The sequence below is a fragment of the Sphingopyxis sp. Root154 genome, from assembly GCF_001427105.1.
GTDB lineage: Bacteria > Pseudomonadota > Alphaproteobacteria > Sphingomonadales > Sphingomonadaceae > Sphingopyxis.
This window is the reverse complement of the sequence record NZ_LMGI01000002.1, coordinates 1436389-2087747: the sequence shown is the minus strand read 5'-3', so window position 1 is coordinate 2087747 and position 651359 is coordinate 1436389. Positions and strand designations below refer to the sequence as shown.

At 64.6% G+C, this 651359-nt stretch carries 586 protein-coding genes, 4 tRNA genes, 6 pseudogenes and 1 riboswitch (1 of these 597 running past the window's edge); of the genes and pseudogenes, 298 read left to right on the top strand and 298 right to left on the bottom strand.

All coding sequences use genetic code 11. The annotated features are described in order from the left end of the window. From ASD73_RS15550 to ASD73_RS15530, 5 genes and pseudogenes are all read right to left on the bottom strand, one after another. Nucleotides 1-761 (bottom strand): annotated as a pseudogene (locus tag ASD73_RS15550) (mannitol dehydrogenase family protein); the annotation flags it as partial. Next, a pseudogene (gene uxaC / locus ASD73_RS15545) lies at nt 758-1741 on the bottom strand (glucuronate isomerase); the annotation flags it as partial. The pseudogenes ASD73_RS15550 and uxaC, both read right to left, overlap by 4 nt. Before the next feature lie 50 nt (nt 1742-1791). Next, nucleotides 1792-2340, bottom strand: a pseudogene (locus ASD73_RS15540) (glucuronate isomerase); the annotation flags it as partial. 4 nt (nt 2341-2344) lie between these two features. Further along, on the bottom strand, nt 2345-3652 hold the full coding sequence (locus tag ASD73_RS15535) for an MFS transporter (protein WP_056373250.1): 1308 nt from the start codon (nt 3650-3652) through the stop codon (nt 2345-2347). 22 nt (nt 3653-3674) lie between these two features. Next, nucleotides 3675-4403, bottom strand: coding sequence for a 2-keto-4-pentenoate hydratase (locus ASD73_RS15530; protein ID WP_235534458.1), 729 nt, complete (start codon nt 4401-4403; stop codon nt 3675-3677). Between the two features lie 157 nt (nt 4404-4560). Between ASD73_RS15530 and ASD73_RS15525 the strand changes: the two genes are divergently transcribed. After that, nucleotides 4561-6063, top strand: a complete 1503-nt coding sequence (locus ASD73_RS15525; RefSeq protein WP_056373248.1) for a UxaA family hydrolase — start codon at nt 4561-4563, stop codon at nt 6061-6063. Here the strand turns inward: ASD73_RS15525 and ASD73_RS15520 are convergent. Then, entirely contained in the window at nt 6060-7655 is a 1596-nt protein-coding gene (locus tag ASD73_RS15520) for a family 43 glycosylhydrolase (RefSeq protein WP_056373744.1), read from the bottom strand. The genes ASD73_RS15525 and ASD73_RS15520 overlap by 4 nt on opposite strands. A gap of 95 nt (nt 7656-7750) precedes the next feature. Next, on the bottom strand, nt 7751-10579 hold the full coding sequence (locus ASD73_RS15515) for a TonB-dependent receptor (RefSeq protein WP_443027972.1): 2829 nt from the start codon (nt 10577-10579) through the stop codon (nt 7751-7753). 322 nt (nt 10580-10901) lie between these two features. Here ASD73_RS15515 and ASD73_RS15510 point away from each other — a divergent pair, with 322 nt between their 5' ends. Genes ASD73_RS15510 through ASD73_RS15500 form a run of 3 tightly spaced genes read left to right on the top strand, consistent with a single transcriptional unit; the run spans nt 10902 to nt 13593 of the window. Beyond that, nucleotides 10902-12212, top strand: a complete 1311-nt coding sequence (locus tag ASD73_RS15510) for a pectate lyase family protein (RefSeq protein WP_443027971.1) — start codon at nt 10902-10904, stop codon at nt 12210-12212. Between the two features lie 2 nt (nt 12213-12214). Further along, a complete protein-coding gene (locus ASD73_RS15505; protein WP_056373245.1) occupies nt 12215-12616 on the top strand; it encodes a cupin domain-containing protein in 402 nt (133 codons plus the stop codon). Then, nucleotides 12613-13593, top strand: coding sequence for an alpha/beta hydrolase (locus ASD73_RS15500; protein ID WP_056373244.1), 981 nt, complete (start codon nt 12613-12615; stop codon nt 13591-13593). The genes ASD73_RS15505 and ASD73_RS15500 overlap by 4 nt, the downstream gene beginning before the upstream one ends. Here ASD73_RS15500 and ASD73_RS15495 read toward each other — a convergent pair. From ASD73_RS15495 to kduI, 4 genes are all read right to left on the bottom strand, one after another. Further along, nucleotides 13590-15116 (bottom strand): carboxylesterase/lipase family protein, encoded by a 1527-nt coding sequence (locus tag ASD73_RS15495; RefSeq protein ID WP_056373243.1) that lies wholly within the window; start codon nt 15114-15116, stop codon nt 13590-13592. The two genes, ASD73_RS15500 and ASD73_RS15495, sit on opposite strands and share 4 nt — an antisense overlap. Further along, nucleotides 15103-16116, bottom strand: coding sequence for a sugar kinase (locus ASD73_RS15490; protein WP_056373242.1), 1014 nt, complete (start codon nt 16114-16116; stop codon nt 15103-15105). The genes ASD73_RS15495 and ASD73_RS15490 overlap by 14 nt, the downstream gene beginning before the upstream one ends. A 9-nt stretch (nt 16117-16125) precedes the next feature. Then, nucleotides 16126-16878 carry a 2-dehydro-3-deoxy-D-gluconate 5-dehydrogenase KduD gene (gene kduD / locus ASD73_RS15485; protein WP_056373742.1) on the bottom strand — a complete coding sequence of 251 codons (753 nt, stop codon included), beginning with the start codon at nt 16876-16878 and terminating at the stop codon, nt 16126-16128. Nucleotides 16879-16971: 93 nt separating this feature from the next. Then, nucleotides 16972-17814, bottom strand: coding sequence for a 5-dehydro-4-deoxy-D-glucuronate isomerase (gene kduI, locus ASD73_RS15480; RefSeq protein ID WP_056373241.1), 843 nt, complete (start codon nt 17812-17814; stop codon nt 16972-16974). A gap of 170 nt (nt 17815-17984) precedes the next feature. Here kduI and ASD73_RS15475 point away from each other — a divergent pair, with 170 nt between their 5' ends. After that, nucleotides 17985-19034: a LacI family DNA-binding transcriptional regulator gene (locus ASD73_RS15475; protein ID WP_056373240.1), complete on the top strand. Its 1050-nt coding sequence runs from the start codon at nt 17985-17987 to the stop codon at nt 19032-19034. Nucleotides 19035-19038: 4 nt separating this feature from the next. Here ASD73_RS15475 and ASD73_RS15470 read toward each other — a convergent pair whose 3' ends face one another. Continuing rightward, a complete protein-coding gene (locus ASD73_RS15470) occupies nt 19039-20718 on the bottom strand; it encodes a hypothetical protein (protein ID WP_056373239.1) in 1680 nt (559 codons plus the stop codon). 86 nt (nt 20719-20804) lie between these two features. Then, nucleotides 20805-23387, bottom strand: coding sequence for a TonB-dependent receptor (locus tag ASD73_RS15465; RefSeq protein WP_056373238.1), 2583 nt, complete (start codon nt 23385-23387; stop codon nt 20805-20807). 388 nt (nt 23388-23775) lie between these two features. Between ASD73_RS15465 and ASD73_RS15460 the strand changes: the two genes are divergently transcribed. From ASD73_RS15460 to ASD73_RS15435, 6 genes are all read left to right on the top strand, one after another. After that, entirely contained in the window at nt 23776-24957 is a 1182-nt protein-coding gene (locus ASD73_RS15460) for an efflux RND transporter periplasmic adaptor subunit (RefSeq protein WP_056373237.1), read from the top strand. Nucleotides 24958-24963: 6 nt separating this feature from the next. Further along, on the top strand, nt 24964-28164 hold the full coding sequence (locus tag ASD73_RS15455) for an efflux RND transporter permease subunit (RefSeq protein ID WP_056373236.1): 3201 nt from the start codon (nt 24964-24966) through the stop codon (nt 28162-28164). Beyond that, on the top strand, nt 28161-29573 hold the full coding sequence (locus tag ASD73_RS15450; RefSeq protein ID WP_056373235.1) for an efflux transporter outer membrane subunit: 1413 nt from the start codon (nt 28161-28163) through the stop codon (nt 29571-29573). The genes ASD73_RS15455 and ASD73_RS15450 overlap by 4 nt, the downstream gene beginning before the upstream one ends. A gap of 154 nt (nt 29574-29727) precedes the next feature. Beyond that, nucleotides 29728-30528 carry an ImuA family protein gene (locus ASD73_RS15445; protein ID WP_056373234.1) on the top strand — a complete coding sequence of 267 codons (801 nt, stop codon included), beginning with the start codon at nt 29728-29730 and terminating at the stop codon, nt 30526-30528. Further along, entirely contained in the window at nt 30443-31981 is a 1539-nt protein-coding gene (locus ASD73_RS15440) for a Y-family DNA polymerase (RefSeq protein ID WP_156377394.1), read from the top strand. The genes ASD73_RS15445 and ASD73_RS15440 overlap by 86 nt, the downstream gene beginning before the upstream one ends. Continuing rightward, on the top strand, nt 31978-35259 hold the full coding sequence (locus tag ASD73_RS15435) for an error-prone DNA polymerase (protein ID WP_056373232.1): 3282 nt from the start codon (nt 31978-31980) through the stop codon (nt 35257-35259). The genes ASD73_RS15440 and ASD73_RS15435 overlap by 4 nt, the downstream gene beginning before the upstream one ends. Nucleotides 35260-35382: 123 nt before the next feature. Here the strand turns inward: ASD73_RS15435 and ASD73_RS15430 are convergent, their stop codons facing one another. Then, nucleotides 35383-36201 (bottom strand): flagellin N-terminal helical domain-containing protein, encoded by an 819-nt coding sequence (locus tag ASD73_RS15430; RefSeq protein WP_056373231.1) that lies wholly within the window; start codon nt 36199-36201, stop codon nt 35383-35385. A gap of 247 nt (nt 36202-36448) precedes the next feature. Between ASD73_RS15430 and fliE the strand changes: the two genes are divergently transcribed. Genes fliE through ASD73_RS15345 form a run of 17 tightly spaced genes read left to right on the top strand, consistent with a single transcriptional unit; the run spans nt 36449 to nt 49980 of the window. After that, nucleotides 36449-36802 carry a flagellar hook-basal body complex protein FliE gene (gene fliE, locus ASD73_RS15425; RefSeq protein WP_056373230.1) on the top strand — a complete coding sequence of 118 codons (354 nt, stop codon included), beginning with the start codon at nt 36449-36451 and terminating at the stop codon, nt 36800-36802. Between the two features lie 3 nt (nt 36803-36805). Continuing rightward, nucleotides 36806-38461, top strand: a complete 1656-nt coding sequence (gene fliF, locus ASD73_RS15420) for a flagellar basal-body MS-ring/collar protein FliF (RefSeq protein WP_056373229.1) — start codon at nt 36806-36808, stop codon at nt 38459-38461. After that, nucleotides 38454-39485 carry a flagellar motor switch protein FliG gene (fliG, locus tag ASD73_RS15415; protein ID WP_056373228.1) on the top strand — a complete coding sequence of 344 codons (1032 nt, stop codon included), beginning with the start codon at nt 38454-38456 and terminating at the stop codon, nt 39483-39485. Before fliF ends, fliG begins: the two co-directional genes overlap by 8 nt. Beyond that, nucleotides 39478-40080 (top strand): FliH/SctL family protein, encoded by a 603-nt coding sequence (locus tag ASD73_RS15410; protein ID WP_056373227.1) that lies wholly within the window; start codon nt 39478-39480, stop codon nt 40078-40080. Before fliG ends, ASD73_RS15410 begins: the two co-directional genes overlap by 8 nt. Beyond that, nucleotides 40077-41408: a FliI/YscN family ATPase gene (locus ASD73_RS15405; RefSeq protein ID WP_056373226.1), complete on the top strand. Its 1332-nt coding sequence runs from the start codon at nt 40077-40079 to the stop codon at nt 41406-41408. The genes ASD73_RS15410 and ASD73_RS15405 overlap by 4 nt, the downstream gene beginning before the upstream one ends. Further along, nucleotides 41405-41851 carry a hypothetical protein gene (locus ASD73_RS15400; protein ID WP_056373225.1) on the top strand — a complete coding sequence of 149 codons (447 nt, stop codon included), beginning with the start codon at nt 41405-41407 and terminating at the stop codon, nt 41849-41851. Before ASD73_RS15405 ends, ASD73_RS15400 begins: the two co-directional genes overlap by 4 nt. Continuing rightward, the gene (locus ASD73_RS15395) at nt 41851-43014 is read left to right on the top strand and encodes a flagellar hook-length control protein FliK (RefSeq protein ID WP_056373224.1); all 1164 of its coding nucleotides are present in this window, start codon (nt 41851-41853) and stop codon (nt 43012-43014) included. Before ASD73_RS15400 ends, ASD73_RS15395 begins: the two co-directional genes overlap by 1 nt. Before the next feature lie 17 nt (nt 43015-43031). Next, nucleotides 43032-43637 carry a flagellar basal body-associated FliL family protein gene (locus ASD73_RS15390; protein WP_056373223.1) on the top strand — a complete coding sequence of 202 codons (606 nt, stop codon included), beginning with the start codon at nt 43032-43034 and terminating at the stop codon, nt 43635-43637. After that, the gene (locus tag ASD73_RS15385; protein ID WP_056373222.1) at nt 43634-44584 is read left to right on the top strand and encodes a flagellar motor switch protein FliM; all 951 of its coding nucleotides are present in this window, start codon (nt 43634-43636) and stop codon (nt 44582-44584) included. Before ASD73_RS15390 ends, ASD73_RS15385 begins: the two co-directional genes overlap by 4 nt. Then, nucleotides 44577-44909 carry a flagellar motor switch protein FliN gene (gene fliN / locus ASD73_RS15380; protein WP_056373221.1) on the top strand — a complete coding sequence of 111 codons (333 nt, stop codon included), beginning with the start codon at nt 44577-44579 and terminating at the stop codon, nt 44907-44909. Before ASD73_RS15385 ends, fliN begins: the two co-directional genes overlap by 8 nt. Next, complete coding sequence (locus ASD73_RS15375; protein WP_056373220.1) at nt 44909-45187, top strand: flagellar biosynthetic protein FliO; 279 nt, start codon at nt 44909-44911, stop codon at nt 45185-45187. The genes fliN and ASD73_RS15375 overlap by 1 nt, the downstream gene beginning before the upstream one ends. Further along, entirely contained in the window at nt 45177-45947 is a 771-nt protein-coding gene (gene fliP, locus ASD73_RS15370; protein ID WP_056373219.1) for a flagellar type III secretion system pore protein FliP, read from the top strand. The genes ASD73_RS15375 and fliP overlap by 11 nt, the downstream gene beginning before the upstream one ends. Before the next feature lie 4 nt (nt 45948-45951). Next, nucleotides 45952-46221 (top strand): flagellar biosynthetic protein FliQ, encoded by a 270-nt coding sequence (locus ASD73_RS15365; protein ID WP_039577709.1) that lies wholly within the window; start codon nt 45952-45954, stop codon nt 46219-46221. A gap of 7 nt (nt 46222-46228) precedes the next feature. After that, entirely contained in the window at nt 46229-47008 is a 780-nt protein-coding gene (gene fliR, locus ASD73_RS15360) for a flagellar biosynthetic protein FliR (RefSeq protein WP_056373218.1), read from the top strand. A 3-nt stretch (nt 47009-47011) separates the two neighbouring features. Then, nucleotides 47012-48151, top strand: coding sequence for a flagellar type III secretion system protein FlhB (gene flhB / locus ASD73_RS15355; RefSeq protein ID WP_056373217.1), 1140 nt, complete (start codon nt 47012-47014; stop codon nt 48149-48151). Between the two features lie 45 nt (nt 48152-48196). After that, entirely contained in the window at nt 48197-49564 is a 1368-nt protein-coding gene (gene fliD, locus ASD73_RS15350; protein ID WP_056373216.1) for a flagellar filament capping protein FliD, read from the top strand. 26 nt (nt 49565-49590) lie between these two features. Next, nucleotides 49591-49980 carry a flagellar export chaperone FliS gene (locus ASD73_RS15345; protein WP_056373215.1) on the top strand — a complete coding sequence of 130 codons (390 nt, stop codon included), beginning with the start codon at nt 49591-49593 and terminating at the stop codon, nt 49978-49980. A 180-nt stretch (nt 49981-50160) separates the two neighbouring features. Here ASD73_RS15345 and ASD73_RS15340 read toward each other — a convergent pair whose 3' ends face one another. The 14 genes from ASD73_RS15340 to ASD73_RS15275 all read right to left on the bottom strand — a co-directional run bounded on the left by ASD73_RS15340 (nt 50161) and on the right by ASD73_RS15275 (nt 60950). After that, nucleotides 50161-51222, bottom strand: a complete 1062-nt coding sequence (locus ASD73_RS15340; RefSeq protein WP_056373740.1) for a sigma-54 interaction domain-containing protein — start codon at nt 51220-51222, stop codon at nt 50161-50163. Nucleotides 51223-51418: 196 nt separating this feature from the next. Next, nucleotides 51419-52267 (bottom strand): flagellar motor protein MotB, encoded by an 849-nt coding sequence (locus tag ASD73_RS15335; protein WP_056373214.1) that lies wholly within the window; start codon nt 52265-52267, stop codon nt 51419-51421. Further along, complete coding sequence (gene motA / locus ASD73_RS15330) at nt 52267-53130, bottom strand: flagellar motor stator protein MotA (protein ID WP_056373213.1); 864 nt, start codon at nt 53128-53130, stop codon at nt 52267-52269. Before motA ends, ASD73_RS15335 begins: the two co-directional genes overlap by 1 nt. Nucleotides 53131-53232: 102 nt before the next feature. Then, a complete protein-coding gene (locus ASD73_RS15325) occupies nt 53233-54063 on the bottom strand; it encodes a flagellin (RefSeq protein WP_056373212.1) in 831 nt (276 codons plus the stop codon). 15 nt (nt 54064-54078) lie between these two features. Next, complete coding sequence (gene flgK, locus ASD73_RS15320; RefSeq protein WP_056373211.1) at nt 54079-55404, bottom strand: flagellar hook-associated protein FlgK; 1326 nt, start codon at nt 55402-55404, stop codon at nt 54079-54081. Continuing rightward, the gene (locus ASD73_RS15315; protein ID WP_200934949.1) at nt 55401-55706 is read right to left on the bottom strand and encodes a rod-binding protein; all 306 of its coding nucleotides are present in this window, start codon (nt 55704-55706) and stop codon (nt 55401-55403) included. Before ASD73_RS15315 ends, flgK begins: the two co-directional genes overlap by 4 nt. Then, complete coding sequence (locus ASD73_RS15310) at nt 55703-56812, bottom strand: flagellar basal body P-ring protein FlgI (protein WP_082521567.1); 1110 nt, start codon at nt 56810-56812, stop codon at nt 55703-55705. The genes ASD73_RS15315 and ASD73_RS15310 overlap by 4 nt, the downstream gene beginning before the upstream one ends. A 14-nt stretch (nt 56813-56826) precedes the next feature. Then, nucleotides 56827-57486: a flagellar basal body L-ring protein FlgH gene (locus ASD73_RS15305; RefSeq protein ID WP_056373210.1), complete on the bottom strand. Its 660-nt coding sequence runs from the start codon at nt 57484-57486 to the stop codon at nt 56827-56829. Beyond that, complete coding sequence (gene flgG / locus ASD73_RS15300) at nt 57467-58252, bottom strand: flagellar basal-body rod protein FlgG (protein WP_056373209.1); 786 nt, start codon at nt 58250-58252, stop codon at nt 57467-57469. The genes ASD73_RS15305 and flgG overlap by 20 nt, the downstream gene beginning before the upstream one ends. A gap of 12 nt (nt 58253-58264) precedes the next feature. Continuing rightward, nucleotides 58265-59008, bottom strand: coding sequence for a flagellar basal-body rod protein FlgF (gene flgF / locus ASD73_RS15295; RefSeq protein WP_056373208.1), 744 nt, complete (start codon nt 59006-59008; stop codon nt 58265-58267). A 35-nt stretch (nt 59009-59043) separates the two neighbouring features. Further along, nucleotides 59044-59871 (bottom strand): flagellar hook-basal body complex protein, encoded by an 828-nt coding sequence (locus tag ASD73_RS15290; RefSeq protein WP_056373207.1) that lies wholly within the window; start codon nt 59869-59871, stop codon nt 59044-59046. Between the two features lie 29 nt (nt 59872-59900). After that, entirely contained in the window at nt 59901-60203 is a 303-nt protein-coding gene (locus tag ASD73_RS15285) for a flagellar hook assembly protein FlgD (protein ID WP_056373206.1), read from the bottom strand. Nucleotide 60204: 1 nt separating this feature from the next. Further along, nucleotides 60205-60615 carry a flagellar basal body rod protein FlgC gene (gene flgC / locus ASD73_RS15280; protein ID WP_037512556.1) on the bottom strand — a complete coding sequence of 137 codons (411 nt, stop codon included), beginning with the start codon at nt 60613-60615 and terminating at the stop codon, nt 60205-60207. Beyond that, complete coding sequence (locus ASD73_RS15275) at nt 60612-60950, bottom strand: flagellar basal body rod protein FlgB (RefSeq protein ID WP_056373734.1); 339 nt, start codon at nt 60948-60950, stop codon at nt 60612-60614. Before ASD73_RS15275 ends, flgC begins: the two co-directional genes overlap by 4 nt. Before the next feature lie 261 nt (nt 60951-61211). On the opposite strand from ASD73_RS15275, the gene ASD73_RS15270 reads away from it, so the two are divergent. The 6 genes from ASD73_RS15270 (at nt 61212) to ASD73_RS15245 (ending at nt 66269) form a co-directional block, all read left to right on the top strand. Then, complete coding sequence (locus ASD73_RS15270; protein WP_056373205.1) at nt 61212-61733, top strand: flagella basal body P-ring formation protein FlgA; 522 nt, start codon at nt 61212-61214, stop codon at nt 61731-61733. Nucleotides 61734-61903: 170 nt separating this feature from the next. Continuing rightward, on the top strand, nt 61904-62200 hold the full coding sequence (gene flgM, locus ASD73_RS15265) for a flagellar biosynthesis anti-sigma factor FlgM (protein WP_056376093.1): 297 nt from the start codon (nt 61904-61906) through the stop codon (nt 62198-62200). Beyond that, complete coding sequence (locus ASD73_RS15260; RefSeq protein ID WP_235534454.1) at nt 62197-62505, top strand: hypothetical protein; 309 nt, start codon at nt 62197-62199, stop codon at nt 62503-62505. The genes flgM and ASD73_RS15260 overlap by 4 nt, the downstream gene beginning before the upstream one ends. An 80-nt stretch (nt 62506-62585) precedes the next feature. Next, a complete protein-coding gene (locus ASD73_RS15255) occupies nt 62586-63413 on the top strand; it encodes a transglycosylase SLT domain-containing protein (protein WP_056373203.1) in 828 nt (275 codons plus the stop codon). 62 nt (nt 63414-63475) lie between these two features. Continuing rightward, nucleotides 63476-65533 (top strand): flagellar biosynthesis protein FlhA, encoded by a 2058-nt coding sequence (gene flhA / locus ASD73_RS15250; RefSeq protein ID WP_235534500.1) that lies wholly within the window; start codon nt 63476-63478, stop codon nt 65531-65533. After that, nucleotides 65523-66269 carry a sigma-70 family RNA polymerase sigma factor gene (locus ASD73_RS15245; protein ID WP_056373201.1) on the top strand — a complete coding sequence of 249 codons (747 nt, stop codon included), beginning with the start codon at nt 65523-65525 and terminating at the stop codon, nt 66267-66269. Before flhA ends, ASD73_RS15245 begins: the two co-directional genes overlap by 11 nt. 51 nt (nt 66270-66320) lie before the next feature. Here ASD73_RS15245 and ASD73_RS15240 read toward each other — a convergent pair whose 3' ends face one another. The 7 genes from ASD73_RS15240 to manD form a co-directional block, all read right to left on the bottom strand. Further along, on the bottom strand, nt 66321-66824 hold the full coding sequence (locus ASD73_RS15240; RefSeq protein WP_056373200.1) for a MarR family winged helix-turn-helix transcriptional regulator: 504 nt from the start codon (nt 66822-66824) through the stop codon (nt 66321-66323). Nucleotides 66825-66851: 27 nt separating this feature from the next. After that, the gene (locus tag ASD73_RS15235) at nt 66852-67265 is read right to left on the bottom strand and encodes a hypothetical protein (RefSeq protein WP_056373199.1); all 414 of its coding nucleotides are present in this window, start codon (nt 67263-67265) and stop codon (nt 66852-66854) included. Between the two features lie 25 nt (nt 67266-67290). Beyond that, nucleotides 67291-67665, bottom strand: coding sequence for a hypothetical protein (locus ASD73_RS15230; RefSeq protein ID WP_056373730.1), 375 nt, complete (start codon nt 67663-67665; stop codon nt 67291-67293). Between the two features lie 58 nt (nt 67666-67723). Further along, nucleotides 67724-68221: a response regulator transcription factor gene (locus tag ASD73_RS15225; RefSeq protein WP_235534498.1), complete on the bottom strand. Its 498-nt coding sequence runs from the start codon at nt 68219-68221 to the stop codon at nt 67724-67726. A 108-nt stretch (nt 68222-68329) separates the two neighbouring features. Beyond that, nucleotides 68330-69037, bottom strand: a complete 708-nt coding sequence (locus tag ASD73_RS15220) for a FadR/GntR family transcriptional regulator (protein WP_056373197.1) — start codon at nt 69035-69037, stop codon at nt 68330-68332. A 33-nt stretch (nt 69038-69070) separates the two neighbouring features. Further along, nucleotides 69071-69964, bottom strand: a complete 894-nt coding sequence (locus ASD73_RS15215; RefSeq protein ID WP_056373196.1) for a DUF4861 family protein — start codon at nt 69962-69964, stop codon at nt 69071-69073. Then, the gene (gene manD, locus ASD73_RS15210; RefSeq protein WP_056373195.1) at nt 69964-71175 is read right to left on the bottom strand and encodes a D-mannonate dehydratase ManD; all 1212 of its coding nucleotides are present in this window, start codon (nt 71173-71175) and stop codon (nt 69964-69966) included. Before manD ends, ASD73_RS15215 begins: the two co-directional genes overlap by 1 nt. A 107-nt stretch (nt 71176-71282) precedes the next feature. Here manD and ASD73_RS15205 point away from each other — a divergent pair, with 107 nt between their 5' ends. The 4 genes from ASD73_RS15205 to ASD73_RS15190 all read left to right on the top strand — a co-directional run bounded on the left by ASD73_RS15205 (nt 71283) and on the right by ASD73_RS15190 (nt 78148). Beyond that, nucleotides 71283-72629 (top strand): glycoside hydrolase family 88/105 protein, encoded by a 1347-nt coding sequence (locus tag ASD73_RS15205; RefSeq protein WP_235534450.1) that lies wholly within the window; start codon nt 71283-71285, stop codon nt 72627-72629. Nucleotides 72630-72800: 171 nt separating this feature from the next. Further along, nucleotides 72801-75743, top strand: coding sequence for a TonB-dependent receptor (locus ASD73_RS15200; RefSeq protein WP_082521566.1), 2943 nt, complete (start codon nt 72801-72803; stop codon nt 75741-75743). Further along, a complete protein-coding gene (locus ASD73_RS15195) occupies nt 75740-76975 on the top strand; it encodes an alginate lyase family protein (RefSeq protein ID WP_056373193.1) in 1236 nt (411 codons plus the stop codon). Before ASD73_RS15200 ends, ASD73_RS15195 begins: the two co-directional genes overlap by 4 nt. 9 nt (nt 76976-76984) lie before the next feature. Continuing rightward, nucleotides 76985-78148, top strand: a complete 1164-nt coding sequence (locus ASD73_RS15190) for an alginate lyase family protein (RefSeq protein WP_056373192.1) — start codon at nt 76985-76987, stop codon at nt 78146-78148. Here ASD73_RS15190 and ASD73_RS15185 read toward each other — a convergent pair. The 4 genes from ASD73_RS15185 to ASD73_RS15170 form a co-directional block, all read right to left on the bottom strand. Next, complete coding sequence (locus ASD73_RS15185) at nt 78145-79737, bottom strand: acyl-CoA dehydrogenase family protein (RefSeq protein ID WP_056373191.1); 1593 nt, start codon at nt 79735-79737, stop codon at nt 78145-78147. The genes ASD73_RS15190 and ASD73_RS15185 overlap by 4 nt on opposite strands. Nucleotides 79738-79739: 2 nt before the next feature. Continuing rightward, a complete protein-coding gene (locus ASD73_RS15180; RefSeq protein WP_056373190.1) occupies nt 79740-80954 on the bottom strand; it encodes an acetyl-CoA C-acetyltransferase in 1215 nt (404 codons plus the stop codon). A gap of 18 nt (nt 80955-80972) precedes the next feature. Continuing rightward, on the bottom strand, nt 80973-82169 hold the full coding sequence (locus ASD73_RS15175; protein WP_056373189.1) for a CoA transferase: 1197 nt from the start codon (nt 82167-82169) through the stop codon (nt 80973-80975). A gap of 54 nt (nt 82170-82223) precedes the next feature. Next, nucleotides 82224-82300: transfer RNA gene (locus ASD73_RS15170), tRNA-Arg, on the bottom strand. A gap of 130 nt (nt 82301-82430) precedes the next feature. On the opposite strand from ASD73_RS15170, the gene ASD73_RS15165 reads away from it, so the two are divergent. Then, nucleotides 82431-83465, top strand: coding sequence for a YeiH family protein (locus ASD73_RS15165; RefSeq protein WP_056373188.1), 1035 nt, complete (start codon nt 82431-82433; stop codon nt 83463-83465). A gap of 29 nt (nt 83466-83494) precedes the next feature. Here ASD73_RS15165 and ASD73_RS15160 read toward each other — a convergent pair whose 3' ends face one another. After that, nucleotides 83495-84262, bottom strand: coding sequence for a zinc-ribbon domain-containing protein (locus tag ASD73_RS15160; RefSeq protein WP_056373187.1), 768 nt, complete (start codon nt 84260-84262; stop codon nt 83495-83497). Between the two features lie 159 nt (nt 84263-84421). On the opposite strand from ASD73_RS15160, the gene ftsE reads away from it, so the two are divergent. Genes ftsE through ASD73_RS15140 form a run of 4 tightly spaced genes read left to right on the top strand, consistent with a single transcriptional unit; the run spans nt 84422 to nt 87327 of the window. Next, nucleotides 84422-85153 carry a cell division ATP-binding protein FtsE gene (ftsE, locus tag ASD73_RS15155; RefSeq protein WP_056373186.1) on the top strand — a complete coding sequence of 244 codons (732 nt, stop codon included), beginning with the start codon at nt 84422-84424 and terminating at the stop codon, nt 85151-85153. Nucleotides 85154-85166: 13 nt separating this feature from the next. Further along, a complete protein-coding gene (locus ASD73_RS15150; protein ID WP_056373185.1) occupies nt 85167-86072 on the top strand; it encodes a cell division protein FtsX in 906 nt (301 codons plus the stop codon). After that, the gene (locus ASD73_RS15145) at nt 86069-86599 is read left to right on the top strand and encodes a YdcF family protein (RefSeq protein ID WP_056373184.1); all 531 of its coding nucleotides are present in this window, start codon (nt 86069-86071) and stop codon (nt 86597-86599) included. The genes ASD73_RS15150 and ASD73_RS15145 overlap by 4 nt, the downstream gene beginning before the upstream one ends. After that, nucleotides 86596-87327, top strand: a complete 732-nt coding sequence (locus ASD73_RS15140; protein ID WP_056373183.1) for a lysophospholipid acyltransferase family protein — start codon at nt 86596-86598, stop codon at nt 87325-87327. The genes ASD73_RS15145 and ASD73_RS15140 overlap by 4 nt, the downstream gene beginning before the upstream one ends. A 3-nt stretch (nt 87328-87330) precedes the next feature. Here the strand turns inward: ASD73_RS15140 and ASD73_RS15135 are convergent, their stop codons facing one another. Together ASD73_RS15135 and hisC are read right to left on the bottom strand one after the other, a co-directional pair. Beyond that, nucleotides 87331-88236: a prephenate/arogenate dehydrogenase family protein gene (locus ASD73_RS15135; RefSeq protein ID WP_056373182.1), complete on the bottom strand. Its 906-nt coding sequence runs from the start codon at nt 88234-88236 to the stop codon at nt 87331-87333. Beyond that, nucleotides 88233-89348 (bottom strand): histidinol-phosphate transaminase, encoded by a 1116-nt coding sequence (gene hisC, locus ASD73_RS15130; protein WP_056373725.1) that lies wholly within the window; start codon nt 89346-89348, stop codon nt 88233-88235. Before hisC ends, ASD73_RS15135 begins: the two co-directional genes overlap by 4 nt. Before the next feature lie 79 nt (nt 89349-89427). Here hisC and metX point away from each other — a divergent pair, with 79 nt between their 5' ends. From metX to metW, 3 genes are read left to right on the top strand one after another with little or no spacing between them, the layout of a single operon-like run. Next, nucleotides 89428-90552, top strand: a complete 1125-nt coding sequence (metX, locus tag ASD73_RS15125) for a homoserine O-acetyltransferase MetX (RefSeq protein WP_056373181.1) — start codon at nt 89428-89430, stop codon at nt 90550-90552. Beyond that, entirely contained in the window at nt 90549-90980 is a 432-nt protein-coding gene (locus ASD73_RS15120; protein WP_056373180.1) for a GNAT family N-acetyltransferase, read from the top strand. The genes metX and ASD73_RS15120 overlap by 4 nt, the downstream gene beginning before the upstream one ends. Before the next feature lie 2 nt (nt 90981-90982). After that, nucleotides 90983-91567 (top strand): methionine biosynthesis protein MetW, encoded by a 585-nt coding sequence (metW, locus tag ASD73_RS15115; RefSeq protein ID WP_056373179.1) that lies wholly within the window; start codon nt 90983-90985, stop codon nt 91565-91567. Between the two features lies 1 nt (nt 91568). Here the strand turns inward: metW and ASD73_RS15110 are convergent, their stop codons facing one another. Continuing rightward, nucleotides 91569-92249 carry a TetR/AcrR family transcriptional regulator gene (locus tag ASD73_RS15110; RefSeq protein WP_235534447.1) on the bottom strand — a complete coding sequence of 227 codons (681 nt, stop codon included), beginning with the start codon at nt 92247-92249 and terminating at the stop codon, nt 91569-91571. A 263-nt stretch (nt 92250-92512) separates the two neighbouring features. On the opposite strand from ASD73_RS15110, the gene ASD73_RS15105 reads away from it, so the two are divergent. Next, the gene (locus ASD73_RS15105) at nt 92513-94810 is read left to right on the top strand and encodes a TonB-dependent receptor (protein ID WP_443027980.1); all 2298 of its coding nucleotides are present in this window, start codon (nt 92513-92515) and stop codon (nt 94808-94810) included. A 49-nt stretch (nt 94811-94859) separates the two neighbouring features. Here ASD73_RS15105 and ASD73_RS15100 read toward each other — a convergent pair whose 3' ends face one another. From ASD73_RS15100 to hemC, 5 genes are read right to left on the bottom strand one after another with little or no spacing between them, the layout of a single operon-like run. Next, on the bottom strand, nt 94860-95981 hold the full coding sequence (locus ASD73_RS15100; protein WP_056373177.1) for a CaiB/BaiF CoA transferase family protein: 1122 nt from the start codon (nt 95979-95981) through the stop codon (nt 94860-94862). Beyond that, entirely contained in the window at nt 95974-97176 is a 1203-nt protein-coding gene (locus ASD73_RS15095; protein WP_056373176.1) for an acyl-CoA dehydrogenase, read from the bottom strand. The genes ASD73_RS15100 and ASD73_RS15095 overlap by 8 nt, the downstream gene beginning before the upstream one ends. Before the next feature lie 49 nt (nt 97177-97225). Further along, nucleotides 97226-98122, bottom strand: a complete 897-nt coding sequence (locus ASD73_RS15090; RefSeq protein ID WP_056373175.1) for a mitofilin family membrane protein — start codon at nt 98120-98122, stop codon at nt 97226-97228. 19 nt (nt 98123-98141) lie between these two features. Next, nucleotides 98142-98831, bottom strand: coding sequence for a uroporphyrinogen-III synthase (locus tag ASD73_RS15085; RefSeq protein WP_056373174.1), 690 nt, complete (start codon nt 98829-98831; stop codon nt 98142-98144). Next, nucleotides 98828-99775 (bottom strand): hydroxymethylbilane synthase, encoded by a 948-nt coding sequence (gene hemC, locus ASD73_RS15080; RefSeq protein ID WP_056373173.1) that lies wholly within the window; start codon nt 99773-99775, stop codon nt 98828-98830. Before hemC ends, ASD73_RS15085 begins: the two co-directional genes overlap by 4 nt. A 64-nt stretch (nt 99776-99839) precedes the next feature. Between hemC and tsaD the strand changes: the two genes are divergently transcribed. The 3 genes from tsaD (at nt 99840) to ASD73_RS15065 (ending at nt 103469) form a co-directional block, all read left to right on the top strand. Further along, on the top strand, nt 99840-100874 hold the full coding sequence (gene tsaD / locus ASD73_RS15075) for a tRNA (adenosine(37)-N6)-threonylcarbamoyltransferase complex transferase subunit TsaD (protein WP_056373172.1): 1035 nt from the start codon (nt 99840-99842) through the stop codon (nt 100872-100874). Further along, nucleotides 100871-101860, top strand: coding sequence for an NAD(P)H-dependent glycerol-3-phosphate dehydrogenase (locus ASD73_RS15070; RefSeq protein ID WP_056373171.1), 990 nt, complete (start codon nt 100871-100873; stop codon nt 101858-101860). The genes tsaD and ASD73_RS15070 overlap by 4 nt, the downstream gene beginning before the upstream one ends. A 79-nt stretch (nt 101861-101939) precedes the next feature. Beyond that, on the top strand, nt 101940-103469 hold the full coding sequence (locus ASD73_RS15065) for a lipopolysaccharide biosynthesis protein (protein WP_056373170.1): 1530 nt from the start codon (nt 101940-101942) through the stop codon (nt 103467-103469). Nucleotides 103470-103472: 3 nt separating this feature from the next. On the opposite strand, the gene ASD73_RS15060 is transcribed toward ASD73_RS15065, so the two are convergent. Together ASD73_RS15060 and ASD73_RS15055 are read right to left on the bottom strand one after the other, a co-directional pair. Beyond that, nucleotides 103473-103730, bottom strand: coding sequence for a hypothetical protein (locus tag ASD73_RS15060; protein WP_056373169.1), 258 nt, complete (start codon nt 103728-103730; stop codon nt 103473-103475). A 56-nt stretch (nt 103731-103786) separates the two neighbouring features. Next, nucleotides 103787-104785 carry an adenosine kinase gene (locus ASD73_RS15055; protein WP_056373168.1) on the bottom strand — a complete coding sequence of 333 codons (999 nt, stop codon included), beginning with the start codon at nt 104783-104785 and terminating at the stop codon, nt 103787-103789. A 109-nt stretch (nt 104786-104894) separates the two neighbouring features. On the opposite strand from ASD73_RS15055, the gene ASD73_RS15050 reads away from it, so the two are divergent. Beyond that, entirely contained in the window at nt 104895-105578 is a 684-nt protein-coding gene (locus ASD73_RS15050) for an EI24 domain-containing protein (RefSeq protein WP_056373167.1), read from the top strand. After that, nucleotides 105575-105949, top strand: a complete 375-nt coding sequence (locus ASD73_RS15045; RefSeq protein ID WP_056373166.1) for a hypothetical protein — start codon at nt 105575-105577, stop codon at nt 105947-105949. The genes ASD73_RS15050 and ASD73_RS15045 overlap by 4 nt, the downstream gene beginning before the upstream one ends. Before the next feature lie 7 nt (nt 105950-105956). Here the strand turns inward: ASD73_RS15045 and queG are convergent, their stop codons facing one another. Then, complete coding sequence (gene queG, locus ASD73_RS15040; RefSeq protein ID WP_056373165.1) at nt 105957-107021, bottom strand: tRNA epoxyqueuosine(34) reductase QueG; 1065 nt, start codon at nt 107019-107021, stop codon at nt 105957-105959. Nucleotides 107022-107087: 66 nt separating this feature from the next. On the opposite strand from queG, the gene ASD73_RS15035 reads away from it, so the two are divergent. The 4 genes from ASD73_RS15035 (at nt 107088) to msrB (ASD73_RS15020) (ending at nt 111203) form a co-directional block, all read left to right on the top strand. Then, on the top strand, nt 107088-108044 hold the full coding sequence (locus ASD73_RS15035; protein ID WP_082521565.1) for an ABC transporter ATP-binding protein: 957 nt from the start codon (nt 107088-107090) through the stop codon (nt 108042-108044). Continuing rightward, entirely contained in the window at nt 108041-109333 is a 1293-nt protein-coding gene (locus ASD73_RS15030; protein WP_056373163.1) for an ABC transporter permease, read from the top strand. The genes ASD73_RS15035 and ASD73_RS15030 overlap by 4 nt, the downstream gene beginning before the upstream one ends. A 90-nt stretch (nt 109334-109423) precedes the next feature. Continuing rightward, nucleotides 109424-110674: a cytochrome P450 gene (locus ASD73_RS15025; RefSeq protein ID WP_056373162.1), complete on the top strand. Its 1251-nt coding sequence runs from the start codon at nt 109424-109426 to the stop codon at nt 110672-110674. 43 nt (nt 110675-110717) lie between these two features. Next, on the top strand, nt 110718-111203 hold the full coding sequence (msrB, locus tag ASD73_RS15020) for a peptide-methionine (R)-S-oxide reductase MsrB (RefSeq protein WP_082521564.1): 486 nt from the start codon (nt 110718-110720) through the stop codon (nt 111201-111203). 6 nt (nt 111204-111209) lie between these two features. Here msrB (ASD73_RS15020) and ASD73_RS15015 read toward each other — a convergent pair whose 3' ends face one another. The 4 genes from ASD73_RS15015 to ASD73_RS15000 form a co-directional block, all read right to left on the bottom strand. Next, nucleotides 111210-113081 carry a hypothetical protein gene (locus ASD73_RS15015; protein ID WP_056373161.1) on the bottom strand — a complete coding sequence of 624 codons (1872 nt, stop codon included), beginning with the start codon at nt 113079-113081 and terminating at the stop codon, nt 111210-111212. Further along, nucleotides 113078-113509 (bottom strand): GtrA family protein, encoded by a 432-nt coding sequence (locus tag ASD73_RS15010; protein ID WP_056373160.1) that lies wholly within the window; start codon nt 113507-113509, stop codon nt 113078-113080. The genes ASD73_RS15015 and ASD73_RS15010 overlap by 4 nt, the downstream gene beginning before the upstream one ends. 24 nt (nt 113510-113533) lie before the next feature. Next, complete coding sequence (locus ASD73_RS15005) at nt 113534-115069, bottom strand: NAD(P)/FAD-dependent oxidoreductase (protein WP_200934948.1); 1536 nt, start codon at nt 115067-115069, stop codon at nt 113534-113536. Nucleotides 115070-115135: 66 nt separating this feature from the next. Then, on the bottom strand, nt 115136-116980 hold the full coding sequence (locus ASD73_RS15000; RefSeq protein WP_056373159.1) for a hypothetical protein: 1845 nt from the start codon (nt 116978-116980) through the stop codon (nt 115136-115138). A 226-nt stretch (nt 116981-117206) separates the two neighbouring features. Here ASD73_RS15000 and ASD73_RS14995 point away from each other — a divergent pair, with 226 nt between their 5' ends. After that, on the top strand, nt 117207-118169 hold the full coding sequence (locus ASD73_RS14995) for a patatin-like phospholipase family protein (protein WP_082521563.1): 963 nt from the start codon (nt 117207-117209) through the stop codon (nt 118167-118169). A gap of 160 nt (nt 118170-118329) precedes the next feature. Here the strand turns inward: ASD73_RS14995 and ASD73_RS14990 are convergent, their stop codons facing one another. From ASD73_RS14990 to ASD73_RS14950, 9 genes are all read right to left on the bottom strand, one after another. Beyond that, nucleotides 118330-121101, bottom strand: a complete 2772-nt coding sequence (locus ASD73_RS14990) for a hypothetical protein (protein ID WP_056373157.1) — start codon at nt 121099-121101, stop codon at nt 118330-118332. 33 nt (nt 121102-121134) lie between these two features. Then, complete coding sequence (locus tag ASD73_RS14985; RefSeq protein ID WP_056373156.1) at nt 121135-121959, bottom strand: hypothetical protein; 825 nt, start codon at nt 121957-121959, stop codon at nt 121135-121137. Between the two features lie 191 nt (nt 121960-122150). Next, nucleotides 122151-122633: a DUF4402 domain-containing protein gene (locus ASD73_RS14980; RefSeq protein ID WP_231733422.1), complete on the bottom strand. Its 483-nt coding sequence runs from the start codon at nt 122631-122633 to the stop codon at nt 122151-122153. Nucleotides 122634-122932: 299 nt separating this feature from the next. After that, the gene (locus ASD73_RS14975) at nt 122933-123898 is read right to left on the bottom strand and encodes a ParB/RepB/Spo0J family partition protein (protein ID WP_056373154.1); all 966 of its coding nucleotides are present in this window, start codon (nt 123896-123898) and stop codon (nt 122933-122935) included. Beyond that, nucleotides 123899-124681 (bottom strand): ParA family protein, encoded by a 783-nt coding sequence (locus tag ASD73_RS14970; RefSeq protein WP_056373153.1) that lies wholly within the window; start codon nt 124679-124681, stop codon nt 123899-123901. Beyond that, complete coding sequence (rsmG, locus tag ASD73_RS14965) at nt 124678-125337, bottom strand: 16S rRNA (guanine(527)-N(7))-methyltransferase RsmG (protein ID WP_056373152.1); 660 nt, start codon at nt 125335-125337, stop codon at nt 124678-124680. Before rsmG ends, ASD73_RS14970 begins: the two co-directional genes overlap by 4 nt. A 33-nt stretch (nt 125338-125370) precedes the next feature. Further along, a complete protein-coding gene (gene mnmG, locus ASD73_RS14960) occupies nt 125371-127242 on the bottom strand; it encodes a tRNA uridine-5-carboxymethylaminomethyl(34) synthesis enzyme MnmG (RefSeq protein ID WP_056373151.1) in 1872 nt (623 codons plus the stop codon). A gap of 76 nt (nt 127243-127318) precedes the next feature. Continuing rightward, complete coding sequence (gene mnmE / locus ASD73_RS14955) at nt 127319-128623, bottom strand: tRNA uridine-5-carboxymethylaminomethyl(34) synthesis GTPase MnmE (protein ID WP_268800904.1); 1305 nt, start codon at nt 128621-128623, stop codon at nt 127319-127321. A 23-nt stretch (nt 128624-128646) separates the two neighbouring features. Further along, on the bottom strand, nt 128647-128943 hold the full coding sequence (locus ASD73_RS14950; protein WP_056373149.1) for a DUF6489 family protein: 297 nt from the start codon (nt 128941-128943) through the stop codon (nt 128647-128649). Between the two features lie 106 nt (nt 128944-129049). On the opposite strand from ASD73_RS14950, the gene ASD73_RS14945 reads away from it, so the two are divergent. Then, complete coding sequence (locus ASD73_RS14945; RefSeq protein ID WP_056373148.1) at nt 129050-129748, top strand: dienelactone hydrolase family protein; 699 nt, start codon at nt 129050-129052, stop codon at nt 129746-129748. After that, entirely contained in the window at nt 129745-130146 is a 402-nt protein-coding gene (locus tag ASD73_RS14940) for a nuclear transport factor 2 family protein (protein WP_056373147.1), read from the top strand. Before ASD73_RS14945 ends, ASD73_RS14940 begins: the two co-directional genes overlap by 4 nt. On the opposite strand, the gene ASD73_RS14935 is transcribed toward ASD73_RS14940, so the two are convergent. From ASD73_RS14935 to hemE, 6 genes are all read right to left on the bottom strand, one after another. Beyond that, on the bottom strand, nt 130143-130544 hold the full coding sequence (locus ASD73_RS14935) for a DUF1489 family protein (protein WP_056373146.1): 402 nt from the start codon (nt 130542-130544) through the stop codon (nt 130143-130145). The genes ASD73_RS14940 and ASD73_RS14935 overlap by 4 nt on opposite strands. Before the next feature lie 63 nt (nt 130545-130607). Continuing rightward, on the bottom strand, nt 130608-131270 hold the full coding sequence (locus ASD73_RS14930) for a TerC family protein (protein ID WP_443027979.1): 663 nt from the start codon (nt 131268-131270) through the stop codon (nt 130608-130610). A gap of 59 nt (nt 131271-131329) precedes the next feature. After that, entirely contained in the window at nt 131330-131623 is a 294-nt protein-coding gene (locus ASD73_RS14925; RefSeq protein ID WP_056373145.1) for an antibiotic biosynthesis monooxygenase family protein, read from the bottom strand. A 9-nt stretch (nt 131624-131632) separates the two neighbouring features. Further along, a complete protein-coding gene (gene rho, locus ASD73_RS14920) occupies nt 131633-132889 on the bottom strand; it encodes a transcription termination factor Rho (protein WP_056373144.1) in 1257 nt (418 codons plus the stop codon). A 262-nt stretch (nt 132890-133151) separates the two neighbouring features. Continuing rightward, nucleotides 133152-133598, bottom strand: coding sequence for a CopD family protein (locus ASD73_RS14915; protein ID WP_056373143.1), 447 nt, complete (start codon nt 133596-133598; stop codon nt 133152-133154). A 3-nt stretch (nt 133599-133601) separates the two neighbouring features. Further along, nucleotides 133602-134630, bottom strand: a complete 1029-nt coding sequence (gene hemE, locus ASD73_RS14910) for a uroporphyrinogen decarboxylase (RefSeq protein WP_082521562.1) — start codon at nt 134628-134630, stop codon at nt 133602-133604. A 339-nt stretch (nt 134631-134969) separates the two neighbouring features. Between hemE and ASD73_RS14905 the strand changes: the two genes are divergently transcribed. From ASD73_RS14905 to ASD73_RS14850, 12 genes are all read left to right on the top strand, one after another. Next, on the top strand, nt 134970-135779 hold the full coding sequence (locus tag ASD73_RS14905; RefSeq protein WP_056373141.1) for a pyruvate, water dikinase regulatory protein: 810 nt from the start codon (nt 134970-134972) through the stop codon (nt 135777-135779). Beyond that, entirely contained in the window at nt 135776-136372 is a 597-nt protein-coding gene (locus ASD73_RS14900) for a Maf family protein (RefSeq protein WP_056373140.1), read from the top strand. The genes ASD73_RS14905 and ASD73_RS14900 overlap by 4 nt, the downstream gene beginning before the upstream one ends. Then, complete coding sequence (aroE, locus tag ASD73_RS14895; protein WP_056373139.1) at nt 136369-137181, top strand: shikimate dehydrogenase; 813 nt, start codon at nt 136369-136371, stop codon at nt 137179-137181. The genes ASD73_RS14900 and aroE overlap by 4 nt, the downstream gene beginning before the upstream one ends. Further along, on the top strand, nt 137178-137801 hold the full coding sequence (gene coaE, locus ASD73_RS14890) for a dephospho-CoA kinase (RefSeq protein ID WP_056373138.1): 624 nt from the start codon (nt 137178-137180) through the stop codon (nt 137799-137801). The genes aroE and coaE overlap by 4 nt, the downstream gene beginning before the upstream one ends. 19 nt (nt 137802-137820) lie before the next feature. Beyond that, on the top strand, nt 137821-138522 hold the full coding sequence (gene dnaQ, locus ASD73_RS14885) for a DNA polymerase III subunit epsilon (RefSeq protein ID WP_056373137.1): 702 nt from the start codon (nt 137821-137823) through the stop codon (nt 138520-138522). 45 nt (nt 138523-138567) lie between these two features. After that, nucleotides 138568-139140, top strand: coding sequence for a ribosome hibernation-promoting factor, HPF/YfiA family (hpf, locus tag ASD73_RS14880; protein ID WP_056373136.1), 573 nt, complete (start codon nt 138568-138570; stop codon nt 139138-139140). Between the two features lie 151 nt (nt 139141-139291). Further along, nucleotides 139292-139756: a PTS sugar transporter subunit IIA gene (locus tag ASD73_RS14875; RefSeq protein WP_056373135.1), complete on the top strand. Its 465-nt coding sequence runs from the start codon at nt 139292-139294 to the stop codon at nt 139754-139756. A gap of 21 nt (nt 139757-139777) precedes the next feature. Beyond that, the gene (locus tag ASD73_RS14870; RefSeq protein ID WP_056373134.1) at nt 139778-140116 is read left to right on the top strand and encodes a DUF1491 family protein; all 339 of its coding nucleotides are present in this window, start codon (nt 139778-139780) and stop codon (nt 140114-140116) included. 197 nt (nt 140117-140313) lie between these two features. Further along, on the top strand, nt 140314-140979 hold the full coding sequence (locus tag ASD73_RS14865; protein ID WP_056373133.1) for a cell wall hydrolase: 666 nt from the start codon (nt 140314-140316) through the stop codon (nt 140977-140979). Between the two features lie 161 nt (nt 140980-141140). Then, nucleotides 141141-141761 carry a DUF4136 domain-containing protein gene (locus ASD73_RS14860; RefSeq protein WP_056373132.1) on the top strand — a complete coding sequence of 207 codons (621 nt, stop codon included), beginning with the start codon at nt 141141-141143 and terminating at the stop codon, nt 141759-141761. Further along, nucleotides 141758-142867, top strand: a complete 1110-nt coding sequence (locus ASD73_RS14855; protein ID WP_056373131.1) for a M14 family metallopeptidase — start codon at nt 141758-141760, stop codon at nt 142865-142867. Before ASD73_RS14860 ends, ASD73_RS14855 begins: the two co-directional genes overlap by 4 nt. Then, nucleotides 142867-143340: a GNAT family N-acetyltransferase gene (locus tag ASD73_RS14850; RefSeq protein WP_056373130.1), complete on the top strand. Its 474-nt coding sequence runs from the start codon at nt 142867-142869 to the stop codon at nt 143338-143340. Before ASD73_RS14855 ends, ASD73_RS14850 begins: the two co-directional genes overlap by 1 nt. 66 nt (nt 143341-143406) lie before the next feature. On the opposite strand, the gene ASD73_RS14845 is transcribed toward ASD73_RS14850, so the two are convergent. Beyond that, the gene (locus ASD73_RS14845; protein WP_056373129.1) at nt 143407-143868 is read right to left on the bottom strand and encodes an Hsp20 family protein; all 462 of its coding nucleotides are present in this window, start codon (nt 143866-143868) and stop codon (nt 143407-143409) included. A 187-nt stretch (nt 143869-144055) separates the two neighbouring features. On the opposite strand from ASD73_RS14845, the gene gpmA reads away from it, so the two are divergent. Then, entirely contained in the window at nt 144056-144742 is a 687-nt protein-coding gene (gene gpmA, locus ASD73_RS14840) for a 2,3-diphosphoglycerate-dependent phosphoglycerate mutase (RefSeq protein WP_056373128.1), read from the top strand. 87 nt (nt 144743-144829) lie between these two features. Here gpmA and ASD73_RS14835 read toward each other — a convergent pair whose 3' ends face one another. From ASD73_RS14835 to ASD73_RS14825, 3 genes are all read right to left on the bottom strand, one after another. Then, nucleotides 144830-146920 carry a hypothetical protein gene (locus ASD73_RS14835; protein ID WP_056376090.1) on the bottom strand — a complete coding sequence of 697 codons (2091 nt, stop codon included), beginning with the start codon at nt 146918-146920 and terminating at the stop codon, nt 144830-144832. A gap of 152 nt (nt 146921-147072) precedes the next feature. Continuing rightward, nucleotides 147073-147915, bottom strand: a complete 843-nt coding sequence (gene dapD, locus ASD73_RS14830; RefSeq protein WP_056373126.1) for a 2,3,4,5-tetrahydropyridine-2,6-dicarboxylate N-succinyltransferase — start codon at nt 147913-147915, stop codon at nt 147073-147075. Next, the gene (locus ASD73_RS14825; RefSeq protein WP_056373715.1) at nt 147912-148589 is read right to left on the bottom strand and encodes a pyrimidine 5'-nucleotidase; all 678 of its coding nucleotides are present in this window, start codon (nt 148587-148589) and stop codon (nt 147912-147914) included. The genes dapD and ASD73_RS14825 overlap by 4 nt, the downstream gene beginning before the upstream one ends. Before the next feature lie 385 nt (nt 148590-148974). On the opposite strand from ASD73_RS14825, the gene ASD73_RS14820 reads away from it, so the two are divergent. Both ASD73_RS14820 and ASD73_RS14815 read left to right on the top strand, forming a co-directional pair. Further along, nucleotides 148975-151128, top strand: a complete 2154-nt coding sequence (locus tag ASD73_RS14820) for a S8 family peptidase (RefSeq protein ID WP_056373125.1) — start codon at nt 148975-148977, stop codon at nt 151126-151128. Between the two features lie 43 nt (nt 151129-151171). Further along, nucleotides 151172-152473 (top strand): metal-dependent hydrolase family protein, encoded by a 1302-nt coding sequence (locus tag ASD73_RS14815; protein WP_056373124.1) that lies wholly within the window; start codon nt 151172-151174, stop codon nt 152471-152473. Here ASD73_RS14815 and ASD73_RS14810 read toward each other — a convergent pair whose 3' ends face one another. Next, a complete protein-coding gene (locus ASD73_RS14810) occupies nt 152474-152968 on the bottom strand; it encodes a DNA-deoxyinosine glycosylase (protein ID WP_056373123.1) in 495 nt (164 codons plus the stop codon). 305 nt (nt 152969-153273) lie between these two features. On the opposite strand from ASD73_RS14810, the gene rpsL reads away from it, so the two are divergent. The 28 genes from rpsL to ASD73_RS14670 all read left to right on the top strand — a co-directional run bounded on the left by rpsL (nt 153274) and on the right by ASD73_RS14670 (nt 170756). After that, complete coding sequence (gene rpsL, locus ASD73_RS14805; protein ID WP_037515637.1) at nt 153274-153645, top strand: 30S ribosomal protein S12; 372 nt, start codon at nt 153274-153276, stop codon at nt 153643-153645. Nucleotides 153646-153718: 73 nt separating this feature from the next. Then, nucleotides 153719-154189, top strand: coding sequence for a 30S ribosomal protein S7 (gene rpsG, locus ASD73_RS14800; RefSeq protein ID WP_039578261.1), 471 nt, complete (start codon nt 153719-153721; stop codon nt 154187-154189). 110 nt (nt 154190-154299) lie between these two features. Beyond that, complete coding sequence (gene fusA / locus ASD73_RS14795) at nt 154300-156393, top strand: elongation factor G (protein WP_056373122.1); 2094 nt, start codon at nt 154300-154302, stop codon at nt 156391-156393. Between the two features lie 118 nt (nt 156394-156511). After that, nucleotides 156512-157702: an elongation factor Tu gene (gene tuf / locus ASD73_RS14790; RefSeq protein WP_056373121.1), complete on the top strand. Its 1191-nt coding sequence runs from the start codon at nt 156512-156514 to the stop codon at nt 157700-157702. 148 nt (nt 157703-157850) lie between these two features. Continuing rightward, the gene (gene rpsJ / locus ASD73_RS14785) at nt 157851-158162 is read left to right on the top strand and encodes a 30S ribosomal protein S10 (RefSeq protein ID WP_003042199.1); all 312 of its coding nucleotides are present in this window, start codon (nt 157851-157853) and stop codon (nt 158160-158162) included. Nucleotides 158163-158462: 300 nt separating this feature from the next. Continuing rightward, complete coding sequence (rplC, locus tag ASD73_RS14780; RefSeq protein WP_056373713.1) at nt 158463-159239, top strand: 50S ribosomal protein L3; 777 nt, start codon at nt 158463-158465, stop codon at nt 159237-159239. 2 nt (nt 159240-159241) lie between these two features. Then, nucleotides 159242-159868, top strand: coding sequence for a 50S ribosomal protein L4 (rplD, locus tag ASD73_RS14775; RefSeq protein ID WP_056373120.1), 627 nt, complete (start codon nt 159242-159244; stop codon nt 159866-159868). Then, nucleotides 159861-160169 (top strand): 50S ribosomal protein L23, encoded by a 309-nt coding sequence (locus tag ASD73_RS14770; RefSeq protein WP_037515644.1) that lies wholly within the window; start codon nt 159861-159863, stop codon nt 160167-160169. Before rplD ends, ASD73_RS14770 begins: the two co-directional genes overlap by 8 nt. A gap of 21 nt (nt 160170-160190) precedes the next feature. Continuing rightward, nucleotides 160191-161027, top strand: a complete 837-nt coding sequence (gene rplB, locus ASD73_RS14765) for a 50S ribosomal protein L2 (protein WP_039578277.1) — start codon at nt 160191-160193, stop codon at nt 161025-161027. Between the two features lie 3 nt (nt 161028-161030). Continuing rightward, nucleotides 161031-161306 carry a 30S ribosomal protein S19 gene (gene rpsS, locus ASD73_RS14760; RefSeq protein ID WP_037515648.1) on the top strand — a complete coding sequence of 92 codons (276 nt, stop codon included), beginning with the start codon at nt 161031-161033 and terminating at the stop codon, nt 161304-161306. Further along, complete coding sequence (gene rplV / locus ASD73_RS14755; RefSeq protein WP_037515650.1) at nt 161306-161686, top strand: 50S ribosomal protein L22; 381 nt, start codon at nt 161306-161308, stop codon at nt 161684-161686. Before rpsS ends, rplV begins: the two co-directional genes overlap by 1 nt. Nucleotide 161687: 1 nt before the next feature. Then, nucleotides 161688-162395, top strand: a complete 708-nt coding sequence (rpsC, locus tag ASD73_RS14750; RefSeq protein ID WP_037515652.1) for a 30S ribosomal protein S3 — start codon at nt 161688-161690, stop codon at nt 162393-162395. A gap of 11 nt (nt 162396-162406) precedes the next feature. After that, on the top strand, nt 162407-162838 hold the full coding sequence (rplP, locus tag ASD73_RS14745; protein WP_037515653.1) for a 50S ribosomal protein L16: 432 nt from the start codon (nt 162407-162409) through the stop codon (nt 162836-162838). 5 nt (nt 162839-162843) lie between these two features. Next, complete coding sequence (rpmC, locus tag ASD73_RS14740) at nt 162844-163047, top strand: 50S ribosomal protein L29 (RefSeq protein ID WP_039578281.1); 204 nt, start codon at nt 162844-162846, stop codon at nt 163045-163047. An 11-nt stretch (nt 163048-163058) separates the two neighbouring features. Further along, nucleotides 163059-163328 (top strand): 30S ribosomal protein S17, encoded by a 270-nt coding sequence (gene rpsQ, locus ASD73_RS14735; protein WP_039578283.1) that lies wholly within the window; start codon nt 163059-163061, stop codon nt 163326-163328. Between the two features lie 61 nt (nt 163329-163389). Beyond that, nucleotides 163390-163758, top strand: coding sequence for a 50S ribosomal protein L14 (gene rplN / locus ASD73_RS14730; protein WP_011543078.1), 369 nt, complete (start codon nt 163390-163392; stop codon nt 163756-163758). Between the two features lie 2 nt (nt 163759-163760). Next, nucleotides 163761-164081 carry a 50S ribosomal protein L24 gene (rplX, locus tag ASD73_RS14725; protein WP_056373119.1) on the top strand — a complete coding sequence of 107 codons (321 nt, stop codon included), beginning with the start codon at nt 163761-163763 and terminating at the stop codon, nt 164079-164081. Continuing rightward, on the top strand, nt 164074-164652 hold the full coding sequence (rplE, locus tag ASD73_RS14720) for a 50S ribosomal protein L5 (protein WP_056373118.1): 579 nt from the start codon (nt 164074-164076) through the stop codon (nt 164650-164652). The genes rplX and rplE overlap by 8 nt, the downstream gene beginning before the upstream one ends. 50 nt (nt 164653-164702) lie before the next feature. Then, the gene (rpsN, locus tag ASD73_RS14715; protein ID WP_056373117.1) at nt 164703-165008 is read left to right on the top strand and encodes a 30S ribosomal protein S14; all 306 of its coding nucleotides are present in this window, start codon (nt 164703-164705) and stop codon (nt 165006-165008) included. Between the two features lie 12 nt (nt 165009-165020). After that, nucleotides 165021-165425 (top strand): 30S ribosomal protein S8, encoded by a 405-nt coding sequence (gene rpsH, locus ASD73_RS14710; RefSeq protein WP_037515661.1) that lies wholly within the window; start codon nt 165021-165023, stop codon nt 165423-165425. Continuing rightward, nucleotides 165425-165958, top strand: a complete 534-nt coding sequence (gene rplF, locus ASD73_RS14705; protein ID WP_056373116.1) for a 50S ribosomal protein L6 — start codon at nt 165425-165427, stop codon at nt 165956-165958. Before rpsH ends, rplF begins: the two co-directional genes overlap by 1 nt. A gap of 3 nt (nt 165959-165961) precedes the next feature. After that, nucleotides 165962-166315, top strand: a complete 354-nt coding sequence (rplR, locus tag ASD73_RS14700) for a 50S ribosomal protein L18 (RefSeq protein ID WP_037515664.1) — start codon at nt 165962-165964, stop codon at nt 166313-166315. Nucleotides 166316-166317: 2 nt separating this feature from the next. Next, nucleotides 166318-167016, top strand: coding sequence for a 30S ribosomal protein S5 (rpsE, locus tag ASD73_RS14695; RefSeq protein WP_082521561.1), 699 nt, complete (start codon nt 166318-166320; stop codon nt 167014-167016). Nucleotides 167017-167020: 4 nt separating this feature from the next. Continuing rightward, nucleotides 167021-167206 carry a 50S ribosomal protein L30 gene (gene rpmD, locus ASD73_RS14690; protein WP_054589700.1) on the top strand — a complete coding sequence of 62 codons (186 nt, stop codon included), beginning with the start codon at nt 167021-167023 and terminating at the stop codon, nt 167204-167206. 56 nt (nt 167207-167262) lie between these two features. Further along, a complete protein-coding gene (rplO, locus tag ASD73_RS14685; RefSeq protein WP_082521560.1) occupies nt 167263-167787 on the top strand; it encodes a 50S ribosomal protein L15 in 525 nt (174 codons plus the stop codon). A gap of 144 nt (nt 167788-167931) precedes the next feature. After that, nucleotides 167932-169305, top strand: coding sequence for a preprotein translocase subunit SecY (gene secY, locus ASD73_RS14680; protein WP_056373115.1), 1374 nt, complete (start codon nt 167932-167934; stop codon nt 169303-169305). Between the two features lie 48 nt (nt 169306-169353). Beyond that, nucleotides 169354-170061 (top strand): adenylate kinase, encoded by a 708-nt coding sequence (locus tag ASD73_RS14675; protein WP_200934947.1) that lies wholly within the window; start codon nt 169354-169356, stop codon nt 170059-170061. Beyond that, nucleotides 170061-170756, top strand: a complete 696-nt coding sequence (locus tag ASD73_RS14670; protein ID WP_056373114.1) for a hypothetical protein — start codon at nt 170061-170063, stop codon at nt 170754-170756. The genes ASD73_RS14675 and ASD73_RS14670 overlap by 1 nt, the downstream gene beginning before the upstream one ends. Here the strand turns inward: ASD73_RS14670 and ASD73_RS14665 are convergent. Together ASD73_RS14665 and ASD73_RS14660 are read right to left on the bottom strand one after the other, a co-directional pair. Further along, the gene (locus tag ASD73_RS14665; RefSeq protein ID WP_056373113.1) at nt 170753-171283 is read right to left on the bottom strand and encodes a YceD family protein; all 531 of its coding nucleotides are present in this window, start codon (nt 171281-171283) and stop codon (nt 170753-170755) included. The two genes, ASD73_RS14670 and ASD73_RS14665, sit on opposite strands and share 4 nt — an antisense overlap. Beyond that, nucleotides 171280-171810, bottom strand: a complete 531-nt coding sequence (locus tag ASD73_RS14660) for a ubiquinol-cytochrome C chaperone family protein (protein ID WP_056373112.1) — start codon at nt 171808-171810, stop codon at nt 171280-171282. The genes ASD73_RS14665 and ASD73_RS14660 overlap by 4 nt, the downstream gene beginning before the upstream one ends. Nucleotides 171811-171981: 171 nt before the next feature. On the opposite strand from ASD73_RS14660, the gene ASD73_RS14655 reads away from it, so the two are divergent. Beyond that, nucleotides 171982-172464 (top strand): outer membrane protein assembly factor BamE, encoded by a 483-nt coding sequence (locus tag ASD73_RS14655; RefSeq protein ID WP_056373111.1) that lies wholly within the window; start codon nt 171982-171984, stop codon nt 172462-172464. 62 nt (nt 172465-172526) lie between these two features. Here the strand turns inward: ASD73_RS14655 and ASD73_RS14650 are convergent, their stop codons facing one another. Next, nucleotides 172527-174791, bottom strand: a complete 2265-nt coding sequence (locus ASD73_RS14650; protein WP_056373110.1) for an NADP-dependent malic enzyme — start codon at nt 174789-174791, stop codon at nt 172527-172529. 131 nt (nt 174792-174922) lie between these two features. Between ASD73_RS14650 and mutS the strand changes: the two genes are divergently transcribed. Together mutS and ASD73_RS14640 are read left to right on the top strand one after the other, a co-directional pair. Further along, nucleotides 174923-177586, top strand: coding sequence for a DNA mismatch repair protein MutS (gene mutS, locus ASD73_RS14645; RefSeq protein WP_056373109.1), 2664 nt, complete (start codon nt 174923-174925; stop codon nt 177584-177586). Continuing rightward, nucleotides 177583-180342, top strand: a complete 2760-nt coding sequence (locus tag ASD73_RS14640; protein WP_056373108.1) for a [protein-PII] uridylyltransferase — start codon at nt 177583-177585, stop codon at nt 180340-180342. Before mutS ends, ASD73_RS14640 begins: the two co-directional genes overlap by 4 nt. Here ASD73_RS14640 and ASD73_RS14635 read toward each other — a convergent pair. The 9 genes from ASD73_RS14635 to hisN form a co-directional block, all read right to left on the bottom strand. Further along, the gene (locus tag ASD73_RS14635) at nt 180339-180896 is read right to left on the bottom strand and encodes a methylated-DNA--[protein]-cysteine S-methyltransferase (protein ID WP_056373107.1); all 558 of its coding nucleotides are present in this window, start codon (nt 180894-180896) and stop codon (nt 180339-180341) included. The genes ASD73_RS14640 and ASD73_RS14635 overlap by 4 nt on opposite strands. A gap of 69 nt (nt 180897-180965) precedes the next feature. Further along, nucleotides 180966-181925 carry an alpha/beta hydrolase gene (locus ASD73_RS14630; RefSeq protein WP_056373106.1) on the bottom strand — a complete coding sequence of 320 codons (960 nt, stop codon included), beginning with the start codon at nt 181923-181925 and terminating at the stop codon, nt 180966-180968. 37 nt (nt 181926-181962) lie between these two features. Next, nucleotides 181963-184353, bottom strand: a complete 2391-nt coding sequence (gene pheT / locus ASD73_RS14625) for a phenylalanine--tRNA ligase subunit beta (RefSeq protein WP_056373105.1) — start codon at nt 184351-184353, stop codon at nt 181963-181965. Continuing rightward, nucleotides 184350-185468 carry a phenylalanine--tRNA ligase subunit alpha gene (pheS, locus tag ASD73_RS14620; RefSeq protein ID WP_056373705.1) on the bottom strand — a complete coding sequence of 373 codons (1119 nt, stop codon included), beginning with the start codon at nt 185466-185468 and terminating at the stop codon, nt 184350-184352. Before pheS ends, pheT begins: the two co-directional genes overlap by 4 nt. A 144-nt stretch (nt 185469-185612) precedes the next feature. Next, complete coding sequence (locus tag ASD73_RS14615) at nt 185613-186515, bottom strand: helix-turn-helix domain-containing protein (RefSeq protein WP_082521559.1); 903 nt, start codon at nt 186513-186515, stop codon at nt 185613-185615. A 395-nt stretch (nt 186516-186910) separates the two neighbouring features. Then, on the bottom strand, nt 186911-187276 hold the full coding sequence (gene rplT / locus ASD73_RS14610) for a 50S ribosomal protein L20 (RefSeq protein ID WP_037515683.1): 366 nt from the start codon (nt 187274-187276) through the stop codon (nt 186911-186913). A gap of 13 nt (nt 187277-187289) precedes the next feature. Then, the gene (gene rpmI, locus ASD73_RS14605) at nt 187290-187493 is read right to left on the bottom strand and encodes a 50S ribosomal protein L35 (protein WP_037515684.1); all 204 of its coding nucleotides are present in this window, start codon (nt 187491-187493) and stop codon (nt 187290-187292) included. 117 nt (nt 187494-187610) lie between these two features. Further along, a complete protein-coding gene (locus ASD73_RS14600; RefSeq protein ID WP_056373104.1) occupies nt 187611-187961 on the bottom strand; it encodes a GFA family protein in 351 nt (116 codons plus the stop codon). Between the two features lie 17 nt (nt 187962-187978). Next, nucleotides 187979-188761, bottom strand: coding sequence for a histidinol-phosphatase (gene hisN, locus ASD73_RS14595; protein WP_056373103.1), 783 nt, complete (start codon nt 188759-188761; stop codon nt 187979-187981). A gap of 115 nt (nt 188762-188876) precedes the next feature. Between hisN and ASD73_RS14590 the strand changes: the two genes are divergently transcribed. Further along, nucleotides 188877-189419, top strand: a complete 543-nt coding sequence (locus tag ASD73_RS14590; protein WP_056373102.1) for a TetR/AcrR family transcriptional regulator — start codon at nt 188877-188879, stop codon at nt 189417-189419. A 5-nt stretch (nt 189420-189424) separates the two neighbouring features. Here the strand turns inward: ASD73_RS14590 and ASD73_RS14585 are convergent, their stop codons facing one another. Further along, entirely contained in the window at nt 189425-190360 is a 936-nt protein-coding gene (locus ASD73_RS14585; protein ID WP_037515690.1) for a ribose-phosphate pyrophosphokinase, read from the bottom strand. A 137-nt stretch (nt 190361-190497) separates the two neighbouring features. Here ASD73_RS14585 and ASD73_RS14580 point away from each other — a divergent pair, with 137 nt between their 5' ends. The 5 genes from ASD73_RS14580 (at nt 190498) to rpmG (ending at nt 194976) form a co-directional block, all read left to right on the top strand. Next, nucleotides 190498-192156 carry an NAD+ synthase gene (locus ASD73_RS14580; RefSeq protein ID WP_056373101.1) on the top strand — a complete coding sequence of 553 codons (1659 nt, stop codon included), beginning with the start codon at nt 190498-190500 and terminating at the stop codon, nt 192154-192156. Nucleotides 192157-192233: 77 nt separating this feature from the next. Next, on the top strand, nt 192234-192365 hold the full coding sequence (locus ASD73_RS23430; RefSeq protein WP_268800805.1) for a hypothetical protein: 132 nt from the start codon (nt 192234-192236) through the stop codon (nt 192363-192365). Nucleotides 192366-192398: 33 nt separating this feature from the next. After that, nucleotides 192399-193709 carry a glutamate--tRNA ligase gene (locus ASD73_RS14575; protein ID WP_056373100.1) on the top strand — a complete coding sequence of 437 codons (1311 nt, stop codon included), beginning with the start codon at nt 192399-192401 and terminating at the stop codon, nt 193707-193709. Between the two features lie 143 nt (nt 193710-193852). After that, a complete protein-coding gene (locus tag ASD73_RS14570) occupies nt 193853-194590 on the top strand; it encodes an energy transducer TonB (protein WP_056373099.1) in 738 nt (245 codons plus the stop codon). A 218-nt stretch (nt 194591-194808) separates the two neighbouring features. After that, the gene (gene rpmG, locus ASD73_RS14565) at nt 194809-194976 is read left to right on the top strand and encodes a 50S ribosomal protein L33 (RefSeq protein WP_037515700.1); all 168 of its coding nucleotides are present in this window, start codon (nt 194809-194811) and stop codon (nt 194974-194976) included. 102 nt (nt 194977-195078) lie between these two features. Here rpmG and ASD73_RS14560 read toward each other — a convergent pair whose 3' ends face one another. Further along, nucleotides 195079-195564 (bottom strand): Lrp/AsnC family transcriptional regulator, encoded by a 486-nt coding sequence (locus tag ASD73_RS14560; RefSeq protein WP_056373701.1) that lies wholly within the window; start codon nt 195562-195564, stop codon nt 195079-195081. A 136-nt stretch (nt 195565-195700) separates the two neighbouring features. Here ASD73_RS14560 and ASD73_RS22830 point away from each other — a divergent pair, with 136 nt between their 5' ends. Next, on the top strand, nt 195701-195862 hold the full coding sequence (locus ASD73_RS22830; protein ID WP_156377393.1) for a hypothetical protein: 162 nt from the start codon (nt 195701-195703) through the stop codon (nt 195860-195862). A 25-nt stretch (nt 195863-195887) separates the two neighbouring features. Here ASD73_RS22830 and ASD73_RS14555 read toward each other — a convergent pair whose 3' ends face one another. Then, on the bottom strand, nt 195888-196226 hold the full coding sequence (locus ASD73_RS14555) for a glycine zipper 2TM domain-containing protein (RefSeq protein ID WP_443027978.1): 339 nt from the start codon (nt 196224-196226) through the stop codon (nt 195888-195890). Nucleotides 196227-196389: 163 nt separating this feature from the next. After that, nucleotides 196390-196752 (bottom strand): response regulator, encoded by a 363-nt coding sequence (locus tag ASD73_RS14550; RefSeq protein WP_037515703.1) that lies wholly within the window; start codon nt 196750-196752, stop codon nt 196390-196392. A gap of 77 nt (nt 196753-196829) precedes the next feature. Here ASD73_RS14550 and ASD73_RS14545 point away from each other — a divergent pair, with 77 nt between their 5' ends. From ASD73_RS14545 to ASD73_RS14530, 4 genes are read left to right on the top strand one after another with little or no spacing between them, the layout of a single operon-like run. Further along, nucleotides 196830-197093, top strand: coding sequence for a DUF3572 family protein (locus tag ASD73_RS14545; RefSeq protein ID WP_235534439.1), 264 nt, complete (start codon nt 196830-196832; stop codon nt 197091-197093). Further along, nucleotides 197090-197731, top strand: coding sequence for an HAD family hydrolase (locus ASD73_RS14540; protein ID WP_056373097.1), 642 nt, complete (start codon nt 197090-197092; stop codon nt 197729-197731). Before ASD73_RS14545 ends, ASD73_RS14540 begins: the two co-directional genes overlap by 4 nt. Before the next feature lie 15 nt (nt 197732-197746). Next, the gene (locus ASD73_RS14535; RefSeq protein ID WP_056373096.1) at nt 197747-198211 is read left to right on the top strand and encodes a RidA family protein; all 465 of its coding nucleotides are present in this window, start codon (nt 197747-197749) and stop codon (nt 198209-198211) included. Between the two features lie 8 nt (nt 198212-198219). Continuing rightward, a complete protein-coding gene (locus ASD73_RS14530) occupies nt 198220-199371 on the top strand; it encodes a GNAT family N-acetyltransferase (RefSeq protein ID WP_082521558.1) in 1152 nt (383 codons plus the stop codon). Here ASD73_RS14530 and ASD73_RS14525 read toward each other — a convergent pair. Both ASD73_RS14525 and panC read right to left on the bottom strand, forming a co-directional pair. Continuing rightward, a complete protein-coding gene (locus ASD73_RS14525; protein WP_056373095.1) occupies nt 199368-199682 on the bottom strand; it encodes a sel1 repeat family protein in 315 nt (104 codons plus the stop codon). The two genes, ASD73_RS14530 and ASD73_RS14525, sit on opposite strands and share 4 nt — an antisense overlap. 137 nt (nt 199683-199819) lie before the next feature. Then, nucleotides 199820-200662 carry a pantoate--beta-alanine ligase gene (panC, locus tag ASD73_RS14520; RefSeq protein WP_056373094.1) on the bottom strand — a complete coding sequence of 281 codons (843 nt, stop codon included), beginning with the start codon at nt 200660-200662 and terminating at the stop codon, nt 199820-199822. Between the two features lie 87 nt (nt 200663-200749). On the opposite strand from panC, the gene ASD73_RS14515 reads away from it, so the two are divergent. From ASD73_RS14515 to ASD73_RS14485, 7 genes are all read left to right on the top strand, one after another. Beyond that, a complete protein-coding gene (locus ASD73_RS14515; protein WP_056373093.1) occupies nt 200750-201571 on the top strand; it encodes a division plane positioning ATPase MipZ in 822 nt (273 codons plus the stop codon). Between the two features lie 27 nt (nt 201572-201598). Beyond that, nucleotides 201599-202981, top strand: a complete 1383-nt coding sequence (pgmG, locus tag ASD73_RS14510) for a phosphoglucomutase/phosphomannomutase PgmG (protein WP_056373092.1) — start codon at nt 201599-201601, stop codon at nt 202979-202981. Between the two features lie 117 nt (nt 202982-203098). Then, nucleotides 203099-203914, top strand: a complete 816-nt coding sequence (gene lptB / locus ASD73_RS14505; RefSeq protein ID WP_056373091.1) for an LPS export ABC transporter ATP-binding protein — start codon at nt 203099-203101, stop codon at nt 203912-203914. Nucleotides 203915-203929: 15 nt separating this feature from the next. After that, nucleotides 203930-205396 carry an RNA polymerase factor sigma-54 gene (gene rpoN, locus ASD73_RS14500; protein ID WP_056373090.1) on the top strand — a complete coding sequence of 489 codons (1467 nt, stop codon included), beginning with the start codon at nt 203930-203932 and terminating at the stop codon, nt 205394-205396. Nucleotides 205397-205567: 171 nt separating this feature from the next. Further along, on the top strand, nt 205568-205693 hold the full coding sequence (gene ykgO, locus ASD73_RS14495) for a type B 50S ribosomal protein L36 (RefSeq protein ID WP_003046794.1): 126 nt from the start codon (nt 205568-205570) through the stop codon (nt 205691-205693). A gap of 96 nt (nt 205694-205789) precedes the next feature. Then, the gene (locus ASD73_RS14490; protein WP_056373089.1) at nt 205790-206401 is read left to right on the top strand and encodes an HAD family hydrolase; all 612 of its coding nucleotides are present in this window, start codon (nt 205790-205792) and stop codon (nt 206399-206401) included. Beyond that, nucleotides 206401-206742, top strand: a complete 342-nt coding sequence (locus ASD73_RS14485; protein WP_056373088.1) for a hypothetical protein — start codon at nt 206401-206403, stop codon at nt 206740-206742. The genes ASD73_RS14490 and ASD73_RS14485 overlap by 1 nt, the downstream gene beginning before the upstream one ends. A gap of 108 nt (nt 206743-206850) precedes the next feature. Here ASD73_RS14485 and ASD73_RS14480 read toward each other — a convergent pair whose 3' ends face one another. Continuing rightward, on the bottom strand, nt 206851-209013 hold the full coding sequence (locus tag ASD73_RS14480; RefSeq protein ID WP_235534436.1) for a S9 family peptidase: 2163 nt from the start codon (nt 209011-209013) through the stop codon (nt 206851-206853). 67 nt (nt 209014-209080) lie between these two features. Here ASD73_RS14480 and ASD73_RS14475 point away from each other — a divergent pair, with 67 nt between their 5' ends. From ASD73_RS14475 to ASD73_RS14450, 6 genes are all read left to right on the top strand, one after another. Then, the gene (locus tag ASD73_RS14475) at nt 209081-210919 is read left to right on the top strand and encodes an aminopeptidase P family protein (protein ID WP_056373087.1); all 1839 of its coding nucleotides are present in this window, start codon (nt 209081-209083) and stop codon (nt 210917-210919) included. Nucleotides 210920-210926: 7 nt separating this feature from the next. Further along, complete coding sequence (locus tag ASD73_RS14470) at nt 210927-211388, top strand: acyl-CoA thioesterase (RefSeq protein ID WP_056373086.1); 462 nt, start codon at nt 210927-210929, stop codon at nt 211386-211388. 292 nt (nt 211389-211680) lie between these two features. Next, nucleotides 211681-212148 (top strand): hypothetical protein, encoded by a 468-nt coding sequence (locus ASD73_RS14465; protein ID WP_056373085.1) that lies wholly within the window; start codon nt 211681-211683, stop codon nt 212146-212148. A 34-nt stretch (nt 212149-212182) separates the two neighbouring features. Next, the gene (gene ribD, locus ASD73_RS14460; protein WP_056373694.1) at nt 212183-213127 is read left to right on the top strand and encodes a bifunctional diaminohydroxyphosphoribosylaminopyrimidine deaminase/5-amino-6-(5-phosphoribosylamino)uracil reductase RibD; all 945 of its coding nucleotides are present in this window, start codon (nt 212183-212185) and stop codon (nt 213125-213127) included. Between the two features lie 9 nt (nt 213128-213136). Further along, the gene (locus tag ASD73_RS14455; RefSeq protein WP_056373084.1) at nt 213137-213763 is read left to right on the top strand and encodes a riboflavin synthase; all 627 of its coding nucleotides are present in this window, start codon (nt 213137-213139) and stop codon (nt 213761-213763) included. Nucleotides 213764-213796: 33 nt separating this feature from the next. Continuing rightward, nucleotides 213797-214231 carry a GFA family protein gene (locus ASD73_RS14450; protein ID WP_082521556.1) on the top strand — a complete coding sequence of 145 codons (435 nt, stop codon included), beginning with the start codon at nt 213797-213799 and terminating at the stop codon, nt 214229-214231. On the opposite strand, the gene ASD73_RS14445 is transcribed toward ASD73_RS14450, so the two are convergent. From ASD73_RS14445 to ASD73_RS14420, 6 genes are read right to left on the bottom strand one after another with little or no spacing between them, the layout of a single operon-like run. Next, complete coding sequence (locus ASD73_RS14445) at nt 214228-214695, bottom strand: MmcB family DNA repair protein (protein ID WP_056373082.1); 468 nt, start codon at nt 214693-214695, stop codon at nt 214228-214230. The two genes, ASD73_RS14450 and ASD73_RS14445, sit on opposite strands and share 4 nt — an antisense overlap. 16 nt (nt 214696-214711) lie before the next feature. Beyond that, nucleotides 214712-215266, bottom strand: a complete 555-nt coding sequence (gene ssb, locus ASD73_RS14440; protein WP_056373081.1) for a single-stranded DNA-binding protein — start codon at nt 215264-215266, stop codon at nt 214712-214714. A gap of 32 nt (nt 215267-215298) precedes the next feature. Then, nucleotides 215299-217161 carry a ferrous iron transporter B gene (gene feoB, locus ASD73_RS14435; RefSeq protein WP_056373080.1) on the bottom strand — a complete coding sequence of 621 codons (1863 nt, stop codon included), beginning with the start codon at nt 217159-217161 and terminating at the stop codon, nt 215299-215301. After that, nucleotides 217158-217418 carry a FeoA family protein gene (locus tag ASD73_RS14430; RefSeq protein WP_056373079.1) on the bottom strand — a complete coding sequence of 87 codons (261 nt, stop codon included), beginning with the start codon at nt 217416-217418 and terminating at the stop codon, nt 217158-217160. Before ASD73_RS14430 ends, feoB begins: the two co-directional genes overlap by 4 nt. Before the next feature lie 54 nt (nt 217419-217472). Next, nucleotides 217473-218138, bottom strand: coding sequence for a COQ9 family protein (locus tag ASD73_RS14425; RefSeq protein WP_056373078.1), 666 nt, complete (start codon nt 218136-218138; stop codon nt 217473-217475). A 4-nt stretch (nt 218139-218142) separates the two neighbouring features. Beyond that, nucleotides 218143-219057, bottom strand: coding sequence for a DMT family transporter (locus tag ASD73_RS14420; protein ID WP_235534435.1), 915 nt, complete (start codon nt 219055-219057; stop codon nt 218143-218145). A gap of 113 nt (nt 219058-219170) precedes the next feature. On the opposite strand from ASD73_RS14420, the gene ASD73_RS14415 reads away from it, so the two are divergent. After that, complete coding sequence (locus tag ASD73_RS14415) at nt 219171-220256, top strand: alkene reductase (protein WP_056373076.1); 1086 nt, start codon at nt 219171-219173, stop codon at nt 220254-220256. A gap of 35 nt (nt 220257-220291) precedes the next feature. Here the strand turns inward: ASD73_RS14415 and ASD73_RS14410 are convergent, their stop codons facing one another. Genes ASD73_RS14410 through ASD73_RS14395 form a run of 4 tightly spaced genes read right to left on the bottom strand, consistent with a single transcriptional unit; the run spans nt 220292 to nt 223342 of the window. After that, nucleotides 220292-220972, bottom strand: a complete 681-nt coding sequence (locus ASD73_RS14410) for a hypothetical protein (RefSeq protein WP_056373075.1) — start codon at nt 220970-220972, stop codon at nt 220292-220294. Beyond that, nucleotides 220965-221390: a 6,7-dimethyl-8-ribityllumazine synthase gene (gene ribH / locus ASD73_RS14405; RefSeq protein WP_056373074.1), complete on the bottom strand. Its 426-nt coding sequence runs from the start codon at nt 221388-221390 to the stop codon at nt 220965-220967. Before ribH ends, ASD73_RS14410 begins: the two co-directional genes overlap by 8 nt. Then, nucleotides 221390-222664 (bottom strand): 3,4-dihydroxy-2-butanone-4-phosphate synthase, encoded by a 1275-nt coding sequence (gene ribB / locus ASD73_RS14400; RefSeq protein ID WP_056373692.1) that lies wholly within the window; start codon nt 222662-222664, stop codon nt 221390-221392. Before ribB (ASD73_RS14400) ends, ribH begins: the two co-directional genes overlap by 1 nt. Before the next feature lie 57 nt (nt 222665-222721). Continuing rightward, on the bottom strand, nt 222722-223342 hold the full coding sequence (locus tag ASD73_RS14395) for an ankyrin repeat domain-containing protein (RefSeq protein WP_056373073.1): 621 nt from the start codon (nt 223340-223342) through the stop codon (nt 222722-222724). An 87-nt stretch (nt 223343-223429) separates the two neighbouring features. On the opposite strand from ASD73_RS14395, the gene ASD73_RS14390 reads away from it, so the two are divergent. Genes ASD73_RS14390 through ASD73_RS14380 form a run of 3 tightly spaced genes read left to right on the top strand, consistent with a single transcriptional unit; the run spans nt 223430 to nt 225223 of the window. Further along, nucleotides 223430-224074: an SCO family protein gene (locus ASD73_RS14390; protein ID WP_082521555.1), complete on the top strand. Its 645-nt coding sequence runs from the start codon at nt 223430-223432 to the stop codon at nt 224072-224074. Beyond that, entirely contained in the window at nt 224071-224511 is a 441-nt protein-coding gene (locus ASD73_RS14385; protein ID WP_056373072.1) for a YcgN family cysteine cluster protein, read from the top strand. The genes ASD73_RS14390 and ASD73_RS14385 overlap by 4 nt, the downstream gene beginning before the upstream one ends. After that, nucleotides 224492-225223 (top strand): M48 family metallopeptidase, encoded by a 732-nt coding sequence (locus ASD73_RS14380; protein WP_235534432.1) that lies wholly within the window; start codon nt 224492-224494, stop codon nt 225221-225223. Before ASD73_RS14385 ends, ASD73_RS14380 begins: the two co-directional genes overlap by 20 nt. A 3-nt stretch (nt 225224-225226) precedes the next feature. On the opposite strand, the gene ASD73_RS14375 is transcribed toward ASD73_RS14380, so the two are convergent. From ASD73_RS14375 to ASD73_RS14355, 5 genes are all read right to left on the bottom strand, one after another. After that, nucleotides 225227-227425, bottom strand: a complete 2199-nt coding sequence (locus ASD73_RS14375; RefSeq protein ID WP_082521553.1) for a PBP1A family penicillin-binding protein — start codon at nt 227423-227425, stop codon at nt 225227-225229. 55 nt (nt 227426-227480) lie between these two features. Then, nucleotides 227481-227888 (bottom strand): peptide-methionine (R)-S-oxide reductase MsrB, encoded by a 408-nt coding sequence (gene msrB, locus ASD73_RS14370; RefSeq protein WP_056373070.1) that lies wholly within the window; start codon nt 227886-227888, stop codon nt 227481-227483. Nucleotides 227889-227974: 86 nt separating this feature from the next. Beyond that, nucleotides 227975-229072 (bottom strand): NAD(P)/FAD-dependent oxidoreductase, encoded by a 1098-nt coding sequence (locus ASD73_RS14365; protein ID WP_156377392.1) that lies wholly within the window; start codon nt 229070-229072, stop codon nt 227975-227977. Beyond that, nucleotides 229069-229782, bottom strand: a complete 714-nt coding sequence (locus ASD73_RS14360) for a methyltransferase domain-containing protein (protein ID WP_056373068.1) — start codon at nt 229780-229782, stop codon at nt 229069-229071. Before ASD73_RS14360 ends, ASD73_RS14365 begins: the two co-directional genes overlap by 4 nt. Next, nucleotides 229779-230849, bottom strand: a complete 1071-nt coding sequence (locus ASD73_RS14355; RefSeq protein WP_056373067.1) for a type III polyketide synthase — start codon at nt 230847-230849, stop codon at nt 229779-229781. Before ASD73_RS14355 ends, ASD73_RS14360 begins: the two co-directional genes overlap by 4 nt. Nucleotides 230850-230943: 94 nt before the next feature. On the opposite strand from ASD73_RS14355, the gene ASD73_RS14350 reads away from it, so the two are divergent. Then, complete coding sequence (locus ASD73_RS14350; protein WP_056373685.1) at nt 230944-231456, top strand: DUF4402 domain-containing protein; 513 nt, start codon at nt 230944-230946, stop codon at nt 231454-231456. Between the two features lie 6 nt (nt 231457-231462). On the opposite strand, the gene ASD73_RS14345 is transcribed toward ASD73_RS14350, so the two are convergent. Together ASD73_RS14345 and ASD73_RS14340 are read right to left on the bottom strand one after the other, a co-directional pair. After that, nucleotides 231463-232083 (bottom strand): GyrI-like domain-containing protein, encoded by a 621-nt coding sequence (locus ASD73_RS14345; RefSeq protein ID WP_056373682.1) that lies wholly within the window; start codon nt 232081-232083, stop codon nt 231463-231465. A gap of 20 nt (nt 232084-232103) precedes the next feature. After that, nucleotides 232104-232766, bottom strand: a complete 663-nt coding sequence (locus tag ASD73_RS14340) for a YggS family pyridoxal phosphate-dependent enzyme (protein WP_056373066.1) — start codon at nt 232764-232766, stop codon at nt 232104-232106. 57 nt (nt 232767-232823) lie between these two features. Between ASD73_RS14340 and ASD73_RS14335 the strand changes: the two genes are divergently transcribed. Beyond that, on the top strand, nt 232824-233441 hold the full coding sequence (locus ASD73_RS14335; RefSeq protein WP_056373065.1) for a thiamine phosphate synthase: 618 nt from the start codon (nt 232824-232826) through the stop codon (nt 233439-233441). Here ASD73_RS14335 and ASD73_RS14330 read toward each other — a convergent pair. Next, a complete protein-coding gene (locus ASD73_RS14330; RefSeq protein ID WP_056373064.1) occupies nt 233414-234127 on the bottom strand; it encodes a hypothetical protein in 714 nt (237 codons plus the stop codon). The two genes, ASD73_RS14335 and ASD73_RS14330, sit on opposite strands and share 28 nt — an antisense overlap. Before the next feature lie 278 nt (nt 234128-234405). Here ASD73_RS14330 and ASD73_RS14325 point away from each other — a divergent pair, with 278 nt between their 5' ends. The 4 genes from ASD73_RS14325 to holA are packed head-to-tail and all read left to right on the top strand — an operon-like array spanning nt 234406 to nt 239060. After that, a complete protein-coding gene (locus tag ASD73_RS14325) occupies nt 234406-234867 on the top strand; it encodes a DUF3576 domain-containing protein (RefSeq protein ID WP_056373063.1) in 462 nt (153 codons plus the stop codon). 55 nt (nt 234868-234922) lie between these two features. Further along, entirely contained in the window at nt 234923-237484 is a 2562-nt protein-coding gene (gene leuS / locus ASD73_RS14320) for a leucine--tRNA ligase (protein ID WP_056373062.1), read from the top strand. Then, nucleotides 237484-238032 (top strand): LPS assembly lipoprotein LptE, encoded by a 549-nt coding sequence (gene lptE / locus ASD73_RS14315; protein WP_056373061.1) that lies wholly within the window; start codon nt 237484-237486, stop codon nt 238030-238032. The genes leuS and lptE overlap by 1 nt, the downstream gene beginning before the upstream one ends. Continuing rightward, complete coding sequence (gene holA / locus ASD73_RS14310; RefSeq protein WP_056373060.1) at nt 238029-239060, top strand: DNA polymerase III subunit delta; 1032 nt, start codon at nt 238029-238031, stop codon at nt 239058-239060. The genes lptE and holA overlap by 4 nt, the downstream gene beginning before the upstream one ends. Before the next feature lie 264 nt (nt 239061-239324). On the opposite strand, the gene ASD73_RS14305 is transcribed toward holA, so the two are convergent. The 8 genes from ASD73_RS14305 to ASD73_RS14270 form a co-directional block, all read right to left on the bottom strand. Then, nucleotides 239325-242108: a TonB-dependent receptor gene (locus ASD73_RS14305; protein WP_056373059.1), complete on the bottom strand. Its 2784-nt coding sequence runs from the start codon at nt 242106-242108 to the stop codon at nt 239325-239327. 258 nt (nt 242109-242366) lie between these two features. Next, a complete protein-coding gene (locus tag ASD73_RS14300; protein WP_156377429.1) occupies nt 242367-245153 on the bottom strand; it encodes a TonB-dependent receptor in 2787 nt (928 codons plus the stop codon). A 192-nt stretch (nt 245154-245345) separates the two neighbouring features. Next, nucleotides 245346-246062 (bottom strand): ligase-associated DNA damage response endonuclease PdeM, encoded by a 717-nt coding sequence (gene pdeM, locus ASD73_RS14295; RefSeq protein WP_056373057.1) that lies wholly within the window; start codon nt 246060-246062, stop codon nt 245346-245348. Between the two features lie 40 nt (nt 246063-246102). After that, complete coding sequence (locus tag ASD73_RS14290; protein WP_056373056.1) at nt 246103-247128, bottom strand: retroviral-like aspartic protease family protein; 1026 nt, start codon at nt 247126-247128, stop codon at nt 246103-246105. Nucleotides 247129-247212: 84 nt separating this feature from the next. Next, a complete protein-coding gene (locus tag ASD73_RS14285) occupies nt 247213-249621 on the bottom strand; it encodes a ligase-associated DNA damage response DEXH box helicase (protein WP_056373055.1) in 2409 nt (802 codons plus the stop codon). A 67-nt stretch (nt 249622-249688) separates the two neighbouring features. Beyond that, nucleotides 249689-250156 (bottom strand): SRPBCC domain-containing protein, encoded by a 468-nt coding sequence (locus ASD73_RS14280; RefSeq protein WP_056373054.1) that lies wholly within the window; start codon nt 250154-250156, stop codon nt 249689-249691. After that, nucleotides 250153-250479, bottom strand: a complete 327-nt coding sequence (locus ASD73_RS14275) for an ArsR/SmtB family transcription factor (protein WP_056373053.1) — start codon at nt 250477-250479, stop codon at nt 250153-250155. The genes ASD73_RS14280 and ASD73_RS14275 overlap by 4 nt, the downstream gene beginning before the upstream one ends. Next, the gene (locus ASD73_RS14270; RefSeq protein ID WP_056373052.1) at nt 250476-250949 is read right to left on the bottom strand and encodes a VOC family protein; all 474 of its coding nucleotides are present in this window, start codon (nt 250947-250949) and stop codon (nt 250476-250478) included. Before ASD73_RS14270 ends, ASD73_RS14275 begins: the two co-directional genes overlap by 4 nt. A 101-nt stretch (nt 250950-251050) precedes the next feature. On the opposite strand from ASD73_RS14270, the gene ASD73_RS14265 reads away from it, so the two are divergent. Further along, a complete protein-coding gene (locus ASD73_RS14265) occupies nt 251051-251980 on the top strand; it encodes a glutaminase (protein ID WP_056373051.1) in 930 nt (309 codons plus the stop codon). A gap of 1 nt (nt 251981) precedes the next feature. Here the strand turns inward: ASD73_RS14265 and ASD73_RS14260 are convergent, their stop codons facing one another. Beyond that, the gene (locus ASD73_RS14260) at nt 251982-252392 is read right to left on the bottom strand and encodes a septal ring lytic transglycosylase RlpA family protein (RefSeq protein ID WP_056373050.1); all 411 of its coding nucleotides are present in this window, start codon (nt 252390-252392) and stop codon (nt 251982-251984) included. 133 nt (nt 252393-252525) lie between these two features. Beyond that, nucleotides 252526-255102, bottom strand: coding sequence for a DNA topoisomerase (ATP-hydrolyzing) subunit B (gene gyrB, locus ASD73_RS14255; RefSeq protein ID WP_056373049.1), 2577 nt, complete (start codon nt 255100-255102; stop codon nt 252526-252528). Nucleotides 255103-255209: 107 nt separating this feature from the next. On the opposite strand from gyrB, the gene ASD73_RS14250 reads away from it, so the two are divergent. Then, nucleotides 255210-255644, top strand: coding sequence for a hypothetical protein (locus ASD73_RS14250; protein WP_056373048.1), 435 nt, complete (start codon nt 255210-255212; stop codon nt 255642-255644). 10 nt (nt 255645-255654) lie between these two features. Here the strand turns inward: ASD73_RS14250 and ASD73_RS14245 are convergent, their stop codons facing one another. Genes ASD73_RS14245 through ASD73_RS14210 form a run of 8 tightly spaced genes read right to left on the bottom strand, consistent with a single transcriptional unit; the run spans nt 255655 to nt 262941 of the window. Then, complete coding sequence (locus tag ASD73_RS14245; RefSeq protein ID WP_056373047.1) at nt 255655-256161, bottom strand: hypothetical protein; 507 nt, start codon at nt 256159-256161, stop codon at nt 255655-255657. 2 nt (nt 256162-256163) lie between these two features. Next, nucleotides 256164-256865 (bottom strand): nitroreductase, encoded by a 702-nt coding sequence (locus ASD73_RS14240; RefSeq protein ID WP_056373046.1) that lies wholly within the window; start codon nt 256863-256865, stop codon nt 256164-256166. Further along, nucleotides 256852-257718, bottom strand: coding sequence for an RDD family protein (locus ASD73_RS14235; protein WP_056373045.1), 867 nt, complete (start codon nt 257716-257718; stop codon nt 256852-256854). The genes ASD73_RS14240 and ASD73_RS14235 overlap by 14 nt, the downstream gene beginning before the upstream one ends. Beyond that, entirely contained in the window at nt 257715-258758 is a 1044-nt protein-coding gene (locus ASD73_RS14230; RefSeq protein ID WP_056373044.1) for a stage II sporulation protein M, read from the bottom strand. The genes ASD73_RS14235 and ASD73_RS14230 overlap by 4 nt, the downstream gene beginning before the upstream one ends. Beyond that, nucleotides 258755-260071 (bottom strand): DUF58 domain-containing protein, encoded by a 1317-nt coding sequence (locus tag ASD73_RS14225; RefSeq protein ID WP_056373043.1) that lies wholly within the window; start codon nt 260069-260071, stop codon nt 258755-258757. Before ASD73_RS14225 ends, ASD73_RS14230 begins: the two co-directional genes overlap by 4 nt. Then, nucleotides 260068-261030 carry an AAA family ATPase gene (locus ASD73_RS14220; RefSeq protein WP_082521552.1) on the bottom strand — a complete coding sequence of 321 codons (963 nt, stop codon included), beginning with the start codon at nt 261028-261030 and terminating at the stop codon, nt 260068-260070. The genes ASD73_RS14225 and ASD73_RS14220 overlap by 4 nt, the downstream gene beginning before the upstream one ends. Next, the gene (locus tag ASD73_RS14215; protein WP_056373680.1) at nt 261020-262255 is read right to left on the bottom strand and encodes a DUF4350 domain-containing protein; all 1236 of its coding nucleotides are present in this window, start codon (nt 262253-262255) and stop codon (nt 261020-261022) included. Before ASD73_RS14215 ends, ASD73_RS14220 begins: the two co-directional genes overlap by 11 nt. After that, nucleotides 262252-262941: a DUF4129 domain-containing protein gene (locus ASD73_RS14210; RefSeq protein ID WP_235534430.1), complete on the bottom strand. Its 690-nt coding sequence runs from the start codon at nt 262939-262941 to the stop codon at nt 262252-262254. The genes ASD73_RS14215 and ASD73_RS14210 overlap by 4 nt, the downstream gene beginning before the upstream one ends. 141 nt (nt 262942-263082) lie before the next feature. On the opposite strand from ASD73_RS14210, the gene ASD73_RS14205 reads away from it, so the two are divergent. Then, nucleotides 263083-265284: a thiamine pyrophosphate-dependent enzyme gene (locus tag ASD73_RS14205; protein ID WP_056373040.1), complete on the top strand. Its 2202-nt coding sequence runs from the start codon at nt 263083-263085 to the stop codon at nt 265282-265284. Further along, nucleotides 265281-266327 carry a hypothetical protein gene (locus ASD73_RS14200; protein WP_056373039.1) on the top strand — a complete coding sequence of 349 codons (1047 nt, stop codon included), beginning with the start codon at nt 265281-265283 and terminating at the stop codon, nt 266325-266327. Before ASD73_RS14205 ends, ASD73_RS14200 begins: the two co-directional genes overlap by 4 nt. A gap of 172 nt (nt 266328-266499) precedes the next feature. Here ASD73_RS14200 and ASD73_RS14195 read toward each other — a convergent pair whose 3' ends face one another. Continuing rightward, nucleotides 266500-267153, bottom strand: coding sequence for a response regulator transcription factor (locus ASD73_RS14195; RefSeq protein ID WP_235534428.1), 654 nt, complete (start codon nt 267151-267153; stop codon nt 266500-266502). 116 nt (nt 267154-267269) lie between these two features. Further along, nucleotides 267270-269237 (bottom strand): alpha/beta hydrolase family protein, encoded by a 1968-nt coding sequence (locus ASD73_RS14190; RefSeq protein ID WP_056373038.1) that lies wholly within the window; start codon nt 269235-269237, stop codon nt 267270-267272. A 265-nt stretch (nt 269238-269502) separates the two neighbouring features. Between ASD73_RS14190 and ASD73_RS14185 the strand changes: the two genes are divergently transcribed. The 5 genes from ASD73_RS14185 to ASD73_RS14165 all read left to right on the top strand — a co-directional run bounded on the left by ASD73_RS14185 (nt 269503) and on the right by ASD73_RS14165 (nt 277791). Next, on the top strand, nt 269503-270012 hold the full coding sequence (locus ASD73_RS14185; protein ID WP_056373037.1) for a sigma-70 family RNA polymerase sigma factor: 510 nt from the start codon (nt 269503-269505) through the stop codon (nt 270010-270012). Continuing rightward, nucleotides 270009-271070, top strand: a complete 1062-nt coding sequence (locus ASD73_RS14180) for a FecR family protein (protein WP_082521550.1) — start codon at nt 270009-270011, stop codon at nt 271068-271070. The genes ASD73_RS14185 and ASD73_RS14180 overlap by 4 nt, the downstream gene beginning before the upstream one ends. A gap of 83 nt (nt 271071-271153) precedes the next feature. Further along, nucleotides 271154-274372, top strand: coding sequence for a TonB-dependent receptor domain-containing protein (locus tag ASD73_RS14175; RefSeq protein WP_200934945.1), 3219 nt, complete (start codon nt 271154-271156; stop codon nt 274370-274372). A gap of 209 nt (nt 274373-274581) precedes the next feature. Then, a complete protein-coding gene (locus ASD73_RS14170; RefSeq protein ID WP_235534427.1) occupies nt 274582-275055 on the top strand; it encodes a hypothetical protein in 474 nt (157 codons plus the stop codon). A 234-nt stretch (nt 275056-275289) separates the two neighbouring features. Then, nucleotides 275290-277791 (top strand): hypothetical protein, encoded by a 2502-nt coding sequence (locus ASD73_RS14165; RefSeq protein ID WP_235534426.1) that lies wholly within the window; start codon nt 275290-275292, stop codon nt 277789-277791. Between the two features lie 525 nt (nt 277792-278316). On the opposite strand, the gene ASD73_RS22955 is transcribed toward ASD73_RS14165, so the two are convergent. Then, nucleotides 278317-278610 carry a hypothetical protein gene (locus ASD73_RS22955; RefSeq protein ID WP_156407326.1) on the bottom strand — a complete coding sequence of 98 codons (294 nt, stop codon included), beginning with the start codon at nt 278608-278610 and terminating at the stop codon, nt 278317-278319. A gap of 529 nt (nt 278611-279139) precedes the next feature. On the opposite strand from ASD73_RS22955, the gene ASD73_RS14160 reads away from it, so the two are divergent. The 3 genes from ASD73_RS14160 (at nt 279140) to ASD73_RS14150 (ending at nt 285822) form a co-directional block, all read left to right on the top strand. Continuing rightward, nucleotides 279140-280804 (top strand): DNA cytosine methyltransferase, encoded by a 1665-nt coding sequence (locus ASD73_RS14160; RefSeq protein WP_056373033.1) that lies wholly within the window; start codon nt 279140-279142, stop codon nt 280802-280804. Between the two features lie 207 nt (nt 280805-281011). Further along, nucleotides 281012-284107 (top strand): helicase C-terminal domain-containing protein, encoded by a 3096-nt coding sequence (locus ASD73_RS14155; RefSeq protein WP_056373032.1) that lies wholly within the window; start codon nt 281012-281014, stop codon nt 284105-284107. Beyond that, nucleotides 284104-285822 carry a hypothetical protein gene (locus ASD73_RS14150; RefSeq protein WP_200934944.1) on the top strand — a complete coding sequence of 573 codons (1719 nt, stop codon included), beginning with the start codon at nt 284104-284106 and terminating at the stop codon, nt 285820-285822. Before ASD73_RS14155 ends, ASD73_RS14150 begins: the two co-directional genes overlap by 4 nt. On the opposite strand, the gene ASD73_RS14145 is transcribed toward ASD73_RS14150, so the two are convergent. Together ASD73_RS14145 and ASD73_RS14140 are read right to left on the bottom strand one after the other, a co-directional pair. Continuing rightward, a complete protein-coding gene (locus ASD73_RS14145) occupies nt 285803-287410 on the bottom strand; it encodes an NERD domain-containing protein (RefSeq protein ID WP_056373031.1) in 1608 nt (535 codons plus the stop codon). The two genes, ASD73_RS14150 and ASD73_RS14145, sit on opposite strands and share 20 nt — an antisense overlap. Continuing rightward, nucleotides 287411-288622 carry a sigma-70 family RNA polymerase sigma factor gene (locus ASD73_RS14140; RefSeq protein ID WP_162248163.1) on the bottom strand — a complete coding sequence of 404 codons (1212 nt, stop codon included), beginning with the start codon at nt 288620-288622 and terminating at the stop codon, nt 287411-287413. It abuts the gene before it with no gap. A gap of 392 nt (nt 288623-289014) precedes the next feature. On the opposite strand from ASD73_RS14140, the gene ASD73_RS14135 reads away from it, so the two are divergent. From ASD73_RS14135 to ASD73_RS14125, 3 genes are all read left to right on the top strand, one after another. Beyond that, nucleotides 289015-292440 (top strand): P-loop NTPase fold protein, encoded by a 3426-nt coding sequence (locus ASD73_RS14135; protein WP_056373029.1) that lies wholly within the window; start codon nt 289015-289017, stop codon nt 292438-292440. A 218-nt stretch (nt 292441-292658) separates the two neighbouring features. Then, complete coding sequence (locus ASD73_RS14130) at nt 292659-293690, top strand: DUF4238 domain-containing protein (protein WP_056373028.1); 1032 nt, start codon at nt 292659-292661, stop codon at nt 293688-293690. After that, nucleotides 293687-294577 (top strand): hypothetical protein, encoded by an 891-nt coding sequence (locus tag ASD73_RS14125; RefSeq protein WP_056373027.1) that lies wholly within the window; start codon nt 293687-293689, stop codon nt 294575-294577. The genes ASD73_RS14130 and ASD73_RS14125 overlap by 4 nt, the downstream gene beginning before the upstream one ends. Before the next feature lie 75 nt (nt 294578-294652). Here the strand turns inward: ASD73_RS14125 and ASD73_RS14120 are convergent, their stop codons facing one another. The 4 genes from ASD73_RS14120 to ASD73_RS14105 form a co-directional block, all read right to left on the bottom strand. Next, on the bottom strand, nt 294653-295258 hold the full coding sequence (locus ASD73_RS14120) for a TetR/AcrR family transcriptional regulator (RefSeq protein ID WP_162256174.1): 606 nt from the start codon (nt 295256-295258) through the stop codon (nt 294653-294655). A gap of 37 nt (nt 295259-295295) precedes the next feature. Next, nucleotides 295296-296450 carry a serine hydrolase domain-containing protein gene (locus ASD73_RS14115; protein ID WP_268800901.1) on the bottom strand — a complete coding sequence of 385 codons (1155 nt, stop codon included), beginning with the start codon at nt 296448-296450 and terminating at the stop codon, nt 295296-295298. Nucleotides 296451-296491: 41 nt separating this feature from the next. Continuing rightward, nucleotides 296492-298897: a TonB-dependent receptor gene (locus tag ASD73_RS14110; protein WP_056376088.1), complete on the bottom strand. Its 2406-nt coding sequence runs from the start codon at nt 298895-298897 to the stop codon at nt 296492-296494. 139 nt (nt 298898-299036) lie between these two features. After that, complete coding sequence (locus tag ASD73_RS14105; protein WP_056373023.1) at nt 299037-299465, bottom strand: lipocalin-like domain-containing protein; 429 nt, start codon at nt 299463-299465, stop codon at nt 299037-299039. A 45-nt stretch (nt 299466-299510) separates the two neighbouring features. On the opposite strand from ASD73_RS14105, the gene ASD73_RS23285 reads away from it, so the two are divergent. The 18 genes from ASD73_RS23285 to ASD73_RS14005 all read left to right on the top strand — a co-directional run bounded on the left by ASD73_RS23285 (nt 299511) and on the right by ASD73_RS14005 (nt 341457). Further along, nucleotides 299511-300284, top strand: a complete 774-nt coding sequence (locus ASD73_RS23285) for an SDR family NAD(P)-dependent oxidoreductase (protein WP_056373022.1) — start codon at nt 299511-299513, stop codon at nt 300282-300284. Beyond that, on the top strand, nt 300278-301285 hold the full coding sequence (locus ASD73_RS14095; protein WP_056373021.1) for an MDR family NADP-dependent oxidoreductase: 1008 nt from the start codon (nt 300278-300280) through the stop codon (nt 301283-301285). The genes ASD73_RS23285 and ASD73_RS14095 overlap by 7 nt, the downstream gene beginning before the upstream one ends. Nucleotides 301286-301320: 35 nt before the next feature. Continuing rightward, nucleotides 301321-302043: an SDR family NAD(P)-dependent oxidoreductase gene (locus ASD73_RS14090; RefSeq protein WP_200961044.1), complete on the top strand. Its 723-nt coding sequence runs from the start codon at nt 301321-301323 to the stop codon at nt 302041-302043. A gap of 55 nt (nt 302044-302098) precedes the next feature. Next, entirely contained in the window at nt 302099-302950 is an 852-nt protein-coding gene (locus tag ASD73_RS14085; protein WP_056373019.1) for a fumarylacetoacetate hydrolase family protein, read from the top strand. Beyond that, on the top strand, nt 302947-303981 hold the full coding sequence (locus tag ASD73_RS14080) for a zinc-dependent alcohol dehydrogenase (protein ID WP_056373018.1): 1035 nt from the start codon (nt 302947-302949) through the stop codon (nt 303979-303981). The genes ASD73_RS14085 and ASD73_RS14080 overlap by 4 nt, the downstream gene beginning before the upstream one ends. Before the next feature lie 11 nt (nt 303982-303992). Next, a complete protein-coding gene (locus tag ASD73_RS14075) occupies nt 303993-304475 on the top strand; it encodes a VOC family protein (protein ID WP_056373017.1) in 483 nt (160 codons plus the stop codon). Nucleotides 304476-304484: 9 nt separating this feature from the next. Continuing rightward, the gene (locus tag ASD73_RS14070) at nt 304485-305867 is read left to right on the top strand and encodes an MFS transporter (protein ID WP_056373016.1); all 1383 of its coding nucleotides are present in this window, start codon (nt 304485-304487) and stop codon (nt 305865-305867) included. A 181-nt stretch (nt 305868-306048) separates the two neighbouring features. Then, the gene (locus tag ASD73_RS14065) at nt 306049-307044 is read left to right on the top strand and encodes a helix-turn-helix domain-containing protein (protein ID WP_082521546.1); all 996 of its coding nucleotides are present in this window, start codon (nt 306049-306051) and stop codon (nt 307042-307044) included. A gap of 202 nt (nt 307045-307246) precedes the next feature. Next, nucleotides 307247-312985 carry an autotransporter outer membrane beta-barrel domain-containing protein gene (locus tag ASD73_RS14060; RefSeq protein ID WP_056373014.1) on the top strand — a complete coding sequence of 1913 codons (5739 nt, stop codon included), beginning with the start codon at nt 307247-307249 and terminating at the stop codon, nt 312983-312985. A gap of 280 nt (nt 312986-313265) precedes the next feature. Beyond that, nucleotides 313266-313796, top strand: coding sequence for a hypothetical protein (locus tag ASD73_RS14055; protein ID WP_056373013.1), 531 nt, complete (start codon nt 313266-313268; stop codon nt 313794-313796). Between the two features lie 48 nt (nt 313797-313844). Beyond that, nucleotides 313845-314282, top strand: coding sequence for a VOC family protein (locus ASD73_RS14050; protein WP_056373012.1), 438 nt, complete (start codon nt 313845-313847; stop codon nt 314280-314282). A 79-nt stretch (nt 314283-314361) separates the two neighbouring features. After that, the gene (locus ASD73_RS23560; RefSeq protein ID WP_443027969.1) at nt 314362-314631 is read left to right on the top strand and encodes a DUF6961 family protein; all 270 of its coding nucleotides are present in this window, start codon (nt 314362-314364) and stop codon (nt 314629-314631) included. 467 nt (nt 314632-315098) lie between these two features. Beyond that, nucleotides 315099-329168, top strand: coding sequence for an autotransporter-associated beta strand repeat-containing protein (locus ASD73_RS22820; RefSeq protein WP_056373011.1), 14070 nt, complete (start codon nt 315099-315101; stop codon nt 329166-329168). Nucleotides 329169-329325: 157 nt separating this feature from the next. Then, nucleotides 329326-329955: a tyrosine-type recombinase/integrase gene (locus ASD73_RS14035; RefSeq protein WP_056373010.1), complete on the top strand. Its 630-nt coding sequence runs from the start codon at nt 329326-329328 to the stop codon at nt 329953-329955. A 1614-nt stretch (nt 329956-331569) separates the two neighbouring features. Then, a complete protein-coding gene (locus tag ASD73_RS14025) occupies nt 331570-336510 on the top strand; it encodes a putative Ig domain-containing protein (RefSeq protein WP_162248160.1) in 4941 nt (1646 codons plus the stop codon). 175 nt (nt 336511-336685) lie between these two features. Further along, a complete protein-coding gene (locus tag ASD73_RS22815; RefSeq protein ID WP_156377388.1) occupies nt 336686-337804 on the top strand; it encodes a glycosyltransferase in 1119 nt (372 codons plus the stop codon). 81 nt (nt 337805-337885) lie between these two features. After that, on the top strand, nt 337886-340069 hold the full coding sequence (locus ASD73_RS14010; RefSeq protein WP_156377387.1) for a type I secretion system permease/ATPase: 2184 nt from the start codon (nt 337886-337888) through the stop codon (nt 340067-340069). Further along, the gene (locus tag ASD73_RS14005) at nt 340066-341457 is read left to right on the top strand and encodes an HlyD family type I secretion periplasmic adaptor subunit (protein ID WP_056373004.1); all 1392 of its coding nucleotides are present in this window, start codon (nt 340066-340068) and stop codon (nt 341455-341457) included. The genes ASD73_RS14010 and ASD73_RS14005 overlap by 4 nt, the downstream gene beginning before the upstream one ends. An 83-nt stretch (nt 341458-341540) precedes the next feature. Here ASD73_RS14005 and ASD73_RS14000 read toward each other — a convergent pair whose 3' ends face one another. Continuing rightward, a complete protein-coding gene (locus tag ASD73_RS14000; protein ID WP_235534425.1) occupies nt 341541-342257 on the bottom strand; it encodes a DUF6118 family protein in 717 nt (238 codons plus the stop codon). A 10-nt stretch (nt 342258-342267) separates the two neighbouring features. Beyond that, nucleotides 342268-345183, bottom strand: a complete 2916-nt coding sequence (traA, locus tag ASD73_RS13995) for a Ti-type conjugative transfer relaxase TraA (RefSeq protein WP_056373002.1) — start codon at nt 345181-345183, stop codon at nt 342268-342270. A gap of 172 nt (nt 345184-345355) precedes the next feature. On the opposite strand from traA, the gene ASD73_RS13990 reads away from it, so the two are divergent. From ASD73_RS13990 to ASD73_RS23060, 3 genes are read left to right on the top strand one after another with little or no spacing between them, the layout of a single operon-like run. Then, complete coding sequence (locus ASD73_RS13990) at nt 345356-345661, top strand: conjugal transfer protein TraD (RefSeq protein WP_056373001.1); 306 nt, start codon at nt 345356-345358, stop codon at nt 345659-345661. A 22-nt stretch (nt 345662-345683) separates the two neighbouring features. Further along, the gene (locus tag ASD73_RS13985) at nt 345684-345941 is read left to right on the top strand and encodes a conjugal transfer protein TraD (RefSeq protein ID WP_056373000.1); all 258 of its coding nucleotides are present in this window, start codon (nt 345684-345686) and stop codon (nt 345939-345941) included. Then, nucleotides 345938-346105, top strand: coding sequence for a DUF6771 family protein (locus ASD73_RS23060; protein ID WP_200934943.1), 168 nt, complete (start codon nt 345938-345940; stop codon nt 346103-346105). The genes ASD73_RS13985 and ASD73_RS23060 overlap by 4 nt, the downstream gene beginning before the upstream one ends. Before the next feature lie 3 nt (nt 346106-346108). Here the strand turns inward: ASD73_RS23060 and ASD73_RS13980 are convergent, their stop codons facing one another. The 4 genes from ASD73_RS13980 to ASD73_RS13970 form a co-directional block, all read right to left on the bottom strand. Continuing rightward, nucleotides 346109-346546 (bottom strand): MucR family transcriptional regulator, encoded by a 438-nt coding sequence (locus ASD73_RS13980; RefSeq protein ID WP_443027968.1) that lies wholly within the window; start codon nt 346544-346546, stop codon nt 346109-346111. A 99-nt stretch (nt 346547-346645) separates the two neighbouring features. Beyond that, complete coding sequence (locus ASD73_RS22950; protein WP_235534424.1) at nt 346646-346774, bottom strand: sigma factor-like helix-turn-helix DNA-binding protein; 129 nt, start codon at nt 346772-346774, stop codon at nt 346646-346648. Beyond that, nucleotides 346746-347411: an RNA polymerase sigma factor gene (locus tag ASD73_RS22325; protein ID WP_235534423.1), complete on the bottom strand. Its 666-nt coding sequence runs from the start codon at nt 347409-347411 to the stop codon at nt 346746-346748. The genes ASD73_RS22950 and ASD73_RS22325 overlap by 29 nt, the downstream gene beginning before the upstream one ends. Continuing rightward, nucleotides 347408-347899 carry a hypothetical protein gene (locus ASD73_RS13970; protein WP_235534421.1) on the bottom strand — a complete coding sequence of 164 codons (492 nt, stop codon included), beginning with the start codon at nt 347897-347899 and terminating at the stop codon, nt 347408-347410. Before ASD73_RS13970 ends, ASD73_RS22325 begins: the two co-directional genes overlap by 4 nt. A gap of 600 nt (nt 347900-348499) precedes the next feature. Between ASD73_RS13970 and ASD73_RS22810 the strand changes: the two genes are divergently transcribed. Next, on the top strand, nt 348500-348847 hold the full coding sequence (locus tag ASD73_RS22810) for a hypothetical protein (RefSeq protein ID WP_156377386.1): 348 nt from the start codon (nt 348500-348502) through the stop codon (nt 348845-348847). An 87-nt stretch (nt 348848-348934) separates the two neighbouring features. On the opposite strand, the gene ASD73_RS13965 is transcribed toward ASD73_RS22810, so the two are convergent. Then, nucleotides 348935-350200: a HEPN domain-containing protein gene (locus ASD73_RS13965; RefSeq protein WP_327196925.1), complete on the bottom strand. Its 1266-nt coding sequence runs from the start codon at nt 350198-350200 to the stop codon at nt 348935-348937. Nucleotides 350201-350246: 46 nt separating this feature from the next. On the opposite strand from ASD73_RS13965, the gene ASD73_RS13960 reads away from it, so the two are divergent. Beyond that, on the top strand, nt 350247-350450 hold the full coding sequence (locus ASD73_RS13960) for a helix-turn-helix transcriptional regulator (RefSeq protein WP_056372996.1): 204 nt from the start codon (nt 350247-350249) through the stop codon (nt 350448-350450). Nucleotides 350451-350463: 13 nt separating this feature from the next. On the opposite strand, the gene ASD73_RS13955 is transcribed toward ASD73_RS13960, so the two are convergent. The 7 genes from ASD73_RS13955 to ASD73_RS13930 all read right to left on the bottom strand — a co-directional run bounded on the left by ASD73_RS13955 (nt 350464) and on the right by ASD73_RS13930 (nt 358221). Continuing rightward, nucleotides 350464-351696, bottom strand: a complete 1233-nt coding sequence (locus tag ASD73_RS13955) for a tyrosine-type recombinase/integrase (protein ID WP_056376083.1) — start codon at nt 351694-351696, stop codon at nt 350464-350466. A 163-nt stretch (nt 351697-351859) separates the two neighbouring features. After that, nucleotides 351860-351935: transfer RNA gene (locus tag ASD73_RS13950), tRNA-Glu, on the bottom strand. Nucleotides 351936-352002: 67 nt separating this feature from the next. Further along, a complete protein-coding gene (locus ASD73_RS13945; protein WP_056372994.1) occupies nt 352003-352386 on the bottom strand; it encodes a VOC family protein in 384 nt (127 codons plus the stop codon). A 22-nt stretch (nt 352387-352408) separates the two neighbouring features. Beyond that, on the bottom strand, nt 352409-354178 hold the full coding sequence (gene recJ / locus ASD73_RS13940) for a single-stranded-DNA-specific exonuclease RecJ (RefSeq protein WP_056372993.1): 1770 nt from the start codon (nt 354176-354178) through the stop codon (nt 352409-352411). Beyond that, entirely contained in the window at nt 354175-355710 is a 1536-nt protein-coding gene (locus ASD73_RS13935; RefSeq protein ID WP_235534418.1) for a PH domain-containing protein, read from the bottom strand. Before ASD73_RS13935 ends, recJ begins: the two co-directional genes overlap by 4 nt. Further along, nucleotides 355707-356234, bottom strand: a complete 528-nt coding sequence (locus tag ASD73_RS23280; RefSeq protein WP_235534416.1) for a PH domain-containing protein — start codon at nt 356232-356234, stop codon at nt 355707-355709. The genes ASD73_RS13935 and ASD73_RS23280 overlap by 4 nt, the downstream gene beginning before the upstream one ends. 25 nt (nt 356235-356259) lie before the next feature. Continuing rightward, a complete protein-coding gene (locus ASD73_RS13930) occupies nt 356260-358221 on the bottom strand; it encodes an alkyl/aryl-sulfatase (RefSeq protein WP_056372992.1) in 1962 nt (653 codons plus the stop codon). A gap of 65 nt (nt 358222-358286) precedes the next feature. On the opposite strand from ASD73_RS13930, the gene ASD73_RS13925 reads away from it, so the two are divergent. Continuing rightward, complete coding sequence (locus tag ASD73_RS13925; protein ID WP_056376081.1) at nt 358287-358775, top strand: NAD(P)H-dependent oxidoreductase; 489 nt, start codon at nt 358287-358289, stop codon at nt 358773-358775. 250 nt (nt 358776-359025) lie between these two features. Here the strand turns inward: ASD73_RS13925 and ASD73_RS13920 are convergent, their stop codons facing one another. Continuing rightward, nucleotides 359026-359967: a hypothetical protein gene (locus tag ASD73_RS13920; RefSeq protein WP_056376079.1), complete on the bottom strand. Its 942-nt coding sequence runs from the start codon at nt 359965-359967 to the stop codon at nt 359026-359028. Nucleotides 359968-360071: 104 nt separating this feature from the next. Beyond that, nucleotides 360072-361040: a class II fructose-bisphosphatase gene (gene glpX, locus ASD73_RS13915; protein ID WP_056373670.1), complete on the bottom strand. Its 969-nt coding sequence runs from the start codon at nt 361038-361040 to the stop codon at nt 360072-360074. A 111-nt stretch (nt 361041-361151) separates the two neighbouring features. On the opposite strand from glpX, the gene ASD73_RS13910 reads away from it, so the two are divergent. Then, on the top strand, nt 361152-361571 hold the full coding sequence (locus ASD73_RS13910) for a hypothetical protein (protein WP_235534412.1): 420 nt from the start codon (nt 361152-361154) through the stop codon (nt 361569-361571). Here ASD73_RS13910 and ASD73_RS13905 read toward each other — a convergent pair. From ASD73_RS13905 to ASD73_RS13895, 3 genes are all read right to left on the bottom strand, one after another. After that, complete coding sequence (locus ASD73_RS13905; RefSeq protein WP_056372989.1) at nt 361568-362404, bottom strand: hypothetical protein; 837 nt, start codon at nt 362402-362404, stop codon at nt 361568-361570. The two genes, ASD73_RS13910 and ASD73_RS13905, sit on opposite strands and share 4 nt — an antisense overlap. Nucleotides 362405-362464: 60 nt before the next feature. After that, nucleotides 362465-363784, bottom strand: coding sequence for a homoserine dehydrogenase (locus tag ASD73_RS13900; RefSeq protein WP_056372988.1), 1320 nt, complete (start codon nt 363782-363784; stop codon nt 362465-362467). A 232-nt stretch (nt 363785-364016) separates the two neighbouring features. After that, nucleotides 364017-364826: a hypothetical protein gene (locus tag ASD73_RS13895; protein WP_235534410.1), complete on the bottom strand. Its 810-nt coding sequence runs from the start codon at nt 364824-364826 to the stop codon at nt 364017-364019. 342 nt (nt 364827-365168) lie between these two features. Here ASD73_RS13895 and ASD73_RS13890 point away from each other — a divergent pair, with 342 nt between their 5' ends. The 4 genes from ASD73_RS13890 (at nt 365169) to ASD73_RS13875 (ending at nt 367806) form a co-directional block, all read left to right on the top strand. Then, nucleotides 365169-365825, top strand: a complete 657-nt coding sequence (locus ASD73_RS13890) for an energy transducer TonB (protein ID WP_056372986.1) — start codon at nt 365169-365171, stop codon at nt 365823-365825. A 58-nt stretch (nt 365826-365883) separates the two neighbouring features. Further along, complete coding sequence (locus tag ASD73_RS13885) at nt 365884-366696, top strand: MotA/TolQ/ExbB proton channel family protein (RefSeq protein ID WP_235534408.1); 813 nt, start codon at nt 365884-365886, stop codon at nt 366694-366696. Between the two features lie 127 nt (nt 366697-366823). Then, entirely contained in the window at nt 366824-367345 is a 522-nt protein-coding gene (locus tag ASD73_RS13880; protein WP_037517271.1) for an ExbD/TolR family protein, read from the top strand. A 35-nt stretch (nt 367346-367380) separates the two neighbouring features. Then, nucleotides 367381-367806, top strand: a complete 426-nt coding sequence (locus ASD73_RS13875; RefSeq protein ID WP_037517269.1) for an ExbD/TolR family protein — start codon at nt 367381-367383, stop codon at nt 367804-367806. Between the two features lie 194 nt (nt 367807-368000). Here ASD73_RS13875 and ASD73_RS13870 read toward each other — a convergent pair whose 3' ends face one another. Further along, a complete protein-coding gene (locus ASD73_RS13870; RefSeq protein WP_200934942.1) occupies nt 368001-368474 on the bottom strand; it encodes a DUF2269 family protein in 474 nt (157 codons plus the stop codon). Beyond that, nucleotides 368474-369754, bottom strand: a complete 1281-nt coding sequence (locus ASD73_RS22315) for an SDR family oxidoreductase (protein WP_082521539.1) — start codon at nt 369752-369754, stop codon at nt 368474-368476. The genes ASD73_RS13870 and ASD73_RS22315 overlap by 1 nt, the downstream gene beginning before the upstream one ends. A gap of 225 nt (nt 369755-369979) precedes the next feature. On the opposite strand from ASD73_RS22315, the gene ASD73_RS13860 reads away from it, so the two are divergent. Then, a complete protein-coding gene (locus ASD73_RS13860) occupies nt 369980-370552 on the top strand; it encodes a superoxide dismutase family protein (protein WP_235534406.1) in 573 nt (190 codons plus the stop codon). A gap of 94 nt (nt 370553-370646) precedes the next feature. Here the strand turns inward: ASD73_RS13860 and ASD73_RS13855 are convergent, their stop codons facing one another. Further along, entirely contained in the window at nt 370647-372245 is a 1599-nt protein-coding gene (locus ASD73_RS13855) for a spinster family MFS transporter (RefSeq protein ID WP_156377385.1), read from the bottom strand. A 107-nt stretch (nt 372246-372352) separates the two neighbouring features. Between ASD73_RS13855 and ASD73_RS13850 the strand changes: the two genes are divergently transcribed. Beyond that, complete coding sequence (locus ASD73_RS13850) at nt 372353-372844, top strand: arsenate reductase/protein-tyrosine-phosphatase family protein (RefSeq protein WP_056373661.1); 492 nt, start codon at nt 372353-372355, stop codon at nt 372842-372844. Here ASD73_RS13850 and thpR read toward each other — a convergent pair. Beyond that, nucleotides 372751-373368 (bottom strand): RNA 2',3'-cyclic phosphodiesterase, encoded by a 618-nt coding sequence (thpR, locus tag ASD73_RS13845; RefSeq protein ID WP_056373659.1) that lies wholly within the window; start codon nt 373366-373368, stop codon nt 372751-372753. The two genes, ASD73_RS13850 and thpR, sit on opposite strands and share 94 nt — an antisense overlap. 157 nt (nt 373369-373525) lie before the next feature. Between thpR and ASD73_RS13840 the strand changes: the two genes are divergently transcribed. Beyond that, the gene (locus ASD73_RS13840; RefSeq protein ID WP_056372984.1) at nt 373526-374254 is read left to right on the top strand and encodes a Bax inhibitor-1/YccA family protein; all 729 of its coding nucleotides are present in this window, start codon (nt 373526-373528) and stop codon (nt 374252-374254) included. Nucleotides 374255-374310: 56 nt separating this feature from the next. On the opposite strand, the gene ASD73_RS13835 is transcribed toward ASD73_RS13840, so the two are convergent. Beyond that, nucleotides 374311-374877 carry a GNAT family N-acetyltransferase gene (locus ASD73_RS13835; RefSeq protein WP_056372983.1) on the bottom strand — a complete coding sequence of 189 codons (567 nt, stop codon included), beginning with the start codon at nt 374875-374877 and terminating at the stop codon, nt 374311-374313. Continuing rightward, nucleotides 374874-375503: a glutathione S-transferase family protein gene (locus tag ASD73_RS13830; RefSeq protein ID WP_056372982.1), complete on the bottom strand. Its 630-nt coding sequence runs from the start codon at nt 375501-375503 to the stop codon at nt 374874-374876. Before ASD73_RS13830 ends, ASD73_RS13835 begins: the two co-directional genes overlap by 4 nt. A gap of 102 nt (nt 375504-375605) precedes the next feature. Here ASD73_RS13830 and ASD73_RS13825 point away from each other — a divergent pair, with 102 nt between their 5' ends. Beyond that, nucleotides 375606-376367, top strand: coding sequence for a competence/damage-inducible protein A (locus ASD73_RS13825; RefSeq protein ID WP_056372981.1), 762 nt, complete (start codon nt 375606-375608; stop codon nt 376365-376367). Here the strand turns inward: ASD73_RS13825 and ASD73_RS13820 are convergent. Continuing rightward, nucleotides 376340-377593: an MFS transporter gene (locus ASD73_RS13820; protein WP_156377384.1), complete on the bottom strand. Its 1254-nt coding sequence runs from the start codon at nt 377591-377593 to the stop codon at nt 376340-376342. The two genes, ASD73_RS13825 and ASD73_RS13820, sit on opposite strands and share 28 nt — an antisense overlap. A 60-nt stretch (nt 377594-377653) precedes the next feature. Here ASD73_RS13820 and ASD73_RS13815 point away from each other — a divergent pair, with 60 nt between their 5' ends. Beyond that, complete coding sequence (locus tag ASD73_RS13815; RefSeq protein ID WP_056372980.1) at nt 377654-378436, top strand: transglutaminase-like domain-containing protein; 783 nt, start codon at nt 377654-377656, stop codon at nt 378434-378436. A 103-nt stretch (nt 378437-378539) separates the two neighbouring features. On the opposite strand, the gene ASD73_RS13810 is transcribed toward ASD73_RS13815, so the two are convergent. Further along, nucleotides 378540-378613 (bottom strand) — tRNA-Gly (locus ASD73_RS13810). Nucleotides 378614-378840: 227 nt separating this feature from the next. On the opposite strand from ASD73_RS13810, the gene ASD73_RS13805 reads away from it, so the two are divergent. After that, nucleotides 378841-380439, top strand: coding sequence for an EAL domain-containing protein (locus ASD73_RS13805; protein ID WP_327196924.1), 1599 nt, complete (start codon nt 378841-378843; stop codon nt 380437-380439). A gap of 13 nt (nt 380440-380452) precedes the next feature. Here the strand turns inward: ASD73_RS13805 and ASD73_RS13800 are convergent, their stop codons facing one another. Next, the gene (locus ASD73_RS13800; RefSeq protein WP_056372979.1) at nt 380453-380923 is read right to left on the bottom strand and encodes an Lrp/AsnC family transcriptional regulator; all 471 of its coding nucleotides are present in this window, start codon (nt 380921-380923) and stop codon (nt 380453-380455) included. Between the two features lie 97 nt (nt 380924-381020). On the opposite strand from ASD73_RS13800, the gene putA reads away from it, so the two are divergent. Continuing rightward, nucleotides 381021-384116, top strand: a complete 3096-nt coding sequence (gene putA / locus ASD73_RS13795) for a bifunctional proline dehydrogenase/L-glutamate gamma-semialdehyde dehydrogenase PutA (RefSeq protein ID WP_056372978.1) — start codon at nt 381021-381023, stop codon at nt 384114-384116. A gap of 207 nt (nt 384117-384323) precedes the next feature. Here putA and ASD73_RS13790 read toward each other — a convergent pair whose 3' ends face one another. After that, complete coding sequence (locus ASD73_RS13790; protein WP_235534404.1) at nt 384324-385274, bottom strand: tetratricopeptide repeat protein; 951 nt, start codon at nt 385272-385274, stop codon at nt 384324-384326. Between the two features lie 158 nt (nt 385275-385432). Here ASD73_RS13790 and gdhA point away from each other — a divergent pair, with 158 nt between their 5' ends. The 5 genes from gdhA to ASD73_RS13765 are packed head-to-tail and all read left to right on the top strand — an operon-like array spanning nt 385433 to nt 396507. Continuing rightward, nucleotides 385433-386788 (top strand): NADP-specific glutamate dehydrogenase, encoded by a 1356-nt coding sequence (gdhA, locus tag ASD73_RS13785; RefSeq protein ID WP_056372977.1) that lies wholly within the window; start codon nt 385433-385435, stop codon nt 386786-386788. A 50-nt stretch (nt 386789-386838) separates the two neighbouring features. Further along, complete coding sequence (locus ASD73_RS13780) at nt 386839-388302, top strand: multiheme c-type cytochrome (RefSeq protein WP_056372976.1); 1464 nt, start codon at nt 386839-386841, stop codon at nt 388300-388302. Between the two features lie 4 nt (nt 388303-388306). Beyond that, on the top strand, nt 388307-390280 hold the full coding sequence (locus ASD73_RS13775; protein WP_056372975.1) for a heme-binding protein: 1974 nt from the start codon (nt 388307-388309) through the stop codon (nt 390278-390280). A gap of 3 nt (nt 390281-390283) precedes the next feature. Further along, nucleotides 390284-392215, top strand: coding sequence for a hypothetical protein (locus ASD73_RS13770; RefSeq protein ID WP_235534403.1), 1932 nt, complete (start codon nt 390284-390286; stop codon nt 392213-392215). A 41-nt stretch (nt 392216-392256) separates the two neighbouring features. Further along, nucleotides 392257-396507 (top strand): hypothetical protein, encoded by a 4251-nt coding sequence (locus ASD73_RS13765; protein WP_056373648.1) that lies wholly within the window; start codon nt 392257-392259, stop codon nt 396505-396507. Between the two features lie 374 nt (nt 396508-396881). Here the strand turns inward: ASD73_RS13765 and ASD73_RS13760 are convergent, their stop codons facing one another. Continuing rightward, nucleotides 396882-398975 (bottom strand): RelA/SpoT family protein, encoded by a 2094-nt coding sequence (locus ASD73_RS13760; RefSeq protein ID WP_056373646.1) that lies wholly within the window; start codon nt 398973-398975, stop codon nt 396882-396884. A gap of 191 nt (nt 398976-399166) precedes the next feature. After that, nucleotides 399167-399502, bottom strand: a complete 336-nt coding sequence (locus tag ASD73_RS13755) for a CC_3452 family protein (protein WP_056372974.1) — start codon at nt 399500-399502, stop codon at nt 399167-399169. Between the two features lie 125 nt (nt 399503-399627). Between ASD73_RS13755 and ASD73_RS13750 the strand changes: the two genes are divergently transcribed. The 3 genes from ASD73_RS13750 (at nt 399628) to ASD73_RS13740 (ending at nt 402141) form a co-directional block, all read left to right on the top strand. Further along, a complete protein-coding gene (locus tag ASD73_RS13750) occupies nt 399628-400149 on the top strand; it encodes a winged helix-turn-helix transcriptional regulator (protein ID WP_056372973.1) in 522 nt (173 codons plus the stop codon). Between the two features lie 64 nt (nt 400150-400213). Continuing rightward, the gene (locus ASD73_RS13745) at nt 400214-401338 is read left to right on the top strand and encodes a sensor histidine kinase (protein WP_056372972.1); all 1125 of its coding nucleotides are present in this window, start codon (nt 400214-400216) and stop codon (nt 401336-401338) included. Next, nucleotides 401335-402141: a LytR/AlgR family response regulator transcription factor gene (locus ASD73_RS13740; protein ID WP_056372971.1), complete on the top strand. Its 807-nt coding sequence runs from the start codon at nt 401335-401337 to the stop codon at nt 402139-402141. Before ASD73_RS13745 ends, ASD73_RS13740 begins: the two co-directional genes overlap by 4 nt. Nucleotides 402142-402180: 39 nt before the next feature. On the opposite strand, the gene ribA is transcribed toward ASD73_RS13740, so the two are convergent. The 4 genes from ribA to ASD73_RS13720 all read right to left on the bottom strand — a co-directional run bounded on the left by ribA (nt 402181) and on the right by ASD73_RS13720 (nt 407470). Next, a complete protein-coding gene (gene ribA, locus ASD73_RS13735) occupies nt 402181-403248 on the bottom strand; it encodes a GTP cyclohydrolase II (protein WP_056372970.1) in 1068 nt (355 codons plus the stop codon). After that, nucleotides 403245-404039, bottom strand: coding sequence for an exodeoxyribonuclease III (locus ASD73_RS13730; protein ID WP_056372969.1), 795 nt, complete (start codon nt 404037-404039; stop codon nt 403245-403247). The genes ribA and ASD73_RS13730 overlap by 4 nt, the downstream gene beginning before the upstream one ends. 356 nt (nt 404040-404395) lie before the next feature. Beyond that, nucleotides 404396-405046, bottom strand: a complete 651-nt coding sequence (locus ASD73_RS13725) for a LolA family protein (RefSeq protein WP_443027966.1) — start codon at nt 405044-405046, stop codon at nt 404396-404398. A 108-nt stretch (nt 405047-405154) separates the two neighbouring features. Then, nucleotides 405155-407470, bottom strand: coding sequence for an FtsK/SpoIIIE family DNA translocase (locus ASD73_RS13720; protein WP_056372968.1), 2316 nt, complete (start codon nt 407468-407470; stop codon nt 405155-405157). 124 nt (nt 407471-407594) lie between these two features. On the opposite strand from ASD73_RS13720, the gene ASD73_RS13715 reads away from it, so the two are divergent. Further along, the gene (locus ASD73_RS13715) at nt 407595-408836 is read left to right on the top strand and encodes an FAD-dependent monooxygenase (protein ID WP_056372967.1); all 1242 of its coding nucleotides are present in this window, start codon (nt 407595-407597) and stop codon (nt 408834-408836) included. Between the two features lie 96 nt (nt 408837-408932). Next, entirely contained in the window at nt 408933-409631 is a 699-nt protein-coding gene (locus tag ASD73_RS13710; protein WP_056372966.1) for a sigma factor, read from the top strand. Between the two features lie 4 nt (nt 409632-409635). Here ASD73_RS13710 and ASD73_RS13705 read toward each other — a convergent pair whose 3' ends face one another. Next, a complete protein-coding gene (locus tag ASD73_RS13705; protein WP_056372965.1) occupies nt 409636-410286 on the bottom strand; it encodes an LON peptidase substrate-binding domain-containing protein in 651 nt (216 codons plus the stop codon). Continuing rightward, nucleotides 410286-411197 (bottom strand): tetratricopeptide repeat protein, encoded by a 912-nt coding sequence (locus ASD73_RS13700; protein ID WP_056372964.1) that lies wholly within the window; start codon nt 411195-411197, stop codon nt 410286-410288. Before ASD73_RS13700 ends, ASD73_RS13705 begins: the two co-directional genes overlap by 1 nt. Nucleotides 411198-411388: 191 nt before the next feature. Here ASD73_RS13700 and ASD73_RS13695 point away from each other — a divergent pair. The 3 genes and pseudogenes from ASD73_RS13695 to ASD73_RS13685 all read left to right on the top strand — a co-directional run. Then, a tRNA-Gly gene (locus ASD73_RS13695) sits at nt 411389-411463 on the top strand. Nucleotides 411464-411753: 290 nt separating this feature from the next. Further along, the gene (locus tag ASD73_RS13690; RefSeq protein WP_056372963.1) at nt 411754-412947 is read left to right on the top strand and encodes a hypothetical protein; all 1194 of its coding nucleotides are present in this window, start codon (nt 411754-411756) and stop codon (nt 412945-412947) included. A gap of 120 nt (nt 412948-413067) precedes the next feature. Then, nucleotides 413068-413625, top strand: a pseudogene (locus tag ASD73_RS13685) (ParB/RepB/Spo0J family partition protein); the annotation flags it as partial. On the opposite strand, the gene ASD73_RS22310 reads toward ASD73_RS13685, so the two are convergent. Both ASD73_RS22310 and ASD73_RS13680 read right to left on the bottom strand, forming a co-directional pair. Further along, a complete protein-coding gene (locus ASD73_RS22310; RefSeq protein ID WP_235534482.1) occupies nt 413604-413978 on the bottom strand; it encodes an RNA polymerase sigma factor in 375 nt (124 codons plus the stop codon). The pseudogene ASD73_RS13685 and the gene ASD73_RS22310 overlap by 22 nt on opposite strands. Before the next feature lie 565 nt (nt 413979-414543). After that, a complete protein-coding gene (locus ASD73_RS13680) occupies nt 414544-415212 on the bottom strand; it encodes a thermonuclease family protein (protein ID WP_056372961.1) in 669 nt (222 codons plus the stop codon). Between the two features lie 299 nt (nt 415213-415511). On the opposite strand from ASD73_RS13680, the gene ASD73_RS13675 reads away from it, so the two are divergent. From ASD73_RS13675 to ASD73_RS13660, 4 genes are all read left to right on the top strand, one after another. Continuing rightward, entirely contained in the window at nt 415512-415835 is a 324-nt protein-coding gene (locus ASD73_RS13675; RefSeq protein WP_056372960.1) for a DUF736 domain-containing protein, read from the top strand. A gap of 76 nt (nt 415836-415911) precedes the next feature. Continuing rightward, nucleotides 415912-416841, top strand: a complete 930-nt coding sequence (locus tag ASD73_RS13670; RefSeq protein WP_056372959.1) for a HEPN domain-containing protein — start codon at nt 415912-415914, stop codon at nt 416839-416841. Nucleotides 416842-417125: 284 nt separating this feature from the next. Further along, nucleotides 417126-417515: a hypothetical protein gene (locus ASD73_RS13665; RefSeq protein WP_056376077.1), complete on the top strand. Its 390-nt coding sequence runs from the start codon at nt 417126-417128 to the stop codon at nt 417513-417515. Further along, on the top strand, nt 417512-418168 hold the full coding sequence (locus ASD73_RS13660) for a hypothetical protein (RefSeq protein ID WP_056372957.1): 657 nt from the start codon (nt 417512-417514) through the stop codon (nt 418166-418168). The genes ASD73_RS13665 and ASD73_RS13660 overlap by 4 nt, the downstream gene beginning before the upstream one ends. Nucleotides 418169-418315: 147 nt before the next feature. Here the strand turns inward: ASD73_RS13660 and ASD73_RS13655 are convergent, their stop codons facing one another. Next, entirely contained in the window at nt 418316-418696 is a 381-nt protein-coding gene (locus ASD73_RS13655; RefSeq protein ID WP_156377383.1) for a hypothetical protein, read from the bottom strand. A gap of 108 nt (nt 418697-418804) precedes the next feature. Here ASD73_RS13655 and ASD73_RS13650 point away from each other — a divergent pair, with 108 nt between their 5' ends. Genes ASD73_RS13650 through ASD73_RS13635 form a run of 4 tightly spaced genes read left to right on the top strand, consistent with a single transcriptional unit; the run spans nt 418805 to nt 423807 of the window. Continuing rightward, nucleotides 418805-420145, top strand: a complete 1341-nt coding sequence (locus ASD73_RS13650) for a hypothetical protein (protein ID WP_056372955.1) — start codon at nt 418805-418807, stop codon at nt 420143-420145. 1 nt (nt 420146) lies between these two features. Continuing rightward, complete coding sequence (locus tag ASD73_RS13645; RefSeq protein WP_056372954.1) at nt 420147-422108, top strand: hypothetical protein; 1962 nt, start codon at nt 420147-420149, stop codon at nt 422106-422108. After that, entirely contained in the window at nt 422108-422719 is a 612-nt protein-coding gene (locus tag ASD73_RS13640; protein WP_056372953.1) for a hypothetical protein, read from the top strand. Before ASD73_RS13645 ends, ASD73_RS13640 begins: the two co-directional genes overlap by 1 nt. Beyond that, nucleotides 422716-423807 carry a hypothetical protein gene (locus ASD73_RS13635; protein WP_056372952.1) on the top strand — a complete coding sequence of 364 codons (1092 nt, stop codon included), beginning with the start codon at nt 422716-422718 and terminating at the stop codon, nt 423805-423807. The genes ASD73_RS13640 and ASD73_RS13635 overlap by 4 nt, the downstream gene beginning before the upstream one ends. Nucleotides 423808-424372: 565 nt before the next feature. Here ASD73_RS13635 and ASD73_RS13630 read toward each other — a convergent pair. Both ASD73_RS13630 and ASD73_RS13625 read right to left on the bottom strand, forming a co-directional pair. Beyond that, nucleotides 424373-424900: an alpha-ketoglutarate-dependent dioxygenase AlkB gene (locus tag ASD73_RS13630; RefSeq protein ID WP_235534400.1), complete on the bottom strand. Its 528-nt coding sequence runs from the start codon at nt 424898-424900 to the stop codon at nt 424373-424375. Nucleotides 424901-424962: 62 nt separating this feature from the next. After that, on the bottom strand, nt 424963-425475 hold the full coding sequence (locus ASD73_RS13625) for an SOS response-associated peptidase family protein (protein ID WP_235534399.1): 513 nt from the start codon (nt 425473-425475) through the stop codon (nt 424963-424965). Nucleotides 425476-425530: 55 nt separating this feature from the next. Here ASD73_RS13625 and ASD73_RS13620 point away from each other — a divergent pair, with 55 nt between their 5' ends. Both ASD73_RS13620 and ASD73_RS13615 read left to right on the top strand, forming a co-directional pair. Then, nucleotides 425531-426148 (top strand): SOS response-associated peptidase, encoded by a 618-nt coding sequence (locus tag ASD73_RS13620; protein WP_056372950.1) that lies wholly within the window; start codon nt 425531-425533, stop codon nt 426146-426148. After that, nucleotides 426145-426624 carry a DUF1810 domain-containing protein gene (locus ASD73_RS13615; protein WP_056372949.1) on the top strand — a complete coding sequence of 160 codons (480 nt, stop codon included), beginning with the start codon at nt 426145-426147 and terminating at the stop codon, nt 426622-426624. Before ASD73_RS13620 ends, ASD73_RS13615 begins: the two co-directional genes overlap by 4 nt. A gap of 31 nt (nt 426625-426655) precedes the next feature. Here ASD73_RS13615 and ASD73_RS13610 read toward each other — a convergent pair whose 3' ends face one another. Beyond that, complete coding sequence (locus tag ASD73_RS13610; RefSeq protein ID WP_056372948.1) at nt 426656-427276, bottom strand: retropepsin-like aspartic protease family protein; 621 nt, start codon at nt 427274-427276, stop codon at nt 426656-426658. A 130-nt stretch (nt 427277-427406) separates the two neighbouring features. Between ASD73_RS13610 and ASD73_RS13605 the strand changes: the two genes are divergently transcribed. The 6 genes and pseudogenes from ASD73_RS13605 (at nt 427407) to ASD73_RS13580 (ending at nt 435344) form a co-directional block, all read left to right on the top strand. Beyond that, the gene (locus ASD73_RS13605; RefSeq protein WP_200934964.1) at nt 427407-428189 is read left to right on the top strand and encodes an ImuA family protein; all 783 of its coding nucleotides are present in this window, start codon (nt 427407-427409) and stop codon (nt 428187-428189) included. Continuing rightward, a complete protein-coding gene (locus ASD73_RS13600) occupies nt 428098-429918 on the top strand; it encodes a DUF6504 family protein (RefSeq protein ID WP_082521537.1) in 1821 nt (606 codons plus the stop codon). The genes ASD73_RS13605 and ASD73_RS13600 overlap by 92 nt, the downstream gene beginning before the upstream one ends. Further along, on the top strand, nt 429915-433124 hold the full coding sequence (locus ASD73_RS13595; RefSeq protein WP_056372947.1) for an error-prone DNA polymerase: 3210 nt from the start codon (nt 429915-429917) through the stop codon (nt 433122-433124). The genes ASD73_RS13600 and ASD73_RS13595 overlap by 4 nt, the downstream gene beginning before the upstream one ends. A 311-nt stretch (nt 433125-433435) precedes the next feature. After that, nucleotides 433436-433903 (top strand): annotated as a pseudogene (locus ASD73_RS13590) (TrbG/VirB9 family P-type conjugative transfer protein); the annotation flags it as partial. Then, nucleotides 433900-435126 carry a TrbI/VirB10 family protein gene (locus ASD73_RS13585; protein WP_082521536.1) on the top strand — a complete coding sequence of 409 codons (1227 nt, stop codon included), beginning with the start codon at nt 433900-433902 and terminating at the stop codon, nt 435124-435126. The pseudogene ASD73_RS13590 and the gene ASD73_RS13585, both read left to right, overlap by 4 nt. Continuing rightward, a complete protein-coding gene (locus ASD73_RS13580) occupies nt 435123-435344 on the top strand; it encodes a DUF2274 domain-containing protein (protein ID WP_056372945.1) in 222 nt (73 codons plus the stop codon). Before ASD73_RS13585 ends, ASD73_RS13580 begins: the two co-directional genes overlap by 4 nt. A gap of 134 nt (nt 435345-435478) precedes the next feature. On the opposite strand, the gene ASD73_RS13575 is transcribed toward ASD73_RS13580, so the two are convergent. From ASD73_RS13575 to ASD73_RS13550, 6 genes are all read right to left on the bottom strand, one after another. After that, nucleotides 435479-436588 (bottom strand): acyl-CoA dehydrogenase family protein, encoded by a 1110-nt coding sequence (locus tag ASD73_RS13575; RefSeq protein WP_056372944.1) that lies wholly within the window; start codon nt 436586-436588, stop codon nt 435479-435481. 2 nt (nt 436589-436590) lie between these two features. Further along, nucleotides 436591-437787 carry an acyl-CoA dehydrogenase family protein gene (locus ASD73_RS13570; protein ID WP_056372943.1) on the bottom strand — a complete coding sequence of 399 codons (1197 nt, stop codon included), beginning with the start codon at nt 437785-437787 and terminating at the stop codon, nt 436591-436593. A gap of 87 nt (nt 437788-437874) precedes the next feature. Beyond that, nucleotides 437875-439098, bottom strand: a complete 1224-nt coding sequence (locus tag ASD73_RS13565; protein ID WP_056372942.1) for an acyl-CoA dehydrogenase — start codon at nt 439096-439098, stop codon at nt 437875-437877. Beyond that, complete coding sequence (gene ribB / locus ASD73_RS13560) at nt 439037-440293, bottom strand: 3,4-dihydroxy-2-butanone-4-phosphate synthase (RefSeq protein ID WP_082521613.1); 1257 nt, start codon at nt 440291-440293, stop codon at nt 439037-439039. Before ribB (ASD73_RS13560) ends, ASD73_RS13565 begins: the two co-directional genes overlap by 62 nt. Continuing rightward, nucleotides 440290-440892 carry an NADPH-dependent FMN reductase gene (locus ASD73_RS22805; protein ID WP_156377382.1) on the bottom strand — a complete coding sequence of 201 codons (603 nt, stop codon included), beginning with the start codon at nt 440890-440892 and terminating at the stop codon, nt 440290-440292. The genes ribB (ASD73_RS13560) and ASD73_RS22805 overlap by 4 nt, the downstream gene beginning before the upstream one ends. A gap of 334 nt (nt 440893-441226) precedes the next feature. Further along, nucleotides 441227-442168 carry a LysR family transcriptional regulator gene (locus ASD73_RS13550; RefSeq protein WP_056372941.1) on the bottom strand — a complete coding sequence of 314 codons (942 nt, stop codon included), beginning with the start codon at nt 442166-442168 and terminating at the stop codon, nt 441227-441229. 152 nt (nt 442169-442320) lie between these two features. Here ASD73_RS13550 and ASD73_RS13545 point away from each other — a divergent pair, with 152 nt between their 5' ends. Together ASD73_RS13545 and ASD73_RS13540 are read left to right on the top strand one after the other, a co-directional pair. Beyond that, the gene (locus ASD73_RS13545) at nt 442321-443106 is read left to right on the top strand and encodes an MBL fold metallo-hydrolase (protein ID WP_056372940.1); all 786 of its coding nucleotides are present in this window, start codon (nt 442321-442323) and stop codon (nt 443104-443106) included. A gap of 117 nt (nt 443107-443223) precedes the next feature. After that, nucleotides 443224-443631: an ester cyclase gene (locus ASD73_RS13540; RefSeq protein WP_056373634.1), complete on the top strand. Its 408-nt coding sequence runs from the start codon at nt 443224-443226 to the stop codon at nt 443629-443631. Nucleotides 443632-443740: 109 nt separating this feature from the next. Here the strand turns inward: ASD73_RS13540 and ASD73_RS13535 are convergent, their stop codons facing one another. Together ASD73_RS13535 and ASD73_RS23555 are read right to left on the bottom strand one after the other, a co-directional pair. Then, nucleotides 443741-445906 carry a LuxR C-terminal-related transcriptional regulator gene (locus ASD73_RS13535; RefSeq protein WP_235534389.1) on the bottom strand — a complete coding sequence of 722 codons (2166 nt, stop codon included), beginning with the start codon at nt 445904-445906 and terminating at the stop codon, nt 443741-443743. A gap of 99 nt (nt 445907-446005) precedes the next feature. Then, a pseudogene (locus tag ASD73_RS23555) lies at nt 446006-446470 on the bottom strand (P-loop NTPase); the annotation flags it as partial. 422 nt (nt 446471-446892) lie between these two features. On the opposite strand from ASD73_RS23555, the gene ASD73_RS13530 reads away from it, so the two are divergent. Further along, nucleotides 446893-447885, top strand: a complete 993-nt coding sequence (locus tag ASD73_RS13530) for an AraC family transcriptional regulator (RefSeq protein WP_082521534.1) — start codon at nt 446893-446895, stop codon at nt 447883-447885. Between the two features lie 85 nt (nt 447886-447970). On the opposite strand, the gene ASD73_RS13525 is transcribed toward ASD73_RS13530, so the two are convergent. After that, on the bottom strand, nt 447971-448819 hold the full coding sequence (locus ASD73_RS13525; protein WP_056372937.1) for a TetR/AcrR family transcriptional regulator: 849 nt from the start codon (nt 448817-448819) through the stop codon (nt 447971-447973). 194 nt (nt 448820-449013) lie between these two features. On the opposite strand from ASD73_RS13525, the gene ASD73_RS13520 reads away from it, so the two are divergent. The 3 genes from ASD73_RS13520 (at nt 449014) to ASD73_RS13510 (ending at nt 453319) form a co-directional block, all read left to right on the top strand. After that, entirely contained in the window at nt 449014-450372 is a 1359-nt protein-coding gene (locus tag ASD73_RS13520) for an LLM class flavin-dependent oxidoreductase (RefSeq protein ID WP_056372936.1), read from the top strand. 100 nt (nt 450373-450472) lie between these two features. Beyond that, nucleotides 450473-451723, top strand: coding sequence for an MFS transporter (locus ASD73_RS13515; protein WP_056372935.1), 1251 nt, complete (start codon nt 450473-450475; stop codon nt 451721-451723). A gap of 66 nt (nt 451724-451789) precedes the next feature. Continuing rightward, nucleotides 451790-453319: a flavin-containing monooxygenase gene (locus ASD73_RS13510; protein WP_056372934.1), complete on the top strand. Its 1530-nt coding sequence runs from the start codon at nt 451790-451792 to the stop codon at nt 453317-453319. 168 nt (nt 453320-453487) lie between these two features. Here the strand turns inward: ASD73_RS13510 and ASD73_RS13505 are convergent, their stop codons facing one another. The 4 genes from ASD73_RS13505 to nthA form a co-directional block, all read right to left on the bottom strand. Then, complete coding sequence (locus tag ASD73_RS13505; protein ID WP_056372933.1) at nt 453488-454924, bottom strand: aldehyde dehydrogenase family protein; 1437 nt, start codon at nt 454922-454924, stop codon at nt 453488-453490. A 227-nt stretch (nt 454925-455151) separates the two neighbouring features. Further along, on the bottom strand, nt 455152-456369 hold the full coding sequence (locus ASD73_RS13500) for a GTP-binding protein (RefSeq protein ID WP_056372932.1): 1218 nt from the start codon (nt 456367-456369) through the stop codon (nt 455152-455154). A gap of 10 nt (nt 456370-456379) precedes the next feature. Continuing rightward, a complete protein-coding gene (nthB, locus tag ASD73_RS13495) occupies nt 456380-457066 on the bottom strand; it encodes a nitrile hydratase subunit beta (protein ID WP_056372931.1) in 687 nt (228 codons plus the stop codon). A gap of 2 nt (nt 457067-457068) precedes the next feature. Continuing rightward, complete coding sequence (gene nthA / locus ASD73_RS13490; protein WP_056372930.1) at nt 457069-457695, bottom strand: nitrile hydratase subunit alpha; 627 nt, start codon at nt 457693-457695, stop codon at nt 457069-457071. A gap of 279 nt (nt 457696-457974) precedes the next feature. On the opposite strand from nthA, the gene ASD73_RS13485 reads away from it, so the two are divergent. The 5 genes from ASD73_RS13485 to ASD73_RS13465 all read left to right on the top strand — a co-directional run bounded on the left by ASD73_RS13485 (nt 457975) and on the right by ASD73_RS13465 (nt 463682). After that, a complete protein-coding gene (locus ASD73_RS13485; RefSeq protein WP_056372929.1) occupies nt 457975-458460 on the top strand; it encodes a cupin domain-containing protein in 486 nt (161 codons plus the stop codon). Continuing rightward, complete coding sequence (locus ASD73_RS13480) at nt 458457-459944, top strand: amidase (RefSeq protein WP_200961043.1); 1488 nt, start codon at nt 458457-458459, stop codon at nt 459942-459944. Before ASD73_RS13485 ends, ASD73_RS13480 begins: the two co-directional genes overlap by 4 nt. A gap of 334 nt (nt 459945-460278) precedes the next feature. Beyond that, a complete protein-coding gene (locus ASD73_RS13475; protein ID WP_056372928.1) occupies nt 460279-462690 on the top strand; it encodes a TonB-dependent receptor in 2412 nt (803 codons plus the stop codon). Nucleotides 462691-462761: 71 nt separating this feature from the next. Beyond that, nucleotides 462762-463268, top strand: a complete 507-nt coding sequence (locus tag ASD73_RS13470) for a PaaI family thioesterase (protein ID WP_082521533.1) — start codon at nt 462762-462764, stop codon at nt 463266-463268. A gap of 12 nt (nt 463269-463280) precedes the next feature. Next, entirely contained in the window at nt 463281-463682 is a 402-nt protein-coding gene (locus ASD73_RS13465) for a hypothetical protein (RefSeq protein WP_156377381.1), read from the top strand. A gap of 176 nt (nt 463683-463858) precedes the next feature. Here the strand turns inward: ASD73_RS13465 and ASD73_RS13460 are convergent, their stop codons facing one another. After that, complete coding sequence (locus ASD73_RS13460; protein ID WP_156377380.1) at nt 463859-464392, bottom strand: hypothetical protein; 534 nt, start codon at nt 464390-464392, stop codon at nt 463859-463861. Here ASD73_RS13460 and ASD73_RS13455 point away from each other — a divergent pair. Beyond that, complete coding sequence (locus tag ASD73_RS13455; protein ID WP_056372925.1) at nt 464391-465062, top strand: AraC family transcriptional regulator; 672 nt, start codon at nt 464391-464393, stop codon at nt 465060-465062. The two genes, ASD73_RS13460 and ASD73_RS13455, sit on opposite strands and share 2 nt — an antisense overlap. Nucleotides 465063-465135: 73 nt before the next feature. Here ASD73_RS13455 and ASD73_RS13450 read toward each other — a convergent pair whose 3' ends face one another. Then, entirely contained in the window at nt 465136-466524 is a 1389-nt protein-coding gene (locus tag ASD73_RS13450; RefSeq protein WP_162248156.1) for a flavin monoamine oxidase family protein, read from the bottom strand. 179 nt (nt 466525-466703) lie between these two features. On the opposite strand from ASD73_RS13450, the gene ASD73_RS13445 reads away from it, so the two are divergent. Beyond that, nucleotides 466704-467357: a TetR/AcrR family transcriptional regulator gene (locus tag ASD73_RS13445; RefSeq protein ID WP_056372923.1), complete on the top strand. Its 654-nt coding sequence runs from the start codon at nt 466704-466706 to the stop codon at nt 467355-467357. Between the two features lie 105 nt (nt 467358-467462). Here ASD73_RS13445 and ASD73_RS13440 read toward each other — a convergent pair whose 3' ends face one another. Then, a complete protein-coding gene (locus tag ASD73_RS13440) occupies nt 467463-468458 on the bottom strand; it encodes an NAD(P)H-dependent flavin oxidoreductase (RefSeq protein WP_235534386.1) in 996 nt (331 codons plus the stop codon). Between the two features lie 339 nt (nt 468459-468797). Here ASD73_RS13440 and ASD73_RS13435 point away from each other — a divergent pair, with 339 nt between their 5' ends. Beyond that, nucleotides 468798-470096: an O-acetylhomoserine aminocarboxypropyltransferase/cysteine synthase family protein gene (locus tag ASD73_RS13435; RefSeq protein WP_056372921.1), complete on the top strand. Its 1299-nt coding sequence runs from the start codon at nt 468798-468800 to the stop codon at nt 470094-470096. Nucleotides 470097-470205: 109 nt separating this feature from the next. On the opposite strand, the gene ASD73_RS13430 is transcribed toward ASD73_RS13435, so the two are convergent. After that, nucleotides 470206-470754 (bottom strand): cysteine hydrolase family protein, encoded by a 549-nt coding sequence (locus ASD73_RS13430; RefSeq protein ID WP_056372920.1) that lies wholly within the window; start codon nt 470752-470754, stop codon nt 470206-470208. Nucleotides 470755-470853: 99 nt separating this feature from the next. Between ASD73_RS13430 and ASD73_RS13425 the strand changes: the two genes are divergently transcribed. Continuing rightward, the gene (locus tag ASD73_RS13425) at nt 470854-471825 is read left to right on the top strand and encodes a GlxA family transcriptional regulator (protein WP_056372919.1); all 972 of its coding nucleotides are present in this window, start codon (nt 470854-470856) and stop codon (nt 471823-471825) included. A gap of 43 nt (nt 471826-471868) precedes the next feature. Here ASD73_RS13425 and ASD73_RS13420 read toward each other — a convergent pair whose 3' ends face one another. The 4 genes from ASD73_RS13420 to ASD73_RS13405 form a co-directional block, all read right to left on the bottom strand. Beyond that, complete coding sequence (locus ASD73_RS13420) at nt 471869-472687, bottom strand: enoyl-CoA hydratase (protein ID WP_056372918.1); 819 nt, start codon at nt 472685-472687, stop codon at nt 471869-471871. Beyond that, nucleotides 472684-473142, bottom strand: coding sequence for an OsmC family protein (locus ASD73_RS13415; protein WP_056372917.1), 459 nt, complete (start codon nt 473140-473142; stop codon nt 472684-472686). Before ASD73_RS13415 ends, ASD73_RS13420 begins: the two co-directional genes overlap by 4 nt. 93 nt (nt 473143-473235) lie before the next feature. Next, the gene (locus ASD73_RS13410) at nt 473236-474063 is read right to left on the bottom strand and encodes a crotonase/enoyl-CoA hydratase family protein (protein ID WP_082521530.1); all 828 of its coding nucleotides are present in this window, start codon (nt 474061-474063) and stop codon (nt 473236-473238) included. A gap of 195 nt (nt 474064-474258) precedes the next feature. Next, nucleotides 474259-476130, bottom strand: coding sequence for an amidohydrolase (locus ASD73_RS13405; protein ID WP_056372915.1), 1872 nt, complete (start codon nt 476128-476130; stop codon nt 474259-474261). A gap of 252 nt (nt 476131-476382) precedes the next feature. Between ASD73_RS13405 and ASD73_RS13400 the strand changes: the two genes are divergently transcribed. Continuing rightward, entirely contained in the window at nt 476383-477501 is a 1119-nt protein-coding gene (locus tag ASD73_RS13400; RefSeq protein ID WP_082521529.1) for a class II histone deacetylase, read from the top strand. A gap of 579 nt (nt 477502-478080) precedes the next feature. On the opposite strand, the gene ASD73_RS23260 is transcribed toward ASD73_RS13400, so the two are convergent. The 8 genes from ASD73_RS23260 to ASD73_RS13360 are packed head-to-tail and all read right to left on the bottom strand — an operon-like array spanning nt 478081 to nt 484240. Further along, the gene (locus ASD73_RS23260; protein ID WP_056376075.1) at nt 478081-478260 is read right to left on the bottom strand and encodes a hypothetical protein; all 180 of its coding nucleotides are present in this window, start codon (nt 478258-478260) and stop codon (nt 478081-478083) included. 22 nt (nt 478261-478282) lie between these two features. Then, nucleotides 478283-480514, bottom strand: a complete 2232-nt coding sequence (locus ASD73_RS13390; protein ID WP_056372913.1) for a TonB-dependent receptor — start codon at nt 480512-480514, stop codon at nt 478283-478285. Between the two features lie 19 nt (nt 480515-480533). Then, the gene (locus ASD73_RS13385; protein WP_156377378.1) at nt 480534-480944 is read right to left on the bottom strand and encodes a cytochrome C; all 411 of its coding nucleotides are present in this window, start codon (nt 480942-480944) and stop codon (nt 480534-480536) included. A gap of 47 nt (nt 480945-480991) precedes the next feature. Beyond that, complete coding sequence (locus ASD73_RS13380; protein WP_235534384.1) at nt 480992-481381, bottom strand: c-type cytochrome; 390 nt, start codon at nt 481379-481381, stop codon at nt 480992-480994. Between the two features lie 53 nt (nt 481382-481434). Then, nucleotides 481435-481995: a methylamine dehydrogenase light chain gene (locus ASD73_RS13375; RefSeq protein ID WP_056372910.1), complete on the bottom strand. Its 561-nt coding sequence runs from the start codon at nt 481993-481995 to the stop codon at nt 481435-481437. 30 nt (nt 481996-482025) lie between these two features. After that, the gene (locus ASD73_RS13370; RefSeq protein ID WP_056372909.1) at nt 482026-482616 is read right to left on the bottom strand and encodes a redoxin family protein; all 591 of its coding nucleotides are present in this window, start codon (nt 482614-482616) and stop codon (nt 482026-482028) included. Then, nucleotides 482613-483128: a MauE/DoxX family redox-associated membrane protein gene (locus ASD73_RS13365; RefSeq protein ID WP_056372908.1), complete on the bottom strand. Its 516-nt coding sequence runs from the start codon at nt 483126-483128 to the stop codon at nt 482613-482615. The genes ASD73_RS13370 and ASD73_RS13365 overlap by 4 nt, the downstream gene beginning before the upstream one ends. Further along, a complete protein-coding gene (locus ASD73_RS13360) occupies nt 483125-484240 on the bottom strand; it encodes an amine dehydrogenase large subunit (RefSeq protein WP_235534381.1) in 1116 nt (371 codons plus the stop codon). The genes ASD73_RS13365 and ASD73_RS13360 overlap by 4 nt, the downstream gene beginning before the upstream one ends. Before the next feature lie 802 nt (nt 484241-485042). Between ASD73_RS13360 and ASD73_RS22800 the strand changes: the two genes are divergently transcribed. Next, nucleotides 485043-485228: a hypothetical protein gene (locus tag ASD73_RS22800; protein ID WP_156377377.1), complete on the top strand. Its 186-nt coding sequence runs from the start codon at nt 485043-485045 to the stop codon at nt 485226-485228. A 71-nt stretch (nt 485229-485299) separates the two neighbouring features. On the opposite strand, the gene ASD73_RS13355 is transcribed toward ASD73_RS22800, so the two are convergent. Further along, nucleotides 485300-485965, bottom strand: coding sequence for a TetR/AcrR family transcriptional regulator (locus ASD73_RS13355; RefSeq protein ID WP_056372906.1), 666 nt, complete (start codon nt 485963-485965; stop codon nt 485300-485302). Between the two features lie 145 nt (nt 485966-486110). On the opposite strand from ASD73_RS13355, the gene ASD73_RS13350 reads away from it, so the two are divergent. Both ASD73_RS13350 and ASD73_RS13345 read left to right on the top strand, forming a co-directional pair. Then, nucleotides 486111-487409, top strand: coding sequence for an oxygenase MpaB family protein (locus tag ASD73_RS13350; protein WP_200934941.1), 1299 nt, complete (start codon nt 486111-486113; stop codon nt 487407-487409). Nucleotides 487410-487959: 550 nt separating this feature from the next. Beyond that, a complete protein-coding gene (locus ASD73_RS13345) occupies nt 487960-489357 on the top strand; it encodes an aromatic ring-hydroxylating oxygenase subunit alpha (protein ID WP_056372904.1) in 1398 nt (465 codons plus the stop codon). Between the two features lie 230 nt (nt 489358-489587). Here ASD73_RS13345 and ASD73_RS13340 read toward each other — a convergent pair whose 3' ends face one another. Continuing rightward, nucleotides 489588-490370 (bottom strand): SDR family NAD(P)-dependent oxidoreductase, encoded by a 783-nt coding sequence (locus ASD73_RS13340; protein WP_056372903.1) that lies wholly within the window; start codon nt 490368-490370, stop codon nt 489588-489590. Between the two features lie 371 nt (nt 490371-490741). Here ASD73_RS13340 and ASD73_RS13335 point away from each other — a divergent pair, with 371 nt between their 5' ends. From ASD73_RS13335 to ASD73_RS13325, 3 genes are all read left to right on the top strand, one after another. After that, a complete protein-coding gene (locus ASD73_RS13335; RefSeq protein ID WP_056372902.1) occupies nt 490742-491476 on the top strand; it encodes an SDR family NAD(P)-dependent oxidoreductase in 735 nt (244 codons plus the stop codon). Between the two features lie 98 nt (nt 491477-491574). Further along, the gene (locus tag ASD73_RS13330; RefSeq protein ID WP_056372901.1) at nt 491575-491895 is read left to right on the top strand and encodes a 2Fe-2S iron-sulfur cluster-binding protein; all 321 of its coding nucleotides are present in this window, start codon (nt 491575-491577) and stop codon (nt 491893-491895) included. Nucleotides 491896-492169: 274 nt separating this feature from the next. Beyond that, the gene (locus ASD73_RS13325) at nt 492170-494689 is read left to right on the top strand and encodes a TonB-dependent receptor (protein WP_235534378.1); all 2520 of its coding nucleotides are present in this window, start codon (nt 492170-492172) and stop codon (nt 494687-494689) included. A 170-nt stretch (nt 494690-494859) separates the two neighbouring features. Here the strand turns inward: ASD73_RS13325 and ASD73_RS13320 are convergent, their stop codons facing one another. Beyond that, nucleotides 494860-495603: an SDR family NAD(P)-dependent oxidoreductase gene (locus ASD73_RS13320; RefSeq protein WP_056376074.1), complete on the bottom strand. Its 744-nt coding sequence runs from the start codon at nt 495601-495603 to the stop codon at nt 494860-494862. A 132-nt stretch (nt 495604-495735) separates the two neighbouring features. Continuing rightward, nucleotides 495736-495954 carry a hypothetical protein gene (locus ASD73_RS13315; protein ID WP_056372898.1) on the bottom strand — a complete coding sequence of 73 codons (219 nt, stop codon included), beginning with the start codon at nt 495952-495954 and terminating at the stop codon, nt 495736-495738. A gap of 310 nt (nt 495955-496264) precedes the next feature. Between ASD73_RS13315 and ASD73_RS13310 the strand changes: the two genes are divergently transcribed. After that, a complete protein-coding gene (locus ASD73_RS13310; protein ID WP_235534372.1) occupies nt 496265-496666 on the top strand; it encodes a Zn-ribbon domain-containing OB-fold protein in 402 nt (133 codons plus the stop codon). Further along, complete coding sequence (locus tag ASD73_RS13305; protein ID WP_056372897.1) at nt 496663-497811, top strand: thiolase family protein; 1149 nt, start codon at nt 496663-496665, stop codon at nt 497809-497811. The genes ASD73_RS13310 and ASD73_RS13305 overlap by 4 nt, the downstream gene beginning before the upstream one ends. A 124-nt stretch (nt 497812-497935) precedes the next feature. Here ASD73_RS13305 and ASD73_RS13300 read toward each other — a convergent pair whose 3' ends face one another. From ASD73_RS13300 to ASD73_RS13275, 6 genes are all read right to left on the bottom strand, one after another. Next, nucleotides 497936-498784, bottom strand: coding sequence for an FAS1-like dehydratase domain-containing protein (locus ASD73_RS13300; RefSeq protein ID WP_056372896.1), 849 nt, complete (start codon nt 498782-498784; stop codon nt 497936-497938). Then, nucleotides 498784-500379: an acyl-CoA dehydrogenase family protein gene (locus ASD73_RS13295; RefSeq protein WP_056372895.1), complete on the bottom strand. Its 1596-nt coding sequence runs from the start codon at nt 500377-500379 to the stop codon at nt 498784-498786. The genes ASD73_RS13300 and ASD73_RS13295 overlap by 1 nt, the downstream gene beginning before the upstream one ends. 2 nt (nt 500380-500381) lie before the next feature. Beyond that, complete coding sequence (locus tag ASD73_RS13290) at nt 500382-501596, bottom strand: acetyl-CoA C-acetyltransferase (protein ID WP_056372894.1); 1215 nt, start codon at nt 501594-501596, stop codon at nt 500382-500384. A gap of 4 nt (nt 501597-501600) precedes the next feature. After that, a complete protein-coding gene (locus tag ASD73_RS13285) occupies nt 501601-502809 on the bottom strand; it encodes a CoA transferase (protein ID WP_056372893.1) in 1209 nt (402 codons plus the stop codon). A gap of 65 nt (nt 502810-502874) precedes the next feature. After that, nucleotides 502875-504044: an acyl-CoA dehydrogenase family protein gene (locus ASD73_RS13280; RefSeq protein ID WP_056372892.1), complete on the bottom strand. Its 1170-nt coding sequence runs from the start codon at nt 504042-504044 to the stop codon at nt 502875-502877. Between the two features lie 110 nt (nt 504045-504154). Beyond that, entirely contained in the window at nt 504155-505330 is a 1176-nt protein-coding gene (locus ASD73_RS13275; RefSeq protein ID WP_056372891.1) for an acyl-CoA dehydrogenase family protein, read from the bottom strand. 266 nt (nt 505331-505596) lie between these two features. Between ASD73_RS13275 and ASD73_RS13270 the strand changes: the two genes are divergently transcribed. Beyond that, a complete protein-coding gene (locus ASD73_RS13270) occupies nt 505597-508254 on the top strand; it encodes a TonB-dependent receptor (protein ID WP_162256173.1) in 2658 nt (885 codons plus the stop codon). Nucleotides 508255-508670: 416 nt separating this feature from the next. Here ASD73_RS13270 and ASD73_RS13265 read toward each other — a convergent pair whose 3' ends face one another. The 7 genes from ASD73_RS13265 to ASD73_RS13235 all read right to left on the bottom strand — a co-directional run bounded on the left by ASD73_RS13265 (nt 508671) and on the right by ASD73_RS13235 (nt 515831). Beyond that, the gene (locus tag ASD73_RS13265) at nt 508671-510044 is read right to left on the bottom strand and encodes a hypothetical protein (RefSeq protein WP_156377376.1); all 1374 of its coding nucleotides are present in this window, start codon (nt 510042-510044) and stop codon (nt 508671-508673) included. Further along, nucleotides 510007-510240, bottom strand: a complete 234-nt coding sequence (locus ASD73_RS13260; protein ID WP_056372888.1) for a biotin/lipoyl-containing protein — start codon at nt 510238-510240, stop codon at nt 510007-510009. Before ASD73_RS13260 ends, ASD73_RS13265 begins: the two co-directional genes overlap by 38 nt. 21 nt (nt 510241-510261) lie before the next feature. Next, nucleotides 510262-511146 (bottom strand): MaoC family dehydratase, encoded by an 885-nt coding sequence (locus ASD73_RS13255; protein ID WP_056372887.1) that lies wholly within the window; start codon nt 511144-511146, stop codon nt 510262-510264. Between the two features lie 78 nt (nt 511147-511224). Further along, a complete protein-coding gene (locus ASD73_RS13250; protein WP_056372886.1) occupies nt 511225-512214 on the bottom strand; it encodes an alpha-ketoacid dehydrogenase subunit beta in 990 nt (329 codons plus the stop codon). Beyond that, a complete protein-coding gene (locus tag ASD73_RS13245) occupies nt 512211-513194 on the bottom strand; it encodes a thiamine pyrophosphate-dependent dehydrogenase E1 component subunit alpha (RefSeq protein WP_056372885.1) in 984 nt (327 codons plus the stop codon). Before ASD73_RS13245 ends, ASD73_RS13250 begins: the two co-directional genes overlap by 4 nt. A 113-nt stretch (nt 513195-513307) precedes the next feature. Then, the gene (locus tag ASD73_RS13240) at nt 513308-514852 is read right to left on the bottom strand and encodes an AMP-binding protein (protein ID WP_056372884.1); all 1545 of its coding nucleotides are present in this window, start codon (nt 514850-514852) and stop codon (nt 513308-513310) included. Nucleotides 514853-515033: 181 nt separating this feature from the next. Continuing rightward, on the bottom strand, nt 515034-515831 hold the full coding sequence (locus tag ASD73_RS13235) for a TetR/AcrR family transcriptional regulator (RefSeq protein ID WP_162248154.1): 798 nt from the start codon (nt 515829-515831) through the stop codon (nt 515034-515036). A gap of 190 nt (nt 515832-516021) precedes the next feature. Here ASD73_RS13235 and ASD73_RS13230 point away from each other — a divergent pair, with 190 nt between their 5' ends. Then, nucleotides 516022-516792 carry a dihydrolipoamide acetyltransferase family protein gene (locus ASD73_RS13230; RefSeq protein ID WP_056372882.1) on the top strand — a complete coding sequence of 257 codons (771 nt, stop codon included), beginning with the start codon at nt 516022-516024 and terminating at the stop codon, nt 516790-516792. 21 nt (nt 516793-516813) lie between these two features. Here the strand turns inward: ASD73_RS13230 and ASD73_RS13225 are convergent, their stop codons facing one another. The 3 genes from ASD73_RS13225 to ASD73_RS13215 are packed head-to-tail and all read right to left on the bottom strand — an operon-like array spanning nt 516814 to nt 519118. Beyond that, complete coding sequence (locus ASD73_RS13225; RefSeq protein ID WP_056372881.1) at nt 516814-517584, bottom strand: SDR family NAD(P)-dependent oxidoreductase; 771 nt, start codon at nt 517582-517584, stop codon at nt 516814-516816. Nucleotides 517585-517599: 15 nt separating this feature from the next. After that, on the bottom strand, nt 517600-518223 hold the full coding sequence (locus ASD73_RS13220) for a hypothetical protein (protein ID WP_156377375.1): 624 nt from the start codon (nt 518221-518223) through the stop codon (nt 517600-517602). Continuing rightward, nucleotides 518213-519118 (bottom strand): aromatic ring-hydroxylating oxygenase subunit alpha, encoded by a 906-nt coding sequence (locus ASD73_RS13215; protein ID WP_235534479.1) that lies wholly within the window; start codon nt 519116-519118, stop codon nt 518213-518215. Before ASD73_RS13215 ends, ASD73_RS13220 begins: the two co-directional genes overlap by 11 nt. A 107-nt stretch (nt 519119-519225) precedes the next feature. Here ASD73_RS13215 and ASD73_RS13210 point away from each other — a divergent pair, with 107 nt between their 5' ends. Further along, entirely contained in the window at nt 519226-520644 is a 1419-nt protein-coding gene (locus ASD73_RS13210; RefSeq protein ID WP_082521525.1) for an aromatic ring-hydroxylating oxygenase subunit alpha, read from the top strand. After that, nucleotides 520644-521591: an alcohol dehydrogenase catalytic domain-containing protein gene (locus tag ASD73_RS13205; protein ID WP_056372877.1), complete on the top strand. Its 948-nt coding sequence runs from the start codon at nt 520644-520646 to the stop codon at nt 521589-521591. Before ASD73_RS13210 ends, ASD73_RS13205 begins: the two co-directional genes overlap by 1 nt. A 154-nt stretch (nt 521592-521745) precedes the next feature. Here ASD73_RS13205 and ASD73_RS23255 read toward each other — a convergent pair whose 3' ends face one another. Next, nucleotides 521746-522024, bottom strand: a complete 279-nt coding sequence (locus tag ASD73_RS23255; protein WP_162256171.1) for a hypothetical protein — start codon at nt 522022-522024, stop codon at nt 521746-521748. Between the two features lie 64 nt (nt 522025-522088). On the opposite strand from ASD73_RS23255, the gene ASD73_RS13200 reads away from it, so the two are divergent. The 7 genes from ASD73_RS13200 (at nt 522089) to ASD73_RS13170 (ending at nt 531157) form a co-directional block, all read left to right on the top strand. Next, a complete protein-coding gene (locus ASD73_RS13200) occupies nt 522089-524461 on the top strand; it encodes a TonB-dependent receptor (protein ID WP_056372876.1) in 2373 nt (790 codons plus the stop codon). 61 nt (nt 524462-524522) lie between these two features. Further along, a complete protein-coding gene (locus tag ASD73_RS13195; RefSeq protein ID WP_056372875.1) occupies nt 524523-525281 on the top strand; it encodes an SDR family NAD(P)-dependent oxidoreductase in 759 nt (252 codons plus the stop codon). A gap of 55 nt (nt 525282-525336) precedes the next feature. Beyond that, a complete protein-coding gene (locus ASD73_RS13190) occupies nt 525337-526743 on the top strand; it encodes an MFS transporter (protein WP_056372874.1) in 1407 nt (468 codons plus the stop codon). Then, a complete protein-coding gene (locus ASD73_RS13185; protein ID WP_056372873.1) occupies nt 526740-527657 on the top strand; it encodes an SDR family NAD(P)-dependent oxidoreductase in 918 nt (305 codons plus the stop codon). The genes ASD73_RS13190 and ASD73_RS13185 overlap by 4 nt, the downstream gene beginning before the upstream one ends. Before the next feature lie 8 nt (nt 527658-527665). Next, nucleotides 527666-528502, top strand: a complete 837-nt coding sequence (locus ASD73_RS13180) for a MaoC family dehydratase (RefSeq protein WP_056372872.1) — start codon at nt 527666-527668, stop codon at nt 528500-528502. Continuing rightward, a complete protein-coding gene (locus ASD73_RS13175) occupies nt 528499-529938 on the top strand; it encodes a 3-oxoacyl-[acyl-carrier-protein] synthase III C-terminal domain-containing protein (RefSeq protein ID WP_056372871.1) in 1440 nt (479 codons plus the stop codon). The genes ASD73_RS13180 and ASD73_RS13175 overlap by 4 nt, the downstream gene beginning before the upstream one ends. A 13-nt stretch (nt 529939-529951) precedes the next feature. Then, nucleotides 529952-531157 (top strand): acetyl-CoA acetyltransferase, encoded by a 1206-nt coding sequence (locus ASD73_RS13170; RefSeq protein WP_056372870.1) that lies wholly within the window; start codon nt 529952-529954, stop codon nt 531155-531157. 253 nt (nt 531158-531410) lie between these two features. Here the strand turns inward: ASD73_RS13170 and ASD73_RS13165 are convergent, their stop codons facing one another. From ASD73_RS13165 to copC, 8 genes are all read right to left on the bottom strand, one after another. Beyond that, nucleotides 531411-532673 carry a tyrosine-type recombinase/integrase gene (locus ASD73_RS13165; RefSeq protein WP_056373626.1) on the bottom strand — a complete coding sequence of 421 codons (1263 nt, stop codon included), beginning with the start codon at nt 532671-532673 and terminating at the stop codon, nt 531411-531413. Between the two features lie 718 nt (nt 532674-533391). Then, nucleotides 533392-536601: an efflux RND transporter permease subunit gene (locus ASD73_RS13155; RefSeq protein WP_056372868.1), complete on the bottom strand. Its 3210-nt coding sequence runs from the start codon at nt 536599-536601 to the stop codon at nt 533392-533394. 3 nt (nt 536602-536604) lie between these two features. Further along, nucleotides 536605-537753: an efflux RND transporter periplasmic adaptor subunit gene (locus ASD73_RS13150; RefSeq protein ID WP_056372867.1), complete on the bottom strand. Its 1149-nt coding sequence runs from the start codon at nt 537751-537753 to the stop codon at nt 536605-536607. A gap of 4 nt (nt 537754-537757) precedes the next feature. Next, nucleotides 537758-539029 (bottom strand): TolC family protein, encoded by a 1272-nt coding sequence (locus ASD73_RS13145; RefSeq protein ID WP_056372866.1) that lies wholly within the window; start codon nt 539027-539029, stop codon nt 537758-537760. Between the two features lie 56 nt (nt 539030-539085). Continuing rightward, a complete protein-coding gene (locus ASD73_RS13140; RefSeq protein ID WP_056372865.1) occupies nt 539086-539412 on the bottom strand; it encodes a hypothetical protein in 327 nt (108 codons plus the stop codon). Nucleotides 539413-539425: 13 nt separating this feature from the next. Continuing rightward, entirely contained in the window at nt 539426-539800 is a 375-nt protein-coding gene (locus ASD73_RS13135; RefSeq protein ID WP_235534364.1) for a DUF3703 domain-containing protein, read from the bottom strand. Nucleotides 539801-539957: 157 nt separating this feature from the next. Beyond that, nucleotides 539958-540896: a copper homeostasis membrane protein CopD gene (gene copD / locus ASD73_RS13130; RefSeq protein WP_056372864.1), complete on the bottom strand. Its 939-nt coding sequence runs from the start codon at nt 540894-540896 to the stop codon at nt 539958-539960. A 4-nt stretch (nt 540897-540900) separates the two neighbouring features. Next, nucleotides 540901-541284, bottom strand: a complete 384-nt coding sequence (copC, locus tag ASD73_RS13125) for a copper homeostasis periplasmic binding protein CopC (protein WP_056372863.1) — start codon at nt 541282-541284, stop codon at nt 540901-540903. Between the two features lie 143 nt (nt 541285-541427). Between copC and ASD73_RS13120 the strand changes: the two genes are divergently transcribed. From ASD73_RS13120 to ASD73_RS13085, 8 genes are all read left to right on the top strand, one after another. Beyond that, on the top strand, nt 541428-541691 hold the full coding sequence (locus ASD73_RS13120; protein WP_056372862.1) for a hypothetical protein: 264 nt from the start codon (nt 541428-541430) through the stop codon (nt 541689-541691). Beyond that, entirely contained in the window at nt 541691-542131 is a 441-nt protein-coding gene (locus tag ASD73_RS13115) for a periplasmic heavy metal sensor (RefSeq protein WP_056372861.1), read from the top strand. The genes ASD73_RS13120 and ASD73_RS13115 overlap by 1 nt, the downstream gene beginning before the upstream one ends. Then, a complete protein-coding gene (locus ASD73_RS13110; RefSeq protein WP_056372860.1) occupies nt 542128-542712 on the top strand; it encodes an RNA polymerase sigma factor in 585 nt (194 codons plus the stop codon). The genes ASD73_RS13115 and ASD73_RS13110 overlap by 4 nt, the downstream gene beginning before the upstream one ends. Nucleotides 542713-542813: 101 nt before the next feature. Continuing rightward, nucleotides 542814-544601: a copper resistance system multicopper oxidase gene (locus ASD73_RS13105; RefSeq protein ID WP_056372859.1), complete on the top strand. Its 1788-nt coding sequence runs from the start codon at nt 542814-542816 to the stop codon at nt 544599-544601. Next, entirely contained in the window at nt 544598-545752 is a 1155-nt protein-coding gene (locus ASD73_RS13100) for a copper resistance protein B (protein ID WP_056372858.1), read from the top strand. Before ASD73_RS13105 ends, ASD73_RS13100 begins: the two co-directional genes overlap by 4 nt. 328 nt (nt 545753-546080) lie before the next feature. Continuing rightward, nucleotides 546081-548783, top strand: coding sequence for a TonB-dependent receptor domain-containing protein (locus ASD73_RS13095; protein ID WP_056372857.1), 2703 nt, complete (start codon nt 546081-546083; stop codon nt 548781-548783). 11 nt (nt 548784-548794) lie between these two features. Then, complete coding sequence (locus ASD73_RS13090; protein ID WP_056372856.1) at nt 548795-549499, top strand: PepSY domain-containing protein; 705 nt, start codon at nt 548795-548797, stop codon at nt 549497-549499. Next, the gene (locus tag ASD73_RS13085) at nt 549496-550230 is read left to right on the top strand and encodes a PepSY domain-containing protein (protein ID WP_056372855.1); all 735 of its coding nucleotides are present in this window, start codon (nt 549496-549498) and stop codon (nt 550228-550230) included. Before ASD73_RS13090 ends, ASD73_RS13085 begins: the two co-directional genes overlap by 4 nt. Nucleotides 550231-550241: 11 nt before the next feature. On the opposite strand, the gene hutC is transcribed toward ASD73_RS13085, so the two are convergent. The 5 genes from hutC to ASD73_RS13060 are packed head-to-tail and all read right to left on the bottom strand — an operon-like array spanning nt 550242 to nt 553711. Next, complete coding sequence (gene hutC / locus ASD73_RS13080; protein WP_235534362.1) at nt 550242-551042, bottom strand: histidine utilization repressor; 801 nt, start codon at nt 551040-551042, stop codon at nt 550242-550244. Nucleotides 551043-551098: 56 nt separating this feature from the next. Beyond that, nucleotides 551099-551854, bottom strand: a complete 756-nt coding sequence (gene arsH, locus ASD73_RS13075) for an arsenical resistance protein ArsH (protein WP_056372854.1) — start codon at nt 551852-551854, stop codon at nt 551099-551101. Nucleotides 551855-551859: 5 nt separating this feature from the next. After that, nucleotides 551860-552927, bottom strand: a complete 1068-nt coding sequence (gene arsB, locus ASD73_RS13070) for an ACR3 family arsenite efflux transporter (RefSeq protein WP_056372853.1) — start codon at nt 552925-552927, stop codon at nt 551860-551862. Nucleotides 552928-552939: 12 nt separating this feature from the next. After that, nucleotides 552940-553368: an arsenate reductase (glutaredoxin) gene (gene arsC, locus ASD73_RS13065; RefSeq protein WP_056372852.1), complete on the bottom strand. Its 429-nt coding sequence runs from the start codon at nt 553366-553368 to the stop codon at nt 552940-552942. Between the two features lie 13 nt (nt 553369-553381). After that, nucleotides 553382-553711, bottom strand: coding sequence for an ArsR/SmtB family transcription factor (locus ASD73_RS13060; RefSeq protein ID WP_056372851.1), 330 nt, complete (start codon nt 553709-553711; stop codon nt 553382-553384). Nucleotides 553712-554027: 316 nt separating this feature from the next. On the opposite strand from ASD73_RS13060, the gene ASD73_RS13055 reads away from it, so the two are divergent. The 8 genes from ASD73_RS13055 to ASD73_RS13020 are packed head-to-tail and all read left to right on the top strand — an operon-like array spanning nt 554028 to nt 560610. Then, nucleotides 554028-554792, top strand: a complete 765-nt coding sequence (locus tag ASD73_RS13055) for an SDR family NAD(P)-dependent oxidoreductase (RefSeq protein ID WP_056372850.1) — start codon at nt 554028-554030, stop codon at nt 554790-554792. A 10-nt stretch (nt 554793-554802) separates the two neighbouring features. Next, nucleotides 554803-555450, top strand: a complete 648-nt coding sequence (locus ASD73_RS13050; protein ID WP_056372849.1) for a glutathione S-transferase family protein — start codon at nt 554803-554805, stop codon at nt 555448-555450. Continuing rightward, nucleotides 555447-556427 (top strand): thiamine pyrophosphate-dependent dehydrogenase E1 component subunit alpha, encoded by a 981-nt coding sequence (locus tag ASD73_RS13045; RefSeq protein WP_056372848.1) that lies wholly within the window; start codon nt 555447-555449, stop codon nt 556425-556427. Before ASD73_RS13050 ends, ASD73_RS13045 begins: the two co-directional genes overlap by 4 nt. Beyond that, nucleotides 556424-557416: an alpha-ketoacid dehydrogenase subunit beta gene (locus ASD73_RS13040; protein ID WP_056372847.1), complete on the top strand. Its 993-nt coding sequence runs from the start codon at nt 556424-556426 to the stop codon at nt 557414-557416. The genes ASD73_RS13045 and ASD73_RS13040 overlap by 4 nt, the downstream gene beginning before the upstream one ends. Before the next feature lie 4 nt (nt 557417-557420). After that, nucleotides 557421-557651: a biotin/lipoyl-containing protein gene (locus tag ASD73_RS13035; protein WP_056372846.1), complete on the top strand. Its 231-nt coding sequence runs from the start codon at nt 557421-557423 to the stop codon at nt 557649-557651. Then, a complete protein-coding gene (locus tag ASD73_RS13030) occupies nt 557648-558040 on the top strand; it encodes a nuclear transport factor 2 family protein (protein WP_056372845.1) in 393 nt (130 codons plus the stop codon). The genes ASD73_RS13035 and ASD73_RS13030 overlap by 4 nt, the downstream gene beginning before the upstream one ends. 3 nt (nt 558041-558043) lie before the next feature. Continuing rightward, nucleotides 558044-559693 (top strand): FAD-dependent oxidoreductase, encoded by a 1650-nt coding sequence (locus tag ASD73_RS13025; protein ID WP_056372844.1) that lies wholly within the window; start codon nt 558044-558046, stop codon nt 559691-559693. After that, a complete protein-coding gene (locus ASD73_RS13020) occupies nt 559690-560610 on the top strand; it encodes an SDR family oxidoreductase (RefSeq protein WP_056372843.1) in 921 nt (306 codons plus the stop codon). The genes ASD73_RS13025 and ASD73_RS13020 overlap by 4 nt, the downstream gene beginning before the upstream one ends. Before the next feature lie 154 nt (nt 560611-560764). Here ASD73_RS13020 and ASD73_RS13015 read toward each other — a convergent pair whose 3' ends face one another. Both ASD73_RS13015 and ASD73_RS13010 read right to left on the bottom strand, forming a co-directional pair. Then, nucleotides 560765-562189 (bottom strand): aromatic ring-hydroxylating oxygenase subunit alpha, encoded by a 1425-nt coding sequence (locus ASD73_RS13015; RefSeq protein ID WP_056372842.1) that lies wholly within the window; start codon nt 562187-562189, stop codon nt 560765-560767. Between the two features lie 2 nt (nt 562190-562191). Then, nucleotides 562192-563436 carry an aromatic ring-hydroxylating oxygenase subunit alpha gene (locus ASD73_RS13010; protein ID WP_056372841.1) on the bottom strand — a complete coding sequence of 415 codons (1245 nt, stop codon included), beginning with the start codon at nt 563434-563436 and terminating at the stop codon, nt 562192-562194. A 99-nt stretch (nt 563437-563535) separates the two neighbouring features. Here ASD73_RS13010 and ASD73_RS13005 point away from each other — a divergent pair, with 99 nt between their 5' ends. Continuing rightward, entirely contained in the window at nt 563536-564072 is a 537-nt protein-coding gene (locus ASD73_RS13005; protein ID WP_056372840.1) for a VOC family protein, read from the top strand. Here ASD73_RS13005 and ASD73_RS13000 read toward each other — a convergent pair. The 9 genes from ASD73_RS13000 to ASD73_RS12960 all read right to left on the bottom strand — a co-directional run bounded on the left by ASD73_RS13000 (nt 564069) and on the right by ASD73_RS12960 (nt 573991). Beyond that, nucleotides 564069-564887: a helix-turn-helix transcriptional regulator gene (locus ASD73_RS13000; protein WP_235534360.1), complete on the bottom strand. Its 819-nt coding sequence runs from the start codon at nt 564885-564887 to the stop codon at nt 564069-564071. The two genes, ASD73_RS13005 and ASD73_RS13000, sit on opposite strands and share 4 nt — an antisense overlap. A gap of 44 nt (nt 564888-564931) precedes the next feature. Further along, entirely contained in the window at nt 564932-566140 is a 1209-nt protein-coding gene (locus tag ASD73_RS12995) for an acyl-CoA dehydrogenase family protein (protein ID WP_056372839.1), read from the bottom strand. A 7-nt stretch (nt 566141-566147) separates the two neighbouring features. After that, nucleotides 566148-567296 (bottom strand): thiolase family protein, encoded by a 1149-nt coding sequence (locus ASD73_RS12990; protein WP_056372838.1) that lies wholly within the window; start codon nt 567294-567296, stop codon nt 566148-566150. Next, complete coding sequence (locus ASD73_RS12985; protein ID WP_056372837.1) at nt 567293-567685, bottom strand: Zn-ribbon domain-containing OB-fold protein; 393 nt, start codon at nt 567683-567685, stop codon at nt 567293-567295. The genes ASD73_RS12990 and ASD73_RS12985 overlap by 4 nt, the downstream gene beginning before the upstream one ends. Then, complete coding sequence (locus ASD73_RS12980; protein ID WP_056372836.1) at nt 567682-568743, bottom strand: acyl-CoA dehydrogenase family protein; 1062 nt, start codon at nt 568741-568743, stop codon at nt 567682-567684. Before ASD73_RS12980 ends, ASD73_RS12985 begins: the two co-directional genes overlap by 4 nt. Next, on the bottom strand, nt 568740-569984 hold the full coding sequence (locus ASD73_RS12975) for a cytochrome P450 (protein ID WP_235534358.1): 1245 nt from the start codon (nt 569982-569984) through the stop codon (nt 568740-568742). Before ASD73_RS12975 ends, ASD73_RS12980 begins: the two co-directional genes overlap by 4 nt. Before the next feature lie 75 nt (nt 569985-570059). Continuing rightward, nucleotides 570060-570845, bottom strand: a complete 786-nt coding sequence (locus ASD73_RS12970; RefSeq protein WP_056372835.1) for a ThuA domain-containing protein — start codon at nt 570843-570845, stop codon at nt 570060-570062. Further along, nucleotides 570842-571858 carry an NADP-dependent oxidoreductase gene (locus ASD73_RS12965; RefSeq protein WP_056372834.1) on the bottom strand — a complete coding sequence of 339 codons (1017 nt, stop codon included), beginning with the start codon at nt 571856-571858 and terminating at the stop codon, nt 570842-570844. Before ASD73_RS12965 ends, ASD73_RS12970 begins: the two co-directional genes overlap by 4 nt. A 9-nt stretch (nt 571859-571867) precedes the next feature. Next, a complete protein-coding gene (locus ASD73_RS12960) occupies nt 571868-573991 on the bottom strand; it encodes a molybdopterin-containing oxidoreductase family protein (protein ID WP_056372833.1) in 2124 nt (707 codons plus the stop codon). Nucleotides 573992-574108: 117 nt separating this feature from the next. Here ASD73_RS12960 and ASD73_RS12955 point away from each other — a divergent pair, with 117 nt between their 5' ends. Further along, nucleotides 574109-575107, top strand: a complete 999-nt coding sequence (locus ASD73_RS12955; protein ID WP_056372832.1) for an NADP-dependent oxidoreductase — start codon at nt 574109-574111, stop codon at nt 575105-575107. Nucleotides 575108-575117: 10 nt separating this feature from the next. Beyond that, a complete protein-coding gene (locus tag ASD73_RS12950; protein ID WP_056372831.1) occupies nt 575118-575927 on the top strand; it encodes an SDR family NAD(P)-dependent oxidoreductase in 810 nt (269 codons plus the stop codon). Between the two features lie 131 nt (nt 575928-576058). On the opposite strand, the gene ASD73_RS12945 is transcribed toward ASD73_RS12950, so the two are convergent. The 5 genes from ASD73_RS12945 to ASD73_RS12925 all read right to left on the bottom strand — a co-directional run bounded on the left by ASD73_RS12945 (nt 576059) and on the right by ASD73_RS12925 (nt 583209). Continuing rightward, nucleotides 576059-577639, bottom strand: a complete 1581-nt coding sequence (locus tag ASD73_RS12945; protein WP_056372830.1) for a fatty acid--CoA ligase — start codon at nt 577637-577639, stop codon at nt 576059-576061. Between the two features lie 13 nt (nt 577640-577652). Beyond that, the gene (locus ASD73_RS12940; RefSeq protein ID WP_056372829.1) at nt 577653-579116 is read right to left on the bottom strand and encodes a carotenoid oxygenase family protein; all 1464 of its coding nucleotides are present in this window, start codon (nt 579114-579116) and stop codon (nt 577653-577655) included. A gap of 109 nt (nt 579117-579225) precedes the next feature. Then, nucleotides 579226-581616, bottom strand: coding sequence for a TonB-dependent receptor (locus tag ASD73_RS12935; protein ID WP_162248152.1), 2391 nt, complete (start codon nt 581614-581616; stop codon nt 579226-579228). A gap of 130 nt (nt 581617-581746) precedes the next feature. Then, entirely contained in the window at nt 581747-582463 is a 717-nt protein-coding gene (locus ASD73_RS12930) for an SDR family NAD(P)-dependent oxidoreductase (protein WP_056372827.1), read from the bottom strand. Then, nucleotides 582460-583209 (bottom strand): glucose 1-dehydrogenase, encoded by a 750-nt coding sequence (locus ASD73_RS12925; RefSeq protein WP_056372826.1) that lies wholly within the window; start codon nt 583207-583209, stop codon nt 582460-582462. Before ASD73_RS12925 ends, ASD73_RS12930 begins: the two co-directional genes overlap by 4 nt. A 128-nt stretch (nt 583210-583337) precedes the next feature. Here ASD73_RS12925 and ASD73_RS12920 point away from each other — a divergent pair, with 128 nt between their 5' ends. Continuing rightward, nucleotides 583338-584975, top strand: a complete 1638-nt coding sequence (locus ASD73_RS12920) for a GMC family oxidoreductase (protein ID WP_056372825.1) — start codon at nt 583338-583340, stop codon at nt 584973-584975. Here ASD73_RS12920 and ASD73_RS12915 read toward each other — a convergent pair. Continuing rightward, a complete protein-coding gene (locus ASD73_RS12915; protein ID WP_056372824.1) occupies nt 584972-585733 on the bottom strand; it encodes a ThuA domain-containing protein in 762 nt (253 codons plus the stop codon). The two genes, ASD73_RS12920 and ASD73_RS12915, sit on opposite strands and share 4 nt — an antisense overlap. 125 nt (nt 585734-585858) lie before the next feature. On the opposite strand from ASD73_RS12915, the gene ASD73_RS12910 reads away from it, so the two are divergent. After that, nucleotides 585859-586641, top strand: coding sequence for an SDR family NAD(P)-dependent oxidoreductase (locus tag ASD73_RS12910; protein ID WP_056372823.1), 783 nt, complete (start codon nt 585859-585861; stop codon nt 586639-586641). 6 nt (nt 586642-586647) lie between these two features. Here the strand turns inward: ASD73_RS12910 and ASD73_RS12905 are convergent, their stop codons facing one another. Beyond that, a complete protein-coding gene (locus ASD73_RS12905) occupies nt 586648-587754 on the bottom strand; it encodes an NADH:flavin oxidoreductase/NADH oxidase (RefSeq protein ID WP_056373615.1) in 1107 nt (368 codons plus the stop codon). Between the two features lie 168 nt (nt 587755-587922). Next, a complete protein-coding gene (locus ASD73_RS12900) occupies nt 587923-588819 on the bottom strand; it encodes a LysR family transcriptional regulator (protein WP_056373612.1) in 897 nt (298 codons plus the stop codon). A gap of 110 nt (nt 588820-588929) precedes the next feature. Here ASD73_RS12900 and ASD73_RS12895 point away from each other — a divergent pair, with 110 nt between their 5' ends. The 3 genes from ASD73_RS12895 (at nt 588930) to ASD73_RS23465 (ending at nt 592032) form a co-directional block, all read left to right on the top strand. Continuing rightward, nucleotides 588930-590009: an alpha/beta hydrolase gene (locus ASD73_RS12895; protein ID WP_082521520.1), complete on the top strand. Its 1080-nt coding sequence runs from the start codon at nt 588930-588932 to the stop codon at nt 590007-590009. A gap of 112 nt (nt 590010-590121) precedes the next feature. Then, a complete protein-coding gene (locus ASD73_RS12890) occupies nt 590122-591129 on the top strand; it encodes an alpha/beta hydrolase (protein WP_056372822.1) in 1008 nt (335 codons plus the stop codon). A gap of 48 nt (nt 591130-591177) precedes the next feature. After that, nucleotides 591178-592032 carry a (R)-mandelonitrile lyase gene (locus ASD73_RS23465; RefSeq protein WP_056372821.1) on the top strand — a complete coding sequence of 285 codons (855 nt, stop codon included), beginning with the start codon at nt 591178-591180 and terminating at the stop codon, nt 592030-592032. Nucleotides 592033-592078: 46 nt separating this feature from the next. Here the strand turns inward: ASD73_RS23465 and ASD73_RS12880 are convergent, their stop codons facing one another. Beyond that, nucleotides 592079-592516: a PilZ domain-containing protein gene (locus ASD73_RS12880; protein ID WP_156407324.1), complete on the bottom strand. Its 438-nt coding sequence runs from the start codon at nt 592514-592516 to the stop codon at nt 592079-592081. Between the two features lie 547 nt (nt 592517-593063). Between ASD73_RS12880 and ASD73_RS23245 the strand changes: the two genes are divergently transcribed. Further along, entirely contained in the window at nt 593064-594347 is a 1284-nt protein-coding gene (locus ASD73_RS23245) for an HlyD family efflux transporter periplasmic adaptor subunit (RefSeq protein ID WP_056372819.1), read from the top strand. On the opposite strand, the gene ASD73_RS12870 is transcribed toward ASD73_RS23245, so the two are convergent. From ASD73_RS12870 to ASD73_RS12800, 15 genes are all read right to left on the bottom strand, one after another. Next, entirely contained in the window at nt 594293-595366 is a 1074-nt protein-coding gene (locus ASD73_RS12870) for a transglutaminase-like cysteine peptidase (protein WP_056372818.1), read from the bottom strand. The genes ASD73_RS23245 and ASD73_RS12870 overlap by 55 nt on opposite strands. A gap of 84 nt (nt 595367-595450) precedes the next feature. Continuing rightward, complete coding sequence (gene cobU, locus ASD73_RS12865; RefSeq protein WP_056372817.1) at nt 595451-595975, bottom strand: bifunctional adenosylcobinamide kinase/adenosylcobinamide-phosphate guanylyltransferase; 525 nt, start codon at nt 595973-595975, stop codon at nt 595451-595453. Beyond that, entirely contained in the window at nt 595972-597429 is a 1458-nt protein-coding gene (locus tag ASD73_RS12860; protein WP_056372816.1) for a cobyric acid synthase, read from the bottom strand. Before ASD73_RS12860 ends, cobU begins: the two co-directional genes overlap by 4 nt. Continuing rightward, nucleotides 597417-598352, bottom strand: coding sequence for an adenosylcobinamide-phosphate synthase CbiB (gene cbiB / locus ASD73_RS12855; protein ID WP_056373608.1), 936 nt, complete (start codon nt 598350-598352; stop codon nt 597417-597419). The genes ASD73_RS12860 and cbiB overlap by 13 nt, the downstream gene beginning before the upstream one ends. Beyond that, nucleotides 598345-599319, bottom strand: coding sequence for an aminotransferase class I/II-fold pyridoxal phosphate-dependent enzyme (locus ASD73_RS12850; RefSeq protein WP_056372815.1), 975 nt, complete (start codon nt 599317-599319; stop codon nt 598345-598347). The genes cbiB and ASD73_RS12850 overlap by 8 nt, the downstream gene beginning before the upstream one ends. Next, a complete protein-coding gene (locus ASD73_RS12845; RefSeq protein WP_056372814.1) occupies nt 599316-600035 on the bottom strand; it encodes an adenosylcobinamide-GDP ribazoletransferase in 720 nt (239 codons plus the stop codon). Before ASD73_RS12845 ends, ASD73_RS12850 begins: the two co-directional genes overlap by 4 nt. Then, complete coding sequence (locus ASD73_RS12840) at nt 600032-600601, bottom strand: histidine phosphatase family protein (RefSeq protein WP_056372813.1); 570 nt, start codon at nt 600599-600601, stop codon at nt 600032-600034. Before ASD73_RS12840 ends, ASD73_RS12845 begins: the two co-directional genes overlap by 4 nt. Continuing rightward, nucleotides 600598-601614, bottom strand: coding sequence for a nicotinate-nucleotide--dimethylbenzimidazole phosphoribosyltransferase (gene cobT / locus ASD73_RS12835; RefSeq protein ID WP_200934940.1), 1017 nt, complete (start codon nt 601612-601614; stop codon nt 600598-600600). The genes ASD73_RS12840 and cobT overlap by 4 nt, the downstream gene beginning before the upstream one ends. Further along, the gene (locus ASD73_RS12830) at nt 601611-602018 is read right to left on the bottom strand and encodes a DUF1636 domain-containing protein (RefSeq protein ID WP_056372812.1); all 408 of its coding nucleotides are present in this window, start codon (nt 602016-602018) and stop codon (nt 601611-601613) included. The genes cobT and ASD73_RS12830 overlap by 4 nt, the downstream gene beginning before the upstream one ends. Beyond that, nucleotides 602018-602563 carry a hypothetical protein gene (locus tag ASD73_RS12825; protein WP_056372811.1) on the bottom strand — a complete coding sequence of 182 codons (546 nt, stop codon included), beginning with the start codon at nt 602561-602563 and terminating at the stop codon, nt 602018-602020. The genes ASD73_RS12830 and ASD73_RS12825 overlap by 1 nt, the downstream gene beginning before the upstream one ends. After that, on the bottom strand, nt 602563-604524 hold the full coding sequence (locus tag ASD73_RS12820) for a TonB-dependent receptor plug domain-containing protein (RefSeq protein WP_082521518.1): 1962 nt from the start codon (nt 604522-604524) through the stop codon (nt 602563-602565). The genes ASD73_RS12825 and ASD73_RS12820 overlap by 1 nt, the downstream gene beginning before the upstream one ends. 142 nt (nt 604525-604666) lie before the next feature. Then, a riboswitch (cobalamin riboswitch) is annotated at nt 604667-604850 on the bottom strand. 51 nt (nt 604851-604901) lie between these two features. After that, entirely contained in the window at nt 604902-606368 is a 1467-nt protein-coding gene (locus ASD73_RS12815) for a S41 family peptidase (RefSeq protein WP_056372810.1), read from the bottom strand. 34 nt (nt 606369-606402) lie between these two features. Then, nucleotides 606403-607101: an RlmE family RNA methyltransferase gene (locus tag ASD73_RS12810; protein ID WP_056372809.1), complete on the bottom strand. Its 699-nt coding sequence runs from the start codon at nt 607099-607101 to the stop codon at nt 606403-606405. Further along, complete coding sequence (locus ASD73_RS12805; protein ID WP_056372808.1) at nt 607098-608189, bottom strand: Ppx/GppA phosphatase family protein; 1092 nt, start codon at nt 608187-608189, stop codon at nt 607098-607100. The genes ASD73_RS12810 and ASD73_RS12805 overlap by 4 nt, the downstream gene beginning before the upstream one ends. A 191-nt stretch (nt 608190-608380) precedes the next feature. After that, nucleotides 608381-608782, bottom strand: coding sequence for a glycine zipper 2TM domain-containing protein (locus tag ASD73_RS12800; protein ID WP_056372807.1), 402 nt, complete (start codon nt 608780-608782; stop codon nt 608381-608383). Nucleotides 608783-608944: 162 nt separating this feature from the next. Between ASD73_RS12800 and ASD73_RS12795 the strand changes: the two genes are divergently transcribed. Continuing rightward, nucleotides 608945-609946: an esterase-like activity of phytase family protein gene (locus ASD73_RS12795; RefSeq protein WP_056372806.1), complete on the top strand. Its 1002-nt coding sequence runs from the start codon at nt 608945-608947 to the stop codon at nt 609944-609946. A gap of 36 nt (nt 609947-609982) precedes the next feature. Here ASD73_RS12795 and rpmB read toward each other — a convergent pair whose 3' ends face one another. After that, on the bottom strand, nt 609983-610276 hold the full coding sequence (rpmB, locus tag ASD73_RS12790; RefSeq protein ID WP_039579060.1) for a 50S ribosomal protein L28: 294 nt from the start codon (nt 610274-610276) through the stop codon (nt 609983-609985). A gap of 140 nt (nt 610277-610416) precedes the next feature. On the opposite strand from rpmB, the gene tadA reads away from it, so the two are divergent. Further along, the gene (gene tadA, locus ASD73_RS12785; protein ID WP_056372805.1) at nt 610417-610872 is read left to right on the top strand and encodes a tRNA adenosine(34) deaminase TadA; all 456 of its coding nucleotides are present in this window, start codon (nt 610417-610419) and stop codon (nt 610870-610872) included. On the opposite strand, the gene ASD73_RS12780 is transcribed toward tadA, so the two are convergent. After that, entirely contained in the window at nt 610873-611574 is a 702-nt protein-coding gene (locus ASD73_RS12780; RefSeq protein WP_056372804.1) for an NAD-dependent deacylase, read from the bottom strand. It abuts the gene before it with no gap. Between the two features lie 126 nt (nt 611575-611700). On the opposite strand from ASD73_RS12780, the gene dapB reads away from it, so the two are divergent. Then, nucleotides 611701-612429: a 4-hydroxy-tetrahydrodipicolinate reductase gene (dapB, locus tag ASD73_RS12775; protein ID WP_056372803.1), complete on the top strand. Its 729-nt coding sequence runs from the start codon at nt 611701-611703 to the stop codon at nt 612427-612429. 4 nt (nt 612430-612433) lie between these two features. Beyond that, a complete protein-coding gene (gene nth / locus ASD73_RS12770) occupies nt 612434-613090 on the top strand; it encodes an endonuclease III (protein WP_056372802.1) in 657 nt (218 codons plus the stop codon). A 22-nt stretch (nt 613091-613112) separates the two neighbouring features. On the opposite strand, the gene bdcA is transcribed toward nth, so the two are convergent. Next, the gene (bdcA, locus tag ASD73_RS12765; protein WP_056372801.1) at nt 613113-613826 is read right to left on the bottom strand and encodes an SDR family oxidoreductase; all 714 of its coding nucleotides are present in this window, start codon (nt 613824-613826) and stop codon (nt 613113-613115) included. 75 nt (nt 613827-613901) lie between these two features. On the opposite strand from bdcA, the gene ASD73_RS12760 reads away from it, so the two are divergent. Both ASD73_RS12760 and ASD73_RS12755 read left to right on the top strand, forming a co-directional pair. Next, nucleotides 613902-614492, top strand: coding sequence for a TetR/AcrR family transcriptional regulator (locus ASD73_RS12760; protein WP_056372800.1), 591 nt, complete (start codon nt 613902-613904; stop codon nt 614490-614492). A gap of 58 nt (nt 614493-614550) precedes the next feature. Continuing rightward, entirely contained in the window at nt 614551-615924 is a 1374-nt protein-coding gene (locus ASD73_RS12755; protein ID WP_056372799.1) for a M20/M25/M40 family metallo-hydrolase, read from the top strand. A 3-nt stretch (nt 615925-615927) separates the two neighbouring features. Here ASD73_RS12755 and ASD73_RS12750 read toward each other — a convergent pair whose 3' ends face one another. Beyond that, nucleotides 615928-616518 (bottom strand): TetR/AcrR family transcriptional regulator, encoded by a 591-nt coding sequence (locus tag ASD73_RS12750; protein ID WP_056372798.1) that lies wholly within the window; start codon nt 616516-616518, stop codon nt 615928-615930. A 33-nt stretch (nt 616519-616551) separates the two neighbouring features. Here ASD73_RS12750 and ASD73_RS12745 point away from each other — a divergent pair, with 33 nt between their 5' ends. From ASD73_RS12745 to ASD73_RS12735, 3 genes are read left to right on the top strand one after another with little or no spacing between them, the layout of a single operon-like run. Next, nucleotides 616552-617715: an aromatic ring-hydroxylating oxygenase subunit alpha gene (locus ASD73_RS12745; RefSeq protein WP_056372797.1), complete on the top strand. Its 1164-nt coding sequence runs from the start codon at nt 616552-616554 to the stop codon at nt 617713-617715. A 24-nt stretch (nt 617716-617739) separates the two neighbouring features. Then, complete coding sequence (locus tag ASD73_RS12740) at nt 617740-618954, top strand: FAD-dependent oxidoreductase (RefSeq protein ID WP_056372796.1); 1215 nt, start codon at nt 617740-617742, stop codon at nt 618952-618954. After that, a complete protein-coding gene (locus ASD73_RS12735; protein ID WP_056372795.1) occupies nt 618951-620555 on the top strand; it encodes a phytoene desaturase family protein in 1605 nt (534 codons plus the stop codon). Before ASD73_RS12740 ends, ASD73_RS12735 begins: the two co-directional genes overlap by 4 nt. Here the strand turns inward: ASD73_RS12735 and ASD73_RS12730 are convergent. From ASD73_RS12730 to ASD73_RS12705, 6 genes are all read right to left on the bottom strand, one after another. Then, nucleotides 620517-621863 (bottom strand): APC family permease, encoded by a 1347-nt coding sequence (locus ASD73_RS12730; RefSeq protein WP_056372794.1) that lies wholly within the window; start codon nt 621861-621863, stop codon nt 620517-620519. The two genes, ASD73_RS12735 and ASD73_RS12730, sit on opposite strands and share 39 nt — an antisense overlap. 4 nt (nt 621864-621867) lie before the next feature. Next, on the bottom strand, nt 621868-624300 hold the full coding sequence (locus ASD73_RS12725) for a TonB-dependent receptor (protein WP_056372793.1): 2433 nt from the start codon (nt 624298-624300) through the stop codon (nt 621868-621870). Nucleotides 624301-624441: 141 nt separating this feature from the next. Further along, complete coding sequence (locus tag ASD73_RS12720) at nt 624442-626256, bottom strand: tetratricopeptide repeat-containing sulfotransferase family protein (protein WP_056372792.1); 1815 nt, start codon at nt 626254-626256, stop codon at nt 624442-624444. 11 nt (nt 626257-626267) lie between these two features. Then, the gene (locus tag ASD73_RS12715; RefSeq protein ID WP_056372791.1) at nt 626268-627875 is read right to left on the bottom strand and encodes a DsbA family protein; all 1608 of its coding nucleotides are present in this window, start codon (nt 627873-627875) and stop codon (nt 626268-626270) included. Between the two features lie 56 nt (nt 627876-627931). Then, nucleotides 627932-629335, bottom strand: coding sequence for a M48 family metalloprotease (locus tag ASD73_RS12710; RefSeq protein WP_056372790.1), 1404 nt, complete (start codon nt 629333-629335; stop codon nt 627932-627934). 144 nt (nt 629336-629479) lie between these two features. Further along, entirely contained in the window at nt 629480-632179 is a 2700-nt protein-coding gene (locus tag ASD73_RS12705) for an Rne/Rng family ribonuclease (RefSeq protein ID WP_200934939.1), read from the bottom strand. A 646-nt stretch (nt 632180-632825) separates the two neighbouring features. Here ASD73_RS12705 and ASD73_RS12700 point away from each other — a divergent pair. The 7 genes from ASD73_RS12700 to ASD73_RS12670 all read left to right on the top strand — a co-directional run bounded on the left by ASD73_RS12700 (nt 632826) and on the right by ASD73_RS12670 (nt 641534). After that, entirely contained in the window at nt 632826-633770 is a 945-nt protein-coding gene (locus ASD73_RS12700; protein ID WP_082521517.1) for an N-acetylmuramoyl-L-alanine amidase family protein, read from the top strand. A gap of 161 nt (nt 633771-633931) precedes the next feature. Beyond that, on the top strand, nt 633932-635185 hold the full coding sequence (locus tag ASD73_RS12695) for a D-arabinono-1,4-lactone oxidase (RefSeq protein WP_056372789.1): 1254 nt from the start codon (nt 633932-633934) through the stop codon (nt 635183-635185). After that, complete coding sequence (locus ASD73_RS12690; RefSeq protein ID WP_056372788.1) at nt 635182-636327, top strand: DSD1 family PLP-dependent enzyme; 1146 nt, start codon at nt 635182-635184, stop codon at nt 636325-636327. Before ASD73_RS12695 ends, ASD73_RS12690 begins: the two co-directional genes overlap by 4 nt. Further along, nucleotides 636324-636953, top strand: coding sequence for a TetR/AcrR family transcriptional regulator (locus ASD73_RS12685; protein ID WP_056372787.1), 630 nt, complete (start codon nt 636324-636326; stop codon nt 636951-636953). The genes ASD73_RS12690 and ASD73_RS12685 overlap by 4 nt, the downstream gene beginning before the upstream one ends. Before the next feature lie 136 nt (nt 636954-637089). Further along, complete coding sequence (locus ASD73_RS12680) at nt 637090-639609, top strand: penicillin-binding protein 1A (protein ID WP_056372786.1); 2520 nt, start codon at nt 637090-637092, stop codon at nt 639607-639609. Nucleotides 639610-639681: 72 nt separating this feature from the next. Then, nucleotides 639682-640809, top strand: coding sequence for a peptide chain release factor 2 (prfB, locus tag ASD73_RS12675; protein WP_056372785.1), 1128 nt, complete (start codon nt 639682-639684; stop codon nt 640807-640809). Continuing rightward, complete coding sequence (locus ASD73_RS12670; RefSeq protein ID WP_056372784.1) at nt 640809-641534, top strand: class I SAM-dependent methyltransferase; 726 nt, start codon at nt 640809-640811, stop codon at nt 641532-641534. The genes prfB and ASD73_RS12670 overlap by 1 nt, the downstream gene beginning before the upstream one ends. A gap of 146 nt (nt 641535-641680) precedes the next feature. Here the strand turns inward: ASD73_RS12670 and ASD73_RS12665 are convergent, their stop codons facing one another. The 8 genes from ASD73_RS12665 to ASD73_RS12630 all read right to left on the bottom strand — a co-directional run bounded on the left by ASD73_RS12665 (nt 641681) and on the right by ASD73_RS12630 (nt 649410). Then, nucleotides 641681-642055, bottom strand: a complete 375-nt coding sequence (locus ASD73_RS12665) for a DsrE family protein (protein ID WP_056372783.1) — start codon at nt 642053-642055, stop codon at nt 641681-641683. After that, the gene (locus ASD73_RS12660) at nt 642034-642783 is read right to left on the bottom strand and encodes a HesA/MoeB/ThiF family protein (RefSeq protein ID WP_056372782.1); all 750 of its coding nucleotides are present in this window, start codon (nt 642781-642783) and stop codon (nt 642034-642036) included. The genes ASD73_RS12665 and ASD73_RS12660 overlap by 22 nt, the downstream gene beginning before the upstream one ends. A gap of 1 nt (nt 642784) precedes the next feature. Beyond that, nucleotides 642785-643333: a dUTP diphosphatase gene (gene dut, locus ASD73_RS12655; RefSeq protein WP_056372781.1), complete on the bottom strand. Its 549-nt coding sequence runs from the start codon at nt 643331-643333 to the stop codon at nt 642785-642787. Beyond that, nucleotides 643296-644687 (bottom strand): bifunctional phosphopantothenoylcysteine decarboxylase/phosphopantothenate synthase, encoded by a 1392-nt coding sequence (locus ASD73_RS12650; RefSeq protein ID WP_056372780.1) that lies wholly within the window; start codon nt 644685-644687, stop codon nt 643296-643298. Before ASD73_RS12650 ends, dut begins: the two co-directional genes overlap by 38 nt. Before the next feature lie 110 nt (nt 644688-644797). After that, nucleotides 644798-645901: a hypothetical protein gene (locus tag ASD73_RS12645; RefSeq protein ID WP_156377372.1), complete on the bottom strand. Its 1104-nt coding sequence runs from the start codon at nt 645899-645901 to the stop codon at nt 644798-644800. After that, on the bottom strand, nt 645898-647022 hold the full coding sequence (locus ASD73_RS12640) for a glycosyltransferase (RefSeq protein ID WP_056372778.1): 1125 nt from the start codon (nt 647020-647022) through the stop codon (nt 645898-645900). Before ASD73_RS12640 ends, ASD73_RS12645 begins: the two co-directional genes overlap by 4 nt. A gap of 109 nt (nt 647023-647131) precedes the next feature. Next, nucleotides 647132-648676, bottom strand: a complete 1545-nt coding sequence (ubiB, locus tag ASD73_RS12635; protein ID WP_056373599.1) for a 2-polyprenylphenol 6-hydroxylase — start codon at nt 648674-648676, stop codon at nt 647132-647134. Then, a complete protein-coding gene (locus ASD73_RS12630) occupies nt 648673-649410 on the bottom strand; it encodes a class I SAM-dependent methyltransferase (protein WP_056372777.1) in 738 nt (245 codons plus the stop codon). Before ASD73_RS12630 ends, ubiB begins: the two co-directional genes overlap by 4 nt. A 92-nt stretch (nt 649411-649502) precedes the next feature. On the opposite strand from ASD73_RS12630, the gene mutM reads away from it, so the two are divergent. The 3 genes from mutM to dnaA all read left to right on the top strand — a co-directional run. Further along, on the top strand, nt 649503-650312 hold the full coding sequence (gene mutM / locus ASD73_RS12625) for a bifunctional DNA-formamidopyrimidine glycosylase/DNA-(apurinic or apyrimidinic site) lyase (RefSeq protein WP_056373597.1): 810 nt from the start codon (nt 649503-649505) through the stop codon (nt 650310-650312). Nucleotides 650313-650501: 189 nt separating this feature from the next. Next, nucleotides 650502-650765 carry a 30S ribosomal protein S20 gene (rpsT, locus tag ASD73_RS12620; protein ID WP_037514171.1) on the top strand — a complete coding sequence of 88 codons (264 nt, stop codon included), beginning with the start codon at nt 650502-650504 and terminating at the stop codon, nt 650763-650765. A gap of 502 nt (nt 650766-651267) precedes the next feature. Continuing rightward, nucleotides 651268-651359, top strand: partial view of a chromosomal replication initiator protein DnaA gene (gene dnaA / locus ASD73_RS12615; protein WP_056372776.1) — the 5' end (the start) only. The gene runs 1273 nt beyond the window's last position; the window shows 92 of its 1365 coding nt (coding positions 1-92); the start codon lies at nt 651268-651270; the stop codon falls past the right edge of the window.

Sequence of the window (651359 nt, the reverse complement as noted above, 5' to 3'; positions counted from 1 at the left end):
AAATCATCCTCGATAACCCATTGGCTGAACGCCTCGGTGACCACAGCGCCCTCGTCGCGGACGCCGAGCACGGCTTCGACGTCGGCACGATCGGCCTCGGTGGTCGCGGGGACGATCCGGTCAATCATCGTCGCCGGGCAGCGGCATTCGCCGTCGAACCACGCCGACAGGTCGGGATGATATGCCGCGAGATACGCGCGCATCAAGCCGCGCAGCACCGCGCCATTGCCCGCCAGATTGTCGCAGCTGAGCAATGTCAGCCCCGGCAAGCCCGCCGCCTTGCGCGCCGCGAGCCCCGCCGCGACAAAGCGATAGAGGCTGCGACTGCCGGCCGCTTCAGCAAGGTCCAGCGATCCGTCGGGACGCCGCAGATAGCCCTTTTCGGTGACGGTGAAGCTGACGATGTGTGTCGTCGGGGCCGCAATCGCATCGACCACGGCGTGCGGATTGTCGGAGGCGACGAACACCTGCCGGACCGCGCCGATCAGCCGCAACCCGGTTCCTGCCGCGCTACGCGTGCTGACGGTGTACAGGCCGTCCTGCGGGTTGAGCTGCGCCGCGACGTCGCTTGAACGAAGCGACACGCCGATAATGGCCCAGTCGCGGTCGCCCGAACGCATCGCATCGTCGGTATAGACCGCCTGATGCGCGCGGTGGAACGCGCCGATGCCGATATGGACGATTCCCGCGGCTTGAGCGGCGCGTTCGTAGTCCGGCGTCTGCACCGACGCCGGGATCGGCGTTTGGGCCGAAAGCCTCACAGCTTGTACGCCGCCTTGGCGAGATTATAGCTGAGGTCGACCGCGAGTTCGGCGGCTTCCCATTCCTCCAGCCGGTGTTCGGCGACGAGCTGCGCGAGGAAGCCGCAGTCGATACGCCGCGCGACGTCGTGGCGCGCGGGGATCGACAGGAAGGCGCGCGTGTCGTCGTTGAAACCGACGCTATTGTAGAAGCCCGCGGTCTCGGTCGTGTGGCTGCGAAAGCGCCGCATCCCTTCGGGACTGTCGTGAAACCACCAGGCGGGGCCGAGCTTCAGCGCCGGATAATGGCCTGCGAGCGGTGCCAATTCTCTCGCGTAGCTCGTCTCGTCGAGCGTGAAGAGGATGATCGTCAGTGCGGCTTCGTTGCCATAACGCCCCAGTAGCGGGCGCAGCGCATGGACATAGTCGGTCGCCATCGGAATATCGGCGCCCTTGTCGCGGCCATAATGGGTGAACAGCCACGGGTTGTGGTTGCGGAAACTGCCCGGGTGAATCTGCATGACGAGACCGTCGTCGAGGCTCATCCCCGCCATCACSGTCAGCATATGCCCGCGGAACAGTTCGGCATCGGCGGCAGTCACGCTGTCCCCGGTAACGCGCGCGAACAAGGCTTCAGCCTCGGCGTCAGACAGGTCGGCGGTCGCCGCCGTCGGATGGCCATGATCGGTCGAGGTTGCGCCCATCTCCGCGAAGAAGGCACGGCGATTGCGGTGCGCGGCGAGATAGCCCGCATAGCTGAAGGCATCCTCGCCCGAGAGGTCGGAGAAGCGTTTGAGGTTATCGCGAAAGCCCTCATACTCGGGATCGATCACGGGATCAGGGCGATAGGCGGTGACCACCCGTCCCGCCCACTCGCCGCTCGCATTAGCGTCGCGGATCACGGCATGATGCTCGAGCGTATCGAGCGGGCTTTCGGTCGTTGCGATCACCTCGATCCCGTACCGATCATACAGCGCGCGCGGGCGGAAGGCATCGGTCGCCGGGTTAGACGAAACCCATCTCGCGCGGCGCGCCGACAGCCTGTCGGGCGGCCATTAGCGTCGCGGATCACGGCATGATGCTCGAGCGTATCGAGCGGGCTTTCGGTCGTTGCGATCACCTCGATCCCGTACCGATCATACAGCGCGCGCGGGCGGAAGGCATCGGTCGCGAGCTTCTCGGTTATCAGATCGTAATAGAGGTCGGACGTCTCGCCCGAAAATTGCACCTCGAAGCCGAATGCCTCGGCGAACACCCAGTCCATCCACATCCGTGTCGGCGTGCCGCGAAACAGATGATAGTTTTGCGCGAAGAGCCGCCAGCTCTCGCGCGGGTTGGCGTCGCGGTTGCGGATCCCCAGCGCATCGAGCGAAATGCCCTGCGAATAGAGCATCCGGAACGCATAATGGTCGGGATGCAACAGGAATTCGGCAGCATTGCCGAACGATGCGTTGCCCGCGAACCACGCCGGATCGGTGTGCCCGTGCGGGCTGACGATCGGCAGGCCCGCCACCTCTTTATAGAGCCGGCGCGCGATCTCGCGCTGCGCCGGATCGGACGGAAAGAGGCGGTCGGGGGAGAGGGCCAGCGGGCGCGGCATCGGATCAGGTTTTGCTTTCTACGCTAACCGGCGCGAGACGCGGGCTCAAAAGGTGGATCGCCAGCACGGCAAGGAAATAGACCGTCGTGCAGGCGGCAAAGATGAGGGTGTAATTGCCCCCCGTCGCGTCGAGCACGAGCCCGGTCGACTTGGCCATGATCATCCCGCCGACGCCGCCCATAAAGCCGCCGAGCCCGATCACCGACCCGACCGCGCGTTTGGGGAACATGTCGGGCGGGATCGACAGGAGCGTCGACGAAAAGGCCTGGTGCCCCGCGAGCGCCAGACCGATCAACACGACCGCGAGCCACATATTGTCGAGCCCGGTGACGAACAGCAACGGCAGGACGAAACAACCGGCGATCGCCATCGTCACCTTGCGTGCGAAATTGACGCTGTGACCCTGCTGGATCAGTTTCGACGAGGTCCAGCCGCCAAAGATGCTGCCGACGTCGGAGAGCAGATACATGATGATCATCGGCAGCAGCACGACCTTGAGATCGACGTCATAGGTCGAGCTGAAATATTTGGGCAGCCAGAAGAGCATCAGGAACCAGACGGGATCGATGAGGAATTTGGCGACCGCGAACGCCCAGGCCTCGCGCTTGGTGACGATCCGGCCCCAGCCGATGCGTTCGACCTGTTCGGGCGGGTCATGTTCGATCCACGCGAGTTCGGCCTCGCTGACCTTCCCGCTTTCGCGCGGATTGCTGTAGAGCCAGAGCCAGAGGATCAGGAGAAGGACGCCGAAAGCGCCGGTGTAGATGAAGGTTTCGCGCCAGTCGAAACCGAGCACGCGCATGAACAGCGCAACCGTCGGCGCGGTCAGGATCACGCCGATCGTCGTCGCGCTGTTGACCCAGCCGATCGCGTAGGAGCGCTCCTTTTGCGGAAACCATTCGCTCGACGCGCGAACGACCGCAGGGAAATGCCCCGCCTCGCCGACGCCGAGGATGACGCGCGCCGCCATGAAGGAGGCGATCGACCCTGCGAAACCATGGGCGATATGGCCGATCGTCCAGATCGAAATGGCGATGCTGTATCCGATCTTGGGACCGAAGCGGTCGATCAGCCAGCCCATGAGCAGGAAGCCGAGCGCGTAGGCGGCCTGGAAGGCTGTGACGATGTTACCATAGTCATTCTCGCTCCACCCGAGCTCGGTGCCGAGCGTCGGCGCGAGCAGGCCGAGCATCGTGCGATCGATATAATTGACCGTGGTCGCGGCGAACAGCACCGCGACAATCAGCCAGCGGTAGCGGCCGGACCTTGGCACCGGCGCCGCCGTACCTCCGTCCGCGAATGCCTGTGCCATAAACCTCTCCCGTTATGTTGCTTTAATAGCTTTTGATCGAGCAGCCGACGCGGATTTTTCCGTCGAACAGTGCTTCGGCGCGCTGGCCGGGCCTGATTTCATGAATACCGGTGATCGCGCCCGCGGACACCCAGGTCCCGGGTGGAATAGCTATGCCGCGCGCGCGCAGGATCTCGATGAGGAACAGCGCCGAGCCGAAGGGGCCGTCGAGCATGGCCTCCATCGTCGCAGTGCCGACCGTTTCGCCGTCGATCGCCATTTCGACCGGCATTCGGATCAGGTCGGCGCCCTGCCAGTCCGCGATCGACGGGCCGAGGATCAGCCCCTTGTTATTGCCATAGTCCGACGCGGTGACCGCCGGGCCGTGACGATTGATCTCGGGAAAAGGCGAGCTCGCGATCTCGATGCCCGTGCGGACGTCGGCAATGCACTCGCGCACGCTGTCGATGTCATAGGCGCGACCGCCGACCTCGCCAAAGCAGAGCAGCACTTCAGCTTCGGCGGCGGCGAAGCCGTCGGCATAGACGGGCATCACCGGCTGAGCGGCACCATCGAAGATTTCGTCGGCGAAGATCGGACCGGTCAGACGGTTGACGCCGTAGCGGGCGACGAGCTCAGCGGCGATTCGCCCGACTTTCCATCCGCCGATGCGGCGGCCGTCGAGCGCGATCGCGCTGTCCTGGATCGCATAGGCCTCAGCCATCGTCTGCGGCATCGCGCCGGGATAAACGGTAAGCGGTGTCTTTCCCACGCGGGCGTCGATTAGGGCACGCGCCAAATTCTGTTGATCGCTTGTCGCCAGCATCTTTCTCATTTCCCTCTTCCGCGAAGCGGTGTAAGAGACACCGGTGTCAAAGGCAAGCGAATATCAGATGTATGACAAATTGCTCCGCCGTGCCGGGTACTGAATGGTGATGACCGGCGACAGCATAATCCGTGCGATCCGCGTCCATGACGCGGACAATGTCGCGACCGCGATCGCCGACATCGCGGCTGGCGACCCCATGTTCGCCGACGGCGATCTTCGGGCGGCCGTCGCCGTGGGGCGCGGGCACAAGATTGCGCTCGCGCCGATCGCGCGCGGCGAAGCGGCGATCAAATATGGCTTCCCGATCGGAATCGCGACCGCCGACATCGCGCCGGGCGACCATGTCCACAGCCATAATCTGGCGACCGCGCTGAGCAGTGATGGCGACTATCATTATGTGTCGGGCGCGAGCGACGCGACAACAGACGCCAACCCGGCGCCGACTTTTCGCGGCTATGTCCGCCCCGACGGGCGCGTCGGCACGCGCAACGAGATCTGGATCCTTCCGACCGTCGGCTGCGTCGGCAATCTCGCCGCGCGCGTCGCGAGGATCGCGGGCGCGCGCCATGCGGGGTCCGTCGACGGGGTTCACGCGTTCAAGCATCCGTTTGGTTGTTCGCAGCTTGGCGACGATCTTGGCCATACGCGGGCCTTGCTCGCGGCGCTTGCGCAGCATCCCAATGCCGGCGGGGTGCTGATCGTCGGGCTGGGGTGCGAGAGCAATCAGCTCGGCGCGCTGCTCGACCGGATCCCGGCCGACCGCTGCGCGCACATTCGCACGCTGTCGGCGCAGGCGGTCGAGGATGACGAGGCGGCGTGCCTTGCGCTGGTCGACGAATTGGTCGCGGGCTGTGCCGACACCCTGCGCAGCGACGTGCCGCTGTCGCAGCTGGTGCTTGGGGTAAAGTGCGGCGGCTCCGACGGGCTGTCGGGGCTGACCGCCAACCCGCTCGTCGGGCGCATGGCGGATACCGTCGCGGCGGCGGGCGGGAAGGTGGTGCTGACCGAGATCCCCGAAATTTTCGGCGCCGAACAGGTGCTGATGGACCGCGCGGTATCGCGCACAGTTTTCGACGAGACGGTCGCGCTCGTGCGGGATTTCAAGGACTATTTCATCCGTAACGGCGAACCGATGAGCGAGAACCCATCGCCCGGCAATATTGCGGGCGGGATCACCACGCTCGAGGAAAAATCGCTCGGCGCGGTGCAGAAGGGCGGCAAGGTGCCCGTCGTCGATGTCCGGCGTTACGGCGGCGAAGCAACGCTGCCTGGGCTGACCCTGCTCGAGGCGCCGGGCAATGACGCGGTGTCGTCGACCGCGCTGACTGCGGCCGGGGCGACGATCATCCTGTTCACCACCGGCCGCGGTACCCCGCTCGGCTTTCCGGCGCCGACGCTGAAGATCGCATCGAACAGCGCGCTGGCCGAACGCAAGGCGGGCTGGATCGACTTCGACGCAGGGACGGTGCTCGATGCCGGATTCGACAGCGCAGCGGACGCCCTGCTCGACCTGATCGCCGCCACCGCATCGGGCGCCGTGACGCGAGCCGAGGCCAATGAAGAGCGCGATATTGCGATCTGGAAATCGGGCGTTACGCTTTAATCGAGCGCGCGGAAGGTGAAGTTGCGGAAGCGCGCTTCGCCCTCGCCCGCCGAATAGAGGCCGGGGCGCAGCATCAGGAAGCCGCCGCGCACATTATGGTGATAGCCCGACACCTCCATGCCGCGATCGAATCGGACCCACGTCTTCCCGCCGTCGCCGCTGGTGTCATAGGTGACGATATGGCGATCGTTGGTGACGCGCATCCGCATGCGTGCCCCGTGCGGGTTGGCGGGGCGGGCGCGCTCGATGCCATATTGGTGTGTGACGAAGCGCTCGCCGTCGAAGCCGAGCCCGCAATAGAGCTTCTCGTCGTAGAAGAGGATCAGGCCAGCGGTGCCGCCGGGCGCGATCTCGATATCGCATTCGAAGCGGTACGCCTGATCGCCCGCGATCAGCAGCAAGGGCGAGGAATCGACCGGCGCCTTGCCGCGTGCCGTGAGGATAAGCGCACCATCCTCGACGCGCGCGCGGCTGCGCTCGTCGGCGGCGGGCTTGAAGAAATTCCATTTCGCGCCGAGCGCGAGCGCGGTAAAATCGTCCGACAGCGCCATGCCGTGCGGTCCCGCCACCGCGCCGCCCTTGGGCTTGGCGATCGGCTGCGACAGGTCGCCACCCTTCATGCGGAACCAGCCGTCGTGGGTCCATTCGATCGGGTCGAGCAGCGCCTGGCGGCCGAGCGTCCAATAGCCGTTTTCGAAGCCGTGATAAACGCTCCACCAGTCGCCCGCGGGTCCCTCGACCAGCGTAGCATGGCCGCGCGACCACCATTTTTCGGCCGCCGATGTGGTGCGGACGAGCGGGTTCGCGGGGCAGTTCTCCCACGGCCCGTGGATCGATTTCGAGCGCGCCGCGATGACCATATGGCCGGTCGGTGGACCCGCGGTGCCGCCGACCGCGGTGATCATGTAATAATAGTCGCCGCGGCGCGTGATCTTCGGCCCCTCGGGCGCGAAGCCCTCGACGACCCAGTCGGCGGGATAGCGCCACGGATCATAGACATGCTCGGGTTCGCCGACGCGCGACAGGCCGTCGTCGGACAGGCGCACGCGGTCGCCGCCCGACAGGAACAGCCAGCGCGACCCGTCTTCACCGACCGCGTGGCCGGGGTCGATATGGTTGGGCAGGTTCAGGTCGACCGGATCGCTCCACGGCCCTCCGATCTTGTCCGCCCAGATCACCCAGCTGGTGTTCGGACCTTTCGTGGGGATGTAGAGATAATAGCGGCCCTTGTGCTTGCACAACTCGGGCGCCCAGACCGCGCCGATATTCTTGTGAAGTGCGGGGCCAATCGGGCGCCAGTTCACCAGGTCGCGCGAGTGCCAGATGACCAGTCCCGGATAGCTATCGAAGGTCGAGAAGGTCATATAATAATCGCCGCCGTCCTTCAGGATCGACGGATCGGGATGGTCGCCGGCCATGACCGGATTGAGGAAGCGCCCGTCGCCGAGATCGGCCTTGCGCTGGCCGTCGAAGCCCTTGGCCCACGCCGGAACGGAACCCGAAGACGCGGGCGCCGCCGTCGCCCATGCGGCGGGCGCGGCGAAGCCCGACAGCCCGGTCGCGATCAGACCGCTCCCGGCGAGCTTGAGCATGTCGCGGCGATCGGTCACGCGTATCTCCTCAAAAAAAGAAAGGCCCGGCCCCCTGAAATCGGAAACCGGGCCTCACCGGGACGAATCCGTCGGCGTCAGATCTTGACGCGCGCGCCGAACAGGAAGGTGCGGCCGAAATGGTTATTCTCGTAATTGCGATCGGCGTCGATATCGGTGAAGCGATAGCGATATTCGTCGGTCAGGTTGATGCCCTCGACCGAGATTTCGATATTGTCGGTGATCGCATAGCGGACCGACGCATCGACGTTGATCGTCGAGCCATAGCCTTCGAACACGTTGCCGGTGCCGCTGTTCGCGTCGGCATAGCGGCTGCGATAGCTGACCGAGGCGCGGGCGCTGAACTTGCCGTCGTCATAATAGAGCGTGCCGTTATAGGCGCGCTTCGACAGGTTGAAGAGCGTGCCGTTGCGGATCGCGCCAACGTTGGCGCCGCCCGGGACGATCGACGGACCGGCGACCGAATAATCGGCGTCCGAGTCGACATAGGTGGCGTTCACAATGCCGCCGAAGTTCGACAGGAAGCCCGGCAGGAATTTGAACGGGGCCTGCAGCGAAACTTCGATGCCTTTCAGCTTTGCGCCTTCGCCGTTGCCGATCGAGTTGATCGTCCAGATCTGGCCCTCGGGATTGATCGACGCCGGGCTGCTCGGCGGAATGATCGACGTCGGCAGGCCGGTCGAGGCAAAGGTGCCGCTGGTGGTCGTCGCGACCGGGAAGCTGGCGATGTCCTTCTTGAACAGCGCGACCGAGAAGATCGACTGCGGTGCGAAATACCATTCGAACGCAATGTCATAGGCGGTCGCGCGGAACGGATCGAGGAACGGGTTGCCGTAGTTGATGCGATAGTTGAACCCGTCGACGGTTCCGCCGGGGGTCAGATTGCCGAGCGTCGGGCGCGTCATCACATCGGCAACCGCGGCGCGAATGATGATGTCGTCGTGCGGGAACAGCGCGAGGTTCATCGACGGCAGCCAGTCTTCATAGCTGCGCTCGACAGTCACCGCCGCCCCGCTGCTCAGCCCGCTCGACCTCTGGTCGGTGTGGACATAGCGCACCCCGGCGTTCAGCGCATAGCGAAGGCCGCCAAGCTCGCCCTTGGCATCGAACTGCAGATAGCCGCCGGTGACCTCTTCGCGCACGGCGCGGTTGTTACCGGCGTCGACCGCGGCGACGCGGTCGTAAAGCTTGGTGAAAGCCGTCGTCGCGTCGAGATTGGCAACCAGCCACTCGGTCGTCGTGCCCGACGGCTGGCCCGCCTTGCCGAGCGTGAACAGCTCGGCGAGCCCCGAGTTGACCGGGAAACCGTACACCGCGGCCGGCCCGAAGGCCGACGACGGCGAGCAGGCGAGCGTGCCGAGCACGCGGTCGACGCCGCCGTTGCCGCACACAACGGTGTCGCGCGTGAACGCGATGCTGGAGAAGTCGAAGCGGCGATAGACGCCGCCTGCCTTGACCGTGAAATCGTCGCTGATGTCCCATTCGGTACGCAGCTGCGCGGTGCGGAACTTGTTCGCGACTTCCGACGGACGGTCGCGGATTTCGGCGAGCTGGAAATTCGCCGGATTGGTGACGCTGGTGCCAAAGGTCAGCAGCGGATTTTTCATGTCGCTATAATCGTAGCGATAATCCTGCGCATCGCGGTCGTCGAAGACGATCGTCGTTTCGAGCGGGATCGACGCGGTCGATTTCGACATGCCGCCTAGCAGGGTGAAGCGGAACGTATCGCTGACATCCTGGTCCCACGTCGCGCCGACCTGCCAAAATTCGGTCTTCGCCTTGCGCAGATAATGTTCGGTGCGCACCCACGCGTCGTCGAGCGTCGCCGAGATCATGTTATTATCGCCGTCGATTTCATAGTCGCTGACGTTGATCGAGCGTTCGTTGCTGCGCAGCAGCACCTCGGCCCAACGCTCGCGGCGCTGGTGCTTGAAGCTCGAATAAAGTCCGTCGAGCGAGATTTTGGTCGCATCGCTCGGCGCGAACTGGATCGACCCGGTGATGCCGAGGCGCTTCTTGTCGTGCGCGATTTCGCCGTAGCGCGGGATGCGCGGATGGAAGGCGAGCGAGACCTCGTTGCATGCAGCGCTCGGGATATAGGTGCCGCCCGAATTGGCGGCGGTCCAGCACGGCGTGCCATCGACCGAGTCGAAACGCGCCTGCGCCCAGCGAACCGAATTGTTGCCGAGTTCGAGCGTCTTCTGGTCGGAATAGGCGGCCGACACCGCAAAGCCGAGCGTACCAGCGTCATTCACCCAGCTGAGCAGTCCGGCAGCGCGCGGACCGACCTTTTCGGAGAGGTCGTTGTAGCTGCCCTGCGCCGACAGCGCCGCGGTGAAGCCACCCTTGCCCGCGAGCGGATTGCCCGTGTTGAGGTCGACCACCGCGCCGAGCGAGCCTTCGTCGAGTTCGGCCGACGCGGTCTTGTGGACGACGATCGAGCTGAACAGCTCGGAGGCGAAGACGTTGAAGTCGAACGCGCGGTCGCGGTTCGCCGAGGCGCCGTCAGTCGAGGTCGCGACTGTTTCGAGCCCGTTGACGCGGACGCGGGTGAATTGCGAGCCGAGCCCGCGCACGGTGATGCCGCGGCCTTCGCCGCCATCGCGCTGGATCGTGATGCCGGGAATGCGCTGCAGCGATTCGGCAAGATTCTGGTCGGGGAATTTGGCGATGTCTTCGGCGACGATCGCGTCGACCGCGGCGACCGACTCGCGTTTTACGTTGAGCGCGGCACCCAGCGATGCGCGGAAGCCGGTGACGACGATCTCGTCCTCGCTCGCGACGGTTTCGTCGGCCGCCGCAGCGGCGTCCTGCGCCCACGCCGGCGAGGCCGCCAGCACGGCAAGCGATGCACCGCACGCCAGCCGGGTCAGAGTGCGAATGCTCCGCATTGCATGAATTGCCATTATCATCCTCCCTTATCGCCCCGTTGCCTCCGCTTGCGCAAGGAATGACACCGGTTACTTTGCTGGACAAAACGATTTGGCAAACCGCTTCATCCGTCGATTATTCAGAGGTTGATGGCGGCCGCCGTCACATGCGGCGAACCGGATCAGACCCTCTCCCTTGGAAATATTTTCTCGTTGACCGATTGGGGTAACCGGTGTCAGAAAGATTGCGGATTGCGACGAACATGTCAATACCCCAATGAAGAGGAGAGACAGGATGCCCAAAAAGCCATGGATAACTGCGCTTTTTCTGGCCCTTAGCCTGTCATCGGGTTCAGCAATGGCAGCCGAGACGACGCCGCTCGCCTTCCCCGGCGCGGTCGGCCCGGCGGCGCAGACCCCGGGCGGACGCGGCGGGCAGATATTGCGCGTGACCACGCTCGCGCCCGACGGTCCCGGGTCGCTGAAGGCGGCGATCGAGACGCCGGGGCCGCGCATCATCGTATTCGAGGTCGGCGGCGTGATCGACATGGCGCGCACGCCGATCGAGATCAAATATCCGTTCCTGACGATCGCCGGTCAAACCGCGCCCGGACCCGGCATCACCCTCATCCGCACCGGGATCGATGTGAAGACGCACGACGTCGTGATGCGCCACTTGCGTGTCTACACGGGCGTCGACGGCCAGCCGAAGCGCAGCGGGTGGGAAGCCGACACCTTCTCGACCGTCGCGGCGCATAATGTCATCGTCGACCACTGTACTTTGATGTGGGGGATCGACGAAAATATGTCGGCGTCGGGGCCGCGCTTCACCGGCAAGAGCGTCGATGAGTGGCGGCGGGGCACGAGCCACAACATCACCTTCTCGAACAACCTTGCCGCCGAGGGACTCGCCGATGCGAGCCATCCGAAAGGCGAGCACAGCAAGGGATCGCTGATCCACGACAATGCGACGGGCATCGTCTTTTACCGCAATGTCTGGGCGCATAATGTCGAGCGCAACCCGCTGATCAAGGGCGGCGGACAGGCGCTGATGATCAACAATCTGATCTATAACCCGCAGCACCGCGCGGTGCATTACAACCTGATGAACCTTGAATGGGTCGGGCACGACTATGTAACGGGTCAGATAACCGCGGTCGGCAATGTGATGCGCGGCGGCAACGACACCGACGAACGCCTGCCCTTTCTGATGCTCGGTGGCGACGGCGACCTCGAATATTATGGCAAGGACAATCTGGCAGTCGATCGCCACGGCCAGCCGCTTCCCGAATTCGGGCGCTATGGCGAGACGCAGGCCAAGCTGATCCGGGCGAAAGCACCGCTCGCGCCGGTCGGCGGTTACACCATCCTGCCGGTGCGCGACGTCGAAACCTCGGTGTTGTCCACCGCCGGCGCGCGGCCCTGGGCGCGCGATGCCGAAGAGATCCGCGTGCTCTTTTTCGTCGCCGAGGGGCGCGGTGAAGTGATCGACGATGAGAAGGAAGTGAGCGGCTACCCCAAGGTCAAGGAAGTACGCGCGCCTTTTGTCGCGTCCGAGTGGGACCTTGCGACAATGGCGCCGAAGTCGGGCCGCTATCCGGGCCAGACCGCCCCGCTGCCGCAGGAAAATCTGTCGGCGCGCGACCGTGCGTCGCGGACGGCGAATTGACGATGAGCGCGCTTCTTGCCCTGTTGCTTGCCGGCGCCGCCGCCCCCGCGATGGTCTTGATCGACGAAGCGGCGACGGTGCGCGAGGAAGCGCCGCCGCACGGCTCGATCGGCATGTCGACCGCATACCGGATCAGCGATGCGGTTCCCGCCCCGCGCAGCTTCGAATTCCGCAAGCGCGCGCTGCATGTCGGCGCGGAGATCGGCGTGCATCCGATCGACCATGACGAAATCTATTATGTCCTCTCGGGCACCGGCGTGGTCCATTCGGACGGCGAGGAGAAGGAGCTGAAAACGGGTACCGCCGCGTGGCTCTACAAGGGCGCGAAGGTCGGTATCCGCCAGACAGGGCGCGAGCCGCTGGTGCTAATTATCGCCTATCCGAACAAGGCGGGGAGCGAATGACGTTCGACCGCCGCGCGCTGCTCACCTCCGGGATCTCGCTGCCGCTCGCCGCGAGAGTGTCCGCGATCCCTCCGCCCGACGTCAGCCGCCCCGTCGGCGTCCGGCCGGACGCGAGTTTCGCGCTCTGGCCCGCGGGCCATGTGCGACCGCCCGCGGGGCTCGTCGAAGCGATCGTCCAGCGCAGCGAAGATCCGAATGCGAGTGACCGGATGCTGCAAGGCATCACGCGCCCGCGGCTCGACATCTTCCGTCCCGCAAAGCCCAACGGCGCGGCGGTGATCCTCGCGCCTGGCGGCGGTTATCGCTATGTCGTGGTCGACAAGGAGGGGTATGAGCTCGCGCGCTGGCTGCGCGAGCGCGGCGTTACCGCCTATGTCCTCTTCTATCGCCTGCCCGGTGACGGCTGGACGAACGGCGCCGATGTGCCGCTCGCCGATGCGCAGCGCGCGGTGCGGCTGGTTCGCAGCCGTGCGGGTGCTGACGGAATCGATCCGGCGCGTGTCGTCTTCGGCGGCTTCTCGGCGGGCGGTCAGGTCGCGACGAGCCTGCTCACGCGCTTCGACGCCAGGGTTTATGATCCGGTCGACGCGGCCGACGCCCAGCCGGCGCGGCCTGATGCGCTCGCGGCCATCTATCCCGTCGTGTCGATGGACCCGGCGATCGCGCATGCGGTGAGCCGCGAGAAGCTGATCGGCGCCAACCCCGACGCGGCGCGCGAGAAACTCTACTCGCCCGAGCGCAATGTCCGCTCCGACCAGCCCCCGCTGTGGTTGCTCCACGCCGAGGACGACAGCGTGGTGAAGGTCGCGAACAGCGTGCGGCTGCGCGAAGCGACGCGCGGCATCGGCGCGCCGTGCGAGGCGCATTTCTTCGAGCGCGGCGAACACGGCTTCGGGCTGATGAAGGCGGCGGGGCTGCCTGTTGCGATCTGGCCCGAGCTGCTGTGGAACTGGCTCGGATCGCACAAGATCGTCTAGCTGCCCGGCTGGATATAAGGCACCCGCGCGAACAGCTCGCGTTCCCACTTGCGCGGATCCTTTTCGACGCGGCTCTCCGTATCGAAGACCATCGTCTGACGCTTCGCCCGATCATAGGCCGGCCAGCCCGGATTCCCCGTGCGGGCAAAACGGACGAAGGCATCCATCACGCGGTCGCTCATCGCCTGCTGCGCAGGGGCGGGATCGGGGGTCGTGCCGAAGCTGAGCGCGATATCGTCGGCATGTTTCGCGCTTTCGAAATCGAGCTGATAGACGAAGCCCGGATGGCCGGCGCGCGCGCGCGCCTCGGCCTCCTCGACCTGCCCGCGCCAGCTGCGCGCCGCGGTGACGATGCGGTGGAAGAGGTCGAGCGGCACGGCCGTCGGATAGCGCGCGCGGAACTGGCCAACGACCCATGAGGGTTCGATGTCGATGCGCATCTCGGGCGCGATGCGCGCGGCAAGATTGCCGAAATCGAGCCCCGCGAGTTGCTTGCTATCGGGCGCATAGAAGGCGCGCGTTTCCATCACCGTATTGCCGAGCATCATCGGGATGCCAAGCGACTGCGGCGCGGCGTCGGGCCAGAAGGGGTGGCGCGTCAGATGCGTCATGTCGAGCACCGGGCCCATATAGACGCCGCCGCCGAGCACCGGGTCGGTCGCCGATAGCGCTGCGACGAGCTGCTCGACCGGCGCGGTCGCGGGGTCGACGCCCTCCCCCAGCTTGCCCAGAAACGCCTGCGCACGTTTGGTCGCGTTGAGCGGCCCCGAGGCGGTGACCTGTTGCCCGCTCATCGTGATCGCCTTGTGGAACAGGCCCTTGGCTTCGGGCATCGCCATCAGTGTCGCGATCTTCGCACCGCCGCCCGACTGGCCGAAGACGGTGACGTTCGCGGGGTCGCCGCCGAACGCCGCAATATTGCGCTGGACCCATTGCAGCGCCACGATCAGGTCGAGCTGTCCCGCATTGCCGCTGTCGGGAAAGCGCGGGTCGAGCCCGGCGAGGTAGAGATAGCCCAGCGCGTTGAGGCGGTGGTTGACGGTCACAACGACGACATCGCCACGCGCCGCCAGGTTCGCGCCGTCGTTGACCGGGTCGGTGACGCTGCCGGTCGAATAGGCACCGCCGTGGAAATAGACCATCACGGGGCGCTTTGCGGGCTTTTCAATATCGGGCGTCCAGACATTGAGGAACAGGCAGTCCTCGCCCTGCGGCTGATAGCGGCCACCCGTTTGGGGACAGGCGGGACCAAAAATGTCGCCCCGCAATTGCTCGGCCTTCGTCATGGCGACCGGAGCCCGAAAACGCTCGGCGCGGCCATAGCGGATGCCCGTGAAAGCCCAGGACTGGCTGTCGCCAAAGCTGCGGAATGCGCCCGAACGATAGTCGCCGTCGGACGCGCTCACCGCTCCGATATGATGAACCGGCGTGAAGACCTCGGCCCGCCCAACGGCTGAAAGGAGGAGCGAGCTGCCGGCCGTTGCCAGAAGCGCACGGCGGCCGATCGGCTCAGCGCCGGACATCGAGCCCGCCGCCGTGGAAGGCGTCGATATCGGCCTGCCCGAAACGGCTCGCGTCGCCCGGCAGCGAATGTTTGAGGCAGGTGAGCGCAAGGCCCGATTCCGCCATCGCACGCGCATCGCCGCCCGACAGATGCGCATGGAGTACGCCCGCGGCAAAGGCATCGCCCGCGCCGATGCGGTCGACGATGCCGGTGACGTCGATCTCGGGGGTCTGATAGCCGCCGCCGCGCAGGTCGACGCGCGCCGCGATGCGGTGATGATCTGCGGTGGCCGTATGGCGCGCGGTCGATGCAATCAGCTGGAGGCCGGGGAACGCCGCGAAACCCGCTTCGGCAGCTTCGCGCCGCCGGTCCTCGCCCTCGCCGCTGAATTCCTTGCCGAGCACGAGCGAGAGATCGCGGTGGTTGCCGAAGAGGATGTCTGTGGTGCCGATCAGTTCGGAGAGGATCGTGCGCGGATCGCTGTCCCACGCCTCCCACAACATCGCGCGGTAATTGCCGTCAAAGCTGACGGGGACGCCAAGCCGTTTTGCCGCACGCGCCGCCGCGAGCGTTGCTTCGGCCGAGCGCGGCCCGAGCGCGGGGGTGATGCCCGAGAGGTGGAGCAGGCCCGCGCCCGCCAGCAAGCGGTCGAAATCATAATCGTCGGGCCCCGTTGCGGCAAAGCTCGACCCCGCACGATCGTAGACGATCTCCGACGCGCGCAGCCCTGCGCCGACGCTGAGGAAATAGAGCCCCATGCGCCCCGTCCCGCTGGTGACGGCGGCACAATCGACGCCCGCGCCGCGTACCGTAGCCACGGCTCCGCGACCCAGTGCATTCGAAGGAACGCGGCTGACCATCGCGCAATCGTGGCCAAGGTGCGCGAGGCCGATCGCGACATTCGCCTCCGCCCCGCCGACATGGAGCGCGAGCGACGGCGACTGCATCAGAAGCTCGTTGCCCGGCGCGGTGAGGCGGATCAGCAGTTCGCCGAAAAAGACAAGGCGGCCGGAGGACATGGCCCGATGCTAGCGCGCGAGCCAGCCGCCGTCGACGGCGAGGATATGGCCCTGCACATAGTCCGACGCCGATGACGCGAGGAAGATCGCGGCGCCGCCGATGTCGGCGGGGTCGCCCCAGCGCCCCGCGGGGATACGCTCGATGATCTGGCGGTTGCGCGTCTCGTCGCCCTGCAGCGCGGCGGTGTTGTTCGTCGCAATATAGCCGGGTGCGATCGCGTTGACCTGCACGCCCTTTGCCGCCCATTCGTTCGCGAGCAGCTTGGTGAGCCCGCCGACCCCCGATTTGGAGGCAGTATAGCTCGGCACGCGGATGCCGCCCTGAAAGGTCAGCATCGAGGCGATGTTGATGATCTTGCCCGACCCGCGCGCGATCATGTGGCGCCCCACGCTCTGGCACAGGAAGAAGAGCGTCTTGAGATTGGTGTCCATCACCGCGTCCCAGTCGGCCTCGGTGAAGTCGACCGCGTCGGCGCGGCGGATGATGCCGGCATTGTTGACGAGGATGTCGATCCGTCCGAACTCGGCGAGCACCGCATCGACGAGCGGCTGCACCGCACCGACGCTCGACAGGTCGGCGGCGAAATTCTCGCCGCGGCGGCCCAGCCCGCGCACCTTGCCGACGGTCTCATCGGCGGGCGAGCGGCCCGCGGCGGCGACGTCGGCGCCCGCTTCGGCGAGCGCAAGCGCGATCCCCTGCCCGATGCCCGTGTTGGCGCCGGTGACGAGCGCGACTTTTCCTGTGAGGTCGAACATTTGCATCTTCCTACCCTTCGTCATGCCGGACTTGATCCGGCATCCATTTCAGCGGCGTTGTCTGGACCCCGGATCAAGTTCGGGGTGACGATGAATGGATTACGACAACTGACAGATGTCGAGGACGTTCATGTCGGTATAGTCCTGATTCTCGCCCGCCATCGCCCAGATGAAGGCATAGGCTTTGGTGCCCGCACCCATGTGGATCGACCAGGGCGGCGAGATCACCGCTTCCTCATTCTGCATGACGATGTGGCGCGTCGCCTCGCCCTCGCCCATGAAATGCATGACGCGGTCGGTATCGACATTGTCGAGTTCGAAATAGAAATAAATCTCGCTGCGGCGTTCGTGGATGTGCGGCGGCATCGTGTTCCAGACGCTGCCTTCCTTGAGCACGGTCAGCCCCATGACGAGCTGCGCGCTGTCGCACACGCCGGGGATGACGAGCTGGAAGATCGTGCGTTCGTTCGATTCGGCGAGGCTCCCGCGATCGAGCGCATTGGCGTCGGCGATCCCGAGCTTGCGCGTCGTGAACGCCTTGTGCGCCGGGCACGACGCAAGATAATAGCGCGCGCCTTCGCCCGCGAATTCGACGTCCTTCGCGCCCATCGTCACATAGAGGCAATCCTTGTTGCCGAGCGTGAAGCTCTCGCCGTCGACAGTGACGGTGCCTTCCACCGAAGAGACGTTGACGATCGCGAGCTCGCGGCGTTCGAGGAACGGGTGGCCCGCGGCCGACGGCGGCTCACTCTGCGCGGGCAGCTTCACCGGCGCCGAACCAACGGCAACCCCGCCGATCACGAAGCGGTCGGCATGGGTGTAGTTGAGGACGCACTCGCCTTCACTGAACAGGTTCTGGATCAGATAGCGATCGCGAAGCTCCGCGTTCGACACTTCCTCCATCATCACGGGATGGGTGGCGTAATAGGTCTTGGAAAACATGGGATCGCATCCTCGCTCGAGATTTCTGGCTTGCCGCCTTGCTAGTTTTGATGGTAACCGGTGTCAAGAGGTGTTGGCACCCCCGCCGGGCGGTTGATTTTACGCTTTCGAGCGCCCATCAGCATTGCAAAGCGCGAGCCGGGCCAGAGCTTGCAGGGGAAAGACAGAATATGGCGGCACAGAATAAGGGGCCGGGGGGCAAGCAGCCGACGATCAACGACGTCGCGGCGCTTGCGGGGGTTTCGAAAAAGACCGTGAGCCGGGTGATCAACCGCTCCGAATTCCTGACCGACAAGACGCGCGCGGCTGTCGAAAGGGCGATCGAACAATTGGGTTTCGTGCCCAATCCGCAGGCGCGCGCACTCGCCTTTCGGCGCAACTTCCTGATCGCGCTGCTTCACGACAATCCGAACGCGCAGACGGTGCTCAATTTCCAGCGCGGCGTGCTCGACGCGATCAAGGACAGCGACCTTGCGCTGCTCGTCCGCCCCGTCGATCGCGGGTCGGACAAGATGCTCGACGACGTGCGCACCTTCCTCGAGAAACAGCGGCCGATCGGCGCGCTGCTGCTGCCGCCGATCTCCGAGAATGACGACCTTGCCGCGCTCTGCGAGAATCTGGGCGTGCGCTATGTCCGCATCGGGTCGGCGCCGCTCGACGATGCGAAACATTGTATTTCGTCGAACGATCGCGAGGTTGTGGCCGAAGCGGTGCGCCGATTGATCGCGCTCGGCCACCGCCGCATCGGTTTCGTGCGCGGTCCCGTCGGCTTCCGTTCGGCCGCCGAGCGCGAAACGGGCTTTCTCGAAGCGCTGGCGGAGGCGGGACTCGACCTTCCTCCCGCATTCAACGCGCCCGGCAATTACCGCTATACCGCTGGCATCGAGGCCGGCGAAGCCCTGCTGTCGCTCGCTACCCCGCCGACAGCGATCTTCTGCTCGAACGACGAGATGGCGGCCGGCGTGATGAGCGTCGCGCACAGCAAGGGCGTGAAGGTGCCGGAGCAGCTTTCGATCATCGGCTTCGACGACAGCCCGACCGCGACGCATATCTGGCCCGCGCTCAGCACGGTGCGCTGGCCGATCCACGAGATGGGTGTCCGCGCCGCGCAAACGCTCGTGCCCGATTTTCTCGCCCCGGGCGCCAAGGTCGCCGAGGGGGCGGTTCTTGCGTCGACCTTTGTCGAACGCCAGTCGGTCGCCCCGCCTTCGGCGAATTAGAGGGTCAGCGGCGCCGACGGGCGAGCTGATATTCGTAGAGCGACGGCGCCGCGTCCACGGCATGCCCCGTGCCCTCGATGTAGGGGACGGGGTTGTAGCTGACGCTGATCCGGCGGTTCGCATGCAACCCGACGATCCGCTCGCCGGGGCCTTCGAGCCCGCTGGTAATCGCGACCGTCACATCGGCGGGAACGCTTTCGGGCATCACCAGCTTCGCGTTCCACAGCGTGTTGTAAAGGCCGTGCCCCGGCTTCCAATATGGCGCGCCGCCGCCGACCCACAGCTGATATTGCCACGCGCCCTTCACCAGCTTCGGATCGATATCCATCTCGATCGCATCGAACAGATTCTGGTGGTTCGACCCGCTGTGCTGGTCGATGATCGCCTCTGTGCCCACGATCGAGCGCAGGAACACCGACCGCGTCGAGCGCGTGTTGATGCTCACCGGATGGACGACGGGGTTCTCGACCTTCAGATCCTTGACGAGCACATTGTGCACCGCGCCGACGTGCACCGAATAATGCGCGCGGCGGTCGCCCGTCGTGGTGATGTCGGCGATCGTCAGGCTCGCGGCATTGTCGGTGAGGATGCCGCTGTCCGAACGATCGATCGTGAGCTTTTTGACCCAGCCATCGAACACGCCGGTCATATAGATACCGTTGTAACCCTGTTCGAGATGATGGCCGAACGCCGGCGCTTCGGGAAATTGCAGCCGCAGATTCTGGATGCCGACGTTCGTCAGATGCTTCCAGTCGGCGAGCACAGCAGGCTGGTCGGCACGCACTTCGTGGAGCAAAGGATCGCCGAGCGTCACCGTCTTGCCGCGAACCGCCGTTACACGCGTGGCCTGCACCACCACCGGCCGGTTCGGCGAGGTCCAGTGGTGCGACCCGATCGAGAGGTCGGTGTCGCCGTAAAGCGATTTCAGGATCTGGCTCTTCGGCCCGTCGACCGAAAACCATTGCAGTTGCACGACGTCGCCAACCTTGAGCTTTGCGGCATCGTCGACGCTCAGCGTGCGGCCGAACTGCTTGCCCGTAACGCCGTTCGCGAGCACCGGGTCACGAACATCTTTGCTAGCGTCATAGGAAACCGGGCGGCTGCCCTCGGGCGCGACATAGATCATCCCGCCGGACCAGGTATATTCGGTGAAGAGATAGTCGATATTATGCTCGGGCTCGACCTGCTGCTTCTTCTCGCGCACCATATATTCGCGCAGCTCGTCAAAATCGTGGCTTTTGTCGATGAGCTTCAGCGGGCGCGGGAACCACAGCTCGCTGCCGCCCGGCCCGTTGCCCGCACCGTCGAGCGTGATGTCGCTGCGCGTGATCCGCAGCACCTCGGTGATCTGCGTGCGCCCCCTGGGGAAGCGCAGCGTGACCTTGCCCTTGACCGCATTCGCCGCGGCGAGCGCGCGCAGCACCGCTTTTGTATCGTCGAGCCCGTCGTCGGGGATCGCGCCATGCGTGGTCACGTCAACGATCGTTCCGGCGTCGGCTGGGATCGGCGCGAGGCCGAAGCCATAGCCCGCATAGCTGAAATCGGGCAGCGGGTTCGCCGCCGCGGTCGCGGGATCGGAGAGGATTTTGGGCAGTTGCGCCGGTTGCGCCTGCAAGGGAAAAGTCAGCGCCGCGCCGAGCGTCAAAACCGAAACGAGGCGCGCACGCCGATCACCCGAAATCATAACCCGATACACTCCCTGCGGCCCCGTTTGGCATTACCCCTTTGGCATGGCGGCGAGCGACCCACACCGCCATGCCGGGGACCTCTTTAAAACTTCGCGCGCACGCCGACCGAGAAACGCCGCTCGGACAGGGCATAGCTGTTGAGCGCGGTCGTGTTGAAATTGCTATACTCGGTCGTCGCCGATTTCTTCGGCATCAGATTCTGCGCCTGGAGCGACAGCGCGATATTCTTCGTGATGTCGAGCCCGACCTGCGCGTCGAGCTGCGAGCGCGAGCCGACAAAGCTCGGCCGCCCCTCGGAGAATTCGAACACCGCCTCGTCGCGGTAATTATACGCGATACGCGCCGAGAAGGGCCCCTTCTCGTAAAGGCCGACGAGATTATAGCTGTTCTTCGACACCGCCACGAGCGGGAAGCCCGCGCTGTCTTCCGAATCCGAGTAAGTGTAGTTCGCGATCACCCCGAAACCGTCGAGCGGTGACGGCAGGAAATCCATGAACTGCTGGATGCCGATTTCGAAACCCTTGATCTTCGCGCTCGAGAGGTTCTCGGGACGCGAGAAAGTCAGCTCGCGGCCCTGCGGGTCGAGGGTTGTATCGACGCCGGTAGTGACAAAGCTCGCGATGAAATTCTTGACGTCCTTGTAGAAGACGGCGCCCGAGATCAGCGAGCTCTTGCCGGTATAATATTCGAAGCTGACATCGGCCTGCGTCGAGACCGGCGGTTCGAGATTCACATTGCCGCCGGTGACCGACAGGTTCGTCGCGTTGAAGAAAGTCGACGGCGAAAGATCCGCGATCGATGCGCGCTGCATCGTCTGCGACCCCGACACGCGGATCAGGAAGTCGTCGGTGATATTGAACGCGACGTTCGCGCTGGGCAGTATATTCGTATAGCGGTTCCTGTCCGTGCGCAGCGTGCTGACCGTGCCGACGTTGACATAGGAGTCGACCGACAGCCGTGTCGACGCGATGCGCACGCCGGCATTGGCCTTGTACGGGATGCCGGCAATCTCGCCCTCGCCAGACACCATCAGATAACCCGCGAGCGTCTTTTCGCTGAAGTCATAGTCGCGCTGCAAATTGGGCAGCAAAGTCGAGCGCCCGTTCGCATTCGGGTTCGGCTCTGCCGCCTGCGCGCGGGTAAAGACATAGTCGAAGGTCGGCGCGGTGCTCAAAAAGCCGCGCGGAAATGTCCCCGGAATGTCCGACAGGAAATCGCCCGCATCGATGAGCTTGAGGTAAGGCTCGATCTCGGCGCGCGTCGGGGTGACCTGGCTGCGGAACGCGTTCGAGCGCGCATGCAGGTCGGTGTAACGAACCCCCGCCGCGATCGTGACGCCGCCGGTTTCATAGCTGACGTCGAGCTTGCCCGTATATTCGTCGAGCAGGCCGATCAGGCGGTTGCTGCGCACGCCGTTGGTCGCGGGATTATAGGATGCGTAATTGGTGGGGTTGAACGGACCGGTCAGCGTCAGCGACGGGATCGTCGTGTCGCGGAAATCGAACGCGCCGGGGACGAGCGCGGTGCCCTGCAAGGTGATGATCTGGATCGTCTGGTCGATCGTGCCCTTGCTGTAATAGCCGTCGGCTTCGATCGTCAGCCCGTTGTCGCCTTCATATTTGCCGTTGAGGCCATAGAGGAAGCTTTCGGTCGGCTCGTTTCGGATCTGCCCCGCGGTGGTGACGGTGCCGTTGGCATTGCCCGCAACGGCCATGCCCTCCTCGACGACGCGGTTGGTGACGGGATTGTTCCCGGTCGGCAGGCGGAAGGCGAAAAAGTCCTGCCGCCGCCCGGTCTTGAGCTTCGAATAGAGCGCGTCGGCGGTGACGGTGAATTCGGGCGTCACTTCGAACTGGATCGCCCCGTTGAGACCGAGCCGCGAACGGTCGACGGTGAACTGCTCATATTGCAGCAGCACCGGGGTCGGGACCACGCCGCCGCCCGTGCCGGTATAGGTCCGGTTGAGGAAGTTGTTGCGCTCGAACGTCTGCGTCATCGACGTGCGTTTCTGATATTCGCCCGCGATCATGACGCCGATGCGGTCATCGGCGAATTTGGTCGTCGCGAAGCCAGTGATCGCGGGTTCGAACTTTTTCGAATTTTCCGAATAGACGCCCTGCGCGCGGACCGAGATCGTCGGTTCCTTGAATGACAGCGGCTTCGGCGTGACAAGATTGACCGTGCCGCCAAGTCCGCCCTCGGCATTGCTCGCGAGCGGCGACTTGCGCACCTCGAGACGGCCGAACAGGCTCGAGGGCACCGAATCGAGCCCCGACGAGCGGCCGAGCTGGTCATTCTCGGGCGGCGAAAGGCGCGCCGACCAGCCGAGCAGCGTGCGGCCGTCGACCTCGACGCGAACCTGTTGCAGCCCGCGCACCGACACCGACTGGCCTTCGCCGAAGACCCGGGTGATCTGGACGCCGGTGACGCGCTGAAGCGCCTCGGCGACGTTGGCGTCGGGCAGCTTTCCGACATCTTCGGCGGTGATGACGTCCATGACCTGGTCGGCTTCACGCTTGATGTCGGCCGCGCGTTCGAGCGACGCCCGGATACCGGTCACTACGATCGCGTCATCGGCGGCCGGAGCCGCCGCATCCTGCGCATAGGCCGGCGACAGCGCCAGCGCCAGCGCCGCGAGCGATGCCCCGCCTGCCAGTTTCGTCAATGTCCGGACGCCCCGCCTTGCCTGAATAGCCATCTTCATCCTCCCACGTCAGCGGCGGCCTGTCGCCCGCTCGCCAATGATTTCCCATGGAGATTGCGCCTGATGGCCAGCCCTCGTGGCCGCGTCAGCCGCCTTCCCGTTTCTATTTCGTTGGCCGGCTCTGGTAACCGGTGTCACGAATGATGCGGGAACGACCGGGCGTCTGTCAAGCAATAATTGTATGACAACTACCTTCCTTGTATGACAACTCGATGGAGAATGGGCCGCGGCATAAAAATTGTCGTAATTTGTCGCATCGCCCGCATTGCGCTTGCATGGGGCAATCCAATGGGTTGAAAGGGCGCAACCTCCCCCGCCTCCCGGCGAACCGATACGAGAATAACCAACTATGCTGGACAAAAGGTCGCTGTCGCTGACCGGAGTGCTGTGTGCCGCGGCTCTGTCGCTCGGCGCCTGCTCGGGTCAGGATGAAAGCAAAAACGGCCGCGGCGCGCCCGAGGTCGGCTATGTCGCCGTCAAGGTCGAGCCGGTGCCGGTGACCTCGTCGCTCGGCGGACGCACCGTCGCGTTCGAGACGAGCGAAGTGCGCCCGCAGGTAAACGGCCTGATCCGCCGCCGCCTGTTCACCGAAGGCGGCTTTGTGCGTGCCGGCCAGCCGCTCTACCAGATCGACGCGAGCCTTTATCAGGCGGGTGTCGACCAGGCCGCCGCGAACCTGGCGAGCGCCCGCGCGAGCGCGCAGGCCGCCGAGGAGCGCGCGCGGCGGCTCGAACCGCTCGCCAAGATGCAGGCGGTCGCCGAGCAGGATTACACCGACGCGCTGGCGCAGGCGCGGATGGCGCGCGCCGCGATCGCGCAGAATAACGCCGCGCTCGAAACCGCGCGCATCAACCTGCGCTATGCGACGATCACCGCGCCGATCAGCGGCCGTATCGGGCGCAGCCTCGCGACCCCCGGCGCGCTCGTCAGCGCGAGCCAGGCGAGCCCGCTCGCGGTGATTCAGCAGACCGACCCGATGTATGTCGACATGCAGCAATCGAGCGCCGAGCTGACCACGCTGCGTCAGGCGATCGAAAGCGGCGGCGTCACCGCGGGCAGCACCTCGGTGCGCCTGCGCTTGGAAGACGGCAGCGCCTATGCTTTCGCCGGCATCGTCCAGTTTTCCGACATCACGGTCAACGAGGCGACGGGCACCATCACGCTGCGCGCGCGCTTCCCCAATCCCAAGGGTATCCTGCTGCCCGGCATGTTCGTGACCGCGCTGTTCGACCAGGCGGTGAACCCGACCGCGATCCTGCTGCCACAGGCCGCGGTGCAGCGCGATTTCGACGGGTCGGCCTTCGTCTACCTCGTCGGCAAGGATAACAAGGCGGCGCGGCGCAAGATCGTCGCCGACCGCACCTCGGGCGCCAACTGGGTCGTCACCGACGGGCTGAAACCCGGTGACCGCGTGATCACTCAGGGCATCGGCAATCTGCGGCAAGGGGCGCCGATCCGCCCCGTGCCTGCGAGCAGCGCGCAGCGCATTGGCGCGCCCAAGGGCAACGACGCCCAAGCGAAGAGCAAGTAGCGCCTTATGTCGCGCCTTTTTATCGACCGGCCGATCTTTGCTTGGGTGCTGGCGATCATCGTCATGCTCGGCGGCGCGGGCGCGCTTTTTTCGCTGCCGATCGAGCAATATCCCGACATCGCCCCGGCGCAGGTGAATATCCGCGCCTCCTACCCGGGTGCGTCGGCCGAAACGATCGAGAACAGCGTCACGCAGGTGCTCGAACAGCAGCTGACCGGCATCGACGGCCTGCTCTATTTCAGCTCGCAATCGAGCTCGCGCGGGCAGGCGAATATCACAGCGATCTTCGAAAAGGGCACCGACCCCGACATCGCGCAGGTGCAGGTCCAGAACAAGATCGCATCGGCCGTCTCGCGCCTGCCGCAACAGGTCCAGCAACAGGGCGTGCGCGTCACCAAGTCGAACTCGGATACGCTGCTGCTCGTCGGCGTTTATGATTCGACGAACACGCGCGTGAACCAGGACGTGTCCGACTATATGGCGTCGAACATCCAGGATCCGCTGTCGCGCGTCGAGGGGGTCGGCGAGGTCAATATCTTCGGCGCGCCGCACGCGATGCGCATCTGGCTCAATCCGCAGCGGCTCGCGGCGGTATCGCTGATGCCGAGCGACGTGATTTCGGCGATCACCGCGCAAAACAGCGAGGTTGCGGCGGGCGACGTCGGCGGCCTCCCCGCGCCGCAGGGACAGATGCTCAACGCGACCGTCACCGCACAGTCGCGGATGCAAACGGTCCCCGAGTTCGAGAATATCGTATTGAAGACGCTGCCCGACGGATCGACGGTGCGCATCAAGGATGTCGCGCGCGTCGAGATCGGCGCCGAAAGCTATGCCGTCGTCAGCCGGATCAACGGTCATCCGGGTGCGGGCATGTCGATCTCGCTGTCGCCGGGGTCCGACGCGCTTGAAACCGCCGACCGGGTCAAGGCGCGAATGGAGGAACTCGCCGCGGACTTCCCCGACGGCCTCACCTACAGCTACGCCAACGACGCGACCGCCTTTATCAAGCTGTCGGTCAGCGAAGTGCAGAAATCGCTGTTCGAAGCAATTTTGCTCGTCATCCTCGTGATGTTCGTCTTCCTGCAGAGCTGGCGCGCGGTGCTGATCCCCGCGATCGCGGTTCCCGTCGTGCTGCTCGGCACCTTCGCGATCTTCTATATGCTGGGGTTCAGCATCAATACGCTGACGCTGTTCGGGCTGACGCTCGCGATCGGGCTGCTCGTCGACGACGCGATCGTCGTGGTCGAGAATGTCGAGCGATTGATGGAAGAAAATCCCGGCATGTCGGCGCGCGACGCGACGATCCAGTCGATGAAGGAGCTGCAGGTCGCGCTGATCGCGATCGCGCTCGTGCTGTCGGCGGTGTTCCTGCCGATGGCTTTCTTCGGCGGATCGACGGGCGTCATCTATCGCCAGTTCTCGGTCACCATCGTGTCGGCGATGGCGCTGTCGGTGCTCGTCGCGCTGATCCTGAGCCCCGCGCTGACGTCGACGCTGCTCAAGCCGAAGAACCACGATGGCGCCCCCGCCGAGGGCGGGCACTTCCCGCGCGTCCACGCCTTCCTCGAACGCGCCAAGACCGGCTTCAACACGCGGTTCGACCGCACGGTCGACCGTTATGTCGGCAGTGTTACCAAGGTCGTCGACCGCAAATGGCTCTTCCTCGGCATCTACGCCGTCCTGCTCGTCCTGCTCGTCCTCCTGTTCCTGCGCCTGCCCAGTGGCTTCCTGCCCAATGAGGACCAGGGACGCGTTTCGGTCCAGTTCCGCCTGCCCGCGGGCGCGACGCAGGCGCGCACGCTCGAAGTGCGCGATGAAATCGAAAAATATATGCTGACCGCGGAAAAGGCGAACACGCAGGCGCTGTTTCTGATCGCGGGCGGCGGCGGCGGTGCGGCGGCGGGCCAGAACACCGGGCAGGGCTTCGTCAACCTCACCCATTGGGACGACCGGCCGGGCCAGGAAAATACCGCCGATGCGATCGCCGAACGCGCGCGCAAGGCGCTGAGCGGCCTCCGCGATGCCCAGATTTTTGCGCTCGTGCCCGGCGCGGTGCGCGGCCTCGGCGATTCGTCGGGCTTCACGATGCAGTTTCAGAATCGCAGCGGGATGAGCCGCGCCGAATTCGCCGAAGCGCGCGAAAAATTGCTCGCGGCGGCGAATGCGAATCCCAAGCTGACCTCGGTGCGCCTGTCCGACTTGCCCGATGTCGCGACGCTGAAGATCGACGTCGATACGCAGCGGCTGACGGCATATGGCATCGACAATGCCGATGTGAATTCGACCCTCGCGACCGCGTGGGGCGGGCGCTATGTCAACGACTTCATCGACAAGGGCCGGGTCAAGCGCGTCTATGTCCAGGGCGACGCCCCCTATCGCGCGCGCCCCGAAGATCTGGGCCAATGGTATGTGCGTTCGGCCGACGGCGAGATGTCGCCCTTCTCCGCCTTCGCCAAGACCGGCTGGTCGACGACGCCGAGCAGCAGCTCGCGCTTCCAGGGCGTGCCCGCGTTCGAAATCTCGGGCCAGCCTTCGCCCGGCACCAGTTCGGGCGAGGCGATGGACGAAATGGAGCGGATGGCGAACGAGATTCCCGGCACCAGCGTCGCCTGGTCTGGCTCCTCCTATCAGGAGCGCCTCTCGTCGGGGCAGGCGCCTTTGCTCTATGGCCTGTCCTTGCTCGTCGTCTTCCTCTGCCTCGCGGCGCTTTACGAAAGCTGGTCGATCCCGCTCGCGGTGCTGCTCGTCATTCCGCTCGGGCTGATCGGCGCGATCTTTGCCGTCAATCTGCGCGGGCTCGAAAACGACGTCTATCTCCAGATCGGGCTGCTCACGACGATGGGATTAGCTGCGAAGAACGCGATCCTGATGATCGAGTTCGCCGAGCAGGAGGAACGCAAGGGCAAACGCGTGATCGAGGCCGCGATTGCCGCGGCGCGCATCCGTCTGCGCCCGATCCTGATGACCAGCTTCGCCTTCATCTTCGGCGTTCTGCCGCTCGCGATCGCGACCGGCGCCGGCGCGAACAGCCGCGTCGCGATCGGCACCTCGGTGATCGGCGGCATGCTCACCGCCGCCTTCCTCGCAATCTTCTTCATCCCGCTCTTCTTCGTCCTCGTCCGCCGCGGCGTGCGCGATGGCCTTGCGGCAGCGCGCGCGCGGTTCGGCAAGAACAAGGGTGAAGGCGCGGCGGAGGTGCCGGCATGATCGGCGCTCGTTCCCTCCTGATGGCGAGCACGCTCGCGCTCGCCGGCTGCTCGCTCGCGCCAAAGACGGTGCTGCCCGCGCCGCCCGTGCCGCAAAGCTGGCCCGCCGGCGACGCCTATCTGCTCCAGAGCGAGGCGGCGCTGCCGATCCTCTCGTACAAAAGCGTCTTCACCGATTCGCGGCTGCAATCGCTGACTGATCGAGCGCTCGCGAACAATCGCGATCTGCGCGTCGCCTACGCCAATGTCGCCGCGGCGCGCGCGCAGGTGCGCGTCACGCGGTCGGGGCAATTCCCCGAGCTCGGGATCAGCGCCGGGGCGGGTTATTCGGACAACGGCAGCGGCGGCACTGGCAGTGGGGGAGGCAGTGGCGATTTCTCGCTGCGCGGCGGGATCACCGCCTTCGAACTCGACCTGTTCGGCAAGCTCGCCAACGCGACCGAGGCCGACCGCAACCGCGCCCTCGGCACCGAGGCGGCGTCGCGCACCGTGCGCCTCGCGCTGATCGCCAGTCTCGCCGACGCGTGGGCGACCTATGGCGCCGACCGCGACCTGCTCAAAATCGCCGAGGACACCGCTGCCAATGCGCGCGAAAGCGTGCGGCTGACCAAGGCACGGCTCGACGGCGGCGTCGCGCCGCGCACCGATCTGCGCCAGGCCGAACAGATCCTCGCGACCGCCGAGGATTCGATCGCGCAGCAACGGACCGCGCTCGCGCAGGACGAGAATCTGATCCGCCTGCTCGTCGGCGGCGATGTCGACCGGACGCTGCTCCCCGCCAGCCTGACCGAAGTGACGCCCGCGATCGTGTCGCTGCCCGCCGGGGTCAGTTCCGAAATATTGCTCCGCCGCCCCGACGTGATCGAGGCCGAATATGGCCTGCGCGCCGCCAATGCCGATATCGGGGTCGCGCGCGCGCAGCTCTTCCCGTCGATTTCGCTGACCGGGCTGCTCGGTTTTGCGAGCAATGCGCTGGGTAGCCTGTTCGATAGCGGGTCTTTCAACTGGTCGGCGGGCGGCGATGCCACCGCGACGATCTTCGACGCCGGCGGCCGCCGCGCGGGGGTCGCGGTCAGCGAGGCGCAGCGTGACGCGGCGCTCGCGGGCTATGAGGGCGCGATCCAGACCGCGTTCCGCGAGGTCGCCGACGCGCTCGCGGTGCAGGGCACGATTTCCGAGCGGGTGCGCGCCGCGACGGCGAATACCGAAGCCGCCGCCGACACCGCGACGCTTGCCGACGCGCGCTACAAGGGCGGCGTCGACAGCTTCCTGTCCAGCCTCGATGCCCAGCGCAGCCTCTATTCGGCGCGGCGGAGCGAGGTCGGGACGCAATTGTTGCTCGCCCAGACGCGAATCGCGCTGTTCCGAACGCTCGGCGGTGACAGCAGCGCGGGTTCGACGACGCCTTAACCCCCCACATTGTCATTCCCGCGAAAGCGGGAGAGCGTGAGCGTGCCACTGGGTCCCTCAGAGATGACGAACTGGCGGTAAATACCGCCTCTCCCGACTCATCTTGACAATCGCCCCCGCTCGCGCGCTAATAGAACATAACAGGAACAAAATGATGTGCGAGTCGTCTCCCATACTCGCCGGGCTGCGGAAACGCATCGCCCGGCTGACCGTCAATGGCGGTTTCGAAAGCCGCCGGGCCGACGGCTGGCTGGCAAGCGGACACGCGCGCTTCGACGCAGCGATCGGCGGTGGGCTGATGATCGGGCGCACCCATGAATTTTTCGCTGCCGACGCGCTCGACGCGACCAGCGCCGCCGCCTTTGCCGCGCTGATCGCACTGCGCACTCCGGGCAAGGCACCGCTGATCTGGCTGCGCACGAGCGACGCCGGCAAGCGCACCGGCCATATCTATGCGCCCGGAATCGCCGAACTCGGCGGCGATCCCGACCGGCTTCTGCTCGTCGAGACCGCCGATCCCAAAATGCTGCTCGCCTGCGCCAATGATGCGATCCGCTGTGCAGGCTCGGCCGCGGTGATCGTCGAAAGCTGGGGCAAATTCCCTTTGCTCGATCTGACCGCCGGCCGTCGCCTCACGCTCGGCGCGCGCAATGCAGGCACCACGCTGCTGATGCTCCGGCTCAATGCCGTGCCGGCGCCGAGCGTCGCCGAAACGCGCTGGAGTGTCGCCGCCGCCGCCTCGCACGCCCTCGAAGCCAACGCCCCCGGCGCGCCTGCCTTCGACCTCGAATTGCTGCGCTGGCGCGGCGGCGCGGCGCCCGCGCGCTGGCGACTGGACTGGAACCATGACGAAAAAGCTTTCGGGCCAAATGCCGACGAAGCGGCGCTATCTGGCCCTCTTCTTCCCCTTCCTGCCCACCGAGCGATGGCTTCGCACGGCGCCGCAGCCGCCTGACGCCCCGCTCGTCTTCGCCGAGAAGCAGCGCGGCGCGATGCGCATCGCAAGCGTCGATGCAGAGGCGGAGGCCGTCGGGCTGCGCGTCGGCATGCCGCTCGCCGATGCGCGCGCGCAGATCGGCGCGCTCGCCGTCGTTCCGCACGACCCCGTGCTCGACCAGGACTGGCTCGACCGGCTCGCGCAGGGCTGCGCGCGCTATTCCCCGCTTGTCGCGCTCGACGCGCCCGACGGGCTGATCCTCGACATCGCGGGCGCCGAACATCTGTACGGCGGCGAGGCGGACCTCGTGCGCGATGTCGAAATGCGCCTTGCCCGGCTCGGCATGACCTTGCGCCACGCGCTCGGCCCCACCGCCGACGCCGCGCGCGCGCTTGCACGCTACCAGACGCGCCCCGCCCCCGACGAGGCGCAGGCGATCCGCCGCCTGCCCGTCGCCGCGCTCGAACTCGAAAGCGAGGCGACCACCGCGCTCGTCCGCGCGGGATTGAAGACGATCGGCGACCTCGCGAGCCGCCCGATGGCGAATATCGCCGCGCGCTTCGGCGCCGACGCCGCGATGGCGCTGCGCCGCCTGCTCGGCGATGCGCCCAGCCCGCTCGACCCGCGCATCGCCCTGCCGCCCGTGGTTGCCGAGCGCCGCTTTGCCGAGCCGCTCGGCAGCACGGCACATGCAACCAAAGTGCTGGCTGAACTCGTCGGCGAAGCGATGGAGGAGCTTGGCGAACGCGGCAAGGGCGGGCGCCATTTCCGCGCGACCTTCTTTCGCAGCGACGGCCTTGCGCGCAGCATCGCGATCGAAACCGGCCACCCGAGCCGCGACACCGGCCTCGCCATGCGCCTGTTCGCCGAGCGCATGGACAGCCTCGCCGACCCGCTCGACCCCGGTTTCGGCTTCGACATGATCCGCCTCGCCGTGCCGCGGCTCGAAGCGCTCGGCGCGACGCAATTGAAGCTCGAGGGCGGCGCGGTCCGCGCGGCGAACGAAGGCGCAGCAATGGACGAGCTCGCCGACCGGCTGACGACGCGGCTCGGCCGCGGGCGGGTGCGGCGGCTCCGCCCCGCCGACACGCATATCCCCGAACAGGCGCAGCTCGAACTGCCCGCGATCGATGCGCCGGTGCCTTTGCCCTGGCAGGCGCCCGAACCGGGCGAGCCGCCGACGCGTCCTTTCCACCTGTTCGACCCGCCGCAGCCGATCGAGGTGATCGCCGAGGTGCCCGACGGCCCTCCACATCATTTCCGCTGGCGCCGCGCGACGCACGCGATCCGTCGCTACGAAGGCCCCGAACGCATCGCCGCCGAATGGTGGCGCCGCCGCGACAATGGCGGCCTGACGCGCGACTATTACCGCGTCGAGGACGCGCAAGGCCGCCGCTTCTGGCTCTTCCGCCACGGGCTCTACGACGAAAAGCCCGACCCGCGCTGGTATATCCACGGGGTTTTCGCATGAGCGAAGCGCCCGAAACCGGCTTCGCCGAACTGGTCGCTGCGACCAACTACAGCTTCCTCCGCGGCGCCTCGCATCCGCATGAGATGGTAGCGCAAGCCATCCAACTCGGCATGTCGGGAATCGGCATCGCCGACCGTAACAGCGTCGCGGGGGTAGTGCGGGCGCTCACCGGGCTGCGCAAACTGCGCGAAGATGCCGCAGAAGACGGGATAGAGCTCCCCGACATAAAGCTCGTCGTTGGTTCCCGACTGGTCTTCGACGACGGAACGCCGGACATCGTCGTCTATCCGACCACGCGCCATGGCTGGGGGCGGCTGACGCGGATGCTCACCATCGGCAATCGCCGCACCACAAAGGGCAATTGCGTGATGAAGCTCAAGAATCTTCTGATCCACTGCGAGGATATGATCCTGATCGCGATGGCGTCCGAGAAGGATGAACCTGTCCTGCGCCGCTTGGCCGAGGTCGCACCGGGCTCGCTATGGCTGGGTGCGACGATGCCAAGAGGAGGCAGCGATCGCCGCCGTCTCTCGCGGCTAGGCGCCTTGGCCGACCGCGTCGGCATCCCGATGCTCGCGACCAACGACGCACTTTACGCCACACGCGAGCAGCGACCGCTCCACGATGTCATCACCTGCATTCGCGAAGGCACCAACCTCAACGAGGTCGGCCGCCTGCTGCGCGCCAATGGCGAGCGCCATCTGAAGTCACCGCAGGAAATACGGCGCTTGTTCCGTACCTGCCCCGAAGCGGTCGACGAAAGCGCAAACATCCTCGATCGCATCGGTTTTTCGCTGCGAGATCTGGAGTATGAATATCCGCACGAGCCAGTTCCCGAAGGCTGGGAGCCCCAAAGCTGGCTCGAACATATGGTGATGGAAGCTGCGAATAAGCTTCATCCCGACGGATTGCCGAAACGCTGGCAGGAAGTTCTCGACGAGGAACTATCCCTCATCCGCAAATGCAATTTCGCCTGCTACTTCCTGACCGTCCACGACATCGTGAATCATGCCCGCACGCGCGACCCGCCAATTCTCTGCCAGGGACGCGGGTCGGCGGCGAATTCGCTCGTCTGCTATCTGCTCGAAATCACCTCGATCGATCCGATCTATAACAACCTGCTCTTCACGCGCTTCCTGTCCGAGGAACGGCGTGAGCCACCCGACATCGACGTCGATTTCGAGCACGAACGGCGCGAGGAGGTGATGCAATATGTCTATCGCCGTTACACGCGGCGGCGTGCGGGCATTGCCGCGACGGTGATCCATTACCGGCCGCGCAGCGCGGTACGCGAGGTCGGGAAGGCGCTGGGGCTCAGCGAGGATGTCACGCAGCGGCTCGCCGACACGACCTGGGGCAGCTGGGGCAGCGAGATGCCCATCGAGCGCTTCGTCGAAGCGGGCCTGGACCCCGAGCTCGATGATATTGCACGGCTGCAATGGGTGGTCGCGCAGTTGCTCACCTTCCCGCGCCACCTGTCGCAGCATGTCGGCGGCTATGTGCTGACCGAGGACCGGCTCGACGAGACGGTGCCCATTCACAATGCCGCGATGGAGGATCGCACCTTCATCGAATGGGATAAGGACGACATCGATGAACTGCGACTGATGAAGGTCGATGTGCTCGCACTAGGGATGCTGACCTGCATCCGCAAATGTTTCGACCTGATGCGGCTGCACGATCTGGGCGATCATGACCTCCGGAAGGTTCCGGAGGAAGATTCGGACGTTTACGACATGCTGTGCAAGGGAGACAGTGTCGGCGTCTTTCAGGTCGAAAGCCGTGCCCAAATCAACATGCTACCACGCCTGCGTCCAAGGGAACTCTACGATTTGGTCATCCAGGTGGCGATCGTTCGCCCCGGTCCGATTGAGGGGGATATGGTCCATCCCTATCTGAAGCGGCGCAGCGGGGAAGAAGCGGTCGACTATCCTTCGCCGGCGGCGCCACACGATCCCGAGGAACTATTCAATCTGCTTCGCAGGACATGCGGCGTTCCGCTGTTTCAGGAACAGGCGATGAAGCTCGCCATTGTTGCCGCTGAATTTACCCCCGATGAAGCCAATGGTCTGCGCCGTGCGATGGCGACCTTCAGAAATGCCGGAACGATTCATCAATATAAGGAGAAGATGATCGGCGGCATGATCCGTCGCGGCTACGAAGCCGATTTCGCGGCCCGATGCTTCAAACAGATCGAGGGTTTCGGCAGCTATGGCTTTCCCGAAAGTCACGCCCAGTCATTCGCCAAGCTCGTCTATGTGTCGTCGTGGCTGAAATGCCATCACCCCGCGGTCTTCGCGTGCGGCATCCTCAACTCGCAACCCATGGGTTTCTACGCACCCGCGCAGCTTGTCCGCGATGCGCAGGAGCATGGTGTCGAAGTGCGCGGGGTCGATGTGAATAAGAGCTGTTGGGACAATAGTCTTGAGCGGTGCGGAGATGGCAGCCTCGCGCTTCGGCTCGGCTTTCGTCAAGTTGACGGATTTCGCGAAGAGTGGGCGAATGAGATCGTTAAAGCCCGCAGCACCACGCCCTTCGCTTCGGTCGAGGAGCTCGCGCGCCGCGCGGGCCTGCCGTCGCGCGCGCTTCGCCTGCTCGCCGAGGCCGATGCGTGCCGGTCGATGGGGCTCAAACGGCGGCCCGCGCTGTGGGACGCGCGGCGCGTTCGCCAGGGCGTGCTGCCGCTGTTCGGTGCGGCCGAAACCGACGAGCTCGGCGCCGAGGAGGATGCCGGGCTGCCGCCGACGCCGATGGTCGAGCATGTGCTTACCGATTACCAGACGACGCGGCTGTCGCTGAAAGGCCATCCGATGGCGTTCCTGCGCCGCGATTTCGCGCGCGAAGGGGTGTTGAGCGCGGCCGAGGTCGCGGCGTCGAAGAACGGCTCGATCATCCGCACCGCGGGCGTCGTGCTGATCCGCCAGCGCCCCGGCAAGGGCAATGCGATCTTTATCACGCTCGAGGATGAGGGCGGGATCGTCAATATCCTGCTCTGGGCGCGCCATTTCGAACGCTATCGCCGCGCCGTCATGGCGTCGCGGCTGATGCTCGCCGAGGGCGAGGTGCAGCGGAGCAAGGAAGGGGTGGTCCACCTGATGGCGACGCGCATCGTCGATCGGACCGCGATGCTCGACACGCTGGGCAGCGACCGCCGCTTCGACCCCGACGTCTGCTGGGCCGACGAGGTCAGGCATCCGCAGCACCCGCGCGGCTATGCGGCGAAGCATGGCCACCCACGCGACGTCCGCATCCTGCCGAAGTCGCGGGATTTTCATTGATGGATCGTTTTCCGGCTGACGCCGGAAGCGAGAAAAGATGATGCCCCGGCTGTGGGGGCCGGGGCATCGGATCAGGCTATCTAAGGGACCAACCTAATATAGCCTGAAATTTGTTCGCGAAGTTTAGCCACGGAGCAGGTTCATCACGCCCTGCGAGCTCTGGTTCGCCTGGGCGAGCATCGCGGTCGATGCCTGTGCCAAGATGCCGGCGGCGGCGAGGTTCGTCGATTCCACCGAGAAATCGGCGTCTTCGATGCGCGACTTCGATTCATCCAAATTAGTGACACGCGACGTCAAATTATCGACAGCCGAGGTCAGGCGGTTCTGCTGCGCACCGAGATTGGCGCGTTCCGACGCGACAGCATCGATCGCCGTGTCAAGCACTGCCAGCGCAGCCGTGGCCCCGCCCTGCGTAGCGACGGTGATGCCAGCCACGCCGGGAAGAGCGCCGAGGTTCGCGATCTGGATGTTCACGACTTCGGTCGCATTGATGCCGGTCTGGATATCGAAACCGGCAGCGACGCTGCCGTCGAGCAGCTTGTTGCCGTTAAACGTGGTCTGACCGACAACATCGCCGATCTGCGAGATCAGCGCGGCAACTTCCTTCTGCACCAGCACGCGGTCGGGATCGCTGAGCGTGCCGGTCGATGCCTGCATCGACAGGTCGCGCATACGGACGAGGATGTCCGAGATGCTGCCGGCCGCGCTGTCGGCGGTCTGGGCGAGCGAAATGCCGTCGTTGGCGTTGCGGATCGCCTGGGTGAAACCGCGCGAAGCGGCCTCCATGCGGGTTGCGATGGCGAGGCCGGCGGCGTCGTCCTTGGCGCTGTTGATGCGCTTGCCGCTCGACAGGCGTTCCATCGCCTGCGACTGCATTTGGTTGGCAACGCGCGAGCTATTCTGGGCGCGAAGCGCGCTCACATTGGTGTTGATGACAGTCATCTTTGTTCCTTTCCGGCCTCGATGGCCATTCCCGTGATGTGAGGGCTCGAGGAGCGGTCACGGAAAGCAGTAACGGCGGACCGCAGGGGCGATTAAGCGTACCCCGTCAAAAAAACGCCGAAACCGCGAAATAGGCCACGGCACTACCACTCAATATATTGAGAATAAGCCATTAATTTTTTTGGCACGCGCTTTGCATTGTTCTTTGCGTGCGGCACATCGCCGCCGTCAGGACGGATGGAAAGCAATGAGCACGATTGACCCGAGCCGGCTGCTGCAGATGCGCAGTTCGATCCTCAATCAGAACCAGGCGTTGCAGCGCGCCGCGGGCCGCGGTGGCATCGGCGGGGCCGAAGGCGGCGTCGGCGGTGCGGGGGGAACTCCCGATTTCGGCGCCGCGATTAACAATGCGCTGCAACAGGTCAACGCGCAGCAGTCGAAGGCGAGCCAGATCAGCGAAGCCTATGAACGCGGCGACACGCACGACATCGTCAGCGTGATGATCGAGCGTCAGAAAGCCTCGCTCGGCTTCGAAACCACCCTGCAAGTCCGCAACAAGCTGCTGTCCGCGTATCGCGACATCATGAACATGCCGGTGTAATCCATGGCCGAGACCCAGATCCTTACCCCCGTCGACAACGGCGTCACGAACCGCCTCCCCGCCCCCGTCCTGGGCGGCCGGCTCGCCCCGCTCACCGGTTTCCTCCGTCAGCCGGCGGTGCAGCGCGCACTGCCCGCGATCGCGATGACGTCGGCGATCGGCATCGCCGCGCTCGCCTATTTCACGATGCAGGCGGCACCGCAGGCACAGCTGTTCGCCGGGCTCGACGATACCGACAAGGCTGCCGTCGCCGACGCGCTGCAGACGCAGGGCATCGGCCACAGCATCGACCCGACCACGGGCGCGCTGACCGTCGACGCCGACAAACTCCATCAGGCGCGCATCGCGCTCGCCGGACAGGGCCTGCCCAAGGCGGCGCCGAGCGGCGACAGCCTGATCGCCGCGCTCCCGATGGGGTCGAGCCGCGCGATCGAAGGCGAAGCGCTGCGTTCGGCACGCGAGGCTGACCTGTCGCGCACGATCGAGACGATCGACGCGGTCAAGAGCGCGCGCGTCCATGTCGCCGCCGCCGAACCCAGCCTGTTCGTCCGCGAAGACAAGCCCGCCACCGCATCGGTGATGCTGACCTTGCAGAACGGCCGCTCGCTGTCGGACGGTCAGGTGCAGGCGATCCGTTTCCTCGTCGCTTCGTCGATACCCGGAATGAACGCCGATCAGGTGTCGGTGATCGACCAGCGCGGCGCTTTGCTGTCGGACACTGCATCGGGCAGCGACATGAAGGCGTTCCAGCTCCAGCTGCAGGTCGAAGACCGTTTCCGCCGCGCGCTCGACACGTTGCTCGGCCCGATGCTCGGCGCCGGCAATTACACCGTCGAAGTCCATGCCGATGTCGACATGTCCGAAAGCCAGGCAACGCGCGAAAGCTTCCCCGAGAACGACCGTGCGCTCACCAGCGAGCAGATCACGCGCTCGACCAGCGGCACGAGCGCCCCCGCGGTCGGCATCCCCGGCGCGCTGTCGAACCAGCCGCCGCAGGCGACGACAATCACCGCGACCGGTCCGCAGCCGGTCCCGCCCGGCGCGGCCCCCGCGCCCGGAACCGAGAGCAATGAAAATGCCGCGCGCGCCTATGAAGTCGGCCGCGAGATTTCGGTGACGCACTCGCCGCAGGGCAAGCTGCGCCGCGTCTCGGTCGCCGTCGCACTCAATCAGGGCAAGAAGGCACTGACGCAGGCCGACCTGACCAAGATCGACAATCTGGTGAAGGGCGCGATCGGTTATGACGCCACGCGCGGCGATCTGGTCGCGATCAACCAGCGCCCGTTTGTGCAGGTCGAAGACACTGCGCCCGCCTTTTACGACCAGGGGTGGTTCCTGCCGCTGGTTCAGCAGGTCGGCGCGATCCTTGCCGCGCTGCTCGCTTTCCTGTTCATCGGCCGCCCGATGATCCGCGCCGCCAAGGAGCGCGCCGCGAAGCGCATTGCACAGAATCAGGAGCTCGAAGCGTCGCTGCTCGCCGCCACCGACCGTCCGGCGCTTGCCAATGGTCAGGGCGGCCGCGAAATCACGCTCGAGATGATCGAACAGGCGCCAAGCTATGAAGCGCGCGCCAACCTCGTCCGCGCCTTCGTCCGCCAGGATTCGGCGCGCGCGGCACTCGTCGTCCGCCACCTGATGCAGGAGGGCGCCCGTGCCTGAAGTCGCCGAACTCGATAACGCCCCCGCCATGCCCGCGATCGAAGGATCGGCGGCTGCCGCAATCCTGCTGATGCTGCTCGACGAAAGCGAAGCCGCAACGATCCTGAAACAGCTCGGTCCCGAAGAAGTCCGCCAGCTGGCGAAGGCGATGTTCGACACCGCCAACGCCAGCGAGCAGCAGATCGGGCAGGCACTCGACCGCTTCGTGACGCGCAGCCGCGACGTCAGCGCGCTCGCGATCGGCGCCGACACGCGCATCCGCACCGTGATCAACGAAGCCGTCGGTAACGTCCGCGCCGACAATATCCTCGCCGCCGTCGCACCGCAGCGGAGCGCCGCTTCGCTCGAAATGCTACGCTGGATGGACGTCGATGCGATCAGCGGACTGCTCGCCAGCGAGCATCCGCAGGTCGGCGCGCTGATCCTCTCGGTGCTCGTCCCCGATGTCGCCGCGCGTGCGATCGAGACGCTCGACGAAGTGCTGCAGGCCGATCTCGTGCTGCGCGCCGCGATGCTGACCTCGGTTCCCGCCGCGGCGATCGAAGATCTCGAAGCGGTGCTCGCGAGCGCCAATGTCGATGGCCAGCGCGTGGCCAAGCAGGCGATCGGCGGCCCGAGCGACGTCGCAAAGATCATGAAGAAAATGCCGAAGCAGCTGAGCGAGCGCACGCTCCGCTCGCTGAAGAAGCACGACCGCGTGCTCGCCCAGACGATCGAGGAAGAGATGTTCATCTTCGAAAACCTGCGCGATCTCGACAAGAAGAGCCTCAGCGCCGTGCTGCGCTCGGTCGACGCCGCCCAGCTCGCGATCGCGCTCAAGGGCGCCGACGAAGAGATGGTCGACATGTGCCTCGCCACCATGTCGCAGCGTGCCGCCGAAACGATCCGCGACGAGATGGCCGAAATGACGATGGTCAAGCGCGCCGACGTCGACGACGCGCAAAAGAGCGTGATGCAGATCGTGCGCCAGATGGCGGCAGCCGGCGAAATCATGATCGCGGGCGGAGGCGACGACTATGTCTGATCGCGCCGCCGAAACGGGCTTCGCTCCCGTCTCGCTCACCGAGGCGATGGCACGCGGCAGCGGTTTTCGTCCGATGTCCTTCGCGCCCGCGGCCTACACGGCCCAAGCGACCGAACAGGAAAGCATCGACGAGCTCGACCTCGAAGACCCCTTCGCGCTCGGCCTTGCCGAAGGCCAGCGCCTTGCCGAAGCGGCGTTTGTTGCCGAGCGCCACCAGCTGCTCGCATTGCTCGCCGGCGCCGAAGCGCTGCAGGACGAGCCGAGCGAAGAACTCGCGCAGCTGATCGCCGAAACCGTCGAACGGCTGGTCCGCCAGATCGTCGCCGCCGCGCCGATCGACGCCGAATGGCTGCAGGCGCAGGCCGAGACCGCCGCGTCTCTGGTTGCCGACGCCGACAAGGCGCGCACCCTGTGGGTTCATCCCGAGGATGCCGCACTGCTCGCCGACTGCCCGCTGACGCTGGCGATCGAGAGCGATCCCGCGATGGTGCGCGGCACCGTCCGCCTCGAAACCTCGACCGGCTGGATCGAACATGGCCGCGCGGTCTATCTCGACGAACTGCGCACTGCGCTGGGCACCGGAGACGCCGCATGACGCGCCGCCTCGCCATGAGCGCGCAGCAGCTGCTCGACCCCGTCGACCTGACGAACGCCAGCCCGCGCCGTATCGGCACCTTGGTGTCGCACGAGGGCATCATGCTCGAAGTGTCGGGTTTCCCCCAGCCGCTCGGCAGCAATGTCCGCATCCGCTCGGCGAACAATGATTATGTCTATGGCGAGGTCGTCGGCTTTCGCGGCCACCGCAGCCTCGTGCTGCCCTTCGACACCAATATGCCGCTCGTTACCGGCGCGCCGGTCGAACCGCATGGTGCCAGCTCGATGGTTGCCGTCGGCAAGACGTTACTCGGCCGCATCATGGATGCACAGGGCAACCCGCTCGACGGACGTCCCGCGATCCAGTCGCAGTTCCAGTGGCCGCTCGCCGGCCGCAAGGTCAACCCGCTACGCCGCGGACGCGTCACCCGCCCGCTCAACATGGGCGTGCGCGCGATCAACGGTCTGCTCACCGTCGGCGAAGGCCAGCGCGTCGCGATCATCGCGGGCTCGGGCGTCGGCAAGTCGGTGCTGATGGGCCAGATGATCGCAGGCACCGAATGCGACGTCATCGTCGTCGGGCTGATCGGCGAGCGCAGCCGCGAGGTCAGCGACTTCGTCGAAACCAAGCTGCCCCCCGAGGTGCGCAAGAAATCGGTCGTCGTCGCGGTTCCCGCCGACCATCCGCCGCTGCTCCGCCTGCGCGCCGCGATGCGCGCGACCGCGATCGCCGAAGCGTTCCGCGCCGAGGGCAAGAAGGTGCTGCTCTTGATCGACAGCCTGACCCGCGTCGCGCATGCGCAGCGCGAGATCGGGCTGACGCTGGGCGAACCCCCGACGATGAAGGGGTATCCGCCGTCGGTCTTCGCACTCATTCCTTCGCTGTGCGAACGCGCCGGCATCGACCGCGAAACCGGCGGCTCGGTCACCGCGCTCTATACCGTGCTCGCCGATGGCGGCGACATCGACGACCCCGTCGTCGACAGCGCGCGCGCGATCGTCGACGGCCATATCATCCTGTCGCGCCAGCTCGCCGAACAAGGCGTCTACCCGGCGATCGACGTCGCGCGTTCGCTGTCGCGCACGATGGTCGATTCGGTCGATCCCGAGCATGCCTCGGCAGCCGCGCGCTTCCGCCAGCTCTGGTCGCTCTATGAAGAGAATCGCGATCTGATGCTGATGGGCGCTTACGTCGCCGGCGCCGATCCCGTGCTCGACATCGCCATCGCGCGCCACGCCGATCAGCTCGCCTATGTCTCGCAGCCTGCCAAGGCGCAGGTCGATTTCGATATTTCCCGCCAAGCCCTGATTGAAGGATATTCCGCATGAACGCCCGTACCGCACGCCGCAAACGTATCATCCGCGTGCGCTCCGTCGAACATCAGCTGGCGGAGGCCAATCTGGCGCGCGCCAATGGCGAACTGGCGAACCTCGTCGAACTCGCGAAGCGGCTCGAAACGCTGCGTGTCGACCTCGCGATGGCGAAGGGCGCGGTCGCCGGCCGCGCGCTCAACACGATCGGCGAACTCGCGATGCGGCTCGACATCGCGCAGGAAAGCCTGACCGCGCCGCTGAGCAATGCCAGCGAGCGCCGTGATCAGGCCGGAGCGCTGGCGCAGAGCGCGATGGTCAAGGAAGAATCGGCGGTCCGCCTGTACGAACGCAGCCGCAAGGCGGCGCAGGTCGAACAGGAACGCCGCGACGACGCCAATCGCCCGCACCGCCCGCGCACGGGCATGCGCCTGCGCCTGATCGAAGGCGGCGCGTCATGATGAGCGCGCCCTCTCTCCCCACCATCCAGGGCACGATGCCCGCGGGCTTCGCGACATTCCTCGCCAATATCGGGCAGCTTCCCGAGGGTGGCGGCGAAGGCGGTTTTGACCAGCTGCTCGCCGCCGCACCGGTCACCGTCGCTCCGATCGCGAATGCCGCCGCGGCGACGATCAAGATCGATCCGGCGCTGGTTGGCACCGCCGCCGCCCCGCAGATCGAGGCCACGGTCGAAACGGACGTCACCGCCGAAACCCCCGTGGTGAAGGCCGAGCCGGCCAAAGCCGATCCCGCCGCGCTCGCCGCGAACCTGCTGATCGCGCTGAACGGCGGCATCCCCGGCGCCGCGCCCGCCTCGGGCAAGCCGGTTGCGACCACGCCCGAAGCGGATGTCGCATCGTCGGACGCGGCGGAGACCGGTGAGACCATGGCGGCTGCGCCGGCCACGAATTGGGCCGCGATCGTGGCGGCCGCAATACCTGCAGCCGCAAGCCCCGCCGCAAAGCCCGCGAAGCCGGCAGAAGCCGCGGCGGCTCCGGCCGACACCAGCGCCCCCACCCTTCCCGTTACCGCGCGCACACGCGACGCCGCGATGCCGATCCTCGCCGGCGCCGAGGCCTCCGTCGCCAAGCCCGTCGAGGTGGCGCCATCGATGACGATCCTCTTCGCGCAGCCCGCGACGCAGGGTGCCGCGACGCTCATCGAAGCGGCCGCGCCCGCGGTAATCGCCGAACGCGTGCTCGACACCGACAGCGACGGCGCGTGGATCGACCAGCTCGCGCGCGACATCGCCGCGACCAAATCCGAAAGCGGCGACATCAGCTTTCGCCTGATGCCCAAGCATCTCGGCCGCCTCGATGTCGCGATGCAGATGGGCGACGAAGGCGTGTCGCTGAAGATGGACACGCGTCACGAAGCGACCGCGACGATCGTCACCGCCGCGCAGGGCCGCCTTGTCGAAGAATTGCGCCAGCAAGGCGTGCGCGTCGCCGGCGCCGAAGTGACCTGCACGCCGGGCGAGACCGGACGCCAGCCGCAAAGCCAGGGCCAGGGTCACGGCCGCGCCGCCGCGACCGACCCCGCGCATCTTATCGAAACCGCCACCGAACGCGCCGAGCCGCGTGACGAAGACCGCGCCGCCGATCGCCGCGGCCGCTTCGCCTGATCAGAAAGGGTCCCATCATGGCCAAGGATAATATCGAAGGCGTCCCCAAGAAGAAGGGCTCGTTCAAGAAGCTGCTGTTTATCGGCGTCGCCGCGATCGCACTGATCGGCGCGGGCGCGGGTGCGGGCATCTATTTCGGCGCGCTGCAGGCGCACGAGGCGAAGCCCGAGGATCATTTCCCCAAGCTGGTCGAACGCAGCGAAGGCGAGCCCGAACCCGCCGCCGAAGGCGAAGACAAGGAAGCTCCGCCAAAGGTCGGCACGGTGTCGGTCCCGAACGACAAGTTCAAGGTCGATCCCAAGAAATATGAGATCACCTATTATCCGATCGCCGACAGCTTCACGACGAACCTCGCCGACGGATCGGGGTTCCTGCAAGTCGGTATCAGCCTTTCGACCTTCTACGACGGCAAGGTTATCAATAATATCAAACGGCAGGCTGTTCCGATCCGTTCGGTCGTGCTTATGGTGCTCGCCGAACAGGATCCGGCATTGCTCTCCACATCGCAGGGGAAACAGCGGCTGCAACGTCAGTTGACGGCCGCGATCAATGATGTGCTGCGCGACAAGGAAGGTTTCGGGGGCATCGACAATGTTTATTTCACGAGCCTGGTGATTCAGTGACCACCAGCACGAAAACCGTCAAAGCCGTGAAGGCACCGGCCGCACCTGCACCCGCAGCTGCGGCCGCGCCCGCGGAGACGAAGGAGTCCCTGCTGCTGCGCAGGGCAGCGGACGGCTATGCCTTTCCCGCGCTCGAGGGCGTGGCGAACCAGTTTGCGCGCAGCCTGCGCGACCTCGTCCGCGCGCTCGGCGCGCCGGCGATCCAGATCGAACGGTCGGGCGCCGAGCAGATCAGTTTTGCCGAGTGGAGCGCATCGGCCGCCCCGGCGATCTTCTGGCGTTACCATGCGCCGCCGCTCAAGGGTCCGGTGCTGCTCGCGGGTTCGCGCTCGCTGCTGCTCCAGCTCGTCGACATCTTCTATGGCGGCCGCGGCCAGCTCGCCGCCGAGCGCGAGGAATTGACCGACGCCGAGGATCGTTTCGCCGCGCGCCTCGGCCGCGACATCGGCATGCAGCTTGCCGCCGCCTGGCGCGGCAAGCTTGCGATCGAACCCGAACTCGATTGCGTCACCGCCGACCCCGCCAAGCTCGCCGCGGTGCGCGCCGACGATGAATTGTTCGTCCAGCGCTTCACGCTGCGCGGCGCTCCGTTCGAGGGGCGGACGATCATGTGCGCCTATCCGGTCGCCGCGCTGCGCGGGATCGCGGGCGACGAGCTGCTCCCCGACATGCCGGGCAATGGCGGCGCCGACCCGGCCTGGTCGGGCGCGCTCGACAAGGCGCTGCGCGACGTGCGCATGCCCGTTCGCTCGGTGCTCGCGCGCCCCGAGATCAGCCTCGTCAAGTTGCTCGCGCTCGAAGTCGGCGACATCATCCCGCTCACCATGCCGCGCCATGTGCCGGTGACCGTCGCCGGACGCAGCTTCGCGCTCGGCAGCATCGGCGAAGCCAATGGCAACGCCGCGATCATGATCGAACATATCGAAAAAGGACCGGACAATGACTGATATCAGCGACGCCCCGAAGGCGCGCGCCGACCGGCGCGACAAGAGCATCGCCACCGCACCCAATTTCGACCTGCTCGCGGGCGTCTCGCTGCGCGTGTCGGTCGAGGTCGGGTCGACCTCGATGACGCTCTCCGAACTGCTCGCGATCGACGAGGGCAGCGTGATCGAACTCGACCGCGCCGCGACCGACCTGCTCGACATCTATGCAAACGGCACCCTCATCGCGAAGGGCGAGATCGTCAGCATCGACGGCCGCTATGGCATTCAGGTCGCCGAAGTCGTCGCCCCGGCGCGCGGGCTCGAAGGTTTCGAACGGAGAGCCTGATGTTCGAATATATCCTTCGCCTGCTCATCCTGCTGCCGCTCGTCGGCGGCATGGCGTGGGGCAGCCTGTGGCTGTGGAAACGCGTCCAGATGGGCGTGCCGCTCGTTGGCGGCGGCACCAAGACGCGCGCCGTCGAGATGATCGATGTGCTGCCGCTCGGTCCCGGATCGAAACTCGCAGTCGTCGAATTTGCCGGGCAGCGCGTGCTGATCGCGGTGTCGCGCAACGGCATCACGCGGATCGCCGACGACAGCCAGGGCGATTTCCATGCGGACTGATCGCCGCTTCTGGCTGCGCGCCGCGGCGCTTGCCGGCGGCGCCGCGCTGCTCTGCGCCGCGCCTGCCGCCTATGCGCAGGCCGCCGACGGACTGAGCCGCGCGGTCGGCGAAATCGGCGGCGATGGCCGCCCTTTGAGCCTGTCGCTCCAGATCCTCGTCCTGATGAGCCTGCTGACGGTGCTGCCGTCGCTGCTCCTGATGATGACCAGCTTCACGCGCATCATCATCGTGCTGTCGATCCTGCGCCATGCGCTGGGATTGCAACAGACGCCGCCGAACCAGGTGCTGGTCGGCCTGAGCCTGTTCCTCTCGCTGTTCGTGATGGCGCCGGTGATCAGCGAAGTGAACCGCGTTGCGATCGAACCTTATGGCCAGGAACAGATCGAAATCGGCGAAGCGGTATCGCGCTCGGGCACCGCGCTCCACGGCTTCATGATGAAGCAGACGCGCAAGACCGACCTGATGATGTTCGCGAAGATCGCCAAGGCGCCGACCTATGCGAGCCCGAAGGACGTGCCTTTCTCGATCCTGCTGCCGGCGTTCGTCACCAGCGAGCTGAAGACGGCGTTCCAGATCGGCTTCCTGATCTTCCTGCCCTTCCTCGTCATCGACCTGATCGTCGCCTCGGCGCTGATGTCCTTGGGTATGATGATGTTGTCGCCGACGATCATATCGATGCCCTTCAAGCTTTTGCTGTTCGTCCTCGTCGATGGCTGGGCATTGACGATGGGCTCGCTCGCCTCCTCCTTTGTGAGTTAGCGACGTGGAAGCGGACTATTTCATCGGGGTGGCGCAGCAATCGCTGTGGATCCTCGCGCTCGCGTCGGCGCCGCTGCTTTTGCCGGTGCTCGTCATCGGCGTGCTGCTCGGCATGGTCCAGGCGGCGACGTCGATCAACGAACAGACGCTGACCTTTGTGCCCAAGCTGATCGTCGCGGCGATCTGTCTCGCGATTTTCGGCGGCAGCATCCTTGTGCTGCTCACCGATTTCACCCGCGAAATCTTCGCCCAAATCCCCAGCCTGGTGAAATAATCCGGGGATGAATCCCACCGACATCCCGAATATCGAGGCGATGCTCCAGCTGTGGATGCTGGGTATGATCCGTCCCGGCGCCGCGTTCATCGCCGCGCCGGTGTTCGGCTCGTCGAGCGTTCCGGTGCAGTTGCGGCTGGTGATCGCACTCGCGGTCGGGGTGCCCGCGGTCGCGGCATCGGGCATGGCGCTGCCGCCCGAAGGGATCGTGTCAGTCCCGGGCTTTTTTCTCATCATCGGCGAGGTCGTAATCGGCCTCGCGATGGGCTTCGTGCTCCAGATGGGCCTCGCCGCAGCGCTGATCGCGGGCGAGGCGATCAGTAACGCGATGGGCCTCGGCTTCGCATCGATGGTCGATCCGCTCAGCGGCGCATCGAGTTCGGCGATCGGCCAGTTCCTGTCGATGATGGCGACCGCGCTGTTCCTTGCCGCCGACGGCCATCTCGTGCTGATCGACATCATCGTCGACAGCTACACCGCACTGCCTCCCGGCAACGCGTTTCCGTCGTGGGATGCGATCGGCGGGCTGATCCGTTTCGGCAGCCTGATGTTCGCGGCAGGACTCACCATCGCGATGCCGGTCGGCTTCGTGCTGATCCTCGTCCAGATCATCATGGGTGTGATCGGCCGTTCGGCGCCGGCGCTCAACCTGTTCGCGGTCGGTATCCCCGCAACCTTGCTCGCCGGAATCGTCCTGCTCGGCGTCGCGACGCCCGCGATGGCCGAGGCGATCGCGCGCATCCTGTCCGACGCGCTCGACACCGCGCGTATGGTCGCGGGCATCTGAGCGATGGCGGGCACGACCGAGAAGGACCAGAAAACCGAACAGCCGACCGCGAAGAAGCTGTCGGACTCGGCGCGCGAGGGTGACGTGCTGATGTCGCGCGAACTCGCGACGGCGCTGATGATGCTCGCCGCCGCGGGGTGGATGGTCGCCGCGGGCGGCTGGTTCGTCCAGTCGGCGGGCGACCTCCTCCGCCGCGGCCTGACATTGACCGCCGCCGACGTCGCCGATTTTGCGCCCGCCGAGGCGCTGATGCGCAACGGCGCCGAAATCCTGCTGCCGCTCGCAAGCCTGTTTGCGCTCGCGCTGGGCGCCGCGGTCGCGGGTCCGGCGATGCTCGGTTCGATGGGCTGGCGCGGCAAGGCGCTGCACTTCAAGGGCAATCGCATGAGCCCGATGGCCGGGCTCAAACGCATGTTCGGGATGCAGGGTGTCACCGAGCTCGGCAAGGCGCTCGCCAAGGTTCTGCTGCTCGGCAGCATCGGTTACTGGCTCGTCCTGAAGAGCCTGCCCGCGATCATGACGATGGCATCGACCGATCTGATGGCCGCGATCGGATTGGCCGGAAAGGAAATCGGCCATGCGATGCTGACGCTCGCCGGCGGGCTTGTCGTCATCGCGCTGATCGACGTGCCGGTGCAATGGTTCCAGCGCAACCAACGGCTGATGATGAGCAAGCAGGAAGTGAAAGAGGAAATGCGCCAGTCCGACGGCGCCCCCGAACTCAAGCAGGCGCAGCGCCAGCGTGCGCACGACATATTGAGCGGGTCGGCGCGCAAGGCGGTGTCCGACGCGACCGTCGTCCTGACCAACCCGACCCATTTCTCGGTTGCGCTGCGTTATCGTCCGGGGGTCGATGCGGCGCCGGTCGTCGTCGCGCGCGGGCGCGGCGATGTCGCGCTGTCGATCCGCGAGCTTGCGCGCGGCGCGGGCGTTCCCCTGCTCGAATATCCGGCGCTCACGCGCGCGATCTACTTCACCGCGCGCGCAGGGCGCGTGATCCCCGAGGAATTGTTCGTCGCGGTCGCGACGGTGCTCGCGTTCGTGTTCCAGCTCGAACGCGCGGCCGCTGAGGGCACGGCGCCTCCCGCGGTCGACGTGCCGCCAACGCATCGTTTCGATCCCGAAGGCCGCCGTCAGGCTTAAACTTGTCCGCGCGCCGCCGTTAAGGGGTTCGAAGGATATTTTGCCATGGTCAGTTCAATCGCCAACAGCCTCGGCTTCGGATCGGGCCTCGACGTCAAACAGCTCGTCACCGACCTGTCGAATGCATCGCGCGACCCGAAAATTGCGCGCATGAACTCGCTCACCCAGGCGAACCAGACGCGGATCAGCGCGCTGGCGCAGGCGCGATCGAATCTCGACGGCTTCGCCGATTCGCTGGGCCAGATGGTCAGCGATGGCACCTTGCGCAGCACGCCGACTGTTTCCGACGAAAGCGTGCTCGGCGCCACGAGCCGTGCCGGCCTGTCGGCCGACAGCTTCGCCGCGACCGTCGTCGTGAACCAGCTCGCGCGCGCGCAGACCAATTATTCGGGCCTCGTCGCCGACCGCACCGCCGCGATCGGCGCGGGTACGATGACGCTGACCGTCGGCGGCGTCGCCAAGACGATCACCATCGGTGCCACCAATAACAGCCTCGACGGGCTGGCCAACGCGATCAACGCGAGCGGCGCCGGCGTGACCGCGTCGATCATCGCCGATGAAGGCGGCCACCGGCTGATCCTGAAAGGCCCGACGGGCGAAACGGGCGCCTTCACGCTGGCCGCCAACGCCGGTGCGGATCCGGGCCTCTCCGCCTTTTCCACCAGCGGCATGACTGTGGGCCAGACCGCAGCCAACGCCGAATTCACGATCGATGGCGTGGCATTCAGCCGCGCGAACAACATCATCGACGATGTGATCCCGGGTATGTCGCTCACGCTAAAAAAGGCGGCGCCCGGACAAGGCGTCGACATCGGCGCGAGCCGCCCGCTCGACATGATCAAGCAGACCGTCGGCGATTTTGTCTCGGTCTATAACCAGCTCAAGAAAAGCCTTGTCGCGGCCTCCAGCTTGTCGGGCCCAACAACCTCGCTCCGCGAGATCGAGCGCGAACTTTCCAACCTGGTCAACAAGGTGCTTTCGAGCCACGGCAGCATCAACAAGCTGTCCGACATCGGCGTTTCGTCGACGAAGGACGGCTTGCTTTCGGTCGACAATGCCAAGCTCGACAAGGTGCTCGCCAGCGATGCGGGCGCGGTCGAGGCACTGTTCAATCCGCGGCGCGATGCGACGCACACCGAGACGAGCGATCCCGGAATCGCCTTTGCGCTCGACGCGATCCGCGACAAGGCGATCGGCGTCAACGGCGCGATCGATCGCGTCTCGAAAACGCTCGACGCCAAAAAGGAAAATCTCACCGACCAGCTCGAGAAGATCGAGGAGCGCGAGAGTGCTTATAAGGCGCGGCTCGAGAAGCAATATGGCACGCTCGAAGCCAAGCTGGCGGCGTTTAAGGCGACGCAGACCTATCTCGAACAGCAAATCAAACTCTGGACGAACCAGGGCAACGACTAAATAGCTAGGACTTGGGGACCACCGCCGTGAACGCTACCGCCTCGACCGTCCGGGCGACCGGGCTTTATCGCCGATTGCAACATGAAAGCCGCGCTGCGGCAGCCGACCCGGTCGAGCTGGTGACCATGCTCTATGACGAGCTGGAGACTGCGGTGGGCGTGCTGGGTGCGATGATCCGGCAGGGGCAGCGCGTGTCGGCGACCGAACCCGCGCACCGCGCGCGCGCGATCCTGATCGGGCTCGACGCGGGACTCGACCGCGACAAGGGCGGCGATGTCGCTACGGCGCTGTCGCGCGTCTATCGCAGCATGCGCCGCAAGCTCGACGATGCGGTGTCGGCGAACAGCGCCGAAGGACTCGCCGAATTGCTCGAAGGTATTTTGACGATCAGCGCCGCCTGGCGCCAGCTTCGCTGACCATCCTCCAACCTGAGAAACTGCGACGGCCCGCCCCTCGAAATGGGGAGCGGGCCGTTGCCGTTTGAAATGAGCCCGCTGGTTACCCGGCCGCCCATGGTGGGGACGGGCGGCCGGGTGGTGCGGGAGCGGACCAGAGCTCCCTTTTTCAGCGGGTGCTGAAACTTGTGTCGCGGCCGGTCAGGCGGCCTGCTGGTGAACCCCATATTTGCGCATCTTTTCGATCAGCGTCGTGCGCTTGAGTGTCAGCAGGCGCGCCGCTTCGGAGATGATGCCGTCGGCGAGGTCGAGCGCGACGTAAATCTGTTCGAGTTCGATCGTTTCGATCTCACGCTTGAGGTCGATCGGGCGGCCCGGCGCCGGCGTCTTGGCGGACGCCGCGGCCGGGGCCGCGAGCTCTTCCCCGCTGGCTGGTACCGCGACGGGGCTGCTGGGGACAGCCCGTCGCGGTGCCAGCGCTGCGGTGGGGTTCAAAAGCATGGCGACCTCGTCGAGGCCGAGCGTCTCGCCGCCATGGAGAACGCTGGCGCGCTCCACGAAATTGCGCAGCTCGCGAACATTGCCCGGCCATGCATGCTGCATCAGCAGTGTCATCGCCGCATCGTCGAAACGGCATTTGGCGTCGGCGGGCATCTGGCGCTGGAAATGGCGGATGAGTGCCGGAATATCCTCGACGCGGTTGGCAAGGCTGGGGACCTGGAGCACAACCACGCCGAGCCGGAAGAACAGGTCTTCGCGGAATTTGCCATCGGCGATCGCGGCGCCGAGATCCTGATGGGTGGCCGAAATGACGCGGACATCGACGGCCTTCACGTCGCTGCTACCGACGCGGACGATCGTCCGGTCTTCGAGCACGCGGAGCAGTTTCACCTGCATGTCGAAACGCATGTCGCCGATTTCGTCGAGGAAGAGCGTGCCGCCCTCGGTCGCTTCGAAATGGCCGATGCGGCGGGCATGGGCGCCGGTGAAGCTGCCCTTTTCATGCCCGAAAAGTTCGGATTCGATGAGTTCGCCGGGGATCGCACCGCAGTTGATCGCAGAGAAAGCCTTGCCGGCACGGGCGCCTTCGTCGTGGATCGCACGGGCAACGAGTTCCTTGCCCGAGCCCGACGGGCCGCAGAGCATGACCGAAGCGTTCGAGCGCGCCACGCGGCGGATCATCTCGCGCAGCCGGCAGGTTGCCGGGCTCGTGCCGATGATCAGCGCTTCAAGCGCCGTATTGTTATTCTGCCCCACAGTCATTTCAGTCTCCACCGCACCGCCCGCTCGGTGCCCCCTTCGATGGATTCAGACATTGATGAAATTGGTAAACGAAAGCTTATCGGGCGTTAGCTAACTCATTCAAAACAAAGAGATATTGCCATATTGGAAGTAATTCACGCGCAATTGCGTTAACTATCTCCGATATGCTGCCAAACTGGCACTAATTGTCTTGCGTCTAGCGCCAGCCGAGCGTGATCGAGATGCGGCGGTTGCGCGGATCGAATCGGTCGGAGGGGACATAGGGCTCGCGATCGGCGACCCCTTCGATTCGCGAAAAGCGCTCGGAAGCGATGCCACGAAACTCCAGATAGTGGCGCGTGACCTCGGCCCGGTCGACCGACAGGCGCCAGTTGTTCGTACCCGCCTTTGCCGACCACGGCGCGGAATCGGTGTGGCCGCGGACCATCACCTGGTTCGATACCGCCGCTACGGGTTTCGCGATCTCGCGAAACAGCCGCGCGCCATCGGGGGTCAGCTGGCTGGTGCCGATCACGAACATCGACAGATTCGCATCGTCGATAACGTCGATGCGCAGCCCCTCCAGCGTTTCGGTAAAGCGCAGGTTTGGCGCAAGACGCTTGAGGTCGCCCTTGCTCCGCAATTGATCCATCAGCGTCTGGGCGAGCTTCCTGAACTCCTGCTTGTCGCTCGCGCGCTCGCGCCCCGAGGCTTCGCGCGGACCGCCCGCGGCATCGCGCGGAATCGTCATTGCGCGCGTGCCCGTCTGCGCCGCGCCGTGCGGGTATTTGTCCGCCGCGACCAGCGAGTCGCCGCCGAACAGGCCCGTCGACCCGGCGGTCTCGGTCTTTGTCTGGACGATCGTGGGCGCGAAATAGTCGGCGAGCGCCTTGCGCTGTGCCTCGTTCGTCGCACCGAGAAGCCACATCAAAAGGAAGAAGGCCATCATCGCGGTGACGAAGTCGGCATAGGCGACCTTCCACGCGCCGCCGTGATGGCCGCCGTGCGCCTGCTGGATCACCTTCTTGACGATGATCGGCCGCGGCATGTTGGGACGCGCGGCCATCAGCGGCCCCGCATCCCGTCGAACACTTCGGCAAAGCTCGGCTGGTTGATGTGGTCGACGCCCGAGCGCGCCGCCTCGATCACCAGCGGCTGCGGGTGGCCGTGGAGCGACGCGATGATCAGCTGCTTGACCGTGTGATAGATGGCGGCGTCGCTTTCGATCACCGCTTTGGCGCGCGTCGCGAACGGGCCGACGAGGCCGTAGGCGAGGAGCACGCCGAGGAAGGTGCCGACGAGCGCCGAACCGATCATCGCGCCGAGGATCGCCGGCGGCTTGTCGATCGAGCCCATCGTCTTCACGACGCCGAGAACCGCGGCGACGATGCCGAGCGCCGGCAGCGCGTCGGCGAGGCTCTGCAGACCTTCAGCGGGCTTCATCGAATGATGATGGTGGCTCTTCAGCGCATTATCCATCACCTCTTCGACCGCGTGCGGATCGAGCGTGCCCGACGATACGACGACAAGGCGCAGCGTGTCGCAGATCAGGTGAACGAGCGTGTCGTCCTTCAGAAGCTTGGGATATTGCTGGAAGATCGTCGAATTTTTCGGATCCTCGATATGCGGCTCGACGGCGACCGGTCCTTCGGTGCGCATCATCTTCATCAGCGTCGAGACGAGCAGGATGCAGTCGAGATAATCCTGCTTCTTGTACTTCGGGCCCTTGAACACCTTGGCGAGCCCGCCGCCGAGCGCCTTCAGGTCGGCGCCCGAATTGCCGATGATCAGCGAGCCGATCGCGGCGCCGCCGATGATCAGCATCTCGTGTGGCAGCGCGTGCATGACGGGACCCAGATTGCCCCCGGTCAGCGCAAAGCCCCCGAAAACCAGCAGGATCAGTACGACAATGCCGACAACGGGAAACATGTGCGAGCAACTCCATTCGGGACCCGGCTGTCAAAGCCGGCCCCCGGAAATTCAGGGACGTCTTGATGAGTAACGGCAGCGGCGCCGAAAAATTGAGGGGCGTCAGTTCAAAATATCGAACAAGCTCTGCCGGTTGATCTTCGCAAAGGCCGCCTGCGCGGCCTGCAGCGTCAGATCCTGGGCATTCAGTTCAGCGATCGCGATGTCGAGGTCGGTATCCTCGACCGACGACCGCTCGTCCTTGAGCGTGATCCCGCGCAATGCGAGCCCGTCGCCAATGCGTTCCAGTCGTCCGCCCGACAAGCCGATCTCGGCATGTTTGTCGGCGACATGGCTGATCGCGGCGGCAAGCGTCGTGATCGATGCGCCCATCGCCGTCTTGTCGCCCGCCGCAACCGCGGCGGCCGCGTCGCGAATGCCCGTCGACAGGCTATTGCCGCCGATGACAAAAACATCGGCCGCCGACGGAACGGGCGCGAAGCTGAGATCCGAATCGAAACGCATCACGCGCGCGGTGCCGGTCGCGAACACGGGCTCACCGTTCGAATCGCGCGTTGCAACCAGCGCATCGAGTTCGTCGGCGATCGTGCCGAGCTCGGCGGCGATCGTGGCCCGATCAGCCGGGTTCGTCGTGTCGCTCGACGCCGCGAGCGTCAGCTCGCGCGCGCGCGTCATCAGGCTGCTCACCGACTTCATGACGCCATCGGCCTGCGACACCAGCGCCTCGGCCGAATTCACGTTGGCCGACCAGGCGGTCATGCTCGCCTGCGTCGTGCCGATCGTCGCGATCCGTCTTGCCGCGACGGGATCGTCGGACATCCGGAGCAATTTCTTGCCGCCCGAAATCTGGATCTGCGTGCGCTCGAGCGCGTCGGCGAGTTTCTGTTGGCGCGCGATTTCACGCGTCATGCGGTTGCCCACGGCGTTGATCATGATCCTGACCCTTCCTTAGAGCGAGCTGAGCAATGTTTGCATGGTTTCGCGCGCGACCTGGATCGTGCGCGCGGCGGCCGAATAGGCCTGCTGGAAGCGCAGCAATTCGGCGGCTTCGGTGTCGAGATCGACTTGGCTGACGCCATCGCGCGCCGCAGCCGAGGCATCGGCGCGCGTCGCCGCGGCGGCGTCCTGCGCCCGCGCCGAGGACACGGCCTGTGCCTGCGTCGCGAGATGGCCCGACCAGCGCGCTTCGGGATCGTTCGCCCCGCGCATCGCACCGAGCGCCAGCATATTGCCGTTGCTCCCCGAAGCATTCGCCGCCGCCACCTGATCGGGGGTCAGGGGCGCGGCGGTCAGCGTTGCCGCGCTGGTGCCGGTGAACAAAGGCTGCCCCGGATTGCCATTGGCGTCGGTGCCCGCCTGGTGCGCGGCATTGAGCTGGCTCGCGAACTGCGTCGCCATTGTGTCGAGCGACGCGCGCTGGTCGGCGACATGGTTCGCGCCTTCTGCAAGACCTGCGAGCGAGCCGGTCGAGATCGCGAGCGGCGAACCGCCGACGCTGTACGACAGGCGCCCGTCGGGGGCCGCGGTGACCGAAATCGGGTTCACCACACCGCCACCGACGAGCAGGTCGCCCGATCCGGCCGCACGCAGCGTCACCGCGCCATTATTGTCGAAGGTCGGGCTGACGCCGGCCTGCGACGACAATTTGTCGAGCAGCCGGTCACGCTCGTCGAGCAGGCTCGCCTCGTTGGTCGATCCCGGCCGCGCCTTGCGAAGGCCGATGTTGATCTGTTCGAGCGCATTCAGATTGCTGTTGAACTGGTCGACCGTGCTCGCCGCAGCGCCCTCGATCCCTTCGCCCATCTTGTCGAGCTGGCCCGCGGCGGTACGGAAGCCCGACGCGATATCGTCGACCGACTGCAGGAACTGCGCGCGCAACGTCCGGTTCGACGGATCGGCGGTCAGCTGGTCGGCGGTCGTGTAAAGCTTGGTAAGCCCGGTCTTGATGCCGTTGGTCTCGTCGCTCAGCGCATCCTCGGTCTTGCCGAGCCAGCCGAGCTTCGTCGCCGATCGTTCGGCGTCGCCCGAAGTGATGCGCGAATCCTCGATCAGCCACCCATCGACCGAACGGTCGATGCCGCGAATATCGACGCCGCCGGGGTTGGTATTGCCGCGGTAGAAGATCGAATTGCCGCCGCCGACGGCCTCCATCATTTCGAGCCGGCGCCGCGCATATCCGGGGGTCTGGGCGTTGGCGATATTGTCGCCGATCGTCGAGAGCGCCCGCGAATAGGCTTTGAGTCCGCTATAGCCGATGCCGAGCAGGTCGCTCATTGCACGCCTCCTTTAGCGCCCGCGAGCTGACCGCGGAACTGCCGCTCGACCATGTCGGCGATGCCGAACTGGCGCATCGCGGCGAGGCTGTCGGCGGTGCGCGCGTCGGCCATTTCGCGGAAATTGTCGGTCGCGCTCGACCCCAATATATCGTCGCCGAGCTTGGCCTGCCGCATCGACGCCATCAGCTGGCGCAGGATCACGGCTTCGAATGCCTCGGCCGCCTTGCGCAGGCCGCCATCGCCGCCGCCAGCCGCAGCGGGCGTCGGAGTGGCGCGGACAGAAGAAATAGGGCTCGTCATATGATCACCAGTTCCGCAGTGAGCGCGCCGGCCTGGCTCAGCGCCTCGAGGATGGCGACGAGGTCGCCCGGGGGGACGCCCATGCGATTGATCGCATCGACGAGTTCGGAAAGCGACGCCGTCGGCTTGACCAGCATCACCGGACGATAGTCCTGCTCGACGCTGATCTCGCTCGACTCCTCGACCGCGGTCTGGCCGCGGCTGAACGGCGCGGGCTGCACGACCATCGGCGATTCCTTGATCGAGACGGTGAGCTTGCCCTGCGTCACCGCGGCGGTGCCGACGCGGACCGCGCCGTTGATGACGACGGTGCCGGTACGGGCGTTGACGATGACCCTGGCGGGCGGCTCGGCGCGCTGGACGCCCAGATTTTCGATCTGCGAGATCAGCCGCATGCGCTCGTCGCCGTTGCCGCCGGTGCGGATCGCGATGCTGGCGCCGTCGATCATCGACGCCGAGCCGGGAAGCGCGGCGTTGATCGCATCGGTCACCCGCTTGGCATTGGTCGCATCGAACTGGTGGAGGTTGAAGGTCAGGTAGCTTGACGTCGTAAAGCCGGTGTCGACCGCGCGCTCGACCGTCGCACCACTCGCGATCCGTCCGCTTGACGGCACATTGACCGTCAGCTTCGATCCATCGGCGGCGTCGACGCCGAGCCCGCCGATGACGAGATTGCCCTGCACCATCGCATAAATTTGTCCGTCGGCGCCATAAAGCGGCGCGAGCACGAGCGTGCCGCCGCGCAGGCTTTTCGACTTGCCGATCGCCGACACGGTGACATCAAGACGCTGACCGGGCTTGGCGAAGGGCGGCAGTTCGGCGGTGATCATCACCGCCGCGGCATTCTTCAGCGCCGGATTGACCCCGGGCGGCAGCGTCAGGCCGAAGCGCGACACCGCACCCTTCATGCCCAGCGTCGAATAGTCGAGGCTGTCGTCGCCCGTCCCCGCAAGGCCGACGACGATGCCGTAGCCGGTGAGCTGGTTGGCGCGCAGGCCCTGGAACTGGCCCATGTCCTTGATGCGCTCGGCGTACGCCGGCGCCGCAAAGGCGAAGCTGGCGAGCAGGAGCGCAAAAAGGGTGAACAGGGTCGGACGCTGGGTCACTTCGAATTCCTCTGTTAGAACGGGCTGATGATCGAGAAGAAGCGCTGCAGCCAGCCTTGCTGGCTGGCGCGGGCGATCTCGCCCTTGCCGACGTAACGGATTTTGGCATCGGCGACGCGCGTCGACAGGATGCGGTTATCGGGGCTGATATCGATCGCGCGGATGATTCCGGAGATCTGGACACGTTCGTCGCCGCGATTGAGCGTAAGCAGCTTTTCGCCGCGCACGAACATCGTCCCGTTCGGATAGACGGCGGCGATCGTCACGCTGACTTCGCCCGACAGCGCGTTCGACTGCGACGCGTCGCCCTTGCCCTTGAACGCCTGGCTACCCCCCATCGCGATGTCGCTGGGATTGAACAGCGACAGCGGGCCGGTGGTCGGCGGTGTCAGGCCGATATCGCCGTCGCGCTGCGTGCCCGCGGCATTGCTTTTCGTCGCTGCGGTGCGCTCGACGAGCTGGATCGTGACGATGTCACCGACGGCGCCTGCGCGGCCGCCCGAAGTGAGCGCGACATAGCTGCCCTGAAAGATCGAACCGTTCGCCGGCGGCGGTGCCGGCGGCGGCGGAATCGAAACCGAAAAGGCGTCGGGCGGCAGCTTGTCCTTCGCCTGCGCCGTGACGGGCGCCAGCGCAAGGGTCAGCATCGCCAGCTTAGAGAGTCTGCGAGGCATTTTTCATCATCTCGTCGGTGGCCGAGATCATCTTCGAATTGACCTCATAGGCGCGCTGCGTCTCGATCATGTCGACGAGTTCCTCGACGACATTGACGTTGGACCCTTCGAGCATCCCGCCGCGCAGCGTACCGCGGCCTTCCTCGCCCGCTCCGCCGACCAGCGGCGCGCCCGACGCCTGCGTTTCGACGAGCATATTGCCGCCGATTGCCTGCAGCCCCGCCGGATTGGCAAAGCGCGCAATCTCGATGCGCCCGAGTTCGAGCGCGGTGCCGTCGGCGCCGGTCGCCGAAACGGTGCCGTCCTGCCCGATCGTCACATTGCTGGCGTCTTCGGGAATCTGGATCGCGGGGGTCATCGGCTTGCCGTCCGAGGTCACGATCGTCCCGTCGGGCGAGCGACCGAAATTGCCCGCGCGAGTATAGCCGGTGCGCCCGTCGGGCATTTCGATCTGGAAATAGCCGGCGCCGTCGATCGCGACGTCGAGGCCGTTGCCCGTCGTCTGGAACGTACCCTGCGTGTCCATGCGGGCGGTGCCGTTGAGCGCGACGCCGGTGCCCAGGTTGAGGCCCGTCGCATAGCGGTTTTCCGCTGTCGACGGCGCGCCGGGCGCGGTCATCAACTGATAGCTCAGCGTCTCGAAGCTCGCGCGGTCGCGCTTGAAGCCCGTGGTGTTCACGTTGGCGAGGTTGTTGGCGATCACCTGCATCCGGAAGCCCTGGGCATCCAGACCGGTCCGCGCGACGTGCAAGGCACCGATACTCATTTCATAATCTCCTTAACGGGGAAGCTGCATCAGATTGGCGGTCGCGCTGTCCATGTCGCGCACGTCGCCGATCATCTTCAATTGGGTGTCCCAGCTGCGGCTCGCCTCGATCATCTCGACGAGCGCAGCGGTTGCGGTGACGTTCGATCCTTCGATCGAGCGGGTCAGAAGCCGCGCTTCGGGATCGTCGGGCAGGATGCCCCCGCCCTTCACGCGGAACAGGCCGTCGAGCCCCTTGGCGATGTCCGATCCCGTCGGGGTCGCAAGCCGAAGCCGGTCGACCTCCTGCGGATTTTCGGGATCGCCGCCCTGCGGCACGATCCACACACGGCCTTCCTGGTCGATCGTGATCGCGTCGGCGGGCGGAATCGTCACCGGACCCTGGCCGCCCTGTACGGGATTGCCGTCACCGGTGGTGAGCAGCCCGCTTGGCGAAATCTGAAGATCGCCGCGGCGCGTATAGGCTTCTTCGCCATTCTTCGCCTGCACCACGAGCAGCGCATCGCCCTGCATCGCGATGTCAAGGTCGCGCCCCGTCTGGGTGACGGTGCCCGCCTTCATGTCGGCGCCGAGCACTTCCTCGGACGACATGGCGCGCGCATCGAGCCCGTCGCCGTCGAGCCACAGCGACTGCGCGCTCGCCATGTCGGCGCGGAAGCCCGGCGTCTGGGCGTTCGCCAGATTGTTGGCGATCGCCGTCTGCCGGGACATGCTGCCCCGCATCGCGGCAAGGCTGGTGTAGATAAGGCGGTCCATCGATAGTCTCCCGGCAGGCGGCGGTCAGCGGCGCGTCAGCGCATGCCGATGATCGTCTGGGTCAGCTGCGACGCGCCCTCGATCGCCTTGGCATTCGCCTGGAAGTTGCGCTGCGCCGACATCAACATCACCAGTTCCTCGGTGATATCGACGTTCGAGCGCTCGAGCGCGCCCGAGCGGACCGCTCCCATCGCCCCGTTGGTCGGGCCGTCGATCGTCGGCGGACCGCTTTCGCCCGTCGACTGCCAGTGTGCGTCGCCCGTCGGGCGCAGGCCCGACATCGTCGGGAAGGTCGCCATCGCGACCTTGCCGAGCTTCTGGTCTTCGCCGTTCGCGAAGGTCGCGGTGACGAGGCCGTCGAGCCCGATCGTGACGTTGACCAGCTTCGACGTCGGGTCGGTCGGCGCCCCTGCGGGCAACTGGAGATCGAAGGCGCCGGCGAGCGTGTTGTTGGTGACATTGCCGTTGGCGTCGACGGGCAGGAGTTGGAGTTTCGCACCCGTCGTGTCGATGACATAGCCGTCGGGCGTGGGTTCGAACGAGCCATTGCGCGTATAGGTGATCGCTTCAGTCGGCGGATTGCCCTTCACGATGAACATGCCCTCGCCCACGATCGCCATGTCAAGCGTCTTCTCGCTCGCTTCGTACGAGCCCTGCGTGAACTGCTGGGTGATGCCGTTGAGGCGCGTGCCCTGACCCGCGATCGTTTTCGTCGACTGCGTCGGCGACGAGGCGAAGATATCGCCGAATTGCGCCTTGCTGCGCTTGAAGCCGACCGAGCCAGCGTTGGCGATATTGTTCGAGATGACCGACATATCGGTCTGCGAAGCCTTGAGGCCCGAAAGCGACGTAAAGAATGACATGGACTTATCCTTCCTGAAAGGTGGGGAGCTTAAGTGGTGGGCGGCGTCGGCGTGGGCGCCGGCGTGGCCGCCTTGATGTCCTTGAGCAGCTGGGTCTGCGCCGTGAGCTGCTCCGAAATCTTCGAGAGCACCGTGTTCGTCTCGCTGATCCCGGCGAGGCTTGAGAATTGCGCCATCTGCGCGACCATCTGCTGGTTATCGACCGGGTTGAACGGATCCTGCTGCGACAGCTGCGCGGTCATCAGGCGAAGGAAATCGCTCTGATCCATCTGCTGGCTGGTGCCTTTGGGGTGGATCACGGGGTTGTTGTTGGTGATGCTGTTGACGCTCATCTTACTGTCCCATCCTGAGGGTTTCGTTGATCAGGCCTTTCGCGGTTTCGAGGACCTGGACATTGTTCTGATACTGGCGTGCGGTCTCGACCATCTCGACCAGCTCGGCGGCGCTATCGACCGCGGCTTCCCAGACGTTGCCGTCGGCATCGGCGAGCGGGTTCGACGGATCGTGGCGTTTCGACGGCGCCATTTTCGAGGTCGTGACCTGGTCGATCTGGACCGTCGCGCGGCCATGATCGTCCATCACCGTGCGAAATACGGGCTTCAGCGAGCGAAACGCACCCGCTTCGCTGCCCGCGACCGTTCCCGCATTGGCGAGGTTCGACGCGGTGGTGTTCAATCGGACGAGCTGCGCCGACATCGCGCGGCCGCTGATGTCGAAGACGGAGAAATTACCGTTCATCGTCATTCGCCCTTCAGCGCGCGCGACAGCGTGTTGATGCGCCCGCTGAGGAACGAGAGGCTCGAGCGATAGGCGAGCGCGTTTTCGGCGTACGCCGTCTGCTCGGTTGCCATCTCCACGGTGTTGCCGTCGAGCGATGCCTGAACCGGGACGCGATAGCTGATCGCCCCCTCGGTCGAGCCGCCCTGCTGCGCAAGGTCGAGCGCCTTGGCGAAATCGAGATCGCGCGCCTTGTAACCCGGCGTCGCGGAGTTCGCGATGTTCGAAGCGAGCATCATCATGCGCTGGCTGCGCAGCTGCAACGCGGTGGCGTGCAGGCCAAAGAGTTTCTCGGATGCCATCATCAACTTCCTTTCGCCGGGGTCCGGACCGGATTGGGCACGGATGCGCGGAAAATCATCAAGGCAGGTTGCAATGGTCGTGCCAAATCATAATTATTTATATTTTTCAGTAGTTTAACATGCCTGTATGAAAGCGTTGCGCACCGCTCGTCAAAAAACTGACGACGCCGCGTGCACCCCCGCGAAATCGCGCATCAAACCGCGACTGGCACGCTTCCTGCAATTTATCCGGCGACCATTTTGGACCAAAGGAGATGGACCTTGTCCCGTAACATTCTCGCGCGCCTTGCCGCGTGCGCCGCCGCCATTTCGCTCGCCCCCCCGATCACGGCGCAGGCGCAGCAGGGCAATGAGGATTGGCAGACGATCGACGTGCTGACCGACATGGTCGCCAATGCCATGGGCCGGAATGCGGCCCCGGTCGACCGCCGCATCAAACTCGCGCGCTGCCCCGAACAGGCATCGGTCACCGCACTCGACGCCCAGACGCTCGCGGTCCGCTGCGCCTCGCTCGGCTGGCGCCTGCGCGTACCGATGACCGCCCCTGCCGGTGCATCGCCGGTCGCGGCGAGCTTCGCGCGCCCCGCGGCAAGCGCGCCCGTCATCCGCCGCGGCGACAATGTCCGCGTGACGATCGAGACCGAAACCTATTCGATCAGCTATGCCGCCGTCGCGACGCAGGACGGCCGCGTCGGCGAGACGATTGCCCTGCGTGGCGCCGACGCCAAATCGACGCTCAGCGCCACCGTCACCGGAGCCGGCCGGGCGACCCTGCACGACTGAAAATGGCTTCACTACCCACCCGCTGGGCCTGGCCTGTCGGCTTTCCGACGGCGCCGGGCCTTTCTTTTGTCTTTTTTGCGGCGAGCGGCCTTAATCGACCGGAACCGCGTCCGTTAAAGCCTTCGTGAACCGCGTCGTCACTTTTCTGACGGCACCGGATGGAGGCTTTTATGTCAGGTGACAGCAAGATCGGACCAGTCGGCGGCATCGGCCGTGCCGGCCCGCTGCGCAGGGTCGCCAGCGAAGCGGCGACCGCGATGCGCGCGCCGGCGCAGCTCCAGCCGGCGCAGGACAATCTGCCGACCGCTCGCCTGACCCGCCTCGCGGGCAGCCTCGCCGACCAGGCGCCGCCGGTCGATATCGCGCGCGTCGCGTCGCTGCGTACGGCGATCGCCAACGGCAGCTATGGCGTGCATCCCGCGATCATCGCGAGCGCGATGCTCGATTTCCACGGCGGGGCCGAATGATGCTGGCGCAGATGGAAGAAATTGAATCGCGGCTTGAAACACTGGTCGGCGCGCTCGACGGGCATGACGCCGGCGCGATAATCGCGGCGACCGAGGATCTCGCGACCGCGGTCATCCTGTTTCGTGGCGCGAATATCCCCGCGGGCAGCGAACATCGCGCCCGCGCGCTAATCGGAAAGACGCTCGGCCAGCTCGAAGCCGCCGCGATGCGCGTCAATATCTTGAAGAACTGGACGCGTCAGAGGATTGACAAGAACCACGAGATCCGTGGCACCCGTCCGCGCGGAGCGGCTTTAAGCTACTGATAACCACATAATTTCCAGCCGTTTCTGCAAAATGGCACGATGATTGCTTTTGGTCTGCTGAACAAGCGGAACCAACAGCCATGAACGCAATCAACAATCCCCAGGGTTCGACCCGCATCGCCGCCCCCGTGATGGATGCGGTGCAGAATGCGTCGGCGCGCTCGGGGATCGATTTCGATTATCTGTTCGACGTCGCGCGCGTCGAAAGCGGCTATAATCCGACCGCGAAGGCGCCGACCTCATCGGCGCGCGGGCTGTATCAGTTCACCAAGCAGACCTGGCTCGCGACGCTCGACCGCCATGGCGCAAACCATGGCCTCGCCTGGGCCGCCGATGCGATCGGCCGCGACGCGTCGGGCCGGTTGACGGTGGCCGATCCCGCGCTCCGCCAGCAGATCCTCGACCTGCGCGACGACCCGACGGCGTCGTCGAACATGGCCGCCGCGCTGACCGGCGACAATCGCGACTATATCGAAAGCCGGATCGGCCGCAGCGCCGAGCCCGTCGACCTTTATCTCGCGCATTTCCTCGGGAGCGGCGGCGCCGCCAAATTCCTGACGGCACTCGAAACCAATCCCGACCAGCCCGGCGCATCGATGATGCCCGAGGCCGCGGCCGCGAACCGGTCGGTCTTTTACGCCCCCGACGGCAGCATGCGCAGCCTCGCCGAGATCCGCGAACGCTTTCGCGTGAAGCTCGAGGACGGCGGCAAGATCGAAAATATGAAGCCCTTCGCCCCCGCCGGCTGGCACGCTGAGGCGAGCAGTTCGAGCGGCCTCGCGGGCACCGGTGGCGGACGCCCACCCCTCCAGATGATGGATATTCAACCTATGCCCAAAAAGCTCTCGATGGGCTTTGCCGCCGATGCCTATCGGCGGCTCGCTTCGCTTTCGGGAGGCGCGGCGTGACCGGCGGTTTCAACCTCGCCAACATCGGCCGCATCGCCGGCATATCGGCGCTGCCCGCGGGGATGCTGATCGTCGTCGGGCTGATGGTGATCCCGGTCTCGCCGCTGATCCTCGACATCAGTTTCGTCGCGAACATCATGATCAGCCTGTTGATTCTGATGGTCGCGCTGCAGGCGTCGAAACCGCTCGATTTCTCGGCCTTCCCGACCGTACTGCTGCTCGCGACGCTGTTCCGGCTCGCGCTCAACGTCGCCTCGACGCGCGTCGTGCTCGTCCACGGCCACGAAGGCACGGCGTCGGCGGGCCATGTGATCGAGGCGTTCGGCCAGGTGTTGATCGGCGGCGACTATGTCGTCGGGCTTTTCGTCTTTTTCGTCCTGATGATCATCAACCTGATCGTGATCACCAAGGGCGCGGGCCGCGTCTCCGAAGTGTCGGCGCGCTTCACGCTCGACGCCTTGCCGGGCAAGCAGATGGCGATCGACGCCGATCTTAACGCCGGACTGCTCAGCCCCGAGGAAGCAAAGGCCCGCCGCGTCGAAGTCGCGACCGAGGCCGATTTCTACGGCTCGATGGACGGTGCCTCGAAATTCGTGAAGGGCGACGCGGTCGCCGGCCTCTTGATCCTGTTCGTCAATATCGTCGGCGGGTTGATCCTCGGCATCTTCAGCCACGGGCTTTCCTTCTCCGAAGCCGGAAGCACCTATGTCACGCTCGCGATCGGCGACGCACTCGTTGCCCAGATCCCGGCGCTGCTGCTGTCGATCGCCGCCGCGGCGATCGTCACCCGCGTCGCCTCGCCCTTCGACCTCAGCGGCCAGATCGGCAGCCAGTTCGCCTCGCCGAATATCTGGATGGCGGTCGGCGGCATCCTCTTCATCCTCGGTATCGTTCCGGCGATGCCGCAGATGCTGATCCTGCCCGCCGCGGCTCTGTCCTTCGGTATCGGCTGGCAGCTGCGCCGCAACGCCGCCGCGGTCGCCGACCTCCCCGAACCCGCCGCCCCCGCACCCGACCCGTCGCTTATCGAATGGGCCGACGTCAGCGACGCGAGCGCGTGCCAGCTCGAGATCGGCTATGCGCTCGTCACCCTCGTCGACGAACGCAAGGGCTCGCCGCTGATGACCCGCATCACGGGCATCCGCCGCCAATTGTCGAAGGAACTCGGCTTCGTCGTGCCGCCGGTGAAGGTCACCGACGACCTGTCGCTGCCCGGCAACGTCTATCGCATCTCGGTCGCCGGGGTGATCGTCGGCGAGGACGAGGTCTTCCCCAACGAAATGCTCGCGCTCGATTCGGGCGACCTCGTGACCAAGGTCATCGGCCGCCCGTGCAAGGACCCGACCTTCGGCCTCGACGCATTGTGGATCCCGAAGGCGATGCAAAATGACGCGATCGCCGCGGGCTATACCGTCGTCGATCCGGCGACGGTCGTCGCGACGCACCTCAACAACAGCATCGTCGGCGCCGCCGCCGAGCTGTTCGGTATCGACGATGCGCAGGCGCTGATCGACAATCTCAAGACCCATTATCCGCAGCTCGCGCAGAATCTGAGCCCGCAGGGTTACTCGCTGCCGCGCGTCGCCAGCCTGTGCAAATCCCTGCTCATCGAGCGCGTGCCGCTGCGCGATTTCCGCAAGATTGCCGAGGCGATGGTGGCGCTGTCGCCGCAGCAGCTCGGCGAAATCGACCTGATCGAAGCGGTGCGCCAGCGCATCGGCGCGCTGATCGTCCAGACGATCGTGCCGAGCCGGATGCCGCTGCCCGTCGTCACCTTCAGCCCCGAGGTCGAGGTCCTGCTCAACCAGGCGGTGCGCGCCAACCCCGCCGCCGAATGGCCGTTCGAACATGGCATGGCGATGACGATCATCGAACAGGTCGGCCAAGCGGTTGAACCGTTGCTGCTCCAGACGCGCAGCTTTGCGCTCGTCGCCTCACCGATTTGCCGCTCCGCCCTCTCGCGCCTCGTGCGCGCCACTTTCCCCGACGTCGCCGTCATCTCCTACCTCGAGATTCCGGCGACCAAACAGACCGAAATCGTCGCGACGATCGGCGCCGAAGTGCCCCGCCTCGCGTCCGGGCCCGAGGCCCACATGGAGGACCAATCGCATGAGAATTGAGGCCGCCGAGCAATTTGCCGGGACCGCCGGTCGCGCGCCGCGCGCGCGCGGCTACGGCGAAAGCGTCGAGGCGCTGGTCGAGGAATATTCGCCGCTGGTCCGCAAGATCGCGTGGCAGGTGTTTTCACGCGTATCGCGGACGAGCGAGCTCGACGACCTGATCCAGACCGGGCTGATCGCGCTGATCGAGGCGAGCCGCAATTATGAAGAGCGCGGTTTTGCCTTTGCCACCTATGCGACAACGCGCATCCGCGGCGCGATGATCGACCAGCTGCGCCGCGAGGCCGACGTCGGCCGCTCGGCGATGGTCGCAGCAAAGCGGATCCACGCGATGCGCGCTGCGCTCGAACAGCAGCTGATGCGCGCGCCGACCACGGCCGAAATGGCGGTCGCGTTCGACATGTCGGCCGAAGATTATTTCGCGCTCGAACGCAATGCGACGCACGGCCGGTCGACCTCGCTCGACGAGCTTACCGACATCGGCGCCTTCCTCGCGACCGACGAGGATGCGGGCGCCGACGAACGGTGCGAACAAGAGGATCTGATGGGCGCCCTGCGCCAATGCGTCGGTCGCCTGTCGCACCGTGAACAGATGGTGCTCCAGCTCTATTTCTTCGAAGAGCTCAACCTGCACGAAATCGGCCTGACCCTCGACGTCAGCGCCGCGCGCATCTGCCAGATCAAGCGCGAGGCGATGATCAAGGTCGATCGCATGATGAAGGAAATGACCGAATAGGAGTACCGGGTGCGGTGCGCGCGACCAGTCGGCCCGCACCCGGTCCGGGGGCTAGGCTGCCAGCGTCTGCCCGTTCTGCCAGGCGGCGCCGATTTTCTCGAAATAGGTGGCCATGCGTTCGGTCCCGACGTCGGTGAGCCGGACGATCGTCCGGCGCCGGTCGCGCTCGTCGATCGAGCGGTGCAACAGCCCGCGTCGTTCGAGCGCGGCGATCATGCGAAGCCCCGACGACAGCGGAACGCCCGCGCCGGTCGCAAGATCGCTGGCACTGAGCACGCGGCCGTGCGCGCCCGCGAGCATCAGGTCGAGCATCATGTCCCACGTCGGACCCGACATTTCGGCGGTGCCGAAATGGCTGCGGCGGATACGCCGGATCTGAATGCTGAACGACAGCTGATCGAGCAGCGCCGCGTTCGACGACGTGTCGACGCGCGCGCTGTCGATGGCGCGTACGGACGCGCCCGGCGATTCCTCGCCGCGGCTCGCCAGCAGTTCATGGATCTGGTCGACCCGCGATTTCAGCTCGGCAATTTCTTGGTTCGAAAATTGCTGCATGTGACGATGCCCCTGGGGAGCCACATATCAGGCCGAGACGTTTTCCCGCCGGCTGGACGAACCCGATGCATAGATGATCAGCAACAGGATCGGGTACGATATATAGACTGAGAGGAGCGAATAGGGTCGCGCCAATATCTCCGAAAACATATATTTCTGGATATGGCCGAAAATGGCGATCAGCTGCCATCCGGTAATCCAGTAGGGCCAGAAACTCTGCGTGCGCATGGCAATGAACCAGAAGCTCAGCAGAACCAGCATGTCTATGATGAAGATATTCAGTTCGATATCGGTCCAGGTCGGAAAAGGCGTCAGGGCACTGGTGAGGACCGAGGCGATCAATGCTGTATAGGCCGCCCAACGTTCCAGTGGCCCGCCGCGTCGGATCGCGACGGCCACCGTGATGAGCAAGACAACATAATAAATCGCCACGGACCACATTGTGGCTGTCAACCTTTCTTGCGGATCAACCGGCCTTCGCGAACGTAGCAGCACCATCGCCCGAGCGATCGTTGCTGCCTTCGTCGACCAGCTTTGCGGCCGCCGGCTTGACGCCCGCGCCGAACATCCGCGTGCCGAGGCCGACTTCCTTCTGCGTCACGGTCAGCGCCAGATGCGCGTCGGTCAGAAGCTGGCGGACTTCGCCCGCGGCGGCGAGCGCATGCGCGACCTTTGCCATCGCTTCCTGGCCGACGATCGCCGACATATTGGTTTCGCGGCGTGCGGTGGGCAGCGTCGCGGCGAGCTGGGCGATACGGATCATCGCTTCGTCGATGGCGTCTTCGGCCAGATGCAGGTCGGAAGCGATCTTCTTCGCCGCAGAAACTCGTTGATTCAGCATCATCTTTTTCCTTGAAAAAGAATGCTACCGGTTCCCCCCCGCAGCATTCGTTCGAACATCAGGTCAGAACACGACCGAGTCCGACAAGGATCGAATAGAGGGCGGAGAAAGCCAATATTGTCGCAAATGCGATCAAAATCGGCCAGATTATCCTTTCCATCAACCCATGCCGGTTGGCCGGCTGGGACGCGGTAGGAAATGGCGAACCAATGTCGAATAATCGCCGAAACGAACTGCGCCCCACATCCGCATCGGGGGGCGGAGATACGTCGCCAAGGTCGATCAATTGATATGTCAAAGGCTGATAGGGGGTAACATGATCGAAGACACCGTTAACAGCAAGGATACGCGCAGCCTCTATCCTGTTAGAAACATTAAGTTTCTTTAACACGCGGCGCACACGTTCGTCGACGGTGTGCGGCGAGACGTTCATCAGCCGTGCGATCTGCTTGGAATTTTTGTGCTCATAAACGTGCCGCAGCGTTTCAATCTGCGCGGCAGACAGCAGGCTTATGTAATTGTCGGGGTCGCCTTGCACGGGGTTGGAATAGAGCATCACGAGTCGAAATCAAGGTCAGTAGATAGCTAATTTCCTGCGCGGCCCGTTCTGGGGCACGAGCTCGGCGCCCAAATCGCTCATTAGCGCGCAATATCGGACAGGCGGCTATCGGCTCTCCTTGAGCGTGCGATAGCGCAGAATCGATTTTTCGATATGCCGGCGCGCGGCGCGGCGCGCGGCGACCGGATCGCCCGCCTCGATCGCGACGACGATCGCCTCATGGTCGCGGTTGATCGTATGCGCATAGCGTTGGTGCAGGACCGGATCGTCGCCTTGCAGGTACAGCCGCCGCGACGGGACGAGCCGCACGCCAAGAAACTGGGTGAAGCGCAGGAAATAGGGGTTGCCCGTCGCGCTGGCGATCGCAGCGTGAAAGGCGGCGTCGGCGGCGACCGATGCGTCGACGTCGCTGCCTTCCTCCATCGCGTCGAGCGCGCTGTGCAGCGCCGCCAGATCGGCGTCGGTGCGCCGCCGCGCGGCGAGATCGGCCATTTCGGCCTCGAACCCCATGCGCATTTCGAGCAGCTTGAGCACATCGTCGATCTCGCCGATTTCCTCGGCAGTGACCTGGAAAGCGCGATATTGCGCGCCATCGGGGACATAGGCGCCCGACCCGCGCCGCGAGACGAGCAGGCCACGCGCGGCGAGGCGCGAATAGGCTTCGCGCACGACGGTGCGGCTGACGCCGAACGTCTCTGTGATCTCTTTTTCGGTCGGGAAACGCGATCCAACGGGCATTTCGCCCGTTTCGATCTGTTCCTCGAAGCGCTGGACCAGATCATCCGCCAGCGACGCCGCCTTGGTTACCGCCATGGATGCTGCGTTATCATCGCGCCGCGAAGCTGGCTAGGGCCGGAAATCGGGTCGCTGCGCGTCGACATAGCTATTCCAGTCACCCTGCCCCGCAAAATCGCTCCCGCGATCCCACGCCGCGCCGCTGTAATAGACAAAGGGCTGCCCCGGCCGGACGCGAAGCAGAATCAGATAATTGTCGGTGTCCTCAGCAAAGCCCGCGAAGGCGGCCGGATCGACGATCACCGCCGCCGCCATCCGCCCCTTTTCGCCGTCGACGGGTCCCCACCAGCTCAGCCGCGCGGCGGCGGCGTCCTTGCGGACCTCGCCCAGCTTGTTCCCGTTGATCGGCCGTTTCGAAATGCCGATCCCGACGATCATTTCGGCATCGCTGCTCGACGCGATGGTCGAGGTCATCCGCGTGAAATTCGTGCCCGCAGGCAGCGTGAAGCGCCGCGTCTCGCGCACCGTGCGCAGCGTATCGACCGGCCAAGGCTCGTAATCGACGATGAAGTCGGCGACGTCGGGGCCCGATTGCAGGATGCGCGGCCGCACATAGTTGCGCGAGGTCCACAGCTTGTTGTCGTACCAGATGCCAAGCCCGCCGGTGCCGCGCCCCGTCCCGACATTATAAAAGTCGATCCCCTCGCCATGGTCGGCATGCTGGTCGCCGGTGCGCAGCTGGCGGTCCATGAAGGGCCAGCGCACGCGTTTCCCCCACGCGTCGATTCCCGACGACGAGGGCGGCTCGGCCTTCTCGAGCGCGCGGCCATAGATGCGATGCGCGATCCGGTCGTTTTCCCAGAGCAGGTCGTCGAAGCGATAATCGGCGATCACGATCGCCGCGCGCGCTTTTTTCTCGTCCGCCTTGGCGGGCTGGAACGGTTTGTGCTCCTGCGCGCCCACCGGCGCGGCGAGCAAAGCAAGTGCGAGGAAGGTCAAACGCATCACCAACTCCAAATCGTCCCGTCTTCGAGCCGGTTCACCGGCAGATAGGCGCGGGCATAGGGGAATGTTTCGGCGAGCGCCTCGTCGATATCGACGCCGAGCCCCGGCGCGTCGCCCGGATGCAGCATGCCGTCCGCGAAACGATAGGCGTGCGGGAAGACCGCATCGGTCTCGACGGTGTGGCGCATATATTCCTGGATTCCGAAATTGGGGATCGAAAGCCCAAGGTGCAGCGCCGCCGCCATCGTCACCGGCGACAGGTCGGTCGCACCGTGGCAGCCGGTGCGGATCTGGTGGAGATCGGCGAGCGACGCGATTTGCCGCATATGGGTGATGCCGCCCGCGTGGAGCACGGTCGCGCGAATATAGTCGATCAGCCGGTTTTCGATCAGCGCCTTGCAGTCCCAGATCGAGCTGAAGATCTCGCCGACCGCGAGCGGCGTCGTCGTATGCTGGCGGATCAGGCGGAACGCCTCCTGATCCTCGGCCGGGGTCGCATCTTCGATCCAGAAAGGACGATAGGGCTCGAGATCCTTGCCGAGCCGCGCCGCCTCGATCGGGGTTAGCCGGTGATGCACGTCGTGGAGCAGGTGGACATCCCAGCCGAGCGCCTCGCGCGCCGCCGCGAACAATTCGGGGACGACTCGCATATATTTCGCCGTCGACCAGACATTCTCGGTCGGCAGGTCATTGTCGGCGGGCTCGTAGAAATAGCGGTCCTTGCTGACGCCATAGGTCGACGCCATCCCGGGAACGCCGCATTGCAGGCGGATCGCCTTATATCCCTGCCGCTGATAATCGAGCGCCGCTTCGATCGTGTCGTCGATCGTCTTGCCGTTGGCGTGGCCATAGACCATGCAGCCCTCGCGCGCGGCGCCGCCGAGCAACTGATAGACCGGCAGTCCCGCGACCTTGCCCTTGATATCCCACAGCGCCATGTCGACCGCGGCGATCGCCGCCATCGTCACCGGGCCGCGCCGCCAATAGGCGCCCTTGTAGAGATATTGCCAGATATCCTCGATGCGGTGCGCATCGCGCCCGATCAGGCAGGGGACGACATGCTCCGACAGATAGGCCGCGACCGCGAGTTCGCGGCCGTTGAGCGTCGCATCGCCGACGCCGGTCGTCCCGTCGTCGCACTCGATCTTCAACGTCGTGAAATTGCGGCCCGGCGAAGTCAAAATCACCCGGGCTGACACGATCTTCGGCATTCCATCCCCTCGTCGCCACATGGCTAGTTGTGTGACAACCTTATTGACACTCGGCCCAAAAGGAAAGACATATGTCACCGGTGTCAAGGTAAAAGGCCGGCACCTCCATGGAGAGGAAACGCGATGCGCAGCGCCAGATGCACCCCGCCTGCCGCAGGCGCGCGCCGTTCGGTCATCACATGCCTGCCGCAGCGGACGCCGTCGCCCAGCACCATGCGGGCGGTGCACGCGACCTCTGGCAAGATCAGGCCGGAACGTGCCTCCTTTCGCTGGTCACCCGCTTTTGCCGCAAAGGATATGACATGCCGCTGAGCTTTTTTGCCCTGATGATGACCGCCCCGGTCGCCGCGGTGGCGTCGGCCGAACCCGCGATGCCCCAGCCCGCTGCGATCCTCGCGCAGACCCGGCGCGTCGCCGACTGGCAGCTCGCGAACCGCACCAACTGGGCGACGATGCCTGCCGCGCGCAAGAGCGTGCAGGAAGTGCGCGACTGGCAACAGGCGACCTTCTGGGTCGCGCTGACCGAGTTGGCGAGCCGCGACAAAAGATATGCCCAACCGTTGCTCGACCTCGGCCGCGCCGAGAAATGGCAGCTTGGCGACCTCGCCTATCACGCCGACGACCAGCTGATCGGGCAGGCGTGGTTGTGGGCGGCGCGCAATGGTGCGGGCAAGGGCGTGATCGCGCCAACGAAAGCTTATTTCGACAATGTCCTCGCCAATCGCCCGACGATCGGCCTCGAATTCATTCCCGTCGCACCGGGCAAGGGCACGTCGACATGCACCGACCGCTGGTGCTGGTGCGACGCGCTGTTCATGGCGCCGCCGACCTTGCTACGGCTGTCGAAAGCGACCGGTGACAAACGCTACGCCGATTTCGCGCACGAGGAGTTCAAGGCGACGACCGACTATCTCTTCGATCCGTCGGAGCAGCTCTATTTCCGCGACAGCCGCTTTTTCGACATGCGCGACGCCAAAGGACGCAAACTGTTCTGGAGCCGCGGCAACGGCTGGGTCATGGGCGGCATCGTGCGGATGCTGCAGGTGATGGACAAGACAGATCCGAAGCGGCCGATTTACGAGAAATTGTTCAAGGACATGTCGGCGAAACTCGTGACGCTGCAAAAGGCCGACGGCTATTGGCCCGCCTCGCTGCTCGACCAGGATCCGGGCACCCTGCCCGAATCGAGCGGCACCGCCTTTTTCACCTATGCCTTTGCGTGGGGCGTCGACAACGGCCTGCTCGACCGCGCGACATACGAGCCCGCCGCGGTGCGCGGATGGGATGCGCTGCAGCGCGCGGTGCAGCCCGACGGGATGCTCGGCTGGGTCCAGCAGGTCGGCGACCGGCCCGACAGCGTGTCGGCGAAAGAGACGCAATTTTACGGAAGCGGCGCCTATCTGCTCGCCGGCACCGCGATCTACGACCTGTCGAAAAAACGCGTAAAGCGTTGATAAAACGGGCCGGTCCGCCGTGACCGGCCCGTGGCCGCCCTATAACGCGGGCGATTGACTTACTCTTTCAAAGTTGTCATACATCTTAGAAGTTGTATTACATCTAAAATTGACACCGGTATCAACCGGGTCGGTGCCGCCGCCAGAGGCGGCGTCAAAAAGGAGAGGGAAATGAAGTCACTATCGGCCTTGCCGACCCGCGCCGCCCTGCTGGCGTCCGCTGCGCTATTTACTGCGATGCCGGCCCAGGCACAGGAAGCCCCCGCCGAAATCGAGGGCGAACAGGCGGCGGCGGTCGATGGCGGCGACGAAATCCTCGTCACCGGCACCCGCGCGACACAGCGCAGCTCGATCGAATTCAAGCGCGCCGCCGACGTCGTCGTCGACGGCCTCGTCAGCGACGAGATCGGCGCGACCCCTGATAATTCGGTCGGCGACACACTCGAACGCATCGTCGGCGTCTCGGCCGACCGCTTCAAGGGCAACGCCAACGAGCTGTCGGTGCGCGGCCTTGGCCCAACCTTGAGCTTCTCGACCTTCAACGGGCGCGAGGTGTCGACCGCCGGCCCCGACCGTTCGGTTGCCTTCCAGCAATTCCCGTCCGAACTCGTCAACGGCGTGCTCGTCTATAAAACCCAGCGCGCCGACTTCCTCGAGGGCGGCGTCGGCGGGATCATCGAACTCAAGTCGATGAAGCCGCTCGACTATGGCAAGCGCCGCATCCAGTTCGAGGTGCGCGGCGATTTCCAGCCGCAGGACAATGACGTCTATCAGCACGACGGCCTCGGCTATCGCGCGAACTTCTCCTACACCGACCAGTTCGAAACCGGGCTCGGCGATATCGGCGTGTCGATCGGTTACCAGCGGCAGGACACGACCGCGCCCGAGGATTATTACAACGCCAATTCGACCTTCCAGCTCTGCAACACCTCGGCGAACAATCCCTTCCAGCTGACCGGCAGCGCCGCCGCGCAGATCGCGGCGGGCGCCAGCCAGAATTGTACGTTCGCGACCGGTCCACGCTCGGTTGCGTCGAGCGCCGGCGCGCCGCCCGTGGTCGTCGGCGAAACGCGAGGCCCCGCCTATTTCGCCAATACGTCGCGCAGCTTCCGCACCCAGCAGACCTCCGAGGTTCGCGACGGGCTGATCGGTGCGATCCAGTGGCGCCCGTCGCCCGATTTCGAAATCGCGATCGACGGCCAATATTCAAAGCGCAACAGCCTCGAGGACCGCAACGTCCTCGGCATCACCGAGGGGCTGCGCGGGGTCCAGCCGCTGGTCATCGGCAACGGCGACAACGGCTATTCGCGCGGCGCGCTGATGAGCTATCGCGGCAATTCGAACCTCGAAAACCAGCTCGAAACGCGCCGCCGCGTCGAGGAATATCTGGGCGGCGGTTTAAGCCTGATCTGGTCGCCCGACCGCTGGAACGTCGCCTTCGACGCCTCCTATTCGAACAGCCACCGCACCGAGACGCAGAAGCAGACGCGCATGCGCTCGACGCGCCGTGTCGGCTATACGCTGACCTATGAGGGCGACGATGTCGTGCCGGTCGTCGCATTCGACAATTTCGACATCACCGACCCCAATCTGTTCCTCGCGAACGCTGCCAACGCGGTCTATGCCCGGCGCCGCTTCGTCACCGACCGCACCGACCGGATCTGGGCCGCGCGGCTCGACCTCGACCGCGAGCTCGACGGCTTCGTCACCAGCGTGAAATTCGGTGGCCGGGTCTCCGACCACAATCGCACCAACGACAATGCGCGCAACAACGACCTCAACACGCTGGCCGCCATCAACGGCCAGACGCCGGCGCAGCTGATCACGCAGGCGAACCAGCAGTGCCGCGTCCCCTTCACCACCTCCTCCTATATGAAGGGCATGGGGACAAACGTCACACGCTGGGCGACCTTCGACAACGACTGCCTGTTCCGCACCTTTGCCGGCAGCGACGATGCGCTGCCCTACCCCGCCGACGGCCGCGACCCCAGCGACATCGACGTCACCGAACGCATCTACGCCGCCTATGCGATGGCGAATTTCGAATCCGATGCGGGCAACGTGCCGTTCAGCGGCAATATCGGCCTGCGCTGGGTCAAGACCGACATCACCTCGATCGGGTTCCGCCAGCCCTATCGTATCGTCATCGACAGCGTCGGCGATACCTATTCGATCGGCGTCGACCCGACCCGCCCACTCGAAACGAACCGCGTGAAAGGCAGCTACAATTATTTCCTGCCGTCGGCGAACATCGCCTTCGACCTGTCGCAGGAGGTCAAATTGCGCCTCGCCGCCTATCGCGCCATCGCGCGCTCGGGGATCGAAAGCTTCGGCGCAGGCGTCAATCTCAACCCGACGACGTCGGCGACGGGGGTCAACAATATCATCTTCAACGCGACGACGGGCAACCCGAACCTCAAGCCGCTGCGCGCGTGGAACCTCGACGCCAGCCTCGAGCTTTACGCCTCACAGGACACGCTGATCTCGGTCGCGGGCTATTATAAATGGGCGAAAGGCACGGTGATCAGCGCCGAGGAGCCGATCCCCACCGATGTCACGATCACGACGATCCGCGACGGCGGCGCACCGGTGACCGAAACCGTCACCATCGCCCCGGTGGCCCCGACGAACGACGCCGAGACGCGGCATCTCTATGGGGTCGAGGCGACCGCGAGCCATGCCTTCACCTGGCTTCCCGACCCGCTCGACGGGTTCGGCATCCAGGGATCGGTCAACCGCGCGTTCGCCAATTTCGAATATCCCGACACCTCGCCGATCGCCGATTATGTCGACCCCGCAAATTTGATCGGGCTGTCGAAATGGACCGCAAGCGGATCGGTGTGGTTCGAAAAATGGGGCCTCTCGCTCCGCGCCAACCTTCGTTACCGCTCGGGCTATTACAAGCCCAACGGCGGCACCAACCGCGAGATCCGCGGCGGCACCTATCTCAACCTGTCGGCGCAATATGATCTCACCAAGAATGTGCAGATCAAGCTGCAGGCGCTCAACGTCACGAACACGCAGGATATCATGTACAAGGGCGGGTACGACAGCATCGCCGAGGTGTCGCGCAGCGGCCCGCAATATTTCTTCGGCTTCCGGGTCCGCCTGTGAAGCCAGCGACTTTAGCCCGACTCCCTTGGGCTATCCTGGCCGCCGCCGCGTATTTTCCGTCCGCGGCGGCGGCTTTTTCCCCGGATTCCACCTGCAACGCGAGCGAGGGCTATTCGGCATCGTTCGACGGGCGCCGTACCTTCACGCTGCGCCCCGCCGATCTCGAAGCGATCAAGGCGGCGCTGCCTAATGATGCGGCGATCGGTGCCGCCTACCGCGAGTTGATCGCGCGCGCCGACAAGGCGCTCGCGGCAAAGCCCGCGTCGGTGATGGACAAGCGCAGCATCCCCGTATCGGGCGACCGCCACGATTATGTCAGCCTCGCGCGCTATTGGTGGCCGAACCCCGCCGATTCGAAGGGCGCTTATGTGCGCCGCGACGGCGACACCAATCCCGATATCGAAAGCAATCGCTTCGACCGCCTGGCACTCAGCCGCATGGCGCGCGAGGCCGACACGCTCGCGCTCGCCTATTATTACAGCGGCGACCGCAAATATGCCGAAGGCGCGGCGCGGGTCATCCGCACATGGTTCCTCGACCCCGCGACCGCCATGAACCCGAACATGAACTTTGCGCAGGCGGTTCCCGGCGTCTCGAACGGCCGGCCCGAAGGCGTGCTCGATGGCGGGAGCTTTATCGGCGCGATCGACGCCGCGGGGCTGATCGCGCCGTCGGGGGGGCTGACGGCGGCCGAGACGACCGCGCTCGAAAGCTGGTTTTCGCGCTATCTCGACTGGATGCTGAGCAGTCCGAACGGCAAGGCCGAGGGCAAGGCGTCGAACAACCACGGCCTGTGGTACGATGCGCAGGTCGCGCGTTTTGCGCTGTTCGCGCGGAGGCCCGACATCGCGCAAAAGATCGTCTCAACCTTTCCCAAGGCCCGACTCGCGCGGCAGGTCGACGCATCGGGTGCGCTGCCCGAGGAATTGACCCGCACGCGCAGCTTCCATTATTCGCTCTACGCGCTGGGTGCCGCCTATACGGTCGCCGATAGCGCGGCGTGCCTCGGCATCGACCTCTACCGCACCGAGGAGGAGGGCCGCTCGCTGCGCAAGGCGACCGACTATGTCGCCGCCTATCGCGGCCACGGCGCCGATTGGCCGTACAAGGAGCAAGGCTGGCCCGCCGACACGCTCGACGCGCTGCTCGTGCGCGCCGACGATGCATGGGGCCCCGGCGCCTATCCGCGCATCGTCGGCAGCGACCTGTTGCTGCGCTATCGCACCCGGTAAGGACGGAGGATGATCGCGCGCCGTTCCCTGCTCCTTACCGCGCTGCTGATGGCGCCGGCAGCATGGGCGCGGCCGCGGCCCGGCGCACTCGATATCCGCGCGATCGAGCGCCGCCGCCTGCTGCCGCAAGCCGCAGCCCTGCTCGGCGCCAAACCGCGCACCATCGCCGCGATCCCCGCGCCGCGCAGCCCCGCGGGTCCGCAGGATTATTATTCCGAGGGCGATTATTGGTGGCCCGACCCGGCGAACCCCGGCGGCCCCTATGTGCGCCGCGACGGCCGCTCGAACCCCGACAAGTTCGACGGCCACCGCGACGCATTGATCGCCTTCGGTCGCACCGTGCCGGCGCTAGCAGCCTTGTGGAATCTCACGCGCGAGCCCCACTTTGCGCGCGCCGCGGTGCGCCACCTTCACGCGTGGTTCGTCGATCCGAAAACGCGGATGAACCCGAACCTCAACCACGCGCAGGCAATCATCGGCGTGAACAGCGGCCGCGCGATCGGGGTGATCGACACGCTGCAGATCGTCGAAGTCGCGCGCGCCGCCGCGCTGTTCGCGCGCAAAGACGCACCAGGCTATGCGGCGATCCGCGCGGGCGTCGAGCGCTGGTTTGCCGCCTATCTGAACTGGCTCACCACCTCGCGCTTCGGCACCACCGAACGCGACGAAAAGAACAACCACGGCACCTGCTGGCTGCTGCAGGCGGTGTCCTTCGCTGCGCTGCTCGACCGGGAGGACATCCTAGCCGATGCCCGCAACCGGCTTCAAACCGTAATCATCCCGACGCAGATCGAGCCCGATGGCCGCCAGCCGCTCGAACTCGCGCGCACCAAACCTTATGCCTATTCGCTCTTCAACCTCGACGTCCTAGCCGCTTCGGCGTGGCTGCTTGGCGGCAGCGAACTGATCGGCTGGAAGACGCACGACGGCCGCTCGATCGGCAGCGCGATCGCGTGGATGGCACCCTTCATCGCCAACAAGGCGAAATGGCCGCTGCCGCCCGATATCGAATATTGGGACGGCTTCCCGGTGCGCCAGCCGAGCCTGTTCTTCGGCGGCCTCGCGCGGAAACGCCGCGACTGGCTGGACCTCTGGCAGCGCCTCAACCCCGACCCGACTATCGGCGAGGTCGTACGCAACTTCCCTGTCCGCCAGCCCCTGCTCTGGCTCTAGTTGCGCCCGCCGACCAGCCCGCGCGCGATCACCTGCGCCTGAATTTCGGCGGCACCCTCGAAAATGTTGAGGATGCGCGCGTCGCAGAGCACGCGGCTGATCTCATATTCGAGCGCATAGCCATTGCCGCCGTGGATTTGCAGGCTCGCGTCGGCGTTCGACCAGGCGGCGCGCGCCGCGAGCAGCTTCGCCATGCCCGCCTCGATATCGCAGCGCTTGCCGCTGTCCTTCGCACGCGCCGCGGCATAGCTGAGCTCGCGCGCGGTAACGAAATCGACGAGGCTCATCGCGAGCTTGTCGGCGACGCGCGGGAAGTGGACGATCGCCTTGCCGAACTGCTTGCGGTTCAGCGCATAGCCCAGCCCGAGTTCGAGCGCGCGCCGCGCGATCCCGACCGCGCGCGCGGCGGTCTGGATACGCGCGCCTTCGAAGGTGCGCATGAGCTGCTTGAACCCCTGCCCCTCGACGCCGCCGAGCAGCGCGTCGGCGGGCGCCGGCATCGCATCGAATTGCAGCGCATATTCGCGCATCCCGCGATAGCCGAGCACCTCGATCTCGCTGCCGCTCATGCCGGCGGCGGGAAAGGCCTCCGCGTCGGTCCCGCGCGGCTTGGGGACGAGCAGCATCGACAGGCCGGCATAGCCCTTGGCGTCGGGCACGGTGCGCGCGAGCAGGGTCATCAGGTCCGAGCGCGCGGCATGGGTGATCCAGGTCTTCGCACCGTCGATCACCCAAGTCGCGCCTTCGCGGCGCGCGCGCGTCTGGAGCGAGCCGAGGTCCGATCCGACATCGGGTTCGGTGAACACCGCAGTGGGCAGCACTTCGCCGCTCGCGATCCGCGGCAGCCATTCGGCCTTTTGCGCCTCGGTGCCGCCCGTCGCGATCAGCTCGCCGGCGATCTCGGACCGCGTGCCGAGCGAGCCCGCGCCGATCCAGCCGCGCGACAATTCCTCGGTGACGATGCACATTACCAGCTTCGACAGGCCCAGCCCGCCAAACTCCTCCGGAATGCAGACGCCGAAGGTGCCAAGGTCGGCCATCGCCTGCACCGTCGCATCGGGGATCAGTGCGTTCGCGAGGTGCCAGCGATGCGCGTGCGGGACGATCTCGGCATCGGTGAAGCGACGAAACTGGTCGCGGATCGAATCGAGATCGGCGTCGTGCAGCGTCTCGCTCGGCCAATGTCCGCCAACGAGCGCGGCGGCGACCTCGGCGCGCGTCGCCGCATGATCGGCGTCAAGCAGGTCGGCGCAGGCATCGGCGAGCGTTCGCGCGGCGCCGCTCAATCCGAGATCAGCCGGGCGGAACATTTCATTCTGCCCCATCGGCAACCCGCCGACGAGCTGCCCGATCCCCTCGGCAAAGGCGAGCATCGCGATCTTCGCATCGAGCGGGTTCGTCTCCCGGCCGGACTCGTACCAGTTCAGCACAGCCTCCAGCGCTGCCACCGTGGTCGCGACCCACGCAAAGCCGTGCGCCGCACGCTGTTCGCGGTCGATCGGCGCCTGCGCCAGCCGTTCGGCAAGCGCCGTCTCAGCGGCGGCGCGATAGGCCTGCGCCGCCGTCAGCGCCTCGCGCAGATCGGCCATGTTCAGGCGGCGCGCTCGAAGATCGCGGCGATGCCCTGCCCGCCGCCGATGCACATCGTCTCCAGCCCGTAGCGGCCGTCGCGCCGCACCAGCTCGCGCGTCAAATTGGCGAGGATGCGCCCGCCGGTGGCGCCGATCGGATGGCCGAGCGAGATGCCCGAGCCGTTGACGTTGAGGATTTCGTTGCGGCTGTCATCATCGGACCAGCCCCAGCCCTTGAGCACCGCGAGCACTTGCGGCGCGAAAGCTTCGTTGAGTTCGACGAGGTCGATGTCGTCCCAGCCAAGGCCATTGCGCGCGAACAGCCGCTCGACCGCGGGCACCGGGCCGATCCCCATCCGGCTCGGGTCGCAGCCCGCCGCGGCCGAGCTGTGATACCAGGCGATCGGTTCAAGCCCGAGTTCGTCGAGCTTGTCCTCGGCGACGACAAGGCATGCCGCCGCGGCGTCATTCTGCTGGCTCGCATTGCCCGCGGTGACGACGCCGCCCTCGAGCGGCCGCAGCTTGCCGAGCGTTTCCAATGTCGCGTCGGCGCGATAGCCCTCGTCGTGCGCGAAGATCACCGGATCGCCCTTTTTCTGCGGCACCGACACCGGCACCAGCTCGTCGTCGAACAGGCCGTTCGCCCAGGCCGCCGCCGCCCGCTGGTGGCTGCGAACCGCATAGGCGTCGCACGCCTCGCGGCTGATATCATAATCCTTCGCCAGGTTTTCCGCGGTCTCGATCATGCCGGTGATGACGCCGAAGCGCTCGACCGGCTGCGACATCACGCGCCCGCGCGTCAGCCGATCGTGGAGCGTCAGATTGCCAGCGCGCACGCCCTTGCGAATGTCGGTGCTGTAATGCTCGACGTTCGACATCGATTCGACGCCGCCCGCGACGACGACGTCGGACATGCCCGTCTGGACCATCATCGCGGCGTTGACGACCGCCTGCAGCCCCGACCCGCAGCGGCGATCGAGCTGGTACCCCGGCACTTCGAGCGGCAGTCCGGCGGCGAGCCACGACCAGTGGCCGATGCTCGGCGCCTCGCCATTGCCATAGCCTTGGCTGAAAACGACATCGTCGACATGCGCCGGGTCGATCTTCGTCCGTTCAACCAGCGCCTTCAGGATCACCGCGCCGAGTTCGCCCGCGGTCATCGAGGACAAGCTGCCGCCGAACTTGCCGACGGCGGTGCGGATCGGGGCGACGATGGCGGCGCGGCGCAGGGTCATGTCTTCATTTCTCCATGGTCAGGCGATACCGACGATACCGGCATCGATCAGCCGGGCAAGCTCACCCGATGAAAGCGACAGGCGCTCGCTCAGGATTTCCTCGCTGTGCTGCCCGTTGCGCGGCGCGGCACGCGGCGGCTGGCGTTCCTGCTGCGGCAATGTCGCAAAGGCGCCCGCCGCGGGATAGGCGAAACCGCTAGGATTGTCGGCGTGCCCGAAGATCGGATTGTCGCCGACCAGCGCCGGATCCTGCACCGCGTCGTGCATCGTGCGATAGGGCGAATGAACGATGCCGCCCGCGTCGAAGGCGGATGCCAGGTCGGCATGATCGCGGCTTGCTATGGCCGCCTCGAACAGCGGATAGAGCGCATCGCGATGCGTGAAACGCAGCCCGTCGTCGGTCGCGAAGGACACGCCGCGCGCCGCCTCGATCGCCGCGATCGCTTCGGCGAGACCCAGCGCGGCGATCAGATTGGCCCATTGGCGCGGGGTGACGACGACGATCATCGTTCGCTGGCCGTCCGCCGTGACAAAATCGCGCCCGAACAGGCCGTAAACGGCGTTGCCGAGGCGCGGGCGGTTCGCACCCGAATAGAGCATTTCGGCGACCCCGCCGAGATTGGCGACGGTGCCGATCGCGACATCGGACAGCGGCAGGCGCACCTCGCCGCCCTCGCCCGTTGCGGTGCGGCGCTGCATTGCCGCGAGCAGCGCAAAGGCGGCATAGGCGCCCGTCAGCAAATCCCACGCCGGCAGCACATGGTTGACCGGCTCGGGGCCCGCGCCGGTCAACATCGGATAACCGACGCTGTTGTTCACCGTATAATCGAGCGCGGGCGATCCGTCGGCCCAGCCCATCACGCGGATGGTGATCAGGTCGGACCGACCCTCGGCCAGCTTTTCATGCGACAGGAAGCCGCCCACCGGAAAGTTGGTGACGAACTGCCCCGTCGCGCGCACCAGCGCCTGGAGCAACTCGCGCCCCTCGGGCCGGCCGAGATCGAGCGCGACCGACTTTTTGGCGCGGTTCAGATTTTCCCAATAGAGCGAATCATTGGCGTCGGTCACCGGCCAGCGACGAAAGTCGGGACCACCGCCGATCTGGTCGACGCGGATCACCTCGGCGCCCATTTGTGCGCAGTAAAGCCCGGCGGTCGGAGAAGCGACAAAGGACGAAGCTTCGATCACCGACAGGCCGGCCAGCAGGTCGTACATCCGGCGCCTGTCTCCCTCGAAGTCCCCCGGCTGAATCCGCCGGTTGAAGCTATCTGGCGCACCCGAAGGGATTCGAACCCCTGGCCTCTGCCTTCGGAGGGCAGCGCTCTATCCAGCTGAGCTACGGGTGCTGATAGAGCGCGGCCTCTAGCAAGCCCGTGCCTTGCCAGCAATGGCCTATCGACCGCGGCGCAGCGATGTGCAAAGCGGCGCCATGGACATCGGGGAGATAGCGTGACGCCATCCGAACAAAGCTGGCCGATGGCCGCCGACCTTTATGGCGAGATGCAGCTCGAGGCGCATCCGCCCGCGCGGCGCCGCTGGCGCGACTATCTGCCCGGCATCCTCGTCACCGCCATCGCCGCGCTCGCCGCGGCGTGGCTCGCCGACCATTATGCCGCGCCGCTGGTGCTGATGGGGCTGCTGATCGGGCTCGCGATGAGCTTTCTGTCGCAGGACAAGCGCACTCACGCCGGGCTCGATCTGATGTCGCAGACCGCGCTGCGCGTCGGGATCGTGCTCGTCGGCGCGCGGATCACCGCCGAACAGCTCGTCGAACTCGGACCGTTGCCTTTCGCCTTGCTTGTGTTGATCATGCTGGCGGTCATCGTCATCACCGTAGCGAGCGCGCGGCTGTTCGCGCAGGATCGCCACGCCGCGTTGCTCGCGGGCGGCGCGACCGCGATCTGCGGCGCATCGGCGGCGCTCGCGCTTTATTCGCTGATCGGCGACCGGCGCGTCGACCAGGCACGCTTCACGCTGACGCTTGTCGGGATCACCGTCGCGAGCGCACTCGCGATGACACTCTACCCGGTGCTTGCCGCCGAGCTGGGCCTGATCGATGCGCAGGCGGGCTTCCTGATCGGCGCGTCGATCCATGACGTCGCGCAGGCGATCGGCGGCGGCTTTTCCTTCTCGCAGCCGGCGGGCGAGGTCGCGACGATCGTCAAGCTGACGCGCGTCGCGCTGCTCGCGCCGATGCTGATGCTCGTCGCGCTCTGGCTCGGCCGCAGCGGCGAAGGCGACGGCAAGAAGCGCATTCCGCTGCGTCTGCCTTGGTTCATCCTCGGTTTCCTTGGCGTCGCGGCGCTCAATTCACTGATCGCGATCCCCAAGATCGCGCAAGACGCAGCTGCTACGGGCGCACAGGCGCTGCTGCTGCTCGCGATCGTCGCCACGGCGATGAAAGCGCGGCTCCACCTGTTGCTCGATCAGGGGTGGCGCAGTTTCGCGCCGATCATCGTCGCGACGGTGACGAGTTTCCTGCTCTCGCTCGCCGCCGCGCTCAGCCTGTGACGCCGCGACGTCACGAGAACCGTTGGGATTCAGTTCTTTGGTAGCGCCCAGCTGACGGTCAGCTGCGTCGCACGCCGCGGGATGTCGAGCTTCGCCTCGCTGAAATTGACCTTTTCATTGGGCGGCAGCATCCGCACCGGCGGCTTGATCGTCCAGCTGTAGACGATCGTCCCCTGCGCATCGCGCAATTCGGCAAGGATCGGTGGCACACGCTGTTCGCGGTCGGTCGGATTGATGATCACGCCCGACGCGGCGAAATAGATCGTGCCGTCGGCGAGTTCGCGGTGATCCTGGTTCGGCGGCAGTTCGATCACCAGGTCGGGCTCGTCGACCCCGCCCGGCAGGCCCAGACCCTGCGCCCAGCCCGGCAGGCCGAAATACATGAGTCCCGCCGTCGCCGTGAGCATCAGCGCAGCCGCGCTTACAGCGATGATCGTCCAGCGCTTCGCGGGATTGCGCCGCGGACGGCGGAACGGCAACGGCGCATCGTCGATCACGGGTGCGGGACGCGGAGCCGATTCTGTCGCAAAGCTCGGCGGAGCCCGTGCGGTTGAGGGATCGGGTTCGGGAAAATCGGAATAGGTCGCGGCCGGCTTTGGCGCCGCTTCGGGAGCCGCAGCCGGTGCGGGTTCGGGCGCGTTCGGAACGGGCGCCGCTACAGCCTCGACCGGTGTCGCGGCGGGTTCCTGAAACCAGCTATGGCGGCAATTGGCGCAGCGCACGGTGCGGCCCGTTGGTCCGATCGCGGTATCGGGAACGACATAGCGCGTGTGACAGGACGGGCAGGCAAGGATCATAGGCTCCCTCTAAACACGCCGATTCGCGCGTTGCAAGCGCCGCGTGCCCACTCCCGTCTTGTCCTCTGTGGATAGCCGTGCGAGATGCTGGCAGATGAGCGGACCAGCGCCCCTGTTCTTTGATCCGACGCTGGCGCGCCATCGCGCGCGGGCGACGTCATGACGGACGTCTCTCCGGCGCGGCCCGGCGGCGCGATGGTCGAATTCGACGGCGTCGGCCTCCGCTATGGCCCCGATGCCGAGGTTTTGAGCGACATCAGCTTCAACCTTCAGCCCGGCAGCTTCTATTTCCTCACCGGCGCATCGGGCGCGGGCAAAACGTCGCTGCTTAAGATGCTCTATCTCGCGCAGCGGCCGAGCCGCGGGATCGTCCGCCTGTTCGGCGAGGATCTGGTCGCGATGCCGCGCCACCGCCTTCCGGGCTTTCGCCGCCGCATCGGCGTCGTGTTCCAGGATTTCCGGCTGATCCCGCATCTTTCGGCGCGCGACAATATCGCGCTGCCGCTGCGTATCGCAGGGGTCAGCGAAGAGGATCTGTCAGGTCCGGTCGGCGAAATGCTGAGCTGGATCGGGCTCGGCGATCGCGCCGAGGCGCGCCCCGCGACGCTGTCGGGCGGCGAGCAACAGCGCGTCGCGATCGCGCGCGCCGTCATCGCACGCCCCCAGCTGCTCGTTGCCGACGAACCGACGGGTAACGTCGACCCCGAAATGGCGATGCGCTTGCTGGGATTGTTCGAGGCGCTCAACCGCCTCGGCACCACCGTCGTCGTCGCGACCCACGATATCCACCTGATCAGCCGCATCGAAAATGCGCAGATGATGCGGCTCGAAAGAGGCCGGCTTTCCGATCCCACCGGCGCGCTGCGCTACCCGCCGGCGAACAGGGCGTGATGGTGGGCCGCCCATGATCATCCCGCGCGTTCCCGTCCAGCATCGCCGCCTGCTTCCCGACCGCCGCCTGTCGGGTCCGACGCCGTGGGTCATCGCGATCCTGATGATGCTCACCTTGCTCGCCGCCGCCGCCGGGGTCGGGCTCGCCCGCTCGGCGAATGCGATCGGCGCCGCGATCGCCGGACGCGTGACCGTCCAGATCGTCACCGCAAACCCGGTGACGCGCGCCGAGCAGGCCGCGGCGCTCCGCCGCGCCGCCGCCGCGCAGCCCTTCGTCCTCTCGGCGCGCGCGGTCGAGCCGGAAGAGCTGCAGGCGACGCTCGGCCAATGGTTCGGCGCCGCTGAGGGCGACGACCCGGTACTGAAATCGCTCCCCCTTCCGGCATTGGTCGACATCGACTTTGTCGGCGAGGACCGCACCAGTCCTATGCGCCAGTTACAGGCGCTGGTCGCGCGCGAGGCGCCCGGCGCGCGGATCATTCCCCACGCCGAATGGCTGGGGCCGGTCGCACGGCTGATCCGCTCGCTCGCGTGGATCGCCGGCGGCATGGTGCTGCTGATGACGCTCGCCAGTGCCGCGGTGGTGATCATGACCGCGCGTGCCGCGCTCGCGACGCATTTCCCGACGATCGAGATGCTCCACATGATCGGCGCGACCGATCGCCAGATCACCCGGCTGTTCCAGCGCCGCATCGCGATCGACACCGCTTACGGCATCGCGCTCGGCACCGTCGTCGCCGCCGCGATCCTGCTCTTGATCGGCTGGCAATGGTCGGGCGTCACATCGGGACTCGCGGCGACCGCCTCGTTCGGTCCCGCGGGCTGGGCGCTCTTGCTGGCGCTGCCGCTATTGGCTATCGCGCTCGCAGCCCTCACCGCGCGCCAGACCTTGCTCGCGGCGCTCAAGAAGATTCTATGATCAAGCGCCTGATTTCCCTGTTGTTTCTGGCTTGGGTGCTCGGCTTTGCATGGTTCGCGCTGCTGCTGCCGCTACCCGCCGATGCGCAAAAGACCGACGCGATCGTCGTGCTCACCGGCGGCCCGGGACGTATCGACCGCGCGCTCGAACGGCTCGAGGCGGGCGATGCCAAGCGCCTCCTCATCAGCGGCGTCGCGCGCGAGGTGAAGCCGCGCGAACTCGCCGCCGAGTATAAACGCCCGGTTTCGCTGTTTGACTGCTGTATCGCGCTGGGGTTCGAGGCCGAGGATACGCGCTCGAATGCGACCGAGGTCGCGACCTGGGCGCAGCGCCGCAAATATAAGAGCATCCGGCTGATCACCACCGACTGGCATATGCGCCGCGCGGAATATGAAATCGGCCGCGCGGTCGGCGACAAGGTGACGATCCTGCCCGACGCGGTGCGCAGCCAGCCCAATTTCGCGACGCTGTTTCGCGAATATCACAAATATCTGGCCGGACTGGCGGGCGGGCTGCTCGGCCTGTGAGATACGCCATCGCCCTGTTCCGTTCCATCCTGTTCTGGATCGCCTTTTTCGTGATGAGCGCCATCTCGTCGATCGGCGGGGTGGTCGCGCTGCCGATCTCACACCGCGGCACGATTTTCTTCGTCCGCATCTGGGCGCAGGCGCACCGGATCTTCTGCCGTTTCCTGCTCGGCCAGACGATCGTCGTCGAGGGCGAGATGCCCGACATCCCGGTACTCTATGTCTTCAAGCATGAATCGGCGTTCGAAACGGTCGAGCAGCCGATGCTGTTCAGGCATCCGGCGGTGTTCGCGAAGGAAGAACTGTTCTCGATCCCCGTGTGGGGCCAGGCGGCACGCTTTTACGGCCTGATACCGGTCGACCGCGACGGCGGAGGCAAGGCGATGCGCGCGATGCTCGGTGCCGCGAAGGCCGCACTCGCGGCGGGCCGTCCGCTGGTGCTGTTCGCCGAGGGCACGCGCGTCCCGCACGGCGAAGCGCCGCCCCTACGCCCCGGTTTTGCAGGCATGTACCGTCTGCTCAATATTCCGGTGATCCCGGTCGCGGTGAACAGCGGCCTCGCCTTTCCGCCGCGCCGCTGGGTCAAATGGCCGGGGACGATCACCTACAAGATTGGCGAGACGATCCCCGCCGGGCTGCCGCGCGAAGAGGCCGAAGCACGCGTGCGCGTCGCGATCAATGCGCTGAACCCGCCCCAAGCCTTGCTGGCGGGCGAAACCGTCGCCTAGATCCTAGTGTTTGCGTCCGAAATCGGGCGCTGCATCATCCTGCCCCTGTTCGATGATCGAGCGCCGGATCGCGCGCGTGCGCGTGAACCAGTCCTCGAGCTTGTCGGCATCGCCGCGGCGGATCGCCTGCTGGAGCACGGTCAGATCCTCGTTGAACCGCTGCAAGGTCGCGAGCACGGCATCCTTGTTCGCGAGAAAGACGTCGCGCCACATCACCGGGTCGCTCGCCGCGATACGCGTGAAATCGCGGAAACCGCCCGCCGAATATTTGATCACTTCGCTCTCGGTGACCTCTTCGAGCTCGCTCGCGGTGCCGACGATCGTGTAAGCTATGAGGTGCGGCAAATGGCTCGTCACCGCGAGCACCATGTCGTGGTGCGCGGCATCCATGATATCGACCTTCGCGCCCAATGCCTGCCAAAAGGACGTCACCGCTGTCACGGCGTCTTCGGACGCATCCGCGCCCGGCGTTACGATGCACCAGCGGCCTTCGAACAAGGACGAAAAACCCGCCGCCGGGCCGCTATTCTCGGTCCCCGCGACCGGATGCGCCGGGATGACGGCATGATCGGGCAGCGCCTTCGCCAGCGCTTCGGCAACGCCCGCCTTCGACGAGCCGACGTCCGAAACAATCGCATTGGGCTTGAGGCCCGGCGCGATTGCCACCGCCGCGTCGGCCATCCGGCCGACGGGCACCGCCAGTATCACGAGGTCGGCGTCGGCCACCGCAGCGACCGCGTCGTCGCTGATCGTATCGCAAAGGTCGAGTTCACTCGCAATCTTGCGCACTTCGGCGCTCGCGTCATGGCCAACGACCGCCACCTGCGGCAGCCGCTCCCTGATCGCACGCGCGATAGAGGAACCGATCAGCCCCAGCCCGACAATTGCGACGCGTGCGATGGGCATCAGCCGTTCAGCGCGGCGCGGATCGCCGCCGCCAATCCGCGCGTCTCGTCTTCGGTGCCGATCGTCATGCGCAGCGCGTTGGGCAGTCCCTGCCCCGGCAGCCAGCGGACGATATAGCCCGCCTCCATCAGCCGGTTATAAACAGTCTCGGCGCTCACATCGCCCTCGAAGAGCACGAGCAGGAAGTTGCACGCCGACGGCACAACGCGAATGCCATGATTGCCGAGGCTTTCGAGTTCGCCAGCCAGCCAGGCGCGCCATTCGGCGTTATGCTCGCGGCTATGCGCCAAGAATTCCTCGTCGCCGAGCGCCGCGACCGCCGCCGCCTGTCCGGCGCGCGTGACGTTGAACGGCAGGCGAATGCGGTGCAGCGCCGAAATCACCTCGGCGGCGGCATAGCCCCAACCGATGCGTTCGGCGGCGAGTCCGTGGATCTTCGAGAAGGTGCGCGTTACAAAGACATTTGGCTGCGTCTTCGCCAGTTCGAGCCCGCCATCATCCTCGGCCTCGGAGAGATATTCCGAATAGGCCTGGTCGATCACGAACAACACATTCTTGGGCAGCCCGGCATAGAGGCGCGCGACTTCCTCACGCGTTGCAAGCGTCCCGGTCGGATTGTTTGGATTGGCGAGATAGACGACGCGCGTCTTGTCGGTCACCGCCGCGAGCAGCGCGTCGACATCGGTCGCATAATCCTTGTCGTCGGCCTCGACCGGCACCGCGCCAACGCGGCGCGCCGCGATTTCATAGACCGCGAAGCCGTAGCGCACGTATAGAATCTCGTCGCCCACGCCGGCATAGGTGCCCGCCGCGAGGTGGAGCAATTCGTCGGACCCGTTCCCGCAGATAATCCGCGCCGGATCGAGCCCGAACTTCGCCGCGATCGTTTCACGCAGCTCCACTGAACCTGGATCGGGATAGCGCGACAGCGCATCGGGTGCGCCCTGCGCCGCAGCGAATGCTGCGCGCGCCTTTTCGCCCGTTCCGAGCGGATTTTCGTTTGCGCTGAGCTTGATCAGCGGACGGCCGTCGGCACCCGCCGACTTGCCGGGAATATAGGGAGCGATGCCGCTGATCCACGGCTTCGGAGTAAGTGCGGCGCTATGATCGGTCATGCCGCGCCGTTTAACGGCTATGCTGCGCGAGTCCAGTGCGTTGACAGGGTGCGTCCGCCCGCTTAGCCCCGCGCGAACCATGGCGAGCCTGCTCCACGATATCCGGCATCACAGCGTGACGATCGCCGCGCCGCTGCCGCTCGACAGCGGGCAGGTGTTGCCGTCGGTGACGATCGCCTATCAAAGCTATGGCGCCTTGAATGCCGACAAATCGAACGCGGTGCTGATCTGCCACGCGCTGACCGGCGACCAATATGTCGCGAGCGACCATCCGGCGACGGGCAAGCCCGGCTGGTGGGCGCGCATGGTCGGGCCCGGCAAGCCGATCGACACCGACCGTTTCCACGTCATCTGCGCCAATGTCCTCGGCAGCTGCATGGGGACGAGCGGGCCGGCCTCACCCGACGCCGCGACCGGCGCGCCGCTCGGCATGGCCTTTCCCGTCATCACCATTACCGACATGGTGCGCGCGCAGGCTATGCTGCTCGATCATCTCGGCATTTCGCGACTTCATGCCATCGTCGGCGGGTCGATGGGCGGGATGCAGACGCTCGCCTGGGCCGCGGCCTATCCCGACCGCCTCGCCTCGGCGCTCGTCATCGCGAGCGCGGCGCGGCATTCGGCGCAGAATATCGCGTTTCATGAGGTTGGCCGGCAAGCGATCATGGCCGATCCCGACTGGCAGGACGGCCAATATTACGGCAGCGCGCGCGCGCCCACCAAGGGGCTCGCGGTCGCGCGCATGGCCGCGCACATCACCTATCTCTCCGAGGAAGGGCTGACCGAGAAGTTCGGCCGCCGCCTGCAGGCGCGCGACATCAAGAGCTTCGGCTTCGACGCCGATTTCCAGGTCGAATCATACCTCAGGCATCAGGGGCTCGCCTTCACCGATCGTTTCGACGCCAACGCCTATCTCTATATCACGCGCGCGATGGACTATTTCGACCTCGCCGACCCGCACGACGGCCGCCTCGCGGGCGCGTTCGCGAACGCGAAGGATGTGCGCTTCACGCTCGTCAGCTTCGACACCGACTGGCTCTATCCGACCTCCGAATCGCGCCGCGTCGTGCAGGCGCTGCAAAGCGTCGGCGCCGCGGCGAGCTTCGTCGAACTGTCGGCACCCTTCGGCCACGACAGCTTCCTCCTCGACGTCCCGGCGCTCGATCGCCTCGTCGCCGGATCCCTGAGATCGGGTCTGGCATGACCGGCGCCTACCGCCTGTCCTTCGATGCGTCCGACATGCAGGTCGATGCGATCCACGCCTTTCTGACGCAGAGCTATTGGGCCGAAAATATCGCGCGCGCCGTTGTCGAGCGCGCGATTGCCGGCTCACTGTGCGTCGGAACCTTCGCGCCAGACGGCGAGCAGATCGGGTTTGCCCGCGTCGTCACCGATCGCGCGACCTTTGCCTATCTCGCCGACGTCTATGTTCTCGAGGCGCATCGCGGGCACGGCCTCGCCGCGCGCATGGTGAAGGCACTTCACGATCATCCCGACCTGCAGGGACTGCGGCGGTGGATGCTCGCGACCAGCGACGCGCACGGGCTTTATGCCGCGCTCGGCTGGACCCCTGTCGAGGACGGAACGCCGTTCATGCAGCGGCATTTCCCCGACGTCTACAGGCAGGTCTGACGATGAAGCTGCGCCCCGATCTGGCCATCATCGCCGATGCCGTTCCCCGGGCGGCGCGCGTGCTCGACGTCGGCTGCGGCGACGGCGAATTGATGGCGGCGCTCCAGGGCAAGGGCGTCGACGCGCGCGGGCTGGAGATCGACGCCGACAATGTCACCGCGGCGATCGCGCGCGGCCAGTCGGTCGTGCAGGGCGACGCGAACCGCGACCTTGCCGATTATCCCGACGACGCGTTCGATTATGCGATCCTGTCGCAGACATTGCAGACGACCGAGCGCCCCGACCGCGTCGTCGACGAACTGCTGCGTATCGCGCCGCGCGCGTTCGTCAGCTTTCCCAATTTCGCGCATTGGCGCATCCGGCTCGCGCTGCTGTGGGGCGGGCGGATGCCGGTGACGCGGCTGCTGCCCGTCGCGTGGTACGAAACGCCGAACATCCACCATGTCACGGTCAGCGATTTTCGCGACCTCGTCCGCGCAAAGGGCATCAACGTAGAGCGTGTCTGGCACCTGTCGGGTGACAAGCCGGCAAGCGACGCCGCCGCCAGCTGGCGCGCCGAACATGCGATCTTCCTGATTTCGCGTTAAATCAATCCCGCTTCTTCAGCCCGTTCGCGAGCAGGTCGTTGGCGATCCGCGCGATCTCCGAAATGTCGCTCTCGGTGTCCCACAATCCATAGCGCATCCCCAGAAACACGTTCATCCCGCCGATCGCCCACGCGTGGATCTCGCTGACGTCGTCGCGGATTTCGCCCCGCGCCGCGCCATTTTCCAGCCGCTGACGCACGCGCGCGACGGTCGTTTCATAATGGCGGCGATAACTCGCATAATCGACGAACTCGGCCTCATCGATGATGCGGTAAATCTCCTTATGCTCGCGTACGAAGCCGAGATAGGATTCGAGCCCGATGCGTTCGGCGCTGATCTCGTCGGGCGCCGCCTGCACCAGCGGCGTCACATGATCGCGTAGCTGCTCGCTCATATAGCGGACAAGCGCCTGGAAGATTTCCTCTTTCGAATCGAAATAGGTGTAGAAACTGCCGAGCGCGGTTCCGGCGCGGCGCGTGATCGCGCTGATCGACGCCTCGTGAAAGCCGCGCTCGCCGAATTCGACCGCCGCCGCGTCGAGCAACTTGCGCAGCGTCCGCCGCCCGCGCTCGGTGCGCGGCGTCTTGTCGCGCACATCGCCCGCGCCCTGCCCGTTTTCGGCCTGCTCCGTTTCGGCCCGTCCCGTTTCGGCCCGTCCCGTTTCGCTCTGCGGCTGATCCATGACTGCCTTTCCGTCTCCCCCTCCGTCCGGCCTCCCCTGCATCGTGGCATTTCCGCACCACTGGCAAGCAAAAAGCGACAGAGCCATATTCCAAGTTGAAACTTGGTTCATGTTTCATTATTGGATGCGGCGCGGCTTGGCAAGCACCGGCCCAGGAAAACCAAAAAAGGGTGGCGAGGGGTCACCCGCCACATGGGAGAGTCTTCATGCGTCCTTTCGCCCGCCCGCTGCGCCGTGCCATTCTTGCCACCAGCGCGCTTTCCATGATCGCCTTCGTCCCCGCCACTTTCGCGCAGGAAGCGGGCGCGACCGATGCCGGCGATAACGAGATCATCGTGACGGCACGCCGCCGCGACGAGCGGCTGGTCGACGTGCCGATCGCGATCACCGCCTATTCGGGCGAAGCGCTCGAAAAGGCCGGCGCGATCGATATCACCGATATCGGCCAGACGACGCCTAACACCACGCTCGAAGTCTCGCGCGGCTCGAACTCGACGCTCAGCGCCTTCATTCGCGGCGTCGGCCAGCAGGATCCGGTCTCGGGCTTCGAACAGGGCGTCGGGATCTATCTCGACGACGTCTATCTTAACCGGCCGCAGGCCGCGGTGCTCGATATCTACGACGTCGAGCGCATCGAAATCCTGCGCGGGCCGCAGGGCACGCTCTATGGCCGCAACACGATCGGCGGCGCGGTCAAATATGTGACCAAGCAGCTGCCGGAGGAATTCTCGCTCAAGATCAAGGGCACGCTCGGCACCTATGACCAGGCCGACCTCGTCGTGACCGCGAGCGCGCCGATCGGCGACCTGCTGCGTGTCGGCGGATCGGTCGCGCGCCTGTCGCGCGGCGGTTTCGGCGACAATCTCACCACCGGGCGCGAGAATTACAACAAGGATGTCTGGGCGGGCCGCGGGACCGTCGAACTCGGCGGCTATGGTGCGCCGGTGCTGATCCGCATCTCGGGCGATTATTCGAAGGACAAGAGCGATCCGCGCGGCGGCCACCGCCTGATTCCGTCGCTGTTGACCAACGCCCCCGTGCTCGACGACGTGTTCGACAGCCGCGGCGGCCTCAACGATCCGAAGCAGGAAATCGAAGCCTACGGCCTTGCAATGAACGTCACCGCCGAACTCAGTGACACAGTCACGCTGCGCTCGATCAGCGCGTGGCGCAAGGACACGTCGGCAACTCCGATCGACTTCGACGCGTTGCCCGGCGTCGACATCGATGTCCCCGGCTTCTACTTCAACGAGCAGATCAGCCAGGAATTCCAGCTGCTGTACGAAGGCGACAAGCTGAAGGGCCTGCTCGGCTTCTATTACCTCGACGCGAGCGGCGACACGTTGTTCGACGTCCGCATCTTCAACAATCTCGCGGGGCTGACCGCCTTCACCGAGGCCGATGTCGATACCCAGACCTTCGCGGTGTTCGGCGATTTCACTTATGACTTCAGCGACCAGCTCAGCCTGTCGGTCGGCGGTCGCTACACGTGGGACGAGCGCGAAGCGTCGATCCTGCGGCAGAGCTATCTCGGCGGCGGTTCGCCGGTGTTCGGCGGCGCGGGCGTTGCCTTTGGCGCACCGGGGACGAATTTCGACGGCAAGCGCAGCTTCAACAAATTCACCCCGCGGGCGTCGCTGTCGTTCAAGCCGACGCCCGACCATAATTTCTACGCCAGCTATTCGCAGGGCTTCAAGGGCGGCGGCTTCGACCCGCGCGGTGTCGGCGTCAATGCGCCGGCCGCGATTCCGGGCGCACCGACCGACGCCGAAGTCGCCTCCTTCCTGAGCTTCCGCCCCGAAAAGGTCGAAAGCTACGAAGTCGGCTACAAGGGCAGCCTGATGGACGGCGCGGTCAATGTCGCGCTCGCCGCCTTCTATGCCGATTACACCGACGTCCAGATCCCGGGCTCGGTCGCCTGCACCGTCAGCGGCCTGCCGAGCTTCTGCGGCGTCGTGTCGAACGCGGGCAAGGCGACCTTCAAAGGCGTCGAATTCGAAGGCCGCGCACGGCTCGGCGAGGATCTGGCGAGTGCCGGCGACCGGCTGACGCTATCGACCGCGCTCGGCTTTATCCAGGCCGACTATAAGGAATATATCTCGAACATCCTCGTCGGCGGGGTCAACACGCCGACCGACGTTTCGGATTTCCGCGAGGTGCAGAATACGCCGAAATGGACTGCCAGCGGCACGCTTGCTTACTCGACCCCGATCGGCAACGGCGATCTCAGCTTCGGCACGACGCTGTCGTATCGCAGCAAGACCTATCAGTTCGAAATCCCGAACCCCTATATCGACCAGAAGGGTTTCGCGCTTTGGGATGCCAGCCTCGTCTACACCGCGCCCGACGATCGCTGGAGCCTCGGCGTGTTCGGCAAGAATCTGACGAACAAGGAATATAAGACCTCGGGCTATACGTTCGTGAACGTCAATCCGGTCTCCGGCGCGATCATCCCGGGTCCGGGCGGGCTGCCGACGTCAGCGCTCGGCCGCGAAGGCACTCTGACGGCATTCTACGGCAATCCGCGCCAAGTGTTTGTGACCGGCACCGTAAAATTCTGATCTGACGAAAAAAGGGGGAGAAGGGGCGCCCGCTGCGGCGCCCCTTTTTCTATGCGCCGAGCGGCGGCGCCCCGGTACGCGCGACCATCCGCTCGCCATCGATCACGATCGGGCTCGCGAGCCCGTCGACGCTGGCGCCGTCGGGGCGGAAACGCATCCCGCGCGCCTGAATCTGCGGATCGGCAAAAACACCCGCGATATCGTTGATCGGCCCCGCAGGAACGCCTTCGGCCTCGAGCGCCAGCGACAGGCGCTGCGCCTCCCACGTCGCGATCTTCGACGCGAGCAGCGGGATCAGTTCGCCGCGATTCGCAAGCCGCGCCGCGTTGCTTGCAAAGCGCATATCGTCGGCCCAACCCAGTTCGCCCAGGATCATACATAATTTACGAAACTGGCCGTCGTTGCCGACCGCGATCACCAGCTGCCCATCGGCGGTCGCGAACGCCTGATAGGGCACGACATTGGCGTGGCCATTTCCCATCCGCCGCGGCGACACGCCGCTCGCGAGATAATTCGCCGCCTGATTGGCGAGCACCCCGACCTGACAATCGAGCAAAGCCATGTCGATATGCGCGCCGCGCTCTGTGGCGTCACGCCGCCGCAGCGCCGCGAGAATCGCGACCGTCGAATACATTCCGGTGAAAATGTCCGCATAGGCGATTCCAGCCTTTTGCGGCGCGCCATCGGGCTCGCCGGTCAGCGACATCGCGCCGCCCATCGCCTGGATGATGAAATCATAGCCGGCGCGATGCGCATAAGGTCCGGTCTGCCCGAAGCCGGTGATCGAACAGACGATCAGCCGCGGAAAATCGGCGCAGAGCGTCGCAGGATCGAGGCCATATTTGGTAAGCCCGCCGACCTTGTAATTCTCGATCACGACATCAGCGTCGGCGATCAGCGCGCGCGCCTCCGCTTGTCCGTCAGCAGTCGCGATATCGATCGCCACGCCCGTCTTGCCGCGGTTGGTGCTGTGATAATAAGCGGCGCCGAGATTTGCGCCGCTCTCATCCATGATGAAGGGCGGCCCCCATTCGCGCGTGTCGTCGCCGGCGCCCGGCCGTTCGACCTTCACCACCTCGGCGCCGAGGTCGGCGAGCAATTGCCCGCACCACGGCCCCGCGAGCACCCGCGCCAGTTCGACGACGCGGATGCCCTCCAGCGGTTTACGCAAACGCCGAAATTCCGGTGATCGCGCGGCCGAGGATCAGCGCATGGACATCGTGCGTACCCTCATAGGTGTTCACCGTCTCGAGGTTCACCGCGTGGCGGATCACATGATAGTCGGCCGAAATACCGTTGCCGCCGTGCATATCGCGCGCGACGCGGGCGATATCGAGCGCTTTGCCGCAATTGTTGCGCTTGAGCAGGCTGATCGCATCGGGAATCAGGCGCCCTTCGTCGATCAGCCGGCCGACGCGCAATGCGGTCTGGAGCCCCAGCGCGATCTCGGTGAGCATGTTCGCCAGTTTCAATTGCACGATCTGGTTCGCCGCGAGCGGCCGCCCGAACTGCTTGCGCTCGCCGGTGTAATTGCGCGCCGCTTCGTAGCAGAATTCAGCCGCGCCCATCGCACCCCAACCGATGCCGTAACGCGCGCGGTTGAGGCAGCCGAAGGGCCCCTTGAGCCCCGACACATGCGGCAACAGCGCATCCTCGCCGACCTCGACCGAATCCATGACGATTTCGCCCGTAACCGAGGCGCGAAGGCTCACCTTGCCCTCGATCTTCGGCGCCGACAGGCCCTTCATCCCCTTTTCGAGCACGAAGCCGCGAATCGCGCCGTCGTGCGCCTCCGACTTCGCCCACACGACGAAGACGTCGGCGATCGGCGAATTGGTGATCCACATCTTCGCGCCCTTGAGGCGATAGCCGCCCTCGATCTTTTCGGCGCGGGTGCGCATTCCGCCGGGGTCGCTGCCGGCATCGGGTTCGGTGAGGCCAAAGCAGCCGACGAGTTCGCCCGAGGTCAGCCCGGGAAGAAACTTCCGCTTCTGTTCCTCGCTGCCATAGGCGTTAATCGGGTGAATCACGAGCGAGCTCTGCACCGAACAGGCCGAACGATAGCCCGAATCGATCCGCTCGACTTCGCGTGCGATCAGCCCGTAGCTGACGTAATTCAGGCCCGCGCCGCCATATTCGGGGTCGATCGTCGCGCCGAGCAGCCCGAGCGCGCCCATTTCGGACATGATCTCGCGGTCGAACCGTTCATCGAGAAATGCCGAGGTCACACGCGGCAACAGCGCATCGGTCGCGTAAGACCGCGCCGTATCGCGTACCATCCGCTCCTCTTCGCTAAGCTCGGCGTCGAGCTGAAGGGGATCGAGCGGGTCGAGCGCTTCGATGCGCTGCGGATCGGCGAGGGCCATGGAACGGGCTTTCTCTCAAAAGGGCGGGCAGCCCTTATCGGATTGCGCGCTACGGGGTCGGTTCGGCCGTTTTGCGGGCCATCACGGCAGCGGGGCTGTCGCGCGGCTCCAATATCGCGGCCGTCTCGATCAGGTCAAGCGCGCGCCGTGCCTCATGATACCGCCGCGCGTCGATCAGCCACTCGCTCGCGACCTCCGACCCGGGCATCGCCTCGACCTCCGCGATCGCAAGGTCGGCTTGCCCGGCTGCGAGATAGCGCCGGGCGCGATCGAGCCGTTCGGACGCGCGCGGCGACTGGGTTCCCGCAGCGCGCACCACGAACAATTCGCCGAGCTCGCGGCGAAGCCCGGTCCACAAGCTGCCGCCTCCGTCGCCGCCGCGCCCGACAAGCTGCGGCGCCATCGCATCGAGTTCGGCGCGCAGTTGTTCGAGCGTCACCGGTTCGCGCGACGTATCGATGATCGTCTTGACGGCATTCGGCTGGTCGTCGCCGAAGCGCAGCCGCAGCTGCGCGTCGAGATAGCCAAGCGACAGCCCGCGATCGAGCGCGCGGCGAACCGCAAAGGCGACGAGCAGCCCTTCGGCGCGCGATGCGTTGCCCGACGCCGATTCGGCCTCAAGCGTGATCCGCGACAGGCGCTGTTCGAGTTCGGCGACGCGCGCCGCGAGCGCGTTGGCGCCGTCGATCGGCGCGATCATCAGCGGCGGCGCATTGGCCCCGCTTTTTGCGGCGAGCGGATTGGCGGCCCCGGCGGGCGCCGCGATCATTTTCGCCGTGGGTGGTAAATTACTGCCCGTCAGCCACCGATTCACTGCCCATCCGCCGCCGGCGATACCGATCAGGAGCAGCAGGAAGGCACCGATGGCGAGAGCGCGAAACGATGGTCCCCTTTCGGATACCACCTCGTCCGCCGACGAGGACGTGTCGATGCTGTCGATTGCCATGTTTCTCTTTCGAACGACCCTATTTTGCACCCTTGTGCCACAAAGCACGCGCTTGTGCCAATATTGCGACATCGTCGGGATGTCCCGCAACGGCCAGATCACGCCACCCGCCGCCCGCCGCCGCCGCCGCCGCCGGGCTGATCGCGACGAGCGACAGGTGCGCGCGTGCATCGCCGGCCAGCTCCGAAATGCGCTCGGCGGCGCGCGCCGAATGCGCGAGCAGCGTCGCGGGGGCGGCGATCAGCGCGTCCCATCCCGCCGGCACCGGAGCGGGATCGACGGCGTAACAGGGGAGCGCCATGATCGGCGCCCCGCGTGCGTCGAATTCCGACCGGTCGCGGCCGCAAAGCCAAAGAATGGTCCGGATATTTTCTGACGTCATATCGTCAAGAAGCCGCTGCGCGCCCGACGATCCGGTCATCGCCACCGCAAGGCCTGCGGCCTCCGCCGCCCGCGCGGTCGCTCCGCCAACGGCATAGACGGGCAGCGCCGCCAGGTCGGCCAGCCCCCGCCCCGCCAGTCTGGCGGCAAAGGCGCTGGTCAGCAGCAGCGCGTCGAAATCGCCGGGAGCCGGGGGTCGCCAATCGACCGCGCGCGCGGCGAAAAGCGGCATCGCACGAGCGTCGAACCCCATCGCCCTCGCCCGCTCCACCGTCGCTGCGTTGCCCGGCTCTGGCCGCGTAACGATCAGCGGCGGGCCATCGGTCATGCCGCGAACAGCCGCCGGACGCTGTCGGGCGCTTCGTCGAGCAATCGGCGTGCCAACGCCGCCGCGGCCGCATCATCGGTAACGATGGCATGCCCTGCCGCATGGTCGGCGCCATCGTCGGAGAAAATCTCGGCATCGAGGCGCAGCGCGCCGTCCTCCTGCCAGTGCGCATGCGCCGCGACGGGCGAGCGGCAGTCGCCGCCGAGCGCCGCCAGAAACGCGCGCTCGGCGGCGACGGCAAGATGCGTCGGAGCATGATCGATCGCCGACAGCAGCGCACGCGTCGCCGCATCGTCGGCGCGGCATTCGATCCCGATCGCGCCCTGCGACGCCGCTGGAAGCAGCAGCCTCGCTTCCTGTACCAACCCGACGTCGTGCATCCCCAGCCGCTCGAGTCCCGCCGCCGCGAGCAAGGTCGCATCGGCATCGCCCGCCGCAATCTTCGCGAGCCGCGTCGCGACGTTGCCGCGCAGCAGCACCGTTTCGAGGTCGGGGCGGATTCGCTTCACCTGCGCCGCCCGGCGCGGGCTGCTCGTCCCGAGACGCGCCGCCCGCGGCAGGTCGGCGATCGTCGCTGCCGCGATTCCTTCGCGCACGACCAGCCGGTCGCGCGGGTCGGCGCGTTCGAGCATCGCGCCGAGGAAAAAGCGCGCGTCGCGGATCGTTTCGACATCCTTCAACGAATGGACCGCTATATCGATCGCCCCGGTATCGAGCGCGGCATCCAGCTCGCGCGTCCACAGCGCCTTGCCGCCGACCTCGGCGAGCGCGCGGTCCTGGATCTTGTCGCCGGTCGCGGTCATCGGCACGATTTCGAGCGCCGCCATATCGATGCCATGGCTGGCAATCAGCGCCGCAGCCGCCATATGGGCCTGAGCCATCGCGAGCGGCGAGGCCCGGGTGCCGATACGCAGCGGGTTTTCGGGGGTCGGAAGTACATTCATCGTCCCCGCTGCTAGCGCGGCTTGCCCTGCCGATAAAGGGGCGGGTAAAGGAACGCGCAACAATATGCCTCTCATCCTCGGCCTTGAATCGAGCTGCGACGAAACCGCGGCAGCGCTCGTCGACAGCGAACGGCGCATTTTGGCGCACCGCGTCGCGGGACAAGAGGCCGAACACAGCCCCTATGGCGGCGTCGTTCCCGAGATCGCGGCGCGCGCGCACGTCGACCGGCTGGCTCCGATTGTCGAGGGCGTGCTTGCCGACGCGGGCGTGTCGCTTGGCCAAGTCGATGCAATCGCCGCGACCGCCGGACCGGGGCTGATCGGCGGCGTGATGGTCGGGCTCGTCACCGGCAAGGCGCTCGCGCACGCGGCGAACAAGCCGCTGATCGCGGTCAACCATCTCGAAGGCCATGCGCTCAGCCCGCGCCTCGTCGAACCCGGCCTCGCCTTTCCCTATCTGCTGCTGCTCGTCTCGGGCGGTCATTGCCAGTTGCTGCTCGTCAAGGGCGTCGGCGATTACCGCCGCCTCGCGACGACGATCGACGATGCCGCGGGCGAAGCCTTCGACAAGACCGCGAAGCTGCTCGGTCTCGGCTATCCCGGCGGCCCCGCGGTCGAGCGCATCGCGAAAGACGGCAACCGCCAAGCCGTGCCGCTGCCGCGCCCGCTCGTCGGCAGCGCCGAGCCGCATTTCTCCTTCGCCGGCCTTAAGAGCGCGGTCGCACGCGCCGCCGCGTCGGGCGCCCACAGCGTCCCCGACCTCGCTGCCTCGTTCCAGCAGGCGGTCGTCGACTGCCTCGTCGACCGCAGCCGCATCGCGCTCGCCGCCTGCCCCGATGCGACCGCTTTCGTCGTCGCGGGCGGGGTTGCCGCCAATGGCGCGATTCGCGATGCGCTGACCGATCTCGCGGCGCGCTTCAACAAGCCTTTCGTTGCGCCGCCGCTCTGGCTCTGCACCGACAATGGCGCGATGATCGCCTGGGCGGGCGCCGAGCGTTTCGCGGTCGGCCTCACCGACCCGCTCGATACCGCCGCACGCCCGCGCTGGCCGCTCGATCCCGAAGCCGAAGCCGTGCGCGGCGCAGGAGTGAAAGCATGACGTCATATGCCAGGTTCGGCGTGATCGGCGGCGGCGCGTGGGGCACCGCGCTCGCGCAGCTTCTCGCCGCCGATGGCGCGTCCGTTCGTCTGTGGGCGCGCGAGGACGACGTCGTTACGGCGATCAACGCCGAGCACCGCAATCCGGTTTTCCTGCCCGGCGCCGCGCTCTCAACCTCGCTGACCGCGACCCGCAACCTTGCCGACATGGCCGATCTCGACGCGCTGCTCGTCGTCGTCCCCGTGCCTTTCCTGCGCACGGTGCTCGCCGAGCTTCCGCCGGGCGGCGCACCGCTGATCTTTTGTAGCAAGGGCATGGAAGCGGGCAGCTTCGCCTTTCCGATCGACATGGCGCGCGACCTGGCGCCGTCGCGGCCGCATGCCGTGCTCTCCGGGCCAACGTTTGCGCACGAAGTCGCTGCGGGCCTCCCTACCGCGATCACCCTCGCCGCGGCCGACGCCGATCTCGCGGCCGAGATCGCGCAGACACTCGCGCGCCCGCATTTCCGGCCCTATGTGTCGACCGACGTCATCGGCGCCGAGATCGGCGGCGCGGTGAAGAATATCCTCGCGATCGCCTGCGGCATCGTCGACGGCGCCGGGCTCGGGCTCAACGCGCGCGCGGCACTGATCAGTCGTGGCTTTGCCGAAATGACGCGTTTCGGCCTGGCGCGCGGCGCGCAGGCCGAAACGCTCGCGGGGCTTGCGGGGCTCGGCGACCTCGTCCTCACCTGCACCTCGTCGAACTCGCGCAATTTCGCGCTTGGCCAGGGGCTCGGACGCGGCGAGCCGGCCGAAGTGCTGATGGCCGATCGCCGCACCGTAGCCGAGGGTGCGTTCAGCGCGCCGGTGGTCGCCGCCGCGGCGCGCGCCGACGGTATCGATATGCCGATCACCGAAACCGTCGCGCGTCTGGTTGCCGGCGAAACGCGCGTCGGTGACGCCATTCAGGCGTTGCTCAGCCGCCCGCTGCGACCCGAAGGGTGATGAATTGCTTCTCACAATTGCCTGCCTCCCTTCGTCGCGCTAAACTGCACGTCAGGGCAAAGCAGAAGGGGCGCCAGGCTTGAGCCACACGGACAGCGCAGCTGCGCCCCGATCGCCGGACGTTCCTTCGGGGGACGCGGACACGGCCGCGCTCGCCAAGGGCGGACGCACAAATTTCTTCGGCTTCATCCTGCGCCTCGTCGCGCGCCTGCCCTTCCTCTATGTCGCGGGCCGCTGGTACGGGCCCGAGGCGGTCGGGCGTTTCGCCTTTGCAGTGCTCGTCATCGAGCTGGTCGCACAGCTCGCGACGCTCGGCCTCAAGCGCGGCCTCGCCGAACAGCTCAGCGCCCCCGGGGCCGATCAGCGCACCGTCGTATGGGACGGCATGTTCGTCGCCTTTGTCGCGTCGGCGGCCGGGTCGGTGCTGCTGGTGCTGCTGCCGCAACTGATGTTCCCGTCGGGCAGTATCGACAGCACCGATCGCTGGATGGCGCTGCTCGTTTTCGCGATCGCGGGCACCGATATCGCGCTCGCCGCCTGCGCGTATAAATTCGACGTCGGCGCCACCGTTCGCGCCCGCGCGGTGGTCGAGCCGTGGGTGATCAGCATCGCCGCCGCCGGATTCTTCTTCGTATCGAAGCGCGACGGGCTGATGCTCTCCTACGCCGCCGCGATGCTCGGCGCCTTTCTCACCGCACTGATCCCGATGCTGCGTCATTATGGCGGGCCGCGCGGGTGGCAACCGCATCCCGCGCACCTGATCGCAGTTGCGCGGCGCAACGCGCCGCTCGCCGCCGCCGACGCGATCGAATGGGGCACGCGCCGCCTCGACCTCTTTATTCTCGGCCAGTTCACTTCGCCGACGATCTACGGCATCTATTATATGGCGCAGCAGGTCGCCTCGCTGCCGCAAAAGCTCAAGACCAGCTTCGAGCCGATCCTTGGCCCCGTCATCACGCGAAATCTCGCCGAAAAGCGGCTTGCCGCCGTGGCGGCACAGGTCAGCCAAGTCGGTTTCTGGATCATCGCCGCGCAGGCCGGCGTCGCGCTCGCGCTCGGCATTCCGGGCGAAGCGGTGATGGGGCTCGTCGGCCCCGAATTCGTCAGCGGCACCGCCGCGCTCGCCTTCCTGCTGGCCGCCGAGGTGGTCGCCGCAACCGCGGTCGTCAGCGAGGCGGCGCTCGTCTACGTCGCGCGCCACCGCAATTTGCTCATCAGCATCGCGACGCTCGCGCTGCAGGCGGGGCTCAGCGTCGCGCTGATCCTGATCGCGAAATCGATGGGCTTGCCGCCGATCTATTACGCCGGCGCCGTGGCGCTCGCGCTGATGCTCGCACTCGGATTCGCGTCGCTGGTGAAGGCCCGGCTGCTCGCGCGCATCCTCGGCGCGCCGGTGAACAGCCTGCGCTGGGCGCTCGTCTGGGCGACCGCGGGCGCGACCATCCTCGGCTATGGCGCGACGCAGCTTCCCGAATGGGCTGAGCTCTTGATCGGCGTGCCCTTCATCCTCGGCGTCTATGGCTGGCTGATCTGGACGCGCGGCTTCGGCCCGGCGGACCGCGAACTGTTCAGGAAACACCCCGAACCCGCCGCGGTATCCGCCGGCTGATCCTTACTCGACCGCTTTCTGCGCCGCGTCGCCGACATTCTCGGCGGCATCGCCGACCTTTTGCGCCGCTTCAGTGACCGCGCCGCTCTGCGCCTTGTCGTTGGCAAGGAACTGGAAGGCGAAAAAGGCCGCAACCAGAATCGCGACGAGCAAAATCAGCCCCATCCCGAACCCGCCGCCGCGGCGCGGTTCGCGGTCGATGACCGTGGTCGTGTGGGTTGTCCCGTCGGGATCGCGCGTCTCGTGAATTTCGTCGGCCATAAGAATCTCTCCCATGCTGTCTGGCGCATAGGACGCTTCACGGCCGACGAAGGTTCCTAGCCCAGCCGTTCGGCGATCCTGGCCTTGAGGTCGGTCTGCGCGCGCGGGCCGACCTGCGCGATGATCTCGCGTGCGCACACGGCGCCCATCGTCAGGCAATCGGCGATCGGACGGCCCTGCGCCTGCCCCGACAGGAAACCCGCGGCGAACAGGTCGCCCGCCCCGGTGGTGTCGACGACCGTTTCGATCGGCTCGGCGCCGACCTCGGTGCGCTCGCCGCCGGTGATCGCGAGCGCGCCATGCGAGCCACGCGTGACGACGAGCAGCGGCACCTGCGCCGCGACGCTCGCGACGGCGGCTTCGAAATCATCGGTTTCGGCGAGCGCGCAAATCTCGACCTCGTTCGCGAAGAGGATGTCGAACAGCCCCTCGGCGATCAGCTTGCGGAAATCGGCGCCGTGACGGTCGATGATGAACGCGTCGGACAGCGTGAACGCGACCTTGCGTCCCGCCGCGCGCGACACGTCGATCGCGCGCCGCATCGCCGCGCGCGACAGCTCCGGATCCCACAGATAGCCTTCGAGATAGAGGATTTCCGAATCGGCGATCCACGCTTCGTCGATCATCGACTGCTCGAGCAGGTGGCTCGCGCCGAGGAAGGTGTTCATCGTGCGCTGGCCGTCGGGGGTGACGAGGATCAGGCAGCGCGCGGTCGGCGCGCCTTCGCTGAGCGGCGGGGTTTCATAAGCGACGCCGAGCGCGCGCAGGTCGTGCGTGAAAACATGGCCGAGCTGGTCGTCGGCGACCTGGCCGATAAAGCTGCAACGCTGGCCGAGCGCGGCCATTCCCGCCAATGTATTGGCCGCCGAACCGCCCGACATTTCGATTGCGGGTCCCATCGCCGCGTAAAGGCGTTCGGCCTCTTCGGCGTCGATCAGCCGCATCGACCCCTTGGTCAGACCTTCGGCAGTGATCAGCGCATCGTCGGCGCGGGCGATGACGTCGACAATGGCGTTGCCGATGGCGACAACGTCGAAACGGGCGGTGGAGGCCATGAAAAATCCTGTGATGCGTGGAAAAAGCTGCCGCGCGCCTTAGGCGGCGAGGCCGGCCAAGGCAAGCATAACGCTTGACCCGCGCGCGCGCGCCCACCATCCCCGGACCATGGCCCGCGCCGTTCACGCCTTCCTGCTCGCGTTAAGGGACTTGCCGCAGCCCCGCGTGATGCGCGTGCTGGCGCAAAGCCTCGCGCTCACGCTCATGCTCCTCGCCGTCGCGGGCGCAGCGATCTTTTTCGCGACGCGCTGGGCGCTCGCGCACTGGAAATGGCTCGACGAAGCGCAGCTCGACATGGCCGGTATCCTGGTCATCCTTGCCATCATCGCCGGAAGCTGGCTGCTCTTCCGCGCCGTTGCGATCGTCGTCGTCGGCCTTTTCGCCGACGGCATCGTCGCCGATGTCGAGGGGCGCCACTATCCTGCCGCCGCAAGCCAGGCCGTCGATGTCGGCTGGCGTCAGAATATCGGCCTCGCGCTCGCTTCGCTGGTGCGGCTCATCGGCGGCAACCTGCTCGCGCTACCGATCTACATCCTGCTACTCGTCACCGGCATTGGCACGCCGATCTTCGCCCTGCTAGTCAACGCATTGCTGCTAGGCCGCGATCTCGAGGCAATGGTACTCGCGCGCCACTCGGACCAGCCACGGCTCGACCGGCCCGCACGCTGGTCGCTCGGGCTGCTGTCTGCCGCAAGCTTCGTGGTGCCTGTCGCCAATCTGTTGGCGCCGATTCTGAGCGCGGCTATGGCCGTGCACATGCTGCATCTGCGCAATGGGGACCAGAAAAAATGATCGAAAACCGCCGCCTGGCCGCCATTTCTGGCCTAGCCCTGACGCTCGGCGCGTGCGCCGGCCCCGCGATCCCTCGCCCATCGACACCGCTTCCGGCCGCGCCGCCGACTACGGTCGTTAAGCCGGTGCAAAACAACGCCCTGATCGGCAACAGCGCCGATGCGATCGGCCGGATGTTCGGCAAGCCCCACCTCGACGTCACCGAGGGTGCCGGCCGCAAGCTGCAGTTTGCCGGGTCGAACTGCATCCTCGATGTCTATTTCTACGCCCCGCGCGCGGGCGCAAATCCGGTCGCGACGCATGTCGACGCCCGCACGCCCGATGGCCGCAATGCCGAAGTGAACAGCTGCGCGCAGTCGTTTCAGCGCTGACCGGGCGTCATGACGCCAGCTCGGCCAGCGCCCATAGGGCGGCGTCGGCGACCATCGGCGATTCATCCTTCGCCAGTCGTTCGAGCACCGGCACAAAACGGACATCGCCGCTGTTCCCCGCCGCGATCGCCGCATTGCGAACCATGCGCCCGCGCCCGATCCGCTTGATCGGCGACCCCGCGAAGACCTGCCGGAAATCGGCATCGTCGAGCGCAAGCAGGTCGGAAAGCGACGGCGCGGCCAGTTCGGCGCGCGGCAGGAAGGCGCGATGCGCGTGTGCGGTTTCGGCAAATTTGTTCCACGGGCACGCCGCCAGGCAATCGTCGCAGCCATAGATGCGGTTGCCGATCCCGCGCCGCAGCGCGACCGGAATCGGCCCATTATGCTCGATCGTCAGATACGAGATGCAACGCCGCGCATCGAGCCGGTACGGCGCCGGAAATGCCTGTGTCGGGCACGCATCCTGACACGCCGAGCAGCTGCCGCACGTATCGCGGCCGGGCTTCGACGGGTCCAACTCTAGTGTCGTGTAAATCGCGCCAAGGAACAGCCAGCTGCCATGATCGCGGCTGACGAGATTGGTGTGCTTGCCCTGCCAGCCAAGCCCCGCTGCCGCCGAAAGCGGCTTTTCCATCACCGGCGCGGTGTCGACGAACACCTTGACCTCGGCGTCCTTCACCTCCGCCACCAGCCAGCGCGCGACCGCCTTGAGCGCCTTTTTGACGACGTCATGATAGTCGCCGCCCTGCGCATAGACCGAGATGCGCCCGCGATCCGGCTGATCGGCGAGCGCGAGCGGATCGAGCGCCGGGGCATAGCTCATACCAAGCGCAATCACCGATTTGACCTCGGGCCACAGCCCCTTGGGCGATCCGCGTTGCGCGGCGCGGCTTTCCATCCAGATCATATCGCCGTGGCGCCCCTCGGCGAGCCATTGGTCGAGCCGCGCCGCGGTCTGCGGTGCCGCCTCGGCATGCGCGATCCCGAACGCCGCGAAACCATGCGCGCGCGCGACGGCTTCGAGCCGGTCTTCGAGGGGAGGCGTTCCAAGAGGCAAGGCTTCGGCAACCATTGCCGCTCTATACGCGAGCGGCCTCGCCGTGCCATAGCTTGGTGAGCCAAGATTGGGGACCCGGGTTTGAGCGATTTCAGCGTCGAGGCGAATGGCCTCACCAAATATTTCGGCAATTACAAAGCGGTCGATCATGTGTCCCTCGCCGTGCCGACGGGCAGCATCTATGGCGTGCTTGGTCCCAATGGCGCGGGCAAGACGACGAGCCTGCGCATGACGCTCGGCATCATCGACCCCGATGAGGGGTCGAGCCGCCTCTTTGGCGGGCAGCGGCCGCAGTCGGTGCGCCACCGAATCGGCTATCTTCCCGAGGAACGCGGGCTGTACCCGGGGATGAAAGCGCGCGAGGCGATCGCCTTCATGGGCGCGCTGCGCGGGCTCGACTGGTCCGAGGGGCGTCGCCGCGCCGCGGGCTTCATGACCGAACTCGGGCTCGAACGCGTGATCGACGAAAAGATCCGCAAAATGTCGAAAGGCATGGCGCAGATGATCCAGCTGATCGGCTCGATCGTCCACGCCCCCGACCTCATCGTGCTCGACGAACCTTTCTCGGGGCTCGATCCGGTCAACCAGGAACGGCTCGAAATGCTCGTGCGCCGCGAGCGCGACCGTGGCGCGACGATTCTTTTTTCGACGCATGTCATGGCGCATGCCGAACGTCTCTGCGACCGCATCGCCATCATCGCGCGCTCGGCGCGCCGGTTCGAGGGCACCGTCGACGAAGCGCGCGCACTTCTCCCGATGCAGGTTCGCTACACGCCGCGAACCGCAGGCGATTCCGCCGCGGTTGCCGCAAATCTCCCGGCGGGCGCTGAACTCCGCGGCGACGCGTGGCATTTCGCGATTCAGGACGCCGATGTCGAACCGTTGCTCGCGCGCATTACCGCGAGCGGTCATGGCGTCACCGGCCTGTCGATCAGCCGACCTGCGCTCCACGACGCCTTTGTCCATATCGTCCGCCAGGTCGACGCGGGGTTCGACGCCGACGCGACCGAGGATGCCGTAGAGGAGGCCAGCGCATGACTCCCTTCATTCGCAGCATGTTCGTCGTTGCGCGGCGCGACTTTCTCGCGATCGTCGCGACCCCGACCTTTCTTCTCTTCCTGCTCGCGCCTTTATTCATGGTCGCGATGGGGCTCGCCGGCGGCGTCGGGGCGTCGCAGCTTGCCGACAGCGCGCGCGGCGCCGGCCGCATCGTCGTCGTCGCCGATCCGGCAGATATCGAGGCGCTTCGGGCCTCCGATCAGCGACTCCGGGCTGGAATGATCCGCGAACCCGCACCGCTCGATATCCGGATCGCCGGCCCTGCCAACGGCGATCCCGTTGCGATCGCACGCGAAAAGGGCAGCGACACCTATGCCGTCATGAGCGGTCCCCTGGCCGCCCCCCGCATCGTCGAGCGCGAAAAGGAGAGCAGCGCGGGCCGCTATCTTGCGCTGCTTGCGGGCGATGTGCTGCGCGCGCGCGCCGCCGGGCCGATGTCATCCATCACACCCGAATTCGAAGCGCTATCGAGCGGCGGCACCAGCATCGCGGTGCAACAGTCGCTCGGATTCGGCGCGGTCTTCATCATCTTCCTCCTGACCTTGCTGCTGGCGGGCCAGACGGTAAGCTCGCTCGCCGAGGAAAAGGGCAACAAGGTCATCGAGATCCTCGCCGCCGCGGTGCCGCTCGAAAGCGTCTTTCTCGGCAAGCTGCTCGGCATGCTCGGCGTTGCCGTGCTCTTTATCGCCTTCTGGATGATCGTCGCGATGGGGGGCGGGCTGATCGCCGCGACGCAGGTCGACCCCGCCGCGATCGCGGCCGCAGGCAAGGCCGGCAAGGCGACCGCCGCGCTCGCCTCGATGCCCGCGACGGGCTGGGCCTTCTTTCTCGGTATCGGCTTTGCCTATTTCATCCTGTCCTTCCTCCTGCTCGGCGCGGTCTTCCTCGGCGTCGGCGCGCAGGCGGGATCGGTCCGCGAAATCCAGATGCTCAGCCTGCCGATCACCATCTTCCAGGTCGGCATGTTCAGCCTGTCGGCCGGCGCAGCGAGCGCACCCGGCAGCGGCCTCGCGCATTTCGCCCAGATCTTCCCCTTCTCCTCGCCACTCGCGATGGCGGCGCGCGCGGCGACCGACGATGCGAAAGCGATCCATTTGCTCGCGCTCGGCTGGCAGGCGATCTGGGTCGCACTCGTCATCTTCCTGTCGGTGCGCTTGTTCCGGTCGGGCGTGCTCAGCGGCGGCAGCGGCTGGAAATTCTGGCAACGGACAAGGGGTGCGGGCGCCGCCGCGACGCTGACGGAGAGCGGTTCGCCCCTGTCTCATTGACAAAGCTGTTAGCAGTGGCATTCTGCAACTGATTTTGCTGACGGCGGCAAGCGTCGCGGCGAGTCCCTTGCAAAGAGAGGATGCCCCCCGATGGCGACTGCAGCGAAGCCCCAGCCTGTCACCCCCCAGCCTGTCACCCACGCCTATGACATGAGCCCAGCCGTGATCTATTCGGAAGATCGCTGGCAAGAGCCCTTCGCCGAACTGCGCAAATTGGGCGGCATCGTGAAGTGCGAGGACAGCGTCCACGGGCCCTACTGGAACATCGCGAGTCATCAGGCGATCCAGCATGTCGAGGCGCTGCCCGACATCTATTCCTCGTCATGGGAATATGGGGGGATCACGATCCTCGAACGCGACGAGGACGAGGATTTTAAGCTGCCGATGTTCATTGCGATGGACCGGCCGCAGCACACCGACCAGCGCCGCACCGTCGCCCCCGCCTTCACCCCCGCCGAAATGACGCGCCTGTCGGAAGACATCCGGAACCGCACCGGCGAAGTGCTCGACGGCCTGCCGTGGGGCGAGACGTTCGACTGGGTCGACCGCGTCTCGATGGAACTGACGACGCAGATGCTCGCGATCCTGTTCGATTTCCCGTGGGAAGACCGGCGCAAATTGAGCGAATGGTCTGACTGGATGGGCGACGTCGAACTCGCGCAGAAACCTGAGCTCAAGGAACAGCGCCGCGCGGTGCTCGAGGAGGCCTTCGTCTATTTCCAGCGGCTGTGGATGGAAAAGCTCGACCAGCCACCCACCCCCGACCTGCTCTCGATGATGCTGCGCAGCGAAGCGATGAGCCACATGGACAAATATGAGTTCATCGGGAACCTCGTGCTGCTGATCGTCGGCGGCAACGACACGACGCGCAACACGATGTCGGGGCTCGCCTACGGCCTCGACCAGTTTCCCGAGCAGCGCGCGAAGCTCGAGGCCGATCCGGCGCTCATTCCCAATGCGGTGAGCGAGATCATCCGCTGGCAGACACCGCTCGCGCATATGCGCCGCACCGCGCTCGCCGATGCCGAGCTGTTTGGGCACAAGATCGCCAAGGGCGACAAGCTGATCCTCTGGTATCTGTCGGCGAACCGCGACGAAAGCGTGTTCAGCGACGCCGACGATATCGACCTGACGCGCGAAAATGCGCGGCGTCACCTGTCCTTCGGTTACGGTGTCCACCGCTGCGTCGGCGCACGCCTCGCCGAACTGCAATTGCGCATCCTGCTCGAGGAAATGGCGGCGCGGCGCATGCGCGTCACCGTGACGGGCACCCCCGAGCGCGTCCACGCCTGCTTCGTCCACGGTTTCCGGTCGATCCCGGCCCAGATCGAAAAATATTGACGTAGGCGTGTAACCCTTTGTTCAAAGCGTACGTATCGAAGACATGATCGAACGTCGTTTCATTCTCGGCGGACTCGCGCTCGGCGGCGCCATCATCGGCGCGCCGATGCTCTTCGCCAAATCGGCACGCCCCAAAGCGCTGCCCGGCTGGCAGCTGTCCGACACAGAATGGAAAAAGCGCCTGTCACCGCTGCAATATCGCGTGCTGCGCGAAGCGGCGACCGAACGCCCCTTCACCAGCCCGCTCGACAAGGAAAAGCGCTTCGGCACCTTCGCCTGCGCCGGCTGCGCCTTGCCGCTTTATTCGAGCAGGACCAAGTTCGACAGCGGCACCGGCTGGCCCAGCTTCTGGGCCCCGCTGAAGGGCGGCATCGCCACCGCGACCGACCATGAGCTCGGCTATGCGCGCACCGAAGTACATTGCAAACGCTGCGGCGGGCATCTCGGCCATGTCTTCAACGACGGGCCGCGGCCGACGGGCAAACGCTATTGCATGAATGGCGCGGCGCTGACCTTCCGCCCCGCCTGACGCCTTTTATTCGGGCTTCACCCGCCACACCGACAGCCCGGCGCGAGACCCGATCGGCACTGCTTCGAGCCACGCCGGCGGCGTTCCGGCGTAAAGCTGCGCCGCGAGCGCATCTTTACGCGCGCGGCGATATTGGGAGAAATCATTGGCGGTGCGGCAAAACATGATCAGGGTGGTCGCCTGCTTGCGGACCAGCGCCTCAGCATGTCCGGGGTCGCCGGAAAAGACGCGAATCGAGTCCGCCATCGCCTCCTTGTTGCGATGATGGGGCGTCGCGACCAGGCTGTGGCGCGTCCAGAAAATCACCGGCGCGCCCAGATCGATCGGGGTCAGGATCGTCATCGTCGGCAGACGGTTCAGGTCGGCGATCGCCGCAGGATCGAGGCAGTCCTCCTGATAGGGATTTGCCGCGGCGACCTCTTCGATGGCCTTGTCCTCTTCGGCGTTCAGCGACGGGACCACCAGGCCGAGCACGGCCGCCGCCGCCATGCTGCCGAACAGCGGCAGCGTCAGCGCGGCGGCAGCCGACGCGAGGATACGCAGCAAGGTCGAAGGAATCGTCCGCGCCCACGCCCAGGCGCGCAGGCCGAGCCACGCACAGCCGGGCAAGGCGAAGACGTGCGCGGTCGAAACGCTGCGCAGGACGAGCAGCGACAGCGCCGCCGCCCCGATCAGCGCCACGATGATCGTCGCCCAATTCCGGCGATCGGTGGCCGCCGAGCAACCCCGCCACGCGAGCAATGACCCGGCGAGACCGATCAGCGATGGCACGAGCACATGGATCGCACTGGACGGCGGCGACATCCACAGGGGCTGGCCCTCGAGCACATTAAGATACCAATATTGCACGACGATCGGATCGAGCGCGGCAAAGGGGCCGTTCGCGCATTGCGGTTCGGTCCACACCAGCGCCCCCGCCGCCGACAGACCAGCCAGCCCCAGCAGCAGGAGGCGAGCCCACGGCTGGTCCGGGTTGGCCCGCGCGGCCGCGAAAGTCACCGCAGCAGCGGCGATGAACGCCGCCATATAGGGCGCCGAAAGCGAATCGCACCAGTTGCCGAGCAGCCCCTCGGGGCCGCGCGTCGCAAACTGGAGCAGCAGCGCGCCGCCCGCGAGCGCGCCCATATAACCGCACAGCCGGGCGCGATCCTCGGCGCGTCCGTGCAGCGCCCAGCGCAGCGCGGCAAGGCCGGCGAACAGCGCGACGATCGGCAGCCCTTCGATCGATATTGCGAGCAGCGCCGCGGCGAACAATCCGCCGAGCAGGCCCGCCTGCCAGCTCGCGGGCCGAAGCGCCTGCGCCATGATCAGCATTGCGAGGAAAATCTGCCAGCCGTGATGATCGACCCGAAGCGGGCGGAACTGCACCAATATATAGCCCGACATGATCAGGAAGAGCGGCACGGCATAGGCGATCCGCCGGTCGGACAAACCCCGATAGCCGAGCACGCAGGCGACACTGAGCGCCGCGCCGAGCATCGGCGGCCACAAGGTCATCACGATCCGTTCGGCCATCGTCTGCCCGAACAGCGGTTTCAGCAACAAGATACCCGCGGCGAGTGGCGCATCGACGATGCGTGACCAGTGCATCAGCACCCCGCCACCCGCCGGATTGACGCGATATTGCGAAAGGTCCCACCAGCCTTGCCCGGCGAGGAGGTCGCGGACCTGCGCCATGCGCATCGCATCGTCGGTATCCGATAGATCGAGCGCACCGATCGCCTGCCATTTCGCGACGATAGCGACCAGGCTCATCAGCCCCCAGATGATCAGCGAGATCCGCACCGGCGTGAACCATGGGCCCAGCACGATGCCGCCGGATTCCGGCGCGCGAACCGACGGCTCTGCGCCCGCGGGAAGCGCGGACGCGTCGTTCATGCCGCCGCAGTCCGGAACACGATATGGCGGCGCAGCAAATAGGTCGTCTGGAAGCTGACGACGATCGCCGCGAGCTTTGCGAGGCGCGGATCGAGGCCGAGCGCGCTGCCGCCGCCGACGATCGCCGTCGTGACAGCAAGACCGACGAGCGCCGACCCGACAAAGAGCAGTTTCTGACGATGGCGTTCACCGGTGCCGCGTGCGGCGGCGCCGTCGGCAAAGACGAGCCGGCTCGACACGATCCAGTGCACGAGAATCCCGGCGCAATAGCCCGTCGCCGACGCCGTCACCGGCGATAGCCCGGCGTCGAGCAGCAGCAGGAAAAGCCCCGCATCGCTGCCAAGCGCGAGCACGCTCGCGAGCAGATAGTTCAGCCAGCGAATCTCGCCGCGCCGCACCACCGCGATCAATTTGGTCACGGGCAACATGATGCCGATCCCCCGGCCAAGCGCTTACGCGGCCTTCGCCACGCGCGCCGGCACCTCGCGGACCGAAGCAAGCGCCGCTTGTTCGCCCTCCGTGCCGCTTTCATGATATTCGGCATCTTCGTTGACACCCCAGATATCATAGAGTTTTTCGCCCGCGACGATGTTGCGCACCGTCAGCATCGCGGTCATCATCGCATGATCCTGGTTGTTATAGCGATGCATGCCGTTGCGCCCGACCATGTGCAGCGTCGGATAACGCGCCTCAAGCTCGCTGCGCATCGCCTCGACATGCTTGGCATAATCATCGTCATAGACAGGATAGGCTTTTTCCTGCCGCACCACCGCGCCGCCGACGACATCTTCCGGATCGCAAAGGCCCAGGATTTCCATTTCCTTCGTCGCCAGCGCGATCAGTTTTTCGTCGCTCGACGCCCAGAGCCCGTCGCCCTCGAAACAGAAATATTCGAGACCGACGCACGCGAGTTCGGGGTCGGGCACCATTTCAGGCGACCAGCTACGGAAATTCTGCACCCGGCCGACCTGCACCTTGCTGTCGTGGATATAAATCCAGTTGTCGGGAAACAGATCCTCGGAGCGAATCTTGAGCGCGACCGTCAGAAAGTCGCGATATTTTAGGTTCGGCGCGGCGCTGAGCGCGCACGCCGGCAGCGGATGGATACGCGCCGCGAGTTCGCGCATCGGCGCCGAGCTGATGACATGCGCGGCATCGATCACGACATCGCCGTCGGGACCGGTCGCGGTCATCCGCCAGCGGCCCGTCTTCTGATCCTGCGTCAGCTGCTTGAAGCTGTGGCCCATCAGCACATGGTTGCCGCCCGCGACAACCTTGTCGCGCGCCGCATCCCACATCATGCCGGGGCCGAGCCGCGGATAGCGGAAGGTTTCGAGCAGGGTCTTGGTCGCCATGCCATCGTTGGGCCGCTTGTTGAGCCCGAGGCTGCGCTTCAGCCCGTCGAGCACCGCGGCGCCGAGCGAAAGCCCCTTGATGCGCTGCGCCGCCCAGTCCGCCGACATTTCGTCGCACGGCATGCCCCACACCTTCTCGGTATAGGTCTTGAAAAAGATCGAATAGAGCTTCCGCCCGAACTGGTTGATCGTCCAGTCCTCGAAACTGCGGACATTCTTGTTCGGCAGCAGCTTCGCCTGCGCATAGCTCACCATGCAGAGCGTCGAACGCACGACGCCGAGGTTCCACAGCGCCTCGAACGCACGCAAAGGATAGGAATAGAATTTGCCCTCGTAATAGATGCGGCTCATCCGCGGGCGCTCGATGAAATCGTCGGGCAAGATCTCGTTCCACAGGTCGACGACTTCGCGGCTCTTCGAAAAGAAGCGGTGGCCGCCGATGTCGAAGCGAAAACCCTCATGTTCGACCGTGCGGCTGATCCCGCCGACATAGGTCGGATCCTTTTCGATCACCGTCACGCTATATCCCTGCTGGGTCAGCTGATAGGCGGCGGTCAGCCCAGCGGGACCGGCACCAATAATGGCGACGTCGGCGCTCGTCGGACGGCTTTTCGACACTTGGGCGTTGGTCACTTCGATATTCCCCCACACAGGCAAATTGCTGTCCGTCGCAATGGAGGGAACATGGATAAAAAGTGGTTAACGGAAGGAAGGATTTCGCTCTAACCGCGGGCTTTCCTTGGCGGACGCGACGATGCGATACACATGGAACGTGCCCGAGGAGAGCCTGGGTTGCGGTTCCAGCCAATCGACCGGCTGACTCCGCAGCAAATGCGCAGCCAATCCATGAGGGCGGGCCGCGGCCAGCGGCGCGATGTCATTCTCGCAGAACACCAGATATTGCGCGCCTCCGACACTCACCAGGGGCCGCGCCGCGGCGGGCGGGGCGAGAAAGGCCGACAGGACGCGGTTGATCGCCGCATGGTTGCGGTGATGACCCGTCGTCACCACGCTGTGCGGCGTGCTGACCAGGAGAGTCGGCGCGATATTGATCGACGCGAAGAGTAGCGCCGGGCGCTCGTCCGCGAGCGCCGGATAGCCTTCAGACAGGCAGACCGGGTCGCTACCGCTCGCCCTCCCCGCCGCCGACTTCGCCGTCAGCAGCGAAAGGTTGAAACCCAAAGCCATGGCAATCGTCGGAATTGACAGCAAAAGAAGCAGCGTTCCGGTCAGGCGGCGCCAAATGCTCGTTCCCGCGTCGCCCCAGCGCCAAAAGGCCAGCGCGAGGGCGGCAAACGCCGGGACCATATAGGCATGGGCCACGGCGAGCGAGCGGATCACCAGAATTGCCATGATCGCGGCGAACAGGATCATCAAGCCGAGGCGCCTCCAATTTTCGGCCTCGGGACGACCCCGCGCCCGGCACCAAGCCCACAAGACCGCTCCCAATCCGACGATGGTGGGAAGGATATACGCCGCTCTCCGCGCGGGCACCTGCTCCCACAAAGGCCGTCCTTCGAGAATCGGTTCATACCAATAGGTGCGGACGAGCGGTTCGAGTTCGCCAAACGGCCCCGCCAGGCAAGCGGTCCCCGTCAGGATAAAGCCCGCCGCAAAAAAGACCCCCGCCGCCCCGACGATCGACACACGCTGCCCAAGCGAGGCGGTCCGGCGGGGCGGCGCGGTCAAAGCCATCAGGAAGACCGCCCCGGCCGAGGCGGTGGCAAGGAGATAGGGCAAGGAGAAGCTGTCGCAAAAAACGGTCGAGAGATAGGTCGTCCCCCGGAACGGCAGCGACCAGAGCGCGGGGAACAGGATCATCCCGGCCGAAAAACCGCGGAGTCGGCTCGACTTGGCCGGATCGCGCAGCCAGTCGAAGACAAAGAGCGCCCAGAAAAGGCCCAGGAAGGGAAACCCTTCCAGCGAAATCTCGACATAGATGCTCGCGGCGAGCGCCGACAATAATCCGTTCGCGAAGCTCGCCGGCCGCAGCGCGAGCCACAGAAGAATGACCGAGAGCAACACCTGCCAATTGTGATGATCGATATTGAGAGGGGCGAAATGATGGAGATAGCTGATCGTCGTCGCCGCGATCGCGAGGCCGATGAAGACGAACGGCCGGTCGCCCAAAATCTGCAGTATCCGGGAAAACACGAGCAGCAACGGCAGCGCCAGAAGCGGGGGATAGATCGCCAGCACCCAGCGCTCGGCCGTTTGCGGATCGACGAACAGGCTGAACAACTCGATCAGTCCAAAGATCGGCGCATCGATGAAACGCGACCAATGCGTCGGCCCGCCCCCACCGCCCGGATTTGTGCGATATTGCGCCGTGTCGAACCAATTTTGTCCGCCAATCAGGTCGCGAACCTGCGCCAGCCGCATCGCATTATCGGGATCGGAAAAGGCCAGGTTCGCGATCGCGTCGCGATGCAGAAACAGGCTGGCCACGGCGAAGCCCAGCCACAGGATCAGCGCCAGCCGATCGGGCGAAAGCGCGGCGGCCGAACCCGCATCATTGCGCGTTTTTGCCACCGTCGCGGCCATCCGTCTCTCCTATGGCCACATCCAGCCCCGCTGATTTCCATAGCTATTGCGCGCTAAAGACTGGTTAATATCGTGGTAGCGATGGACGTGCGCGGTGGCTCCTCCCCTGCCGATCATGGCTAAGAATCGGTTATCGGCACCCCTGATTTCTGCGCAAAGCGCCGCTTCGCCACTTGGGGCGCGGCCCGGCTTGCGGTAAACTGGCGCCGATCAAGGAGACGCAGGCATGGCAGGCGGTCTGGCAATCGTATTGAGCGGCGGCGGCGCGAAAGGCGCCTTTCAGGTCGGCGTCGTCCACGAACTCGTCGTCAATCGGGGCGTTCGCCTCGACATCGTCGCGGGCGTATCGACCGGCGCGATCCAGGCGCTCGGCGTCGCGCAGGACGATGTGCCGGGCCTGCTCGATGCCTGGCTTGGAATCCGCGGCAACAGCTCGATCTATAAGTCACGCCCGCTCGGCGTCGTCGGCGGGCTGCTCGGCGAAGATGCGCTCTACGACACCGCACCGCTCAAACGCCTGCTCAAGGGTTTCGCGAACGACGCGAAGCTGCGCGCAAGCGGACGCAAGCTGCTTCTCGGTGTCGTCAATCTCGGTACCGGCACCTATCGCGCGATCGACGAAAGCGTGCCCGGCATCCACAATTGGGTCTATGCCAGCTGCGCGATGCCGCTCTTCTTCGATCCGCTGAAGACGCGCGCGAGCGACGGGACCGAGGAACAATGGGTCGACGGCGGTGTGCGCGACGTGACCCCCCTGAGTTCGGCGCTCGAAATGAACCCGCGCGGGGTGATCGCGGTGCGCGCCTCGCCCGCGCCGCGTCCCGGCCCCGTGCGCACCTTCCCCAATCTGATCAAGATCGGACTGCGCGCGGTCGATATATTGCAATCCGAAGTGTCGGCGAACGACCTTGCCGGCGCCGCGCTGATCAACGACCTGATCGCGGCGCGCGAGGGCCAGCTTCGCGCGCTCCAGAACGAAGGCATCGGCGGCGCGCAGGCGGCGCGCATCCTCCGCCCGCTCGACGTCCAGATTGCGCGCTACCGCTTCGCGCCGATCCGCATTATCGAGCCCGAGGAAGAAGTCGCCGAAACGCTCGAATTCAACCCGGCGAAAATCCGCGCCGCGATCGACGCCGGCCGCCGCGCGGTCGATCGCGAATGGGACGCGCTGGAGCCGTTGCTGAGTTGAGAGCGGTCGAACGTCCGCGTTCGACCGAAAACCGTCCTATCTCTCCTCGTCACCCCGGGCTTGATTGGGTTCCATGACTTCGGCGCTGCGGTGGATTCCGGATCAGGTCCGGGATGGCGATGGGTGCATAACGCCCGCTCACCCCAAAGTCGCCTGGCGATTACAATTCACTATCCCCCTCGCCCGGCGGCCCGCGAGCGTTGTTGCCGCCGGTCAGTGCTTCGCCCCGTATCGCAACGTCGCGCATCGGCGGCTTCAACGCTAGCGTGCCCAACCGCACGCGCGGCGTCGCCTTCCCCGGCGCCGCGCCGATCGCAAACGCTCCATCGAGCCGCAATATGGCTGCCGACGCCTTGCCCAGCCGGACCGTATAGCGCCCATAAGCCACACTCTCGAACAGGAAATAACCGTCGAATTCGGTGATCGTCGTCGCGCGCACGTGCCCTTCGGCGTCGACGAGTTCGACCCCCAACCCCTCGATCGGGTTGCCGCCGTCGCGCCGAAAGCTGCCCTCGATCTCGCCCGCCGCCGCCATCGGCAGCAGCACGCGCGTCGCGACGCCGGGCCGCGGCGTCGCCACGACCCCCGGCAGCGCGGGCTGGACATAGGGATCGGGCAGACTGCCCGCATCGATGCCGATCATCACCGGGCGGAAGGGTTCGAGCCCGTCGATCGCACCGCGCCCCGTCTCGTCGGTCGCGACATCGACAAAGGCGTTGCCCGCGGTCAGCGGCACATCGGGCAGCGCGGCTTCGCCCGGCTGGCGGATGCCGTCGCCATTCTCGTCCATCCACACTTCGGCGACCACCTGGCCGCGGCTTGCGAGCTTCTCGCTCGACACGCGCCAGCCGCCCGCCGACCTGGGCCCAAAGCTGAAAGCAAGCGCCAGCGACGCCGCGACCGAGCCGTCGCTCGCGATCTCGCCGAATCCCGTCAGCTGCAGCTTATTGAAACGGCGCGTATATCCTATTCCCGCCCGCACGCGATTGAGCCCGCGGTCATATCCGAGCTCAGTGCGCCATTCGGCGGCGCCCTTCCCGGCCCATTCGCCGATCAGGGTCAGGCGCGAATCGGCATTGGTGCCCGAGAGCGCAAAACGCGCCTCACCGCGGACGCGAACCCGGCCGATCCGGGCGTTGGCGAGCAGGCTGGCGGTGAGATTATCCGGCGGATCGGGGCCGACCGGCACCTTCGTCCGGCTCCAGTCGAGCTGGCCAGTGAAGGTCAGCGCGCGAAAGCTCGCCGACGCGCGCGCGCTTGCTTCCAGACTGTCGACCCCCGACCATCGTTCGACCTGCCGAACGTCGAAATGCAGCGGTAGCACCGTGCGCCCCAGCTGGACCGACTGGTCGACCGATACCGAGGTGATACCATTGATATTATTGATCAAACGGTCCGAGACGAATCCGCCCCACCCGCGCATCGCATCGGCGCGCACATAGGTTTCGCCGAACGCCGCCAGCCAGCTCGCACGCGCCGCGACACCGCCATTATCAGCATATGATCCGCCAACCTCGAGCAAGGTCGGCCCGATCGAGCGACGCAACGCGACCTCGCCATAATTGTAACGGGCATTTTCGATCAGCAGGCTGTGGACATAGGCCGCGGCCGACGTCCGCGTGTCGAGTCCGCGCTCGATCCCCATCGTCCCGCGCCAGCCGCGCCGGAACGCCCCGCGCCGCCGGCCGCCGAACTCGATCAGGTCGGCATTTTCCTGCGCGAAGCCCGCCCAATACCAGGTCTGCTGCGGCGGGATCGAATCCATCCCCACCTGAACCTGCCGGATTTCGCGCCGGACCTGTCCCTGCGGTCCATAGAGCACGATCTCGAAGCGGTTCGCGCCATATTGCAGCGGCACGTCGATAAACTCGTATCGCCCGTCACCGTTCGGGCTCGTGAAGGCGAGCAATTGCCCGTTGCGATACAGCTCGGCATCCCAGCCCGCGGGCAGATCGCCGCGAAAGGTCGTCTTGTCGAAGGCGTCGGGCCGCTCGATCGGCCGATTGGTGAGCACCGCGCCGCGTCCCGGGGCCGACGCCGCGACGATCCCCGTCGACAGCAGGCTCACATCGCCCAGCCCATAATGTGTCGCCTTCAGCGGCCCCAGCAGCTGCCCCTGCGGATCGGTGCGATAGAGCCGCATCCGCAGGCTGTCTGGCACCCCCTCATTATCCGACGACAGTCGCGCGTCGAAACTTTGGCCGACCACCTCGCCCGCCGCGAATATCTCATAACGGCCCTGCACATAGGAACCGCCGCGCTTGTCCGATACGACGCCCGCCGAGGCGACGACATCGACCGAGGGCGTCGCCCACGCCTGATACGGCCGCGCCGCCAGCGGCAGGGTCGCGAGATCGAATTGCGCCTGCGGGCGGATCGAAGCCGCGCGCGCGCGGCGTTCGGCGGCAAGCTGGAATGGCAGTTTGTCCTTCGAATCGATCCGCAGCACCGCGTTCGACAGATCGGCGGCAAGCGGCACGCCGAGCCAGTTGTTCAGGCTATCGAGGTCGACGCACCAGCCCGCGGGCGTGTCGCGAATCGTCGTCGCGGTCAGGCGAAAGCTCTGGCTCCCCGCGCGCGCTTCGCCCGCGTCGCGGTCGATCGTCAGGCCCCGCCGCTCGTCGAACACCCAGCCGGTTGCGCGGCGCAACTTCTTGTCGACGCGCACCGCGAGGTCGAGCGCGAGCACAACATCGCCCAGGTCGACGCAAATTCCCTGCGGCGTCTGATAACCGCGCACCCCGTTGCCAAGCCGGTATTGCCCCGAGCGCACATCGAACAGCCAGCTGTCGTCCTCGTTCGGCGCCCAGCTATCGCTCGCCACGGAAACAGGCTTTTTCTCAGCGGCATCGGCGCCGGCGGGAGCAAGCACCACCAGCGCCAGCCCGGCCAGTATCGCCGGCTTCCATCGCGAGAGCGCCGCGCGGATCATCGTCCCGCCCGCTTCGCCGGCGCGCCTACGTCGTCATTTCACCACCCGCTCGGCCTCGTCGATCGTACCGCCGCCGATTTCACGGTCTTCGCTATAGCGAATGCGCACCGGGCCCTTCAGCTTCGCCGCCAGCTCGCCCGGAACGCGCAGCGACACCCTGCGCGCGCCGACCTCGGGATAGACCGCGATGCCGCGCGCGACGAGCAGAGGCTCGGCGACGCCGGGCCGCGAGACCTCGATATCGCCATAGACCGAGCGGTTTCCTATGCGCGCGAGGTCGAAATTGAATGCGGGGCCATCGCGCGTCTCGCTCACCCACGCGTCGCCGATTGACGCTTCGGCGCCGAGCTCGCCGACGCGCACAATCACCGGGATCGTGATCCCGTAAATCGGCGTGAGCGCAATCGACACGCCCTCGCTCGCGGGCTTGAGCTCAGCGGTCGCCGGCGCCGCGTCGGGAACCGCGCGAAACAGCATGTGCGCGCGATATTCGCCCGGCGGCGTGCCTTCGGGCAAACGCACCCCGACGCGCACAACCTGCGGCTGGTTCGGCGGCAAGGTGACGCGGCGCGGGCTGAAAGCGATCATGTCGAGCGCGGCGCGCTCGGCGGCCGTCACATCCTCTTCGGCGATCTCGTCGAGCCCGCCCTCGGCGGTCATCCGTTTGATCTCGAGGCTGATGCGATAGGTCGCGGGTTCGCTGCCGATGTTGTTTAGTACCACTTCGGTCCCGCGCGATCCGTCGAGGATCACGCGCGTCGGCGCGACGAGCAGGTCGCCCGCCGCCAGCGCGGGCAATGCCGCGGTGCCAAGCGCAGCCGCGGTGAACAGGCCAAAGGCCTTCAAAAAGCGAAGCATTGGATACGATCCCCACAATCGTCCGGGAGTCGGCCCCACACCGTCCCGATGGTCGCGTCCTGCCTGCGCCTACATGGTTGATATTTTGCTAACCACCGTAGCGCCCTGCACAAAAAAGGGGTCGCCAGATCCATGCCCGGCGACCCCATTTTAACCGCTGGCGGATCTCGGCCCGCCAGGCCCCCCAAACCTTATTGGTAGTTTGCGGTCACATTGAACGTACCCGAATAGTCGCCCGAAGCCTGATTAGCCCCGACACTCAGCGTGCCGCCAACTTGGAAGCTGCCGCCGGTGGTGCCCAGCGTGATGTTCGGCGACGAATAGGTCAGCGTCGACGACATCGTGCCGCCAAGCGAACCGTTGAGAGTGACGCTCGAATCGCCGCCGACCAGCACCACGGCGCCGTTGGTGCCCTGGACGTTATAGCTGCCAGCGGTTGTCGTTCCCGTGCAGGTCAGACCCGCGCCGCAGGTCGCAGCACCAGCGGTCGACACCGCGACGGTCGAGGCGGTCGCGCCGCTGATGATCGTCGCATATTGCAGGTCGCTGGTCTTGGTGAGCGTGATCTGGCGCAAGATCTTGGCCGTCGCCGTACCCGTGGCCGACGCTGCATGCGCCGCCGAGGCGTTCATGGCGAGGGCAGCAATCGCGGCGCCCGCGAGGGCGCGCTTCATTCCAAAGTAGCGCATATGATTTGGTCCCTTGATTCTCGAAATTGGAAGTCGAAATTCGAATGGATATCCCACCCCATTCGCCGACCTCTTTACGAGGCGACCTGTTCAGGCTTTCCCAGCAAGCTTGGTTAACAGCGCAACAAGGATTGACCCGCGTTACGCAACATAACCGAGCTAAATCAGGGCTTTAGCGCCTTAAAAATCGGGTCGCGGGGACCGCGCTTCCTTCGTAACGGCCCGGACTGGCACAAATCAGGCGGCACCGGGCAGGAATCGCGCGCGCCCCGAAACGGCGCAAATCAGATCGATTCGCCCGACAACCGTTGGCAGATCATATCGAGCTGGTCGAGCGATGCGAATTTCAGCGTCAACGCGCCCTTGCCCTCGCCGGCATATTGTATCGCGACACCGATTCCGAGCAGTTCGGACAGGTGCCGCTCAACCGCAACGATATCGGGATCGCGCCCGCCGTCGGCGCTCTTATATTCGAGCGTCGCCTTGCGCGGCGCATCGCCGCCCTTGCCCGCGCGCACCAGCGCCTCCACGGTGCGGACCGACAGCCCTTCCTTTGCGACGCGGCGCGCGATCGCCTCGGCGTCGGCGGCGCCGATCAGCGCGCGCGCATGGCCCATCGCGAGCGACCCGTCGCCGACCAGCGTTTGCACGCTCGCGGGCAGGTCGAGCAGGCGCATCAGATTCGCGACGTGGCTGCGCGACTTGCCGACCAGCTTCGCCAGCGCTTCCTGATTATGCCCGAAATCCTCGATCAGGCGGCGATAGGCGCTCGCCTCTTCGATCGCATTGAGGTCCTGGCGTTGGATATTCTCGACCAGCGCAATCTCATAGGTCGCGGCATCGTCGAGCTCGCGCACGAGTGCGGGAATCTGGTGCAGCCCCGCACGCTGCGCCGCGCGCCATCGCCGTTCGCCCGCAACGAGCTGAAACCCCTCGCCATCGGGCGCGCGGCGGACGATGATCGGCTGCAGCAATCCGCGCAGCCCGATCGAATCGGCAAGCTCGGCAATCGCATTTTCGTCGAAATGGCGACGCGGCTGCCCCGGCAGCGGGCGAATCGCCCCGACGGGGACATGCTGCACCGCATCGCCCGTTACCGGCGTGGTCTTCGCGGCGCTGCCCGGGGTCGCGAGTACCGGTGCCTCGACCGCGACATCGCCGAACAGGGCATTGAGCCCGCGGCCCAAGCCCGATGGGCGCTTGCGCGCTGGCGTTGATTCCGATCCAGTTTCGTCTTTGTTATCAGACATTTATGCAGCCTTGCGGACGTTGGGAAGCCGGTCGATCAATTCGCGCGCGAGCGCGATATAGGCCGCCGATCCGGCGCAGCGATGATCGTAGATCAGCGCGGGCAGCCCATGGCTCGGCGCTTCGGACAAGCGAACGTTGCGCGGAATCACCGTTTCGAACACGACCGGGCCGAGCACCTCGCGCACATCGTCTGACACCTGATCGGTCAGCCGGTTGCGGCGGTCGAACATCGTCAGCGCGACCCCCAGGATCGACAATTTCTGGTTGAAGCGCTCGCGCACGCGCTCGACCGTAGTGAGCAGCTGGCTCAGCCCCTCGAGCGCAAAAAATTCGCATTGCAGCGGCACGATCAGCGATTCAGCCGCGATCAGCGCGTTGAGCGTCAGCATGCCGAGCGACGGCGGACAGTCGATCAGGCAGATATCCCATTGCCCTGCCTCGGCTCCCGACAGTGCCTGTTGCAGGCGATGCAGGCGGTCCTGAAATTCGATCAGCTCGATCTCGGCCCCCGACAGGTCGACCGTCGCGGTGACGATGTCGAGCCGTGGCACTGCAGTCGGAATCGCGCACTCCGCGAGCGTCGCGTCGCCGCGCAGCAGCTCATAGCTCGAAAATTCGCGTTGCGACTGCTTGATTCCGAGGCCCGTTGACGCATTGCCCTGCGGATCAAGGTCGATGATCAGCGTGCGCCAGCCCGTTGCCGCGAGCGCGGTGGCCAGATTGATCGCCGTCGTCGTCTTGCCGACCCCGCCTTTCTGGTTCGCCACGGCAATGCGGATCATCGCTTTCCTCGCTGTTTTGCCGCGATTTTTCCGGAGCCAACCAAAATCTGGCTCTCGACGTCCGTACGGCTCTGTTCCACGTGGAACATTCTCTGCCATGGCTGGGGCAGCAAAGCCAGTTCCTTAACCGCGTTTCGGCCCTTTGGCAGCAGCCAGCGCGTCGATTCGGTGGAAAAACGCGCGGATAAGTCGAGCAGCTTGTCGAGCGGCGCAAACGCACGCGCGCTGATCGTTGATGTAGGCCGCGTTTCGATCCGCTCCAAAGGCGCTTCGACAACCTCGACATTTGCTAGCCCCAGCTCCGCAGCGGCGTTCCGCAAGAAGTCGCAGCGACGCTTCCGCGATTCGATGAGTAAGATGGGGCGCGCGCTCAATATGGCGATAATGAGCCCCGGCAACCCCGCGCCGCTTCCAAGATCGATCCAGAGACCGTCACCGCCGCGCGTGTCGAATGACAACAGTTGCGCACTGTCTGCGATATGCCGGACCCATATCGTTGGGATCGTCGATGACGCGATCAGATTCTGCTGCGTGCTTTCGGCGATCAATAGATCTGCGAAGCGCTCGAGCTGTTTCCATTGCACGGCGGTCGGCGCAAAGGACTCGCCGATCCAGGCCCGTGCGGCGTCTTCGCTATCAAGCAGTTCAACCGACATGTGTGCGCCCTCTGTTTTCAAACACCGATCGGCTCATGCCGCGCGCCGCCGGCGGCTATGCACCATGATCGCGGTCAGCGCCGCGGGTGTCACCCCCACGATCCGCGCCGCCTGCCCCAGCGTCTCGGGATGCGCCTTCGTCAGCCGCTCGACCATCTCGCGCGACAGCCCGCCGATCGCGCCATAATCGAGCGCGGGGTCGAGCATGATCGCCTCATTCGCTGCCAACGAACGCAGCTCGGCATCCTGCCGCGCGATATAGGGCGCATAATGCGCGTCCTCGGCGATCTCCGACAGGATTGTCGGATCGATCGCATCGAGTTCGGGCGCGAGTATGACAAGCCGGGCCATCCTCATATCGGGATAGCGCAGGAGGTCGATCCGCTTGCGCCCGATACCGTCGCCCGGAAGCGCCAGCCCGACCGCGGCATAATCGGCGGTCGCGACCGGCGCATCGAGCAAGGCGTCGGCGCGCGCGCGTTCGGCCTGCCGCGCGGCGAACAGAGCGGCGGTCGCGGGCCGCACCAACCCCAGCGCGATTCCCTTCGGCGTCAGCCGCGTCGCGGCATTATCGGCGCGCAGCCGCAACCGATATTCGGCGCGCGCGGTGAGCATGCGATAGGGCTCGGTCACCCCCTGCAGCACGAGGTCGTCGACCATGACGCCGATATAGGATTCGGACCGATCGAGGATCAGCGGATCGCGACCCTGCACGGCCAGCGCGGCATTCGCGCCGGCGACGAGCCCCTGCGCCGCTGCCTCTTCGTAGCCGGTCGTGCCGTTGATCTGCCCCGCACAGTAGAGCCCCGGCATCACGCGCACTTGCAATTTCCGGTCGAGCGCGCGCGGATCGATATGATCATATTCGACCGCATAGCCCGGCACGACCATCTCGACGGCCTCAAGTCCCTCCATCGTGCGCAGCATCGCGAGCTGTACGTCGGCGGGCAGCGAGGTCGAAATCCCGTTCGGATAAACAAGAAACGAATCGAGCCCCTCGGGTTCGAGAAACACCTGATGCCCGTCGCGGTCGGCGAAGCGGTGAATCTTGTCCTCGATCGACGGGCAATAGCGCGGTCCCGCCGCGCCGATCGCGCCGGTGAACAGCGGCGAGCGATCGAGATTCGCCGCAATGATCGCGTGGCTTTCGGCGTTGGTGCGCGTGATCGCGCAAAAAATCTGCGGCACCGTCCGTTCGCTGTTCCACGTGGAACAGGTCCAGCGCGCGCCTTCCGCGCTGTCCGAGGGCTGCTCCTCAAGCCGCGCCCAGTCGATCGTCCGCCCGTCGAGCCGCGGCGGCGTGCCTGTCTTGAGCCGCGCCATCGGCAGGTCGGCCGCGCGTAACTGTTCGGCGAGCCGGTGTGCGCCAGCCTCGCCGATGCGCCCACCCTCCATCCGCTCTTCACCGCGGAAGAGCCGGCCGCCGAGGAATGTCCCCGTTGCAAGCACGATCGCACGCGCACTCAGAACCAAACCGTCGGCCAGATCGAGCCCTTCGACGCATCCATCCTCCGACAGCCGCAGCGCGGCCGCCTCGCCCGCCACGACGGTGATGCCGTCCTCTGCCGCGAGCAAGTGCTGGATCGCCGCGCGATAGAGTTTGCGATCGGCCTGGATGCGTGGCCCCTGCACCGCCGCACCCTTCGACGCGTTGAGCATGCGATAATGGATCGCCGCGCTGTCGGCGGCGCGCGCCATCCAGCCGTCGAGCGCATCGACCTCGCGCATCAAATGGCCCTTGCCGAGTCCGCCGATCGCCGGATTGCACGACATCGTCCCGATCAGCGCGGGGTCGAAACTGACGAGCGCGACGCGCGCGCCGAGCCGCGACGAGGCGGCCGCGGCTTCGGTTCCGGCGTGGCCACCGCCGACGACGATGACATCGAAAATTTCTCTATTCTGCATGATTGGTGCGGCCTTTACCGCAAAGCGCGCGTCGAATCCACCGCGCTGCTTGCCTTTCGATGTTTCACGTGGAACATCATTTCCCGATGCAGAAACGCCCGAACAGTGTGTCGAGCATCTCCTCGACACCTGCGCGCCCGGTGATCCGGTCGAGCGCCGTCGCGGCGAGCCTGAGTCGCTCGGCGAGCAAGATTAAATCACTCGCCTCGCGCGATCCTGCCTCGATCGTCAGCCAGTCGCGCGCTTCGGCGAGCGCTGCGCGCTGGCGCTGGCGCAGCGCGGCTTCGCCTTCGCGCGGTAATAAGGTGTGCGCCATGTCGACGATATAGCGGTGAAGCTTGTCCATCCCCTCGCCCGTCGCCGCCGACAAGATCAGATCGCAATGCGCCGCCGCGGCCTCCGCCGCCGCATCGCCCGACCAGCGATCGGCCTGCGCGGCGATTGTGATGCAGCGAGGATGCGCTGGCGCCTCCTTCGGCGGGCCGAGCCACAACAGGATGTCCGCGCCCTCGACCGCCGTCCGCGCGCGATCGATCCCGATCGCCTCGATTTCGTCGGCACCCTCGCCGCGAATCCCCGCGGTATCCGAAAAGCGCATCGCGATCCCGTCGAGCGCGAGTGACGTCTCGATAACATCGCGCGTCGTCCCCGCCACCGGCGACACGATCGCCAGCTCGCGCCGCGCCAAGGCATTGATCAAGGTAGATTTTCCGGCGTTCGGCGGCCCCGCGATCACCACCGAAAGCCCCTCGGCGATCACCTCCGCCGCCGGCCGCGCCAGCCATTCGTCCAGCTCGCCCGAAAGTGCGCCCATCCCAGAAATCAGACGCCGCGCGACGGCGTCGCCAACTTCGACATCATCTTCATCGGCAAAATTCAGCTCGGCCTCGGCCCCCGCCATCAGCGTAAGCAACCGATCCTGCCAAGCCGCCACGGCACGCGACACATGCCCGCTCGCCATGCCGAGCGCTTGCACCCGCTGGCTCTCGGTTTCCGCCGCAAGCAGGTCGGCGAGCCCTTCGGCCTCCGCGAGGTCGATCCGTCCATTGTCGAACGCGCGCCGTGTAAACTCCCCGGCGACCGCGGGCCGCAGACCCGGCATCGCACCCAGCGCCGCGGCGACCGCCGCGACCACCGCGCGCCCGCCGTGCAGGTGCAGTTCGGCGAGATCTTCGCCGGTCGCCGTCGCAGGACCCGGAAACCATAGGATCAACGCGCGGTCGAGCGGTGCTCCATCAGCGCTCTTCAACTCCGCCAGCGAGGCTTGCCGCGGCGCCGGCAACCGCCCCGCGAGCGCTTTCAGCGCCGCCCCAGCCGCCGGCCCGCTGATGCGCACGACGCCGATCGCCGCCGGCGGCATCCCGCTCGACAACGCAAAAATCGTATCGCTTACAAGGGCTTGGATCAGCTCTTGCGCCCCTTGGCGGACTTGTCGTCATCGTCCTTGTCGGTCGATTTCGGTGCCCCGCCCATCAATCCGCCGCCGAACTGGCCCAGCAGCGACTGGACGAGCTCAAGCCCGCTGCCGCCCATCGGCACCCATGTTTTCACCATCGACTGGACCATATCGGGGGTGATGCCCTTCGCCATCAGCTCCTTGACGCGGTCGAGGTAGATGTCGTGCAACGGCTCGAGGTCGGGAAGGCCGAACAGGCGCCGCGCCTCTTCGGGGGTGCAATCGATCTCGATATTGAACTTCATTGCCTGTCTCCGCCCCGAAATACCGGTAAGCCGCTTGAGCCACGCCCGCAGCACCGCTAGCTTCGCGCTTTCACCGCAAAGAAGCAAGAGTCAGGAGAGCTCCCCAATGTCCGCGACGAACACCACCATCCCCGCGCTCGACAGCGAGGGCGAGATCCCCGCCTATGTCGCGCGCCCCGACGCCGACAGTTCGCGCGCGATCATCGTCATCCCCGAAATTTTCGGCGTCAACGAAGGCATCCGGCAGAAGTGCGACGACTGGGCGGCCGAAGGCTATCTCGCGATCGCTCCCGACATCTTCTGGCGTTTCGCGCCGGGCGTCGAACTCAACCCCGATGTCGAGGCCGAACTGCAGGAAGCCTTCGGCTATTTCGGCCAATATGATGCTGACGACGGGGTGAAGGATATCGAGGCGGCGATCCGCTGGCTCCACGCCCAGGGCGCGAGCAAGGTCGGCGCGGTCGGATTCTGCCTCGGCGGCCGCCTCGCCTATATGACCGCGGCGCGCACCGATATCGACGCGTCGGTCGGCTATTATGGCGTCATGATCGACCAGATGCTGAACGAAAGCCATGCGATCGCCCATCCGCTGATGCTCCACATCCCGACCGAGGATCATCTCGTCGACCATGACGCGCAAAAGAAGATCCACGAAGGGCTGGGGTCCCATCCCAAGGTCACGCTCCACGATTATCCGGGGCTCGACCACGGCTTTGCCGCGGCGATGGGCAACCGCCGTAACGAAGACGGTGCGCAGCTCGCCGACGGCCGCACGCGCGCCTTCTTCGCCGAGCATCTCGCATGACCGCGCATCCCGGTCTCGCCGCATGGCATGCCTATATGGCGGGCGGCGGCGACCCGCAGGCGCTTCGTGACCTGCTCGCCGAGGATGCGGTGTTCCATTCGCCCGTCGTCCACACACCACAGGCCGGCCGCGACAAGGTCTTCGCCTATCTCCACGCCGCGAGCCACGTCCTCGGCGGCGACGATTTCCGCTATCTGCGCGAGATCGTCGACGGCGATCAGGCGGTGCTCGAATTCCAGAGCAGTCTCGACGGCATCCAGATCAACGGCGTCGACATCATCTGCTGGAATGATGACGGAAAGATAAGCGATTTCAAAGTGATGGTTCGCCCGCTCAAAGCGATTAACAAGGTCTGGGAGAAAATGGGCGAGATGCTCGCGGCGCAGGCCCCAAGCTAGATCAGCATCAGTTCGGCGAGCTCGCGATAGAGTTCGGGCGGTAGCGCGCCGACCCCGCTTTGATCGTCGACGCCCTTTGGCGCATCGTCGTCGGCCAGGTAACGCCAGCCCTGATGCGCACGCTTTGGCTGCGGATGCACGCGCTCGAGATCGGCGACGCACACGATGTCGACGCGCCCGTCGCTGCGATCGTCGAAGCGCAGGATTTCAACGCGCGCAACGAGCGTATGTTTCACGATGAAATGGAGCTTGCCGCCGACCAGCTCGTCGGCGCGCTTGGGCCGGAACCGCGTCGCGAAACGGATCTCACCGCCTGCGGCATAGTTTGCGATCCGCGCCTCCAGCGCCGGATAGTCGGCGCAGCCGACGGCAACGCGGGTCATGTGAAGCGGGGACATGACCTAGAGATGGGAACGAACAAGAAAAAAAGCCAGCCCGCGAAGGGCTGGCTTTTCCTTTTTTTAGCCGAACAAGGTCCCGATCCCGACGCTGGGGTCGACCCAGCCTTCGTAGATCATCTTGACCGCGACATAGACGATCACCGCGAGGCCGAAATAGGCGATCCAGCGGTAGCGCTCGATATATTTGGCGATGATGTTCGCCGCGAGGCCCATCAGGGCGACGGCAAAAATCAAACCGACGATCATGATACCCGGATGTTCGCGCGCCGCACCGGCGACCGCGAGCACATTGTCGAGGCTCATCGACACGTCGGCAACAGCGACCGCCCAGGCGGCGCCGGCAAAGCTCTTTGCTGGCTTCAGCCCCGAATGTTCGTCGCCCTCAATTTCGGGCGAACCATGCGACTGGCCGGTGTGACGCAGCTCGCGCCACATTTTCCATGCCACCCACGCGAGCAGCAGACCGCCGATGAAGATCAGCCCGACGATCCCCATCAATTGCTGAACGACGAGCGCGAAAGCGATCCGCAGCACCAGCGCGGCGAGCACGCCGATCAGGATGACCTTCTTGCGCTGATCGGCGGGAAGCCCGGCTGCCAGCGCGCCAACGACGATCGCATTGTCGCCCGCGAGGACGAGGTCGATCATCAGCACCTGCAGGAACGCGGCCAAAGCTGCCGGCTCGGTGATGTTGGAGAAATCCTTGACGATCGCTTCCCACATACCCGCGGGTCCACCAAATCCGGCGGCATGCGCGCCGGCCTGGGTCAAAATTTCCAAAATCACAGCGGCTCTCCGAAATAGCTGACCTCTGGCATAGGGTCATAAAAGTGATGCAGCAACGCCCGCCATTGCTGGTAGCGGTCCGATTGCCGGAAGCCGTCACGATGATCCTCGACCGACCTCCACTTCACTAAAAGCAGATAAGCCTGTCCGGTTGCTGTCGGGCGACGAATTTCGAGCGAAAGGAAACCCGGAGACGCGGTGATCAGCGGTCGCGCTTCGACGACGGCCGCCTCGAAATCGGCTTCGCTGCCCGCACGGACGTGCAGCAACGCATGTTCGATCACGGCCATCGCGGCGGCTTACTGGTTCATGCTGTCGAAGAAATCTTCGTTGGTCTTCGAATCCTTGATCTTGTCGAGCAGGAATTCCATCGCGTCGATCGTGCCCATCTGCATGAGGATACGGCGCAGTACCCACATTTTCGACAGCTTGTCCTTTTCGACGAGCAATTCTTCCTTGCGGGTGCCCGACTTGCCGACGTCGAGCGACGGGAAGATACGCTTGTCGGCGACCTTGCGGTCGAGCACGATTTCCGAGTTACCCGTGCCCTTGAATTCTTCGAAGATGACTTCGTCCATGCGGCTGCCGGTATCGATCAGCGCGGTCGCGATGATCGACAGCGAACCGCCTTCCTCGATGTTGCGCGCGGCGCCGAAGAAGCGCTTGGGGCGCTGCAGCGCGTTGGCGTCGACACCGCCGGTCAGCACCTTGCCCGAGCTCGGGACGACGGTGTTGTAGGCGCGGCCGAGGCGCGTGATCGAGTCGAGCAGGATGACGACATCCTTCTTGTGCTCGACGAGGCGCTTCGCCTTTTCGATCACCATTTCGGCGACCTGGACGTGGCGCGTCGCGGGTTCGTCGAAGGTCGAGGAGACGACCTCGCCGTTCACGCTGCGCTGCATGTCGGTGACTTCCTCGGGACGTTCGTCGACGAGGAGGACGATGAGATAGACCTCGGGGTGATTGTCGGTGATCGCCTTGGCGATATTCTGCAGCAGCACCGTCTTACCCGTGCGCGGCGGCGCGACGATCAGCGCGCGCTGGCCCTTGCCCTGCGGGCTGACGAGGTCGATCACACGTGCCGACTTGTCCTTGACCGTCGGGTCGATCGTGTCGAGCGACAGCTTCTGGTTCGGATAGAGCGGCGTGAGATTGTCGAAATTAACGCGGTGGCGCACGACATCGGGATCGTCGAAATTGACGCTGATCAGCTTGGTCAGCGCGAAATAGCGCTCGCCGTCGCGCGGAGCGCGAATCTCGCCCTCGACGGTGTCGCCGGTGCGCAGGCCATATTTGCGGACCTGGTTCGGCGAGACATAGATGTCGTCGGGACCGGCGAGATAATTGGCTTCGGACGAGCGCAGGAAACCGAACGAGTCCGGGAGGACCTCGATCGTGCCCGATCCGATGATTTCCTCGCCCTCTTCGGCGAGTTCTTTCAGGATCGAGAACATCAGGTCCTGCTTGCGCAGTGTCGAGGCACCCTCGACCCCCAGTTCCTCAGCCATTTCGACAAGCTGGGCGGGGGCTTTGGTTTTAAGTTCTTTAAGATGCATGGATGGATTCCAGGATAGGTTTTGGGAGAAAAATACAGTCGATTTCGATGCACCGCTGGGGTGCCTATCCGGCCGTGGGACGACCGTTAAAGATAGCTTCGGCGCGAGGAAGCGCCGCCCGCACGGAGCGGGGTTGACCGGCCCCTATAACCGGGCCGGGTTCAAGTCAATCGGGCAGCGGTGATCGGGCCTTGCTTTCGGCCGATCCCGATCAAATTTCCATCGTCATTGCGGACTTGATCCGGGGTCCGGAGAGGGGCGTTCAAGGGCGAACGACGACGAGGATGACGATGATCGCCGCGGCAACGCCAGGAACTTCGTTGATCATCCGCAGCCGCTTTTCGGAGAGCGGACGCTCGCCGCGCGCGAGTTTCTTCGCATAGCCGATCATCCAGCCATGATAGCCCGACAGCGCCAGCACGAGCAGGAATTTGGCGATGAACCAGCCCTCGTGCCAATAATCGCCGTTGAACGCGAGCATCAGCCCGAAGATCCAGACGATGATCAACGCGGGGTTCAAGATGATCCGCCGCAGCCGGTCTTCGCGCTCGATCCACTTTCTGTCCTCGTCGGACCCGACCGGACATTGATGGTGATACACGAAAAAGCGCGGCATCATGAACAGGCCGGCCATCAGGAAAATCACGAAAATGATATGCGCCGCTTTGACCCAAAGCATCGTCGCCCCCAGAAAACCTGTCAGTTCCATATTTTATCCGCCGCGAACGCGTCTGATCAGATGTTCGACATGGGTGATCGGCGTGTCGGGCACAATCCCATGACCGAGATTGAAGATATGGGGACGCGACGGGAAGGCCGCAAGGATGCGGTCGATTGCGGTATCGAGCGCCTCGCCGCCCGCAACGAGCGCGAGCGGATCGAGATTGCCCTGCACCGGCAGATGCGCCGGCAAGATGGCGTCGGCCCAAAGCGGATCGACCGTCTCGTCGAGCCCGATCGCATCGACCCCCGTCTCGTCGGCATAGGCGCGAAGCTTGCCGCCCGCTCCCTTTGGAAAGCCGATGACCGGTGTATCGGGATGCAGCGCTTTCAGCCGGCGCACGATTTCGGCGTTGGGCGCGACCACCCAGCGTTCGAACTGCGCCGGCGACAGGCTTCCTGCCCAGCTGTCGAACAATTGCACCGCGTCGACGCCATTTTCGATCTGGCCCGAAAGATAGGTGACGGTCAGATCGACGATCGCATCGATGATTGTCTGGAATATCTCTGGATCGCCGAACGCGAGGCGCCGGGCAGCCGACTGATCCTTCGACCCCTGCCCCGCCACCATATAGGTGGCGACCGTCCACGGGCTTCCTGCAAAGCCAAGGAAGGTCGTTTCGGGCGGGAGCGAGGCCGCGACGCGCGCGACGGTAGCGTAAACGGGATCGAGGCGCTGGTGGGCGGTCTCGAGCGACGCCAGCGCGCTATCGACGAGCGGCGGGGCAAGCCGCGGTCCCTCGCCCGCCTCGAACCACAGATGCTGGCCGAGCGCATGCGGAATGACGAGGATGTCGGAGAAGAGGATCGAGCCGTCGAAACCGAAGCGGCGGATCGGCTGCAACGTCACTTCGGCCGCGGCCTCGGGATCATAGCAAAGCTCGAGGAACCCCCCCTTGGTTTCCCTGAGGGCGCGATATTCGGGCAAATAGCGTCCGGCCTGGCGCATCAGCCAGAGCGACGGGCGCTCTTGCCGCACCCCGCGCAGCGTTGCGAGCAGCTTCTTCGGTGACGCCTTCACGCGGGCCCTCTTTCTCTTCTCAATATAATCTTAAATGAAATTGTGGTGGTTTGTTGGTCGGCGGACAAGCGCGGCTTTAGGCCGGGGCGTCCTTTTTGCCAACAACTTGACTCCACCACCACCACCGCCTGCCGCAGAGTCGCCTCTCGCTTCTCCCGCTATTCACAGCCTGTGGATAAGATTCATCCATTGTGGATAAGCGGTGGAGCGGAATCGACACGGCCGGGGATGAATCGCGCGTCCCGAATTCATCCCTGCGCTTATGCCAAAACTTATCCACAGGGCACCAGATTGCTTCGCGGCTTGCCTTTTTCGGCAGTTTCCCGCCATGGTGCCGCGATGGGCCGGCTCCACTTACATCTCATATCCGACTCCACGGGCGAGACACTCGAAAATATCGCCAAGGCGGCGATCGCGCAGTTCGATGATGTCGAGGTCGTGCGCCATTTCTGGCCGATGGTGCGGTCGGAATCGCATCTCGACCGGATCATGGCCGAGGTGCAGGCAAGCCCGGGGATGATCCTCTTCACGCTGGTCAATGGCGAGCTGCGCGTCAGTCTCGAACGCCGCGCGGGCGCGCTTAACCTGCCGACCGTCGCGGCGCTCGATGCGGTGACCGACGCGCTGTCGCGGATGCTGGGACAGGAAGCGAAAGCGCGACCCGGCCGCCAGCATGTCCTCGACGCCGCCTATTTTGCGCGCGTCGAAGCCATTCAATTTACCGTCGCGCACGACGACGGCATCGGCTGGGAAAATTGGGAACAGGCCGACATCGTGCTTGCGGGCGTGTCGCGCACGTCGAAAACCCCGACGAGCATCTATCTCGCGAACCGCGGTTTCAAGACCGCGAACATCCCGATCGTCCCCGAATCGCCGCCGCCGAACGCGCTGTTCACCTTGAAGCGCCCGATGATCGTCGGGCTCACCACGGGGCTCGACCGACTCGTGCAGGTCCGCCGCAACCGCCTCCTTTCGTTGAACCAGCCGCCCGAGACGAGTTATGTCGATGACGAGCGCGTCAAGGCCGAACTCGCCTACGCGCGGCGCATGTTCGCCGACAATGGCTGGCCGGTGATCGACGTCACGCGCCGCTCGATCGAGGAAACCGCCGCCGCGGTGATCAAGCTCGTCGAAGACCGCAGCGCATGACCCTCCTCCTCGCCTCGCAAAGCAGCGGCCGCGCCGCGATGCTTCGCGCCGCCGGGCTCACCTTCGAAACGAGCGCGGCGCATATCGACGAGGAAGCGCTCACTGCCTCGCTGCTCGACGCTGGCCAGACCCCGCGCAACATCGCCGATGCGCTCGCCGAGGCAAAGGCGGTCAAAATCTCGTCGCGGCTTCCGGGAGTGACGGTGCTCGGCGCTGACTCGACGCTGGCACTCGACGACGGATCGATGCTCGCGAAACCCGAAAGCCCCGAGGATGCCGCCGATCATCTCCGCCGCATGGCGGGTACGCGTCACCGCCTGTTCAGCGCCGCGGTCGCCGCGCGCGACGGCGTGCCCATATGGCGCGCGATCGGCGAGGCGAAACTGTGGATGCGCCCCTTGTCCGAAGCCTTCATCGCCGACTATGTCGCGCGCGAATGGGACAGCATTCGCTGGACCGTCGGCTGTTACGAAATCGAAGGAGCAGGCGTGCAATTGTTCGAAAAGGTCGAGGGCGATCCCTGGACGATCATCGGCATGCCGATGCTCCCCCTGATGGCGTGGCTGCGCACCACCGGATTGGCCGCATCATGAGCAAACCCTATGCCGAAGTGATCGGCGATCCGATCGCCCAGTCGAAATCGCCGCTGATTCATAATTTCTGGCTCAAGGCGCTTGGCATTCCCGGCGATTACCGGCGGTTCCATGTACCGGCTGATGAGCTTCCGGACTATATCGCCGGTGCTTGCGCCGACGCCGATTGGCGCGGTTGCAACGTGACTATGCCACACAAGCAAGCGATCATGGATCTCGTCGATGACCCCGGCGATATCCGTGGCACCATCGGCGCGATGAACACGATCGTCCGCCAGCCCGACGGATCTGTTATCGGCACCAACACCGATGCCGCAGGCTTCTATTCGCCGCTAGCCGAACTCGATCTCGAAGGCGCACCGGTCGCCGTTGTCGGCGCCGGCGGCGCGGCGCGCGCGGTGCTGTTCGCGCTCGCCCGCGCCCATGTCGGCCCCGTGACGATCCTCAACCGCAGCCCGCTGAAAGCGATGGGCCTGCTCGCGACCTTCGGCCTTAAGGGCGATGTCGTCGCGCTCGACGCCCAGCTGCCGCCGGTCTCGCTGCTCGTCAATTCGAGCAGCCTCGGCATGAAGGGCCAGCCGCCGCTCGATCTCGACCTGTCGCCGCTCGCCGACGACGCGATCGTCTATGACCTCGTCTATTCGCCGCTTCAGACCGGGCTGCTCAAGGCCGCCGAGGCGCGCGGGCTCGATACCGTCGACGGGCTCGACATGCTGATCGGCCAGGCCGCGCTCGCCTTCGAGCTGTTCTTCGGCGCGACCCCGCCCGAAGGCCGCGATGAGGAGCTGCGCGCGCTGCTCACGGCATGACGCATCACAAGCGCCTCGGCTCGCGGCTCCGCCGTCCCTTCATCCTCGGCCTCACCGGATCGATCGGGATGGGCAAGTCGACCGCGGCGATGATGTTCGAACGCGAAGGCGTGCCCGTGTTCGACGCCGACGCCGAGGTCCACCGGCTGCAAGGCCCCGGCGGCGCGCTCGTCGCCGCGATCGAGGCGCGCTTTCCCGGCACCACCGGCCCGAACGGGGTCGACCGGCAGAAACTCGGCGCGCTTGTGCTCGGCGACACCCACGAACTTGCCGCGCTCGAGGCGATCGTTCACCCCGCGGTCGGCAGGGCGCAGAAACGCTTTCTCGCCAGAAACCGCGCGCGCGACGTTGTCGTTCTCGACATTCCCTTGCTCTTCGAAAAGGGCGGCTGGCGAAAGGTCGGGGCGATCGCCGTCGTCTCGGCGCCGGCATGGATGCAGCGCAAGCGCGTAATGCGCCGCCCGGGCATGACCGCGGCGAAGCTCAAGGCGATCCGCCGGCTGCAGGTCCCCGACCGCGTCAAGCGGGCGCGCGCCGATTTCATCATCGAAACGGGCCGCCCGAAAAGCGAGACGCACCGCCAGATAAGATTCATCGCCTCTTGTTTCCACGCCCGATAGGGTCCAGATTAAAACCTCGATGCGCGAGATTATTTTCGATACCGAAACCACGGGTTTCGATCCCAGGAGCGGGGACAGGCTGGTCGAAATCGGGTGCGTCGAGCTGGTCGACCGCCGCGAAACCGGCGTTACCTTTCACGCCTATTTCAATCCCGAACGCGACATGCCCGCCGCTGCGGAAGCGGTCCACGGCCTGTCGATCCAGTTCCTGTCGGACAAGCCCTTGTTCGCGACTCGTGTCGACGAGCTGATCGAGTTTCTGGGCGACGCGCCGCTCGTCGCGCATAACGCCGCCTTCGACTTCGGTTTCGTCAACGCCGAGCTCGCGCGGGCCGGCCGCCCCGCCCTCGACATGGCGCGGATGTGCTGCACCGTGCAGATGGCGCGCAAGCTCCACCCGGGCGCGAAGCACAGCCTCGACGCGCTCTGCACGCGCTACGGCATCGACCGCAGCCACCGCGTCAAGCATGGCGCGCTGCTCGACGCCGAACTGCTCGCGCATCTCTATATCGAAATGACCGGTGGTCGGCAGATCGGCCTTGGCCTCGCGGCTTCGGCCGGCTCGTCGGCCAGGATCGAGATTTCGACCCCCGCCGCATCGCGCGGCCCCGACCGCCCCTTTCGCGAACCCCGTCCCCATATGGCATCGGCCGCCGAACTCGCGCGCCATGCCGAATTTGTCGCAGGGCTGAACCAGCCGCTGTGGCTCGATACGGTGTGATGACCTTTCCCTAAATCATCGCGCCGGCCAAGAAGGAGAAGAAAAATGGAAATCCGCGTCTCTGGCCACCAGATCGAAACCGGCGAAGCGCTTCAGGCGCATGTGTCGGACCGGATGAACGCGATTGCCGACAAATATTTCTCGCGCGCAATCGGGGCGCACGCGACCTTCGGGAAGGGGCCGCACGATAGTTTCCAGTGCGACATCGTCGCGCATGTGATGCAGGGGCTGGTGCTGAAAGGGCACGGCCAGGCGCAGGATGCGCATGTCGCATTCGAGGGCGCCGCCGAGCGTATCGAAAAACAGCTCAGGCGCTATATGCGGCGATTGAAGGACCACAACAACGGCGTGGCCGCGCCGTCGCCGACGGTCGACGAGATCGAGGACAACGCGGGCTACACCGTGTTCGACGCCGGCAATGACGAAGATGCGGGCGATGCGCCCGCGATCATCGCCGAAACGCGCGTCGATATTCCGAGCAGCAGCGTGTCCGACGCGGTGATGATGCTCGACCTTCGCAACACCAACGCGCTGCTCTTCGTCAATAGCAAGACCGGCTCGCATAATATGGTCTATCGTCGTGATGACGGGACGATCGGCTGGGTCGAGCCACGATAGGGCTGGATTTTCTCCGCCATCCGGCTTAAGGGCCGCGCCCAACGATGCCCGAAGCCGGGATGGCGGGGGGCCTGCCACGACAGATCCGCGATCGCTTGCCAGCTTCAAGTTTCTGGCGGCGGCCGGCGTTTTACAAGATTTGACCAGAGCAATGAATCTTTCTTCCCTTCTCTATCCGGCGACCGTGCGCGCGCATGTGCAGCTCGATTCGAAAAAGGCGCTCTTCCCCTTCGTGGGCGATCTCGCGAGCCGTTCGCTCGGCCTCGATGCCGGCGAAGTCAGCGAAGCTTTGCTCGAACGCGAGCGCCTCGGCTCGACCGGTTTCGGGCGCGGGATCGCGCTTCCGCATGCGAAGATGGCCGACCTTGGCGGTGTGCGCGGCCTGTTCCTGCAGCTGGCGCGTCCGATCGACTTTACCGCGGTCGACGGCCTGCCCGTCGACCTGCTGTTCATCCTGCTCTCGCCGCTCGATGCCGGCGCCGATCATCTGAAGGCGCTCGCGGGCGTGTCGCGTATGCTGCGCAACGAGGCGATCGCCGAACGGCTGCGCGGTGCGAAAAATGACGAAGCGCTCTATGCGATGCTCGCCGACACCGAAACGCGTGACGCGGCGTAACGCCGCGCCGCGAGTCATCCTGTGACGCGGCTGAAAAGCCGCTTTCTCGTCGATCTGCTGCTGCGCCGGACCGAAGCGGCGGGCGGCTTTGCGACCGTACTTGCCAAAGGCGACGACACATCGGGAATCATTCTCGTTCAATGTACCGAACGGGGGCGACCAGGACCGCTGCTCGAGCGGCGTTTTTCGGCGCAAGGCCACTATATCTGGGAGGCGGTCGGTTCAAACGACCCAAAAGATAGTGAATCGCGCGCAAATTATCAGGAGCGGCGGCGAAAGGCCGATCCCGACTTGTGGTTAATTGAACTGGATATCGCAGATGCGCCACAACTCGTCGCGGAGTGGGCTGCGTTAACTTGACTCTGTTGCGGTGCACAATAAGTGCCGCCCATTCGATAACGCGTAGGTCGTTCCGTGGGATACGTCGCCTTGGTGATGCCCCGATAAAACGGTTTGGACACGCAGTCGGACGATGACCGCAGGCGGCGATATTGGACCTATAGTCCCCCGCCTGTTTTGAGAGGTTCGGTTCATCGGCCGCACTTTTGACGGACAATATGAGTCGCATTCTGAACGTAGCCGGCATGGCTGCCGTCGGCATGACTGCCGCCTCCATGCTGCTTTTGGCGGAACCGGGCTTTGCAAGCGATCTTGCGGCCGACGCCAATATCCCCACGATCATCCTGCCGGGCGCCGACGCGCCGGTCGTGGCTGAGAAGGCGGATCTGTCGACCGCGGCCGAAGCGCCGGTCGAAGACAACACCAAGACCGATGAAGAACCCGCCACCGAGCCGAAGCCGGCCCAGGTGACCGCCGATTCGCTCGCCGAACTCGTCGCCGCGACGCCCAAACCTGCCAACATCGATCCCGAACTGCGCTGCCTCGCCGGTGCGGTCTATTTCGAATCGCGCGGCGAATCGCTTCCGGGCCAGCTCGCGGTCGCGCACGTCGTGATCAACCGCGCCCAATCGGGCCGCTTCCCCAAGAGCCTCTGCGGCGTCGTCCACCAGAAGAGCCAGTTCAGCTTCGTGCGCGGCGGCCGGATGCCCGCGGTGCGCAATGCGGCGCAGTGGAGCAACGCCGTGGCGATCGCGCAGATCGCCCGCGACGGCAGCTGGAAGAACCACGCCCCGGGCGCGCTCTTCTTTCACGCGCGCTATGTCTCGCCGGGCTGGCGCAAGACGCGCATCGCGCAGATCGACAACCACATCTTCTATCGTTGATCGGATGGGCGCGGTGTAGATCGCGCCCTCCCTTTTATCGTCACCCCGGACTTGATCCGGGGTCCAGCTGCGCCACTTCGATGGATGCGGGGTCAAGCCCGGCATGACGAAGCGATAGACCGTTCATTGCCAAGCCATATTTGCTGGCGCATGGTGCAGCGATGACGCGTCAAATTTCCGTAGCCCTGCTCGCTGCAGCGGCGCTCGCTCTCGGTGGCTGCGCCACCGCGGTTCCCCCGGTCGAAGTCACGCGCTTCCACGCCAGCGCGCCTGGGAACTGGGTACCAGGTACGCGCTATACCGTCGACACCGCGCCGCTTGGCAACGCCGGGGCGATGATCGACGCGCCCTCGCTCGAATGGAACAGCTACCGCACCGCGGTCGAACAGCAATTGCAGCGGCAGGGACTCGTCGCGGCGCCGGACGGCGCCCGCGCCCCCTTGAAGGTGCGGATCGGTTTCGAACGCATGAACCGCGAAGGCGTCGGCAGGCGTTCACCGGTCTCGGTCGGTGTCGGCGGTTCGACGGGCAGCTACGGGTCGGGCGTCGGACTCGGTATCGGTCTCAACCTCGGCGGCGGTCCGAAACGGATGGCCGATCTCCAGCTCGCGGTGCGCGTTGACGATGCCGCGAGCGGTCAGGCCGTGTGGGAAGGCCGCGCAGTGACCGCAGTCCCTTTAAAGGCGCCCGCCAGCCAGCCCAGCCTCGCCGCGGCGAAATTGGCCGAAGCCCTATTCAAGGACTTCCCCGGGGAATCGGGACGCACTATCAGCGTCAAATGACAATCAGCATCAACGCCGCTTTCGACAGCGGCAATATCGTCGTGGAAAATGTCGACGGCACGTCGGCGCGCCTTTCGATTCGCAAGGATCGCGAATCGGACTTTTTCCAGTGGTTCCATTTCCGCGTGGCATGCGCGGTCGGCGACGCGCTCGACCTCGCGATCACGGGGCTCGGCGAATCGGCCTACCCCGACGGCTGGCCGGGCTATGCGGCGTGCGCGAGCACCGATCGCGAAACCTGGTTCCGCCTCGATACAAATTATGATGCCGGCACGCTGACGATCCAGCACACCGCCGAAAGCCCGATCCTCTATATCGCCTATTTCGCGCCCTATTCGATGGAACGGCACCACGACCTCGTCGCCCAGATCGCCGAATGTGAAGGCGTCACCTACCGCTGTCTCGGCACCAGCCTCGAAGGCCAGCCGATCGACTGCCTCGAAATGGGCACCGGCGACACGCAGGTCTGGCTCTATGCCCGCCAGCATCCGGGGGAGAGCATGGCCGAATGGTGGATGGAAGGCGCGCTCGAAAAGCTCATCGATCCTGCCGATCCGCACGCGCGCTCGCTGCGGAACAAATGCCGCTTCCACATCGTCCCGAACATGAATCCCGACGGCTCGTGCCGCGGCCACCTGCGCACCAATTTCGCGGGCGTGAACCTCAACCGCGAATGGGACAATCCGACCGCCGAACGCAGCCCCGAAGTGCTCGCCGTCCGCAATGCGATGGACGCGACGGGTGTCGACTGGGCGATGGACGTCCATGGCGACGAAGCGATCCCCGCGGTCTTCCTCGCGGGCTTCGAGGGCATCCCGTCGCTCAAGCCCGAACAGACCGAAAAATATAAGGCGTTCGAAACCGCCCTCGCCGCGAACACGCCCGATTTCCAGGTCGACCTCGGTTATGCCGAAACCGCGCCGGGGCAGGCAAATCTGTCGATGTCGACGACGCAGCTCGCCGAACGTTTCGGCGCGGTGTCGATGACGCTCGAAATGCCGTTCAAGGACAATCGCGACCTCCCCGACCCCGTCGCCGGCTGGTCGCCCGAACGCTCGAAGCTGCTCGCGCGCGCGTGCCTCGCGACGCTGGACCAGCTTCTCTGATGTCCAGGGCGGGCGCCTGGCGGATCGTCGAGGACGATTTGTCGGGCGCCGCCATCCGCGCGCTGCTCGAGCAACATTTCGCGGGCATGCTCGCGAATTCGCCGGCCGGAAGCTGTCACTTCCTCGATTTCGACGGGCTGCGCGCCGACGGCGTGACCTTCTGGTCGATCCACCGAGACGACGAACTCGCGGGCTGCGGCGCATTGAAGATGCTCGATGCCAAGCATGGCGAGATCAAGTCGATGCGCACCGCCGAATCCTTTCTGCGGCAGGGCGTCGCCGCGCACATGCTCGATCATATCATCGACGCGGCGCGGGCCCGCGGCCTCAAGCGCCTCAGCCTCGAAACCGGATCGAGCGGCGCCTTCGAACCCGCGATCGCGCTGTATCAGCGCTATGGTTTTACCGAGTGCGCGCCCTTCGCCGATTACCAGCCCGACCCGTTCAGCCGTTTCATGACGCGCGTGCTCTAGACACGAAAACGGGGCCCGGAAGGGACTCCGGACCCCGCAAAATTCGATCAAGCCAGTCGGCGCGCCTTACGCGGCCTTCTTGTCCGCATCGAACAGCGTCGGCTGCGTGCCGCCGATCGCGATCTTGTGCGGCTTCATCGCCTCGGGCACTTCGCGGACCAGGTCGATCGCGAGCAGGCCGTCCGACAGGTCGGCGCGTTCGACCCGCACGAAGTCAGCGAGCTGGAAGCGGCGCTCGAACGCGCGCGTCGCGATGCCGCTATAGAGCAATTGCCGCGCCTCGCCGTCGGCCACCGGCGCCTTGCGGCCGCTGACGGTCAGCATATTCTGCTGCGCGGTGATGTCGATCTCGTCGGACTTGAAACCGGCGACCGCGACGGTGATGCGGAAATGGTCGTCGGCGACCTTTTCGATGTCGAAGGGCGGATAATTTTCGGCGCCCGAACCGCCCGTTTCGAGGAAATCGAACAGGCGGTCGAAACCGACGGTCGAACGGCGATAGGGGGTCCAGTCGAAGCTGTTACGCATGGATCTTTCTTCCTTTTACAAAGCGAAGTCAGGGACCGCGGCGGCCGCCGCGATCGCCACCCGGCCCCGTGTCGGCGGCCGGATGACGCCAATCTGGTAGCCAGCGAAACCATTTCAAGAGGGCGGTTGGCGTTCCTTGAAAACCCGCGCTAAAGGGCGGCGTCTCTCTCCATCCGAAGGATCCGAAATGCCCCAGCTCATCCTCATCCGTCACGGCCAGTCGCAGTGGAATCTCGAAAACCGCTTCACCGGCTGGTGGGATGTCGATGTCACCGAAAAGGGCGTCGCCGAAGCGGTCGCCGCGGGCGAATTGATGAAGGCGAAGGGCATCGCGCCCGATACCTGCTTTACCTCGGTCCAGTCGCGCGCGATCAAGACGCTGAACCTCGCGCTCGAGGCGATGGGCCGGCTCTGGCTTCCCGTCACCAAGGACTGGCGCCTCAACGAACGCCATTATGGCGGCCTCACCGGGCTCGACAAGGCCGAGACCGCGGCGAAGCATGGCGACGACCAGGTCAAGATCTGGCGCCGCAGCTTCGACATTCCGCCGCCGCCGCTCGAAGCCGGCTCGCCGTGGGACCTGTCGACCGACCCGCGCTACGCCGGCATCGCCATCCCGTCGGCCGAAAGCCTCAAGGACACGATCGAGCGCGTGCTGCCCTATTATGAAGCGGCGATCGTCCCCCAACTCGCCGCGGGCAAGACGGTGCTGATCTCGGCGCACGGCAACAGCCTGCGGGCACTCGTCAAGCATCTCTCGGGCATTTCGGACGCCGACATCACCGGCCTCGAAATCCCGACCGGCCAGCCGATTGTCTATGAACTCAATGATGATCTGAGCGCAAGCGAGCGCTATTACCTCAGCGAGCGGTAAGACCGTGTACCCCGGCGAAAGCCGGGGCCCATACGGTGGCTACGGACCCCGACTTTCGTCGGGGCACACGGTGCTGCGATCGGATGCCTACAGCGTCCCCGTCACCGTCAGCTGGAAAAACCGCCCGAACTTGCGCAGCCTTTGCTCGCTGAACGCCACCGGTCCATCGCGCCGGTCGGCGAACACCGTCCGGTTGAAGCCGTCCTTCATCCCCGCGAGGTTGCGGTACGACAGCTTCACCGTGAAGCCCGCGACATCCTTATGCTCGATGAAGGCGGTGACGAACGGCCCGTCGGTCGATTCATGCTCGATCGCCCCGAGCCGCAAATTCGGACTGTAGCGCTCGTCGAAATAGCCTGCGCCCCACGCGAGGTTCGTCCCCGGCACGTCATGGCGCAGGCTCAGATCGACGACATATTCCTGCCCCTCGCTCTGGTCGCGCCACAGCCCCGTGAGCGGATCGCGCACGCGGTTGCGGCGCCAGGTGACGTCGCTGTTGATCCGCGCGCCCTTCCACCCCAGCCGGTCGAGCAGCAAGGTCGCCTTCGAACTGATGCGATAGAGATGCGCGGGCGGCAAATTGCCGCGTCCTTCGGTGGTCGGCGACAGCGGCACCTGGTCGACCAGATCCTCGGCATAGGCATAGGCAAAGGCGACCGACGCATTGCCCCACGCCCCCATATCCTGCACGAATTCCAGCTCGCTGCGATTGACGATCGGCGGCACGAGCAGCCCGTTGCCACCATTGCCCTGCCCGTTCGCCACATCGACCGAGCTCGCGAAATCGAAAAAGTCGAGCTGGTCGACGCGCCGCTGGAGGAACCAGTTGATCGTCGTCTTGCCGCCAACCTTCCACGCCAGCGCGACCTTGCCCTTGGGCCGGACGAAGCGGCGCGTCAGCCCGCCCGGACCCGACGAGGTCAGCTCGCTATATTCGGCGCCCAGGTTGACCTGTGCGGTCAGGTTCGATGCGAGCGAGCGCCCCCAGGTCAGCGACGCCTCGCCGCGCTTTTCCTCGACCTTCGTCCGTTCGCCGCCAAAGACGACGGGCCGGAAGCTGCCGTCGGCCTGCAGCACCGCAAATTCGGAATCGACGTCGAGCGTGTTGTACGCGCCCTCGAGCGCGACCTGCCAGTCGGTGCCGCCGCCGGTGCGCCAGCTATATTCGCCGCGCAGGATCGACTCGCCCTCGTCGGCGGTCTGCTTGAACCGCTCGCCCGTCCGCCCGCCGATTTCGCGATCGACGATGAAACTGTCGACGAACGGGCTGTGCTCGAAGCGGTAGAGGGTGATCAGCTTCAGCCGCCCCTTGCCCAGCCCCAGCTCATAATCGCCGCCGATGTCGAAATTATGCTCGTCTTCGGTGAAGCGGAACGCCTCGCGCACCGTGCCGGCGCCGGGCTGAACCGACGTCCCGTCCACCCGCTCGTCGAGGTTGACCAGCTGACCGCCCAGATTGAAATTCCATTTGTTTCCGTTCGCAGTGGTCCGCGCGAGCGCCACCGACAGGCGCGGCTGGTCGGCATTATAGCGGCCGAACTCGTCGCGCACGAACAACAGCTCGCCATTGCCGTCGAACCGCTGTTCGGGGCCCCAATGCCCCTGACGCCGCGCCTCGTTCTTCAGGCTCAGCGTCACATTTGTGCCGCCGAGCTTGCCCGTCGTCGAAATTTCGCCGTTCAGCCAGTTCTTGTCGAGCCGCGGGCGCCATTCGGGTTGCCAGCGGATCGTCGTCTTATACCCGTCGCTCCCCGCGCCCGCGACGAGCACGACATTGGCGACCTGCCCGGTCAGCCCCGGGACGTTCAGTCCGGCGCCGTCGACGATGTCGATATAGGCGACCTCGGCGGCGGTGATGCGCGCGAGCGCGGTGCGCGCATCGGTCGATTTGTTCGCGATGCGCTCGCCATTGATCAGCACATTCTCGGTCGCCGCGCCCAGCCCGCGTTCGCCGCCGTTGGTGCCGGTGACGATCAGGAAGCCCGGCACCTTCTCGACCATATCGAGCGCGGTGCGCGGCGCAAAGCGCGTGAAGTCTGCGGGCGTATAGCGTTCGGCGCCATTCACCGGAACGGGGATTGCGGGCGGTGCGTCGCCGGTGGGTTCCTGCGCCGCGGCGGGCGCGCCCGACAGCAAAGCCAATAGGACCAGCGATGACCCGTGAAAAACGGCCGACATAATTCCCCCTCGCGGCCGCTATCGAAACAGAAGGCCTCCCCAATCGCGAATAATTCGCAATAATTATCTTGTTATATGATGTCTACCAACGGGCAGCAGCGCTCGACGAGCGTCGGTTACGGCGCCCGATTCTGTGCCTTCGGCCTTACGATTCAATCGCGCAGCAGCTCGTTGATTCCGGTCTTCGCACGCGTTTTCGCGTCGACGCGCTTGACGATCACCGCGCAATAGAGCGACGGCCCCGGCGACCCGTCGGGCAGCGGCTTGCCCGGCATCGCGCCTGGCACGACGACCGAATAGGCGGGGACTTCGCCGATGAAGACTTCGCCCGTCGCGCGGTCGACGATCTTGGTCGATGCGCCCAGATAGACGCCCATCGACAGCACCGCGCCCTCGCGCACGATCACACCCTCGGCGACCTCGGCGCGCGCGCCGATGAAGGCACCGTCCTCGATCACCACCGGTCCCGCCTGCAACGGCTCGAGCACGCCGCCGATCCCCGCGCCGCCCGACAGATGGACGTTCGCGCCGATCTGTGCGCAGCTGCCGACGGTGGCCCAGGCGTCGACCATCGATCCCTCGCCGACATAGGCGCCGATGTTGACGAAGCTCGGCATCAGCACCGCGCCCTTGCTGATATAGGCGCCGCGGCGGACGATCGAACCGGGGACGGCGCGGAAACCCGCGTCGCGAAAGCGATTCTCGCCCCAGCCGGCGAATTTCGACGGCACCTTGTCCCACCAGCGCGCGCCGCCGGGGCCGCCTTCGATCAGCTCCATATCGTTGAGGCGGAATGACAGCAGCACCGCCTTCTTCAGCCACTGGTTGACCTGCCAGGCCCCGCCGGCATCCCGCTCGGCGACGCGATAGCTGCCGTCGTCGAGCCCGGCGAGCGCGGTCTCGACCGCCTCGCGCACCGCGCCCGTCGTCGTCAGCCCCAGCGTGTCACGGTCATCCCATGCGGCTTCGATCGTCGATTGCAGGTCGGTGGTCATGAAATTCCCCATGGTAAAGGCAGATTGTCGAGCCAGTCGGCGATGTCGTTGACGTGGAAATCGACCTGATCCGGCAGGTGGCCCCGATGACCGCTTTCGCTGCCATTGTCCAGCCAGACGGTCGTCATGCCGAGCGCTTTGGCGGGCGTCAGATTGCGCGCCATATCTTCGACGAAGACGCTCTTCGCCGGGTCGACTTTCAGATGCGAAATCATCATCGCATAGGCCGCTGCGTCGGGCTTCGGCGTATAGCGCGTGACGCGGATATCGCAGATGCCGTCGAACAGGTCGGCGATCCCGCGCGCGTGCAGCACGCGCGCCGCATAATCGGCATCGGCGTTGGTGAAGATCAGCTTGCGCCCCGGCAGACGCTCCAGCCCGGCGCGCAGCCGCGCATCGACCGTCAGCCGGTCGAGCGCGATGTCGTGGACGTCGACCAGAAAATCCTCAGGATCGACGCCGTGGTGGCGCATCAGCCCGGCCATCGTCGTGCCATGGTCGTGGAAATATTGCTTTTGCACCCGCCGCGCCTCGGCTGCATCGACGTCCAGCAGCCGCATGATGAAGGCGCCCATGCGTTCGTCGATCAGGTCGAACAGCTTCGCCGACGGCGCATAGAGCGTGTTGTCGAGATCGAAGATCCAGCTGTCGATATGGTCGAGCGGGGCGGGCATGATGCCCGGCCGCATAATGGCTGGGGTGCGCGGGGGCAAGGCCGGCAAAAGTTCCTTCTCATCGCTTCGCGACAGGGAGGACCGGAACCCTCAATTAACCGCATGATGCTACCCCCACCCCCTCCGCTGCGCTAAAAGGCGGATATCAGGGCAAAGGGGAACGGCGATGGCCGATGCGGACCGACGCAACAGCATCCGACGGGTGGCTGGGCGGCCTTTGCCTCTTGTGCTCGGTATCGTGGCGCTCTCGCTTGCGGCATGTGGTGGTGGTGGCGCACGCCCCTCGCCGACTCCTGCGCCGCCACCTGCCCCCGCACCGACGCCAACCCCGACTCCCACGCCCACACCGCCGCCGACAGGCAATTTCAACACCGCCGAGACGCGCATGTCCGACGGGGTCAATTTCCACGGCGCGATCACCGCCTATCAGGCGGGCGCGACGGGGCAGAATATCCTCGCGGGCGTCATCGACGACGGGATCGATCAGGACAGCCCCGAATTCGCCGGGCGCATTTCGTCGCAATCGATCGACCTCGCCGGATCGCGCGGCATCAATGGCGAGGGGACGCACGGCACGAACGTCGCGCAGCTGTTGCTCGGCGGCAAGAATGACGCCGGCACCTTCGGCATCGCCTTCAATGCCAACCTGCTCGTGCTGCGCGCCGACCGGCCGGGTAGTTGCGCGACCGAGGATCCCGCCAACGACGAAAGCGGCTGCCGCTTCCCCGAAACTGCGATCGCGGCGGGGCTCGACCGTGCGGTCGGCGCGGGCGCGCGCGTCGTCAACATCTCGCTCGGCGGCGAAGACCCGCCCGGTGCGACCTTGCGCGCCGCGGTCTCGCGCGCGACCGCGGCGGGAATCATCGTCATCGTCTCGGCGGGGAATGAAGGCGATACGACCGCGAACGGCAACGATCCGAACAACCCCGAACGCTTCGCGCAGGGGCTTCGCGATGCCGGCGGGGGGCTCGTCATCATCGCCGGATCGGTCAATGAAAATGGCGCTATCTCGGGTTTCAGCAACCGCGCCGGCGGCTATGCCGGCTCCTACCTGAGCGCGCTCGGCGAGGGTGTGTGCTGCGCCTATGAAAATGGCGCGCTCAAGACCGAGGGCAATTTCGTTTTCGTTTTGAACGGCACCAGCTTCGCGGCGCCGCAGGTTGCGGGCGCGGTTGCGCTGATCGCGCAAGCCTTTCCGAACCTGTCGAGCCAGCAGATCGTGCAATTGCTCTATCAATCGGCGCGCGACGCGGGTGCGACGGGCGACGATGCTGTGTACGGACAGGGCGTCCTCGACATTGCGCGCGCCTTCCAGCCGATGGGCGCCACATCGCTCGCGGGCACCTCGACCGCCGTCGCGCTCGGCGCGCCGCTCGGCGTGCTCGGAGGCCCGATGGGCGATGCGGGTGGCGCTGGCACGACAGGTCTCGTCACCGACGGCTTCGGCCGCGCCTTCAACGTCGACTTCGGCGGCTCGCTCGGCCAGCGGCGTCCCGATTTCAAGCTGTCGGGCGCGATCGGCGGGCTCGTCCGCCAGCAAAGCGCCGCAAGCCAGTCGCTCGCGCTTTCGCTCGTCACCGCCCCGGGCACGGGCGGTACCGACGCGCTTGCGGGCCTCTCCTTCCACGACGCCCAGCGCGCGCGCACCCTCGCCGCTTCGGTGATGACGCGCCTCGACGCGCGCACACGCATCGGCTTTGCCGCCGGGCGCGGCACCGGCGGCCTGCTCGCCGGCGAGCGCGGCGAGAGCAGCCATGCGATGCTGATCGGCGACGCCGCGCACGAGGGCCTTGGTTTCGCCGCAAGCTCTGGTATTGGCACGATAATCCGTCATAATATCATGAGTAATCAATATGTTAGTATCATATTGGAGAATGGCCGGGTTTCGGGCTCGCGCTGGCAGGACGACCCCCTGCTCCGCTACCGCTCGGGCCATGACGGCCGCTACCAGCGCATCGGCGCCGCATGGGACTCGCGATTCGGTTCTGTCCGCACCGCGCTCGGCGCAAGCTGGCTCCGCGAATCGGACAGTCTGCTCGGCGCCCGCCTCGGCCCGATGTTCGGTGCCGGCGGCGCCACCAGCCTCGTCGGCGACGCCAGCTTTATCCTCGATATGCGCGATGATTGGAAAGTTGCGGCCGCCTGGCGCCAGATGTGGACGCGCCCCGACCAGCATGGCCTGATCGCGGGCGGCGCGCTCTGGTCGACGGCCTTTTCGTTCGACGTCGCCAAGGTGAATCTGGTGCAGCCCGGGGACCGCGCGGCGCTCCGTTTCGCCCAGCCTTTGCGCGTCGCGCGCGGCGGCATCGACCTGATGCTCCCTGTTGCGCACGACTATACGACTGGCCGCACCGACTTCGGCCGCCGCACCTATAACCTCGCGCCCACCGGCCGCGAGCTGGTGGTCGAGGCAAGCTATGCGCTGTCGCTCTTCGGCGGCGAACTGATCGCGAACAGCTGGTGGCGGCAGGACCCCGGCCATATCGCCGCGATGCGCAACGACCAGGGCGCGGCGCTTCGCTTTACGATGGGCTTCTGATCGGCTTTAATGTTCCCCAAAGATCAAAACAGGGGATGCTAAAATGAAGCCGATTCAAATTCTTCCGCTCGCGCTCATCGGCGCGGCGCTCGCCACGCCGCTCGCCGCGCAGACGCCCGCGCGCACCGTCATCCACGCGGGGCAACTGCTCGCCGAACCCGGCAAGCCCGCGCGCGGCGCATCGACGATCATCGTCGAGGGTGGCAAGATACTGAGCATCACGGACGGTTATCAGCCCGCCGACCCCGGCGCGATGCTGATCGACCTCAAGGACAAATATGTCCTCCCCGGCCTGATCGACAGTCATGTCCATCTGACGAGCGACGCGGGCGGTATCGCGGGGCAGCTCGAAGAGGTGACGCTGAGCCCCGCCGCGCAGGCGTTCAATGCCGAGGCGAACGGAATGAAGACGCTGCGCGCGGGTTTCACCACCGTCCGCAACCTCGGCGACGGCGACGGCGCGACATTGGCCCTCCGCGACGCGATTGCGGCGGGCAAGGTGCAGGGACCGCGCATCGTCGATGCGGGCAACAGCATTTCGGGCAGCGCGGGGCATATGGACGGATCGCTCGGCTATCGCGACGAGCTCCGCCCCTTCTTTGCCGGCGCGGGTAACACGTGCAACGGCGCCGACGACTGCCGCCGCGCGGTGCGGCTGCAGATCGGGCGCGGCGCCGATGTGATCAAATTCGCTTCGACCGGCGGAGTGAACAGCCGCATCGGCGCGGGGCTCGGCAAACAGATGTTCGATGACGAGGCGAAGGCGATCGTCGACACCGCGCATCTGTTCGGCAAGAAGGTCGCGGTCCACGCGCATGGCGCCGACGGCATTCGCCTCGCCCTCGATGCCGGCGCCGATTCGATCGAGCATGGCACGATCCTCGACGAGGCGACAATCGCGACATGGGCGAAGTCGAAGGCCTATTATGTCCCGACGCTGTCGACCGTGAACGGATACAAGGAACGCATCGCCGCGAACGCCAACGCCTATGAACCCGACGTGCTGGCCAAGATCCAGTGGCGCATTTCGATCACCGGCAAGAGCCTCGAGCAGCTTGTCCCGCGTGGCGTACGCATCGCGTTCGGCACCGACGCCGGCGTGTCGAAGCACGGCCGTAACGGCGACGAGTTCGAACTGATGGTCCAGCATGGCATGAAGCCGGTCGAAGCGCTGAAGGCCGCGACGGTCAACGCCGCCGACCTGCTCGGCCTGTCCGATCAGATTGGCACGATCGCTCCGGGCAAGAGCGCCGACATCATCGCGGTGGCCAGCGATCCGCTCGCCGACGTGCGCGTGCTCAAGAAGGTCGATTTCGTGATGGCGCGCGGAACGGTCGTCGACTGATCAGAGCGCGCCGCGCAGCGCCAGCCAGCGATCGAGCTTCGCTGCGAAGCCGATCGTGTTGGCGGCGCTGCTCGACGGCAAATCGACGACGGTGATTCGATCGAGCGACGGAAGCTGCTTCCGCCCGATCGCCGCGGCCTTGCCGCCGTTGAACGCGATCATGCGTAGGTCGGGCACACCGGCGATCAGCGCCGCGAGATCGTGTGCCTCGGCTTCGCGGATTTGGCTGTCGCTGCTCATGTGCCGTTCGGCGCTGCGGATCACGTCCCACAGCCCGACCTTTGCCTCGCGGAGCGCGGCCAGCCTGTCGTTGTAGGGCATGTTCGCGAGCGGCCGGTCGACCACGTCGGCAAGCAGGCGCCAGAACTGGTTCGTCGGATGCGCATAATATTGCTGTTCGGCAAGCGAACGGACGCCCGGCAGACTCCCGAGAATTAGCAAGCGCGTGTCGGGCGCGACGTGAGGCGCGAAGCTGGCGTGGCGAATGGCGGGCATGGGCAACCCTAGCCGCCTCCGACCGGCGCAACAATATTGCCCGCCCCTTGACCAACGAGGGAATCTGGTCTAGGGGCCCGCTCGACCGAAAAGGGCAGTTTGCTGCCTCTTTCAGTTACAACAGCGCTTGAACATTGCTGGCGCGGATGGAGCCTCCGGAAGATCGTCGTGATCCGCCGGGGTCTTTTGCTGTTAACAGGTCGGCCGTTTTTCGCCATTTTTGGCGGGTTAGCGGCCGGAGCTTCGTCCACCGCAGTACAGTAACCGTTCGCTTTGATGGGCGGACATTTAAAGGTGAAGCATTCATGCCCACGATCAACCAGCTGGTCCGCAAGGGCCGGACTCCCCAGAAGGTGAAGTCCAAGGTCCCGGCGATGGACGCAAACCCGCAAAAGCGCGGCGTTTGCACCCGTGTCTACACGACGACCCCGAAAAAGCCGAACTCGGCGCTCCGTAAGGTTGCGAAGGTCCGCCTGACCAACCAGCGCGAAGTCATCACCTACATCCCCGGCGAAGGCCACAACCTCCAGGAACACAGCGTTGTGCTGATCCGCGGCGGTCGTGTCCGCGATCTTCCCGGTGTGCGTTACCACGTCCTGCGCGGCGTGCTCGATACGCAGGGCGTGAAGGACCGCAAGCAGAGCCGTTCGAAGTACGGCGCGAAGCGTCCGAAGTAAGGACCGCTTTTTCGGCTATTTGATCATCCCAGGCTGCCCTGGCGCCGGGATGCTGTTGTAAAAGGAATTACCTATGGCTCGTCGTCGTCGTCCTGAACGCCGCGAAATCCTGCCCGATCCCCGTTTCGGTGATACGGTGCTGTCGAAATTCATGAACAGCGTCATGCTGGACGGGAAAAAGTCCGTCGCCGAAAGCATCGTTTACGGTGCGCTCGAGTCGGTCGAAGCCCGTGCCAAGAAGGAACCCATTGGCGTGTTCCACGAAGCGCTGGCGAACATCCGCCCGAACATCGAAGTCCGCAGCCGCCGCGTCGGTGGTGCGACCTATCAGGTTCCGGTCGAAGTCCGTCCCGAACGCGCGCAGGCGCTCGCGATCCGCTGGCTGATCACCGCTGCGCGCAACCGCAGCGAAACCACGATGGCCGCACGCCTGTCGGGCGAACTGCTCGACGCGTCGAACAACCGTGGCAACGCCGTGAAGAAGCGTGAAGACACGCATCGCATGGCCGAAGCCAACCGCGCCTTCAGCCACTACCGCTGGTAAGCGCGCGCGGGATGCCCCGGGTCTCGCGATCCGGCGTCTCGCAATCGTAACAATCATTCCTATATCGGGGGCGGCCCCAAAGGCCGTCCCCCACATCCAAGGAAAAGACCATGGCACGCAGCCATCCGCTCGAAAATTATCGCAACTTTGGGATCATGGCGCACATCGACGCCGGCAAGACCACGACGACCGAGCGTATCCTTTACTACACCGGCAAGTCCTACAAGATCGGCGAAGTCCATGACGGCGCCGCCACGATGGACTGGATGGAGCAGGAGCAGGAACGCGGCATCACGATCACGTCCGCGGCGACCACTTGCTTGTGGAAGGCCGACGAAGGTCAGGGCCCCGAGCATCGCCTGAATATCATCGACACCCCCGGACACGTCGACTTCACGATCGAAGTCGAACGTTCGCTGCGCGTGCTCGACGGCGCGATCACCGCGTTTGACGGCGTTGCCGGCGTTGAGCCGCAGTCGGAAACCGTGTGGCGCCAGGCTGACAAGTATAAAGTCCCGCGCATGTGCTTCGTCAACAAGCTCGACCGCACCGGCGCCGACTTCTATTATTGCGTCCAGACGATCATCGATCGCCTCGGTGCGACCCCGGCCGTCCTCTATCTGCCCATCGGCGCCGAAGGCGACTTCAAGGGTCTCGTCGACCTCGTCAACGAGCGTGCGATCATCTGGAAGGACGAAAGCCTCGGCGCCGAATTCTTCTATGAGGAAATTCCCGCCGACCTCGCCGACAAGGCTGCCGAATATCGCGAAAAGCTCGTCGAGCTCGCCGTAGAACAGGACGACGACGCGATGGAAGCCTATCTCGAAGGCACCGTCCCCGACGTCGCCACGCTCAAGAAGCTGATCCGCAAGGGCACGCTGGCACAGGCGTTCGTTCCGGTCCTCTGCGGCTCGGCGTTCAAGAACAAGGGCGTCCAGACGCTGCTCGACGCGGTCGTCGACTATCTGCCTTCGCCGCTCGACATTCCCGACGTTCAGGGCCTGAAGCTCGACGGCGTGACCCCCGATTCGCGTCCGCCGGCCGACGAAGCGCCGCTGTCGCTGCTGGCGTTCAAGATCATGAACGACCCGTTCGTCGGCTCGCTCACCTTCGCCCGCATCTATTCGGGTACGCTCAACAAGGGCACGTACCTGAACTCGGTGAAGGACAAGAAGGAAAAGGTTGGCCGCATGTTGTTGATGCATGCGAACAGCCGCGAAGACATCGAAGAAGCCTATGCAGGCGACATCGTTGCACTCGCCGGCCTCAAGGAAACCACCACCGGGGACACGCTCTGCGCCACCAGCGCGCCGATCATCCTCGAGCGGATGGAATTCCCCGAGCCGGTCATCGAGCTGTCGGTGGAACCGAAGACCAAGGCCGACCAGGAACGTATGGGCATCGCGCTCAACCGCCTGGCTGCCGAGGATCCCTCGTTCCGCGTGTCGACCGACCATGAATCGGGCCAGACGATCATCAAGGGTATGGGCGAGCTTCACCTCGACATCCTCGTCGATCGCATGAAGCGCGAGTTCAAGGTCGAAGCGAACGTCGGCGCGCCGCAGGTGGCGTACCGCGAATCGCTCGCGAAGGCCGTCGACGTCGACTATACCCACAAGAAGCAGTCGGGCGGCTCGGGCCAGTTCGGCCGCGTCAAGGTTACCGTCGCTCCCGGCGAACGCGGCGCGGGCATCACCTTCCTCGACGAGATCAAGGGCGGTAACATTCCGCGCGAATATATCCCGTCGGTCGAAAAGGGCATGCGCGAGTCGGCCGAGAATGGTCACATGATCGGCTTCCCGATCATCGACTTCGAAATCAAGCTCACCGACGGCGCGTACCACGACGTCGACTCGTCGGCGCTGGCGTTCGAAATCGCAGGCCGTGCGGCCATGCGCGAAGTGGCGGCGAAGGCCGGCATCAAGCTGCTTGAGCCGGTGATGAAGGTCGAAGTCGTTACCCCTGAGGAATTCATGGGCGACGTGATCGGCGATCTCAACAGCCGCCGCGGGCAGATCCAGGGCACCGACAGCCGGGGCATCGCCCAGGTTGTCGAGGCGATCGTTCCGCTGGCGAACATGTTCGGCTACGTCAATCAGCTGCGCAGCTTCAGCCAGGGTCGCGCCAGCTATTCGATGCAATTCTCGCATTACGAAGAAGTGCCGACCAACGTCGCAGAAGAAGTGAAGGCCAAGATGGCCTGATGGGTCAAAGCCGCGCGGGCTTGCACCGCGCGGCAAGACCCTCTAAGGGCGGCGCCTGATTCAGCAGGCTCGTCCAGGACTGATCAACGCAAACATTGAACAAGAAGGTTATACCATCATGGCCAAGGCTAAATTTGAGCGGACGAAGCCGCACTGCAACATCGGCACCATCGGTCACGTCGACCATGGCAAGACCTCGCTGACCGCAGCGATCACCAAGGTGCTCGCCGAAACGACCGGCGGCACCGCCGTTGACTTCGCGAACATCGACAAGGCGCCCGAAGAGCGCGAGCGCGGCATCACCATTTCGACCGCACACGTCGAATATGAAACCGCCGACCGCCACTATGCCCACGTCGATTGCCCGGGCCACGCCGACTATGTGAAGAACATGATCACCGGTGCCGCCCAGATGGACGGCGCGATCCTCGTTGTGTCGGCCGCTGACGGCCCGATGCCGCAGACGAAGGAGCACATCCTGCTCGCGAAGCAGGTTGGCGTTCCGACCATGGTCGTCTTCCTCAACAAGGTCGACCAGCTGGACGATCCCGAGCTGCTCGAACTCGTCGAGCTCGAAATCCGCGAAGAACTTTCGAAGCGCGACTTCGACGGCGACAATATCCCGATCATCCCGGGTTCGGCTCTCGCCGCCCTCGAAGGTCGCGACGACGCCATCGGCAAGGAAGCTATCCTGAAGCTGATGGCTGCCGTCGACGCGTGGATCCCGCAGCCGGAACGTCCGCTCGACAAGCCCTTCCTGATGCCGATCGAAGACGTGTTCTCGATCTCGGGTCGCGGTACCGTCGTTACCGGCCGTATCGAAACCGGCATCGTCAAGGTTGGTGAAGAAGTCGAAATCGTCGGCATCAAGGACACCAAGAAGACCGTCGTCACCGGCGTCGAAATGTTCCGCAAGCTGCTCGACCAGGGCCAGGCTGGCGATAACGTCGGTGCGCTGATCCGCGGCGTCGGCCGTGAAGAAGTCGAGCGTGGCCAGGTTCTGGCGAAGCCCGGCTCGATCACGCCGCACACCGAGTTCACCTCGGAAGTGTACGTCCTGTCGAAGGACGAAGGCGGCCGTCACACGCCGTTCTTTGCGAACTATCGTCCGCAGTTCTACTTCCGCACCACCGACGTCACCGGCGAAGTCATTCTGCCCGCCGGCACCGAAATGGTCATGCCGGGCGACAACGTCCAGCTGTCGGTCAAGCTGATCGCTCCGATCGCCATGGACCCGGGTCTGCGCTTCGCAATTCGCGAAGGTGGCCGCACGGTCGGCGCAGGGGTTGTGGCCACGGTCACAAAGTAATATAGGGCCGCGAGCCGCGCGATTCGGAAGTGATTCGCGCGGCTCGTAGCTTAAAGAATTTTGATGGCCGATCCGGTTTCCCTGCGGAAATCGGAGCAGGCCATTTCGGCTCTTTCGCATCGTTAGACGGGATTCGACTGGAACAGTCATGGAAACGCAGAATATTCGCATTCGCCTGAAGGCCTTTGATCACCGCGTGCTCGATCAGGCCACCACCGACATTGCCGATACGGCACGTCGTACCGGAGCGCTTATTCGCGGCCCGATCCCGCTTCCGACGCGTATTGAAAAATTCACCGTGAACCGCGGCCCGCATGTCGACAAAAAGTCGCGCGAGCAGTTCGAGGTGCGTACCCACAAGCGGCTGCTCGACATCGTGCAGCCCACCCCGCAGACGGTCGACGCGCTGATGAAGCTCGACCTCGCCGCGGGCGTGAACGTAGAAATCAAGCTGGCTTAAGGTCAGCGAAGCCCCGGTGAAAACCGGGGTCTCTATCGGCAGGACACTTCGGTGACTGCATTGTCCGGCGCGATCCGGACCGACGATAGGGTGGATACCGCCGGATCTCTTCCTCGGAAGAAATATGGTCCGGGCTGCGTCCCCCGTCTCGCCGCTCTCCAGAGGGAGGGCGGCACCTCAGCCCGGACGGGGCGATGCATCGAAATTTTGGGCTGGGAGGGTTCTCGTCGGGGTTCGCCTTGATGGGGTCCCACACGCCGTGCGGAATGGTCCGCCCGGCCTCTGTTGAGGAGTATGATCATGCGGACTGGCGTGATCGCGAAGAAAATGGGGATGACCCGCCTGTTTCAGGACGACGGCCGCCACGTGCCCGTCACCGTCCTGAGCCTCGAAGGCTGTCAGGTCATTTCTGTGCGCGAACAAGAACGTGACGGCTATGTGGCCGTTCAACTCGGCGCCGGCTCGGCGAAGGCGAAGAATGTTGCGAAGCCGCAGCGTGGCGCTTTCGGCAAGGCCGAAGTCGAGCCCAAGGCGAAGATCGTCGAATTCCGCGTCGCCGACGACGCGACGCTCGACGTCGGCGCCGAACTGTCGGCCGACCATTTCGTCGCCGGCCAGATCGTCGACATCCAGGGCGTGACCCAGGGCAAGGGCTTTGCCGGTGCGATGAAGCGCTGGGGTTTCGGCGGTATGCGCGCTACCCACGGTGTTTCGATCAGCCACCGTGCGCATGGTTCGACCGGTAACCGCCAGGATCCAGGCCGCGTCTTCAAGAACAAGAAGATGGCCGGCCACATGGGCGCCCGCAACCGCACCCAGCAGAATCTCGAAATCGTCCGCACCGACGTCGAGCGCGGCCTTCTCTTCGTCAAGGGCTCGGTCCCTGGCTCGAAGGGCGGCTGGCTGATGGTCCGCGATGCGGTCAAGCTGCCGCGCCACCCTGAAGCTCCCTATCCGGCGGGCATCAAGAGCGCAGCTAACGCCAATCAAGAAGCCCCGGCTGATGCGCCTGTGGAAACCCCGGTTGAAGAAACCGTGGTCGACACTGCCACCACCGACGGCGCACAGGAGTCCTGATCATGAAGGTCAAGGTTCACACCATCGACGGCAAGGCCGGCGCGGACATCGATCTTAACGACGATGTGTTCGGCGTCGACCCGCGTGCCGACATCCTTCACCGTGTCGTCAGCTGGCAGCTCGAAAAGCGCCGTGGTCCGGCTCGCGCCGCCCGCGAACGCAGCGATGTGTCGCGCACCGGCAAGAAGTTCGGTCGCCAGAAGGGCGGCGGTACGGCTCGTCACGGCGATCGCGCAGCTCCGATCTTCATCGGCGGCGGCAAGGCGCATGGCCCGCGTGCCCGCACCTTCGGCCACTCGCTGAACAAGAAGATCCGCACGCTCGGCCTGAAAATGGCGCTGAGCGACAAGGCGAAGGGCGGCAAGATCCTCGTTCTCGACACGCTCGAGCTCAAGGACGCCAAGACCAAAGCGCTCGCCGGCCAGCTCGGCAAGCTCGAACTCGGCAATCGCGCACTCTTCATCGATGGTGATGCAGTGCACGAAAGCTTCGCCATGGCGTCGGCCAACCTCATCGGCATCAACGCGATGCCGGCCGCGGGTGCCAACGTCTATGACATTTTGCGCGCCGATACGCTGGTCCTGACCCGCGCCGGCCTCGAAAAGCTGGAGGCACGCTTCAATGGCTAAGGCAAAAACAGTCGACGCGCGTCACTATGACGTGATCCTCGCTCCGGTGATCACCGAAAAGTCGACGCTGCTCAGCGAAAATGACGCCGTGGTGTTCAAGGTTGCGAACGACGCAACCAAGCCCGCGATCAAGGCCGCCGTCGAGGCGCTGTTCGATGTCAAGGTTCTCAGCGTCAACACGCTGATCACCAAGGGCAAGACCAAGCGCTGGAAGGGCAAGCCCTACACCCGCAGCGACGTGAAGAAGGCGATCGTTCGCCTGGCCGAAGGCCAGACGATCGACGTCACGACCGGCGTCTGATTGTAGGAAAAGGCAGAGAAAATGGCACTTAAATCCTATAATCCGACCAGCCCCGCGCAGCGCGGCCTGATCCTCGTCGACAAGTCGTCGCTGTGGAAGGGCAAGCCCGTCAAGGCGCTGACCGAAGGCAAGAACAAGACCGGTGGCCGCAACAACAAGGGTCATGTGACCTCGCGCGGTATCGCCGGTGGCCACAAGCAGAAGTACCGCTTCATCGACTTCAAGCGTCGCAAGTGGGACATGCCGGCTACTGTCGAGCGTCTGGAATATGACCCCAACCGCACGGCGTTCATCGCACTCGTCAAGTATGAAGACGGTGAGCAGACCTATATCCTCGCGCCGCAGCGTCTGGCCGTTGGCGACACCGTCGTCGCCGGCAAGAAGACCGACGTGAAGCCGGGCAATGCGATGGAATTGTCGCAGATGCCGGTCGGCACGATCGTCCATAATATCGAGATGAAGCCGGGCAAGGGTGGCCAGATCGCCCGTTCGGCGGGCACCTATGCACAGGTCGTCGGTCGTGACCGCGGTCTCGTCATCGTGCGTCTCGGTTCGGGCGAGCAGCGTTACATTCGCGGCGAGTGCATGGGCACGGTCGGTGCGGTGTCGAACCCCGACAACCAGAACACCAACCTGGGCAAGGCCGGCCGCAATCGCTGGCTCGGCAAGCGCCCGCTGACGCGCGGTGTTGCAAAGAACCCGGTCGATCACCCGCATGGCGGCGGCGAAGGCCGTACCTCGGGCGGCCGTCACCCGGTTACCCCGTGGGGCAAGCCGACGAAGGGTGCGCGTACGCGCCACAACAAGTCGACCGACAAGATGATCATCCGGTCGCGTCACGCGAAGAAGAAGAGGTAAGCCATGGCTCGCTCGGTCTGGAAGGGTCCTTTCGTGGACCTCCATCTGCTCAAGAAAGCCGAAACGGCCCAGGACGGCGGCAGCAATGCCCCGATCAAGACCTGGTCGCGTCGGTCCACCATCCTGCCGCAGTTCGTGGGGCTGACCTTCAACGTCTACAACGGCCGCAAGTTCGTGCCGGTGTCGGTCAACGAAGATATGGTCGGCATGAAGCTGGGTGAATTTGCGCCGACGCGCTTCTTCCCCGGTCACGCTGCCGACAAGAAGGGCAAACGCTAATGGGCAAGGAAAAGTCCCCCCGCCGCGTTGCGGATAACGAGGCACTCTCGGTCGGCACGCAGATTCGCGGTTCGGCTCAGAAGCTGAACCTCGTTGCCGCGCTGATCCGCGGCCGCAAGGTCGAAGACGCGATGAACATCCTCACCTTCTCGAAGAAGGCGATGGCTGTCGACGTGCGCAAGGTTCTCGCCAGCGCCGTCGCCAACGCGGAAAACAACCACAACCTCGACGTTGATGCGCTCGTCATCAAGGAAGCGAGCGTGGGCAAGTCGATCTCGATGAAGCGCTGGCACGCACGTGGCCGCGGCAAGTCGACCCGGATCGTCAAGCCGTTCAGCCGCATCCGCATTGTCGTGCGCGAACAGGAAGAAGAGGCGTAAGATGGGCCAGAAGAGCAATCCGATCGGCCTGCGCCTGCAGGTCAACCGCACCTGGGACAGCCGCTGGTTCGCCGAAGGCCAGGACTATGGCCGCATGCTGGTCGAGGATCTGAAGATCCGCCAGTATGTGTTCAAGAACCTGCCGCAGGCCGCGATCTCGAAGGTCGTGATCGAACGTCCGGCCAAGCTGTGCCGCGTTTCGATCTATGCCGCCCGTCCGGGCGTCATCATCGGCAAGAAGGGCGCGGACATCGAAAAGCTGCGCAAGAAGCTCGGTGAACTGACGGGCAGCGACGTGTCGCTGAACATCGTCGAAATCCGCAAGCCCGAAGTCGACGCCAAGCTCGTCGGCCAGGGCATTGCCGACCAGCTCGAACGCCGCGTCGCGTTCCGTCGCGCGATGAAGCGCGCGGTTCAGTCGGCGATGCGTCTGGGCGCCGAAGGCATCCGCATCAACTGCGCCGGCCGTCTCGGCGGCGCGGAAATCGCACGTACCGAATGGTATCGCGAGGGCCGGGTGCCGCTTCACACGCTGCGCGCCAACGTCGACTACGCCGAATCGACCGCTCACACCGCCTATGGCGTGTGCGGGATCAAGGTGTGGATCTTCAAGGGCGAGATTCTCGGCCACGACCCGATGGCGACCGACCGTCTGATGCTCGATGCACAGACGACCGGCGTCCGTCCGGCTCGTGAAGATCGCCGCTAAGGACTGCTGACATGCTGCAACCGAAAAAAACCAAGTTCCGCAAGGCTTTCAAGGGCCGCATCCATGGCAATGCCAAGGGCGGAACCAGCCTGAACTTCGGCTCCTACGGGCTGAAGGCGATGGAACCCGAGCGCATCACCGCACGCCAGATCGAAGCGGCTCGCCGTGCGATCAGCCGCGCGATCAAGCGTCAGGGCCGTTTGTGGATCCGTATCTTCCCCGACGTCCCCGTGTCGTCGAAGCCTGCCGAAGTCCGTATGGGTAAGGGCAAGGGTTCGCCGGAATTCTGGGCCGCTCGCGTGAAGCCGGGTCGCATCCTGTTCGAACTCGACGGCGTCCCCGGCCCCGTGGCCGCGCTAGCGTTCGAACGCGCTGCGATGAAGCTGCCGATCAAGACGAAGGTGATTGCCCGTCTCGGCGACACCTCGCATCTGGAGGGTTAAGGGCCATGTCCAAGACCGAAGATTTCAAGGCCAAGACCGACGACCAGCTCGCCGAACAGCTTGGCGAACTGAAGCGCGAGGCCTTTAACCTCCGCTTCCAGGCGGCCACCGGCCAGCTTGAAAAAGCATCGCGCGTCAAGGAAGTGCGGCGCTCGATCGCCCGCATCAAGACGCAGCAGACCGAGCGCACGCGCTCGGCCGCGAAGTAAGGAGACTATCGATGCCGAAGCGCATTCTGACCGGTACGGTGGTGTCCGACAAGGGCGACAAGACCGTCGTGGTGAAGGTCGAACGGAAGGTGAAGCACCCTCTGTACGGCAAGATCATCCGCCGCTCGAAAAAATATCACGCCCACGATGAGGACAACGCCATCAAGGCCGGCGAAACCGTCCGCATCGAGGAAACGAAGCCGATTTCGAAGCTGAAGACGTGGAAGGTGCTCGACAAGGTCGACACCCACAGCAAGCCCAAAACGGCTGCTGACGCCTGAAGCTGAGTTTCACGGAACCGCCGGGGCATCCCGGTAGGCCAAAAAAGAAGGAAATGCATCGATGATCCAGATGCAGTCACAATTGGAAGTCGCTGACAACAGCGGTGCCAAGCGCGTCCAGTGCATCAAGGTGCTGGGTGGCTCGAAGCGTCGCACCGCCGGCGTGGGCGACGTGATCGTCGTGTCGATCAAGGAAGCTCAGCCCCGCGGCAAGGTGAAGAAGGGTGACGTGCATCGCGCCGTTATCGTTCGCACCGCCAAGGACGTGCGCCGCGCCGATGGCTCGGTCATCCGTTTCGACAGCAACGCCGCCGTGCTCGTCAACAAGAACGAGGAGCCGATCGGCACCCGTATCTTCGGCCCCGTCGTCCGCGAACTGCGCGGCCGCGGCTATATGAAGATCATCAGCCTGGCACCGGAGGTTCTCTGACCATGAGCATGGCAAAGATCAAGAAGGGCGACACGGTTGTCATCCTGTCTGGCAAGGACAAGGGCAAGACCGGTGAAGTGACGCAGAGCCTGCCGAAAGACGGCAAGGTCGTCGTCGCTGGCGTCAATGTCATCACGCGCCACCGCAAGCCGAGCCAGACCAACCCGCAGGGTGGCCTGGAACGCAAGGAAGCGCCGCTGTACGCGAGCAAGGTCGCGATTGCCGATCCCAAGACCGGCAAGCCGACCCGCGTTCGTTTTGAAACCAAGGACGGCAAGAAGGTCCGCGTGGCCGTGAAGTCCGGGGAGACGCTCAATGGCTGACAATTACACCCCGCGCATGCGCAAGCGCTACGACGATGTGATCGTCAAGGCGATGACCGAAAAGTTCGGTTACAAGAATGCGATGGAAGTGCCGAAGATCGAAAAGATCGTGCTCAATATGGGCGTCGGCGAAGCCACGCAGGACAAGAAGAAGGTCGAATCGGCGGCTGCCGAGATGGAACTCATCGCCGGCCAGAAGCCTGTCGTGACCAAGGCGAAGAAGTCGATCGCACAGTTCAAGCTGCGCGAAGGCATGCCGATCGGCTGCAAGGTGACCCTGCGCCGCGAACGCATGTACGAATTCCTCGATCGCCTGATCACGATCGCAATGCCGCGCATCCGCGATTTTCGCGGCGTGTCGGCGACGAGCTTCGACGGCCGTGGCAACTATGCCATGGGCCTGAAAGAGCAGATCATCTTCCCCGAGATCAACTATGACCGCATCGACCAGGTGCGCGGCATGGACGTGATCGTCACCACCACCGCCCGTACGGACGATGAAGCCCGCGAACTGCTCAAGCTGTTCGGCTTCCCCTTCCCGATCGAAGCGCAGGAAAAGGAAGCCGCCTGATCCCCTTGGGACCAGGCAGGCTCTTTCAAGAAGGAAAGAGAACTTAAGTCATGGCGAAACTGAGTTCGGTAAACAAGAACGAGCGTCGCAAGCAGCTGGTGAAGAAGTATGCCGGCCGTTATGCGAAGCTGAAGGCGGTTGCAGCGGACACGTCGCTCGATGATGGCGAGCGTCTGATCGCACGCCTCAAGATGGCGGAAATCCCGCGCAATGGTAACCCGACCCGCATCCGTAACCGGTGCGAGCTGACGGGGCGCCCGCGCGCTTATTATCGCAAATTCCGGCTGTGCCGTATCCAGCTCCGCGATCTGGCCAACAAGGGCCTGATCCCCGGTGTTGTGAAGTCGAGCTGGTAAGGGACTGACAAGATGGCAATGACCGATCCCCTGGGTGATATGCTCACCCGCATCCGCAACGGCCAGACGGCGAAGAAGGACAGCGTCCTGACGCCGGCTTCGACCCTGCGTGTCCGCGTTCTCGATGTTCTCCAGCGCGAAGGCTATATCCGCGGCTACAGCGAAGAAGCGCTGGGTGCCAAGGGTCAGCACAAGGGCATCCGCATCGAACTGAAATATTTCGAAGGGCAGCCGGCGATCCGCCATGTGGCGCGCGTTTCGAAGCCGGGCCGTCGCGTCTATTCGGGTTCGAAAGAACTTCCGATCATTCGCAACGGCCTTGGTATCACCATCGTGTCGACCCCGCGCGGCGTTCTCTCGGACGCCGAAGCACGCGAACATAATGTCGGCGGCGAAGTGCTGGCGGAGGTGTTCTGATGTCGCGCATTGGTAAAAAGGCAGTGGCAATCCCCGGCGGCGTCACCGCTGCGATCGATGGCGGTCAGCTGTCGGTCAAGGGTCCCAAGGGCACGCTCGCGATGCCGCTTTCCGACCTCATCAACTATGAAGTCGCCGAAGGCAGCATCTCGGTCCAGCCCGCGAACGGCACCCGCGAAGCTCGCGCTTTCTGGGGCATGCAGCGTACACTGGTGCAAAACCTGATCACGGGTGTGACCGAAGGCTTCACCAAGGTCCTCGAAATCACCGGTGTCGGCTATCGCGCCAACTCGCAGGGCAAGAATCTGAAGCTGCAGCTCGGCTACAGCCACGATGTCGATTTCGCGGTGCCCGAAGGCATCGAGATCAAGACGCCGGACAACACGACGATCGAGATCAGCGGCATCGACAAGCAGCAGGTCGGCCAGGTCGCGGCGGAAATCCGCCGTTGGCGTAAGCCCGAACCCTATAAGGGCAAGGGCATCAAATATCGCGGCGAGTACATCTTCCGCAAAGAAGGCAAGAAGAAGTAAGCCATGGCACATCTTACCCCTTTCCAAAAACGCCGTCAGCGCGTCCGTACCGCTCTCCGTCAGCGCGCGGGTGGCCGCGCTCGCCTGTCGGTGCACCGTTCGGGCCGCCACATCTATGCACAGCTCATCGATGACGCTGCCGGGCAGACGCTCGCTTCGGCCTCGACGCTGGACAAGGATGTCCGCGGCAAGACCGGCGCGACCACTGCGGCGGCTGCCGACGTTGGCAAGCGCCTCGCCGCTGCCGCGAAAAAGGCGGGCGTGACGCAGGTAGTGTTCGACCGCGGCGGTTTCCTGTTCCACGGGCGCATCAAGGCGCTGGCCGACGCGGCTCGCGAAGGCGGATTGGAGTTCTAATCATGGCAGACGAAGTACAGAACGTCGAAGGCGCTCCCGAAGCAGCCCCCACCGATGGCCAGGCTCCGCGCCGCGGCCGTGGCGGTGGCCGCGACGGTGGTCGTGGCGGTCGTGACGGTGGCCGTGGCCGCCGCGACGATCGTCGCCCGCGCGACGAAGACGGTGGCGAAGAGCTCATTGAAAAGCTTGTTCACATCAACCGCGTTTCGAAGACCGTGAAGGGCGGCAAGCGCTTCGGTTTCGCCGCGCTCGTCGTCGTCGGCGATGGCAAGGGCCGCGCCGGTTTCGGTCATGGCAAGGCGCGCGAAGTGCCCGAAGCCATTTCGAAGGCAACCGCTGCCGCGAAGAAGGCGATGATTCGCGTTCCGCTGCGCGATGGCCGCACGCTGCACCATGATGGCCGCGGCCACTTCGGTGCCGGCAACGTCACGCTGCGCTCGGCGCCCGCGGGTACCGGCATCATCGCCGGTGGTCCGATGCGCGCCGTGTTCGAATCGCTGGGCGTGGCCGATGTGGTGACCAAGTCGGTCGGCACCTCGAACCCCTACAACATGATCCGTGCGACCTTCGAAGCGCTCGGCGAGCAGACCAGCCCGAAGTCGGTCGCGCAGCGCCGCGGCAAGAAGGTTTCGGATCTGATCAAGCGTGGCGGTGCATCCGACCGCGCAGCCGAGGCGGAAGCCGCGGCGGTGACGGAGTAAGACGATGGCTGACAAGAAGATCAAGATCCGCCAGATCGGTTCGCCGATCCGTCGTCCCAAGAGCCAGCGTGCGATCCTGACCGGCCTCGGCCTGGGCAAGATGCGTCGCGAGGTCGAACTGGTCGACACCCCCGAAGTGCGCGGCATGATCCGCAAACTTCCGCACATGGTCGAAGTCGTCGAGGGCTGAGCCCCTCGCGACCCGGACCCCTACCTATCAGCGCGATAAAAGCGAAAGCGAGTGCAATGACGATCAAGCTTAATGAACTTCGTGACAATGATGGCGCCCGCAAGGGCCGTATGCGCGTCGGACGCGGCATCGGTTCGGGCAAGGGCAAGACCGCCGGCCGCGGCCAGAAGGGCCAGAAGGCCCGCAGCGGCGTCGCGATCAACGGCTTCGAAGGCGGCCAGATGCCGCTCCACATGCGTATTCCGAAGCGCGGCTTCAACAACATCTTCGGCAAGGATTTCGCGATCGTGAATCTGGGCATGATCCAGAAGCTGGTCGACGAGAAGAAGCTCGACGCCAAGGCTGTCATCGATCACGCCGCGCTCAAGGCTGCCGGCGTTGCCCGCGGCGGCAAGGACGGCGTCCGCCTCCTCGCCAAGGGTGAAATCACCGCGAAGCTGAACTTCGCCGTTGCCGGCGCGTCGAAGGGCGCGATCGAAGCGGTCGAAAAGGCTGGCGGCAAGGTCGAACTGCCCGAGCCCAAGGCCGAAGGCGAAGGCAAGAAGGCCAAGCGCAAGGCCGAAGCGGCCGCAAAGAACTAAATGCATACGGGGGCGGGGCGGCGATAGGTCGATCCGCCCCCGACGCATCTGAATTCGGGCCTTTGCCCTTGCGCTTCGTGACTGGCGAACGCACATAGGCGCCGGGTCGCGGGGGCGCGGTCCGCCACTCGAGGAAAGATCACCATGGCCTCTCGCGCCGACCAGCTTGCATCCAACCTGAACTTTTCGAAGTTTGGTCAGGCGACCGAACTCAAGAACCGTATCTGGTTCACGATCGGCGCGCTGATCGTTTTCCGTTTCCTGTCGTTCGTGCCGCTGCCGGGGGTCGACCCCGTTGCGCTGGCGTCGCTCTACAGCCAGGCCGCTTCGGGCGGCGTCCTCGACATCTTCAACACCTTCTCGGGCGGCAGCCTGGAGCGCATGAGCATCATCGCGCTCGGCGTCATGCCTTATATCACGGCGTCGATCGTCGTGCAGCTGGCGTCCGCGCTGTCGCCTAGCCTCGCCGCGCTCAAGAAAGAGGGCGAAAGCGGGCGCAAGAAGCTCAACCAATATACCCGCTACGGCACCGTCGGGCTGACCGCGATCCAGGGCTATTTCATCGCCGTCGGGCTTGAATCGCTCGGCGCGAGCCAAGGAATCGCCGCGGTCGTCGACCCCGGCATGATGTTCCGCATCGGCGCGGTCATCAGCATCGTCGGCGGTACGCTCTTCCTGATGTGGCTCGGCGAACAGATCACCAGCCGTGGTATCGGCAACGGCGTCTCGCTGATCATCATGGCGGGCATCCTTGCTCAGCTGCCGCGCAGCTTTGCGCAGATGTTCACGCAGGTGCGCGAAGGCTCGATGGGCGGCGGCACGATCCTCGCGGTCGTCGGCGGCGCGATCGTCATCATTGCCTTCATCAGCTTCATGGAGCGCGCGCAGCGCCGCGTCCTCGTTCAGTACCCGAAGCGCGCCACGCAGCGCGGCGGGATGCAGGCCGACCGCAGCCACCTGCCGCTCAAGGTCAACACCGCGGGCGTGATCCCGCCCATCTTCGCCTCGTCGCTGCTGCTGATGCCGCTGACGGTCACCCAGATGATGGGCCAGAACGTTCAGGGCGACACCGCGACCGGCGATTTCCTGATCACGCTCAACCAGTATCTCGCGCATGGCCAGCCGCTCTACATGGCGCTCTATGCCGCGGGCATCATCTTCTTCTGCTTCTTCTACGTCGCGGTCGTCTTCAATCCCGAAGAAACCGCCGACAATCTGAAGCGCCAGAACGGCTTCATCCCCGGCATCCGCCCAGGCAAGAACACCGCCGCCTATCTCGACCATGTGCTGACGCGCATCACCGTGCTCGGTGCGGCCTATCTGGCGGCGATCTGTCTGATCCCCGAATATTTCATCGCCGGGTCGGGTCTGCCGTTCCAGCTCGGCGGCACCAGCCTGCTGATCATCGTGAACGTGACGATCGACACGATCAGCCAGATCCAGAGCCACATGCTCGCGCATCAATATGGCGACCTCATCAAGAAGGCCAAATTGAAGGGGGGCGTTGCGCGGCGCTAAAGCGCCCGCTACGCCAACTGCGACACGGTAGGGCAAACAGGGGTCCCCATGACGCTGAATATCATTTTGCTGGGTCCGCCGGGGGCGGGCAAGGGAACGCAGGCGGTGCGCCTGGAAGACGAGCATGGCATGGTCCAGCTCTCGACCGGCGACATGCTCCGTGCCGCGGTCAAGGCGGGAACGCCGATCGGCGTGCAGGCGAAAGCCGTGATGGATGCGGGCGAACTCGTCTCGGACGAAATCGTCTCGGGCCTGATCGGCGAACGGCTCGACCAGCTCGGCAGCGACGTCTCGGTAATCTTCGACGGCTATCCGCGCACTGCGGCGCAGGCCCAGGCGCTCGACGGCATCCTGTCGGCGCGCGGCCGCAAGCTCGACCATGTGATCGAGCTGCAGGTCGAGGAAGACGCGCTCGTCGACCGCATCACCGGCCGCTTCAGCTGCGCCAAGTGCGGTGCGGGCTACCACGATCGCTACAAGCTGCCGAAGGTCGAAGACACCTGCGACGTTTGCGGCAGCCATGAGTTCAAGCGCCGTCCCGACGATAATGAGGAAACGGTGCGCACGCGCATGGCCGAATATCGCGCCAAGACCGCGCCGATCCTGCCGATCTACGAAGCGCGCGGCATCGTCACCCACGTCGATGGCATGGCGCCGATCGACGAGGTCAACGACGCGATCGAAACGATCCTCGCGACTGCCGGCCAGTCAGTCCACCCGGCGCCGGTTATTGAGGCGCCAAGGGGGACAGGCTGATGGCAATTTCCAGATATTTCGTAGGTGCGGCGATGATGGCGGCGCTCGTTTTTGTGCCGTCTGCAAATGCCAAGGTCGTTGACCAGAGCGAGGCCGGCTTTACCATCGCGCATACGGCGCAGGTCGCCGCGACCCCCGCCGATGTGTGGAAAATGCTCCGTATGCCGCAAAGCTGGTGGTCGAAGGATCATAGCTGGTCCGGCGACGCCGCGAACTTCTGGCTCGATCAGCAGGCGGGCGGCTGTTTCTGCGAAAAATTGCCCGACACCGGGGCGGGCGTCGGCAGCGTCCAGCACGCGCGCATCCTTTTTTCGAAACCGAACCAGATGCTGCGCCTCTCGGGCGCGTTCGGGCCGCTGCAGGGCGAGGCGCTGACCGGCACGCTGACGATCCAGATCAAGCAAACCCCGACGGGCAGCGCGCTGCGTTTCGACTATGTCGTCGGCGGCTATATGCGCTTCAAGATCGCCGATATCGCGCCTGCGGTCGACAAGGTGATCGGCGAGCAACTGCTCGGCCTCGCCAATGCGCTGGGCGGCGCGCTCCCCCCAACGCGTGATGAAAAGGCCGCGAGCCAAGAGGCGGAGAAGCCGAAGGCCGAAACACTGCCTGCGAAGGAAGAGCCGGGACTCGACGCCGCGGTCGCCGATCTGGTCGAGGTGGAACCGAAGCCCGCCCCCGACGAAAGCCGCTAGGCGTCGGGCTTTCCGCGCAGCTTCGCGAGCGCTGCAAAAGGTCCGGCCGCCTCCTCGCTGAGCACACCTTTTTCGGCGAGGATGCGGTCGGCGTCGGGGTGGCGCGGGAAAGGATCGAGCGCGAGCGAGAGCGTCTGCACCGCGGCTTCGCCGAGGTCTGCCCGGTCGCCTTCGAGCGGCAACAGGTCCAGATCCTCGCTGCCGATCTCGATCTCTTCATCCTCGCCAACGGGCGCGTCGACATCGCGCAGGAATCGGAGGTCGAACGGTTCGACGATCGTCGCGGGAACGGCGAGGTCGGTCGCGGCGCAAGCCTGCACCACCTTGGCTTGCACCTCGCCCTTTGCGCCAATGCCGCCGGCGATCGCGCGGACTTCGCCGGTGACGGCGAAGCGGTCGAGCGTAACTAACGCCAGCCGCTTGGCGATCCGCGCGCGCGTCTCGGCATCGGCCTCGACAGAAAGCGTGCGGCCATGCGCGGCGTCGGCCAGCGTCACGACGAGCGAGAATTCGGGCGGCGTGCTCAACGCGCCGCTCCGCCGAGATGGTCCGCGACAATAAGGTCGGCGACCGGGGTGGCCGCAAGCGCGGCCCGTAGAACAGCGACCTCGGTCATCACGTGTGCGAGCCCCGCTTCGCCGGGTTCGTTGCCGCGCCACAGGTTGCGGACGAGCGCGCCGCGCAATTCGTCGGATCCATCGGCGGCACGATAGGCGCCGAGCCGTCCGCCGAGCGCGCTCATCATCCGCCCGACCTGCTTACCGACGACCATGTCGCCAAAGCCGATCTGGCGCATCTGCCCGTCCATGTCGTTCACGAACAATTCGGTGAGCTGGACGCCCGCGAGCCCGTGTGCCGGTTCGTCGTCGATCCGGTGCAGCACGAGCGCCATCACCAGGCTGATCATGTCGAAGCGGCCGTCGAGCGTGTCGGGAACGCTGCCTTCGGCGTACCAGTGCGGCGCGCGAGCGGCGGCGACGACGGCGTTCCATAGCGGGCGGCGGGCCTCGCGCGGGTCGGGATCGGATTTGAAGAGTTTGCGAAGTGAGAACATGGCAGCTGCTTAGGCGCATTCGGGCCGCCCGAAAAGAGCCGCCGGTCAGCTTGTGGCAAGCTTTGCCGCGGCACAAGCGGCTTGTGTGCGCTGTCCGCTTGCGGTTAAGAGGCGCGAGAGCCAGCGCCGACCGCCCGGACAAGCGGCGGACAGGCGCAACGGAGATATTTGATGCCGAATTCGATCCTTTCGTTTCCAGCCCCGCGCGCGCGCCTCGTCGTGCTCGGCCTCACCGTCGCACTCGCCACCAGCGGCTGCGCGCAGCTGAAGGGCCGGCAGGGTTATGTCGTCGACCCGCTGCTGACCGAGGCGATCACGCCGGGCGTGGACAACCGCGAATCGGTCGAAAAGACGCTCGGCCGCCCGACCTTCGTCGGCCAGTTTAGCGACAATGAATATTATTATGTCTCGCGCGAAACGCGTCAGCTCGCCTTCGCCAAGCCGCGCCCGGTCGACCAGCAGGTGCTTCGCGTCCGCTTCGACCCCGCCGGCAACGTCGCCGCGGTCGATCGTACCGGCCTCGAACTGGTGAGCAAGATCAGCCCCGAAGGCGACAAGACGCCGACCCTCGGCCGTCATCGCAGCTTCTTCGAAGATATCTTTGGCAATATCGGCGCCGTCGGCGCGCCGGGCGCGGGTGCTCCGGGGCAATAAACCCACAGACACCGGCAACGGACAGGAACGCGGCGGCGCCCCAGGGCACCGCCGCTTTTTCCTTATTGCGCGATCCCGCCTGCCGCGAGCACCGCGAGGGTGACGAGGTCCGACGCGGTCGACGCCATCGTTGCGACCTGCACCGGTTTCTCCATGCCGACGAGCATCGGACCGATCACCGCCCCGCCGCCGAGTTCGCGTAGCAGCTTTGCCGACAGGTTCGCCGATTGCAGCCCGGGCATGATCAGCACATTCGCGGGACCCGACAGGCGGCAGAAGGGATAATTCTTCATCACCTTCTCGTTCAGCGCGACGTCGGGCGCCATTTCGCCTTCATATTCAAAGCCGGGCTTCCGCTGGTCGAGGATCGACACCGCCTCGCGGATGCTTTCGAGCCAGCTTCCCTCGGGATTGCCGAAGGTCGAGTAGGACAGGAAAGCGACGCGCGGTTCGTGACCCATACGCCGCGCGACCTGCGCCGTGCGTTCGGCGATATCGGCGAGCATCTCGGCGGTCGGCCGCTCGTTCACCGTCGTATCGGACATGAAGATGGTATGATGCTGGTCGACCAGGATGTGGATGCCGAACGGCGTCTTTCCCTCGGCATGATCGATCACGCGCCGGATTTCGCGCATCGACTGCGAGTAGGTGCGCGTCGTTCCCGTGATCATCGCATCGCCGAGACCCATCTTGAGCAGCAGCGATCCGAAGATGTTGCGATCGCGATTGACCATGCGCTCGACATCGCGGCGGAGATATCCGCGGCGCTGCAGCCGTTCGTAGAGCATGTCGACCATCTGCGGGACGTGCGGTGAATTGACGCTGTTGTGGACCTCGAAGCTTTCGGCGTCGGCGACACCCATCGCGCGCAGCTTGTCGTGCAGCCCCTCGCGTCCGACGAGCACCGGGATCCCGTAGCCGCCATCGCGGAACTGGATGGCGGCGCGCAGCACGACTTCCTCTTCGCCTTCGGCAAAGACGACGCGCTTCGGATTGTTGCGCGCGGCTTCATAGGCGAGCGTCAGCACCGAGGTGGTCGGATTGAGCCGGGCGCGCAGCTGGGTGCGATATTCGTCGAGATTAGCGATCGGCCGCTGCGCGACGCCGCTCTTCATCGCCGCTTCGGCGACCGCCGCCGGCACGATTTCCATCAGCCGCGGATCGAAGGGCGAGGGGATGATATATTCGGGGCCGAAGCTCGATGCGCGCCCGCCATAGGCCGCGGCGACCTCCTCGGGCACCTGCTGGCGCGCAAGGTCGGCAATCGCGTACGCAGCCGCGATCTTCATCTCCTCGTTTATCGCGGTCGCATGGACGTCGAGCGCGCCGCGGAAGATGAAGGGGAAGCAGAGCACATTGTTGACCTGGTTCGGATAGTCCGACCGTCCCGTCGCGATGATCGCGTCAGGTCTTGCTGCACGGGCGTCCGGCGGCGAGATTTCGGGATCGGGGTTCGCCATCGCAAAGATGATCGGCGCGGGCGCCATGTCCTTCACCATCTCGGGCTTCAGCGCCCCCGCGGCCGACAGGCCGAGGAACACGTCGGCGCCGACGAGCGCTTCGGTCAGGTTCCGCGCTTCGGTCGGCACCGCATGCGCCGACTTCCACTGGTCCATGCTTTCGGTGCGGCCCTGATAGATCGTGCCCTTGCGGTCGCACATGATCACATTTTCGTGCCGCACGCCCATCGCCTTGATCAGCGCGGTGCACGCGATTGCCGCGGCGCCGGCGCCGTTGACGACCACCTTCACCGTCGCAAGGTCGCGTCCCGTGAGATAACAGGCGTTGATCAGGCCCGCGGCGGTGATGATCGCGGTGCCGTGCTGGTCGTCATGGAACACCGGAATGTTCATGCGTTCTTTGAGCGCCGCTTCGATGATGAAACAGTTGGGCGCGGCAATGTCTTCGAGATTGATGCCGCCGAAGCTCGGCGCTAGCAGCTCGACCGCCTCGATGAAGCGCTGGGGGTCTTCGGTATCGACTTCGAGGTCGATCGAATCGACGTCGGCGAAGCGCTTGAACAGCACCGCCTTGCCTTCCATCACGGGCTTCGATGCGAGCGCGCCCAAATTGCCGAGCCCGAGGATCGCGGTGCCGTTCGAAATCACCGCAACCAGATTGCCCTTGATCGTATAATCATAGGCTTTCGCCGGATCCTCGGCGATCGCGAGCACCGGAACCGCAACGCCGGGCGAATAGGCAAGGCTGAGGTCGCGCTGCGTCGCCATTGGTTTCGACGCGACGATCTCGATTTTCCCGGGCCGGCCATAGGCGTGATACAGCAGCGCCTCGCGGTCCGAAAATTGCACCTTGCTGCCACTATCCATCGTTTATCCTCTCAAATGAATTCACAAGATGCGCGCCCGAGCCCATTCCCTAGCGTCGCCAAGCGGAAATGGAACCCGCGAATCGCGCGCGCGTCTTGCCACTGCCCCATATCCGTCCCTAAGCATGTCGCATGCCTGTCACCGCCCGCTCCGCTGCTAATATGAACAACCCCGCGCCCGCCGCGACGCCGATGATGGCACAATATTGGTCGCTGAAGGACAAGGCGGGCGACTGCCTGCTCTTCTATCGCATGGGCGATTTTTTCGAGCTGTTCTTCGACGATGCGAAGGCAGCGGCATCGACGCTCGACATCGCGCTGACCTCGCGCGGCGAACATGACGGGCAGCCGGTGGCGATGTGCGGCGTTCCCGTGCACGCCGCCGAATCCTATCTCGCGCGGCTGATTCGCGCCGGCCACCGCGTCGCGATCGCCGAACAGATCGAAACGCCCGCCGAGGCGAAGGCGCGCGGCGGGTCGAAGGCGCTCGTCGCGCGCGACATCGTGCGTTTCGTCACCGCGGGTACGCTGACCGAGGAAAGCCTGCTCGAAGGGCGTAGCGCGAACCGCCTTGCCGCGCTCGCGCAGATCGGCAGCGACGGCGAGATGGCGATCGCCGCCGCCGATATTTCGACGGGGCGCTTCGAGGTCGTCGCAGTCCCCGCGCAAGCGGTCGACGCCGAACTCGCGCGGCTCGCGCCGTCGGAATTGTTGCTCAGCGAGAGCGCCGGGGAACTGCCGATCTCGTCGGCGCGGCAGATCGTTCGGCGCCCGTCCGCGGACTTTTCGAGCGCGAGCGCACAGAAGCGCCTCGAAACCTTCTTCGGTGTCCAGACGCTCGACGGCTTCGGCCAGTTCGGGCGCGGCGAAATCGCCGCTATGGGCGCGCTCGTCGCCTATCTCGACCATGTCGGCACCGGCGGACCGACCTTCCTCCAGCCGCCGGTACGGCACCTCGCGTCGGGACGGATGGCGATCGACGCCGCGACGCGCGAGAGCCTCGAACTCGTTCGCACGATGGCGGGCGCACGCGAGGGCAGCCTGCTCGGCACCATCGACCGCACCGTTACCGCGGCGGGCGCGCGCCTGCTCGCCGACGATCTCGCGAGTCCGCTGACCGACAAGGATGCGATCCTCGACCGGCTCGATCTCGTCGATGGCTTGGCGCGCGATTCACTATGGCGCGGCGAGCTTCGTGCGGCGCTGCGCGCGCTCCCCGACGCCGGGCGCGCGCTCGGTCGCCTCGTCGCGGGGCGCGGCGGGCCGCGCGATCTGGCGCAGCTGCGCGATGCGCTCGGCGGCGCGCGGCTCTTGCGCGAACGGCTCGCGCGCCGGCCCGACCTGCCGCCTTTGCTCGCGCGGCTGCTTCCAGGGCTCGACGGCCACGGCACGCTCGTCGACGAACTCAGCCGCGCGCTGATCGAAACCCCGCCGGTCGACGCCGCGCAGGGCGGTTATGTCGCCGAAGGCTATGACCATGCGCTCGACGCGCTGCGCGAAACCGCGCGCGACGGGCGCAAGGCGATCGCGCTGCTCGAGGCGGGCTATCGCGACCGCACCGGCATCGCCTCGCTCAAGATCCGCCACAATGGCGTGCTTGGCTATCATGTCGAGGTGCCGGCGAAGCATGCCGATGCGCTGATGGCCCCCGAGTCGGGCTTCACGCATCGCCAGACACTCGCAGGCGTGGTGCGCTTCAACTCGTCCGATCTCCATGAAGCCGCGAGCCGCGTGACGCAGGCGGGCGTCCACGCGATCGCCGCCGAGGCCGCGCATCTCGAATCGCTGACCGACGCCGCGATCGCGCGGCGCGAGGCGATCGCCGCGAGCTGCGATGTGCTCGCGCGCATCGACGTCGCCGCGGCGCTCGCCGACCATGCGATGAGCCACAATTGGTGCCGCCCCGACCTCGCCGACACCCCGTGCCTCGACGTCGCCGGCGGCCGCCATCCGGTAGTCGAAGCGGCGCTCGCGAAGTCGGGCGAACGCTTCGTCCCCAACGATGTCTCGCTCTCGACAAGCGACCGCCTCTGGCTCGTCACCGGCCCGAACATGGGCGGTAAATCGACCTTCCTGCGCCAGAATGCGCTGATCGTCGTGCTCGCGCAGGCGGGCGGCTTCGTCCCCGCGGCATCGGCAAAGCTCGGGCTCGTCGACCGGCTGTTCAGCCGCGTCGGCGCGAGCGACAATCTCGCGCGCGGGCGCTCGACCTTCATGGTCGAGATGGTCGAGACCGCCGCGATTCTCGCGCAGGCGACCCCGCAAAGCTTCGTCATCCTCGACGAGGTCGGGCGCGGCACCTCGACTTACGACGGGCTCGCGCTCGCCTGGTCGGTGGTCGAGGCCGTGCACGAGGTGAACAAGTGCCGCTGCCTCTTCGCGACGCATTATCACGAACTGACCCGGCTCGCCGAAACGCTGAACGCGCTGTCGCTCCACCACGTCCGCGCGCGCGAGTGGCAGGGCGATCTGGTGCTGCTCCACGAACTCGCCGAGGGGCCCGCCGACCGCAGCTACGGCCTTGCGGTCGCGCGCCTCGCGGGCGTGCCCGCGGGAGTGGTGAAGCGTGCCGAGGCGGTGCTCGCCAAGCTTGAGGCGGGGCGCGAGAAGACCGGCGGGCTTGCCGCGGGGCTCGACGATCTGCCGCTGTTCGCCGCGACGCTTGCCGAGGCGCCGGCGGCGGTGAAGGACGCGCTGCGCGAGGCGCTGGCAGGTATCGACCCCGATGCGCTCGCCCCGCGCGAGGCGCTAGACGCGCTCTACACGCTCAAGCGGCTGATGGCGGAGGAGCGATGAGCGACCTGTTCGACAATCTCGACCAGCGCCGCGCGATCATCGATCGCCGGGCGCTGTCGGGGCGGCTCGACGAGATCGCCGGTGAAACGAGCGACACCGGCAAACGCCGCCGCGTGATGGTCGACCTGCTCAAGGGCGCGCTCGAGGATGGCCGCGCCGAGATCGAGCGCCGGCTGCTCGAACGGCCGTCGTCGGGGCGCGTCGCCGCCAATGCAACGGCATTCCTGATCGACCAGATCATCCGCCTCAGCCATGATTTCACCACCGGCTATCTGTATCCGTCGGCGAATCGCTCGGCGGGCGAGCGGATCACGCTGATCGCGGTTGGCGGCTATGGCCGCGGCGAAATGGCGCCGCACAGCGACATCGACATCGGCTTTTTGACCCCGTTCAAGCAGACGAGCTGGACCGAACAGGTGATCGAGGCGCAGCTCTATACTTTGTGGGATCTCGGGCTGAAGGTCGGCCATTCGAGCCGCTCGCTCGATGAGATGGTGCGCGCCGCGAAGGAGGATCTCACGATCCGCACCGCGCTGCTCGAAGGGCGCTTCATCTGGGGCGATCGCACCCTTTACGACCAGGCGTCGGCGCGCTTCGATGCCGAGGTCGTCGCGGGCAATGCGCGGGCATTTGTCGCCGAAAAACTTGCCGAGCGCGACGAACGCCACAAGCGTATGGGCGATTCGCGCTATGTCGTCGAACCCAATGTGAAGGAAGGGAAGGGCGGGCTGCGCGACCTCCACACGCTCTTCTGGATCGGCAAGTTCATCCATCGCGTCCGCACCGTACCCGAGCTGGTCGATGCGGGGCTGATGTCGGGGCGTGAGCTTCGCCAGTTCGAACGCGCCGAAAATTTCCTCCTCGCGGTGCGCTGTCACCTCCATATCCTCGCGGGGCGCGCCGAGGACCGGCTGACCTTCGATTTCCAGCGCGAGATCGCGGCGCGGATGAAATTCGCGGACCGCCCGGGGAAGAGCGCGGTCGAGCGTTTCATGCAGCTCTATTTCCTCCACGCCAAAAGCGTCGGCGACGTCACCGGCACCTTCCTCGCGCATCTCGACGATCAGATGGCGGCGCGCGGGCGGCGCTTCCTGCCTACGATCCGGCGGCGCCCGGGCAAGCTCCACGGTTTCGTGCTCGACCGCGGCCGGCTCGCATTGCCCGGTGATGACTTCTTCCAGCAGGACCCGGTGCGGCTGGTCGAAATTTTCGCGCTCGCCGACAAGCATGGCCTCGAAATCCATCCGCAGGCGATGCGCCAGGCGCGCCACGATGCGAAGCTGATCGATGCGCGCGGCGTCCGCCGCATCGCGCGCGCGAACGAACTGTTCCTCGACGTGCTGACCAGCCCACGCGATCCCGAGACAGTGCTGCGCTGGATGAACGAGGCGGGGGTGTTCGGCCGATTTGTGCCGGATTTCGGCCGCGTCGTCGCGCAGATGCAGTTCGACATGTATCATCATTATACCGTCGATGAGCATACCATCCGCGCGATCGGCCTGCTCGCTGACATCGAGCAGAATCGGCTCAAGGATGATCATCCGCTGTCGACCGCGATCATGGACCAGATCCATTCGCGGCGCGTCGTCTATGTCGCGGTGTTGCTGCACGACATCGCCAAGGGGCGCGGCGGCGATCATAGCGTGCTCGGCGCCGAACTCGCACTGCGCGTCTGCCCGCGGCTCGGGCTGAACGAGGCCGAGACCGAAACCGTCTCGTGGCTCGTGCGCTATCATCTGCTGATGTCGGCGACCGCGTTCAAGCGCGACCTCGCCGATTTCAAGACGATCCTCGACTTCGCGCAGATCGTGCAATCGCCCGAGCGCCTGCGCCTGCTGTTAGTGCTTACCGTCGTCGACATCCGCGCCGTCGGTCCGGGGGTGTGGAACGGCTGGAAACGCCAGTTGCTCACCGAGCTTTACGATGCCGCCGAAGAAGTGCTGCGCCTCGGCCACAAGCAGCGCGGCCGCGAAGCGCGGATCGAAAGCAAGAAGGAAGCGGTTGCAGCGCAGTTCGGCTTCGACCGCAGAACCTTCGACAAGGTCGCAAAGCGCCTTCCCGAAAGCTATTGGATCGCCGAACCGGTCGAGGTCATCGCCGCCAATCTGGTCCATATCCGGCAGGCGGGCGACGCACCGCTGCATATCGCCGCGGTTCCCGACGACGATCGCGGCGCGACGCTGGTGATGGTGCTCGCGGCGGACCATCCGGGGCTTTTCTATCGCATCGCGGGCGGCATCCACCTCGCCGGTGGGAACATCATCGATGCGCGCATCCACACGACGCGCGACGGGCTCGCGCTCGACAATTTCCTTGTTCAGGACCCGCTCGGCCGGCCGTTTGCCGAGGCGGGACAAATCGACCGGTTGACGCGCGCGATCGAGGATGCGCTCGCCAACCGCCACAAATTGCTGCCCAAACTCGAAGCGCGAGCGCTGCCGCGCACGCGCGCGGAAGCCTTCCGCGTCGCGCCGAACGTTTTTGTCGACAATAAGGCTTCAAATCGGTTTACCGTGATCGAGGTCAATGCGCAGGACCGTCCCGCGCTGCTCAACCAGCTCGCCTATGCGCTGTTCCAGTCGAAGGTGACGGTGCACAGCGCGCATGTCGCGACCTATGGCGAGCGCGCGGTCGATACCTTCTATGTCACCGACCTGATCGGCGACAAGATCGACAGCGCGGCGCGGGTGAAGAGCCTCGAGAAACGCCTGCTCGAAGCGGCGACGAGCCACAGCGAGGACGCCGTCGCGGCCTAGAAGTCGAACCCTTGCTGCGCGGGGGCGACGGCGACGGGCACACCTTCGAGCTCGAGCATCCGGGCCTTGGACGTGGAACCGCCTGGCGCAGAGAAACCTCCGATCTTACCGCCCGCCGCCAAGACGCGATGGCAGGGGACGATCAGCGGGACGGGATTCGTCGCCATCGCCTGCCCGACCGCGCGGGCATGTTCGGGACCCGCGTCCAGCGCGCGCGCAACGGCGCCATAGGTGGTCGTTTCGCCCCAGCCGAGCTTGCGTACCAAGCCATAGACTTGTGCGAAGAAGGGCGGCTGCGGTCCCAGATCGATCGGTACGTCGAAAAACTCGATCCGTTCCCCTTCGAAATAACGGATCGCCGCGCCGATCACCGTCGCTATTCCTGCCGGGGGCTCGGTACGCACCGCGTCGGGCAGACGGCGCAAAATGGCGCGCTCGGCTTCGCCCGCGCTCGGCGCAGGCAGGCGAAAGCTCATAATGCCGGTGCTCGTCCAGCCGATGGCCGCGACCCCGGCCCCGGTTTCGAAAAGCTGATAATGGCTATGGCCGGGCATGTCTGTCGCTCATCTGCGGTCCGATATAGGGCAATATTTCGCCAAAACCATATCGCAAGATACTTGCCTTCAGCCGCCCGAGGGCCCCGCCATGATCGCCGCCGCCGCGAGCAGTCCGCTGTTGAAACGCTGCGACAGCGCGGCGTCGGGGATCGCATTAAAGGCATGGATCGCGCCGGCATAGCTGTGCAGGTCGACGGGCACCCCCGCCGCGACGAGCCGGCGCGCATAGTCGAGATTTTCGTCGAAGAAGAGGTCGAGACTTCCGGTGGCGATATAGACCGGGGGCAGGCCGGACAAATCCTCGGCGAGGCTCGGCGAAAACCAGCCGCGCCGGGCGTCGTCGGCCGTGTAATCGCCCTGCAGCGCCGCCCAGCCGAAGCGGTTGCTCGCGCGCGTCCAGATGAATTCGCCGGTCGTCGGATTCTTGTACGGACAGGCGTCGCTGCCGGTGCGGTGATCGAGCATCGGATAGGTCAGGAGCTGGCCCGCGATCGCCGGGCCGCCAAGATCGCGCGCCATGATCGCGAGCGCCGCGGCAAGCCCGCCGCCCGCGCTTTCGCCCGCGACGATAATCCGGCTCGCGTCGAATCCGAACGCATCGGCTTGCCCTGCGAGCCACGCCAGCGCCGAATGGCAATCTTCCTGCGGCGCCGGGAAAGGATGTTCGGGGGCGAGGCGATATTCGACCGACGCGACGGGAACGCCCGCTGCGGCCGCCAGCGCGGCGGGCCCGGCCTGCATCTGTTCGACCGATCCCATCACCATGCCGCCGCCATGGATGTGCAGGATGGCGCCGTAACCCGGACGGGTTGCGGCAGGACGGTAGAGAAAAACCGTTATGTCGGACCCGCCATGGATCGAGGGCACGAGCAGCTTCTCGGGCGCGATGACCGGTGGCGGCAGGATTGAATAGGTCTCCGCCGCCTTGGCACGAATCTGGGCGATCGGTGCCGAGTCGAGATCAACCCGGGGAAACAGGTCGATGATCGGCGCGATCTCGCGGTCGACGAGGTGGCGGGTGTCCATATCAAACTCTCCCTTTCATCCCTCGCCGACGCGAAGCTCAGCCGCGCAGCACCGCCCCCACCTTCGCCGCCGCGGCGACCACCTTGTCGGCGATCGCCTTCAGTTCGGCGTCGTTGAAGCTCTTCTCCAGCGGCTGCAGCTCGACCTCGACCGCGAGGCTCACCTGACCCTCGGGTACGCCCTGGCCGGCGAAACGGTCGAAGAGGCGCGCATCGACGATCGCCGTCTTGTCGGCGCCGCGGACCGCGCGCACCAGGTCGGCGGCGGTCAGGCTGGTCGGCGCAAGGAAGGCGAAGTCGCGGCGCACCGATTGCAGCGCGGGCGGGGTGAACGCCGCGCGCGCCGGACCGCTCGCGCGCTTCGCGGGGATCGCGTCAAGGAAGATCTGCACCGCCATCACCGGCCCGTCGACGTCGAAATGCCGCGTCAGCAGCGGATGGAGCGCGCCGAATTCGGCGAGCACCGCCTTGGGGCCGAGCCGCAGCGTCGCCGACTGGCCGGGGTGCCAGATGCTGCCGGCCGTGACCGCCTCCATCACCTGCAGCCGGTCGGCGGGCGCGCCCGCGGCTTCAAGCAATGCCAGCGCAGCCGCCTTGGCGTCGAACGCGTCGAATGGCACGGCCTTGCCCGCCTTCCAGCCGCGCGCGTTTTTGTCGCCCGCCATCAGCACGGCGAGTGTCGGATGTTCGGCGTCGGACAGATAGCGCCGGCCGATCTCGAACAGGCGGATGCTGTTCGCGCCGCGCTTCTGGTTGCGCTGCGCCGCGGCGAGCAGGCCGGGGAGCAGCGACGGGCGCATCACTTTCAGGTCTTCGCTGATCGGATTGGCGAGGTTCCACGCGCCGCCGCTGCCGAACGGTGCGGCGTCGCTTTCGCTGATGAACGACCAGGTCACCGCCTCGTCGAACCCGGCGGCCGCCGCGGCGCGGCGGACGCGACGTTCGGTGAGCTGTTCGGCGGTCGCGGTCGGCTTCGCGACCCCGTCGATGCGTGGCAGCGGCACCGATGCCACGGCGTCGAAGCCGGTGATGCGCGTGACTTCCTCGACGATGTCGGGGGCGCCGTCGACGTCGCGGCGCCAGCTCGGCACCGCGACCTGCCAGCGGCCGCCCTGTTCGATCACCGAAAAACCGAGCGCGGCAAGAATTTCCTTCTGCCGCTCGGGAGCGATCGCGATGCCGCCGAGCGTCGCCGACAGCGCCGGGTCGTAATCGACCGTCTTCACCTCGGCGGGCGGGGCGCCCGCGCGCGTGACAGTCGACGGCGTGCCGCCGCAGATCGCGAGCACATGCGCGGTGACGATCGCGGTTGCGTCGTCGAGGAACGCCGGATCGACCCCGCGCTCGAAGCGGCTGCGCGCATCGCTGGTCAGCGCGAGCGCCTGGCCGGTCAGCGCGATGCGTTCGGGGGTGAAATAAGCGACCTCGATCAGCACGTCGGTCGTCGTCTCGCTGCACCCGCTATGCTCGCCGCCCATGATGCCGGCGATATCGTGGACGCCTCTGTCGTCGGCGATCACCGTCATCGTGCCGGTGAGGATATAGTCCTTGCCGTTCAATGCGGTGACCGTCTCGCCGTCTTTCGCGCGGCGCGCGGCGAGTGCGCCGGTCAGCTGGGCGCGGTCATAAATGTGGCTCGGGCGGCCGAGGTCGAACATCACATAATTGCTGATGTCGACGAGCGCCGAGATCGAGCGCTGGCCGACGGCTTCCAGCCGGCGGCGCATCCATTCGGGGGCGGTGCCGTTGGTGACGCCGCTGATCGTGCGGCCGTAGAAGGCGGGGCAACCCTCGGGATCGTTGGTCCGAATTTCGGTCGCGGGCGCACCCTCCCCGACGATCGTCGGGATATCGAGCGGCTTCAGCGTGCCGAGCCCCGCGGCGGCGAGGTCGCGCGCGATGCCGCGCACGCCCATGCAGTCCTGCCGGTTCGGGGTGATCGAAATGTCGATCACCGGATCGCCCGCGCCGCTGTAGTCGGCGAAGGGCATACCGATCGGGGCGTCCTCGGGCAGTTCTATGATCCCGTCATGGTCGTCGCCAAGCTCAAGCTCGCGCGTCGAGCACATCATGCCGTTCGATTCGACGCCGCGCACCGCAGCGACCTTCAGCTCCATGCCGTTCGCGGGCACGACCGCGCCGGGCAGGCCGAGCACGCCAATCAGGCCCGCGCGCGCATTGGGCGCGCCGCACACGACGGTGAGCGGAGCCCCGCCGTCGCCGGTGTCGACGGACAGCACCTGCAGCTTGTCCGCCTGCGGATGGCGTTCGGCGGTGAGCACCTTGGCGACGCGAAAGCCCGCGAGCTTCTCGGCGGGGTTTTCGACGCCTTCGACCTCATGGCCGATGCGGTTGAGCGTGGCGACGACGTCATCAACGTTCGCGCTCGTGTCGAGATGCTCTTTCAGCCAGTCGAGGGTGATCTTCATGCCGAAATCCCCCCGCTCAGCGTCGGGACCGACAGCGCGCCGAACCCGTAATGCGACAGCCAGCGAAGGTCGCCGTCGAAGAAGGCGCGGAGGTCATCCATGCCGTACTTCAGCATAGCGAGCCGGTCGACGCCGACCCCGAAGGCGAAGCCCTGCCACTCATCGGGGTCGAGCCCGCAGTTCGCGATGACGCGGCGGTTGACCATGCCGCTGCCGAGCAGCTCCATCCACGCATGGCCATCGTCGTCGCCATTGCCGCCGACGATACGGCGGCCCTTTTCCTGTCTATAGCCGACATCGACCTCGGCCGAGGGTTCGGTGAAGGGGAAATAGGAGGGGCGCAGGCGCAGCACGATGTCGTCGCGTTCGAAATAGGCCTTGAGGAAGGTTTCGAGCGTCCATTTCAGATGCCCCATATGGATGCCGCGGTCGATGACGAGGCCCTCGACCTGATGGAACATCGGGGTGTGCGTCGCGTCGCTGTCGCTGCGATAGACGCGGCCAGGCGCGATGATCCGGATCGGCGGTTCCTGCGACATCATCGTGCGGATCTGCACCGGCGAGGTGTGCGTGCGCAGCAGCATGCGGCCGCCTTCACCCGGACCGGCATCGGCGCTCCCGCGCATCTGGTCGGGGAAATAGAAGGTGTCGTGCATCGCGCGCGCGGGGTGCGTCTCCGGAATGTTGAGCGCGGTGAAATTGCGCCAGTCGTCCTCGATCTCGGGACCCGTCGCGACGGCGAAACCCATGTCGGCGAAGATTTCGGCGAGTTCGTCCATCACCTGGCTGACCGGATGGACGCTGCCGCGCGGGGCCGCGTCGGCGGGCAGCGACATGTCGATCGCCTCGGCGGCGAGCTTGATATCGAGCGCCGCGGCATCGAGCGCCGCCTTGCGTGCGCTGAGCGCGGCGGTGACCGTTTCGCGCAGTGCGTGGATTTCGGGGCCTTTCGCCTGCCGCTCGTCGGGGGTCATGCCGCCCAGCGTCTTAAGCAGCGCGGTGATCGTCCCCGCCTTGCCGAGCGCCGACACGCGCAGCGCCTCGACTGCGTCGAGGTCGGTCGCTGCTGCTATTTCGTCCACCAGCCGGGTCTGAATGGCCTGAATGTCGCTCATTGTCGTTCGTCCTGTTCCGGCGGCGCTGGCGCTGCCGGCCTGCATTTCTCTGGTTCTTAGGATAGGGCGGCTAGCCGCGCGTCCGTCGCCTGCCGCTTGCACCGAACGCGCGGCGCGGGTCAAGTCACTTGGCGGAAAACGGGGCTATCCGGCGGGCTTATGCAGACCCTGCACCGCAGCGCCGGCAGCAGCAGCCCGGGCAAACGCCGCGGCGCCCAATATCGGCTTGGGCCGCGCGGCATAGTCGCGCGGGCTCATCCCCATGAAGCGCTGAAAGTCGCGCGTGAATTGCGCCTGGTCGTAATAATGATGATCCATCGTATCGATCCACGCCATCGACGGGTCGAGCATGAAGCGCGCGAGGCTGCGCAGGAAGCGCTGGCGCAGCAACAGCAATTTAGGCGAAAAACCGAAGGCGCGGTGGCTCAGGCGCTCGATCGAGCGTTCGGAGAGCGACAGTTTCGCCGACAGATCGGCGACGCTTGTCACCTCGTCGTCGACCAGCGCCCGATGCGCGGCGAGGATCGCCGGATCGTCGGGGGGCGCATCGGCGAGGAGGGCGCAGACATGCGCGTCGATCAGCGCCGCCGCGGCGTCGACGTCATTCACTTGCCGCACGGCGTCGAGCAGAGGTGCAAAGCGGGCAAAGGCCGGGTGCGCGCCGCCGTCGGTCATCCGGTCGGCGAGATCTTCGGCGGACAAGGGAATGAATTTGGCCCAGCCCATCGGCAGGATACCGATGCCCCAGGCGCGCATATTGCCCGCCGCGAAATAGGTCGCCGTACTCGTCGGACCGGTGGCGATAAAGCGTGGCGTCTCGACCACCGGACTGTCACCGATCGCCGCGAGCGGCCGGTCGCCTTCGATGAAGCGCAGGTTCGCCCATTCGGGGTGCAGATAATCCTCGACCCGGCAGCCGTCGGCTACGCCGACCTCGCTCAGATAGATGGTGCTGACATAGGGGCGCAGAGCGGGCGACAGGGGAAAGAAGCGCGTGGTAACCCGCGCGCCGGCCGGGGGTTGAGGAGATGCGTCGCGTTGCGGCATGCTGTCCCGTTTTGAGCGCAAAACGCATGAATAACAATGTCCCGTTGCCGGTTCGTGTCGGGTTCTTACAATTTTCTGCTCGCGGGCTGCGTCATAGTTGCATTGTCCGCTTCGAAACGGGGCGTGCGAGGAGAATCGTAGCGTGGCGCCAAGGGATGGGGTTTGGCGGGGACCTGAAACAGACGACTGATTTTCCGAGCTTCGTCCCGGCCGGCAGCTTTCTGCGACCCACGGCTTTTCGGAACGGGCGGGGGGGCGATGGTTTCCACTGGAACCATTGTCGAGGCGGTGCGGAGCGCGAGCTCCGCGCCGCCTCTTCATTTGGTCTTCGAACCCAAAGAAAAAGGGCGGCCCCAGCGGGACCGCCCTTGTTTCGTTTCACCTGGCTGAAAGCGTCAGGCTGCCTTGGGCAGCGCCGCCTTGGCCTGGGCGATGATCGCCCCGAAGACATTGCCTTCGTTCATCGCGAGGTCGGCCATGACCTTGCGGTCGAGTTCGATCCCGGCCAGCTTCACGCCGTGCATGAACTGCGAATAGGTGAGGCCCTCGGCGCGGACCGCGGCGTTGATACGCTGAATCCACAGACCGCGGAAATTCCGCTTCTTAACCTTGCGGTCGCGATAAGCGTACTGGCCGGCCTTTTCGACCGCCTGCTTGGCGACGCGGATGGTGTTCTTGCGACGGCCGTAATAGCCCTTCGCCTGTTCCAATACGCGTTTATGCTTGGCGCGCGTGGTGACGCCGCGTTTGATGCGTGACATGCCTTAGCGCTCCTTACTTCAGGCCGTAGGGCGCCCAGAGGCGCACATGGGCCACATCCGAATCGCTCAGCACGCTGGTGCCGCGGTTGGTGCGGATATATTTTGCATTGTGGCTGCTCAGGCGGTGACGCTTGCCGACAACGCCGTGCTTCACCTTGCCCGAGGCGGTGAATTTGAAGCGTTTCTTCACACCGCTCTTGGTCTTCATTTTGGGCATTTTGGTCTCCTTTGGAAGTCCGTTTGCGTATCGGCCTGGCAGCCCTTTCAGCCAGCCGACACAATCGGAAGCGGGGCGCTTAGGGGGATTCGCCCGGAAATGCAAGCGATTCGGGGATCAAAAACTGGCGCCGTCGACCTTCTGGATCGTGAGGGTATCGAGGTCGGCGTCGGGAACACAGCGCAGGTTCACCGCCGCCATCTTGGATCCATCAGGACCGGTGCCGACCGAGAAGCCCTGGCAACCGCAATCGGTGCAGAATTGATGGTCGATATTATGCTTGTTAAACTTGTAGCTCCCGAGCTTGTCGGCGCCGCTCTCCAGCCTGAACTGGTCGATGGGCACGAAAGCGAGCAAGAAGCCCTTGCGCCGGCAGTGCGAGCAGTTGCAGCTCATCGCCGTACCCGGAATATCCCCCTCGACCGTAAAACTTACCGTGCCGCAGTGGCAGCTTCCTTGAAAAGCCATGTCCGTTCCTCTCCTTGTCAGTGGTGGCAGGCGAGTCCTTCGATCACATCCTCGAGACGCGCGGGGTCGCCGAGCGCGATGACGTGCCCCGAACTGTCGGCGCTCAGCGGATCGCCGTTCCAGTCGCACATCGTGCCGCCTGCGCCTTCGACGATCGGCGCGAGGGCAGCGAAGTCGTGGAGCTTCAATCCCGCCTCGACGACGAGGTCGATATGCCCGCTCGCGAGCAAGCCATAATTATAGCAGTCGCCGCCGAAGACCATGCGCTTGTGCGACGTCTTTGCTGCGAGCGCCATGAAATGCTCGCCGTCATGGTCGGCGAAATATTGCGGGCCGGTCGTCGCGAGTACCGTATCGGCAAGGGTGCGGCAGGGACGCGTGCGCGCGGGCGTGCCGTTGAACAGGGTCGGCTGACCGAGCGCGCCGACCCAGCGTTCGCCCGCGATCGGCTGGTCGATGATCCCGAGGATCGGCCATCCGTCCTGGAGCAGCGCGATCAGGGTACCGAAAATCGGGCGCCCTGCCATGAAGCTGACGGTGCCGTCGATCGGGTCGAGCACCCATTGGCGCGACGCGTCGGGGCGCTCGGCGCCATATTCCTCGCCGATGATCCCGTCGCGCGGCGCCTCGGCATCGAGCAGGCGGCGCATCGCGGCTTCGGCGGCGCGGTCGGCCTCTGTCACGGGCGAGGCGTCGGCCTTGGCCTCATGCGCAAAGGCGGCGCGGAAGAGCGGACGGATCGCTTCGCCGGCGGCGTCGGCGAGGCGATTGGCGAGGTTGAGATCGGAGGTGAGCGACATGGCTATCCGCTAGCCTAGCCGGCCCCCCACCGCCAGCCCAAGCGCATCCGTCCGGCATCATTGGCTCACGTTTTATCAATTTTACAATTTCAGTATAAACTGTAAAATCACGTCCATGCCGGGCGATTTTCCTCTCGATCCGATTGTCGCGACCTTCGCGCGTTATGGTCTGCGCAAGACGTCGATGGAGGATGTGGCGCGCGTGCTCTGTGTGTCGCGGCAAGCGCTCTATAACCGGCACGGATCGAAGGGAGCGTTGATCGGCTGGGCGACCAAATGCCTGATCGACACTTCGCTGGCTGCCGCGCTTGCCAGCATCGACCAGCCCGCAAAGACGCTCGTCGAACGTTTGACCGATGCGCTCGACGCATGGGTGGGCCGGCATATGGAGGCGCTGCATGCGTCGCCGCACGGCGCCGAGATCGTGGCGACGCTCCGGCGCGATCCGCCCGAGGCGGTCCGCGTGGCCGAGCGCAGGCTGGTCGCCGCGATGGCCGAAGCGATCCGGTTCAGCGGGCCGGGCTCGGCGGTGTCGCGCGCGGGCAGTATGGCGCAGGCTCTATGCTGGACCGCGCGCGGGCTGGTGCATGCCGTGCCCGATCATACGACCTTCCGGCGGCAGCTCGATCACATCGTCGGCGCGCTCGTGGCGCGCTGACGCGATCAGTCGAAAAGCGAGGAGACGCTCGATTCGTCGGCGATGCGCTTGATCGCTTCGCCGAGCAAAGGTGCGACGGTGAGCGCGCGGACCTTGCTGCTGTCGTTGACGGCATCGGTCGGCTGGATCGAATCGGTGATGACGAGTTCGGTGAGCTCGCTCGCATCGACGCGCGCGACCGCGCCGCCCGACAATACGCCGTGCGTACAATAAGCGACGACGCCCTCGGCGCCTGCGGCCTTCAGCGCCGCGGCGGCGTTGCACAGCGTGCCCGCCGAATCGACGATATCGTCGATCAGGATGCAGAAGCGGCCCTTCACGTCGCCGATGATGTTCATCACTTCCGATTCGCCGGCGCGTTCGCGGCGCTTGTCGACGATCGCGAGCGGGGCGTTGTCGAGCCGCTTGGCGAGCGCCCGGGCGCGGACCACGCCGCCGACGTCGGGCGACACGACCATCAGATTCTTGCCCGCGAAGCGCGCCTGGATGTCGGCGCTCATCACTGGCGCGGCGTAGAGATTGTCGGTCGGGATATCGAAGAAGCCCTGGATCTGCCCGGCGTGCAGGTCGATCGCGAGCACGCGGTCGGCGCCCGAAGTGGTGATGAGGTTCGCGACGAGCTTTGCCGAGATCGGGGTGCGCGGGCCGGGTTTGCGGTCCTGGCGGGCATAGCCGAAATAGGGGACGACCGCGGTGATGCGTTTCGCCGAAGCGCGGCGCAGCGCGTCGTTGATGATCAGCAGCTCCATCAGATTGTCGTTCGCGGGGAAGTTCGTCGGCTGGACGACGAAGACATCCTGGCCGCGGACATTCTCATGAATTTCGACGAAGACCTCTTCGTCGGCGAAGCGGCGTACGCTGGTGTCGGTCAGCGGCAGTTCCAGATAGTCCGCGATCGCGCGGGCGAGGGGGAGGTTGCTGTTGCCGGAGATGAGTTTCATGCGCTGCGAAGCCCTTTCGCGCGGAGTGGGATTGCGCGCCCCCTTAGCCAGCGCGGGCCGATAGGGGAAGGGGTTAAAGCCCGATCGGCAGCGCGCGCCGCAGTTGAAATCGGCGCGCGTCGGCCTAAACCACCGACATGACACAAAAGCTCACCATCGTTCTTTCACAAATGACGCAGGTCGTGGGCGACCTCGCCGCCAACGCCGCCGCGATGCGCGAGGTCCGCGCGCGGCACAGCGGGGCCGACCTGATCCTCTACCCCGAACTGCAGCTGATCGGTTATCCGCCCGAGGATCTGGTGCTGAAGCCTGCGCTGGCCGAACGCGCCGCGACGCTGCTCGCCGAACTCGCCGCCGATACCGCCGACGGCGGCCCGGCGATGCTTGTCGGTTCGGTCGAGCGGGAAGGCGATGCGCTCTATAATATCGTCGCGCTGCTCGACGGCGGCCGGATCGTCGCGACGCGAAGGAAGCATGAACTCCCCAATTACGGGACCTTCGACGAAAAGCGCGTGTTCGTTCCGGGGCCGCTCCCCGACGTTGTCGAATGGCGCGGCGTGAAGCTGGGCCTGCCGATCTGCGAGGATGGCTGGTTGCCCAAAGTTTGCCAGCATCTGGTGGGGCAGGGGGCCGAACTGCTGATCTCGGTCAACGGCAGCCCCTATGAGATCGACAAGGACGAGCGGCGTTTGACGCAGGTGTTCGCCAGCCGCGTCGCCGAAACCAGGCTGCCGGTCATTTTCCTTAACCGCATCGGCGGGCAGGACGAGATCGTGTTCGACGGCTGCTCGTTCGTGCTGAACAGCGACGGGACGACGGCGCACCGACTGACCGACTGGGAGCCCGAGGAGCGGGTAACACAATGGACGAAGGGCGCGAACGGCTGGCGCTGCGAAGCCGGCGCGATCGCCGAATGGGAGGCGCATCCGGCCGACATCTACAGCGCGATGATCTTATCCTTGCGCGACTATGTCGAGCGCAACCGCTTCCCCGGCGTAGTGCTTGGCCTGTCGGGCGGGATCGATTCGGCAATCTGCGCCGCGATCGCCGCCGACGCGCTGGGCCCCGACAAGGTGTGGTGCGTGATGATGCCGAGCCGCTTCACGAGCGAGGCGAGCCTCGATGATGCCGCAGGCTGCGCGGCGATGATCGGGTGCAGGCTCGATACGATTTCGATCGTTCCGGCGGTCGAGGCGTTCGATGCGATGCTCAGCGGAACCTTCGCCGACAAGGACGTCGATATCACCGAGGAAAATGTCCAGTCGCGCATCCGCGGTGTCACCCTGATGGCACTCAGCAACAAATTCGGCCCGATGCTGCTCACGACGGGCAACAAGAGCGAGATGAGCGTCGGCTATGCGACGATCTATGGCGACATGGCGGGCGGCTATAATCCGTTGAAGGACGCGTATAAGATGACGGTGTTCGCCGTGGCGAAATGGCGCAACGAACATGTCCCGCGGCTCTCGCGCAACCCGGTGACCCCGGTGATGCCCGACACCATCATCACCAAGCCGCCAAGCGCCGAACTGCGCCCCGACCAGAAGGACGAGGACAGCCTGCCGCCCTATGCCGATCTCGACCGCATGTTGCATATGCTCGTCGAAGAGGAGGCGAGCGTCGACGATGTCGTGGCGAAATATGGCTTCGATCGTGATGCGGTGGTGCGGATCGAAAGGCTGCTGATGCTTGCCGAATATAAGCGCCGGCAGGCGCCGCCGGGGGTGAAGCTGTCGACGCGCAATTTCGGGCGCGACCGGCGCTATCCGATCACCCACGGCTTCCGGACCGCGTAGCCCGCCGTGGCGAACTGGCTGACCGGGATCGGTTACGCGCTGTCGATCGTCAGCGTCATCTTGCTCGCGCGGGTTGCGTGGCCGCGCCCGGCGAAGATCGCGGCCTGATCGGGGCGATCATCATGGGGTCGGTGCTTTCGGTGGTCGGCATGGCTCTGCGCTGGGCCGCGCACATCGTCCAGAACCGCAAGATCGAGGAAGACGACTGACGGCGGCCGAATATGCGGTTATAGGCGCGCGCTATGACTGTCGTGACCCGTTTCGCCCCTTCGCCGACCGGCACCCTGCATGTCGGCAATGTCCGCACCGCGCTCCACAATTGGCTGTGGGCGCGCAAGCATGGCGGTCGCTTCCTGCTGCGCATCGACGACACCGACCTCGAACGGTCGAAAGAGGAGTATGTCGATGCGATTCGCGCCGACCTCGCGTGGCTTGGCTTCGATATCGACGGCGAGGAACGGCAGTCGGCGCGCTTTGCGCTCTATGAAGCCGAGTTCGAAAAGCTGAAGGCGGCGGGGCGTGTCTATGCCTGTTATGAGACGCCCGAAGAGCTCGATATCCGCCGCAAGATATTGCTCTCGCGGGGGTTGCCGCCGGTTTACGAGCGCAAGCCCGCCGATGCGCCGATCCCCGAGGGCATCGCACCGCACTGGCGCTTCCGGCTCGACCATGGCCAGGCGATCGAGTGGACAGACATGGTCCGCGGATCGCAGCATTTCGAACCCAAGACGATGTCCGACCCGGTGGTGCGTCGCGCCGACGGCAGCTGGCTCTACCTGTTGCCCAGCGTGATCGACGATATCGCGATGGGGATCACGCATGTCGTGCGCGGCGAGGATCATGTGTCGAACACCGCGTCGCAGGTCCAGATGTTCGCGGCGCTAGGCGCGACGCCCCCCGCCTTTGCGCATGAGGCGCTGCTCGTCGGGACCGAGGGCAAATTGTCGAAGCGGCTCGGCTCGCTCGGTATGGCGAGCGTGCGCGAGGCGGGGATCGAACCGATCGCGCTCGTCGCGTTGCTCGCGCGGTTGGGAACGAGCGATCCGGTCGAACCGGTGACGGACGGTGCGCCGCTGATCGAAAGCATCGATTTCGCGCGCTTCGGCCGCGCGCCTGCGCGCTTCGACGAGGCCGAACTGGCGCTGCTCAATCAGAAGATATTGCATCACACCGACCATGCGGCGATCGCGGACCGCCTGCCCGCTGCCATCACCGAAGCGCGCTGGAATGCGATTCGGCCCAATGTGATGACGGTGGCCGAGGCGGCCGAGTGGGTGCGCGTGTTCGATGGCCCCTTCGCCCCGCCGCCCGCCGAAGCCGCCGACCGGCCGGTGCTCGACGCGGCGGCGCAAGCGGCACCCGCGATCGATTGGGGCGCCGATCCCTGGCATGCGCTCACCGGCGCGGTGAAGGAGGCGACGGGTGCAAAGGGCCGCGCACTCTTCCTGCCGCTGCGCCGCGCGCTCACTGCCCGCGACCATGGCCCCGACATGGCCGAACTGTTGCCGCTGATCGACAAGGATCAGGCGGTGGCGCGGCTTTCCGCCATCTGACAAGCCGTTCGATCGCTCCGCGGGCTTGCTTACCGATCCACTTGACATGCGACGTTATGTTATAATATCACGTCAATCTGACCTGGCCGATAACAGCGGTCGGAACGCGGCGGGGCCGGGTCATATAGGCAAGGAGAGATGCCATGACCCTGATACCCTTGATTTCAGCTATTGTGGCCGCGCCCAAAGCGACCACCGCGCCCGCCGGAGCGGCGGCGCCGCTGACGCGCAACAGCTATGGAAGCGATGCCCGCCACCACCCGGTTGCTGCACTGTTCGCCGTCGGGCTGCCCGCCGCGCTGGTCGTCGCGGTGGCGCTGTCGCCGATGATCGTCCAGACGCCGCCTGAATCCGAACGACAGATCTGGGACCCGATCACGCTCGAGAAACCGAAGCCCCCCGAACCGCAACCCGATGCCAAGCCGCAGGACCAGCCGACCAAAACCGTTATCGCTGCGACCGATTCGCCGCTGCCGCCGCTGAGTCAGGATCCGCCCGTCGGTCGGACCGACGAACCCTATGTTCCGCCGGCTGGCTCCGGCACGGGAACGGTGATGCCCCAAATTATCGATCCGCCCGTGCAGCCTCCCAAGCTGGTGCTCGCGCAGCTCGACCAGCGCTATGCGGGTCTTTTTCAGCCCGACTATCCGGCACGCGCGCAGCGTGAGGGGATCGAGGGCGTCGCGGTCGTCCGCGTGCTGATCGGCATCGACGGACGGGTGAAGGCGGTCGAGCTGGTCAGCACCGACGATCCGGCGTTTTTCGAAGCGACGAAGCGGCGTGCGCTCACCAAATGGCGCTTCAAGGCTGCGACGCGCGGCGGAGTGCCTGAGGAAAGCTGGAAGGAAATGCGCGTCCGTTTCGAGATCAAGAACGCCTAGGGTCGCAATCCTACCCCTCCCGGACGGGCGGTCGATGTGCCGCCCGACCTTCCTTTCGCTTGACAGAAAGGCCGAATCCCGCCAAAGGCGCCCGGATATTGAGGGGCGGCGCGGCGTCGCGCGGCCCTTTCATGTTTTTCACACCAACGTCGGGGCCCTAGTCCCGCCGCATCCCTCGGACCTCCGGTGGATGTGCAGTCATTTCGAGGAACAGGGCCATGGCCAAGCCGACGACCGTCAAGATCAAGCTGGTGAGCACCGCCGACACGGGCTTTTTCTATGTGACCAAAAAGAACCCGCGCACGATGACCGAAAAAATGTCGGTGCGTAAGTATGACCCGCGTGTCCGCAAGCACGTCGAGTTCAAGGAAGCCAAGATCAAGTGATGCATTTCCCCATGCGCTGAAAGCGCGTGGGGCGGAAATGCGTTATTCCGGATAAGATCCGGGATCAGAAGGGCGGCCGCGCGCCGCCCTTTTTCGTGCGCGTCAGAAATCGCGCAGGGGCCGGCGCGCGACATCATTTTCGATGATGTGCCGGATCGTGATCATCGTCTTGAACGAATGCACGCCCTTGTCCTCACCCAGCGCGCGGCGGGTGAAGGCGTCATATTCCTCCATCGAGCCGATCTGCACTTTCAGCAGGAAATCATCGTCGCCGGTCACGTCCCACGCCCCCGTGATTTCGGAGTGGCGGGCGATCTCGCGTGCGAACGCGTCCATAGTCTGCGGCCCCGCCTGTTGCATCCGGACGAGGATGTGCATGGTGAGCGCCGATCCGGTCAGCGCCGGATTGACCACCGCGATATCGGCGACGATCACCTTTTCTTCGCGCATCCGGCGCAGGCGGCGGAGCACCGCCGACAGCGACAGGCCGACCTTGTCGGCGAGGATTCGCGCGGGCTGGAGATTGTCGTGCCGTACCAGCGCGAGCAGCCGGCGGTCGAAATCGTCGAGGTCGATCATTTTTCGCATAAATTTTTCAATAGCGCGAAAATTGGTCGCAAGCACGATCAATTTCGGCGCCGATCGCCGCACTTGCCGGGGTAAATGGGATTCGTCCGGGCCGCCCCTCCCCATCTTTCGCGGTTTCGGATGAAGGAGACATGAGATGACCCGTAACACCCCCGAAACGCGTTGGATCAGCCGCATCTGGACCGCCACCGTCACGGCCTCGGAGGCCGCCGTCGCCATCCATTATTCGGCGCCGTGGCAGCGCATCGCCGCGCCGCGGCTTTCGGAACGGACCGCCCGCGACGCTTGCGCCGCCTGACGGTCCCTTCCTTCCCCCGCAGCGGTCAGCAGCGACGCTTGCGGTCGATCTCGCGGCCGAGCAGCGCGCCGCCGGCCGCACCGAGGATCGTGCCCGTGGCGCGGTCGCCCCGGCGATCGACTTCGCGGCCCAGCAACGCGCCAGCAGCGCCGCCGACGATCAGTCCGGTGGTGCCGCTGGTGCGGCAGTTCCGATAATATCGTTTGTCGCGGTGGTGCCGATAGTCGCGGCGATCGTTCCAGCGATCATGGCCGCGGTCGCTATAATGTCCGTGCCGATGGTGGCGGCTGCGCGCATCGGCTTCGGTCGGCATTGCGGCCAGCGTCGTCGCGCCGATCAAGGCGGTCAGCGCCAGCCTCTTCATCAAAAACATCTTATGTCCTTCCATCCTGAACCCCCGCGATCAGAATTAGGAAAGGAAAGCTGGCCAATGGCTGAACCCGGCGGTGCTGTCGCCGCGCGGGCCAGCGACTCGCCGATGATTTTGGGCGGCCCGTCGCAATCGACCCCGCGCGATCGCAAAAAAATTATGCGAAGGCCCCGACGCTTTCGATGAACTTGATCACCGAAATCGGTTTGGACACATAGGCTTCGGCGCCCGCCGCCTTAATCTGCTCCTCATCGCCTTTTCCGGCATAAGCGGTCACCGCCATGATCGGAACCGCGCGCAAGGTCAGATCGGCCTTCATCTGACCGATCAGGTCGAGCCCGCTGACATGCGGCAACTGGATGTCCATGATGATCAGGTCGGGCGACACTTCGCGCGCTTTCGCCAGCGCGTCGCGTCCGTCGCGCACCGGGTGCGCGCTATAGCCATGGGCGTTGAGAAGGTCGCAGAAGAGGCGAAGGTTGAGCTCATTATCTTCGACGACCAGGATGGTCTTGCCCATGTTACTTATGTTCCCCACCTTGCGTACGCGGCCCGTTTAGGCGAATCGGCGGCATGACACAATTAGGGACACACGACTTGCACGATGGCGATGCCGCGCTGGCGCTTCAGGCGCTCGGCTGGATCTTGAGCGACGAACCGCGCGCCGAGCGGCTGCTCGGCCTGACCGGGCTTGCGCCCGACGAACTGCGCACCTCGCTGGGCGAGCAGGCGACGCTCGCGGCGATCCTGTCTTTTCTCACCGCTCACGAAAACGACCTTGTCGCCTGCGCCGATGCGCTGCAGGTGCCGCCTGCCAGCATCGCCGCCGCGGCACAGAGACTCGAAGGAACCACCGCATGAACCGCCCGCTCGTCATCACCGATTGCGACGAGGTGCTGATGCACATGGTCGTCCCCTTCGCCGAATGGGTCGATGCCGAACATGGCGTGATCTTCCGCATCGAGGACGCGAGCTTCGCGAACGCCTTGAAGCGCAAGGAATGCGGCACGCCCTTGGAAGCGGCCGAAGTGTGGCCCTTGCTCGACGGCTTTTTCCGTAAGGAAATGACGCGGCAATATCCGATAGCCGGCGCGCTCGCGGCGATGGCGGCGATCGGCGCCGAGGCCGATATCGTCGTCCTCACCAACGTCGGCCCCGAACATCAGCAGGCGCGTATCGAACAGCTCGCGCTGCACGATTTCCACGCACCCGTGATCGGCAGCCGCGGCGGCAAGGGCGAACCGGTGCGCCGCCTGATCGAAGAATATCAGCCCTCGGTCGCGGTCTTCATCGACGACCTCGCGGGCCACCATCAATCGGTCGCGCACGAGGCACCCGACGTGTGGCGGCTCCACCTCGTCGGCGAGCCCGCGATCGCCGGCAAGATCGCGCCAGCGAAGCACGCGCATGCGCGAATCGACGACTGGACGACGGCGCGCGACTGGATCCTGGCGCGCCTCGCCGAAAACATCCCCGCCCCGGCCCCCGAACCGGTTTAAGAACAAGGACAGATCATGGATATCGCCGCCAAAATCGCCGAACTTGGCCTCGAACTCCCCAGGCCCGCCGCGCCGGTCGCCGCTTATGTGCCCGTCGTCGAGCATGGCGGCCTGCTCTACGTCAGCGGCCAGCTGCCGTTTCGCGACGGGCAGGTCGTCACCGGCCGCCTTGGCGAGAACGTCGACGTTGCGGGCGGGCAGGATGCGGCACAGCGCGTCGCGCTGATGCTCGTCGCCCAGATCGGGCAGGCGCTCGGCGGCGACTGGTCGCGCGTCGAGCGCGTCGTCAAGCTCGGCGTGTTCGTCAACAGCACCCCCGGTTTCACCGATCAGGCGAAGGTCGCCAATGGCGCGTCGGAATTGTTCGAAACCCTGTTCGGCGAAGCGGGCCGCCATGCGCGCGCCGCGGTCGGCGTCGCGGTGCTGCCGCTCGGCGCCGCGGTCGAGGCGGACGCGATCGTCGCGGTGAAGCCCGCCTAAGCATTCCGGTGGCAGAGGCCGACCCGCCCGTACGCACGATATCGCTCGGAACCGGCGTCGCCGCCATCGCCGTCGCGGCATGGGACGCCCTGCACGATGGCGGCAATCCGTTCGTCGGCCACGCCTTCCTGTCGTTGCTCGAACAATCGGGCAGTGTCGGGCCGGGTACGGGCTGGCAGGCGGCGCCCTTGCTGGTCGAGGATGCCGGCGGGGCGCTCGTCGCCGCCGCGCCCGCGTACCTCAAATCGCACAGCCAGGGCGAATATGTGTTCGACCATGCCTGGGCCGATGCCTGGGCGCGCGCAGGTGGCGACTATTATCCGAAGCTCCAGATCGCGGCGCCCTTCACCCCCGTGTCGGGGCCGCGCCTGCTGGCCAAGGATCGGGGGGACGCGCTGCTGCTGCTCCGTGCCGCCGAGACAGTGGTGCGGCAGAACCAGCTCTCGTCGGCGCACGCGACCTTTGTCGCGCCCGACCAGATGCCGCTGTTCGAGGAAGCGGGCTGGCTCGTCCGCCGCGATATCCAGTTCCATTTCGCGAACGCCGGTTATGCGGGCTTCGACGATTTCCTCGCGACGCTGAATTCAGCGAAGCGCAAGCAACTCCGCAAGGAGCGGCAACGTGCGGTCGACGGCCTGCGGATCGAGGAACTGACGGGCGATGCGATCCGTCCCGAGCATTGGGACGCGATGTGGCTTTTCTATCAGGACACCGGCGCGCGCAAATGGGGGCATCCGTACCTCACGCGCGAAGCGTTCGACCTGATGGGCGCGACAATGGCGGAGCAGATCATCCTGCTGATCGCTTATGACGGCGAGGAAAGGCCGGTCGCGGGCGCGCTGCACTTCGTCGGCGCCGACACGCTCTACGGCCGCTACTGGGGCTGTCTCGTCGAGATCCCCTATCTGCATTTCGAGTTATGCTATTATCGCGCGATCGACATCGCGATCGAACGCGGCCTTGCCCGCGTCGAGGCGGGCGCGCAGGGCGGGCACAAGCTCGCGCGCGGCTATGGCCCCGTCGCGACATGGTCGGCGCATTTCATCGCTGATCCGGGCTTTCGCCGCGCGGTTGCCGATTACCTCGAACAGGAACGGCAGGCGGAAGAAGTCGAAATGAAGTGGCTGGAAGGGCAGACGCCCTTCAAGCGAAAGGATTAGGCTGCAAAGCGCCGCGCGGCGGGACGGCGCGCCGTCTCGTCGAGCCAGGCGCGTGCCTGGCGCTGAGCCTCGGCAATTTCGCCCGGGGACATTTCGTCGGACAGGTCGGCGCGGCACTGCTGGCCTTCGATATTGCCGCCAAGCGCGGCGAGATTGAACCATTTATGCGCCTGGATCAGGTCGACATCGACCCCGCCGGTGCCGGTAGAAAAGGCAATGCCCAGATCGAAATAGGCATTGGCGTCGCCGCGGGCGGCGTCGAGCAAACGGCTCTCGATCAGATATTGGGCAGACTTCAGACTGTTCGCCATGATAACCCCCTTTGGCTCCACCCCACATGGAGACCTCGGGGCCCAAAGTTGCGGCTTATGGTCAACAAAGCGTTAACGACGATCCGACTTTTTTGTGGATATCGTTCGAAAGCCGCGGAAATCGGAAGATTTTGGCGTTAATCGCCAACCGGAAGATTGTCGATCAACCGCGTTTTTCCGATCCGTGCAGCCGCCAGGATCCGCGCGGGCTTCCGAAAAGCGTTCAAGCGCTTGAGACTGTCGGCATCGGCGAGCGCGACATAGTCGACGCTGTCGAAGCCCCCCCCAACGATCACCGTCTCGGCCCTGGCGAGCGCTTCGCCGACATCGGCGCCGCCCGCGATCGCTTTCGCAGCGGTGTTCAGCGCACGCGGAAAGATGGTTGCCGCCGTGCGCTGTTCGGATGACAGATAGGCATTGCGCGACGACAGCGCGAGGCCGTCGTCATCGCGCGCGATCGGCGCCCCCAAAATGTCGATCCCGAAGTCGAGGTCGCGCGCCATGCGGCGGATGATCGCGAGCTGCTGCCAGTCCTTTTCGCCGAAGATCGCCACATCGGGCCGCACCTGGTTGAACAATTTGGCGACGACGGTCGCGACGCCGTCGAAATGGCCGGGGCGCGCCGCGCCGCAATAATCGGCGCCGAGCTCGGCGACCTCGATATGCGTGCTGTGCCCGCCGGGGTACATGACGCTGACATCGGGCGCCCAGAGCAGCCCCGTGCCTTCCTCGACCAGCATCGCGGCATCGCGCGCCTCGTCGCGCGGATAGGCGGCGAAATCCTCGTTCGGGCCGAACTGCGTCGGATTGACGAAAATCGACACGACGGCGTGGTCGGCGACGCGTTTCGCCATGCGGACGAGCGACAGGTGGCCGTCGTGCAGCGACCCCATCGTCGGAACCAGCGCGACGCTCTTCCCACCCTGCTTCAGTGCCGTAACGGCACGGTGCAGCATCGCGATGTCACGGATGATTTGCACGCCCGGTCGCCCTCCGATATTGGCGCGACTATATCACTTCGCGCGCCGGCCGCCCATGCCGCGCAAACAGGAAAATCGCAACGCCCCATGACGACCTCAGCGACGAAGCCCGCACCGCATCGCATCATCTTTGCCAATGAAAAGGGCGGGACCGGCAAATCGACCTGTGCCGTGCATTTCGCCGTCGCGCTGGCGAGCCAGGGCTGGCGCGTCGCGGGGATCGATCTAGACCCGCGCCAGCGCACCTTCCACCGCTATCTCGAAAATCGCCAGAATACCGCGAAGCGCCGCGAGATCGCGCTGCCGACCCCGCGCTTCGAGGTGTTCACCGGTTCGACGATCGAGGAACTCGACGAGCAGGTCGCAGCGCTGAGCGAAGACGTCGATTATCTGATTGCCGACACGCCGGGCCGCGACGACGTCTTTGCGCGTCACCTTGCGACGAGCGCCGATACGCTCGTCACGCCGATCAACGACAGCTTTATCGACTTCGACCTGATCGGACAGGTCGATCCCGAAACCTTTCAGGTCACCCGGCCGAGCTTCTATTCCGAACTGATCTGGGACGCGCGGAAGACGCGCGCGAAGACCGACGGGCGGACGATGGACTGGATCATCCTGCGCAACCGCCTCCAGCACGTCGATGCGCACAATATGCGCCGCGTCGGCGAGGCATTGACGCAGTTGTCGCGGCGCGTCGGGTTCCGCGTCATCCCGGGGCTCGGCGAGCGCGTCATCTATCGCGAGCTTTTCCCGGCTGGCCTCACCCTGCTCGACAAGGCGCACCTTGGCGGCATGGGGATTGGCCACGTCGTCGCGCGGCAGGAACTCCGCGAGGCGATGGGCGGACTGAACCTGCCGGTGCGCGAACGACTGCATCCGGACGGGGATTTGTTCGCCGCCGCCTGACCCTTCTCTCCCCCAAGAGGATCAAAGATGACGCATAATTTCCATCCGACGATGCTCCGCGAATATGACATCCGCGGGGTCGTCGGCGACACGCTGTCCGACAAGGACGCCTATGCCATCGGCCGCAGCTTCGCGACGCTCGTTCGTCGCGCCGGCGGCAAGCGCGTTGCCGTCGGCTATGACGGTCGCCTGTCGTCGCCGATGCTTGCCGACGCGCTGATCGCCGGGATCAACGATGCGGGCGTTGACGCGCTCAACGTCGGGCTCGGTCCGACACCAATGCTCTATTATGCGGCGTCAACCGAGGATGTGGAGGGCGGCATACAGATAACCGGCAGCCACAACCCCCCCGACTATAATGGCTTCAAATTTGTGATGCAGGGGCGTCCCTTCTATGGCGCCGATATCCTGGGCATCGGCGAAATGGCCGCCGCGGGCGACTGGGAGGCGGGCGAAGGCACGTCGCAGAGCATCGATATCATCGACGCCTATGTCGACCGGCTGGTCGAGGGTTTCGCGGGCGGCGCCTTCCGCATCGGCTGGGACGCCGGAAACGGTGCCGCGGGCACCGTCATCGAGAAACTCACCGCGCGCCTTCCGGGTGAGCATCACTTGCTGTTTACCGACATCGACGGCCATTTTCCGAACCACCATCCCGATCCGACCGAAGAGAAGAATCTCGCCGATCTGCGCAAACTCGTCGCGGAGAAGAGCCTCGATTTCGGCGTCGCTTTCGATGGAGACGGCGACCGCATCGGCGCGATCGACGGCGAAGGCCGCGTGATCTGGGGCGACCAGCTGCTGCAAATCTATGCCGCGGCGCTGCTTGAAGACCTGCCGGGCGCGACGATCATCGCCGATGTGAAGGCGAGCCAGGCCTTGTTCGACCGCGTCGCCGAACTCGGCGGCAAGCCGCTGATGTGGAAGACAGGACACAGTCTGATCAAGGCGAAGATGAAGGAAACCGGCAGTCCGCTGGCGGGCGAGATGAGCGGGCATATCTTCTTCGCCGATCGCTATTATGGCTATGACGACGCGCCCTACGCCGCGATCCGGCTGATCGAGGCGGCGACGAAGCTTGGGCGGAGCGTCACGCAGCTGCGCGGTGACATGGCGCCGATGGTCAACACCCCCGAAATGCGCTTCCAGGTCGACGAGAGCCGCAAATTCGCCATTGTGGATGAAGTCCTCGATCGGCTCGGCGCGTCGGGCGCGCAGGTCGACCGCACCGACGGCGCGCGTGTCCTCACCGACGACGGCTGGTGGCTGCTCCGCGCCTCGAACACGCAGGATGTGCTCGTCGCCCGCGCTGAGGCGAAGGACGAGGCGGCGCTGACGCGCCTGCTCGCCGCGATCGACGAACAGCTCGCTTTGTCGGGGATCGTGCGCGGGCCGCAGGCCGCACACTAGTCTTTAGCCCCCCTTCCTTCCGGGGAGGGGCAGCCCTGCAAAAATCTTGCCAGATTGACGTTCGCCGCGTCGCTGGGGTAACGCGCTCATGGGGCTAGAACTGGAACCGACCGACCTATGACCGACGACGAATCCAATGCGGGCACGCTGACCGAAAGCGATCATGGCGTCACCGAGCATAAGGCGCATGTCCGCGAGGAAGCAGCGGCCGGCAATGGCCTGGCGGTCATTTCGATCGCCAAAAGCTATGACAAGCGCACCGTCCTCTCCGACGTGTCGCTGTCGGTCGGCAAGGGCGAAGTCGTCGGCCTGCTCGGTCCCAATGGCGCGGGCAAGACGACCTGCTTCTATTCGATCATGGGGCTGGTGAAACCCGACGCCGGGCGCATCATGCTCGACGGCGCCGACATCACCGCGCTGCCGATGTATCGCCGCGCGATCCTCGGGCTCGGCTATCTCCCCCAGGAAACCTCGATCTTTCGCGGCATGACGGTCGAACAGAATATCGGCGCGGTGCTCGAACTCAGCGAGCCCGACAAGATCGCCCGCGAGCGGCGCATGGAAGAATTACTCGACGAATTCGGCCTCACGCGCCTTCGCGATTCGGCGGCGATGGCGCTGTCGGGTGGCGAACGGCGCCGCGCCGAAATCGCGCGCGCGCTCGCGGCGAACCCGTCGATCATGCTGCTCGACGAGCCTTTTGCGGGCATCGATCCCTTGTCGATAAGCGACATTCGCGATCTGGTCGTGGACCTCAAGACGCGTGGCATCGGCGTGCTGATCACCGACCATAATGTGCGCGAGACGCTCGACCTCGTCGACCGCGCCTGCATCATCTACGACGGCAAGGTACTGCTTGCCGGCTCCCCGGAAGAGCTCGTCGCCGACCCCGAGGTGCGTCGCCTCTATCTCGGCGAGGGCTTCTCTTTGTAATGTGATGATACGCTGATGGCGTTGGGTCCGCGCCTCGATCTCCGCCAGTCACAATCGCTGGTGATGACGCCGCAGCTGCAGCAAGCGATCAAGCTGCTGGCACTGTCGAATCTCGAACTCGAAGCCTATCTGGCCGAGGCGCTCGAAGGCAATCCGCTGCTCGATACGGCGTCGGCCGATAATGACGGCAGCGCGGGCGATCCGGATGGCGTGCCCGGCGGCGACGCATCGGCGGCCGAGGCCGCGTCGCTCGACGCCGATCAGGCGCTGGCGGCGGACGGCGGCACCGCGAACGACCTCGACGTCGATCTCGCCGCCGAAAGCTTCCACCACGACAGCGCGAGCGACAATGTCGGGCTGTCGGGGAGCGGCGAGGATATCGATTTCGACAGCTTTGCCGAGCATGAGGGTACGCTCCACGACTATCTGCTCGCGCAGGTCGGCGAACATTTCAGCGGGATCGAGGCGATCGTCGCGGGCCAGCTCGTCGCGCTGATCGACGAGGCGGGCTATCTGCGCGCCGATCTTGCCGAACTCGCCGCACAGCTCGGTGTCCCGCTCGCTCTGCTCGAGGAGGTGCTTGCGGGCATCCAATGCTTCGACCCCTCGGGCGTCGGCGGGCGCGACCTCGCCGAATGCATCGCGATCCAGGCGCGCGAGGCAGACCGCTACGATCCCGCGATGGCGACGATGATCGCGCACCTTGATCTCGTCGCCAAGGGCGCCTTTCCGCAACTGAAGCGCATCTGCGGCGTCGACGATGAGGATCTCGCCGACATGATTCGCGAGCTGCGCGGTTACGACCCCAAACCCGGCCTCAAATTCGGCGGTGACGGCGCGCCGGCGGTCGTCCCCGACCTCTATATTCGCCAGACCGCCCAAGGCTGGGCGGTCGAGATCAACAGCGGCACCCTGCCGCGCCTGCTCGTCAACCGCCGCTATTATACCGAGCTCGCACAGGGCGCCGCGGCGAAAAGCAAGGCATGGCTATCCGAACAGCTCGCGGGCGCGAACTGGCTCGTGCGCGCGCTCGACCAGCGCCAGCGCACGATCGTCAAGGTCGCGAGCGCGATCGTGAAGCAGCAGGAGGGCTTTTTCCTCCACGGCGTCGCGCATATGCGCCCGCTGACCTTGCGTCAGGTCGCCGAGGAAATCGGCATGCACGAATCGACCGTCAGCCGCGTCACCAGCAACAAATATCTGAGCTGCGCGCGCGGGCTGTTCGAACTCAAATATTTCTTCTCGAGCGGCATTTCCGATACGCAAGGCGACGGCGCGGTGTCGGCCGAGGCGGTCAAGAGCCGCATCAAGGCGATGATCGAGGCCGAGGATGGCAAGGCGATTCTCTCCGACGAGACGATCGCGCAGAGACTGTCGGGAGAGGGCCACGACATCGCGCGGCGCACCGTCGTCAAATATCGCGAGGCGATGGGCTATGGCTCGTCGGTGCAGCGGCGGCGGCAGAAAGCTTTGGCGGGGTAATCTTACATCGTCACCCCGGACTCGATCCGGGGTCCATGACGTCGAGGTTGCCGTGGATACCGGATCGAGTCCTGGATGACGAAATATGGACGGCAGCCGGTTGACTTTTTGCCCGCTTCCCCATAGTTGCGCCGCTTCGCGTCACCACGCCAAGATTTACGGACAGAGATCATGAAGATTCGCAACAGCCTGAAGTCGCTGAAGGACCGCCACCGGGATAACCGCGTTATTCGCCGCCGTGGCCGCACCTATGTGATCAACAAGACCAACCGCCGCTTCAAGGCGCGCCAGGGCTGATGCCCCTGCGCGGGGTGTTTCGCCCCGTTTGTTTTTGATGAACAGCGTTACGCCGTCGGATGCTTCCGGCGGCGCTTTCGCGTGTCTGGAGAGCGTATGATTCGCCAGAGTGTGATCTTCGACGTCGGCCGCGTCCTCTTCGATTGGGACCTGCGCTATCTTTTCGCCAGGCTGATCGCCGACAAGGACGAGCTCGAATGGTTTGTGACGAATATCGTCACGCCGCAGTGGCATTTCCAGCACGACGCGGGCCGCCCGCTCGCCGAGATGGTGCCCGAGCGGAAAGCCGAGTTTCCGGGTCATGCGCCACTGATCGACGCCTATGCGACGCGTTTCAACGAGACGATTCCCGGCCCGATGCCGGGCAGTCTCGAACTCGTCGAGCGGCTCGACGTCGCGGGCGTGCCGCTGTTCGCGATTACCAATTTCGGCCATGAATTCTGGGAAGGCTTCCGCCCGACGCAGCCGGTGTTCGACCGCTTCCGCGATATCGTCGTTTCGGGCACCGAGAAGCTGATGAAGCCAGACCCCGCGATCTACCGCCTCGCGATCGATCGATTCGGTATCGAACCCGCGGGGGCGCTGTTCATCGACGACAATGCGGCGAATGTCGCAGGCGCCGAATCGGTTGGTATCGCGGCCCATCGGTTCGAGGATGCGGCGACGCTGGAGGCCGAACTGATCGCGCGCGGATATTTGCCCGCTTGATGAGCAGGGCGGATCGCCTTGAACGCCTCGACGCCCGTCGGGTCGAGCTGGAAGCCGAATATGAGGCCGTGCTGCTAGACGCATTGCGCAGGGCTGCTGCCGGGTCATGGGGTTTGTTCGGTCATACTAAGGATCGCGCGGCCGGCGCCAAATGGGAACCGGTCGTCACCGACCTCTGCGACAGGGGCGAAGAAATAGACCAGTTGCGCACGTCGCTCGGATTGGAGCCTTTCGCCCTGCACGAAGAATTCGAAGCGTCTCGTGGACCGGTCGCGCCGACCGCTCCGGGAGAACCCAAGCAGGCCAAGGCATGGCTGGAGCGATTGGGCAAGGACGCCTAGGCGTTTACGCCATCCAAAATATCGTCATTCCCCGCGAAAACGGGAACCCAGCGAGCAACCGTTGCCGCTTGGTTCCCGTTTTCGCGGGAATGACGAAGTTTGTGCGGATTACTTCTCCACCCCCAGCTGCGTCAGCACGAACGCGAACTCCTCGGCATCCTCGCGCAGCGCGCCCCAGCGTCCCGACTTGCCGGCATGACCCGCGCCCATGTTAGTGCGCAGGAGCAAGGTCGCGTCGTTGGTCCGCGTTGCACGGAGCTTCGCCACCCATTTGGCGGGTTCCCAATAGGTCACGCGCGGGTCGTTGAGCCCCGCCGACACCAGCATCGGCGGATAGGCTTTCGGGGTCACATTGTCGTACGGGCTGTACGACAGCATATAGTCGAACGCCGCCTTGTCGGTGATCGGATTGCCCCATTCGGGCCATTCGCCCGGCGTCAGTGGCAGCGTTTCGTCGACCATCGTGTTGATCACGTCGACAAAGGGCACGCCCGCGAGCACCGCGCCCCACAGCTCGGGCGCCTGATTATAGACCGCGCCCATCACCTGTCCGCCCGCCGAGCGGCCCTCGATCGAAATCTTGCCCGCGCTCGTATATTTGGCGGCGATCAGGCCCTTTGCGACGTCGATAAAGTCATTGAACGTATTCTTGCGCTCGGTCGTCTTGCCCGCGAGATACCATGCGCGGCCAAGGTCGTCGCCGCCGCGCACATGCGCGATCGCATAGATCATCCCGCGATCGACGAGGCTCAAACGCGTCGTCGAGAAACCCGGCGGGACGCGGTAGCCGTAAGAGCCATAGACATAAAGGTGCATCGGTGCGCTGCCGTCGCGCGGCGTGCCCTTCTTATAGACGAGCGACACCGGAACCGGGGTGCCGTCGCGCGAGGGCATATTTACCAATTCGGTTACATAGTCATCATGTTTATAACCGGACGGGATTTCCTGCACCTTCAGCGTCTCGAGCTTGCCGTTCGTCAGATCATAATCGAACACCGTGTCGGGGGTGACCATCGACTCATAATCGAGGCGCAGCTTGTCCTGATGATATTCGGGATTGTCGCCGAGCCCCGCGACATAAGTGGCCTCGGGAAACTGGATCCGGCCGGGGGTCAGCGGGGCGTCATATTGGCGGACATCGACCTGATCGACGCCCTTCTCGCGCGTTTCGAGCACGAAATAGTCGCGGAAGACGGAGAGGCCGGTGATGTAGCTCGCATCCGATCCGGGGATCAGCGTTTTCCACGCATCGGGCTTTTTGACGCTCGCTGTCGCGACGCGGAAATTCGGATGCTCATCGTTGGTGTAGACGTAGAGCGTCCCGTTGCGCTCATCGACGCTATACTCGCGGCCCTTCTTGCGCGCCGACACGAGCTGCATCTTCGCTTCGGGATTGTCGGCGGGGAGCAGGTAAACCTCGCTCGTTTCGTTGTCGCCCGTCGCGATCACGATATAATTGTCGGCGGCGGTCTTGCCGATGCCGACGCCGAAACCGATGTCGGCCTCCTTATAGAGCAATTTATCCGCGCTCACCGGCGTGCCTAGCTTGTGCAGCCGGACATTGTCGGTGCGCCAATTCTCGTTCGCGAGGCCATAGAGCAGCGCGTCATTCTTCGCGGTCCACACCAGCGACGACAGCGTGCCGGGGATGACGTCGGGCAGCGCCTCGCCCGTCATCAGATTCTTGAAGCGCACCTCGAAGCGTTCGGAGCCATTGTCGTCGACGGCATAGGCCATCAGCTTGCCGTCGGGCGACACCGACACGTCCGACAGGCGGAAATATTCCTTGCCCGCGGCCATCGCGACCTCGTCGAGGATCAGGATCGCGTCGCCGCCTGTGACGGGTTTACGATACCATTTCTTATATTCGGCGCCCTCTTCATATTCGACCCAATAGACCCAGTCGCCGTCCTTCTGCGGCACGCTCGAATCGGCTTCCTTGATCCGGCCCTTCATTTCCTGGAACAGCGTTTCGACGAGCGCGGCGTGCGGTTTCATCGCGGCGTCGAAATAGGCATTCTCGGCCTTCACATAGTCGAGCACATCCTTGTCATCGATCGTCGGATAGCTCTCGTCCTTCAGCCAGTGATACGGGTCGGAGAGTTCTTTGCCGTGCAGCGTCACTTCGTGCGGGCGCTTTTCCGCGACCGGGGCGGCGGGCAGGGCAGGGGTCGGGCTGGTCAATGCGGCATCTTTCTCTTTGGCGAACAGGGCAGGCGATGCGACAAGCGGGGTGGCAATTGCTGCCAGAAACATCCAAATAGCGCGCATCGAAAAATCCCCCGCGGTGTCGCCCGATTGGGCGGGATCGCTGCGATGTAGGAATAAGGAACGTCTGATGTCCAGCCCCGTCCCCCAATCGGTATATGCCGAGCGCCTCGCCCGCGTCCGCGCCCAACTTTCCGCGCGCGGCCTCGACGGCTTCGTCGTGCCGATCAGCGACGAGCATATGAGCGAATATGTCGGCGACTATGCGCAGCGCATGGCGTGGCTGACGGGCTTCGGCGGTTCGGCCGGCACCGCGGCGGTGCTGCCCGCAAAGGCGGCGGTGTTCGTCGACGGGCGCTATACGGTGCAGGTCCGCGATCAGGTCGATGGATCGCTGTTCGACTATGTCGGCGTGCCGCAGTCGAGTGTCGCCGAATGGCTGGGCGCGAACGTCAGCGCGGGGCAGAAAATCGGCTTCGACCCCTGGCTCCACGGCATCGACTGGGCGCGTGGTCTGGGCAAGGCGCTCGCCGACAAGGGCGCGCAGCTCGTCGCGGTCGACGTCAACCCGCTCGACGCCGCGTGGGACGATCAGCCGGCGCCGAGCGCCGCTGCGGTCTCGGTCTATGACACCAAACTCGCCGGGCAGGCGGCGACCGACAAGCGCGCCGTGATCGCCGACTGGCTGAAGGCCAAGGACCTCGACACGACGGTGATGACCGCGCTCGATTCAGTCGCGTGGACTTTCAACATCCGCGGATCGGACGTCAGCCACACGCCGGTCGGGCTCGCCTTCGCGTTGCTCCATGCCGACGCGACCGCCGACCTGTTCATCGCGCCGGAGAAGGTCACCGACGCGGTGCGCGCGCATCTCGGCAACAGCGTGCGGATCCATGATCGCGATGCGTTCGAGACTGCACTCGCCGATCTCAAGGACAAGAAGGTCGCGGTTGACCCCGACCGCGCAGTCGCGGCGATCTTCACCGCGCTCGAAGCCGCGGGCGCGAAGATCGAACGCCACCGCGACCCCGCGGTGCTGCCCAAGGCGATCAAGAACGACACCGAACTGGGTGGCACGCGCGCCGCGCACGTCCGCGACGGCGTTGCGGTGTCGCGCTTCCTGCAGTGGATGGAGGATGTCGCGCCGCAGGGCGGGCTCGACGAACTCGGCGCCGCGGCGAAGCTGCGCGAATTTCGCGATGCAAATGGCGCGCTGGTCGATCTGAGTTTCGACACCATCTCGGCCGCTGGCCCGAACGGCGCGCTGCCGCATTACAAGGTCGATGAGACGACGAACCGCGCGATCGAGACCGGCACGCTCTATCTCGTCGATTCGGGCGGGCAGTACGCCGACGGCACGACCGACATCACGCGCACGATCGCGATCGGCGCGCCCACCGCCGAAATGCGCCGTCGTTTCACGCAGGTGCTCAAGGGGCATATCGCGCTCGCGACCGCGCGCTTCCCCAAGGGCACGCGCGGCAGCCAGCTCGACATCCTCGCGCGTCAATATCTGTGGGCCGACGGGGTCGACTATGCGCATGGCACCGGCCACGGCGTCGGCGCTTATCTGGCGGTCCACGAAGGGCCGCAGCGCATCGCCAAGCCGTCGGGCGGGCAAGCGGGGACCGAGGAGGCGCTCCACGCGGGTATGATCCTCTCGAACGAGCCTGGCTATTACAAGGCGGGCGCCTTCGGCATCCGCATCGAGAATCTGGTGATCGTGGTGCCGCAAAGCATCGACGGCGCCGAGGAGGATATGCTGGGGTTCGAAACGATCACCTTCGCCCCGATCGCGCAGAACCTCGTCGATGCCGCGCTGCTGTCGGGTGCCGAAGCCGACTGGCTCGACGCCTATCATGCCGAAGTATTCGAAAAGCTCGCGCATGGAATGACCGGCGACGATCTGGCCTGGCTCGAAGCGGCGTGCGCGCCGCTCGACCGCGCCCCCGCCGCGCTCGCGGCTTGAGGTCGGCATGACCGAGCTTCGCAGCGACGTCCCGCTCGCCGATTTCCGTGTGCAGGAGCGCGTCCGCGTCCGTTTCAACGAGATCGACGGCCAGAATATCGTCTTCAACGCCAATTATCTCGTCTACGCCGATATCGGCGTGACCGAATATTTCCGGGCGCTCGGCGAGGGGCAGCCCGGACCCTATTTTCACCAATATGGTACAGATATTCACGAGACGCATTGCGAGATCGACTATCACGCCGCTGCGCGACTCGACGAGCTGATCACGATCGCGGCGCGAATCAGCCGCTTCGAGCGGACAAGCTTTACGGTCCATTGCGGGATTTTCCGCGCAAATGAACGGCTCACCGATATCGAGATCAGCTACGCCCATCTCGACACCGACAGCGGGACGCCGACGCCGCTGCCGGGCAGCTTTATTGCAGAAGTCAGGCGATTCGAAGCGCGGACACCCACACAGGACTGATTCGCTACCGCCTGATTCGAACCGGATCGCATTTCTCGACTAAAAAAGTCAGGTTTTGAGCCCAAAAATGCGCAAAAAAAAGGGCCACCCGAGGGTGGCCCGTGAAAGTTTTGGGAGAGGATGCCTAAAAGGCATGCTCATATTGCACTGCACCAAAAATGTTGCAACTGCGAAATAGACATCTGCTATTGCATTTTTTGCAATCAAGAACGATCACATCCTTCATCTGGCGCAATCCTCGTGCGCGTCGCTTCCCCTCGCAAATTGCCGCGACATCGCCTAAATTGGGCCGATGGGAATGTTCAACAAAGTGGATGTCGGCGGCGGCCTGTCCGATTTCTGGGCTTATGTCCGCGAACCCCGCCCGCATCGCTGGGCGATCTGGGGCGTCGCGCTGGCGCTGACCTGGCTTATTTTCACCGGGGTCGAAAAATATCTGATCCCTTATGAAAAGCCGAAAGAGCAGATCATCTATTTCGAGAATTGGACCGCGAACCGCAGCGCCGCCGAGATCCGCGCCGACTGGGTTGCGCGCGCCAAGGAAACGACGCTGCACAACGCCCAGAAGCGCGCCGAGTATCAGCGCTTCGCCGACAGCCTCGGCATCGAATATGATTCGGCCGAGGCGGACAAGGTGACGCGCGAGACGCTGGGCGCAGAGGCAGCCGCCGCGGCGAAGAAAAAGCCCGCGCCCGTGACGACGCGCTCGACGCTCGCCGAGCGCGCGGCGCGCGGCGCGCAGCCCAAAACCGCCGACTGACCGGATGCAGCGCGGCCCCGCCGATGCCGACTGGATGGCGGTCGCCATCGCGCTCTCGCGGCGCGGCCGGCCGGCGTCGGCGCCCAATCCCAACGTTGGCTGCATCCTCGTCAAGGACGGTCGCGTCGTTGCGCGCGGCTGGACGCAGGCGGGCGGGCGACCGCATGCGGAGGCGATGGCGCTGGCCGCGGCGGGCGACACGGCGCGCGGCGCAACCGCTTACGTCACGCTCGAACCCTGCGCTCATGCGAGCCCGCGCGGGCCGGCGTGCAGCGATTTGCTGGTCGCCGCAGGCATCGCGCGCATCGTGATCGCCGCGCAGGACCCGGATCCGCGCACCGACGGCAAGGGCATCGCGCGGTTGCAGGCGGCGGGGATCGAAGTCGTCTTCAATGTCCTGCCCGCCGCAGCGCGCACCGCGATGGCGCCCTGGTGGACGCGGCACAGCGAGGGGCGTCCGTTCGTCACGCTCAAGCTCGCGACGTCGCTCGACGGCTGCATCGCCCGCGCCGACGGATCGAGCCGCTGGATCACCGGGACACGCGCCCGCACGCACGGGCATCTGGAACGCGCAAGCCATCAGGCGATCCTCGTCGGGCGCGGGACGCTCGAAACCGACGTTCCGAAGCTTGACGTGCGCCTGCTGGGGCTCGAAGGCCGCAGCCCCCGTAAATTCCTGCTCACCCGCGGCGAAGCGCCCGCAGGCTGGACCGCTGTCGCCTCGCCCGAAGCGATCGACGATGTCGATTCGATCCTGGTCGAGGGCGGCGCGGGCGCGGCATCGGCCTTCCTCGCCGCTGACCGCGTCGACCGGCTTCTGCTCTATCGCGCGCCGATCCTGATCGGCGGCGGCAAGCCCGCGCTCGGCGACATCGGGCTGACCGATCTCGCCGACGCGCACGGCCGCTGGCGCCTTACCGACAGCCGCCTGCTTGGCAGCGACCGGCTCGACGTCTACGAGCGCGTCAGCACTATTTGAGGAACCTGCATGTTCACCGGCATCATCACCGACATCGGCACCATCCGCAGCCGCGAGGATCGCGGCGACACGCGGCTCGTCATCGACACCGCCTATGATGTGGGCGGCATCGACATCGGCGCCTCGATTGCCTGCTCGGGCGCGTGCCTCACGGTCGTCGAGAAGGGCGTCGACGAGGGCAGCAACGGACCCGGCGGCTGGTTCGCGATCGACGCGAGCGGCGAAACGCTCGCGCGCACCGCGCCCGGCATGTGGGACCAGGGGCGCCGCCTCAACCTCGAACGCGCGCTCAAGATCGGCGACGAGCTTGGCGGGCATATCGTCACCGGCCATGTCGACGACATCGGCCGCATCGTGTCGGTCGAACCCGTCGGCGACAGCGTCACCGTCACCGTCGCCGCGCCCGCATCGCTCGCGCCGCATATCGCGCCCAAGGGCTCAATCACCGTCGACGGCGTGTCGCTCACGGTGAACGAGGTAACCGACCAGCCGAACGGTGAGGCGCATTTCAGCCTCAACATCATCCCGCACACGCAGGAGATGACGACGCTGAACGAGGCTGTGGCGGGCCGCCCGGTCAATCTCGAGATTGATATTCTCGCGCGTTATCTCGCGCGGATGCAGGCGCGGGGATAAGGGGCGCCGCAAAACGGGGAAGGAAGGTCCGCGATGGTAACGGCGATACGGGGGTCCTGCTTGTGCGGCGAAATCCGTTTTGAAATCAGCGGGAACATCGGACCCGTCGGCCAGTGTCATTGCTCCAAGTGCCGCAAGGTGTCGGGCACGGACGGCAACGCCGTCTTCTATGCGTCGGCCGCCGGTTTCCGCTGGCTGGCGGGTGAGGATTTGATCGAGCGCTTCGCCCTCCCCGATGGCGAGGGCTGGGCGTCGCATTTTTGCCGGCAATGCGGCAGTCCGGCACCATTGAGCGGAAAGGATGGGAAGTTTTTCTTCGTCCCGGCGGGTTTGCTCGACGACGATCCGGGATTCCGCGGCTATGCGGCCCATATCTTCGTTGGATCCAAAGCGCCTTGGGTCTGCATCAGCGATTCCGCGCCGCAATATGAAGCGGGCTTTGATTCGGCACGAGTCGACCGCAGCTAACCCTCGACCCAGCCCGCCGCCAGCTCGGGGTCGGCCGCCACCATCGACCGCCGCATCGCGAGCCGCCCGATGCGCAGCAGTTCGGCCTTACGCCGCGCGGGCGCGAGATTGCAGCTCGCGGCTTCGCGCACCACCGCCGCGCCATAACGGTCGGCAACGATCAGCCCCGATGTTTCGCGGCGATAGCCCTCGGTCTCGAGGATCGCGGGGTCGAGCCCCGACGCGAGCGCCCAGTAGAAGCGGTCGCACCAGTCACAATAGTCGGGCCATTTGCCGTCGCCGTGCAGGTCGGCGCGGCTGACCTTGATCTCGACGATGGTGATCTGGCCCTTGGCGTCGATCGCCGTCAGGTCGGTGCGCCGCCCGTTGGGCAGCGGTACCTCGGGGATCGCGACCAGCCCCGCCTGCGCGAACAGCCGGCATACGCCGCGCGCGACATCCGCGGCGGTGATCATATCCGTCATCGCTTAAAGTCCGTCCTCAGAACGGAACGTCGTCGTCCAGATCGTCGTCGAACGGTGGACGTCCGCCGCCGCCGCTCGAACCGCCGCCAAAGCCGCCGCCGGACGATCCACCCGACGAACCGCCGCCGCCCTGGTTCCAGCCGCCGCCCGAGCCACCGCCCGACGAGCCGCCGCTCCATTCGTCACCGCCGCCGCTGCCGCGCGAGCCACCACCGCCCGACGCGCCGTCGAGCATGGTCAGCGTGCCGCCCATGCCCGCGATCACGATCTCGGTCGTATATTTGTCGTTGCCGTCGCGGTCCTGCCATTTGCGGGTGCGCAGCGAGCCCTCGATGTAAACCTTCGAGCCCTTTTTCAGGAAGCGTTCGACGACGCCGATCAGCCCTTCGCCGTTGATCACGACCTGGTGCCACTCGGTGCGCTCCTTGCGCTCGCCGGTCATCCGGTCCTTCCACTGCTCGGACGTGGCGATGCGGAGATTCGCGACCTTGCCGCCGTTCTGGAACGACTTGATTTCCGGGTCGGCACCGAGGTTGCCGATCAAAATTACCTTGTTGACGCTGCCAGCCATTGCCGCTCCGCTCCGCTAGAAAATGTGGAGGATCAGCCTAGTCCAAAGGCGACGGCTGTCCAGTAAGTGATTCCGGCAGCGGCATAGGCGAGCAGGAACAAATAGCCAACCATGAACATCGGCCATTTCCATCCATTGGTCTCGCGCCGGGTGATCGCGATCGTAGAAATACACTGCGGCGCAAAGACGAACCAGGCGAGGAAAGCGAGCGCGGTGGCAAGGCTCCACTTGCCCTGCAATCGTTCGCCCAGCGACTGCGCCATCGCCTCTTCGTCGTCGCCCGCGTCGATCGCGTTGGCGGTCGCCATCGCCGACACCGCGACCTCGCGCGCCGCCATCGCGGGGATCAGCGCGAGTGCGATGTCATGGTTGAAACCGATCGGTTTGACGACCACCTCCAGCCCGCTCGCGATGCGCCCGGCGACGCTATATTCGACCTGGCTTTCGCCCTCGGGTGCCTGCGGGAAGGTGAGCAACAGCCAGAGGATGACGGTGGTCATCGCAATGATCGTGCCCGCGCGGCGGAGGAAGATCCACGCGCGCTGCCACAGGCCGATCGCGATGTCGCGCAGCCGCGGCATCTGGTAGCGCGGCATTTCCATCATGAAGCCGGCGCCGGCACCCTTTGCCACCGTGCGGCGCAGGATATAGGCGACGACGAGCGCGCCGACGATCCCCGACAGATAGAGACCGAAGAGCACCAGCCCCTGCAGTCCCACCGGCGATCCGCCGATCGTGGTGTTGGGGATGAAGGCGGCGATGATCAGCGCATAGACGGGAAGCCGCGCCGAACAGGTCATCAGCGGCGCGATCAGGATCGTCGTCAGCCGGTCCTTTTCGTCGGGAATCGCGCGCGTCGCCATGATACCGGGGACCGCGCAGGCGAAGCTCGACAGCAGCGGGATGAAACCGCGCCCCGACAATCCGACCTTGCCCATCAGCCCGTCCATCAGGAAGGCGGCGCGCGTCATATAGCCCGATGCTTCGAGGAGCAGGATGAAGAGGAAGAGGATCAGGATCTGCGGCAGGAAGACGACGACCGCGCCGACGCCGGCGAGCAGGCCTTCGACGACCAGCCCGCGCAGGAAATTGTCAGGGAAGGTCGCGACCACCCATTGCTGGACCACGCCGATCCCGCCTTCGAGGAAGTCCGCAGGTGCCTCGGCGGCGGCATAGACCGCCTGGAACATTACGAACATCAGCGCGAGCAGGATGATCATCCCGGCGATCGGATGCAGCACGATATTGTCGACGCGCTGCGTCCAGCGGCGCACCGGCGTTTCGCTGAGAATCGCGGTGCGCGCGATCGTCCGCGCGCGCTGGTGCAGCGATGCGTCGTTGGCCTTGGCGGGCACGGCGACCTCGCCCGCGGCGTGCGACCGGATCGCGCCGTCGACGGCGGCGAGCAGCTCGGCCATCCCGCGTTTGCGCACCGCGACGGTGGGGACGACCGGGACGCCAAGTTCCTTCGACAGGCGTTCGGCGTCGAGCGTCAGCCCGTCGCGTGTCGCGAGATCGACCATGTTGAGCGCGACGACGGTGGGCAGGTTCAGCGCGAGCAATTCGAGCGCGAAGCTGAGATGATTGTCGAGGTTCGCGGCGTCGAGCACGACGATCAGCGCATCGGGGCGCTTTTCGCCGTCCTGCCGGCCGAGCACGACGTCGCGCGTCACCGCTTCGTCGAGGCTCGCGGGGGTCAGGCTGTACGTGCCGGGCAGGTCGATCAGCGAGATCGGGCGGCCGTCGGCAAAGCTCGCATGCCCCGCCTTCCGCTCGACGGTGACGCCGGGGTAGTTGGCGATCTTTTGCCGCGCGCCGGTCAGCGCGTTGAACAGGCTCGATTTGCCGGCGTTGGGATTGCCGACGAGCGCGATCGAGGGAATCGCGCCGGTCATGCGAGGGGCTCGATTTCGATTGCCGCGGCCTGCCGCGCGCGGATGATCACCTTCATGCGTCCGACGGTGAGCGCGAGCGGATCGCGCGAGAAGATGCTGCCGCGGTGGAGCGGGGTGACTTCGCATCCTTCCATCAGGCCGAATTCGCGCAGGCGGCGCCCCTCGTCCTCGGACATCGCGGTCCAGTCGATGCGGGCAATCCGCACCATCACGCCCAGTGGCGCCCGATCCAGCACATTTTCGAGCAAAGCAGTCATTTGCGAGCGATTATCAATAACAATCGCTTCGCGCCAGCCCTTTATCGAAACGCGTCACCGCCCCGGGTAACGCAGCCGCCCGACGAAGCGCGCGAGGCTCGGCCGTTCGATGCTGCGCGCGGCGCGACGGTGCTTCCAGCTTTCGAAACGCATCACCTGATCGATCCGGCGCGCGAGGAAGGCGCGCGTATCGGCCAGATTCTCGCTTTCGTCGTTCAGGAACACCGCCATCGTCGAACCATAGACCGCGCCGAGGATCGCGCGCTTGCTATAGTGATTATAGTCGGTCGCGGTGTCGCCCGCGAGCCGCCACATATGGTCGGCGGCGCGCCAGCCGAGCCTCGCCGCGTGCGGCGCATTGGTCGGCAGCGCGAGCAACGCCAATGCCCGGCGCAGCGATTCGCGGGTTCCGGCCAGCAACTCGATGCGCGTTTCGACCAGCGTCGTGATGCGCTCGCGAATCTTCAGCGTCGCGAGTTTTTCAGCGGGCCAGCGCGCTTCCATCGCCGCGTCGATATCGGCGAACCAGGCGTCGACCATATCGCGCCCGCCGCCGGGAAAGGCGAGGCGCGCGACATCGGGGTCGACCCCGACCCGCGCCGCCGCATCGGCGAGCGCGGCGTCGCCAAAGCCGTCGAACGCCGCCGATGCCGCAATCAGCGGCGCCAGCGCGGCGCGAATCTCGTCGAGGGTCGGGTCGGCGGGAAGGATCGAAGCCATAGCTTCAGATAGGCCGCGCCGCGCGGTTCGGCAACCGGATCAGCACCAGCGCCGCGCCGACCATCATCCCGCCGAAAATGTCGATCGCCGACAGCGTCTCGCCAAACCCGACCCAGCCGGTGAGCGCGGCGAAGGCGGGCTGGATCAGCAGGGTCAGCCCGATCACCAGCGGCGAGAAACGCGGCAGCGACCAGATCATCAGCCCCTGCCCGATAACCTGGCTGACCAATGCGAGCAGGATAAGCGGCGTCCAGTTTTGCGGCATCACCGTTTCGCCGAGCGCGAGCGCGGTGCCGAGCAGGATCGGGACGCATACCGCCGACGCGATGGCGAGCGCGGTCCAAGGCGCGAGCGTATCGCGCACGCGCTGCATCAGGATGACATAGACGGTGTAGAGCACCCCCGCGAGCAGGCTGAGCAGGTCGCCGGCGAGATAGTCGGGTGACAGCTCGTAGCTCTGCCCCATCAACAGCGCCGATCCGGCAAAGGCGAGCAGGATCGCCGCCGCCTGCCAGCCGCGCGGCATTTCGCGGGTCAGGAAGATCGTCCAGAGGACGAGCAGCAGGCTCGCGCAATTGCCGAACAGGGTCGCGTTAGCGACCTTCGTCTGCAGGATGCCGAGGTGCCAGGCGGCGAGGTCGAGCGCGAAGAAGATGCCCGCCGCCGCGGCGATCAGCAGCGCGCGGCGCGGCGGCATCCGCCCGCCGGTCTCGCGCCACGCGAAGATCAGCAGCAACGGCAGCGCGAGCGTTATCCGCCAGAAGGCCGAGGCGGTAGGCCCCACGCCGTCCGCTTCGGCCATCCGCACGAGCATCGCGCCGAGCGAAAGCGCGATATTGCCGCAGAGCAGCGCCGCGAACGCCCAGCGTCCGGCGCCCGCGACCGATTCGCTGTCGATGCTGTCCATCTTCGCTGTCATTTAGATTTTCTTTTGATACTTACCATTGTGCCGGCGCCGCGGCGTCCATAGCTTCGCGGGCCATAGCGGCGACCGGTGGGGTCGTCGCGAAGAAAGTGCGACGTGGAGGAAAGATGACTTTATCCCTGTTCGATCCTATCAAATTGGGTGCCATCGAAGCGCCGAACCGCATCGTCATGGCGCCGCTGACGCGCGGCCGCGCCGGGCCGGGTTTCGTGCCGAACGAACTTGCGCGCGACTATTATCGTCAGCGCGCGTCGGCGGGGCTGATCATTTCCGAAGCCACCGGCATTTCGCAGGAAGGCCTCGGCTGGCCGAGCGCGCCGGGCCTGTGGACCGACGCGCAGATCGAAGGCTGGAAACCGGTGACCGACGCGGTACATGCGGCGGGCGGGCGCATCGTCGCGCAGCTCTGGCATATGGGCCGCGTCGTCCATTCGGTGTTCAACGACGGCAAGCCGCCCGTTTCGGCTTCGGCGACGCAAGCGCCGGGCAAGGCGCACACACCGGCCGGCCGCTTCGAATATGAGGTCGCGCGCCCGCTCGAACTCGCTGAAATCCCGCGCGTGATCGCCGATTATGTCAAGGCGGCCGAAAATGCGAAAAAAGCGGGCTTCGACGGCATACAGCTCCACGGGGCGAATGGCTATCTGATCGACCAGTTTCTGCGCGACGGCAGCAACCTGCGCGACGATGATTATGGCGGTCCGATCGAGAATCGCATCCGTTTGCTCCGCGAAGTCACCGAAGCGCTGATCTCGGTCTGGGGTGCCGACCGCGTGGGCGTGCGCCTGTCGCCCAATGGCGACACGCAGGGCGTCGACGACAGCGCCCCCGAACGGCTGTTCCCGATCGCAGCGGCGGCGCTCGACGCGCTCGGTATTGCCTTCCTCGAACTGCGCGAACCCGGTCCCGACGGCACCTTCGGGCGCACTGACGTTCCGAAGCAGTCGCCGTCGATCCGCGCCGCGTTCAAGGGACCGCTGATCCTCAACAGCGACTATGACGTCGCGCTGGCCGAGGGCGCGCTGGCGAGCGGAATCGCCGACGCGGTCGCGTTCGGCCGCCCCTTCATCGGCAACCCCGATCTGGTCGAGCGCATCCGGAACGGCGCTGAATGGGCGGCCGACAATCCGCAGACCTGGTATTCGCCGGGGCCGGTGGGCTACACCGACTATCCTGCGCTGCAAACGGCGTAAGACGTCCAAGGTCCGGGCGGCTCGTGCCGTCCGGATCATCCCTTTTCGGCGAGCGCCTTGTCGATGATCCCGGCGCCGATCGGCCCGAGAAAATTGCCGCCGAAGCGGAACAGCACGAACGCGCCGACAAAGAGTAGCAATGGCTCGATGAAGCCCACGACGATTGCCGCGATAACGAGCGCGACGAACAGCGTGACGAAGCCGTTACTCAATGCCTGCTGACCCTTGGGCCCCAGCTCGATCGTGCGCGGTCCTTTGGCGTCCCACCATTTGCCCGTAACAATCGTCTTGCTGGTGCTTCCGGCTTGCGGCGCCGGACGGCTCGCGATCTGCGCGGGCTCGGGGTTGGATTTCAGCGCGGGCCGGTCATTCGGCTGCTGATTCTTCCATGGCCGTTTGTTACGCTCGGCAATAGCCGCCGCCACGCGATCTTTGCCGCTATTCGCCGCAGTGCTGGGCGTGGCAAGCTGTTGTGTGGGCGCGGGCCGCGCGCTCAGCCCCGATTCGGTGCGCGCCGCGGCAGACATATCGGGGGCGGCGCCTGTCTTCGCCGCTGTCTTCGCGGGCCGGATCGGTTCGATCCCCATCTTGCGGTCGTGAAGATCCATGCGCTCGGCCGCGCTCAGCGGCGTCTGTCCGGTTTCCTTGTCAATCACCACCAGCCGTCCGCCGCGTTCGACGACGGAAAAACGGCTGGGAGGCGGGCGATCAACCAATGCCGAATTGTTCCTTCAGGGCCAGCATGGCGAGCGCGGCCTTTGCCGCTTCGCCGCCCTTATCCTTGCGCGTCTTGTCGGCGCGCGCAAGCGCCTGTTCTTCATTCTCGACGGTGAGGATGCCGTTGCCGATCGCGAGCCCGTCGAGCGTCAACGCCATGATGCCGCGCGCGCTTTCGTTCGACACGACTTCGAAATGATAGGTCTCGCCGCGGATCACGACGCCGAGCGCGACATAGGCGTCGTAGCGGCCGCTGTCGGCGGCGAGCGAAATCGCCGCGGGCACTTCGAGTGCGCCCGGCACGGTCACCGTGTCATGGCTATGGCCCGCGGTGTCGAGCGCGCTGCGTACGCCGTCGAGCAGCATGTCGTTGAGGTGCGAATAAAAGCGGGCTTCGACGATCAGGACGTGCGCCATCAGGCTTCTCCGGGGATGGGGCGTTCGCCGACGACCGACAGGCCATAGCCTTCGAGCCCGACGATATTGCTGTGGGTGGGGGTGAGCAGTTCCATCGCATGGACGCCGAGGTCGGCGAGAATCTGCGCGCCGATTCCGTAAGTGCGCAGGTCCATGCCGCCGGTCGGGGCCGGGAGAGCATCGGCCTCGGCCGACCCGGGCAGCGGCCGCATCAGCATCACGATGACGCCTGCGCCGGCTTCGCCGATCGCATCCATCGAACGTTGCAGGCGGCGCTTCTTCGGTCCGGGGCGGCCCATGATATCGTCGAAGATCGACACCGGATGCATACGCACCAACGTCACGCCCTCGGGATCGATCGCGCCCTTCTGGAGCACGAGATTGACCGTACCGTCGATCTTGTTGCGATAGGATTTGAGGCGCCATTCGCCGCCATAATCCGATTCGAACGGATCGTCGGACACGCATTCGACCAGCCGGTCGTTGCGGTGGCGATAGGCGATCAGGTCGGCGATCGTGCCGATCTTCAGCCCATGGCGGCGCGCAAAGGGGATGAGGTCGTCCAGCCGCGCCATCGTCCCGTCGTCGTTCATGATTTCGCAGATCACGCCCGAGGGGTTAAGCCCCGCCAGCCGGCTGATGTCGACCGCCGCCTCGGTGTGGCCGGCGCGCACGAGCACGCCGCCGTCGCGCGCGATCAGCGGAAAGATATGACCCGGCGTGACGATGTCGTCGCGCGTCTTGCCGGCGTCGATCGCGACCGAAACGGTGCGCGCGCGGTCGCCCGCCGAAATGCCGGTGGTCACGCCTTCGCGCGCCTCGATTGAGGTGGTGAAGGCGGTTTCGTGCCGCGTGCCGTTGTTGCGGCTCATCAGTTCGAGCCCGAGCTGGTCGACACGCTCGCGGGTCAGCGTCAGGCAGACGAGGCCGCGGCCATGGGTGACCATGAAATTGATCGCATCGGGGGTCGCCATCTGCGCGGGGATGACAAGGTCGCCCTCATTTTCGCGGTCCTCGTCGTCGACGAGGATGAACATGCGGCCGTTGCGCGCCTCGGCGATGATGTCCTCGGGGGTGGCCATCGGCGACAGGTCGCTGCCGTTCGCGAGCCAGTTTTCGAGCTTGCGCAGCGTTTCGGCAGTGGGGTTCCAGCCGGGCGAATCGAGGTCGCGCAGGCTGTTGGCGTGGAGACCCGCGGCACGGGCGAGACCCGAACGGGACATGGTCCCGTCGTCGACGATGGCGCGGATGCGGTCGATGAGCTGTGTAGACATGATCGCCATGTCTCACATCATAATGTGATTGTCAATCCAGATATCACATTACACTGATCAATTAGGCCCGATCTTCGGGCCGAGGTCGCGGATCGGGCCGTCGGGCTTGGCGTCGAGCAGCGCGACAATCTGTCCGGTGCGGTCGTCGCGCTTGGCATAGGCGCGCGCCGACATGCCAGCGACATGGTCAGCCTTGTCGGGGTTGGCACCGTGCTTGACGAGCAGGCGGACCATGGCGACATTCTTCGACTGCACCGCCAGGATCAGTGCGGTTTCGCCGCGCCGGTTGGCCTGGTCGACGGGCGCCTTTTCCTTGAGCAATTCTTCGGCGCCGTCGGTGAAATTGATCAGCGCGGCGTGCATCAGCGGGGTTACGCCCTGGCGATCGCCGATCGAGGGATCGGCGTCCTTGGCGAGCAGGAAGCGCAGCCAGCTGCTGTCGCGGCGTTTGGTGACGATGATCAGCGCCGTTTGGCCCGTGTCGGGATTGCGCGTGTTGATGAAAGACGGATCGTCCTTCAGCGCCTCGGTCGCCTTCGTCCCGTCGCGGCTTTCGACCGCCTGCAAAAAGGCATAGCCGCCGCGGAACTGCGCCTGCGCCGGGCTGAACAAAAGGCCCGTCGCCGCAATCAGTGCAACGAGGAAAGAGGCGAGGCGGAATTCCGCGCGTCGGAACATGTCTGGGCGACCCCTGGGGCAATTTGTCCGCCGCTTACGCGACGACAATGGTTGATTTTCGGCAGCTAGCCGATCAAGGCTGGCCAGATGATGAATATCGCAAATATGGGACAAAGGTTCGTCCGCGCAAGCCTGATGATCGCTTTTGGCGCCTCGCTCGCGGGTTGCAGCGGCGGCGGCGATGCACCACCGGCGAAACCGCCGCTCGAAGGCGCGCGCATCGGCGGCACCTTCACCCTCACCGACCAGAATGGCAAGACCGTCCGCGACAGCGATTTTGCGGGCAAGTATCGCCTGATCTATTTCGGCTACAGCTTCTGCCCCGACATCTGCCCGGTCGACCTGCAAAAGCTGATGCGCGGCCTGTCGCAGTTCGAAAAGGCCGACGCGGCGCGTGGGGCGAGGGTCGCCCCGCTCTTCATCACCGTCGATCCGGCGCGCGACACGCCCGCAGCGCTGAAGCCCTTCGTCGCGCGCTATCATCCGCGCCTGCTTGGTCTCACCGGCACCCCTGAACAGATTGCGGCAGTCGCGAAAGCCTATGTCGTGACGTACAACAAGGTCGAAGGTTCGGCGCCCGACCGCTATCTGATGGCGCACAGCCAGCTTGCTTTCCTGATGGATCCCGCGGGCAAGCCGGTCGCGCTGCTGCCGCTCGACGATCCATCGTCCGACGTCGACGAAGGGGCACCCGATGCGGTCGCCGCCGAGCTGGCGAAGTGGGTCAAGTGACGGCCGGCGGGCGCCCCTTCTGGGAAGCGCCGCTTGCCACTCTCGACGCGGGGCAATGGGAAGCGCTGTGCGACGGGTGCGGCAAATGCTGCCTCCACAAGCTGGAGGATGAGGACACGGGCCGCATCTATCCGACCAATGTCGCGTGCCGCCTGCTCGATCTCAAAACCGCGCGTTGCACCGATTACAAGCATCGCCGCCGCCACGTTCCCGATTGCCTGACGCTGACCAAGGCCAAGGTCGCCGACATCGAATGGTTGCCTCAAACCTGCGCCTATCGCCTGCGCGCCGAAGGCGAGCCGCTGCCCGACTGGCACTATCTCGTCTGCGGGGACCGCGATGCGGTGCACCGCGCACGCGAGTCGATCGTCGGCTGGACGGTCGGCGAGGACATGGCCGGGCCGCTCGAGAATCATCTTGTCGAACGCGTCGTCTGACTTCGCGCCCGACGGGCCCCATATCTGGGTCGGCGACGAAGCCTGGCCCGTGCGCGTCGTGCGGCACGCCCAGTCGCGCCGCTACCGGCTCGTCTTCGACGGCGCGCGCGGCGAGTTGCGGTTGACCGTTCCGCGCCGCACCAACGAACGCGCGGCATTGAAATGGGCCGGCGAACAGCAGGCGTGGCTCGTCGAACAGGCGGGCAAGGCCGCGCTGCCGGTCATCGTCGGTCCCGGCGCCTCGGTGCCCGTTTTTGGTGTCGAGCGCCATATCGACTGGACCGCGACCGCGCCGCGCGCGATCCGTCTCGGCGGCGATAGCCTGCACGTCGGTGGCCCGCTCGAAACCGTCGGTCGACGCATCGAGCGCTGGCTGAAGGGACAGGCGCTGGGCCTGATGGAGCGCGAAAGCCGCGAAATCGCGGCCATCGCGGGCCTGTCGGTCGGCCGCGTGGGCGTCGGCGATCCGCGTAGCCGCTGGGGCAGCTGCACGCACGACGGCGACCTTCGCTATAGCTGGCGGCTCGTCATGGCGCCCGATCATGTCCGGCGTGCGACGGTCGCGCACGAGGTCGCGCACCTTCGGCATATGGACCATGGTCCGGCCTTCCACGCGCTCGTCGACGCGCTGCACGATGGCGATGTCGCCGCGGCGCGCGGTTGGCTGCGCCGCGAAGGGCGCGCGCTCCACCGCTACCGCTTCACGGCCTGAGCGCTAGTCGAAATCGTCCGTCTGCGGCTGTGATCGCGGCACGGGCGCCTTCGCCGGCGGCGGTGCAGTCTTCGGCACCGTCACGATCTTGGGCTGGCCGCTATTCTTGGGCGCCGCGCCATTGTCGGCTGGCGGCCGCCGCCCTGTCTGCTCCTCGATCCATTGCTGGTCGAGCACCGGGCCGTCGTCGGTCGGCGGCGGTGCCGGGTCCACGGCCTCGGGCGGGCGGCTGTCATAGGGCAGCTCGATCGGCATGCCATTCTCGTCGACGAAGCCCTCCTGGCCCGGCTCGCCCATATAGGCCTCGCCTTCGTCCTCGAGCTGCCATTCGGGCAGCACGACTTCGGTGTCGAACTGCTCGACCGGCCGCCGCGCGACCGCGACGCGCATATAATCGGCAAAGGCTTTCGCGGGTGCGCGGCCACCCTGCAGTCCGCCGACGGCCTTCGCATCGTCGCGGCCCATCCACACGCCGGTCGTGATCCCGCTCGAGAAGCCGAGGAACCAGCCGTCCTTGTTGCTCGACGTCGTCCCGGTCTTGCCCGCGACGGGGCGGCCGATCTGCGCCGCCTTGCCCGTCCCGGTGTTAACCGCGGTTTGCAGCAGGTCGGTGATGCCCGCCGCAACCCAATGGTCGACCAGCGTCGTCCCGCGCTCGGCGGGGCGCTGATAGAGCAGCTCGCCGCTCGCGGTCGTCACCTTGGTGATGCCATAGGGCTGCACCGACACGCCGCCGCGCGACACCGCGGCAAAGGCGGCGGTCATGTCGATCACGCGCACCTCGGCGCTGCCGAGCACCATCGAGGGATGCGTATTGACCGGCGTCGTGATGCCGAAACGGCGCGCCATGTTGGCGACCGCCGAAAAACCGACCTCGTCGCCCAGCTTCGCCGCGACGGTGTTGACCGAATAGGCGAAGGCCGAGCGCAGGTCCATCGTGCCCGAAAAACGTCCCGACGAGTTGCGCGGCGACCAGCCGTTGATCGTCACGGGCTCGTCGACGACCGGATCGCTGACCTTATAGCCCGCCTCGAGCGCCGCCATATAGACGAATAGCTTCCACGCCGACCCGGGCTGGCGCAGCGCCTGCGTCGCGCGGTTGTAGTTCGACGACACATAATCCTTGCCGCCGACCATCGCGCGCACCGCGCCGTCGCGGTCGAGAGACACCAGCGCGCCCTGCACATTCTTCGGCGTGTTCGCCTGGATCGACGCGGTCGCCGCGCGCTGCATGCCCAGATCGATGGTCGTATAAACGTCGAGCGCCTCGCTGCCCTCGTCGATCAGCATGTCGAGCTGCGGCAAGGCCCAGTCGCTGAAATAGCGCGCGCTATTCTGTCCGGTTTCCTTGGCGAGCTGGACATTGGCGGGCTCGGCGCTGTCGGCTTGCGCGCGCGTGATGACGCCCGCATCGACCATGACGTCGAGCACGACCCCGGCACGGCCCAGCGCCGCTTGCGCATCGGCGGTCGGCGAATAGCGCGACGGCGCCTTGACCAGGCCCGCGACGACGGCGGCCTCGGACAGGGACATTTCGGTCGCGCTATGGCCGAAGAAACTGTTCGATGCGGCATCGATGCCATAGCTGCCGCCGCCGAAATAGACCTTGTTCAGGTAAAGCTCGAGGATCTGGTCCTTCGAGAATTTCCATTCGAGCGCCATCGCGAGGATCATTTCGCGCGCCTTGCGCTTGAAATCATAGCTGTTCGACAGGAAGATATTGCGCGCGAGCTGCTGCGTGATCGTCGATGCGCCCTGCAGGCGCCGGCCGCTGCCGCGATTTTGCAGCGCGACCGCCGCCGCGCGCGCCATCCCAACGGGGTCGAGCCCCGGATGATAGCGAAAGCGCCGGTCCTCGACCGCGACCATCGCGTCCTGCATCACCTGCGGCGTTTCGCGCAGCGTCAGCCAGCGACCATAATTGGGGCCGAGCGACAGGAAGACGGTGCCGTCGGCGGCGCGGACGCGGATCGTCTGCCCCGCGGGCGATTTCTTGAGCTCCTCGAAGCTCGGCATGCGCTGCACCGCAATCCCGACCGCAACCGCCAGCGCGACGAGGCCGACAACCGCGAGGCCGAGGCCCCAACGAAAGGCGCGGCGCAGCCACACGCGCCAGCGCGGCGGCTCGCCGCCGGGCGTGCCGCTGCGCTTGCTGGACGATGACGATTTATTCGACGAAGCCTGCTGTCTTTCACGGCGCAAAGCCGGTGTTCCTTCCCTCACTGCGCCCCTGATGCGTCAGTCCGGGAAGGAGGTTTCAGCCTTCGCCGGTCTGCGCCTCATCCGGCGAGCGGTCCGCGAAGTCAAGCGCCGCGCTGTTGATGCAATAGCGCAGCCCGGTCGGCCCGGGGCCGTCGGGGAAGACATGGCCGAGATGGCCTTCGCATTTGGCGCAGCGCACTTCGGTGCGGACCATGCCGTGGCTGGTATCGGTCAGTTCGGTCACCGCGCCACCTTCGGCGGGCGCGGTATAGCTTGGCCAGCCCGACCCGCTGTCGAACTTGGTACGGCTGTCGAACAGGGGTTCGCCGCAGCCGGCGCAGCGGTACATGCCGTCGCCCTTGTGATCGGTATATTTGCCGGTGAACGCCCGCTCGGTGCCGCCTTCGCGCAGCACATGATGCGCCATCGGGTCGAGCGTCTTTTCGGTTTTCGGATCGGTCATGGAGGATCTCCTTCGGATGAGCCGTTTGGGGCACCATCGCTGTTGGCTTCAATATCGGCGCGGCGCCTCGCTATCGCAAGGGGGTGTCAGCGTGGCTCGATTCGCGTCGCCTGCGACATCATTCGCACCAACGCCGGAAAAAGTGACGCCATGCCCGTCATGGTTCCTGCCGTGTGCCGATTTTCGCCCATCCGCCAGACGAGATTGGCAAGCGCGAAGGGCCGCGTCATCTTCGCCGCGAGGCGTTTCTGAAATCCGGGCGCCGCGCCGCTGCCTGCGTAATGCCACGCTGCCACCGCCGCCTCGGCGCTCGCGAGCGCGAGTCCCATGCCTTCGCCCGCCAGGCTCGGGATCACCCCCGCCTGGTCGCCGAGCCGGAACAGGCCCGGCGCCGTCTCCGCCGCGCGCCAGCCATAAGGGACGTGCCCGATCGCATCGACGGCGCGCGACCAGTCGGCATGCGCCAGCCGTTCGCCGAGGTGCGGAAGCCGGTCCGCCAGCGCGCGCAGCAGCGCCACCGGATCGCCCCCCGCTTCATCGAGCCGCGACTTGTGGACCGCAAGGCACAGGTTGCCGCTGCCATCCTCCTGCCGCACCAGCCCGGCATAGCCGCGATCGAACAGGTGCAGCTCGACCGCATCGCCGACCAGCCGGTCGAGCGAAGGATGTGCCGGAAGCCGCAAGCGCAACCCCATCGCGGGGTCGGCGCGTTGCCATGCGGCGGGCTCGCGTGGAAAGCCGCGAAAGCCGTGCTTGCCCGCGGCGAGGAAGATGGCTTGCGCCGTCAGGACACGGCCATCGCGCGTCTGCACCGCGCCGCCTTCGAGCGCCGTTGCGTGCACACCACGTTCGAGCCCGGCGCCCGCCGCCACGGCTGCGGCTTGCAGCGCGCTATCGAACCGGCGGCGCGATACCCCCATCGCTTCGCCGGGCAGCGCCGTTTCGCTCTGCCGTTGGCCCGCGAACAGCCGCACGCAGCGGACCGCCTGCCCGTCGAGCGCCGCGCGCTCGATCCCGAGCGTGTCGAGCCGCTGCAATGTCTGCCAACTCAGGAAGCCGCCGCACAGCGCATCGCCCGTCTCTCTCGCGCGTTCGATCAGCAGCGTCTTTGCGCCCGTGCGAGCCAGCCCGATCGCCGCCGCGGACCCGGCAGGTCCGGCCCCGACGACGATAGCATCGGTCACCGGATATGCTCGACGCAGAGGCGATAGGGAAAGCTACGGAAGATGCGGCATTTGTTCGCCGTATCGGGCAGCGCCTCGGCCAGCATCGCCCGCCATTCGGCGCGGCGAAACGCGCGCCCGACCGACAGCTGCCCGTCGCGGCGCACGATCGGGTCGACCCGCGCCAGCGTGGCCAGCAAAGGGAAGCCCGCGAACGGCAGGCGCTGGCGATGCAGGTCGTTGACCAGCCAGCCGCGCGCCGCCTCGCCTTCCATAAAGCGCAGAAATTCGGTGCGCTGCGCGGGCGTCATATGATGCGTGACGAGGCTGGAGAGGATGATGTCCCACCCCTGCCCCGCGAGCGCGCGGTAATCGCCGGTGATCAGCCGCGCCCGCGCACCGAGTCGCATCGCCGCCACCGCCTCGCTCTTGCGATTGAGGTCGACGCCGGCCAGGTCGAGCGCGACCCCGCGCTTCTCGCCCCAGCGCGCGATCCGCGTCAGCATGTCGCCCGCGCCGAACCCGACGTCGAGGATCCGCCAAGGCCGGTCGCCAACGCCGCGCGCGCGAACCCGTTCCAGAAAGCCTAGCGTCGGACGCGGCGCCATCGTTAGGCCGTTGATCCGCGACAGGTCGGCAAGCACGCGGGCATAGCGTTCGGGCGGCAGCTCGGCGGCGTCCATCTCCTCCTCGCGGACGATCGGGACACGGAGGCTGGCGAAGGGGTTCATGACGCGGTGAAGCGGATCGCTTCGGCGGCGAGCCCGGGGCCGAAGGCGATGGCGACGCCCTCCCCCGTCGCGCCGCGCGCCATCATGTCGGCGAGCACGAACAAGATCGTCGCCGACGACATATTGCCAAACCGCGCGAGCACTCCGCGGCTGTCGGCGAGGGTGTCCGGATCGACGCCGAGCGCATGCTCGACCGCGTCGAGTACCGAGCGCCCTCCGGCGTGGACCGCGAGGAGGGGCGGCGGGCCGGCGTCGCCGAACAGTGCGCATTGCACATCGGGCTTGGCTAATGTTTCGCGCAGCCGCCCGGGCACTTCGCCCGACAGCTGCATTTCGAACCCCTTGTCGCCGATGTCCCAGCGGATCAGGTCCGCGCTGTCCTCGAGCGCAAAGCTGCGACCTTCGCCCAGTTCGAGCCCGCCCGGCGCCGCCGACACGATGCCCGCCGCCGCGCCGTCGCTGAATTGCAGCATCATCAGCAGGGGTTCGGCTTCGACGGCGGGCGAGAGGTGCAGGCTCGACAGTTCGACGCTGACCACCAGCACGACGGCGCCGGGCTCTGACCGCACGATATGCCGCGCGGTGCGCAGCGCGGTGACCCCGGCATAACAGCCCATGAAGCCGATCAGCACGCGCTCGACCGTCGCGGGCAGCCCCAGCCGCTGCGCGATGATCTGATCGATCCCGGGCGCGACGAAGCCGGTGCAGCTTGCGACGACGATATGGGTGATGCGCGCCGGCTCGAGCGCGTCGCCGAGCGCCGCGATCGCCTCCATCGCAAGATCGGGCGCATATTCTGCATAGGCCGCCATCCGCGCCGAGGTCGGCGGCAGGCCGGGGACGTCGTAAAATCCGCCCGCGCCGACGGGCGATCCACCGCCGGCGGTCGGTGGCAGCACAGACCAGCGGTGGTCGATCCCTGATCGTGCCGCCATCCGCGCAAAGAGCGCCCGCATGCGCGGGTCGGCGAGGCGCGGCGTCGCCCAGTCGATGAAAGCGGCATGGATATCGTGCCCCGGTACCGCGGTGGCGAGGGCGTTGAGCCGGACGGGCGGAGGGCTGCTCATGGCGCGGGTTTGACCCAAAAGCGCGGCGCTGGCCAGTGGATAAGGTGCTGCGCCATTTTACCTCGGATTAACCATGCTGTGCCAAGGGGAAGATGTGAAACTGCGTCTTTTTCTTGGCTTTGCGCTGGCTTTCGGCCCTACGCCCTTTGCGGCCGCGCAATGCATGCTCTGCGCGCAGGACAAGGCGGCGGGCATCGCGGCGCGCAAGGCCGAGGTGCCGCTGCGCGTCGATGTCGAAACCCGGCTCGACATGGGCCGCGTCGCGGTCGGCGCGATGGGCGGCGAGGTCGAACTCGACCCCGCGTCGGGCGTCCGCCGCGTGCGCGGCGATGTCGTCGACCTCGGCGGTTTCGCGCTGACCGGCACCGTCACCGTGCGCGGCGAGCCCGGAGCCGAGGTGCGTGTCATCCTTCCCGCAAGCATCGATCTCGAAAGCGGCCACGGCCGCACCGCGCGCGTCACCGGCCTCGTCACCGACCTGTCGGCCGCGCCGCGTCTCGGCGCGGACGGCCGGCTTCAGTTCCGCTTCGGTGGCCGGTTGCAGATCGCCGGACTCGACGACGGCGACTATCGCGGGCGGGTCTCGGTGACGGTCGAGTATCAATAGCGCGCTCTATGCGGAACCGATCGGCCGCACCGGCTGGCGAAGAAGCGTCTTGAGTTTTTCGGGTGCGGTCTTGCGCGGATCGCTCAGATAGACCTCGTGATGCCGGCCGGCGAAATCATATCCGCCCGCAGGCATGACGTCGTGGTGCAGCGACGCGAGCAGCGGGCCTTCGTCGTCATAGCTGCCGATGTGCAGCGCCTGCAGACAGAGACCTTCGTCAAGCGTCCCGAGCCGCAGGCTTTCGGGCAGCGCGCCGAGTTTTTCCCGCACTTTGGCCTGGGCCGCGCGCACCATCTCTTCGTCCACCTCGTCGGGTAGCATGATCATCATGGTCCAGTCCCACTCGTCCTTGCGGCGCGCGGTGAAGCTTTCCGGGTCGGGGGCCGACCAAAGCCCCTCCAGCGGCGCCACGACGAAATCGGCGCCCTTGGCCTTGCACGCGAACTTCGCGGCATAGGCGGTCGAATAGAGGCTTTCGACGGCGCGCCCATATTCGGGATTCCTGTTCGGGTCGCCATGCCCGTCGACCATCAGGTAGGAAACGCGCGGCACCGTAACCGGAACGAAGCGCCCGGGGGGAGCGGTGAAGAGTGCCTTGCGGGCCTTTTTCAGGTCCAGCTTTTCCATCGCCATCCGCTATCCTCCCGCTACGCGCGCGACCCGAACAGCGCCGTCCCGACGCGCACATGCGTCGCGCCCAGCATGACCGCAGTCTCATAATCGGCGCTCATCCCCATCGAACGCAAGGGCAGGCAGTGGCGTTCGGCGAGTTCGTCGAGCAGCGCGAAAAAGGGCGCCGGCTCGATCTCGGCCGGAGGGATCGCCATCAGTCCGTCGATCGTCAGCCCGGCGTCCTTCGCTTCGGCCAGCAGCGCGGGCAGGTCGGCGACCGCGCAGCCGCCCTTTTGCTCCTCATCGCCGATATTGACCTGGACGAACAGCTGCGGCTGCTTGCCCGCCTTTTTACAAGCTTTCGCGATCGCCTGCACCAGCGAGCTGCGGTCGAGCGAATGGATCGCGTCGAACAATGCCACAGCTTCCTCGGCCTTGTTCGATTGCAGCTGGCCAATCAGGTGGAGCATGATGTCGGGGGTTTCGGCACGCAGTTCGGGCCATTTCGCCGCGGCTTCCTGCACGCGGTTCTCGCCGAAGTGGCGCTGGCCCGCGGCGATCAGCGGGCGGATTGCCTGCGTGTGGTGCGTCTTCGACACCGCGATCAGGCAGACCTCGTCGGCCCGCCGCTGCGCGCGCTTTGCCGCTCCCGCGATATTCGCATTTATCTCGGCCAGCCGGTCTGCTGCTTCGCTCATCGTCTCGTTTCCATCCCGCGCGTTGCGCGCGCTCGCGACGCGCCTATAGAAAGGGCGATGACCGGGCGCCACCCCCTCCTGCCGAACGCATGGCTGTTCAGCGACGAGCGGACCCTGGTTGGTATCGCCGAACTCGCGGCGCTGCTTCCCCCCGGCAGCGGTATCGTCCTCCGCCACGACAGCCTGGCACCGGCTGCGCGCTGGCGCCTGCTGCGGCGGCTGATGCGCATCGCGCGCACTCGTGCGCTGACCGTGCTGCTCGCGGGACCGCCTGCCACGGCGCGGCGCTGGGGCGCCGACGGCGTCCACCTTCGACAGCGCGACGCAACGCAGGCGGGGCAGGCGCATCGGCTCGGCCTGCTGCTGACGATGCCCGTCCATGATGTGCAGGAAGCGCACCGCGCGTGCAGGGCCGGAGCCGGCGGCGTCTTCATCTCGCCGCTCCATCCGACGCGGTCGCACCCCGGCGCCCCGGTGCTCGGGCGCGCGGCGTGGCTGCGGCTCGCGCGGCTATCGGGCGCACAGCCGATCGCGCTCGGCGGGATGACGGCGGCGCGCGCGCGCGCGCTAAGTCGCGCAAGCGGACTTAGGTCCGGTTGGGCGGCGATCGATGCGTGGGAAAAAATGGAGACGAAGCGCCGGAAGCGTCAGAAGCGGAACGCGGTTCCGACATAGACCGCCTGGCTGTCGCGGCGCGTATCGGTCAGCGGCTCGATGCGGTCGTCGCTCTTGTACCGAACGCCCGCGGTGACGTCGATGTTCTTGGTCAGGCGATAGCTGCTGACGACATCGACGGCCGACGCTTCGCCAGGAGCGGTGACGCGATCGGTTGCCCCGCTTGGGTCGCTTGGGCGGTTGACCATACGCGTGGCGAAGCGCGACTTCTTCTCGTCCTGTTCCGGAGCCTTCGCGACCGGCAGGTTGCGAAGGTCGGTGCCGCGCGGCAGCGTCGGCGTGACGAATTTCTCGAATCCGACCGAGGCGCCCAGATTATAGGCGACCGGGGTGATCGCGATCGGCGCGGTCCGGCCCGCAGCCAGCGCAGAGGTGCGCGTGGCGCTCGACGCGTCGTCGCGGGCACGAATCACGACGGTGATCGCGCGGTTCTTGCGGCCGTCGTCGGGGAGCGCGGGGGTGAAGCTGAAGCTGCCCCGCTGTTCGGCCGACATCTTGTTATAGCGTGCGATCAGCCGCTCATCGCCCGATGCCGGGGTGAACTGGCCAAGCAAGGTTTCCGAAAGCGTGGTATCGCGGATTCGGTCGCTGCTGGACATCGCGGCGAGCGCTGGCGGAAGCGCAAGCGAAACCACCGCCAAAGCGGTGAGGCTTCCCTTCCAAAAATGTCGCGACGTCCGCGCCATTGCTCTGCGACTCCAACCCCAATCGGATTCTTCAAATAGGACTCCCGGCACAACATTGCCAGTGAATCCCGCCAAATTGTTGCAACGATTCCGATTTTTGCCAAAATTGTTGCGCGATCGTCACAGTGCGTTTCGAATCTGACCAGAATCTGAACCGCGGCAAAGCTGAAATTGCCGCGCTTGCCCGATGGCGGCAAGGGCGATAGAGACGCTGGCAATATCGTTCCGCGCGGCCGATTTTCCACGTCGGACGGGCTCAAGAGATAAGGTGTACCCGCATGTCCCAGCTTTCCGTCCTTGCCACGCTCGGTCGCCGTCCGGCCGCGCTCGCGCTGCTCGGGCTCGCGGCGCTCGGTCTTTCGGCCTGCGCGAACAAGGAACGGCCGCGCGCCGATCTCGCCGCCAGCCAGGTGACGACGATCGGGGTGAACAGCTATTTGTGGCGCGCCTCGCTCGATGCGCTGTCGTTCATGCCGCTGCTCCAGGCCGATTCGGCCGGCGGCGTCGTGATCACCGACTGGTATGCGAACCCGGCGAACCCTGGCGAGCGGATGAAGGTGACCGTCTCGATCCTCGACCAGGATCTGCGCGCCGACGCGCTTCGCATCGCCGCATCGCGGCAGGTGGCGCAGGGCGGCTCCTGGGTCGACGCGCCGGTGCAGGCAGCGACGGTACAGAAGCTCGAGGAAATCATCCTCACCCGCGCCCGCGACCTGCGTCGCTCGGCCATCAGGGACTAATCCGGCGGCGCGCCTCGCGCGCCTGCCCACACAGAACTAACGGGGTAACCGACGAATGACCCGCGAACCGCGCTTTGGCGCCCTCGCCGCCGACGCCCGCTGGCAAAAGGCGTGGGAGGCGGCGAACAGCTTTGCCACGACCGATACGGCCGCCAACGGAGTCGAGCGGCCGAAGGCCTATATCCTTGAGATGTTCCCCTATCCCTCCGGGCGCATTCATATGGGCCACGTCCGCAACTATGCGATGGGCGACGTCCTCGCGCGCTTCAAGCGGATGACGGGGCACGACGTGCTCCATCCGATGGGCTGGGACGCGTTCGGCATGCCGGCGGAAAATGCCGCGATGGAAAAGGGCGTCCACCCCGGCGGCTGGACGCGCGACAATATCGCGTCGATGCGCGCGCAGCTGAAACGCCTCGGCCTCGCGATCGACTGGAGCCGCGAGCTCGCGACGTGCGAACCCGATTATTATGGCCAGGAACAGGCCTTGTTTCTCGACCTGTTCGCCGCGGGGCTCGTCACGCGCAAGCACAGTTATGTGAACTGGGACCCCGTCGACATGACGGTGCTCGCGAACGAGCAGGTGATCGACGGCCGCGGCTGGCGCTCGGGCGCGCTCGTCGAGAAGAAAAAGCTGTCGCAGTGGTTTTTGAAGATCACCGACTTCGCCGACGAACTGCTCGAAGGGCTCGGCAGCCTCGACAGCTGGCCCGACAAGGTGCGGCTGATGCAGGAAAACTGGATCGGCAAGTCGCAGGGGCTGGAATTCAGCTTCAAGCTCGCCGGCGGCGCGGCCGGTTTCGACGTCTTCACCACCCGCCCCGACACGCTCTATGGTGCGAGTTTCGCGGCGATCTCACCCGACCATCCGCTCGCCGAGCGGCTGGCGAAGGATTCGCCCGAGCTCGCGGCGTTCATCGAGGACTGTCGCCGTCAGGGCACCGCCGCCGAACAGATCGACACCGCCGAGAAGATGGGCTTCGACACCGGCATCGCGGTCGAGCACCCGCTCGACCCGAACTGGCATCTGCCCGTCTGGGTCGTGAACTATGTGCTGATGGACTATGGCACCGGCGCGATCTTCGGCTGCCCCGCGCACGACCAGCGCGACCTCGACTTCGCGCATAAATACGGGTTGCAGGTCCACCGCGTCATCGCCGACGGTGAGGATACGGCGCAGCATTTTACCGGCACCGAGGCTTACACCGGCCCCGGCAAGCTGGTGAACAGCCACTTCCTCGACGGGATGACGATCGATGAGGCCAAAGCGGCCGTCATAACGCGCGCCGAGCATGAGGGCTGGGGCAAGGGCACCACCGTGTGGCGCCTCCGCGACTGGGGCGTCTCGCGCCAGCGCTACTGGGGCACGCCGATCCCCTTCATCCACTGCCATGCGTGCGGCACCGTGCCGGTGCCCAAGGACCAGCTTCCCGTCATCCTGCCCGAGGATGTCGATTTCTCGGTCCCGGGCAATCCATTGGATCGCCATCCGACATGGAAGCATGTCCATTGCCCCGGCTGCGACGGCGACGCGGTGCGCGAAACCGACACGCTCGACACCTTTGTCGATTCGTCCTGGTATTTCCTGCGCTTCGCCAGCTCGCCGGCGGACAAACCCTTCGATCCCGAAGTCATCCGCCGCTGGCTGCCCGTCGACCAGTATATCGGCGGCATCGAGCATGCGATCCTCCACCTGCTCTACGCGCGCTTCTGGACGCGTGCGCTCAAGCATATGGGCATGATCGACATCGCCGAGCCCTTCGCGAGCCTGTTCACGCAGGGCATGGTAACGCACGAGACCTACAGCCGCGAACAGGGCGAGGGGCAGGCCCCGCTCTACTTCACCCCCGAGGAGATCGAGCGTCGCCCCGACGGCGCGACGCTCACCGCCGACGGCTATTCGGTCGACGTCGGCCGCGTGATCAAGATGTCGAAGTCGAAGAAGAATGTCGTCGATCCCGATGCCATCCTCGACCAGTATGGCGCCGACGCCGCGCGCTGGTTCATGCTCTCCGACAGCCCGCCCGAGCGCGACCTGCCGTGGAGCGAGGCCGGCATCGAGGGCGCCTGGCGCTTCGTCCAGCGCCTGTGGCGGATCTTCGGCGACACCGAAAATGTCGGTGACGGCGCCGAAGACCTCGGCCTTGCGCGCAAGCTGCATCAGGCGATCGCCGGCGTCGCCGCCGACATCGAGGCGCTCGGCTTCAACAAGGCGGTGGCGAAAATCCACGCGCTTGCGAACGAGATCGAGAAGGCGAAACCCTCGGCGACGCGCGCCGAGGCGTGCCGCACTCTCATTCTGCTCGTCGCGCCGATGCTGCCGCATCTCGCCGAAGAGGCATGGGCCGCGCTTCCCGCCGGCCAGCGCACGACCGCGATGATCGCCGACGCTGCCTGGCCCGCCGCCGATCCGGCACTGCTCGTCGATGACGAGGTGACAATCGCGATCCAGATGGGGGGCAAGCTGCGCGATACGATGACGCTCGCCAAAGGTCTCGACAAGGATGCCGTGGAAGCCGCGGCGCTCGCGCGCCCGCGCATCGTCGAGCTGCTCGCCGGCGCCGCGCCGAAGAAGGTCATTGTGGTCCCCGACCGTTTGGTGAATATCGTTCCCTGATGCGTTTGCTTCTCATCTCCTGCCTCGCGGCCGTCTCGCTGACCATCGGCGGCTGCGGCCTGCGTCCCTTGTACGCAAATGGCAGCAAGGGGGCGGTGGCGCAGGTGCTCGCCGACGTCGACGTCGCGGCGATCGAGGGGCATAGCGGCTGGCTCGTCCGCAACGCGCTCCGCGACCGGCTGCAGGCGACGCAGGGCGGCGAGGGCGCGGGCAAGCGCCTCCGCCTCGACGTGCGGCTCGAAGATTCGATCACCGGCTTCGGCGTCCGCGCCGACGATGCGGTGACGCGCGAGCGGCGGACGCTGCGCGCACGCTACCAGCTCGTGAATGCCGCGACCGGCGAAGTGCTGCTCGACGCGACGGCGTTCTCCGACGCGGGGATCGACGTCGTCGGCAGCGAATATGCGACGATCGCCGCCGAATCCTCGGCGCTCGAACGCCTCGCGTCGGCGGTCGCCGACCAGATCGTCGCGCGCCTCGCCGTCTTTGCGAACCGCGGCGGCGGACAACCGGCCGCTGCGCCCGCCCCGACGCCCGCAGGGCAATGAAGACGGTCAAGCCGAACGAACTCGAACGCCTCTCGCGCCTCGACCCCGCGGTTCGTTTCACCCTCCTCACCGGCCCCGACGAAGCGACGATGGAAGCCGTCGCGAGCCATTTGATCGGGCTTGCGGGCAAGGATGCCGAGCGGCTCGACCTTTCGGGATCGCAGCTCTCGCAGGACCCGTCGCTGCTTGCCGCCGAAGCGGCATCGATGTCGCTCTTCTCGTCCGCGCGCGTGATCAGGGTCGAACTGTCGGGCAGCGGCGACGATGGCCTCGCCGCGGTCGAGGCACTGCTCGCCGCTGAAACCGCGATCAACCCGGTGATCGCGACCGGCGCATCGGTTACCGCCAAGTCGAAACTCGTCAAGCTGGTCGAAAGCTCCGATCATGCCGTTGCCGCGATCTGCTACCAGCCCGATCGCCGCGCGCTCGTCGGGATCGCGATGGGCGCGGGGCAGGAACAGGGCCTGCGCCTCGCCAATGCCGAGGCGCAATTGCTCGTCGACCTCGTCTCGGGCGACCAGGCGCTGATGCGGCGCGAGATCGAGAAAATCGCGCTCTACCTCGACGCGGGCCCGGACCGCCAGCGGCAGGTGACCGCGGCCGACATCGCCGCGCTCGGCGCCGCGACGCACGAGGAGGATGTCAGCGAGTGCATCAACGTCGCGCTCGGCGGCAAGGTACGCGAAATGCCCGAGATGCTGGCCAAGGCGACCGCGGTCGGCGTCGCCGAAATCCGCATCATCCGCGCGCTCGCGATCCGCGCGATGGCGCTCGCGCGCCTCCGCGCCGAGGTTGACGGCGGCGCGCACCCGGCTACCGTGGTCTCGGCGCGCACCAGCGGGATCTTCTGGAAAGAGCGCGACGCGGTGACCGCGCAGCTCCACATCTGGGATTCGGTGCGCATCGCGCGGCTGATGAGCCGGTTGCTCGACTGCGAACGCGCGCTCAAGGCGTCGGGCACCGCGGGCGCCGTGCTGTTCCGCAAGCTGATGACCGACATCGCGCACCAGGCCGCGCGGGCGCGCTAGGGTCAGGCAGCTAACGACCGGTTGCGCACATACTTCTCCCCTCCCCTTTAGGGAGGGGCCGGGGGTGGATAGCCGCCGAAGGCGGTGTTCTACTGCTGCTCGCTTCGCTCGTACCCACCCATAACCCCTCCCTAAAAGGGAGGGGTTATGGGTGGAATCCACCCCAAAGCGGACATCGCCAAAGGAAAGGGCCTGACGCGACAGTGCCCGGCCGCGGCAGGCCCTCCCTACGCCCTCCCCAAAGCGGGGAGGGGGAGAGACCGGTCAGAACTGGCCGCGCAATGTCACCCCGTAAGTGCGCGGTTCTCCGGGGAAGCCGACGAATAGCTGGTTCGCGGTGCCGGCCAGCCCCGACGACGCGGGCGCCGCGACGGCGCGGAAGGTGCCGCCGCCCTGCAGCGGCATGTCGGCGCCGATCTGATAATATGTCTTGTTGAGCAGATTCTGGCCCCAGATTTCGACACCCCAACGCCGCTCGGGCCCATAGAGGCCGATGCGGCCGTTGAAGATCGCGAAACCATCCTGAACCTTTTCGACGTCGAGGTCGGACCCGGTGTTGGTGTCGCTTTGCAGGCGCGTGTCGAGATAGACGAGCGCGCTCATTCCCGAACTGCCGATCGGCGGCGTCCAGCTGATCCCCGCCGTCGCGACATATCGCGGCGCGTTCGACACACCGCGGCCCGGAAGCTGGAACAGCACCGGCGACAGCGGCCGCCCGCCCGTGCCCACCAGATTGCGGCGATAGAGGGTGTCGACCCAGGTCAGCCCCATATTGACCGACACGTAACGCGCGGGGCGCAGGAAGGCTTCGATCTCGACCCCCTTCGATCGCACGCCGGGTTTCAGACGATCGGATGGGCAGGCGCCGGTCGCCGCGAACCCGTCGGCGTCGGCGCCGTTCAGATCGTCCTTGCACGCCTGAATGTTGGTGACCTCGAAATTGACGCCGTTGAAGGTGTTGAGCTGATAATTGCTATATTCCTGATAGAAAGCTGCGACATTGACGTCGATCCCGGGGCCGTCCCATTTGACGCCGAGTTCATAGGCATCGACCTTTTCGCTCGCGAATTGCAGGTCGCTCGCCTCGGGACGGCCGTTGCCGCTCGTGTTCGCGGGCAGCGCCAGCCGCGCCGCGCAGGCCGGGTCGAAGGTCGTGTTGCACGTCCGGTCGAGCGCCGAGAAATCGAGGTTGAAGCCGCCCGCTTTATATCCCTTCGACGCCGAACCATAGACCAGCCATTCGGGGGCGGGTTTCCAGCTCAGCACCGCGGTTCCGGTCCATTCATTATCCTTGAACTTCGTCCCTGCGCTGCCGCGCGGCAGGTCGGGCGCGGTGCTGTTGATGACGCAGGGCAAGGTCGCGAGCGACTGGAAGGGCGAATTGACGATCAGCGGGCAGATCGCATTGTTGAAATTCGCGTCGGCATCGAGGGTCTTGCGCTCGCTCGTATAGCGCGCCCCGATCGTGAAGGTCAGCACGTCGGGGACGATGTCGAAGCTGTTGTGCGTAAAGACCGCGAAGTTGCGGCTGCGCTGCGCAAAGGTCGATCCCTGATTGCCGGTGCCGTTGATCGCGAGCGCCGGCTGGCCGAGCGCTGCGGCGAGCGAGCCGAAGCCCGGACGCGCCGGATTGGCGATCAGCGCCTGCAGCAGTGATCGCGTCGCACCCGGGGGCAGGACCGCGATCGTCCCCTGTACCACCGGCACGTTCACGCACGCGGGGTTGGAGGGCAGCACCGCCGAGGGCAGCGCGCTCGCGAAGAGCAGGCAGTTGGCGAACTGTTCGTAATTGTTGCCGTAAACAATGTCGTCGTCGACATCGAGTTTCTCGTTCGCATAATAGCCGCCGACGAGCCAGTCGAGCCGCCCGTCGAACGCCTCGCCCTGCAACCGGACTTCCTGTGTGAACAGGCGGAACCGGCGATCGAGGTCGGTGCGGCGCAGGATGTCGAGCGCGCTGAAGTCGGCGTCCTGGCCCTGCCCATTCTTGTAGTCGCGATAGGCGGTGATAGAGGTCAATGTCGCCGCGCCAAGCTCCCAATTGAGCTCGCCCGAAACACCCCAATCCTTGGTGTCCGATCGATAGGTGACCCCGGGCGTCGTCGCCTGCCGCCGGACGAAGGGCGTACCCGTCGGCGGGACCTGATGGTTCGTGCCCAATGCCTGCAGGATCGGCAGCAATGTGTTCGCCGATGCGACGGGAAAGCCGTCGGGTCCGCGCGCCAGGTTGCGCACGGGGTTCAGCAGGACGCCGCCGCAACAATTTTCGTTTCGCTTGCTGTAATCGGCGATCAGGCGGAATTTCAGCGTCTCGCTCGGTTCGAACAGCAGTTGCCCGCGCGCCAGCCAGCGGTCGCGGTCGTTTATGTCGGGCTCGCCCGCCGTCGCATTGTGGATGAAACCGTCGCGCTTTTGCCAGACGCCGTCGAGCCGCGCCGCCACCTTGTCGCCCAGCGGCGCATTGATCATCCCGTCGACGCGCCAATAGTCGTAATTGCCATAGGATATCGAACCTTTGGCGCCGAAACGGCCGAGCTCGGGGCCTTTGGTGACAATGTTGATCAGGCCCGCGGTCGAGTTGCGCCCGAACAAGGTACCCTGCGGTCCGCGCAGCACTTCGACGCGTTCGATGTCGCCGAGTTCGGACAGGCCCACGCCCGTCCGGCTGCGATAAACGCCGTCGATGAACAGGCCGACCGACGATTCAAGGCCGGGATTTTCGCCGACCGTGCCGATGCCGCGGATGCGCGCCGAAAAATTGACCTCGCTCGTCGCGCCCGACACGAGCAGCGACGGCGCGACCTGTCCCAGCGCGCGCACGTCGGTCGCGCCGGTCTTTTCCAGCGTCTCGCCGGTGACCGCCGAAACCGCGATCGGTACATCGGACAGCGCCTCGCTGCGCCGCGTCGCGGTGACGATGATCGTTTCGTCATTGGTTTCAGCGCCGGCATCCTGCGCCGTGGCAGGCGCGGCCCACAGGGCGAACGAAAGCGGCAGGCCCGCGACGCAGCTACGCAGCAGGCGGATACGGCGGGAACGGTCTGTCATGGTCATGGGCCCTCCTCCACAGGTGTTTTTATGCGGGAGAGCGTCACGATATTCTATTTGTGCAGCAGCCTATCATGACCGGGCCGCGCCAAGCCAGTGCCAGCCCGTTCGGTAACCTCATTGTCCGTTGTGCCGCGTCATTTATGTCACAGCTGTCAGATCTGACGGGTTGACGGGGTCCGGCATTCCGGGCGGCCAATAGAAAAGGGGGCGGAACAGCATGTGTCCCGCCCCCGATAGTCCGTAATTCGCTACTGCTTAGAATTTGCCGCGCAGCGTCACGCCATAGGTCCTGGGTTCGGCGAGGAACTGCGAGAAGATCTGGCGGCCGCCCGGATATTGCGGGTCGGCAAAGGCGGCGGTCGCCGAGGTCGCACCTTCCTGGAAGGGCGAGTTGAACGCGACCTGGGCATATTGCTTGTTGAAGATATTTTGGCCCCAGAATTCGATCCCCCATTTCTCGTCGGGGCCGCGAATGCCGATGCGCGCGTTGAACAGCGCATAGCCATTCTGCTCCTTCTGCGGGAACAGGTCGGAACCGGTGTTGTAATCGCCGGTCATGCGGCCATCGACATAGACGAGGCCGGTCAGCCCGCTGCTGCCGATATCCGGCGTCCAGGCGACGCTGCCGGTCGCGACCAGTTCGGGCGCGTTCGACAGATTGTTGCCCGGCAGCAGGCGCAGCGCCTGGTCGAGCGGGGCGCCCGAATTATTGCCCACCAGCTGATTGCGATATTTGGTCTTCGCATAGGTCAGGCCGGCGGTCATGCGGAAGCTGCGCGCCGGAACGAGCGAGGCTTCGAGTTCGAAGCCTTCCGACCGGACACCATGGCTGACGTCGTCGCTGGGGCAGGCGCCCGTCGTTGCCGCCGCGGCATTGAAGTTCGGCGCGCCGGTGAACTTGCTCTGGTCGCGGTCGCCGCCGTTCAGGTCGCTGTCGCAGCCATTGACGTTCTGGACGAGGAAAACGGTGCCGTTGAACGTGTTGAGCTGGAAGCTCGAGAAGTCCGACCGGAAGAAGGTCAGGCCGAGGCCGAACGGACCGGTCGCATATTTGGCGCCCAGTTCATAGCTGTCGACCTTTTCGGGGTCGAACTGCAACGCGCCAACCAGCCCCTGCGCGCCGCCGGGGGTCGCCGCGAACGGCAGGATCGGCGATTTCAGCGCCGAGCGGTCGAGGTTGAAGCCGCCCGCCTTGTAGCCGCGCGAATAGCTCGCATACACCATCAGGTCGTCGACCGGCTTGTACGACAGGATCGCGGTGCCGGTCCATTCGTCCTCGCTCCGTTTGTCGTTGATCGACACGCCGTTGAGTTCGGCGGTCGAATTGCCCTGGCAGCCGAGGCCGATCAGGCCGCCCGCGACGGCGCGGATGGTGGCGTTCGGGCTCGACAGATCGTCGAGCAACCGGCCCTGGATCACCTGACAGGCCGTGTTGTCGTTGGTGAAGGTCGCCGAGAACTTCTTCTTGTCGTTGGTGTAACGGACGCCGAAGGTGAAATCGAGCTTGTCGGTGATGTGGAAGATATTGTGCGTGAACAACGCCCAGTTCTTGCCGTTCTGGCGATAGACGTCGTTGATGCTGCCCTTGTCGCTGATTCCGTCGAGCGCTGCGAGGCTTGCGACGATATCGGGGCCGGCAGCGGGACCGAAGGCGCCCAGCAGCGTTGCTTGCCCGACGCCCGGGATGATGCACGACGGGCTGGCCGGCGAATAGAGGCCCGAAAGCGCCGTGCCCGTGATCAGGCGGCACGCCGCGAACCGGCCATAGTCTTCGCCGAAGCGCAGATTGTCGCGCACGCGCAGCTTTTCATCGGCATAGAAGCCGCCGACGAGCCAGTCGAGCTTGCCGTCGAACGCTTCGCCCTGCAGGCGCAGTTCCTGGGTGAAGGTGTGGAACTGGCGGTACGCGTCGGCATCGGGCGCGCGATAGAGGATATCGACCGTGCCATAGTCGACGTCGCCGGCCTGGCTCGACCGGTACTCGCGATACGCGGTGATCGAGGTCAGCGTCGCGCCGCCGAAATCATAGTCGATCTGGCCCGAGAAGCCGTAATCCTTCGTCTTGCCGGCAAAGCTGCGGCCCGGGGTGACCGAAATGTCGCGGCTGTAACCCTGGTTGAACGCGCCGACCGACTGGCCGAGGTCGCGCAGCACGTTGATGATATTGTTCGACGTCGGGGTCGCGCCCGCGCCGACTGCGCTGGGGGTGTTGAGATTGCCGATATATTGGTTGACGCTCGGGCCGACATAGGTCGCCGCACAGCATTCCTCGTCGCGCGAGGTATAATCGGCGATGAGGCGGACCGACAGCGCATCCGTCGGTTCGAACAGCAACTGGCCGCGCAGGAAATAGCGGTCGCGGTTGTTGACGTCGCGATTGTTTGCGGTGTCGTTATAGAAACCGTCGCGCTTGACCCACACGCCGTCGAGGCGCGCCGCGAGCGTTTCGCCGAGCGGGCCGGTGACGCTGCCGCCAAGACGCCAATAATCATAATTGCCATAGGTGACCTCACCCGTGGCGCCGAAGTTGAAATCGGGCTTTTTCGAATAGATGCTGATCAGGCCCGCCGACGAGTTGCGTCCGCCAAGCGTGCCCTGCGGGCCGCGCTGCACCTCGATTCGGTCGAGTTCGCCGAGCTCGTTGAGCCCGATGCCCGAACGCGAGCGATAGACGCCATCGATGAACACCGGGACCGAGCTTTCGAGGCCGGGGTTGTCGCCGACGGTGCCGATGCCGCGGATACGCGCCGAGCCGTTGGCTTCCGAGCCGGTCGACGACACGAGCAGCGACGGGGCGAGCTGGTTCAGCTGGCGAATGTCGTTCGCGCCGCTGTTCTGCAGCGTTTCGGCGTTGACCGCCGAGATTGCGACCGGCACGTCGGAGAGCAGCTGCGAGCGGCCCTGCGCGGTGACGATGATCGGGGTGTTGTCGCTGTCGTCGGTCGCGGTGTCGGCCGGCGCATCGGCCGCGGTATTCTGGGCGAAGGCCGGTGCGGATACGGCAGCGATAGCAAGCGATACGCCGAGCGCGCTGGTGCGCATAAATCGGGCAGCACGAAGGGAAGATGATTTCATATCGGGCACTCCTCTCAACATTTATTTATTTTTGTTGCGGACGGAGCATAACTCAATTGCGCGGCCGATCCAGCGGGGGGCACGTATTTGCGTCGTTTTTGGTGGGGTGATGCTTTTTGGTCACAGGCGGAAAAGCGCCTGTTCGGCGGGGCTTAGGCGCTAGCGCGCGGCAAGCGCGCGGCTTGCCGTAGCGTCATCGGCGGCCCGGCCGGGGCAAGGAAAGCAGAGCCAGCGACCGCGCGCGACCAGCATCGCTTCATACGCACCGGCAAAATTCGCCGCGATGACCGCGTCGTCGACCGCGAGCCCGCCCGTCAGGGCACCGAAGGCGGGAAGAATCAGCCGCTGCGCATCGCCCGCGAAACAGGGGCGCGATACCGCATGGCCGCGGATGTTGAGCCGCAATTTGGGATGGAAATGCCCCGAAATTTCCGGCCGCGTCTCGCGGGCAAGGCTTTGGTGGCGAAAAACGATGCCGTCGATGACCAGCTCGTCGGCGACCTCGCCGCCCCACGCGCCGCCGGTCAGCCCGTCGTGATTGCCCGCGATCCACAGCAGCTTCGCCGACGCCGCTTGCCCGAACAGGCGTTCGGCGACCGCGGGGACGATGCGTTCCGCTGCGCCCCGATCATGAAAACTGTCGCCGAGGCACCAGATCGCGCGCGCATCGGTTTCGGCCGCGAGCGCGGCGAGCCGGTCGAGCGTGTCGTGGCTGTCATAGGGCGGCAGCGGCTGGCCGAGCGCGGCGTACCAGCTCGCTTTTTCCAGATGCAGGTCGGCGACGATCAGCGCGCCGTGGCGCGGCCAGAACAGCGCCCGGTCGGCCAGCATCTGAAACTGCTGGCCTGCAAAATCGAAGGTCGCGGCGGTGGACATATGCCCGCTATGGCTGCGACGGGGCCCCGCCGCAAGCGGACTAGCCGCCAGCGGCGATCCCATTTGCGGCGAAGCGTTGACCCGACTCGCGATGCGCTCCGTCGGGCAGGTCGAATACGACGCGCTTGTTCGGGAAATCGATCTCGACGCGGTCGAACATCGACAGGCTGTCCATCCCCAGCAGCAGGGCGGGCCGTTCGTGCAGGCCCAGCGCGCGGAACGCCTGGCCGTCGGCGAAACTCACCGGCAGGTCGTTGACGTCCATGCCGTTGATCACGATGCGCTTGATCGCGGTGCGCGTTGCGGTCACTTCCTCGCCCGTGACCGCGTCAAGGATCGTAGCGACAAAGGGAAAACGGTTGGCGCGCTTGCTTGCTACCAGCCTTTGCAACGCCATATTGCCGACGCTCGTCTGCGCCCCGGTGTCGACGATCACGTCGATGCGTTTGCCGTTCAGCCGCGCATCGGACAGGATCAGGCGTCCCGCCGAATTGCGCGCGGTGACGACGATCGCGTCATTGTCCTTGATGAGCGACGGCGCGCGGCGCCGCGTTTCTAATATCTGCATGCTTTCCTTGCGGAAATCGATCAGCACGCGCCGCTCTTCGAGCATGTCGACCCCGATCAGCCCCGCGGCGCCGATATGCCGCCCGAAAAAGGCGGGCGCGTCGACCGCGGCAAGGTGCAGGTTGGACATCTGCAGCGCGGCCACGCGGTAGCTTGGCACCGTCGCCGCGCCGCCGATCGTGGCGAGCCGCAACTTCGCGCCCTCGGCCAGTCCCAGCCTTTGGGCCAATTCGCGGGCGATCACCGTCCGCTCGGCGCCGGTGTCGACGAGGAAGGAGAAAGGGCCCTTGCCGCCGACCATGACCTTCACCGACATGCGCCGGCTCGCGTCGAGGTCGAACGGCTGGATAAAGGGCACGACCGTCACCGGCGGTGCGACGACGTCGCCGGCCGGGGCCGGAACAGGCGCAGGATCGGTGGAAGCCGGGGTCGCGCCAATCAGCGCGGGGGCGGCGATCAGCAGCGCGAACAGGACGGACCGCTGGATAGCTTGGGTCATCGCTGGCATCCTCATTATGTTTGGGCGTAATCTACGCCTCATCGGGCGTCGCAGCAAGCGAAACGCCGGATGCGCCGCGCCGCCTTATCCGGGGCGCATGGCTTCTTCCGCCAGGCGGTCCGCCAGCTCACCCAGCAGCGCGTCGTCGATGTCCGCCGCCGCGACATTCTCACGCCCGATCAGCACGAGCACCGGGATCGCGAGCGGGCTGATCCGGTCGAGTTTCTGGTGCAGCATCGTCCCTGCCGCGCGGTCGAGCAGGTCGCCGAGCCGCGCCACGTCGGTGAGACGTTCGCGCGCATCGGCCCACGCGGCTTCGAGCAGCAGATGGTCCGGCTCATATTTGCGCAGCACGTCGAAGATCAGGTCGGTCGAAAAGGTCACCTGCTTGCCCGTCTTGCGTTTGCCCGGATGCTGGCGCTCGATCAGCCCGCCGATCACCGCGACCTCGCGAAACGCGCGTTTGAGCAAATGCGACCGTTCGACCCATTCGACGAACTCCTCGGACAGGATCTCCGAATCGAACAGATTTTGCGGATGCGCGACCGGCCGCAGCGACCAGATCGCGATCGCATAGTCCGACGCGACGAAGCCCAGCGGCTGCAACCCCGCGCGCTCCATCCGCTTGGTGATCAGCATGCCCAGCGACTGGTGCGCGTTCCACCCCTCGAACGGGTAGCAAACGAGATAATGATTGCCCTCGTGCGGGAAGGTCTCGACGAGCAGCTCGCCGGGGCGCGGCAGCGCCGATCGCAGCGCCTGCATCTCCAGCCAGAAACGCACATCCTCGGGAAAACGCTGCCAGCTCGCGGGATCGGCAAGGAAACCGCGCACCCGGTCGGCGAGCCGCGTCGTCAGCGCCATACGCGCGCCCATATAGCTCGGGATACGCGCGGGCCGCGTCGTCGCGCGCACGATCAGGTCGGTGTCACGGATCGACTCGACCTCGAGGCTGAGGCCGGCGAAGGCGAAGGTGTCGCCGGGCGACAGCGTGCTCGCGAAATATTCCTCGACCTTGCCGAGCCGCCGGCCGTTTTTGAACCGCACATCGGCCATCGGCGCCTCGACGATGATTCCCGCGTTGAGCCGGTGCTGCGCCGCCAGCCGCGGATGCGCGATCCGCCAGCCGCCCTGCCCGTCGGGGGCGAGGCGGCGGAAGCGGTCATAGCTTTTGAGCGCATAGCCCCCGTCGCGCACGAAGCCGAGCAGCCGCGCGAAGATCGGCGCATCGATCCATTGGTACGGCGCCGCCGAGCGGATTTCGGCGAGCAGCGCCTCCTCCCGGAACGGCGCCGCGCACGCGAGCGCCATCACATGTTGCGCGAGCACGTCGAGCGCGCCGGGGCGAAAGCGATCGGCGTCGCGTTCGCCTGCTTCGACCGCATCCAATGCCGCGCGCGCCTCGAGATATTCGAAGCGGTTGCCCGGCACGATCAGCGCCTTGCTCGGTTCATCGAGCCGGTGGTTCGCGCGCCCGATGCGCTGGAGCAGGCGCGACGAGCCCTTCGGGGCGCCCATCTGGATCACGCAATCGACGTCGCCCCAGTCGAGCCCGAGATCGAGGCTCGACGTCGCGACGAGCGCGCGCAGCCGCCCTTCGGCCATCGCCGCCTCGGCGCGCAGCCGCGCCTCGCGGTCGAGGCTGCCGTGATGGATCGCGATCGGCAGGCTGAGGTCGTTGACCTTCCACAGCTCCTGAAAGGTCAGCTCGGCAAGCCCGCGCGTGTTGCAGAAGATGATCGTCGTGCGGTTCTTCGCGATCTCGTCCATCACCTGATGCACCGCCCAGCGGCCCGAATGGCCTGCCCACGGCACCGCGCCCTCGGGCAGCAAGATGCCGATCTCGGGATCGGCGCCGGCTTCGCCCTCGACCAAAGTCACCACATCGGGATCGCCATCGGGTGCGAGCCAGCCGCGATAGGCGGTCGTATCGGCGATCGTCGCCGACAGGCCGACGCGGCGCAGCCCCGGCGCGATCCTCTGCAGCCGCGACAGCGCAAGGCTCAGCAGATCGCCGCGCTTGCCGGGGGCAAAGGCGTGGATCTCGTCGATCACCACGGTCTTCAAATCGGCGAACATCGTGAAGCTGTCGGGCCAGGACAGCAGCAGCGACAGCGATTCGGGGGTCGTCAGCAAGATGTTCGGCGGGCGGCTGCGCTGGCGCGCCTTCTTGTCGGACGATGTGTCGCCGCTGCGGCTCTCGACGCTGATGTCGAGTTCCATCTCGGCGATCGGGCCAAGGAGGTTGCGCTCGACGTCGGCGGCGAGGGCTTTCAACGGCGAAACATACAGCGTGTGCAACCGGTCGGTCGGGTGCTGCGCCAGATCGACGAGCGTGGGCAGGAACCCCGACAAGGTTTTGCCCGCGCCGGTCGCGGCGACGAGCAATGCGCTCTCGCCCCGGTCACCCGCGGCGAGCATATCGGCCTGATGCCGCCTGAGCCGCCACCCGCGCGCGGCGAACCAGTCGGTGAAAGGGGCGGGGAGGTCCATATGCGGAACGTGGGGCGGCGAACCGTACGGGGCAAGCTTTTCTCCCCTCTCGCTTGCGGGAGGGGGACTAGAGACCCTCGCTCATCCCCTTCAGCAGCCCCCGCCAATGCTCGCCCAGCCGCCGCTGGAACAGCATCAGCTCGAACCCGTGCCGCGCGACATGCTTCTGCGGGATGCCGTCCCACCCGCGATGCTCGACCGTCACGCGCGTCTCGTTCCCAACAGCTTCGAACCGCACGTCGACTTCGGTCGCCTGATCGGCCTCGAAACTCGGCAGCCGCCAGCCGAACGCCAGCCGCTCGCCGGGCAGCCAGTGATGCACTGGGCCGATCTCCCACTCCTTGCCGTCGTCGAAGCGCGTGACCAGCCTGCCGTCTGGCCCCGCAGGGTCGAAGCGCAATGCGCCGTCGCCGCGTCGCGAGAGCTGGAACAGTGGATGGCTCTTCCACCAGGTGCCGATATCGCGTGTGAAAGCGGTAAAGGCGACGTCGGGCGGCACGCCGATGCGCAGGGCGACGATCACCGCAGCGGTCATGCGCCGCCCTCGACATGGCGTTTGAATGCCGCGAGCTGGTGCGACCACAGCGCTTCGGTCTCGGCCAGCCACTGCTTGAGTTCGGCGGTCGCGCCGTCCCTGAGCGAATAGATGCGCACGCGCGCGTCGAAGGTCGGATGGCCGTCCTCGACGAGCCCGCCTTCCTTCAGCGTGCGCAAATGGCGGCTCATCGCCGGCGGCGCGAGGCCGAGTTCGCTCGCGAGTTCGCCCGCGCTGCGCGGGCGCTCGCCCAGCAGTTCGATCGCGCGCCGCCGTTTCGGATCGGCGAGCGCGCCCAGCATCCGGTCGAGCGCGGCGCTCAATCGTCGAGCCGCGTCTTCGTGGTGAAGCCGCCCTCGGCATCCCATTGTTCGGCGGTCTTCGCCTCGACCGTCACGCCAAAGGTCCAGATATGCCCCTCGGGGTCCTTGGCGCGGTAGCTGCGGTCGCCGTAGAATTGCGTTTCGGGTTCGGCGATGATGTCGGCCCCCGCGGCGCGCGCGCGGTCACAATGCGCGTCGATATTGTCGCCAGCGTTCAGCTGGACATGCACCGATTGCGTGTTCTTGCCGCCGATCGATTTCGGGCTCTTGTGATCGTCCGACCATTCATTGCCGACCATCACCACCGAATTGCCATACCCCATTTCCGAATGCGCGAGATTGCCCGCTTCGTCGAGCAGCACGAACAAGGGTTCGAACCCGAACGCCTCCTCCAGCCAGCGGAACGCCGCCTTGCTGTCCTGATAACTGACGGCGCTCGAAAGCCCCTTGCCGCGCGGATGATCGACCATGTTGCTTCTCCCGAGTCGCCTGATTGATTTCCACTTCATAGAATATTTTCATAAAAATGAAAATACATGCTTTGCGCGGCGATTATGCTAGGCGAAGCGCCATGACCGACGACCTGCGCAATCATATCGAAGAGGCGATGAAGCTCGCTGCGGCACATCTCGGGCAAGGGCGCGTCGCCGACTATATTCCGGCGCTCGCCAAGGTCGATCCGAACAAGCTCGGCTTCGCGCTCGCGCTTCCCGACGGCACCGTCCACACCTCGGGCGACGCCGACGAGCCTTTTTCGATCCAGTCGGTGTCAAAGGTGTTCACGCTGGCGCTCGCGCTGCGCCGCGTCGGCAGTTCGCTGTGGGACAGCGTCGGGCGCGAACCGTCGGGGTCGGCGTTCAACTCGATCGTTCAGCTCGAAAGCGAGCATGGCATTCCGCGCAATCCGCTGATCAACGCCGGCGCGCTGGCAACCACCGACCGGCTGATCGACGGGCGCAGCGGCGACGCGGTCGCCGACGAGATCGTCGATTTCATGCGCGCGCGGGCGGGCGACGACCATGTCGGAATCGATTTCGACGTCGCCTTTTCCGAATCCGAAACCGGCGCGCGCAACCGCAGCCTGTCGCATTTCATGGACGCGTTCGGAAACCTGAAGCATCCGGTCGAAACGGTGGTCGGCGTCTATTTCCGACAGTGCGCGATCGCCATGTCGTGCCGCCAGCTTGCACGCGCCGGGCTGTTTCTCGCAATGGAAGGCTGCGATCCGCTGACCGGCGAGCAGCTGATCGAGCCGCACCGCGCGCGGCGCATCAACGCGATCATGATGCTGTGCGGTCACTATGACAATTCGGGCGAGTTCGCCTTTCGCGTCGGCCTGCCGGGGAAGAGCGGCGTCGGCGGCGGCATCCTGTGCATCGCGCCGGGGCAGGGATCGATCGCGGTCTGGTCGCCCGCGCTCAATGAGGCGGGAACGTCACTCGCCGGCGCGGTCGCGCTCGAACATTTTGCTTATGCGGCGGGTTGGTCGGTGTTCGACTGACTTAATCGTCGCTCAGCAAAGCCAGCTTCACGCGCGCGGTGCCGCTGCGGTGCATGCCGATTTCGCGTGCCGCGGCGGTGCTGACGTCGATCACGCGGCCATGCGCAAAGGGGCCGCGGTCGTTGATGCGTACCACGACGCTGTCGCCGTTCGACGTGTTGGTGACGCGCACGAGGCTGCCGAAGGGAAGCGAGCGATGCGCTGCGGTGAGCTGGCCGGGGTCGAAGCGTTCGCCGCTCGCGGTGCGGTTGCCGGCAAGCTCGTTGCCGTAATAGCTCGCCACGCCGCCACCGATTTCGGTTTCTGTCTCGTCGACAATGTCGGCGATCGGATTGTCGGTAACTTCGACTTCTTGCGCCGCGGCCGAGACCGTGAGCAGAAGCGGCATCATCATGGCAGAAAAGACCCGCATGACATCATCCCCTTGTCAGAGGAGGCGCCAAAAGCAGTGGCGGCCTGCCAAGGCAAGCCGCCGCGCGTTAAACGGAACATTATTTGCGTCCGGATGTGCGATTTGTTCCGTTTTAACGGAACAATAACTGTAATTATACGTCCAGATTCGCCACCGACAGCGCATTGGTCTGAATGAAATCGCGCCGCGGTTCGACCTCGTCGCCCATCAACCGTTCGAAGATTTCGTGCGCGACATCGGCCTGATCGGCTTCGACGCGCAGCAGCGAGCGGTTTGAGGGGTCGAGCGTCGTTTCCCAAAGCTGTTCGGCATTCATCTCGCCCAGCCCCTTGTAGCGGCTGATCGCCAGACCCTTGCGGCTGTGTGCGAAGATCGCCTCGAGCAGTTCGGACGGACGCGTGATCGGCGTGACCTTGCCGGCGGTGGCGGCGGGCAGGTCGCTGTCGCTCGCGTCGGCATCGTCTTCGGCCGCGTCGGCGGCCGCCAGCGCGGCGGCGTCGGCGGCCATTGCCGCGGCGCTGCTGCCCTTCACCAAACGGCCCGGATGGGCGTAGGTGTCGGCCTGTTCGCTCGCGAGCTTGTGCAGACGGCGTGCCTCCTGGCTCGCGAGGAAAGCGGCGTCGATCGCGTGATGGTCGCTGACCCCGCGCCACCTTTTTTCGAGCGTATAGCCGCCGTCAACCGCGACGATCGTCCATTTCGCTTCGGCGCCCCCGGTGAGCGCGCGTTCGGCAGCGTTGAGCCATTCGGCGGCGCGAACGCCCGCCGCGGTGCGTCCGCCGCTGTCGAGCTCCGGATCGAGCGCGCCGTTCAGCGCCAAGGCTTCGACGAGCTCATAATTATGGCCGCGCGGGACATAGCGCATCAGCGCGCGCAGACGGCGGCCATGCTCGATCAGGTCGCGGAGGTCGGCGCCCGACCGCGCGCCGCCCGTGGTCTCGAGCATCAGCGCGTCGATGCCGCCGTCGACAAGGTAATTTTCGAGCGCGGTATCGTCCTTGAGATAGACCTCGCTGCGCCCCTTCGCGACTTTGTAGAGCGGCGGCTGGGCGATGTAGAGATGGCCGCCCTCGATGATCTCGGGCATCTGGCGATAGAAGAAGGTGAGCAGCAAGGTGCGGATATGCGCGCCGTCGACGTCGGCGTCGGTCATGATCACGATCTTGTGATAGCGCAGCTTTTCGAGGGTGAACTCGTCGCGGATGCCCGTCCCGAGCGCCTGGATCAACGTGCCGACTTCCTTCGACGAGATGATGCGGTCGAAGCGCGCGCGCTCGACGTTCAGGATCTTGCCCTTGAGCGGCAGGATCGCCTGAACCTTGCGGTCACGACCCTGTTTCGCCGATCCGCCTGCCGAATCGCCCTCGACAAGGAAGAGTTCGCATTTGGTGGGGTCGCGTTCCTGGCAGTCGGCGAGCTTGCCGGGGAGCGAGGCGATGTCCATCGCACCCTTGCGCCGGGTCAGTTCGCGTGCCTTTTTCGCGGCCTCGCGCGCCGCGGCGGCGTCGATGACCTTCTGGATCACCGCTTTGGCGTAGGCGGGATTTTCCTCGAGCCATTCGGTCATCCGGTCGGCCATCAGGCTTTCGAGCGGCTGGCGCACTTCGGACGAGACGAGCTTGTCCTTGGTCTGCGAGCTGAACTTGGGATCGGGCAGCTTGACCGAGACGATCGCGGTCAGTCCTTCGCGCATATCCTCGCCGGTCAGCGAGACCTTCTCTTTCTTGAGGATGCCCGACTTGTCGCCATAGCCGTTCAGCGTGCGCGTCAGCGCGGCGCGGAACGCCGCGAGGTGCGTGCCGCCGTCGCGCTGCGGGATGTTGTTCGTGAAGCAGAGGACATTTTCATAATAGCTGTCGTTCCATTCGAGCGCGACATCGATGCCGATGCCGTCGCGCTCGCTGCTGATCGCGATCGGATCGGGAAGCAGCGCGGTCTTGTTGCGGTCGAGATAGCGGACGAATGCGCCGATGCCGCCTTCGTAGAACAGGTCGTGGCTCACATGCTCGGCATGGCGCGCGTCGACGAGCTTGATGCGGACGCCCGAATTGAGGAAGGCGAGTTCGCGGTAACGATGCTCGAGCTTCTCGAAATCGAATTCGAGAACATTCTTGAACGTCTCGGTCGACGCCTGGAAGGTCACGCGCGTGCCCTTCTTGCCTGCGGGGGCAGGGCCGTTGACCTTGAGCGGGCCGACCGAATCGCCATGTTCGAAGCGCATCCAATGCTCTTCGCCGTCGCGCCAGATCGTGAGTTCGAGCCATTCGCTGAGTGCGTTGACCACCGAGACGCCGACGCCGTGCAGGCCGCCCGACACCTTGTACGCATTGTCGTCGCTGGTGTTCTCGAACTTCCCGCCGGCGTGGAGCTGGGTCATGATGACCTCGGCTGCCGAAATGCCTTCCTCGGCATGGATACCGGTCGGGATGCCGCGGCCATTATCCTCGACGCTGACCGATCCGTCGCTGTTGAGCGTGATCAGGACAAGGTCGCAATGCCCCGCGAGCGCCTCGTCGATCGCATTGTCCGAAACCTCGAACACCATGTGATGCAGACCCGACCCGTCGTCGGTGTCGCCGATATACATGCCCGGGCGTTTGCGCACCGCGTCGAGGCCTTTGAGAACCTTGATCGAATCGGCGCCGTAGGCGTTGGTGTTGGGCTGGTTGGCGGGCGCGACCGGCGCCGTATTTTCTGGGGTGTCCGTCATATCGATTATATAGGGTCGAAGGCGGCAAAACCCAAGCGAAAATGCGGCTCTTGGTCGTGTCGCGACGAGCGTTGCGCGGGGGGCTCGCGGCGGCTAGTTTCAGAGGCATGAAACATCGTCTCGTCTTCCCCGCCGCCGCCCTTCTGATTGCCTCGCTCGCCGCATGCAGCCAGCCCGCGCCGCCCGCCGAAAATGCGCCCGCGGTGGCCGGCGAACCGCTCGCCACGCGCGCGGTGATGATCGGCACCGAAGGGCCGAGCCTGCCCGCCTGTTCGAGCATCAGCCGCGTCAAGGCGGGCGGAACCGACGTCTATTGGGCGCCGGACGAGACGCGCGCGGTCAAGGCGAAGCTTGCGGGCGGCGCGAATGTGTCGCTGTGCGAGGCGGCCGAGAATGACGCCTGGTTCGGCGTTGTCTTCGCCGCGCCCGGCACCGATCCCGACATGTGCGGTGTCGGCAAGTCGGTGCCGAATGCGCGCGAATATCAGGGTCCGTGCCGCTGGGGCTGGATCAAGGGCGGAACGGTCCAGCTGGGCGGCTAAGCCTCGCCGGCTACCGGCAATCCTCGATCACACGCCCGATTTCGGACTGCACGGGCAGCGTCATCGCCCCGCCACCGGGCGTTTCGAGCGCGAAACGGCCGCGGCTGAACGCGATGCGGTCGAGCCGCGGGTCGCGGTTCGCGAGGTTCGCGCTGCCGTTATCGAAGCGGATCTGATCGGCCCCCGCGCTCGTCCGCAGGCTGACATTGCCCGCGAGCGCCGAACTCATCCGGATACCGCCGCCGCTGCACGTCAGGCTGAGCAGCGGGTTCGCGCTGCCCGTCGGAACGAACGCCGCGGTGCGGCTGCCCGCATCATAGCGCCACGCGCCGGCGTCGACCGTGCGATCTTCCCATCCTGCCGTCGGCGTCGGCAGCGGCGCGGGTGTCGGCGTCGGCGCGACCGGGCGCGGCGAGGGCGGCGGCGCTTCGGGCTGCGGGATCGCGGTGCAGCCCGCGACGACGAGCATCAGCGCGCCCGCGACGCCAAAGCGAAAATTCGGGTGCTTGCTGATCATCTTTAAAATCCCTGCCAATCAATCACGTCTTCGAGCGGCGCGCGCGGCACCGGCCACTGGTTCACCGCCGCTTCGGTATCGGCATAGCCGATCGCCAGCCCGGTGAACAAAATCTGCCCGTCATCCAGCGCCAGCGTGCGGCGGATCGTCGCGCCGTACATCGCCCAGCATTCCTGCGGGCAACTGGCGAGGCCGTGTTCGACGAGCAGCAGCATCACCGATTGCAGCCACATGCCCATGTCCGACCATTGCGGCGGCCCCATGATGCGCGAACAATGGAGGAAAAGCATCACCGGTGCGCCGAAACCCCGGTAATTGTCCATGAACTGAGCGATCCGGCCGCGCTTGTCGTCGCGCGGGATGCCGAGTGAAGCGTAAAGCGCCTCGCCGACGCCGAAACGGCGCGCTTCCCACGGTTCGGTCAGCCCCTTGGGGTAGATGTCATATTCGGGCTCATAGCCCTCGCGCCCCATCGCGGTCCGCGCGGCGACAGCATCCTTCACCGCCTGCCATCGCTCGCCCGTGACCAGCGTTGCCTGCCACGGCTGGAGGTTGCCGCCCGAAGGCGCACGCTGCGCGGCAGCGAAAATCTCTCTCAGCAGCGCCGGATCGACGGGCTTGTCGGTGAAGGCGCGCACCGAACGGCGCGCGTGCAGGGCCCGGGTTACGCCATTCTCGGTTGCGGGGGTGTCAGTCGCTGGCATATTTATCCTCCCGCCGCTTGCCGAACAGCAATTTGCGTTCGAGCCGGGCCTTGAGCTGGCGGTAGTAGGAAAGCAGGAAGACGTCATCCTCTTCGGCGATCGCCCGCCCGATCTTGGCGCGGATCGCATCGGCGACCTCGCGCATCGCGCGCGGATCGCGGCCGCGCAGAACGCGTTCGAGCTCCTGCAGCTCGAAAATGCCATAGACGGCGAGCTCGGTCTCGGTGAACGCGATCGCCTCGCCCGCGGCATCGGTCGCAATATCGGCGTCGAGCTTCACGCGCTGCGCCATCACGACCCAGGTTCCCGCGATCAGGTCGCCCATCCGCATCCGGTCGCGATTGAACAGCAGGAACAGGCTGAGGGTCAGCGACCAGAGCACACCCGCAAGCATGAGCCAGCCCGACACCGCATCCTCGGCCACGCCCACCCCCAGCATCATCAGCGGCAGAAAGATTTCGAGCTCGCGGATCAGGTTCCGTGCGACGACCGCATCGGCGGTGAGGCGACCGCCGTCGCGCGCGACAACGCGGATCCCCATCAGCCTTTTGCCCGGCGTCGCCGCGCGCGAACCCAGCTCGAACCCGATGAACCAGAAGGTGCGCAGCAGGAAGGCGCCGAGCATCCAGATGGCCTCGGTGACGTCGGACCGCGAGGCGACGCCGATCCACAGCACGGCCAGCCAGAAGAGCAAGAGCGCGAGCTGGATCAGGATCAGGTCGACCAGCAGCGCCCCGAACCGCAGCCCCGAGCCGGCGATCTTCAATTCGAGGTCGACGCCTTCGGGCGTGATGAACTGGCGGATCTTTTTGGCGCTCGCGGCGCGCATCTTCGCATTGGCGGCGGCGGTCATGTCACATCCTCGCGCCGCGGGATGTAATAATAAGCGAGCCAGAACAGCAGCATCAGCGAACCGATCGCATAGCGCAGCGTCGTGTCGGTGATCAGCTGGCGGCCAAAGCCTTCGAGGAGGCCCGCGGTGAACAGCATCAATATGACCCCGACCATCACCTTGCCCGCGGTGCGTCCGGCGTCGGCTGCGGCCTGCAACCGTCCGCGCGCGCCGGGAAAGACGACCGCGGTGCCGATCCTGAGGCCCGCGGCGCCCGACAGTGCGGCGGCGAACAGTTCGGTGGTGCCGTGGATGAACAGCCAGCCGCCGAAATCATAGCCCAGCCCCTTGGCCGAAAAGACCGCCATCATCGCGCCGAGCCCGATGCCCTGATAATATTCGAGCATCATCGTCGGCACGCCAAAGGCGAAACCCAGCGCAAAGGACAGGATCGACACCTGGCTGTTGTGCGTGAACAAATAGGTCGCAAAGACGTGCAGCCCGCTCTCGCCCTTGCTCGCCGCCGCTGCCTTGCCGTGGCCCAGCGTCGACTGGAGGAATTCGGCCGTCGCGCGCGGGTCGCGGCCGCCCGCCATCTCTTCGTCGACGAAGTTGAAATACCATTCGGGGTTGCTCGAGACGAGCGAATAGCTGGTCAGCGCGCCGAGCAGGATGATCAGCGAAATGATCAATGTCTCCTTCCACACCGAGCGCACCGCGGCGGGCCAGTCGTAGAGGAAGAAGCGGCGGACGCGGTTCCAGCGGCTTTCGCGCACGCCGTAAACGAGGAAATAGCCTCGGATCGACAAGGCCTCGAGATGGTCGAGCAGCGCCTTGTCGAGGCTGGTCGCGCGCGCGATCGACAGCGACGACAGCGTTGCGCGATAGAGCAGGGGCAATTGCAACAGCTCGTCGCTGGTCAGCGCGGCGGCGCCTTTCTTTTCGAGCCTGGTGAGCAGCAGGTCGAACGCGACCCAGTCGGCCTCGCGCTCGGCGCGAAAACGGCCCGTCGAAAAGCTCGGGGCGTCGAGCGCGCGGGCAGGCGCCGCAGGGGGAATCACAGGCTGCCCTTCTGTTTGATGCCGAGATAGGCTTCGACCGCGCTCGCCCCCATCGCGTCGGCGGGCACTTCGATGACGTCGGCGCCGAGCCGCTGGAGCCGCGCGATCACCAGCTGGCGGTCGCGCAGCATCGCCGCGGCGACGTTCGCGCGCGTGACGTCGGCGCCGCTTTCGGGGCGGCGGCGTTCCTCGGCCTCGACCTCTTCGTCCTTGATCACGACGAACAGCAGGCGGTGCTTCTTCACCAGCCGGCCCGCGGCGCGGATCATCAGGTCGGCGCTCGTCGCGTCGGTGAATTCGGTGAACAGGATGATCAGCGAGCGGCGGTTGAGCTGTGTCGCCAGCGTCGCCAGCGCGAGGGTGAAATTGCTTTCGACATGCGCATAGTCGATCAGGCTCGCGGCGCGCTGCAACGCCGGGAAATCCTGCGTGTGCATATAGGCGGGGGTCAGCGTCTGCGGCTTGGCGGCAAAGGAGAAAAAGCTGATCCGGTCGTTCAGTTTCAGCCCGACATAGGCGAGCAGCAGCGCCGCCGACACCGCGCGGTCGACGCGCGGCATGCCGCCGACGGGCTCGGCCATCGTCCGTCCGCTGTCGATCGCGAGCACGACGCGGTTGTCGCGCTCGACGCGATATTCCTTGGCGAGCAATTTGACGTGGCGCGCCGAGGCGTTCCAGTCGATCGCGCGCCGGTCCATTCCCGGCTGATATTCGGCGAGCGCCTCAAACTCGGTGCCTTCGCCGCGAAAGCGTTGCTGGCGGAGGCCGAACCAGCTGTTGCGCTGGAACAGTCGGCTGCCCTCGTCGGTCACCGCGCGCAGGCTGGGGACGACGTGGATCGCGCCGTCGATGGCAAATTTGCGCTGTTTCCAGACGAGCCCGAGCGGCCCCGCCCAGCGGATCCACAGCGCCTCGATCAACGCCTGCCCGCGCCGCGATGCGGTGAGCGTCAATGTGCGGACGAGCGCTTCGCCCGTGGCCGTCCGGCGCATATCGTCCGCGAGCCGCCCGCCTTCGGCAAGCCGTTCGTCGAGCGCGAGCGCGAGTTCGGCGCGGGGCGGCACTAGTCTCCCGGTTGCGGCAAGCGACAATTCGAACGGATCGCCGACCCCGACCTGATGCGGAAAACGCGGATCGAGGGCGAGGTGGCGGGGGTTTGCTCCGGCGATGGTGTCGAGGATCAGGCAGGCAAGGATGACGCCGATCCAGCCGGGCGCGACCAGCCACAGTTCGGGCCGGATCAGCCCGAGCGCGAGCGCCATCGGGGCGCCCAGCAGCAGCAAGTAGATCGCGCGCCGGGTCGGATAGATCACCGCGGGACGTCCTCGCGTTCGAGCAAGGCCGCGACGACCTGCTCGACATTGCGGCCCTCGATCTCGGACGCCGCCGACAGGATGACGCGGTGGCGCAGCACACCGGCGGCGAGGCGCTGGACGTCGTCGGGGATCACATAATCGCGCCCGTCGAGCGCCGCTGCGGCGCAGGCGGCGCGCGCGAGCAAGGTCGCGGCGCGCGGGCTGGCGCCGCATTCAAGGTCGGCGCTCTCGCGCGTCGCGCGGACGATGCGGACGATATAGTCGACGATCTCGTCGGCCAGCCGCACCGTCGCGATCGTGTCGATCGCGGCTTCGATGGTCTTGGCGTTCGCAACCTCGGCGACGCCGAAATCGGCGACCGCGGGGCTTTTGAAACGCCCGCCATGGTCGGCGACGATCCGCCGTTCCTCGTCGGCGGCGGGATAGTCGACGACGAGCTTGAACAGGAAGCGGTCGAGCTGCGCCTCGGGCAGCGGATAGACGCCCTGCTGCTCGATCGGGTTCTGCGTCGCGAGCACGGTGAAGCGGGGGCTCATCACATGCGCCTCGCCGTTGATCGTCACGCGCCGTTCCTGCATCGCTTCGAGCAGCGCGGCCTGCGTCTTCGGCGGGGTGCGGTTGATTTCGTCGGCGAGCAGCAGCTCGGTGAAGATCGGCCCTTTGGTGAGGGTGAAGCTCGACGTCTGGAAGTTGAACAGGTTCGACCCCAAAATATCGCCGGGCATCAGGTCGGGGGTGAACTGGATGCGCCCGAAAGCGAGCCCCGTCGCGCGGGCAAAAGCCTGCGCGAGCAGGGTCTTCGCGGTTCCCGGCGGGCCTTCGAGCAGCACATGGCCGCCCGCGAGCAGCGCGATCGTCACCATGCGGGTGAGCGGCCCCTGCCCGAACACGACCTTGGCGACCTCCCCCTCGATCGCGGCGCCGAGGGCCTGAACGCTCTCGATATTAGCTGTCACGGAGTAGATCCTTCCTGATGTCGTGCAGCGCTTGCGCGCCCTCTAGAAACTCGTGGGTATTGCGCGCGAGCGGCAGGCGCCGCGCGAGGCTGGAGAAAGATTCGCTTCCCGCACCCAGATGCTTGTCGATCCAGCGGTCGGTTGCTTCGTCGTCGAGCCCGCCCGGGGCATGCAGCCGCCGCGCGATCGCGATGCGCTGGCTCTTCACAAAGGCGTCGGCGCCGTCGAGTTCGCGCCGCGCCTGCCGGATCAGGTCGGCGCTGTTCGCGATCAGCGCGGCCTTCGACACCGGGATCGCGCGACGGGGATTGAGCGCCGGGCCGAACCGCGTCCACGCCTGCCACAGCGCGAGCAGCCCCGCCGCGATCAGGCAGAGCGTGATACCGATGAAAGGCGGGACGAAGGCGAAGCGCAGCAGCGAGCGCTGGCCGCCAAAGCCGTTCAGCGTCAGATCGAAGGCGAGGCCGTCGGCGTCGGCGTAATCGGCGATTGCGTCGACCAGCATAGCGCTGCCGACCGCCTTTTCGCGCGAGGCGAAGGCGAGATTGTTGATGAGGTCGGGGTCGGCGAGGATATACAGGTCGCGATCGCGGACTTGCGCCAGCACCGCCCCGCCGCTCGGCCCCGCGATCAGCGTCTCCAGATTGTCGCCTTCGATCGTCTGGACATTGCCCGGCAACCAGGTGGTGAAGCGATGCCCTGCGATATCGGCCGGCAGCGGCTGCGCCTTGCTCGGCGCCGCCTTGATCTCGACCTTTCCGAAATGGGCAGGCGGCAGTATCTTGACGGGCGGCCTGACGGGCAGGCCAGCACTGACCCAGCCGGGCTTCGGCGTCTGTCCCGGAATCGCGATCGTCTGCCATTTGGGCAGGACGATCACGACCGGCGTGCTGCCTTCGGCATCGATCAGTTCGGCGATCTCGGGCGCGCGCGTGCGGTGCGTCGGGGTCAGCACCAGCAAGGGTTGATGGTCTTCATAGCGCGCCGTCTCGACGCGGCGCCGCAGGTCGACGTCGGCACCGGCGCGCTCGACGAGGTCGACGATGCCGGCATAGCCCGGCGCGGCCTTCGACAGCGCATGACCACCGCCGTCGTTGCCGCTGCTGACCTGTGGGCCGAGCGCGATCAGCGCCCACAGCGCGACAAAAGCGACGATGCCGATCGCGACCACCGCGGCGATCAGGCGCGGGTTGAAGCCGTCGCTGGTCGCGGCCGTATCGCTCATGCGCGCGCCCAATTCTTCGGCACCGTCAGTTCGGCATAGGCGCTGCGGCACTGCTCCCACGCGCCGGCATCGATCGACCGTCCGCCGAACAGGCTGATCTCGACCGCGCGCGCGATGCGGCTGAACGCGCCCTGCGCGGCCGCGGGCAGGTCGCGCGCTTCGGCGAGGTCGCGTGAGGTCATCGCGGGTTTGACGAGGCCGGGGCGGCGGCCCTCGATATCCTCGACGCTGCGATAGAGCAGAAGATGCACCGCTTCGGCAAAGCGCCCCTCAGCGGCGAGCGCGTCGGCTTCGGCGAGCAGCGCGCGCGCTGCGCCGGCCTCGGCCTGACCGGCGGCGTCCTCCGCATCTGCATCGCCTGCCTTGCGGCGAAAGGGCAGATTGTCGACCCAGCGCGCGAAGGCGGGAACGAAATGATAGAGGAGGAAGAGCAGCACCAGCGCGACCGCGATCCACATCAGCGGCTTGGCGGCGGGGGCGCTCCACTCGAAAAAATTGCCGATCGCATCGAACAGCGACTTCAGCCACTCGGGTGTCGGCGGCGGAGGCGGCGGGGGTGGCGGAAAGGCGGTCTGGATCTCGCCGCCTGCGACCGTCTGGCTATAGCCCGGATCGACGAGTTCGGGATCGAGCAGCCAGCCCTGGCTGGGCGTGTCGGGCGCAGCCGACGCCTGGGCGATCCACATCGATATCATGTTGAAATTGTGGTTCCGCCCCGGTCGATCATCGCGGTAAGTGGTAGCGCGAGCCTGATCGGGAAGGCAAGACATGCTTGCGCGCGAAACTGCCCCGTTCTAGCGCGCGAAGAGTTTAAACGGAGGACCAAGGTGGACGCAGCGCAGGCGGTGCATGAAAAATTCCTGGCGGCGCTGGCCGAAGGAAGGCTGCCCGATCGCGCCGACGCGCCCGACCCTGCGGTGGTTGGCCTGTCGCGCGCTGACGCGACCGATGTCTTCCTGTCGCAGCTGACCAGCCGCCAGATGGACCGGCTATCGCGCCATCTGCAGGCGCGGGGCGAGGGTTTCTACACGATCGGATCGTCGGGGCACGAGGGCAATGCCGCGGTCGCCGCGGCGCTGCGCGTCACCGACATGGCGTTTCTCCATTATCGTTCGAACGCCTTTCAGCTCCACCGCTCGCGCCAGCTTCCCGGCGGCACGCCGACGTGGGACATGCTGCTGAGCTTCGCCGCGTCGTCCGAAGACCCGATCTCGGGCGGACGCCACAAGGTCATCGGCTCAAAACCGCTCAATATCCCGCCGCAAACCTCGACGATCGCCTCGCACTTGCCGAAGGCGGTCGGCGCCGCTTTCTCGATCGGCATCGCGCGCCGCCTCGGCATGACCGGGCTGCCGCTTCCCGATGATGCCGTCGTGCTGACGAGCTTCGGCGATGCGTCGGCGAACCATTCGACCGCGCAGGGCGCGTTCAACACCGCGGGCTGGGCGGCGTTCCAGGGTTCGCCGATGCCGCTGATCTTCCTCTGCGAAGATAATGGCATCGGGATTTCGACGCGCACCCCGACGGGCTGGATCGAGGCGCAGTTCCGCCACCGCGCGGGGCTGCACTATATCAAATGCGACGGCACCGACCTCGTCTCGGCCTATGCCGGCGCCGCCGAAGCCGCCGATTATGCGCGCCGCACCCGCAAGCCCGTTTTCCTCCACATGGCGACGGTGCGCCTCTATGGCCACGCCGGCTCCGACGTGCAGGGCGCCTATCTTCCCAAGGCGCTGATCGAGGCCGACGAAGCGCGCGACCCGCTGCTCACCGGTGCGGCGCTGATGGCCGAACATGGCTGGATGTCGCCCGCCGAAATCGCAGAGGCCTATGAGGATATCGGCGCGACGCTCGCGCGGCAGGCCGAAGCGGCAATCCTTCGCCCCAAGATCACCACCCCGAAGCATGTGATGGAAAGCCTGATTCCGCCGAAGCGCGAGGTGGCGCGCGCCAACACGCCGTCGGACGAGGATCGCAAGGCGATGTTCGGCAGCGATGCCGGCGCGATGGACAAGCCGCAGCATATGGCGCGGCTTTTGAGCTGGGCGCTCGCCGACCTGATGCTCGCGCACAAGGAGATCGTCGTCGCGGGCGAGGATGTCGGGCCGAAGGGCGGTGTCTATAACGTCACCGCGAAGCTCCACCAGCGCTTTGGATCGGCGCGCGTCGTCAATACCTTGCTCGACGAACAGGCGATTCTCGGACTCGCGATCGGCATGGCGCACAATGATTTCCTGCCGATGCCCGAAATCCAGTTCCTCGCCTATGTCCATAATGCCGAGGACCAGATCCGCGGCGAGGCTGCGACGCTCAGTTTCTTCTCCGACGGTCAATATACCAACCCGATGGTGCTGCGCATCGCGGGACTCGGTTACCAGAAGGGTTTCGGCGGCCATTTCCACAACGACAACAGCCTCGCGGTCTTCCGCGACATTCCGGGGGTGATCCTCGCGGTGCCGTCGAACGGCCGCGATGCCGTCGCCATGCTTCGTGAATGCGTGCGGCTCGCGCGCGAGGAACAGCGCGTCGTCGTCTTCGTCGAACCGATCGCGCTCTATATGACGCGCGACCTGCACGAAGAGGGCGATGGCCTGTGGACCAGCGCCTATGAGGCGCCGGGCGCGGAGACGCCGATCCGCTTCGGCGATGTCGGGGTGCATGGGCAGGGCACCGACCTCGCGATCGTGACCTATGGCAACGGCACTTATTATTCGCGGCAGGCCGAAAAGCTACTCGCTGCCGACGGCGTCAACGCCCGCGTAATCGATCTGCGCTGGCTCGGCCCGGTCGACGAGGAGAAGCTCGTCGCCGCGGTCGGCGATGCCAGCCGCATCCTGATCGTCGACGAATGCCGCATCACCGGATCGCAGAGCGAGGCGCTGATGGCGACCTTCGTTGAGCGCACGCCGGGCAAGAAGCTCGCACGCATTGCCGCCGACGACAGCTTCATCCCGCTCGGCCGCGCGGCGACACTCACGCTACCGAGCCGCGATTCAATCTATGCCGCCGCGAAGGAGCTTCTCGCATGAGCGCGCGCCAGACCGCGCTCGTCGTCGCCCCCGGCCGCGGCACCTATGGCAAGGGCGAGCTAGGCAGCATCTCGCGGCTGCACGGCGCACGTTTCGGCGAGCTGATCGCGAATTTCGACGCGCAGCGCCGGACACGCGGCCAGCCAACCGTAACCGAACTCGACGGCGTCGACCGTTTCAGCGTCGCGACGCACATGCGCGGCGATGTCGCGGCGCCGCTGATCTACACCGCGACCGCGCTCGACTATCTCAGCATCGACCGCGACGCATATGACGTCGTTGCCGTCGCCGGCAATTCGATGGGCTGGTACAGCGCGCTCGCCTTGGGCGGCGCGGTGTCGGTCGAGGACGGTTTCCGTATCAGCAACGCGATGGGGCTCAACAGCCAGGCGCACGGGCCGGGCGGGCAAATCCTGTTGCAGGTCGTCGACGAAGATTGGCGGCCGGTCTCGGGGCTGCGCGAGACGCTGCTCGGTCTTGTCGCCGATATCGGTGCGCGTCCCGGCCACGCAATCGCGCTCTCGATCGACCTTGCCGGGATGCTCGTGCTCGCGGGCAATGAGGAAGGGCTCGCCGCCCTCCTCGCCGAAGCGCCGCCGACGCCGGGGCGCGATCCGCTGCGTCTCGCGGGCCACGGTCCGTTCCACACCCCGCTGATGTTCGGCAGCTCGGACAAGGCGATGGCCGAACTGCCGCATGCACTCTTCCACCGCCCCGCGCTGCCGCTGGTCGACGGGCGCGGACATATCTGGCGCCGCCACGCGAGCGACCCGGCCGCGATCTGGGACTACACTTTCGGGCACCAGATCCTCGCGCCTTATGATTTCGCGCTCTCGGTGCAGGTCGCGGTCAGGGAATATGCCCCCGACGTCATAATCCTGCCGGGCCCGGGCGACACGCTGGGCGGTGCGATCGCGCAATCGCTGATCGGCATCGGCTGGCAGGGAATCCGGAGCAAAGCCGATTTCGCGGCGCGGCAGGCGGCCGACCCGATCCTGCTCTCGATGGGCCGTGCCGAACAGCGCGCGCTCGTCACGGGATAAGATAGGGCCGGCAGGGGAGGAACATCCCCTGCCGGCCCGTTCGCATGGAATCAGGTGGGGTTGACCCCATGCGGATGAACGGCAGCGCCAATGGGGACCAACTCAAGGGCGGTACGCCGTTCATGTCCCTTATAGGCGCATTGCGCCGCATCCGGCCGGGGTTCCCGCACAATCAAGCGCCAAAACGGAGCGGATTGCGCGGCGCGGCGCACGCGAACTCGGCGATGAACTGCAGCCGCAGCAGTTCGGCGACATTGCCCGCTCCGGCGCGGCGCATGATGTTCGCGCGGTGCACCTCGACGGTGCGGGGGCTCAATTCCAGCTGACGCGCGATCGCCTTATTGCCGAGCCCCGCCGCGATCGCATCCAATATATCGCGCTCGCGCGGGGTCAGCGCCGCCAGCCGCGCCTCGGCCTCGCGGTGCCGGTCGAGCGCGCCCTGCCGTGCGCGCCAGTCGGCGAGCGCCGCGTCAACCGTGCGGCGGACGAGGCGCGGGTCGAGCGGCGCGGGCAGCAGATCCTGTGCCCCGCCGCGCAGGATCGCACGCGATTCGGCGATACTCAGTTGCTCGGCGGCGACAAAGGCGACGATTGCGGCGCGCGCCGCAACGCGGTCGAGCAGCGCCGCGCCGCCGGTCCGGCCGGGCTGGCACCAATGAAAGAGCAGGATCCCGCACGAATCCGGCCCCTCGGCTTCGATCCATGCATCGGCGCTCGCAAAGCTGCGCACGATCCGTTCGGACCCCGCCGCGAGCACACGGAAACAGGCCGCCCGCTCGGTGGCGTCGGGCAGGATCAGATGGATATGGCCCCCGCTTTCGATCACGAAAATTGCGATGCCTGCAAGCGCACCGCGCGAACAGCGGCGAAGGGTCGGCGATGGCGCCATTCTGGAGCATGCCGGCGGACCGCGGGCCGGCGGGCGGCGATTGGCCCCGCGGGTCAGTCGGCCGGATTATGCTTGGCGAGAAAGGTTTCGATCGACGTCAGCAAGGTCATGCGATCGGCCTGACGCGTGAAATAATGGTCGGCGAGCGGAACCGACACGAACTCGACCGTCTTGCCGGCTTTCGTCATCGCCGAATACATGCGCGCCGACTGGCCGTGATCGACCGTGACGTCTTTCTTGCCGTGGACGAGCAGCAGCGGCGCCTTGATCCGGGCGATAGCGTTGATCGGGGAGACGGCGGCGAAATCGGGGGTCATCTTCTGCCATTGGCCGCGATAAAGGCGTTCGCGCATCATCCCCCCGAAATCATTGACCTCGCGGCGCAGGTTGGCGACGCCGTTGATCGAGATCGCGCAGCGATACAGGTCGGGATCCTTGACGGTCCCCCACATCGCGGCATAGCCGCCATAGGAGCCGCCGACGATGCAGACCCGCTTCGGGTCGGCGATGCCTTCCTTCACGGCCCAGTGGACGCCGTCGGTGACATCGTCCTGCATCGCGAAGCCCAGCTGACCCTGACCGGCCTTTTCGAATGCGGCGCCATAGCCCGTCGATCCGCGAAAATTGGGCTGGAGCACGGCGTAGCCGCGTTCGGCGAGGAATTGCGCCCAATAGTCATAGCTCAGTTCGTCATGTCCCCACGGTCCCCCGTGCGGCATGACGATGAAGGGCAAATTCTTGTCGCGCCGGCCGCGCGGCATTGTCAGCACGCCCTCGATCTCGAGCCCGTCGCGCGCCTTGTACTGGACCATCCGGCCGCGCGAGAGGCGCTTGCCGCCGATCGTGTCGTTCATCGCCGCCAGCTTGAGCAGGTCGCCCGTCGCCGCGTCGAAATAGAAAAGCAGGCCGGGATTGTCGGGCGTGCTGAAGCGCACCAGCATCTTGCTCTGATCGGCGCTCAGGCTCTCGATCCGGACCTTCGATTGCGGTGACGCCGCTTCAAGAGTCTTTTGATGCGCCGCCATCGCCGGATCGATCCAGCGCAAGGGCGTGCTGCGGTCGCTGGTCCGGACGCCGAGTATTTTCGAGCCGTTCGATGGCAGCAACACGCTTTCGACATCGGCATCGTCGGCGGCGTAGACCGTCCGCACCGCCTTGCCGGTCGGAACGTCGACTTCGACGACCGCCGACCGGCCGCCCTCGACTTCCTTGATGACGAACCCGTTGTTGCTCCCGGGCACGAAGTGGAAAGGAACAGTCAATTCTTCTTCGGCGCCGAGCTTTGCGCTGTCGATCACGCGCAACGACCCTTCGCCATGCGATCGAAACAGCAGCGTCGATTGGGTGCTCGCGTCGCGATAGCCGATGCCGAAACGGACCTGGCCCAGATGGTCGGCCCCCCAGTCGACGATATTGGTGCGCGGTCTTTCGACGATCCGCTTGCGCGCCGTCGTCACGTCGACGCGATAGACCGCCGGCCAGAAGTCGGGGTTGCTGCCGTAAATCGAGTTTTGCGCCGCGACGAGGATTTCGGTGCTGCCGTCGGACGGAATCCACAGGACATCGGATGCATTCTGCCCGCCGCTGTCCCAGAGCAGCTTTGTAATCTTTCCCGTCCCGCGATTGATGCCGATCACCCGCGAAATATACCAGCGGTCGGCCTCGACCGGCATCAATGCATAGAGGCCCACGATGATATTGTCGTTTCCGACCCAGCGGATCCACGCGACCTGGGTCTGGTCTGGAACGGTGATGCGCACCCCTTTCGACCGGTCGCCCAGCAGGGACATCATCATGATGCGCTGTTCGCCCGCGATCCCGAACAGCCCCGCGATATGCGTGCCGTCGGGCGACAGGGCGACATCTTCGACGAACGGAAGCTCGGCGAAGGCGCTGGTCGGTAGCGGGGTAAAGCCCGGCGTTACAGGCGGCGTTTTGGAATCGGCCGCGGCGAACGTGCCGGGAGAGAAAAGAAGCGCCGTCGCGGCGAGGAGATACGCGCCGAATGACACCCATGCCATGTCCCGCTTATGCTTGCGCTCAAGCCCCAACACATCCTCCCCCCGAAAGACAGACAGCTATATCGTCGGCGGGTATTTTCCCGAACTAGTTGAGAAAATCAAATGATACTCGCCACCTACATTTGGGCGTGCGAAGACTTGCTGGAGAATAGTGTGTGGGGCACTCTGAAGCTCGCATCTCTATGGATCTTTCGGGTGCTTGAAAAAACAGGGCGCATTTCGCTCCGATAACCGTCTTGTCTAGGAGAAGGAAAAAGGGAGAGACGTGACGGCGGAACCTGCCTCCGAACTCGAGCGGTTGACCCGGAAGTTCCGGCCGCCGCTGATCGCCTTTTTTTCCCGGCGCGTTGCCAGCCTCGCGGAAGCCGAAGACATGACTCAGGAGGTTTTTTTGCGGTTATCGAACGCGCAAAGAGGCGACGAAGAGACGAGTGCCGCCTATATCTTCCGGATCGCCGCCAACCTGGTGACGGATCGGGCGCGCCACGACCGTGTACGCCGGAACTTCGCGGACGCGGTGCGAAGCGATGCCAGCGCCGGCGTCGATGGCTTCGATCCGTTCCGGATTGTTTCCGCGCGCGAATCCATTTCGATCCTGTGGGCGGCGATCCAGGCGCTTCCCGAGCCGACGCAGCAGATTTTCATATTATACCGCGTGGAGAATATTCCGAAGCAGACGATCGCCGACAATTTCGGATTTCACCTCCGCACCGTCGACAAGCATATTTCGCGCGCGCTGGTCTTCCTCGCGCGCCGCATGGAGCGGCGGACATGATGGTCCCGCAGAATGACAATGATCGCGTCGCCGAGCGGGAGGAGCAGGCGGCCGCCTGGTGCCTGCTCATCGCCGACCGGGCGCTGACCGTCAGCGAACAAACTGATTTCGATGCATGGCTGGCGGCGGACGAGCGCCACGCTTACCATTTCGAACAGATGGTGACGGTGTGGCAGGGAACCGACGCGATCGCCGAAATGCCCGGCTTCCTGTCGCTCCGGGCCGAGGCCTTGACCGCGATGGAAAAGGCGCGCCGCGCGGCAGAGCCCGCTCCGACGCGCCGCCGTGCCGTCGCGACGATGGCCGCGCTCGTGATGGTCGCGGGCATGGGCGCCTGGTATTGGAGCGAGGCGCCCGACGTCTATTCCACTGATGTTGGTGAGCGGCGGATCGTCCGGCTCGACGACGGGTCGAGCGTTTCGCTCGATGCTGCCAGCCAGATGTCGGTATCCTTCACCGACCATCGCCGCGCGATCATACTCGATCGTGGCCGGGCCAAGTTCGACGTCGCAAAGGATCCGCTCCGGCCGTTTACCGTGACCGCGGGTTCGCAGGCGGTGGTGGCGATCGGCACGAGTTTCAGCGTCGAGCTGCTGCGCGACCAGCTCCGTGTCCAGCTGTTCGAAGGACAGGTGGCCGTCGTTCCGCGCGCCGCGGCAGCGGGCCATCTCAAGAAACAACGACCGGTAACCCGGGCGACGACTCAGCTTTTGCCAGGGCAGGAACTGGTCGCCAGCCTTTCGTCGGGCGCGACAGAAATCCTTCCCGTCGACGCGGGGCGCTCGCTGGGATGGGAAGGCGGGCAGGTCGATTTCGTCGATATGCCGCTGACCGACGCGGTCGAGCGGATCAATCGCTACGCGGCATCGCCGATCGTCCTCCGCGATGCGGCGGCCGGCCGTCATCTCGTCAATGGGGTATTCGATGCGGGCGATGCCGACAGTTTCGTCAAGGGCGTGACCTCGCTCTATCCGCTGGCCGCCCACGAAGAGGGCGGCAAAATCATTATCGAAACTGTAAATCCGAGTAACGACAAAGAAAAAATGGACCAAAGATAAAAATCTGGGGCGCAACCGGGTGGGTGGTTCGTCTTTATGACAGAGGGGCAGCAATATCGATCCCTCGCATAGAGGGAGAGGGTATGTCCAAACGTCGTTATTTGTTGTCGAGTCTTGCGCTCGGCGCGCTGGTTGCCATGTCGGCACCTGCCTATGCCGAAGCGCGCCAGGTTCAGCAGTTTGATATTCCGGCCCAGGATCTGGGCGGCGCATTGCGCGCGTTCGCGCGCGCATCGGGCGCGCAGGTGATTTTCGACGGCAAGGCGGTGCGCGGCAAGCGTAGCGAAACCTTGCGGCACCGGTCGGACGCCGAGGAGGCGCTCCGCGAACTGCTTCGCGGGACGGGGCTGACCTATCGCCGCAACGGCAAGATTTTCATCGTCAGCCCGGCACGAAAGATCGCGCAGGCGGATCCGGCCTTGATGGCGAGCGCGGTCCCGGCCGCCGCGACGGCGGAGGCACCGGCGCAAGCGATCAGCGATCCGGCCGAAATCATCGTGACGGCGCAGAAGAAGGCGGAATCGATCCAGGATGTGCCGCTGTCGGTGTCGGCCTTTTCGGCGGCGGCACTGGACGAGTATAAGATCGAAAGCGGCTCGGAACTGCTGCGCGCGGTGCCGAACGTGACCTTTTCGAAGACGAATTTCGCCAGTTATAATTTCTCGATCCGCGGGATCGGGACGAAGGCTATTTCCGTCGCGTCCGATCCCGCGGTGGCGATCAGTTTCAACAACACGCCGCTCATCAGGAATCGCTTGTTCGAGCAGGAATATTTCGACGTCGAACGCGTCGAGGTGCTGCGCGGACCGCAAGGCACACTCTACGGCCGCAACGCGACGGGCGGCGTGGTCAACATGATCACCAACAAGCCGAAGCTCGGCGAATTCGAGGCGTGGGCCAAGGGCGAGGTCGGCAATTACGAAAGCAAGCGCCTCAGCGGCATGATCAACGTGCCGCTGGGTGACTTTCTTTCGCTGCGCGCCGCCGGCGCCATGACGAAGCGCACCGGATATGATTTCAATACCGTCACCAGCAGGAGGGTGAACGGCCGCGATCTCTGGTCCACGCGCGTCAGTGCCGCATGGGAGCCGAGCGACCGGTTCCGGGCGAATGCCATCTGGGAACATTTCGAGGAAGACGACAATCGGTCACGCACCGGCAAGCAGCTTTGCACCAAGGATCCGGGGCCGACGTCGTTCGGCGGGAGGGACATCAGTGCGGACCTGCGGTTTCGCGGGATCCTGAGCCAGGGCTGCCTGCCCGGCTCCATCTACGACGATGCAGCTTATAGCGTTCCGAACGCCTTCGCGCTGCCGCATGTCGCCGCCGCTGCAATCATCTCCTCCTTGGGGAATGCCGGTGCCCGGGGACCGGTGATGCGGCTGATCGATGGCAGCCGTGATCCCTATGCGGGTGTCGTCCAGTCGCGCGATTTGAGGGAGATCTCCACGGCGATCGACCCGGTATTCCGCGCCAAAAACGACGTGCTTCAATTAAATGTCGAATTCGACATGACCAACAGTCTGCGATTCTATTCGAATACAAGCTATTCCGAAGACAATTATTACTCGTTCCAGGATTATAACCGGGTCAACAGCGGCGACGCCTTCAATGATTCCAGCAAGGCAACCGATTTCAGAGGCAGACCCCTCCCCACGACCGGCATATCGCCGGGCGGGATTCTCGATGACCCGCAGCTTGGCAAGTCGTCCAAGATTCTCGCGGCCGACCAGGTGAAGTCGAAAAGCGATCAATGGTATCAGGAATTCCGGCTTCAGTCCGATTTCAGCGGAAAGCTCAATTTCAGTTTCGGCGTCAATTATCTGAAATTCAAGATCCATGAAGATTATTATGTCTTCAGCAACCTGTTCACAGCCCTTGCAAAAACGCCGCTGGGAACCGGGGGCAATGGCAATCCGGTCCGCGACTGTACCGGATGGACGGGCGGTTCGGACTGCACCTACATCGACCCCAATCCCATCTCGTCGCTGAACGGAAACGGGCATAATTATTTCCGAAGCCAGAATATCGGATCGACACGATCCTATGCGGCGTTCGGGGAATTATACTGGAAGCCTGCGGACGATCTGAAGATCACGCTGGGCCTGCGCTACACCGACGACAAGAAGGTGGCGACGCCCATCGACTCGCAATTGCTCCTGGGGACGGGCCTGTTCGGTTTCGGCCTGATCAACGAAGGCTATATTGTGTCGCCGGACATCGTCCAGCAATGGAAGCGGGTGACCGGCCGCGCCGTGGTCGACTGGAAACCCGATCTGGGTTTTACCGACGATACGTTGCTCTACGCATCCTTTTCGCGCGGCTATAAGGGCGGCGGAACCAATCCCCCCGGAATCGGCGCGAACCCGGTGCAGTTGAAGTTCTTTCCGCTGCCCAAGGTCTTCAAGCCCGAATCGGTGAATGCCGTTGAAATCGGCACGAAGAATGATTTCGCGAGCGGGCGCCTGTCGCTCAACGCCAACGCCTTCTTCTATGACTATAAGGACTATCAGGTATCGCAGATCGTCGATCGCATCGCGCTCAACGAAACCTATGATGCGCAGATATGGGGTGCGGAACTCGAAGCTGTTTGGCGCCCGACGCCGAGATGGCAGATCAATACCAATCTGGGCTATCTCGATACGCGCATTGCCGATGGCATGAAGTCCATCGACGTGATGAACCGCACGCAGGGCAATTCTGACTGGATTGTCATGAAGCCGTGGATCCAGCTGGCATCCAATTGCATCGCGCCGCGCGCCCTCGTCGAAAAATATTTCAATCATCCGAGTTCGGGCGGTGTCGCAGGGGATTTCGCCGCCTTCTGCGGCGGGCAGGGCAACAAGAATTTCGCGCCCGGCAGCTTCTATTCGAACATGTTCGGGATCGCTTATGATCCGCAAACGGATGCGCCCAACCAGGGGCGCGGGTTCGACGCCGATCTTGGCGGAAACGAGCTTCCCAACTCCCCGCATTGGACCTTCAATCTGGGTGCTCAATACACGGTGCCGATGGACGATTGGGAATTGACGCTGCGCGGCGATTATTATCGTCAGGGCGAGAGCTGGGCGCGTGTTTATAACACGGCGATAGATCGATTAAAGGCGTGGGACAATACAAATATATCCATCACGCTAGAAAGGCCAGAAAGCGGGTTTTCTTTGCATGCTTATGTAAAGAACATATTTAATAATACTCCAATAACTGACATATTTCTTAATAGTGATGACAGCGGCCTGACGGCAAACGTATTTACTCTTGATCCAAGAATTTTTGGATTTGCAGTAACGAAGAAGTTTTGATATTGGTTTCAAGCATTTTATTCATCGATTTGAAAATTACAATTGGGACCAAGTAGCGATTTACATAGAAGGGGGTTGTATAAACATATCTCCTTTTATGTTTCGTGATCGCCTTTAATCAAGGTGATAAGGTCGTGCGGATTATCTACACGATCGTCTGAAAATCTATCATTATTGATAGATAATTTGGGAGAGTAAAAATGAAAAAAATGTCAATTGCACTTTTGGCAACTTTTGTAGCCTCCGCATCGGTTGCGCCTGCACATGCGAGCGCAGGGCCTCATTTCTCGCCGGCCGGTGGTACGGCTACCGCGGCTGGCTATGGCAACATCAACGGAAATATCTGTGACGCCACGGCTGTGATCACGATCGGACCCGACAACCACCCCACCGCCGGTCTCGCCGAATATGCGGATGTGGTGTTCAGCAATACCGGCGCGCCGTGTAACGATTACAAGGTGCAGGCGCGGGTTTATCCGAACGGCGATGTAAGCAACGTAACCGTTACATATCTGCCCTTGGCTACGGTTGTCTGTGCCAGCACCGGAACTTATACGGGTGCTGTGGTCTACACCGGCACCACCCCTGTGACGAACGCCGCGCTGGCCGCACCCATTTCGGTGGGTGCCTGTACCCTCGATACTGACATCGCGATCTCGGGGTCGATCAATATCGTGCCGTAATCGTGTCGGCGAAACCTGCTGCGCCTTTTTCGTAGCAGAAGGATGTTCCGATCAGCGATGACCGGAACATCCACTCCTCTACCGGACATGACTGGCCGCACCGGTGCAACGGTGCGGCCCTTTCCGGGCCAGCGGCGGTAATCCGCTTCTGGCGTGGTTTTGATAAGATGGTCAGGCGGCCCCCGCAATGTGTTTGCGCTGAAAAGAGTCTCCACCCTGCTCTTGCTGGGCATGATGGCCCACACGGCATTCGCCCGTGCCGAAGGGGATAAGGGGGACGTCGCGGCAGGGGGGTCTCCGCAGGGGGCCGTCCTGCCGGGCGTTATCGCTTCGCGCGACGATCCCGACGAGATCGTCGTCACCGCCAACCGCCGCGGCGAGGCGAAGGTCGCGGCCGAAACCGAGTTCGGCGAGGAAGAGATCGCCAGCCGCGGTGCCGACAGCATCCAGGACCTGCTAACGCGCCTTGCGCCCTTTATCGACGGCGGAGGCGAAGAACCGGTCATCCTGATCAACGGCAAGCCCGCGGGCTTCGATCGCTCGATCCTCTCCTATCCCGCCGAAGCGCTCGACCGGCTCGCGGTGCTGAAACCGGACGCGGGGACGCTTTATGGCGAAACGGCGGGCCGGCGCGTCGTCAATCTGGTGCTCAAGAAGAATTTCGCGATGCTCAATGCCGATGCGGCCGCCGATTACGCGACCGCCGGCGGCCAATATGGCGGGACGCTGTCGGTCAGGCGAACGGCGATCAGCGGCGACACGCGCTGGAACGCCCAGGCGCGGGTCGGTGCGGACAGCGCGTTTCGCAAGACCGCGCGCGATCTCCCGCGGCAGGGCGGGGTGTTCGACAGCGTCGGCTTCGTTTCCGCGCCCGGCGGCGGAGAAATCGATCCCGCGCTCAGCCTTGCCGCGGGACGGCGGGTGACGGCGGCCGCCATCCCGCCGGGGGCGCTGACGGGGACCCCCGGCCTCGACGATTTTGCCGCGACCGCCGGCGACCTCCATCCGGTCGATCCGAACCGCTTCGAAACGCTGCAATCGTCGCGGCGCAACGCCACGTTCGGCCTCGGCGTCGTGCGCCCGCTCGGCGATTTTTCCGTCGCGCTGAACCTCGATGCGAGCCGGAGCAGCAGCGACGGGTTGCGCGGCCTGCCGATGGCGTCGGTCGTCCTCCCCGCGGGCCATCCCTGGTCGCCCTTTGCGGACGATGTCGCGCTGACGCGGCCCTTTGCGGGCGCGCGCGCGCTTCGCGCCGACAATGAGGCCACCTCGCTCGGCGCCTCGCTGACGCTGACCGGCAATATTCGCGGCTGGCAGACGAGTCTGGCGGCGCGCTATGCGCACAGCCAGACGGACAATTTCCTTGAAAGCGGCATCGACGTCGCGCGCGTCCAGCAATTGATCGATAGCCGCGATCCCGCCTTCAATCCCTACGGTCTGTGGGACGAAGGCTTGATGATCGCGACGCGCAGCCGGACGAAAGGCGAAAATCTCAGCGCCAGGTTCAACGCACGAAAGACGGTCATCGATCTACCGGCGGGGCCGCTCACCTGGAACCTCACCGCCAACACCGGCCGCAATCGCACGCAAAGGCGGGAAAGCGATGCCGCGGGGAATTTGATCGCGTCGAACAGCGTGACGCGCAGCCAGTCGAGCGGACTGATGTCGCTCAGCGTCCCGATCTCGCGCGATGACGCGACGGAACCGGGCTGGCTGGGCGACCTGACCGTTGACCTGTCCGCCAGCGCGCAGGCGATGACCAACAGCCGGGTGCAAAAGGGGTTCGGCGGCAATGTCAGCTGGTCGCCATGGCCCGCCCTCCAGCTTCAGGGAGGAATCGAATATGCCGATGCCGCACCCTCGTTCGACCAGCTCGATGCGCCGATCGTCACCACCATCAATCGCATCTTCGACTATGCGCGTCAGGAGATCGCCGAACCCGCCTGGATCACGGGCGGAAATCCCGATCTGAAGCGCGGCCGCCGGCAAAGCCTGACATTGACGGCGACGGTGCGGCCGCTGGGTAACCAGATACTGACCGTCAACCTCGGTTATCGCCAGTCGGTCGCCAAAGGCGGCCTGGCGGTCTTCCCCGAACTGACCCCCGCAATCGAGGCTGCGTTTCCCGAGCGGGTCACGCGCGATGCGGCAGGGCGGCTGGTCGCGGTCGATGCGCGTGCGATCAATCTGGCGCGCGACACCAATGCCGATCTGTCCACCAGCGTCGCGCTCCGGATGGCGCTTGGGGCGGGGGAAAGGCGAGGCGAAACGGCCGGTGACCCGCTGCAGCTCAACCTGTCGCTCAATCACGGCATGCGGCTGAAAAGTGAGCTGCTGACCCGCCCCGGCGTCCCGGTGATCGACCAGCTTCGCGCCGGCGGGCAATCGCGCCACAGCCTGTCGTTTCAGGTGTCGATCGGCAGGCGCGGGATCGGCGGCAATCTGAGCGGCAGCTGGAGCAGCCCGGGACGATTGCGGGGAGGCGATGGAGTCTTTGTCTTCAAGCCGCCGCTGAAGCTCAATCTTTCGGCCTTCATCGAACCCGACCGCACATTCGCGATCACGGGCAAGAAGGGTTTGATGAGCGGCCTCAAACTGTCCGTCGATATCAACGACCTCCTCAACGGGTATCGCCGGGTGACGCGCGAAGACGGCACCGTGCCCGCGGGATATAGCCGCAACGAAATCGAGCCCCTCGGCCGGGTGGTGCGATTGACGGTGCGAAAGAAGTTTTGATGGCGCGCAGGGGCACGCGCCTGACCGACAGTGCCCCCTACGGGAGGGGAGCGGATTTGATGTGCTCACCATGGTCCGCGATAATCGATCTCTGATGATCGACGGCACTATCGTTCGCGCCCGCGATCGACGCCGACAGCGTCGAGCTTGCGTTCGAGCGGCTCGCTCTTCTGTTCTCGAAGGCGGCTCCACGCCGCAGCGAGAGGATATTCTCGCTTACGTGCGGATGGCAGTTGACCTCATTCCCCAGTTCACGCGCAATGGGAGCGGACGAACAGTGTCCGGGATCGCGATGCAGGAAATTTAATTGTGATCTGGTCGGTTCACGCCAATTTATCCATGCTGCCTAGCAGTTGCCTTTAACTCCGTCAGCACAGTCTGAAGCGGATTCAACGTCTTTTCCAGCACCTTCAACTGTGTTGCAAGCAGACAAAATCAATATCGATCCGCTAATTGCGAAAATTTTCAGAAGCTTTTTCATTTTCTCTCTCCGGCGGTGAGGGCGGGCCACCCTCCATTTGAGTTTCAATATTTTGACAACGGCTGTTCGCAACGATCGTTCCGTTGCATCAGCGTCACGCTAGCCGAAGCGTTCAAAATGATCGCTCGGCTGGGGAGAATGGAAAGGTGCATCGCTTCTGATCTGGCAGCGAGTGGATCAGTTCGATCGATATCGAAAATGTCGCCGTTGCTTGCCCGGGCGTCGAAATCGCGGCTCCCCGACCAGATCATTTTCGCCGACCTCCCGCTCACGGCGGCAGGAGAACCGACAAGAAGGCACTCCGTGCTTCCTGCAAAGGCCAGCTGATGGCGTAACATCGATGGATTTGAGAAAATCATAGCTGGCTTGATTTTATTGGTGACCCCTACGGGCACCCGGCTCCTGTAGCAAGGTATTGATTATAGCTTGGTATTTCTACCGAGCTGGAATGATGTACCATCAGAAATGCCATTCGTCCACCGGGATGGTTCGGGCTTAAATGACATAGGGCGTGAGTTAGAAAGGCGTCAGCTTTGCGCCTGAGGTCGGCCGTTCAGCACGGCGATCGCTGTTATTGAAAGCCGACGTTCGATTACGTCGGGTCTCGGGTTACACTGGCGGAACTGGGAATGAAGTTTCAGGGCGGTAGATCGGCGGAAAAGGCACTTCTTGCCGACAAATAGTAAGCGGTGCCTGAGCCACTTGAGACGGCGGGCCGAAACGAGCAGATGCTGCCGGTTATGCCGATCGTAGCGAAGCGAGTAATCTTGGCCGCGATCCCGAAATTGACCGACAGTCGCTAAAGGATCTTGCCAAATGCGTTGAGGATCTATTCAAGGGTCGCCGGGCATCGGACCGGGAGACGGTATGGCGAAAAAAGCAAAGGCTGTAAGAGCAATCGACCTCTACTCGGGCGTCGGCGGCTGGTCCCTCGGTCTACGACTGGCCGGCGTCGAAGTCGTCGCTTCCTATGAGCTGTGGGGGCCCGCGAACGAGACCAATTTCAAGAACAATTCCCATCAAGCCCAGACCGTTGATATCCGCCGATTGGCGGTCGAAGACCTTCCGAGCGACATCGACATCGTCGTCGGCAGCCCTCCCTGTACGCAATTCTCTTACAGCAATCGGGGCGGTGGCGGCGATCTCGCGGATGGGTTAAAGGACATCATCCGCTTCCTGACGATCGTCGATCATCTGAAGCCGCGGATGTGGGCGATGGAGAACGTCCCTCGGGTCGCTAAGATTATCCAGAAGGAACTTGAGCCAGGCGGCGTCTTGGCCGATTTCGCACATCTCGGTTGCGCCACGCACGTCGTGGACATGGCCGAATATGGTATTCCGCAGCGCCGGCACCGGTGTATCGCGGGAAACTTCGACGTCGAATTGCTGAAATCGTTCAAGCCCACAGCGCATGCTCCGACACTTGGCGCGGTGGTCACCGCGCTAGCCGAAAGTCCTGTCGTCGATCCGCTCTACGGCCTATCGATTCCGCGGTCGGACTTGATCGATCACGTCGAAGAGGATTTGCTGAGCGCGGAAGAGGTCCGGATCAACCGGGCGAACAAAATGACGCATACTGTCTACAATTCAATGCCGTTCCCTGATCCTATGGATCGCACCGTTCGGACGATCACTGCCACATGCACGCGGGTATCACGCGAGAGTATCGTCATCGCCGTCCCAGGGCGAAGCGAAGCCTACAGGCGGCTCACGCTGCGCGAGCGAGCGTGCTTGCAGGGATTCCCGGTCACCTTCCAATTCTATGGCGCCAACTATGGCCAAAAGTTGCGGATGATCGGCAATGCGGTCCCTCCTGCCTTCTCATATCTGATGGGCTATGTGCTCCAAGGGCGACAAGTCAAAGATGCACCTTCGCTTTGTCGTGCGGCCAGAAATCTCAAGCGCCCGAAGCCGATCCCGCGTGAGACGCCGCCGGATCGAGCTGGCGCACGCTATCCCGCGAACAGGACATTCAAATTCGCCGTGCCCAGTCTGCAGCTGAAGAGCGGTGTCCGGTTCGAACTCGCCAATGACTGCACCAGCGACATCGTCACATGGAAGATGGCTTTCTATTTCGGAACCTCCAAGGCGATTCATTCCATCCCGTTGAGCGAGGAGACAGCGGGCTATCTCGACCTAGCTGCCTCGCCGGCGATGAAATCGGCCGTCGCCCCCTGTCTCGAGCGGATCAGGCGGTTCGTCGAGAATGCCGACATCGCTAACATGCAGGCCGTCTGGACGCACCGGAGACCGGGAGGGACGCGCGCGTTCATGCTGCTAGATAAGCTGGACGAGATCGGTTCCGCGACGGCGCATGCGATCGCGCCCCATTCCGGGGAGGCATGGCGGTTGATCGAGGCAATCATCCAACATCATCATGGCGCATCGGCGGCGGCGTTGCCGGGCCTAGCCAAGCTCGCCAGGAATTCAGCGAGGATATTGGCGGGCCTACTTATCGGCTCGACGGTCAATCCGTTGCTTTTCGCCCGCACGCATAGCGGGCACGCCCGGAAACGCCGGACCTCGCTATGAACGAGCTTTCTACACTCTCCATCCCCATATCGAGTAGACGGTTGATCGTCTTACGCCTCGACAGCGCAGCGCGGTTACCCTTTGGGAATGCGGGCTGAATGACAAAGCTGATCTGATCGACGAGTTGGTCGATTTCCTTGGTCCAATGAGAGAAAACGTCTGATAGGTATCCATTGCTCCCGCACACGTCGTCGGGAGGGGGTGCGGATGATGATTTGGCTTGAAGACCCGAACGACGAGACAGCTCGCTACCTTGCGGCCGAGCGCTTCGTGGCGTGGCTCGAACGGCGCGTGAAGATCGAAGCGCGTGGCGACGAAGAGGAAGTATCGCAAGTCGATCCTTCCGGCCGGTTCTGGCTCGGTCGCCTGGGGCCAAAGGATTTCGTCACTCGGCCGGACGAACGTCAGGACCGATTGGAGCCCTGTGCCATCGGTCTCCGGATCAGGCCCGCGACAGCGTTCCCACTCTCCTTCCAGGTGCGGATCCGCTGTCGTCTGTGGAAGCGGCGGCGGTCAGACGATGGGGCAGGCCTTCGCTGGGCTTGGGACAAGGTGGAGGCCGTGGGCGTCAGCCTGCCTATCGTAGTCGAGGACCGGCAAGGCGATCAGATTTTCGGTGCTGACGTGATCACCGACGCGCTTTCCACGATCGGGACATCGGGCCTCAGCGGGGATGTGCGCGTCCGCATAACCGGGCGCACACCTTCATCCCGGGCACTCGAGGTCACGTTCGTGAACACGAGCCAGGAGGTCGCCGATTACGCGGAGGGCCGCTTCTTCGAGGCCAAGCTCGAGGTGGTGGGACTTCAACGCCTGCCCTTCGAACTGGAGAGCCTGCCGGACTCATTCCGCTACGATCGGATGGTCCAGGCGTATGGGATCAATTGCGGCTTCACGATCGAGAACGACGGCACGATCCGGACCAGCGACGGCCCTGCGCACACCCGGGAGCGTCCGACGTTCTGGCCGTCACCCGAGCAGAAGCCTGATCTGACCTTCGCTGGTTTGGCGGAAGACCCGGTCAAGAGCTCCCGGGCCCTGCTTCGATCCTTCGAGACCTGGTCCTCTGAAGTCTGGTCTGACGAGGCGCTCGCCCAACGTGCGCGCTCCGAAAGCTGGTCCGAGGGCATGCGTCAGGAGGCCAGCGAGGCCCAAGAGGATTTCCAGTCGGAACTGGATCGTATCAGATCAGGAGTCCATTCGCTGGAGACCGACGAGATTCTGCGGTCGTCATTCCAGCTCATGAATCGGGCGATGCGCATATCGGCTGCGGGAAAATATGATGAGTGGCGGCCCTTCCAGATCGCGTTCCTGCTCGCGAACCTTCAATGCCTGGTCAATCCGCGCCCAGAGGCCGAGATCGTGGACATCGTCTGGTTCGCGACAGGTGGCGGGAAGACCGAGACCTATCTCGGACTCCTTCTGACCGCCGCGTTCTTGGACAGGAAACGTGGCAAAATCTCTGGCATCACCGCTTGGTCGCGGTTTCCGTTGCGGTTGTTGTCCCTTCAGCAGACCCAACGTTTCGCCAACGCGCTCGCAGCCGCCGAGATTGTTCGCCGCGATATCGGTCTCAAGGGCGATCCCTTCTCGCTCGGATTTCTCGTCGGTGGGGCCGCGACGCCCAACCGGATTCTGAAGGAAGCTTCGCCTCGCGGTATCGACGCTGATACGGTCGAGGAGAAACAGGACCCATACCTGCTGCTCGATCGCTGTCCGTTCTGCCGCCAGCGGACGGTGGGCACTGAGTTTGACCGCCTGTTGTGGCGCCTCGATCACATCTGCTCGAACGCTTCGTGTCCGACGGCGGGACAGCCGTTGCCGATCCATGTGATCGATGACGAGATTTGGCGTTTCCTTCCGACGATCGTCATCGGGACCTTGGACAAGGCTGCCAACATCTCCCGCCAGACCGGGATGCGAGGATTGGTCGCCAGCCCTCACGGGCGGTGCAGGATCGAGGGCCACGGTTATACCTACGCGACACGGAGCACCTTCCCGAACGGCTGCTTCGTCCCTGATTGTCCGGGCGGAGCGCCTGGTCCGCTCCCAATGGCGGCCACCCTCTATCCGGTGAGTTTCCGCCTCCAGGACGAATTGCATTTGTTGCGTGACAGCCTCGGGGCGGTCGACGCGCATTACGAATGCGCGCTCGACGGCATCCAGGAGCAGCTCACCGGGCACAAACCGAAGATACTCGCTTCGTCTGCCACGCTCTCCGGTTACACCAAACAGGTGGACGTGCTCTATCGACGCAAGGCGAGGGTGTTCCCGCAGCCGCCGCCGATTGACGGGCAAGGATTTTGGGCCGCAGACTCCGGCCAGGTAATGCGGCGCTACGTCGCCTTCGCGCCCCGTCGCTTGACGGTGGAATTCGTGGTGGATCGTCTGATCGTCACGCTCCAGCGCTCCATCCGTCGGCTTTTCACTGATCCTGAGCAGCTGTGCGAAGAGCTTTCGATCAATGTCGGCTTTGCGCCATTCCTCGTCGATCTCTACGGCACCAACGTCATCTACGGGAATACACTGCAAGATATCGATGCCGTTCTCCGGTCATCCGAGACACAATACGCCGAACTCGAGCCGCCGCCGAACGTAGCGACGTTGACCGGAAGGGTCGGTTTCGACGAGGTCAAACGGACACTTGATCGCCTGGAGACCGCCGAACCGCGCTACGAAGATCGGCTGCATCTGATCGCAGCGTCATCGATGATGTCGCATGGCGTCGATATCGATCGCCTCAATGTGATGATCATGCTGGCCTTCCCGCTCGGCGTAGCGGAATTCATCCAAGCTACTGCCCGTGTGGGTCGTAAATGGCCGGCGCTCGTTGTGGTCGTTCCGAAGATGACGCGGGAGCGCGATGCGAGCGTCTATCGGGCTTTTCCAGAATTCGTGTCGCATGGTGATCGTTTCGTCGAGCCGATCCCGATCACTCGTAAGAGCCGGAGGGTGCTGGAAAGGACAGTCTCCGGTCTCGAGATGGCGCGGATCAATCTTATCCACGAACCCGCCTCCAAGGCCCGCATCACTATGATCAGGGATCTGAACCGGTATTCCCAGGCCAACCCCGACATGCTCGCCGACGACGAGCGGTCGATCGCCGAGGACATCGGGATCGATGAACATGACGAGTTCATGCGCGCGCAATTACATGACTGGTTTGATGGCTTCGCGCGCAATCTGCGCGAACCCCCAGCTGATGCCCGGTTTCCTTCGGACGCGTCACCGACCGGTTCACCGATGACCTCGCTGCGCGACGTGGAGGAACAGGCACCCTTGAAAGGGAACAGCACCCTATGAAGGAGTATAGGAGCGGATCGCAGATACTGTTCGGTCACCTTCCCGAGCAGACGGTCGACGCCGGCGGCGGCGTATGGAAAGTCAAGCGATGGAACGATCCGAAGACGGTGAATGCAATCGACACGGGCGCGCTTCGCGAGGAGCTGATCCGCGCAGCCTATCCATGGAAGGAAGCGAGCCCAAGTCAGGATGGTGGCTTCGTCGATGATCTGTTGGCTCATCGGCCCGTCCGCGTACACGCGCTGAACCGCGAAGAAGGCGTTTACTGCGAACCTTTTCCCCGGCTCTTCATGTGCCAGCGCTGTAAACGCCTGCACGATGACGCGATGGGCAGATGCAAGTGCGGCGCGACCGCGCGCCGTGGTCAGTTGCCTTTTGTGGGTTACCACGAGGCCTGCGGAGCGATCAAAACGCCGTACGTCGCCAAGTGTCCGCAGCACAAGCAACGGGCGGTCCGTTTCCCTGGCACAGCATCAGCCGCCGAACTTGTGTTCTATTGTCCGGAATGCCCGCCAGGGACATTCATCAACCGAGGGTTTGGAGCATCTTGCGACTGTGCGCTCGGCGGGGCTCTATCGTTCACGGTCCATCGTTCCGGCAACGTGTTCAAGCCGCGCGGGATCAGCATGATCAATCCTCCTCGCCGGGAAATCCTCATCCGCATCGAGCAAGCAGGCGGGGGAGAGCGCGCGCTTGAATGGATGCTTGAAGGCATGGTTGGAAGGAGGCTGACGGAGTCGGCTGCCGCACAGAACCCTGCTTCGATCCGAAAGCTGCTTGAGGATCGCGGGTTCGACGACGCGACGATATCCGCGATGATATCCGCGATGCCCGACACATCCGAGTCCGGGAAGAGCACGCTGGCACTCGACCCCGAGTTGCGCGCAGATGCAGAACGCCAAGCTAAACAGGTAGCGCTGGCTACGTTCGAGAGTCGGATCACGATCGCAGACCTTCTCGCACGGTCGACCTCCGAGATGCTCCGCGACCAATACCGGGCTGAATATCCACGCGCCTTACGACGCGCTGGGATCGAGCGGATCGAACTGATCGACAAGTTTCCGGTACTCACCGCTCAGTTCGGTTACACCCGTGGCAAACCGAACCCTGGCGACAGCAGGCTGCGCACCTATAGGGAGAAGACAGGTGAGTACATCGTCTATGGGGATTTAGCGCAGACGGAAGCGCTGTTGGTAAAACTAGACCCGGTCATGGTCCTGAGTTGGTTGCTCCGAAAGGGTTTCGCGCTACCAAACGCCTCCGGAAACCGGGAAGCGGCGGAGACGATCCTGGCGGCCATGGGCCCTGCAGACAGGCCTAACGACCTAACGGAAGCTGTGATCGAACTCGTGCATTCAATCTCGCATGCGTTCATCAAGAGAGCGGCGGTCTACGCCGGGATCGAGCGGAGCGCCCTCTCAGAAGTCGTATTACCGACGGCGTTTTCGTTCTTCGTCTATGCCGCCGCACGTGGCGACTTCGTGCTCGGGGGACTCCAAGCGCTTTTCGAGTCCGATCTTCATCTCCTGCTGGACGGGATGGTCGATGATGAACATCGATGCGCCCTCGACCCAGGTTGTGAGGACACCGGCGGGGCCTGTGCTGTCTGCCTGCATCTCGGCGAACCGTCCTGCCGCATGTTCAATACCCGGCTCTCCCGCAAGGCTCTAGCCGGCGGCCTCGGTTATTTCGACGTCACGACGTCTGCCAGCTGAGCTCGGACATGTCCGCTGTGTCGCCGACGACGACAAGTACACTACGGGCGCGGCTTATCCCGACATATGCGGAGACGTGTCCGTCCGCCGCGAACGGGCCATCCAGCGCGAGGATGATCGCCTGGGACTCAAGGCCTTTGAACCGGGCAATGGTCTCCACCGGTAGTCCGCGGCTCCCCCAGAGTCCGAAAGAGAATGGCCCAATCGAGCGCTCCCGTAGCCTCTCAGCCATCCGGGAAGAGCCGCATAGGACGACCAAATTAGTCGGGCCGAACCCTTCGTCCAGAAGGTCTTCGACCGCGCTGACGATATCCCGCTCCTTGGCCGGGCCTTCGGATGTCCGCCAGATTGGATCGGGGCCCGGGATACCACGCCCCTGTGCGTCACCACCTACGATCGCGGCGACACGCTTCGCGATCGGCAGGGTGTTACGCATGTTCCGTGTGAGTTCCCAGACAAACGGATATGCCGCGTCAAGATCCCAACCGCGCCTCCACAGGTCCTGGCGAGGGTCTGCGAACACGAAGAACGGCGCTGCCTCAACGCCCCGGGTCACGCAACGGAGCGCGTCGAGCCAAATCGGAGAGAAGTCCTGACCCTCATCGACCACGATCGCATCGTAGATCGTCTCATTGCTAGAGCACGCGTCGATCAGGACTGACGGTGCCTCATCTTCCCACCACGCCTGATCGCGCTTGTTTGAGACAGGGATGCCGGCCCGATGAGCTTCCCGGAGGCATATCGAATGGAACGTGCCAGCGGTGAGATCCGGTCCATTTCCGACGCGTTCGGCTAGCTCGGCCCCGAGCAACTCGTTGAAGCAGACGAGCAGCGTCCTGAACCCGTCTTTAGCCAGCTGTTGCGCGCGCGCTATTGCGAGAACGGTCTTTCCTGTCCCGGCTCCTCCGAGGATTAATCCACCGCGATGGGCCCGCAACCGGGAAAACGCTTCGATCTGCTCCGCTGTGAAAACGATCAGGTTAGCCTCAGCGTCACCACTTGCGCTGGCCAAAGTAGGTGACGCGGACACGGTTGGCGCAAGCAAGGAAATCACCTTCTCTACGTCTTTCGGAGGAAGGTTCGCTTCGAGCGACCAGTGAGCCAAGCAGCGCGCTATGGCGCCGCCGATGTCCAAAAGGTCCGTCTTGGAGATGGTGATCTGTGAGGGTGCAACCGGGCCGACCGATGGAACAGCGTCCATGTGTGGGAAGACCACCGCATGGCCGACGCGCACGCGTGCACCCAGACCATGGTCGCGGAGCCATCCGACCAGCGCATGCTTCGAAGCTGTCGCCTGTTCATAAGGATTCTTGATGTCATGGCGTTTCCCGAAGCGATCTGTGGTGATCCAACGGCCGCGATCGACGTCGATGCCACCTCCCTTCACTTCAAGAACGATCACGCCTTTGCGGGGGTGGAGGACGATGAAATCCGCCTCGCCGTCGCCTTGGCGGCCGCCGCGCTTCGATTGCCAGCTGACGTGATGCAATACGACCCACCCGTCGGGGAGCCGGCGCAAAGCCTCCGCGACCCTGCGTTCGGAATCCTCGATGGGTTGGTCAGAGCCGAGGCCGATATACCGCGCCATTCAGCTGTCCAAGAACCCGCGGAGGCGCGTGCTCCGAACGAAATGGCGTAGTTTGCCAAGCGCTTTCGCTTCGATCTGACGAATCCGTTCCCGTGTGACGCTATACTCTTGTCCGACGCTCTCAAGGGTATGGTCTCGGTCCAAGCCTATGCCGAAGCGCATCCGCAACACCCGCTCCTCGCGGGGGGTCAGCGTCGTCAGGATGTCACTGAAGCGTTCTTGCAGTTCCCGATAGGAGACAATGTCGAAAGCCGATTCTGCGGGGTCGGCCGCGAGAGCGAGCAGGGTTGTGTCTTCGCCGATCGGTGCGTCCCCTTCGATGCAGTCCGTCGCCTGCACTCGCCAAAGCAGCTTCATCAAGCGTTCGGAGTCTATCCCTAGCGCTGTCGCAAGCTCATCTGATGTCGGAGATTTTCCGTTGGCCAGAGTCAATCTGGCCTCGGCGCGCCTGATCCAGGTCATCTTCTCCTGAAGATGAACGGGAAGCCGCACCAATCGGTCACCATCCGCTATCGCCCGGCGGATTCGCTGCTCGATCCACCACGTCGCATAAGTCTTGAAACGGAACCCGCGTTCTGGATCATACAAGTCTGTTGCTCGCATCAGACCGATGACGCCCTCTTGGACGAGATCCTCGAGCGAAAGGTGCTTCTTGCGGCCCCGACGGCGCGCGAGCATTTCGACATACCGAAGGTTCCCAGCGACGAACGTTGCTCTCGCCTTATCAGCATCCGCGCGCACGCGCGTAACATAGGCCGCGTCAAGGCCGGCCGTATCTTCTGGCAGTTGAAGCGACAGTTGTATCCGACGACCGAGCTCCCGCTCTTCGACCTCATTCAGATAGCGATACTTTCGCCGGCCTTTTTCGGGACCTTCGCTTCCCTGATCTAATGCTTCCTCTTCCTCTTCGACGATGGGATGGCCAGCCGAGGCCAAAAGGGTCTCGATCTCGACACACTCGGCGATCGACAGCTTCCGGCGTAGGTAGGTGCGGTTCACATCGCTACGCGCAAGCGATCCTCCCCCTCTCTGCGCGTCGGCAGAAAGGGCCTTGAACGCCTTCGCGACGAAATCCGGTCGAACGATCTTCGCGAAGTCGTCCGAATCTACCTCATCTCCTTCGGAGAGAAGCTCGATCAGGTCGTCGTCGTCTTCTTCCGCGACGCGGTCGACGTCTAAGCCGTCTCCTGCGCCCAATTCCGCATTTTCCACGTGCCCCCCTTTGGCCCGGCGAGCAGGCCGCGCGACACAATCGCCTACCGCGTAGGCGGCGACAGCATCACAGAGGGGAGACGGTATCACAACAAAAGATAAAGGTCCGGTCGGATTAACGCCCCAAAGGAATCTGAACAAAGGTCGGATTTCACTGGTACTACCCAAAAGCTGCCAGTCCGACATCGGCCAAGGCTGGGGTGCACTAGGACTGCAAAAACCCACTGGCTGGCATCCGAAATTCTGTACCAGTTCCTGATTGCTCCGTTTCGGAAGCGTTTTTTTGAGGGCTGAAAGGCGCTGCGCGCGACATCGCCTTTATCAATCGCCAGTCTGACCCTATATGTCGATCGCCGCGCAGCGAAGATTGTGGGCACATAAGGGGGAGGGGCATGACCGACAACAGTGAGGGCGCGCGGCCCAGGATTTCATTTCTTGCCGATCAACCGGCCGAGGCGGACGCCTTCGGATCGCATTCGCGTGTCGCTGGCGCTGTTTCGCGCGTGATCCGCGAGGCCGACAACATCAATGTGGTTGGCCTGCTTGGAGGATGGGGTACGGGGAAGAGTACCGTCGTCCACGCCATTCGGGAAGAGCTCGAGCCGTCGGCCGGCGAAGGCCCCATCCATGTCTTTACCTATGATGCCTGGCTTCACCAGAACGATCCGCCGCGCCGTGCCTTCCTCGAAGAGCTGATTGCCGATCTCGAGACAATCCCCGGAGTGATCGATCGCGACCATTGGAATGTCCGGTTGGCGGAGCTCGCCGGGCGTTCGGAGGAGACGGTGACCGACACGACGCGGCACCTCTCTCCGACCGGGAAATGGCTGTTTTCGTCGCTCGCCTTGGTGCCCGTCGGCCTTGCGCTGCTCGATTTCGACCTCGTGGACAAGGTCTTTGGCACAAAACCCGAAGCCATGGCTTGGAAGGTGCTGCTGCTCGCAATATTGTGCGTCGCGGCTCCCATGTTCGTGGCGATTGCCTTCTATATCTGCTGGCGCCCCTGGCGCTATAGCTTGAAGGTCCGCGACGGGCGCCGGTTCCTCCGGCACAAGCTTTTCTGGACCCGCCATCGAAGCCCGCATCGGAAAGAATCGATACTATCGCTCTTTACCAATCATTCGGTGGAAAATGCCGTTAATGTGACCAAGATCAGCCCGGACCCGACCGCGATCGAGTTCCGCGAGGCATTCAACGAATTGCTGGCAGCCTGCAAGTCGGCGGAACGTCGCCTCGTCGTCGTGGTCGACAATCTCGATCGTCTCGGCGAGGATGATGCGATTTTGCTCTGGGGGACCATCCGAAGCCTCTTCCTCGGCAACAATGCGGCATTCAAGGCCGACGGGCTGCGCGCGCCGACGGTCGTCGTTCCGATCGACAGTGCTGCGATCGAGCGCATGATCGCCAAGTCGCACGAGAAAGAGGCCGGCGAGCTTGCGGATGCGTTTATCGACAAGACGTTCGATATCACCTTCCAGGTGAGCGAGCCGGTTCGGTCGGACTGGCGCGAGTTTCTGGCCGCAAGGATGCGCGAGGCGCTCGATACGCTCGCCAGCGATCCGAATATCTACTGGACCACCAAGATCCTCGAGCGGGCGAATGCAGCTAAGCCAGACGGAGATGACGTCGCCGCGCGTGGATGGGCATGGCGCCGTATGACGCCGCGCAAGCTCGTGAAATATGTGAATATGGTCGCCGCGATCGCGGTACAGTGGCCGGGCGGCGAAATTCATCTTCTGTCGATGAGCCTGTTCGCGGCGCATCGCGACGACATTGCGCACGATCCAGTCGCCTTCATCAAGCTGGAGTTTCCCGATCTTGATGCGCACGGTGTCGACTGGCAACGCCAATTGCTCGCGATCCACTATGGCGTCGAGCCAGGCAAGGCGTTTCAGGCGGCGCTCGGCGAACCGCTGGTGGCCGCAATCCATGCGCTCGACCAGGAAGAATTCGACAGGCTCGTGACGAGCCCCGGCGCCCCCGCTGTCGCCGAGGAACTCATGCTCGCTCCGCCGCGCGATGTCGGCGGCGAGGCGCTCGACGGTGCCTATATTGCCAATGCGGCGCTGCTTTTGTCGCGCAGCCCGGTCGCTGACCAATATTGGGCGGCGGATACGCTCGGGCAGTTGCAAATGATGTGGCCGGAGGCGCGGCCTGTTGCACAGTGGCGCTCGGATTTTCCGGATGTCTTTGCGGCTCTCACACCGCAGGCGGCAAGCGGCAACGCTTTTCTGGCCAGCGCTGCGGCGCAGCTCTACGATGCGATAGGCGCGAGCCCGGTCCATTCCGAACGCGCGCGCGAATTCTCGGAAGCCATGCAGGCGCTGGCCAGGGCGGCGGAGGCACAAGGCCGCCCGATGCCCGAGGTGGCACTGCCCACCGAGGGCAATGAGTTCTTCCAGTTGATCATGGCCCTCCCGGCCGCGCTACGGCCGCATATCCGAAGCGATTTCGGTGCGGCGTCCATCGCGGAATGGATCACCAAAGCGCTGCAATCCGAACATCTGGCCGACGATGTCCCTCTTGTCGTAAAGGCGCTCTCTGCGCCCGAGACGATCCGGATGAACGCCAATGGCAAGATCGACTGGGACGGCGTCGCGGACTTCGCCTGCGGGATCGTCGAGCAAAACTCGCTCGAGCATTTTTCCTCTATGGCGGCCATTGAAATCCTAGGCTCGCTCTTTGCCGTGGCGCCGGGAGGGGCCGGCTTCATCCAGCGCGCTTTCGATGGCGGAAACCTAGCGCGCCTGCTGGCCGAAGCGAAGGCGCAAGCGGCTGTCCCGGCTATGGGCCAGCTCCTAGCGCTCATGTTGCTGCGCGAGCAGGACTTCGGTGCCCCCGACGGCGAAGCCTGGGACGATATTATCGCGCGTCATCCGGGCCTTCCCCAAGAACTCGGCGAGCCGCTTGCACGCTATCTTCCCGCGTCACCGCTCGGATGGCTGCTCGATGCTCGCGAAAGCTTTCCCTCGCTCGAGAGACTGGTCGATGCCGCCGTGCGCTTCGATATCGAACAGAGAGCTAGCCAGGGTTTCGATACCGACTGGCTTCTGCTCCGCGCCGACGCGCTGGAGGCGCTGGTCGGTACGGAGATGCTCGCCCGCAGCATTGGCGATGCCGCAGGACGACCGGGATTCTGGCAGGAATTTGGCAAGCTCGATCTCGGCTCCACCTATCTGCTTGTGGTGTCGATCCTGGCGCGCTCCGATGCGGTCGACCGTGTCCGGCTGAAGGCGGCGTTGGAAGCGCAGCTGATGGCTGTCGATGCGCATGGTTGGACAGCCGCAGTGCGCGATCGGGGGCCCGCCGCTCGCCTCGCCGTCCTCTTCCGATCGAGCTTCGGCGAAGCGATCGAGATCGGCGAGCCGCTGCACGAAGCTCTGGCCGAGCCGGTCGTCGCGCTCGCAGGGATCGACGCCGAATGGTTTGCGCTCGGTGAATTCCTGACCCCGGCGCAGCGCAGCATGTTGCTCCGCCGCCTTCGCGATCGGTTGCTTTCGGTCGATGAAGCCGATGGGTTGCTCGGCATTCTCAGTGCGGGTGGTCAGGCCATGCTCGACCTTGGAGCATTTGGCGAGGAAGCGGACCGGCTTGTGCGATATGTCGTCATGCGCCTTCTTCCATCAGCCGAGGGTCGGGCTTGGCTTGTCACACGTTCGGCCTTCCTCGCCCCGGTCATCGCGAAGGCGCCGGCGCCGACACGCGCGGCTCTGGCTGAGCAGCTCGACGCCGACGCAAAGGTCGACGGCATGTCGAAGGAGATCGATGCACTGCGAACGCAGCTCGGCGTTGCCAAAACGCCGCGGCCGCGCGGTTGATTGGAACATACACCTCGAAATGCACGAAATCATATGGTTCGATTTGGGGTGATGCCGCGAACCTGCCCGCGTCTCCAAGGAGCAAAAGGCCGATCTTGCTGTTCGACGTCGTGAAGCCGTCAGTCCACAACCGGCCAATCGAGGCGCATTGGCGGATCGACCCTTGAGGAGCGGCGGCGTGTCTGGATTTTTGGACTCTACTTTCATATTCTTCACGCATGGCAGCGCAGCACCAACATTACGTGCCGAAGTTAATACTCAGAGGCTTCCTGAGCCGCGATCCGAAAGAGGCGGCAAATGAGCGCGTCCGCGTCCTCGATCTCATAGAGAACAAAGACTTTGCCACTTCCGTTGACAACATCATGGGCGAACGTCGCTTCAACGACTTTTGGCTCGACGAAGAATATCTAGGCACGGTTGAACCGGCTGCCTGCCGAATCGAAAGTCATGTCGCACCACTGGTGGAGCGTATTAGAAAAGAAAAACGTCTACTGCGAACGCCCGAAGAGCTATCCGATCTTTGCCTGCTGATGGCGTTTCAATTCATTCGAACTAAGAAAATGCGGCAATTGCCGGAACGGCTAAATCAGCAGATTATCGGCCATGTCGCGCGGATGGGTCTAGATCCCCGAAAGGTTCAGGGAATCGAAGAGTGGGACGAAGAAAAGCTGAAGCTGGCACACGTGCGGCATCAGGTGCGCAATCTCGACGAGTATGCAAAGCACTTCGCCGACAAGGAGTTCTTCCTGATGGTCGCGCCCGAAGGATCAACCTTCTATCTCGGCGATCACCCCGTTGTTCTCCATAGCGATGAAGAGCGGCACTTCATGCGGGGCCTGGGCATCGGCGTGCCCTACATTCAGATTTACCTACCGCTTTCCTCCGAGGTGATGCTTTGCGCTTACTGCCCGGCGGTCCTCGGGCAGCTCATGAAATGCCGCGACGAAGAAATCGCCAAGGGCCAGGGCATGGCGCTCGATGCACTGATGAAGGGAAAGATCACACCTGCGCAGATGAAGGAGTTTGTCGAAGGGGCCAAAGCACACGACGTGGTGAGTCCTCTGATCGACGCAATCCGTGCTGGAGAGCCCGTAAATATTGGGCCCGAACAGGTGCGATGCTACAATTCCCTCCAAGCATTCCAGGCGCATCGCTTTGTTGTCGATCCGGACGGAGCTTTCCTAGTGGCTCGGGAGATGATCGCAGATCGCGAGGCTGCGGACGCGAAGGACGATGATCGCGCAGCATGATCACACTGCTCGCTGACTCGAACGCGCTGCGTCACCCCGGCCTCGAACAGTTCCTCCGGGCATCTCGTAGCCACAGTATTTGCTTGTCGGATTGGACACTGACTGAGATGCGAAAGAAAGACGCCCTCGGCACGTCACGGGACTCGCTCCGACTGGTTTTTCTGTATCCCGAGCAGTGCTTCATGCTGAAACGGACCGATCTGCTGCTAGATTATCAGGTCCATGGCGCCGATGATACGGGCGCCCTGATCGACTACGAAGAGACCATTGTGCTTCGTCGTCTCGCTCAATCGCTTCGGCAAGTGCCTCAACCGGTCGGTCTGGCGGCCATCATGCAACGGTTAGAGAATGATGCTGTTCAGGTGGTTGCGAGGCTTCATGCCGAGGTGGAAGATTGGGAAGAGCAGATGCTAGAGGCGGTGTCGGTCTTTGATCGCGCTGAGGTTTCACTACTGCGAGGGCGGAAGAACGCGACAATTCCGGGCTCTACTATGGAAAAGGTATTCGGCCTTTTGCTGCACACCACCCGCGACTTCATGATCCGTAATCAGCAAAAAGGTGGCTCGGAGCCGATGAGGGTCATCCATGCGATGGGCATGTTCAGCTTCCGCTACTCACTCTGCGTGCTGCTTTACACGTTGGGATGGGTGCGCACTGGTAGCCAGCGAGACCGGCCGGTGAAAAAACGGGTCAATGACGTGATCGACTTGCAGGTGGCGACCGTTGGGACCTTTTTCAACGGAGTACTTAGCAGCGACAAGAATTTGCAGGAAGTTTCTCGCGCCGCGAGGCATCTGCTCCGACTTTGGGGCGCCTACGTCGGTGAGGATTGGATCCCCACAGGGCGACCAGACGAGCAAGGCTCCACCCGCGTAATGCATCAGTGAGGCGCGCGGGTGCCAACGGCCGCTTTACTGAACAGGATGTCCAATAACGGTCAGTCTGCAAACGGCCACTTGCGACTAGCTTATGAGCCGCGCGATCACCGTTCGCAGGACGGCTGGTTCCAGCCTTCGTTTCGTGACGGCGGCGTTCCAGGCCAGCGAGGAGAGAATCACAAGGACCTCGTCAACATCGAGCGGGAGATTATTCTGTTTCGGCAGCGTGCCGACGGCCTCCAGCGCGCCACGGACATAGGCGCGGCGCTCGCGCAGCCCCTGCTGCAACCGCTCGTAGACGTCTGGCTTGGCGTTATATTCTCCGATCAGGAAGCCGATCGCCGGCGCAATGCGCGGATCCGAGTATGAGCGTTCGAGCGCGCGTGCGAACTCCAGCAGATATTCGACCGGATCGTCCGAGTGCGGCGGCGTGTGGAACTCAAAGGCCGAATTGATCGCTGCGGCCAGCGCTTCTGCCGGACTGGGATAACGCCGGTAGAAGGTCGCGCGGCTGATGCCCGCGCGTTCGCAGATCTCGTTGACGGTGACCCCCGAAAAGCCCTTCTCGGAAACGACGTCGAGCGTTTCCTTCTCGATGCGCCGGTCGACGTCGGCCGATCGCGGACGACCCATCTGGGGTTTCTCGAGATTTTCGGTGGGCTGGCTTTTGGCGGCTGCGGAACGTGGCATGGGGCCTTGTGGCGCAAGCCGGCGCGCAAGGGAAGGGTCAGTCGAGCGCGGCATAAACCTGCCGCTTGAGCCATTCCTGGAAACCATAGGCCGTCGCCGGCAAAAGCTGGGTCATGAAGAGAATAGTAAGGTCCCGGGTCCGGTCGACCCACCAGATCGTCGTCGCGGCGCCGCTCCAATAGAAATCCCCCGTCGCCGGGACGCTGGCACGCTCCGCATCGAGCGTCGTCGCAAAACCCAGGCCGAAGCCGGTTGCTTCGGGAAGAAGCCTCGGATCGCTGACAAGCGCGATGGTCTTGAGTTCGCAGTCGCCGGGAAGCTGGTTGGCGGTCATCGCTGCCAGCGTAGCGGCCTCGAGAAGGGGGGCTCCGCCTTTGCGCAGCAACTCCGCAAAACGGCAATAGTCATCCATGGTCGAAACGAGGCCGCCGCCGCCGGACTCGAACATTGGCGGCATGAGCAAGCTGCTGCTCGCCGGATCGTCTGCAAGCCGCATCGATTCGTCGGGCGCCGCAATATAGCAAGCGGCGAGGCGGTGCGCCTTGTCCTGCGGGACATGGAAACCCGTATCTTTCATCCCGACCGGTGAGAATATCGCCTCGGCCAGATGCTCGCCCAGAGGCTTTCCAGCTAGCGTCTCCACAATAGCGCCAACGATATCGGTGGCGACCGAGTACATCCAGCGCGTTCCCGGTTGGTAGCGAAGAGGGAGCGGCCCGATCGCCTGCGCATAGGCCTGAAGGCCGCGCGCCATCGCAGCATCTCCCACCGGGTACAGTAGGGCTACGGGATCTTCGACCTTTGCACCGCCGACGGCGGCGAGTCTCGTGCCATAGGTTAGGCCGGCGGTGTGCGTGAGCAGATGATGGAGCGTGACCGGCCGCGCTGCGGGTTCCGTCGCCAGTTCCGCGCCTTTGCCGCCGGTCCAGACGCGCTGATCGAGCCAGCCCGGCAGAAAATCGGAAACCGGCTGGTCGAAACGCGCGAGGCCACGTTCGATCTGCATCATGAGCGCCGTCGAGACGATCGGCTTGGTCATCGAATAAATACGCATGATCGCGTCCGGCTGCCACCGCCGGCCGCGCTCGATATCCATGCAGCCAACGCAGCTATCGTGAAGGACGTCTCCACTCTTCAGGATGCGGAGGTGACCGCCGGGAAAGCGGCCGGTCTCTACAAAATCGGCCTCGATCGCTTGTGCGACCGAGGCCAGTTTCAGAGAGGAGGTGCAGGTCAGAACCCGGCCCTCACAGTGACGCCATACGTGCGCGGAGATCCCAGGAAAGCGTTGATGCTGCCCGACTGGAACGGTGCGTCAAAGCTGTTTTGCATATAGAGCTTGTTGGTGAGATTGTTTGCCCAGAGCTCGACGCCCCAGCTCTTGTCCTCGTCGCCGATCCCGATACGGGCATTGATGACCGCATAGCTTTTCTGGACTTTCAGCGGGTTGAGATCGGTGCCTGCATTATAGGACGAGCTGTAACGGACATTGGCGTTGGATCTCAGCAACAGGCCGCCGCCAAGCGGCAGCTCGTATGTTGCCGACAAGGAACCCGACCATAGCGGTGCGAGGTTGAGGCGCTCGCCAGGCAGGCGCGCCGTCGACGGCGTGAGCGACAGTAGCGCGCGGTTCTTTTCCGAATAGCGCGTGTCGGCATAAGTGATGCCGCCCTGCAGCGTGAAGGCGCTGCTCGGTCGCCAGAGAATATCGGCGTCGACACCCTTGGAGGTGACTTCGGGAACCGGAAAGACCGAGAAGAAGAAACCGTTGAAGGCGTTGAGCTGATAGTCGGTATAATCCTGGTAGAAGGCAGCGGCGTTCAGATAGAGGCGGCGGTCGGCGAGCGTCGATTTGAAGCCGAGCTCGAAGCTGTCGACGAACTCGCCCGGGAAGCTCGTGTCGAGCACAGGCTGCAGCGAGGTCGGATTGCCGGCGGCATAAGGGAAGGCGACGCGGTCGAGGTTGAACCCGCCCGCCTTGTAGCCGCGCGAATAGCTCGCATAGGTCATGAGCTCGGGCGAGAAGCGATAGGCGAGCTTCGCGGTGCCGCTGAGCGCCTTTTCTGTGCGCTTCTGCGCGTTGGTCAGCCCGATAAAGTTGGAGTTGAAGAAGGGGTTGCAGAGCGCCCCGATAATCGCCGCCGAGCCCGTCGCTTGTCCGGCATTGCAGAGCGCGCCGCCGTCGGTCGAATCGAAGTCCGCGACGGCTTTCTTGCGGTCGATCGTGTAGCGGAGGCCGACTGTCAGTTCGAGCGCGTCGGTCAATTTGAGGCTGTTGTTCGTGAAGAGAGCGAAGGTGTCGCCCCTCTGCTTGTAGGCGTCGCGCGAGCCGGTGCCCGGTACCGCGAGATCGAGGATGGGCTTCAGAAAGGCCGGGTTGGCGCCGCCCGAAAAGAGCAGGCTGAGGAAGGGCTGGAAGTCGCTGCCGTAAAGCTGGGCGACGCGGCTATCGAGGATTTCGTGGGCATAGAAGGCGCCAACGGTATAATCGAGCATGCCGGACGACCCGCTCGCACGCAGTTCCTGGCTGAACTGGCGGAAGCGGTTCATCGTGCCGCCGTCGGCTTCGCGGTAGAGGATATCGGCGCCGCTATAGTCCGAATCCGATCCCGTCACCCAGCGCCAGTCGCGCCAGGCGGTGATCGAGGTCAGCTTCGTATCGCCGATGTCATAGTTCATCTCGAGGCTGAGGCCGCCGTCGCGGATCTTCTGCGTCGTGTCGCGGTTCGAGAAGGCGAGGCGCTGCTCCGGATCGGCCGGCGAAAGCACGCCGTTTCCGGCACCGGCGAGAGCGTCAACGATCGCCGTTGTCGGACCGTTGGCGAGCTGCACGGCGACGCAGCAATTTTCGTTCCGTCGTGTGATGTCGCCGATGAGGCGCGCGTCGAAGCCGGCGTCGTTGGTAAAGTAAAGCTGGCCGCGCAGCGACCAGAAATGGCGGTCCGAGTCGTTGTCGAGCGTGCGCGGCCCCTTGCCGGCGACTACGTCATAATAACCGTCGCGCTTGCGGTGGACACCGAACAGGCTGAAGGCGAGCCGGTCGGCGACGATCGGGCCGCCGACCGAGACCGAGCCGCCGAACTCGTCATAATTGCCGATGGTGAATTCGCCGCGGGCGAAGGGTTCGAAGCTCGGCTTCTTGGTGACGATGTTGATCACGCCCGCCGAGGTGTTCTTGCCGAACAGCGTTCCTTGCGGACCTTTCAAAACCTCGACCCGTTCGGCTTCGCCGAGATCGCCGAGCGCGACGCCGGTGCGCGGGCGGTAGACCCCGTCGATCACCACGCCCACCGAACTTTCGAGCCCGACGTTGCCGCCCGCGGTGCCCACGCCGCGGATGAGCGCCGTCGACTGGGTCTCGTTTGCCGTTGAGACCACCATGAGGCCAGGAGTGAGGACGGTGAGATCCTTGATGTCCTTGACCCCGGCATCCTGGAGGAGCTGTGCGCCGGCGACGGTCACGACGATCGGCACGTCCTGCAGCGATTGCTCGCGTTTCTGTGCGGTGACGATGATCTCGCTGGCGAAGCCGTCGGCCGCTGCGTCGTTGGCGCCCGCGTCCTGCGCCATGGCGATGCCGGGCAGCATCGAGCTCCCGAGCAACAAACCGAATATCCGAATCCTGCGATGCGCCGTCATGGTCCACTCCCTCTAGCTTGCCGGCGATTTGCGCGCTGGGGAAACTCTCCCCTTGACCGCTTCCGCCGATCCATGCCTATATACGATACAAGACGTATCGTAATGTCAAGATGGTTTCGACGGGAGAGGGTTCATGGGATCAGGACGCGCGGCGCCAGCGCAAAACCGAAGATGCGCCGCCAGCGGCAGGCGGACGGAGCGCCAATATGCCGCCAGCGAATTGATATTCGCGAATCATGTCGGTGCCGACCCAGTCGGGAATGAAGGCGGCCTCGACATGATGGATGACGCGGCGCGATTCACTGTCGACAGTGAATTTCCCTGCATAGCCTATATACCCTGCTGCGGTTTCGGCGAGCAGATCCGATGGAAGTCTGTCGAGCGCCGGTCGCGGACTGCCGAGGGGGCGGCGGTCATGGCGCATCAGATGCGCCGACATCCATCCCGCATCGGTGTAGGTGCCGATGCCGTAGGGCGAAGCGCCGAGTGGCTCGATGCGCGTCCCGTCTTCCAGCAGCGTCACATAATCGATCAGCTGCCAGCTTCCGATAAAATCATCTCTCAACATACGATACTCCGTGTTTCGTATTGCAATATAGCGGGAGCCTGCTGAATGACGAGGCCTTTTGATGTCTGGCGGCTCGACGGCCGCACAGCCTTTGTGACCGGCGCGGGCGGAGCGATCGGCGAGGCGGTGGCCGGGGCACTCGCGGATGCCGGTGCCTATGTCCATTGCGCGGATATCCGCGAAGAGGCCGCGCGCGCCGTGGCGGAGCGCGTCGGGGGCACGGCGGTCGCGCTCGACGTATCGGATGCCCGGGCGGTGCGGGCGGCGATCGATGCCGCGGCGGCGCCCGGCAACCTCCGGATTGTTTGTAATCTCGCCGGCATCGCCGGTCGTTCGCAGCGTGTTATCGATCTCGACGAAGAGGCGTTCGACGCGATGTTCGCGGCGCACTTCGGCGGTGTCCTGAGCGGATGTCAGGCCGCGGTGCCGCATCTCCGCGCCGCAGGCGGCGGCGCGATCATCAATATGAGCTCCGAGGCAATCGATATCGCGCCGGCGACGATCGCGAGCTACGCAGTCGCCAAGGCATCGATTTCGGCGCTCACCAAGATATTGGCGGCCGAGGTGGCGGGTGACGGCATCCGGGTGAACGCCGTCGCGCCAAGCTTCATTCCGAGCGAACTCAGCCTTGTCCGCTATGCGAACGATCCCGAAGGACGCGAGCGCTATCTCGACTGGTGGCGCGCGAAGTCGCCGCTCGGCGCGCTCTGCTCGGTCAACGATGTCGCGGCGCAGATTCTCTATCTCGCCAGCGATGCGGCCTCATATGTTACCGGCCAGACACTGCGTACCAACGGCGGAATTTCGATGCCATGGTGAGCGCGCATGTCCTTACGCTGGCTCGCCGCCCGGAAGGGATGCCGACGGCAGCGGATTTTTCGATCGAAGGCCGGATTCTCGATTGTCCGCCCCATGGGTTCATCGCAGAAATTCTCTACGCGTCGGTCGATCCGGCGATGCGAACCTGGATCAGTGGCGAGGATACGTACCGCGCGCCGGTCGCGATCGGCGAGCCAATGCCGGCCATTGCAATCGGCAGGATCGTGGCGAGCCGCGCCGATCGCTTTCCGTTGGGTGCTTTTGTTCGGGGCCCCTTCGGCATCGCCAGCCATGCTGCGAGCGGCGGCGAGCAGGTCGCGGTGCTGCCCGCCGGATCGCCGGAAGCTTTGCCGCACCATCTGGGCGTCCTCGGCATCAGCGGGCTCAGCGCCTGGTTCGGGTTGACCGCCCAGGGCGGCATCAAGGCAGGAGACCGGGTTCTTGTCAGCGGTGCAGCGGGGGCCGTCGGATCGGCCGCGGTGCAACTCGCCCGCATTGCCGGAGCGGAAGCGGTCGGCGTTGCGGGCGGAACCGACAAATGTGCGTGGGCAGCGGAATGCTTCGGCGCGCCGGTCCTCGACTACCGCTCCGGCGATCTTGCCGCGTCGATCAAGCAGATGATGCCCGAAGGCGCCGACCTCATATTCGACAATGTCGGAGGCGCTTTTCTCCAGGCGGCACTCGAAAATCTTGCCAAAGGTGCGCGGATCGCCGTGTGCGGCGGGATTTCACAATATAACAACGACACGCGCCATGGGCCGTCCAACTATCTGAACCTCGTCGTCCGCCGGGCGTCGATGCACGGCTTTCTCGTGCACGATTACGCCGCCGAATTTACCGAGGCAGTCCGGCGCCTTGCGCGCTGGCATCATGAGGGTCGTCTCGTCGGCGTTGTGGATGTGGAGCCCGGTCTCGAAAATTTTGCCGGCGCGCTCGCCGGTCTCTTCAGCGGCACTAATCGCGGCAAGCGGTTGCTCGCCCCCAATCCGGAGCTTCTATGATCGACCGTTTATCCCTCTCCGGCCGACGTGCCATCGTGACCGGCGCTGGCGCCGGTCTCGGCCGCGCGACGGCGACGCTTTTCGCCGAAGCTGGGGCCCATGTACTCTGCGTCGACCGGGACGCCGGGGCCGCAGGCGAAACCGCTTCGGCCATCGGGGGCTGCTTCGCTGCGGTCGATGTCGCCGATCGCATGTCCGTGCAGAAGGCGCTGGCATCCTTTGCCACCGGCGGTGTCGATATCCTTGCGAATATTGCGGGCGTGGCGAGCTCGGGCGAACGCGTCGAAGACATGGACCCCGCGCGCTTCGAGGCGATCTTTGCGATCAATTTCAAAGGCACGCTCAATTGCATTCAGGCGGTGCTGCCGTCCATGACCGCGGCGCGGCGCGGCGCCATCATCAACATGGTGTCGTCCGCAATCGATCTCGCGATCCCGACCAACGCGAGCTATTCGATTTCGAAAGCCGCAGTCGCCATGCTCACCAAGGTTCTGGCCAACGAGGTGGGCGCCGACGGCATTCGTGTGAATGCCGTCGCGCCCGGTTTCGTGCCGACTGGACTCTCGATGGAAGCCGCGGGACCAGCTGTGGCAGATCGCGCGGCCTATCTCGAACGTTGGAGCAAGAGCGCGCCTCTCGGGAGGGTGGGAACCCCCGAAGACATCGCGCACCAGTGCCTCTACCTCGCGTCCGACGCGAGCGCCTTTGTAACCGGGCAGATTCTACGCGCCAACGGTGGGATGACAATGCCCTGGTGAGTTGACGCCCAAAAATAGATACGATACAAAGTGTATCATAAATAGGAGAGGTGAAATGCGGATCGGTTCAATCGGCGGCCGCGCCTGGCTTGTGACGGCCGACGGGCAGGGTGTCGACATTGCAGAAGCATCCGATGGGCGGTTCGCGCCGGACCCGCAGGCGGTCTATGACATATGGGACGAATTGCGCATCTGGTCCGCCGAATTTCCGGTGGATCGCCTGGTCCATGTGGACCCAGCGCGTTTCGACCTTCCAGTTCCGCGGCCACGCCAGGTTTTCGCGATCGGCGCGAACTACCGGGCGCACGCCGCCGAAGCGGGGGTCGCGCCGCCCGAGCAGCCCGTCATCTTCACCAAATTCCCGAGCTGTCTGACTGGTCCGAACGATGCGGTCTCGATCCGTCACGAACGCGTCGATTGGGAAGTGGAGCTTGTCGTGGTTATGGGCCGGAAGGCGCAGAATGTGCCGTCCACGGCGGCTTGGGATCATGTCGCCGGGCTCGCGGTGGGACAGGACATTTCCGAACGGAGCATCCAGCGTCTCGGTCCCATGCCGCAATTTTCTATGGCGAAGTCTCTGCCCGGATTCGGGCCCATCGGCCCGCTGATCGTGACACCCGACGAATTTGCAGACCCTGACGATCTCGAACTCGGCTGCGCTGTCAATGGCGTCACGATGCAGAGTTCGCGAACCAGCGACTTCATCTTTTCAATCAGCGAACTGGTCGAATATATCTCGCATCTCGTACCGATTTACCCCGGCGATCTGATCTTCACCGGGACGCCAGAAGGCGTCGGCGCAACGCGAAAACCCCCAATCTTTCTGAAGCCTGGCGATATCCTGACCACTTGGGTCGAGGGCATCGGCACGCTCGTCAACCCCATCACCGAGGAGCAAGCCGCATGAAGGTCGCCCGCATTTCCCGCGAACGTACGATTGAGGTTGCCGAGATCGACGAACCCGAACTCACTCGCGACACGGTCAAGGTGCGTGTCGAACGCTGCGGAATCTGCGGAACCGACCTCGTTGCCAGGACCAGTTCCAATCCCCGCTGGGCCGTGGGCAGCGTGCTCGGGCATGAAATTGTCGGCACCGTCGCCGAAGTGGGTGCGGCGGTTTCCGGCTGGACGGCGGGTGACCGGGTCGCGCTATATCATGGAAGCCCGTGCGGACAGTGCGAGATGTGTTCCACCGGGCGCGACTATCTTTGCCTCGACCACCTCGATGCCGCGCTCGGCCATGGCGTTGCGCAGGGCGGTTACGCCGAGCATATCGTTGTCGGACCGAACCTGCTCCATCGCATCCCTGACAGCCTGAGCTTCGATCAGGCCGGAATTGCCGAGCCGCTCGCGATAGCCTTTCACGGCGTGAACAAGTCGGTCGCGAAGGCTGGCGATGCCATCTGCATATTGGGTGCCGGGCCGATCGGCGCGATGACGGCTGCGGCCTTGAAGGCCCGCGGCATCCTCGACATCGTTTTCGTCGATCCCAACCCGGCGCGCCGCGCGCTCGTCGAAAAGTCCGGCCACCGCGCCGTCGACCTCGCCGTCGTGAAAGAGGAGGGCGCGGCTGCGCTTGGCGAGCGCCGGCCGACGGCGATTTTCGAATGCACGGGCCACGTAGAGGCTGCGGGGCTGGCGGTCGAACTTGTCGCTTACAATGGACGGCTCGTGCTGCAGGGGGTGCCCAAGGCGCCGGTGCTGATCTCGCAATATTCGGTCGTGCAAAAGGAAGTCGAGATCGTCGGCTCGGCGAGCTGCACGCAGGAGGAGATGGAGGAGGCGATCGGCCATCTCGCCGCCGGACGCGTGCGCGCCGAGGATATCGTGACCGCGGTCGTTCCGCTCGAGGAAGCAGACGCCATGTTCGACGCGCTGCTTGATCCAGTGGGCGAACAGCTGAAGGTGCTGATCGCGCCGAACATGACGCGGGCCTGAGGAGAAAGCAGATGGGTATTGCGGAACTGGGCCATGCCGGCCTTCATGTCGAGGATATCGACACCATGCGCGATTTCTACGCGCGCGTCCTCGGCCTGACCGTGACCGACGAGGCGCCCGAACTGGGAGCGACCTTTCTGTCGTCCCGGCCCGAGGTCGAGCATCATGAGATCGTCCTCGCGAAGGGACGGACAGCGCCGCGCGACGTCAAGCTGATCAACCAGATCAGCTGGCGCGTTGCCGACCTGCCTTCGTTGCAATCGCTCTACCGCGCCATTCTCGACTATGGCTCGCCGATCCGGATGGTGATTACCCATGGTAACGCCATCGGCGTCTATTTCTCGGACCCCGAAGGCAATCCGAACGAAATCTACTGGCAGACCGGCATCGACGTGCCGCAGCCTTTCGGTAAGCCGATCGATCTCATGATGAGCGCTGAGGAAATCATCGCCGAGAATGCGCGATTGATTGCCGAAGACGCTCCGACACATTGAGCGCAGGCGATGGCAGGATATGCGCCGACAATTGACGATCAGGCCGCCGGGCGGCTGCCTGACGGTGCGCGCGCATGGGCGCTCTATGAGGGCGTGCGGACGCCCTATGTCATCCTGATCAAGGTTTATATCTTTATCCCATATCTCGCGACCGTGCTCGTCGGAGACCCGGTCAGCGGGCAGGCGCTCGTGGCGAAGCTTGCCATGGCTTACGGGCTTTTCGCCGCGCTGACCGCGCCGCTGCTAGGCGCCGCGATGGACAGGGCGGGGCGGCGCATGCCCGTGCTGGCGGCAATCACGATTGCGATCATTCTTTGCTGCGCCAGCCTCTGGTGGGCGACGCCCAGCGGTCTCGGGCTGGGTGTGACCTGCGCGATCATTTTTATGGCAGGTATCTTGTTTGCCTACAGCGAAGTGTTGCATAATTCGCTGTTGCCCTTCGCCGCGCCGCAGGATCAGACGTCGGCGACGTCGGGGCTGGGCCTTGCTCTCGGGAGCGCGATTTCGGTGGCGCTCCTGGCTTTCGTTCTCTGGGCTTTTGCGCTTCCGGCCAAGATGTCGGCCCCTTGGCTTCCCGCTGCGCCGCTCTTCGGCCTGTCGGCTACGGCGCACGAAACCGATCGGATCGTGGGGCCGTTGGTCGCGGTCGTGTTCGCATTGGGCTCGCTTCCCCTGTTTCTTCGTGGTCGCGATGCGCCGCGCGGCGCGGGCGGTGGGATCAGTGACAGTCTTGCACAGCTGAAACTCACATTGAAGAGCCTGTCGTCGAACCGGCCGATGGCGACTTTTCTTGTCTCGCGTATGATCTACACCGACGGGCTAACCGCTATCCTGCTCTTCACCGGCATATATGCTGCCGGCGTGATGCGCTGGAGCGCGATCGAGCTGACTGCGCTCGCAATCATCGTCAGTTGCTTTCTCGCAATCGGGGGGCTCGTTGGTGCGCGGCTTGATCGGCGTTTCGGACCGCGCCGCGCGATCCAAATCGAACTCGCCGTCGTCATTATCGGCCAGATGGCGCTGATCGGGATCTCGCCAGATCGGCTTTTCTATTCCCATTATTCCGGGTCTCCGGTCTGGGACGGCCCGATGTTCACGCAGTTGCCCGAGCTCGCATTTATTTTTTTCGCCTGCATCAACGCGGTCGGTATCTGCGGCTGTTACGCTTCGAGCCGTTCAATGCTGACGTCTTTGGCTACGCCGGGCACCATAGGCAGCTGGTTTGGTCTTTATGCACTTTCTGGCACCGTTACGATCTGGCTGGGATCGGCCTTCATCGGGATTGCCACAAGCCTGTTGGGAAGCCAGCAGGCGGGGTTTGCAGCCCTCGTCGCTCTATTGGTGGCCGGCTGGGCAGGAATGTTTGCGGTTCGGGAACCGCAAACGATCTGATCATCTGCTTTTCCCGCTTAGTACCGCAAAGCTGCCAGTCCGCTGTTATGGGCCAGCGGCTGACATCAGCCATTAGATCACTCTTCTGGTAAGATCGGCAAATTCGCACGGAAAGACGACTACCCACATTCAGGCTTCATGATATCAGGCGAGGTTTATAAGCGACTGGAATTTCTTTCTGATGTCCCTGCACCCGCAGCCAGATCATCGTTTACGACGATCCTCTTTCGGCGTTTTCTCCGATCCCGACGCCATGGCCAGCGCTCTGGGCGGGCTGGATCGAGGTGCTTCGGGCCCTCGCCCTGTAAAGGGGGCGGCCAATGATTTTCGTGCCATGTTCGCACGCGCGATGCTCGGGGAAGTGGACGTTGGGGTCGGGAAATTCGCGCAAGGCCAGCCGCAGCGCGCCGAACTGAGCAACGCCCACACCTTCATGTTCCCTACCGAACCCGGGCTTGTCCGGCGAGTGTCGGGCCGAATGCTCAGCGGAAACCACCTCATCCATTTTCGGCCACAGGCCGAGACCGTCACGACGTCTCCGCGGGGAATGGCGTGGGCATTCGGAATTCTCGTCATACCGGCAGACGTGCTCGCCACCCACGCTCCGGCGCTCGCGGGCTTCGATCTGGTGCGGCCGCTACAGAATGACCGGATGTTTCAAGTTCCGGAGGACGCGATGGCGCGACTGGTGGCGTTAATGAATGATGCCGCGCGGATCGCGCGCGACAAGCCGTGGATCATCGAGGCGACCGAGCCGGCGCGGGCGTTGGCGGGAACCGTCATCGACGCGTTGCTGCTGGGTCTTTCGCGCGGCGAGCTTCGCCCCGACCGCGGTGCGCCCGAACGGCATCGCCGCATCGTTGCACGTTTCGAGCAATTATTGCATGAGCAGCCGGAGGACATGTTGTCGCTGACCGCGATCTGCACCGCAATGGGGGTCGCCGAGCGGACGCTGAACCTCGCCTGTCAGGAATTTCTGGGGCAGAGCGCTGTCAGCTACGCGCGCGGGCGCCGGCTCGATCTCGTGCGGCTGACGCTGCTGAGCTCCGATCCTTCGACAACGCAAGTGACCTCGGTCGCGATGCAATATGGTTTCTGGGAACTTGGCCGCTTTGCCGGCGCTTATCGTCTGCGCTTCGGCGAGCGTCCGTCGGAGACGTTGCGACGCAGCAGCTGACACGGCTTGGCCCGATCGCAGTTGTTCCATGCCGGAATCGCATAGCCGCATAATATGCTCTCGCCTTATCGGACCGCCGAAGGTGAAACACCCTGAGGTCGAACGATCTGGATGATCGAGACGGCGGTCTCCGGGCATCGCGGCGGCGCTTGCCATGAACCGCGCACCTTGACGCAGCAAAATGCCGGCAAGGGGAATCCATATGCGCGATCAACATCAACGCCTTGAGCGGAATTATGCGCGGGCAGTGCGCGCTTCGACGTCGATCGCCGCCTTGGCGATCGCGCTAGGAATGATCGCCGGCCCCCTCGCGCAGGCGCAGCAGCTCATGCAGGGAGGCGGCGGCCCCACCGGCGGCATTGCGGGCGGCGGCGGCGGCCGCGGAGGCAGCGGCGGTGACGGGACGGGCAGCGGCGGCGTCGGCGGCTCTGGCGCAAGCACACCGGACGGGTCGGCACAAAACGGCGGCAGGGGGACCCATCCCGCGAACGGCGCAGCTGGCGGTCAGGCTGGAGTCCCGAACGACATCGCCGCGGGCGGCGGCGGTGGCGGTGGTGGCGGCGAGCGCACCAGCGGTCCTTTCACCAGGGCGGGTGCCGGCGGCACGGGCGGCGGCGGGGGCAATGTCGATGCTACGACCGGCTCCTTTTTGCTGGGTAACGATTATCTGGGATCGACCGGCGGCAACGGTGTGGGCGGTGGAGGCGGCAGCGGCGGCGGCGGCGGTGGCAGCGGCGGCCTCGTCCTGACCGGATCAGCGGTCAATCTGACGACGGGCGGCTATGCGGTGACCGGCGGAACCGGCGGCATCAGCAACACTGGCGGCGGCATTCTCGGCGCCGGCGGCGGCGGCGGTGCGGGACTGGTGTTGCTCGATGGCGGCGCGGTGACGATTTCCGGTGGCTCCGCGATCGCCGGCGGAGCCGGCGGCAACCAAGGGTCCGACGGCGGCGGCGGCGGGGCCGGACTGTTCCTTTACGCAGGCGGGGCGCTGGCCAATCAGGCCGGCACCATTCGGGGCGGCGACGGCGGCGGCGGTCTCCTCACGGCGAGCGTTGGCGGCGATGCCGGGGCCGGTGTCCTCAGCAATCTCGGCACGATCGGCAATCAGTCCCTGATTGCCGGCGGCGCCGGAGGCAATGGAACCTCGCTGGGCGGCCGGGGGGGCATCGGAATCGCCGCGTGGGGCGGCAGCGTCGACAACAGCGCGGCGGGCACCATCCTCGGCGGTGCGGGCGGGACATTGCGGAATGCGGGCGCCTTCATGCGGGCCGGCGACGGCGGCGCGGCTGTGCTGTTTCTGGACGGGCAGGCGGCGACCCTGACCAATGAAGGCACGATCGAAGGCGGCGCTGCCGGCGCGACGCCCTTCGGGGACAACGTGGTTGGCGCTGGCGGCGTCGGCATTCGCGGCGCGGCGACGGGCAATATCTCCATCGTCAATTCAGGGACGGTCACCGGCGGCTTGAATAGCCGAAACGCCGTGCGCTCAGCGGCGATTGCACTGTTCGGAAACGACAATCGCCTCGAATTGCGCAGCGGCTCGACGATCAACGGCGACGCCCTGGTCTCGGGAGGTTCCAACAACGCGCTCGTACTCGGCGGGTCGATTGATGCCGTTTTCGACGTGTCGTCGATCGGCGGGACGCAGCAGTATCGCGGGTTCGATGTTTTCGAGAAGACCGGTTCAGGCACATGGACGCTGACGGGGGCCGGCAATCAGAATTGGTCGATCACCGGCGGATCGCTGAAGGGCGACACCAACAGTATTGCAGGGAGTCTGATATTCTCCGGCGGGGCCGGTGCGCGCGGTGTCGTCTTCGATCAAGCCTTCGACGGCTCATATGGCGGCATAATCGTAGGCAACGGCTTGGTGACGAAGCTTGGCTCGGGCGCGATGACGCTCACTGGCGTCAGCGACGTCGGTCAGAATTTCACCGGCGATGTCGAGGTCCGGGGCGGGGCGCTGGTGCTGAACGGTGTATTCGGCGACGCCGCGAACAACGCCGCGAACCTTCATGTCGGCAATGGCGCGGAGCTGGGCGGCAACGGCACCTTCTTGGGCAATGTCAGCGTGGCCGATGGCGGCATCGTGCGACCCGGCGCCAGCGCGGGTACGCTGACCCTTGCCGGCAATTTCGCGCTCAGCGGCGGGTCGATCCTGAATTACGAACTTGCCCAGAGCGGCGTCGTCGGCGGCGGGATCAACGATCTGGTCGTCGTTGGCGGCGACCTCACGCTCGACGGCACGCTGAATGTGACCGCGTTAGCCGGCTTCGGAGCCGGCTATTATCGGCTGATCGACTATGCTGGCACCCTCACGGACAACGGCGTGGAGCTCGGCACGACGCCGACAGACTTCACCGGCTCGCTGCAGACCGGCATCGCCGGGCAGGTCAATATCCTGTTCAATGACGGTGCGCAGCGGGTGCAATATTGGGACGGCAGCGATGCGACCGGCGGGTCGGACGCCGCGACCGGCGACGGCGGTGCGGGTGTGTGGGGCACGGGCAGCACCAACTGGACCGCGGCCAGCGGTTTCGGCGTCAACGATGGCTGGGCCGGGCAGGTCGGCGTGTTCGCGGGCAGTGCCGGCGGCGCAGTGGCGGTCGACGGTATGCAGAGTTTCCAGCATTTGCGCTTCGATACTGCCGGATACGCGTTGCAGGGGGGCTCGCTGGCCACCACCGGCGGCTTCTCGATCGTCGAGGTGAATGCGGCGACGGCGAGAATCGACTCTTTGATCACCGGCAGCGCCGGGCTCACCAAGACCGGCACGGGCACGCTGACGTTGGGCGGCGTCAACGGCTATGCTGGCCTCACCACCGTCAGCGCGGGCAATCTGTCGCTGGCAACCGGCGGCTCGATTGCGGGTGCGGTGCGGAACGATGCCGGCTTCGTCAATGCGGGGATAGTGAGCGGACTGGTGACGAACGCCGGCACATTGGCCTCGACCGGCACGCTGAATGGCGGGCTCGTCAACCGCGGCACCGCCAGCCTGTCCGGCGCTCTCAACGGCGCGTTGGCAAATAACAGCGGCACGGTCGCGCTCACGGGTGCACTATCCGGGGTTACGCGCTTGACACAGACAGCTGAGGCCAGCCTCGATCTCGCCGGCTTCAATCTGGCAATTGGCACGCTCGAAGGCGCGGGCAGCATTGCGCTCGGCGGCGGCACGCTGTCGGTCGGCAGCTCGGGGGGCAGCTCGACCTTCGACGGTACAATCGGCGGTGGCGGTGCCGTGACGATTGCGGCCGGCAGTTTCCAGGGCAGAGGCACGATCGATGCCGCTATGACCGTCGCGGACGGTGCGCGGCTGATTGGCGTGCAGGGCAGCACCCTTTCGCTAGGCTCGCTGGTGCTGGGTTCGGGATCGCAGGTCGACGTGACGCTGGGCGCATCGTCGAGCGTCGCGCTGTTCGATGTTGCCGGGGACCTCACGCTCGACGGCACACTCAACGTCAACGCGACCCCGGCGTTCGGTGCGGGCGTCTATCGCCTGTTCGATTACGGCGGCACGCTTACCGACAAGGGTCTCGACCTCGGAACGGTCACCGGCGCCTCACGAGACAGCCTGTCGATCCAGACCGGTGGGGGCCTGGTCAATCTGGTCGATACCAGCGGCGCCGAGCTGGTCTTCTGGGACGGCGGTGATGCCGGGCTTCACAACAATGGCGCAGTCGACGGCGGCAGCGGAAGCTGGACCGCCGGCGGCACGGCGTGGACCACGGCGAACGGCGGCGTGAACAGCGCCATGACGCCGCAGCCAGGCTTTGCCGTGTTCCAGGGCTTTGGCGGCACGGTCGCGATCGACAATCGAGCGGGACAGGTCTCGGCGACCGGCATGCAGTTCGCGGTTGACGGCTATACCGTCGGTGGTGGCGCCCTCGCGCTCGCGGGTGACCGCGCAGTGGTGCGCGTGGGCGACGGTACCGCAGCGGGCGCGGCGTTCACCGCCAACATCGGCGCGTCGCTGACCGGATCGGCGACCTTGGTCAAATCCGACCTCGGCACGCTCGTCCTTAGTGGAGCCAACGACTACACAGGCGGTACCGTCGTCGAGGCTGGCACGCTGGTCGGTGACACCGACGCGTTGCGCGGCAACATCGCCAACAGCGGCACACTCGTCTTCGATCTGGCGAGCAGCGGCACCTACGCGGGAATCGTCACCGGCACGGGGACCACGATCAAGGCGGGAATTGGTGGTCTGACGCTTACCGGTGCCAACGCGACCGATTGGCAAGTCAGGGCTGGCAGCCTGATATCGACCTCCACGCTGTTCACCGGCAATGTTGATCTGGCGCTGGGCGCGAACTTCGTCTTCGACCAGGCGGGCGAGGGGGATTATTCCGGTTCGATCACCGGCAGCGGCACCATGATCGTGCAGGGTGGCGGCGCAATTCGCTTCGACGGAGATGGGTCGGCTTTTCAGGGCACCACCAACGTGGGTCAGGGTCAGATGCTGGCCGTGAACGGCACGCTGGGTGGCACGTTAAACGTCGCAGCGGGCGGCCGCGTTCAAGGCACGGGCACCGCCGGGTCGGCCAACATTGCCGGGACGATCGCACCGGGTAACTCGATCGGTCGGCTCAACCTTGCCGGCAACCTCGCCTTCGCCTCGGGAAGCATCTACGAGGTCGAGGCAGACGCGGCAGGCACGAGCGACAGGATCGTCGTCGTCGGCACCGTCACGATCGACACCAATGTCGGCGTCGCCGTGCTGGCGGCGGACGGCAACTATGCCGCCAACACCAGCTACACGATCCTGACCGCGGCGGGCGGCGTCACCGGCACTTTCGGCGCCGTGACCTCGAACCTTTCATTTCTGACTCCGACGCTCAGCTATGCAGCCAACGCCGTAACGCTGAACCTTCGCCGCAACACGGTGGATTTCGGCTCGGTGGCCCAAACGGTCAATCAACATGCGGTCGCCCCGGCGGTCCAGGCGCTGGATATGGGCAATGACATCTATGACGCCGTGGTTGCGCTCACTGCGCCGGAGGCGCGCAGCGCTTTCGACCAGCTCGCGGGTTCGGATTTTGCCAGCGTGCGCGGACAATTGATCGAGGACAGTCGCTTCGTGCGCGACGCGATACTGGCGCGCGGCGAGACAGCCGGCAGCACGGGGATGGCGCTCTGGGGCCGCGCGCTCGGAAGCTGGGGCAACAGAGACGGTGACGCAAATGCCGTTGGTTATGATCGTGATCTGAAAGGCCTGCTCACTGGGTTCGACGGGTCGCTGGGGCCGAATATCCGGGTCGGCGCGGCGTTTGGCTATGATTCCACCACCCTCAGGACCGCGCGCGCCGAGCATGACATCGACACCTTCCATACCGGCGGCTATATTCTCGGCAGCTACGGCATGGCCTCATTCCAGGTCGGCGGTGCCTATGCCTGGAACGATGTCCACGCGTCGCGGCGGGTGACCTTCGGCACCCTCGATCAGGCGCTCTCCAGCGACTATGCCGCGCGAACCCTTCAGGCGTTTGGCGAAGTCGCACTCAAGGGCGAGGTTGGCGGCATGATGCTTCAACCCTTCGCGGGGTTGGCACATGTCACGTTGTTCGATGCCGAGGTCGATGAGCAGGGCGGCAGCGCCGCGCTCCAGGGGGGCAATGGCAAGGAGCGGATGACCTACGGCTCGCTGGGAATACGCACGCGGGCAAATCTCGCGGCGGGTGATTTTGCCCTTCGCTTTGCCGGATCGGCCGCGTTGCGCCACGCCTTCGGAAATCGCGTGCCGACTGTTGATCTGGGTTTCTCCACCGGGCAGGCGTTCAGGATCGTCGGCACTGGGATCGACCGAAACAGCATCTTTGTTGATGTCGGGCTCGAAACCGATCTTGGACGCAATATTGGCCTGAGTATTGGCTACATTGGCAACTATGGCGATCGCACTACCGATCACGGAGGGCGTGCATCGTTTAGTTGGCGCTTCTGAGGTCAGCCAGGGAGGCGTGGTGGATCGGAAGTCTGCTTTCCTCGATTTTTGTCGGAAGGCCGACGGTCAGCTAGCGGCCATTTGCGACCGAAGGCACCCTTCTTGTAGCAACTGGCGCAACCCGCCTCTCGTCCCGGCAGTCGACGTTTTCGACTGATGGATATCACCTCGCCGCGTCCGTTGCACGGCCGGTCAACATCGCATTTGGCGTGCTGCCGTGCAGCGCGGCACGGGCAAGCATTCTGGTTCGCTAGGAGTTTTCATGCCCAGACCATTCGCCTTGATCGCCGCGCTGTGCCTTGCTGGCGCAATACCGCTCACTGGCCCCGCCGCGCAGGCGCAAGAGGCAGCGCCTGCCACTTCGCTTGTTGTTGGAGCCAAGGTCTATGATCAGAACGGCGAAGAAGTCGGCCAGATTGCCAAGATATCCGGAGACAGGGTTGCGGTGTCGATCGACGGCAATGGGCTGGTGGTCCCGAAGAATGCTTTTGTGAAGAGCGGGAAGGGCCCGGCGCTGAAAGCCCCGAAGGCGAAGATTGTCGCCGTCCTGAGGCAGGCCGAGGCCGATGCGGCGGCGATCGACGGTGCATTGAAGCCGGGTGCCGAGGTGCGCAGCGCCGACGGTGCCACGGTTCTCGGAAAGGTCACGGCAATGGCACCTCAGGGCGCGGTGCTGACGACCAGCGAGGGGAATATTACCATGCCGCGCGCCGCATTTTTCCTCTCGTCGAAAGGGCTTGCGATGAAGGTCGAAGAAAAACAGTTCCTCGCGGGTGTCAGGGCGGCGCGGGCGCAGAAGAAGGGCGGTTAGGGATAGGGGCTCGCTGAAATAGCGTGGGACGCCGAGGAGACCGAAATCATGGCGATCAAGCGGATGGATAATATGGGAATCGTCGTCGAGGATCTCGACGCTACGGTCGATTTCTTTCTCGAACTGGGCCTCGAGCTCGAAGGGCGGGCGACTATCGAAGGTGAATGGGCGGGCCGTGTCACGGGTCTCGGCGACCAGCATGTCGAAGTTGCGATGATGCGCACCCCCGACGGCCATAGCAGGCTCGAGCTCTCCCGCTTCCTGAGGCCGTCCGTCGTCGCGGACCACCGAGGCGCCCCGGTCAACGCCCTCGGCTATCTCCGCACCATGTTCGCCGTAGACGACCTCGATGACACCCTGGAACGGGTCCGCGCGCGGGGTGCCGAGCTCGTCGGCGAGGTGGTCGATTATCAGGACGTATACCGGCTCTGCTACATTCGTGGACCCGGAGGGCTTCTCATCGGGCTTGCCCAGGAACTTGGCTGAGAGTTGCCGGGCCCCATCTGCTATTTTATGCGCAAACGCGCATGTGCTAGGATCGGGCAAACACATCGGAGTCGCAGCGATGGGAAGCAATGCCGACCATGACCTTTGGGGTCAGGTGCTCGCCCTCGAAACACGATATCGCGATCGCGGGCCTGCAGTCATTACGGATAGGATTCAGGCACTTCGCGCGTCCGGAGAGCATCGGGAAGCCGAATTCTGGTCGCAAGTTGCCGAATGCTTGAACGATCTCCATGCAATCCGTTATTTTGGCGGAGGTACGTCGGCCGCCCCGCCGGCAGTCCCACCTTCGGGTCCGGCCGCGATAAGGAACGCGCAGACGCAATTCTGACCGCAGCGCCGGGACATATTCGCCACTTGCGGCGTGTGGAAGAGCGATGTCCGCTTTCCGTATTTCGATCTCTAGGGAGGAGTGGCTGTAATCGGCCAGTTCGGGCTGTCGTTGCCGCCTCCGTGGTACTGGCGCCGCGAGTTCGATACTGCCGCCCATTCCGGCTGACACCAATGTAAGTTATTGAAATTTTGTGGCTAGTTCACCGCAACGATGAGCTGCAATTTACCTTATGTTACCTTTTACTGTCATTTAGCTTCACTAGCGTGCGGGCGTCGCCGGACCAAAAAATGATCACCGAGCGGGCGGGTTGTCCCGATCCTGCTAAAAAAGGGTTGCACATGACGAAGACGATGGCTCGACCGCATTCGGCCGGTCACGTTCGGCCAACCCGCATTCGTTCGTCTGACCCAGGCCCGTTGAGTGGTGCGCGCTTGCTCGGTAGCGCTTCCCTTGCCGCCCTCGCATTGTTCAGCCTGCCTTCGCCAGCCAACGCGCAGCAGGACAGATATTGGGACCCGAACGGTACCGCAGCCAACCGCGGTGGAACAGGCACCTGGGATACGGCCTCCTCGACCTGGAGCCCCAATGGCGACGGCGTCAGCGGTCCCTATACCCCATGGAACAATGGCGGCGTCGACAACGCCATCTTCGGCGGTCCCAACGGAACGAACGCGACAGTAACGCTGATCACGCCGATCAGGGTGGGCAACCTCACCTTCGACGCCAACACTACCTATAGTCTCACGAGTAGCACGCTGACGCTCGCCGGCACCGCGCCTACCATTACCACCAATGGCACCGCCACCATTAACTCGATCCTTGCCGGGAACGCAGGGCTGACCAAGGCGGGCTCCGGCGCGCTGACGCTCACTGGCGCCAATGTCTTCAGCGGCGGGGTCAATGTCACGCAGGGCATTCTGACAGTCAACGGCGATGCGGCGCTTGGTGTCGACAACAACATCACTCTGTCCGCCGGTGCGAGCCTCCGGAGCACGGGCGCGTTGGCCAGCACCCGCGTCGTCACGCTCGCCGGAGCGGCGAGCATCGGCGGAGGAGTGGGCTCGGCGCGCATCACCGGCGCCGGCAGTCTTCAACTGGTCCAGTCGACTACGCTGAACAACGACGCCAACGATTTCACCGGCGACATCAATGCCAATGGCGTCAACCTCTCTTTCACCTCGGTCGGCAATATCGGCCAGGCAAGCTCGCTCGGTGCCGGCAACACGATCTTCATCGGCTCGGAGATCGGTGCCGGCAGCACCAGCGCGGTCTATACCGGCGACGGAGACGTTTCCAACCGCGGCTGGTCGATGCGAAACGGCGGCGGCGGCATCAGCCTGATCAATCAGGGGACCGGGACGCTGTCGCTGACCGGCAACTTCTCTCAGAGCGGCTTGACCACGGTCTTCGTGGCCTTCAGCGCCCAAACGGCCGACATGGAATTGCTGGGCGACATTTCGGGGTTCCGGCCGATCTTCTTCCAGGGCAGTGGCACCGCCCGCACGATTACGCTGGGCGGTACCAACAGTTTTACCGCTCCCACGGCGATCCAGGGAGTGACCGTCAAGGCCAGCTCATTGGCGAACCGGGGCACCGTCAGTTCGCTAGGCACGGGCATGACCGGTGACGGGACGATCGCCTTCACCAGCGGCGCGTTGTCCTATACCGGTACCGGTGGCGGTACCAATCGCGCGCTGCTCCTCAACGGCGTCAACAGCGTGCTCAACGACGGCACCGGCGCGCTCGCCCTCAGCGGCGCGGTCGCGTTCAATGCCGCCGCTCCGGCCGATGCCCTGATCCTCGGCGGCGGCTTCGCGGGCACCAACACCCTGTCGGGCGTGATTTCGGGCACCGGCAACCTCGTTATGAGCGGCGGCGCAGGCAATGTCTGGCTGCTCAGCGGCGCCAACATCTTCGTCGGGTCGACCACCGTCAACAGCGGAACCCTGCAGCTCGGCAGCGACCAAGCTCTTGGCGCGCCGAATGCGTTGGTCGTCAATGGGGGTACGCTGGACCTCAATACCCATGATCTTCAAGCCACTTCGCTCGCGGGAACGGGCGGCAGCGTGGCGCTCAACGGCGCCGATCTGACTGTCAACGGCGCTGCCAGCACCAGCTATTCTGGCGGCATCACCGGCAACGGAAGCCTCGTGAAGCACGGCACTGGCACGCTCGCGCTCTCCGGGCAAAGCACCTACACCGGCGATACCACGATCAATGGCGGCACGCTGGCGCTGAATTTCACGGCGGCGGGAGCACCTGCCAGCGACATCATTTCCGCCCAATCGGCGCTGAACATGGCTGGCGGCACGCTTGCCCTCACCGGCGCGGCGGGGGGTGTGAACAGCCAGACCTTCGACGGGCTGAACGTGACCGCGGGCAACAACCGGATCGTCGCGACGTCCGGTGCGGGCGGCAGCATGGTGCTGAACCTCGGCACGCTCACGCGCACGGGCGGCCTCCTGGATTTCACCTTGCCTGTCAGCGGCGCGATCACCACCAGCAATGGGGATGGCGCTCTTGGCTGGGCGACGGTCAACGGCACCGACTATGCGCAGGTGCTGGGCGGCACCATCGCAGCCTTCACCGCCTATGCGAACAAGGACGATGCCGGCACCTGGCTGACCGGCGATGTGGTCAGTGACGCGGGCGGCGCGGCCAACACAGCCTTTTTCAACACCCTCACCAGCGATGTGCAGCTCGCCGGCCTTAAATATACTGCGGCGACCAACTCCACGGTGACCGTCGGCGGCGCCAACACGCTCGGCGTGGATGGAACCATCATCGTCGCTTCCAGTGTCGGCAATACCAGCCAGACAATCACGGGCGGTTCGCTCACGGGCAGCGCGGGCGGCGGGACAGTCGGCGTTCTCCACAACGGCACCGGTACCGGTGCCTTCACCATCGCTGCGACGATCGTCGACAATGGCGGAGCCACTGGCTTCATCAAGGGCGGCAGCGGTAAGGTCTCGCTGACTGGCACCAACAGCTACACCGGCGGGACCACGCTCAGCGGCGGCACGCTCGCCATCTCGAGCGTCGCCAACGCCGGCGCCGCGAGCAGCATCGGTGCCTCGACCGCGGATTCCGCCAATCTGGTAATCGAAAGCGGGACGCTGGAATATGCGGGCGCCGGCGCGGGGACGACCGATCGCGGCTTCACGCTCGTGAACGGCGGTCCGTCGCGGACAATCCAGGTCACCAACGGCGGCGCTAACCTGACCTTCGGCGGCGTCGTCGTCGGCCCGGACGATGCCGGACTGACCAAGACCGGCGCGGGCACGTTGACGCTGGCGAACGCCGCCAACAGCTATGGCGGCGCCACGACGGTGTCCGCCGGTACGCTGTCGGTGAACACGCTCGCGAACGGCGGCGCAGCGAGCGGCATCGGTGCTTCGACGGCGGATTCGGCGAACCTCGTGCTGCAGAATGCCGGCGGGCTGCAATTTACCGGGGCGACCACCAGTACCAACCGGGGCTTCACCCTGGGAACGGGCAATGGCCGGATCGATGTCAGCGATCCTGCCGCCGTGCTGACAGTGAGCGGCGTGGCGACGGGCGTTGGTGGGCTGGTCAAGGAAGGCACCGGCACGCTGGAGCTGACCGGAACCAATCTTTACCAAGGCGGAACGGCCATCAACGCGGGCACGGTGCGCGCCGGCTCCGTCCAGGCCTTTGGCAACCAGAACGCACTGATGGGCGTCGCCACAGGCGCGACGCTGGATCTAGCGGGTTTCGCGAACAAGGTCGGCGCGCTCGCCGGCGGCGGCAATGTCGTCCTGGGTTCTGCGACGCTCACCACCGGCGGTGCCAACGGCACCTTCACCGGCACGATCAGCGGCAGCGGCGGCTTCACCCGTGCGGCGGGTGGCACCCAGACGATGCTCGGCTGCAGCAACAGCTACACCGGAGTCACTTCGGTCGTCGGCGGCGCCCTGTCCGTGGATTGCCTAGCCAATGGCGGGCTTGCGAGCGGTATCGGTGCATCGAGCAATGCGTCCGGCAACCTTGTCTTGAACAATAGCTCCCTCATTTACACCGGCGGCAGCACGAGCATCGATCGCGGCCTCACGGCAATCGTTACCGGTGCCATCAACGTCGCCAATGCCGCCACCGTGCTCGGGATCGGCGGCGTGGTCACGGGAAGCGGAGCATTCCGCAAGGATGGCGCAGGCACGCTGATCCTGTCGGGCAACAACAACTACACCGGCGTCACGACGGTCACCGGGGGCATCCTGCGTGCCGGTTCGAACACAGCCATCGGGCGAGGCGGATTTGGCCTGAACAACACCGCCGGTGTCGTACTTGATCTCGATAATTTCAACACCTCCATCGCTTTTTTGAACGGCGGTGGTGCCGCCGGTGGCCACATCACGCTCGGCACGGCGACGCTGACGATCGCGGGGAATGCCGGAGCGGGCAACTATGCCGGCGCGATCAGCGGCAGTGGCGGGCTCGTCAAGGGCGGAACTTTTACCCAGACGCTCAGCGGCTGCGCTAGCAGCTTTACCGGCAGTACCGTGATCAATGGCGGCCTACTCCAGGTCGGGTGCCTGGCTGATGGCGGCACCAACAGCGCGATCGGTGCGGCGAGCAACGCCGCGGGCAACCTCGTCCTCAATGGCGGCACGCTCAGCTACGTCGGCGCGGCCGGCAGCACCGATCGCCTGTTCACGCTCGGCGGCTCGGCCGGAAGCCGGCTCGAAGCGTCGGGCAGCGGCGCGATCGCTTTCACCAACACCGGCGCGATCGCTTTCTCGGCTCCCGGTACCAACCAGACGATTGCGCTCGGCGGCACCAATAGCGGCAACAACAGCCTCGCCGCGCAGATCACCGACAATGGCGCGGGCGTGACGTCGCTGACCAAGGACGGTCTTGGCACCTGGATCCTCAACAACCCGAACAGCAACTACACTGGCATCACCACGATCAACGGCGGTGTGCTCGGCGTCGACAAGCTGAGCAACGGCGGGCTCGCCAGCAGCATCGGCGCGTCATCGGCCGCCGCGGCAAACCTCGTGATCGGTAACGGATCGACGCTGCGCTACACCGGCACCGGCGACACGACAAACCGGCTGTTCACGCTCTCGGCGGGCACCACCTTCCTCGAATCCTCGGGCACCGGGGCGATCGTCTTCACCGACACGGGCCTCGTGACGCTGGCGGGCGCCGACCAGGCGCGCACCATCGCGCTCGGTGGTACCAACACTGGCAACAACACGCTCGCCGGATCGATCGGCAATGCCGGCACCGGCGTCACCGTGCTGGCGAAGAACGATGCTGGCACCTGGGTTCTGACCGGCACCAATACTTATACCGGTCTTACCAATATCAATGCAGGTACGCTGATCCTCGGTAATGGCGGCACAGCGGGATCAATTGCGAGCGCGACGGTCAACAATCTCGGCGTCCTCGGTTTCAATCGGGCCGACACGCTGACCTATGGCGGCGTGATCGCGCAGAGTGGTTCGGTCCGGCAGCTCGGCGCGGGCATCACGATCCTGACCGGCGCGAACACCTACACGGGCGGTACCACGATCAGCGCTGGCACGCTTCAACTCGGCAATGGCGGCACGACGGGTAGCATCACCGGCAACGTCACCAATGACGGTGTCCTGGACTTCAACCGGTCGAATATTGCCACCTTTGATGGCGTAATTTCCGGCAGCGGTTCGGTGAAACAGAGCGGTGCAGGCACGACGATCCTGACCGGTAGCAACAGCTACACCGGCGGGACAGCGATCAATGCCGGGACGCTGCAGATCTCCAGCGACGCCAATCTCGGCGCCGCCGCAGGTCCGCTCAGCTTCAACAACGGCATTTTGCGGACGACCGCGAACATCACCAGCGCGCGCGCCGCGACCTTGGCCGGTGCGGGCACGATGCTGACCGATGCCGGAACCAGCTTCACCCTTGGCGGCGTGGTTTCCGGCGCGGGCGGTCTCACCAAATCGGGTACGGGCACGCTGATCCTGACCGGGACCAATGGTTATGCCGGCGGCACGACAATCTCGGGCGGAACGCTATCCCTAGGCAATGGCGGCACCACTGGTTCGATCCTGGGCAATGTGACGAACAACGGCTCTCTGGTCTTCGATCGCTCGGATAACAATGGTTTTGGTGGCTTCGTTTCAGGCACCGGATCGCTCACGCAACGGGGCAGCGGCATCGTCACGCTGACGGCGAACAACAGCTATACCGGCGCGACTAACGTCACGGCCGGCACCCTACTGATCAACGGCAACCAATCGGGCGCGACCGGCCTCACAAGTGTCGCGGCAGGTGCCGCGCTCGGCGGCAGCGGGATCATTGGCGGCAATGTCAACGTGGCCAATGGCGGCATTCTGGCACCGGGCAACAGTCCGGGCACATTGACGATCAACGGCGATTTGTCGCTGGCGAGCGGTTCGATTCTTAATTTCGAGTTCGGCCAAGCAGACGTCGCGGGTGGCCCGCTCAACGATCTCGTCAATGTCGGCGGCAATCTCGTGCTCGACGGCACAATCAACGTCAGTGAATCGGCGGGCGGGACCTTCGGCGGCGGCATCTACCGTATGTTCAACTACGGCGGCGCGCTGACCGATAATGGGCTCACGCTCGGCGTGCTGCCGGTCGGGAGCAGCGTCACCGTCCAGACATCGGTCGCCGGCCAGGTTAATCTGATCAATTCGCTCGGCCTTTCGCTTAGCTTCTGGGACGGCACTGCCGGGCCGAAGTTCAACAATGTGATCAACGGCGGCAATGGCACCTGGTACCTTGGCGGCGTCGACAACAATTGGACGAATGCCGACGGCAGCGTGAATGCCGCCTATGCCGACAATACGCTCGCGATCTTCGCCGGCACGGCCGGCACGGTGACCTTGGACAATACGGGCGGCGCAGTAACGGCGTCCGGACTGCAGTTCGCGAGCAACGGCTATCTGATCAACGGTGCCCCGCTGACGCTGAGCGGGCCGGAATCGATGATCCGCGTGGGCGACGGAACGGCCGCCGGTGCGGGCTTCACCGCGACGATCGCCACGGCTCTCACCGGCGCGACCAAGCTCGTCAAGACCGACCTCGGCACGCTGGTTCTGACCGGCGCGAACAGCTATTCGGGCGGTACTGCCATCAACGGCGGTACGCTGCGTATCGCGAGCGATGCCAATCTCGGCGCGGGCGCGGGTGGCCTCGATTTCAACGGCGGCACGCTCAACACGACAGCGAATATCACGACGAGCAGGGCGGTAACGCTGACCGGCGCGGGCTCCGTGCTCACCAATGCCGGCACGGTCCTGACGCTGGCCGGCTCCGTGGCAGGCGGCGGCAGGCTTACCAAGAGCGGAGCCGGAACGCTGCTGCTCACCGGCGACGCTATGCACAGCGGCGGGACGACCATCGCAGCGGGCGCGCTCCAGATCGGCGATGGCGGAACCACCGGTTCGATCGCGGGGGATATTGTCGTCAATGCCGGAACCGGCGTCTCCTTCAATCGCTCGGACAGTTCCAGCTATGGCGGATCGATCACCGGGGCCGGCGTGATTTTTGTCGATGAAGGGCAATTGACGCTCACCGGAAACAGCAGCGTCGGCGGCACTATCAACGTTCAACAGAATGCCACGCTCATCATCAACGCGGGGAATACGGTTTCGACGGGTGCGGTCGCAACTGTCGGTGGCGGTACGATCAGCGTTTCGGGGTCTGGATCGGCCTTCGCGGCGCAACGCCTCAACGCTCTCACTTCTACAGGGGCGACGACGGTCAACGTGACGAATGGCGGCACGATCCGGACGACGGCTGGACCGGTGTCACTTGCGCCTACCGGAGCTGCCGGACCAGCGACGCTCAATGTGTCGGGCACCGGTTCGCTCGTCGACATCGCCGGAGCGCTGACGGCGGCGAATGGCGCGCTCGCGGGCACGACCGCGACTGTTACGATCAGCGGCGGCGGGACGGTGCGATCGAGTGGTTTGAACGTGATCGGCAGCCTTAACGGTAACACGACTCCGTCCACCGTCACGATCACCGGCGCCGGATCCAACTGGACGAGCACCGGGGTGCTGCTCCAGCGCAACGGCCAGTTCTCGGTGCTCGCTGGCGGCGCCGCGCGTTTCGATTCGGCGCAGATCGGGACGATTGCCGCGCAGGGTGCGAGCGCGCTGGTTTCGGGCGCCGGATCGACCTTCACGACGACGGGCGAACTGGTGGTGGGGTCGACTGCCGGCAGCGGCGTCCTGACGATCGCCGATGGCGCGCGGGTGACCGCCGGCAGCCTCACGATTGCCGATGATGCCGTCGGGGTAACCGGCGTCGTCAATATCGGCGGTGTCGAGGGCGGCCCGGCCGCCGCCGCGGGCTTCCTCGATGGCGCGATTACTTTCGGTCCCGGCACCGGGCGGCTTAACTTCAACCATATCGAGACCGATTATCTCTTCGCCAACGCCATGTCGGGCGCGGGCGTGGTCAACCATGCCGCGGGCACGACACGCCTAACCGGCGACAGCTCGGGCTTTACCGGCACCACCTCGGTTGCGGGCGGCACGCTACTCGTCGACGGCATCCTTGGCGGTGCGGCGAGCCTCGTCAGCGTGGCGACAGGCGGTACGCTGGGCGGCACCGGCACCATCGGCGGCAATGTCGAGATCTTTGATGGCAATCTCAATCCGGGCGATGTCGGCGGGATTCCGGGCCGGCTGACCATCGCCGGCAATCTCAGCCTCGCACCCGCCGCAACGCTGAACGTCGATTTCGGCGAGGCAAATGTTGTGGGCGGCGCGCTCAACGATTTGATCGATGTGGGCGGTGATCTGACGCTCGACGGCACGCTCAATGTCGCGGTCCCTCCCGGCGGCAGCTTCGATCCGGGCGTCTATCGCATCATCAACTATGGCGGGACGCTGAGCGATAACGGGCTCACGGTCAATTCGGGCTACTTCGTGCAGACCTCGGTCGCGAACCAGGTCAATCTGGTGAACACCACCGGCCTCACCATGCGCTTCTGGGACGGCGTCAACGGGGCGAAGAATGACGGCGCGATCACCGGCGGCGACGGCCTGTGGCAGGCCAGCGGCGGCAACGACAATTGGACCGAGTTCGACGGATCGGCCAACGCGCCCTTCACCGACGATGCCTTTGCGGTCTTCTCGGGCGTTGGTGGTACGGTAACCGTCGATGGCTCGCTCGGCGCCGTCACGGCTTCGGGGATGCAGTTTGCGAGCGACGGCTATATTGTCGCGGGCGACGATATAACGCTCGTTGGCCCGGAGGCGATCATTCGCGTCGGCGATGGCACGGTCGGGGGTGCGGGCTATACTGCGACGATTGCGTCGAACCTGACCGGTGTCGGCGACGTCATCAAATCCGACCTCGGCACGCTGGTGCTGACCGGAACAAACAGCTTTGCCGGCGAAACCTATGTGAAGGCAGGCGAACTGCGGCTCGCGGACGGTGGTGCCCTCAGCAATACGGAGGGCAGGATCGGCCGTGAAAGCGGCGAGCAGGCCGTCGTCACGGTCATCGGCACCGACGGCAGCGGTAACGCCTCGACCTGGACCAACACGGCGGGGCTGCGGATCGGCGACAAGGGCGCCGGCACGCTGAACATCCTCGATGGCGGGGCGGTGAGCGTCGCGGATATCGCCTATATCGGTTACGACTTCGGCAGCCGGGGGACGGTCACCGTCTCGGGCGCCGACGGCAGCGGCAATGCCTCGACCTGGACCGGCGCCAATGACATCGTGATCGGCGAGTTCGGCACCGGCACGCTGAACATTACCGCCGGCGGTCAGGTCAGCAATCAGTCGGGCTGGATCGGATCCAACGCCGGCAGTCAGGGCATCGTGAACGTCTCGGGCATCGGCGCCAACGGCGTCGCCTCGGCCTGGACGAACAATGCCGATGTGCTCGTCGGTTATAACGGCAACGGGACGTTGAACATTGCGGACGGCGGCAAGGTCGTCAGCGTGGGCGGACAGATCGGTGTCGACAGCGACGGCATCGGTCGGGTTCTCGTCACTGGCGCGGGCTCGTCGTGGGAAAACAGCGGACGGATCAACGTCGGCCTTTTCGGCGCCGGAACGCTGCGTATCGAAAATGGCGCGACGGTCACCAGCAACGACGGGGTCGTCGGCGCGTCGGCGCGTGGCGACGCCGTCATATCGGGTGCGGGCACGTCATGGGTCAACACCGAGCAATTGAATATCGGCAGCTTTGGCACCGGCACCTTGCGCATCGAAAATGGCGCGAGCGTCATCAGCAATCAGGGCTATATCGGCGCGAATGATGCCGGCAGCGTCGTCGTGACCGGCGCGGGTTCGAACTGGCTGGTAACCGACTTCGGCATGACCGTCGGCAATGACGGCGACGGCTCTCTGACGATCGAAGATGGCGGCCGTGTCCGGGCTGAGGGCGGCGTCTCGCTCGGCGTCGCGGACGGCGTCACATCGACGGTGACCTTGCTCGGCACGCCCGGCAATCGTGGCGCTCTTGAAACCGGCGAGATCGGCGCTGGTCTCGGGACCGTCAATTTCTCGCTCGACGGCGGCGTGCTGCGCGCGACTGCCGGCAACGACAGCTTCTTTGCCGACTTCGATACGCACGACATCACACTTGGCGTGAACGGCGGCGTGATCGACACCGACGTCCATGATATCGGCATCTCGCCGCGCTTCGTCGGGGCGGGCGGACTGACCAAGGACGGCGCGGGTACGCTGACGCTGAGCGGTGCGAGCAGCTATGCCGGTGCGACGCTGGTGAACGCGGGGACCTTGCTGGTCAACGGCGACCAGTCGGCGGCGACAGGTCTGATGACGGTCTTCTCCGGCGCGGCGCTCGGCGGTAACGGGACCATCGGCGGCAATGTCGACCTGCTCGACGGCGGCATTCTGGCGCCGGGCACCAGCGCCGGCACGCTGACGATTAACGGCAATCTGTCGCTCGCCGGCGGTTCAATCCTGAATTACGAGTTCGGGCAGGCCGATGTCGCCGGCGGCGCGCTCAACGACCTCGTCAATGTCGGCGGCGACCTCACGCTCGACGGAACGATCAATGTGACGGTTCCGACGGGCGGCAGCTTCGGTCCCGGTATCTACCGCGTGCTCAACTATGGCGGGGCGCTGGTCGACAACGGGTTGACGCTGGGCGCGATACCCGGCGGCACTGCCGGCGTTTCGGTCCAGACGGCGATCGCGGGACAGGTGAACCTCGTGAATGCGCAGGGCCTTGCGCTCAGCTTCTGGGACGGCGCGGTCGGCCCCAAAAACAACAGCGCAGTCAACGGCGGCGACGGCGTGTGGCAGGTCGCCGGCGGGTCGAACAACTGGACCGACGCGAACGGCACCGTCAACGCCGATTATGTGCAGGACAGCTTCGCGATCTTCTCGGCGGCGCCGGGGACGGTGACGGTCGACAACAGCGGTGGCAACGTCCTGGCATCGGGCATGCAATTCGCCAGCAACGGCTATGTTATCGCTGGTGACAGGCTGACGCTGACTGGCGCCAGCGCGATCGTCCAGGTCGGCGACAGCAGCGCCGCGGGCGCGGGCTATATCGCTACGATCGGGGCCGAGCTCGCCGGTTCGGCGCGCCTCGTCAAGACCGATCTCGGCACGCTCGTGTTGACAAATACCAACAGCTATACCGGCGGCACAGCCATCAACGGCGGCACGCTTCGCATCTCCGGCGACGCCAATCTCGGCGCGGTTACGAGCGGACTCGGCTTGAACGGCGGCACGCTCCACACGACGGCGAGCTTCGCCTCGGCACGTCAGTTCGATCTGACCGGCGCTGGCAGCTTCCTCACCGACGCGGGCACGACGCTGACCCTGACTGGATCGCTCGGCGGCGTCGGCGGCTTGACCAAGACCGGAGCAGGGACGCTTGTCCTCGGCGGCACAGGAAGCCATCGCGGCGGCACGACGGTCGGGGCGGGGACGCTCTTCGTCAACGGCGACTATGCGGGCGTGACGGGGAGGACGAGTGTCGCATCTGGCGCGACGCTGGGCGGCACCGGTACGATCGGCGGCGACATGACCCTTGCCGATGGTGCGACGCTCGCGCCGGGCGCGGGCGGCGTGGGGACGCTGACGATCGGCGGCAATCTCTCACTCGCCTCCGGCACCCGGCTCGCGTTCGAGCTGGGTGAAGCCGGGGTCGCGGGCGGCGCGCTCAATGATCTGGTCAACGTCGGCGGCAATTTGACCCTCGACGGCACCATCGACGTTGCCGCTCCCGCGGGTGGGGCCTTCGACGTCGGCGTATACCGATTGTTCAATTATGGCGGCGCGCTGACCGACAACGGTCTTTCGCTTGGCACGCTCCCGGCGGGCGCCAATGTCGGTATCCAGACCTCGATCGCGGGTCAGGTCAACCTCGTCAATTCAGCGGGCCTGACGCTCAATTTCTGGGACGGCGCGGCTGGACCTAAGAACAACAGCATAATCAACGGCGGTAACGGCATCTGGCAGGCGAGCAGAGGCAACGACCATTGGACAAACGCCTCAGGTGCGGTGAACGCCGCCTATTCGGACGGCGCCTTTGCGGTGTTCGGCGGCACGGCGGGGACTGTGACGGTCGATAATGCGTTGGGCGCGGTGTTGGTCGCGGGGATGCAGTTCGCGGCGGATGGCTATGTCATCGCGGGCGGCGGCATCACGCTCGACGCGCCGCAAACGGTGATCCGGGTCGGCGATGGCAGCTCCGGCGCCGCCGGTTTCAAGGCGACGATCAATTCGGTGCTGGCCGGGGCGGCCGAGCTGGTGAAGACCGATGCGGGAACGCTCGTGCTGGGCGGGGCCAACAGCTATACCGGCGGCACGCGGATCAGCGGCGGCACGGTCCAGATCGCCAGCGATGCCAATCTTGGCGCCGCGGCGGGCAAGGTGACACTCGACGGCGGTACGCTGGCGACCAGCGCCGATTTGGTGAGCAACCGCGAGATTGCGGTCGCCGGCCCCGGAACGATCGCGACCGCGGCCAACACGACCTTCACCTATGGCGGTCTGTTCACGGGACCGGGGACGCTCACCAAGGCCGGATCGGGCACGCTGCGCGTTACCGGCAACAGTGACGGCTTTGGCGGTTCGACGACGGTGGCCGCGGGAACGCTGGCGGTGCAAGGCCGTCTCGGCGGCGCTGTGACGGTGGCTTCGGGCGCACGGCTCGAGGGCGGCGGCCAGATCGGCAGCCTCGTCAACGCGGGCGTCGTCGCGCCGGGCAACAGCATCGGGACGCTGACCATCGCGGGCGACTATGAAGGCCGCGGCGGGGTGCTCGAGATCGAAGCCGAGCTTGGCGGCGATACGTCGGTATCCGACCGGCTCGTTGTCGGTGGCGCGACCGCGGGCAGCACGACGGTCCGCGTGACCAACCGCGGCGGGCTGGGCGCGCCGACGGTGGAAGGCATCAAGATCGTCGATGTCGCGGGTGCGTCAAACGGCAGCTTCGCGCTCGACGGCGATTATCTGTTCGAGGGCCAGCAGGCTGTGGTGGTCGGTGCCTATGGCTATCGCCTGTACAAGAATGGCGTCGCCACGCCGCAGGACGGCGACTGGTATCTGCGTTCGGCATTGCTCAGCCCGATCGATCCCGAGGTGCCGCTCTATCAGCCGGGGGTTCCGGTCTATGAAGCCTATGTCGGCGCCTTGCAGGCGCTGAACGGCCTGCCGACGCTGCAGCAACGCGTCGGCAACCGCTCATGGGCAGGAACGTCGGGTGCCGACGGCACGGGCATCTGGGGCCGCTTCGAATCGCAGCGGCTGCGCCCTGAAGCCGCCTTCTCGACCAGCGGCGCCGATCGCAAGGCCGATGGCTGGCAGGCGCAGATGGGCGCCGACGCGATGCTCGCCCAGCGCAGCGATGGCGCGACGCTCGTTGGCGGGATCAATGCCCATTATGGCACCGCCGATACTGCGGTCGCCTCGATCTTCGGCAACGGGTCGATCGATACCAAAGGCTATGGCGTTGGGGCATCGCTGACCTGGTACGGGCCGCAGGGCTTTTACGTCGACGGTCAGGCGAAGCTCAGCTGGTTCGACAGCGACCTGGAATCGAATATTCTCGGCGCGCTGGTCGAGGGCAATAAGGGCAAGGGCCGCGCCTTCAGTGTCGAACTCGGCAAGCGCTCGTCCATCGGTAGCAATCTGACCGTCACGCCGCAGATTCAGATGACCTACGCCCATGTCGGGTTCGACCGTTTCATCGATCCGGTCGAAGCCGTCGTGTCGCCGGACCGGGGCGACAGCCTGAAGACGCGCTGGGGCTTGTCACTCGACCACCAGCAGAGCTGGGGCGCAACGGGAGAGGGAAGGCGGACGCATGTCTATGCCACGATCAACCTCGCCTATGAATGGCTGGACGGCGCCCGCGTCGATGTGTCGGATACCCCGATCGAGAACCGCGGCCAGCGTCTGACGGGCGAGCTGGGCTTCGGTGGCAGCTATAGCTGGGGCGGCGGCCGGTTCACCCTCTACACCGAGGTTACGGGCGACACTGGGCTTGCCGACTTTGGCGCGGGCTACAGCCTCAAGGGGACCGCAGGGCTCCGCATGCGGTTCTAGGATGCGGTAGTGGGGTTAATGAGAGAGCGGAGCTCCAGATCTTTCGGAGCGTCCGCTCTTCACCTTTTAAGGGCCAGAAGCGGACCGTCTCCAAACGGCCAATCGGCCTGATCCATGCGTTTCCTTTTTTGGCCATTTTGGCTGCAGGAGAACGATCATGGGTAGGTCAGAATTCGACTATTTACCTCCGCGACCGGCGTGGAATGCCGGTCGAAAGGTTGGTGCAAAGCGGCCGTTAAAGCCGCGGCAGATATGGGCGATTCGTTTTCATCTGGATCGCGAGCATCGGCTTCGAGACAGGGCGCTTTTCGATCTTGCGATCGACAGCAAACTGAGAGGCTGCGATCTAGTGAAGATAAAGATCGGCGACCTTGTCGCAGGTGGTGAGTTGAGAACGCGGGCGATGGTGATCCAGCAGAAGACCGGTCGACCAGTTCAATTCGAAATCATGTCGGATGCTCGCGGGAGCCTCTTGGCATGGCTTGAGCGACGCGGTGGATCGATCGAGGATTTTGCGTTCCCCAGCCGGGTCGACCACTCCGCTCATATGAGCACGCGCCAATATGCACGTCTCGTCGACGAATGGGTCACCGCGGTTGGCCTCCGAAGTGAAGATTACGGGACGCATTCGTTGCGGAGGACAAAGGCGTCGATCATTTACAAGGCAACCGGCAACCTACGCGCTGTCCAAATTCTGCTCGGTCACACCAAGATTGAAAATACCGTGCGATACCTCGGCGTCGACGTTGAAGACGCGTTGACACTGGCGGAAGGCGTCGAAGTCTAACGATCAAATCTCGATATCCTAGAGAGCGAGCGCTCTGGCGCGTCTTAGAACGTCCGCTCTCTCTATTTGATCTCCAAAAGCTGACAGTCTCCAACCGGCCAGTTCTGCCATGCCTCGTAGACATGACACCCGCAATCGGATGGGTCGGAATTGGAAGCGCTCGGTTTCCGATATACGTCATTCCCGCGAACCCGAGACTGCCGGTTGTACAATGACAACCAACGCTGCCCCGGGGTTCACGGGAACACCGATGTTATAATTCGCTGGAAATAGCTATTTGAGCCTTCTTGCAACCGGCGAGTTAGCTGCTTCGCGTCTCAACTCCCCCGTTCGAGAGCCCGCCGATCAGCCCTCAAAGGCGGACGTTCTATTAATTAAAGAGGACCGAAATGGCCGGTTAAATTCGCATGAAAGCTATCGTTTGTACATCCGTTTATCGTCAGTCGTCGATGCCTGAGCTCCGCGGCGATATTAGTCGATTGCGTCCTGATAGCCGCCTTTCATTTGCTACATCAGTTTTTGTGCTTCCGTCGGGAATGCCGCGCTTTCATTGTTTGTAGCCGCCTTCACCAACGAAGTACACATGCCTCCCAGCCATTGCGATCATAGAAATTGGCGCCATTTTGAATGTATTATCGTCAATTTCTTTGCGATTTTTGCAGGCAGCAAGTGAAAATGGTATAAAATGCGTCAAAAGAGAGGTTAATTTTTAAATTACTTTTGCTCCTCAGAAAGCTCAATGCGCTTTTTTGTCAAAATGTCAGTTGCATGATCGCGGAACTATGTCATTCTAAGATGTCCGAGGGTAGGGAATCTTGGCTGATTCCACTGGCTTACTGCCGAGTTATCCTTGGCAGGATTGTCACTGTGCGTATGTGATTGAGAGCGCGCTATGCTTCCAATGTTGTCGTGGTGTTTCTTTGTTATCATGATTTCGTGGATCGGGGGATCGGATGAGGATCAAGTCGGCTGCCATATTGTCTGGTGTTATTCTCTGCTTCTTGCCGGGAGCTGCAGAAAATCCCCAGATCTATTATCGCTCCGGTGTCGCTGCGAACGCAGCCTTGGCGAGTTTTGACAGCAAAAATCCAGACTGTCAGCTCTGGACCAATTGGCAAAAGATGTGCTCGCGGACAGGCCCCAATGGCGAGACTCACTGCGTTTCTTCATCAGCGCCTGTCCGCCCTTCGGCTCCATTCTGCGTTGCCAGAACGGATCAGCCGTACGACGACAGTGATACAAGCGCCTCACAAGCTGAACGATTGTCGCATAGTCGCTACTGCAAGCGCACGACAACGGGACACAGCTCCAACGGTGAAAACTGCAGCCGAGACCTTTCAAGGCCATTCAGTGGACTAGTGCTCAAAGAGCGAAGCCACCCGTGGTGTGCAAAATGGACGCCAGTATTATCAAGACAAAAATTTGGCGCTAAGTCATCTCGATATGGCTTCTACTGCGCCGACCGAAGGGTGCCCGATTGGTGCGCTTGGCCGGAGGGATTAGGCTATGGTCGTCAGGTAGGCCAATCGTCCGCCGGCGAGGAAATAATCCCGGTTCTCTTCAATCCGGAATCCCGGGCCATCAATGGAATTTACTGCCGCAGGAGAGCCCCCAATGCCCGATAACAAGAGCCTCGCACCCCCTGATGGAAGTTCAGGCACGGGAGGCGGCTCGGGTGTCATGATTGGCGACGGCATTATGCTGACGGCAGGTCACGTGATGTACGAATTCAACGAGAATAATACAAATCGTCAAATTCGTCATTTGAGCGGGGCTTCATCTTTTTACGATCCTCGTAACTATTATAGTCAGTATGCATCTCGAGTGGCTGCCTTAAGTAACCCTCTTCCAACTCCAAATCCATCTATACCTTCTAGCTTTAGTGGGCAATTCATTGAAATTCATCTTAGAACTAGTGATATGGTATTTGTAGATTATGGCGGAAATGTAGGAAAAAATGACGCAGGCATGGCAGTATACCTCGATTCATCTGACATTGCCTCGGCCGATTTTGGATTAACTTCTGGCACCAAATTTAAACGTTGGGGCATGACTACTGGAACTAAAGAAGTTAGTTCCGGGTACCTTGCGGTAGATAGCGTGGGATTGTTGATTACTGATACCGGTGCAATCACTCTGCCAGGGGACAGTGGAGGAGGCAACTGGATCGATTTCGAAGGAAAAGAATTTATAGTTGGAAATAACGTTAGCTCAAATCAGACAACTGAGAGCCATTCTAGTTATATATCTTCTGCCGAATTTTATACTTTGAATGACATGCTTGCGTATAGGCAGGCGACTGGTGATGTCAGCGGATCGGAGCCAACCAACCTCATTGTTGGTCGAGCAACTGCGGATACTGGATCAGGCGCGGCAAAAGGAACATATCGTCCAGATATTGTGCTCGGGCGCGGAGGCAATGACGAACTTTCTGATGGGGACATGTCATTTTGGTGGGCATCCGATCGGCTTTTTGGCGGCGACGGCGACGACGGTTTGACCGCAGGAAACGGCGATGACCTTCTACACGGCGGCGATTTTCGTGACTACACCGGAAGTGGACGGACTAGTCTAGAGAATGATGGGGACGATACCGTCCAATATGAGACGGCTGGGTCTCGAAATCTTCACGGAGTCGGCTTAACCGTTCTTATCGGCCCGGCTAGCTCTGTGGGCGCACCGGCGTGGACGTTTGGAACGATTGATGCCGGCGACAAAAGCGCTGCTATCTTTGTCCTCGATCAGATTAGCCCAAGCGCAGAGATATCATTCGGGAACGATACGTTGATCTCGATCGAGCATATCAAACTGACTGACGTGGATGACGTAGTCCGCCTTGATGTAATCGAGGGTGCTCAGTTCGCTGGCTCAGATGGAAAAGGCGGCGTCGCCGAGATTAAAATGGAAGGCAACGCGACAGGGTTCGGGAAAGGCGATCTCATAGATGCCTCTCTCAACTCTACGAACCTTTCGATCGACCTTGCTGCGACGTCGAGCAATGTTAAGGCTCGAGATGATAGCTCTGGAGATAAGTCACTCACTATTCTTGGCGCAGAACGAGTTTGGGGCGGATCTGGCGACGACATCATAAAAGGAAATGAAAAGGATAACGAGATCAAGGGCGGCGGCGGGACAGACACGGTAAATTATGGCGACGGAACTGTACCCATAACTATTTCTTACTCGAGCTTCGGTGATGATGCCTTGATCTCTGTTGCAGATGGTCTTGGAGGAACTGACCAACTGTCAGAAATCGAAAAGATCATCGGCAGTAGCGGAAACGATATCTTTTCCTTCGAGGGCTTGATTCCGACAAACTCCAATTTGACAATCGATGGCGGTGGTGGATTGCATGACAAAATTTCCTTAGAGGAGGCAGTTAATGCTGGCGGAATGAAGCTCGTCATTACAGATAAGGGATCTGGAGACGGGTATATTATGAATAGAAATGGCGCGGACGGCGTCATATATGTGAAGAATTTCCATACCGATATTGTGGGGTCAGATTATTCCGACATCATAAGCGACGAAAGTTCGGGCGATCATACCATCGATGCTGGCGACGGCGACGATAATATTACGGTAGGTGGCTCAGGGGCGACGGTCGACGGCGGCGCGGGCAACGATGTGATCCTTCTGAAATCCGCCTCCGCAACGATCAAGTTCGGTGGTGGAGGTGGACATGATGTCGTCAATTTTGATGACGTCGACGGGGCATATGATCTCGCACTCCAAGGGCTTAACCCTGACGATGTTGAGCTTATCGCTGGCGGGCGGAATGTGTATGCCAATTTCTCTGGAGGAGAGGACGGTAACGGGTTCCACGTCCAATTTATCGCGGTTCGGATCATATCGACTGGCGACACGATTACCTTCCTGGAAAACGGGAAAAATATCGGACCGAATGGAAACGGTTCTTCAATATCGTACGGCGTTGATTCACGAAAGCTCGATTCCATATCGTTCGCCGACGGCACCGTTTGGACGCGGGAAGGCGACGATGTGTATTTCTCACTTGGATCTTGGGTCACGCAAGATTTCTGGGGTTATAAGCACGAATATCCTGGCGTTGATAGGCCGCTCTACCACACGCCCGATAGCTACGTAGACTATGTCAATACTACCTATCTGCAAGCAGATCCGATCGGCGCCCCACCGCCGCCGCCGGATCAAAACCATCCCGGCACATCAGGTGACGACGACCTCAAGCCGGGGCGTGGAAATGATACGGTCGAAGGGAGTGCCGGTAACGACCGCGTTCGTGAAAGCCGGGGGGATGATACATACAAGTGGAATGTCGGCGACGGCGACGACATCATTTGGGGGGCGGGTGCGCTCGACGGTTTCAACACCCTGGAACTGGGCGCCGGGATTCTGCCGACCGATCTGCAGTTCGCAGTCAGTGATTACGGAGCAGGTTTGACCATCACATTTGCTGGCAAAACCGGTTCGGTAACGCTCAGCGGCGCATTGGTCGGAGATGGCTTCGGCGTGGACCAAATCCGCTTTGCCGATAACACCATCTTGTCTCGTGCAGATCTTATCGCCGCGGCCAGTTCGGAGATTGCCGCGGCCCAGACATTTGAGAATGGAACGTCGTCGTCGGATTTCATTTATGCGCCCGCCGGCAATTTTGTCATCGATGCCGGTGAAGGTGATGACTTTATCAGCGTTGAGGGTGCTGGAGCAGGCACGTTCCTTTTTTCCTCTGCTGATGGCCACGATCAGATCAGTGACTACGGTTTCGGCTACAGTCGAAACGACACTCTTGTGCTTACTGATGCGAACGCCGCCGATATCACGCTCAGCCGGTCCGGCGATTCGCTGTTGCTGACCATCAACTCGACCGGTGCGACGGTGGATATCACATCGCAGTTCACGGACGATGACGGCGATATCCACGGCATCAACACGCTGAAATTTGCCGACAACACCACTTGGACGCGGCTTCAAATCCGTGATGCTGCCCTTGGCACGGAAAGCGGAACGTCGCCGATAGCCGAGGCAGCGACTGCCGCGGTCGTGGAAGACGGTGCGATCATTCGCGGAACTCTTGTGGCGAGCGATGCAGATGACGGCGATGTCCTGACTTTCTCGCTCGATAACCAGATCGCCGGCTTGGCCCTCGCGGCAAACGGGAACTGGAGCTTCGACGCGACCAATGCCGCCTATCAGCATCTTTCTCAGGGTGAGGAATTAATCCTCACGGTCAATTACCATGTGACAGATGCAGCCGGCTTGACATCCGCGTCCACCTTGACGCTGACGTTGACCGGCACGAGCACCATGCCGCTAGTCGAGCAGGAATTGATCAACCAGAGATTGGCGGACAATGCCGCGTTTGCCTACGATGTGACCGGCAGCTTTTCCGATCCCGAGGGCGATCCACTCGTTTTTACCGCGCAGCTCGCTAACGGTTCTGAGCTGCCTACTTGGCTGACCTTCGAAGACGGACAGTTCGAGGGCACGGCGCCGATCGGCACCTCGGGCGTCTTGAACGTGGTGGTTACTGCGGCGAACGGCGTATTGGAAACCTCTTCCGCGTTTCGCCTGCACTTCGGACCAGACAACGAGGCTCCTGCCGTCTCAGCGCCGCTTCCTGACATTATGGGTGGGGTCGATGATTCTCTCGATATTTCCGTTAGTTCCTTCATTGATCCGGACGGCGATCTCGTCGCGGTTTCCGCAGCGCTTGCCGACGATTCCCCGCTTCCGACTTGGCTTTCGCTCGAGAACGGACGGCTGATAGGAACGCCGCCTGTCACCGCATTTGGCAACACGTACGCTATAAAAATCACCGCGACGGACGGAGAAGATGAGGGTGGTGCTCAATTTTCCATAACGATCGGGCGTCGGATAGTTACTGGAACGTCCGGAGATGATGAATTCGAGTTGAGCACCTTGTTTGATGTGACCGGTGGGCAAGGGCGGGATCGGTATGGCGTCGTCGGTAATGGGGAGGGTGTCTTCTACTATTCGAGAGGAGATGGGTGGGACGGACTGTATTCATTGGATGAGGGCGTTCGCGCGGATAAGCTTATTTTCACGGACATCAGTTCCGATGAATTGTCTCTTTACCGCTATGAGGACAGCGCCATATTCTTCGTCGACGATAGCAATGATTTTTGGGGTGGGAACCAATTCTCCGGTGACAATCCTGGTGGAGTTAATCAAGGATTTGAGCATGTCCAATTTTCCGATTCGGTTACATGGGATCGGGACGAAATCAGGAACCGGGCGAACGCGCCTGAAATCATCCTCGATATTTCCGATCCAAGCGAGACGGGGTCGTCCGTATCCGAAGCGTTTGTGATGGAAAGCGGTCTCGGCGCAGGGACGATTGATGATTTCGAGGTGGCCGGAGCCAACCACGATTATCTCCAGTTCGATCGTTCTCAGTTCGACTCTTGGGCGCATCTCCTTGGTGCCACGACCCAGCAAGGTAGCGACCTCCTGATCGATCTTGGCGGAGGCGACAGCGTCACTTTGACCGACGTTTCGATCTCTGCGTTCACGAGCTTGAATGTCCGATTTTTCGGCTCGGCTTCGGTGTGACGGTCTGATCCGCAACCTTCACTAGGGCATCGGGCTCTGCGACGGGCTGATTCCGTCCAGAGCCCGCCTTCCTCCGCCACAAGCCGGCGCTACCGAGGGCATCATCGTTCGACATCTACTCATCGGATGGGAATTAGGCGCCGGAATCGGCCATCTGCATCGGATGGTTCCCATTGTGAGCGCCTATTTGGACCGCGGTTGGAAAGTGACCGTAGCTGCGCGCCACTTGCCCCGGGCGAAGGAGGTTCTTGCTGCTCTCCAGAAGATTGGGAAGAAACGGCTTGCTGTCGTTCAGGCCCCCATATTCCTCCACCGAGCCAAGGTCTTTGAAAAACAGCCCGTTTCCCTTGCGGATGTCTTTGCGCAGATTGGCTTTGCGGACGGACAAATATGGCGACCTGTGATCCGCGCCTGGCGTAGACTTCTGGATGAGGCCGTCCCTGACGTCGTCCTTTCTGATTTTGCGCCGAGTTTGAATGTCGTGGCCACCGGTCATTGCCGATTGTTCGTGATTGGAAACGGCTGGACCGTTCCTCCTGAGGGTGTCCTGCCCACTTTTGAGAACATCCTGAATGATGCCTCTACGTCGGAGGTCAGTGATCATATCGTCGAAGCACTGGAAATCGCCTCCGACGGGCGCTCGAGGCTGTCGACATTTTCCGATCTGTTGCGCGGTGACGCAAACTTCGTTTGCACGCTTCCGCAACTCGATCCTTATCGTCTCCAAAGGGCAGGCGAACATTACTGGCCCGTAGAAATTTCGAAGCCGGGTCCTGTTCCTGTGGGTACGAGAGACTTGATCGCGGTATATTTGCCCGAAGAACATCCAGCACTGTCGCTCGTCCAAACAGTCGCCGAACAGCTACCTTGGAAATTTCGTGCCTACGTGGGAGACACAAACCGGGTGTCCACGGAGCGCCTGTTGTTTGCATCCGAACCGCTAAACCTTTCCGAGCTTCTACCTTCGGCGCGCCTTGCCGTTCATCATGGCGGGCTCGGCATGGCGAACTGGTGCCTCATCAATCGCGTGCCGCAGCTAATATTCCCCACCGACATGGAGAAGCTGTTGGTTGGACGCGGGATCGAGAACGCGAACGCTGGGCTGATCACCGACAGGCGGATCGCTGCGGATGATCTCTTCGCGATGATCAAGTCGCTCTCCGGCGCCCCAATTCCTCAACCGGACATATCGGCGATGCAGACGGTGACGGATACAGAAACATTGACCCATCTGCTCCAAAAAAGCTGTGATCCCCGTTCTATGAAGCCGCCGGAACGCAAGCCTAGCGGCTGAAAATGAGACTCGCAAAATGGAACTTAAACCCTGTCTGGTCGGCGTAAACGCCGACCGGCTGGCGAACCGCAAGGCCCCAGAATGACCGATTCCGATATTCCTCGTCACAATACTGAGCCAATGGCGAATATCGGTCACGAGGTCGATGACAGCGGCTTGGTGGCCTTTGCGGCCTTGCTCGCCATGCAACGGATTGCGGTCGAGCCGGCCCAGCTCCGGCATAGTCTGGGCCACCATGAGGCGATCACGGCAGGCGATCTCCTTCGTCTGGCAAAAAGACAGGAGGACGTTCGCGCTAAAGCGATCCATTCGACTTTCGACAAGCTGGCACGGCAACCGTTGCCCGCCCTCGCAAATGGCCCAGCCGGCTGGTTCATCATTGGCCGAGTGCTTGGTGACGAAGCCTTGGTGCAGTTGGCCAGCGCCCCGCCGGGCCAGATCAGCAAACTCAAGAGGTCCCAGCTTGATGAAATCTGGTCAGGCGAGGTTGTGCTGATCACCACTCGCGAGAGCGTTTCTACTGCCACCAGCCGGTTCGACGTTAGCTGGTTTATCCCCCAATTAGTCAAATACCGCCGCTTGATTGGCGAGGTCCTCCTCATCACGCTCGCGATTAACCTCCTCGGGCTTGCTGCGCCCCTATTCTTCCAAAATGTCGTTGACAAGGTGCTGGTTCACAACACTCTGGATACCTTGCGGATCCTCGTGATCGGTTTCCTCGCCGTCTCGATTTGGGAGACGATGTTCGGCTGGCTGCGCACGAGGCTATACTCTGAAACGAGTCAGAAGATCGATGTCGAGCTAGGCGCCAAGCTGTTTCGCCACCTGCTCGGGCTCCCGATGGGCTATTTTGAGGCGCGGCGCGTCGGCGACATCGCTATGCGAGTCCGCCAGCTAGAGACAATCCGCGAATTTTTGACGAATGCCTCCCTGACTATATTGGTCGATCCGCTCTTCACCGTGATCTTCCTCGCTGTGATGTGGATGTATTCAGTAAAGCTTTTCCTGATCTCGATCCTAATGATCCCGGCGTATTTGGCCGTTGCGATTTTCATCACCCGCCCGTTGCGAGCGCGGATCGAGGAGAAGTTCGAGCGCAGCGCCGCCAACAACGCGATGCTCGTCGAGGGCATCGGCGGAATGCAGACGATCAAGGCCGCAGCGGTCGAGCCGCAGTGGCAGCAGCGATGGGAGCGCCAACTTGCCGGTTATTCGATGGCCAGTCAGAAGGTCATTAATCTCGGCAACACTGGATCGCAGCTTATCCAGCTGATTTCGAAACTGAACATGGGGGCGATACTCTACTTCGGTGCTGAAGCCGTGATTGAAGGATCGCTCACCGTTGGAGGCCTCGTTGCCTTTAATATGTTCGCGCAGCGTGTGTCGGGCCCGGTCATTCGCATGGCCAAGCTCTGGCAAGACTTCCAGCAGGTCCGCATCGCCATCGAGCGCTTGGGTGACGTACTCAACCAGCCGATCGAACCTGGCTCTGGCAGTCGCACTGCTTTGCCCGCTATCAAGGGACACATAACCTTCTCAGGTGTTAAATTCCGCTATGGTCTGGAGGGCACCTGGACCGTTGAAGATATCGATCTCGATATTCCGCCGGGTAGAACGCTCGGTATTGTCGGATCGTCGGGTTCGGGGAAATCGACCCTCACTAAGCTGTTGCAGCGCCTTTATGTGCCGGCAACGGGGCGCATCCTGATCGACGGGGTGGATATAGCTCAAATCGATCCAGCTTGGCTGCGCCGGCAGATCGGGGTGGTCTTGCAGGAAAACCTTCTGTTCAACCGTTCGATCCGTGAGAACATTGCTCTGGCAAATCCTGCCATGCCGCTCGATACCGTGATTGCCGCCGCCCGCTTGGCCGGCGCACATGACTTTGTGGTGGGCCTGCCGCAAGGTTACGACACATTGATCGAGGAACGTGGCACCAATCTCTCGGGGGGCCAACGCCAACGGCTGGCAATCGCGCGTGCGCTAATCACCAACCCACGGATATTGATACTGGACGAGGCAACGTCCGCGCTCGATGCCGAAAGCGAGGAGATCATCCAGAAGAACCTGAAAGCTATGGCCGCAGGGCGCACGGTCCTTATCATCGCCCACCGTCTCTCGGCCATTCGCCAATGCGATACGATCATCGCGTTGGAGGCAGGTCACATCGTTGAGCGTGGCAGCCACGCGGAACTTCTACGTGCAAACGGGCGCTATGCCGACCTTCATCGTCGCCAAAGCGGGACTGCGGGAGCGACGGCATGAGCTTGGCCCATCATTGGGGTGTCATTCGTAAGGCCTTGCGAGACGACCGGGAGCGCCAGCGCACTGTGCTGCGCACGACTGAGCACGACTTTCTTCCCGCTGCGCTCGAAGTGATCGAACGCCCGGTGTCGCCGACCGCACGGGTTACCGCCTGGACAATGCTCGGCCTGCTCACGGTCGCACTGCTCTGGCTGTTCCTAGGACGCGTCGACGTTGTAGTATCGGCGACGGGCAAGCTGGTCCCTGCCGATGATGTCCAACTGATCCAGCCCGGCTCCGGTGGGATTGTCCACACGATTTTGGTCCGCAACGGTCAGCGGGTCCGCGCAGGTCAGCCGCTGGTCGAACTCGATCCCACCGTCTCCGACGCCGACACGGCGCAAGCGAGCAAGGCGCTTGAGACTGCGATGCTCGACGCCGCGCGGCTGCGCGCCATACTTTCCGCGCTCGACGGCCATGGTCTGGGCTTCACTCCGCCTGCCGGAACCACGGCCGACGTCGCCGCCACCCAGATCGCGCTTGCCCGCGCCCAGCTAGCCGAGATCCGGGCGGGTAGCCAGACGCGAGCCGCAGACACCGAATCCGCCCGCGCTGCCCGGGCCGAGGCAGAAATTCAGGCGGCCAAGCTCAACGAGACCCTGCCCCTGCTCGATGAGCAGATTGCCGCCAACGAAACGCTGCTCGAAAAGGGCTATGTCTCGAAGCTCCGCGTCATCGAGATGCGCCGCCAGCGCCTCGTCGCCGGGCGGGATCGCGACGCAGCGCTCGCCACTGCGCGCAAGGCCGAGGCACAAATAGCGGTGGCCGGCGGTAATTCCAGCCGGTCCACCGCCGAAGCTCGCGCACGCGTGCTCGCCGATCTCGCTAAAGCCGAGAGCGACGCGAGGCTGCGCGCGGAAGAGCTGACCAAGGCGACCAAGCGCGGCAGCCTCCAGCGCCTCGTCAGCCCCGTCGACGGCACGGTCACGCAACTTGCCGTCCATACCGTCGGCGGCGTGGTTGAGGCGGCCAAGCCGATCATGGTTATCGTGCCAGCGCGTGGGAAGCTGGTCGCGGAAGTGGCGATCGCAAATAAGGATGTCGGCTTCGTCGGCGCCGGCCAGCCAGTCGCGCTCAAGATCGAGGCCTTTCCATTTACGCGTTACGGCACTGTACCGAGCAGGCTTGAGCATATCAGCTCGGATGCGGTGCAGGACGAGAAGCGCGGCCTCATCTACACCGCGCGGGTGACGCTTGACCGGGCGACGATCCGGCGGGATGGTACAACGATCCCGCTTACGCCCGGCATGGCGGTCACCGCCGACGTCCGCACCGGCCGCCGGTCGCTAGCCTCCTATTTGCTGAGCCCGATCGACAAGATGCGCACGACGGCGGCGCGGGAGCGCTAACGCCTTCTTTCTCTCGGGAGCGGGACGCCGCGTATATGCCGCGTATGGGCGCACCCACCATGGTCGGGCAGCGCGAGGATAAGTCACTTCTCGCTCTGCTGAGGCGCCGCAACCTTCACCAGGCATCTTACGGTTCGTTTCGTCTTGTTCGCCGCCTTCTCGCAATTGGCAATCGTCTCGCGGTTCTGATGTCGCATCTCGGCGGCATCGGAAATCGCCCGCCACGCCTCGGGGCTCCCAACGCGTAGCAGGCGTACCCCAGCTTCCCATATTGACGGTTCACCGAGCACGCGCGCCGCGACCTTCTCCGGCATATGCCAGCTCTCCGGAAGGGCACGGGTGATCGGACCGGGTACGATCGCCCACAGCAGGCAACCCGCCAGAACGCCTCCGCCGCCGGCCAACTTTAGCCACTCCCGCTGCTCATGCGCGGACTTCGCCGATGCCACTATTCGCCCAAGTTCTCGCACCGCATGATCATACCGATTCTCCGCCGCGCCGATCTGCTCCCGGTCGGACTGGCGCGCCTTCCGTGCGGCCTGGTCCATCCGTTGCGCCATGGTTTCGGGGGTCATTTCCATGGCAGGTTTTGCGGCGATGTCGGCCAGCGTCTTCGTCGCCGTGTTGAGGTGCTGCGCCATCTCGCCGAGCGTTGAATTATAATCCGGGATGTCGATGTTAGCCTTTTCTGTCGCGAGGTTCTCGACCGCGCGGCGCATGAGCGCAATCTCACCTTCGAGCCGCGAGAACGCCGCTGCGGCGGGGTCAATTGTGTCGATTAGCTGAACGTCATTCGTCATCATCCTTCTCCTACATGCCTATTCCGATGCCGAGGGAGCGGCTGCGGCCGATCCCTGCGATCTCGGCAAGCTCCCGTCCGATCGGGCGCACCGAGCGCACATCGATGCCGAGCGCGGCCTTGCGGGAGCCAAGGATCGATTCCACTTGCGCATCGCGTTCGAGGCTTTTCACCATCGTGCCCATCTGGCCGCCGACTTTGCGCGCGGCGTCATGCTCGCCGTTCCGAGAAAGCGATGCGCGTTGCTGATGCAGTCGCTGCCAGTTCTCGGTGAACCGATCGGCGCGTTTGGCGGGATCGATGCGGATTTCGGCTTCAAGTTGCATCGCGCGAACCGCGGCCTGCGTGTTTCCTTGTGCCGCTGGACGAACCAACTCGGGCTGACGCTCGAACGCCGCCGCCAGATCAGCCCGCGCATGCGGCCGACACGCATCGAGGGCGGTCCCCGCCTTGTCGAGTGCCTCGCGTTGATGCCGGAGCACTGGCAACTGTTTGGCCCGCATGCGATCGATGTCGGCGTGGGCGCGAGCATAACGCTCGACCGCGCGCTGGGTGTCGTTCGTTCTGGACGTGCCCGGTGGTTCGATGCTGGCCCGCTTCACGGTCGGCTGGAAACCAGCGAAGATGCTGCGCGCCTTTTCCGGAGCTTTGCGCACGATCTCGGCGGCACGCTCGCGCAACGTAAGTCCGCGCCGCTCGGCGAACGCGCGCGCCGGATCGTTGCGGGCATAATCGCCGGCCATATCCTTGGTGCGCTCGCGCGACAGCGTGCGTACCAGCTTGCCCTGATCGGCAAAGTCATCACGGCCATAATGCAGAGCCAGGCCGTCGCGGTGACGCGACATCGCGACATAGGCGCCGTGGCTGTCCATGCCGGGCGTCGCGAGCACATGGGTGCGATCGACGGTCATGCCCTGCGCCTTGTGGATCGTCGCCGCATAGCCATGATCAAGGTCGCGATAATCCTTGGTGTCGAACGCGACACGGCGCCCATCGTCGGTGCTAACGGCCATATGCTGTTCGCTGACGCGCTCGACCGTACCGAGCGTGCCGTTCTTCACGCCAAGGCTGCGTTCATTGCGCAGGAACATGATACGATCGCCCGATGCGAACACCCGGTCGCCGCGCTCGACCTTGAGGATGACCTCGTCGCCCAGATCGCCGCTTGCACGCATGCGGTCACGCGCGGCTTCGTTGAGCGCGCGCACCTCGTCGTTAGTGTGAGTCAGGATGATCCGGCTGCCATTCGGATCGCGCTTCCGGTCGCGATCCCAACTCTCTACAAGTTCCGTGCGCGCCACCTCCCGCGTCTCGGCGGCGCGCACCATGCCCGCCTCGTCATAGGCGCGGATCGCATAGCCGGTACGGCCCGTGGCAAGCTCGCGCGTCGCCTCGCGCTGCCAGCCTTCATGCTGACGCCGAACCTCGCCGATCTCGACGCCGCCGTGCCGCTCGTGGAGCGATCGGAACGCCGCGCCCGCCTCGATCGATTGCAGCTGTTGCGGGTCACCGACCAGCACGACCTTGGCGCCGGCATCGGCGGCGTGCGACAGCACGCGCTCCATCTGGCGCGTGCCGACCATCCCGGCCTCGTCGATGACAAGCACATCGCGCGGGCCGAGCAGATCGCGGCCCTGCGACCAGCCGTGCTCGAGACTGGCAATTGTCCGCGAGGCAATGCCCGAACCATTCTCAAGGGCCTCCGCAGCGATGCCCGACAATGCGGCGCCGCGCACTTCCAACCCAGCGTGCTCCCATGCCCCGCGTGCCTGTCCCAGCATGGCACTCTTGCCCGTTCCGGCATAGCCGATGACGATTGCGAGATCGTGCCCGCTTGTTATATGTTTGAGTGCGGCCTGCTGCTCACGACCGAGCACCAGGCCAACACTCCCGGCTGCGTCAGTGGTTCGCTGCAAAGACGCGGCCGGGAGACCATGACGCAACTGCCCGGCGAGCCGATCGGCCGCGAGTTGGAGGCGCTCTTCGGTCTCGATCATGTCGCGCGATGTGAACCGATCCTCGCCGCGTCCGTCCGTGCCGAGCACGATCAGGTCGGGCGATGACCGCACCGCGCTTGTCACAGCATCATACTGCTCGCGCCCGTCGCTGTGCCGATGCGCAAACATGGCAAGATCGCGGTCGGTAAAAGTCGCTTGGACGTGGGTGATTGCGTCCAATGCCAGGCGCGGGTTGGCGATGATCCGCTCGCCGTTACGCTGCGCGATCTCGCGGTGCTGCTCGATACGCTCGGCCTCTAACCCGCGCCCCTCCATGCGCGATGCCGCTGGACCGATCTTATCCTGCGGCTCAAGGTCGATGCCCTGTGCTTCAAGGCTGCGATGATCGACGCGCGCGTCGATATCGAGTTCCGCCAGCCGTTCATTGACATGATCGGCCCAGCGCTCGCGCCATTGCTCGACAAGCTCGGTGCGGTTCCAGTCGCGGACTTTCGCACCGAAGCCTGCTTCGCCATCCTCGCCGACGACGATCTGGCGCATCGTCAGCATGACATGGGCGTGGGGCTTGGCCTGTCCGTCCGCGCCGATATCCCAATGGACATTGAGGTCGGCGACCATGCCGTGGTCAACAAACTCGCGCTGCACAAAATCTCGCGCGAGCTCGATACCCTGCGCCTGGTTCATCTCGCGCGGGATCGCGAACTCGACCTCGCGCGATAGCTGAGCGTCTTTGCGTTTCTCGAACGCCTCGACGTCATTCCACAGCCGTTCCCGGTCGCGCCATTCGTCGGGGGCACTCTCGGGGAGCAGGACTTCGCTGTGCACGACGCCTGATTTGTTGGTGAAGTCATGCGCGCGGTCGAGCCGCTCATCGTGCAGCCGGTCGGCCGTCCGATAGGCGGCCGCCGCGACAGCGCTGCGGCCGGCGGCGCGGCTGATGACTTTAACCGAGAGATGGAAGATTGCCATGTCGGCGATCCATCTACACTTCAAAAGCCACGTCGGCACGACGTATAAGCGCGCCCTCACACGGAAAAATCCGCGGAGGGACTAGGCTGTGCCAAGCTGTCCCGACGACCTTGCTGCGCATCGACAGGCGCATCCCTATGATGGGCGCATCACCCCATCATGGAGATGCGACATGCGCAAACCCCGCGATATCGATTCGGAACTGAAGGTGCTCGAAGCCAAGGCGAAAACCCTCAAGGACCGCCGTGTTCGCCAACTCGGCGAACTCGTCATTGCCACCGGCGCCGATGCACTCGACACAGACTTGCTGACCGGAGCATTGCTGGGTGTAGTCGCGACGAAGGACACAATCGCGAAGGAGGGCTGGCGCAAGGCGGGCGCGGCCTTCTTTCAACGCGGCGCACGCAAAGCTGCGACGGGAACTGATCGCGGCGCAGCGAATGAAACGTCGCCTGACAGCCATGCGGCATCGGCTTGAGCTGGCAGAGGCGCGAACTGGCATGCGCGAGTGGCAGATCAAACGCCGCGAACGCACGCGCCAACTGATCGAACTCGGCGGGCTCGTCGTGAAGGCGGGGCTTGTCGATCTGGCCGACGATGACCGCGCGATGCTCTACGGCGCGTTCCTATGGATGGCCGAAAAATTGCGAAGCGAGGATGGCGCGCATGCATCGACTATCTGGAAGCGCAAAGGTCGACGAGCGTTCGCCGCAGACGCGTTGCCCGACGAAGACCGTCCTGCCATACGCGCGCGATGACACAAGAACTGACCGACGCCATTCTTCGCGTGGTGGAGCGCGCGCCGCAATGGATACGGCGCGACCTTGATGCAAAAGATCCGGTCGCGCGCGTCCGCGCCGAGGAAACGCTTGCGGCGATGATCGCCGATGCGCTCGACCAGCAGGGCGACGGCGAGACCTGAGAGCTACTTCGCGTTCGGGCGGCGTGTAGCGGCCTTCTTGCGCCCGCCGCCGCGCCCCTTGGTGCCAAGGCCGATTTCTAATGCAAGCGCGCGGCGCTTCTCGGCGTAGTTCGGCGACACCATCGGATAATCCTTCGGCAGGTTCCACTTGGCTCGATAATCGTCAGGCGTCATGCCGTAATGCGTCATCAAGTGACGGCGCAGCATCTTGAGCTTCTTCCCGTCTTCGAGGCAGACGATGTAATCGGGCTTCACCGACGCGCGGATCGATACCGCGGGCTCCTGTTTGACCTCAGGCTCTTCCGTCGTGCCCAGTCCCGCAAGCGCGTCATGCACCGAGCGGATGATGAGCGAAATATCCGATATGGCGACGCTGTTGTTGCTCACATGCGCCGCGACAATATCAGCCGTCAGCGTGACAAGCGTTTCCTGGTCTTCCATTTTCATCTCCATCGAAGTGGCATCGTTCGCTAACTAAGTTGTTGGCGTGTGCCATGCACGCATGTTGCGAGCGCTTCAAGGACATCGAACGCGGCGCCGCTAGTCGAACTCTTTCAGCGCGCGGCGCAGCGCGATCAGCGTCGCTGCGATATGCCGCTCGACCTCCTTGACGTCGATATCGAGCCGCCGCGCAATGCGCTCATAACTCAAATCCTCGAAGCGGTGCATGTAGAACACTTCGCGCGTCAGTTTCGGCAGCTCGGCGATAGCTTCTTCTGCGCGCGCCAAGCGCGGGTCTTCCGGCGCAGCCGAACATCGAAGCGGCGACGCCCGCCACCGCCAGATACGCCCGAGCATCACGAGTGTCCCGCGAGGCAGCGCGGCACGACGCCAGCGCACGCATCATGTGATATTCGACCGTTGCGATGCTGATCCCCACGTGCTCGGCGATCTGCTTGTAAGTCATGCGGCGCAACCGGTGCAGCAGGAACACGCGCCGGGTTTTGGGCGGCATGGCGCGGACCGCCTGCCGGTAGACGAACAGCAGGTCAGCGGCTTCGATCCGCCATGTCTGCTCGGCGCGCGACGCCGCGTCGCGATTTTCGTCCAGTGGGAAGACGATGGAACAATCCCGCTTCTTCTGGCGTGCGCGGTCGATCAGCAGATTGCGCGCTATACGACTGAGATAGGCGGGCGGATTGTCGATCCGTTTCAACGCCCCGCTGCCGAACAAGCGCGCGAACGCCTCCTGCACCAACTCGGGCGCTGCATCGCGGCCGACTCGCCGACGAAAATAGCGAAGCAGCCGTGCATGTTCGGCGGGGAGCGCGGCTTGGAACGCCGCCATAGGAGTATGGAGCGTCATGGCCGCGCCCTCCCGCGTTCTTGCTCGCCAAGCGGAGCATCGCGCGAGGCGCGATAGAGGGTGATGCCCGCTTCGATCCGGTCGAGAATGAAGGTGTCGCGCTCGGCCTTCGCGATGCGGATGTCGGACTTGGCATAGATTTCGAGATCGACCGCGCAGCGGTCCCCAAGCTCGCTGCGGATGACGTCGCGGGCGCGCTGCCAGCAGCGTTCGTCGGTGAACAGCGGATGGTTGACGACGATCCAGAACTCGTAATCGGAAAAGTCGATCGTCCGTGTGTCTTCGTACCAGGATCGCCGGGCGTAGGGACCGATCAGGATGATGCGTTTGATCTGTCCCGGCTCGGGCGCCTGAGCGTGCGAAGTATCGAAGAAGCATCGCAAGACGCGCGTGATCCGTTCGATTTCACGCTGCTTGCGCCGGATGAGATGGCCGACGCGCGCCATTACGACTTCGCGCGCGTAAACGTCGTTTGTTGGGGTGGTCATGGTAAGCTCGCACAGCGGCGGTCCGCGCGTTGGTGCGCGGATGTGCAAGCGGTGTCCGCTGGGCCGCTGGTGCGGCGTTCAGCAACTGCCCGACCGAAATGGCCGAACCTACATGATGCCTGGCAGGGTTATCCTCAGGATGACCGCCAGTCACTTCATCCCGCGGGCAGGATTATGCCAGAATCCGCGAGTCCGGACAAGTCGCGTAGCGGAAGGGGTTGGGGCAATAGTTGCCGTTCCGGAATCGACCATTTGCGGACGTTTAGCATTCACGGGATACTAACCCCGAAAGAGCATCAGTTATGAATGCACTTTCGATACGATGACATAATCGCACAGATTTCGGGCCGCCCCACTTGGTGGTTTAACGGTGTGCCTCGCTATAGCGCGTTCGATCCAGCTATGATCGGATCGTTCGAAATTGCGTTGGTTCATACTGAATGCCGGGAATGTCGAACTCGCTATGACGTTGCGATTGGCCCGCAACCTCCATCCTTCGCTTCGCTTCGGGATGTAATCTCTTTCGAAAACCGCCTTAATGTGGGTGACCCGCCATTTGCGTGCGCCGAAATGGGCGCACGCTGCAGCGGGGGTTATTGCATGACATCTCTCGAAATTCGCGTGCTTGAGTTTTGGACGAAAGATGGGCGAATCTCAAACACGTGGCGCCGCGATGCTGATTGGGAGCGTCCCCTCATCCACGCGAACTGGGATTCCGACGCTCAAGATGACGAAGGTGTTTGGGGCCGTATTCTGGATTCAGATCGGATTGACGAATGGTCGCAAGCGCGTCGCGACGGAGACTTTGCTACTATGGTTGCGATCCTCAAAGAGTTCGATTGCGAGCGCCCCTTGGAAGTGGCGCACATGATTGACGTCGAACGCCGTTATCAACGTTTGAACGACAAAACATCGGCGATAAGGAATGATCGCTTCGGCGAAAATTGAGCGTCCGCTTCCCACCCCACTTTTGCCGTTCCGACTTCAACTAGCGCCCTGAACCGGGCGCTGGAATGATACGCGTGGCCTGAACGCTTATCCGCGCGCGGCATCTTCAAGCTTGGCGATCTTGTCGGTGCAGACCTGATGGACGATGCGGCCAAGTTCTTCGACGCGCGCGCTCAGCCAGTCCAGTTCATCTTCGCTGATCTTGTAATGCTTCGAATAACGCGCCTTGGTGTAGGCCTCTTTCAATTTCTGAAACATTGCGCGGTCGCGGCGATTGTCGTCAGGCCAGACGCCGTAGAGGCGCCGGTCCAGCCCCTCGGCGAGCGAGCGCAGGAATGCGATGTTATGATTGTAGGGCGAGTAATAGGTCAGCGTGAGGAGAAGACAGGCATACAGACGCTCGGTCGCCTGATGTAGATTGAACGCCGCGTCACGATATTCGCCCTGCGATCTGCAGAACAAAAAAATCTTCTGAGAACTTGTGGCGAGGGGCATCCACTCGTCGAAATATTCCCTCGCCACACCCAGCGCTTGCTGCGGTGTCTTGGGCTTGGGGCTGTGAAGCTCTCGGTCGTCGGCTTCGTACAGCGCGACACCATCCTTCGCGACTTCCATGAAGAAAACACGGCCATGCGCCAGTCCGTCATTCACTTCGTGCAGCGAATGGACGATGAAATTGACCGGGGTCCGCAGCGTCTTCGCGATCGTGTAGGAGCGGATCAGCCGTTCCTCGGCCTTCGCCCAATAGGCGGCGCGGTCAGTCAGCTCCTTCTGGCTGACGATAACGAGGATATCGTAGTCGGATTTATACTGGTTCGCCGACAGCGGCGCATCGACCCAATCGCCGCGGGCATGACTGCCGAACAGGATGATCTTGAGGATGCGGGCGCCCTTGCGGCGCCCGGTCGCATTTTCGGTAGCCTGACCGAACTCGTCGAACAATATCTCGACGATGCGTTCGAGCTCGCGCTGCTTAGCGGCAGGAAGATGATCGATGTCGGTGCGCATGTGCCCAAGAATCTTCGGGAAGTTCCTGCGCTTTGGCAAGGACAGAATGCCCTGGGCTTTCGCGCCGGCGTCAGCCGACGAGACGGCGCGGAGCAGCGGAATAGAGCGCGGCCGGCTTAGGCGGGACGCTCCCCGAATCACTTCAGGCATCGGATCCGAGGGTTTCGAACGATCATGAACCTCTTCGTTGGAGGTCGTTCGCCTCCAATGGGACGGCATGGGAAAAAAGATTAGCGACGCTGCGGGACGCCAGCAAACGACAGGGGACGACAGGACCCGACAGAGCCCGCCGTGGTTGCGAAGCCGCAGTGAAGAGACAGTTGTACGGCGCAAAAAGATCGCCAATTCTGCACGTGGGGCATCGTCAAACGCTAGATATGAAAGGATCCCGATGTCCAATTCCGAACGGATAATTCGTCTAAAAACCGTCCTTGACCGTACCGGGCTTTCGCGTTCGACCATGTATCGAAAGATCGCAGAAGGCACCTTTCCAGGTCAGGTGCCGATCAGCCTCCATGGCGCCGGCTGGTATGAGTCCGCCATCAACCGATGGATCGCCGATCCAAGGCACTACCGCGAAGATCGCGCCGAATGACGCGAAGGCCGGGTTACTCCCCGGCCTTCGCCTTGCGGAACTCGCCCTTGAGCACCTTGGCGCCACCACGGAGAAAATCAAGATGATCGGACCAGTGCTGCATCATGCGGACGCGCTCATCCCAATATTCACCGCGCGTATATGCGCGCCGCACGGCGTTGTTGTCCTGGTGGGCAAGCTGCCGCTCGATCGCGTCGGGATGCCATAAGCCCATTTCATTGAGCAGCGTGGCCGCCATCGCCCGAAAGCCGTGGCCGGTCATTTCATCTTGGGCGAAGCCCATGCGCCGCAGCGCCGCGTTGATGGTGTTCTCCGACATGGGACGATCGATCGAACGGAGCGATGGGAACAGGTAGCTGCTGTAGTCAGCGTCGTGCTCGATCGTTTCGAGGATGGCGAGCGCTTGCCGGGACAGAGGGATGCTGTGGATGSGGCGCATCTTGGTCTTGTGCTTCGGGATGACCCAGAGCGCCTTGTCGAAATCGAAGTCGGCCCATTCGGCATAGCGCAGCTCGCCCGGGCGCACGAACACATGAGGCAGGAGCCGCAGCGCTGCCTTTGTGTTGGGATGGCCCTCAAACGCATCGATGGCACGCAGCAGGCCGCCCGCTTCATTGGCGCCGGTGATCGCCGCGCGGTGGACTGGCTGGGGGGCGATGAGCGCGCCACGCAAATCGGTGGCCACATCGCGCTCTGCGCGGGCCGTGGCGATGGCATAGCGGAATATCTGGCTGCAAGTGCTGCGAAGCCGCTTCGCGGTCTCGTAGCGGCCTCTGCTCTCCATCTTGCGGAGCATGACTAAAAGCTCCTGCGCCGAGATGGAGGCGATGGGGCGCTTGCCGATTGACTCGTTGATGAAGTCCAGCAGCCAGCGCGATTTCTTCATGGTGACGGCGGAGCGGCCTTCGCGCTCGACCTTCCCAAGCCATTCGTCGGCAACCGCCTTGAAGCTGTTGGATGCCGCGACGGTGGCCGCGACCTTATCGAGCTTGATCTGCTCTGCGGGATCATCGCCATGTGCGAGGACCTTCCGCGCTGCGTCGCGCCGCTGGCGGGCTTCGGCAAGGCCTGTGTCTGGATAGACGCCGAACGCCAGCGTCTTCTGCTTGCCCAAGTGGCGGTAGTTCATGCGCCAATAGCGTCCGCCGTTGGGGGTCACATACAGAAACAGCCCGTCAGAATCGGCGAGTTTGTAGGGTTTTTCGCGGCCTTTGGCGTTTTTGATAGCAACAGCAGTAAGTGCCATGATGGTATCTCCGACAAGGGGAGAACCGCGCTACCATCGAATATACCATCGAGATGGTGGTATCCGGTGGTGCGAAGTCGCTCCATATGGGATACCTATACCACAAAAAACCGCAGAAATCAGCCGCTCTTGGCACATACTGGAACTCTCTGGGAAAGAGAGTTGGTGACCCCTACGGGACTCGAACCCGTGTTTTCGCCGTGAAAGGGCGACGTCCTAGACCGCTAGACGAAGGGGCCGTCTGATCGGTGAAGCGGCGCATTAGCCGTGCGTGTTCCCCCGGTCAAGGACTCAATCGGCGCTAATTTAACCGTGCCGCGAATGGCATACCGCCTGCAGCTTGTTGCCTTCCGGATCGCGGACATAGGCGCCGTAATAGTTGGCGTGATAATGCGGGCGGAGCCCCGGCGCGCCCTCGTCGCTGCCGCCGTTGGCAAGCGCCGCGGCATGAAAGGCATCGACCGTTGCCCGGTCGGGCGCGATGAAGGCGATGTGGGTGCCATTGCCGACCGACATCGGCTCGCCATTAAAGGCCGGGCCGACGAAGACCTTGGGGCCGGTCGGCGTGCCATAGCCCTTCCCTTCGCTCTGCCGCACGAATCCGGGATGCCCGAGCACCGCCATGATCGCGTCGTAAAAGGCTTCGGCGCGGGCGAAATCGTCGATGCCGATTGTGGTGTGGCTGTACATCGTCGCTCTTCCCTTCGTCCCTTCAGTCGGCCCAGGCTGCATCCTCGAGATGGAGTTCGGCCGCCGGCCGGCTGCCCCAATCGTCGCGTTTCGCGCGCCCCGCGAGCCATAGTTTGCGGTTGCCGCGTGCGTGGAGCAACGCCTGACCCAATTCGGTTTCGGCGCTGCGGAACGCGACCGCCTTGAAGCGTGCGCCGTCGTCGCCCGACACGATCAGGCGGACATGGTCGGTGCCGACGATTCCTGCTTCGACGATCCGCACCGGCCCGGTCGCGACGCGCGGCGCGGGCCAGCCGGCGCCATACGGCCCCGCGCTCTCGATCGCGTCGCACCACAAAGGATTGATCCCGCGCGGCGCAAGCACCGCGTCGATCAATAGCGACTTGTCGCCGCTCGCGCGCTCGACATCGGCGGCGAGCCGGTCGTTCAGATAAGCGCCGAGTGCGTCGACCTTGTCCGCCGCCACGGTCAGCCCCGCCGCCATCGCATGGCCGCCGCCGGCGACGAGCAGCCCCGTCTCTTTCGCGGCGAGGATCGCGGCGCCGAGGTCGACGCCGCTGATCGAGCGCCCCGACCCCTTGCCGACGCCATCCTCGTCGAGAGCGATGACGATCGCGGGGCGGTGCAGTCTTTCTTTCAGGCGCCCGGCGACGATACCGATCACCCCGGGGTGCCAGCCCTGTCCGGCGACGATCGCGACCGGGGCGTTGCCGCACGCCGCGCTCGCCTCGATGGCCTGGTCGAGCACCGCGGCCTCGATCGCGCGCCGCTCCTCGTTCAGCCGGTTGAGTTCGACGGCGATGTCGGCGGCTTCCTGTGGGTCCGATGTCGTGAGCAAACGTACGCCAAGGTCCGACTTGCCGACGCGCCCGCCGGCGTTGATCCGGGGACCGAGCGCAAAGCCCATATCGCTCGCGCTCGGCGGCTTAATGAGGCGCGCGGCATCCATCAGGGCGGCGAGGCCGGTGTTGCCGCGCCGCGCCATCACCTTCAGCCCCTGCGTCACCAGCGCGCGGTTGAAGCCGGTGAGCCGCGCGACGTCGGCGACGGTGCCCAAGGCCACAAGATCGAGCAGGTCGATCAGCGCCGGCTCGTCGCGCGTGGCGAAGAAGCTGCGCGCGCGCAGCGTACGGAGCAACGCGGCGCCGAGCAGGAAGGCGACCCCGACCGCGGCGAGATTGCCGTGGATCGCGGCGTCGGGCTCTTCGTCGAGCCGGTTCGGATTCACCAGCGCAAAGGCTGCGGGTAAAGTCGTCGCGCACTGGTGATGGTCGACGACGATCACCTCGACCCCCGCCGCATTGGCCTCGTTGATGGCGTCAAACGCCTGCGCACCGCAATCGACCGTGACGACGAGCTTCGACCCGGCTTCGCCGATCTTGACCAGCGCGGCGCCCGACGGGCCATAACCTTCCATCAGACGGTCGGGGATATAGGCGCCTGCGGGTAGCCCGAGCCCGCGCAACAGCCGCACGAGCAACGCGGCCGAGGTCGCGCCGTCGACGTCATAATCGCCGAAGATCGTCACCGCCTCCTTGCGCTCGACCGCATCGGCGAGCCGTGCGGCGGCGGCGTCCATGTCGCGGAACAGCGACGGATCGGGCATGAAACCGCGCAAGGTCGGCGTGCGCTGACGATCGAGGTCGTCGCGCGTCACCCCGCGCGCGAGGAGCAGCTGCGTCACGAGATCGTCGGGGGCGAGATTTTCGGACGCCATGTCGGCGCTCGCGCGCCGCCAGTGCCACGGCTGGCCCTTGATCGAGCGCGTGATGCCCAGCGCGGCTTCGCTCATGACCGTGCCCTCGCGGCGAGGATGCGGGTGCGCAGGTCCTGCGCGGCGGCGAGCGGGATCGCCGGAATCTCGTGCGTCGCGAGCGAACTGCCGCCGGGGACGCCGAACACCAAAGTCGCGAGGCCGAGCGGGCGGAGGATGAAATCGCTCTTCAGGTCGACGCTCTGCACCGAAGCGTGCGGGAGCAATGTCATCTTGGGTTTCCACCATCCGCGCCGGATCGCGACCTGCTCGCCAAGGTCGGTCCAGCGGTGATAGCGCGCGGCCCAGAAGGCGATCAGCGCGATCAGCGGCGCTGCGACGAGCGCCAGCCAGCCGACCGCATTGCCGAGCAGCAGGGCAATGCCGCCGCCGATCGTCGCGCACACCGCGCCGATCACCGGCCCGAGCGCGACGACGCGGTGACTGCGCTGCCACGACTGGCCGGCATCGGGGCGCTTTATGGCAACCTCGGCGAGCACCGGGTCGATATCTCCCAGCTTGGCAAAGGGGACGACCTGATGGTCGCGCTCCTTTCCGCCGTCGCTGGCGAGACTCTGCAGGCGGAGTTCGTGCCAGCCGAAGCGCCGGCGGAACCAGCCAGTGACAAGGATCGCCGCCTGCACGCGGCGCACCGGCACCGCGACGTCGGTGCGCGTCGTCAGGCCGCGGGTGCGGCGCAGCGCGCGCGGCTCACGCGTCAGGCGGAAATCCCAGTTGGCGAACAGCATGGTGGCGATCCCGCTCGCGAAACCGATCAGCAGCAGCGACAGGACCGCGCCGACGCCGGCGATCCAGCGATGCGCGAGCAGCCACTGGTCGAGGCCGTAATCCTCGGCAATATCAATCCAGTCCCTGGGGTTGAAGACGTTGAAATCGAACGGCAGCAGCCCGTCGAAAAACTGCATGCCCGCGCCGACCACCGCGAGCGCGGCGAGCGAGAAGTTGAATAGCCCCGCGACGAGCAACTGGCGCGGTGTCATCGCAAAGAGCAGCCGGTCCTCTTGGGCCGGCGCGGCCTCGGGCGCATCGGCTGCAACAGGCGCCACCGCCGCTTCGCCGCTCCTGTGCGCGCGGATCGTCGTGCGCAGCGCCTGCGCCGAATCGAGCGCGATGGCGTCGAGGCTCGCGTCATTCTCCTTGCCGCCCGCCCCCGTCTCGAACCCGACCTTGGCGATGCCGAGCGCGCGCGACACCAGCCCCTGCTCGATGCTGACGTCCTGGATGCGGTCGAGCGGGATGGTGCGATGCTGGCGCGAAAAGACGCCGCTTTCGATCACCACCTCGTCGTCGCCGACAAGAAAGCGGAAGCGCAGCCACTGGAACCAGGCGGCGAGCAGCGAGAAGAGCAGAAAGGCACCGACGGCGGGCACGATCCAGATCCAGTTGCCGGTGAACCCCAGCGCGGCGACCGCGGGCAGGAAATTGAGCGAGCGCGGCCCGAGCTTGACGACCGCGAGCGCCAGCGTCGCGGGATGCAGCCGCTGCCAGTTCGGTTCGTCCCCAAAATCGGTCGAGGGGATGGCGGGGATCACTGCGGCGTCGTCGCTCATGCGAAATCGGTCTGGATATGCCGGCGGATCGTCTCGCGCATCGCGGCGGCGAGGTCGGCGTGCAGCCCCGGCAGCGTCACCGTGCTGTTGTGCGTGCCCGACGTGTGGACGATCAGGTGCGACAGCCCGAACCAGCGCTCGATCGGCCCCTGCCCGACGTCGATATGCTGGACGCGCACAAAGGGCACGATCGTGTCGGTGCGGAACAGCCAGCCGCGCGCGACGCGCAGCTGTCCTTCGCCGATCTTGTACCCCCAGCGCGACACGCGCCGCGACGGGAAGCTGACGATCACGATCGCCGCGATCACCCACGCGGCCGCGGTGATCAGCCCGTAAGGCCCTTCGAGATGCCGGATGAGCAGCGCGTCGAACACACTCGCGCCAATCGCGAGCGGGATCAGGTTGAGCGCGGTCGCGATGCGCAGCACCTGCGTATAGGCGGGGTCGACCGGATCGAGCCCCTCGGTGGCGTTGAGCGCTTCTGCGTCGAAAGGATCGGTCGGGTGCGCGGGGGTGTCGGTCATATTCCTCCGATAGTCGGTGGCGGCCCTATGGCACAACCACATTGAAGCGCGGATCGGCGGGCGGGTGGAGCGCGAACCACGAGAGGAACGCCGCGCGGTCGCCATCGATCTTGATCGTGCCCGACTGGAGCAGCGCCGGGAACTGCGCCTGCCCCAGCATCACATCGTCGAGCGTCGCCCGGTTTATCGTGATCGTCGCGGTCGGCGCGGGGTCGGTCATGCCGTAACGCGGCACCTCGACCCCGCCGCCGACGACGATCGCGACCGTCTCCTTGCTGTCGGGCAGCATGAACTGGAATGTCCCTTTGGCCGCGCGGCCTTTCGCGGCGTCGAAACGCGTCGCGAGCGCGTCGAAAAATACCGCTGTCGGGATCGCGCTGACGAAGCTGCGGCTCTGCCCGTTGCCCGACAGGCTTTCGACCGCATTGCCGCGCAGACTTGCGGCGGCGGCGAGATAATAGTTCCGCCAGGCGCCGGACTCGGCCTGATAGCCCATCTGGTCATAGGCCGAGGCGAGCGCCGCGCGCGCGTCCTTGTTGTCCGGCTGCGCAAAGACCAGCTTGTTCAAAAGCTCGGCCGCCCAGCGATAGTCGCCCGCCGCGATCGCCGCCTTGCCTGCGGCGAGCAGCTTGTCGGCGCCGCCCGCAAGCGCGACATATTTGGGCGCGCTGGCTTCGGGCGGCAGCGGGTTGAAGTTGGCGGGATTGCCATCCCACCATCCGAAATAGCGCTGATAGGTCGCCTTCATGTCGTGGTTGACCGTCCCATAATAGCCGCGCGCGCCGAAGTCCGCCGCCTGCCCCGGCGCCTCGGGGGTGACATCGGCGAGCTCGTGGAGCGTCGCGCCGCGGTTGGCGAGGAACAAAGTCCGGTCGTGGACATAACGATAGATGTCGCGCTGGTTGGCGAGCAGGCTGCTCACCTCGCCCGCGCCCCATGTCGGCCAGTGATGCGACGCCAGCGCGACCTCGGCCTTGCCGCCCCAGCGGACGAGCGCGGCGTCGATCACCTTCGACCAGTGCAGCGCATCGCGCACCTGCGCCCCGCGAAGGGTGAGCACATTGTGCAGCGTGTGCGTGACCACCTCGGTCGTGTGCAAAGCCTTGTACGCGGGAATATAGAAGACGAACTCCGACGGCGCCTCGGTCCCGCCCGCATCGAGGAATTCGAACGCCAGCCCGTCGATCGTCAGCGTGCCGCCCGTCGCCGCCACACTCTCGGTCGGCTCCATATAACCGATCGTCCCCGACGACAGCTTCGGCCCCAGCCCGGTGTCGACCTGTCCCGCAGGCCCGGGCGCGAGGATCGACCCGAACATATAGAGCGCGCGGCGTCCCATCGCGGTGCCGGCAAGGACATTCTCCGACGTCGCTTCCTCCGAAAAGCCGTGTGGCGCGATGATGCGGATCTTTTCCTTCTTCACCTGTTCGGGGGTGACGATGCCGCCCACCCCGCCGAAATGGTCGCTGTGGCTGTGGCTGAAAATCACCGCCTTGACCGGCAACTTGCCCGATTTCGCCTCGACGGTATCGGCGAACAATTTCCAGCTCGCTGCGGCCGCCTCTTCGGACAGCAGGGGATCGACGACGATCCAGCCCGACTTGCCGCGAATGATCGTCATCACCGAAATATCGTAACCGCGCAGCTGCCAGATCTTGCCCGGCACCACCTCGAACAATCCGTGCACCGCGTTCAGCCGCGCCTGCCGCCACAGCGACGGATTGACCGTATCGGGCGCCGCCTTGGCGTCGAGGAAGGCGTAAGGGCGCCGGTCCCACACCGTCTTGCCGTCCTTGCCCAAAATCACCCCGCCCGGAATTTCGGCAAGCTTGCCGCGCAGCACATTGGTCTCGTCGCGCGGGTCATCGAGCGGCAGGCGTTTCGCGATTTCGGCCTGCGCGGTGCGCGTCGCCTCGCTCGCGGCGTCCTGCGCGGCGGCGGCGAAGGGCAGGGTGCCGGCAAGCAGCAGGGCGGTCAGTCGGCGCATCTTGTGTCTCCCCCATATTTCGGGGCAGCTTGCGCTGCGGTCCGGCGCTTGGCAAGCATCGGCCCATGACCGACGCTCCGCACCTCCTCATCGCCTGGCACAGCCGCACCGGCGGCAGCCAGGCGCTCGCCGAGGCTGCGGCGGAAGGCGCCGGTACGGCGGCGCGGCTCGTCGCCGCCGACGATGTGACGCCCGAAGCGTTGATCGCAGCGGGCGGCTATCTCTTCGTCGGCCCCGAAAATCTCGCCGCGCTCTCGGGCGCGATGAAGGAGATGTTCGACCGCTGCTATTACCCGTGCCTCGGGAATCTCGAGGGCCGCCCCTATGCGACGATCGTCTGCGCGGGGTCCGACGGCGAAAACGCCCAGCGCCAGCTGGACCGCATCGCGAAAGGCTGGCGACTGAAACGCGTCGCCGATCATGTGATCGTGAACACCTCGGCGCAGACACCCGAAGCGATATTGGCGGCCAAGAGCATCGCACCCGACCGGCTCGCCGAAGCCGGCGACCTCGGCGCCGCGTTGGCGGAGGGGCTCGCGGCGGGGATTTTCTGAGGAAAATGCCATTCACCATCCAAGCTGTACTGCATGAATAATACAGCATGGCCTGGATGGGTCAACCGCCGGATGCCTTTGCGTTCACCGTATCGCCCCCGGCTTGACCCGGGGGCCGCTGCGAATGGCCGGAACGCGATGGGAAGCGGACGTTGCCAAATTTTCTTTTGGATGGGACAGCAATCGGCCGCCAGCGGCCCGAACCACTGGAACGGAAAAGCGCGCGCAAGCTCCACCAGGAAGGGGGCGATCAGGTCTCCTGCGCACCCAGCACATACGGCCGACCGTCGATCAGCAGACGCCCGGTGGCACGGTCGATCGACCAGTTCACCGCGCTCGGGGTCAGCGCCTCGACCGCGATCAGATTTTCGGGAGTGCGCGAAACGCGGAAGCTGCCGTCGCCGAGCGCCACCGTCTGCGATCCCGCCGAAAGATCGACGGTCGCCTCGGCCTGCTTGTTTCCCGAATCCTTTCGCGCGGAAAGGGCGACGGTATAGTCGCTGAGGTCGAAAACACGATGTTCCAGCGTCACCAGATTGCCTTTGACTGCGCCCAGCACGACGCGCGTCCCCAGCGAGAGCTGCCCGACGGCCATGATCGCGCCGCGATTGGTCGGCTGGCGCAGTATCCCCAATCTCTCGCCCGCCTGCTCATAGCTGAAGAACAGCGAGGGGCCGGGCCAGGGGCTCGTGCGAATATTGTCGGCTTCGGCAAAGCCCGGCGTCAGCGCCGGCTTGTCTGCCAGGGTGCCCGGCGTCGCCTCGGCATAGCGCTTGCCGTTCTTGCGCACCGTTACGCGTCGGTCTGGCGATATGCACGCCGCGAACGCCGCCTTGCCGGGCGCCCCGCTTGCCTCGGCGGCTTGGGTGCAGAGGACCTGCGATCCGTCCGCAAGGCGCCATACGGTGAACAGCGTTCCCGCCGGCACATGCGCGGGCAGGGCACCTCCGATGTCGAACGCGGACGCCGCCTTTTGGGCTTGCTGCGTCACCGTGACCGAGGATTGCCACAAAATGGCCTTGGGCGTCGCGGAGGGCGCCTGGGCGGTGCCCTTGTCGACGACCGGTTCGCCCCACGCCGCTTCGGCGACCATTTCGGGCACCTCGCGGCTGACTTTGATGTCCACGATAATACCTGCCGATGCGGCGCTCGACATCAACACGCACCCCAGAAAAATGGCTGTCTTCTTCATGTTGTTTCCCCCTGTCAGTCTCACGACACTGGCGGGAAATAGTTGAAAAAAAGCCAATAACGCGGCGGCTGGATCGCCACCGGGGGCGTGAGGAAGCAAAGCGCTCAGTGCGACCGATGCTCGCCCTTCACCCAGCGCACCGTGCCCGACGAGGCGCGCATCACCACCGTCTCGGTGGTCATCACGCCATCGCGGCGGCGCTTGACGCCGCGCAGCAGCGATCCGTCGGTGACCCCGGTCGCGGCGAAGATCACGTCGCCCTTGGCGAGGTCTTCGAGGTCGTAAACGCGGTCGAGATCCTCGATCCCCCATTTCTTCGCGCGCAGCCGCTCGTCGTCATTGCGGAACAGCAGGCGGCCCTTGAACTGGCCGCCGACGCAGCGCAGCGCCGCCGCGGCGAGCACGCCTTCGGGGGCGCCGCCCGATCCCATATAGATGTCGACATTGGTGTCGGGATTGGTGGTCGCGATCACCCCGGCGACGTCGCCGTCGGGGATCAGCGCAACGCCGCAGCCGATCGCGCGCAGCTCGGCGATGATCGCTTCGTGACGCGGGCGGTCGAGCACGCAGACGATGATCTGTTCGGGCGGGCAGCCCTTTTCGCGCGCGACCGCCTCGACATTCTCGCGCACGCTATTGTCGAAATTGACCACGCCCGGCGAATAGCCGGGGCCGACCGCGAGCTTGTCCATATAGACGTCGGGGGCGTTGAGAAGGTGGCCTTCCTCGGCGATCGCCAGCACCGCGAGCGCGTTGGGACCGGCCTTGGCGGTGATCGTCGTGCCTTCCAGCGGATCGACCGCGATGTCGATCTTCGGGCCCTTGCCCGGCGCGCTGCCGACCTTCTCGCCGATATAGAGCATCGGCGCCTCGTCGCGCTCGCCTTCGCCGATGACGATGGTGCCGTCCATATAGAGGGTGTTGAATGCGGTGCGCATCGCCTCGACCGCGGCGGCATCGGCGGCTTTCTCGTCGCCGCGGCCGATCAGCTTCGCGGCGGCGATCGCCGCCGCTTCGGTGACGCGCACCATTTCGAGCACGAGCACCCGGTCGAGGTTGCTGCTATTCGTCATGTTCGCCACTCTCCGTCTTTACTTGTTCCGCCCCGTGGGCATGGTGGGCGCCATATGGTCGCCCGCGCCACTTGTCGAGAACGCTTCGCCCGATTCGGTGCCGCTTTCGCCATGAGCTGTGTCATCGCGATGACGGCGGCAGGGACCGCCGCCGCGCAGACGCAGGGGCCGCCCGCGCCGCCGCCGCCGCGCGATGCCGAAAGCGCCGCCGCGAAGGCAAAGGAAATGGTCGACCCGATCAAGCGCTGCAAACCCGCCGACGACGGTTCGATCAATGTGTGCGGCTCCGACACCGATCTGCACCGCCTGTCGCCCGAACTGCGCGCGATCGCGAATGAGGGCCGCGAGGCGCCGCCGAAGCTGCCGCGCGCCGAGGCGCAGGCGATGACGCTCGACAAGCTGCCGTACAATTGGATGTCGCTCGGCGGCCGGATGAAGCGCGGCCCCGAATATAATCCGCTCTATGAAGCGGTGAAACGCGCGACCGATCCCGAAACGGGTACGCCGCCGACGCCCGAAGAAGAGCCCTAGGCGAAGACTTCCGCCGCTGCGCGGCGCGGGCCGGCGGCGCGGAGGAACCCCGCCGCAACAAGGATCTTCCCCAGAAAATAGGCAGCGAGAAGCAGGATCCACGCGAAGCTCATGGCGATTTCGAGCGCGCTTCCGGGCGCTTGCGCGTTCTTCCAGATGACCGCGCTGTGGACGAGGATGAGTCCTCCGAGCATGAGGCCGAAGACTGTACCGAAAGCCAGATAAAAGCCGAAGAGACGCCATTGCGCCTGCCCGGTCGCCCGCCACGATTCGGCGATAGCCGAAAAGGGATTGAGCCGCCCGCCCGCGCCCATGATCGCACCGGTCAGGCAGAGCCGGGCCTCGATCCATGTGCCAAGGACGACGAGCGCCAGCCGGTAGGCCCCGTCGACGAAACTCCCGGCCAGTGCGTTCCACTCGGCGATACCGATCGTGAGCAGGATCGGCAGCGTCGCGATTACGCCGATGCTGAAATAGAGCAGGATAATGACGATCAGATACGCCGCGCCTGCGACCATTCCGTACATGATCTCCGAAATATAGCCTTCGCGAAACTCGGCGAGGATCGCGTTCCACGCCGCGAACATCGCGCCCGCGACGATCGCCGACACGATGCCGAGCAAATAAAGCGGTCCGGTGATCGAGCCGCTGATATAGGTGCCATAGGTGTTGACCATCAGCGCGATGATGGTGCGAAGATTGAAGATCGGCTCGCTCGATAGCAGGAGGAACGGCACCAGCACGCCCAGCCCGATATAGGCGATCAGCGCCCGCCAATGTTCGGCCGCCAGCGCGCGCGCCTCGGCCAGCCCCTGCCTGATTTCGATATCCATGTCCGCCCCCTTGGTTTCCCTGGATCAGGGGTAACCGGCGGGGCAGCGATTTCAAGCGGGCTAAAGCGCCAAAATGGGCATATGCATCGGCGCCCCGACGACATGGTCCGATGCGCCGAGGATATTGAGCGCCGCATGGATCGTGCTGGCCGGACCTTCGTGGGTGACGAGCACGATCACGACGCCGCCTTCGTCTTCGCTGCCGCGCTGGATCAGGCTTTCGATCGACACTCCGGCGTCGCGCATCGCCGTTGCGATCTCGGCGAGCACGCCGATCCGGTCCTCGACGATCAGGCGGACATAATGCTTGCCGACCCGCGCGCCGGCGTCGGCGACGGGTGCCTGATCGAGCGAGTCGACCGGCATCGCGAAGGCGGGGCCATATTCGTCGCGCGCGATGTCGATGATGTCGGCGACGATCGCCGACGCGGTCGGGCCCGCGCCCGCGCCTGCGCCCTCGAAGAAGAGGCGGCCGACGAAATTGCCCTCGGCGACGACGGCGTTCAATGCGCCCGGAACATAAGCGAGCGGATGGTCGGCGGGGACGAGGCACGGCTGGACATGCTGGTACAAACCATTCGCGTCGCGCTCGGCCATTCCGATCAGGCGGACGCGGTGGCCCAATGCCTCGGCCTCGCGGATGTCGGCGGCGATCAGCCCGCGGATCCCGTCGGCGGTCACTGCGCCGATGTCGAGCTTCGTCCCGAAACACAGCGCGGCGAGGATCGACAATTTATGCGCGGCGTCGATCCCGTCGACGTCGAAGGTCGGATCGGCTTCGGCATAGCCCTCGGCCTGCGCCGCGGCGAGCGCGTCGGCGAAGCTGGCACCGTTCCGCTCCATTTGCGTCAGGATATAATTGCAGGTGCCGTTGAGGATGCCATAGACGCGCGCGATCTCGTTCGCCGACGCGCCCTCGCGGATCGCCTTGATGACCGGGATCCCGCCCGCGACCGCCGCCTCATATTTCAGCGGCGTGTCCTTTTCCTCGGCCAGCCGCGCAAGGTCGAGCCCGTGATGCGCGATCATCGCCTTGTTCGCGGTGACCAGCGCCTTGCCCGCACCGAGCGCATGGCGCGCCAGCGTCAGCGCCGGGCCGTCGGCGCCGCCGATCATCTCGACGATCACATCGACATCTGCGGCCGCGACGAGCGCATCCATATCGTCTTCCCAGCGATAGGGCGACAGGTCGACCCCGCGGTCCTTGTGCCGGTCGCGCGCCGACAGCGCGACGATCTCGATCGCACGCCCGGCGCGGCGCGCGATCAGGTCGCGGTTCGCCTCGAGCAGCCGGACGACCCCGCCGCCGACGACGCCGATCCCCGCGAGCGCGACACGCAGCGGCGGACGAGGGGCGGTCGGGGCGGAATAGGGCGACATGCGAGGAGCTCCGTATAGACGCGGAGCCGCGCCCCGCCGTTGGGAGCGCCCTATCGGCTTTTGCAATGGAAACAAGCCCGGCGCGCCTAGGGCGCATCGAAGCTGAGCTTTAGCCCGTTATGGAATGCTGCACCGGCCCGCTCCCCCCTCCCGGCGTCCCTGACGATCGTAGCCTATGGGAGGCCGGGAGGGGGAGCGGGCCGGTGCAGCCCTCGCCGTCAGGCAAGGAAAATCACCCAATCGGCGCCTTGCGCGTGCGCGTGCATTCGCCGAGCGCGCCGAGGACGACACTATAGTCCGACGCCGCCTTGCGTCGATCCTCGGGAGCGGTTCCCGCCAGCTTGCTCAGCGGCAGCTGGCGTGGCAATCCGCAGGCGAGCCGATACCAGGCGAGCGTACCCCGCGCCGGCACCGCCGCCGACGCGTCGACGATCTCACCGAACGCCGCCGCCCAGCGCCGCGACCCGTCGGCGGCGGTCATGATGGTCAGCGACACGGGTTCGCCCGTGCTGGTGTTGAGGAACAGCTGCGTCTCGCCCTCGCCGGGCAGGGTGCCCGGAACGTGGAAACCGTTCGCGACGCCGGTGATCGCCGGCGGCGCGCCGGGCTTGACCAGTTCGGTCAGCACGGCGCGCAATCGCGCCTCGGTCGCCGGATCCCACGGCAGCTGCGCATCGGGCGCGATCAGCTGGACGCTGCCGGTGTTGCTGCTTCCCGCCGTCGTTCCGGCGACGGGCCGGGCAAAGAGCAGGACGGGCTGTTTCTTCTTCAGCTTCGCCGGCTTTCCCTTCGCGTCGAGCGGCAGGTCGACGAGGTAGGAGATTCGCGCGGCGAGCGGTCCCGCGCCGCGAATCAGGCTGACAACGTCGGACTCGACATAGAATCGCGCGTAGCCCGCCGCGACTCCGGGTGCCTGAGCCGGTTTGAGCGCCGTGGCCTTATATATACGCGCGTGCAGCGCGATCGGCGCGGCGCTCGCCAGATCGGCGATGTCGGCATAGCTGTACGGACTGGCCGCGGCCGCCGCCGGGGGCGCCTGCATCGCGGAAACGCCGGGGATTCCAAGAGTTAAGGCGAGTATGCCGGCGATAGCGGCCGGGTGGGGGAGGCGCATGATCGTTCCACTTTCCGTCGTTTATGACACCGGTATCGGCGTTGAAATCCCCATCATGGGACAAGGCACATTAACCGCTGATAAAGGGTTTGCGAATGTGCCGCCACCGCGATAGGACGGGCCGCGAAGCGTCCGGCAAAAACATAATAAGCCGAACGTAGCGCCGCCGGGTCTCGCACAACGCATCGGAAATCATCCGGGCATTTGGCAACCGAACCCGTCGGCAGGGAATTGGTGTCAGGATGATCTAGCAAGGAGCGTCGTCCCTGAATGGCTTATGGTGATAATGTCGACCCTAAAAACAGGGTAGTGGCGATTGTCTTGGTTGGTCTGCTTACAGCGGTTCTGGGCTACGGCCTGGTCAACGGCTTGAATATCAGTATCGTCAAGAAACTCGCCGAAAAATTGGATGTGGTGGACGTAGAAGAGCCGCCGCCGCCGGAGGAACCCCCGCCGCCGCCGCCGCCGGACAATAAATTGCCGCCGCCGCCGCCGGTTGTGACGCCGCCGTCGCCCATTCCGCCGCCGGTGACGACCAACACGGTCCAGTCGGTGCCGAAGGCGCCGCCGACGCCGCCCCCGCCCGTCTATACGCCGCCGGCCCCGCCGGCGCCGCCGCCGACGCCTGATCTCAGCGCCGCCGGTACGCCAAAGGGCAACCCGGGTCGCTGGGCGACGAACGACGATTATCCGGCCCGTGCAATGCGCGAAGAGCGCGAAGGTACGACCGGGTTCCGCGTCACCTATGGCGCCGATGGCCGTATCACGTCCTGTGATGTGACCGCGTCGAGCGGCCATGCCGATCTCGATGCCGAAACCTGCAAACTTATCCAGCGCCGCGGCCGGTTCAATCCGGGCAAGGATCGCGCGGGTAACCCCGTGGGCGGCAGCTACAGCAATCGTATCCGTTGGCAGATTCCGCGCTGATCGCGCGACCGGATCTGTGTTTCGAACTTATCGAATATTTTGAGAGGGATTTTCCAGTATGTTTAATCTGATCGCAAATGCCGCCGCTGCGGCAGCACCGGCCCACGAAGCGGGGCTCAGCCTGATGCCCGCCGCGATGTGCGTGAAGGAAGAAGGCGCGAGCCCCTATGGTCTCGTCCCCGCACTGTGCGAAGGCGGCATCGTCTCGCAGGTCACCTTCCTCGTCCTGCTGATCATGTTCGTCGGCACGCTCTACATCCTGTTCACCAAGCTGTTCGAACAGAATAAGGTGATGAACCAGGGCAAGGCCGTCGACGCCAACTTCTGGCGCGCCCCGACGCTCGCCGACGGCGCCTCGAAGCTCGAAAAAAACAGCGCCTATCGCCAGGTCGTCGAAGACGGTCTGCGCGCCAACGAAGAGCATAACAAGCTCGCCAACCCCGTCGAAGCCCACGACTGGATGCACGGCACGCTCGAGCGTTCGCAGAACCACATCAACTCGAAGCTGAACTCGGGCCTCGCCTTCCTCGCGACCGTGGGTTCGACCGCTCCGTTCGTCGGTCTGTTCGGTACGGTTATCGGTATTCTTCGCGCCCTCGTGAAGATCGGTGCGTCGGGCCAGGCTTCGATCGATACCGTCGCCGGTCCGGTCGGTGAAGCTCTGATCATGACCGCCATCGGTCTGATCGTGGCGGTTCCCGCGGTGCTCGCGTTCAACTGGCTGCAGAGCCGCAACAAGGCGATTGCCCGCCGTCTGTCGACCTTCTCGAACGACGTGCTCGGCTCGATCATGTCGAATGGCCAGGTGAAGCCGGCGTCGCTGACCCCGGCGAAGGTCGCTGCTCCGGCCGCGGCACCGAAGAAGGCCTGATTGGTCTCCTGGACCCCCGCCGTTCGCCGCGTGGCGAAAGGCGGGGTCCGTTGGACAGGGTTGCCACACCGAGTGGCGTGTCGACCCGATGTCCGTGACAGAAATTTTGTGACAGGATGCTAATCCTATGGCGATGAGTGTAGGCGACAAGGGTGGCGAAGACGCCCCGATGTCCGAAATCAACACGACTCCGCTCGTGGACATCATGCTTGTGTTGCTCATCATCTTCCTCATCACGGTTCCCGTGGTGTTGGAGACGGTGAACCTGAAACTGCCCGACGTGGCGTTTGAGGTGACGACGACGAAGCCTGAGAATGTGCTGCTTTCGATCCGTTCGGCTGATACCGACGGCGATGGCGAGCCCAACCCCGAGAGCACGGCGTGTGAAGTATATTGGGGTCAGACCCCGGTGGATTCCAAGCAGCTGCTGGAACGCGGACAAAAGAAGCTCGAGCAGCTGCTCGAGGATATCGGCGGTCCGCAGAATATCACCGAGGAAAATTTCCCCGAAGTGCATATCCGCGGCGACGTCAACACCCCGTACCAGTGCATCGGTGGCGTGATCTACACGATGCAATATGCCGGCTTCCAGAAGATCGGGTTCATTTCGGAACCGGCTCCTGGCTCGGGCACCGTGGGCCGCCTGTAAGGGCGCGCTCCGTTTAGGAACGAAGGAATAATCGCATGTCCATGGCAGTTGGAGATCGGGACGAAAACGAACCGATGATGGACATGAACACGACGCCGTTGATCGACGTCATGCTCGTGCTCCTCATCATGTTCATCATCACCATCCCGGTCCAGACCCACGCGGTGAAGATCGACCTGCCGGTCCCGACCGACAGCCAGAGCAATGTCGACCCCGAAAAGAACAAGGTGATGATCGATCCCGCGGGAACGATCACCTGGAACGGTTCGCCGGTCGATCTCGCTCAGCTGGCGAATTATCTGGAACAGACCAAGGCGTTGCCGGTCGAACCCGAACTGCAGGTCCAGCCCGACCCCTATGCGCGCTATATCGTCGTCGACAATGTCATGGCGGTGATCAAGCGCAGCGGCGTCGGCAAGCTGGGCTTCGTCGGCAACGAGCAATACGCCCGCGTCTTCTGATCTTCGATCAGGGCCGTCAGGCAAAATATGGGGCCGCGAAGCAATTCGCGGCCCTTTTTTTGGTCCTTTCCGATGGGGAGCCGGATGACCGCAACCGACCGGTCGCGGGCGTTTGCGCTCCTGCCATTTGCCCCAATGCTGCCATTGAGCGAGACTCGCGGCTTCGACCTGACCGGAAGAGTCGCGCAAGCGCTTCACCACAATGAGGGCTTGGCGACCATCAGCCAGAACACACCCGTCAGCCCGAGAAAGGCCGGCCAGCCGAGTGCGAACCAAAGGCGCATTGTTCGCTCGTAGTCAGGCCCCAGCCTTTCGTTTCTCTCCAGCGCTGTCCTGGCAAGGCGTTGCGCCTTGATTTGTAACCAGACCACCGGCACCCAACAGGCGAAGGCCAGCACATAGAGGCAATATGTAGCGATGAGCCAAGGGGCCGTAGGCGAATAGCCCGCCAGATGAACGAGCCACAGGCCGCTTGCCGGCTGTACGAGACCGCTCGTGCCCGTAAATATCCAGTCTGCACGGACGACCATCTGGCCCACGCTGGCAATCGTCGCTGGATCGCGTGTGAGATGGGCATTCCAGAAATACCAGGCGGTGCCCGCCCCAAAGCCGAACAACACCGTGCTACTGATAATGTGCAGGGTCTTGGCGATCAAATAGCTGTCCATCAGCGCTTGTCTCCGATCACGCCATGAACGGCGACCAACAGCAAGATCGGAAAATTCTTCAGCAACGGACCGAGAGGATCGAGCCAGACACTCGGCAAGGCGGTGCCGATCACGACCGTGTATCCGATCACCACAAAAAATTGCGCCAGGCTGCTCCAGCGCGCATTCTTGTCGAACAGGACGAGCAGTGCGACAGCCAGATCCAGAAGACTGCCGCTTATGCGCAATGGGTCTGCCCACATCTGTGGCAAGCCGAGGCCCGCCACCACCGATCGCGTTGCCTCGCTTCCATGAAAAAGGCCCAGCCATGCCGAGGCCAGCCAAAGGAAGACCAGCATCGCCTTGACCGCCGGGGCGATAAAAAACAGTTTTGCCTGCCAACGATCCTGCACCTGTGCGGGACGGGCCAGCAATGCGTCATTCAAGCTGCGAGGTGCAAAGCCGATCGACCTAGCATAGGCGATGCTGTTTCCCGCATTGCCGGCCACCATCTGCATCAGGCTGTTGGTGGAAACCGGGCCGTCGCTAGCGATGTCACCCACTCGTCCAAGCAAACGCATAAACGGCATCGGGACGGACAAGAATCGCGCACGACCAAAGCCCAGCCACGCTCGGTATCGCGCTAACAGGTCCTTGAGACCGAGAGTTTCGGGACCGATGGGCTCTAGCGTCTGACCGTGAAATTCATTGTTTCCGCAGATCAATCCCACGCTTCGCGCCAAATCCTGCGCATGGATGGGGGTGAAGGCAAACTCACCTTTCCCGGGAAGCGGAATGAAAAAAGGCAACCCGGCCATGCCCCGCAGCAACGAGGTGCCCCCGTAACTGCCATCGCCATAAACCAGCGAGGGGCGCAGAATTGTCCAGCCAAGCCCGGAAGAGCGCAAGATCTCCTCTCCCGCCAGTTTGGTGACCGAATAGTCCGTGGCGACATCCTTGCGAGCACTCACAGCAGAGATCAGCACGGCGTGCGTTACGCCCGCTTGCAATGCCGCACGATATAAGGCCTCGGGCATGCGCGCATGAACTGCTTCCATCCCCGCGCCCTTCAAGATGCCCGCGGCGTTGATGATACAATCGATCCCGGCAACATATGGTCGCCAGGCTTCCTGATCCGTGGCCCTGACCAGATCGAGCGGCAAAAAGTGAACCTGAGGAAAAGCCGCCGGCAGATTGCCCGGCGAACGAACGACACCAACGACTTCATGTTTTGCCGCCAACAATTCCGAAAGGACATAGCGGCCGATAAATCCACCCGCACCTAGCAACATGATCCGCATTTGCTGCTCCCTCGCCGCGAGAGCTAGCTTTGGTTCGGCGGCAAGTCAGCACAAAAGTCCCATTTTCCGCAGCTTGGTTCGAAACCTGCCTATTCGCGCCCCACCCCAGAGCGGACTTATCCCCTTGGAACTCGCGGCAATTGCGGGCATCGTCGGCGAACCGGGATCGAAATGCGCCACCGCGACGTTCCGATTCACAGTTTTGCGATAGGGAGCAGCAGCAAGATGACGATAGGTTCGCACCAGAAATATATCATGGCGCAAGGGGCCGTCGTGATCGGGGCGCTCGCGCTCGCCGGCTGCGCCGGGATGGGCAAGAAGTCGACCACGACGCTGCCCGCCGCCGACGCCTATGCGCAGCTCTATGACAATAAGGGCGCTGACCGCGGGCGGGCCGATATCTACCGCGATACCACCGGCCTGCGCATCGAGCTCGTCGCGCGCGGCTTCGCGCCTGGGACTTATGGCATGCATGTCCACGCCGTTGGCCAGTGCAATGCGCCCGATTTCGCCAGCGCGGGTCCGCACTGGAACCCGACCGGCGTCCAGCACGGCCGCGACAATCCGATGGGCGCGCATCATGGCGACCTGCCCAACCTCGTCATCGAGCCCGATCAGATCGGCCGCGCGACGCTGCGCCTCGTCGGCTCGCGTTTCGAGGGCGATGGCGGGCTGCTCGACGCCGACGGCGCCGCTTTCGTGATCCATGCCGGACCCGACGATTACAAGACCGATCCCAGCGGCAACAGCGGCGGCCGCGTCGCATGCGGCGTTATCGTCAAAGACGGCACGAAGTAAAACGGTCTTCGCTCCGTACCTCCCGGCACAGCGGGGTGACGGCGCGGTCCCAAGTCTCGACTGAAAGACTTAGGCGGGCGTCTCGACCGAAGGGTCAGGCGCCCGCCGCGCGTTCGGCGATCGTCGCTTCGGCCTCGGGCACCGCGCGATAGGCGTAGAGCAGCAGGCCGAGCGCGATCGGCGCGACGCCGATCAGCGACAGGATGCCGGTGCGCAAATCGCCGACCGGCTTGCCGTCGACGATCGTGCCCGCGAGGTCCGAAATCTGCCCGACCATATAGGGGCCGAACGACAGCCCCACCAACGTCGTGCCGAGGAAGAAGGCCGCCGTCGCGGTCCCGCGCATCCGCGGCAGCACCAGATCCTGCGTCGTCGCCGCGGCGGCGCCGAGAGCGGCGGCGCCAAGCATGCCGGCGAGGAAGTTCATGACATAGAAGAGCGTCGAATTCTCGGTCGTATAGCCGATCCAGATCGGGATGATCGGCGCGACGACGCCGAAGATGATCATCAGGACGCGGCCCGCCGGATTTTTCGACCGCAGATGGTCGGCGAGGCGGCCGCCGAGGATCACGCCGACGAAACCGGCGAGGGCACCGTTCGCGCCGAGGATGAAGGCGAGTTCCTGCTTGGGCAGGCCCAGCACGATTTCGGCATAGGGCGCCGACCAGAAAGCGAGCGCATAGGCGGCGAGGCTGACGAGACCGTAACCGAGCGTCGTGCAGATGAACGCCGGAGTGCCCCAGATCAGCCGGAAGGTCGCGGGGTCGTGCGCGCGCAGCGCGCTCGCCCACGAAAAGACCGCATAATAGCCGAGTGCGACCGCCGACCATTGCGGGAAATTGCCCGTCAGGCGGATCATCCACCAGGCGAAGGCGGCAATCGCGGCGGCAAAGCCGATGTTGATCGCCAGCGCGGCGGGGCCGCGCTTCGCGGCGCCCCAAAGCGTGAGCGGCGGCACGATCATCGACAGGTCTTTGCCGAACTCGCGAAAGGGGCTCGGCGAACTCGGGCTCGCGACGCCGTCCATCGCGCCGCGCACCGGCTCGCGCAGGCTGGCGACCCAGAGCGCGAGGAGCAGACCGGGGACGCCGACCGCGAGGAAGGCCGCCTGCCAGCCGACCAGCCCCATCGGCCCGCCGGCGGGGAAATTCCTGTTCCATGCCTCGACGATCAGTGCGCCGATGAACAGCGACACGCCGCCGCCGAGGTAGAGCCCCGACGAATAGATGGCGAGCGCGGTCGCTTTTTGCCGCTTCGGGAAATAGTCGGAGATCAGCGAATAGGCGGTCGGGCTCGCGGTCGCCTCGCCGACGCCGACGCCCATGCGCGCGAAGGTCAGCGTCAGCTGGTTATAGGCGAAGCCCGATGCGGCCGTCATCGCCGACCACAGGGTCAGGCCGATCGACAGCAACTTCACGCGGCTCCAGTTGTCAGCGAGGCGGCCGAGCGGGATGCCGAACAGCGCATAGAAAACGGCGAAGGCCGCGCCGCCGAGGAACCCCATGTCGCCGTCGGTCAGGCCGAGGTCGGCCTTGATATCGACCGCGAGGATGCTGATGATCTGCCGGTCGATGAAATTGAGGATATAGACGACGACGAGCACCGACAGGACGTACCAGCTATATCCGGTGGCCTTCGGTTCGGCCGAAACCGGCGCACCCGACATGACATTCTCGCTGGTGGTCTCGGCCATCTGGCAACCCTCTCCCTGACCCGTTATCTGTTGTGGCTCATGGCTAGCAGAGCCGGACGACGGCGCAAGTTGAAAGTCGGTTCAACTTTATGGAGAACATGGTCGATATGCGCGATGATAGAGCAGTTGCCGGGCCCGCGATCCTTTTCCTCTGCCTCGGCAACATCTGCCGCTCCCCACTCGCCGAGGGCGCCGCCCGCGCCGCTTTCGCCCGTGCCGGCATCGACGCCACGCTCGATTCGGCGGGAACCGGCGACTGGCATATCGGCCATGCCTCTGATGCCCGCGCGCAGGCCGAAGCGCGGCGCCGCGGTATCGACATTTCGGCGCTGCGCGGCCGCCAGCTCCGCCGCGCCGACTTCTACGATTTCAACCTGATCCTCGCCGCCGACGCGAGCAATTTGCGCGACGCCCGCGCGATTCGGCCGCCCGACGCGACCGCTGAGCTCCGGCTGATGCTCGATCTGCTCCCCGGCCGCGGCGGGGAGGGTGTCACCGACCCCTATTATGGCGAAGACGACGGCTTTGCCGCGACATGGGACGATGTCGATGCGGTCGCCGCCGCGCTCGTTGCCGAATTTTCGCCGTCCAGCGGATAACGCGCCACCGGATGATAGCGTGAACCGCCATGCCCCAGTTCGCTTTCATACAGCGTGACATGGCCAAATTCGAAAGCCGGGCTGGCCAGGTCGCTGTTCAGCGCGAGGAAGGATGCGACCGGACCTGATCCACGGTTCAGTCGCGCGAGCGTCACATGCGGGGTAAAGGCGCGCGTCTCGGGCGCGACGCCGACGCGCGCGAGGAGCTGGTCGACCTTGCGGTGCAGCGCCGCGAGCGGTTCGTGTGGCTCGACCCCCGCCCAGATCATGTGCGGTCGGCCCTGCCGTTCGAACAGGCCGATGCCTGCGATCCGCGCGGTCACCGCCGGGGCATAAAGCGCGCCGAGCGCCGCGGCGATATCCTCGGCCATATGGTGATCGACCTCGCCGATGAAGCGCAGGGTCAGGTGGAGCTGCTCGTCATTCTGCCAGCGCGCGCCCGCGATGCCGTGCATCGCTGCGAGCAATATGTCGCGGACCGGGCGCGGCGGGCGCAGCGCGACGAACAGGCGGTGCGTGGACATGGCGGCGAGCATAGAGGGCGGGATTCCGGATCGCGACCCCTAACCGCCGGGAAGGCAATAATATTGCTCTTGTCCGGTTTCGCTTGAAACAAGAAGGGAAAGTCCCGATATTGCTGCCTACGGCCGGTATGGGCTGGCCGGTGATGGAGTAAAGACAATGGCGAAGTGGAACGACCCCAATATGGCGGCTTCCGGTTTTGGTGCCGGCGCGAACGCAATGGACCAGGCCGTCGATGCCGGCCTGCGGTCGTACATGCTGTCGGTTTACAATTATATGGGCTCGGGCGTGCTGCTGACCGGCATCGTCGCGTTGCTGGCGTTTCAGTCGGGCTTTACCGCCTCGCTGATCGGCAGCCCGCTGATGTGGGTCGTCGCTCTCGCGCCGCTGGCTTTCGTGCTGGTGCTGAGCTTCGGGATCAACAAGCTGTCGACGCCGGCGGCGCAGGCATTGTTCTGGGTCTATGCCGCGGTGATGGGGCTGTCGATGTCGACGATCTTCATCGCCTTCACGGGCACGTCGATCGCAACCACCTTCTTCGCGACCGCCGCGGCGTTCATTGGTCTTAGCCTCTACGGCTATACGACCAAAAAGGATCTGTCGGGTTTCGGCACCTTCCTGATCATGGGCGTGGTCGGCATCCTCGTTGCGATGCTGATCAACCTGTTCCTGCAGTCGAGCGCGCTCAGCCTAGCGATCAGCGTGATCGGCGTGCTGCTGTTCGCGGGCCTCACCGCCTATGACACACAGAAGATCAAGAGCATGTATTTCTATGTCCGCGGGACCGACTTTGTCGGCAAGTCGGTGGTAATGGGCGCGCTGACGCTCTACCTCGACTTCGTCAACATGTTCACCTTCCTGCTCAACCTGATGGGCAGCCGCGACTAAGCGGGACGGACAGAACGAAACAAGGGAGCCCGGCGGAGCGATTCGCCGGGCTCTTTTTATTGGTCAGGGCGGAGGATGCGCCTCGCCCGCCATTCATCGGCGGTGATTTCCCATAATTCCGAGGGTAAGGGGCCTTCGACATAGCGCTTTTCGCCGCACCAAACGGCACGCATGCCGCTGCCGGTCGAGATGGCGCGCGATGCGCGATTGTCGATCGCCTTGGGCACGCGCAGGACCGGCTGATCAAGCACGTCGAACCAATAATCGGTCACGGCATCGCTCGCTTCGCGCATCAAGCCTTTGCCCCAATGGACCGGATCGAGCCAGAAACCGCGGTTGTCGTCGGGATCGAGCATCAGGCTGATGACCCCGATCAGGGTGCCGGGCTCCTGCCGCGGTCGGATCGACCAGTGCCACGCCTTGCCCTCCCGCATCGCCGGAAGCGCGACGTCGCGGACAAAGGTCAGTGCGCCGTCGTCGGGATAGGGCCATGGAACGAATGGATTCAAATGGCGCACGATCTGCCATTGCGGGAAAATGGCCTGAATGGCGGAATGATCTTCCAGCACCAGCGGTCGCAGCAGGAGTGTTTCGGTCGCGAGGTCCGGAAGTGGTAACGTCATTGCGCAGCCTGCATCTCGGCGATCAGCGCATTGTCGATCTCCTTCGCGCGCTTGTACGCGGCGCGCTCGCGAAGCGGTGCGACATAGGCCTCGAACGCCGGGCGCGAGGGGATGGTGCCGAACTGCAGCCCCCAGTCGATCTGGCTGCCGACATAGACGTCGGCGGCGCTGAAGCGGTCGCCCGCGACATAGGTTTTACCCGCGACCGCACTTTCGAGGGCGTCAAGCGCGGCGGGCAGCGAGCCGAAGCCCGCCATGCGCTGTTGGTCGGCATCGGGTTCGACGCCGAAATGCTTGGCGGTGATCGCTTGCTCGACGGGGCCCGAAGTGAAGAACAGCCAGCGATAATAATCGGCCCGGTCGGCCACATCGGGCGCGAGGCCGGCTTCGGGGAAGGCGTCGGCGAGATACGCGCAGATCGCGGCGCATTCGGTGACGACCTTGCCATTGTGGACCACCGCCGGAACCTTGCCCATCGGGTTGATCGCGAGATAGTCGGCGCTCTTCATCGTCGTGCCATAATCCAGGATGCGCGGTTCATAGGGCGCGCCGACCTCTTCGAGCATCCAGCGGGCGATCTGCCCGCGCGACATCGGATTGGTATAGAAAATAAGGTCTTCGGCCATCGCGCTTCTCCCATGCGGTTCGATTCGAATACGAACATATCAAGAACATTATCCGACTGCCAGCGGGCTTGTTTTGTCACCATTCGCAGCTAAGGCAAGGGCATGAGCGACGAACGCATCTGGACCGCCGCCGTGCTGGTGATCGGCGACGAGATTCTCTCGGGCCGCACGCAGGACAAGAATGTCGCGCAGATTGCGACCTGGCTCGAGGTGCAGGGCATCCGCCTGCGCGAAGTGCGGATCGTTCCCGATGTCGAGCAGGAGATTGTCGATGCGCTGAACGCGATCCGCGCGCGCTACGACTATGTCTTCACCACCGGCGGTATCGGCCCGACGCACGACGACATCACTGTCGATGCGGTGGCGAAGGCGCTCGGCGTCGGCGTCGTCATCCATCCGACTGCGCGCGCGATCCTTGAAAATTATTACACCGCGCGCGGCAGCGAGCTGACCGAGGCACGGCTGCGTATGGCGCGCGTACCCGACGGTGCCGACCTGATCCCAAACCGCATGTCGGGCGCGCCGGGGATCCGCATCGGCAATCTGTTCGTGATGGCGGGGGTGCCGCACATCACCGCGGGGATGCTCGACGCGCTGACCGGCGAGCTTGAGGGCGGCGCGCCGCTCGTCGCGCGCACGATCGGCGCGTGGGCGCCTGAAAGCGAGATCGCCGACCTGCTGCGTCAGGGCGAGAAGGATTATCCCGGCGTTGCGATCGGCAGCTATCCCTTCTTTCGCGAGGGCAAGATCGGCGCCAATTTCGTTATCCGTTCGACCGACGGCGAACAGGTCGCGGCGTGCGTCGGTGCGTTGACCGCCGGCTTCGAAGCCCTTGGCTATGCGGTGACCGACGGCGGCATCTGATCGGCCGCATCATCGTCGCTTGTTCGTGTCGCGCGTGGCAGGCGGCGGAGCATCAGGATCGCGAGCAGGCCAAAGATCGCCGCGACGACAAAGGCCGCGCCGGGGAAATGCACCGGCGCGCCGTCTGCGGTGAAATAGGCCATCGTTCCGGTGAGCAGCAGCGGCGCAAAAAGCTGCCCAAGACCCATCGCCATCGCCGAAATTCCCTGCACCTCGCCTTGCGTTTCGGCGGTCGCGCGGCGCGACATCATCGCCATCAGCGAGGGCTGCACGGGCGCCTGCAACGCAACGGGGATCAACAGCAGGAAGGCGCCGGCCGTCGAGGTGGTTAAGGCGTAGCCGACATAGACCAGGGTCGCGACGAGGATGCCGAGCGTCGCCGCGTCACGCTCGCCGAAGCGCGCCACTGCGGGGCCGACGACAAAGACCTGCCCGAGCGCGATCATCACCCCGACCGCGGCAAGGCTCGCGCCGATCATGCCCGGCGTCCAGCCGAGCTGCGCGATGCAATAGAAACTCCACGTCATCGGATAGACGAGACTAGCGATCTGCCACAGCACGAGCACCCCAGCGACGCCGTCCATGCCGGGCAGCGCGCGCATTGTCTTCCACGCACCAAGCGGATTGGCGCGGCGCCAGTCGAAGGTGCGGCGGCGTTCGGGCGGCAATGTTTCGGGGAAGATGAAATAGCCATAGAACATGTTGGCGGCGGCAAGGATCGCGGCCGCCACGAACGGTGCGCGCGGGCTGATCTCGCCGAGGAAGCCGCCGATGGCGGGACCCGCGACGAAGCCGACGCCGAACGCCGCGCCGACGAAGCCGAAATTACGCGCGCGTTCCTCGGGCTTGGTGATGTCGGCGATCGCCGCCTGCGCCGCGGCATAGCTGCCGCCGAAAATGCCCGACAGCGCGCGCGCGATGAACAGCCATGGCAAGGTCTCGACGATCGTCAGCAGCGCATAGTCGATGGCAAGCCCGCCAAGCGCGAGCAGCAGCACGCGCCGACGCCCGAAATGATCGGACAGATTGCCGAGCACCGGTGAGGCGAGGAAGGTCGCGATCGCCATGACGAGGCCGATCCACGCGCCGACCTCGATCGCGTGAGGCAGATCGACCTCGCCGACCTCCATCACGAGCTGCGGCAGCACCGGCATGATGATGCCGAAACCGACCGCGTCCATGAAGATCGTCGCGACGATGAACGGGATGGTCCGCGCCGGCGTCACTTGCTCTTTCTTTCTGCTGTCCCTAGCGCCACCGAACCCTCCCTCATGCGTTGCCGATAGATGAAACTCGAAATTTCCGCCTCCCTAAATTATCGGCTGTCCGAGCCCGTCGACCTGATGCTGCAGATCGAGGCCGCGAACGGGCACGGCCAGCGCGTCCTCGGCGCGTCGCTCGACGTCGGCACCCCCGAATTTGTCGCGCGCGTTCCGGCCGCCGACGGCATTTGCGAGCCGATCTGGCTGCGTGCCGAAGGGAGCCTCCGCGCCGAATATCGCGCGCGGGTCGAGATCGACCGCCCCGACACCGACTTCCGCTCGCTCGCCGCGGTGCCGCTCCACCGATTGCCGGCCGGGGCGATCCCCTATCTCAACGAATCGCGCTATTGCCCGTCGAACAAGTTTCACGCCTTCGTCGAGCGCCGCTTCGGCGACCATGAGGGCGGAGCGAAGATCGGCCGGATGCGCGACTGGATCGAAAGCCGTTTCACCTATGTTTCGGGTTCGAGCGATGCCGAGACGGGCGCGCTCGACAGCTTCGTCGAACGTCGCGGTGTGTGCCGCGACTATGCGCATGTGATGATCGCGCTCGCGCGCGCCGCGCATATCCCGGCGCGGATGGCGAGCGCATATGCGCTCCGCGTCGCACCGCAGGATTTCCACGCCGTCGCCGAAGTCTTCCTCGATGGCGACTGGCACCTCGTTGACGCGACGGGCATGGCGCGCGCCTCAGAAATGGCGCGCATCTGCGTCGGGCGCGACGCCGCCGATATTTCCTTCCTGACGGCGTATCGCGATATTGCGTTCGTCAGCCAGTCGGTGAAGGTGGAGCGGCTCGAGGGTTAGCGTTTCGTCGTGGCAAAGCCACGCCGTCGATCCTCGCTGCTGCGCGAGATCGGCCGGGCTTTCGCAGATCGCGATTTAGCTCCGCCCAATCGCTGCGAAAGCCTGGAGCGGGTGAAGGGAATCGAACCCTCGTCACTTGCTTGGGAAGCAAAAGCTCTACCATTGAGCTACACCCGCATTCCAACCGATCATGCTGTCGGCAACCATTTTTACAAACGGTTTTCGCGGCATTGGCTGACAGCGCCGCCTTTGCCGCGTTTGAAGTCATGGGTCAAGCTTACGGAAGAACGGTGGTGGCGCGACTTGCGATGCTGCACCTGACGGCCGGAACTTGCTGTGCTTGAGATTTATTCTTTTTCCATGCATTTTCGTTCGATTGGTTACGCGGGAAGCGTCATCGGCGGATGATGTTCGATGGGGCGAGTATGCGGCGCAGGACGATCATCATCATTGCATCCTGCCTGGCGATTCTCGCCGCGATCCTGCCCCTGATCGCGATCGCCGTCTATGCGCGGCACAAAGCCGTCGAGGATGAAAACCGGCACCTTATCGAATATGCGGATTGGACGCTCGAACGCGCAACCGGCAATATCCGAATGGTCGAGGGCGTTTTTGGGCGACTGGAGCGCGAAAACCGACATGGTTGCGATGCTGCGCACATAGCGCGAATGCGGCAACTCACGATCGATGCGCAGCCAGTCGACGAAGTCGGCTATTTTATGGACGGAAAGCTGGCCTGCACAAGCTGGGGCAAGGTCGGTCGCCCCGTTGCGATCGAATCGCCCGACACGCAGCTGCCGGGCGGGATCGGCATCCACCTGAACGTCAGGCCGATTGTCACCAGCGGCGGCACGGTTCACGCGCTCAGCCGCGGCGACCACAATATCCTCATAAAGCCCGAGCGGCTGGTCGACGTCTTGACCGATACCAAGATGACGCTCGGCGTCGCGACCTTGGACGGCAAGATCCTGTCGACCTCGGGACCGGCGCACGCGGACCTCGTCGCGCGCATCGCGCGCCATGGGGGCTCGGGGCGCTGGAGGAACCAAATGTTCGCGTCGGCCGAGCGCAAGGGGCTCCGGGCGTTTGCGATAACCGACCGTGCGTTGGTGGAGGCGCGGATCGACCGCGATCTATGGTATCTCGTGCCGATCGGCGTCGCGATCTCCGCCGCGCTCGTCGGCCTCGTGCTGTGGCTGTCGCGGCAACGGCTGTCGCCGCGCAAGGAACTCGAAATCGCCATCAGGCGCCGCGAATTCGTCGCCTTCTATCAACCCATCATCGAGCTTTCGACAGGACTGTGCATCGGCGCCGAAGCGCTGGCGCGGTGGCACCGCCCCGATGGCGAATGGGTCGCGCCCGACCTGTTTTTTCCGCTCGCCGAGCAGACCGGGCTGGTCGAGCCGCTGACCGATCTCGTCATCGAAACCGTCGTCGTCGACCTTGCCGAAATGCTGCGCAAGGAACGGTCCATCCACGTCGCGATCAACATTTCGGCCGCCGATATGCAGAGCGGCCGTTTCCTTGCCGTGCTGGCGGCCGCGCTTTCCGGGGCGGGCATCGAGCCTTCGCAAATATGGCTCGAGGCGACCGAGCGTGGTTTCATGAACGCCGCAGCCGCGCGCGCGACGATCGAACAGGCGCGCGCTGCGGGCCACCTGGTGGCGATCGACGATTTCGGCACCGGCTATTCCAGCCTCTCGCTTCTCGAGACCTTGCCTCTCGATGCGCTCAAGATCGACAAATCCTTCGTCGATGCTATCGGCAAGGATGCGGCGACCAGCGTCATCGTCCCGCACATCATCGAAATGGCGCACGGCCTGAACTTCCACATCGTCGCGGAGGGCGTCGAAACGGAGGCGCAGGAAATGTATCTGCGCGACGCGGGCGTGGAATTTGCCCAGGGCTGGCGATATTCGGAAGCGCTGCCAGCGGACCGATTCGCCGCTTTTTATGAAGAAACGAACGCGGGCCGTACGCCGGCCTTTTTCGAGGCTCGTTAGGCGGCCGCCGAAGTCAGCGCGCCGATTCGCAGATGGTCTCCATCGCGACGAAGGTCGAGGTGCTCGCGACGTGCGGCAGGCTCGAGATCTTTTCGCCGAGCACGATGCGATAGCGACGGATGTCGGGCGTGCGGACCTTCAGGAGATAATCGAAATTGCTCGCGATCATGTGGCATTCCTCGACTTCGGGAATCTGCCGCACGGCGGCATTGAATTGTTTGAGCGCCTCCTCGCGCGTGTCCGACAGCTTGACCTCGGCAAAGGCGACATGGTCCAGCCCGACCTTGGCGGGATCGACGATCGCGCGAAAGCCGGTGATCAGCCCGCTGTCGACAAGACGTTTGACGCGCTGCTGGCACGGCGTCTTCGACAGGCCGACCTGCAATGCCAGTTCGGTAAAAGTGATCCTTCCGTCGCGGCCCAGAATCGCAAGGATCTTGCGATCGAACTCGTCCAATTCGACTGTGGATTGGCCATTCTTCATAGATATTGGCTAATGATTCAGGGAAACTTGGTCAATTCATATATGAAAATGGCCCAAACAAGTCGGATCGACTTCTGCCGATGTGATATCGGGCGCCATGACCCAAAGCCCCGACCGCACGCCTATCCGCGCCCTCGCCCGCCGCAGCGAATCCGACATCGTCGCCGAGCTGCGCAACGATCTTGCAACCTCGTCGGCGAGTGTCGAGGCGGTCACCCGCCGCGGGCTCGAACTGATCCGCAAAGCGAAGGCCGAGGGCGAACGCGAGACGCTCGTCGCGCAACTCATGAACCGCTATCGCCTGTCGACCGAGGAAGGCGTCGTGCTGATGTGCCTCGCCGAGGCGCTGCTCCGCGTCCCCGACAATGCGACCGCCAATGCGCTGATCCGCGACAAGATCGCGGGGCGCCACTGGAAGGACGGCGAGGATGAGGACAGCCCGCTGATCGTTGCGCTGTCGTCGCGCGGCCTCTCGCTCGGCTCGGCGACGCTGATGCTCGACGCGATGGGCAGCAAGGCGAACCCGCTGACCCTGATCAAATCGATGGTGCGCCGCTCGGGCGAGCCGGTGATTCGCCAGGCGGCGCTCGCGGCGATGAAGATGCTCGGCCAGCAGTTCGTGATGGGCGAGACGATCGACGCCGCGGTCAAACGCGCCGACAAGGAAAAGTCCGAGCTGGCGAGCTTCGACATGCTCGGCGAAGCCGCACGCACCGCCGAGGATGCGCAGCGCTATTATGAGAGCTACGCCAATGCCATCGCGCGCATCGGCAAGGCGGCGAAGCCGGGCGACCCGCACGCCAATCATGGCATTTCGATCAAGCTGTCGGCGCTCCATCCGCGCTACGAATATCTGCAGCACGCGCGTGTGATCGGCGAACTGGTGCCGAAGGTGGTCGAACTCGCGAAGGCAGCGCGCGCGGTGAACATCCCGCTGATGATCGACGCCGAGGAAAGCGACCGGCTGGAACCGCATATGGACGTGTTCGCCGCGCTGATCGACGCCGGGATCGCGGATAACTGGACCGGGCTCGGCATCGTGATTCAGGCCTATCAGAAGCGCGCGCCGGCGGTGATCGACTGGCTCGCGAACCGCGCGCGGACCCGCGGGGTCAAGCTGTCGATGCGCCTCGTCAAGGGCGCCTATTGGGACACCGAGATCAAGCGCGCGCAGACGCTGGGGCTCGGCGACTTCCCCGTCTTCACCGCGAAACTCCATACCGACCTCAATTATATGCGCTGCACGCAGTTGCTGCGCGACTGTCAGGATTGCATCTATCCGGCGTTCGCAAGCCACAATGCGATGACGCTCGCTTTTGTCTCGGAACTGTTCGCGGGCGCCGACTACGAGTTGCAACGGCTCCACGGCATGGGCGAGGGCGCGCATGACGCGCTCGTCGCGCTGTTCCCGCCGCCGCGACCGGTGCGCGTCTATGCGCCGGTCGGCACGCATCGCGACCTGCTCGCCTATCTTGTCCGCCGCCTGCTCGAAAATGGCGCGAACTCCAGCTTCGTGCATCAGTTTTCGGACCCCGGTGTCACCGCCGAGCAGCTTGCGGTCGATCCGCGCAGCGTCGCGAGCGAGGCGTCGCCCGCCATCGCGACCGGCCTTGGTCTCTTCGATCCCGTGCGCCGCAATTCGCGCGGCTATGATCTCGGCGATCCCGGCGTGCCCGAGGCGCTGGTTTCGGCGATCGGCGCGGCGCGGCGGAGCGACCTTGTTGCGGCGCCGATCGTCGGCGGCGTTGCGCGTAAGGGCAAGACGGATCCGGTGCGCAATCCCGCGACGGGCGTGGTCGTCGGGCAGGTGATCGAGGCCGACGCGGCGATGGTCGCCGATGCCGTCGCCGCGGGGCAGAAGGCGCACGGCGACTGGAGTCTCGCGGGCGGGGCCTTCCGCGCCGAGCGGCTCGAACGCGCCGCCGACCTGCTCGAAGAGCATGATGCGCTTTTCCTCGGCCTCGCGATCGACGAGGCGGGCAAGACGCTCGTCGATGCGATCGCCGAGGTGCGCGAAGCGGTCGATTTCCTGCGATATTATGCGGCACAGGCGCGTTCCGACTTCACCTACCCGGTGGCGTTGCCCGGTCCGACGGGCGAGCGCAACGAGCTGATGCTCGAAGGCAAGGGCGTGTTCGTGTGCATCAGCCCGTGGAACTTCCCGCTCGCGATTTTCCTCGGCCAGGTGTCGGCGGCGCTCGCCGCGGGCAACGCCGTGCTCGCAAAGCCCGCTGAGCAGACCCCGCTGATCGCGCACGCCGCGGTCGAAATGCTGCTCGAAGCTGGCATCCCGGGCGATGTGCTTGCGTTTCTCCCGGGCCGCGGCGAGACCGTTGGCGCGGCGCTCACCAGCAACGACGACATCATCGGCGTCGCCTTCACCGGCTCGACCGAGGTCGCGCGTATGATCAACCGCAGCCTCGCCGGACGCGACGGCCCGATCGCGACGCTGATTGCCGAAACCGGCGGCGCCAATGCGATGATCGTCGATTCGACCGCACTCCCCGAACAGGTCGCACGCGACGCCGTCGCGTCGGCCTTCCAGTCGGCGGGGCAGCGCTGTTCGGCGCTCCGCCTGCTCTGCGTGCAGGAAGATGTCGCCGACACGATGATTGAAATGGTCGCGGGCGCGATGGCCGAACTCAATGTCGGCGATCCGTCGATCCTTTCCACTGATGTGGGCCCGATCATCGATGATGAAGCGCAGGCGAATATTGTCGCCTATGTCGCCGAAGCGCGCGCCGCGGGGCGTGTGATCGCCGAAGCGGGGCGCACGAACCTGCCCGCCGACGGCCATTTCGTGCCGCCGGTGGCGATCCGGCTCGACCATGTCACCGACCTGAAGCGTGAGATTTTCGGCCCCGTGCTCCATGTCGCGACGTGGAAGGGCGGCGAGCTCGACGCGCTCATCGATGCGATCAACGCCTCAGGTTACGGCCTGACGCTCGGCGTCCACACGCGCATCGACGGGGTCGCTGCGCATATCGCGGCGCGCGCGCAGGTCGGCAACGTCTATGTGAACCGCAACCAGATCGGCGCGATCGTCGGTTCGCAGCCGTTCGGTGGGCGCGGTCTGTCGGGCACCGGCCCCAAGGCCGGCGGCCCGCATTATCTGCACCGCTTCGCCGAAGAGAAGTCGATCTCGACCGACATCACCGCGGCGGGCGGGAATGCGGCGTTGATGGCGGGTTAAATTCTGCGCTGGCTGATGCGCGGTGGCTTCGGCAGCCAGCGCATCGGCTGGCTGGAACCACGAGGCCCGATACAGAGTGGACAACTGTCCCGGGCAAATACGTCCGAAAGCGTCTCGCGGCATAGTGCCGCGGCGACCCTATGTTATGGTTGCCCCCCGCAGCGATGACGGCGTACCGCGTTCCGGGCCGCGCGCCAACGGGGATTTTTACGCACCCGGCACCCCCAGCAGCTGCGCCTGCGCCTTCAATCGTCCCGCCGCAGCCGGGTTCGCCGCAATCCCGTCTTTCAGCGCCTGTGCGGCCTTTGCCGTTTCGCCCAGCGTCATCCGGCTGCGCATCAACATGATCCAGCGGTCGACGTCGGCGGGATCGGCTTTGAGCTTCGCTTCGAGCCCGCTCACCATGCCCTCGATCATCTGGTCCTGCTGGCCCTTAGGGAGCTGCGATGCCGCTTCCATGTCGGCGCGGCTCGGCCCCGGAATCGCGCGCGCCGCAACCGGCATTTCGTTGGCGGTCAGCGGCCGCGGCTGCGTGCTTGCGAGCCGCGCGGCAACGTCGATCTTGTGGATCTGCCCAACCTGTTCGATCGTGCGGCGGAGGTCCGCCTCCCATGGCGCGCCCTGCGGTGTGTCGGCGAGCAGCGCGAACCAGTCCTCGATCGCGCCCTTGTGATCGCCGCCAATATCCTTTTTCACCGCGAGGAAATAACGCGCACGCGGATCCTTGGCGTCGAGCGCGATCGCCCGGTTGAACGCGTCGAGTCCGGCGGCGGGCATCGGATCGCTGTCGCTTCCCATCACCCGCGCCTCGCCGAGCGCAGACCAAAGGCCCGCCGAATCGGGCGAAAGCGCGACCGCCTTTTCATAAGCGGTGGCGGCACCGGCAAAATCGCTGAGGTCGAATTTCGCGGCGCCGAGCGCGGTCCAGGCGTCCGCGCTGCTCGGTTCGCGCTTTGTGCGCGCCTCCAGCTCGGCGAGCTGATTGGACTGCGCGCCCATGGTTTGCGTTGCGGGATCGGGCGCCGGGGGACCGGAATCGCGCCAGATCGCATAACCGATCGCGGCTGCCAGCAACAGGAAGGCGGCGATCAATATCGCCCGGTTGGTGCCCGTCATGCCCCCCGTAGTGCCCGTCGCCATCTTGTTGCTCTCGCTCATTTTTGCCCCTCTTGGACGCGCCGCGAAAAAATGCCGCCTGTGCGCGCAGTCATATTGCCTTTGCTTGGCGATGGTGTAGCCTTTGGCATACAAGGTCGGTCAACGATAAAATCGTCAGGGGTCGCACCGGCTTTCCCAGTCATACAGGGGAGGGGTGCATGGCAATTTCGGATCACGTCGACTTTTCGACGTTCATGGAAGGCGTAAAAAAGCGCAACCCGGGTCAGCCCGAGTTCGTCCAGGCGGTGCAGGAAGTGTCCGAGGACATCTTCGATTTCATCGCCGACAAGGAAGAATATCACGCGCAGCAAATTTTGCGGCGCATCGCCGAACCCGACCGGGTCGTGTCCTTTCGCGTCTGCTGGGAAGACGACAACGGCAATATCCGCGTTCAGCGCGGCTGGCGCGTCCAGAACAACAATGCCATCGGGCCGTATAAGGGCGGCATCCGCTTTCACCCGAGCGTCACCGAAAGCGTGCTCAAATTCCTCGCCTTCGAACAGACGTTCAAGAATGCGCTGACCGGGCTGCCGATGGGCGGCGGCAAGGGCGGGTCGAACTTCAATCCCAAGGGCAAGAGCGTGCGTGAGATCATGCGCTTTTGCCAAAGCTTCATGACCGAGCTCTATCGTCACATCGGCGCCGACATCGACGTGCCCGCGGGCGACATCGGGGTGGGTGGCCGCGAAATCGGCTTCATGTTCGGCCAGTACAAGCGGATCACCAACGAGTTTACCGGCGTGCTCACCGGCAAGGGTCTCGAATGGGGCGGCTCGCTGATTCGCACCGAGGCGACGGGTTATGGCGCGGTTTATTTCCTCGCCAATATGCTCGCCGCGAAGGGGCAGGATCTGGTCGGCAAGAGTGCGGTCATTTCGGGCTCGGGCAATGTCGCGACGCACGCGGCCGAAAAGATCGTCCAGCTCGGCGGCAAGGTGCTGACGCTCTCCGATTCGGGCGGCTTCATCCATGATCCCGATGGCATCACGCAGGAAAAGATTGATTGGGTGAAGGCGCACAAGACGCATCGCCGCGGCCGGATCGAGGAATATTGCGACGAGTTCAAAAGCGCGAGCTTCACGGCGGGCAAGACGCCGTGGGGCGTGAAGTGCGACGTTGCTTTGCCGTGCGCGACGCAGAACGAGCTGCTCGGCGACGATGCGAAGGCGCTCGTCGCCAACGGCTGTATCGCGGTCAGCGAGGGCGCCAACATGCCGACCAACCTCGAAGGTGTGCATATCTTCAAGGATGCGAAGATCATGTTCGCGCCGGGCAAGGCGGCGAATGCCGGCGGCGTCGCAGTGTCGGGCCTCGAAATGAGCCAGAACAGCGGGCGCCGCAGCTGGAGCGAAGCCGAGCTGCAGCAGATGCTCAAGGACATCATGGACGGCATCCACAAGAGCTGCCTGACCTATGGTGACCGCGGCGGCGGCTATATCGACTATGTGAAGGGCGCGAACATCGCCGGCTTCAAGAAAGTGGCCGACGCGATGCTGGCATTCGGGGTGGTATAAATCGGCCCAAGGCGTAAAGGCGCCGGGTTGGGGAAAAAGGGGTTCTGCGGATGACGACGCACGCTGGAAAGGAGCGCGCCGACCGGCCTTGGGCGGCGTTAGCCGCCCTTGCTCCCACGCGCGCGGCATTTGCCACTCTGGTGCTGATGCTGCTCGCGTTCGCCATTGCGGCGTTCGTCTTTGCACCCCCCGCCCGCTCGCAGGGCGAAAGCGGCGCGCGTTACACCGGCGTCGCTTCGTGCGCGGGTTCGACCTGCCACGGCCGGATGGAGGGTGACGGCACCGTCGTCCGCCAGGACGAGCTGATGAAATGGCAGGAACCCTCGACCCCCGGCGGTGCGCACAGCCGCGCGTGGGCAGTGCTCAGCAACAACCGCAGCCAATTCATCGCGCGCAACCTCGGCATTGGTGATCCCGCCAAGGCGCAGATGTGCCTCGGCTGCCACAGCACTGCGGGCACCGCGCGCGCCGCCCCGGCCGAGGACGGCGTCGGCTGCGAATCGTGCCACGGCCCCGCGGGCGGCTGGCTTGCGAGCCATTATGCCGGCGTCGGCACGAACGCCGACCCCGACCGCGAAATGCGCGACAAGCATCTCGCGAACTTGTCGGCGGGGCTGAAGAAGCTCGAGGACCCCGTCGTCCGCGCGGGCGTATGCGTCGACTGCCATTTCGGCTCGGCGGCCGACGGCCAGTTCGTCACCCACCGCATCATGGCGGCAGGGCATCCCCGCATTTCGTTCGAACTCGATCTCTTCTCGTCGCTGCAAGCGCATCATCAGGAAGACGCCGACTATGGCTGGCGCAAGTTCGGCGCCGCGAACCGGCGCACCGATCATGTCCAGATGTGGGCGGTCGGGCAGGCGACCGCGATCGAGCGCAGCCTCGCTCTGTTCCAGACGCGGCGCGGGACCGAGGGCCTGTTCCCCGAATTCTATTTCCTCGACTGCCACAGCTGTCACCGCCGTATCTTCGATCAGGCGAAGCCCGTGCGCACCGGGCTCGACAATCCCGGCCGGTCGATCCCCGAAGGCATGCCGCCCTATAATGACGAGAATCTGATCATGCTCGCCGCCGCGGCGCGCTTGGCCGCGCCCGCGCTTGCCGACCAGCTCGCTCTCCGCACCGCGGCGTTCCACAAGGCGATGGCGACCGACCGGCCGAGCGCGGTCGCCGCTGCAGTGCAGCTGTCGCAGACCGTCGCGGCGCTCAAGAGTGCGTTCGCGTCGCGCAATTTCTCGGGCACCGACGCCTTTGCGATGGTCGACGCGATTTCGGCGAAGGCGATCAGCGATCGCTACACCGACTATTCGGGGTCGCAGCAGGCGGTGATGGGGGTCGACACCTTGCTCAACGCGATGGTGTCGTCGGGCCGCGTGACCATCGGTGCGGCGGCGGGCATTCGCGGCGACATCGACCGCGCCTATGCTGCGGTGAAAGACCCCAACGCCTACAAGCCCTCCGAATTTCAGGCGTCGTTCGGCAGCGCAGTGCGCGCGATCGGGGCGCTGCGGTAAGATCATGCAGAGCAAGACCCATCTTTTTCGTTCGGCCGCCTTTGCCGCGATGGGCGCGCTGCTGCTTACCTCGTGCGGCGGCGGTGGCGGGGGTGGCGGCGGTACGCCGACCCCGACTCCTACCCCGACCCCCACTCCAACGCCGACTACGGTATATACGCCGCCCGCCGCCGAAGCGCTGAGCACGGCGGACGTCGAGCGCGTGCTCGCACAGGCCATATCGGAAGCGCAGGCACGCGGCCTGCCATCGGTGATCGCGGTGACCGACCGCGTCGGCAATGTGCTCGGCGTGTTCCGTATGTCCGGCGCGCGCGCGACCGCGACGACCGCGCCTGCCCCTAATGGCGCGAACATCGACGCACAGAATGTCACCTTTCCCGCTGAGGGCGGCGCGATCGCCAAGGCGGTTACCGGCGCGTATCTCTCGAGCGGCGGCAACGCCTTCTCGACCCGCACCGCGAGCCAGATCGTCCAGGAACATTTCCCGCCGGCGCCGACCACCGTCGGGCTCGAAAGCGGGCCGCTTTTCGGCGTGCAGTTCAGCCAGCTTCCCTGCAGCGACCTGTCGGCGCGCTTCGGTACCGCCGGGGCGGCGGCGCTGATCGGCCCCAAACGTTCGCCGCTCGGCCTCGCCGCTGACCCCGGCGGGCTGCCGCTCTACAAGAATGGCGTGCTCGTCGGCGGCATTGGGGTGATGGGCGACGGCATCTACGGCAGCGACTCCAACATCCTCGACGTCGACAACGACCCCGAGGAGTTCATCGCGCTCGCGGGCACGCGCGGATTCGAAGCACCAATCAGCATTACCGCCGACAAGATTACCGTCGATGGCACAAGCTTGCGCTTTTCCGACGCTAAATATGAGGACTTGAGCCCCCCAACCGGGGCGAGTTTCGCCAGCCTCAATGGCGCCGCGGGCAACCTCGTCGCGGTGGTCGGTTATGCCAATGCCGGGGTCATTGCGGGCACCGCTTATGGCAGCGAGGCGTCGGGCATCCGCGCGTCGACTGCGGCCGAATTTTCGAACCGCGACGCCTTCGTGCTCACCGACGGCAGCGGTGCGAACCGCTATCCGCTGCGTGCCGGCACCGACGGCGCAACGAACAGCGCGCCGCTGACGCAGGCCGAAGTGCGCGCGGTCCTAGAGGAAGCCTTCACGGTAATGAGCCGCGCGCGCGCGCAGATTCGCCGCCCGCTCGACAGCCGCGCGCAGGTGTCGATCAGCATCGTCGATACGCATGGCTCGGTGCTTGGTCTCGTCCGCTCGCCCGATGCACCGATCTTCGGAACCGACGTCAGCTTGCAGAAGGCGCGCACCGCAGCCTTTTTCTCGGGCGCGCAGGCCGGAACCGAACTCAGCGCGAACGCCAGCGCCGATGTACGCCAATTCGTCACCGCGACGCGGAATTTCCTGAACAATCCTGCCGCGCTCACCGGCACGATCGCCTTCTCCGACCGCGCCAACGGCAATCTGTCGCGGCCCTATTTCCCCGATGGCGAGGTCGGCCGGCCGAACGGGCCGCTTTCGCGCCCGATCGCGCAGTTCAATCCCTTCTCGACCGGGCTGCAATCGGCGCTGATCATCGGCAATCTCGGGGCGCACCTCGGCTTCGTCTCGGGCGCCAGCCCGACCGACACCCCGGCGCGCTGCACGACCTTGCCCGACGTCGCGGCGGGGCAGAACCGGCTGCAGAACGGTATTCAGATCTTCCCCGGATCGGTCCCCATATATCGCGGCAATCAGCTGGTCGGCGCAATCGGCGTGTCGGGCGACGGTATCGATCAGGATGATATGATCAGCTTTTTGGGCGCGCATAATGGCGGCGCGCGCGTCGGCGGCATTGGCAATGCGCCCGCCGCAATCCGCTCGGATACGGTTGTCGTGAATGTCGGCGCCGGAGTGCGCCTCCGCTATATCAGCTGCCCGTTCGCCCCGTTCCTCGACACGGCGAACCAGAATGTCTGCAACGGGCTATAGGTGATGATGACGGGGGGCAGCCTTTGGCCGATCATCGCGACACTCGCGGCGCAGGGCGCGCCGGGGGCCGATGTCACGCCGCCGTCGCCCGCGCCCGAGGGGCCGCCTGTTGCCGGCGATGCCGCGCCCGCCGAACAGCCTGCCGACGAACTGATCCCGCCGCCGCCGCCGGTCGACTGGCAGCAGATGGTGAAGGACGACCTCATCACCGACATCATCGAGGGGCGCCGTCGTCCCGGCTATCGTCCCGACCTTCCCGATGCGCTGACGCAGGACAATGTCGGTGCGTTGCGGCCGCCGCCGCCGCAGGCGTTCCCGGGGATGGAGGACCAGCTGCCCGTTCCGGACCGCTGGCGCCTCATCGAAACGCTTGGCGTGGTCAAGGAACGCTGGTTCGATCCCTACAACCAGAACACGTACAAGGGTGACCGCGCGATCGACCGCAGCAAGGTCAAATGGCTGCCGATCAAGGGCGACGACTGGTTCTTCGTCGCCAATGCGGTGTCCGACACGGTGTTCGAACCGCGCACCTTTCCGATCCCCGTCGGCGTCCAGACGACCGAACGGCCGGGCAGCCTTGACGTGTTCGGCAAGGATCGCAGCTTCGTTTTCGCGCAGACCTTCATCGCCGGCGCGGCGCTGATCAAGGGGTCGACCGCGTTCAAACCCCCCGACATCGAATATCGCGTCACGCTCGCCTATCAGGCCAATTATGTCGACGTGCCCGAACGGCGCGTGCTCGACGTGCGTCCGTCGAAGGCGAGCCATCGCTACGACTCGTTCCTCGGCGTGCAGGAATTGTTCGTCGACAAGCATCTCGGCAACACGTCCGACCGCTATGATTTCTATTCGATCCGTCTTGGCATCCAGCCGTTCCAGAGCGATTTCCGCGGCTTCCTGTTCAACGACAGCCAGCTCGGCATCCGGCTGTTCGGCAACCGCGACAACAACCGCTTCCAATATAATCTCGCGGCCTTCTGGCGGCTCGAAAAGGACACCAACAGCGGCCTCAACGACATCACCCAGACCCCGCGCAGCGATTTCATCTTCACCGGCAATCTCTATCGGCAGGATTTCCCCGTCGTCGGACTGACCAGCCAGGTCAGCGTCACCTACAATATGAATCGCGAAAAGAATGACGTGCAGATCGACCACAACGGCTTTCCGGTGCGACCGGCGCTGCTCGGCGATTTGCGCGGGCGCGAATATGACGTCGTCTATCTGGGCTACAGCGCCGATGGGCGGATCGGGCGGATCAACGTCACCGCGAGCTTTTATGCGGCGCTCGGCGAAGACCGGAACAGTTTCTTCACGAGCAAGCCTGCCGAGATCCGCGCGGGCTTCGGCGCGGTCGAACTCAGCTACGATCACGACTGGATGCGTTTCCGCCTGTCGGGGCTTTATGCGACCGGCGACGGCGACCCGTACAACAACACCGAGGGCGGCTATGACGCGATCTTCGAAAATCCGATCTTCGGCGGCGCCGATACGAGTTACTGGATCCGCCAGACGATCCCCTTTGCGGGCGGCGGGCGCGTCATCGCGATCAGCGGGCGCAACGGCATCCTGAATTCGCTCCGCTCGTCGAAAGAAGAGGGGCAGTCGAACTACAACAACCCGGGCACCGTCTTCGTCGGCGCGGGCGCCGATTTCGACCTGACCCCCGAATTTCGCGTCAGCACCAATTTCAACCATCTGTGGTTCGAAAATACGTCGACGCTTCAGGCACTGCGCACCGAAGGGTCTATCCCCAAGGATATCGGTTTCGACCTGTCGGTCGCGACGATCTGGCGGCCGAAGGCGACGCAGAACATCGTCGGGCGCCTCAGCGGCGCGGTGCTGCTGCCCGGCAAGGGGTTCAAGGACCTGTTCGACAACAAGCAAAAGAACGACGCCTATGTGTCGATCCTCGCTAATGTGATCGTGAGTTTCTGATCGTGACGCGCAAACTCTTCGCCCTCTTCGCCTTCCTGCTGATGAGCGTCAGCCTGGGCGTGAGCGTCACGCGCGCGGCCGAAGAGGAAAAGCCGCTCAAGATCGAATATCGCTTCACCCCGCCCGCGCCGCGCGAGCAGAGCGAGGCCGAGGTCGTCCAGAAATCCGAAGGTTGCTACAGCTGCCACACCCGCACCGACCAGCCGTCGATGCACGCGACCCCTGCGGTGCGGCTCGGCTGCACCGACTGCCATGGCGGCGACGCGAGCCAGCGCGGCACGCCCGGCCTCGGCTACCAGCATCCGACGAACAAGGCGGTGATGAAGCTGGCGCATCCGCAGCCGACCTTGCCCGGCGCCTGGCACGACAGCTCGGCGAACCCGCAGCGCAGCTATACGCTGCTCAACAAGGAATCGCCCGAATTCATCCGCTTCGTGAACCCCAGCGACTATCGCGTCGCGCGCGAAGCCTGTGGTGCGTGCCATCTCGAGGTGATCGAGGCGACCGAGCGGTCGATGATGTCGACCGGCGCGATGCTGTGGGGCGGCGCGGCGTATAACAACGGGATCGTCCCCTATAAAAACTACATCTTCGGCGAGGCCTATACGCGCAAAGGCGAACCCGCCTGCATCCTGTCGCCCTCGTCGCGGCTCACTGCCGAGGAATATAAGGAAGCGTGCAAGCCAAGCTTCGGCTTCGACAAGATCCTGACCGACGAAGAGAAAAAGCGCGGCGCGCTCGCGAAAATGTATCCGCTGCCGCGCTGGAGCGTGCTGCCGCCGGGCGACGTGTTCCGCGTATTCGAGCGCGGCGGGCGCAACATCAACACGCAGTTCCCCGAAATCGGCCTGCCCAATCCGACGGGCAGCATCCAGCGCCTCGAGGAACCGGGGCGCCCCGACCTCAAGCAGTCGAACCGCGGCCCCGGCACCGGGCTGCGTGTGTCGATCCCTGTGCTCAACATCCACAAGACGCGCCTCAACGACCCGCTGTCGTGGTTCATGGGGACGAACGACCAGCCCGGCGACTATCGCCATTCGGGCTGTTCGGGCTGTCACGTCGTCTACGCCAACGACCGTGAGCCGCGGCACAGCCTGACCTACGCCAAATTCGGCCGCGACGGCGAGACGGCGACGGTCGATCCGACAATCGCAGAGAAGAAATGGAAGCCCGAAGGCGGGCACGGCGGCGATTCCCATGGCGCCGACGACGGCCATCAAGCCGGCGGCGGTCACGGCGCGCTGATCGACCCCGCCGATCCCGACGTCCCGGCACGCCCCGGATCACCGGCGCGCGGTGAATCGGGCCACCCGATCAGCCACGCCTTCACGCGCGCGATCCCGACCTCGCAGTGCATGTCGTGCCACATGCACCAGCCGAACATCTTCCTGAACTCCTATCTCGGTTACACGATGTGGGATTATGAATCGGATGCGCCGCAGATGTGGCCGGGCCCCGACAACACAGCTCCGCGCCCGCCGGGGATGACCGACGAGGAGTATCAGAAGAAATACAAGCAACAGCGCTATCCGACCGCCGCCGAGGTGCATGCGGTGCTCGAACGCAATCCCGAGGCGGCGGCGGCGCGCGGGCTGTGGGCCGACGTCGAATTCCTGCGCGACGTCTATGACGTCAACGACAGCAACAAGGATACGCAGTTCGCCGACTATCATGGCCATGGCTGGAACTTCCGCGGCATCTTCAAGCGCGACCGTAACGGCAATCTGCTGACCGCCGACGGCAATATGTCGACCTATGGCACCGACACCGCGAACATCATCGACCCGAAGGACCCGGAAAAATGGCGCAAGAGCTGCAGCCATTACACCGATCCGAAAGAGCGCGACCTTTGCCTGTCGAGCGCCGATCCGGGCCGGCCGGGCATCGAGGGCAAGTTCGTGCCGCCCGGGATCAATCCCGGCAAGGCGGTCCATATGATGGACATCCATGCCGAAAAGGGCATGCAGTGCGCCGATTGCCACTTCGCGCAGGACAGCCATGGCAATGGCTATATCCAGGGCGAGGTCGCGAATGCGGTCGAGATCAGCTGCAAGGATTGCCACGGCACCGCCGACGCCTTCCCGAACCTGCTGACCTCGAACGTCGCGGCGCGGCCGCAGGGCAATAATCTGGCGCTGCTCCGCAACCCCGACGGCCGCCGCCGTTTCGAATTTCAGTATAATGACGACGCCGAGGTGATCGGCCTGATCCAGCGTTCGATCGTCGATCCGAAGCTCGAATGGCAGGTCAGCCTCGTCAAGCAGGCGGTGACTCCGGGGCCGCACTTCAACGCCAAGGCGGCGCGCGCGAAGCTGATGGCGCGGGCAGGCTCGGAGGATGGCAAGTTCGAATGGGGGCCGGGGGTCGCCAAGGAAGACCGCGCGCACGGCGACGACAAGATGACCTGCTTCACCTGTCACCTGTCGTGGACGACGAGTTGCGGCGGTTGCCATTTGCCGATCGAGGCGAACTGGAAGACCAAGATGCACCATTTCGAGGGTGAGGAGACGCGCAACTTCGCGACCTACAACCCGCAGGTGGCGCGCGACGAGATGTTCCAGCTCGGCCGGCACCAGCTCACCAAGCCCGGCGAGCCCGGCCCGAACGGCGAGGCGCGCGGCATCATCACCCCGGTGCGCTCGACCTCGGCGCTCGTGCTGTCGTCGACGAACATCAACCGCGAACGCATCTATGTGCAGCAACCGCCGATCTCGTCGGCGGGCTATTCGAGCCAGGCGTTCGCCCCGCATTTCCCGCACACGGTGCGGCGTTCCGAAACCAAGCAGTGCAGCGACTGCCACCTGTCGGTGGCCGACGATAACAACGCGATCATGGCGCAGCTCAATCTGCTCGGCACCAACTTCGTCAATTTCGTCGGTTTGAACGTCTGGTCGGGTCAGGAAAACAGCTTCCAGGCGACGCGCGTCACCGAATGGGACGAGCCGCAGGCGGTGATCGGCAGCTACCTCCAGAAATACGCCTATCCCGACTATTGGAAACTGCATGTCGACCAGAATGGCCGCGAGCTCAAAAATTGGGTGCGCGGCAAGACCTTCGACAAGAATGGCTCGGGCGAAACGCACGCGCTCGAGGAGTTCGCCAATATCGTCCAGGGGACGAGCGGGCGCGTGAATTGCCTGCAACAACGCGGCGAATATATGTTCGTGGCAGAGGGCAAGGGCGGTTTCCGCGTCTATGACATCGCGTCGATCGGCAACAAGGGCTTCTCCGAACGCATCATCCGCGCGCCTTTCTCGGCGCTCGGGCAGGATACGCATGTGAAGACGAAGAACGCGACCTGCATGGCGATCGCGACGACGCAGCCGATCAGCGTGTCGCGCAACGAGAATATCGTGAAGAATTTCCCCGAGAACCACGAACAGGTAATGCACGATATCTACCGTTATGCGGTGATCACCGACAGCGTCGAAGGGCTGATCCTCGTCGACATCGACACGCTCGCCGACGCCGAATTCCGCAACAACAAGTTCAAGCGCGAGCTGACGTGGAACGAGGGCAATGTGCTGGCGGGCGCGCGGCATGTGACGCTCGCGGGCAGCATTGCCTATATCACCACCGACGCCGGGCTGGTCGTGCTCGACCTCTCGACCCCGCTCCAGCCCAAGGTCACGGCGCAGCTGCCGCTGACCGACGCGCGCGCCAGCGCGGTGCAGTTCCGTTACCTCTGGGTCACTGATGCCGAGGGGGTGAAGCTGTTCGACGTCACCAATCTCGCGCAGCCGGTTGCGGTGCCGTCGGGCACGGTGCGGCTCGCCAACGCGCGCAAAATCTATCTGGCGCGGACCTATATGTATGTCGCGGCGAAGGCCGACGGGCTTGTCATCGTCGATGTGACGCGTCCCGCGGCGCCGATCGTCTGGCCGGGGCTGACCTTTGGCGGAATGCTCAACGATGCCGAGGATGTGATCGTCGCGTCGACCAATGCGTCGCTGTTCGGTTATGTCGCCGACGGGCGGAACGGCATCAAGGTCCTCCAGCTGACCAGCCCCGACAATCCCGGCCTCTACGGCTTCTCGCCGAAACCGACCCCCGAACTGATCGCCTGGGCGAAGACGCCGTCACCCGCGCTCGCGCTGTCGAAGGGGCTCGACCGCGACCGTGCCGTCGACGAAACGGGCGGCCAGATGGCGGTGTTCGGACGCGTCGGCTCGCGCCCGTTTACCCGGCCAGAAATGGAGAAGCTGTTCCTGAACAGCAAGGGCATAGTCTATAAGGTCAGCGACGCGGTCGACCAGAATGCCTGGCGGCCGCCGTTGCTTTACGCGAATTGAGCGCGCTGGTCTGCTTAGGACTGGCTCTGGCCATGGATGCTGAAACAAGTTCAGCATGACGAGGTTTGGAACGTTCGCTTTCCACCCCAAGGCCGACGTTCAAATATGCCTTTCCTACATTATCCGGCTGTGCCAGCCTTCGTCCGGCTCTTTCATCTGGTGGATTAAGCGGTCGTTGCCCGGCTTGCCGGTGCGACTACGGCAGGGCGCGCAGGGCACGCGCAGCACGCCGCAACGTCCAAATCGGGCGCCGCATAGGGCTGAACTTTCCTGAACTTTGGAATGTCACGCGGCCCTTGCGTCGACCGGATTCAATCCGGGATGACGAGCTAAGGCGATGGCAGCTCACCACCCTAAAGCCGGCCAGCAGGTTGCTACTGCCGCTCGGCCTGAACCACCGTGTCGGACGCGCGCAGTGCCGACAGGATGCGCATCACATGCTGGACGTCGCGGACTTCGACGACGACGTCATAGGTGTGGAAACCGCCCTCGCGGTTCGACAGACGCAAATTGGTGATGTTCGCCATATTGGCGGCGAGGATGCCCGACATTTCGGCGAGCGTGCCGGGTTCGTTGAGGATGACGATGCACAGCCGCGCATTGCCACCCTCGCTGTCTTCCTGCCACCGAAGGTCGATCCAGTCGGCGTCGATGCCGTCGGCGAGCTTCGGACAGTCGATGACATGCACCTCGATTCCTTCGCCGGGGCGCGAAAGACCAACTATGCGGTCGCCGGGGACGGGGTGGCAGCAATCGGCAAGCTGATAGGCGACGCCCGGGGTCAGCCCCGCGATCGACACCGCCGCGCCCTGCACGAGCTTGCCGGGCTTGGTTTTCATCTCGGCGGTGATGCCAGGGACGAGCGCCTCGAGCAGCGCATTGTCGGTGATCCGCTGCTTGGCGATCGCGACATAGAGCGCGGTGTCGTCGTCGAGTTTCAGCCGTTCGCGCGCCGCGATCCGCGCCTTGTCGCCGACCTTGTTCGGCAGGCGGAGCGCGATCTCGTCGTACATCTTGCGGCCGAGCGCCGCGAGTTCGACCTTTTCCTTCGACCGCACATGGCGGCGGATCGCGGCGCGCGCCTTGCCGGTGACGGCAAAGCCGAGCCATGCGGGCTGCGGCGTCTGCTTGTCGGAGGACAGGATCTCGACCGTATCGCCATTGTTGAGCTGGGTACGCAGCGGCACGAGCCGGCCGTTGACCTTGGCGCCGACGGTGCGGTCGCCGAGCCCGGTGTGGACGGCATAGGCGAAGTCGACGGGGGTCGCGCCCTTGGGTAGCTGGTGCAGACTGCCCTTCGGCGTGAAAGCGAAGATGCGGTCCTGATACATCGCGATGCGCGTGTTTTCGAGGAACTCTTCGGGATCGTGCGTCTGCTCGAGGATTTCGATCAGGTCGCGGATCCACCCCGCCTGCCCGTCGGGAGCTGTGCCGCCCTGTTTATATGCCCAATGCGCCGCGAAGCCGAATTCGGACTGCTGGTGCATGCCAAGGCTGCGGATTTGGATTTCGATCCGCATATTCTGCTGATGCATGATCGTCGTGTGCAGCGACTTGTAGCCGTTGCGTTTCGGGGTCGAGATATAATCCTTGAAGCGGCCGGGGACCATTTTCCACTTGCGGTGAAGAATGCCTAGCGCCGCATAACAATCGGCATCGGTCGGCGTGATGATGCGAAAGGCGATGATGTCGGTCACCTGCTCGAAGCTGACATGGCGTTCCTGCATCTTGCGCCAGATCGAATAGGGGTGCTTCTCGCGCCCCGACACATCTGCCTCGATCCCGTTCCTGGCGAGCAATTCCTTGAACTCGCGGCTGATCCCCGCGACCTTGTCCTTGCCGCCCGCGGTCAGCTTGGCGAGGCGGCCGGTGATCGTCGCATAGGCTTCGGGTTCGAGCTCGCTGAACGCGAGTAGCTGCATCTCGCGCATATATTCATACATGCCGATCCGCTCGGCGAGCGGCGCATAGATATCCATCGTCTCCTTGGCGATGCGGCGGCGTTTCTCGGGATTCTTGATGAAATGCAGCGTCCGCATATTGTGCAGCCGGTCGGCAAGCTTGACCAGCAGCACGCGGATATCGTCCGACATCGCGAGCAGGAATTTGCGCAGATTCTCTGCGGCGCGTTCATTCTCCGTCTGCGCCTCGATCTTCGAAAGCTTGGTCACGCCGTCGACCAGCCGGCCGACATCGGCACCGAACAGGCGTTCGATTTCCTCGGGTGTCGTCAGTGTATCCTCGAGCGTGTCGTGGAGCAGCGCGGTGACGATCGTCTCGGCGTCGAGGTGGAGGTCGGTCAAAATGCCGGCGACCTCGACCGGATGGCTGAAATAGGGGTCGCCCGACGCGCGTTTCTGGCTGCCGTGCTTCTGGACGGTAAACACATAGGCGCGGTTGAGCAGTGCCTCATCGACGTCGGGATCATAAGCGCGTACGCGCTCGACAAGTTCATATTGCCTCAGCATCGCGTCCAATGTCGTTCATGCAGGCAATATTGCAATGCGAAATTTGCTTGCGCGGAACCGCCCGAGATCAGCAACTTTGATAAAGCCGGTTGGAAGCATCGTTCGCCATGCGGAAAAGGGCGTAGAAAAGCCGCCTTGTCCCGCCCGCGAGGCGGGCGAAGCGCGGCGGCTTTCCAAGGCTTATGGCCAAATTATTTCGCGGCGTTGCAGCGCGTGAGCTCTTCGGCCTCGAGCGCCTTGCCGCCTGCGGTGAAGCTCGTCACGGGGCCGACGACCTTCGCGAGCGCCGAGCATATGATCAGTGGGCGGCTCGTTCCCTGACCGGCGACACAGCTGACGTCGTTGCATGCCCAGACCACATCGCGCGCGACGAAGCGTGCCTGGGTGGCCGGGCTGGCGAGTTCGGCGCGATAATAAGTGCCGCCTGCGGCGGTTGCGGCCGTCGATGCGAATGCGAGGCCGCCGATCAGCGAGGCGCCTGCGATCGCGAAGGAATGGGTGCGGGGAGAAAGCTTGAATATGGGCATTTGGACCTCCTGTTTTTGCGCAACCGAAAGGTTGCGAGGTGCTACCTAGACTTTGAGTTGCGAAATGCAACGGAGGCCCTATATTTTTTTGGCGCATATGCCGATTTTACGTTAGGGCTTGGGTTATGGGAAAATTACGCGAACTGCTGAACGACATGGACGGGGGCAATTGCGCCCTGCCGCTGGCGCTGGAAGCGATGGGCGAGCGATGGTCGTTCATGATCCTTCGCGCAGCCTTCAACGGCGTCCATCATTTCGAAGAATTTCAGCAGGAACTGAACATCGCGCGCAACATATTGTCGAACCGGCTGTCGCGGTTGGTCGACCATGGCATCATGGCGCGCGAAGTCATGGCTGAAGACCGGCGCAAGGTCCGCTATCAGCTGACAGAAAAAGGCATTGAATTGCTCCCGGCGATGATTGCGCTCCGCCAATGGGGCGAGAAATGGGGCGCGGGCGTGCCCTCGACCCCTGTCCTCGTCGATGCACGCGACGAACAGCCGATCGGGCCGGTAACATTGACGGCGCATGATGGCCGGGTGATCGGTTACAAGGAATTGCTTTGGAAGCATCGTGTGGAGTTGCAGCCACTTGGTCAGGCGCGCATCCGCAGCGACGGCGGACTGGCGCCGGTAGCCGCCGGATGATCGGCCGCGCCGGTTTCCGATATCGCCCGCGCGGCGACTGATCATCGCTATCGTACAGACTCCCATGCCGCTTTTCCGACTGTCTTCGCCGGGCCCGTTTTTCGACAACAAGGTCCGGGCCTTCTGGAACCTGCAGATATTGGGCTGGGCCGCATGGCTCGGCCTGCGCGGGGTGTCGGGGCTTGCCAATGGCCAGGCCTTCACCTTCCTGATCCCCCAGACGATTTCGGCGATCACCGGTTTTTCGCTGACGCTCATCCTGTCGGCCTGTTACCGCGCGCTGATCAGCCGCCGCCCGCTGCTGATGTGGGGCGTCAGTTTCGGGCTTGCGGGGATAGCGACGGCGCTGTGGGCCTTCATCGACGCGTGGGTTGCGCAGATCCAGAATCCCGCGAGCGAGGCGGGCTTCACCAGCCTGCTGCTCGGCGCGATGTATATCGACGCGACGTCGCTCGCGGCCTGGTCGGCGCTCTATTTCGCGATCAATTATTTCCTCCAGCTCGAGGAACAGAATGACCGCGTCATCCGGCTCGAGGCGCAGGCAGCGTCGGCGCAGCTGGCGATGCTGCGCTACCAGCTCAACCCGCATTTTCTGTTCAACACGCTGAACAGCATTTCGACCCTCGTACTCCTGAAACAGGCCGAGCCTGCCAATGCGATGCTGTCGCGCCTGTCGGCGTTCCTCCGCTACACGCTCGCGAACGAGCCGACCGCGCAGGTGACGCTGGCGCAGGAAATCGAGACGCTGAAGCTTTACCTCGAAATCGAGAAGATGCGGTTCGAGGAGCGGCTGCGCCCGCATTTTGCAATCGACCCGGCGGTTGCGCGGGCGCGATTGCCGTCGCTCTTGCTCCAGCCGCTCATCGAAAATGCGATAAAATATGCGGTGACGCCGCAGGAGGACGGTGCCGATATCACGCTGTCCGCACAGTTGGCCGGTCAAAATGTTCGGATTACCGTGTCCGACACCGGCGCGGGATTGTCAGCCGACCGTACGGACCCCACCACTGGGGTTGCAACGGAATCGACTGGCGTGGGTTTAGCCAATATCAGGGACCGGCTGGCGCAGGCTTTTGGCGACCAGCACCGGTTCGACGTCCATGTGGGCGCTGAGGGCGGCTTCACGGTGGTTATCGAGTTTCCGTTCCAGCCCGATGGGCAAATGACGATTGGAACCGAGAGAACATGACGATCAGAACCATCCTGGTGGATGATGAAAAATTGGCCACCCAAGGCCTGCAACTGCGGCTCGAACCGCATGCGGACGTCGAAATCGTCGACACCGCGCAAAATGGCCGCGAAGCCATCAGAAAGATAAAAACTCACAAACCTGATCTGGTGTTCCTCGACATCCAGATGCCGGGTTTCGATGGCTTTTCGGTGATCCAGGGATTGATGGAGGTCGAACCGCCACTCGTGGTGTTCGTCACCGCCTATTCGGATCACGCCATCCGGGCGTTCGAGGCGCAGGCGGTCGACTATCTGGTCAAGCCGGTTGAGCCCGAACGGCTCGCCGATGCGCTCGACCGCGTCCGCCAGCGGCTCGCCGAAAAACGCGGCGTCGCCGAGGTCGAGCGCCTCAAGACCGTGCTCGCCGAAGTCGCGCCCGAAGCGGTCGAGGATTATGACGCCGAGGTCGCCCCCGATACGCACGCCGCCGATCGCTATGAAAAGATGATCAACATCAAGGATCGCGGCCAGATCTTCCGCGTCGACGTCGACAGCATCGAGCGCATCGACGCCGCGGGTGACTATATGTGCATCTACACCGCCGACAACAGCCTGATCCTGCGCGAAACGATGAAGGATCTGGAAAAGCGGCTCGACCCGCGCAATTTCCAGCGCGTGCATCGCTCGACGATCGTGAATTTGTCGCAGGTGAAGCAGGTCAAGCCGCACACCAATGGCGAATGCTTCCTCGTGCTCGGTTCGGGCGCGCAGGTGAAGGTCAGTCGAAGTTATCGCGACGTGGTCGCGCGCTTCGTGCATTGATTTGATGAAGGCGTCGGCATTGTCCGACGCCTTTTTCGTTTAGAGTTGATGCCCCGTCCGATCGCGCTTGGTCGCGAGATATTGTTCGTTATATTTGTTCGTCGGCAGCGCGAGCGGGATGCGTTCGATAACCTCGACGCCCTCTTTTTCGAGCCGCGCGACCTTATCCGGATTGTTCGTCATCAGCCGGATGCGCGGGATGTTCAGCAGTTCGAGCATCCGTCCGGCGATCGCGAAGTCGCGCGCCTCGACCGGAAAGCCAAGCCGCAGATTGGCATCGACGGTGTCATAACCCTGATCCTGCAGCGCATAGGCGCGCAGCTTGTTGACGAGACCGATCCCGCGCCCTTCCTGCCGCAGATATAGCAGCACGCCCCACGGCGCGTCCGCCATCGCATGGAGCGCGGCATGGAGCTGCGGCCCGCAATCGCATTTGAGGCTGCCGAGCACATCTCCGGTCAGGCATTCGCTGTGGAGACGGACGACGGGCGGATTGCCGTCGCGCTTGCCAATGACGAGCGCGACATGATCCGAAGCTTCTTCAGGGCTACGGAAGGCGACGATTTCGGCGCTTTCGCTGGCTTCGACGGGAAGGCGCGCGCGCGCGGCGATCTGGAGGCGCGCCGGGTCGAGCAGCGTGGCGACATCGTCGACGCTGCATTCGGTTTCGGCCGTACCCGCCGCCTCGCGCACGAAGAAAGCGGGGAGCAGTCCGGCGTGCCGCGCCATCGTCATCGCGGCGGTCGCTGCCGCTTCGCCGTCCGTCGCGACGGTACGGAATGGGCCCTTGAGTGGGTTCGCAAGATCGAGCGCCGGATCGGCGAGCGCGAGCGCCGCGGTGACGCTATCGCCGGCACCCGCCAGCCGGACCGGACCCGGGGTTGCGGCGATGCGCTGGTTGGTGAGCTTGAGCGTAACCGCGCGCTCGCCCGAGAGCAGCACATCATGGCTTCCAAATTCGCCAAGCGCCTCATCGCGCGCGCTTTCGACCGCGAGCAGGTCGAGCGACCCGTCCGCGCCGACCACACGGAGCGGCCAGCCGCGGCGCAGCGCGTCGATGGCGCGTGCCGCGCGCCGGGCGCCCTCATGGTCGGCGACGTCGCTCAAAAATCGAACTCGGTGATCAGCGGGATATGGTCCGACGGCCGTTCCCAACTGCGCGCCGGCTGGACGATGCGGTGCGACACTGCCTTGGACATCAGGTCGGGGGTGACCCACATATGATCAAGCCGGCGGCCGCGGTTCGACGCTTCCCAATCCTTCGCGCGGTAGCTCCACCATGTATAGAGCCGCTCCGGCGCCGGGATGAAGTGGCGCCCGAGATCGACCCAGTTCGACGCCGCCTGCAGCCGTGCGAGCGTTTCGACCTCGATCGGCGTGTGGCTGACGACGTCGAGCAGCGCCTTGTGGTTCCAGACGTCGCTTTCGAGCGGCGCGACGTTGAAATCGCCGGTGAGAACCGTCGGCGTACCCGCGAGCGTCGTCGCCCATTCGGTCATGCGGCCGAAGAAATCGAGTTTCTGCCCGAATTTGGGGTTTAGTTCGCGGTCGGGAATGTCGCCGCCCGCGGGAATATAGACATTGTCGAGCCGGACGCCCGACGGCAGCGTGACGCCGACATGGCGCGCCTCGCCATTCGCCTGCCAGTCATATTTGCGCACGTCGGCCAGCGGCAGCTTGCTGACGATCGCGACGCCGTGGTGCATGCGCTGGCCGTGGGTGACAATATGCTCATAGCCCAGCCGCTTGAACATGTCGGGCGGGAACAGGGTGCATTCGACCTTCGTCTCCTGCAGGCAGAGGACGTCAGGCGCTTCTTCGCGAAGGAATTTTTCGACGATGCCGATGCGGGCGCGGACGCTGTTGATATTCCACGAAGCGATGCTGGTGCGAGTCATGCGGTGGCTCTATCGGCGCGCGGGGAGGCGCGCAACGTCCCAAACACCGGATAAATTAAACCCCCGTCCCAGGGGCGGTGGAACGGGGGTTCAAGGTCAGCGTTCGTCACGCTCTTGAATGAAGGCACCTGGCAGTCCGGGTGGGGCAACAGGGGGAAACCCAAATCCGGGGGCCGTGTTGGCGCCTTCGAGAGATGAAATAGACGGTCTTCCCTGTCGCCAAGCTGAACAAAATGCACGCTCCGGCGCCATTCTTGCAGTTCGTCGATGCGTGACGTCCGTTGGTCCGGAAAAATGGCGCCGAATCCGTTTCGCGGATTCGGCGCCTTGATTTTGAACGCTGCGGGCGGGTTGGGTTAGCCCGCGCGGCCGCGCTGCTTCGGCCGCGGGTCGGTCCATTTGAAGGCCGAGTCGGCGACCGCGACGTTGAATTTCTGGTTGGTTAGGTCGATCCGCGTCCGGTTGTTCTGCGAATCGAGTGCGACCCAGCCGCGCAGGCGGAGTCCCGCGGGCGCCGAGCCGTCGCGCACGAATACCATGGTGATCGTACCATATTCGGGGCGCTTGGGATCCTTGACCTCGACGCTCAGCACGTCGCCGCTGCCGGTCGGCAGAACCCTGGCATATTTCGTCAGATCGCGGTCGGGATCGAGCAGCGCGCCGAGTGGCGAATTCTTCACCGGCCAGCGCTGCACCTGCCGCACTTCATAGTCGATCATCGTTAACGAGCTGCCGTCGCCGACGATCAGCAGCGGGACGTCCTTCTGATACTGGAACCGGATTTTGCCCGGCCGCTTCAGCGTCAGCTTACCGGTTAGCCGTTGGCCATTGCGGTCGGTCTGCACGAAGTCGGCGGTCATCGAGCTCGTCGACTTCAGGTGCGACTGCACCGACGCCAGCGTGCTCGACGACTGGGCGATCGCCGGCGCGCCGATCGCCAAGCCGGTAGCGGCCATCGGCGCGAGCGTCCAGACGGCGAGGCGGGTCATGTTCGTCTTGAAGATCATCGGACTCTCATCTCTGAAATAGGTGACTGGTCCATCGCAGCCGGGCATTGAACGCGCGCTGAACCCGTCGTTAGACGCTGTTCAAGTCGCGAGACGGGGAAAGGTTGCTCACCGTTGCTGGCCATATTGGTCGGTGAGCACGTCGCGGCGGCCGACATGGTTCGGCGGGCTGACCAGTCCTTCCTCCTCCATCCGCTCGATCAGGCGCGCCGCGCTGTTGTACCCGATGCGCAATTGGCGCTGCAGCCAGCTGGTCGAGGCTTTCTGGCTTTCGACGACGATCTGGCATGCCTTGGCGTACATGCGGTCTTCGGCGCTGTCGCCGCCCGCGGGAGCGCCCTCCATCGCGAACCCGCCGTCCTCGGGGTCCTCGGTGACGCTTTCGATATAATCGGGGCGGCCCTGACCTTTCCAGTGATCGGCGACTGCGCGGACTTCGTCGTCGGACACGAACGGACCGTGGATGCGCGTGATTTGCTTGCCGCCGGGCACATAGAGCATGTCGCCCTTGCCGAGGAGTTGTTCGGCGCCCGCTTCGCCAAGGATGGTGCGGCTGTCGATTTTCGAGGTGACGTTGAAGCTGATGCGCGTCGGCAAATTTGCCTTGATGACGCCGGTGATGACGTCGACCGACGGACGCTGCGTCGCGAGGATCAGGTGGATGCCCGCCGCGCGCGCCTTTTGCGCGAGGCGCTGGATCAGGAATTCGACCTCCTTGCCCGCGGTCATCATCAAATCGGCGAGTTCGTCGACGACGACGACGATCTGCGGCAGCGGCGCATAATCGAGCGCCTCTTCTTCATATATCGGCTGGCCGGTGTCGGGATCGTAGCCCGTCTGGACGCGGCGGCCGAGCGACTTGCCCTTGGCGAGCGCGCCGCGGACCTTGTCGTTGTAGGAGGCGAGGTTGCGCACCGACAGCGAGGACATCATCCGGTAGCGGTCCTCCATCTGCTCGACCGCCCATTTGAGGGCGCGGATCGCTTTCTTGGGTTCGGTGACCACGGGGGCGAGCAAATGCGGGATGTCGTCATAGACGCTGAGTTCCAGCATCTTGGGATCGATCATGATCATCTTCACCTGGTCAGGGCCCAGGCGATAGAGAAGCGAGAGGATCATCGCGTTGAGGCCCACCGATTTACCCGAGCCCGTCGTACCCGCGATCAGCAGGTGCGGCATCGGGGCGAGGTCGGCGATCATCGCGTCGCCGCTAATATTCTTTCCCAGGATGATCGGCAGCGCGCCGGTCTGGTCCTGGAACAGCGCGCTGCCGATGATCTCGTGCAGCACCACCGATTCGCGGTGCGCATTGGGCAGTTCGATGCCGATCACGGTGCGCCCGGGGATCGGTGCGATGCGCGCCGACAGCGCCGACATGTTGCGCGCAATATCGTCGGCGAGGTTCGATACGCGGCTGGCCTTCGTGCCCGGCGCGGGCTCCAGCTCGTACATCGTGACGACGGGGCCGGGGCGCACCGCGGTGACGACGCCCTTAACCTGGAAATCGTCGAGCACCGATTCGAGCAGACGCGCGTTGCGCTCAAGCCCTGCCTTGTCGATCTGCCCGGTCGGCCCCGGCGGGGGCGGCGCGAGCAGGTCGATCGACGGCAGCTGGTAATTGGTAAACAGCTCGGTCTGCGGCTTCGGCTTGGGTTTCGAGGGCGCGGTGCGCTGCGCCGGGTCGGCGATTTCGGGCGGGGCGCGGTCGCTCGGCTCGGCAACTGCACGCGGCCGGACGACCCGGTCCATAAGATCCGGCGCCTTCACGTCGTCGCTTGGCACGCGTGCGGGTTCGATGACGCGGCTGCTGCCCTCGGCGGCGGGCAGTTTGAAGCGCGACGCCCAGCCCTTTTCGAGCCGAAGTGCGCGCCACGCAAGCCACAAGCCGAGCCCGACGAGCAGAAGGATCGTCGCAAAGCGGATCAGCGCCGCGGCGGGCTCGCCTGCCTGCGCGAACAATGGTGCGACCGCGCCGCCGATCAGCAGCGCGATGATCCCGCCCCAGCCTGCAGGCATGGGCGCATTCGTCGCGGGCGACCAGAGTTCGGCGCCCAGCCCGACGAGCAGGATGCCGATGAAACTGTAGGCAAGCTGGCGCGGCCAATAGGGCTGCGCCTCGCCCGTCCACAGCCGCCACGCGATGATGCCAAGCAGCGGCAGCAGCAGGATAATCGGCGCGCCCCCGATCGACAGGCCAAGGTCGGCGAACCAGGCCCCCGGGCTGCCCATCCAGTTGGCGGCGGTGCCGTGGGCGGCGGTGTTGAGCGCCGCATCGGTGCTGTCATAGGTGACGAGCGCGAGGGTCAGGAACAGGGTGAAAAGCCCCAGCGCCACCGCCGCGGCGATCACGAGCGATCGTGCGATGCTTTGGCGGAAAACGGTGCGCCAATCCGCCTTTGCGGGTGCGGCCTTGCGGCTAGCCATGCTCTTGTCCGGTCCCTGTCAGTTAACCACGGCGATATGCGCATGGGGCGGACTCGTCGTCAAGCACGGCCCCGCGCTCGCCCACAGCCTTTCCAACCGCCCTGCCGCACGCTAGGGCGAAGCGATGAACGAAACGCTGCGCAGCGATGTCCTGATTTCGGGTGGCGGCCTTGTCGGCCAGGCGCTCGCCCTTGCCCTTTCCCATCACGGCCTGTCGGTTCAGGTCGTCGATCCCGCCGACCCGGTCACGACGATCGCGCCGGGTTTCGACGGCCGCGCCTCGGCGATTGCCAGCGCGACATGGCAGATGTTCGAGGTACTGGGGATTGCAGAGCGCCTTGCCGGTCACGGCTGCCCGATCCGCTCCATTAAAGTGGGCGACGGTGCCCCCGACAGCGGCCGTGGCGGCGAACTCGACTTCGTCACCGTCGACGGCGATCCGCCGCTCGGCACGATGGTCGAGAATCGGCAGCTCCGCCTCGCGCTTGCCTCGGCGCTTGCCGAGGCACCGCTCGTGCGGCTGCTGATGCCTGCCGCAGTCGTGTCGCGCGATATCGACCCTCATGGCGTCACGCTGACGCTGGCCGATGGCACTAAGCTCGCGGCGCCTCTGCTGATTGTTGCCGAAGGTCGCCGTTCGCCCACCCGCGATGCCGCGGGGTTCAGCATCGCGAACTGGTCGTACCATCATCATGCGATGATCGGCGCGGTCGCGCACGAAAAGCCGCACGGCCATGTCGCGCACGAAATCTTCTACCCTTCGGGGCCTTTCGCGCTGCTGCCGCTCGTCGATGACGAACGGGGACGCCACCGTTCGGCCTTCGTCTGGACAGTCGCCGAAAAGGATGGTCCCGGTTTCGCCAAGCTGGGTGAGCGCGGCTTCATCGTCGAGCTGCAGAAGCGCGCCGGCGGCGTGCTCGGCGCTATGGAGCTCGTCGCGCCGCGGATGACCTATCCGCTCGGCTTTCACCACAGCGCCTCGATCGTTGCCGACCGCATCGCACTCGTCGGCGACGCCGCGCACGGCATCCATCCGATCGCGGGGCAGGGGCTCAATCTTGGCCTCCGCGACGTCGCGGCGTTGACCGAAGTGCTTGTCGAAGGCGCGAGGCTCGGACTCGACCTCGGCGATGCGGCGCTGCTCGCGCGCTATCAGCGCTGGCGCGGGCTCGACAATATGATGGTCAGCCTCGCGACCGACGGGCTGACGCGGCTGTTCGGCATTCCGGGCCGCACCGCCGCCGCGGTGCGCCGCACCGGGCTCGGTGCGGTGCAACGGATGCCAATGCTCAAGCGTTTTTTCATGGACGAGGCGCGCGGCGAGGCGGGCGACCTGCCGCGCCTGCTCGCGGGCGCCGAAGTCTAGGTATTACTACTTGGGGTGCCGGCAGCGCGGCGCTAAGTATGACATCCTATCCCTGAGGGGGCGGTAACCACGCCGCGGCAGGATGGGGACGGGGCCATGTCGGCAAAAAGCGACGCGCTCGAAGCAGCGGTGACGGACTATATTCAGGCGCGAGCCGCGCTCGACGCGGTGCCGGGCTCGCGGATGCGGGCTCTGGCCGACCGGAGCTTCGCCCGGCTGGCGGCGCTCGCCGCGCCGCGTATCCGCTATTTCACGCGCAGTTATGGGTTGGCCGATGTCGCCGAGGATGCGGCGCAGGTATGCGCGATCGCGCTGCATCGCGCCGCCGAACATTATGATCCGGCGCGCGCGCGCTTCACCACCTATGTGAACTGGCAATTCCGTGCCGAACTGCAGGCGCTGCGGCACCGGCTTAATGGCGACCAGCGTTGCGCCGGGCGGCGGCATGTCACCGCGACGCTATCGCTCGACGCGTTGCAGGAGGAGGGCGCCGACGCGTGGCTGACCGATCCGGCGGCCGAAAATGCGACCGAAAAGGGCGCGGCGGACAATCTTGCCGCGCTTTTGGCTCACCGGCTGGTCGAGGAGTGGGCGAGCCGCCGCCGCACCAGACTGGGTGTATCGCACGGCGATGAAAGCCGGCTGGAAACCCGACTCGCCGCCGAAAAGAAGCTCGTTCGGCGCCATCTTCTGGTGAGCGACGCGGCGGAGCGGCTGCGCGAAAGCGACCGGCATGTCGTACGCCGGGCGCTCGCCGACATCGTTCATCACGCGCCGGTCCGCCAGCCGCACTGATCGCCTATTGCAGCGTGGCGCGGCCGTCGTCGCCGTCGAAACGGCCGAAAAATTGCATTAGCTGGACGACCAGTTCGGCGCGCGCGTCGATCGGCGTCGCCTCGAGCAGCGCCTGCTTCGCGGCGGCATCGAATGGTGCGACCTGTGCGATGCCGTTCACGAGCGTCGCATCGTCGAGCTGGCCGACCGAATCCCAGTCGACAACATAACCCTGCCGCGCCGCGAAGCGCTTGGCTTCGCGTTCGAGGCTCGCGCGCTCGATGCTCGCGAGCACCGCCTCGTCCTCGGCTTCGAGTTCGATCTCGGCTTCGACCTGCCGGAAAGGCGTCGTGACGTCGAGCTCGCGGCGGACGCGAAAGCGCGCGACGCCTTCGAGGACGAGGTTGAAACGGCCCTCGTCGAGCGCTTCGACGTCGATGATGCGCCCGACGCAGCCGACGTCATAGAGCGCGGGCGGTTCGCGGTCCTCTTCGCCGGGAAGCTGGCGCGGCTGGATCATCCCGATCTGCCGGTCGCGCGCCAGTACTTCCTGCACCATCGCCGAATAGCGCGGCTCGAAGATATGCAGCGGCAGGTGCAGCCCGGGAAACAGCACCGCGCCGGTGAGCGGAAAGATCGCGATCCGCTGGATAGTCAGGGGCGCGGTTTCGCCCATCAGCCGAACAGGATCAGCGACAAGCGGCGGCGCTGCGCAGCGACCCATGCATCCTCGAGACCGACGGCTTCGAACAGCGACAACAGCTTGGCGCGCGCGGCGTCCTCGCTCCATTCGCGGTCGGCGGCGACGATGTGGAGCAGGTTGTCGGCGGCGGCGTCGCGCTGGCCCGCACCGATCTGTGCGCTCGCAAGGTCGTAACGTGCCTGATGATCGCCCGGATTCGCGGCAACTGCCGCCTCGAAGGCGGCGAGCTCGCCCGCATCGGGGGCATCGGCGGCGAGCGCGAGCGCGCTTTTGGCCTGCGCGATTGCGGGATCTTCGCCGATGTCGGCCGGCACCGCGGTGAGCGCGGCCTGCGCGCCTTCGATATCGCCCGCGAGCACAAGCGCGCGAATCAACCCGCCATGCGCAGGAGCGTTGTCAGGTGCCATGTCGAGAATCTGCGCAAAGATGCTGGCGGCGCGGGGACCGTCGCCTTCGGCCAGAACGCTTTCGCCCATTTCGATCAGCGGCGCGATCTCGACCGCTCGCGCGGTCGCTTCGCTCTCGATCGGGAGCTGCGCGAGCAACTGGTCGAGAATCGCCTTCAGCTGGCTTTCGGTGCGCGCGTTGGTCAGGTTCGCGACCGGCTGGCCCTGGAAGATCGCATAGACGGTCGGGATCGACTGGACCTGGAACTGGCCGGCGATGAAGCGATTCGCATCGACATCGACCTTGACCAGCACGACGCCCTTGTCGGCATAATCCTCGGCGACCTTTTCCAGCACCGGGCCGAGCTGTTTGCACGGTCCGCACCATTCCGCCCAGAAATCGAGGATGACGAGGCTGGTCATCGATGGTTCGACGACGTCGCGGCGGAAGGCTTCGACGGCTTCCTTTTCGGTGGGATTCAGACCGAGCGTGGCCACGCAAACATGCTCCTGTTTTGATTCGCCGTCGCTTCTGCCCCGGCGGAAAGACTCTTTCTCCGCTTATGTGGGATTTGCGGGCGATATGCCAACCCTTCGGAGAAAATGCACAATCAGGGGTTGCCGAGTCAAAAAGCCGGTGCTAATCGCCCGCCTCACCCGCTGGAGCCGACCGGTTTCCAGCCGCCAGAGCGGGCGTAGCTCAGGGGTAGAGCACAACCTTGCCAAGGTTGGGGTCGAGGGTTCGAATCCCTTCGCCCGCTCCAGTTTTTCTAAAAAAATCAGTCACTTAGTGTCGCGCGGTCAGCGCATTTTGTGGTGACACGGGCCGTGATCCACCGCCTTGTCTCCACAATGTCTCCAAAAAATATCGCAGATACGGATAGGCGCGGCAGCTTTCGCGTGGCTACCTCGTCTCGCGCGCGGCATGCGCCGCGCCAGTCCGCGGGCCCGGCGCGCTACATCCGCTGACCCATAGAGTGAGAGGGGAACGGGGAAACCCGTGACGGGCAAGGGCTTGGAGAGAGGCTCCGGGCGCTCGTCGCGGAGAATTGCCATGACCCACCCTATCCAAGCGGCGCCCGCCGATCACGCGCCGGGCTACAAGGTCGATATCTCGCGCGGTCAGCGCATTGGCCGCGTTTCATCCGAATGGTTCTCGCGCCCCGAGGACGAGCGCTACCTTTCCTTGAATGAGCTTTTTGACGTCGTCCGCGCGCGTGCCGAGGCCGCAACTGCGCGGACAGTCGAGACGCGCGCGATCCGCGTAGAGGCTGCCGGCGACAATCCGGAGCGGCTCACTCTCCTGCTTCCTGACCACGACGCGCCTGTGGCGCCGACCCATTGGTCCTTCGGCCAGCTCTGCAGCCTTGTGGGCGCACCTTCGGGTTATTTGCGCCAGCTGCCTGCGGCCCTGGCGGGGATCAACATGCAGCACGGGTTGCTCGCGCATCGCGGCGAGTTGGTGAAAACCCTCGAGACGGGCGACGGCCGCACCGAACTCCGTGCCGTCACCGGCCCGGATTATGGGCGCATCTGGGACCATGAGCTGGTGTCGGCGGTTATGAAGATCGCGGGCAATGGAACGGGCGACGCGCGCTGGAAAGTGCCGGGCATGCTCGACTGGTCGACGATGCGGCACAATCCATTGGTCGAGGTCACAAAGGACACGACGACGCTCTATGCGAGCGACCGCGACGTGTTTCTCTTTCTCGTCGACGATATGAACCCGATCGAGGCGGGGCGACTGCCCAACGGGGATCCCGATCTCTTCTTTCGCGGCTTCTACTGCTGGAACAGCGAAGTTGGGTCGAAAACGCTCGGCATGGCGACCTTCTACCTTCGGGCTGTTTGCATGAACCGGAATATCTGGGGCGCGGAAGGCTTTGAGGAAATCAGCATCCGCCACAGCAAGTTCGCCGCGGGACGATTCGCGCAGGAGGCTGCGCCAGCTCTTGAGCGCTTCGCGTCGTCATCGCCAGGTTCATTCCTGGATGGAATCAAGGCGTCTCGGGCTGCCATCGTCGCGCGCGATGACGACGAACGGCAGGGCTTCTTGCGCAAGCGTGGATTCTCGAAAGGCGAGACCGACAAGATCATCGCCACCGTCCTTCAAGAAGAAGGACATCCGCCATCGTCGATCTTCGATTTCGTGCAGGGCATCAATGCCGTAGCGCGCGATCGGCCGCATCAGGACGCGCGGCTGGAGCTGGAAGGAAAGGGTGCCAAACTGCTCGCGTCGGTGCGCTGATCCGGCGTCGCGTCTTCGTCCGGCGTGGCCCGCTTCCCCAGAGGAAGAGGGCTGCGCCGGAGCCATGGCGGTTTGAAAGCCGGGAGAGAGTCTCGCGGCGGCCCGTCATGGAGACGAGTCATGACGAAACATGCGAAAATCACGCTCAGCGGCGCGCGGGGCATCCCGTTCAGCGCCCTCATGCTGAGCCAGGCCAATGTGCGGCGCGTCAAGGCAGGTGTGTCGATCGACAGCCTCGCGACCGATATCGAACGACGCGGTCTGCTGCAGAGCCTGACGGTTCGGGCGCAGCGCGACGAAGAGGGCAACGAGACGGGGCGTTTCGAAGTTCCCGCTGGCGGGCGCCGCTTCCGGGCGTTGCAGCAACTCGTGAAGCAGCGCCGCATGGCGAAGACCGAACCCGTGCCCTGCATCGTGCGCGACGATGACGCCGTGTCGGCCGAGGAAGATTCGCTGGCCGAAAATGTCCATCGCGAGCCTTTGCACCCGCTCGACCAGTTCCGTGCGATGCAGAAGCTCGTCGAGCAGGGCAGCGACATCGAAACCATGGCGGCGACCTTCATGGTCACCCCGGCGGTCGTGAAGCAGCGGCTCAAGCTCGCCGCCGTGTCGCCGAAGCTGCACGACATCTATGCCGAAGACGGCATGACCCTCGATCAGTTGATGGCCTTCTCGGTCGATATAGAACCAGTTTGGGGCTTTAATTTCTCAATCGCCTCGCCGACGCGCCGCATCGTGTCGCGCGCTTCGAGCGCTGCATGGGGGTCAGGGCCGGCGATATCCTCATCCTCGAAACTATGGTGCTGCGACGTCAGGCGCGCAGTGTCTGCGCGCGCCCGATCGGTGAGCAGGTTGCGGGCGGTGCTGACGAGATAGGCTCCGGGCTTTTCGATCAGTGCCAGCTTCCCGCCCTTCGCCATGGCAAGCCTGCGAAAGCACTCCTGGACGAGATCGCCGAGATCCTGTTTCGGCGCGCGGCGGCGCAGATAGCGTGCGAGCGCCGGCTGATGCGCAGTGTAGATCGCTTCCATGCTCGCCGATGGACCAAAGCCCGTCCAGTCGGACGGCGGCACCGGGTCGCCGCTGCTCAAGGCGTGCGCGCGCTTCTGTTCGTCGTCGAAATCCATGTCCATCGCCTCCGGTCGGACCGGAAGGACGGTGTGCCGGGCGGTAAGAACATACTCGGAAAAATATGCGCCGCCGCCTTTAGCCCGAAAGCCTGGACATACGCGTCGGCCACCCGGCAACGGATGGGAATATCATAAAGGCCCGAGCAGAATTCTTACGTTCCGGCACCGCGCGCCTTCTGGCCCGGTGCCTGGTAAGCATAGCCGGACGTAACGTCAGGGCAAGACCGCGCCACGCAATTGGGTCCAGATTGAGTCTTTTTGGCTGGAGACCTCGATTTGTCGCATGAGGCTATAATTCGTCTTTGCCCGACGGATCTTATTCCGTGTTGCGCTGCAGCGGGGTCATGGATTTGATCGTATCATTACCCTATGCGGGCATCATCGCACCCGCCCGGCCTCTGTTCGTAAGGACATGCACACTGGGCGGGTCTTTTTTTGGGCATAGCGGACGCATGAGGATGACGCGCTAGCGTCCGCGATAGGGCTCGCAAGCGATGCCGTCGCCGTCGCCGTCCATTTCCGGCCGGTAACCGGGATGACCTCGGCGAAGCGGGGCCGCACCCGCCGCCCAGGCTTCCTTGCAATTGCGGAAATAGGCTCCGGTCGGCCTCGGCGCTGGGACACGGACTGGCGCCGCGTCTCGCGAAAGGCCCGGCGTTCGGCGCCCCGGCCTCGGATGCGCTGCGCGATAGTCCGCCGGTTTCTGGAATGTGCCGGCCCACACACCGAGACCGGCGGCGCGGGCGCGGGCCTCGGACGCGACATAGCGGTCGCTGAAATGCGGCAGGGCGACCGCAAGGCCCGCGTCTACCATCGCGCCGCCGAGATCGACCGAACCCGCGCGGCAAGTGGCGACGATCCGGCCATAATCGTCGATATCCTTCTGCTCGCACACGACCGATGTTCCAGCGACGAGGCCCGCGAGCTTCGACGCCGCCTGTTTCCCGCAAGCCCAGGATGCGCCGCCGCGTTCGCAGCTCTGCGCCAGCTCGGGCGCATCGACGCCGAAGAGCCGCACCGATATTCCGCTGAGATCGAGCGAATCCCCGTCGGCCGCGCGGGCCGGGCCGCTGATATCCTGCGCCAAGGCAGGGACGGCGAAAAGAAGGAAGGCGGCGGTGATCGTCAGTCTCATGCGCTGCCCATAGCGTCATCCGGTGAGCAAATCCTTGCCGTCCATCTCCATTCCGGCACGCACGGAGCCAGCCGGTGCAAATCCGGCGAGATGAATGGCGCGGCCGCGCGCGCAACGGCGCCGCATCGCCTTTTTCCCCGGCCGCTTACGGCCTCCTCGCGAGCGCTTCGCGCGCAAAAAGCCGGTGCGGCACCGTCCTTCGCTGCCGCTTCGGCCCTTCGGGTGCGCGAGCGGGCCTGACGCCATTCCCTGGCCGCCGGTGCCCCGGGGATGGCCCCGGGCTTCGCAGGAGCAATATCATGGCCGCAATCGGTCTTGTCAGCGGAACGAACGAGAAGGGCTTTGTGGGCCAGCTCGCGACGATCTCGATCCGCGTCCCCATCGAAATCCGCCCCAATCCGAGCAAGAGCGGCGAAGTCCAGCCGGACTATCGCGTTTGGTCGAACGGCGTCGAATGCGGCGCCGGCTGGCTGCGTCGCAGCGAGGCGTCGGGCAAACTCTATGTTTCGCTGACCCTCGAAGCGCCTGAGTTCGGGCCAAGGCGCATATACGCCAACCTCGGACGCGCTGCAGGTCAGGATAATCCCGATGTCTATGCGCTGCTGTGGAATCCCGCAGATTGATCGCCGTCGGCGGCATCCTCGCGCCTGGTTCAATCTTGGCGTGCAAGGGTGTCGCCACCTTGTTAGGGTGACCGCAATGCGCAGCAATCTCGATCATCTCCCCCCGCACAAACAGCGCGAACTCGAACGCATCGTCCAGATCGTCTTCGAAGAATTCGAGGATGTCTTGGCGCTCGCGACGCAGGACTGGAAGCGCAAGGGGCGGATTTCGAAAATCATCCTCTACGGCAGCTATGCGCGGGGCGGATGGGTCGATGAACCGCATACCGCCAAGGGCTATCAGTCGGACTATGACCTGTTGATTATCGTCAACGACGACCGCCTGACCGATCGCGTCGAATATTGGTCGAAGCTCGACGACCGGCTGATCCGCGAGCTGTCGGTCACGAAGACGCTGCGCACGCCGGTAAACTTCATCGTGCATAGCACCGGCGAGGTGAATTCCGGGCTGTCGCAGGGGCGCTATTTCTTCATGGACGTCGCGTGCGACGGGATCGCCATTTATCAGGCGGTCGACGATGAATTGCCCGAGCCGCAGCCGAAAATGCCGCATGCGGCGCTGGAAATGGCGCGGGAATATTTCGACGGGTGGTATCCCAGCGGCGGGGAGTTTTTCGAAACAGCATCATTCGCAAGGCAGCGCGGATGGACCAAAAAGGCCGCGTTTCTTCTGCATCAGTCGGTTGAAAGCTATTACCACTGCGCTTTGCTAGTCTGTTCATTTTACACGCCGCACGTCCATAATCTGGCGTTCTTGAGGACGCAGGCAGAGCGGCTCGATACGCGGCTGATCGTCGCTTGGCCGCGCGAGACGAAGGCTGACCGGTCGCGCTTCGAGAAGCTGAAAGAAGCCTACATCAAGGCCCGATATTCGAAACATTATCGGATTTCTGAAGACGAACTGACTTGGTTGGGCGCCCGCGTCGAGGCTCTCGCCGCGATTGTGGAGAGCATCTGCAGCGAGCGCATTACGCAGCTCGAGGAGACGGCACGCGCCGCTGGGTAGTTGGAGCATGCGACTGCTTCGCGCCTGGTATCGGCGGTTAGCCTGCTGACCCGCCGATCCCGAAAGCTGTCGTCCGTCCATCTCGCCCTCACGATCGCGTGTTTGATCTCGAAACAGAGGCCGCACACTTCTCTCTCGACAAGTGATGCCTGACGCGACACGCGCATTCTATGACTAAGCAAACGTCAGTAGCAGCGCAGCGCCCGCGGGCCACGGTAGCCTTTGTCGCATCTGGGCGTCCGCCCACGTCCAACAAATCAGTGGGCAAGAAAGGCGGGCAGGCGATGGCGCAGTATAGTCGGCTGTACAAAGCGGCCGGAGGCGCACTCTCGAACGAACTCTCCTATGCGACCGTATATTACTTTGTTCCCGGATATAGGCCCAGCAACGACGCAGACGCGGGCAATGTGAACAAGCGTGTTTTGGATGGGCTGCAAGGTGTGGCCTATGATGACGATCATGTTGTGCGATTGGTGACCTCGGGAGTCATCGACTACGGTGTAAGCGCGAGCGGCCCGCTACGCGTCGAGCAACTGGACCTAACGCACGTCCCGGCTCACGCCCTGCCCCATCTCGCGACAGCGATTGCGCAGGGCACCGACCATTTTCTCTATGTCGAGGTCGGCCCACTACGTCCGGCCATGATGGTTTTCGGCATTGGAGAACAGAAATGAATGTCGAAGACCGCGGAATAAGCAGTGTCTTTCTTGAGCTTGCCGCAGCTGAAGAGCTTGCCGTAAATCTCACCAACGGCGGCTGGGCCGTCGAGCGCGAAGCCCAAATCGACGACAATCGCGTGGACTTAGTAGCTCGCCGCGGTGACGAAGCAATATTCTACGAGTTTAAAGTAGCCGGTGCGGCACCACCCGCCGGCTGGGCTGACCACCTCATTGCACAACAGCAATTGGCTCGTCGACACAATGCGGCATTTCGACTGGTGATGGTTCGACCGCCGCGTCAAATGGAGCTTGAAATCGAGGGCGTGGAGCGGATGCTCTTCGAGTGGCTTGTTCAACATCCGCCGATGGAAGTTGAGGACATCGCCGGTCACACCCTAATCGATGACGTAGATTCCGTTGACTTAACCTCTGTCCGGATCAGCGGCACGATTGCTGAGGTATCCGGCGAGGCAATTATTGGAGTCACGCTGCAGACTGGAGGCGGCGAGGAGATTGGCTCCGAGAGTTTTCCGTTCACTTTCTCCGCAACGCTCGATCTCGCGACAAGAAGCGCTGAAGACGTCGATGTGCACGAGGTCGATACGACGAGTTGGTACGGGACCGACGACCAGGATTTTGACTTGGACGGACCCCCCGATCCCAAGTGAGACGACAAAAATGAGTTCTAGGGCGTTCAGACGCTCGACTTACAGGTGCGAACGATCATCGATGTAGCCGCACCGGCTAGTTGGGCCTGAACCGAGGCGGCTTGTTCCGCGTGAGCGCGCCGAAAGGGAAGGCGCGCGACTCGAGGATTAAGGTAGGGGCGGCCGGCCGGCCCGGGAACGCTGGGCGCGCCGTAGCACCGCGAGTTGCTGGACCAGCAGGGATCCGTCGAGACCATCGGCGAGGTAGCTGCTGACCTGCTCGAGCACCTCGGCATGCCCCGGGGGCTTGATGCATCCCTTGCCTTCTTCACTGGCAAGTCGCTCAGCGAGCGCGAGTTGCTCGAACCGCGACCGCACGACGCGCTCGAGGCGGGCAACCCGCTGCGTGGCGCGCTTGAGTTTCCCGCCACGAGCGCGTGACACCAGACTCTGGTCTACACGCGCTTCTGCGGCGAGCACCACTTGGGGCGGCAGCCCGGGCGCCCGGAGCATCGCCGCCAATTGAGCCAGATCGGTTGCTTTCTCCATGGGGCGCTGCTCTACGCGCATTGTCGCATAAAATAAATGTGATATGTGATTGCTGGGGAGGGGTGGCCTGTTAACGATGGCGACGCTACGCTTCCTGATAGAGGGGTGATGATGAACTTCTGGGATGCGTCGTTAGAGGATACAGTGCGGCGGGCCGGAACACTCGCGCGCCGTCGACCGGCGTCCCGTGACGTCGTCGACTGGCTTTCCCTCTACGATGAGGACAGGCCGACCTCGTCGAACCAGGGTACCGGCCAGCTGCCGTTTCAGCGCTGGTTCCGTTTTAAGGAGGCTTATTCGCCGAAGTTCGTGGCTGACACGATCGCGTCGCTGCCTCACCCAGTCGATCGAGTGCTGGACCCGTTCGGCGGCAGCGGGACGACCGCGCTGACCTGCGGCTTCCTCGGTATCGACTCCGTCAGCCTCGAGGTGAATCCTTTCCTCGCCGACCTTATTGCCTCGAAAGTTGCGGCAGTCCGCCCATCTGACCTGTTGCGCCAGTATGAGCGTGTCCGCGCGTCGCTTGAGATCCTGCCAGAGGACCGCGTGCCGCCCAAGGGCATGCCCGCGACGATGCGTGAGCCGGGGCGTGACGGTCGGTGGTTGTTCGCCGCTGACGTGTTCGATACGGTCAGGGCGCTGGTGCGCGGGCTCGCCAAGGTGCCGTCGGCCGAGCGCAGGCTCCTCCGCGTCCTCTTGGGCAGCACGCTGGTGAACAACAGCAACGTTGTTATAAACGGAAAAGGGCGTCGATATCGCGGTGGCTGGCAGGGGCGGGAGCGCACCCCGCGCGATCTCCTCGACGACCTAGATGTCGCGGTTGACAGCGCGGTCTCCGACCTCACGCGATTCTCGGTCCCAGCCGGCTCGCGGCATTATGTCCGTCGCGGCGACGCCCGGGTTCTGCTACCAAAGGTCGATACGGTGGACCTGGCGATCTTCTCTCCGCCGTATCCGAATTCATTCGACTACACGGACGTATACAACATCGAGCTGTGGATGCTCGGCTACTTGCGGAACGCTGACGACAACCGCCGCCTGCGCCTCAGCACGCTGCGTTCGCATGTCCAGATCGCTTGGCGCTCGACCCCTGCGCCAGGCGGGTCGGCGACGCTGCGCGAGGCGTTAGAGGCTCTCGATGCCAGTCGTGCTGAACTTTGGAATCGGCGCATTCCCGAGATGGTGGCGTCCTACTTCGATGACATGTGCCGCATCCTGTCGCAGCTCGCGCGCATCCTGCCGGCCGGACGGCACGCGGTGTGCGCTATCGGCGATAGCCAGTATGCCGGAACGCACGTCGACGTCGCGCGGATCATAGAGGAGATGCTGCCCGGCCTGGGGTTCAGGCTGGTCAAAAGCGAAGCGATACGCTCGATGCGTACGAGTTCGCAGCACGGCGGGTCGTTCGACCTGCGCGAACACTGCCTTGTGATGGAGAGGAGCTCGTAGGTTGACCCACACGCCGTCCTACAGGTTGCCGCGCATCGCTTCGGTCCGCCTGAACTCGTTCGACCTTTATCGCGTCGACCCAGACCCCTCGGTCGTGATTGACCGTCCGGTCCTGTGCCTCGTGGGCGCGAACGGCCTTGGCAAGTCCACCTTTCTCAATACGCTCAACTATGGGATTACCGGTGCGATCCCGGACCCGCTGCGAGACTACAAGTCACCCGAGGAATATTTAGAAGATTCGTCGCGAGGCGACCGCATCGACCAATATTTCACGGGTAGGATCAGCGAGTTGAGGCGTCCGCTCGCGAACGTCGTCGTTGAGCTGGCTTGGGACGACGTGTCGATCACCGTCACTCGCGACATCTTCGAGCGCCGCGGCGTGTCACGTCTGGAGATTCGCCGGGGTGCTGACGTGGAGGTGCTCGACAGGGAACAGTCGGAGGATCTCAAGGAGCGATACGAGAGCGAGGTGCTCGCGGCCTCCCAGGTTCCCAGCTTCGACCGCTTTGTATTTCTCTATCACTTCGTCTTCACCTTCGACGAGGGACGTCACCTAATCAGCTGGGACGATCGTGCCATCACCGACGCGTTGTATCTGGCGTTCGGCGGCAAGGGTGACGCGACGAAGTCGGCGAAGCTGACCCGGGACATGGAGCGCGCGTCGTCGCGGGCGCGTAACACGAGGTTCATGGCAAAAGCGGTCACTGACCGTATCAAGAGCCTTCAGGGCCTGCTCGATGACGACCAGACGGCGGCAGAGGGCGACGAGCGCGAATTAATGGCGGAGCGCGACGCGCTGGAAAAGGACCAAGCGACGTCCGAAGCGCGGCTCGACGCGATCGACCGTGATCGCCAGTCGGCCGACCTGCGATGGGCGGAAATAAGCTCACGGATATCGGACCGGCAGGCGCGCTACCGTCAGGTCTTCGCCAGCCGCGCCTCGCGCGCCGGCGGGGTGGCGTTCCATCCGGCGGTGCGCGCCACGATCGACGAGGACGAGTGCGCCATATGTCACACGACGTCCGTGGGCCATGTCGTCTCCGCTCACCTTGCGGCGGGGGAGTGTCCGCTCTGCGGCTCTGTGGTCGGCGAGGCCGATGCCGCCGACGAGGTGCTAGCGACGCTGAAGGAGCTCGACGCCGAGCTGATAGATCTGCGAGGCCAGTTGGAGCAAGTGTTGGCCGAGAGGACGCGGCTGGAGACTTCGCGGTCGGCCGTGGCGGACGCCGTGTCTGCCGCCAATCAGGCGTTAGAGGCCTTCTTCGAGAAAACTGGGGATGGACTGGAAATGGAGCGTCTGAAGGGGCGCGACTGGGCGACGGGCGAGATTAAGAAGCAGATCGAGGAGCGCGGCCGGCTTCTGCGTCAGGCCCAGGCGCACCGGGAGAACCGGGACGCGATCCGCCAGGAGCTGCGCACACTCGAGCGAGGCTTGCAGGCTGGCTTCGACGAGGCAGCGCGCATTTTTGTGCCACGTTTCCGCGAGCTCGCGCAGCAATTCATCGGTCTTCCGATCGACGTTGAGCTCGAGCAGCGAACCGGTGTTGAGGTCGCTGGATTCCGACTCAAGCTGACGATGGACGACCAGCTGCGGTCGTCCGCGCAGCGTCTTTCCGAGAGCCAGCGCTTCTTTATCGACATCGCCTTGAGGATGGCGATCGCCGAGATCATGACGATAGGGTCGTCAACCCTGCTCATCGATACGCCGGAGGGCTCGCTCGATATCGCTTACGAGGCGAAGGCCGGCCAAATGTTCGATGCGTTCGTGGCGAGCGGAAACTACATCATCATGACAGCGAACCTGCGCAGTTCGGCGCTATTGGTGAACTTGGCGGAGTTGCGGACCAGCGCTGGGATGCAGCTAGTCCGCATGACCGACTGGACCAGCCTGACTCAGGTTCAGGAGGAGGAGGAGGAGCGGCTCGACGAGGCTTATGACGACATCGAGAAGGCGTTGGGCTGATGGCCATTCCCATCCTCAGCATAGAGGCTTATTTCGACTGCCTTTCGATCGCGGCTGGCGTGCCGAGTTCGGTAGCTCCGGCGTCGACCCGCGAGCTCCACCTCTTGGGCTACCTGGCGCGCCTGCTAGCCCTGTTCGAGGGTGAGCCGTTGGCCGATTGGGGATACGCGTTCGCCCTCACCTCGCGCGGCTTCCCGCATAGCGCGGCCTTCGAGATCGCGCGCATCGAGCTGGCGGGCGAAGGGCACATCGAGCAATGCGAGCCGGAGACATTCGTCGCCACGGCGCGCGGCCGCGACGAGCTGATGGAGTTGATGGGGCTTAGCTTTCTCGCAAGCCGTTCGCGCTGGTTGAACGCGGCGGCCGACTGCTCGCTCGCGCTACCGATGGGCTCGATCCGATACGCACTGACGTCGCGCAACGATCTCCTTGGGTCCGGTGGATCCGGTCAACCGCGTGAGCTAGTAACTCCAGCTTATCTGGACCGGGTCCACAGCGAGCGCACTTTGATCGAGGACGCGCTGGGTGGCGAGAGCGCGGACCTGCTCGCCCCCGCTGTTGCGTGGTTGTCGATCTACGTCCTCGAGGCGCGGGAGCAGCTTGCCGCATGAGCGTCAATCTCGACCACGCCACGATCCTAATGACCGCGGCTTACATTAAGAACGTGAACGACGCCTTCGGCGCAGAGGGCGGCAGCGCGCTTCGCTTGTTGCTCGACAGCGTGCGGCTCGTGCTGGCCGAACGACCACCGGATCTCATTCAGCGCGATCTTACGTTATTAGTGCCAGTCCGCGGCAAGGATGCGACGCTCGAGGCTGCGGGCTATGGTGAAGTGATCTCGCTAGCCGATGCCGAAGCGGTCGCCGACCAACTTTCGCAATGCCTGGATAGCGACTGCCTCATTGCCGTCGCCCCGGACCGGAGCTTCCGTTTCGTGCGGCTCACAGTCGCCGTGGACCACTTGTCGATCGCAGGTGATGCTGTCGTCTACCACCGCAGCGCCGGCATCGAGCGGATCGCGGCCGGCCAGAACGACGTCACGGTGCTCCGGCTGTCGCAATTCTCCGCTAGCGCCTTCGCCGACCCGACGTTCTCGGATCTGGACGATGCACTGGACAGGTATGGCCGACGCGCCCGGGAGAGCGCGTGCGAAATACTGGCGCCGGTATGGGAGGGTGGGGCAGATGGACCCCGGCTGGTTCTGGTCAACAAGCCCGAGCACGTCATGCGGGAATCGCTCTTCCAGGCGCTGAGCATGATGCTCCGGAGGGCGGACGTCACGCGTGAGCATACCGTGGATGCCGAGAAGCCCGTCGACATACGCGTCGCTTGGACCGGAACGCCTGCAGAGGCGCTGATCGAGATCAAGTGGCTCGGCCGCGCTTCAACCGCGCCGGGGTCAACGACGCCTTACACGAATTATTTCGCCGGGCGGGCGAGGGAAGGCGCCGACCAGCTGGCGAACTACCTCGATCTCAAGAAGTCCAGCTCGGCGAAGCAGACAGTGCTTGGCTATCTGGTCATCTTCGATGCTCGACGTGGCGCCGTGAAGGGGCCGGCCGACTCGTTGCCGAAGACCGACGCGCTGAGGTTTGAGAACGACAACCCACAATACAATCCCGACCACGCCGCAATCCGCACCGACTTCAAGCCGCCGAGGCGATGGTTCCTCCAGCCGAGACAGACATACTTCGTCTGAACCGCGCGGGGCAAGCAACGACAGCTTTGCATAGTGGGATCTCTAAAAGCGGTCTGTCCGGATCCGGCCAATTGCAGTAGAGCTAATAGTGCGAGCCGGTATCGAGCGGATCGCAAAAAAAGACGCCCGCTCGATCGAAACCGTGCGGGCGTCAGATGAAGATCTCTGATTTCCTGAAAGGAAGAGCTCTCCTGGGTCGCACGGCGCGGATAGCGCCGCGGCCCGACTGAAAATTGTACGGCAGCGCCAAAAGATGTGTCGGAGCGCGATCAGCCGTCACGGTTCCCTTTTTTCGGCCAGAAACCGGACGGTCACCAAGCGGCTAGGTTTCCAAGTGAGCGCGGTATCTGATGGGCGCACTCTGGCCTCGGCAGGCTCGGCCAGGGGTCGCGCTGATTTTGGGCCGCGCGGCGCACTCGGCTCGCTTTCCTTGCGAGGCGGCGGCTAGGCACTGGAGCGCATCGCACGCCGCCTCGCTGCGGGCTCGCCAAGAGCGCGTCTTTTCTGGAGAGCATCGAGCGACTTTGGCGAGATCAGTTCAATTTTGGTCAGCCGCGCATTGTGGCTAGCGCAGGCTGCGAAAGGTCACCGAACAGCGTGGGGCGTCCATCGCCGTAATGCTGTGTTCCCAGTCGTTCCGCGCCTCGCCGTGCATGTGATAAATCGACCGCGGTGCCAGGTCGGCGGTTGCGCGCTCGAATTTCTCCCCTGCGCGACGGCGGAACCGCATCACTGCCGGCGAACCGAGCGATATGCCAATCACATGTTCGAAGACGGGGCGATCCTTGTGCCAACCGATGCCCGCGCCGATGCCATATTCGATGATCAAGGCCTGCTCGAGCGCGCTGGCATCGAGGCCGGCGAAGGCGGCGGCGCGAGCGCGTAGCGGTTCGAGCCAGCGCGGCAACGTGTCGCCGGGGGCAAATCGACCGGTCTGGAAATCATAGGTCCAGCCGAATGAGCGCGTTAGCCTCTTTCCTTCCCATTGCTGGAACTGGAACGGCGTCAGGTTGGAGGCTGCAATGTTGGTAATCAGCTCAGCCTCTTCGGCGGGCGTGACGACATCGTTGTCGTAGGCGAGGCCGGGAAGCAAGGGTATGCCAAAAAGGTCGGCTTGGGGCGCGGGCCGCGGTGCCCGCGCGGCTGCGCCGCGCGTCATAGCGGGAGCGCAGTTTGCGCCCGCAGCGGTTCGACGAAAAGCGTGTGGCGCGGCGGCTCCTCGAATAGCACCTCGTTCGGCAGTGTCCCGTCGAGCCAGTGCATGACATTGCGCCGTTCGATGATCACGCCATGGCGTGACTGGTAGGGAATGACGTCGGCGCCGGCGGGGATGGTGAGGATGCGGTACGACAGCGGCCAGTCGGCGAGCGGCGGGTCCCAGACCGCGGCGAGATAGAAGAAATTGCCGCTGTCCAGCGTGACACGGTAGCGATGGTCGCCGGTGCCCATGCGGAACTCGGACGCCGGGATCAGGCAGCGGCGTTTGGGGAACGCGCGGCCTTCCGAGCGGACGAAACGATAATTGATGCCGTCAGAGAACCGCGGATCGGAACCCCATACCGCTTTGACCATTTCGACTTCGCCCATATTGTCGGGGTCGCGGCGCACGAGCGCCGTCACGCCGCCGCCCGGGGCATCGGGATCAAAAGGGGTTGGCGCGATGGTCACATGTGGAACATAATAGGAACGAAGATGAGTCGCAAGAGCCAGGGGGCAGATGCGAATGTGCAATGACTACAGGCTGGAAGTCGACATCGCCTCGATTGCCGAGGATTTCGACGACCTCAAGATCAAGATCGAGATGCCCGAGGGCGCGCCGAACGTGCCAGCGCGCGAGGATGTTCGCATCACCGACATGGGGCCGATCGTGAAGGCGAGCGACGGCTCGGCAATGGGCGAGCTCGTCAACCGGCGATGGAGCTGGCCTGGGCAGGGCGGGAAGCCGGTCTATAATGTCCGCTCGGAGGGCCGCGACCTTGGCACCCATCGCTGCCTTGTCCTGTGCGACGGATTTTACGAATTCACCGATCCGACCGACAGGGCGCAAAAGCGGCTCGATAAATGGCTGTTTACGATGAAGGATCATCGCTGGTTCTGCATGGCGGGCATTTGGCGCGATGCCCATGTCGGCGAGGCCTTCAGCCTGCTCACCATGGACGCAGGGCCCGATATTGCACCTTATCATCATCGCCAGATCATTCCGCTGCCGCGCGATCAATGGGCCGCTTGGCTCGACCCGCGCGTGCCCGCCGCCGATGTCCTCAAATGGCTGCCCGCGGGCAGCCTCGAGGTCACTCAGGTCTACGGCAAACCGCCGGCGCAGGGCGCGCTGGCGCTATGAGCGACACACAGGGACTGGAGCGGTTCGTCGTGGCACAGGAGCAGATTTACGCCCGCGCGCTCGATGAAATTCGCCGCGGCAAGAAGCGCTCGCATTGGATGTGGTTTATCTTCCCACAGCTCGCGGGGCTCGGGCGCAGTGCGATGGCGCAGCGTTATGCGATTGCCGATGAAGTCGAGGCAGGCGCCTATCTGGCGCATCCGCTTCTTGGCACGCGCTACGTCGAATGCGTGTCGGCACTCCAGGATTTGATCGGCAGTGACGCGGTGGCGGTGTTCGGCGATGTCGATGCCGTAAAGCTCAGATCGTCGTTGACGCTGTTCGAAACGGTTGGCGCGGGCGCGCTCGTCGGGGCGGCGCTCGACCGCTGGTTCGGCGGACAGCGCGACGAGCGGACGGCTGAACTTCTGGGTCTTACCATCGCTGATCCCGCCAAACCGCGCGGTGACTCTGACAATGAGGCTGAGCAAGATTAGCGATCGATGTTGGCGCGATTGTCGGCCGGCATCAGGCGCCGGATTTGGCGATTTTCGGCGTCAGGATCAAAGTGCGGTCCTCGACGCGCCACGACTGAAGTTCCGAGAGGAAATTCATGCCCAGGACGTCGGTGTCTCCCAGCCCGGGCGAGATCACGACTTTGAGCATTCGCGCCTCAATGCCGCCAATTTCTAACCGGTCGAGCGTGCCTGCGTCGGCGCGAACCGTGCCGTTCGCGGTCTTCATGAGCAAGGGGACGAGCGTCGCGTCAGCCTCGACGCCTGCGGCCCGTGCCGTCGCGACCGAAAGGGCGGTGACCGTCGCACCGCTGTCGACGAGCATGCGCCGCTCGGTGCCATTGAGGCGGACGGTCGCCCAGAAATGTCCGTCGCGGGCCATCGGAATGCGGACCTCCTCGCCCACCACCTCTTGCCGGTCGAGACCGAGGCTTGCGGTGATTCGCGAAAGATTGGGATCGAACGGCGCCTGCTGGAGGATGAGGAAGATGCCGAAGGCGAGCAGCGCGAAGGAGAAAAGCGCGCGAAAGACCCGCCCGACGTAGGGAATCTTGAACAGCAACATCAGGATCAGCGCCGCGCCGACGGCGTAGATCGCAAGCTGGGTCCAGGGCAGGTCGGTGGTGAGCGGCATATTATTAGCGCGCTTTTACAGGCGCGAAGGTGACGCGCCAGTGAATGATCCACAGCAAGGGAACGCGGACGGCTTGACGCACGTTCGTTCCGGGTGGAACATATAGGGAACATCTGAGTCGATGACCATCATGACCGCACCGCCTTTTTCACCGCCCCGGCCGAGCGCCGAGGAGCTTCAAGCGCTTCGCGAAACCGTGGCGCGCGTCGCTGTGGCGCGCGGACCGGTGCTGCCGTTCGGCGTCGGACCGGTCGATCATCTGCTGAGCACCGGCGGGCTCGACGGTGGGGGCCTGCACGAGGTCGCCGCTGCCTCGGCAAGCTGGAGCGACGATGCAGCGGCAACGCTTTTCGCGGCGGGGATCGCCGCGCGCTTCGCGGCACCGGGCTTGTCTGCCTTATGGGCGCTGACACGGTTCGACCTTTACGCCCCGGGACTCGAGCAGGCCGGGCTCGGGCCTGAACGCGTCCTCTATGCGCAAGGCAAGACCGACCGCGAGCTGCTGGCCCTTTGCGAGGACGCGCTGCGCGACGGGTCGCTTGCCTGCGTTGTCGCCGAGGTAAAAGCGGCCGACCAGACCGCAACACGCCGGCTCCAGCTTGCCGCCTCCGAAGGCGGGACGCCGATGCTGCTCTACCGCCGCTATCGCCGTTACGGCCAATGTCCGCTCACCGACTTGTCGCTGGCGTGCACGCGCTGGCGGATCGGCAGCCTTGCTTCTACCCCGCTATCGACGCCCGGGGTAGGGCGCGGGCGATGGTCGGTCGAACTCGTGCGCCAGCGCGGCGGGCCGCCTTTCTCCCTCGAACTGGAGGCGTGCGATGACCAGGGTCGCCTCGCTCTTCCTGCCGCAACTCGCGATCGAGCGGTTGCGACAGGCGGCGCCGATCTCGCGCTCGGGCACGCCGCCTGAACCCGCGCGGCTCGGCCCGCGCCTTCCCGAACCCGTCGACGAGAATCCGGGCACCTGCTCGGTGCCGCGCGGCGGCGGCTGGCGTCCGGGTGCTCGTTGGGCGCGGGACACGGCGTCGGCCGCGCCGAGCCATGACGCGGTCGATGCGCGTCCGGCGCACCAGCAACCGACCATGCGCGAGCTCGGGCGGCGCAGCGAGGCGGCCGCGCCTGTCTTTCGGTTATCGCGGGCGGATGATGGATGCCCGGCGCCCGGCACGTCCATCGCGCCGCCACGGCTGCCGCTATGGGGCGCTCGCCCGACCATCCTTATGGCTCGCACGGGCCAGCGCGATGTCGTGACCGCGGCCTGTCCACTCGCACTCGATCTCGGGCTCGCGCCCGGCATGGCCGCGGCCCATGCGCGCGCGCTGGTCACCGATCTCGACGTGCATGACGCTGCGCCCGAGGCCGATCGGGCGTGGCTGGATCGGCTCGCCTTGCATGCGGTGCGCCACTGGACGCCGACCGCCGCCGTGTCGGGCAGCGACGGGTTGTGGCTCGACTTGACCGGCACGACGCACCTCTTCGGCGGCGAGGTGCGCTTCGCCGCGCGGCTTATATCCTTCGTCCGGCGTCTCGGTTTCACCGCGCGCGTCGCGATCGCCGGCACGCCTGGCGCCGCGCACGCGCTCGCGCGCTATGGCGGTCCGGCGACTATGGTCCTGCCGGAAGGAAGGGAGGGGGAGGCGCTGGGCGAGCTGCCGCTTCGCGCACTCCGGCTTTCGCCCGAGGCGCTTACTGCGGCGGCGCGCTTCGGGCTCGAGCGGGTCGCCGACCTCTACCCGATGCCGCGCGGGCCGCTGGCGCGGCGCCTGGGGCGCCACGCGGTCGAGCGGCTCGACCAGGCGCGCGGCTTTCTGCCCGAGCCGATCGTGCCCGTCGTCCCTTTCGAAATGCCGTGCGCCGAGCGCCGGCTGCTCGAACCGATCGTCACCGCCGAGGCGATCGAACAGGTCATTTCGGATCTCGTCGCCGATCTCGTTGCCGACCTCCGGGAGCGCGGGCTCGGCCTTCGCGCGGCGGTGCTCCGCTGCGAGCGTGTCGATGCGCGCGAGCAGCTCGTCACGGTCGGCACCGCGCGCGCGACGCGCGACGCGAAGCATCTCGTGCGCCTCTTCAGGCTGCGCATCGACCGGATCGAGCCTGGGCTCGGGATCGAGGCGATGGCGCTTGCCGCGCCGCAGGTCGAACCCCTCGGCGCCGAGGTGATCGGCACGGGGTTCGATAGCGGACCGCGTTCGCCCGATCTTGCGCCGCTCGTCGATCAGCTCGCGGGGCGCGCTGGAGAGGGCGCGCTGTTCCGCCTCGAGGGCCGCGAAAGCGATGTGCCCGAACGCGCGATCGGCCGTACCGGCCCGCTCGCCCAGCCTTCCGGCTGGCCAGCATGGGCGCGGCCGATCCGCATGCTCGCGCGGCCCGAAGCCCTGTCGGGCGTCGTCGCGCTGCTTCCCGACCATCCGCCGCGCCGCTTCGCGTGGCGCGGACGGTCCTACCGCGTCGTCGCGGGCGACGGACCCGAGCGCATCCATGGCGAATGGTGGCGAACGACCCGCGAAATGTGGGCGGTGCGCGATTATTTTCGGGTGGAAGCCGAGACCGGCGAGCGTTTCTGGTTGTTCCGCCGCGGCGATGCAATCGAAGACCGCACCGGCGATTTGAGCTGGTATATGCACGGCGTCTTTGGATGACGGCCCCCGTCACGACCTATGTCGAACTCCAGGTGACGAGCCATTTCTCCTTCCTGCGGGGAGCGTCGGCGCCTGAGGAATTATTCGCATCCGCCGCGCTGATGGGCCACTCGGCCCTCGGCCTCTGCGATCGGGGCAGCGTCGCGGGAATGGTGCGGGGGCTGTCGGGGCAGGAGGCGACCGGCGTCCGGCTGATCCCCGGCTCGCGCGTCGATCTTCGCGATGGCCGATCGCTGCTGCTGTATCCCAAGGACCGCGCGGCCTGGTCGCGGCTGACCCGGCTCTTGTCGCTCGGCAAGGCGCGCGGCGGGAAGGGCAATTGTTGGCTCGACTGGCCCGATGTCGTGTCATGGTCGGAGGGGCTGGTCGCCGTCCTCCTGCCCGACGGCGCCGACGACCGCACCCGTATCGACCTTGGCGAACTGCGGGAGACGTTCGGCCGCGACGCCTATCTTGCACTGTCGCTCCGCCGCCGGCCCGGTGATTTCGCGCGGCTGCGCGCGCTCGACGCGCTGGGCCGCAGCGTGGGCGTGCGCTGCGTGGCGATGGGCGACATCCTCTATCACGCCCCCGAGCGCCGCCCGCTGCAGGATGTGCTGACCGCGATCCGTGAGAAAACGACGGTCGATGCGCTCGGCTTCAAACGCGAGCGTTTCATGGACCGGGCTCTGAAGTCCCCCGCCGAAATGGAACGCCGCTTCGCGCTGTTTCCCGACGCGATTCAGGCCACGGCAGATATCGCGGCGCTTTGCCGCTTCGACCTGGGCGAGATCCGTTACCAATATCCCTATGAGGAAGTGATGGCCGGCCGCACAGCGCAGGAGGCGCTCTCCGCGCTGACCGAGGAAGGCGCCGCCCGCATGTTTCCGGGCGGCGTGCCGCCCGCCTATCGCAAACAGATCGACCATGAGCTGCGATTGATCGGAGAATTGAATTACGCACCCTATTTTCTGACGGTAAATTCGATTGTCGCCGAGAGCCGGCGGCGCGGCATATTGTGCCAAGGGCGCGGGAGCGCCGCGAACAGCTGCGTCTGCTTCCTGCTCGGCGTGACGTCGATCGACCCGATCAAGCACGAGCTGCTCTTCGAGCGCTTCGTGTCGGGCGAGCGCAAAGAGCCGCCCGATATTGACGTCGACTTCGAGCATGAGCGGCGCGAGGAAATCATCCAGTGGATCTACGAGACCTATGGGCGGCATCGGTCGGCACTCACCGCGGTGGTGACGCGTTATCGCACCCGCGGGGCGGTCGCCGAGGTGGGGAAGGCGCTCGGCCTGCCGCGCGACCTCACCAAGATGCTGACCGGCCTCGTCTGGGGCTGGTCGGTCGACGGCATCCCCGACGAGCAGATCGCGAGCCTCAACCTCAACGCCGACGATCATCGGCTGCGGCTGACGCTCGATCTCGCGCAGCAGCTCATCGGGACGCCGCGGCATCTGTCGCAGCATCCCGGCGGTTTCGTGCTGACGCAGGAGCGGCTCGACGATCTTGTGCCGATCGAGCCCGCCCGGATGGAAGACCGACAGATCATCGAGTGGGACAAGGACGATATCGACGTCCTCAAGTTCATGAAGGTCGATGTGCTCGGCCTCGGCATGCTCGGCTGCATGAACCGCGCCTTCAATCTGCTTGCCGAGCATAAGGGGATTTCGGTCGGCATGGCCGACCTGCAGGACGATGATCCGGCGGTCTATGGCATGATCCAGAAGGCCGACACCTTGGGCGTCTTCCAGATCGAAAGCCGCGCCCAGATGTCGATGCTGCCGCGGATCAAGCCGAAGTGCTTCTACGATCTCGTGATCGAGGTCGCGATCGTGCGCCCCGGCCCGATCCAGGGCGACATGGTCCATCCCTATCTTCGCCGCCGCGAGGGCAAGGAGCAGCCCGAATATCCCAAGCCCGAGCTTCGCGCCGTGCTCGAGAAGACGCTCGGCGTGCCGCTCTTCCAGGAGCAGGCGATGAAGGTCGCGATTGTCGGCGCGGGTTTCACCCCCGCCGAAGCCGACCAGCTTCGCCGCGCGATGGCGACCTTCAAGCTCACCGGCGGTGTCAGCCATTTCTACGACAAGCTCGTCGGCGGAATGATCGAGCGCGGCTATCCGAAGGATTTTGCCGAGCGGACCTTCAAGCAGATCGAGGGCTTCGGGAGCTACGGCTTTCCTGAAAGCCATGCCGCGAGCTTTGCGAAGATCGCTTACGCTTCATGCTGGATGAAGCATCATCATCCCGACGTCTTCTGCGCTGCGTTGCTGAACGCGCAGCCAATGGGCTTTTATGCGCCCGCGCAGATCGTCAGCGATGCACGCAAGCATGGCGTCGAAGTGCGCCCTGTCTCGATCAACGACAGCCATTGGGATTGCACGCTCGAAGAGACCGGAGGGCCCTATCTCGCGGTTCGTCTCGGCTTCCGGCAGGTGCGCGGCCTCGCCAACGTCCATGGCGCCGCAATCGTCGGCGCGCGCGGCGATATGCCTTTCGATTGCGTCGAAGATGTGTGGCGGCGCGCCGGGGTCCCGCGTGCCGCAATCGAACGGATCGCCGAAGCCGACGGCTTCGCCTGCCTCGCTGAAGACCGGCGACAGGGCCTCTGGAAGGTGCGGGGTCTCGGCGAGCATCCGCTGCCGCTGTTCGCGGCGGCGGATGCTCGCGAGGCCAGTTTCTCGCCCGAGGGGCTCGAACCCGCGACCTCGCTTCGGCCAATGACCGAGGGGCGCGAGGTGGTGGAGGATTATCGCACGCTGCAGCTATCGCTGCGCGCGCATCCGCTGAGTTTCTTGCGGGATGAGCTTGATACGATGGGGATGGTGCGCTGCGCCGATCTCGGACAGATTCGCGACGGGCGCAACATCGAGGTCGCCGGCGTCATCCTCGTGCGGCAGCGGCCCGGCTCGGCGAAAGGCGTCCTGTTCGTGACGATCGAGGACGAGACGGGGATCGCCAATGGTATCCTCTGGCCCGACCGGTTCGATATCTACAGGCGCCAAGTCATGTCGGCCTCGATGATTGCGATGCGCGGCCGGCTTCAGAAGGAAGGCGAGGTCATTCACATCATCTGCGACCGGATTACCGATCATGACCCAATGTTGCGGTCGATCGCGCAGGGCGACGTCTCCATTGCGCCTGGACGCGGGGATGGGGCGCGGAACGGAGGCGGACCGGACTCCCGCGACGCGCTGCTACGCATCCGGAGCCATGATTTCCACTGATAGCCATGGGTCTCCTGGCTCGTTGAACCTTTCCCTCATTGGCTGCCTGATTGCGGGCCTCAGCTCGCCTCGTGCCGTCAACCCCCTGCGGGGGTTCGCCCTCGCATGCGCTCGGTGACGGCGGCTCGCGGGCCCTTCTTCTGGCGCCATCGGGGACGGTCCCCGAGCAATTAAGGAGACTTCAAATGGCAAGCATCGCAAATCTCACCGTCAAGGATGACGGCAGCTTCGAAGGTACGCTCGCGACCCTCATGGTCACCGCGCCGATCGCGATCGTCCCGAACGGTCGCAAGGTGAAGGACAGCGAACCCGTCATCAACACCGACCGGCGTACCTATCATGTCGAACTGCGCGCGACCGCTGCATCCTATATGGCGTCGGTCTCCTGGACCTATCCCGCCGACGAGCTCATCGCCATGCAAGTCGCCGAAGCCGAAGCGGCGCGCGCCGCGCCCGTTGCCGGGGCGATCGATCTGGCGGCGCTGAACTTCCGCTACCGGATTGCGGGCGACAAGGTCGCTTGGCGTCCGGTGCGCGCATTCGACGACACGCGCCAGCTCTTCATCGAGTTTGGCGCGGATATCGCATCGGTCGACCTGCCGCCGCTATTCGTCATCGGCAGCAGCGGCGAAGCCGAACTCGTCAACTACCGGGTGCAGGGGCGCTACATGATCGTCGATCGCCTGTTCGAGCGCGGCGAGCTTCGCTTGGGCGCCGGGAAACAGGCGCGCACCGTCCGGGTCGAGCGCGAGACGCCGCGCCGCCGGAGCCGGCCATGACCGAGCGGCAGGATCAGGCCGTCCTGTCCGCCGAGGTGCCGGGCGGAGACGATCGGGCCGCGGCACCGCATGAACCCGACGCCTTCCGTTTGCGCGGTGAAGCGCCGCAGGTGATGCGCCTGTCGCGCAAGACGCTGGCGACCATCGGCGCAGCCGGGGGGATTGCGATCGGCGGTGCCTTGCTCTGGGCCCTGCAACCCTCGCCGTCCAAGACGGCCGAGAATCTCTATTCGGCCGACACCGCGAACCGCGCCGAGGTCGTGACAGGCGGGCCCGCCGATTATGGTAAGGTGCCGAAGCTGGGACCGCCGCTTCCCGGCGATCTCGGCAGGCCGATCGTCGCAGCGCAGCGCGATGGCGAAAGCGTCCCTGTGCCCGCAATGGGCAGTCCGTCGCCTGGCACACGCTCACCCGCCGACGAGGCGCGCGACCGGGCGCGACAGGAGCGCGAAGCCGCCACGGCCAGTCGTCTCTTTCTTGGCGGAGGGTCCGCGGGTGCAGGCATGGCCGAGGCGCTGCGCGGATCAACAGAGACTGCCGTGGCCGCGCCGGCGCCGGTCGCCGGTAAGCGGAGTCCCGACGCGGCGCGCCGAGCCTTTCTCGAAGGCGGCGCCGGCAAACCGAACGAAAGTCCCGAACGCATTGTCGGACCCAGCTCTCCCTATATCCTCCAGAGCGGGAGCGTCATCCCCGCCGCGCTGATCACCGGCATCCGCTCCGACCTTCCCGGGCAGGTCACCGCGCAGGTGACGCAGAATGTCTATGACAGTCCGACCGGCCGCATCCTGCTGATCCCGCAGGGTGCGCGCCTCGTCGGCGACTATGACAGCGAGATCGCCGCGGGGCAGGAGCGGCTTCTGCTGGCTTGGGACCGACTGATCTTGCCTGGCGGTCGCTCGATACGGCTTGAGCGTCAGCCTGGCGCCGACGCGCGCGGCATGGCGGGCCTCGCCGACCGCACCGATCATCATTGGGGATCCATGCTACGCGCGGCGCTGATCTCCACCTTGCTCGGGGTTGGCGCTGAACTTGGCTCGGATGGCGATGACGCGATCGTGCGCGCGCTTCGCGACGGGTCGCAAGATACGGTCAACCAGTCGGGGCGGCGGCTCGTTGAGCGCCAGATGAACATCCCGCCGACCCTCACGATCCGCCCTGGTTTCGCGTTCCGGGTGCTGGTGACCCGCGACCTAATTCTCGAGCCCCAAGGAGGAGCGACATGACCAAACTCAGGCTCGGCCCGGTCGCCGACGACAAGCCCGTGAAGCTCGCCATCGAACTGCCCGGCGCGCTTCATCGCGAACTGATCGCCTATGCCGAGGTGCATGCGAAGGCCAACGGCCTCCCCGAACCCTTGCCGCCCGAGAAGATTGCCGTTCCAATGATTGAACGGTTCATGGCGACCGATCGGGGCTTTGCGACCGAGCGGCGCAGGCGTTGAGGCTCAGCGGTCATGCGGGAGCATTGACGGGCGAGGGCGACCTCGACCGGCGGATGAACTGACGACCAGCGTTTCGCCGCGATCATGTCTTTGCCTGACGCCCGGCGCCGAGCGACCAGATGATATGATAATCGCTACGCCGCGCGACCGAGCGTAATGAAGCGCTCGAGATGATGATCCTCGTCGCCGAGTTGGTGACCGATCAAGGTGAGCCGCTTCGCATAGTGCGAGACCGGCAGTTCCCAAGTCATGCCAATCCCGCCGTGCATCTGGATCGCCTCCTCGGCAACGAGCGTGCCGACTCGGCCAATCGTGTATTTCGCGGCCGAGGCGCTGCGTTCGCGCGCGTCTCGTGGACCGTCGAGCGCGGCGGCGGCGTTGATCGCGGCGGAGCGGGCTTGCTCGATCTCGAGCGCCACCGTGGCCATCCGGTGCTGGAGTGCCTGGAACTTGCCGATCGGTGCGCCGAACTGCTGGCGTGTCCGCAGATAATCGAGCGTCGCGTCGCGAAGGACCGACATGACACCAACTGCCTCCCAGCAAAGCGCCACGAGACCCGTCGCGACGGCGTCCTCCACGAGGGGAAGAGCATCGCGCGCGAGAAGCCTCGCAGCGGCTGCGTGCAATCCCAGTTCGCCGGCGCGGCCGCCGTCGATCAGCGGATAGTCCCGGATGTCGACGCCCGGGGTGCCGGGTTCGACGAGGAAGAGGCCGATTGCCTGGGTCTCCGAGGCGCCTTCGATGCGCGCTGTTACGAGAATGGCATCCGCGGATCCGAGCTGGGGGACGACCGCCTTGTCGCCCGTCAGCTCCCAGATGTCGCCTTGCGCGCGCGCGACCGTGCCGACGTCCTTGAGATCGTAACGCCCCAACGGCTCCTGATGCGCGAAGGCGATCGTCATGTCGCCCCCGATCAGTCGTTCGACCAGATCGACCGAGGCCCCGGCGCGCGACAGAAGCCGGCCGCCCATCAGCGCGCCAAGAAAAGGCTCGACGACGAGCCCGCGTCCGATCTGCTCGAAGACCACGGCAATATCGAAACCGCCCCCGCCGAAGCCGCCCTCGGCCTCGCCGAACAAGGCCCCGACGACCCCGAGTTCGGCCAGGGCTTCCCAATGCTCTTTCGACCAGCCGCGGTCGGACGCGCTGATATGGTGCCGATCTTCGATTCCATAACGCTGCATCAGATATCGGGCGAGCGTGTCGGCAAGCATCTGCCGCTCTTCGCTGTGATTAAAGTCCATCGTCAGAGCTCCAGGATTGCTTTGGTAATGATTTCGCGCTGCACCTCGTTCGAGCCGCCGAAGATCGAGAGCTTGCGATCATTGAGGTAACGGGGGGTCACCGAGGCTGCATATCCGGGACCGACGGGTTCGCCGTTGAACCCCTCTTCGAGCGCCTCCGCAACGAAGGGCTGGGCATAGGGTCCCAGCGCGCGCCGCGCGAGGGCATCGATCTCCTGTCGGATTTCGGTGCCGCGGATCTTCAGCATCGAGCTTTCGGCGACCGGGGCGGCGCCGTGGCCGGCCGCCGCGACGACGCGCAGGTTGGTGGTCTTCATATTCTCCAGTTCGATCTCGAGCCGCGCGAGGCGTGCTGCGAACAACGGGTCTTCGGCAAGCGGCAGGCCGCCCTTGCGCTGCGTTTCCGCGATCTGGCGAAGCTGCTCGAAGGCCGCCATCGACCCGCCGACGCCTGCGATATTCGTACGCTCGTAGGTCAGCAGGAATTTGGCGTAGGTCCAGCCCTTATTCTCCTCGCCGACGAGGTTCGCGACCGGGACGCGGACATCGGTGAAGAAGACCTCATTCACCTCCTGCTCGCCATCGAGAAGGGTGATCGGACGGATTTCGATTCCCGGCGTCGCCATGTCGACAAGAAGAAAGGAGATGCCTTCCTGCCGTTTGCCACTGCTGCTGGTGCGGACAAGGCAGAAGATCATGTTCGCGTACTGGCCGAGCGTCGTCCAGGTCTTCTGGCCATTGACGATATAATGGTCGCCATCGCGCACGGCCGTGGTCTTGACACTGGCCAGATCCGAGCCCGCTCCCGGCTCGGAATAGCCCTGGCACCACCAGTCGCTGCCGTCGAGGATGCGCGGGAGCCAGTAGCGCTTCTGCTCCTCGCTGCCATATTTGATGAGGACCGGCCCAAGCATCGACACGCCGAACGGCACGATGCGCGGCGCGTTGGCGAGCGCGACTTCGACCTCGAAGATATATTTCTGGGTGACGCTCCAGCCGGTGCCGCCATATTCCGCCGGCCAATGGTTGGCGAGCCAGCCCCGGCCGTTCAGGATGGCATGCCACTCCTCCATGTCCTGCTTCGTCAGGCGCTTGCCCGTCCGCACCTTCTCCGAGAGGCGGGGCGGAAGATTGTCCTGAAGGAAGGCGCGAACTTCCTCGCGGAAGGTCTCGTCCTCGCGGCTGAACTGCAAATCCATTGGTCACTCCTCGAACAGTCTCGCGCGGTGCCGGCGCTCTGCCCGCAGCCGCGAATGGGCGTGGCGCGGCTGCGCCGCGGCGAAAATTCAGAAAGCGGCGATTCCGGTCATCGCTCGGCCGATGATCAGCGCATGCACATCGTGAGCGCCCTCATAGGTATTGACCGTTTCGAGGTTCATCAGGTGACGCATCACATGATATTCGCCCGAGATGCCGTTGCCGCCATGCATGTCGCGGGCGGCGCGCGCGATATCGAGCGCCTTGCCGACATTGTTGCGCTTGATGATCGAGATCATTTCGGGTGCGAAGCGATCCTCGTCCATCAGGCGACCGACACGGAGCGATGCCTGCAGACCAAGTGCAATCTCGGTCTCCATGTCGGCGAGCTTCTTCTGGAACAGCTGGTTGGCGGCCAGCGGCTTGTCGAACTGCACTCTGTCGAGGCCATATTGCCGCGCTGCGTGCATGCAGAACTCGGCGGCTCCGAGGCTGCCCCAGCTGATGCCGTAGCGCGCCCGGTTCAAGCATCCGAACGGCCCTTTCAAGCCCTGAACATTGGGCAGCAGCGCGTCCTCGCCCACTTCGACGTCGTCAAGAACGATCATGCCCGTGACCGAGGCGCGGAGCGACAGCTTGCCCTCGATCTTGGGAGCCGACAGACCTTTCGCCCCCTTTTCGATGACGAAGCCCCGGATCGCGCCGTCATGCTCCTGCGATTTCGCCCAGACGACGAAGACGTCGGCGATCGGTGAATTGCTGATCCAGGTCTTCGAGCCCGACAACAGATAGCCCGAGCCGGTTCGGACCGCCTTCGTCTTCATCCCGCCCGGGTCCGAGCCGGCATCGGGTTCGGTCAGGCCGAAGCAGCCGATCCATTCGCCACTCGCAAGCTTGGGAAGATATTTTTGACGCTGCTCGTCCGAGCCATAGGCATATATGGGGTACATGACGAGGCTCGACTGGACGCTCATCATCGAGCGATAGCCGGAATCGACCCGCTCAACCTCGCGGGCGACCAGCCCATAGGCGACATAGCTTGCCCCCACGCCGCCATAGGCCTGCGGAATTGTTGGGCCGAGCAGACCCAGCTCGCCCATCTCGCGGAAGATCGCCGGATCGGTGTGCTCGTTCTGGAACGCGTCCACGATACGCGGCGCGAGGCAATCCTGTGCATAGGCCCGCGCCGTGTCGCGGACCATGCGCTCCTCTTCGGTCAACAGCTCGTCGATCAGCAGCGGGTCTGTCCAGTCAAAGGCTTGCACTTGCTTGTTTCCTTTCCATGACGGTGTCGGATTGCCCGGCGGGGGCATGGTCGTTCGGCCCGGATGGTCGCTCCGCGATCTCGACGGCCCGCTCCTCGATCACCCGCAGGCCATGTCCTTCCAGACCGACCAGCGAATGATGCGTGTTGGTGAGGAGCACCATGTCCTGCACGCCCAGATCGGCGAGGATCATCGCGCCCACGCCATAGTCGCGCAGTTCTTCCATATCGAATTCGATAGGCTCGCCGGCCTTCATCTTCACCGCGGTCGTGAACGGGCCGGCGCGATCGCGGTTGATGACAACCACGGCACCGCTGCCATGTTCAGCGATCATCTCCATCGAGCGCGACAACATGTGTCCGCGGCTTGTGTCCTCGCCGAACATGTCGGTGAAGGGGCTGAGCGCGTGCATTCGGACAAGCGTCGGGGCAGACGGATCAATCCGGCCCTTGACCAGTGCGATCTGCTCGGTGCCGGTTGCCTTGTTACGGTAAGCGCGCACCTTCCAGTCGCCGCCCCAGCGGCTCGCGAACGACGCTTCGCTGGCGACCTCGATCAGATGATCGTGCCGGCAGCGATAGGCGATCAGGTCGCGTATCGTTCCGATCTTGAGCGAATGGCGCGCGGCAAAAGCGACGAGTTCGTCGAGACGCGCCATGGTGCCGTCGTCATTCATGATCTCGCAGATCACCCCGGAAGGGTTAAGGCCGGCAAGGCGCGCGACGTCGACGGCCGCTTCCGTATGTCCGGCGCGAACCAGGACGCCGCCATCGCGCGCCACGAGCGGGAAGACGTGACCGGGCGTCACTAGGTCATCCTGCGTCTTCGTGGCGTCGATCGCGACGGCCACGGTGCGCGCACGATCGGCAACGGATATGCCGGTTGTTACGCCTTCGCGTGCCTCGATCGAGACGGTGAACGCCGTTTCGTGCCGCGTGCCGTTGTTGCGGCTCATCAGGCCCAATCCGAGGTCGTCGACGCGCGCCTTGGTCAAAGCCAGGCAAATCAGGCCGCGGCCGTATTTTGCCATGAAGTTGAGCTTCTCGGGGGTCGCCATCTGGGCCGGAATGACGAGATCGCCCTCATTCTCGCGGTTCTCGTCATCGACGAGGATGAACATCCGTCCATTCTTCGCCTCTTCGATGATGTCCTCCGGCGAGGCGAGATAGCTCGAGCGCAGCGGCGTCACTTTGGCGGATTCCCGGGCCGGGGATGCGGCGCTGTTCCGTGCCGCGGCGGTCATGCTGCGACTGCCTGCTTCATGCGGGCGAAGCCCAGCACCTGGTCCGCGACGGTGGCCAATTGCGCGCCGTCCTTCTCGGATCGGCAACGGCCGTCTTCGGCAAAAAGCCCCTCGCTGGTGTTGAGCGCGGCGCCGAACGGCGTCGGCCAGCCGCGCAAGGCATGGACGATCGTCCGCATCGTTACCAGGGCCGTGCCGGCGGCCTGCCAGCCACCGGCGGTGATGATGATGCCCACCGGCAGATCGGCGAGGTAGGGCCGCTCGCCCGAGCGGGCAAGTTCGAGCGTGTCGAGCGCGTTCTTCATCACCCCCGAAATCGCGCCGTGATAACCTGGACTGGCGACGATGACGCCGTCGGCGTCAGCCAGCGCGGCCACCAGTTCGAGCTGTCCGGGAGTCGGACCCGCGGGGCCGGGATCGAACACCGGAAGCGTCGCCAGAAAGGCGCCCCCGAGGAGCCTCGTGTCCGCGCCGCCCTCTGCAGCGACCCGCAGCGCCTCGACCAATGCGAGCTCGGTGCTCGATCCCGCCCGGACCGTACCGCCGATGCCCACGATGACCGGACGACGTCGCATATCTCTCGAATCGACAGCCCTCATCTCACCTCTCCTGACCTTGTACTTTCGCTAGAATATGATCATCTGACCAAAGTTAGTCAACATGAATAAACTTGGCGGCGCGCACCGGGCCGTCTTCGGCGCCTGGCACCGCGGCCCAGGCTCGGAGAGATACCGGCTTCCAACGGCCGCAGTATGGCTCGTCGGATGCGCGATTTTCGGGTTGGGATGCTTCGGCAGGCGGATGATTTTCAGGGTGCGCCGACCCGCAGTGCCCGCGGCGCCGACTGCGTCCAGGGGCGGCGACCCGTCCATCGCCGGGAGCCTCGGTTGTATCGCCAGCTGATCGTCACGCGGCGTCGGCCCGCGTCGCGGCCTAGCTGCCGGCTGTTCCCGCGAGCAGGGCCTGGTCGGCCATGAGCTGCGCAGCCAGCCATTCGGCCACCACGCGGAAGCGCTTGATGGCTGCGGTTTCGCGGTGCGATAGCAACCAGATATCCAGCCCGGGCAAATCCTCGGCGCTTAGTCGCGCCAGGCCAGCATTCGCCACGGAAATGCAGGGGAGCAGGGCAAGGCCGAGCCCCGCCTTGCACGCCTCGACGAGGATCGGAATCGCGCTGGAGCGCAGCTGGACCCGGGCATTGGGGGCCGCCTTTGCAATCCAGCGCATGGGCGAGGCGTCCGCGAGGTCGTCATTATAGAGAAGCCAGGGCTGCTGCCCCCAGGCTTCGCGGCCGATGTGGGCAAATTTTTGATGCCCATAGATCGCGGCGCCCAGGCTGCCGACGCGACGCATCCGGATCGCAGCATCTTCGTCGGGGCGTGAGAGCCGGAGCGCCAGATCAGCTTCGCCCCGCGAGAAGGATAGCCTGCGATTTTCCGGGATCAGCTTGATCTCAAGCTGCGGATATAGGTCCAGCAAGCCCGGCAGCCGCGGCACGAGCCAGTCGGAGAGCAGCGCATCAACCGAGGTGATGCGCACCGGGCCGCTCACATCGCCCGCGGTTTGGCGGGCCTCCTGGAACAGCGCATGGACCTTGCGCTCGATCTCCTCCGCCGCCTCGACGACTGCCAGACCCGCGTCGGTCGGCTGATATCCGTCGAGATCGCGCGTGAACAATTGGGCTTCGAGGCGCTCTTCGGCTGCCGCGAGGCGCCGACTGACGGTCGAACTGTCGACGCCAAGCGCCTTGCTGGCGGCACGGAGCCGCCCCTCGCGGGCGATGGCGAGCAGGAGCGGGAGATCATTCCAATCTACGCGGGTTCGATGCTTCACCATGCCGCTGCGTTTATGCAACGCGGGGATGCGAATTACCATAGCGCCAAGCGGGGAGCCGCCATGGCATATCGTCGCCAGACGTCAGGGCGTTGCAGGCCGCAATGCCGCTGTTCCGGGTGGAGCCGAAGGCTCTCGCCCAGCGGCGCGACAAGGGCCTGCGAACGCTAACCCTGTGCCTCAGGAGAAGAACTATGAAATTTACCCAGATTCGCAGCGCGACCGTTATCGTGGAATTCGGCGGCAAGCGTTTCCTCATCGATCCCATGCTCGCCGCCAAGGACAGCTACCCGGGCTTTCCCTTTTCGGTGAACAGTCACTTGTTCTGGCCACGCGTCGACCTGCCGGTGCCCGCGACCGATCTGCTCGACGTCGATGCCATCATTCTCACCCATTTTCATCCCGATCACTGGGACGATGCGGCGACCGAGATTGTCCCGAAAGACAAGCTGATCTTCACCCAGGGCGAGCGGGACTCGGCGATCCTCGCAAGCTTCGGATTCACAAATCTGCGGATACTCACCAACGCTACCGAGTTCGACGGTGTGACGCTGAAGAAGACCCAGGGCCGCCATGGCGACGAGAAATTGTTCGACGGGCCGTTCGCGGAAGCGATCGGCGATGTGTGCGGGGTCGTCTTCTCCCACCCGGATGAGAAGACGCTCTACCTCGCTGGCGACACCATCTGGTATGAAGGCGTCCAGGAAAATCTCGACACGCACCGGCCGGACGTGATCATCCTGAACAGCTGCGATGCGCGCATGATCGAGCCCACGCTGGGCGAAACCTCGATCATCATGGGCAAGGACGATGTTTACAAGGTCTGCAAGGCAGCCCCGTCGGCGACGATCGTCGCAAGTCATATGGACGTTGTGAACCATGCGTGCCTCGGTCGCGCGGAGCTCAAGGCCTTCCTCGACGAGACCGGGCTTGCGGGACAGGTCCGCATCCCGGCGGACGGCGAGACCTTGCGGTTCTGAGGCCGGCGCGGCGCGACGACCCTTGCGCGTTCGCCGGGTTCTGCACGCCGCGTGCGGTCGCTCTGCCGGTTGTTTCGCGGGTGCCCGCGAAATCCGCCTTTTCTGATGGAGAATAGCATGTCGATTGAAGAGAATAAGAAGCTGGTAAAGCGCTTTTACGAAGCCATCGAGCGCATGGATTTCGACGCTTTGCAAGACATGGTGCACGAGGATTTCGTCTTCTACGCCCAGATCGACAATCCGCGCCCGGGCGTCCAGGGTCTGATCGATTCCGAAAAGCCCGCCTTCGAGGCGTTCGACAGCTTCGAGTTTCCGGTCGTCTCGATGGTTGCCGAAGGCGACCAGGTCGCCGCCTATATGTACTTCATCGGCAAGGGCTATAATGGCAGCAATCCCGCCATTCCGGCGAACGGCCGTGACTGCAGGATCTCGCTGATGCATCTCCTGACGTTCAAGGACGGCAAGATTGTCGAGAAGCGGGCGCATTTCGACAATGCAGACGTGGTGCGGCAAATTACCGAATAGCTCCGGGTCGCGTGAGCTGGTCAGAGGGCGGGGCTTGGTCCCGCTCTCTGGCTACAGGAGAGAGCCGCCGTTCGAATTCCCGCTGCGCATTCTTCGGCCAATCGAGAGCTTATTCGCGGGTGATAAATATCGCCTCGGTCCGGTTGCCGACGCCGAGTTTGCGAAACGCCTTCTGCATATGCCATTTTACCGTCGGCTCTGACAGCGCCAGACACTCCCCGATCTCCCCGTTGGTGAGGCCGCGCGCCGCGATGTCGATGATCTCGACTTCCCTTGCGGTCAATAGTTTGCGCATCGACCCCTGCGACGCGAGTGGCTGGGCGCTCGAACCCTCCGGCCGATTGTCTATCGCCGCCTGCAGCCGTTCCATCTGTGACGAAAAACTGCGCATGCTGATATCGGGCCGATTGCCCGCCTGCCGGACGAGGCCGATGGCGACCTCGCCCTCGTCCAGGAAGGACCGGATGAAGCCAGCCGGCAGCCCCGCGCGCAATGCCGAGATCATCTCGTTGAGCGCCGCTTCGGGCCGTCCGAGGTTGGCGAGGCACACCGCGTGCAGGATGCAAAGCTTCAGCCAGCGGCGGCGGAAACCCATATTCTTGGCTTGCGCCATCAGCCGGACAAGGCGCGGCGAGAGACCGTCGCATTCGCCGCGGGCGAGCGCGAGCCTGATCGGCAGGATATCGCGGGTCACGGCCTCGACATAAGTCATGAAATCGGTGGGAGGCGCCGGAGCGATCTGCGAAATAATATGGTTCGAGAGTTGCTCATCGCCAACGCTGAGCGCCAGATGGGCTTGTTCCCACTGGAAGGTTGCAATCATCCTGGGCAAATCGCGCTGTGCCGACATCGCTTGCGCCTCGGCAAGAATCTTGTTTGCCAGCGCATGGTCCTGACGCAGTGCCGCGATCCGGGCAGCTGTAAGGTTGATGTTCAGCGCGCATTCGGACCAGCCGACTTTGGTTACCGTCTGAATGCGCCCTTCGATCGCCTGCTCGGCGTCGGCAATGCGGTTCGCCTCGTACAGCGCCTCGCAAAGGCCGCTGGCGCACAGCCCCGCTGCGTGAGAATAGGGGCCGCGTTCGGCGATGGCGTTTCCCAACGCCAGTTGATGGCCCGCGATCGCATCGTTCAGGCGAAGCTCGGTCATCGCGATGATGCCATCGACGACCTGGAGATAGGCGTGATTGACCGACCTGTCGGAGAGCTGCAGCGATCGCCTCGATATATCCAGCGTTCGGCGCGCCTCCTGCAGACTGCCATAGGATATCTGTGCAGAGGCGACGACAAGCGCCATTGCGGTGGTCTCGAAGCTGTTGAGCCGACGCATCGCGGGCAGGGCTTTTTCGCCCTTGGCGAGCACGTCATCGAACCGATCCGCCGCGCCATCGTTGAGAATTTCGATGCTGGCGAAATTGTCCTGAAGCAATGGTGTCAGACCTTGACCCTCGGCGAGACGGGTGTTGAACTGGACAAGCGTCTCGGTCACGAGCCGGTGATGGCCAGCAAACACCTTCGCCCATAGCCAGGATGCAAGGGCATGGGGGTAGCGGACGGCTTCCTCGATCGTCATCCGGTTGCTCCAGACGAGCAGCGTTTCAAGGTCGCCCCAACCGACATAGTCCATCGCCACCGATTCCAGCAGGCGCAGCGCATTGTCACGGTCGCCGCCCCGCATCGCGAACTCGATCGCGTCGAGCCAGCGGCCCTGCCCCGCGTACCAGGCGCTCGCCGCGCGATGCACCGTGGCGACATGACCTGCCCCCAGCAAGGCGAGCTGGCCGCGCAGAAACTCGCCGAAAACATCGTGGAAGCGATAGCCCGCCACATCGCGGTCCAGTTCCACCCGGCTGAGGAACAAGCCAGCGTCCTCAAGGCGGGCGAGCACGGCGGCACTGTCCTGCCTGTTGGTGATCGCGTCGCACAGATCGGCGGTCAGCACGGGAAAAATCGAGATATGGCGGAGGAAGTCGCGCAAATCTTCCGGAAGCCGGTTGAACACGTCGTCGCGAAGATAATCGGCCATAGCCCCTTGCGCGGCGGCGTGATTGGCAAATCCAGCGATGTCGGCCTTGTTCTGAAGCGCAAGGCAAGCAAACTGCAGGCCGGCCGCCCAGCCGTCGAGACGCTCGCCCAGCCGAATCGCCTCATCGGTGGAAATTCGGGCACCGAGGCGCGACCCCAGCATCGCGCAGACCTCGGTGTCGTCGAACTTCAAATTCGTGCCGGTCACCTCTCTCACGCCGCCTTCGAGGAGCAGCCGTGCCTGCCCCATGGCCGGGATGGCCCGGCCCGCTGCGATGATAGAAAAGGAAGGCCCGGTTTGCCGAACGAGGCCTTGCAGCAGACCGACCGCCTCGTCGGAGACGACGCATTCGAGCTCGTCCAGAATCAGGACCAGCGGCCGGCGCTGATCGTGTCGCCGCGCGAGGTCCTCGAAGATTCTTTCGCCGGACGACGTTGTGGCCGCAGTTGCCCCAGCCGCGCGGCGCAGCGCTGCGGCGAGATAGGCGCTGAGCCGGTCAGCGGCATTGTCCGTGCCGTCGAGCGTGAGCCACGCAACATCAACCCCGGTCTTGTGCAGCGCCCGATGCCACTGCGCCAGAAGAATGGTCTTTCCGGACCCGGCTGGGCCTTTGACAAGCGTCAGCTTGGGGAGTTCATCGGCGCCGCCGAGGCTTAAGCGAGCGCGCGGAATCGTCTGAACCGGCGAGCGAGGAGGTGCGAGCTTGCTGCCGACAATCGGGACCTGGCTCTTCGTGATTTTCGCTCGCGCCACAGGTTGTCCCGCTCTCCCATCCTCTTCGAATATTGCGTGTGCGAATAGTCCGCAAAACATCATCTACCATACTTTCGTATGGTGCGCTCTCCTTCTTGTTGCGTAGCTTCATGCGGTTCGCTGCGTCCTAGCGGAAGGCAGCTCAGCAGGAAAACAGGAGGAACAGGAACGCGCCAGCCTATCCCGGTGGCCTAGCCGAGTCCCGGCACTTTCAGACCACCGACCATGGGAGGTACATCGCGCCGGGCATTTCCCGGCTCCCGCTGCCGCCCTCGGGTCTTCGCTTCCAGAACAGCCGAGCCCAGCGCGTTCGCTCATCTGGATAAATGCAGAGGCATCGGTCGATACCGCCCAAAAACAGAGACGGATCGACTTTGGATAGCGCGGCGCGAACGAGCGCCTGCCGGCTTCGAACCCGGGAGGTGTGGTCGGGGACTGCCTAAAGATCGTGCGGGCCGTCCCCTCTTCGGGAGGAGCAGGATATGCACATCGAGTCGATCGCGGACCGGTCCGTTCAAGCTGTCGGAAGCCGGCGGCAGCCGCATCTGAGCCGCCCGCCCGCGGGGCAATTTGCAGCCACGCGTTGGCTGACCCCGTTGCCGACGGCGTTTACGACTTCATCAGCCGTTCGAACCTGTACCCAAGTGGGTGAGTTGACGCTCTGCCAGTTCGATGTCGCGCGGCCCTTTCTCGTTACAGAGCGGAAGCTCAACCATGGCGTAGGCCGCGATATCATCGGCGTTTGTGCCCTCGTCACCGGTTCCGCGATCCTCAAATCGAACGGCGATATGGCGCCCGCCCATGTCGGCGACCTGATCCTCTTCGAGGCGGGCAAGAGTTTCGAACTCCTGCTGCAGGCCGACAGCAGCTGTCTCATCGTCACACTTCCGACAGGCGTAATCCGCCCGGCTGCGTCCTCGCCGTCGCCGCCTTTGCCGGCCTATATGAACGGCGCGGAGGGCCCGGGACTTTTGCTCTCCGGCATGCTGCGAACCTTGCCAGAGGCGGTCCGGCATCTCGATATCGCTTCGCCAAGCGCTACGGCGATCGTCTCGGGGATCGAGAGTCTCCTTCTGTCGACGGCGATGCAGATTAGCGCCAGCCGCGAACCGGCGCTCGCCAGCTATGGTCGCGTCGAGCAGGTCAAGGCCTATATCCTGGCCCACCTGAGAGACCCCGATCTTTGCGTCGAGCGCATAGCCCGAGGCCTCCATATCTCCGTCAGCACGATACACCGCGCCTTTTCCAAGGAGCCCTATTCGGTCATGTCCTGGATCTGGGCGATGCGCCTCGACGGCGCGCGGCGCGATCTGTCTGACGCCATGAAATCACACCGCAATATCACGGAGGTGGCGTTCAGCTGGGGGTTCAATGACACCGCACACTTCAGTCGGTCTTTTCGGTCGCGCTTCGGCCATACGCCGCGGCAGCAAAGGAACCGGCCCGCACCATCCCTCGTGGCGGTAGAGGCCTGACGCGCGAAGGCCGTGGAAGCGCGGGCCCTCGACCGGGAGGGGCACACGGGTGCCATCGATCCCGGGCCGATGGTTCAGAAACGCATCAAGCCTGCCGTTTGAGCGGGGGCGCGCGGCGGTTCTTGCGGGGCGGAGTGGCGGCTTCGGCCTGGCCGCTGCCATCCGCCTGCTGCGGGTCGGCTTCGGCCCTTTCGGCGTCGCGCTCGAAGAGCAGGCGATATTCCTCGTCGGTCAGCAGCGTCGGCGTCTTCCACGGCTGCTTCATATCCTCTCGCTGCCATCCGAACGCGGCCAGCTGCTCAGGCGTCACCGTCTTGGCCAGTGTGACGAGCGCATGGCAGGTTATGGCGCTGTAGAGCGGCAACTCCGAGGCCCAAGGCTTCTCGCAACCGATGAACATCGTCGAGCCTGCGACACTCGCCGAGATATAAACCGCCAATGCGTCGCGCTCCTGGTCTGCAAGACCGGGGTTCATTTCCGCGATCAGCTTCTTCAGCGACTGACGCTCCAGCAGATAGATGCTGTCCACCGCCTTGGCGACGAACGGGTCGTGATTGGACAGCGCCCACAGATGGGGAAAAAGGCGCGTCGTCCGCCGTGTCTGGATGTCGTCGAGCAGGAACCGGATGAGGCGCTCCAGCTTCTGTTCCGCAGAAAGACCCTGTTCGCGCAGGATCGCAACGATCTTGTCCGCATAGGGGACAAGTACCATGTTGATCACGTCCTGCAGCAGGTCGGTCCGGCTCTTGTAATAATAGCTTACGGCGCCAATCTGGATTTCGCACCGGCGTGCGACCTCGCGAAGCGTCAAGGCCTGATACCCACTCTCGACAATGATATCGAGCGCCGTCTCGAGGATCTGGACAACGCGTTCGCGGCCTGTCTGGTAAATCCCCGAACCCGTCCGCGTGCGAAGGCGATTAGCGCCGAACATTCCATTTCCTCATATTGCGAGACGGCCTCTCGATTGTGCCGTCCCATTCGACCTACCGGCCAGACTGGCTCGCAAGGTGACACGGCGACGGGTCGCCGCACAAGCCCTTGTATTATCGACCGGCCACATTTTGATCAATTGACAAATATTGAACAGGATGCATAAAGTTCAAAAAACGACTCAGGGAGGATTCAATGGCACGCGAACTTCTGCTCAATGCTTTTGCAATGAATTGCGCGGGGCATCAGTCCCAGGGGATGTGGCGCCATCCGCGCGACAAATCCGAAAACTACAAGCACACCGACCATTGGGTCAAACTCGCGCGCACGCTTGAGCGCGGCAAATTCGATGGCCTGTTTCTTGCCGATGTCGTGGGCGTCTATGACGTTTATGGCGGGAGCCCGGACACGGCGCTGCGCGAGGCCGTGCAGGTGCCGACCAACGATCCGCTCCTCATCATCCCGCCGATGGCCGATGCGACCGAGCATCTCGCCTTCGCCGTCACGGTCAATCTTTCGCATGAGGCGCCGCTGCCGTTCGCGCGCCGTATGTCGACGCTCGACCATATGACCGATGGGCGCATTGGCTGGAATATCGTCACCGGCTACCTCGACAGCGGCGCCAAGGGGGCCGGCAAAAGCGAGCAGGTCACGCACGACACCCGTTACGACATCGCTGAGGAATTCGTGACGATCCAGTATGATTTCTGGGAAGGCAGCTGGGAAGATGATGCGGTCCGAAAGAATCGCGAGGAAGGCGTCTTCACCGATCCGGCGAAGGTCCACCGGGTTGTTCACGAAGGAGAATATTTCCATGTGAATGCGGTTCATCTTTGCGAGCCTTCGCCCCAGCGCACCCCCGTCCTTTACCAGGCCGGGGCGTCCTCCAAAGGAACCGCATTCGCGGCGCGGCACGCCGAATGCGTGTTCGTCGTCGGGCATTCGAGGCCGCGGCTGGCGGAGAGCGTTGCCAATCTGCGCAAACTCGCGGTGGAAGCCGGCCGGGCGCCGAACGACATCAAGATTTTCGCGCTGACGACCGTGATCACGGGCGCGACCGATGAGGATGCGCAGGCGAAGGCGGAAGAGTATAAGGAATATCTGAGCTCGTCCGGGGCGCTGGCGCTGATGGCCGGCTGGACTGGAATCGATTTCTCCAAGCCCGACCGGGTCGGCGCGGCCGCTGCGGGCAGCAACAGCATCCAGAGTGCTGCCGCCATGTTCACCCAAGGCGGCCCGTCGGCGCACCGGGATGTCGACAGCATCGCTCGAAGCGTCGCCTTGGGCGGCGGCGGTCCCGTTCTGATCGGCAGCGCGAAGCATATTGCCGACGAACTCGTGTCCTGGGCCGAGGAATGCGATCTCGACGGGTTCAATCTCGCCTATGCGGTGATGCCCGAAACTTTCGAAGACGTCGTCGACCTGGTTGTTCCCGAGCTCCAGAGCCGCGGTTCCTTCAAGACGGAATATGCCCCGGGAACATATCGCGAGAAGCTGTTCAAGCGCGGGCCGCGTCTTGAAAGCAATCATCCTGCAGCACGCCTGCGGCATTGAGCGAAGCGATAGGTCGGGGCGGCGACGGCTGCCCCGACGCCCTGTCTGCACGCGATAACGGGAGGCTCGATTGACTCACCGACCTGCCGAGGGTTCTGTCATGGCGCCCGCTGGTCCCGCCGCCCTGCCGCCGGCATGGGTCGGCGGACTTGCGGGAAAATGGCCTTCTATCGGCGTCATCCTCGTGGCGCAGTTTGCGGCCATGGCCGTCTGGTTCGCATCGGCCGCCGCGGCGTCGGCGCTGGCCAGAAGTGCGCCGCTGTCGGGTTTCGAGGCAGCGCTGCTGACAAGTGCCGTACAGGGAGGCTTTGTCGTCGGCACGCTGGCAAGCGCGCTTCTCGGACTTCCCGACCGCTTCGACCCGCGGCGGCTCTTCATGATCTCTGCGATAACCGCCGGTATCGCCTCGGGGGCGCTGGCTGCGTTGCCGCCCACCGGCGCGACGATCCTTGGATTGCGGTTCCTGACCGGGGTCGCGCTCGCAGGCGTCTATCCGATCGGCATGCGGCTCGCTGCAACCTGGGCATCGGGCGACCTCGGCCTGCTCGTCGGTCTGCTGGTCGGCGCGCTGACCCTGGGGTCTGCAAGCCCTCATCTCCTTGCCGCCTTCACGCAGTTCGATTGGCGCCTGATCTATATCGCGGCGTCGGGGTTCGCGATCTTCGGGGGTGTCGCAATCCTTCTCGCTGGCGTTGGCCCCAACGCCCCGAGAGCGGCGCGCATCCGGCCGGGGAGCGTGGCGCAGGCGTGGCGGAACCGTCCGCTCCGTCTCACCAACCTCGGTTACCTCGGACATATGTGGGAACTTTACGCGATGTGGACGTGGCTCGCGATCTTCCTCGCCGAGAGCTTTCGGATATCGGGCGTGGCAGACGGTCACAGCCTCGCCGAACTCGTCACCTTTGCAGCGATCGCGGCCGGGGCGCTCGGCGCCTGGATCGGCGGCGTCTTCGCCGACCGTTGGGGCAGGACGACGGTCGCCATCGCTTCGATGGCGGCAAGCGGCGCGTGCGCGCTCGCAATCGGCTGGTTGCTCGGCGCAGAGCCATGGATGGTCAGTGTCATCGCCGTCATCTGGGGCATTACGATTATCGCGGACTCGGCGCAATTTTCAGCGAGCATCGCGGAGCTCAGCGAACCGGATTCGGTCGGCACGATGTTGACGCTGCAAACCTGCGCCGGATTTCTACTCACCTTGGTCAGCATTCAGTTGGTGGCGCCAATAGCCCATGCGCTTGGCTGGCCCGCCGCCTTCTCCATGCTGGCCATCGGGCCGGCGCTGGGATGCGTGGCCATGGCTCGGCTGCGCGCCAGCCCGGACGCGATCCGGCTCGCGGGAGGACGCCGGTGAGCCTCACACGAATTGATCTAAGTCAGGGCGCGGCTGCCCGGCCCCAATGGAGCGAGATGCGGTAATATGTCGTCCGAAAAAACCAAGCTGCCCGCGCACGTCGATGTTCTCGTCTTGGGGGCAGGCATTTCCGGTATCGGCGCTGCTTATGAATTGCGCCGTCAATGCCCGGACCTCTCCTTCGCGGTTCTCGAAGCGTTCGAGAGCTTTGGCGGCACCTGGCTCGCGCACCGCTATCCCGGCGTGCGCTCCGACAGCGACCTTTTCACCTATGGGTTCAGCTTCAAGCCGTGGACCGGCCGTCCCATCGCTTCGCGAGACGAGATCCTCCAGTATCTGGGCGAGGCGATCGAGGAAAATGGGCTGGGGCCGCATTTTCACTATGGTCACCACATCCTGTCGGCGGACTGGCGGAGCGATGAAGGCAACTGGCGCGTTGAAGGCGTGTCTGGCCCCGAACAAACGCCGTTCGAGATCCGTTGCGGTTTCCTCTGGACGTGCCAGGGCTATTATCGTCACGGGCAGGGCTACACGCCCGACTGGCCGGGGATGGACCAGTTCGAAGGGCGCCTCGTCCACCCACAGACCTGGCCCGAGGACATCGATCTGACCGGCAAAAAAGTCGTCGTGATCGGGTCGGGCGCCACCGCGGCCACGCTTATCCCCTCGCTCGCGCCGGTCTGCGAACATGTTACGATGCTGCAGCGCTCGCCTACCTATTTCTCGCCGGCACCCAATCGCGATCCCCTCGCTGATACGCTCCGCGACTTGGGAGTCGAGCCCGCGATCGTGCATGACATCATACGCCGGAAGGTCGTTCGCGACCAGCAGATCATGCTGACGCGCGCCTTGGAGGATCCCGAGGCCGTCAAGGCGGCCATGCTCGAGATGGTCGAGGCCTATCTCCCGCCCGAGCAGGTGAAGGCGCACTTCACCCCCACGTACCGGCCATGGCAGCAGCGGGTCGCCCTTGTGCCGAATGGCGACCTGTTCAAGGCCGTGCGCTCGGGCAAGGCAAGCATGGTAACCGATCGCATCGAGACATTTACGCCGACGGGACTGCGCCTCGTCTCGGGGAGCGAACTTGCGGCCGATGTGATCGTAACGGCGACGGGGTTCGAAATGGCGGCGCTCGGCGGCATGCTCCTCAAGATCGACGGCGAACCTCGAAACTTCGCCGACAGCGTGAGCTACCGGGGAATCTTGCATACCGGGATCCCGAACATGGCGCGGACGCTGGGCTATTTCCGGGTGTCGAGCTGGACCCTCCGGGTCCATCTGGTCAGTGACTTCGTCTGCCGCCTCCTCAACCACATGCGGGAGATCGGCGCTTCGAGCGTCGAGGTGGAGGTTGCGCCGGAGGATGTCGGCAGGGAGTTCAAGCCGGGCATGGACAGCGAGGTGTTCAATGCGGGATACATCCTGCGCGGGCTCCATCTCATGCCGAAGCGCGGGCCTCGGTCCGAATGGCAAGGCAGGGACTATTGGGCGGAGCAGACCGATCTCCCCGCAGTATCGCTCGAAGGCGATGTCTTTGGTTATCGTGACGCCGCAGGCCGACCGATCGGCAATGGTTGCCGAACCGATGCGCACTGAATCCCCGGGCCGGGAAGGCAGGCCAGCGCCCGTCTCGGGACGGGCGAGATGTCCTGAACCTTCGCGGCCGGACGCGTGCGACCGACACTTCTGCCGCCTTCAGCCCGACCGCGAGAGAATTCAGGGGAGCGGGATGGCAGCGCGATCGCCGTCACCCCGCCCGCCTGTTCAGCCGGCCGGCTTGGGCTCGTACCCAAGGATTGCCTTGGTCTCGAGAAATTCGTGGAAGCCATATTCGCCCCACTCGCGCCCATTGCCGCTCATCTTATAGCCGCCGAACGGTGCGTTCATATCGCCGCCGCCGCCATTGATCGACACCTGCCCGGCGCGCAGCTTCGAGGCAACTTGGCGCGCCTTCTCAAGGTCGGCGCCCTGCACGAACGCGGCAAGGCCATATTCGCTGTCGTTCCCGATCTCGATCGCTTGCTCGACGCTGTCATAGGCGAGGATCGCGAGCACCGGGCCAAAGATTTCCTCTCTGGCGATGGTCATGTCGTTGGTGACATCGGCAAAGACGGTCGGCTGTACATAATAGCCCTTGTCGAGCCCCTCGGGTCTTCCGAGCCCGCCGCTGACCAGCGTTGCGCCTTCATCGATTCCGGCCTGGATCAGCCCCTGGATCTTGTCGAACTGGGTCTTGTTCACGACGGGGCCAAGCTTCGCCTTGCCCTGCGGATCGCCGACGGTGATCTCGGCCACCGCATTGCGAGCGGCAGCAACGGCCTCATCCATTCGGGCGCGCGGGACGAGCATGCGCGTCGGCGCATTACACGACTGGCCCGAATTGGTCATGATCGTCGCAACTCCGCGAGCCACGCCCTCGGCGAGCGCTTCGTCGTCGAGGACGATGTTGGGACTCTTGCCGCCGAGTTCCTGGGCGACGCGCTTGACCGTCGGGGCCGCCGCTCTGGCGACCTCAATGCCCGCGCGGGTCGAACCGGTGAAGGAGACCAGATCGATATCCGGATGGGCGGCGATCGCTGCGCCGACTTCAGGGCCGTCGCCATACACCATGTTGAAGACCCCGGCCGGCACGCCGGCGGCGTGCATGATTTCGGCAAATATCTGGGCGCTGAACGGGGCCACTTCCGACGGTTTCAGCACCATCGTGCAGCCGGTCGCGATCGCCGGAGCCACCTTGCAGACGATCTGGTTCATCGGCCAGTTCCAGGGGGTAATGAACCCGCACACACCGATCGCTTCCTTGACAATACGCGTCGGACCACGGTCGTCCTCGAACCGGAACGTCTTGAGAGCTTCGATAGCTGCGCCGAGATGGCCCAGACCGATCGGCGCCTGCGCCCGCTGCGCGAGGAAGGTCGGTGCCCCCATTTCCTCGGTGATGACGGCTGCGAGGTCGTCAAAGCGCGCCTTATACTCTTCGACAATGCGACCGAGTACAGCCAGCCGGTCTTCGCGACTCGTCTGACTCCAGGAGGCAAAGGCATTGCGCGCGGCCTTGACCGCCCGGTCCACGTCGGTGGCCGAGCCAAGAGCGATGCGGCCGACGGTTTCTTCGGTTGCCGGATTTTCGACGTTGAGCGTCCATTGCTCGGCGGGATCGACCCACTGCCCATCGATATAGAATTTGAGGTGCTCGCGCATCTTGGTCCTCTCACTTTCCTGTTGATTGCACCGGAAAGCTGATCGCGATCGGATCCGCCCCAGTGCGCTTTTTTCCATCGGCACGCCTTGGATTAAGGGCGTCCAGACTCGCTGAAAAAGCTACACCAGACCCAAAAATTCGTCAACTGACTAAAGTCATTCAGATGTTCAAATTTGTGCTTCCGGCGCCCGATGCGGACATCGGCAGCTGCGGCGCATCGCGCGACCTATACCCCGGCTCTCCGTTCGAAGGACTGCCCCGAATCGAGCGTGCGCCACAGGTCGGGACCGCCCAGAATTTCGCTGGGCGTGAGCAGGCAATTGTCGAGGTCGCGTTCGAGCCGATCAAAATCGATATGTTTGCCGATGAAGACAATTTCCTGCCGGCTGTCCCCTGCCGGCTCGATCCAGGTCTCCATGATCGCGTTGCGCCGATATGCGTCCCCCGGCCATTCCCCTTGGGGCACGAACCGCCACCATCGCCCGGCGAAATCCCACCGAAAAGATCCTCCGGTCTGGCTGATCCGGCCGACTTCGCGGAACTGACTGGCAAGCCAGAAGCTGCCCTTGCAGCGAAGCAGCTCGCCATTGTCCCAGGTGGCGTTGAGGAAGGCGGCGAGGCGGTCGGGGTGAAAGGGAATCCGCTCCCTATACACCCAACTACCGATGCCATATTCCTCCGCTTCCGACCGGTCGTCCGCAGCGCCGTTCAATGGCTTCATCCAGTCGGCGGACTGGGCGAGTTTCGCAAGGTCGAAGCGACCCGTGTTGAGAATCGTTGCCGGCTCGATATCGCCGTTGGCCATTGGCAGGATGTCGGCGGCAGGATTGAGCGCTTGCAATATCGTCCTGACGCGCTCGAACCCCGCCCTGCCAATCACATCCAGGCGGCTGACGAGGATGACGTTGGCGAATTCAATCTGGTCGACAAGCAGTTCGGCGATCGGCCGCGGCCCGTCGATCGTCGGCGCCGGCGACCCCGCTGCCGGGCCCGAACGCAGCATCGTCTCCAGGTTGCTGCCGTCGACAACCGTGACCATCGTGTCGAGCTTCGCCAACTCGCTGAGGCAGAAGCCATTGCTGTCGAGAAAGGCAAAGGTCTCCGCGACGGGTAGCGGTTCCGAAATGCCGGTGGATTCAATCAGCAGATAATCGAAGCGCCCCTGCCGCGCGAGATCGCTGACCCGCTCGAGCAGGTCGGCGCGCAACGTGCAACAGATGCAGCCGTTGCTCATCTCCACCAGTTCGTCGCGGCCCCGCTCGAGGGCGGCCTCGCGTTCGACATCGTCATGGTCGATATTGATCTCGCTCATGTCGTTGACGATGACCGCTACGCGCATGCCGGCGCGGTTTTGCAGCACATGGTTGAGCAAAGTGGTTTTTCCGGCCCCCAGAAAGCCGGACAATATGGTGACGGGAAGGCGCACCGCGCTCTGCGCCTCCATCGAATCAGGCCTATGTGCCATCCGTTTGCGCGGCGAGGGAATCCTGAGCCGCCTCGACCCGCGTGAGATAGCCTTCGAAGAGGTCGACGACCACCGATCCTTCGCGCGCGCCTTCCCCCCACAGCGCCTTGGCGCTGAATTCGACATGATAGGTCGGCTGGTGGGCGGCGTCCTGTTGGCCATGCCCGATTGCATCGGGAAAGGGCCATGACACGGTTGTGCGATGAAGGACCGTACCACGCTTGCCGCGGCAATAGCCGGGAACGCGGATATGACCTTCGATGTGCTCGTCGCGCACCTGCACCTCGTCGCCGATCTCGAACGGAGCGGTGTTCGCCCGGGCAGGCGCGGGCCTTCCCGGGTTGTTCGAGCGCGCAGCAAGCTCGAAGTGCGACCCAAGCGCTTCGTCCAGCTCTTCTTGCGTAATCAGACCCTTTTCGACGAGGAGCGTGGCGGTACCGACGATGATCCGGTCGAAATAGGGGGCGGAGAAATACTGCCGCGCGCTCATGCGCTCGATCGCATGGCGCAATTCGTCGGTCGCATAGGCGGCGAGAAGTCCGCCCCCGACGACGGTCAGACTGTAGCCAAGATGTTCCCAGTCTTCATGAAACACCGGCTTGTAGCTCTTGCTGTTGATCCGGTGCGGCACCTTGCCAAACCCCTGAACCCCGCCGAGGTCGTGGATCCCGTCCATCGTCAAACTCCCTCTGTACCGCGCGGCAGATCGACGGCGCGCGGCCGCGCGACACCGATCAGCACATCCTTGGTGATGAGCGCGGCGAGTTCTTCCTCCGACCAATCATCGGTGCCCGCAGGCCGCACGGGAAGAACCATGTAGCGACTTTCTGCCGTCGTATCCCAGACCTTGACGACGACATCGTCGGGCAGGTCTTCCCCCAGTTCGCGCAGGACATCGGCGCCTTCGCGAACGAGACGAGCCCGAAATTCGAAACTCTTGTACCATTCGGGTGGCAGGCCAAGGACCGGCCACGCGGTGCACGAGCACAGGCTGCAGACGATCACATTCTGCAGCGTTGGCGTGTTCTCGAGGGCTACGATATATTCGCCCTGCATCCCGGTGTATCCGAATTGCTGGCAGGCGGCGGTCCCGTCGCGCAACAGGAGTTCGCGAAACTCGGGATCGGTCCAGGCGCGCGCCACGACCCTGGCGCCGTTCGCTGGATCCCATTCCACCTCCATCGTGTGCGTGAAGGTATCGATGAACCCTTCGGGCACATATCCTCGCTCGGTCATGACCTTGAGCAGCGCATTGGCTCGACCACTGGGCGTATTGGCCAGCAGGTCGTGTGAAGTCTCTTTCATCGTTCGGCCTCGCTATGTTGATCGGCGATCCTGCGCCAAGATTATGCGTCGCTGACTTGGCCAAGCTTGAACAGGTTTCATACTCCAGGCGATACGCGTCTTCTGCAAGAGCGTCTTGCCTGGAAATGGCGTTTACTTGCTTCAGAATGTCACGCGCGCGCGGACGGCGCAGCGCCCGCAGACATCGGGTCTGCGACACTCAGGCAAGCGGCCCGCCATTTGCAGACAAGCCGGCAAGTCTTCCGGTCGCTACAGTCGAGACAAATTGGGAGATCCGCCATGACGCATGAAAATGTTGACGTTCCGACCGCTGCGGCGACTGTGCCAGAGGCGCTGTTGATGAAGGCGATGGGCGGCCTCATAAAGTTCCGGCAGATGCGCCCGAATTTCTTTATCGGAAGTGACAATCCGGAGTTTCATGGGCCAACCTACAAATATTGTGATGGCGGCGACCCGAGTATCGCCGTCTCGCGGCATCCTGCGGTCCAGAGCGAGGAAGTCCGGATGATTACCGGCGTTTGCCAGCCTGGGCAGGGCGCGCCGCTTCACAACCATACAGGCGAAGAGCTGATGTTCGCAGCGAGTGGCTCCTGGGTTGTCTATTTTGATGCCGAGGAGAAGAACAAGGTCTTTCTGGAGCCGTGGGATGCCCTGGTGCTGCCGGGCGGCGTCCCGAGGGGTTGGCGAAATGTCGGCGACACATTGGGCTGCTTCCTCAACATCAGCGCCGTTACCGACAAGATGTCGCTCGTTCGCGCCGGTTGACCGGCGCAACCTTCGAGGCGCCGCTCCTCGCGGGAGGGGGCTTCAATCGAAACGCAAAGGTCAAGGTGCCGAACATGAACGCAGCGAATGACGAAATAGTCTTTCTCGATCTTCTCGAAGTCGGGAGGCGGATCCAGTCCGGCCTGATCCGCTCGGCCGAGGTAACCGAGCTGATGCTCGCGCGGATCGAAAGCCTCGACCCCAAGCTGAAGAGCTATGTGACGGTGACGGGAGACGCTGCGCGCGAACAAGCCCGCAACGCGGATGCCGAGATTGCGGCCGGGCATATTCGCGGCGCCCTCCACGGCGTTCCGGTCGCAGTCAAGGATCTGCTGTGGACTGTCGGCGCGCCGACGAGCCACGGAATGCCGATCCACCGCGACTTCCGCTCGGCGGAAAACGCAACGGTCGTGGACCGTTTGCTCGACAGCGGCGCCGTCCTGCTCGGCAAGCTGCAGCAAACCGAAGGCGCCTATGGCGCGCATCACCCCTCGATCGCGGCCCCGGTAAACCCTTGGGGCGAAAGCCTCTGGTCCGGGGTTTCGTCCAGCGGTTCGGGCGTGGCTCCCGCGGCGGGTCTCTGCTTCGCCTCGATCGGGACAGATACGGGCGGGTCCATCCGGTACCCGGCAGCCGCGAACGGCATCACCGGGATCAAGCCGAGCTGGGGCCGGGTCAGCCGTTATGGTGCCTTCGAGCTCGCCGGTTCGATGGACCACATCGGGCCCCTCGCGCGCAGCACCGCGGATGCGGCCGTGGTCCTGCAGGCCATGGCCGGAGCCGATTCCAGGGATCCGACGGCCAGTCTCGCACCGGTGCCCGATTATCTTGCCATGATGACGCGCGGCGTGCGCGGCCTTCGTGTCGGTATCGACAGGCGTTGGACCATCGACGCTGCAGATGAGGCAACTGGCGAATGCCTGATTGGCGCGCTCGATAGCCTCCAGCGGCTGGGTGCCCAAATCGAGACGGTTTCATTCCCCGCACCCGAGCAGGGCGTCGAAGATTGGGTGCCTCTGTGCGCTGTCGAAACCGCTTTGGCGCATGCGGATACCTTTCCGTCCCGTCGCGAGGAATATGGCCCGAGCCTCGCGGCGCTCATCGAACTTGGTTCAGGCATGCGCGCGACCGATTATCAACGGCTCCTTGCCCGCAGGAGCGAACTTCGCGGCCGGGTCGATGCGTTGTTTGGGGACGTCGACCTCCTGCTTGTCCCGGTCGCCGCGCGTGCAGGCGTCACCGTTGATCAGATGAGCAAGTTAGGCGACGATCTCCAGCTCTTTTCCGACATGATGCGATACACGACCCCCTTCGACCTGACGGGCCATCCGACCATCACCCTGCCGGGCGGCAGGACGCCAAACGGGGCGCCCGTCGGGTTCCAACTCGTCGCAGGGCAGTTTCGCGAAGATCTCCTCGTGCGGGCCGGCTGGGCCTACCAACAGGTCACCCGCTGGCACCTTCAGCACCCTGACATCTCATAAGGAGCGGGATCTCGGAGGCGGATGACCCGGCCTCCGACCCGCAGGGCCACAAGCGGCTTGCTCCGCGGCGGCCGTGCGCATCCCGCGTGCGGATTTGCCACCGGCCACTGCGGCCGTTCCGTCCTTCCCGGACATATGTGTCCGGCGATCTTCTCCATGGGCGTCGCGCAAGCACTTTTGAGACTCTCGGCCAAAAAATTGGCGCCTGCAGACAGGAACCGGGCCGCGATGCCGTGCAGAGATGGCGCGGTACGGCGTACGGCATCCCTTTCGACTCCCCCCGCCCGGAAGCAAGCGTTCGCCTTTCCGCTGATGTTCTCGGGAGTATGAAATAATGCCAAGAAAGAATCTGCTTTTAACGACCGCGCTTTTCCTGGCGCTTGCGCCCCAGGTTGTCCACGCCGCGACCAATGAAAAGCAGGACGCGGGTACTGCCCAAGGCGAGGCCCAGACTTCCGAGAGCGGCGGACTAGGCGATATCGTCGTGACCGCGCAAAGGCGCTCCGAGAATCTGCAGAATGTACCGGTTTCCATTACCGCGCTCGGACGCGACACGATCGAGAATGTCGGCCTCGATTCCGCCGCCGATCTGGCCGCACTTGTGCCGAGCCTGCAGGTCCAGGGCGTGCTGGGCAAGTTCCAGCCCATCTTCGCCATCCGTGGCATCAGCCAGGCCAGCTATACGGCCAATCAGGTGGGCCCAATCGGCGTCTATGCGGACGAAGCTTACATCGGTGAGGCATTCCTGCACGGGGCAAACCTGTTCGATCTCGAACGCGTTGAAGTTCTCAAGGGCCCGCAAGGCACGATCTACGGCAAGAACACCACCGGTGGTGCCATCAATCTCGTTTCGCGAACGCCGCGGATCGACGACAATATTTCCGGAAATCTCACGGCCGGATATGGCAATTACAAGGCGGTGCGGCTCGATGGCGGAATTGAGGGCACCCTTGTGCCCGGCAAGCTCGCCGTGCGCGTTGCTGCATATTTCGAAGATGACGAGGGTTATCAGCGCATCGTCAATTTGGGGCAACGCGCGGCCGAAACGCATAGTTGGGGCATTCGCGGCACGCTGGTGTTCGAACCGTCGGACAATTTCCAGTCGATCCTGCGCTATACGCATTCCGAAACGGATCAGACGCCTGCGATGAATCGACCGATCGGCGCGATACCTGTCGGGCCTGGCGGGGTCGGGGTGGATCTCAGCGGCTATTCCCGGCCGGCCACACTCGGCAGGCGCGATTTCGAATCGGACAACGACGGGCAATATCTGCGCGTCAGTTTCGACAAGCTCACGCTGACGAACACCCTCGGCCTGGACAGCTTCGACATCGTCTCGGTGTCGTCCTACCACCGCTCGAAGAAGCGCTTGTTCGTCGATATCGATGGCGGAGCTGGCGCTCTCGCCGACCATGATTTCGACAATGACACAAAGGCTTTCTCGCAGGATCTGCGTCTTGTCACCACGGGCAGCGGCGACGTGAAGTTCATTGGCGGCCTCTACTACGGCTATGAGAAAAACGCCCAGCGAAACACCGCCTGGCTTTACCGTTCACGGCTTCTGGGTCTCGAAGGCCTGCTGCCCTTGCTCGGGACGACGGATCCGGCGACGATCGCCTATATCTCCAATTTCTACAGTCAGTACGGCATGATTGAGGCCCGTCAGACGCTCAACCATAAGAGCTATGCGGCCTATACCGAGACTCGCTGGCAGGCGACCCCGCGCTTTGCGGTCATTGCCGGCCTGCGGTACACGCGTGATCGCGACGGTCAGATCTTCTATAATATCTCGCGCTATGCCAGCCGCGGGGGAGCGCCGATCGGCTCCTATATTCCCGGCAATATTACCGCCGGGACGGCGAACCCCATCGACGCCGCGTTCGACGCCGGTCTGACCACCTATCTCGACGGACCCTATACCACGGCCTCGGCGCCGCAACTTTTCGTCACCAACAAGCGCGTTACCGGGAAGCTCACGCTCGAATATGAGGCGTCCGACGATGTCATGCTCTATGGGACCTACAGCCGCGGCTACCGAAGCGGCAACTTCAACGCGGGGATTCACTATCTCTTCCGCCAGCCGAACGACACGGCCTATGCCCGCCCCGAGACGATCGACGCCTATGAAATCGGGATGAAGAGCGACTTGCTCGATCGGCGACTGCGCTTGAACCTCGCGGCGTTCCAATATGATTACAAGAACCAGCAGTTCGAGGATGTCCAGGGCATCGCGACGGTGTTGCTGAATGCCGGCGCGTCGCGGCTGCGCGGGATCGAGATGGAGGCTACCGTCGCACCCGTCGACAGGCTGACGATCGCCCTCAACGCCACCTATCTCGACGCCAAGTACAAGAAGATTGTCCTCAGCGGCAACGACCTGTCGGGGAACCGGTTGATCTCGGCGCCCAAATATTCGGGTAGCGTCGCCGTCGATTATGCCGTGCCGGTGGGCGGAGCAATGGAATTGCGCTTTCATGCCGACAGCTCGTTCCGCAGTCGCCAATGGTTCTCGGCGTACAACGACAAGGCGGGCTACGACCGGATCGGTCAGAAGGCCTATGCCCTGGTGAACGGGCGTCTTGCCCTGTCGAGCGATGCGGGATGGGAGGTCGCCCTCTGGGGCAAGAATCTGTTCGACAAGAATTTCGTGACCTACGGGATCAACATCCAGTCGGCTTATGGAATGGACTATCTCATCGACGGCGCGCCGCGGACCTATGGTGTCGAACTGTCCTATAAATTCTGACCCGGTTTCGGGCCGGTGGGCTTATCCCCGCCGGCCCATCCGCAACAAATCGGGAGCGATGCTGCCAAGCCATGAATGACGGCGCCGAACAGATGGGCCACCGCGAGCATTTTACCGCCGAGGAACTCGGCGGCGGCTGGCGGAGCTGGGACCTCCACGAGTCGACGCGTTTCAACAGCGCCATCGAGCCGCTGATGGTGCGCGTAGATCGTCCGACCGAAGACGGTCGCCCGCGTGCACGGGTGCGGATGGTTCCCGAACGCAAACACAGCAATCTCGGCGACAATGTGCATGGCGCAGCTATCGTGAGCCTCGTCGATATCGCCCTCTTCACCGCATGCCACCAGTTCGGATCGCTCAGCGCGGCGCGTTCGGTTACGCTTGATCTCTCGCTGCAATTCGTCGGTGCCGGCCGCCTTGGCGAACCACTCGATGCCGTTGTTGAAATGATACGCCAGACCAAGCGCCTGATTTTTCTCCGTGGGCTCGTCGTCCAGGGCGAAGACGACAGACATATTGTCGCCAGCTTCGCCGGCACCATCCGCAAGGGAACGGAAGCGCCCCCACTTCGATCTTGAAGGAGATGTGCAATGCCACATATTCGGCCAGTCTTGCGGGCATTCGCCCTGCCCGCAGCGATCTTCGGGGCGGGCCTCGCAGCCCAGGCCCAAATCGCCCTGCCATTGTCGGCGAACAGCCATGCTTATGAAGCCTCGCCGGATGTTTACCAGCTGATCGGCGAGGACGATCATTTTCGGGTCATCCTGGGACGATGGAAACCGGGGCAGAGCGACGCGTGGCACACGCACCATGGCGACCTGGTCAACTACGCACTCACGGACTGCAAGCTCGAAGGGCAGATTCCAAGCGGACAAAGCGGTGCGTTCGAGCGCAAGCAGGGCGAGGCTGGATTCAATCCGAAAGGCAGTATTCACAAGGTCAGAAATGCTGGAGACGGCGATTGCGTGCTGCTCATTGTCGAGCGCAAATAGCTATGGGGCGGGAAGCGACCATTGGTTCGCGAACCGATCATTGGCAGTCGCGCCCTACGCCCGCCTTCGCACGATGGGCACGAAATCGGCCGGGCTCGATGCTGTTGCTTCCCGGCATACGCCGACCCGTTTCGGCAGGCGGGCGCTTTGCCGAATATCTTCAAAAACCCCTGTCGTTAACGCGACGCAATCGACAAGAAAATCAGCGACCAACTCACCAAGATGGCCGTGCTCGAAAGGCCGCCCAGCGTGGCGGCGCTGCGCTGAACCGGACCGCCGGCAAACACGAAGGCGTTTATGCCAAATGCCCGAAAGACATAGGGCAGAGGGTTGAGCCAGGCACCGAATGCCATCAGCCACAAGACATAGGGCGCTGGCGTGATGGCGAACAACAGGATCAGCAGCCCCGCCAGTCCCTGCATCAGACCGAGCATGATCCAGTCGATGTGCGCCGCGCCGATCTGCTTGAAATTGACGCCGCCCGCCTCGCCTGCATCGCGGTTCGGACGGCGGGGGAACAACATGATCACGCCAATCCAGGCGGAGAAAAAGATCGAAATGGACCCGCTCAGGGCGAGAAATTTTGCGCTTTCAAGACTTGTCATTTTTGGTCCTCCTGTTGATCGGGACCTAGGGCCTTTGGTGTCGGTATCCTTGAATAAACGTGCATTTCGTGACGGTGCGTTTGCGATGTTGCGGTAGAAGAACATGCTTGAAGAGGTTGGCGCGACGGCCCGGGTGCGCGTGCGGGCAACACGAACGCAGGTGCATTCCAATCTCGCGGCCTGCATTCTCTTTGGCCGCGAGCGCTCGCTGTCGATCGAAACGTCGAACGGCGCAGTTTGGGGCGATGCCATCCTTGTCGATCCCAACTGGGCGCATGTTGTCGATTTCCATGGCGGCATTGCCGAGGTCATTTATCTCCCGCCTCATCAGGGTCGCGGACACGGCGCCCGCGCCCTTCCCAAGCCGGCCCTGCGGATATTGGAAGATCAGATCGATCGCTGGTCCGTGAATAGTGCGGCCGATCTTGTCGACTGTCTTGGATTTGCCGAGCCCCTAAGCGATCCTGCCATTTCGGCGATCCGGCACCGGATCGACTTCGATCCCATGATGCGCCTGGGCGAGATCGAGGCAAGCAGGATTGCGCGACTGGAGCGGACGACCATGTTGCGGCGGTTTAAGCACAAAACCGGAATGACGTTTCGCGCGTACAAAAACTGGGCAGCGCTGAAGCATGCCGCGCGTTTGATCGGCGAAGGGGAGGCCCTGGGCGTCGCAGGTCTTGACGCAGGTTTCGCTGACGCGGCCCATTTCTCGCGCCAGTATCGCGCCACATTCGGCTTGTCGCCCACCGAAGGGCGGAACTGCGTGGTGTAAATATCGCGTGTGGCCGCGGCGCAACGATGACCCCTTTGGGCGTCTCCGGCAGCTCATATGATCGGGGTTAGCGCTACACCAAGGCCGATACGTCCGCGGCCACGCGCTCGCCCGACCGGATGGCGCCGTCGATGTAGCCGACCCAGGCGTCGGCGGTCTCGGTCCCGGCCCAATGGATGCGCCCCACCGGCTCGATCAGCGCGGACCCGAAGCCCGTCAGCACTCCAGGTCCGGGCACGGCCACATAACCGCCGCGATGATGCTCGGAGAGAGTCCAGACCTCTTCGACATAATCGACAGGCGAGCGGGCAGCATCCCCAAAGTAGAGCGCGATATCGTCAAGCACGCGCGCGCGGCGCTCCTCGGCCGACCTGTCGGCCCAGCGCTGCGCCGGCCCGCCGTCGAAGAATCCCACAAGGGCGCCGCCCTTTGTGAGCGTGGTGCCGCGATCGAACCACGGACCGAACTCCGTCCGGTCGGAGACGACAAGCCCGGAATATCCCTGTTCGCGCCAGAAGGCAGTCTTGTACGCGACGGCGACCTTGATCACACAGCCCATGGGCATCCGCTGCGAGAGGCCGTCGCGGCGCGCCGAAAGGGGCGGCGAATAGTCGATGCGCGCCGCCATCGCGGGCGGCGCAGTAACGATGATGCGCTTCGCTCGCCATGTCCCGTTCGGCGCCGTGACGGTGACGCCGTCCTTGTCCTGCTCGATGCGGGACACCGGGGAACCGAGGACGACGGCGTCGCCCAGCTCGTCAGCCATCTTCGCCGCGATCTGCCAGACGCTTCCAGTGAAAAGCTTGTCCTGTGCGCCGCCCCGTGTCCCGATGAGCGCCTCAAGACTGCCCGCGGATGCAATATAGGCGAGGTAGAAGAGGAAGGAAATTTCGTTCGCTTCGCACGAAAAGACGGCGCGCGTGACCCCGCGCAACATTTCACGAGTGGGTTCGCCAGTCGTGTTCGCTCGGATCCAGCTTTCCACCGTCTGGGCATCCCATTCGGCTGCCGAAGGCGCCAGCCAGGGCCGCGGCATCTCGATTTCCCCGGCGAGGCTATCAAGTTTCGCGACAATACCGCCGAATTCTTCAAGATCGGCCGGGGCGAGGCCCGGAGTTTCCCCCTTGTATCGCGCCTTGCGACCGCAGATATCGATCACATTGTCGCCGAAATCATATTGCTGCTCGGTCGTGACCCCATAATGCGCCGCCAGCGCGAGGAGATGCGTTTGGGTGGGGCCCACCCATTGGCCACCGATGTCGATCCTTTCGCCGGCCAGCGTCGCTGGTTTCGTGCGGCCCCCGACGCGGTTGTCCGCTTCGAGCACAACGACCGAGCGTCCGGCTTTGCGCAGCGCCCGCGCGGCGGTGAGGCCTGCGAACCCAGCGCCCACCACGACCACATCGACCATGGTCTGTTTTGTAGCAGATGCCGACGCCGCGGTCGGCCCGAGACCAGCCACGGTTGCGGCTCCGGCGGTGACTGCGATGGCTTGACGACGTGAGATCTTCTTTTTCTCCCGGTCCATTGTCACTCTCATGCATTGGCGCCAAAGCCTGTAGACTCCGGTGCGCCGAGGTTTATGTCCGTACGCGTACCGATGCATACGCCTAGGAATGACAGAGCGTCAAGGAAACGGTTTTGGCAGAGTCGAAAAATGCAGAAGCGCGCGTCGATGTACGCGACCTCACCCGGCAGCGGATCGTCGCGGTCGCGCGCGAGCTGTACGAGGAAAAAGGCGTGCAAGGACTGAGCATGCGCCTCATCGCGAAGCGTGTCGGCTTGCCCACCATGACGCTATATGGCTATTTTCCCAACAAGATCGCCATCGTTCGTGCCCTCTGGTCGATGGCCTTCGACCCTTTGTTCGCGGCTATGCGGAAGGCGGAGCGCGCCCCGGCGGAACCGGTCCAGCGCTTGAGCCTCGTGGCCAACAGCATCGTCGACTATTGGCTGGAGCATCCGGATCTCTATCGCCTCGTGTTTCTCGTCGAAGATCGCCGCGAGCGCGGGGATCCCAATTGGTACATCTCCGAGACCGATGTCGTGGCATCCTACATGCGCCTGGCGCCCTTGATTGCCGCGGCGCGCGGAACGCCGGATATCGACTGCACCGCCGCGGCCGAGGCGTTGAACTGCGCTCTCACCGGCATCGCGCACATGAGGATTACCGTCAGCGAATATCCTTGGGCACCGTCCGCCAGCTATGTCGACCTGATCTTGGCAGGTGTCATCCATGGCCCACTTCCTGCGCGGGACTTAGCGTCACCTGGCCAACGCTCCACGTCGCGTTGAAGGGGGAGGCGTCGCCGACAGATCGGGCGGCGCCAAGGGTGATATGCCGTCAGCGGCAATGCGCAATAATCCGGCTTTGTCGAAGCCTTGCCCGCCGGAACTCCGTCAGGCTGCGGCCGACCGCGCAAGATCCCGCAATATCCTGTCGCAATCTTCGGTCAATTCTCTGACGATAGCGGCCGCAGGGAGGATCGTCTCAACGCGTCCGACGCCTTGACCCGACCAGAGCGACAGCCCTTCGATGTCGCCTTCGGCATCGGGTCCAGGGGTGGTGGAGCTATATCTAAGCATCCGACCGAAGGATCCTGTCGCCAGCGTTTCATTTTCGCCCGGCCGCGCCCCCGTTACCGGATGTCCCGCTGCCTCCCACATTTCATAGGTCGAGTTGCGCAATATGCGGTGCGGGGCGTCAGGCCACCCGATGTCGAACAGGCTCGTGTGCACGGTCGCCGTTTCATCCGCCGCCAGCAACAGTTCCTGGTAGCGCGGATGCACTGACGCTTCCTCGCTAGCGAGAAAGCGCGTCCCGACCCAGGCGCCCGAGGCCCCCATTGCCAATATTGCCGCAACGCCAGCGCCGTCGACGATGCCGCCTGCTGCCAGCACAGGGCGTGAACCCACGGCTTCGACCACCGATCGCACCAGGGGAAGCGTTGCGATCTCGCCGCGCACATGCCCGCCGGCCTCCCAACCTTGCGCCACCAGAATATCGACCCCGGCGCGAGCTGCCAGACGCGCTTCGGCGGCAGAGCTGACCGTTGAAGCAACGAGCGCTCCCGCCTCATGCACGCGCTCGACGAACGGCGCCGGATCGCCCCAGAAGAAGGAAATCAGCGGCACCCCCTCTTCAAGACACACGGCTAGTCGCTCATCCTGGGGGAATGCGAGAATGAGATTCACGCCAAAGGGGCGCGATGTAAGCATCTTTGTGCGACGGATTTCCTCGCGTACGCCGTCGGGAGAGTGCCATGACAGGGCGAGCATCCCCAATCCTCCCGCGTTGCTGACCGCGGCTGCCAGCGCCGGGCAACTCGCACCGCCCATCGGCGCTTGAATGATCGGCACCTCAATACCGAGCTGATCGCAGATCGTGGTACGCATCATGTCCCCCTGATTGACGGTTCATGCCGTATGTGCCCCCAGATTCTTCGCGTAAAGTCGGCTTCGACGATTTTTGGTCAGCCCACACGGTTTTTATGTTATCGGGCCTCACCCAAGCGCTGCTCGGCACGGCGTCCCCACGTTCGAACCCGACCTTGCTTGGCTACGCATCGGCATATCGTCTGGGATTTTTCCAGGGGTGGTGGCCCGCGTTATTGCGCGGTGATGCCGGTTTCATTTCTCAGTCGCCGCGGGGGCTCCAGCGTCCGAGCGGTCACTGCACGGCAAAGCAAACCGGCAGCGACTCGCTCGCTCCGCCGTCATGAAGAGGGACCGAATTTGACTGATCGAACACTTCACCCCGAAACGCTCGCGCTGCATGCTGGCTGGCGCGCCGACCCGGCTACCGGCGTCGTCGCACCGCCGATCTACCAGAGCACCTCCTACCAGTTTCAGGACGCGGACCATGCCGCGCGGCTGTTCGCGCTGGAAGAGCTCGGAAATATCTACACCCGGATCGGCAACCCCACGACCGACATTCTTGAGAAGCGCATCGCCGCGCTCGAGGGCGGGGCGGCGGCCGTCGCGGTGGCATCGGGCCAGGCGGCTTCCGCTTATGCGGTCCAGAATCTCGCGTGCGCCGGCGATAATATCGTCAGCGGCACCGACCTTTACGGCGGTACCTATAATCTCTTCGCGAACACCTTGAAGAACCAGGGCCTTGAGGTCCGGTTCGTCGACCCCGCCGACCCGGAGGCCTTTGCCAGAGCCAGCGACGATCGAACCCGCGCCTGGTATGCCGAGACTTTGCCGAACCCGAAACTGGTCGTCTGCCCGATCGCCGAAATCGCGGCGCTCGGTCGGCCGCTCGGCATCCCGCTCATTGTCGACAATACGGCCGCACCTTTGCTGGCGCGCCCGTTCGACCATGGCGCCGCGATCATCGTCTATTCGACGACCAAATATATCGGGGGTCACGGCACATCGATCGGCGGCATGATCGTCGACGGCGGGAATTTCGACTGGAGCGCGTTGCCGGAACGGCAACCGATGCTCAATACGCCGGATCCCAGCTATCATGGCGTCGTCTGGACTGAGGCGGCAAGACCGTTGGGTCCGATTGCCTACGCGCTTCGCGCGCGAACCGTGCTTCTGCGCGACCTCGGTGCGGCCCTGTCGCCCTTCAACGCCTTTCAACTGCTTCAGGGGCTCGAGACACTGCCGCTGCGCATGCCGCGTCACTGCGAGAATGCCGTCAAGGTGGCGGCTTATCTCCAGACGCGGTCCGATGTCGTCCGCATCATCCACCCCTCGGTCCAGACGGGCGTCGAGGCCGAGCGCGCCCGCTTCTATCTGACTGGCGGTCTGGGCGGTCTGCTAGGGTTCGAGCTGGCCGGCGGACGCGAGGCCGGGCGACGCTTCATCGATGCGCTCGCGCTCTTTTATCATGTCGCCAATATCGGCGACGCCCGGAGCCTCGCGATTCATCCGGCATCGACCACCCATTCGCAACTGTCCGAAAGCGAGCAGGCTGCCACCGGCGTATCGCCGGGCTATGTCCGCTTGTCGATTGGCCTCGAACATATCGACGATATTCTCGCCGATCTCGCCCAGGCGCTTGACAAGGCGTCTGGCTGAACCGCCGCCGGTATTGCACGGCATACGCCCGGCGGCCGCCGTATCAGCTATGCGCTGAGGTCAATGACCGGCGAGGGACAGTGCGTCCGCTCGCCGGTCATCGGTTCTGCTATCGAGCGAGATAGTCGTTCGTGGGAATGACCGCGCCATAAGCATAAGCGAGCGCCGACATATTGGCGGCATGGACATGCGCTGCCGGCACCGTAACGCCATCGAAATCGACCTCGCGGGTCGCGCAGGCATCGTGCAGAACCGTCACGCCATAGCCGAAATCGGCGGCGGCGCGTGCGGTTGCGGCGACGCACATGTGGCTCATCGCGCCGACGATCACGACATCCTTGACGCCCTTCTCGTCGAGGATCTGCTTCAGTCCGGTGTCCCGGAATGCGTTTGGATAATATTTCTGCACAAGCGGCTCGCCCTCGGCCGGGCGCACAGCGGCGTTGATTTCGGCGCCTTCGCTGCCCGGCTGGAAGATGGGCATGCTTGGATCGCCGGACAGATGCTGGACGTGCACGATGAAGCCGCCATCGGCGCGCGTCTTGTCGAGCACGCGCGCAGCGTTGGCCGCAGCCGCTTCGACGCCCTCGAGCGGCACATTGCCCGTAGGCCAATATTCATTCTGCATGTCGATGACGATAATTGCGGGATCGCTCATGGGTTTTACCTTGGTTCGAGTTTCGAGACCCTTCCAAACTGGCGGTCGCGCGCGCATATTTGAACGGCCACAAGCGACAAAATCGGGGCCGGTAACGACATGCACGCGAATGAAGTGATTGAAATTGGCATCGTCGATTATGCGGGCGCCCAGATGGCGGCGATACTCGGACTGAGCGACCTCTTCATGGTTGCGGACGGTCTGGCGCGAACCAGGGGTGCCGACGGACCACGGCTTCGAATCAGCCACTGGAAGCTCGACGAGCGGGCCCTTGTCCCATCCCGGGTGTATGACAGTCTCGAGCGGGGGGATGGCATGCCGCGCGTTCTGATTTTGCCGCCGGCATTGGGCGCGCCGATCGAGCCCGCCGCGGCCGTGCGCTACGCGAGCTGGCTCAAGGAACGGCACGCGGCCGGTGTGATCCTCGCGTCGATATGCGCGGGCGCGCTCGTTCTTGGAGAGGCGGGCGCATTTGCGGGGCGGACCGTCACCACCCACTGGGGCTATGGCGCCCTCTTGCATTCGCGCTTTCCCGAGATCGCGCGCGTGGAAACCGACCGCCTGATCATCGATGATGGTGACATCATCACGGTGGGCGGGGTGATGGCCTGGACGGACCTGGGACTGACTCTTGTCAGTCGCTTCCTTGGTCCTACGATCATGATCGATACCGCGCGCCAACTTCTCGTTGACTCGCCGGGGCGCGAGCAGCGCTACTACAGCCCCTTTGCGCCGCGCATGGACCATGGCGACGAGGCCGTTCTCCGGGTTCAGCATTGGCTTCAGAAAACCGGAGCCAGCGACATGAGCCTGCCCGCGCTGGCAAGCCAGGCGGGTCTGGAGGTGCGGACATTCCTGCGCCGCTTCCAGAAAGCCACCGGCTTGACGTCGACCGATTATTGCCAACGGATAAGGATCGGGAAAGCGCAGGAGATGCTCCAGTTCAGCACCCGGCCGCTGGAACGTATCGCATGGGATGTGGGATATGCCGACGCCAGTGCTCTGCGACGGGCCTTCGTGCGGATTGTTGGCTTGACGCCGAACGAGTATCGGCAACGCTTTCGGGCCTAACCGCCCTCGAAGAAGACCGTCGTTTCGCATCAACCCCTTCGGGTCAGGGGCGGTCGCCTCGCTTGTCCCGTCGGGCGCCATATCGGGGCTGGCGTTTTTCGAGGAAGGCCGCGATGCCCTCTGCCGCGTCATCTTCCATCATATTTTGGGCCATGACCTCGGCGGCGAGACGATAGGCATCGCCGCGCGCGATCTCCTGCTGCGCATAGAAGAGGGCTTTTCCGTGCCGGAGCGCCGCGGCGCTTTTCGCCTCGATCTCGCGGACCAGCGCGGCGATTCGGTCGTCGAGTTGCTGCTCGGGAACGGCATCGTTGACAAGCCCCCAGTCGGCGGCGGTTTCTGCGTCGATGAAGCGCCCTGTCGCGAGCATTTCGAACGCGCGCTTCGGCGCGATGGTTCGCGACAAGGCGACGGCGGGGGTCGAGCAGAACAATCCGACGTTGATTCCCGAGACAGCGAACCGGGCCGCGCATGACGCGACCGCGAGGTCGCAGCTTGCAACGAGCTGGCAACCCGCAGCCGTCGCGATCCCGTGGACGCGGGCGATCACCGGAACGGGGAGCGCGGTTATCGCTTCCATCACGACCGTGCACTGCGCGAAGAGCCGCCGATAATAGTCGAGCGATGGAGAAGCCTGCATCTGCCGCAGGTCATGTCCCGCGCAAAAGGCCTTTCCAGCGCCGGAGATAACTACGCAGCGAGCCGTGTCGTCGTGCCGGATAGCCATCAGTTCCTGTTCAAGCGCGCTCAGCATGTCCTCGCTGAGCGCGTTGAACTGCAGCGGCCGATTGAGGCAAAGGTCGATCCTGCCGCCGGTACGCGTGACGATAACCAGGGGCTCGCAGGGGGTCGGAGCGGTCACCGGCCGGGCCTCGCGCGCACGACGACGTCGGCGGTGACCGAGTTACCGATGAAACAATTCGTGTGGGCCGCGGCATGCATCCGGTCGATCGCGGCGGCGCTTGGACGTTCGTCGCCGCCGAAGCGGATGGCTGGATGCAACTCGATGCGGCTTACCACCAATTTCCCGGCCGAGTTTTTCTCAAGATGGCCAATGGCGCAATCTTCATAGGCCTCGATCGTAAACCCTTCCTGCTCGGCAACCGCGAGAAAGACCAGCATGTGGCAGCTGGATACGGCGCCCACCAGCAGTTGCTCGGGATCGGCGCACACCGGGTCGCCCCCGAACGCGGCCGGCGCTGAAACGGCGAGCGCCTGACCGCCATTGAGCGTGACGATGTGGTTGCGGCTGTAGGTGGACGTATCGATCGGATGCGCCGCGCGGCGCCAGTCGAGCAATGCCACATGTGTCGACATATCTTCATCCTTAACGTGAGCGGCGGGCCGCCGGCTGGAACCAGGTGGCTGCGAGGCGCATGTTTGGCGCTAGCCCTAAAGGCATATCTTCGCTTACCCGGGCAGCGTTTGCGGCGCGAGGCCGGCGCCCGAATCTGGCTTCACGTTCGCGGCCTTTTTTGCGACGAATTCGCCGACGCGCTGCTGGACTTCGTCGCCGCTCTGGACGACGGCAATCATCAAGCCCTCGGCGAACAAGCCATCGGTCGTGGACATGTCGGCAATCCGGCTGATCGAGGTGACCATCGCATAGTTGGAGAGCGGCGCATTGCCCGCGATCTTCTGCGCCAACTCGAGGGCAAATTCAGCCGCTGGCATGTCGCCCCGGGCAGGATCGCAGACATGGTGGGCGAGCCCCAGCCGATGCCCCTCATGGACGTCGACGATCCGGCCTGTCAGCATCATTTCGACCATGCGCGGGGCCGTAACAATGCGGGCTGTGCGGACCGTCGCGCCGCCGCCGGTGAAAATTCCGCGCGTGCCCTCTGGCAGGGCGAAATAGGTGCTGACATCGGCGACGCGCACATGCGCCGCGCTCGCGAGCTCCAGGCCTCCGCCGACGACCGCGCCCTGCAGGCAAGCAATGACCGGGATCCCGCCGAACTGGATCTTGTCGAAGGCGCGGTGCCAGCCTTGGCAAACGCGCATGAACTCGACCGGTGTCCTTTTCTTGTCAAAATGCTCCTTGAGATCGAGACCGGCGCAGAAATGTTCGCCTTCCGCCTTCAGCAGGATGGCCTTGATATGATCGGGAACCGACGAAAAATATTCCTCGATCTCGGCCAGCGTCGCTTCGTCGATCGCATTACGCTTGCTGGCTCGGTCCAGCGTAACGACACCGACGGCGTCAATCTCTTCGGTCTTGAGATATTGGAAAGACATTTTGTTCCTTTCAGGTCGCCGGGTATGTCGTTGAGGCTTCGGCGCGCCCGGCGTTCGGATAGGCGGAGCGGCGCTTGGCGCCCGCTGTCCGGCGTCGCGCGGGTCTGGCGCGGCGGCGGCGGGTCGCGGCGGCGCGGTCCGCCGAAGCGCCGGAGCGGAGGGCTCCGCGTCCCGCTTCGGGCGAGCCCGGCGAGTTCATCGTCTGACGAAAACCGATTTGCCGCGGAGGATCGTGTGCAAGACCTTGGTGTGGCGGATGCGATCGGGCGGCACCGTGAAGAGATTCTGGTCGAGGACGATCAGGTCCGCGTCCTTCCCGACTTCGATCGAGCCGGTCCGCTTTTCGAGGCCAAGTCCGAAGGCTCCGTTGATCGTTAGAATTTCCAGGCCGGTAATCAGGTCAACCGCCTCGCCACGGCCGATATATCCGCGGTCCGGTGCGGCCGGGTTCTGGCGGGTCACGAGCGCCTGCAGCGCGAGCCAGGGGTCAGGCTCGGGAATATTGTCCCAGTCGCTGCCATAGGCCACGACGTCTCCGGCATCGAGCAGCGAACGGATCGGGGACGTTTCGCGAAGACGCTTTCGGCCGAGGACTCCTTCGGTGCTGGCCATGAGATCGTTCGGAAACAGCACCACGGGCGGCGAATTTTCGAAAACGACGTCGAGAGCGCGTGCCCGTCCCCGGTCCGCGCGGTCGACGCTGAACGTGTGCGCAATGACATGTCGTCGTCCGCGGGTGCCGTTCGCACGCCGCGCCGCCTCGATCGCGTCGAGCGACGTGCGCACTGCCGCATCGCCCATGGCATGGATCATGATCGCCAGGCCGAGCCGGTCCATCTGAAGGACGGCATCGAACAGGGCCATCCGGTCGATTGCGGCGTGTCCATAAGTCGGCGCCATCGCATAAGGTTCGAGATAGGGGGACCCTGCGCCCAGCGCGATGCCGTCGGCGTAGATTTTGGCGCCGTCCGGATCGATCAATTCGGTTTGTGGCCCGCGCTCCTCGCGGCTGTCGAACCGCCCGAGCATTGCAGCGGGAGGGGCGGGGGCTAGGTTCGGGTTGAAATCCCACTGGGTCCGAACCCGGACCGTGAGCTTGCCTTCCGTCTCGAGATTGCGAAAGGCCGCGACTTCCTCTGCGCTCGCCTGCGCCGACTGGATGCTTGTTACGCCGAACGCGTTCAGCTTGCCGAACACCGATTGCGCCGCCGCCTCGATCGTTGCTTTGTCGGGCTTGGGTTTCGCGCTGAAGATCAGCCCCATCGCAGACTCGCGGAAAATGCCGGTCGGCTCGCCTGTTTGGGGATCGCGCACGATCGTCCCGCCCGGCGGCGGAACCGTGCTGCGATCGACGCGCGCGGCTGTCAGCGCCGCCGAATTGACCCAGACCACATGATTCGTGTTGTCATGGAGATAGACCGGGTTGTCGGGCGCCACACGATCGAGCATCGCCTTGTCGAGCGTGGGGGCGAGGACAGAGTTCCATTCCGCGCCTTCGATCCACTCGCCGGGTTTCTTGGCCGCCGCGCATTTTCCAACCATTGCGAGCAGTTCCCCGATCGGGGCGCTTTCGGAGAATTTGCAATAGGTACGCTCGGCGAGCCCGCCGCGGACAGGATGGATGTGCATGTCGGTGATCCCCGGCATCGCCATCCGGCCCTTGAGATCGATCACTTTGGTGCCGGGCCCTGCGGTCGCACGGACCGCGTCGTTGCTGCCGACGACGAGGAACTTGCCGTCGGCGATCGCGACAGCTTCCGCCGTGCTCGAGAAGGCATCGGCGGTAAAAATCCGGCCGTTAATCAAAATCGTGTCGGCGAGCGGTGTAGGCTGGACGGCAGCGTTGTCGGCTTCCTGGCCCATGGCCGGAAGCGCCGCCGCTACGCCGAGGGCAAAGAGGGCAAGCCCGCACTTTGCCGACAGGCGGAGGTGGTCGAAGCCTGACCTTGAGGCGTGGCAGAGCCGATGTTCGATGCGTCGCATGACATTCTCCCGTCGCTTGCCGATCTTCGCACCCGCATCCTGCTCGGTCTCCGATCCGCGCCATCCCTTGATCAGGTCCGCCAAGGCGAAGGCGGAAAGGGCGACACGACCGGCGGTCCTGTCTCAGACCTTGCGAACATAATGCGCTCGTCGGCGTTGCAGCGTGCCGTACGCGTACGCCGGGGTCAAGTCAGATATTATTCACTCGACTAATTTTGTTCACTAGATATGATATTGGTTGAGACAGACGGCCGGGCGAGCCCGCCTGGTACGTCGATTCAACAGCCGCCCTTAGCGTCTAGCGGGGCGGCGCCTCGATCTGGAAGGGGAATGCCCGTGCGCAAGACCGGTTTTATCTGGAATGAAAAATTTGCCTGGTTCGAACTCCGCAATTATGGCGGAATTATCCCCGCGCAGGCATATCACATGCAACCAGACCAGCATGTTTACGATCCCCAGGTCGTGCGTCGGTTCCGCAATCTCGTCGACGTCAGCGGGCTGCTCGACAAGCTTGTCGATCTACCCTTCGCTGCCGCAACCACGGAAGATATCGGCCGCGTCCATACGGCGGCCCACATCGACTCGGTCGTCGCGCTGTCCGCCCATCCGACCGGTGGCGATTCCGAGGACAATGCGCCGATCCCGTTCGGGGCATTTGAGATCGCATCGCTTGCCGCAGGAGGCGCGATTGCCGCGGTCGACGCGGTGATGGCACGCGAGGTCGACAATGTGTACGCGTTGCTGCGGCCCGCAGGACATCATGCCCGGCCCGACCGCTCGATGGGCTTTTGCATATTCTCCAATGCGGCGATCGCGGGGCGGCATCTGCTCGACGTGCGAGGCGCCGGGCGAATCGCTTTCGTCGATTGGGACGTTCATCACGGAAACGGCACCCAGGCCGCGCTTTATGACGAACCGCGCGCGCTCACTATATCGCTTCATCAGGAGCGGCTTTATCCGGTCGACGATGGCTTTATCGAACAGATCGGTGACGGCGCTGCTGCCGGAACCAATCTCAACATCCCGCTGCCAGCCGGCTCGGGATCCGAGGCCTATTGCGAAGCTTATGATCGCATCGTGATCCCGGCGCTCAGGGCTTTTCGCCCGGACATCATCATCGTACCGAGCGGCTTCGACGCGGGCGCCATGGATCCGATGGGCCGCATGATGGTCCATTCGGACGGCTATCGCCAGCTCACCCAGAAGCTCATGGCCATTGCCGACGAGATTTGCGGCGGGCGCCTGGCCTTTCTGCATGAGGGCGGATATTCTCGCTGGACGGTGCCTTATTTCGGTCTGGCGGTCATCGAGGAACTGTCGGGAATCTCGACCGAAGTCGTCGACCCTCATCTCGATTATCACAAGCTCGTCGCCGGCCAGGACGTGCTGCCGCATCAACGCGCCGCGATCGAGGCGGCTGCAGTGAACCTCGACCGCGTGCCCGTCCACAGTTGAGGTCTCGGCGTGTCGCACTGGGTGCGACACGCCAACCGATTAGCGGCCTCGAAATGACGAACATCGACATTGCCAGGGCCTATATTCTGGCGGGCTAGCAACGCGACCATGATGCGTTGGATCGCTGTTGGCGCCGACAATCGTCTGGCCCCCGCCGGGCGACAATCGTTTTCCGGCACCCCTGTCGCCTGGCCGCCGTCAGCGGTCGGCTCGGTCAGATCATGGGTTGTCCGAGGAAACTTTCCGATAACCGAAGCCAGGCGCTTCTTCGCGAGCCGAGATTTGATCTCGGTGGTAATCGAATTTTCCGGGGGAGCGCGCCGGCGCAAAACTGCCGCAGCCCGGCGTCGATCTGCTTCGCATCACGGAGGGCCGGCTCGCCGAGGTTTCGCGCTTCTCGTCCGATCCCGCCGAGGAATATGCCTTCTGGGGCAGATAAGCGGCGCCATGACCAGAGCGAGCAAGGCCGTGCCGGCGTCTCGCCCCTGTTGGCAGGCTGGTGCGGCGCTGACATCGTCAGCTCTCTGTGCACGGCCGCTTTGCGTCGATTGCGCGGTCGCTACAGAGGATGGCCGCGCTCTACCGTGCTTGTGAGCCGAATATTTTGTTATCTCGTGAGGCGCCTTGCGCGGCCGCGAAGGGCGAGCTTCCGCCCACTGGTTGCGCCTCTGAAACGGCCTGCCTCCGGTGCTCGTTCTTGCCGGTCCTGGCGACGGTCAACGCATGACCGCCGACGACCCCAATGTCGTCGGCGGTCATGCGCAATTCAATTTCCGATCGGTCAGAATTTGGCACCCACGGTCACGCCGTAAGTCCGCGGCGCACCGACATGATTATAGTCATAACCGAAGCCGGCCTGCAGATCGATGCGCGAGGTGAAGTAGAATTTGTTGGTAAGATTCTTGCCCCAAATCGATGCGTTCCAGCGGCCGTCGGCCGATTCCCAGTCGATGTGGCCCGACAGGATCACATAGCTTTTCTGGCGGAGCCGGGGAATGTTCATCACTTCGAAATATTGGCTCGACGAATAGTTCATGTCGCCATGGAGGCTGAGCTTGCCGCTCGCGCTGTCCATCACCGTTGCATCGACACCACCGGTGAAGGTGACCGCGGGCGCGGTTGAAAGCTCATTGCCGCTGACGTCGACGCCGCTGACCACCCCGCGCTTGATCTTGGAATCGAGCAGCCCGAGTCCGGCGCGCAGCGTCAGCATGTCGGTCGCGCGGACGGTCAATTCGGCCTCGCCGCCCAGAATGCGCGATCGCGGAATGTTCACAAGCGTCTGGGTGCCGGTTACCGAATTCACGTTGATGAATTGCTGGTTTGTATAGGTGTAGTTGAAGGCCGCCATGTTGAGCGTCACGCGCCGGTCGGCGAACTGGCTCTTCAGGCCCAGTTCGAAAGCCTCGATCTTCTCCGCCTTGGCAACGGTCAATTCCGACACATCGTAAAAGGCCTGCGCATTGAAGCTCGGCGCGCGGAACCCGCGGCTGTAGTTGCCATAGACCATCACGTCGGGATTGATCTTATAATCGGCTCCGATCTTGCCCGACAGATTCTCGGTGCTGTAGCTGAGCCGCGACGAGGGGATCAGGTTCGTGACGAGCACGCCATTGGGACCAAAGAGGTTCGACACGAAATTGCTTTGCGTGCCCTTGTCGTGCGTGAAGCGAAGGCCGCCGCGCAGCGTCAACTGGTCGGTGAGTTCGAAGCTCAGGTCCGAATAGAGCGCATAGCTCTTTTTGAGCTGGTCGAAGCTGTTGCTGGAAAGGCAGGCGGCGGGGAAACCGATCGCGCAATCGCCCTCGGTGACGCCCGGCGACCCGTCGAGTTCGAGGTCGGTGGCGACGCCGAGGGTTGTCGCGTTATAGACTTTCTCGCGATTGAAATAGGCGCCCAGGATGAAGTCGAACGGGCCGTCGAAATCGCTGGTCAGGCGCAAATCCTGCGCGAACTGCGTCGCGCGGGCCGTGTAGGGGATTTCGAGCAGTTCGGTCCCGATGCCGTCGGTATCCTCGAAAAAGCTGAGCCGGCCCTTGTCCCACGAAGTAACGCTGGTGATGGCAAGCGTGTCGCTCAGATCGATCGTGCTGTTCAGCGACACGGCCCACGTCCGTGCATGGCGGCGGTCGGTCCTGTTCGCTTCGATCTCGCGGCGGCCGAGCCCGGGCCGATTTATCGCCGCAGGTTCGGAGTAAATGCCATAGTTGCGAGGGTTCTGGAAGCTCGTCGCGGCGCGCAGGATGAAGCGCGCGCTGTCGCTCGGTTCGAACAACAGGCTCCCGCGCACCGCATATTCGCGTACGCTCGCAAGGTCGGGCTTGCCGGGCAGCTGGTTCTTGAACCAGCCGTCGGCACGTGCGGCGGTGAACGCGACGCGCGCCGCGAGAGTTTCTCCGAGCGGCAGATTGATCGCGCCGCTCGCTTCATGACGCTGATAATTGCCATAGCCGAGATTGAGATAACCCTCGGTCTCGCCGAGCTCCGGTGCCCGGCTGATCAGATTGACCGCGCCGCCTGTGGTATTCTTCCCGTAGAGCGTACCCTGCGGCCCACGCAGCACCTCGACGCGCTCCAAGTCGTACATCGCGACGCCGAGGAAGGCGAAGTTGCCCTTGTAAACCTCGTCATAATAGGTCGCGACCGGGCTCGCCTGGTTGAGGCTGAAGTCCGACATCGAGACACCGCGCAGCGCGAAGATCGGCGCATTATCCCCGACGGTCGAGGTGAGCTGGAGGTTGACGATCTTGCCCGCAAGCTCGTCGGCGTTCGTAACCCGCTGCTTCGCCAGCGCATCGCCGCCGATCGCGCTGACCGCGATCGGGACATCCTGCAGGCGCTCGGAGCGCTTCTGGGCCGTTACGACGATGTCGGTGCCATCGGTCGTCTCCGCCGCGGCTTCTTCCGGGGCAGCCTGCGCGGTCGCTTCCTGCGCCAGCGCTGGCGCCGACACCCCCGCAAGAAGGAGCGCGAGTGCCGAACAAGCGGTACTCCTGGTGGTGACCTTGATCATTGGAATTCTCCCTGTTTTACTATTTGTGTTGATCCGCGTTGAACCGGGCGACCAGGCTGGCGCGCAGGACGGCCGCTTCGGTCCGCAATGGCGTTTGTCGCAGCCGTCCGACCTCCGCCGCTGTGTAAGGCTGAAAGCCGGCCGGTATGTTCGCGGGGTCGAACCGCACGAGCGACCAGTTCAGAACCTCGGCAAGCTCGGCGTCGGGCAGCGCCGCAGTCGCGACGCCCGGGACCCGTGCGAGATACTCTCTGCCGCCGGGCACCTGGAGAAATTTTGCCACGAACCCGGCCATCGTCGGCGTCGTCTGCGGCGTTCCCGTCGCGTCGGCGCGGTGACATCCTTGGCACGTCAGGATCCAGTTTTGGCGTGCCCGCGCCGCGCTCTGAAGAGCGGGATTGGTGTCCGGGTCGCCCAGCGCCGGAGTCATGGCAGCCGCGCCAGTCGCCAGAATCAGCGCGGGAGCGGCCAGCCATCTCATTTCCCGGCGGCGCTCGTCCGCAAACGGGCGACCGCTGCGCTGTTGAGCGATGCGCTCCCGGCGCGGAACCCTGCGACCTCCTTGGCCGAGAAGGGCTTGGCGGCCGAACCCCGCAGCACATGGTTGAGAACGGCAGCGACCTGCTCGTCGTTGAGCCCGCTCTGGGCCGGCATCGTACCGCGGAAGGGCTTGCCGCCGACCGTGATCGGGCCCGACACACCGCGGATCACCACCAAAGCGAGATAACGGCGTCCCGTTGGCGAACCTGCCAGCGCTGCGACATCGGCTTTCAGCGGCGGGAAGGCCCCCGGTACGCCCGCTCCAGTGGGAAGATGGCACGCGGCGCAGCGCTTGAAAATCGTCGCGCCGTCCTGGGCATGAGACACAGAACCGGCGGCAATGGCACCGGCCACGGCCAGTAGAATTGCAGCGCGGCGCATCATTTCTGCTCCAGCGCGACGCCAAGGATCACCGCGGTCGAGCAATTATAGATCGCGCTCGCGGTGCCGAGGCACCAGTTGATGTCGTTGTTCGCCTGCGGACGGACCATCGGCCGGTCGCCTTCGTTCCGATTGCACGAGCAGCGGCCGCACGCAGAGCGGCCGCAGCAGTCGTTGTAGCTGATGATATAGGCGCGATTGTCGGCAGGGTTCATGCAGGTGCCGATCCAGGTGATCGGAGACATCTCGGTTCCCGGCGGACAGGTGCTCGCCGAGCCGCCGCAGCAGCTGCACAGAAAGCCGTCGATCGCGCAGTAACGCCAATAATCGCATTTGGTCTGGTCGCCGGGATCCTGCGGGTTCCCGGTCGTTTGGGGCGCGATCGGATCGGCACCGCCCCCGCCGCCATGCCCCTGCGCCTGCGCCCGCGATACGGGGAGGACAGGGATCACCGCCGCTCCCGTAAGCGCGCCGCCGATCAGCGTCAGCAGGCTGCGCCGCGACGTCGCGCGTGCGACGCGGCGCGTCATCTTTTCCGAGAATTTGTCGAGACCCGACATGATAATCCCTTTCTGTCTTGCCGTGCGGGATCAGCCGCGCGCGAGATATTCCTGGATCGAAGCGACGCGGCGCTCCTTGGCCTCGAAAAGGCTCTCAAGATGCTCGCGATTGTTGACGAGACCGAGCGAGGCGATGTTGCCTTCCTCATCGATCAGCACCGCATAAGGGAGCTTGGAGACGCCAAAGGAACGACCGAGGTCTTCCGAGAGGACATAATCGAAGCCGCTCAGTCCTTCGGCCATCACCAGACGGCGATGCGCTGCCGCGTCGCCGTCGCTTGCCAGAACCACATCGAGCCAACCCCGCTCGGCACTGCTCGCCGAACGGACGACGGGCAGCAGCGTCTTGCAGACCGGGCAGTCGGGCGACAGGAAGAAGATGAGCTGGCCGCGACGCTCGCGCTTGCCGCCGATCGCGACCTTTTTGCCCTCCAGCGTGTCGAGCGTCATGGCGGGCGCCTTGTCGCCGACATTGACCTTCTGGTGGAGCGTCAGCGCGCCGGCGGGCGCGATGCGTTCGTGAAGGACGCCGACCTGCCGCGCGAGGGCGGCGACAAGCACACCCAGGACCAGGATGGCGATCCACAGCAGGATTTGCGACGTGAGGAAGAATCCGGTCATCGGGCGACACTCCTGGTGGGGGCGGGAAGTTGTGCGATCTCACCCGCCGCAAAGAGCAAGGCGAGGAACGCGAGGGCGGCGAAGGCCGAGTGAATGTCGACGCCGCCGCCAATGGGAGAGACAAAGAGCGCTAGCGCCGCAGCGCCGAGCATGAAGGCGCGGGCAATGGCAAAGCGGCCAATCCCACCGCGTCGCTTGCCGAAATCGCAGCCGCAGTCGATTCCGCCGTCGCCGCGACGGCGCGCTGCAAACAGCGCGGCGCCATAGGCTGACCAAAGGAGGGCCGCGAGCAACGCGCCGACGGGCCGCGACGCAGGAAGGACAAGCGCGAGCGCGGCCGCCGCTTCGAGAGCTGCGGCGGCCATCGTGACCGGCATGGCGACGGCCGGGTGCAGGCGCAGAAGCCCAGCGGTCGCCGCGGCGAGGCGCGCGCGCTCGACAAGCTTATGCGCCGCCGAGACGCCAAGCACGGCAGCGAGGAACAAAGCCGCGACCTGGATGACCGTCGTCACCGCCGCACCGCCGTCATCGTTATTGGCGTATGCGCCACGCTCGCGACCGTGCGCACAAACGCGCCCGTTACAGCGTCATAAACGTCAAGCGATCCGTCGGGGCGCGACGCGACGAGAAGCGGTTTCGCCTGCTGCGTCGCTTCGACCGAGATGCTGTGGTTCTTGAGGGTGATGCGGCGGACAAGCGTCTTGGCCACCGGGTCGATTACCCACGCCTCGGTGCCGCCATCCTTGTGCGAGCCTTCGCCGCCCTTGGGGTTCATCAGGACATAGAGAAGGCCGGCGCGGTCGGCCGAAATGACCTGCCAGCCGCCGGGACGCCATTCGGGCGTTCCGCCGGACTGGGCTGGAATGGGGAAGCTTCCAAGGACCTTTGCCGCTTCGCCGCTAAAATCGATGGCCCGCAAATTGCCTTTGAAGCTCACGAACCAGCCCGTTCGGCCGACCATTGCCGGCGTCATGAACAGCGGATCGCTGTCGATGTCATTGAAGGCTTCGCTGGTGACGGTTGCGCCCGGCTTGCCTTGGGCATCGAGCGCGATGCTCGTCATCGTGCCGTCGGCGCATAGCGAGGCGAACCCGCGCGCACCCGTCGGATAGATCAACGAACAGCCGGGCAAATCGACTTCGGAGACGACCGCGCGGCTGTCGAGGTCGACGACAGTCACCGAAGAGCCCGGCGTGAAGTTGAAGATCATTGCCCATTTGTCGTTGTTCGTGAGCTGCAGGCTGTTGACCAAAGTCACGAACTGACCGCGCTTGCCGCCGGGAAGCACGATCTCTCCCTTCGGCGTCAAAGTCTTGGTATCCCAGACAGTGATCACGTCGGTGCGCTCGCCACGCGTCTGCCGCGAATAGAAGGTCTCCCCGACATAGATTTCGCTGCGCGTCGGTGACGGCGTGATGCTTCCGAAATGCGAGATCGGGATCTGCCCACGCACATTATTGTTGTCGGCCGCGACGTCGACGATCACGCCGCGCGCGTCGATCAGGCTGTTGCCGTGAAAGTCGTGAACGAAAATCCAGCTGTCGGGGTAGGACGCCGGAAGTTCTGCGACCGAGGGCACCGGCTCTTCGGCAAGCGGCTGCGGAAAATCTGCCGCAACCGTCATGCTGGCGGACATCGTCAATGCAGCGAAGGCTGCTGCTCTCGCAACGCGCTTCATCCGGGCACTCCCCTATATTGATCGCAATGGGCTCTGATGGCCAATTGGTATATATTGATCGTAGGTGCAAAGTTAGTCAAGTGACTAATATAGACATGCTGTCCAAAGTTCGGGCGGCGTGGCGGGGCGCCGGATTTTGCAAGGATTCCATGTTATCGCGGCGTTCAGAGCCCGTGCGGGGCGATCTCATCAACGCTGGAAATGCCGCGATCGGGTGACTTGGTCGTCTCGATCTGCAAGCGTCGATGGCGCCCGAATCGGCGCGCCCAAAAGGGGTGGGCAGTTCTTCCGACCGCTACCCGAGCAATGGACTGCAGCTGCGTGTCATCGCCTCACGTGGAGGCCCCTTCGAGCGCCAAGGCGCGTGAGGTAACGTAGAATCTAGGTCTACCATTTTGGCCTTTTGGTGCGGCATTGGGGTCGCAAACTGTTTCAGCCGTTTCCGCTGAGTGCAGCGCTACTCCTCGGTCTGCGCTGCACACCGTGGTGGTGGGTGCGACCCACTGCTCAAAGTACCTCTGCACCCTAAATCATGCACTCTCGGAAACCTCTGATTCCGCTCAACCGTCCGACACAAATTCTCTCATTGACTAAAATTGGTCATAAAGCATAATGTTCAGTCCTGTGTCGGATTGCTTTTCCGCCTTCGCTTCAGTCACGCACGCTCGCCATTTTCGGAGAAGACCTGTGAAGCCTTTTGAACCGATCATCCCGGCGGCTTTGCCCCTTTGCCTATGTGCTTTGCTCCGTGGCCGAACAGGTTTCACAGACGGCGATTGAACAGATTTTGGGCCGGGTGCTGCGGATGCCAAAGGCCAAGCGCAAACAGCGGGACGCGCTCACACCTCCAATGGGTCTGGCCAGTGTCGCGATCAAGGAGCCGCCGAATTCTGATGCCGCAATCGGCGATGTCCGTCATCTCGACTACCGATAGGATCGGGGCCGCGGCAGGCGGAGAGATCTGACAACGCGCACCCTCGCTGCCTGCAAAACGCCATTCGGCGCTCAAAGCGAATCGATTTGTGCGTCCAGCGCGGCAATGACGAGCGTGGGATAATCGACATTTCCCGCGGTGCGCGCAACCACGGGGAGTCCGGAGAGGAAACCCGTCAAACTCGATATCAAGAGGATCGCCCGCACCTGCGCCTCGCTCTCCGTCAGCCGTCCGTTCGTCGACCGAAGGATCAGGTCGGCGGCGACTTCAATCCCTGGGCGCCACAGTTCAGCGTAGAGGATTTCGAAAGCGGGGCCGCGCGTCGCGATCTCGCGCTGTACGAACAGCGGCTGATTTTGTGCGCTCTGGCCAAGGAGGAAACGCGCCAAAGCCGCGAACAGCCGCTTGAGCAGCGCGCGGGCGTCGTCGGCAGTCAGCGGTGCGCGTAACGCGGCGTAGGATATTTCGGCCACTGCGCCGATGCCTTGGCGATAGCGCGACACAATCTCGTGCGCGCAGGCGAGATAGAGGCCGCGCTTGTTCCCGAAATAATAGGTCAGCGACGGAAGGGTGACCCCTGCCTCCTTAGCGATCTGCCGCGTCGTGACTGCGGGAAAGCCGCTATTGCCGAACGCGGTAAGCGCTACGTCGAGGATGCGCGTGCGCGTTTCCTCGCCCTTGCGATATCCATCGGCTGCCGAGCGGAGCGGCCGGGCGGTGGGCAGGACCTCAGCCATGATGATAGCCTCTTTTCCGTCGAATTATTATCAAACGATAGGAATCTGTTGAATTGTTATCGGGTGATATATATGTTGAGCCTCCGAAGGTCGAGAGGAAGGGAAAATTATGGCACGTGTCGCGCTTGACGGCCTTTGGAATAGGGTGGAGTCGCAACGTGAACGCGTACCCGCGATGTTTGGGGAGGTCGACTTCCGTGCCGTCCCCGAGCGCTTCGCCGCGGCCCCGGGCGATGCGACCGCTTTGGCGGAACAAGACCGCGCCGCGCTGCTTGCGAACCCCGAACGCGTCGAGTTCATCCGCGCCTATACAATGATGGGGGATGTCCCTGCCGACGCCTATGCCGCTCTGATGCGCGAACATGGTTTTCGTAAACTCGTCGACATGTTGACGCTCGCGTGCGACCGTGGCGTGGAGAATGTGCCAGGCGCGCCGCCCGAACTCGTCGCCTTCATCCGGGATATGGAACGCGTTCCCGATTGGCTCGATATGATGTTGGTCGAGGAGGGCGCTCGTATTGATCGCAATGCTGCCGCAAACCTTGGTCCGTTCATCATCCGCGGCGGGTTCATCGCGACTTTCATGAACAAATATGCCGCGCTGCCGATGGCGATAACCGGCACATTGTCGAGCCAGACCGCGGGCCGGAGGGTCAAGGATACTGCGACCTTCTTCACCACTTCGGTGCTGCCGGGCGCGCTGGAGCGTTTTGGCCCAGGCTTTAGATCGGCGGCAATGGTTCGGCTGATGCATTCGATGGTTCGCGCGAATGTACTACGGCGTTCGAAGGATTGGGATATGGCGGTCTATGGCATTCCCATCCCGCAGGTGGATCAGATGCCCGCCGGCCTGATTTCGATCTTCCTTCTGTCCTACAAGATGATCAAGGCGGGGCGTCAACAGTTCACGCGCCGCGAACGCGCAATGGTCGAACTCGCGCGCTATCGCTGCTTCCTTCTTGGCCTACCCGAAGATTTGCTCGCCGATACACCGCAGGGCATTGTCGACTTGATGAATGCGCGCAGCGGCACATTGCGAAGCGGATATGACGATAGCACCTGCGGCGAATTGCTGCGCGCGACGATGGCGGCCGATCTGCGGGCGGACAATTCGCGCAGCGCGCGGATCCACGAAACCTTCGAGCTGGCGTTTGCAAAGCTGTTCTTCGTCAAAAGCTTCATGGGTGGCGACAAGACGAAAGCGGCATCGATCGGCGTGATACTGACCACCCGCGATGTTGCGCTGGCGGCGATCGCGGGCCTGTTCATCTATACGCGAATGCGTCTCTATTCGTTTGCTGCCCACATCCCGGGTTTACGGGACATTGCCGACCGCCGACTGGTTGCAAAGCTCGAGGCTCAGCTCGCCAGCTATGGGCATGCCAAGTTCACATCCGATGCCGCCCAATATCGCCCGTCCGCTGCTCCTGTGGCCGCCGAATAATCCGCTGCAGACGGGCCAGGCGGAGCTCTCGGTTTCGCGGCGGCCGCAGGTATCGAAGCCGCCTCCATCCGGTGCGCTGTTCGAGTAAAGTGTCATTTGATTGATCGTCAATCGGCCATTAAAATCCCAGTGGTGGACGAGATCGGGCGATCGCAGCGCCGCTACACGTGCGTCTACGCGTGTCGCGGCGTGCCCTGCCGCGGTATTCGGCACCGCTGCGGGCTTATGATCGGAAACTGATACCGCTCGCGGCAAGCTCGGGCGCGATGCCCCGCGGCCCACTCGCATCCGGTCAGGGCAAATGCTGCCACCAAAGTATGAGCGCCGAAGCTGCGCCTCCGGAGACATTCGAGTGCCAAAAACTGGCCCGCGCCTGCGACTGGATTTGCCGCGCGAGCCGACGGCCGCTGGGTTGACGCCTTCCCCAACCGGAGGATCATTTTGACAGCGCGTTATACAAATGGATTGACTCCGCTCCCTCCGGGGACTTAGCCTTAGCGCATAGGAATAGCCGGCGAGCGGAATCGCACCGGCAAACCGGGAGCCCAATATGACCGATCAGGCGATGAATTTCCGCGAAGACAGGCACCCCGCCGACTCATACGAAGATGTCCTTGCGCGCGACACGCGGCCGGTGCCGGACTATATGCGCGAAGGCCGCCAGCTAGGCGATGGTGCGATGACCATCGAGGCCGAGCGCTACACGAGCAGGGCCTTTTTCGAGAAGGAAGTCCGACACGTATGGTTGAAGACGTGGCAATTTGCCTGTCGCGAGGAAGATATTCCGAAGCCTGGTGACTTTCACGTTTACGAAGTCGCCGGAAAATCGCTGATTATCGTCCGACAGGAGGATGGGTCGATCAAGGCATTGCACAATGTCTGTCTCCATCGCGGCCGCAAGCTGGTGACGGGCAAGGGCTGTCGGAGCGAGTTCAAATGCCCTTATCATGCCTTCACTTGGGCCATAGACGGTGCATATAAGAGCAATCCGGTTCCGTGGGATTTTCCGCACATCGAGGCCGAACAATTTGGCCTGCCAGAAGCGCTCGTCGACACATGGGGCGGCTTCGTGTTCGTCAATTTCGATCGCAACGCGAAACCGCTGTTGGACGTGATCGCTCCTCTCGCCGAAGACTTCGCCCGGTTCGATTTTGCCTCCCGCTACCGCGCCGTTTGGGTCCAGAAAAAGTGCCGATGCAATTGGAAGGCGTTGTCGGAGGCCTTTGCCGAATCCTTTCACAGCATCACGACCCATCCGCAAATTCTGCCCGGGATCGGCGACGCAAACAGCCAGTTTGATTGTCCCAACGACTATGTGTCTCGCCAGTTTTCGGCCACCGGAATTGCCAGCCCGTTTATCGCGCCGCTGAGCGAGCAGGAGATATTCGATCATCTCACGGGGGCGCGGACGCGCATCGATGTCGACGGAGGCGTGAAACTTGCCGCAGGCGCTACCGCGCGCGCGACCTTGGCTGAACTTGCGCGGCAAACTCTTGCCTCCGATACCGGCAGAAAATTCGACGATGCCGCGGACGGAGAAATGATCGACTCGATCCTTTATGACGTGTTCCCGAACATGTCATTCTGGGCGGGCTATGTCTCAAACATCGTATATCGGTGGCGGCCCAGTGGACTCGCGACCGACGAAGCGATCATGGACATCATGATCCTGAAACCGGTGCCGGCGAGCGGCGAGCGTCCGCGGCCGGCCGCCGCCTTCGAAATCGGCCTTGACGAGTCGATGTCCCTTGCCAACGATATTCTGGGGCCCGCACTCGCGGCGGTTTTCGAGCAGGACATGCTGAACCTGCCGCAAGTGCAGGCGGGCCTCGAGGCTTCGGAAAATGGGCTGGTCCATCTCGGCCGCTATTCGGAGCAGAAGATTCGTTCGCTACATCTGATGCTCGATCGCTACATCGCCACGGGCGAGGCCGCAGTTCTGGATTAGTCGGCGGTCACAGCGCGACGTCCGGAACTTTTCGGCGTCAAGTTTGCCGTCCCGAGACTAAGTGACAATACATCATCAGCGGCGCGAGCGCCTCGAATTTCGTCGCCCCGCTGCCGCCTTCATCGAAGCAAATAGCGTGGTCCATGCCTTGGTCGGTTCGTCGTCGATTCGATCCATGGCAACGGAATGTCGCGACTTACGGCGCGAAGCCTCAGCGACACGAAGGGAATTCAAGGCAGCGCATAGCCTCCGTCGACAATCAGCTCGGCGCCGGTCGCGAAGCTTGCCTCGTCGCTCGCGAAAAACAGAACCGCGTTGGCGATCTCGTGCGGAAGCCCGAGCCGGCCCAGCGGATGGCGCGCGATTGCCGCGGCGTGCATCGCCTCGCTGTCGGGAGCCTGACGCATCAGTTCCGCAACCAGCGGTGTCTCCACATAACCCGGGTGAACCGAATTGACCCGCACGCCGAGCGGTGCCCATTCGAGCGCGGCCACCTTCGTGAGCTGCGCGACGCCCGCTTTCGACGCGCAATAGGCGGCGCCCCGCACCACGGCCGCCCTGCTCGCGACCGAGCTGATATTGATTATCGATCCGCCGCCTTTTGCGACAATAGCCGCGCCGCCATGGCGCAGGCCAAGAAAGACGCCATCGAGGTTGATCGCCAGCGTCCGCCGCCATGTTGCGAAATCATGCTGAAGCAGTTCCTGCCCGCCCGCCGCGACGCCGGCGCAATTGACGAGAATGTCGAGGCCGCCGAATGTTGCGACCACCGAAGCTATCGCACGCTGCCACTCGTCCTCGCGGGTCACGTCGAGCCGCTCGAACATCGCGGTCCGGCTTTCACCGCGCAGCTTCGCCGCGAGCGCTTCTCCCGCCTCGACACTGACATCCGCCAGCACCACCCGCGCTCCCTCGTCGGCTAATCGTTCGGCGATCGCGCGGCCGATGCCCGACGCAGCGCCGGTTACGAACGCCGTCTGGCCCGCGACCCGGCCCGCCTTGTCTGTCGTCATATACTCTCCCGTTCCCGATCCTGTGAGCGCTTGCGCATGACTGGCCCCCACCGCGTGGCGGCATCGTGGACCGGGCGCGATATGCCCGGCGCAAGAATAATAATGCACCAAGATGTAGATTCTGGAAACCCCGACGATGCACGAGGTAAATCCTCCATGGCCAATCCCGCCTTGGGGGCAGGCTGAAGAGGTCGCGGCCCCGCCCTGAAACTGGGTATCTTCCTTCTTGCCAAGACGGTGCTAATGATATTAGCACAAGAGGTATAAATTGCCTCACTGGACAGGTTCGCCGAAACAGACCCGAAGGCGGATCTGGGCGCGGATGCGGCGACCCGTGGCGCGCCCAAAGAGTCGAAGGTCGGGAGAGACAGATGGAAATCAAAGGAAAGCGCGCCCTGGTGACCGGCGCCAGCGCCGGAATCGGCCGAGCGTGCGCACTCATGCTGGCCCGGCAAGGGGCCGCGACTGTCGTTGTCGCGGATATTGATGAGCCAGGGCTCGAGGAGCTCGCCAGCGAGATCCGGAGCTTCGGGACCGAAGCTCTGATCGAAACCGTGGACCTCTCTGACACGGCTGCGGCGATGGCCATGTATGGCCGGGCCGAGCGCCGGAGCGGAGGACTCGACATCATTCATAACAATGCCGGCATCATGGGCGGTCCGCCCGATTTCCCCGACGACGATATCGCACGCATGATCAAGGCCGTTCAGATCAATCTGCTAGCCATGATGATCGGTACGAAGATGGGTGTAGGCTTCCTGCGCGCGCGCGCGGCCCCTGGCGTCATCATTAACACCTCGTCGACTGCCGCCTTCGGTCCTCTGCCGAAGGATCCCGCTTATGCGGCCTCGAAGCGCGGCATTCTGGCTTACTCCGAGTCGTGCCAACCGCTTCACGAAGAGTTCGGCATTCGCGTTATACCGTTATGTCCGGCAGTGACCGACACGGCCATCGTCGCGAAGGATGCGCCGTGGCTGAAACCGATCTTGCAGTCCATACGCATGTTGGAACCGGACGAGATCGCCGCGCACGTCCAGCGCATCATCGAGAACGACAGTCTTTCCGGGGATGCGGTGACCGTGAACAACGAGCAATTTGCAAGCTGAAGCAAACTTGCTCGGAGCCCCGCTTCGCGCGGCGCGACCGCAGGGTGGTGACGGGACGGGTCTCTCTGAGATGGCGCCGGACAAGGACGACACGGTACATGGCGAAGATCATCTTTATCGAACCCGACGGCACAGAGCGGGCTGTCGACGCGCAGGCGGGTACATCCTTGATGGAAGCCGCAGTGAACAACGGCGTCGACGGCATTGAAGCCGATTGCGGCGGCGTATGCGCCTGCGCCACCTGTCATGTGTATGTAGCGGCGGAGTGGCTGCAGGCGGCAGGGCCGCGCACCGACATCGAGGAAGCCATGCTTGATCTGGCCCATGAACCTCGGGACAGCAGCAGGCTCTCCTGCCAAGTCCGGGTTACCGATGCCCTCGACGGTCTCATCGTATCCATTCCCGAAAGCCAGCGATAGGTCGGCCTTTTCATGGCGTGCGCGCGTGGGTGCCATTTCGTCTGCGGCAGGTGATCTCACCGTGACCCTGTGCATTGGCGCGGGAACGCAAATACGAATCCCTGAATATAGCTTGTGATAATATTCTCTTTATTCACAATTTCCTAGGCTTGATAGCAGAGAATACTCTCCAATCCGTACTTGACTCTGAGTGTGTCGAGAGCATTGTATAACACGTCCTCCATTTTAAGGAGGCGCTGCACGCAAGATGCACTAGGGAGAGGGAGATCGAATGATGACGATTCGAGCGGATTCGGCCGCAATCACGATCAGGGGCGCCACAGCAACGCGCCGCACCGGCAGGTTCGGAATTTATCTGTGGGGCGCCTCGCTAAGTGCTCTTGCGTTCCTCAGCCCGGATATCGCGCAGGCGCAGGCCGCGCCTGACCAACCCGCAGGCGCCCCGGCACGCGCTGAGCGCGCCGCACCAGGCGACGACGAAATCATTGTCACGGCCCGCCGTACGCAGGAGCGGCTGATCGACGTCCCCGTCGCCGCCGCAACGCTGTCGAGCGAGGCGCTGGAGCGCTACGCGACCAGCGATCTGTCGACGATCGCGAGCCAGGTGGTCGGCGTCCAGCTGACCCGCACGCCCTCGTCATCGAGCGGTGGAAGCTTTTCGATCCGCGGCGTCGGCAATCTTGCGAACGACCTCGGCAACGAGCAGCCGGTCGCAATGAACTTTGACGGCGTGCAATTGACGCGCGGACGCGTCGTTACGATGGCGCAGTTCGATCTCCAGCGCATCGAGGTGCTCAAGGGGCCGCAGGCGCTGTTCTTTGGTCGGAACAGTCCGGCAGGCGTCGTGTCGATCCTCAGCCAGACGCCCAAGCTTGGGAGCGCAGTCGAGGGCTATGTTACCGCGCAATATCAATTCAAGACAAATACCCCCGCGATCGAAGGTGCCGTGACCCTGCCGATGGGAGACAATTTCGCGGTCCGCCTTGCAGGCCGCGTCAGTCGGATGGAGGATGGCTATTTGCGCTACGTCGCAGAGCCTCGCGCAAATCCGTTCCCCGCTGAGGCCGGGCAGTTGCTGCCCGGCTCCGGGCATGAATGGGGCCCGGGTACGAAATCGACCGCGGTCCGCGCGACCGCCCTGTGGAAGCCGTCCGAGAATTTCACCGCCACACTTCGATCGCTCTACTCGACCGAGCGAAACAATGGCGGTTCGGGAACGCGCGAGGTGATTAACTGCGCGGGCTCGCGACCTACCACCTACGGCATTTCCGATCCCTTCGGCGATTGCGCGGCCGACAACGTGTCGTCCAACGGCATGCCGCCGCTGGAAATCACGCGCAATCTCTACAATGCGCCGCAGGACGGCCTGCCGTTCAGCCGCACGCGCGTGTCGCTCTCGTCGCTGACGCTCGACCTCGCCGTGGGCGCGATCGATCTGACCTCGGTGACGGGCTATTATGATTATCGCAACAGCGCGTTCGACAATTTCGACTATACGAGCTTCGGTCAGGCGACGAACACGCAGCGCGACAAGGGTTGGCAATTCTCGCAGGAATTCCGCGCCGTCTCCAACTATGACGGACCGCTGAACTTTTCCGCAGGCCTCTTCTATCAGACCGAGCGCCGCGAATATGTCGCCGGCACCAAGATCGCACCGCTCGGTCCGTTCACCGGACCCGGGCCGTTCAACGGTTTCTACGATACGCTCATCTCGACCGGCACGAGCCGAGGCAAGACCTACTCGGCCTTTGCTCAACTGCGCTGGTCGATCCTCGGCAACCTTGAGCTGGCGGGTGGCGCGCGCTGGACGCGCGAAGAAAAGTCGACCGACATTGGCAACATCTTCAATCGCCTGCCGTCCTTCTCGCCCGCCGGCTTTCGCTACCGACCCGAACTGGACGGCGAAAATGTGTCGCCGGAGGCGACTCTGACTTGGAAGGTCACGCCGGATGTCACTCTTTATGGCGCTTACAAGACCGGATATCTCTCGGGGGGGGCATCGAACCCGTCGACCGTAGCCAATTATTCGATGCTGCCCGACCCCAATCGTCCGTTCCTGTTCGACGAAGAGACGGTCGAAGGGGGCGAGCTCGGTATCAAGGCCTCGCTGCTTGGCGGGCGGCTGACCGGCGACCTCACGGCCTATCACTATCAATATGACGGCCTTCAGGTGCAGACGTTCGACGCGACGACCACTTCCTTCTTCACGCAAAACGCAGGGGGAGCCCGCAACCGGGGGATCGAGGGCCAGCTCCGCTATCGTGCGACCCCGGAACTCACATTGCGCGTGGCGGCGTCCTATGCCGACCTCAAGTTTACCGATTTCGACGGAGCACAATGCTACGCCGGTCAGACTGTGCTCCCTGCGCCCGTGCCGGGAACGCCGAAGGCCTCGGGCTCATGCTATGCGACGGGGACCGGAAGGGCACGATATATGACGGGCCTGCGTTATGGTCCCGCTCCCTTCCAGGCGATCGCTGGCGTCAGCTATGAAACGCCGATCAGTGCCGATTGGGGCATTGGCGTCACGGTGGACGGCTATTTTTACAACCGGACCCCAGCGTGGCTGATTCCTTATTCGCCCGGTGGCGAACCTCACGAAGTTGTCAACGCATCGCTGCGCCTGAGCCGTCTCGACGAGAGCTGGCAGATCGCGCTCATCGCGACCAACCTCTTCGACGATCGCTGGTATGCGCCGGCCAACACCGACAAGCCGCTGGGAACCCCCGGCGACATCACGTCCGATTCCCCGGTCCCGCGGCTGGTGACGCTGCAAGCCACGTTCCGCTTCTGACATGTGCAGCGAAGAGGGGCGCCGCCGAAGCGGCCCTCTCCGCTGTACCGTTTGCCGCTCCAACTTTTACACGCCCTAGTCGCGACGCGAATCCGGTGCGCCGCAGCGCAAACCGAAGGCATTGCGACGTGAAAATCGAGCGCGCGCCGCGTCAAGCGCCGCGCCGGATACTATCCTGCGAGAGCTGGCGGGGCCACCGTCACCGCAGGCTGGCCCTTCGTCAGAATCAGCCGGATCTCGCCGGTCGCCCCGCGCAACAGAAGATCAATCGTCTCGAGCGCCACGTCATGCGGCGTCAGACTGTCGATCGCGTGAAGCGCGGGCGGGAAAAGGTCGCTCGTGAATCCACCGGGACAGATGGCATTGATGCGAACGGGAGCGGATGCATAGGCCGCGCCCATGCTGCGAACGAGACCGACCAGCGCATGCTTGGTCAGCGAATAGACGGGGTCGAAAGGGATCGGCGCCAGTCCGCCCATCGAACTGGTCAGGGTGATCGCGCCTCCGGAGCCACGCATCATGCGCGGCAGCAGCGCCTGAAGTCCAAGCACCACGCCATCGATATTGACACGCACGAGATCATGATAGCGGCCCTGGGCAAAATCCTCGATCGGCGGAATGCTGAGCGCGACATCGAGCGGGCGGGTCATGATCCCGGCATTGAGATGAGCGAAACGAATCGGGCCGAGCTCGGCTTCGACTTCCGCCACGGCCGGTGCCCACTCTTCAGCCGCGCCAACATCGACGCGCCAGAAGCGACCGCCGGTCCGCCGTGCGATCGCGGAGCCGTCCGCCTCGTTGACATCGAATATCGCGATGCGCGCGCCCGCGCGCGCCGCCTCGATCGCGGTTGCCGCCCCCAAACCTGTGGCGCCGCCGGTGACGAGCAGAACCTGATCGCGCAATTCTTCCATCATCATTCTCCTTCATGGCGGCGCGCGTCCGCGGTCCCGGCCGGTTCCACGCCGGACGGCGCTTTCCAATCAGCGCTGGATATTGAGGCCGAGGCGTTCGCCAAGCGTGCCGCAGGATCGGTGCAGATGTCGTCACTTTCCCATGTGAAGTGCTTCGAGCACCGCGCCGGTCAACATGCTGGGCGGATTCAGCAGCGCCTTATCAGTCGTCTCGAGATGCATCCCGGTTTCGTATCCGCCCGCGTAGACCGCCAAGACGCGGACGCCCGGCCTCGAGAAAGCATCCACGAAGGCGCGTCCGATCCTGCGCGACGCGCCCGTGACGGAAGGACGGTATTCGCTATGGATCATGGGCCTTCACTCTCCGTCCGCGCGACGTCCGAAGAAGCGGCGTATGTCGCCACTCCCTTTTCATCCCGCCAAGAAATTAGTGTATGAGATATAATTGTCGACCAAGCAAGAGGGCGGCGGTCCTTTCGGAGCGACATGCTGGAAGCGTGAGACCGTAATACAAAGGACTTTGCCGCCTCGTGGGCCGATTATCTGAGGTGCGTTGACATTCATCTCGACCAACCACAGAGCGCTTGTAAATATACTGCATGTTATATAAATGAATCGCAGACAAGTATCGGGTATGCGGTTCAGGCAGCGGGGTATTGAGATGAGGAACAAAGCGCAGGCGATGGCGCCCATAGCGAAAGGATTGTGGAGCGACGGCCCCCCAGCGTCCCTGATCGGCGGCCGGAAAGAGAACGGTGAGATCGTCTTCCCTTTTCCCGAAGAATTTTCGGAAAATGTCGACGCCATCGTCCTCTCACCTTCGGGGACGCTCTGGTCTTGGACGAGCCAGGAGTTCGAGCCCAAGGCTCCTTTTGCCGGACTGAAGCCTTTTGTCCCATTTTTACTTGGCTATATAGAATTGGCCGGTGAAGTGATCGTCGAAAGCCGCATCGTCGACACCACGATCGATAAGCTCCGGCTCGGCATGCCGATGGAACTGGTCATCGTCCCATTCGACGATCACCGGTGCACCTATGCCTTCCGCCCGGAGCAACGAGCATGAACGCGAATGTCCACATTATCGGCGCGGGAATTCACCGCTTCGGCAGGACTGAGGGCCGGTCAGGTCGAGCACAGGGCGTCCATGCAGTACGCGAAGCGCTCTCAGACGCGGGACTGGAATGGGCGGACGTCGGTTTCGCGAGCGGCGGTTCGGTCGCGTCCGGCGCGGCCGACATCATGATCAATGATCTCGGCTTCACCAGTGTGCCATTCATCAATGTGCACAACGGCTGCGCGACTGGCGGGAGCGCGCTGACCTCGGCCTACAACGCCATTGCATCGGGAATGTGCGATGTCGCCGTGGCGGTGGGTTTCGACAAGCATGAGCGCGGGGCGTTCAACGCCAGCCCGAAGGCTTATGGGCTGCCCGCCTGGTACGGCGAAACCGGAATGATGCTGACCACGCAGTTCTTCGCGCTCAAAATCCAGCGCTATATGCAGTTGTATGGCATCAGCCGCGAGGCCTTGGGCAAGGTGGCCGAAAAGGCATTCCGCAACGGGGCGCTGTGCGACCACGCATGGCGTCGCTCGCCCGTCGATCTCGACACCATCATGAACGCGCCGATGGTCAACGACCCGCTTACAAAATATATGTTCTGCTCCCCCGCCGAAGGCGGTGTAGCGCTCGTGCTCGCGAACGAAAAGAAGATGCGTGAGTTGGGCAGCGATGGCGTGAAGATTGCCAGCATCGCCTTCCGGACTCGACCCGAAGGCTCGTTCGAGGTCTTCGCGCCCTCGATCAGGACGCCGCCGGGTGGGAAGCCTACCGAGATCGCAAGCCGCGCCGCGTTCGAATTGGCAGCGATCGCACCCGGCGACGTGGACGTCGCGCAGTTGCAGGACACCGAGAGCGGCGCGGAAATCATGCATATGGCCGAAAACGGCTTTTGCGCCGACGGCGATCAGGAAGAATGGCTGGCCAATGGCTGGTCTGAAATTGGCGGGCGGCTGCCCATCAACACCGATGGCGGATGCCTGGCGTGCGGTGAGCCCGTTGGCGCATCCGGACTCCGGCAGGTTTATGAAAATGTCCAGCAGTTGCGGGGCAGGGCGGGGGACCGACAGGTTCCCGGCGATCCCAAGGTCGGATATAGCCATGTTTATGGCGCCCCGGGCCTGTCCGCCGTAGCGATCGTTACCCGATAGGCTACTCTGCTTGGCGATATGGTTGGGCCAGAGCACACGAGAATCGGCGTTTCTCGCCGTGCCTCGTGCAAGCCGGTTCCCAGCTTAAAGCTTCGCTAGTCCACCTTGGTTCGGTATAGGGCTCTCAAGCCGTTGCGGTCGCCGACATGATCGACCGGCCATCGGCTGAGTAGGCGCGCAACTCGACCGAATCGCAGTCACCGCGCAGGGCCAGATGAAGCGCTTCGCCACAGATTGCGGGGGAGAGGCCGCGAAACGCGAAGGAGGTCAGCGCATTGTCACCGAACTGCCGCTGCGCCAAATCGAGCAGAAGCGTCGCGGTGAGTGGGCCGTGGACGACGAGACCGCGATAGCCTTCTTCCTGCATTGCATAGGGCAGGTCATAATGGATGCGGTGGCTGTTGAAGGTCAGTGCTGAATAGCGGAACAGCAGCGCCTCATCCGGGATTAGCAGACGGTGAGCGTCCCACGCGCTGGGATCGAAATGGCCCTCGTCGGGCGGCGGCGACGGCGGTGCGCCCGCCGGTGCGGCGTCGCGGAAGACGATCGATTGCGTCTCACGCGCGGTGAGGGTGCCCTCGGCGCGGGTCTCATGGTCGATCTCAACGAAAACCAGCGGTCCCGACGCACCCTGCTTGGCGGTGATTGAACGGATCGCCGAGCGGCGCTCGATATCCGCGCCAAGTGCGAGGGGAGCGAGAAACTCGACCTTGCTGGCGGCCCACATGCGGCGAGGTAGCGGGATCGGCGGCATCCAACTTTCCGGGCTGTCCGCGCGCCGCGGATGCCCATCGCTGCCCAGCGTCGCGGTTGGCGCGTCGGGCGTGCAGAGGCACCAATGGAGACCCTGCGGAACGGTGCTGTCCGCCGCTGCTTCGCGATCGAGCGTGGCGAGCCATCGGGTTGCCAGTTCGTTGCTCACCCGGTCGCGGCGGATGTCCTCGCGGCCGATCCACGCATCCCATTCACTCATCAGTTGCGTCCTCCGACCAGCCCGCGCGCGATCACTTGCGCCTGAATTTCGGCCGCGCCCTCAAAGATGTTGAGAATGCGCGCGTCGCACAGGATGCGGCTGATTTCGTATTCGAGCGCATAGCCGTTGCCGCCGTGGATCTGCAGGCTGGCGTCGGCATTCGACCAGGCGGCGCGCGCGCCGAGCAGCTTCGCCATGCCCGCCTCGATATCGCAGCGCTTGCCGCTGTCCTTCGCTCGCGCGGCGGCATAGCTCAGCTCGCGTGCAGTGATGAAATCGACGAGGCTCATGGCGAGTTTGTCGGCAACGCGCGGGAAATGAATGATCGCTCTGCCGAACTGTTTGCGGTTCAGCGCGTAGTCGAGCCCGAGTTCGAGCGCGCGGCGCGCGACGCCGACCGCGCGCGCGGCGGTCTGAATCCGCGCGCCCTCGAACGTCCGCATCAGCTGTTTGAAGCCTTGGCCCTCTTCGCCGCCGAGCAGCGCGTCGGCGGGCGCGCGCACCGCGTCGAATTGCAGTGCATATTCGCGCATCCCGCGATAGCCGAGCACCTCGATCTCGCTGCCGGTCATGCCCTCGGCGGGGAATGGATTGTCCTCGGTCCCGCGCGGTTTGGGGACGAGCAGCATCGAGAGGCCGGCATAGCCCTTGGCATCGGGCAGCGTGCGAGTGAGCAGGGTCATCAGGTCGGACCGCGCGGCGTGGGTGATCCAGTTCTTCGCGCCGTCGATCACCCAGTCTCCGTTTGGATCTTGTCGCGCGCGCGTTTGCAGCGATCCGAGGTCCGATCCGACATCGGGTTCGGTGAACACCGCGGTTGGCAGCACCTCGCCGCTGGCAATCCGGGGCAGCCATTGCGCTTTCTGCTCGTCGGTGCCGCCAAGAACGATCAACTCGCCGGCGATTTCGGAGCGGGTGCCGAGCGAGCTGGTGCCGATCCATCCGCGCGACAATTCCTCGGTGACGATGCACATCACCAGCTTGCCGAGGCCGAGGCCGCCATATTCATCGGGAATGCACACGCCGAATGTGCCGAGGTCGGCCATTGCGGCGACCGTCGTGTCGGGGATCAGGTCGTTGGCGAGGTGCCAGCGGTGCGCGTTCGGAATGATCTCGGCATCGGTGAAGCGGCGATATTGGTCGCGGATCGTGTCGAGTTCGGCGTCGTGGAGCGTTTCGCTGGGCCAGTGACCCGCCGCGAGCGCGGCGGCGAGTTCGGCGCGGGTGGTTGCATGGTCGGTATCGAGCAGGCCGGTGCAGGCTTCGGCGAGCGTGCGCGCCTCTCGGCCGATGCTGAGATCGGCCGGGCGGAAGATTTCATTCTGCCCCATCGGCAGGCCGCCGACGAGCTGGCCGATGCCCTCGGCGAAAGCGAGCGTGGCGACTTGGGCGTCCACCGGATTGACGCCGCCGCCCGCTTCCAGCCAATCGAGCGTAGCTTCCAGTGCCGCGACCGTCGTCGCGACCCATGCAAAACCATGGGCCGCGCGCTGCTCGTTGTCGATCGGTCGCGACGCCAGCCGCTCGGCGAGCGCGCTTTGCGCGGCGGCGCGATAGGCCTGTGTGGCAGCAAGGGCGGGGCGCAGATCGGCCATGCTCAGGCCGCGCGCTCGAAGATCGCCGCGATGCCCTGGCCGCCGCCGATGCACATCGTCTCGAGGCCGTAACGGCCGTCGCGGCGGACAAGTTCGCGGGTGAGGTTGGCGAGGATGCGCCCGCCGGTCGCGCCGATCGGGTGGCCGAGCGAAATGCCCGATCCGTTGACGTTGAGGATTTCGTTGCGGCTGTCGTCGTCGGACCAGCCCCAGCCCTTGAGCACCGCGAGCACCTGTGGCGCAAAGGCCTCGTTCAGCTCCACGAGGTCGATGTCGTTCCAGCCGAGGCCATTGCGTGCGAACAGCCGTTCGACCGCGGGTACGGGGCCGATACCCATGCGGCTGGGGTCGCAGCCCGCCGCGGCCCAGCTGTGGAACCAGGCGATGGGTTCGAGGCCGAGTTCGTCGAGCTTGTCCTCGGCGACGACGAGGCATGCGGCCGCGGCGTCATTCTGCTGGCTCGCATTGCCCGCGGTGACGACGCCGCATTCGAGCGGGCGGAGCTTGCCGAGCGATTCCATGGTCGCGTCGGCGCGATAGCCTTCGTCCTGCGCGAAGATGATCGGGTCGCCTTTGCGCTGCGGCACCGATACCGGGACCAGCTCATCGGCGAACAGCCCCTTGTCCCACGCCGCGGCGGCGCGCTGGTGGCTGCGCACGGCATAGGCGTCGGCGGCCTCGCGGCTGATGCCATAATCCTTTGCGAGATTTTCAGCGGTTTCGATCATGCCGGTGATGACGCCGAAGCGCTCGACCGGCTGCGACATCACGCGGCCGCGCGTCAGCCGGTCGTGGAGGGTCAGGTTTCCGGCGCGGACGCCCTTGCGGATATCGGTGCTGTAATGTTCGACGTTCGACATCGATTCGACCCCGCCCGCGACGACGACGTCGGACATGCCGGTCTGGACCATCATCGCGGCATTGGCGATCGCCTGCAGCCCCGAGCCGCAGCGGCGGTCGAGCTGATAGCCCGGCACCTCGAGCGGCAGGCCCGCGGCGAGCCACGACCAGTGACCGATGCACGGCGCCTCGCCATTGCCATAGCCTTGCGAAAAGACGACATCGTCGACGCGGCCGGGATCGACCTTGGTGCGCTCGATCAGCGCCTTCAGGATCACGGCGCCGAGGTCGCCGGCGGTCAGCGATGCGAGGCTGCCGCCGAATTTGCCGACGGCGGTGCGGATGGGGGCGACGATCGCGGCGCGGCGCAGGGTCATTATTCTATTCTCCGGTTTGGGTGGTGCCGACGATGCCGGCATCGATCAGGCGGGCGATCTCGCCCGAGGAAAGCGAAAGACGGGTGGCGAGGATTTCCTCGCTATGCTGGCCGTTGCGCGGGGCGGGGCGGGGCGCCTGCCGCTCCATCTGCGGCACGGTCGCGAAAGACCCTGCGGCGGGATAAGCGAAACCGCTGGGGTTTTCGGCGGCGCCGAAGACCGGATTGTCTGCCACCAGCGCAGGGTCGTGCACCGCGTCGAGCATCGTGCGATACGCCGAATGGACGATCCCGCCCGCATCGAAGGCGGCGGCAAGATCGGCATGGGTGCGCGATGCGATGGCTTGCTCGAACAGTGGATAGAGCGCGTCGCGATGGGTGAAGCGCAGGCCATCGTCCTTCGCAAAAGACACGCCGCGTGCCGCCTCGACCGCGGCGATGGCATCGCCAAGGTTGAGTGCGGCGATCAGGTTCGCCCATTGGCGCGGGGTGACGACGACGATCATCGTGCGCTGTCCGTCGCCGGTCACGAAATCGCGCCCGAACAGGCCATAGACCGCATTGCCGAGCCGAAGGCGGTTTGCGCCCGAATAGAGGGTTTCGGCGATCCCGCCCAAATTGGCGACGGTGCCGATCGCGACATCGGACAGCGGAATCCGCACCTCGCCGCCTTCGCCGGTCGTGCTGCGCCGCTGGATCGCCGCGAGCAGCGCAAAGGCGGCATAGGCGCCCGAAAGCAAATCCCATGCGGGCAGGACATGATTGACCGGCTCGGGCCCCGCGCCGGTGAGCATTGGATATCCGACCATATTGTTGACGGTGTAATCGAGCGCGGGTGAGCCGTCGGCCCAGCCCATCACGCGGACGGTGATCAGGTCGCCGCGACCCTCGGCGAGCGTCTCGTGCGACAGAAATCCGCCGACCGGGAAATTGGTGATGAACTGTCCGGTTGCGCGCACCAACTCCTGCAATAACTCGCGCCCCTCGGGGTGGCCAAGGTCGAGCGCGACCGACTTTTTCGCGCGGTTGAGATTTTCCCAATAGAGCGAGTCGTTGTTCGCGGTCACCGGCCAGCGATGGAAATCGGGGCCGCCGCCGATCTGGTCGACGCGGACCACCTCCGCCCCCATTTGCGCGCAATAAAGTCCGGCGGTGGGCGAGGCGACGAACGACGACGCCTCGATCACCGACAGGCCAGAGAGGAGGTCGTACATCAGCCGATGGTCATGAAATCGTGCAACACGGGGTTCGCGAAGCAAGGCAGGATTGCAGAACCCATCTAGTAGCTCCTCGGCATGCCGAGGACATGCTCTGATAGAAAGGAGAGGATGAGGTTGGTCGAGATGGGCGCCACCTGATATAGCCGCGTTTCGCGAAACTTACGCTCGACGTCATATTCCTCGGCAAAGCCGAAGCCGCCGTGCGTCTGGATGCAGACATTTCCTGCTTCGACCGACGCATCCGCCGCGAGCATCTTCGCCATGTTCGCTTCCGCGCCGTTCGGCATGCCGGCTTCGTAGAGCCGCGCCGCCTCGTGGACCATCAACTCCGCTGCGCGCATATTGGCGTAGGCTTTTGCGATCGGGAAAGAAATTCCCTGATTTTCGCCAATCTTGCGTCCGAACACTTGCCTCTCATTGGCGTAATCGACCGACTTGCGGGTAAACCATTTCGCATCGCCCACGCATTCTGCGGCGATCAAGACTCGCTCGGCATTCATCCCGGATAGAATGTAACGGAAGCCCTTGCCTTCCTCTCCGAGCAGATTTGCAGCGGGGATCCGCATGTTGTCGAAAAAGATCTCGGTTGTCGCATGGTTCATCATCGTCCGGATCGGACGGATCGTCAGCGATTTTCCTACGACCTCGCGCATGTCGACGATGAAGGTCGACAGGCCGTCGGTCTTTTTGATCCCCTGATCGCGCGGGGAGGTGCGCGCGAGCAAGAGCATCAGGTCGCTGTGCTCGGCGCGGCTGGTCCAGATTTTCTGGCCGTTGATGATATATTCGTCGCCATCCCGAACGGCGGTGGTGCGCAGCGCCGTCGTGTCTGTGCCGCTGCTCGGCTCCGTGACCCCGAACGCTTGAAGGCGAAGTTCCCCGGCGGCGATCTGGGGCAGATAGGTGCGCTTCTGAAGGTCCGAGCCGTGACGCAATATCGTGCCCATGACGTACATTTGGGCGTGACATGCGCCTCCATTGCAGCCTTCTGCCTGAATCGTCTCAAGGATGGCAGCGGCGGCCGACAATCCCAAGCCGGATCCACCATATTCCTCGGGGATCAGGACCGAGAGATAGCCGGCATCGGTCAAGGCTCTTACAAACGCCGTGGGATATTCGCGTGCCGCGTCGAGGGCGCGCCAATATTCGCCCGGGAACTCCGCGCACAGGCGGCGCACCCCTTCCCGAATCTCGGGTAGATTGTCGCTATCAAAGGGACTGAGGTTCACGAAAAGCTCCTTGGGATATGCAGCGCGAGCGAGGTGGCCCGCGCTCAGCGGCAGAGGCGGTCAGGGGCGCGCGACCAGGCTGGCCGAAAGTCCGTCTGACCCGCGGAGCGTCATCCAGTCACACGAAATTCGCGCAGCAGGTGTTTGGCGATCTGGAGCTGCAGGATCTGCGTCGTACCCTCGTAGATGCGATAGATGCGCGCATCGCGGAAGAAGCGCTCGGCGTCATATTCGGCGAGATAACCCGCGCCGCCATAGACCTGGACGCAGGCATCGACGACGCGGCCGCACGCTTCGGATGCGAACACCTTGAACGCCGCCGCCTTGCGCAGGACATTCTCGCCCGCATCGGCGCGGCGTGTCACATCCGCCATCATGCATTCGGCCGCGTAGATGTCGATCTCGCTCTGCGCGAGCATCTGCTGGATCAGCTGGAAATTGGCGATCGGTTCGCCGAACGCCTTGCGCTCGGTCGCATAGCGCAGCGCGCTGTCGAGCGCGCGGCGGGCGTAGGCAGTGGCGGCGGCGCCGACCGACATGCGGCCATTGTCGAGGCTCATCATCGCAAAGGCGAAGCCCTTGCCGATCTCGCCGCCGAGCAAGGCTTCGCCGCCGACGCGAACATCCTCAAGGACGATATCGGAGATGTGGCTGCCCGACTGCCCCATCTTCTTGTCCGACTTGCCCGTCGAGACGCCGGGGGCATCCATCGGCACGATGAAGGCCGAGACATGGGCGTTCTTCGGCAGATTCTCCTTGCTCGTCCGCGCCATGATCAGCGCGACCTTCGCGAAGGGAGCGTTGGTGATGTAGCGCTTGGTGCCATTGAGCACCCAGCCATTGTCGGTCTGGACCGCGCTGGTCTGGAGCCCCGCCGAGTCCGACCCGGACCCCGGTTCGGTGAGGCCAAAGGCCGCGATCTCGCCCGCCGCGACGCGCGGCAGCCATTCGGCCCTCTGCGCGTCGGTCCCTCCATTTTTGAGCGCCGAGGCGAACATGCCGATGTTGATCGAGATGATCGAACGGAAGGCCGGCATCGCATAGGACAGCGTGTGGATGGTGCGGACATATTGGCTGACGTTCATCCCCGCGCCGCCAAATTCCTCGGGCATCGTCAGGCCGAACAGGCCCATGTCGCGCATCTCGGCGAGGATATCGGCGGGAATCTCATCGTTTTCGATGATGTCCTTTTCGGCCGGGATCAGCCGATCGCGGACATAGCGTTCGAGCTGTTCGATGAATTGTTCGAAAACATCGGCGTCCATGCCGGGGTTTACATTGCTCATGGTCGGGTCCTCAACGGGGGCTGCAGAGATTTTAACGGCTTGTCTCGGGCACCTGCCGCTTTGTCCAGGTTCAACCACGGTGGAGGCGCAGACATCATCAACCTGACGCGGAGACAAGACGTGCGTTTTTTCGAGGCGAATGGGATGCGGCGGCGCAAGGGCCATCGTGAAGCTCCGTTAAATATGCAGTACGTGCTACAAAGTTCATAGTTATGGTACGCCGGTCTCGGTTGCAGCAGGAAATTTTTTACCTAAGCTCTTGGATTTTGCCGAATATCGCCTTGCGTCTTCGAACCCGATCTCCGCCAATTATTCATGGTCCCTCGTTTCGATTCCGATGTGGATTGCGAGCCTTGACATTCATGGGACACAGTTTTTATAACGCGCACGCCTTTTGGCAAGACAAAACTCGCATCGGCGGGACAATGGGAGGTTTCAGGATGAAAAAGGTTGGTCTGTCGGCCGGTCGCTTCGGGCGGCCGATGGCACGCGCGCTCATGTGTGGCGGCACCTGTTTGGGATTTATTGCGGCTCCAGCGGCTGCTCAGACGTCGGGGACCGATGCGTCCACCACGAGCGAGACACGCGCGGCTGGAAATGACGATGAGATCATCGTGACCGCACGCAAGACTCAAGAACGTTTGCTTGACGTCCCCGTCGCGGCGAGCACCCTTTCGGCTGAGGCTCTCACCAGATATGCTACGAGCGATCTGTCGAATATCGCCGAACAGGTGGTCGGCGTTCAGCTCGCCAAGGGCATTTCTTCGACGAGCGGCGGCAGTTTCTCGATCCGTGGCGTGGGCAATCTGGCCAATGACCTCGGAAACGAACAGCCTGTCGCGATCAATATCGACGGCGTTCAGTTGACTCGTGGCCGCGTGGTGTCGGTGTCCCAGTTCGACGTCGAACGCATCGAAGTCCTCAAGGGACCACAATCGCTGTTCTTCGGGAAAAACAGTCCCGCCGGCGTGGTGTCTATCCTCAGCACGAATCCGAAAATTGGTGGACCGGTTGAAGGCTATGCAAAGGTCCAGTATCAGTTCACGACCAACACGCCTTCGTTCGAAGGTGCGGTGTCGCTGCCGATTAGCGATACATTTGCCATTCGTGTCGCCGGGCGCGCGAGCAAAATGCACGATGGCTATGTCCGGAATGTCGCGCAACCCCTGGCCGATCCCTTTCCGGCGGAGGCCGGCCTGATTCTGCCCGGCGCGACATATGAAGACTTGCCGGGAACGCAGGTGTCGGCGGCGCGTGTGACCGCGGTCTGGGAGCCTAGCGACGACTTCCAGGCGGTCCTCAAGAGCCTCTACTCGGTCGAACGGACGCGCGGCGGCTCGGGTGTTCGTGAAATACTTCAGTGCGGCGGGACGCGCCCTACAACGTACGGCATCCCCGATCCGACTGGCGACTGCGCCGGAAACAATGTCATTTCAAATGGTCTCCCACCAGCACTGGTCGTTGCCAACCTCTACAATGCCCCCGAGGACGGGAAGCCCTTCAGCCGGACGCGCGTATGGCTTTCGTCGCTCAACATGGACGTGACGCTGGGCCCCGTGACCGTGACGTCAGTCACTGGCCTGTTCGATTTCGCGAACGGCGCATTCGATAATTTCGATTACACAAGCTATGGCCAGGCAACAAACACGCAGCGCGAAACCGGATGGCAGTTCACGCAGGAACTGCGCGCAGTTTCCGATTTCGATGGTCCGATCAACTTCTCGGCGGGAATATTCTATCAGAAGGATCGTCGCGACTATGTGTCGGGCACGAAGATTGCCGCGCTCGGGCCGTTTGCCGGACCGGGCGAGTTCAACGGAATTTATGATTCTCTTATCACGACCGCTTCTAACCGTGGTTCGGCCTATTCGGCCTTCGGACAACTGCGGTGGAAGATATTGGACACCCTCGAGCTCGCCGGCGGGGTTCGCTGGACCCATGAGAAAAAATCGACCGATATCGGCAATATCTTCAATCGGCTCGCTCCCTTTTCGCCGGCTGGCATCCGCTACAAGCCGAAATTCTCGGGAGACAATGTCTCGCCGGAAGCCACCCTCACTTGGAAACCGGCACCCAACCTGACCATATATGGCGCCTACAAGACCGGCTATCTTTCCGGCGGATCGTCAAACCCCGCCACGGTCGTGAACTATTCGGTGCTTGCCGATCCGCTCCGCCCGTTCCGCTATGACGAGGAAACCGTCGAGGGTGGAGAGATCGGGATCAAGGCATCGCTGTTCGGCGGACAACTGACCGGCGATCTGACGGTGTATCGATACGATTACAAGGGTCTCCAGGTCCAGACCTTCGACGCGACGACGACCTCCTATTTTACGCAAAACGCCGGCGGCGCACGAAACCAGGGGATCGAGGGCCAGCTACGCTATCGCGTCGCACCTGAACTGACGCTGCGGGTCGCCGCTTCCTATGCCGATACGAAATTTACCGACTATGACGGCGGCCAATGCTACGCCGGTCAGCCGCTGTCGCCGGCGCCCGCTCCAGGCCAGTCCAAGGTGCCCGGAAATTGCTATCCGATCGGAGCGGGCAAGGGCCGCTACCTCACAGGCCTACGATATGGCCCCGCGCCTTTCCAGGCGATCGCGGGGATGACCTACGACACGCCGATCGGGGATGGCAGCTGGAACTTCGGCCTCACCTTCGACGGTTATTTCTACAACCGCACCCCGGCATGGAACATTCCGACCTCGCCGGGCGGCGCACCGCATTCGAATTTCAACGCCTCGGTTCGCTTCTATCAGCCGGACAATGGCTGGGAGGTCGCGGCGATCTTCACCAATCTCACTAACTCCGACTGGTTTCCGCCGGCGACCATCGACAAGCCGCTCGGCACTCCCGGGGACATCGTTGGCGACGCGCAACCGCCGCGGCTCGTGACGCTCCAGGCGGTCTATCGTTTCTGATCTCTCCCCTCTGGGAGGTCCGCGCCTCTTGCGGACCTCCCGCCTTTTTTATGCATGACAGGCGAGCATCGATGCCAGAATCCTGCGCGCCCGCCGCAGCCCAGTGAAGGCCTGTCCTCTGTTCTGAACCGCGGCCGACCTTTAAGTATTAGCCGCACAGCTCTTCGGTAGAATCTACGAATCCGCACATCCTCGCGCGGCGGCGTGCGCGATGTCCGCGGCGACGCACGAGAAGAAGCTATCCCTTCGCCCCTAAAAAAATGGGCCGCCGGGAGATGCACCCGGCAGCCCAGTAGCGGCCGCTGAACCGAGCCCCTCGTCAGCCGGCCGCAATCCTTGTCCTTGAGCCCTTCCACCATTGCGCCAGGGGCGCGAGCCTCTGGCGCTGCGCGGTCATCTGTTGTGTCAGTCGCAGGCTATCGGTGCGACCGCTTCTTCAGTTCGGCGATCGCGTCGGTCGCGCGAGCATAGGAAAACTCGTTGAGCATCACGGTGAGGATATGCTGTTGCGCGCGGGCGAGGAAGACCTCCTGAAGGCGTGGATCTTTACGGTCGTCGACTTCGGCAAATGTCGGTAGATGCGTCTCGACGATGGTCGGCGCGTCGATCATCCAGTGGAAGGCGTCGACGCATGCGGTGAGGCGGTACATGAAGTCGAACTCTTCGACGCTCACGTCGGGACCGCCGGCCGCGCGATATTGTGCGACGAATATGCGCATGAGGTCGGTCCGGTGCCGGTCGAGCAAGTCGAGCTCGGCCGCGCAGACCATGCCCCAGAAAGCGCGCGCGATGTTCATTTGCGCGACGCTACCCCAGTCCAGGAAACCAACGTGGAGTGCGCCCGCGTCGCGCCAGAACCAGGCGTTATCGATATTGATGTTCCAGTGGGCGAGCGCGATGAAGTCGTGCGCCGAATTCAGAAAATCATAAATGAGTGCCTGGTTCTCGATGACCAGCCGGGTCTCGCGCTCGAAACGGTCGAGAAATGCCGGCGTCGAGAAATCTTTCGGCAGCAGATGCGGCGCGCGAGCGGCATAGCTTCGCAGCTTGTCGACGCGCGCGTTGACTTCGTCCTGGCTGTAGGGAAAGCGTTCGCCGCCCGCCTGGCGGGGGCCCGGGAAGGGGAATTTCGCATTGACTGTCGGGCCGAGGCCTCCGGCCTTGTGAGTGCCAGCCAGTGCGGCATTGGCTTCGGTCACGATCCGGTAGCGCTCGAACTGATCGCCAAGTTTGAAATCCTGGCACTTCTCCAGTGGATCCTCCACCGTTCCGCTGCCATAGGCAATCCGCTCGGTGATGAGGATTCCGCTGGGCGCATCGCTGTTGAAATCCGCGAAGTAAGCGCGCGGAATGGCGACCGGCAGTTCGGTTTCCATCGACATTAGGTAAAAGCGCACTTCCGCCCGCATCGGCCAAGTGAACAGCTCGCGCTGTGGGTGGCCCTCGTCGAGCGGGAATTTGACGAACAGCTGCTCGCCCAGTCCCTCTCCCCGCGCATATTCGACATCGAGGAGAAGCTTTCGTCCCATCCCGCCGCCAACGAACTCGTCGGCGCGGGTGATCGCCACGATTTCGTCGTCAGCCGGGATCGCTCCGACCGCGCGGAAGGCCTGCGTCAGAAAGGCCGTGCCCGTCTTGCGAAAAGCCTCGATCGTGGTCGGGAACTCTGTCCCCGTCTCTTCTCCGCGGACAAATTCGGCTAACACTGCGTCCTGCTCCTGCTTGGCTATGATTTCGCTACGTCGCCCGGCTTCAGCTCTCGACGAAGGCCACGACTGCTCCGACTTCATAGACCTCGCCGGCCTTGCCAACCTGACGCAGGACGCCGGCAACGGGAGCTTCGACGTCGAGCGCGGTCTTTTCGCTTTCGAGTGTATAAAGGATGTCGCCCTCCTTCACCTCGCCGCCGTCGGCGATATGCCATTCGGTGATGGTTCCCTCGGCCATGCCGGCGCCAAGGCCGGGAATGCAGATTTCAGTTTTCATGAGTGTCTCCGGCGGTTTGATTCAATTGAATTTCGGGATGGAAGCCGTGCGAAAAGTCGTGCGGCCCTTGCTGATGACTTCGATATCGCGGTCCGCGGCGCGCGCGGTGAAACGCAGCTCTTTCGTCTCGTGCCAGAGACTCACCACGAGCGTCTCTCCCGGATAGACCGGCGCAGAGAAGCGCGCGCCATGCGAGCGGATTGCGTCGGGATCGGCATCGGGCACCGCAGCCAGCACGGCTCGGCACGTGATTCCAAAGGTGCAGAGGCCGTGCAGAATCGGTGCGTCAAAACCGACCTTGCGCGCTGCCGCCGGATCGGCATGCAGCGGGTTCATGTCGCCGTTAAGGCGATAGAGCAGCGCCTGATCGGGGCGTGTGGGAATCACGATTTCTAGATCGGCGCGGCGCGAAGGGAAATTATCTTCCTCGCGCGGCGCGCTTGCCGCCCCCCCGAATCCGCCATCGCCGCGGGCGAAGAAGCTGTTGGTGAGCGTGGCGACAGGCGCGCCCTTATCATCCTGCCAATCGGTTTCAGTGATCAGGAGGGCTCCGCGGCCGGCGCCCTTGTCATAGGCGCCGATGGTCCGCGTCCGCGTCCGCAACGCTTCGCTGGCACGCAGCGGACGATGGAGCGTGACGCATTGCTCGCCGTGGACAACGCGCGACATGTCGAGCCGGCTTGGGCGAAGACCTGTGGGCGCGTTCATCCGCGGCATGATTACGCCACCCAGCACGGTTGCCGCCGTCGGCAGCACCTTGAGGTCGCGCTCATACACATAGTTCAGCCCGTCGGCCTCGTCGGCCATGCCGATCGCGAGCGCATAGAGGATCGCGTCGCGAGGCTCATAGCCGAAGGGCCGCCACTCGGTCGCTTCTTCGAGAATGTCAGGATAATAGATCGTCACCAGCCACCTGTGTGTGATCGGAAAGGTCGAACCTAGCGCGCGTCGGCGCGCCGCGCGGGCGCGACAACGTGCAGCTGTTCAGCCCATCATGCGGCGGATGGAGGCGTAGACCTCGTCCTGGCTGTAGAGGAAGGCCTGCTCGAGCGGCGGGCTGAACGGGACGGGGCAATATTTCGAGCCCACACGTTTCACCGGCGCCTTGAGGTCGGCGAACAATTCTTCATGAATGCGCGACGAGATCTCGGCGCCGACGCCGAACGACTTGATCGCCTCATGAACAATGACGGCCCGTCCGGTCTTGGCGACCGAATTGAGAACCGTATCTTCGTCGAACGGCGCGATCGTCCGTAGGTCGATCACCTCGGCGCTGATCCCCTCACCAGCGAGCTCTTCGGCCAACTTGTCCATCTGCGCCACTGGCCGGCCGTAGGTGATGACCGTGACGTCGCTCCCCTCGCGGCGCACGCGTGCCTTGCCTAGCGGAATCTTCTCGCCGGCCGCGAGGGGCTCGCCCTTCTGCGCATACATCATGATATCTTCGATAAAGAGTGTCGGGTCATCGTCCTCGATCGCAGACAAAAGAAGGCCCTTGGCCTCGGCGGGGTTCGACGCCGTCACGACTTTCATGCCGGGTACATGGGCGAACCAGGCCTCCAGCATGTCCGAATGTTGACCGCCGAAGCCGACGCCCGCACCGGTCGTGCAGCGCACCGTGATCGGCACGAAAGTCTTTCCGCCAGACATGAAACGCAGCTTCGCGGCGTGATTGACCAGCTGATCCATGCACACGGTGAGGAAGTTCATGAACATGATTTCGGCGACCGGGCGGTAGCCCGCAATCGCCGCGCCGATCGCGGCACCCATGATCGCCTGCTCGGCGATGGGTGTCGTGCGCACCCGCCCTGTCCCATATTTTGTCGACAGGCCCGACGTCGCCTTGAACACGCCGCCGCCCTGGGCGTCCGCGATATCCTCGCCGAAAATCATGACCTTGTCGCTCGCTGCCATGGCCTCGTCGAGCGCCTGGTTGATCGACTGTGCGAAACTGATCGCGCCATCCTTGCTCATGCTGCAATTTCCTCTTTCAGAACATCGATGCGCAATTCGTCGACGTCGGGATAGGGACTTGAAAGTGCGTGCTCGACGGCCTCGTCGAGTTCGGCCCCGATCGCGTTCTCGATCGCCTCGAGCGTCGCGGCGTCGATTCCGCGTTCCGCGAGAAGCGCGCGGAATAGCGGAATGGGGTCAGCCTGTTTGGCCTCCTCCTGCATTTCCGCAGGGACGTACGAGAAATCGGCGCCAAACGTGTGGCCAAGCATGCGATAGGTCATCGCCTCGATCAGCGTTGGTCCCTCGCCGGCGCGGGCACGCGCTACCGCCTCGCAGGCGACCAGGTGCATTGCGATCGGATCATTGCCATCAACGCGAACGGCTTCCATCGCATAGCCGGGCGCGCGATCGATGATCTGCTTCGCGGCGGTTCCCGCGCTATAGGCAGTATGTTCGGCGTAACGGTTGTTCTGGCAGAGGAAGATGACGGGCAGCTTCCAGAGAGATGCGAGATTGAGCGCCTCGTGAAAGGCTCCAATATTGCTCGCGCCGTCGCCGAAACAGACGACCGTGACCCGCCCATCGCCGGACTGCTGCGAGGCCAGCGCCAGGCCGTTGGCGATCGGCAGGCCTGCGCCGACGATGCCGGTCGTTACCATGACGCCCGTCGCAGGATCGGTGATGTGCATCGGCCCGCCCTTGCCCTTGCAGGTCCCGGTCACCTTGCCCGTGAACTCGGCCCAGAGATCCCTGAGCGGGATTCCCTTGGCGACCTGGTCGTGCACGCCGCGATAGGTTGTAACAAGATAATCGTCGAGATTGAGCGCCGCCATCATCGCTGCCGACAACACTTCCTGCCCGCGCACCGGATAATAGACGAGCCGCAATTTTCCGCTCGTGAGCATCTGCCGGAAGCGCTCGTCGGTCTTGTAGACACGCATCGAGCGCCGATAGATTTCGAGCAGTGTCTCGATATCGAGATCTTCTTTGGTCGCCATCAGCCTTCTCCTAATCCCGTCGTGGCGCACCGTACGGCGCGCGCTCATAAATTACTATGCGTTGTAAAAAGTGGCCGGCGAATTGCAAGCGCTCATCCTTCTCGCGCCTCCGATCAACCGATTGTCCGATCCGAGGGCCAGTAGGGGGCCCGCAAGGCGCGCTTGTTGATCTTGCCCGCTGCATTGCGCCCGATGTCGTCGACGATCTCCACCGAGCGCGGAATCTTGTACGTCGAGATCCGTGCCCGCAGATGGTCGAGAAGCGCGCTCTCGAGCGGCGGATTCGACGGATCCGCGGGAATGACGAGCGCTTTCGCCTCCTCACCAAGATCGGGATTGGGCACGCCGATCACCGCTGCGTCGAGGATGTCGGGGTGGGCGACGAGCAGGTGCTCGATCTCGGCGGGATAGATGTTAACGCCGCCGCTGACGATCATATCGGTCACCCGATCGGTGATATAGAGATAGCCGTCGCCGTCCCGATACCCCACGTCCCCGAGCGTGAAGACGCCGGGTTCGCGGTGGGCGGCTTTCGTCTTCTCGGGATCGTTGCGGTACACGATACCGCGCCCCCTCTTGTCACGGAAGAATATCTGCCCCGCCTCGTTGGGGCCGACCAACGCGCCATCGTCGGCGTAAATCAGCAATTCGAAGGGATCGATCGTCTTGCCGACCGATCCGGGGCGTTCGAGCCATTCGGCCGAGGTGATGACATTGGTGGTGCCGCTCTCTGTCCCGCCATAAGCCTCGGTGAGGATCGGGCCGAACCAGTCGATCATCGCGCGTTTCACATCGGGCGGGCAGGCGGCGCCGGTGTGAATCAGGCTCTGCATCGAACTCACATCATATTTTGCGCGCACCTCGGCCGGTAGAGCGAGAAGGCGCTTGAAATGCGTGGGGACCATGACTGACCCCACCACGCGATATGTTTCAATCAGCGCCAGCGCCGCTTCCGGGTCGAACCGCTCGGCGACGACGAGGGGAAATCCGGCTGCCAGCGCGCGCACCGACGACAGGGATGCATTGAAATAGAGCGGTCCCAGCACGAGATGCGCGCCGGTCGGCCGATCGGCTGACCATTGGCAAAGCAGTTCGAAGAATTCGGCCGTGTCGCTGGCGCGGGGCAAGGTGGTGTCGACGGCGTCGATCGCCTTCGGAAACCCCGTCGTGCCCGAAGTGAACTGGAGATAGGGGCGCGGTGCAAGCCGTTCGTCGGGGGCTTCGGATGATTGGCCGTCGAGCCAGGCGTCCCAGTCGGTAACGCCCTCTTGCCGGGCGCAGCGCCACGCGATCACCTCGACCGTCCCGAGCTCGGCGGCCACCGCCTGACCGAGGGCGAGAGTCTCAGGGCCGACGAACAGGATTTCGGCTTCGGACTCGCGGAGGACATAGGCGAGTTCCTCTGCCTTGAGATTCGAGTTGACCGGAACCGCCGAGACGCCGGCGTGCAGGCTCCCCAGATAAGCCAGCACCGGCTCGGCCGCATTGGGTGCAAAGACCGCAACGCGGCGTTCCGCGCCGAATCCGAAGGCGATCAACGCGTTGGCGAGTCGGTTGAGCCGCGCGTCAAGAGCGCTCCAGCTGATTGCTCCGCGCGCGTCCGCAAGGCCCATTTCATTTGGAAAGAGCCGCGCCTTATCCCGGGTCGCTAATGCCATAAATCCTCGCCGTCTTTTATCGCGCGCTCGCCGCTTCGGACTCGCGCGCCTCGCAAAATTCCATAAGGAACAGCGACGGCGACTTCAATACTATAGTTCGTGATAGAATTCGAGCAGGTCTGAATGATTGCGCAGGTAGAGCGTCATGTTCCGGATGCGTGTGTCCCGCCGGCCTTGCCCATCATTCGACGGTGCTCGCCAGAGAGTCCGTAGCAGGTGCGGCAGCCCCGTCTGAGGAATGAGATTCACGAAGTGCGGCCTGCAACTCGCCAGGTTCGACTTCCGCCATGCGCCTGAACATCCGCCAGCTCGGTTCGGCCTCGCGCAGGTCCGAGAGCCAGCGAACCGCCATTTTCTGGGGGTCGCCGTCGGTCGATGACGAGATGATCATAAGAAATCCTTCGCAGACTCGCTCCACGAGCTTGTCGTCCGCGATATCTCCGATGCACCAGTCTGTGAGGTTTGAATAGGTCGACGTGGTCAGGCTGGCCAGAATGTGATCGACCTCGACGCCAGGGCGCAGCGCTTTCTCGGCAGCCAGAAATTCAATAAAGGGGCCGTAGGAACGGATCGACATTTCGCGCACGGTGTTGCGCAATTCCCGATCGGAATGCGGCGAATTATACACCGACATGATTGCCGTTGTGTAGGCGCGCAATTGCGTATTGCGCGAATGAATCTTGATGAGGCGCTCGATTTGCCCATCGAGCGTGTCCTGAGGGAATTTATAGACGACCGACGAGGTAAATTTTGAGGTATATTGCTGGACGGCGAGCGTGATCACATGATCCTTGCTGCCAAAAGCATTGTAAAGGGTCTTTTGCGCAATCCCCGCTCGTTTGCAAAGCTCGCGGACACTCAGTTCCTCCGCGCCCGATTCGGCCAGCATCTTGCGCGCGACCCGCAGGATGCGATCGCGGCGCTCCAATATGCGATTGCTTTTATATTTTGTCGGCTTGCTCGAAACCATGTCTGTCATCGTCTGCCATCCTCCCGACAAACCCGTCGCCCGCGCACGCGGGACGGGGTTGCCGTGCAATATTACATCATCCGCTACCATTCGCGTCTAATGTTCGATCCGCAACCGAAAATTGAGCTTGTGCGCCACCTCGATTGAAAATAGTGCGTGCTATACTATTTGATAGACCCGATCCGAAGTGGAGTGCCACATGATTCAGCATCCCGAACCGACCGCCGAACTCCAACCAAGCGAGGAACTTCGGCGCGAGCTCGAGGAACAGGGAATTGCCGAGGGAAGCTATCGCGTTCAGCGACTCGATGCTGTGCGAAAGACCGTCGCCCGCCGCCTCATGGCCGCCTATTCCGAGATCCCCCATTTTCCGCTCCGGATGCGGATCGCGGCCGACGCGCTACTTGATGCACGCGAGCGCCGCAATGCAGGCGAAGGCGAACGTGTCTCGCTCAACGATCTCTTCATCAAGGCGGCAGCTCTCGCGATCGCGCGCTTCCCCGGCGTGAATGTGACCTACACCAGCCACGGAATCATCCTTCACCGCCAGGCCGATATTTCGGTCGCCGTGGCGATCGAGGGAGGGCTTATCACACCGATCGTGCGGGCTGCCGAGAGCCGGAGCATCGCCGAGATTTCGGCCGACATGAAGCGACTTGCCGACGCGGCGCGGCGCAAGCGTCTCCAGCCGGCCGAATATTTCGGCGGAACCTTTTCGATCTCCAATCTCGGAATGTTCGGTATTTCCGAATTCTCCTCGATCCTCAATCCGCCGCAATCCTGCATTCTTTCGCTCGGTGCGCCGCAGCGCGAATATTGCCCTGATGAATACGGCAACCCGAGGCTCGGGCAGATAATGACGGCGACGCTGACCTGCGACCATCGCGCGGTTGACGGCGCGACCGGCGCCCAGTGGCTGCAGGCGTTTAAGGACATCGTTGAAAATCCTTCGCAGTGGATCGACGTCTGACAGGTCCGGCAGATTATTCGGTTAGGCTTCTGCTGCGGCTAGGAATTTCATGAGCGCCCCGGTCATGATCGAATAGGGCTGATCGAGTATCGCGGTCGGGCGCGCGACATATTCCTCGCGAAGCAAGCGCGCATGGCCATCGGGGAAAATAGCGATTTCCCCTGCCACCCAGCCGGATAATATGTTCCGCGCGATCTCCTGCGGCGAGGTTTTGGGAAGCTCGGAACTTTGCATCATCTCGGTGTCCATGAGGCCGGGATAGCAAAGCGAGACCGCGACGCTCGGGAAGGCCAGCGATGCCGCGTGGCCGAGCATCACGCCGGCCGCCTTGCTGGCGCTGTACAGTTCGGCCCCTTGGGCCGGTACGAGCGCGGCGAGCGACAATATGGAGATCAAAGCGCCTTGCCGCGCCTCCAGCCCCGGACCGAAGGCCTTGATCAGCCGGAGCGGCCCGAAATAGTTCGTCTCCATTGTCTGGCGCGCGCCTTCGATCGTGGCCTCGAGGAGCGGGACCATATAGGTCACTCCGGCATTGGACAGGAGAATGTCGACGTCGGTCAGCGTTTCCGCCGCCCGGGCCACCTGTTCGTCGTTCGTGACGTCGAGCGTAACCGGCACCACGCGGTCGCCATGCGCGGCATATCGGTCGGCAAGGCTCGAGACATCGCGCACGCCAGCATAGACCTTCCCGGCCCCCAGTTCGAGCGCATGCTCCACAAGCGCGGCGCCAAGGCCGCGGTTCGCTCCGGTGACGAGAAGCGTCCGTCCTGCAATTTCGCGCACTTGCGTCATTTGATTTCTCCTGTTTCAATCCATCTGGCGCCGGGAAACGATGGCGGCCCATGCGAGTTTTTCTGCGAGATTTCCGGCCGGATACTCCACTTCGGCATCGAGCCATCCTGTGACTGCGGTCGCCGGTATCTGGTACGTCAGACAGGTGCCGACGGCATCTTCGACCCTGTGCGTGTCGAGGACGGTCGTTGCGAGGCTATTCACCGAAGCTGTTCGCCATGCTGTCTCCCAGCCTGTTTCGCGATAGGCCGTGATGTTGAGAAAAGTCGCGCAGAAGTCGCGCCAGCTCGTTCGCCCCGTCGCGGGCAACGCCAGCCAGCCGTCGTGGCAACGCCAGAGCGAGACCGCGCATCCATCCGGCAAAAGGTCGAGGGAGGGTGGCTCATCCCGATCGGTATCCTCCGGTCGCAATTCGATGCCGCGGCCGATCCAGGACGTATCCGTCATCCGCGCCGCGATGCACAGCACGGCGGCGGCGGCATCATATCCGTGGCATTCGGAAAGATCGACGGCAGTATCAAAGGCAGCGCGCAGATCACGCGGCACGGGAATGCCTGCCGCCCCTGCGGAGGCGCCGTCCCAGAATTTCAGAAGCCCGAGACAGGAGGCCGTTTGCCGGCCGGTTTTCTCAGATGGCATCCGCAGCCTGCGCAACCGGCCCCATGTGATGTGACCATAGCGCTGCCAATTGTTCCGCTTGTTGGTTGTCTCCGCTGATTTCCGTTCCGCTTCCGGCAATATTGTCAAGGAGCGGAAGAAGGTCACTGTGAAGGCTGTCCAGCGAGATGCCTGCATCCTCCGGCGCTGCCGCGAGCACGAGCTCAATCTCGGTCTCGCGTTCGTTGAGCGGCCATGCGGCGAGCAGGACCGAGCGCGTGGAGGCGACCGCAAAAAGACTATTAGGCAGGCACCAATGTATGCCGCCGACGGCTTCCATCGCGCTGTCGCCGGCTCCAAGCCGTTCGATCACAGCCTTCCAGTTCGATCGAACTTTGAATGTTTTTCGGGCGGAGAAGCCATGCTGCTCCATCGCGGCCATTGACGCGTCGCCCCGATCGAGAACCGTGGCAAGGGGAGAGGCGGCGCCGCTCTGGTCGATCCAGACCCACCCCCCAAATTCGGCAATCTGAAGCGGAACGAGTGAGTAGGCGCAGCGGCTGAAATTCCCGAAGTCACGTTCGTCGGGAAGTCCCACCAGCTTGCCGAACGTGTCATAAGTCCAGCTGTGATACTGGCACCGAAAGGCACGGCCACGGCCCGTCGGGGTTCGCACGACCGGCGCGCCGCGATGACGGCAGCTGTTATAGAATCCGCGAATCTGCCGATCGACCGAGCGGACGATCACTGTCGGGATACGGGTCCGCTCCCATGTGAAATAGCTTCCTAGGTCCGGCAATTCCTCTACGCGGCCGACTGGAAGCCATGTCTTGGAGAAAATCCCTTTTAGTTCCGCTATATAGATCGATGATTCGAAGTAAGACGACGGATCGATCCGGGCTGGCGCGTCCGATGCGCCGCCTTCTGACATGGCCATGGCCGACAAGCTGTTCCACTCCCGCACAAGGGGGCGCTCGACTGCACGAGTCACGCCCCCGACTGAATAATTCTTCAAAACTCTAGCACGCATTCCCCTTTTTGGCTATGGGCTTTCCAGCCGAGGCGAGCGATGCTCGCCATCTAAGCGAAAAAATGGCTGGAGTGGATCGGATGCAAGCGGCACTGATGGATCGAATAAAGCAGGAAATACTTTGGGAAATCGAACGCGAGGGCTTGCCGGACGGGTTTCCACAACTGCCAGACATTCCCGCTGGCCGGTACACCAGCCAGATTTTTTATGATCTCGAACAGCAGCATATGTGGCCGAAGGTCTGGCTTTACGCCGGCCGTGCCGAACAGCTGCCCCGACCAGGCGACTTTCAGCTATGGGATTATAGCGGTCCGCCGATCCTGCTCGTTCGCGATACGGCGGGTGCTTTGCGCGCGTTTCTCAATCAAAGCCCCAACGACGCGCCGCTCGTCCCTTATGCCGACGATAGCGGACTGCTGAATGAAATGCCGTTCGATGCGCCCGGTCGCATGTTCATGCAGGTCGATTTTCCGGCTCGCCAGCTTCCCGGCGGCAGGTTGCAGTGCCAGCGAAAGGGGTGGACCTACGATCTCGACGGGCGACTCGTCGCTGTTCCCGATGGCCAGATAGTCGATAGCATTCCACACCGCGACCGCCAACTGATCGAATATCGATGCGAGGTCTGGGGCGGATTCATCTTCGTGAACCGCGACAAGGCCGCGACACCGCTGATCGAATGGCTAGGCCCGGTGGCGGAACAGATGGAGCAATATCGCTGCGAGAATCTTCGCATGTTCTCGCGCGCGACCGTTCTGCTGCGGACCAATTGGAAAGTCGCGGTCGAGGCGTTCCAGGAGGTCTACCACTTCAAGCACATCCATCATCACGAGGGAGTCGTCTCGCTCGACCAGCGCGGCGTGACGCATACGCTCTTTCCCCATGGTCATTCGCGCATGGTCACGCCCTTTGCCAAGCGGCAGCAGACGGTCATGGGAATGAGCGGACCGACCGATTGGGAATCGGCTGCAGACGCAGCACGCGACTCGCTGATCGGTACGGGCACGCCCATTATCGAAACAGTCGCGCCAATCGTGAATGGTGCGGTGCTGACCTACAGTCTTTTCCCCAATGCCACGACACCGACGTCGGCGCGCGGCCTCCCGATGCTGGCCGCCTGGCCGGTCGATCCATCCCACACATTCTTCGAATGGACGTCGTTCGTGCCCGACTGGGGGGAGGATACGCCGGCGATCGAGGCCATGCGCAAGGCTGTGCTGACGACGCCGATGCAGATCATGGAAGAGGATGTGCGCAACATGGAGCCGATGTTCATGTCGCTGTCCTCGCCCGGTCTTCCCGGGTTACATCTCGGTTACAACGAGCGCCGCCTCTACAATTCGGCGGAGGTTCTCGACCAGTTGATCGGGATCGACAATATTCCCGGAACCCTTCGCGTCGAGCAGTTGCTCGAGCGCTATGTCGTGGACCAGTGATGGCCCGGGGGCTTGTCGTAGCACTACAGCGATATGGCTATCTCGCGGTTCGCGAGCTTTCGCTTCCGGCGCCCGAGCAGGGCGAGGTCGCGGTCCAGCTCTATGCTGCGGTCATTTCACCACGCGAAGTCGGCCTCGTCCAACAGGCCGACGATCCTGCTTGGAATCCCTTGGTCCCAGGCGTCGAGGCTTCGGGTATCGTGACCGCCATTGGCAGCAAGGTGTCGCGTGTTCGGGTGGGAGACGTTGTTGTCATCGGGCGACGATTGGTCGCGGCGGAACCGTTTGCAGATCGCCGTCTCGACGGCGACGCGTTGGGTCTCGATGCTGGGATCGGAAGCTGGGCAACTGATGTCGTCGTCGACGAGCGCTTGGCGACTCCAGTGGTGGCCGACCTCGTCGCGGATCGCAACGAATTGGCGATCATGGGCGAGACGTGCGCGCGCGCTGCGGCGGCTGTTGTGGCTGCGCAGGTCTCGGCCGAAACGCGGATTGGCATTTTGGGGGGCGGTCCGCAGGCCACGGCGATGGCGCTTGCATGCCGGGCTGCGGGAAGCGAGGATATCATTCGTTTCGTCGCCCGTGGAAGTTCCGCCTCGGCGAAAGAGATCAACGTCGGCAAGATCGTGACGATCGAAGAGCTGGACGCCGAGCAGACCGTCGATCTCCTGTTCGACTGCCGGACGCGCGTCGAGGATCTCGGCGACCTTTCGATCGCTTTCGGGGGAACCCGGATCGTCAGCCTGTCGGATCGGGAACTCATCTCCGTGGCGGCCACAGATAAGGCGATTGCTACACTCGGGGCGTGGATCGCCGGGGGTCGGTTCAACCTGCCTGACTTGATCGGCAAGCGTTATACTGTCGAGCAGACAAACGAAGCGGTGCTCGAAGTCGAAAGTACGCCCGGCACACGGTGCGCGCTTCTCATTGTGGAGCCCCTGCGGTAAGCGTTGCGTAGCGGCTTTGCCGCGAGCACCAGCCGAACGTACTCGAATTTGCGCATGACATTCTAGTCGTCTCACCGGGCTGCGACGTCACGAGAACATGGCCTTCCCGAGCCGATCATTCCGTCGCTCGCCACAATTCACCCGCCGCCCGCTGTCATTCCGGGCGCGGTGCGGCCATGTATCGAATACAAACATGTCCGCGGAGGGAGCGCGCCAGCGGCACCGTGCTGCATGGCCCCCTTGCACGCGCGAATTGCCACCAGTTCATTTCTGCAATTTGCCAAATCTCATCGCCCACCACCATGAAAATAGCATCCGTGCTATAAATGGCTTGCGCCCCTAATTCTGCGCCACTACAAAAATAGTGCACAAGATAATATTCTGGGGAGGATATGATGCGATTCGGTACGCCGCCGGTCACACCTAAATTCATTCATGCGTGGCTCGGGGCAGCCAGCGTCATTGCTTTTATGAGCCATTCGCATTCAGCATTTGCAATGCAGGCGGACGGCAAAGCGGCCGCGCCGCAGTCGGCCGAGATTGAGCCGGCCACCTCCACGGCAGCGGAGGCAGAAATCGTCGTCACCGCGCGCCTCCGTTCGGACCGACAACTGGATGTGCCGGTAGCAATTACCGCTATCGGCGGCGAGGAGCTTCTGCGTTCGGGCGCCAATGATTTGACCCGTATCGGCAATCTGGTCCCGAGCGTTGTTATCGCAAAAAACTCGTCCGGCAGCGGCGGTTTGATTTCGCTGCGCGGCGTTGCGTCGTCGCCCTCAAATTCGGCCTTCGAGTCCTCGGTAGGCATCAACCTCGACGGCATTACGATCACGCGCGGCTACATCACGCGGGCAGAGTTTTTCGATCTCGAGCAGGTCGAAGTCCTCAAGGGACCGCAAGCCTTGTTCTTCGGAAAGAACAGCCCTGCCGGCGTCATCTCGATGCGCAGCGTCGGCCCCGGCGCGCAGTGGGAAGGCTATGCGCGCGGGGGGTATGAGCTCATTGCTCGCGAACGCATCCTAGAAGGTGCGTTCGGCGGACCAATCGGAGGAGGATTCGGGGCGCGACTCGCGGTGCGCTACTCGCAGATGGACGGCTATTTCGTCAATCGTGCGAGGGCCTTGGCGAACCCGTTCGACCCGTCCATGCCGCTTCCGGGAGCGGTGGGCAACACACGTACCCCAGAGGCGTCGAATCTTACTGGAAGGCTTACTCTCGCATATGAAACGGCTGCAGGCGACTTCGACGCGACCATCAAGCTTCTATATGTGAAATTCCACGACAACGAGTTGACGGCGCAGCAGCAAGTTATCGGCTGCGCGCCCGGTAGGACCAGCGGCACGACGCTCGGGTTCCAGGATCCATATGGTGACTGCAAGGCGGACCGCTATCGCTCCTCTGGCTTCTACAGCGCCCTCGCGACGGACAAATATCCTTATCTCACTGAGCGCGCCGGCCCGTTCACTGAGAACAGGATTTGGCTTCCGTCACTGCAGCTCAACTATGATGCTGATTGGATCAAGCTGACCTCACTTACCGGCTATTTCGATCTAAGCGCGGTCGGATTTTCCAACGTATCGTTCGATAGCTTCGCTCGTTTTGGGGGAATTAACGGAGAGAAGAACCGAATTTTCTCGCAGGAACTTCGGTTCCTGACAAATTTGGATGGCATCGTCAATTTTGCTGGCGGTGCCTTCTATGAACATAGTTGGCGGAATCCCTTTGCGCTTTCACGTAGCGTGAGTGTCTTCGGCCCTGATCCGCGCAACGATTGGGATCCCCAGGTTTGGGCTTCGCCAACGGCCAAGACCGACACCAAGTCAGGCTTCCTACAAGCCATACTGAAGCCAATTCCAGAAATCGAACTGACCGCGGGAGCACGCTACACGCAGATCGATCAGCACGTCGAACTGGTGAATCTCTTCGTCAATCAATATCGGTTGCCCGGAGCTCAGAACATCGTATCTGCTCAGTTTCGCCCGGAGAGCGATGCTTTGTCGGGGGAGTATAGCGACAACAACCTTTCTCCTGAATTCACGATCAGCTACAAACCGAGCAGGAACCAGACCTTATATGCCGCCTATAAGACGGGATACAAGACAGGGGGTATCTCAACGACAATCGTAATTCTTCGCAGCGATACGATTCCAAATCTGACCTTTCAGTCGGAAAAGGCGCGCGGGGGTGAGATCGGTTACAAGACCGAAATGGTCGGAGGCAACTTCAAGTTCGATATCAATGCCTATTACTATAAATATTCGGAGCTCCAGCGCACCACTCTTGATCTTGCGACGACGTCTTTTCTCGTTCGCAATGCTGCCTCGGCCACCGTCAAAGGAGTTGAAGTCGATACCAGCTATCGCTTCACTGATGCTTTCCGACTGCGCCTAGCTGCAAACTTCAATGATGCACGCTACGATAATTTTCCAGGTGGGGCATGCTACAACGGGCAAGCGGTCAGCGAGGGTTGTGTTGCCCCGCCGGGTAGCTCCGTTCGCGCGCAGGACCTGAGTGGACAGCGTCTATCGCGCGCTCCACGCGTGACGTTCAATGCCGGTGTTCTTCACACCAGCCCCATCTCCTCCGCTCTGAACTTGGAGCTTGGGGCAGATGTTAGATATTCGTCGAGATATTTTCTTTCCGACGACAATGACCCGAACGCCGTCCAACCAAAGTTCGCGAAGGTCGATCTGACCGCTCGCGTGTTTGGCGATATGAATCGTTGGGAAATCACCCTCGCCGCAAGAAATATCACGAACAAGTATATTTCCTTTTTCGGCGGGGCAAAGCCTGGCGGCGCCGTGGGCGACATATTTGCAACGGTGGACCGCGGCCGCGAATTCGCCGTCGGGGGTACTTACCGTTTCTAGACAGGGCGGGCGTCGGACTGCCGAAAACTGCCCGGTGTCGCAATTGCAAGGGATCGAACGAATGAGCGAATTTGCAGGCAAGATCATTCTTGTGACGGGCGCGACATCAGGCATTGGCCGTGCAACGTCGGTCGCTCTCGCCGAATCTGGTGCCATAGTTATTGCAGCAGGACGCCGTCGCGATCTCGGCGTCCAGTTGGAAGCCGAGGCTACCGGTTGTCGGGGCAGCATCTCATTTTCCACCCTCGACGTCTCCGATGAAACGAGCATCGACTCGCTTTTCGCCCATATCGAAACGCAGTTCGGCCGGCTTGACGGCGCTCTGAACAACGCGGGAACGGAGTCGGAATCCTTACCGGTTCCCGATATGCCGGTAGCGGACTTCGATCGGCTGTTTTCTGTCAACGTTCGCGGAACGTGGCTCTGCATGCGACACGAGATGCGCTTCATGCGGGCACAGGGTTCGGGCGCGATCGTCAACACCTCCTCGGTGGCCGGGGTGAAAGGATATCCCGGCGCTTCCGCCTACTCCGCAAGCAAGCATGCGATCGTCGGCATGACGCGAGCGGCCGGACTCGAATTTCCTGATCGGGGCGTGCGCGTAAATTGTTTCTGTCCCGGTGCGACCCGAAGTGAAATGTCGGCTCGCTGGTCCGAGCGTCTACCGAATGGCTACGACGATCTCGCGCAACTCATTCCGATCAAGCGGGTGTCGGAGCCACGCGAGCAGGCCGAAGTGGCTATGTTTCTCCTGTCCGACCGTTCGAGTTATGTCACGGGAGCGGTTTACACCTGCGACGGTGGCTCCAGCGCAGGCTGAAACATCGAACCGGCCGATGGCAGAATTGCCCCTTGAGTTGCGCAAAGGACATCCGATGAGTTTCACGACGGAACCCAATCGACCGCAATTGTCGTCGATCGGGGAATGGCGAAGCCATGGTTCCGTCGCGCTAGTGGCGGCCCTCGGTCTCGCCTTCGGTACTATTCACATCTATTCGCAAGGTGTTTTCTTAACGCCGATCGCCGAAGATCTTGGGTGGTCAAGAAGTCGCGTTTCGAGTGGCTTTCTCATCGGTAGCGTGCTCGCTGTCATCGCCGGCCCGCTCGTCGGGACGATGATTGATCGCTGGGGGTGTCGGCCCATCGCCCTTACGGGATTCCTAATTTACGCGATGGGTCTAGGATCACTCTCATGGACCGAGACGTCCTTTGCCGCCTGGATAGGGGCGTGGCTCCTGATCGCCCTCGGAGCAGTGTTGCTAAAGCCAACGGTATGGACGGCCGCAGTCGTTTCGCGCTTCGAGCGAAGCCGGGGGCTCGCACTGGCCGCGACGCTGTCGGGCTTGAGCATCTCGACGGCCTTGACGCCGCTCATCGCTAATGAATTGCTGGAAGCACATGGATGGCGGGCCGCTTTTCAGGGACTCGCTGCAATCATAGTCTGCTTGGCGCTGCCAATGGTACTGATCTTTTTCAAGGATCCGCCGAGAGCGACGCCGCCGGCTGCTTCCGTCCACGACCTGCGACTTAGCAGGCTTGGCGGCCTGCAATATATGAAGAGCCGGAGCTATTTCCAGCTATTGCTGTCATCCGTCCTCATCGGCATTCCCATTGCCGCGCTGCTGATGCACCACGTGCCGATCCTGGTGTCGCTTCATATTCCGAAGCTACAAGCGGTTCAAATTGCCTCGCTCATTGGCGTCGGATCACTCGTCGGACGCCTCATGATGGGACAAATGCTCGATCGCTTCAAGTCAACTCTCGTAGCCGCGAGCGCATTTTCCTTACCGGCGTTTCCCATTCTCGGCCTGATTTGGTTCGGAGACTCCGCTGTGATGGCGTCACTTTGCGCGCTGTTGATCGGTTTTTCGGTGGGAGCGGAAATCGACATTTTGGCATTTCTGGTATCGCGGCGTTTTCCCGCCCAATTCTATGGGCTTCTATTTGGAACGATCAGCGGCACGATTACCTTCGCAGTCGCGAGCGGAAATTTTCTCGGCAGCGCGGTCTTTGACCTGACTGGTTCCTATTCCCTCCTACTTATTCTTGCAATTCCGTCGTTTCTCGCAAGCGCGTTGTGCATTTTACTGCTTCCTGTCGCTACGAATTCCGCCTGCAATACAAAGGCAGCCGACATGGCCCTACCCGATGCCGAGAGAGATATTATTCGGGAAGCGACTGCCAAGTTCGTGTCCAATTCGGGACACTCGTCAGGGCAGCGCCAGCCACGAGCGCGAGGCCGCTCGGTAGGTGCTTTTCGATCAAAGGAGACAGAAGAATGAGCGGGATGTTGGACGACAAAGTGGTCGCGGTAACCGGAGCAGGTCGAGGCGTCGGGCGCGAGATTGCACTCTTGTGCGCCAAGGAAGGTGCGGCGGTTGTCGTGAACGATCTCGGCGGCAACGCCGAAGGCGAAGGCGCTGATCTGTCGCCGGCGCGGGAAACGGTGAACGACATTATTGCGGCCGGCGGCAGGGCGATCGTCAATGGCGCAAGCGTTGCAGATCCCATGGGCGCGGCGAGCATCGTCGACGATGCCGTGCAGGCATTCGGCCGCATCGACGCCGTTGTAAACAACGCTGGTATCCTGCGCGATCGCATCTGGCACAAGATGAGCCACGAGGATTGGAACGCAGTAATCGATGTCCATCTCAATGGTTGCTTCAACGTCTCGAAGGCCGCGACGCCCTATTTCCGCGAGCAGCAGTCGGGCAGCTTCATCCACTTCACCTCGACCAGCGGGCTCATCGGCAATTTCGGCCAGGCCAATTATTCGGCGGCGAAGCTCGGCATCGTCGGGCTGTCGCAGTCGATCGCGCTCGACATGGCGCGCGCGGGGGTGCGGTCGAACTGCATCGCGCCCTTCGCGTGGAGCCGCCTGATCGCGACGATTCCCGCGACCAATGACACCGAGGCGCAGCGTATCGAACGGATGAAGACGATGACCGCCGACAAGATCGCGCCACTGGTGGCATTTTTGGCGAGCGATGCGTCGCGCGAGGTCTCGAACCAGATTTTCGGCGTGCGCAAGAACGAGATATTTCTTTTCTCGAAGCCGCGCCCGATCCGCTCGATGCAGAAAAGCGAAGGCTGGACCACGCGAGCGATCGCCGACGAAATGCTGCCAGCATTCCGCGGCAGCTTCGCCGATCCCGCCGAGCGGTCGGGTGACGTGTTCGGCTATGATCCGATCTGAGGCATATCATGGCGATTGATCCTGACCGGCTGCTCGCAATGCCGCCGATTGTCGCGCGGCAGACCCTCGCGCGGCGAGACACGATTCTCTACGCGCTGGGCGTCGGCGCCACCGAGCTCGACTTTCTGTTCGAGGAAAGTTTGACGGCGCTGCCGACCATGGCGGCCATATTAGGCTATCCCGGTTTCTTCTGGCGCGACCCGCCCCTCGGCGCGAACTGGCAGAAAATCCTGCACGGCGAGCAGTCGACGATCCTCCACGCGCCGCTGCCGGTCGAGGGGGAGATCATCGGCTCGACGCGGATCGAAGCGCTCTTCGACAAGGGCGCCGCCAAGGGCGCGCTCGCGATGGTGACGCGCGAGATCCACGATGGAGAAGGGACGCATCTCGCGACCGCGCGTGCGACGACCTTCCTGCGCGGCGACGGGGGGTTCGGCGGGACGGGCGAAGGCGCCCCCGTGCCGCATCCGCTGCCCGAGCGTGCGCCCGATGCGGTCATGACGCTGACGACCGCAGCCAACCAGGCGCAGATCTACCGCCTGTCAGGCGACCTCAACCCGCTGCATATCGCTCCCGATGTCGCGGCCGGTGCGGGGTTCGATCGACCGATCCTGCACGGGCTCGCGACCTATGGCGTGATCGGCAGGGCACTGCTCGCCGCGCGCTGCGACAATGAACCGGCCAGGCTTCGCCGTATCGACGGGCGTTTTTCCTCGCCGGTCTATCCCGGCGAGACGATCGAAACATCGATCTGGGACGAAGGCGAGGGCAAACTCGCCTTTCGCGCCCGGGTCGTCGAGCGCGACAAGATTGTCTTTACCAACGGATATGCGGAGACGGCATGAGCGATTTCGGAATCCTTGCCTTTGGCGCTTATGTGCCGGTCACGCGGCTGCAGCGCAGCGCGATCCATGCGACCAACAAATGGTTCGCCAAAGGCCTGGGCGGGCTCGCCAAGGGTGAGAAGGCTATCGCGAACTGGGACGAGGATAGCGTGACGATGGCTCTCGAAGCCGCGCGGGATGCGCTCGATAATATCGATCGGGCAAGAGTCGAGCGCGTCGTGATGGCGTCGACAACCCTCCCGTTTGCCGACCGGCAGAATGCAGGGATCGTCAAGGAAGCGCTGAATTTGCCCGATGGGGTCGGAGCGATGGACGTAACGGGGTCGCAGCGCGCGGCGACGTCGGCACTGCTCGGCGCGCTCGAGGGCCGCGCGACGACCCTCGTTTGCGCCGCCGAGGTGACGACGCCGAAACCCGCGTCCGAGCGCGAGATGGCCGCCGGCGATGCGGCGGCGGCGCTGCTGGTCGGCGCTGGGGCGCCGATCGCCACGCTGATCGCGAGCCACAGCGTGACCGTCGATTTCGTCGACCATTTCCGCGAAGCGGGCGCGGCGCATGATTATGACTGGGAGGCGCGCTGGGTGCGCGACGAGGGGTTTGCACGGATCATGACCCCGGCGATCGCGGCGCTCCTGGACAAGGGAGGCGTGAATGGCGATGCGGTCGATCAGTTCATCGTCCCCGTCGCCGTCAAGGGCGTGCCCGAGATGCTGGCGAAGAAGGCGGGCATCTCGGACGCGGCGGTCGCCGACCCGCTGACCGCGGCGCTTGGCCATGCCGGCGCTGCGCATGCGCTGGTGATGCTGAGCGCGGCGCTGGAGGTCGCGAAGCCCGGCGCCCGCATTCTGCTGGCGAGCTTCGGTCAAGGCTGCGACCTCATGTTGTTCGAGGTCACCGATGCGATCGGTTCGGTCAAGCCGCGGCTCGGCCTCTCGGGCTGGCTGGCGCGGCGGAGCGAGTCGGCGAACTACGCCAAATATCTGTCCCACCGCGGGCTGCTCCAACTCGACCGTGGCATGCGCGCCGAGCATGACAGCAAAACCGCCCTCACCGCTTTATGGCGGAACCGCAGGGCGGTGCTCGGGCTCGTCGGCGGACGCTGCATCAAGACGGGGACGGTGCAGTTCCCAAAGAGCGAGGTGAGCGTCCATGCGAACGATCATGCGATCGGCACGCAGGAGGATTATCCGCTCGCCGAGATGCCCGCGAAGGTGATGACCTGGACGGCCGACGCGCTGACCTACTCACCCGACCCACCCAGCTATTATGGCAACATCGACTTCGTCGGCGGCGGGCGCATGATGGCCGAGTTCACCGATTTTCCGGATTCTGCGCTCCAGGTCGGCGCCGACTTGCGCATGATGTTCCGCATCAAGGCGTTCGACGAGAACCGCGGTTTCCGCCGCTATTTCTGGAAAGCCGCGCCGGCGTTCTGAGAGGAGACAGACAATGGCCAAGGGTATCCGCGACAAGGTCGCCATTTTGGGCATGGGCTGCGCCAGATTCGGCGAGCGCTGGGACAAGGATGAGGACCAGCTGATGCTCGAGGCTTATGCCGAGGCGGTGGCCGATGCCGGCATCGAGGCGAGCCAGATCGACGCCGCATGGCTCGGCGCCGCATTCGACGCGCAGAATATCGGGCCGAGCGGAATCCCGCTTGCGGTGGCACTGCGTCTTCCCGACATTGGCGTCACCAAGGTTGAGAATTATTGCGCGAGCGGGACCGAGAGCTTTCGCGGCGCGGTCTATGCCGTCGCATCGGGCGCGTGCGACATCGCCCTTGCGATGGGCGCCGAAAAATTGAAGGACACGGGCTATGGCGGCCTGCCTGTCCGCACCCGCGGCACGACGTTCGACATGATCGGCATCACCGGGTCGGCGCCGGGCAATTTCGCGCAGCTTGCGAGCGCCTATCGCGGCGTACATGGTGTCGGAGCCGACGATCTCAAGCGCGCGATGGCGCATGTGTCGGTGAAGAGCCACGCCAATGGCGCAAAGAATCCCAACGCGCATCTGCAGAAAGCGGTGACGATGGAACAGGTGCTGAACGCACCGATGATCGCCGAGCCGCTGGGGCTGTTCGATTGCTGCGGTGTCAGCGATGGCGCCGCCTGCGCGATCGTGACCACGCCAGAGATTGCGCGTGCGATGGGTAAGACCGATATAGTGACCGTCAAGGCTTTGCAGCTCGCGACGTCGAACGGATGGGAGATGCAGGCGTCGGGCTGGAACGGTAGCTATTTTCATACGACGCGCGTCGCTGCGACCAAAGCCTATGAAGAGGCCGGGATCACCGACCCGCGCGCGCAACTCAGCCTGATCGAAGTGCATGACTGTTTCTCGATCACCGAACTGGTGACAATGGAGGATCTGCACATCTCGAAGGAAGGCCAAGGTTGGCGTGATGTGCTCGATGGCTTCTTCGACGCCGATGGTAGGCTCCCATGCCAGATCGATGGTGGGCTGAAATGCTTCGGCCATCCTATCGGGGCGTCGGGGCTTCGGATGATCTATGAGAATTACCTCCAGATCCTCGGCCGCGCCGGCGAACGCCAGCGGCAGGACAGCCCAGTCTTCGCGCTTTCGCACAATCTTGGCGGCATGCCGAACCAGAATGTTTCGTCGATCGCGATAATCGGACGCGCGGACGCATGATCGACTGCGCGCGGCACAGCGTTGCCGGCAGCAGCGAAACAGCTGTTCGGCCGTTCGAGGTAAGATGAGTGTAGCGTTGCGTCCTCGAGAATAATCTCGGCGGCGCCGACCCGACCGGCGGTCAGGTTATCCGCGAGGGACATGGACCAGGCGATCCTCTCGATCTCCTTCCAATTGCTCGACGCCACAACGGGCACGCCTTCGCCGTCGAGCTTTTGCGAACGAAGGTGAAATTTCCCTCCGAAGGCAGAGGTCAGGCCGCCATTTGGTGGACCATCGCCGCACCCCGCTTGAGCAACTCCTCGATACGATTTGAAGTCCGTTCCACGGCGAGCTTTAGTGCCTCATCAATGTGAACATAATCCTGCGTCACATTCTGTGAGGCGTGTCCCAGCATGGCCCGGATGGTAAGCTCGGAAAAGCCAAGGTCACCAGCGACGCTTCCGAAGGTGTGACGAAGCGTATGCGGCGTCACCCCTTTGACGCCGGCCAAGGCGCAAGCGCGCTTGAGACAGTCGCTCACTGCAGTGTACGGGCCGTTGCCAACCGCTGATGGAAACAGGTGCAGGTTATCTGCAATCTCCGTGTGCCCTTCAAGCACGCGTATCGCAGCGGGTCCGATCGCGCGGATTTGCGCGCCGCCCTTTGTATCGGGAAAGGCCACATAGCCGCGATCTGCGTGTAGCCAGCTACGGTGCATTGCTTGTGCTTCCTGACGGCGATAGCCGGTGAGGAGCAACGTTCGCAGCACGCCAAGGGCGACTGGGTTCTCTCCACTGGCCTCGGCGTAGGCCATCGCTTTTCCAAGCATTTCTATTTCTGCGCTGCTTAGTCGCCGGGTCCGTTTCTTTCCGGCAAGTTTCTTGGCGCCGAGCGTCGGATGCGTTTCGAGCAGGCCCTTATGCTTCGCATGACCGAGGATGGCCTGGAGCGTGCCGACACAGCGGCCCGCGACGCCGGGGCCGCCGGTTGCCTTCCCGCCACGACCTCCAGTTCGCGGTTTCGCAGTCCTGCCGTTCTTTACGTCAGTTTGCATCTGTTCGACGATCGCAATTGTCAGATGCTTGGCGATCCGATTGCCGAGTAGCGGAATGATATGAGTACGGATTCGGCTCTCATCCATGTCGAGCGAGGACGATTTGATTGGGACGTTCTTTCGGCCAAGAATATTCCCGGCCCGCGCCTCACCAAGATACCAATCGCACATCTCGGACACGGTCATGCCCTTGCGAACTTGACGCACTTTGTCCGCAGGATCTTCGCCCACGATGACTTCGGCAAGTTTCAGCTTCGCAAGATCGCGGGCGTTTTCGACCGTCAGCACGCCGAAGCGCCCGAGGTTCATGCGGCGCTTCACACCTTCGGCAGTACGATATTGGACGACAAAAGTTTTGATCCCGGATGCCATGATCCGAAGACCGAAGCGCTTCACCTCCGTATCCCAATGAATGACATGCTTAGTTTTTGGCGGAGGGAGGGCGTCTACCGCCCGCTTTGTCAATTTTGCCGTTGGCATAAACCTCTCCTCGTGGAGACACAGCGCCGAAACGCCGCCGTGTCTCCAAAATGTCTCCAACTTTCCGGAAACTGCAGACAAATAGAGGGTATCGTAGGTCGACCGTAAAATCAAGAAATCAAGCAAATATAGTGCTATAGCATAGTTTAGGAAGTGATTGAAAAGGTGCAATCTCAAGTTGCCAAGGTTGGGGTCGAGGGTTCGAATCCCTTCGCCCGCTCCAGTTTTCTTCATGAAATCAGTGATTTAGTGAGCCGCTGATTGCGCCGTCACTGGTGGCAAGCGGGTGAGAACGGGGCTTTGTCTCCATATTGTCACCAGCTCCAAGCGAGGATCCGGATAGGTGGGCGGTATCTCGCATAGGTGCCGACACGGGGCTGCGCCCAGCGGCGGTGTGTCACGGAGATCAGCCATGATCCTTTTCGAATTATCCCGTCCGCCGAGAAAATTAATGAACGATGGCGCCGGATCGCCGCGTTAGCCTGCCGTCGATGGCGAAGAATTTCTGGCAGGGCGCCTTGCGCATCGAGGGCGAGACGGCCTGTGATCGGGCACGATCGGCGATGCGATTCCCCATCGTCATTTTGCGGCCCAGGCGGCCTTCGCGGATTCGCCCGTGCGAGCCATCGTTAGCGACGGCCGCGAATTTTCGGGCACCTGCCTGTTGATCGAACCCAACGCCCGGCACCAACTGCTCGAATGGCCGCCCTCTTCTTGACTATGCGAATGCGCCATCGTCGATCCTTTCGTCCTTCAGAGCGCGTCCGCCTCCATAACGCGCGTAGAGGGTCGGAAGTACGAAGAGAGTGAGCAAGGTGGCCGAGATCAGCCCACCGATCACCACCGTTGCGAGCGGCTTCTGGACCTCGGCGCCGGCGCCGGTCGCTAGCGCCATCGGCACGAATCCGAGACTTGCGACAAGCGCGGTCATCACCACGGGGCGAAGGCGCATGAGAGCGCCTTGCCGCGCGGCTTCCGCCCGCGCCATGCCCGAGCGCATCAGCTCCTGGATCGACGACACCATCACGAGCCCGTTGAGCACCGCGATACCCGACAGCGCGATGAACCCGACTGCTGTCGATATGGAGAAGTCCATGCCGCGAAGGAACAGGGCAAGCACGCCGCCGATCAACGCCAGCGGCACCCCGGTGAACACGATCGCCGCGTCGCGCGGCGAACGAAGCGCGCCGTAGAGCAGCAGCAGGATCAGGATGAAACACGCCGGGATGACGAGCAGGAGCCGATCGCGAGCGGAGGCCAGATTCTCGAACTGGCCGCCCCATTCGAGGTAGCTGCCCGCGGGTAAGCGGACATCCTTCGCGATACCTGCCTTGGCATCGGCGACGACGTCGGAAATCGCGCGGCCGCGAACATTGGCCTGAACGACGACGCGCCGCTTGCCATTTTCGCGACTGATCTGGTTGGGTCCATCGACGACGCGGATGTCGGCGACGCTGGCGAGCGGCACGAAGGAGCCGCCGGGAACGCGGACCTGCACCTGTTCGAGCACCGAGAGGTCCGAGCGCTGCGCGTCCGACAGCCGGACGACCACGGGGAAGCGGCGGTCGCCCTCGAAGATCGTGCCGGCCTGGCGGCCGCCGATCGTCGCGGTTACGACGTCCTGCACATCCTGTGCGGTGACGCCGAGCCGCGCCATCGCCTCGCGGTTCGCCCGAATATCGAGCATCGAGAGACCTTCGGTTTCTTCGACACGCACATCGGTCGCGCCATCGGTCTTCCGCAAGATCGCGGCGATTTCCTGCGCGGTCCGGTTCATGGCGTCGAAATCGTCGCCATAGACCTTGATCGCGACATCGCCGCGCACGCCTGCGATCAGCTCGTTGAAGCGCATCTGGATCGGCTGGGTGATCTCATAGGCATTGCCGGGAATCTTGTTCAGTTCCTTCTCGAGCCGTTCGATCAGTTCCGCTTTGCTGAGGCTGGGGTCGGGCCACTCCTTTCGGGGTTTCAGGATCACGAAATTGTCGGTCGCATTGGGCGGCATCGGATCGGATGCGAGGTCTGCGGTGCCTGTCTTCGAGAAGACGATGTCGATCTCAGGCTGCTTCGAGAGCATCCGCTCGATCGGCACCTGCATCGCCTGGCTCTGCTGGACCGATGTCGAGGGAACGCGGAACGCCTGGATAAGCAGGTCGCCCTCGTCCAGCTGAGGCAGGAACACCTGGCCGAGCGAGAAGAAGGCAAGGATCGCGACAACGAACCCGCCGATCCCGGCGCCGAGCGTGACCTTGGGTTTGCTCATCGCCCGGTCGAGACCGGGTTCGTATCGCTGCTTCAGCCACACCATGATGCGGCCCTCCTTCTCCTCGACGCGCTTGGAGAGCCAGATGGCTATCGCGGCCGGCACGAAGGTGAGCGAGAGGATGAAAGCGAAGGCGAGCGCAATGATCACGGTCAGCGCCATCGGAATGAAGGTCTTGCCTTCGACACCGCTCAAGGTGAGCAAAGGCACGTAGACGAGGATGATGATCGCCTGGCCGTAGACCGAGGGGCGCACCATCTCGCGCGCCGCGGCTGCGACCGAAGCAAGTCTCTCCTGAAGCGTAAGGATCCGCCCCTCGCGGTGCTGGAACTCGGCCATGCGGCGCAGCGCATTTTCGACGATGATGACGGCGCCATCCACGATGAGGCCGAAGTCGAGCGCGCCGAGGCTCATCAGGTTCGCCGACACGCCCGCGCGCAGCATACCGAAGCTGGTGAGGAGCATGGTGATCGGAATGACCAGCGCCGCGATCAGCGCCGCGCGGAAATTGCCGAGCAGCAGGAAGAGCACGACGATAACAAGCAGCGCGCCCTCGGTCAGGTTCTTGCCGACCGTCCAGATCGTCGAATTGACGAGCTTGGTGCGATCGAGAACCGGTTCGATGACGACGTCGGGCGGGAGCGATGCGTTGATCGCATCGAGCCGGTCGGCAACAGCGGTCGCGACGGCTCGGCTGTTCTCGCCGATGCGCATGATCGCGGTACCGACGACGACCTCGGTGCCATTCTCCGATGCCGAGCCCATGCGCACGGCTTGGCCGGTGCGGACGCTGGCTACTTGGTCGAGCGTGATCGGCACGCCCGACCGTGTCGCGATCACGACCCGCGACAGCTCGGCGGTATCGCGAATCAGCGCATCGGAGCGGACGGCAAGCCCTTCGCCGTTGCGTTCGACGACCCCGCCGCCGACGCTCGTGTTGTTGCGTTCGAGTGCTTCGGCAAGATCGGTGAGGCTGAGGTCGAGCGCCGCCAGCCTCTGCACATCGGGCACGACCATATATTGCTTCGAATAACCGCCGATCGCATCGATCCCGGCGACGCCCGGGACGGTGCGGAGCAGCGGCGTGACGATCCAGTCCTGCGCGGTGCGAAGATAGGTGGCCTTGTCCGCCTCGGTGACGAGGCGTTCGCCCTCGGGCGTTACGTAGCTGCCGTCGGGTTGGAGGCCGGGTTCGCCGGGCTTGTGCACATCGTCCTTGCGGTGCGCGAGACGCACCGTCCACATATAGACTTCGCCGAGACCCGTCGCGATCGGCCCCATCTCGGGCCGGACGCCGTCGGGCATGGTCTCGGTCGCTTCATTGAGGCGCTCGGCGACCTGCTGGCGCGCAAAATAGATATCGGCCCCATCGGTGAAAACGGCCGTGACCTGTGCGAAACCGTTGCGGCTCAGCGAGCGTGTATATTCAAGCCCTGGAATCCCCGCGAGCGCGGTCTCGATCGGGAAGGCGACCTGCTTCTCGACAAGTTCGGGTGAGAGCGCCGGCGCGCGGACGTTGATCTGGATCTGGTTGTTGGTGATGTCGGGAACCGCGTCGATCGGCAGGCGCGACAGCGCGAAGGCTCCGATGACGGCGGCAATGGTGGTGAGCAGGACGACAAGCCAGCGCTTCTCGACCGCCCAGGTGACGGTGCGGGCGATCATGGCTTAATCCTCATGAGCTGCTTCGCCCTTGCCGATCTCGGCCTTGAGCGCAAAACTGTTGGTGATGGCGATCTGCTCGGTGCCCTTGAGTCCCGAGCCTATGATCACATTGGCGCCGGCGCGGTCGCCCAGCACGACCGGAACGACCTCGAAACCCTCGTTGGTGCGAACGAACACGACGCTCTTGCCTTCGACGGTCTGGATCGCGGTCGAGGGAACGCTGATCGATGCATCGCCGTGGGCGCCAGCGAGCGCGACCGAGGCGGTCACCGCTTCGCCGACGCGCCATTGTCCGGCGCGATTATCGAGGATCGCGATCGCAGGCACGAGCTTCGTGGCGGGATCGAGCGCGGGCGAGACGAAGCTGATCTTGCCGGCCGCCTGGCGTCCGGGCGCGCTGACCGAAACGATGGCGCCCGGGCGGATGCGCCCTGCGTCCGCGGGCTGAAGGTTCAGCGACAGCGAAACGCTCGACAGGTTTGCGATGCGGTAAAGCTCAGCGTCGGCGGCGACGGTCTGTCCGAGAACGACGCTGCGCGCGATCACCTGCCCTGAGATCGGTGCGGCAATCGCGATCCGGTTGAGCCGGCCGCCATCGCCGCCCGCTGCCGATACCTGTTGCTGGGCGAGCTGATAAGCGATTCGCGCCTCGGTCGCGGAGGTGCGCGCCGCAATTACATCCTGCTCGGGCGACACGCGCTGCGCGAACAGCCGTTCCTCGCGGGCGAGATTGGAGTTGGCGAGCGCGAGGCGCGCGCGCGTGGCCTGCACCTCGCCCTGAAGCTGCGTTGCCTCGCGGCTTTCGATGATCGCGAGCGTCTGTCCCCGGCCGATGGTCTGCCCGAGATTGCGATTGAGGGCGACGACGCGCCCGCCGATCGCGGCCGACACGGCCTGGGTCGCTTGCGGATCGCCTTCGATCGTCGCCGGCAATTGCAGGGCGCCGTCGCTGCCAACAGTCGGGCGACCGAGGGCGATCCCGGCGATCTTGACCTGTTCGTTCGTGAGCGCGATTTTTCCTTCGTCGGCATGGCCGGCCTCTTCCTCGCCGTCCTCGCCGGCAGGGTTGGCGCTCTCGCCGCCGCCGCACGCCGCGAGGAGGAATGGCAGTGTCGCGGCGAGCAGCAGCTTTCGGCTGATGTTGATGGTCATGGCGTCAATTTCCTTTGATGGGCGCGGGAGCCGTGAGGCGTTCCAACCGGGCCTTGGCAAGTCGATAGGAGGCGAGCGCTTCGATCGACGCTGAGCGCATCTCGGTCAGCGTCCGTTCGGCATCGAGAAGTTCGAGCTGCCCGAACTTGCCCTCGCTGTAGCCGATACGCGCGATCCGGGCCGCTTCCATCGCCGCCGAGAGGGCGGGGCCGCTCGCGACCCGCGCCGCCGCTGCCGCATTGGTGGCCTCTACCTCGGCATCGCTGATCGCCTGCTCGACGTCGAGCGCCGTGATGCGGCGCTGCGCGTCGGCGCGCCGCCGCTCGGCATTCGCCTGGTCGACCGCCGCGCGTCCGTTGTTGAACAGCGGCAGCGGCACCGAGACGCTGAGCACCGCCGCCACATCGTTGGTGGCCTCGAGCCGGCGAACCCCGGGCCCAACCGTGACGTCGGGAACGCGCTGCGAGCGTGCCAGTTGAACCCCGGCATCGGCCGCCCGGAGATCGGCGTCGGCGGCCGCCAACGCGAGCGTGCCCGCCGCCGAAATAGGGCGGGGTGGGCCCGTCGTTCCGTTTCCGGGTCCGCCGAGCACCGCGATGTCGAGCGGGCCGACTACCAGACGTCCTACGCGCCGCGCGAGGTTGGCCCGGGCGGTATCGGCGAGGCGCCGCGCTTTGTAGGCCCCGGCTTCCGCGGTCAGGCGCGCGACTTCGGCGCGCTCCTGTTCGAGCGGCGATGCGCGCCCCGCCTGCACCCGGATTGTCGCGGCACGCGCCGTGTCGCCCGCGATACGATACTGGTCCTCGGCAATCGCGACCCGCACTTCGGCCGCGGAGGCCTGGATATAGAGTTCGGTCACTTGCAGTCTGATGTCCGCCTCGGAGACCGCTCGAGCGATTTGCGCGCGGTGCGTCGCTGCATCGGCAACCGCGACGCGCGCTTGCCGCTTGCCGCCGAGTTCGAGCGGGATCGCAACGCTTGCCGTCACATCGGCACCATTGATGCCATTATAGGGTCCGGTGCCGGCGAAATTCTCGACTTCGACCGAAAGCGCGGGATTGGGCCGGAGCCCCGCCACGCGGCGCGCGGCGTGCGCGGCATCGACGTCCGCCGCCGCGGCTTCGGCTGCGGGCGCGCTGCCGCCCGCGAGCGCGACGGCCTCGTCGAGCGTCAGAAGCGGGCCCGACATCTGGCGGCTTTCCGTGCCGGCCTCCCGTGCGTGCGCGATTGCGGCGCACGATGCGGCTGCCACCAGGGCAGCAACGTACCTGAACATAAAGATCCATCCTCGGTTGATCGGAGAGATCGCCGCGCAAAAAGCGGCGAGCGTGCTCAGATCGCGAGGAGCGGCGGATCGAGTAGCGGGGGCAGGACGCGCGAAGCGAGCTGGGTCACGGGCGAGGCAAAAAGCGGCACGCGGGCTGGTTGCGCTGGGGTGTCGGTCGACGTGGCCTTGAGGTCCGGCGCGACCGGACAATGATGCTGCCCGCCATGCACGAGCTTCGATGCGGGATTCTGCCTGTCCTGTTCGTCGTCGCCGGCCGACAGGTGAAAGGCGGTTTTGCTTGCCGTGGAATGCGCCGACGCCGGTTCGGCGACGTGCATGCTGCAAAGCAGCACCCCGATGATCATCAGCAGTCGCATGAACGCATTCGGCATGGCCGTTCCCCTATCAGCGCGAAACCGATTTGTCGTGTGGCGAAATCATCTTGGCGAGATCGGGCAGCACCGGCATTGGACGGAAGGCGCTGATCCGTGCGCGGCCCGTATTGCCGACGGGCAGCCGCCCGGTTAGCGATCCCAGCGGGACGAGGGCGAGCCGCAGCAGCTGGCCGGCCGTCTCGCGCCAGTCGCGAAGGGCAATCGCAAAACCCAGCATGTGCCAGCGCGCAGACAGGTGAAGCGCGAAGAAGGGCTGCGCGAAGATGTGCGTGCGTCCGATGGCATTCCAGGCGGCGGGATGGTCACTGTCGCGGCGAGCGGCACTATATTGCGTCATCTCGACCGCGATCAGGGCGGTCGCGGCCCGACGGTCCAACATGCTCATGCGACTCTCCCTTCGCTCGATTCGCTGCCCTTATGCACCCTGTAGCTACTACAGGGTCAAGCCTGCCGATCGATCCAAACCGCCGGACGCATTTTCGGATCGGCGACATGCTACCGACTTGTCGCGACCGCGATGCGGAAGCGCCGGCGGGTGCCGGTCACACGGGGTGGAAGGGCTCCAGCATGCCGAACCATGCGACGAGCGCGAGGATCGCGAGACCTGCCAACGCTTCGAGGACCAGGCTGCGGCGCATCGCGCGCGCGGCGCGCGCAGGATCGGTATCGGGCTCATCGAATGCGCGCCTGAGCGCCGGGGTGAGACGCCAGCGGTTGGCGGCGGCGAGCGCCAGCATCGCGGCGAACAGGACGAGCTTTATCGCGAGAAGCTGACCATAGGGCGACGCGATCGACCGCCCGATATTTGCGGCCCCGACGATCATCTGGCCGTTCACCAGTCCGGTCGCCGCGATCACGAGCACGCACAATGTCCCCACCGGCGCGAACCGGTCGAGGCTTCGGGCCGTCATCGCGAGACGGGCTTTTGCGACCGGTTCGCCCGGAAGGAGCATCAGGAGGAAGCCGGCAATCGCGCCCAGCCAGATCGCGGCGGCAATCATATGGAGCGCGTCGCTTGCCCGGTGAATCCGTCCGGCGGTGCCTTCGCTCGCTCCGGCATGGCCCCACCAGACGAGCGTCGCCAGCGCGACGGCCCCGGCGGCGGCGACGATCATTGTCGGCGCGACCGGGTTGCGGGCGATACGGAAAGCGACGACCGCAGCGACAAGCAGGGCTGCCATGCGCACGAGCCAGGCGACACCGACATCGGTCTCGCTCACGAGCGTGATGACCATTGCCGGGTCGATGGCGAAGATTCCGACCCCCTGCATGCTGGCGGTCAGGACCGCCATGCCCATGAGCGAAAGGAACAGGGCCGCGGCGCAGAGCCACGGCAGCGGCCGGGAGATGATCGATCCCAGTTCGGGATCCTGCCGCTCGCCAGGCTCCAGCGCATGGAGCGGGAAAGCGGCCAGTCCCGCGATGAGCATCAGGACCGCGAACAGCGCGAACCGGATACTCATCAGCAGAAGATCGGCCACGGCCTTATTTCACCGTGAAGCTGAATTCGCTTCCCATGCGGTGCGTATCGGCGCCCGCTGCCGACCATTTGACCTTGTAGGTGCCGGGGACGAGCGCGCGCTTGGCGGTAAGCGTCAGCGACTTGCCGTCCTTGCCCATCGCCGAGGCCGCAGGAATCTTCATCGGCGCATGATTGGCCATGCCGGGCATGCCGGTCATCACCAGTTCGGCCTTCACCGTCGAGGCGACGAGCTTCTCGTTGAAGCGAAGGGTGACCGAGGTCACCTTTGAGACGGTGGCATTCGCGGCCGGCGTCGAACCGACGAGCTTGGCATGCGCACTGGCCGCGGCCGGCATCAGAAGGAGGGCGACGGCGGCCGCCGCGGCGGGGAGAAATGACTTCATCATAAAAACCTCCAAATTCGGGTCTGTCCTGCTAATACGCAAAGCGGCGGCACGGCCCTTGGAAAATCGGCAACCTCTTGTTGGATTACTTCTGAGGGATGATGCGATCGTGCGCGTATTATCTGTTGTGGACTGCGGGAAGACCGATGGACGAACTCCGGATTTTGAATGAAGCGCGGGTGCCGATCGAGCTCGATACGCTTGACGACCGCATCCTTACTGCGCTCGCCGGACGGCAGCGCGAGGCGTCGGCGGTGCGGCGCATGATGGCGGTTGCGGCTTTTGTGTCGCTTGGCGGCGGTTTCGTCGCCGGTAGCGCGATCGTTCCGCCAGCCATCGCGGCGAGCCCGCTGACGCCGCTCATTCCGGCCACCCCGCTTGCCCCCTCGACCTTGCTGGATTCGCGCTGATGACCTCGTCGCGCCGGATGCTGTTCTTCGGTCTGATCGCCTTTGTCGCCGCGCTCGCGGGCGTATTGGCCGGACGCCTCGTCGTCGAGACGCCGCGTGCCAGCGAAACCGAACTTCACGCGCTTCTTCATCGCGAGTTGAAGCTTTCACCCGCGCAGCAGGTAAAGCTCGACAAGATCGAGGCGAAATTCGCGACCCGGCGCGATGCGCTCGAACTCGACATGCGCGCCGCCAATATTCGGCTCGCGCAGGCGATCGAAGCCGAGCATGGCTATGGACCGCGCGTTACCGAGGCGATCGACGAGACCCACCGGGTGATGGGCGAGCTGCAGAAGGAAACGCTCCAGCACCTGTTTGCGATGCGCGTCGTTCTCGATCGCGAGCAGGCCGCGATGTTCGACAAGAGCGTGGTCCAGGCGCTGACCGCCGATGCGCGGTGAGTCTCGACCTTGCGCAATGTAGCGACCGCGAGCTCGCCGCGCTTGCAAGTGCAGGTCAACAACAGGTCTATCGGGAATTGTTGCGACGGTACAAGGCACCGGTGTTTCGCCTGATCCGTGCCAATATCGGCGATCCGGACGAGGCAATGGATTTGACGCAGGAAACCTTTGTCGCCGGCTTTGGGGCGCTTGGCCGCTATGATGCGGACCGGCCTTTCCGGATATGGATTGCCCGGATCGCGCTCAACAAGTGCCGCGACTGGGCGCGGCGCCGCTCGGTCAGGTCCTTCTTCGCGCGGGCCTTGCCGCTCGAAAGCGCGCATGATGTCGCGAGCGACGGTCCGGCGCCCGATGCCGAAGCGGCCGATCGGGCCGAACTCGCCCGTGTCCGCGCCGCTATGTCCCGCCTCGCACCCAATTTGCGCGAGGTTCTGGTCCTTCGCGGCGTCGAGGAGCTGAGCCAGGCGGAAACCGCCGAACTGCTCCAGACAAGCGAGAAGACGGTCGAAACGCGGCTCTACCGTGCCCGTGCAAAATTGAAGGCACTGCTCGGCGAGACGGCCGCGCGCGGGACAGGCTGAAGGCGGAAACATGGCTCACCCCGCAATTTCATTTGAAAGGGTGAGGGACGGGTGCGTGTGCCGCGTATGACTATTGAACCAAGGCAATATCCGGGAATTTTATGCAGATAGGCAGGCGTCGTTTCGTGACGGGAGCATTGGGCGGCGGGACCGTGGCCGCGCTTGCACCCTGGTTTCCGGCTTGGGCGCAGTCGGTGTCGCCCGGCATCGTCGCGCCGCTGCCGACGGTATCGGGCAATGACATCACCCTGCGCATCGCGCGCCAGACGATGCGGATCGACGGCAAGCTCAGCCGCGCGATCGGGATCAACGGCACCGTGCCCGCGCCGCTCGTCCGCCTGAAGGAAGGCCAGACCGCCCGGCTCACCGTCGTCAACGACCTCGACGAGGACAGCTCGATCCATTGGCACGGGCTGATCCTGCCCTTCCATATGGACGGCGTGCCCGGCGTCAGCTTCCCCGGCATCAAGCCCCGGTCGCGCTTCGTCTATGAATTTCCGGTCGTCCAGTCGGGGACCTACTGGTATCACAGCCATTCGGGATTGCAGGAGCAGCTCGGTCATTACGGCCCGATCGTCATCGATCCCACAGGTCCCGATCCGGTCGGCTATGACCGCGAGCATGTCGTCGTCCTCTCCGACCATAGCCAGCTGTCGCCCGAGGCGATCTTCCGCAAGCTGAAGGTCAATCCAGGCCATTTCAACATGCAGCGCCAGACCCTGTCGGGGCTGCTCGCGGGCAAGGACCAGTCGCTGAAGGAGCGCGTCGAATGGGGCGCGATGCGGATGGACCCGACCGATATCGCCGACGTCAACGGGTCGACCTATAGCTTCCTCGTCAACGGCCACGGTCCGCGCGATAATTGGACCGCGCTCTTCAATCCCGGCGAGCGCGTGCGGCTGCGGATCATCAACGCATCGGCGATGACGATCTTCAATGTGCGCATCCCCGGTCTCAGGATGACCGTCGTGCAGGCCGACGGCCTCAACGTCGTTCCGACCGATATCGACGAGTTCCAGATCGCCGTCGCCGAGACCTATGATGTGATCGTGACCCCGGCCGAGGACCGCGCCTATACCTTTGTCGCCGAGGCCAACGACCGCTCGGGCATGGGCCGCGCGACGCTCGCGCCGCGCGCCGGCATGGCCGCCGAGGTGCCGCCGCTTCGCGAACGGCCGCTCGCGACCATGAAGGACATGGGCATGGGCGCGATGGCGAGCGGCGATGCGTCGTGCACGCCCGAACATGCGGCGATGGGCCATTGCACGCCGCCGCCCGCCGAGGGCGGGGCCGTCGATCACGCGGCGATGGGGCATGGTGCCGGGGGCATGAACCATAGCATGCGCGACTTCAGTGTCGCGCCGCAGGTCAAGCGCGATCCAAGCGTCCAGTCGATCTCGCCGATGCCGGTCGACCGCATGGGCGAACCGGGGCAGGGGCTCGAGGACGTCGGGCACAAAGTGCTCACTTACCACGACCTTGTCGCGCTCGAACGCAATCCCGATGTGCGCGCCGCCTCGCGCTCGCTCGACATCCACCTCACCGGCAACATGGAACGCTTCATGTGGTCGTTCGACGGGGTGAAGATGTCGGACCATCACGAACCGATCCCCTTCATCGAGGGCGAGCGGGTCCGGATCAACCTCATCAACGATTCGATGATGAGTCACCCGATCCATCTTCACGGCCATTTCTTCGAACTGGTCACGGGGAAGGGCGACCGCTCGCCGCGCAAGCATACGGTGCTGGTCCAACCGGGCGGCACCGCGAGCTTCGATTTCACCGCCGACGCGCTCGGCGACTGGGCGTTCCACTGCCATATGCTCTACCACATGCATGCCGGGATGATGCGGGTGGTGAGCGTTCGCCCGAAAGGAGACGCGGCATGACCCGGATCGCGCTCCTGCTCGCGGGCATCGCGCCGCTCGCCTTCGCCGTCCCCGCTGCGGCCCAGTCGATGGATCATTCAATGCACGGAGCGGCGCCCGCGCTGACGCCGGCGCCCAAGCCTGCGCCCGCCCCCGCGCCTTCGCCAGCACCTGTCGTCCGGCCCGCGCCCACCGGCGACGCGCCGGCCGAATCCCCGGGCTGCGCGCCCGAACATGCGGCGATGGGCCATTGCACGCCCAAGCCCGAGACCATGGACAAGAGCGGACCCGCAATGGACGCGATGGACCATGGCGCGATGTCGCCGTCCGATCCCGACTGCCCGCCCGAGCATGCGAGCATGGGCCATTGCACCCCGAAGGCCGCGGGCACGATGGAAGCGAAGAGCGGCGCCAGCGGCACCGACTCGCCCCCGGGCGACGCCACCGCGCCCGCGCCCCCCTCCGACTGGTATGCCGACCGCATCTATTCCAGGGCCGAAATGGAACATTCGCGCCACGAGATGATGAAGGAGAATGGCGGACAGACCATCGCCTTCATCAGCTTCAATCTCGCCGAATATCAGGCGCGCAAGGGCCGCGACGGCTTCCGGTGGGATGGCGAGGCCTGGTACGGCGGCGACATCAACCGGCTGACGATCAAGAGCGAAGGCGAGGGCGTCTTCGGCGAGGGCGTAGAGGGTGCCGAAATGCAGGCGCTCTACAGCCGCGCGATCGGACCCTATTTTAATGCGCAGGCTGGCATCCGGCAGGATCTGGGGCCGGGCCCTGACCGTACCTATGCGACGATCGGTTTCGAGGGGCTCGCGCCATACTGGTTTGAAGTCGAGGGCGCGCTTTTCCTCTCGAACAAGGGCGACCTGCTCGGCCGCCTCGAGGGTTATTACGACCAGCGCATCACGCAGAAGCTCGTCCTCCAGCCGATGGCCGAACTCAATTTCTCGGCTCAGGATGTGCCCGAAACCGGAACGGGCTCCGGCCTGTCCGACGTCGAACTGGGGCTTCGCCTGCGATACGAAATCGTCAGGGAGTTCGCGCCCTATGTTGGCGTCGAATGGGCGCGCAAGGTCGGCGACACCGCGCGCTTTGCCCGCGCGGCAGGCGAGGATGCGAGCGGGGTCAGCTTCGTAATGGGGATACGCGCCTGGTTTTGAGCTGCGGCGGGCGGCGGCATTCCGCGCGGTTCGCCGGGAATAGAAATGCCCGATGGGAGCAAGAACGTCTTCGACGTGACGGCCTTCGGCGGCGAGGGTCAGTCCCGGGTTTTTGCGGCCTAGCAGGCGCCCGGCACGCATCTCCGCCTGAATTCAAAAAAATGTCATGGGGCGTGAGGGGTAGATGCTTCGGATGCGTATTATATGGACCGACTGCGCACTGCTGATACGCAACTAAGATATTGATCTTCAACGCAATTTTATGTTGACCTGTATATACATTTGATGCTCTCTGAGGTGGGTAACGCAACCAGAAGGGGGTTTCGCGATGAAGATCAGGACAGTTTTGCTCGCAGGCGCAGCGGTTTGTGCGGGCATTTCCGCCCCAGCATTCGCGCAAGCCGAGTCGGCACCCGAGACGGGCGCTGAAGGCGCGACCAGCGGCAGCGACATCGTCGTGACCGGGTCGCGCATCCGCCGCCAGGATCTCGCCGGTGTCGGTCCGGCGACCGTGGTATCCGCCGAGCAGATCGAAAATACCGGTGTCGTCAATATCGAGACGGTGCTGCAGCGCTTGCCCGCCAACGCTGGCTTCGCGGGCAACCAGACCTCGGCTTATTGGGCGAACAACGGCTATGGCACGGCGCAGGTGAACCTCCGCGGCCTCGGCATCAAGCGCACGCTCGTGCTGCTCAACGGTCGCCGTCTCGTCGCGGGCGGCACCGGGGCGAACTCGTCGCCCGACCTCAACATGATTCCCGTCGCGGCACTCGCACGCACTGATGTGCTCAAGGACGGCGCATCGGCGATCTATGGCGCCGACGCAATGGCGGGCGTCGTCAACCTTGTGACCCGCACCGATTATGAAGGTCTTGGCCTCAGCGTGCGTCAGGGGCTTACCGAAAAGGGCGACGGTTCGGACTTCACCGCCGACCTCCTCTGGGGCGTCCGCAATGATCGCGGCGGCTTCATGGCGGCCGTCACCTATCAGAAGACGAGTGCGGTCAACATGGCGTCGCGCGCGCCTTGCTCGCTGGCCGAAACCACGCCGGGAACGCTCGGATGCGTCAACAGCGCCTCGACGATCGGCGGGCGGGCGGTGCTGCCGAACGGGCAGCAGATCAACTTCAATCAGGTGCTGGGCGGTAACGGCAATTTCTTCGAGCCGTACAGTGCGGCCAAGCATAATTTCAACTCGAACCCGTTCCTGAACGCGGTGAGCCCGGTCGAGCGCGTCAGCACGGCGTTTTTCGCCGACTATGATCTGACCGACAATATCGAGGCGTTCGGCGAATTCCTTTATACCTTCCGCAAATCGAACCAGATCGCGACGCCCGGTACGCTGCGAAATCTTTCGATCGCGGCGAGCAATCCAACCAACCCGACGGGGCAGAATATCGTCCTCATTCAACGCCGCCTCGCCGAGCCCGGCCCGCGCGAATTCTTCCAGGAAACCGACACCTGGCAGGGCACCTTCGGCCTTCGCGGCAAGCTCTCGAACAATTGGGGATGGGAAATCGCGGGCGCGTTCGGCCGCAACACCGCAGTCGATGGTTCGACCAACATCGCCAACCTCGAGCGAGTGGCCAATACGCTCGACACGACCAAGTGCAGCCTTGCCGCCGGTGCGACGATCCCGTGCGCCGACTATCTCGGCTTTGGCGACCTGACGCCGGAGGTCCTCGATTATATTCTCTTCACGTCGCGCGATCGCGGCGGCAATGAGCTCGCGACGGTCACCGCCGATATCAACGGCGACCTGTTCAAGCTCCCCGCGGGGCCCGTCTCCTTTGCGGCAGGCGTCGTCTATCGCAAGGAAAAGGGCTGGCGCGATCCTGATCCGCTGACGGTGTTGGGTATCGCCAACACCAACCAGCAAAGCCCGATTTCGGGGACGAGCGTCGCCAAGGAAGCTTATCTCGAACTCTCGGTGCCGATCCTTGCCGATAAGCCCTTCTTCGAAGCGCTGACGCTCGATGGCGCGGTGCGCTACTCCGACTATGACCTGTTCGGCAGCGACTGGAACTATAAGGCGAGCCTCGACTGGATGATCAGCGACAGCTTCCGGCTGCGCGGCACCTACGGCACCGGCTTTCGCATCCCGAACGTTCCCGAGCTGTTCGGCGGCGTGTCCGAAGGCAATCTGACGACCACCGACCCCTGCTCGCGCTATTCGACGAGCGGCAATGCCGGGCTGATCGCCAATTGTCAGGCGTCGGGCGTGCCGGCAAATTATGTCCAGCTCGGTACGACGATCCTGACCACGGTCGGCGGCAACGAGGATCTGAAACCCGAGAGTTCGACGACCTGGACGGTCGGCACGGTCATCACGCCCAAGGGGTTGATTGCCGGCCTGTCGCTCACCGCCGACTGGTTCGACATCAAGATCAAGGACGCGATCCGCGCGATTCCGGGCTCGACCAAGCTCGCAATCTGCTATGCGAGCACGAACCTGTCGCATCCCTTCTGCGACGATTTCACGCGAAGCCCGCTCACCGGCGAGGTCACCTTCCTCTCCGCCCAGCCGATCAATACCGGCCGCGAGGAGATGAACGGGCTCGACCTCGGTCTCGTCTACGCGGGCGGCATCGGCAGCGTGAATGTCTCGCTGGACGTCAACCTGACCTACCTCAACAAATATGTCGTCCTGCCCTTCCCGGGCGGCGCCCCGATCGATTTCGACGGCTTCATTGGTGGCGGCAACGGCGGTTATCCGAAGTGGCGCGGCTATGGCGTGCTGACCGCTGAAAAGGACGGTGTCAGCGCGACCTGGTCGACCCAGTGGGTCGGCAAGGCGACCGACTTCAATGCGGCCCCCGGCGAGATCGGCTACAGCACGCCCAATGTCTTCTACCACAATCTCCAGGTCGCGTTCGAAATCGACGAGAAGACCCGCTTCCAGCTCGGCGTCGACAATCTGTTCGATCGCAAGGCGCCCTATATCCAGAGCTTCACCGATGCGAACACCGACACGATGACCTATGACCTGCTCGGACGGCGTTTCTACGTCGGCTTCCGGACGGCTTTCTGAGGGTAATCGATATGGCGATCCGTTGGCCGCTGCTCGTCCGGCGAACGCATAAATGGCTGGCCCTGGTGGTCGGCATCCAGGCTCTGCTCTGGACGCTGACCGGCTTCTACATGGTGGTTGTGCACATCGACACCATTCATGGCGACCATCTCGTGCGCGCGCCGGCGATTCGATCATACGACCTGGCGGATATGGCGCCGCCGTCGCGGATCGTTGCGGCCGCGCCCGGTGCATCCGAGCTTCGCTTGCAGCGGTTCTTCGATCGCCCCGTCTGGCGAGCAGAAACGCCCGAGGGGGCGCGGCTGTTCGATGCCCGCTCGGGTGCGCCGCTGCCTGCGTTGACCGAGTCCCAGGTTCGCGAACAGGCGCGGCGCATCTACACCAGTGACGGCAAGATCGTGTCGGTACGCCTGCTGACCAAGGCGCCGCAAGAAATGCAGTCACGGGCGCCGCCCTATTGGCAGGTCGAGTTCGAGGGCTGGAACCGCCCGACGCTCTATCTCTCGCCGCAGACGGGCGAGCTGATTTCGCGGCGCCACGCACTCTGGCGCGTCTTCGACTTCGCCTGGATGCTTCACATCATGGATTATGACGAGCGGACCGACGTCAACAATCCGCTGCTTCGCGTCGCAACCTGGAGTGCCTTCGCGATGGCGCTTTCCGGGGCCTGGCTGCTGATCTGGTCTTTCAAGCGCCGCAAAGGGAAGAAGGCATGAGGAAGATTCGCCTGACGCCGCTATTTTTCCGGCGCATCCACAAATGGGTCGGCCTGATCCTCGGGCTGCAATTCCTGCTCTGGGCCCTGAGCGGCTCGGTGATGGCGCTGCTCGACACGGACAAGGTCGGCGGGCACGGCGGCGGCATGTCGCACGCTCACCCGCTGCCGGCCGGCGATTATTTCGACGTTGCGGCGCTGCCGCGCCACGAACCCGTCACCGGCATCGTCCTGCGCGACCTTGGTGCGCGCCCGATCTATGAACTTCGCACGACCAAGGGCACGCGCCTCGTCGATGCGACGAGCGGCGAGACGGTCCATGTCGACGAGCAGATGGCGCGCGACATCGCATCGATGATGAACGAGGCGCCGATCCGCAAGGTGAGCGTGCTCGCGAAGCCCAATCTGGAATCGCGCGATCATGAAGGCGCGATGTGGCGGGTCGACTTTGCCGATGCCGAGAATAGCAGCGCTTATGTCTCGCTCGACACCGCGCGCTTTCTTGTCATGCGCGGCGATAGCTGGCGGACGTGGGACTTCTTCTGGATGCTCCACAATATGGACTATGTGAACCGGAAGAGCTTCAACCACCCGCTCATTATCTTCGTCGCCTTCGGCGCGTTATGGCTCTCGGGCACCGGCTTCTACCTGCTGTTCAAGAGTTTCAGCCGCGCCGACTTCCGCTGGCTGCGCCGACGCCGCAAACCCGTCGTCACCCGCAGCGCGGCCTGACCTGCCGGCGGTCAGTCGTCGATCGAGAAGGCGGCCGACAGCTCGAAGCGCGATCCGGGATGCGTCAGCCAGGCGTGGCTGACGAGGCGCGAATGACTCCATGTCCGGCGCGTCATCCGCAGCACGGGTTCGCCATCCGACAGCCCCAGCATGCTGTGGGTGTGCGCGTCGGGCATCTCGGCGCGAACCCGATGTTCGACCCGTTCGAGCGGCGCCGTCCTTGTCAGATACTCGTTGGGCGTCATCTGCGTGAAGTCGATCTTGCCATAGTCGGGGGCGGCTGACGCGAGCACGAAACGCTCTTCGAGCTGGATCGGGAATTCGGCTTCATGGTGCACGATGATCGAGTGGAACAGCCTGGTCCCGATCGGAACCTCGAGCAGCGCCGCCATGTCGGCATTGGCGCGTATCTCATCATTCTGCACGACGCGCGCCCGGTAGACATGCCCGCGCTCCCGGATTTCTTCGGCGATATTGCGGATTTCGATCATCTGGCCGATCGGCTTGGGCTCGGCGATGAACGATCCGCTGCCCGCGCGGCGTACGAGAACGCCCGCGGCTTGTAGCTCGCGTAGTGCCCGATTGGCGGTCATGCGCGACACGTCGAACTGTTGGACCAGCTCGGCTTCCGACGGCACCCGGTCGCCCGGCTTCAGATGCCCGTCGCGAACGGCATCGCAAATGCTCTGCTTGATGGCGGCGTAACGAGGCGGAGACCGGTCATTTTCGTTGTCAGGGCCGCTGGGCCGGGCGGCCGCGGATCCATTCGAAAGCTTTGATCCGCGTCCGGGCGTGCGAGTGATAAAATCCATAACCCGTCTATACAGGTTGCGGTCGACAGAAGCCAAGCACGCTGTTTGCAGGGCGCTCAGACGCCCGGCAGGCCGGCTAACCGGGCCGGCGTAACGACGGGTTCGTTCCGATCCTTGCGTTCCGAATAGCGGTCGACGAGCTGGGCGGCGTGGCCGCGCGTCAGCACGGTGAAGCGCACCAGTTCTTCGGCGACATCGACAATCCGGTCATAATAGCTCGAGGGCAGCATACGACCCGCCTCGTCGAACTCCTGATAGGCCTTGGCGACGCTCGACTGGTTGGGGATGGTGATCATCCGCATCCAGCGGCCGAGAATGCGGAGCGTGTTCACACTGTTGAACGATTGTGATCCCGCCGAGACCTGCATGACCGCGAGGGCACGGCCCTGCGTCGGGCGGAGGCCCTTAAAGGCGAGCGGGAGATGATCGACCTGCGCCTTCATGATCCCGGTGATCTGGCCGTGACGTTCGGGGCTGCACCAGACCTGGCCTTCGGACCAGAGCGAATGCTGCCGGAGGTCCTCGACCGCCGGATGATCGTCGTCGGCGATCAGGTCGGGAAGCGGCAGGTCCGTGGGATCGAAGATGCGCGTTTCGCAGCCGAAAAGCTGGAGAAGGCGCGCAGTCTCTTCGATGACGAGCCGCGAATAGGAGCGTTCGCGCAAGCTCCCGTAGAGCAGCAGGATGCGCGGCGCGGGATCGAGCGGGCCGAGGCCCAGCGCCGGTTGCGACCGTATATATTCTGCGCTCAGCGCCGGAAGATGGGTGGGGTGGGTGAGTGTGCGCAGGCGCGAGAAGGTCGGGGCAGTCATGGAGTTCAGTCTTTCGCGGGGGTGGACGCCGGAAACCAGCGGCGTCCGAACCAGAAGGCGACGCTCACCAGCAGGATGAGCACGGGAACCTCGACGAGCGGGCCGATGACGGCGGCGAAGGCGACCGGCGACGCAAGGCCGAAGGCGGCGATGGCGACCGCGATCGCGAGCTCGAAATTATTACCCGCCGCTGTGAAGGCGACCGCGGTCGTGCGCGGATAATCGGCCTCGATAAGATTGCCCATCCAGAAGCTGATGACGAACTGGACGACGAAATAGATGGCGAGCGGAATGGCGATGCGCACAACGTCGCCGGGAATGGCGACGATCTCGCCGCCCTTGAGGCTGAACATCGCGACGATCGTGAAGAGCAGCGCGACAAGCGTGATCGGCGCGATGCGGGGCAGGAAGCGCGTCTCGTACCAGTCATTGCCTTTGGCGCCGGCCAGCCATTTGCGGGTGAGATATCCCGCCGCAAATGGAATGCCGAGGTAGATGAGGACCGCTTCGGCGACGGTCCGGAAGCTGACGTCGATCACGCTCCCTTCGAGCCCGAAAAGCGGCGGCAAGATGGTCAGGAAGAACCAGGCATAGACGCTGAAAAACAGAATCTGGAAGATCGAGTTGAAGGCGACGAGCGCGGCGACATATTGATTGTCGCCTTTCGCGAGCTGGTTCCAGACGATGACCATCGCGATGCAGCGCGCGAGGCCGATCAGGATCAGTCCGGTCATATATTCGGGCTTGTCCGACAGGAAGATCACCGCGAGCGCGAACATCAGGACGGGACCGATGATCCAGTTCTGGATGAGCGAGATGGCGAGAACCCTCTTGTCCTCGAAAACGCGCGGAAGCTCTTCATAGCGGACGCGCGCCAGCGGCGGATACATCATCAGGATGAGGCCGATTGCAATCGGGATATTGGTCGACCCGACCGACAGCGCGTCGATCGCTGCAGGCAGGCCGTCGAAGGTCGACCCGAGCCAGACGCCGAGCGCCATCGCAAGGCAGATCCAGAGCGTCAGGTAGCGATCGAGGAACGACAGCCGTTCCCGCTTGATAGCGTTGGACATGGATGTTCTTCCTCAGGGCTGGATGCGATTTCCGTCTGCGTCGACGACGCGCTCGCCATCCTCCTTTGCAAAGGCGCCGACCTGACGGGCCGGAAGGATATCGAGCACCGCTTCGGATGGCCGACAGAGCCTTACCCCGAGCGACGACACGACAAGCGGCCGGTTAATCAGGATCGGGTGCGCCATCATCGCCTCGACCAGCGCCGCATCGTCGAGGGACGGATCGGCAAGACCCAGCTCGGCATAAGGCGTTCCCTTTTCGCGGAGGAGCTCGCGCGGCGCGATACCCGCCCGCTCGATCAGTTGTTCCAGCAGAGCGCGCGATGGGGGCGTTTTCAGATATTCCACGACATGCGGCTCGATCCCGGCGTTGCGGATCAGCGCGAGCGTGTTGCGCGACGTCCCGCATTTCGGGTTATGGTAGATGATGATATCGGTCATGACGCCGGTTCCTTCAGCAGCACGCCAGTTCGGCAAGCAGAGGCTCGCAAAGCTCGGCGCGTCCCTGGCAGCAATCCTTGGCGAGGAAGAGCATCAGGCCGCGAAGGGCGTCGATATCCGCGCGCTGGATAATCTGGCGCCCGCGCTTCTCGGATGTCACGAGGCCGGCCCTGGCGAGTACCGCGAGATGAGTCGAGAAGGTGCTTTGGGTGAGTTCCGATGCCTCGACGAGCTGACCCGTCGACAGGCCTTCCGGTTCATGTTTGACGAGCAGGCGGAACGCATCGAGGCGGGTTGGATGCGCCAGCGCGGCGAGAATGGCCAAAGCGGAATCAGTTTGCATGCATCGGGATTATCCGATGGAAGCGCGTCGGTCAATTCTTATCGGGAATATCCGATAAGTTGGCACGGTTGCAACGCCCTTCTCAGCGGACGAGGCATCGCTTAGCGCACGTTGGCATGACCGCTTCGAGCTCGGGGTTGGACATTTGGCCTAAATCGCTGACGATCCAACCCGTGCCGTTCAAATAGCGGACGGCCATGGAACGACATTCAATTCGAGTCTTGGCGGCGGGATGCGGGCGGCTCCCATTTTTGCTGATGTCCCCATACGGACTAGCCCGATACTCTCCTCACCAAAATGACATGAGGAGGATGCGATGGATCTGGGTCTCAAGGGCAAGAAAGTCATCATGAACGGCGGTGCGCACGGGCTGGGGCTCGCGTCGCTCAAGATTTTCGCTGCCGAAGGAGCCGATGTCGCCTTCCTTTCGCGCGACGCCGACAAGGTGAAGGCAGCAGTCGCGGCGATCGACGCCGAGGGGCCGGGCAAGGTGTTTGGCGAGCAGTTCGACATGACCGGCAATCCCGACGGTTATCGTGAGTGGCTGGCGAAGGCGCGCGATGCGCTCGGCGGCTGCGACATCTTCATACACACCGCGAGTTCTTCGGGGCAGGGCGCGACCGGCGACTGGCAGCGCGGGCTCGACATGGATGTCATGGGTGCGGTGCACGGGGTTGAGGTGCTGACCGAGGCGCTCGCCGCGTCGGGGTCGGGATCGATCATCTTCATGTCATCGACCGCCGCGGTCGAGACCTTCATCGTGCCGCAAGCGTTCAATGCGCTGAAGGCGGCGCTTATCACCTATGGCTCGCAATTGAGCCAGGCGCTCGCGGCGCAGAATATCCGCGTCAACATCGTGTCGCCCGGCGCAATCTATTATCCAGGCGGCAATTGGGAGGTGATCAAGTCGGCGGTGCCGGCGCTTTACGAAGGCACGCTCGCTCAGATGCCGATGGGGCGTTTCGGCGAGCCCGAGGAGGTTGCGAAGGGCATCGTCTTCATGGCGTCGCCCGCCTGTCCCTATATGACCGGCGCGCATCTCGTCATCGACGGCGGTTTCACCAAGCGCGTCCAGTTCTAGGCGCCGCGCGATGAAGCTTTATCAATCGCTTGGCCCCAATCCGCGCGTGGTGTTGATGTACCTCGCCGAAACGGGGCTGACGCTCGACCGGCAGTTCGTCGACATCATGGCGGCCGAGAACCGCCGACCCGATTTCTACGCGAAAAGCCCGCTCGGCCATACGCCTTTGCTCGAATTCGACGATGGCAGCCATATCGTCGAAAGCATCGCGATCTGCGAATATCTGGCCGAAACGCATGCCGCGAACGAGCTTCTCGGCGCGACGCCGGAACAGCGGGCGCGGACCCGGATGTTCGTGCGCATCGTCGACCAGCTTGTCGTCGTGCCGATGACCGCGGGCTTTCGCGGCGCCGAAGGCTTGCCGATGTTCAGGGACCGGGTGCTGTGCCTGCCTGATGCCGCCGCCGACCTGAAGCGGCTTGCGGCGAGCGGGCTCGAAGCGGTGAACGACATCGTCGGCGCCGGACCATGGATCGCGGGCGAGCGCTTCAGCCTCGCCGACATCCTGCTCTATAGCTTCGTCGAGTTCGGCGCGATGGTCGGCCAGGCGCCCGATCCCGCGCTGACCCATCTCGCCGCCTGGCGCGACCGCGTTGCCGCCCGTCCCAGCGCCGTCGCCAGCGCCAACCCCCAATACGGCATCGGAGAGCCTGCATGACCGACATGACGATCGATCGCGACAAGTTGCGCGACATCTACACCCGCACGATGCGCGTCGCGCGTGCCGACGAAAAATTCCGCTCGCTGCTGATGACCGGCAAGCTCGCGGTGATTTATTACACGGTGCGCGGACAGGAGTTGGTGTCCGCGGCGGCGATGGCGGCGCTCAATCAGGACGATTATCTCGTCACCACCTATCGCGGCCAGCACGATCAGATCGCCAAGGGTGTGCCGCTGAACCCGCTGTTCGCCGAAATTGCGGGCAAGGTCGGCGGCACCTGCCGCGGCAAGGGCGGGTCGATGCATATCACCCATCCCGAAACCGGCGTGATGGTGACGACGGGCGTCGTCGGGTCGGGGCTGCCCATCGCCAACGGCCTCGCGCTGGCGTCGCAGAACCGCGGCGACGGCAAGGTAACGATGGTTTGCTTTGGTGATGGCGCGACCAATATCGGCGCGTTTCACGAGGCGATGAACATGGCGCAGTTGTGGAAGCTGCCCGTGATCTTCCTCTGCCAGAACAACCGCTACGGCGAACACACCGCCTTTGCCGACCATACTAAGGTCGATTCGATCGTCACCCGCGCCCGGGCTTACGGAATGGACGGCGTAAAGGTCGACGGCAACGACGCGATCGCGATGTACAATACGACGAGGGCCGCGGTCGACCGCGCCCGCGCAGGCGAGGGGCCGACGCTGATCGAGGCGATGTGCTACCGGATGATGGGCCATTTCTTCGGCGCCGACTTCTCTTACATGCCGCCCGAGCATCTTGCCGAGATGGCGGCGGAGGATCCCCTGCCCCGGCTGCGCCAGCTGATGCTCGATCATCAGTTCACCGAGGCCGACCTCGACGCGATCGTTGCCGACCTCGACGCCCAGATGGACGCGGCGGCTGAGTTCGCGGCGAACAGCCCGCTGCCGGGACCCGAGGAAATCCGCAAGGATGTCTTCGAAGAGGAGATTGCGGCATGAGCATGCAGATCACGATGACGCAGGCGATCAACCGCGCGATCGACGAAGCGATGGCCGAGGATGAAGGCGTGATCCTGCTCGGCGAGGATGTCGCCGCGAAGCAGGGCGGCGGAGTGTTCAAAATCTCGTCGGGTCTGACCGAAAAATATGGCGAGAACCGCATCCGCGCCACGCCGATTTCGGAGCAGGCGATCGTCGGCGCGTGCGTAGGCGCCGCGCTCGCGGGCTTCCGCCCGATCGCCGAGATCATGCTGATGAACTTCGTGACGGTCGCGATGGACCAGATCGTCAATCATGCCGCGAAGCTGCGCTTCATGTCGGGGGGACAGACCAATGTCCCGCTGGTGATCCGCACCACGACCGGCGTCGGGGTCGGCTTTGGCGGGCAGCATTCGGACATGCTCGAAGCCTGGTTCGCGCATGTCGCGGGGCTTAAGGTCGTCACGCCGTCGAATGCCGCCGATGCGCAGGGGCTGATGCGCGCGGCGATCGCGTGCAACGACCCGGTGATCTTCATCGAGAATATCCTCTGCTACGGCCTGAAATCCGACGATCCGGGTCCGGGGCATATCGTCCCGCTCGGAAAGGCGGCGATTGCGCGCGAGGGCAGCGACTGTACGATCGTCACCTATGGCCGCACTGTGCTCGACGCGCTCGAAATTGCGGGCAAGCTCGCCGAGGAGGGCATTTCGGTCGAGGTCATCGATCTCAGGACCATCGCCCCTTATGACGAGGCAACGGTCACGGCGTCGGTCGAAAAAACCGGCCGCGCGATCGTGCTGCACGAGGCGGTGAAGCAATATGGCACAGGCGCGGAGATCGCGTCGCGGCTTAATGAAATGCTGTTTGGCAAACTGAAGGCGCCGGTGACGCGCATCGGCGGTGCCTTCTCTGCGGTCCCGATGGCGAACGCGCTCGAACAGGCGTGGATACCGAACAAGGATGCGATCGCCGATGCGGTGCGGACCGCCGTAAACTGGAAGGGCTGAGGCGATGGCTGAGGAACTGCGCATCCCGAAAATCGGCATGTCGGCGACCGAAATGACGCTCAACGAATGGATGTTCGGCGACGGCGAGCGCGTCGAGGTCGGCGACATCATCTACACGGTCGAGACCGACAAGACGACGGTCGAGATCGAGGCGCAGGTCGCGGGTACGATCCGCCCGACGGGCGTCGAGGGCGAGGTCTATCCGGTCGGCGCGCTCGTCGGCACGATCGAATGACGCCGCTCGAAGCCAGCAAGGCGATGTATGCCGCGGTCGCGCGCGGGGAGTGGGATGCGGTCGCCGACTTCATGGCCGACGATCTCGTTATCCATGAGCCGACTTCGCTTCCTTACGGGGGCGAGTGGCGCGGGCGCGATGCGCTGCAGAAACTCTACGCGCACGTCATGGGCTATTGGGAAGAGCCGGTGGTCCGATGGATGGAGCTGGTCGGCGGCGAGACATATGCCGTCGCTTTGCTCCACTTCACCGTCACCGCGAAGTCGAGCGGCAAAAGGTTCGAGACCCACATCGCCGAGGTCACCGAGTTCGACGACGCCGGAAAAATGGCGTCAATGCGCATCCATTATTTCGACACCGCGCACATGGTCGAGCAATTGAAGGCATAAGAGATGAACGAAGCGCCGCACGTCATCGTCCTCGGCACCGGCGGCGCGGGGCTGACCGCCGCGATTTCGGCGCATGAAGCCGGCGCGTGCGTCTCGCTGTTCGAAAAGGGCAATCAGGTCGGCGGCACCACGGCCTGGTCGGGCGGGATGATCTGGATCCCGAACAATCATCATGAGGCCGGGCTCGGCGTCGAGGACAGCCGCGACAAGGCGCTGACTTACCTTATGTCGATGTCGCATGGGCTGATGCAGAGGCATATGGTCGAGGCGTTCCTCGATCATGGGCCCGAGATGGTCGCGTTCCTTGAGGCGAACACGCCGGTGCAGTTCCGGCCGATCCCCGAATTTCCCGATTATCACGCCGAATTTCCGGGCGGGATGCCGAACGGCGGGCGCTCGCTCGACTGCCCGCTGTATTCCTTCCACGAGCTCGGCGACTGGGCCGGCAAGGTGATCAGATCGCCCTACTATCCCTCGCCGCATTTCTCGATCTACGACACGCCGCTCGGACAGGCGAAGCCGCGGCCACTCGCGCCAGAGGAATTGCAGCGGCGGATCGACTGCGATTTGCGAGGCAGCGGACAGGCGCTGGTCGGGCGCTTGCTGCGCGCATGCCTCGATCGCGGGATCGAACCGCAGACGGGGCATCGTGCGGTGCGGTTGATGATGGAGAACGACCGCGTGGCAGGCGTGGTGTTCGAGACCGCCGGAGGCGAAGTCGGGGTCGCCGCCGATGCGGTGGTCCTCGCGACGGGCGGTTTCGAATGGGATGCCGACCTGCTCCGCGCCTTCATTCGCGGGCCGCTAACGCATCCACTGAGTCCTAAGACCAATACTGGCGACGGGCTCAAGATGGCGATGCGCGTCGGCGCGATGCTCGGCAATATGCGCGAGGCGTGGTGGATGCCGGTCGCCGAAGTGCCGGAGAGCGACTGCTCGACCGGCAAGACGCTCGTTGCGGGACAGCGCAGCCTGCCGCATTCAATCATGGTCAACCGCGCGGGTCAGCGCTTCACCAACGAGGCGGCCAACTACAATGCGATCGGCGCGGCGTTTCACGATCAGGATGTCAGCGCGTTCGACTATAAGAACCTGCCGTGCTGGCTGATCTTCGACCAGCAATATATCGACCGCTTCGGTTTCGGGATGATCAGCGGCGAGCGCGGCGTCGCGCCGCCGCAATGGGCGATGCGCGCCGAAAGCCTGCCCGAACTGGCCGCGCGACTCGGGATTGATGCCGAGGCATTGGAGGCGACGGTGGAGCGCTTCAACGCGCATTGTGCCACCGGCCGCGATCCAGATTTCGGTCGCGGCGATGCGGCGCACGACCAATGGTGGGGCGATCCCGACGGGCGCGGCTCGACCGCCGCGACACTGGGGCCGATCGGCAAGGCGCCCTTCTTCGCGATCGAGCTCAAAAGCGGTGCGCTCGGCACCAAGGGCGGGCCGCAGACCGACGTCCGCGCGCAGGTGCTGAGCGTTGATGGCGGACCGATCGCGGGGCTGTATGCCGCAGGCAATGTCATGGCCTCGGCGATGGGCATGACCTACGGCGGCCCGGGCGGGACAATTGCGCCCGGCATGGTGTTCGGTTTTCTTGCGGGGCGCCACGCGGCGACGATGTCCAACAAGCAGCTGGAGGGTGCGGCATGAAAAAGGTCATCGTCCTCGGCGCGCCCGCCGATCAGGGGATTCCGCTGCTCACCGCGCTGAAGGCACGAGGCATCGAACCGACCGCCGGCGTGCGGCGGCCGGGCGCGATGGCGGAGACTGTGCATCCCGACGTGCCCGAGGTGGCAGCAGATCTCTACGACGTTGCGAGCCTGACCGCCGCCTTTCGCGGGCAGGACGCACTGGCGATGCATCTGCCGTTTGAGTTCGACCGTGAGCGCGCCGCAACGATGGGCCGCAATATCGCTGCGGCGGCGAGCGCGGCGGACCTCCAGAAGATCGTCTTTAACACCAGCTGCTTCGTCGCCGACCACGACCTTGGCCTGTCGGCGCACGACGGGCGGCGCGATATCGAACGCGCGGTTCATGAAAGTGGTGTGCCCTATGCCATCATCGAACCGATGGTGTTCATGGACAATATCACCCGCATCTGGTCGCGCCCGGCGATCGTGAACAGCGGGGTGTTCGCCTATCCAGCGGCCGATACGCTGAAGATCAGCTGGGTCTGCCTCGATGATGTAGCGGCCTATATGGTCTCGGCCTTGCTGCACGAGGATCTGATTGCCGACCGGATCGCGGTGGGCGGGCCGGAGGCCCTGGTCGGCGCCGAAATCGCCGAGCGACTGAGTGTCGCGGCGGAACGTCCGGTGCGCTTCCAAAGCCTGTCGCCCGACGAATTCGCGGCGCGGATGAGCGAACTCGTCACCGGCTCGCGCGATGTCCAGCCGTTCAGCATCTATGACGGAATGGCGAAATTCTATCGCTGGTATAACGATCAGCCGGTCTCGCCCGTCGCGCTTGACACGATCCCTGCGGCGCGGCTCCTCGGCGTGACGCCGACGCCGTTCGCCGACTGGGCGGCGCGACAGGACTGGTCACCAGTGACGGTGCCCGCTTAGAGCGCGATCAACTTGTAAATTCTTTCCTGTGCCCCCGCGAGGAGGGGGCCTATCTCCTGCCGGTTTCATCCGGCGCGGACCGGAGATAGGCTTCCGCCTTTGCGGGAGCACATGGCTATTTTTCGGCGATGATCTGCCCCTCAATATCGGATAATCAGGGCAACTGCTCGTCGATATATTTGCCAAGCGTGCGGTGGAAATGCCGGATGCGGCTCTCCTGATAATGGCCGAGCTCGATCACGCCATTCGGCGAGGATTTCATTCCCTCCTGCACATAGGGGAGATTCTCCATATCTTGGTCGAACACCCCGGCAAGCGCGGCGCCGATCAAATGGCTCGCGCTGGCGAAGGGCTGGTCGTCGGGGATCAGGTGCATCGGCGCCGACTTGGGCGCCTTTTCGCCCTTCGGCGTGCGCGTCAGGATGCGGACCTCCATCAGGCTGTGCCCGGCGTCGCCCCACGGCCGCCAGCGATAGACGATGTTCGGCACCAGCCCGCCCCATGGCGCCCAGTTGGGAAAGACATTATAAGTGAAATTGTCGAGCATCTCGCTGTCGGTCGCGTTCGAATAATCATACCCGTTCATCGCCGAAAAGGCATCGCGATTCGCCTGCGCCAGCACCTTCCGCGCGAGCATCGGATCGTCGGCGTCGAAACCTTTCAGGTCGGCTGGATCGCCGGTCGCGCGCCGCGCGCGGCTGTCGCCGCCGCCGATGAATTCTTCGAGCGATTTCAGGACATAGAATTGATCCTTGCCCTTGATGTGCGGCGACATCGCGCCTGCGGGCGTGATCGCGCGGTTGAGGAAGTCGCCATAGAGGTCGTAGCGTGTGTTCGCGTCGGCGGTGAAGCCGAGGATTTGCGGGTGGGTGACGATGCTGTGCCACGCCTCCATGAAGGCTTCGGCGACCGCCTTCCAGTTCGCGGGGATGACGCGGCCGACCCATGCGGCGGTATGGCATTCATCGAGCCGCCAATTGTCATAATGCTCGACACCGGGGCCGACCCAGCCGCGAAATGGCGGCAGGTCGGGGTTCTCGGTGACGAGGATGAATCCCTGCCAGCGGTCGACCTTCAGCTCGGGCAGGCTCATGTCCTTGTCGTCGAGATGTTTGAAGTCCCACGCGCACGGCGCTTCCTTGAAGCGGCCGTCGTGATGCCAGGAAAAGCCGTGGAAAGGGCAGCGCAAGTTCACCGCGGGTCCGCTCTCGGTGCGCAGCTTGCGCCCGCGGTGGAGGCAGACGTTGTAGAAGGCTTTGACCGAGCTGTCCTTCTGGCGGACGAGGAGGATGCTCTTTTCGTTGATGTCGTAGACGACGGTATCGCCCGGGTTTGGCATATCCTCTTCGCGCGCGGCGAACTGCCAGATGTTCGGCCACATCTTCTCGCGTTCGAGCTTCGCCCAATCCTCGCTGACATAGCGCTCGATCGCGATCGGCTCGTCGCCGAGCTCCTGATTCGATTCGGCGAAAAGATAGTCGGGAACGCGCCGCGTATCGGCCTTCAGCATGTCGGTGTAGCTGGTCCCGGGGCAACGATCGTCGCGATTGTCGGCCTGGGGAGGACTGAGGTCGTTCATCACTAGCTCCGGAAAGGTCGGGCGATCTGGTCGAGCGGCATCTTGCACGCCGCGGCGATCGAGCGGTGGACGCCGTGCAGCGCGGGTTCATTCGCGCCGAGCACGACGCGGAAGTCGTCGGGAGCGGTCAGCAGGTTGGAATAACCGCTGCTCGCGACACGATAATCTTCGGTCTGCACGACGGTGGCGGTCGCGTCATAGGCGATCTCGCACATCGCGCGATGCTCTTCGCTCTCGACGCCGAAGGGGGCGTAGACCGCGAACTGGCAGAACATCTTGCCCGCGCCGTCGGGGAAGAGTCGGAAAACCTGCGTGAAATAGACGCCGGGGGTCACCGCGCCGAAGAAGATCACGGTGTTCGGGAAGAGGAAATGCACCCCGCCATAATCGGTTTCGGGCCATTCGCGTTCGTCCTTGCCGACGAGATTGCCGATCGACAGGTCGGGGAAGCTGACGCGGTGGTGGCGGCCGATCGGCTCGTAGACATTGCGGTCGCTATAGTGCGTCCCGCCGATCGTCGAGGCGTGGAGCATCTTGAAATGATAGCCCTCGCCATAGGTGTCGAGCGCGAATTTCCAGTTCGAATCCGCCGTCAGGATGCCCTTCTTCACCGGCTCGGCGCGGTGGAGCTCGAGTTGCGCGAGCACCGGCCCGAAATCGCCGAGATGCGCCGCGGCATCGATCGGTTCACCGTCGGGATTGGCGCGCACGAAGATCAGACCGAGATGTTCTGCGCACGGAAGCTCGATCAGGTTGCGTGCTCCGATCTCGCAGTTGGCGAAGCCTTCCTTGCCGGGCTGGCCGATAAGGGTGCCCGCCGGGTCGAAGGTCCAGGCGTGAAACGGGCAGACGAGCCGCGGTCGCGGGCCCTGCCAGGGCTCCTTTTCCTCGACCAGCCTGGCGCCGCGATGCGTGCACATGTTGAGGAACGCGCGCGCGGTGCCGTCCTTGCCGCGCATGACGAGGATCGACGGACCGACCGAGTCGAAGACCAGTGTATCGCCCGTCTCGGGAATATCGCCCGACAGGCCGACGACAATCGGCTCGTTCCGGAAGATATGCTCCATCTCGGCGGCATGGCGCGCCTCGCCGGTGTATATGGACTTGTGCAGCGGCAGCGGTGCTTCTGCGCGGTCGGTGCGGTTCTCGGCGACGATTGCAACCAGCTTGCGCAGGCCCGCGCGCGCATTGCGCTTGCGGACGGCAAACCAGTCCTGCGGTGCGATCTTCGGATCGGACTCGGCCATGGCACTCCCTCACATTTTGCCCAGTATGACTCCGGGTCTCGAAAAGCTTATCGCACAAAGCCCGGCGCTTGTGCGCTATCGCTTTTGAGGGGGAGACAGATGCCCGGACCCAAATCGTTCGCGTCGCTTGGCGACATCATGCAGCTCGCTTTTGTGCCGTCGGATTTCGACGCAGCGATCCGGCACTGGACCGAGGTGATGGGCGCCGGGCCGTTCTTCCTGTTGCCGAACGTGTCGCTTCCCGGCGGGCGCTATCGCGGCGAGCCTAGCAATCCGGTCTTTACGATGGCGCTCGGCTATTGGGGCGATATGCAGATCGAGCTGATCCGGCCTGAGAATGATGCGAAGTCGCTCTATCGCGGCGAATATGGCGTCGCGGATGTACTGCACCATGTGTGCGTAATGGTGGACTCGATCGCCGAGGTGCGGACGCGATGCGGTGAGGTCGGAGCGGAGATTATTTTCGAGGCACCGGTCGGCGACACCGGCGGGGTGATTTATGCCGATCCGGGCACCGGCCCCGGCACGCTCGTCGAGTTGCTCGAGCCGCAGGCGGGCACGCGCGAACTGTTCGCGATGATGCGCGATGCGGCGAAGGGCTGGGACGGCAGCGAGCCGCTCCGTCGTCTGGGTTAGCTATTCGCGCCCAAATAACCCAGCTGTCCGGCCTTGAAGATCGTCTGCGCGCGGTTGACCGAGTTCAGTTTCTCGCCCGCGCGGTGGACGTGATAGCGCACGGTCGCGTGGCTCAACGAGATGATCATGCCGATCTCGCGGTCGGTCTTGCCGATTGCCGCCCAGCGCAGGCATTCGACCTCGCGCTTCGACAGCTCGCAGTCCGACGGGATGCGCCGCTTCGTCCGCATCGCCGAGGCATATCCGGCGATGAAACGCCGCGTCGCGAGCGCCAGCGTGTCGCCGATCGCGGCGAACATGTCCGACAGATCGGTGATGTCGGGGTCCGACGGTTGAAAGCTGTTCGCCGAAATCTGCCCGAACGGCAGATGGACGGGAACGACGATCGCTGCCTTGTACCGATCGTGCGCGGAAAAATAGCGCGAGAGGTCGATGTCGTCGAGATAGGGGTTGGGGTTCGCGGTGCGGAAGCCGTCGGCGTTGCACCAGAAAGGCTCGCTTTCGTAGCGGCACGAGCGCGGCAGCGGCGAGTGAAGCGCGAGCCTGTGATCCTCCCACCAGCGCTCGCCATCGCCGAGCCAGCCGAACAGGTCGGCCGCGAGGACCGTGCCATCGGCGTCGACCATCGTTTCCTTGGACGCAATATCGTCACAGAGCGCCGCGCGCAGGCCATAAGCGGCGGCATAATCGCGCAGCACCACCGCGGCGTCGTGGATATCCTCCGCGCTGCGAACCGTGACCGCATCGACGAGCGTCCTGGCATCCATTGGGCGCGCAAACCCGTCGATCGGCAGTTTTTCTGCCTGTTCTCCCATAAGCGGGACTATTTCACACTGGCCGGCAAGTCGCAATGCATGTGTCATAAGCGGAGCACCGTCTTTGCTATGATGTTTTTCTGAACTTCGCTCGAACCGCCGAATACGGTCCAGGCACGGCTGTTGAGATAGCGCGCGGCGGCGACCTGCGCGTCCTCGTCGCCGATCGCGGGCGGCGCTTCGTTGCCGTAAAGCGGGCGCACGGTCGGCAGTTGCAGGCCGTCATAGCCGTGCAGGTCCATCGCGAGCGCGTCGATCCGCTGATGCAGTTCCGACGAGATCAGTTTGACAAGCGAGGTTTGCGGACCGGCAGGGCGGCCCTTCGCGATATCTGCAAGGATGCGCAGTTCGGTCGTTTCGAGCGCCTCGGCCTCGAGCCGCAGCCGCGCGATCCGGATTGTGATCTGAATATCGCCGCCCAGCGATCCGTTATGCCCGCTCGGCGCGACGCCCGCGAGTTGCTCAAGGTGGTCGATCGCGCGGATCAGGCGCGGCGCGTGGAACGATCCGCCGCGCTCGTTCTCGAGCAGGAATTTGGCGATCGTCCAGCCCTGACCCTCTTCGCCGATCCGGTTGTCGACCGACGTGCGCGCGCCGTCGAGGAAGACCTGATTGACCTCATGGTCGCCCGCCATGGTGATGATCGGGGTCACGGTGACACCGGGCTGGTCCATGGGCACGAGCAGGAAGCTGATCCCCGCCTGCTTCTTCACCTCGCCGTCGGTGCGGACGAGGCAGAAGATCCAGTTCGCGTGATGCGCGTGGGTGGTCCAGATCTTCGACCCGTCGACGACATATTCGTCGCCGTTGCGCCGTGCGCGGGTACGGAGCGAGGCGAGGTCGGAGCCGCTTTGCGGCTCGGAATAGCCCTGGCACCAATAATCGGTGCCGGCGCGTATCGCGGGCAGGAAGCGGTCCTTTTGTTCCTGTGTCCCGAAGGCGCAGATCACCGGGCCGACGAGGCGGAGACCGAGCACCGACAGCGCCGGGGCGCCCGCGATCGCACATTCCTTTTCGAAGATATAGCGCTGCATCGGCGTCCAGCCGGTCCCGCCGCAATCCTCGGGCCAGTGATAGGCGACCCAGCCCTTGTCGTTGAGGATACGGTGCCAGACGAGGCCGATGTCGGGTTCGACGAAAACCCCGGGGGTGCGTTTCGCGCCATCGCGGACATAATCGGGAAGCGAGGTGCGGAGGAAATCGCGCACCTCCTCGCGAAATTCTAGTTCGTCTTGGGTGAGATCGAGATCCATAATCTGACTAACGTTCGAGGATCGCCACCGCCGACAGGCCGGGCGCTCCATAGACATGAGAATAGCCCACCTTGGGGCCGTTCGGGACTTGCCGCGCGCCGCCGCGGCCGCGCAGTTGCACTGTGTTCTCGTAAACCTGCCGCAGGCCCGAAGCGCCGATCGGCTCGCCGCAGGCGAGGCAGCCGCCGTCGGTGTTCACCGGCATCCTGCCGCCGAGCTCGCTCCATCCTTCGGCAAGCCATTGTTCCTGCTCGCCGTCGTCGCAGAAGCCATTTTCGGCCATATGCATGATCTCGGCGCCGCTCTCGGTGTCCTGCAATTGGGCGACCGAAATATCTTCGGGGCCGATGCCCGCCATTTCGAACGCTGCGCGGCTCGCGACTTCGGTCGGCTTGCCGCCGCCTGTGATGCTGATCGATGGCGCGAAGACCTCGAACGATCCTTCGGGTCGGGTGCGGAAGGCGACACTCGCGATGCGGATGGCATCAGAGCCCAGTTCGCGGACCTTCTTGCCGCTCGCGAGCACCAGCGCGACCGCGCCCTCGGCGGGCGAGCAGAACATATATTTGGTCAGCGGATCGTTGACGATCGGCGCGCTCAGGATCGTGTCGAGATCGACCGGCGAACGCCGCCAGGCATGCTCGCAGAGCGTGCCGTTGCGGAACGCCTTTTCGGCGACGAGGCCGAGGGTGCGGCGGCTAATGCCGTGGAGCGCCATATAGCGCTGAATCTTGAGCGCGAAGAATTGCGTCGTCAGCATCATGCCGGTTTCGCCATACCATTCAGGCAGGCCGTAATCGGACGGCTTGGCGTTGAAGGCGCCGCGCGGATGCTTGTCGAAGCCGACCGCGAGCGCGATGTCGCACGCGCCCGCCGCGATCGCATTACGCGCCGCAGTCAGCGCGCTGCCCCCGGTCGCGCAGCCGTTGGCCACGTTGATGAACGGGACGCTGGTCAGCCCGAGCTCGTTGACCATGATGTCGGCCGACCCCGCCGCCGCCGAGCCGCCGTAGGCGAATTCGACGTCGCCCCATTCGATCCCGGCATCGGTCAGCGCCTCGCGCACCGCATAGACGCCCTGATCGCGCCCCGAGCGGCCATCGGTGCGGCCGAAGGGGTGGATGCCCGCGCCGATGATATGGACGTCGTCGTTCATGGCTGGCGCTCCGGACGGAAGGCATAGGTTGACCGCGCATCGTCGAAGGGCACGACGGCGAACTCCATCGGCATACCGATTGCGAGGTCGGCGGGGGAGGCGTCGACGATCCGCGTTTCGACAATCACTTCGCCGGGCAGTTCGACATAGCCGATGAGGAAAGGCTGAAAGAGCTGCGGACCGTTGTAAGGTTCCTTCGGCTCGAAGCCCTGCGTCGTCCACGACCAGAGCGTGCCCTTGCGCGACAGCGCGACGGGTTCGACCAGCGCGGCGGCGTCGCCCGACGGCACGGGGAAGACGATCTCGCCGTCGGCGCGGCGTGCGCCGATCAGCCGCGGTTCGGCTTCGTCGGTCCACAGGCCGGGGGCAATCGGGGTCAGCGCGCTCATGCTGCCCTCGCAAAGCTGCGCAGGCAATGATCCTGATCGCCGAACAATTTGTCGAGCAGCATCACGCGTTTCAGCGCATGACCGATCGCGAGCTCGTCAGTCTGCCCCATCCCGCCGTGCATCTGCACCGCTTCGAGCCCGATCCGCGTCGCCGCTTCGCCGACAAAGGCTTTCGCGCCTGCGGTGATGCGCGGCCAGTTCGCGTCGTCGGTCGTCGGATCGAGCATCGCGGAGCGCAGCACCATCGAACGTGCCTGTTCGAGCGCGGCATAGCATTCGACGAGCCGGTGCTGCAGCGCCTGAAAGCTGCCGATCGCGGCGCCAAACTGCTGGCGCTCGCCGACATAAGCGAGCGTGTCGTCGAACATCCTCTGCGCGAGCCCGAGCATCTCGGCGGCGGCGAGCATACGCACATCGCCGATCACGCGCTGAAATTTTGCCTCGGGCAGATCGAAGATTTCGGCAGACGTGCGGTGCAGGTCGACCGTCGCGGCATAGGATCCGTCGATGACCGGATAATCCTGCCGGACGACGCCGGCGGCGTCGCCCGCAACCTTTGCGAGTTTATGCCCCGCGATCGTGATCAAAAGCGTATCGGCAAGCGGGGCGCCGAGCACGAAGGTCTTCGCGCCGGCAATATGGCCGGCATCGAGCCTGGTGCCAACGGCGTCGGTTTCATAGCGGCGGCCGGGCTCGGCGAACGCAACCGCTGCGAAATGCGTGCCCGCGACGAGATCACGCACCAGTCGGCCATCGCCCGCCGCGGCAGCAAGTCGAACCGGCAGCACACCATTTTCGAGCCAGGGGTCAATCGCGACCCCCTTGCCGAGCGCTTCGGCGACGAGCGCGAGGTCGACCATCGTTCCGCCGATGCCGCCCATCGCCTCGGGCGCGGCGAGCGCGAGCAGGCCGAGGTCGGCGACCTCCTGCCAGCGTGCGCGCGAATAGCCGCCCTCGACTTTGCGCATCGCATGCCGCGCCGCGATGTCGACCGGGCCGAGAAAGCGGCCGATCATGTCGAGCGTCAGCTGCTGGTGGTCGTCGAGGTCGAAATTCATGCGCGCCGCCGGAAGCTGATCGGCAAAGTGGTGAGCCCGCGCAACAGCATGTTCGGCGGCCAGCTCGGCGTGTGACCCTCGGCGACGCGGAAGTCGGTGAGCCGGGTCAGCAGTTCGGAATAGGCGACCGCCATTTCCTTGCGACTGAGCATATTGCCGACGCACATATGGATGCCCTTGCCGAAGGCGAGGTGACTGCGCGCATTGGCGCGTTCGATGTCGAAACGGTCGGGGTCGGGATATTTGGCGGGATCGCGGTTCGCGGCAGCATAGCGAAGCTGGACCATCGCGCCCTTCGGGATTTGGACTCCGCCGAGTTCGGCGTCTTTCAACACCATGCGCCACATGCCGGCGGTGGGGCTTTCGGTTCGCAGCACCTCCTCGACGAGGTTGATGATCGCGCGCTCATTGCCCTCGTCGGCGGCGGCGACGGCTTTCGCCATCTGGTCGGGGCTTTTGATCAATTGAAGCAAGCCGCCGGCGAGCGCCGAGGTCGTCGTCTCGTTCCCCGCGACCATCAGCTGCTGCATGATCGACAGGATCTCCGCATCCTCCAGCGGACGCTCGCCATCGACCTCGGCATAAACGAGGTCGGAGAGCAGGTCGTCGGTGCGATTGGCGCGGCGCTCGTCGATCTTCGCTTTCACATAATGCTGGAACTCGACCACCTCGCGCGCGCATTCGAGCTCGCGCTCCTTGGGGATCATCCGCCCGAGCCGGTCGACGAAGGCGTCGGACCAGTGCTTCACGCGGTCGAGATCGCCCTCCATGCCGATCTGGCTCGCGATCATCGCCACGGGCAGCGGAATGCCGAAATCGCGGACGAAATCGGCGTCGCCTTTCGCCGCCATCTTTTCGATCAGGTCGACGACCACCCCGCGCATATCCTCCTCGATCGCCGCGACGCGCTTCATCGAGAAGGCGAGGTTGACGAGCTTGCGGAAGCGCGTGTGCGTCGGCGGGTCGGCGGTCAGCAGCGTGTCGACCTGCGGCCAGCCTTCCGCGAGGATCGCCGCGACATCGCTATCCTCGGCCATCGCGCCCGACAATGTGCCCTGGAAATTGTTCGAGAAAGTCTCGACGTCGCCGGTTGCTTGCGAGCAAAGATCGTAGGAGAGGACGAGGAACATGCCCTCGGAAAGCTGCACGACGGGGCTCTTGGGCATCCAGGCGCGATAATAGTCGAACGGGTCCGCGATGACCTGCGGGTCGAAAAAACTGCTTGCGGCGATATCGTTCACGCGCCTCTTTCCTCAATCTTCTTGTTATACGCGCAACTATATGCAGCCGCTCCCGGCGCGCGATGCACATTTTCGTTAGGAGCGCGCGGGGTTCGGGGCGACATGCGCGAGGGCGTTGACGAGCAGGCGGCGAAGGTTCGGATCGGCGTAGGCGGCGGGGCCGTCGCCGGGCTGGAGATAGACGAGGCGCCCCGCGCCGACGGGCTTTTCCCACGCGATGAAATCGCTTTCGGGCCGATGGTCCCATCCGGCGTTGCTGAACATGCGTCCGGCGACCGCCTGCGCCGCCGAATAGAAATTGTCGCGGATGAAGGCGTGGTCGGCGCGGAGCAGCGGCTTGGCCGCGCCCCATATCGGCGCCAGATACAGCTCGTCGCAGAGCGGGAAGCGCGGCGGCAGACCCGCGGTCACCGGATGATCGGGGTCGAGGATGACCGCATCGTAGCGGACCTCGTGGCGATAGCCCGAGTCGAGATGCGCTTCGCCATTCGCTTCGCCGGGTTCGTAGAGGAAGCGCCCGCCGAGCATGTCGGCCCATTCGGGCCACTCGGCCCAGCCCGCGATCGCATGATGCATCGCGACCGCGCCGCCGCCGCGCGCGAAATAGTCGGTGATCGCGCGGCGGTACGTGAAGGAAGGCGGCCGCGTCGCCGCTTTGCCGTCTTCGAAGCGATATCCGGGCATATCGTAGAAGAGGATCGCGTCGGCATCATTCGCCGCGCCGGCGGCGACAGCAGTCTCGGCCTCGGGATGGATCAGGTGCGTGACCGCCCAGCCCTCGAAGCTCGCGAGCAGACCGGCGAAGGGCTCGGCGTCATAAGGATGACCGCCCGACAGGACGAGAAGACGGCGGGCATTCATGCGATCTTGAGGATCATCTTGCCTTGGTTGCTCCCCGCAAAGAGCCGCATGAAGGCGCCGAAGCTGTTTTCGATCCCTTCGTCGACATGCTCGTCGGCGATGAGCTTGCCCTGTTGCAGCCAGCTCGCCATCGCGGCGCCGCCCTCGGCGAAGCGGGGGATATAGTCGGCGACGAGCAGCCCGCGGATCGAGGCGCGGTGGACGATGAGCTGCCAGATGTTGCGCGCGCCGACCTTGTCGACGCTGTTATATTCGCTGATCAGGCCGCAGAGGCCGATGCGCGCGCCGTGGCGGAGGTTCATCAGCCCCGCGTCGAGGATGTCGCCGCCGACATTTTCAAAGATGATATCGACGCCATCGGGCGCCTCGGCGCGGATCGCGTCGGTGAGCGCCTGCACATCCTTGCCGTGATAATCGATCGCCGCGTCGAAACCGTAGCGATCGACGAGCTTTGCACATTTCTCTGCGCCGCCCGCGATGCCGATCACCTTGCTCGCGCCCTTGATCTTCGCGATCTGCCCGACGAGCGAGCCGACCGCACCCGCGGCGCCGGTGACGAGCACGACGTCGCCGGACTGGGGCTCGCAGACGTCGATATAGCCGAAATAAGCGGTCATCCCGACCGCGCCGAGCACCGACAGATAATTGGTGACCGACGGCACGAGGCTCGCATCGATCGGCTGGGTGAAACCGCCGACGGTGCCAACCGAATATTCCTCGATGCCGTTCAGGCCCATCACCCACTGGCCGGGCGCGAAGCCTTCGGCCTTGCTCGCCTCGACAATGCCGATGGTCGAGGCGCGCACCGGATCGCCGAGCGGGATCGGCGGCATATAGCTTGGCGCATCGTCCATCCAGCCGCGGATCGCGGGGTCGAGCGAGGCATAATGATTGCGGATCAGGAATTGCCCGTCAGCCAGCTCGGGCGTGGATTCGGTGATGAGCGAGAAATCTTCCGGCACCGGTTCGCCATCGGGCCGGCGGACAAGGAGAAAGCGGCGGTTGTCAGGCATAGGGGCTCCTCAAGCCGGGACGATGGAGACCGGGATCGCGCTCTGCAGCGACTGGCCGGTAATGGGGTCATAGGACACGCTCTCGCTGACGAGGCGGTTGGTCGAGGCGCCATGTTCGTGAACGCCGTCTGCGCCGATGTCAGGGCCGCCAAAGGCGTGCGCCATCGACACGACGCCGGGGCGCATATTCTCCGCCGAGCGCGCGACCGCGACGACCTCGCCCACCGCCGAGCGAATGCGCACCGTATCGCCGTCGGCGCAGGGGATCAGCGCAAGATCGTCGGGATGCAGGAAGGCGGGGTTCGTCGTGCGCTTGGCGCGCAGCGCGGGCAGATTCTGTCCGGTCGAGTTGAAGCGATGCCGGCTGCGGCGCGACACCATGCGCCAGGGAAAATCGGGCGTGGGCTGATCGGCGCTGCCATAGGCGATAAGCTGGTCGGGCATCGCGCCCGCGGTGAGGTCGAAGCGTCCGGGCGCATCGGGGTCGCCTGCTTCGACTATGGGATGGAGGTCGGCGTAGATCACTGCCTTGCCGTCGACGGTATCAGCTCGCACGATGCTGGGTGCGACCGCGCAGCCTGCTACCATCAGGTCGAGAAAAGCCTCTTTCGTCGGCCGTTCGGCCATCGGGCAAGCACCGCCCGCGAGCGGCATGCCGGTGCCGAGACGGTGCGCGAGCTCCCAGAGCATCTCCCATTCCTCGAGCAGCCCTTCGGGCGCTTCGATCATCGCCTCGGTATAGCGGGCGTAGGGGATTTCGTACCACCATTCGCTGAGGTTGCTGATGTCCTCGCGCTCGAGGCACATTTTGGGGGCGAGGATATAGTCGGCGCGCTTCGCGGTCGCGGACCCGGCGTTGACATCGATGCACACGAGCAACTCGAGCCCGTCGATCGCGCGGGTCATCTTGTCCTGATCGGGGAAAGCGACCACGGGGTTGCCCCCGATAACGATCAGCGCGCGCACCTGGCCTTCACCCGGCGTCAGCATCTCGTCGGCAAGGACGTTGCACGGCATCTCCATACCGAGGTGCGTGAGGCCGCGGATGCGCGAGGCGGGGAAACCCTCGCCATAGAGCGCCATCGGCGGCGCGACCTGCGCGCAGCGCTGGGTGACGGGGGTGAAGACGCGCGGGATCGAGCTCTTCTCGCCCTCGCGGCAGAAGCGCCCGCAGATGATGTTGAGCGACGAGACGAGATATTGCGTGAGCGTGCCGTTGCCCGCCATTTCGGGGCCGGTGCCGGTTGAGACGACGCCCTTGGTGCCTCCCGCGAACATCCGCGCCGCGGCGACGAGCTGGCTTTCCTCGACCCCCGCGCGCGCCGCGGCGACGGCGGGGGTGAAGCCCGCGACCGCGCGCAGCAATTCGTCGAGGCCGTCGACGTAATGCTGGACGAACGCCTTGTCGTACAGGCCCTCGGAGAGGATGACGTTGATCATCCCCGCGAGCAGCGCGGGGTCCTCGCCGGGCCGCACGGGCAAATGGATATGCGCGAGCGCGGCGACGTCGCTCTCGCGCGGGTCGGCGACGATCAGCTTCAGACCGCCTTCGAGCGCATCGCGCAGGCGGCGCGAGGGCGAGAAGGGCGGCAGCCCGCCCGGGGGGCCGTAGTGCGAGACGATCGGATTGTTGCCGATGAAGAAGGCGACGTCGGCTTCGGCGAACGTATGCATCCCGCCCATCCAGCTGCCGTAGCGCATCGTCGTATAGACTTTCGCGGGCTGGTCGAGCGTCACCGAGGTATAGATGTTGCGCGTGCCGAGCCCCTGCGCGAACGACATCGCGCTGCCGACCCCCGCGCTGTTCTGGAAAGCATAAGTGCCGCCATAGACGGCGACGGCATGCGGGCCGTGCTCGGCGACGATCGCCGCCAGTTTCGCGCCGATCTCGTCGAGCGCGTCGTCCATGGCGATATCCTGGAACGCCCCGTCGACGCGCTTCTGCGAGACCGTCAGCCGCTGTGGGCCGTGGTGCGCTTCGGCAAGCTGGCGGCCCTTGATGCACGTATAGCCGCCGAATACCGGATCGTCGGCGTCGCCATGCACTTTGGTCACGCGTCCGTGCTCGATGGTGACGAGCATCGCGCAATTGGCGTGGCAGAAGCGGCAGAAACTGCGGCGGACCTCGGGCATCGTCTCTCTCCCTGATCACATCCTACGCCAGCGCGTGGACCAATCGACTGGCACTTTTGGCGGTGGCTGGCTGCCGAACTCAGGCGCAATTTTAGTACTGGAACAGGGAGAGTATCGATGCCGACATCGCGCCAATGGCTGCTGAACGGACACCCGCGCGGGCGCGGGATCGAGGATGGCGATTTCAAGCTGGTCGAGACGGGGATCGGCGCGCCGGGCGCGGGCGAATTGTTGCTGAGGACGCTCTATCTCGGCTTCGATCCGGCGCAGAAAGGGTGGATGGAGAATATCGCCGACTATGTCGCGCCGATGGCGATCGGCGACGTGATGCGCGGCAGCGGGATCAGCGAAGTCGTCGAAAGCAACAACCCGGGTTTCGCAGCGGGCGATCTTGTCATGGGATCGACCGGCTGGACCGAATGGCATGTCTCAAGCGGCGAGGGGCTGGTCAAGATCGAGACCAAGCTGCCGCCGACCGCGATGCTGTCGGTGCTCGGGACGACCGGCGTCACCGCCTATTGCGGGCTGTTCAAGATCGGGCGGCCGGTCGCGGGTGATACGGTGCTGGTGTCGGGCGCGGCGGGGGCAACGGGATCGGTCGTCGGCCAGCTCGCGAAGATCGCCGGATGCCGTGCGGTCGGGATCGCGGGGGGCGAGGACAAGTGCCGCTGGCTCGTCGAGGAAGCCGGCTATGACGCCGCGATCGATTACAAGGCGGGCAATGTACGGGCGCAGATCAAGGAACACTGCCCGGGCGGCGTGAACGTCATCTTCGACAATGTCGGCGGCGCGATCCTTAACGACATGCTCGGCGAGATCGCAACCGGCGCACGTGTCGCGGTGTGCGGGGGGATCAGTCGCTACGAGATGGGAACGCTGCCCGCGGGGCCGCAAAATTATTTCAACCTGATCTTCCGTCGCGGTTCGATGGCGGGCTTCATCGTGCTCGACTGGGCGGCGGAGTTTCCCGAGATCCGCAGGCGGCTCGAAGGCTTCGTGCTCGAGGGGCGGCTCAACTACCGCGAGGATGTGCAGGACGGGTTCGAGAATGCGCCCGACACGCTGAAACGGCTTTTCGTCGGGCAGAATCGCGGCAAACAGCTCTTGAAACTCTGAGGAGAGGCATATGGGCAGGCTGGCCGGAAAGCGCGCCGTCATCATCGGTGCGGCATCGACGGGAAATATGGCGCAGGTGACCGCGCGGCGCTTCGCGCGCGAAGGCGCGACGGTGATGGTCGCGGGGCGCAAGCAGGAGCCGCTTGATGCGCTCGCGGCCGAGATTGGTGGTCATGCCGCGCTCTGCGACATCACCGACAAGGCGTCGGTCTTCGCGCTCGCCGATGCGGCGAAGGCGAAGATGGGCGGGGTCGACATCGCGATGAACGCTAGCGGGTGGGGACTGCTGAAGCCCTTGCTCGAGGTGACCGAAGAAGAGCTCGACGCGATCGTCGCGCTGCAGTTCACCGGGGTGCATCATTTCCTCCAGGCGTTCGTCGGCGCGATGCTGACGAACGACCCAGCCGGCGGATCGATCATCCAGATCTCGTCGGCGACGACGCACTCGCCGATCGGCAATCACGCCGCCTATATCGGCACCAAGACGGGGTCGGAGGCGCTGATCCGCTGCGTCGCCAATGATTTCGGCGCGGCGGGGATTCGCGCGAATATCGTGTCGCCGGCGTTTACCGAGTCGCCGATGACGCAGGGCGCGTTCGCAACGCCGGGGCTCGTCGATGCCTTCCTGCCGCGCTACCCGCTGGGGCGCCTGAATACGTCGGAGGATGTGGCGAATGCGTGCCTGTGGCTCGCGAGCGACGAGGCGTTCGTGACGGGCGAAAATTTGCAGCCGAACGGCGGGCTCGCGCTGCGCGGCAATCCGCAGGAGGCGGATATTGCCGCGGCGGTGGGCGCGGCGATGGCGAAACTGCAGAACTGAAGATCCTTCCTGTCGCGAAACGATGGGAATCGGACCGCTCGCGAAGCGAGTGGTGGAGGGGCGGCGTTATAGCCCCTCCGTCAGCGCTTCGCGCTGCCACCTCCCCATGCCTGCGGCACAGGGGGGATCGATTAGCCGATCTGCCGCTCGCGGCCTTCCCAATAGGGAGCGCGGAGTTCGCGGCGTAAGATCTTGCCCGACGGGTTACGCGGCAACGCGGGGATGAAATCGACCGACTTCGGGCATTTGTAGCCGGCGATCCGCTCACGCGCCCAGCCGATGATCTCGTTCGCGTCGACGCTCGCGCCTTCGCGCAGAACGACGCACGCCTTCACCGCCTCGCCCCATTTTTCGTCGGGCACGCCGACCACCGCGACGTCGGCGACCGCGGGGTGGCCATAGATCGCATTCTCGACCTCGGCCGGATAGATATTCTCGCCGCCCGAGATGATCATGTCCTTCACCCGGTCGTGGAGGTAGAAATAGCCGTCCTCGTCGGTGTAGCCGGCGTCGCCGGTACGCAGCCAGCCATCGCCGTCGATCGTCTCGGCCGTCGCTTCGGGCCGCTGCCAATATTCGCGCATGTTCGCCTGCGTCCGGATCGCGATCTCGCCGATGGCGCGCGGGGGCAGGACATTGCCGTCGCCGTCGATCACGCGCATCTCGACCCCGCGCAGCGGCTTGCCGACCGAGCGCATGCGCTCGTTGCCCGCCGGATCGTGATCTTCGGGCGGCAGCGCGGCGATCGTGCCCGATGTTTCGGTCATTCCGTACATCTGGACAAACCCGCACTGGAAGACGTCGATGCACCGGCGCAGCAGATCGAGCGGGATCGGCGAGGCGCCGTAGGCGATATGGCGGAGGCGCGAGAAATCGACCTCGCGCGCGCGCGGCTGATTGACGATGATTTGCATCGCCGCGGGGACCATGAAGATTTTCGAGATGCCATGCGCCTCGATCAGGTCGAGCACCCCGCCGGGATCGAACTCGCGCGTGATCACACCCGTCGCGCCGTTGGTCATCACGGTGATGCCGTAACCGGTGCCGCCGATGTGAAAACAAGGCATGGCGACGAGGCCCACATCGTCTGCGTCCCAACGCTCCCAGTCGGCTTGCAGCGCGGGATCGCGGTCGAGCTTCGAGCGCAATACGGATCCGTTGGTCAGCACCGCGCCCTTGGGCTTGCCGGTCGTGCCCGAGGTGTACATCTGGATCACCGCGTCGCCTTCGCCGCGCGACACTTGAGCGGCGCTGTCGGGGAAGGTGTCGCGCCAGGGCCGGTAGTCGGCAAAGCCGCTCGCGGCTCCTTCGGTGGCGATCACATGTTCGACGCCCGGAAAGGTCTCGCGGTGCGCGGCGACGAGTTCGGTGAATTCGGGCCCGACGAACAATATGCGCGCGCCGCAATTGTCAATGATCCACGCGATCTCGGGCACCGCGAGCCGCCAGTTGACCGGCGTCATCACGCCCCCCGCCTTGGCGACCGCCATTACCAGTTCGAAATAGATGTCGCTGTTCTTGCCGAGATAGGCGACGCGATCGTCGGGCTTCAACCCGAGCGACATCAGCGCATTCGCGCCGCGGCTGCTGTTCGCGTCATATTCTTCGTAGCGCGTCGCACGGCCTTCGAAATGAAAGACGATCTTGTCGGGCCGCTCGCGCGCATTTCGCCGCGCAACGTCGGCGACCCGTTCGAATGGCGGCACTTTCACGCTGTGTCTCTCCCTACGCCCGGCCGGTGCCGAGTGCCTGCCGATAGAGATTGGAGTCGGCGGCGTAGAAATTGCAATGGAAACCCGACGGAACGCGGAACGGCACATGCGCCGTCGCGACCGGTCCCGCGGCAATGTCGAGCGCATCGAAGATTGCCAGCTCGCTCGTCGCGGCACCGGCGCGGTGGACCAGCGTCATCGCATAGCCGTCGCCTTCGCCCTGCGCGCCTGTCTTTGGTGCAAAAATCAGCTCGCCGCATGAGGCGCCGTTGCCGAAGTGGTAAACATCTTCCGTGCCGCTGACCGTGTCGAAGCGCAGCACGCCGTCCATCCCCTCGGCGCGCCCGTCGCGACTATTGAGGTTGATGTTGGCGAAGCTGTGCCGCGACGCGCGCGTAATAAAACGGTCGTCGGGACGCGGAAACTGGATGTCGCGGTCGTTGAGCGTCTCTTCCCTGATCCAGGTTCCGTTGCCGTTGGTCCGGGGGTCGATCGTCCAGCGGCGCAGGCTCTGCTGCGTGTCGGCATGCGTCCGCTTTACCCCGGCCTCGTCGGGGAAAAGCGCGGTGCCGTTCGCTGCGGCGACATCGGCGATGATCTTGCCGTCCGCTTCCCACACATTGAGTTCGTGGAACATATGGCGCGGCTCGTACTCGAACCAGCGGACGTCGCTCGCCGACCCTTCGCGCGGCATCACCGCGAATTTGGTCGGGCGATCATTGACCCAGGCGGTCATCGGGCCGCCCTTCATGAAGCGGGCCAGGTCGACATCGATCGGGATCACCGGAAAGACGACCCAATTCTCGGTCAGGAAGAAGGTGTGCATCAGCGCATTGTGCGGCATGTCGATCAGCTCGGCCTTGCGCACGCTGCCGTCGGCGGCGATTACGTCGTAGCGGATCTGCGCCGCGCCCATCGGGCCGTTGATCATCGCGCCGATGTTGACGAGTTCGCCCGTATAATGGTCGATCTTGGGGTGCGCGGAAAAGGTCGTGGTGATCGTCCCGCCATAATGTTCCTCGCCCAGCGTTTCGAGCGTGCGCGGGTCAAGCTCGACCGCGGGGGCGCCCTCCATCAGCGCGAGCAGCTTGCCACCATGGACGATGATATTGGTGTTTGCGGTGTTATAGCGTTTTCCCTGCACCGACGGGTCGGCGGTCATCGGATTGCCGAACAGACCGAACAGCCGCCTTCCGGCCGCCTTCTCCAGCTCGAACTTCTCGGTCCGCACCCAGCGGTTGAGCATCGACGCCCGGCCGCCCTCGATGTGAAAGGCATAGACCATGCCGTCGCCGTCGAACCAGTGATACTCGCCCTCGCGCGTCGGATAGAGCGGCTCGGGCCCGTTGCGATAAAAGACCCCGACCAGATCGGCGGGAATTTCACCGTCGACGATCAGGTCGGGCGCGGCCGCCTCGAACCGCACGGGTTGATGATGTCCCGACAGGAAAGGATGGTCGAAAAAGGCCTGCGTCATCTCGGTTCCTCTTTGTCGTCCGGGTCATCAAGCAAGGGGCGGTGCATCGCGCCGCCCCTTGCTTTCCCCCTTTCGATCCCGCCGCGCCCGTGGCGGGGCCGCATCGTCGTCAGAAACGGAAGCCGAGTTCGACCCCGTAGGTGCGGGGCGCCTGCGCGGCGCCAAAGGTGAAGAGACCCGCGACCGGCAAAGTCGACGACAGGCCCTTGTGGTTGGTGAGGTTGCGGCCGAACAGCGCGAGGCTGACTTCGCGGTCGTCGCCGAGCAGGAAGGTGTAGCCGATCTGTGCCGACAGGTTTTCACGGTCCTCGGTGAAGCAGCGGTTGTCGTTGGTCACCGCGCCCGGGATGACCGGACGGTTCGGCGCGATGCAGGTCACATATTTGCTCTGGTAACGCAGCAGCGTCGAGGCATCGAAGCGGCCTGAGCCGATCTCCTTCGAATAATTCAGCCCAGCCGACCACTGGAATTTGGGCGCGCGGCGCAGCGTCAGCGTCGACACATCGTCCGCAATGCCGTCGGCCGGGCTGCCCGGCGTCAGGCCGACGATGTCGTTGAAGAAATTCTTGTACTTCGCGTCGGTGTAGCTGAACGACGCATTGAAGCTGAACGCATCGGTCATCTGCGCGATGATTTCGGCCTCGAATCCCTTGATGTCCGCCGACGAGGCGTTGCGCACCACCGTTTCCTGCGGGTTCGACGAACCCGGAGGTGCCGGCTGCACGACCTCTTCCTGCTTGTTGTCATATTTGGTGTAATAGAAGGCGAAGTTGGTGCGCAGCGTGCGGTCGAGCCAGTCGGCCTTCAGCCCGACCTCATAGGCATCGACCGTTTCGGGCTGATACGGCCCGAGCGAGGTCGGCGACGCCGCGCGGCCGTTGAACCCGCCCGAGCGGAACCCGCGCGAGAAGGACGCATAGACGAGCTTGCCCGGTTCGATCGTATATTCGGCGTTGGCGCGCCATGTGAACTTGTTGAAGCTGTCGCTGCCCGAGCAATTGTTCGCGGGGCTGTAGACCGGGATCACGACGCCCGGTGCGGCGCTGGTGGTTCCCGTCACCGCGACGCACGACATGCCGTCGAAATTAGGCTGCGTAATGCGAACGAGCGCACCGATGCGACCGTAATTGTTGAAGATTTCCTTCTTGTCCTTCGTGTAGCGCGCACCCAACGAGATTTTGAATGCGTCGGTCAGGTTGATCTGCGCATCGGCAAAACCAGCGTAGGATGTGGCGCTATGGTCGACAAATTGACGCAGCACCGCAGTCGATCCCCCGCCGAGCACGACCCCGAAATTGGTCGATTGGTCGAGCGTGTAGCTGCTATCGAAATAATAGCCGCCGAGGAGTATATTGACCGTGTCGAAATCGGCGAGCAGGCGGAGTTCCTGGCTGAACTGCTTGTATTTCTGCTGGCGCCGCGTGTCGAAGAAATTGGCCGAGCTGCCGTCGAAATCCTGCGTCACCGATTCCTTGTTCTTGATGTATCCGGTGACCGACGACAGCGTCAGATTGTCGCTGAGATCGATGTCGATATTACCCGTGACGCTGTCGACATCGTTGCGGACCGGCGTCTCGATATTCTGGAACGTCGTGTACAGCCCGTGTGCCGGAAGCGACCAGCGGTTGCATTCGCCCGCAGGTGAGAAGCCCGGGGCGCCCGGGGCGGCGCAGATCACGTCGCGGCCGCGTTCCGATAGCGCGGAAGCGACGGTCTCGCCGCGTTCGCGCGTGTGCTGGTACGTGACCTGCGCGGTGATCGCGTCGCTCGGCGTGATCAGCGCCGTGACGCCGCCGGTCAGCGTTTCATATTTGCCTTCGCGGCGGTCCTTGGTGACGTTGTAATAGAAACCGTCGGTCTTGTCGTAATATCCAAAGGCTTTGAGCGCGATGAAGTCGCCGAGCTTACCGGTGTTGACGACGAGGCGCGCGCGTTTCGTGTCGAAATTGCTGTAGGCGAACTGGCCGCGTACGCCGAAATCCTCGGTGGGTTTGGTGCGGATGACGTTGATGACACCGCCGATCGTGTTGCGGCCGAACAAGGTGCCCTGCGGCCCGCGCAGCACTTCGAGGCGTTCGAGGTCGAAGCTGTCGAGCAGCTGGCCGGTGTTGGTGCCGATGAAGACGCCGTCGACGACGACGCCGACCGCGGGGTCAAAGCTCTTTTCGATATCCTCGAAGCTGATACCGCGGATGGCGATGGCGGCGGCGCTCGGGCCCGCGCCGACCGAGTCGACGACAAGGCTGGGGACGCGGCCCGCGATATCGCGGATGTCGTCGATCGTCGCCGATTCCAGCGCCTTTTGGTCGAGCGCGGTTACCGCGATCGGGATCGACTGGATGTTTTCCTCGCGCTTCTGCGCGGTGACGACGATCTCGCGGATGGCCCCGCTGTTTTCCTCGACGGGCAGCTCCTGCGCCGCGGCCGGGGTAGCGATCGCCAGTGCGGCGAGCGATATGGTGGCGTAAACGGCAGGCAGCATTCGAGCATGCGTGGTCATCGCGTTCCTCCCTCCTCGCGCCGGCGCATAGGCTCGCCAGTCACGTTGGAAGCGAAGGTCCGCTTTATGCCCCGATTCAACAATCATCAAAAATATCAGGCGTGCCGTAATGATGCCTAATGTCTTGATTTTACTGGCGTTGTGTCGCGCCGCCGTCGGCGAAAAGGCCGTGCCCGGACATGAATCGCGCATCGTCGGACGCCAGAAAGGCGGCGACATCGGCGATGTCTTTGGGGTGTCCGAGGCGGCCGAGCGCCGCCTTGTCGATCCAGCGCTGTTTGAACTCGGGCATCGCGGTAAAGGCGGGTGCGGTCATCGGCGTGTCGATCGCGCCGGGCTGGATGCAGTTGACGGTGATGCCGAACGTCCCAACCTCCGCCGCGACCGATTTCGTCATGCCGAGCACGGCATGTTTCGACGCGCTGTAGGCGGTCATCCCGGCCTCGCCAAAGCTCGACATCACCGATCCGATCAGGATGATACGGCCATGTGGCGAGCGCTTGAGCAAGGGCAGGGCGTCGCGCATCAGGCGGAACACTGCGGTGACGTTGACCGCCATCATCGTTTCAAAAAATTCGTCCCCGTGGCCATCCAGCATCTGCACGCCCGTGATCCCCGCGCACGCGACGACGATGTCGAGCCCGCCGAAGCGCATTTCGGCCTCGGCGACCAGCCGCGTATTGATGCCGGGTTCGGTGACGTCGGCGGTGATGTCGACGTTGCCCGCGCGGTCGGTGGTCAGAACGCGCGCGCCGTCGGCAGACAGTCGCTCCGCGGTGGCAAGCCCGATCCCCGATCCGGCGCCGGTAACGAGCGCCGCGCGACCGGCGAGACGGCCGGTCGTCACAACGAACTGCCGCCGTCGACGCGAAACTCGGCGCCGGTCGCGAAGGCGGACTCATCCGATGCGAGATAGAGGACGATCGCGGAAATCTCTTCGGGTTTGCCAAGGCGGCCGACCGGATGCGTCGCGACCCAGCTGTCGTAGAGCGCCTGTCCGTCCTCGACCTGCGCCATCACCTTGTCGAGGATGGGCGTGTGGATCGCGCCCGGATGCACCGAATTGCATCGGATGCCATAGCCTTTGCGCGCATAGTGCAGCGCAACCGACTTGGTGAGGTGCGTTACCGCGGCCTTCGCGGCGTTGTAGGCGGCAAGGTCACCCTGCGCGCGCACGCCGCACATCGACGACATGTTGATCACCGACCCGCCATGATCCTGCATCTTGGGAATGATGTGCTTGCAGCCAAGGAACACGCCGTCGACGTCGACCGAAAATTCGTGGCGAAAGGCTTCGAGCGTCAGATCCTCGATCGACCCGTGGGTGGTGATCCCGGCATTGTTGACGAGGATATCGATGCGTTCGGCCGTGCCAAGCGCGGCGATCCATTCATCTTCCTTCGATACGTCGAGCCTGACGAAGCGCTGACCGAGTTCGGCGGCGAGTGCCCCGCCCGCCACTTCGTCGATATCGGCGATGACGACAGCGGCGCCCTCGGCGACGAAGCGGCGAACGATGTCGAGGCCGAGCCCCGACGCGCCGCCCGTGACAAAGGCCGTCTTGCCCGCGATCCGCCCGCTTGCTCCTGCCATTTGATCCTCCCTCTTTTTCCCGTGGCACTATCATCCTGCGCGAAGGGCGAGGGGACTATTTATTGCGCTAGGTGCGGGGAGCGGGCTGACGGTTCCAAGGTCGAGGGGCCCGTTGCAGGAGAGGCGGCATGTCGGCAGGCTGGGACTATATCATCGTCGGTGCGGGATCGGCGGGGTGCGTGCTCGCCGAGCGGTTGAGCACCGACCCGCAAGTCCGCGTGTTGCTGCTCGAAGCGGGCGGCAGCAACGACAGCCGCTGGGTTGCGATCCCGAAGGGCGTCGCGAAGCTCGTCACCAACCCCGACCATATCTGGGCCTATGGCGTGTCGCAGCCGCGCGGCGACGGCGCGGCGCCGAGCGAGGTGTGGATCCGCGGCAAGGGGCTCGGCGGATCGTCGTCGGTCAACGGCATGATCTGGAGCCGCGGCGAGCCAGCCGACTATGACGAATGGGAAAAGCTCGGTTGCACCGGTTGGAACGGCGAGGCGATGACTCATGCCTTCCGCAAACTGGAGGATCATGGCCTCGGCGCGAGCGCGATGCGCGGCGCCGGCGGACCGGTCGGCGTCGCGCCCAAGATCCACAGCTATCCGCTTGCCGAGACGATGGTCCAGGCGGGGGTCGAGATGGGACTGCGCCCCGTCGACGACCTCAACGCCGCGATATCGGACCGCGTCGGCTTTTATTCGCACAACGTCCGCCGCGGGCGGCGCGAAAGTGCGGCGACCACCTTCCTTGCGCGGGCAAAGAAACGGCCGAACCTGTTTGTCGTCACGCATGCGATGGCCGAACGGCTGATGGTCGATGGCGGACGCGTGACGGGCGTCGAGGCAAAGGTTGCGGGGCAGTCGCGGCGCTTCGATTGCGAGGGCGAGGTGATCGTGTCGGGCGGCACATTGGAAAGTCCGTTGCTGCTTCAGCGGTCGGGCATCGGCCCCGCCGATGTGCTCCGCGCCGCCGGGGTGGAGCCGATCGTCGACGCGCCCGACGTCGGCGGGCGGATGCGCGAGCATCTGGGTTTTTCGATGCCGCACCGCCTGTCGCGCGATATCGGCAGCAACCGCAGTTTCTACGGCATCGGCCTGGCGCGCGCGATGGCGCAATATATGCTGACGCGCGGCGGCATCATGGCAACGGGACCGTTCGAAGTCGGCGCTTTCCTGAACCTGACAAGCCGCGACATGCGGCCCGATCTCCAGCTCTATCTCGGCGGTTACACCTTTGCCCTGGGAGACGAGAAGCATCCGGTGCCGCTGAACCGCATCGACCGCAAGCCGGGGATGACCATCTATGGCCAGCTCCTGCGCCTGACGAGCGAAGGGAGCATCCTGATCGCTGGGCCGGGCAGCGACGTGGCGCCCGACATCAAGCCCAACTGGCTGTCGACGCGCGACGATGAGCGCACGGCGATCGCGGCGGTGCATGCGATGCGGCGCTATATGGCGCAGCCGGCGCTCGTCGGGCTGGTCGAACGCGAACTGCTTCCCGGCGCGGCGGTACAGAGCGACGCCGAAATCCTTGCGGCTTTCCGTCGTCTCGCGACCTGCGGGCTGCACGGGGTCGGGACGTGCCGGATGGGCAGCGACAATCGCGCGGTCACCGATGCGCGGCTCCGCGTCAACGGCGTCGACGGCCTGCGCGTCGTCGACTGTTCGGTAATGCCGTCGCCCGTAACGGGCAACACCAACGCCCCGGCGATGGCGCTGGCGCTCCGCGCTGCCGATTTGATCCGCGAGGACCGGCGGAAATTGCGCGCAGTGGCCTAGGCGGTCTCGTGATCCTTGAGCCAGCCGATCCCGCGGCGCAGCAGGTCGTAAAAGACCGGCAGATCCCACGCGCAGCGGTCGACCGTGGGCCACCAATCCATCATCGGCTGCAGATCATAATGGCCGCGGCAATGGCCGAGCGTGAGGTAGAGCACTGCGCCCGCGCCATGCTGCTTGATGTAGAAGACCGGATAGGTGCCGGGCGCATCGTCGGCCTCGACGAAGCCGGTGCCCGGCCCGGTGCACTCAGTGTCGAGAAGGACGTGCAGGTGCCCGTGCGTTTCGAGGTGATAAAGCTCGTCGGTCGTCTCGAACGGCTCGATGCCCTTGGTGAGGGCATGGTCGGGATCGGCGACGCGGACGGTATAGGGCTCGATCGCGGGATGGCTGATGAATTGCGACCCCAGCAGGTCCATCATCAGCGGCGCCCAGCGCGGCGCGTCCCAGACACCCGTATCGAGCAGGCGGAGGATCGAGTTGGTGCCGTGGAGCGCATACCAGCGCCCGCCCTTTGTCAGCCAGCGCTTCAGCGCTTCCTGCGCAGGCAGCGACGGCGTGACGTCGCAGGTATAGGTGATCAGGATGTCTGCCGCCTCGATCGCCTCGATATTCTCGTAATTCTCGAACACGCGGGTTCGCACGCGCTGATCCTCGGCGAGCAGCTTCAAAAGCTCGAGGCGCGCAAAATCCATGTCGTGCCAGACGCCGCCGCAGATCAGCACGCAATCGATGCGGGGTGGATGCTCGCTCTCGCTCATCGCCGGTCCTCTCCTCCCGTTGTCGACGTAACATGCGTGCGCGGCGCGCCCGCGTCACCTTGCTGTATTGATAGGTTCCTGACAGCCGCGAAACTGGCAAGAGAAACAGCGAGAGGAGAGGCGCGATGCGGCAGAAGCTCGGCGGCAAGGTCGCTTTGGTCACCGGTGGAACGAGCGGCATCGGCGCCGCGACCGTTGCAAGGCTGGTTCGCGACGGTGCGAAAGTTGTCTTCACGGGCTCGAATGCCGAGGCCGCGGCGGCGGTCGAGAGCGAAACCGGGGCGATCTTTCGTGCTCACCGCGTCGAGGATGCGTCGGCGTGGGATGCGCTGATGGCCGAGATCGAGGCCGAATATGGCCGGCTCGACATCGCCTTTGCCAACGCCGGGACCGAGGCGGGCGACGCGAGTGTCGAGGATATCGGGATCGACGCGTGGAACCATATCGTCGGCGTCAACCAGACCGGAGTGATGCTGACCGTCCAGCACGCAATCCGCGCGATGGCGAAGAACCCGCAAGGGCCCAGGGGATCGATCATCGTCAACTCGTCGATGAATGCGCACCGCGCGATGGGCAATTATGCCGCTTATTCGGTGACCAAGGCCGCCGTGGTCGCGCTCGTCAAATCGGCCGCGATCCATTGCGCCGGGAAAGGTTATGCGATCCGCGTCAACGCGGTCCTGCCCGGCGTCGTCGAAACCGACATGATCCGCGGCGTGATCGACCGTGCGCCCGACCCCGCTGCCGCGCGTGCGGCGTTCGAGGGGATGGCGCCGATGAAACGCATGGCGCAGCTCGACGAGGTGAGCGCGCTGGTCGCCTTCCTCGCGTCGGACGAGGCGGGCTTCATCTCGGGCGCCGACTATGTGATCGACGGTGCGACGACCGCCGGGATGATGGGGGTCTGATCCGATTCAAGGCCGCCGCGGCGCATAGAGACCGCGATGCTCGCGCGGCTCGCTGCGCTCATATTGCGGCGGGACGGCGATGGTGGCGCCCAGCGTAGCGGCGGCGTGCCATGGCCATCGCGGATCATAGAGCGCGGCGCGCGCGATCGCGATCGCATCGGCGTCGCCATTGGCGATGATCGCTTCGGCATCGATCGGGTCGGTGATCAGGCCGACCGCGATCACCGGCATGGTGACCGCATCCTTGACCTTGCGCGCCAGCGGCACCTGATACCCCGGTTCCAGCTTGATCTGCTGCGCCGGGTGCAGTCCGCCGCTCGACACATTGATCGCGGCGCACCCGCGCGCTTCGAGCGCCTGCGCAAAAATGACTGTCTCTTCGATCGACCAGCCGCCCTCGACCCAGTCGGTGCCCGACACGCGCACCGTCACGGGGCCGTGCGCGGCGAACGCATCGTGGACGATATCGAAAATCTCGAGCGGAAAACGCATCCGGTTTTCAAGGCTGCCGCCATAGTCATCGCCGCGCCGATTCGACAGGGGCGACAGAAACTGGTGAAGGAGATAGCCATGCGCGGCGTGCAGCTGGATCGCATCTATCCCCAGCCGGACCGTGCGCACCGCGGCATCGGCGAAGGCGGCGCGGACTCGCTCAAGCCCGCCGCGGTCGAGCGCGACGGGCGCATTGTCGGTATCGAGGAACGGAACCGTGGACGGTGCGACGGTCTGCCACCCGTTCGCCGCGTTAGGAGCGATCTGGCCGCCGCCATCCCACGACCGCGCCGTGCTCGCCTTGCGCCCGGCGTGTGCGAGTTGGATCGCGACGGGAATATCCGACCACTGCCGCACCGCCGAAAGGACGCGCGCCATCGCGGCTTCGCTCGAATCGTCGTAGAGGCCGACGTCGGCGTAGGTGATACGTCCCTCGGGCAAGACCGCCGACGCTTCGATCGTCAGCGCCCCCGCCCCCGAAATCGCGAGCTGTCCGAGGTGCATCAGATGCCAGTCGGTCATGCATCCGTCTTCGGCCGAATATTGGCACATGGGCGCAATGATAATGCGGTTGGCGAGCGGCAAGTCGGCTATCGCGACGGGTTCGAACAGCTTGGCCATCATATTCTCCAGCAATATGGCGTGTTCCCGAAATCCCGGTCACGAGCGAAAACCGGTGTGGATCGATAGTCGGGTATCGCAGCGAAGCGCACCCGCAAAATTGTGAAGCGGGAGGAGCTCCGGCTCCGAAGCGCACGTTGGAGCCACGCCGTGGACAAAGAGCAACGCTCACGCCGGCCGATAACGTAGCGCTTCTACGAGCAGACTGAACGCCGGCGTCGGTTGCCGGCGGCTCGGATAATAGAGATGGTAGCCGTCGAATGGAGGGCACCAGTCTTCAAGGATGTACAGCAGCTGGCCCTTCTCGACGCCTTGGACGACATAATCGTCCATAAGGAAGGCGATGCCATGCCCCGCTAGTGCAGCCTCGAGGATCAAATGGCCTCTATTCAATATGACCTGTCCCTCGACGCGAACATTGACGGCTTGCCCATCCTTCTCGAACTCCCAGGCATAGAGTCCCCCTGAGCTCGACATGCGCATGTTGATGCATCTGTGGTGCGTCAAGTCATGCGGCGTCTGCGGGGTTCCGCTGGCCTCGATATAAGCGGGCGCTGCGACCGCCACCATGCGCAGCGGCGGCCCGATCCGCACCGCGATCATGTCCTTGGCGAGCTGTTCGCCAAGCCGGACGCCCGCGTCATAGCGCTCGGCGACAATGTCGGTGAGCCCGGACTCGGCGTTGATCTCGATCTTGATGTCCGGATAACGCTTGAGAAAGTCGTCGATCGCCGGCCAGAGCAAGGTCCGTGTCGCATGGTCCGAGGCGGTGATGCGAATGTTTCCCGAGGGACGCTCACGCAGCTCGCTGAGCTCGGCAAGCTGCCGGTCGATCGTTTCGATGGCCGGGCGCAGCGCATCGAGCAGCCGTTCCCCGGCCTCGGTCGTCGCGACGCGGCGCGTGGTCCGGGCGAGAAGCCGGAGACCGAGCCGCGCCTCCAGCTTGCGCATCCGGTGGCTCAACGCCGAGGGCGAGACGCCAAGGCGGGCCGCCGCGCGCGTGAAGCTCCCTTCCTGTGCGACCACGGCAAAGGCTTCGAGATCTGCCAGATTCTGCCGTGGCACGCGCCCCTCCATTACTGAACATTATTCACAAGTTCATCTCATATTGCGCGACTAATTGCACGAGGAGCTTTGCGGTAAAAGGTGGCTCCCCCTTCGCCAAGGAGCGTCTGATGAGCCGCCGGAAGAGATATGTCATGCCGCTTTGGGTCTGTTGCAGCATCGCCGCGGCCCCCGTCGCGATGAGCCACGCGGCGCAGGCCGATCCGTTGATCATAGCGGACCAGGGCAGTTTCGCGGTCGGCGGCACGGTGACGGCCACCCCCGGCGCATACGACAACAACAAACCCACCGCCGCGGGACAGACGCTTCACGCCGATCATCTCTATGCCTTCTACCAGGCGCCGCAGAACTCCAGGGGGCTACCGATCGTCATGCTGCACGGTGCCTTCCAGTCGGCGCGCAGCTGGGAAACGACGCCCGACGGCCGCGAAGGCTTTCAGACACTGTTCCTTCGCCGCCGTTTCCCGGTCTATCTGGTCGATCAGCCGCGCCGTGGCCGCGCCGGTAACAGCAGCGTCGCGGCGACGATCGAGCCGACGCCCAACGATCAGCTTTTCTTCGATCAGTTCCGGATCGGCAAATGGCCAAACTATTTCGAAGGCGTGCAGTTCGATCGCAAACCCGAGACGCTCGACCAGTTCTTCCGCTCGGTGACGCCGAACACCGGTCCTTATGATGCCGGGGTCATTGCGGATGCGATGTCGGCGCTGTTCGACCGGAGCGGGCCGGGCATCCTTTTCACCCACTCGCAAGGCGGCGGACCAGGATGGCTGGCCGCGATCCGAAACCCGAACGTCAAGGCGATCGTCGCCTTCGAGCCGGGCAGCGGGTTCATCTTTCCGGAAGGCGAACTGCCCCCGGCAATGCCGAGCGCCGCCGGCACCCTGTCGCCCGAGGCGGTGCCGCTGACGGATTTTGAGAAGCTCACGCGCATTCCGATCATCATCTATTATGGCGACAATTTCCCGGTCGAGCCGACCGCCGAACGCGGACAGGACAATTGGCGCGTGCGTCTTGCGATGGCCCGGCTCTGGGTTGACGCCATCAACAAGCGCGGCGGCGACGCGCGGCTGGTGCATCTCCCGGAGATAGGCATTCGCGGCAACACGCATTTCCTGATGTCAGACCTCAACAATGTCGAGATCGCGGACCAGGTCTCGCAGTTCCTTGCCGAGAAGAAGCTGGATTGAGCGCATCAGGATTGGATTTCGAATGACCGACCGACCCATCGACGCCCAGAGGCGCGCGTTCCTCGGCGCATCCGCGCTCATATTCTCGGGCGCAATGTCAGGAGTAACCGCAATGGCCAGTGCCACCCCTTCGATCGCCAACACCAACCGGAACCCGCTGGGACTCGTCTATCGCGGCGCGATCACGCAGAACGTGGCGGGTAAGGTCAATATCCACCCGGTCCAATACAGGCTGAACGGTCTCGACATCGTCGCGAACGTCTACACGCCGGCAAACTATGATCCGGCAAAGGCCTATCCTGCCGTCATTCTCGCGCATCCGAACGGCGGGGTGAAGGAACAGGTCGCGGGTCTCTATGCGCAGCGTCTCGCCGAACGGGGCTATGTCGCGATCACGGCGGATGCCGCTTATCAGGGCGGAAGTGGTGGCCAGCCGCGGAGCGTCGACAAGCCCCAATGCCGCATCGAGGACATCCACGGCATGGCGGATTTCATCACGCATTACCCGGGCGTGGATGCCGCGCGGCTGGGTCTGTTCGGCATTTGCGGCGGCGGCGGATACTCGCTGTCCGCGGCAAAAACCGACAAGCGCTTCAAATCGGTCGCGACGCTGAGCATGTTCAACTCTGGCCGAGTGCGCCGCAACGGCTTCGCGGACTCGCAGCTCGATACGACCCAGGAGCGGTTGCGGCGGGCTTCCGCCGCGCATGCCCAGGAGATGGCGGGGGGAGAAATCCTTTATGCCGGCGATGCCGACATGACCGACGCGCAGATCGCGGCGCTGCCGTTCGAGATGTACCGGCAGCGTTACGAATATTACTGGCGTACCCACGCGCACCCGAATTCGACCTTCAAATATACGATGAGCAGCCTGATCGACCTGATGCGCTGGGATGCCACCGATCAGATCGACCTGCTCGACCAGCCGTTGCTGATGATTGCGGGCAGCAAGGCCGACAGCCTTTACATGACCGAGGAGGCCTTCTCGAAGGCCAGAGGGACGAGCGACAAGACGTTATTCAAGATCGAGGGCGCCACGCACATCGAGACCTATTGGGTTCCCGAATATGTCGACGCGGCGATGGGCAAGCTGTCGCCATTCTTCGCGCGGACGCTGTAGGTCGGCAGTCCGCCGGTCTGCCTCTCGCGCCACTCCAAGGAATTGATCATGAACATCGTTAAAATCGCATCGGTGGCGGGGCTGCTGACCGGCATGGCTATCATTCCCGCTCAGGCGCAATCACAGGAGGCTTCTTCGATGGAAACCAGGCAATCGCGCGCCCGGCAGCTCATGGGCGACGTCGCGCCGAAGCTCGCCGAACTCACCGACGATGTCCTCTTTGGCGATGTGTGGGAGCGGCCCGGCCTGGCGAAGCGCGACCGCAGCCTGATCACCGTCGCGGCGCTGATCGCACTCAACCGCCCCGAACAGCTTCGTTCGCATATGCAGCTCGCGCGCAAGAACGGGGTTGCCGAGGCGGAACTGGTTGAGACGATCACGCAGCTTGCCTTCTATTCGGGCTGGCCCAACGCAATCGCCGCGGTTGGCGTCGCGCGCGAGGTCTTCGCCGAGAATGACGTGCAGAAAGGAAAGCTCCCGCCATCCACGAATGACGCCGTCGTCGTGACCAAGGCTGGCTCGCAGCCGGCCGTAGCCGGCGCCGCCGCCAATTTTACCGGCGCCGTCCGGGTCGACATGCGCTTCCAGCGCCCGCATCCCGCGCGCATCGGCGGCGGCATCGTGACCTTCGAGCCGGGAGCCCGGACCGCCTGGCACAGTCACCCGCTCGGTCAAACGCTGATTGTGACCGAGGGCCGCGGGCTGGTCCGGCATTGGGGCGGCCCCGTGCAGCCGATCGGCATTGGCGACCTCGTCTGGATCCCGCCGGGCGTCAAGCATTGGCATGGTGCAAGCGCAACTGACGGCATGGCTCATGTGGCGATCGCCGAGGCACAGGACGGGCAATCGGTGACGTGGATGGAACAGGTGGACAACGCGCAATATCGAGGGTCGGATCGCTGATCCGTCCGCCAAATTGACTTGCGCGCGTCGAGCAGCTGCCCGGGGCTCAGCCCGCCGAGAAGTTCAGCGACACGAGGGCAAAGACGAAGAGAAGGGCCACGGCCGTGAACAAAGCGGTCAGCGCCGTGAACAGGATCGCGCTCGACGGTCGCCTCGCATAAAGTTCGTTGGCATCGCTCGCGATCGCCGCATCTGCCAGATCGTCCGCTTCCTCGTCGGGGGCTGCTTTGAGCAGCGCCGCGCTGATCGCGCTCGCGGGGACGGGCGTCAGAAACTCGCAGCCGAAGAGCCTGCCGTCGTGGCGAACGACGCGCGCGGGGGCGGCGCCGAGTTCCGGCAAGACCAGAAGGAATGTCTCGCCGATGGAAAAGCCCGCACCGGTCTCGATCAGCAGGCCGGTCCGAGACAGGTTGCGGATGATCACGGCGGATTCGGCCGTGGCGGTGCGCGCCGCGACATCGAGCCGGAGGGTGCGGCGACTCATTCGCCTGCGATCGGTCGTTTCGACGGGGGCCGCGATATGCGCCAGCAAGGATCTCACCAACGTCTCCTTTGGTGAACCATTATCGCCTGGCAACCCTTAATATTGCATTTTCGCCGCGGTTTTTTGGTGCGCCGGTCAAGCGTATTGGCCTCGCTAAGATCGCGTCGGATTCATTTAACGTCGCATGGAGAGTTGGGCCGATTCGCCGCTCGGACGGGGCGTTGAATGCGACGAGCCGTGTTAATTTGTGGTTCTAATTGGGACGAGGGCATCACTTTTTTGGCGGGCGATCTTGATAGGGCTCCGCCTTATATCATTGAATATAAGTCATATTTGATCCTCCTGATCATGCGGAGACGGTCCCTCGTTTAGCTAAAATTAGCGATTGATAAAAATGTGTTAACAAGCTTGCGGAGTCCTCGGAATCCATGTTTCCTGATGGGTGGGGAAGGTCCGAGTCGCTCGGACAGTGGGTCGCACTGACATTGGTAGAAATTTTGCTGTGCCGTTTTTGCGGCAGGGCGAGGTGCGTTCGAGGGAAATTGACATGGATGCTTTCGACAATCCGGCGCGTAATGGCATGACGGGTCCTGAGCGCGACGGCGCATCGAACGAGCAGTCGAGCCGGGCCGCACCGGGCGGCGAGTTTCTTGCCGCCGCGGCGAACGTGACCGCCGCCGCGTCGATCATACCGCTGGCGATCCAGGCCATCCTCGTTCCCGACGCAAGCGGCCGCATCGTCTTGCCCGCGGGCGCGTCGATCGACGATATCACGATTTCGGGCACCGACCTTGTCATCACCCTGCCGAACGGTCAGGTGTTCATCATTCCCGGCGGTGCGGTCGATGTTCCGTCGATCGTCGTCGATGGAGATACGGTGCCGGCGAGCACGGTGGCGCAGCTGCTGGAGAATCTCGGCGAGTTGAACCCCGAAGCCGGCGTTCGCAGCTCGGGTGGCAATTTCGCCGATCCCGAAGGCCCGATACAGGACGCCTATGCGCTCGGCGACCTGCTGCCCTATACGCAGCTGGCATTTCCGCCGTCCGAAGACCGCGAACTGCTGCCGGCCGTTTCCGACGAAGAACCGACGATCGTCATCGTCACGCCCGACCAGCCCGCCGGGATCGTCGCCGCGACGGCGAGCGTCAACGAAGCCGGTCTTCCCGTGCGCGGCAACGAGCCTGCGGGCAGCAACAGCGCCGCGAACAGCGAAACGACGGCGGGTTCGATCGTCTATGATGCGGGCGACGGTCTCGATTCGATCACGATCAACGGCACCGCCATCACCACCGTCGGCCAGGTCGTCACGACGCCGCTCGGCCAGTTGACCATCACCAGCCTGACGCCGGGCAACGTCGGATACAGCTACACGCTAACCGACAACACCAACGCGAACAACAACTTGACCGACCCGTTCACCGTTGTCGTCACCGACAATGTGAACGCCGGCGAAAAGATCATGCAGATTGTGCCGCTCGGCGACAAATTGCTGATCGAAACGCGCGTGACCCCGCGCGACATCGCCTTCATCAAGGTCGGCGACCCCGCGAACGTCAAGGTCACCGCGTATGACTTTTCAATCTATGGCGGGCTCAACGGCAAGGTCGTCCGCGTCTCCGCCGACAGCATCTATCACGAGGTCGAGCGGCAGGCTTATTTCACCGTCGTCGTCGAAACGACGAACAGCTATCTGACCTCGAACGGCCGACGGCTGCCGATCACCCCCGGCATGCTGTGCGATGTCGAAATCGTGACCGGCAAGAAATCGGTGCTGAGCTACTTGCTCAAGCCGGTCTTGAAGGTCAGCGGGTCGGCGCTCACCGAACGCTGATTGTTCAGCGCCAGCGTATAGGATTTTTGCGACGCAGGGATCGCGGCGAAGTTTGGCGATGGCTGTGTGCCGCGATAGGCATGCACCCAGCGCCGGTTCTCGCTGAACGACAACACCGGTCGCACCGCATTGGACTGGCTGCCGTCGTAGAGGCGGTCGGTCACGTTATCGAGTACGACCTTCCCGGCATCGGTCTGGACGAGCAGGAAGGCGTGGTCGGCGTTCGCCGCGAGATCGCGGAGGAGCACGAGCTTCATACGGTCGGCATCGACTCCCGCGGCGCGCAGCATCTGCATCTTCAGGATCGCGAAATCCTCGCAATCGCCTTTTCCGCGCCCGAGCGTCTGCTCGGCGGTCGCCCAGAAATCGCGCTGCCGGTAATTGCGGTCGTCGTTCACATAGGCGATCTCGCGATTGACCCATTGATTGACGCGCGCGAGCAGATCCTGCTCGGCGAGCCCCGGCGAAGCGTTTGCGCTGCGTAGCTTGCTTTGCATCAGCCCGGCGGGCGCGGTGCGGCGGACATGGTCCCAGCGGTCGTCGAAGCGCGTGCGCTTGACCGGGATAGGGCGGGTGCCGAGTTCGGCGGCCGGATCATATTCGGCGGTTTCAACGAGCGGTGCGAAAATCGACGGCGCACCGCAGCCCTCGGACGAGGTGAAAGCGATTGGGGTGCGGCTGGCGGGCTCGAGCGTCTGCCGAACCGGGAAAGCCGCGAGGTTGGCGGCGATCGGTACAGCGGCGGCGGCTTCGGCGGCCGCGCCGGCCTGCTGGTCGACCCGGATGCGGTCGAGCGCGCTCGGCGCTCCGCCCAATATGGCGCGTGAGATGTCGGCCCTGGCCGGTGGCGCATGGCTCGCCGCGACGGGGCACGCGGCCTTGCTGTCCGCCAACGCCTTGGCGTTGAGCAGCTTGGACGAGGCATGGGCGACCGACGGCGTCAGCGCCGCTGCGGCAAAGGCGATGGAGACAGGAAGCCATCGCGAATCGCCAGCGACAAGATGGGCATGCTTTCTCATGCGGCCCGATTTGCCGGGGCGACGTGAGGATAAGCTTCATGACGATAGTAAACGCGGCATTCAGCACGTTTTGGAAAATGGGTGCTATGCCTCGCGCGGCTTGAGCGTAAGCGGCAGTCCGGCGGTGAGCAGCACGACTTCCTCCGCCGTCGCGGCGACCGACTGGTTGAGCTGCCCCGCCGCGTCGCGGAACGCTCGTGCGAGCGCATTGTCGGGTACGATGCCGAGGCCGACTTCGTTGGATACGAGGATCAACTTCCCCTCGAAACTGCTGATCACGCGGCATAATTCGCGGCTCGCGAGCGGGATGTCGGCGTCTGCGAGCAGCAGGTTCGAGACCCAGAGCGTCAGGCAGTCGACGAGTACGACGGCTTTGCTGCGGTTCAGTGCGTCGATGGCGGCGGGCAGGTCGCGCGGCGCCTCGATGGTGGTCCAGCGCGCGCCGCGGTCGGCGCGGTGGCGTGCGATCCGGTCGCGCATTTCGTCGTCGAAGGCTTCGGCGGTCGCGACGAAGACGGGATTTCCGCCCGCGGCTTCGGCGCGCGCCTGCGCATAGCGGCTTTTACCCGATCGCGCGCCGCCGAGCACGAACAGCGACGATCCACTCATGCGGCGATCCCCGCGATCCGAAGCATCGCATCGATATCGGCGTGCGCCGCAAACTCGCAGGCAATGTCGTCGAGCGCGGTATCGACCTCAGCCGTATAATCGCGTCCGCTGCCCGTTACGTCGATCCGTGTCAGCAACGCGCGGCGCAGGTCGGGCGAAGCGAACACGCCGTGGAGATAGGATCCGATCACATTGCCTTCGCGATTGGTCGCGCCGTCGCGCGCACCGTCCGCCAGCATCGCGAAGGGCTCCGCTGTGGTGGGGCCGCTGGTTTCGCCCATATGCATTTCATATCCCTCCACCGCCGCACCCAGTGCGGTTCCCTGCACGTGGCGCAACGTCTTCGCGGGTGAGAGTGTCGTCTCGACATCGAGCAAGCCCAGCCCCTCGACCTCGGCCGGCGCGCCCTCGATCCCCAGCGGATCGGCGATCCGGCACCCGAGCATCTGGTATCCGCCGCACAGCCCGACGATCAGCCCGCCGCGTCGGTGATGCGCCTTGATGTCGATGTCCCAGCCCTCGGCGCGCAGTGCCGCAAGGTCGGCAATCGTCGCCTTCGATCCGGGCAGGACGATGATCGCCGCCTCGGTGGGGATCGGCCGGCCCGGCGGCACCATCACGATCTCGACCCCGGGCTCGAGCTTGAGTGGGTCGAGATCGTCGAAATTCGAAATGCGCGGCAGGATCGGGCAGGCGATCAGCTTGCGGCCCTCGTGCGGGTCGGCGGGGCGTTCGAGGATCACCGCATCTTCGCTCGGCAGGCGCGATGCCGCCGTCAGCCAGGGGATAACGCCGAAACCGGGCCACCCGCTGCGCTTCTCGATCTCGCGATAGCCGTCTTCGAACAGCGCGGGGTCGCCGCGGAACTTGTTGATCAGGAAGCCGCGGATCATCGCGGCGTCCTCGGCGTCGATCACGGCGCGTGTGCCGACGAGCGAGGCGATGACGCCGCCGCGGTCGATGTCGCCGATCAGCACGACGGGCACGTTTGCGGCGCGCGCGAAACCCATGTTCGCGATGTCGCCCGCGCGCAGGTTGATCTCGGCGGGCGACCCCGCGCCCTCGACGACGACTATGTCGCTCTGCGCGCGGAGGCGTTCATAACTTTCGAGCACTTCGGCCATCAGCGCGCCGCGCGCCTCGCGGAAGTTCCCGCTGCCGAGTGTGCCGCGAACGCGGCCGTGGACGATGAGCTGCGAGGTGCGGTCGGCCTGCGGTTTCAGAAGCACCGGGTTCATGTCGCTGTGCGGTTCGACGCGGCACGCGATGGCTTGCAGCGCCTGCGCCCGCCCGATCTCGCCACCGTCGGTCGTCACCGCGGCATTGTTCGACATATTCTGCGGTTTGAAGGGGAGGACGCGGAGGCCGCGATTGGTCAGCGCGCGGCACAGCGCCGCGACGAGCACGGACTTGCCCACGTCCGATCCGGTGCCTTGCAGCATCAGCGCAGCCATAGGGCGCCCCCCGCGATCAGCCAAAGCAGCAGGCAGGCGCGCAGATAGATGGCAAGCGCGCGGTCGATTTCATCGCCGCCCGCTTCGCTGTCGCCATCTCCGATCCACGCCTTGTCGTGCATGACCCCCTCATAGGCGACCGGGCCCGCGAGCCGAAGCCCCAGCGCGCCCGCCATCGCGGCTTCGGGCCAGCCGGCATTGGGTGAGGCGTGTTTACGAGCATCGCGCCGCAGGATGCGCCAGCCGCCGCCTGCGAGGCAGAGCAGCAGGCCCGACAGCCGCGCCGGAATCCAGTTGGCGAGATCGTCGAAACGCGCCGCCGCCCAGCCGAAGGCGCGCCAGCGCTCCTCGCGGTGGCCGATCAGGCTGTCGGCGGTGTTCACCGCCTTATACGCCCACACGCCCGGAAGGCCGAGGAGGAGCAGCCAGAAAAGCGGCGCAGCGACGCCGTCGCAAAAGCTTTCGGCAAGGCTTTCGATCGCTGCGCGGGCGACGCCAGCCTCGTCGAGCACGGCGGTATCGCGGCCGACGATCATGCCGACCGCCGTGCGCGCGCCGGCGAGGTCGCCCGCATCGATCCGCTCGCCAACCGCGCGGACATGATCGAACAGGCTGCGCTGCGCGAGCGCGGGCCAGGCGAGGATCGCGACGCCGATCCAGCCCCAGCCGCCGAACGACGCGAGCAGCAAGCGCTGGAGCGCCCAGCCGGAGCCGGCAACGAGGACAAGCAGGACGAGCAGGGTCAGGACGCCGAGCCCGCGCCGCATGGCGAAGCTATGTCCGGGCCGGTTCCACCGCGCCTCGCAACCGCCGATGATATGCGCAAACAGCCCGACGGGGTGACCGAGGCGGCGATAGAGCGCGCGCGGCCAGCCGAACGCGGCATCGAGCGCGAGCGCGGTGAGCGCGATCGGCTCAGCCATCGACGAGCGCCGCTTCGAGCCGCGCACGCGCGGCGGCGTCGGCGGGCAAGCCGATCCGCAGCCAGCGCGGTTGATCCATGAAGGGGCGCGTCAGGATCGCGCGCCGCGCGAGCCGCTCGAACAGCGCATGCGCATCGTCGACATCGATCAGGCGAAAGAGCGGGCAGTCACCGATCGGCCGATGGCCCAGGCGCGTCAGCAGCGCGTCGAGCGTGACGGCTTCATCGGCGAGGCGGCGGCGCGCGGCGGCGATCCAGTCGCGGTCGGCATAGGCGGCGGTTCCAATCGCAATCGCCGCCGCTGACAGCGGCCACGCGCCGAGCTGTTTGCGCAGCGCGACGATGATCACCTCCGGCGCGACGACGAAGCCGAGCCGGACGCCCGCGAGCCCGAAGAATTTGCCGAAGGAGCGGAAGACGACCAGCCTCTGGCCGTCATCGACCAGCGCCGCGATACTCGTGGCCGAATCGGTGTCGGCAAAGGCTTCGTCGACCAACAGCCAGCCGCCGGGTCCGCGCCGGTCCAGCAGCGCCTGCATCGCCGCGGCACCGGTCACGCGGCCGTCGGGGTTGTTGGGGTTGGCGAGGATCAATGTGCCGCCGTAGCCCGACGCCGCTTCGGGGGCGATGGGCGCGCTTCCCGCGACCATTTCGCCATGAGTGCGATAGCTCGGCGCGATATGCCGTGCGGGGCCGCCCACCAGCGTCCCGGTCAGGCGCAGGCCGATCTCGCTTCCGGGCACGGCGCAAACATGGCGAGCGTCGACGCCAAAACAGGTGGCGGCAACGGCTTCGAGCTGGGCGAGTGCGTCCGGATCGGGCAGGCGCTGCCAGTCGAACACCATCGCGGCGGCGCCGGGCCAGGGGTGTGGATTGATCCCGGTCGACAGGTCGATCCAGTCGCCATTTCCGAACCGGCGCTTCGCGGCTTCGATCCCGCCGCCGTGCCAGGCCCATGGGGTGATCATGCAAGGTGCGCCAGCAACAGCGCCGCCGCGAGCAGCAGGTTTTCGGCGATCTCGATCCCCGCGCCGTGCCCGTCGCCCGAAATCCCGCCGATCTTGCGCAGCAGCCACCAACCCCACAGAAGGAAGATCGCTGGCGCGACCAGCAACGAGGGCGACCACCACGCCGCGGCGACGAGTGCCAAGCTCCAGATGACGAAGTCCACCGGCCGTACGGCATTCCGAAAACGCGAGCCGAGCCCCGCGTGGAGGTCGGGCAGCGCGCGCGACCAGATGAGCGGGCCAATCCGCGCGGCAAAGGGTATGAGCGCGATCGCGGCGAACATCTGGCGGTCGAGCAGCGCGTGTAGCAGCACCAGCTTGGCGATCAGTTGCAGCGCGATGGTCACCACCGCGAAGCTGCCGACATGCGGATCGGAGAGGACGGCGAGCAGCCGTTCGCGGTCCTTGTGCGCCGCCCCGCTCGCGTCGGCGATATCGCCGAGGCCATCGAGGTGCAGCGCGCCGGTCACCGCGACCCAGAGGATGAGCGCGCACAAGGCGCCGGTCCACGGATCGATCCGCGCGCCGGCCCAGCCCGCGCCAGCCACGAGGGCGCCGACGATCAGCCCGACCGCGGGAAACCAGCGCATCGATGCCGCGAATTCGTCGCTCGACACCGCGATGCGCGGCGTCGGCAGGCGCGTCAGGAACTGGATCGCGACGATCAGCCCCTTCAAGGATAAAGCCCTGTGATCTGTGCGCTGGCTGGCTCACCGGGCCAGGCGCGGAGCGAGAGCCGCGCGGCGTAAGGCAGGTCGAACGCCCAGAGCTGACGCTGGTCGAAACCGCACAGCGCATGGAGCGCGGCGCGCATCGCGCCGCCGTGGGTGACGATCAATGTCGGAACCGGCGCAAGGTCGGCGATGGCGGCGGACACGCGCGCTACCAGCGCCGACCAGTGTTCGCCGCCGGGCGGAGGATTGGCGTCGGGATCGCTCCAGAAGCGGCCGAGCGCGTCGAGGTTGATGGTGCTCGCCGCCTTGCCGTCCCAGTCGCCGAAATCGAGTTCGCGCCAGCGCGGATCGATGATGAGCGGCACGCCCAGCGCCGCGCCGATCGCTTCGCCGGCCGCGCAGCTGCGATGAAGGTCGGATGCGATCAGCAGCTCGATGCCGAGGTCTTCGGCGTGCGCCACGCAAGCGGCGATGCCTTCGGGGGTCGGCACGCCATCGGTGCGTCCCATCAGCAAACCGGGCGTTTCGGGGGCGCCGTGGCGCAGCAGATGGAGCGCGAAGCCGGTCACAGCGACGCCGAAACCTGTGCTTCCGCAAAGGTCGCCATCTGGTCGTGCGCTGCGATCGCGCTGCGGACGATATTCGCCGCGACCGCCGCGCCGCTGCCTTCGCCGAGCCGCATATCGAGCGACAGCAGGGGGGCGAGGCCGAGCAGGTCGAGCAGGCGCTTGTGTCCCGGCTCGGCCGAGCAATGGCCCGCGATGCAATGATCCGCGATCGCGGGATTCTCGGCCGCAAGCGGTGCGATGGCCGAGGTGCAGATGAAGCCGTCGAGTAGCACAGGGACGCCAAGCTGGCGCGCGCGCAGGACCGCGCCCGCGATCGCGGCGATCTCGCGCCCGCCGACGCGGCGCAGCGTCTCGAACGCCGAGCGCGGCGCATCGTTGTGAAAGGAGAGCGCGCGTTCGATCACCTCGACCTTGCGCGCGACGCCGTGGCCATCGACCCCGGTCCCGGGGCCGACCCATCCCGCCACACCGCCGGCGAGGCTGCGCGCACACAGCGCGGCGGCGGCGGTCGAATTGCCGATCCCCATTTCGCCGAGGGCGAGGAGGTCGAGGTCGGCGTCGACCACCGCCGCGCCGCGGTTCAGCGCGTCGAGGCAATCGGCCTCGCTCATCGCGGCATCGACGGTGAAATCGGCGGTCGGCCGGTCGAGGTCAAGCGCGACGACCGTCAGTTCCAGCCCGGCAGCGCCCGCCAGCGCGTTGATCGCGGCGCCGCCGCCTGCGAAGTTGGCGACCATCTGTGCGGTCACGCTCGGCGGAAAGGCGCTGACGCCATGGACGGTGACGCCATGATTGCCAGCGAAGATGGCGGCGCGGGCGCGGGCGATCTGCGGCCGCGCCGTGCCCTGCCAGCCGGCGAAGAAGATCGCCAGATGCTCGAGCCGCCCCAGCGATCCGGCGGGTTTGGTCAGTTCGCCTTGCCGTACCCGCGCATCGGCTGCCGCTTCGACATTTGGCTCGCGCAGATCGGCAAGCGCGGCTTCGAAGGCGTGGACGGAAGCAAAACTGATCATTCGGCGACAAATCCTGGCGGAGGGGTGCGGGTGATGAAATGCCCTTTGACGCCTTCGGGCCAAAGAGAAAAGGGGACGCGGCCATGCTCGCTTGTCGCGTAATGGACCGCATAGTCGAGGATGGCACGCGCGGAATTTTCATCGCCCTGAAAGCGGCCGAGGACATAGCCGACCTTGTCGGGCGCGCGCAGATGGACGGTGCAATGATCCTGGCACGCGAAAAAACAGGCCATTTCCTGCACCGCGACGCCGTCGTAACGCGAATCCTGTTCCTTGAGACGCTTCAGCGCCTCAAGGAGCCGCGCACCGCCGCGCACGCCTTCGGCGTCGTCCCGGGACTCGCGGCTGTGGCGGCAGCTGTTGCACACCACCACCGCGGGCCCGGGGGCGACGCGCGTGAGCATCAGGCGGCCGTTGCCGCCTGCTGCGGCGCCGGAACGCCGACCGCGACGAGCGCGCGATACAGGGCGTAAAGCCCGATCAGGATCGCGCCGTTGCGCACGAACTGTTCGGCGAGCAGGTCGGGCGCCATCGCGGTGTGCAGCCCGCCGAGCACGAGCGCCCAGGCGAGGATGATACCCTTGAACGCCGTGAAGCCCGCGGCGTAGGCGAGGCTCAACCGCGCCGCGACCGGTCGGTATGCGAGCGCCCGCAGCGCCGCATAGCTTGCGAGCGCCGACCCCACCGCTGCGGCACCGAGCCCGGCGCCCCAGCCGAGCGTGCTTCCATCGCGCGGATAGCCGAGCAGGAAGAAGCCGATGAACTGGCTCGCGGCCCATGCGAGCAGCATGAGCGCGATGCCATCGCGGCGGCGCATATGCACCGCCGCGAGCGCCGCAAGCGCCGGAAAGGGGGTCGCGCAGGCGAGCGCGAGCGTCGTCGCGGTGCTCGCCGCCGTCAGCAGCGAGACCCAGAGCGCCGACGCACCGCGGTCCGACATCGCCGCCATCAGAAGCGCCCCCGGATACCGGCATAGATGCTGCGGCCGAGCGACCCATAGCGGAACGCCGTCATATATTGCTCGTCGAAGATATTCTCGGCGCGTGCAAACAGCTTCACGGCGTCGGACAGCGCATATTCGGCGCGCAGGTCGACGAGCGTATAATCGTCGAGTCGCGTCGCATTGCTCGCATTGTCATAGCTCTTGCCCGACCAGCGCACCGCCGCGCCGAGCTCGAGCCCGAAGCCGAAGGCATAGCTCGCCGACGCATTGGCGGTATTGCGCGGACGCCGCGGCAGCCATTTGCCGAAATTGGCGGTGCCTTCCGAGCGGTCTTCGGCGACGATCCAGCTGTAGTTGCCGTCGAGCGTCAGCCCACCGAGCGTCAGCGCCGCGGACGCCTCGACGCCATGCGCTTCGCTGCGTGCGACGTTGAGATAATAGCCGAAGCGCGGGGTCGCCGGGCTGCTGCCGGGCACCGTGCAGAGCGGGTTGGTCGAGGGCGAGGAGCAGCTGTTGAAGATAATCTGGTTCGTCGTGGTGCGGTCGAACCAGCTCGCGCCGACGACGAGCTTGCGGTCGAACAGATGCTGCTCGATGCCGGCTTCCCAGCCATGCGCTTCTTCGGGGTCGAGCCCGACATTCCCATATTCGCTGAACAGCTGGTAAAGCGACGGCGCCTTGAAGCCTTCGCCATAACTGGCGCGCAGCACGGTGCCGGTGGTGAGCCGCCAGACACCGCCCGCCGCGAACAAAGTCTGCCCGCCGTAGCGGTCGTGATCGTCATAGCGGACGCCGCCATTGAGGGTCAGACCGTCAATTGGCTCTATGCTCAATTGACCATAGGCGCTCGTCAGTTCGGCCTTGCCGCGCACGAACGCGGGAAGCGGGGTCGACAGCGATGCCGACGGCGAACGGCTGCGGAAGTCCGAGCGTTCATTCTCGACCCCGAAGATCGCGGTGACACGATCGGTAAAATCGAAGCTGCCCTGATATTCCCAGCGCTTGTTCTGGCCATCGGCCTCGAAGCTCTGCGGACGCGCGCGGTCGGGATTGAAATTATCGCGGTTGGTGTCGGTATAGGCAAACGCGACGCGGTTGCGGAAGCGTCCGCCGGCGAGGTCGAAATTGAGCCCCGCATAGCCGACGAACTCCTTGTTGAGCCCATAATCGTTGCTGTCGGTGTTGAAGCCGTCGAATTCGACGCGGCCGCTCGAATAAGTGCCGCGCACCTCGGCGCTGACATTGTCCGCGAGCGCCAGCTCGGCGCGGCCCGAAAGATTGTTGTTACGATAGCCGTCGCGCTCGACCGCGCCGAACGCCTTGGCGTGCGACGAAATGCCGTCGGTGGTGAAGCGCTGGCCGCCGAGGCGCCAGCTCAAGGGACCCGTGCGGCCGCCGATCGCGGCGCGCGCGCTGACCGTCTCGCGCGATCCGGCTTCGAGGTCGAAGCTGCCTTCAAGTTCCTTCTCGGGCGCGGCGGTGACGATGTTAACCACGCCGCCGATCGCCTGGCTTCCCCACAGGATCGATTGCGGGCCGCGCAGCACCTCGATCCGGTCGATATCGCCGACGAGCAGATTGGCGAAGTTGAAGCCGCCGCCGGTCGACGACGGATCGTTGAGCTTCACCCCGTCGATCACGACGACGGTGTGCTCCGATTCGGCGCCGCGAATGCGGAGCGAGGTCGAGGTGCCATAGCCGCCGTTCCGCGCAATGCTGATGCCGGGTGTGCGGAGCAGGAGTTCGGTGACGCCGATATCCTGCGCGCGGTCGATCGCTTCCTTGTCGAGCACGGCGATCGACGAGGGCACTTCGTCGAGCGTCAGCGGCGTGCGCGTCGCGGTGACGATGATGCTGTCGCCGTCGGCGGCGACAGCATGCGCGGTCGACGCTTCGTCGGCGAACGCAGCGGAGGATGCCGCAACGGCGGCGAGGCAGATCGAACTTCGGAAAAACACTTTAAACACAGGATAATCCCTCGACAATGCCGCTCACGAACACGGTCGATGCGGTTGTCCCGGGGACACACGACATCGCCCGCGCCCATGCGCAGCCAAGCTTGTCGTCATGCGGGTTCACCCCCGTCCGCCCGGCACACCCTGTCCGCACGAAAGACGACGGCGACGGGCAGGTCTCCTGGCTTGCGGGTCAGCGCCGGTCGGCCGCCTTCTCGGGACCGGAATCCCAATGGCAAGTGGCCGATGGCTCGCCGCGTACAGTTGCAGGGGCAGCCGGGGTTTTCCCGTTCCCTCTTAGTCCCCGTCGCCGGGGAACCTGTCGCTTGCCGCGGCCGATAGCCCTATTTTCGGGCCGCGGTCAATTGCTGCGATGTCGCGGGGGGTGATCAGAACAGCCCGGGCAGTTCGCGCTGCGCCGCGCTCGGCCGCTCGGGGGTGAGCATTTCGGGCTCGGCGAGCATGCGGGCGCTGCGGCTCCGCGCCGCCGGGCCCGCGCTGGCGTCGGCGATCCGCGTGGCACAGGCGTTGCCCGACAGAAAGCCGATCGCGGCGCGGATCGACGCCTCGCGCGGGTCGCCGAGCGGGACGGTCAGATCGTCGCTCGCGGCGCAGCTGTTCGTGATTTTCGGTGCGAGCCCGTCATAATAGTCACCCGCGCCGGCCGAATTGGCCGTCGCAAAGGCGACGACGCGCATGCGGTCGTCGCATTCGGCCTTGTCGAGCGCGATCTGGCCGACCGGTTTGCCATAAGTGTTGCCGCCGACGAGCGTCATATTGGTGCCGAGATAGGGCAGCATCGAATTGATCACGAGTTCGCTTGCCGATGCGGTCGACCCGGTGCCGATAAAGGCGATGCGCGTCGGTGCGATCGACTGGCCCGCCGGCGTGAAACGATGCTCATCATTCTCGGCCGACTTGTTGGCGCGAAAGCGCGTCTGCGAAAAAAGCTGCCCCGCGCGGCCCGCGCCCATCAGGTCGCCCATCAGATTGGCCGTCGAGACAAGGCCGCCGCCATTGTAGCGGAAATCGATGATGATGTCGGTCACGCCGCGCGCGCCGAAATCGGCGAAGGCCGCCTTTAACTGGTCGTCCGCCGACGAGATGAAGGTGCGCAGGTTAAGATAGCCGTAGCTGCGGCCGCCCTCGGTGATGACCTTTGCGCCATAGCGGTCCGAAACCGGGTCGAGCGAATAATCGGCCTTGGCGACGGTGACGTCGCGCGTGCCGGCCGCGTCGGTGATACGCAGCACGCGACTGACCCCGGGGTCGTTCGGGCCGAGTGCACTGGTAAGGCCCGCGGTCCCTTCGGCGGCGACGATGCTCGCCACGGTACGCAAATTGCCGCTGTTGGTGCCGATCGCAACGATTGCCGTGCCGCGGTCGATCCCCGCGGCAAACGCCGGTGCGCTCTCATAGGCTTCGGCGATGAGGATGCGCTGACCCGCCGCGTCATAGGTCATGCGGACACCGAAACCCGCGCTCGACCCACGGGCGTAGAAGGCGTTCTCCTCGGCGATCGAGGTGATGTAGGTAAAGAAGCGGTCCTTGTTCAGGTTGAAGGCAGGCCTGACCAGCGCGTCGATGTAGGATTGGACCGTTGTATGGTCGGTCGGCCGGACGCCGTTGTCTACGTCGGTCGGAAACAGATACCATTCGTCGATCACCGCCTTGGCAAAGGCCTGACGCGAGGCGAGCGTGCAATTGGCGGTCGGGGCAGGTGTGGGGCTTGGCGTCGGGGTGACCGTGACAGGGCCGCCGCTTCCGGCGCTGCTTGAACCGCCCCCGCCGCCGCACGACGCCAGCATCAGCGCGGCGAGCGTAACAGCCGCGACCGACTGCCCCGACTTGGCCATCAAAATTCTCCCCCGGATCGACCCATTACACTGTTTATTCTGCGTCCTTGCTACGGCCCTTGAAGCCTTGGGCGATGACATAGAGCTCGGGCGACCCCTTGCGGCTCGCCGGCGGTTTGGCGTGCTTTACCGTTGAAAAGTAGCGCTTTAGCAAAGTCAGCAGGGTGTGATCAGCCCCGCCCGCGAACACCTTTGCCACAAACGCGCCGCCGGGCAGCAGATTCTGCACCGCGAAATCTGCGGCGGTTTCGGCAAGGCCGATCGTGCGCAGATGGTCGGTCTGTTGATGGCCGACGGTGTTCGCCGCCATGTCCGAAATGACGAGGTCGGGGGCGCTGCCGAGCGCCTCGATCAGCGCGTCGGGTGCGGCATCGTCCATGAAATCCATTTCGAGGATTTCGACCCCCTCGATCGGTTCACAGTGGAGCAGGTCGATCCCGGCGACACGCGCGCGGGGGTTCGCCTTGCGCACGACCTGCGACCAGCCGCCGGGCGTGATGCCAAGGTCGACGACCGCGCGCGCTTTCTTGATGAAGCCGAATTTCTCGTCGAGTTCGATCAGCTTGTATGCGGCGCGCGAGCGATAGCCTTCGGCCTGCGCGCGGCGGACATAGGGATCGTTCAATTGCCGCTGCAGCCAGCGCGTCGATGAGACGCTGCGCTTGCGCGCGGTTTTGACGCGGACGTGCAGACCGCCGCGACCGCTACCGCCCTTTCCGCCGGCGCCGCTCATTTGCGATGCTCGCGGCGGGTGACGGGGATGTCGCGGCCCTGCATCGCCAGCGTGCGCAAGATGCCCTCGCGGATGCCGCGGTCGGCGACACCGACGCGCACCGCGGGCCACAGGTCGATGATGCTCTCGAGGATCGCGCAGCCCGCGACGACCAGATCGGCGCGCTCGCGGCCGATACATGCGATTTCGGCGCGATCGGCGATGCTCGCGTCGGCAAGGCGGCGGCTGATGTCGCGCATCGCATCGGACGGGACGACGAGCCCGTCGACCGCGCGCCGGTCGTATCGCGGCAGGTCGAGGAAGACGCTGGCGAGCGTCGTTACGGTGCCGCTGGTGCCGAGCAGGCGCAGCTTCTGACCGGCAAAGCGTTCGGCGCGCCCGGCAAAGGCGGCAAAAGCTTCGCGCGTTACTTCGCGCATATGCGCATAGGCGGCCTGGCGGCCGGCGAGGCTGTCGTCGGGAAGCGGCGCATGTTCGGTCAGCGAGACGACGCCCCACGGCACGCTGATCCAGTCATGGATCTTCACGTCATGGTCCGACACATCGACGTGCATCAGCTCGGTCGAGCCGCCGCCGATGTCGAAGATCAGCGCCGGACCTTCGCCGGGCTCCATCAGATTGTGGCAGCCGAGGACGGCGAGCCGCGCCTCTTCGGCGGCCGAGATGATGTCGAGGACGATACCCGTTTCGCGGCGGACCCGCTCGGCCAGTTCCTCGCCGTTGCTCGCACGGCGGCACGCTTCGGTAGCAACCGCGCGCGACAGCGAGACGTGACGGCGGCGCAGCTTGTCGGCACAGATCGACAGCGCGGCAACGGTGCGGTCCATGGCCGCCTCGCTGATTTTCCCGCTGCCGTGCAAGCCCTCGCCCAGACGGACGATACGCGAAAAAGCGTCGATGACGACGAGCTCGCCATTTTGCGGGCGAGCAATCAAAAGCCGGCAATTGTTGGTGCCAAGGTCGATCGCGGCATAGCTGCGCGGCCGCGTGATCGGCATCGGACGCGATTCGCCCCCCGCCTTGTTTCGTCCTTTTACCGCCGGGCCTGGCCGCGGCGGTCGCCCTGATGGCGCTGCCATTTGCCGCATGGCTATCGTAACCTGTTCTGCTCACGCGCCCGCAAAACCGCAGGCGTGCACTTGGCAGCAAACCTAGGCTTTCCCGGCCATTATGGCAAGCGCCTCCTCCCTGACCCGCGTGACGCAAAGAAAACCCCGCCCGGCACAGGGCCGGGCGGGGGCAAGGAGGGAAGGAAATTATTGGGGGTCGGGACTGCCCCTTAACGGCAGCCGTCATTCCCCTTGTCGATCGCGCGGCCGGCGAGGGCGCCGACAGCGCCGCCGAGGATCGTACCGACCGTGCGGTCGCCGCGGCCGGCGATTTCATGACCGGCGAGGCCGCCTGCAATCGCACCGATCACGGTGCCGCCGGTGCCATTGTCGCACTGGCGATAGTTGCGGCGATCATTCCGGTAGTTGCGGCGATCGTTGCGGTAATCGCGGCGGTTGTCCCGGCGATAATCGCGGCGGTCATAACGGCGATCGTCGCGGTCATAGCGAACATCATAGCTCGAATAGCCATCGCGGTCGTAATAGCCGTTCTGCGCCGCGGCGGGAGCCGCCACGCCCAGTGTCGCGGTGGACATCAGGGCGGCGATCGAGAGGGTCATCATCTTTTTCATTTTCGTTCTCCTTCGTCGTCGTTTGGCCCGTCTGGGCTTTGTCGATGATCATGTTTTGCCCGATTCGCTTTGAGCGAAGCCTGAACATCATTGTTGGCCAATGTTCAGCTTTCTGCGGTGAACCGCTTTCCTTTCGCATGCCGCCGCCCTAACCCCGCGGCGATGCGCCGTTTGCTCTTCGCTGCCCTGATATTTGTCGCCGTCGGCCCGGTGCCCGGCACCGTGATGCGCTTTCCGAAGGGAGACATGACCGAACGCGCCGCCGCGCGTCCGCTGGTCTTCGCGCCGGAGACTTCGGGTGCAATGCGGTTCGTCCGCGGCTGGCATCTCGTCAGCCCGCACAGCCGGTTCGGTGGCTTTTCGGCGCTCGCGCGGATGGGGCCGGACCGGTTTCAGCTGATCGGCGACAATGGTTATGGAGCACGCCTGACGCTCGACGCGCGCGGTTCGGTTTCGGATGTCCGGATTCGCGCGCTACCGACGCCCGACGGCCGGCCGCAGCGCAAATCCATGGTCGATGCCGAGGCGATGTTTGTCGCCCCCGAAAGCGGCAAGAGCTGGATCGCGCTCGAAGGGATCAACGAAATCTGGCGACTCGATGCCGGTCTTTCGGCAATCGAGTCGCGACGCAAGCTGCCCGAACCGGTGCGCTGGCCCAGGAATCGCGGGCCTGAGGCGATGACGCGGCTGCCGGATGGCCGAACGGTGGTCTTTCTGGAAGACGCCGACGACGATCCGCGCGGGCGCGAGGCGTTGATCTACACCGGCGATCCGGCCGCGCCCGGCCCCGCGCCGATTCGCTTCTTTTATGATTCGGCGGGCCGTGGACTGGTTAGCGATGCCGCGGCGCTGCCCGACGGGCGCATCCTGATCGTGCACCGGCGGCTCGGTTTCGACCCCGTATTCACGACGATCGTCGCAATCGTCGACCCGGCCGATATACAAAAGGACGCCGTCGTGCGGTCACGGACGATTGGCCGTGTTACCCGGCCACTCGCCGAAAATTACGAAGGCGCCGCGATTTCGGTCGAGCAGGGCCGCACCTGGCTCTGGCTCGTCGCCGACAATAATTTCAACGTCTGGCAGCGCAGCCTGCTGCTGCAATTCGAGCTGGTGGGCCTGCCGCCGGGCAGGGCACCGGACAGCAAAAAGGCCGCGCGGTAAGCCGGCGGCCTGATTGCTTTAGCGATTCGAAAGCGCTTAAGCGGCCTTTTCGGCCAGCTTCTTCGCGACTTCCTTCTTCACCTTGCGGGCCGAAGCCGACAGCTGGTCGTCGCCGGCCTTCAGCAGCCAGTTGTCGAGACCGCCATTATGCTCGACCGTACGCAGGCCGTGGGTCGACACGCGCATCTTGACGCCCTTGCCGAGCGCGTCCGACAGCAACGTCACATTCTGCAGGTTCGGCAGGAAGGTGCGCTTGGTCTTGTTGTTGGCGTGGCTGACATTGTGGCCAACCTGGCGGCCCTTGCCGGTCAGTTCGCAGATGCGCGACATGGTCTTCGTCCTCGTCAAAAAAATTTCGGATCGGCGTCCGGGCACTTCCCGCAAAACGGGGAGTACAGGACCGGAGTGAGCCGGGAAAGGCGCGCGCTTATCGGCTTGCCGGAGATTCGTCAAGCGAATAGGGCGCTTTCATGGCTCAGTTTCCGCTTCCCGAACCGATGCGCCGCGCGCTCGATCTGGCCCGCATCGCCGCGGAATGGGGCGAAGTGCCCGTCGGCGCGGTGATCGTCAAGGACGGCGCGATCATCGCCGAGGGCCATAACCGCCCGCGCGAATCGCACGACCCGACCGCGCATGCCGAAATCGTCGCGATTCGCGCCGCGGCGGCCAAGCTCGGCAACGAGCGGCTCGACGGCTGCGACCTTTATGTGACGCTCGAACCCTGCGCGATGTGCGCCGGCGCGATTGCCCACGCGCGAATCGCGCGCCTCTATTATGGCGCCGACGATCCGAAGGGGGGCGCCGTCGTCCACGGTCCGCGCACCTTCGCGCAGCCGACGATCCACCACCGCCCGGAGATTTACGACGGCATCGGTGACGCGGAGGCGTCCGCGCTCCTTCGCGATTTCTTCGCGTCGCGCCGCTAACTAGCCCAGCATCTCCTCGACCCACTCGGGCACCAGTATCGTCGCCGGGCCCTGCCGCGCCTCGTCGAACCAGTAGCTGCCCTGACTCGGCTCCATATTGAGCTCGAGCGTCCGCGCGCCTGACGCGCGCGCCTCGCGAACAAAGCCTGCGGCGGGATAGACCGCGCCCGACGTGCCGATCGACACGAACAGGTCGGCGCGGTTCAGCGCGTGGTAGATCTCGTCCATCCGGTACGGCATCTCGCCGAACCAGACGATGTCGGGGCGTAAGGTGCCAACGATGCCGCACGCGCTGCACGCCGGCCGGTCGAGCAACGGCCCCGTCCACGGCACCCGCGTGTCGCACCCGGTGCACCAGGCATTGAGATGCTCGCCGTGCATATGGATCAACCGCTTCGCGCCCGCGCGCTCGTGCAGGTCGTCGACATTCTGCGTGACGATGAGCAGTTCGCCCGGCCAGGCGGCGTCGAGCCGCGCGAGCGCCTCATGCGCCGCGTTCGGCGCCTTGGTCTGGATCGCCTCGCGCCGCATGTCGTAGAAGCGCAGGACAAGGTCGGGATCGCGGGCAAAGGCTTCGGGGGTCGCGACATCCTCGACGCGGTGCTGTTCCCAGAGGCCACCGCTGTCGCGGAAGGTGTCGATGCCGCTTTCGGCCGAAACCCCGGCGCCGGTGAGGATTACGATATTCTGGATGTTACTCATGACTCCTCTCTATCCGTTCGCATCGAGCGAAGTCGAGATGCCCATCGAAATGGCGCAATGCCGATGGGTGTCTCGACTTCGCTCGATGCGAGGGGCTAAGGGGAGGCGCAAGCAAGGGGACGGCATATGACCAGCATCGGCATTATCGGCAGCGAAGGTCGGATGGGCGTCGCGCTCGCCGCCGCGATCTCCGAAGCGGGGCAGCGCAGTTGCGGGGTCGACCGGGGCGGCAATGTTCTGAGGCTTGCCAGCGACGCCGACGTTCTTGTCGACTTCTCCTCGCCCGCCGCGCTCGAGGCGACGCTCGACGCCTGTGTTGCCGCGAAAACCCCGATCGTCATCGGGACGACGGGGCTCGAGGAGCGCCATCATTATCTGATTGACGATGCGGCAAAGGATATCGCGGTGCTCCAGACCGGCAACACCTCGCTCGGCGTCACCCTGCTCGCGCATCTGGTGCGCGAGGCCGCGACGCGGCTCGGCGCCGACTGGGACATCGAGGTCGTCGAGATGCACCACCGAATGAAGGTCGATGCGCCGAGCGGCACCGCGCTGCTGCTGGGGCAGGCGGCGGCGCAAGGGCGCGGGATCAACCTCGATACTTGCTCCGAACGCGGCCGCGACGGCCTCACCGGCGCGCGCGGGCATGGCAAGATCGGCTTTGCGAGCCTGCGTGGCGGGACGGTTGCGGGCGACCATGATGTGATCTTCGCGGGCCCCGAGGAGATGATCACCCTCTCACACCGCGCCGAAAACCGCATGATCTTCGCGCGCGGCGCGGTGCGAGCGGCGCTGTGGCTGCTCCAGCAGAAGCCCGACCGCTACACGATGCCGCAGGTGCTCGGGCTTAGCTGATCCGATGAAGAAGACCGATATCTTCGAATTCTACCGCCGCCTCGCGGAGCTCAATCCGAGCCCCGAGACCGAACTGCAATTCGGCAACACCTACCAGCTGCTCGTCGCGGTTGTGCTGTCGGCGCAGGCGACCGACGTCGGGGTGAACAAGGCGACGCGAAAGCTGTTTCAGGAGGTGACGACCCCGCAACAAATGATCGACCTCGGCGAAGGGGGGCTGAAGCAGCACATCAAGACGATCGGGCTGTTCAACGGCAAGGCGAAGAATGTCATTGCATTGAGCGAAATTCTCGTCCGCGATTTCGGCGGCGAGGTGCCCGCCGACCGCGACGCGCTCGTCGAACTGCCCGGGGTTGGGCGCAAGACCGCCAATGTCGTGATGAACTGCGCTTTCGGGGCGGAGACCTTCGCGGTCGACACGCATATCTTCCGCGTCGGCAACCGCACCGGGCTTGCACCCGGCAAGACGGTGCTCGCGGTCGAGAAGCAGCTCGAAAAGAACACGCCCGCACCGTTCCGCGTTGGCGCGCACCACTGGCTGATCCTCCACGGCCGCTACATCTGCAAGGCGCGCACGCCCGAATGCTGGCATTGCCCGGTGGTCGACCTTTGCCGTTACAAGCCGAAGACGCCCGCGCCGAAGGGGCGGGCGGCGATCTGACGCCGCCCGCCGTCGCGTCGGTTTACGCGCCGAACGCGCCGTCGATCGTGTGCATCGCGCCGGTGACGAAGCCCGCCTCGGGGCCCGCCAGCCAGGCCACCATGCCCGCGACCTCTTCGGGCCGGCCATGGCGCTTGATCGCCATGAAGCTGTGCATCAGATCGCGCATCGGGCCGTCCTCGGGGTTGGCATCGGTGTCGATCGGACCGGGCTGCACGATGTTGATCGTGATCCCGCGCGGCCCGAAATCGCGCGCCAGCCCGCGCGCCATGCCCTGCAGCGCCGATTTGCTCAGCGCATAGGAGGCCATGCCGGGGACGGGCATGCGGTCGCCGTTCACCGACCCGATCACGATGATGCGGCCGCCTTCGGGCATCTGCCGCGCCGCCTCGACCGACGCATGATAGGGGGCGTTGACGTTGACACGGATCAGCCGGTCGACGTCGTCGGGATCGAGGTCGAGCGCGTCGCCGAACAGCGCGAAGCCGGCGTTGACGACGAGGATGTCGAGCGGACCGCTCTCGCGCACGCGGGCGATCACCGCGTCGCGGTCGCCGCTGTCAGTCGGCACCACCGTCGTGCCGGTCTCGGTCGCCAGCTGCTCGGCCGCCTCGCGCGAGCCGTTGTAAGTGAAGACAACCTTCGCGCCGTCGTCGGCGAAGCGGCGGACGATCGCCGACCCGATCCCGCGGCTGCCACCGAGGACGAGAACGGATTTTCCTTGGAATTCGGTCATTGGGAGACTCCTTGCTTATTAATGTAGTGAGCACTACATAAAATCGCGAAAGCATCTTCAAGGTATTTTGTAACAGTGACTACAAATAAATCCCGATCGCGCGGCCGACCGCGGCGCTTCGACCCCGATGCGGCGGTCGTAACCGCGCAGCAGCTCTTCCACGCGCGTGGCTATGACGCGGTCAGCGTCGCCGATGTCACCGATGCGCTCGGCATCAATCCGCCCAGCTTCTATGCAGCCTTCGGCAGCAAGGCCGGACTCTATCAACGCGTGCTCGATCATTGGACTGGCACTGCGGCCATCCCGCTCGGCGATATCCTGCGTCCTGACGTCCCCGTCGCGGTCGCCCTTGCGGCGATGCTGGAGGAGGCCGCACGCCGTTATGCATCGGGTCCGGCAGCGGGCGGCTGCCTCGTTCTCGAAGGCACGCGTTGCAGCGACGAAGACGCGCGTGAAGCCGCACGCGCGCTCAATCTTGGCGCGGAAAGCTTCATTCGCGACTATATCGCGGCCCGCCATCCGGACGCAGCCAATGAAGTCACCGATTTCGTCGCCACGACAATGTCGGGGCTTTCTGCCAAGGCGCGGAGCGGGCACGACCTGCCCCGCCTCCTCGCCACCGCCCGGCTCGCGGGCAGCGCTCTCGAGAAAACTCTGTCGGCCTGATCGCCGCTTGTCCGATGCCCTCTTGCGAAGCCGGCCGGACGCTGCATAGTCCGTCGCCATGCGTAACCTCGCCGCCCCGCTCGCCCTCGCCGCCGCCCTGCTCGCCGCCGCGCCCGTCCACGCCAAGCCCGCCGATACCGATGCGGCGAAAAAAATACTGAAGGACAGCGTCGCGATCCCGACCGTCGAGGGGCGCGGACAGGTGCCCAAGCTCGCCGCCTATTACGCCAGCGTGCTCAAAGCCGCGGGTTATGCCGACAGCGATATCGAGATCACGCCGATCGGCGAAACCGCGACCTTTGCCGCGACGCTCGCCGGAACGGGGAAGGGCAAGCCGATCGTGCTGCTCGGCCATATGGACGTCGTCGAGGCCGATCCGAAGGACTGGACGCGCGACCCCTTCGTGCCGGTCGAGGAAGATGGCTATATTTTCGGCCGCGGGTCGGAAGACAACAAGTTCGACGTCTCGATGATGGTCGCGACGATGGCGCAATTGAAGAAGGAAGGCTTCAAGCCGAAGCGCTCGATCATCCTGCTGCTCTCGGGCGACGAGGAAACCTCGATGACGACCACGCGCGCGCTCGCCGCCAAATACAAGGGCGCCGAATTTGCGCTCAACGGCGATGGCGGCGGCGGGACGATCGGCGAGGACGGCAAGCCCAAATATTACGGGCTGCAGGCCGGCGAAAAGACCTATGCCGACTTCACGCTCGAAGTGACCAATCCGGGCGGGCACAGCTCGCGCCCGTCGGGCACGAACGCGATCGTCCAGCTGTCGAACGCGCTCGCCAAGGTCGGCGCCTATCGCTTCACGCCGCAGCAGAATGAGCTGACCAGGATCGGCATGCCGATCGTCGCCGACCAGGTCGGCGGCGATATCGGCGCGGCGCTGAAAGCCTTTGCCGCGAACCCGGCCGATGCGAAAGCTATTGCCGCGATCCGCGCCGACCCCGAATATGTCGGTCAGATCGGCACCACCTGCGTCCCGACCCTGGTCAAGGGCGGTCATGCCGAGAATGCGCTGCCGCAGCGCGCCACCGCGAACATCAACTGCCGCATCTTCCCCGGCGTCCCGGTCGAAACGGTGCGCGCCGAGCTCGAAAAGGCGATTGCCGACCCCGCGGTCAAAGTGAACACCGATCCCGACGCGAGCGCGAGCGACGCCTCGCCGCTACGCCCCGACGTCGTCGCTGCGGTGACGAAGGCGGTGCATGCGCGCGCGCCCGGCCTGCCGATCATCCCGTCGATGAGCGCGGGAGCCACCGACAGCTATCATTTCCGCATCGCCGGCGTGCCAAGCTATGGCGTCGCGGGCCTGTTCTCGAAAGCGAGCGACAGCTACGCGCACGGCCTCAATGAGCGCGTGCCCGTCGATGCGATCGCGCCGGCGCTCGCGCATTGGGACAGCTTGCTGCGCGACTTGTCGAAATAAGGGTCAGACGAGCGCGGAGACCGCGCGCTCGACCATATGGACCGCCGCCTCGGCGCCGAAGCTTTCGGCGTCGAGCGACAGTTCGAGCCACAGCCCGTCGACCATCGCGGTCAGCATGATCGCCAGCCGCTCGGCGTCCGTTGCGCCGCATGCGACCAGCAATTCGCCGAGCCGGGCGCGATAGCCCGCGTAACTCTCTGCGTGAATTTCGGCCATCCGCACATCGCTCCGCGCGAGCGCCCAGAAGGCGGTCCATGCGCCGAGCAGTTCGGGATCGGTCACCGGCGGGCGGAAGCTGGCGGTGAGATAGGCGCTCAGCCGCGCGCGCGGATCGCTGTCCGCCCCCTCGACCGCACCCACGAAAATCGCGTCCATCCGGTCGCTCGTCGCTTTGTAGGTAGCCGCGACCAGATCGTCGATGCCGCCGAAATAGTGGCGCAGCAGACCCGGCGACACACCCGCCTTCGCACAGATCGCGCGGACGTTCGTTCCTGCCAGCCCATGTTCGGCCAGTATCGCCGCGGTCGCCACGATCAGGTCCGCCCGGCGGGCATCGGCGCTTTCGCGCGTAAAGGCTTGGCGAACGGCGGTCATCTTGTTATACGTATGTACAACAAGGAACGAGACATGGCAACTGCACCCCTTCGCGATTCGAATTTCGACCCGCTCGACGGCTGGTCGCTGCCCGCCTGGACCTATAGCGATCCTGATTTCCATGCCGCTGAAATGGAACGGATCTTCCGCCCGAGTTGGCAGGTCGTCTGCCACGACAGCGATATCCCGAACGTCGGCGACTGGCACAGCATCGACTATTGCGGCGAGAGCGTGATTCTGGTGCGCGGCACCGATCGTAATGTGCGCGCTTTCACCAACGTATGCCGCCACCGCGGTTCGCGCCTCGTCGACGGCGCGGTGGGCTGCGCGAAGAAGCTCATTTGCCCCTATCATGCCTGGACCTATGAACTCGACGGCCGGCTGACCGGCGTTCCGGATAGCGCGAGTTATCCGACGCTCGACAAGGGCAAGGCGGGGCTCGTTCCCGTCGGCCTCGAACAATGGTGCGGTTTCTGGTTCGTGCGGCTCGAAGATGACGGCGGCCCGTCGGTCGCGTCGATGATGGCGCCCTATGAGGCACAGGTCGCCCCCTATCGCTTCGAGGAACTCGGCGCGCTCGGCCGCGTCACGCTCCGCCCGCGGGAGGTGAACTGGAAGAATGTCGGCGACAATTATTCGGACGGCCTCCACATCCCCGTCGCGCACCCCGGCCTGACGCGCCTGTTCGGTAAAAGCTATGGCGTCGAGGCTGAGGACAATGTCGACCGCATGTGGGGCGATTTGATCGACCGGCCGTCGGTGAACTGGTCCGAGCGCATGTATCAGCGGCTGCTGCCCGCGGTGCCGCATCTGCCCGAAGCCAACCAGCGCCACTGGCTCTATTTCAAGCTCTGGCCGAACGTCGCGTTCGACATCTATCCCGACCAGGTCGATTTCATGCAGTGGCTGCCGACCGGGCCGACGACCTGCCTGATCCGCGAAATCTCCTATGTGCTCCCCGATGAGCGCCGCGAGATGAAGGCTGCGCGCTATCTCAATTGGCGGATCAACCGACAGGTCAATGCCGAGGACACTGAGTTGATCACCCGCGTCCAGCAGGGAATGGCGTCGAAAAGCTTCACCATGGGGCCGCTCAGCGACAAGGAAGTCTGCCTCAAGCATTTCTGTTCGCGGATGCGCGATCTGATCCCCGAAGCGCGGCAGGAACATGCGCCGCCGCCGGGGTGGAGCCGCTAAAAACAACAGGCGGGAGGAGGGAGTATGAGCGATCCAGTCATCATCGTCGGCGGCGGCCCCGCGGGCATGGTCACGGGGCTGTTGCTCGCGCGCGCCGGCGTGCCCGTCACCGTGCTCGAAAAGCACGCCGATTTCCTCCGCGATTTCCGCGGCGACACGGTGCATCCCTCGACGCTCGAACTGTTCAACGAGATCGGGTTGCTCGAAGAGCTGCTGAAAGAACCGCACGCGGCGATCGACACGATGACGCTCAACCTGCTCGGCGGGCAATATACGATCGCGACGATGAAGCATCTGCCCGTCGCGGCGCGCTTTGTCGCGATGATGCCGCAATGGGACTTGCTCGATTTTATCGCGGGGCAGGGCCGGAAATATCCGACCTTTGACCTCCGCATGTCGACTGAGGCGACCGGGCTCACCTATGACACCGCGAACCGGGTTAGCGGCGTGACTCTCGCAAGCGATGAGACTTTGCCCGCGCGGCTCGTGATCGCCGCCGACGGGCGCCGCTCGGTGCTGCGCGACGCCGCCGAATTGCCGCTTGAGGATCTGGGCGCGCCTATGGACGTGCTGTGGTTCCGCATCCCCGTTCCCGCGAGCGTCAACATGTCCGAGGTCGCGCTCGGCACGATCGACAAGGGCGGCATGGTCGTTGCGATCCCGCGCGGCGATTATTGGCAATGCGCGCAGATCATCGAAAAAGGCGGTTTCGCACCGGTCGAGGCGCGCGGCATTGCGGCGTTTCGCGACAAGATCGTCGAAATCGCGCCCGGTCTTGCCGCCGGGATCGACGCGCTCCAGAGCTTCGACGACGTGAAACTGCTCACGGTTGCGCTTGATCGTCTCACACGCTGGTCGCGCCCCGGTCTGCTCGCGATCGGCGACGCCGCGCATGCGATGTCGCCCGTCGGCGGGGTCGGGATCAACCTCGCGGTGCAGGATGCGGTGGCGACGGCAAATATCCTCGCCGCGCCCCTTGCCGCTGACGCCGATCCCGATCCGCTGCTTGCGAAGGTGCAGGAACGGCGCTGGAAGCCTACAACGCGGATGCAGGGGCTTCAGCGCTTCGCGCATCAGAATATCATCGAACCGATGCTGCGCGGCGAAATCACGCGCGTCCCGCTCGCGGTCCACCTGCTCGACCGCATCCCGCTGCTTCGCCGCATCCCCGGCCGGGTTCTCGGCCTCGGCTTCGGCCGCCAGCATGTCCAATCCCCGCTTGCGAAAGACTTTTCATGACCAAAGCCTATGACGCGCTGATTATCGGCGCCGGCCACAACGGCCTCGTCTGCGCCTTCTATCTCGCCAAGGCGGGGCTGAAGGTGCGCATCGTCGAGGCGCGCGATGTCGTCGGGGGCGCCGCGGTGACCGAGGAATTCGCGCCGGGTTTCCGCAATTCGGTCGCGAGCTACACGGTCAGCCTGCTGCAGCCCAGGGTGATCGCCGACATGAAGCTCGCCGATCATGGCTATCGCGTGATCGAGCGGCCGATCAGCAACTTCCTGCCGCAGGAAGATGGCGGTTATTTGAAGCTCGGTGGCGGGCTTGAACGCACGCAAAAGGAATTTGCGCGCTTTTCGGCGCACGACGCCGCGCGGCTTCCCGAATATTATGACATGCTCGAGGGTGTGGCCGACGTGCTGCGCGATCTCGCGCTCAAATCGCCGCCCAACGTCGGCGACGGCTTCAAGACGCTGCTCGATGCGGCGCGGCAGGGGCGCGGCCTCACCAAACTCAGCCTGTCGCAGCAGCGCGACGTGCTCGAACTCTTCACCAAGTCGGCGCGCACCTTCCTCGACAGCTGGTTCGAAAGCGAAGCGGTCAAGGCCGCCTTCGGCTTCGACGCGGTGGTCGGAAATTATGCGAGCCCCGATACGCCGGGCAGCGCCTATGTTCTCCTCCACCATGTCTTCGGCGAGGTGAATGGCAAAAAGGGTGCGTGGGGCCACAGCGTCGGCGGCATGGGCGCGATCACGCAGATGATGGCGAAGGTTTGCACGCAGTTGGGTGTCGAGATCAGCCTCGAAGCGCCCGTCTCGCGTGTGCTCGTCGACGGCGGCAAGGCGGTCGGGGTCAAGCTGGTCAGCGGCGAGGAAATCGCCGCGGCGCGCGTGATCGCCAATGTCGGTCCCAAGCTGCTTTACGAACGGATGTTCGACGAAGGCGATATCGCCCCCGAATTCCGCCGCCGGATCAAGGCGTTCAAGGCGGGCAGCGGCACCTTCCGCATGAATGTCGCGCTCAGCGAGCTGCCGAAATTCACCTGCCTCCCCGAACCCGGCGAGCATCACCAGTCGGGGATCATCCTCGCCCCGACGCTCGACTATATGGACAAGGCGTTTCTCGACGCGAAGGAGCATGGCTGGTCGAAAAAGCCGATCGTCGAAATGCTCATCCCCTCGACCGTCGACGACAGCCTCGCCCCTCCGGGCCAGCATGTCGCGAGCCTGTTCTGCCAGCAATTCGCGCCCGAGCTGCCGGGCGGACGCGACTGGGACGCCGAGGAGGGCAAGGCGGCCGATACGATCATCGACACGGTCGAGGCGCATGCCCCCGGCTTCCGCGCCTCGATCGTCGGGCGCCAGATTCTCAGCCCCAAGGGGCTCGAACGCAAGTTCGGGCTCGTCGGCGGCGACATCATGCACGGTAATATGAGCCTCGATCAGCTGTGGTCAGCGCGCCCGGTGCTCGGCAATGGCGCCTATCGCGGGCCGCTCAGGGGCCTTTATATGTGCGGCGCGGGCACACACCCGGGCGGCGGCGTCACCGGCGCGCCGGGGCATAATGCGGCGCAGGTGATCCTACGCGACCGGGGCTGGTTCGCCCCGCGCTGGCGCTGAACGCCACATGAGAAAGTAGATCGGCAAGCCTGCGGCGGTCATCACGAGGCTCCACAGGCTCGCCTCCAGCCCGGCGCCGTAAAAGGCCCAGGCGCTGTAAAAGAAGCCGATGATCGTCGCGGCGGCAAAACCCGTCGACATCTTGATCGCGCCGCGTCGTTCGAGCCAGAAGGCGGCGGCGGCGCCGACGATATAGAGGATGATCGCGGTCGAGGTCGTGACCTTGACCATGAAAGCGAAGAGATCGGCGAGGCCGCGCGAATAATTGGCGTAGACGATGACGCTCGCGAGCCCGCTCGACACGAGCTGGGTGATCCATGGCGATGCGAATTTATTGTCGCGCGCGAACGCCTGCGGGAGCAGGCGCCGGTGCGCGAGGTCGCGCGGAATGTCGCCCTGCAGCAGCACGAAGCCGTTGAGCGCGCCGAGCGCCGCGATCGCCGCGAACAGCGCGACGACATCGCCCGCCGCCGGACTGACGAGCCGCGAGAAAAAGGTCGCGTAGGCGGCGTTCGACTGGTGCAGCGTTTCGATTGGCACCAGCAGCGTCACCGTTGTGCACGACAGAAGATAGAGGAGCCCGACCGCCGCTGCCGCGATCACCGTCGCGCGCGGGATCGTGCGCTCGGGGTCCTTGACGCGGTCGCTGACGACGCAGGCGCTTTCGAAGCCAAGCAGCGCGAACAATGTGAGGGTCGCTGCCGAACTGACGCCCGACAGGCTGACAGGTTCGGTGCCCGCCATCGTCGGCGGCGGCGCCGCGCCGGTGCCGAGCGCCCATATCCCGACGAGCACCGCGCCGATCACGGGGATCAGCTTGAGCCCGAGCGTCAGCAATTGCGCGCCGCCGGCTCGGCGCACGCCGGCAAGGTTCACCAGCGTGAAGAACCAGATGCAACCGATCGCGATCCACGCCGGGGCCGCGTCTTTTTCGCCGAGCCAGGGCATGAGGATCGACATGTTGCTGATGGCCGCAACCGCCAGCGTCGCGACGACGGTCCAGCAGCTGATCCAATAACTCCACGCGACGATAAAGCCCGTGCCGGGCCCGAAGGCCGCGGCGCCATAGGTGAAGGCCGCGCAGCCTTCAGGCAGGCGTTTGGCGAGGCGCGCAAAGACGATTGCGAGGCACAAAGTGCCGGCGATCGACACCCCCCAGCCGATGACAGCATTCCAGCCCAATGGAGCGAGATCGCGCGGGAGCAGGAACACGCCCGACCCGATCATATTGCCCATGCCGAGCGCGATGCACATCAAAAGGCCGAGCTTTTGGCCCGGCCTTTCGCTGTCGGTTTGCAAATCGGTCACCCGATCAGAAATCCTTGCTCACCTTGATCCCGATAAGGCGGGGGCGGATGACATTGTCATAGAAGACTCCGCCGCCCGGCGTAACGCCATCGCCGTCGCCGCAGACCGTTTCGCCGCACTGGACCGCGCTGTTGATTACGCCGCGGCTGTCGAACAGGTTCGTCGCGAACAATTCGGCATCCCAGCCTTCGCCCTTCACGCCGATGCTGAAATCGGCGGTCGTATAGGCTTTGAAATCGCCGACGATGTCATTTTCCAGCGTGCGAAGGTCGGAGCGCCTTTTACCGATATGGTTGACCGCGAACTGGACGTGGCCATCGAGGCCGCTGATCGGGAATTCATAGCGCGCGACGGCGTTGCCCTTGAATTTCGCGGTGACCGGCAGGCGCGAGCCCGACGGAGCGAGCAGGCTGTTGTCGGGTGTCGTGCAGTCGAAATCGGCGTTGGCGATTGCACAGAAATCGCGGCGGATCGTCGCGTCGTTATAGCTGCCGCCCATGCCGAGCGAGAAACCCCCCGAACGATAGCTGACGTCGGCCTCGATCCCGCGGATCCGCGCGATGCCCGCGTTGCGGACTTCGCTGAGCCCGTTGGCACCGAGGAAGGAGAGCTGGATATTCTTCCAGTCCTGCTGATACACCGCGCCGTTGAAACGAACCGGACCAAAGCTGGTCTTCCACCCCAGTTCATAATTGTCGAGCGTATCCGAACCATAGGGCGGCAGCGAGCCGCGCCGGTTGATCCCGCCGGGACGAAAGCCGCGCGACCAGGTCGCATACATCATCACATCGTCGGTGAACTTGTAAGTCAGGTTCAGCTTGTGGATGAAGTCGGTCTTCTTCGTCCGTTTGTCGAGGTTGGTGCACGGCGATCCGTCGACAACCGCCGGCCCCTGGCACGCATAGACCGGATTGCTGCTGTAACCGGGGTTGCTGTAGCCGAAGAAGCCGACGAGGCTGTTGTCGAACTTGTACAGGCGGCCGCCGCCGGTCAGCGTCAGTTTGTCGGTGATATCGAAGCTCAGTTCGCCGAAGGCGGCATAGTCGCGGTCGACGCGCAGCTGCTTGGTCAGCCAGATATTGTCGACGGTGCCCGGCACCTGCAGGTCGTCGGACAGATTGTCGATAATATAATGCTGCTCGATATTGTGCGCCTGGCGCTGATAGAACAGCCCGCCGATGAAGCGGATGCGCGCGTCGGCAGGCGAGGCGACGCGGATTTCGCCGAAGTTACGGCGATAGCGATCGATGCCCTGGATATACTGGTTCGGGCTGATCTGGTCGCCGGCATTGTCATACAGATAGACCGCCGAGCCAAAAAGCGCGTCGTAGAAATAGGCGTAATCCGAATAGTCGCTGTCGGTCAGCGTCTTGCGGCGCAAATGCCCGCCGGTGACGGTGAGGTCCCAATTGCCGATCTTGCCCTCGATCGTCAGCGCGGCCTGGATCCATTTGTCGTCGCTGCGTTCGGGATTATATTGCACCGTCTGAAGGCTGCGCGTCACCGCGGACGAGCGTTCCTGCGCAAAGCTGCCGTTCGCTTTCTGGATCTGGCCCATCAGCGTCGGGCGGAGCGTCCAGTCGTCGTCGAGTTCGATGCCGAGCGCGAGGCGCGCGCCATAGGTGTCGACGGTGTTATAATCCTTTTCGACCAGATCGGCGTTGTTCTGGCTGATGTCGTCGCCGGGCAGGTTGATGACCGTATCATTTTCGCCGTCGCCGTCGGTATCGGTGTTCTGACTGATCGGATAGACGCGCGTCCCCGCGATATTATCGATATAGCCCGCGTCGTGCCGATACCAGCCGACGAGGCGCAGCGCCGCGCGATCGCTGATCCGGGCGTTGATGAAGCCCTCGGCAACGCCGCCGATGCCGCCGCGCGTCACGCTGTTGAGTTCGAGCCCCACCGAGCCATAGGTGCTGCTGGTGTCGGGCTTGTTGGTGACGAGCTTGATCGTGCCCGCCATCGAGCTCGCGCCATAGAGCGTGCCCTGCGGCCCCGCGAGCGCCTCGACGCGTGCAAAGTCATAGGTGTGGATGTCGAGCGCGCCCTGGATGGTCGTGATCGGCATTTCGTCCAAGTAAGTGCCGACGGTCGGCAGCGAGGTCGAATGGTTGGCATTCTCGCCCGACGCGACGCCGCGGAAATAGACCTGGCTGAACCCCGGCGCGAGCGTCTGGATCGTCACCGACGGCAGGAATTTAACGACGTCCTGGAATTCCTTGACCTGCAGCTCGTCGAGCCGCTCGGTGCCGATCGCGGTGATCGCCAGCGGCACATCCTGCAGATTTTCTTCGCGCTTCGATGCGGTGACGACGATGTCGCGATCGTCGTCGGTGTTGGTTTGCTGGGCCAGCGCGGTTCCCGATGTGCACAAGATCGTGCTGCCGAGCAGGAACGCGCCGCTTTTGGTCAATACTGCCGATAGTTTCCGCATGGAATCCCCCTCACATGACAGCCATGTGACGGAGCATGACGCAGTGCCGCGCAAGCGCAAGCATTGTTGGCGGGGCGGTGCGGTCATTGGTCGAAAATGTCGTTCGCTGTTGCTCAAAGGCAACGTTTTGTCGTGCGGCTATCAGCTGAAATCGGCGGGAATGGCCGGATATGCGCCGAGGACGGGGCCGAGTGCCTGCTTCAGCGGATCGAGCCATTTTTCATAGGGTAGCCATTGCCCGACGCCGTCGCGATTGATTGGTCTCCGCACCTGTTCGCTCGACGCCGTGCGCACCGCGCGCGCGTTGATGTGGAATGTCATGCAGGCCTCCTCGAAGGACTGGTCCAGAAAGGCGAGCATCGCGCGCACCTCGGCCTCGGGGTCGTCGAGCAGCGCCTCGTGGATCACGCGGTGGACGCGGCCCGGCTGCACCGCGTCGATATGCGCCATCAGGCGGGCATAGTCGCGATAATAGTCGCCGACGTCGGCGAGGCCGTAACTGAATGCCTGACCCTTCGCATAATGCTGGCGGAAGTTCGAAAAGCAGCAGTCGAGCGGATGCCGCCGCGCGTCGATGATCTTCGCATTGGGCAGGATCAGGCGGATGAAGGCGGTGTAGAGCCAGTTGTTCGGCAGCTTGTCGATATAGAAGGGCTTGCCGGTCTTGCGCTGCACCGCGGTGCGCTGAAGGAAGGCCGCGCCCAGTTCGGCGAGCTGTTCGGGGGGCGTATCGGTCAGCGCCTCGATCCAGCGGCGCCCGTCATCATGCCTTTCGCGGCCGAGGCCGAGCGCTAGCGCGGGGATGTCGGGCAGTTCCATCGTGCCTTCGATCGCCGAATGGCTCGCAAGGATCTGCTCGATCAGCGTCGATCCGGCGCGCGGCATGCCGAGGATGAAGATCGGATCGGGCGCGGGATCGCCCGCGCCCGCGCGCGAAGCGAAAAACTCGGGCGTGCAGGCGGCGATGATCGCATCGACCGCGGCGCTCGTTTCGACGGCGCGATAGCCAAGCTGGGCGGAGCGGATCGCGTTGCCCGCGGCATAATGGCGAAATGCGGACTCATGTTCGGCGGCGTCGTCATAGGCTTTGCCGAGCGCGAAATGCAGGTGCAGCCGGTCGTCGGCGCGCGCGTCGCGATCGGGCTCGGCGGCGACCAGCGCCGCTTCCATTGCCGCACGGTCCTCCACGTCGAAGCGGATCGTCTTGAGGTTAGCGAGGCTCCACCAGATTTCACCGAGCCCCGGATCGGCGGCGAGCGCTCGGCGATAGGCGGCGATGCTGTCGTCCTGCCGCCCGACGGTCTTGAGCAGATGCCCATAGCTCATCCACAGCTTGGCATGATCGGGGAAACGGCGCGTGAGCTCTTCGTAAAGCGCGAGCGCCTCGTCATAGCCGCCGATACGGCCGAGCGCGGCGGCGCGCAAATTCGCATGCGCGGGATTGTCGGGATCGTCGCCGAGGACGGCATCGAGCGTTTCGGCGGCGTCTGCAAAACGGTTCTGCTTGTAATAGACCGTCGCGAGATTGGCGCGCGCGGCGCCGAAACCCGGCGCAAGCTCCAGCGCGCGCGACAGCAGCTTTTCGGCGTCGTCATAACGTCCGATGCGTCCCGCGACCTCGGCCAGCATGCGGATCGCCGCGACATCGGTCGCATCTTCACGGAGGCGCTGGCGTAGCGCGGCTTCGGCGTCGGGCAGCCGGTCCTCGGCGAGCGCGAGCGCCGCATCGACCATCGCTTCGTCGTGGATCGTTGCGCCGACGGCCGCGAGCGACGCCGCCTGTGCTTCCGCCTCGCGGTTCAGTGCGCGGAGGGCATGCGCGGCGAGGCGGTGCGCCGCCGCCGAGGTCGGGACGGCTTCGATGATCGCATGCGCCTGCGCCAGCGCGGCGGCGGGTTGGCCGCTCAGCAGGCGGCGGGCGTTGGCGAGCGCTTCATCGTGGGAGACGGTCGCCATGGTTGCCCCCTTCAGCTTTTCGCTGCCCGTGCTTTCGCCACCGCCTGCTTCAACCCGTCATAACCGATCTGCCCCTGGAACAGCTGGTTGCCGACGATCCACGTCGGGGTGGCGTTCAGCTGCAGCTGGGTCGCGATCGCGAGATTGCTGTCGAGTTCGCGCTGGAACAGCGCCTCGTTCGCGGTCGCATCGGCGGTGCCGTCGGTGACGACGCCGACCTTTTCGGCAGCCGCGGCGATCGCCGCCTTGTCGAGCGAGCCCGCCGCGAACATCGCATGGTGGAAGGCGTCATATTTGCCCTGCCGCGCGGCGGCGAGCGCCATCAGCGCCGCATCGCGGCTTTGCGGCGCGATGATGGGCAGTTCGCGGAACACGACTTTCACGCGCTTGTCCTCGCGGATCAGGCGGTCGACGTCGGGTACGCTCGCGCGGCAGAAACCGCACGCATAGTCGGTGAACACCACCAGCGTCACATCGCCGTCGGCATTGCCCGCCCATGCCCCCGCATAGGGTTTTTCGAGCGCGGGGCGGATCGCGTCGATCGCCTTGGCGATCTCGCCATTACGCTGCGCTTCGAGCGCCTCGGGAATGATCTGCGGGTTCGCCTTGATATAATCGGCGACGATCGTCTCGACCTCGGCCTTGCTCATCCCGCCGCCGAAGCGGCCGCCGAGCCAGAAGACGAGCGCGAGCAGCAAAATGCCGCCAAGCGCGAGGCCCCATGTGCGCGTCGCAACGCCGTCCATTCCCGTCCCCTTCACCTGCGGCAAGCGCTGCGCCGGCATCGCCTTGGCATTCGTGGTTTTTTTCACCGGCTGCGCAATCGGCGAGCGATCGTCGCCTTCCATCGCGCTCGCCGAATCAGCCGGCGCCGGCTTTGCTACAGCCGGAATCGCAGCGTCACCCGCAAAGAGCGGGAGGTCGGGCGCGGCGGGCGCGTTCGCCTGCGCGGCTGCAGCTTCTTCACGCGCGAGCAATTGTTCGAGCCCCGAGGGCGGCGGCGCCAGTTCCTCGCGTGGTGCGGGGCGCAGCTTGTTCGCGGCATCGCCAAGCTGCTCGCGAAGGCTATCGCCGCCCGCCTTGGCGATGTCGACGACGCCCGCCTTGGTCTTGCCGGCGACTTCGCCGAGCCCGCGCCCGGCCTCGCTCGACAGCTTCCGGGCCTTGTCGCCGAGCGCCATCTTCTCCCACGCCTCGCCGGTCGCCTTCGCTGCGGCGCGTCCGGCCTGCGCCGATCCGCGCCCCGCCGCCCGCGCGGCGCGCGCGGTGAGGGCGCCGGTCTTCGCCGCGAATTCGCGCGAGCGGCGCGGGATTTCCATCGCTTCGACGCGCGCGGGAATGTCGGCGCGGTCGCCGATGCGGATCGTCCAGTCGGCAAAGGCTTCGGCGCCGCCCCGGATGCGATCCCACAGGTTCGCCGCCCCGGCCTTGATCGCCTCGGGCTTCACCAGCGGATCGCGCGGCTTTTCGGGGGCGCTGTATCGTGTCAGGTCGATGCCGACGGGGGGCTCGTCCTTTGGCTTCGCCAATCCTTCACCCTGCGCCGGCGCGCCGCCACTCGGCGTCGGCGCGGGGTCGCGCAGCCACGGCTGGTAATAATCGTCTTTTCTGTCAGTCACTTGTTGCCCTTGCGCATCATCGTTGGCGATGCGGTCCCCGCTTGTCCCGATTGAATCTAACGCCGTTTGCGCTCGCGTTCCACCTCGGCGCGAGCGACCAGTGAAATATCCTGTGCACGGATCCAGTCGGGCGAGCCCTGGGGCAAGCCCTGCATCGCCATTTCGGCATTACGCAGCGCGAGCCCCGACTGTCCACCCTCAAGACTGTAGCGTTCCGCCGAGGCGAGCGCCGCGCGCGCCTGATCGCCCTTGTTCGCATAGACGATGCCGAGCTGATACCAGGCGAACGGGTTCTGATTGTCGAGCGCGACGGCGGTTTTCAGCACCTCTTCGGCCTCGGCATAATTCGCCGGATCCTCGGTCGCGATCAACGCATGGCCCAGCGTCGCGCTGATCAATGGCTGCGACCGCGACAGGCTGACCGCCTTGCGCAGCGCGGGGATGGCTTCCTTGGGGCGCCCCGATTCGAGCAGGACCTGACCCTCGAGTTCGAGGAAATAGGGATCGTTCGGGCTCGTCGCGAGCAGGCCTTCGACTTCGGTCAATGCCTTCTGCGGATAGGCGCTTTTGTGCCAGGCATAGGCACGGGCATAGCGCGCGGGGATGGTCGAATTGCTTTCGGGGAATTTGCGCAGCGTCCGTTCGGGTTCGGCCATATAGCCCGACAGCTTCGCCTTGATGCGCTGGAAGCGCGCCTCGATTTTCGGGTCGGCGGGCTTTTCCCATGCGGGATCGATGACATAGACTTCGCGCAGCGTCTGGATGCGATCGCCCGACATCGGGTGCGTCCGGCCATAGGCCTGATCGTCGTCCTGCTTGACCCCGTAGCGGAACTCGAGATTTTGCAGTTTCTTGAAAAAGGCGAGGCTGCCGCGGCCGCTAATCCCGGCCGTCGACAGATATTGTGCGCCCGCAGCGTCGGCGGTCGATTCCTGGACGCGGCTGAAAGCGAGAAATTTGCCGAGGGCGGCCTGCTGGCCCGCCATCATGACACCCATGCCGGCTTCGCCGGCGCCCGCCGCGATCGCCGCGGCGCCGAGCAGCAGGCTGAGGAGCGAGATGCCCGTCGCGGTCTTGGCGCCTTCGTTGACGCGGATCGCGTGGCCGCCCATGACGTGGCCGAGTTCGTGCGCGAGCACGCCCTGCACCTCTTCGGCGCTGTCGGCGGCCTCGATCAGCCCGCTGAAGACATAGATGTCCTGGCTTCCCGCGACGAAGGCGTTGATGCTCCGGTCGCCGAGCAGATGGACGCGCACCTGCCCGGGTTTCAGCCCTGCCGCGACGAGCAACGGGTCCATCATATCCTGGAACAGCGCTTCGGTTTCGGCGTCGCGCAGGATCGACTGCGCCGCCGCCGGGCGCAGCGCGATGGCGAACATCGCAAGCAATGTCAGCGCGATACGGAAAAGGGAGCGCAGTCTTTGCGCCCCGAACGCGGGCTGCGGCGGGAAAGCGGTCATCCCCGCCTCTCTTGCGCCGCGCGCCTGAACCCCGAGTGAAGCCATTGGGGCTTATTGGGGGTCAGGTCGCGCGGACGCAAGGTGCGAAGCGTGCTTATGCGATCAATCGGCCTTGATCAGTTGCCACCCGATCGGCCTGGACGATCAATTGCCGAACGTGCGCTGCCACCAGCCGCGGCGCGGTTCGCCGTCAGGGCCTTCGCCCTCGCCGTCGGCATCGGCCGCAACCGGTTCGACTTCGCCCGCGGTCGCGGGTTCGGCTGCTGCCTCCGCGGCGACCGCCTTTTTCGCGCGGCTCGCACGCTTTTTGGGCGCGGGCTTGGCGGGTTCGGCTTCGGCTTCGGCTGCTGCTTCTGCTTCAGCCGGAGCTTCGGCGGCGACTGCTTCGACGACCGGTGCCTCGCTGGCTTCCGCAGCCTCGGCTTCGGCGGCCAAAGCGGCTTTGGTCTTGCGCGGCGCGCGTTTGCGCTTGGGCTTTTCCTCGGCGGCCGGGGCTTCTTCGGCAACCGGTTCGGCGGCTTCGACCACCTCTACCGGTGCCACTTCAGCTTCGGCTGCGGCCTCGTCTGCACCGTCGGTCGCATCAGCCTTCTTGCGGCCGCGTCCGCCACGGCGGCGGCGCGGCTTGGCTTCGGCTTCCTCGGCGTCCGCCTCGGGAGCGGCCTCGACGGCTTCGATTTCGTCGGCCTCGGCGCTGTCGCCATCGCGATCGTCGCCGCCTTCGCCGCCTTCGGCGATTTCATTGCCTTCTTCGTCGCGGCGGCCACGGCGGCCACGACGACGGCGACGGCGGCGCTTGCGGCCTTCGCCGTCGGCATCGCCTTCCTCGCGGTCGCGCGCGCCTTCCTCGCGGTCACGCGAACGCGCCGGACGCTCTTCGGCGGCCTCTTCTTCGGCTTCTTCTTCCTCGTCCTCGGGATAATCGTCGTCGTCATCGTCCTCGATCGGGGCGATCGGGGCGAAGCTGCGGCGCGCGATCGGCGGCGGGCCGCTGACCTCGACCGCCATGCGCGCGCCCTCGGTCTCGCCGTCGGGCAGGATTTCGACGGTGACGCCGTACAGCTCTTCGATCTCGCGCAGTTCGCGGCGCTTTTCGTTGAGCAGATAGAAGGTCGCTTCCTGGCTCGCGCGCAGGGTGATCTTGTTGCCCTTGCCGCGTGCGGCTTCCTCTTCGATCAGGCGCAGCGCGCTGAGGCCCGCCGACGAGGCGGTGCGGACGAGGCCGGTGCCTTCGCAATGCGGGCACGGACGCGTCGAGGCTTCGAGCACGCCGGTGCGCAGCCGCTGGCGGCTCATCTCCATCAGGCCAAAGCCCGAGATGCGGCCGACCTGGATGCGTGCGCGGTCGTTCTTCAGCGCATCCTTCATCGCGCGCTCGACCTTACGGACGTTCGAGCCATGATCCATGTCGATGAAGTCGATCACGACCAGCCCGGCCATGTCGCGCAGGCGGAGCTGGCGTGCGATTTCAGCTGCGGCCTCAAGGTTGGTGCTGACCGCGGTCTGCTCGATATTATGCTCGCGCGTCGAGCGGCCCGAGTTGATGTCGATCGATACCAAAGCCTCGGTCGGGTTGATCACCAGATAACCGCCCGATTTCAGCTGGACGACAGGATTGAGCATCCCGGCGAGCTGATCCTCGACGCCATAGCGCTGATAGAGCGACACGGGGTCGGCATATTGCTTCACGCGCCGCGCGTGGCTCGGCATCAGCAGCTTCATGAACTGCTTCGCCGCCTTGTAGCCCTCGTCGCCTTCGACGAGCACTTCCTCGATATCCTTGTGATAGATATCGCGGATCGCACGCTTCACCAGGTCGCTGTCCGAATGGATCAGCGCCGGCGCGCTCGATCCCAGCGTGTTTTCGCGAATCTCGTCCCACAGGCGCGCGAGATAGTCGAAGTCGCGCTTGATCTCGACCTTCGTGCGGCTCATCCCCGCGGTGCGGACGATGCAGCCCATCGTCGGCGGCAGCGCGAGTTCGTCGATCATCGCCTTCAGCTTGCGGCGATCGGCGCCGTTCGAAATCTTGCGGCTGATCCCGCCGCCGTGCATCGTGTTCGGCATCAGCACGCAATAGCGGCCGGCGAGCGACAGATAGGTGGTGAGCGCGGCGCCCTTGTTGCCGCGTTCTTCCTTGACGACCTGGACCAGCATCACCTGACGGCGACGGATGACGTCCTGGATCTTGTAGCGGCGGCGCAGCGACATGCGGTTTTCGCTGTCTTCGTCGTCATTGCGGCGGCTGCGTCCGCGGCCACCCTTGCGATTGTTGTTGCCGCGTCCGCGACCACGGCCGCGGCGGTCGCCGCGGCCATCCTTGCCTTCTTCGGAGCCTTCGGCGCCGTCTTCGGCGTCGCCATTTTCGGCATCGCCATTGTCGTCGCGATCATCATGGTCGTCGTGGCGATCGTCATGATCGTCCCGGTCATCATCGCGGTCGTCGCGATCGGCGCGGCTGTCGCCATTCTCGTCCTCGTCGTGATATTCGACGTCGGCGACATCGCCTTCGAGCTCGTCGAGGTCTTCCTCGGCGCGCTGAGCGGCGGCGGCGGCGTGCTCGGCCTCTTCGCGCAGCAGCGCGTCGCGGTCTTCCTTCGGAATCTGGTAATAGTCGGGGTGGATTTCGCTGAAGGCGAGGAAGCCGTGGCGATTGCCGCCATATTCGACGAACGCCGCCTGAAGCGACGGTTCGACGCGGGTAACCTTGGCCAGATAGATATTGCCCTTGAGCTGCTTGTGCTCGGCGGACTCGAAATCAAACTCCTCGATTCGGTTTCCCTTGGTGACGGCGACCCGGGTTTCTTCCCGGTGCCGCGCGTCGATCAACATGCGCGTGGTCATTAGATACACTCCAAGCGCGCCTTAGCGCGCCATCAAAAAATCCCGCGAACCTGCCCGAGGGCGGGCCGCGGCGGATACGGGTGAAAAGAAAAAAGACGTTATTGCCGAAAGGAGCCTGCGTCCGGTCCTGGACGCGCATGCGGTCTTCAAATCCGGCGACGGCCGGGGCGAAAGCGCCCGCGTCGGGATCTGAAGAGGGCATGGCAAGCCTCATGCGGCATCAACCTGTTACGGGATGAGCGGGCGGGCAGGGCGGGCGTGATGCGCACGCCCCGACTGTCCGGTCAACCGGGTGGACTGGCGGCAGGTCGCCCTTCCCCGCATGTCCGGCGCCAAGGCGGCCATGATCCGCATATTCGCGGAGCAGGCCCTCCCCTCAAAAGGCCGGACGGCACCGGGAACGACACCGTCAGTGAGGGCGTGCTAGCATCGGCATGTGCCGACGGCAACCACAACCACCGTACAAAGATAGGATGGCACCGACGTGTTGCAAATATGCACGTCGCATCGAATATGATTATCCGGCAGTTAACCTGCCTTTCACGCGCCACGACTAACGATTCTTTCACCATGTTCGGCGGCCGGGGGGCGTCATGTTTCGAATAAGCGCTGGACCATCGCGCGCCTCGGGCCGCATAGACGCGTCATGAGCCTGCTGCTCGTCCTGTTTGGCATGATTGCGACCCCGGCATCGGCGCTGATGGGGCAGGTGGCCACGATCCCGATCGGCGATTCGGTGAATCGGTTCGAACGCGCATTACGCGGCTCGCGCCCGCAATTGCCGCCCTCCGCGGGATTTCGCGCCAAACGGCCCGAAAAACGCTACAGCGTGACCGTTCCGATTGGAAAACCAAAGCCTTCGGTGGCGCTGCCGCGCATCGAGGGGCCGGCGAACAGCCGCCTGCCGCTCGTCGTGATCGATGCCGGCCATGGCGGGCACGACCCCGGCGCGATTTCACCACACAGCGGCAAGCGCGAGAAGGACATCACGCTCGCGCTTACCCGCGCAATCCGCGACGACCTGCTCGCCTCGGGCCGGGTGCGTGTCGCGCTCACGCGCTCGGACGACCGTTTCCTGGTGCTCGAGGAGCGCTATGGCATCGCGCGGCGGCTGAAGGCCGACCTGTTCATCTCGGTCCACGCCGATGCCGCTGAGAATCAGCAGGCGAGCGGCGCGTCGATCTACACGCTGTCCGAGGTCGCCTCCGACCGCGAGGCGGCACGGCTTGCCGCGCGCGAGAACAAGGCGAATGTCATCAACGGCGTCGATCTTGGCGCGCACAGCGGCGATGTGTCGGCGATCCTGCTCGACCTCACCCAGCGCGAAACGATGAATGTCGCATCGGACTTCGCGCGGCTCCTTCAGCGCGAGGCGTCGGACGACGTCAAATTCCGCACCACCGCGCACCGCTTCGCCTCGTTTATCGTGCTGAAGGCGCCCGACACCCCGTCGGTCCTGTTCGAAACGGGTTTCATCTCGAACAAGGAGGATGGCGAATTCCTCGCCTCGTCCGCGGGCCAGAAAAAGGTTGCGCGCGGGGTGCGCGACGCGGTGCAGATCCATTTCGCGCGGCGGATCGCGGCGCGTTAGGCGCGACCTTATTCAACCCTTCGTCATTCCCGCGAAAGCGGGAACCTGGTCGGACGTTGCTGCTGGGTTCCCGCTTCCGGGGAAATAACGAGCTTAAAAGTTAGTCTTGACTAACTTTTCTGCCGCGCACAGCTTCGGCGCTCTCGCTGCGGGAGAGAAGCATGGTGTGGAGCAACTGGTCGGGCAGCGTCACCGCGAGCGGACAGGTCGCGCGCCCGCAAAGCGAGGATGAACTCGCGGCACTCGTCCGCAGCGCGAACAAGTTGCGCATCACCGGCGCGGGACACAGCTTCATGCCGCTCTGCGAATCGGGCGAGCTCATCATCAGCCTCGACGATATGGCGGGCGCGATCCACATCGCCACCGACCGCCGGACCGCGCGCATCCCCGCGGGCTGGAGTATTCGCCGGCTGACCGCGGCGCTCTGGGAGGAGGGGCTCGCGCTCGCCAACCAGGGCGACGTCAATCCGCAGTCGCTGGCGGGCGCGATGGCGACGGGGACGCATGGCACGGGCGTCGACCTCGGCTCGCTCTCGACCTTCGCGCGCGGTTTCCGGCTCGTTGGCGCCGATGGCGAGGCGCATTGGTGCGATAGCGCGACCAACGCCGATCTCTATCAGGCACAGCGCCTGTCGCTCGGGCTGTTCGGCGTCGCGACCGAGATCGAGGTCGCGGTCGTCCCCGCCTTTCACCTCGCCGAACGCATCGAAAAGCGCCGCTGGGCCGAAATCCGCGAAAGCTATGATGACCTCGCGCAGCAGCACCGCCATATCGAATTCTGGTTCTTCCCGCACAGCGACCATGTGATCCTGAAAACGCTCGACCCCTGCGATCCGTGCGACCCGCCGCCAAGCACGACCGACATGGAGGAGGCGACCTTCCGCCGCATCCTCGACATTTCGGCGCGCCTGCCGTTCCTGACGCCCTTTTTGCAGCGCCTGATGATGAAAAGCGGCATTTCGGGCCGCCGCCGCGGTCCCGCGCATGCCATCTTTCCCTCCGACCGGACGCTGCGGTTCGAGGAAATGGAATATGAAATGCCGCGTGCTGCCGGGCTCGATACGCTGGACGAGATCGTCGGCTGGATCCGCAAGAAACGGGTTCCCGTCACCTTTCCCTTCGAATATCGCACCGTCGCCGCCGACGATATCTGGATGAGCCCGATGAACGCCGGGCCCGTCGCTGCGATCTCGATGCACCAATATGCGAAGATGCCCTGGGCGGCGCTGTTCGCCGAGGCCGAGGCGATCTTTCGCGGTGCCGGCGGGCGACCGCACTGGGCCAAACGTCACACGCTGAGCCGCACCGACGTTGCCGCGCTTTACCCGATGGCTGGACGCTATACAGCGGTGCGCCGCGCCGCCGATCCGCACGGCAAATTCCTCAACCCGCATCTGGAGACCTTGTTCGCATGACGACCGACCGTGAATTGCACGACCATCTGATCGGCCAGCAGGGGTCGCGCGCCGACCTCAACACGCCCGTGCTGGTGCTCGATGTCGACGCGCTCGACCGCAATATTCTGGCGATGGCGGCGCTCACGGCACATCACGGCGTCGCGCTCCGCCCGCATGCCAAGACGCACAAGAGTGTCGATATCGCGCGGCGCCAGCAAGCGGCGGGCGCGGTCGGCGTCTGCTGCGCCAAGATCGGCGAGGCCGAGGTGCTCGCCGAGGGCGGCGTTACGGGCATCCTCATCACCTCGCCCGTCGCCGCACCCGCCGCGATTGAGCGGCTGGCGAAGCTCGCGGAGACCGCCGACGGGTTGATGGCGGTGGTCGACCATCCGGGCGTTGCGGAGCGCATCGACGCGGCGCTGGCGGCAGCCGGAACAAAGCTCGACGTGATCATCGACATCGATCCCGGTATCGCGCGCACCGGCGTGGCGTCAGCCGAAGCAGCCGTGGCCTTGGTGAGGACCATCGCCGCATCGCCCAACCTCGAATATCGCGGCGTGCAATTTTACTGCGGGTCGCAGCAGCATATCGAAAGCTATGCCGACCGCCGCGCCGCGATCGTCGAACGCACCGCCTATCTGCAACAGGTCATCGCCGCTCTGACCGAAGCGGATTTCGCGCCCTCTATCGTCACCGGGTCGGGCACCGGCACGCACCGGATCGACCTCGATCTCGGCGTTTTCACCGAATTGCAGGCGGGCAGCTATGTCTTCATGGACAAGCAATATCTCGACTGCGACATCGCCGATGGCGCCGCGCCGCCGTTCGAGGTTTCGCTGTCGGTCGATGCGCGCGTCGTCAGCGCCAATCATAGCGGGCTCGTCACGATCGACGCCGGATATAAATCGCTGTCGACCGACGGCGGCGTCGCGGTGGTGCAGCGCGGGGCGCCCGAAACCGCCTTTTTCGCCTTCATGGGCGACGAGCATGCCGCGCTGGTTGCGCCCGGGATCGGGACGCAGCTTGCGCCCGGCGATCCGGTCAGCCTGACCGTGCCGCACTGCGACCCGACGGTGAACCTCTATGATTTCTACCATATCGTCGCGGGCGACACGCTCATCGACATCTGGCCCGTCAGCGCGCGCGGCCGCGCGCGGTGACCGCTGGCGCCCGGCAGCGGCCCAAACAGGACCGTGCGCGGCAGACGCAGGGGTTGCTGCTCGACGTCGCGGGCGAATTGCTCGCCGAGGTCGGGCTCGAGCGGATTTCGACGAACATGATCGCGGCCCGCGCCGGGCTGACCCCGCCCGCTCTCTATCGCTATTTCGACGACAAATATGCGGTGATAGAGGCGCTCGGGCGGCGGCTGATGGAGCGCCAGAACGCGGTGCTCGAAAACTGGATAGCGCGGCATGCGCCCGGCGGGATCGTAGGCATGGCGGATCATATCGGCGACCTTCTGGCCGAAAATGCCGCGGTGACGCGCGCCGAACCGGGGGCGGTGTGGATCTTGCGCGCGCTGCACGCGTCGCCGCAACTGGTGCACGTCCGGCTCGAATCGCATCGTCATGTGACCGACCGTCTGACCGATGCCTGTTGGCCGTACCTTCCTGGCATCGACCGCAAAATGCTCTGGTCGCGGCTGCGGCTGGCGGTCGAACTCGGCTTCGCCGCCGACGAAATGCTGTATGAGGAAGACCGCGTTTCGGCGGGCGCGGTGCACGGCGAAGTGGCCGCTATGCTCCGCTCGGCGCTGCTCGACTTTTTAGATCCCCCTCCCGCTTAGCGGACGGCATGTCGCGGATATGGCTGAGGAAACAAGCCTTCCCCCGACCCCTCCCGTAAGCGGGAGGGGAGTAGAAACGCACCTCGCCGCAAGCACGCTTCCCTTTCGTCGGTTCAGGCTTTAGAGGCGGGGACATATGGCCGCTGACAGTCCGCCCGATTTCCGCTTGCGCCTGCGCCGCGACAGCAATGCCGTCATCGCATGGCTGAGCGATATGTGGACGCGGCGCTGGTTCCGCTGGCTCGGTTACCTCGCACTCGCGGGTGTTCTCTTCCTCGCGCTGATCTGGGTGGTTTTCGCGCGCGACCTGCCGTCGGTCGACCAGCTGCGCGACTATGAACCGCCGCTGCCGACGATGGTCCGCGACGGTGAGGGCAAACCGGTGCACAGCTATGCCCGCGAACGCCGCGTCCAGCTCGAGTATAGCGAGTATCCGCAGCTGCTCGTGCGCTCCTTCCTCGCGGCCGAGGACAAGACTTTCTTCAGTCATGGCGGCATCGACTATCCGGGGATCGCCTCGGCGATCATCACCAACCTGACGAACAGCGGCCGCCCCATCGGCGCCTCGACGATCACCCAGCAGGTCGCGAAGAACCTGCTGCTCACGAACGAGCTCAGCTATCGCCGCAAGGTGCGCGAGGCGATCCTCGCGATGCGCATCGAGGATGCGCTGACCAAGGAACAGATCCTCGAGCTGTATCTCAACGAAATCCCGCTCGGCCGCCGCAGCTTTGGCGTGCAGGCGGCGAGCCGCGCCTATTTCGACAAGGATGTCGACCAGCTCCAGCTCCACGAAATGGCCTTCCTCGCGATTCTGCCCAAAGCGCCCGAAAAATACGGCCGTGCGCGTTTCGAACGCGAGGCGATCGCGCGGCGCAATTTCGTGCTCGGGTCGATGCAGGATAATGGCTGGATCAGCACAGCGCAGCGCGATGCGGCGCGCGCGATGCCGCTCGGCCTCACCAACACGGGCAACACCGCGATCGCGCAGGTCGGCGGCTATTATATGGAAGAGGTGCGGCGCCAGCTGATCGCCCAGTTCGGCGAAACCGCCGACAAGGGGCCGCACAGCGTCTATGCCGGCGGCCTCTGGGTGCGCACGCCCTATGACGGCAAGATGCAGCAGGGCGCGACGATGGCGCTGCGCAAGGGGCTGCAGCGGTACGACGCCGGCAAGGGCTGGTCGGGACCGATCGCGACGATCGAGGCCGACGATCAGTGGCAGAGCCGCCTGGCGTCGAGCTTCATCGGCATCGATTACGACAATTGGCGCGTCGCCGCTGTGCTCTCGAAATCGCCCGGTGCGGCGCGCATCGGCTTTTCGAATGGCGATACGGGGACGCTGCCCGCGAGCGCCGCGACGATGGGTTATCGCAAAACCGGCGGCAGTGCCTTTTCGGCGATGCGCGCCGGTGACCTGATTGCCGTCAAATCGACCGGCGGAAGCGGCTACGCGCTGCGCAACATCCCCGAAGTGTCGGGCGGTATGGTCGTCGAAAGCCCGCATTCGGGCCGCATTTATGCGATGCAGGGCGGCTTCGACGTCCGCCTGTCGCCGTTCAACCGCGCGACGCAGGCCGAGCGCCAGCCGGGTTCGACGATCAAGCCGTTCGTCTACGCCGCCGCGCTGGACAATGGCATGACCCCCGCGACGATGATCGTCGACGGGCCCTTCTGCGTTTATCAGGGCGCCAGCCTCGGCAACAAATGCTTCCGCAACTTCGGCGGCGGCGGCGGCTCGGGCGAGCATACGATGCGCTGGGGTCTCGAACAGTCGCGCAACCTGATGACGGTGCGCACCGCGAGCCAGGTCGGCATGGAGCCGGTGGTCGAAACGATCCAGACGATGGGCATCGGCAAGCACGAACCCTATCTCTCGACCGCGCTCGGCGCCGGAACGACGACGGTCGAAAAGATCACCAATGCGTACGCGATGCTCGCCAACCACGGCCGCGCGCTGAAGCCGCGCGTGATCGACTATGCGCAGGATCGCCGCGGCAAGGTGATCTTCCCGGCGAACTGGAAACCGTGCGAGGGCTGCAACAAGAAGGATTGGGACGGCCGGCCGATGCCGCGTTTCGCCAGGTCGGGCAAGCAGCTGATGGACCCGATCACCGCCTATCAGGTTGTCCATATGCTCGAAGGCGTCGTCCAGCGCGGCACCGCGGTGCGGCTGCGTGACTTGGGCGTGCCGCTGTTCGGCAAGACCGGTACGACCACGGGGCCGAACGATGTGTGGTTCGTCGGCGGCACGCCCGACGTGATCGCGGGCATGTATATCGGCTTCGACCAGCCGCGCAGCATGGGCGGCTACGCGCAGGGCGGAAGCTATGCCGCGCCGATCTTCAAGGATTTCGCGCTCGCCGCGCTCGCCGATCGCCAGCCGATTCCCTTCTCGGCGCCGAAGGGCGTGCGGATGGTGCGCATCGACCGCCAGTCGGGCCGCCGTGTCTATGGCAGCTGGCCGGGGACCGACCCCAAGGCGTCGATCATCTGGGAAGCCTTCAAGCCCGAAAGCGAACCGCGGCGGACGATCCGCGAAGAGGAAATCAAGCCGATCAAGACGCAGCGGCGGGCGACCGGCGGCGCGTCGCAAAAGGGATCGACCGGCCGCACCGACAGCGACTTCCTCGACGACCGCGGCGGCATTATCTGACGCCGCGCACCTCCTTCCCCTGCGGCTCATCAGGCCGTAAGGGCGGGATCAACATATTTCAGGAGCAAGGACATGCGCGCCGAAGCGCAGGATCATATCGACAAGATTGGCGCCGCGCTGGCGCTGCTGCGCCGTTTCCTCGACTGGGACCGCGCGGTGCGGCGGCTCGACGAACTCAATGCGAAGGTCGAAGACCCGACGTTGTGGAATGACGCCAAGGCCGCGCAGGAGGTCATGCGCGAACGCCGCCGGCTCGACGAAGCGATCAATGCGACGCGCGCGATCGAAACCGAATGCGCCGACACCGCCGAGCTGATCGAGCTGGCCGAGATGGAAGGCGACGAGGCGATGGTCGATGAGGCCGTGGCGTCGCTTGGCGTGCTCGCGGCGCGCGCCGAAGAGGACAAGATCAAAGCCTTGCTTGCGGGCGAGGCCGACGCGAACGATGCCTATATCGAAGTTCACGCGGGCGCCGGCGGCACCGAAAGCCAGGACTGGGCCGAAATGCTCCAGCGCATGTACAGCCGCTGGGCCGAAAAGCGCGGGCTGAAGGTCGAGCTGGTCGAATATCAGGCGGGCGAACAGGCGGGCATCAAATCGGCGACGATGCTGGTGAAGGGCGAAAATGCCTATGGCTATGCCAAGACCGAAAGCGGCGTCCACCGCCTCGTCCGCATTTCGCCCTATGACAGTTCGGCGCGCCGCCACACCAGCTTCTCGTCGGTCTGGGTCTATCCGGTGATCGACGACAATATCGATATCGAGATCAACGAAGGCGACCTCAAGATCGATACCTATCGCGCCTCGGGCGCGGGCGGGCAGCACGTCAACACGACCGATTCGGCGGTCCGTATCACGCACATCCCGACCGGGATCGTCGTCGCCAGCCAGAACGACCGCTCGCAGCACAAGAACCGTGCGACCGCGATGGGAATGCTGAAGGCGCGGATGTACGAAGCCGAGCTGCAAAAGCGCGAAGCCGCGGCGTCGGGCGAATATCAGGCGAAGACCGAGATCGGCTGGGGCCACCAGATCCGCTCCTATGTTCTCCAGCCGTACCAGCTGGTGAAGGACCTGCGCACCGGCGTAACCTCGACCGCGCCGTCCGACGTGCTCGACGGTGCGCTCGACCCCTTCATGGCGGCGGCGCTGTCGCAGAAGGTGACGGGCGAAAAGGTCGAAGTGGAAGATATCGACTGATGAAGCGCGTCGCCGCTCTTGCCGCGCTGGCGATGTTGCCGCTGCTCGGCAGCTGCGATGACGCGCCGTGGGATGATGGCAGCGACCGCGCCGAGACCGCGCGCGAGTTTCCGCCCGCCGACCGGCCGGTCGCGCCGACGGTCTCGACCAAATGGTCGACCGAGGAAGCGCGCGACCGCGTCAACGAAGCCGAGGATGTCATGAACTCGGCCGACGTGCGGCCCGGCATGACCGTTGCCGATATCGGCGCGGGCGACGGCTATTATACGGTGCGCCTGGCGCAGCGCGTCGGCGTCGGCGGCCGCGTGCTCGCGCAGGATATCATTCCCGAGGTGATCGAACGGCTGGCCGACCGCGTCGCGCGCGAGCGGCTCGACAATGTCTCGCTGAAACTCGGCGCGGTCGACGATCCGCGTTTGCCCGCGGCCAGTTTCGACCGCGTCTTCATGGTCCATATGTATCACGAGATCGGCGAGCCTTACGCGTTCCTGTGGCGACTGCGCCCGGCGCTGCGCAAGGGCGGACAGGTGCTTGTCGTCGACGGTGACCGGCCGATCGCGCAGCACGGCACGCCCTTCCGCCTGCTCGTCTGCGAGTTCGAGGCGGTGGGCTACAAGCTCGTCTCCTACGACGACAAACAGCATGCCGGCGGCTATCTCGCGCGCTTCGAGCCCGAGGGCAGGCGCCCCGACCCCGATGCGATCAAGGTCTGCGATAACCCGTGACGAAATCTCCCTTCCCGCTCGCGGGAGGGGCAGCGAAACTTTGCGAACTTGTTCGCTAGTGGCAGCGGGATGGGCCTGCGATATCTCGGGAGTTCGCTGCGCTCACGCCCACCCCCAACCCCTCCCGCAGGCGGGAGGGGAGCCTTTCAATAGACGATCAGCCGGTCCTCGGCGCCGACCTCGGCGAGAAAGCTGACCAGCCCCGCGGCGCGAACATGCGGCACCAGTTCGGTCGCCGCGATGCCGACGAGCGCGATGCCCGACTGGCAGACGAAAAGGGCGATCTCCATCGCGATCGCTTCTTCGACCAGCCAGGCAAGATCGGGTTGTCCCGCGGCGCGGCGTGCCTCGTCGCCCGAAAAGGACACCGGGTCGCGCAGCAGCGCCGCGGCCTCGCCCTGCAGGAAGATGCGCACGGGCCGGCCCAGCGCCGCCGCCGCCATCCCCGCTTCGAGCGCGGCGTAGAGCCGCCGCCCCTCGGCGACCGCGACGATGATGTTCAGGCTCGGCAGACCGGACATAGCGGATCCTTCGGTACGCCGACCTCGCGCCAGCGGCGATCCAGCATATCGACGATCGCGAGCCGGCCGGTCAAGGAAGACCCGAGGCCGGTGAGCGCGCGCACTGTCTCCAGCGCCGCCATCGTCCCAATCATGCCCGCGAGCGCGCCCATCACGCCGGTTTCGGCGCAATTGATGCCCGGCCGGTCGGGGTCGGAGCCGACAAGGCACGCATAGCAGGCGCCATCCACACGCCAGCCTTCGTAGAGCGCGACCTGTCCCTCGAACGCCCCGATCGCGGCGCTGAGCAGCGGAATCTGCAAGGCGACTGCCGAGCGGTTGACGGCCAGCCGCGTATCGAAATTGTCGCAACCGTCGAGGATCAGGCTTGCACCCGCCAGCAGTGCCTCGGCATTGCTCTCGTCGATCCGTTCGGCGACCGCGACCACTTCGACGTGGGGGTTGATCCGCCGCGCCGCTCCCGCCGCGACCTCGGCCTTCAGCGCGCCGATATCGGCATCGGTGAACAGCGGCTGCCTCTGCAGGTTGCTGAGCTCGATTACGTCATGGTCGATGATCGTCAGCTTGCCGATGCCCGCCGCCGCCAGATAGGTGATCGCCGGACAGCCGATCCCGCCCGCGCCGATAATCGCGACATGCGCGCCCTTCAGCTTCGCCTGTCCCGCGCCGCCAAAGGCCGGCAGGATGATCTGGCGGGCATAGCGGTCGAGTTCGGCGTCGCTCAGCAATCTATTCGACCGGCCGCCGCAGCTGGATGCCCGACAGCGACGCGAGGCCCGCGGTGTCCGCGGTTTCGTCGACCGCATCGCTCTCGACCCCGGTCGATCCGAAACCGCCCGCGCCGCGCGCCGTCGCGTCGAGTGTCTCGACTTCGGCGAAGGCCGCGCGCTGGACGGGTGCGGGGACGAGCTGCGCAATGCGGTCGCCGCGTTTGATCTCGAACGCCTCGTCGCCGAGGTTCGCGAGGATCACCTTCACTTCGCCGCGATAGTCGCTGTCGATCGTCCCGGGCGTGTTGAGGCAGGTGACGCCATGTTTGAGTGCGAGGCCCGAGCGCGGGCGGACCTGCACCTCATAACCCGCCGGGATCGCCATCGCGAAGCCGGTCGCGACCGCGTGGCGCGCGCCGGGGCGCAATGTCAGCGTCTCGGCGGCGACGACGTCCATTCCCGCCGCGCCATCGCTGGCATAGGCGGGCAGGGGCAGGCCGCCACCGTTGGGCAGCCGCTGGATGGCGATCTCAATCTCTTTCAAGGGGTGCGCGGGTGTCGAGTTCATCGGCGATCTTTTCCATCAATTTGCGGGCGACGGCCTGTTTGGGTAGCCGGTCCCAGCTGTCTACGCCGCCTTTGCTAACGATATGCACCCGGTTGCTTTCGCCGCCCATCGGGTCGGCCGAAACATCATTGGCGACGATCCAGTCGCATCCCTTGCGCGCGAGCTTGGCCTCGGCATGCGAGATCACGTCGTTGGTTTCGGCCGCAAAGCCGATGAGCAATTTCGGGCGCTCGGGCGATTTGGCGAGGCCGGCGAGGATGTCGGGGTTTTCAGCGAGCGCGAGCGGCGGAACCGCCCCGCTGCCATCCTTTTTGATCTTTTGCGGCGCGGTGTCGGCGGCGCGCCAGTCGGCGACCGCGGCGACCATGATCGCGGCGTCGACGGGGAGGCCCCGCTCGACTTCGGCCGCCATCTCGACGGCGGTCTCGACATCGACCCGGATCACGCCCGGCGGGGTCGGCAGCGGCACCGGCCCCGCAATCAGCAGCACCTCGGCGCCGGCTTCGGCTGCCGCGGCGGCGATGGCAAAGCCCTGCTTCCCGCTCGATCGGTTGGCGATATAGCGCACCGGGTCGATCGGCTCGTGCGTCGGTCCTGCTGTGATCAGGATGCGCCGGCCATAGAGCGGACGGTGATTTTCATCGGCGAAGTCGGGCTGACCGCTCAAGTCCCCCTCCCGCTGGCGGGAGGGGTTAGGGGAGGGCATGTCGGCGGATGAGCGAGTGTCGTCCAATGGTAAGTTTGACGACGCAACAGGCCTTCCCGTGGTCAGAGGCACGTGACCCTGACCGCCCCCTCCCGCAAGCGGGAGGGGAGAAGAAAGCGCCGCGTCGATCGCCTGCCTGATCGCGGCCGGCTCGGGCAGGCGGCCCGGGCCATATTCGCCGCATGCCATCTCGCCCTCGTCGGGCTCCATCACGGTCACGCCATCGCCGCGCAAGGTCGCGATATTGCGCCGCGTCGCGGCGTGCAGCCACATGCGCACATTCATCGCGGGCGCGGCAAGCACCGGCTTGTCGGTCGCGAGCAGCAAAGTGGTCGCGAGGTCGTCGGCGATGCCCGCTGCCATCTTCGCAAGCAGGTCGGCGGTCGCGGGTGCGACGACGACCAGGTCGGCTTCGCGGCTGAGCTGGATATGCCCCATCTCGACCTCGTCCTTGAGGTCGAAGAGGTTGGTGTAGACCTTGTTCTCGGAAAGCGCCGCGAGCGTCAGCGGCGTCACGAACTGTTCGCCAGCGCGCGTGATAACGCAGCGCACGACATAGCCGGCCTTGCGGAGCAGGCGGACGAGTTCGATCGATTTATAGGCGGCGATACCGCCGCCGATGATCAGGAGGATGCGCGGCGAGGGCATCAGCGGTGGCTGGCCTGCCCCGGGCGGGCGGCGATCGACTGGATTTGATTCATCGCCGTCTCCTTCGCGCATCAGTTATGCGCTTCCGCGCTTCAGTTCAAGCGGACGCCTTATTGGGCCGCAGCGGGAATCGCCGGGCGCGGCCGTCGCAACGATCGCATCAATTCCGTGAGTGTGGCGGGTGTGAAGGCGAGGCCGATGAACAATGTCGGCGTGACGAGCATCGCCCAATAGAAATTGGCGGGCCGCGCAAAGAGCATCAGCAGCGCCGCATAGCCGAGCTGGATCAGCAGCACGGCAAGCCCGAGCCGCGAGCGCCATGCCGCCCAGCCGAGCAGCGCGAGCGCGACGAGCAGCGCGCCGACCCATCCCGCGAAGAAGCGCAGCAGCGACGAGGCCTGGACGAACGACAGATAGGCGATCCAGCCGCCCTGTCCGTGCCAGCCCTGGCTCGCCGCGTCGGCGGGGGTCGTGACCGTCGCCAGCGCCGTGATATGCGCGCCAAGGCCCGCCGCGAAGCATAGTCCGATCGCCAGCCAGCCCGCCGCCGCGCGCCAGTCGCGGTCGATCAGCGCGAACAGCCCGAACAGCATCGCGACCGGAAGCACCGTCTCGCGGATCGCGAGCGCGGCGACGACGATCGCCATGGTCCACCACGGACGCGCCGGGCGATACAGTGCGAGCGCGAGCGTCACGAGCACGCCTGCGGCCGCCTCATGGATGTAGAGCCATTCGCGAGCCGCAAGCTGCGTCAGGTTCGCGGCGACGAACAAGGCGCCAACCGCGGCATAACGGGGCAGGCCGGGCTCAGTCCGGAGCCGCCGATACCAAGCAAGGATCGCAGCGCCGCCGATGACAAGGAAGAGAAGCATCGCCTTCTGTTCGCCGAGCGCGGCGACGATATGGGCGAGCGTGGGCAAGCGGACGGCAACGAAGGGGCGTAGCGGATAGTTGCCGCTGCGATGTTCTTCGGCGGCGACGGCATAATAGGATTCGCCGGTCGCAACCCGCTGCGCGATGCGGGCATATAGCGCGTGATCGCCGGTGAGGCCGTCGAACGGGATCGACGTGGGGCTCGCGACTGCGACATGCGCGCGGTCCGCGCCGGGCTGCAGGCCCCAGATCATCAGCGCCGCCAGCAGACCCAGTATCGCCGCCGCAACCGGACGCGAAACCCCGGCGAAGCGGTTCCAGCCCGTAGTTGCGGTCGTCATTTGCGCCATGTGAGCGCCGACGACATGGCGAAGTTCCAGATCGCACCGACCAGCACGCCCGCAACCCCCGCCACCCACCAGCGCTCGTCATGCCCGGCCATCCACGTGCCGATACCGATATTGGCGACCGCGCCGAGCGCCGAAATCGCATAGAAGCTGGCAAGGCCGCCGACGAGGCGCCAGCCCTTCAGCTTGCGGTCGGCGTAGGTGAAGCTGTTGTTGAGGAAGAAGTTGAAGGCGATCGCCGTCACGACCGCGCTGGTCTGCGCGGTGACAAAGGCGCTGCCGGTGCCGAGGATCGTGCGCAGCACGGCAAGGTGGACGAACACGCCGAGCCCGCCGACCATCAGGAATTTGAGCAGGCGAACGGGTACGAAGCGGCCGATCGTCTTGTCGGCGATCAGTTCGGCATATTCGGCGATGACGCGCGCGCCGATCTTGCTTTCGCCGGCTTCGCGGGTGCGAAACTGATAGGGGATTTCGGCGACTTTCAGTGGCGCCGGGCTCGACGCCAATATGTCGATCAATATCTTGAACCCGACGGCAGAGAGGCGCGGTAGCGCGCGTTCAAAGGCATCGCGGCGAACCGCGAAAAAGCCGCTCATCGGATCGGACACGTCGGTGCCGAGCGCGATCTGCCCGGCGCGGGTGGCGAGCCGGCTCATCCGCGCGCGATCCTTGTTCCAGTCGCCGATCCCGCCGCCCGCGACATAGCGCGTGCCGACCGCGATATCGGCGCCGCCCGCGATCGCGTCGATAAGCTGCGGCAGCGCGTCCTCGCTATGCTGGAGGTCGCCGTCCATCACAGCGATGACCGGCGCGGCGGTCGCCAATATGCCCTCGACCACCGCCGACGACAGGCCGCGGCGGCCGACGCGCTGGACGATGCGCACATGCCGCGATCCGCGGCCGATGCGGCGCACCAGCGCGCTCGTCCCGTCGGGCGAATTATCGTCGACGAAGACGACTTCCCAGCCGCGACCGGCGAGCACGACCGACAGTTTTTCGATCAATTTCTCGACATTGGCGGCTTCGTTAAGCGTCGGCACCACGACCGCCACCTCGAGAGGCAGGCTGTCGACCGGCAGGATATCGTCGGCAATCAGGATGTCGTGACGCATGAAACCTCGGTTCTGTCCGGATTTCACGTCCGGGGTTGGTCGAGGTCTGCGCTTAACGATTTAAGGTAAATGTCCGGTAACCACGCGCCGGAGGCCCGTCGGGCGATGGTCAGCCCAGCCAGTTCAGGATGCCGGCGCCCGCCGCGGCGCCGACGAGCGCGGTCAGCGCATAGCGCCACCAGCGCATTTTCTCGCCCACGTCCCACATCAGCGCGATGTCGGGCAGCGGCGGCGCGGGCGGCGCGGCGCCTTTCTTCGGCAATTGCGCGTCGAGGCGGCGGATGATGTCGGGGATCAGCGCCAGCGTCTTGCCCTGCTCGCGGATGCCATCGGCCAGCGCCGCCTCAGGACCAAGCTCGTCGCGAATCCATTCGCTGACGAACGGGCCCGAGACGTTCCACATATTGATCTTGGGGTTGAGCATCGTCGCGACGCCCTCGACCATCACCATCGTCTTTTGCAGCAGCAGCAGGTGCGGCTGCGTCTGCATGTCGAAATCGCGCGTGATCGCGAACAGCCCGTCGAGCATCTGCCCGACGCTCAGCTCGCTCACGGGCTTGCCGCGCATGGGCTCGCCGACCGCGCGGAGCGCCGTCGCGAACTCCTCGACGTTGTGATAATCGGGGACGTACTGGGCCTCGAAATGGATTTCGGCGACGCGGCGGTAGTTGCCCGTGGTCAGGCCATAGAGAATCTCGGCGAGCCAGTAGCGCGCCTGGCGGTTGATCCGCCCCATGATGCCAAAGTCCACCGCGGCGATCGTGCCGTCGGCCTTCACGAATAAATTGCCCTGGTGCATGTCGGCGTGGAAGAAGCCCTCGGCGATCGCCTGGCGCAGGAAGGCGTTGACGAGGTTCGCCGACAATTTTTCCATGTCGTGCCCGGCGGCGATGAGCTGCTCGCGATGCGAAATCTTGATGCCGTCGATCCAGTCGAGCGTCATCACCCGACTCGCGGTGCGGTCCCAGTCGATCGCGGGCACCTGATAGGTCGGCACGCCGACCATCGCGTCGGCGAGTTCGGACGCCGAGGCAGCTTCACGGCGGAGGTCGAGTTCGCGCAGCGTCCAGCGGCGGAAATTGGCGATTACTTCGCGCGGGCGCAGCCGCGTCGCTTCGCCGCCGAGCGCCTCGAGATGCGCAGCCGCCCATTCATAAGTGTCGATGTCGCGCGCGAATTGCTTGTCGATGCCGGGGCGGCGGACCTTGACCGCGACCTTGCGGCCCTCGGTCGTCACCGCGCGGTGGACCTGCGCAATCGAGGCCGAGCCGACGGGTTCGGGGTCGAATTCGGCGTAGAGGCTTTCGAGCGGAACCTCGAAGGTCGCCTCGATTTCCTGCCTGATGCGCTCGAACGCGACGGGGGCGAGCGCGTCCTGCAGGCTCAGCAGGTTGCGTGCGGCCTCTTCGCCGACGAGGTCTGGGCGCGTTGCGAGCGTCTGTCCGAGCTTGACCGCTGCCGGGCCGATCGCCTGGAATGCGGCGGCATAATCGGGAATTTTCGGCTGGATCGTGCCCAGCCGCGCGATCCGGCACAGCCGCTTCACCCCGGGCGGGGTCTGCGGTGCACTCTCGATGCCGCGCAGCGCCCCGTGGCGCGCGAGGATACGCCCCCACTTCAGCAGGCGCACGATATGGGTGATAGGTCGGGTCAAGCTTTCCACCCGCTGTGGATCGCGACCAGACCGCCGAGGATCGGCTCGACCTTCACCGCGGTGAAGCCCGCGTCGCGGATCATCTGTGCGAATTTGGGCATCGGCGGGAAGCGGCGGATCGATTCGATCAGGTAACGATAGCTGTCCTCGTCGTCGGCGATCAGCTTGCCGAGCTTGGGGACGAGGTGGTGCGAGTAGGCGTCATAGGCTTGCGCGAAACCCGGCCATTCGTTGGTCGAAAATTCGAGGCAGAAAAAACGCCCGCCATAGCGCAGCACGCGGTGCGCTTCGCTCAGCGCGGCCGGGATGTCGGTGACGTTGCGGATGCCGAACGCGATCGTATAGGCGTCGAAAAACTGGTCGGGAAAGCTCAGCTTTTCGGCATTCTGCTCGGACCAGACGAGGCTGTCGATGCCGCGCTCGGCGGCGCGCTCGACGCCGACGCCCAGCATGTCGGGGTTGATGTCGGCGACCGTGATGCTCGCGCCGAACCGCTCCATGCGAAAGGCGATGTCGCCGGTGCCGCCCGCCATGTCGAGGATCTTCTCCCCCTCGCGCGGCTTGACGCGGCGGACGAAGCGGTCTTTCCAGAGGCGGTGCATGCCACCCGACATCGCATCGTTCATGATGTCGTACTTGCGCGCGACGCGGCTGAACACCTCGCCGACCATTGCGGTCTTGTCGCCCGCGGGGACCTGTTCATAGCCGAAGCTGACGGTGTCGGGAGTGGCCATGGAGCGCGCGCCTTTGCGGGGAGAGGTAAAGTCGAACGGCCTTTAGCGGGGCCTTGCCGCCCGCGCAAATGGCGCGTAGCCCGATGCACGATATGCCCGAACTCCCCGAAGTCGAAACCACCGTCCGCGGCCTCGCGCCTTTCCTCGAGGGGCAAAGGCTGACGGCGGTCACCACCTTCCGTCCCGACCTGCGCCGCCCCTTTCCCGCCGACCTTGCGCAGCGGCTGACCGGGGCAACGGTCACGGGCCTGTCGCGCCGCGCCAAATATGGCGTGATCTCGACCGACCGCGACGATCATATGATCTTCCACCTCGGCATGTCGGGGCGCTGGCGGACCGAGGGCGGCGAGGCGGGCAAGCACGACCATCTGCTGCTCGAAACCGCGGGCCACCGGCTATTCCTGCATGATCCGCGGCGCTTCGGGTCGGTCGATCTGGTGAGCGGCGATCCGCTGACCTTGTTTCCCGCCTTCGTAACGCTCGGTCCCGAGCCCTTGTCCGAAGCTTTCGACGCCGCCTATCTCGCCAAGGCGCTCGCCGGACGGCGCGCGCCGATCAAGGCGATGCTGCTCGACCAGACGATCGTTGCGGGGCTCGGCAATATCTATGTCTGCGAGGCGCTCAACATGGCGCGCATCGCGCCGACCAAGCCGGCGGCCGACGTATCGAAGGCGAAGCTCGCGGTGCTGGTGCCCGCGATCAAGGATGTGCTGATCGCGGCGATCGCAGCGGGCGGATCGACCTTGCGCGATTTCCTCAGCCCCGAGGGCGACCTCGGCTATTTCGCCAAGGACTGGCGCGTCTATGGACGCGAGGGCGAGGCGTGCGAATGCGGCGGGACGATCGCGCGGATCGTGCAATCGGGCCGGTCGACCTTCTATTGCCCGAAATGCCAACGATAATGCGGGTAATTGCCCGCAAACCCATTGACCAAATCGCCGGTCACCGCTATGCGCGCACCCTTCGAGCAGGGTCCGGTCGTCCGGAACCGGCCGCATCCGGACATTGATTCGCTGCAATTCGCGCGATTCGGCTGCTCCGCTGAGGCTGTGCTCCGACCATGTAGACCGTTTGAGAGACTAGAGGAATTTATGGCCAATACGCCGCAGGCAAAAAAGCGCATCCGCCGCAACACCGCACGCACCGTCGTGAACAAGAATCGCGTTTCGCGCATTCGCACGCTGGTGAAGAAGGTCGAGAACGCCGTCGCCGCCGGCGACAAGGACGCCGCTGCAACCGCACTGAAGGCGGCGCAGCCTGAAATGGCGCGCGGCGTTGCCAAGGGTGTGCTCCACAAGAACACCGTGGCGCGCAAGTTCTCGCGCCTGACCAAGAGCGTGAACGCCATCGCCTGATTCGCTTCGTCCCGAAAGGGAACAAAAAGGACCCGCTGGCTTCATGCCCGCGGGTCCTTTTTTGCGTCGGATATTGTGACAACGCGATGGCAATAGTGTTGCAGCGCGGTAAGTGACGGATTTACGGCGATTCGTTGTTTGGTCATTGGAATGTCATATTTAAACTATTGAAAAATAGTCACAAAATGCCGTTCTGGCGCGATTCCGGCTCCCCTAGTGAGTCAAGATTTTTATTTCAGTATTTTTACATGCCGCACCCTTGATCGACTCGGCGCGGCCTGACTAGACAGGGTGCGTCGTCGGCCTTCGCCGGCGGCCGCCACATCGACATGATTCGCATCTTCTCGGGCTGTCTGCCCCGGATAGTATGTCTGCGCCCCGCGCAGGCGACGAATCGGCGCGTGGTCGGCCGCCCGATCGTGCGACGCGCGGGGACCTGAGGGGGCGGCACGGCGTGATAGAAAGCAGCAATCGGCATGGATATGACGCAAAGGGCGGAGCAATGAGCGGCGATGCTGCAACGCTCTGGCCGCGCGTCGCCGAAGGGCTGCGCCGCGACCTTGGCGTGCGGACGTTTGATCATTGGCTGAAGCC

What these genes read in the sequence shown, in the direction of transcription:
- ASD73_RS15535 (WP_056373250.1), bottom strand. Translation starts at nt 3,652, where the DNA reads ATGGCACAGGCATTCGCGGACGGAGGTACGGCGGCGCCGGTGCCAAGG.
- ASD73_RS15525 (WP_056373248.1), top strand. Translation starts at nt 4,561, where the DNA reads ATGGTGATGACCGGCGACAGCATAATCCGTGCGATCCGCGTCCATGAC.
- ASD73_RS15520 (WP_056373744.1), bottom strand. Translation starts at nt 7,655, where the DNA reads ATGCTCAAGCTCGCCGGGAGCGGTCTGATCGCGACCGGGCTGTCGGGC.
- ASD73_RS15515 (WP_443027972.1), bottom strand. Translation starts at nt 10,579, where the DNA reads ATGGCAATTCATGCAATGCGGAGCATTCGCACTCTGACCCGGCTGGCG.
- ASD73_RS15510 (WP_443027971.1), top strand. Translation starts at nt 10,902, where the DNA reads ATGGCAGCCGAGACGACGCCGCTCGCCTTCCCCGGCGCGGTCGGCCCG.
- ASD73_RS15505 (WP_056373245.1), top strand. Translation starts at nt 12,215, where the DNA reads ATGAGCGCGCTTCTTGCCCTGTTGCTTGCCGGCGCCGCCGCCCCCGCG.
- ASD73_RS15500 (WP_056373244.1), top strand. Translation starts at nt 12,613, where the DNA reads ATGACGTTCGACCGCCGCGCGCTGCTCACCTCCGGGATCTCGCTGCCG.
- ASD73_RS15495 (WP_056373243.1), bottom strand. Translation starts at nt 15,116, where the DNA reads ATGTCCGGCGCTGAGCCGATCGGCCGCCGTGCGCTTCTGGCAACGGCC.
- ASD73_RS15490 (WP_056373242.1), bottom strand. Translation starts at nt 16,116, where the DNA reads ATGTCCTCCGGCCGCCTTGTCTTTTTCGGCGAACTGCTGATCCGCCTC.
- kduD (WP_056373742.1), bottom strand. Translation starts at nt 16,878, where the DNA reads ATGCAAATGTTCGACCTCACAGGAAAAGTCGCGCTCGTCACCGGCGCC.
- kduI (WP_056373241.1), bottom strand. Translation starts at nt 17,814, where the DNA reads ATGTTTTCCAAGACCTATTACGCCACCCATCCCGTGATGATGGAGGAA.
- ASD73_RS15475 (WP_056373240.1), top strand. Translation starts at nt 17,985, where the DNA reads ATGGCGGCACAGAATAAGGGGCCGGGGGGCAAGCAGCCGACGATCAAC.
- ASD73_RS15470 (WP_056373239.1), bottom strand. Translation starts at nt 20,718, where the DNA reads ATGATTTCGGGTGATCGGCGTGCGCGCCTCGTTTCGGTTTTGACGCTC.
- ASD73_RS15460 (WP_056373237.1), top strand. Translation starts at nt 23,776, where the DNA reads ATGCTGGACAAAAGGTCGCTGTCGCTGACCGGAGTGCTGTGTGCCGCG.
- ASD73_RS15455 (WP_056373236.1), top strand. Translation starts at nt 24,964, where the DNA reads ATGTCGCGCCTTTTTATCGACCGGCCGATCTTTGCTTGGGTGCTGGCG.
- ASD73_RS15450 (WP_056373235.1), top strand. Translation starts at nt 28,161, where the DNA reads ATGATCGGCGCTCGTTCCCTCCTGATGGCGAGCACGCTCGCGCTCGCC.
- ASD73_RS15445 (WP_056373234.1), top strand. Translation starts at nt 29,728, where the DNA reads ATGTGCGAGTCGTCTCCCATACTCGCCGGGCTGCGGAAACGCATCGCC.
- ASD73_RS15440 (WP_156377394.1), top strand. Translation starts at nt 30,443, where the DNA reads ATGCCGACGAAGCGGCGCTATCTGGCCCTCTTCTTCCCCTTCCTGCCC.
- ASD73_RS15435 (WP_056373232.1), top strand. Translation starts at nt 31,978, where the DNA reads ATGAGCGAAGCGCCCGAAACCGGCTTCGCCGAACTGGTCGCTGCGACC.
- ASD73_RS15430 (WP_056373231.1), bottom strand. Translation starts at nt 36,201, where the DNA reads ATGACTGTCATCAACACCAATGTGAGCGCGCTTCGCGCCCAGAATAGC.
- fliE (WP_056373230.1), top strand. Translation starts at nt 36,449, where the DNA reads ATGAGCACGATTGACCCGAGCCGGCTGCTGCAGATGCGCAGTTCGATC.
- fliF (WP_056373229.1), top strand. Translation starts at nt 36,806, where the DNA reads ATGGCCGAGACCCAGATCCTTACCCCCGTCGACAACGGCGTCACGAAC.
- ASD73_RS15410 (WP_056373227.1), top strand. Translation starts at nt 39,478, where the DNA reads ATGTCTGATCGCGCCGCCGAAACGGGCTTCGCTCCCGTCTCGCTCACC.
- ASD73_RS15405 (WP_056373226.1), top strand. Translation starts at nt 40,077, where the DNA reads ATGACGCGCCGCCTCGCCATGAGCGCGCAGCAGCTGCTCGACCCCGTC.
- ASD73_RS15400 (WP_056373225.1), top strand. Translation starts at nt 41,405, where the DNA reads ATGAACGCCCGTACCGCACGCCGCAAACGTATCATCCGCGTGCGCTCC.
- ASD73_RS15395 (WP_056373224.1), top strand. Translation starts at nt 41,851, where the DNA reads ATGAGCGCGCCCTCTCTCCCCACCATCCAGGGCACGATGCCCGCGGGC.
- ASD73_RS15390 (WP_056373223.1), top strand. Translation starts at nt 43,032, where the DNA reads ATGGCCAAGGATAATATCGAAGGCGTCCCCAAGAAGAAGGGCTCGTTC.
- fliN (WP_056373221.1), top strand. Translation starts at nt 44,577, where the DNA reads ATGACTGATATCAGCGACGCCCCGAAGGCGCGCGCCGACCGGCGCGAC.
- ASD73_RS15375 (WP_056373220.1), top strand. Translation starts at nt 44,909, where the DNA reads ATGTTCGAATATATCCTTCGCCTGCTCATCCTGCTGCCGCTCGTCGGC.
- fliP (WP_056373219.1), top strand. Translation starts at nt 45,177, where the DNA reads ATGCGGACTGATCGCCGCTTCTGGCTGCGCGCCGCGGCGCTTGCCGGC.
- fliR (WP_056373218.1), top strand. Translation starts at nt 46,229, where the DNA reads ATGAATCCCACCGACATCCCGAATATCGAGGCGATGCTCCAGCTGTGG.
- flhB (WP_056373217.1), top strand. Translation starts at nt 47,012, where the DNA reads ATGGCGGGCACGACCGAGAAGGACCAGAAAACCGAACAGCCGACCGCG.
- fliD (WP_056373216.1), top strand. Translation starts at nt 48,197, where the DNA reads ATGGTCAGTTCAATCGCCAACAGCCTCGGCTTCGGATCGGGCCTCGAC.
- ASD73_RS15340 (WP_056373740.1), bottom strand. Translation starts at nt 51,222, where the DNA reads ATGACTGTGGGGCAGAATAACAATACGGCGCTTGAAGCGCTGATCATC.
- ASD73_RS15335 (WP_056373214.1), bottom strand. Translation starts at nt 52,267, where the DNA reads ATGGCCGCGCGTCCCAACATGCCGCGGCCGATCATCGTCAAGAAGGTG.
- motA (WP_056373213.1), bottom strand. Translation starts at nt 53,130, where the DNA reads ATGTTTCCCGTTGTCGGCATTGTCGTACTGATCCTGCTGGTTTTCGGG.
- ASD73_RS15325 (WP_056373212.1), bottom strand. Translation starts at nt 54,063, where the DNA reads ATGATCAACGCCGTGGGCAACCGCATGACGCGTGAAATCGCGCGCCAA.
- flgK (WP_056373211.1), bottom strand. Translation starts at nt 55,404, where the DNA reads ATGAGCGACCTGCTCGGCATCGGCTATAGCGGACTCAAAGCCTATTCG.
- ASD73_RS15315 (WP_200934949.1), bottom strand. Translation starts at nt 55,706, where the DNA reads ATGACGAGCCCTATTTCTTCTGTCCGCGCCACTCCGACGCCCGCTGCG.
- ASD73_RS15305 (WP_056373210.1), bottom strand. Translation starts at nt 57,486, where the DNA reads ATGCCTCGCAGACTCTCTAAGCTGGCGATGCTGACCCTTGCGCTGGCG.
- flgG (WP_056373209.1), bottom strand. Translation starts at nt 58,252, where the DNA reads ATGAGTATCGGTGCCTTGCACGTCGCGCGGACCGGTCTGGATGCCCAG.
- flgF (WP_056373208.1), bottom strand. Translation starts at nt 59,008, where the DNA reads ATGGACCGCCTTATCTACACCAGCCTTGCCGCGATGCGGGGCAGCATG.
- ASD73_RS15290 (WP_056373207.1), bottom strand. Translation starts at nt 59,871, where the DNA reads ATGTCATTCTTTACGTCGCTTTCGGGCCTCAAGGCTTCGCAGACCGAT.
- ASD73_RS15285 (WP_056373206.1), bottom strand. Translation starts at nt 60,203, where the DNA reads ATGAGCGTCAACAGCATCACCAACAACAACCCCGTGATCCACCCCAAA.
- flgC (WP_037512556.1), bottom strand. Translation starts at nt 60,615, where the DNA reads ATGACGATGAACGGTAATTTCTCCGTCTTCGACATCAGCGGCCGCGCG.
- ASD73_RS15275 (WP_056373734.1), bottom strand. Translation starts at nt 60,950, where the DNA reads ATGGCATCCGAGAAACTCTTTGGCCTGCACGCCACCGCGTTGCAGCTG.
- flgM (WP_056376093.1), top strand. Translation starts at nt 61,904, where the DNA reads ATGTCAGGTGACAGCAAGATCGGACCAGTCGGCGGCATCGGCCGTGCC.
- ASD73_RS15260 (WP_235534454.1), top strand. Translation starts at nt 62,197, where the DNA reads ATGATGCTGGCGCAGATGGAAGAAATTGAATCGCGGCTTGAAACACTG.
- ASD73_RS15255 (WP_056373203.1), top strand. Translation starts at nt 62,586, where the DNA reads ATGAACGCAATCAACAATCCCCAGGGTTCGACCCGCATCGCCGCCCCC.
- flhA (WP_235534500.1), top strand. Translation starts at nt 63,476, where the DNA reads ATGCTGATCGTCGTCGGGCTGATGGTGATCCCGGTCTCGCCGCTGATC.
- ASD73_RS15245 (WP_056373201.1), top strand. Translation starts at nt 65,523, where the DNA reads ATGAGAATTGAGGCCGCCGAGCAATTTGCCGGGACCGCCGGTCGCGCG.
- ASD73_RS15240 (WP_056373200.1), bottom strand. Translation starts at nt 66,824, where the DNA reads ATGCAGCAATTTTCGAACCAAGAAATTGCCGAGCTGAAATCGCGGGTC.
- ASD73_RS15235 (WP_056373199.1), bottom strand. Translation starts at nt 67,265, where the DNA reads ATGTGGTCCGTGGCGATTTATTATGTTGTCTTGCTCATCACGGTGGCC.
- ASD73_RS15230 (WP_056373730.1), bottom strand. Translation starts at nt 67,665, where the DNA reads ATGCTGAATCAACGAGTTTCTGCGGCGAAGAAGATCGCTTCCGACCTG.
- ASD73_RS15225 (WP_235534498.1), bottom strand. Translation starts at nt 68,221, where the DNA reads ATGCTCTATTCCAACCCCGTGCAAGGCGACCCCGACAATTACATAAGC.
- ASD73_RS15220 (WP_056373197.1), bottom strand. Translation starts at nt 69,037, where the DNA reads ATGGCGGTAACCAAGGCGGCGTCGCTGGCGGATGATCTGGTCCAGCGC.
- ASD73_RS15215 (WP_056373196.1), bottom strand. Translation starts at nt 69,964, where the DNA reads ATGCGTTTGACCTTCCTCGCACTTGCTTTGCTCGCCGCGCCGGTGGGC.
- manD (WP_056373195.1), bottom strand. Translation starts at nt 71,175, where the DNA reads ATGCCGAAGATCGTGTCAGCCCGGGTGATTTTGACTTCGCCGGGCCGC.
- ASD73_RS15205 (WP_235534450.1), top strand. Translation starts at nt 71,283, where the DNA reads ATGGAGAGGAAACGCGATGCGCAGCGCCAGATGCACCCCGCCTGCCGC.
- ASD73_RS15200 (WP_082521566.1), top strand. Translation starts at nt 72,801, where the DNA reads ATGAAGTCACTATCGGCCTTGCCGACCCGCGCCGCCCTGCTGGCGTCC.
- ASD73_RS15190 (WP_056373192.1), top strand. Translation starts at nt 76,985, where the DNA reads ATGATCGCGCGCCGTTCCCTGCTCCTTACCGCGCTGCTGATGGCGCCG.
- ASD73_RS15185 (WP_056373191.1), bottom strand. Translation starts at nt 79,737, where the DNA reads ATGGCCGATCTGCGCGAGGCGCTGACGGCGGCGCAGGCCTATCGCGCC.
- ASD73_RS15180 (WP_056373190.1), bottom strand. Translation starts at nt 80,954, where the DNA reads ATGACCCTGCGCCGCGCCGCCATCGTCGCCCCGATCCGCACCGCCGTC.
- ASD73_RS15175 (WP_056373189.1), bottom strand. Translation starts at nt 82,169, where the DNA reads ATGTACGACCTGCTGGCCGGCCTGTCGGTGATCGAAGCTTCGTCCTTT.
- ASD73_RS15165 (WP_056373188.1), top strand. Translation starts at nt 82,431, where the DNA reads ATGGCCGCCGACCTTTATGGCGAGATGCAGCTCGAGGCGCATCCGCCC.
- ASD73_RS15160 (WP_056373187.1), bottom strand. Translation starts at nt 84,262, where the DNA reads ATGATCCTTGCCTGCCCGTCCTGTCACACGCGCTATGTCGTTCCCGAT.
- ftsE (WP_056373186.1), top strand. Translation starts at nt 84,422, where the DNA reads ATGACGGACGTCTCTCCGGCGCGGCCCGGCGGCGCGATGGTCGAATTC.
- ASD73_RS15150 (WP_056373185.1), top strand. Translation starts at nt 85,167, where the DNA reads ATGATCATCCCGCGCGTTCCCGTCCAGCATCGCCGCCTGCTTCCCGAC.
- ASD73_RS15145 (WP_056373184.1), top strand. Translation starts at nt 86,069, where the DNA reads ATGATCAAGCGCCTGATTTCCCTGTTGTTTCTGGCTTGGGTGCTCGGC.
- hisC (WP_056373725.1), bottom strand. Translation starts at nt 89,348, where the DNA reads ATGACCGATCATAGCGCCGCACTTACTCCGAAGCCGTGGATCAGCGGC.
- metX (WP_056373181.1), top strand. Translation starts at nt 89,428, where the DNA reads ATGGCGAGCCTGCTCCACGATATCCGGCATCACAGCGTGACGATCGCC.
- ASD73_RS15120 (WP_056373180.1), top strand. Translation starts at nt 90,549, where the DNA reads ATGACCGGCGCCTACCGCCTGTCCTTCGATGCGTCCGACATGCAGGTC.
- metW (WP_056373179.1), top strand. Translation starts at nt 90,983, where the DNA reads ATGAAGCTGCGCCCCGATCTGGCCATCATCGCCGATGCCGTTCCCCGG.
- ASD73_RS15110 (WP_235534447.1), bottom strand. Translation starts at nt 92,249, where the DNA reads ATGGATCAGCCGCAGAGCGAAACGGGACGGGCCGAAACGGGACGGGCC.
- ASD73_RS15105 (WP_443027980.1), top strand. Translation starts at nt 92,513, where the DNA reads ATGATCGCCTTCGTCCCCGCCACTTTCGCGCAGGAAGCGGGCGCGACC.
- ASD73_RS15095 (WP_056373176.1), bottom strand. Translation starts at nt 97,176, where the DNA reads ATGGCCCTCGCCGATCCGCAGCGCATCGAAGCGCTCGACCCGCTCGAT.
- ASD73_RS15090 (WP_056373175.1), bottom strand. Translation starts at nt 98,122, where the DNA reads ATGGCAATCGACAGCATCGACACGTCCTCGTCGGCGGACGAGGTGGTA.
- ASD73_RS15085 (WP_056373174.1), bottom strand. Translation starts at nt 98,831, where the DNA reads ATGACCGATGGCCCGCCGCTGATCGTTACGCGGCCAGAGCCGGGCAAC.
- hemC (WP_056373173.1), bottom strand. Translation starts at nt 99,775, where the DNA reads ATGAATGTACTTCCGACCCCCGAAAACCCGCTGCGTATCGGCACCCGG.
- tsaD (WP_056373172.1), top strand. Translation starts at nt 99,840, where the DNA reads ATGCCTCTCATCCTCGGCCTTGAATCGAGCTGCGACGAAACCGCGGCA.
- ASD73_RS15070 (WP_056373171.1), top strand. Translation starts at nt 100,871, where the DNA reads ATGACGTCATATGCCAGGTTCGGCGTGATCGGCGGCGGCGCGTGGGGC.
- ASD73_RS15060 (WP_056373169.1), bottom strand. Translation starts at nt 103,730, where the DNA reads ATGGCCGACGAAATTCACGAGACGCGCGATCCCGACGGGACAACCCAC.
- ASD73_RS15055 (WP_056373168.1), bottom strand. Translation starts at nt 104,785, where the DNA reads ATGGCCTCCACCGCCCGTTTCGACGTTGTCGCCATCGGCAACGCCATT.
- ASD73_RS15050 (WP_056373167.1), top strand. Translation starts at nt 104,895, where the DNA reads ATGGCCCGCGCCGTTCACGCCTTCCTGCTCGCGTTAAGGGACTTGCCG.
- ASD73_RS15045 (WP_056373166.1), top strand. Translation starts at nt 105,575, where the DNA reads ATGATCGAAAACCGCCGCCTGGCCGCCATTTCTGGCCTAGCCCTGACG.
- queG (WP_056373165.1), bottom strand. Translation starts at nt 107,021, where the DNA reads ATGGTTGCCGAAGCCTTGCCTCTTGGAACGCCTCCCCTCGAAGACCGG.
- ASD73_RS15030 (WP_056373163.1), top strand. Translation starts at nt 108,041, where the DNA reads ATGACTCCCTTCATTCGCAGCATGTTCGTCGTTGCGCGGCGCGACTTT.
- ASD73_RS15025 (WP_056373162.1), top strand. Translation starts at nt 109,424, where the DNA reads ATGGCGACTGCAGCGAAGCCCCAGCCTGTCACCCCCCAGCCTGTCACC.
- msrB (WP_082521564.1), top strand. Translation starts at nt 110,718, where the DNA reads ATGATCGAACGTCGTTTCATTCTCGGCGGACTCGCGCTCGGCGGCGCC.
- ASD73_RS15015 (WP_056373161.1), bottom strand. Translation starts at nt 113,081, where the DNA reads ATGAACGACGCGTCCGCGCTTCCCGCGGGCGCAGAGCCGTCGGTTCGC.
- ASD73_RS15010 (WP_056373160.1), bottom strand. Translation starts at nt 113,509, where the DNA reads ATGTTGCCCGTGACCAAATTGATCGCGGTGGTGCGGCGCGGCGAGATT.
- ASD73_RS15000 (WP_056373159.1), bottom strand. Translation starts at nt 116,980, where the DNA reads ATGGCCGCGACGGTGGCAAAAACGCGCAATGATGCGGGTTCGGCCGCC.
- ASD73_RS14995 (WP_082521563.1), top strand. Translation starts at nt 117,207, where the DNA reads ATGGCAGGCGGTCTGGCAATCGTATTGAGCGGCGGCGGCGCGAAAGGC.
- ASD73_RS14990 (WP_056373157.1), bottom strand. Translation starts at nt 121,101, where the DNA reads ATGATCCGCGCGGCGCTCTCGCGATGGAAGCCGGCGATACTGGCCGGG.
- ASD73_RS14985 (WP_056373156.1), bottom strand. Translation starts at nt 121,959, where the DNA reads ATGCTTCGCTTTTTGAAGGCCTTTGGCCTGTTCACCGCGGCTGCGCTT.
- ASD73_RS14980 (WP_231733422.1), bottom strand. Translation starts at nt 122,633, where the DNA reads ATGAAGCGCGCCCTCGCGGGCGCCGCGATTGCTGCCCTCGCCATGAAC.
- ASD73_RS14975 (WP_056373154.1), bottom strand. Translation starts at nt 123,898, where the DNA reads ATGTCTGATAACAAAGACGAAACTGGATCGGAATCAACGCCAGCGCGC.
- ASD73_RS14970 (WP_056373153.1), bottom strand. Translation starts at nt 124,681, where the DNA reads ATGATCCGCATTGCCGTGGCGAACCAGAAAGGCGGGGTCGGCAAGACG.
- rsmG (WP_056373152.1), bottom strand. Translation starts at nt 125,337, where the DNA reads ATGTCGGTTGAACTGCTTGATAGCGAAGACGCCGCACGGGCCTGGATC.
- mnmG (WP_056373151.1), bottom strand. Translation starts at nt 127,242, where the DNA reads ATGCAGAATAGAGAAATTTTCGATGTCATCGTCGTCGGCGGTGGCCAC.
- ASD73_RS14950 (WP_056373149.1), bottom strand. Translation starts at nt 128,943, where the DNA reads ATGAAGTTCAATATCGAGATCGATTGCACCCCCGAAGAGGCGCGGCGC.
- ASD73_RS14945 (WP_056373148.1), top strand. Translation starts at nt 129,050, where the DNA reads ATGTCCGCGACGAACACCACCATCCCCGCGCTCGACAGCGAGGGCGAG.
- ASD73_RS14940 (WP_056373147.1), top strand. Translation starts at nt 129,745, where the DNA reads ATGACCGCGCATCCCGGTCTCGCCGCATGGCATGCCTATATGGCGGGC.
- ASD73_RS14935 (WP_056373146.1), bottom strand. Translation starts at nt 130,544, where the DNA reads ATGTCCCCGCTTCACATGACCCGCGTTGCCGTCGGCTGCGCCGACTAT.
- ASD73_RS14930 (WP_443027979.1), bottom strand. Translation starts at nt 131,270, where the DNA reads ATGTGGGAAGCGATCGTCAAGGATTTCTCCAACATCACCGAGCCGGCA.
- ASD73_RS14925 (WP_056373145.1), bottom strand. Translation starts at nt 131,623, where the DNA reads ATGGCCGTGATCGAACATGCGTTGCTGCACGTCCGTGCGGGCAGCGAA.
- rho (WP_056373144.1), bottom strand. Translation starts at nt 132,889, where the DNA reads ATGCATCTTAAAGAACTTAAAACCAAAGCCCCCGCCCAGCTTGTCGAA.
- ASD73_RS14915 (WP_056373143.1), bottom strand. Translation starts at nt 133,598, where the DNA reads ATGGAACTGACAGGTTTTCTGGGGGCGACGATGCTTTGGGTCAAAGCG.
- ASD73_RS14905 (WP_056373141.1), top strand. Translation starts at nt 134,970, where the DNA reads ATGGGCCGGCTCCACTTACATCTCATATCCGACTCCACGGGCGAGACA.
- ASD73_RS14900 (WP_056373140.1), top strand. Translation starts at nt 135,776, where the DNA reads ATGACCCTCCTCCTCGCCTCGCAAAGCAGCGGCCGCGCCGCGATGCTT.
- aroE (WP_056373139.1), top strand. Translation starts at nt 136,369, where the DNA reads ATGAGCAAACCCTATGCCGAAGTGATCGGCGATCCGATCGCCCAGTCG.
- coaE (WP_056373138.1), top strand. Translation starts at nt 137,178, where the DNA reads ATGACGCATCACAAGCGCCTCGGCTCGCGGCTCCGCCGTCCCTTCATC.
- dnaQ (WP_056373137.1), top strand. Translation starts at nt 137,821, where the DNA reads ATGCGCGAGATTATTTTCGATACCGAAACCACGGGTTTCGATCCCAGG.
- hpf (WP_056373136.1), top strand. Translation starts at nt 138,568, where the DNA reads ATGGAAATCCGCGTCTCTGGCCACCAGATCGAAACCGGCGAAGCGCTT.
- ASD73_RS14875 (WP_056373135.1), top strand. Translation starts at nt 139,292, where the DNA reads ATGAATCTTTCTTCCCTTCTCTATCCGGCGACCGTGCGCGCGCATGTG.
- ASD73_RS14865 (WP_056373133.1), top strand. Translation starts at nt 140,314, where the DNA reads ATGAGTCGCATTCTGAACGTAGCCGGCATGGCTGCCGTCGGCATGACT.
- ASD73_RS14860 (WP_056373132.1), top strand. Translation starts at nt 141,141, where the DNA reads ATGACGCGTCAAATTTCCGTAGCCCTGCTCGCTGCAGCGGCGCTCGCT.
- ASD73_RS14855 (WP_056373131.1), top strand. Translation starts at nt 141,758, where the DNA reads ATGACAATCAGCATCAACGCCGCTTTCGACAGCGGCAATATCGTCGTG.
- ASD73_RS14850 (WP_056373130.1), top strand. Translation starts at nt 142,867, where the DNA reads ATGTCCAGGGCGGGCGCCTGGCGGATCGTCGAGGACGATTTGTCGGGC.
- ASD73_RS14845 (WP_056373129.1), bottom strand. Translation starts at nt 143,868, where the DNA reads ATGCGTAACAGCTTCGACTGGACCCCCTATCGCCGTTCGACCGTCGGT.
- gpmA (WP_056373128.1), top strand. Translation starts at nt 144,056, where the DNA reads ATGCCCCAGCTCATCCTCATCCGTCACGGCCAGTCGCAGTGGAATCTC.
- ASD73_RS14835 (WP_056376090.1), bottom strand. Translation starts at nt 146,920, where the DNA reads ATGTCGGCCGTTTTTCACGGGTCATCGCTGGTCCTATTGGCTTTGCTG.
- dapD (WP_056373126.1), bottom strand. Translation starts at nt 147,915, where the DNA reads ATGACCACCGACCTGCAATCGACGATCGAAGCCGCATGGGATGACCGT.
- ASD73_RS14825 (WP_056373715.1), bottom strand. Translation starts at nt 148,589, where the DNA reads ATGCCCGCCCCGCTCGACCATATCGACAGCTGGATCTTCGATCTCGAC.
- ASD73_RS14820 (WP_056373125.1), top strand. Translation starts at nt 148,975, where the DNA reads ATGTCCGACGGGGTCAATTTCCACGGCGCGATCACCGCCTATCAGGCG.
- ASD73_RS14815 (WP_056373124.1), top strand. Translation starts at nt 151,172, where the DNA reads ATGAAGCCGATTCAAATTCTTCCGCTCGCGCTCATCGGCGCGGCGCTC.
- ASD73_RS14810 (WP_056373123.1), bottom strand. Translation starts at nt 152,968, where the DNA reads ATGCCCGCCATTCGCCACGCCAGCTTCGCGCCTCACGTCGCGCCCGAC.
- rpsL (WP_037515637.1), top strand. Translation starts at nt 153,274, where the DNA reads ATGCCCACGATCAACCAGCTGGTCCGCAAGGGCCGGACTCCCCAGAAG.
- rpsG (WP_039578261.1), top strand. Translation starts at nt 153,719, where the DNA reads ATGGCTCGTCGTCGTCGTCCTGAACGCCGCGAAATCCTGCCCGATCCC.
- fusA (WP_056373122.1), top strand. Translation starts at nt 154,300, where the DNA reads ATGGCACGCAGCCATCCGCTCGAAAATTATCGCAACTTTGGGATCATG.
- tuf (WP_056373121.1), top strand. Translation starts at nt 156,512, where the DNA reads ATGGCCAAGGCTAAATTTGAGCGGACGAAGCCGCACTGCAACATCGGC.
- rpsJ (WP_003042199.1), top strand. Translation starts at nt 157,851, where the DNA reads ATGGAAACGCAGAATATTCGCATTCGCCTGAAGGCCTTTGATCACCGC.
- rplC (WP_056373713.1), top strand. Translation starts at nt 158,463, where the DNA reads ATGCGGACTGGCGTGATCGCGAAGAAAATGGGGATGACCCGCCTGTTT.
- rplD (WP_056373120.1), top strand. Translation starts at nt 159,242, where the DNA reads ATGAAGGTCAAGGTTCACACCATCGACGGCAAGGCCGGCGCGGACATC.
- ASD73_RS14770 (WP_037515644.1), top strand. Translation starts at nt 159,861, where the DNA reads ATGGCTAAGGCAAAAACAGTCGACGCGCGTCACTATGACGTGATCCTC.
- rplB (WP_039578277.1), top strand. Translation starts at nt 160,191, where the DNA reads ATGGCACTTAAATCCTATAATCCGACCAGCCCCGCGCAGCGCGGCCTG.
- rpsS (WP_037515648.1), top strand. Translation starts at nt 161,031, where the DNA reads ATGGCTCGCTCGGTCTGGAAGGGTCCTTTCGTGGACCTCCATCTGCTC.
- rplV (WP_037515650.1), top strand. Translation starts at nt 161,306, where the DNA reads ATGGGCAAGGAAAAGTCCCCCCGCCGCGTTGCGGATAACGAGGCACTC.
- rpsC (WP_037515652.1), top strand. Translation starts at nt 161,688, where the DNA reads ATGGGCCAGAAGAGCAATCCGATCGGCCTGCGCCTGCAGGTCAACCGC.
- rplP (WP_037515653.1), top strand. Translation starts at nt 162,407, where the DNA reads ATGCTGCAACCGAAAAAAACCAAGTTCCGCAAGGCTTTCAAGGGCCGC.
- rpmC (WP_039578281.1), top strand. Translation starts at nt 162,844, where the DNA reads ATGTCCAAGACCGAAGATTTCAAGGCCAAGACCGACGACCAGCTCGCC.
- rpsQ (WP_039578283.1), top strand. Translation starts at nt 163,059, where the DNA reads ATGCCGAAGCGCATTCTGACCGGTACGGTGGTGTCCGACAAGGGCGAC.
- rplN (WP_011543078.1), top strand. Translation starts at nt 163,390, where the DNA reads ATGATCCAGATGCAGTCACAATTGGAAGTCGCTGACAACAGCGGTGCC.
- rplX (WP_056373119.1), top strand. Translation starts at nt 163,761, where the DNA reads ATGAGCATGGCAAAGATCAAGAAGGGCGACACGGTTGTCATCCTGTCT.
- rplE (WP_056373118.1), top strand. Translation starts at nt 164,074, where the DNA reads ATGGCTGACAATTACACCCCGCGCATGCGCAAGCGCTACGACGATGTG.
- rpsN (WP_056373117.1), top strand. Translation starts at nt 164,703, where the DNA reads ATGGCGAAACTGAGTTCGGTAAACAAGAACGAGCGTCGCAAGCAGCTG.
- rpsH (WP_037515661.1), top strand. Translation starts at nt 165,021, where the DNA reads ATGGCAATGACCGATCCCCTGGGTGATATGCTCACCCGCATCCGCAAC.
- rplF (WP_056373116.1), top strand. Translation starts at nt 165,425, where the DNA reads ATGTCGCGCATTGGTAAAAAGGCAGTGGCAATCCCCGGCGGCGTCACC.
- rplR (WP_037515664.1), top strand. Translation starts at nt 165,962, where the DNA reads ATGGCACATCTTACCCCTTTCCAAAAACGCCGTCAGCGCGTCCGTACC.
- rpsE (WP_082521561.1), top strand. Translation starts at nt 166,318, where the DNA reads ATGGCAGACGAAGTACAGAACGTCGAAGGCGCTCCCGAAGCAGCCCCC.
- rpmD (WP_054589700.1), top strand. Translation starts at nt 167,021, where the DNA reads ATGGCTGACAAGAAGATCAAGATCCGCCAGATCGGTTCGCCGATCCGT.
- rplO (WP_082521560.1), top strand. Translation starts at nt 167,263, where the DNA reads ATGACGATCAAGCTTAATGAACTTCGTGACAATGATGGCGCCCGCAAG.
- secY (WP_056373115.1), top strand. Translation starts at nt 167,932, where the DNA reads ATGGCCTCTCGCGCCGACCAGCTTGCATCCAACCTGAACTTTTCGAAG.
- ASD73_RS14675 (WP_200934947.1), top strand. Translation starts at nt 169,354, where the DNA reads ATGACGCTGAATATCATTTTGCTGGGTCCGCCGGGGGCGGGCAAGGGA.
- ASD73_RS14670 (WP_056373114.1), top strand. Translation starts at nt 170,061, where the DNA reads ATGGCAATTTCCAGATATTTCGTAGGTGCGGCGATGATGGCGGCGCTC.
- ASD73_RS14660 (WP_056373112.1), bottom strand. Translation starts at nt 171,810, where the DNA reads ATGTTCTCACTTCGCAAACTCTTCAAATCCGATCCCGACCCGCGCGAG.
- ASD73_RS14655 (WP_056373111.1), top strand. Translation starts at nt 171,982, where the DNA reads ATGCCGAATTCGATCCTTTCGTTTCCAGCCCCGCGCGCGCGCCTCGTC.
- ASD73_RS14650 (WP_056373110.1), bottom strand. Translation starts at nt 174,791, where the DNA reads ATGGATAGTGGCAGCAAGGTGCAATTTTCGGACCGCGAGGCGCTGCTG.
- mutS (WP_056373109.1), top strand. Translation starts at nt 174,923, where the DNA reads ATGCCTGTCACCGCCCGCTCCGCTGCTAATATGAACAACCCCGCGCCC.
- ASD73_RS14640 (WP_056373108.1), top strand. Translation starts at nt 177,583, where the DNA reads ATGAGCGACCTGTTCGACAATCTCGACCAGCGCCGCGCGATCATCGAT.
- ASD73_RS14635 (WP_056373107.1), bottom strand. Translation starts at nt 180,896, where the DNA reads ATGCCCGGCCATAGCCATTATCAGCTTTTCGAAACCGGGGCCGGGGTC.
- ASD73_RS14630 (WP_056373106.1), bottom strand. Translation starts at nt 181,925, where the DNA reads ATGGACACCCGCCACCTCGTCGACCGCGAGATCGCGCCGATCATCGAC.
- pheT (WP_056373105.1), bottom strand. Translation starts at nt 184,353, where the DNA reads ATGAAGATCACCCTCGACTGGCTGAAAGAGCATCTCGACACGAGCGCG.
- pheS (WP_056373705.1), bottom strand. Translation starts at nt 185,468, where the DNA reads ATGAGCGACATTCAGGCCATTCAGACCCGGCTGGTGGACGAAATAGCA.
- ASD73_RS14615 (WP_082521559.1), bottom strand. Translation starts at nt 186,515, where the DNA reads ATGCCGCAACGCGACGCATCTCCTCAACCCCCGGCCGGCGCGCGGGTT.
- rplT (WP_037515683.1), bottom strand. Translation starts at nt 187,276, where the DNA reads ATGTCACGCATCAAACGCGGCGTCACCACGCGCGCCAAGCATAAACGC.
- rpmI (WP_037515684.1), bottom strand. Translation starts at nt 187,493, where the DNA reads ATGCCCAAAATGAAGACCAAGAGCGGTGTGAAGAAACGCTTCAAATTC.
- ASD73_RS14600 (WP_056373104.1), bottom strand. Translation starts at nt 187,961, where the DNA reads ATGGCTTTTCAAGGAAGCTGCCACTGCGGCACGGTAAGTTTTACGGTC.
- hisN (WP_056373103.1), bottom strand. Translation starts at nt 188,761, where the DNA reads ATGTCGCTCACCTCCGATCTCAACCTCGCCAATCGCCTCGCCGACGCC.
- ASD73_RS14590 (WP_056373102.1), top strand. Translation starts at nt 188,877, where the DNA reads ATGCCGGGCGATTTTCCTCTCGATCCGATTGTCGCGACCTTCGCGCGT.
- ASD73_RS14585 (WP_037515690.1), bottom strand. Translation starts at nt 190,360, where the DNA reads ATGAAACTCATCTCCGGCAACAGCAACCTCCCCCTCGCCCGCGCGATC.
- ASD73_RS14580 (WP_056373101.1), top strand. Translation starts at nt 190,498, where the DNA reads ATGACACAAAAGCTCACCATCGTTCTTTCACAAATGACGCAGGTCGTG.
- ASD73_RS14575 (WP_056373100.1), top strand. Translation starts at nt 192,399, where the DNA reads ATGACTGTCGTGACCCGTTTCGCCCCTTCGCCGACCGGCACCCTGCAT.
- ASD73_RS14570 (WP_056373099.1), top strand. Translation starts at nt 193,853, where the DNA reads ATGACCCTGATACCCTTGATTTCAGCTATTGTGGCCGCGCCCAAAGCG.
- rpmG (WP_037515700.1), top strand. Translation starts at nt 194,809, where the DNA reads ATGGCCAAGCCGACGACCGTCAAGATCAAGCTGGTGAGCACCGCCGAC.
- ASD73_RS14560 (WP_056373701.1), bottom strand. Translation starts at nt 195,564, where the DNA reads ATGCGAAAAATGATCGACCTCGACGATTTCGACCGCCGGCTGCTCGCG.
- ASD73_RS22830 (WP_156377393.1), top strand. Translation starts at nt 195,701, where the DNA reads ATGACCCGTAACACCCCCGAAACGCGTTGGATCAGCCGCATCTGGACC.
- ASD73_RS14555 (WP_443027978.1), bottom strand. Translation starts at nt 196,226, where the DNA reads ATGAAGAGGCTGGCGCTGACCGCCTTGATCGGCGCGACGACGCTGGCC.
- ASD73_RS14550 (WP_037515703.1), bottom strand. Translation starts at nt 196,752, where the DNA reads ATGGGCAAGACCATCCTGGTCGTCGAAGATAATGAGCTCAACCTTCGC.
- ASD73_RS14540 (WP_056373097.1), top strand. Translation starts at nt 197,090, where the DNA reads ATGAACCGCCCGCTCGTCATCACCGATTGCGACGAGGTGCTGATGCAC.
- ASD73_RS14535 (WP_056373096.1), top strand. Translation starts at nt 197,747, where the DNA reads ATGGATATCGCCGCCAAAATCGCCGAACTTGGCCTCGAACTCCCCAGG.
- ASD73_RS14525 (WP_056373095.1), bottom strand. Translation starts at nt 199,682, where the DNA reads ATGGCGAACAGTCTGAAGTCTGCCCAATATCTGATCGAGAGCCGTTTG.
- ASD73_RS14515 (WP_056373093.1), top strand. Translation starts at nt 200,750, where the DNA reads ATGACGACCTCAGCGACGAAGCCCGCACCGCATCGCATCATCTTTGCC.
- pgmG (WP_056373092.1), top strand. Translation starts at nt 201,599, where the DNA reads ATGACGCATAATTTCCATCCGACGATGCTCCGCGAATATGACATCCGC.
- lptB (WP_056373091.1), top strand. Translation starts at nt 203,099, where the DNA reads ATGACCGACGACGAATCCAATGCGGGCACGCTGACCGAAAGCGATCAT.
- rpoN (WP_056373090.1), top strand. Translation starts at nt 203,930, where the DNA reads ATGGCGTTGGGTCCGCGCCTCGATCTCCGCCAGTCACAATCGCTGGTG.
- ykgO (WP_003046794.1), top strand. Translation starts at nt 205,568, where the DNA reads ATGAAGATTCGCAACAGCCTGAAGTCGCTGAAGGACCGCCACCGGGAT.
- ASD73_RS14490 (WP_056373089.1), top strand. Translation starts at nt 205,790, where the DNA reads ATGATTCGCCAGAGTGTGATCTTCGACGTCGGCCGCGTCCTCTTCGAT.
- ASD73_RS14485 (WP_056373088.1), top strand. Translation starts at nt 206,401, where the DNA reads ATGAGCAGGGCGGATCGCCTTGAACGCCTCGACGCCCGTCGGGTCGAG.
- ASD73_RS14480 (WP_235534436.1), bottom strand. Translation starts at nt 209,013, where the DNA reads ATGCGCGCTATTTGGATGTTTCTGGCAGCAATTGCCACCCCGCTTGTC.
- ASD73_RS14475 (WP_056373087.1), top strand. Translation starts at nt 209,081, where the DNA reads ATGTCCAGCCCCGTCCCCCAATCGGTATATGCCGAGCGCCTCGCCCGC.
- ASD73_RS14470 (WP_056373086.1), top strand. Translation starts at nt 210,927, where the DNA reads ATGACCGAGCTTCGCAGCGACGTCCCGCTCGCCGATTTCCGTGTGCAG.
- ASD73_RS14465 (WP_056373085.1), top strand. Translation starts at nt 211,681, where the DNA reads ATGGGAATGTTCAACAAAGTGGATGTCGGCGGCGGCCTGTCCGATTTC.
- ribD (WP_056373694.1), top strand. Translation starts at nt 212,183, where the DNA reads ATGGCGGTCGCCATCGCGCTCTCGCGGCGCGGCCGGCCGGCGTCGGCG.
- ASD73_RS14455 (WP_056373084.1), top strand. Translation starts at nt 213,137, where the DNA reads ATGTTCACCGGCATCATCACCGACATCGGCACCATCCGCAGCCGCGAG.
- ASD73_RS14450 (WP_082521556.1), top strand. Translation starts at nt 213,797, where the DNA reads ATGGTAACGGCGATACGGGGGTCCTGCTTGTGCGGCGAAATCCGTTTT.
- ASD73_RS14445 (WP_056373082.1), bottom strand. Translation starts at nt 214,695, where the DNA reads ATGACGGATATGATCACCGCCGCGGATGTCGCGCGCGGCGTATGCCGG.
- ssb (WP_056373081.1), bottom strand. Translation starts at nt 215,266, where the DNA reads ATGGCTGGCAGCGTCAACAAGGTAATTTTGATCGGCAACCTCGGTGCC.
- feoB (WP_056373080.1), bottom strand. Translation starts at nt 217,161, where the DNA reads ATGACCGGCGCGATTCCCTCGATCGCGCTCGTCGGCAATCCCAACGCC.
- ASD73_RS14430 (WP_056373079.1), bottom strand. Translation starts at nt 217,418, where the DNA reads ATGACTGCTTTGCTCGAAAATGTGCTGGATCGGGCGCCACTGGGCGTG.
- ASD73_RS14425 (WP_056373078.1), bottom strand. Translation starts at nt 218,138, where the DNA reads ATGGCTTCGATCCTTCCCGCCGACCCGACCCTCGACGAGATTCGCGCC.
- ASD73_RS14420 (WP_235534435.1), bottom strand. Translation starts at nt 219,057, where the DNA reads ATGACAGCGAAGATGGACAGCATCGACAGCGAATCGGTCGCGGGCGCC.
- ASD73_RS14415 (WP_056373076.1), top strand. Translation starts at nt 219,171, where the DNA reads ATGACTTTATCCCTGTTCGATCCTATCAAATTGGGTGCCATCGAAGCG.
- ribH (WP_056373074.1), bottom strand. Translation starts at nt 221,390, where the DNA reads ATGGCGCACGTCCTGATCGTCGAAGCCCGCTTTTATTCGCACCTCAAC.
- ribB (WP_056373692.1), bottom strand. Translation starts at nt 222,664, where the DNA reads ATGTCTACACAGCTCATCGACCGCATCCGCGCCATCGTCGACGACGGG.
- ASD73_RS14395 (WP_056373073.1), bottom strand. Translation starts at nt 223,342, where the DNA reads ATGTTCCGACGCGCGGAATTCCGCCTCGCCTCTTTCCTCGTTGCACTG.
- ASD73_RS14390 (WP_082521555.1), top strand. Translation starts at nt 223,430, where the DNA reads ATGATGAATATCGCAAATATGGGACAAAGGTTCGTCCGCGCAAGCCTG.
- msrB (WP_056373070.1), bottom strand. Translation starts at nt 227,888, where the DNA reads ATGACCGATCCGAAAACCGAAAAGACGCTCGACCCGATGGCGCATCAT.
- ASD73_RS14360 (WP_056373068.1), bottom strand. Translation starts at nt 229,782, where the DNA reads ATGAACCCCTTCGCCAGCCTCCGTGTCCCGATCGTCCGCGAGGAGGAG.
- ASD73_RS14355 (WP_056373067.1), bottom strand. Translation starts at nt 230,849, where the DNA reads ATGAGCAGCCCTCCGCCCGTCCGGCTCAACGCCCTCGCCACCGCGGTA.
- ASD73_RS14345 (WP_056373682.1), bottom strand. Translation starts at nt 232,083, where the DNA reads ATGGAAAAGCTGGACCTGAAAAAGGCCCGCAAGGCACTCTTCACCGCT.
- ASD73_RS14340 (WP_056373066.1), bottom strand. Translation starts at nt 232,766, where the DNA reads ATGAGCGAAGCAGCAGACCGGCTGGCCGAGATAAATGCGAATATCGCG.
- ASD73_RS14335 (WP_056373065.1), top strand. Translation starts at nt 232,824, where the DNA reads ATGACCGGGCGCCACCCCCTCCTGCCGAACGCATGGCTGTTCAGCGAC.
- ASD73_RS14330 (WP_056373064.1), bottom strand. Translation starts at nt 234,127, where the DNA reads ATGGCGCGGACGTCGCGACATTTTTGGAAGGGAAGCCTCACCGCTTTG.
- ASD73_RS14325 (WP_056373063.1), top strand. Translation starts at nt 234,406, where the DNA reads ATGTCCCAGCTTTCCGTCCTTGCCACGCTCGGTCGCCGTCCGGCCGCG.
- leuS (WP_056373062.1), top strand. Translation starts at nt 234,923, where the DNA reads ATGACCCGCGAACCGCGCTTTGGCGCCCTCGCCGCCGACGCCCGCTGG.
- lptE (WP_056373061.1), top strand. Translation starts at nt 237,484, where the DNA reads ATGCGTTTGCTTCTCATCTCCTGCCTCGCGGCCGTCTCGCTGACCATC.
- holA (WP_056373060.1), top strand. Translation starts at nt 238,029, where the DNA reads ATGAAGACGGTCAAGCCGAACGAACTCGAACGCCTCTCGCGCCTCGAC.
- ASD73_RS14305 (WP_056373059.1), bottom strand. Translation starts at nt 242,108, where the DNA reads ATGACAGACCGTTCCCGCCGTATCCGCCTGCTGCGTAGCTGCGTCGCG.
- ASD73_RS14300 (WP_156377429.1), bottom strand. Translation starts at nt 245,153, where the DNA reads ATGCGCACCAGCGCGCTCGGCGTATCGCTTGCTATCGCTGCCGTATCC.
- pdeM (WP_056373057.1), bottom strand. Translation starts at nt 246,062, where the DNA reads ATGTCCACCGCCGCGACCTTCGATTTTGCAGGCCAGCAGTTTCAGATG.
- ASD73_RS14290 (WP_056373056.1), bottom strand. Translation starts at nt 247,128, where the DNA reads ATGACCCAAGCTATCCAGCGGTCCGTCCTGTTCGCGCTGCTGATCGCC.
- ASD73_RS14285 (WP_056373055.1), bottom strand. Translation starts at nt 249,621, where the DNA reads ATGGACCTCCCCGCCCCTTTCACCGACTGGTTCGCCGCGCGCGGGTGG.
- ASD73_RS14280 (WP_056373054.1), bottom strand. Translation starts at nt 250,156, where the DNA reads ATGACCGCTGCGGTGATCGTCGCCCTGCGCATCGGCGTGCCGCCCGAC.
- ASD73_RS14270 (WP_056373052.1), bottom strand. Translation starts at nt 250,949, where the DNA reads ATGGTCGATCATCCGCGCGGCAAGGGGCTTTCGAGCGCCGTCAGTTAT.
- ASD73_RS14265 (WP_056373051.1), top strand. Translation starts at nt 251,051, where the DNA reads ATGACCGACGACCTGCGCAATCATATCGAAGAGGCGATGAAGCTCGCT.
- ASD73_RS14260 (WP_056373050.1), bottom strand. Translation starts at nt 252,392, where the DNA reads ATGCGGGTCTTTTCTGCCATGATGATGCCGCTTCTGCTCACGGTCTCG.
- gyrB (WP_056373049.1), bottom strand. Translation starts at nt 255,102, where the DNA reads ATGACGGACACCCCAGAAAATACGGCGCCGGTCGCGCCCGCCAACCAG.
- ASD73_RS14250 (WP_056373048.1), top strand. Translation starts at nt 255,210, where the DNA reads ATGAAACATCGTCTCGTCTTCCCCGCCGCCGCCCTTCTGATTGCCTCG.
- ASD73_RS14245 (WP_056373047.1), bottom strand. Translation starts at nt 256,161, where the DNA reads ATGATCAGCAAGCACCCGAATTTTCGCTTTGGCGTCGCGGGCGCGCTG.
- ASD73_RS14240 (WP_056373046.1), bottom strand. Translation starts at nt 256,865, where the DNA reads ATGCCAGCGACTGACACCCCCGCAACCGAGAATGGCGTAACCCGGGCC.
- ASD73_RS14235 (WP_056373045.1), bottom strand. Translation starts at nt 257,718, where the DNA reads ATGACCGCCGCCGCCAATGCGAAGATGCGCGCCGCGAGCGCCAAAAAG.
- ASD73_RS14215 (WP_056373680.1), bottom strand. Translation starts at nt 262,255, where the DNA reads ATGAGCGATACGGCCGCGACCAGCGACGGCTTCAACCCGCGCCTGATC.
- ASD73_RS14210 (WP_235534430.1), bottom strand. Translation starts at nt 262,941, where the DNA reads ATGTGGATCGCCCAGGCGTCGGCTGCGCCCGACACGCCCAGCCAGGGC.
- ASD73_RS14200 (WP_056373039.1), top strand. Translation starts at nt 265,281, where the DNA reads ATGAGCGCGCGCCAGACCGCGCTCGTCGTCGCCCCCGGCCGCGGCACC.
- ASD73_RS14190 (WP_056373038.1), bottom strand. Translation starts at nt 269,237, where the DNA reads ATGGCATGGGTGTCATTCGGCGCGTATCTCCTCGCCGCGACGGCGCTT.
- ASD73_RS14180 (WP_082521550.1), top strand. Translation starts at nt 270,009, where the DNA reads ATGATGGTCCCGCAGAATGACAATGATCGCGTCGCCGAGCGGGAGGAG.
- ASD73_RS14175 (WP_200934945.1), top strand. Translation starts at nt 271,154, where the DNA reads ATGTCCAAACGTCGTTATTTGTTGTCGAGTCTTGCGCTCGGCGCGCTG.
- ASD73_RS14170 (WP_235534427.1), top strand. Translation starts at nt 274,582, where the DNA reads ATGTCAATTGCACTTTTGGCAACTTTTGTAGCCTCCGCATCGGTTGCG.
- ASD73_RS14165 (WP_235534426.1), top strand. Translation starts at nt 275,290, where the DNA reads ATGGCCCACACGGCATTCGCCCGTGCCGAAGGGGATAAGGGGGACGTC.
- ASD73_RS22955 (WP_156407326.1), bottom strand. Translation starts at nt 278,610, where the DNA reads ATGTTACGCCATCAGCTGGCCTTTGCAGGAAGCACGGAGTGCCTTCTT.
- ASD73_RS14160 (WP_056373033.1), top strand. Translation starts at nt 279,140, where the DNA reads ATGGCGAAAAAAGCAAAGGCTGTAAGAGCAATCGACCTCTACTCGGGC.
- ASD73_RS14155 (WP_056373032.1), top strand. Translation starts at nt 281,012, where the DNA reads ATGATGATTTGGCTTGAAGACCCGAACGACGAGACAGCTCGCTACCTT.
- ASD73_RS14150 (WP_200934944.1), top strand. Translation starts at nt 284,104, where the DNA reads ATGAAGGAGTATAGGAGCGGATCGCAGATACTGTTCGGTCACCTTCCC.
- ASD73_RS14145 (WP_056373031.1), bottom strand. Translation starts at nt 287,410, where the DNA reads ATGGCGCGGTATATCGGCCTCGGCTCTGACCAACCCATCGAGGATTCC.
- ASD73_RS14135 (WP_056373029.1), top strand. Translation starts at nt 289,015, where the DNA reads ATGACCGACAACAGTGAGGGCGCGCGGCCCAGGATTTCATTTCTTGCC.
- ASD73_RS14130 (WP_056373028.1), top strand. Translation starts at nt 292,659, where the DNA reads ATGGCAGCGCAGCACCAACATTACGTGCCGAAGTTAATACTCAGAGGC.
- ASD73_RS14125 (WP_056373027.1), top strand. Translation starts at nt 293,687, where the DNA reads ATGATCACACTGCTCGCTGACTCGAACGCGCTGCGTCACCCCGGCCTC.
- ASD73_RS14120 (WP_162256174.1), bottom strand. Translation starts at nt 295,258, where the DNA reads ATGCCACGTTCCGCAGCCGCCAAAAGCCAGCCCACCGAAAATCTCGAG.
- ASD73_RS14110 (WP_056376088.1), bottom strand. Translation starts at nt 298,897, where the DNA reads ATGACGGCGCATCGCAGGATTCGGATATTCGGTTTGTTGCTCGGGAGC.
- ASD73_RS14105 (WP_056373023.1), bottom strand. Translation starts at nt 299,465, where the DNA reads ATGTTGAGAGATGATTTTATCGGAAGCTGGCAGCTGATCGATTATGTG.
- ASD73_RS23285 (WP_056373022.1), top strand. Translation starts at nt 299,511, where the DNA reads ATGACGAGGCCTTTTGATGTCTGGCGGCTCGACGGCCGCACAGCCTTT.
- ASD73_RS14095 (WP_056373021.1), top strand. Translation starts at nt 300,278, where the DNA reads ATGGTGAGCGCGCATGTCCTTACGCTGGCTCGCCGCCCGGAAGGGATG.
- ASD73_RS14085 (WP_056373019.1), top strand. Translation starts at nt 302,099, where the DNA reads ATGCGGATCGGTTCAATCGGCGGCCGCGCCTGGCTTGTGACGGCCGAC.
- ASD73_RS14080 (WP_056373018.1), top strand. Translation starts at nt 302,947, where the DNA reads ATGAAGGTCGCCCGCATTTCCCGCGAACGTACGATTGAGGTTGCCGAG.
- ASD73_RS14075 (WP_056373017.1), top strand. Translation starts at nt 303,993, where the DNA reads ATGGGTATTGCGGAACTGGGCCATGCCGGCCTTCATGTCGAGGATATC.
- ASD73_RS14070 (WP_056373016.1), top strand. Translation starts at nt 304,485, where the DNA reads ATGGCAGGATATGCGCCGACAATTGACGATCAGGCCGCCGGGCGGCTG.
- ASD73_RS14065 (WP_082521546.1), top strand. Translation starts at nt 306,049, where the DNA reads ATGTCCCTGCACCCGCAGCCAGATCATCGTTTACGACGATCCTCTTTC.
- ASD73_RS14060 (WP_056373014.1), top strand. Translation starts at nt 307,247, where the DNA reads ATGCGCGATCAACATCAACGCCTTGAGCGGAATTATGCGCGGGCAGTG.
- ASD73_RS14050 (WP_056373012.1), top strand. Translation starts at nt 313,845, where the DNA reads ATGGCGATCAAGCGGATGGATAATATGGGAATCGTCGTCGAGGATCTC.
- ASD73_RS23560 (WP_443027969.1), top strand. Translation starts at nt 314,362, where the DNA reads ATGGGAAGCAATGCCGACCATGACCTTTGGGGTCAGGTGCTCGCCCTC.
- ASD73_RS14035 (WP_056373010.1), top strand. Translation starts at nt 329,326, where the DNA reads ATGGGTAGGTCAGAATTCGACTATTTACCTCCGCGACCGGCGTGGAAT.
- ASD73_RS14025 (WP_162248160.1), top strand. Translation starts at nt 331,570, where the DNA reads ATGCCCGATAACAAGAGCCTCGCACCCCCTGATGGAAGTTCAGGCACG.
- ASD73_RS14010 (WP_156377387.1), top strand. Translation starts at nt 337,886, where the DNA reads ATGACCGATTCCGATATTCCTCGTCACAATACTGAGCCAATGGCGAAT.
- ASD73_RS14005 (WP_056373004.1), top strand. Translation starts at nt 340,066, where the DNA reads ATGAGCTTGGCCCATCATTGGGGTGTCATTCGTAAGGCCTTGCGAGAC.
- ASD73_RS14000 (WP_235534425.1), bottom strand. Translation starts at nt 342,257, where the DNA reads ATGACGAATGACGTTCAGCTAATCGACACAATTGACCCCGCCGCAGCG.
- traA (WP_056373002.1), bottom strand. Translation starts at nt 345,183, where the DNA reads ATGGCAATCTTCCATCTCTCGGTTAAAGTCATCAGCCGCGCCGCCGGC.
- ASD73_RS13990 (WP_056373001.1), top strand. Translation starts at nt 345,356, where the DNA reads ATGCGCAAACCCCGCGATATCGATTCGGAACTGAAGGTGCTCGAAGCC.
- ASD73_RS13985 (WP_056373000.1), top strand. Translation starts at nt 345,684, where the DNA reads ATGCGCGAGTGGCAGATCAAACGCCGCGAACGCACGCGCCAACTGATC.
- ASD73_RS23060 (WP_200934943.1), top strand. Translation starts at nt 345,938, where the DNA reads ATGACACAAGAACTGACCGACGCCATTCTTCGCGTGGTGGAGCGCGCG.
- ASD73_RS13980 (WP_443027968.1), bottom strand. Translation starts at nt 346,546, where the DNA reads ATGGAAGACCAGGAAACGCTTGTCACGCTGACGGCTGATATTGTCGCG.
- ASD73_RS22950 (WP_235534424.1), bottom strand. Translation starts at nt 346,774, where the DNA reads ATGCACCGCTTCGAGGATTTGAGTTATGAGCGCATTGCGCGGCGGCTC.
- ASD73_RS22325 (WP_235534423.1), bottom strand. Translation starts at nt 347,411, where the DNA reads ATGACGCTCCATACTCCTATGGCGGCGTTCCAAGCCGCGCTCCCCGCC.
- ASD73_RS13970 (WP_235534421.1), bottom strand. Translation starts at nt 347,899, where the DNA reads ATGACCACCCCAACAAACGACGTTTACGCGCGCGAAGTCGTAATGGCG.
- ASD73_RS22810 (WP_156377386.1), top strand. Translation starts at nt 348,500, where the DNA reads ATGACATCTCTCGAAATTCGCGTGCTTGAGTTTTGGACGAAAGATGGG.
- ASD73_RS13960 (WP_056372996.1), top strand. Translation starts at nt 350,247, where the DNA reads ATGTCCAATTCCGAACGGATAATTCGTCTAAAAACCGTCCTTGACCGT.
- ASD73_RS13945 (WP_056372994.1), bottom strand. Translation starts at nt 352,386, where the DNA reads ATGTACAGCCACACCACAATCGGCATCGACGATTTCGCCCGCGCCGAA.
- recJ (WP_056372993.1), bottom strand. Translation starts at nt 354,178, where the DNA reads ATGAGCGAAGCCGCGCTGGGCATCACGCGCTCGATCAAGGGCCAGCCG.
- ASD73_RS13935 (WP_235534418.1), bottom strand. Translation starts at nt 355,710, where the DNA reads ATGAGCGACGACGCCGCAGTGATCCCCGCCATCCCCTCGACCGATTTT.
- ASD73_RS23280 (WP_235534416.1), bottom strand. Translation starts at nt 356,234, where the DNA reads ATGACCGACACCCCCGCGCACCCGACCGATCCTTTCGACGCAGAAGCG.
- ASD73_RS13930 (WP_056372992.1), bottom strand. Translation starts at nt 358,221, where the DNA reads ATGCGCCGACTGACCGCCCTGCTGCTTGCCGGCACCCTGCCCTTCGCC.
- ASD73_RS13925 (WP_056376081.1), top strand. Translation starts at nt 358,287, where the DNA reads ATGACCGACGCTCCGCACCTCCTCATCGCCTGGCACAGCCGCACCGGC.
- ASD73_RS13920 (WP_056376079.1), bottom strand. Translation starts at nt 359,967, where the DNA reads ATGAAGAAGACAGCCATTTTTCTGGGGTGCGTGTTGATGTCGAGCGCC.
- glpX (WP_056373670.1), bottom strand. Translation starts at nt 361,040, where the DNA reads ATGACGAATAGCAGCAACCTCGACCGGGTGCTCGTGCTCGAAATGGTG.
- ASD73_RS13910 (WP_235534412.1), top strand. Translation starts at nt 361,152, where the DNA reads ATGAGCTGTGTCATCGCGATGACGGCGGCAGGGACCGCCGCCGCGCAG.
- ASD73_RS13905 (WP_056372989.1), bottom strand. Translation starts at nt 362,404, where the DNA reads ATGGATATCGAAATCAGGCAGGGGCTGGCCGAGGCGCGCGCGCTGGCG.
- ASD73_RS13900 (WP_056372988.1), bottom strand. Translation starts at nt 363,784, where the DNA reads ATGTCGCCCTATTCCGCCCCGACCGCCCCTCGTCCGCCGCTGCGTGTC.
- ASD73_RS13895 (WP_235534410.1), bottom strand. Translation starts at nt 364,826, where the DNA reads ATGCAGGCGCCCCCGGCGGCGGCCGCGGCCAGTCCGTACAGCTATGCC.
- ASD73_RS13890 (WP_056372986.1), top strand. Translation starts at nt 365,169, where the DNA reads ATGGCTTATGGTGATAATGTCGACCCTAAAAACAGGGTAGTGGCGATT.
- ASD73_RS13885 (WP_235534408.1), top strand. Translation starts at nt 365,884, where the DNA reads ATGTTTAATCTGATCGCAAATGCCGCCGCTGCGGCAGCACCGGCCCAC.
- ASD73_RS13880 (WP_037517271.1), top strand. Translation starts at nt 366,824, where the DNA reads ATGGCGATGAGTGTAGGCGACAAGGGTGGCGAAGACGCCCCGATGTCC.
- ASD73_RS13875 (WP_037517269.1), top strand. Translation starts at nt 367,381, where the DNA reads ATGTCCATGGCAGTTGGAGATCGGGACGAAAACGAACCGATGATGGAC.
- ASD73_RS13870 (WP_200934942.1), bottom strand. Translation starts at nt 368,474, where the DNA reads ATGGACAGCTATTTGATCGCCAAGACCCTGCACATTATCAGTAGCACG.
- ASD73_RS22315 (WP_082521539.1), bottom strand. Translation starts at nt 369,754, where the DNA reads ATGCGGATCATGTTGCTAGGTGCGGGTGGATTTATCGGCCGCTATGTC.
- ASD73_RS13860 (WP_235534406.1), top strand. Translation starts at nt 369,980, where the DNA reads ATGACGATAGGTTCGCACCAGAAATATATCATGGCGCAAGGGGCCGTC.
- ASD73_RS13855 (WP_156377385.1), bottom strand. Translation starts at nt 372,245, where the DNA reads ATGGCCGAGACCACCAGCGAGAATGTCATGTCGGGTGCGCCGGTTTCG.
- ASD73_RS13850 (WP_056373661.1), top strand. Translation starts at nt 372,353, where the DNA reads ATGCGCGATGATAGAGCAGTTGCCGGGCCCGCGATCCTTTTCCTCTGC.
- thpR (WP_056373659.1), bottom strand. Translation starts at nt 373,368, where the DNA reads ATGTCCACGCACCGCCTGTTCGTCGCGCTGCGCCCGCCGCGCCCGGTC.
- ASD73_RS13840 (WP_056372984.1), top strand. Translation starts at nt 373,526, where the DNA reads ATGGCGAAGTGGAACGACCCCAATATGGCGGCTTCCGGTTTTGGTGCC.
- ASD73_RS13835 (WP_056372983.1), bottom strand. Translation starts at nt 374,877, where the DNA reads ATGACGTTACCACTTCCGGACCTCGCGACCGAAACACTCCTGCTGCGA.
- ASD73_RS13830 (WP_056372982.1), bottom strand. Translation starts at nt 375,503, where the DNA reads ATGGCCGAAGACCTTATTTTCTATACCAATCCGATGTCGCGCGGGCAG.
- ASD73_RS13825 (WP_056372981.1), top strand. Translation starts at nt 375,606, where the DNA reads ATGAGCGACGAACGCATCTGGACCGCCGCCGTGCTGGTGATCGGCGAC.
- ASD73_RS13815 (WP_056372980.1), top strand. Translation starts at nt 377,654, where the DNA reads ATGAAACTCGAAATTTCCGCCTCCCTAAATTATCGGCTGTCCGAGCCC.
- ASD73_RS13805 (WP_327196924.1), top strand. Translation starts at nt 378,841, where the DNA reads ATGATGTTCGATGGGGCGAGTATGCGGCGCAGGACGATCATCATCATT.
- ASD73_RS13800 (WP_056372979.1), bottom strand. Translation starts at nt 380,923, where the DNA reads ATGAAGAATGGCCAATCCACAGTCGAATTGGACGAGTTCGATCGCAAG.
- putA (WP_056372978.1), top strand. Translation starts at nt 381,021, where the DNA reads ATGACCCAAAGCCCCGACCGCACGCCTATCCGCGCCCTCGCCCGCCGC.
- ASD73_RS13790 (WP_235534404.1), bottom strand. Translation starts at nt 385,274, where the DNA reads ATGAGCGAGAGCAACAAGATGGCGACGGGCACTACGGGGGGCATGACG.
- gdhA (WP_056372977.1), top strand. Translation starts at nt 385,433, where the DNA reads ATGGCAATTTCGGATCACGTCGACTTTTCGACGTTCATGGAAGGCGTA.
- ASD73_RS13780 (WP_056372976.1), top strand. Translation starts at nt 386,839, where the DNA reads ATGACGACGCACGCTGGAAAGGAGCGCGCCGACCGGCCTTGGGCGGCG.
- ASD73_RS13775 (WP_056372975.1), top strand. Translation starts at nt 388,307, where the DNA reads ATGCAGAGCAAGACCCATCTTTTTCGTTCGGCCGCCTTTGCCGCGATG.
- ASD73_RS13770 (WP_235534403.1), top strand. Translation starts at nt 390,284, where the DNA reads ATGATGACGGGGGGCAGCCTTTGGCCGATCATCGCGACACTCGCGGCG.
- ASD73_RS13765 (WP_056373648.1), top strand. Translation starts at nt 392,257, where the DNA reads ATGAGCGTCAGCCTGGGCGTGAGCGTCACGCGCGCGGCCGAAGAGGAA.
- ASD73_RS13760 (WP_056373646.1), bottom strand. Translation starts at nt 398,975, where the DNA reads ATGCTGAGGCAATATGAACTTGTCGAGCGCGTACGCGCTTATGATCCC.
- ASD73_RS13755 (WP_056372974.1), bottom strand. Translation starts at nt 399,502, where the DNA reads ATGCCCATATTCAAGCTTTCTCCCCGCACCCATTCCTTCGCGATCGCA.
- ASD73_RS13750 (WP_056372973.1), top strand. Translation starts at nt 399,628, where the DNA reads ATGGGAAAATTACGCGAACTGCTGAACGACATGGACGGGGGCAATTGC.
- ASD73_RS13745 (WP_056372972.1), top strand. Translation starts at nt 400,214, where the DNA reads ATGCCGCTTTTCCGACTGTCTTCGCCGGGCCCGTTTTTCGACAACAAG.
- ASD73_RS13740 (WP_056372971.1), top strand. Translation starts at nt 401,335, where the DNA reads ATGACGATCAGAACCATCCTGGTGGATGATGAAAAATTGGCCACCCAA.
- ASD73_RS13730 (WP_056372969.1), bottom strand. Translation starts at nt 404,039, where the DNA reads ATGACTCGCACCAGCATCGCTTCGTGGAATATCAACAGCGTCCGCGCC.
- ASD73_RS13725 (WP_443027966.1), bottom strand. Translation starts at nt 405,046, where the DNA reads ATGATCTTCAAGACGAACATGACCCGCCTCGCCGTCTGGACGCTCGCG.
- ASD73_RS13720 (WP_056372968.1), bottom strand. Translation starts at nt 407,470, where the DNA reads ATGGCTAGCCGCAAGGCCGCACCCGCAAAGGCGGATTGGCGCACCGTT.
- ASD73_RS13715 (WP_056372967.1), top strand. Translation starts at nt 407,595, where the DNA reads ATGAACGAAACGCTGCGCAGCGATGTCCTGATTTCGGGTGGCGGCCTT.
- ASD73_RS13710 (WP_056372966.1), top strand. Translation starts at nt 408,933, where the DNA reads ATGTCGGCAAAAAGCGACGCGCTCGAAGCAGCGGTGACGGACTATATT.
- ASD73_RS13705 (WP_056372965.1), bottom strand. Translation starts at nt 410,286, where the DNA reads ATGGGCGAAACCGCGCCCCTGACTATCCAGCGGATCGCGATCTTTCCG.
- ASD73_RS13690 (WP_056372963.1), top strand. Translation starts at nt 411,754, where the DNA reads ATGACCCACCCTATCCAAGCGGCGCCCGCCGATCACGCGCCGGGCTAC.
- ASD73_RS22310 (WP_235534482.1), bottom strand. Translation starts at nt 413,978, where the DNA reads ATGGAAGCGATCTACACTGCGCATCAGCCGGCGCTCGCACGCTATCTG.
- ASD73_RS13680 (WP_056372961.1), bottom strand. Translation starts at nt 415,212, where the DNA reads ATGAGACTGACGATCACCGCCGCCTTCCTTCTTTTCGCCGTCCCTGCC.
- ASD73_RS13675 (WP_056372960.1), top strand. Translation starts at nt 415,512, where the DNA reads ATGGCCGCAATCGGTCTTGTCAGCGGAACGAACGAGAAGGGCTTTGTG.
- ASD73_RS13670 (WP_056372959.1), top strand. Translation starts at nt 415,912, where the DNA reads ATGCGCAGCAATCTCGATCATCTCCCCCCGCACAAACAGCGCGAACTC.
- ASD73_RS13665 (WP_056376077.1), top strand. Translation starts at nt 417,126, where the DNA reads ATGGCGCAGTATAGTCGGCTGTACAAAGCGGCCGGAGGCGCACTCTCG.
- ASD73_RS13660 (WP_056372957.1), top strand. Translation starts at nt 417,512, where the DNA reads ATGAATGTCGAAGACCGCGGAATAAGCAGTGTCTTTCTTGAGCTTGCC.
- ASD73_RS13655 (WP_156377383.1), bottom strand. Translation starts at nt 418,696, where the DNA reads ATGGAGAAAGCAACCGATCTGGCTCAATTGGCGGCGATGCTCCGGGCG.
- ASD73_RS13650 (WP_056372955.1), top strand. Translation starts at nt 418,805, where the DNA reads ATGATGAACTTCTGGGATGCGTCGTTAGAGGATACAGTGCGGCGGGCC.
- ASD73_RS13640 (WP_056372953.1), top strand. Translation starts at nt 422,108, where the DNA reads ATGGCCATTCCCATCCTCAGCATAGAGGCTTATTTCGACTGCCTTTCG.
- ASD73_RS13635 (WP_056372952.1), top strand. Translation starts at nt 422,716, where the DNA reads ATGAGCGTCAATCTCGACCACGCCACGATCCTAATGACCGCGGCTTAC.
- ASD73_RS13620 (WP_056372950.1), top strand. Translation starts at nt 425,531, where the DNA reads ATGTGCAATGACTACAGGCTGGAAGTCGACATCGCCTCGATTGCCGAG.
- ASD73_RS13615 (WP_056372949.1), top strand. Translation starts at nt 426,145, where the DNA reads ATGAGCGACACACAGGGACTGGAGCGGTTCGTCGTGGCACAGGAGCAG.
- ASD73_RS13610 (WP_056372948.1), bottom strand. Translation starts at nt 427,276, where the DNA reads ATGCCGCTCACCACCGACCTGCCCTGGACCCAGCTTGCGATCTACGCC.
- ASD73_RS13605 (WP_200934964.1), top strand. Translation starts at nt 427,407, where the DNA reads ATGACCGCACCGCCTTTTTCACCGCCCCGGCCGAGCGCCGAGGAGCTT.
- ASD73_RS13600 (WP_082521537.1), top strand. Translation starts at nt 428,098, where the DNA reads ATGACCAGGGTCGCCTCGCTCTTCCTGCCGCAACTCGCGATCGAGCGG.
- ASD73_RS13595 (WP_056372947.1), top strand. Translation starts at nt 429,915, where the DNA reads ATGACGGCCCCCGTCACGACCTATGTCGAACTCCAGGTGACGAGCCAT.
- ASD73_RS13585 (WP_082521536.1), top strand. Translation starts at nt 433,900, where the DNA reads ATGACCGAGCGGCAGGATCAGGCCGTCCTGTCCGCCGAGGTGCCGGGC.
- ASD73_RS13580 (WP_056372945.1), top strand. Translation starts at nt 435,123, where the DNA reads ATGACCAAACTCAGGCTCGGCCCGGTCGCCGACGACAAGCCCGTGAAG.
- ASD73_RS13575 (WP_056372944.1), bottom strand. Translation starts at nt 436,588, where the DNA reads ATGGACTTTAATCACAGCGAAGAGCGGCAGATGCTTGCCGACACGCTC.
- ASD73_RS13570 (WP_056372943.1), bottom strand. Translation starts at nt 437,787, where the DNA reads ATGGATTTGCAGTTCAGCCGCGAGGACGAGACCTTCCGCGAGGAAGTT.
- ASD73_RS13565 (WP_056372942.1), bottom strand. Translation starts at nt 439,098, where the DNA reads ATGCCCCCGCCGGGCAATCCGACACCGTCATGGAAAGGAAACAAGCAA.
- ribB (WP_082521613.1), bottom strand. Translation starts at nt 440,293, where the DNA reads ATGACCGCCGCGGCACGGAACAGCGCCGCATCCCCGGCCCGGGAATCC.
- ASD73_RS22805 (WP_156377382.1), bottom strand. Translation starts at nt 440,892, where the DNA reads ATGAGGGCTGTCGATTCGAGAGATATGCGACGTCGTCCGGTCATCGTG.
- ASD73_RS13550 (WP_056372941.1), bottom strand. Translation starts at nt 442,168, where the DNA reads ATGGTAATTCGCATCCCCGCGTTGCATAAACGCAGCGGCATGGTGAAG.
- ASD73_RS13545 (WP_056372940.1), top strand. Translation starts at nt 442,321, where the DNA reads ATGAAATTTACCCAGATTCGCAGCGCGACCGTTATCGTGGAATTCGGC.
- ASD73_RS13540 (WP_056373634.1), top strand. Translation starts at nt 443,224, where the DNA reads ATGTCGATTGAAGAGAATAAGAAGCTGGTAAAGCGCTTTTACGAAGCC.
- ASD73_RS13535 (WP_235534389.1), bottom strand. Translation starts at nt 445,906, where the DNA reads ATGGGGCAGGCACGGCTGCTCCTCGAAGGCGGCGTGAGAGAGGTGACC.
- ASD73_RS13530 (WP_082521534.1), top strand. Translation starts at nt 446,893, where the DNA reads ATGCACATCGAGTCGATCGCGGACCGGTCCGTTCAAGCTGTCGGAAGC.
- ASD73_RS13525 (WP_056372937.1), bottom strand. Translation starts at nt 448,819, where the DNA reads ATGTTCGGCGCTAATCGCCTTCGCACGCGGACGGGTTCGGGGATTTAC.
- ASD73_RS13520 (WP_056372936.1), top strand. Translation starts at nt 449,014, where the DNA reads ATGGCACGCGAACTTCTGCTCAATGCTTTTGCAATGAATTGCGCGGGG.
- ASD73_RS13515 (WP_056372935.1), top strand. Translation starts at nt 450,473, where the DNA reads ATGGCGCCCGCTGGTCCCGCCGCCCTGCCGCCGGCATGGGTCGGCGGA.
- ASD73_RS13510 (WP_056372934.1), top strand. Translation starts at nt 451,790, where the DNA reads ATGTCGTCCGAAAAAACCAAGCTGCCCGCGCACGTCGATGTTCTCGTC.
- ASD73_RS13505 (WP_056372933.1), bottom strand. Translation starts at nt 454,924, where the DNA reads ATGCGCGAGCACCTCAAATTCTATATCGATGGGCAGTGGGTCGATCCC.
- ASD73_RS13500 (WP_056372932.1), bottom strand. Translation starts at nt 456,369, where the DNA reads ATGGAGGCGCAGAGCGCGGTGCGCCTTCCCGTCACCATATTGTCCGGC.
- nthB (WP_056372931.1), bottom strand. Translation starts at nt 457,066, where the DNA reads ATGGACGGGATCCACGACCTCGGCGGGGTTCAGGGGTTTGGCAAGGTG.
- nthA (WP_056372930.1), bottom strand. Translation starts at nt 457,695, where the DNA reads ATGAAAGAGACTTCACACGACCTGCTGGCCAATACGCCCAGTGGTCGA.
- ASD73_RS13485 (WP_056372929.1), top strand. Translation starts at nt 457,975, where the DNA reads ATGACGCATGAAAATGTTGACGTTCCGACCGCTGCGGCGACTGTGCCA.
- ASD73_RS13475 (WP_056372928.1), top strand. Translation starts at nt 460,279, where the DNA reads ATGCCAAGAAAGAATCTGCTTTTAACGACCGCGCTTTTCCTGGCGCTT.
- ASD73_RS13470 (WP_082521533.1), top strand. Translation starts at nt 462,762, where the DNA reads ATGAATGACGGCGCCGAACAGATGGGCCACCGCGAGCATTTTACCGCC.
- ASD73_RS13465 (WP_156377381.1), top strand. Translation starts at nt 463,281, where the DNA reads ATGCCACATATTCGGCCAGTCTTGCGGGCATTCGCCCTGCCCGCAGCG.
- ASD73_RS13455 (WP_056372925.1), top strand. Translation starts at nt 464,391, where the DNA reads ATGCTTGAAGAGGTTGGCGCGACGGCCCGGGTGCGCGTGCGGGCAACA.
- ASD73_RS13460 (WP_156377380.1), bottom strand. Translation starts at nt 464,392, where the DNA reads ATGTTCTTCTACCGCAACATCGCAAACGCACCGTCACGAAATGCACGT.
- ASD73_RS13440 (WP_235534386.1), bottom strand. Translation starts at nt 468,458, where the DNA reads ATGCGTACCACGATCTGCGATCAGCTCGGTATTGAGGTGCCGATCATT.
- ASD73_RS13430 (WP_056372920.1), bottom strand. Translation starts at nt 470,754, where the DNA reads ATGAGCGATCCCGCAATTATCGTCATCGACATGCAGAATGAATATTGG.
- ASD73_RS13425 (WP_056372919.1), top strand. Translation starts at nt 470,854, where the DNA reads ATGCACGCGAATGAAGTGATTGAAATTGGCATCGTCGATTATGCGGGC.
- ASD73_RS13415 (WP_056372917.1), bottom strand. Translation starts at nt 473,142, where the DNA reads ATGTCGACACATGTGGCATTGCTCGACTGGCGCCGCGCGGCGCATCCG.
- ASD73_RS13410 (WP_082521530.1), bottom strand. Translation starts at nt 474,063, where the DNA reads ATGTCTTTCCAATATCTCAAGACCGAAGAGATTGACGCCGTCGGTGTC.
- ASD73_RS23260 (WP_056376075.1), bottom strand. Translation starts at nt 478,260, where the DNA reads ATGACCGCCGACGACATTGGGGTCGTCGGCGGTCATGCGTTGACCGTC.
- ASD73_RS13390 (WP_056372913.1), bottom strand. Translation starts at nt 480,514, where the DNA reads ATGATCAAGGTCACCACCAGGAGTACCGCTTGTTCGGCACTCGCGCTC.
- ASD73_RS13385 (WP_156377378.1), bottom strand. Translation starts at nt 480,944, where the DNA reads ATGACTCCGGCGCTGGGCGACCCGGACACCAATCCCGCTCTTCAGAGC.
- ASD73_RS13375 (WP_056372910.1), bottom strand. Translation starts at nt 481,995, where the DNA reads ATGTCGGGTCTCGACAAATTCTCGGAAAAGATGACGCGCCGCGTCGCA.
- ASD73_RS13370 (WP_056372909.1), bottom strand. Translation starts at nt 482,616, where the DNA reads ATGACCGGATTCTTCCTCACGTCGCAAATCCTGCTGTGGATCGCCATC.
- ASD73_RS13360 (WP_235534381.1), bottom strand. Translation starts at nt 484,240, where the DNA reads ATGACGGTTGCGGCAGATTTTCCGCAGCCGCTTGCCGAAGAGCCGGTG.
- ASD73_RS13355 (WP_056372906.1), bottom strand. Translation starts at nt 485,965, where the DNA reads ATGGCTGAGGTCCTGCCCACCGCCCGGCCGCTCCGCTCGGCAGCCGAT.
- ASD73_RS13345 (WP_056372904.1), top strand. Translation starts at nt 487,960, where the DNA reads ATGACCGATCAGGCGATGAATTTCCGCGAAGACAGGCACCCCGCCGAC.
- ASD73_RS13340 (WP_056372903.1), bottom strand. Translation starts at nt 490,370, where the DNA reads ATGACGACAGACAAGGCGGGCCGGGTCGCGGGCCAGACGGCGTTCGTA.
- ASD73_RS13335 (WP_056372902.1), top strand. Translation starts at nt 490,742, where the DNA reads ATGGAAATCAAAGGAAAGCGCGCCCTGGTGACCGGCGCCAGCGCCGGA.
- ASD73_RS13330 (WP_056372901.1), top strand. Translation starts at nt 491,575, where the DNA reads ATGGCGAAGATCATCTTTATCGAACCCGACGGCACAGAGCGGGCTGTC.
- ASD73_RS13325 (WP_235534378.1), top strand. Translation starts at nt 492,170, where the DNA reads ATGACGATTCGAGCGGATTCGGCCGCAATCACGATCAGGGGCGCCACA.
- ASD73_RS13320 (WP_056376074.1), bottom strand. Translation starts at nt 495,603, where the DNA reads ATGGAAGAATTGCGCGATCAGGTTCTGCTCGTCACCGGCGGCGCCACA.
- ASD73_RS13315 (WP_056372898.1), bottom strand. Translation starts at nt 495,954, where the DNA reads ATGATCCATAGCGAATACCGTCCTTCCGTCACGGGCGCGTCGCGCAGG.
- ASD73_RS13310 (WP_235534372.1), top strand. Translation starts at nt 496,265, where the DNA reads ATGAGGAACAAAGCGCAGGCGATGGCGCCCATAGCGAAAGGATTGTGG.
- ASD73_RS13305 (WP_056372897.1), top strand. Translation starts at nt 496,663, where the DNA reads ATGAACGCGAATGTCCACATTATCGGCGCGGGAATTCACCGCTTCGGC.
- ASD73_RS13300 (WP_056372896.1), bottom strand. Translation starts at nt 498,784, where the DNA reads ATGAGTGAATGGGATGCGTGGATCGGCCGCGAGGACATCCGCCGCGAC.
- ASD73_RS13295 (WP_056372895.1), bottom strand. Translation starts at nt 500,379, where the DNA reads ATGGCCGATCTGCGCCCCGCCCTTGCTGCCACACAGGCCTATCGCGCC.
- ASD73_RS13290 (WP_056372894.1), bottom strand. Translation starts at nt 501,596, where the DNA reads ATGACCCTGCGCCGCGCCGCGATCGTCGCCCCCATCCGCACCGCCGTC.
- ASD73_RS13285 (WP_056372893.1), bottom strand. Translation starts at nt 502,809, where the DNA reads ATGTACGACCTCCTCTCTGGCCTGTCGGTGATCGAGGCGTCGTCGTTC.
- ASD73_RS13275 (WP_056372891.1), bottom strand. Translation starts at nt 505,330, where the DNA reads ATGAGCAATGTAAACCCCGGCATGGACGCCGATGTTTTCGAACAATTC.
- ASD73_RS13265 (WP_156377376.1), bottom strand. Translation starts at nt 510,044, where the DNA reads ATGAAGTCGGAGCAGTCGTGGCCTTCGTCGAGAGCTGAAGCCGGGCGA.
- ASD73_RS13260 (WP_056372888.1), bottom strand. Translation starts at nt 510,240, where the DNA reads ATGAAAACTGAAATCTGCATTCCCGGCCTTGGCGCCGGCATGGCCGAG.
- ASD73_RS13250 (WP_056372886.1), bottom strand. Translation starts at nt 512,214, where the DNA reads ATGAGCAAGGATGGCGCGATCAGTTTCGCACAGTCGATCAACCAGGCG.
- ASD73_RS13245 (WP_056372885.1), bottom strand. Translation starts at nt 513,194, where the DNA reads ATGGCGACCAAAGAAGATCTCGATATCGAGACACTGCTCGAAATCTAT.
- ASD73_RS13240 (WP_056372884.1), bottom strand. Translation starts at nt 514,852, where the DNA reads ATGGCATTAGCGACCCGGGATAAGGCGCGGCTCTTTCCAAATGAAATG.
- ASD73_RS13235 (WP_162248154.1), bottom strand. Translation starts at nt 515,831, where the DNA reads ATGACAGACATGGTTTCGAGCAAGCCGACAAAATATAAAAGCAATCGC.
- ASD73_RS13230 (WP_056372882.1), top strand. Translation starts at nt 516,022, where the DNA reads ATGATTCAGCATCCCGAACCGACCGCCGAACTCCAACCAAGCGAGGAA.
- ASD73_RS13225 (WP_056372881.1), bottom strand. Translation starts at nt 517,584, where the DNA reads ATGACGCAAGTGCGCGAAATTGCAGGACGGACGCTTCTCGTCACCGGA.
- ASD73_RS13220 (WP_156377375.1), bottom strand. Translation starts at nt 518,223, where the DNA reads ATGCCATCTGAGAAAACCGGCCGGCAAACGGCCTCCTGTCTCGGGCTT.
- ASD73_RS13215 (WP_235534479.1), bottom strand. Translation starts at nt 519,118, where the DNA reads ATGGCCATGTCAGAAGGCGGCGCATCGGACGCGCCAGCCCGGATCGAT.
- ASD73_RS13210 (WP_082521525.1), top strand. Translation starts at nt 519,226, where the DNA reads ATGGGCTTTCCAGCCGAGGCGAGCGATGCTCGCCATCTAAGCGAAAAA.
- ASD73_RS13205 (WP_056372877.1), top strand. Translation starts at nt 520,644, where the DNA reads ATGGCCCGGGGGCTTGTCGTAGCACTACAGCGATATGGCTATCTCGCG.
- ASD73_RS23255 (WP_162256171.1), bottom strand. Translation starts at nt 522,024, where the DNA reads ATGAATTTAGGTGTGACCGGCGGCGTACCGAATCGCATCATATCCTCC.
- ASD73_RS13200 (WP_056372876.1), top strand. Translation starts at nt 522,089, where the DNA reads ATGCAGGCGGACGGCAAAGCGGCCGCGCCGCAGTCGGCCGAGATTGAG.
- ASD73_RS13195 (WP_056372875.1), top strand. Translation starts at nt 524,523, where the DNA reads ATGAGCGAATTTGCAGGCAAGATCATTCTTGTGACGGGCGCGACATCA.
- ASD73_RS13190 (WP_056372874.1), top strand. Translation starts at nt 525,337, where the DNA reads ATGAGTTTCACGACGGAACCCAATCGACCGCAATTGTCGTCGATCGGG.
- ASD73_RS13185 (WP_056372873.1), top strand. Translation starts at nt 526,740, where the DNA reads ATGAGCGGGATGTTGGACGACAAAGTGGTCGCGGTAACCGGAGCAGGT.
- ASD73_RS13180 (WP_056372872.1), top strand. Translation starts at nt 527,666, where the DNA reads ATGGCGATTGATCCTGACCGGCTGCTCGCAATGCCGCCGATTGTCGCG.
- ASD73_RS13175 (WP_056372871.1), top strand. Translation starts at nt 528,499, where the DNA reads ATGAGCGATTTCGGAATCCTTGCCTTTGGCGCTTATGTGCCGGTCACG.
- ASD73_RS13170 (WP_056372870.1), top strand. Translation starts at nt 529,952, where the DNA reads ATGGCCAAGGGTATCCGCGACAAGGTCGCCATTTTGGGCATGGGCTGC.
- ASD73_RS13165 (WP_056373626.1), bottom strand. Translation starts at nt 532,673, where the DNA reads ATGCCAACGGCAAAATTGACAAAGCGGGCGGTAGACGCCCTCCCTCCG.
- ASD73_RS13155 (WP_056372868.1), bottom strand. Translation starts at nt 536,601, where the DNA reads ATGATCGCCCGCACCGTCACCTGGGCGGTCGAGAAGCGCTGGCTTGTC.
- ASD73_RS13150 (WP_056372867.1), bottom strand. Translation starts at nt 537,753, where the DNA reads ATGACCATCAACATCAGCCGAAAGCTGCTGCTCGCCGCGACACTGCCA.
- ASD73_RS13145 (WP_056372866.1), bottom strand. Translation starts at nt 539,029, where the DNA reads ATGTTCAGGTACGTTGCTGCCCTGGTGGCAGCCGCATCGTGCGCCGCA.
- ASD73_RS13140 (WP_056372865.1), bottom strand. Translation starts at nt 539,412, where the DNA reads ATGCCGAATGCGTTCATGCGACTGCTGATGATCATCGGGGTGCTGCTT.
- ASD73_RS13135 (WP_235534364.1), bottom strand. Translation starts at nt 539,800, where the DNA reads ATGAGCATGTTGGACCGTCGGGCCGCGACCGCCCTGATCGCGGTCGAG.
- copC (WP_056372863.1), bottom strand. Translation starts at nt 541,284, where the DNA reads ATGATGAAGTCATTTCTCCCCGCCGCGGCGGCCGCCGTCGCCCTCCTT.
- ASD73_RS13120 (WP_056372862.1), top strand. Translation starts at nt 541,428, where the DNA reads ATGGACGAACTCCGGATTTTGAATGAAGCGCGGGTGCCGATCGAGCTC.
- ASD73_RS13115 (WP_056372861.1), top strand. Translation starts at nt 541,691, where the DNA reads ATGACCTCGTCGCGCCGGATGCTGTTCTTCGGTCTGATCGCCTTTGTC.
- ASD73_RS13105 (WP_056372859.1), top strand. Translation starts at nt 542,814, where the DNA reads ATGCAGATAGGCAGGCGTCGTTTCGTGACGGGAGCATTGGGCGGCGGG.
- ASD73_RS13100 (WP_056372858.1), top strand. Translation starts at nt 544,598, where the DNA reads ATGACCCGGATCGCGCTCCTGCTCGCGGGCATCGCGCCGCTCGCCTTC.
- ASD73_RS13095 (WP_056372857.1), top strand. Translation starts at nt 546,081, where the DNA reads ATGAAGATCAGGACAGTTTTGCTCGCAGGCGCAGCGGTTTGTGCGGGC.
- ASD73_RS13090 (WP_056372856.1), top strand. Translation starts at nt 548,795, where the DNA reads ATGGCGATCCGTTGGCCGCTGCTCGTCCGGCGAACGCATAAATGGCTG.
- ASD73_RS13085 (WP_056372855.1), top strand. Translation starts at nt 549,496, where the DNA reads ATGAGGAAGATTCGCCTGACGCCGCTATTTTTCCGGCGCATCCACAAA.
- hutC (WP_235534362.1), bottom strand. Translation starts at nt 551,042, where the DNA reads ATGGATTTTATCACTCGCACGCCCGGACGCGGATCAAAGCTTTCGAAT.
- arsH (WP_056372854.1), bottom strand. Translation starts at nt 551,854, where the DNA reads ATGACTGCCCCGACCTTCTCGCGCCTGCGCACACTCACCCACCCCACC.
- arsB (WP_056372853.1), bottom strand. Translation starts at nt 552,927, where the DNA reads ATGTCCAACGCTATCAAGCGGGAACGGCTGTCGTTCCTCGATCGCTAC.
- arsC (WP_056372852.1), bottom strand. Translation starts at nt 553,368, where the DNA reads ATGACCGATATCATCATCTACCATAACCCGAAATGCGGGACGTCGCGC.
- ASD73_RS13060 (WP_056372851.1), bottom strand. Translation starts at nt 553,711, where the DNA reads ATGCAAACTGATTCCGCTTTGGCCATTCTCGCCGCGCTGGCGCATCCA.
- ASD73_RS13055 (WP_056372850.1), top strand. Translation starts at nt 554,028, where the DNA reads ATGGATCTGGGTCTCAAGGGCAAGAAAGTCATCATGAACGGCGGTGCG.
- ASD73_RS13050 (WP_056372849.1), top strand. Translation starts at nt 554,803, where the DNA reads ATGAAGCTTTATCAATCGCTTGGCCCCAATCCGCGCGTGGTGTTGATG.
- ASD73_RS13045 (WP_056372848.1), top strand. Translation starts at nt 555,447, where the DNA reads ATGACCGACATGACGATCGATCGCGACAAGTTGCGCGACATCTACACC.
- ASD73_RS13040 (WP_056372847.1), top strand. Translation starts at nt 556,424, where the DNA reads ATGAGCATGCAGATCACGATGACGCAGGCGATCAACCGCGCGATCGAC.
- ASD73_RS13035 (WP_056372846.1), top strand. Translation starts at nt 557,421, where the DNA reads ATGGCTGAGGAACTGCGCATCCCGAAAATCGGCATGTCGGCGACCGAA.
- ASD73_RS13030 (WP_056372845.1), top strand. Translation starts at nt 557,648, where the DNA reads ATGACGCCGCTCGAAGCCAGCAAGGCGATGTATGCCGCGGTCGCGCGC.
- ASD73_RS13025 (WP_056372844.1), top strand. Translation starts at nt 558,044, where the DNA reads ATGAACGAAGCGCCGCACGTCATCGTCCTCGGCACCGGCGGCGCGGGG.
- ASD73_RS13020 (WP_056372843.1), top strand. Translation starts at nt 559,690, where the DNA reads ATGAAAAAGGTCATCGTCCTCGGCGCGCCCGCCGATCAGGGGATTCCG.
- ASD73_RS13015 (WP_056372842.1), bottom strand. Translation starts at nt 562,189, where the DNA reads ATGAACGACCTCAGTCCTCCCCAGGCCGACAATCGCGACGATCGTTGC.
- ASD73_RS13010 (WP_056372841.1), bottom strand. Translation starts at nt 563,436, where the DNA reads ATGGCCGAGTCCGATCCGAAGATCGCACCGCAGGACTGGTTTGCCGTC.
- ASD73_RS13005 (WP_056372840.1), top strand. Translation starts at nt 563,536, where the DNA reads ATGCCCGGACCCAAATCGTTCGCGTCGCTTGGCGACATCATGCAGCTC.
- ASD73_RS13000 (WP_235534360.1), bottom strand. Translation starts at nt 564,887, where the DNA reads ATGGGAGAACAGGCAGAAAAACTGCCGATCGACGGGTTTGCGCGCCCA.
- ASD73_RS12995 (WP_056372839.1), bottom strand. Translation starts at nt 566,140, where the DNA reads ATGGATCTCGATCTCACCCAAGACGAACTAGAATTTCGCGAGGAGGTG.
- ASD73_RS12990 (WP_056372838.1), bottom strand. Translation starts at nt 567,296, where the DNA reads ATGAACGACGACGTCCATATCATCGGCGCGGGCATCCACCCCTTCGGC.
- ASD73_RS12985 (WP_056372837.1), bottom strand. Translation starts at nt 567,685, where the DNA reads ATGAGCGCGCTGACCCCGATTGCCCCCGGCCTGTGGACCGACGAAGCC.
- ASD73_RS12980 (WP_056372836.1), bottom strand. Translation starts at nt 568,743, where the DNA reads ATGAATTTCGACCTCGACGACCACCAGCAGCTGACGCTCGACATGATC.
- ASD73_RS12970 (WP_056372835.1), bottom strand. Translation starts at nt 570,845, where the DNA reads ATGAATGCCCGCCGTCTTCTCGTCCTGTCGGGCGGTCATCCTTATGAC.
- ASD73_RS12965 (WP_056372834.1), bottom strand. Translation starts at nt 571,858, where the DNA reads ATGCCTGACAACCGCCGCTTTCTCCTTGTCCGCCGGCCCGATGGCGAA.
- ASD73_RS12960 (WP_056372833.1), bottom strand. Translation starts at nt 573,991, where the DNA reads ATGCCCGAGGTCCGCCGCAGTTTCTGCCGCTTCTGCCACGCCAATTGC.
- ASD73_RS12955 (WP_056372832.1), top strand. Translation starts at nt 574,109, where the DNA reads ATGCCGACATCGCGCCAATGGCTGCTGAACGGACACCCGCGCGGGCGC.
- ASD73_RS12950 (WP_056372831.1), top strand. Translation starts at nt 575,118, where the DNA reads ATGGGCAGGCTGGCCGGAAAGCGCGCCGTCATCATCGGTGCGGCATCG.
- ASD73_RS12940 (WP_056372829.1), bottom strand. Translation starts at nt 579,116, where the DNA reads ATGACGCAGGCCTTTTTCGACCATCCTTTCCTGTCGGGACATCATCAA.
- ASD73_RS12935 (WP_162248152.1), bottom strand. Translation starts at nt 581,616, where the DNA reads ATGACCACGCATGCTCGAATGCTGCCTGCCGTTTACGCCACCATATCG.
- ASD73_RS12925 (WP_056372826.1), bottom strand. Translation starts at nt 583,209, where the DNA reads ATGGCAGGAGCAAGCGGGCGGATCGCGGGCAAGACGGCCTTTGTCACG.
- ASD73_RS12920 (WP_056372825.1), top strand. Translation starts at nt 583,338, where the DNA reads ATGTCGGCAGGCTGGGACTATATCATCGTCGGTGCGGGATCGGCGGGG.
- ASD73_RS12915 (WP_056372824.1), bottom strand. Translation starts at nt 585,733, where the DNA reads ATGAGCGAGAGCGAGCATCCACCCCGCATCGATTGCGTGCTGATCTGC.
- ASD73_RS12910 (WP_056372823.1), top strand. Translation starts at nt 585,859, where the DNA reads ATGCGGCAGAAGCTCGGCGGCAAGGTCGCTTTGGTCACCGGTGGAACG.
- ASD73_RS12905 (WP_056373615.1), bottom strand. Translation starts at nt 587,754, where the DNA reads ATGGCCAAGCTGTTCGAACCCGTCGCGATAGCCGACTTGCCGCTCGCC.
- ASD73_RS12895 (WP_082521520.1), top strand. Translation starts at nt 588,930, where the DNA reads ATGAGCCGCCGGAAGAGATATGTCATGCCGCTTTGGGTCTGTTGCAGC.
- ASD73_RS12890 (WP_056372822.1), top strand. Translation starts at nt 590,122, where the DNA reads ATGGCCAGTGCCACCCCTTCGATCGCCAACACCAACCGGAACCCGCTG.
- ASD73_RS23465 (WP_056372821.1), top strand. Translation starts at nt 591,178, where the DNA reads ATGAACATCGTTAAAATCGCATCGGTGGCGGGGCTGCTGACCGGCATG.
- ASD73_RS12880 (WP_156407324.1), bottom strand. Translation starts at nt 592,516, where the DNA reads ATGAGTCGCCGCACCCTCCGGCTCGATGTCGCGGCGCGCACCGCCACG.
- ASD73_RS23245 (WP_056372819.1), top strand. Translation starts at nt 593,064, where the DNA reads ATGGATGCTTTCGACAATCCGGCGCGTAATGGCATGACGGGTCCTGAG.
- ASD73_RS12870 (WP_056372818.1), bottom strand. Translation starts at nt 595,366, where the DNA reads ATGAGAAAGCATGCCCATCTTGTCGCTGGCGATTCGCGATGGCTTCCT.
- cobU (WP_056372817.1), bottom strand. Translation starts at nt 595,975, where the DNA reads ATGAGTGGATCGTCGCTGTTCGTGCTCGGCGGCGCGCGATCGGGTAAA.
- ASD73_RS12860 (WP_056372816.1), bottom strand. Translation starts at nt 597,429, where the DNA reads ATGGCTGCGCTGATGCTGCAAGGCACCGGATCGGACGTGGGCAAGTCC.
- cbiB (WP_056373608.1), bottom strand. Translation starts at nt 598,352, where the DNA reads ATGGCTGAGCCGATCGCGCTCACCGCGCTCGCGCTCGATGCCGCGTTC.
- ASD73_RS12850 (WP_056372815.1), bottom strand. Translation starts at nt 599,319, where the DNA reads ATGATCACCCCATGGGCCTGGCACGGCGGCGGGATCGAAGCCGCGAAG.
- cobT (WP_200934940.1), bottom strand. Translation starts at nt 601,614, where the DNA reads ATGATCAGTTTTGCTTCCGTCCACGCCTTCGAAGCCGCGCTTGCCGAT.
- ASD73_RS12830 (WP_056372812.1), bottom strand. Translation starts at nt 602,018, where the DNA reads ATGCTCACGCGCGTCGCCCCCGGGCCCGCGGTGGTGGTGTGCAACAGC.
- ASD73_RS12825 (WP_056372811.1), bottom strand. Translation starts at nt 602,563, where the DNA reads ATGGCGGCGATGTCGGACCGCGGTGCGTCGGCGCTCTGGGTCTCGCTG.
- ASD73_RS12815 (WP_056372810.1), bottom strand. Translation starts at nt 606,368, where the DNA reads ATGGCCAAGTCGGGGCAGTCGGTCGCGGCTGTTACGCTCGCCGCGCTG.
- ASD73_RS12810 (WP_056372809.1), bottom strand. Translation starts at nt 607,101, where the DNA reads ATGAGCGGCGCCGGCGGAAAGGGCGGTAGCGGTCGCGGCGGTCTGCAC.
- ASD73_RS12805 (WP_056372808.1), bottom strand. Translation starts at nt 608,189, where the DNA reads ATGCGGCAAATGGCAGCGCCATCAGGGCGACCGCCGCGGCCAGGCCCG.
- ASD73_RS12800 (WP_056372807.1), bottom strand. Translation starts at nt 608,782, where the DNA reads ATGAAAAAGATGATGACCCTCTCGATCGCCGCCCTGATGTCCACCGCG.
- ASD73_RS12795 (WP_056372806.1), top strand. Translation starts at nt 608,945, where the DNA reads ATGCGCCGTTTGCTCTTCGCTGCCCTGATATTTGTCGCCGTCGGCCCG.
- rpmB (WP_039579060.1), bottom strand. Translation starts at nt 610,276, where the DNA reads ATGTCGCGCATCTGCGAACTGACCGGCAAGGGCCGCCAGGTTGGCCAC.
- tadA (WP_056372805.1), top strand. Translation starts at nt 610,417, where the DNA reads ATGGCTCAGTTTCCGCTTCCCGAACCGATGCGCCGCGCGCTCGATCTG.
- ASD73_RS12780 (WP_056372804.1), bottom strand. Translation starts at nt 611,574, where the DNA reads ATGAGTAACATCCAGAATATCGTAATCCTCACCGGCGCCGGGGTTTCG.
- dapB (WP_056372803.1), top strand. Translation starts at nt 611,701, where the DNA reads ATGACCAGCATCGGCATTATCGGCAGCGAAGGTCGGATGGGCGTCGCG.
- nth (WP_056372802.1), top strand. Translation starts at nt 612,434, where the DNA reads ATGAAGAAGACCGATATCTTCGAATTCTACCGCCGCCTCGCGGAGCTC.
- bdcA (WP_056372801.1), bottom strand. Translation starts at nt 613,826, where the DNA reads ATGACCGAATTCCAAGGAAAATCCGTTCTCGTCCTCGGTGGCAGCCGC.
- ASD73_RS12755 (WP_056372799.1), top strand. Translation starts at nt 614,551, where the DNA reads ATGCGTAACCTCGCCGCCCCGCTCGCCCTCGCCGCCGCCCTGCTCGCC.
- ASD73_RS12750 (WP_056372798.1), bottom strand. Translation starts at nt 616,518, where the DNA reads ATGACCGCCGTTCGCCAAGCCTTTACGCGCGAAAGCGCCGATGCCCGC.
- ASD73_RS12745 (WP_056372797.1), top strand. Translation starts at nt 616,552, where the DNA reads ATGGCAACTGCACCCCTTCGCGATTCGAATTTCGACCCGCTCGACGGC.
- ASD73_RS12740 (WP_056372796.1), top strand. Translation starts at nt 617,740, where the DNA reads ATGAGCGATCCAGTCATCATCGTCGGCGGCGGCCCCGCGGGCATGGTC.
- ASD73_RS12735 (WP_056372795.1), top strand. Translation starts at nt 618,951, where the DNA reads ATGACCAAAGCCTATGACGCGCTGATTATCGGCGCCGGCCACAACGGC.
- ASD73_RS12725 (WP_056372793.1), bottom strand. Translation starts at nt 624,300, where the DNA reads ATGCGGAAACTATCGGCAGTATTGACCAAAAGCGGCGCGTTCCTGCTC.
- ASD73_RS12720 (WP_056372792.1), bottom strand. Translation starts at nt 626,256, where the DNA reads ATGGCGACCGTCTCCCACGATGAAGCGCTCGCCAACGCCCGCCGCCTG.
- ASD73_RS12710 (WP_056372790.1), bottom strand. Translation starts at nt 629,335, where the DNA reads ATGACCGCTTTCCCGCCGCAGCCCGCGTTCGGGGCGCAAAGACTGCGC.
- ASD73_RS12705 (WP_200934939.1), bottom strand. Translation starts at nt 632,179, where the DNA reads ATGACCACGCGCATGTTGATCGACGCGCGGCACCGGGAAGAAACCCGG.
- ASD73_RS12700 (WP_082521517.1), top strand. Translation starts at nt 632,826, where the DNA reads ATGAGCCTGCTGCTCGTCCTGTTTGGCATGATTGCGACCCCGGCATCG.
- ASD73_RS12695 (WP_056372789.1), top strand. Translation starts at nt 633,932, where the DNA reads ATGGTGTGGAGCAACTGGTCGGGCAGCGTCACCGCGAGCGGACAGGTC.
- ASD73_RS12690 (WP_056372788.1), top strand. Translation starts at nt 635,182, where the DNA reads ATGACGACCGACCGTGAATTGCACGACCATCTGATCGGCCAGCAGGGG.
- ASD73_RS12680 (WP_056372786.1), top strand. Translation starts at nt 637,090, where the DNA reads ATGGCCGCTGACAGTCCGCCCGATTTCCGCTTGCGCCTGCGCCGCGAC.
- prfB (WP_056372785.1), top strand. Translation starts at nt 639,682, where the DNA reads ATGCGCGCCGAAGCGCAGGATCATATCGACAAGATTGGCGCCGCGCTG.
- ASD73_RS12670 (WP_056372784.1), top strand. Translation starts at nt 640,809, where the DNA reads ATGAAGCGCGTCGCCGCTCTTGCCGCGCTGGCGATGTTGCCGCTGCTC.
- ASD73_RS12665 (WP_056372783.1), bottom strand. Translation starts at nt 642,055, where the DNA reads ATGTCCGGTCTGCCGAGCCTGAACATCATCGTCGCGGTCGCCGAGGGG.
- dut (WP_056372781.1), bottom strand. Translation starts at nt 643,333, where the DNA reads ATGAACTCGACACCCGCGCACCCCTTGAAAGAGATTGAGATCGCCATC.
- ASD73_RS12650 (WP_056372780.1), bottom strand. Translation starts at nt 644,687, where the DNA reads ATGCCCTCGCCGCGCATCCTCCTGATCATCGGCGGCGGTATCGCCGCC.
- ASD73_RS12645 (WP_156377372.1), bottom strand. Translation starts at nt 645,901, where the DNA reads ATGACGACCGCAACTACGGGCTGGAACCGCTTCGCCGGGGTTTCGCGT.
- ASD73_RS12640 (WP_056372778.1), bottom strand. Translation starts at nt 647,022, where the DNA reads ATGCGTCACGACATCCTGATTGCCGACGATATCCTGCCGGTCGACAGC.
- ASD73_RS12630 (WP_056372777.1), bottom strand. Translation starts at nt 649,410, where the DNA reads ATGGCCACTCCCGACACCGTCAGCTTCGGCTATGAACAGGTCCCCGCG.
- mutM (WP_056373597.1), top strand. Translation starts at nt 649,503, where the DNA reads ATGCCCGAACTCCCCGAAGTCGAAACCACCGTCCGCGGCCTCGCGCCT.
- rpsT (WP_037514171.1), top strand. Translation starts at nt 650,502, where the DNA reads ATGGCCAATACGCCGCAGGCAAAAAAGCGCATCCGCCGCAACACCGCA.